We start from the raw sequence: 922746 nt of genomic DNA on the forward strand, positions 1-922746 counted from the left end.
TAAAGAGAATAAAGAATATGACATTACATTTGGTGGTTACATAATGGGACCTGAGCCAGATTCATATAAGAGCTTATTCTTAAGTAATGCTGAATACAATTATGCCCGATATAAAAACGCTGATTTCGATAAGTTATGGGAAGAAGCTGCAGTTGAAACAGATAAAACAAAACGCGCAGAGCTATACCATAAAATTCAAGAGACAGCGAGAGAAGACGTACCTTATCTACCAATCGCGTATCCGAAAGCAGTTATTGCAGTAGATAAAAAGTTTGATGGATTAAAAGAAGCGAAAGCAATTCCTGTCACAATGTTTGAAGATCTATCTAAGATTTATGAAGTGAAATAAGAAACAATAAAGAAGCTGGTGGAAATCAGCTTCTTTAGCTTGAGGGGGGAAGTTTGTGTATAAAGTAATTGCGAAGAGGCTTTTAAATGCAATTCCGCTTTTATTTGTTATTTCTATTATTTCTTTTCTATTAATAAAACTAGCACCGGGGGATCCGGTTCGAAACTTTGTAACGCCAAACATGAGTCCAATTGATGTGGAGCGTATTCGTAAAAGTTTAGGATTAGATCAACCAATTTACGTGCAGTATTTTTTATGGTTAAAAAACATTTTAACAGGAAACTTTGGTTACTCACTTCAAAATCATCGTCCTGTTTTGGAACTTATCACAGAAAGATTACCTGCAACAATTGGATTAATGGGATCATCTTTACTCGTCTCATTCGTAATTGCAATACCACTTGGATTATTTACAGGTGTGAAAAAGAATTCATTCTTTGACCGCATTGTAAACTTTATTTCATACGTTGGTATTTCTATGCCGGTTTTCTGGTTTGCACTACTATTAGTCTACTTATTCTCTTTAAAATTGAACCTACTTCCGAGTATGGGTATGCGCACCGTAGGTAAAGATTCTGTCTGGGATATTGTGCAACACGGCATTTTACCTTGCATGGTGCTAGCGTTCCAAAACGTATCTGTTTATATGAGATATATTCGTTCAAGTACGATTCAGCAATTAGAAGAAGAATATGTACAAATTCAATATGCGTACGGTGCTTCGAAGAAAACGGTTTTATTTAATCACGTACTTCGAAATGTATTAATACCAATCATTACAATTTTCGGATTATCAATTCCAAGTTTAGTAGGCGGAGCGTTTATTACGGAAACAGTATTTTCATGGCCGGGTCTTGGTTCACTTGGGGTAAATGCTATTTTTAGATTTGATTATCCGATTATCATGGCAATTACATTACTATCATCATTCATGTTAATTCTCGGTAACTTAATTGCTGATATTTTATATGGCGTAGTAGATCCGCGCATTCGAATGAGGGGGTGATTTGGAATGAATAATAGGAGATTTCAAACGATAAAACATAGCTTTACGAAAAATAAGTTTGTTGCAATGGGAGTTATTATACTTGCGGTTTTAACGGTCGCATCAATTTTCGCATTCGTATCGCCGTACGATCCTAGCAAAATGTCGATTCCAGATCGCTTACAAGAACCGAGTATGAGTCATCCTTTCGGAACGGATGATTACGGAAGGGATTACTTAACGAGAGCGTTATATGGCGGACGAGTTTCGCTTGCGGTCGGTTTCCTTGCGATGGTTGTTTCTATTACAATCGGTACTGCAGTTGGAACAATTAGCGGGTATTTTGGCGGAAAGTTAGACAACTTTTTAATGCGAGTTGTTGAAGTGCTTATGTCAATTCCATCATTCTTTTTAATGCTACTATTAAATGCGTATTTAAAACCAGGAATTACGACGCTAGTTCTTATTATCGGATTACTAACATGGATGGACACCGCCCGTATCGTAAGGGCAGAAACGTTATCTGTAAAAGAGCGTGAGTACGTTTTATACGCAAAAGTATCAGGACAAAAGTCACTTATGATTATTGTAAGACATATCATTCCTAACATTTTATCAACCATTATTATCGCCGCGACATTAACGATTGCGACATCAATTTTAATGGAATCATCACTTAGTTTCCTAGGTTTAGGTATTAGAGAACCAGATTCTTCTTGGGGCAGCATGCTAAACAATGCGCAAGGATATATTGGTGAAGCTTGGTATTTAACGCTCTTCCCAGGATTTCTTATCCTTTTAACGGTACTTAGTTTTAACGTAATTGGTGAAGCATTGAAGAAAGCTTTCGCACCAAAAGGAGCCGGACATGAAAACTAAAGTGTTAAGTGAAAGGAGTGAGAAGCGTGTCTGAAAAACTACTAGAAGTGAAAAATTTAAAGACTTCTTTTTTCATAGAAAGTGGCGAAGTTGAAGCGGTTCGCGGCGTTACATTTCGCTTAAATAAAGGAGAAGTAGTCGGTATCGTTGGGGAATCTGGAAGCGGAAAGAGTGTAATGGCGAAGTCTGTTATGTCTCTCGTTATGTCACCAGGAAAAGTGAAAGAAGGGGAAATCCTTTTTCATAATGAAAACATACTTTCTAAATCTGAAAAAGAATTACGTTCTATTAGAGGAAATCAAATTTCACTTATCTCTCAAGACCCAATGTCAGCGCTGAATCCGGTCGTGAAAATTGGGAAACAAATGATGGAAGTAATTATACGTCATCAAAAAGTGAAAAAGAAAGAAGCAGAGCAGATCGCAATCAACTTGTTAAAGCAAGTCGGCCTTTCGTCACCAGAAGAAAGGGTAAAACAATATCCGCATGAACTAAGCGGTGGTATGAAGCAGCGGGTTATGATTGCAATGGCGATGTCTTGTAACCCTGACCTTCTTATTGCTGACGAACCGACGACTGCACTTGATGTAACGATACAGGCGCAAATACTAGATTTAATGAAAAACTTAAAGAACGAAACGAATATGGCGTTACTTCTTATTACGCATGACTTAGGAATTGTCGCGCAAAACTGTACGCGCGTCATCGTTATGTACGGCGGGCTTATTATGGAAGAAGGACCTGTACTTGATATTTTCCAATCGCCGAATCATCCATATACGAAAGGGCTATTAAACTCTCTGCCAAAAATATCGAACGGCGTAAAAGAAAGACTCGCTCCTATTCAAGGTGTAACGCCAAACTTATTAAATCCACCACAAGGTTGCCCATTCGCAGAGCGTTGCCCGCATGCGATGGACATTTGTGAAAAAGAACGTCCGCCATATTTTGAAATCGGAGACGGAAGGCGTTCCATGTGCTGGTTAAATGATAGGGCGGTAGGTGATTCCCATGCATGAAGAAAACTTAATTGAAGTTCGGAACTTAAAAAAGTATTTTCCTATTAAAAAAGGACTATTTGGCAGGAAAACAGAGCAATTAAAAGCAGTTGATGACCTTAGCTTCACCATTAAAAAAGGTGAAACATTCGGATTAGTAGGAGAATCAGGTTGCGGAAAATCAACGACAGGAAGAAGCATCATTCGTTTACACGATGTCACTTCAGGTAACGTTTTATTCGACGGAAAAGATATCGCAAGTTTAAAAGAAAGTGAACTAAAAGAATATCGAAAAAGAATGCAAATTATTTTCCAAGATCCATACGCATCATTAAACCCGGCAATGAATGTATTCCAAATTATTAGCGAACCGATGAATATTCACGGATCTTATGAAAAAGAAGAACAAAAAGAAATCATTTTAGACCTTCTGAAAAAAGTAGGCCTAAAAGAAGAACACTTATACCGCTATCCGCACGAATTTAGCGGAGGTCAAAGACAGCGCATCAGCATCGCGCGCGCACTATCTGTAAAACCAGACTTTATCCTATGTGACGAACCAATCTCAGCACTCGATGTCTCAGTCCAAGCACAAGTCGTAAACATGCTGCAAGACATCCAAGAAGAAACAGGCGTCACATACTTATTCATCGCACATGACCTATCGATGGTAAGACACATATCAGATCGAATCGGAGTCATGTACTTAGGAAACATAGTAGAAATTGCCGACAGCGAAGACTTATACACAAAACCGGCACATCCATACACACAAGCACTACTCTCATCTATGCCAGAACTAGATCCAACAAACACAGGCAAAGAACGGATCATCCTAGAGGGGGAAGTTCCAAGCCCGCTCAACTCACCGTCCGGCTGCAAATTTAGAACGCGCTGCAAATTCGCCACTGAAAAATGCGCACAGGAAGTACCGAAGATGGTTGAGATTGCGAAAGGGCATGAAGTGGCTTGTCATTTGTTTTAGAGGGAGAGCACTAGGGGGGACCTGGTGCTTTTTTCTTTTGTGTTGGGGTGTGGGATTGGTTGTAGACTAATGGTCAGTGATTGTTTATAGTTGCATTTCCTGTTATATAATTTTCCTTATTTTTCAACTATAATTGTAATGATATGTTAGATTGTATATTTTATCCTTAATATATTTAATGGAAGGGGGACTCTCTATGAAATTGCTTCGTTCATTTCTCATTTTCACTCTTGTTGTATTGTTAAGCGCATGTAATACAGCAACAAAAGTCACAAAGGTTCAAAAAAATGGCGAAACGACTTTAACAATTGGTTCTTTGCAGGGGTATTACGATGTACAAACGCTTAAAGCTGAAAAAGGAAATGTGGAAATTCCTTATGAGGCAGCAGTTGAAGAAGGTACGATTTTATTGCAAGTCACAAAAGACGATAAGGTCATTTATGAAGAAGAAGTCACTTCTCAAAAAGAAGGTTTGCTTTCTTTTGAAGCGCCAAAATCCGGATCATATGATTTAATTGTACGTGTGAAGGGTGAAGAAGAGAAAGCGAAAGGAATTCAAATACATACGAAGCTATGAAAAAACGGCAAGCGGAGTATACTCGCTTGCCGTTTCCATTTCCAGTTGGTTCTGGCATAACAAATGCTCATCAATTTCAAGAAGTGAACGTAAAGTAATTCCGAAGTATACAATATTTTACTTTCAGCGATGTAATCCCTAATAAAAGATTCAATAAATTTCATAATATAAATATTTAATTCTAATCATTAAAAATCCTACTTTTTCTTACTTTAATTGTTTCTAAAATATAAAGAAGAATACCTAAACCAAATATTTTTTCAGCATTAGAAATATTATTACCTAATTTAATAATCGGTACATTTAAGCCAAATCTTTCACTCCATTCTAAAGGCATATATCCCCTCTTGCAGTTTATTAATATACGATCATCCATTGTACGAAAAGACGTTTCGAAAAAATCAAATTCCACTTCTATCTCAGAAATTTTTATCTCTTTTTCATTCATCAAAGAACCACGTACCATTCCAAATCCTTGTATCATATTTTCTTTAAACATACCTACACAATTATAATTCGAATCATAAATAGCCCAATCATAATTTTCAACTTCACTTTGAAAATATGCAAGGATTTCTCCATCACTTGCTTCCAATCCAAAAACTTCTTTATTTTTTAAAATAGGTAATGTTGAAGAAATCATCTTTGTTCCTGCTACATATCTTCCATCAGGAGTATATAAACCTAAATGTTTATTATTGCCGGGTAATTCTAACAAAACATAAGTATCAATATCCCAAAATGTTAAATCATTTTTAATTATATTTTTTTCTAGTAAATTTCCTTTTCTTAATTGCCAAAATCCAATACTAAAAAATACAAGAGAAGCTATAATAATTAAGATTACTGGTCCCCAATTAATATTACCCCAAGTATTATACATACCAATTAATCCATAAAGAAAAAGCCCAGTTCCAATTAAACACTTCAACTTTCTCTTTTTTTATAATACTCAAATAATTCCACATAAACACCTCTATCAGTTGTTCTTAATATTTCAATTACCTTTCAAATAGGGGGCACATTACCGAAAGTGAAAAATTGTATGCTAAGGGTGTAAAAACCTATTATAGCAGGTTTTATAGACGTTATATTTACCTTTATAATAAAAGAGGACGTGGAGTAACTTGATTATTCTTAATCATTCGACAAGATACAACAATTTAAGATCATATTTTTTGCTATGATAAGTAAGAAATTTACATATCGTGTTATTGGGGGATAAAAAGAGATGTTGAAAAAATTTACTACATGTATTTTAGGTGGCGCTTTAGTATTCAATTTATCTGGTTGCGGCAATACATCCGACAAAACTTCTTCAGAATCTAAAGAAACCAATTCTAAACAAGAAGAAAAGAAAGTGCAAACAACTGATGAGGCGAAAACGAAAGAGAATACAAAGCAGAAAAATACAGAACAAACAAAAGAGAAATCAAAAATAAAAGAAAAAGAGTATGCTGTAAACAAGGATTTTCATACACCTAAATTTGATGTAACTGTAAAAAGAGTTGTAGAAAGAGATAAGGTTGGTAAAGAGAGTATAGGATTCCAAAAACCTGAAGATGGACATGTCTTTATTGTTGTAGAAGCAGAAGGGAAAAATATCACAAACGAACCGATGAAATTAGCCGTTTTACCATCAGTGGATTTAGTGGATGAAAATGATAATGCTTATCAAAGTGATGTGTTAGCAGCTAGTAGTTATGCGGTTGAAAAGGGTGAGACCTCTACTATTACTAAGGAATTAAAACCAGGGGAGGTAAAGAGACAAAATAAAGTTTACGTGATTAATAAAGAAAAATTTGATACAGGAAAGTGGTATGTAGTTGTTAACCATGAGTATAAGGAACAAATTAAATAGTGTTTATTTATGAAGAGGAGATGGCTCCTCTTTTTTTTTACAAGTTAACACAGAATTTCGTTATAATGTAGAAATTTAATGTTTTCGAAAAAAAGAATTGACTTCTATATTAGTTGTAACTAAAATGGTTACATAAAGATGTAATCAATTTAGTTACAATTAATATCTGCTAAAAATATGATTTATATATTTAATTAAGGATGGTGGTCCATACGTTGCCACCCGGTGTAGAAAGTTACTAACACATTCAAATCGATGCATATTCTAAGCCTTAGTATTTTCTGTTACGGGGCAATAAGGTGAAACGTTATCTTTTGTTAAAAACCTTGGTGGATCTTTCTTTGGAAATATTAGTTTTGGGGAAATATAGTAAGGTATCTAAAAAAGAACAAGGTATAAAAAGATGTACTTATATAAACCAAAAATTTAGTTGAGCTGGATAATAAAAAAAAGGTAGGAGATTTAAATGGAGACGAAACAAGATAACCTTATTTACGTATGGGATGCATATTGTGGATGGTGCTATGGTTTTTCAGAAAGTATTAAAGGATTTTACAAAAACTACACTGAAGTACCATTAACGGTTTTATGTGGAGGGTTATTTTTGGATAATTTACCAATGAAACACTTCTCATATATAGAAGAAGGAAATAAAAGAATTAATCAACTTACAGGTGCTGAATTTGGTCCTTCCTATCAAAAATTGGTGGAGGAAGGGACTTTTAAAATGAATTCGAAAGATGCTGCAATTGGTTTTTCAGCTTTACGCTCATTAGCGCCAGACCGTTTATTAGAATTCACTTCGGCTATGCAAAAAGCGTTTTATTATGAGGGCCAAAGTCTGAGTGATCCTGAAACATATCGCAAAATTGCAATCGAACATGGTTTGGACCCTGAACAAGTATTAGAACGTTTAAACGCTCAAGAAACAATAATAGATGTCCAAAATGATTTCAATAAAGTTCGACAGCTTGGTGTTAATAGCTATCCTTCCTTACTTTTACAAAAGGATAATCAAATTATTCCTATTGGTGGTGGCGTAATGACGCCGGATAAAATTGAAGCGCGTTTTAAAAATTTATATTAAGAAAATTTAGGATATAGTAGCAAACATGTTATCTTAGGGAACCTGACATTCATCCCCGGAATATTCGCCGGTACTATTACACTTTCAGATGAATGGGAGTGGGAGATTTTATCCCGCTTTAACGGGCAGTAAGACCCCCACCTCAAAATTCAGTGGAAGCAAAGAAGTTAGGTGGGGGATCAACTGTCCGTAAAAGTCCGATTGGTGTGGGCTAATAATCAGTGGGGGATGAACAAACCCCCCACTGATTAAAGTTTCACTTTATCGGAACAAGATAAAAATATGATAATTAGTTTATAACTTTAACAAAAGGAGAATAACATACTATGTTTAAAACAATCGATACAAATCAAAAAGATGTGAAATTAACGGTGTTTAGTTCGGACGAAAAAAGCTTTATGGTCACAGCAACATTAGTTGAGAAAGCAGGACATGCATTTTTAATAAACTCAAAATTTACTCAATCTGATTCGAAAGAAATTGTTGAGTATCTGAAAAAAAACAACTTATCTCTAGATAAAATCTTTATTATTCATGGGGATCCAGACTACTACTTTGGATTAGAGAGCATTAAAGCCGTTTACCCAGAAGCTATAGCGTATGCTACGGAGTCTACTGTTGAACATATCGTTCATTCTGTCTTAGGGAAATTAAAAGTTTGGAAAGACGCCCTTGGAGAAAATGCGCCAAGTAATGTGGTATTACCTCAAGTGTTTAAAGAAAAAGCGATTGATTTTCAGGGGTTAACATTTGAACTAGTAGGCTTAGATCATTACAGAACTAGCTTATTTAATAAAGAGCTGAAAGTATTAATTGGTGGTATTGATGTATTTAACGAAATACATGTATTCTTAGCGGATACTAGCTCAAAAGCGGCGATGGAGGCGTGGATTGAGAACTTGAAAGTGTTACAAGCATTACATGCTGACATAATTGTACCAAGCCATGGATCAATCGAAAAATCTCTAAATAATCAAGCACTTACTGCGACAATGGATTATCTAAGAACTGCGGTTCAAGCTTCTGAGGAAAGTGGAACTTCAAAAGATTTTGTGGCAAAACTTGAAGCAGCATATCCAGACTATGCAAATAAAGGTGTATTAGAATTAAGTGCAAAAGTTGTAACAAAAGAAATGCCTTGGGGTTAATGATATGAATAAATATCAAAAACTATTACATGAAACGTATGTGTTAACTGGCGAAGGGAAATTGGATGCGTTCAAAACATATTTAAGTGAAAATGTATCTTGGACAGAAGCTGCTGGGTTTCCATATGCAGGTACTTATATAGGTCCAGATGAAGTAGTGAAAAACGTACATGAACGTCTTGGCACAGAATGGGATGACTATAGCGCTAAAGATGAAATTTATGCTTTTAATAACAATACTGTTATCGTGTATGGAAAATATAGTGGGACATATAAAGCTACAGGGAAATCGTTCATAGCAGATTTTTGTCACCTTTATAAGTTTGATGAGAACGATAAGGTTAAGAAGTTTGTTCAAATTGTGGACAGTGCAACTGTTAATGAGGTATTAAGTTAGAATGAATCGTTTTTAATATGCCTTGTATAGGGGGAGGTTAGGATAAATGAAATTTCTAACATTACCCCTGACATTACATTTTGGGGAAGGTTTCTCCTTCTTCAAGCTTTTTATAGAAGAAAACTTATTTAAGTAGAAGAGGTAGGTATATATGAAATTAGAGAAAAGTTTAATCATAACAATTATTTCTGTATTTATTTTAGGAGTAGTTTCGACTTTGGTATATCAAGCTTCCGCTGGTAATAACAAAGGGAACTCAATTAAGAGCGAAAATGTCGCTTCTGCATCAAAAGAAGTAAAAGAAAATGAAAAGAATAAAAAGATGGTAGTTGATTTCTATAATGAAGTTTTTAACAAACATAATATCGATATTATCCCTAAATATGTTAGCGAAGATTATAAGCAACATAATCCTTTTGTTGCTGATGGACGAAAAGCCTTCATGGATTTCTTTAAGGAGGATTTTGTTAAAAATCCTAATTCCTCTGCAGAGATTAAACGTGTAGTAGCTGAAGGGGATACAGTTGCTCTTCATGTACATTCTCGTACTAATTCTCAAGATAAGGGAGTTGCTATAGTGGATATATTTCGTATCAAGGATGGAAAGATTGTCGAACACTGGGATGTAATTCAAGAGATTCCAAGTGAAGCAGCTAATGATAATACGATGTTTTAGATAGAAGATATATTTAATAATTGTTTAATTGATAGTGCTGTATATAATTTGGAAATTTAGATAATAAGTTATCAAATTTAGAAAATATTTTAAAATAGCATATTAAATGATGGCACAAATTAATACGAAATAGCTCTTTAATAAAAAATCCTACTCATTAAAAAATGAGTAGGATTTTTTATTAAAGAATAGTTCTAATTTTTTGATTCGGCACCATCTAAATTTGGAAACCATGAAAGTATAGGTACTCTATATCCACGTAAAGTAAAATCGTAATTTTTTCCTTCTTTTATGTTTGCTTGCAGATCCACTGAATGAAACTTCATCATAAGAAGGCTATCCTCATTAGAAATAACTTTTTCGGTTCCATTTTTTTGCTCAACCTAGTACAATCTCACCGATATAAAAAAGGACCACCATTACTGGCAGTCCTTTTTTGGTAGTTTTAGAAATTAAATTATAACATATTAATATACAAATTTTAAATATACTTTTCCAAAAGATACTATAAGTTTTTTATAATTCTTGATTTCTAAATTTTCATTACATGATGAATTTTCTAATAAGTATTAACAACTAACAATAAAATTATCAATCCAATAGATTATTAGAAAAAACTGGTTATCTACATAATCATTTGGTAAAATATAGATATAATTTAAGAGGGTAAAGTTAATATAGATCAACTAAGTAATGCTAAGAAAATGTTTTATTGCATAAAAAAAGGCTCCATTGCTGGAGCACTCAAAATAAACAAACGAATTAAAACAAGAAACAGACAATTTAACTATATAGATAAAACATAAATAAATCTATATATATGTAAAAATGCATATAAAAACTCTATTTATTGATGCTATAATAGGTTTACTCGATGATTGTTATATTTTTTTTATGGTTTTTAAGCAATAAATACCTTCTTAACACCAAGTGTACAAGTAAAAGAAGGCATCTTAAGCGATGTCTTCTTTTCTTATATAATAACAACACAATAAAATTAAGATGGTTCAAGTCGGAAAAAGGCACCTTTGGGTGTCTTTTCTTTGTCGAATTTGCCTAATAGGGGCAACACCACATTGCCACCAAGTTAAAAATTTTTTTCACCCAAAACAAAAAAAACGAGCTGAATTCACATAAATAACGATGGAAGAAAACAAAAACTTGGGATTAAAGAACTTGTGATGTGTGACTATATTGGCTGTTTTTATCCAGAAGGATATATTAATCCTGAGTATACATTTGTATTTAATCATGAGGATATCGAAGAAATTATATTTGTAGGTTTTATAGATGAGGAAGAAGAGGCATTTGTAGGATTGCTTAATTGAATAGAATCTAGAAACAGGTGATCTTCAAATTCCGATAAAACTAGCAGTCTCCACGCCGAACTTGGACAAATCCTAAGCAGGGAAAAAACGGACGCGAAAATGATGAAGAGATTACTATTTTTAAATCAGTTGGTTTGGCTGTAGTAGATATTATCGTTGCGAATTATTTGTATGAGAAAGTAGTGGAGTGCGGGATAGAATTGAGTTTTGAGGGACTGCCTTTTGGTGGTCTTTTTTGCATAAAATCTTGTAAAGTAAGAAAAAGTTGAATGTTAATATTCTAATATTCAATAGAAAGATAAAATGTTTTAAAGTTCAAAATAATACATTATAATATATTTAGTAAAATTAACCAATTTATATTTTGCTCATTATGTATTAAAGGGGAAATGAAAATGGCTGGACAAATTCGTATGTCACCAGAGGAGCTTAAATCGAAAGCGGCTCGATATGGACAAGGTGCAAATCAAATTGAGGACATTTTAAGTCAACTACAAAATTTACAAAATGAATTAAGAGGAGAATGGGAAGGTCGTGCTTTCGAAGGTTTTGATCAACAGTTCAATCAATTAAAGCCAAAAGTACAAAACTTTGCACAGTTATTACAAGAAATTAATATGCAGCTTAATAAAACTGCAGAGGCTGTTGCTTCTCATGATGAAGAATTATCACGTAATTTCGGTTTGAAATAAAAATTGTCATACTCTATATAACAAGCATTTCAAATGAGCCATACAGCTTATATTGTATGGCTCATTTGATTGCATGCCCAACTTAGCTGGACACACGTTTAAAAAGAGTGATATTGATAGGGAATTTTCATATATTTATTGGGATTTCTTTGGCATCTTCTGAAAATTAGAGAAAGGATTTGAGTGATGGGACAATTTCAAAGTAATTTTCAAACGGCACAACAAATTGCTACGCAGATGAGAACAGCTTCGAATATAATCCAAAGTGCAACAAATCGTTCTATAACAAAGGCGACGCGTACAACACTATCTGTTAATTCCAAAGCACAAGAAGCGAATCAACAAATGTTAGATTTTACGAAACAATTTTCCACTGCCTTTCAACAAGCGGTCGATAATATTCATTCAGTAGCCCAAGAGTTTGAGAGAATGGATAACGAACTTCACAACACTTTTCGCTAATGTGACAACCTACGTAAAGGTAAAATAGTAGGAGGAATATAATGAGTCAAGATATTGAAAAACAAATCAATCAAGTAAATCAAAAGTTAAGAAGTGTATTTGAAGAACAAGACCGAAATCAATCCGCGATTCACATTCAGGAGCAAGCGGAAGCAGATTTTTATGAATGGAGAGGTCGAAACCATCGTTTGTTTGATCGAATTTTAGGAACTTGGCATGGTGATAGAGAAATGTCTCAATTTTTTATGAATACATATCAAGAGGCACAACATATTGAACGAAAAGTCACATTTGAATTAGAAAACCAAAAAGAAACGTTGCTTAAAGAAAGACGAAACCTTAGTGATTTAGAAAACGACCTTTCCTATCAACAACAACAATTAGCGAGGGAGGTCAATGCATGAGCTTAAATATGTATTTAGGAGAAGTACAAGGCCAAACTCAAAGTATGAATGCTGTATGTAACGCTACTATTCAAGGTATGGAACAAGTCATTCAGTCAATTGATGCCTTTGCAATTGATACTGTTCTACAAGGACAAACTTATAGCAGTGCAAAATCATTTTTTGTACAAACCTTTCGTCCTTTAGCGCAAGGAATCATTTATCTGTGTGAAGAGTTAATTCGCCAGAACGATGCTTTTCCAAGTCAATTTCAATCACAAGTCGCTTCCACAGATGTAATTGAACAAGAAATATTAGAACAAATTCGGGAAATTGACCGAATGAAAACAAGTATGGAAGCTGTCAATCAAGCTATGCCAATGCCAGGTATGGACGCTATGGCGAATCTTTTTACTGTGATGAGGAAAAAACTGCAAGAAAAGCTGGATCATTTGTATCAATTCAATCAGACCTCTAGTAATAATTATAGTACAGCACTTCAATTAGCAGCTAGTATTGCTGCAGGTCTTGCGGAAGTTCAGAGTGGGAAAGGGTTTAGTCCTGCAAGTGGTACATTTAGTACGCAAGGGTTGAATATGGAATGGACAACTTCAATTCAGGCGATTACAGAAGAGAGGGCACGACAAGCTACCAATTCAATTGAAGAAGGTGAAATGTGTGGTAAGCTACCTGAAAAATCTACTGGTGAAAAAATTTGGGACGGTATTGTAGATGGTACGGGACAAGCAGTTAGCGATACAATAGACGGAATAAAAGCTTTAGGAGATTGGGAAACGTGGGAAAACATGGGGAACGCTGCTTTGCATCCTATTGATACCCTCAGTACGATGTATAATGTATTGTCAGATTCATTTATTAATGATGTAATAAATGGAGATGCTGAAAGTCGTGCTAAATGGGGAAGTTATGCCTTAACACAAGTTGGATTAGGACTTATTGGTGATAAAGGATTAAGTAAAGCAAGTAAATTAGGTCAAGCAGGTAAAGTGACCAAACTAGCAAAAAATAAGATTCCGCAAGCTGTTTCACATATTACAAGTAATTTACAAATGGGAGATCGCTTTGCTTTTGCAGGTATGGGTACATTCAAAAATGAATTGCCTAAAGTTGAAGATTTGTTTGTATATGCAAGTAGAGAAAAAAGTAAAGGATTAAATGATAATATAAATCAAGCCTTTGAAGTTAAGAAGATTGAGGGGAAAAATTCTCATGAATCTAGGGGAGCTAGTTTAAAAGAAATTAAAAGACAATTAAATATACCTAGATTTCAACACCCGATTAGTCAAAAAATGGTACCATTAACAGATAGTAATGGTAAAAGGATATTAAATGATAATAAACAGCCTATTATGACTCGAGAATTAACATATGAAGTAAAAGGTCAAAAAATTATAATTCAAGATCATTCAGAGGGTCATAAGTTTGGAGAAGGTGGAATTGGAGATCAGCCACCGCATCATAATGTAAGACCTGAATACAATACACGAACAGGACAGGTAGATGGTATGGAGGATCATTATTATTTTGATAAGAGAAATAAAAAATAGGGAGTATAAAAATGATTGATCAATTTAAATTTTTAAATCCACAAGCGTTAATTAGTATTTTTGGGAAAATACCAAAGTTTGAAGAATCAGAGTTATTAGATGTGCGTCTTAAAAGAGATGGTCCTACTTTAGTTATTCAATTGATGACAAAGGAAAATGTTGAAAACAAGCCAAAACGATGGAATAAGTGGGATGTAATTTATGTAGAGATATCTTTCTTTACTATTCATAATTTAACAATAAAAGGTTTAGGGACAGAAAATATAATTGATTATTTTGAAATAAATACGATAGAAGAAGAAGGTTTATTAAAAATTAAGTGTAAGAATCAAATGTTAGTTGAGTGCTCGTTTGAATGGGCAAAGGTAGAAGGAGTAACCCCAGGCTTAATAGGATTACCGTAATTTTGATGGGAAGTAGATAGTTAATTTTTATAGTATTCATATTTTAATATTTTTGGATTAAATAAGGAATGTATCAAGGACATTATCTTTTTCTTCTTTATTGATACCAATGTATTTAAGTGTAATTTGTGGTTTGCTGTGATTGAGTATGTCTTGCAACATGGCTACATCTTTAGTTTGTTTATAGAACCAATAGCCGAAGGTTTTGCACATGGTGTGAGTCCCAATAGATTCGATCCCAGCAAAATCTTTGGCTTTTTGAAATTTTTGATAAGCCTAGATTTTATTAATGGGTTGATCTTCTTTTCGAGAAGGGAATAATATTTCACAGAAGGTGTAAAATGGGATGTTGATTTAGATGGTGATGGTGAAGATAATAGTATTAAGGATAGGGTGAAAACGGGTTCGAAAAAAGCTTGGTCAACAGTAGCGGGGTGGTTTAATTAACATGAAAAAAAATACAGATTTTAATAAAAAAGTTTTTGAATATTATATGGCTCTTTATGCTGTAAATGATATAAGATCGACTATAATTACTCTTGTGATTGGGATAGCAGATATATTTGTGCTTTTACCTGCTTTTGCGAATCCTGTTCAACCGATATATATGTACATAATAGTTCCACCAGTTGCTTTTTTAAATGTATGGGCAATATGGATTGTTATAAATCCTAGGAAGCGGCAATTACAATACACTCTATTTCGTGGGGTATTTGGCATCGTATGTTCAGTAGGATTATTAGTTATAACCCAAAAGTTTGCATATGGAATGTTAGGATTACAAACTCCCATCTATTTTGTTTTTTCAGTGGGTTTGTATATTTTTGCTTTGAATTATTATTATAAAAATCATATTAAAAAACTTCAGGGACCAATCAAAAAATCAAAGTCATCGAAAAAAAAATCCTGGCTTTGGAGTATTGGCTTTTGTAGGATTGGGTCAACTCATTGCTAATATCAGTCTTGGTTTTGCAACACAAAAGATGGTAGCAATTGTATTAATGTGTGTATACTCCATGCTTTCGTTTATTTTGTTTCATTTCATTATGGAATTCCATAGGTACTATTATTTAAGGAAGCATATAGAAGATGGGGGTAGAACACATGAAACCTTTTAAAGAGGTTTATTGAATTTAAGTATTGTGATTTATGGAAGGAAACAAAAACCTATAGTTAAAGAACCTGTGATGTATGAATATATTGGCTGTTTTTATCCAGAAGGAGGAATGCTGATATGCAAGCATTTAAAGTTGGAAAATTAGTCACATTCGTTGCAATTATAATACTTCTTGCAGTTGCTATTTTATCTCCTTACAACTTATTTAAAAAGATTTATTTTATTATTGGTGTTCTTATTATTGGCGCAATTTCACTTGGTACAAATAAATTCTTTGAACTGATACACAGTAAATTTAATAAGAAATGATATTACTTATGTGATAAAGAAATTCCCCTCTAAATCCTTAATGATTTAGAGGGGAATTTCTACAATATGATTTTACTGGATTACGTGGAACTAAATTAGTCCATCACCATATTGGTGGTGGTCAAGCTGTTGGTGTTCCGCTGCCACTACATCCTGGTTTTGGAGGGATTCATAACGCAGAAAAATCGATTGGAGCATGGGGGAAAAGATGCAGGGGTTGAACCACCCCCATATTCTAATGCAGCACATCACCTAACACCTTGGAATGATAAAAGAGCTATTGAAGCACAAGAATTATTAAAAGAATTTGGAATACACCATGATTCTGCTGCTAATGGAGTATTTTTACCGTATAAAGTAAATGAATATGTGACTTCTGAAGTGTTACATATAGGTAACCATGGTACGGATTATATGAAAGAGGTAACTAAGGTACTAAAAGAAGTTAAAGAATATGGTGGTACTCAAGCAGACGCTGTTGCAGTTTTACATGACATAAGAATACGTTTATTAGATGGCAGCTTAAAATTAAATAGCCCGAAATAATTTATGAATAGATTAAATATAAGGGAGAAGGAAAATGAAAATTTGGGAATTGAAGAGCTCATCTAATAACTATGAGTCTTTCCAACTATTAAATTATAAAAAGGATAAGAAATATTTTGAAGGAAAATTCAACTCCACTACAATTTTACTAGATTCATGGGGAGAAATATTTATAAAATGTATAGTTAGTTAAAAGTCTTTGACCAAGAGAAATAGTATGTTTTATTTTTATGATTTTCTCCCAAAAATATATGTTCATAAAACAAGTATAAGAGTATTTTAAAAAGTGTATATCATATAGATGTAAAGTGCAAAATAGTAACTTAAATTAAATACGGCAAGCATAACGCGTTGGTAAGTTTTACTGGCTCCAGCTGAAAATAAAACGCCTATAAGTGGTGCAAATAAACCAATTTTCCAAAAGATATTCGCTGATCCACCTATTTCTAATGTATGTTCATTTACTATAGTTAAAAGAGCATAAGGTACACATATTAAAGATAATATAGCCCATTTGTTCAAAGTGCCACCTCTTTTCGATGTTTTAATAGAAATAATATGAAAAGATTTTTATGATTTTGGAGGTGTATCCTACATATTTGGAATTAGGCTATAGTAAGTTATTATTTGTACTATTAATATATCCACCTATTGTTCCAGTTTCGAAATCATATTCCAATGTTTTCGTTTCATATTCAAATTTCATTACTATTACAACTTTAGTATTATCTTTCCATGAAATTTCATAGAGGTCTGAACTATTAATTATATTAAAATTAGCTACCCTTACTTTTGTTTTCTCTACAAGTTTGTTTTTTTCTTTAAAGTACATTTTTATGTATTTATCATCGGAGAGATGTCCATAAGAAATTCCCGTAATTTCTATTTGATTTGCTTGGTTGGATGACGTATTTTTTACAAGAGGTTTTTCGTTTTCTTGAAAAAACAGCCAATAAATAGGGTATAGAATAAGTATAAAAATGATACTCATACCTAGTAAAAATTTTAATATGCAACCACCAAAATCATGGTCTGCTATTTTATCATTACTTAGTCATTGGCTCATATTAGTTTCACCACTCAACTTTAGTATAATTAGATAGAAAACTTCTAAATGATTTAAATTATCACCTTGTTTAACTTTTTACTAAGAATAGAACGTTAACTACATTTATAAATTATTATCTTCATTTTGGAAATGATTTTTATGTTTCAATTGGTTTAATTTACCACGAAGTGAAACGAACCGCTAGTGTTTTCGAATGATAGCTTTACTTACTATATGTAGAAATATGTGTAAATGGTAGACAGGCTTCAAGTTTTAGTGTAAAAAAATGGCTCAAGTATTATACCGCATTTCAAGGCTTGAAATGAGAGAATACTTGAACTTGGTGTATCTTATAAAGTAGGTATATATTTTTCTTAAGTTGATAGACATGAGATGTTACCCCTATAATCTTCTTTTTTCGTTTCATAATGATTTATTACAAATAATACATGTCATAATCAAAAAAGAAGAGAAGTAGATTTGGATATCTTTTTTGTTATAAAGTTTAAAAACCTCTACATATAAGTAGAGGTTTTTAAATTGCATATTAGTGAATTATGCTTTTTCAAATAAACGAAGATACTAGAATACATAATTTTAACTAGACTTATTATTAACTAATTTATCCCCACCACCAAGCTCCGCCTCAATCTGCGAAGTCTTCGATGACTCATCCATACGCCAATACGTAATAAAGCTGATTGCGATACATCCAGCTACGTAGAAGTAGAATAGTGATTCCATTCCGATGCTCTTTAGCCATAAAGCGATGAACTCTGCAGTTCCGCCGAATATCGCAACTGTTAGAGCATATGGTAAACCTACGCCGAGTGCGCGAATTTCAGTTGGGAAGAGTTCTGCTTTTACAATTGCATTAATTGATGTGTAACCAGTAACGATAATGAGACCGACCATCATGAGTAAAAATGCTACGATTGGTTCTGTCGTTTTTTCCATGAAGAAGAAGATCGGTGCTGTTAGTAATGTTCCGAGAATACCGAATGCCATTAATAGTGGGCGGCGTCCAATTTTATCGGATAGTAGCCCTGCAATTGGTTGAAGTACGACGAATATAAGTAGTGCGACAAAGTTAATCCAGCTTACAACTTCTTTCGGAAGGCCGACTGTGTTTACCATGAACTTTTGTAAATATGTTGTGTACGTATAAAATGCAACAGTGCCTCCTAATGTTAGGCCGACTACTGTTAATACTGCTTTCGGATGTTTCATAAGAGCGCGAATGGTTCCTGCGCTTTCACGTTTTTGTGATTTTATGTTTGAGAACTGCTCCGACTCATCCATCGTGCGGCGAAGCCATAATACAGCTACTGCGCCCATCGCTCCAATAATGAATGGAATACGCCATCCCCAAGCTTTCATATCTGGTTCGCTTAGTAATTGCTGAAGAACAATTTGAACACCTAACGCAACCATCTGTCCAGCAACGAGCGTTACATATTGGAAACTTGAATAAAAACCACGGCGTCCACTACTAGCCATTTCAGATAAATACGTTGCGGAAGTTCCATACTCTCCGCCGAGTGATAATCCTTGCAGTAAACGAGCAAGAACTAAAATAATTGGTGCCATAATCCCAATGCTTTCGTAACTAGGTGTACAGGCGATAATTAAAGAACCACCGGCCATAACTGTAATGGAAAGCGTTAATGCTGCCCGGCGTCCGTGCCGATCTGCATAACGTCCCATTAATAAACTTCCGATAGGGCGCATTAAAAATCCAACTGCGAAAATAGCCGCTGTGTTCAGTAACTGACTCGTTGGATCTCCTTTAGGAAAGAACTCTGCTGAAAAATAAACAGCGAAAGCAGAGTAAACGTACCAGTCGTACCATTCAATTAAATTACCGACTGAACCTTTGAAAATATTGCCGGCGACTCGGTTTGATTTTACTTGAGCCATACTAATTCCTCCTCTTGCTTAGTAATAAAATGATAATTATGAAAGCGTGTTCATTGTAAAAGAATTGTACTGTTCTTTAAATGGAATCTCAATATTATGACAATTTTATTCTTTTTGTACTTTATGAACATGGATATTTTTAATAGTTGCTTCATTTTCAGTTTTGTCATAATAATAGAAAAAGGAGATTGATAGTTTTGAATATTTTATCAAAGGGTATGGGGTATGAAAAAATCACGCAAAGTGTCATTACAAACGAAAATAGTAAGCTTAATTATTGCGTTAATTTTATTTATCGTTCTCCTATTAGCGGGGATCTTTGTTTACATTCAGTCCGTTGATACGAAGCGACAAGTGGAACAGTTAGCACTGCAAACAGCGAAGTCGCTTTCTTTTATGCCCGCTATAAAAGAAGCTTTTCAAAATAACGAGCATAAAAGTACGATTCAATCCATTGCGGAACAAGTTCGCGAGCAATCTGGTGCCGATTATGTCATTATAGAAGATCGCTATGGGGTTATGTATTCACATTCTAATTCGGAGTTGATTGGAACAAAGAGTAACAACCCGTATAACTATGAGGCACTTACTTTTGGTGGTTATTATACACTCGAAGGAAATGGTACAAGTGGTCCAGCTTTAATGGCGAAGGCACCTATTATTGTTCATAACGGAGACTACGATCAAGTAGTAGGCGTTGTGACAGTAGAGTTTTCAATAAAAGGTATTGAATCTAACATACTGAGCAGAACGAAAGAAATTATACTCTTTTCCTTAGCTGTATTACTAGCTGGAATTGTTGGTGGCATTCTTTTAGCGCGTAGCATTCGTAAAGATACACTCGGTTTAGAGCCGAATGAAATCGCAGCGTTATACCGGGAGCGAAGCGCAATACTACTATCTATAAAAGAAGGAATTATCGCCATTGATCAAAACGGTTTTATTACGATGATGAACACCTCGGCCGAAGAAATGCTTCATGTAAATGATGATTATATGCAGCAGCACATTTCAAAAGTTTTACCGAATTTTAATGTGGAAAGAGTGCTAGAAAACGATCAAGAAATTGCGTTTCAAGATAAAGTGTTTATTTTAAACATGACGCCGATACTCGAAAATAACAGTACGGTAGGTGTTGTATGTAGTTTTAGAGATAAAACAGAACTGCAAAATCTAGTGAACACAATATCAGAGGTAAGAAAGTATTCAGAGGACTTACGTGCTCAAACGCATGAATTTACAAATAAACTTTTCGTTTTATCAGGATTACTTCAGTTAGGGCATTACAAAGAAGCAATTGAATTTATCCAACAAGAATCTAATATTCATCAAAGCCAAAATCATATTTTATTCCATCAAATTCACGATGCGAAAGTACAAGCTATTTTATTAGGAAAACTCGCAACAGCGTCTGAAAAGAAAATCGATTTTCATATTGAAGGAGATAGCGCGCTTCATCCGTTACCAGACCATATAAAGGTTTCGCATCTTATTACGATTCTTGGAAACATAATCGACAATGCATTTGATGCGGTGAATGAACGAGAGGAAAAGAGTGTTTCCTTCTTTGTTACGGATATTGGACGCGATATTGTATTTGAAGTGATAGATAGCGGGATAGGGATACCGGCAGAAAAAATAACGACCATTTTTCAAAAAGGATTTTCAACGAAAGGAACTGATCGTGGTTACGGGCTAGCAAACATGAAAGAAATGGTAGATCTACTAGAAGGAACAATTGAAATTCAAAACGAGAAAAATGGGGGAGCTATTTTTACAATTTACCTTCCGAAAACATTGAGAGAAAGTACATGACAAACAGGGGGATGGACATATGTTGAAGGTTGCAATTGCAGAAGATGATTTCCGCGTCGCGCAAATTCAAGAGGAGTTTTTATTAAAAATAAAGGATGTAAAAGTAATCGGAAAAGCATTGAACGCGAAAGAAACGATGGAACTACTACAAAAGGAAGAAATCGATTTACTTCTATTAGATAATTACTTGCCAGATGGAATTGGAACAGACTTATTGCCACAAATTCATGCTGACTTTCCAAGTGTTGACGTCATTATGGTAACGGCGGCGAATGAAAACTATATGCTAGAAAAAGCAATTCGAAACGGCGTAAGCAATTACCTTATAAAACCAGTCACGTTAGAAAAATTTGTTCGCACAATTGAAGACTATAAAAGAAAGAAGCAACTATTACATAGTAACAATGAAGTAAATCAAGCACTCATCGATAATTTCTTCGGGACTTCGCAAACACAAGACATAAAAAACTTACCGACAGGTGTGGATCCGTTAACACTGCAAAAAGTGAAAGGCATTATAAAAGGATTCGAAGAGGGCATTACAATAGAAGAAATGGGAGAACAAATGGGGGCCTCCAGAACAACCGCAAGAAGATACTTAGAATATTTAGTAGCGACAAATGAATGCACAGTAGAGTACACATACGGCATTATCGGGCGACCAGAACGAAAATACCGAATAGGACGAGGACTATGAAGAAACGATTATTACTATATATATGGATCATAACAGGAGTAATAGCTGGTTGTTCCTCGGATAAATCCCATACGAATAAAGTGAACATCGACAAAGTAGAAATCGTTGCGCCAAACGTTCAAGGAGCTGGATGGGACTTAACAGCACGGGCGATGCAAAAAACACTAACAGAAGAAAAAATCTTCACAAAACCAATCACAGTCACAAACAAAGTAGGCGGCAGCGGTGACGTCGGATGGAAATATACGAAACAAAAAGGCGGTCACGTACTGGCGATTAACTCAAGCTTACTCATAACGAACAACCTACTAGGCCACAGTAAACTAACATATAAAGACTTCACACCGCTCGCAACACTCGCATCGGACTGGGAAGTCGTTGTTGTATCAAAAGAATCAAACATAGAAAATGCAAATCAACTAATGGAACAACTAAAACAAGACAAGAAAAACTTCAAAATCGGCGTTGCCCCCGGCCTAGGAAACGACGATCACCTATCCTTCGTACAAGTAAGCAAAGCCTTCGGCATAAACCCAGCCGAACTACAATTCTTCGTCTACGAAAACAAAGAAAAAATCATAAACGCCCTAACGAACAAACAAATAAGCGCCGCAACCATGACCCTATCCGAAGCCGAAAAACAATACAAAGCCGGCAAAATAAAAATACTAGCCGTATCCGCACCAAAACGACTAGACCGACTACCAGAAATCCCAACATGGAAAGAACAAGGAATCAACGTCATCTTCCAGCACTGGAAAGGCATTATGGGCCCGAAAGATATGACGGAAGAAGAGGTTGCTTATTGGGATGGTGTGATTAAGAAGATGGTGGAGAGTGATAGTTGGAAGGGGATTTTGAGGGAAAGAGGGTGGAATTCTTATTATAAGGATAGTGGGGAGAGTAGGGGGTTTTTGGAGGAGAGTTATGAGTGGTATGGTGGAATGGTTGGTGGAGCTAAAGTTGATAAGTAATTTTAGGGACCTCTACTGATGAAATATTGATATCATTTTTAGTATATTTATTTAGAATTTTAAATAGAGAGTATTTAGTTCAATAAGTTTTTATATAGATTTTTCCTCTTATGATAATAATCAATTATCATGGTTTTATAGTTTAAGATAGAAAGGGAAATCTAAAGAGGAGTATAATTGAACTGAATGTTAAAACATTAAAGGTGTAGGACGGGGGAATTATGATGATACATACTTTAGTAAGGGGACAAAAGATAGACGTCACAAAGAATCATCCAGAGATGAAAGGATTACTGGTAGATTTAACTTGGGATGCCCCGATAAATATGGATGTAGATGCATCAGCTTTTTTAGTAGGTTTTAATGGGAAAATTACTAAAGAAGAGGATTTCGTTTTCTATGGACAACCTTATTCTAGTTGTCGATCTGTTCAATTAGATCAAAATATCACAAATGGAAGTAAACAAAGATTTTCAATAGATTTTACTCATATAAAAGATGACGTACAAAAGATTGTATTTTCGATTACAATTCATAATGCCGAAGAGAAGAAACAGGCGCTACGAGATGTTACACATATTCAATTGAAAATAAGCAACGCACAATCAGGATTAGAAATTATTCATTTTCCTATCACACATCCATTTACAGATGAAAGTGCCATTATTGTTGGAGAGCTGTATCGGCATGGGGGAGGATGGAAGTTCAATCCTATTGGAGCTGGCTATTTTGGTGGGTTAGCTGCATTGTGTAAAAATTTTGGGATAGAAATCGCAGATGATGAAAAACAAACTGCTCCCCCTGTAGAGAAGAAAATAGTTCCTACTCCGCCTCCAGTACAAAAAACTATTAATGTAGTGAAGGTTGAATTGAAGAAAAAACAATCTATAAATATACAAAAATCTAAAATGGTAACGGCTACTTTAGAATGGGAAACAAATAAAGATTTAGACTTATACTGTTTTTACGTAACAACTAATGGAGAAATAGGAAAGGTGTATTATAAAAATCTAGGTTCGTCTAAAGTCTCTCCGTATATTGTGTTAGATGGTGATTCGCAAGAGCCAGGAAAAGAAACAATTCGTATTTACCGACCAGAAGCTTTAAAATATGTTTTATTTGCTGCGTATAGTGCTGTCGGAAATGGAATAGGTAGTTTCTATTCTATGAGGGCTAAAGCTGTTGTCGATAATCATATGGGAAGCGTTGTAACAGCACCGTTATTAGAAATAAATGACCATGCTTATTGGGTGTGTATTGCTCATATTGATTTTACCAATTCAAATGAGATGAAAATTTCACATGTAGAAAGCTACTCAAAAGACCATTCAGAGGCTTCACCACTATTGTATGAGAACGGGAAATTCCGAATGGATGTAGGGCCAATTGAATTTAAAAATGAAGAGGATTATCAGAAGTATTTTAAGTGAAAATGAAGAAACAACTGATTTCGCATAGATGGAATTATTGTTAAATATTGTATATAACGTGTATTAATTTTAACGATATATATTAAATGGATTATATCTAGGTAAGTTTTTATATACTATCTAGATATAATCCATTTTTGTTAATAAGAAAGATAATTATTTATTCGTTTTGTTAATGATTTGGGCGATATAAGAGTTATTTAACCAATAACATTGCTTTGTAATATGCTGACCATCAGGTAAAGCTACTTTATCGGCACCGTTGCGGGCTTTTGGTCTAATGTGCGCGACACCGTTGAAGTTTATTTTTGGTAGGTTATTTGCTTCGACGACTTTGTCACCGCGTTTTTTATATTCAATTTGAATACCCTCATGTATTACTTTATTAACTTCTTCCCATAGTTCACGTATTTCTTTTTCTATTGTAGGAGCAGGCATGTTCCAAAGTTTAATACCTTTAAAGTAGAGTTTACGATTTGGATTTTCTTTTTTTGTTTGGTTAAATTCAAAAATTACGAATAAAAACTTGGTTTGATAGAAGCGTTCTCTAATTTCGCTTTCTTCCCATGATTCGTTTGTCCATTGATGAAAATCGATTGTTTCAAATGACATGCTTTGTTCGGGTTTACCGTTAGGCTCTAAACGAACTGTTTTAAATTCTATATTAGCTTTCGCAAATTCTTCAATTTTATCGAGTCGAGTTCCTTTGATACCAAGTAAAGAGCTTACTAATAGTGGAACAAAGCTTTTGGTTGTAGGTTTGTAATCAATAGATAATTTTTGAGCGATTTCTTGATCAGTTAAGCCTATGTAATTTTCAAATTTTGAATAAAGGATTTCTTCTAAAGATTTTCCTTTTAGTTCATTTGTTGTTGTAAAACTTACTAGTTCTTCGTTTAGGTGATACCTGCGAACTAGTGCTGTCATGTAAGAAGGCTTTAACGAAAAAGCTCTTTGCATTGCTGGAATTTCAGAATACGGTTGTGAGCGAAGTGAGTTTTTATTGGAACCCTTAGTGCAAGCTCCTAAATAGTTTGTATCACCTTCAGATAATTCATGTGCTTTGCCGGCACGAATTTTATTTACGATGGTTTCCCAGTCTTGTCTAATTATTTCTAAATCAGCTTCGGGATAGGTGAATAAAAGGCTTTTTGTAATGTGAAAATCTTTACGGTCTACACCAGGTACCCATTCATAGAACATTAATAGTAGTTTTTCGTTTTTCTTCCAAAAGCTTGATGTTTCAAAGTGTGTATGAACTTCTTCCATATAGTTGATAATATTTAAGACTAGCCGCTCTTTGGCAGATAGTGAACCGTTTTTATTTTGTTTAAATGCAGTTACTTTAAGTTCAACACCAAGGTGTTGAAAGTCAGCTTCTGCGTTTGAATTGACTTCATATCCAAAAAAGCTTTCCTCGATTACTTGCCCTAGTCCACCTTTTGATTTAGCATTTGCAAGTCGGTCAGTTGTATCGATTTCACCAAATGTTTTTCCTTCAGCTTCATGTGCTTTTTTCATTAGTTCTTCTATTGTAGTATAGTCCATAATAAACTCCTTTCTGTATCCAGTGCTGCGTTGTATGATTTTAAACAATACATATTAAATCTATGCTATAATAAAAAGCTGTTTCAATTTTATACAAGTAAAATTTATAAGAAGGAAAAGTCAGTTTGTTCTATTAAAGAACAGTTATATTGGATCTATTCAAGGCGATTTGTTTCGTTTATACTATTGATATAGTAACGAATTATTTTCTTAACGGTTACAAGTCAAAAAACGAACTGTAAAAAATATGATTCCTAAAATGTTATAGTTGATCTTTTCCTCACTTTTTATTATAATGAAGCATAGATAAATAAAATACCGAAAGGATGTTCGTGTATTTATGGTGAAAGTAGTAGAACTTTTCGCGGGAGTAGGAGGTTTTAGATTAGGACTAGAAGCAAACGAAAACTTTGAAGTTCTTTGGGGAAACCAGTGGGAGCCCTCAACTAAAGCACAACATGCATTTAATTGTTATGCAACTCGCTTTGAAAATAAAGGAATACATGTAAATAGAGATATAGCAGAAGCTTGGCCGGAAATACCTGAGCATGATTTATTAGTAGGTGGATTCCCTTGTCAAGACTATTCTGTAGCACGTACTTTATCAAATGAAAAAGGAATACAAGGAAAAAAAGGTGTTCTTTTTTGGGAGATAATGAACATAGTTAATTCTCGCAAGCCAAGATTTGTTTTGTTAGAGAATGTAGATAGATTATTGAAATCACCAGCAAAACAAAGAGGTCGTGATTTTTCTATTATGCTGGCGAGCTTTAGAGACGCAGGATATGTAGTGGAATGGAGAGTTATTAACGCTGCGGATTATGGAAATTCTCAAAGAAGACGAAGAGTATTTATTTTTGCGTATTTAAAAGAATCTCATTTCACATCTGTTCAAAGTAAAATGAACCCTTTAGAGATATTGTGTGAAAATGGATTCTTCGCTCCAATTTTTAATGTGCATGAAGCACCTGAAGAAAACAAAAAAAGAGGGCAATTTGAGTTGCCAGTCGATATTATTGAGGTTTCTGATACATTTAAAGCTGAATATTATAATTCTGGCGTAATGATGGATGGACAAGTATATACGGAAGAATTAGTTCCAGTAACTGAAAATCCAGAGACTTTAGGTGAAGTTGTTCAAAAGGTATATGATAAATTTGGCCCTGCAGATGAATCGTATTATTTGAAAACGGATAAGGTTAACAAAAAGGGAAGAACGGAATTTGAGGAACTTAAGTATCTTAAAGGTCCTAAAAAAGAAGAAAGAGTATCAAAGGCGACAGGTCATAAATATTTCTACTCTGAGGGAGGAATGGCTTTCCCTGATGATTTAGATAAGCCTGGGCGTACAATGTTAACAAGTGAAGGAACATGTAATAGAAGTTCACATGTCATTGAGGATCCTTATACAAAAAGACTAAGATATTTAACACCAGTTGAATGTGAATTGTTAAATGGTTTCCCGATGGACTGGACAAATACAGGTATGCCACAAAGAAACAGGTACTTTTGTATGGGAAATGCTTTAGTGGTTGATTTGGTAGAGCGAATGGGTGAGCGAATTTTAGAAATTAACCAGGAAGAAGAAAAAATGAAAGACTTTGTGCAGTTGAGTTGGTTTTAAAAAATAGAGAAGGGACAGAGTGTATAAATTTACTCTGTTCCTTCTCTATTTATTGTTAAGAGTATAAATTAATTTTTAGGTATTTTATGAACCGATACATTTTGTGTAAGAATCACAATGGGTTTCTAAACTATGAATAAATATCTCGCTAGTTACCAATAATCCTAATTGTATTTTGTGGAAACTTGGAAAAGGAGCAGAATTACATGGAATAGTATAAATAAGGCTTATGTAGATTCATTCCTCTTTATGAAAATGGTACTATATAATTATATTTTCATAGGAGGTTTCAAATGAATTTTATAGTATACTCACATCGACATGGTCAAAATATACTTGAAACGAACCCAGAATTTACAAACACCTGGCTAGAAATTCAAAAAGCTCTTTCTAATATTACAGATGAAATGCTCTTACAAGTTCATAGACAAAAATATATTGGTTCAAACAAAAGTTTATCAAAGGCAATTAATCAATTAATTAAGGAACAATTGGCTACATTTGGATGGAAAAGTGAAAGTTATATTTTTAAGGATAAGAGATATAAAAATAAAGCATGGCGTTTAGACTTTGCTAAAGATATTATTTCTGTAGAAGTTGCTTTCAATCATAGTGGGACAATTGCATGGAATTTAATGAAACCAGTTATTGCAAGCGAATTAAATCATGTTGAAAAAGCTGTACAAACTAAAATAGGGATTATCATTTCTGCAACCAATGAATTAAGAGATTCGGGAGGATTTGACTCTGCAATTGGAACGTATGAAAAGTACATTGAGCACTTAATGCCTTTAAATACTCAATTGACGGTACCTTTGGTGATTGTAGGCTTGAAGAAGCCTGAAACATTTTTTATTGAAACATATAAAATCAGTAAAGATAAAACAAGAGGACGAATTAAATATTATGCTGATGCGGAATTACTAATTTAATTATGGTGAATTTGGGGTTAATTATATTTTATACTATGATATCAAGTGTGTAATGGCTAGACTTTTGGCATTTTGGTACATAAGTTCTTTGAAGTAATCTATTTCTTTTTCATCATATGTATGATTGTCATTATCCGAATTCCCAACCCTCTTCACAACCGAAGAAGAAAACTATATAAAAGAAGCAATGCAGCAGTTTAACCTCTAGTTAAACTGCTTTTCCTTTATAATAGAAGAAAAACCAAACGGAGGGAAACCCCCATGCCAACCTACAACAAACTAATCAGAAACAAAATCCCACAAATAATAAAATCCAACGGAAAAACACCCACAACAAGAATCTTACCCGAAGAAGAATACATAAAAGAAATCTGCAACAAAACACAAGAAGAACTAACCGAATACCTAGAAGCAGACACAAAAGAACATAAACTAGAAGAACTATCCGACCTACTAGAACTAATAAACGCCCTAGCCGAACACGAAGGCACAACACTAGAAGAAATCAACAACATCCGAAAAAAGAAAGCAGAAGAAAGAGGCGGTTTCTCAGATCGAGTATTTTTAATCGAAGTAACCGATAACTAGCCCCTCATAAGCCCCTTACAAGCCCCTACCAAGTAATAAATCACTAAGAAAAAACATAACAAAACAAAAACAACAACAAACACCGTAGTAGTAGTCAAAAAAAATTTAAAATAACACGCCAAAAACCCGACTAACCTCCCATATATATTATGAAGAGGTTTTTATTTTGAACGGAGACGGGAGGAATTAGGATGGCGGTGTATCGTAATGTGCAGGTGAATTTTTGGCAGGATGATTTTGTTTTGGATTTGACGCCGGAGGAGCGGTATTTTTATGTGTATTTGCTGACTTGTTCGAAGACGACGCAGTGCGGGATTTTTCCTTTTCCGAAGCGGTTAGCTGAGATGGAGACGGGTTATAACAGGGAGACTGTTGATAAGCTTGTGCAGCGCTTCATTGATTATGGGAAGATTCTTTATGATGCGGATACGCGGGAGTTATTCGTTTTAAATTGGCTTCGTTATAATCCTGTGACGAATACGAATGTGGAGAAGTGTGTGCTTCGTGAGCTGAAGGGTGTGAAGAATAAGGAGTTTGTACATATGTTTCTTCAGAAGTGCGTGGAGGAGGAGCTGAATGTTCCGATGCTTTTAGCACATTTCGGTATGCCTGGTGATTTGGCTGTGGATGATGTAGAGCCAGTTTGCGAGGAGACAGAGGAAGAAGAGGTTGTAGAGGAAGAAACGGGAAGTCGCGTGTTTTCTTTTTATGAGCAACATTTTGGTAGTTTGTCTCCTCATACTGTGGAGGAATTGAGTGCGTGGATGGAAGATTTGTCAGAGGAGCTTGTGCTGAAGGCTCTTCAAATTGCGTTTGAGAATAATAAGCGGACGGTTGCTTATGTGAAGGGGATTTTGAGAGGCTGGCACGGGAAAGGGTTTACGAAATTGTGTGAGGTTGAGGCGGATACGGCTAAGTTTCGGAAGAAGGAGTCGTCTGTTAGTACGGGGGAGACGGAGGAGTTTTTGGCGAGGTGTGAGGAGTGGGAGAAGAATGCGCCATCTGAGGAAGAGTCGCAGCGCTTTTTAGCGGAGCGCGGGTGGCGGCCATGAGTATTCAAAATGTGGAGGCGGAGAAGACGGTGTTAGGTTCTCTATTAATTGATGGAGAGCTTATTAAGGAGTGCCGTTTGACGGAGCAGTATTTTTCTATGCCAGTACATAAGTCTATATTTCAGTTAATGCGAAAGATGGAATCAGAGGGGCAACCGATTGATCTTGTGACGTTCATTTCTCGGGTAGATCCGAAGTTTTTAGAGGGGATCGGGGGAATGGAGTATTTTATAGGGTTAATGGATGGTGTGCCTACTACTGCCAACTTCTCTTATTATGAGGGGCTTGTTCGAGGTGCGTGGAAAATGTATCAGGCTGGTGTTCTCGGGCACAAGATGGGAGAGCGTCTTATTGCGGAGAAGAGTGAGAAAGTTATCGGTGAGACGATTACGGCACTTTGTGAGTTAGAGGAGAAAGACTCTGTATGTGAGTTTGATTTGAAGGATGCGTTAGTTGATTTGTGTGAGGAGCTTCATCAAGATGTAAAAGAGATTACGGGGATTGAGACTGGCTATACATCGTTAAATAAAATGACGTGCGGATTGCAGGAAGGTGATTTTGTCGTTCTTGGTGCGCGGCCTTCTATGGGGAAGACTGCGTTTGCACTAAATGTTGGACTGCATGCGGCGAAGTCTGGAGCGGCGGTTGGATTGTTTTCGTTAGAGATGAGTAGTAAGCAATTGTTAAAAAGGATGGCTTCTTGCATAGGTGAAGTGTCAGGAGGTAGGCTAAAAAATCCGAAGCATCGTTTTGCGATGGAAGATTGGGAGAAGGTAAGTAAGGCGTTTGCGGAGATTGGTGAGTTGCCATTTGAGATTTACGACAATGCAGGTGTTACGGTGCAAGATATTTGGATGCAAACCCGTAAGTTAAAGCGGAAACACGGTGATAAAAAGCTTTTAGTCATTGTAGATTATTTGCAGCTCATTACGGGCGATCCGAAGCATAAGGGTAATAGATTTCAAGAGATTAGTGAGATTTCTCGTAAGCTTAAGTTATTAGCACGTGAATTAAATGTTTGTGTAGTAGCGTTATCACAGTTATCTCGTTCTGTAGAGTCGCGGCAAGATAAGCGTCCGCTTTTATCAGATTTAAGAGAGACCGGACAAATTGAGCAAGATGCGGATGTCATTATGCTTATGTATCGAGAGGATTATTACGATAAGGAAACAGTGCAGAAAGAGATGACGGAGATTCATGTGGCGAAGCACCGGAATGGGCCTGTGGGGAGTTTTAAGCTGAGGTTTTTGAAGGAGTTTGGGCGGTTTGTGGAGATTGGATGATAAAATAGAAGAAAGCATATAAAAAGGTAAAGGAGTGGTTACGGATGACAAAAGTAGGTCGTTTATATGAACAGGAGAAGCAAGAAGAAATTGATAAAGCACTTTCGGCAGCTGGAATGCTCTTTAAAGGAATGAGTGTAGAAGAAATAGCTGAAAAATTAGATGTAACAATTGAAAAGGTGAAAGAGTGGGAGAAGCGTTTATCTCATTAATCGCCGAGGTAATGGCAGCGTCTGTATAAATTTATACAAAAATAGCCGAATATTTACTATATAATAGTCGGCTATTTTTGTACGGAGAAGTTGTTAGGTTTAATACGCAAATCTTTTGGTTTGCTCTTGAATATGTTCCTCATTTCCCCATAAAGAAAGACTTTCTCTCTGCAGTAATCCACTGCTGCAAGTCATCTTGGCTACGTCGGACAAGTCGATTTACTAAAACATCATGCCATACATAATCCTCTAATAAGTATATATGAACGGGGTCATCTGTATAAAAAGCAATATTACGCTCTTCAAGTGATGGTCCATAAATCATCTCTTTAGAATCTATCGATACAATAAACCAATGTTCTGTAGACAAGGTTTCTGTATAAGGTGTTATGCGGTGAGCTTCTAGATTTTTAATGGGATTTTCAACATGTAGGGTAATACCTTGTATTGTAACTTTATCAGCTACTTCAGATAGATCTTCTTTTAACGCTTCATACATCTCATCCCACATTGAAATGACAATACGTCGTTCTGCTTTTTTTATTAATGCCTGACAATAGCTAATGATTGTTTGATTGTCTTTTAAAGTAATGACTCGATTATCCGTTTTTTCCTCGGAAGTTTCTAGTTTCTTTAATGAATCACTAATTCCTTCATAAGTAGACTGCCATTCTGATTGCGCCTTCTGTAAAAAGATTTCAACAGGTAGAGGTGAATAGCGAGTGGTGTCATTTATTTCTTCCTTCATGACAATTCCTTTTTCTACAAGGTTACCTAAAATCTCATAAATTCGCGCTCTTGGGACACCCGAATCTTTACTCACTTGGTAGGCTGTGACAGGCCCTTGTTTAACAAGAGATACATAAGATTTAGCTTCATATTCATTGAAACCAATTTTTTTAAGCTGTTGCACTATGTAGTCCACTTTTTTCGTCCTCCGATGTTTGCATTTATATTTTAACGTTACAATAACTGTTTACATTTAGCAAATTATTAGTTACTATTCGAATAGTGACTAAAGGGGAGGTTAATAGTATGGATTTTTATTTAGACCCATCTGTATTAATGATTTTGATCGCTTTTGGATTTTTAGCTGCATTTATTGATTCAGTTGTAGGTGGTGGTGGACTCATTGCTTTACCAGTTTTATTATTTACAGGACTGAATCCAGCAAGTGCAGTAGCTACGAATAAACTAGCATCGACAATGGGAAGTGCAACTAGTAATATTGTGTTTTATCGTTCTGGTAATCTTAATTTGAAATCGGCGTTTAAATTAGTTCCGCTTACTTTCATAGGTTCCATAATAGGGGCATGGACCGTTCATTTAATGAATCCAGAAGTACTGAAGCCATTGATGTTAATTATGCTTGGTGCGGTCGCTATTTATACGATATTCAAAAAGGATTGGGGTAGTATTTCCACTCATAAGAAGTTGTCTGGTCGACACGTCATTATTTTTACCTTTTTTATTTTTGCTATTGGTTTTTATGATGGATTTCTAGGTCCTGGAACAGGTTCATTTTTAATGTTTTCTCTTTTATTTATTGGGTATGATTTTTTAAAAGCAGCAGGTAATGCGAAGCTTCTTAATTTAGGAAGTAATGTTGGTGCATTGTTGATGTTTATGTATGTAGGGCAAGTCAACTATGCATATGGTTTTATAATGGGGATTGCTCAAATTGCTGGAGGGATTGTTGGCTCCAAATTCGCTATAAAAAAAGGGAGTGGGTATGTTCGTGCTCTTTTCATTACAGTAACTTGTTTATTGTTAGCGAAAAATCTGTATGACTATATTCAGTAAGTAATTAAAGAACGTAGAAAAGGTCAAATATGCAGATTACATAAAATATAAGAAGACACTAGGGAGAAAATTCCTTTTAATATTTTTTAGATGCTACCTTATTTGAAGATAGCATCTAAAAAGAAAATCTAAGTGAAGAGAATGAAAAAAATATAAACTCATATTTTTCTATGTAAAATTTCATTTGTTTTGTTTACATAATATCTTTACAATCATTTGATAAAATAAAGTCAACTGCATATTGTGAGGGTGGGTGGTTATCCCTTCTTTCCATTTGGAAGGAGAGGGGGTGATAATATGGAGTTTTTGTTTGACCTTGTAAAAGAATTTGTAAAAGCGACTGTGCGCGAAGTTTCAGCGTATTTTTTGCGGAAGCAACTTCTGGGTAAGGACAACAAAAAACCCACTCCGCGCCGTCACAAGCAAAAGGGTGGGTTCCGCAAAAAGAAATAGCTTATAATAACCACCACCCTAAGCGGTAGCAGTTAGGGAAGAGATGTTAGCGCATCTCTTCTTTTTATTATATGCCATTTTATTTGATGTCATACTTATATAGTATTCTACGGAAAATATATCATATTCCTATTTTGTGGTCAATTTGATTGCATGATTGAAAAGGTGTAGTCTTATTCCTTTTCAAACTGAAAAATATCCCGATTAATAAGTTGGTGGAGGTACCTATCCATTTCAGCAGCAGAAACGCTTTTTTTATTTTTAAACCACCATGTGCTTAATGAGGTGATTGCCCCTGAATAAAATTCAATGATTAAATCATTTGGTATCGTATGGTTTTTGCAAAGTTGATTTAATGCTTCTATTTCTTGTTTTCTCGTTTCGTGACTTAAATAATGTGTACGGGTAATGAATTGTTCATCAGACATTTGCGTTTCTAATATTTTACCGAGTTCTTCATGATGTAGGAATTGTTCCATTACTTGAAATGGTTTACTTAATCGATCTGAAACCGGTATTTCAGCAATCATCTTGCCGTATCGTTTAAATCCAAATGTTAATAAAGCATCTTTATCTTCAAAGTGTTTATAAAAGGTTGTTCGATGTACCATAGCGCGGTCACATATTTGGTTAATCGTGATCGTACTATATTTCTGTTTTGATTGCGTCATTAATTCAAATAAGGAATCCCACAGTAATTTATGTGTACGTCTAATACGTAAATCAAGTTGTTTTTCGTTATCATTCATCTACAATTCTCCTTTTTTGTAGATTAAATATACAGTGGTTGAAAATTGATTCTCCCTTTTTAATCTACATATGTATATTATATTACATGTGTTTAGGTATATTTAAAGTTTTTTAAGTAAGAAACAGGAGGAGAATCTGTAAATGAATATGACAACTAAGAGCCCTGCAAGTGGCAAAGTTGATACTTCTAATTTGAAACATACCCCCATTTTAATTGCATTACTTTTAGGTGCAATGGTTGCATTATTAAATGAAACATTACTTGGAAATGCGTTAACGGTATTAATGAAAGAATTTGACGTAACGGCTTCAACGATTCAATGGCTTTCTACAGCATACATGTTAGTAGTTGGGGTTTTAGTTCCAATTACAGCATTACTTCAGCAATGGCTCACAACGAGACAAATGTTTTTGATCGCTATGGTAACGTTTTTAGTCGGTACATTAATTGCGGGATTCGCACCGACATTTTCCGTTTTATTAATCGGCCGTATCGTCCAAGCGGTAGCGACAGGGTTAATTTCACCGTTATTAATGAATACGATTTTAATTATTTGTCCGCCTGAAAAACGTGGTGCGACAATGGGATTAATCGCACTTGTGATGATGGCAGCTCCGGCAATTGGTCCTACGTTATCTGGAGTAATTGTGGATTCATTAAATTGGCGCTGGTTATTCTATATTGTTATTCCTATCGTGATCATTTCAATTATGATTGGGATGAAGTACATTCAAAATGTTTCAGAGTTAACAAGGCCAAAAGTAGATTACCCATCAATCCTTTTATCGACATTAGGATTTGGCGGGCTTGTGTATAGCTTTAGTGCATCGGGTGATTTAGGATGGTCCGATGCAAAAGTGTATGGCACTTTAATTGTTGGGCTTATCTCATTATGTATTTTTGCCGTTCGACAATTGAAAATTGAGAATCCAATTTTAGAATTACGAGCATTTAAAGTTCCGATGTTTACATTATCAGTTGGATTAATTGTCATTGTGATGATGTCGTTATTTTCAACGATGACTTTATTACCGATGTTCCTGCAAACCGTTTTACTCGTTACAGCTTTTAAATCAGGAATTATCATGCTTCCGGGAAGTGTTATTAGCGCCATAATGGGACCAATCGCAGGTAAACTATTTGATAAATTTAGTCCGAAAGTTATTATCGTTCCCGGCATTGTGTTAGTAGGAATTGCAATGTTCTTATTTAAAGGCATTACTCCTGATACATCAATGGTACAAATTATTATCATGCATAGCGTATTAATGGTTGGACTCATGTTTGTCATGACAGCACAAACATACGGTTTAAATCAATTAACACCAGATTTATATCCGCACGGAACAGCACTATTTAGTACGTTGCAACAAGTAGCTGGTGCAATTGGTACAGCTATCTTTATTTCGAAAATGTCTTCAGGAACAACTAGCTATATGGAGAGCTCCGCAAATCCACTGGATCCAGTAGAGAAGTTAAACGGTTTAACGTCAGGGTTCCAAGGTGCATTTGCACTTGGGTTAATCTTTATTATTGTTGCATTTATCGTATCGTTATTCTTAAAAGAAGAGAAAGAAGGAGTAAAGGCAGCGAGGGTTTTACAGAACGAACATTAAGGTTTATATAAAAAAGACATCTTTCCCTAGAAAAGATGTCTTTTTTATATTTTTTTCGTAACACTTGTTTTGGGTGTCTTCATACATAAGAATTGGTATGTACAATAATTATCCTTTTTGAGAATAAGGATGCAAAGCCGTACTAATAACTAATAGTTCACCAGATGATTTAGTGACATCGTATATAGATCCTGTTATGAGAATAGGTATAGCAATGATTATAAATTTATTATATTTTAATTAAAAGATTTATACGTTTTTTATAGTAAAAATTAGAGCCTCTTCAATAAAAAGGAATTAAATATTGTATTCTTAGTTAATATATTTAAACGAAGACAGGGGAAATGAAGATGGACAAGAAGCTAACGTATTGGCTAGCATCTATTATAGGGGGAGTAGTACTTGCAACTGGAATGTTACAGTTTGCTGAAGTCCCGCTTGGGAGTGAGGACCATGTTTTTGCAGAGGTTAATAAAGAAGACACACTATCGAATGAAGCAGAAGTGAAAGGCTCAAATGCACAACTTCACATTACAGTAACTTCTACTGAAGAAGTTATTTCAGCTATGCATAGTATGACTCATCAAAAAGTAAAAGCGTGTGAAGGAAAGGGAGCGATTCCTATGTCCAAAAAGAATGCAGAGAAAGTAAGAAACATTCTAAACGGAAACAATTTCAAGAATAAAGAAGAGCTATTAGCAATTACTGAAAGATGGGCAAATAGAGATTTTAGTAAAATTTTAGAAGAACATAACTATTTTATTAAACTTCAAGGTGGCAAGATAGGTGAAGCTACAGTAATGGATAAGATAGACGAGAAAGTATTCTGTTTCAATACTTTCGGTGATGATGTAACGGCCGCATTAGTTAAATCAGGAGATCTTCAGCCACGTTAAAGTGTCTTTCTCAATTATAAGAAAAGCCTCAAGTATTCATATACTTGAGGCTTTTCCAATGGAAAGATAGGAATGATCCGAATTCCTTACATTAAGAACAAAGTGGAATTACTCCTAAACCAATTAATAAAGCTGCAGCAACTGCTGGAATTGGTACAGGAATTTGAATACCTTCTACAAATAAGAAATACTGACCACTTACTATTTTAAAACAAACTACTTGCATGGCTATTCCTCCCTTCTTTTAGAATTAATACATTATATTAATTAATCTATTTATTGATATAGTTAAATTATTCATTTTTAAAAATATAGTTAATATGTGAATAGTTTTCGAAAGGACCTGCTCAATCAATGCGGAAAAACATAAGATGAAACGAATCCATTAAAATACATGAGTGAACCTTAGTTTTCCCCTCTTATCTAAAGGAGGAACTATTATGGGTTATGGTGGTAGTTGTGGCGGTTGTGGCTTCTCGGGAGGCTTTGCTTTATTAGTCGTGTTATTCATTTTATTAATCATCGTTGGAGCTTCTTGCTTCTGCTAAAAACTATTGGAAAAGACACTCATATGGAGTGTCTTTTCTTTCGTGCAAAATGATTCCTGATAATATCCAACTGTATATAGTATACGGTATATTTTTTCCTCATTAGACATATAAAAATGTTGGAGGGATGTTATGAAACTAGTAGGGAAGCACATTTATATTCGGCTTTATAAAACTGCTGATGCTAACGAGTTAGCTAACTTACATATTAGAAATCGCGAATTTTTTCAACGAGTTTGCCCGTTGCTCCCAGAAGTTTTTTATACAGAAGAACATCAAAAAATACGTCTTGAACAAGCTCTAAAAAAGAAAGCTGAAGGGCAAGTATACCCTTTTGGAATCTTTTTAAGAGAAAATGATAAACTGATTGGAGACATTTCATTAACTCAAATTGTTAGGGGAGACCTCCAAAGCTGTTATACGGGTTTTACTTTGGATAAGGAGCATAATGCAAAGGGCTATACAACAGAGGCTCTTCAACTTGTTGTAGATTTTGCTTTTAGGGAATTAAAGTTACATAGAATTGAAGCAGGAGCGATGCTTGATAATTTAGCATCTATTCGTGTATTAGAAAAAGTGGGATTTAAAAAAGAAGGTATAGCGAAAGAAAATATAAGGATTAATGGCAAATGGACAGATCATCAAATAGTAGCTATCATCAACAGCTTGGATGTGTAAGCTTAGTTTGATTCCAATAACGATAATTATGTAAAGGGCTGTCTATATCGACAGCTTATTATATTTTTTGCTTAGCGTGATTTTTTCGGAATGCTGGCGGCGTCATTGATGGGCGTAAGTATACTGAACATGCGCTTGAAAGAATGGCGCCTGATACAATTCAGGTTCGAGCAGAACTTACAAAGCGTGCACGTGAAAGAGCTGAAAGGAATGGTTACACATTCGGATCAAAAGAATACATGGAGGAATTAAAAAAAGTTGATCCACGTGGTGTAACACCAAGTGTAGTAGAAGAAACAATTAAGCATGCTACTAAAAAAACCGGAAATAAACCTGGTCTATGGCAATACGATGGGAAAGATGTTAGAGTCGTATTGAATGATAATGGCGATGTTGTATCCGTTGTACCTAATAAATCGTGAATATTATAAATAAAGTGGATTGAGCCCATTCACGTAAGGAGTTGTTAAATTGAATATACAATATGATGAATATGAATTATTAGAAATATTCGAGAGTGAACCAGAAGATTATTTTATTCCAGGTGCAGGTGCATATAGATATAATAAAATAGATAAATTAGGTTTTGAATTAGTAATGATTATGTGTTATTACGAGGAAACTGTGGAATTAAATTTGTATTATAAAAATAAACGCATCTTTGAAACCAAGATGCATTCGGCGAAACGAATCTATACCCGTAATGACTCATTATATGTCCAAGGTGGCGTAGAAAACAAAACAATCGAAGTAAAATTCAAGCCACATTTTACAGTTACAATAAATGAGTTTTAAAAACTTGAAATCAATGTTCGTAAATATTCTGAACATGCTTTAGAAAAAATGGATCCGGATACAATACAAGTTCGCGCTGAATTAGAGGCACATTCCAAAAGTAGAGGGATATACAGAAATTTAAAGAATTTGTTAATCCTAGAGGTATCACACCTTCTGTAGTAGATTTTCTGTGCCTTTCCATCGGAAAATCAAGGCTGATATAAAAAATGAGTAGAAAAAACAAGGCTCTTACTTCGTGGATACCGCTACAAAGTAAGAGCCTTGTTTCATTATATTTGTTCATACAGTTTTCCTTGTAGTCTTCTGTTTTCATCCTTCAATCGCTTATTCTTTATCAATTTTTCGAACAGGTTGCTCCCAAAAGTTTTTTATACAAAATAACATCAAAAAATACGTCTTGAACAAGCGTTAAAAAAGAAAGCTGAAGGGCAAGTATACCCTTTTGGAATCTTTTTAAGAGAAAATGATAAAATGAAGGTAATATTAGGGAATTGTGAGGATGATTACGTTGCTTACTTTGATAAAATTTGTAGTTAGTTATGCTGCAAGTCTATTTGCTTTTATTTTTGGATGGTTCTTAATTTCATATATTTTTAATCCTAGCTTTATTCACCCAGACGTTTTACAGGGGTTCATAAAAACTATCGTCACTTATGGTAGTATACCAGCTCTTATAGCTTGTCTAATTGGGGAAGTTTTATATAGGAAAATTAAACGATGTCGAGAGTTTCAATTTGGAATTCCTTTATTTATAGGACTAGCAGTTATCTATACACTTATACCATTTCTTTTTCTTTTTAATTTTTCTTTTTCATATTTCTTTGACTTCGTTGCACCTGTTATTATGGGTTCCTTAGCGTTTTATTTAGTACGTAGAAAAATATAATTTTCGTTTTGATGCATTATAATAGCTATCTCTGAATCACTAGTTTCAAAAAGCCTTCACGCAATGATAATTGCATGAAGGCTTTTGATGTTTTCTTATTTTTTTGTCTCGTTAACCCATGTAATAATGTCCTGGATGACGTACTCGGGAACGTTAGCAGGGATTTCATATTCACTAGGGAGGCTTAATTCCCCGTCACCCTCCGTGAAGAAATGATTCAATTTCGGGTATTTTTTGAACTGAACATTCCTGCGGTTTGCAAGCCCTTCTTGCCATTTTGTATATTCATTTTTTACTGTTACTTGATAATCACGTGCTCCTTGCAGAATGAGTAAAGGCTCTTTTCGTGATTTTGCCTCTTCAACTGGACGCCACCTAGAAACATCATACATAAAATGAGGTGACCCAAAATTGTAGCCAGCTGGAGGATGGTCAGGATTGAAAGTAGGGTCCTGAATAAAAGCAGCCTGTCTTTTTAGTTCATCGATTTCTTCCTTTGATGCCCCAAGGTATTCATACTGATCAATGGCAATGTCAGTCAAAGGGCGTGCAGGTGGTGCGAGTAAGATACTTCCTCGAACAAGTGAGGAAGGCGCTTTGCTCAGTATACGCGGCATTGTGCCAGCTCCTTGGCTATGTCCAAGAATGAAAATATTATTTGGATCAATGCCTTCCTGCTGCGCTGCTGACTTTGCTGCATATATGGCATCATCTGTAGTATCACGGTCTAATGTAACAGGTTCTGCACTCATCTTTAATGCATGTTCTAAGGTACGTTTTTCATAGCGCAACACTGCAATTCCGTTGGATGAAAGGCCCACCGCAAGGTCTCGTAAGATTTTTGTTCCCAAATAGGTAGCATCGCGATCATGGATGCCAGCACCATGCACAAGAACAACGACGGGTACCTTTTCACCACGCTGATGCTTCGGAACTGTTAATGTCGCTGGTAACGGATAGGTAGAATTTCCAATGACGATTTCACGTTCTTGATAGGAGTCAGGTTGATCATAGCTAGGATGTGGGATGGTATAAGATTCTTCGGGTGGCCTTTCTCCAATTTCATCTACTTTCCCGCCAGGTGTGAATTTAAGGAGTAGCGGTATGGTAGTTCCTTCGGTAGCTGCTGGAATTTCTACCTTCTGATGGACCAAGTTTCGTTCTTTTATCACGGGGGTTCCCATGCTTTTTATCCCGCTCCAGCCACTTTGTGTCCACCAGTTTTGTAATGTGGTTGCTGTAAACTTGGATTGAAAAGCAGTAGACGTCAACTGTAGTGCCTCTGCATACTTACCTTGCTGGAGATATTCAAAAAATAATGATGTACGCTCCGTTAAAGAGACTAGTTTCTTTTCAGCAGATTGTTCTTCGCGTGTATCTGCGTGAATAGTTGTTGTAAGCGGGAAAGATGAAACGCCTAAAGAAAAGAGTAGGGGAAAGGTAAGTACTGATCTTTGTATTTTCTTTTTTTTATTCATGTTTTAACCTCCAATACGTGATGGTACAAAACAGGTATGGTAATTAGAATTCTGGTGCGAAAACTTCAAAATATTTGCAAGCAATCTCCAAAACTTGGACATACTCATATTATTATTCTAAAAAAACGTAGCTTTCTTCTCTTGTCACATGCATATTAATCCCAGAAATAATCTTTCTTCCTTCACTTTATATTTTGATTATACGAAACAAAGCTCTCGTTTTTCTTACTTGATACTTACAAATTCCTTAAGTAAAGGATATTTTAAAATCTTAGCTTGATGAATATGTAGCGGTACTCCTATGTTAAGAGATAGCCTAAGGACCGAGGATTATATTGTTTTTATAAAGGGTTGATGTTATGTTTGTTTTGTAACATATCGTGTTTTATGCATGTAGGAGGATTTATTGAAGAAATTATTAATATTGTTTTTATTAGCTACATTTTGTCTACAGATTACAGGATGTTCTAATAATATGGGTACACTAAGGGAGAAGTCTAAAACTTCAACAACTGTGAAGTCTAAACGCATCAATAAAGGGTGGTACAAACATATGTAATAGTTTGTATCACCCTTTGTTGATGATAGAAGTCATAAAGAAAAGACACCCTAAGGTGCCTTCCTTCGACTTGAACCATCTTAATTTTAATAATATATTGGACTCCCATCCAACTATTATTTTACCATGTTAAATTGTTTTATTCATTGAGAAATATGCTTTAAATCTATATTTTTAAAAAATATATAGATTTGAACAATATGTATACGAGCCACATATCAAAAAAAGACACTCTCAAGAGTGCCTCTCCTTAGCAGCCGAATCCGCCGCCCCAACAGCTAGCGCCAACAATGATTAATAAGATGAAGAGCACAACAAGTAAGGCAAATCCGCCGCCGAAACCACAGCCACCACCACAACTACCGCCATAGCCCATATTAACTCCTCCTTCCATAAAGACCATTTATTAATGGATTTAATTTAATTTATGTTTTTAAGGGTAAATGGAGCAGGTCCTTAAAAAAATAAAAGGATTTTGGAAGTTAAAAAGAGTTGACGATCTTATTTTTGTCACCGGAATTTTGTCTTCTACATATTGTATTTTATTCTGTGTATTGGGGGAAGGAGGATCTTATGGCTAATTCTGAGATGATTTTACGTTTACTTACGGATTTAAAGATTGAACAACAATTGTTGAAAGAACAGTTAGAGAAAATGCAAACAGCTGTGACTATTCTTGAAGAAAAATCAGTGACGCTTAAAGAAAAACCAGCGACTCTTAAAGAAAAAACAATGACTCCTGAAGAAAAAACATCTGTTACAAAGCAAAGAGCTTTTTCTGGACGCCCAACATCTTTTCGTGATTGGAGAGCATCTAGTCAAAAAAATTAGGGAATGTTATGTGAAATGATAAATAAAAAAGTACAGTCTGCTGTAGAAAAGACTGTACTTTTTTATGTTAGTAGAGAATGTTAAGGGAGACGTATTTATTTTGCCTATTCCAATTCCACTTTTAATTGGAGCTCTTTATCTAACTTATCATTATTAAATTTTAAAGTTAATCCTCGCGTGTTTTTCGGTACATCGAATACAATGTTTCCGTCCGAATGTTCATCAGGGTTAACAATACCAAATTTAAATGTAGAGGTATTTGCAGCTTTAAGTACGGATTGATGTTCATTGGAAATGTGATATTCTCTTCCAAATCCATCAATTAATTTAAAGTTGTTGATATCTAGTGTAATGGGTTCTTCTTTACGATTATAAACTGCGATGTCTAATACTTTAAAGACACCTTGTGCTTTAACTTCTCCAGTCCCTAGAACATCTAATGACTCGGCAGATCCCATTGACATGTATACATCAGAGGAATCTACATTGGTAGGAAGTTCTTTTTGCGGATCCTTGCTGCTAAGTTTGTCATTCTCTGTTTTTTTAGAAGTCGCCTGCTCATTTTTCGCAGGCGCATCATGTGAACTGCAAGCTGATACTCCAAACAAGAATGTGCTACATAATAATGATGCTAATAACTTTTTGTTCATCGTTTGTTTCTTCCTTCCAAAATAGAAGCACTTTTAATGAGTGCTATATATATTTGTCTTTATATGTATTACATTTTATATCTTATTATATTAATTTTGGAAGGAAAAGGGAAAAATGCACATTTCTCTGATTCGAATTATTTATCTGTCTAAAAGTTGAAATTAAAATGAGCCCCATAAATGATAAACCATTCCACTGACAAAAAACACTAATCCTAAAAATAAAACAATTAAAGCAAGAATTCCATTTTTATTATGTTCCATAAAATAAGCTCCTTTTTCATTTACTTACATACAAAAAGCCTTTAGTCGTAATTATGGCTAAAGGCCTTAATCTTCATACTTTGTAGTTTATAAAAAAGTTGTACTTCTGTATTAATTTGGAATATGATTATTTAAAGAGAAGGTGATGAGTACATGCAGGAAACAAAACAATTCCCGCTTATATCGGGAAATCTCTCATTAGATTTAGTAAATACAGAGTTAGTTAGGCGTGGACAACGTTATGATTTATTAATAACAGATGAAGATGTATTAGAATGGCTACATGTAATAAAGGTTAATCTTCCTTTTTGGAATGAAAAAACACTTATAGGAATTCAGAAGCGAATGGATCAAGTTACATCTAGCATATTAGAGGTAAGAGAAGTATTGAGAAAACAGTTTGAGGCAATTGCTGATCAGCAAGAAATTTCTAATGATTTTATTACGTATTTAGAAAAACAAATTGAGAAGGCACCATTTACATATAAAATCATTGAACAGCAGCTAGTATCTATCCCAGTTGGAGAAATCGAGGATGTACTCGCATCGTTAATTGCATTTGACGCTTTAACGTTAATAGCAGAAAATAAGCTTATTTCCCTTAAAAGGTGTTCAAATCCTGACTGTGTTTTATTATTTATAGATAAGAGTGGAAAACGAAAATGGTGTTCTATGAAAATATGTGGGAACCGGAAAAAGGTAGCAAAATTTCAGGATCGAAAATTTGAGGAAGTTTAGAGAATCAACTTATAACAGTTGATTCTTTTTTTACATTTTAAAACTAACCCCTTAAATTAATATTTACAGGTTAGTTATGCTGGGTTATAATTGTTGGTAAATAAAGGAGGAGAACGATGGATAATATAACAGCAACTAAGCAGAAAGATCCTCAACCAATAAGTGTACGATATTTTACAAAAATGAAAGGGAAAGGAAGAAGCCCATTACAAGTAAATGTAAAGGACTCTTTAACGGGACTACTAGGGGGATTTTTAACAATTCTTACCTTAACATATTTAACGAGCATAACCTCTACAGAATTATTAATGGCTCCATTTGGTGCGAGTTGTGTATTAGCGTTTGGAGTTTGGAATGCGCCATTATCTCAGCCGCGTAATATTATTGGAGGACATTTGATTTCAACTTTCATTGGTCTATCAATATATCATTTGTTTGGGAATGAATATTGGACAATTGCTTTAGCGGTGGGGATGGCAATAGCCGTTATGATGTTAACGAGAACGACGCACCCTCCGGCAGGCGCCGATCCGATTATCGTAATTTTAGGGGCAAATAGTTGGAGTTATTTAGTAACACCAGTTTTAATTGGCTCCGTTGTTATTGTAGTTATTGCTTTATTCATTAATAATATGAGTAGTAAAAGAAGTTATCCAACTTTTTGGATGTAGTTTGTGAAGTGAAAAATAATTTAATTGAGTATTCTATTCTTACTATGTTTTATTTTTTATATAGTAAAAGCCTTAGTCGTAATTGTAGCTAATGGCTTGGGTCCTCATACTTTGTAGTTCATAAAGAAAAGACACTTTAAAGTGTCTTCTACAGATTTGAATTATTTAATTCATGTAATTAATATTCGTTAGCATAAAACTCTTTTATTAATTTTATTTCATTTGTATCTGGATTAAACTTAAATATTTTAATTTGATTCGATTCGTCTTTGTATGCAAATGTATTCTCACCAACTTGGGGCATATTGCTGGTGTTTAAGATAGGATCGCTACCGTGATCAGTAATTTCCACAGTTTTCTCACGATCCCAGAATGCAATGACAATAATCAAAATGATAAGACATACCCGTATAAAACGTAATTCTCTTGCAACAGGATGTTCCATCTGTTTGTCTCCTTTACTGTTTGATAGAGTCTGTTTATAAAAGAGATGATTCCTAGGAATATAAATAAAAAAGACACCGTAAAGTGTCTTTTTTATTTTAGTTATGCGCATTACTTAATAAGACGCTAGTTCCTCAGTCTGGCTATGAGTAACTATGTAGGGTAATTCCATTATAACATTTTAACCAGTAATGGGTCTATATGGAATTTAGTTGATTTTCTTTTTGATTATTCAGAACGATTAATCGGGTATTTGGATGAAGGAAGCGGTGAGGAAGAAGGGAATTAACTTGTTTTAGAAGAGTGTCTTCTTTTTTGTATCACTGTGAGTAAAGTGTAGAGTTATATTTCTCTTTACACGAACATAACGGTATAATATAGTTAAGTTAAGTAAACTTAACTATTTAACAAAACGAAATAAAAGCATGGAGGAATAACGCTATGACTAGAACGTATAAAGAAGTAATTAATGAAATGAACCGAGCTTATAATGAATTCTACATTTTACTATTCCAGGAGTTAAAAGATGAGTTCGGTCTTACAGGACAGCAAGAGAGCATGCTATTTCATATTAATTTAAATGAAAACACGACAGCAAATCACATTGCGACTACTTTTAATATATCAAAAAGTGCCGTTAGCCAAGTTTTATCTAAATTGGAGAAACAGAAGATGATTTCAAAACAAGTAAACCCTAATAATAAACGGGAGTATTTTCTTACACTTGGTCCAAACGGTAGTAAGTATATAGAGCGGTTGTCGGAGTTAGATGATGTATTAATTGAGAAATATTTTTCTAAAATCGATATAAACGCCCTAGAGCAAATGACAGATACGTTAACGAAAATAAATAAAGTCATATTGGAAGAAAAACAGAAAGATCTTGATTGTAATGAGTAAGAACGTAGATGAAGCAATTAGTAGAAAGGAGGAGAAGTGTATTATGAGTTTCATACCAAATATGATTACGATAGCAAATTTTGTATGTGGGCTTTTAGCTATTTACGCTGTTTTCGTTCACGATATTTATTTGGGAGCAGTTTTTATTATTACAGGTATGTTGTTTGACTTTTTAGATGGTATGGTCGCTCGGAAACTTGATTCTGTTTCGGAAATTGGTGGAGAGTTGGACTCATTTGCGGATTTAGTTACTTTTGGTGTGGCACCGTCTATTCTGGCATATAGTGCCTCGTTAAAAGATTTGCAGTCTATCGGGATGATATGCGCGCTCACTTACAGTATTTGCGGCATGCTTCGGCTTGCAAGATTTAACACACAGCAAAGCAAACTCCCGACCTTTATCGGCATGCCAATCCCATTCGCGGCAATGTGTCTCCTCATTTTATGTTTTTTAAAGAATCCAGTTTCCGTGGCGTTTGGTACATGCGTACTCGCTTATTTAATGGTAAGCAAAATCAAATTCCCTCATTTTAAAAAAGATATAGCTGAAAGCTTGAAGCCTGGAAGATTGGATTGATGATACGGGATTACAATGAGAAAGATAAAGGAGTATAACATGATTCGTATGGCATTAAGATCATTCAACATACAAATGTATTGTTTGCTAGGCGTAATGTTATTGGGATGGCTTGTGACACCTTTTTCAGCACAGTTCGTAGGGATAAGCATTGGCCTTTTAGTAAGTATGTACTGCGCCTGGATTTTAGGAAGGCGTATTGAAAAGTTCGGAGATAGCATTGTAAAAAAAGAAAAAGCACCGATGCTTGGAATGATAAATCGGTTCGCAGCCGCAATACTCGGCGCGATTATTATGTATGAAATTGAACACCATGAATTCATGTGGACATTCGCTGCTGGAATTATGAGTGGGTATTTCTTGGTTATTATTAATTTGGGGTATTACAGTATGAGGGATGAGAAGGGATAAATGAGTAAACTCTCAAGTATAGAATGATATACTTGAGAGTTTTTATTATATAAAAAGTTTGCTCATTTTAAATTTATCCCGCATTAACGAGCAGTAAGACCCCCACCTCAAAATTCAGCGGAAGCAAAGAAGTTAGGTGGGGGATCAACTGTCCGTAAAAGCCCGATTGGTGTGGGCTAATAATCAGTGGGGGATGAACAAAACTCCCACTGATTAAAGTTTCACTTTATCTATTACTTGTTGCAACATATCCATTAGAAAAAACCCCATTGCTGTACTGTTTATCTTTTTCAGTACGTCTAACAATATAACATATATATTCATTATTTTTGGAAATCTTAATCTATTACATGTCCCTTTTTCGGGGGTCATTTCAATTTCGCTAGAAGGCTTTTCTATTTTTCCCGAGAATGAACAGTAATATATAATCTAATTTTCGTGAATGTAATGGGGAGGCAGTAAAATTTGAACAGAAAAATTTGGTTTGTATTCACTTTTTTTGCTCTTTTAGTATCTGGTTATATTGTTGTCCAATATTCTATTATGGATGGGTTTCAAACAGGGCTTGTAAAAGCGAAGCTTATGTATGGATCTAAATTAAGTGAGTTCTGGTATAGTATGTTATTTATACATATTACGACTAGTATAGTAGCATTAGTAATTGGTCCTTTTACATTATCCACTAAATTTAGAGAGAGGAATATCAACCGTCATCGAATAGTTGGGAGAATCTATATGGTTGGTATATTATTAGGAGGCGTTTCTGGACTATACCTATCCTTTTATGCTACGGGAGGATTGGTAGCGAAGCTAGGTTTCGGTTTGTTATCCATACTTTGGCTAACATCAGCATATCAAGCATTACATAGAGTTAAGAATAAAAAAATTAAAGAACATCGAAATTGGATGATTAGAAATTATTCTTTAACCTTTGGAGCAGTTACATTAAGAATTTGGCTACCGTTGTTTATCGTTCTATTTGGGATAGAGAATTTTGAACTTAGTTACGCTATTATTGCTTGGTTAGCGTGGGTACCTAATTTAATTGTGGCAGAATTATTCATAAGAAAAAGACTTAATAAAGGAAAATACGAAGGAAATGAGGATTTACATTTTTGATGTGAATCTGCTGTCATATTGAGGACAGAATTCTTCAGTAATTCAATACTTTTATAGGTGTAAGCATGGCGTTACCTAACAATGACTAGCGGATTCCTAACAATAGTAATAATAAAATCTAACATAAAATTTAAGAAAAATTTTATATTTCCCCCACTTTTTATTTTAAAAGTTTTTTCTATCCTATAAACAAGTTACATCAAGGGGGAGATTGAAAATGAATAAGTGGGGATTTTTTTATTTTTAATATATTCCCTATATTCGAAGAAAAAGTAGAAGATTAAACATATGAACAAAGTACTGGTTCTTAAACTATATTCTAAAATAATAGATGAAAATGTAAAGTTAGGGGATTCCACATGCATACAGAAGTTTTAATGAGTTATTTGTATACGTATTTTTTTACAATTATGTTTTGTATTTTATTTCAAATTGGATTTTATTTTAAAGCGAAAAGAAACATATCTATTCGGCATTTTCTATGGGTATATGTTTTTCTGTTCTACCTTTCGTTAGTGTATAAGGTGACACAGATTGCAACTGTATGGGATATAAGTAGATATGAAACGTGGATTCGTGTAAGTCAAATCAACTTGACTCTATTTGATACGGCAGGTAGTACTACGTATCTTTTGAACATCGTACTGTTTATGCCGTTCGGTTTTTTATTACCGATGATTTGGCCGTATTTTAGAAAAATAAAAAACACGGTATGTGCAGGATTCTTTTTTTCATTGGCAATTGAGTTAAATCAATTGTTAAATAATAGAATTACAGATATTGATGATTTATTTACGAACACCCTCGGGGCGATTATTGGGTATTTATTATATAGAGCTTTAAAAATGATATTTAAAAGAGAGGGGGAAAAGCTTGATACCAGCTCTTCTCTAGTTATAAAATACGAGGCTATTTTTTGTTTAGTATGTTCATTTGTAGGAGCGATGTTAATTTATCATCCAGCTTTATTTGGAAGACCTGTCATCATTCAGTGAGGCAATTACGAATTTCTTTTGAATGCTCGAGTGATATTTCAATTTGCAAAAAGCCTTTAACTTGTTATAGTTAAAGGCTTTTATCATCATAATTTTTACTTACCAATTACCCACTCTAACATCCGCCTTCAACCACTTCACCCAATCCAAATCCTCTACCTTAAGCAAACTAAGCGAAACACCCTTCATATCTAAAGAAGTTAACAGTGTACCAATCTTTACGAATGTCACTTGCAATCCTTCAAGTTCACACAAACGGCGAATGTCGTTTGCGAAAATGTATTGTTCCATTAATGGAGTTGCGCCGAGTCCATTAATGAGGATAGCGAAGTTGTCTCCTTTTCTCCAGCGATAAATGCTTTTTAGTTTGTTCATTAGTTCGATCGCTAATATTTCAGAAGAGGATAGTGCTTCTTTACGGTAACCTTTTTCTCCGTGAATGCCTACGCCATAAAACACTTCATCGTCATTTAATGTGAATGAAGCTTTTCCTTTTACTGGATCGTTGACAGGGGAAAGAGCAACTCCTAATGTGTGTAAGTTTTTAGTGATAGAGCGGCCAAGTGTTGTTAGTTCTTCTAGAGAATGGCCTTCAAGAGCGGCCGCACCAAGTATTTTTTGAACGAAAACAGTACCAGCGACGCCGCGTCTTCTTTTATTAAAAGAAGCATCATCTTCAATTGAAACGTCGTCATTTACGATGATGTGGTCAATTTTTCTTCCTTCTTCTTTAGCGATCTGCTTTGCCGCAAGAAAGTTCTCAACGTCATCTTTAAAGTTTTTAATAATGAATAGTATACTTTTATCTTTTGGCATAAGGCGAGTTGCCGCCGCAATTTGTTCTACTGTAGGCGGAGTGAAGATGCTTCCGTTTACTGCCGCTGTAAGCATACCTTTTCCTACATAGCCAATATCAGCAGGTTCATGTCCGCTACCACCGCCACTTATAATAGCGACGTCTTGCTTCATTTTTTCGATATCTTTTACATAAATGATGTTATTCGTTTCATCGCAATTTACTTTGTCGTTATGTTCAAAATAAAAGCCGTGCAGCATATCTTGAACGATATTTTGTACATCATTCATAATCTTTTTCATTGCTTTTGCCACCCTTTAATTACTTTGCTGATTGCTCCAGTAATAGTAGTAATTGATTGTTTATCATATTTTTCATAAGAGAAGACATAATGGAAGGATCTACTTCGCACTTACTTTCAATCCAATCTTTTATCGTTCCAACGAAGCCGTGACTATAAAAGGAGGCAATCGTATTTTTTGTCTCATCAGAAAGGCTGAATCCACAGCTCACAGATAGTTCATCGATAATCTTCATATATAAGTTTTTCGTATGCTCAAATAAATAGTGATTAAACGAGTTTTGCTCAATGACTTTAAAAGCATTTCGGTAAAATTTTTGATTTTCATAAAAGTAATCAAATAATAAATCGAAAATGTTTTCCCACGTTTCATAATCGAGAAAGTCGATAATGTTTTCCTTCGTTTCTTCTCTATAAATCCAGCTTAATAGTTCAAATTTATCTTTAAAATGATAATAAAAAGTTTGCCTACGCATTTGACAGTGTAACATAATATCGCTCACTGATATTTTATGAAACGACTCTGTTTCCATTAAATACTTCAATGAGTTCGCGATTATCTTTTTAGAAATTATAGAAGAGGTCATCTGAATCATCCCTAGAATGTTATTAATATGAAAATCCTATCTATAAATGAGAACGGTGTCTTTAGACAGATTGTCCATTTTGTCCGTTTACTATAAAACGCTTTCATTTTAACATGGTTAGTAAGAAGAAGATTTCAAATATATCACAATATATTAAAGGAATTGGGGGAGAACTACAATGAAAAAGATTATAAACAAACCAGAAACATTAGTAATGGAAATGTGCAACGGAATGGTTATGGCTCATCCAGAGCTTGAGCTTTTGAAAAAATATAAAGTGATTAAGAAGAAAGAAATGAACGAAAATAAAGTAACGTTAATTAGTGGAGGCGGTAGTGGTCACGAGCCGGCACATGCAGGATTAGTCGGAAAAGGAATGTTAGATGCGGCAGTGTGCGGAGATGTGTTTGCGTCACCTTCACAAATTCAGGTATACCAAGCGATTAAAGAGACAGCTAGTAAAAAAGGTACGTTATTAATTATTAAAAATTATAGCGGCGATATTATGAATTTCAAAAACGGTGCGCATTTAGCGACGGAAGATGGAATTGAAGTCGACTACGTAAAGGTAGACGATGATATTGCGGTAGAAGATAGCCTGTACACAGTAGGACGCCGCGGCGTTGCGGGCGTTATTTTAGTTCATAAAATTGCCGGCGCAGCAGCGGAAGCAGGTATGGATTTAGGAGCGGTGAAAGCTGTAGCAGAAAAAGCAGCGGCTAACGTGCGCACAATCGGTTTAGCATTAACGTCTTGTACAGTTCCAGCGAGTGGATCACCTACTTTCACACTTGCGGAAGATGAAATGGAATACGGTGTAGGTATTCACGGCGAACCAGGAATTAAGCGTGAAAAAATGCTGTCAGCAGATGAACTAGCGAACCGTATGACAAATGACCTTGTAAAAGATTTAGGAGTAAAAGATGGCGAGGAAATCGCAATTCTAGTTAACGGTTTTGGCGGAACACCACTGCAAGAACTTTACTTATTTAACAACGCAGTTACGAGAGAACTAGCTGCAAGAAACATTAAAATTAATAGGGTATTCGTCGGTAACTATATGACAAGTATTGATATGGCTGGTATGTCTTTAACGGTAATGAAGTTAGATGAAGAGCTAAAAACATTACTATCAAAAGAATGTAATACACCAGCGTTTAAAGTAGACGGTCCAGTTGAAAGTGTAGAGTACGTAAATGTACTTGAAGAAACAGACGAGAAGGAAGTTTCATTTGAACTAGAAACGGCGGAAGAACACGCTGTGATAAAAAATAATGTTATCACATTAAACAACATGATTTATCTCGTTGATAAAATGAGCGATATTATTATTAAAAATGAAGTACCGTTCTGTGAGCTAGATACGCATGCTGGTGACGGCGACTTCGGAATGAGTGTAGCAAAAGGATTTAAGCAATTAAAACGTGAGTGGCATTCGATTGTAGATCAAGAGAACGTAACGATCGGATCATTCCTTGACGGTTGTTCGATGATTATTATGGAACATTGCGGCGGCGCTTCTGGTCCAATTTGGGGCGGAGCATTCCGCGCAGCTAGTAAAGCAGCAGGCGAGAAGCGTGAGTTAACAGTGAAAGAATTCGCTGAAATGCTGCAAGCAGCACTGCAAAGCATCCAATCGATCGGTGAAAGATCATTCGGCAGAGGAGCAGTAGTTGGTGACAAAACACTTGTTGACGCACTTGCTCCATGTGTAGATTCTTGGTTAGATAGCGCCTCAAACGAAGTAGACGTAAAAACTGCCTTTGAAAAAGGGGCAGAAGCAGCGGTCAAAGGAGCAGAGTACACGAAAGAAATCGTAGCTCGCATGGGCCGCGCTGGTACAGTTGGCGAAAGAAGCTTAGGATATCCAGATGCAGGTGCGCATGCGCTTGGAGTTATCTTTACGGAGATTGCGGGTAGTTTGAAATAGGAATTGGAAAGTCCCTCTGCCTTAAGGTGGAGGGGTTTTTATATAGTTGATATGTAGAAGACTTCTTTCGGTTCTTTCTCAGTAAAATATGAGTTTGTTACTATTTTTGATAAAATCTTATTTCAAAAATACAACTAATATTTCTCAACATTAATATATTGAAAATAGTTAGAATATTTAAGATAATCATTTGTGAAGAAGTAAATTATAAAAAAAGGGGGAATTTATTTTGTTACGTCGTTTATCTATTTGTACAGTACTAACAGCTTTTATATTTACTTTATTTACATTTAACGGCTCTGCTTTCGCGGCTACGAATGCTACTGAAAATGAAAATGTAGTAGCAGCTTGTGCAAAGGGAGGTACGGTAGGTGTATATGGTGCAAAGATGCGCAGTGGTTATACTGTCGATTCACCTGTCTTACATACATTTAATGATGGTACGAAAATTACTGGAACATGGGTAACTGGTGAATATGTTCAAGGTCATTACAGTAATTCTAAACAGTGGTTAAAAGTTACATATAAAGGGATGACAGGTTATGTATCCCATACAACATTATATAACGTTTGCTCATAAAACTATGTACCATAATAGCTTTGGATATATTGAGCTAATCTCTTCTCGAGATTAGCTCTTTTTTATCTATTAGTTTTTAATGGGGCATTTTTTGAAAAAGACCAACGATTCATTAAATCGATGGTCTTACGTTTATATAGTATTCATTTGTATCTATATTAAATTTTTCATTGTTTTTTGCTTATTTTAGACTTAGTTTGTTTGTGATTGCAGCTTATCAATTTTCCAGTATGTTTGTAGAGGGTCTAAAGAGCTTTCAATATAAAACATATATTCATCTGCGGTACGTGGTACTTCAAAAGCTATTTTCAATTCTACCGTTTCATTTGGTTTAACTTGTATATCAGAAGGGTTTTGATCAAGCACCTTTCCTTTATAGATCTTTCCGTCTTTTTCATCTTTTAAGTTATATTTTAATTCTGATAGTCCAATCGTTTGACCTCGTACATTTTTTACAGAGACATTAACAACTACGGAATCGTTGCTAGCATTTAAATAGGCACTTTGAACAGCGGTCAAGTAATAGCCTCCCTTAACACTCTCACCAACTAATAAAATACCTTGTTCCAAGCGGCTCATATCTTCTTTTTCTTCAAAATTTATTAATTCTTCATTTTCATTTTTTGCGGTTGGTTCTTCTATTGAACCATTTTCAACGGCACTATCTGTTTTATCTTGTGTGCAAGCAGCCGTAACACTGACTAATACTAGAATGAAAGTAAGTAATATAGATAATTTTCTCATAAAATTTATCTGTCTCCTTAAGTTTCTCAATTTTGCGCAACTATACATATAAGATTAACATAATGTCTCATTATTGGCTCAAAATAGGGGGTCTTTTAGAAAACTTATTCTTTTTACTTTTAATATACATTCGATTGGTTCTCGCGATATTTGTTAATCTTTTAAAACATTGGCTTAGTAATACCGAGGGTTATTATAGATATATTAATCATGTAATTTGTCCATATCAAAATGAACGTTTTTTGCATTTAATATATTGTAAATATATTTTATTTTGGAAGGATGTGATTATATGGCTCATAAATCTACTGGAGTGTTTCGAGTTCCAGTTTCTGAAAATGGGATTATTCCAACTGCTCTCAACATTATGTTAAACAATGATTCACGCTGTCATACTAGTAATGTAACGGTAACTGTTAAGAGAAGTCGAAACACCTTTTTCCCAACTCAAAATGAATTAGTTGAAATCTCTCGTACTTTTGTTTCTTTAGAACCAAACAGAACAACTAAGATTGTGTTGTTTACTCCAGAATTCCAAGTAGAAGATTTCCTTGATGTCATCATTAGTGGAAATAGAGAGGATGTTAAGGATGTTCTTGTATATTCTTTCTTAGCAGATTCAGTAGGTCACAATCTGTCATCTACTGTTTTCAGAAATGCAGAATACACTTTTGCTTGCTGACACCGTGATGATGTATTCTTTACTGTCGTATATCTGAATTGAAATGTTATAAGTAGCACTTCACGGCATACAATCTATCGGTGAAAGATCGTTCGGCAGAGGAACGGTAGTTGGTGAAAGAAGTTTAGGATATCCAGATGCAGGTGCACATGCGCTTGGGGTACCTTTACGGAGATTTGGGGTAGTTTGAAATAGAAATTAGAAGATCCCTTCTACCTTAAGGTGGAGGGGTTTTCTTAATATTGTTTTTTGATATATATTGCTAAATATGTTTCCATAATTCATTCTATTGTATTGAGAATAATGTCATCTACATCAAAAAAACGGCTTATAAAAGGAACTAGTATTTGAAGGAGTTCCACCTCAAACATACTCCTATGCATATAAGTATGTTTGAGGTGGATTTATTAAAGAATTATATATATAGCATGAATGAAAATGGGATAAATAAAACAATGTTTCTTAGTATGTTTTTAAGAATTAATTGAGCAGTTCCTTTTGAAAATAAAAAAAGAAACCCTAAGGTGCCTTCCTCTGAATTGAAACAATAATATGGTTCTAGGTTTAAAAACTATTGGGATTTTTCCTGTGAACTTTATAAGTAGTTTTTAAGAAATTATGAGTGGTTATTTTTGTTTTCAAAATATTCTTCTTTAATTATTTGTAATTTTTTTTCGTTTTTTGTTAATTCAAATATAAATAATGATTTTTTCATGTTATTAGCAACATCTTCTTCATTATATTGTTTAAGCTTTAATAAATTTGAACCTTTTCCATAGTATAGTTCACCCAATAAGTAAAAAGTATTTAGATTAATAGCTAATTGGATACCCTTATCAATGTATTTTATTGCTTCTTCGTATTGATATGTGTAACTTAAATTTTTTGCTAAATTATAAATGATTTTCAATTTAATTTCTTTATCTCTAGGAAAATCTAATTTGTTAAAATTATTTAAACATCTTTTAAGGATAGTAATACTTTTTTTGTATTCTTTATTTTCTGCATGAAGTATAGCCATTGTATGTAGAATATCTATTTCTCTCTCTGATAAAAAATCAATATTGGTTACAGTTAGTTTTAGTGCATTATTTAAAAGAGTTAAAGCCACTTTTGTTGAGTTATTGACACAATATATAGCAATTGCTTCATGCCATAGTAGAAATTGTTTATCTTCTTTTGTTTGAAAATTATTTGTGTATTTTTCTCTTGTGACTATTTCATAAAGATCTTTATATTGATGTTGCCTTATGCAATCCCTCATTACGTATTTTGTATTTTCTGTATATTTTAATTTCTTGTTTTGAGTTAGTGCAAATATATTATTTGGATCAACACCAAGTCTTTCAGATAATTGATATAATAATATGCTAGATGGATAAATCACACCTTTTTCGATCTTACTAATTTGACTTTGTGAACATATTCCATGACATAAGTCGGATTGTGATATACTTTTTTTAATTCTAAGTTCTTTAATGGTAATACCCAAATCGTTAAATTCCATTTTCCCCACCTACTATTTAACACTTTATTAGTATGATATTCTCTAACCTTAATGTAATGTAAAATTAATATAGTTGCAATTATTGTTTTAAAGGGCTTATCGTTTCTATAAAATGGTGAGATTTTTTTATGTACAAAAAAAGACACCTAAAGGTGCCTTCCGCCGACTTGAACCACGTTCATTTAATATAAACCTAGCTGTATTTTCACATGCCTTTCCAATTCCTCTATTTTCCATTTGATAAAATGAAATTCCAATATTACCAATAACTAAATAAATATTTCTACATATTCAAGATATTTACATGAATTATAAAAGTGATACATTTAAGTTGTAATCTATAAAAACTATTAAAGGGGGATTTATTATGTTCAAGAAATTAGTAGTAGGAGCGTTAGCAACAGGTATTGCATTAACAGGAGGAATTGGTGCAGCTTCAGCTGATACACAAAAAGCTGTGAGCTCTCCGAAGCAAGCCACATGCTCAATTCCTTATGAGTATTCTAATGGTAAATTCAAAAGAACTCTTTATTACTCAAATGGAGTATATGCTAATAGTTTTAATGAAAATGTTTGTGGCGGGACGATTACGTGGTATTTAAAACATGTTCAAAATGGAGTTGCTTTTTACGAAGGTAATTTAAAATAGTAGATTTTTTGAACCTCATTTATTGAGGTTCTTTTATTTGTAGTTTTTAAACTGATTCTCTATAAAAAAGACACCCTAAGGTGCCTTCTTGCGATTTGCTCCATTGTAATATGGTATTGGATGCCAGTCCAATTATTATTTTACCACGTTAAATAGTTTCGGTTATTGAGAAAAAAGACAACTCATTATTTGAATGCAAAAAGTCCTAGGGGGACTAGGACTTTTTGCTAGAATGAATATGATTTAAAAAAGGACTTATATAACGTAACATATGAATGTTTCGTAAATGTATCAAAAAATGAACAAAATAGTTATTTTAAATAAAAAAAGCTCCGCGATAAAAGCTGCGGAGCTTCATAAGGTCGAGTTATGTCGTACTCACAAGGGATTTTAACATGGATGTTGTGGTAAAAATACTGGTAAATTTATCCTACACCCCCGTTGATTAGAGTTTCACTTCATTCGAAGGAATTCATGTTTTATAAATTAGATTATGATAGTTGATATTCTCCATATTGACCAGAAAAGAACTAAAAATTCTAGTGAAATTCCAAGTGTTCGTTTCCTAGTTTTTTGAAATTCTTTTATTAAATAGCCAACAGCACTAATTGCTATAAGAATGAAAAGAATAAGTTCGAGTGTAACTGGCATTTTATCTACTCCTAATACATTAATTTGTTATATAAAGATTATAAGATATTTTTGTGGCTAGTAGTGAAAAATTTAATAAAACTATCTCTAAATGGAGGTTTGTTTGAACTTCTAAAAGAATTTGTGAAAACCATTGTACGTAAAGTTTTTGCGCATGTTTTTAGGAAACAAATTTTAGAAAAAGATAACAAAAAACCCACTCTTCGTCGCCGTCGGAAGCAAAAGGGTGGGCTTTGTAAAAAAATGAGCCCTAATGGATATAATGTACAAAAGAAAAGACACCCAAAGGTGTTTTACTCCGACTTGATAACAACATTTTATGTATTAAAGGTCATCAAAAAATGTTGTATTTGAAACACGTGACGTTCCATTAATATATTATAAACTAGATGTAATTATATGTTGAATATAAAATTTAGGAAGTTGGTGGGAATAATAAAATGCATAAAATCCTTATTAAAAAAGAAGCCCTAGGATTAGGGGGCTAGGGCTTCCTGTGTTAGTATATCTCGCACGACATTATAAAAAGAAAAGAACTTAATGAAGATAACAGAGAAATGTTTCGTAAATGTATCAAAAAAGTGAACAAAATAGTTATTTTAAAAAGAAGAGAAACTAGCAAAAATTAGATACTTTTGTATAAGAAAGGAATAGATTAATAATTTAATATAAAAAATATAGGATATGCAATATTGCATATCTTGTATTTCATATTACATTGAACCCAATTATGCCTTGAATAGAGAGGGTTTAAAAGAAATATAATAATCTAAATTGTTTACCAATTAATATGGTAAATTATAGATAAATAAAGAAATTTATGTTAATGTACTTATGGTAATATACTGTTAAAAAAAGGAAGAGGTGAAAAGTTTATATGTTTAAAAAAGGCGTATCATTGCTATTAATTTTCATTTTATCTATTTCTACATTTAGTATAGTAACTCACGCTGCTAGTAGTTCAGAATATGTGAATCAATCATTCTATGGGTATAAGGAGCCATCTTTTAATTCAGCTAAAACAAATGGCGGATCAGAGTATGGTGCTCAAAATGTAGGAGTCGTGGAAAAAAGAGATAATGGTTGGTGGAAGATTGAAACATGGGAAGGTCCAGTTTGGATTAACTTAAATGGGGAAGAACGTGTCATGGGAGATTTCTATGCATATGATGAACCTTCTTTCTCATCAAAGGTTGCGAATGCTGGAGCGAAGTACGGGCGACAAACATTTAGAATAGTAGATGGAACAACAGATGGTTGGCTAAAATTTAAGACGTGGGAAGGCGACAAGTGGATGAATCCTACGGCTGAACAAATTACTGTCAACAAAACAATCTATGCGTATAATGAACCTTCATTTAATGCAAAGAAAGCAAATTATGAAGCACCATTTAACCCGCAAAATTGGGGAGTAGTAGAAAAAAAAGAAAATGGCTGGATGAAAGTAAGTACTTATGAAGGTTATAAGTGGATCAATCCAGATGGAGAAGAAAGGTTCATAAACAAATCATTCTATGCGTATAATGAGGCTTCATTTAATGCAGCTAAAGCAAACGCTGGAGCATTATATAGTCCACAAAATTTTAGAGTTGTGGATGGAACACCTAGTGGATGGTTGAAGGTTAAAACATGGGAAGGCGAGAAATGGCTGAATCTAGATGGAGAAGAAAGATTCATAAACAAATCATTCTATGCGTATAACGAGCCTTCATTTAGCTCAGGCAAAGCAAACGCTGGAGCATTATATAGTCCGCAGAATTTTAGAGTTGTAGATGGGACAACTAGTGGGTGGTTGAAGATTAAAACATGGGAAGGCGACAAGTGGCTGAATTTAAATGCGGAAGATACAGGCGTAGAATTCTACGTGGAAGCTACTGCATATAGTGTAGAAGGTAGTCCACCAAATGAAAGGATTACGGCGTCTGGAATAGACATAGGAAAAAATCCTAACATCAAGTTAATTGCAGTTGATCCTAAAGTTATTAAACTAGGAACGAAAGTTTGGGTTGAAGGATACGGTGATGCAATTGCTGGAGATACAGGTGGGGCTATTAAAGGCAATAAAATTGATGTTCTGTTTCCTACAGAAAAGCAAGCACGTGAATGGGGACGTAAAAAAGTGAGAATTAAAATAATGAAATAGGATATATCTATTCTTTGCTTCGAAAATTATATATTAGACAAAATAAAAGGGAGGATATTTTTATGTTTAAGAAAAGTATAGGAATCTTATTGTTTTTTATTCTATCTATCTCGACATTCAGTATGGTAACTCACGCTGCTAATAGTTCAGAATATGTGAATCAATCATTCTATGGGTATAAAGAACCATCTTTTAATTCAGCTAAAACAAATGGCGGATCAGAGTATGGTGCTCAAAATGTAGGAGTCGTGGAAAAAAGAGATAATGGTTGGTGGAAGATTGAAACATGGGAAGGTCCAGTTTGGATTAACTTAAATGGGGAAGAACGTGTCATGGGAGATTTCTATGCATATGATGAACCTTCTTTCTCATCAAAGGTTGCGAATGCTGGAGCGAAGTACGGGCGACAAACATTTAGAATAGTAGATGGAACAACAGATGGTTGGCTAAAATTTAAGACGTGGGAAGGCGACAAGTGGATGAATCCTACGGCTGAACAAATTACTGTCAACAAAACAATCTATGCGTATAATGAACCTTCATTTAATGCAAAGAAAGCAAATTATGAAGCACCATTTAACCCGCAAAATTGGGGAGTAGTAGAAAAAAAAGAAAATGGCTGGATGAAAGTAAGTACTTATGAAGGTTATAAGTGGATCAATCCAGATGGAGAAGAAAGATTCATAAACAAAGCATTCTATGCGTATAACGAAGCTTCATTTAATGCAGGAAAAGCAAACGCTGGAGCATTATATAATCCGCAGAATTTTAGAGTTGTGGATGGGACACCTAATGGATGGTTAAAGGTTAAAACATGGGAAGGCGAGAAATGGCTGAATCTAGATGGAGAAGAAAGGTTCATAGAAAAATCATTCTATGCGTATAACGAGCCTTCATTTAGTTCAGGAAAAGCAAACGCTGGAGCATTATATAGTCCGCAGAATTTTAGAGTAATAGATGGGACAACTAGTGGGTGGTTGAAGATTAAAACATGGGAAGGCGACAAGTGGATGAACCTAAACCAAACAGATTCTGGTTCTTCTGGAGTAATTGATTTAGCTTTAAAACAACTTGGAAAGCCGTATGTTGAAGCTGGGACAGGACCAAATGGATTTGATTGTAGTGGCTTTATTTATTACGTATTTAAAAATAATGGATATAACATTGTGAGAACAAGTGTTGCAGGATACTGGGGAATGGTTACAAAAATAAGTGATCCTCAACCAGGAGATTTAGTATTCTTACAGAATACATATAAAGCGGGTCCTTCTCATTTAGGAATATATTTAGGGAATGGTGAATATATTCATGCTGCTGACGAAACAACAGGTGTAATTAAAAGTAAGATAAATAGTTCATACACACAAAAGCACTTCTTGGGGTATGCTAGATTTTCAAAATAATTAAATTGGATTCAATAAAAAGACAGTTATCTATGGATAGCTGTCTTTTTATTATTTGTGTTGACTTGACTACTTATATATATTCACAAGCAAAACAACATAATATTAATACGGAAAAATATATTAATATGAATTTTTGCATATTTTAAAATTCAATATATCCCTCAAAAACTTTTAATTGTATAATATATTTTGTCATATTTTTAGATTTTTCGACATAAACCAACAAAAATAGAGAACGTATTGGGAGAAGACATTATGTATACAAAACTATTAAAATCAATTACATCATTATCACTGATTGGTGGTGCGTTGTTATATACAAATGGCAGTGGTGTGAAGGCTGCTGAAGTGGGTGTTTTTTCTGATGTGCCGACATCACATTGGTCATATCCTGCGATTAAAGATTTAGCGAGTAAAAATATTATTTCCGGTTATGGGAATGGGATATTTGGTTTTGGAGATGTTGCGACAAGGGAGCAAGTTGCGGCTTTAATTTATCGAGTGTTAGTACCGAATAAACAAGGCGGTTCGTTTAGTAATGATGGAACTCGTTACGTATTAAAGGATGGGTCTACGTTTAAAAATCCTTACGGTGATATTAATCAAAGTTCTACAATGTTTCCAGAAGAGGTATTAACTTTAACGAATTTAGGAGTTTTTAAAGGTGATGAAAATGGCCAATTTAGACCGAAAGCTTCTGTGAGTCGTGCGGAAATGGCACAAATTCTTACAAATGCTTTCCATCTTGCGGCAAAACAAAAACATACCTTTAAGGATGTTCCAAATCCATTTTGGGCAGAAAACGCAATTAGTGCAGTGCAGTCAAATGGAATCGCAGATGGCACAGGGAACGGGAATTTTGAACCGTATGGCACAGTAACACGTGAACAGTATGCGCAGTTTTTATATAAAACTTTAAAATATAAAAATGCCGATGTGAAAGATACAGGAGATGCTGCATTATTAACAGCGTTTAAAGAGGAAGTACAAAAGCGTATTAATACATACGAGACAAATATTACACTTCCATATAAAACGAAAAACAATAATACAAACGAAGTGATGAATACACTTTTTAACGCATATAAAGAAGTTGCAAGTAAAAATGAGTATACAAATAATAATAGATCGAATGTTTCATATGGACTTTCTGGATCACCTGGAAATTATACGTTTACGCTTAAGATTACATATCGTGAAACGAAAGAACAGACGGAATATGTCATGAAACAAGCGAAAGCAATCGTTTCTTCTATTACTCAAGTTGGAATGGATGATCACGAAAAAGTGAAGGCGATTCATGATTACGTAGTAAAACATGTTTCTTATGATACGTCTTATAAAGCTTACACAGCATATGAAGCACTTGTAAATCGTTCTGCGGTTTGCCAAGGTTACGCACTATTAACGTATCAATTATTAAAAGAAGCAGGAATTGAAAATCATTTCGTGACAGGAACTGGGGACGGACAACCTCATGCTTGGAATTTAGTGAAAATCGAAAACAAATGGTATCATCTTGATACAACATTTGATGATCCGGTTCCAGATGAGCAGGGCCGCGTAACGTATTCGTATTTCAATTTATCAGATGAACAAATCGCAAGAAATCATGAGTGGAACCGCGGAGACTACCCGCAAGCTACAACGAATTATTATAGTACACTGACAAACAAAATTGCGGCAGGTAGTACGAAAACGCCTGCATATCAACAAATATTAAAAGATACAAAGTTAAACTATTTAGGAAATGAATATATCGCAAATAACTATACCGAATTAAAAAATAAAATGCAGCAACGCTATAGTGCAAAACCAGAGAAAATTGAAGTGCTATACAAGCAATCAATGAATGGTGCACTGCAAGATGTGAAAAAGGCAATTGGTGAAATCGATTATCCGCAAGGGGCAAATCGAGTTTCTTATAAAGCGGAGCCTTACAATGCGAAAGAAGGGTATTCTTTAGTGACGATTACGTTTACGTATTAAAAGCAACCTAGATTCTATGGGATCTAGGTTGCTTTTTTATTATTCTTCGACAAAACATGACAATATATAGATACATTCTTTGCTACTATGAGATGAGAAATCTTACATTAAAAAACTGTTTAAAATAACTAATGCAGATAGGCGGAAAAAAATGAACCGAAAGTTACTAATGGCTTTAACATGCGGTACATTGCTTATGGGAATGGCTGCTTGTAGCTCAAATGAGAAGACTACAACTGAATCAAAACCTAAACAAGAAGAAAAGGTTCAGGAAAAACCGAAAGTTCAAACCATTCAAAAGCAGCAAAAAGATAGTTATGTAGTAAGTGAAGATGAGCTCTCTAAAGCGGCACAGTCGATTGGTGAAATCCAAAACGAGCAAACTATAAATGATATGATGATACATATGTCTTTACAAAAACTCACATTCAATGGGAATAATCTTCATGTTTCCGGTACCCGTGATGTAGGGCGATTTCAAATGACGAAAGAAAACATTCAATACTTAAAAAACAACTTAAATGTTATTAATAATGATGAAAGACCAAAATATGAATCTATTCTGAACAAATGGTATGATGGAGAGTTCGAATCTGTAGTTAAAGACTTTGAAGAAATTCATTATTTAAGTTCAGGAAAAAAGCAAAGTATGGAGGGATCTAAACTAGCTAAAAAAATTGATAGTGATGAAAAAGAATTTATTCTCCATTTCTTTGGTCAAGAAGGATTAGATATCCATAATAAAGAGTGGAAACAGGGCGAGTTATAGAAGTAAAACTGAATTTCTCTTCACTAGGAAGTACAATGTTTTACGGAACAAAAAAATAATGAAATTTCCTTAAATATAGTCCCATCGGGAGGTTGTCTATACTGAGATTCAATAGATACACAGTAATGCTTATTTTTCTAGCCATTGGCACAAATGCTGCATTATCTATGTGGGTTAAGCAGGGACTTTTAGGTGTCATCAATGCTATTATTTTCTTGTTAACCGCTGCACGGACTACAAAATGAACTAATACAGAAGATTAGCATAAATAAAACATTGTATTTCTCAATAAACAAAACAACTTAACGTGGTAAAATAATAGTTGGACGGGAGTCCAATACATATTATTAAAATTAAGATGGTTCAAGTCGGAGGAAGGCACCTTAGGGTGTCTATTCTTTTTTATAAAAAGAAATTTGTACGTTTAGACGCATTTTAAATACAAAATAACCGATTCCTTATACGTTAAGAAACCGGTTATTTATTTTCCTACTTTTTTAGAGGGCTTTTTCTTATAATGGTCTTAAATCATAAATAAAAGATAGAGTAAAAACTATATACGAAATAAATGTAACGAAAACAAGAAAACATATAAACTGAGAATTAGATACATATTGTTCTATTCTTTTTTTCATGTTAATTCGTATTATTTTTCAAATGTGAAGTATCAATTGGAATTTGAGCTTTCCAAGATCCATTTACTTTTCCAATTCTAGTTATATTTACGTCTAAAGTAAGAGGCTGTTTAAAAACGTCTTTTTCTTCATTAGTTATAACAAATGTAGCAACACCTTCGGGTCTATCATTATCACGGATGCCTATTTTATCTAACTTTTGACCTGCTGCCACAAGTTCAAAAGGAAGACGATCATCTGCATCATGGATAAATGATAGTCTCCCATCATGTTTAATCTCAGGGTTTTCCTCTTGTTGTCCATTAATTATACCATCACTTTGGAGATCTAATCCTGATGTATCAAATTCAAATGGTACTAAACTTCCGTCAGCTTTTTCCATTCTATAATGAACTGATATACGTGAATCTGCGATAAATAATTCTTTGAGATGTACAGTAATACCTTGATCTGTAATTTTTTCATCAATAGGAATATATTTACCATTCTTCATCATATCTTGTGTGATACCATTTTCATCTTTTATTCCTTCATTTACAACTTTATCATTTGTAATTGCATCAGAAAAATATGAAGCGACATTTGTAGCCGCCACTTGTACTTGTGGAATCATTGCTGTTGTGAAAAGTGCAGCTGCAGCTACTGCTGTATAAATGAAACATTTTGATTTTTTACTCATGTTTGTAAAGATGCCTTTCTTTTGTTGTTTTTTGTAATTTATATTAGAAACGTTGTCTAACTTGGAACGACTTTCAAATGTTTTCCATGCTTGTTCTATATCAATTTTGATTTCTTGTGGTGAATTTGCAGATTCTTCATCTAGCATTACGTTTTCCCATTGATTTAATTTACTAATTTCTACTAATAAATCTTGGCATGCTTCACATGTATCTAGGTGCTTTGTAAATTCCTTTCTTATATCATGAGAAAGTTCTCCATCAATATATGTTTGAATAAACCCGATATCATAACATTTCATTTGTTATGCCTCCTCTATTTGTTTATAAATCTTGCGGAATTTCATTTTGGCTCGGACTAATAATGTTCCTATAGAAGATATTTCAATTTGAAGTACTTCTGCAATTTCTTTATATTGAAAACCAGAGAATTTCATTAGTAAAAGGGTTCGTTCTCGATCATTCATTTTATTTAGTGTCGTTTGGACCTTTGTAATTTCTTCTTTTCTTATCCAATCATCGTCTAATGATGATACATTTTGTACTTCATGGTATTGTATTTCCTTATCAATCTTCGCTTGCTGCCTTTTTTCAAATCGAAAATGGTTATAAGCTACATAAGTAGAAGATTTAATCAACCATCCAGGTATATTTTTAATTCCTTTCCAATCGCTACGATATAATTGTAAAAATACTTCTTGTGCTAACTCTTCAGCGATAGATTGATCTTTAACAATCCATATAATCTGTTTCACAGCATAAGCATAGTACTGCTTAAATAAATCTTCAAAGGTCATATTAGAAGCATGACTTTCTTCATTTTCTATGGTTAACATGTTCGTTTAAACCTCACTTTCAATTTGATACCTGTATTATAGAGAAACCAGAAAAACGGATTTTGTGACAGTTTTTCTGGATGTTTTTTTATATTTTTTATCTCGCATTAACGGGTAGTAAGACCCCCACCTCAAAATTCAGCGGAAGCAAAGAAGTTAGGTGGGGGGCGGGCTGACCGTAAAAGCCCGATTGGTGTGAGCTAATAATCAGTGGTCGATGAACCCCCCACTGATTAAAGTTTCACTTTATTATGTACTAAAAAAGCATTCATCTGATTAAAAAGATAAATGAAAACATAAAAACTATAATTCTTGCAGTAGTTGTCTATTAATGTACAAAAAACAGTTAGTTTGTTGCCAAATTGTATCTAAACGTACGATTTTCTTTTTTCTAAATGAGAGTCTTGCCTTAAAGAAGATAAAAATTCAATGGATAATTACCATGAATATATAGATAAAGTTCATCCATATATTTGTAGAAAGGAGGCATTCAAATGAAGAGACATGATAATAAGGTTGGTCACTTTACATCTGAAAAAGGAAAGGAAGACTTTCAAATTGCCTACGATGAATCAATGGCACTCCTTCCAAAACCTAACGATACGAAAAATATAAAAACGAAATATGGCACAATTCGTGCTTATTATTTTACTAAAGAGGAAAACAAACATAAGGAACCAATACTCTTACTCCCTGGACGTGGTGCATCTACTCCAATGTGGGTACCTAATTTAGAAGGTCTAAGAGAAAAAAGGCCTGTTTATACGATAGATTTACTAGGTGAACCTGGGATGAGTGTGCAAACGAAGGTGATTGAAAATCAAAAACAACAAGCAGAATGGTTAAATGAAGTAATTGAAGGATTAGGTTTAGAAAGAGTGCATATCGTAGGTGTCTCCATTGGAGGGTGGACAACAATGAACTTGGCCAGATATAATCCTGAGCATATTGCTACGGCTAGTTTATTAGATCCAGTCTTTGTATTTGCGCAAATATCCATAAAAATGATTCTGGCATCTATTCCAGCTTCTGTTCCTATTGTCCCTAAGTTTTTAAGAGAAAAGATGTTAAGCTATGTTTCTGGAGGAGTAGAAGCAAGTGACGATGAGCCTATCGCTAAGTTAATCGAGTCGGGTATGCGTAACTATAAACTGAAAACGCCAGCGCCTGATTTATTTAGTAAAGAAGACTTAAAAAATATTGATATTCCAGTGCTTGCACTTATAGCTGAAAAAAGTACAATGCACAATTCGGTAAAAGCAGTTGAAACTGGAAAAAAATACGTTAAAGATATTGATATAGTTAATTGGAAAAATGCATCTCACGCAATCAATGGTGAGTTCTCTAACGAAGTTAATGCTAGGATTCTTGATTTTTTAGAAAAACATTCTAATGATAACTAAGTTGAAAGTGGAAAATATGTTGTCATAACAACTTCATCTCTATATAGCTATTTAGGGGATTTAGCTCATTTTTTATTTTGGCATATTTTAATTCTGCTATTTTCATGAATATGTATAATTACATAAAATTTCAGTGAAAAAGAGAGTATACTTTCATATTGTGTAATAAAGATAAAGCCCGCCTACGGAAATAGGCGGGCTTTTTTTACTTATAAAGAAAAGACAACCTTTAAGGTGTCTTCCTTCGATTTGAAACATTTTACTAGGTTAAGTTTTTGTGATAATAAACTCTTTTAATTGGAATGAACCTACGCAGTACATCACTTTATTCTTAAGCATCATGCTCAACAAAAGTGAAGATTTTCATTATCTTTTTAACTACAAAGGGTAATAATTTAGAAGCTAAAAATGCAAGTATGAAAGCAATTCCCCATGTTTTTATCCATGATTTGAGAAATAAAGCTGTATATCCAACATTCATTGAAACCATGACGAAAGAGATAATGCTAGATATGCCTAAAATCATAAAGATATTAAAAATTATTGGTTCGAATTTTTTATTGATTTTCAACATTAACACCTATTTTCTATATATGCTTTGCTGCCCAATTTCACCAACATCTAATCTTACAGTTTGAAATCTAGGTTGTCCAGTTTGTTTTACTTTGGTGCAATAGCGATATTGTTTGGAATAAAGTTTCACTTTATTATTTAAGAGCGAATAAATGAAAAATAAAATATCCAAAAATATAGATAGAAATCCGCTTTTATACCTTTCAATAAAAGAATAATAGCATTATATATTATAAGGAATACTTGTCCTTAATTGTAAATGAAAGGGGGGAATTGGTATGAGTTATGGCTATGGTCACCCTCCAAAAAAATGCTTTGAACATCATAATGAAATTTTATCAACGGGTGTATTACGTAGACATTCCGCTACGTTATTTCTTACTGTTGAAGCTATGAATGTTGATCCAGATGATACTCGTAGAGTAACAGTTGAAATGTTTGATTGGTCATCGGGTTCTCCGGTATTGTTACCATTAATAGACCCTTCAACACAAACATTGCCACCTAATCGATATGTTACTTTTCGTTCAGCAGCTCTTCCTCCAGCACTCTTTGCTTATGAAGTAAGAATCATTCGTCCGAAAGATAGAGATGTTGTTACAAATGTTTTTGGTCTTAGTGCAATCGTATTTAACCCACAAGAAGGAAATAATGTTTTACAACATGATTTAGCAAAATTAGACCTTAAATAGATTTTATAAAGGTCTATTTATTGAGCATGATTAAACAAAAGAGTAGGGTGTAATCCTACTCTTTTTTTAACGTTAACTAGAATTTTAAAAGAAATCCTTCATCATTTTAGCATCTTTAATATTTACTATCACACCTTCTACCTTATCTTTCTTCTCATCTTTGGCAATTGTAATTTGTTCCTTATTATCAACCCAAACAAGAAACTCTTCTTTGGAGTCATCTTTATATGTAACGGTAATAGTAGAATGTGCAGATTCTCTCTTTTTTTGATCTAAAGTAATTGTTGTAGGTGTTCCATTTTGAACTGCTGAAACGATAGATTGTATCATTTCTTCGTTATCTGTTTGAGATTTGGAAGTAGTATGATTTGTTGTTTTCAGTATTTCAATGTCTGTAATATTTGCGGAGTTTAATTGAAAGGTATTTTGTGTATGTTCTTGCTTAGCTTGTGAAGCTTTATCTGTAGCTGAGGTGCTTGTACAGCCTATTAAAGTGAAAGATAGAGCGGTTAGAGCGTATATAGATATGATTTTTTTCATAGTATCCCTCCTTAAGTTTAATTATAACAATTTTCTGTTAATTTAGGTAGTTATTGTAAGGTGGGTGAGGTGTGTTGAAGTGGTAAATCACGCTATTCTTTCTCTATCAAAAACAAAATTTAGATATTTTTTTAGATTTTATGTTTAACATTTCGAGAATAGGTGTACTACATATAATATAACAAATAATTCATTTTAAAGGAGGAAGTTAAAGATGGAAACGAAGTATAGTAAACCTTTTGTATATGAATTTATTACGGAGAAAGAGGTCATGAATGCGGCGAATGATCTAGTGAAGAAAGGGATAGACCAAAAAGATATTTACGTATTAACACACGAGAAAGAAAGGACAGATAGAATCGCAGACAATGCAGACTTGAATACAATTGGTATACAAGAGGAGGGACTTGGGACAAGTATTATTAACGTCTTTCAAAAAACGGGAGATCAGTTAAGAAATAAGATGCAGGAGTTAGGGCTTAATGAGGAAGAAGCGAACTTCTACGAAGAAAAGCTAGATGAAGGAAAAATCTTGTTATTCGTTAAAGATTTAGAGAGAGTCGGTGAATGGTTACAAGAAAGAAGATGCATGTATTCTATTTAAATTTGTATTCTGTAAATCTATAAATCTATTACGAAAAGGAGATGGGAAATATGAGTGAGAACGGACTAAAAGAACAAATTACGGGTAAAGTGGAAAAGACAAAGGGACAAGTAAAAGAAGGAATTGGTGAGGTTACAGAAGATAGAAAGTTGAAAAATGAAGGGAAGTGGGACAAGACGAAGGGAACGATAAAAGAAAAAGTCGGAAAAGTGAAACAAAAGATAAGTGATGGGTTGGATAATAAAGAATAATACATGTTTATCAAGCTTTGGTTACATACCAAAGCTTGATAAATACAATATAAAACGAATATAGGAGGGTTAATTGTGGGACTTATTATTACGTGTATTGTAGGTGGACTTATTGGTGCGTTAGCTGGAATGATTACGGGAAAAGACTTTCCTTTAGGTATAGTTGGTAATGTAATTGCCGGATTAATCGGATCTTGGGTAGGTAGTGCATTATTTGGTCATTGGGGTCCTGAATGGGGAGGCATCTTTGTTCTTCCAGCGTTATTAGGTGCAATCGTCTTTATTTTAATCGTAACATTTTTCTCTAGAATGCTGCGGAAAGCGTAAGTATGATCATGAATAGTAATCTTAAGTTTTTTATATATAGCTATAAGGTTAATAGAGTGATAAATATACATAAAAAAGCATCCAATTAAACTAATTTGGATGCTTTTTTAATGTAATCTACATAGGAATGAGTGGAGGATGAAGAACCCCCACTCATTGAAATTACAATTTCTATTATGTATTAAACCATCGTTACTTTTTTACAATTATTTATTCTTACGACCTGCCTTGGTTCTATATGAGATAAGTCCTCGTTATTACCTATATCCACTACAATTGTATTCGTTAGTATATTAATAATGGAACCAACTAATTTTGTAGCATGATCGTGTCGATAAGAAAATTGAACAAAATCTCCCTTTTTAAAGCTGTGCTCTTCCATAGATAGATCCCCCTAAAAATAATGTTTATACATTATATATACACAAATTTATAAGGTTTAAACATTTGGTAGTATTTTTTACGTGTTAAGCCGAGAAAGCTGTAGAAAATTTATTTATAATAAAAATAAAAAAATATGTTTAAAACTAATTTTTATGGGTAATTAACATAGTAGTAGTTCGAGATAAGGGGGCGGAAATGATGAATTTGGCAATAAATATTTTGCAAAATGATGTAGGTTATACGGTACAACTTAATGGTGAAATTGATGCATATACGGCATCAGATTTAAAAAATAAGATTATGCCTATTACAAGCGAAAAAGAGGTTCATATTGTAGTAGATTTTCATAACGTAGATTATATGGATAGCACCGGTTTAGGTGTTTTTATAGCGCTATTAAAAGCGGTTAAGAAAAATGATGGAAAACTAGAGTTTATTGGTGTATCTAAAAGGTTAAAAAGATTATTTGATATTACAGGGTTAACAGAAATATTAAATTTGAATTCCGATTTTGAAAAAGTAGAAAGAAGGTGACTAGGGATGATGGAGAGATTTGAAAAGATAGAAATGAAAATTCCTGCAAAGGCAGAATATGTGGCTATTATTCGTTTAACAATGGCTGGTGTTGCGAATCGAATGGGCTTTGCTTATGACGATATAGAAGATATGAAAATTGCTATTAGTGAAGCATGTACAAATATTGTACAACATGCATATAAAGAAGACGTTGGAGAAATTGCAATTGTCTTTGGACTATATGAAAATCGATTAGAAATTATGGTTGCGGATAATGGGGTTAGCTTTGATTTTAATAACTTAAAAAGGAAAGTTGGTCCGTATGATATTAGTAAACCAGTAGAACATTTGCCGGAAAATGGTTTAGGTTTATATTTAATTAATACGTTAATGGATGATATACAAATCATGCATGATGAGGGCATGACAGTTTTAATGACAAAATATATACAAAGAGAGCAGGTGGAGAATGATGGAAATCCAATCTCAACCTACGAATCTTACTAAAGAAGACGTTATTAAACTAATTGCAGACTTCCAACAAAACCAATGTGATGAAGCGCAGGAAAGGTTAGTTGAGCATTATAAAAATCTTGTCTATTCCATTGCATATCGCTATTCAAAAGGCGGACCGATGCATGAGGATATTATACAAGTAGGCATGTTAGGGCTCTTAGGCGCAATAAGAAGGTATGATTATTCGATAGGGAATGCCTTTGAGCCTTTTGCAATACCTACAATAGTAGGCGAAATAAAGAAGTATTTACGTGATAAAACTTGGGGCATTCACGTTCCAAGGCGAATTAAAGATTTAGGCGGAAAAATTAAACTTGCGATAGAGGAGTTAACAGATCATCTGCAACGTTCACCGAAGATAATAGAAATTGCAAATCATTTAGGACTATCGGAAGAGGAAGTTCTAGAGATTATGGATGCGAAAAATAATTATCGAGTATCTTCCTTAGATGATGTAGTTGAAAATTCATCTGATGGAAGTTCGGTAGCGAGAATTGAATCTGTAGGTGAAGTAGAGCAAGGATATGAAGAGACAGAAAGGCGTCTCGTTTTAAAGGATATTTTTAACGTATTAAATGATACGGAAAAGAGTGTTATTCATTATATATTTAGAGAAAATTTAAATCAAAAAGATACAGGGGAACGGTTAGGTATTTCACAAATGCACGTTTCTCGTATTAAAAGACAAGCGATAAGTAAATTGAAGCAAGCCGCATTTTTAGATACATAAAAAATTTAAAATAATGATGTTTAAAACATGAGAAAAGGGGTACTTATTAAGTATAGGAGGAGATATGAAAATGTCACACGATGTGAAAGAACTAATCGAAGGATTGAATGAAGATTTAGCAGGAGAATACTCAGCAATTATTATGTATAACCATAATGCAGCTACAGTTTCTGGTATATATAGACAAGTGTTAAAACCTTTCTTTGAATCTGAAATTAGTGATGAACAAGGACATGCCCTATATTTAGCGGAGAAAATTAAGACGCTAGGTGGTACCCCCACTACGATCCCTTTACCAGTGAAACAAGTAGAAGATGTTAGAGAAATGTTAGAATCCGCTAGACAATCAGAATATGAAACAATTAAGCGTTATGAAACGAGAAAAGAACAGGCAGCGAAATTAAATATGACAGAGTTAGTTGTAAAACTAGAAGATATGATTGCCGATGAAACAAATCATATGGAAGAATTAGATCGTCTTTTAAATGATAAAGCAATGGTGTTAAATTAAAAGTAGAAATTTATAGAGTGAAAGAACAAATTCCTATTTCTAGGGGTTTGTTCTTTTGTTGTATAAATATGTTTGAGTAAGAAATTTTCATTTTGTAACTGAGTATGTAATACTAGAAAAATAGAAAATGATAATAGATTTACATTTTAAATAAGAAAAGGGGAAATAACTTGTGTCCATTTTAATTGTTGATGATAATCCGGTTAACATATTTGTAATTGAGAAGATTTTAAAACAAGCCGGATATCATGATCTTGTATCACTCAATTCTGCACAAGAGCTCTTCGAATACATACATTTTGGAAAAGATTCTTCCAGGCATAATGAAATTGATTTAATATTATTAGATATTATGATGCCTGAAATTGATGGACTTGAAGTTTGTAGACGATTACAAAAAGAGGAGAAGTTTAAAGATATCCCTATTATTTTTGTTACAGCTTTAGAGGATGCAAATAAATTGGCCGAAGCTCTTGATATGGGGGCAATGGATTATATTACGAAACCTATAAATAAAGTTGAACTATTAGCACGTATGCGTGTAGCGTTACGCTTGAAATCAGAATTAAATTGGCATAAAGAACAAGAAGAAAATCTTCGGAATGAACTAGATTTAGCTACGCAAGTACAAAGAAACTTATTAAGTAGCCCATTAAGAGAAGATCATATAAAAATTGAAGCAAGTTACTTACCTTCATTTAAACTAGCTGGAGATATGTATTATTGGTATAAAATCGATGAAAATCGCTACGGTATTATATTATTAGATGTGATGGGACATGGTGTATCTGCTTCATTAGTTTGTATGTTTATTTCGTCTGTATTACGTGAAACAATTAAATGTTTAATTGATCCAGAACTCGTTATTAAAGAATTAAATAAATATATGACCCTTTTACATAATGAAAATGACAATATTCCTTATTATTTTACGGCGATATACTTAGTTGTTAATACAGAAGATAGAACAGTTGAATATGTAAATGCAGGGCATCCTTCTGGATATGTTTTAGTTGATGAAACAAATGTAGTTGAACTAGATCGCGGGAGTTGTGCCGTAGGATTTTTTGATGAAATAAAAGTTAAAAAGACAGTTATACCTTTTGAGAAGAACGCTCAAATATTATTGTTTACAGATGGTGTTCTTGAAGCAATTGCAAATGATGAATTTGAGTCTGAAGAGAAATTACGTACTTTTACAGAAAGAAAATGGGGAGATTTAGAAGGCGAGATAGAAGGGTTTTACAAGGAAGAACAAAAGAAAGCGCAATCAGATGATATGTGTCTCATTATGATACAAACGAATGCGAAATAAAAAGCGTATGAAATCCAAACAGAGGATTTCATACGCTTTTTATTGTATTTTTTGATAAATTTGTTCACTAGGATTAAATTGCGTATAATGCGGCATTATATTTGAAAAACGAAGAGTTTCTTTATTTCCTAAACATAGAAATCCATTGTGACTTAAACTTTCATAAAATAGTTGCTGCACTTGATTTTGAAGTTTACTTGTAAAGTAAATTAAGACGTTACGACAAAGTATAATATGAAACTCGTTAAAAGATTGATCGGTTACTAAATTATGCTGTGCAAAAATAATGTTTTGTAAAAGTGATGGATTAAAATAAGCAAAACGATTATCTGTTGAATAATAGTTAGAAAACGCTTGTGTACCGCCAGCTTGTAAATAGTTTTTCGTATAAGTTTGCATTTTATTTAACGGGAGGATACCTTGTTTTGCTTTTTCTAACACATTTGTATTCATATCTGTTGCGTAAATAACCGACTTTTCACTTAATCCTTCTTCGTGAAGTAAGATGGACATTGATAATACTTCTTCACCAGTTGCGCATCCAGCATGCCAAATTCTAATTTCAGGTTGCTTTTTCAATTCAGGAATAACATGCTCTCTAAGCGCTTTAAAAAAGGCAGGGTTACGGAACATCTCAGTTACATTAATCGAGAAATCATTTAATAACTGTTCTAAAACCCCTTCCTCGTGAATTACTTTTTCAATTAATTTTGAAATGGTTGGGATATTAGAGAGCTGCATTCGATTACAAATCCTTCTATAAATAGATGTGCGAGCATATTGACGAAAATCAAATCCTGATAGTTTAAATACCGCTTCCAATAGTAATTCAATTTCTAAGTTCGTGCGCTCATCCGTATCTACTGATGGATCAAAATTATAATACTTATTTTCCACTCCAACTAAACCTCACTTATTTTATTAACCATACACTCATTACCGAATAGAGTTGATGTAGATTTAATGGTTTACTTATATAATCTGAAGCGCCAGCAGATAAACATTTTTCCTTATCATTTGGCATTGCTTTAGCAGTTAATGCGATAATAGGTATTTCATTTAGCCCTAAGTTCATTCGGATATTTTCCATCGTTTCATAACCGTCCATATTCGGCATCATAATATCCATTAAAATAAGGTCAATATTTGTATTGCTTTTTAGTATTTCTAAACACTCTATGCCGTTTTGGGCAGTAATAATGTTGGCATTTTGTTTTTTTAATGCATTTTGTAACGCAAATATATTTCGATGATCATCATCGACAATTAAAATGTTTTTCTCTTGGAAGACGTTATTTGTTTCTGGAGTAACGATAGTTTCTTCAACAACTTTAGCAGGAATAACATCTTCTATCGTTGCTGCGACTTCTAAATTGGATAACTGTATATCATGTAATCCATTTGGAAGGTTAGGAATATATACGGTGAAAGTACTACCTTCTCCTACATTACTCTCTAACGTAATCCAACCACCTAATAATCTCGCAAACTCTTTACAAATAGATAAACCTAATCCTGTACCACCATACTTTCGAATCGTTGCTCCATCTGCCTGTTGAAAGGCTTCGAAAATAAGTTGATGCTGTTCTTTAGCGATACCAATACCAGTATCTTTTACTGAAATTGTAATCCAATCTTTACTGATAGACTGCATATCATGACTTAAATTGGTTGTTTCTATCGAATCAAAATGTAAAGAAACGGATCCTTTTTCTGTGAATTTAAATGCATTGGATAATAAGTTTTTAATAATTTGCTCAATCCGTTTTGCATCTGTATAAAACAGATCAGGAATCGTATCACTGTCCTCAATAGTAAATTCGACATTTTTTTGTGCAGCTATATGTAAAAAGTTTTGATGCATATTGGCTGCCATGTCACTTATGTTCGTTGCCTCAAAAATGATGTCTAGTTTGCCTGCTTCTACTTTAGATAAATCTAGTATGTCATTAATTAAAGTAAGTAAGTCTTTCCCTGATGAATGAATGACAGTTGCTAATTCAATTTCATCGTCGGATAAATTGTTATCATGATTTTCTCTTAACATTTCAGATAATAGTAAAATACTATTTAACGGTGTGCGTAATTCATGTGACATATTTGCTAGGAACTCAGATTTGTATTTTGAGCTGCGTAACAACTCGCTTGCTTTTTCTTCTAATTCTGATTTGGTAATTTGTAAGTCAGCTGTCTTCTGCTCAGCCTCTTCAGTTCTAGACTCTAATTGTTCATTCGTTGTTCGTAATTCTTCTGCTTGCATTTGTAGTTCTTCCGCTTGCGTTTGTAATTCTTCTGATTGAACTTGCAACTCTTCTGTCATTGCTTGTGATTCATGTAAAAGAGTTTGAATTCGCATACGTCCCATAATGCTATGAATTGTTAAACCTAGATTATCAACGGTTTGTTGAATTAAATCTTGATGTAAATCTGAAATCTCAGTTACACTTACTAACTCCATTACTGCGATCACTTCATCCTCAAATAAGATAGGGATGACTAGTAAATTTTTAGGACGTATTTCTAATACGCCACTAGTGACATAACGAAACTCTTCGGGTATATCCCTGAGAATAAAACTTTTCTTTTCTAAGGCAGACTGTCCAATGAAACCTTCACCCATTTTAATGGATTGTTTTCCAATATCAGCACCTTGATCGGCGAAAGAAGCTTTTTTCACATAGTAGACAGTTTCTTCATATTCTTCACGTACATAAAATGCACCGCAAGAAGTTTGCGTTTTTTGTATAATTCCACTAAGAAGTTTTTTACCTAACATCTCAATAGAAGATACACCTTGATACAGTAAAATTAATTCTGCAAGCTCAGTTTGTAACCACTCTCTTTTTGATATTTCGTCTAGTAGGTGATTTGTTGTATGAGCAAGATCTTTTATTTCATCATGTGTATTTACATGAATTCTTTCCGTAATTTTTTCTTTAGAAGAAATGGATTTAATAGCTTGAATTACATTTTTAATCGTTTTTGTAATGGAATTCGAAATATAGAGTGAAACGATAATAGAAATACAAGAAAGTAAGAACAATAAACTGTATAACCAAATCTCTAATTTATTATTTTCAGTATCTAATTGTGCAGCTCTTTTTTTCGTTAGTTGCTCCTCAGTGCTCCGGAAGTTAGTTAGCTGTGATTGTAATGACTGAATTTGAGTCGTGTCGATTGTTTGTACATTATTACTATTATTATTTGCAATGAGTGGGTGAATCTCTTTATTAATCCAACTAGTAATGTTTTCGTTAATCTGTTTTAATTTTTCTTGCTGAGAGGGGTTATCCTCTAATAAAGTAAAAAGATCTTGATAATGTTTTTCGTAATCCTTTTCCGCAGAGTTAAGGGATTGCACGTAAGTAGGGTTATTAGAAATGATAAACCCTTTCGCTTTATTTTCAATTGTTAGTAACTCTTTCTCCACTTGATTCGTTAAATTGAGAACTTTAAAATCGTGATCAATAATAAAATTACGAGATTTTTGTAAGCTGGAAATCTCATTGTTTAACATAATGAAAGAAACAAGTAAGAACAAAATGATAACTAAATAACCAGCCATAATTTTGTAGCGAATACTAAATTTTGCTTTCGAGTTCATTAAAAATTCCTACCTTCAAGGTTATTAAAACTTTTCTATTTTAAAGAATGAAAAACGTAATATATATTATATCAGTTTTCATAAGGTCAAACTAGAAATCCCCCTATTGTATTAGGGGGTTCTTTTTTAATAGAGGAAATCATTTTGAAATATAAAAACATATATGAAAGGTAGTAGACGAGGGAATAGAGGATAACAAACATTCTAAGAAGGGAAGAGTGTTCTTAAAGCTCTTTTTGCATCTATTCCTTCAAAAATAAATAATACAAGATCTCTCTTTTTTACAGTAAGGAAAAAGGATACTAGAGTGCTTAAGTTTTTAATAGAAGTAAGTGTTCCGTGTTTACTTATAAATACATTCGTTTGAAATGTTGTCATTAAAGCATAAAAATGATGAATCTGCGTTATTGTAGGTGTTTCATTATAAGAAATAGTAGTAGAGTGAATGGCGTTCATCGTAATATTCCTTTCCATATAGTAAGCATAACAATATAAACATACCCGTTTAAAAAAATGTTAAACATATAAATAAGAAAAAATATAATTATAGTTTTTTACGTTTAGAAAAGGTTAGGAAGGGTATACATATACTACAAAGAGATTAACTGAAGATGAATTGTAAGATGTCTATGTTTAGTAGATTAGTCTATCAAAATATACTTTTACTTTAAATAAAAAGGAGCCTGGTATACATGAATGAAATGATGATTAATATTACATTTGATTTAATTTACTTGTTAAGTAGTTCACTTGTAGTGCTTTTACTATTCGCTTTTTTCGTAAATGGTTATGTTAATAAGAAGATTAGTGTATACAGAAATGAAGAAAAATAAAGATACATTATATAAAACTTTAGGAGGTTAATAGTTATGAATGTAGATAGAAAAATAGTAGGTGTTTTTAGAACAATTGATGATGCGGCACTCGTTATTAATGAATTAAATGAAAAAGGATACTCAGCAGATAACATTTCAGCTATTGCAAAAGATCAGAAGGAAATTGAACACCTTGAAGAAAAATCGGGTGAAAAAGTAAATCATGAAACTGCACATAAAGCAGATATCTTTTCAGCAACAGGGCTTGTGGCAGGAGGAGTAGCAGGCGGACTCGGTGGTTTATTAACAGGTCTTGGTATAATTGCCGTTTCTGGAATGGGTCCAATCGTAGCAGCAGGACCGATCGCAGCAGCTATTGGAGGAGCCGGTATTGGCGGGGGAGCTGGAAGTTTAATAGGAGCATTTATAGGGTTAGGAATTCCAGAAGAACATGCTAAAAAGTATGAAGAATATATTTACGATGGAAATATATTAATTTTAGTAGATGCAAAATTAGATGATAAGTTAGAAATCTATAAAATATTTGATAAGCATCATGCTTATAACTCTGATTTCTTTAAATAAAATGTAAACAAAGTAAATATCGTTTTTTGATCTTACAAATTTGGCGCGGCCGAGGAGTCGTATGACTATAAGAGAGGAAGGGCTTATAGTAAAAGATCAAGTTTTATTCTGTTATTTAAAAGGGAAGAGGTGTCTATTCGTGATTGTAAAAATATTAAAGGATAGTAGTAATAGTTTCCTTTGCACAGTTCAAAATAAAAATGGAGACCAGTATGTGAAGAAATGGTTTCGTAAACATGAGAACAATGAAAAATTAGGACGACCAACTTTCAAAGAAGTAGAAAAGGACTGGAAAGAAAATAAAGAGTCGTTTATGTATCCTAATTTTAAAGCGCTTTATTAAAATGAAACATAATGCGCGTTTCATTCTTACAAAACTGTCACATTCCTGTAAGGTAATTCAATAGATTAGTTGTTTGTTCCGTGTCATAATAAAGACATAAGAAAGCTAATTAAAACTACAACTTATTAGGAGAGTGTCAGTCATGATTGTAACAACAACGTCTGGAATTCAAGGTAAAGAAATTATTGAGTATATCGATATTGTAAATGGTGAAGCTATTATGGGTGCAAATATTGTCCGCGATTTATTCGCTTCTGTTCGTGATGTTGTCGGTGGTCGTGCTGGTTCTTATGAAAGTAAGCTAAAAGAAGCTCGTGATATCGCAATGGACGAAATGAAAGAACTTGCAAAACAAAAAGGTGCGAACGCTATCGTTGGTGTTGACGTAGATTACGAAGTAGTTCGTGATGGAATGTTAATGGTTGCTGTAAGTGGTACAGCTGTACGTATATAAGTAAATAAAAAACAGGCTCACCCCTTGAAGTTTATGCTTTGAGGGGGTTTTTTATTTTTCTTTTGTTCATGACTAAAGTTAAAATAGAGAAGGGCCGATGTACTAGCTCGCTTATTTCAAATGTAGTATATTATTTCTTAAGAAAAAGTAAGTAAATAGAAGTTTTTGTATTTAAATAAGGTGTTAATTTTATGACAAATAATAAAATTGCTATTTGAGGTACGAAGAGAATTAGTGGTATGAATAATTTTAGAAAGTGTATAGTTAATAGAAATAAACGATGGAGTATGTAAAGAGTTATATTACATAAAATTTATTATGAATGGAGGCGGTTACACTATGTTTTGGTTAGGATGTTTTTTAGGATACATTGTAGGTTCTATTATTACATGTGCGCTACTTTACTTTGGATATAGATCCAATGAAAATAAAAAAGCGGATATGCAAAAAGGGGAGGAGAGAAAAATCAATAAAAGAGGTGTATAGTAGGCGAAAGGTAAGGTGATAACATTGATGCAAAAATAAAGGACAGTTACATATTTCATATGATTACTATGTACTGTCCCGCTTATTCCTTTTGGATTAGGAAAAATTGTTTCCTGTCTTGCTGTAAAATTCATAGGCGAAATATCCAAATAAATAGCCTATTCCAGCTCCTAAACTAACTGAAAGCAGGGCGAAGTTCGGGAAAAATATACCGAAAATCAAACCGATCATACAGCCAACAAGCATTCCTATAGGTATGAAACTGTCTAATAACAGTTGAGCCTCTTTTGATTTTTTCTTACCTAATGTGCCGTTGTCATATTTATGTTTAAGCCTTCCAATTACATAGACTACAATTCCCCCGACTATTAAAACAGGCGCAATTGCCGTGAGTAACCACATGTTAGAATCTCCTTTCGCTTTTTTAATTAAATTACATAAGCTACTTAAAATTCTATGCTACTAAATGGATTGATAGTTGAATGTACTCAATTTAATAATTCGTTAAAAAAACTTTCCCTTTCGTTTTTTCAGCAGACTGCACAATATCAACCGCAGCTCTTACATCCACTAAGTCATATGTAGAATGTACTTTCATAAAACGTAATTGCTCATTTTCTACTAGACGAATTAAGTGACGAAAAGTCTCCTGCCATTTATATGGTGACACTTCTTTATTCCAATGTCGTAAATGAAATATGTTCGCGCGCACTTTTGCTTTCGTGACAATCTCTGCCCAGTTTACTTGTACACCTGATAGAAGACCGATCGTTAAAAAGTGTCCGTTTGGACGTAAGGAGAAAGCTAATTCATTTCCATCCGGTCCCCCGATAGAATCAATCGCAGCATCCGCGCCGATCCCGTTTGTTAATGTCATAACGGTTTCATAAAGCGGGGCAGTGGAAGTATCAATTACATATGTAGCACCAAGGCGCAGTAACTCTTCTGTATGCTTATTATTTCTTGTAACAGCAATGAGTCGGAAGTTTAAAATTTGTGATAACTGCGCAAAAAGATGACCAATTGCGGATCCACAAGCATTCACTAATAAAACATCATTACGTTGTAAGTTTAGCGTTTCTGTACATGTAACCCACGCCGTAAGAGGATTAATATACATTTGTGCCGCTGTGAAATCATCGATGGAATCAGGAATAGGAACTACAAAGTCAGCTGATGTTTTCACATATTCTTGCCAAGTACCTTCCCCGCGTAACGGTAACACACGTTTACCGATAAGCTCTCTAGAAACAAAAGCTCCTACATCTTCTACAATACCAACACCTTCATAACCAGGTATGTTAGGTAACGGAATTCTATGAGCGTACGCTCCGGTTATTGGAATTAAGTCAGATGGATTAATCGGTCTAACTAGCATACGGACGAAAACTTCATTATCTTTCAGTGGTTCTATATTTTTATATTCAACTTGTAATACGTCTTTTGGATTGCCAAACTTATGAAATTGAATGTGTTTTCCACGCAAGATAGATGTTCCCCCTTAGTTTGATTGAGTTTATTATAGCATTTTTGGTTTGGTTGGTTATTTTGTTAATGATAAATAGGGTTTGTACAATGGTAAGTAAAATAGATTTTAATTTACGTATTTATCAGAATTTTATAAAATGTGTATATAACTATGAAATGGGGGAGATTTCTTCATGTGTACTAGTTTGACGTTACAAACTAAAAATTTCCAGCATCTTTTTGCGAGAACAATGGATTTCACATTAGATATGAATCAGGAAGTAATAATCATTCCTCGGCGTTATCAGTGGAACAATATAACTGGTGAAACAATCCGAACGAAAAAGGCTGTTGTCGGAATGGGAATTAATTTTGGAGGAAGGGTCATGATGGCAGATGGAGTAAATGAAGCTGGTATGACATGTGCAACTCTCTATTTCCCAGGATTCGCTACTTATAGTAGTCATGTAGATAGCAATAAAACGAATGTAGCACCATTTGATTTTGTGACTTGGAGCCTCACGCAGTTCAATTCTGTTGAAGAATTAAGAAAATCTATTGATAGCATTGCCTTTATAGATGTGCCATTACCAATTTTAGGGGGTACTCCACCGCTACATTGGATTTTAGCAGATAAATCGGGAGAATGTATTGTACTTGAGCCGACAGCTGATGGAATAAAAGTGTATGACAATCCAATAGGAGTGATGACTAATAGTCCGGAGTTTAGTTGGCATTTACAAAATTTAAGACAATATATTGGTCTTAAATCGCAGCCATTTGCGCCAACGGAGTGGGGCGATGTACCATTAAGTGCTTTTGGCCAAGGTTCAGGATCGATGGGACTTCCTGGAGATTTCACACCGCCATCAAGATTTGTACGGGCAGCGTATGGCAAACAAAACATTCAAGGTATAGAGAACGAAGAAGAGGGTATATCGGCTATTTTTCATATTTTATCGAATTGTGAGGTTCCTAAGGGGGCAGTAATAACAGAAGACGGTATATTAGATAATACGATCTATACAAGTGCAATGTGTATGGAGTCTGGAACATATTATTACCATACTTACGATTGTAGACAAATTATAGCCATTCATTTATTCAATGAAGATTTAGATACAGCTGAGATTAAAACGTATCCGTTTCAGCGGAAACAAAAAATATTTTATGAAAACTGAAGCGCCCCTGAAAAAGTGAGACTAATAAAAACACCTCCATTTAATTTGCATACTTAGTATGCGAATTTAGGAGGTGTTTTTATCATTTACCAATATTCAGGTTTACTTCTTGCTATTCTATTAAGCCGAAGCTCTCTTCATTCTCTCAAGTAAACTAGACAACACATGCGTACGATAAGATTCTAGTTTTTTACCTTCATAAGTACGGATACCTAATTTTTTAAGTTCTTTTACATACCAACCTTTGCTTCCGAAATACATGTGATCGCTCCCCTTCAACTTTGTTTTTATTTATCCTGATTGCATATGGAGGTACAGGAATTATAATGAAGGAAATGAATTTCGCGCGAAAATGGTTAACTTTGTTGCAAAAGACATATATACTAAAGATAGTATACAACGAGGTGGACAAGACGTGATTATAGAGAAGCACGAAATTCAAATTGACCAAATTACTAGCGGTAAAGTGAATATCTTTACTTTCTATAGAAATAGAAAGCAAATTGATGATCATTTTTTACGATTGCAAGAACCATCGCTTACAGCAAACTACTTCTTCCATTTTCATTTTGATGCAGAGAGCTTGCATCTACTGCAGAAAGAGTTTCCGAGCGTATATCCGTACGACGGTAGTGAAACGATTCACGACTGGACGGAAAAGATGAAAGCTGAATTGCAACATCAGATCCAAACAGGAAAATGGAATAAACGCGTACGTATCGGTAATCGCATTCTAGATGTGGTGTTTACGTGGTGTGACGAAGATATAGTAGAGTGAAAAAGAAGCGGATGACGCTTCTTTTTTTTAGCGCTGGAATAAAACGAGCTTACCTGCAGTAGATGTACAGCGATGTGTTTTTTCATACAATCCTTTTTCTTGTAAGATAGATTCACCTTTTGCTTTTGCTTCTTTTTCAGTTGCCGCCTCGAATGATTCGTCTAATGCTTTTGAACCATCTTTTTCAAAGACTGTTAGAACGTATACTCCCATGAAAATTCCCTCCAATAATTAAAATCAGAATCTTATAATTATTTTGACATAAAACGCTACAATATGCAAAGAAATATATGACATTGCGTGGTAAAATAGAATGAAACTTTACTCATCGAGAATATTTTTATTCTCGATGAGTATTAGTTTTCAGCGATTTTAATTTTAATAAAATGAAACTTTTGAAAGATAGAAAGGATCGTTATTTGTGAAACAAGTAAAGTTTATACATGCGGCTGATTTGCATTTGGATAGTCCGTTTAAAGGGATGGAGATGAATGTTGCGCAGTCTGTTTGGGAGAGAATGAAGCAAAGTACGTTTGAATCATTTGAGCGTATTGTTGATAAAGCGATTCAAGAGCGCGTTGATTTCGTATTACTAGCTGGGGATTTGTATGATGCGGAGACGAGAAGTTTGAGGGCGCAAGTGTTTGTGCGTGAGCAAATGAAGAGACTTTCGCAGTACGATATCCCTGTTTTTATTATTCACGGTAACCATGATCATTTAGGGGGAAGCTGGGCAGCAATTGAGTTTCCGGAAAATGTTCATGTATTTACTGAGCCTTATGTAGAAGAGAAATCATTTTATAAAAATGGTGAGCTATTAGCTTCTATTTATGGGTTTAGTTATTTGCAGCAAGCGGTAACGGATAATATGACAGCGCAGTATACGAAAATGAGTGATGCGCCTTTTCATATTGGCATGCTTCACGGAAGTGTGGAAGGAGATGCAGAGCATAATCGCTATGCACCGTTTCAAATTCGTGAGTTGAAAGAAAAACTGTTTGACTATTGGGCTCTTGGCCATATACATAAACGTGAAATTTTATCAGAAGAGCCGTATATGATTTATCCAGGGAACATACAAGGTCGTCATCGTAAGGAAACAGGCGAGAAGGGTGCGTACCTTATTGAACTTACGAAACAAGGAACGCAATGTTCATTTTTCCATACGGCAGATGTTGTATGGGATGAGATTGAAGTTTGTATTGATGGACTTGAAACTGTTGATGAACTTATGACGAGCCTATCTACTGCGATGAATGAATGCAGAAGAGAAGAGGAAGGGACGCTTTTAACTGTCGTATTCACAGGGCAGGGCCCACTTTCTCCTTATTTGCGTGACGAAAAGCGTGTGGAAGAGATTTTTCACATTTTAGCATCTAGCGAAGAGCGAAAAGATTTTGTATATGCGATGAAGTGGAAAAATGAGACAGTTTCTTTTGCGGAAATCGAACGTTTGAAAGCGGAAAATCATTTCGTCGGTAGTGTGCTAAAAGAGTTAGAAGCTTTCAGCAATATGGACGGTGTATTGCGCACCATTTGGACATCTCCTGTAGCGCGTAATAGTATTGAATCTTTTACAGAAGAAGAGAAGAAAGAGATTCAAAAGGAAGCAGAAAATATTATTTTAGAGCAATTATTCCAGCAAGAGAGGGATAAAAAATGAGAATTGAAAAACTCCATATTTATGGGTACGGAAAATTAGAAAATGTGGAAATGGATCTTTCCTTGCTGACGGTGTTATACGGTGAAAATGAAGCGGGGAAATCGACAATTCGCTCATTTATGAAAAGTATTTTGTTCGGTTTTCCGACGAGAGGACAGCGCCGTTATGAGCCGAAAGAAGGCGGGAAGTATGGCGGCGCGATGACTGTGCAAACAGAGCAGTACGGTCGTTTGAAAATTGAGCGATTGCCAAAGACGGCAGCTGGCGAGGTGACCGTTTATTTTGAAGACGGGAAAACGGGCGGAGAAGAAATTTTAAACGATATATTAAGCGGGATGAATGAAAGTTTATTTGAATCTGTCTTTTCATTTGATATGCATGGTCTTCAAAATATTCATCAGCTAGGCGAAGCGGATATTGGCAATTATTTATTTTCGGCAAGTGCAGTCGGAAGTGATGCGCTATTGCAGTTAGATAAAAAGCTAGAAAAAGAAATGGATCAGCGCTTTAAGCCGAGCGGGCGTAAACCAGAAATTAACGTGTCACTGCAAGAGATGAAGAAACTTGAAGAGAAGATGAAAGAGTGGCAAGGAAAAATTGGCACGTATGAAAAACAAGTAGAGCAGTTAAAAGAAAGTGAAGAGAAGCTTGCTTCTGTTCGCGTGGAGAAAGAGAGTGCAGAAAAGCGAAAGCAAGATTATGAAATATTAGCAGCGCTTGAGCCACTCGTTATTGAAAAACGTGCGCATGAGAAAGTGTTAGAGAACGAGAGCGGGCAGTTTCCTGTAAACGGAATGGCGCGTTATGAAGCAATGAAGGCGAAGATGGAGCCGCTTCAATTACAAGTTGATTCACTCCACAAGAAAATTGAGACAGTGCAATCGGAAATTGCCTCGATTCAAATAGATGAAGAGTTTTTACAAAAAGAAAGTTATGTAGAAGAACTTCGTATGCAGCATATGTCTTACGAAAATGCACGCCAAGAAATGCGTGATATGAGCGGGAATATTACGAATATAAAAGAAGAAATCGCAGAACTAGAACAACAAATTGGTACTACTTTTGAAAAGGAAACAGTTCTTTCATTTGATATGAGTTTGGCAACGAAAGAGTTAATTACGCAAACAGTGCAAAAGGCGCGCGAATTAGAAACGCAAAAAGCACAGCTCGATGATCGTTTTAAAGTAGCGCAAGAGCAATTAGAAGAACAAGAAGAAAATATAAGACAGATTAAGAAACAAATGTTAGTGGATGAAGAGAGAAATGTGTTAGTTGAGAAAGAGAAATCGTTCCAAGATGCGGCGTTTATCGGTATGGGCGCAGAGAGAATGAAGCGCAAGTATGAGGAAAAAGCAGGAGTAGCTAAACAAAAGAAAAAGCAGTGGCAAAGAGTTTGTCTTCTGTTACTTCTTATTAACACAGGCGTTTTATTCACAAGCTTATTTATAGATAACCGAGCGCTCTTATTTATTAGTGTCATTATTTTTGTAGGGATTGTTCTCGCCCTTGTTTTATATAAAGATCCATCAAATGGATTACAAGAAGAGCTCCTTACACTTCAGCAAAGTGCCGGCGGGAGACAAAGTGAAGAAGCGATGTCTGTTCGCTATCAGTTAGAAAAAGATGAAGAGATACGTAAATTATTTGAGCGCGAGTCTTATAAGTTACAGCAGTTGGAACGAGCGTATGATAAAGTCGTTTCATCGTATGAGGAATGGGAGAGAGAAACGTTCCAGGCGGGAGAACAAGTCGATGCATATAAAACGCGCTATATGTTTCCTGAATTTTATACGTATGCACACATATTGCCGGCGTTTGAGCGTATTGAAAAAATGCAGCAATTATATCGTGAATTAGAGAAACAAGGCACGCGAAAATCTTCATTATATGAAATGATTTCGCAATTTGAACATAAACTAGAAACTGTTATCGGTAGTGCGGAGTATAGTAAGCTACACGAGGCACAAAGCCGTATGCAAAATGAGAAAGAGAAGCGCCAAACTTGTAAGCAGTTAAAAGAAAAACTGGCGGAATGGCAAGAAGAATATGAGTTTATGCAAGAACAATTAAAGCAATTACTAATAGAACGAGATGGTTTATGGCATATTGCAGCGTCTACGGATGAAGAGATGTTTTTAGAAGCGGGTAAACTAGCGGAAAAACGTGAAGATGCAGAGAAACAAGTGGGGCGTTTATTACCGCAAATTGATCTGTTAGAACAACGTTTAACGAGTTTATCATTAGCTGAACATTACGAAGCTGACGGTTATGACGGAAAATTAAAGCAAGAACTGACAGTCGTGCAAAACTGTCTGGTGCAAGAGAAAGAACTGACAGAGCGTATTGCGAAACATCGTATGGAAATTGCGAATTTAGAAGAAGGTAGTACGTACGGCGATTTAATGCATGAATGGGAAATGAAAAAAGCGCAAGTGCGTGAACAAGTGAAGAAGTGGGCTGCTTATGCGGCCGCAAAAACGGTGTTAACGAAAACGAAGCAATATTATCATGAAGTACATCTTCCTCGTATTTTACAAAAGTCAGAAGAGTATTTCGTCTATTTAACAGGCGGACGATATAGTAAAATCTTTTCACCGTCAGAGTCAGAGCCGTTTATTGTAGAGCGTAACGATGGTATGCGTTTTTACAGTCATGAACTAAGCCAAGCGACAGCGGAGCAGTTATATTTATCGCTGAGATTTGCACTAGCAAAAACATTTGAGCATGATTATCCATTTATTATTGATGATAGTTTCGTGCACTTTGACGCGGTAAGGACGAATCGAACGATTGAACTTATAAAGGAAATTGCAAAGGATAGACAAGTCATATTCTTTACATGTCATGCGCATTTACTCGCGTATTTTACAGAAAAACAGATTATAAAATTAACACATATGCGTAAAGAAAATGAGTTGTAGTGTGCTATACTAAAAGTAACTGATTTGGTGGAGGAATTCGAATGAAAAAGAAAATTGCAGAGTATGAAGTTGGTGAACAAGTCGATATTTTCTTGTTAATTAAAACAGCGACAAAAGGTATCGCAAGCAATGGAAAGCCATTTTTAACAGTAATCTTACAAGATCCAAGTGGAGATATTGAAGCAAAATTGTGGGACGTATCACCAGAAGTTGAGAAACAATATGTAGCGGAAACAATCGTGAAAGTAGCTGGAGATATTTTAAACTACAAAGGACGTATTCAATTACGTGTGAAACAAATCCGTGTTGCGAATGAAAATGAAGTAACAGACATCTCAGACTTCGTAGAAAAAGCACCAGTGAAAAAAGAAGATATGGTTGAGAAAATTACGCAATACATATTTGAAATGAGAAACCCGAACATTCAACGTCTAACAAGACATTTATTAAATAAGCATCAAAACGAATTTTTAGACTATCCAGCAGCGACAAAGAACCATCACGAGTTCGTATCTGGACTAGCTTATCACGTCGTATCGATGCTTGATTTAGCGAAAGCTATCTCAAATCTATACCCATCGTTAGATAAAGACTTACTATATGCAGGCGTTATTTTACATGACCTTGGTAAAGTAATCGAATTATCTGGCCCAATTTCTACAACGTATACGTTAGAAGGAAATTTACTAGGTCACATTTCTATTATGGTGAACGAAATTGGTAAAGCGGCAGACGAATTGCAAATCGATGCAGAAGAAGTATTAATTCTTCAACACATCGTCCTTTCTCACCACGGAAAAGCAGAATGGGGTAGTCCCAAACCACCATTAGTAAAAGAAGCAGAAATTCTGCATTACATCGATAACTTAGATGCAAAAATGAACATGATGGACCGCGCATTAGGACGCACAAAACCAGGCGAATATACAGAGCGTGTCTTTGCTCTTGATAATCGTTCGTTCTATAAGCCGTCGTTCCATAATTAAAAGTGTGAATAAAGTGGCCTCATTAAGTTTTAATATGCTTAGTGAGGCTATTTTTATAGGAAGTAAATAATATGATACAAAAAATATCTCGAATTTGAGATAAATCACTTGCTTTTTAATCACTTGAGGTGTAAAGTGATAGTAACGAAAGCGATTGAGTCATATGAAAAACATACACTCAGTTGTTTTCGATTAAAAAATAAAGTAACTTATACAGTAAAAACTAAGATGAATTTACAAAAACATAATTAAGAATAAATTGAAAAGCTAAAAACCATATTAGTTGTGGGAAATGTTATTTTTTAGTTATCACTTGACTAGTAAAACGAAACGGAGGAATAACCAATGTATGAAATTAAAGGGCATCATCACATTTCAATGGTTACGAAAAATGCAAATGAAAATAATCACTTTTATAAAAACGTGCTTGGCTTACGTCGTGTGAAAATGACAGTAAACCAAGATGATCCGTCAATGTACCACTTATTTTATGGAGATAAAACAGGAAGTCCAGGCACGGAATTATCATTTTTTGAAATTCCATTAGTAGGAAGAACATATCGCGGCACGAATGCCATTACTCGAATTGGATTACTCGTTCCTTCAGAGGAAAGCTTACATTACTGGAAAGAACGATTTGAGAAATTTGATGTGAAACATAGTGAAATAACAACATATGCAAATCGTCCTGCTTTGCAATTTGAGGATGCTGAAGGTCTTCGCTTAGTACTACTCGTTTCAAACGGGGAAAAAGTGGAGCACTGGGAAACTTGGGAGAAATCAGAAGTTCCTGCAAAGCATCAAATTCAAGGAATGGGTTCTGTAGAACTGACAGTGCGTAGACTTGATAAAATGGCGAGTACACTTACAGAGATATTCGGTTATACAGAAGTTAGCCGAAATGATCAAGAAGCAATTTTCCAGTCCATTAAAGGAGAGGCTTTTGGAGAAATCGTTGTGAAATATTTAGATGGTCCTACTGAAAAGCCGGGCCGAGGCAGCATTCACCATTTAGCAATTCGCGTGAAAAACGATGCAGAGCTTGCTTATTGGGAAGAACAGGTGATACAAAGAGGCTTCCAGTCCTCAGGAATCATCGACCGTTTTTATTTTAAAAGCTTATATTTCCGCGAATCAAACGGAATCCTATTTGAAATTGCAACAGATGGCCCAGGATTTACAGTTGATGGAGATGTGGAACATTTAGGAGAAAAACTTGATTTACCACCATTCCTAGAAGATCAGCGTGCAGAAATTGAAGCGAATTTAGCACCGATTGAAGAGAAGTAATAGAAGAAAATATACAACTTTAACATATAAATGAAACCCCATTGGAGGAATATAAAATGAACCAATTAAAAGGAATTCACCACGTTACAGCGATTACAAGTAGTGCAGAAAAAAACTATGAGTTCTTCACTCACGTTTTGGGAATGCGTTTAGTTAAGAAAACAGTAAACCAAGATGACATTCAAACGTATCATTTATTCTTTGCAGATGATAAAGGTAGTGCAGGAACAGATATGACATTCTTTGACTTCCCAGGTATTCCAAAAGGAGTACACGGTACGAATGAAATTTCAAAAACTTCATTCCGCGTTCCGACTGATGCAGCATTAGAGTATTGGGTGAAACGTTTTGACCGTCTTGAAGTAGAACATACAGGAATTAAAGAGCAATTTGGCAAGAAAACTCTTTCTTTCGTTGACTTTGATGACCAACACTATCAATTAATCTCAGATGAACTTGATAACGGTATAGAATCAGGTAAACCATGGCAAAACGGACCAGTTCCATTAGAATACGCAATTACTGGTTTAGGCCCTGTATTCATCCGTATTGCAAACTTTAGTTTCTTCAAAGAAGTGTTAGAAAAAGTTTTATTATTTAAAGAGGTTGCGCAAGAAGGAGAATTCTATTTATTTGAAGTGAACAAAGGCGGAAACGGTGCTTCTGTCATCGTAGAACATAATACGGTTCTTCCAGAAGCACGACAAGGTTTTGGTACGGTTCACCATGCTGCATTCCGCGTAGAAAATCGCGCTGTATTAGAAGAATGGATCGAGAGAATCAGTAGTGTTGGTCTTCCTTCATCTGGTTACGTAGACCGTCATTTCTTTGAATCATTATATGCAAGAGTTGCACCACAAATTTTATTTGAATTTGCAACAGATGGCCCAGGATTTATGGGAGATGAGCCATACGAAACACTTGGCGAAAAATTATCTTTACCTCCATTCCTAGAGCCAAAACGTGAAGAAATCGAAAAATTAGTTCGTCCAATTGATACAGTAAGAAGCACGAAGGAATTTATTAAAGAGTAAAAATAGAGCAAGTAGTTTTAGCGGAGTGCTGGAACTGCTTGCTTTTTTATTTATTCTAGTAAGTTTTCTGACAATTGTTTCTCAAGTTATTAAAAAGGAAAACTTTGGTATAATTAATTAAAAAATTAAATTTTCTGATAATTATTTTTCAATGCATAGAAAAGGAGTGGTAATATACAATTTTGATAATTGTATAAAAATACTAATTTTGGAGAAAAGGGGATGCGGAGTGTATGGGAGCAGATGTAGTAACGCGGGAGCAAATGAAACATTCTTTAGATGATTGGTATCGTGTAATGTTGCAGCAAAATATAGAGAAAGCTACGGAAATGAAAGAGGAGATTGAAAGTAAGATTAGTGGTTTGGACGTGGATCAGGATGTATTGCTTTATCATGCGTTGTTGAATTTTAGATATGATGCATTAGTGGATTGGATTGGGGTTAGAGAAGATAGTTTTGATAAAGTGGAATCTTTTGAAATCCCGGCAGAAGGTGTTCTAGCTTATTACTATCACTTTTTTAAAGGGTTTCATTGCACATTAATTTCAAATTATAACGAAGCGAAAGAACAGTATGAGCAAGCTGAGAAGTTATTGAAATATATTGCAGATCCGATAGAACATGCGGAGTTTAATTATCGGATGGGGAATTTCTATTATCAAAAATATGACCAAGTTCATGCAATAGATTACTTGAATAGGGCAAAAGCAGCATTTTTACAATATCCAGGTTATGAAATAAAAGTAGGATTATGTGAAAATGCTTTTGGACTATGTTGTGTAGACATAGATCACTATGAATTAGCGGAAGAAAACTTTAATTCTGCTATGGAAGTATTGCAAAAAGCAGATCAAAAAAAATATATGCTAATGGTTCGGCATAATTTAGCTTGGCTTTATGCTAGTCAAAATCTTTCAGAATTAGCGATTCGTCATATATCTGAGGTGACCAAAAATTACCCAGAACACTTTAAAGCCTTGTTTGTAGAAGCACATGAACATTACAAATTAGGACAATATAATTTAGCGAATCCAATTGTTGAAAAAGGTTTAAATATTTGTGTTGATTTAGGAGAAAAAGAATTTCAACATCGGTTTAAAATTTTGAAAGAACTCAATGGAAAATCTTCAGTATCAATTATTGAAGATGTAATTTTAGAAGGACTTTCTTATTTTGAGAGAGAAAGATTATGGGATTGTATTCAAGAATACACTGAAATTTTAGCACTGAAATTTTATGAATTTGATGATCATGTTAAGGCAAGTAAATATTTTTATATGAATAATAAGGCTCAAAAAAATATATTGGAAAAGGGAGCGTTAAAATAATGAAGAAATTTCGTTTGGCTATTGTTGGGACTGCATTAGTAGGGGTATTATCAATTGGGTTCAATAGTTCTTTTACAAATCAAGCTGTAAATATAGGAGACACAGGAGGAGCACCAGCAAGACCAGACTACGTTAACATTGGTGACACAGGCGGAGCACCAGCAGATAATAAAGGCGACGGCGGAGTAAGCCAACTATAATAATAAAGAAAGGGACTTCAACATGAAGTCCCTTTTTCTATTTTCAGGTCATGTAGAGAAAAGAATTGACTTACTTTAAATATGTAACTATAATGGTTACAGAATAACCATTAGTAACAGAAATGAGTTATATTTTTTTAGTATAATTGTAACTGTTTTAGTTACAATTAAAAAGAGGACATAAAATAACCAAAAAATGTAAAAACTTTAAATAACAACAAGAGAAAGGAGACGGGAATGTTGAAACGGTTTAAGTTTTATTTGATTAGCGGTATTGTGCTTATTTTGCTTATCGTATGTAACTTCGTTGATAAGCCGATTGCGAAGGTTGGAGAAGTGAAAGATACTGTTATGATGAAGCTGAATACGAAAGAGAGTATGGCGCAAATTGATGGACAGACGATTTATTTTAAACAAATTGGTGAGGGAAAACCTCCTTTACTTATGTTGCATGGGTTTGGTGGTTCTTCTGATGGGTTTAGTGATATTTATCCGGAACTAGTGCGAGATCATACGATTATTGCGGTTGATATTTTAGGGTTTGGGCGTTCTTCTAAGCCGGTTGATTTTCAGTATTCGTTTCCTGCGCAAGTGAATTTATATTATAAGTTAATGAAGAAGCTAGGATACGATCAGTTTGCGGTGCTCGGCCATTCAATGGGCGGAGAGATGTCCCTTAATTTAGCGTATTTATATCCGGATGCAGTGACGCATCTCATCTTGGCGGATGCTACAGGGATAGAGTCTTTCCAGCAAAAAGAAAGTTATGAAGTACCACCGCTATCGACGGACTTACAAACTGTAACTGAGATTACGAAATATAATAAAAATGGAGTAAAAAATAGTCGTGATGATAAAGAGCATTATGATCAGCTTACGAAAATGAGAGAGCGCCGCATTGCGATGGAAGCTGATAAAATTAAGGTACCGACTTTAATTATATGGGGACGACATGATAAGAGTGTTTCTTGGAAAAATGGTGAACTGTATCATGGGCTATTTGCAAATAGTACGTTTCATATTATTGAAAAAGGATACCACGCACCGTTTCGTCAAGAACCAATTGAGTTTATGGAATATGTACAAGCATTTTTCGCGAAGCATCCACAATAAAATTTTTAAGCATAAATCCAATTCTTTCCTCATAAAGTGAAACTAATAAGGCTTGTCTAAGGAAAGGAATGAAGTGATTTGGAAACTTTACCATGGTGGGTGTATCTTGTAATTGTTGGGATTGTACTAAGTGGCTACATGGTTTTATATACTTCGAAAAAAGAGCAAGATATGGATAATGAGTTTATCGAAAAAGAAGGCGAAGTATATATGAAGCGCTTAGAAGAAGAGCGCGAGAAACGTAATCAGGATAGTGATAAGGATTCTGTATTGCTTTAATAGAAATTTTGAAAGGTTACCACCTGGTAAAATTTTACAACTAGGTGGTAGCTTTTTTTCTTCTGGGGGAGCAGTATATGTTCATCAAGCTAAGGTTATATTAGTTTAATTTTACATGTATAAGAGAGTCATCATAAACTTTTATTGATGGTATTTATATATATTTTTCCTCATAAGAATGGAACTAGCGGGGATTTTACTGGGGGGGATTAACAATGCATAGGGATGAAACTTCATTACATCCTGATACAGGCGTTACGTCTGTAATGTTTGTTGAGCGTTCATTAAATGAAATTCGTTTTTGGTCTAGAATCATGAAAGAGCATTCTTTTTTTCTTCGCTTGGGATTTAGATGCGAGGATACTCAACTAATCGAAGAGGCGAATCAATTTTATCGATTGTTTGAACATATTGAACAAATAGCGCATTCCTATACAAATGAAACAGATCCTGAGCAAATAAAAAGATTTAATGCAGAAGTACAACAAGCTGCAACTAATATTTGGGGATTTAAGCGAAAAATTTTAGGGTTAATTCTCACATGTAAATTGCCAGGACAAAATAACTTTCCACTTTTAGTTGACCATACAAGTAGGGAAGCTGATTATTTTAGAAAACGTTTAATACAATTAAATGAAGGTAAATTAGATGCCCTTCCTGATGCTATTATTAAAGAAAATGTTTTCTTTTTACGGATTATGGCAGACCATGCTAAATTTATTGGCCATCTTCTTGATCCGTCGGAAAGAAAGCTTGTAGATACAGCACGAAATTTTAGCAATGATTTTGATGAATTGATGTATCAAGCAATTGACTTAGAATCTATGAAACCACAATCCCAAACAGCTCCTCTTTTAGATCAATTTTTAGATCAAAATCGCGTGTCAGTTGCATCTCTTCGGGATTTTAAGAAAACAGCACGTGATTTAATTGAGCAATGTAAAATAAAGAGTATCATTCATCCATTATTAGCAGACCATGTTTTCCGTGAAGCTGATAGATTTCTTGAAATCATTGATATGTATGATGTTCATCTTACAAATATTCAATCACAACCTAGATATTAGAAGATAAGGAAAGATACTATTTTTCCTTAAGCTGAGAAGTTAACAATTTATTGTTAGCTTCTTTTCTTTGTGATTAAAATTTTCTTTTAAGGACTACATAAATCCTTTTGACCAAATATGTAATTCTTTGTAAAATATTATATATGGAAAGATTATGAATATACAGGAAATCTATGGGTAGTAGATTTTAATAAATTACTCGGGGGAAATTTATTAATTAAGTATATTAACTTTTTTACATTAAATTTTACAACTAAAGGGGTAGTAGTAATCATGAAGGCAAAGAAATTAGTAAGTTTAGCATTACCAGTTATGTTATTGAGCGGTTGTATTACAATTGAAACGGATGGTAAGAAAGCTAATGAACCAAAGAAAGAAGAAACACAACAGGTAGAGAAAGAAAATAAGGCTTCTGAAAAAGAGAGTAAGTCAACTGATAGCAAGAAAGAGGATAGCTTATCTGTAGCGAAAGGTGAAGGTACAAACAGTAGTTCATCAAGTAGTCAACCAAGTTCTTCTTCAAATAATTCAACTTCTTCACCTGGTAAGGTAACTGGTTCAGATGTTGAAAGGTACAAGGCAGATATCATAAATAGTGCTACTCAAATTGAAGATACAATGAAATTAATTGAAGGAATAGCAGATTCAGACGTAAAATCATACAAACAAAAGAAAAGTGAAGTACAACTAAGTTTAGGTGGAGCAAAGGCAACAACGAAGAAACTGAAGAATTTACAAGCGCCCCCTGAGTTACAGGGAGAACAGGCGAAGATAAAGCAATCGATGGAACTGTATGCGGATTGTTTTCAACTTCTCTTTGATGCATTGGACCAAGAAGACGAAAGTAAAATGCATCAATCAGTAAGTAAAGCACAAGAAGGTTCGAAACTGTTTGAAGAGGCAGCGAAGAGTATCGGTAGTAAAACTAACTAAAAATAAAGTATTTAAAGGGGTATTTGTAAGTGCAGTTGGTGCAAGTGAAGAGTTAGGAATTAGTTATGGAAACACATTACAAATTTATCAAATGGACGATAATGTTCGTATTCGATATGTAAAACAATAAATAATTGGTGAAAAACTCTGTAATAAATTTTACAGGGTTTTTTGTTAGTTCTAGTTTATTTTTTTGTCTTCCTAAGCGCTAAGCATACTAGTATAAGTTGAGAAATGAACAAAACGATAATGATAGGCAGATGATGTAACTCCATAGTAACTGTAACCATCTAAAGCCCAATTCATACACTATGATGGAGGATTTTTACTTCATAACCGGATGAAAAAGGAGTGTAATCATGAAGAAACGTACTGTTAATGAAGCAGGAAGGAATGTGCCACAACCAATCCGCAGCGACGGAGCAGGTGCGATTGATTCTGGACCTCGTAATGTTATGCGGGATATTCAAAATCCGAATATGCTTGTTCCGCCTATAACGGATGCAGGGTTAGTTCCTAACTTGAAGTTTTCATTCTCGGACACTTCTATGATTTTGAAACAAGGCGGGTGGTCTCGGGAGATTACTGCTCGGGAACTACCGGTTTCGACGACGATTGCCGGAGTAAATATGAGTTTAACGGCAGGTGGAGTACGAGAACTACATTGGCATAAAGAAGCAGAATGGGCGTATATGCTTTTAGGACGGGCACGCATAACGGCTGTAGATCAAAATGGACGGAATTTTATTGCTGATGTTGGACCAGGTGATCTTTGGTATTTTCCTCCTGGTATTCCGCATTCCATTCAAGGGTTGGAACATTGTGAGTTTTTGCTCGTTTTCGATGATGGGCATTTTTCTGATTTATCTACTTTAGCTATTTCTGATTGGTTTGCGCATACGCCGAAAGAAGTGCTATCGGCTAACTTCGGAGTGCCGGAAAGTGCTTTTCATTCCATTCCTTCAGAGCAAGTGTATATTTATCAGGGAGAGGTACCAGGTTCGCTTGAGAGTCAGGAAGTTCAGTCGCCGAAAGGAGAAGTTCCTTTAACGTTCAAGTACGAACTTTTAAAACAAAAACCGATTAAGACTCCTGGTGGGAGCGTTCGAATTGTCGACTCTACGAATTTTCCTATTTCAAAAACAATCGCAGCGGCGCTCGTTGAAGTGGAGCCTGGTGGAATGAGAGAGCTTCATTGGCACCCGAATAATGATGAGTGGCAATATTATCTTACAGGGGAAGCGAGAATGACTGTGTTTCTTGGAAATGGTACCGCTCGTACATTTGATTATAGAGCTGGCGATGTCGGATATGTACCGTTTGCGACGGGGCATTATATTCAAAATACAGGTACCGAAACATTATGGTTTTTAGAGATGTTCAGAAGCAATCGTTTTGAAGATGTATCGTTAAATCAATGGATGGCACTGACTCCTAAAGAAATAGTGGAGAGTAATATACATGTTGGCCCGCAAGTAATGGATTCTCTGCGTAAGGAGAAGTGGCCTGTTGTGAAATATCCGGGGTTTTCATATAGTCCGAAAAATGATGAGTAAAAATGAAAATTTGCGTTATTCTTTCTGGAGACTGATAAGAAGGGATGGCGTATTTTTTATGCCTAATCTAGTCTTTATCCCGCTATTTGCCGGGCAGTAAGACCTACCTCAAAATTCAGCGGAATCAAAGAAGTTAGGTGGGGCGCGGGCTGTCCGTAAAAGCCCGATTAGTGAGGGCTGATTAAAGTTTCACTTTATTAGTATCCGTCCCTTGTATTATTGTTCGGGAAATTATTATTGGAGCATAGTATAGGGAAGATACATATAAAAGAGCGCCATTATAAGCTGTAACGTATAAGTTGTGCAGGAAATGCAACAATAACTCGCTTTACTCTTCATCATTTATTTGAACATAATGGGCATAGAGAGGTGATAAACACAGTATGATTTTTAGTGAGCGTTTAAAAGAAGAAAGGGAAAAAAGAAATTGGTCGCAAAATGATTTGGCTGAAAAACTTCATGTGAGCAGGCAATCTGTTTCGAAATGGGAGACGGGAAAGAACTATCCGAGCATTGAAATTATTATTCATTTAAGTGATCTGTTCGGTATTACAATTGATGAACTGCTAAGGAGTGATGAAGAATTGACGCAGAAAATAATTGAAGATAGTAAGCAATTGGCGTATCCAAAATGGAAGGTGTTTTTTGATAGTCTATTTATGATAGGAGTATTTTTGTTTATTGCAAAAATCGTTGTATGGATGCTAAATAAGTTTGCTGGAGCAAGTATTACAATTGTAGCAGATGCGCCATATGTAATGAATCTTTTGCCCCTTGTATTCATGATTATAGGTGGTATAGGTTCCGATAAGTTGAAGAAAATATATAAATAGAGGAAAGATTTGAAAGAAATCCCCAACACTGGCTGTTCTTTTCACTTAAATTGTGTACTATAAAGGATAGGATGACATAAAGAAGGGGACATTTAGAATGGAATTTCATGAACAGAAGATTTTGCCGGCAGTGAGGCAAATTAAAGATTTGGAAAAGCTATTACATAGTTCGTATGAATATATTGTTATTTTAGATATTCATGTCGGCCAATTGAAGAGTGTTATATCGCTTGCGAAGCAATATTGTAAAAAGGTGTTTTTACATGTGGATTTAATTCATGGTTTGCAGAGTGACGGGCATGCGACGGAATATTTATGTCAGGAGTTTAGACCGTACGGGTTACTTTCAACAAAGGCGAGCGTTATTATGAAGGCGAAGCAAAAAGGTGTTGTGGCAATACAACGCATCTTTTTAATCGATTCGAGTGCGATGGAGAAGAGCTGCAATCTTTTAGATAAGACGAAACCGGATTATATTGAGGTACTTCCTGGAGCATTAACGGACGTTATCGCTGAAGTGAAAGAGCGTACTGGTGTACCGATTTTAGCAGGTGGTTTTATTCGTACTGTAGAAGATGTGGAAAGAGCATTAAACGCTGGTGCGACAGCAATTACGACATCAAAACGTGAACTATGGAAACATTACCAAAAAAAGTGACGAAAATGTGAATTTTTTCGTTGACACCGCTTTCATTTACGGTTAACATTATAGACAAGTTAATAAACGTGACGGAGAAAAGTAGAGATCCACATTTCATTGTTTCTATATAAATTTATATAGAAGCGTGCAAGCTGTGGGTCTTTTTCTTTTGACAAAAACGAATGGCCATTCATTTTACCTCTATCACATTTGAAAGCGTTTAAATTGATTGTGGAGGGATACTATGTCAGCATTTTTAGGAGAGTTAATAGGGACTGCGTTGTTAATCGTACTTGGTGGCGGCGTTTGTGCTGGTGTAAGTTTAAAGAAATCGTTTGCGAAAGATTCAGGTTGGATTGTTATTACAATGGGCTGGGGCTTAGCAGTAGCGGTTGCAGCGTATGCGGTTGGATCAATTAGTGGGGCACATTTGAATCCAGCTTTAACGATAGGATTAGCATTTAAGGGAGCGTTCCCATGGAGCGACGTACCAGGTTATATCGTAGCACAAATGATTGGGGCAATTATCGGGGCAGTTATCGTATATTTACATTACTTACCACACTGGAAAGAAACAGAAGATCCAGGAACAAAGTTAGGTGTATTTGCAACAGGTCCAGCAATTCCGAACACATTTGCAAACCTTTTAAGTGAAATGATTGGAACATTCGTTTTAGTATTTGGTATATTAGCAATTGGTGCAAATAAATTTGCAGATGGATTAAATCCATTTATCGTAGGTTTCTTAATTGTAAGTATTGGTTTATCATTAGGTGGGACAACAGGATACGCAATTAACCCAGCGCGTGATTTAGGTCCGCGTATCGCACACTTCTTCCTTCCGATTGCAGGAAAAGGCGGTTCAAACTGGAAGTATGCATGGATTCCAGTAGTTGGTCCAATTTTAGGTGGATCACTTGCAGGTTTATTCCATCAAGTTGTATTTGAAGGAAAACAAAATTCAGCACTTATTTATGTGATTATCGCAACTGTGATTGTACTAGCAATCTCTTATATGACAAGTAAAAAAAGCGGAAGCAATACAAATAGTAGAAAAGTAGCATAAGGGGGAAACCGATATGAAAAAATATATTCTTTCATTAGACCAAGGAACAACAAGCTCACGCGCAATTCTTTTCAATAAAAAAGGTGAAATTGTTCATTCAGCTCAAAAAGAGTTTACACAACATTTTCCAAAGCCAGGCTGGGTAGAGCATAATGCACAAGAAATTTGGGGATCTATTTTAGCAGTTATCGCAACTTGCTTAAGCGAAGCGGATGTAAAACCAGAACAAATCGCTGGTATCGGTATTACGAACCAACGTGAAACAACGGTTGTATGGGATAAAACAACTAGTAAACCAATTTACAACGCAATCGTATGGCAATCTCGCCAAACAGCTGAAATTTGTGATGAGTTAAAAGAAAAAGGTTATAGCGAAATGGTTCGCGAAAAAACAGGTCTTTTAATTGATGCATACTTCTCTGGTACGAAAGTAAAATGGATTTTAGATAACGTTGAAGGTGCAAGAGAAAAAGCAGAAAACGGCGATCTATTATTCGGAACAATTGATTCGTGGCTTGTATGGAAACTATCTGGTGGTAAAGCACACGTAACAGATTACTCAAACGCATCACGTACGTTAATGTTTAACATTCACGACTTACAGTGGGATGATGAGCTTCTAGAAATGTTAACAGTACCAAAGAGCATGCTTCCAGAAGTGCGTCCATCATCTGAAATTTACGGAGAAACAATTGATTATCACTTCTTCGGCCAAAATGTACCGATTGCAGGTGTAGCTGGTGACCAACAAGCAGCATTATTTGGACAAGCTTGTTTCGGTGAAGGTATGGCGAAAAATACTTACGGAACTGGTTGCTTCATGTTAATGAACACAGGTGAAAAAGCAGTAGCTTCTGAGCACGGTCTATTAACAACAATTGCATGGGGAATAGATGGTAAAGTAAACTACGCATTAGAAGGAAGTATTTTCGTAGCGGGTTCTGCAATTCAATGGTTACGTGACGGAATGCGCATGTTTAAAGATGCAAGTGAGAGTGAAGTGTATGCGAGTCGCGTTGAATCAACTGACGGTGTATACGTTGTACCAGCATTCGTTGGACTAGGAACACCTTATTGGGATAGTGAAGTACGCGGCGCTATGTTTGGTGTAACGCGCGGTACGACGAAAGAGCATTTCATTCGTGCAACGCTAGAATCTTTAGCTTACCAAACGAAAGATGTATTATGCGCAATGGAAGCAGATTCAGGTATTGAGCTGAAAACATTACGCGTTGATGGCGGAGCGGTTAAAAATAACTTCTTAATGAAGTTCCAAAGTGATATTTTAGATGTTCCTGTAGAGCGTCCAGTAATCAACGAAACAACGGCTCTAGGTGCAGCATACTTAGCAGGTCTTGCGGTTGGATATTGGAAAAACCAAGATGAAATTAAAGAACAGTGGCATATGGACAAACGCTTTGAACCAACGATGGAAGCGAAAACAAGTGAAGAGCTATATGCTGGATGGAAAAAAGCAATTGAAGCAACAAAAGCTTTCAAATAATCATAAACAGTGTTATAATGGTGACAAGTTAATAATTCGGTAGGAGATTTGGAGAGACCACAACGCGCTATAGAGGCGAAATCTATAGCGGAGTTTGTGGTCTCTTTTTTCGTTATCAAAGGGAGGAATTACCATGAAATTTTCAAGTAAACAACGTAAAGACGTATTAAACGGAGTAAATAAACAAGAGTTAGATGTGATCGTAATTGGTGGAGGTATTACTGGTTCTGGTATTGCATTAGATGGAGCAACACGCGGGTTATCAACAATTGTGTTTGAAATGCAGGACTTTGCAGCAGGTACATCAAGTCGTTCAACGAAGCTTGTACACGGTGGTCTACGTTATTTAAAACAACTTGAAGTGAAAATGGTAGCAGAGGTGGGGAAAGAGCGTGCGATCGTATATGAGAACGGTCCCCATGTAACAACACCAGAGTGGATGTTACTTCCGTTCCATACAGGCGGTACGTTCGGATCATTTAGTACATCAATTGGTCTTCGTGTATACGACTTCTTAGCAGGTGTAAAACGAAGCGAGCGCAGAAAGATGTTTAACCGTGAAGAAACGCTAAACAAAGAGCCTCTTGTAAAAAAAGAAGGATTAAAAGGCGGCGGTTACTACGTAGAATATCGTACAGATGATGCGCGTCTTACAATTGAAGTAATGAAAGAAGCAATTGAGCACGGCGCAAAAGCTGTTAACTACGCAAAAGTAGATAGTTTCTTATATAAAGATGGAAAAGTATGTGGTGTACGTGTAATCGATTTACTAGACGGTGAAGTATATGAAGTTTACGGTAAGAAAATTGTAAACGCAGCTGGTCCTTGGGTAGATACACTTCGTGAAAAAGATAACTCGAAAAAAGGAAAAGTACTTCAGTTATCAAAAGGTGTTCACTTAGTAATTGATCAAAAACGTTTCCCATTAGGTCAAGCGATTTACTTCGATACACCAGATAAACGTATGGTGTTCGCGATTCCTCGCGGAGGAAAAACATACGTAGGTACAACAGATACGTTCTATGATAAAGACGCAGCTGTACCACAAATGACAACAGAAGATCGCACATATATCATTAATGCGATTAACTACATGTTCCCAAGCGTGAAAATTACAGAGAAAGACATCGAATCAAGCTGGGCTGGTGTACGTCCGTTAATTTACGAAGAAGGTAAGAGTGCATCTGAAATTTCTCGTAAAGACGAAATTTGGACTTCTGAATCTGGTTTAATTACAATCGCAGGTGGTAAATTAACTGGATACCGCAAAATGGCTGAAATGGTAGTAGACTACGTAACGAACTTACTACAAAAAGAAGGTCATAGCGCATATCCGAAGAGCGACACGAAACATATGCCAATCTCTGGTGGACATGTAGATGGTTCACACGGATTCCCAGCATTCGTTGCGAAAAAAGCTGGCGAAGGTACGAAATATGGTTTAACAACAGCACAAGCAGAAGAATTCGCGAAATTCTACGGCTCTAACGTTGACGTACTATTTGATTTAGCGAAAAAACATAAAGACGAAGCGAAAGAATACAACATGCCACTAGACGTTCTAATCCCGCTTGTATACGCAATGGATTACGAAATGACAGCAAAACCAGTTGACTTCTTCGTACGCCGTAGAGGCGCTGTATTCTTCAATATCCACTGGGTATACGAGTGGAAAGAAGCAGTAATCAACTACATGGCTGCGAAACTAGGCTGGAGCAAAGAAGAACAAATGAAATATACAGCTGAACTAGAAAAAGCATTAACAGACGCTGTAATTCCTGTAGATCAACAAGAACAGGCAGCTGCGTTAGCATAAAATAGAGAACCACCTGAAGGGGAGCCTTTAGGTGGTTTTTTTTGGGTTATTTTTCTAACTATGTTGTATAACGACATATGTTGTTATACTATGTATATAAGGTGGTGGTATTGTTGGACAAAGAAATCTTGAAGGGAAGTATAGATATTTTATTACTTTCTATCATTGCAAAACATGATACATACGGCTACGAAATAGCTCAAAGTTTAAAGGATGCAAGTGAAGATTTGTATAGTATGGGACAGGGAACTTTGTATCCTGCTTTAAAGCGATTAGAGAAAAAGGAGTTTCTTGAATCTTATTGGAATGAATCTGAGAATGGGATGAAAAGGAAATTCTATACTATTACAGATAAAGGGAAAAAAGAATTGCAGAAGAAAGTGAACTCTTGGGAGAGTGTAACAGCATTAATTCAAGCTTGTCAGAAAGGAGTTATTTATGAGTGAATTTGATGAGTATATTAAGTCTATTTTAGCCTATTCAGAACTTAGTGATATTGAACAGGATGAGTTATTTCTAGAAATGTATGATCACTTGAACAGCTTGAAAGAAGAATATATGGAACAAGGTATGAATGAAAAAGAAGCGATTTATAAAGCGATTCAAAGTTTTGGAGAATCAAAAGTTATTGGCGTAGAGATTAATAAATCGGTATACGAAGTTCCTAGGCCATTAAAGGTATTATCAAAAATTTTATGTATTCCTTATATAATCATTTGTTTTATTGTCTTTTTAGGAACGTTTATTTCAACTTCTACATTTGACTCTGTTCGCAGTTTGACAGGTGGTGGGACTGTCTATCATCCCATTGAATTTTGGCAGCAATTTTTACATATATCTGATTTAGAAACGTTATTACAACTTTTTGGAATAACACTTTGGCAAGTTAAAGATTTTATTGCACATCCAGGTCCTTGGGGAAACTCAACTTATTGGTTAAGCGTTTTACAACATATAATATTAGTAGTTCCATTCGGATTTTTCGTTCCAGTGCTCATTAATAAAGTGACTAACTATAAGAAAGCTCGTAAGTGGTATGTTATGACCTTTCTTGTTTGGGAGATATTACATTTACTAACTTTGTCTGATGTTTTTGATGTGTGGCGGATTGCTATAAATATGCTCGGTGCGTCGGTAGGATATCTTTTATTTATAAGCATAATGCAACTGGATAATAAATTTAGGGTTATGCGAAAGAAGATATTTGAAAATTAGCTCGCTATTCTGTAGTTTAAATTATACAAATTTAATTTGATGGTAATAGAGTATCGCTGAAAACATAGGTACTATGTAGTGAGAGGATTTTTTATATTCGTAATAGGTGTTGTTCCTTGTTTAATCCTACTGTTATGAAGCGGGTCCATAATCCGTCTTTATTGGTGCTATAAATGATGAGAGCGGCACAGCTGAACTAGAAAAAGTCTAGAACAACAAGAACAGGCGGCTGCTTTAGCGTAAAATAGAAAACCAACTGAAGGGGAGCCTTTAGGTGTTTTTTTCTCTTGACTAAAAATAAATAAAATGTGTTACAATGATGATAGAGTATTTAGTATGAATTTTGCATAAAATAAAGAAGACAGAAGCCTGAGAAACTTCTGCCTTTGTAACCTAACTTGCTATTGTGGTGGTAGTAGGTGCGGTTATAAGACAATTACATTAACGTTTTAGCCGAGAACCGCCTTTACCTTTTCCACGAAGCAGGGTGGTTCTCGCTTTTTTGTATACAGAAATTAGCCATGGACCGACGTATCTTCTACCGATGACAACGCCAGCTCCGGTTAGGATACCATACACTAATTTAATTACAAACATCGCGATCATATTATCACCTCCCCCTTTTTTCAAAATGGAAGAGATGATTACCACACCTACTAGTTATAGCTTATTAAGTTACGTATTCATTGTATTATGTTTTAAAATAGGGAACAAGATATATGGATGAAAATTCCTGTTTTTAAGCAGAACATTAGTGTCAGGGGACAAGAAGTAAATAAATATTCATAAAAAAACGGTATGGACATCGCAATCTGTATTTTTTACACTAGCACACTTAGTACGTTTTGTTTCAAAAACATAAATAGATAGTATGTAGAGGGTTATGATAAATAACCCTCTTTTCGTGTTTAAATAAGTGCACTCTCTTTAACAGAAATACATAATTCAGAACGAGAGATTGATTCAGTTAGTTGCTGTAAATAAGAGTATTCTTCCGCATCTTTTTCGGAAGTGTTAGGATCTAGTAAAGGTGAAGAAAGAAGTACATCAATCGTAAGTATGTCTGCATCATGAGAGACGATGTTATAACCTGCAAATACAGGTCGTTTTAAGTCTTTTACTTTTTGAATCATCTGATGGAATTTCGTAACACTTATATTGATTTGTGCGAATGGAAAGCATTTTTGGATAGGATTCTCGATGGTCTTTCTAATTTTATAATCGTATACATAGTAGTACTTTTTTTGCTGCTCAAGTGTTTGCAACTCTTTCGTTAATGAGTGGTATTTGTCTGTAAGTCCAGTTGTGAGTGCACGATGTTCTTCGCCAACTAATAATGTGAAAGGTCTTGGTGAGGAGATTGAAATGGTGCGGACGTTTAGGTCAGTAAAAGTGTGCTTAGATTGTAAAATGGTATGTAATTTTTCGGTAGGAAACTCACCGTCATAAATAGCAATAAAATAGTGGTTCATCTTTTCGCTCCTTAATTTTTTTCTAAACTGATATATTCTACTTTAAAGGTGTAAGTCCTGCATAAAAAAGAAAACACCTTGATTGTTACCAAGGTGTTGTAATAAGTTCAAAACTATCCGAATCAGCCCCAAGCACAAAAGGACTAACCTCGCCAACACAATAAAGGTGCAATTCATGCATTGCGCGCGTACAAGCAGTATAGAACAATCTACGAACGCTCTCATCACTGTACACATCTTTAGATGCATCGTAAATAATAACAGCATCAAATTCGATACCTTTCGCTAAGTAAGCAGGGATCACGACAATACCTTGCTCATACTCGGCTGAGTTACTTTTCACAAGTTTAATATTCTCGATATGATTAAGTGCTTCGTAGGCAGCGGCGCTTTCAGTTGCAGATTTACATATAATTGCGATCGTATTGTGCTGCTCTGTTTGTAGTGCAGCAACTTTAGCAGTAATATGTTCGTGTAGTTCGTTGTGATTAGCTACTTTCGTCACTGTAGGTTTCGCGCCGTCACGTTCAAAGGCGTGAATGTTCTTCCCTTCCGGTACGAGAGCACGTGTAAATTCAATAATCGGTTTTGTTGAGCGATAGCTACGAGTTAAGTTAATGCCGTTTGTTTCGTCTGGTCCGTATAAATTCGTAAGTGTATCGAAATTCACCGTTTCACTCGCATGGGCAAATATCGCTTGGTTAAAGTCTCCGAGTACCGTCATTCTTGCAGCAGGGAAGAGACGTTTTAAAAACTCGAACTGGAACGGAGAGTAATCTTGCGCTTCATCTACGAGTATGTGTTTAATCGATCTGTTCGTTTGGAAGCCTTCAATTAATTCTTTTAAAAGTAAAAATGGAGTCGCATCCTCGTAATATAGCTTTCCTTCATCAAGCATGTTTACTGTTAATGAGCAAATGTCATCCCACTCTTTCGGTTTTTCCCCAAGAACCCATGATGCATCTGTGAAGAGCTGTTTATATATGCCTGTGAAATTGATGAAACGCAATGTTTGAACGCCTTTACGAAGCGGCTTCATTTTTTTACGGACAATCATACGCCCAAGTACTCTTGTTTCTTTCTCAAAGTCTTGAAAGGAGTTGTCGTCAAACTCGCCTTTTTTCTGTAAATATTTATAAGCCTTTTGGTATTCATCTTTACTAAGTAATTCAATTTCCTCTTCTACCCAAGGTTTTTTCAGTTCTGCTTTTTCAAGTGCATCTATTTGCTTATTTAGCCAATCCGTTAACTTCTCAATTCGACTATGGAAGCGGAGGGAGGAGTCAGTATTATAAAATTGCTCTGTAATTTCTTTAGCTGAGGCAATCAGTTTTCCTCTAAATTTCATTCCTCTAAATAGCATGCCTGAAGATTCAAGAGATTGTCTGTACGCTCTAATCATCTCGAAAAATTGAGTGGATGCTTTAAATCGGATGCTCGCATTTCTCGTTTTATAGGTAGGGCTATTCGTTTCAGTTAACATATATTCCAATTGCTCATAAGGGTCTTCAACATCAAATGACTTACTCAGTCTATGATTTAAATATTCTTGGAATGTCACTTGCTGCATATTTTCTTCACCGAGTTCAGGTAGTACGTTAGAAACGTAGCTATTGAACATAGAGTTAGGGGAGAAGAGAATAATTTGATCCGCTTTTAGCCATTCGCGATATTTATATAGTAAGTAGGCGATTCGCTGCAGGGCAGCTGACGTTTTACCACTACCAGCAGCTCCTTGCACGATAAGGAGTCGGCCTTCATCGTGACGAATAATTTCATTTTGTTCACGCTGAATTGTAGCGACGATACTTTGCATATGTTTGTTCGTACCTTTTCCGAGCGCTTGTTGCAAGATTTCATCGCCAATTGTAAGGCTCGTATCGAACATAGAATCAATCTCGCCATTTTGAATAATGTATTGTAATTTTTTCTCCACATTACCGTGGATTACGCCTCCTGGTGTACTGTACTCAGCTGGTCCTGGTGGATAATCGTAGTATACACTCGAAATAGGTGCGCGCCAGTCATATATAAGAAAGTTTTCTCCGCTAGCATCCGTAAGTGTAGCAACACCGATATAAATTTGATCCGCAGCAGATTCTCCTTCTTCTTTGAAATCAATTCGTCCAAAATAAGGTGCTTTATGCATGCGTCTTAATGCGGCAAGTCGATTAAAGGTATGCTTATGGGTAATTTGTGTGACAGCTAGTGACTGAGCTTGTTGTCTTAAGTTGATAACTGTTTCAAGATAATCATCAAAAGTATCCGTGTTCACTTTCACATCATCCCAAAAGTGTTTACGAATATTGATTACTTCTGCCCGGCGTCTGCCAGTTTCGTTTTCCAGTTTATCAATTTGCTCCGTAATTGTCTCGATTACGGTATCCAATCTTTTTTGCTCTAAATCAAGTTTTTTGTTCATACGGTAAGCACTCCTTTAAAAGTGAAAAATAGAGGTTGACTGAAGATGTGTTTTGGTGTACAATTAAAATACGGATAAATACGTTCCTTTAGTTTTAGAAAACGTGTTTCTGTACTAATTTAACATAGTTTTTGAATTTAATCAATGATAATAAGATAAACCTTGGTTCTGCGTGGCGTGGATCAAGGTTTTTTTGTGTTTTTCTTTAAGGAAGAATTGCAATTTTATTGAGGAGAATGTAAGTAAAGCAAAGAAGAAAATCAGGAATAGGGGGATACTGATGCAAAAATATTTTGAGGAAGCGCATCGTTTTTGTTCTCGTAATAGAAAGCACTTAGAAAAGGATGTTATATGTGGTTGTTTCTATTGTTTAGAAATTTTTCATCCAAAAAAAATTACAGAGTGGTGGGATGATGATAACACAGCAGTTGTCCGCATTGCGGGATTGACTCTATTATAGGAGAAAGTTCTGGATTTAAAATTACAGAAATGTTTTTAAGTGAAATGCATAAAAGATGGTTTTAGTTAAACGAATGAAAAAATAAACTTTCGTTAACGAAGAGGATACATAAAAAAGCTCGGGCCTAAGCCCAAGCTTTTTACTTCATTATTTCTTTTCTTCTTTTTTATCGTCAGCTTTTTTCTCTTCGAAAAGATCTTTTAAATCTTTATCGTCAACTTTTACGTCAGCTTTTTTGATTTCTTTCATCATAAGATCATTCATGAATGCAGCATCTTGTGCTTTCTTCTGAACTAGATCTTTTTTGATGTCGCCTTTTACTTCATCAAATGGTTTTTGTTCTTTAATGTCTGTTACTTTAATGATGTGGTAACCGAATTGTGATTTCACAGGTTCGCTTACTTCATCTTTTTTCAGCTTGTAAGCAGCATCTTCGAATTCTTTAACCATTTTACCAGCAGTAAAGTAGCCAAGGTCTCCGCCTTTTTCTTTTGAACCAGTATCTTCAGAGTATTGTTTCGCTAACTCTTCGAAAGATTTACCTTGTCCAAGTTCTTCTTTTACCTTTTTCGCAGTAGCTTCATCTTTTACAAGAATGTGGCTTGCTTTAATTTCAGGCTTGTAGTTTTCTTTTAGTTCTTTATCAGTGATTGTTTTCTCGATAGCTTTTTCTTGAGCTAATTGAGCACGCACACCAGTTTTTATAGTTTCTTCTTTAATACCTTGTTGTTTTAATAGTGTATCGAATTGATCACCGTATTGTTTTTTCATTTCATCGAACTTTTTGTCTACATCTTTGTCTTCAACTTTGTAGTTTTTAATAAGTACTTTTTCCATAACCATGTTGTTTAGTACTTGTTTACCAGCTTGTGTCTTCATTTGATTGTAGAATTCTTCTTTTGTAATGTCACCAGCTTTAGATGTAACAATTTTGTCTGATGATGATGTTCCACATGCTGATAATGCGATTACACTTGTTGCGGCTAAGGCAAGCATAGCTTTCTTCATTCGATAAACACTCCTACTATTATGTATTTTTAATTTATCCTACACCAATGAATTTTGATTCATAAGAGCCCGATTAAGTCTCACTGATACTTTTGCTTTTTTATATTGGTAAAGCGCGCTTAACAGGGCTTACCGAGGCTGAGGATAAAGTTTTGATGAATGTTTTGTTCTATAGTATAAGCAATATGTACAAAATTTAATATATCATATTTCGAACCGTTTTCATATTGATAAAGAAAAATTAACCAGCACGTGTCAGATTTTGAAAGTGTGCCATATTGGGCGTATGCCGCATATACAGAATAGAGGAGGGGATGGGGATGAATTCTCAACTTATTTTATTACTTGTACTGTTTATTTTATTGGTTATTGTAGGTATAATTTGCTTATAGAGGAAAAAAGTGAGGAAGGGGCTTTCCTTCCTCACTTTCCATGAAATATAATTTCTATATAACTAGAAATTAATAAAATTGTTATACATACATTAATAACCCGAAAGACACCGGGCTGGCGGCTCGCAGCTATTTGTTTTCGTTCACACAGTGTATGTGTCATGAAATTCGTGTAAAATATAACAAGAAGTGCAAATGCGACAAAAACAACTGTTATAAGTGTCATGAGGCGAGACCTCCTTTTGGCTAAAATACATATACATATATTGTATCACACGATATTTTGTTCGTGTTACAAAATTCAGAAATAGAAGACTTTGTGTTAGAAAGTGAGGGAGAAAATGGACGTTGTTAGAAGATTAGAACAAGCTGAATACTATGTAGACCTACTATTTAAAATGATTGATGAAGAGAAGTGTCCATTTTATTCTTTGATCATAAAGAAAAAAGCTCGTAAAAAAGATATTGAACGTATACTAAATCTTTGTGAAAAACTGAACGAGCAATATGTAGTGGAGAAAGCAGAAGGGCTTCTTTTGTTCGATGCGCTGTTAGATCAATTTGAAAAAGCGCTTCCACATCAGCTCGAAGTACACGAAACTGCGGAAGCGCTAGCAAAACAAGGTTTATTTAAGCCGCTTATGAATGAATTCTTAAGCATGATTGCGAAAAAATAAAAAGATTACTTCTTAACTAACTTTTGATCGGATTCTGTAAAGTTCTCTTCAATATCTTCTAATGATTTCTCAAAAATATCGATAAAGTCTTGTCCGTAAATATTACGCAGGATTGCAATCAGTTCGATATTTTCTGGGAACTTCCCATAAAAATTACGAAGTGCAAGAGCCCCATTAAACACTGAATTATTTTCAGGATCATACTCTTCCATTAAGCGAAGTAGTAATTCTTCCCCTTTGTCTGTAATTTCAATGTACGTATTTCGTTTATCATCTTCCTTTTTTGAGAATACAAGATAGCCGCGTTCTTCTAGCTTTTTAGAGAAGTTAAATGCCGTTGATACGTGCATAACTCCAAACTTAGCAATCTCAGAAATAGAAGCCCCTTTTAAATGATAAGCGATTGTTAAAATATGATGTTCATTAATATTTAAATCGTAAGGTTTAATCCACTGCTGCCAATCTTTCTCTACACATTTCCATAACGCTTTCGATAATTGAGCAATGCGTTGGCTGAAAATCATCGCTTCTTTTACCGAGTAATCTTTTTCTCCACTTTTCATTTACTCACCCACTTTAACATTCTTTTTCATTACTATCTATTATGCCAGTAAAATAAAAATTAATAAAGTCTTTTTGTAAGAATTGTGAAAATTTTTTAACAAAATGACATTCTATACAAATCATGCATAACTATGGAAGCGTTTTATGAGTCGTGAATACATGCGTTGTCCTTACATGTTAATTGATAACATATATTGTAAATGCATAAAAACACGGCATATCTATACGATATGCCGTGTCAAGGTCAATTTATATAAAAAATATTTGTTATATGCAAAAAACTAAGCAGGAATTTGTTTACGCTTTTTCTGGAACAGCTTCTTGCAGTTTCTCAATTGACTTTTGGATGTCCAAAATTTCTTTCTCAATATGGCGCTTGTTTTGAGAAATATCTTGTTTCCAATTAGAAAGAGTGTCTTGCATGTCATCTTTTAGTTCTTGAAACACTTCTTTACCTTCTGAAGCAGTTTCAACAATTTGACGCTTTAATAATTTCGTATCAGCTGTAATATCAGCTAAAGTCTTTTTAATATCATTTCCTTTTTCTTTTAACTTGCCGCGCATGTCTTTACCAGAAGAAGGAGTTGAGAAAAGAACGGCTAGTCCAGCAACTGCTCCGCCGCAAATAACACCTGTAATAAAGGATTTAGCTTTTGACATAAAAGGAGACCTCCTTATTTTTTGTTCGTATTCATGATGTGAAAAAATATGCATATCTTTCTTATATGTGCTATGCACAAACAATCATCCCTGAGCATTTTAGGTGAAGAAACAAGCCATGCGGAATTTGATGACTTCAGGGAAGTGGCTTGTTATGTATTACGCCTTCTTATAGTGTCATTATTTCACACTATTTGCAATTGTACTTGCGATGTTTTGTAAATTTTCCATAGTGTATTCATTTTGGTGTGATTTCCAAACAGCACCGAAACCATCTTTTTCACCGTAGCGTGGAATTAAATGAAGGTGGAAGTGGAACACAGTTTGTCCAGCTTTTTCACCGTTATTGTTAAGTAGGTTAAAGCCAACTGGATTAAACTCTGTTTTAATCGCATTTGCGATTTTTGGAACGACAGAAAAAATATGTGATGCGATTTCTGGCGTTAACGCAAAAATGTCTTGTTTGTGAACTTTCGGAATAACAAGAGTATGTCCTTTTGTTACTTGACTAATATCTAAAAATGCAAGCACATGTTCATCTTCGTATACTTTTGAGCAAGGGATTTGCCCGTCAATGATTTTACAAAAAATACAATTGTCTGCTGTATGATTCATTGATCTCATCCTTTCAAATATCCTTAGCCGTATTTTACCATAATTACATAAGAGAACAAACACGAAAAACAGGAAGCTGACTCAGCTTCCTGTTTTCTGAAGAGGGATTGAAAAAGCATTATCGTAATTTACGTTTCGCAGACACCTCATTTATTTAAGAAATGCACGGTAAATCGGCTAAAGTTTCTGCCGTAGACACCCCATTTTCAAGTGAAATGAATTGCAATCTTTTTTAAAATGAAATTGTTTATTTTTTAAAACAGTATATGCTCTTTCAGAGACACCCCGTTTCGAAAATGAAACAAATGATCTGGTTATGTGTAAATTTCATTGTCCAACTTGGACACCCCATTTCATGATGACTTCACTATGTTGTTGTACTCATCAATTGGTGGTTGCTTTTTCAATGTGTTCCTTCTTCAATAATTATGATGTCCGCTTTCGGGAAATTATATGCTAATAAATTTAAAAATTTTTTTTGAGTACATGGATACTATGTAGTACAGCATAATTTTTGGTAAGATGAATATAGAATGAATACTAATGAAGAAAGTGGTGTCGTATGAGCGAGTTATTGCGTGTAGAAAATGTTACAGGAGGATATACGAAACGACCTGTATTAAAAGACGTTTCGTTCTCTGTTAATAAAGGCGAACTTGTCGGCTTAATCGGTTTAAATGGAGCTGGTAAAAGTACGACGATTAAACATATTATCGGTTTAATGGAACCGAAAAAAGGAACTGTCACAATTAATGGGAAAACAATTCGTGATGATATGACAGCGTACCGTTCTAGCTTTTCATTTATTCCGGAAACGCCGGTATTATATGATGAATTAACGTTAGAAGAGCATTTGAAATTAACAGCTATGGCGTATGGCGTGGATGAAAAACAATATGAAGAACGTGTAGGACAACTACTACAAGAGTTTCGTATGAAAAATCGTTTAAAATGGTTTCCATCTCATTTCTCAAAAGGGATGAAACAAAAAGTAATGATTATGAGCGCATTTTTAGTGGAGCCATCTCTTTACATAGTAGATGAACCTTTCGTTGGATTAGATCCGTTAGCGATTCAATCCCTTCTTCAAATGATGGACCAAATGAAAAAGAGTGGTGCCGGTATTTTAATGAGCACACATATTTTAGCGACGGCAGAGCGTTATTGTGATTCGTTCATTATTTTGCATCAAGGTGAAGTAAGAGCGAAGGGAACGCTATCTGAACTGCAATCACAGTTTAATATGCCAGGTGCAACGTTAGATGATATTTACATCGCGCTAACAAAGGAAGAAGATTATGAATAGCACAGCGTTATGGAAAGAACGATTTCGTCACTTTCTAAAAGAAGTTCGTACATATAGTAAATACGTATTTAATGATCATTTGAAATTTATTTTCGTGTTCATCATCGGTGCGGGAGCGTATTATTACCAGCAATGGTTACAAACGTTAACAACTTCGTTTCCAACTGCGCTCGTAATGGCAGTATTAATTGGACTCGTGTTAACGGCTGGATCCATTCAAACATTATTAAAAGAAGCGGATCTCGTTTACTTACTGCCAGTTGAAGAAAAGTTAAAACCTTACTTCACAAAGGCATTTCTTTTTACATTTATGATTCAGTTATACATAATCGCAATCGTAGCAGCCGCGCTTGCTCCGTTATACTTCCAACAAATGAAGCAAACAGGAGCTGGCTACATATGGATCGTACTCGCATTTGTCATTGTAAAAGCGTGGAATTTATTTGTAGCGTGGGAAAAGTCATTTTTAACAGATCAAAATATACAAAGGGCTGATTGGTTTATTCGTTTTATCCTAAACGGTTTATTTGTATATTTCCTTGTAGAACGTACTTCAGTTCTTTTCATTGGTGGAATCGTCCTTCTCATGGTGTTATACCTTGCTATCATTCATCAAATGGTCAAAGGAAAGCCACTAAACTGGGAGTATTTAATTTCCGAAGAAGGCAAGAAGATGATGCTACTGTACCGCATTGCGAACATGTTCGTTGATGTACCAGCATTAAAAGAAAGAGTATCTCGCCGAAAATGGCTTGATTTCATTCTTTCGATAATCGGCGAAAAGCGTACATATTTATACTTATATACGAGAACATTTTTAAGATCAGGTAACTATTTTGGATTATATGTGCGCCTGCTCGCTCTAGGCGGAGTTATTCTTTACTTCATTCCGTTTTTATATGGACGATTTATCGTAAGCCTTATCTTCCTATACTTAATCGGTTATCAGCTATTAACTTTATGGAAACATCACCGCATGAAAATTTGGCTTGATTTGTACCCAGTAGGCGGAGAAGAGAAGAAGAAAGATTTTCTTACTTTATTAAATGCAATTCTTATTACAGGTAGCGTTATATTTACAATTATATTTGCACTAGCAACGAAAGATTTCATGATGACAGGAATTTTACTTATCGTAAGCATATTATTTAGTATCGGTTTCGTTTACCAATACGGGGCGAAGCGCATTGAGCGTTTAAATTGAAAGGAATGAACCTATGATTACATACGAAGAGAAGGTTATAAAAGAATTGGAGCAGTGGAAAGCTACATTCATGAAAGATTCTTCTATGATGACACGGTTCTCCAAAAAAGTGCAGACGAAGGTGCAACAGCTCATTCCGGCGAAAGTACAAAAGGTACTAACAGAGACGATTCGTATGATGGTGCAAACGATTAGCGCCGGGTCAAACTTTATAAAGCCGAAGCTAAAAGAGACGACATGGTCACTGCAAAGACGTGACGATGAAGTTCGTAAAAAAATGGATGAGTACAAAAAAATAGCAGCGGCAGAAGGAGCAGGGACTGGAGCTGGTGGTATTCTCCTCGGTCTTGCTGACTTTCCGCTTTTACTTACAATTAAAATTAAATTTTTATTCGATGCAGCGACATTGTACGGATTTGATACGAGTAAACAAGAAGAGCGTCTTTTTATCCTTCACGTTTTCCAACTTGCCTTTTCAAGTGACGATCACAGAAAAGAAATATGGAAAGCAATCGAAACGTGGGATACAGAAAAAGAAAATCATATGGACTGGGAAAAGTTCCAAACAGAGTACCGAGACTATATTGATTTAGCGAAAATGCTTCAGCTCGTCCCAGTAATCGGTGCCCCAGTCGGCGCATATGCGAACTATCAATTACTGCAAAGGCTTGGAGAAGTGACGATGAATTGCTATCGTATGCGATTGCTGAATAGGGATTAAAAACAAGGCGTCCTACATATGTAATGTAGGACGCCTTTTCTTAGAAGCTAAGTCCGATATAGCTAATTCCAACTATAATCAATACGATAAAAAGTACAATGATTAATGAAAATCCGCTCTTACCAGCTTGTCCCGCTTCACCGCCGCCATTACCACCACTACCGCCATTACCACCAAGTCCCATATGATATCCTCCTTATTGTTATATGTTGCTTTTACTTTATAACTTTCTGTATTTTCCAATAAATACCTTCTGTAGTGCTAACTAAATTGAAAATCATTTCGTTTTGTTTTATAATTTACTTACCGACCGGTAAGTAAAAATAAGTGAGGTACAGTATGACGAAGAATTTACAAACATCGCAGAACATTGTAGAGGCATCATTTAAACTTATGGCAGAACACGGCATTGAGAAGATGAGTCTTTCCATGATTGCGAAAGAGGTAGGTATTTCAAAACCGGCTATTTACTATCATTTTTCTTCTAAAGAAGCGTTAGTTGATTTTTTATTTGAAGAGATTTTTTCTGATTATCATTTTACAAAGTACTTTAATGAAGAGCGGTATACGAAAGAAAACTTTGCAGAAAAGCTAATCGCAGATGGTTTACATATGCTCTCTGAGTATGAAGGGCAAGAAGGAATACTACGCGTTATCAATGAATTTATCGTAACTGCATCACGAAATGAAAAGTATCAGAAACGTTTATTTGAAATACAAGAGGATTTTTTGCATGGTTTCCACGATTTATTGAAGAAAGGCGCGAGACTGGGCGTTGTGTCACAACATGAAACGGAAGAAAATGCTCATACGCTAGCGCTCGTGATCGATAATATGAGCAACTATATGCTCATGGGATTCCAGTTAAAGTATAAAGAAATTTGGATTCGAAATGTGAAAAACGTAATGAAGGAGGAGTAAAAATGAAAATGCAAAAAAACTGGTGGCTCGGTTTTCTTGGATTTATTGGGGTTTATAAAATACCAGGTATGATTGAAGCTTTTCAAGCGGATGGAAATTGGATGAAGTTAATCGGTTTCATTTGGCTACTTTGGTTCGGATATTTTATTCCTGAGAAGAAAGAAGATTAAATTCCAATTTTCTGTAAAGTTACGTAAAATATAGATTGAGAGTATTCATATATTAGATTACTAGATTTGGAGTGGTTACATGGATCCATTGAAAAATGAAATTCACCCTGACATGGTCAAGGTGTGGAAAGCGCGTTCTTTAATTGAGCTAGGAATCAGTATTATAGTCATTTTTGCATATCTTTTCTTTATGATTAAGTTTAATTGGTGGGCTTGGATTTTCTATGTGCTCATCGGATTAACAATCGTATATACACCGTTTGATTACTTTACGTTTCCGAAACTACGTCAACGTTATTACAGCTACCAACTAAATGAAGAAGAACTTGAAATTCAGCATGGCCTTTTCGTTGTTAAGCGCGTATTAGTGCCGATGATTCGTGTACAGCACGTAACGATTGAACAAGGGCCAATTATGAGAAAATACGGATTAGCAGAATTACACATTTCAACAGCAGCAACTTCTCATAGCATCCCAGGTTTAACGATGTATGAAGCTGAAATGTTGAAAACGAAAATCGCAGAATTAGCGAAAGTGAGTGATGAGGATGTATAAAAGGCAGCATCCAATCACGATGTTATTAGAGTTAAAAATAACAGACTTTATACCACTCATTATTTTCATGTTTAGCTTAAACGGAAAGTTCCCGTTTTGGTATTTAATTCCCGCTGCATTCGGTTTACTCACCGTCTTTTCAGCGTTTGAAAAATGGTATTACACAACATACTGGGTTGAAAATAACGTATTACATGTGAAACAAGGTCTCTTTGTGAAAAAGGAGAGCTACTTAAATAAAGAACGTGTTCAAACGATTAATACAAGTTCTAACGTACTATATCAAATGCTCGGTTTGAAAAAAATTCAGATTGAAACAGCTGGCGGAGGCGATGAAGCAGAAGTTAGCTTAGCTGGAATTACGGTAGAAGAAGCGACAGAGCTTATCGCAATGTTAAATGAGTCGGCTTCAGAATTGAAAGTAGAAAAAACATTAGAAGAAGTAGAAGTAAAAGAAATTATTACAGAGGAAAAACAAGCGAGAGAATACAAATTAACGTGGAAAGAGATTTTAATAGCCTCTGTTACATCTGGTCAATTTGGATTATTATTCTCATTAATCTTTTTTGTGTATCACCAAGTAGATGAGTACATTCCGAAATGGATAGAGAATAGCGTAAAGTCGTATGTAATGGAACATGATATATATGGCTGGATTTTGATGATAGCTATTTTGCTCGTCCTTTCGTGGATTATATCGACAATTGGTTATGCGCTAAAACATGGAGATTTCACAGTGAATCGAAGAAATGACGAAGTCCGTATTTCGCAAGGATTACTGGAGAAAAAAGAACTCGTACTAAAATTGCACCGTATTCAAGGGATTACGATAAAAGAAGGTATTTTACGCCAACCGTTCGGTTATTGTGCTGTGCAAGTAGAAGTCATTCAAAGTAAGGGAACGGGTGACGAAAAAGAAAAAGTTACACTGCATCCTATCATTCGAAAAGATCGAGTGCAACAGTTACTCGCGCATTTACAATTACCATACGAACTGAATGCAAATATTACTTCGTTACCAAAAGCAGCATTGCGCCGCTATCTCATTGATAGTTTCATCTTTTTCGCTATGCTCGCAATCCCGCTTACTGGAATAGGCATATACTTTGAAAAGTATTACATCATGTGGGCATTACTACCGCTCGCAATCCTTATCTTTACACTTGGATACGCAACATTTAAAACAAATGGTTACAGTGTTAACGGAGAACAAATTACACTTGTCTATCGTAGCGTCGGAAAATATACAGGACTTATTAGAAGAAGACATGTCCAATCAATGGAGAAGACACAATCATATTTCCAGCGCCGTGCGGATTTATGTACGTATAAGTTTTCGAGTGCATCATCTAGTTATAAAATAGAGCATACGAGAGTAGAAGATGCGGAGAGAATGCAGGATTGGTATAAGAATAAAATAAATGAGATGTAACTTGAGAAAGCTTGCCTATTATGAAAGGCAGGCTTTTTTGTTATAGGGAAAAGAGTCGTTTAATCCATATATTAGTACAACTACAGCACACATGTATCAATACGTATGAAAAAAGGTAATATGCTTCTGTTTTAGGAAAATATGTGGGATTTTTGATATAAATGGTATAATAAAATGGAAATAGTATTAGGAGGTTATATATGATAAGTCAGTTGAAAAGAGAAGCACTTGATGCATTAAAAGGAAGATGGGGACTAGCGGTAGGGGCAACCTTATTAATTGGAATCCTTATTGGAGCTGTTGAAATGCTAACAACAGGTATTTTCTCGATATTTTGGGGTTGGGAAGAAGCAAGTGATTCACTTACAGTAAGTATTATAGTAATGCTTGTTATTGGTCCATTAACAATAGGTGCCTATTATCTTGTTTTAAATGCAATTCGTGGGACTGATGCTCGCATTGGTCATATATTTAGATGGTTTAGCGATGGAAGTAAGTTGATGAAGTCGTTTTTAACATATTTACTAATGTATGTATACTTGACTCTATGGACATTACTTCTTATTATTCCAGGTATTATTAAATCATTTTCTTATTCTATGACATATTTTATTTTGAATGATCATCCAGAATATACAGCGAATCAAGCGATTACTGAGAGTCGTCATATGATGAATGGACATAAAATGGATTACTTTTTACTATGCTTAAGTTTCTTAGGTTGGTTCATTTTAAGTATTCTTACTGTAGGAATCGGTTTCTTATGGTTAGCACCTTATTTCTACGCGACATCAGCCGCATTTTATGAAGAGATTTCAAAAGAATATTATAGAAAAGAAGGCACTACTTTCTAATAAAACATATAAACTATCTACCCTAAAGAATGTAGGGAGCAGATAGCAGATGGTTTAGGTGTTTTGATATTTGTCCTATTTTCGGGATTCACTTCAGGATAAGGTATAGATTTTTATATAGAAATGCTACCCTCTATGTTTTATCATAGAGGGTTATTTTTTTATGTAAAAATGATAGGAAATAATGAATAATATATGTAAAGAAAAAAGCGAGGTGAATGAGAGTGAGCAAATTTTTAATACCGTATTCATTTTCTATATTAAGTTTCTTTATTTCAGCAACAGCACTTGATTTATATGATAGGATGGGAAACGATAGTGAGCTGGTTTCGCCGAACATAATTGGAAAGATAATTCAATCTACTGCGCAAATGGGAGTCCTTACATTGTATTTCGGAGTACCTATTATTCTAGGTGGCTGTCTACTTGGTGAGCTATTGTTTAGAGGTATCATTTTACGATTTAAACTAAGCTATATTATATCTTTATTATTATATCTATTTTTAGCTTTTAGTATTGTTTTCGTAACCGTAGGCATTCCAACTACATATGAAGATTCTAATACATTTTTCATGGGGATAACTATGATTTGTGCTGTTACATTCTTTGTGAGTCGGAATATATGGGAAAACAAGTTAATAATGGAGTGACAAAATGAAATACACCTGTCCATGTTGCGGATATAAAGTTTCACTTTATTGGATCAGTTAGAAAACCGACTAGTGAAGATGTGAAGGATGCTAGTTGGCAGCGAATTTGTTAAGTAGAATGTTATTACTCAATTTAATGGGAGTAATAACATTTTTTATTTAGTACTGAAAGAATTACTGCTGTCTTAAAGTAATAAGAAGGAATAAATCGGTAAATTTTATTAATGGATATATTTTCAATAAATACAAAAGTATAGATGTATAGTCAGCTTTGTGTATTTAATGTTATCATATTGAATGATATGGAAATTTTTAATAGAATAAGTAACTAAAAATTCAAAGGTAATGAAGCTTTTGTTGTATAAAGAAAATACTTAGTAGTAATCAACAATATTAAAAATAAGATTCGTATTTATATAAATTTAGTAGAAATGGGGTTTTAAAAAGGAATGAGTATAAGCATAACGCGGCAAAAGATTTTGGCGGCCGCTTCTCAAATTGTGCAATGTAAAGGGGTTGCTAAATTAACCTTAGAAGCAGTGGCAAAAGAGGCGGGTGTAAGTAAAGGTGGATTATTGTATCACTTTTCAAATAAAGAAGCTTTAATAGAAGGTATGATAGTCAGAGGGGTAGAGGATTATGAGGGAGCCATTTACAATAAAGTAGCGGAAGACGCAGAGAAGAAAGGGAGATGGGTTCGCTCTTTTGTAGAGGAAAGATTAAATAATGAGAGAAGAACAGAAGAGTTATCTAGTAGTATGATGGCAGCATTCATGTTAAAACCTGAATTACTTGAGCCATTACAACAATCATTTCAGCAACTGCAAAAGAATATAGAAAACGATGAGATAGATGCAGTTTGTGCAACAATTATTAGATTAGCAGCAGATGGATTATGGTATTCGGAATATTTAGGGGTTGGAAGACTAAGCCCTGAGTTAAGAGAAAAAGTGATTCAAGCTCTTATTAGGAATTCATATAAATAGAATATACGAACTATAGAATGTAAAAATAATTCACCGTTGCTTCTTTAATGTAGTGGTGAATTATTTTTTTTATTAGAAAAATAGAACAATTTTATAGAGTATTGAATTATAACCGTCCAGACGGTATAGTAATATTTGGTTTAAGAGGAAAATGAAACAAAAAAAGAATAAAAGATATTTTTAGCACACTATTCGAAAGGATAGGCCGCAAAGCTTAGAGTCTACGGTAATACATATTGGTTACTAAGATCGTCTGGTTGCACATTTTTGATGCAACCGGACGGTCTTTTTTTGTTATATAAATATAAAAAATAGGAGGGAACTATGCAAATGAAAAGTACTAAAAGACATATTTCAATGGTTTCATTAGTTTTTCTAGTATTATTTTCAGTGCTGAATGTGTGGGCTCCAGTTATTCAAGCTGCTGTGATGAAAAGTCCAGTGGACGAAATTAATATTTCCCGTACTGATGGCACGACATCTGAACCGTATCAAGCCTCAGATGGTATGAAAGTAGAAGTGAAGTGGTCAGCTAAAGAAAAAATAAAAAGTGGAGATCAATTCACAATTGATATGCCAAAAGAGTTTCGAAAAGACCTTATGAATATGAGTTTTCCTTTAAAAGATACTGAAGGAAAAATAGTTGGTACATGTGAGATGAAAAAGGGTCTATTAACGTGTACTATGGGGGATTACGTAGAAGGAAAGAATAACATTAAAGGTTCTTTATTCGTAGAATTCTACTTTGGTCTAGAAGCATATGATGGTGTTAAAGAAATTCCATTAGAATTTAACGTTGATGGTCAAATCGTCAATAAAGAAGTAAATGTAAGTAATACGACAGAGAGACCGAAGCCACAGCCCAATACAGATAATCTATTGAAATGGGGTTCTTATAATCAAGAAGATCCTTCGATTGCTGATTGGCTTGTATATGTAAATGCAACTGGAACAGAAATGCAAGATCTTAAATTAACAGATACATTAGGACCTGGGCATGAGTTAATTACAGACAGCGTAGTATTAGAAGAGGCTGTATTTGAAGATGGTTATGCACCAACAAATATTAAGCCAGCAGATTTATCTAACATTAAAATTAATGCAACAAAGGCTGGATTTACAATTGAGTTTCCAGACAGTTCAAAAGGTTATATTTTAAGATATAAAACAAAGATTACTAATCCTTCTGCAAAGCCTCATAAAAATACTGTGAAATTAGAAGGTAAAAATATTAAAACTGAAGAAAAAGTAGGACAAGTATTCGTAAGTGGTGGAGGGGGAACCGGTTCAGGTGACGATAATCCACCTAGTATTGAAAAAAATATAGTTGATGAGAATGGCAAGCTTGTAGAGAATGAGCAGCTAACACAAATGGATCAAGTGATTCAATACCAAGTTGGTACACATATACCAAACGATCCTCCTAAATACACATCAATGGTAATTCGTGATGATTTAGAAGATGTTTTAGAAGTATTAGAGGCAAAAGTATATGATCAAAATGGCCAAGATATTACTTCTAAAGGGACGTTAAAGATAGATAAGCAAAGAAGTGAAGTAACATTTACGTTTGGTGAGAATTTTGACTATAAGTCATATGAAGACCAGATAATTAATCTTAGTATCAAGGCGAAAATTAAAAATAATGCAGACTTATCTTCTTACGTAGATAAGAAGATTCCTAATAAAGCGGAATTACATTTTGATGATAAAACATTAACATCAAAAGAAGTAACTATTACGCCGCCTGAAGCTCCAAAAGACGGTACAGTATCGATTCATAAAATAGATTCTGAGAATCTGAACAAAGGGTTAAAAGGTGCCGAATTTGAAGTTCGAAATAGTGCAAATGAAGTTGTTGCAAAACTGAAAACGGACGAAAAAGGTTTTTCAGTACCTCAAACTTTAGCTCCTGGGACGTATAAAGTTTATGAAACAGTAGCACCAGAAGGATATCAAAAATTAACAAGTCCAGTAGAGGTTACACTTCAAGCTGGAGAAACAAAAACAATTGAAATTAAAAATACTATGCAAAAGGGTCAAATTGAAGTAAAGAAAATTGATTCGGAAAATGGTGAGAAACCATTAGCAAATGCAGAGTTTGATATAGTAAAAGACGGTGTAGTAGTCGAACATATTGTTACAGATAAAGATGGTAAGGCAATCTCTAAACCGTTAGCACCAGGAAAATATATTTTAAAAGAAACGAAAGCGCCTGAAGGCTACCAATTAAAAGAAACAGAGTTCGAAGTAAATGTAACAGGGGACGGCATATTCCCAATACAAGTGGAAAATGCAATGGTAGACAAAGGTAATATAGAAATTACAAAAGTGGACAAAGAAAACGGGGCAGTATTAGCGGGTGTCGAATTTGAAGTCCAAGATGAGAAAGATGAAGTAGTAAGAAAAGTAGTAACAGATAAAGATGGAAAAGCAAATGTTTCAGATCTATCAGTAGGAAAGTACAAATTAGTAGAGGCGAAAAGCTTACCGGGTTATAAAAAGCTAACAGAACCAGTACCATTTGAAATAAAAAAAGGTATGACAAAAGCTTTAGCAATAAAAGTAGAAAATGAGCAGTTAGACAAAGGCTCAGTAGAAATTACAAAAATAGATAAAGATAGTCAAAAAGTATTAGAAGGCGTAGTCTTCGAAGTGCAAGATGAGCAAGGCAAAGTAGTAACAGAAGTAAAAACAGATAAAGATGGTAAAGCAAAAATCTCTGATTTATCAGTAGGGAATTACAAATTAGTAGAGACGAAAAGTTTACCAGGCTACAAAAAGCTAACAGATTCAGTATCATTCGAAATTACAAAAGGTATGACAACAGTCCTATCGTTGAAAGTAGAAAATGAACAGTTAGATAAAGGTTCAGTAGAAATTACAAAAATAGATAAAGACAGCAAAAAAGCATTAAAAGGCGTAGTCTTTGAAGTGCAAGATGAAGCTGGAACAGTAGTAAAGGAAGTAAAAACAGATAAAGATGGTAAAGCAAAAATCTCAGATCTATCAGTAGGAAAGTACAAATTAGTAGAGAAAGAAAGTTTACCAGGCTATAAGAAATTAACAGAGCCAGTATCGTTTGAAATTACAAAAGGTATGACCGAGATCTTATCATTAAAAATAGAAAATGAAATGGTAGATACGGGAAATATAGAGATAACAAAGATAGATAAAGATAATAAAGCACCGTTAGCGGGAGTAACATTCATCGTACAAGATGAAAAGGGTAAGGAAGTTACGAAAGTAACGACAGATAAAGAAGGAAAAGCAAATGTTTCAGATTTACCTGTAGGAAAGTATGAATTAGTAGAGGTAGAAAGTTTACCTGGTTATAAAAAGTTAGAAAAACCAGTATCATTTGAAATTAAAAAAGGCATGACTGAGGTTCTATCATTAAAAGTAGAAAATGAAATGGTGGATACAGGGAATGTAGAGATAACAAAAATAGATAAAAATAGTAAAGCTCCATTAGAAAATGTTGTATTTGAAGTACGTGATTCAAAAGGAAAAGTAGTTGCGAAAGTAAAAACGGATAAAGAAGGAAAAGCAAACGTTTCAGATTTATCTATTGGAAAGTATGAGTTGGTAGAAGTAGAAACACCGGCAGGATACAAACCACTAGAAAAGCCAATTTCATTCGAAATTGAAAAGGGTAGAGTAACAGCATTACAATTGACTGTAGAAAATGAATTAGTGGATACAGGAAATGTAGAAATTACAAAAGTAGATAAAGAAAATAAAGATGCTTTAGCTGATGCAGTCTTTGAAATTCAAGATGAAGCAGGACAAGTAGTCGCTAAAATAACGACAGATAAAAAAGGACAAGCACAAGTTACTAATTTATCAGTCGGCACATACAAGTTAGTAGAAGTAAAGGCACCAAAAGGGTATAAACAATTAGTAGATCCGATTACTTTCCAAATTGAAAAAGGCATGACAAAATCTCTTGCTTTAACAGTAGAAAACGAAATGTTAGACAAGGGAAATGTGGAAGTAACAAAAGTAGATAAAGATAGTCAAAAAGCATTAGAAGGCGTAGTCTTCGAAGTACAAGATGAGCAAGGAAAAGTAGTAACAGAAGTAAAAACAGATAAAAATGGTAAAGCAAAAATCTCAGACTTATCTGTAGGAAAGTACAAATTAGTAGAGAAAGAAAGCTTACCAGGCTACAAAAAGCTAACAGAGCCAGTATCATTCGAAATTAAAAAGGGTATGACAGAAGTCTTATCATTAAAAGTAGAGAATGAACAGTTAGACAAAGGTTCAGTAGAAATCACAAAAGTAGATAAAGATAGTCAAAAAGTATTAGAAGGCGTAGTCTTCGAAGTACAAGACGACAAAGGCAAAGTAGTAACAGAAGTACAAACAGATAAAAATGGTAAAGCAAAAATCTCAGACTTATCTGTAGGAAAGTACAAATTAGTAGAGAAAGAAAGCTTACCAGGTTACAAACAATTAACAGAACCAGTATCGTTTGAAATTACAAAAGGTATGACAGAAGTTCTATCATTAAAAATAGAAAATGAAATGGTAGATACGGGAAATGTAGAAATTACAAAAATAGATAAAGATAATAAGGCACCGTTAGCAGGTGTAGTCTTTGAAGTACAAGACGACAAAGGCAAGGTAGTAACGAAAGTAACGACAGATAAAGCTGGAAAAGCAACAGTTTCAGATTTATCAGTAGGAAAGTACAAGCTAGTAGAAGTAGAGAGTTTACCAGGCTACAAAAAATTAGAAAAGCCTGTACCATTTGAAATTACAAAAGGTATGACAAAATCTTTAGCGTTCACTGTAGAAAATGAAATGGTAGATACGGGGAATGTAGAAATCACAAAAATAGATAAAGACAGTAAAGCACCATTAGAAAATGTTGTATTTGAAGTACGTGACTCAAAAGGCAAAGTAGTTGCGAAAGTAACGACGGATAAAGAAGGAAAAGCAAACGTTTCAGATCTATCAGTAGGAAAATACAAATTAGTAGAGACGAAGAGCTTACCAGGTTACAAAAAGTTAACGGAACCAGTATCATTCGAAATTACAAAAGGTATGACAAAAGTCTTATCATTGAAAGTAGAGAACGAACAGTTAGACAAAGGTTCAGTGGAGATTACAAAAATGGCCGCTGAAAGCAAGGAAGTCTTATCAGGAGCTGTGTTTGAAGTTCATGATGAAAAGGGAAAAGTAGTAGTGAAAGTAACAACAGATAAAGATGGAAAGGCAAAAATCACAGATTTATCTGTAGGTAACTACACACTAGTAGAAGTAGAAGCACCAAAGGGATATGAAAAATTAACTAATCCAATTCCATTTGAAATTACAAATGGAATGATAAATGCAGTTCAATTAGAAGTATTAAACAAATTGAATCATTTAGCACCACCAGGCCCAGAAACACCAGATCCAGAAAAGCCTGGAACACCAGATCCAGAAAAGCCTGGAACACCGAATCCAGAAAAGCCTGGAACACCGAATCCAGAAAAGCCTGGAACACCAGATCCAGAGAAACCTGGAACACCAAATCCGGAAAAGCCTGAAAAAGAATTACCGAAGACAGGGCAGAAAATGCCTGTGGAACCATATATGGGAGCACTTCTTGTAATGATGAGTTTTGGGTTACTCGTATTAGGTAGAAAACAGCAGAGATAATAAAGGTGAAAAGGTATCCTCAAAGTATTTGAGGATACCTTTTTTAGCATAAAAAAAAGCATCTAGCAAAAGTACTAGATGCAAATAAAAACACAAGGGAAGACAAAATTCTTCCCTTTTCCCGTATGTAATTATATCAAAAAATTTATAAAAAACTAGCTATATTTAAAATATAATTTTTAAAAAAGTTATATACATAAATAATTGCAATACGCGCAGTTTTATCTTTCTGAAAAATCCATTTCTTTAATTTTGAATATTAAGACTAATGTTGATAAATCTTCAGATAATTAGAAAAAATACCCAAAAGGATATATAATATTGCTTAATAAATAATTTTAATGAATTACATATATTTCATTTGGTGTATTAATTGAATATCATAATTTTCAATTTTATTAAGCAAGAATCTCGGTTACTTATTGCATTTCTAACATAGGGTGAGATAGAAAAATACAATAGTGTGGAGGTTTTTATAATGACGTTTGTTCTTAGTAAAATGAATGGGTTTAGCATAGAAGAAAAGGTACATGAATTTGAATCTAAAGGATTCCTTGAAATCTCAAATGAAATCTTTTTACAAGAGGAAGAGAATCATCGTTTATTAACACAAGCACAGTTAGATTATTATAATTTGGAAGATGATGCGTACGGTGAATGCCGTGCTAGATCTTATTCAAGGTATATAAAGTATGTTGATTCACCAGATTATATTTTAGATAATAGTAATGATTACTTCCAATCTAAAGAATACAACTATGACGATGGCGGGAAAGTTAGACAGTTCAATAGCATAAATGATAGCTTTTTATGCAATCCTTTAATTCAGAATATCGTGCGTTTCGATACTGAATTTGCATTTAAAACAAATATAATAGATACAAGTAAAGACTTAATTATAGGTTTACATCAAGTAAGATATAAAGCTACTAAAGAAAGACCATCTTTTAGTTCACCTATTTGGTTACATAAAGATGATGAACCAGTAGTATTTTTACACCTTATGAATTTAAGTAATACAGCTATTGGTGGAGATAATTTAATAGCTAATTCTCCTCGAGAAATTAATCAGTTTATAAGTTTGAAGGAGCCTTTAGAAACTTTAGTATTTGGACAAAAGGTCTTCCATGCCGTAACGCCACTTGGAACAGAATGTAGTACGGAGGCTTTTCGTGATATTTTATTAGTAACATTTTCTTATAAGGAGACAAAATGAGAGAGAATAAAATAATTATGATTTCTGGAGCCAATAGCGGTATAGGTCATGCTTGTATAAAATACTTTTTAGAAAAATCATTTTATGTAATAGCGCTTGATATTAATAATAATAATTTAATAGATTATATGAAAACAGATATGCCTTTGAAAGTAGTGCAAATTGATTTAAGTAATAGCGAAGCGATTCATAATCTTTTTACTCAATTAGATTTAGAAAAGCTTTCTCCTGATATATTAATAAATGCAGCTGGTATTCGAGAGATAACACCTGTTTTACATTTATCCGATGATATGTTTAAAAAAGTAATTGATGTAAATTTAGTAGCCCCATTTATCCTTTCTAGGGAAGTAGCTAAGCGATGGTGTGAATCGAAAATAAAAGGTTGTATTGTGAATATAGCATCGGTTTCTGGATTAATGGCTGAACCAGAGCGAGCTGCTTATGTTGCATCAAAGCATGCTTTAATCGGATTGACTAAACAGATGGCTATGGAATTTGGGAAGCAAAATATAAGGGTAAATAGCATTTCTCCCGGTGTTATTAGAACCGAACTTACAGAAGAATACTTTAGTAATAAAGCCTTGATGTCTATGATAAAAAGTAATCAATCTTTAGATACTTGGGGGTTGCCGCAGGATATTGTTTCATGTATTGAGTACTTGATTTCTGATCAGGCCCGCTTTATTACTGGTTCTAATTTTGTAATTGATGGTGGTTGGACTGCTGGGAAAAATTTATAATTGAGTGTTTTTGAGGAAAAGCACCTGTCCTTTTTTTAGGCTGGTGTTTTTCTCACTATAAACCGAGTTTTTATTGGAGGGGGATTAATTTGCTTCAAAAGAGTTTTAAGCAAGAGAAAACGGTACCGGCCTTAAAGATGATAGCATCAATGGTTATCTTTGGATCAGTTGGATTTTTTTCTGTTCAAACAAACTTACCTTCGTTTGAATTAGTGTTTGTAAGGTGTATTTTTGCGACAATATTTTTAAGTGTATGCTGGTTGCTTACAGGGCAATATAAACAAGATAAATGGGAACGAAAAGAAGTTATTCAAGTTTTAATATGTGGTTTTTTCTTAGTATTTAATTGGGTTTTCTTATTTAAAGCCTTTGAAAATATGTCAGTTACCATTGCTATCTCAGTTTATCATCTTGCACCAGTAATTGTACTGTTAATTGGAAGTATCGTCTTTAAAGAAAAATTAACATTCATATCTATCATTTCAATAATTGTGTGTTTTGCAGGAGCTTTATTAATTGCTGGTATTGATGGAAGCTTCTCTGTCGGCTCATTAATGTCTTCAGGTATGATATGGGGATTTCTTGCGGCTCTCTTTTATGCATTTACAACTTTATTTGGTAAAGGGATTAACAAAATGAGTGCGTATGCAATGACATTTTTACAAACATTCTTGGGGATATTTCTTTTAATACCATTTATAGATTTAGATGCTTTTAGTGGCCTCACTCAAAGTAATTGGACATATATTATAGCTACTGGTTTTATTCACACAGGGATAGTATATTATCTGTTTTTTGATAGTTTACGCTATTTATCTACAAAAACCATCTCAATATTAGTTTTTTTAGATCCGGCAGTGGCAATATTATTAGATACTGTACTTACTGGATTCCGTCCAACTTTAATGCAAATAACAGGAATTCTTTTTATTTTTATTGGCATGACTTTAACATTAAAAAAATCTAAAGATAAAAAACTAAGCCAAAAAGAAAAGCGAATTGAAAGCGATGCTAGTATATCTCAACAATAATGAAATATATTGTGTATAAAACGATAAACCTTGCATGAATCATGTAAGGTTTATTTTAGTTCAATATAATTCATATTTATAATACATAATTTTCAAAACTGAGGTATGTGTTTCTTTAATATGCTTTTGATTCAACTATTTTCATTTGACTATAAATTTACAAAAATGTATATAAAATCTTATTTTTTGATAATATATAAGTAATAAATTCATAGAATTGGAGTGATGAGATGCAGCCGTTAGAAAGGGAGATTCATTCTAATATGCTGAAAGTGTGGAGGATGCACGCTTTAATTGGGGCGGTAGTTATACTAACAGTCGTAATTGCGTATTTCTTTTTTATGATTAACTTTAACTGGTGGGGCTGGTTGTTCGGACTATTAGTAACAGGAGCTATTACATTTATTCCCCTTGATTATTTTGTGTTTCCAAATTTACGTCAACGCTATTATAGTTACAGATTAAATGAAGAAGAGATTGAGATTCAAAAGGGAATGTTTGTTGTAAAACGCGTACTTATTCCGATGATCCGTGTGCAGCACGTAACGATTGAGCAAGGGCCGATCATGAGAAAGTATAATTTAGCAGAATTACATATTTCAACAGCCGCAACTTCTCATAGTATTCCAGGTTTAACGAAAGAAGAAGCAGAACAGCTGAAAAGACAAATTGGAGAACTTGCGAAAGTGAGTGATAAGGATGTATAAGAGGCAACATCCGATTACGATATTGTTAGGTATTAGGATTGCGAGTTTGTTGCCACTTATTATTCTTGTTTTATTTAAACCTGATGAACAAGTGGAACCTTGGTATTTATTTTATCTTTTTCTTCTGGTTGTTTTATTCATCATGGCTATTTTTTCAGCAATTAAATGGTATTTTAAAGTGTACTGGATTGAGAATAATATTTTACATATAAAGCACGGTGTTTTTGTAAAGAAGGAAAGCTATTTAAATAAAGAGCGTGTACAAAATATTAGTACGTCTTCTAACATCATTTATCAAATGCTCGGACTTATGAAGTTAAATATAGAAGTAGCCGGTGGTGGTAATGAACCAGAAGTGATGTTGGCTGGTATTAAAGAAGACGAGGCAAAACATTTAATTTCTTTATTACATAAGAAAGAAACTACTGTAAAAGAAGAAATAGAAGAGGAAGAAAGCAAGACGGTTTATCAGTTAACAGCGAAAGAGGTTTTAGCCGCAGCGATTACATCTGGTCGGTTCGGACTAGTGTTCTCTGGACTGGTACTTCTTTACACAAAGTTTGATTTTGTTCTTCCTGAAGGATTCACAAGTAAAGTAGAAGCGTATGTGATGGGAAACGGTGTTTATAAACTAATTGTAATTGCATTAATTTTAATGGCAATTTCGTGGATTATTTCCACGGCTGGATATGTGTTGAAATATGCAAACTTTAAAATTGAGCGAAAAGGGGAAGAGATTCGTATCGTTCAAGGATTATTTGAAAAGAAAGAGTTTGTCTTAAAATTGCACCGCATTCAAGCGATTACTGTAAAAGAAGGTATGCTTCGCCAGCCGTTTGGCTATTGTGCTGTTGAAGTGGAAGCAATTCAAAGTATTGGAGCAGCAAGTAACGAAGTAATGTTGCATCCATTTATGAAGAAAAAAGATGTACAGCACCTGATCACATATTTAGAGTTACCATATGAAATCGAAGCGGAGATCGTTCACTTACCAAAAACAGCGTTGCGTCGTTATTTCATTATGGGCTGGTTAATAAGTATCATACTCACAGTTCTAATTGCCAGCGTGAGTATATATTTTAAACAATATATTGCGTTGTTTGTTATTTTACCGTTATTTATCGTGTTTTCGTTACTTGCGTATGCTAGATATAAAAGTGGCGGTTATGAATTAAGAGAAAATCAACTAACGGTTGTATATCGTAATTTTTCGAAATATACAGGAATAATGCGAAGAAGACATGTTCAAGCAGTAGGTTATAATCAATCGTATTTTCAAAGAAAAGATGAATTATGTACAACTCTTGTAGCGGTAGCTGGGCGCGGTTATGAAGTAAAGCATATGAGAAAAAAAGATTCACTTCGTATATATAATTGGTACAAAGAAAAAGGAAACACCGGTGTGTAATGGTGTTTCCTTTTTGTTATTAAATGGATATCTTTAGTCGAATCGTTGATATATTTCAAGATATGATAGATATATTCGGAAAATCGTTGATATATTTCAAGATGTGATAGATATATTCGGAAAATCGTTGATATATTCAAAGATATGATAGATATATTCGGAAAATCGTTAATATAATTTCACGTACTGTTAGTGTTGTATTATGTTTTAATTAAACTAACACATCAAAAGTAGTCACGAACGACGGACGAGAGAAAATACTCTTTTGCTGTTCCGCATGTGGATGAGCTGGAGCTTGTCCTTCTGCTTGTACAGGGCGTTTCTTATGAGCGTTTTCGAATGAACGTGATTCTGTCCAGTCTTTAAAGTTTTGCTCTGTTTCCCACATCGTTAAGATGACGTATGTATCGTTACTTAATGGACGTAGAACACGGATCGCTTGGAATCCTGGTTCGTTTTCAATAAGGCCTGCGCGGTTTTTAAAGCGGTTTTCAAATACTGGGCGACCTTCGTCTGTGACAGAAATGTTGTTACAAACGATATAGCCAGGTTGTCCTTTAAATTCACCGACAGCATCTAGTACGTCATACTGAAGTGAGCCTTCTATAGATTCTTCTGTATTTTCTTTATAAAACATATTTTTTTCATCATTTTTTGCAGTGAAATGTGCTTGTTCTAGAGGTGTTTCGTATGAAATAATAGCCTTCATTTTAATGCCCCCTTAATAGTTTGTTTCTATTATATCAACTCTCTTAAAAAACTTCGAAGATTATATACATAAAGATACTTCTTTTTCAAATAATAAATGTACCATCATTTGGAAAGAAGGACGATGTATGAAGAAAGTAAAGTGGACTTTATTAGGCGGCGTCGCAACGTTCGTAGTAGCGATTGTAATCTATAAACTTATCGTGTTAGCTGGTGGCTATATGATGGATGAAAAGCAGCTCGTTTTCCACTCTTCATCACGTATCGTTGACCAGAAAGGGAAAGAAATTACGAAATTATACGTAGAAAATAGAGAGCTCGTACCAATCGAGCAAATTCCGAAGTATGTGCAGCAGGCGTTTGTTGCGGTGGAAGATTCTCGTTTTTATGAGCATCAAGGGATTGATTATCCGTCTATATTCCGTGCTCTTTATAAAGATACGTTAGCTAGAGAGAAGGTAGAGGGCGGTAGTACCATTACGCAGCAACTCGCTAAAAACGTCTTTTTAACTCGTGAAAAAACATTTACGCGCAAATTGAAGGAAGTCGCAATTTCTCTTCAATTAGAGCAAAAATATACGAAGCAACAAATTCTTGAAATGTATATGAATCATATTTATTTTGGTCATGGGGCTTACGGCATTCAAGCGGCAGCAAAGTTGTATTTTAATAAAAATGTTGAGGATTTAACAGTAGAGGAAGGGGCAATGCTTGCAGGCCTTCCGAAGTCACCAAACGGATATTCACCGTACTATTCTGCAGAGAAGAGTAAGGAACGCCGTGATCTAGTGTTGTCACTTATGCATAAACAAGGCTATTTGACTGCAGAAGAAAGCGTTCGTTATCAAGGGAAGACAATTGCTCTATATAAAAATTTAGATGAGAATGAGCTTGCATATATGCCGTATATTGATATGGTCATAGATGAAGCCGCTCGTTTATACGGATTGTCTCATCAAGAAGTACTTCGCGGAGGATATACGTTTGTCGTACCTATGGATGAAAAGATTCAAAAGGTAGCATATAACCAGTTTCAAGATGCAAGGAATTTCCCTGGGAAAGAAGAGGGGGCGCAAGGTGCTTTCTTATTAATGGATAATCGTACGGGAGGGATTAAAGCGGCGATTGGGGGAAGAAAGTACGTCCCGAGAGGATTTAATCGTGTTTTTGCCAAAAGGCAGCCTGGATCTGTTTTAAAACCACTTATCGTTTATGCACCAGCACTAGAAACGAAAAAGTATAATCCGTATTCTTTATTAACGAATGAAAGAAATTCTTTTGAAGGGTATGAACCTCGAAATTATAATCATGAGTATTCAAAAGAAATGACGATGTATGATGCGATTTTAGAGTCGGCAAATGTACCGGCAGTTTCTTTATTAAATGAGTTAGGGGTAGAAGAAGGAAAGCAATATTTAGAAAAAGGAAATGTTCATATTGCAGATGCTGGTTTAAGTACAGCGCTTGGCGGATTGAAAAATGGCGTTTCAACATTTGATCTTGTAAAAATGTATCGTTCATTTTTAGCAAATGGAAATATTATCGAGCCGCACGTTATTGATAAAGTATTAAATAGACACGGTGCAGTCATTGGGGAATCTCCAAAAGTAGAGACAAAAATCTTCTCGAAGCAGACAGCATGGTATATGACGAAAATGTTAGAAGGAGTTGTGAAGGAAGGAACAGCGAGAGTTGGTGTATATAACGGTGCGTTAGCTGGGAAAACAGGTACAACTTCATTGCCAAATGACGATAAGGGAGCAAGAGATATGTGGTTCGTCGGCTATACACCAAACTTAGTAGGCGCTGTTTGGATTGGTTATGACCGCACGGATAAGGAGCATCAGTTGCAAGGAGAAAGTGCATCTGCGACAAAATTGTTTAAGAAAATTTTAACGAAGGCTAATGTAGAACATAAAGAGAAGTTTATGAAGCCTGAAGGTGTGGAAACAATCGGCGCTCCGATTCGGCTGCGCAAAATTGAAGATGTAAAAATGAAATTATCATTTAGCCCTTTCGGTTTATTTAAAGCAAAATTAAGCTGGACACCACTTCCAGATAACAGAATTATGTACCGAATCTATAGAGTGGAGAATGGAATTCATACGCATGTTAGCACTGTAAATGGTGCTGGGGAATATGAGGAAAAGTTCGTTAACATATTTTCAAAACCGAGCTTTTACGTTGTACCATATAATACACAAACGAATCGTGAAGGAGAAAAGTCAAAAGTAGCTAAACCATAGTTTTTCTCTGTGTTATAATAAGAATGTTGTGAAAATGGTAAGCGTTTTTAAGAATGTTTGTGTCAATTTAATGAACAACGTACATAATATTATGCATTTTGTTTTTACAAGCTGTATAGTAAAAAAAGATAAATATCGAACGTATTCGAAGCATTGGTAAGGAAGGGAGCAAGGGTCTTGGTAAGAACTATAAATGAGACATTTTTAAAAGCATGTAGGGGGGAACGTACCGATTATGTACCAGCATGGTATATGCGTCAGGCAGGTCGTTCACAGCCGGAATATAGAAAGATTAAAGAAAAGTATTCTTTATTTGAAATTACACACAATCCAGAGTTATGTGCTTACGTTACAAAATTGCCGGTTGATCAGTATAACGTAGACGCAGCAATTCTTTATAAAGATATTATGTCACCACTACCTGCAATTGGTGTGGATGTAGAAATTAAATCAGGTATTGGCCCAGTTATCGATAACCCAATCCGTTCTTTACAAGATGTAGAAAAACTAGGGGAAATCAATCCAGAAGATGACGTACCGTACATACTAGATACAATTCGTTTATTAACGACAGAAATGTTAGACGTACCGTTAATCGGTTTTTCAGGAGCTCCATTTACATTAGCGAGCTATATGATTGAAGGCGGTCCATCTCGTAACTACCATAATACGAAAGCGTTCATGTATGCAGAGCCAAAAGCTTGGTTCGCTTTAATGGATAAACTAGCAGATATGGTTATTACATATTTAAAAGCGCAAATTAACGCAGGAGCAAAAGCAGTTCAAATTTTCGATTCTTGGGTTGGAACAGTAAATGTAGCAGATTATCGCGTATTTATTAAACCAGCAATGGAGCGTATTTTTGCAGAAGTTCGTAAGATGGGTGTACCGATGATTATGCACGGCGTAGGAGCTGCACACTTAGTGAATGAGTGGCACGACTTACCGCTTGATGTAGTCGGCTTAGACTGGCGCTTACCGATTGAAGAAGCACGTGCACGCGGTATTCATAAGGCGGTACAAGGTAATATGGACCCTTCATTCTTACTTGCACCATGGTCTGTTATTGAAGAACATGTAAAAGGTATTTTAGATCAAGGGATGAAACAGCCGGGTTATATCTTTAACTTAGGTCACGGTGTATTCCCAGAAGTAAATCCAGATACATTAAAACGTTTAACTACATTTATTCATGAATACTCTAAAGGGCAGTTAGCGAAGTAAAGGAGAATTGCTGTATGAAAAAGAAAATTGGTTTGCTTGTAATGGCATACGGAACGCCATATAAAGAAGAAGATATTGAACGTTACTATACACATATTCGCAGAGGAAGAAAGCCAAGTCCTGAAATGCTGGAAGATTTAACAGAGCGTTACCGTGCAATTGGTGGTATTTCTCCTTTAGCTACTATTACATTAGAGCAAGCTAAGAAGTTAGAACAGCGTTTAAATGAAGTACAAGATGAAGTAGAGTATCATATGTATCTTGGCTTAAAACATATTGAACCGTTTATTGAAGATGCAGTGAAAGATATGCATAACGACGGAATACAAGATGCAATCGCACTTGTTCTTGCACCTCACTATTCTACGTTTAGCGTGAAATCATACATTGGACGAGCACAAGAAGAAGCTGAGAAACTTGGAAACTTAATAATTCATGGCATTGATAGCTGGTATAAAGAGCCGAAATTCATCCAGTACTGGGTCGATGCAGTGAAAGGTATATATAACGGTATGTCAGATGCAGAGCGTGAAAAAGCAGTATTAATCGTATCTGCGCATAGCTTACCAGAGAAAATTATTGCAATGGGCGATCCATATCCAGATCAATTAAATGAAACAGCGGACTATATCGCGCGCGGAGCTGAAGTAGCAAACTATGCAGTAGGCTGGCAAAGTGCAGGAAACACACCAGATCCTTGGATTGGTCCAGATGTACAAGATTTAACGAGAGAACTAAATGAAAAGCACGGTTATACTTCATTCGTATATGCACCAGTTGGATTTGTTGCGGAACATTTAGAAGTTTTATATGACAACGACTTTGAGTGTAAAGTTGTAACGGATGAAATTGGTGCAAAATATTATCGTCCAGAAATGCCAAATGCATCGGACGCATTTATTGATTGTTTAACAGATGTTGTATTAAAGAAAAAAGAATCTGTACTGTAAGAAGAAAGGAGGAGCCTGCTTGAGGAAAAAAGTTGTGATCGTCGGCGGAGGCATCACTGGATTAACAGCAATGTATAACTTACAAAAAAATATGCATGAAAAAAACTTGCCGATTGATACATTACTTATAGAAGCATCGGGTAAACTTGGCGGAAAAATTCAAACCGTTCGAAAAGATGGATTTACAATTGAGCGCGGACCAGATTCTTTCTTAGCACGAAAAGAAAGTGCAGCTAGATTAGTGAAAGAATTAGGTCTTGGCGATGAACTTGTAAATAATCAACCCGGTCAATCATTTATCCTTGTAAACAATCGGTTACATAAAATGCCGAATGGATCAATGATGGGAATTCCAACGCAAATTACGCCGTTTCTATTTTCCGGGCTGTTCTCCCCAATTGGTAAACTAAGAGCTGGCTTTGATCTATTAATGCCGAGGTCAAAGCCAGTATCTGACCAATCACTCGGACAATTTTTCAGACATCGTCTTGGAAACGAAGTGGTTGAAAACTTAATAGAGCCGTTACTATCGGGTATTTATGCAGGGGATATTGATGAAATGAGCTTAATGTCAACATTCCCGCAAATGTATCAAATTGAGCAGAAACATCGCAGTATTTCACTCGGTATGCGTACGCTCGCTCCGAAAGAAGAGAAAGCTGAACCGAAAAAGGGAATGTTCCAAACAGTGAAAACAGGTTTAGAATCTATCGTAAAATCTCTCGAAGCAAAGATGCATGAAGGTACGATAATAAAGGGAACTCGCATTGAAAAAGTTGCGAAACAGGGTGATGGTTATACGATTACTCTTAGTAACGGAAAAGAAATAGAAGCGGACGCCATCGTAGTGGCAACTTCGCATAAAGTATTGCCATCCATGTTTGCTCAGTACAAGCAGTTTCGTTTCTTCCGTAATATTCCAGCCACATCCGTTGCGAATGTGGCACTTGCTTTCCAAAAGTCTGCAATCCAGCGCGATATTAATGGTACAGGATTTGTCGTATCACGAAATAGCGATTACACCATTACAGCATGTACGTGGACGCATAAAAAATGGCCACATACAACGCCAGAAGGAAAAACACTCCTTCGCTGTTACGTTGGACGTGCTGGTGATGAAGCGGTTGTAGAACAAACTGAAGAAGAACTCGTTCAGCTCGTACTAGAAGATTTAAGGAAGACGATGGATATTACAGAGGATCCAGAGTTTACAATCGTAAGTCGCTGGAAAGAAGCGATGCCTCAATATACAGTGGGCCATAACGAGCGAATGAAAAAGCTCACAACATTTATGGAGAAAGAGTTGCCAGGTATATACTTGGCAGGTAGCTCCTATGCTGGTGCTGGACTTCCAGACTGTATGAATCAAGGTGAGGAAGCTGCAAAGCGTGTATTATCTCATTTGGAGAAAGTAATAGATGCTGAATTAATCGCACAATAAATTATAAGAAACGCCTTCAATCATATTGAAGGCGTTTCGTTTATTATATAAAATACTTATTCGCCAATAAACATATATAAGTTATTTGGCTTTATAACAGCATCTCCTGCATAAATAACCCACTCTGTTAAGTTATCAAAATCTAAATGATAACTATTTCCTTCACTCATATCTTCTATAAAATATGGTTCATTAATGAGTATTCCTTGAATGAAATCTTCCGTAATGTTTTGCATTTCAAACCACATATGTTCACTTTTTCCTTCTTCGTAGGAGACACCAAACTTAGCAAGGAAACGAAAATCTTCATTTGATTGTTCAATATGAAAAATGTTGCTGAAATACCCGAAAGTATTTTTCGCATTGTAAGCCATACGAGCCGTTTCACTATTTGTTTTATAGAACATGAGCCCTGTAGCTTCCTCGTGTTCTTTGAAAAAACTTTCAATATATTCTTCTGAAGTATTAAATTTGAATAAGAGAACGGATGGAGATTGATGGTATTCATCTCGGGCATCCATTCCGCCTAAGAATGTATTTTGTGCATCTATTGGTTGTAGTTTCACTTCTTCATCCTCGATTGAAGATAATTGGTCCATACTCGTTTTATGCCCTATATAAGATAATCCTTTTTCCCACGGAACAGCGACTGTATGTATAGAACCTTGCTGACTATGCGCGATAACGATAGGCTCATTCATAGGGACTTGTCCATTCTCAACGGCATTATTAGCAAATGTTTGAAAGAGATCGCCAATGCCGTAGTAGGAAGAAATGCGATTTGGAATAATTAACTCTATTTCAGTTACGCCTGCTCTTAAAAGACCATGTGTATGAAACCAATATTGCGTAGGCTCATCATCTTTATCGTCTTCATAAACAGAATGAATAACGTACAAGTCAGGAATGTCAGGTAATAATTCATTTTCAACGTGATATTCAATATAGCTTCTAGATATCACTTTCATTGCTGCACTTGAATCGATTACAAATAACAAATCTGGGGCGAGATTCCATAAAAACTGTAACTGCTGGAAAAAGCAGTCCAGTACATCGCCTACAAATAGCGTACGAGTGAAAATTTCAGTGCCGAAAGCCACATCTTCAAAATTACGATCTACAATTGTAGAATCTTGTCTATTGTACATTTTATATTCTTCTGGGTCGTTCGCCTCATCAATATGCAGTTCATACGGTATGACTGTTTCACCCATATGTAATTCAACAATAAGGCTTGTCTCATCACTATAAACAATTTTTAACTCATCAACTTTAGTAGCGATAATTTCTAGTCGGTGTTTTAACTGCTCAATTGTAATTCTAGTTGGTATAACAGCAATCATATCTGAAAAATGACGTTCTAATGTTCCATTCATAGCTGCGCGGTATGTTTCTGTTTGCACTTCCATCCAATCACTCCTATTCAAATGAATCCATTTTACATGCCAATCAAATGTCGATATTTTCTGTTTTCTCTCCCTAACATTATAGAGTGCATTTGTAGAAGGTGTAAAATTATTATTTTGTATTATAGTTTGAAAGCTTGTAAATTAAATAAATCTTTTGTAAAATTTGTCGAAAAATAGTTCTATATAACGAATCATTTGTTATGATAGAAATGCTGAGAAAATATGAAATAGGGAGAGGAAAATGGCTGTGAAGAAATTGTTAAGCGTCTTTTTATCATTCTTGCTATTGCTTTCATTTACTGGAACTTTAGCGCAAGCAGAAGAAACTGCTTCTATGTCAGTAGAAAAAGCAATTCAAGTATTTAAGCAGCAAGGGAAAACGAAGGGGATTGTGGAAGGCTATATTGTCGGATATACGCAAAGTTCTTCTAAATATACGAAGGATCCAGCTAAGTTTGATGATACAAACGTAGCAATTGCAGATTCGCCAAACGAAACGAATCCAGACAAAATCATGCCCGTTCAGTTGCCAAAAGGTGATGTGAGAACGGCAGTGAATGTAAAAGATCACCCTGAAAATATCGGGAAGAAAGTTAGTTTGACTGGGACTCTTGAATTATATTTTAGTAACCCAGGTCTAAAATCAGTAACAGCTTATAAGTTTCAAGGTGAAGGACAAAACCGTGTTAGCGATGTAGTAGCTTCACCGAACGGCGGAGAAGTTGCTAAAGGAACAGCGGTAACATTAACGACGAATACAGAAGGTGCAACAATTTACTATACGTTAGATGGCTCTAATCCTACTAATAAAAGTGTTCGTTATAATGGACAGATTATAGTGAATGAAAATAGTGTAGTGAAAGCAATCGCAGAAAAAGAAGGACTTACTTCTTCAGCAATTTCGACATTTTCATTTATTATCGTAAATAATGAACAGGTTCGTATTCATGACATTCAAGGAAAATCACATATGTCTCCTTACAACGGGAAGAAAGTAAACAATGTGGAAGGCGTTGTCACAGCGCTTGATAAAAATGGTTTTTATATAGAAGATAATCAGCCAGATAATGATCCAGCTACTTCAGAAGGTATGTACGTATATAAAAAAGATGCGAATGTAGCAGTAGGAGATCTTATTCAAGTTGATGGAGTAGTAGAAGAATATGTTGGACCAGGCTATGCAGAGCGATTTGAAACAGACTTAACGACGACAGAAATTAAGGCGAGTCGCGTTGCTGTAATCGCAAAAGATCAATCTTTGCCGGCACCGATTGTACTTGGGGAAAACGGTGTGAAAATCCCAGACCAGATTATTGATAATGATGCATTTAGTTTATTTGATCCAAATGAAGATGCAATCGACCTCTATGAAAGTATAGAAGGTATGCGTGTTACGATGTCAACACCAAAAATTATTACACCTCAGAAAAACGGAAATTTATATGTAACAGTAAAAAATGGTGGAGATAAAATAGTAACACAATATGGCACACCTCTATTAGATGAAAATCAATTAAACCCAGAGCGCCTTTCTGTAAAAGTACCTCGCGATTATGTAGCAAAAGTAGGAGATACTTTCACTGGAGATATAACAGGGGTAGTAGGATATGATTACGGTTCTTTCCGTATTTCGCCAATAACAGAACTGCCAGCTGTAGTGGATGGCGGATTTAAGCAAGTAGGCGCAAATATTCAGCCTCGTCTTGATAAGTTAACGGTTGCTACATATAACATTGAAAACTTCTCAGCGAATAAAAAAGAAACAACAGATGAAAAGGTAAAAGCGTTAGCGTATTCTATTAAATACAACTTAAAAATGCCAGATATTATCGGTGTAGAGGAAATGCAAGATAATAACGGATCAATTAATGACGGTACAACAGATGCGTCATTAAGCGCAAAACGTATCATTGATGCAGTTCTAGAAATTCGTGGACCGAAGTATGAGTATGTAGAAATCGCTCCAAACAATAATCAAGACGGAGGAGCACCAGGAGCGAATATTCGCGTCGGCTTCTTCTATAATCCATCACGCGTGAAATTAGCGACGGTACCAAAGTTACTTGATAAAAATGTTGTTCGTATTGGAGACGAAAATCCATTATTTGAAAGTACACGTAAACCGTTAGCGGCAGAATTTACGTTCCAAGGACAAAACATTGTTGTCGTTGCAAATCACTTAAACTCAAAACTAGGAGATGCAACGCCATTTGGAAAAGTGCAGCCGCTCGTATTAAGAAGTGAAGACAAACGAATTCAGTTAGCACAAGAGGTAAATCATTTCGTGCAAGGAATTCAGAAAAAGAATACGAATGCACCAGTTGTCGTGTTAGGTGATATGAACGATTTCGAATTCTCTAAACCACTAAAAACACTAGAGGGAACAATCTTAAAAGATATGTTAAACACAGTGCCAAAAGAGAATCGTTACACGTACATTCACGAAGGAAATGCACAAGTGTTAGATCATATTTTAGTAACAAATAATATCGCACCACACACAATTGTAGATCCAGTGCACTTAAACTCAAATATAATGAAAGAGCATGGACGTGTAAGCGACCATGACCCAGTACTTGCTCAAATTGATTTGAAGAAAGCTTCTTAAAGAAAGGAACGCTTAGGTGACTAAGCGTTCTTTTTTTGCATCGTTATAGAATAGTATAAAGAGATGATTCCTTTTTTTGTAATCTAATGATAAAATTGATTGAATATTTAGTTTTTTAATAAGGAGGACAACAATGCAGTTACAAATAAATGGAAAGGTAATGAATCAGTTTGCAATTTTTTTTAGTACGATCGTCATGCTTCAGTTTGTAGCTGATATAACAGGACTTACAAGCAATCTAGATATTACGTATAACTTAATACATACAGCAACTTCTTATATAACATTTAGTTTGGCGGTTATTTTCACTTTAATAGGTGCAAGAAGAGAATTAAGTAAATATGCAATTGTTTCATTATGTTTAGTAGTAGTGATTAAAGCGATTTATTTTGTAGCGGTTGTTATTTTATGGGGATTGGCTGGTACACCGTAAGTGAATAGTAAATAAAACCCTAATTTCCAATATAGTAAGGAAATTAGGGTTTTATTATACTTGAAACGCCTTTCTACACCGCTCTCTTTTTTGCAACCTTCTTCTATATTTTTTTCTATCACGTTTTACTCCTTGTATATACATGATTAAGCTAACGAGGAGGAAGAAGGCACATTGTATTGTCAAAATATATGGTGACATGCCATGCAGCGGCTGCCTTGGATCATATAAATGAATAGGTGCTCCGCCTATTGTAGGGAGTACCGTATTTAGCAGGACGTAAGGAATAGAGGTAGTTGCAAATGGAAATAGAAGCGCCATATAGTCCTTTTGGGACCATGCAGATGCAGCAAGTCCTAAAAGAGCCATCAAACCTGCAAATAAAAAATTAATTCCGATATATACAGCAATGTAAGTGATGGGAGAAGTTTCATATAAGTTTGCGAACATCCCGTTATCATTTATAATGCCTGAACCAGCCGTTGGTACTCCGTCTGGAATGGTTAATTTGCAAAATAATAACGATAAGATGAATGGAAATGTATAAAGAAGTCCGCCGCAAAAAAATGTAACGATATATTTCGTTACTGAATAAGAAAATAAAGAAATTTCTTTACTGACAAACGGTTTAAAACCATCGGACTTATCCGAGTTATAACTTGTACTAAAGGGAAGACTTGCAATAACTGGCATTAATAATAAATAAACATCCATTTCATTGCCACGAAATCCAATCCATTTAATATCCGTCGATATAGGTCCATTCGCAGCGTCTCCTAAATAACGAATTACATAATAATAATGATAAATACAAATAAGAACAAATCCACTAAACATAATAATTAAAGAAACACGATTACAAAAAGCTTGCTTTATATTTAAACGAAGTGCACGCATCATGACTGAAAAAGCCTCCACTGTTTTGATAAACTTGTCTATTTTCTATATTACTATTAATTGTAAAGATTTTCTTGTTTTTTTATTTGATTATTTGAAAAAGAGGAAATTTGTTGTTGGTAAGTAAGGTTTAGCTGAAATTAATTTTTCTAAAATATGGTTGACAATTAAGTATTACATTTGTAATCTTAATTATAGATTACAAATGTAATACTTAGGAGTGAAACATACGATGACAAATCAATTACCTAAAATATCTGAAGCGGAATTAGAAATTATGAAAGTACTTTGGTCGAGTTCTCCGCAAACAGCGAATGAAATTATAGAAGAACTGGAAGATGCAATGGACTGGAAACCGAAAACAATCCGCACATTAATTAATCGATTAGTGCAAAAGGAAGCCGTTTCTTACCATCAAGATAAAGGGCGTATGTACGCTTATTACCCGTTAGTATCACAACATAATTATTTGCAAGTGGAAACGAAATCTTTACTAAAACGTTTTTGCGGTGCAGCGTTTAAGCCATTACTTGTTAATTTCTTAAAAGAGGAGAAATTATCTTCAGAAGATATTAATGAATTAAAACGCATTTTAGATGAGAAGACAGAGGAGAATAAGAGGAAGGATCGATAAAAATGATAAACACGCTTATAAATGTATACCTTCCTCATTTTTTTGATTGGCTTATAGAAACGTCACTTATGGCTAGCATATTAGTCGGATTTATTTTATGTATAAAAGTTCTATTTAGAAATAAATTATCCCCCCGGTGGCAATATATGCTGTGGATCGTATTAATGATAAGACTCCTTTTACCGTGGTCGCCAGATAGCTCTTATAGCATTTACTCATTACTTTCTTATAGTTCTAGCGTATCGGAAGTTATTCCAAAAAATATGCCGGCTACTGAGAATATAGTAAACATAGAAAGCGACCGTAAAGTGGAATTGGAATCAAATTCTAAAATGGTGACAAAAACTAGCGAACCGGAAGTAAAAGTCAGTTCGGAAAAACAGACTACATTTTCTTTATACCAACTTGCTTTGTATGTTTGGCTAGCTGGGGTAATCGTATTAGCAGTCATAACGTTTCTTACAAATAGACGTTTATATTCGTACATAAAGAAACAACCGGATATTACGGATGAACAGGTCGCTACAGTGTTTAATCGCTGTAAGCAATCTATGAAAATGAAGAAGGCAGTTTCATTACGTCTTGCAGGAAAGATTGCAAGTCCAACGGTTTTTAGTTTCTTTCGCCCGAAAGTATTACTATCAAAAAAACATATGAAAGTATTAAATGAACAACAATTACAATATGTCTTTTACCATGAGTTAGCTCATATTAAGAGAAACGATGTAGCTGTAAATTGGATTATGTACAGTTTAATCCTATTAAATTGGTTCAATCCGATTCTTTGGTACGCCTATTTTTGTATGCGAGAAGATCAAGAATTAGCCTGTGATGCATATGCACTTACTTTTATAGATAAAGAGGAACAAATTGCATACGGTCATACAATTATTACCCTTCTACAACACTATTCCTATCAAGTACCAAGCCTAGCAAATTTAAGTAGAAATAAACGAACACTAAAAAGGAGAATCATTATGATTAAAAAATTCCAAAAGAAATCGTATCGTCTTTCTTTACTTGGAGTGATTGCGATAGCAGCTATAGCAGGCGGATTTTTATTAAATGCAAGGATAACCGAGGGAGATGAAAGACAGAAGGAAAAGGTTGTAGAAAATAAGCAATCTAAAGCGGCATTTGAAAAAGCGATAGAAACAGTATATGGTACACCAGAGAATGCAAGTAGAGAATGGGGTATGTCGATAAAGTCATATAAAAGAGATACAGATCTTTTGTATTTGGCAGAAAAGAATTTTACAAAAAAAGAATTTGAACAATATGTCCAATTATTTAAAGAGGCTAGCGAAATTCAGAAACAAGCAATGGTTAAGAAAAATGTGCCTGAGAATTATGATGGAGATACAAAGGAAATTAATCTTGAACGTTTGAATAAAACTAATCAAGAAAAATTAGCTAGTATTCAGAAGAAATTAAACCCTTTTAATGATAAATTGCAGAAGTCTTTAACATATACTATAGAAGAAGCAAAAGAACATGTACCGTATCAAATTAAGGAGCCAACTTATATACCTGAAGGTTATGAATTAAAGAGAGAATGGGCTGATTCATATTTTGGAAGAGATGTAGAATTAGTTATTAAATCAGAATATACAAAAGGGAAATATGGTTTTACAATTTACCAGTCAAGGATGTATATGGATGGTAATGTTAATGGTGGTAAGGATCCACTACACTACATGATGCCTGGAGAAGAGAATCTAGAAAGTTATAGTTTAGACGGGAAAGAAATGGTATATAATAAATATTCTCAAGGAGAGAGTAAGTTAAAAGGACTCAAAATGTTTGTACCAGCACAAGGTAAGAATAGTGATTATCAAATTGTCATAGTAAATGATATTTTTACAAGAGATACAAAGATATACGAAGAGATAATTGATGATGATCTAACTAAGAAAGAGATGGAGAAAATATTACTTTCTATGTCAAAATAATAGACAGTGTTCTTAAAACTTTGGTTTTAAGAACACTGTCTATTTTATTAAGTTTCTAGTGGGATCTAGTCAGCAATTATTTACGAATATATTCTAGCTTTCCATACAAGTATACTTTTTGATAAACTATGGACAGTATGATATAACTTGACTGAAATTTTTTTATACTGGAAATAATAAAAAGAGAACTTGTATAGAATGTAAGCGTGTGGTAATATCAAAGATGTACTGATTGACTATATTATCCAATTGGTCATTTTTGGAGGTGACAATGTGGCGATAGATCGAAAACGTTCTATTATTGAAGCTGCAACAAAGTCTTTTTCAGCGTTCGGTTATAAAGCAACAACGATGGATCAAGTAGCGAAGTTAGCGAATGTAGGAAAAGGAACGATTTATACTTTTTTCAAAAATAAAGAAGAGCTATTTGGTGAAATTATTTCTAATTTAATTACAGAAATGAAGCAAGTTGCAGAAAGTGCAATTCGTTCAGATGTTTCATTTTTTGAAAATGTACATAGAGCATTATATAGCATCTTGGAATTTAGAAAAGAACATCAGCTTATGATTAAATTAATTCAAGAAGAGCGCGATATGGGAACGAAAGAAGTACAAGAAGTTATGCAACAAGTTGATGTGGAAATCGTTTCTGTTATTCAATCGTATTTAAAGATTGCGATTGAAAAAGGTGAAATTAGCAAATGTGATCCAGAAATTACAGCATTTATTATGCTTCGTCTATATGTATCGCTTATTTTTGATTGGGAAAAAAATCATGAACCGCTAGAAAAAGAAAAAATTGCAGAGTTATTTGAACTTTATTTACTAAAAGGATTGTCAAACTAAGATAATCCTTTTAATTTTATAAAAAATGACCAAATGAACAATATGGTCATATATTTAAGTTAAGGGGGGATATAGAAAAATTATAATCATAATGAGAAAAAGTTGCATAGTAATAAATTCGGGAATAAGGCATATGTATGAACAAGTATAGCCTTTTTGTTTGGGTAAAAATGACTATATGAACATTTTGGTCATTTTATAAAAGGGGGAGGAATTATGAAAGGGAATCAGTTACTTCGGAAAGAGTTCACGGAAATTATAAAAAGTAAAAAAATATTAATTCCAATTATTGCGGTCTTATTCGTACCGATTTTATATGCAGGGATGTTTTTGTGGGCCTTTTGGGATCCGTATAAACAGTTAGATGACTTACCAGTTGCAGTAGTCAATTTAGATAAAGGCGCAGTATTTGATGGGAAACCAATTGAGGTTGGAAAAGGGCTCGTTGATAATTTAAAAGATAATAAAAGTTTTAAATGGGAGTTCGTAAGTGAAAAAGAAGCGAAGAAAGGAATGGAAGGTAGAAAGTATTACATGTTAGTGCGCATTCCAGATGACTTCTCCAGTAACGCTACAACGTTACTAAAAGACAATCCAAAGCCATTAAACTTAGAGTACATTCCAAACGAAAGTTTAAACTTCTTATCTTCACAAATTGGAGGAACAGCCATTGAAAAGATTAAAACTGAAGTATCAAGCACGTTAACGAAAACATATGCAGAGAAAATGTTCGATTCTATTAAAGACGTCTCAAAAGGATTAGCAGATGGATCAGAAGGGGCAAGTAAACTACACGACGGATCAAGTGAATTGCATGATGGTTCAAGTAAAGTGACGGATGGCCTTCATACACTTCAAGGGAAGTCTGGGGAGATGAAGGATGGAGTTGGGAAACTATTTGATGGATCTGGGAAAGTGACAGCAGGTTTAAATACGTTAAATAGCAAAACCGGTGAAATGCAAATAGGTATCGGGAAATTAGTAGATGGGTCAGGAAAAGTAACAGATGGTTTACATGTATTAAATAGCAATGTAGGTATCGGAAAATTAGTAGATGGGTCAGGAAAAGTAACAGACGGTTTACATGCACTAAATAGCAATGCAGGTATCGGAAAATTAGTAGATGGGTCAGGAAAAGTAACAGATGGTTTACATGCACTAAATAGCAATACAGGTATCGGGAAATTAGTAGATGGATCAGGAAAAGTAACGAACGGTTTAAATACGTTAAATAGTAAAACAAGTGAGATGCAAACAGGTATCGGAAAATTAGTAGATGGGTCAGGAAAAGTAACAGACGGTTTAAATACGTTAAATAACAAAACGGGTGAAATGCAAAAAGGTATTGGCGAATTGCGTGATGGATCTGAGAAAGTGACCGGTGGTTTGAACAAGTTAGTAAGTAAATCCGGTGAATTAAAAACAGGAACAACTGATCTATCAAATGGTATGGAACAACTGGTTGGGGGACAAAAACAATTAGAGGTAGCTTCTCAAAAAATTGAAAAGGGTTTGCAAGATTTAAATAGTAAAGTGAAAAGTTCTGCTGCAGGTTTAGAGGAAATACAGTCGAAAGGCCCTTCTATATTGAATACAGTAAATGAGAAAATAGATGGAGCTGGGGCGAATGTAAATCAGTTAAATGAACTTACGCAATCAACAGCAGGAGATGCAAAAAATGCAGCGCAAGATGTAGCGAATTTACAAAAGCAAATCGAGAGTTTACCGAAAGAATATCAAGAGCAGTTACAACCATTTATAACAAGTGCTGTAAAAAGTACAGCTACAGTTCAACAAAAAGCTGCCGGAGTAGCAGGTGGAACAAATAAATTAAATGAAGAAGTAAAACAATTAAAAGGCGAAATAAATCAAAAAACAAGTGATGCACAAAACAAACTACCGAATACAGCGAAATTGGACTCTTTAACAGAGGGTATTGAGAAATTAGCCAGTGCACAAAAAGGATTTGTTGAAAATTTCCAAGGGTTTGGTAAAAATTTAAATGTAGCAAAAGAAGGCGCAAATAAATTTAAAAATGAATCCGGTCAATTAATTGATGCGATAAATCAATTAGCAGATGGCTCTGGTCAAGTAACAGGCGGTTTAGGAACATTATCTGCAGGAGCAAATCAAATGGCAGGTGGTGTACATCAATTAGCAGATGGCTCAAGTCAAGTAACAGGCGGTTTAGGAACATTGTCTGCAGAAGCAAACCAAATGGCAGGTGGAGTAAATCAATTAGCAGATGGCTCAAGCCAAGTAACAGGCGGTTTAGGAACATTATTAGCAGGGGTATCCAAATTAGCAGATGGTTCAAGCCAAGTAACAGGCGGTTTAGGAACATTATCTGTAGGGGTGTCCCAATTAGCAGATGGCTCCGGTCAAGTAACAGGCGGTTTAGGAACATTATCAGCAGGGGTATCCAAATTAGCAGATGGTTCAAGCCAAGTAACAGGCGGTTTAGGAACATTATCTGTAGGAGCAAATCAAATGGCAGGTGGAGTAAATCAATTAGCAGATGGCTCCGGTCAAGTAACAACAGGCTTAGGCACATTATCAAATGGCTCAACCCAGCTAATCGACGGAGTAAATAAACTAGCAGACGGATCAGGAAAAGTAACGGATGGTCTCGTAAAAGTAAACGATGGTTCAGGTGAACTTGCAGAGAAACTTGGCGAAGGAGCAGAAAAAACTGGTGAAGTAAAAGGGACGGATAAAACGTATGATATGTTTGCAAGTCCTGTAAAAGTGAAGACGGAGAAAATGGCGGAAGTTCCAAACTACGGAACTGGATTTACGCCGTACTTCTTATCACTCGGTTTATTCGTTGGGGCATTACTATTATCAATCGTATATCCATTACGTGATACAGTCGGCGTTCCGAAATCAGGGTTTAGTTGGTTTATTAGTAAGTTCGGCGTACTACTATCAGTTGGTATTATTCAAGCGATAGTAGCAGATGTTATATTACTGTTCGGATTGGGTGTAGAAGTACAAAGCATTCCATACTTCATACTCTTTAGTATCATTACAAGTTTAGCATTTATCGCATTAATTCAATGTTTAGTAACAGCATTCGGTGATGCAGGCCGTTTCATCGCCATCATCACATTAATTATTCAGCTTACAACGAGTGCCGGAACATTCCCACTAGAATTGATTCCGAAGTTTTTACAACCATTCAATGCTTGGTTACCGATGACATACTCTGTATCTGGATTGAAGGCAGTTGTATCAAGCGGAGACTTTAACTTCATGTGGCAAAACATTGGAATGCTCATGATCTTCATTGTTGTATTATCACTTGGAACAATCGCTTCATTAACTTGGATGCATAAACGACAATTTAGAAATATTGCTGAAAATCAATCGGTTGAAGCGTAAATAAGGAACATAAAAAAGGTACCGAAATGGTGCCTTTTTTATTGGTCTTTTTTTATCACGCTATTTGTGGGCAGTAAGGCTCCCACCTCAAAATTTGGCTAGAGAAAAGAAGTTAGGTGGGAGATAGACTGCCAATAAACGCCTGATTAGTGTGGGCTAATAATCAGTGAGGCTGAACAAAACACCTACTGATTAAAGTTTCACTTTATAGGCTGAGAAATTTCATTTGTTTTTCTATTTTTACGGAAGAAGTATATAGCAATACTTATAAGGATAATTGTAGCTACAATCCAAACAAATGGACCATATTTTTCAGCAAAAGTATATAGTTTCATGTTACTGGAAATGTCCTCTTTTGTTTTTCCTATTAGAATTTCAGAGCCACTATAACCTTCAAGTGTATCTCCTTTTTTTATGCCAAAAATAAGAACGTCTGATTTGTTTTCTATTCCGGTGTATCGGTATCCTTTACCTTTAATTGTTAATTGGGTATCATCCTTTTTTAGTGAATAGTCTTCGGCAGAAATATCTTTGCCTGACAGTGTAATTGGTTCCATTGAGAAGCGGATTTCTTTTAATGCAGGAAGAGTCTCATTGTTTAGTAAGAGTTGCTTTGCAATATGCTGCTCAGTATTAATGTTTATCCAATTTGCTTTTCGTCGTTTATATGTATTAATTTCAAGGAGTGCGAATTCTTTATTTTGAAGTTTTTCCTCTGTAATAGGTTGCGCGGTAGTTAATGTTCCTTTTAATAAAATCACACCGTCTTTTGCAGATTGAAAGGAAGTGGTTTCCTTTGTTTTCTTTAATGTATTGATAGTCCCTTTATAATCCTCTTTTCCTAAAAGAACAGCTCCTGTATGTACGGTTAAAATAAGATATAGGATGCTGAATACGATAATAGCTTTTTTCACTATTTCCCCTCCAAAGTATGTATAATTAAATTATAACATAATTTACCATAATAAATTTATTAATTTGAATAAAAAGTTACAGACGTAAAAGTAATAAATACATTAAGAGAAGTGTAGATGAGAGGAGTAAAAATGAAAAAGAAATACAGTTGTAAGAAAGTTGTACAACTGTACTTAAAGTGGATAAAATATTTTCTTCATAATGTAATGGTTGTTTTGTATCCCTTTTTCTCCTTAATTTCATCATATTTCATGTATAGCTAAATAAAAGGACAGGAATTACAACAATTTACAGAGAAACATAGGGTAGAGGAGTTGATATGATGAAAGGCAATCTTACTTATTATTTTATCGTAAATCCGCTAATAATCTTTCTTGTTTATGCCCTTTCACCTATATTGTTTGATAAAGAAGTATATACAAGTATGAAAGATGCATTTGGAATACTTACGTTCTATGTAGTAAGTCTATGAACGCTTCAACATTCGAACTTGTAATGTATCCAAGCGTTATATATTCATCTTCATAGTAAAATATTATTTTTTTGTCAAAGATTCTTCTCTTCGTTTCTATGGATAGAATTTTTTCATAATCAAATTCGGCAATGAATGTGTTTTTATATTGGCTAAAAAAGAGAAGTCTTTGATTAGTAGCAAGTAACATGCCAGGATACGGGACTTTATGCGTAATCATATAGCCAGTAAGTGAACATTTTAAAGTAGATAAAATTTTTTCTTCTTTATGTAATAGTTGTTTTGCAGCTGTTAAGATTGGATTCATTGTATACATTCCTTTTATTTTGATATATGAATATTGTATCAAGAGTAAAAAGATTCTCAATATGTAATATTGCATATTGGCCGTTTTATAGTTGTAATATTATTTTTAAAAAGAAAAAGTACGAGGTGATTCAATGATACGGTTAGTAAAAGAGACTGATGCAGAAGCAATTATGAATATTAGAAAAGAAATTATATTATCGGAAACTACTACAAAATTTTTCATAGTATCCCCAAAGAAGTTACCGAATGATATGAATGCAGAAAGAGAAAAGATACGGAAAAGTAATGAGAAAGGTAATCTTTATATCGTGTATGAAGTAGATGGGAAGGTAGTTGGCTTTTTAATTTTCAACCGATATGAACTAGAACGGTTACAACACGCAGGCACAATGGGAATGGGGATTAAAGAGGCGTATTGTAATCAAGGCATCGGCACGAAATTAATTGAATTTCTTATTAGTTGGGCGAAAGGGCAGAAAGGTTTAGAGAAAATTTGCTTAGGTGTAGTTTCTGTTAATGATCGGGCAATTAAAGTGTACAAACGTATGGGTTTTGTAGAAGAAGGAAGACAAAGAAAGCAAATAAAGTATGAAGATGGATCATATGGAGATGACGTATTGATGGGGTTTTATATTGAATAAAGGATATATGGTATTAAGAAAAGGAATGTACATAACGTAAATTTCTAAAAGTAGTATATTGCCCCTGCATTAACAGACTTTTTCCTATGTATAATATTAATATAGTAAAATCATAACAACCGATATTGCAGTTTCCAATAATATACTATATAATCAATTTAAGAAAACGTTTTCATGCAAAGGGGGAGAATTTCGTGTCGACTATAGAGGACGTGGCGAAATTAGCGGGGTTATCAAGGACAACGGTTTCTAGGGTGATTAATAATCATCCATATGTTTCAGATGAGAAGAAAAAAAGGGTTCAATTAGCAATGAAGCATTTAGGCTTCGTTCCTAATTCTGCGGCGAGAAGGCTTCGTAAACAAAAAACGGAAACAATTGCGGTGCTAGTTCCAAGGATTACAAATCCTTTCTTCAGTAGATTTATCGAAGCAATCGAGATTGCTGCTTCTGAACATAAATATAAACTGATTATTTGTCAAACAAGATATTTACCGGAAAAAGAGATGGAGTATTTACAATTATTATCTACGAAGCAAGTAGATGGGATTATTTTATGTTCACTAGAAAATCCGTGGGAAGATGTAGAGCCATACTTACAGCACGGTCCAATCGTGTTGTGTAATGAATATATTGAGGAAGCAAATATTCCAACAGTGAAGTTTGATCATGCGCAAGGAGCATACATAGCTGCGAAGCATGTGTTAGATCAAGGATATCGTAATCTTATTTTTTGCCGTGGTAACGAAACCAAAGTCGTTAGCCAGCAGCGAAAAATGGGCTTTTTACGTGCAATAACTGAGAAGAGCCGCCAAGTAGAAGCGATTGACTTTCTTGAAAACGCTTTCTCTTGGGAGGATGGAAAACGAATATTCCATGAAGTATTAAAGGACAAAAAAAATCCTACCGCGATTTTGGCAGGAGGCGATGAGGTAGCAGCTGGAATTATCTCAGAGGCGAAACGCCATAACTGGAGCATTCCAGATGATCTCGCTGTTATCGGTTTTGATAATCAAATATTATCGCAGATTACAGAACCAGGTATTACGACTATTGAACAGCCAATTGATGAAATGGCCCGAAAAGTTGTCGACCTGATGATGGATAAAATCCATACGAAAAATTATCGAAAAAAAGAATTGTATGAGTTTGAACTGGAGCTCTTGGTGAAAGGTTCAACGATGAAGGATAAGATGTTATTAGCCTAGTAGACTATGTCTGCTAGGTTTTTTTATGTTCACAAACTACTATTCTTCGTGAACGCAATCGTCACATTTGTTATGGTATGCTTCGTGTTGCTCATCAATTTCTTTCCCACAGTGCGCACAAGTTTTCGTCGGTAAATTTCTGAAAAACTCCATTGGTTGATCGATCATGTCAATCCCTCCATTTCCATTTCTTACTATCATTGTATTAGTACAAAAAATAAAAGTCAACAACTGTTTTATAACAAAATTGAAAATTAATGAAAAAGTTTAGGAAATGGATTATAGTTAACAATGTAGGATGTAAGTAAACCATGCATTCCTACTCGGTTTTAGAAAGGATGGATACATATGAAAATGACTGTTGTCGGCTTTTGGGGCGGCTTTCCAGAAGCGGGAGAAGCAACGTCGGGGTATTTGTTTGAACACGATGGTTTTCGTTTACTTGTAGACTGTGGTAGTGGTGTACTAGCACAGCTTCAAAAATATATAACACCATCTGATATAGATGCAGTTGTACTATCGCACTATCATCACGATCATGTTGCAGATATTGGGGTATTGCAATATGCGAGATTAATTACGAGCGCGACAACAAGGCAACTACCAGAACTACCAATATACGGTCATACGTTTGATGAGAATGGTTTCCATTCTTTAACACATGAACCGCATACGAAAGGAATCGCGTACAATCCAGAAGAAACACTTCAAATTGGACCGTTCTCGATTTCATTCTTAAAAACTGTTCATCCTGTTACATGCTTTGCGATGCGCATTACAGCAGGTAGTGATATCGTAGTATACAGCGCTGATTCCAGTTATATTCCTGAGTTTATTCCATTCACGAAAGATGCTGATCTTTTCATTTGTGAGTGTAATATGTATGCACATCAAGAGGCTGCAAAAGCAGGGCATATGAATAGTACAGAAGTAGCAAGTATTGTAAAAGATGCGAATGTAAAAGAACTTTTATTAACGCACTTACCGCATACAGGCAACCCATCTGATTTAGTAACAGAAGCAAAACAAATTTTCAGTGGACATATTACGCTAGCGCATAGTGGCTACGTATGGAACTCATGAGGTGATACGATGTTATTTATTGATAATAAAGGAATTACAGACCCTAGAATAAACTTAGCGATTGAAGAATATTGTGTGAAGAATTTAGATATTAACGAAACATATTTACTGTTTTACATTAATGAGCCTTCGATTATCATTGGTAAAAACCAAAACACAGTAGAAGAAATTAATGCAGATTACGTAAAAGAAAAAGGTATTCATGTCGTTCGTCGTCTATCAGGCGGAGGCGCAGTATATCATGATTTAGGAAACTTAAACTTCAGCTTTATTACGAAAGATGATGGAGACAGTTTCAGCAACTTCAAAAAATTCACAGAGCCTGTAACGAAAGCGCTTAGTAAATTAGGCGTAAATGCAGAACTAAGTGGTCGTAACGACATTTTAGCTGAAGGTAGAAAAATTTCAGGTAATGCGCAGTTCTCAACGAAAGGTCGTATGTTCAGTCACGGTACGTTACTATTTGACTCTGAAATCGATCACGTCGTATCAGCGTTAAAAGTAAAAATGGATAAAATCCAATCAAAAGGTATTAAATCAATCCGTAGCCGCGTTGCGAACATTACAGAGTTCCTAAACGAAGAAATGACGACAGAGGAGTTTAGACAACTTCTTCTAGAAACAATTTTCGAAGGAGAAACAGAAATCCCAACGTATGAATTAACAGAAAATGATTGGAAAGAGATCCACAAACTTTCTGAAGAACGTTACCAAAATTGGGATTGGAACTACGGAAAATCACCGAAGTTCAACTTACAACATTCACACCGCTTCCCAGTTGGACAAGTTGATGTTCGTCTTGAAGTGAAAAAAGGAACAGTAACAGAATGTAAAATTTACGGCGACTTCTTCGGTTCACTAGATGTTCATGATATCGAAGAGCGTCTAACAGGCGTTCAGTTCGATAAAGATGCATTCACTGCAGCTTTAGAAGGCGTAGATATCGCACGCTACTTCGGTAACATTACAACAGAAGATTTCTTACATTTATTCTTCTAAAAATGAGGGAGGCTGCCATAAAGGCAGCCTCTTTCTTTTTGTAGTTTTGTCGATATAATTCCATTTACCACAAAATGTATACTTACAGGACATCTGCCTCTTATAAAGGAATATATATATGAAAAGGAGGCGAATCGAAATGAAAAGAGTAATGTACGTTATATTATTGCTCAGCTTCGTCATCGGAATGACAGCGTGTAACAGTGGATTGCCCTCAAGTCGTACAATTTTGTCTATCGGAAAACCGGCTGAGGATAATGTTATATATTTTACGCATACAGATAACAAACGAAAGATACATGATATACAAGACATGTTTCAAAATAAGAAGTGGAAAAGAAATGAAACATTCAGCACTGTTAATAAAACGCCAGATGTCGTCTTATCAATAGATGAAAACAACAAAGGGTTACCGACGTTATATGTTACGGTGTATTTTCATGAAGATGGAGCGGACGCTCTTAACTTGCACGGCGAGCATACGACGTTAAATAAAGAGGAACTTAATAAACTTAGAGAAAAGATGAATGCATATTATCCTAAAATGATTTCTGGTCTAGTTTCATAAATTACTTACAAATAAAATCCCCTTATTCTTCCAAAGTAAACTAAGAGTAGGTGGTCTGTCTATATGCAGTTAATAGAATATCACTTGCCACTTTAATTTTCTTTTAATATAATTAATTTAGAATTTTTAAATATTCTAAATTTTATAAAGGTGGGGTTTTTGTGAATCTCGTTCAATCTTTGGCTGAAACGGCAAAAAAGAAGGGGGATAAACCGGCTTATATATTTATGGATCAGTCGGTCTCATATGACCAATTAAACAAAATGGTCACAAGGTTTTCTGGCAATTTAGCAGAAATGGGTATTGGAAAAGGGGACAATGTCGCATTAGTTGTTGGGAACTCACCACATTTTTTGGTCGGTTTATACGGAACAATGAAAGCCGGAGCAACTGTTATTCCAGTTAATCCAATTTATACAGCAGACGAAATGCATTATATTTTACAAAATGGAGATGTAAAAACAATCATCGTACTCGACGTCCTTCTACCTGTTATACAATCTCTTACAACAAGACTTCCTTCATTAGAAAACATCATCATATGCGAAACCTCATCAGATTTTAACCATACAGAAACCGAAAAAATGAAAACGTTTACTAGTTTTGTGGGGACTGGAGATACAACTTACGAAGGTCCTGAACTAGATGAAGAAGATGTAGCGGTTATTCTATACACTTCGGGTACAACTGGAAAACCGAAAGGCGCTATGCTTACACATAAAAATTTATATAGTAATGCGAACGATGTGGCGTCGTATTTACAATATACGGCTGATGACCGCGTTGTTGCGGCACTGCCTATGTTCCATGTATTCTGTTTAACAGTTGCGGTAAATGCACCGATTGTGAACGGGGCAACGATTTTAATGTTACCGAAATTTAGTCCGAAAGAAGTATTCCGTATTTGTCGCACATACGAACCAACGATCTTTGCTGGCGTACCGACGATGTACAATTATTTATATTTATTTGAAGAAGCAAGTGCAGAAGATGTGAAGACGCTTCGCCTTTGTATTTCCGGTGGTGCATCGATGCCTGTTGCTCTTCTGCAAAACTTTGAAAAACGTTTTAACGTTATTGTTTCAGAAGGATACGGTTTATCAGAAGCATCACCAGTTACTTGTTTCAATCCGCTAGATCGTCCTCGTAAACCAGGGTCGATTGGCACAAATATTTGGCATGTAGAAAATAAAATTGTAAATGAACTTGGGGAAGAAGTACCTGTCGGCGCAGTCGGTGAATTAATCGTTCGCGGACCTAACGTTATGAAAGGATACTATAATGCACCAGAAGATACAGCTGCGACATTGAAAGACGGCTGGCTATATACAGGTGACTTGGCGAAAATGGATGAAGAAGGTTACTTCTATATCGTTGATCGTAAAAAAGATATCGTCTTAGTTGGCGGTTATAACGTATACCCTCGTGAAGTAGAAGAAGTATTATATACGCACGAATCAGTAGCGGAAGTTGTCGTAATCGGTGTTCCTGATGAAAACTTAGGAGAAGCAGTGCGAGCTTACGTCGTTCTGAAACAAACGAACGTAACAGAAGAAGAACTAATGCATTACTGTACGTTACATTTAGCGAAATATAAAGTGCCGAAAAGCATTGAGTTTTTAATAGAATTACCGAAGAATACGACTGGTAAGTTGTTAAGAAGAGCATTGAGAGAGAAAGCGATGCAAGTGTAAAAATGAGGCAACCATCTTTGAAGGTGGTTGCCTCATTTTTTATGTATTGATTAAGCGGTGGTGCCATATATTTAAACCTTCATATGATCAACAAGGAGGAGATATACGTAGAACAGAAGGAATTAACGCTTACGGCGAGTGCAATATCTTATTTGTGATATTATGGATGAAATGAACTCTGAAAGTGATAAGAACGGTAATTTTAATCAAAATGGAGTAATGAACCGTGAATCAATGGCTACGGTGTTAGTAAATGCATATAAATTAGAATGGAATGAAAATAGTAAGTTACCAAAAGAATTTGCTGATTTGAAAAATCATTGGGCTCGAAGTATGCCAATATTTTAGTTTAGTAAGAAAATTTAAAATCCAAGTTGACACATATGAATTACAGAATTAAAATGAAAAGAAATCGAATAGAATACATTAGAAGCTAATCAGATAAACTGAAGGCGCACAATGTTCACATTTGTGAATATATTGTGTGCCTTTTTCTATTGTATAAACTAAGGGGGCTTAACGATGAAAAAGTGGGGTAAGACAGCGTTTATGAAAAGTACAGGTGTTTTATTATCAGCAGTTGTACTTTTATCAGGGTGTGGTTCGGCAACATCCACTAGTAATTCTGAAGGAAGTGGAGATAAAAAAACAGTTGAGCTTTTAAATGTTTCTTATGATCCAACTAGGGAGTTATATCAAGATTTTAATAAAGATTTTGCGAAGTATTGGAAAGAGAAGCATGGGCAAACAGTAAATGTAAAACAATCACACGGGGGATCTGGAAGTCAAGCGCGCTCTGTTATTGATGGCTTAGAAGCAGACGTTGTTACACTAGCACTTGCTTATGATATTGATGCGATTAGTAAGAAAAAACAATTAGCAGAAGATTGGCAGAAGCGACTTGCGAATAATTCCACTCCATACACGTCAACAATTGTATTTCTTGTTCGAAAAGGAAACCCGAAAGGAATTAAAGACTGGGATGACTTAACGAAAAAAGGTGTGTCTGTCATTACACCAAACCCAAAAACATCAGGCGGAGCACGTTGGAACTATTTAGCGGCGTGGGGATACGCATTGAAAAAATATAATAATGGTGAAGATAAGGCGAAAGAGTTTGTTAGCCAAATTTATAAAAACGTAGAAGTATTAGATTCAGGAGCGCGCGGAGCAACGACAACATTTGTTGAAAAAGGAATTGGAGACGTATTAATCGCGTGGGAAAATGAAGCGTTATTATCCCAAAAAGAGCTTGGAAAAGATAAATTTGAAATTGTAACCCCTTCTATTAGTATACTTGCAGAACCACCAGTAGCGGTTGTAGATAAAGTCGTTGATAAAAAAGGAACGAAAAAAGTAGCAGAAGGATACCTGGAATATTTGTACTCAGAAAAAGGGCAGGAAATTGCGGCGAAAAACTTTTATCGCCCGCGCAATGAAAAAGTAGCAGAAAAATATGCATCCCAATTTCCGAAAGTTCAATTATTTACAGTAGATGAACTATTTGGTGGCTGGAAAAAAGCACAAGAAAAACACTTTAATGACGGCGGCGTATTCGATAAAATTTATCAAAAATAATGCGTACTGCTAAAGGGGGATGAGGTGAAAGAGGATGAGGAAGAAGCGTGTTTTACCAGGGTTTGGATTATCGCTTGGATTTACAATGTTGTACATGAGCTTATTCGTACTTATACCACTTTCTATCGTATTTATTCAAACTTCACAGTTAGGTTGGAAGAAGTTCGCTGGGGTTATAACGAACGAGCGTGTGTTGCATTCCTATCAAGTTAGTTTTACAACTTCATTTGCAGCTGCTATTGTAAATGCCATTTTCGGTTTATTAATAGCTTGGGTGCTCGTACGCTACAAATTTCCAGGGAAACGACTATTAGATGGACTCATTGATTTACCGTTTGCACTTCCGACAGCTGTAGCTGGTATTACACTTACAACGCTTTATGCAGAAAATGGATGGATTGGGAAAATATTTAGTCTGTTTCATATAAAAGTAGCTTTTACACCACTCGGAATTATCGTTGCGCTTACTTTTATCGGTTTACCATTTGTCGTTCGAATGGTGCAACCAGTGCTGCAAAATATTGATAAAGAAGTAGAGGAGGCAGCTTCGAGTTTAGGTGCATCCCGCTTACAAATATTTGTGAAAATCATTTTACCAGAAATCTTTCCCGCTCTTCTTGCCGGTTTTTCACTCGCATTTGCAAGAGCATTAGGAGAATACGGATCTGTCGTTTTCATCGCAGGTAATATGCCGATGAAAACAGAAATTGCACCACTGATGATTATGACGAAACTAGAACAATATGATTATGCGGGGGCAACAGCTGTAGCGACCGTGATGCTTATTATTTCTCTCCTTTTCCTTCTTCTTATTAATATGATTCAAAGCTGGAGTAGAAGGCATGAACTAAAAAGTGAATAGGAGGAGAGAAAATGGAACCAACATTATTAGAAAAGAAAATAGTAAAAAGCGTATCAGCTAAAAAAGAATCTAAGCTTGTACCAGGCATATTAATTACGATTACAGTTTTATTTTTATCTCTCTTTCTATTACTGCCACTCATAACTATTTTTCTAAAAGCCTTTGAAAGAGGGATGGATGTATACATTGCCGCTATTACAGCTCAAGAAGCATTTTCAGCAATTAGATTAACGCTTCTCGTTGCGTTAATCGTTGTGCCTCTTAATACGATATTTGGGGTAGCGGCCGCGTGGCTTATTACAAAGTTTCAGTTTAAAGGAAAACAAGTATTACTCTCTCTTATTGAACTGCCGTTTGCTGTGTCACCAGTTATCGCAGGATTAGTATTCGTCTTACTTTTCACACCGAGGGGTGCTCTTGGCGAATGGTTACTTGAACATGGAGTGAAACTCATTTTCTCTGTACCAGGCATTATTATCGCAACAATCTTTGTAACCTTCCCGTTCGTTGCACGTGAATTAATTCCGATTATGCAGGCACAAGGGAAAAGTGAAGAAGAGGCAGCCTTATCACTTGGCGCAAGTGGCTGGAAAATGTTTTGGCGCGTTACGCTTCCAAATATAAAATGGGGTCTTTTGTACGGCATGATTCTATGTAATGCCCGTGCTATCGGTGAGTTTGGAGCCGTTTCTGTCGTATCAGGTCACGTGCGCGGTATTACGAACACGATGCCGCTCCATATTGAAATTTTGTACAATGAATATCAATTTTCAGCAGCATTTGCAGTAGCGACGTTAATGTCATTAATTGCAGTGTTTACACTCGTTATAAAAAACTGGATTGAATGGCGAATGGAAAAACGACAATAAGAGGGGGATTACGGTGAGTATTCAAATTCAAGGTGTATCAAAGCAATATGGTACATTTCAAGCACTAACAGACATTCATTTGGATATTCCAAAAGGCGAACTTGTTGCCTTATTAGGCCCGTCAGGTTCTGGGAAAACGACGTTATTACGCATTATTGCAGGATTAGAAGAAGCGGATGGAGGCTCTATTTCATTTGATGGAGAAGATTTAACAGACATTCACGTGAAAAACAGGCAAGTCGGTTTCGTCTTTCAGCACTATGCGCTCTTTAAGCATATGAATGTATTTGAGAATGTCGCTTTCGGTTTAAAAGTAAGAAAGAAAAGCTTAAGACCGTCAGCAGAAGCGATAGAAGAAAAGGTCACAGAATTATTAAAGCTCGTAAAAATGGATGGCTTTGCTAAACGTTATCCAGCGCAATTATCTGGTGGACAACGTCAACGTATTGCACTAGCCCGGGCACTTGCAGTCGAACCGAAAATTTTATTACTCGATGAACCGTTCGGTGCACTCGATGCGAAGGTGAGAAAAGAATTACGAAGATGGCTCCGAAAATTACATGACGAATTTCAAATTACGAGCGTATTCGTAACACATGATCAAGAAGAGGCGTTAGACGTTGCAGACCGCATCGTTGTAATGAATGAAGGCTGCATTGAACAAATGGGAACACCGGAAGAAGTATATGAAAACCCAGCAAGTCCGTTTGTATATGACTTTTTAGGAAATGTAAATTTATTTCACGGCCGCGTTCATAAAGGAAAGCTAAATGTAGGATCGGTCGAACTAGAAGCACCAGAGCATAAGCACGTTTCCAACGTAGACGGAATAGCCTACGTAAGGCCGCATGACTTATCAATCTCTCGTACGAAACAAAGCGTAGATGCAATCCCGGCAAAAGTATCTTATTCTCACGCAGTCGGAAATATCGTATATGTAGAATTAAAACGAGACGAAACAGATGAATATTTAGAAGCAGAAATTACGAAAGAACAGTTCAAACAGCTGAACATTCAAGCGGGTGATTTCGTATACGTACAGCCGAAAGAAGTGAAAGTGTTTATTCCGGAGGATTTTGTAATTTAAGAGTGTTCACTCTTAAATTACAAAATCTATTAATAAGAAAAGGTCTCCTAAAATATCTTTTAGGAGACCTTTTCTTTGTTTATCGTAATAACTTTTTCTCATATGAAATGTAGTAGGAAGTTTGTATATATAATAGCGGAGCGTGTTCAAACAACTATTTGATACGAGTAGTAATGAAGATATTCTTCCTACGTTCTTACATAAAATTTTTAATTTTGGATATTTGTATCATATGTTTCTGCAACAAACACAAAGTCTACATGCTCTTTATCAATAAAAATACTTGTTTTAGATGGAAGACCTGTTATGGTAGAAACAATATCAACCTCAACAAGGTCAAATCCTACACGATAAGCATCTTCAATTTCAATTCCGCCAGTTAGAAAATGCAATCCATCCCCAAATGACTTAAATACAAATACATTTTCTTTCAAACTTTTATTATCCATTTCAATCCATTCTTCGTTAATATAAATCTTAAATGTCGTGCACTTTGGAACACACTCGATGTGATGTATCCCTTTATAACTATTAAGCGAAAACATATAGGTATGAGTTTCTTTAAAGTTAATATCTATCCCGTATTTAAAAGCAAAAGTTTTATATACCATCTCATAAAACAATGGCATTACAATATCATCCCATGCGTCATAGGCAAAAGCATGAATTGGTATTAGATGAGGATATAAACTTACAATCGCTTTTTGAAAATTAAGTAAGATGGTTGTATCTGTAATTTCTTTTAAAGAATCATCTATTTCATGGTCATAATCTTTCGAAATTCTGTTATCAATCATATGACAAACTCCTTACATAGTCTTCTATATACTACGTTTTTCCGCATCATCAGTTTGTGCCTTCTTCAACTAAATTGCAAGTTTAACCGATGATTCCAAAAAAGCCCTTGTCTTATTTTATCAATCGTTAAATGGGTTGGGATACTACAAGCATTAATGAGATAAGAAATCGTTTTTTCTTTTTTATGATAGATGTATTTATTTTTAAACTGTATTTACTTTACTCTTTTTTTATTTAGATTTGGATATGTAACATTATTGTGTTGAAAAATATTTCAGCGAGGTGAGTTTATGAAAGAAAAGAAATGGTATAGGCAATTAGTCGTGATGGTGTAGGAGTATCATCTAAGGTGATTTTAAATGCTGTTAAAACTGGCGAAAAAGTTATACAAAGTGGCGGTAGAACTAAATCTACTAGTAAACAGGCTGTAGTAGTTTTAAATAAAAAAGGTAAAGTAATTACAACTTTTGCTAAAGGTTCAAAATACATAAGGAAAGGAAAAAATAAGGTTGTTTAAATTAAATAAAGAGATGCACATTTTATTGAAACAGACATTAGAATCACAAAATAAACATTTACTATGGTTAAATGTTTATGAAGACTTAAGTATGATAGAAACTGAAAAAATAAATAAATTGAGAGATATTATAGCAGATGAATTAATGGAGAAAGGTTTTGATGAACGAGACAATATAAACGATTTGGGAAGAGCATTAGAAGAGCTAATTGATATCTTAGGAAATTTAATACCTTAGAAGATGTTAAGCTGTATGGCAACGTTTTTAGCAGATGGAAAGTTCCGTTAATTACAGAATGAAAGATTATATAACTTTTAACAATGCGCTTAATACGAGTGTAGCTATGATTAGAGGGTTTTGTATGTGTAAAATAACTTCAAAAATATCAGGATATATTTTGAGGGCGTATGATTATATAGTATATTTATTGATTCGAATCTTTAAAAGGAGGGGAAACAGGGGGAAAATAATAGGAATTATCCTGATTATAGGTGGTATGATTCCATTAATTTATGCAATGATACAAATCTATCGGCAATGGAAAGAAAAAGGGCCTTCTTTTGCTCTTAAATCAATAATTTTTCTAGCCGTAAGCATTTTGCTAGATACTGCAACAACTATTATATTGTGTATATTAGCAGTATTCATTGGTATTTGTTTAATTATCTACACATAATAAGTTCAAGAAGGCTAACTTATCGATTGTTACTAATTGGAGGGATTGAATGAACTTCATTTTACATGGATCTAAACATACAGTTTTGCCTTCCGTTTTTGACTCATTTCAAGGTAGGGAAAAAGAGTTTAATTGGCTTATAACAGACATGGAGATTGTCGCACATCAGGAAGAGAAACTTATCCGAGATTATCCTAAAATGTCGCATCCAATAGTTTGGATAGCAGGTGAAGATCTTTCAAATCTCGTAAAGAAATATAATCCTCAATTTATTTGGGGCGTACTATCTGCGTTTGATAAGTCTATAAACATTGATATTAATAATTTGCTTGTAGAACCCTATGCAAATGGAAATGAAGGGCTCTGGGTACCAAGTCCGAATATTCAGCACCCTCAAGCAAAACTTGAAATTGTTTGTTGGGATTCGTATGTAACGCTTTTTTTTAGTAAAGATGAGGACATCGATGATAAATTTCAAGACTATTTCAAGTCCGCTAAAAAATTGGATTTTTAAATAGGTCGTCCTTCAGTAATAAAATGAATGTATGAATAATAATCTCTTTGATGATTATTGGAATATTAGCTAGTATTTTTGAAAAAGTAACTTATAAAACTTCGGAGTGAATTGTTAACTTTTGATGCGATAGGAAATCGTAAATAAATTTATGAAGGAGAATTTAGAGTTGATAGAGTTTTTTGGATATTTATTAATTTTGGTTTTAAATATGCTAGTAGCATCTATCGTATTTTTACAAGAGTACTGCATAGGTAGTATAAGACTGTCTCATTATAGGAGAATCTTTGCTACGATCATGGCTATACGTTCATTGGTGAGTATATGGATCATTTACTCTATGACAGCTACTCTGTTAGGGACGCTAAATATTTTAGTGATTCAATCAATTATATTACTTTTCCTTTGGGAGCTTATGCAGTGTGTAAAGAAGTACAGAGGAAAGTGGTATATTACAATGATTGCACTTATTATTTATGCTCTTAGCTGTTATTTTCATATTATGTATGCGAAAACTGTATAGATAATGAGAGGGTATTTGTAGACCTAGTTACATGATAGTAAGAATCTTTAATGAAAATTATAATAAAATGATGTCAAAAGGGAGACTAAAAGTGCTTATAGAATTTTTAGAATTCATTTCTATCTTGGCTTTAGTAGTTGTATTAACATTAACTGTTATGTTGCAAGATATATTTTTTATAAATATAAATAAACAATATACTGAAACACGTATTGGGGCGATTATTTTTTGTATTCGGATGTTGTTCGGGACATGGGTAGTATTTGTTACGGAAACTACTATAATTGCTGTCTCAAAAGTGACTGCAATTCAATTAATTATTTTACTTCTTTTTTGGGCATGTTCGAAGTATGTACAAAAAACTCGTGAAAATTGGCTAATTACTATAGTTGCTTTTGTTATTTATGGTGTTGGTACATACTTGTATATTCAGTTTGCTTTTAGAGGCTATTAATATATCACCAGAAAAGTTAGTGGTTAGAAAGATGCATTTGTTAAATGTGTATATGAAGGAAGAGCGAATATAGGCTCTTTTTTCTTTATATATAGGATAGGACATGTATCTAATCCTCGTGGGACAAATCAAAATAGAGAGCGGAAGGAATTATATGAACAAAAAAGAATTAAAATTAAAGCTACTGCAAGGTCTAGGTGAAGCATTAAAAGAAAACGGTTATAAGACTAGAATTACACAACAAGACCTGGTGAAAAAATTTGATAAAGGAAAAATCGGTATACATTTAGCCTTTATCAATCACCTAGAAGATTTTGATGTGACGGTGGATGTGGGAATTCGTTTTGATGAATTAGAAAATATGAAAAATCAATGGGATGAAGGTTTAACAAGTAAAGAGAAAAAGGAAACCTATACGATTGGGGTTGAGTTAGGGAATTTAGTCCATAGGGAGCAAAAAAGATGGTGTGTTGAAAAGGAAACCGATATTTTGCCTGTTACCATAGATATATTAAAAGAGGTTAAACAGTATTTCATTCCATATATTGATAAGTATGTAGATATGGAAAATGTATTTGATTTATGTGTAAGAGATGACGATGAGGCTGGATTAATAGGGACAATATTTGATGGGACTCGAGCACAAAATGCTATTGGATTAGCTTTGTTATTAAATAAAGAAGAGATGTTAGAACAAATCATTGAGAAAAAGAAAGAGTATTTAAAGACGAGGGATAAATTTGAATTGGAGTTATTTGAAAACTTTCTTTTTAATATGGATCTAGGATAAACAAGGTTAGTTATTCATTTTCTTGATTATAGTAAGTTTAATCAGGGGAATAACTTGTATAAACATATAAATCCAAAACCTAAAAGATTTTAAATTGGGTACTCTGGAGGGATGATATGATTTTAAGAGATATTAAATTTGTATTAGAATTTAATCCGAATAAATACATTTCGGAAATTCGAAAGGTTATGAAAGAAAAAAAATTAAATGAAGAACAAGCTACACAGTTTTATTATAAAGAGGAATTTCAAGATAAGGCTGTACAAATTCGCGATGAATCCAGATGTATATCAGGTTTATATATTAGTTGTTTAGGGAAATATCATACATCTGAAACTAAAGAAATAATAATTCATTTAGTGGATGAATTATCTGAGGCTAGTTTGATAAATGTTGATGGCTTTATAGAAATTCAAATTATTTTCAACTTAGAACAATATATTTCTTTGACCAATCACCAAAAGAATCAAATGCTTCTCAATATAATACAGAGAGCTACTAAAAGTGTCGGAGATATCTTTGAGTGGGAATATCAACCATTCCAAGAAGCTTATAATAAAGTAATTGAAAAAAATTATGAAAATAATTATGTATGGAAAAAGAAAGTAAGTCCTGGAAGGAAATATATAGCGGAGGTATTTTGCATGCATGAGATTAATGAATATCTTATTTATATGATTGTAAAAGATTACCGTGATAAGAATGAGTTAAAGAGGGAACTACTGCACAGAGTTAGTCCACATGAGTTTATGTTCGTGCCATATTTAGGAGATTTAAAATGGCTCTCTAATGATAGTGTTGCATTAATTGGGGAGAATCCTCGTAGACAATGGGCTGTAAATGTATAAATAAAAAGAAGGTGTCTATATGATTAAACTGGTTAAGCAAGAAAAGGATAAAATGTTGTTTTGGGAAATATGGAAAGAGGCGGAGAAAACTTTAATTGTACATTGTGGCTGTGTTGGTGATACAGGTGAAATGTATGAAATAGAACTGTATCCATTTCAACGTGTTGAAAAAGAAATGAAAGAGTTAGCGGATGAACAGTTGGCGGATGGCTATAAGGTACTCGATGAGGAAGAGCTAATAGAATTTGTTTTGCAATATGATTACACAGAAAATCAGTTGGAAGAAGTATTGGAAAAACGAAACCAAGTTCAAGAGATAATGGATGAAGCGTTAGGGTGGTCTGGAAATGGCCATTGTGATGGTGGAGATATTGGTAGCGGGACGATTAACATATTTAACTTTGTAATTGACGTTGATAAAGCGTTGAAAACAATTCTAAATGAATTAGAAAATCAGCAGTTGTTAGATGGTGTGAAGATTGCCTATGTAAACGATGAGGAAGATTATGTACAGATTTATCCTAGTGAAGGTGAATTTGATTTACTATAAATCTAGTGAGTAGAGGTGCCGAATGTATGTATCAGGAGTAGGTATTTTTGAAGATAATCTATCTGAAAATATAAAGTTTGATTTCCAAGATTTGATTAGTGAAGGCTATAGCTCAGAAGAAGCTACTGAGATGATGGTGAATACATATATTTCATCTTTACGAAAACATGAAGAAAATATTTTTTGGCTAGCGTTGGCTGCAATTCAATGGGAACTAGGAAGATTGAATCCTCAAGTTAAGGAAAAAGCCATTTGTATTATTGAAAGTAAATCAGATTTAAAACGATGGTGGAGAGAACCGGAATTAAAGAAGAAAAGAGAGCTTGTTTTGGAGAAATTAAAAAAGAATTTAGTTTCACCTTTCCCAAAACCGAAAAAGGTAAAAAGAAGAGTAATTCTAAAAACTGAGCTGGAAATTGGAGATGTAATTACGTATCGGTTATTAAGCGGGCAGTACATTATACTAAAAGTCGTGGGTGTGAATGAGTATGCTGGAAATGCATATCCAGTATTGATGTTATGTGACTGGATTGGACGAAATATTCCTGATAAAGATGAAATTCTCACGATGGGAATGAAAGAAGGATTAAATCAATATTTTCAAAAAGGATTTCAGTACATAGAAGTGTTTCCATTAAAGAAAAAGAGTTATCCAAAAGAACGTATTTGCCTTGTATATAAAAATATAGAGGTACCGTCAAAGGATGCATATCCAATTATGTCTTTAGCGTGGGATGAGTTTGATGATGATATTGAAGAATATTATGAATTAAAATAAAAAGCGATAAAACATGAAATGAAAAATGCACCGAAATTATTGAGTGCATTTTTTATAATCTTTATATATTTTGCTGCATTAATTCCAAAATGTGCATCACAATATAACATGTGAAATTTTAAAATACCAGTTAATACCCGATTGATTTAACTAATAAAATAATGAGTAGGGGATGAAGCCCCCCCACTCATTAAAGTTTTACTTTATTTTTTCTCTACTAATTTTTTATTCTTCCAATCTAGTGTGAACAATTTATTAAATGTTTTTTGATCAACGTCTTTTACGTTGTTTCCAACCCAGTTTGCAGTTCCGAATGTGTAGCCTGGACGAAGTTGGTAGTCGTCGGCGTGTTTTGTATAAGCGACCTGTAAGTTAGATTGATCTGTATTTTTTTCAGAGATAACAACAGCAATCATACCAGGAGAGAAACCGCTATTTGTTAATGCTGGAAGTTGATCCATCGGTATTAAATTACCTTTTGCATCAGATTCATATAGGTATGTGCGAGAGTACATGAAAAGTTGGTTTCCATATAAAGAATGATAGGAGTCACGTGTGTAAATACCCCAGTTTTGATTGTTATATCCGTTAAAGAATACGTTCCACTTTACGTTTTTGTTTGTTTGGTCAATTAAATTTGTTTTATAACTAGTTTGTTTATAGCTTACAGAGTCAGACCAAGTGACTTGACCAGTTGCACCAGCTTCACCGCTAGGTCCATTAGGCGTTACAGAAGCTTTAACAGAGCCACCAAGTTGATAAGATACGCTAGATGTTACAGTCGTTTCTTCTACAGCATTTGTAGGTGCTACGTTAAAGAAACGAGCGCTGTTATCTTGAAGGTTAAATGCAACATCATATTGTGAAGGATAACGTAATGTTGCACTAGCGCCAGGGATTGGGTAGTTATCAATAGGTGCATCACTTATAGTAGGATTTGCTTTTAGAAAACTACCAGTTGTATTAATAACGGCAATCTGTTTATCAGCGCTTGGGTCATCGATAAAAGTTACCTTTAAAGACATTGTCATATTATCAGCTTGATCATTATTAAATGTATTATAGCTCGTATGTGTTTTTGCATTTTGCCCGATATCTGTTACAACTTGTGACGTCGTTTGAGCGTAAGTAGCAGGTGTTGAAAGAGTTACAGCACTACTAGCAAAAACAGCGGATAATGCTAAACATTTTAAGTAGGTTTTAGAACGTTTCATACAATCACTTCCTTTTATCTTTGTCGATATATGTCGTATTACATTTATATCGTAACATGAAAATAAAACGTAATGGATAGTTATGCATAATTGCATAGATGAGTTTTGAAGGATAAAGATAATAGAATTTCATCCAACACTTAAGACTCGAAAATGTCCATTACAGCCGTTCTTAAAAATTTTAAGACAATATGTTTATCAATGTTCTTATTCTGAAGATTGAAGCGCTTAATATTTACGTTATAAGTGCATAACAAGTTATAATAAAAGAAATCAATAAGGAGGCTGGCTGTGAAGAATCTTCGTTATCTCAATATATTTACCATATTAATTATATACACACTACTTATGTTTTACATCGGCTGGAACGGATGGGTTTGGCTTCATGCGGTATTTGGCTGGGAATCTTGGGGATATTATGCTTTCATAGTCGCATTTATTTCATATGCGTACATTCTCGTGCAAGTGTTTAAGTTTTTGCCATTTCTGCGAACGATAGGTTCGATTTGGTTTGCGGTCATACAATATGCGCTTATGTTGTTGCCATTAGCTGATATTATGGTCTTTCTTTTACAGTTTTCAGTAGAGAAAGAAGCGGCAATTATTTGGACAGGGGCGGCTGTGATAGTTGCATTTATCTTTATCTTTGCGTATGGAGTATTTAATGCGTATAGTCCGGTAGTAAGAAAGTACGAGGTGCACATACCGAAAAAGGTAGAGGGGCGTAAAAGTTTACGCATTGCGATGGCTTCTGATATGCATTTCGGTAAACTGTCTGGCGTTTCGCATTTAAAAAGACTTGTTCGTCATGTAAATGAGATGGAACCTGATATTATTTTACTGCCAGGTGATATTATCGATGATCATCCAGGTGTGTTCATTCAAAAGAATATGGGACCAATCATGAAACAAATGAAAGCTCCATTAGGCGTATATGGCGTTTTAGGAAACCATGAATATTACGGCAGAGCAGTTCCAGAGTTTTTACAAGAGATGGATAAGATTGATATTCGTATTCTTTTAGATGAAGTAATTACAATTGAAGATGACTTTTATCTCATTGGAAGAAGAGATAAAACAGAGCGAGATCGCCAAAGCTTTGAACAATTAATGAGTACGGTAGATAAATCGATGCCTGTTATCGCAATGGATCACCAGCCATTTGAATTGAAACAAGCAGCAGCGGCAGGTGTAGATTTATTATTATCCGGTCATACGCACCGCGGACAAATGGCGCCCAATCATATTGTAACGAGAAGAATGTACGAGCTAGACTGGGGATACGCACAAAAAGGTGCGTTCCACGCAATTGTTTCTTCTGGATTTGGATTTTGGGGACCCCCGCTTAGACTTGGTAGTAGGTCGGAGATTGTGCAGGTAGAAGTTACGTTTGAATAGGGGTTATGAAATAGAGAGTTGATGGCTCTCTATTTTTTTTAATAAAAACAAATAAAAATAAATATTTATGTTGGTGCTAATTTCATAAAAGAGACTCGATTAAAATAAAGGGGGATTGTAAGTGATCATATCAGATGTACTATACGGAGAATTTGAAGTGGATCAAGTAGTAGAAGAATTAATTTCAAGTAAGTCTATGCAAAGACTAAAGGGAATTCATCAAAATGGCGCAAGTTACTTAGTGAACGAGAAATGGAATGTAACGCGCTTTGATCATTCAGTTGGTGTTATGTTATTAGTTAAAAAACTAGGTGGTTCAGTAGAAGAACAGATCGCTAGTTTACTGCATGACGTATCGCATACTGCCTTTTCCCACGTGATTGATTACGTTTTTGATAATGAAGATGAAAGTTATCATGAAGAGATATTTAGTTCTGTTGTGAAAAACTCAGAAATTCCAGCGATCCTTGCGAAGCATGGTTATAACTATGAAGATATTTTATTAGATGATTCGAAGTGGACATTACTGGAAAGGTCAGCGCCCGAATTATGTGCAGATCGAGTGGATTATACGTTACGAGATATGTATACATACGGATATATTTCTTTAGAAGAGGTTCATAGATTTTTAGAGGATATTATCGCAGTAGAGGGGAAAATGGTCCTTCAAAGTATCGAAATGGCAGAGTGGTTTACAGAAACGTATTACAAAGAAGTAATCGATTTCTTTATGAAACCAATGAATATTTACGGAAATGATATGTTAGTGAAAACGTTAAAGTTAGCTCTTCATAAAAAGGTTATTCATGCAGATGATTTCCTTCTTGAAGATGAGGAGCTTATTTCGAAATTGCAGCAATGTAATGATTCAGAAGTCCATGCTTTATTAAGAAAAGTTCATCCCAATGTAAAAGTAAAAGAAGATAGAGACGATTACGATTTGTATCAGAAAAATAAAGTCCGTCTTATTGATCCTCCGTTACTTCGTGAAGGTGAAGTTATTCCAGCATCTGTTGTGTCAGAAAACATAAGACAGATGAGTGATATTGCTTATGAAAAAGCGGTGAGAGGGATGTATGTGAAAGTGATTTCGAATTAAAAAAGAAGTAGCGCATCGTTTTTAGAGCGCTACTTCTTTTTTATTAATGATCAAACCAATTCCAAATCTCAATATCTCCAAGAGTCGCATAACGTACGTGCGGGGAGTTTTGTAATTTTAATAACTCTTTCGACGGGCCAGTAATGACAATGCCGTATACTTTTACGCCATTCTCTTTTACATATTCATAACGTTTATCTAAGTTTAGTTCTTTCTCAGAAAGCGCTGCTATTTTGCTTACCGTTTTTTTATGGATAGAAAGGACGCGCATCATTTCGGTTACTTTGTCTTCTTGCGTTTTCTGCCCGTCAGTTTCATTATCGAGGAATCTTACATGTTCTGGAAACCCTATAGCTTCTCCGCCATGTAGGATATAGTCATCTACATTTTTTCTTTCTTGTCCTGTATCTAAAGCGTACCATAAAGGAGTTGGAGGGAGTTCTTGTGCCTCGAATGTGCTATATAAAAGCGGTTCTAATTCTTTTAAAGTGTAAGCTTTATCAAAAGAAATTGCTACTTCTGCAACGGTTCCATCATGTACTTTTGCAAGTGTATCCCATACTTTTTTTGATGAATCCTTTAAATAATCACCCTGCTCTGTTTTTGGATGAACAAAGAAGAGTTTTGGTTGATAGAACGGATTCATCCAAGTTCGCTTCGTAACATCTACAGATGATAAGAAGCTTTTTGTTTCTATTGTACCGAGGGGCATTTCTTTTTTACCGACGGTTCGTACTAAATCAAATTGGCTATTCGTACGGAAAAAAGCTTCTACACTTGTTCCGCCTCCCATAACACGGCTATTTGGGATCGTTGCTTCAAGTGCAAGCGAAGGAACCTCTCTAATTTCTTCTAGCCTTTTATCATTATTAGCTTGAAAATAAAAGGCTGATAATACCCCGCCGATTATATAGATAACGATGCAAATTGATAATATAAAACCAAACGTTTGTAAACGATGTTTCCACTTAATTCTCCAAAAAGGAATTTTAAGATTTTTTGGAGGTAACTTTTTCTTAATTGGTTCTGTTTTTGTTAACAGCTCATCTAAGTAAGCTTCACACTCTTCACATGACTCAATATGACTTTCTAACAGTTCTTGTTCATCATGCGTGAGCGTTCCATTTTCATACTTCTTCCATAGTTTTTTAAATTCTGTACAACCCATCCGTATCACTCCTTTATGCTTTTCGTGTCTTTCCGTCCCCTGTGTAATTCAATTTTCACTTTCGCTAATGAGAGACCAGTCATTTCTGCTATTTCCTTATAGGAGAATCCATAGTAATCTCGTAGTAGTAGGACGTTTCGTCTTTCGAGCGGAAGAGCGTATAAACTGTCTAACCAACTAGCAATCTCATGTTTTACGAAATATTCATGTTCTGTACTTGGCACGTTTGGTAAATGGAATTCTTCCACTGTAGTTGTTTTATACTTTTTTTCTTTTCGATACCAATCGATAAAGGCATTGTAGGCAATTGTAAATAACCACGGCCTAATTTCTTCTCCTTTATAATAGTCAATATGGACGAGCATTCGGTAAAATGTTTCTTGCATGAGATCTTCCGCATAGTGGGAATCTCCGGTTAGGGAGAGAAGATAGCGAAATAAATCTTGCATATGCTCTGAGTAAATTTCTTCTAATGATTGTTTACGTTTCACTACATTTCCCTCCCTTCATACATAACAACGAAATACATATAAAAAAGTTACAATTTTTTATGGAATTATAGTAAAAAACGTCAAGAATTGGATTGCGTTCTCTTTTATCATAATACATATAAGGCGGGTGAACAGAGATGGAAAGCTATGAAACACAAATTCAAAGGTCAATTGATTATATTGAGGAAGATGTAATGGAAAAACAAACGCTGCGTAATTTAGCGCGGGTTGCAGGTTTTTCTGAGTCTCATTTTCATCGTGTATTTCAGGCGTTAGTAGGTGATACGGTAATGGAGTATGTTCGAAAGAGGAGGTTAGCCCGGGCAGCTTATCAACTTTCTCATACGGATGAAAAAGTTATTGATATCGCGTTTGAACATGGCTTTCAATCTCACGAAACGTTCACGAGAGCCTTTAAAAAATTATTTCAAATGACACCGAGTGAATATCGAAAACAAGAAATCGAAACACCGATGTATTACAGAGTAAATGTAAAGCAAAGAAAATTAAATCCGTATTTAGGAGGTATACAAATGGAATATTGTATTGTAAATAAACCAGAATTTTTAGTGGCGGGTTATGAACTGAAGACGACAAGTAAAGAAGGGAAAAACCATCAAGACATTCCAGCATTTTGGCAAGAATATTTACAAAAAGATCTTGGGACAACAATTCCGAATCGTAAAGATACGAGCCAATGGGTAGAGCTTGGATTATGTACTGATTTTAATTTAGAAACAGGGGACTTCACTTACATTATCGGAATGGAAGTTACAGACTTTGAAAATGTACCAAATGAAATTGCAAAGCGTACTTTCCCGGCAGCAACATATGCAGTATTTACAACGCCGAAAGTTCCTCATGAAGAAATGGTATCGTCTATCCACCAAACTTGGAATGCAGTATTCTCAGAATGGTTTCCGCATTCAGGGTATGAACATTGCGGAGTTACAGAGTTTGAACTGTACGATGAGCGTTGCCACGAAGATAAGAGTGAGTTTGCACAAGTAGAGCTTTGGATACCGGTGAAGAAAAAATAATAGGGTAAGAGCGAATCATTGGGAGATGGTTCGCTTTTTTTATAAGTGGATTGTTAAATTTGTATTGTTTTATCTGTAATACATATGAAAATGGTAAAATAAAATAGCAATTAAATATTGCGGGTGGAAGGTTATGCCCTTTCTTCATTTTGTGAAGAAAGGAGGTGTAATCGTATGGAATTTCTTTTGCAAATTTTGTTGGAAATTACAAAAACTATAGCTAGAGAAGGTATAGTTTTTGGATTTAAGAAATTAACGGCAAAAAAAGCGCAAAAAGAAGACCACCCGTCTGCCTGCGAAGCGTGGGAAGTCTTCTAAGCGCAAATAAGCTTTAGTTGCAACCTTCCACCTTGCGGTAATTAGTTGCAGTGACGGGGTGTTGGAAGCACCTCGTCTACTTCATTTTATGCAAAACTTAGTTAGTTTATACTTCTATTTATAGTATAACAGTTTAGAAATGTATTTGTTAATAGTTTTATTTTTACTTTTACTTTGTATAGTAGGGAAGCAGGTTAGTATTGTCGGTTTTTGTCGGTAAGTCGATATATCTAGAAAATCGCTGATATAATTCGAGTTGCGCTGATATATTCAAAAAATCGCTGATATAATTCGAATTGCGCCGATATAATTTCATATACCGATAAAACACCTCAAAAAAACGATCCACATAATTTCAATCACTGTAAAATCACCCCAGAAAAGAAAAAAGACGCCACATAGCGTCTTTCCTACGAACGAAACGGAAATACAAGAATAATCGTCGTTCCTTTTCCGAGTGCACTATCAATGGAAATTGTTCCGTTATGAGCATGAACGAGCTGTTTTGTAATGGCTAGGCCAAGTCCAGTTCCGATGTTGCTTTCTTCTGTGTTTGTTCCGCGGTAATATCGTTCAAATAGAAGTTCTTTCGTTTTTTCATCCATTCCTTTTCCGTCATCTGAAATGGAGAGTGTAAAGGAATTAGCGTTTTGTGATAATTTTACGATGACAGTAGTTGTTTCGTTATTATGTTTTACAGCATTTACGAGTAAGTTTTCGATAATACGCTGGAACCATTTTTCTTCAATGAAATATTGAATTTTATTTGAGCTCGGTACGAATTCAATATTTTGATTTTGGAGTGTTGGATTGTTAATAAATTGCAATAATACTTTTTGAACGAACTGATTGATTTCAACGTTTACGTGTTGGGCAGGAAGGCTGTTATTTTTTAATTGATACGTTAAGCTTAAATCATCAATTAATGTCGTCATATATTGAGATTTCTCTTTCATAACACTACCAAATTGCTGAATATCACGATCAGTCCAGTTATATTGATTCGATTCGAGTAATAATGCGTAGCCATATATAGAGCTAAGTGGTGTTTTTAAATCATGCGTTAGACCGGTAATCCATTCTTCTCGTGTTTGCTGGAGTACTTGCCTCATCGCATCATTTTTTTTGAGTGTAATAGAAAGGTGTTCTAGTGAACTTGTTACATCTCTAAACAAACGAAATGACCATTTTTCTTTACCAGATCGCCGGAACCTGACAGGTTTTCCTTTTTTACTAATAGGTTCTTCATACTTTCCACCAGCGATATTTTTAAGCCAGCGCATCGCATGTAATAACGGTTTCCCGAATTTATTACCGTACCAAATAGAAAGAATGACTAAATAAACAAATACGATAAGAAGGATTAATCCGCATCCGATGAGAAACTTCTTAGTAAATACATCTTCAATTTCGTCATCTGGATAGTAGTGCTCATTTTTTGCAGTTACAACGAGAAGGTTGCCACTATTTGCATCGTAAAAGCTAGACGTGTTTTCTTTATGATTCCACGGTTCTTTTTCATTAAGGGCAATTTGTATCGCTGAAAATGTTTTTTTCTTTCCAGTTGGATAGGAAAAAACCTCTTCGCCATTTTGATTAAATATTTGAAGTGTTGCTTTTTCTTTAGACAGTAACTGTTTTTCTTGATCTGTTAATGCGAACGAATCCATCATTAAAGAGGAATGCTCCTTTTGAATTGCTGTAAGTAACGCATTGCTTTTTAACATACCACCATAAATAACAAGTGCTTTCTTTTCTTCTAATTCAATTTCCCAATATGTAAATTTATAATTGCTTTCGATATGATGTTGTATATATGCGACTAAAGATGTCTTCGTATAAGCATTCGGAACATCATTTGGTGTATTAAAGTGGTAGAGGATCTTTCCGTTTTCATCTACAACTTGGAGCCAATCATTTTTCTCCTTTATTAAATCTTGCACTTCAGATTGTAACGAAATATGCCCATCTTCTGAAGAGATGTATCTTGAAATTGTAAAACTATCAGAATCTGGAATGTTAGGTTCGTATAAAGTACTAGTAAGAAGAAAAATTAAATAAGTAAAAGCAGCAACTACAGCGATAAGTAATGTAACTAAAACAAAAACGTGTTGCATGATAAATTGAATAATAAGTCGTTTATTAAAATTCATATCGTCACCCTACTTTGTAACGAACTTATAACCAAGCCCGCGAACGGTTTTTATATATTCTGGTTTACTTGGATCATGTTCAATTTTTTCACGTAGTTTTCGAATGTGGACCATAACAGTGTTGTCATCGCCATTATAGGCAGGTGCTCCCCAAACTTTTTCGTATATTTCCTCTTTCGAAAATACGTAGTTCGGATTCTCGCAAAAGAAGAGTAGTAGTTGAAAGAGTTGAGCGGAGCATTCGACAATGTGCCCATCTACTGTTAGTTCTGCAGAGTGCTGATCAATTTCAAATCTTCCAAATGAAATCGAGTGTGATTTTTGTTCGTGTGGTACGGTTTGTTTCATATGTCTCCGAAGCTGTGCTTTCATGCGTGCTACTACTTCTAATGGATTAAATGGTTTCGTAATATAATCATCTGCACCGTATGAAAATCCGGATATTTTATCTAAATCAGATGCTTTTGCTGATAGGAAGAAAATTGGACAATCTGTTTGTTGGCGAATGATTGGACAAATATCAAAACCAGATTGTCCAGGAAGCATTACATCTAAAATAATTAAATCGTAATTGTTTTGCTTAGTTAGAGATAAAGCCATTTCAGCTGATGTTGCAGTTGTAATATGAGAAAAGCCTTCTTTTTCAAGAATGGTAGTTAGTAATTGTAAAATTGCTGTTTCATCATCAACGAGTAAAATATTTGCTTGGTACATAAACATCCCTCCTAATTTCCTCGAATATCATATCATCATTTTGTAACTTATGGAATTTTTAAGGAAATTTTAAGGTTTTCTTTCGCAAAAAATTAAGAATCAAATGATATGATAAAAGTAACATAGGGGAGGAGATGAGTGTGAACCCGTTTCAAGTGATGCGAGCTAGATATTTTTTAATTGTATTTGCACTATTAATTTTAATAGCGAGAAGTAGTGGCGATTTGCTAACAAGTATATTTCATATACAAAATTCTTCTTTTATAAATATTCTTATATTCTATATCCTTCCGATGGTATGGATTTCTTATGAGTATAGAAAGCACCACATTTCATTTTCATTATTTGTTAATAAAAATGAAACATTTAACTTGGTACAAGTTTTATACATTACGGTTATGTTATGCATGTTTAGTTACGGGTATCTTATTTTGTATATGTATAGTTTTGCATGGATTACACCGGACTTTATTATGAACGCCCTGCATGAACCAATTGTAGATAGTACTGGGGGATATGTATCTCAAGTCATTAGGGTCGTATTCATCGCACCAATTATCGGGGAATTTGTTTTTCGCGGATTTTTACTTCAACGTTTTGCAACAAAATGGGGAACGAGCATAGCGACCATCGTTGTAGCAATATTGTTTGCGTTGTTACATGTTGATTTCCTCGGTGCAGCCATATTCAGCATCGTATTGTCAATCGTATATATTCGTACGAAAAGTTTACTCATGCCAATTGCAATACATATGTTAAACAATGCATTTGTAATAGGTGCGTCTTTTCTAATAAGTAGAGAAAAAATTATGAGTTTTGCCGATTTCTCAAATTATACGACATTCTTTCCTGGACTTATTATTTTTATAACAGGATTAAACTTAGTACTTATCTTTTTATTTGTTAATCGCAAATATTGGAGTAAAGAAGTGCCGGTTATATATGCAGAGCAGGAAAAGAGCTTTTCAGATGTAGTCGGGAGTAAATAAGATGAAGAAGACGGTTGAAAAAATATTAAAAGACATTATAGATTCTACGTCTATTACAGATATGTGTGATAAAAGCGTTTGTCATTGGCTTCAACCTGTAGTAGATACGATTGTGTTTCCAGAGTATTACTTATTTTCTAGTACTCATTTAAAAGAAAATATTATTTCTCTTCTTATTGTGTTCGGGGTTTTACTAATATTTGGTCTAATTGTAGAAGAAATGATGAAGCGCATCTTCAGAAAGAATGAAGAGAAGTATATGTGGATTCATAAAGTATTCGAGAAAGTAATGGTGGCTTTCCTTTTGTTTTATGGTATAAAAACAATCATTTACTTTATAGCTTTGAAACATCATTAATTCGAAATTTGAAAGGGATGTATAAAATTATATGAATGAAACGATATCATCAAATAAGTTTTTTTATTTGATTTTACTTAGTCTAGTGTTAATAACGACAGTGAATGTTATTTTGCGCTGGGAGGAAGCTTATTTTTTCATGTATTTAGCGCTCCATTTGCTAGGGATTTTATGTATAAGTGGTGGAGTGGTTACTGAAAAAAAGAATGAAGAAAGCGTTAACTATATGTGTGTGATCGGTCTTGTTTTACTTTTAGCTGTACAAGGTATTATGAAATATAGTTCTTTCTCTTTACAAGATTTTAGTTTATTAATAGATGTACTTCCTTAAAGAGGCTTTTTATTTTATCTAAAAAGCAAGTAGGGTACGTGTTGGTTTGTAAGTGTGATCCTTATTACGGATTGTGAACCGAAGAAAGTGTTTAAAGATAGGTAAAACTCTTCTTATGTAGAAGAGTTTTTTTATGTAAATAAAAAGATCCAGAGCAATTCACATAATAAGCTTGTTCTAATTTAGCGTGTACGAACTTACAATAATAATAGACAGGCAGCATAGAGGAGGGAATAGCGTGAGGAAGGTTATCGGTTGGTCGCTTTTTTTGTACGTTGGATTTGCGTTACTTATATATTGGTATTTATTTGGATGGAATCATGAACTTATTCCGGACATGTATAAGGGAACGAGTGCAGATCCAGAAACGTTTATGAGTACGAGAGAGCTTACGCTAAGCCAAGATTATTCGCGCGTGAAAAATTTACTATACTTTTTAGCGACGCCTCTTGAATGGATTATTTTATTATTTGTACTTGTGCTAGGTATTTCAAGAAAGTTTGAGAAATGGTCGAAGGAAACGACTAAAATAAGTGTTTTGCAAGTTGCGATTTATTTCTTTTATTTATCATTACTGACAACAGTGCTTGCCTTACCGATGCAATGGATTGGCCGGAAAGTGTCCGTTGATTACGGCATTTCAACACAAAGTACACAAAGCTGGATAAAAGATCATGTTATCGGTTTTTGGGAAAGTTATGCGACTATGTTAATCGTAGTTACCGTTCTATTATGGCTTATCCGTAAATTTCCGAAGAGATGGTGGCTCGCAGGATGGGCGCTCTCTGTTCCATTTACAATCTTTTTAACATTCATACAGCCTGTCGTTATTGATCCACTGTATAACGACTTCTCGACGCTGAAAAATAAAGAATTAGAAACGAAAATTTTAGCGATAGCAGACAAAGCGGACATTCCTGCTAAACACGTATATGAAGTAAATATGTCAGAAAAAACGAATGCATTAAATGCTTACGTAACAGGAATTGGCCCTAACGCCCGTATTGTAATGTGGGATACAACACTTAAGCAGTTAAAAGATAAAGAGATTTTATTTATCATGGCCCATGAAATGGGGCATTATGTTATGAAACATATATATTTTGGCGTTGCAAGTTATGTATTGCTATCGTTTATAGGTATGTTTTTAATTAGTCGTATTATAAATATGTGTATTCGCAAATGGGGAGATACATTGCAAATTTCAAAAGTAGCATGTTTCTCCATTTTACCTTTATTTTTCTTAATTTCTTCTGTCCTCTCTTTTGCAGCACAACCAGCAACAAACTATGTTTCACGTATAGAAGAAAGAGCGGCAGATCAATATGCTTTAAATATGACGAAGGACGGAAAATCTGGTGTGAAAACTTTTCAATATTTATCAAAAACAAGTTTAAGCCAAGTAAATCCGCCTGCGTTAGTGAAATTTTTCTTATACACGCACCCACCAATTTTTGAAAGAATTCATACGTTTGAACAATATGAGAAACAAAGCAAAAAGGAGTAGCTATTATGCTACTTTTTTTTATAGAAATATAAGTTTTATATTGGGAATATTTATCATTGCTTTTTATTGCGATTTTGTAAATAATAAGCTATGAAATTCTAAAAATCTATATATAAAGGAATAAAGGTGGAAAAATGTATTTTTTACAAAATTTAAAAGTGAAATATAAATTATTATCGCTTATTTCATTAGCAGTTTTAGGTATGGTAATTATGAGTAGTGTAGCAATTAATTCTATTAATAAGATTAAGCACGATACAGAGGTTGTAGTAGATGATTATCAATATTCTGCAATTTTATTAGAAGGAATGCTTCGTACACAAAATTCACTAGAATATAACTTATTAGAGTTAATTACGGCATCACAAAATGAAGTGGCAAATAAAGAGGGAATAATTAATAATATTGAAAAGGATCTTAAAAAATATGATTCTTTATTAAAAGAATATGATGATGGTTTTAATTTAAGTAAGCAAGAGGATGAACTGTTTCAGAAGATGAAGAAATCTTTACCAAGTTATAAAGATACATATAAGAAATTATTTGAAAAGGCGAAGGCAACAAACGAGCCGCAAATGGTAAATGAATTTCAGAAGGAATTAAAACCGAAGGGAATAGAGTTAGCTGGTTATGCAGTGGATCTAGAATCGTATGTTTCAAATTTAGCTGACCAAGTATTTAAAGATTCGCAAAAAATGATTGATCGTTCCGTTATTACCTTTATCATTCTTGTAGTAGTTACTACAATTGTTATATGTATAGTAAGTTATATTATTAGCAAGCTTATAGTTGCTCCTTTACAAACGGTTAGTCGTATGATGGAAAGAGCGAAAGAAGGAGATTTAACCGTACATGGTGATTATACTGCTAAAGATGAATTAGGTGTATTAGTAAGTAATTTTAACGAGATGATTGCAGGGCTAAGAACAAATATGCAAGAAGTAGAGAATAATATTCAGCTTTTATTTCAACATGCAGACGGAGTAGTATCTGCATCAGAAGTATCTAGTAGTGCAGCGAAGAAAATCACTATGGATATTGAAGAAGTTGCAAATGGTGCAGAAAGTCAAATGCAAGCAATGGAACAAACTGCGGGTGCGATGGAAGAGTTGACACAAGGAATGCAGAGTATAGTCAATACATCATCCTCTGTAAATGAATTATCTGCTCAATCAGCATTAGATGCAGAGAATGGTAACAAATTAATGAAACAAATGATTCAACAGATGGATACAATTCAAAATTCGGTACATAGCGGTGTGAAACAAGTAGAGACTATGAAAGAACAATCAGAAGAAATTGTTAAAATCATTGATGTTATGCAAGGTATTACCTCCCAGATTAACTTATTAGCATTAAACGCCGCAATTGAGGCTGCACGTGCTGGTGAAAGTGGTAGAGGATTTGCAATTGTGGCAGATGAAGTGCGGAAATTAGCAGAACAATCTAGTGATTCTGCAAAACAAATTGAGAATCTTATTACTCAAGTTATGGGAACAACGAACCATACGGTACATATGATGGGGAAAGTAGATAATGAGGTACAGGCAGGTACACAAGTAGTAATGCATACAGAAAAAGTATTTGGAACAATTACAGAAAAAGTACAGCAAGTATCTGAGCAAATTCAAACGGTATCTATGTCTACAGATGAAATTGCAGCGAGTAGTGAGGAAATCTCGGCTTCTGCAGAAGACATGGCTCAAATTTCTCAAAGATCATCTGACCGAACTGATAGGGTAAAAGAGTCTATTCAACAGCAAGAAAAATCTGTTCAAGAGATTTCGATTTCAATTGAACATATGCATAACGCAGCAGGAAAACTAAAACAAATAGTTGCCCAATTTACTCTTCAAAAGTAGTAGCATATTTGAGTGTTAATAAAGATAAAAAAATCATCCTCTTTTAAGAAAAAAGGATGATTTTTTTATCTCGTTATTTGCTGGGCAGTAAGACCCCCACCTCAAAATTCAGCGAAAACGAGTTATCAGTGAAGGGGAATGCTACCTCTGAAATATAAGCCATGAATATAGTAGCCTCCACTAGGTATCTCCTTTAGGTGCCAATAAAGGGAAGTTATAAAGTGAAAAGGAGTTTATAAAGAGATTGTAGAATGTTTTAGTATATAACACCTTAGATGTGACAACTTCCTTTTTGAAAAAGAAAGAAGGGAGTATAAAGCAGAAAGGTAGTGGAAATATTTCTTCTAGAAGATTTACATTTTATCTTACATTCACCAAAAAATAATACTCCTGAAACAATGAAGTTCATTTTATTTGAATGAAATAGGGAGAGAGGACAATGAAGAAAAAAATATTGGGTGTAATGATGATTGCGACAATGGCAGGAGGTATATTTGCAGGGACGAATGTGACGCCTGTAAAAGCGGAAGAGTATCCACAAATGATTGTGTTTGAAGATGTTCCATACGGATTTTGGGCATATGATGCTATTATGGATTTAGCATATCATAAAATTATATTAGGGTATGGAAACGGGAAGTATGGTGTTGGCGATCTTATAACACGTGAACAAGTAGCTGGGACTATTTACAGAACACTTGAGATAAAAGAAGAAGGGTCAGTAGCGAATCCATATAAAGATGTTTCTGATAGTACAACAACTTTTAAAAAGGAAATTTTGGCGTTAACAAAACGTGGTGTTTTTTCAGGGGATGGCCAAGGGAATTTTAGGCCGAAAGCACCAATCTCTAGAGCGGAAATGGCTGTCATTTTAAAACGAGCATTTCATTTTGAAACGAAACAAAAACATACATTTAAAGATATTCCAAAAGGCCACTGGGCAGAAGATGCAATTAGTGCGTTACAATCTAATAATGTTGTGAGAGGAACTGGGAATGACATGTATGAATTAAATCGCCCTGTACCTAGAGAACAATATGCTCAGTTTATTAATAATGCGATTATTAATTATCATTTGAAAGAGGATTGGAAGTAGAGTGAAATATGAAAGCACAAATAGAAATATTTGTGCTTTTTTGTTTGTTTAAAAAGAATTATTATTCGAATTTATGTATTTTTATGGTTATACACAAGCTTTATAATCAACCCGATGAAAAAGACATGATGTGTAATATGATTCACAAAACCGTCACGAAATGTATCGAAAAATATATTGTCACTATACCATTTATTCTGTATATTTTTAAAAAAACATATACATATTGGGGAGATAATTTGATGAGCAAAAAATTATTAAAAACAGCTACAGCATTAACAATTATGGGTGGGGTGTTATTCTCAGCAGAGAGTAACAGTGTAAAAGCGGAAAGTGCACCGTTGCAAAAAACAAATACAATTGTATTTAAAGATGTACCAAAAGGACATTGGGCATATGAGGCAATTCATGAATTAGCGGAACAAGAAATTATTTTGGGATATGGCGATGGAATATTCGGTTTTGGGGATAATGTAACACGTGAGCAAGTTGCAGCTTTAATTTACCGTGTGTTTGATATGGAAGAACAAGATGAATATGAAAACCCATATGGAGATATTGATGAAAATTCAACAAGCTTTATCGAGGAGATATTGGCTTTAACGGAAATGGGAATTTTCCAGGGAGACGAGAATGGAAACTTTAGACCGAAGGCGACGTTAACGCGTGCGGAAATGGCACAAGTTCTTACGAATGCTTTTGACTTACAGGCAAAGGGATCTCATAACTTTAATGATGTTTCAGCAAATTCATGGGCAACGAATGCAATTAGTGCAGTACAAACAAATGGTATTACAATGGGAATCGGAGAAGGTAAATTCGGTCCGTCTATGAAGGTAACGAGAGAACAATACGCACAGTTTTTACATAGAGCAATATTGCATGATATGGAACAAGGGCAGTAATAAAGTTTAACTAGTCAAAGTGAAATTTAAAAATAATACAAAAAGGTCGTTGTTGTATAACAGCGGCCTTTTTTGTATGAAATAAAGCGCGAAAGAATGGCGTTTTGAAAAAAATGAAATGAATTTTCAAAAAAAACTTCCTTTTCTGAAGATTTGTTATATAATATAAAACATAAAATCAAATCTGTTATAAAACAGTTTAAGAAGGGGATGCTAATATGTCGACGCAAACTTCACGGGTTACACTGCCCGGAGAAATGTTACCAGCGTACAACGAAATATTGACACCTGAGGTGCTTAGTTTTTTGAAGGAACTACATGAGAATTTTAATGAGCGCCGCATAGAACTTTTACAAAAACGTGTAGAAAAACAAAAGAGAATTGATGCAGGGGAGTTTCCGAAGTTTCTAGAAGAAACAAAACATATACGTGAAGCGGATTGGACAATTGCCAAGCTGCCAAAAGACTTAGAGGATCGCCGCGTAGAGATTACTGGACCGGTAGATAGAAAGATGGTCATTAACGCTTTAAATTCAGGAGCGCATCTTTTTATGGCGGATTTTGAAGATTCGAATTCACCAACTTGGGAAAACGCAGTTGAAGGGCAAATCAATTTACGAGATGCAGTAAAGGGAACGATTTCACATAAAAATGATAAAGGGAAAGAATATAGATTAAATGAGAAAACAGCTGTACTCATTGTACGTCCAAGAGGATGGCATTTAGAGGAAAAGCATATGCAAGTTGATGGGAAAAATATGTCGGGTAGTTTAGTAGATTTCGGCTTGTATTTTTTCCATAATGCGAAAGCTCTTTTAGCAAAAGGGAGCGGCCCATACTTTTACTTACCGAAAATGGAAAGTTATTTAGAAGCGAGATTATGGAATGATGTATTCGTATTTGCTCAAAAATATATCGGCATTCCAAATGGAACGATTAAAGCAACTGTGTTACTAGAAACGATTCACGCTTCGTTTGAAATGGATGAAATTTTATATGAGCTAAAAGATCATTCTGCTGGCTTAAATTGCGGAAGATGGGATTATATTTTTAGCTTTTTAAAGAGTTTCCGTAATCATAATAAATTCTTACTACCAGATAGAGCACAAGTCACGATGACGGCGCCATTTATGCGTTCGTATTCTTTGAAAGTAATTCAAACATGTCACCGCCGTAATGCACCAGCAATTGGAGGAATGGCGGCACAAATTCCGATTAAAAATAATCCAGAAGCAAATGAAGCAGCTTTTGAAAAAGTGCGTGCTGATAAGGAACGCGAAGCTTTAGACGGTCATGACGGGACTTGGGTCGCCCACCCTGGACTTGTACCGGTTGCAATGGAAGTGTTTAATCACATTATGAAAACACCAAATCAAATTTTTAGAAAACGTGAAGAAATATGTGTAACAGAAAACGATTTACTAGAGGTACCGGTGGGAACGATTACAGAAGAGGGCCTTCGCATGAATATTAGCGTAGGTATTCAATATATTGCATCTTGGTTAAGCGGACGGGGAGCAGCACCCATTTATAACTTAATGGAAGATGCGGCAACAGCTGAAATTTCAAGAGCACAAGTATGGCAATGGATTCGTCATGAAGGTGGAAAACTAAATGATGGTCGTAATATTACGCTTGAATTAATGGAAGAGCTAAAAGAAGAAGAATTAGCAAAAATAGAAAGAGAGATTGGTAAGGAAGCCTTTAAGAAAGGGAGATTCCAAGAGGCGACAACGTTGTTTACAAATCTCGTTCGAAATGATGAATTCGTACCATTTTTAACATTACCGGGTTATGAAATTTTATAAAAAACGAAAAGGGGATGGAACAAATGAAAAACGAAAGAATCGAGAAGTTGCAAGAAAGCTGGGAATTAGATGAGCGTTGGAAAGGGATCACACGTCCATATTCGGCAGAAGATGTAATTCGCCTGCGCGGGTCAATTGACATTGAACATACGTTAGCGCGTCGCGGTGCTGAGAAGCTTTGGACATCGCTTCATACAGAAGACTATATTAACGCACTTGGCGCATTAACAGGAAACCAAGCGATGCAACAAGTAAAAGCTGGGTTAAAAGCGATTTACTTAAGTGGTTGGCAAGTAGCAGCTGATGCAAACCTTTCTGGACATATGTATCCAGACCAAAGTTTATATCCAGCGAACAGCGTACCTGCTGTAGTAAAACGAATTAATCAAACGCTTCAACGTGCGGACCAAATTCAGCATATGGAAGGAAGCGATGATACAGACTATTTCGTACCGATTGTAGCAGATGCAGAAGCTGGATTTGGTGGGCAATTAAATGTATTCGAACTGATGAAAGGTATGATTGAAGCAGGTGCATCAGGTGTGCATTTTGAAGATCAATTATCTTCAGAGAAAAAATGTGGCCATTTAGGTGGAAAAGTACTACTACCAACGCAAACAGCAGTACGCAATTTAATTTCTGCACGCCTTGCAGCAGATGTAATGGGAGTGCCGACAATTATCGTTGCAAGAACAGATGCGGATGCAGCTGATTTAATTACGAGCGATATCGATCCTGTTGATAAAGCATTTATTACAGGAGAAAGAACACCAGAAGGATTTTACCGTACGAATGCAGGTCTTGATCAAGCAATTGCGCGCGGTTTAGCGTATGCACCGTACGCAGACCTCGTTTGGTGTGAAACGTCAGAACCAAATTTAGAAGATGCAAAACGATTTGCGGACGCAATTCATAAGGAGCATCCAGGGAAGCTACTTGCATATAACTGCTCACCTTCATTCAACTGGAAACAAAAACTAGATGAAAAAACAATTGCAAGCTTCCAAAAGGAAATCGCATCTTACGGTTACAAGTTCCAATTCGTAACACTTGCTGGATTCCATTCATTAAATTACGGTATGTTTGAACTAGCACGTGGCTATAAAGAGCGCGGCATGGCAGCATACTCTGAACTACAACAAGCAGAATTCGCAGCTGAAAAACATGGCTACTCTGCAACACGTCATCAACGCGAAGTAGGAACAGGTTACTTTGATGAAGTAGCACAAGTGATTACAGGCGGAACTTCATCAACGACAGCGTTAAAAGGATCTACGGAAGAAGCACAGTTTACGAAATAAAAGGAAGGGGCACCTTTTTTGAAAGGTGCCCCTTGTTATTTTCTAAACGATTCGAAAAGAGAGATGGAGTTGTCGGCAAAAAACGATACTCCCTTTTCTTTATTACTAAATCAACTCCACTCAGCCCTATGATCACGAATAAACTTTATATCTTTCTCATAATGCTCTAGATGTCCTTCATCGATCATTCTTTGGAAATTCAAGTCGCCTTCTTGCGCTTTTCGTTTCATATATGTACATAATCCTTCTAATCGAAGTAACACCATTCCTAAGTAATCTTCATTCATATTTTTATCATAGGACTGAACGAACAAATTCATTCTCTCTTTAATACGATCTGCATGTTGCGATGAGTCATAATGAACGGCTTCACCGGATTCTGTATAATATACTCTACTTAAAGGCACACAAGTATAAAGTGTATAAGCGATATCCCATAGTCTTGGACCAGGAGCAGCAACATCGAAATCAATAATCCCTACTGGCTTCTCATTATTAAAAATAATGTTATATATGGCAAAATCATTGTGACATAAAACCTCAATGTTATTTGGAGTATGATCCATCGGTTTCCAATCATCTAATAACGGAAAATCACTTACAGCATCATGGTAAAGGCGGAGCATCTTTGCTATTTCTTTTAATACATCATTAGATCGCATATATTCTTTTAAAGGATAATTGCCAGCTTCTCCTTCAATAAAGGATAAAATCTCTCTATCCTTTTCATCTACACCTAAAAACTTTGGAGCATAATGAAATCCTTTGTTTTCTAAATGTTGCAATAGCTTATGAATCTTTTCACTGCCTGGCTTTAACTCTCGCCGAACAGTATTTTCAGAACGATATACGCTTGAGACGTTTCCCCCTGTTAGCCTTTCTTCTTTAGCGTAGTTTGACATGTGAAAATTCCCCCTGTAATTAAAAAATCCAATTCCAAATAGTGAATAGACCAACAACGGCAGAAAAGAGAAGGGAAGCAAGCAATGCTAGACAGCCAAAAGGAACTAGCTTATCTTGCCATGTTTCTTTATACTCATAAATTAACTCCTCTGCTACTTTCTTCTGCACTGAAGATAAAGGTTGATCTTTATACAAACCTTTTATATGGTTAGAATCGCCTTTAAACTTTAAAGCACGTGCAATATGATGAGGACTATTTCCCATTGATTTTTCAAATAATAAACATGATTCATGCATAATATCTGTTTTATGCTCTTCTAGATACCAGTAACGTCCAGCCATTTCTGGATATTGTAATGTATAATAAATATCTCCGAGTTGTTTTCGAAGATGTAATTCATTTGGGTATGTAAAGATGAGGCCGTGCAATCTATCTCTTGCTTTTCCAAGATTATTATTTTCAATATCCTCTTCAATTCTTTTTAATGTTTTTCTAGGAATTTTATTGGTCATAAACTCCTCCTTATTTAGAATAGAGATAAGTATATTTTATAAGAAATACTAAAAATTAGAAATTCTATTTTCGAAAAAGATTGTACATTTTATTTTAATGTGCTATGATGATGTCAGTTGAATAGTTAAATTAAGCAATCCATATGTTATCAAGTGCTGAAAACGAACGAGAAAAAGTATGTGAGAACTAGTTTATGTTTCGTATTTGATAATGTGTGGATTCTTTTTTTAGACAGGAAGACTAAAAAATTTAAAATTTGTATTTTCTTAGGAGGAAATAATTATGGCAGTAACAGGACAAGTAAAATGGTTTAACAACGAAAAAGGTTTCGGTTTCATCGAAGTTCCAGGCGAAAACGACGTATTCGTACACTTCTCAGCAATCGAAACTGACGGTTTCAAATCTTTAGAAGAAGGTCAAAAAGTTAGCTTCGAAATCGAAGACGGTAACCGTGGACCTCAAGCTAAAAACGTAATCAAACTATAATTTTATAGTTGATGATGGAAAAAAGGATGGCTAATGCCATCCTTTTTTTGTTGTGGGGAAAGTTTTTTCAGAGCCTGTTTTTATATCTAAATCTCTTTTTCTATGTTACAACGGGTGAAAAATTATCTGGAATGCGTATTAGTTTCTGTAGAAGAATTAGTTCAGCAAGAGCATTTGCTGCGTATGATAGTAAATAACTATAAATTTGTATTCTCTATTGAAATAGGGGAATCTTTTCCAGATAGACCTTGAGTAACATCTTTTTTGTTAGCATTGTTGTTGGAATTTTGTACGTTTTGAGATGATGTTTCTAACAGTTGTTCTTGTTCCTTACTAGGGGTATTCAGAGCATCTGAGGGAATGCTATTAACCTGCTGATTTAATGGATTTTCTTTATCCATAGTATACAACTCCTTTTTAGAATTCGATAAAAAGCAATGTAATTATAAATAGCTACTTATATATATTGTGTTTTTGAATGACATTATATACAAAACTTATATTACAAAGTTAACTAATTAACGAATTGTTAGTGATGGATAAAGATGTACAAATTTGAAGTGTTTAATAAAAATTAAAAGCGGGTAACAAGTAATACTCTTTCTCATGTTTTATATAAGGATCATATTACAAATCAAAAAAGATGTAGAGAACCTTGGAAGAAAATATAGTCGTTTTTTAGGGGGAAGAAGAATAAATAAAATGATACTACGAATGTAAAAAGGCATTCCATAAAGGAAGGCCTTTTATTGTTCTTGTCCTGATTTTTTCTTCTCACGTTTTTTACATTCTGGACATTTTGATTTACGAAACGGTTTGGCAAAGAATAGCAGAATGAAAAATAAACCGAATATAATACTAGCTGAGTTTTTCACGATAATGACGCTACTATTTTTCATTTGAATCGATGGTTGGATCTCTTTTTCTTCCATAGTGGCCCTCCATATATTGGATTTACATTTTAATTATAGCAAAGTTAATTGTTTTCATGATGTGAAAATAGGAAGGGATAATAAATATTTATAGGTAGTATAAATGCTGTTTTTATAACTTTAAAATTAAATCATTACTATATCGTGATTTTTTTATTTAACAAATGTTTGATAAATGATAAAAAATTGTAAAAAAGCGGAACTTGTAAGCTATTTCCTTTTCATAGATGCTAAAATTATATATGCAGCTGCTAATATAAATGGAAAAAAGGAGATAATGGAGTATGGAAAGTAAAGTGGAACGCTATGTCGAAAATTATGTTGTAACGAAAAATACGATGGCCTTACTTCCTGTTATTCTAAGTGAAAAGAAAATTGTTACGCGAGTCGTTGAAATGAATGATTCTTTTTTCGTATTTCAAAAACCTCTAGATATTATAGAAAGAAGTTGCCGCAAGCATGGCTCTAGTTTCTTAGGCAGAAAAGAAGGAACGAAAGAGTTAACTCATATTACACATAAAGCACCGATTGCGATTAGTCCAGCAGATCAACTTTATTTTTTCCCTACCTATTCTTACTCTAGAAAAGAGTGTGCTTGGTTGTCTCATTTTTATATTGAAAGTAATAAAGAATTAAAAGATGGAAATCTTATTATTAGATTTATAAATGGCTTTGCTGTGAAATTAGAGATATCAAAAACTAGTTTTGAAAATCAACAAAATCGTACAGCAAAATTACGTACTGAATATGAAGATCGTAGGAAAAAACAAGGGAATCCTTGTTTTAAAGAGGTTGATAAAAAAGAGGAATCAACATTAAGACCCGCTTATGAGAGTGTGTATTTTGTAAAGGAAGGCGAAGTGTGAAAGGATGGGGGAATCCCCATTCTTTTTTGTTTATCCTGTTATTTGTGGGCAGTAAGACCCCGCCTCAAAATTCAGCGAAAGCAAAGAAGTTAAGCGGGGTATCAACAAAATCCCCACTGATTAAAGTTTCACTTTATCAGTCTTTGTAGGTAAGGCGATATATTAGAAAAACCGAGTTGTAATTGTTATATTTAGAAAATCACCATTGTAATTTCATTTACCGAAAAAATCAAAAAACAATCTAAATAACAAAACGAACGACACGTCCTGTCGAATATTGATAGATTATCATAGCTAAATAATGAAGGAATTCTTATGAAAGATATGGAAACTTTAATAAATACATCTCCATATGTCGTATCTACCATTTCCTCTTTCATATAAGCAATGATACAGTAGGGATAGTATTTAGAGTAAAGGGGTAAAGTGTAGAATGGATTTTCAGACAATCAAAGAGTATTTTTCACCAGAAAATATGGATCATATTGTTGAGAGTTATAAAGCGTTCGGACCACTTCTTGGTATTGGTTTACCGATGATAGAGGCGTTGATTCCAGCATTACCGCTTATCGTATTTGTACTGGCGAATGCTGTTGCATTTGGCTTTTGGCTCGGTTTTCTTTATTCATGGCTTGGATCAGTAATGGGTGCATTACTTGTCTTTTTCATCATCCGCCATTTTGGTCGCAGTCGTTTCTTTTCGTTTGTAAATAAGCATGAGAGAGTACGAAAAGCAATGGGGTGGATTGAAAGGAAAGGATTCGCACCGATTTTTGTTATATTTTGTTTTCCGTTTACACCGTCAGCGCTCATAAATGTTGTCGCTGGTTTATCCCGAATTAGTGTAAAACAGTTTGGTCTAGCGTTAGCATTCGGAAAACTTGTGATGATTTTTATTTTAACGTATATCGGTCATGATTTAATGTCATTTATTCATAATCCGGTGAAATCAGTTATTGTAGCGATTGGTATTTTTATTTTATGGTATGTCGGTAAGAAAATCGAAGTAAAGTTAGAACTACATTAAGAATAGTCTTCTTTGTAAAGGAAAGCTTCAGTATTAAAGGATAAGGGGAGAAGCAGATGAAGAAAACTTTGAAAAAAGAAGGCATGGAGTGGATACGAACAATTTTAATTGGTGTATTATTAGCTGTATTTTTTCGAACGTTTTTCTTTTCAACGTATGTTGTAGAGGGGAAGTCAATGATGCCGACATTGCAAGATGGCAATATGCTAGTTGTAAATAAGGTGAGTTATCAAGTTGGGGACTTGAACAGATTTGACGTTGTGGTATTTCATGCGAATAAAAAAGAGGACTATGTAAAGCGGATTATCGGTTTACCTGGAGATCATATTGAATATAAGCAGGATAAGTTATATATAAACGGTCAATTTATTGATGAGCCGTATTTAGAGAAGTATAAGAAAGAGATAAACGGAAGGCAACTAACAGGCGACTTTACATTAGAAGAGTTAACGAAAGAAAAACTGGTGCCACCTGGGTTTATTTTTGTAGTAGGTGATAACCGGCTCGGGAGCTGGGATAGTAGACACTTTGGCTTTGTAAAAGCTGATACAGTCGTCGGTAAAGTTGATTTGCGATATTGGCCAATTCAAGAGGTGCAAACGAATTTTTCAAAAGGTTGATATAATAGATAGAAGTATAGAAAAAGGCAAACAACTCAGTTTGTCTTTTTTCGTGTCCTATAATACAATTATAGTAGCAAACTAACGTTCGTTATGTAAGTGAAAGGTGGGGTTACATGTCACTTCGATTTGTGATTGGTAGAGCGGGAAGTGGAAAAAGTACACTTTGTTTACGCGAAGTGCAAGAAGAGTTAAAACAATGCCCGAGAGGGAAAACAATATTATATCTTGTGCCAGAACAGATGACATTCCAGACGCAGCAGGCGTTAATTGGAAGTGAGGATGTAAGAGGTTCTATTCGGGCACAAGTTTTTAGTTTTTCACGATTAGCGTGGAAGGTACTGCAAGAAGTTGGCGGAGCGAGTCGTCTTCATATTGATGAAGCTGGTGTACATATGTTACTCCGTAAAATTGTAGAGTCTCGTAAAGATGGATTATCGGTGTTCCAAAAAGCAGCGGAACAAAACGGTTTCTTTGAACATCTTGGCAGTATGATTGCAGAGTTTAAACGTTACAATGTAACGCCATCTAACGTATATGAAATGTGGCAACAATTAGATGCGCATAGTAGCAGTGCCGAACAAAAGTTACTAGCGAATAAAGTGTATGATTTACAGCTATTATACGATGATTTTGAACGTGCTTTAATTGGAAAATACTTAGATTCAGAAGACTACCTGCAATTGCTAGTGGAAAAGCTTCCGCAGTCTGAATATGTAAATGGTGCGGAAATTTATATAGATGGATTTCATTCATTCTCCCCGCAAGAGTTAGAGATTGTAAGACAGCTTATGATTTGCGGAGCGAGAGTTACAATCACGTTAACGATAGATGAAAAAACGTTAGCGCAGCCAGTAAATGAACTCGATTTATTTTATGAAACGACGTTAACGTATGAAAAAATAAAACAAGTAGCGCGTGAAGAGAAAATAGAAATTGAAAAAACAATTCCACTTATGGAACAGCCGCGTTTTCATTCTCCGGCATTAGCGCATTTAGAAGCTCATTATGAAGCGCGTCCGAATGAAAAATTTAACGGTGAAGCGAGTGTAATGATTAGTACAGCTGCGAATTTACGAGCGGAGGTAGAAGGTGTTGCGCGTGAAATTCGTAAACTTGTTGCGAATGAAAAATATCGTTACCGGGATATTGCAGTGCTTCTTCGTAATGGGGAAAGTTATTACGATGTGATGCGAACGTTATTTACAGATTATAATATCCCGCACTTCATCGATGAAAAGCGCCCGATGTCACACCACCCATTAGTAGAATGTATTCGTTCTGCACTCGAGATTATTAGTGGGAATTGGCGTTATGATGCGGTGTTCCGTTGCGTGAAAACAGAGCTTTTATATCCATTAGACGTAAGAAAAGAAACGATGCGTGAAGAAATGGATGAATTTGAAAATTACTGTTTAGCGTACGGTGTACAAGGAAAGAGATGGACTTCAGAGGATCCATGGATGTATCGCCGTTATCGTTCTCTTGATGATACGAACGGGATGATCACAGACAGTGAACGTGAAATGGAAGAGAAAATAAATAGGTTACGTGACGTTGTAAGAACACCTGTTATTCGCATGCAAAAAAGGTTAAAGCGTGCAGGAACAGTTATGCAAATGTGTGAAGCAGTTTACTTATTTTTAGAAGAACTGGATGTTCCGAAAAAACTAGAAGAATTACGTATACGTGCAGAAGAAAGTGGAGATTTCTTATTTGCGACAGATCATGAACAAGTATGGGAAGAAGTAATGAGCCTTCTTGATACGTTTGTAGAGATGCTTGGTGAAGAGAAAATGTCTCTTTCTATGTTTACGGACGTTATGTCGACTGGTCTTGAGGCGCTTCAATTTGCTAACATTCCGCCGTCATTAGACCAAGTGTTAATTGCTAATATTGATCACTCCAGGTTATCTGATGTGAAAGCAACGTTTATTATAGGTGTAAATGAGGGTGTTATTCCAGCAGCACCTATGGACGAAGGTATGCTTTCTGATGAAGAAAGAGAAGTTCTTGGTGCAGCAGGGATTGAATTAGCGCCAACGACGAGACAAACTTTGTTAGAAGAACAGTTCGTTATGTATCAAATGGTAACGAGAGCATCTGAGAAGCTATACATTTCATGCCCGCTTGCAGATGAAGAAGGAAAGACGTTACTTGCGTCTAGCTTTATTAAGAAAATAAAAAGAATGTTCCCTAATGTGAAAGATTCATTTATTACGAATGATGTAAACGATTTATCACGTTCAGAACAAATTTCATACGTAGCAACGCCAGAAGTAACGTTATCTTACGTTATGCAGCAACTACAAACGTGGAAGCGATACGGATTTGAAGGGAATTTAGACTTTTGGTGGGACGTATATAATTTCTACGTAACTTCAGATGAATGGAAACAAAAAAGCAGCCGCGTCTTATCAAGTTTATTCTATCGAAATCGTGCGAAGAAACTAAGTACAGCAGTAAGTAGAGATTTATACGGAGATATAATTAAAGGAAGTGTCTCTCGTATGGAACTATTTAACCGTTGTGCATACGCTCATTTTGCGCAGCACGGTTTATCGCTTAGAGAGCGTGATATTTTCAAGCTTGATGCGCCAGACATCGGCGAATTATTCCATGCGGCATTAAAGAAAATTGCGGACAAGTTATTGCGTGAAAACCGTACTTGGGCGGATTTATCCATAAAAGAGTGTGAGCATCTTTCTGTTTTAGTAATAGAAGAAATCGCACCGTTATTACAACGACAAATTTTATTAAGTTCAAACCGTCATTTCTATTTAAAACAAAAACTACAACAAATCATTTTCCGTACTTCAATCATTCTTCGTGAACATGCGAAGTCAAGCGGATTCGTACCAGTTGATTTAGAAGTGCCGTTCGGTATGGGTGGTACAGGATCACTTCCGCCGATGGAATTCTCATTACCAAATGGTGTGAAGATGGAAGTAGTCGGCCGTATTGACCGTGTTGATAAGGCAGAAGATGAAAACGGGACGTTCTTACGTATTATTGATTATAAATCAAGTTCAAAAGCGTTAGATTTAACGGAAGTGTATTACGGATTAGCACTTCAAATGTTAACGTATTTAGATGTCGTTACTTCGAATGCACAGACGTGGATGAAAAAAGGCCACGCAGCATCACCAGCTGGTGTATTGTATTTCCATATTCATAACCCAATCGTTGAGATGAAAGGTGACGCATCTGAAGCTGAAATTGAAAAAGAAATTTTAAAGAAATTTAAAATGAAAGGACTCGTATTAGGAGATGCTGACGTTGTTCGTTTAATGGATAACAAACTTTCAACAGGAAGCTCAGATATTATTTCTGCTGGCCTGAAAAAAGACGGTAGCTTTAGTGCGCGTTCAAGTATTGCAAGTGAGCAAGAGTTTAACGTACTGCAAAAATATGTACACCATACGTTTGAAAATATCGGAAAAGATATTACAGAAGGTGTTATCGATATTGCTCCTTATAAAATGGGAAATAAAGCAGCATGTACGTTCTGTAACTTCAAGTCTGTTTGTCAATTTGATGAGTCACTTGAAGATAATCAGTTCCGATCGTTAAAAGATATGAAAGATAGCGAAGCGATGGAGAAAATAAGAGAGGAGGTTGGCGGAGAATGATAGAAAATTGGCCTAAAAAACCAGAAGGTAGTCAATGGACAGATGACCAGTGGAAAGCTGTTGTAGCAAACGGACGTGATATTTTAGTTGCTGCTGCAGCTGGATCAGGTAAAACAGCAGTATTAGTTGAACGTATTATTAAAAAGATTATTAATGAAGAGAATCCAGTCGATGTCGACCGCCTGCTCGTTGTAACATTTACGAATGCAGCAGCGCAAGAGATGAAAAACCGAATCGGGGAAGCGTTAGAAAAGGTATTAATTGATGAACCAGGCTCTCAACACGTAAGAAAGCAGCTGAGCCTATTAAATAAAGCTTCCATTTCAACAATTCACTCATTCTGTTTACAAGTAATTAGAGGATATTACTACATGCTTGATGTTGATCCTCGTTTCCGTATTGCGAATCAAACAGAAAATGAATTGTTAAAAGAAGAAGTGCTAGATGACATATTAGAAGAAGAGTACGGAATCGAAGATAATACAATCTTCTTTGAACTTGTTGATCGTTATACGAGTGACCGTAGTGATGATGACTTGCAACGTATGATTTTAGCGCTTCATACAGAGTCAAGAGCGCATCCAAATCCGGAAAAATGGCTTGATAAATTAGTAGAAGCATATGACGTAGAAGGAAAGACAATTGAAGATTTAGTATATGCTTCTTATTTATTAGAAGATGTGAAATTCCAGCTTGAAACAGCGGAACAGCATATTCGTAAGGCAACTGAACTCGCAATGCTTCCTGACGGTCCAGCGCCTCGCATTGAAACCCTGCAAGCAGATGTAGCATTACTTGGAACGCTATCATCAGCTGCTCGTGAGTCGTGGACAAGTGTGTATGAAGCGATGCAAAACGTATCGTGGCAAACGTTAAAGCGTATTAAGAAAAGTGATTACAATGAAGATGTTGTAAAACAAGTAGACTCTCTTCGTAATAAAGCGAAAGATGAAGTGAAGAAATTACAAGAAGAGTTATTTAGCCGCAAACCTGAAAGTTTCTTACGAGATTTTCAAGATATGCACCCAGTATTAGAAAAGCTTGTTCAACTTGTAAAAGTATTTACAGAGCGTTTCCAAGCGATGAAGCGAGATAAAGGAATGGTCGATTTCACCGATTTAGAGCATTTCTGTTTACAAATTTTAAGTGAACAAAGTGAAAATGGTGAAATGAATCCGTCAGCAGTGGCGCTCCAATATCGTAATAAATTTGCTGAAGTATTAGTCGATGAATATCAAGACACGAACTTTGTACAGGAATCCATTATTAAATTCGTAACGAAAGATTCTGAGAGTGAAGGAAACTTGTTCATGGTTGGTGACGTAAAGCAGTCGATTTATCGTTTCCGACTAGCTGAGCCAGGCTTATTCTTAGGAAAGTATAAACGTTTCACACAAGAAGGATTGGGCGGCGGAATGAAGATTGACTTAGCGAAAAACTTCCGTAGTCGTCATGAAGTACTAGCAGGTACGAACTTTATTTTTAAACAAATTATGGGCGAAGAAGTTGGGGAAATTGACTACGATGCTGACGCTGAACTAAAGCTAGGTGCTACCTATCCAGAAGGTGAAGATGTAGCAGCAGAATTATTATGTATTCAGCAAACGGAAGAAGAAGTAATAGACGGTGAAGAAGGTGCAGAAGTCGAAAAAGCACAGCTTGAAGCTCGCCTTATGGCGCAGCGCATTAAAGCGATAGTTGATTCCGGTTATGAAGTGTATGACCGTAAAAATGATAGTATGCGTCCGGTGCAATATCGCGATTTCGTTATTTTACTTCGCTCCATGCCGTGGGCCCCGCAAATTATGGAAGAGTTAAAATTACAAGGAATTCCAGTATACGCTGACCTCGCGACTGGTTATTTTGAAGCGACGGAAGTAAATATTATGATGAACGTATTCCGCGTTATTGATAATCCGATGCAAGATATTCCGCTTGCCGCTGTACTTCGTTCCCCAATCGTTGGATTGAGCGATGAAGAACTTGCAACGCTTCGTGCTCATGGAAAGAAAGGCTCGTTTTATGAAGTAATGAGCTCATTCTTAAAAGGGGCACCGCTTGAAGAGGAGCAAGAACTTCATGATAAATTAGAGTGGTTTTATAACTTACTGCAAGGATGGCGTGAATTTGCCCGTCAACAATCCCTTTCTGATTTAATTTGGAAAGTGTACGGTGAGACAGGTTATTACGACTTCGTTGGCGGTTTACCAGCAGGAAAGCAAAGACAAGCAAACTTACGCGTACTATATGACCGTGCAAGACAATATGAAGCAACATCATTTAGAGGGTTATTCCGCTTCTTGCGTTTTATTGAACGTATTTTAGAACGCGGTGATGATATGGGTACGGCGAGAGCCCTAGGTGAACAAGAAGACGTTGTTCGCATTATGACGATTCATAAAAGTAAAGGGCTAGAGTTCCCGGTCGTATTTGTAGCTGGACTCGGTCGTCGTTTTAATACACAAGACTTAATGAAGCGTTTCTTACTGCATAAAGATTTCGGTTTCGGTTCGCAATTTATCGATCCGCGTAAACGAATTAAATATACAACATTATCACAGCTTGCGATTAAGCGTAAAATGAAAATGGAATTAATTGCGGAAGAAATGCGCGTACTATACGTAGCGTTGACGCGCGCGAAAGAGAAGTTAATTTTAATCGGAACAGTTAAGGATGCAAATAAGGAAATGGAAAAATGGCTTGATGCGAGGGAACATAGTGAATGGTTATTACCAGATCACATACGTGCCGGTGCGTCTTGTTATTTAGACTGGATTGCACCTTCATTATATAGACACCGTGATAGTGAAATGCTTCTTGAATTAGGACAAGGAAGTATTCCAGATGAAATTTACGGATATGACACTAGCTGGAAAGTAGAAGTTGTGGACGGTAACACACTACTTGCACCAGAGCCAGTTCAAGAAGAGAAACAAGAATTGTTAGAAGCGCTTCGTGAGAAAAAGGCTGTTCCCCTGCAAAGTGAACGGAAAGAAGAAGTGTACGACAGATTAATGTGGAAGTACGGATATGAGGATGCGACATCTCATCGTGCGAAGCAATCTGTTACAGAAATAAAGAGAAATTATCAATCTGAAGAAGGTAGCGATAACGCCTTTATTAAAAAACTACGTGCACCAATTAAAACACGCCCGCGCTTTATGGAGAAAAAAGGGTTAACGTACGCAGAGCGCGGAACAGCAGTCCATGCCGTTATGCAGCATGTTGATTTGAAGAAGCCGATTACGGTTGAAGTTCTCCAAGAGCAAATTGCTGGAATGGTAAATAAGGAATTATTAACATTCGAGCAGGCGGAAGAAATAGCGATTGAAAAAGTAATTTCATTCTTTGACAGTGACTTAGGTAAAAGGGTATTAGCGGCGAAAAGTGTTGAGCGTGAAGTACCATTTACGATGATGCTTGCAGCAGAAGAAGCATATCAAGATTGGCAAGGGAAGAGTGAAGAAACGATTCTTGTCCAAGGGGTTATCGACTGCATGATTGAAGAGGAAGATGGCATTACGTTAATCGACTTCAAAACAGATACGATTGAAGGGAAATTCCCAGGCGGATTCGATCAAGCGAAACCAATTTTAGAGGATCGATATAAAGTGCAGCTTTCGTTATATGCAAAAGCGCTGGAGAAAAGCTTACAACATCCTGTAAAAGAGATATGTTTATACTTCTTTGATGGGAATCACGTTGTAAATATTGAAGAATAGAGGGGCTTGAAAATGGTAACGGAAAAAACGTTAAGAACTTGTGAACAGGGACACGAGTACTATAAAAGTAGCGATTGTCCAACTTGCCCAGTCTGTGAGAAAGAGAGAAAACCAAAAGAAGGTTTTCTCTCTCTTCTTTCAGCGCCAGCAAGAAGGGCATTAGAGCACCGTGGAATTCAAACTGTAGAAGAACTCTCAAAATATAGTGAAAAAGAAATTTTAAAACTGCATGGTATGGGACCTGCGTCTTTGCCGAAGCTTAGGAAGGCTTTGGAGGAGAGTGGGTTATCATTTAAATAAAATGAAATAGTGCCTCTTCACTACTTACGTGTTTATACCACTATTTGTGGACAGTGAAGCTCTTGCTTATTAAAATTTCATTTTAATAATTTTGAATTACATAAAAGAAAAAAGTAGGAGAATATCTCCTACTTTTTTTACGCTGTTCCAATCTGATCTTGATCTGCCACATCAGAATCAAATGTATTCGTTGCACTAACACCGTTAAACGTATTCACGACAAACCCAACATTGGAAGCTCCAGATCCGTTATAGGCTTTCGTGTTTTCTTTCGGAGATACGTTATAAAAATCTCCTAAGTTGAAAGAGCCGTTACTGTTTTGCACGACGAGATTTCCTACAACTGAAGGCATACTATCCACCTACTTTACTAAGCTTTTTAATTACTATATGAATTATTGTGCGGAAGGTTCATCCGTAATATATTGGCGGATTTGTATAATACGAGAGTTATTAAAACCATAATCAACATTTCCAATTTGAAAGCAACCAGAATTTAAAAGTGTCCGCAATTCAACGTTATTCACTTCAATAAAAGGGCATTCATTTACAATATTTAATTTTACATCTGTCGTTCGTTTTGGAATTGTAATGTGTTCATCTGTAAAGATTTCAAAAGCATCAAAGCGACCTTCTCCCCGTATATAAAAAGGAATTTCACGGTGGACGGCAATAGCTCTACTTTTTAATTCCATTTGGTTTGCATCTCCAACTTGAAATACGGCAGTAATCCCTAAAGAAATAATAGAAACATTTTGGACAATGGACACATGATGCAACATAATTTTTCAGTCTCCTTAACCTGGAGTAGGAGGGACATCTGTTACTAATGGTACAAATGGACCCTCTGTAACTGTTTCAAATGGTGTATCGAGAATAGAAGATAGAATGAGGAGATTTGCATCTCCAATTAAAAAGAGTGCGGACGACGATACACCGTTCATTTTAATCTGTCCGACTTTTAACTCACGGTTTACAACGTTAAGGTTCATACATACTTACTCCTTTCGAAAATTTCCCGGTATGTGCTGAATAAAGGAGAGAAAGGCTTTGTCAATATCTTGTTTCATTGCCTGAATAATGATATCTCGTAAATAATCTGGATCTGTTGAAATACCTTCATATGATTGCGCTTGTGATAAATAATAAGGGAGTCGATGCTCCATCTGTTTTTTTATGTCATCCACCATCATTTGTCGATACATTTCATCAAGCGGTGTTCTCTCTTCTTGTTCAAAATGGAGAATACGATTATATGCTTCTTCATCTAAGTATCGATGCATTTCTTGGAGGATACCTTGATAAAAGTCTGGGTTTGTTTCGGTTTCAGGGTTTACCTTCAATGTTTCTGTATCCACTTGAAAATCTTCAATTTGTTGTCCTTTTGCTGAAAATGGGTTTAAACCAATATTTAAAGTACCATTTAAATTTTCGACTTTTAATTGATCGAATTTGTATTCCACTTTTCCTACAGAAGAGGAGGGGCGATTTTTTAATTCGTTAAGCTCTTCTTGGAGTTGGCGCACTTGATCTTCTAAATTCAAGATGGCTGCTTGTTGTGTTTGAAGAGCTTGTTGAAGTTGGTGTAAGTAAGTATATATATCTTGATTCATTTGTGAAACCTCCTTTTCAATAGGGAGGGTAAAAATATTCCTGCTATATATTTATGACAAGGATGTCTTAAGAAGAACTAGTTGATGGTTTGATAGAAATAATTTGTCCTTTCGCCTGTAATGGGCGAAGCGGCTCCGTAAATCCGCCCGTATTTGAAAATTTAGATAGGGCTTTAATACTTCCGGCAGTACCAATTTGGAACACAGAAGAGGTTGTAATGCTATCAATTTTAATACTGTTGATGATGATACTTTGGTTTACATAAAAATTCAATGCAATTGCCTCCTTTAAGTTGAGCCAATTATCGCTTGATCGATTACATCTGAATCGTTGACAGTCGTTGCACTTTGATAATTGTAGACAGAAACATTATCTCCAACGTTGAAAGAGCCGGCCCCGGCGAAAGCACGTGAGTAACTAATAGGCCTAATCGCAAATACATCTCCAATATGAAAAATACCACTTGATCCAATATTGACGATACGAATATGTCCGACCATAGCTGGCATACAAAACACCCTTCGTTTTTAAAATTTTCTTTTCTACTATTGTATGGGCGTTTCCAATAAAATGTGTATTTTTTTGAAATAAAAGAAACACACGCATTATTGCGTGTGTGTTTTGAATGTTTGATTAGGGTGTAAATCCGTATGTACATGACAAATTACATTTAAGAGCCTGTCCAGTTCTTGGCTACAATCCACTGTTTTTTGAGAAGTCATTCCATAGCGTTCAGCAAAATAAATCATTTTTTCACGTTTTTTTTCAATCGCTTGCTCAAACATTGAAATCGGCTCCATCTCTAAATGAAATTTTTAGTATATATGTAGTACATATTATACAAAAACTTCATAAAAAAGAAATGCATTCGCTAAAAAAAGTAAAATTTCTACATTTTATGCCAAATGATAAAGGGGTAACGAATAGGGGATGAGAAGAATATTGTAAAAATTAGCGTGCATGAGAAGGTTTTTTTCTTGCGGATGCGAATACAATTAAAGGGTATGAGTTTTAGGATGGAGAGTGGAAATATTGCGTTTTGTAACGGCGAAGAAAGAAGAAAAGGTATTTGTAGGTATTGTAGATGAAGAAGAAGAAAAGGTATTACACTTAAGAGAAGCGCAAAGACAAAAAGGGGAAAAGGTTACAATCCCTATTACAATGTTAGAGTGTATTGAAAGAGGGACTGAATGCTTTGAGAAAGTATGTGAAATTGTAAATTGGGCAAAAGAGAACGGGGAAGCGGCGTATTATCCGTTAACAGAGGTGAAAATATTAGCGCCGATTCCAAGGCCAAGAAAGAATATTTTGTGCGTTGGAAAAAACTATCGTGAGCATGCGGTAGAAATGGGCGGAGTAGAGTCTATTCCAGAAAATATAATGATCTTTACGAAAGCACCAACAACAGTTATTGGCATAAATGAGCAAATTAATGGTCACCCTCATGCAACGGACGAACTAGATTACGAAGGAGAATTAGCTATCATTATTGGTAAGCGAGGGAAGCAAATAAAAAAAGAAAAAGCGCTTGAGCATGTTTTTGGTTATACGATTATAAATGATGTAACAGCTCGAGACATTCAAAGAAAACATAAACAGTTTTTCCTTGGGAAAAGCTTCGATACATTTTGTCCGATGGGACCGTATTTAATTCATAAATCGGTGGTTAATGCGCCGAATGCATTACACATTGAAACGGTAGTAAATGGAGAAGTAAGGCAAACTTCTAACACAAATAAAATGATTTTTTCAATAGAAGAAATTATTTCAACGATAAGTAAAGGAATGACTTTAGAACCAGGCGATATTATCGCAACAGGAACGCCGGCTGGTGTCGGAAAAGGTTTTACACCACCGAAGTTTTTACATGCTGGTGATGAAGTGGTCATTACAGTAGAAGGAATTGGTACTTTACGAAATGTAGTGAAATAAAGAAAAGAGCTATCTTGTTAAAAGATAGCTCTTTTTTTATGGCCTTGGGTTATAGAGGTAATCGATAACGGCAAAAGTGTAAAGACCAATGAATGCAAGTGTACAAATGCCAAATAGTATAACCGTAAGTGCGCTTTTTTCTCGTCCAAAACCAATGATAGTAAGAATAACAGCAGTCCAAAATGATGCTTTCAGTAGTGTGAGTGTAGTAGGAGTTGAGTAATGAAGCCATGTTGTGGAAAGTAGGAAACCAAAGAATGTAACTAAAATAAAAGCTGTAGCTAAATAGTTAATATGTTTACCATATCTTAATAGCATGTCGCACCTCCTTTACGATTTTAAAATACAGAAAATTACAATTTCATCTTAATATAAATGAATATGAAAAGAAAGAGGTTGTCCCAACATGTCGGACAACCTCTCTATCATTACGATAATACAGCTTTAATTTTTTGGAATGCCCACTCTAAATCTTCTTCAGAGATTACTAGAGGTGGTGCGATACGAATTACATTTTCGTGTGTTTCTTTACATAATAGACCAGCTGCTTTTAGTTGTTCACAGTAAGGACGAGCTGGCTCGTTTAATTCGATACCGATGAATAAACCTTTACCACGAACTTCAGTGATCATTGGGTTATCAATCTCTTTTAATTGCCCAACTAATTTTTCACCTAATTGAAGAGAACGCTCTGTTAATTTTTCTTCTTCTAACACTTCAAGAGCCGCGATAGAAACAGCACATGCAAGTGGATTACCACCGAATGTAGAACCGTGAGAACCTGGCTCAAATACACCTAAAATGTCGCGGTTTGCTGCTACGCAAGAGATTGGGAACACACCGCCGCCAAGTGCTTTACCAAGTATGTACATGTCAGGAGTTACATTGTCCCAGTCACAAGCAAATACTTTACCAGTACGGCCTAAGCCAGTTTGGATTTCATCTGCTACAAATAAAACGTTTTCTTTTTTACATACTTCAAAAGCTTCTTTTAAGTAACCAGCTGGTGGGATATTAATTCCTGCTTCACCTTGAATTGGCTCTAAAATGAATGCTGCTGTGTTTGGTGTAATTGCGGCTTTTAATGCTTCTAAATCACCGTAAGGAATTACAACGATGCCAGGAAGCATTGGACCGAATCCACGCTTGTACTCTTCATTTGAAGACATGGAAACAGAACCCATTGTACGTCCGTGGAAGTTATCTTCACAAACGATGATTTCAGCACGGTTTGCTTCCACTTTCTTCACATCATAAGCCCAGCGACGAACTGTTTTAATTGCAGTTTCAACAGCTTCAGCACCTGTATTCATTGGAAGTACCATTTCTTTATTAGTTAGTTTCGCAACTTTTTCGTACCAAGGACCTAATTGATCGCTATGGAAAGCACGAGAAGTTAACGTAACACGATTAGCTTGGTCAATTAAAGCGTTAATAATTTTCGGGTGACGATGACCTTGGTTTACTGCAGAATATGCACTTAATAAGTCCATATAGCGGTTTCCTTCAGGATCTTCTACCCAAACACCTTCTGCTTTAGAAATAACGATTGGAAGTGGGTGATAGTTATTTGCTCCGTATGTGTCTGTAAGTTCGATAATATCCTTAGTTTGAATCATGATTGTTCCCCCTTTTGTTATTACAAGAAGTTTGTAAATACTCTAAATATTATATCATTTAAATGTAAAAAAGCGAAACATTTCCTGAAAATAAATGAACATGTTATCATATAGAGTGAAAAAGTGTGAAAAGAGGAGGTAAGGGATACGATGGTACATATGCATATTACAGCATGGGCGTTAGGTTTAATTTTATTCTTCGTTGCGTATTCACTTTATTCAGCAGGAAGAAAAGGGAAAGGTGTACATATGGGGCTTCGCCTAATGTATATCATTATTATTGTGACAGGCTTCATGTTGTACATGAGTATTGTGAAGACAGCAACAGGTAGCATGCACATGTGGTATGGCTTAAAAATGTTAGCTGGTATTTTAGTTATCGGTGGAATGGAAATGGTTCTTGTGAAAATGAGCAAAAACAAACCAACAGGGGCGGTTTGGGGCTTATTTATTGTTGCGCTAGTAGCAGTATTTTACCTTGGGCTGAAATTACCGATTGGCTGGAAAGTATTCTAATAAAAAATAAAGCCACCTTATGATCTCAAAGACTTGGGAGATTATAAGGTGGTTTTTTACTTTATCCCGTAAACATCAGATTGGTGAAGGCTAATAATCAGTGGGCTACCCCACTGATTAAAGTTTCACTTTATGTCGCATCGATATGCAACTCTTCTCCATTTACTTTCGTAAAACGGAACATATTTTTATTTGACGTAGTGTGACGGACGAAATGGTGCTGCAGTGTACAGATCATTTCTTCGTTATCAAACAAAAGAATATTTACTCCTTCGCGTGACTCTTCTTGCGGTAAGAAAGATAAATAATTATGACAATACATGCAATCATATAAAGAGTAGTGAAGTGATTGCAATGATTCGGTTAATAATGTGAAGACAGAGTCAGGTAATTCCTCCAGCCATTCATTATAGCTAAGAAGTAACTTTTTTCGAATACGTATCATTTCACCATTTTGCAAATGGTGTTGCTCGTTGGCGATTTGTAATACATCTTGTTCATAGAAACGGGCTGGTAGCCAATTGTTATTATACAAAATTTCAAACCCATCTTCGGCAATATCTTCTAATAAAAACGCTTCATCATTTTCATCATCAAAGAATACCCACTCATTGTTTATATATTCTACATTACCGACTGTATGAGCACGGGGCTGATTATATAAAATATGTTTACGTTGTATCATACACGATTTCTCCTTTATGAAAAGTAGTTATTCCTGTTATAGACAGTTCGTGCATTCTTTATAACTAGACACATATAGACATAGGTGGGCATACAATAAAACACGTTTTACTGAGTGAAAATGCTATTCCATATGTGGATAGTAGGTTATCGTCAAGTTTTTCATTTTTTTGATCCGCACTCTTAGGGTGGGGATTACTGCACGTTCAAGAAAAGAAATAAGATGGAAGGATGATTTATATGTGCGGGATTACAGGATGGGTGGATTATAAACGCTCATTAGAAGGAGAAAGAGATGTCGTTACGAAGATGGCTGAGACGTTAGCGAAACGGGGGCCGGATGATAATAAAGTTTGGATTAAAGGAAATGTCGCATTTGGGCATAAGCGGTTAATCGTTGTGGATCCTGAGGGCGGTAAACAGCCGATGACTTGTTTAAAAGGTGAAACGAATTACGCCATTTGCTATAACGGTGAACTTTATAACACAGAAGACATTCGAAAGGAATTATTAAGAAGAGGATATACGTTCAAAGGTCATTCTGATACAGAAGTATTATTAGCTTCTTATATTGAATGGAAAGAAGAATGTGTCGATCATTTAAACGGTATATATGCGTTTGCAGTATGGGACGAACAGAAAGAACAAGTATTTATTGCGAGAGATCGATTAGGTGTAAAGCCACTTTTTTATAAATATGATAGCGGACGCTTACTATTTGGTTCGGAGTTAAAAGCGATATTGTCGCATCCAGATGTGAAGGCGGAAGTAACGTTAGAAGGATTATCAGAAATATTCGGGCTCGGACCGTCAAGAACGCCTGGCCACGGTATTTATGCTGGTATAAAAGAATTGCGTCCAGGTCATGCAATGACATTTTCAAAGAACGGTTTATGTATATGGAGATATTGGAATGTAGAAAGTAAAAAACATGAAGACTCTTTTGAAGAAACAGTAGAGAAAACGCGCTTTTTATTACAAGATGCTATTACAAGACAGCTTGTTTCTGATGTACCACTATGTACTTTTTTATCGGGTGGTGTAGATTCGAGCGCTATTACAGCTATTGCAGCGAAAGAATATGAGAGATCAGGAAAAGGGCAATTACACACGTATTCTATTGATTACGAAGATAATGACAAATACTTTAAAGCGAATGCATTCCAGCCAAATTCAGATGCTCCGTTTATTAATTTAATGACTGAGACATTTCAAACAACCCATCATCGCTGCGTCATTTCGAATGAAAAATTAGCAGAGTATTTAACTGAAGCAGTACTCGTTCGTGATTTGCCTGGTATGGCAGATATCGATTCGTCATTATTATGGTTTTGCCGAGAAATTAAACAAGATTTTGTCGTTGGCTTATCTGGAGAATGTGCAGATGAAATATTTGGTGGATATCCGTGGTTTTATAGAGAAGATGATTTACAATCGAGTGCATTTCCGTGGATGCGTTCTACAGAGGCACGTGAACAACTTCTAAAAAAAGAATGGAGAAATAAATTAAATTTACAACAATATGTACAAAGGCGCTATGAAGAGTCAATTCAAGAAGTTCCTATTTTAGAGGGGGAAAGTCCGCTAGAAGCAAAAAGACGCCAATTATTTTATTTAAATATGGTATGGTTTATGACAACATTATTAGACAGAAAAGACCGCATGAGTATGGGAGCGAGCTTAGAAGTACGTGTTCCATTTGCAGATCATCGTCTTGTCGAATATGCGTGGAATATTCCTTGGGAAATGAAAATGTATAAAAACCGCGAAAAAGGTCTATTACGTAAAGCGTTAGAAGGTGTACTTCCACATGACATCTTATATAGAAAGAAGAGTCCTTATCCGAAAACGCACAATCCGCACTATACAAAAGCAGTAACAGTATGGCTTCAAAATCTATTAACGGATAAAGGTTCAATTTTACACGAACTGTTTGATAAAGAGCAGTTGAACGGATTGATTCAGTCTGGCGGCAGTGCATTTCAAACACCATGGTTTGGTCAATTGATGACTGGGCCACAGCTTTTAGCTCATTTAGCACAAATTCATGTTTGGTTTAAAGAATATGGGGTAAATATTAAGGAATAAGGGAAAAGCGGCTTACAATTATGTAAGTCGCTTTTTATTAAAGAAATTGTCATATAAAATTCAAAATCACCTTATAAATAATACTTAATTAGAATTATTATTTTGACGTACTTATTATTACTTGTTATAATTGGAAACAAATGTTCTGAAAAAGATTCTCATTTATAAAATTGAGGTGTTAGATAGATGACAAAGAAAAGAATAGGTTTACTCGTAATGGCGTATGGAACACCAGAATCATTAGACGATGTAGAGGCATATTATACACATATCCGTCACGGGTGTACGCCATCAGAAGAAGCGCTTGAAGATTTAATTGGGCGCTATAAAGCGATTGGTGGAATTTCACCGCTTGCAAAAATTACGAAAGAACAGGCGCATAAATTAACAGATTCAATGAATAACATATTTACAGAGTATGAATTTACTTGTTACTTAGGTTTAAAACATATTGCACCATTTATAGAAGATGCTGTAGAAGAAATGAAGCGTGATGGGATCGAGCAAGCGATTAGTATCGTATTAGCGCCGCATTACTCTACATTTAGCATTAAAGCGTATAATGACCGTGCTATTCGTCTTTCAAAAGAAATCGGTGGTCCTGTTATTGAACCAATTGAACAATGGTATGATGAACCGAAATTTATTTCGTATTGGGCAGACCAAATAAAAGAGACGTTTACAGAAATTGATAATAAAGAGAAAGCAGTCGTAATTTTTTCAGCGCATAGTTTGCCGGAAAAAATTATTGCAGCAGGAGACCCTTATGTAGAACAACTAAAGCATACGGCAGATTTAATTGCAGAAGCTGCAAATATTCAAAACTATACAATCGGTTGGCAAAGTGCTGGGAATACTCCAGATCCGTGGATTGGTCCAGATGTGCAAGATTTAACGAAAGATTTATATGAAGAGCATGGGTACGAATCTTTCATATATTGCCCAGTTGGTTTTGTAGCGGAGCATTTAGAAGTTTTATATGACAACGATTATGAATGTAAAGTTGTAACTGATGAATTAAATGCCAAATATTTTAGACCAAATATGCCGAATGCACAATCAGCATTTATCGACTGTTTGGCTGAAATTGTTTCCAAAAAAGTGAAGGAAATAGTTGACAAAGATTTAGTTTTGAATAATAATTAATTTATAATAATTTTAAATAAATAATAATTACTACGAAATAAAGAGGAGGATCCCCCTAGATGAATCCAAATAATCGCTTAACAACAAACCAAGGTGTTCCAGTTGGAGACAACCAAAATTCTCGTACAGCCGGTCGTCGTGGACCAGTATTATTAGAAGACTATCATTTAGTAGAAAAACTTGCGCACTTTGATCGTGAACGTATTCCGGAGCGTGTTGTGCATGCACGTGGTGCAGGTGCTCACGGTGTATTCGTAACGAAAAATAGTATGAAGCAATATACGAAAGCTGCATTTTTACAAAATGAAGGAACTGAAACGCCTGTATTTGTTCGTTTTTCAACGGTTATTCATGGTCAAGGTTCTCCTGAAACAGCACGTGACCCACGTGGGTTCGCTGTTAAATTTTATACAGAAGAAGGAAACTACGATATCGTAGGTAATCATTTACCAGTTTTCTTCATTCGTGATGCAATTAAATTCCCTGATATGGTACATTCTTTAAAACCAGCACCTGATACGAATATTCAAACGCCAGATCGTTACTGGGATTTCATGACGTTAACTCCAGAATCTACACATATGATGACATGGGTATTTTCTGATTACGGTACACCAGCAAGTTATCGTGAGATGGAAGGTTTCGGCGTCCATTCATTTAAATGGATTAATGAAGAAGGTAAAATTGTTTATATTAAATACCACTGGAAACCACAGCAAGGTGTACGTAACTTAAATGCGAAAGAAGTGCAAGAAGTACAAGGGAAAGACTTCAATCATGCAACTCGTGACTTGTTCGACGCAATCGAAAAAGGAAATCACCCGAAATGGGATTTACACGTACAAGTTATGCAATTAGATGAAATGGACTCTTTAGACTTTGATCCACTAGATCCAACGAAAGTGTGGCCAGAAGATCGCTTCCCATTAATGGAAGTAGGGACAATGACGTTAAATCGTAATCCGAAAAACTTCTTTGCAGAAGTAGAACAAGTAGCGTTCTCTCCAAGTGCAACTGTAAATGGTATTGAGCCATCGGAAGATAAATTATTACAAGGTCGTTTATTCTCTTACCCAGATACACAGCGTTATCGTCTTGGTGCAAATTACTTACAAATTCCTGTAAACTGCCCATACGCAGCTGTTCATAATCAACAACGTGATGGTGCGATGCAAGTGAATCAAAACCCATCTACAATCAACTACGAACCGAGCCGTCATGCAGAGAATCCAGTTGAAGACCCAGCTTACTGCGATTCCACTATGAAAGTAGAAGGCTATGTATCTCGTGAAAAAATTGACAAACCAAATGACTTCAAACAAGCAGGTGAGCGTTACCGTTCATTCTCTAAAGAAGAGCAAGACAACTTAATTGCAAACTTAACAAATGACTTAAAAGACGTAAATGAACGCACGAAATTACTAGCTGTTTGTAACTTCTTCCGTGCAGATAAAGAATACGGTATGCGTTTAGCGCAGGCATTAAACGTTGATATTACGCAATATGTAGGAAATGCTCCGAAATAAATCGGAAAAGACGACTGGGTTTCGGTCGTCTTTTTTATGTGTAAAGTTACACGCGGGTATTCTTCAGTTTCGTTATGTCGGAATTTGTTGGTAAATCGATATCTTGTGTCGAAACGTTGATATATTGAAAGGAACAATCGATATATTTGAAAAATCGTTGATATATCCAAAAAAACGTTAATATATTTCCGGTTATACTAGGTGGGGTATGTTGCCCGGTGCGCAAAAAAGAGATGCAATCTATTACTAATAGATTGCATCTCTTTTTTAGTTCACTCGCTCAGTATACTCATAAGCTTTCTCCCCATGCATCGAAATATCAAGTCCCATATGTTCCTCGTGCTCATCTACCCGGACAGGGAGGAAGAAGTTGATTGCTTTAATAATGGCATACGTCATTATAATTGTGAACGCATATGTTGCGCCGATCGCTACAAGTTGTTTCAACAGCAGCGAGGCGTTTCCGTAAAATAATCCGTTAGCGCCATCGCCGTTTACGGCAGTAGTTGCAAATAATCCTGTCGCAATACCGCCCCAAGTTCCACCGATGCCGTGACATCCGAATGCATCGAGTGTATCGTCGTATCCGAATTTTGTTTTTAAGAAAAAGACCGCTCCGAAGCATAATACGCCGCCAATTGCTCCGATAAGAAGAGCTGAGAAAGGTGTAACGAACCCGCAAGCTGGTGTAATAGCGACTAGACCGGAAACGGCGCCACAAGCAGCTCCCATCGCAGTCGGTTTTGATTGGAAGAACCACTCTGAAAGCATCCAAGTTAATGCTGAGGCAGCAGCGGCTATATTTGTATTAATAAATGCAGTTAAAGCTACGTCGTTTAAGGATAATGCGCTGCCGACGTTAAAACCGAACCAGCCAAACCATAATAAGCCTGCGCCTAACATTGTAAATGGCAAATGATGAGGAGAAGAGCCATTTATGTTTTTTCGTTTTCCAAGGAAAATAGCTAATACAAGACCAGCAACTCCGGAAGTGATGTGAACGACGTTTCCGCCAGCGAAGTCTAGTGCGCCAAGTTCCCTTAGCCAACCGCCGACGCCCCATACCCAATGAGCGACAGGATTGTAAACAATCGTTGTCCATAAAAGGATAAAAATAAGAAAGGCAGAAAATCGCATTCTTTCAGCAAATGCACCTGAAATTAAAGCTGGAGTTAAAATGGCGAACATGAGTTGAAACATCATGAATAAATTGTGAGGAATAGTAGATGAGTAGTCTGGATTTGGTGCGTAGGTAACTCCGTTTAGACCGAACCAATCAAGTGTACCGATAAGCCCGTGCCAATCTGGTCCGAATGATAAAGAATAGCCGATAACAATCCATTGAATCGAAACGATAGCCATTGCACTATAACTATGCATCGTTGTACTGAGTACATTTTTGCTGCGAACCATACCTCCATAAAAAAGTGCCAATCCTGGTGTCATCAACATGACCATTACTGTCGTCACAAACATAAAAACTGTATCTCCCATATTCATGAGCTCTCCTCCTATAATGTTAGAAAAAATAACATCGTTTTGTTATGTTTCATATCATATTCGAAAAGGAACTAAAAATCAACTAAAAATTCAGAAAAAAATATACATGATGTTAGAAAATGTAACATAGATTATTTTGTGAGGATTGAAATCGACATATGCGTTTCTCTCGGATAATTGGTATAATATTCTTACAATTAAAAACTTGGGGGATGCGTGTGGGAAAAATACGGACTAGGAAACTATTCATTTGTTTTTGCTTAGCTTTTGTTTTGTTTGTACCAATACATACTTTTGCAGACGAAAAAAGAGAGTGGAAAGATGAAGTTATATACTCCATTATGATTGATCGCTTCAATAATGGAGAACCGAAAAATGACAAACAATTAGAAGTTGGTAATTTAGAAGGGTATCAAGGCGGGGATATAAGAGGAATTATAAAAAGGTTGGATTACATAAAAGAAATGGGTTTTACTACCGTTATGCTTTCGCCGCTTTTTGAAAGTGGAAAGTACGATGGATTAGACGTGCGAAATTTTAAAAAGGTAAATGAACATTTCGGGACAGACAATGATGTGAAAGAACTTGTAAAAGAAGCTCATGCAAAAGGAATGAAAGTTGTATTTCAATTTCCGCTTGGAGAAAACGAACGACAGGTAATTGACGCAATGAAATGGTGGATAAAAGAAGTTGATTTAGACGGAAGTTATGTTATACATAGTGAAAAAAAGCCGCGTTCCTTTTGGGATAACGCGCAAAAAGATATGCAAGTGATAAAGAAAGATTTTCGTATTATGACAAAGGAGGATAGCGAATACAACGAAAAAATCGTAGAATCGTTTTCCGAAGCGGATGTATCGGTGAAATCGTTATACGATGTGAGTAAAAAAGAAGGGGAATTTGTTACGTTTTTAGATGATCAAGAAACAAAAAGATATGCGCGTATTGCAAAAGAAAATATGTATTATCCGCCATCACGTTTAAAACTGGCGCTTACTTATTTGTTAACATCACCTGGGATTCCGAATTTTTATTACGGAACGGAAATTGCATTAGATGGAGGAAGTGTACCCGATAATAGACGATTAATGGATTTTAAGTCAGACGAAAAATTTATGCAGCACATAACAAAACTAGGTGAAATTAGGCAGGCGAGACCGTCTTTACGACGCGGTACGTTTGAGCTTCTGTATGATAAGAGCGGGATGAGCATACTAAAACGAAAATATAAAGATGAAGTAACTTTAGTAGCAATTAATAATACGAAAGAAACACAAAAAGTCTCCTTACCTGCAAGTGCAATTGGTGAAAAACAAGAGTTAAGAGGATTGTTACAGGATGAAATTATAAGAGAGGAAAACGGAAAGTTTTATCTCGTTTTAAAACGTGAAGAATCAAATGTGTATAAAGTTAACGGAGAAACAGGTGTGAATTGGTTATTTATCTCCTTAATAATCGGTGTGAATGTATTATTTATTGCGTTTCTAATTGCAGTTAAAAGGAAGCGTAGATGAGATGAGAAATTACTCGCTCTATGTTCATGTCTTCTTATTGTATTTGTAAGTTTGTTCGGCGGGGCAATAGTGTTATTCTGTTGATATGAAATTTCTTAAGAGAAACGATGTGAGAATGAAAACGTCCCTAGTGAGAGGAGGGCCAGGTTAGGAAGAGGATTTTCTTCCTAACCTGTTTTTTGTGTTAGCACCGATAGGGAAGAATCTTTGAAGCAATCAATAATTGCAACTATATTAAATTTACATTACATTAAAAGTTAGAGAATACTCTTATACCAATACAGTGCTAAATAGTAGGTGGGAAAATGGAGTTTTACGATTTGGGTATTACCATTAAAGAGCTTAGAATTAAAAAAAATATATCACAATCCGAATTATGTCATGGAATATGTTCGCAAAGTCAAATTAGCAAAATAGAAAAAGGTGTGATTTATCCATCTAGTATATTGTTATATCAATTATCAGAAAGACTTGGTATTGACCCAAATAATATATTTGCATTAACTCAAAACAAAAAATTAAAATATGTAGAAAATGTAAAATGCGTAATAAAAGATTGCTTAAAGCAAAAACAATACAAAGAACTTTATGAAATAGTGAAAAAAGAGAAAAACGAAAATAACTTCCAATCAACAGAAGATAAACAATTTTTAATATGGCATGAAGCGATTGCTATATTTATGGTGGATAAATCAATAAAAACTGCTTTAGATTTTTTAAATAATGCATTAAAATTAACTGTAACTAATTCTGATTTTTTATCAGAAAGAGAAATAGATATTATGCAGACAATTGCTATATTCCATGGGGAAAATAAAGAATATGAAAAAAGTATTAATATATTAAGAAGGTGTTTAACTAATTTTAATGAGTTAGATTTTCCTAGAGATAAAGAAATTAAATTGAAAATTATTTTTAATTTAGCAAAAATTTTAGGTCATGCAAATCAACATGAAGAGGCAGTAAAATACAATGATATGGGTATCAAACTAGCTATTAATCTAAATACTTTATATTTACTAGGTGAATTATACTATGGAAAAGCTTGGAATTTATTGAAACTTAAACAACCTAATGAAGAAGATGTTGCAAATAACATGAAAAAAGCATTATTTATATTTGAACTAACAGAAAAAGAAAATCTGATAAAAATGGTTAAAGAAAAATATTTTGAAAACCAAACTGAAAAAAGTCACTCATAATTCATTTGGAAATCACTTGAAATATAATAAAACCTACAGGGGAAATCTCTGTAGGTTTTATACTTATAAACTTGCTTCTAAAATATTAGTGCTTAATATAAATTTTTGAATAAGAGTTTACTTAGCGCTTTAGCGTACTTTTTTATTTTGAAGCCTGCATCTTTATTAAAGATGTAGGCTTCTTTTTAAATCCATCCGAATATTATTGGTTCAAGTCGGAGGAAGGTACTTTGGGGTGTCTTTTCTTTAGATCTTTATCATTAACTATTTAATGTTTTTTAAATGATTACATGACATATTTTTTTTGTACCAAGCTTTGTTGATACAGTTAGATTTATCCGTTAGTGTATTCGTATTATTAGAACATCCTACAGTATTTAGGGAGAATGTGGCTAATAAAAACCATAATATTAATTTCTTCAAAAAACCACTTCTAACTCTTTTTTAATTAACATTTTTTAGATCCTTACTAATTTTACATTACATTAAAGGTTGGGAAATATTCTTATACTCATAAATTGTTACGTTTTGGCGGGGAGAGGAATTATGAGTTACAGCGATTTTTAAGATGACTTTGGCCCAGGATGTGGTTATTAAGAAAAGTAATTCAAATTGAAGGGGAAACGTCTTAAGGTATATTTTTCTTATTTTCAATAAGGTCTGCTAAATACATGTATAAAACAAATTCTACAATAAGGCCTAGTTTAATCATGCGCTCACTTGTAAAGTATTCGTATGGTTAGACTCTGTTCACTTAGTGATTTTCACCGCATACACCATTTTTCTATGGTTTGTTCTCGGAATATTGTCTCTACAAAACAAAAAACTCCTCTAATTAAGAGGAGTTTTCTTTTTAGCGGTAGTTAATGAACTGTACGTCGATTGGTAAATCAGCGCTACGAACAGCTGCGATTACTGCTTGTAAGTCATCACGGCTTTTTGCTGTAACACGTACTTGATCATCTTGTACTTGTGTTTTTACTTTTAATTTCATTTCTTTAATGATGTTGTTAATTTTTTTCGCGTTATCTTTATCGATACCTTGTTGAAGTGTTGCGCGTTGGCGAACAGTGTTGCCAGTTGCAGCTTCAACTTTTCCGTAATCTAAGTTCTTAATTGGAACGTTACGTTTTACAAGTTTAGAGATAAGAACGTCTTTTACTTGCTCTAATTTAAACTCGTCATCAGAAGTTAAAACAAGTACTTCTTTTTCTAATTTAATATCACTTTTACTTCCTTTAAAGTCATATCGGTTTTGGATTTCTTTTAATGCGATATTAATTGCGTTTGTTACTTCAGGTAATTCTACTTTCGAAACGATGTCAAAAGAACTATCTTTTGCCATAGTTAGCACCTCCAAATAAATTTCTAATCTTTTTATGTACTGTACATACTAAAGTATAGCTGAAAACGAGTCTAGACTTAAGTGTTTTCGTATTTATATTCATGTAACCTCATTTTATTATAGTGAATTTTGGGCAGTTGGACAAATATAGGAAAAATCATGTTATAATTAACTTTTGTTTGGAATGATAAAAAAGATAATTTTATATATATAGAAGGGAATTAAAAAATATGTATTTGCAAATAGGATCGATTGAACAGGTAACTGTTTTACGCGAAACGGAAATCGGATATATGGTTGGGAATGAAGAAGAAGAAATTTTCCTACATAAAAACGAAGTGGCTGGAGAAATTGAAGAAGGCGATACGATTGATGTATTCTTATACCTTGATCACCAAAATCGTATTTCAGCAACAATGAAGGAACCAATTATTACAACTTATGATTGGAACTGGGTAAAGGTTGTAGAAGTTATTCCTAGTTTAGGTGTGTTTGTTGATATTGGTGTGTCAAAAGATATACTAATTCCAGCTGATGAGTTCCCGATTTATATGCCGGTATGGCCAGAAGTAGGCGACGAATTATATTGTACGTTAAAATTAACGAATCGTGATCGTTTAATCGCTCTTCCAGCGAGAGACAGTGATATGCAAGAAATTATCGTAGATGCAACGCCATCTATGCGTAATAAAAACGTAAACGGACGTGTATATCGTTCACTTCAAGTTGGTTCATTCATACTAACGGATGAGCATTTCCGTGCTTTCCTACACCATACAGAAAGAAAAGAACAAGTCCGCATCGGTCAGCGTGTAACGGGCCGTATTATTGACGTAAAAGATGACGGTACAATTAACATTTCACTTCTTCCTCGTAAAGAAGAAGGAATGGAAGATGATGCTGCAGTAATTTATGCATATATGGAAGAACGAGGCGGAGCAATGCCGTTTTGGGATAAGAGCCATCCAGAAGATATTAAAGAACGCTTTAACATGAGTAAAGCTGCATTTAAGCGCGCACTTGGTAAATTGATGAAAGAAGAAAAGGTTTACCAAGAAGAAGGTTGGACTTACTTTAAGAAATAAGATAGAAGATTAAAAAGCACAACCTTATGTAAAAAGATAAGGTTGTGCTTTTTTTTAATTTCCTTGCGGAGAAACAAGAGTAAACGTATCTTTCAAATCACTATCATTTATTTTAATATTTGCCTTTTTTAATTCCTCTTGTAACAATTTTTTGCTGAATACAGGATCAGCAGTACGTTCTTCCTCTAAGTTTTTGCGAATAGAGTCTTTCACTTCATCATAAGGCTTTAAAGCTTTTTTATCAGTTAATTTAATCACGTGATAACCGTTTGATGATTTTACGGGATTGCTAATTTGTCCAACATTTAGTTTGTAGGCAGCGGTTTCGAATTCAGGAGCCATTGTACCTGAATTGAAGTATCCAAGGTCTCCACCTTTATCTTTTGATAGCAGATCTTGTGATTCTTGTTTTGCTAATTCTTCAAATGAAGCACCAGCATCTAGTTTACTCTTTATTTCTTTCGCTTCATTTTCGTCACTTACTAAAATGTGACTCGCTTTAATTTCTGGCTTATAGTGGTCTTTTATGTCTTTTTCTGTAATGCTTTTCTTAATCGCTTCATTCATAGCAAGTTTGAACTTAATTTGATTTTTGAAATCCTCTTCATCTTTTAAACCATAATTTTCTAATACTTTTTTGAATTGATCTCCATATTGTTTTTTTACTTTTTCTACTTCTTTATTTACCTCTTCATCAGGTACTTTATATTTTTTTGTGATGACGTCTTGTGCCATCATTTCGTATAGCATGTCTTTTCCGTAACGATCTTTCAATTGTTTTTCGAAGTTATCCTTTGTAATGGTGGAGTCTGTTGCTGTAGCGACTGTAGCTGAGCCATTCTTTTGTCCGCAAGCAGATAGCATCAATATACTTATTAGTGCAGTAATAATGAAAATATGTTTCCCTCTCATGCCAACACCTCATCCGAATATGTTATCGCTATTGTAGAATATAGAAGTGAACATGAAGTGAATTTTTAATGTTTTTTCCTTTAAAATGTAAAAAAGTACATCAACATAATTGTTGATGTACGATGGAATCAAAGGTGATCGGTCTTTTTAGAGTATGCACGTTTACCTTGCTGAATATTTTTTTGCTCTTGCTCATTTTTTTGTGTGCGTTTTGCATTATTATCACGTGCTTTTTTGTCGTTATCACTCGTATGTGGCATATGTATCAACTCCATTTCTAAACGTTGTACGTTTATCATTTCCTTTTTCGTAAAGACTATGTATAGCGGTGCATTTATGAAGGGTAAAGGTGGATTCGAAATGGATTTGAAGTTGAATTATACTGAACTTATAAAGAAGTTAATCGTTGTAATCATCGCAGGTTTATTAAACGCGATTGGGATGAATTTATTTTTAACGCCAGCAAAAGTGTATGCGAGCGGCTTTGCTGGATTGTCTCAATTATTATCACAAATATTAGGTGATTTTTTATCGATTCACATATCTACGGGAGTATTGTTTAGCTTATTTAATATTCCTGTCGTTATTTTAGCGTGGAAAAAGGTTGGAAAGGCCTTCACCTTTTTTAGTTTTCTTTGTGTTATATTTATGACTCTGTTTCTAGAAATCATCCCTGTTAGAGCGGTTTCGAATGATATCATATTAAATGCGATTTTTGGCGGGATTATTTCGGCAATTGGAGTAGGGATTGCTTTAAAGTGGGGTGCTTCTACAGGTGGATTAGATATTATCGCCATGATTTTATCAAAAATAAAAGATAAGCCTGTCGGTACATACTTTTTCTTTTTTAATGCAATTATCATTATCGCTGCTGGCTATGTATATGGATGGGAAAAAGCGTTATATACGCTAGTGACTTTATATGTATCAACGAGAATTATTGATGCAATTCATACTCGTCATGTAAAGATTACAGCATTAATTGTTACGAAGAATGGGGCAGATGTAAGAAAGGCGATTCACTCGCGATTAGTAAGAGGGATTACAACGATACCAGCAACAGGTGCTTATACGAATGAAAATAAAGAAATGTTAATGATGGTTATTACTCGTTATGAGTTATACGAATTAGAGAGGATTATTAAACAAGTGGACCCAGGTGCATTTACAAATATACTGCAAACAGTTGGGGTGTTCGGATTGTTTCGGAAAGATTAAAGAGGACCAAAGTTGGTCCTCTTTTTTAATGTAAATTCGTAATGTTTTGCAATTGCTCTTGCATTTCACGGAGCTGAACTTTTTCAGCAGTTGAAGAGTTTGCGTAAGCGGATTGCAAAGCATTTTTTGCTCTATACACGAGATCTTGTTGCTCAGTACCGCTTGAACAAGATACGGCATTTTCAACAGCATCTCTAGCTTGTTGGAATAGTAAGTTCCCCATTTAAACCCCTCCAAAAGAAGAGTTACTTCTTGCTTTTTCTGCCTCAGCTAATGTACCTCTGTACGGGAATCTTGCATCATGCTTCATAACAGCATCGGCTCCTTGTTGGATAAAACGTTTTGATTTGTTCTTTTTACCCATTCGAAAAACCCCCTTTATTTAGCTGAAAACAATCGACGCGATGTCTCATGCGTCTACTTATAGTATGGACATTTGGCAGGAAACTATAAGTAGGGAATTTTTAGATTACAACCCAAGAACCTCTTCTAAATATAAAGCAATACCATCTTCTTCGTTCGTTAACGTCGTATGGTTTGCGAGTGATTTTAATTCAGGGATGGCATTTCCCATTGCGATGCCGTGACCAGCAAATTCAATCATTTCAAAATCATTATCTTCATCACCGAAAGCGATAATGCGCTCTTGTGGAATGTTGTAATGACTAGAAATTTTTTGTAATCCAACTGCTTTATTTAATCCGCTTTTCACAATTTCAATAATCGGCCAAGGTGCGCCCCATTTTCTATGGTCGATTACTTCCGCATGCATATCGGTTAAATGTTGACGAATTGCAGTAGAATGCTCGTCATGTGCGTCAATTAATAAGCAAGTTGGATGATCGTTTAAAATATTTAATAAGTCTCCCGTAAAAATCTTAGGAGAGCCGAATTCGAAAATATGTTTTTTATCTTCATCAATTTCACGAACATACACATCGTCCATTACTTCCGCGTATATATTTTTTACGCCAAAATCAAAGCAAGCTCGGACAATTTCTTGCGCTGTTGCTAGCTCAAGAGGAGAGTGATGTGTTCCCCAGTTTGAATCAAGAGGATGATGTACGTAAGCGCCGTTAAAGTTTACGATAGGTGTGTTAAGATCAAGTTCTTTATAGTAATCATAACTAGCACGGAATGGACGTCCTGTTGAAATAACAACAATATGTCCCTGTTCCTTTGCTTTTGCAATTGTATGTTTCGTTCGAGTGGAAATTATTTTGTTGTCTGTTAATAAAGTGCCGTCTAAGTCTAATGCGATTAAATGTTGTTTGTTCATAATTTCACCTCTTATAATAATTTTTTTGTATCTATCTGTATTTCCGTTTTTAATATGCAGAAATAAGAGGTTAGACTCGGTGAAATCACCATAGATGGAAATTTCACTATATATCCATCTTACGTCTCAAAGTGCTGTGGTGTCTACTATTTATCGTTGGAAATTAAGAAAAGTCAACATCTTTTTAGAAAGTTCAAACAATGTTTCTTTCATTATGTACAAATTGTGAAAAGGGTTACATTGCTCGTGTGATGAGGCATATAATGAACATGTAATCTTCTCGTATATGTTTGACTCTCCTTTGAAACTAGCCTAGAGTAGGTTGGTTTCTTTTTTTCTACAGGTAGGAAAGAAATCCCTGCTTACGCTTGTGTCATTCATATATATGTACAAGAATGAGATGTAGTACTGTTTCCTAAACATGACAGAAAAGCTTTCTTTTAAAATGGATATACTAATGAGGCAAGACGTCATGGAAGGAGAATGAAGATGGGACAAAATCGCAGGTTTCGTTCTGGACAAAAAGCGCCGAATGATGGCATTTACGTAGAAATTGGTGAAACGGGAAGTATGGTGAAAGATCCGCAAATGGTGAAATTAACTGCCGGTGAAAAGTTTCCGGATAACACGAATCATAACCGCCAGTGGACATATAAAAGAAAACCGTAACAGAAGCCGCAATCATTATTGCGGCTTTTTTGTCGTTACACATTGTAATTTCATTTACCGTATTTTTTAGCAGTATAATGAATGCTCTCTTTTTCTTTTTCAAATAATAAGTTTGAAAATACATAGGCAAAATTATTGTATAAAAAAGTCAGTTGGCGTATAATCAAATCAAAGGTCAAAGAAAGTCAAACTTTTGGAGGGCTGTAAAGATGGACTTAAATCAAATGACAACAAAAACACAAGAGGCGATTATGAGTGCCCAATCTTTAGCGGTATCTCATCATCACCAAGAGGTGGATACTGTTCATCTATTACTTGCATTATTAGAAGAGCAAGATGGATTAGCAGTACGTATATTTCAAAAAATGAATGTTGATATAGAAGCATTAAAGCAAGGTGCTGAAAGTTTAATTAAAAAGAAACCTTCTGTAACAGGGAGCGGTGCAGAAGTTGGAAAATTGTATGTAACGAGCGCTCTGCAACAACTTCTTGTAAGAGCAGGGAAAGAAGCAGAAAAACTGCAGGATGATTACATTTCAGTAGAACATGTATTGCTTGCTTTTTCTGAAGAAAAAGGCGATATAAATCAATTATTTACAAGATTGCATATTACGAAAGATAACTTATTACAGTCTTTAATGACAGTTCGGGGGAATCAAAGAGTGACGAGTCAAAATCCAGAAGCAACTTATGAAGCGTTAGAAAAATATGGCCGTGATTTAGTGGCGGAAGTGAGAGCAGGGAAAATCGATCCTGTAATCGGCCGTGATAGTGAAATACGACGTGTAATTCGTATTCTTTCACGTAAAACGAAAAACAATCCTGTTTTAATTGGGGAGCCAGGTGTTGGTAAAACAGCAATCGTTGAAGGGCTAGCACAGCGTATCGTGAAAAAGGATGTACCTGAAGGATTGAAAGATAGAACGATTTTTGCGTTAGATATGAGTGCGCTCGTAGCAGGTGCGAAATTCCGTGGTGAGTTCGAAGAGCGTCTGCAAGCTGTATTAAATGAAATTAAAAAGAGTGAAGGACGCATTTTATTATTCATTGATGAACTTCATACAATAGTTGGAGCTGGTAAAACAGAGGGAGCCATGGATGCAGGAAATATGTTAAAACCGATGCTTGCGCGCGGTGAACTGCATTGTATCGGGGCGACGACGCTCGATGAATATCGCAAATATATTGAGAAAGATCCAGCGCTAGAAAGACGTTTCCAACAAGTATTAGCAGAAGAACCAACTGTTGAAGATACAATTTCCATTTTACGTGGATTAAAAGAACGCTTTGAAATTTATCACGGTGTAAATATTCATGACCGTGCGATTGTAGCAGCGTCAGTTTTATCAGATCGATATATTTCAGATCGCTTCTTACCTGATAAAGCAATTGACCTTGTTGATGAAGCGTGTGCAACAATTCGTACAGAAATTGATTCTATGCCAACAGAATTAGATGAAGTAACGCGCCGCATTATGCAGCTGGAAATTGAAGAAGCAGCTCTTGGGAAAGAAACGGATCGTGGTAGCCAAGAGCGTCTAAAAACATTGCAACGTGAATTATCGGATTTAAAAGAAGTTGCAAGTGGCATGAGAGCGAAATGGGAGAAAGAAAAAGAAGACATTCACAAAGTTCGTGACTTACGTGAACATTTAGAACGTTTGCGTCGTGAATTAGAAGAAGCAGAAGGCAATTACGATTTAAATAAAGCAGCCGAACTTCGTCACGGGAAAATTCCCGCAATTGAAAAAGAGTTAAAAGAAGCGGAAGAAATGGGCGCGCATAATAAACAAGAAAATCGTTTATTACGTGAGGAAGTAAGTGAAGAAGAAATTGCAGATATTGTTTCACGCTGGACTGGTATTCCTGTTGCGAAACTCGTGGAAGGTGAACGCGAGAAATTATTACGCTTAGAGCAAATCTTATCAGAGCGTGTCATCGGACAAGAGGAAGCAGTAAGCTTAGTGTCAGACGCAGTTCTTCGTGCTCGCGCTGGTATTAAAGATCCGAACCGCCCGATTGGTTCTTTCATCTTCTTAGGACCAACAGGTGTTGGTAAAACAGAACTTGCAAAAACGTTAGCCCAGTCTTTATTCGATAGTGAAGAGCAAATGATTCGCATTGACATGTCTGAGTATATGGAAAAACACGCCGTGTCTCGCTTAATTGGTGCACCTCCTGGATATGTAGGATATGAAGAAGGCGGTCAATTAACAGAAGCGGTAAGACGTAAACCATATTCCGTTGTTTTATTAGATGAAATTGAAAAAGCACATCCAGAAGTATTCAACATTTTATTACAAATGTTAGATGATGGACGCATTACAGATTCGCAAGGTCGTACAGTGGACTTTAAAAATACAGTTATTATTATGACTTCAAATATTGGATCTGCTCATTTACTAGATGGATTAGAAGAAGATGGTTCCATTAAAGAGGAATCAAGAGACCTTGTAATGGGGCAATTAAGAGGACATTTCCGCCCTGAATTTTTAAACCGTGTGGATGAAATTATTTTATTCAAACCTCTTACAACGAATGAAATTAAAGGCATTGTTGATAAAATTGTAAAAGAACTACAAGGTCGTCTAGCTGACCGTCACATTACAGTAGAATTAACAGATGCAGCAAAAGAATTTGTTGTGGAAGCCGGTTTCGACCCAATGTACGGAGCTCGTCCATTAAAACGGTACGTACAGCGTCAAGTGGAAACGAAATTAGCACGAGAATTAATTGCAGGAACAATTACTGATAATAGTCACGTAGTTGTTGATGTAGAAAATAACGAGTTAGTCGTTCATGTGAAATAAAAATAAAAAAGAGTTCGGATAAAATCCGGACTCTTTTTTTAGTGTTGTTCTACTGGCTCGTTTGGAATTGCAGCTGAAATTGCTAGTACTAACACAGCAAGAACAACTGAGAAAATAGACGCTTGGTTAAAGTCGTATGTACCGCCAGTCATAGAGCCGATTACATAGCTCATCATATGTACAAGTAAGAACGACCAAATTAATGCCCAAATGAAACGCATATTTTACACCTCTATTCGTTCAATCTGTCCTTATTGTAACACAATTGAAAAAAGAATATAGAAAAATATTTGTAGATTTTTCAACGCAAATTTGCATTCCGTTCATACATTATAAAAGAGTGGTTTTATATGTTTAGAAAATAAGGCGGGGGAAAAATGAGTATTACGGAACGTTTTTTTTACTTAGAAAAAGAACCATGTGTCATTTATTTACCGGAGAAGCCAAATGGATTTTCTGTTATGCTCCTCGGTGATTATAACTACTTTATTGAGAATGGTACAAGTTTATGGACACAGCATGCGGGTAGATCTTATTTTTTACATGGCCTTATTGAGCAAGGCTACACAGTCTTTTCTTCTAATTTATACGGAAGACATTGGGGAAACGACCAATCTGTTCGTCTAGCGAAACGTTTATATGACGTTGTGTTGAGAAAAGAGACATTGAATGCGAAAATGCATATTATGGCAGACGGTATGGGAGCACTTGTAGCACTCGAAATGATGAACAAATACCCTGAGTGTATACGCTCTGTCATTATGTTAAATCCGTGTTTAGATTTACCAGAATATGTGGAGTTTGAGAAAGAGCATAAGTTTTTTTACAAGAGACTCGTGAAGGAATTAAGTTTGGCGTATGATGCCAAAGAAGAAGAATTAGAATCAAAAATAAATAAGAAATCATTTACGCTTCTTCCATCTTGTGTACCTGTTAAAATTTTCGTATCAACACAAGAAAAAAGAGGAAGAAAACAGCAGTTGCGTAGATATGAGAAAATGAGGCAACTAAATCAATGTGATACTTCTGTCTTGTTCCATCTGCAAGATGTGAAATATAAAATGGTTAGGCAAACGACCGATTTCTTTAAAAAATATGAAGAAGAATTATGAAGCTCCCATATACATAAATGAGGAGCTATTTGTTTCAGAGGGAAAGGGTTGGTGGTATGGAACGCGTGCTAATTGTAGGTGCACTTACGTTTGTAGGTTATCACCTTGTAAATAAAATGATTGCAGAAGAAGTGGAAGTATATGGTCTTGATTTTGATGAATTCGATAGTATGACGAAAATTAATGAAGAGAAGTTATTATTAATTGGGCGAAATGCATTATTTACGTATTATTCGATAAGAGATGAAGATGGATGGAGATCGGTTGAGGAAGAGAGATTCGATACTGTTTACTTTTGCTTATATGAGCCAAATCAGCAAAGTGGATTTCGGAATGAAAGAGTCATATTACAATATTTAAAGCGAATTATAAGAATGTGTGAAGAACAAAAAGTGAAGTTAAATTTAATTTCTTCTATTGAAGTAGGCAGTACAGATGAATCCGAAAATAAGCGACTATTTTTGAAAGTAGAAGAAGGATTGAAAAAAGGGAATTTACAATATAGTGTATTTCGAGTTCCAACATTATATGGACCGTGGCAACCGTCCTTTATGATGTTTCATCAGCTTATTTTATCAGAATTAGGTGAAAAAGAGTGCCGTTGTACGATTGAGGAAAAGGGGAATGATTTACTTTACGTTGAAGATGTATGTGAATACTTATGGGAAAATGGAACGAACGGGGCGCATCTTGGTATATACAATTTACTTAGTGGTAAACAGTCATTATGGGAAAAAGGTATGAATCTTTTACGCGCGGATGATAAAGTAAATAAAAATAATAACGAAGTAAGAGATGAGGCTATCAAGGTAATTTCAATAAAAAGAAATACTCCGTTAGAATACGGTTTAAATAAGCAACTGGCACACATGAAAAAATATAAAGAGTTATACGAAGGGTAGTACGCGTGTTACACTATTGTATGTGAAAGTTTTAATGGAGAGGAAGAGCATAATATGAACGAAAAAAGCATGCAGTTTTTACAAATCGCAATGAAGCATTTACCGGAAGCAAAGGCAATTTTAGATGATAATGGAATTGCACTTGATATGGAGAAGGCACAGCCGGTGTTAGAGTTGTTAATGAAAGTTATGAACGAGGCCTATGAGCTCGGGAAAGCAGATAAAGAATAAAAAGAATAAAAAGCATCTTTTTAAGATGGAAGAGAGGCCCGAACCGTGGATAGAAGCGGTCAGGGCCTTTTTTATTCTCGCCTGGGGGAAAACCAGAGATATGAAGAGGATAAAGGAAAAGTAGTGAGGAGAACTCTCTAGTTTAGAAGGAAAGCAGATAAAGAATAAAAAAGCATCTTTTTAGATGAAAGAGAGGATCGAACTGTAAATAGAAGCGGTTTGAGTCTTTTTATATTTGAGAGGTATGTTTCTGTTTCTTTTAATGAAAAATAACGTGAATAATGCGTTAGCTTTCTGTTTTATGCGAAATATATTCTAGACAAAAATACATTTATGTTTTAAAATTAGTACCAAGTCATAATAATTGATATAAAACGGAGGGCTGCGATGTGAACGTGGGCATTTTAGGGATCGGAAGATATGTGCCAGAAAAAGTAGTCACAAATCACGATTTAGAGAAAATAATGGAAACATCCGATGAATGGATTCGTACGAGAACGGGAATTGCAGAAAGACGCATTGCCGATGATACAATAGATACTTCATATATGGCCGTAGAGGCTTCTAAAAAAGCACTTGAAGATGCAGGAATTAGCGGAGAGGATATCGATCTTATTTTAGTAGCAACAGTAACACCAGATCGTGCTTTTCCAGCAGTTGCTTGTGTAATTCAAGAAGCAATAGGAGCGAAACATGCAGCCGCAATGGATTTAAGTGCAGCATGTGCTGGTTTTATGTACGGAATGATTACAGCGCAGCAATTTATTCAAACAGGAACGTATAAAAATGTATTAGTAGTTGGTAGTGATAAACTATCTAAAATTGTAGACTGGAACGATCGAAATACAGCAGTACTATTTGGAGACGGAGCCGGTGCTGTCGTAATGGGAGCTGTTTCAGAAGGTAAAGGCGTTCTATCTTTTGAATTAGGAGCAGACGGAAGTGGCGGCAAGCACCTTTATCAAGACGAGTATGTTATGATGAATGGCAGAGAAGTGTTTAAATTTGCCGTTCGTCAACTTGGTGATTCTTGTCTTCGCGTTTTAGATAAAGCTGGTCTTACGAAAGAAGATGTGGATTTCTTAGTACCGCATCAAGCAAACATTCGTATTATGGAATCTGCAAGAGAGAGGTTAAATTTACCACAAGAAAAAATGAGTATGACGATTGAGAAGTTCGGTAATACATCAGCTTCTTCAATTCCGATTGCAATGGTAGAGGAATTGCAAAACGGACGTATTCAAGACGGTGATTTAATTATACTTGTTGGTTTTGGCGGCGGATTAACATGGGGAGCAGTCGCTCTTCGTTGGGGTAAATAAGGACTGAGAGAAAAAAAGGAGTGTATTTTGTATGGAAAAAAAGAGGGTCGTAATTACAGGACTAGGAGCTGTTACACCGGTCGGAACAGATGTTGAAACAGCGTGGGAAAACATTAAAAAGGGTGTATCTGGAATCGGGCGACTTACAAGAATTGATCCAGAACTATTTCCAGCAAAAGTAGCAGCGGAAATTAACGACTTTGAAGTCGAGAAATATATTGATAAAAAAGAAGCGCGCCGTATGGATCGCTTTACACAATATGCAGTAGCAGCAGCGAAAATGGCAGTTGCAGATGCAAAGCTTGAAATTACAGAAGAAAACGGACCTCGAATTGGTGTATGGATTGGATCTGGTATTGGCGGTATGGAAACATACGAAGAACAATTTAAGATTTTTACTGAGAAAGGCCCACGCCGCGTGAGCCCATTCTTCGTGCCGATGATGATTCCAGATATGGCAGCAGGTCAAGTATCAATCGCAACAGGAGCAAAAGGAATTAACACTTGTTCTGTAACGGCTTGTGCATCTGGTGCAAACTCAATTGGTGATGCATTTAAAGCAATTCAGCGTGGTGATGCTGATGCAATGATTACAGGCGGAGCAGAAGCACCGCTAACAAGTATGGCATTCGCAGGATTTAGCTCAGCGAAAGCATTAACATTTAATGAAGACCCAGCAACGGCTTGCCGTCCATTTGATAAAAACCGTAGCGGTTTCGTAATGGGTGAAGGTTCAGGTATTCTAATTCTTGAAGAATTAGAGCACGCATTAGCACGCGGTGCTCACATTTACGCGGAAATTGCTGGTTATGGTGCAACTGGAGATGCGTTCCATATTACAATGCCTGCTCCTGGTGGGGAAGGCGGAGTGCGTGCAATGCGTCAAGCTTTAGCTGATGCAGGCCTACAGCCAGAAGATATTGATTACATTAATGCGCACGGTACAAGTACTGATGCGAATGAAAAATATGAAACGATGGCAATTAAAGAAACTTTCGGCGAGCACGCGTATAAAGTAGCGATTAGCTCAACGAAATCAATGACAGGTCACTTATTAGGAGCAGCTGGTGCTGTTGAAGCGATTTTCTCTATTAAATCAATTACAGACGGAGTAATTCCTCCAACAATTAACTATGAGACACCAGATCCAGAATGTGACTTAGATTACGTACCAAATCAAGCGAGACACCAAGAAGTAAATGCAGTATTAAGTAACTCATTAGGATTCGGTGGTCATAACGCAGTGTTAGTATTTAAATCGTATAAATAATCGATGAAATAAGGAGTTTTTTCGCAATAGATTGCGAAAAAACTCCTTATTTATTTTTACGCCTTTTTCTCCTGTAGCATATACATAAGAAAAAGGAGGGATAAAGATGGGGATTGTTGAAACAGCTGAATGGCTACATTTATATTATGGACGGCCAGAAAAACTTTGTGAGAAATTTACGAAGTATATTCCGTTGCCAAAAGAAAGGTTGTATCGCTTTTTAATTTCAAAAGGGATGTATCGCCCGATCATGCGCGGAGAAAAGGAAATTAAAGAATTAGAGGAAAAGGAAATTTGGAAAGAATTGAGCCTGGAGTATGATAAACTGAAAAATTGGTTAAAAGGTCCAGATGTCCCTGTCTTTATTTTATTATCAGATTCCTATAATCGAACTGTACAAGAAGAGTATAACGGTAGGGCTGGATTATCTATGCGTCATGTTATTTTCTTATTCGTATGTGGGCGGAATTCGGTAGAAGAATTAAAAGTGTTATTGGCGCATGAATATCATCACATATGCAGGTTACATCAAATTGAGACGAAAGAAACAGAATATACATTACTTGATACGATGATTATGGAAGGGCTAGCGGAACAAGCAGTAACAGAAAGGTATACAGAAAAAAACAATGCACCGTGGACGGCGTATCTTTCAAAAGAAGAGGCTGTTTATTATTGGAAAAATGTTGTACATGAAAGAATAAGTATAAAACGAGGAACAAGGGAACATGACATCTTATTAAATGGCTTTCACTCTTATCCGAAGATGCTTGGCTATGCGCTTGGATTTCATATTGTCAAAGATTGTGTAACTTTGGAAGGAGAAGATACACTTTCTTTATTATCTATAGATGCAAAAGAAATATTGAATAAAGCAAATACATTTCATATATAAAAAAACAGGAATTCTATTTCCTGTTTTTTTAGTATTAATAGAAGAAAAAATAATAATTAGAATATATTTCCTCAAGTGGAATAAAGTTAAGCAAAAATGAACATAATGATTGGTACAAACAGTAGTGAAGTGAGGGGTAGTGAATGTTATATCTACATGATGTATGGGTAAATTGGTTTGAAGGTGAAGAGAATGGGTATAACGTTTGTCATTTTTACGAATGGCGGAAAGATGATACGATTGAGCTATTAGATCAAGTGCCATTATTAAAAGTAGATGCCACATTATATCATTACATCGAGAACGAATTGTTAGAGCTTCCGCAAAAAATGCTGGAAGACGTACATCATAAGGCTTATATTCGTAAAAATCATGAACGTTTGCAGCAAGAGTATTGCTTTGTTGTTACAGATGGAAAAGGAATTATTGCGATTGACACAATTGGTTACAATGTACCAATTCGCAAAAGTAGACTTATACCACGTCAAGAGCAGATGGTATATGAGATGGTAGAAAACGTACAAGCAGAAAAGTATGAGTTCCAAGTAGAAGAAACAGAAAAAGAACATCATATTTTATCACCATCGCCTTTCATTATGAATGGCTTGACTCGTAAAGAAAGACAGCTAAAACAATTATTATTTATGGCGTTAGATCAATTACATACAACGAAAAACACAGCAGAAATTCGCTATTGGTTCACAGAGTGGGATCCATCAGCATATGGAATGGTTCAACATATGGAATTTGAAGATATTTGGGCTAAGCTGTATGATGAAGCGAAAACAGGCTGGTCTGATAAGCACGAACAATTATGCGAGCGTCTCGTAAAAGGACAGCCATTTTTTGAAAAGTTATGGGAAATGGAAAATGAGCAAAAGGTAAATTAAAAAACCGCCAATTGGCGGTTTTTTAATTTTGTAGAAATCTAGTTCCAGCGGCAAGAATGTTCGGTGGCTTCGCGCCTTCACATTCTAAACGAGCCGCCTCCGCTTTTTGTAGAAATCCAGCTCCGGCAGCGAGCTCTTCGTGTCTAAGAACCTTCCGCATAAGAAGACAAAAAGCGTCTTCTATGCGAAAGAACCTTATCCAGTCAGAGCTGAACGAGCTGCCTCCGCTTTATATGTTACCTACGTTTTCTGCTTAGTCCCATTGCGTTTTCTACTTTGCGTAGTTGTTTGAATGCAACGCGGTTTGCTTTTTCTGCACCTTTGTCTAGGATTTCGTCTAGTTCTGGTGAGTTGATTAGTTCGTTATATTTGTCTTGGATTGGACGAATAGCTTCTACGACTACTTGCGCTAGGTCGCCTTTGAAGTCGCCGTATCCTTTTCCTTCGTACATTGCTTCGATTTCTTCAACTGTTTTTCCAGAGAATGAAGAGTAGATTGTTAATAAATTAGAGATACCAGGTTTGTTTTCCTTATCAAATTTCACAATACCTTCAGAGTCAGTTACAGCACTCTTAATTTTCTTTTCAATTGTTTTTGGCTCATCAAGCATACTAATCATTGATTTTGGATTCGGATCAGATTTACTCATTTTTTTCGTAGGCTCTGTTAATGACATAACGCGAGCTCCTACTTTTGGAATGCGAATTTCAGGCATTGTGAAGATTTCGCGGTAACGTTTGTTGAAACGCTCTGCTAAGTCACGTGTTAATTCGATATGTTGCTTTTGGTCATCACCAACCGGCACGATTTCAGTGTTGTAAAGTAAAATATCAGCAGCCATTAATGGTGGATACGTAAGTAATCCAGCTGGAACTGAATCTCTACCAGAAGCTTTATCTTTATATTGCGTCATACGTTCTAATTCTCCAACGTAAGCAACAGATTGCATGATCCATCCTAGTTGAGCGTGTGCTGGTACTTCTGATTGTACAAATAAAGTAGCTTTTTCAGGATCGATGCCGCATGCTACATAAAGTGCAGCAAGACTGCGGATGTTTTTACGAAGCCCGACGGGATCTTGAGGTACTGTAATCGCATGTTGGTTTACAATACAGAAATAACAGTCGTGTTCATTTTGAAGCTCTGTAAACTGCTTCATTGCTCCTAAATAGTTTCCAAGTGTAATCGTTCCACTTGGTTGAATACCAGAAAAGATAACTGACATAAGTAATTCCTCCTAAAATAGAATGCGTGATGTGGGGAAGAGAAGGCAAACAAAAAAGCCCATTCATCCCAAAAACTATAGGGACGAATGGACCGTGGTACCACCCTAATTATTTCACTACTGTGAAATCTCTCTAATCCATAATAACGTTTGGATATAACGCCAAAGCCTACTACTTTCGGTTCGGTTTGGTGCTCAAAAGCCCATTCCATACTGTACAATTACTTGTTCACACCAACCACAAGCTCTCTGAAATTGCCTCAATATGTACTCTTCTTTATCATCGCATACATATAAATTTATTTATTGTTACTTGAGCTCTTTTAATATGAAAGAACTAAAGTTTTATAACAAAATGTTTTGCTGATTATTATATCATATGGGATAGTGTTTGCAAACTACATCAAAATAGTAAAGCTAATGAGGGTCGAGAACAACCCAAGGAAGATACCTGTAATACAAATTGGATATGTCCATTTGAATGAATATGTTTTATAAATACGTTCTTTCTTATCTGTAGGTTCCTCGACTTCTTCAATTAAAGAGTCAATCTTTTTGTTCGTACCAAATACTCTTTGGAATGCGTAAATGGTTACATTGAAAAAACCATTTTGAAATATGTATAAAAAACCGCCGATAAGAATAAAAAACAGTGCAATATAAAACAAAATGTTGACAAAGTTCAACAAAAATTGAGATGAAATGAGGAATGCACCAATACTAGAAGCAATCATCGCTATAAAAATTAGTATACAAGTATGAAAAAAAACTTTATTCAAAATATTCCCCTCCGTCAAAATATTACTAGAATTATTATACTATAAAAGCTATAATAAGTACTAGGATTAATTTTTTGAAAATTATACGCAATTAAAGGTCTGATTTTAAGATGATGGTAGCAATGTTAATGTATCCCTTTACGAAAAATTAAAAATATAAATATTTTATTAAAAATTTTAACAAAAAAACAAAAAACTATATTCACAATTGTTATATTATATGTATAATGAAAATTGTAGAAACTTGGAGATTATTCTTTCAATTCTACTTTTTAACAAGTGAGGGTACAGGAAGTGCAATTAGGGGAGGCAACACAACATGAAGAAAAAGATACCGTTATTACTTGCATCAACTTTAACTGCAAGTATGTTGCTTAGCGCGTGTAGCTACCAAAAAGATGACGCAAAAGCAAAAGGGAAAGAGAACGCTACGAGTAGTAGTAACGGAAAACAGATTCTTAATTTAACAGAGTTATCTGAAATTCCGTCAATGGATGCATCATTGGCATCTGATTCTTCATCTTCTACAGCATTAAATAATACGATGGAAGGTTTATATCGTATTGGCAAAGATCAAAAGAGAATGCCTGGAGTTGCAGAAGATGTCGAAAAGCTAGATGATGGGAAGAAATACATATTTAAATTAAGAAAAGATGCGAAATGGTCGAATGGGGAACCTGTAACAGCTAAAGATTTTGTGTATTCATGGAAAAGAGCAGTAAATCCAGATACAAAAGCAACGTATTCGTACATTATGTTCGATATTAAAAATGCAGAGAAAATTCATAAAAAAGAATTACCTGCTGACCAATTAGGTGTAAAAGCGATTGATGATTATACATTAGAAGTAGAATTAGACAATCCCGTTCCTTACTTTATCGATTTAACAGTTTATCCAGTATTTTACCCACTAAATGAAAACTTTGTAAAAGCACAAGGGGATAAATTTGGTTTAGAGGCAAATACAACATTATATAACGGTCCATTCGTTATGAGTGATTGGAAACATGAACAAAGTTTCCAATTCAAGAAGAATCCTTCATATTGGGATAATAAAACGGTTAAAATCGAAGAAATCAACTTTAATATTGTAAAAAATACAGCAACTGATGTAAATTTATATGAGACAAACGCGATTGATCGAGCGGCTTTAACGTCTGAATTTGTTGATAAGTTTAGAAAAAGCCCAGAGTTCCAAACAAGAAAAGAAGCAGGGGTTGCTTACTTAAGATTTAATCAAAGTAATCAGTACTTAAGTAATAAAAACTTAAGAAAAGCAATTTCAATGTCCTTTGACCGTGATAACATTGCAAAAGTTATTTTAAATAACGGTGCAATTGGAGCTTACGGATTTGTTGGAAAAGATTTCGCTGAAGGTCCGAATAAAAAAGATTTCCGAGCTGAAAATGGAAAGCTAGTTGAAACAAATCCAAAAGAAGCGAAAAAGCTTTGGGAAACAGCGAAGAAAGAGCTTGGAACTGATAAAATCGAACTAGAATTCTTAAACTTTGATAATGAAGATGCTAAAAAAGTTGGGGAATTCTTAAAAGGTGAGATGGAAAAGAACTTACCAGGTTTATCAATTAAAATTAAACAGCAACCATTCGCACAAAAAAATAAATTAGAAGATTCTCAGCAATATGATATTGCGTTTGGTATTTGGGGACCAGATTTCCCAGATCCAATCTCATATTTAGATATGTTTGTTACGAATGGTTCTCAAAATAAAACAGGGTATTCTAATCAGAAATATGATGAGTTAATCCTAAAAGCTAAAACAGATACAAAAGATTTACAAGCTCGCTGGGACAACCTTCTAGAAGTAGAGAAGATGTTAATTAAAGAGGATGCAGTTATCACTCCAATCTTCCAAAAAGGTTCAGCGTATGTAGTAAAAGGTGCCGTAAAAGATATTATCCCAATTAACTATGGTGGTAAATTAACTTACAAATGGGCATCTGTTGAACAAAAATAATCTTTTTTTCCATCGTTTACAAGGGTATATGCCTATGATGGGCATATGCTCTTATTTTAAAAAAATAAAAGTAAGAATATTTTAAACTATCTTATTGCTTTTGAGAAAAACGGGGAGGTGCTTGATATGGGACGTTATGTATTAAAACGTTTCGTGTACATGGCTTTGACATTATTTTTAATTACTACACTGACTTTCTTTTTGATGAAATTACTTCCGGGTTCTCCGCTTAAAAACCAGGAGAAGCTATCACCGGCACAAAAAGAAATCATTCTTGAAAAATACGGATTGAATGATCCGGTACCAGTTCAATACGCACGTTACTTAGGTAACCTAGCAAAAGGTGATTTAGGGGTATCATTCCAATATGATAACCGCCCAGTAACAGACATGATTGTGGATCGTATTGGACCATCAGCCCAATTAGGTTTACAAGCGATTATATTAGGAACATTTATCGGTTTAATTTTAGGTATTGTTGCCGCACTTCGTAATAATACGTGGGTAGATTATAGTGCAACAGTTATTTCGGTACTCGGAATGTCGGTACCATCATTCGTATTCGCCGCATTACTGCAATATTTCGTAGGGGTAAAACTTGGCTGGTTCCCAGTAGCATTCTGGAAAGGACCAGAGTTTACTGTAATGCCTACAATTGCATTATCGATGGGAGTTATCGCAACAATCGCACGTTTCTCTCGTGCAGAATTAATTGAAGTTATGCAAGCCGATTACATTTTAACAGCGAAAGCGAAAGGAATTAGCCAAGGCGTTATTATTGTCAAACATGCACTTCGTAATGCGTTAATTCCAGTTGTAACAATTTTAGGACCAATGGTTGCGGCATTAATTACAGGAACACTTGTTATCGAGCAAATTTATGCTGTACCAGGACTTGGGGAACAATTCGTTAAATCGATTACTTTAAATGACTATACAGTTATTATGGGAACTACGATTTTCTATAGTGCAATCTTCATTTTAGTTATTTTCATTGTCGATATTTTATACGGAATTATTGATCCTCGTATTCGTTTAGCGGGAGGGAAAAAATGATGAAAGATGTACAAAAATTATCTCCAGATTTATTTCAACAAGCCAATCAAAATAATGTTGATAATGAAGTCATTGCCCGTCCAAGCCTAACGTTTTGGCAAGATGTAAGAAGACGTTTATTCCAACATAAAGGTGCGATGCTTGGCCTTGTATTATTAGTTATCATTGCACTATTAGCGATTTTTGGACCGATGGTAAGTAAACACTCGTATAAAGAGCAAGATTTAGGTCGAGCGAAATTACCACCAAAAATTCCAGTTATTGAAAATGTTCATTGGTTACCATTTGACGGTACAGATCAATATGGTGTTGACCAATATGAAAAACGTGATATTAAAGAGTACTTCTGGTTTGGTACAGATGATCTTGGCCGTGACTTATGGACAAGAACATGGGAAGGTACACGCGTATCATTATATATCGCTCTTTTAGCAGCAGCAATTGACTTAGTAATTGGGGTTGCATACGGAGGTATTTCAGCATTCTACGGCGGTAGAGTAGATAACATTATGCAACGTATTATGGAGATTATTAACGGTATTCCATACTTAATCATCGTTATTTTAATGGTAATCATTATGGGATCTGGTATTTGGTCAATTACACTCGCGATGGCGATTACAGGTTGGATAGGGATGTCGCGTATTGTTCGTGGACAAATCTTAAAGTTAAAAAACCAAGAATATGTATTAGCATCTCGTACATTAGGTGCAACAAATACACAATTAATTGTGAAACATTTAATTCCAAACGTAATGGGACCTATTATCGTAATGACAATGTTTACAATTCCATCAGCGGTGTTTGGTGAAGCGTTCTTAAGTTTCATCGGTTTAGGAATTCAGCCGCCATTTGCGTCACTAGGTTCTCTTGTAAATGATGGTTATAAATCTATTCAAACGTATCCGCATATGATGTTCATCCCTGCGGTTGTCATCAGTATATTAATTTTAGCGTTTAACTTAATGGCAGACGGATTACGCGACGCGTTAGATCCAAAAATGCGTAAGTAAAAGAGGGGAGAGGCAAAGATGAAAACATTGTTAGAGGTAAAAGATTTACAAGTCTCCTTTGATACACATGCAGGTGAAGTACAAGCTGTACGCGGCGTTACTTTTGATTTGAAAAAAGGAGAAACATTGGCGATTGTAGGAGAATCTGGTTCAGGGAAATCAGTTACTTCTAAAGCGTTAATGGGATTAATTCCGAATCCTCCTGGACGCATTAAAAATGGTGAAATCGTATTTGAAGGTCGTGACTTAACGAAATTAACAGAAAAAGAAATGCAGCAAGTACGCGGTAAAGATATCGCGATGATTTTCCAAGATCCAATGACATCATTAAACCCAACGATGACAATTGGAAATCAAATTATGGAAGGTCTAATTAAACACCAAGGGATGAGTAAAGCAGATGCACGTAAAGTTGCTTTAGAATTAATTGACCTTGTAGGTATTCCAAATCCAGAAGCTCGTTTAAAACAATATCCTCACCAATTCTCAGGTGGTATGAGACAGCGTGTAGTTATTGCGATGGCGTTAGCTTGTAACCCGAAATTATTAATTGCCGATGAGCCGACAACAGCGCTAGACGTTACGATTCAGGCGCAAATTTTAGAACTTATGAAAGACATTCAGCAAAAAACAGAAGCAGCAATCATTTTCATTACGCATGACTTAGGTGTAGTAGCAAACGTTGCGGACCGAGTGGCAGTTATGTACGCTGGTAAAGTTGTTGAAATTGGAACTGTAGATGAAATTTTCTACAATCCGAAACATCCATATACTTGGGGTTTAATCGCATCTATGCCAAGTTTAGATGGTTCAGAAGAAGAGTTATATGCAATCCCTGGAACGCCTCCAGATTTATTGAAGCCGCCAAAGGGAGATGCTTTTGCACCACGTAACCCACAGGCACTGAAAATTGATTTTGAAATGGACCCACCTTTATTTAAAGTAAGTGATACGCACTATGCGGCAACTTGGTTACTTCACGAGCAAGCTCCAGAAGTAAAACCGCCAGCAGTCGTTGAAAAACGCATTCTTCAAATGAAAGCAGGTGAACAACATGACTAAACAACGTGAGAAATTAATTGAAGTAAAAAATGTAAAGCAGCACTTCGACGTGAGTGGTGGTGTTGTCAAAGCGGTTAATGATATTTCATTTGATATTTACCGCGGAGAAACATTTGGTCTTGTAGGAGAATCAGGTTGTGGTAAATCGACAACTGGAAGAACGATTATTCGTTTATATGATGCAACTGCTGGTGAAGTATTGTTCGATGGTGAAAACGTACATGGTAAGAAATCACGCGCAGAACTGAAGAAATTCAACCGTAAAATGCAAATGATTTTCCAAGATCCATACGCATCATTAAATCCTCGTATGACAGTAGGGGATATTATCGCAGAAGGTATTGATATTCACGGATTAGCGAAAAGTAAAAAAGAGCGCATGGACCGTGTTCATGAACTATTAAACACAGTTGGTTTAAATAAAGAGCACGCAAACCGTTTCCCACACGAATTCTCAGGTGGACAACGTCAGCGTATCGGTATCGCTCGAGCGCTTGCTGTAGACCCAGAATTTATCATTGCCGATGAGCCGATCTCAGCACTTGACGTATCGATTCAGGCGCAAGTTGTAAACTTACTGAAAAAGTTACAAAAAGAAAAAGGTTTAACATACTTATTCATCGCCCATGATTTATCAATGGTAAAATACATTAGTGATCGTATTGGTGTAATGTACCGTGGCCAAATCGTTGAGTTAACAACAAGTGATGAATTATATGCGAATCCAATTCATCCATATACGAAATCACTATTATCAGCGATTCCACTTCCAGATCCAGATTATGAGCGCAATCGTAAACGTATCGTATATGATCCATCACAACATAATTATGGTAGTGAAGCACCAACAATGCGTGAAATTCGCCCGGGACATTTCGTACTATGTTCGGAAGCGGAGTACAAGAAATATAAAGAGATTTATCAATAAGAAAAAGAGTCATTCTTCTGTTATGGAAGGATGGCTCTTTTTCTACTATATAAAAGAATTGTATACATTTGTCGGTCAGTCGATATATTTAAAGAATCGCCGATATAAATCTCATGTATCATTAGTGATATCCATATGCAAAATTACTGAACTTGAACAGAAACATTCTCCTCTTGTTCTTCAGGTTTAACAAGTGCATAACGCTCCCACGCTCTACTTTTCCAGCGGAAGAACATAATAATGGCACGTGTCCATTCGTCGATGGCGATTGCTAGCCAAATACCAACGAGCCCCATATCTAAATGAAAGGCGAAAAAGTAACCTAGTGGTAAACTCATTAACACCATAGAGAATGCACCGATTAAAACAGGATATTTTGCATCACCAGCTGCACGAAGCGAATTAATGATGACGATATTCATCGTACGTCCCGTTTCAAGTAGTACACTTAGTAAAAGAACACTTGCGCCTAACCCGATAATGTACGGATTATCTGTAAACAGTCCCATTAATTGTGTACGGAATGTAATAACGAGAGCGACCATACATAAAGTTACACCAATCGCCCATTTTACACTTTTCCACAAGCGTTCGTATGCTTCATCTTTTTCGCCACCACCAACGAGGCGGCCAATAATAATGGCTGTTCCCATACCAATTGCAATAGCGAATAAATAAGTGAACATAGAAATGTTCGTAGCGTATTGTCTAGCCGCTAACGATTCCGTTCCTAAATATGTTGCATAGTATAAGAAGACAATTTGACAAGCTTGATACATAACTTGCTCAAAAGCAGATGGAATCCCGATTTTTAAAATTTTCCCGATATATTCTTTTGATAAGGTGAAATAATATTGTAATTTTACACGATATTCCATAACGCGGTATAGTAACCAGAAGAAAACAATAAGCGCTATAAGTCGGCTGACAGCAGAAGAAATGGCAGCCCCTTGTACACCGAGCTCAGGGAAACCAAATTTCCCGAAAATGAGTACATAGTTTCCAGCGATATGAATCATATTCATTCCGAGTGAAATAAACATCGCTTGCTTTGTGAAACCGTGTACACGGATAATTGCGGCTAATGAGTTAATAATAGCTTGTAGGAAGATGGCTCCTCCGACGATAGATAAGTAGTTTTGCGCATACGTTAGTACATCGCCTTGTAAGTTCATTGCGAGCATCATATGTTTCGAAAATAAAAGAAAACCAGCGCTTATAACGAGCCCAACTATTAAATTTAATGTGACGGCTAATGCTGATATTTTAGATGCTTCCATAAAGCGTTTGGAACCGAGGTATTGAGATACGACGATAGCTGCGCCGTTCCCGATGACTTCTAGTACCAAAATAGCGATATGGAGGTATTGATTCGCTGCACCAACCCCAGATACAGCATCGTCTGATAATGCACTTAACATGAAAGTATCAGCGATCCCCATTAACATAAAAAGAAAAACTTCTAGAAAAATAGGCCATGTTAATAAGAATAAACTTAATTTCTCAGTAGGCCCGTTTTTTGCCTGAATTGCTGCCATGTCCGTCCCCTCTTTACCGATATCTATTTTTAGCAAAATGTATCGTAACATACTTTCTTAACCTTTGCACTCATTTTAGCCTACATATTTTTATTATGAAGAGAGTGCTATTTTATGATAAAAACAAAAGGATAATTATACATAAAGTATTATGAGATATAAAATTCATTTTTCTCTGATAATTTAGAAAAATATAAAAAATATTGTTTTTAACACTTTAGTAAGAATAATCAGCAATATGAAACGTTTACAAAGATTTATTTTTTAACAGGAAATTTTAATGAAATAGAAATATAAATATACAAAAAATATATTTGTGTGTATAATATGAATTATTAGAACATATATATATTTCTTTCTGTTTGAAAATGAAAGGGCTAACATTTTTATGGAGGGTGGAAGTATGAAAAAAAAGATGCCAGTTTTTGTAGTATCAACAGTAGCAATGAGCATGATGTTAGGGGCATGTAGCTACCAAAAAGATGAACCGCAAGCGAACGCAAAAGGGGATAGCGGGAAAAGCGGTGCGAAGCAAGTTATTAACTTAATTGAAACGCAAGAAATTCCAACGATGGATCCAGCGTTATCAGCTGATGCAGTTTCTTCAAGAGTAATGGGTAATACGATGGAAGGCTTATACAGTTTAGGAAAAGATGATAAGCTAGTTCCTGGTGTAGCGAAGGAATTCCAAAAATCAGAAGATGGTAAAAAATATACATTTAAATTACGTGAAGACGCAAAATGGTCAAATGGTGATCCTGTGACGGCAAAAGATTTCGTATACGCATGGCAAAGAGCGATTAACCCAGATACAGCTGCGAAATCAGCGTACATTATGTATGATATAAAAAATGCAGAGAAAATTAATAAAAAAGAGATGAGTCCGGATCAATTAGGGGTAAAGGCGATTGATGATTATACATTAGAAGTGGAATTAGATAATTCAATTCCATACCTTGTAGATTTAATGGTATATCCAATCTTCTATCCTGTGAATGAAAAGTTTGTGAAAGAGCAAGGTACGAAGTTTGGTTTGGAAGCGAATACAACGCTTTATAACGGACCATTTACATTAAGTGATTGGCAACATGAACGTAGCTTTAAAATGACAAAGAGCGCGTCATATTGGGACAATAAAGAAGTGAAGATTGAAGAAGTAAACTTTAATATTGTAAAAGATACATCTACGCCAATTAACTTATATGAAACAAATGCAATTGATCGAGCGTCGTTATTAGCGGAGTTTATTGATAAATATAAAGGAAAACCAGATTTCCAAACAGTAGAAGATACATCTGTATTCTTCCTTCGTTTAAATCAAAAAGATCCAGCTTTAGCAAATAAAAATATTCGTAAAGCAATTTCACTTGCTTTTGACCGTAAGCCATTCGTGGATACATTATTAAATAACGGTTCTAAGCCAGCAACAGGATTAATTCCTGATAACTTCATTAAAGGACCAGATAAAAAAGATTTCCGTGCTGTAAATGGGGATATTGTAAAACCAAACGTGAAAGAAGCGAAGAAATATTGGGAAGCTGGTAAAAAAGAACTTGGTAAAAATGAAATCGAATTAGAATTATTAAATGAAGATGTAGAGTTATCAAAGAAAACTGGTGAATATTTAAAAGGTGAATTAGAAAAGAATTTACCAGGTTTAACAGTAAAAATTAAACAACAACCATTCGCACAAAAACTAAAATTAGAAGATGCGGGCGATTATGTCATGTCATTCTCTGGATGGAGTGCGGACTTCCCAGATCCAATTACATATCTTGATATGTTTGTAACAGATGGGTCACAAAATAAGATGAAGTACTCTAATCCAAAATACGATGAAATCATTATGAAGGCGAAAAAAGATGGAAGCGATGTAAATGCTCGTTGGAAGAACTTATTAGAAGCAGAAAAAATGTTACTTGATGATGCTGCGATCGTTCCAGTATATCAACGTGGTAGAGCATATTTACAAAGAGATTCAATTAAAAATATGTATAACCATAAATATGGCGGCGATTTAAGCTTTAAATGGGCGTCAGTAGAGAAGTAAGAAAAAAAGCAGGTGATCGCCTGCTTTTTTTTAATACGTTCGTTTCTTATAAATGCCTTTTCCGCCAACTTGGTTCCAGCCAGATTGTACATCCAAACTTTTGTTAACAAACTTCATTTTTTCTTTTCCACCAAAGAGCTTTTCGCCGATGCTATTTGTAATGACACCAATCAATGCTGTTATTCCGATGATGAGGGCAGCAACCGTAATAAAATCAATAAAAAAAGCAATCATTTGAAAACTCCCCCTTTGCCTGTCTGTATGTTTATTGTATGAGATAAAAAATGAAAAAGAAAGAAATGTCAGAAAAATATTTAATTTACTTTAGAAATCGTGTAGACAGGAGGGAGGATATTTGTTAAAATAAGAACAAATGTTCCTTTTTATTCTCATTTGTATAGTCTTACATTTCTTAATTGATTTATCAAGAAAAAGTAAGAAAACGTTCTCTTTTTCATAGGGAAGATTATAGATAAATAACTATATATTATATGAAAAATCTATGAGAAGTGAGTAGTAAAAGGATTGAAAGTTATTGTTAAAGTACAGCTGAAGTGAGCGTAATCATGTTACATAGCAGTGAAATACACGGAAGAGTTTTCTCAACTAGCAGGAAATTTACTGTATATTTCTTGCAAAATCTATTGTATAATGATTATAGAAGTTACTTATTAAAAGTAATTGTTGTTTATTATAAGTTGTTGCTTACATGAAATGCGATTTTTGTACTTTTCAATAAGACAAGTTATCGCGAAAAATTGCTGAAGTTAGAAATTAAAACTGTATTTAGTACAGAATTTGTACTCTTTAAGGAGAGTGAGCTTTGTATGGTAACATTATATAGTTCTCCAAGCTGTACGTCTTGTAGAAAGGCGAAATTATGGCTAGAGGAAAATCATATTCCCTATACAGAACGTAATATCTTCTCAGATCCATTAACGATTGAGGAAATTAAAGAGATTTTACGTATGACAGAAAGCGGAACGGATGAGATTATTTCTACTCGTTCGAAAGTTTTCCAAGAATTGAATGTAAACTTAGAGTCTTTACCACTTCAAGATTTATATAAGATGATTCGTGACTATCCAGGGATTTTACGTCGTCCAATTATGATTGACGAGAAACGCCTTCAAGTTGGTTACAACGAAGACGAAATTCGTCGTTTCTTACCACGTACAGTAAGAACGTTCCAATTACGTGAAGCACAACGTCTTGTAAATTAATTATAATAATATGAAAACCTTCTACCTATTATATAGTAGAAGGTTTTTTTTAATGTTTCACATTGCGTAATCGAACTTGTTGTACGATAAAGCCGATGCATAAAATAGCGAAAATGAACAAATAAGGAATGCTTGTAGTGAAACTTGGATTGTTATGAAAAAAGGTTGCAAGTCTGTCTTCATGTGTAACCATTTTTCCTGCAGTATAGGCAAGAATCGCTGCACCGCAATAAATGAGGAATGGAAATCGTTCCATAAGTATTAAAATAAGTTTGCTGCCCCAAATAATAATCGGGATAGAAATGAGTAAGCCGATTATGACGAGTAAAAATCTCCCGTGAGCTGCACCTGCAATGGCAATAACATTATCAAACCCCATAACGAGATCCGCGAAAACAATTGTCCGCACAGCTTGAAATAAAGTTGTTTTTCCTTGAATAGAAGAAAGATCGTTGCTATTATCGGTTAATAAATTGACTGCAATTAATGTAAGTAAAACCCCGCCAATCAATTGTAGAAATGGAATGTCGAGTAAATAGACAGCTAGTATAGTAAGGATGATTCTTAGTACAATCGCTAAAAGAGTACCGATCAAAATAGCCTTATTTCGTTTCGATTCAGGTAAATTTCGGCTAGCTAGTGCGATGACGATTGCATTGTCACCACCTAATACAACATCGATACCGACAATCATTAGTACGGATGTTAAAAACTCTAAGTCCATTCGTCTGCCTCCATTTATGATGTTTTAATAAGCGAACTATATGTATGTGATGAAGAAAGTTGTTGTTAAATAATCTCTTCTAATAGAAGTTTCACTTTATTACAGTGTACGGGGGAATGTGGAAATGTATGTCCAAATTTTTTGTAAGTAAGAAATCGCTATAATAATATATTTATGTAGTTTATCGAGTAAAGATAGGCATATAACTATTTTTGTAAAATAAATCGATTTTATTTCCATTCTGGAGAATCTTATCATAAAATGAGAGTACAAGAATCTATTGATTTGTCATATGAGTGGGGAATCCCTTCATAACAATTCTAAGCAGGAAGGGAGAGTTGTATTTTGGATATTGAAAGAATTAATGATCATACGATGAAATTTTTTATTACGTACATTGATATAGAGGATAGAGGATTTAATCGTGAAGAAATTTGGTATGATCGCGAACGAAGTGAAGAGCTCTTTTGGGAGATGATGGACGAAGCTCGTGATCATGACGATTTCTTTATTGATGGACCGTTATGGATTCAAGTGCAAGCAGTCGATAAAGGGATTGAAGTACTTGTCACGAAAGCAGAGCTTTCAAAGGACGGACAAAAGCTGGAACTACCGATAGGGGTAGACAAAATTATAGATATTCCTCTAGATGAAGGCATCGAATCATTATTCCAACAAGAATTAGTCGAAGAGGTAGAAGAACAAACAGGAACAAACTTTAATGAAGATGGTACGTTTGGCTTTTTAATTAAATTTAATGATTTTGAAGATGTCATTTCATTAAGTCATCGTCTTATCTTTGAAGATATAAAAGATGAGCTGTATTCATTTGAGGACCGCTATTATGTATATGTGGAATTCGATGAAGTGCTACATGATGAAGAAGAAATCGATCGTATTTTAAGTATTATTTTAGAATATGGAGAAGAATCAACTTTAACAATTCATCGTGTAAGTGAGTATGGAAAACAAATTGTGAAAGAGCATGCGCTTGAAACGATTCGCAATAATTTTCCTGCTAAAACGTAGGCCGATTTCTGTAGTATGAAATCGGCTTTTTATATGAAGAATAGGAAAGCTTTCTTAGTTAGGAGGTAAGAGATGAAAAATACGTTAAAGCTGATTTTCTTTATACTGCTATTGTTCGCATTATTTGTTTCGTTACGTATGTTTATTGATGTAGCATTTTATTCAGATGTGATTGGGATAAAAGATGTTTCGATTTTAGGTATTATTAGTATTTTATTTACAGTATCTGCGTTTTTAATTGGTTGCGTTATTTTCTTAGAAAATCGACATCCATCTAAAACACTTACATGGTTAATTGTTTTAGGAATTTTTCCGGTATTTGGTTTCTTTGCTTATTTATTATTCGGACAAAATTTTCGAAGAAAAAGAATGTTCCAAAAGAAGGCGTTACTTGATGAACAGGCGTTTTTACAATATAAAGGGCATGAAGATTACGAAGAACGAATTTTACGCAATCATAAGCATCAAGAACTGTTATTTCGTTTAGCGGATCGATTAGGAGCTTTAAATATTTCATTTCAAACTGAAACGAGGACATTAACAAATGGAGATGAAACGTTTCGGGCTATTTTAAATGGGTTAAAACGAGCGAAACATCACATTCATATGGAATATTACATTGTGCGTGATGATAAATTAGGAACAGAAATTAAAGATATTTTAATACAAAAATCGAAAGAAGGCGTTGTTGTTCGCTTTTTATATGATGCGGTTGGAAGTTTTAAGTTATCGAAATCGTATATTGAAGAATTAAACGATGCAGGTGTAGAAATGATTCCATTCTTTCCTGTGCGCTTTCCGATTTTAAACGATAAGATTAATTATCGAAATCATAGGAAAATTGTTGTGATTGATGGGAACGAAGGATTTGTAGGCGGATTAAATATCGGTGATGAGTATTTAGGGAAAAATAAATATTTTGGCTTTTGGCGAGATACGCATTTGTATTTACGTGGTGAAGCGGTTCAAAGTTTACAACTTATTTTCCTTCAAGACTGGTTTTATATGACTGGAGAGGCTGTGCTAGCCCCTGAATATTTACAAGCAAAAGCAGTTGAGGGTGATCATTGGGGAGGAGTGCAGCTAGTTGCAGGTGGCCCCGATAATAAGTGGGAAACGATTAAGCATTTATATTTCGCAATGATCGCTTCTGCTCGGAAATCTATTTGGATTGCAACGCCGTATTTTATTCCGGATGATGATATTTTATCCGCATTAAAGGTTGCTGCACTTGCTGGTATTGATGTTCGTTTATTAATGCCGAGTAAACCTGATAAGCGCACTGTCTTTTACGCATCGAGATCGTACTTCCCAGAGCTTTTAGACGCAGGAGTAAAGATATATGAATACGAAAAAGGTTTTCTTCATAGTAAAATTGTCATCGTTGATTCTGATTTAGCTTCAATTGGGACAGCTAATATGGATATGAGAAGTTTTCATTTGAATTTTGAAGTAAATGCCTTTTTATATGATACAGATAGCATTAAAAGACTTGTTCAAGACTTTAAAGACGATTTAGAAGAATCCAGTGAAATTCACGTCGATCGTTTTCATAAAAGGCGTCTGCATAGACGAATTGTTGAATCAACGTACCGGTTATTATCGCCATTATTATAAAAAGAGATGTCCGAAATTGGGACATCTCTTTTTTAAAAGGAATTTGTAATAAATTGTAGAATATAAGGAGCTGAAAGGGTGTGATTCCGATATTTATAGCTAAAAGAGAAAACGGAGAAAAAATTCATTTACTCTATAATTGTAATGAAGAGCTTTTGCGCCGTATGCGCCAACAGGAACGATTCTTTTGTGTAGCTTGCGGAAAGGAAGTGCAAATGAAATTAGGGAAACAAAAAAGTTGGCATTTTGCTCATAAAAAAGTGGATTCATGTCTTGCCTTTTATGAAGCGGAATCAAAGTATCATATGCATGGCAAAGAATTGTTATATAGATGGTTCAAACGTCAAAACTTTCAGGTGGATATAGAGTACTACCTCCCAGAAATTAAGCAGCGACCAGATGTTTTTGTAGAGAGGGCGGGTAGAAAAATTGCAATTGAATACCAGTGTGCAAACCTCGCTATAGAGCAGCTGTACAAAAGAACATATTCGTATTGGCAAGCTGGTATACAGGTCATTTGGATCGTTGGTGGAAATCAATTGAAAAAGCAATCTGCATATTGGATGAAATTTTCCTCACTTATGGCTTTCTCCTTACAATCTTATCCTCAGCCACTTCTTATTTTCTTCTGTCCGAAACAAAAATCATTTATGAAATGTGCATTTGTCACTCCCTTTTCTACAAATGTTTTTTTCTCACATACTATATATTTACCAACTGATGCGACTACTTTTGAAATGCTTTTTTCTCCTGTTCCTTTCGGGAAAGAAAGATTGGGTGAAGAGTGGAAGAAGAGAAAGAAAAACTTTCGCCAAAATGCCTTACCGATTTGGAATTATAATTATAAGTCATTATTACGCCTCTTATATCAATTTAAATGTACCCCAGCGAGCTTTCCTTCTGAAATTGGTGTTCCACTCCCTTCTGGATTTGCTTTTCAAACAAACCCATTTATATGGCAAGCTTTTCTATATATGAAGTGTATAGGAGAGCTTGCAGTGGGAGAGTGTATTTCTCTTCAATACGTGTGTAGTTATGTAAAAAGGTATACGAAAAGGCGGATACTTCCGTACTTTTCGCAGCACATATGGAAAATGGCAGTTACTGAATATATGACATTTTTATGCTATATAGGTGTTTTACGTAAAGTGGGAACTTATACGTACCGAAAAATAAGGGATGCCGTGATGTTAAAAACAGAGGAGGAAATTATGAAACATGATGAGATTTGCTTAATACATGCGCTATCTTTATTTGAGGCAAATTTTAACATGAGAGGAGGAAAAGCGGATATAATAAAGAATGATTGTGAAGGAATTACATAAGAAAAAACGAATTGTACTTAAGTAGAGATATTTAAAGGAGGGCTTAAAGAATGTCTGAACAAAACAAAGCGAAAGCATTACCAGATCGCAACGAGATTGAAGAAGCAAGTACGTGGCGATTAGAAGATATTTTCCAAACGGATGCAGAATGGGAAAAAGAATTCCAAGCTATTAAAGAGCTATTACCGAAGTTAACTGAATTTAAAGGGAAACTTGGTGACTCTGCGGACAATTTACTTGAGGCATTGCAATATGAAGATGAAATATCAATGCGATTAGGTAAGTTATATACATATGCTCATATGCGTTACGATCAAGATACAACAAACTCTGTATATCAAGCATTAAATGATCGTGCAACAAATTTATATTCACAAGTATCTAGTAGCACAGCGTATATTGTGCCTGAAATTTTATCGATTTCAGAAGGTACATTGCAAACATTCTTGAAGGAAAATAGAGATTTAAGTGTATATGAACATGCATTAGAAGAAATTACACGTCAACGCCCGCACGTATTATCAGAAGCTGAGGAAGCTTTATTAGCGGAAGCATCTGAAGTAATGAGTTCATCAAGCAATACATTCGGTATGTTGAATAACGCGGATTTAAAATTCCCATCTATTAAAGGGGAAGACGGAGAAGAAATAGAAATTACACATGGCCGTTACATTCAGTTTTTAGAAAGTGATGATCCTCGTGTTCGCAAAGATGCATTTAAAGCTGTATATGAAACGTATGGAAAATTTAAAAACACATTCGCAAGTACGTTAAGCGGAGCAGTAAAACGTAATAATTTCAATGCGCGTGTTCGTAAATATGATTCTGCTCGCCAAGCTGCACTGAGCAATAATAATATTCCAGAAGCAGTATACGATCAACTCGTTGAAACAGTAAATGACAACTTACATTTATTACACCGTTACATCGATATTCGTAAGCGTGCACTAGGACTTGATGAGCTTCATATGTATGATTTATATACACCACTTGTACCAGAAGTGAAAATGAATGTGAAATACGAAGAAGCGCAAGACCTTTTATTAAAATCTTTAAACGTACTTGGTGATGAATATGTTGATATTTTGAAAGAGGCATATGAAAATCGCTGGGTAGATGTGTATGAGAATAAAGGAAAACGAAGCGGGGCATATTCATCTGGTGCATATGGAACAAATCCGTATATTTTAATGAACTGGCATGATAATGTAAATAATTTATTTACACTTGCTCATGAGTTTGGTCATTCGGTGCATAGTTACTATACAAGAAAAACACAACCGCACGTATATGGTGATTATTCCATCTTCGTAGCAGAAGTGGCATCTACTTGTAATGAAGCACTTCTAAATGATTATTTATTAAAAACGACAGAAGATAAGAAAGAGCGTCTATATTTATTAAATCATTATTTAGAAGGGTTCCGTGGTACTGTATTCCGTCAAACGATGTTTGCAGAGTTTGAACATATTATTCATAAGAAAGTACAAGAAGGACATGCTGTTACGCCAGACATGTTAACGGAAATTTACTATGATTTAAATAAGAAATATTTCGGTGACGCTTTAGTAATCGACGAAGAGATTGGTTTAGAATGGTCTCGTATCCCACACTTCTACTACAACTATTACGTATATCAATACGCAACAGGATTTAGTGCAGCGACAGCTCTATCTAAACAGATTTTAGAAGAAGGACAACCAGCAGTAGAACGTTATATTAACGAGTTCTTAAAAGCAGGAAGCTCTGATTATCCAATTGAAGTGCTGAAAAAAGCAGGAGTAGATATGGCATCTCCTGAACCAGTAAAAGAGGCACTACAAGTATTTGAAGAGAAATTAAATGAATTAGAAGCATTATTATTTGAAGAAAAGTAATGAAAAAAGACGAGGGATTGTATCCTCGTCTTTTTGTTGAATAGATTCAATGTCGATATTTGTCGGAGAGAAAGGTGAATTTCTTTGTTTTTCTAACTGAAAGGATAGTTTTACGACTGATTTTTAAAATTAAAACCCTTTGAATCGTTTTTTATAATTGAAATAAGAGAGAGTGATAACGATGATTCCGAATAAAAGAGGTAAGGCAATAATTTTAGGAAAAGCTTGTAGTAGAGAGAGGATGTACAAGAAAAAAGAAACGATGACAGCTAGAAAGAGAAGAGCAATATAAGATTTTTTCATAAATAAACCCCCTAAATGACCTTTTTTATAGCTTATTCAAAAATGAAAACGTTTAGAATGTGACAAAAGTGTGAAATTCGACAAAAGGGGTTGTCATCTGACGTCGAATCTTGTAATATAATAAGCGTGAACGAATTCACATACAAACATATACCCCTTTGTTTGAACGTGAAAATTTCTCCCATCCCCTTTAATATTTTTATAAGCCGTAAAGAAGAAGACCTGGTGTTTACACCAGGTCTTTTTCTTTTGCTATCCATTTCCAATAACGTTCGCATTTTACTTCTATCATTTGTACTTTTCGTTTCAGTTGTAATTTTTTTAGTTCGCGTTCAATTTCTTGTTGCGGACAATCATAAATAAATGCTACTTCTTTTGAAGATATAAATTGTGTTGCTTCTAGTAACACTTCTAAAGGTGGTAATGGTTCTGGCTCAATTTCACATTTTACAAGTTCTTTCAATAATTGTACGTATACATCGTAGGAATAATTTCCAGCGATTTTAATACCTTCTTCATCTGAGTTCGCATGAAAAAAGACGAGGGAAGGTATTTCTGTAATATGCATTTCATTCGTGAATTTCAAGTCACATTGGAAAGCTTTTTTTGCACTAGCAGAATGTAGATCTTTTTTAAATTCTTCTACATCAATATTGCTATCTTTCGCACATGCAAGTAATAGTTCGCAGTCAGGGTTTGATACATTTTCAAGGAAAATGTATTCTTGGAGTTTTCGCAAAAACTTCGAACCTGCTTTTCGGCCTTGCAACTCCGCTGCCTTAATTGCCATCGAAACTAAATATGGTGTTGACGATGCTTCTTGCATATGTACCTTTCCATCACATGAAAAACCTTGTAAACTGGTTGTCTTTTCCCACACAAATCGAATATTAGCAGGTTTATTCCATTTGTGTGAGGAAGCGTTCGTTCCATCCACTTTTCCTGTTACGATATGACGAATAGAGAAGTATTTCCCGTATTCAAGCCATAGTTTAATAATAAAAGGCTCAATTTCCCAGCAATCTTTACAAAGTGGATCAATAAATAAATATGCTTCTACAGACTTATGCTCGCATGCGGAAGGAGATGGCATATTTATATGCTTTGCTTCCTGCTTATCCATTACACTTCACCTGTTTCGTTTGGAGTATTAACCATATGCTGAGCGGTTAATGCTAAACGTTCAAAAACAAACTCTCTTATATGACCATGAACTCCAGTATCATCCATTGCTTGCTCCATACATGATAGCCAAGCTTCTGCTCGTTTTGGAGTAATCTCAAACGGAAGATGGCGTGCCCTTAACATAGGATGACCATGTTCTTCAGTGTACAAATTAGGACCACCTAAATATTGTGTTAAAAATTGCTTCTGCTTCCTAGCGGTTTCTGTTAAATCTTCCGGGAAGATGGGAGATAAGTCAGGGTGTTTACTGACATAGGAATAAAATGTATCTACTAATATTGCAATGCATTGTTCACCGCCAATTCCTTCAAATGGTGTCATCGGTTGCTTGCTCATCCTTTATAAACTCCTTTTTCCATGAAATGTATATCTATTGTAGCAATGGAATGTTCGAGAGGGCAAATAAACAGCTTTCTCAAAGATTCTTTGCTTATTCTACGGGTGTAAACTTTTTTAGTGAGATGTATCCACTAGTGAAACATATTCACTAGTGGAATTTTCACTTTAGCGTGCTTTTTTTTGTTTGGCAAGGAAAAAGCGTTTTACTTTGTTATTTGTATGGCGAACAGGTATGTTATGTTGCGTTAATAAATGAATAAATGCAGCTTTTCCTGTTTCTTCATCTTGCACTTCAAATTCAATTTCATAATCATCGTGATTGTAATAGAAACTATGATCAAAGACAAGCGTTCCGCCTTTAAATAATGTTTCTGCTCTTTCTGTTGTTAAACTACCCATATATGTTAAAGCAGAAACAGGAATTTGTAATTTGTGTAATTGATCTACTACTGCTCCTTGAATGATTGTGTTTGTTTCCATCATCATTTTTGCTTCGTCTTCTGTTACGACTTGATGCGTTTCTAATAAACCGATTTCTGCAGGTTGTTTCAACGTTAACGTATAAGTTTCTCCTTTATGACGAATACGAAGTGCAGAGCCAGCTTCTTTTAACGAGAAGTCAGGTGTTTCAAAGTAGTGATTCACTTGTTTTGTAAATGCTTCAATAGAAAACGATTTACATAATGTATCGAATTCTTCTTTTGTAACGATATTTTTGAATTCAATTTCAATTTCTTGTGTCATTGTATAATCTCCTTTTGAAAAATAATTCTTTACACATTATCGCTTTTTCATAAATTTGGTTCAATGTTTTATTTGTTTGCGTCCATGTTATGATACAATAATACTGTTAAGTAAGACAGGAAGTTGAGATGGAGGAGTTAGAGCATGCAAAATAAAATCCAAGTTAAGAGCGTAGAAAAGAGAGAGAATGCTCTTATTTTTTGTGCGGAAAATAGTGAAATAGAGGTAAAGGAGTTAAGTGCGCGTAATCACGTACTTGTAGACTCAGACAATTTATCATTTTTATATATCTTAGAAAATGAATCATCTTTCATTTATGTAAGTATTCCGCACACATGCTGGGAAGCAATGCATGAAGCGATGAATAACGATGTGGTTATGTTCGTTCGCGTGAATGACATTGAAATGGAATTAGAAGGATTAAAAGAAGAAGTAGAATATTTAGTTGAAAATATTGAAGGTAATGCAAATTACGGAGAAGAATTAGTAACTGCTGTAGAAAAAGTATTTCTATAAGCAAATGGATTGATTTTGGTGGTGGTTGAAATGAATCGAAATTGGGAAGAATTTTTAGCACCTTACCACCAAGCGGTGGCAGAGCTAAAAGTGAAACTAAAAGGAATGCGTACTCAATTTGCAATGTTAACAGAGCATTCTCCAATTGAGTTTGTAACAGGAAGGGTAAAGTCGGTTGCAAGTATTATTGATAAAGCGGAGAAGAGAAATGTACCGCTAGACCGATTGAGAGAAGATATGCAGGATATTGCTGGGCTTAGAATGATGTGTCAATTTGTTGATGAGATTAAGCCTGTTGTAGAATATCTTCGAAAACGAAATGACTTTGAAATCGTGGAAGAACGTGATTATGTCACGCAAAAGAAAGATAGCGGTTATCGTTCTTATCATGTTGTCATTAGTTATCCTGTTCAAACGATTCAAGGTGAACAAAAAGTATTGGTAGAAATCCAAATACGCACGCTAGCAATGAACTTTTGGGCAACAATTGAGCATTCTTTAAATTATAAATATAGTGGACGTTTTCCTGAAGATATTAAAATACGATTGCAACGTGCAGCTGAAGCGGCGTTTTTATTAGATGAAGAAATGTCTTCTATTCGTCTTGAAATTCAAGAAGCGCAAAAGGCTTTTTCAAGAAAGCAAGAAACGAAAGATTCCGAATCATAAACTAAAGGGTGTTGGGCGATGAAATTTACAATTATGTCAAAGGGAGATCAATCATCAGATACACTGGCAAGCACGATGAAAGAGTACTTGCTAGATTTTGGATTTATAATGGATGAAAAGGAACCCGATATTGTAATTTCTGTTGGGGGAGATGGAACGCTTTTATATGCGTTTCATCGTTATTATAATCGATTGGATGAAACAGCATTTGTTGGTGTACATACAGGACATCTAGGTTTCTATGCAGATTGGTTACCAACAGAAGTAGAGAAATTAGTAATTGCGATTGCGAAAACACCATTCCAAGTGGTGGAATATCCGCTTTTAGAAGTTATTATTCGCTATGTGAATGGAAGTAAAGAGTCACAGTATTTAGCGATGAATGAGGCGACTGTAAAAAGTGCAGAAGGTACATTAGTAACAGAAGTAGAAATACGCGGAGAATATTTTGAAACATTCCGCGGAGATGGCCTTTGTATCTCTACTCCTTCAGGAAGTACCGCGTATAACAAAGCGCTTGGCGGAGCAATTATTCACCCATCTATTGAAGCGATTCAAATTGCAGAAATGGCGTCCATTAACAATCGTGTATTTCGTACTGTAGGATCGCCACTCGTATTGCCGAAGCATCATACATGTGTGTTAAAGCCAGCTGCAGGAATGAACTTACAAATTACAGTGGATCATTTAACGATGGTTCATCAAGATGTGAAATCAATCCAGTATCGCGTCGCAAACGAGAAAGTACGATTTGTTCGTTTCCGCCCATTCCCGTTCTGGAAACGAGTTCGTGACTCGTTTGTTGCAGATAAATAGAAAGGGTTATATATTTGAACAGATTTACATTGAAATGGGATATAGGGCCGGCTGAAGAGGGAACTTTAGTTAGGGAATTTTTGAAAACGAAAGGTATTTCTAAAGCCGCTTTAACGGATATAAAGTTTCATGGCGGAGCAATTGAAGTAAATGGTCAACATGCGAGTGTTCGTCATCAGTTGCGTGCTGGTGAAGAATTACGTGTCTTTTTTCCAGTGGAGGAAAGAAGTGAAGGGATGATGGCAGAAGATATTCCTTTATGCATTATATATGAAGATGACGCGGTTCTTATCATTAATAAAGAGGCGAATATGTCAACGATTCCGTCTAGAGAACATCCGGCAGGAAGTGTTGCCAATGCGCTGTTATCTCATTATGATAAGCAGCATCTTGCAAGTACAGTGCACATCGTAACACGTTTAGATCGTGATACTTCGGGGCTTATGCTTATTGCAAAAAATCGTTTCGTGCATCATCTTTTATCGAAGCAGCATCAACAAAAAGCTGTGAAACGAACGTATGAAGCAATTGTTCACGGAAAGATTGTAGAACGAGAAGGAATGATTGATGCACCAATTGGTCGAAAATCTGATAGCATTATTGAGCGAATGGTTTGTGAGGATGGACAAAGGGCAGTTACTCATTTTAAAGTAATTGATAGTACATATCATAAGACACATGTAGCGCTTGAGCTTGAGACAGGAAGAACGCATCAAATTCGTGTGCATATGGCTCATATAGGACATCCATTACTTGGTGATAGCTTATATGGAGGGAGAAGGGATGAAATGAAACGGCAAGCACTTCATAGTAAATCTTTGACGTTTTATCATCCTATTTTAGAGAAAGAGATGTCTTTCACTATAAAGCTTCCAAGCGATATGCAAGAAGTGTTGCGGCATACTTAAAAAGGGAACAAAATTCTTATATTATAAAGAATTTTGTTCCCTTTTTTCTTAGCGGAATAATATTAAAATTTGGTTTTCACCCGTACGCTTTATAACGAAAAATCCATTTTCGGCTTTTGTAGCAATGCCATTGTCATTTGGAAGACAAAATCCATGTGCTTCGCAAGTGCCGTCATCACGTACTAACATTTGTCCAATTAATCCGACAGGAAGCCACTCGGCGCGATCTTTTCTTGCTACATATTTGCGAGTTGGATCCCATTCTGTATTTAAAAGAGGTTGTATTTCTTCGGTTTCCGTCCATACATATTGGCGTTTTCCAAAGTTATCTGTTTTATAACGTTTTTCCCAACTTAAAGCCCCGCTATTTCCTATAAGGGCAGGGGTTGCACTAGATATTCCTAAAATGAACGAGTCGTGTGAAGTAGCTATCCGAATTTTTTCTTCGCTACTAAATGTAACGAAATAACCGACATCAATAGGTTTATGATCTTCGGTTTCAAACATTTGTGCAAAATCCGTTCCACTTGCATTGTAAGACGCACCCTCAATGTACATTTCTCCATTATGGGCAAGCCATTTAGCCCCGATATTATGGTCGGTGTCGCTTACACCATTTGCAATAAACCAAGAATAAGCTTCTTCTGCAGTGCCGAAGCGCCCCATAATATGGCTACCTGCAAAATGAGCTGTTGATGTATGATGACCTTCCGCATGAGAAGAGGATCCGTTAGCGATAGTTGCGGTTCCTTCTGCGTGTGCTGCTTCGCCTAAAGCAATCGTCTGTTTACCCTCTGCATGAGAATAAGCTCCGCCTGCTGTCGTTTCACTTCCCTCACTATGCGAACTATGTCCAGTTGCTTTTGAGTTTGATCCCTCTGCATGAGAGAAAGAACCTTTTGCGTGTGTTAATAAGCCTTCCGCATGTGCTGCCATGCCCTCCGCATGAGAGTGAAGCCCTTCCGCATATGCATATCGGCCGCCCCTTTTAACTTTTGTATTTTCAGGTGTAGGTGTCTCAATTATGAGTGGTTTTTCAGTTTGTATATCATTCGATGAAGCCAATGCCTCTTTTATTTTTTTTACTTTGTTTATAATAGCAGCTGGAATTTCTGGTTCCACTTTTTTATTTATTGCTACAGAAATATTTTCTTCCGTCTTTTCTTCTGTTTGATTAGAATGTATTACCTGTTCATCTTGATTTGAGAGCTGTTTATTTTTTTGTTGCATCTTTATTTTTCTGCGATCGATTATGCGGCTCATCACAGCATTTTCTAAAGAGACATATGTTGGTTTTACTTTGCTTTTTTTTGATGACTCTTGTTCTTCCAGTTCTTCTATCGCTGCAGCCCGAATACTACACCAGTTGTTAATTCCGTACATGGGCAGATATAAAGGGGGAAATTTTCTTTTTTGTTTAGAAGATTTTTTCTTCATTCTGTCACCTCCTGCGACATTATATGTAGTGTAATTAAAAAAAGATGCACTTTATTGCATCTTTTTTTAATTACTTTACCTAGTTTTATATGAGATCTGCCTAAATAATACGGTAATCTTTCGCTAAGTAAGGTAGTTATGAAATTGGACGGAATTTCTCAGCGACAAAAGGTAAAGAAGAAGGAACAGAGATAGTCTCCATTTCAGGATAACGTAATCCGGTTAATTTGCCACCAAATACAGCACCAGTATCAATATTGACTGTCTGATTGACGAATCGAGGTTCTGCTACTGGTGTATGTCCATATACAATCCAAGCTTGCCCCTTGTACTCTTGCGCCCAATCGCGACGGACAGGTGAGCCATCGGCATGCTTTTCTCCTGTAATATCGCCATATAATACAAAGGTTTGTACTTTTTTATCTCGTCTTCCTATGTAATCTTGCCGAATCCCAGCGTGACATACGATTACTCTTTTTTCATCTAGTATGTGGTAGAGCGGTGATTGTTCATAAAGAGTGATAAACTTTTCTTTTATAATGTTTTGCTTATGAGAAGGGAGTGCCTCATATTCAGCAACAGTTGTTTCAAGTCCGTGAGCGACTGTTACATTACGCCCAAGAAAAAATCGATATAGTTTATTACAGTGATTTCCAGGAGCGTAATAAGCTTCTTTTTTATGTATGACAAGTTCCCATACAATTTCAATCATACGTAATGAATGAGGACCACGGTCTGTAATATCGCCAACGAATGCAAGTTTACGTTGGTCAGGGTGAACCGGTAGACCGCTACTCCAGTTATATCCTAGCTTCTCTGTTAAATTTTGAAACTCTTGGAAGCATCCATGAATATCTCCTATAATGTCATATTTCATATTTAAACCTCCATCGTATTTTTCATTAGTATATCTAAAAAAGGATAGAGATAAAAATATAGCGTTTTTGTGTTGTTCATTTAAACATAAAGATTTTCGTTCTTGAGCGAACATTTAAAATGAATCCAATCGCAATCATGTATGTAAGCAGTGAACTTCCTCCGTAACTCATAAGAGGTAATGTTATCCCTGTAATGGGAAGTAATCCGATTGTCATCCCGATATTTTGGAATACTTGGAAAGTAAACATTCCGATTGTACCAGCGCAAATGTAACTACCGAAAGGGTCATTACTTTCTAAAGCAATATGAATCATTCGAAAAATGAGTAAGAAAAAAAGAGAAATAATGACACTTGCGCCTAGAAAGCCAAATTGTTCAGCGACATTAGTGAAAATAAAATCTGTATGTGGTTCTGGAAAATATACTTGTCCATTTTCCCACCCTTTTCCTTGCATTTCTCCGGATCCAGTCGCTAAGAATGCTTGTCTTAATTGATAGCCTTGTGCATCATATTTGTAAGGTGCTAACCATCCGTAGAAGCGATTTAATTGATACTCTTTTAAAATGTGTGCTTTAAAGAAATCTGTGTGAGTAAAAAAAATATATATTAATGTAGATCCAGCAACGAAAGTACCTGAAACTAATCCAAAAATAAAACGCCATCGTATGCCAGAAACTAGTATCATTGCTGCAAGCATCGCTGAAATGACCATTGTGTTTCCTAAATCTGGTTCTTTTGCAATAAGTAGTAGTGGTGGCAAGCTTGTCGCAAATATTTTTCCAAGTAGTAAAAAATCGTCATGTATCGTTTGGGAAAAATATTTCTCATTATGATTTGCTATAATTCGTCCAATGACGATAATTAAAAACAATTTCATAATTTCAGAAGGCTGAAAATTTCCGATGCCTGGGAGCCTGTACCAAGCGGTAGCGCCTTTAATTGTAACGGCACCTGGTACTTGAAGTTCTAGTCCAATAAGTAGTACCATTGCAAAGCTGTACAAATACCAAGCAATTTTTTGATAACGATCGAAGTCGATAATCATAATAACACCAATGGCTATAAATCCAATGAAATACCATTGGATTTGCTTTAGTACAAAATTGACGTTTTGTAAAAATGGCGGTAAAGAGGCTTGCGCACTTGCAATAGCACAACAACTAACAATCCCAATGGCAAATAAAATAAATAGTAATACGTAGTCTATTTGATATTGAGAATTTGGATCTTTCAATGTAGGTATTCCTTTCTACTGCTCTTTATAGTAATGGATTTTATCCCGCATTAATGGGCAGTAAGACCCCCACCTCAAAATTCAGCGAAAGCGAAGAAGTTAGGTGGGGGATCAACTGCCCGTAAAAGCCCGATTGGTGAGAGCTGATTAAAGTTTCACTTTATAGTATGAGAAAGAATGTATGAACTATACGAATGATTCACATATAGTCCATACACTTTTAATTTTGCAGAGTAGTTTAATTGTTTAGCTCTTTAATAATTATATCCAAACAATGAGAGAGACGTACATGTGCGTCAGGAAAAATATCTAGTTGATGAAGATAGTATTTTAAGGAACTTTTACACCATTGGTAAGCACTAAGTAGAGCTGCTCTATAGTCCGTAGTATTTTGTAAAAAGCCATATTCTTTTGCTGTTATAACAAGGTGTGTGAAATCTTCACAACCTTGAAGGAGCTTATTGTGTATTTGTTGTCCAGCATGGTAGCGAAATTGACTTAAAGGCTCAGAAATGTATATTGCATTTCCTTTAGAAAGTAAAGAAATCCATGAGGCCATATCAACACTACAAGAATATTGTCGCTCTTTAAGGGTGCCAAAAGGTTCAGTGAGCAATTCCTTTCGGAACAAAGTAGTTGTAGGCTCACCGATAATGTTGTGTCCGCCCTTTAACATCCAATTACCTAAAAATATCCCGTTTAATGGGGTGTCTTCACTATATAACCTTTGTGTTGGATGGGAATCACCTATTAGATTTCCATGATCATCAATGCGTACTCGATAAGAAGTAACAAGAGCAAGATTTTTATTGGGATCTTGCTCAAAATAGGTCATCATTTTTTGTATTTTATGCTTATAAAACACGTCATCGTCCATTAAAAAATTTATATACTCACCATTTGATTTTTCTATGAGCATAAGGTCATTGTGAAATTGTCCTAGAGTAGGGGTATTTCGAATGTATGTTATATTTTTATAATTTGGTAAGTATTGTTCGCGTATTAAAGTTGCTGTTTCATCATTTGTACTATCATCTCCGATGATGATTTCAATATTTGAATAAGTTTGTGCCAATGCACTTTCTAGAGCAATTTTGAAATAATGAGGCCGATTATAAGTAGGAATAAGGATGGAAACGAGAGGTGGGTTTTTTTCATTCATCATACATAACTTCCTTTCAGAAGCTTTTTTTTGTTAGAACAATATCTTGGTAACTTGTATATTCATGTCTGCCGCACCATAAACCGTAATGCGGCTTATTGATTATTTCTAGGCCGTACTTATTCAATAGATTGCAAATATCTGTCTCAGGATAAGCAACTGCGAAATTCGGAATATCTTTATTTACAACGTAGCAATTTTCGATTCGATGATAAAAACCTAATGTACTTTGTCCTGCATTTAAATAATAGGATGATTCAGGGTTTATAAGAAAGAATGTAATGAAACATCTCCCGTCTTTTTTTAATACACGTACAATTTCAGATACGTAATGTTCTAATTCTTTTGGGAGAAGATGTGTAAATACAGAAGTTAAAAAGATAAAATCGAATGTTCCGTCTTCATAGGGAAAACGATATTGAGAGGCATCTTCTTTTCCTTCCGGATTATAGAATTGATTGTATATGTCAACATGTTCAAAGTGAAAATTATTACGCATAGTTGAAATGTTATTTTGACACCAAGTAATTCCATCTTTAAACAAATCAAATCCATAATACGCTCCATCATCATTTAAGTAATTCATTAATGGTACAGCCATTCGGCCGACACCGCAGCCTACATCTAATACTTTTTCATTTGATTTTAAAGCACCAATTTGAATAAAATGCTTTAGGAACTCTTTTCCAACCTTTTTGAAGTCGCCACCTACATATTGGACGAGTTCAGGAGGGGGGAGTAAAGTCATTTCTTTGTTAAGTTCACTCATGAGTATACCCCTTTCTTGTATGAGAAGATGCAGTAAATCTATTAATAAAATTTTCAATTTGTAGTGAGAGAATACAGGAAAACAATTGTTATATGTAAGGAGATTCCGAAAAAGAATACTTAATTGGATTAGAAGTGAGAGAAGAATGAGTGAAAATGGAATCTCCTATAGATTAAATCTTTTTTTATTCTTTTCTCCAATAAACGCCAAATACATCAATTTTAGTAATAGGGGCTTTTAAATTTCGTTGGTTTCTAAAGTCTGTCACAGCCTCAGCGCATGGCGGTAGCCCGTAGTCATCGATAATTATATAGCCACCTTTAGAAACTTTATCATATAAGTTCACGAGACCATCCATTGTGGATTCGTACATATCACCATCAAGCCGTGCAATTGCTATTTTTTCAATTGGTGCTGTTGGTAAAGTATCTTTAAACCAACCTTTTAAAAATTTCACTTGATCATTTAGTAAATCATATTTTTTGAAATTCTCTTGTACTTGTTCTAAAGAGACGCGTAAGTAATCGAATGTGTGTAAATAATCACCGTAATCTTTTGGATATTGTTCTAGATTCGGTGCTGGCAAACCTTCAAATGAATCTGCAACCCACACATTACGATCCGTAATGTTGTTTGCTTGTAAAAAACCATTCATAAAAATGCATGATCCTCCGCGCCATACACCTGTTTCAATAAAATCACCTTCTATATTTTCACGAACAACGGTTTCCATCGCCTCTTGTAATTGGTTCATACGTTCTCGACCAATCATGCTATGTGCTGCTCTTGGCCAATCCATTCCATCATGACGTTCACTTTTAGAAACATTTGGTTTTACAATTTTTAAGTTATGGTTTTCAGCATATTGCTTAATGAATAAAGGGAGGGGGACTGTAACTGGTTCGAATTCTAGTTCTTTTGAAATATGTAGAGATGCGGGTAAGTATGCCTCATATTCTAACCATATTTCAAATAAAATGGTCTTCTTTAGCAATTCGAGATAAAGCTGAACAGCAGATTTACTTTCCATATTTGTGCCTCCTGCAAAATGTCATACAACAATATGATTATGTAGATAGCGAATGTTTCATGATTGAATTTGAAATTGAAAAAGCAGTAAAACTGATATCAGTTTTACTGCTAAGTAAAAAATTAAGCGATTTTTTCAATAATAATAGATGCATTTGTACCAAGAGCTAATGATAGCCCAAGTCCTGTAACGATTACTTCAACTAATGATGGAGTTGTCGTAATTTGCGTAATTGCTTGAACAACGATAGGTGCTCCAACTGAGATTAAAGTAGCCCCAGTACCTGGTACAGATACCCCATTTACTTGGATTGTAAGCCCCCCTAATACACTTATTGCCGCAGTATATACGATAACAGTGATTTTATAGAATCCAGTTTCAGCAATAACGAAAGTATCAGCATCTAATTGAGAAATTGCTGTACCAAACTGAGATCCAACAGTATTAAATGGTACTGGAGCATTTAGTCCAAGATCTAAAGAAATTCCAGCGGAGTTAAATGCATACAATCCTGCTGGAAGTCCTAGTCCGGATGGTCCAGTCGGTCCAGTCGGTCCAGTAGCCCCAGTCGGTCCAGTAGCTCCAGTAGCTCCAGTGTCACCAGTCGGCCCTGTAGGTCCAGTAGCCCCAGTGTCACCAGTCGGCCCCGTAGGTCCAGTAGCCCCAGTGTCACCAGTCGGCCCCGTAGGTCCAGTAGCCCCAGTGTCACCAGTCGGCCCCGTAGGTCCAGTAGCCCCAGTGTCACCAGTCGGCCCCGTAGGTCCAGTAGTCCCAGTGCCACTAGTCGGTCCAGTCGGTCCAGTCGGTCCAGTCGGCCCTGTAGGTCCAGTCGGCCCCGTAGGTCCAGTTGGCCCTGTAGGTCCAGTCGGCCCCGTAGGTCCAGTCGGTCCAGTCGGAAGGGTAAACGGTGGTATCGGTGGTAATGTAGGTCCTACAAGATTAGGGTCAAATGCACTAGCTGATAAAGATTCATCGGGATTTAATCCATTTGAATAATTATTATTTGACATAAATTCACCTCCATAAAGCGTTCATTATATAGTAGATGCAAAACCGAAAGAAAATGACACGGACATTTGAATTATTGAAAAGAAATCTTAAACTACTTGAACAATTTAAAAAAATGGAAAGTTTAGTATATGTATAACATATGATTGATTTGGAAGAGGGTGATTATGTTGAACAAGCAAGGAATTACAATTAGTTTATGTATGATTGTTCGAGATGAGGAGGAGACAATAGCCCGTTGTTTAGAAACAGTTGAAAAAATTGTGGATGAAATTATAGTAGTTGATACAGGTTCCGTCGATCGAACGAAAGAAATCGTAGAGAAATACACTTCTAACATATATGATTTCCAGTGGATTGATGATTTTGCAGCAGCAAGAAATTTTTCTTTTTCAAAAGCGACGCAAGAGTATATATTGTGGCTAGATGCAGATGATGTCTTATTAGAAGATGCTCAAGAAGCATTGAAACTTTTAAAAAGAGAATTAGATCCTAAAATTGATGCTGTTTCGATGCCTTATCATCTTGCAATGGATTCTAACGGGAAACCTTTATATTGTACAAAAAGAAATCGACTTGTAAAGCGTGAAAAACAATTTCAATGGTTTGGAAAGGTTCATGAGTATTTAGCTATTTCTGGTGAGGTTTTTAGTAGTAATGTTGCTATTACACATAAAAAAGAAAAAAAAGTAACAAATCGTAATTTGAAAATTTTTCAAAATACTGTAGCGGCAGGTGAAGAATTAAGTCCGAGAGATTTATTTTATTACGCAAATGAATCTACGGATAACCAAAAATATGATGATGCAGTTCTTCTATATGAAACATTTCTTAATCAAGACGAAGGATGGTATGAAGAGAAAATTTATGCATGTGGTAAGTTAGGAGATTGCTATGCAAAGCTCGGAATGTGGGAGAAGGCAATCGAATCTTGTGTGAAGTCGTTTCGGTATGACGTCCCTAGAGGAGAGAATTGTACAAGAATAGGATATATATATATGGAACAAGAAAAATATAATGAAGCGATATTTTGGTTTAAACTTGCTACGGAAGTACCAATGGCAACGGAAAGTCCTTTCCATAGTCCAGCTAGCTACACATGGCTACCCTATTTACAAATGTGTATTTGTTATAGCAGGTTAGGGGAGCAGGATAAAGCGTATTATTACAATGAATTAGCAGCTTCTTATGTTCCGAATAATGCTGCAATTGAATATAACCGTAAATATTTTCGGGGAGTTTTTGATAAACCATATAAAGTGTAATAGGTTTCGTTTTTTAGAAATGATTTATCGCTATTCTAACTCTAATAGATTGGTTATATATTAGAGTATCAGTAACGTAACCAATATAAATAAAAGATTTTATACTGCTATTTGCGGGCTAATAATCATTGGGGGATGAACAAAATCTGCACTTTATAGAATTCATATGAGATTTATATTTCTAATTCAATTTGCATAAGGAGTGTGTGAAATGAATCGCGAAAAAAGTTCTTTATATGAAGAAAAATCCGAGCATTATTATAATGCAGCGAATCCGAATTTATTAAAGCATATAAAAAAGGAATGGAAAGAAGTTCTTGATATTGGTTGTTCGAGCGGTGCATTGGGAGCAGCTATTAAAGAAAACGGTACACGTGTATCAGGAATAGAGGCATTTCCAGAGGCGGCAGAAAAAGCGAAGGAAAGACTAGATCATGTTATTTTAGGGGATATAGAAAAAATAGATCTTCCTTATGAGGAGGGGCAATTTGATTGCGTCCTATTTGGGGATGTATTAGAGCATTTATTTGATCCGTGGGCTGTGATTGAAAAGGTTAAGCCATATATAAAGCAAAATGGTGTGATTTTAGCAAGTATACCAAACGTTGCTCATATTTCAGTATTAGCTCCCTTACTTGCTGGAAATTGGACGTATACAGAATATGGTTTATTAGATAAAACACATATTCGTTTCTTTACATTCAATGAAATGCTAAGAATGTTTTTAAAAGCAGGATATTCAATTAGTAAAGTAGATCGTGTATATGTTGATCATAAAATGTATGAGCCGCTTATTGAGGAGTTATATGGAATTTGTAAAAAATATCGTCTTGGAAGTGGCTTCATGGCTGAGACAGTTGTATTTCAGTATATTATTGAAGCTGAAAAATCACAATTATGAGTGCTGCAGACAAAACAATATTATTTGTTACATGTATAAATGATCGGAAATTGTATGCAAACTGCGTGCGACATATATTGCAATTGTTAGTACCGCCAGGGTATATTGTCCAATTTATGCCGATTCGAAATGCGAAAAGTATGACGAGTGGATACAATCAAGCCATTTCGCATCCAGCGAAGTATAAAGTGTATTTACATCAAGATGTTTTTATTATAAATAGGGCTTTTTTATACGGATTACTTCAATTATTTGAGGAACATGAAAACCTTGGGATGATTGGGATGGTTGGAGCGCAATATGTTCCTCCGACTGGCGTATGGAACGAAGGGCGTGGAATTGTAGGGAAAGTCATTGGTTATATGAATGATTTGTTTTATATGGCAAGTTTAGAACAACCGTATCATGAATCAAAAACATTTATTCCTGTAGAATGTATTGATGGTTTATTAATGGCGACACAATATGATGTTCCGTGGCGAGAAGACTTATTTGACGGATTTGATTTTTATGATGTATCTCAATCATTTGAATTTAGAAAAGCAGGATATACAGTCGGTGTACCTGTACAGCGCGATGCTTGGTGTATCCATTATCATTTTGATGTGAATATGACGAACTATGAAAAGTATCGGAAAATATTTGTGGAACACTATATGTCAGATGTAAATAAGGAAGAATAAAAGGGGGGACAAAAATGAAAGATCATACAATATTAGTCGTTGTTTGTGTAAATAATGAGGAGCTTTTCAAACAATGTGAGAGCCAAATAAGAAACATTTTTGTTCCCCCTGGTTATGTCGTGCAAATTTTTCCGATACGAGATGCGCAAAGTATGGCAAGTGCATACAACCGAGCTCTTTCATATCCAGCGAAATACAAAGTGTATATACATCAAGATACATATCTTATTAATCGAGACATGTTTTCTACACTTATATCTCTTTTTAAAGAAAATGAAAAGCTTGGTTTAATAGGAGTCGCTGGGGCTCAGTTTTTACCGAATAACGGGATATGGTGGGAAGGAAAAAATTTAGTAGGGAAAGTGATTGAGTATAGAAGACAGAATTATCAACTATTAAATTTAGATCAGGTTTTTTATGGTAATCAACCATTTTTGTCAGTTCAGGCAATTGATGGTTTATTCATGGCAACGCAGTATGATATTCCGTGGCGAGAAGATTTGTTTCAAGGGTTTCACTTTTATGATGTGTCACAGTCTTTAGAGTTTCAAAGGGCTGGTTATTTAATTGGTATCCCAAATCAAGCAAATTTATGGTGTATTCATTACAACGGGGATGAGTTTGATGCGGATACATATGAGAAGTACCGGAAAGTGTTTGTAGAACATTACAAAGATATATTATCTCCATCATAAAGGAGAGATGCAAAGTGAAAGGAATTATTTTAGCAGGTGGTACTGGATCGAGATTATATCCAATAACGAAAGTAACGAATAAACATTTACTTCCTGTTGGTCGGTATCCAATGATTTATCATGCGGTATATAAGCTAAAACAATGCGATATTACAGATATTATGATTATTACAGGTAAAGAGCATATGGGGGATGTTGTTAGCTTTTTAGGGAGTGGTCATGAATTTGGGGTTTCCTTTACGTATCGTGTGCAAGATAAAGCGGGCGGGATCGCACAGGCGTTAGGGCTTTGTGAAGATTTCGTCGGGAATGATCGTATGGTAGTTATATTAGGGGATAATATTTTTTCAGATGATATTCTTCCGTATGTTGAAGAGTTTGCAAATCAAAAAGAAGGTGCGAAAGTGCTATTGCAATCTGTAGAAGATCCCGAAAGATTTGGCGTAGCACATATTCAAAACCGAAAAATAGTTGAAATTGAAGAAAAGCCGAAAGAGCCGAAAAGTTCTTATGCGGTTACGGGAATTTATTTGTATGATTCGAAAGTCTTTTCTTATATTAAAGAATTAAAACCTTCTGCACGGGGAGAACTTGAAATTACAGATATAAATAATTGGTATTTAAAACGAGGGGTACTTACTTATAATGAAATGAACGGCTGGTGGACTGATGCGGGAACTCATGCTTCGCTTCAAAAGGCGAATACGTTAGCGCGTGATATTAATTTTGGGAAACAGTTTAACGGAGAATAGGTGAGAATATGAAAGTTGTAGAAACAAATTTTACCGATGCAAAATTGTTAGAACCGAGGTTGTTTGGAGACGAGCGTGGCTTTTTTTCAGAGAGTTATAATAAGCAGGTGCTAGAAACATTAGGGATAACGTATTCATTTGTACAGGATAACGTATCTTATTCGGCTAAGGCAGGAACGATTCGGGGACTACACTTTCAAAAAAAACCGAAAGCACAAACGAAACTCATTCAAGTTATGCAAGGGGCAATTTATGATGTTATCGTTGATTTACGAAAAAAATCACCAACATTTAAACAATGGAAAGGATATATTTTAAGTGCAGATAACCATCGGCAATTACTAGTGCCAAAAGGGTTTGCGCATGGATTTTGCACGCTTGTTCCGCATACTATCGTTATGTATAAAGTAGATGAATATTATAGCGCAGAGCATGACTCAGGATTACTTTGGGAAGATAAAGATTTAGCAATTCCTTGGCCAGTAACCGATCCTATATTGTCCGATAAGGATCAGATATTACCATTATTAGAGGAATATGAAGATAGTTTTTAAGTAGGAGCGTTGTTTATGAATATATTAGTAACAGGTGGGGCTGGATTTATTGGAAGTAATTTCGTTCATTACATGCTACAAAGTTATGAAACGTATAAAATTATTAATTACGATGCATTAACATATAGCGGGAATTTAAATAACGTAAAATCTCTTCAGGATCACCCGAATTACTCTTTTGTAAAGGGAGAAATTCAAAATGGAGAGCTATTAGAACACGTTATAAAAGAGCGGGATGTACAAGTGATTGTAAATTTTGCAGCTGAATCACATGTGGACCGTAGTATTGAAAATCCGATTCCTTTTTATGATACAAATGTAATTGGGACGGTCACTTTATTAGAACTAGTTAAAAAATATTCGCATATAAAACTTGTGCAAGTATCAACGGATGAAGTGTATGGCTCTTTAGGAAAAACAGGGAAGTTCACAGAGAAAACGCCGTTAGCTCCAAATAGTCCATATTCTTCAAGTAAGGCGAGCGCGGACATGATAGCTCTATCTTACTATAAAACATATCAATTACCGGTTATAGTAACGCGTTGTTCTAACAATTATGGGCCGTACCAGTATCCCGAAAAATTAATTCCGTTAATGGTTACGAATGCACTGGAAGGAAAAAAACTACCGTTATATGGTGATGGGTTAAATGTAAGAGATTGGTTACATGTAACGGATCATTGCAGTGCGATTGACGTTGTTTTGCATAAGGGACGTGTAGGAGAAGTATATAATATAGGTGGAAATAATGAAAAAACAAATGTAGAAGTTGTGGAACAAATTATTACTCTTTTAGGAAAAACAAAAAAAGACATTGAATATGTTACAGATCGTTTAGGGCACGATCGTCGTTATGCGATTGATGCAGAGAAAATGAAGAATGAATTTGATTGGGAACCGAAATATACGTTTGAACAAGGATTACAAGAGACGGTGAAATGGTATGAAAAGAATAAGGAATGGTGGAAACCACTAAAAGACCAGTAAGGGGCATGTTAAATGAAAGAGAGGGTTATCATAACAGGAGCAAACGGTCAATTAGGAAAGCAACTATTTGAAGAGTTAGACTCTGAAGAATATGATATATATCCATTTGATAAAAAGTTATTAGATGTGACAAATATATCCCGAATACAACAAGTGGTACAAGAAATAAAACCACATATAATTATTCATTGTGCTGCCTATACGAAAGTAGATCATGCGGAGAAAGAACAGGATCTTGCATATAGAATAAATGCAATCGGAGCTCGAAATGTAGCGGTTGCTTCACAATTAGTAGGGGCGAAGCTAGTTTATCTTAGTACTGATTATGTATTTCAAGGCGCCAGACCAGATGGATACGACGAATTTCATAGTCCAGCGCCGATAAATATATATGGGGCCTCTAAGTATGCGGGGGAGCAGTTCGTCAAAGAGTTACATAATAAATATTTTATCGTTCGCACATCGTGGCTATATGGTAAATATGGGAATAATTTCGTGAAAACGATGATGCGATTAGGAAAAGAAAGAGATGAAATATCTGTTGTAGCGGATCAAGTTGGCTCTCCTACGTATGTGGCGGATTTGAATATGGTTATTAATAAGCTCATTCATACTTCTTTATACGGTACATACCACGTATCAAACAGAGGCTCATGCTCTTGGTTTGAATTTGCACAAAAGATATTTTCGTACGCCAATATGAAAGTGAATGTATTACCTGTTTCAACGGAAGAATTCGGGGCTGCGGCTGCGAGGCCCAAATATTCTATTTTTCAACATAACATGCTAAGATTAAATGGTTTTTCACAAATGCCGTCTTGGGAAGAAGGATTAGAGCGGTTTTTTATAGAAACCAAAAGTCATTAACAAATTTCTGTTAATGACTTTTTTGTTTGCCTTTAAGCGGTTTTATGGTACTATAATTATAGTATCAGGTACTAATAACAAGTATAAGTATTTCTGGGAGGATATATCATGGAACTATTACAAGGGAAAACATTTGTTGTTATGGGCGTTGCGAACCAAAGAAGTATTGCATGGGGAATAGCTCGCTCTTTGCATAATGCAGGTGCAAAATTAATATTCACATATGCAGGAGAACGTTTAGAAAGAAACGTTCGTGAATTAGCGGACACATTAGAAGGACAAGAATCACTTGTATTACCTTGTGATGTAACGAATGATGAGGAACTTACAGCTTGCTTTGAAACAATTAAACAAGAAGTAGGTACTATTCACGGTGTAGCACATTGTATTGCTTTTGCAAATCGCGATGACTTAAAAGGTGAATTTGTAGATACTTCTCGCGATGGATTTTTACTTGCACAAAATATTAGTGCATTCTCTTTAACAGCTGTAGCAAGAGAAGCAAAAAAAGTAATGACAGAAGGCGGAAATATTTTAACGTTAACATACCTTGGCGGCGAGCGCGTTGTGAAAAATTATAACGTTATGGGTGTTGCGAAAGCTTCATTAGAAGCGAGCGTGAAATATTTAGCGAACGATTTAGGTCAACACGGTATTCGTGTTAACGCTATTTCTGCAGGACCAATTCGTACGTTATCTGCAAAAGGTGTAGGCGATTTCAACTCAATCTTAAGAGAAATTGAGGAGCGCGCACCACTTCGTCGTACAACAACGCAAGAAGAAGTTGGCGATACAGCAGTATTCCTATTCAGTGATTTAGCACGCGGTGTAACAGGAGAAAACATTCATGTTGATTCAGGGTATCATATCCTAGGATAAATATAATATTAATTTTTAAAGGACAATCTCTAAATGCTGAGATTGTCCTTTTTATTTGTTCTGAGAAAGAACGATTTTTAACGAAAGTTCTTACCACGTGATGAATATAACTATAATAGTACACGATTTATTTAGCTACGTATGGAAGTGGGAGGGACGAGTGTGAAGAATAAAAATAAAAGTTCAACAGTTGGAAAACCGTTGTTATATATCACGCAAGTAAGTTTAGAACTTGCTGCACCGAAAATAAAAAGGATTATCCTGACAAACTTTGAAAATGAAGATCAAAAAGAGAAAAGTAATAGACAAGAAAATATTGTAAGTAGTGCTGTGGAAGAGGTAATAGAACAAGAACAACAAGAAGAGCAGCAAGTGGAAGAAAAAATAGAAGAACAAGAAGAACAAGAAGAGCAAGAAGAGCAAGAACCAGAACCAGTAAGAACTGTCCCGTATAATAAATCATTTAAGGATATGAATAATGATGAAAAAATTCATTTTTTACTAAACCGCCCTCATTACATTCCGAAAGTAAGGTGCAGAATAAAAACAGCTACAGTCTCATATGTTGGATCGATCATATCGTATCGAAATGGTATTGTATCTATTATGCCGCAAAATAGTATGAGAGATATTAGGCTGTCTATAGATGATATCCAATCGATTAGTATGGCCGGTTTTTAAATATGTAAAGGTGGTAGAAAGCTTCTACCACCCCAATAGTTTTTTAGTTTACTTTACGATAGAAACGTCGCGTAAGCATTGAATCGCACAGAAACAGCTTAAATCAACAGTAATGCAAGTAGTTGTAGATATTAATCTTGCATTTGGTACAGCTAAAAACGTACAAATTGGATCGTCACCAGGTGGTACCGGAGAACTGTCACCTAAAACTACAGTTAATACACGTAGTACAGCACAGCTATCGTCATCTACACTTTCCACACGGAAAATTGGAGAACGGCAGCTAGTAAGGCTTGATGATGGTGCAAATGCTTCAAAAGGTTCTCCAGTTTTTGTGTATAAAATAAAAGGGCGTGTATTAGCTACTGATGCAGTATTGTGTGCACCTAAGAATGGGATTTCACAACCAGATCCACATGTTGTTGTAGAACAATCTTGTAATTCATTGATGAATTTTACAACGTCAACTACACAATGAGAAGAGCCATGGTGTTTATTTTCGTTACAACTCATTAATGTCACTCCTTATCTTCTTGTTTGTATTTACATTAATAAGATATTGGAGTCGAGGAGATTTGGTCACAATCTCAAGACCTTTTTTTTTAAATAGGCGAAAGAGGATAAGGGAAGGTGGAATCATGCTGTTTACAAGCTGGCTTTTATTTTTTATTTTTGCGTTAGCTGCTTTTAGGCTCACTCGTTTAATTGTTTATGATAAAATTACAGCCTTTTTGCGAAGACCATTTATTGATGAATTAGAGATTACGGAGCCGGATGGAAGTGTATCAACGTTTACAAAAGTGAAAGGTAAAGGATTAAGAAAGTGGATTGGCGAATTGTTAAGCTGTTATTGGTGTACAGGTGTATGGGTTAGTGCTTTTTTATTAGTCTTATATAATTGGATTCCTATCGTTGCAGAACCGTTACTTGCATTATTAGCTATTGCAGGAGCAGCAGCAATCATTGAAACGATTACAGGATATTTTATGGGAGAATAATATATTTTCATAATACGAGAAAAAGCGGAGTTTAAAAGAATGAGGGAACGGAAATAAAGAGTTGTTCATATAGTAAATAGACAGAATTGACAGTAGAGGAGATGTTTGCTGTGAGCAATAATCCAAGGCAAAATTCATATGACCTGCAGCAGTGGTATCATATACAGCAACAACACCAAGCACAACAACAGGCATATCAAGAACAATTACAACAACAAGGATTTGTGAAGAAAAAGGGATGCAATTGTGGGAAAAAGAAGAACACAATAAAACAATATGAAGAATGAAACACTCATGCTACTGTGAGTGTTTTTTATTATATATAAAAAGCGGTATTTCTGTATTAGAAATACCGCTTTTTACTAGCTAATTTGTGCAACTGTTAATGCTGCAGCACGAATGTCTACAGTTCCAATTAACTGAACTGGCACAATTTGAATTAAGTCACCAGGATTTAAGTTAATAAGAATAACACCGCTGGATACGTCTACTTCACCAGTACCAATAACGTTAGAACGAACTGCTGTACCTGATCCAGGAATAATGTTAGCTGGTGTATTTAATGATAAGAAGAAACGACCAGCTTCTGGTGCAACAGGTGAGTTATCAAGACTAATTGTTAATGTATAACTGATTTGATAAATACCAGCTCGTAGAATTCGAATGCCATCTCCGACACTTACTGTATCATTTATTACAGGAACAGTAATATTTGGGTTTGGACTTACGCTAGGTAATAATAGTGGTGTAAATAGTGAAGCAAACTGAGGTGCAGACGCGTTGAAAGCAAAACCAAAGGCAGGTAGTGTACTAGCTGGCTTCGCCTCGCAATCGATTTTAGTAAATTCGCAATCAGAAGAGAACATGTTTTTCACTCCTTTATCTGTTTCTACTTTCAGTTAATGAAAAGGACAGGTTCTATGTTCTAGACAAGTTCCCAATTTTAAGAAATTTACATAAGAATACTCTTTAAGCATGGATTGGGTGGCAGAATTATCTGCCACCCAATCCATGCTTAACTCATTATTTAGTTTTAAATAGAAACATCGCGTAAGCATTGAATAGCGCAGAAGCAACTTAAATCAACAGTAATGCAAGTGGAGGTTGATATTAGTCTTGCATTTGGTACAGCTAAAAACGTACAGATTGGGTCGTCACCAGGTGGTACAGCGGTACCATCACCTAAAACTACAGTTAATACACGCAATACAGCACAGTCATCATCATCTATACTTTCTACGCGGAAAATGGGAGATCTGCAGCTAGTAAGGCTTGAAGATGGTGCAAATGCTTCAAAAGGTTCTCCAGTTTTTGTGTATAAAATAAAAGGACGTGTATTCGCTACTGATGCATTGTTATGTGCACCTAAAAATGGAACTTCGCAACCAGATCCACATGTTGTCGTTGCACATTCTTGTAGTTCATGTATAAAACGAACAACATTCGATACACAGTTGAAATCACACTCATGTTGATGATCTTCATTACAATTGCAGCTCATTATGTTCACTCCTTCTCGTGAGTTCTGACATACACTATTACAATATGAGTGGAATATGGCTGATATTACGTTAATTCTCACGATAAAAACAAGGAATTTATATAGGAGGGATGTACATAACGTGATATAAAAAAAAGACATCCTTATTTAGTGGATGTCTTTTCAGGTAAATCTTTTCGCACAGTATATAAAAAACGAGATATATCTAATTTCTTTCCTCTGAAAAATTGCGGAGAAGAAATATAAAGTTCTTCTTTCGCACGTGTAATGGCGACATACAGTAATCGGCGTTCTTCTTCTAACGCTTCAGAAGTTTCCGTAACACGATCATTTGCATCTTTTAAAGAAGAAGTGTGGGGCAGGATTCCATCACTCGCTCCAAGTAAAAAGACACATGGAAATTCAAGGCCTTTTGCGTTATGGATTGACATAAGTGAAACGGCATCTTTTTGCGGCATTGTTTTTAATGCTTCCATTTCTTTTTGACCTTGAATCGCCTCGTCAATAAATTGTAAATAAGCTGGAATATCGGTGAAACGAGTTGCAGACTCCAGTAATTCTTCCAACATTTCTTCTTGTATGTCTTTATGCATCGTAAAGGAAGAACGATCGTTACTTTGTAAGTACTCTAAATATTTTCCTTTACCATGAATGATTTCTTTTAATGCTTTTTTCGGTTCTAATTCTTTAATAAACTTAATAAAATCGATGCGCTCATTTACCTTTTTCACTTGAAAAGGTTTTAAGCTTGGATTTAATAGTAAGAAATGAAGAAGAGAAGGGAAGCGCCCCTCACCATATTTCCATTGTTCACGTTCAATAAATGAAATACAATCATCACGTCCGATATACATCGTCGGCAATATGTTTGAAAGTGATTCTAGTCGAAACGGCTCAATCACGAGTCTTAAATGATCTAATACAGGCTTAATTAAAGAATGTTCATAAAATGATTGGCTCGCCCCGTGTTTAATAAACGGGATTTTATGAATGGTAAGCTGATCAAGTAACGAACGACTTACAGAATGTGTGCGATACAGTAAACAAAAATCTTTATAGTTTCGGTCACCGCTATCTACTTTTTCTTGAATGAGCTGCAAAATTTGATTTGCTTCATCAAGAGTCGTAGCAGGTCTTGCATAAAAAGGTTGTACACCTTCCTCACGAACGGAGTATAGCTCTTTATCAAAACGTTCTTGATTTAATTTTATAACTTCATTTCCAAGCCCGACGATAAAGGGATTGGATCGATAATTCGTATTTAGGGCAATGATTGTTGTGTTATCAAATTCTTTTGGAAAAGATAAAATAATTTGGTGACTTGCCCCTCGCCAGCCATAAATTGCTTGATCATCATCACCTGCGATGAACAAATTATTTCTTGGCGTGGCTAACAATTTTACAATTTCATATTGTGCATAGGATGTATCTTGAAACTCATCTACTTCAATGTAGTGAAACCGTTGTTGTAATTGAGTTAGTAAAGGAGCATTATTTTCTAACATGTAATATGTTTCCAATAAGATGTCATCGAAATCAATATAATTGTATCGTTGTTTTACCTCTTCAAAACGTTCATATACTTCTTTAAATTCTTGTTCCACTGGTGTTTTCGCTTTTACATCTTTCGGACGATTTAATTTGTTTTTCTCAAGTGAAATCATCGCGAGCATCGTTTCCGCATCATAATCGTCTTTTAAACGCAATTCTTTTAAGATTTTCTTTATCATAATTTGTTTATGTTTTTCATTTGCTAAAATTTGCTGATTATAACCTTGACTACGAAGTAATTTTAAGAAAACAGAGTGGAATGTACCAGCAACAACGTAGCTACTTGCTGCATGATTCATACCTGGTAACTTCGCAACACGACTTCGGATTTCTTCAGCTGCTTTTTGTGTAAATGTAAGTAATAAAATATTTCGTGGATGAACTTGTTTTACATTTACTAAATAACCAACGCGAGTTGTTAAAACCGATGTTTTCCCGCTTCCAGCACCAGCTAGTGTAAGAACAGGACCTTCTGTTGTGCGCACGGCTTCTAATTGTTTTTCGTTTAAAAAAACATTTTGTTGTTCAAGAGCGCGGAAATAAGCCGCGTCTACATCTTCTTCCATAATTAAATGGGTAGATGTTTTCGGAATATGATATGTCGCACGCGGAATATCAGCGTGTGTTAACGATTTTTGTGAAAATTTTTCTTGTGTCATATGTTCACCTTCAAAACTATAGCATCAACATTTAACTTTAGCGGAAGAAAAAGAAAATAGCAATGTAAAAAAACAGGAGGGGTCACCTCCTGTTTTCAAATTACAATTTTTTTATCATTACAACGTGCGGGATATTTGCTTCCATAAATACATCAGAACTTGTTACATATCCAAGTTTTTTATAGAAATCTTCAGCATGTGTTTGAGCGTGAAGTTTCAATTTTGGTAGCGAATTTTCTTTTGCATACGCTTCAAGAGAATCCATAACAATTTTTCCAATCCCTTTTTTGCGATGGGAATTTAGCACGCAAATGCGTTCCATTTTTCCTATACCATCAAGGATGCGAAAACGTCCAGCACCAACTGGAACATCATTGTCATATATAACAACGTGTGTTGAAGTTTCTTCAAACTCATCGTACTCTTCTTCAGCAGAGACACGTTGTTCATTTACAAACACTTGTTTACGTACAGAGAATGCATCTCTTAGTTGTTCGTCCGTTTGTACAATCTGTGCGTGCAAATTAGTTGTTCCCCTTTCCAAGACGGAATGTTTCGTGTACAGTCCATGTTCCATTTTCTAATTGATATAGAAGATGGAAACGATCAATTGGTTGTTCGTAATAGAAATCTTTCATACGTAATCGGCCCAACACATCAGCATGCTCTGCATCTGATAAGCCTTGTCCGATTGTTAAATGAGGTACGAAAGCATATTCGCGTTCTTGCGTGAATAACCCGCTATGCATTTCTTCATTTAAGAAAGTAAGTTCAGGTGTTTTTTCTACTTTAAAGTAAAGGACGTTATTAACAGGTGCGAAAGAACCAACTTTCCCAACATGAAGGGTGAAAGGGTTCGTTTTACTTGCGATTGTATGTAACTCGTTTACAATCGACTCTAATTGTTCATCTTGCGCCTCAAAGGGTGTTTTCAATGTAATATGTGGCGGAACTAATGCGTAGTGCGGGTCATAACGTTTACGCAATCCGTTCGCTTTATCTTGAATCATTTTAGATGGAAAAATTACAATGCCTAATTTCATGTTCCAATTCCTCCCTTTGTAAGTCTAGTTAGATTTTGAGATAAATAAATCTCTTTATCTATTATATCAAATTATTCTGAATACTGCTCTCTATTATTTCATTGATAGAATATGAGAGAAGGCTTTCGGTAAATCAGTCTGCCAATATTTCCAAGTATGATTGCCTTCAAATTCCTCGTAATGCGTGATGAAGTTTCTATCTGTAAGAAGCGTATTTAACTCACGGTTCGGCCCTACGAAATCAGATACTTGTCCATCAGTACGCTTTACAGCCGTTTCTTCTGTACCGATGACGTGATACAGTTCTAACGCCTGTGGATCTTTGAATTCTTTTGCTAAGTTCATCACTGTCTCATCCACAAATGGTGATTGCATAACGACTTTACCGAATGTATGCGGATACATAAGTGCAGTCATAAAGGAAACTGTTCCGCCAAGAGAATCACCAATTAAAACACGACCTTTTCCCATTTGATACGTTGGATAATTTTCATCAATATATGGTGCAAGTTCATGAGCAAGGAAACGAATATATGCAGCATTTTTCACTTCATTTGGGAAATATTTTTCTTTACGATCATGTACATTTTTATATGGAATACCGACAATAATTGTACGGTCAATTTCTTCGGTTTCACGAAGGCGCTCAATTACACGGTGCGCTTTACCGAGCTGAAAATAATCTCTACCATCTTGTGCAATTACAACTGTATGTTTGTGCAGTGGTGTGTAATTTACTGGTAAATAAACGAGAAGTGTAACATCTTCTTGAAGTGATGCGCTATAAAATGAAATTTCTTCAATTCTCCCTATTGTTTGACTCATGTAGATCCCCCTAAATAAAAATTTACTGTAACGATTGTAAGAGCGACGCTTGTAGTGAAAAGGAAAGAAATATTCACTAATTGGTGCCTTAATTTCTATTTTACCATAATGGTACGAAGAATCTAAAAAATTAGTATTTAAGTTACGAAAGAAAACGGATATAATGAAGTGGGATTTTTGACAGGTGAGAGGGGAGACAGGATTTGAAACAAGAAAAATCAATCGCACTACCATTGGCTATTTCTATAATTGCCATTTCCTTTGCAGCAGTTTTTGTAAAGATGTCCTCAGCACCATCTTCAATATTAAGTATGTACCGCTTATGGATTATCGTACTTATTATGCTGCCTATCGTATGGAAAAAAAGAGAGGAATTTAATAGGATTCAAATGAAAGATTGGGGCTTTTTAATTGGATCTGGTTTCTTTTTAGCACTTCATTTTCTTTTATGGTTTGAATCTTTAAAGCATACAACAGTTGCTAGTTCAACAATTATTTTGGCGCTTCAACCAATCGTATCTTTAGTTGGAGGTTTTTTTCTATTTAAAGAAAGAACAACATATTCAGCCATTGCAACGATGGGAATCGCTATTTTGGGAGTAATGTGCATTGGTTGGGGAGATTTAGGTTTAAGTAAGCAAGCAATTTATGGTGACATATTATCCTTTCTAAGTGTAATAGCGGTTGTCGGTTATTTATTTATCGGGCAAACGACAGTGAAGAAAGTATCGCACTGGATTTATAGCTTTACAGTCTTTGCGTTCGCAGGTCTTTTTATGGGGATTTATAATGTCATATTACAAGTTCCCTTTACAGGTTATACGAGGTGGGATTGGACTGTTTTTCTTTTACTTGCAATTGTGCCAACAGTGTCACATGTAATTAATAACTGGCTATTAAATTATGTAAATGCAACGACAATTTCAATGAGTATTTTAGGAGAACCTGTTGGAGCATCTATACTTGCGTTCTTCTTACTTGGAGAAAAATTAAATGCAATGCAAATTATCGGTAGCATGCTCGTATTGTTTGGTGTATCTGTTTTCTTACTGCAGCAACAAAAACGTACAGCAAAAAATGTCGTAAACGAGCCGGTGTATACACAGGAATTATAGTGTTAGGGGAGAAAAGAGAAGTTGTGATACTTCTCTTTTTGTTTTTTTATAGAAATACGGGTGTAGAAGGGGGAGGAAAATGGAATTTCCATCAAAAAAAGATGTATGGTTACATCCAATTTTTTTTATTGTTGTAGGCGCCTGTTTTGCTCCTATATTTGCAGGGAGAGAATATTTCCTTTTGCTTTTTACAATTCCATTAGCAATGTTGTTTAGTTGGAGTTGATTTTTGGCAAAATATATTGCCGGGAAAGAAACAATTACGATTAGATCGGGTCTCGTTACAAAACGTATATTTATACGAGATATAAAACAAATTTCAAATACGAAAAATCCAATAGTAGCTCATGCATTATCATTTGAACGACTTGAAATTGTTTACGATACACATAAAAACAGAAATTATTTCTCCAAGAAATAAAGAACAATTTATTAACCTTGTAAAAAGTAAAAACTCAAATATTGAAACAAAGTAAAAGAGTGGCTACGAAGCCACTCTTTTACTTTGGGTTTGTCATATAAGGTTGTACGTGAATGACACATAGGTCACGGAATTTGCCTTCAGCAGTTGTGACAATTACGACTGCTTTACCTGCACTTTTTCCAGTAATCGTCACGGTGTCACCTTTTGGATATATGGTGATGATATCAGAATTCATATTTGACCAAATAAGCTCTTTATTCGTTGCTTGTATTGGCAAAGTAGAAGCTGCTAACACAATGTTTTGTCCCGTTTTTATTTTTAATTTATGTTTTTCCATATGAACACCGATGACTGAAATAACAGAAGGAGCAATTGAAATTTTAGGCGGGTTAGGTTGCATGTTTAAACAAGACGCAGAAGTATTTGTGATGGGTGAAAATTTTCGTGTTTGTTGTTGCTGGAAAGCTGCTAACATGTTGGAGTCCCCTTTCTGTATAAGTGCTGATACTCATACTATAAAGGAGTAGTGTTATGTTAAATTTAACGAAACATAAAGAATTTGTTAAATTTGATAAGAAGATTGTCGAACTGTAAAAAATCTCTGCTGTTACGATAACAGCAGAGATTTTTTTATAAATTATGACGATGTTGTTTTTCGAAATCCTCAAATTGCTCTTCAACTTCTTTTGAAGGTTGTGTTAGTAAACTAACAATTACGATGGCTAGTAAACTAATAGCGAAACCTGGAATCATTTCATATAAGAAATCTTTTAAGAATTTGAATTGAGTCCAGATAATAACAGTAGCGGCACCAGAAATCATACCAGCAAGCGCGCCCCATTTCGTCATACGCTTCCAATATAAGCTTAATAAAATAGCAGGTCCGAATGAAGAACCAAAACCAGCCCAAGCGTATCCAACAAGAGCTAAAATCGTATCATTTTGTTTAAACGCTAAAGCGCACCCAACTAATGCAATAACAAGTACAGCCATACGACCGACAAATACAAGTTCTTTATCAGATGCAGAACGTTTGAAGAATGTACGATATAAGTCTTCCGTTACGGCACTAGAAGTAACGAGTAACTGAGATGAGATTGTGCTCATAATCGCTGCTAAAATAGCGGCTAATAAAAATCCAGTAATAAGTGGGTGGAATAAAATTTTCCCAAGTTCAAGGAAAATTGTTTCTGGGTTAGATAATGTTAACTCTTGTTGTGAATAGTAAGCAATACCAATAAGACCAGTAAACATAGCTCCGACAACAGAGAAAATCATCCAGCTCATACCAATTCTTCGTGCGCTTTTAAGTTCTTTTACAGAAGCGATTGCCATAAAGCGTACGATAATATGAGGTTGTCCGACATAACCAAGGCCCCATGCGAATAGAGAAATCATTCCTAAAGTAGAGGCACCTTTAAAAATATCTAGACGTGTTGGATCTACAGATCGAATTGTATCAAATGCAGGTCCAAGTCCGTTCGAATTCATAATTGTTACGATAGGAACAAGAATAAGAGCAACTACCATAATGATTCCTTGCACGAAGTCTGTCCAACTTACTGCTAAGAAACCACCAAATAATGTGTAAGCTACAACAACGCCTGCTACAATGAATAATCCAACATGATAGTTCATGCCAAATGAATTTTCAAATAATACAGCGCCTGAAACTAATCCTGAAGCTACATAGAAAGTAAAGAAAATCATAATAACAAGTCCAGATACTAAACGTAGCATATGAGATTTGTCGTGGAAACGGTGTTCCAAAAATTCTGGGATAGTAATAGAGTTATTTGCAATTTCTGAGTAGGTACGTAAGCGAGGAGCGACATAAAGCCAGTTTGCGTATGCGCCTAGTGTTAGGCCGATCGCAATCCAACTACTACTTAATCCAACGCTAAACATTGCACCGGGTAATCCCATTAAAAGCCAACCACTCATATCGGATGCTCCAGCACTTAATGCTGTTACTGCGGGGCCTAGTGTACGCCCGCCAAGCATATAATCTGTTAAGTTGGACGTTCGTTTGTAGGCGAAATAGCCAATTACTAACATCCCGAGCATGTAGATAGAGATCGAAGTTAAAGTTAACATCTGCGTACTCATGTAGTTCCCCTTCCTTTTGTCATGTCTTTTGATGCGTTATGCATATTTATAATCTATCATGATTATTCTGAAAAATCCATATAGAAATATGAATTTTCAGAAATGTAAGCGTTTTTTGATGTCATTTTACTTTTTTAATATATAATATTCATACAAAAAACCTTATTTTTAATAGAGTATTTATTATATTTACATAAAAAGAGGTTGTTTTGTCAATATAATATTGAAAGGAAAGAAAAATAAAATTTTTAAAAAAGTATTGACTTGTGAAAAAAGTCAGGTCTATAATGAGTGCAACTTAAAAAAATGCAAGCGTTGATGAAGAAGAGTACACATGATGAACATGTCAGAGAGCTGATGGTTGGTGCGAATCAGTATGGAATTGATGTGGAATGGGCTTCGGAGCTTCCAAACCGAAACGAAAGAAGTAGGCTTTGGCGACATGATCTCATCGATACAAGAGACACGTATTGTTTTTGATACGGTAAAGTGCGTTACATTTGTAACGAATTAAGGTGGCACCACGGGAGTACCCGTCCTTTCTATAGGATGAGTACTCCCTTTTTGTGTATAAAAAATTAAATAAATGAAATCGTTTAAGTAAGAAGAGTACGTATATTGGAGACGTTACAGAGAGCCGGGAATAGGTGGGAGCCCGGTACGGTGCCATATACGGAATGGGCTTACGAGAGGTATGCTGAACAATTATATTCAGTAGGCAACCCGGGTTCCGCCGTTACAAGGATAAGGTATAAATTTTGTACCTGAACAAAGCGGGATGCTTTTGCATCCAACACGAGGTGGTACCGCGGTATATTTATCGTCCTCTACATATTTTCGATATGTAGAGGACTTTTTTATTTTTCAGAGCGAGGTGAAGGACATGATGACGAAAGAAGAATTTATAAAACAAAAAAGAGAGAGAAAGACATTTTTAGTAATCGATGAAGAAGAAGGAGATGGCATTACGCCAATTTCTTTATATAGACGTATGAAAGGGAAGAAGAAATTCTTATTAGAAAGTTCACAGCTTCATCAAGATAAAGGGCGTTATTCTTACTTAGGATGTAATCCTTATGGAGAAGTGAAAAGCGTTGGTACGGAAGTGGAACGAAAGATTTTCGGCCGGGCAGAAAAGTTACAAGGTAACGTACTACAAGTGTTAGAAGAAGTAATTGCACCATCACAAGTAGACAGTCCATTTCCATTTTGCGGAGGAGCAGTTGGTTATATTGGATATGATGTCATTCGGCAGTATGAAAACATTGGAGCGGATTTACACGACCCATTAAATATTCCGGAAGTACACCTCTTACTATATCGTGAGTTTATCGTTTACGATCATTTACGCCAAAAGTTGTCGTTTGTATATGTATGCAGGGAAGATGATTCAGCAGATTATGAGGAAGTATACGAAAGGCTACGAGTATACAAAGAGAAAGTGCTACAAGGAGAAGAAACTGAAGTAAATGCAATACAATCCACATTATCATTCACTTCTTCTATAACGGAAAAAGAGTTTTGTGGGATGGTAGAAATGGCGAAAGAACATATAAGAGCCGGAGACATATTCCAAGTCGTACTGTCACAGCGTTTACAAAGTGAATGTATTGGTGATCCATTCGCGTTATACCGAAAACTTCGAATTGCAAATCCATCACCATATATGTTCTATATCGATTTTCAAGATTATGTTGTACTCGGTTCTTCGCCGGAAAGTTTGCTATCAGTAAGGGAGGATAAAGTAATGACGAATCCAATTGCTGGTACAAGACCGAGAGGGAAAACGAAGAGGGAAGATGAGGAAATCGCAAAAGAACTGTTAGACAATGAGAAAGAGCGAGCAGAGCATATGATGCTTGTAGATCTTGGGCGAAACGATATTGGTAGAGTGAGCGAAATCGGCTCGGTTACGATAGATAAATATATGAAAGTAGAAAAATACTCTCACGTTATGCACATTGTATCTGAAGTTTACGGAACATTGCGAAAACAAATGAGCGGATTTGATGCATTAGCGTATTGCCTACCAGCAGGAACGGTTTCTGGGGCTCCGAAAATTAGAGCGATGGAAATTATAAATGAGCTAGAGAATGAAAAAAGAAATGTATACGCGGGTGCAGTTGGATACGTTAGTTTTTCAGGAAATCTTGATATGGCGCTCGCTATTCGAACGATGGTCGTAAAGGATGAAAAAGCATACGTTCAGGCAGGAGCGGGAATTGTTTATGATTCAGACCCAGTAGCTGAATATGAAGAAACGTTAAATAAAGCGAGAGCACTATTGGAGGTAATGAAATGATTGTACTAATTGATAATTATGATTCATTTACTTATAACTTGTATCAACTGTTAGGTGAATACGAAGAAGATATTGTAGTCGTAAGAAATGATCAAATAACGATAGAACAGCTAGAAGAGATGAATCCAACAGGAATTGTGCTTTCACCAGGACCAGGAAAACCAGAGGATGCTGGTATTTGTATCGAAGTGATTCGTCATTTTTATAAGAACGTTCCCATATTAGGTATTTGCCTTGGTCATCAGGCGATTATATCAGCATTTGGAGGAGACATTGTTAGAGCAGAACGTATTAAACATGGGAAAACATCACGCGTGAAACATAATGGAACGTCAATTTTTTCATACGTTACACAGCCGTTAACAGCGATGCGCTACCATTCCCTTGTTGCAGCGCAAACGAGCTTGCCAGAGTGTTTTGACATACTAGCGACAGCGATGGACGATGGAGAAATTATGGCAGTTCGTCACAATTATTATCCGCTATTCGGATTACAGTTTCATCCGGAATCAATCGCGACAGAAGAAGGCGGAAAGTTAATACGTGCCTTTTTAACAGAAGTGAAGGAGGAGGAAAGAGTATGAATAGCTATCTTCGTAAATTAGTGGAGGGGAAACATTTAACAGAAGAGGAAATGTATAGAGCAGGGCTTCTTTTATTAAATGAAAACATATTGGAAAGTGAAATTGCAGCTTTTTTAGTCTTACTGAAAGCGAAAGGTGAAACTGCAGAAGAAATATACGGCCTTGTTCGAGCTCTTCGCGAAAAGGCACTACCATTTTCGAACCATATACAAGGAGCGATGGACAATTGCGGAACGGGTGGTGACGGTGCTCAAACGTTTAATATTAGTACAACATCGGCATTTGTACTGGCAGGAGCTGGCGTAAAGGTTGCAAAACATGGTAATCGTGCTGTTTCTAGTAAAACAGGAAGTGCGGACTTATTAGAAGAATTAGGTGTAAATATTAGCAGTACGCCAAGCGAAATTGATTATTTACTAGAGCATGTGGGCATTGCATTTTTATTTGCACCAGCGATGCATCCAGCACTAACGCGCATTATGAAAATAAGAAAAGAGTTAAACGTGCCGACGATCTTTAATTTAATTGGTCCTTTAACAAATCCGGTAAATTTAGAAACACAATTTGTCGGCATTTATAAACGAGATATGTTACTACCAGTTGCGCAAGTATTACAGAAGCTGGGAAGAAAACAAGCGCTTGTCGTAAACGGAAGTGGATTTTTAGATGAAGCATCATTACAAGGAGAGAATCATGTTGTCATTTTAAAAGATAATGAAATAGTAGAAATGAGTATTGATCCAGAAAAGTATGGTTTTTCAAGAGTGAAAAATGAAGAGATTAGAGGAGGGAATTCAAAAGAAAATGCAAAGATTACGCTTGAAGTATTGAGCGGAGAAAAGAGTGTTTATCGCGATACCGTTTTATTAAATGCAGGTCTAGCTCTTTTCGCAAATGGAAAAACGGAAACGATTGAAGAAGGAATTAAACTCGCGGCACATAGCATTGACTCTGGAAAAGCATTAGCCAAATTAAACTTATTAATTGTAGCAAGCAACGAAAAATTAGAAAGGGTGAACTAAAGTGGGGACGATTTTAGATAAAATTGTAGAACAGAAGAAAAAGGAAGTTGCGGAGTTATATGAAATATATACACCAGTAAAAACAAAAAGAAAGACACAGTCACTTGTAGAAGCGTTACAGCAGTTTACTGTCATTGCAGAAGTAAAGCGAGCATCACCATCAAAAGGAGATATCAATTTACACGTTGACGTACGAAAACAAGTGGGAACATATGAGAAATGTGGTGCAGGAGCAGTATCTGTTTTAACAGATGGTCAATTTTTTAAAGGATCGTTTCACGATTTACAAACAGCAAGAGAAGAAAGTAACATTCCGCTTTTATGTAAAGATTTCATAATCGATAAGATTCAAATCGATAGAGCGTATGAAGCGGGAGCAGATATTATTTTACTAATTGTAGCAGCGTTAACGAAAGAGAAGTTAAAAGAGCTGTATAGCTACGTGTTAGAAAAAGGATTAGAAGCGATTGTTGAAGTTCATGATGAACAGGAATTAGAAACTGCGATTGTATTAAATCCGCACGTTATTGGCATTAATAATCGTAATTTAAAAACGTTCGAAGTAGATTTAAGCCAAACTGAAAAGCTTGGAAAAAGATTGAATGAGGAGAAACTACTTTGGATTAGTGAAAGTGGCATTCATTCAAAAGAAGATATTATTCGTGTTAAAAGAGCTGGAGCCAAAGGTGTATTAGTTGGAGAGGCGCTTATGACATCATCTTCTATTAGTAGTTTTTTTGAAGATTGTAAGGTGAATATATGAAAGTGAAAATTTGCGGCATCACTGATGTGGAAACAGCGAAAAGTGCGTGCGAATATGGCGCAGATGCACTCGGATTTGTTTTTGCAGAAAGTAAGCGGGAAATCACTCCAAAGAGAGCGGAAGAAATCATTCAGGAGCTTCCAGCCAACGTGTTAAAAATCGGTGTTTTCGTAAATGAATCAGTAGAAGTGATCCAGAAAATTGCAGATGAGTGCGGGTTAACACATGTACAACTACATGGGGATGAAGACAATTATCAAATTAGAAGATTGAATATTCCGTCTATAAAGTCACTAGGAGTAACTTCAGAGAGTGATATGAAAAACGCCCAAGGGTATGAAGCGGATTATATATTATTTGATAGCCCGAAAGAAAAGTTTCATGGAGGAAATGGAAAGACATTTTCATGGGAACTACTTAGAGATATGCCAAAAGAATTGCGAAAGAAAATGATATTAGCTGGTGGATTAAACGCTCTTAATATAGAAGAAGCAATTCGAACTGTTCGGCCATACATGGTCGATGTGAGCAGTGGAGTAGAGACAGAAGGAAAGAAAGATGTAGAGAAAATAAAACAATTTATTATAAAAGCGAAGGAGTGTTCCAAATGAACTACGCATATCCAGATGAAAAAGGACATTACGGTATATACGGAGGACGATATGTTCCAGAAACGTTAATGCAATCTGTACTAGAACTAGAAGAAGCATATAAAGAAGCGATGCAAGATGAAGCATTTCAAAAGGAATTAAATCATTATTTAAAAACGTACGTCGGAAGAGAAACACCGCTATATTATGCTGAAAATATGACGAAGTATTGCGGTGGTGCAAAGATTTATTTAAAACGTGAAGATTTGAATCATACAGGAGCTCATAAAATTAACAATACAATCGGTCAGGCACTACTTGCAGTGCGAATGGGCAAGAAAAAAGTTGTCGCTGAAACAGGAGCTGGACAACACGGAGTTGCAACAGCTACTGTATGTGCTCTTCTCGGATTAGAATGCGTCATTTTTATGGGAGAAGAAGATGTAAGACGTCAAAAATTAAATGTGTTCCGAATGGAATTACTCGGAGCGAAAGTAGAAAGTGTAGCGGCAGGTAGCGGTACATTAAAAGATGCGGTAAACGAGGCGCTTCGTTACTGGGTTTCACATGTGCATGATACGCACTACATTATGGGATCTGTTCTCGGACCACATCCATTCCCGCAAATTGTCCGTGATTTCCAAAGTGTAATTGGAAATGAAACGAAAAAACAATATGAGGCGTTAGAAGGAAAGTTACCAGAAGCAGTCGTTGCTTGTATTGGCGGTGGTAGTAATGCGATGGGGATGTTTTATCCGTTCGTACACGATGAAGAAGTTGCTCTTTACGGCGTAGAAGCAGCTGGAAAAGGCGTTCATACAGAAAAGCATGCAGCAACTTTAACGAAAGGAAGCGTTGGCGTTCTCCACGGATCAATGATGTATCTTCTGCAAAACGAAGAAGGACAAATTCAAGAAGCACACTCTATTTCAGCAGGACTTGATTATCCAGGTGTTGGTCCAGAACATAGCTTGCTAAAAGATATTGGCCGCGTTTCTTATCATTCGATAACAGACGAAGAAGCATTAGAAGCATTTCAATTATTAACGAAAAAAGAAGGCATTATCCCGGCGTTAGAAAGCTCGCATGCTGTCGCATACGCATTAAAATTAGCTCCGAAAATGAAGGAAGATGAAGGACTTGTTATTTGTTTATCTGGCCGTGGTGATAAAGATGTAGAGAGTATAAAACGTTATATGGAAGAGGTGTAAAAAATGGGAGTAGAAAAAATTAAAGCAGCGTTTGAAAATGGCAAGAAAGCATTTATTCCGTACGTAATGGGCGGAGATGGTGGCCTTGAAAAATTAAAAGAAAGAATTCGTTTTCTAGATGAGGCTGGAGCAAGCATCGTTGAAATTGGTATTCCGTTTTCAGATCCAGTTGCAGATGGCCCAACGATTCAAAGAGCAGGGAAACGAGCGCTAGATAGCGGCGTAACATTAAAAGGCATTTTTCAAGCGTTAGCAGAGGTAAGGAAAGAAGTACAAATGCCTTTTGTTCTTATGACATATTTAAATCCGGTACTTGCATTCGGAAAAGAGAGATTCATTGAGAACTGTATAGAAGCAGGTGTAGACGGCATCATCGTTCCAGACTTACCGTATGAAGAACAAAATATTATTGCGCCGTTACTTCGAGAGGTAAACATTGCGCTTATTCCACTCGTTACCGTAACGAGTCCTATTGAAAGAATTGAAAAAATTACGAGTGAATCAGAAGGGTTCGTTTATGCTGTTACAGTAGCGGGCGTAACGGGAGTACGTCAAAACTTTAAAGAGGAGATTCATAGTTACTTAGAAAAAGTAAAATCACACGTCAACTTACCAGTAGTCGCTGGATTCGGCATCTCAACAAAAGAACATGTAGAAGAAATGGTTACAATATGCGACGGAGTTGTCGTTGGAAGTAAGGTCATTGAGCTTTTAGAAAATGAAAAGCGAGAAGAAATATGTGAATTAATATATGCAACAAAACAAAAAGAAGAGGCATAGTCTCTTCTTTTTGTTTTGCGTAATAAATGTTAAAATATACAGAAAATACATATAAATTAGAGGGGGAGAAGGCATGCTAAGACGTAAATTACTATATCTATTTTTAACTGTACCATTATACGCTTGGCTCATTAGCATGACGAAAATAGAGTTAATGGCTCTATTTTTAGGGTATGTATTCATCTTTTCCAACTTAAATCGCATTCAAGAACAGTCTATTTTAGAAATATGTCTATTTTCGATTAGTATAGAATTATTTAGTATCGTTTCGATTGTATTATTAAACGAATTATTTCTACGGATTCATTCATTTACATTAATGAAATTTTGGAATATTATATTGCAAGCAATATGTACTTACATTGTGTTTGTTGTGTTGAAAGAAATAGTCGGAAAGCAGACAGTTTTTCAGGATAATAGAAAATGGGAGTGAATGAAAAGGAGCCGTTTGGTTCCTTTTTTGAATCTGTTTTAAAAACAATTGAAAATTATAGCATCTGTTATATAATAGTTAAAAATTGTATTTTAAACGAAATGAGATGATAACATGGCCATATTGTTGGCACTTATCCCAATTATGATGATTTTCATTTGTTTATTTTTATTTAAACAAACGTCATTAAGGTCTTCGTTAATTTCTTATGCTGTATGTGTTGGAATCGTTTTACTCTCGCCAACGTTTCAATTAGGGATAAGTGAAACTGTGCACGCAACGATTAAAGGGTGGTTAATTTGTTTTATTGTCGGGTACGTTTTATTTTTCGGTATTTTTTTATTTCACCTCATGAACAAAATGGGGTACATCGATCAAGTGGCACGTTTTCTAGAAGCAGTGACGCAAGATCGCTTATTACAAATGCTGCTTATGTGTTTTGGCATTTGCCCGCTTATTGAATCAGTAAGTGGATTCGGTATCGGCTTCATGGTTGCAGCACCTATTTTTCTTTCACTAGGATATAAACCATTTCAAGCTGTACTACTCTCATTCATCGGCTTACTAGCTAGTTCATGGGGCGCAATGGCAACTGGTACGATTATCGGTTCGCAGCTAATAAATATGCCTCTTACAACACTTGGCACAAATACAGCGCTATTAAGTATTCCGATGTTTGCTTACTTTGTTATTCTTTCTTTACACGTTGTTGGCGGCTGGCAAGCGGTTATAGAAAAGTGGAAAGAAGGGGTAGGATTCTTTCTATTATTTTCTCTCGGAATCTATCTTTCTAATGCGTACGTAAGTGTTGAACTAGCAGGGATATTAAGTTCTATCGTTACGATTACATTTGGCTTTCTTATCATTAAATTAAAAGGAAAAAGTGGGCAAAATCTTATAACAGAACATGCCGCTGCAACGGAGAGAGAAGTATCCATTATAAAAATTATTAGCCCTTATATATTTCTAACAGTTTGTATTTTACTTTCTCGCCTCGTTCCAGCATTACATGATTTGTTCAGATCATATGCGGTTCTTGATTTGAAATCATACTCTTACAAACTAGAGTTACTATATTCACCAGGATTTTGGCTCGGTATGACTTGCTTATTTACTATTATTTTCTTCCGCATCCCGTCTAATATTATTAAACAATCACTCTCACAAACGATCAAACAATGGATTCCTTTTGCGATTACGACGACAATGTTTATCGCCATTTCAGAACTAATGGGTGCATCAGGCATGCATTCATTACTCGCAAAGACAGCTGGTGATACATTTGGAACATTTTTCGTTTTCGTTGCGCCGTTTATTGGCGCTATTGGTGGATTTTTAACAGGTAGTAACGCAGGATCAAATGCAATGTTTATAAAACTACAAATGCAAACCGCACAAAACGTAGCACTCCCGTGGCAATATGTCACAACACTTCAAAACACCGCATCATCAGTAGCGACAATCGCTTGTCCATCACGGATTACACTAGGTGCTTACTTATGTAATATCCCTTACCGTGAAAATGAACTATTAAAGAAGACGACGTTAATGATCTTTGGTGCGGTTTTGCTTGTAGTGGTAGAGGTTATTGTTTGGTATATGTTGAGAAATTAAAAATCCTCCTAACATAGGAGGATTTTTTTTATGAATGGATAATGTTTTAAATATGAAAAGCTTCTACTAGATGAATAGGAGATGAAATGTATGCCCTTAAAAAATTACGGCGTGTTAAAAGGTACAGTTATACAATCAAAGATGGGAAAAGGGAAAACTCCTCATTATCAAGTTCATTTACAAGATGAAGCAGAAGTAGATTATCGTATTGCAATTAACGTAAAATCGCAAAGTTATCCGTCAGAAGTTTTATATTTTGCGAGTAACAATATTAAGTCAGAGGCGATTCATATTTTACCGACATTACCATTCGGTTTTACAGAAATAAAAAACAATGAACCGAAAGTAGCTTTAGATTATATAAGAGGAAATCTATTTGACTCAAATCAAATGATTCCTTTACCTCCCGAAAAAGCAGGAGCAGATAATGATTTAAATGAAAAAATAGAACGTTATATAAAACGAGCGATAGAAGAAAAAGCAATTATTTACGCATTTGGTGAAAGATGGGGACCAAAAGAAAATACACCAGATTCCTATTTTCATTTCAAACCAGGAAACGGTATACATGATATTCATATGAATCAAGGGAATGTAGAAAAATGGCAAGGTGATGATGGCATATGGCAAGACGGAGGAATACTCATTCACTTTGAAAAGGAAGAAGAATGGATTGGTATCTTTCTGGCATTCCAATCACAGTCATGGTGTACCGATGAAGAAGGGCATGCTCGTGTGCCTGTTGAGCATTGTGATTATAAGGGGAATATAAAATAAGAAGAGGGAGTTCAAAAAGAACGCCCTCTTCTTATTTTATAAAACGAAAAACTAACAAGTGTAGAAATACAAGAGAAAAGCAGTGCTACACTAGAAAACGCAATGAGATACATATTATATTTCATAACCTGTCCAATTAGCTGGTTACTGTCGTATTGGAACAGTCCCGCTATGATGTTGAATAAAAATAAAACGATAAACATGACGATAACTCCGTCTATTGATCCTTTAATGTCTGGTTTACTTAAAGCGATATGTGCGGAAATGCAAATGGCGATAAATAAAAATAACCAAAAGGAAGGATTCAATAAATTACCGATTGTAAATAAGCTTTTCAATAATACAAACGTCGACAAGAGCATGTTTTGGATCATTTCTATATTAATAGAAGTAGAAGCAATCGTTTTTTCGAGAGTTGTATTAAATAAAAAATATGATTCTGGTACGAAATAGCGCATTAAAAGGATTAGTGCAGTAATACCAGAAATAATAGGCCCAATGCCGATGAAGAAATTCCCAATCCGTTGATACACACTTTTTTGATTGTATTGATGTTGTACGTAACCTAAAGCCCCTTGACTTGTATCTGTCGGGAAGAACTGCGTTGCTACAATCTTATGACGGAACAGCACGCACATAATGGCATGTCCAAGTTCGTGAATCGGAACACCAATCCAAGCCGTTAATAGGAATCCTTTTCTTCCGAAAGCTCTCGACCAATACATGCGTGTGAGAGATTCTAAATAGCCTAATAGAAATCCAATTACAATGATAACGCCAATTAAAGATAATAATTGGATTACGCTTGTAAGGAGTATTTGAAAAATTGAGTTTACCAATTCCATTGCCAGTCATCCAATCTGTTAAAAATATTATTTATTCTGTTTCATAATAGCATTTTTTTTCAAGATTACTAGCACATATATTTTCTTTCGGAAGAAGGATTTCAGAATCTTTTTCTTGTAGTCATGTTTTATGTCCAAAGTCATATATTGAACTTGTAACACCCTATATGGTATATGCTTAAGGAGGGATAAGAGAATGAAATGTCCGTCATGTCATACAGAAAATGCAGCGGAGGCAAAGTTTTGCGGGAATTGTGGACATTCGTTAACGGAAGAAGTAGTGGCAAGTAGTGGCCAAGAAGAAGGGCCGGAACAAGCACGTGCGGCACAAGCAAAGGAAGCTCGGCCAAATGAAACGGTAGAGCAAGCGAAACGGTTTGCGAGCGGCTATTTTCAATTTTTTAAACATGCATTACAAGCACCGACAGCGATTATGAAAAGCGGCGCTATTGAAGTGCGAAATGGAATTGTAAGTCTTGTTCTTATTTGTTTTTTAGGAGCATGTATTTTTTATAGAATGATGAGTGCAGCATCAGCAGTTACGAGAACATTTGCACCAGATATATCTACTCCCACGTTTTTTGGAGAATCTATAACGGTCTTTTTCTTTTTATTAATTTTAACTTTATTTGTCGGATTTATTATTTTTGTAAGTGGCAAGATGATGAAATCATCTTTTTCGTTTCTTGAAGTATTTGGTATATGGGGAACGATAGCGACGCCGGCTATTGTCATATTAGTCCTTTCTTTTCTTTTTAGTTTCTTATTAATCTTTTTCTTACCTATATTATTATCCGTAGCTGCAACTTATATAGGGATTAGTATAACTGTAGCCGTATTAAAGCTAGACAATGGCGGATTAGATCTTGTTTACACACTTATTATTGCAAATGTTTTAATTGGAATTGCAACGTTCATTGTACTTTGGTCTTACATTAGCACGATAATTCAAGCCTTAACACAGGGAATAACTGGCTTCTAATGAAAAGGTGGTTGACTGAATGAATGTATGTACAAAGTGCGGAGTTCAGTTTGAAGATGGTTTGCAATTTTGTCAAAACTGCGGGTCGAAGAGGGGACGTCCTGTAGTAAAGAAGAACATGAGCGGTGGTGCAAAAGTTGGCATTACACTGTTAGCGCTATTTGTTATAGTGATTATTGGATTGTATTTGTACGGATCGTCGTATTATACGCAGCTGGCACAAGTAGACCGGATGATTACGATTTTACAAGAGAGGGACGGAGAGAAATTAGCTGAGATCGTTACGGCAGATGATCCATCGGTTATGATAACGAGAGAGAGTGTAAAGCCCCTATTTTCATATATAAAAGAAAATCCATCTTACGTAAATGAATTAAAAGGATATTTGAGACAAGGTGAAAAACAACGGGACGGAATAGAAAGAGCTGACTTTTCATTAACGAAAGACGGAAAGTATTTCTTTATATTTGATCGATATAAATTGAAAGCGAAGACGTACTATACAACTTTGCTTACAAATGAAAAAGGCGTATCGTTAAAAATGAACGGAAAAGAAATTGATAAGACAGATGACAAAAGGTTTGAGAAGCAATATGGGCCATTTCTTCCGGGAAATCAAGTGTTTCAATCAGATTATAAAAATGACTATGTAAAATTATCTCGTGAGGAAAAGGTTGTACTTATGAAACAGAGCCAAAATAACGTAACGATAGATTTAACGTTGCAAGGTCAATATATTACAGTTCAAACGAACGCGCCGGGTGCAACATTGTACGTAAATCAAAAACCGGTTACAGCGCTGGCAGGAGAAGAAATTACATGGGGGCCAGTAGCGACTGATGGAAGTGCGACGATTTATTTAGAACGAAATGGAGAAAGCGGACGGGAAACGACACAAGTAGAGACGGTAACGGCACTTTCGTCTTATAATCTTCCATTCCAAAAGAAAAGTACAGAAAAAACAGTTGTTTATAATGTTACTCCAACGCCCGCGACTGGGTATGTATATAATGGTTTCATCTTTCCTGATAGTGATATTCGAAAATTAACGAGCGCAGATTTAACATATTTATCGAAAGAGCAGTTGAAAATTGCTAGAAATGAAATATATGCAAGGCATGGACATATTTTTCAAACGAAAGATATGCAAGCGTATTTTGCAAAACAGTCTTGGTATAGAGAAAATCCTTATTTTAAAGGAAAGTTAACAGATATCGAAACTTATAATATTGAACTAATCAAATCAAGAGAATAGAACACAGGAAAAAAGGTACAGTGCATAACTGTACCTTTTTATGGTTTTTTATCTGAACCAGGATCCCTTGAGAAAAAGATATGAAAGAGAAATGTGACTTTACTTGCTCCTCCTGATGTACTTGCTTGCACATCAGATAAACCATTAGATGTTAAAACACCTTCAGAATGAGGGGGTACGACTATTTTGAGATTATCATCTGATTCTGATGATGCAGTAACTGTTATTGTATCATCAGATAAGTTCAAAATTTTTACAGTGCCGATTGGTAAGATGGACTTGCCAGCGTGTGATGCTGAAGCGAAGCGAGAGCCTTTCCAAATCGTTTGTGGGAAAGTCTCATCATTAGATAACCAAGCACGAGCACTATAGATGGTTGCGTTAATAGAGAATTCTTGATCAAGCGACAAGGCGGGTTTTGGTTCTTTCGGTTCCTCTGGAGTTTGAGCGAGAAGGCCGGCGCACATGTATGTTTCACCTACTTTCAATTGTTACTGTTATAGCATATTAAACATATTGTTTATAAGACACGACAGTTACCTATTCAAGCATAGGTTTGTGCACAAAATTTGAAGATGGAATTCTCTTTCTTTACAATGGAAGTAGGTGTTATTTCTATAAAATATGGAAAACGTAAAGAGTATGTAAAAAAAGAAGGAGTGGTAAAGTGAACTATGTCATTATTGGCGGAGATGCAGCTGGTATGAGTGCAGCGATGCAAATTGTTAGAAACGATGAAAATGCAAATGTTGTAACTTTAGAAAAAGGTGAAATTTATTCATACGCTCAGTGTGGATTACCGTATGTCATTAGTGGTGCTATCGCTTCAACTGAAAAGTTAATCGCGCGTAACGTAAAGACGTTTCGTGAGAAATATGGAATTGATGCGAAAGTGCGTCATGAAGTAACGAAAGTAGATACGGAAAAGAAAATGGTGTACGCAGAGCATACGAAGACGAAAGATGTCTTTGAATTTCCGTACGATCGATTATTAATTGCGACTGGAGTGCGTCCTGTTATGCCAGAATGGGAAGGACGGGAATTACAAGGCGTTCATCTTTTAAAAACAATTCCTGATGCTGAGCGCATATTAAAAACGCTAGAAACGAATAAAGTTGAAGATGTAACGATTATTGGCGGTGGTGCCATTGGACTTGAGATGGCAGAAACATTCGTCGAACTTGGTAAGAAAGTAAGAATGATTGAGCGAAATGATCATATCGGTACGATTTATGATGCAGATATGGCAGAGTACATACATAAAGAAGCAGATAAACATCATATTGAAATTTTAACGAATGAAAATGTAAAAGCATTCAAAGGGAATGAACGAGTAGAAGCAGTTGAAACGGATAAAGGTACGTATAAAGCGGATCTTGTTTTAGTATCTGTCGGAGTGAAGCCAAATACTGATTTTCTTGAAGGGACAAATATACGTAAGAATCATAAAGGGGCAATTGAAGTAAATGCATATATGCAAACGAATGTGCAAGACGTATATGCAGCTGGTGATTGCGCAACACATTACCACGTTATAAAGGAAATTCATGATCATATCCCGCTCGGAACGACTGCCAATAAACAAGGGCGACTTGCCGGACTGAACATGCTGGATAAACGAAGAGCCTTTAAAGGTACGTTAGGTACAGGTATTATTAAATTTATGGATTTGACGCTTGCAAGAACAGGATTAAATGAAAAAGAAGCGAAAGGGCTACACATCCCGTATAAAACAGTTAAAGTAGATTCTACAAATATGGCGGGCTATTATCCAAATGCAAAACCACTTTACTTGAAATTATTATATCGATCCGATACGAAACAATTATTGGGCGGGCAAGTAATTGGAGAAGAAGGCGTAGATAAACGGATTGATGTGATTGCAATGGCACTTTTCAATAAAATGAGTATTCACGATTTAGAAGATGTCGACTTAAGTTATGCACCACCATATAACAGCGTTTGGGACCCAATTCAGCAAGCGGCAAGGAGAGCGGAATAGCACTTTTTAAAGTGCTATTTTTTTTACAATGAGGGAGTAAATAAAGTTTCACTTTATTTTGAATATACCCTTTCCCCTTGAAAACATATTACGTATCGCTTATATTTTCATATAGTATTTATTTTTTAAACGAAGCAATGAATGAACCAGGGGGCGCAGTATGGCAATTAACATGAAAACAATCGAAGAATGGATTGCTGAATCAAATGCAAGACATGAAGAAGACTTTGGACACGTTGTGGAAGAAATGAAAGAAGTATGTGTCGGACTTGATAACGCGACATTAATTTATACGAAAAATGTATTTTGTTTCGGTAAAAAAGTAGAAGTATTTTTCTTCTTCCAAGACCATGTCGTGATTGGACAAGAAAAAGACGAATATATTGAGATTGAAAAATTAAAGTATGATGACATTACAAATAGTAACTTAAAAACAAATGACAAAAATACTACGTTAGAATTAAAGTTTGCTAACGGACAATCTATCAATTTAGATAGTTTAAATGATAACTACGGTACGAAAAATTGGTTATTTGCTAGACAAATTAAGAGTATTTTTAAGTTAATCTAGTAAAAAAGCACGCCGATAGACGGCGTGCTTCTAACAATGCAAAGCCCCTTTTAACCAATTCCGCGCTCGATATGCCCCAACTGGAACTTGAATAAGAGATGTTTCATTCCCAGCATCTATTCCGTACAATTGATCACATGAATTTGTATCAAAACTAAGTAAAGGATGCCCGCCCATCCCCATCGCGGTCGCTGCAAAAACGAGTTTATGAACGAGTATACCTGCTTCCATTTGATGGATACGGTACCCTCTATAGCCTAATGCATTTGTATAATAATCTTTCTTTCCGACTACATGTAGGCAAAGTGGTACTTGAAAAAGGTTTACGTTATCCATCGTCATACTAGACTGAAGTGGGTAGCGAAGGTCTCCATATCGAATTGGTTGTATGGAATGTGTTTTACTGTTATAAGCGTAAGCTCCGTTTTCAATATTTTTCACGTTATAAAAACATCCATATAAGGAGACGCGTGTATTTTTATTTGTATACTTACCATCAAGGTCGTTGTAATAGGGGAAGGAGAGGCTCGCTTCTTGTAGTAAAGTAGCGAGCTCAGCTGCATCCCATTTCGTTAAAGTAAAGTCAGCATCAGGGGAATACCGTTTTCTGCAAAGTTGCAAGAAATCATAAGATAAACGCTCTACTTTCGGCAGTTGTACAGCATACTCATGATGTTGATAGTGCTCTTCATGAGCTAGTGTTTGGAAGTGTGCTGTCGATTCGATCATAGAAGCTTCATTTATTTTTGTTATCATCGGATATTCATCTACATGTTTTGAGCGAACGAAATGTTCATGTGCGAGCGGCGGAATTTGTTGCAACAACTCATGAGAAGTAACTGTTTTATTTTCACGGTAATCATTGTGAAACCAATTAGTTTCTGGCTCTGTACTTAAAGGAATAACGGCATACACACTTTCTTCACCTTCTGACAATCCGAGTAAATGGTTCAGTGCACGGTCTAGAAATTGAAAGTATACGCCGTTCGTATAACCGAACTGATTTGCACATTCTAGTAATTGTCCAATGAGAACCCCGCTATCTAATCCTTGAAGTCGATATGAAAAGTTATTGTATTTAAAGAAGTTTTTCCAAAACATAGTGGATACGAATGCAGCACCGAAACAATCCTGTATGTTACAGCGATTACCGAGTGCGTCTGCTAAATAAGAATCGAAATTTCCTTCGCGAAGTAAAATAAGTCGGTGATGCGCGGCGTCATAATGGTAAATGCCGTCTGGATAATCGTCAATCTTTAAATAGATATACAATTCATTCGGGTATAAGGCACCGCCTGAAGGAATGGATCTACGTAATACATTTCTCTCGCTATTTAGCTGACATAATTGTGTTACACCAAATGAATACCAAAGGTAGTGACCAATCTCATTTAGAGTAGGTGTAGTAGAAGAGTTCGATAAAGATAACGGGATTTCTAAGGAGAGCGGGATGGTAGGTACATTTCGATATAATTTATAAGGAAGCGGTGCGTCTTTCCAGTCCACCTCATGATTTGGCATAATTTCATCGATAGAGAAATGGAGATGATGTAAAAAAGTATCTAGCTGCATGAAATCCCTCCTTTACTATGGAAACGGATGTGGATGTGGATTTAATCTTTCATTTGTTAAAGGTTCGTCTGTATATCCAAGTGTCATCGGTACGGTATATACCCGGTCCAGTCCTGTAACCCGAGTAAGATGGTGTCCGAACGTCATCGGTAACATACCTGGAATAATAACTTTTACACAGTGTAGTCCGTTCTTTTCTATAAGGGGAACGGTTTGATCTACAACGATTACTTCAAGGTCAGATTGATGCAAACGATTTAAAAGTTGGTGGAGATCGGATGTTAAATCCATATCAAATGATTGTGATACATTTATTTCTTGGAACGTTTGCACCGGTGCATCTTCTCGTAAAAGGAAGTGAAGACGTTCTTCCGTTTCTTTCAATCCGTACAGCATACTATGGTCTTCCATTTTATTAACGAAATAAGGATCTTGTAAGCACTTTTCGTAGTATTCTCTTTTGTGCTCGAGCTCATCGTCTGTTATTAGTAACATGCCTGCTATTTCTTGAATGGCGCTTTTTAAGGCTCGAATAGGATCTAAATGAGCGCCTCCCGCACAAACAACGTTCATTCCATTTTCACGCGTATTTTTTGCAATTATCCATAAGCTCGGGATGCCGTGTTCCATCGTCGCATTAAAAGCGTGTAATTCATACCCGGTAATCGTACGTAACCGCTGGATCATTAATTGTAATTCTGTATCATTTGCTGAACTCAGATCAAGGCGGGGAAGAGGTAATTCTGCATACCAAGTGAGTAAGAAGGCATCACGCTCTACAATTTCTAAAATACCGTGAAAAATCGCTTCTTCTAAACTACCGCCAATTGCACATCCATTTGATGTTTCATACACGAAAGCATCTCGATGACCGAGGCTATAATAAGCAATTGATTCAGGAACTAAAAGCGGTCTGTTTTGTGATAAAGAATATCCCCATACCCAGTTTTGCTCATAATCAGGATCAAACGGCTTAAATGGAAAATTATCACGATTGTAATGTTCATTTGCATGTACACCGAGTGTGAGGGGATTTAGTGCATGTTCCTCTAAATCATGAAAACTACCATGCACATTTGTCTTTTTTCCGCGAGGCGACATACCGCAATATCGTTCTAAACCTTCTAAAATAGCAGTTGCTTCACTCACTGTAAATGAATGAGTTCGGCCTGCAACACCTTCATTTCCGAACATTAATGGCATGTTTATAATGACGTCAGCGAATGGTAATAATGAATGCTGCATTTTGCCGTTCAACATACCGACCCGATAATCTAAATAGTCTCGCGTTAAAAATGTGTTTAATTCATGAATGGAACGGCAGCGATACGTTTCGGTGCTTACTTTTAAACTCGGTTGTAAAGAAACTTCCGCCGCATCCGCAGTATCATCAGGTAAATTACTACATACAGGACAGAGAGGATCTGGAAGAAAAGAATGCCGCGTACATTGTAATGTTTGTAAGTTTAGTAAAATAAGTTCATTTTCTAAAGAAGAATGGTTATGAGTTAATATTTTTTCTGTTTCTGCGCAAATAAGATGGCACATTTGTAACATTCCATTTTGGGTGGCACGTACATCACGCCTCGTTACATTATCTGCTTTAAAGGCATATTTCCGTTGTAGTTCCCACATTTCTTTTTGATCAAAGCCAGCGATAAAACGGCGTCCATCAGAACAATGGGAACATCCGGGCGTAAGAGGATGAATGTAAGGACCGATAATACCTTCGCCAAATGAAGTAAAACCACGTAACCACGGAATATGATTTGACCGAAAAATTAGCTCAGCGTCATGATGAATAGTAGAAGGAGATCCGTCATGTAATACGAGAGCGAGATGAATATTTTCAGGAAGTTCTTCTGTAAGGGTATGCTGACGAATGATGGAATATTGTTTGCATAATTGATCATGTACATAGTCTGCAAGAAGGCCATCCCCTATAAGTAATATATTTTGAGTCATAGACCGTCCTCCTTTGCAATTAATACCCCATACACACCGTCTAAGTTTTCTTTCAAAAATGGTTCGATTGCTAAATCAAACACGAAGGGATAAAAATTATGTTCTTCTAAATGCTGTAAGGCAAGCTGTAAAGATTGCACACTTGGAATTTCTTCTTCCGCTTGTATTTCCACTCTAAAAGAATCCGTGTCATATAAAATAATAGATGATTCAGGCAAGATATTAGCTCTGTAAGGAGTCTCTTCACTTTGAATGTGTAGCAGTGATAGTTGTAGTGCGCTTCGTAACGCTAACGTCATATTAATATTAGATGCACCGTACCATCTATCATTTATACCAATCCAAATGACTGGAAAACTGAGAATCTCTTCACTCATTGCAATTTTAGGTGTTTCATGAATTGTAGCAAGAGCATCGTAATAAAATCTACAATGTTTATCGTGAATATCAGTTAAATCAATCGTTGTAAGTTCTTCTAGCATATGTGACTGTCGCTCATACAGTTTATTGTTTAAATGTTGTTGTAGTGCCCGGTAAAATCCTTCTGTCATCGTTTCTCCAGCACCGATACCGATATCGTTATGTTCAGGAATAAGGCGGTGAATGATTTCTGCTACATATGTTTCAATTCCTGTTAAACCGGCTTCTCGGCGTGCTTCATTATGAGTCAATCCACTGCAAGTCATAAGAGGCAGAAGGGGAGCTGGGCCATCTGATAGTGGAGTGGCTACTTGAATATAGCACTGTGATAACGGTAATTGATATGAATCTTGTTCATCCCATACATGGAATATACCGGCTTCTTTAGAAGTTAATGAGTCGAAAAAGCGGAATACATCAGTTGAAGTATGTTGGTTCGACCGATGCTCAAGTTTTTCAGAAAGATTTTCTATCGTATCAATTGTAAAACTTTCATCAGTTGCAAGAGGGTGTTTTATAAAAGGATGCCACGTTCCTTCAAGTGTTTCATAGTTTAATAAAAAGAATTGTGATTCTTTTTCACGATATGAATCATCCGCGACATGTTTAAACAATTCAAAAACGATTACATTTGCTAACATGGCAGATGTAATTTGTGAGAAGGAATCCGATGAATTTTCATTTTGCAAAGTCGTTTCATGTAGTCGATGCCATGCGGATTCCCAGCATTCATCACGGTTTTCCATTACGACAGGTCCAGCTATACCGAGTGTTGATAAACAAATAGCTGGTATAAAATTCTTTTTCGTTTCTCTACAAATAGTGTGAACTGTTTTTAAACCGTCAATGTCTCCGTTTTGAGAAACATATAAAATCCAATCAAAAGGTTCGAATACTTCATGCAAGGGACGGTCAATTGTAGTATCGATTTCTTGAAGGAGTACACTGTTATCAACTTCATATGCACGTTCTATTAGCTCATGTATTCTGTCATAGTTTGTTTCATCCCGATCTGTAACGAGGTAATAAAATGTAGGTAAACCAGATTCTAATAAAGAAGAAACTAAGGAAGTGAGCATATCCCCAGAACCAAGTACAAGGACATTTGCTCCGCGGTACGTTTCGAATTTTAAAGCACCTGAATGAGAATCGGCTTCTAAAAATTCAATTTGCGAAGCATATCTGTCGAGTAATGTACTGTTTAATTCATGAGGTGCATCTTGATTTGCATCACGAACGAAACCATTTTCATATAAAATCTCTCCAATTTCAAATACACGGTTTTGATAGGGGAGAGGGAGGCCATCGGTTATTTCGGCTAAAGAATAATTCCCGTTAAACATTGGCATTAATTTTTCAATCCAGTCATAAATTCCATCACCGTCCATACGAAATGAACTGGCGTTATTTCGAAAATAGACACCCCCGTTTGAATCGGGGAGGAAGAAAGTATCCTTATTTACTTTAAGTTTTGCATGAATTGGAAGGTTATTCATTTTAATCCTCCTTACGTTTAGGCATACATTATTACCTTATGTCATGAAATTTGTCCCGTATGAACACAATAAAAAAAGGCTGTAGAATGAATCATTCTACAGCCTTTAATAGATTTTTAATCTATCAACCTTCTAATAATAATGACTTTGGATCTTCAAGCATATCTTTAACAGCAACAAGGAAGCTAACTGCTTCTTTACCATCAACAATGCGGTGATCGTAAGATAAAGCAATGTACATCATTGGGCGGTTTTCCATACGCTCGTTATCAATTGCAACTGGGCGTACTTGGATTTTATGCATTCCTAAAATACCAACTTGAGGGCTATTTAGGATCGGTGTTGACATTAGAGAACCGAATACACCACCGTTTGTAATTGTAAATGTACCACCTTGTAGTTCTTTTAATGAAAGTTTGTTATCGCGTGCTTTTTTACCTAATTCACGAATTTCGCTTTCGATTTCAGCGAAGTTTAATTGGTTAGCATCGCGTACAACTGGAACAACTAATCCATCTGGAGCTGCTACTGCAATACCGATATCATAGAATTTTTTAATGATAAGCTCGTCACCTTGAATTTCAGCATTTAATAATGGGAATTGTTTTAATGCTGCAACAACTGCTTTTGTGAAGAATGACATGAAGCCAAGACGTACATCATGTTTTTTCTCGAAAGCATCTTTGCGTTCTTTACGTAATTCCATGATCGCACTCATATCAACTTCGTTAAATGTTGTTAACATTGCAGATGTTTGTTGAACTTCTACAAGACGTTTTGCAATTGTTTGACGGCGGCGGGACATTTTCACGCGCTCAACTGGTTTTTCGAATTCCGTTTTTGCAACTGGAGCAGGAGCTGGACTCTTTGGAGCAGCTGGTGCTTCTTTTGGTGCTGCAGCATGAGCTTGTACATCATGTGGTCTCACGCGTCCAAGTGGATCTGTACTACGTACGTCGTTTAAGTCGATTCCTAATTCACGAGCCATCTTTCTAGCAGCTGGTGATGCGATAGGACGGTTTGTATTTGGTAACCCTTGTAGTGTTGCAGTTTGCTCAGCACTTGGTGCCGCAGCTTTCGGTGCTTCAGCTGTTTCTTGTTTTGGTTGCTCAGCCACTGGTGCAGGTGTACTTACTGCAACTGGTGCTCCATTAGCATCTAAAATTGCGATAGTTGCGCCAACTTCAACTGTATCCCCAGGTTCGCCTAGTAACTTCGATACAATACCTGAATCTTCTGCAATGATTTCTACATTGACTTTATCAGTTTCAAGCTCAACAACGCTGCCACCTTTCTCAACTTTGTCGCCTACGTTGATAAGCCATTGTGAAATAGTTCCTTCAGTAATAGATTCTGCAAGCTCAGGTACTTTAATTTCGATCATTTTAAATGTCCTCCCCTTATTTGCCTAACGGTGTGTTTTTTCTTCTTTTGTCTTCGGTAATCTCCATTTGTTAGCCTGGCCTTGGGCAGAATATCTGCCCAAGGAACAAGCTAGAAACCTTCATTGTTACTTTTTAGTTGCTGTAAACTTCAATTTCTTGTTTATCTTGACGGAAGTTATACTTCACATCTAAAGCATGTGCAACAATTAGTTCTTGCTCAGCTTTGTGAGCGAATGGATCGCCGCCAGATGGACTAGAGCGATCAGGACGTCCAATGTAGCCTGTTTTCACTTTATCTCCAGCAAGTTCGAACAGAATTGGAGCCATGTAATGCCATGCACCCATATTACGAGGTTCTTCTTGAACCCAAATGATTTCTTCTAAGTTTTTAAAGCGTTTAATAATAGATTGAACTTTCTCAGCAGGGAATGGGTACAATTGCTCAATACGAACGACATGAACTTCGTCTAAGTTGTACTCATGTTTACCAGACTCGATTTCTGCTGCTAAGTCAATCGCCATTTTACCTGTGCTTAAAACAAGACGTTTTACTTTATTTGGTTTCATGCCAAGGTTTTCTTGTTCTAAAGCAGGTTGGAAACGTCCTTCGCTTAACTGACTAGCAGTTGAAAGCGTAAGTGGGTGACGTAATAAACTCTTCGGCGTCATCAATACTAATGGTCGAACAGCTTCTGTTCCTAAGATAGATGCTTGACGACGCAGGATATGGAAGTATTGTGCCGCACTCGTTAAGTTTGCAACTGTCCAGTTATTCTCAGCAGCTAGCTGTAAGAAACGCTCTGGACGTGCACTAGAGTGCTCTGGTCCTTGACCTTCATAACCGTGTGGTAATAGAAGAACTAAGCCAGATTTTTGACCCCATTTTGCTCTTCCAGCTGAAACATATTGATCAAATAATGCTTGCGCAGTATTTGAGAAGTCACCATATTGCGCTTCCCACATAACAAGAGTTTCTGGAGCGAATACGTTATAACCATATTCGTAACCAACAACAGCAGCCTCTGATAACGGACTGTTATGAACAGAGAACGATGCATTAATGTTTGGTAAGCGATGCAATGGTGAATATGTTTCGTTTGTATCAGTATCGTGTAATACGATATGACGGTGTGCGAATGTACCACGCTGTGAATCTTGACCAGTTAAACGAATTGGCGTACCTTCTTGTAAAATAGAAGCGAATGCTAACGATTCAGCAAGTGCCCATTCAATTTTACCATTTTCTTCAAGAGCATCTTTACGGCGCTCAAGAATTTTCTTCACTTTCGGATATACGTTAAATCCTTCCGGCCAAGATAGTAGACCTTCATTAATTGCACGAAGTGAGTCAATCTCAACACCAGTATCAATTGACTGAATACCTTTTGCAACAACATCTGGCACTTTAACGTGAATTGTTGCATCGCTCGTATCAGCTGGTGGTACTTGTGCATAGTCAGATTTTAATTGTTCTTGTGTAAACTGTGTAATTGTTTCAACCTCATCTGCATTTAGAACACCAGCAGCTTGTAATTGATCTGCATAAATTGCTCTTACAGTTGGATGGTTTTTAATTTTTTTGTACACTTGTGGTTGCGTAACTGCTGGATCATCCATTTCGTTATGACCGTAGCGGCGGTAACCAATTAAATCGATTAAGAAATCTTTTTTGAACAACATGCGATATTGAATTGCAAGGTTAGCAGCTGCAAGACAAGCTTCCGGATCATCAGCGTTCACGTGAACAATCGGAATATCGAAACCTTTTGCAAGGTCACTAGAATATTTCGTAGAACGAGAATCATAGCTATCAGTTGTAAAACCAACTGCATTGTTTGCGATAACATGAATCGTTCCGCCTGTTTGATACGCGTTCAATCTGCTTAAGTTGAGTGTCTCAGATACAATACCTTGACCAGGGAATGCAGCATCACCATGAACTAAAATTACGAATGATTTTGAAGTATCTTGATCTGGAAGACCAGATTTTTTACGATTCTCTTGAGCAGCACGTGCGAAACCTTCTACTACAGGATTCACGAACTCAAGATGACTCGGGTTATTTGCTAATGTCACGCGAGTGCTAACTTCTTCGTTACTAACGACTTGTTCTCTACCTAGGTGGTATTTCACATCGCCAGTCCAGCCAGAATTAGCCACTGCGCCTTCTATTTTTGCATGTTTGAACTCAGCAAACATGTGGCTATATGGTTTTTCTAATACGTGAGCAAGTACGCTTAGGCGACCGCGGTGAGCCATACCAATCATGACATCCTCAACGCCGTTTTTAGCACCTTCTAGAACAATTTCATCTAAAACAGGTACAAGCATATCAACGCCCTCGATAGAGAAACGTTTTTGCCCAACGAATGTTTTATGCAAGAATTGCTCGAAACCTTCAACAGCTGTTAAACGTTTTAAAAGAGCAGTTCGTTTTTTATTTGATAGTGGTTGACGCAATGAATTTGATTCCACCATTTGATGCAACCACGCGCGTTCTTCACTATCTTGTATATGAGAAAATTCATAAGCTAAAGATTTTGTATAAACGTCTTTTAATCTATGAATTACATCAAGTGCAGTGTGAATACCTTCTGGTGCATCTTGCCATACTGTTTTCGCTGGAATCGCTTTCAAGTCAGCATCGCTCAGTTCGCTCATTGCTTTCTCAAGAAGAGATTGTCCATTTGCAGCATCTTCCATCGGGTTGATGTGAGCCAACGTGTGCCCGAAAGAACGAATCTGCTCAACTAGTTGAACGACTTTAAGAATTTTTTCAATGTTACCTGTGTTTTGAGGAGAAAAATGTGTTGCTGTGTTGTCCCCTGTTACGACATCATCTTGAAACGAAGGAGCTCCAAAAATTTCAAAAAGCTCTTGTAATTCCGGATCAACAGAACCTGCTCCAGTTACGTAAAGATCATACTGTTCAATAACATAACCAAGGTTCGGACCGTGGAACTTGGCCCAAGGGTTTGTCGTTGTATTCTTCCTCGTCATTTGTTTAAACCTCCCAATGCATATAATCCTTTTCCATACAAAGGTGCATTTTGCTCTTTTTCAATAAGTAATGAATCAATAATCAATGTAAATGTTTTCTTTACTCTTATGTTATTACAATAATTTACATAATACCAAACACTATTACTTATCTGTTTTGTAAAAAAACATTCACAATAACTTATCACCCAAGTTAATCTTTCATGTTATAAAGTAATTTTACAGAAAAATGGGGTGGATATATTTGGTATGTCTATACTAATAGCTATAATTGTTGCATTTAAATATAGGTATAATAGTTAGAATGTTTCGATAAAATCAGTTTGAATTATGTATATTGAAATAATAAGCGCTTTCATAGATATTATACAACAATATAACGGAATATAGTATAAAAAATAAAAAATTATGAATTTATCGTAAACTTTATTTAGATAGTGTTAAATATTGAAAGGAAAGTGAAGGATTTCTACAAAAAAAGTTGCTAAACATAAAAAATGCTCCATAAACAGTTAGTTTCTATAAATATGACGAAAAACACCGTAAAACAAATAACGTATTTCGTGAAATAAAGAAATAAATGAAATATTTTAAAAGGATAAAACAAATATGGAGATATTAAATTTTAAAAAAAGAAGTGAGGAGATATAGTAACAGTTATTTACAGTGTTCCGTGTTTCGCTTCAAAATAGACGTGCTGAAATTGAAAAAAGTTTCTTCTATATAAATAGCGTGAATAATAATCAAAATATATGTAAAGGGAACTTGACGTAAAGTTTCCTTTACATATATACTCGGTATATGGAAGGAGGGAGAAATTTCCTTGGAAAATAAAATGGTCGAATACCGAAAAAAATTTGGACTATCTCAAGAAAAGTTGGCTGAGAAACTTGGAGTTTCCAGACAAACCATTATCTCAATTGAAAAAGGGAAATACGATCCATCACTTCCGCTAGCATTTGAAATAGCGAAAACATTTCAGACAACGATAGAACATGTATTTATTTATGAAGGAAAAGAAGAGGGGGAATAGGGATGGATTATTCACAAAAGTACTTTGTAATTATGGGGATTATTTTTCTATTTATGAGTGGATTTATGATATTAACAGGTATAATGACGCATTCTGCACCGCCAACCATAACGTATCCATTGCTTGGGATTATGATTATGAGTTTCTGTCTAAGCTACTTGCACCCACAATTTAAAGAAAAAGACGAGCGAATGAAACTTATTCGTTATAAGGGAATGTTTGTAACCTTTTTTGCATTAACGGCATATTATCTTCTTTTCTCTATCGGCTTAAACTTAAAAATACTTACACTTTCTGCTACTGAATTATTAAATATACTTATGGCACTTACAATGAGTACAGTTTTTATCTCATTTGTTGTTTTATCAAAAAGATATTAAGATGGAAGAGAGAAAGGAAGATTAACATATGCAAATGATGTATGCTTTTGGCATTGGGCTTGTATTATTTTTAGCTGTATTCTTATTTATTCGTAAAGACGTTCAAGGCGGGACGTTAACGAAACGAGGATTTTATAAATTAATCGCCTGTTTAGTTGTTATGCTTATAGCGATTATTGTAATGATCGTTTTAATAAGTCAGTCACTATAGAATGTAAAAACGGAACCTTACTTCGGTAAGGTTTTTCTTTATTATTAAACCTAAAAAATACCATTAAATCCATTTGTTGTAAATAACTTATGTTATATAATCCAATGAAATGATAGATAAGGAGTGTAGTATATGAATAAAAAAACTATCTTCTATTTATTAACTTGTCTACTACTTGTAGCTAGTACTCCTTATATAATATGTAACAAAAGAGAACAAGTGCCACCTATATTAGTATGGGACGAACAAGAATATTATGTTACGAATGAACCTGCCAAAGTAGAAGAAGTTGGGCGAAAACTTGGCGAAGTAACAAGGGAAATTAAAACAAGTAAAAAACCTACTAAAAATAGAGAATCTAATACATTACAAGAGAAAACAGAAGTATTCACAATGATTGAGGAAGAAAAAAGTGAATATCCGCCTTTAATCATAAAGGAAGCTTATAGTGATGAATATAGGGTAGTGAGGCCGATGTCGAAGCAGGTATTGTGATGAAAAGGAGAATCTTTTGTAGACAGTAATTTAGTATTCGTGGTCGTTAAGAAAAATATTTGTCTTTTCCTCCTATCGGTGCCGTTTACATTTTGATGAATAGAGGAGCAATGCAAAAGAGAGATTTCATTTTATATTTATTATTTACTGCTATTAATATATCGCTTTGGTTATCGTTTATGATTTTTGATTGGAGTATGTGGATGGTAGTAGGGCATTATTTGTTTGGAGCAGTTGTTATTGTTTTTTCGAATATGAATAAGAGCTAAGCCAGCAACCTTAAAGTTGCTGGTTTTTATTTTGCTATTTATAATGAAGAAACAAATTTTTAATAGAGAGTAGTGGGCGTTATGAGATGGAAAGAGGGAACGTTTGAAAAAATAGACACGAATGACTCATCTGTTGAGCAACTTATAAACACGTTTAAGGAACAAAACTTAATTGGTGGAACAATAATAAGCTGTTTTAAAGTGCATAACGAAAATTTTTTTAAAGAAATACCACATTCGAAAGATGGACATGAGCACTTCTTTAGAAGAATCTTCAACTCTTTAGACATAATCAATAACTTAGAAGAGTTAAAAATACATACATCAGACAAATATAAGTTTCGTTTTAAAGAGCAGCTGGCAGTTATGCTTGATGGTAGCATTGCTGCGCAAATTTTGTGGGGCGGAGCATATGAAGGGTTTAAGGAACGACCAGTTATCGCAAAACAATTAGCAGTCAATGTATGTCAATATATGTTCCAAGATCGATACGAAGATATTAAAGTGTTCGAAAGCTATCGCCCTTGGACAGATTGGTTTTACGATGTTGCGTGGGATGTTACTTGGATGGTGTTAGATAGTAGGGAACAGAAAATGTGGTTCATTTGTGCTACGGATACAGATTGATAGAAGAGGGCCTTGTAGGAATGCTGCAAGGCCCTTTATCTTTTGGGAATTAATAGAAAACGAATCATATAAATGCTATACTAAAAAATGTTTGTAATGTCAGTTTCATAATATTGTATGATGCTGACTTACTAGAAAAGATAAGAGGAGAATGAGCGTGCAAAAGATAAAGAAATTATTGCTATTAATGATGGTAGTAGGATTAACAGCAGGTGTTTTAGCAGGGTGTGCAAATCCGAAAGATACTACAGAAGAATTTTTAACAGCGATACAAAAAGGTGATATAGAAAAAGCTCGTACATTTGTTGAGAGTGACAAGGAATTTAATAAACTAAATGAAAAAACAGATGATGCTGAGGCAAAAGCAATGCTAAGTGCAATTACAAAGAACTTTAAATTTGAAAAGCTAGAAGAAGTATCGAAAAAGGATGACAAAGCAGAAGTGAAAGTGAAAATTACATCTGCTGATCTATCCGTTGCTGTAACAAAAGCAGTGGGAGAAGTTATGCCAATGGCCTTCGCTAGCGCATTTAGCGAAGACAAAGAACAATCTGAAAAAGCGATCGAAAAAACAATGACCTCAACTATCATCAAAAACTTAACGGATAAAGATGCAGCAATGGCAACTCGCGAAGTTACATTGAACTTAAAGAAAGACAAAGATGGCGACTATAAAATCGTTGCTGACGATAACTTGAAAGAAGTATTGTTTGCCAATGCAAAGTCTTTGGAGAAGATGTTTGGTGGGAAGTAATTGAATGAGATAAAAAAGAGACACTATATCACGTAGAAGGTTGATATGGTGTCTCTTTTTTATATGACCCCGGAGAGGCTCGAACTCACGACCTCCACCCTGTCAAGGTGGCGCTCTCCCTGCTGAGCTACGGGATCCCAACTATAAATGTTACCATCAGCAATGTATTTTCATTTCATTCGTGTAATCGGAGGATTTGTACAATTTGTTGGGTATTGTAACATTTGATGTATTCCTATAATAGCAACAAACTTTAATGGTGTAAAGATGTAATTTTCTGAATATTTATATTCTAATTTTTGTATAAAAAAATAAGCCCCGAAGAGCTTATTTTAATAATAATATCAACGCAATTATCAATGATATTTTCAAAAATACAATCATAAATAATGGAGCTTGTTCATAAGCTATCGTCCTGTAACTGTCATTCCTGCTGTGTAAATTGTATCAATAGAACCGTCAGCGCCTTTTATTTCGACTTTATAACGATATGTTCCATCCTCATAAATATCATCGCCATATCCTGTGAAAGTTGCAATTTCATCATTGCTTCCAGCTGGGACCCATTGATTTTGCCAACGGAAGTTGGTTTCAAATTCTCCCCATCTATCGCCATATTTCTTTTCAAGGCTGACATTGTAATGAATTTCTTCAGCTCGGTCATTTGTAATTCTTGCAATTACGCTGTTACCAAAAGTAACTTGTGTAGAGTGTACCTGAACTGTAACACCGTTCACCGTTTCACCAGGACCACAAATGTAATGACAACCATCCCATTCGTCAGCATGTGCTTTTGGTGTTTCAATGTTCATAACCGTTAAACCGCCTAAAGCTAAAGCTCCTGTTAATAATACTTTACTAAATGTTTTCACTTGAAATTCCCCCTAAGTATATTCTCAATTCGTTCCATAGATATCACATTAAGTAGTTTTATAACATTAATCTAATCGAACGCTTTTTTTCTCGAGTGTATTCGCTATGAATCTTTCATCTAGTAGTAATCTAACCTCTACATATAATTTCATAGTTTTGATTCCATATATGTATCATGATTTACATAGAGCAAATCTGTTAATACGTTTTGGTTATTTGCTTATCCCACTACTCTTTATTACCTTTTATTGGTAAAACGTTGATTTTATTATATACCATTATTATCTATTTACAAGAGAAAACAATACTGTATGCAAAAATGCATAATAAAAAACACTACTTGTATTCTGAATTACAGAATACAAGTAGTGTTGGGTTTCAATTAATATTTGAGTGGAACTTAATGCTAATTTTTTATGCTTAACAGTATACATATATCATCGTTTATTAAAGTCATAATTGATAAACCTTGTCCAGGGGACGCTCTTCCTGCTGAGCTACAGAATCTTCAAAAGGGAAAGTATAAGCGATTATGCTAGTAATGGAGGGATAATGATAAGAAGAAAATTCAGTAAAAAGTAGTTTTTGAATGTAGCTGTTATATTATTTCCGGTATTTATCTAAAGGATTTTCATCGCTTAAATCAACAATTAAAGGGCATAAAAATAACAGTGGTAAAGCGGCGTTAGCTTGATGAAAAGTATCATTAGACATATATTGCCTCCCAAAACAATACGGACAATCTTTTTCAAATGTCACGAGTATTGACCATACATCTTTTACTTTCCACTTCGTTTTACAATACGTACAACGCGCCATTGAGTTCCTCCTCAGTTTAAGGTGTTTTCTAATATATTCTACTTTATTGTACGAAAGTCATTTGAATTTGATGTGGTAAAATGCAAAACAAGCCTAACCTCGTTCTACATTCAGGGAGGGGTTAAGCTTGTTTTAATTCCGTTCAATGTCTCTTTGTATCAGGCTGTTTATACATTGCCTAGATAGCTTCGTGTTAAATTCGGGAGAATAATTTTTCCATCTTTACTGTATTTTTCGAATAGCTCTGATAGGAGAAAAATAAAGTTTTTATACTGTTCGTCATTTTCTTTCGGAGCATAAGATGCTGATAAATTCCTTCCCCAAAACCCTTCATAATCAAAAAGTAAATCATTTTGATATTCTTTAAAATCATACTTTCCATCTTTAAAAAAGTTGTTAAATACTTCTGGAGTTTCATCTATTCCACCGCTAAAGCCTTTAAAGTTTGGACAGGTTTTCTGGCAAATTTCTGCATTCTCTTTAATAAGTGGACTAGTTAAATCTCTACTATTCCAAACAAGTGCAACATTTGCTTTTTGTTTTAAAATTCGTTGGCATTCGATTTTGAAAGCCTCTTTATCAAACCAATGAAATGCTTGGGCAACAGTTACTAAATCTACACTATTTTCTTTTAAAGTGGTATTTTCAGCAGTTGCTTTTATGGATTGAAAACGAGAATATAGTTTTAATGATTGCTCAGCCATCTTTCTCATATCATCATTTGGCTCAACTCCAATAACATGTAAACCACTTTCAAGCAGCTGGTGGCTAAATATCCCCGTACCTGAACCAATATCAGCCACAATCCGATTCCCTTTCAGTTGGTTAGCTGAAAGCAAGTAATCAATATATTCATTAGGATAACTAGGGCGATATTTTGCATATATATCGGCCCTGTCAGTAAAATTTTCTGTTGTTTTCACAGTACTACCTTCTTTCTTACGATATGATGTACAGAAATAGAAATTAAATATGAATTCAGGCATCAGTCTTTAAGTCTACAACTTAAGAATCCAGCTAAATAGAGGGCCTCAGTTTCTTTATTCAAATATCCTTTATCCGTTTAGTATACTATTTTAGATAATATCTTCCAAAAGACTAGAATGGCTTACTCAATTATGTTTTAAAGTGTATATTTTTATGGATTTATTTAATAATTTATGAGCGATTGTATGTCGTATTACGTTTACGTAGGTAAGAGATTTTCATTTTTGCTATTTAAATTGGCCAATATATCCTTTTTACAATTTACTGAAAATCATGTATAACAGAGATACATGATTATTTTATCTCGCTATTTGCGGGCAGTAAGATCCCTTACCTCGAAATTCAGCAAAAGTAAAGAAGTTAGGTTCGGGTCGGAATGCCCGTAAAAGTCCGATTCGTGAGGGTTGATGAAAGTTTCACTTTATAAATATTCAGAAGTAGAGGGAGAAAAGTTGTAATGGTAAGAAAAACGTTCAAGATGCGCGTGTCTAAAAATAGAACGATTTCGATTAATGGATCGATTCTTGATGTGGATGTTACACATGATGAATTTTTACAAGAGTTTGTTGAGTGGATCGATTCTAAAGGTTGGTCGTTTATGGGAATAACAGATGAGATTACGCCCGAGGAAGCTAGTCAAAAGTTAATAGATTCGTTGATTGATGAGAAGGATAAGAAAGAGTAATTCCTTCTTATTTTTATTGTATATTTATGTTCTTTATCGTAAAAGTATGATATAGTAAAAAATAGTGAAATTTCTTCCAATATAATACAAATTACATATGATTGGTAGATTTATTATTTTGTTAAGGAGTAAATGGAAAAGGGAGAGTCATATGGTAAATTTCAAGAAAATTTTGGTTTTTATTACAGTTATTTGTTCGTTTTTTTTGACGCCCATAACATTGCGTGCTGAGACGAATATTGGAGTAAATCCAGAACAAGTTGCACCACCACCTGCGGAAGGACCGAATGTTTTTAGTCAGTTTGCAACGACAATTGATGCGAAAACAGGAGATGTTTTGTATGATAAAAACGCATATCACCGAGCATATCCTGCTAGTACGACGAAGGTGTTAACAGCGATTTTACTCATGGAGCATACAAAGCCAGAGGATCAATTTACATTTTCACAATTAGCATTAGATCAAGAGAAGAGTAATTATCAAATTGAGTTTCAACCTGGAGAGACAATTAATAGAAATACTGCGCTTATGATTTTAATGGTGCTGAGTGCGAATGATGTGTCGTATGCGATTGCGGAGCGGATTGGCGGGAGTGTTGAGAATTTCGCTAATATGATGAATGAGAAAGCGAAGCAATTAGGAGCGAAAGATAGCCACTTTGTAACACCGAATGGATTGCATGATCCGAACCATTATACGACGCCGTATGATATGGCTATGATTACGAAGGGTGTGCAAAAGTATCCTGAAATTTTACAAGCGATGAATACGAAAAGAACGACAGTTACGACGTCTAGGCAGACGGTGTCTATTTTTAATAAATCTAATTTTTTTGAAAATCCATATAGCATTGGCGGTAAGACAGGGTTTACGAATGAAGCACGTAATACACTTGTTTTATTAAATGAGAAAGATGGAAATCGTATTATAAGCGTAGTAATGGCTTCTCAAAGACCTGAAATTTATGAAGATTTGAAGCAGATGGCGGAATATTCTTTCGGTCAATTTACGAAGCAAATGGTGCTTGATAAACATAATTGGCATCAAAAAACAACATATTTAAATAAAGATGTTAATTCTGAGTTGGAACAAAGTGCGGAGCTTATGCTTAAGAAAGATGAAGGGAAAAATGTGAAAACTATTTTCCGGGCGGCTTCATTAGATAAAGAATCTTTATATCATAAAGGAATACATCGTGGTGAGGTAGTTGGTGCAGTTGATATTACGAAAAATAATCAAACAATTGCGACGGTAAATGTTCTTTCAACAGAAGATGTCACTTTTACGATGCCTAAAAAAGATACAACTATGCCTGAAGTAAAAGACTCAAATGTGAAAGTAATAAGTGTTGGGATAGGTGCGATTATATTATTTGGAGCAATTTTATATGTAGTGTTGCGCCGAAATACAAAAGGAATGAAATCAGAAGGTAAATAAATTACTAATAAAAAGACTGTGTAAAATTTTGGCACAGTCTTTTTTATATATCTTAAATAACTAATAATTGTAAATTTTCTTATTGCAATAACTTAAAGTTCGTTATATCATTTACTTGTGTTCTTGTTAAAGAACAAAGTGGATATTGCATACTTCAAATAATATAAAACAACGGAGAGGGAGAGAGACGATGAAATTAATATGGAAGATAATTAGCAACGCGATCTCATTTGTTTTATTTGCATTGATGGTTTTTTTAGCTTTTGTAGTTATTTCTTCAAAAGCAAGCGGTGGTGATCCGACAGTGATGGGATATCAATTTAAGAGCGTTCTTTCAGGATCAATGGAGCCGACGTTTTTAACAGGATCAATCATTGCAATAGAACCAAACAAAGATGGTTCTAAATATCAAAAAGGTGATGTTATTACCTTTAAAGAGAAAGATCAAAAAATTATCACTCACCGTATTATCGGTGTGAAAGATACAAATGGAAAAGTAATGTATGAAACAAAAGGGGATAACAACAATGGACCAGATTTAGAGCCAGTACTTGCAGAAAATGTAGTTGGAAAGTATGCAGATATTACAGTTCCGTATGTTGGTTATTTACTGAATTATGCGAATTCAAAAGCGGGAGCAGCATTGCTTCTTATTATTCCAGGAGTCTTTTTGCTTGGTTATTCCGCTATTTCTATTTTTGGTGCTATTCGTAGCATTGACGGAGAAAAGAAAGATAAAAAAGTAGAACAATCCGTCTAGTTCGTTTGGTTATACTTTCCGTTTAGGAAGTTAACAAATATATATTAAGGGGATATGGACATGACTTTAAAGAAAAAATTAGGAATGGGTATTACATCAGCAGTATTAGGAGCAGCTTTAGTTGGTGGAGGAACATTTGCATTTTTCAGTGATAAAGAAGTGTCAAACAATACATTTGCGGCTGGAACACTGGATTTAGCATTAAATCCATCAACAGTTGTTAACGTATCGAATTTAAAACCTGGGGATACAATTGAAAAAGAATTTAAACTAGAAAATAAAGGTTCTTTAGATATTAAAAAGGTTCTACTGAAAACAGATTATAATGTAGAAGATGTAAAGAAAGATAATAAAGATGATTTTGGTAAACATATTAAAGTAACATTCTTAAAAAATGTAGATAAGCATGAGACAATTGTGAAACAAACTACTTTAGATAAATTAAAAGGTGACACACTTACAGCTGTAGATAATGATTTATCGGCTTGGTTCTGGGATGAAAAAGGTATTTCAGCAGGTAAATCTGATAAATTCAAAGTGAAATTTGAGTTCGTTGATAATGGAAAAGATCAAAATCAATTCCAAGGCGATAAGTTACAATTAAATTGGACGTTTGATGCACAACAAACAGCAGGTGAAGAAAGATAATAATAAAAAGGGCTATCACATGGATAGCCCTTTTTCTATTTTTCTAGTATTTGTCTATCAATTTTAATAGTTCTTTACTATAATATAGATAATGTTCTGTATAAAGAACGTAATGTTCGATGGGAGAGATTAAGATGCTGAAACGACCGCGTAATTTTAAAAAGATGCTTATATTGCCGTGTATGTGTTCTATTACGTTTTATTTAGGATCTCAAATTATGACGCATACAGAAGCGGCGTTCATTCATGAAACGAAAGTAGAAGCGACGCTTTCTACAGCAATTATATTTCCGAAAACAGTTAATACGTTAAAAGAGCAATCTGAGAAACATAAACAGTTTATTGAGCGTGAGTATGGAACGATGAAGGGGAAATTGAAAGCAACTTCTATTGAAGAAATAAAACAGGCGATTTCTGTATGGCAACAAGGGCGTGAGAAAATTGTTGCTGAGAAGGAAGCTCTGCAAAATGTATATACTGAAATAGAAGCTCCTTACAATCAAATACAAGAAGAATTAAAGGTAAATAAAGATGAGTCGATGCAGCAAGTGTCCATATATGTAAATGAAGGCTTTCGCAGTATCAAAGAGAAGCGTGACTATATTGAGAAAGAAATTAGCTTGAAAGCTATTGATGAGCAAATTCAGGCTCTTCAGCAACAATTAAACGTTGCAATTGAAGCGGAAGGACAAAAGAAAGTAGAAGAACAAAAGAAAGCCGAAGAACAAAAGAAAGTAGAAGAACAAAAGAAAGCCGAAGAACAAAAGAAAGTAGAAGAACAAAAGAAAGCCGAAGAACAAAAGAAAGTAGAAGAACAAAAGAAAGCCGAAGAACAGAAGAAAGTAGAAGAACAGAAGAAAGTAGAAGAACAGAAGAAAGTAGAAGAACAGAAAAAAGTAGAAGAACAGAAAAAAGTAGAAGAGCAAAAGAAAGCGGAGGAACTGCTTTAGTGAAACAGCTAGAAAACAAGAATGTGGTGTAAGAGAGAGTGAACGAATAAGCAAGACTAGTAATATTTATACGAGTGTGAGGGAACGTTAGCCCTCACCTCTTTGTTTTTCTTTTTTCTTATAGTATTAAATGATTTGAGTGTGAAAAAAGTTATAAATTATCATCATTTTTTTCTGAAAAGTCTAAATAATATTGAGAAATAAAAATAACTGAAAATATTAATAAATATGTGTTGTGTTTATATAGGGTTGTTCGTTATAATGAACATAAGGTTTTTAAAAAAGAACACATATTAGCTAAGCTAATATAGTTTTCTTTACATCTCTTATTGAAAAATAAGTGATAAAAATATAAAAAAAAGCTAGGGGGAATTGATTGTGAGTCTGAAAAAGAAATTAGGTATGGGAGTTGCATCAGCAGCATTGGGGTTAGCTTTAATTGGTGGAGGAACATTTGCATTCTTTAGCGATAAAGAAGTATCAAACAATACATTTGCAGCTGGGACGTTAGACCTTACATTAAACCCTAAGACGCTTGTAGATATTAAAGATTTAAAACCAGGGGATTCTGTTAAGAAAGAGTTCTTATTACAAAACAGCGGTTCGTTAACTATTAAAGATGTTAAATTAGCAACAAAGTATACTGTTAAAGATGCAAAAGGTGATAATGCTGGTGAAGACTTTGGTAAGCACGTTAAAGTAAAATTCCTTTGGAACTGGGATAAACAAAGTGAGCCTGTATACGAAACAACTTTAGCAGACTTACAAAAAGTTGATCCAGATCTTTTAGCTAAAGACATCTTTGCTCCTGAGTGGGGAGAAAAGGGTGGATTAGCAGCTGGTACAGAGGATTATCTATGGGTACAATTTGAATTTGTAGATAATGGAAAAGATCAAAATATCTTCCAAGGTGATACATTGAATTTAGAATGGACATTCAATGCTAACCAAGAAGCTGGGGAAGAAAAATAATAAAAAAGCGGGTATCCCCCGCTTTTTTTATAAAGAAAAAGAAGTGCTACTTGTAAGCACTTCTTTCTATTTATTATTTTGCTTCCACTTTGTAAATTCAAGAAATTCACGAAATTGTTCTTTGGAGACACCAGAGTTCATTGCATCTTTAACGAGTTGTGTCCATTCGGAGTCTAGGTTAGTTTCCTTTGTTGTTTCATCATGAAGTAAAGTATCAACTGGAATTTGTAGAACTGCTGCGATCTTTTCAAGAAACTGAATGGAAGGGTTTTTTTGTAAATTTCGTTCTATAGAACTAATGTAAGATTTAGCAACGCCAGCTTTTTCGGCAAGTTCAGTTAATGAAATCCCTTTTTGTAAACGAAGGCGTTTTATACGTTCTCCAATCATATTTGCGCACCTTTCTATCAATATGTAGTTGTCTTATGATGTCATTATTATAACATAAACTTCGTTAAAAAGAACAAACCTATTGAGCCTGACTGGATGGCTTCATACGTTGGAAAAATTGCTCGATGTCTTGCATGGCGATACCGGCATCTAGAGCTTCAAGTATTAAATCAATCCATTCTTGATCCAGTGCGTCTGTCTTATCTTTGTACAAATGTAATTCCTCCCTAATTATCGGTCATAATTGCTGCTACAGAATACATGATAATGCAATTGGATTTTGTGTTTTATATAGTGAATTATCAAATATTGTGTAGATGAAACAAAGATAAAATCCCCATTAAACTCCCTCTATGGAAATTATAAATTGTTCGATAAAAACTTTCAATATTTTCAGAAAACATTGTTGAATTGTGATATATTCGTATGCTAACTATGAAATTTTTACAAATATATTAAAAATATTACATAATATGACTAAATATTGAAAAAATATTGAATTTTTAATAAAATTCAATTTGTAATACATATTATTTATTAGGGGAGGAAATAAGGGATGAACAAGAAACCGTTCAAAGTTTTGTCATCAATCGCTTTGACAGCTGTATTAGGCCTTTCATTCGGAGTTGGCACTCAATCTGCATATGCTGAAACGCCTGCGAATAAAACAGCTACGAGCCCAGTTGATGATCACTTAATTCCGGAAGAACGTTTAGCAGATGCGCTAAAAAAACGTGGGGTAATTGATTCGTCAGCTTCAGAGACAGAAACAAAGAAAGCAGTCGAAAAGTATGTAGAGAACAAAAAGGGTGAAAATCCTGGAAAAGAAGCAGCGAATGGGGACCAACTTACGAAAGATGCATCTGACTTTTTAAAGAAAGTGAAAGATGCGAAAGCAGACACGAAAGAAAAATTAAATCAACCAGCAACAGGCACACCTGCAGCGACAGGTCCAGTTAAAGGCGGTCTAAATGGTAAAGTACCAACTTCTCCAGCGAAACCAAAAGACTATAACGGTGAAGTTCGTAAAGACAAAGTACTCGTTTTACTTGTAGAGTACGCTGACTTTAAACATAATAATATCGACAAAGAGCCTGGATATATGTATTCTAACGATTTTAATAAAGAACATTATGAAAAAATGTTATTCGGCAACGAGCCATTCACATTAGATGATGGAAGTAAAATTGAAACGTTTAAACAATATTACGAAGAGCAATCTGGTGGTAGTTACACAGTGGACGGAACAGTTACAAAATGGTTAACAGTTCCTGGTAAAGCTGCTGATTACGGTGCAGATGCTGCTAGCGGCGGCCATGATAATAAAGGACCAAAAGGGCCACGTGATTTAGTAAAAGATGCATTAAAAGCAGCTGTAGATAGTGGTATTGATTTATCAGAGTTCGACCAATTTGATCAATATGATGTAAATGGTGATGGAAATAAAAATCAACCAGACGGTTTAATCGATCACTTAATGATTATTCATGCGGGTGTTGGACAAGAAGCAGGCGGTGGTAAATTAGGCGATGATGCAATTTGGTCGCACCGTTGGACAGTTGGACCAAAGCCATTCCCAATTGAAGGTACACAAGCGAAAGTACCATATTGGGGTGGAAAGATGGCAGCATTCGACTACACAATTGAACCAGAAGATGGAGCAGTTGGTGTATTCGCACATGAATATGGTCATGATTTAGGTCTTCCAGATGAGTACGATACACAATATAGTGGTCAAGGTGAGCCGATTGAAGCTTGGTCTATTATGAGTGGCGGAAGCTGGGCTGGTAAAATCGCTGGAACGACGCCAACGAGTTTCTCACCACAAAATAAAGAGTTTTTCCAAAAAACAATCGGTGGTAACTGGGCAAATATCGTAGAAGTAGATTACGAGAAATTAAATAAAGGTATCGGTCTAGCGACATATTTGGATCAAAGTGTTACGAAATCAGCAAGACCAGGTATGATCCGTGTTAACTTACCAGATAAAGATGTTAAAACAATTGAGCCAGCATTTGGTAAACAATATTATTACAGCACAAAAGGTGACGATCTTCATACGAAGATGGAAACACCGTTGTTCGATTTAACGAATGCAACGAATGCAAAATTTGATTTCAAGTCATTATATGAGATTGAAGCAGGTTATGATTTTCTTGAAGTACACGCTGTAACAGAAGATGGTCAACAAACGTTAATTGAAAGACTTGGTGAGAAAGCAAATAGTGGAAATGCAGATTCGACAAATGGAAAATGGATTGACAAATCATATGATTTAAGTCAATTCAAAGGCAAGAAAGTAAAATTAACATTTGATTACATTACCGATGGTGGTTTAGCATTAAATGGATTCGCTCTTGATAATGCTTCATTAACAGTAGATGGTAAAGTAGTATTCTCTGATGACGCAGAAGGTACACCACAATTAAAATTAGATGGTTTCGCTGTTTCTAACGGAACAGAGAAGAAAAGCCATAACTACTATGTTGAGTGGAGAAACTATGCTGGGGCAGATAACGCGTTGAAATTTGCTCGCGGTCCAGTATTTAACACTGGTATGGTTGTATGGTATGCAGATTCAGCTTATACAGATAACTGGGTTGGTGTACATCCAGGACACGGTTTCCTTGGTGTAGTTGATTCTCATCCAGAAGCAATTGTTGGTACTTTAAATGGTAAACCGACAGTTAAGAGTAGTACACGATTCCAAATCGCTGATGCAGCGTTCTCATTCGACAAAACGCCAGCTTGGAAAGTCGTATCTCCAACGCGTGGAACATTTACGTATGATGGCTTAGCAGGCGTACCGAAGTTTGATGATTCTAAAACGTATATTAATCAACAGATTCCAGATGCAGGACGTATTTTACCGAAGCTTGGTCTGAAGTTTGAAGTAGTAGGACAAGCTGATGATAATTCTGCAGGTGCTGTTCGTTTATATCGTTAATACTGTAAAACTACCGGGAGATTTTCTTTCGGTAGTTTTTTTGTGAGCAATGAATTTTATATAGCTGAAAAAGTCATATATAATGTAACCTTAAGAATAGAAATTTGTTATATATGAAGTCTATATAAATAATGAAAGAATTGGATAAAAATAGTGGGAGAAGGTGAGTGAATGAGTATTTCCTCTATTGTAAGTAGGCAAAAGGAATATTTTTTAAAAGGGCATACGAGAAGCATCGAAATGAGAAAGAATAATTTGAAGAAGCTTTATGAAGGCATTCAGCGTTTTGAAGAAGAAATATTTCAGGCATTGAAATTAGATTTAAATAAGTCAGTTCACGAGTCGTTTACAACGGAGGTGGGATATGTATTAAAAGAAATTTCCTTTCAATTGAAACATATGTCATCGTGGAGTAAACCGAAACGAGTTCGAACAGCGCTTACTCATGTTGGATCAAAAGGAAAAGTAGTGCCAGAACCGTATGGTGTGACGCTTATTATTGCACCGTGGAACTATCCTTTTCAATTAGCAATTGCACCACTTGTAGGAGCACTGGCAGCTGGAAATACAATCGTTTTAAAGCCATCAGAGTTAACACCAAGCGTTTCAAAAGTGCTTAAGAGAATGTTAGATGAATTATTCCCAGAAGAGCTTGTAGCGGTAGTAGAAGGTGGCGTTGAAGAGAGTACATCTTTGCTGAAGGAACCGTTTGATTATATTTTCTTTACTGGTAGTGTTGGCGTTGGAAAAGTTGTAATGGAAGCAGCAGCGAAGCAGTTGACGCCGCTCACTTTAGAACTTGGCGGGAAAAGTCCTTGTATTGTACATAAAGATGCAAAGATAGAGATGACAGCAAGAAGAATTGTTTGGGGTAAGTTTTTAAATGCAGGGCAGACGTGTGTAGCGCCTGATTATATGTACGTGCATTCTTCCGTGAAAGAAAAGCTAATTGAGGCACTGCGACATGAAATTACAGAGCAGTATAGTAAAGAACCTTTGCAAAATGAAAATTATGTGCGTATTGTAAGTGAGCGTCATTTTGAAAGATTATGTGGATTTTTACAAGATGGTCAAGTCGTAATTGGTGGAAACTATAAGAAAGATACATTACATATTGAACCGACAGTACTAGCGGATATTACATGGAAAGATACTGTTATGGAAGATGAAATTTTTGGTCCGATTTTACCAATCATAGAGTACGACAACATAGAAGATGTAATTGGCACAATCCAGCAACATCCGAAGCCGTTAGCGTTATATGTATTTTCTGAAGATAAAGAAGTACAAAAGAAAGTGACGAGTAATATTTCATATGGTGGAGGCTGTATTAATGATGTTGTCTATCATCTTGCCACGCCATATTTACCTTTTGGGGGTGTTGGAAGTAGTGGATTAGGGGGTTATCATGGGAAAGAAAGTTTTCGGACTTTTTCACATTATAAAAGCATTTTAGCCCAATCTACAGCATTCGACATGAAAATTCGTTACTCTTCTACAAAAAGTGCTTTAAAATTCATACGAAAGTTGTTAAAATGATGATGGTGTTTATCAGTAGGCGTAGCCGTATGATAATAGCCCCTTCGCAATGGAAGGGGTTTTTCTGTTCGACGTTATGTATCATGCGAAAATGAATCAAACATACTACATAAAGAATAGAAACGAACGCTTGTTAAATAACCATTTTTGTTTGGATCGAAACAAAAAATAGTCTATAGAACATAAATATTTATTCATGAATATAAAAATTTAAAATTTAAGGTAGATAGGACGGGAAAATGAAAAAGATTATTAAAGTTGAAGCAGTTGAAAAACATTTTGGAAATCAAGTGATTATCCCACCTCTTTCTTTAGATATTAAAGAGGGAGAGTTTTTAACAATTTTAGGGCCGAGTGGCTGCGGGAAAACGACTTTACTTCGTATGATCGCAGGATTTGAAACTCCAACTAAAGGGAATCTTTTATTAGATGATGAAAGAATTAACGATTTGCCGCCATATAAGCGTCATATGAACCTAGTGTTCCAACATTACGCACTATTCCCACATATGACAGTAGAGAAGAATATTTGTTTTGGTATGAAAATGCAGAAAGTATCAGCAGCAGAGCAGAAAGAGCGTGCTGAAGAGGCAATGCGTTTAACGCAGTTACTTGAGTTCCGTAATCGTAAACCTGCGAAGCTTTCTGGTGGACAACAGCAGCGTGTTGCAATTGCAAGAGCGATTGTAAATAATCCGCGTGTATTACTATTAGATGAGCCACTTGGAGCGCTTGACTTTAAGTTACGAAAAGACTTGCAACGTGAATTGAAAAACTTACAACGTAATTTAGGAATTACGTTCATATACGTAACGCACGATCAAGAAGAAGCAATGAGCATGAGCGATCGTATTGTCGTTATGAATAAAGGACATATCGAACAAATCGGAACGCCGAAAGAAATTTATAATAAGCCGAAAACATTGTTCGTTGCGACATTCATCGGTGAAAATAATATTGTGAAGAACGGGGAAGGCTATGTAGCAATTCGCCCTGAAAATGTAAAAGTACGTTCGGTTGAAGAACCAATTTTAAAAGAATACCATCTTGGACATATTGAAGATATTGAGTTTGTCGGAAATATGGAGAAGCTTTATGTACGTGATGAGAAAACATCAGAATTACTAATGGCATATCAAACTGCTGAAGAGGCAGCGCAGTGGAGCATTGGAGATAATGTATATGTAGGCTGGGAGCAAGAGGACGAGGTGACCTTAAATTGAAAAAAGGGAAATTACTCGCACTACCTACAGTCGCGTGGCTGCTAATTTTCTTCCTAATCCCGCTCGTATTCGTATTAGGATTCGCCTTCATGCAGCGCGGAGCTTACGGGACAGTAGAAATGCAATTTACGCTGGAGAATATATCCCGTGTATTTGATCCATTGTACTTAGGAACGTTATGGGAAACTGTTAAGATCGCAGTTATTACAACAGTAATATGTTTATTAATTGGTTATCCGTTTGCGTATACAATTACAATTGTTGACCGCAAATACCGCTCTATTCTTTTATTATTGGCAACGATCCCGTTTTGGATTAACTTTCTTGTTCGTTCATACGCATGGATTGTTATTTTACGTTCACAAGGTCTTGTGAATACGTTGTTATTAAAGCTTGGCATTATTAGTGAACCGTTAAATTTATTATATAATACTCCTTCTGTAATACTCGGAATGGTCTATTCTTTATTACCATTTATGATTTTACCAGTGTATGCAGCAATTGAGCAGCTGGATAAGCGTAAGCTAGAAGCGGCTTATGATTTAGGAGCAACACCAATAAAGGCATTTTGGAATATAACAGTGCCGATGACGATGTCAGGAATTGCGACTGGTTCTATTTTAGTATTCGTTTCTTCTATCGGAATGTTTGTTGTATCAGACGTGATGGGCGGATCGAAAGTAGCATTAATCGGAAACGTTATTCAAAATCAATTCTTAGGTGCACGTGACTGGCCGTTTGGATCTGCGTTATCGATTATCGTTGTTCTATTCTCTGTTCTGTTAATTTACTTATATTATCGTGCAACGAAAGTATATAAATATAATGAGAACGGAGGGGAATAGGCAAAGATGAAGAAGTTTTTAGTTTCTTATTCTTGGTTAATTTTGTTATTCTTGTATTTTCCAATGATGGTTTTAATGGTCTATTCTTTCAACGACTCTCGCATTAATGCGGAGTGGGAAGGTTTTACATTCCATTGGTATACAGATTTATTTCAAAAACAAGATGTTATTGATGCATTTGTAAATAGTATTACGATTGCAGTTATAACAACGATTGTGACAACGGTACTTGGTGTATTCTTTGCAATTGCTTTACATCGTTATAAATATCGTTTCGAAGGGGCTATTAATGGCCTTGTATATTTACCAATTTTAATTCCTGATATTTTAATGGGATTATCTTTACTAATTCTTTTCAGTCAGTTAGGAATGGAACTTGGACAAACAACGATTATTATTGCACATATTACATTTAGTATTTCGTTTGTTGTTGTTATTTTAGCTGCGCGTCTTTCAAGTATGGGACGTGACTTAGAAGAAGCTGCAAATGATCTAGGAGCAACACCTTGGCAAACGTTTCGTTATGTAACGTTCCCAGCAATTGTACCGGGAGTTATTTCGGCAGCATTATTAACATTCACATTATCAATTGATGATTTTGTAATTAGTTTCTTCGTATCAGGACCAGGATCAACAACATTGCCACTATACATTTACAGTATGGTTAAGCGCGGAGTATCACCAGAAATTAATGCTCTTTCTACAATTTTAATTGTTGCTATCGTAGGATTAATGGTTCTATCTGAAATCTTCCGGAACAAAGGTGCAGATGGTGAAGAAAACTCTGGAGGACACCTTCCTTTATAATACGAACGATATAGAAAGTACAAGGGGGTAATAAACCGATGAAATTAATGAAAAGAATAGCTGGCGCAGCAATTAGCTTTAGCCTTGTTGCTGGTGTGCTTGCTGGTTGTGGTGAAAAGAAAGAAGAATTAAATATTTATAGTTGGGCTGACAATTTTGATGAGCAAGTGCTAAAAGATTTTGAAAAGAAGTATAATGTGAAAATTAACTATGACAAGTACGCAAGTAATGAAGAAATGCTTGCGAAATTACAAGCTGGTGGCGCAAAGTATGACTTAATTCAGCCGTCGGATTACATGGTTAAAACAATGGCGAAAATGGACTTATTAGCGCCGTTAGATAAAAAGAATATCCCGAATATCGAAAATATGGTTTCTAATTTTAAAACACCTGCGTTTGATCCAGAGAATAAATATTCTTTAGTGTACACTTGGGGTGTAACAGGGATTGCATACAATAAAAAGTATGTGAAAGAAGCACCTACAAGCTGGGCGGACTTATGGAATGAGAAATATAAAGGACATGTAACGTTACTGAACGATTCTCGTGAAGTATTAGGAGTGGGTCTTAAGAAGCACGGGTTCTCAAACAGTACGAAAGACGATGCACAATTAAAGACAGCAGCAGATGATTTAAAGAAGCTGCTTCCAAACTTATTAGCATTTGATACAGATAACATTAAACAAAAATTCATTACAGAAGATGCTTGGATCGGAACAGTTTGGTCTGGAGATGCAGCATTTATCGCAAAAGATAATAAAGATGTAGAATATGTTGTACCAAAAGAAGGCGGCACAATTTGGGCTGATACGTTAGCAATTCCAAAAGGTGCAAAACATAAAGAGCTTGCTGAGAAATTTATGAACTACTTACTAGATGAAAAAGTAAGTGTGAAAAACTACGAGTCAATTGGTTACAGTAATCCAAATGAAAAAGCTCATCCTCTTCATAGTAAAGAATACCGTGATAATCACATGATTTTCTTAACGAAAGAAGAGTTAGATCGTACAGAATGGCTTGTTGATGTAGACGATAAGTTAAAAGACTATGATCGTTACTGGACAGAGCTAAAAACAAAAGGTAAATAAGCAAGGAAATGCGGTTTCTAAAGTAGAAATCGCATTTTTTCATAGTAGGAGGAAATCGTTTGAAGAAGAAGTTACATCAGTATGAGGTAATGTGTATCGGTTTGTTATTTGCTGTATTTGGTATTGTTGCTTGGCGCGTACATGCAGGTGGCGTTACAGTGATGGATACATATGTCCGTGGATTAGTAAGAGGGCTACAAACGGAAAGTTCGCTTACATTTTTCTCGTACTTTACAAAATTGGGATCAGCAATTGGGATAGTCGCTACGCTCGTTATAAGTTTGCTTGTTTTTTGGAAGAAGCGTTATTATGCTGCGATGATTGTATATCCAATGGGAATTTTAATAACACATCTTGTGAATAAAGGGATAAAAGAGATTGTAAAGAGAGAACGTCCGTCATTAAATGAAGCGCTAGATGCACTTGGGTATAGTTTTCCTAGTGGACATGCAATGTTATCGATTATGACATTTGGATTTCTTACTTATATCATTGCTGCTAATTTGAAAAGCGTAGCTGGGAAATGTGTCACAACGATTTTGATGGGTATAGTAATTCTATCGATTGGATTAAGTAGAGTCATTTTAAATGTACATTACCCAACTGATATTTTAGCTGGTTACTGCGTAGGTGGTATTTTGTTAATTATCGCGATTTACTACCATCGTTTACTTACTGAGAGATTAGGGCTTAATAAAGAGAGATAGAAAAACGTCTGGAAAAACTATTATTATAGTTTTTCCAGACGTTTTTTGTTTATATCAAGATGTGATACAGTATAAGTGACAATTGAATTATGTAAAGTAGGTGAAAATGTGTGAAGACAAATGTACATAAAGTTGATAAGTGGGGGAAGTTAGGAGCCTTTTTGTATCAGTTTCGTTATACAGTAATTGTAGCGTTACTGTTGCTCGCAATCGCACTTGGGATTTTTGCTCCAAAGCTACCGGGAGTATTAGGTGGTGACGGTTTCCAAACGGAAGGCGACTATCAAAAAACGAAAGAAATTTTAGATAAAGATTTTAAGAAGTCTCAAGATACGCTGCTGCTCGTTTTTGAGAAAAATAAAGATGCTTCGCATGAGGAATTTAAAAAGCGAATAAATGAAATTGTAAAGAATGTTCAAGAGAAAGAGAACTATGAATCTTTCCATCACCCAATCCAAAATAAAGAAATGCTACAAGATGACATCGGCTATGCGACAATTTTATTTTCCGGGAAAACAAATAAGGAACGAATGGAAAAGACATTACAATTTGCTGATGAGATTGAGAAAGAAAGTAATATAGCATTAAAAGTAACACCTACAGGGTTTCCGAAAATTAATAAAGAGATTAATGAAAGAACGCAAAATGATTTAAAAGTAGCAGAGATGATTGGATTACCAATTGCGTTTCTTGTATTACTATTTTCGTTTGGTAGTCTTTTGGCATCAATTTTACCGATTTTGAATGGGGCGCTTAGTGTTATTAGTACGATGGGTATATTGTATTTCATCGGTGTTGATAAAGAACTATCTATTTTCGTGTTAAACGTTGCACCGATGATTGGACTTGCATTATCTATTGATTTTGCGCTATTATTTGTGAACCGTTTTCGAGAGGAAGTTGCTAAACGAACGGTAAAAGAAGCGATAGCAATTACATATCAAACGGCAGGACGTGCGATTGTATTTTCAGGATTATGCGTATTTGTTGGGTTATCCGGTTTGTTTTTCTTTAAGATAGATTATATTCAATCTGTCGCGATTAGCGGAATGATTGTTGTCATTATGAGTATTTTATTCTCACTCACACTTCTTCCAGCACTATTATCGTTAATCGGTAAAAGAATATTAAAAAAGAATCAAGTAGCACATACGCCGGCAAAAGCATGGCGTAAATTTGCACAATTTGTGATGAAACATCCAATTGCAATGATTATTGTTGTTACAACATTTATTGTTATTTGCTTATTACCGTTACGTACAGCTAATTTGCAGTTCCCTGGTGTTGAAGCTTTACCTGAAAAGAGTGATACAAGGATTGCATATGAAAAGTATGAAGAAGCATTTAATGAAACTGTCAAAACACACGCTGATGTTACATTAGTTGTAGAGACGAAAAAAGATATGAAAGAAAAAGAAAGTCTACAAAAGATAGAAGAAGTCGTTCAAAAGTTAAAAGATGATAAGAAAGTACATGAAGTAAGAAGTTTATACGACGGGTTAACTGGAATGAAAGCAGATCAAGTTGTTGGAATGTTGCAGTCGCCAGAATCAGCGAAACTAACTCCTGTATTTGAAGCATACACGCAAGGGAATAAGACGACGATAGAAATCTTTTTGAAAACAAAACCACGTACAGAGACTGCAAAACAGTGGGTACGTGACTTTAAAAAGAACTATAAAGAAACGGATGTTACGTATTATCTAGGCGGAATGACGACGTTTCAACAAGAATTAGAAGATGAAATTAAAGATAAAGTTGTAATTGGTATGTCTGTTATATTTGGATCGACCTTTGTTATATTATTATTTGCATTCCGATCTATACTCATTCCAATTAAGGCAATTGTTATGAATATACTTAGTTTAAGTGCAACCATTGGAATTGTTGTTTGGTTATTTGAAGGTGGTCATTTCGGTTTAGAAGCAAGTCCGGTTCTGTTTGTCTTACCAATCTTCATTTTTGGCCTCGTATTTGGGCTTAGTATGGATTATGAAGTATTTCTTATTTCACGTATTCATGAGCTCTATGAAGAAACAGGAGATAACGATCAAGCAACGTTAGAAGGGCTCGTTTCAACAAGTAGAATTATTACATCAGCTGCTTTAATAATGATTGTTGTAACTGGTGCATTCGCATTTACTGATATTTTACCAGTAAAGCAGATGGGTCTTGGTGTTGCATTAGCAATATTTCTTGATGCAACAATTATTCGTCTTATGCTCGTACCAAGCTTAATGAAGTTATTTGGAGACTGGAACTGGTGGTTACCATTTCGAAAAAAAAGAGAAAAAGCATCATAAAAAATGCTCATCAATATGATGAGCATTTTTTATGAATAGCAAAGCCTACATTTTGCAAATAGTATGTGATAAGAACATTACATAATAAGTAGGTGAAGGCAATGTTTCGTTATTTTAAGTTTAAGTTAAATGATACAGTACAGTTTGCCGAGAACGATGGGCATATGTATCGCATTGTCGGTTATCGGTTAGAAAAAGGGTTTTATCCAAAAGATGAATGGACTCATATCATTTATGAACTACTTAGAGAATTTGACGGGTATACGATGGATGCAGAAGAGGAAGAACTTGTAAAGGTCGTTCAAGTAGAGGATGAGTATTACAAAATACAAGAAGTATCAGGTTATCGCTATCCAGTAAAAATGAAACAAAAACAACAAGTGATGAAAATAGAAAAGATGGACGATTTATTAGATGCTTACAATGATTATAAAAGGTTGGCGGATTTCTTTAAAGATTTATCGTATGAACAAAAAGCTGAAGAAGTATTGTTAGAAATGAAAAGACTTAGAGCTTGAGGGGCAGTCTATTATAAGACTGTCCTCTATTTTTGACGGTGCATCAAAGTGTGTTTTCCGTTACAATGAGAGAATCAATAGAAATAAGGTGATAAACAGTATGGAAACAAAGAAAAAGGGTGAATGGTGTGAAATTACCGTTCCAGCTAAATGGAATGGTATAAGTATTGAATCGGTATTAAAAGTAGAATGGGAAATACCGAAAAAGCTATTACATCAGCTTCGTATGGAAAAAGGTGTTACGGTTAACGGGGAACAAAGAAGATGGAATGAGCTTTTAAAAGAGAACGATAAGTTACAAGTCCATATGTTTGCGGAGGAAGAGTACGGTGTAGATCCAGAATATGGTGAATTACATGTAGTATACGAAGATGATCACGTACTTATCGTAAATAAACCAGAGCAAATGGACACGCACCCTGCTGAAAAAGGTGGAACCGGGACGCTTGCAAATCTTGTTGCTTTTCATTTTCAAATGCAAGGTTTAGAGACGAAGGTGCGTCATATTCATCGTTTAGATAAAGATACGACAGGTGGTGTCGTGTTTGCTAAGCATAGAATTGCTGGTTCAATTATGGATCGCTTATTAATGGAAAGAAAAATTAAAAGAACGTACGCAGCGCTCGTTGAAGGGAAAGTAAAGAAGAAAAAAGGAAAGATTGATGCTGCTATCGGAAGGGATCGCCATCATGCTACAAGGCGTCGTATTTCTCCAAAAGGTGACCAAGCTATCACATATTATAAAGTAGAAAAGTATTTTAAGAAGCAAAACACGACTTTCGTAACGTTACAATTAGAAACGGGTAGAACACATCAAATTCGTGTTCATATGAGTCATAATGGTAATCCATTAGTTGGGGATGTATTATATGGTGGACAAACAAAATATATGTCCAGTCAGGCATTGCATGCGATGAAGATAAATTTCTTGCATCCAATTACGAAAGAAGCGATTGAAGTTGATGTGCCGTTTCCTACAAAGTTAAATAATAAAATAAAAGAATTTCAAAAAGAAAATGCGTAAAGTATAAGTTTTAACTTGAAAAAAGTAGATTTTTGCAGGGATTTCTCTAAAAGAAGCGAAGCCGTTAAGAGAAAAGAGAGGTGAGAATCACTTGATTAAATATAAGTATGTACTGGGAATATTTTTCGCTTGTCTTTTACTTACTCTATTTCTCTATCCCTATTTACCAAATCGTATGGCAGTACATTGGAATGTAAATGGTCAGCCAAACGAGTTTATGAGTAAACAAGTCGTTGTAGCATTTATTCCCTGTTTTATTATTTTTTCATATGGATTTTTGTATATTATTTCACATAATATATTTAAGTTTAATGAAAGAGAGCATGGTATTATAGGCGGATTTATAAAGAAAATTACGTTATTTATGTTGTTTATTCATACGCTTATCCTCTTTATTAATTTTGGGGATTTGATATCCTTTCAAACAGGATTAACGATTGGGATTAGTATGTTTCTTTTTATGCTGAGTAAAGAATTTAAGAAAATAAAAGGCAAAGAAAAAGAAAAAGATCCAATTAAATTACAAAAAATTTGTTTAGTGAGTAGACGGATTTTTCAAGTGATGGCATGTGGCATATTGTTTTCATTGTTTTTGAACTTAGAGTGGGGATTTTATGTATTGCTTAGTGTAATAAGCTGTGGATCTATGTTGTTTATGTTATATATTTTCTATTCATACATAATAGAAAGCTATGAAACTTAAAAAAGAGTCTTCTCATTATGAGAAGACTCTTTTAATCTATTTACTTCGTAATAAATTGTTGTGTCCAGTAGTTGCCGCTTTCTACATAACCAACACCGATGTGAGTGAAGCCGTTATTTAAGATGTTTGCACGGTGTCCAGCGCTGTTCATCCAAGCTTGTACTACTTCTTCAGGTGTACGTTGACCTTGAGCGATGTTTTCACCTGCAGATGTATAAGAAATACCAAATTTCTTCATCATGTCAAACGGAGACCCGTATGTAGGGCTGTTATGATCAAAGTAGTTGTTTTTTTGCATATCTTCAGACTTAATACGTGCTACTTTGCTTAATTCAGTATCGATTTTTAGTGCTGGTAAGCCTTGTTTTGCACGCTCAGCGTTTGTTAATTCAACAACACGTTGTTCAAACTCGCTTAAAGATTTTGCTTCTTCAGCAGGCTTTTGCTCAGCTGGTTTTTGAGTATTGTTGTTTTCAGCAGGCTTTTGAGCTTCTGGTTTTTGAACTTCTTCAGCAGGCTTTTGCTCGGCAGGTTTTTGCTCAACTGGCTTTTGAGTTTCTGGCTTAGCTGTTGGTTGCTCAGTTACAACATTTTCAGTAGGTTGTTGACCAGGAATGAAGCAGTTTGGTTGGAAGTTTCCTTGTTGCCATTGTGCTAATGATTCAACTCCCATAGATTGTAAGAATGCTTGTAATTCTTGTTGGCTCATTTGTTTCATCATTACTTTTGAATACTGAATATTTTGAACCTTTACGTTAGATGGTTGTACTGTTGCAGCTTGTGCATCTAGAGAAGATACTCCTAAAGTAAGAGCTGTTGCAGCAGCTACAGATAATAAAACACGCTTTTTCATGATGTGTGTCCCCCTATATAAAGTTTTAATTTGTTTTCACACGATTTGTTTTTGACAGCCTGTCTGACTGACAAATTCATCGTAGCATACAATTTGCGAGAAAAAAGATGGAAAAAAATTCATAGACTTTAAAATTACCTAATTTATCCTAAGAGAAGAAGGGGGTAAAAATAAGAGAAATATAGAGTATAAAAGGAATTTATAGTGTTTTTATACTTGGTTTTAAGAGGGGATTTTTGGATAAAGTTACCTAAATAGAAAATGAAGAATCCTATTGTATCAATGGTTTGAACGATTTTTCGAGGAATATAATGGATTGATTTTTACAAAACTGTAATGTTTCTGTTGTTCTTTTTTATAATAAAGTAACATATTTTTAATGTTGTAGCAGACAAAAAAGCGGCTATCTCTTTACATAGACGAAGGAGATAGCCGTTTTCCTATTATTACGTATGTTACGAGTTATTACGAGTTAGTTTCAATTGCTTCTAATAATAAATCCACAATGTGAATTCCTCTCATTTTATGAGAAAGCCCTTCTCGCTCAATGCCCAATTTCATTTGTAATAAACAACCTGGATTTGCAGCAACAATGGTTGCTGCTTCTGTTTCATGCACACGGTCCATTTTGTAATCTAGAAATTCCATTGATAACTCTGAATGAACAATATTGTAAATACCAGCAGAGCCACAGCAGCGGTCGGCATCTTTCATTTCTCGATATGTTGCACCTTGGATAGCCTCTAGTAACATACGAGGTTCAGAAGATATGCGCATAACATTGCGTAAATGACAAGAGTCTTGATACGTAATAACCTGCGGCGTGAGTCGTAAGTCAGTTCGCTTATGGAAGTCTAGTTCTACTAGTATAGCAGTAATATCTTTAATTTTAGAAACAAACTGCTTAGCACGTTCAGCCCAATCCGGATCATCCTTTAAAAGATAATCATAGTCTACAAGATAAGCCCCGCAACCACCTGCATTCGTAATAATATAGTCGATGTTTAAATTTTCGAATGCTTTTATATTTCGCTTTGCTAATTCTTTTGCTCCACTCTTTTCACCAGCATGTCCATGCAATGCACCGCAGCAACTTTGTGTTTTCGGAATAACGATATCACAACCAGCTAATTGAAGAAGTTTCATCGTTGCATTATTTGTTTCTAAAAACATCGTATCCATTAAGCAGCCTGTAAAGAATGCAACTTGTTTTTTCTTTGTACTTTCTGCAGGTAAAAATGAAGGACGATCTTTCATCGCTTTCATTTTAGGGACTTTTGGTAAAACGAGATCCATCGTTGCAAGGGTTTCAGGGAATAACTTCATAATCCCTGTTTTATGTGTTAGCGTTTGTAAACCAGAACGTTGATAAAATCCGATTAGTCCAGTTAATGTTCTCATTCGATTTTGATGGGGGAATAATCCTTCAAAAACGACTTTTCGAACAGCTTTCACTGGCACTGAGAATTTTTTATTTTGATTAATAATATCACGAGCTTCTTCTAATAAATGTCCATAATTTACACCAGATGGACAAACAGGCTCACAAGCACGGCAACCAAGACAAACGTTTAATGTATTTTCAACATCTTCATCTGGTTCGATTAAACCATCAACGACTGCTTTCATTAATGCAATACGTCCGCGCGGTGAATGTGACTCTTTATATCCGGATTGAATGTAGGTAGGACAAGTAGGTAAACAAAAACCGCATCGCATACAGTTTAGTAATTCATCTTCACTTAATCGTTCTTTAAATTCTTTTTGAATATTTTCTTTATTTAATGTGGTCATCGCTCAACCACCACTCTTTTTCGAGTGTCTTTCGCGAACATTTTTCCAGGATTCATAATGTTATTTGGATCGAAAGCTTGCTTTATTCCTTGCATAGCTGCAATACCTTCTTTACCTAATTTCATTTCTAAATATGGAGCTTTCATTGCACCAACACCATGTTCACCAGTAATTGTGCCACCAAGTTCAATTGCTTTCGCAAATATTTCAGCAAAAGCTTGCTCAGCTCGGTGCATCTCTTCTGCATTACGAGCGTCTGTCATACAAGTTGGATGTAAATTACCATCACCAGCATGTCCAAACGTACAAATAGGAATATTATATTTTTTTGCAATGGCATTAATAGCTTCAACCATCGGAGCGATTTGTGAACGTGGTACAGTCGCATCTTCTAATATTGTAGTAGGTTTTAATCGTGCGAGCGCTGATAGAGCACTACGGCGAGCGGTACGAAGCGCATCTGCTTCTGTTTCACCTTTTGCAACGCGAACATCAACCGCATTCATAGAGTGACAAACGTTAGCCATTTTTTCAATATCTCGATTGACTACTTCGGGCGGACCGTCTTGTTCGATTAATAAAATTGCTTTTACATCTGTAGGTAAACCGATTTGTGCAAACGCTTCTACTACTTCAATTGTCGGTTGGTCTAAAAACTCCAGTGTTGCTGGAATGATTTTATTTGCAATAATAGAAGAAACAGCACGTGCAGCTTCATTAATATCTTCATATAGTGCAAGCATTGTTTTCTTTGTTTCAGGCATAGGAACAAGTTTTAATATAGCTTCTGTTACCACGCCAAGTGTTCCTTCAGAACCGATAAATAAACGAGTTAAATCGTAACCAGCTACATCTTTTGCTAATTTACCACCAGTGCGAATAATATCGCCATTTGGTAAGACAAGTTCAAGCCCCATTACATAATCACGTGTTACGCCATATTTCAAACCGCGTAATCCACCTGAGTTTTCATTAATATTACCGCCGATTGTAGAAATTTTCATCGAGCTTGGATCTGGTGGATAAAATAAACCTTTTTCTTCTACCGCTTTAATAATATCAAGTGTAATGACACCAGCTTGTACAGTAATTGTTAAGTTTTCTTCATCAATTTCTAAAATATTGTTCATATGGCGGAAAATAAGGACGATACCGCCTTCAAGTGGACATGTTCCTGCGCAAAGGTTTGTTCCAGACCCGCGCACATACACAGGGATTTTGTGAGTGTTACATACTTTTAACACTTCAGCTACTTCATTTGTATTACGAGGAGCAATGACTGCATCAGGCATTGCTTGGAAGTTTGGAGTGGCATCATAACTATAAGTTAAACGCCCCATATTGGATGTATCTACATTATCTTCGCCAACAATAGATACGAATGAATGAATAATTTGTTTTTCTAACATTGGAAATCCCCCTCAAACTGTTAACGTGTTTAGTTATAATAAACAACGTGGTAACAGTGCTTTCATTATAATGATAAAAAAGTCGAGGGATTCTTTCTATGTATAATCATCTAAAGATTAATCTGTTTTATCATTCTTTTTTGTATAATTATCTAATAGGAGAAGTGCGAAGTACAAAACGTTTAAGTCTTTGAATTGTTTTGGATCAAGTCCTGTATGTTCTTCAATCTTTTTTAGCCTGTAATGTAATGTGTTAATGTGTATATGTAATTGTTTAGCCGTCTGTTTATAAGATTGGTTATAATCGATAAATAAGCGTAAAGTTTGCATAAGCTCAGGAAATGATAATAAGTTTTCGATGGTACGCTCTAGAAATTGTTCACGCGTTTCGACAGAAATATCTTGTAAACACATTTCTAAACGTAAATCTTCATTAAATACAATTTTTTTCGTCTCCAATGATACAGAAAGAGCGCGTAATGCTTGTTCGTAACATATGCTCATATTGTTTGGGGTAACTGTTTGTCCAATCCCTATATATAAAGGAATAGAAAATAAAGTTTCGCAGTCTTGTTTTAACCGTTTTAAAAATTGATAAGTTTGTTCTTTGGAGCTCATCGCTGTAAATAAAATAAAACGATCATTTCCCCAGCGAACAAATAGATGCTCTTTTGTTAAAATATTACGTATGTGTTGCCATATTTTACGCTGGAGCATCGTGTCATTTTTGCCAATAGAAAACAAAATAAGTTGTTTTTTCTTATATAAATCAATGCCAAGTGTTTTGGCGCGATCAAGAAAACTTGGAGACCACTCTGTATTTTGAAGCCAATCAAAGACAAAAGCTTCATAAGAACGGTGCTCAAGTTCTAGTTGCTCTAAAAAGTAGTTTTCATGAATTAATAATTCGGTCATCTTACGCAATATTTCTCCGTAGCGTGAAATATTTTCAGGTTCTCCTGTAATTCCAATGACACCAATTACTTCATCATGAAATAATAAAGGAAGATTCATCCCAGCCTTTACACCTTGCAATCGCCTTTCATCTTCTTTTGTAATGATGACGGTTTTCTTTTGTTTGGCACAGCGGAGTGCACCTTCATGAAATTGACCAATTCTTTCTGTATCTGTACTTGCGATAATAACGCCTTCCATATTAATGATAATAATATTTTCTGTAATTAGTCTGCGTACTTCTCGTACAATTTTATTCGCTAAATCAGGAAATAGCATAATTGACACACCTCAAATTCTATTTGTTGTACATTATATATGTAAATTGAGTAAGAAAGGGAAATTTCACACTTTCCACACATTTATTTGTTATTTTACAATTATAACGAAATCATCCGAAGATGGAGGGAATCTTTTGAGAAAGTATGTTTTTCTTCTCTGTTTTTTATTTCTACTAGTAGGGTGTCAAGGAAGTTCATATACACCAATTGCTAAAGATAAAAATGTTATTATAACTACGAATATAAAAGAAGGCAGCATTAGTTTTATTGATAAAAAAGATAAAAAGTTAATTACGACATGGGAACTAAATGAGCCAATGGCCGGAATCACACTGCTTCCAAATGGCGATGAAATACTTGTATACGGTAAGCAATTAGAATATATGTATGTATATTCACTAGCGGAAGGAAGGCAAGTGGGAAAATATAAAACTGGAAAGGGCATTGTAAATGTGGTCGTATCAGCAGATAAAAAACAATTATTTGCTGCTGATCAAAATGTTCAAAAGGTAAGGTTCTTTACGATAAATGGGAAAGAGACAGGAAATGTTTCAACAGGAAAAGGGCCTATAACGATGGTAGAGTATCAGAATCGGTTATCTGTACTAAACTTTTATGATACGAAACTAACGACAATTGATACGAAGAAAAAAGAAGTTATTCAATCCTTTATGATTCCGCCAGCATCAACAGGAGCGACGATTAGTCCTGATGGGAAAGAAATATGGATTGGCGGACATGGTGATGGAAATCAAGTAAATGAGAAAGTGTTAGTGTATTCTTTACAGAGTGGAGAAATGGTGCGTTCTTTACACGCTCCATTTATGCCTGTGAATATAACGAGGGATAGTAAGTACGTATATGCACTCAGTCATGGGTCGAATACACTTAGAAAGTTTGATATTAGAACATATAAAGAAATAGCTTCTGTAGAAGTAGGGTCGAATCCATTTGCATTTTTTGAGAGCGGAGCAGAAGGGTATGTAGCCAGTTATGATAGTGATGAAGTGTGCGTTATAGATATGAAGAATTTGAAAATAAAACAAACAATTAAAGTCGGAAAAGGACCGTTTCAACTCATAGAGAGGGAAGGGAAGGACAATGAATAAATATAGAGTGCTAGTTGTAGATGATGAAAGTGATATGAGACAGCTTGTTGGAATGTATTTGGATAACTTTGGATATGAGTGGGGAGAAGCTGAGAATGGAAAAGAGGCTCTTAAAAAACTAGAAACGGATCATTATGATTTCGTTGTATTAGATATAATGATGCCAGAAATGGATGGACTTTCAGTTTGTAAAGAAATTAGAAAAACGTCAGATGTGCCGATTATATTTTTAACGGCAAAAGGTGAAGAGTGGAATAGGGTGAACGGCTTACGTATGGGAGCAGATGACTATATTGTAAAACCGTTTAGTCCTGGTGAATTGGTTGCCCGTATGGAAGCTGTGCTAAGAAGATATACAAAGCAAGAACAGCAAGAAGAGATTCAATTTGGACCAATTCTTATCAATGAAAAAAGTAGACGAATAGAGGCGGATGGTGAGTCGATTTCTCTTACTGTAAAAGAGTTTGATTTATTATATTTTCTTTGCCAACATACAGGACAAGTATTTAGCCGGGAGCAATTACTTGAAAAGGTATGGGGATATGATTATGCCGGAAGTACAAGAACGGTAGATACGCATGTGAAAACGATGCGCTTGAAGCTTGGAGAAAGTGGAAACTACATTCAAACTGTTTGGGGTGTAGGCTATAAATTTGAGGTGTAACGTATGTTTACGATGGTACAAAAACTTTGGCTTACAGTAGTATGTGCAGTATGTGTAACAGTGTCCTTTCTTTATTTCGTATCTTTATACTCGTATGAAAAATTATACGTTGATAATTTAAAAGCTTCGTTAGTAATGGAAGGAAAAAGTCTTGCTGCTCAATATGATAAGCGTGAAGGAATATCAACTTTTGAAGAGAAAGTAAGATCGTTTGATCAAATATCTAGTTCAGACGTTATTTTCGTGTCTAATCCGCGTGATTTAAGCGCATGTTTGCCTTTTGATGTGCATCATCATTCTCTTATAAGTGAAGGAGATAGGCAAACGCTATTAGACGGGAAAACTGTGACAAAAATAGGATATGAAGAACATTTTGACCGTAATATTATGGGGGTTGTCATCCCTGTATTGGAAAATAAAAAATTAGTCGGAATTGTCTATTCGTATATTCCTTTAAAAAGTATAAAAGATTTAATCTATGATATGGGTCTTATTTTAGCACCGTTAGCAATTGCTATGATTTTAATTACGATATGGGTTGGAAGGAAAATTATAATTGCAATTACGAAGCCACTTTCGCAAATGGAGCGGGTTGCAAATCATTTGGCTACGGGAGATTTTTCGGAGCGGATTACAGTTTCTTCAGAGGATGAAATTGGACGATTAGGAAAAGCATTTAATAAAATGGCAAATTCATTAGAAACAGAAGATGTAAAGCGTAAGGAATTTTTAGCAAATGTTTCGCATGAACTTAGAACACCACTTAGTTATATAAAAGGGTATAGCGAGGCTATTTTAGATGGTGTTGCAAAGGGACCGCAGCAGGAAAAAGTAACGCAGCTAATTCATAAAGAAGCAGGTCGTATGCAGCGTCTCGTTCATGACTTGTTAGACTTAGCACAATTAGAAGGTGAGCACTTTCCGTTAAAGAAGCAACCTATCGTTTTTTCACAGCTGATTGAAGACGTATTAGATACGTATGAGATTAAGTTTATAGAAAAGGAAATTCATATTTCAACTAATTTAAATCCAGAGGTCATTGTCATGATTGATGAAGATCGTATGCAACAAGTGCTTCATAATGTGTTAGATAATGCGATACGGTATACAAATCAAAAAGGAAATATCGTTATAACTTTAGAGCAAATCGATGATTACTGTGAATTAAAAATAAAAGATACAGGAATTGGTATTGATATAGAACATTTGGAGAATCTTGGAGAACGCTTTTACCGAGTTGATAAAGCGAGAAGTCGTCAACATGGTGGAACAGGTTTAGGCCTTGCTATTGTGAAACAAATTGTTCATATACATGGTGGACAGTGGAAAATTGAAAGTGAAAAAGATAAGGGAACAACGGTTATTATTAAACTGAATGTACAGGATGAGGGGAGCATGTTCTAATTTTTAGGACATGTTCTTTATATTGAAGAAAATATTTATCCCGCTATTCGCCGGGCAGTAAGACCCTCACCTCAAAATTCAACGGAAGCAAAGAAGTTAGGTGGAGGCCCTGCTGCCCGTAAAAGTCCGATTCGTGAGGGCTAATAATCAGTGGGCGATGAACAAAACCCCCACTGATTAAAGTTTCACTTTATACGTAAAAATATAAATTAATATGTAATAAATATCGAAAATTTGACTATTTTATGAACAAAACATTTGTACTTCTTATCAATTCGGTCTAAAATAGTTATGATGCAAAGTTCTTATAAATCGTTTCAATTGTTGTTTGGAAGATACTGAGGTGATTTAACTGGAGTACAAATCTATTAAACCGAAAAAAATTTACGAAGAAGTATCTGAAGCTATTTTAACAATGATTAAAAATGGTACGTTAAAACCTGGTGACAAACTACTCCCTGTGCATCAATTAGCTGAGCAGTTTCAAGTTGGCAGATCTGCTGTTCGTGAAGCGCTAAGTGCGCTAAGAGCGATGGGCTTAATTGAGATGAAACAAGGAGAAGGTACATATGTGAAGAACTTCGATTCTTCTTCATTAACGAAATCATTAAACAATAGATTATTAATGAAGAAAGAAGATATTTTGAATTTATTAGAAGTACGAAAGGTGCTTGAAGTGGGGGCAGTTCGAGTAGCGGCGGCAAAACGTACGGAAGATAATTTACAAAATATGAAACATTGGTTAGATGAAATGGCAAAGAGCATTGGAGATGAAAAGGCTGGCGAAAAAGCCGATTTTCAATTTCATATGGGAATTGCAGAGTCTTCGCATAATAACATTTTGCTTGAACTCATGAATCATGTTTCAGAGATGATTGCTGAAACAATTGGTGAATCAAGACGCATTATTTTATATGGTGAACAAACGACATCAGAACGACTTATAGAAGAGCATCAAGTTATATATGATGCGGTGTTAAAACAAGATGTAGAATTAGCGCAGCAAGCAATGCTAGATCATTTAACAAATGTAGAACATATTGTCACAGGTAAAAACGATATAAATTCGTAATTTAATCTTTTAAAAATTTAATTTTCTGATAAAATAGAGAAAGATTAAGTAAGCGTTTTCTTTAGAAGAGGGAGAGGATAGGCCATGGTTGAGCCTATTTCTTCTCTACTAAGTCATCTGATGACCATATGTTTGTTGGTGAAGTTGTAAAAAGGGGGAGTAATAGTTATGAAAGTTACTTTATTTGTTACTTGTTTAGTCGATATGTTTGAAACAAATGTCGGCAAAGCAACAGTTGAAGTGTTGGAGCGTTTAGGTTGTGAAATTGAATTTCCAGAAGCACAAGTTTGTTGTGGTCAGCCTGCTTATAATAGCGGCCATGTAGAAGCAGCAAAAGAAGCGATGAAACATATGATTGAAACTTTCGAAGATGCAGAATATATTGTTACGCCATCTGGTTCTTGTGCGACAATGTTTCATGAGTATCCGCATGTTTTCAAAGATGATCCAAAGTGGGCTAAACGTGCACAAAAAGTTGCTGATAAAACTTATGAATTTACACAGTTTATTGTAGATGTTTTAAAAGTTACAGATGTTGGTGCAAGTTTACCAGGGATAGCTACTATTCATAAATCATGTCATATGACGCGTATGCTTGGAGTAAAAGAAGCACCAGGAATTTTATTATCAAATGTAAAAGGATTAACTGTGAGAGATTTGCCAAACGTGCAAAATTGTTGCGGGTTTGGGGGAACGTTTTCAGTTAAGATGACTCCAATTTCTGAGCAAATGGTAGACGAAAAAGTAGATAGTGTCATGGAAACAGGTGCAGATTATTTAATCGGTGCAGATTGTGGGTGTTTGTTAAACATTGGCGGACGTATTGAGCGTTTAGGAAAAGAAGTAAAAGTAATGCATATTGCTGAGGTACTGAATAGTCGCTCATGAAGGGGGAACATAAGCTATGTCTATGAAAATCAGTGAGAAAAAATTTAATGATCGCGTTGGTGATGGAATTCAAGATTCGTTTATGCGCGGAGCAGTATCTTCTGCACAAACGCGTTTATATACGAATCGCTTAAAAGCTGCAGATGAATTAGGAAACTGGGAAGAGTGGCGTGAACTAGGTGAACAAATTCGTCAACATACGTTAGAAAATCTGGATTATTACTTAATGCAGTTAAGTGAAAATGTATCAAAAAGAGGCGGACACGTGTACTTTGCGAAGACGAAAGAGGAAGCTGCAAAGTATATTCAAGACGTTGCCAAAAAGAAACAAGCGAAAAAAGTAGTAAAATCAAAGTCGATGGTAACAGAAGAAATTAGTATGAATCATGCGCTTGAAGAGATTGGCTGTGAAGTATTAGAGAGTGACTTAGGAGAGTATATCTTGCAAGTAGATAATGATCCACCTTCACATATTATTGCACCTGCACTTCATAAAAATAGAACGCAAATTCGCGATGTATTTAAAGAAAAGCTAGGCTATGAAAATTCTGATGACCCATATGAAATGACAAAGTTTGTTCGTAAACAACTTCGTGAGAAATTTATGGATGCAGAAATTGGTGTAACTGGTTGTAACTTTGCTGTTGCCAATACTGGATCTCTTTGTTTAGTAACGAATGAAGGTAATGCAGATCTTGTTATGTCAATTCCTAAAACACAAATTGCGGTAATGGGTATGGAACGTATGGTTCCGACAATGGAAGAATTAGATGTTTTAGTTGGTTTACTATGTCGTAGTGCAGTAGGTCAAAAATTAACAAGTTATGTAACAGTAGCAGGACCAATTCAAGAAGAGGAAGTTGATGGACCTGAAGAATTCCATTTAGTGGTTGTTGATAATGGTCGCTCTCAAATTCTTGGATCTGAATTCCGTTCCGTATTACAATGTATTCGTTGCGCTGCTTGTGTTAACGTATGTCCTGTATATCGTCACGTTGGTGGACATTCATATGGATCGATTTACTCAGGACCAATCGGTGCGGTATTAACACCGCTTCTAGGTGGATATGATGATTACAAAGAGCTTCCTTATGCATCTAGTTTATGCGGAGCATGTACAGAAGCTTGTCCAGTAAAAATTCCGTTGCATGATTTATTATTAAAACATCGTCAAGTCATCGTTGAGCAAGAAGGTCGTGCACCACTTGCAGAAAAACTAGCGATGAAAATGTTTAGTATGGGTGCTTCTTCAGCTGCTTTATATAAAATGGGTTCAAAAATGGCACCAGCGGCAATGAGTCCATTTACATCTGGTAATCGTGTATCAAAAGGTGTTGGACCACTTAAAAACTGGACGGATATTCGTGAATTCCCAGCTCCAAGTAAAGAACGATTCCGTGATTGGTATAAAGATCATAAGAAAGGCGGGGATAAATAATGACAGGATTAATTCAAAACCGTGATGCCTTTCTAGATAACATTGCAAAAGAACTTGGGCGCGCACGTAAAACAGAAGGTGTAGAGCGTCCAGTATGGAAAAGTAATGTGAATATAGAAACGTTAAAAGATTATTCACAAGAAGAATTACTAGAAGTGTTTAAAAAGCAATGTACAAACATTCATACAACTGTAGTAGAAACGACAAATGACCGTTTAGGTGAAGACCTTCAAAAAGTAATCATGGAAAACGGCGGGGGACCTATTTTATTATCAGCAGATGATCGTTTTGATGCATATGGTTTAACATCTTTATTTAAAGAAGAACTTCCAAAGCGAGACGTTGAAGTAAACGTATGGGATCCAGAGAGAAAAGACGAAAATATGCGTTTAGCTGAAAAAGCGAATATTGGTATTGCATTTAGTGATTATACATTAGCCGAATCTGGTACAATTGTTGTACAAAGTCATAAAGGGCAGGGACGTTCTTTACACTTTTTACCGACTGTATATTTTGCTATTATTCCACGTGAAACACTTGTGCCTCGTATTACACAAGCAGTTCAGGATATGAACTCACGCGTAGAAAATGGGGAGACAGCGGCATCTTGTATTAACTTTATTACAGGGCCAAGTAACTCGGCTGACATTGAGATGAATCTTGTTGTCGGAGTACATGGACCATTAAAAGCAGTATATTTCATCGTATAAAAGAGGGGAAAGCAGGCCAGAAAATGACCTGCTTTTTTAGTAGAATAAAGGATAATATGAAGTAGAAGTTCTCTCCTTTTTTTGCTATGTTTTTTGGGAAAGGAGAGGAAGGGATGTTCACTTATTTATATGCACTGTTAGCAGGGATGGTGTTTGGTTCTTTTTTTATGTTAGTTGCGGTGAGGGTTCCATTAGGTGCGTCTATTATTACCCCGCGTTCACATTGTTATTATTGCAAATATGTGCTAAGGCCAAAAGAACTAATCCCCATCATTTCATTTTATATACAAAGAGGCTGTTGTACGAATTGTAAGAGGAAAATTCCAATTATATATGTAGCATTTGAATGTATAACAGGAAGTATATTTCTTCTTACCGTGTATATGATTGGAATAGAACGAGAACTTATTATCATTTTATCCCTTTTTTCGCTACTTCTTATTATTTCAGTTACAGATTACTTATATATGTTAATTCCTGATTGTATTTTAATTTCGTTTGCGGTTTTACTCATTCTCGAAAGTGTTTTTGTACAATTAGTTACTTGGACAGATAGTATAGTTGGTAGTGGTGTTATATTCCTTTTGTTATATTGCATGCAAAAGATATATCCAGAAGGGCTTGGCGGAGGAGATATAAAACTACTTTCGTTACTTGGTTTTATAGTAGGAGTGAAGGGAGTTTTTATCGTTTTATTTTTAGCATCTTGTTTTAGTCTTTGTTTTTTCGGGATTGGTATCGGATTAAAACGTATAGAAGTACGAAAGCCAATTCCATTTGGTCCTTTTATTAGTCTTGGGGCAATGTGCTATGTATTAGCTGTTTATTCAAATTAGAGAGGGAATCGAAAATGAACGTATATATGGATGATCAAAGAAGTTGCCCGTTCGGGTATGTGTCCGCAACTACAGTAGAATGTGCCTTGCAAATGGTTCGGGATTATGATGTGAATATTCTTTCCCTTGATTATAATATGGGCTGGGGAGCAAAAAATGGACTAGATTTTGTAGAAGCTTTTTGTACAGAGGGATTATATGTAAATGAAATTCACCTTCATACGAATGATGTCATCGGTATGCACAAGATGAAACAGAGAATGGATAAGGGAAAGGAAGAAGGAGAAATTAATCCTCACCTTGTTGTTAAATACGTGGGAAGCTAAAAACTCCAAAGTAAAACTTTGGAGTTTTTAATGTTTCATATGTGCTTGTAAAGGAATAATCTCTTCTTGTTGAGCTACTGCGATTTCAGTTTCTTCCTGTTGAACTTCAGGTGTTTTCTTTGTTAAGTAGTGGTATACCATACCGACAAATACTGATCCGCCAATAATGTTACCGATTGTAACAGGAATTAAGTTATGAATAGCACCTGAAAAAGAAATTGTCTCAGGATGCGGTGAAACTAAAGATAAAGCAAAGAGTGATAAGTTTGCAATACTATGTTCGTAACCAGATAAGAAGAATGTGAAAACAAGTAGCATCATGACTATTATTTTTGCTGTGTCACCTTTAACCTGAGAAGGTAAGAAACAAGCAAGACATACGAGCCAGTTACATAAAATGGCTTTAAAGAATAACTGCATTGTAGGTGTGTTCATCTTTCCTTCAACGACTTTATTCATTAAGTGACCGTGATCAATTGCTTCAAAAATTCCAGTTGCGTAAAATAGTAAGGCAAAGAATAACGCGCCGGCTAAGTTACCTGCATAACAAGCAACCCAGTTACGTAGTGTATCAGAAATCGTTGTTTCTTTTCTTAAAGTTGCTACAGTAAAGTACATTGTGTTCCCAGTAAACAATTCAGCACCGCCATATATAATAAGTACGAGAGCAATCCCGAAAAACATAGAGGCAGCTAAATAAGTTGCTGGTGAATCTGCAATGTGAAAAAAGTTACCTAATTTAAAACATAGTACAATAATAAAACCGATATAAATACCCGCAAGTGCAGCACGAATGAAATATTGCATTGGGTTTGTATCTAGTATTTTCTTTTTGCTTTTAGCCAGTTTGACAACATAATCTAGTCCTTGTTCTAGCATGAGTAATACGCTCCTTTAGTAAATCTTCTATAAATACTCCTTATATGAATAAAGTACATGGAATTGTTCTCACTTTCAATAAGTTTGTGCAATGTTTCACAAAAAGGACATACATACATTAAGAAAACGTTTACAAAAGGTAGTATAATGGAATTTTTTCTGGACATTGAGAGGAAGAAAGAAAAAAGAAAAAGCGCTGTAATTACAGCGCTTTTTCGTCTAAATTCTTTTCTACTTTTACTTCTACTTCTTTTGAGAAGAACCAACCACCAACTGCGATTCCGACTAATACAATCCAGAATGTAAGCTTCCACGGAGTGGATTCTGGGAATGAATGTGGAATTACATTTAATGCAGGGTGTGCTAATGTATAAACTGCTAGCTTCACACCAACCCAACCTACAATTAAGAATGCTGCGGTTTCAAGTCCTGGTTTACGTTTTAAGATTTGTACGAAAGCAGTTGCTGCAAATCGCATAATGATTAATCCGATAAGTCCACCTACAAAGATAACAGCGAATTGCCCAGTATCAAGACTACCAATTGTACCTAATCCTGTTTTTGGTAAAGTCATTGCTAGTGCAACAGCAGCTAAAATTGAATCAACTGCGAAGGCGATATCAGCAACCTCAACTTTAAATACAGTCCACCAAAAGTTCTCTTGTTTTTTCTTTGCTTCTTTTTCTTCTGTTTCTTCATCTGTATTCTTTTTAACATATGTTTTAAATAAGTGATTACCAGCGATAAACATAAGGTAGATGGCACCAATTGCTTGCACTTGCCATACATCGACTAAGAACGAAATCATAAATAACGATCCAAATCGGAAAACAAATGCCCCCGCTAATCCATAAAATAGTGCTTTCTTTCGTTTTTCTTCTGGTAAATGTTTTACCATAATTGCAAGAACAAGAGCGTTATCAGCCGCTAAAATCCCTTCAAGTGCAATTAGGATGAGTAATACCCAACCATACTCCAATAATAATGATACATCCATGTACATTCTCCTCTCATTTCTATAAGTTCTAAATAAGTGAAGAATTTCCCCACTATTTAGTTTCCCCATACTCCTGCCTATTAACTTTGGAAGAATCTGGAAGTGAATGCAAAAAAGACCTCTGCCGTTAATAGGCAAAGGTCTTGCTAGACATATGTAATAAAAAATGCCAACAAAGCCGGAAGAACTAAGTTCTACGTAATGACGACTTTGTTTCCAAGAAATATTCTTGGACGCTACTCCCCTTTGGAGATATGTTATTGTATTCTCATTATATGGATAATTTATACGGTTGTCAACCTGTTAAAATATCTTCATTCGGATATTTTATTTTCAGGTTCTTTTTACGAGCAAATGAAAAAGCCAATGTTAAAGGACCCATTTTCCCGAAAAACATCATAAAGATAATAATAGCTTTTCCGATTATAGTTAAGTGGGGTGTTAAATTCATACTGAGGCCAACAGTCCCAAATGCTGAAAATACTTCGAAAGCACTCATCAATAGAGGAACTCGCTCAGTAATACTCAAAATTAAAATAGCAAAAAAGATAAATGAAATGGAAATAATAGTAATGGTTAATGATTTGACAATGAGAGTATCTTTAATGGATTTTTTAAATACGACAATATCCTCTTGTTCTTGTAAAAATTTAAATACGCCAAAAAATATGATTAAAAATGTTGTTAACTTAATCCCACCACCAGTTGAAGCGCTACCAGCACCAATAAACATAAGGAGCATCATTAATAGGAGAGAAGGTTTTGACAATGTAGAAATATCAACAGTATTAAACCCGGCAGTTCGCGTTGAAATTGCTTGAAAATAAGAGGCCAATCCTTCTTCAAATGGGGTAAAACCTCTCATAGAAAGGGAGTTATGGAACTCGAATATAAAAATAAAAAGGGTAGCAATAATGTTGACGATTAGAGTAGAAGAGAGCATAAGTTTTGAATGTAGTGTAAGGTTTTTAAAGTTTTTCTTTCTTTTTATGTCTACGATTACTGTAAAACCAATTCCACCTAAAATGATGAGAGAGGAAATGACGAGATTGACAAGAATGCTATGAGAATGGGACATTAAATTATCGCTCCACACAGAAAAGCCAGCATTGTTAAAGGCTGAGATTGAATGGAAAAAACTATAATAGATCCCTTTCATAACCCCATATTTTGGTACCCATTCAAAAGAAAGAATTATAGTAGCGATACATTCGACTGTAAAAGAGAATAAAAATAATGCTTTGGCAAGACGGATGATGCCGCCGATATTTGTTTGATTTAATGCTTGTTGCAGTAAAATCCGATTTTGAAGACCGATTTTTCTTCCGAGCATAATCGCAATTAAGACAGCAAAGCTCATAATGCCAAGCCCGCCAACTTGTATAAGCGTTAAAATGACACATTGTCCAAACAAAGTAAATACTTTTCCAGTATCTACAACACCAAGTCCAGTAACAGTACAAGCGGAAACGGTTGTAAATAAGGCATCGAGCCATGAAATGGAAGTTGTCGTAGCAATGGGTAGTTTTAATAAACATGTGCCGACAACTGATAATACAAGAAAAGACAAAGTAAGAACGCGGGGAGGGCTCATGCTAATATTAATCCGTTTCATTTTACAGATCGCTCCTTTCGTTTTGATTAGTATGTGAAAAAGCACCATTATGTATGTTGAAATTAGAAAGAGGCAGAGAATATCTGCCTCTAAGCCATATGTTATATTATTATCCACGTAATTGTTGTTGAGCTAAAGCAACAAGACGTTTTGTTACTTCACCGCCAACTGAACCGTTAGAACGAGATGCTGTATTAGATCCTAAACTTACACCAAATTCTTGTGCAATTTCATATTTAAATTGTTCAAGTGCTTGTTCTGCACCTGGAACTAATAATTTGTTTGTTTTTACCATGTTGATACACATCCTTATGAGTAGTCCAGTTCAGCTAAGTTCTTATCTAAACTGGTAACGTTATTTTATGTGGAAACGACGTACTCATACGCGGAAGTAATCGGTGCGATTAGAAGTTCTTGGATAGAAAAAAGAGTAGCAAATTTGCTACTCTTTTTTTAGTATTGTCGCTGTTCCTTCCACGACAATATCATCTGATTGATTATATATGTTTGTTTGCAGCGTAATGATTTTTTTATCATCACGCTTCTTAATAACCTCTGCCACAACGCGAAGTGTATCACCGATTTTGACAGGGGCACGGAATGAAACATTTTGGGATAAATAAATCGTATTTTTGCCTGGGAGTTTCGTTCCAAGGATGGTAGAAATAAAACTCGAAACGAGCATACCGTGAGCAATACGTTCTTTAAACATTGTCGTTTTTGCAAAAGAATCTAAAATGTGAATAGGATTCACATCCCCAGTCAATTTTGCAAAATTGATAACATCTTCATCTGTAATTGTTTTTGTAAGGGATGCTTGATCACCGACTTGAATCTCATCATAACGAAGCTCCGGAACAGTTTGTGCTTCTTGAAATGGATTCATTTTGTCCTCCTTCTTTTCCATATCGAAAAATGTTAGCCATCTTGATGTAGTAGGAGGAAGAAAGAGTTTTGTTTGTGCTGCGGTTAGCTCCCACATTTTTCTTACTTGATGGAAGTAAATAGATTTTTTGAGTTTTCCTCGAACTTTTTTGCGAGTTCCAACTGTTTTGACTTGAACTCTTCCAAAAAACCCTCTAACTGTTTCTGAGCCTCTTCACGTTGTAATTGTTGTTGCTCAATAAATTGTTTTGTTGTTTCTTCAAATTGGCCGCTTGTTTGGGTAAGAATTGACAATGATGTTTTTGTAGGAGAAACAGTAAGCTGATGCATATGAGCAGAAAGTTCCTTCCATTTGTCCTGCCACTCGTTAATTTGATCATTTAAGGAGTTTCCAGTTAATTGTTTCACGTAATCTGTATATTGGTTATTGAACTGAGCAGTGAGTTGTTGTAGTTCTTTTTCTAGTTCATCTACTCCTGATGTTAATTTATGCAAAGCGTCTTGTTGTTGTTTTAATGTTTCTAAAGTAAGTTGCTCTAATTGCTTCCCAGCTGAAGAGAAAAGGGAAAGTGATTGAGACCAGTTTTTCCAAAATGCATCGACTAATTCGTATGGTTTAGTTTCCATTGTTTGACCCCCAAATGTTTTTTTGCATATTGTGAACGCAGATTACTCTGCTGTACCACCAGGTGAAGATGAAGAATCCTTTTCATCCTTTTCTGGAGAAGTAGAAAATGGAAAGAATGCATTGGTGTATAACGTGAAAAACGTTCGCAACATATTTTGATAATGTTCAAAAGAAGTCGCACATGTTGTTAAATATTGCTCTCCATATTCAGTTAAAGAATAAATTCTTTTTGCCGGCCCTCCATCGCTTGTATCCCAAGTAGAAGAAATAAGGTTTTCTTTTTCTAATTTGCGTAGTGTTCTATAAACATTACCTTGGTCAACAGAAGAAAAGCCGATATCCATTAGCATTTGAATAAGTTTGTAACCATGAAGACTCCAGTCTTTTAGACAGAGAAGTAAGAAGGGAACTAAGAAGTTTTTTGGCATGGAGTTTGGTTGTTTCGCTTGGTTGCTCTCCAAACTTTCGCGTTGTTCTGGTTCATTTTGTAGCATGATTGTGCATCACCTCATGAATCAGTTAGATGGAATTTTTTGCTTATAAGTGCAATTTACACCTATCTGTTTTTAAAGTCAACACATTTGTTAGAAAATAGAAAAAAATAAAATATAGACTTGAAGTTTTATTCAGAATATTAGAAAATAGTGAATAGGTTGAATTGTTTCAAAAACGAAAAAGGGAGTGTAGGTAAAGTGATTGATCAAAAATTCGATCCACTACAAGCATGGAAAAATGCTTATGAACAAACCGAAACATTTTGGGGAAAAGCGCTCAATGAAACAATTAAAACAGAAGAATATTCTGCTTGGATGGGCAGCGTTCTAGATTTGAATTTGTTTTATCAAAAAGCATTAAATGATACGACAAAAAACTATTTAGAACAAGTAAATGTGCCGACGAAAGAGGATATCGCAAGAGTGGCTACGCTTGTTATTAACTTAGAAAATAAAGTAGATAACATTGAGGAGTTTCTAGAGGAGAAAGTAGATTCTTTAGGGCAAGCTCCTACATTAAAGCGTGATGTAACGAAAGTAAAACAAGATATTCGTACGCTTGAAACAAAAGTAGATCAAATTTTAGAATTGCTAGAAAAGCAAAATGCAGTACTAGCTAAACTACAAGTACCTGTAAAAGAAGAGGTAAAGCCTGCGAATAAACCAGAAAATAAAAAATGATAAAAGCGCTTGTTTATAACAGATAAAAGAGAGAGGGAGAATCTCTTTTCACGTATAAACAGCGAAACATAATTATATATGGACTCTATAGTATGAGTACCAAAATGATTCATAACAATCGTTCACAAATTCATTTAAGGGGGAAAAGAAATGGTTCAATTAAATGGAAAAGTAGCAATCGTAACAGGTGGAGCAAAAGGAATTGGAAAAGCAATTACAGTAGCATTAGCACAAGAGGGAGCGAAAGTAGTTATTAACTATAATAGCAGTAAAGAAGCAGCTGAAAATTTAGTAAATGAATTAGGAAAAGACGGACATGACGTTTATGCAGTGCAAGCGGATGTTTCTAAAGTAGAAGATGCAAACCGACTTGTAGAAGAAACTGTGAATCATTTTGGTAAAGTTGATATTCTTGTTAATAATGCTGGTATTACAAGAGACCGTACATTCAAAAAGTTAAATCGTGAAGATTGGGAGCGCGTAATTGACGTGAATTTAAGCAGCGTATTTAATACGACAAGTGCGGTTCTTCCATACATAACGGAAGCAGAAGAAGGAAGAATTATTAGCATTTCTTCTATTATTGGTCAAGCAGGTGGATTTGGCCAAACAAACTACTCAGCAGCAAAAGCGGGTATGTTAGGATTTACAAAATCATTAGCGTTAGAACTTGCAAAAACAAATGTCACTGTAAATGCTATTTGCCCAGGATTTATTGATACTGAAATGGTAGCAGAAGTACCAGAAGAAGTACGTCAAAAAATCGTTGCAAAAATCCCGAAAAAACGTTTTGGTCAAGCTGATGAAATTGCAAAAGGTGTAGTATACCTATGCCGTGACGGTGCGTATATCACAGGTCAACAATTAAACATTAACGGCGGATTATATATGTAATGAAGTAAGAAAAAAGTGCATATCCATAGCAGGAATGCACTTCTTTTTTTTTAAGAAGGAAATCGACCAAAAAGGAGATAGAAAAATGACTACATTCGCAACAGAATGGGAAAAGCAATTAGAGCTATACCCAGAAGAGTACCGAAAAGCATACCGCCGAGTGAAAAGGGCGAGTGAAATTTTATTACGTGAACCAGAGCCGCAAGTCGGATTAACGCCGAAAGAGGTTATTTGGACGAAGAATAAGACGAAGCTTTATCGCTACATTCCAAAACAAGAAAAAACACAAAGAGTTCCAATTCTGTTAATATATGCTCTTATTAATAAACCATATATTATGGATTTAACTCCTGGAAATAGTTTAGTGGAATATCTAGTGGATCGTGGTTTTGATGTATATATGCTTGATTGGGGCACATTTGGTTTAGAAGATAGTCATTTGAAATTTGATGATTTCGTGTTTGATTATATTGCAAAAGCAGTAAAAAAAGTAATGCGAACTGCAAAATCGGACGAGATTTCTTTACTTGGTTATTGCATGGGTGGAACGCTAACTTCTATTTATGCAGCGCTTCATCCGCACATGCCAATTCGTAATTTAATTTTCATGACAAGTCCTTTTGATTTCTCTGAAACAGGATTGTATGGTCCTTTATTAGATGAGAAATACTTCAATTTAGATAAAGCGGTTGATACATTTGGAAATATTCCGCCAGAAATGATTGATTTCGGAAACAAAATGTTAAAGCCAATTACGAACTTTGTTGGTCCATATGTTGCTCTAGTAGATCGTTCAGAGAATGAACGCTTCGTCGAAAGCTGGAGATTGGTTCAAAAGTGGGTTGGTGATGGTATTCCGTTCCCAGGTGAATCATACAGACAGTGGATTCGTGATTTTTATCAAAATAATAAATTGGTTAAGGGTGAACTCGTTATTCGCGGACAAAAGGTAGATCTTGCAAATATTAAGGCGAATGTCTTAAATATTTCCGGGAAACGTGATCATATCGCTTTGCCATGTCAAGTAGAAGCATTACTAGACCATATTTCTAGCACAGATAAACAATATGTATGTTTACCGACAGGGCATATGTCTATTGTTTACGGTGGAACAGCTGTAAAACAAACATATCCGACGATTGGAAATTGGCTTGAAGAGCGTTCTAATTAAAAATAAAAAATCCAACTAGCCTATGTTAGTTGGATTTTTTTGTGAAAAATAACAAAACATAGAAAGGAGAAATTTATATTTTAGGAGTATAATTATGAAACTTATGATGGGTAAGTTGTTTTGGAATACAGGAGTTTCTGTACCTTGTTATCCACTGTTAGAAAATGATATGATATGTGATGTGCTCGTAGTCGGAAGTGGCGAAGCCGGTGCTCATATAGCGCATTCGTTAGCGAAAATTGGCATGAGTGTTACACTTATTGAAAAAAGAGTAATTGCATGTGGTAGCACAGCTGCTAATACAGGTTTACTACAATTTCTTCATGATAAATCGTTAACCTCTCTTATCCATACATTGGGTAAAGAAAAAGGGGTACGAGCATATAAGCTTTGTTATGAAGCGCTAAGAACAATGGAAGAGGTTATACCGACTCTTGATATTAATCCCCATTTTATTCCGCGAAATAGTTTATATTATGCAAGTAAAAGTGAGGATGTCTCATTTTTACAAGAGGAATATAATACGTTACAGAATTATGGATTTCCAGTTGAATATTTTACAGAAGCTGATATTAAGAAACGTTATCCTTTCATAAAACAAGCGGCATTATATACACACGGTGATGCCGAGGTGAATCCGTATTTATTAGCGCACAGTCTTTTGCATAAAGCAAATCAAATGGGAGCTAATATATATGAACATACAGAGGAAATACATATAAAAAAACGCAAAAATGATTTAATTTGTTACACGAAAACAGGAAATCAAATTGTAGCAAAGAATATTATTATGGCGACAGGTTATGAAGCGCTTTTTGGAAAGAAAGAAAGAAAAAATACAACAGTAGACACCTCTTATGCAATTGTAACAAATGAAATAGATCAGTTTGAAGGCTGGCATGAGCGATCGTTAATTTGGGAAACGGCACGGCCCTACTTATATTTTCGAACGTATCGAAGCCGCATTATAGTAGGCGGATTAGATGAAGCGCTGCAAATTCAAACAATTGGTGATACGAAATTATTGCATAAGCGTGATATCCTTATTAATATTGTAAAAGAGATGTTCCCGCAGTATAAAAATATACAGGCAGACTACTATTGGGCAGCCGCATTTGGTGGTACTCATGATGGTCTCCCCATTTTAAACGAAGACGAAAAGATACATAATTTGTTTTACGCATTGCCGTATGGAGGTAATGGAACTGTATATGGAATGGTCTTTGCCAAATTATTTGAGCAGTTATTTACAAATAAAGAAAGTAAAGATTTTTCTTTATTTAATCGATAGAAAAAAGGTAGCGAAGTGATGGAATGAGAGATATAAAAAAGTTTTTACAAAAATTACGTCCTGTACAACTCATCGTTTTGTTTTATTTGTTAGCAGTAGTTGTATCGGTGATATTGCTTAGTTTACCGTTTGTTACGAAGCCTGGTGTGAAATGGACATTTATAGATGCGCTTTTTACATCGGTTAGTGCGGTAAGCGTTACGGGACTGTCTGTTATTACGATTTCAGATACGTTTACTACAGCAGGAATTATTGTTTTAGCCCTTATTCTACAATTAGGCGGCTTAGGAATTATGGCGCTTGGTACATTTGTTTGGATCATTACGGGGAAAAAGATTGGTTTGCAAAGAAGAAGATTAATTATGGCAGACCATAATCAAGGGAATTTATCGGGTCTTGTAGAATTGATGCGTTCTATTTTGATTGTAATTATTTCAATAGAACTTATTGGAGCAATCCTATTAGGTACAAGATTTTTACTTTACTTTCCGACTTGGAAAGAAGCTTATTTTCACGGTTTCTTTGCAGCTGTTAGTGCGACTACGAACGGCGGATTTGATTTAACAGGACAATCATTAATTCCTTATAAAAAAGATTATATTGTTCAAATGATTCATATGTTACTAATTATTTTAGGAGCGATTGGTTTCCCTGTGCTAATGGAAGTGAAACAATTCCTTAGTAAAAGGAGACAACAATTATTCCGTTTTTCATTATTTACAAAACTGACGACAACAACATTTTTTGCACTCGTTGTTGTTGGTACAATTATGATTTTTTTACTGGAGAGAAATCATTTTTTAGTAGGAAAGTCATGGCATGAAACTGTATTTTATACATTATTCCAATCTGTGACGACGAGAAGTGGTGGACTTGCTACGATGGATATACGTGAATTGTCACAACCGACGCTTTTATTTATGAGTATATTAATGTTTATAGGGGCATCTCCAAGTTCGGTTGGGGGCGGAATACGTACAACAACATTTGCTGTTAGTATATTGTCACTATATACCTTTGCAAGGGGTGGTAGAACAGTTAGAGTCTTCAAACGTCAGCTACATGAAGAGGATGTACTGAAAGCATCTGTCGTTATGACGATGGGGATTTTGTTATGTGCTACTGCGCTATTCATTTTATCTATTACGGAAAATGTACCGCTTATGAGCTTAATTGTTGAAGTTTGTTCTGCTTTCGGAACGACGGGACTATCAACAGGTGTTACGCCTGATTTAACAACTGTTGGGAAACTTGTACTTATTGTGCTTATGTTTATCGGACGCGTTGGTATTTTAACATTTATTTTAGCTAGTGGTGGAAGGGAACAACCACCTCGCTATAAATACCCGAAAGAGCGGATTATTATTGGATAGTATGAAACCATTCTACCTACGTTAGGTAGAATGGTTTTTTAGTCGTTAATTCCAAATTGTGGATGCATAAAAGCTTCATTTTTATTATCCGCTTCGTTTTTTAGCAACTCTTGATTTTCTTCTGAAATCCACCCAATATCATTTGTAGGATGGATCCACTCATCGCCAGCCATAATGGCAGGATCTATTTTATCACTCCAATTGTTAAGTGGACTGTTCTCGGAATTATATTTACTGTCTCCAATTACAACATCATATTGATTCACAAAAGGTTGTTGCATCGTTTTTCCTGTTCCTTTAAAAGATGGAAAATTCATTTGATGCGGGAGCGTTTCGTCTAAAATTGGTGATTGAATCTTTTCTTTTTTCTTCAAAATTATCGCTCCTTTTTATAATGATTTCTTCATACGTAGTATTTCCATCTAACGCCTCTTATGTACTTGTTAACACTTGCCAGTAATAATTATTTTAAGTTGTTTCAAACTAGAGTAGAAAGTGATTTCTTGAGAGCAGGTGAATGTATTGGTAAAAAGAAAAGTGAAACAAAATGCGGCAATCAATAATAATAAAACTCCGAAAGAAAGCTTACCAGATGCAGAATTTGCATTAGAGTATGAAGGAGAAAATAGCGCAAAGTATGCGAATCGTAATTCAAAAAAAGGGAAACAAAAATGAGGCGTTTTTTACAAACGCCTCATTTTTTTGTGGGATTATAAAGGTTTTTTTAATTATTTGTAAATTTAGTGTTTTCTATTAGCAGAAAAATGCGAAAAAACATAGAAGTAGCAACGTATTACACAAAAACAAACAACAAACAAAAGATTAATGTTGGTTTAATACTGCTTTTACACTAGTTGTTTATATTTGAGTTGTACATAAGATTTGTAAAAGGAGAGAGAAACAGTGAAAAAAACAATCTTTAAAGCTGTAGCGACTGGAATGGTATTTTCGTTATTAATGGGGTGTGGTGCAAAGAAGGAAGAAAGTGCTGGAGCGAAAGTGAAAGATGACAAATTATCTGGATCATTAACTGTTTACACAGCAATTGAAGAAGAGCTTGTACCAATTTATCTTGATTCCTTTAAAAAGAAATATCCTGATGTGAAATTGAACATTGTACGTGATTCAACAGGAGTTATTACTGCGAAATTGCTAGCTGAAGGGAAAAATACACAAGCAGATGTTGTATGGGGAACTGCGGCATCAAGTCTATTAGCTTTAGATAAAAAAGATATGTTAAAAGGATACTCTCCAAAAGGAGCAGATCGTGTTCTTCCACAATTTAAAGATGATAAGCAACCTGAAAAATGGGTAGGAAATACTGCATTTATGACGGGGATTGCTGTAAATAAAGAAGAGTTAAAGAAGAAAAATTTACCGATGCCAGAATCATATGAAGATTTAACGAAACCAGAGTATAAAGGAACACTTGTTATGCCACATCCAGCATCATCTGGAACAGGATTTTTAACAGTTTCTGCATGGCTACAAATCATGGGTGAAGATAAAGGCTGGGATTACATGAAGAAACTTCATGATAATATGGCAAGTTATACGCATTCAGGATCAAAACCAGCGAAATTAGCAGGAGCAGGTGAATATCCAGTCGGTGTATCAATGGTTTATAGTGCTTTAAAAGAGAAACAAAAAGGTGCACCAGTTGAAGTTGTACTGCCGAAAGAAGGATTAGGGTGGGAAGTAGAAGCGAACGCACTTATTAAGAAAGATAATGCGAAAAATGATAAATTAGCACAAGCATTTTTAGATTGGGCAATTACTGATGATGTAATGAAGTTATACTTTGAGAAAAATGGATTTGCGACAATTAAAAATGATTATAAACTTCCAGAGGGATTCCCGAAAGATGTTACTGAAAAATTATATAAAAAGAATGACTTTAAATGGGCAGCAGAAAATCGTGACAAAATTTTAGAAAAATGGGAAAAAGAGTTTGGCCAAAAAGCAGAACCGAAAAAGTAAGTGAGTGGGAGAGAGAAAAATGAGCGAATATTTATCAATTCAACACATTCAAAAACAGTTTGATGCATTTACAGCATTAAAAGATATTTCTTTTACTGTGAACAAAAATGAGTTTGTTTGTTTATTAGGCCCGAGTGGCTGTGGGAAAACGACGTTGCTTCGCATTTTAGCGGGACTAGAGGAACCAAAGACTGGCAGTATAGCTGTGAATGGAAAAGATATTACAGCATTGCCTCCTGGAAAGAGAAACTTCGGAATGGTTTTCCAATCGTATGCTTTATTTCCGAATTTAACAGCACTTGAAAATATTGAATACGGCTTAAAGACAAAAAAATATGGGAAAGCAGAAGTGAAAGAGAAAGCGCTAGATGCGTTAAAACTTGTAGATTTGCTGAATGTAAAAGATAAATATCCTGCTCAAATGTCTGGTGGACAACAGCAGCGAGTAGCACTTGCACGTGCGCTCGCTCTGTCTCCAGATATTTTGTTACTCGATGAGCCGTTATCAGCTTTAGATGCAAAAGTGCGTGAAAAATTACGTAGGGAAATGCGTGATTTGCAAGAGAAAATAGGAGTAACGACGATTATGGTAACGCATGATCAAGAAGAGGCATTAACGATGGCTGATAAAATTGTTGTAATGAATCATGCGGAAATTATGCAGATTGGAACACCAGAGGAGATTTATCAAAGACCAGCCAATCCGTTTGTGGCAGATTTTATTGGTTCTATTAATTTCTTTTCGAAAAATAACGAAGAACATGCAATTCGTCCTGAACATGTAACAATTGTACAAAAGGACGGTATTAAAACAGTTGTGGAAAGTATGGAATTTCGCGGATCTGTATATCGGACGGAAGTGCGAGTCTTAGAAGAAAACACACACCTTTATAATGAGAAAATTGTAGTGGATATATTAGCATCAGAAGTAGAAGCAACGGCTATTAGAAAAGGAAAGCCGATTCAAATCTCTTTCTCAGAAAATCATATGTTGTCATATGGAAAGAAGGTCATTGTATAGATGGAGATGTTAGAAAACTATAAGGTAGAAAGTACGAAAAAAAAGATTAAGAGAAGTATAGGGAAAGAGGAATGGATCCAAAGGCTCGTAATTATCGTTATGATTTTTTCTTTCCTTATCATACTTGTATTACCGCTATTACAACTATTTACACAAGCTTTTTATAATAAAGATGGAGTTTTCGTTGGTTTAGCGAATTTCAGTAAATATTTCACAACACCAACTTTAGTTCAGTCTTTACAAAATACAGTATGGATTTCTGGCGCAACAACAATTATTTCAGTTGCAATCGCATTCGTTTACGCATATGCAATTGCCCGTACGAATGTTTTTGGAAAGCGTGTATTTCAGTATGTAGCGTTATTACCATTGTTCGCACCAACGATGATGCACGGTATAGCACTTACATATTTATTTGGTAATCAAGGGCTAGTAACGAAAGGAATGTTTGGTTTATTTGAAGGTATACAAATCCCTTTATATGGACCAGTAGGAATTGTAATAGCTGAAGTTATGTATACATTTCCACAAGCCTTTCTTATATTGCTAATTGCCTTCCAAGGATCTGATTATCGTTTATATGAAGCTTCTAATATGTTAGGGGCGAGTAAAACAAAGCAATTTTTCACGGTTACTTTACCTAGTGTAAAGTACGGATTAATTAGTGCAATGTTTGTTGTGTTTACACTTAGTTTTACTGATTTTGGGGCACCAAAAATTGTTGGTGGTCAATATAATGTGCTTGCTACTGACGTATACAAACAAGTAATTGGACAGCAAAATATGCCGATGGGTGCAACTGTCGGAATGATTTTATTAATCCCAGCTATATTCGCATTTGTAGTCGATCGTATTACGCAAAGAAAGCAGGCGAATTTCTTATCTTCAAAAGCAGTACCATACAGAATAATAGCTAATAAGAAAAGAGATGTAATCTCATTCATATATTGTAGTGTGATTACACTTATGATCATTCTATTATTTGTTGCAGTTGGTATTGCTGCAAGTGTGAAAGTATGGCCATATAATATGAGTTTTACATTTGAGCATTTTAATTTTTCAAGTTTAACAGGAGATGGACTTGAAGCATTTAAAAATAGCGTAATTGTTTCAGCAGTTACAGCAGTTATTGGGGCGATTTTAACATTTGTATTCGCATATGCAATTGAGAAAATAGACCAGCTACAATTTTTCAGAAAAACAGGTTACTTTTTCTCTATAGTGCCGTTAGCGATACCAGGTTTAGTACTCGGATTAGGATATGTCTTTTTCTTTAGTCAACCAACGATTCAAATTCTTGGACTATCAGTAACGAATCCGTTTCATTCTTTATACGGAACAATCGCTGTATTAGTACTAGTAAATATCATTCATTTTTATTCTGTAACATTTGTCACGGCAACGACTGCCTTAAAGAAATTAGACCGAGAGTTTGAGCTTGTTTCGCAGTCGATGGGTATTCCGTTTTATAAAACATTCTTCCGAGTAACAGTACCAATGTGTTTACCAGCAATTTTAGAAATGGTAATGTACTACTTCGTAAATTCAATGGTAACTGTATCGGCAGTTGTATTCCTATATGCAGCTGATTTTAAACTAGCTGCCGTATCAATCGTAAATATGGATGATGCAGGAAATGTAGCACCAGCAGCTGCAATGAGTGTACTTATTGTTGTTACAAATATTGTAGTGAGAGTTGTATATGAATGGGGAACGAAAGCACTTCGTAACCGAACTTCACAATGGCAAAAAAGATAAGTAAGAAGGGTGATGGACAGAATGAAAATTGAAGCAGTTATTTTTGATTGGGCAGGTACGACGGTTGATTACGGATGTTTTGCACCGCTAGAAGTATTCATGAAGATTTTTCAAAAACGTGGCGTTGAAATTACAGCAGAAGAAGCACGTAAGCCAATGGGATTATTAAAAATAGATCATGTAAGGGCACTAACAGAAATGCCTCGTATTGCGGATGAGTGGAAGCGTGTCTTCGGTCAATTACCAACAGAAGCAGACATTCATGAGATGTATGAAGAGTTTGAAGAAATTCTCTTTTCTATTTTACCAAGTTATGCTACGCCGATTGATGAGGTAAAAGAAGTAATCGCTTCTTTACGTGAGAGAGGCATTAAAATCGGTTCAACAACGGGCTATACGAGAGAAATGATGGAAATTGTAGCAAAGGAAGCAGCGTTACAAGGATATAAACCTGATTTTCTTGTTACGCCAGATGATGTTCCAGCAGGCCGCCCATACCCATGGATGTGCTATAAAAATGCAATGGAACTTGGTGTGTATCCGATGAACCATATGATAAAAGTAGGGGACACAGTATCAGATATGAAAGAAGGTAGAAATGCTGGAATGTGGACAGTTGGTGTAATTCTTGGAAGTAGTGAGCTCGGTTTAACGGAAGAGGAAGTGGAGAGTATGGATTCGGTAGAGCTTCGTGAAAAAATAGAAATAGTTCGTAATCGGTTTGTTGAAAATGGGGCTCATTTTACGATTGAAACGATGCAGGAGCTTGAAAACGTAATGGAACATATCGAGAAACAAGAACTTATTATTTCATAAAAGGGGTACGGGATCATGAATGAAAATCACTACTTATTATTAACACCAGGACCATTAACGACAACAAAATCAGTAAAAGAAGTTATGCTATACGATTGGTGTACGTGGGATGTTGAATATAATACGATGGTGCAAGAAGTAAGAGCTAAACTTGTATCGTTAGCGACGAAGGAAGAAGAGAAATATACAACAGTGTTAATGCAAGGAAGCGGTACGTTTTCAGTTGAAGCAGTAATTGGCTCTGTTATTCCGGGAAATGGGAAGCTTCTCGTTTGTACAAATGGTGCGTACGGTAAGCGCATTGTACAAATGGCAGAGATGTTACAGATTGATGTAGTGGTCAGTCAAACAGAAGAGTGGGAACCTACTAATATTGTAGAAGTAGAAAAGTTATTGGAAGAAGATAAAGAGATTACGCATATTGCAGTTGTTCATTGTGAAACAACGACAGGCATTATAAATCCAATTCTAGATGTATGTAAATTAGGAAAGCAGTATGGAAAGGTTACAATTGTTGATGCGATGAGTAGTTTCGGCGGGATTGAAATAGACATTGCTGATTTACAAATTGATTTTTTAATTAGTAGTGCAAATAAGTGTATTCAAGGGGTTCCTGGATTCGGATTTGTAATCGCAAAACGTGATGAATTATTGAAGTGTAAAGGGCAAGGACGCTCTTTATCTCTTGATTTATATGATCAGTGGGAAACGATGGAAAAACAAAATGGGAAATGGCGTTTTACTTCACCTACACATGTTGTACATGCTTTTTATCAAGCGCTACTTGAGCTAGAAAAAGAAGGTGGAGTAAGAGCACGTTACAATCGATATTACAACAATCAAAAACTACTAGTGAATAGAATGGGAGAAATCGGATTTAAGCCACTAGTAGATAAGAAATATCAATCTCCTATTATTACATCTTTCATTTATCCAAAAGAGGGGTTTGAGTTTCAACAGTTATATAACGAATTAAAGCGTTATGGATTTGTTATTTACCCTGGGAAAATTTCGAAAGTAGATACGTTCCGGATTGGAAATATAGGTGATGTACATGAAGAAGATATTAATCGCTTAGTTGATAGTATTGCTAAAGGAGTTGTTATTGGGTGAAAGTATTTTGCTTAGGTGGAGCAGGTAAAATTTGTCGTGAAGCTATTTTGGATTTAGTTCAATTTTCATCTTTTGAGACGATTACTGTAGCCGATTTTAACGAGGAAGAGGGCCGTAAAGTAGTAGAATGGCTCAACGATCCTCGTGTTGATTTTGTAAAAGTAGATGTAACAAATCACGAGGATACGGTTGCAAAAATGAAAGGTTATGACATTGTAATGGACGGTACGACGATAAAGCTAAATGGATTGTCGACTCGCTGTATTGCAGAAGCAGGCTGTCACGGTGTGAACTTAAATGGATTTGGTGAAGAAAATGAATCGCATGCTATATTTGTTCAAAATGAAAAAACATGTTTGCCTGGGTTTGGTATGACGCCAGGTGTAACGCAAATGATGGCAATGCATGCAGCAAATCAACTGGATACTGTAGAGTCTGTCCGCGTAAGTCACGGTTCGTATCGTCCGATTGCTTTTTCTGCTTCAATTACAGAGACAACGACATATGAATATGATCCACATTTACCATCGCGTACAGTGTATGAAGATGGTGAATTTAAACAAGTACTTCCGTTTGCGCGTCCGAGAGAAATAGAATTGCCAGCGCCTTATGGTAAGGAAACGCAGTATATCATTCCGCATTCTGAAACGATTACGTTAGCAAAGGCACTAGAAAATAAAGGTGTCAAACTGATAGAGACGAGAGGAACTTGGCCGAAGCAAAATATGCAACTTGTACGTGCTTTATATGATTACGGCATATTGCGTAATGATCAGATTGAAATAAACGGGAAAGAAATAGGCATTATGGATTGTATTTCGCAGTATTTATTGCAATCGAAAGAAGGACAAGAAACAGAGCTTTATGGTTATGCACTTCATGTAGAAGTAATAGGTATGAAAAATAATGAGAAGCAAAGACATGTGTTATATCATACACATCCGTTATCTGATGGTTCTGTTGTAGGATGGGAAAAATTAAGGGCGTATACGAGAAACGTCGGTATTCCATTTGGGATTGCTGCAGAGTTAATTGCAACTGGAAATGTAAGTAGGGTGGGTGTTGTTACGCCTGAAGAAGCTTTTGAAAATCCACAATTAATTTTTGATGAACTAGCAAAGCGCGGTATTCATATTCATGAAGAAGTTTCTACTTACAAAGAAAATTATAACTTTGTATAAGTAAGGAAGCTTATGAGGGAGATATAAATGAGGTGAATCTATGTCTGTAGTAGGAGAAGAAAGAAAGCGAACCATTCTTGAAAAGGTAGAATTTAAAGGAAAAGTAAAGGTTTCAGAATTAGCGAGAGAATTTGCTGTATCAACAGAAACGATTCGTCGATATTTAGAAGAATTAGATCGTGAAAAGAAGCTGAAAAAAGTGTATGGTGGAGCTGTTCAACTTCCAGGCGCTGGGGTAGAGGCGCCAATGTTAGAAAGAGAAATGCTACATATAGAAGAGAAGAAAAGAATTGGTTATAAAGCAGCGACATTTGTAGAAGATGGTGATGTCATTGCAATTGATGATGGAAGTACACCGCTTCAAATGGTTCCATACCTTGTTCATCGTAAAAACTTAACGATTGTAACAAGTTCATTTCCAGTCGCAACACAATTAATTTCTTCTATTAATAAAAAGATGTTTCACGGTGAAGTTTTATTTATAGGTGGAAAAGTATCTCCAAAGCATTCGCGTGTATCAGGGTCTATTTCTCAGCAAGTAATACAGCAATTCCATTTTCATAAAGCGTTCGTTTCGATTGATGGGTTATTACCTAGTTTTGGAGTTTCCAGCTTTGAATTAGAGAAAGCGAAATTGTCAGAGGCGATGATGAAATTAGCTGAGAAGACATATATTTTATGTGATCATACGAAGGTAGGCGTGAAAGGGAATTATCGTATAGCAGCATTTTCACGTATTCAACATGTAATTTGTGATAAAAAAATGCCATATAGTTTTGAAGAAGAACTTATGAAGCATAATATTCAGTGGACAGTTTGTTAAATAAAGTGAAAGTACCTAAACTCCCGCCTAATTTTTAGGAGGGAGTTTTATTGTCTGCAAATCGTAAAATAAAAGATTTGCATTTATGCAAAAAGTGGACACATTTTCTCATCTCTTTCATATAATTTACCAATACAAAAAAAGTTGGTCGAAGGAAAGAAGGGAGAACATGTCAGAACGAATATATAATAAACTTGTATTGTACGCGAATATTTTGCAAAAAATTGGTGTCATCAATGAGAAGGAAAAAAGTGAAATTCTTCATACGATAGGTAAAAAAGCCCTTTGAATAAAGGGCTTTTTATTTTTTATCTTTAAAAATATAAATTTAATGTAATATTCTCATTGACAATGATAATGATATTCATTATCATTTATTTGTGGGTAATTGATAAGGGTTATCAATTATAAAAATTGTATATGATAGGGGATATTATTTTGAAAAAAAATTATATGAAGGCGCTAGTAGTAGCGACAACATTAGCAATTCCATTTGCTACGTATTCTACTCCAGCATTAGCGGCATTAAAAGTTGAAGCAAATCAATCGGTAGCAGCAGCGAGTGATCGCACGTATGATACTGAAATTAAAATATATAAGGACCAAAAAGACGAGCCATCTATGGTTTCTCAATATATAAAAGATCCTAAAGTAACGATTGCAGCTGGCAAAAAAATTGTCACTGTAACAATGCAAGATAGCGATTATTTTCAATATCTTAGAATAGAAGATAGAAACCAGCCTGGTGTATTTCATGATGTGAAGGTTTTGTCAGAAGATAAGAGGAAGAACGGAACGAAAGTAGTCCAATTTGAAATTGGCGAGTTTGAGAAGAAGCACAATATGCAAATGCATATACTTATTCCAGCTATTGGATATGATCACAAATATCAAGTTCAATTTGAAATTAAAGATCCAACTGTAGGTAACAAAGAAACAGAGAAACCAGATGATAACTCTAATTCAGGCAATAGGGAAACGGATAATCCAGTTGATAATCAAAATATGATAACAGATAACAAATTAAGAGAACTTGTGAATAAAAAAGTATTTAATAGAAAAGATTTAAATACACCAATTACGAAAGAAGAGTTATTACAAGTAAAGGATTTATTTTTAAATACAAATGAGATACTTGATTATAGTGCATTAAAATATATGCCAAATTTAAAATCTTTAACAGTTGCGAATGCGAAGATAAAAGACCCGTCGTTCTTTGCGAACTTAAAGCAATTAAATCATTTAGCTTTGCGTGGTAATGAATTTGCAGATGTAACGCCACTTGTTAAGATGGATAATTTAGAATCTCTTGATTTAAGTAATAATAAAATTACAAACGTTGCACCACTAACTGAAATGAAAAATGTAAAAAGTTTATATCTATCAGGCAACCAAATAGAAGATGTAACAGCATTAGCGAAAATGGAACAACTAGATTACTTGAATTTAGCAAATAATAAAATTAAGAACGTTGCTCCATTAAGCGCTTTGAAAAATGTAACATACTTAACTTTAGCAGGTAATCAAATTGAAGATATTAAAGCGTTATATTCATTACCTTTAACAGACTTAGTATTAACACGTAATAAAGTTAAAGATTTATCCGGCATTGAGCAAATGAAGCAATTAGAAGAATTGTGGATCGGGAAAAATGAAATAAAAGATGTTACTCCTCTAAGTAAGATGACACAGTTAAAACAATTACACTTACCTAACAATGAGTTAAAGGATATTACTCCATTATCAAGTTTAGTAAACTTACAAAAGCTTGATTTAGAAGCGAATTATATTTCAGACTTATCACCAGTTAGTAATTTAAAAAAATTAGTATTTCTAAGTTTTGTTGCAAATGAAATCCGTGATGTCCGACCAGTTATAGAACTAAGTAAGACGGCTTATATTAATGTCCAAAATCAAAAAGTATTTTTAGAGGAAACAGAAGTAAATAAAGAAGTAAAAGTACCTATATATGAAAAAGATGGTGAGATTTCTACGAAAATCCGTCTGAAGAGCGATAATGGTACGTATAGTAATGGTGTAGTGAAATGGAGTACACCAGGTGAGAAAGTATATGAATTTGGTGTGAAAGATCCATTCGCGGATACAGGAATCTTCTTTACAGGATCTGTTATTCAAAATGTAGTAGAAAGTAAAGACGGTAATACATCTAAAGAAGATGAGAAAACAGAAGTGGTAGAATTTAAAGATGTACCAAAGGGACATTGGTCAGAAGAAGCAATTAATTACTTAGCAAAAGAAAAATTATTTATAGGCTATGGAAATGGTGAATTTGGATTTGGTGATAACATTACTCGTGGACAAGTAGCACTTCTAATACAAAGGTATTTAAAATTAGAAAATAATCTAGAACAAAAAACGGCATTTACAGATACGAAAGGAAATATGTATGAAACGGCTATTGATGCAGTGGTTCAAGCTGGAATTATGACAGGCTATGGAAATGGTATGTTCCGTCCGGATGGAGTATTAACTCGATATGAAATGTCAGTAGTACTACAAAGAGTATTTCAGTTAAAAGAAAATGAAAATAGTGCAGAGAATTTTAAAGATGTACCAAATGGCCATTGGGCGAAAGGATATGTGAAAGCTTTAGTGGATAATAAAATATCAAAAGGCGACGGGGAAGGGAATTTTTTAGGAGATAATTTCGTAACACGTGAACAATACGCGCAGTTTTTGTATAATGCAATAAAGAAATAAAGTGAAACTTTATTCAGTGGGGGTTTTGTTCATTCCCCACTGATTAGTAGCCCTCACCAATCGGGCTGCCCGTTAATGCGGAATAAAAAATGAGGAAAATACGCTATTCTTTAATTAAAGAATAGCGTATTTTTTATGTGCAAAATGAAATAGATAGGAGTATAGACATATGAATAGCCTATTTTAAAGAAGAACCACGAAACTATATTGACAAAAAAGCGTTCTCATGTGATAATTCAATTAAATTTTTAGAATAATCAAAAAATATTCCTTTTACATAGAAAGGATTCGAACCTTATATGAATATTATGCCGGGGGTGACGAAATGTTATTTTTTCTGAAGAAATGGAATGAATTAAAAGATGTGAAATCTGAATTGGCACTTCGTGATTGGTTTTATGGTACCAAAATTAGCTTATCGCTATGTACGTCAAAAGAGCCGTTAACATTTTTAGTAAATGTTGAGGGAAGAGATAAAGGGCTATTTTCGGAAGAAGATTTTATTGTCGTAAATTGCATGTGCGAGTCAGTATTTGAAAATGAAGAAAAACCAGCTGCAGAGTCATTTATGCATGCGGATATTTATAAAAAAAGTAGTGCAGGATGTATTTTACAAGTGCAGACTGTAGATAGTCATTTAATATCAGAGTTATATGGGGAAGAAGGAGAAGTAACGTTCGATAAACGCAGTGTGGAGCGTGTTTTCGGAAAAGAAGGTATAACAGAAATGACAATTCCAATTGTAGAAGATGAAAAAAAATTCGCTGATTTATTAGAAAGCAATGTTCCGAATTTCATTGAAGGTGGAGGAGTAGTTCTTGTTCATAATTACGGCATGATTGTGTGGGGAAAAACGCCAGAAGAAGCGAAAAAATGGCTAGAGGGTATAGAATATTTAATGAACTATCATGTAAAGTTATTAATGATTAAGGGTGCAAGGAGCTCTGTTATATAAAAATGGATGTGATATGGATACAAGTTAATAAACAAATGAAAGCGTTTTAAAAATAATTTCACTCATAAAATATAGGTCTCCTTATTATATATAGATTACATGTTGACATGTAAGGAGGAACATATTTTGCGAGTTAAATATCATTTTCTGCCAAAGCAGCAAGTAACATTTTGCAAGATAAATGATTCTGGTGAAGAGGCACTGCAAATGATGAACGAAACGGGATTTCGAGCCATCCCGGTATTAGCAGAAGATGAGAAGAAATTCACGGGGATTATTTATAAAGTAGATTTATTAGAAAAAAAATGCAATAGCGGATTAGAGCATGTAAGTGCAGGGGATATGCTTGATGATTCCAATGCATTTATTTTTGAAAAGGATTCATTCTTCAGAGCTTTTTATGTAATTCGTCGGCTTCCGTTTTTAGCCGTGCTAAATGATTATAATGAATTTGTCGGTATGTTAACGCATTCGAATATATTTGATGTTATTGAAGATTCATTTGGTATGCGAACAGGTGGTTATATATTAACAATTGCAACACAAGATTGTAAGGGAACGATTAAAGAGCTTGGGACATTGTTAAAAGCATATAATATCGGTGGCCTATTTACGTTAGATAACGGTGATCAATATATCCGCCGCGTTATTGTAAATATATCAGATGAGTTAGATGAAACAAGATTAAAGCAATTAATCGGAAAAATAGAGAAAAAAGGGTTCAGAGTGAGTCATGTAGATTATATTTAAGTTAAAAAAAGTACCTATCTGTTATATATAGATAGGTACTTTTTTGTCCCGCCATTTGTGGGCAGTAAAATCCGAGCCTCAAAATTCAGCGCAAGTAAAGAAGTTAAGTGGGGGGACGGATTGCCCATAAAAGCCCAATTGGTGAGGGCTGATTAAAGTTTCACTTTATGTGAGTAATGAACTTTATTTTGAAACAGGAGGCGGGGATAATGCTAGATCAGATAAGAAAATAAAGTCTGCATGCTCACGAATTTTAGGGATAGAAGTTTCAATAACGCGTGATGTAATTTCACCTGGAGGGCCCACATGCCCGATAGCTACCATAATAGGTTTTTCTTGAATTTTTTTGATGAGTAATTGGGCTTGTTTTGAAATATGTCCTGCTGTATACACATCATCAAAAAATAGTTGGTTTTCAATAATAGGAACTCCTAATTCTTTTCCGATTTTTGGGACGACACTATTAGGATTCGTTTTACTATCTAAGTAAAATAAACCGTGTTTTTTACAAGCAGCAAGTATAAGGCGAACAATTCTTTCATCCGCTGTTATTTTTGACCCCATATGATTGTTCATTCCAATTGCATGCGGTACTTCTTGAATCGCTTGTTCAAGTCGGTTGTTTATTTCTTCATCGCTTAAATCAGTTGTAATTGCTTTCGGCCCAAGCCATTCTTTTTTACCTTTTATAGGTTCCATTGGCATATGTATAATAACTTCATGGCCTTTCTTATGGGCAGCTATTGCATCTTCTTTTGTGGAAGGAAGAAAAGGCATAACAGCAACAGTGAGTGGAATGGGAAGTGATAACATTTGATTAGTCCCCTTCATATTATTTCCGAAATCATCAATGACAATAGCAACTTTATTCGTATGAGCATTTGCTTGAATAGGAAATAAGAAGGACGGTAAAAACAAAACAATGATGAATAATGCAATCGTATATTTTCGCATATAAATATTTCCTTTCTATTGTTATCCCGCTATTTGTGGGGAGTAAGACTCCCACCTCAACATTGGGCTGGATAGGTGGGAGATTCACTGCCTACCCGATTGGTGAATGCTAATAATCAGTGGGGGCTGAACAAAAAACACTGATTAAAGTTTCACTTTATCAATCATCATTATGTTTTGCTTTTTTATATAAATTAAACAAAAAATGTCGAAGAAAAGTAGGTGGAAAATTAAGAATCCCCGGTTTACGTAGCATTTATAAAAAAACAAGATGAAAAAAATGTCTATTATTGCGAATGTATTTACAAAGATAGAATAATTTGTAATAATTCTCAAAGTGAGGGTAAAGATTTGTAAATTACAGGGAGAAAATGTTAAAATTTCTGATTCTTCAAATTTGCATATGATTAAGTAGTTAAAAAAGTCAATGGAGAAGTGAAGTTAAGAGCATGGAAGTATAATAAGGGGGATATGGATGTTTACTGTAAAAAGGAAGTACACATTAGAAAAGCTTTCACGTGATATTCATATGAAACGTGAAGAAATGATTCAACTAGGATTAACAAGTGGGCTAAATAGTAGGGAGACAATTCAAGTTAGTCAAGAATTGGACAAGCTTATTTTACAATATCAATGTTATAAAGAAAAACAAACACCGAAATGGTTTTCAATTATAAAAATACCTATTTTCCAAATCGGGTATGAAGGAAAATCAAATAATTTTTGGCGAATGCTTGTGGCTGGTTTTATGAAATAAGTATAATTACCCTTATAGGATAAGGATAATTATACTATGTGTAACGGAATTTCGATATGAACTGTTGTTCCTTCGTTTTCTGTACTGTCAATAAAAATATGCCCATTATACATCTCTACAATTCGTTTACATATGACAAGTCCAAGACCTGTTCCAGTATCTTTATTAGTAAAGAACGGATGAAAGAGGTGTTTTTGAATATGTTGCGGAATCCCTTTTCCAGTATCTATAATCTGCAATTGTGCGTGTGTTTCATTGTTTTTTACTACAATGGTTAGTGTATCACTAGAAGTCATGGCCTCAATTGCATTTTTTGTAATGTTTAAAACCACTTGTTTCATATGGTCTTTCGAACAACGGATATGAACAGGATGGTCTGGCAGATGTAAATGGAATACAATGTTATGTAAATTCGCCTCAGATTGAATAATTAATGCTACCTCATTTAGAATTTTTCTTACATCATACGTTTGTTCGATGATGGCGGTTGGCTTTCCGAGAATAAGAAATTCACTTACAATTTCATTGATTCGCTCTATTTCTTGTTCAATTACGGAAAAGTAGAACTGATCTTGCTCATCTTTATATTTCTCTTTTAATAGAGCGACGAGTCCTTTAATTCCAGTAAGAGGATTACGGATTTCGTGTGCTGTACTCGCTGCAAAAGTTCCAACTAATTCAATTTTTTGTAGTTCATTTTGTTGCCTTTCAATTTTTGTTTGACGTTTTAACAACATATATTGAGCAAGTAAAAATAAAATAGACATTAAAAATAAAGTAGCTATACACTCTATTGCAACCCACTGGTATAAGGTTTTTTGATGAATAGGTAATGGAGAAACAGAGACCTTCCAATTTAATCTTTGGAGTGGGGTAGTAAGCATATTAGAATGCGTATCACTTGTGTCGTTATTATCATCGGTTAGAAAAACTACATCATGTTTATCAGTTACCTCAAAATGGTATTGTGGTTTAATGGCATTTAAAGAAGATGAAATGTAATCAAAGCGTAAACTAGCTAATAATAATCCTGAGAGCTCCTTCTGTTTATTAAATATGGGGGCAGCAATCATAATAGCTTTATGTCCAAGAACGCGATCAGTAATGACTGATGATACAGTGGTTTTTTTAGTTTGGAGCGCGTCTTGAATATATTTACGGTCTGAAACATCTATAGGCTTTGATTCATCTTCAGATGCGATTGTAATGACTCCTTCTGGTGTAGCGTAATATAGACCAGAAAAGCGTGCATCGTTTCCATCTGTATCATGTACAATTTGTTTAATACCATTTATATTACCAGTCTCGGTGCCTACAACTTTTGCAAGCATGTCTAAAGCAGAAATTGCTTCACCAAGATGATGATCCAAATAATCTCTATATAAAAAGAGAACTGTATGAGCAGATAATTTGTTTTCCTGTTTCATTTTATATGTATGATACGAATAAAATGTAGCACCAATCCCTATTGTCGGTAGGATAACAAGCAATATATATACAATTATGCTTTGGAATTTGACTTTCAAATGTGGTACTCCTTCTTTTTTTATTATCATTATATATAAACTATGTTAAAATTGTCATGTTTTTATTCAAGAATGATCCTTAATATATTAGGGGAGAGGAAATGGATGAGTGAATGCTCATTCGGAATTCACAGGAAGTATGAACTGGCATTTTCTTTTTATTGCTGAGAATTTAAGTGAAGGGTTGAAAGTTGTATGACATCAAATAATGAACGAGAAGATATTTCTCAATCTTTAAAAGTATTTATTGCATTATCTCGTGTACATCGTTCTGTTATGGATACTACAAATAAATCTATACAAAGTAACGGGTTAAATCCAACTGAATTTGCTGTATTAGAACTGCTATATCATAAAGGCGGTCAACCACTTCAGCAAATTGGTGAGCGTATTTTAATAGCTAGTGGCAGCATTACATATGTTGTAGATAAGCTGGAGAAAAAGGGATTAGTAAAGAGAATTCCATGTCCGAATGACAGACGTGTTATTTACGCGCAATTAACTGAGTCTGGCGAGAACTTTATTGCTTCTATTTTTCCGGGGCATGAGAAAGTTATACATCAGTCTTTTGAAATGTTAACGAAAGATGAAAAAGATGAATTACTTGATTTATTAAAAAAAATTGGGAAGTATGAAAAATAATATGTTCCAAAGGAGCTTTGGATAAATAAATCCAAGGCTTTTTTATTTGTAATGAGCTCAGGGCAATCACTGCCGAAATTTGTTGAAAATTAAGAGGGAATTCAAGAATACGTATTGAATTATAATAAAGGTATGTAATGGAGAGGAGGCCCGTTCATGTCATTTAAAGACTATGAATATAAACGCCCAAATATTGAAGAGTTAAAAGAGAAATTTACTGTTGCTTTAGAGAAGTTTGATAACGCAAAAACTGTAGAAGAACAAAAACAAGTCATTCATTCAATTAATGAGATTCGCAACGATTTTGGTACAATGGGAAACCTTTGTTACATTCGCCATTCTGTTGATACGACGGATACTTTTTATAAGGAGGAGCAGGATTTCTTTGATGAATTCTCTCCAGTTGTACAAGGATATGGTACAAAATATTATAAGGCACTCATTAATTCTCCATTTCGTGAAGAATTAGAGGCGTATTATGGAAAACAATTATTTGCTCTAGCAGAATGTGATTTAAAAACATATTCAGATGAAGTCGTGAAAGATTTACAATTAGAAAATAAATTATCATCGCAATATACACAGTTATTAGCATCTGCAAAAATTGACTTTGCTGGAGAAGAAAGAACGTTATCGCAACTGATTCCGTTTATGCAAGGAAAAGAAAGAAGCGAACGTAAAGCAGCAAGTGAAGCATACTACGGATTTTTAGCTGGAAATGAGGAAGAACTAGATCGTATTTATGATGAGCTTGTTAAAGTGAGAACGAAAATCGCAAAATCTTTAGGTTTCAAAAACTTTGTTGAACTTGGATATGCAAGAATGTACCGTACAGATTATAATGCGGAGATGGTGGCTAATTACCGTCAGCAAGTGCTAGATTATATCGTTCCCGTTACAACGGAATTAAGAAAGCGACAACAAGCACGTATCGGTGTAGAGAAGTTAGCTTATTACGACGAAAACTTTGAGTTTGCTACAGGTAACCCAACTCCAAAAGGAGATGCGGATTGGATTGTTGATCATGGAAAGACAATGTATAAAGAGTTATCGGCTGAAACAGATGAATTTTTCAATTTCATGCTAGATAATGATTTATTAGATTTAGTTGCGAAAAAAGGAAAAGCTGGTGGCGGATATTGTACATATATTGAGAATTATAAAGCGCCATTTATTTTCTCAAACTTCAATGGAACATCTGGTGACATTGATGTATTAACACATGAAGCAGGTCATGCCTTCCAAGTATATGAAAGTCGTAAATTTGAAATTCCGGAATATAATTGGCCAACATATGAGGCGTGTGAAATCCACTCTATGAGTATGGAATTCTTTACATGGCCATGGATGAAGCTATTCTTTGAAGAAGATGCAGATAAATATTACTTCTCTCACTTAAGTTCAGCACTTCTGTTTTTACCTTATGGTGTATCTGTTGATGAATATCAACATTATGTATATGAAAATCCTGAAGCATCACCTGAAGAGCGTAAGACAGCATGGCGTAACATAGAGAAGAAATATTTACCACATCGTGATTATGAGGAGAATGATTATTTAGAGCGCGGTGGTTTTTGGCAACGTCAAGGGCATATTTATAGCTCACCGTTCTATTATATTGATTACACGCTTGCTCAAATTTGTGCGCTACAATTTTGGAAACGTGCAAGAGATAATAGACAAGAGGCGTGGGAAGATTATGTGAATCTGTGCCAACAAGGTGGAAGTAAATCGTTCTTAGAATTAGTAGAGGTTGCAAATTTAACATCACCATTTGCTGAAGGCTGTGTGAAAAGTGTTATTACAGAAATTGAAGCATGGTTACATGCGATTGACGACACAAAATTGTAAAAAACATGCGCTTTTTTCACATGTTTAACATCGACATAATGGGAAAATGATGAGATAATAAAAGAAAATTCAGAATACTGAAGGGGTGTTTCTAATAAGGAGCACCTCTTTTCACCAACAAAAGGGGGGAACAAGTATGCTTCAATCTAATATGGATGTAAGTTTAGAAAGTTTAGTAAACTCATTACAGGCTACTCGAAGCACGCTATTATCAGAAATTGAAATGTTAAATGACACAGAAGTGAATGTAAAGCCACGCCGTGATAAATGGAGTATTATTCAAATTTTACACCACTTGCATTTAGTTGAACAATCTGTCACGTCTGCCCTTGTATATGCTTTACAAAAAAATGAAAGAAACATGACTCCATTTAAAGACCTCCAACTTACGCTTGATCGCACACATAAACGAGAAGCTCCTCAGCAAATGCAACCAACAGAAACTTTAATGAAAAAACAGCAAGGAATTCAATTACTAGAACATTCACGCCAAGAACTATTACACGCGCTTCATAGTGTTATAGATGAAAAAGATTTATTTGAAAATGGATTAAAGCATCCTGTTTTTAATGATCTGAATTTGTATCAATGGGTTCAATTTCTTGATTTGCATGAACAAAGACATCTTACGCAGTTAAAAGAGGCGAAACATGCAATTTTGCAACGCTAAAGTGGAAGAAGTGGGAAACCACTTCTTTTTTGATACGTGCATAGTTTTCTTTCTTATTTTGGAATACTACATGGAGAAAGAAAAGAAGGAGTTGAAAAAACATGTCTAAGAAGAAGCGAGAAGAAGAGCGCGCCTGGAAAGCACGTAAAGAAAATCAACAACCGCACGGAAAAGTGAAAGCTTTTGCTGAATTAGTTGAAGGAACAGAAAAAACGTGATGAGTATTTCATCACGTTTTTTGTATGAGTGGAAAAGTTAATAAAAAGGTTGTACCGATTCCTTTTTCACTTATAATATCAATTTTTCCATTCATAGCTTGAACAACACTGAATACGACCATCATTCCAAGTCCAGTACCTTTTTCTTTCGTTGAATAAAAGGGCGAACCAAGACGTTTTACTTGTTCTGAATCCATACCGACTCCTGTATCTTTTATATATAACTGAATATGCTTATGATCAGGAACTAATGTGAAATAAAGATCACCGCCTTTTGGCATAGCCTCAATGCAATTTTTTAAAATATTTAATAAACATTGATTTAGTTTTTGCTTTTCTCCAGCGATAAAAAAAGAAGTGCTTTGCTTTATATAATGAGTACGTACATTTGTTAAATTAGCGAGCGGTGTAATTAACGACAATGCATGTAGTAACTCTTCTTCTAGCTGTAATGTTTGTTCTTTTTCAATGCTTGGTTTAGCAAAGGTTAAATAATCTGTAAGAACATGATTTGCTTGTTCGATGCCGTTAATGGCAATGTCGATATATAATTTTCGTTCCTGCTCAGTGCATGTATCTGATTGTAACAGTTGTAAAAAACCTTTCGTTGAAGTTAATGGATTGCGAATTTCATGAGAGATAGACGCTGCCATTTCACCAATTAAATGAAACTTTTCAGCATTTATAAGTTCGTTTTGGAGACGAACTTGAGTTTGTAATATGTGTAGTAAATATAAAATTAGAATCGTACCAAGCATTGAACATAATTCATACACAATAATATGCGGTATATAATCAGTCTTATTTGTAACCTTTGAAAGAAAGAAGGGTATCCAACTAAATCCGTATGTGAGACTGTAGATAATAGCAAGTGTTATTTTTATACGATTAGAAGTTCGATTGAAAAATTTATATGTTAATAGTAGAACAATAAATAGAAGAACAGAACCGATAAGAGATGGGAAAACACCTATCCCACCTAATAATAAGCGATATATGTTTAATACAACTAAGATAGAACCACCAGCAATAGGCCCTCCCGTTAATGTACCGACAATTAATACAATATGGCGCATATCAAATTGAAAACCATTATTTGTTTTTGCTGCAAATGTAATACAGAGTACGGTAGCGAGGCAACAGAGTACAATGAATATAGCTGAATTTAATTTAGGAGAGCGTTTCCCTTTTTGATTCCAAAATAAATGATATACGAGCATTGTAATCAGGATGAATAATATATTTAAAAAGAGATAAATAATAAAGGATTTCAGTGGGATGCCTCCTCTCTTCTTATATTAAATTAATCATACTATAAAATGAAAGAAATGAAATAATAAATAGCGGAAAAATCAGAAATTTTTACGCTAGTATACAATATGTTACAATAAGCTATGTCAATGAAAGAAGAAATTCCGTGCACTGCGCGGGAGAGGTTCGCGAACTCCCTCTATAAAAAACTATGGAAACAACAATATCCTTAGGTATTGTTTTGTTTTTTTATTGTGACAGTTCAAGAACGTTCTTTCTTCTTATTTATAGTAGAGAAGGAGAATGAGTGAAATGAAAAAAGAAAAAGCAGTTGTTGTTTTTAGTGGAGGACAAGATAGTACGACATGTTTATTTTGGGCAATAGAGCAGTTTGCAGAGGTAGAAGCTGTAACGTTTAATTACAATCAACGTCATAAGCTAGAAATTGATTGTGCAGCGGAAATTGCAAAAGAACTAGGAATAAAGCATACAGTACTAGATATGAGTCTATTAAATCAACTTGCTCCAAATGCGTTAACGAGAACGGATATGGAGATTACACATGAAGAAGGTGAATTGCCATCGACATTTGTAGATGGACGAAATTTACTCTTCTTATCATTTGCTGCTGTATTAGCAAAACAAGTTGGAGCACGTCATATTGTAACGGGTGTATGTGAAACTGATTTCAGTGGTTATCCAGACTGCCGTGACGTGTTTGTGAAATCGTTAAATGTTACTTTAAATTTATCTATGGATTACCCGTTTGTCATTCACACGCCACTTATGTGGATTGATAAGGCTGAAACATGGAAATTATCAGATGAACTTGGAGCATTTGAGTTTGTTCGAGAAAAAACATTAACATGTTATAACGGAATCATTGGTGATGGTTGCGGTGAATGTCCAGCATGTCAACTTCGTAAAGCAGGATTAGATACGTACCTACAAGAACGCGAAGGAGCGAACAACTAATGGATAACTTTTTTGGATTTCGCATCGTAGAGAATTTGCAAAAAATGGACAAGGATATTCAGCGTAAACAACTCAAATACCATAATAAAAGAGTAATGGTCAGCAAGGAATTTACATTTGATGCAGCACACCATTTACACTGTTATGAAGGGAAATGTAAAAACTTACATGGTCACACATATAAAGTTGTATTTGGAATTAGTGGATATGTAAATCAAATAGGTCTTGCAATTGACTTTGGAGATATAAAAGAAATTTGGAAGAATGAAATAGAAATTTATCTAGATCATCGTTATTTAAACGAAACGTTACCTGCAATGAATACGACTGCTGAAAATATGGTCGTTTGGATTTATGAAAAGATGGCAGAAGCACTAACAAAAGAGAATCGAGTGAACGAATATAAAGGAGCTCGCGTTGAATTTGTTCGTCTATTTGAGACGCCGACTAGTTATGCGGAAGTAAGACGGGAGTGGATGCTTGATGAGTAAAATCCCTGTCTTAGAAATATTCGGTCCGACTATTCAAGGTGAAGGAATGGTTGTAGGGCAAAAGACAATGTTTATCCGTACAGCTGGTTGTGATTATAGCTGTGCTTGGTGTGATTCTGCTTTTACGTGGGATGGATCAGCTAAAGATCAAATTAGACAGATGACACCAGAAGATATTTGGGATGAGCTTGTTGCAATTGGAGGAGAAAATTTTTCTCATGTTACGATTTCAGGTGGAAATCCGGCATTACTGAAAAATATTGAGTTTCTTCTTTTTATATTAAAAGAAAATGGAATGCGAACGGCAATTGAAACGCAAGGGAGTAAATGGCAAGATTGGTTACTTCAAATTGATGAGATAACAATTTCTCCAAAACCACCAAGTTCAACGATGAAAACAGATTTTCAGAGGTTAGATGCTATTATTCAGAAACTAGCAGGAAAAGATATTAGTTTAAAAGTAGTAGTATTCGATGATCATGATTTTGAATATGCAGTTAAGATGCACGAACGTTATCCAAAGGTACCATTTTTCTTACAAGTAGGAAACGATGATACAAAAACAGTGGATGATGCGATGCTTATAAAAAAATTATTAGATAAGTATGAATGGCTGATTGATAAAGCTGTAAATTGTAAAGAGATGAATGATGCAAAAGTATTGCCTCAGCTTCATGCGTTAGTATGGGGAAATAAGCGCGGCGTATAACGAGAAGGGATGTTTAAAATGACAGGAAGATTAGATGAAGATTTAAAAGATGTAACATTACTAGGGAATCAAAATACAAAATATTTATTTGAATATAGCCCAGAAATATTAGAGGTATTTGATAATAATCATCCAAACCGTGATTATTTTGTAAAATTCAATTGTCCTGAATTTACAAGTTTATGCCCGAAAACAGGACAACCAGATTTTGCAACAATTTATATTAGCTATATTCCAGAGCAAAAAATGGTAGAGAGTAAATCTTTAAAGTTGTATTTATTTAGTTTCCGCAATCATGGTGATTTCCATGAAGATTGCATGAACGTTATTATGAACGATTTAATTAAATTAATGGATCCACGTTATATTGAGGTATGGGGGAAATTCACACCACGTGGTGGTATTTCAATTGATCCATACTGCAACTACGGGCGCCCAGGGACGAAGTATGAACAAATGGCTGATTACCGCATGATGAACCACGATCTATATCCGGAAACAATTGATAATCGTTAATAGAAAGAAAGGGCCTGTATAGTATACAGGCCCTTTCTTTCTATTATATTATGCATTTTGATTAATGACAGTATAGTTTTTATGACTTACAACTGTAAGAGGTTCCATATCTAGTTCTCTAAAATTCTTCATAATTGTTATATCAACAATAACAGAGTTTTGATTTACTTTTTGAACACGGCCTTGCATTCCACCTTTAAATTCGATGATATCTCCAGTTTCTGCGATCTGCATAAGCAACTCTCCTTGTTACAGTTTTCCCAAAAAAAGAATAAATTTGGGTTTTTTTATTTCCTCCTATTTTGAACCATATTTCCTACTTTGTAAATGTTTCCAAAGTAAAAATTCGAAAAATATTCACTTTTTGTAAGAAAATATGTAGAAAATCCATGTTTTTTGAAAAAAATAGCAAAAATGCGAGAATCTTTATATCGAGGTATAATGAAAAAGTAGAATAACCTGCTGAAGTGGGAGAAATTAGAGGCGGTAAAATGATGTTTGAATTTGTGGGGAGTGTTATAGCTTTAATTTTATTTTTATTTTCTTATATGCATTTAAAAAAGATTCGTCAATATGATACGAGTACATATTTTGATGGGATGGATGGTATCCATGCTTCGATAACACATGATAATGGTGGGGAGATGTAAAGGTATATAACTTTATTTTCTTGCGTGGTATGATGTTTAGAACTAGTGCATAATAGAGTTCATAAGTGATGAATGGAGAGTGAAAAGAATGAAGATTTCTTTTATTCGTCATGGTCGCTTAGATTGTACTATAGAACCAATGACGGTTACATCCTTTCATGAATGGATAAAAGGATATGACTTACATACTATAACAGAAAAACAACCTATACCATTGGAAACAAGAGAAGCGGTTGAAGTAGCGAAATTGATTGTAACGAGTGATCAAAAGTGTGCTGTACAGTCAGCAGCTGAATTAATGGATTCTTTATGTTTTATACAAAATTCTCTTTTTAGGGAAGTGGCAGTTCCGGCGAGCTTTTATGCGCCAAAATGGTTGAAGTGTAAACTTAACGTATGGATGTGTATTGGACGAGCATTATGGATACTTGGTTACCATAAAAATGTTGAATCTTATAAGGAAGTAAGAGAGAGGGCAAGGCAAGCAGCTTACGTATTACATCGTTATGCTCTCGTACATGGAAGTATTGCTCTTGTAGGTCATAATTATTTTAATTCGATGATTGGAACGGAGCTGAGGGCAATGGGATGGTCTGGTTCGCCTATTTTGCATAGAAAGCCATGGGGATGTACAACATATACGTTTCACGAGGCGATGGATGGAAATATATTAAATACGAATTTAACATAAAAGCACACGATTTATATAAATCGTGTGCTTTCTTTTTAAGATACAGAAATTTTGACGTTTAATGGTTTTACGAGATGAGCATAAGGTTCGCCTACTAGCATAACAATTTCATCTTTTTTATAACCTAACTTTTCGTATAGTGAATAGGCGCGTGTGTTTTCTAAATTAACAAGTAAAGCGATTTTTTCATGCCCTTTTTCAGTTGCATAGATTTCGGCAGCTTCAATTAATTTAGAACCGATACCTTTTCCGCCGTGTGCACTTGAAACTGATAGTGTATCAATGTAATACTCATCAAGCTCAGCTTCTTTTTCTAACGTAATTGATTCATCTTTATGTAATTCTCTTAAGTGATGTACAATTGGTGCGTCAAGCTGTGTTGCTTCACTACCGTGATAAGCGACAATAACTCCAACTGCACTCTCGTCTTGTTCATAGACAAAACAGTTTTCGTAGCTCAGGCGGTTATTTTCTTTTGAGAACCATGTCTCAAGTCCTAGTAATACTTCTGCTTCATCTGTGCTACCTGTGATTTTTTCAGCAATTTCATGCAGAGCATTATACAATAAAGGAGCTATTGCCATTGCATCTGTCTTTTTTGCTTTCCGAATCATAGTATCCCTCCTAGTTCTATTTGTATATTGTAGCATAGTGGTATGGAACTTTGCATAATTGAATGCCGAAATGTTTGATATAGAGAAGTAGCTATGTTAGTATATGATATTTAGTGGACATATAGTAAAACGATATTGTTTGCGAAATAACGAAAATAAAATCATGGCATAACAACGAGATAAAGTGAAACGTTAATCAGTAAGATTTTTTGTTCATTCCACGACTGATTAGTAGTCAACACCAATCGCACTACCTGCAAATAGCGGGATAAATTTACAGTTGTTGACCTATAGAATATACGATAAAATAAAATATTGCAGAGAGGTGAAATACATGGATAAAGAATTAGCAAATACAATTTTAGATCAGCTAAAAAATGGTGAAATAAAGGAGTATGTTGTTACGAAAGATGTATTTTATACGTTCAGAGAAGTTGTTGTAAATAGAGAAGACTTTAAGCATTTCATTGGTAACGCACAGCGAGGCGGGCAAGTGATTTATACATATTCAGAAACGCCACGTTCATAAAGGGGAATTTTGATCAGCAGGGCATCTCTCACTGATTAGTAGCCTTTCACCAATCGGACGTTTAATGCGGGATAAATAAAAGATAAAGGAGAGGGGAATTATGGGCGATTTTAAACAAGGCATTTTACCACATTGGGATTATATGTGGAAAGATAGAGCCGGCAATCGATTTATGGGAATGGTTATGTATCCAGAGAAACGAAAATGTTCAGCAAAAATGCTTCAGAAAATAAAAAGAGCATATGAAGAAGCAGTAGAAATTAAAGTAACTGTACAAGTTCGACATAAATATCAGTACGTAGAAGGAATGATTGTATACTTTGATGAAGAGGCTCCGGTATGTACAATGATTGATAAAGATGAAAATCCGCATCATATATTTGTAAAAGATATTTTGCGCATTGAGCACTCTGAATAAACTTTTCATAAATAAATTGAAGTTCCATAATAATAATCTTTTTCTATAATAGTTATCTTTTAGTATGTAACGAGAAACGAAAGTATATGTATAATATATTTAATAAGGTAAATTTGATAAATGTAATCGTTTTTTAGAGCAGATTATAGTTTCATATCTGTTCTTTTTTGCGTGATGCTGGAGAAATATATTTCTTCAGCATCTACTGTTTTATGACAAAATATATTGTTAACTTTTTTAAAAATAAGGTTAAATTCGTTGACAACTTTTTTGAAAAGCACTTTATTGACATGAGTTTTAGAATGTTGTTTCATAGTCATTGTATTGAAAAAAAACGGCTATCATGTCGAAAAGTAAAAGTTAAAAAAAGAAAGAATTTATACATATATCTTGTGTCTTATTTTGAAACGTAATACAATATATAGAGAAATCAAGAACAACATATAGAGAATATAGATTTGAGAGGGAGGGTCGGAAATGTTAGTTGCATATGATTCTATGACAGGAAACGTGAAGCGTTTCATTCACAAATTAAATATGCCGGCCGTTCAAATTGATGAAGATCTAGTAATAGATGAAGACTTTATTCTTATTACGTATACAACAGGTTTTGGCAATGTACCAGAACGTGTTTTAGACTTTTTAGAGCGCAATAATGAAAAATTAAAAGGCGTATCTGCAAGCGGCAATCGTAACTGGGGAGACATGTTCGGTGCAAGTGCTGACAAGATTTCTACTAAATATGAAGTGCCTATTGTATCAAAATTTGAGTTATCTGGAACAAATAACGATGTAGAATATTTTAAGGAAAGGGTGCGGGAGATTGCGACACATTGAACTGAATAATGAAATCACGCAAATGCAGGACGGTTTTTATCAGCTTCATAAAGATAAAGAGGCATTAGAAGTCTTTATGGAAGAAGCTAGAGAGAATACCGTTCCTTTTAATAGCGTGGAAGAGCGAATGGAGTATATGAAAGAACATGATTACTATTACAACGTTCTGGACGAGTATAGCTTGGAGGAAGTAGAGGAAGTATATAACATCGCTTATGGTGAAAACTTCGAGTTCCAATCTTATATGGCAGCATCTAAGTTCTACAAAGATTATGCGTTAAAAACGAATGATCAAAAACAATACTTAGAAAGCTATGAAGATCGTGTAGCAATTGTTTCATTATACTTAGGACGCGGTGATGTTTCGAAGGCAAGACAATTCGCAAGCATGATTGTAAAACAAAACTACCAACCAGCGACACCAACCTTTTTAAATGCGGGAAGAAGCAGAAGAGGAGAAATGGTGTCTTGTTTCTTGTTAGAGATGGACGATAGCTTAAATTCGATCGGCTTTAACATTAATACTGCGATGCAATTATCGAAAATCGGCGGGGGAGTAGCTTTAAACTTATCTAAGCTACGCGCACGCGGTGAGCAAATTAAAGGTATCGACAACGCTGCAAGTGGCGTAGTACCTGTTATGAAATTGCTTGAAGATTCGTTTTCATATGCGAATCAGCTTGGCCAACGAAAAGGTGCCGGTGCAGTATATTTAAACATTTTCCATTGGGATATTATTGAATTCCTGGATTAATTGGTAGTCCCTCTACACAGTAATGTGTATGAGAAAACCTTGTGAACCTAACCAATAGGGTGTCGCATTAGCGGCTAACGGTATCAGTTGAATAAGGGGTAAAAGAAAAAGAACCCGCGAAGAAGCTGACTAAGAGAGCCTACGGTCCATGCAAGTGGATAGCAGGTAATACCGTGCCAAGCTTGAAAGAAATATTACTTGGGTGAAGTGGAATCTTATATTCACCGGAGGCGAGATTCCATGAACTGTGGAATTTATTTGATAATTAATAAGGAAAACAGGAAGTTTTATATTGGTAGTTCTAATAACTTTCCTAATTATCAATACTTTCAAGAAGGTGTAGAGACTATCGAACGCGCGTCATTAGACGAAAGCTAGTAGAGTAGGCTGGAAATAGGTACCAGTCGAAGTGCAAGGCAACCAGTTACAGGTTGATGATATAGTCCAACCTTCATAGAAATATGAAGACGAGTTGACCAAAAAAATAAATGCCGATGAGAAGAGCCGTATTCAGTCTCTATCAATCGGAATTATCGTTCCAAGTAAGTTCTTTGAGCTTGCTGAGAAAAACGAACCTTTCCATGTTTTCGCGCCTTACACGGTGTATAAAGAATACGGAAAGCATTTAGATGACATTGATATCGATGAAATGTACGATGAATTAATGAGCAATCCGAAAGTGAAGAAGAAGCCACTAGATATTAGTGCACGTGATATGCTTATTAAAATCGCTATGATTCAGCTTGAGTCTGGTTACCCATACTTAATGTTTAAATCAAATGCAAATAATCAACATCCATTGAAGGATATTGGAACTGTGAAGATGTCGAACTTATGTACAGAAATCTTCCAGCTTCAAGAAACTTCAGAAATAAATGATTACGGTACAGATGACATTATCCGTCGTGATATTAACTGTAACTTAGGATCGTTAAATATCGTAAACGTAATGGAAAATAAAGAAATTCGTGAAGCAGTTCATGCGGGAATGGAAGCTTTAACAGCTGTTTCTGATATGACGATTATTCCGAATGCACCAACTGTGAAAAAAGCAAATGACGAGCTTCATTCAGTTGGACTTGGAGCAATGAACTTACACGGATATTTAGCAAAAAATAAAATCGCTTATGAAAGTGCAGAAGCGAAAGAGTTCGCTCGTACATTCTTTATGATGTTAAATTACTACTCTATTGAGAAAAGTATGGAAATCGCTACAGAAAAAGGCGAGACATTTAAGGACTTCGATAAATCTGATTATGCGAATGGCACATACTTCGAAAAGTATGAAACGACAGATTACAGCCCAGTAACTGAAAAAGTTCAGCAACTATTTGAAGGAATTCATATTCCAACAAAAGAAGATTGGACAAGTTTAAAAGAGCAAGTGCAGAAGAATGGTTTATACAACTCATATCGTCTTGCCATTGCTCCAACACAATCAATCAGTTACGTTCAAAATGCAACTTCAAGCGTAATGCCGATCGTAAGTCAAATCGAATCAAGAACATATGCGAATGCGACAACATATTATCCAATGCCGTATTTATCAAAAGATACGTTCTGGTACTATAAATCTTCTTACGATATGAATCAGTTTAAATTAATTGATTTAATCGCAGAAATTCAAGAACATATTGACCAAGGAATTAGTACAATTCTTTACGTTAATAGTGATATTTCAACACGTGAATTAGCACGTTACTACATCTATGCACATAAAAAAGGCTTAAAGAGTCTGTATTATACGAGAACACGTAAATTAAGCGTGGAAGAGTGTGTGGCTTGTACCGTTTAATATAAAAAGTGAGACATGATGAGCAGGGTTTTCTGAACCCTGCTCATGCTTAGTTATCATATTTAGAGAAGGGGCGATTTAATGCGTGCGGTAAACTGGAACAAAAAAGAAGATGATTTTAGTTTAATGTTTTGGAAGCAAAACATCGCTCAGTTTTGGACAGAAGAAGAAATTGCGGTTTCGTCTGACAAAAATACTTGGGTGCAATTATCGAAAGAAGAGCAAATTGCTTATAAGCGTGTATTAGGTGGTTTAACACTTTTAGATACGAAACAAGGTGGCGAAGGAATGCCACTTGTACTGGTTCATCTTGAAAATTTACAAGCGAAAAGTGTATTAGCTTTCATGGGAGCTATGGAAGAAGTACATGCGAAAAGTTATAGTCACATTTTCACAACATTAGCTACAGAAGAAGAGATTGATGATATTTTTGACTGGGTAGACAATCATCCGTTACTTGAGAAAAAAGCTGGTATTATTACTAGTTACTATCGTCGTTTATTAAAGCCTGAAGTAACAAAAAAAGAGTTATACATGGCAATGGTAGCAAGTGTGTTCTTAGAAAGTTACTTATTCTATAGCGGATTCTTCTATCCACTTTACTTAGCTGGTCAAGGAAAACTAACAGCAAGTGGTGAGATTATCAACTTGATAATTCGTGATGAGTCAATTCACGGCGTATTCGTCGGTATTTTAGCACAACAAATCTTCGCAGAACTTTCTGCAGAAGAGCAACAAGAAGTGCAAAAAGAAACACAAGAGTTATTAATGGAACTATATGAAATTGAAATGGCCTATACAGAAGAAATTTACACTTCTATCGGTCTTGTAGAAGATGTAAATCGTTTCGTTCGTTACAATGCGAATAAAGGGCTTATGAACTTAGGACTTGAGCCGAAGTTTGAAGAAGAAGAAATTAACCCAATCGTTTTAAATGGTTTACGTACAGATACGAAAAACCATGATTTCTTCTCTGTAAAAGGAAATGGTTACGTAAAAGCAACGAACGTTGAAAAGTTAGCTGACGATGACTTCGTGTTTAACTTTTAATATAGGATTATAAAGAAAAACTGTCTTATTCATTGATAAGACAGTTTTTCTTTATAATTTTGTTTACATAACACTATTATTTTTGTATAGCGATTTATATTTGGGAAGTTCTATTCGTTTAACGGATAGAACTTTTTTGTAATTAAATGGGTATTTACAAACTTTTTGTATCGGTGTATTATTTAACTAGTACACTGATACAAAAGGAGGGAAGAAATGAAAATAGAGTTTTCTCCAAATACACCAATTTACATTCAGGTAATGGAATACATAAAAAAAGAGATCGTAACAGGACATTTATTACCTGGTGATAAAATTCCCTCTGTCCGTGAATTAGCGAGTGAATTACAAGTGAATCCAAATACGATTCAGCGTACATTTCAAGAGCTAGAACGGGATGGAGTTGTTGTCACACGTAGAGGAATGGGACGGTATGTAACGAATGAAGGGGAGAAAATTATGGAGCTGCGAAAAGAGATGGCGAAAGAATTACTTCATTCTTTTATAGATGGAATGGACAATTTAGGTTTTTCAGAAGAAGAAATTCTTACAATTCTTCGTTCTTCATTACATGATAAGAGGGAGGAGAGCCAATGACAGAGCTATTGAAAATAGAAAACTTATGGAAGAGATACGGATTAAAAGCAGTGATCCGTGAATTAAACATAGAGATTACGGAAGGGAAAATCGTTGGGCTTGTTGGAGATAACGGGAGCGGGAAAACGACGTTATTGAAAATGATTGCAGGCTTGCAACACCCTTCTGAAGGTAGTATTACAATAGACGGTAAAAAGGTAGGGTTACAGACGAAAGAAATTGTTTCATTTATGTCCGATAAGCCAATCTTTGATGATTGGATGACTGTAAAAGACGCTTTATTTTTCTACCGAGATTTTTATAAAGACTTCGATATTCAAAAAGCGGTAGATACGATTGCAGAATTTAAAATACCGTTAGAAGAAAAAATTACAGCATTGTCAAAAGGTATGGTTGAGAAGCTGCAGATTATTTTAACGTTTTCTCGAAAAGCGAAGCTATATGTACTGGATGAGCCATTGGGCGGGATTGATCTTGTTTCTAGAGAACATGTACTTGAGTTAATACTTAAATTTTATCGTGAAGATTGTACGCTACTTATATCGACTCATTTAATAAGAGAAATCGAAAATATATTCGATGAAGTAATCTTTTTGAAAGATGGAGAAATAATATTGCATGAAAATGTGGAAGAACTACGATTTCAAAAGGGTAAAGCAGTACGTGAGCTGTTTAAGGAGGCCTATGAGAAATGAGTCAGCTTTTTCTTTATCTATATAATTGTAATAAGAGAAAGATAGCCATTATTTACTTTGGTTTTATTACAGTTTCATTAATTCTTTTATTTAATATGAAAGGAGTTTCAGGAGTTAGAATTTCAGGTAGGCAAGATATAATTATTATTATATTCTTTATCGTACTAGGTATAAATGGATTTGCAATTCTTTTAACAGGTATATCGTCTTTTCGGAAAATGTTAAAAAACTCTATGCTACGTTATACTTCTATTTCAGCAAAAAAGTATATATGTGCAAATAGTTTATTCTGTGTACTACTCTTTATGATTTTGCTAGGAATAGGAATCATTTTTCTATACTATTTTTCTTTAAATATTTACAATGGAAAAACTAATTTAGGTACTCAGCAAGCAATACACAGTTTATATAATTATGGAATATTACATCATATGTTATCTATTTTCTTATGGGGACTAGATTTTCTTAATATGCTAGTTTCTATTTATTTCATTATAGTAATTGTAAAACTATTAAATGTGAAATCATCTATGAATAAAGTTGCTTGTTTAGTTTTATTCGTCATTTTTACCGCATTTAATGGAGGAATAACGTATATTTTTCAGCAAATAGAAAAGTATGTGTTTGCTATAAATAATATTGGATTTATAGATCAAAATGGTTTTTTAAATACATCATTTTATTCTGGTACAGAGGTTACAATTTTAAATCTATTTTTTAATTGTTTATTAACAATTATATTACTAGTAGTTACAGGTCACATAGTCGATAAAAAACTAGAAGTCTAAAGGAGGAATCAGCATTGGGAAACGTAGTAGTAAAGTTAGAGAATGTTCGAAAAAAGATTGGTGGAACGGAAATTATTCGTGGTTTATCATTTGAGGTTCGTGAAGGAGAAGTATACGGATTCCTTGGACCGAACGGTAGCGGTAAGACGACGACAATCCGTATGATGACAGGTCTTATTTCAATGACAGAGGGCGATATTACAATTTGTGGACATAGTATTCGCTCGGAGCGTGAAAAGGCACTAGAGCAAATTGGAGCGATTGTAGAAAATCCTGAACTATATGATTATATGACAGGAATGCAAAACTTAAAGCATTTTGCGAACATGGCCATTACACCAATTAGTAAAGAGCGCATTGCTGAGATTGTAAAGCTTGTTGAGTTAGAGCATGCGATTCATAAAAAGGTGAAAACATATTCACTTGGTATGAAACAACGTTTAGGAATTGCACAGGCATTACTGCATCAGCCAAAAATCTTAATTTTAGATGAACCGACAAATGGATTAGATCCAGCTGGTATTCGCCAAATTCGTGATTATTTACAACGTTTAGCGAAAGAAGAGAATATTGCTGTAATCGTATCAAGTCACTTATTGAGTGAAATTGAATTAATGTGTGATCGCGTCGTTATTATTAAACAAGGTGAGTTTGTACAAGAGTACAACTTACATGAAAAAGTGAAACATGATGAGGCAGTCGTTGTAGCGTTTGAAGTAGATGAAGTTCAGAAAGCAAATGAAATCATTAAAGGTAAAGCAAAAGGGAATGTAATTGTAGCATCTGTAACAAAAGACAACATTCCGCAACTTGTAAAAAAACTTGTTCATGCTGATGTGCTTGTATACGGAGTTACTGTTCAAAATAAAACGTTAGAGGATGAGTTCTTAGCGATTACTGGGGGAGTGAAAGCGTAATGTTTAAATTAATTCAAAATGAATTTTTAAAGTTGCATGCGAAAAAAGGTATGTATATTTTAATGGGTGTCATTGCGGCACTCGAAATTTTAGGTACTTTAGCAATGTTGAAGTGGGGAAAAGGTGATGAGTTTAAGGGATCATATTTAGATTATGCAAACTCAGAGATTGGCTTAATTGTTTTATTTACAACGATTTTTGGGATTACACTTGCTGCCCGTACTCTTACTGATGAGTTCCAAAAAGGTACAATTAAACAATTGTTAATCCGTCCAAGAAAAAGACTTGCAGTTTTATTTTCTAAATATATTACAGTGTTATTAGCAATGTTATTTATCGTATTAGCTGGTATGCTAATTGCAATGATTATTGGCGGTATTGTAATGGATGGTAGTAAAACAGAATTAACATTAGGAATCGTTATGAAGTCCACTTTATATCAACTACTTTCACCGTTCTTTTTTGCAACACTTGCATTTTTCCTAGCAAATGTCTTTAGAAAATCTGTATTACCATTAATTATTACGATGTTCCTATTCTTCTTACAAGGTGCAATTAATATGGTATTAATAATGTTTGCAAAAGGTGTAGCGAAGTTTGTAGTATTCAACCATTTGGATTTAAGAGCTTACGATAGTAATAAATTAATCAATGGTGGAATGGAACCAACATTTACAGAATTTACGTTTACAACTTCATTATTACTTGTAGCTGCATACTTTGTTGTGTTACTTGTAGCATCAAGTGCATTATTCCAAAAACGTGACGTATTATAATAAAAGAAATCCCCGCTTGTAAAAACGGGGATTTTTATTACATAAATTTCACTTGGATTGCAACTTGAAGAACAGCGATATGGTATTTTAAGAGCTATGTTGTTTGAAAGTAATTGAGAAAAATAGGAAGAGTTTCAACTATATTCATATTATAATGTAGTTATCCGACCATTTACTTTTACTATCTTTGGAGGTGTTCTATATGCACTATGCATTTTCACGTATAAGGCTACGTAGCTTTTTTGGATGGATGATTATAGGGGTGTTCCTTATAATGATACCATTAGGTCTAGCAAATGTTTCTGAGAATACGATGGAGGTTATTTCACAAATAACTGTATTTTTTGTATTTCCGTTACTTTGGCTATACGTAAAAACAAATAAAAATAATATTGTATTTAACAGTTTTTTTGATAAGCCAGGACGTTTATCTTGGGGATTAATTGTATTAGCAACGATAATGGGGATGATTTTTTCAGTTGGCATATCTCAGATTCAATTTTACATATTAGCACATACGTTACCGAATTTCTTAGTTACTATGCTAGAAGACGGAAATGTTATTAATACGAGTAACGTATATATGATGATATTTACTTTCATTTCAGCATGTGTGTTAGCACCTATTATGGAAGAGGTTATTTTTAGGGGATTTTTCTTACAGCGAATGGCTCATAAATGGGGAATTAAAAAAGCTGTAATTATATCTTCAATTATTTTTGGCCTAGGACATTTTGATGTTATTGGTGCGTTCATGTTTGGTGTCGTTATGTGTCTTTTATACATAAAGACAAAAAATATATGGACGAATATAGCTGTGCACGCTCTAAATAATTTGATTGCAACAAGTATGCAATTTTTCGGTGGAGAAGAAAGTGGTACAATCTCAATTACTGAATTACAAGCGCAAAGTAATTTATGGATTGGTATCGGTCTTACAGTTGTTGGATTACTATGGTTAATTCCGTATGTTTGGAAACAATGGCGTACAGTAAAAGAAGTTGGCGTGCCACCAGTACGTTTTATAAATGAGCAAAAAGTAGTGAATTCATCACAAGAAAATGAAGTGTATAGTCAAGTGATCGTAACCGATAGATTGATGGCCATAGAGTTACCAGATGAGGCTGTAAATAAGCTTCGGTTAGAAGAAAATGATTATGTAACAGTAGCTGTAGAAGAAGATAAAATCGTTATAAAGAAAGCACATAATAGATAATTAAAAAGTAGCTCTTAGGAGCTACTTTTTAATTTGTAATAATTTCTACACGAAAATTATTACCGTTCTTTACATATTTAATATCTGTAACAGTGCGGACTGTCTTTAAAATCTCCACTTTTTCACCAATTCGCGGGATGGTCGGAACATTGTCCCAAATACCAAGCAAGTCATCTAATTGTGCCGTTTTTTCATAAAACCAGATTTTCAATGTAAAGCCCCTTTCTCGAATATTATGTATTTTAATACATAATATATTATTTTTATTCTTATTGTAAGGGGTTTTTTTATAATTTATGAATAAAAATAAATTAATCTTCTGGGAAGATATGTTCAATATCAGGAGTAAGAGATACTTCTGATAATACGATATGAGAAACTGTCGTTGCATATGAAGAAACATCATTGATAAATTCTTCAAGTTCAACGAGTGAAGGAACAGAAATTTTTACAATGTAGCATAAGCTTCCTGTTACTCGGTAACAAAAACTTGCAGATGGATAAGACTGAATAAACTGTTGCATACGTGTTGTATCACCATTTTTTAAAGTGATTTCTAAAATACAATCTAAAACTAGTCCTGCTTTTTTATAGTCGATATCGATTGTATATTTTTGAATAACGCCTTCACTTTCAAGTTTACGAACACGTTCTGCAGTAGACGGAGCAGATAAGTTTACTCGTTTCGCCAATTCACGCATAGAAAGGCGACTATCATTATATAATTCATTTAAAATTTTTCGATCAACACGGTCTAGTTGCATTTGTAAATATACCTCCAGTAAAATAATGATTTTTGTAAAGGAAAAATATAAATTAAGATTCATATGAAATGTAAAGTGAACGTTATTTATTTTACAATAAAACAGAAGGAAATAGGAGGGGAAATGATGGAGAGAATTTCATTATCAAATGTAGGAGATACAAAGTTTCAAAAGTTATTAGGGCATAATTCGGATATATTACACTCGTGGAGTACGTTAGAAGATACACTGTACAATAAAGGAACTCTTTCAGCAGAGTTGAAGGAGCAAGTGAGAAGAACATTAGCGTATGGGAATGAATGTCCGTACTGTATGGCAAAGGGAAGACCTGATGATGTGCAAAAGGCAGAGGAGATTGGTGTAGCTGTTACTTTTGCGCATACATTTGTTCATGACCGAAAAGCAATAGATGATAATATGTTTCACGTATTAAAACAATATTGGACAGAAAAAGAAATTGTAGAGCTTTGCGCCTATGTTTGCTTTATTACTGCGTCACAACAACTTGGTTTTCTATTTCAATTACAGCCAAATTAAGGGGGAAATGATGACAAATCAAATAGCACTTATCATAATCGATGTACAAAAGGCATTTCAATTACCAGATTGGGGCGAGAGAAATAATATTTTTGCTGAAGAAAACATGAGAATTTTGTTAGAAGAATGGAGAAAAAGGGAACGACCAGTTTTTCATATTCAACATGTAAATAAAGAAAATGCTCAGTCAATGTTTTATGAGAGAGCGGAAACGGTAAACTTTAAAGAAGAAGTGCAACCACTACTTGATGAAGTGGTTATTCAGAAATTCGTTAACAGCGCGTTCATTGGGACAAATTTAGAAGAGCAATTAAGAAAGAACAAATGTAATGCAGCAGTGGTTGTAGGATTAACGACAAATCATTGCGTGGAAACTACGACACGAATGGCAGGGAATTTAGGATTTACAACATATTTAGTGAGTGATGCAACGGCTACGTTTAACCGTAAAGGTTTAGATGGTAAGGAGTATAGTGCAGAGGATATTCACAATATGACACTTGTAAATTTACATGAAGAGTTTGCTACGATTGTGACGACAAAAGAAGTGTTAAAATTATTTCAAGAAAATAATTGCGAATTATGTAGAAAAAAATAAGAATATTTCGTATAATCTAAGTACAATCATTTTGAAAATAGGGGTGGCATCATATGGAGCAAATTTCAGTAAAGAAATTAGAAGAGGTACTTGTTGTAGCAGGGGATGATAAACAGAAGCAAAAGGAATTTTATGAATTGCTCTTATCTACTGAGTTTTATGTTGCTGGTTCACTAGAAGCAGAGGACGGGGCAACAGAAGGAATACTTCGTTTGCGTCATTTCCAAGGAGAAGGTAGATGGATCGTTCCGTTCTTTACACAAATGGAATTTGTAAAAGATGTGTTGCCAGAAGGAACGCCCCTTATTACGATACGTGGGAAAGAGTTATTTGGTAGCATTGAGAAAGATGCTACAGCTGTATTAAATGTTGGCACTGATATAAGTAAAACATTTATTCCAGAAGAAATTGCAGATATCGCATCTGGACGAATTTTTAATTATTATAAGTAAAAGGAAAAGCGTAATCGCTTTTCCTTTTACTTTTTAATTTGAATATGAAGTGGCTATACCAGAAGAAATAGAGACTGTTTTATTATTCGTGTTTATTGTCGCTGTAGCTCCAAGTGGAATACCGATGTTTGGACTTATATGTCCAATTGGTAAATCGAATAGGACAGGTATATGATATGGCGCGAAATATTCATATAATATTGTTTGCAATGATTGAGAGGGCTTTGAAGGAGTGCAGTCGTGACAACTTGTGAAAATAACGCCCCTGCATTCATTAAACTTTCCAGATAAAAGTAGCTGATTTAACATACGGTCAATGCGGTACGGTTCTTCACCAATGTCTTCAAGTAATAAAAGTGTATTGTTCGTAATTATCTCGTAGGGCGAGCCAATTATACTTGTTAACACAGCTAAATTTCCTCCAACTAACGTACTTGTAACTGTACTGTGAGAGCTAGGTACGATACATTCTGATGCAGATAAAATGGTTGAATACGGATGGAATAGCTGATTAAAAGAGGATAAAGATAGGGAATCAATACCTTTTCCTAGTTCTTCAATCATCGGACCATGAAATGTTATAAGCTTTGCATAACGTGAAACAGCAGTATGTAAAGCTGTAATATCGCTATATCCCCAAAAGATTTTTGGATTTTGCCTAATAACTTCATATTGAATGTGAGGAAGAAGACGAGCACTTCCATAACCACCTCGTGCACAAAAAATTGCCTTCACTTCATTATTTGTAAATGCTTCATGTATATCGTCAAGCCGAACTTGATCACTTCCGGCTAAAAATCCATATTTCTCGTAAACACTCTTCCCGATTATTACGGATAACCCCATCTCTTGTAATACATTCACACCTTTTAATACACTTTCGATTGTAGGTGGACCAGATGGTGCAATAATCATTACTGTATCACCTTGTTTTAATGCATTTGGATAAATCATTAAGCTCAGCCTCCTTCTCTTTCAATATATTCGCTTCATATGAAGTTCAACCCTTGCAAAAGCAGGGGAAAGCTTATCAAATAAAGAAGATATAAAGGAAATAGGAGGGGAAATGATGTTTACAAGTCGAGTAACAGACATATTAAAAATTGAGTATCCCGTTGTTCAAGCTGGTATGGCAGGCGCGATTACGACGCCAGAACTTGTTGCAGCAGTAAGTAATAGTGGAGGATTAGGGACGCTTGGAGCCGGCTATATGAGCCCAGAACAAATTCGTGAAGCGATTTATAGAATAAGAGAACTAACAGATAAGCCTTTCGGTGTTAATTTACTTGTAACGAAAGAGATAGAAATAGAAGAAGAGAAGGTAAATGAGGCGAAAGTATTACTAAGCGGAGTGAATAGAGAATTAGGTATAGAAGTAGAAGGAACGTTAAAGCTTCCAAAAAGCTATAAGGAACAATTACAAGTGCTATTAGATGAAAAAGTACAAGTGCTATTAGATGAAAAAGTACCGGTCGTTAGCTTTGCATTTCAAACGTTAGAAAAAGAAGAAATAAATGATTTAAAAAGAAGTGGAATAAAAGTTATCGGAACAGCTACCCATGTGAAGGAAGCGAAAGTACTTGCTGAACTAGGAGTAGATATTATTATTGGGCAAGGTAGCGAAGCAGGAGGGCATAGAGGAACGTTTATTGGGAAAGAACGAGATGCTATGATTGGTACTTTTGCGTTAATACCTCAGTTAGTAGGGGTTATTCCGCATATCCCAATTGTCGCAGCAGGTGGTGTAATGAACGGACAAGGGCTTGTTGCGGCATTGGCACTAGGAGCAGAAGGTGTTCAAATGGGATCAGCCTTTTTAACAAGTGAAGAGAGTATTACGCACGATGTGTATAAAGAAGCGGTTTTACATAGTACAGATACGAGCACAACTGTAACTCGTGCGTTTTCCGGGAAATATGCACGCGGTATTCGGAATGAATTTATAGAAAGACATGAAGGAAAAGAAGAAGGGCTTCCGGTATATCCAGTGCAAAACGTATTAACTTCTAAAATACGCCAAGAGGCAGCGAAGCAAAATAAGGAAGAATATATGTCACTTTGGGCAGGACAGGCAGCATCATTGGCACGAATCGAATCAGCTCAGCATGTAGTGGAGCGAGTTATGAAAGAAGCGGCGAATGCAATCGAGCAATTACAAAATATATACAAAAAGACCACTTGAGTAATTCAAGCGGTCTTTTCGTTAGTTTGCTTTATAAAATTGTTGGATGGCTTCGTCGATGTAAACCCAGCCTTTCCAACCTAAGTGCATATGATCTTTTAAGAAGTATTTATCGTATTCATGATTTGAGAAGTCGGCAATTGGATAACCAGCTTTTTCAATTTGCTCATGAACTTTCTTATAGTATGCTTCGCGGCGTTCTTTCGGGAAGCCAGCGTAGTCGTACCAAGGACCTTTGACAGGAACAGAAATGAAGAGTGGTTTTGCACCAGATTGTTTTAATAAATCAAGTACAATTTGTAAATCTTCATATTCTGGCGATTGGTCATAAGCATCATTTTTTAAGTAACCTTCACGTTGCTTTAATTTTTTCTTAATTTTGCTATTGAAGTAACCATCTTCGATACCATATTCATTAGATCCAGATTCTGCTGCACCTATTTGATCCGCATGTTTACGAGCCTCTTCCCAGTTCATTTGTTTTAATGAAGGATCGAGCTTCTCTTTGTGCGGTTTAATATTAAACATAGCTGTAAATAAATCTTTACGATCTAAAATGTTACGGTAAATATAAGCGAAAGGTTTAGCAGCAAGTGCTTTTACTTTATACTTCGTATCATCATAAGCGATACCTTCAAGCGAAATTTTTAATAAAGTTTCTTTTTTTACAATCTCAAAGTTTAATAAACGCTTTGCAATTTGTTTTTTCATTTCAGGTTTTAAATCATTGTTGAAAATGAAGTGGTAACCTTGTTGTTTTGAAAAGTTAGGTGCAAAGTGCGTTTCGTCAATACCTTGTGGTACAAACCATTGCGGAGAAAGAACGAATACCATTTTCTTATCTTTCAATTGATCCATTGTAGATGCGAAGTTTAATACATGTACAAGGTCTTGTGTTCCGCCGCGTCCAAGAAGGAATGGCGTAAATCCTTCAGGCTTTACTTTAAAATAATTAGATGGATGGAAAGCATCCATACGTGCGAATTCCGATGAACCGTACATCGGAAGATATTTTGGATCTGCTAACATCTTTTGCTGTAAAATCATACTTTGAATTTTTTCTTCTTTTAAAGAAGTAGCAGCTTGTTCTACTTTTTCATCACTTAAAAGTGGAAGTAGGAAGCGCGTTGGAATAAGTAAGAATACAGCAAAAAGGGCCAATGCTAAAAGCATCGGACCAAATTTTGCTTTGTTCATCGGATTTCTTCCAACTTTTTAATAACCATGTTTGGTGTAGCCCACTCGTCACGGTCAAAATCAGAAATAGAAACTTCAATATCTAAACGCTCTTGGAATTCAACTAATAAAGATACTACAGCGAAAGAATCAAGGATACCTTCTTCAAATAATTGAACATCTAAGTTTTCTTTCACAATATCGTTTTCACATACTTCTTCTAAAATATCTAATACTTGCTCTTTGAATTCTGCCATTTTTAAAATCTCCTTTATATCCGAAATATATTATATGTGCAACTTCTTAATGGAATAAGAAGGGTGCATTAAAAGTATCTGTTAAGGTGTCCAGAGAAGATTAGGAAACCGAAACATACAACGTGGAACGTAATTACAATCGCAAGGATGTGTGTAAATTTATTGTTTGGCCAAAACTTATGCTTCTTGTTTTTTCGTTCAAAAATATCGAATAAAATAAACAGTGCGGCATGGTATAGACCATAAATAACATACTGCGCAACAGCGCTTCCTTGGATGTGCCAAATTCCCATAATGAAGAAGTTTAAAAATGCACCGATATACGAAATAGTGTAACGGTTCTTAATTAACTTTTTCTTCGTTGCAAAAAAGACGAAACGCATGTAAATAAAATCACGGAACCAGAATGATAAACTCATGTGCCAGCGGTTCCAGAAGTCTTTAATATTACGACTAAGGAATGGCTTATTGAAGTTTTCTGGCGTTTTAATTCCCATCATATAACTTACACCAATTACAAAAGAGCTATAACCAGCAAAATCAAAGAATAGATATAAGCTATAGCTATACATGTAAATCATATTTGAAAATATTGTATCGTGTTGAGCGAATGCTGGATCCATACAATATTGCTTTATTAAGTAAGCAATAATAAATTTATACAAGAAACCTTGGAAAATACGATTTAGTCCTGTATATAGTAAATTTTGATATTCTTCAGCGCTAGGTGGCTTTTGAATATCTTTTTGGAATCTTCGGTAACGATCGATAGGTCCTGTTGAAATCGCAGGGAAGAATAAAACGAATTCCCAGAAGTTAAAGAAAGAAAGCTCTTTAATTAAACCATCACGAACTTCAAATACCATTTGAACTGCTCTGAATGTTACGTAAGATATACCTAGGAAAACAACAAGTTTTAACTCAGGTAAAAACGATGCAAACGGCGCGATTTTTGCCAAAATAAGAGGCAAAATCGATAAAATAACAGCTATGCAAAATGTGAATGTACTATTATTTTGTTTTCTTAAAATTAAATAGCCTTTAATAAGGACATATTGCCAAATAATAAATGCAGCTAGCATCATTGCTTGCTTTGGTTTATCTGAGAAGATAATAGCAATCATGACTAATGTTAAAACGGCATTATATTTGCGCAACATTTTACCTTTTAATCCAGCTATGATAGTAGGTATTAATAAAATGCCCACTATAGCGAAAAAATAAAATGATCCATATGCGGTCATGCTGTAACCTCACTCAATAATTTTTTGCGATCTACCTTTCCATTTGGTGTCATTGGAATAGAAGATTGATACATGAATTTACGTGGAATCATGTAGTTTGGTAATCGCTCATTGAGTTCTTTTTTGATTGCAGATGTTAATTTGAATTCTTTTTCAAATGAATGTTCTCCAGGAACAACAACCGCTAATAAATAATCGTATTTCTCACCTTTTTTAATTGGAACGATAACTGCTCCTTCTACGTAAGAACACGCACGAAGGTGATGCTCAATTTCTTCTAATTCCATTCGATAACCATGCAGCTTAATTTGGAAATCAAGACGACCATTATAGAATAGAAGACCATTTTTAACATAGCCAGCATCGCCTGTTTTATAGGCGCGCTCACCGTCAATCATAGTAAATGCTTTTTCTGTTAATTCAGGGCTTCCTAAATATCCAACGCTTACGCTTGGACCGACAATTACGATTTCACCTTTTTCACCATCAGGTGCGATCGTGCCATCTTCTTTCATAATAAGAAGGCGACAGTCTGATTTACAATAGCCAACTGGAAGTGATTTGTATTGATCAAGCACTTCTTCTGTAACGTGAATACCTGTTACAGCGACAGTAGCTTCTGTTGGACCATACGTATTCATAATTGTTGCTTTAGGGAAACGTTCAATTAATTTTCTAGCCACTTCATTTGGTAACACTTCGCCGCAGAATAAGAATGTTTTCATGTTCGGTAGCATACTCTCAGAGAAAGATGCTTCCATTAAACACATTTCAGCGAAAGAAGGTGTGGAAGTCCATACTTGAATATCCGATTGCTCTAAAGAAGCAAACAAGTCTTTTGGACGCGCAATCATATCTTTATCGATTGCCCAAAGTGTACCACCTGTTACTAATGATGGGTAAATATCCATTACAGATAAATCGAATGAGAAAGGTGCTTGGTTTAAGAATACTTGCCCTGTTTGTAAGTTGAAATCTTCTACAGCCCATTTTGTAAAGCTAACAAGGCAGTTATAAGTAATCTGAACCCCTTTCGGATTACCTGTGCTTCCTGATGTGTAAATAATGTAGAAATTCTCATCACCTTTTACCGCATGTTCAGGATTTGGAGTGTTCCCTTTATGAGTAAAGAAAATATCTTTTAAGTTGTCTTCACTTACGATGCGAACTGGTAAATCAGTTACAGTTACTGCTGTTGCCGATAAAAGTAATTTCGCACCAGAATTTTCAGCAATACGTTGTACACGATCAGCTGGGATAGATAAATCTACAGGAATGTAAGCATGTCCAGCTTTTACACATCCTAAAAAGTTAATAATCATTTCAGGTTGCATATGGCCATACACCATAATTGGTGAACGATCGTCTGGATACTCAGAAGAAATCCAATGTGCTAACGCATCAGAATCTTCCTTTAATTGTTTGTACGTAATTTTCGCATCTCGCCAAACAAAAGCGGTTTGATCAGGCGTTTCTGCAGCCCACTTTTCAATTTGTTCTAATAACTTCATAACGTTCCCACCCTAGAATTCATTGTAAATAAATGTACTTGTGTTTGTATCATGGAATCCATACAACCAAAGTAATGCAAATAAAATTGCAAGATAATAAACCGTCTTTGCAACCCATTGTGTGAGTGGTCGAGACCATATCTCTTTTAATCTTTCCATGTCTTTCCCTCTCTTAATGAAATAATAGCTCTTTGTAGGTATCATGTCCTACATTATTGTGAAAAAAACAAAATCCCACATTTTAGGTAAAAATAAGTCAAAAGGCTCTTTTCTGATATTAGCACTAAATACTAAAAAAGAAAATCCCTAACTTAGCAATTATATTACATTCAGCATGAATTTGTAATGGGTTTGACATGTAAATAGAAAGTGGATTGTGTGAATACATAAAAGTGGACTATAAGAATACGTAAAAATACAGTGTTTGTTTTTATTAATCATTTAAGACGGAGTAAACTTTTAAATTTCTAGTTCTTTTGAAAAGGAGGAAATTATCATGAATAGAGTGTGGAAGAATCTAATTTCGGAAGAAAATATCGTGAAATGGAGAAGGCATTTCCATAAGTATCCGGAATTATCATTTCATGAAAAAGAAACTTCGCAATTTATATATGATACATTATGCTCATTTTCTTCTTTTGAAGTAACGAGACCGACGAAATATAGTGTACTAGCAATTAAAAGAGGTGTGAAGCAAGGGAAAGTAATTGCGATTCGAGCTGATATAGACGCTTTGCCAATTCAAGAGGAGACAAGTAAATCTTATACATCTGTGAATAAAGGAATGATGCATGCATGTGGGCACGATGCTCACGCAGCTATTTTATTAAGCACAGCAGAGGTGTTATCAAATATAAAGGAAGATTTTGCAGGTGAGATTCGTCTATTCTTTCAGCACGCAGAAGAGGTGTATCCAGGCGGGGGACAAGAAATGGTTGAGGCAGGTGTAATGGACGGTGTTGATTATGTAATAGGTTTACATGTTATGTCAGGACTTGAGAGTGGAAAGATAGGAATTGCATATGGACCGATGATGGCAGCTCCAGACGTATTTACAGTTGAGATTCAAGGCAAAGGAGGACATGCGGCGCGACCAGAAGAAACGATAGATCCTATTGCTATCGGAGCACAGATTATTACAAATCTACAACATATCGTATCAAGAAATACAAGTGCTTTTATGCAAAGGGTTGTTTCAGTTACACAATTTCATGGGGGAACGGCTGACAATATTATTCCTAGTACAGCAACTTTAATGGGAACTGTTCGTTCATTTAATCAAGCATTGAGGGTGGAAGCAGAAGGGAAAATCGAGAAAATTGTGAAAGGAATTACAGAAGCACATGGAGGATCGTATACATATACGTATCGATATGGATATGATCCGGTTATTAATGATGAATATATTACGAAAATAGTAGAAGAAAGTGCACTACATTTGTTTGGGAATGAGCGTGTTGTGAAGCTTGAACCTTCTATGGGTGGAGAAGATTTTTCAGCATATTTAAGAAAAGCACCTGGTTGTTTCATTAAATTAGGAACAGGTAATGAAAATATATATACTTGTTATCCACATCATCATCCGAAATTTGACTTGGATGAATCAGCATTAATTTGTGGAGTGGAGCTATTTTTAGAGACGACTATAAGATTACTAAAATCATAGAAAAACAAAAAAAGGCAACTGCACTCTATTGCAGTTGCTTTTATTTCTTTCCGTCAGAGAGGGCTGAGAAAGAACTATGCTCATTCATAGTATATGAATAGCTAACGGACAAGCTTGTACATTTTAATCATTTTTTTAAAAATAGTTATTGACATTGATAATCAATGTCAATTAATCTAAATATAGTTGGAATTGATAATTATTATCAATAGGATGGATGCGACATGTTAATGAGAAAGAATTTTCACCTTCTGCGGAGGGGATTAAAAGATAAAAATAAAGATGTTGATCAGCATATGGAATGGCAAAGAAATGTAATTCGGTCTGAATATGTAGATGAGAAGAAGAGCATTCAAACAGAAAAAGAGATACAAAGTAAAGGGAGAGGTTCAGTTGAGTAAGTTAGTAATGATTTTTGCAAGTATGAGTGGAAATACAGAGGAAATGGCTGACCATATTGCCGGCGTAATTCGTGAAACAGAAAATGAAATTGAAGTTATTGATATTATGGATTCACCAGAAGCTTCTATATTAGAACAGTATGATGGAATTATTTTAGGTGCATACACTTGGGGAGATGGCGATCTTCCTGATGATTTCTTAGATTTTTATGATGCAATGGATTCTATTGATTTAACTGGGAAAAAAGCGGCAGTATTCGGATCATGTGATTCGGCTTATCCGAAATACGGAGTGGCAGTTGACATTTTAATAGAAAAGCTACAAGAGCGCGGGGCAGCAGTTGTGTTAGAAGGACTAAAAGTAGAATTAACGCCAGAAGATGAAGATGTAGAAAAATGTTTACAGTTTGGAGCTGAATTTGTAAAACACCTTTCTTAATGGCAGAAGGGAGATGAAGAGCAAGTGCATGAGAAAATCTCAATCAAAACGATGACAGATTATCATTTGTATGATTTTATGCGTTGTCCGCATAAATTTTATTTTCGTCACATAAAAAGAAGAGAACCTTCTTCATTTGAATGGCAACAAATAGCACAAATGATTGTCAATCAAATTATTAACGAGTATTACACGCTACCTGCGGGTCAACAAACGAAAATTGTACTTTTAATATTAATAGAAAAGTATTGGAAAAAAGTAAGGATTAATATGTTTGCTTCGAAGACGGAGTACTATATTGTATTAGCGAAGCTAACGGATCACTTATTACAGTTCGTTGAAAAGGATGATAGTCAGACACCACCATTGTTTTTATACGAGAAGTTTCAAACATATATGGAAGAGTTAGGTGTCCACATGTCATTGACATTTGAAGTTGGTGAGTGGAGTGCTGAGTCGTTTGTAATTAAAAAGTATGTTGTCGATGCAGATGAGGAAATGCTTGCTCTTTGTCAGAAGCTAATGACAGTATTCAGTTATAAAGCTTTCGGAGTTCTTCCAGGAAAAATTGAAGTTATTAATTTAATAGAAGGAACTAAGTATGAGTACATTCCGAAACAGGAAGATATTATAACTGGAATGGCTGATTTATCTAGAATGAAAGAAATGTTAGAGCAACCTGAGCATTATACAGAGCGTCATTTTCGTTCTGAGTGTATAAGTTGTGCGTTTCGTAGTGAATGCCAAGGGGAAGAAGTAAAGACAGAAGCGAAACAGAAGAAAAATATAGTTCATTAAAGGATGCAACTTTGCATCCTTTTTTGTTATTGACATGAAAAGCTTTTCATCATTTACGGTATATTTGTAGCAGATTTTAATAAAGTGAAACTTTAATCAGTGGGGGTTTTGTCAATCACCCACTGATTATCAGCCCTCATTAATCGGGCTACCCACAAATAGCAGAATAAAGGGAGGAATAATCAATGAAAGATGAAACAAAAGTATTTCAATGGTTAAAAGAACAAAATGCTCCTTTTGAAATTCAACTGCAAATTTTACAGGCGTTTCAATTGTATAAAGTTATTGTTGAAATGGATAAAAAGTTAATGATGTATGAGGAGAGAGTATATAGGGAGAGAATGTAATCTCATCCCTGTAATATCGTTTTTAGCTGTTCTGTGCCTGTAATGAATTCGAGTTCATTCTCTGACTCAAAGTTATAAATAATATTATGTAGTAAAGGACTGTATTGATAAAAGGTAGTAATACGATGAATGAGTAATGGATCATGATGAGAAATAAGTGTACTGTACTGTTCATATACAGATGTAGTAAACTCATTTCCGAAATCATAATATAGTCCTGCAAAATCAAAAGCAGGATCGCCAATTTGCGCATCACCAAAATCGATAACACCTGAAATGCGTTTGTTCTGCTTGTTAAATAAAATGTGATGATGTGTAAAATCAGCGTGAATGATTGTATTTTGAAATTTAGATGTAGTTAGACAGGCAAAGAAATTCTCGAATAAACGATTTAAGGCTGATTTCTGGAACGAAGTAAGATTGTTAGTAACATACTGATTTAATTTAGTTTGTAGCTCTTTCCAGTAGGTAAGTGTTTTTTCAATAGGGAATCCTAACGCTGTAACACTTTTTAGAGGAATACTATGTAGAGCAGCAAGGAAAGTTGCTAATTGTGTAATAAGTGCTTTTCGTTCTTGTTTTTCTAGTGTAGTAACTATTTCTGTTTTTAAAGGTTCACCATGAATGAGAGTATAGTAACTACAAAGCGGAATAGCATCAGTCTCCTTTTTATAGAATAGGTGATACTTTGGAACTTTAATTTCATGTAGTGAACAAGAGAGAATTGCGCATAGTTCTTTTTCTAACGGAATTCGCATCGCATATTCCTGTTTTCGCGGGAAACGAAACAGTAGCTCATCATTTACTATAACTGCTACATTATCCCATCCTTCTTCATTTTGTTTATATGAATGTATAGAAAGATTAGGCAAAGCTTCTTTTATATAATGTTTGTAAGAGTCCATAATTGTTCCTCGTTTCTGAGTTAAGTTATTCTATTTTATGATATCAGAATTTTCTTTCTATATGTTAAAATATATCTATTATTATGAAGAAGGGCGGGAGTATTACGAAAAAAAGACTGTTAATCATTTCTCTATGTATCGCTTTTGTATTGTTTTGGTCATATAAAGAGGAGGTTTTTGCTACCTTTAAACCGATTGATCAGTACGAGTTAAATAAGGAATTAAAGAACAAAAGTATAGAAAATTTAACTCATAATGAAATGAAAAAGGTAGGAGAGCATTTTGTGACTGAACAACTATCAGTGTTTGAGTTTAATAATAAAGAAGATGTGAAACGAAAAGGTGAAGAAATATTTTTAAATAGAGGGTATGAACAATTAATGGAAAATTATTATCCAAATCGTTTTCGAGATTTAGAGTATAAATTTACAAGCGAGGAGATACGTGAAGAGACCGATGAGAGTTTTCTTTATCAAGCTGTAGCGTACGTTGCGGGTACTGAAAATGGTAAGAGAAGCGAAATGAAATTGAATTATGAAGTGAAAATTGTAAAGGTTAATAATATTTTTATGGTGCTAGAACAAAAGCAGCGCGTACAATAAAGGAAATTCATTGCCCAATAGAACATTTGAGGGTGTATTACTTAATGCGGAATAAAAAGGCCCTCAAGGAATAAAGGGCCTTTAAAGATTTTCATTTTGTTGACCAAGTTCTTTTTGAGCAATATATAAATTCCCTTGCTCGACTTGTTTAAGAGTATGAACAGAATCTCCTGCATATCCTTTTTGTGTTTTAACAGTTCTTTTTGAACGATTGGAATCTTGTTTCTTCATATAATAGGCCACCTTTCATCAAAAATAAACGAAAATGATAAGTATGAGTAATACAGCAGCGAAAATGGTAATGCCCATTAAAAACGAAGTGTTTTTATATTTAGGTGGCTTATGTACATCTTGCCGATATCCAGGTGAAATTTCAGGGGCAAATTCTTCATCGAATGATTGCTTTTTTTCTTTGTCGTCCATATGTACCCACCTTTCTTTTTCATTATATTATACGTTACAAGAAAAAATATGCATAAAGAAAACAGCCGCTTTATTATTAGCGGCTGTTTTGTGTTGTATATTTTCGTTGTACTTGAAAGAGACGGATAAGTAGGAAGACAGCGCCAAATGCTAGACCGATAATAAGACCGATCCAATAGCCTTTCGCGGCCCATTCTGTATACGTCGCTAATATGTAACCTAGTGGTAGACCTATTATCCAATAAGCAATTAAAGTCATAATTAGAGCAACATTTACATCTTTATAACCACGCAAAGCTCCTTGTACAGGGGTTGCAATTGCATCTGAAATTTGAAATAAAATTGCAAAGATAAGAAATTCTTTTGCTAAATGATGAACTTTTGCATCTGTCGTATAAATAGAAGCAATTTGATCATCAAAGAAGTAGAGAAGAATCGAATATAATAAAGCAAAGGCAAGGGCTAATCCAATTCCAATCAATCCGTATTGTTTTGCATTATCGTAACGTTTTGCTCCAACTTCGAATCCGACCGCAATAGTCATTGCCATTGCTAAACTTAGCGGAGTCATATATAACAAGGAAGCAAAGTTCATAGCTGCTTGGTGAGCTGCAATAGTTGTCGTACTAAAATTACTCATCATGAGCGTTACCGCAGCGAAAATACTCGTTTCAAAAAAGATAGCAAATCCGATAGGGACGCCAAGTTTTAAGAATGCTTTCCAACTCGAAAGAGAAGGTCGGTATAATTGTTTGAAAATGTTGAAAGAGGCAAAAGGCTCTTTCGTCTGAATAATAATGACTGTAATAATTAAAATGCACCAATATGTTGCAGTGGAAGCAATTGCTGCTCCGACACCACCAAGCTTTGGGAAACCGAAGTTACCAAAAATTAATAGGTAATTTAATATTACGTTAATTGGTAATGATAATAATGTAATAATCATCGTTGTTCGAGTTTTTCCTAATGCATCAATAAATCCACGTAAAACAGTGTAAGTGAATAAAGGTATAATTCCTATTGCGATAATACTTAAAAATTGCGCTGCAATACGTTCCACAGGTTCTTCTAAGCGCATGCCATTTAAAATAGGTGAAACGACGAAAAAACCGATGAGGATAACAACGAAGCTAGCACAAATTGCTAAATAAACAGCTTGTATGACAACGTGGGGAACGTCCTCTTTTTTCTTGGATCCAACGAGCTGTGCAACAATGGGAGTAGTAGCCATTAAAATTCCTGTTAACCCCGTACTAACTGGAATCCATATACTTGTTCCAATTGCAACACCTGCTAAATCAGTTGGACTTGCATGTCCTGACATCGTTGTATCAAAAAAACTCATCGCAAATAATGACATTTGTGTTACGAAAATCGGAAAAAATAGTAATACAAATTGCTTTAAATTTTGTGAGAATGAAGTAGTTTCTTTCATAAAATCCCCTTTCCGTATAAAAAAACAAACTCTTACTATCATACAATTTAATCAAAGATTAGAAAAGAAATACGCGCCTATAACATATGAAGCCAATAAAAAAAGGATGCACTTTGAAAAGGGATAAGGTATTATGATAAGGTGTGAAAAAATTACATATTATTTGTTATTAAGGAGGCACTACTTGTGGCTGATTGGTTAATTGGTTTAATCATGGGTGCTGTTGAAGGGTTAACAGAGTTTCTACCAGTATCATCAACAGGACATATGATTTTAACAGGACATTTAATTGGATTTGACGATGAGAGAGCGAAAGTTTTTGAAGTTGTTATCCAATTGGGATCGATTTTAGCAGTTGTTGTTATATTTTGGAAGCGTCTATGGTCGTTAGTTGGAATAGGTAAAGTAACAGACGGACCATCGTTAAATTTATTACATATTATTATCGGGATGATTCCTGCTGGGATACTTGGCGTGTTATTCCATAGCACTATTAAAGAGGTTTTATTTGGTCCAGGACCAGTTGTTATTAGCTTAGTAGCCGGTGGTATTTTAATGATTGTTGCTGAGAAGTTTTCGAAACCAAGTACAGCAAGAACGTTAGATGAAATCACATATAAACAGGCATTTACAATTGGAATGTTTCAATGTTTAGCTCTTTGGCCAGGATTTTCTCGTTCTGGTTCTACAATCAGTGGTGGTTTATTAGCTCGCGTGTCGCATACAGCGGCAGCTGAATATACGTTCATTTTAGCGGTACCGATGATGGTAGCTGCAAGTGGATTAGATTTAATTAAAAGCTGGGATGTATTAAGCTCAGCAGATATAACGCTATTTGTAACAGGATTTGTAACTGCATTCGTTGTTGCGATGCTTGCAATTGTTTCATTCTTGAAATTATTATCTCGTGTGAAACTAACACCGTTCGCTTATTATCGTTTCATTTTAGCTGCGGTATTCTATTTCTTCATTATGTAATAAAAAAACCTGCCGAGCTCGGCAGGTTTTTTTATTTTACTATTTTTTCCACCATATTTTCCATTACATGCTCCCAAAGAGAAGTATCATCAGCTAATGTAGCACGGAAATTAGCATACATTTCTTTTTGTTTTTCTTCGAATGTTGGATCTTCTTTTTCGGGTAATGTAGCGCGCATTGAAGTTACTAATTCTTGTACTTTTGGAGCGCGTGGTCCAAAGACGGCTTGTTCATTTCCATCTTTATCAATGAAAATAAAGATTGGAATCGCACGTGCTGTTCCATTTGTTAAATATTGATCCATTAATTCTAAGTTTTCGTCGCGAATTAATAAACTCATTTCAATATTTGCAACTTCAGAAATTCGTTTCATAACAGGTACGCATAAAAGAGCATCGCCACACCAATCAGCAGTTAATACGATAACACGCCAGCCGTCATTTTGACGTTCTTCTAATACAGGAAGTAATTCATTTGGAATTAAAAAGTTATTGTAAATGTGTAGTAGCTCGTATTGGTTTACTTGCATTTCATTCACATATGTATCAAAGGACATACCTTTATCAGCCCATTGTTGTAAGTTCATAATTAACACCTCTTTAGTAAGATTTGCTTTCATTGTACCAATTTTTATATAGAAAAGCTTGTATTCTTACTCTTTCTCGTCACTTAATAATTTATTTAATAGAAAAAAGAATAGTACGACACATCATTCAGTTAAGTTGGACATTTGTACGCTTTCTATCCAATCATCAGCAGTATGAATGACGAACCAATCTAGTGTAATTTCAATGAATGAGAAAAGAGTAATAGAAATCCAATTTGGCATGTTTTGTGTCAGTGGATATAGCAGCGCTTTGAAGAAACTGAAGATGAAAAATGTAATACTGTCTAAGAAAGTGATTAATAAAAAAAAGAGAAGTAACGCAATACGTGAACTATACTCTATACCTGTAATTTGAAAGATTCCTACATATACAAAAAAATATAAATGCAAAAATTATAATGAGAAAAAGAGCAATAATACTAATGATAATCGTTTTATCTTTTAGGCTGAGATTTGAGAATTTCTCCTCCTCTTGCATTAAGATACTCCCTTTTTCTGGAATTTAACTTCATTTTATCATGAAATACATATTAAAAAACTACGAATTATGGGAAAATAAGGTGACAAAAAGTAAGATTTCATGTAAAATTATTAATAAGGTTTTTATTTAACTAAATGAAATAAAAGGAGCTGTCAAAGTTGTCTCAAAATCGAGAGCAATTAATGGAAGAACTATCGACAAATGTGTTTGCTATGTTTCGCACATTGCGTAATGATATCGGAAAAATATTCGGTGGTTACATACCGTGGAATGAATTCATCGTCCTGAGAATATTAAATCGTACGAATAAAGAAATGGTATCGCGTGTAGCAAATGAATTAAATGTGTCGAATAGTCATATTACAGCTGTTACAGAAAAATTAATTAATAAAGGTTTTGTAACTCGTTCACGTTCTACATCAGATCGCCGAGTTGTGTATTTAGAGATTACAGAACAAGGGAAAGATTTAGTTGCGAAAATGGAAGATGCGAAAAAACAATATTTACAAGAAAGATTCTCTACACTTTCAGAAGATGAAATGAATGTAATGATTTCGATTTCCAAAAAACTTATTTAAGTGATTATAAACAAGAAAACGCTTACGTGATGAAAGAGAAGATCTTCCTTATATATGGAAGGTCTTCTTTCATGTGTAATAGATGTTAAAAAATAAAATGTGTATGAAAAAAGATAGAGCGCCATACTACTAATACAAGGAAGGGAGGGAGAAATATGACGAATCGTAACGGTAGTAAAGGGAGCGGTAATCAAGGATCACCAAAGTCCGGCCAGTTTAATCAGGAATTTAGCACTGAATTTGAAACTGGTAATGATAATAAAGGAAAAGAATATCGTTCTAAAAAAGGGAGTAAATCAAAAAAGGAGTGAAATTCATCACTCCTTTTTTGATTTAAGATGCTGCCGATTGATCCGTATTATATTTTTCTTCTGATTTTGCGACAATCATTGCGCAAATTGCATCACCAGAAATGTTTACAGCTGTTCTAGACATATCTAAAATACGGTCAATACCGATAATTAAAGCGATACCTTCTACTGGTAGATTTACTTGATTTAAAACCATTGTAAGCATTACAAGTCCAACACCAGGTACACCAGCAGTACCGATACTAGCTAGTACAGCAGTTAATACGACCATAGCTAATTGCGGTAATGTAAGTTCAACTCCGTATACTTGAGCGATAAATACAGTGGCTACCCCTTGCATAATGGCAGTACCATCCATATTAATAGTTGCCCCTAGTGGTTGTACAAATGAGCTTATCGCTTTTGGAACGCCAAGCTTATCTTGTGCTGTTTTCATTGCAAATGGAAGCGATGCATTAGAGCTAGATGTACTAAATCCAATTGCCATTACTGGTCCGAAATGTTTAAAGAAACGAACAATACTTTCTTTTGCTAATACCTTTAATAAGCCGCCATATACAAAGACCCCGTGAATAATGAGTACTAACATAACGACAATCATATACTTGAACATCGCAGCGACGCCTGCAAGCCCCATTTTACCAACGGATGAAGCGAGCAAACCGAATGTTCCAATTGGGGCTAATTTCATAACGAGATTAACAAGATACATCATTAATTCGTTGCCCTGTTCAAGTAATGAATGGATACCTTGAACTCGTTTTCCTAAAATAGCTATACCGAGTCCAATCAATACGGCAAAGGCAATGATTTGTAACATGTTTCCGTCAGCCATCGCTTTTGCTGGGTTATCTGGTACGATATTTAGCAATGTGTCGACGAAAGATGTTTCAGTTTTTGCACCTTCATACTTAAGACCTTCTGTTTTAAAATTACCGCCAGCTCCTGGTTTTATAATAAGTGCAAATGTAACCGCTATAGAGATGGCAACCGCAGTTGTTATGAGAAAGAATGAAATTGATTTTAAACCGATTCTTCCAAGTTGTTTCGGATCTCCAAGGCCGGCAGCACCAAGTACGATAGAAATGAACACAACAGGAACAACTAGCATTTTAATAAGTCGAATAAACAATTGACCAATTGGGTTGAACACATATTGATTTAGTGGCTCAAAGATAGATGGAGCAGCTAAATTTAGAGTGAGTCCAACAACTAGACCTAGAAATAATGCGATTAAGATTGCTTTTGTTTGTTTCAATAAAATCCCCCCTTTTGTTTTTGTGAAATTTCTTTCTAAAGTAATTATACCGAAAAAATACCTAATTTGACAATATTTTCTGAATTTTTCGTTTTTTTTTGTTTAAGTGTAGATAGACTGATTTTGTGTTTGGAAAATAAAATAGACCACCACATAGGATGGTCAAGGGAAGGGGACAATTTATGTCAATTTAATTAGGGATGGAAGTTGCTTTAAGACACTGGGGAATGTCTTATAAATTAGGGAGGAACAACTTCGATACATATACTATAAAAGGTAGGTGTGACTCTCATGTGAACATAGGGTGAAAGAGAGGGGGAGTTTTAAATAAAAGATAGAAAGACAAAAAAATAAGACCATCATATATAAGATGGTCAAGGAAGGGGACAATTTATGTCAATTTAATTAGGGATGGAAGCTGTTCAAAGACACTGGGGAATGTCTTATAAATTAGGGAGGAACAACTTCGATACATATACTATAAAAGGTAGATGTGACCTCTGTGTGAACATAGAGTGAAAGAGAGAGGGAGTTTTAAATAAAAGATAGAAAGACAAAAAAATAAGACCATCATATATAAGATGGTCAAGGAAGGGGACAATTTATGTCAATTTAATTAGGGATGGAAGCTGTTCAAAGACACTGGGGAATGTCTTATAAATTAGGGAGGAACAACTTCGATACATATACTATAAAAGGTGGATGTGACCTCTGTGTGAATATAGAGTGAAAGAGAGAGGGAGTTTTAAATAAAATGAAAATTTAATGAGTGTTTTTTGTTCATCCCCTGTTGATTATTAGCCTTAACCAATCGGGCGTTTATTGCCCACAAATAGTGGAATAAAAGATAGAGAAAACAAAAAAATAAGACCATCATATATAAGATGGTCAAGGAAGGGGACAATTTATGTCAATTTAATTAGGGATGGAAGCTATTCAAAGACACTGGGGAATGTCTTATAAATTAGGGAGGAACAGCTTCGATACATATACTATAAAAGGTGGATGTGACCTCTATGTGAACATAGAGTGAAAGATATGGGGATTTGAAAAATAGTACATATGAAATTGTTATTGCTAGCAATATTGAGTTAGGATATAGAGTTTTCCAGCATAAAACGAAAAGGAATCTGAATATAAATAAAAGTTGTAATCTATGAAAAAAAGGATTATGCTCAACTATATTATGAGAATATAAGGTTTGTCCCAATTATTTAAGGGCTTTTAAAAAGCTTTTTATTGTATGAGGGGAAAGCTTCACTTTAATAAGGGAGTTAGTGATATGGACGTAACAAAAAAACAAGGGCTGTATAATCGTCTTATACGATTAAACCCACCACAAATATTAGCATTAGGCTTTTTCTGCTTAATTGTGGTTGGCGGTTTGTTATTAAAATTACCATTCGCAACGAAAGTACATATTAGTTGGGTAGATGCTTTCTTTACAGCAACATCAGCAGCGACCGTAACTGGTTTGGGAGTAGTGGATACAGCAAGTACATTTACGATGTTTGGCGAAATTGTTATTATGTTTTTAATTCAAACAGGCGGTCTAGGCCTTATGACAATTGCCATTTTAATTGTTTGGGTACTAGGTAAAAAAATCGGATTACGCCATCGTTTATTAATTGGAGAAGCATTTAATCAAACAAATATAGGTGGTCTTGTAAAATTAGTAAAGCGTGTCTTTATATTTTCGATTTGTATTGAACTTATTGGGGTCATCTTTTTATCGTTTCGCTTTATTCCAGAGTTTGGTTTTGGAAAAGGTTTATACTATAGTATTTTTCATGTAATTGCATCTTATAATAATGCAGGATTTGCTTTATGGCCAGATAATTTAACAAGATATGTAGGGGATCCTATTATTAATATTGGGATTTGCTCTTTAATTGTAATTGGGGGACTCGGTTTTACCGTATTAATTGATATATGGTATAGCCGCAGTTTTCGAAAATTATCACTTCACTCAAAAATAATGATTATTGGAACAGTAGTGCTAAATGTTATAGCAATGATTGTAATTTTTGTATTGGAATATAATAATGTGAAGACGTTAGGTAATTTATCTTTAAATGAAAAACTATGGGCTTCCTTCTTTCAAGGTATTACTCCGCGGACAGCTGGATTTAATACGGTTGACTATGGAGGTATGGAAGAATCATCTATATTATTTACGATGATTTTAATGTTTATTGGTGCAGGAAGTGTATCGACAGGTGGAGGAATTAAATTAACGACGTTTGTTATCTTAATTACATCTGTCCTTTCTTTCTTTAGAAAAAAGGAGGAAATTGTTTTATTTCAGCGTACAATTAAAATGTCGACAGTAACGAGGGCCTTAGCGATTGCTGTTGCCAGTCAAATACTTATTTTAGCAGCGGTATTCATATTAATGCTTACAGAAAACTTCAGCTTTATTCAATTATTATTTGAGACAATATCAGCGTTTGGCACAGTCGGATTAACGATGGGAATTACTGCAAAGCTATCGGCATTCGGAAAATGTATTATTATGTTTGTTATGTTCTGCGGATTAATTGGACCATTAACACTTGTGTTCTCTTTAGCGCGACCAGCAAAACAAAAAATAAAATATCCATCGGAAGATGTGTTTACAGGATAAGGTATCCCGCGTTAAGCGAGATACCTTTTTCTTTTTTAGAACAGGGAGAACAATAGACCAATAAGTGCTACTCGGAATAAAATTGCGATAAGTGCAGCAATTCCACCGACAACTGCAGCGATACCGCCAGTTACAGTAGCTCCGCGATTATAAGCGTAAATACCGAGTAAAACAGAAACAAGACCAAATAGTGTTGGAAATGTAAATAGCGATAAGATAGATAGCGCAAGAGCGATAAAACCAGCAGTTGATCCAGCAGCGGACGATTTTACAACATCTTTATCGTCTTTATCATCGTAATCATAATCAATGCGTTGTGGTGCAACCTCAGCGGCGTACTCTTCTTTATAGTCACTATAATCACTATCTATTCTATCTCTTCTTTTATAATCATCAAATTTCTCAGTCAAAGTCATGACTCCTTTCATAACAAGGTTCAATAGTAGTATGTATCTCTTTTTCTTTTTTATCCCGCTATTTGTGGGAGTCGAGCAATGTACACATCCCACTGATTAAAGTTTCACTATACCGGAGCATGTACAGGGAGTAGTATCTTTTAAAAGGAGGAAAATGTTTTCTTGAAATAGGAAAAGTTAGTATGACTTCCTCTATTTTGGAAAATATAAAAAGGAATAATGAGGAAAGGGTGCAATACATAATGGAACATCCAATTGAAAATTTAATGAAAACGGCAATGACAAATTTAAAAGAGATGGTAGATGTAAATACAATTGTTGGGAGCCCGGTTTCAACAGCTGACGGAAATGTAGTATTAACAGTATCTCAAGTGGCTTTTGGTTTTGGAGCTGGTGGAAGTGATTTTAAAGGGGATTTCATTACTGAAAAACATAACGGTGGGCAAAATCAGCATAAAGAGAACAAACAAGGGCATCCATTTGGAGGAGGAAGCGGGGCTGGGGTTTCCATTAGTCCAGTAGCTTTTTTAGTAGTTGGTTCTAATGGGGTGCAAGTATTACATCTCAACAGCAGTACACATTTAATTGAAAAGGCTTTAAATACTGTACCAAGCACTGTAGATAAATTTGTGAATGGTCGTCAAAAGTGAACTTGCATTTTTTAGGAATTATGATATATTAGAAAAAGTGCGCTTTAGGATGATCGGAATAATTGAAATGTAAATATATATGATGTGTGGAATAAGGGAGAGGAATTTATGATTAATATCAAAAACTTAGTAGTTGGCTTATTTATGTTAGTAAGCGGCTTTGTTGTATATGTAATAAAAGAAAAAGCTCCATTCTAAAACAGACAAACCGTTAATGTCTGTTTTTAATTTGCGGAAAAAAGTTGACAAGTTATTGTATTGGTGTTAAAATTTTAATTCGTGTCTCGGTTACAGCTAGTGTAAAGTAAATATCTCTTATGAATGCAATACGAAAAGTTTGCGAAAGATCGGGTAATTTTATCAACAACTTTTGTGAACAAACCCTATAAATTGTATTTGTAAGCTATATATGTATACTAGTGAATCAAGGAGCGGTCAGTGGAACCGTAATGATGAGAGAGAGGTAGGGCTTTCATCCAGTATATGTTACTTTCCCGTTAGGTGAATATAAAAAAGAGGACTCCTTTTAAAAGGAGTCCTCTTTCATTTTTCAAGTGCGACTTTCAACTTGTTGACAAATTTCATCCGTTGTTAAACCGTGAGCTGTAATGACTGATCCTTTAATTGATGTATCTGCAATGCCCATCACATTAGAATCTTGCCCAGTTACAACGCAACAATCACACCCTTGTGCATCCTGTTCTGAGTTAAGTGTAACAACTTCATGACCTTGTTGCTGAAGAGCTTGTTGAACGTCTGTTAATGAGTTTTCAACGCCAATTCTAGCCATAATTCTCACCTCCTACCATCTAATTGCTAGTATGCTCAAGTTCACTGCATTTATGAAAAGACGGTAGGAAGTAAATCTTTGTTTAGTCGTTATATACGCCAGTAAGCATTTGACTAACGAATTGATCGTTTAATGTATCTTGGGCAGAAGAAGTATTTGAATGGATGTCGATTGAAGCAATAAAATGATTATGTTCTTGCGTATTTGGTTCTACCTCTACGTAATTATCGAATTTACAAAAACCTTTCGTATCCATTAGATCAAATAATTGCAGCATTTCTACTACCTCTTGTCTCGTTCCTTTAATTTGTACACACGCCATATTTATTTCCTCCTTCATTTTGACAAATTGTTTTTTAAAAATAGGATTATGATTACGAAATGAAAAATATGAATGTTATTTTTAGACAGCGCTATTTTTGTTATTTTCCCCCTTTTTCAGCAAAAGTCGTTATATATTCCCGGATTTATAAAATCGGACGTCCGTTTATTGAATACAATAGATTCGCATCAATTGATGAAAATCCTTCTTTTAAACAAATATTTTTTTAGTGGAAATTGGCAAAAAAATTTTTTGACTTTTTGTAAACGTTAACAATGTTGTTAAATCAATATAAGTAAAGAAGTACGTACGATTAAAAATTATAAATTTTCTAAAAATTCACTTGATTTATTTAGAAAGGAGAGTAAACTAGGAAACAATAAAAAATTCATAGAACATAGGAGGCGCTTCTAGTGAATGAGCAATGGATTTTCTTAAATGGAGAATTTGTTCCAAAAGATGAGGCAAAAGTTTCAGTATATGATCATGGCTATTTATATGGCGATGGAGTGTTTGAAGGAATTAGAGTTTATAGCGGTAATGTTTTCCGTTTGAGAGAGCACCTTGTCCGGTTGTATGAATCAGCAAAATCAATCCTTTTAGAAATTCCATATTCATTAGATGAAGTAACAAATATTGTTGTTGAGACGATTCGACAAAATAAATTATCTAATGGATACATTCGCCTTGTTGTATCAAGAGGAGCAGGAAATCTTGGATTGGATCCCGATTCATGTAAGAAGCCGAATGTAGTAGTAATTGCAGAACAATTATCTTTATTCCCACAAGAATATTATGAGAAAGGGATTCCAGTTGTAACAGTTGCAACGCGCCGAAATCGTCCCGATGTTTTATCCCCTCAAGTAAAATCTTTAAATTACTTAAACAATATTTTAGTTCGTATTGAAGCGAAATTAGCTGGAGTACAAGAAGCACTTATGTTAAATGATCAAGGATATGTAGCTGAAGGCTCAGGAGATAACGTGTTTATTGTTAAAGGAAATAAATTAATTACACCACCAAGTTCTGCTGGAGCGTTAGAAGGTATTACACGAAACGCCATTTTAGAAATCGGCGAAAAACTTGGATATGACGTAAGAGAAGAGTTATTTACAAGACATGATGTATATGTAGCTGATGAAGTGTTTTTAACAGGAACAGCTGCTGAAGTTATTGCTGTTACGACAGTAGATGGTAGAACGATTGGCTTAGGGCAAACAGGTCCACATACGAACCGTTTATTAGAAGAGTTTCGTAAGTTAGTTGTAGAAGATGGAGAGAAAATTTACGAAGAAAATAAAGTTGGATAACAACTTTTTTAACATAAGAAAGCGTTGATAGGGAGGAGTAGTTGATTGTGAAGCCTCACAGAGAGTCGGTGGTTGCTGAAAACCGATGGTTCACGTCGACGAACATCGCCCTTGAGTGCTAAGCTAAAGCATTTGTCTAGGCTTAGACGGTAGCTCCGTTATTAGCTAGATCCATTTATGGATCACTGAGGCAAGAGTATTCTTGCAAAGAAGGGTGGTACCGCGAAATCTTTCGTCCCTTCAGCACATAGCTGGAGTGTGGACGTAGGATTTTTTTATTGTATAAAAGTTTGAAAAAGGGGGCTTATAAGAACAATGTCTTCAAAAACGGAAGAGAAACTGGCAACTGGTGCACAGCTATTGTTAGAAGCGCTAGAAAAGGAAGGCGTAAAAGTGATTTTCGGTTATCCGGGTGGTGCCGTTTTACCTCTCTATGATGCACTGTATGATTGTGAAATTCCGCATATTTTAACAAGGCATGAGCAAGGGGCAATTCACGCTGCTGAAGGGTATGCCAGAATTACAGGGAACCCAGGGGTTGTAATTGCAACGAGTGGACCAGGTGCTACAAATGTAATTACGGGTCTAGCGGATGCGATGATTGATTCATTGCCACTTGTTGTATTTACAGGCCAAGTAGCAACAACGTTAATTGGGAGCGATGCTTTTCAAGAGGCGGATATTATGGGACTTACGATGCCAGTGACAAAACATAACTATCAAGTGCGAAAGGCCTCAGATTTACCTCGAATTATTAAAGAAGCATTTCATATTGCTAAAACAGGAAGACCAGGACCAGTCGTTATTGACCTTCCGAAAGATATGGTAGTCGAGAAAGGTGAGCGATGTAGCAATGTACAAATGGATTTACCAGGATATAACCCTAATTATGAACCGAATCTACTTCAAATAAACAAATTACTACAAGCAATTGAAACCGCAAAAAAACCGTTAATTTTAGCTGGAGCAGGTATACTGCATGCGAAAGCTTCGAAAGAATTGACAAGTTTTGCCCGTAAATATGAAATCCCTGTTGTGCATACGTTACTCGGACTTGGTGGTTTTCCGCCAGATGATGGGCTATTTCTAGGGATGGGGGGAATGCACGGTTCTTACACAGCCAATATGGCGTTATATGAATGCGACTTACTCATTAATATAGGTGCGAGATTTGACGATCGTCTTACTGGGAATTTAGCTTTTTTTGCTAAAGGGGCGACTGTTGCACATATCGATATTGATCCAGCAGAAATCGGGAAAAATGTGCCAACAGAGATTCCTATTGTTGCAAGTGCTAAGCGGGCGTTAGAAGTATTGCTTCAATCAGAAGGAAAGAAAGAAAATCATCATGAATGGCTCTCTTTATTAAAGAGTAGAAAAGAAAAGTATCCATTCTCTTATAAACGAAATTCTGAAAGTATTAAACCTCAATACGCGATTGATATGCTATATGAAATCACGAAAGGAGAAGCGATTGTAACAACAGACGTTGGGCAACATCAAATGTGGGCAGCACAATACTATCCGTTGAAAAATCCAGATAAATGGGTAACTTCTGGCGGATTAGGAACGATGGGGTTCGGATTTCCAGCAGCAATCGGTGCGCAAATTGCAAAGAGAGATGAACTAGTTATTGCAATTGTTGGTGATGCTGGGTTTCAAATGACTCTGCAAGAATTAAGTGTATTAAAAGAACACGCTTTACCCGTTAAAGTATTTATTTTAAATAATGAAGCTTTAGGAATGGTAAGACAATGGCAAGATGAATTTTACAATCAAAGATATTCACATTCTTTATTGCCATGCCAACCAGATTTCGTCGCTCTTGCGAATGCGTATGGTATAAAAGGTGTTCGTATTGACGATCCACTTCTTGCAAAGAAGCAAATCCAGCATGCGATCGAATTACAAGAGCCAGTCGTAATCGATTGTCGTGTACTTCAATCAGAGAAGGTTATGCCGATGGTTGCACCAGGAAAAGGTGTTCACCAAATGGAGGGAGTGAAAAAAGGGTGAAGAGAATTGTTACAGCGACAGTTCGAAATCAAAGTGGTGTGTTAAACCGAATTACAGGGGTTATGACACGAAGACATTTTAATATTGAAAGTATTTCAGTAGGTCATACAGAATCATCAGATATATCGCGAATGACGATTGTTGTACACGTTGAAAGTGAACAGCAAGTTGAGCAGTTAATTAAACAACTTCATAAGCAAATCGATGTTCTGAAAGTATCAGATATTACAGAAGAAGCAATGATTGCTAGAGAGCTTGCTCTTATTAAAGTAGCAACTTCTGTAGCGAGGGCAGAATTATATAGTTTAATTGAACCATTTCGAGCCGCTGTAATAGATGTTGGGAAGGATTCCATAGTTGTGCAAGTAACAGGTACGCAAGATAAAGTAGAAGCGTTAATTGAATTACTTCGTCCATACGGTTTAAAAGAAATTGCTAGAACAGGTGTAACAGCATTTACACGTAGTATGAAAAAACAAGATAAGCAAGTTATGTTAATTCAATAATCATTTAAATATAGGGGGAAATGAAAATGGCAAAAGTTTATTATGAGAAAGATGTAACAGTAAATGTATTAAAGGAAAAGAAAGTAGCAATCATCGGATATGGCTCGCAAGGTCATGCGCATGCGCAAAATTTACGTGATAACGGATTTGATGTAGTAGTAGGTTTAAGAAAAGGTAAGTCTTGGGATAAAGCGAATGAAGATGGGTTTTCTGTATATACAGTAGCAGAAGCAGCGGAAAAAGCTGATGTAGTAATGATTCTATTACCTGATGAATTACAACCAGAAGTATATGAAGCTGAAATTGCACCAAATTTACAGGCTGGAAACTCTCTCGTGTTCGCACATGGATTTAATGTTCACTTTGATCAAGTAAAACCACCAGCGAATGTAGATGTATTTCTAGTAGCGCCAAAAGGACCGGGGCATCTCGTACGCCGTACGTTCGCCGAGGGAGGGGCTGTTCCTGCATTATTTGCAGTATATCAAGATGCAACAGGAGTTGCGACTGAAAAAGCACTTTCTTATGCTGACGGAATTGGAGCAACGAGAGCTGGTGTATTAGAAACGACGTTTAAAGAAGAAACAGAAACAGATTTATTTGGAGAGCAAGCTGTACTCTGCGGCGGAGTGACTGCACTTGTAAAAGCAGGATTTGAAACGTTAGTTGATGCGGGATACCAGCCTGAACTTGCATATTTTGAATGTTTACATGAACTGAAGCTAATCGTTGACCTTATGTATGAAGGTGGACTTGAAAATATGAGATATTCAGTTTCAGATACAGCGCAGTGGGGAGACTTCGTATCAGGACCACGCGTTGTTACTGAAGATACGAAGAAAGCGATGGGGGCAGTATTAGCAGAAATTCAAGATGGTACATTTGCAAGAGGCTGGATTGCAGAGCATAAAGCAGGAAGACCAAATTTCCACGCGACAAATGAGAAAGAGAATGAACATGAAATCGAAGTAGTAGGACGTAAATTACGTGAAATGATGCCTTTCGTACAGCCGCGAGTAAAGGTAGGGATTAAATAATATGAAGCAGATTTTGTTCATGGATACAACGCTTCGTGATGGCGAACAATCACCAGGAGTAAATTTAAATGAACAAGAGAAGTTACAAATTGCTAGGCAATTAGAGAGGCTTGGTATTCATGTAATGGAAGCTGGATTCGCAGCAGCTTCCGAAGGTGACTTCCAATCGGTAAAACGCATCGCGAATACAATTCAAAACGCTACGGTTATGAGTTTAGCTAGAGCGAAAGAAAGTGACATTCGAAGAGCGTATGAAGCTGTGAGAGGCGCTGTATCTCCTCGTCTACACGTATTTCTAGCTACGAGTGATATTCATATGAAATATAAACTTTGTATGTCAAAAGAAGATGTGTTAAATAGTATTCATCGCTCGGTTACGCTCGGAAAATCATTATTTCCGACAGTACAATTTTCTGCAGAAGATGCGACAAGAACATCGAGAGCATTTTTAGCTGAAGCAGTAGAAATTGCGATTCGAGCAGGAGCGAATGTAATTAATATTCCGGATACAGTTGGATATACAAATCCGGAAGAGTATTATTCTCTTTTTAAATACTTACAAGAATCCGTTCCATCATATGAAAAAGCGATTTTTTCTTGTCATTGTCACGATGATCTTGGTATGGCAGTAGCAAATTCGTTAGCTGCGGTTGAAGGGGGAGCATTGCAAGTAGAAGGAACGATTAATGGCATTGGAGAAAGAGCAGGGAATGCAGCGTTAGAAGAAGTTGCAGTAGCTCTTCATATTAGAAAAGATTTTTATAAAGCAGAGCCTTCGATGACTTTAAAAGAAATTAAGGCGACGAGTACATTAGTAAGCAGGTTAACGGGTATGGTTGTACCGAAAAATAAAGCAATCGTTGGAGCGAATGCATTTGCTCATGAATCGGGCATCCACCAAGACGGGGTTTTAAAAGAAGTAACAACTTATGAAATTATCGAACCAGCGCTTATAGGAGAATCTCAAAATCTCTTTGTACTTGGGAAACACTCTGGCCGTCATGCGTTTACGGAAAAAATGAAAGAGCTTGGTTATGAATTTACAAATGAAGAGCGAGATGCGGCATTCGAAGCATTTAAAAAATTGGCTGATCGTAAAAAGGAAATTACTGAAGAAGATTTACGCGCACTTATGCTTGGTGAAGCAGCATTTGCAGCTCAGCAATATAACATTACGCAATTACAAGTGCATTTCGTATCAAATAGTACACAATGCGCAACAGTTGTGCTGGAGGATGAGGAAGGAAATATATATGAAGATGCAGCCACTGGTTCTGGTAGTATTGAAGCGATATACAATGCGATTCAAAGAATTTTAGGATTAGAATGTGAATTGGCAGATTATCGCATACAATCTATTACACAAGGTCAAGATGCACTTGCTCACGTTCATGTTGAATTAAAAGAAGGTAGTCACCAAATATCAGGTTTCGGAGTTGCGCAAGACGTATTGGAAGCGTCGGCGAGGGCTTATGTCCATGCAGCAGGGAAATTAAAATCTCTTATAGCGCTTGTGAAATAAATAATTGATAGGTGAGAGAAGCTTTCCTCACCTATCAAATTAAAGTTCTGAAAATTCAGTTAAAAGGAGTGTTAAAAATGGAAAAACGTATCGTTTGTTTAGCTGGTGATGGTGTCGGTCCAGAAGTAATGGAGAGTGCGAAGGAAGTATTGCATATGGTAGAAAGGCTATATGGACATCATTTTCATTTGCAAGATGAGTACTTTGGTGGTATTGCTATCGATTTAACTGGGCAACCATTACCACAGCGAACACTTGCCGCCTGTTTAGCGAGTGATGCGGTTTTACTTGGAGCAGTAGGTGGACCAAGGTGGGATAGTGCGAAAGAAAGGCCTGAGAAAGGATTATTAGCATTAAGAAAAGGACTCGGTGTATTTGCGAATGTTCGCCCTGTAACGGTAGAAAGTGCAACTGCACATTTATCACCATTAAAAAACGCTGATGAAATTGATTTCGTTGTCGTTCGTGAATTAACAGGCGGAATTTATTTTTCTTATCCGAAAGAGCGAACGGAAGAAGTGGCGACAGATACACTTACGTATCATCGCCATGAAATTGAACGTATCGTTTCGTATGCTTTTCAATTAGCAAATAAGCGGAAGAAAAAAGTAACATCTATTGATAAAGCGAATGTTTTAGAGTCTAGTAAATTATGGAGAACTGTGACAGAAGAAGTAGCACTTCGCTACCCAAATGTGGAAGTAGAACACATTTTAGTAGATGCAGCAGCTATGGAATTAATTCGGAATCCAGGAAGATTTGACGTTATTGTAACGGAAAATTTATTTGGTGATATTTTAAGTGATGAGGCTTCAGTATTAGCTGGATCATTAGGAATGCTTCCATCAGCAAGTCACGCTGAAAAGGGACCTTCATTATATGAGCCTATTCACGGATCAGCACCGGATATTGCGGGGAAAAATAAGGCGAATCCAATTGCGATGATGCGTTCTGTTGCAATGATGCTTGGGCAATCGTTCGGATTAACGAGAGAAGGATATGCAATTGAAGAAGCAGTTTCTGCAGTCCTTAAATCAGGGAAATGTACAGCAGATATCGGGGGGACTGAAACGACAACTTCATTTACAAAGGCAGTTATTCAAGAAATGGAAGAGCAAGCGTTAGTAGGGAGAGGAAGATAATGGGAAAAAGGTTACTAGATAAGCTTTGGGAAAGACATGTAGTTGCGACTAATGAAAATGGATTGGATTTATTATATATCGATCTACATCTTGTTCATGAAGTAACGTCACCGCAAGCCTTTGAAGGCTTGCGGCTTACAAATCGAACAGTCCGCAGACCAGATTTAACATTTGCAACGATGGATCATAATATTCCAACGAAAGATGTTTGGAATATTACCGACCGCATTGCGAAGCAGCAACTAGATACACTTCGGCAAAACTGTAAACAATTTCAGGTGCCATTAGCGGATATCGGAGATGAAGAGCAAGGGATCGTTCATGTAATAGGACCAGAACTTGGACTCACACAGCCAGGAAAAACGATTGTTTGTGGTGATAGTCATACAGCAACACATGGTGCTTTTGGCGCACTAGCGTTTGGTATTGGTACGAGTGAAGTGGAACATGTATTGGCAACGCAAACGTTATGGCAACGAAAGCCGAAAGCGATGGGCATTGAGTTAAAAGGAAAGTTACCGCAAGGTGTCTATGCCAAAGATATTATTTTACACCTTCTTTCAAAGTACGGAGTAGCAGTTGGAACAGGTTACGTAATGGAATTTTACGGAGAGGCCATTCATGCTATGGATATGGAAGAGAGGATGACGCTTTGCAATATGGCAATTGAAGGGGGAGCAAAGGCTGGCATTATTGCACCAGATGAAAAAACGTTTGCTTACGTAAAAGGGCGTAAATATGCACCGAAAGACTATGAATCTATTAAGAAAAAATGGTCAGAACTTTATACAGATTTAGATGCAGTTTATGATTTACATATTCTAGTAGATGTTACGGATTTAGCGCCGTACGTTACGTGGGGAACAAATCCTAGTATGGGTGTTCGGATCGATGAGAAATTGCCAGAAAAGCATGATGCAAATGACGAAAGAGCGTTTTCTTATATGGGATTGAGTCCCGGACAAAGTACGTATGACATTCCAGTTCAACATGTTTTCATTGGATCTTGTACAAATTCTAGGCTTTCTGACTTAGAAATTGCTGCATCTGTCGTGAAAGGTAAAAAAGTAAAAGAAGGTGTGCGAGCACTTGTTGTACCTGGATCTCAAAGGGTAAGAGAAGCAGCGATGCATAAAGGATTACATCGCATATTTGAAGAAGCTGGATTTGAATGGAGAGAGCCCGGATGCTCAATGTGTCTAGGTATGAATCCAGATCAAGTGCCTGAAGGAGATCATTGTGCCTCTACGTCCAATCGCAATTTTGAAGGAAGACAAGGAAAGGGAGCACGAACGCATTTAGTTAGCCCGGCAATGGCGGCAGCGGCTGCGTTATATGGTCATTTTGTTGATATTAGAAAGGAGAGTTATGATGGAGCCATTTCGTATTCATAAAGGTACTGCCGCAGTACTGATGAATGATAACATTGATACAGATCAAATTATTCCGAAGCAATATTTAAAGAGAATTGAAAGAACTGGGTTTGGGAAGTTTTTATTTGATGAGTGGCGATATGATAATAATCGCCAAGAAAACCCTAATTTCCCGCTTAATGCACAAGAAAGAAAAGGAGCCAGCATATTAATCACAGGTGATAATTTTGGATGTGGCTCGTCAAGAGAACATGCTCCATGGGCACTTGCTGATTATGGTTTCCGTGTTATTATCGCTGGAGGATTTGCCGATATCTTTTATATGAATTGTATGAAGAATGGCATGTTACCGATTGTAATGGATAAAGATATGCGTGAACAACTTGCTAAAACAGATGCGAGGGAACAAATTACAGTTGATTTAGAAAATGAAATAATGACAACGAATACGCATAGATTCCATTTTACGATCGAGAAAATGTGGAAAGAGAAGTTATTAAATGGTTTAGATGAAATTAGTATTACAATGCAATATGAACAAGAAATAAAAGAGTATGAAAGAAAAGTGGCTTTACATTAAAAAAAATGACGGAATATTAAAAATGTATTTACATTCAAAATTAACTGTTATATACTATGTGAAAATCAGAGGAGAAAGGGAGTAAGTATTATGAATATCGTGCAATCTATTACAATGCTTACACAACTACATCATCATACATGAAACCCTTGAACCTAGCGTGAAAACGTGTAGGTACAAGGGTTATTCCCGTTGTACCTACACTCTACTGAAGAGCCTTGTAGGTATTTTGTCTACAAGGCTCTTTTTATTTTCGGCTTAGGGGAATGAAATAGGCATACATTAGAAGGGGAAAGGTGTGAAAATTTAGATGACAAAATGGAAACGAGCAAACCCGAATGGAACGAGAGATTATTTATTCGAAGAATGTACGTTAATTGAAGAAGTAGAACAAAAATTAAGGCTTACTTTTTTAGAGAGAGGTTATGAGGAAATAAGAACACCTACAATTGAATTTTATGATGTTTTTGCATTTCAAAATAGACCGATAGATGAAGAGAAGATGTATAAATTTTTTGATGAAAAGGGAAGGATTATCGTTTTACGTCCAGATATGACAATTCCTTTAGCGAGAGTTATTGGAACACAGAGATGGGATACGCCACTTAAAGTGACGTATAGCGGGAATGTATTTCGAGCGAATGAATCCCATTCTGGAAAATATAATGAAATCGTACAAAGTGGTATTGAAGTTATCGGGATTGATAATGTAAGAGCTGAAATTGAATGTGTAATAAGTGTCATTCAAGCACTTCAAAAGTTGAAGGTGCAATCTTTTACAATTGAGATTGGGCAAGTACAGTTATATAAATGTATTGTAAAAAAACTCTCCATCCAGGATGAAGAAGAAAGGGTACTTAGAACGTATATAGAAAGTAAAAATTATGCAGCCCTCTCAAATTTTATCGGAGAAAAGAAATTAGATCGATGCGATGAGACAGTAAGATTACTTGAGAAATTGCCAAGGCTATTTGGAAATTTAGAAGTTATTGAGGAAGCAGAAAAGCTTGCTTCAAGTAATGAAATGAAAATGGCAATTGCAAGAGTAAAAGAAATGTATGAAACAATTGAAACGTTAGGATATGGTTCTTACATATCAATTGATTTGGGCATGATTCAACACTTAGATTACTATACGGGTGTTATTTTCAAAGGATATATATATGAAATTGGAGAAGAAATCGTTAGTGGCGGAAGATACGATGAGCTAATTGGGAATTTTGGAGAAATGCAGCCAGCTGTTGGACTCGCGGTACAAGTAAATCAAATTGTGAAGGCGCTGCAAGAGCAGCAAGAACCATATGAACGAAATCAAATTGATATTGTGATTCATTATGAGTTAAATAGATTAGCGGAAGCAGAAAGGTTACGAAATTTACTTCGAAAGGATGGGAAAAATGCTTGGTTATCTCTATTCTCTAATTTAAGCGATACCTTTCAATTTGCAAGAAAAAATAAAATAGGAACGGTCGTTGAGGCAAAGAATGAATACTTAGTGGAATATGTATGGAATGAGAAATGGGTAGTCCAGAAAGAAGGAGAGGCTTCATGCGTAACATTCAAATTGCGTTAACGAAAGGAAGATTGGAAAAACATGTCATTCCACTTTTTGAGCAGATTGGAATTGATTGTTCCGAGCTCAAAAATAAAGGTCGGAAGCTTGTATTTCAAAGTAAAAATACAAATGTTTCATTTATTTTAGTAAAAGCGGTTGATGTTGCTACTTATGTAGAACATGGGGTAGCTGATATTGGCATCGTTGGAAAAGATATTTTAATGGAAAACGAGAAAGATATTTATGAAATGCTGGATTTAGGAGTGGGGATTTGTAAGTTTTGTGTTGCTTCTATTCCTACGTATAATCCGAAGAGTTACCGGAAGAAAAGAATCGCTACGAAATACCCCCATATTACTTCTACTTATTTTCATGATAAGGGAGAGGATGTAGAAATTATTAAGATAGAAGGTTCTGTAGAAATCGCTCCTCTTCTTGGATTGGCAGATGCGATTGTAGATATTGTTGAAACAGGAAAAACATTACAAGAGAATGGACTCATTGTATTTGAGGAAATGTACTTTATATCGGCTCGGATGATTGTAAATAAGGCAGCCTTAAAAACTAAAAAAGATGAAATATTCAGCATTATAAATATGATGGAGCAAGAAATCTTATCAGGGAAATAGGAGGATTTAAAATGGAAATCATTTATGAAGAATTTAAGGAGGCATTATCTAAAATAAAAGTGCTAAGAGAAAACGCTAATATAATAGAAGAAACTGTTCAAAGAAGTGTAAGAGAAATCATTAGACATGTAAGGGAAGGGAAAGATGAGGCTTTATCTTTCTATACAAAAAAGTTTGATGGTGTAGAGATGAAAAATTTTCGTGTAAGTGAAGAAGAAATACAGCAAGCGAGTATGTTTGTAGAGAATTCATTTTTAGAAGCTTTAAAAGAGGCGAAGAAAAACGTTGTTTCGTATCACGAAAAGCAAAAGAAGCACTCAATATTCGATTGTGAAAGTAAAGGGATAATTAGAGGGCAACTCATTCGGCCGTTAGAAAATGTAGGTGTATATGTACCGGGTGGGACAGCCTCATATCCTTCTTCAGTATTAATGAATGTATTGCCGGCGAAACTCGCAGGTGTGAAAAAGATTGTAATGGTAACACCGCCGAGGAAAGGAGGAATTGATCCGCATATATTAGCTGCTGCAGATCTTGCGGGAGTAGATGAAATTTATACGATAGGTGGCGCACAAGCAATTGCTGCTTTAGCATACGGGACGGAATCGATTCCGAAAGTGGATAAAATAGTTGGACCGGGAAATTTGTACGTCGCTCTAGCGAAACGAGAAGTATACGGAATAGTAAATATTGATATGATTGCTGGTCCATCAGAAATTGTAGTTGTCGCGGATGAAACAGGTAATGCAAAATATATCGCAGCGGATTTATTATCGCAAGCAGAGCATGATGAGAGAGCAACGGCGATTTGTATTACAACGAATATGGAACTAGCTAAAGAAGTAGAAAAAGAGGTAGAAAGACAGTTAGAAACGTTACCAAGAAGTGAAATTGCACGTGAATCAATAAATAGAAATGGAGCCATCTTTATCGTTCCTTCTTTAGAGGAGGCGCTAAAGTTATCAAATGAAATTGCTCCAGAACATTTAGAGTTACATATAAAAGAACCAATGAATGCTCTAGATTATGTGAAACATGCAGGCTCTATTTTCCTTGGGCCATATTCACCTGAACCGCTCGGGGATTATTTAGCGGGACCGAATCATGTATTACCAACGAGCGGAACGGCAAGATTTTTTTCTCCGTTATCAGTCGATGATTTCGTGAAAAAATCAAGTTTTATTTCTTATACGGAGGAAGCATTAAAAAATGTACAGCATCATATTGTAGAGCTTGCAAATAAAGAAGGGTTACATGCACATGCGAGAGCAATCCAAATAAGGTTTGAGGAGGAAAAATAATGCGTCAGTCCAGTCAAGCACGTGAGACGACAGAAACAAAAATTAAATTAAATTTGCAGCTTGATGAAAGTACAAATGTATCTATTCAAACAGGGGTTGGTTTTTTCGATCATATGCTTACTTTATTTGCTAGACATGGAAGATTTGGATTGCAGGTTGAAGCAGAAGGTGATGTATTTGTCGATGCACATCACACCGTTGAAGATGTTGGAATTGTACTCGGAAATTGCTTGAAAGAAGCATTGCAAAACAAAGAGGGAATTAATCGTTACGGTTCTGCGTATGTACCGATGGATGAATCTTTAGGATTTGTCGCAATTGATATAAGTGGACGCTCATATTGTGTATTTCAAGGGGAATTAACAAATCCGAAGCTCGGGGATTTTGATACAGAATTGACGGAAGAATTTTTTAGAGCAGTTGCACATGCTGCCAATATTACATTACATGCGCGCGTTCTATACGGAAGTAATACACATCACAAAATTGAAGCATTATTTAAAGCTTTTGGTAGAGCGCTTAGAGAAGCGGTCGAAAAAAATGCCAACATTACTGGTGTAAATTCAACGAAAGGAATGTTGTAATTGATTGCCATTATAGATTATGGAATGGGGAATATTCGCAGTGTAGAGCAAGCATTAAAATATATTGGCGCAGAGTACATTGTAACGAGTGATAAAAAAGAGATATTGAGAAGCGATGGCGTGATTTTACCGGGAGTAGGTGCATTTCCGAAAGCGATGGACGTATTAGAAGAAAGAGATTTAGTGTGTGTACTAAAAGAGGTTTGTGATATAGGAAAACCACTCCTCGGTATATGTTTGGGCATGCAGCTTTTATTTGAACGAAGTGAGGAACTAAAAGATTGTAGCGGGTTAGGTTTACTACCAGGGGAAATTCGTAAGTTAAAAGTTTCGTATAAAATTCCTCATATGGGATGGAATGAATTAAGGAAGGAAAGAGAATTTCCGCTTTGGAATGGATTAGTGGATGGTTCTTTCGTGTATTATGTTCACTCATATTACGCGGATTGTCCAGATGAAATTGTATGCGGAGTAAGTGATTATGGAATGCAAGTACCAGGGTTTGTCGCGAAAGGAAATGTATTTGGTGCACAGTTTCATCCAGAAAAAAGTGGCGAAATTGGCATGCAAATATTAAAAAATTTTCAAGGGGTGGTAGAAGCATGGAAATCTTCCCAGCTATCGATTTAAAAGAAGGACGATGCGTTAGACTTTATCAAGGAGAGTTTAGTAAAGAAACGGTGATGAATGAAGATCCAGTAGCGCAGGCGATCATATTTGAAAAGCTTGGAGCGGAAATACTACACATTGTTGATTTAGACGGTGCAATTGCTGGCGAGTCTTTAAATTTGCCCGTCATTGAAAAAATCTGCAAGGCGGTACGTATTCCTGTGCAAGTGGGAGGAGGAATTCGTTCACTTGTAACGGTGGAGAAGTTATTGTCAGCAGGTGTAGAAAAAGTGATTTTAGGAACAGCAGCTCTTTATGATAAGTCATTTTTAGAGGAAGCAGTTCGTCTATATAAAGAGAAAATCATTGTTGGAATTGATGCGAAAAATGGTTTCGTAGCAACGAGAGGTTGGCTTGATCTATCTGAAATTTCTTACGTTAGTTTAGCGAAACAAATGGAAAGTTTAGGTGTTCAAACGATTGTGTTTACAGACATTTCGAAAGACGGGACGCTTGCAGGTCCAAATTTTGAACAATTAGCGATACTTCAAAAAAGTGTGGGCATTCGTCTCATCGCTTCTGGAGGAGTGGCATCTATTCAAGATGTGAAAAAGTTAAATGATATGAATATATATGGTGTCATAATTGGAAAGGCGCTTTACGAGAAAACGATTGATTTAGAAGAAGTATTACAGGTAACGAAGTTATGTTAGCGAAACGAATTATTCCATGTCTAGATGTGAAAGAAGGGCGAGTCGTAAAGGGTGTAAATTTTATAGGATTACAAGATGTCGGTGATCCGGTTGAAATAGCTGAAGCATATAACGAGGCAGGGGCAGATGAAATCGTATTTTTAGATATTACGGCGACTCATGAAGGAAGAAAAACGATTATAGATGTTGTAGAAAAAACAGCAGCAAAAGTATTTATTCCTCTTACGGTTGGCGGGGGGATATCAAGTGTGAAAGATATGTACAATTTACTAAGAGCTGGGGCAGACAAAGTTTCAATAAACTCAGCGGCAGTGCGAAACCCGAAGTTAATAGAAGAAGGGGCAGAACACTTTGGATCACAATGTATTGTCGTGGCAATTGATGCTAGAAAAGTAGCAGAAGGTAAATGGAACGTATATGTCAACGGCGGAAGAGTTGACACAGGAATGGATGCCATAGAATGGGCGAAGCGTGTTGTTAAACTTGGGGCAGGTGAAATTTTGTTAACGAGTATGGATGCAGATGGAACGAAAAGCGGATATGACCTTCGTTTAACAGAAGAAATTTCAAAAAGTGTTTCTATTCCAGTCATCGCATCAGGAGGCTGTGGTCATACGGATCATATTATAGAAGTTTTTCAAAAGACAACGGTTGATGCAGCGTTAGCGGCATCCATCTTTCATTATGGTGAGGCGACAGTGCAGAGTGTAAAGCGAAAATTAAGAGATGCAAATATTGAGGTGCGGTTATGAAACCTAATTTTTCAAAAGGATTAATACCGGCAATTGTCATCGAAGAAGGTACGAAAGACGTTTTAATGCTAGCTTATATGAATGAAGAAGCATATAAAAAAACGTTAGAGACGAAAAGAACATGGTTTTATTCTCGTTCGAGGCAGTCGTTATGGAATAAGGGGGAAACATCAGGGAATGTTCAATATGTGCAATCTTTATATTTAGATTGTGATCAAGATTCAATTGTTGTGAATGTGAAACAAGTAGGACCTGCTTGTCATACGGGAGAGAAGACATGTTTTCACTATCAAATTATATAGGGGGATACATATGGAAAATGCCTTTAAGTTGCTGTATAAAACAATTGAAGAACGAAAGGGAAGCCCACTTCCTGAATCGTATACAAATTATTTATTTTCAAAAGGAGAAGATAAAATTTTAAAGAAGATTGGTGAAGAGTGTGCTGAAGTAATTATCGCATGTAAAAATAATGATAAAGAAGAAGTAGTGAAAGAAATGGTTGATGTATTTTATCACTGTTTTGTTTTATTAGCTGAAAAAAATATTGCATTGGAAGATGTGATGCGAGAGGTGAAAGAACGAAATGGAAAGCTTTCGAGAGTTGGGGATAGAAGGGAAATAGATACATTATAAGGGGGAATGTATATGAAAGTAGATTATCATCTTCACTTAGAAGAAGGACCGTATTCAATAGGATGGCTTGCTAAAATAAATGAAGCGTTGGAATGTTATGAACCGCTTCAAGAAAGACATTCTATTGATTGGCTTATGAAAACACAAGAGCGTTTGCAAAAGCGTGTGAAGGAAGGGCCATTTACAACAGAATGGATAGATCTATATTTAGAAGAAGCTGTGCGAAAAGGAATAAAAGAAGTGGGAATTGTTGATCATCTATATCGTTTTCATGAAGCAAAAGGATATTATGAAAAATATGTAGATATTAGTGATTCTAAGCTCGGTCGTATACAGAAAGAATGGTTAGATCAAGTAAGGGTAGTTTCACTGTATGATTTTACAAAGGCAATTGAAGAGGCGAAAGAACGATGGGGGAAAAGAGGTGTCACACTTAAACTTGGAATTGAAGCGGATTATTTTATTGGTTGTGAAGGAGAGTTAAAAGAATTATTAGCGCTAGGAGACTTTGATTATGTAATTGGTTCCGTTCATTTTCTAAATGGCTGGGGATTTGATAATCCAGATACGAAAGAATATTTTGAGGTGCATGACCTACGCGCATTATATGATATGTTTTTTAAAACAGTTGAGAGTGCGATTCGTACCGAGTTATTTGATATTATCGCTCATCTTGATAATATAAAGGTATTTAATTATCGATTGGATGAGAATGAACAGCTTTCTTATTATGAAGAAATTGCCTGTGCATTAGTAGAAACGAATACGGCAACAGAAATAAATGCAGGATTATACTATCGTTATCCTGTTCGTGAAATGTGCCCAAGTCCACTATATTTACAAGTATTAGCTAAGTATGGTGTTCCAATTACGATTTCTTCGGATGCCCATTACCCAAATGATTTAGGGAATTATGTACAAGAAAATATACAAACATTACGAGCTCACGGTGTTACTCAGGTTGCAACATTTACGAAGCGAGCAAGAGTAATGAGGTCGCTTGAAGAAGAAGTAACAAATTCAAAATGAAACGCAATTTTTTGATGAAAACTGTCCTTTTTGTTCAAAATAAGAAAGAATGAAAAGGAGGGTAAGAAATGGCGAAACAACAAAACAAACAAAATGTACAAGGTGCACAGCAACAAGCTTATACTTCTGAAACGAATGCTGCATCTCAATCGGTTATTGAGGAGCAAATTAGCGATACGGTTGCAGAAGGAACTATTGATGTGAAGCTTGGAAAAGAATCGCAGGAAAAAGCGTAAGAAGAGGGGAGAGTTGCATCTCCTCTTTTTTCATGGAAAAGTGTCGATTTTCAAAACTATAATCAAATTCCTTGGTTTTTATATGTGGATTTCTTACAATGAAATATAAGAGATGTCTTATTTTCTATAGAAGAGGTGTTAGTAGTGGCAAAAATATTAGTAGCGGGAAAAATTCCGGAAATTGGATTAGAACTATTAAAAGATCATAATGTAGAAATGTACAATAAAGAGGAGTTAATTTCTATAGATGAATTAACAGAGCGTGTAAAAGATAAAGATGCATTGTTAAGTTTACTTTCGACAAAGGTGCCAAAAGAAGTTATTGATGCAGCGCCTCATTTAAAGATTATTGCAAACTATGGTGCTGGTTACGACAATATTGATTACACGTATGCGGGCGAAAAAGGAATTGCAGTTACGAATACACCGAAAGTATCAACGGAAGCGACTGCAGAATTAACATTTGCACTTCTTTTAGCAGCGGCGCGTAGAATTCCTGAAGGGGATACGTTATGTCGTACGACTGGATTTAACGGATGGGCACCGTTATTTTTCTTAGGACGAGAAGTCCATGGTAAGACAATCGGAATTATAGGTCTTGGAGAAATCGGGAAGGCTGTTGCAAAACGTGCGAAAGCATTTGGAATGGATGTTTTATATACAGGGCCAAATCGTAAGCTTGAAGCTGAAAGTGAACTGGGAGCAACGTATGTGACGTTGGAAGAATTATTACAAACAGCAGACTTTATTACAATTAACTGTGCTTATAATCCGAAATTACATCATATGATTGATGAAGAGCAGTTTAAAATGATGAGGAAAACAGCGTATATTGTAAATGCTTCACGTGGACCAATTATGAATGAAACAGCACTTGCTCATGCATTAAAAACGAATGAAATTGAAGGAGCAGCTCTTGACGTGTTTGAATTTGAACCGAAAATTACAGAAGAGCTAAAAGAATTAAAGAATGTAGTACTTGCTCCACACGTAGGGAATGCAACATTTGAAACTCGTGATGCGATGGCTGAAATGGCTGTCAGAAATATTTTAGCTGTATTAAACGGCGAAGAGCCAGTAACACCTGTAAATCAAAAGGTATTAGTTACAAAATAAAAAGAAACCTTCCGGACTCGGAAGGTTTTCTTATTTTTCTTTATTGGCTTTTTTAGACGGTCTTTGTCTAATGAATTGAGATAACATGTACAAAATATATAGTGGAATGGCAATGAATAAGAAAACAGAAAAATTTCCAAATCCTGTTTGATACATTGTAATAATGATTCCAACTAAAAATAGTGTAATAATGATGCTATATCGTGGAATTGGTACATCTTTTAAACTCGGGATACGAATGCGGCTCACCATTAAAAATGCGAACGTTACAAATACGGTAATAAGAACGATTTTTGGAATGGTATGTGAAAATAATGTTAAGAAAGCAACAAGCCCTCCCGCTGCTGTAATCGGTACTCCAGTGAAATATTTCATTGAAGTAGAAGATGGTGTTACATTAAATCGTGCTAAACGATATGCTCCGAAAAGAGGGAATAATCCCGCTATGTATAATCCGATGATTCCGTAGTTTGAGAAAGATGTGTAATACATTAAAACAGCTGGTGCTGCACCAAATGTTACGACATCTGCAAGCGAGTCGAGCTCTTTTCCCATTTGTGAATCAACACGTAATAAACGAGCAACACGACCATCAAGACTATCTAACATCATCCCGATAAGTACTAAAATAGCAGCTGATTTATAATATCCTAAAGATGCATAGCCGATTGATAAAAATCCGCTATATAAATTTCCGAGCGTAAATAAGTTTGGAATAGCTGCTCTATACAAAATCTGATCCCTTGCTTTCTGTAATAAATTCTTAATTAGTGTATGAAAGTTTACTTATTTTATCATACCATAAATTTATTCCTCATACGAAAGAAATTACCAATTTGTGAAAGATTTCATAGAAGGATGGTTCGAAAATTAAGTGGAAATAAAAAGAGGAAGCAACTTGTATAAAGTTGCTTCCTTTACTATTCAAATTTCGTTGTCATCGTTCCGGTTTTATATCGATTATTAGGATCGAAGCGTAATAAATCTCCATAAATTAATTTATCGGAGAGTTTTAATTCTGTTTTTGCTTTTTCAATATACGGCTGACATAACGTCATGTCAGCTTCTTCACCCGTACTTCTTTTGTAGCACATATTTTTTGTATAAACATACTCTTCAGAAACAAAGCTACCATCACGCATTACCATAAGCGGGTCTTTCTCTTTAATAAATAAGTCAGTTCCAAATTCAACGGATTTATTTGTTTTAATACCAAGTAAATGAAGGAGCGTTGGCTTAATATCAATTTGACCGGATACTTTAGAAACAACTTTTCCTTCTTGGCCAGGCACATGAATAATAAGAGGGACTCGTTGTAATTGCATAGAATCGAATGGTGTAATAGTATCTTTTCCTAGGAACTGTGCCATAGCTGCGTTATGGTTTTCGGAAATACCGTAATGATCACCATAAATGACAATAACGGAATTATCATATAATCCTTCTTCTTTTAATTGTTGAATAAATAATTTAAGAGCTTCATCTGTGTAACGAACAGTTGGGAAGTAGCGGTTTACAACACCACTTTCCGAGTTGAATTCATCAACATATTGATCTTCCGGATTTAGAAGAAACGGAAAATGATTTGTTAATGTAATAAATTTTGTATAGAACGGTTGCGGTAAAGATTTTAACTTTGGAATAGATTGTTCAAAGAACTCTTTATCTTTTAATCCCCAACCGACAGACATTTGCTCCGTTCCTGCGTAATCATTTAAATTAAAATAACGATCATATCCAAGCGCAGGATACATTACATCCCGATTCCAAAACGTTTTATCGTTTGAATGGAAGACGGCAGAAGAATATCCGTATTTCTTTAATTGTTCTGGTGTCGCTGTGTATTCATTTGTTGCATGAGTAAAGAATACAGAACCACGATCTAGCGGATAAAGTGAGTTTTCAACGATAAATTCAGCATCAGAAGTTTTGCCTTGTCCAGTTTGATGATAGAAGTTATCGAAATAGAAACTATCCTTAATAAATTCATTTAAAAATGGTGTAATTTCTTTTCCATTTATTTTTTTATTAATAACAAAGTTTTGTGTAGATTCCATTGAAATTAAAATTACATTTTTACCTTTTGCAGCTCCAAATAAGTTTTTATCAACTTGTTTGTCTTTTGAGTCTGTATAGTTTTTAATTTCAGAAAACCCATCTCCACTTGCAAATACACGCTCAGCTGAAGACTTGGATTGAAGCGTAATGTCAAATAGATGGTATGTGTATAAACCTAAATTCTTCACGACAGTTTGACGGTCAAATGAGCGCGAGAACATTTGTGGTTTATAAATAACTGATACAACAATTTGTAGTGCTAATAAAGCTGTTACACCGCTAAAGAAAGTTCGCTTCTCTGAGCGGGAAAGTGGTGTTTTGTCGCCAAATGATGGGAATTTACGTGAAATAAACATTAAAATAATTGCATCTGCAAATAAAAGTAATGTTTTGTACGTAAAGAGTTCTTTTATACTTGTCCCTAAATCAGCCATATTGTTTGTTTGGAATAAAACAGGGAAAGTAACGAAATCGTTATAGAACCCATAAAACATTGCGTTTCCAAATAAAATAAATGACAGTATAAAACTGATTCCAATTATAATTCGGTTTCGGTGCTTAGATGCAAGTAAAGCTAAGCCGAAAAATAAAAGTAACGCAGCTAGTGGATTGATAAAAAGCATGAATTCTTCAAAGAAATTATCAATTTTAATATCAAATGCTAGCTTGTACACAATATATGTTTTAATCCATAGTAAAACGACTGCAACGAGTGCAAATCGCAGTTTTGGAAACAGATGTTGTAGCATAATATACTCCTCTCCTAAAAAGCATGACAGTTCTTGTGAGTCAGTTTGCTTAACGACTCATTTTATATATACGAACAGTCCTTTGTTATTATGATTATTATACTATGAGTATCATTATACGAAAATAAAAGAAGGTTGTGGGCTTTTTTATAATAATCGAGTAGAAAAAGAGTGGTGGGAGACAATAAAACAGAATTTCTATGTATGATAATTATTGTACGCAGAAAGAATCGCGTGATAATACGGAGGTTATAATGCGAAAATTATTATATTTTATAGCATGCAGTAGTGTTATACTTTTTACTTCACCGAGTGTGTCGGTAGCCCAATATGATGCACCTCTTATGGAAGATGCACTTTATTCTGTTTTATTTCCAAAAATAAATAAAGCAATTGAAAAACAATATGGAAGTTTGAAACCTTATCAATGTCCTAAAATTATTAGTTTAAAAAAAGTGTATAGCGGTACATATTTATTTCAAGCAAGTATTGAAGTGACAAAGTATGAACGTGTTGCTGGGAAAATTGCTCCACCATTTGAGAAGGTAACGATTACATTTAATAACGAAGAAGGCGAATGGGAAGTGACAAAGATTTCAGTAAAGCGCTTACCAAATGATACGAAACTAAACTGTAAAAAAACAATATAAAAAATTGTTTGACAAATAAAATGGTCCTTTGGTATTGTTAATAGCAACAATTAGATGTTTGAAAATTAAATAGACTTACCTCATCTACTCTCAAAGGTAGAGGCCGCGATAGGAAAGAGTAAGCTATGGGAGATTTAATGGAATCTGTGATCATAGGTTGAAAGGGACTATTGCCGAAATATAAGAATAACCATCTTATTCATATATTGGGACTGCATTGAATAAATGTAGTACTGTCATAAGATTTATTTTATGGAGAGCTATTTGGAGATGTTGATGCGGTTTCTTATTTTGAGGAGATAACAACTCGTTTATTTTTTCAATATATATTTTTCCTAATAAGAAACGCGTGTGAACATTGTTCCGCGCGTTTTTTGTCTATCTAAAAGCGTGCTGCAATGAATAGAAGATTGGGGTTATGAGTTTTAGAGGAAATAAGGGAGGAATTTAAATGTATTTACACGGCACAAGCCGAATTAATGGGCAAGGACACTTAGAAATTGGAGGGTGCGATACGACGCAGCTAGCAAAGCAATACGGAACACCACTTTATGTATACGATGAAGAGTCTATTCGAGGAAAATGCCGAGCATTTCATCGTGCTTTTAAAGAAAGTGGTTTCTCTTATCAAGTAGCATATGCAAGCAAGGCGTTCTTGTGCATGGAGATGTGCCGAGTAGCTCGTGAAGAGAATATGTCATTAGACGTTGTTTCTGGGGGAGAATTATATACTGCGCTCCAAGCAGGATTTCCGGCATCACGTATTCATTTTCATGGAAATAATAAAACAGAAGAAGAAATAGTGATGGCTCTTCAGGCGAATATCGGTTGTTTTGTCGTAGATAATTTCTTTGAATTAGAAGTTTTACACGATTTAGCGATGCAACATGGGAAATTTGTGAACATATTAATTCGTGTAACGCCTGGAGTAGAGGCGCACACACATGAATATATTACAACAGGTCAAGATGATTCGAAATTTGGATTTGGTGTTTCAAACGGTCAAGCAATGCAGGCAATTGGATTTGCTTTACAAAAATCCAATTATAATGTGCTAGGAATCCATTCACATATTGGGTCGCAAATATTTGAAACAGCTGGTTTTGTTCGAGCAATTGAAGTTCTTCGCCAATTTTTAGAAGAAGTGAGAGAGCAAACAAACTATGTAGTAAAAGTGTTAAATGTAGGCGGGGGATTTGGAATACGTTACACAGAGTCAGATACACCATTAACTCTTGAGACATATGTGCGAGCTGTAACAAGTGCAGTGAGAGAACAATTTACTGTATGTGAATATCCATTGCCAGAAATATGGATTGAGCCAGGCCGTAGCATTGTAGGTGATGCTGGGACAACAATTTATACAGTTGGATCTGTGAAAGATATTCCTGGTATTCGGAAATATGTATCAGTCGATGGTGGAATGACAGATAATTTAAGACCTGCTTTATATAATGCGCGTTATGAAGCGATGTTAGCGAATCGAGCGAATGATGAGAATGAGGAACTCGTTTCGATTGCCGGGAAATGCTGTGAGAGTGGAGACATGTTGATTTGGGATATTCATTTACCGAAAGTCGCTGCTTCTGATTTACTAGCAGTTTCCTGTACAGGAGCATACGGGTACTCGATGGCGAATAATTACAATCGGATTCGAAGACCAGCCGTTGTCTTTGCAAAAGGCGGAACATCGCAAGTAGTTGTGGAACGCGAAACATATGAAAATATTATTGGGAACGATCGCATACGTATTAAAGAGCTTGTCTAAATAGGAAAAGGAGTTGTTCGAATGGGCAATTCCTTTTTTATAAAATAAAATAATTAAAATATATCGGAAAACTAGGATTGAAAAAAATCAGAATTGTGATAAAATACAAATACAAAGCTTATCAAGAGAAGCGGAGGGAACTGGCCCGAAGAAGCTCGGCAACCTGCTTATAGAAAGCAAGGTGCTAAATCCAGCAAAATGGGATCCATTTTGAAAGATAAGGTAAAATATATTACCGAACAGTCTTTTCGAAATGGGAAAGATTTTTTTTATGAATAAAAAGGGGGGCTGTTCGCGTGAGTGTACGGGAACATTTTGATGAAGTATCCGAGAAGATTGAAGCGATGCTTGCTGATATGAAATATGGTTCAATTACAATTGTTGTGCAAGATGGGAAAGTAATTCAGTTAGAGAAAAGTGAAAAAGTACGTTTAAAGTGAAAAGCGCTGACTAGAAAAACTAGAGGCGGTTTTAACCTATTTTCATTAGGTTAAAACCGTCTTTTTGCTTTTACAGGGGGAAAAAACATGTTGACGTATGAAACGTGGGAAGAAAATGTTGTTTCGTTTTCGGAAGAAGATGAAACAAAAGGTGCGTTATCAGTATTAAATTGGGCTTATAAAGAATATAAAGATGAGGTTGTCTACGCATGTAGCTTTGGGGTGGAAGGTATGGTATTGCTGCACATTATAAACCAAGTAAATCCATCTGCTAAAGTTGTATTTTTGGATACAAATGTTCATTTTCAAGAAACGTATGAATTAATTCGAAAAGTGCGGGAACGATTTCCTTCATTGAATATTATAGAAAAACAGCCAGAACTTACACTTGATGAACAGGCGAAGTTGCATGGTGAAAAACTGTGGGAGAGCAATCCGAATCTTTGTTGTAAGATTAGAAAAATTTTACCTTTAGAAAAATCATTAGTCGTGGAAAAAGCATGGATATCGGGCTTAAGAAGGGAACAATCAGAAACACGTAAGCATACAAAGTTTATAAATCAAGATCATCGTTTTCAATCTATTAAAGTTTGTCCACTCATTCATTGGACGTGGAAAGAAGTTTGGCGATATGTATACAAACATAGCTTGCCGTATAACCCGTTGCATGATGTTGGCTATCCAAGTATTGGGTGTGAGAAATGTACGTTACCTGTAGGGGATGGTGGCGATTCAAGAGATGGTAGATGGGCTGGAAAAGTGAAAACTGAATGTGGTCTTCATTACCAATAAGATGAATCTTGAAATAAAGCTAAGAGAGGATATAGAAAAATGAGCATAGTAAACGAATTAGTAAACCGTATAGATGAGACATATGACGTATCACAAATTGAAAAAGAAATTAAATTAGACAATATTGCGTTAAGTGATTTAGAACTATTGGCGACAGGTGGATATAGCCCCCTTACTGGTTTTTTAGGGAAGGAAGATTATGATTCTGTTGTAGAAACGCTTCGTTTAGCAAATGGTAGTGTGTGGAGTATACCGATTACATTACCGGTAACAGAAAAAGTCGCAGAAAGCCTGAAGGCTGGAGAGGAAGTAAAGCTTGTCAACAATGGAAATATATACGGTGTCATTCAAATAGAAGATATTTTTGTACCAGATAAAGAAAAAGAAGCGTTACTTGTATATAAAACAACGGATGAGGCTCATCCAGGAGTGAAAAAATTATATGAACGACCAAACGTTTACGTTGGAGGAACTATTATTCTAACAAAACGCTTTGAAAATAATCAATTTCCTTCTTATCATTTAGACCCAATTGAAACGAGGGAAGCATTTAAAAAACGTGGGTGGAAAACAGTGGTCGGATTTCAAACGAGAAACCCGGTACATCGTGCCCATGAGTATATTCAAAAATCTGCTCTTGAAATTGTAGATGGTCTCTTTTTAAATCCGCTCGTTGGAGAAACGAAATCGGATGATATTCCTGCTGATGTAAGAATGGAAAGCTATGAAGTACTTCTTCAAAACTATTATCCGAAAAATCGTGTCTTTTTAAGTGTATTTCCTGCTGCCATGCGTTACGCAGGACCAAGGGAAGCGATATTTCATGCGTTAGTAAGAAAGAATTTTGGATGTACCCACTTTATAGTAGGGCGTGATCATGCTGGAGTAGGAGATTATTACGGAACGTATGAAGCGCAAGAAATCTTCACAAATTTTACGATAGAAGAGTTAGGAATTACACCACTATTCTTTGAGCATAGTTTTTACTGCACGAAATGTGAAGCGATGGCTTCAACGAAAACATGTCCGCACGGAAAAGAAGATCATGTTATTTTATCGGGTACAAAAGTAAGGGAATTATTAAGAAACGGTGAGATTCCGCCAAGTACATTTAGTCGTAAAGAAGTAGTGGAAGTGCTAATTAAAGGCTTGAAAACAGAAGTAGTAACAGAATAGGGAGAGAACGAGATGGATACGAATATTACTTGGCATACAGCTTCGGTTTCAAAAGATGAGAGAAGAGTGAAGAATGGACATCATAGTTTTGTAATTTGGTTTACTGGTTTATCAGCTTCGGGTAAATCTACAGTAGCGAATGCGGTCGCTCGTAAACTGTTTGAAAAGAATATTGGAAATTATGTGCTGGATGGGGATAACATTCGCCACGGTTTAAATAAAGACTTAGGATTTTCTGAAAGTGATCGCATGGAAAATATAAGACGTATTGGCGAAGTGGCAAAGTTATTTGTAGACCAAGGAGCAGTTGTCCTTACAGCATTTATTTCACCATTTCGAGTAGACCGCAAACAAGTAAGAGATTTATTAGCGGCAGATGAATTTATTGAAATTTTTGTGAAGTGTCCGATTGAAGAGTGTGAGAAACGTGATCCGAAAGGACTTTATAAAAAGGCAAGAAAAGGTGATATTAAGGATTTCACAGGTATTGATTCGCCTTATGAAGAGCCAGAGCAAGCGGAATTAATTGTAGAAACGCACAAATATTCTATTGAAGAATGTGCAGAACAAATCGTGAAGTACTTACAAGAGCGTAGTTTTATATAGGGGGATAAACAATGAGTTATGAAAAAGTATGGGCTAACAATGAAAAATTAAATCAGACCGAGAAAAATAAATTAGAAAAAGATGGCTTAGAAATTTTTAATGATATTCCTTACTATGCGGAAAATGGTTTCGAATCTATTCCGAAAGAAGAGTGGGATGCCTTTAAATGGGCAGGCTTGTATTTACAAAGACCGAAAGAAGCTGGTTATTTTATGATGCGGGTAAATATTCCGTCAGGGATTATTACAAATGCACAGGCAGAAGTACTTGCTTCTATCGCTGAAGATTATGGACGTAATGTAATAGATATTACGACGAGACAGGCGATTCAGTTTCACTGGTTAGAAATTCAGCAAATTCCAGATATTTTTAAAAGATTAGCAAGAGTGGGGTTATCTTCAGCGGGGGCTTGTGGTGATATAACGCGGAATATTACAGGTAATCCGCTTGCTGGCATTGATGCAAATGAACTATTCGATACAACGCATATTGTAAAAGAAGTATATGATTACTTCCAACATAATGAAGAGTTTTCTAACTTGCCACGTAAATTTAAAATGTCTATTAGTTCTAATATTTATAATTCAGCAAACGCAGAAATTAACTGTGTTGCATTTACGCCTGCAACGAAAGAAATAGATGGTGAGAAAAAAGTTGGTTTTCATATAAAAGTAGGTGGAGGATTATCAGCTCGACCGTATTTAGCTGATGAATTAGATGTATTCGTTTTACCAGAAGAAGTGAAGGCGGTGGCGATTGCGATTGCTACTATATTCCGTGATTTTGGATATCGTGAAAAACGTCATTTAGCTCGGTTGAAATTTCTTGTTGCGGACTGGGGAGCAGAGAAATTTAAAGAGAAACTAATAGAGTATACAGGGCCTTTACAAAGTAAAGGGGAAAGTGCACTCAAAGGATGGAATGCAGGCTATTTTTATGGTGTTCAAGACCAAAAACAAAAGGGATTAAAATATGTAGGTTTTAATGTACCGGTAGGTCGTTTACATGCAGAAGAAATGTTTGAGATTGCAAGAATCGCAAAGCAATATGGAAATGGACAAATTCGTACATGTAACTCGCAAAACTTCATTATTCCGAACGTTCCTCCGGAAAATGTAAAAGGATTACTTAGTGAACCGCTGTTTGAAGCGATATCTGCTAGCCCGAAATCATTTATTGGTCATGCGGTTTCATGTACCGGTATTGAATATTGTAATCTTGCACTAGTAGAAACGAAAGAAAGATTACGAAAAATTGCAGAATACTTAGATACACAAATTGCACTCGATGTTCCAGTTCGAATTCATATGGTAGGCTGCCCAAATTCATGTGGTCAACGTCAAATTGCTGACATTGGGCTACAAGGGGTGAAAATGAAAACGAAGGAAAAAGGTATTGTTGAAGCGTTTGAAATATACGTAGGTGGAACATTGTTAGATGGCGGTGCCTACAATCAAAAGTTAAAAGGAAAAATAGATGGCGAGGATCTACCTGATGTACTCGCATCATTTATAAGTTATTTCAAAGAGAATAAATTACCAGCCGAAACATTTTATGATTTTGTAGGTCGTGTTGGTGTAGATACATTACAAATAGCGTTAAATAACGTGCTAGAAGAAGTAATAGCGTCTTAGGAGGGACGATATGGATTTATATCGATTTGAAGCTGTGTTAGTAAATAGTATTGTTCCGATTGTTGTTGTTGCTCAAAGTGAAGAACAGGCATTTAAGCTTGCGGAGATTGAGCTTGAAAAGCATTTTTTACCGTTGCCAGAGGTAAAAGAGATTTCTTTGTTTGAAAAAAAGAAGATTCGAAAAGGTGGGGCATTTGTTATCCATGAGTAGAGATCAGTAATACGAAAAAATAAAAACTTCCATTCTTATATACGAATGGAAGTTTCATTTTAATAGTAGAAATGAGGAGAGATGATGGGGAAGGTTTATATTGTTGGAGCGGGTCCTGGCGATCCAGATTTAATTACTGTTAAAGGGTTGAAATGTATTGAGAAGGCAGATGTTATTTTATACGACCGACTTGTGAATAAAGAGCTGCTTTCATACGCAAAGCCTGACGCGGATTTAATTTATTGTGGAAAACTCCCGAATTATCACACGATGAAGCAAGAGACAATTAACACGTTTCTTATTAAGTATGCGAAAAAAGGAAAAGTTGTAACGAGGCTCAAGGGCGGCGATCCATTTGTGTTTGGTAGAGGGGGAGAAGAAGCTGAAGCATTAGCAAAGCAAGGTGTACCATTTGAAATCATTCCTGGTATTTCAGCTGGAATAGCTGCTCCTGCTTATGCGGGCATTCCAGTGACGCACCGTGATGCAAGTGCAAGTTTTGCTATTGTGACTGGGCATAGGAAAGAAGGTGCTGAAGAAGAAGTGAAATGGGAAAGTTTAGCGAAAGGTGTAGAGACTTTAGCGGTATATATGGGGGTTAGTAATTTGCCCTACATATGTGAGCAACTTATGAAGCATGGAAAAGATAAAAGTACGCCAGCTGCTATTATTGAGCAGGGGACGACGTCTATGCAACGCACAGTTGTTGGAACGTTAGGGACAATTGTAGATGTTGCGAAAAAAGAGCAAATTCAAAATCCGAGTATGATTGTAATTGGAGAGGTTGTCCGTTTTAGAGAAAAAATTCATTGGTTTGAGAAGCAGACAGAAAATGCTTATCAAGTAAGTGGAGTGTTGTAAAATGAAAGCCGTCTTATATATATGTCATGGAAGTCGTTTGAAGACAGCGAAAGAAGAGGCGATTCAATTTATTACATCGTGCATGAGCCGTATAGAAGCGACTATTCAAGAAGTTTGTTTTTTAGAGTTAGCGAATCCTTCTATTGAAGATGGTTTTCGTACATGTGTGAAGCGTGGGGCCACTGAGATTATTGCTATCCCTGTTTTTTTATTAGCGGCAGGTCATGTAAAAAAAGATATCCCTTTTGAATTGGAAAAGTTAACCAATCAATTTTCGGATGTTAAAGTTACCTATGGTAATCCGTTTGGTGTATCAGAAACACTTGTTAAATCGGTGTATAGCGGAAGTGGCATCGAACAGGAAGATAAAAATGAAGTGACGTTACTTCTTGTTGCAAGAGGGAGCAGTGATCCTGAAGTATTAAGAGATATAAACTGGATTGCTTCTTTATTTCAAACAAAAGAGAAGGTTAAAAAAGTAGAAGTTTGTTATTTAGCGGCTGCAGAGCCAAAATTTGAGGAGAAGTTAAAGGAAGTTGTAGAACGAAAAGAAAAGAACATCGTTGTACTGCCTTACTTGTTATTTACAGGTTTACTTATGAAACATATTGAGAAAGAAGTGCGCCAATATGAAGTGGAAGAGATAAAAATTAGTCCATATTTAGGGAAGAATGAAGCGTTTCAAGATATGTTAATTCAGAAAACGACGGAGTTATTGAAAGGAGATCAGTATGTATCCACTTACAGTGCGAGTTAATGAGAAACGCGTTGTTGTTATTGGCGGGGGAAAAGTTGCAGGATTTAAAATTATTCCTTTACTCAAACAGGGTGCGGATATAGTTGTGATAAGTCCAGAATTAGATGCGAATTTAGTAAAACTTGTGGAAGAAAAGAAAATTCGTTGGTATCAAAGAGAATATGAAAAAAGTGATATTAAAAGTGCTTTTTTAGTTGTTGCAGCGAGTAGTGATTCAATATTAAATGAACAAGTTGCTGAAGATGCCGCTGAGAATCAATTAGTAAATGTTATTACAAATCCGGAAAGTGGTAATGTTCATTTTCCGGCAGCGATTCATCGTGGTTTACTTAATATAGCAGTTTCTACTGGGGGAGCGAGCCCGAAGCTCGCAAAAAAAATTCGAGATGATATTGCAAATAGATATGATGAGACATATGAATCGTATTTAGATTTTTTATATGAAGTAAGGTTGAAGTTAAAAGATTTACAGTTAGAAAAGAGGGAACGAAATATATTGCTCCAAGAAGTGTTGAAATCAGTATATGTGCAAAATGAGGGGAAAAGAGAAAGTTTTTTACGTGAGTTAGAGGAAAAGTTTTTAAAATAATAAAAGATAAAGTGCGCTTTACAAATATAAAAATATAATTTATAATCACAAGTAACTTCAATAGATGAAATCGATGAGCAAGAAGAGTACGTATATTTGATGCGTTCAGAGAGCTGGGGTTAGGTGGGAGCCCGGTACGATAAAATATACAGAATGGGCTTGCGAGAGGTATGTTGAACATTGTAGTAGGCAACCCGGGTTCCGCCGTTAAAAGGATAGAGTATCGGAATTATTCCTGTACTTGAACAAGTGGGATTTATCAATCCAATTGAGGTGGTACCACGGTATTTATATTACATATATCGTCCTCTACATGCATATTTGCGTGTAGGGGACTTTTTTATTTTCTAAAGGAGGTGTGCGAGTATGAAATGAAAGTGTATAATTAACAAAAGTTTAAATATTCAGAAAAGGAGAAGTTATGATGAAAGAAACACAGCAATGGACGTCGAAAATAGGCTTTGTACTCGCAGCAGCCGGAGCCGCAGTAGGTCTTGGTGCGATATGGAAATTTCCATATGTTGCAGGTAATGGCGGGGGAGGCGCATTCTTCCTTGTATTTTTACTATTAACTTTATTTATAGGTATGCCTCTTCTAATAGCGGAGTTTGTTATTGGACGTAGCACGCAAAAAGAGGCGGTTACAGCTTATAAAGTACTAGTGCCAAATAGCAAATTATATCCTTGGATTGGTCGTATGGGAGTTGTTACTTGTTTTAGTGTACTATCTTTTTATAGTGTTGTAGGTGGATGGATTTTACTTTATTTATATTATAGTGTGACAGGAAGTTTCTGGAATGGTGCAGCTGATTATGGACAATTGTTCGGTGAAACGATTTCAAATCCATTAAGTGCGATTGGAGCACAATTTATCTTTATGCTTTGTACGATTTTTGTTGTAAGTAAAGGTGTAGAGAAAGGTATAGAAAAGGCAAGTAAGTACATGATGCCGCTATTATTTATTTTATTTATTGCGATTATTGTTCGTGCGTTAACACTCGATGGTGCTTTTGCTGGAGTAGAGTTCTTCTTAAAACCAGATTTTTCAAAGCTTACAGCAGATACAATTTTATATGCGATGGGACAATCTTTCTTCTCGCTAACTGTAGGTGCCTCGGTAATGGTAACGTATAGTTCGTATTTAAAGAAAGAGGAACATTTAGCGAAATCGGCAACATCTATTGTAAGTTTAACTGTTTTTGTTACAGTACTTGCAGGATTAGCAATTTTCCCAGCGATTTTCGCATTAGGAGTTAAACCGACTGAAGGACCGGGATTACTGTTTATCGTCCTTCCAGCAGTATTTGCAAAAATACCATTTGGTCAATTTTTCTTTATTATGTTTTTAATTTTATTCTTCTTTGCGACTTTAACATCAGCAATTTCAATGCTTGAAATTGTAGTAGCATCTGTTGCGAAAGGTAATGAGAAGAAGCGTCCGTCAGCATCATTATTAATTGGTATTCTTATTTTTGCAGTCGGTATTCCATCAGCGTTATCATTTGGGATTATGAGTGACGTGAAAATATTTGGGAAAACATTCTTTGATTTAGTCGACTTTTCGGTAAGTAACGTATTGCTGCCGTTAGGAGTACTAGCTATTTCATTATTTGTACCAAATAAAATGAGTAAAGAGTTGTTGATGAAAGAATTAGAAGTGACGGAAACGAAAGGGAAAACGTTATTTAACATTTGGTTCTTCTTACTTCGTTATGTTATTCCGGTAACTGTAATAATTGTATTTTTAAATGCGATAGGTGTATTTAAAATGTTTGCATAAAAAAAGGCGGGGATCTCCCGTCTTTTTTTATGTTGATGAATGTAATAGACGATTATACGCTTTATAGGCTGTGGTGACTGCGAGGAATGAACCGATTAAAAATAAAACTGAGCCGCCAAATGTAAATATCCGGCCAATATACGTTTCTCTAGCTTCTTCTATTTTTTGTTGTAATTGCGTATTCATATGGATCACCTCGTAAACTATAGGCATTTAGTTATAGTCTATGTAGAATGCCTATAGTGTGTGAAGTGTAAATGAAAAACCTCGGTAGGCACCGAGGTTTTTTATAATCCGATATAAGGAGATGGGTCAACTGCGTTTGTCTTGCCGACATTCCATTCTCCAAGATGAAGTTCGAAGTGTAAATGTTGTCCGTATGATTGGCCCGTATTCCCCATAAATCCAAGCTGATCGCCTTGTTTTACAGTTTGTCCATTCGATACAGAACGACTATTCATATGAGCATATACTGTCGTATATGTTTTTCCGTTTATACGGTGAGATAAATACACTACGTTTCCGTAACTAGATGATAATTCTGAGCGAATAACAACGCCATCTGCAGCAGCGATAATTGGAACCGTTCCCGAAGCAGCGATGTCAATTCCTTTATGGTTATCTAAAGAACGTACACCAAATCCGGAAGTTTTTGATCCAGCTGCTGGTTTGATAAAACCACCGATATTTGTATCATGTGGTGTTGGGGCCGCTTGAGCAGATTTAGTAGCTTGTTGTTTGCGAGCCTCTTCTGCCTGGCGGGCTTCTTCCGCTTTACGAGCTTCTTCCGCCCGTTTTTCTTCTTCAATTGCTTTTTGAACAGCTTGACGTTGATTTTCTAAAATGCCCTTGGATTCTTCTAATCCTTCAATCTCTGAATCTACTTTTGCTACTTTCGTATGTAGATCGTTAATAAGAGTTTGTTGCTGCTGTTGGTTATTTTGTAATTCTTGTTGTTTTTGTTCTAGTTTTTGTTCAGAGTCTTTCAGTTGTTGTTCTTTTTTCTCAACAGCCTCTTTTTCTGTCGTTACAGCATTTTGATCAGATGTTTGTTTTTTTACAATATCTGTATCGTTGTTTAATATTAAACTTACGGAGTACATATTATCAACAAGATCAGCAATGTTTGTAGAGTTTGTTAATACTTCTGTAATGATATTTGTACGCGGTTTTTCTTGCATAGATTGTAATCGTTGTTTAATAACTTCCTGACGTGTATCTATGTTTGTTTGTAATTGTTCTATATGTTTCTTTTTGTCAGTAATTACTTGTTGTGTTTTGCTAATTTCTTTTTTTGTATCGTTTAATTCAGTCTCATTTTTATTAATGGAAGTAGTTAATTCATCGATTTTCTTCTGTAATTCTTGAATTTCTTTTTCTATTTGTTCTTTCTCGACTGATTTATTTTGTAAGTCACTTTGTTTGCCTTCTAATTCAGATTGAATGTTAGATAATTTATCTTGATTCGTTTCAGCGTATACGGGTGAAAGTAACGGGGAAGCAAAAATCGTTCCTGCTGCTAAAACACTAAACGCTGCAAATTTCTTTTTCATTGTTGTCTGACTCCTTTCCCTATGAATGTTATATATCATAAGAAGAAGGGTGTCTATCGTTGTAATCATAATGTAAAGAAAATTTTATAAAATTGCTAAGTTTTGTCGGAATTTATCATTTTTCAACTGTAATTGTCATAGTGCTTACATTTTATTCATATGTGTAAAAAAAAGGTATATTTTGGAATTTTCCTGTAAAATGAAGGAGGAAAGTACTCGTTTTTATGAGGTGAAATATTACTTGGAAAGCTAATAAAACACTAGTGAGGAATCGTTCTCATGTGAGGTTTTCTGACATGGGTCTACTTTTTGTCAAGAAAATTATTTGCGTTCGGGCAAAGTTATTTTGTTGTCAGATTTAAATTTTTGATTTATGATTTTTAACAGGGACAAAATGTAGTGAATTGTCGAATAATATGTAATACTCTTAATTTCTTAGTTTTATAGAGATAGAATGAGAGATAGAGTGACACATCGAAGAGGGGGTTACAACAAATATGAAAAGAATAGGACTAGCATGGCAAATATTAATAGGACTTGCGCTTGGTATTGCGGTTGGGGCGATTTTCTTTGGCAATCCAGCAGTGGTGAGTTATTTACAACCAATTGGTGATATTTTCATCCGATTAATTAAAATGATCGTTGTGCCAATTGTTGTAGCAAGTATTGTTGTTGGGGTTGCTGGTGTTGGCGATGTTAAAAAATTAGGTCGACTAGGCGGAAAAACAATTATTTACTTTGAAATCATTACAACAATTGCAATTATTGTCGGTCTATTAATAGCGAATATTTTCCAACCAGGAAAAGGCGTAAATATGGAGCAGTTAACAAAGACAGATATTTCGAAATATACACATACGACAGAGCAAGTACAAAGTCATTCATTTGCAGATACATTTGTAAATATTGTTCCAACGAACATTATGAAGTCGTTAGCTGACGGAGATATGCTAGCTATTATCTTCTTCTCTGTACTATTTGGTTTAGGTGTAGCAGCAATTGGTGAAAGAGGAAGACCAGTTCTTCAATTTTTCCAAGGTGTGGCTGACGCAATGTTTTACGTAACAAACCAAGTTATGAAATTTGCACCATTTGGTGTATTTGCACTAATTGGTGTTACAGTTTCTACATTTGGTCTTGCTTCATTAATTCCATTAGGGAAATTACTAATTGTCGTATATGGAGCAATGATTTTCTTCGTCGTAGTTGTCTTAGGACTTACAGCGAAAATATTTGGAATTAACATTTTCCAATTCTTTAAGATTTTAAAAGACGAGCTGATCTTAGCGTATTCTACAGCAAGCTCAGAAACAGTTTTACCAAAAATCATGGAGAAAATGGAGAAATTCGGTTGTCCGAAAGCAATTACATCTTTCGTTATTCCGACAGGTTACTCATTTAACTTAGATGGATCAACTTTATATCAAGCAATTGCGGCTATTTTCTTAGCGCAAATGTACGGTATTGATTTATCTATTACACAACAAATTACATTGTTGCTTGTATTAATGGTTACATCAAAAGGGATCGCAGGTGTACCGGGCGTATCATTCGTTGTATTATTAGCGACACTTGGTACAGTAGGTATTCCACCTGAAGGCTTAGCGTTCATTGCTGGTATTGACCGTATTTTAGATATGGCTCGTACAGCAGTTAACGTTGTAGGAAACTCTTTAGCAGCTGTAGTTATGTCTAAGTGGGAAGGTCAATATGACGCTGAAAAAGGACAAGCTTATTTAAAAGAGATTTCTGAAAAGGGTCAAGCGGCTTAATTATAATATGAACAAGCTCTCACATAATATGTGGGAGCTTTTCTGTATATAGAAGAGGAGCAGACATAATGAAACGAAAATATGGTGACGGTTCTTCGTGGAAGAGACTAATAGAAAAGAGTTATACGGTTAAGCAAGTGGAAGAGGGAATGCTCGGAATACTGGATATAAAAAAGGTGAGAGAGCCTAGTTGTAAAGAATATGATGGTGAAGAACTTTGTATTGCAGCAGATCAGTATACGTGGATTCAATATTTCATAGACGGGAAAAACTTTGCGATTACCGCTATGTTAGATGATCAGAAAAAATTAGTGCAATATTATATCGATGTGGCGAAAGAATATAAAATAGACGATCGTGGTTTACCGTATTTTGATGATTTATATTTAGATGTAGTATTATTATCTAGCGGTAAGGTGTATGTATTAGATGAAGAGGAGCTAGAGGATGCTTATAAAAGTGGTGATGTCACGAAGGAAGAGTATGAGCTAGCTTGGCACACTACGAAATGGATATTAGCAACAATAAAAAATAGTGAATTTTATTGGATTTCAATATTGGAAGAAGAAATCGAAAAGTTAAAATGATTGTTGTATTCAAATTTTTGTATAATTACCAAAAAAATCTATACAAAAAATAATTGACTTTTGTTTTGTAAGCGAGTAAAGTTAGGGAAGAAATTATTATTAAAAAATAAATATGAAACCTTCTTATAAAGAGAGGCGGAGGGACTGGCCCTACGATGCCTCGGCAGCGGACTCGATTTCAGAGTGCTGTGCCAAATCCAGCAAGCGTGTGCTTGAAAGATGAGAAGAGTGTTTCTTATAGATGTATAAGACCTCTTCTCATCGGAAGAGGTCTTTTGTTATTTATTAGAAAAAGGTTGAAACTAGGGAGAGATGGTACTTTGAAAGAAACGAGAGGAAATGGTTTAGCTTTATTACCACTTGGGATATTTTTGGCGCTATTTATTGGTTCTGGAATTATTACAGGTGATTTCTATAAATTGCCGATACTTGTAGCGATTTCAATTGCTGTAGGGGTCGCTTTAGTGATGAATCGTAAAGAAAGTTTTAATGTGAAAGTAGAGCGGTTCGCTAAAGGTGCAGGAAATCCGGATATTATGATTATGGTATTAATTTTTGTGCTTGCAGGTGCGTTTTCTGAAACTGCTAAAGGAATGGGCGGAGTAGACTCAACTGTTAATTTAGCGTTAACTATTTTACCGCCAGGATTTATCGTAGCTGGAATCTTTGTTATTGGTGCATTTATTTCATTAGCGATGGGAACTTCAATGGGAACAATTGCAGCATTAGCGCCGATTGCTGTAGGTATTAGTGGTCAAACTGATATCTCAATTGCGCTTGCAATGGCTACTGTTGTTGGCGGAGCGATGTTTGGTGATAATTTATCATTTATTTCAGATACAACAATCGCAGCTGTTCGTTCACAAGGAACAGAAATGAAAGATAAGTTTAAAACGAACTTTTTAATTGTGTTACCAGCGGCTATTATTACAATTGTACTATTAGTAATAGTTACTTCAGGAAGTGACACGCAGATTAAAGCACATAGCTTTGATTGGATAAAGATTTTACCGTACGCAGGAGTACTTATTACAGCGCTACTTGGCTGGAATGTACTTATTGTATTAACTGGTGGAACTGTACTATCTGGTGTTATCGGCCTTATAGATGGAAGTTACACGTTAGAAAGTTTCTTTAAAAGTGTAACGACTGGAATGGGCGGTATGATGGAGTTAGTATTACTTGCTATATTAATTGGCGGTATGGTTGAATTAATCCAATATAATGGTGGTATTCAATATTTAATGAATGTATTAACACGTAATATTCGTTCGAAAAAAGGAGCGGAATTTGGTATTGCTGGTTTAGTGAGTATGACGAATATGTGTACAGCGAATAATACGATTTCAATTATCTTTACAGGCCCGCTTGCAAAAAATATTGCAGATCAATATGAAATAGACCCTCGTAAATCAGCGAGTGTATTAGATCTTTTCTCATGTTGTGTGCAAGGATTAATTCCGTACGGTGCCCAAATGTTAACGGCAGCAGGATTTGCAGCGTTATCTCCGGTTGAATTGTTGCCATATGCATTTTATCCAATCTTAGTTGGAGTATGTGGTATTGTTTCTATTTTAATTGGGTTTCCAAGGTTTTCGAAAGTAGCTGAGAAAAAAGAGTATCATAAAACAGCTTAATTTAATATGAATGTTAGTAATTAAAAAACGTGCAGAGAATAGACTCTGCACGTTTTTTTGCGTAAAGGGCTGAATATGACTCGGTCTTAAGTCTGAGTTAAAAACGGTTCTTAAGCTCGTTATGGAAAGATGAAAAAATAGTTAAGATAAGAGTATCAAATCGAAGGGAGGCAAGCACAAGATGAAACAATTTCTAGCGTTTATCGCAGCCGGTATTTTGGCTTTAATTGCTCTTGGTAGTCTTGCTGGTATTGTAGGATTCGCAATCGGAGCAGGAGTTGTATATTGGAGCTATAAATCATTTGTGCGAGCTAAATCATTTTTTGGAAAGTTAGCTTGGGGTATTGTGGGTTTAATCGGTTTATCCATTGCACTTTCTCATTCGCCAGCATTAATCGGTATCGCTGCTTTAGTGGTTTTATACTACGGATACCGTGAGTGGAAAAAAGAAAAAGATGTAGTTGTTGAATCTGCTCCAGAAAGTTCTAAACCATATAGTAACTTTGAAGATGAGTGGAACAAATTAATGAAAAATTAAAACAATAAATCAAATTATAAATAAAGTAGAAGAGAGGAAGATTTATAATGAAACAATCTTTATTCGGACGTGTACGCGATGCAATTTTAGCTGATTTTCATAACGTGTTAGATGAGAAGGAAAGAAAAAATCCAATTGCGATGTTAAACCAATATTTACGTGATAGTGAGCGTGAAATAACAAAAATTGAGAAGTTAATTGAGCGTCATAAAACATTAAAATCTAATTTTGCTCGTGAGCTTGAGCAAGCACGTTATTTCGTTAATAAAAGATCAAAGCAAGCTATCATTGCTCAAGAAGCAGACGAATTACAATTGCACGAACGTGCGTTAGAAGAGGTAGCTTATTATGAAGGGCAAGTAACTCGATTAGAAGAAATGTATGCAGGTGTTGTAGAGCAAATTGATGAGTTAGAGCGTCGTCTTTCTGAAATGAAAAATAAATTAAAAGAAATGCACGCAAAGCGCATGGAACTAATGGCACGTGAAAATATGGCACATGCAAATCGTCGTATGAATACTGCGATGCATAAAATGGATGAAAATAATCCGTTCTTACGATTTGAAGAGATTGAAGATCATATTCGTGACTTAGAAACTCGTATGAATGAAGAGCATGAGCGTGACACGTTTGATATGAAAATTGCAAAACTTGAGCGTGAAATGAAAGAAAAGAATGATGTATCGTTAACGAAAGAGTTAACAAAATAATAGTAGTATATTATAAAACAGGCTTATGATATAGTGATAGGAGAAAAGGTGTTGGAAAGCAATGCCTTTTCTTCTATGTATATGTGACAAGAAGGGGGGAGCTGAAATGAAGAAACATTTTTCAAAGACACAATTAATGGGGATGCTCCTCATCATATTTGGATTCGGTCTTTTTCTTGATATGATACTTGGACATTTTGAACCAGGTGGTCTCATTTTTGCATTTATTATGCTTATGTTTGGAAGGCATTATCGTAAAAAGAATCGTTATGTACGGGGAAATGTATTTTTATTTGTTGGTGGTATCGTATTTTTATTTTTCTTATTTTCATCAGCAGCATTTGTTCTTGTCGTATTTGCTTGTTTAGCTTTAATTGGTTATCAATTGATTCAACAAGGGCATCAGCAAAAAGCAATGAAGGTTGAAATTAAAGAAAAAGGGATTATAGACGAAGAGAAGCAAATATATCGTACAGAAACATATTTGAAAAATATGTTTGTAGGCAATGTACGAATGATGGATCATATTTATGAACTTGAGGATATTAATGTTCAATATGGTGCTTGTGATGTGGAAATAGATTTAACAACTGCTATGATTCCAGAAGGGGAAACGGTAATTGTTATTCGGGGTGTCGTTGGTAATATTCGTTTATATGTGCCATATGATATTGAACTTTCTTTAAATCATTCTGTTATTGTCGGACGTGTGCTCTTGCCAGGTCATGAAGAGACAGGGTTTAACCGCAATGTTACATTTAGAACAGAGCAGTATAAAGAGGCTCCTCGTCGTATTAAAATTATTTCTTCGCTTGTCGTAGGCGACACGGAAGTGAGGAAAGTATAATGAAGAAACAAAAAAATATTTCGTGGATGTATATTCGTTATTCTATGTTGTCCTCTGTTAGTATCGCACTCATTTGTACAATTGTATATGTATGGAAAAGCGAGCAACAAGTGTATGATTTATTATGGAAGGAATCCATCGCTTCTGTTCCAATTGGCTTGTTTATTATGACTACAAGTTTACTTATCGGGGGAATTGTAGGATATGCAATCGGTTATTATATAGAGCAGCGTATACAAGGATTAAATACTTTTCTATTTGAAGTAGAGCGAGGGAATTTTCCGAGCGATGTTTCGTTTACTGCAGATGATGAATTTCATGAAGTGGAACGAAAAGTAATCGTTCTGGCTCGTCGATTAGAGGAGCAAGCTGGACTCTTTCAAAAAGTAACGAATGAACGAGCTCATTGGAATGAAGAGATGAGACAAGAAGCGATTTCTCAAGAAAGGCATCGTTTAGCAAGGGAGTTGCATGATTCAGTAAGTCAGCAGCTTTTCGCAATGTCGATGATGATGTCAGCGATTAATGAACAAATAACTGAATTTCCAGAGGTGACAAAAAAACAATTGCAACTTGTTGAAAATATGGTTGTAAATGCTCAATCAGAAATGAGAGCATTGCTCCTTCATTTACGTCCTGTACAATTGGAAGGTAAGAAACTGACAGAAGGTATAGAGGAATTATTAACGGAATTATCGCGAAAACAACATATGAAAATTGAATGGCTTATTGAGCCAATAGAATTAAAAAAAGGTGTAGAAGATCATTTATTCCGTATTGTGCAAGAAGCGCTATCAAACACGTTGCGACACGCGAAGGCAAAGAAAACAGAAGTGCGCCTTCGAAAAATTGATCAATATGCGATTTTAAAAATCATTGATGACGGCGTTGGGTTTGAAGTAGGGGTTAATAAGGCTGGTTCATATGGCCTAAGATCGATGCAAGAGCGTGTTCATGAAATTGGTGGGACACTTAAGGTACTTAGTTTCCCGGCCAAAGGTACACAAATAGAAGTAAAAGTACCGATTATGATTGAGAGAGGGGGAGAAGCATGATAAAAGTATTGCTTGTCGATGATCATGAAATGGTTCGTATGGGTGTATCGGCATATTTATCTACACAGCCAGATATTGAAGTAGTAGGGGAAGCTGAGAATGGAAGAAAAGGATCAGAATTAGCATTGCAATTAAGGCCGGATATTATTTTAATGGACCTTGTTATGGATGAGATGGATGGTGTCGAAGCAACACGTGCTATTATTCAAGAATGGCCAGAAGCAAAAATTGTAGTTGTAACAAGCTTTTTAGATGACGAAAAATTGTATCCTGTTATTGAGGCTGGGGCGACCAGTTACTTATTAAAAACATCAAGAGCAAGTGATATTGCTGATGCTGTACGAGCTACTTATGATGGAGAAACAGTATTAGAGCCGAAAGTTACCGGGAAAATGATGTCCCGTATGCGTCAAAAGAAAGAGCAACCTTTGCATGATGATTTAACGGAAAGAGAGTTTGAGATTTTGTTATTAATTGCAGAGGGAAAAAGTAATCAAGAGATTGCGGACGAGTTATTTATTGCACTGAAAACGGTAAAGACACATGTGAGTAATATATTAAATAAATTGAATGTAAGTGACCGTACTCAGGCGGTTATTTATGCATTTAGGCATCAATTAACGAAGTGATAAAGTGAAACTTTAATCAGTGGGGAGGTTGTTCCTCTCCCACTGATTATCAGCCCTCACCAATCGGGCTTTTACGGGCAGTTAATGCGAAGCTTTAATTGGAGGGGAATTCCTCGCTGATTATTGGCTCGATACAATATAGATTTGGCATTAAAACAATTGAATGTTTTTATTGACGATAAATAATGTAAGCGTTATCATTGAGGTGTTAACAGTACATATAAAGGGGAGAATGTATATGTTAGTTCAAACTATATTCGGAATGGATAAGTCTAAAAAATTAGGGGATTATGTGAACGCATTACAAGCGCTTTGTGAACAATATAATGTTGAAACAGATAAAATTGCGATTATTGAGGCAACAGAGGAATACTATTTATTTTTAGTAAAGCAAGAAGAGCGCTATGATGTTGTCAAGGTAGAAACAGTTGATACAAATATTGAATATTATACGAAGGCTTATAAAATAAGCAGTTTTAATCATGCTGCGTATCAAATGTAAAAAAACTCCCTTTTGGGAGTTTTTTTAGGAGGCTTTTACTTCGTGAGATTCGGTTACTAATGGAACTTTTTTCGTACCGCTTAACCTAGCCGTTGCAAGACCAATAAGACCTCCTACTAATGCTGGTATTAGCCAGCCGATTCCTTCATTATATAAAGGGATAAATTCAAAATATGGTGTGATAAATGAAACTGAAATACCACCTTGTTTTAATCCATCAAATACGCTCACTACAGCTGCTCCAATTAAAGCACCTACATAAACAGAGCGATATCCACCGAAGTATTTATGAAGTAATGATAGTAGTACGAGTACAATCGCAATTGGATACACAACAAGTAGAATTGGAACAGAGATTGCGATAATTTTCGTTAAACCTAAGTTGGCAACTAGTAATCCTAATGCGCAAATGATACTCGCGAACGTTTTGTATGAAAATGTAGTCAATAATGTTGAAAAATATTGGCTGCACGCAGATACGAGTCCAACGCATGTCGTTAAACAAGCGAGTGTAACGATAAGAGATAATAGGAGCAAACCGTATGGACCGAATAATTGTTGTACGATAACAGTAAGTAGCTGTCCGCCATTTTTTGCATATCCGAGCGAGACGCTAGTTGCCCCAAGCCAGCCGAGTGCACCGTATACAAGTACGAGCCCTGTAGCGGCAATAAGCCCTGCTTTTGCTGTGGCGATGGCAATGGACTTACGATCATTCACACCTTTAGAGCGAATTGCATTTACAACGATAATTCCGAATGCAAGTGCTGAAATAGTGTCCATTGTTAAGTAGCCTTCCATAAAGCCTTTGAAGATTGGAGAAGTTTGATACTCTTGCATCGCTGGTCCTGATTGCCCAAGTGGTGTAAATACACTTTTAACAAATAATAAGAAAATAGAGAGTAATAAAATAGGTGTTAATACATTCCCAATACGATCAACAAGTTTAGATGGATTCAAACTCAGCCAAAATACGATAGTAAAGAAGATGATTGTATATACAAATAGCACTAGGCTGCTAGAGCGGATTGTTTCTGGCAAGAAAGAACTAACCCCCATTTCATAAGCGACATTTGCAACACGTGGGATGCCCATGGATGGACCGATGGCAATGTATACAACTACTGTAAAGAAAATTCCGAATAATGGATGGGCATGACTTGCAAGTTGCTGCATTCCATTTCCTGATAGAGAAATTGCGATAACAGTAAGTAGTGGTAAGCCAACTCCTGTTAGTAAAAATCCAATCATTGCTGGCCAAAAGTTTTCACCTGCGTTTTGCCCAAGCATGGGAGGGAAAATTAAATTACCTGCCCCAAAAAATAAAGAAAATAGCATAAGACCCGTGAAAAAAATATGTTTTTTTGATACAGTGTTCATTGTTTTTCCTCCTTTTTCATTCATTTGTAAGAACACAAAAAACTCGTCCCTAAAGAAAGGGACGAGTTATATTTACCCGCGATACCACCCTAATTTACACATGTAGAAATAAATCTATATGTATACGGCTTTGCAACGTACAACATGATACGTGTTCCTTGTAACGGGGGACGGCCGGTAAGAACTTACTGTAACATTCGGTTCTACTTCTCGGAGATGATTTTCGGTTACGCACTGAACGTTGGCTTTCAGCAAATCGCCAACTCTCTGGGGAACAGTTCTATAACGTACTCGTTCTCGTCAATGAATTTTTATTCAAGTATTCTGACAGTATTGTTGCATGTTTTTTTTAGAAAGTCAATATGTTTTTTGGAAGATATATTTATATATGGAAATATCGAAAGTGATATTCGTTGTTGCAAAAGGAATAATGAATTGTAAAATAGGAGTAAAAATTTGCGGAGAATTGTAAAATTTATAGAGAAAGTTGATATTTATAGGAGTAAAGAAGGGATTGTTTGAATTTACAGAGAATAATACAACAATCCACTTGCTGGAAAGAACAAACCAAAAGAGGTGACTGAAATGCTTGCGATGGGAGTATTATTTGGCATTATTGCTATAATTGGTTTTATGTGGTTATATTATTCGCGTTCGTTTAAACAAGCAGAAGTTTTACTCTTTCAAAAAGGTAGTTTATTGACAAATCAGTCTAGATATTTAGTATGTCCGAAGTGTGGAAGTGCACAGGCCAGAAGTGGAGGATATCAAGAGTGTTGCAAAATTAGATTATGAAAGAAAGGAAGCCTCACATTATTTTGTGAGGCTTCCTTCCTTACAACTTCATGGCGCTCCAAATTGTCCATCGATCTCTTTCAATAATAGGAGAGACGTTTTGTAATGCGGTCTGTATATGTTGTAGAAGTTGAGAAAGTTCATCATCTGTTAACTCATATAGAATGGATCGACCTGTTCGAGGAGATAAATCTTGCAATAATGCTTCTACAGAATCATGTATTTTTCGTATTTCCCATTGTGTTTGTGCGGGAAGTACATGAAGAGAATGTTTTTGTAATTCTGTCTGTATAGTGTTGGTTTTTGGACGTCTTTTTGACTCTATTTCAATAAGTTTTGGAAATAGAGAGAAAAAATATCCGCGAATGTGTTCGGGACTTCCTGGAATTGTACAATCTTCAATTGTTCGATCTTGTAAAATAAGTACACCGTTTTTATTTAATATACGAGAAGCTTCACGTAAAAATGTAGGAATGTCTTGTAAATGATGAATAACTGCACGCGAAATAACTATGTCGAATGTTTCATTAGGGTATGGGATATTATGTGCATCACCGTGGATGAATGAAATGTTTGAAAAGTTGTTACAATTTTCTTTTGCAGCTTGTAATATTTCTTTTGAAAAATCAAGTCCCACAACATTTTTGGCTCCCATAAGAGCGAGTTCTTTCGTATAAATCCCACCACCACAGCCGATATCAATTATTTGCTTGTTTTGTATTTCTGTAATGTTTTTTACCATTTCAGCCCAAGAAATATGAGCGTTTCTTGTTGCATATGTGTACTTATTATTTTCATCATGAAAATTAATGGACATGATAAAGACCTCCTTTCAATGATTAGTATAGCGTATTTAATAGGATGTCACGTTTTTGTTTTATGTATGAAGATTATAAGGATTTCTTATCGTAAGAGGAGGATTAATTTGAAAGGGAAATATGTATTGGTGTTGTTGTTTGTTATGTTACTAGCAGCTTGTGGTCAAGTTGAGCCGAAAAAAGAAACAAAAAAAGTAGAAGAGACGGTGAATGAAGTGAAAGAAACAATAGGGGTAACCGTTATACAAAAAAAACATAAAGAGAAAAAGTTGCAGGAATCAGAAGCGAAGTTAGTAATAGACATTTTGAATAAAGCTGAGAAACAAGAAATAACAGGAAGCTTCGGTGAACCTGAATATGAAATACAAATTAGTAGAGATGGGAAAAAAGAAACTTATTATGCATGGTTAAGAGGAGAAGATAGACGAGGATGGGTGCAATATAAGAAAGCTATGTATATGTTGCATGAAAAAGATACGGAAAAGCTTTTGGATATATTTCCAAATGTCTCAGAACAAAAAGAAGATGAGATGCAGGTAAGCCCTTTAACAGAAGTAACAAAAAAAGATTTACAGATTACCGCATTTCATATTAAAACAGGCGATCAAAACGTGAATTATACGGTACGGTATACGATTTCACAATCACTATACAATAAGTTAGTGAAGGAGCAAGAATATTATTTGCAACTCAATTTTCCAGAAAAAGTTCAAAAATTAATTGGAGCAAAAGAGAGTGAAATAATTTTAGGTGAAAAAGTAAAGGAAGGGTATAAGCAATATGAATTGCATGCTACTGTTCTGATAAAAAGCGCTTCACAATCACAATTAAAATCATTAGAAACATATTACGAAAATTATGATTTGAAAATATTAAACAGTGAAAAAGAAAAAATAGGTGTGTTTCAAAATATAATTCAGATTGTTAAAGATTATGGTGAAAAAATGAATTTTCAAAGATAAAGTGAGCCTTTAATTAGCCCTTACGGATTGGAATGAATGTAAACTCGTCAAATCTATATGGCCTTTCCTAGGAAATGATAATAGAGAGGGGAAAGCACCCCTCTCTATTACTTTGCTTTTGCAGATGGCTCATTCATTGATTTTCGTGTAATAAGAAAAGAAATCATAAGAGCGGAAAGGATGACAAGGGCAATAAATACGTGATTGGGCAACAAATCTAATAATAATACGTAACTAACGGTATAAAAAATAAGAGTTGAAGCTAAAAACGATAGAGCACCTATTATAAGAGATTGTAAATTCATTTGTGTACACCTCCTTTTATTTATATTTTTGGCTGAAAATGGATTATATAAACATTATTTCTAACAATAGAAAAAAATATGTCATAATAGAGAAAAGAACAAGCTTTGATGAATGAATATGATTCATTAATGAGAGATAAAGGAGAGGAATATGAAAAATAATAAAAAAGGATTATGGGGAATTATTGTTGCGGTAGGTCTATTTTTACTGTCTAAGTTAAAGTGGGTATTTGCAATTTTTAAATTAGCAAAGTTTTCAACGGTATTTAGTATGTTTCTATCGCTTGGCGCATACGCAGTTCTATATGGTTGGAAATTTGGAGTAGCGCTCATTTATTTGTTGTTTGTTCATGAAATGGGCCATTTATGGGCTGCGAAAAGAAAGGGGATCCCGACATCGCCAGCAATCTTTATTCCATTTATGGGGGCCCTTATTGGAATGAAAGAGATGCCGAAAAATGCGAAAGATGAAGCTTACATTGCCTATATGGGGCCGCTTTTCGGACTTCTGTCATTTTTACCGGCGATACCGCTTTATATAATGACGAAAGAGCCATTTTGGGCGCTTGTTATTTTGCTTGGAAGTATGATTAATTTCTTTAATTTAATTCCCGTTTCGCCGCTAGATGGTGGGAGAATTATTTCAGTTGTCAGTACTAAAATTTGGGGAGCAGGCCTTATTTTATTACTTGGCTATTCAATTTACTTTAAAAGTATTTTGGGAGGATTTATTGTTATTATCGGTTGTATGGAGTTATATAGAGTAATAAAGAGAGATGAGCCGATTAAGGAATTAGGGCATAAAATTGATGGGATGAAGGAATATATTACTAGGCTTGAAGAGGAATTAAAAGAAACGGGTGCTGTACATCGGACTATATACGTGATGCATCATGAGATGAATGCATTAAGACAAAGAGAACGGGAAAAAGAGTTACAAATAGGTGAACTTCAAAAAATGGAAGTGTTAGAGTATCTTTTACCGAAGTTCGAACCGTTAGATTATGTTCCATATGAAGATGAAAAAGATGAGTATACAATTCACATAAGGGAAGCATTTGAAGCGTCAGAAAGAAAATTAAATGAATGGAAAACAGAAAAGGAACAACAAGAAAACTATTATAAAGTGGATGCGAAAACGAAATGGACAGTATTTGCTTGTTATATCGGATTAATGATTATACTCGGTTACACAGCTTATGAAGGATATATTGTTTTACAAGAACATTTGCCAACGAGAAATGTATAGAAAAATATTGTCGAAATGATAGGAAGAATTAATACAGGAATTATATTTCTACGAGAGAATGTTACAAGTATAGTCATACGTTGTAATATTTTTAGTAGAGAAGGAGTTCTGTGTATGAAGAAATTGTTAAATGTATTAGGTATTATTATCGTGATGATCATTGCGAGTTATAGTCTTATGAAAGTGCTGTTACATTATGCGAATAAGCCTGCTGAGGTAAATACAATAGCTCAAATAGAAGATGTGCAAGAAGAGACAAAAGTGCTAGATTTTATTCGAATGACACATGAAAGCTATAATAATTTCTTAAATTATGGTAAAGCAGAGAATTATACAGACGGGGATTGGAATCAATTTAAGCAATGGTTTCAACAACAAGAACAATCTTTAAAAAATATACATACGGAAATAAAGAATGAAAAAATAAAACGCGATGTAAATAGAAGCTATGAAATTGTAAAAAAAGGTGTGGAACTTCAAAATATTGAGTATGTAGTGTATGCCCACCGTGTATATCATGACTTGGATATTATCGTAAATAAATATAGAGGTGAAACGAATATCTGGGGGTATACGGAGTTTGGCGATGGGAAAGATATAAAAGTAATCGAACAAGCTATACAAACAAAATAATAAGCTAGCTAGAATTCTAGTTAGCTTATTTTCTTTTGTAAATGCAATGTTCATATATTATTCACAAAAACACCGTGTTAATAGTGATTAAAATCACAATCTGCATTATAAGATTCAGTTAAACTAAAAACAGTTAAGGAAATAGAGGAGTGGGATACAATGTTAAGTGCAAAAACAATTGAAATCGTAAAGTCAACAGTACCATTATTACAAGAAAAAGGTGTTGAAATTACAACGAGATTCTATCAAATTTTATTTTCGGAACATCCGGAATTGTTGAATATTTTCAACCATACGAATCAGAAAAAGGGAAGACAACAACAAGCGTTAGCGAATGCTGTTTATGCAGCTGCAACGTACATTGATAATTTAGAAGCAATTATTCCAGTTGTAAAACAAATTGGTCATAAGCATAGAAGTTTAGGGATTAAAGCTGAGCATTATCCGATTGTAGGTACATGTTTACTACGTGCCATTAAAGAGGTCGCAGGTGCACCTGATGAAGTTTTAAATGCATGGGGAGAAGCATATGGTGTAATTGCTGATGCATTCATTAGCATTGAAGCAGAGATGTATGAAGAAGCTGCACATAAAGAAGGTGGATGGAAAGACTTCCGCAACTTTGTGATTGTAAAAAAAGTGAAGGAAAGCGATGTTATTACGTCATTTTATTTGAAACCTGAAGATGGAGGGAAAGTTTCTTCATTCATCCCAGGTCAATATGTAACGATTCAAATCAATATTGAAGGTGAGACATATACACATAATCGTCAATACAGTTTATCCGATGCTCCTGGGAAAGAATATTATCGTATTAGTGTAAAAAAAGAAAAAGGTGTAGATACACCAGACGGTAAAGTGTCTAATTACTTACATGGACATGTAAAAGAAGGAGATGTTTTACCAGTAAGTGCACCAGCGGGAGATTTCGTGTTAAATATGGATTCAACATTACCAGTTGTACTAATTAGTGGTGGAGTAGGGATTACACCGATGATGAGTATGTTAAATACGTTAATTGAACAAGATTCAAAACGTAATGTATATTTTGTTCATGCAGCAATAAATAGTAATACACATGCAATGAAAGAACACGTTAAGGCAGTAGAAAATGAATATGAACAAGTTAAAGCATATACTTGTTATTCTGCACCGACTGAAAAAGATTTAGAAATGAAGAACTTTGATAAAGAAGGTTTCATTGAAAGTGAATGGTTAAAAACTATTATTCCGACAACTGAAGCAGAGTTCTATTTCTGTGGTCCAGTAGCATTTATGAAGCATATAAATGCTGCACTAACTGATTTAAGTGTGAAACAAGAGCATATTCATTATGAATTTTTCGGCCCAGCAACAAGCTTACAATAAGCAAAAAAACGAGGTATTTATTTTACCTCGTTTTTTATTTGTTCTCGTAATAAACGGTTTACTGTTTCACGGCGTATACCTATCAGTTGGCCAATTTCGGTTTGTGTTAATATTTCATATATAGGAATGTCACCTAAATATAGGGTGAACCATTCTTGTAAACGATGAAGACGTTCTTTCGGGGAGACGGTTGTCAATTGATCAATTCGTTGTTGCATCATTCTTAATTTAGATTGCAATTGCATAGCAATGTTAGCATACGATTCGGGATTTGCTTGAAGTCTCTCATACCATTCACTACTAGTGATCGGTTCCACTTCTGTTTTTATTAAAGCGATAGCTGTACCGTGATATTCTTTCGGTGAAATTAAAGAATGATGAGGTATCGTTTCACCTGGAACGATAATGTTGAATAAAAATGGTGTTCCGTTTTCTTCTAGCCGAACTACTTTTAATAAGCCTGTTTTTATAAAGTATAAAGGACCGTCCTCGCCTTGACGGAATAGTACATCTCCTTTGTGTAGAATCAATGTTAGCCCCCCATTAATATGTTTCTATTTCTTCTATTTTAGCGTATATGTATATAGACAATATGCTATTTCAACAGCAATTTCATTGACGAAATGTATGCTATTACAGTAGTATACTATTTAGTGTGTAATAGTACTAGCAATGAATACGCTGTAGGGGGTTTAGTATATTGTTAGATGCGATGAGAATGACGGATATGAGAATTCCGGCGAATGCTATCATTCATGTAGAAGAGATGAAAGGTGGAGTCGTTTTATCCGTTGAAGTAGACGGCCAAATTATTTATACGATGGCTTATGATGAAGAAACAGATAGTTATGCTGAATTATATGATCGAAAGGATAAGAGGGCGTGCCAAGTACATGAAGACTTCATGGGATGGTCACTTCTTCACTAAAAAAGATGTCAATATGACATCTTTTTTTATTAAATCGATAGAATATACAAAGAAATGAAATATAAGGATAAAATTTGTAATAATTGATTTTGCATTGTTAGCACTCTGTAACTGCAAGTGAACTATTTTTTCGCTATCATAAAGATAACAGTCGCAGTTATAGGAGTGGTCAACTTGAAGAAAGTACATATTTCAAATTATATGTTATTATGTGTTTGTTTAATTTTATTTGTTCTCCTCGGAGGATTTTTATATTCATGTGTATAAGAAAAACGCATTCTAAAAAGAATACGTTATAAAAGGGAAATAATGATTAATCTAGTTCCAAGAATAATTAACGTAATACGCAATAAATTAATTACGGCGTTACCACTTAGTTTTGTATTAATGTAAGCCCCGATTTTTCCGCCAATCCATGCACCCGGAATCAGGATTAATGCATAAATCCAGCTGACATTTCCAAGTGAGATGTGAGTTGCAGAACTTACAATTGCTGATAGAAATACGATGAACATTGAAGTTGCTACTGCAATATGTGCTGGGAATGCAAAAAGAAGCATCATTGCTGGAACAAGTAAGGCACCGCCACCAATTCCAAATAATCCAGATATAAACCCAACTATAAAAGCGATAAAGATAGCAAGAAACGGTGGGAATTGGTAGTGTACAGTATTTCCATCATTATCTGTAAAAGAACGCTTAATTACAGACGTATTTGAGAGGGAAAGAGGTTTTAATTTGTCTCGAAGCATAAGTAGAATTGAGACGAATATAAGGAAAATCCCAAAGTATAAAGAAAATGTGTCTTGGTTTAAAAATTTATTTGCCCATGATCCGATAATACCACCAGGGCCGCTTCCGATAAATAAAATAAGTCCACTTTTATAATCTACTCGCTTATGCTTCATGTAAGTAAGGGTGGAAGATAGTCCTGTGAAAACGACTGTTACCATAGAAGTCCCTACTGCAAGTTGTGGTGATAAACTGTGTAATCCAATTAATAACGGAACAATAATAATTCCGCCTCCAAGCCCAACTAGGCTGCCGACTGTTCCGGCGATTAGTCCGATGAAAAGTAACATGATGTATTCCAAAATTGCCAACTCCTCTAAATAACTTATCCATCAATTATTATACACGCTTTTTAATGAGAAATAGGCTTGTTCACAAAAAAGTCGTCTTCCTAGAAAAATAAGGAAGACGACTTTTGATTAGAAAACAAAATGTAATAGGTAGTAAAACAGAGCAGCTAAAGAAGCTGAAATAGGAAGTGTAATAACCCATGTAATTAACATACGTTTTGCAGTTCCCCATTTTACCCCTTTCACACGGTGAGAAGCACCAACCCCTAAAATAGAAGAAGAGATAACGTGCGTCGTACTAACCGGTAAGTGAATGAATGTTGCACCGAAAATAACAAGTGATGATGATAAATCGGCAGCTACACCATTTACAGGACGAATTTTCATAATTTGTCCACCGACAGTTTTAATAATTTTCCATCCACCGACAGAAGTACCAAGCCCCATTGCGATAGCACAAGATAATTGTACCCAGAACGGGATATCGCTAGAAGTATGATAGTTATTAGCCATAAGAGCCATCGTAATGATTCCCATTGCTTTTTGTGCATCATTCGTACCGTGTGTGTAGGCTTGTAATGCTGCAGTGAAAATCTGGAATATACGGAAGTTCTTATTCGTTTTTGTTAAGTTAAAGTTTTTAAATACTACTTTAAAAATACTGTATACGATATAACCAATAACGAAAGCGATAATCGGTGAAATGATTAAAGCTTCAATAATTTTAATAAATCCTTTAAGATTTAGCGAGCTAATCCCAGCGGCCGCAATTGCTGCACCTGCGATTGAGCCGATAATTGCATGCGAAGAACTACTTGGAATACCGTAGTACCAAGTAATTAAGTTCCAAGCTATCGCCGCAAGCAAAGCAGCTAAAATTACAAGAGAACCATTTTGTAAGGCGAATGGATCAACGATATCTTTTGTAATCGTTTTTGCTACACCTGTAAATGTCATTGCGCCTAAAAAGTTCATAATAGCCGCCATAATAATGGCATGTCTAGGCTTTAGAGCTTTCGTTGAAACAGCCGTTGCAATAGCGTTTGCTGTATCGTGAAATCCATTGATAAAGTCAAAAGCTAAAGCGCAAATGACTACTAAAACGGTCAGTATCAAGAGTGTATCCATGATCAAACTCCTTACGCGTTCTTCATAATAATTGTTTCTAATACGTTTGCAACGCTTTGACAGCTATCAGCTACTTCTTCAAGCTCTTCGTAAATCTCTTTAAATTGAATAATCTTAATCGGATCTTTTTCACGAGAGAATAAGTTCTTAATCGCATGACGGCGAATATCATCACACTGTGATTCATAATCCTTAATTTTAATCGCATTTGTACGAATGTCGACTAATTTTTTGTTAGACATTAATTCAACAGAGTTTGCAATCTCAATCGCACATTGATTAATTGCTTCTACGAATTTAATCATGTATTCATCAGCTTCTGTAATAGAATACATTTCGAACAGACCAGCACTGTGATCTAATCCGTCTAATACATCATCCATACTCATTGCAAGTTGTAGGATGTCCTCACGCTCAATCGGAGTGATAAACGCTTTGTTTAACTCCATAATGATTTCGTGAATAAATGAGTCACCTTTTGACTCATACTCTTTCATGCGCATAGAAAACTCTTTTAAATCGCTAGCATTTTTAATTTTATACTCCACGAAAAACTGCGCGCCTTCTTTTAAATTTTCGGAAACATTCATTAACATTTCAGAAAATTTATCTTTTTTTGATTTAAAGACCATTATTGTTACCCCCACAAAAGTAATATATGTAAAATATATTGGCTAATCAATTCTAACAAAAAACTGTCGTTTTTTAAAACATTTTATCGAAAAGTTTACAAAAACTTAACATAACTCTCGTTGTTCTATTAATAATATTAATATCCAATAGTGAATATCTTACTTGTAGAATGTCCTTTTCTTGCAAAAAGTATGAATGCAAAAGAAAAGCTTTACACTATAGGAATGACTACGTTATTATAATAAATTTAAAAGGCGGTATATTCTTCCTTTTAAAAAGAAGAGTGTAAATAAATGAAGGAAGTGAACGAATGAAATTGAAGAACACTCATTTTAAAAAAATGCTTGAGTGGTTCAATAAGAGGAAGAAACTTCGTAATTCATTAATTGTATTGGGAAGTGTATTCGTTACTCTATTTATTGCTGTAAATATAATAATTTCCATTCAAGACATATCTGAATTAAAACAAGCTGTTCCACAACCGACTTTAATTTATGATGCAAATAATGAGGTCGCAACTAAATTAGCTTCTTCGAAAACAGAAGGCGTTAAAAGAAAAGATATTCCTGATATTATGGTTCAGGCAATTGTTGCAGTAGAAGATAAGGAATTTTTTAACCATCATGGTATTTATTATAGTGGAATTATAAGTGCGGTTTTTAAAAATATTACAGCAGGAGAAGTTGTAGCAGGGGGAAGTACAATAACACAACAACTTGCGAAAAATGTATTTCTGACACAAGACCGCACATACTCCCGAAAAATAAAGGAATATTTTTTAACGAAAAAAATAGAGCGCACGTATACGAAAGATGAAATCATTGAAATGTATATGAACCAAATTTATTTTGGTGAAGGTGCTTGGGGTATAAAAAGGGCAGCTAAATCTTATTTTGATAAAGATGTAAAAGATTTAACAATTTCAGAAGCTGCAACGATTGCGGGCTTGATTAAAGCACCATCTGCGTATTCACCTTATAAAAACTTTAACAAGTCAATTGAAAGACGTAATGTTGTATTAAGTTTAATGAAAGAGCAAGGGTATATTTCTGACGAACAGTATAATAAAGAAAAAGAGAGCGGACTTGTGTTAAAACGTGGCGTTGATGATAAATACAAGGGAAAATACTCTCAATATGTAGACTATATTGTTAGAGAGGCGATGGAAAAGTACGAATTAACACAAAATGAAATTTTAGCGGGTGGTTATCGAATTTATACAGAGCTTGACCCGAAAAAACAACAGGCTGTAGAAGACGTTGTGAATAATGATAGTTATTTCAAAGATAGTGGCTCAGACCAACTTATGCAAACGGGTGTAGTTCTTATGAACCCAAAAACAGGTGGTGTACCAGCTCTAGTTGGAGGCAGAGGGCCGTATCAGTTTTTACAGTTTAACCATGCAACCCAATTAAAAAGACAACCTGGCTCAACGTTAAAGCCTTTGGCTGTATATGTACCAGCGTTAGAACAAGGATATGAAGTATACGATATATTAAAAGATGAACCATTTAACATTAAAGAATATAAACCACAAAATAGCGATCATACTTTTCACGGTGATGTGACAATGTATGAAGCTGTGGCAAAGTCGTACAATGTTTCAGCTGTGTGGCTATTAGAACAAATTGGATTAGATAAAGGATTGAAATCTTTAGAGCGATTTGGTATCCCATTAGTGCCAGAAGATCGTACGTATCCGATTGCTTTAGGCGGTATGCATGTGGGGACATCTCCATTTGTAATGGCTCAAGCATACAGTACATTTGCAAATGATGGAGTCCAAGTGGAAGCTCATGCAATTAGGGAGGTACAAAATGCTGAAGGTGAAACGCTTGGAAAGTGGTATAAGAAAGAGACACGAGTGACGAGCGAGAAAATTTCTCAAAAGATGACATATTTATTAAAAGGTGTTGTCGAAAAGGGAACGGGCGAAAAGGCGAAAGTTAATAATGTTGATACGGCAGGTAAGACAGGAACTACTCAAATTGTAAATGGCCCGAGCACCGGTGCAAAGGATTCATGGTTTGTTGGATACACGCCAGATTTGGTAGGTGCGATTTGGGTAGGATATGATAAAACAGATAGCGATCATTATGTTCCGGGTGGTAGTCAAATTACGACGACAATGTTCCGGGATATTATGAAAAAAGCAAACGCAAATCCAGCTCAAAAAGCATTCCAGTTATCGCTCATATCTGAGGCTGATTATAAAAAACAATTGACTACAATAGAAGAGGAAAAACGAAGAAAAGAAGAAGAGAAGAGAAGGAAAGAAGAGGAACAACAACGAAAACAAGAGCAACAAGAGTGGCTTGATAAAGTGAAAGAATGGATTCCTTCATTTTGGTAAAAGAAAGAGGCGAATAAAAAAATTCGCCTCTTTTTTGTATGAAAACAAAATAAAATTTTAATCGGTAGAGATTTTTGTCTATCTTAATTAGCTATTAATCCATATCCGTTGAGATACATGATATTACTCATTAAGTACAATATTCGTACTGCCAAAGGATTCGGAATCGTATGTGACGATTATTTTGCCTTTACTAATAGGTTCGTAAGGCAATTCTTCTTCGTAATTACCATTATTTTCATTGTGGATAGAAAGTGTAATTTCATCGATTTTTTTATTTGTATACTGATCTTTAATCGTTTCAGCAATTTGGAGTAACGCCTCGGAACTAGAAGCTTTCGTAATAAGCATTCCTTTTATAACTTTTTTTTCATTATTTGTTGCATTGGAATAAGGGATGTTGCTTTGTTTTGTATACAAAAGTTTGTATGGAACAGTTTTTCTCTCTGCTTTTGATATAGTGGAATATTTTAGAGTTAAAAAAAATCCTACACATAAAATAATGCATACCATAAGAGCAAACCAAATGCGTATTAGTGACATAACTCTCATTTTCATCCCTCTTTCATATCTTTGACTTCATTATTTATCATACAAAAAGAGGATTAAGATAGAGTAAATTTGAGGTAAAGAAACGTAAAGAAGGAGCACTTATCCTCCCAAATAAGTGCTCCTTTCTATATAAAGAGAGATTTAATGCACGGTTAAACGATACATATTATTATAAATATATTTTTCAAGTGAAAATTAGTAAATTCGGAATACAGATAGTGTTGCAGTTGTATCGCCCGTGTTTGGAATAGAAATAGTGTTTGCTGTAGGTTGTACAGAAATTGTTGTACCAGCTTGTAAAGTAACGATTGTAGAGAACGATACAGCACTACCGATAACGTTAGTTGAGAAATTACGAGTAGGTGGTTGGCCGTTGAATGAAATACCGAATCCAAACGGTGAAGATCCTGGGAAAGTTGTAGATGCTGAGAAACTAATATCATATACGCCTGTTTCTAAAACTGTTAGAGTATCTGTAGTGTCATTGAAATCGATATTATTTATTTCGAAAACTTGGTTAAATTGGATATCCATTCCAGGCGATATTGTTTGAGCATTGGAGTTTCCGATTGCTGCGATCGTTACAGGAATTGGCGTACCCGCTGGTCCAGTAGCGCCAGTAGCACCTGCTGGTCCTTGGATACCTTGAGGTCCAGTAGCGCCAGTAGCACCTGCTGGTCCTTGGATACCTTGCGCACCAGTAGCGCCAGTAGCACCCGCTGGTCCTTGGATACCTTGAGGTCCAGTAGCGCCAGTAGCACCAGTAGCGCCTGTTGCTCCTCCACCTCCAAGACAACCTGATCCGTATTGAACTAGGATAGTTTGGATCTCTGTTATGAGTCTAACTAGTTTGTCGATCGTACAACAATCTACTTTGAATAACTTAGCGATATACAATAAATAATTAAGCAAGCTTTGTAGCTCAACGTACAATGCTCCGCACGAGAAAGGTGTTGTTCTTAAAATAGTTAATAGATTAGCAATAATAGAATTTCCAATTTGTTTTTGTGCTGGAGATAAATCTAAGCAATTGAGGAATTTTTGTAAGTTATTTAGGGCAGCGATCAAGTTATTGATATTATTTTGAGAAGGGTTTTGAAAGACAGCTTGAATAGCTTGGCCAAGAGCTTGAAGAAGTCTAACGAATTCTGTAAGTTCGGACTTAGAGATGTTAATGTGACTGCAAGTTCTGACTTCACAACAATCATTACCATAAAATACTTTTCCTTTATTTTTATTGTTCATCTTTTCATTCTTTTCTTTCATAGAATCATTAGTCATTACTATATATTAAAATGAAATTTATACTAAATTCGTGATGGACAAACTACCATTTCTAAAAAAATAAGAAATTGGCCCACCTAGAAAGAAATAAGTAAGATATAGAGAAAGGTTTATATAATGTAAAGAAGAAAAGTGCAACATAAAAAACTACATGCTAATTGTTGGGAGTGTTTAACAATTGGCATGTAGTTCGTGCATTAGTCCTTTATTTACATTGATTTAATTTTTCAAGGGTTGTTTTAGGTAAGATTGGAATAGAAATAGTGAAAGTTGTACCGTTTGAAGCACTAGTCATTTTGAGCGTGCCGTTATGATTTTGGATGATTTTTTTTGTTACTGACAAGCCTAGTCCTGTTCCCGAATCCTTCGTTGAGAAGAATGGATCAAAGATATATTCTTGAATAGCTGGAGGAATACCAATTCCATTATCTGTGAAAGTAATCCGAACGAAGTTATCAAGGCGATAACTAGTAATTTGAATAGAAAGAGGTTTGTCGCCTTGAGCATCGACGGCATTTTGAAATAGATTTAAAAACACTTGAACAAGTTCATATCGATCAATATTGACTAAAATATCATCTAATTCATTAGAGAAGTTATAATCAATTGAAATATTATGCAAGGAAACTTTACTAACTAGTAACTGTTGAATATACTCACGTAAAAATGTATTAATGGGAAAGGGTTCTCTTTTAAATTCACGTGTTTTTGAAAGAGATAAAAATTTTGTAATGATACTATTTGCTCGATCTAATTCAGGAATAAGTAAATTTTTAAATAGTTCTTTATTAGATGGAGAAACACTTTCTTGTAAAAATTGTAAGTATCCTCGTACTGTTGTAAGAGGATTTCGTACTTCGTGTGCAATTCCAGCTGCGATTCGCCCTGCTAACGAAAACTTCTCTGCATCACGTTCTGTATTTAAATAATGAAAGACACTAATAACTCTAAAAATCTCCCCGTTATAATCACGAATAATTCGGTTATTTATAATGCCATAGTTTTTGTCTAAAACTTCTTCATTATATATTTCTGTTCCCGTTTTTAATGTTTCAATCGCTTTAATTTTTTCTTCCGGCAAGTTTAGTAATTGTTGAATCGGTTTTCCGATAATATCATTTCGTATTACACCGAAATCATCTGCAGCAACTTGATTACATAAAGTAATATTCCCTTTATTATCGACAAAAGTTACATGATGTGAAAAGGCATCAAAAATATGTACAAAGTGTTTTTCGAGTTGTTCAAATAAAAATAATGAATCACAAGTAAGTTGAAAATGAGCCTCTTTATTCTCTTTTGGTATTTCTTGAATGGAATGGGTTGTTCTAGTTTTCTTTATTCGTAAACCAATATGTGGATTTTTGTATGTGAAATGATGTGGTAATTGATTCACAAGTTCTTCATAAAAACGTACTTTATTTTCTAGTTCTTCAATTCGTTTTTCATGAGATACAGTAGCATCGTTTGGAAGCATAAATAAATAACCCCTCATTTTAAAAATTCTTCCATATAGTATATCATATTTTTATAAGGATACTCTTAAAGAAAAGGCTACATGATGCAAAGTGTTTGGAAAGTGAATAGAAGATGAAGTTAAAAAGGGAGGGGTATATGTGCTGTTTATTGGAGTGACAGGATGGGGAGATCATGATTCTTTATACATAAATCCCTATGAAAATAGAAATAAATTACGAACATACAGCGAGTATTTTCCTATAGTAGAAGTGGATAGCTCATTTTATGCGATGCAACCTGCACGAAACTATACAAAATGGGCAATGGAAACACCGAAAGATTTTTCTTTTATCGTAAAAGCATATCAAGGAATGACAGGACATATGAAAGGTGAAATTCCTTTTTCTACGTTCGATGAGATGTTTGATGTATATAAACAATCTATTCTTCCTTTAATTGAAGCTGGTAAATTAAAAACGATTTTATTTCAATATCCACCATGGTTTGATTGTAAAAAGAAAAATGTAGATTTTCTTCGATATACGAAAGAAAAAATGGAAGGTTTACCATGTGCAATAGAATTTCGAAATCAAACATGGTTTTATCCAGAAATGAGAGATAGGACGTTACAGTTTCTAGAACAAGAGAAATGGATTCATACAATTTGTGATGAACCACAGGCTGGGATAGGTTCTGTGCCACTCGTGTTAGAGGTTACGAATTCAGACATGGCATTAATACGTTTTCACGGTCGAAATGTTCATGGTTGGCTTGATAAAGGGGAAAACTGGAGAGCAGTTCGCTGTTTATATCGCTACAACAATAAAGAACTGGAAGAATGGGTTGAACGATTAGAGCAATTAAAAAAGAAAACAAAGGATATATACGTACTGTTTAACAACAATTCAGGTGGGGATGCAGCAGATAATGCGAAACAGCTTATGAAAATGATGAACATTACATATGGTGAGCCGAAGCCGGAGCAATTAAATTTTTTTGAATGATAATAAACAAGAAAGGCACTGTACAAACAGGGGGAATGTACAGTGCCTTTCTATATGAAAAAGAGGGGTAACAATGTTACTGAGCGTTTGGTTGATTCATCAATTGTTGGCTTCATAATAAATGATAATGGTTATCATTATCATTGTCAATGGTTTTTCTAAAAATATATAAAAAACTTTGTATATTTTAAATAGAGATAAAAAAAGAACAGCATTAATGCTGTTCTTTTCCGTTGACGAATTGTTGCAAATCAAAAGGAGTTATCGCCTGGATAAATTCTTTTGAGATAAGTGTTTGAACGAGAGTGCTCTCAGAGATAGAAGCACCTGTTTTCTTTTCATAAGCTTGTTTTAATAAATCAAGTTTTTCAGCCGTTTCTTTTGGTAATTCAATTGTAAGTGTGTTCATAATTTCTCCCCCTTATTATTAGAGTACCACTACAGTATAGGAGAGACAAGAAAAGAGAATATGAAATATAAAAAAGGTTACCAAATTTTCAAATGGTAACCTTTTTTATGTATAAGAGTTATTAAGCAATACCGATATACTTTAAAGTTTTTGATGGAGTACTGTGATCAAAGAAGTGTTGTAAAAATGCAATATCAACACCTGATTTGTATGCACAATAACCCCAAGTTTTTCGAAGTGTATGTGAGCTAATCCCTTCTAATCCAACTTCTTTTGCAGCTTTGTTTAAAATGTACCATGCATGTTGTCTCGTAATAGATTTTGTTCCTTTTTGAGATTTTAACAATGGTTCATTACGTTTCCAAGTTTTACGTTCTTTCATGTAGTCTTCGATTGCGTGCTGTAAGTCTTCATTTACAGCAAACCATTTATGTTTCTTCACTTTTTCATTGTAAAATAAAATGGAATGGCGAACATTTTCATTTTCATCGATTACATCACTAACTTTTAATTGTAAGATTTCACTTACTTTTAAGCCAGAATTTACAGCTAATACGAATAATAAGCCATCACGTTTCGAAGATTGTAAAAGTATATTTTTGATAGTTTCTAATTGTTTTTCATTTTGAATAGGTTGTCCTGCTTGTTTCATTTCACGCACTCTCCTCTTTTATATGTGTAAAGGAAAGGATTAACTTGTTTCTTACTATAAAGGGAGAGTGTGAATTTCATGTGAACTCCTAGTGAAATTAAGACAAATTATTTGACTTCTTTTACTTTTTGTAAATTGAAATAGAATACAACACTGTTAGTCGTATTATACACACCGTATTCGGCATGATGGAGGTCTAAAATGTTTTTTACAATAGATAATCCGAGACCGGTACCTCCAGTGTGACGGCTACGTGATGCATCTAGACGATAGAAGCGATCCCAAATTTTTTCAAGACTTTCTTCAGGGATAGGGTTTCCTGTATTCTCGATTTCGACTTTTACGGTATCTTCTGCTTCTATAATGGAGACTTGTATTTTTTCTCCCTCTGGCGTATAACGGATTGCATTACTTAGTAAGTTCACAACTACTTGCTCAATGCGACTGCGATTTGCTTTAACAAGTATAGAAGGGTCTGCATCGATGTTCACTTGTAAATGTTTTTCTTCCATGCTAAATAATAATTTTGTGTAGACTTGTTGCGTTAATTCACCGATTGAGAACGTCGTCATATCTAGTTTGTAAGTACCAGATTCCAACTTTGCTAATTCTAACATTTCAACAATCAGCCTGTTCATATTTTCTGTTTCTTCTAAAATAACATCAGTATAATACGAAGTATCCTTACTAACACCATCTTTAATTCCTTCTGCAAAACTTCTAATTACACTTAGCGGTGTTTTTAATTCGTGTGATACGCCAGAAATGAATTCTTTTCTTGTTTTTTCTAATTGACGTTCACGTTCAATATCTTGTTGTAACTTTGTATTAGCAACATTTAATCGATCGATTCGATCTTTTAAATTTACAGATAATGTATTGATACTGCCAGAAAGCCCGCCAATTTCATCGTCAGCTGTAACAGGTAATTTCTCGCTGAAATCAAAATTAGCCATTTTTTTTGTAACACGATTTATTTTAATTAATGGCTTAACAATGATTTTTGAGTAGTAGAAGGATAACAAAATAATTACGAGAAACACGATGATTAAGGCATAGACATAATAATCTTTTAAAACGAGCATCGCTTCATTAACAGGCTGCAAAGATGCTATCGCAAAAGCGTATTCTGTAATCCTTCCATTTTCTATAATCGGTTTTACAAAGATACTATTTTTTATATTTTCTCCGCCATCTAATATGAAAGTACTTAATTGGTTCGAGTTAGAAGTTCCCTCTCTGATCATATCTGCAAAATATTGAACGGCTTGTAATGTTTCAATATCATTTGCAAGACGAACCTCCGCTTTGGATGGGAGCTGTAACTTAGTTATAACACCTGTAAAGACGATTCGAGTTGTAGATTTGTATCGGCTTGCAAGTCTGTTCTTAGAAGGGTTACCATTAATTGACTGAAAATCCGAATAGAAATGTTCGTTCTGCCATTGATTATAATTCGTTCCTAATTTTTGTGGTGTGATTATATTATTCTCTTGTACGACTCCATCAACATTGATTATTACATCTTTTTTTAAGCCTAAATTTTCGAATTTATTATATTCTTCTGGTGTTAAAAGATTATTGAGTGGTATGGAATACTGTTTTTCATTTTTGGGATTAATGACATCGATATAGTAATTATTATCACTTTTAATAATGCCGTTGGAATCCAAAAACTGCATATCTGCATTTGTTTTATCATGAAATTCTTGTTTTAGTTTTCTAACCTTCTCATAACTTTTATCACTTTTATCATAATTATCTACGAATTTTTCAAAAGCAGTTTGGACTGTTTTTACTTTCTTGTTAATATAAAATTTTTCTAAAAATAGAGATTGTCCTAGGAAAAAAAGTAGGAATATGATTGTAAATAAAGTGGATGTTAATAAAAATAGTTTAAAGACGATACTTCTGTTTTTCACTGCGTCACCTCTTATGAGAAATACTGTAAATGATTTCTTTATCCCGTTAAATCCGATTGGTTCAACTAATAATCAGTGGAGGATGGAAAAAACCCCCACTGATTAAAGTTTCACTTTATTATAACAAACGTTACAAGAAAGTAGAGGGGAGAAATCTGTCTCTTTATAAAGTAGTTATTTATAAAAAGTCACATAAAAAGAACTCGCCAGACGTATGACAAGTTCTTTAGTGTATTATTGTTGAATTGCTGCATCTAAAGCGATTTCAATCATTTCGTTAAATGTAGTTTGACGCTCTTCAGATGTTGTTTCTTCGCCAGTGAAGATGTGATCGCTAACTGTTAATACAGATAATGCATTTACACCGTATTTCGCTGCTAATGTGTAAAGAGCAGTTGTTTCCATTTCTACTGCTAATACACCGTAATCTCCAAGTTTTTTAACTATGTCCATGCTTTCACGATAAAACACATCTGCTGTTAAAACGTTACCGACACGAACGTGTAATCCTTTTTCAGTTCCAGCATCGTAAGCTTTCTTTAAAAGATCAAAGTTTGCAGCTGGTGCAAAATCAAATCCTGGGAATGTTAAACGGTTCATATTAGAATCAGTACAAGCCGTCATTGCGATAATAACATCACGAACTTTTACATCTTTTTGAATTGCACCGCAAGTTCCAACGCGAATTAAATTTTTAACGCCGTAGCTTTGGATTAATTCGTTTACATAAATAGAAATAGAAGGAACACCCATACCTGTACCTTGAACAGATACACGTTTTCCTTTATAAGTTCCAGTGAAACCTAACATACCACGCACATTATTATAGCAAGTAACGTCCTCTAGAAATGTTTCAGCGATATATTTTGCACGTAATGGATCACCAGGTAATAGAATAGATTCAGCGATTTCGCCTTGTTTTGCTTCGATATGTACACTCATAAAAAAGTCCTCCTTATAATGTATTGATAGAAATCAATATCATTTGCATTATACACTACGAATCCTTTCAATTAAAATCTTTTTATTATTTGTAATATGTGCAAAATAGGAGGATTTCATAAATCATAATCTAGAATATATATCTTAAGAAGTTTTGTATGAATAGAGACAATAAAAATGGTAGGTGATGTTTTGAAAAATCTTGTCATTGGGCTTATTGCGTTAGTACTTATTGTGGCAGGAGGATTTTACATAAAAAAATATCAAGAAAACGAAGAGACTGTAGGAGATGTTCAGGAAGTAAAGTGGGATGTTTCAAATGGAAAGGGAAATGAGAAAGTAGATATTGTATTTCAATTGTTAAACAACAAGAATAATGAAATTCGTGGTGTAAATGATCAAATGCGGGCAGTGATTGTAGATGGACAGTTAAAAAACATACAACAAATTAAACCCACATTTGCAGGGAACGGGTCATATAAGTTATCTTCCAAAATAGCGAAAGACGAAGAATATACAATATTTTTATACGAAGACAAAAATAAGTCCGTAGAGTCATTCGCTAGGAAGAATTTTGGTAGAACGAAAGAGGAGAACAATAAGAAAAAAGTGAAATTTCCAATCGACAGTGTACTTACAAAAAAAATAGGAGAGTATGAAGTTTCTCTTTTATTTGGCGCATTACATCCGAATGAACCAGTTACGTTAACATTTCAGTTTCAAGCGAAAAAGGGTGAAAAATTGAAATTGCATTCAGAGAGAGGAGAAGTAGAGTCACTCTATATAGTGGATGAAACGAAGGAGAATTTTTTATACGCTATGCCTGTAGATACGGATGAGCAATTACAATACCGAATTACATTTCCTGCCGAGGGCACGTATAAAATGTGGGGGAATTTCTATATAAATGGTAAGAAGTATGAAAAAGAATTTATTGTACAAGTTCAAAAAAGAAAAAACAGCTAAGAATTTAGCTGTTTTTTCTTTTTCCTATTAATTTTGTTACAGAGAGCATTGTAATTGGTAAAGAATGATTCTTCCTAAATGCTAAATATTTACCGCTCCATGCTGGTTTATATTTTTCTTTAAAATGTCGTAATCCGCTGAAACTATACGTATAACGAACGTTATTAAAGATTGCAGCAGCCACTCGTTCAGACCAGAAAGACTGTGTGGATAAACCAACATTTGAAAGTGGTGCCATACCGATATTAAAGGAGTGGTATTCATTTTCTTTTGCCCACTGGAATAAGTGGATGAAAATTGCGTCCATAATGCCGCTAGGCGCATCTGGATAATATCGCATTAAATCGACAGATAATGATCCGTTTTGATATACAGGCATGAATGTTGTGAATGCAATAATTTTTCCATCCGCATCAGATAATGTTGCGATAGGAGCGCGACTAATATATTCACGATCGAAGTATCCGAGTGAAAAACCTTTCTCTTTTTTTCCACCAAGCCATGCATCTGAAACTTTTCTTAACTCTTCATATAATTCGTCGGAGAAAGGTGGCTCATGAATAGAGAATGTATAGCCTTCTCTTTCAAAACGGTTGAAAGTAGCTCGCATGCCAGCGCGTTTCTTTCCTGTTATTGTAAAGGTATTTAAATCAACAACAGCTTCTTCACCAAGCTTAAAGAAGTTATAACCAAAATCGTGGTATAAACTCATCCATTTACTTTCAATTTGATAGAATACACAAATGTATCCAAATCGATCAGCCTCAGCTAAAAACTCTTGCAATACAGTACGATAGGAGGAAGGGGCCCCAATTGGATCACCCAGTACAATAAGTCGTTTTCCAGTTATTGAGAAGAGAATGAGTGCTTTTCCATCACTACTGAAAAAGAACTGTTTATCTCCTAAAAAACCTAAATGACTAAGTACATTTCCACCATGTTCATCTAAGAAGTTTTGTAATCGTTTATCATTAGCTGGTTGCCCGGGAAATTCATTTCGATAACGATTTGCAATGAGTGAACCAATTAGTAAAAAAGTAGGAACAAAAAAGGCAGCTGCTAATGCACTTCGTTTTACTTGTGTAATATTACGAACGACAAAATCAGGTTTGAAAGCTTCTTTTGCACCTGCAAATAAAATACCTAAGTTTTTATATAAATATAACGTTACAAGTAGGAATATAAAAACTTTTACGATATCGGAAAGTGAGACTTCCATTTTCTCACGTACAAACCTTTTACGAAGCATATACAATACAGCGAGTACGATTAATAAAATAAAAGTTTCTTCAACATCAATTCCTTTTAGTGTGTTAAAAATAGCCGCTCCAATTAAAGAAACAATCGTCATATAATAAGAACGTTTTGTTCCGTAATATATCCCCCGCGAAAGAATGAGGAGGAGAATACCGAATGTTAGCGATAAGCTAAAAGAAAATTGAATAAGATGTTTTGGAGCTAGAATATGTAAGGCGTGTGCCCGATTTATACTTGTTGGTAGAATGGTTGATAAAATAACCATTAAGCCAGCAAATACTGTTAAAGCAGCAGATGCCCAAGAACCTAACTTTCCTAGAAAGTCACGCTGCAAAGTCCATATAACACCAGTTGTCTCTAATGCAGGTGCAATAAAAGGTTTATCTTCAAACTTTTTAATGGCTACTCCTGTCATTTCAAAAGCTGCAAAAATGAGACCAAGGCAGAAGGGCAAGATGTAATAGACGAGACGATATAATAACATAGCAGGGAGTAAAACACCTGTATCGATGCCGTATTGCCCAAGCCCAGTTAAGAAGACAAGATCAAATGATCCAAGGCCACCAGGAACAAGACTAACGACACCAGCTAAAGCAGCAATAACATATACGCCTAAAAACTTTTGGAATTCGATTTCAATGCCAAATAATAGTAATATAACGTACATAACAATACCAGCAGATACCCATTCGACTAATGAAACTAATGAGTATAAAACAGTTGGGTTTTTCTCCTCTTCTTCTTGTTCCTCTGTTTGCGTCGCTTTTCTATTTTTTAATTTAGAAAATCCGATATATATAGGGACGAAAAGAGCGAAGAAGATAAGAACAGGCCATAGCCATGGTTTTTCATGCAAAATAAATCTGGTGTCTAATATTCCGATAAGACCAAGAAATGAAAGAATGGCTAATCCATTAATAAAGGCAGTTGTCATCCAAGCGATACTTTTAATAAGTTTTCCATTTTCTTTTATATATGGACGATAAAGCATTGTGCGTACGCCGGCTCCAACAAGACCACCAAACCCGATAAATCCATTTAAAGTATTAGCAATCCACGAGATACGGAAAATCTTTTGGACAGGAATGTCAGCTTTTAAGTAACGAAGCATAACATAGTCATAAAAGAACATTGTTGATACAGCGAATGCACCAAGTGTAATTGCTAAAAAGACTCCTCCAGTTGGAATGTTTTTAATTGTATCAATCGCTTCTAAAAAAGAAATGCCCGCTAATTCTTTTTTTGCTTGAAAGAATACAATTGTTAATACAACAAATGGGAAGATAATTTTCCCGATTTGTAAGAAACGTTTCCATGAAAACGACATAAATACAACTCTCCTTGTATAAGAAAACTGAGACAATAATATTATTATGACAAACTTCAAGAAAAATAAAAAGGTAATTTCCTGTATAGGGGAGCTATTTTTTATATAGGTATATTTAAAAGAATATTTTGTTTATCAGAAAATTAAGTTAGAATAAGGTGAAAGAAGGGTGAGGGGGGAGTATATGATTATAAAAGGTTACGTAGGATATGAGTTAGAAAAAGAGAAACCTAATACATCAGAAGATTTTTTTAACAGATCTGAAGTGACATATATATTAAATGGTAAAGAGAAAACTTTTTCGGTTTTATACGTTCGATATTTTGAAGAAGTTTTACAAGAAATTACTCCTTTTGAAGGAAATCCAGTGTATAAAGTAGAAGAACAAAACATATATTTGCGCGATATTGTAGCGATATGTTGTTTAATGAAAGATAAGGAGCTTCGTGCGCAAAAACGTTTGTATTTAAATAATATGGAAGAATTTCAACAATATTTTGATGAGGGAACGGTGTCGAAAGTACAAGAAATATTGGCTGAATTACATAAAAATAAAAGAGTAGAAATAGCGTGAAATGGCAAAGGAGAGAGAAAAAATGTCTAATTTTATGGTTGAAAATCAAACAGAACAAGTTTCTATATTTTTAGAAGATGCTATTAATTTGATAACCGATTATGTAAATTATCATACGTTACCTTCTTTATTAGAGGAAACACCAGCAGGGAATGAGCGATATTATAAAGGGTTATTAGCATCAATGAGACGACTTCTCGTTTTTTGCGAAGAAGGACAGGATGCATGTTTTGTTTTGTTGAATAGCCAGCCATTTCGAAAAACAGCAGCTGAAAAAATTTTATATAAGATTTACCATCAAGTAATTGCAGAGTTTTTTTCACCGAAGAGTGATCATTGGTATGAAAATAGTCGGTCTGCATATACAGGGAAAAATTCTATCGTTTTTCAACAAACACCACCTGCATCTTTAGAGCAAGTGATGAAGAGTTTAGAAGGTAAATTTCAATTGATGCGTGAAGAACTAGAATATTATGAGACGGATTATCAGACAAAGATGTTACACAAATATTGATTGAGGAAAAGAAGCTAAGGTGACTTAGCTTCTTTTCCTTTTGTACAGTTATATAAGGGATTTTCATTGAATATAGTTAAGTGGATAGCATTAGGGAGGTGCAACATGAATCAGCAAGGTGTATTTACAGATTACTTTCATGAAGTAGAAAATTGGTGTGAAAGTGTTCTTCACGTATTAGATAGTCGCGCAATGGAAGTGTATGATGTCCATATGCTTGCTTATAAAATTCAGACGTTATTAGAGCGTATGAAAGAGCATGAGTATGAAACAGATGCAGAGTTTATGTATGAAATAAGCGATGATGTAGAACATATTCAGCATCACTTGCAGGAAGTATTTATGCAAGAAGAAGAGGAATATGAATTATATGAAAGAGGGGATAGTGAACGAGCTGTCCCAATTGGAGGACATACACTCCCGCCATTACCTTATCCATATAATGCGTTAGAACCGTATATTTCTAAAGAAATTATGATGTTACATCATGATAAACATCATCGGAGTTACGTGGAAGGATTAAATAAAGCAGAGAAGATGATGGAAGAAGCGAGAAAAACAAATAAATTTGATTTAATTAAGCATTGGGAAAGGGAAGCGGCTTTTCATGGGTCAGGTCATTACTTACACACGATATTTTGGAATAACATGAAAAAAGACGGTGGTGGAAGTCCAAGAGGAACTTTTTCACAACAAATTGAACAAGATTTTGGGAGCTTTTTACGTTTCCAAAAACATTTTACAGAAGCAGCCTCTAAAGTAGAAGGTTCAGGCTGGGCAATTCTCGTTTGGGTACCCCGGTCTGGAAGGTTAGAAATTTTGCAAAGTACACTTCATCAATTATTTACACAATGGGATACGATACCGCTCCTTGTACTAGATGTCTGGGAACATGCGTATTATTTACAATACCAAAATCGAAAAGATGAATATATTAAAAACTGGTGGAATGTTGTAAATTGGCCTGATGTAGAAAAAAGGTTTGAAACTGCGAAACAAATTGAATGGACACCATATTAGACGCAAATTCTCTGCGTCTTTTTTAATGGAAGTAGAAGGAAGATTTCGTTCATATTTTAAAAGGCCAAGCATACACTTGTACAAAAAGTGCCAAAAGGACGTGGGGGGAAATATGAGACGAATTTGTGTAATCATTACGCTTCTTATGATGTATGCAAGCGTTATGCCGATTCCTACATATGCAAAGATGAACAGCAATGTTAGTGCTCGAAATGCTGTATTAATGGAGCAACAGTCTGGTCGTGTATTATACGGAAAGGCAGAACATGAGCCTCAAAAAATTGCTAGTATAACAAAAATTATGACCGCCTTATTAGCTGCTGAATCAGGGAAGATGAAAGAAATGGTATCAGTTAGTAATGAAGCGGTGAGGGTGGAAGGATCGGCAATCTATTTAAAGCCTGGACAAAAAGTGAAGTTAGAAGATTTAGTATACGGACTCATGCTTAGATCTGGTAATGACGCAGCGCAAGTAATTGCTGAAAGTGTGGGTGGGAGTATAGATGGATTCGTATATTTAATGAATCAAAAAGCGAAAGAAATTGGAATGAAAGATACGCACTTCTCAAACCCTCATGGCTTAGATGGAGATGGATCACATTATTCGTCGGCTTACGATATGGCATTATTAACGAAATATGCAATGGGAAACGAGACATTTAAGAAAATCTTTGGAACCAAAACATATAAATCAGATTCTTGGGATTACCCGTGGAAAAATAAACATAAGCTGGTAACGTCTTATTATGAATTTGCAACAGGGGGAAAAACAGGCTTTACGAAGAAAGCTGGGCGAACGCTTGTTACAACGGCATCAAAAGGTGGACTAGATTTAATTGTCGTAACTTTGAGTGCCTCTAGTGATTGGGATGATCATATGAATTTGTTTGATAAAGGTTTTGACCGTTTCAAACAAACGAAAGTTTTAGGACAAGGAGCAATTGCTGAAATAAATGAAAAGAAGTATGCCAACCATGTTTATACGAAAAATAGTTTTTCGGTACCGTTAACTGAAGAAGAAAAAAAGAACGTAGTATTAAAAGTTGAACTCGATAAAAGTACAAAACTTACGGATGGAGTAAAGGTTGGGAAGACAGACATTTATGTTGGTAATGAAAAAGTTGGAGAACGGAATTTATTTTATAGTAAACGGAAGTTAGTAGCTACAACGGGACTTTACTGGAATAATGTGAAAGAAATTTTTTCTTACATGATAGGTGTTGGGAACGATGGTTAATCTCGTATGGGTAGCGATGGCTGTCATTGGGATTGTATACGCCATGATAAATGGAACGATGGAAGAAGTGAATAAAGCTGTATTTGACGGAGCGAAAGATGCGGTAACGATTTGTATAGGACTTATTAGTGTTTTAGTATTTTGGCTCGGTTTAATGAAAATTGCAGAGGAGGCCGGATTGTTAAAAAAATTAGTTACACTTTTTATGCCGATAGTAAAAAGGTTGTTTCCAGAAATACCAAAGGATCATCCGTCCATGGGATTTATTCTATCAAATATGATGGCAAACTTTTTTGGTCTAGGTAATGCAGCAACCCCTCTTGGCATTAAAGCGATGGAACAACTGAAAGAGTTAAATGGAGGAAAGGATTCGGCGAGCCGTTCTATGGTGACGTTTCTAGCATTAAATACATCAGCTATTACATTAATTCCTACGACAGTCATTTCGATTCGAATGACGTATGAATCAGCGAATCCTACTGAAATTGTTGGGGTAACATTTATTGCACAAGTACTTTCTATGATTGGAGCAATTTGGATTGACCGCTATTTTTACCGAAGAAGGAGTAGAAAGGGGCGGAAAAAATGAGTATTGTAAATACAATTTCCTTATGGGTAATCCCTTGTGTAATTGGTTTTATCCTTTTATATGGCACGATAAAGAAAGTGCCGACGTATGAATCGTTCGTTGAGGGAGGAAAAGAAGGGATTCAAATTGCAATTTCTATCTTACCGTTTATGGTTGGAATGCTTGTGTCTATTTCTATATTCCGGTCTTCAGGTGCGTTAGACGCAATGATATCGGTAATGAAGCCAATGTTAGATTTAATCCATGTTCCAGCAGAAATTGTACCATTAGCACTTATACGCCCTATTTCAGGCTCTGCTGGTTTAAGTATTACGACCGATTTAATTGCAACATATGGGCCAGATTCGTTTATTGGGAGATTGGCTTCTACGATGCAAGGGAGCACAGATACGACTTTCTATATTTTAACTGTATATTTTGGAGCGGTTGGGATTAGAAAAATGGGGGATGCACTAAAAGTAGGACTTTTTGCAGATTTAATCGGGATTATATGCTCAATTGTGTTCGTTTCTTTATTGTTTCAGTAATACTATTCATTTTTTACGCTATTTCGCTTATAATACGTATACGACCACTATTAAGGTGTAGCTTAATAGTGGTTTTTTTATGTGGTATTTTTGACAAAATGATGAACTTTTATTGTGAGAAATATGAAAAATATGGACAATAATAAAGGGTAAAAACATGATTTGACCTTTATATGTTTATTATCATCGCTATGTTGTTTAAGTAAGATGAAGCGAATAGCCGTAAAGCGTATGCGGTTGCCAAGTCTTTCTAATGTAAGGTAAGATAAATTCGAGGTGAAAAAAAGAAATGGAACGATTACAAAAAGTGATTGCGCAAGCAGGTATTGCATCGAGAAGAAAGGCTGAGGAATTAATTCAGCAAGGAAAAGTGAAAGTTAATGGAAAAATAGTGAAAGAGTTAGGGACAAAAGTAACTCCTCAAGATAAAGTAGAAGTAAATAATATCCCTCTTGAAAAAGAAGAACCTGTTTATTTTTTACTATATAAACCAACTGGCGTAATTTCAAGTGTATCAGACGATAAAGGAAGAAGTGTTGTAACGGACTTTTTCCCGGAAATTACACAACGTTTATTCCCAATCGGACGCTTAGATTATGATACGTCTGGCGTATTATTAATGACAAACGATGGGGACTTCGCAAACGTATTAATGCATCCTAGATATAAAGTTGAAAAAACATATGTTGCAAAAATAAAAGGGCCATTAACAGGTGAGAAAATTCGCATGTTAGAACGCGGTGTTACGTTAGAAGACGGTAAAACAGCACCAGCACGTGTGAAAATTATTTCTTGGGACAAGCGTAAAGAGATGGCTATTGTACAATTAACAATTCATGAAGGACGTAATCGTCAAGTACGTCGTATGTTTGAAGCGTTAGACTGTAAAGTAGTGAAATTAAAACGTGAACGTTATGCTTTCTTAGAAGTAGGAAGCCTGCGACCTGGTGATGCGAGAGAATTGACACCACATGAGGTGAAACAATTACGCGCGCTTGCTTCTACAAAGCCAAGATAAGCTATAGAGTTAAAAATTCACCAGTGGAGTGCTCTGCTGGTGATTTATTCAATACAACATTTACAGAAGATAATACATAACATTTACCGAGGAGAGGAGAGGTAATATGAAGAAAAATCGCTTATTATTTCGCGTTATTATTCTACTCATTTTATGTGGTGCTGTAGGATTTACCCTTTATCAAGGATTCTTTGCTAATAAAGAGAAAATGCAAATCGGAAAAGAAGCACCTAACTTTATTGTGACGGATTTAGAAGGAAAGAAAATTGAACTAAAAGATTTAAAGGGAAAAGGTGTATTTTTAAACTTTTGGGGCACGTGGTGTAAACCTTGTGAAAAAGAAATGCCTTATATGAATGAATTATATCCAAAGTATAAAGAAAAAGGCGTTGAAATCATAGCGTTAGATGCAGATGAAACGGATATTGCAGTAAAGAACTTTGTGAACCAATATGGTTTGAAATTCCCAGTTGCCATTGATAAAGGACAAAAGATTATAGGAACATATGGAGTAGGTCCTTTACCGACAAGCTTTTTGATTGATAAAGATGGAAAAGTAGTGGAGCAAATTATAGGGGAACAAACGAAAGAACAGTTAGAAGGATATTTAAAGAAAATTACTCCGTAATAAAGAAAGCCTTTACATAAGGGGTGCGTGTTTATAGTGCCTCTGGTTTAAAAATTCTGAGTATTGCGGTAACTTGAGGTTAGAATATACAATAGTACATATAGATACAGGGGCGGTGAGAGTGTTGAAAGAAATTAAATGTGAATGTGGACATGTTAATCCGATAGGAACCGTTTTTTGTGAAGCTTGCGGGAAACCATTTGAAAGCAATGAAAATGCAAAACTATTGGATATGCGCTATGAGGGGAGTGCACGGAGATCTCTCACGCAGACAAAAACGATAGTCGATAAAATTTGGAGCTTTTTCTCTTCTGTAAAAGTAGGTGTATGGCTAATCGTAATAACTTTAGCTGCATCAGCGATAGGAACTATATTTCCGCAAGAAATGTACATAACTCCAGGTATTGCACCAGCTGAATATTATAAACAAGAATACGGATTTTTAGGACAATTATACTATCAATTAGGGTTTAATAATTTATACGGTTCATGGTGGTATATGATTTTGATTGCTTCTATCGGTATTTCACTTGTGATATGTAGTTTAGACCGCGTTATTCCACTTTATAAAGCTTTAAAAAAGCAAGGCGTAAAAAGACATTCTAGTTTTTTAAAGAGACAGAGATTATATGGGACTGGTACACCGCAAGAAGGTGACCTGGAAAGAGTGCAAGAGAATTTAAAGAAAAGAAACTATAACGTGAAAGTGGAAGACGGAAACGTTTTAGCAGAAAAGGGACGCTTCTCGCGTTGGGGTCCATATGTAAATCATATCGGTCTTATTATCTTTTTATTCGGTGCGATGCTTCGTTTTTTACCGAGTATGTACGTAGACGAAGCACTTTGGTTACGTGACGGTGAAACGAAAGAAATACCAGGGACGGATGGACAATACTACTTAAAAAACGAGAAATTTATAAAAGAAGTTTATGATAAAAGTAAGGACAAGGAAGTTTTTGATGAAGCGATTGATCGTGTAGGCGATAAAATGATTGCGAAAAACTTCCAAACGAATGCCGTATTATATAAAGCAGTAGGAGAAAATATAGCAGGACAAAAACCGAAATTAGAAAAAGTAAAAGAAGCGGAAATTCGAGTGAATGAACCACTGAAATTTGATCAATTTGCAGTGTATCAAGTGGATTATAAAGAAAGTGAATTTAAAAGTATGTCCTTTAACTTGCAAAATAAAGAAAATAATCAAAAGTGGGGACCAATTAAAGTAGATTTAACGAATCCTAAGGAAAAATATGATTTAGGAAATGGTTATTCTCTAGAACTATTAAGTTATTTTCCTGATTTTTATTTTGATGAGAATGGAAAACCAAATACAAAAACGAAATTACCAAACAATCCTGCATTTGTATTTAAAATGTTTACACCTGAAACACCAGATGGTGAAGTGAGTTTTGTTGGTATTCAGCAAAATATAGAACCAGATGGAAACAACAAATATAAAATGTCGTTTGCAGGTGTTGAAATGCAAAATGCAACAGCACTTACTGTAAGAAAAGATTTAACGCTTTGGATTCTCGGCATTGGAGGATTTATATTTATGGTTGGTGTCATTCAAGGTATGTATTGGAATCATCGCCGTATTTGGATACAACGTGTTAATGATGAATGGTGGATTGCAGGGCATACAAATAAAAATTGGTTCGGTTTAAAGAAAGATATTGAAAGAGTACTAGAAGGTACAGCAATTCCACAGCCAAATGATAAAGTAATTGATAAAAAAATTAGTTAAGGTGGGGAAACGATATGGTGCAAATAAGTAGTAACTTTCTCTTTACCGCATTTATTTTATATTTAATTGCCACTCTATTTTTCGGGGGAGCAATTAAAGAAAAGGGTCATAAATGGGCAAATGTAGGAATAACGATTACAATGTTAGGGTTTATTGCACAAACAGTATATTTTGTTACAAGGTGGATTGCATCAGGACATGCGCCAGTTAGTAACTTTTTTGAATTCGGTACATTTTTCGGCATGATGCTTGTAGGAGCATTTATTGTCATGTATTTTATGTACCGTGTAAGCATAATCGGACTATTTGCATTACCAGTTGCGCTTTTATTAATTGCCTATGCAAGTATGTTTCCGAGGGAAATATCTCCGCTTATTCCATCTTTAAAAAGTAATTGGTTACATATTCACGTGACGACGGCAGCAGCAGGACAAGCCATTTTAGCGATTAGTTTTATTACAGGTGTTATGTATTTATTGAAAAATGTAGATCAATCGACGAGAAGTAAACGTACATTTTGGCTAGAGACGGTAGTATTTACACTTGTTTGTACAGTTGGATTTATTGGAGTAACAACGGTATTTTCTAGTATGAAATATGAAGCGAAGTTTCAATGGATTGATAAAAATGAACAACAAGTGGAAATGAAATACAATCTTCCGGCTTTAGTTGGACCGCACGAAGGGAAGTTACTGACAGAAAATAAATTAGAACCGGCAGTTGAAGTTCCAGCGATTGTAAATGCGAAAAAATTAAATACTGTTATTTGGTCAGTGTTAGTTGGAACATTACTGTATATTGTATTAAGACTTGTTTTACGGAAGCGAGTATCGGCGGCACTTCAGCCGTTAGTAAAGAATACGAATAGTGATTTACTAGATGAAATCGGATATCGATCTATTGCAATTGGATTCCCAGTGTTCACATTAGGTGCATTAATTTTTGCGATGATTTGGGCACAAATAGCGTGGACACGTTTTTGGGGCTGGGATCCAAAAGAGGTTTGGGCACTTATCACTTGGCTCTTTTATGCGGCAGTATTACATTTACGCCTATCAAAAGGATGGCATGGAGAGAAGTCAGCTTGGCTTGCAGTAATTGGTTTTGCAATCATTATGTTTAACTTTATTGTAGTAAACTTAATTATTGCCGGTTTACATTCATATGCATAGAGAAATAAAATAGGGGAGTGCATGTCACTTTCCTATTTTATTTTTGTCAACTTTTCTTCTTTTTTGAGAAAAACATGACAAAGTAGCGGTTGATTTTGTAAAATGATGTCGAGGACATTATATGCTGTTCAAAAAAAATACATAGTTTTGGAAAAAAATTGAACAAAATTTATTATTCTTGTGAAGCATAATATGGGAAGTGAAACATTTAGAAGATTGCTTAAATAAACGAGAATAGCGCAACATAATAGTTAAAGAAGGGTAGGTGTGAACCGCTGAGGTGAGAGTGCGCAGCGGGTAGAGATGGAAAATGAATCAAGAATTTTAATTGTAGATGATGAGGATCGTATTCGTCGTTTATTGAAAATGTACTTAGAAAGAGAACAATATACGATTGAAGAAGCAGATAATGGTGATACAGCTTTAGAAATGGCGTTGCAAAATGATTACGATTTAATCTTATTAGATCTTATGATGCCTGGTAAAGATGGCATTGAAGTATGTAAAGGGGTTCGTGAGAAGAAAGCGACACCAATTATTATGCTGACAGCAAAAGGTGAAGAAGTAAATAGAGTACAAGGATTTGAAGTTGGAACAGATGATTATATTGTAAAGCCATTTAGTCCACGTGAGGTCGTACTACGTGTGAAAGCGGTATTACGTCGTGCTGTACCAACAACATTCTTTACACAAGATACAACGACAAAAGATGTTACTGTATTCCCGCACTTAACAATTGATAACGATGCACACCGTGTTACTGCAGATGGTAATGAAGTAAACTTAACGCCGAAAGAATATGAGTTACTATTATTTTTAGCGAAAGCTCCTGATAAAGTATTCGATCGTGAGCAACTGTTAAAAGAAGTATGGCAATATGAATTCTTCGGAGATTTACGTACAGTTGATACACATGTAAAGCGTTTACGTGAGAAGTTAAGCAAAAAATCACCAGATGCAGCGAAAATGATCGTTACTGTTTGGGGTGTAGGTTACAAATTTGAGGTTGTGAACGACTGATGCTTTGGAGAAGTGTAGTAGGGAAGTTATGGATGACCATATTACTTCTCGTTTCGTTTGTTCTTGGATTTGTTGCGATTTTACTTTCACAGTTTTTTAGAACGTATTATGTTGATATGAGTGAAGCTAGGCTTCAAAAAGTTGCAACAAGTGTTTCAGAGTTAATTGAAGAAGGTGCCGATGTAAAAACGATTGAGAATATCGCTTACAAATTCTCTGACCCACTTTCAAGGATTATTATTGTAGAAGATGGTAAAGAAATCTCTTCTTCACCGAAACAAGAAGGGTTAGTCACTCTTACAATGGATGACTTAAAAGAAGATAAAGAATTAGCGGCTGTGTTTACAGACAAAAAAGAAATTAAGAATAATATTAGAAAAGCGTCTAATAGTAGGAAGAATAAAAACACCGAAAATGATATTATGATCGTCGGAAAACCAGTGCAATCAAAAAATCAAAGTGCAGTGTTCGTATATGAATCTTTACAAGTACCGATACAAGGTATGGAAAGAACAACTGATTTTATTTTCTTATCGGCTGGAATTGCGATTATATTAACAACTTTCTTTGCGTTCTTCTTATCTACTCGGATTACAGCACCGCTTCGTAAAATGCGTGAGGTTGCTTTTGAAGTGTCACGTGGGAAGTTTGATGCAAAGGCTCCTATGGTATCTCAGGATGAGATTGGTGAGCTTGCAACGGCCTTAAATCAAATGGGAAAACAGTTGAAGTTTAATATGAACGCTTTGCAACAAGAAAAAGAGCAGTTAGCAAGTATTTTGAGTAGTATGGCAGATGGGGTTATTACGTTAAATCAAGAAGGTGAAGTCGTTGTAATCAATCCGCCGGCCGAACATTTCTTACAAGTTTGGCAAGAAGAAAAAGAGATAGAGCTCAGTAAAAAACTACCTTCTGAACTTGTGGAATTATTCCATCTCGTTGTAGAAAGCGAACAACAACAAGTTGTTGAAATTAATTTACAAAAAGGAAACTATGTAGTTCTTATGACGCCGCTTTACAATCAAACGAAAATTCGTGGAGCTGTAGCAGTGCTGCGAGATATGACGGAAGAACGTCGTCTTGAAAAGATGCGTCAAGATTTTATTGCGAATGTATCACATGAACTTCGTACACCAATGGTCATGCTGCAAGGGTATAGTGAAGCGATTTTAGATGATATTGTGCAAACGAAAGAGGAAATAGATGAGTTTGTTCAAATTATTTATGATGAATCTGTTCGTTTAGGTAAACTTGTAAATGAATTGTTAGATTTAGCTCGTATGGAAAGCGGTCATGTAGAGTTACATATTGGTGAAGTGGATATACATCCGTTTGTTGAAAAAATTGGTCGTAAATTCCAAGGGATTGCAAAGGATAAAGAGGTCGCGTTAACGGTTGATTTCAAAGGTCCAATTGAACAATACCCGTTTGATGCAGATCGTATGGAACAAGTATTGACGAATTTAATTGATAACGCAATACGTCATACGAATGCAGGCGGACATGTAACGCTTGTAATTGATACGAAAAATAACGGTCTTATTTTTGAAGTACAAGATTCGGGTGCAGGCATTCCAGAAGAAGATATTCCATTTTTATTTGATCGTTTCTATAAAGCTGATAAAGCAAGAACACGTGGGAAAAAGGGTGGAACAGGACTCGGGCTTGCGATTGCGAAAAATATTGTTCAAGGCCATGATGGTAAAATTTCTGTATCAAGTGTTGTTGGAGAAGGAACTACATTCTCTGTATATTTACCGCATCGTATAATTTAGATATGCGTTTTTAAAGTTGATAATGAATAAAGTTCTGCTGTTTTTTATTTTTTTGTAAACTCAATTAAATAAAGAATGGTAGAACTTTTTTCTATGTTGCTCGAATAAAGAATAACAAGAGAGGTGCTGTGAAGAAATGAAATTATATACAAAAACAGGAGATAAAGGAACGACAAGTGTAATAGGTGGCAGGGTTGATAAAGATGATATCCGTGTGGAAGCGTATGGAACAATAGACGAGGCAAATTCTCATATTGGATATGCAATGACTAAGCTTCAAGGCGGGGCTTTTATAGATATTTACAATGAGCTCGAAAATATTCAACATGAACTATTTGATTGCGGAGGAGACTTGGCAATAGTGGAACAAAAAATTCCTTATAAAGTGACAATTGTGATGGTTGAAAGTTTAGAAAGAAAGATTGATTTATATATAGAAGAAGCCCCGCCACTAGAACGCTTTATTTTGCCAGGTGGTAGCGAGGCAGCGGCTACTATTCATATTGCACGTACTGTTGTAAGGAGAGCAGAACGCTCTATAGTATCATTGCAAAAAGAAGTGAAAATAAATGAAGTTGTATTAAAGTATGTAAATAGATTATCTGATTATTTGTTTGCGATAGCTCGAGTAATAAATGCCCGATTACAAGTGAAAGATGTGGAGTATAACCGTAGTACATTAGTTTTTCGTGATAAGAAAGAGAAGGAAGTGGAGTAATTCACTTTCTTTTTTTGTATACTTTTTTCTGTAATATACCAAAATAGAGAAGGTATGGTGGTAATTAGAAAACGGAGGATGTATATGAAAGTTTTAAAATGCGGTGTCATGTTATTGAGTATACTGTTTGTATCTCAATTACATGTTTATGCAGAAGAAAATCGATGGACATGGCCTGTTGAAGGTCAGATAAGTGATTATTTTGGGACAAGGCATGGAAAACACTATGGTATTGATGTAGCTGCGCCGATTGGAACGCCTGTGGCAGCTATCCAAGATGGTAAGGTAACGAGGTCTTATTATTCAAGTAGTTATGGAAATGTTGTATTTATTAAACACGGAGAATATGAGGCTGTATATGCACATTTAAATAAGAGATATGTGGATCAAGGAGATTATATTTCCAAAGGAGAAAAAATTGGAGAAGTAGGGAACACGGGAGAATCGCGAGGTGCGCACTTACATCTAGAACTTCATCAAGGAAGATGGACGATGGCGAAAAAGAATGCGATGAACCCATTGCTTGTTTTAAGTGAACAAAGAAATGAAGTTGTTTCTTCGTCATTATATGTCGTACAAAAAGGGGATACTTTAGTTAGTATTGCACGGAAATTTAGTATGACACTTAAGGAAATTAAAGAAAAAAATGGATTGCAGCAAGAGCTAATTTATCCTAATCAACAATTATATGTTAAGTAAAGGAAACGCTTCAAAAATTAAACTTTGAACAAATTTATGTTCTTCTTAAATAAGATTCAATGTAAATGAAATTATATGGGCGCTTTTGCTAGAACTATTGAGTGAATCAGAGCATCTATATCTAAAAGAAAACCGTCCCAAAATTTATTTTGGGACGGCTTCTTTTACCAAAAAATAAAGACACATATAAATCCAGAAATAGCTAAATAGCTATATAAGTAAAAAACTTTTGTTCTTGTTTTCTCTTTTGTTCGAAACAGTACGATAGTCGGTTCAATTAAACCGATTGTCAAACAAAGTAGGCCAAGAAGCATACAACCAATCGAGATAGAATACAGGGCGATTTGTGGTGCTTGAAATGGAATCATCCATTTTAATAAAAATGCAATAAGTGCAGTGTAACAAATACTACCGATGTATTTATTCAGTGGTGTATTAGAACGAAAACCAGGAAGTTTTTTTAAGAAAGAGCGGGAAACAACTTCTGTTTGTAAAGATGTATGCTCTTCAATAATTTTTTGAGCTTCTTTTCCTTTTTGAAAAAGAGATAAGATCCAATTTCGCTCACCCTGAAAAATAAATTGAGAAGTTGTCAAATAGTGATCAATCTTCACTTTATTCCAACTCTTCCACGGATGACGCTCACACAATTTTAATTTACTTTCTGTTTTTTTATCATACTGATAAATACTGATGCCATCTTCATCGAAAGTAGCATAGTATGTCTCGTTTGAGAATGTGCCTAAATCAATTGGGCAGTAGAAAAGTAATTCTTTTTTTAAGTAAAAGTATTCTTTTCTTAAGTTTTTTTTCATTGCTTCTCGAATAGAATGTCTCTTGTCTTTTTTCATGACATTTCCTCCATAACTCAGAAAATGTTCTTATCTTAACAATTCAATATCTTATCACTTTTAATTATATATGACTAGGTAATTCAAAAGAGAAATGCCGAATAATAAAAAATATGGATTGTATTGTAAAATATCTCGCAATTTATTTGTTGTTACGAAAAATAAATAACTAATTTTAAATAAGTTACAATTTTTTAGTTCACAATGTTATGAGGTTGTTGTATAATGAAGGGGAAAATAGAATATCGGTCTATCTTCGGGGCAGGGTGAAAATCCCGACCGGCGGTGATGAACTATTTATGATTTTGTTCTAAGCCCGCGAGCCGTTAAGGCAGGATTTGGTGTGATTCCAAAGCCGACAGTATAGTCTGGATGGGAGAAGATGGAGGTTCAAGCGTTCAAAAAAGATATGGATTTGAACGTCTGTTTGATGTGCCTTAAATTCTCCCTTTGTGTAAAACACAAAGGGTTTTTTCGTTCTATGAAAAAATAGGCATAGCAGAACCTTTCCACTTTCCATGAGATGATCGATGGAAAAGGAGAGAGAAAGATGAAACAAAAAAACAGTGTAGTGCAGATGGTGAGTGTAGCGATGCTAAGTAGTATTGCATATTTACTAATGATGTTGGATTTCCCGTTCCCAGGGCTTCCGCCATTTTTGAAAATTGATTTTAGTGATGTACCAGCTCTAATTGCGGCAATTATCTTTGGACCAGTAGCAGGAGTGATTGTAGAGGCGATAAAGAACATTTTACATTACGGGATTCAAGGAAGTTTAACGGGAGTACCAGTTGGAGAAATTGCAAACTTTATTGCAGGATGTTTATTTATTGGGCCAGCAGCTTTCTTATTTAGAAAGTATCGTACTGTGAAGAGTTTAACTACAGGATTAATGCTAGGGACAATTACAATGGCACTTATTATGAGTGTATTAAACTACATCATCATATTCCCGGCGTACACTTGGTTTTTAAATTCACCAGCTATGTCTAGCGAAGCTATAAAAACAACGGTTGTAACGGCAATCTTACCATTTAATTTAATTAAAGGGATTGTTGTAACAATTGTATTTGTAGCATTATTTTCACGCCTGAAAGTATGGGTGTTTGCAAAAATGAAAAATGCATAATATATACTAAAACCATTAGTAGTGTGAAACTACTAATGGTTTTTTATTAAGGAAAATAAAATTTAGATACAAAAAACGCCCCTCATCAATAGGAGGGGCGTTTTTTGAAGTTAATAAAAGACTATTCGAATTTTAAAGCGTCTCCGTCGAATGATTCGTCAGCAACTTTAATTGAGTCAGTTGGACAGCCTTCGAATGCATCCATCATATCTTCAATTAATACATCTGGAATTTCAACGATACCTTGGTTATCATCTAATGTTACAAATGCAATACCTTCATCATCATAGTCATAAATGTCTGGTGCAGCAGCGCCACAAGCACCACATGCAATACAAGTATCTTTATCAACGATTGTATATTTTGCCATCTTTTTTCCCTCCTGATAATATGTATGTGAAAAGCTCGCCATAAAAATTATAACCTTATTGTAAAACGGTTTGTAAAACTTTTCAACATAAAATTATAATGATAATGCTTATCAATTAGAGTGTCAACTTATTTTTGAATTATGTCATAAGATTTTCAAAATACGTAAATATGATTTCGTTTGATACAATAGAATATATACAAGTATATAGTTCTTATATGATAAGTTTAATGAGCGACAGTAGATAGTGTAATTGTACTGAAAAGAATGAAGTTAAGATTGGAAGGTGGAAGCGGTCATGCAAATACAATATACTTTGTTGCATTGTTTAAAACAATTGAATGGTGAAAGAACCGTTTCTTCTATTTATTATTTACTAAAGGGCAAACGTTCTTCGCAAACTTTACAAGATGGAAATATGTTCCGAATTTCTTTTTTGTTCGGAATATATAAATCATTAAATAGAAATGACTATGATGGTGAAGTTGCAAAGTTGTTGCAAGCGGATTTTATTCAAGAAATACATGAAAATACATATGTGTTAACACCTACGGGTAAAATGCAGTTACATAAATGGGAGGAAGTTTATGCTTTTCCGGCGCATTTGCATGGTTTACATTATGGTGAATTAGGTGAAACATTTTGGAAAAGATTATCATTAATTATTCAAACCATATCAAATTTACAACAGAATAATACGAGATTTATTCCAATTCAGCAAGATACAGAAATAATGATGTGGGTGAAACGTTTTCTAACAGGAAGGCCATATAAGAGAAGTGAGTTGGCGAGAAAACTATGGACGGAAGTACATAATCTTTTAGAAAAGAGTAATGCGATAGAAGCGACGATTGTAACATATCGATTAACGGGTTATGAACGCATTGGTTGTACATTGCAACAATTAGCAGAAATTACGAAACAAGATATATTCAGGGTGTATTTTTTATTTTGGGGTACAATACATTTCTTTATACAAGAAGTTCGTGATAAAGAAAATGAATTTCCACTATTAGCTGAAATTATATCTTATCCAAATGAGAGAGCTGAATTATTTAGTTTATCCACGAAAAAAACATATAATTTTTGGAGACAAGGACGTTCTTTAGAAGAAATAGCGACGATTCGGAATTTAAAGGTTGCAACGATAGAAGATCATTTTGTTGAAATTGCTTTGCGAGAAAAAGATTTTTCTATTGAAATGTTTATGGAAAAAGAAAAGATAGACAAAGTAATAAAAGTAATTGAAGCATTGCAAACGCGGAAGTTACGTGTTTTGAAACAAGCGGTTGGAGAAGATATCTCTTATTTTGAAGTTCGTCTTGTATTAGCGCGGATGGAGGGTGTAAATGAAACTTGAAGAATATTTATATAAGTGGTTTGGATATTCTGAATTTCGTCCAGGTCAAAAAGGAGTAATTACAGATTTATTAGAAGGAAAAGATGTGATAGCAATGCTTCCGACTGGAAGAGGGAAATCTATGTGCTATCAGTTTCCGGGGCTTATGCGAGAAGGAACAGTGCTTGTTGTATCACCGTTATTATCTTTAATGGAAGATCAAGTGACACAATTAAAGTATGTTGTGAAAAACCGAGTGATAGCATTTAATAGTTTTCGGACATTAAATGAAAAAAGAGAAGCGATGAAAAAATTATCTTCATATAAATTTATTTTTGTTTCACCAGAGATGTTGCAGTCGGAGTTATTAATTAGGGAATTGAAGAAAATTCATATTTCATTATTTGTTGTTGATGAGGCTCATTGTATTTCTCAATGGGGTTATGATTTTAGACCGGACTATAAAAAACTAAATGTAGTTATTGAAAATATTGGTTCTCCTACAGTATTAGCATTGACAGCCACAGCGACAAAAGGGGTACTGCAGGATATCGCAGATAGTTTAAATTTAAAGGGTGCCGCGGAACATGTATACTCTATTGATCGTCCTAATATTGCAATGGATGTGCAATTTGTAGAGACGATAGAAGAAAAGAAAGAGGCGCTTTTAGAGCAGGTGATGTATTTACAAGGGCCGGGGATTGTATATTGCTCAAGTAGAGCGTGGACAGAAAGGTTAACGGAATACTTGAGAGTGAAAGGTGTTACTGGTGTAGCTTTTTATCATGGTGGTATGGAACATGAAGAGCGTATGTTAATTCAACAGCAGTTTATGAACGATCAATTGCAACTTGTAATATGCACAAGTGCATTTGGTATGGGGGTAAATAAGGCGAATACGCGATATATTATTCATTTTCATTATCCAACTAATATAGCCTCTTACTTACAAGAAATCGGAAGAGCTGGAAGAGATGGCGAACCGAGTATAGCTATTTTATTATGTAGTCCGTTGGATCATGATTTACCAATTTCAATCATTGAGGATGAATTGCCAAGTAAGTCACAAATAAAATTTTTATTTTCTTTACTACAAGAAAGAATATTTCAAACGAAGGAATTACCAATAGAAGATGTAGAAGAAATTTGTTATAATGCAGCAAGATTTAATGAGCAATATTGGCGTTTCGTTCGTTATCATCTCGAACAGGTTGGAATTATACAACAACGAAGATTATTATTAGAAGGTTTGTCAGATGAAATCATGAACCGATTAATAGCTGAAGTAGAAATAAGGTTGCGTAATAAATATAGTGAGCTAGAAAATATGAAGTCATGGATACAAGTTAAAGGGTGTAGACGTGAATATGTGCTGCAACAGTTCGGTTATAGGAAAGAGCAAGAGTTAATTAATTGCTGCGATTATTGCGGTATTACCAAAGAAGATTATAAAAAAAGACGAGCGCAACAATCGGATTTCGACTATAATTGGGAAACAGAGTTACAAAAGCTTTTCGGCCTAGAAAAGATGGAGGAATGATGAACATTCAAAGGCATAATGTTGAAGATATGAGTCCGCAGGAAATAAGGCTGAATCTATATATAACACAGTTAATTATTATCGGTATTGGCTGTTTACTGGCATATATATTATTTCAAGATGTAAAAGAAGTCTTTAATTTATGGAAATGGGAACCAGTATCTATACTTATTATAGGTGGTTTGTTAGCGATTGGTATTGTGTTATTAGATTATGTTGCAATGCGAGTGTTTCCGGAGTCATGGTTTGATGATGGTGGTATTAACGATAAGATGTTTCGAGGAATGTCCGTTCTACACTTACTCGTTATTACGTTCTTGATTGGTTTTGCAGAAGAATTTTTATTTAGAGGTGTAGTACAGACTCATTTTGGAATTGTAATTGCGAGCTTCGTATTTGCAGTGTTACATATTCGTTATATAACAAAGCCATTTTTATTTTGTTTCGTCTGTTTTATTAGTTTTGTCTTTGGTTATGTATTTGAATGGACAGGAAATTTGTTTATAACAATCTTTGCACACTTTCTTGTTGATTTTATAATGGGACTCCAATTAAGAAAATAAATGGAAGGTGGTGGTGAACAACATGAGGAAACGAATTCCTGATTTTGAAGAGGAATTAGAAGTTGAGCGAGTGGAAGAAAAAGAAAGTTTACCGCCGCGTAGTGAAATTCATAGAAATAAAGAGAAAAAACAAAAGTTTAAAATAAATCACATTTTCGTCCGGGTTTTAACATTTCTATTCATTCTTCTGCCGATTAGTATTTTGTGGTACACGGATAAATATATTCAGGTGAAGGGTGATAGTAATAATGCTGGAAAAAGTGCGTTTGAAGTAATCTTCTTTGATTCAGCTAAATCTGAGTCGCAGAAACATTCTGAAAAAGTAATAACGCATACTGTGAAAGAGGGAGAAACTTTAGAAAGTATAGCGAAGCAATATTTTTCAGATGGAAATGGAATTGAAGTAATTAAAAAGTATAATAACTTGCAGGAAGATGAAGTGAGTGCAGGTCAAGAATTAAAAATTCCGATAAAAGATAAGTCCACAAAGCAAGAAAGCTAGCGAGTTAAGCGATCACAGTTTGTTATAAAAGCCTAGGATTATCTTTATGAGGAGGGAGTCAAAAATATGATATGGATTATATTATTCAGTACTCTCATAGGCATGGGGATTTTATTACTTTTTGTGATGTATAAAGAAGCGATGCGTAATACGGTGTTGGAACATACTTTAGTATTTAAAGAATTTCCGAAAAGTTTTCAAAAAGTAAATGTGTTTTTTATTTCTGATATTCATAGAAGGGTCATTTCGAATTTGTTAATTGAACAAGTAAAAGGAAAAGTAGATCTCGTAATTATCGGAGGAGATTTAGCAGAGAAAGGTGTCTCTTTATCAAAAATCTCTGCGAATATTCAAAAGTTAAGAGAGATAGGTCCTGTATATTTTGTGTGGGGAAACAATGATTATGAGATAGAATATCATGAATTAGATGCGTTATTATTAGAAAATAACGTAAAAGTTTTAGATAATACAAGAGTGGTATTTGAGTCTGAATTAGGAGAGAAAATTTGTTTGCTCGGTATAGATGATGTTGGATTGCACCGTGATCGTCTAGATTTGGCATTGGCGGATTGTAAAGAAGATGGTTTTCGTATCCTAGTTAGTCACAACCCTGATATAATAAAAAAAATGTCTGGAAATGAACAGATTTCACTTGTGTTAAGTGGACATACGCATGGAGGACAAATCCGATTATTCCCATCTAAAAAATATTTAAAAGGTGGCGTATATAACCATTTGAATACGATTCTCTTTGTTAGTAATGGGTATGGAACAACATTGATACCACTTCGTTTCCGAGCACCTGCTCAAACACATATCATTACATTGTGCGGAGGGAAATGATGCCAACTCTTAGTGGGAAATATAATATAAAAGCCGTTTCGAATATAATTGGAGTTCAGCCGAGTACGCTTCGTGCATGGGAAAGACGATATCAAATTATTGCCCCAAAGCGGAATCAAGCTGGGCATCGCTTATATACAGAAGAGCATATTCAAATTTTAAAATGGTTAATGGAAAAAGTTTCTTCCGGTATGATGATTGGACAAGCAGTTCAGTTATTAGAAGAGAATCGTTTGCAGAGTACAGTTCAAAAAGAGATACATTTCGATAAAGAAGTTGTTTTAGTGGACGATTTGCTACAAGCTTTGTTAAAATTTGATGAAATTACAATTGCTGCATTATTAAACGAAGCTTTTAGTATATATTCAACAGAAAAGGTTGTTGCCAGTATCGTTCTTCGAGTGACAGACAAATTATTAACGTCAAAAAATAATAATGAGATTTCAATGGTGCAATTTCAATATGCACTATCATTTTTACAAACGCGTCTAGGGATGGTGTATCACAATGCCTCAATGTTTTCCTCTTTACACAAAGTTATTGTGTTAGAAAAGGATGCATTGAAAGGATTTATTTTTTCAACTTACTTACGCTTAAAAGGATATGAGGCGATATATATTAGGACAAGCTTAGCTGAAGATGGTATGTTATCAGCGGTAGAGGAAATACAGCCGAAATATGTATTTATATCTTTTGCTGACGAACAAGAAATGAAAAAGACGATGAACTTTATAAATTTATTACAAGAAAAAAGGGAATCTCTTTCTGTTGGATTTATCGGAAAGCTAGGCGTTCTAAACCAGTTGGACATTGAAACAATCTTAATTGGTGATACGAAAGAAGAATGGGATGGATGGTTAAAAATGTCGGAATAGTTGTTCGAAAAGAACCATCTATTTTCTATTTCATATAATAAAAATTAGATGCATTGGTTACGTAGGGAGGGTATGAGATGAGGCTGGAACGATTAAATTACAATAAGATAAAAATTTTTCTAACATTTGATGATTTATCTGAACGAGGATTAACGAAAGAAGATTTATGGAGAAATGCACCGAAAGTACAGCAATTATTTCGTGATATGATGCAAGAAGCAAATAAGGAATTAGGGTTTGAAGCAGATGGTCCGATTGCAGTTGAAGTGTTTTCTCTACAAGCACAAGGGATGGTTGTAATTGTAACGAAAGAAAATCAAGAAATGGATACAGATGATGAGTTCCGTGACGAGTTTATTGAAATGCAAGTGACTCTAGATGAAAGTGAGCATATATTATATGAGTTTGCTACGCTAGATGACGTAATTAACCTGTCGAATCGCTTATATAACCTTGGTGTAACTGGCGGAAAGCTATATACGTGGGATGAGCGCTTCTATCTTTGGGTGGAAGAAGAGGAACAAATTCAATTGTTAAAGGCGGATTTTATAGCTATTTTAGCGGAATACGGTAATCCGTCTACAGCAACCATTTATCGCATCATGGAGTACGGTAAAGAATTAATGGATGTTAACGCGATAGAACAAATACACAATTACTTTGTGAAAAAACAAAACCTCAGCTAATACAACATAGCTGAGGTTTTGTTTTTATTTGGAGAAGGGAAGGGATGATTGTAAATACTCGAACATACTTTTTGAAAATAAAATATGCAGTTTTATGGGAGTGTGGTTGATGAAAATAAAAAATATTTAAATATTTAAGTATTTTACTTTTCTAAAAGTAATAAAAGGACTATAATAATAGTGAAAACGCTTGCAACAGAAAATAGTTTGTATATATTTGTTAGCGTTTTCTATTGCATTCCAAATTTAAGGGTGTATACTAGGCAATGAAGGTTTACTAAACAAGTGAAATTACAGGGGGTTTACTTACTATGGTAGCCGAAAAGGGAACTCAAACAAAAACACAACAACAAAGGGAACAACATTTTGAACTATTGAATTCAACACAAATTGTTATTAGTGAAGCGTTAGAAAAATTGGGTTATCCAAACGAAGTATATGAATTATTAAAAGAACCAATTCGTATGATGACAGTGAAAATACCAGTTCGTATGGATGACGGGACTGTTAAAATATTTACAGGATATCGTGCGCAACATAATGATGCTGTTGGTCCAACGAAAGGTGGAATTCGCTTCCATCCGAATGTAACAGAAAATGAAGTGAAAGCACTTTCAATCTGGATGAGTTTAAAATGTGGTATTGTTGATTTACCATATGGTGGAGGTAAGGGTGGAATTATCTGTGATCCACGTGAAATGTCATTCCGTGAGTTAGAAAGATTAAGCCGCGGTTATGTACGAGCAATTAGCCAAATCGTAGGTCCGACGAAAGATATTCCAGCTCCAGATGTATTCACAAACTCTCAAATTATGGCGTGGATGATGGATGAGTATAGCCGTATTGATGAATTTAATTCACCAGGATTTATTACAGGTAAACCGCTTGTATTAGGTGGATCACATGGACGTGAAACAGCAACAGCGAAAGGTGTAACAATTTGTATTCGCGAAGCTGCTAAAAAACGTGGCATTGATATTAAGGGTGCACGCGTTGTTGTTCAAGGATTCGGTAATGCTGGTAGCTTCTTAGCTAAATTTATGCATGATGCAGGTGCGAAAGTTATTGCAATCTCAGATGCTTACGGCGCGTTACATGATCCAAACGGATTAGATATTGATTATTTATTAGACCGTCGTGATAGCTTCGGTACAGTAACAAAGCTATTTAACAATACAATTTCAAACAAAGAATTGTTAGAACTTGATTGCGATATTTTAGTACCAGCTGCAATTGAGAACCAAATTACAGAAGAAAATGCTAATGATATTAAAGCGAAAATCGTTGTTGAAGCTGCAAATGGTCCAACAACATTAGAAGCGACTAAAATTTTAACAGATCGCGGAATTTTGCTTGTTCCAGACGTGTTAGCAAGTGCTGGTGGTGTAACAGTATCTTACTTTGAGTGGGTACAAAACAACCAAGGTTACTACTGGACTGAAGAAGAAGTAGAACAACGTTTAGAAAAAGTAATGGTAAGATCATTTGATTCTATTTATGAAACAGCACAAGTTCGTAAAGTGAACATGCGCTTAGCGGCGTACATGGTTGGTGTTCGTAAAATGGCTGAAGCAAGCCGCTTCAGAGGTTGGGTATAAAATATTATATCTTGAGAAAACGTGATTTCCTTTCGAGGGAATCACGTTTTTTTGTTGAAGTATTAAATGAGGTGTTGTATATGGAGAATGAAATGCTGGAACGAGTAGAACAATTAGAAGAGAAGGTTAAGAGGTTAGAGGGAGAACTTGCAAGAACGATGAAAGCTCGAAAAATAAGTACCGTTCGGATGTTCGGGGAAGGGTTACTGTTTTTGGTATTTGGTGTGGTTGTAGTAGGGCCGATTATTGCCGTTGTAATCTCGATTTTTACTTGGCTTGCTGAAAAATAAAATAAAATAAAATAAAATAAAATAAAATAAAAAGAACGCTTGTTCTATACGAACAAACGTGCTATACTCTCCTTAGATAAACAAAACGGAAATGATTTTAAGGAGAGATAAATGATGAAAATGACAGTAGACCAAAGATTTATGATGCCAGCAGATGTTGTAGAGCGAGTGGAAGTATTACGAAACAAACAAAGCAAGCGTGGCACATTATTACAATCGGTAAATAAATTTTTCGGTTTAGATACGAAAGAAGATTGTGTTTGGTTTTACGGTTTTTATGGAGTGGCTGTAAGTATCTTGTTGTTTATGGTGTTCACTTCAAATATTTTCGATTTTCTCTTCGCGTAAGAAATATGCGATAAGGACATTGCTACCGAATACATATATAAGGAAGTAAGGTAATCTTCTAGAGCGGGAGTTGGTAGCAATGGCGATGTTTCCTATAGAGCGCAACTATATTGGATATGGAAGTTCACGACCGGGGATTCCTCTGACTAAAGTGAGATTTATTGTAAGCCATGATACGGGGAATCCTGGAAGCAATGCGATAGGGAATCGAGATTACTTTAATGAATTACAACCGAAAGCTTCGGCGCATACATTTATAGATGATAAAACAATATTGGAGATTATTCCTATAAATGAAGTTGCGTATCATGTTCGATATGGTGTGCCGACGGATAATGACTTATATGGCTATGACGCGAATAAGGCGGCCATTGGAGTGGAACTTTGTTATGGTGGTGATGTTAACTTTTGGGAAGCATATAATCGTTTTACATGGTATCATGCGTATTTATGCCAAAACTTTGGCTTAAATCCGAAAAAAGATATCGTGTCACATAAAACGCTTGATCCAGCTAGAAAGATTGATCCTGAGAATGTATTAGGGAAACAAGGTATTAAATTTCAGCAGTTTTTAGCAGATGTCTATCGGATGTACGTTTCGTTTAGATGACAAATATATGAAAAATGAATACAATAAAGATAGGTGCCTACTGCTGTAAGTAGGTTTTTTCTTGTTTTTATAAATAGTGTATTGGTAGAAGACTAGGAGTGGACGAGTATGCAGAAAGAAACAGTTATTATAATCGGAGGCGGTCCGTGCGGATTAGCGGCTGCAATTTCGTTGCAAAAGGTAGGGATAAATCCGTTAGTAATTGAAAAAGGAAACATTGTAAATGCCATTTATAATTATCCAACTCATCAAACATTTTTCTCTTCTAGTGAAAAATTAGAAATTGGTGATGTAGCTTTTATTACAGAAAATCGTAAGCCAGTTCGAAATCAAGCGCTTGCGTATTATCGTGAAGTAGTAAGACGTAAATCTGTACGTGTAAATGCTTTTGAGCGAGTGGAGAAAGTTCAAAAAGATGGAGAAGCTTTTCAGGTTGAGACGACAAAGCGTGACGGAAGTAAGGAAATATATATAGCGAAATATATTGTTGTAGCAACTGGATATTATGATAATCCAAATTATATGAATGTTCCAGGTGAGGAATTGAAGAAAGTAGCTCACTATTTTAAAGAGGGGCATCCTTATTTTGATCGAGATGTAGTAGTTATAGGTGGGAAAAACTCGAGTGTAGATGCCGCGTTAGAACTTGTTAAATCTGGTGCACGTGTAACGGTACTGTATCGTGGAAGTGAGTATTCACCAAGCATAAAGCCTTGGATTTTGCCGGAATTTGAGGCGTTAGTACGAAATGGTACAATTCAAATGCATTTTGGGGCTCATGTGAAAGAAATTACTGAGCATACATTAACGTTTACAGTTGATGGTGAAGCTCTTACAATCAAAAACGATTTTGTATTTGCGATGACTGGTTATCATCCTGATCATAGCTTCTTAACGAAGATGGGTGTTCAGATTGATGAAGAAACAGGACGTCCAATTTATACAGAGGATAGAATGGAAACGAATGCTGAAAATATTTTCATTGCAGGTGTCATTGCTGCTGGAAATAATGCAAATGAAATATTTATCGAGAACGGAAGATTTCATGGAGATGCGATTGCGCAAACCATTGCATCAAGAGAAAAATAAAAAGGAGCTGTCGGGAAAACCTCGACAGCTCCTTTTTATTCGTGCATAAACATATTTTGAATGGATTCATGAGAATTTGTATTCTCTAATGCAACAAGTAATTTAATGCGTGCTTTTTGTGCATTTAAGCCGTATGTGAATACAATGCCCATATCTTTTAAGTGTTTACCGCCACCTTCATACGAATATACGTCTTGAACGATACCGTTGAAACAGCGAGAAACTAATACGACAGGAATACCTCTATTTAATAATCTTTCTAGACTAGGTAGTGTTCTTGGAGGGAGATTACCTTGTCCAAGAGCTTCGATAACAATGCCGTCTACAGGAAGATTTTCGATTGCTGCTAATAATGTATCATCCATGCCAGCATATGCTTTTAGAACAACTACATTTTTAGACACTTTGTTTATCGTATATGTTTCGTGATGTACTAAAGCGTGATGGAAGACAACGCCGCGTTTTGTTACCATTCCAATTGGTCCGTATTGTGGGCTTTGGAATGTTGCAACATTACTTGTATGTGTTTTCGTTACATTTGTAGCGCAATGAATTTCGTCGTTTAATACGACTAAAACACCTTTTTCTGCAGCTTCATCACAACTAGCAACTTTTACAGCTGATAAGAAGTTATATAGACCATCAGCACCTAACTCATTGCTAGAGCGCATTGCACCTGTCACTACGATCGGAATAGTTGCTTGTACTGTTAAATCTAAGAAATAAGCTGTTTCTTCTAATGTATCCGTGCCATGCGTAATGACTACGCCATGAATGTTGTCTTGTTTTACTCTTTCATCAATGATGACTTGTAATTGTAACATTTCGCTCGGTGTCATATGAGGAGATGGTAGGTGGAACACATCTTCAACCATTAAATCAACATCGCCTTCTAAATCAGGAATGAATTTTAAAAGAGGATTTTTTTCACCTGGTTGTACGACCCCAGTTTCTTTATCTTCCTCCATTGCAATTGTTCCACCTGTGTGTAAAACTAGGATTCTTTTCAATGCTTATACCCCTTTCAAGTAAAAAAATACATTTAGAACATAACATGTTTTGAGTAAATTCGACAATGGAAATGTATAAAAGTATGCCTCGAAAATGACAATAAAATTAACTGCTATATGTACGATGTATAAAATCATGAAACGAAATGTGCAAATATAGTATAGGAGGGAAGAATTCCGGTGAAAAAGATGGAGAGAATTTTTATTCGTATATTAATAATACAATTCATTTGTCTTTCTGTTGTGCAATTGTTATTTATACATAAGTCATCAGTGAAATATTTATCTAAAATTGTTTATTATGAGGGTGTCATGGTAAAAAACAAAGTGGAAATCTTGCAGGTGAATAGGTAGTTTTCATTTTCTTCTATGAAGGATTATGCTACAATAATTGAGGATTTAATGACGTGAAGCAAATGAGAAGAAGCAGGGTGAACACCTGCTTTTCGTTTTGTTTTATAAGTGAAAAAATGAGGTGTTACAATGGATAAACGAATTTCAATTGCTATAGATGGTCCAGCAGCTGCTGGGAAAAGTACAGTGGCAAAAGTTGTTGCGAAGGAACTTTCTTACGTTTATATTGATACAGGCGCAATGTACCGTACGCTTACATATGCAGCCCTTGAACAAAAAGTAGACATTGAAAATGAAGAGCAGTTAATGGAAGTTGTAAAGAATGTAAATATTGAGTTTCAGCAAGGAGAAAATACACAGCTTGTATTTTTAAATGGACAAGATGTTTCTGAAGTAATTCGTACACCTGATGTGACGAATCGAGTATCTATTGTAGCGAAACATCGCCTTGTTCGTGAAGAAATGGTACGTCGTCAGCAAGAGTTAGCGAAAAAAGGCGGCGTTGTAATGGACGGCCGTGATATTGGTACACATGTATTACCGGATGCTGAAGTGAAAATCTTTATGCTTGCTTCTGTTGAAGAAAGAGCGGAAAGAAGACATTTAGAAAATTTAAATAAAGGTTTCGATTCTAATTTAGAGCAGCTAAAAGAAGAAATTGCTCAGCGTGATAAATTAGATTCAGAACGCGAAGTTTCTCCACTAAAAAAGGCTGATGATGCATTGGAATTAGATACGACTTCTTTATCAATTGAAGAAGTTGTCCAAAAAATTATGAGCATTGTTTCTGGAGTGTTTGCGAAATAAAGAAAGGGGATAGTCCTCTTTCTTTTTTTGTTTAAATAGAAATGTAAAGGATACGTGAATTGTGAGTCTCTTTCCTTGACAAATGAGCTGATTTGTAAGAAGTTAGTTAAAGAGGAATAAAACTGTCAGAATATATTCGCTATTATATTTCAAAACATACTTTTTTCAAGCTGGTTTTGCTGTATACTATTTATATAGGTTTAATATATTTTCTTGTGAATGTTATTGAAAAAGAGTATGTGATGAGAAATTCTTAAACATGCAAATGAAAACTTTGTTTTCATTTCGTATATACATAAAAAATGCTTTGTCAATTCTGTAGGGAGGTATTTCCATGGTAGAGAAAATGAATGAAGAAGTTATGGATTCAAAAGAATTACAAGTTGGTGACGTTGTTACAGGTTCTGTAACGAAGGTTGAAGAGAAACAAGTGCTTGTAAATGTTGGATACAAAACAGATGGCGTAATTCCAATTAGTGAATTAGCTAACGTTCATATTGAAAAAGCAAGCGATGTTGTAGAATTAGATCAAACACTAGAGTTGAAAATTATTAAATTAGAAGAAGATGATCTTGTCTTATCTAAACGTGCTGTTGATGCAGAAAAAGCATGGGTAGAACTACAAGAGAAATTTACTTCTGGTCATGTATTTGATGTTACTGTAAAAGATATTGTGAATGGCGGATTAGTTGTGGACCTTGGTGTTCGCGGTTTTATTCCAGCTTCACTTGTAGAAGTACATTATGTAGAAGACTTTACTGACTATAAAGGTAAAACATTAGCGGTGAAAATTGTTGAATTAGACCGTGAAAAAAATCGTGTAATCCTTTCGCATAAAGCGGTAGTAGAATTAGAACTAGATTCTAAGAAAAAAGAAGCAATTTCTTCATTAAAAGAAGGGGACGTTGTTGAAGGAACAGTACAACGATTAACTGACTTTGGCGCATTCGTTAACGTTGGTGGAGTGGACGGTTTAGTTCACATTTCACAAATTTCACACGAACGTGTAGAGCAACCTTCTGAAGTGTTAGAGCAAGGTCAAAAGGTTAAGGTAAAGGTGTTATCTGTTGATGCTGATACACAACGTATTTCTTTATCAATTAAAGCAGCTCAACCAGGACCTTGGGAAAACGTTGCTGGCGAAATAAAAGCTGGAGATATTCGTGAGGGAGTAGTAAAACGCCTTGTTACATTTGGTGCATTCGTTGAGATTTTACCGGGCGTTGAAGGGCTTGTACACGTATCTCAAATTGCAAATCGTCACGTGAAAAATCCGAATGAAGTATTGGAAATGGGACAAGAAGTAAAAGTGAAAGTACTTGAAGTTCACGTAGCAGAGAAACGTATTTCTTTAAGTATAAAAGAAGCGCTTGAGGAAAATAATGTAACTGAAGATTATAGTCAGTATGAGCCAAATGCTGATTCTGCTACTTTCCAATTAAGTGATATTATTGGTGAACAACTGAAAAAATTAAAGAAATAATGAGGGGTACAAGTGGTAAGGGCAAAACGTAAATTAGATCATATTGAATACGCTCTTTCTACTGGTCAGTCTCGTACGCATGGCTTTCATGATATTGATTTTGTGCATCAAAGCTTGCCAAATTCAAATTATGACACAATAACATGTGAAACAAAAATCGGCGAACTTTCACTAAGTTCGCCGATTTTTATCAATGCGATGACTGGTGGTGGAGGAGAGAAAACGTTACATATTAATGAGCAATTAGCATATGTAGCGAAACATCATAACCTTGCTATGGCTGTAGGTTCGCAAATGGCGGCGTTAAAAGATGAAAGTGAAGCTGCTTCTTATAAGGTGATTAGAAAGGTAAACCCAAATGGTATTTTCTTTGCTAATTTAGGTAGTGAGGCAACTATCGAGCAGGCAGAGCGCGCCGTTGATATGATTGAAGCGAATGCATTACAAATTCATTTAAATGTCATACAAGAGTTAACGATGCCAGAAGGAGACCGTGATTTTACTGGAGTACTTCAGCGCATTGAGAAAATTGTTTTAAATAGTAAAGTTCCTATCATTGTAAAAGAAGTTGGATTTGGGATGAGTAAGGAAACAATGCAACAGTTAGTGAACGTAGGTGTAACAGCAATTGATATTGGTGGGCAAGGTGGTACGAATTTTGCTGCTGTTGAAAACGAAAGAAGACAGCGAATGCTTTCTTATTTTAATAACTGGGGCATACAAACAGCAACCTCGATTATTGAAGCAACCTCTACAAATAATAACCTCTCTTTTATTGCATCTGGGGGTATACAAACAGCGCTTGACGTAGCGAAAGCAATCGCATTAGGGGCGAATACAACTGCGTTTGCTGGTTATTTTTTACGTATTTTAATGCAAGATGGTATCGAGAAGTTAGTAGATGAAATTGAGCTTCTACATACAGATTTGAAATTTATAATGACAGCTCTTGGTGCGAAGACGATAGAAGAGTTGCAATCTGTACCTCTTGTTGTAAAGGGTGAAACATATCATTGGTTAATGCAGCGTGGTATTGATACTGCGCATTATAGTAGGAGATAAAAAATCAACCATTCGGTTGATTTTTTTTTGTTCTATTCTTTTTCGTAATATAAAGTGGAGAATGGAATTAGTATTATATAAAAATATCATTTCGTAAAAATTGTAATTGAAAAAGGGTTGAAAAATGTAGATGGTGTGTTGTCGAATTACTGGAGAGAACTTAATTTTTAATGGGAATAGGTGAAGGTAAAAAGAAGTAATGGGAGGATATAGTATGCGAAATATTATTTCGATATAAATAGAAATCATTAAACTGATTATGTAAAAGACGGTTTCGTACAATATAGAAACCGTCTTTTTGTATTAATTAGTGCTGGTTTTGTTTTCGAGCCTGTTCTGGTGTATCAAGTCCAGTTGCACCTGGATATTGTAGTGATTGATCACGATCGGATTCAACGCGGCGTGATTCTCGTAGTTTTCGTTCTTGGCGATCTTTACCCATAATGAATAACACCTCCTTGTTAAAAGTGTTGCTGTTATAAGAAAAAACTATGCGTAAATAAAGTGGATTAACTTTCATAAAAAGTTCCCATAATGGAAAACATAGGAGGTGAAGTTGATGGATGGAAGTACTTTTTATTTTGTAGCTTGGATAGGGTGGATCATTGTAACCTTTTTTATGAAAAAGGACCCTATCCGGTGGAAGTTAGGCGCTTGTATACTGATTTTTATAATTTGCTCTCCGTTACATGTAACGATTGCCTCATTCGTGGTATCAGTAAATGCTCTTTTACTTTGTATTATTTCTTTTATAGGGATCACGCTATATTCCGTCTGGAAAAAATTGTATAGCTTACTTTCGGCACTTATTATTGCAATGTTATATACAAGTTTTCATCTGTTAGAAATATATGATCCGATTTGGATTGTGGTGGATAGAGTGTTTCTGCTAAGTAGTGCTCTTGTGTATGCATCGGTGTTATTGCATGGGGATCGCATATTACGATTATGTTCTCTATATGTAGGGATGTTACAAGGAGAGCTGCTAGTGACATTTATTTTTAGGAAATTGAATTTTCCATATGATTACGGTAGTTTAGCATTTTTTGATATCGTCGCCATTTCTACATTATTCATGGCAATATTGTTTTGGATTGCAAAAGCATCAGTATACATGGAACGGTTTAAGAGAAAAACACGTAAAAGAAAGGCGAGGGTAATACATGACTGAATATACACCAGCCATTTTATGCGGCGTAATAGCGGGGACAGTTACAAGGGTGCTAATGCTTCGGACGGATACGCGGCAATATCCGACGAGGCTACATGGGAAAATTATTCATATTGCAATGGGGTTAATTGCAGCTGCTTTAGGAGCGATTGCAATCCCGTCTATTTTGAAAAAAGATTTTTCTGCCATTACATTTCTTACATTAGCAGCGACACAATTTCGTGATGTACGTAATATGGAAAGAAATACGCTTCAACAATTAGATGGGTATGAGCTCGTACCGCGTGGAAATACATACATTGAAGGAATTGCATTGGTTTTTGAAAGTCGCAACTATTTGGCAATGTTAACGTCGTTTGCAACGACGTTTGCGTATATAGGATTCCGTTCATGGATTGCAGGAGTAATTATGGCTATAATCGCATTTTTTATCGCGAAAAAATTAATGTCTGGTAAAAGGCTACATGATCTTGTTGAAATTGAGCACGTTCCGCTTCGTTTTGAAGGAGCAGGGCTTTATATTGACAATATTTACATTATGAATATTGGATTGCCAGCAAGACAAGAAGAAATTATGAAATATGGTATGGGTTTTATTTTAAAGCCGAAATCAATTGATGCGATGGTTACAATCTCAAATTTAGGGCAACGACAAGCTATTTTACACGATGTTTCAGTAGCGTTAGGGATTTATAGAGATTCTGGTACACCAGCGCTTGTACCGTTAGCAAAGCGTGATTTAGAGGATGGCAGGGTTGGGATTTTTGTCCTGCCGCAAGATCAAGATGCAGAGAAAGCGATAGGTGTCATAGGAAATGTACCAACGTTAGAAAGTGCTGTCCATATGTCATCGGAAGCCCCAAAAGGAAGGGGAGATAAGAGATGATGTTAGAAAGTGTTATTCTGGCAGTTATAACAACGACTCCAGAAAAATTTGCAGGTGGTGCTCCTTTATTCGTTTGCGAATCGACGGAGGAACTAGAATTTGTTGCAAATAATTTAGAAGCAATTTTAGATGGTATAGCACATCGCTTACAAGAGAATGTATATATTATTGTGAAACATTAGCAACGTGTGTTATAATGTGAGGTGTTTTGATACGTTGAGAAATATTCTGGAATGCAAATCCCTTCTTGCACAAAGAAGGGTTTTTTACATAATAAACAGAAGCAAGTTGAAAGGATGAAAGTATATGCCGAAACCAGTAATAGCGATAGTAGGTCGCCCGAACGTAGGGAAATCTACTATTTTCAATAGAATTGTTGGAGAAAGAGTTTCAATCGTAGAAGATATTCCAGGTGTAACGCGCGATCGTATTTATAGCGCTGGAGAATGGTTAAATCATGAATTTAACATTATTGATACGGGCGGAATTGATATTGGAGACGAGCCGTTTTTGACACAAATTCGTCAACAAGCTGAAGTAGCAATTGATGAAGCGGATGTTATCATTTTTATGACAAACGGTCGTGACGGTGTAACAGCAGCTGATGAAGAAGTTGCAAAAATTTTATATCGTTCAAATAAACCGGTTGTACTTGCAGTAAATAAAGTAGACAATCCGGAAATGCGCAGTGACATTTATGACTTTTATGCATTAGGATTTGGCGAACCATTCCCAATTTCAGGTACACACGGATTAGGGTTAGGTGACTTACTAGACGAAGCTGCACAACATTTTCCAAAGATTGAAGAAGACGGATATGATGAAGACACAATTCGTTTCTCTTTAATTGGACGTCCAAACGTAGGGAAATCATCACTTGTAAATGCTCTTCTTGGTCAAGAGCGTGTAATTGTTAGTAATGTAGCAGGAACAACTCGTGATGCTGTCGATACACCATATAGTAAAGATGGAAAAGATTATGTAATTATTGATACAGCTGGTATGCGTAAAAAAGGAAAAGTGTATGAAAGTACAGAAAAATATAGTGTACTTCGTGCGCTAAGAGCGATTGAACGTTCTGACGTTGTTTTAGTCGTTTTAGATGGTGAAGAAGGAATTATTGAGCAAGATAAAAAAATCGCTGGATATGCTCATGATTCAGGGCGAGCTGTTGTTATCGTTGTAAATAAATGGGATGCAGTGAAAAAAGACGAAAAAACAATGAAAGCATTTGAAGAAAATATCCGTGCTCATTTCCAATTCTTAGAATACGCACCAATTGTTTTCTTATCTGCAAAAACGAGAAAACGTACACAAACATTAATACCGGTTATCGATGAGGTAAATGAAAGTCATAGTATCCGTATTCAAACGAACGTATTAAACGATGTAATTATGGATGCGGTAGCGATGAATCCGACGCCAACTCATAATGGTAGCCGTCTGAAAATTTTCTATGCAACACAAGTTGCGGTAAAACCACCGACATTTGTTGTGTTTGTAAACGATCCAGAATTATTGCACTTCTCATATGAGCGTTTCTTAAAGAATCGCTTACGTGAATCATTTGGCTTCGTAGGAACGCCGATTCACATTATCGCTAGAGCAAGAGACTAATGGAGAGGATGTGATTTTATGACAAAAATCACAGTAGTAGGAGCAGGTAGCTGGGGAACAGCGTTAGCGATGGTATTAGCTGACAATGGACATGATGTACGTATTTGGGGAAATCGCCCAGAACTTATGGATGAAATTAATACGAAACATGAGAATAGTCGATATCTCCCAGGCATTACATTGCCAAGCACAATCGTAGCCTACTCTTCTTTAGAAGAAGCATTAGTAGATGTAAATACAGTACTGCTAGTAGTACCAACGAAAGCGTACAGAGATGTATTACAAGAGATGAAAGAAATTGTTACTGAACCAATTACTTGGATTCATGCGAGCAAAGGAATTGAACCTGGTACGTCAAAACGTATTTCGGAAGTGATTGAGGAAGAAATTCCAGAGCACTTAATTAAAGATGTTGTTGTACTGTCTGGACCGAGTCATGCTGAAGAAGTCGGTTTACGACAAGCGACAACAGTTACGTCTGCAGCAAAGCGTATGGAAGCGGCTGAGGAAGTACAAGATTTATTTATGAATAGTTATTTTCGTGTATACACAAATCCAGATATCGTTGGAGTTGAACTTGGTGGTGCGTTAAAAAATATTATCGCATTAGCTGCTGGTATAACTGATGGTCTTGGATTAGGTGATAATGCAAAGGCGGCATTGATGACACGTGGTTTAACAGAGATTGCTCGTTTAGGAAGAAAAATGGGCGGGAATCCGTTAACGTTTGCTGGTCTAACTGGTATGGGAGACTTAATTGTAACTTGTACAAGTGTTCATAGCCGAAATTGGCGCGCTGGAAATATGCTTGGAAAAGGACACTCTTTAGAAGAAGTGTTAGAAAGCATGGGTATGGTTGTGGAAGGTGTAAGAACAACGAAAGCTGCTCATGAATTGGCAGAGAAAATGGAAGTTGAAATGCCGATTACAGCTGCTTTATATGACGTGCTGTTCAATGGGAATAACGTAAAAGATGCAGTAGGCTCATTGATGGGACGTGTTCGAAAACATGAAGTGGAAGCTATACCTGATTTACTGTAAAGAAAAGCGACAGAAGTACATTTGTACTTCTGTCGCTTTTTTATTTTTTGGGTCTTTTCACCATTTTTTCATTTTTGCATAGGATGAAGAGTAACTTGAGGAGAGGGTGAAAAGAATGGATAATAATATTTTTAATAATATTGAGAAGGAAGCGAAAGTAAATAAAGAGGATATTTTTAAATTAGCATCATCCGTGCAAAATGCGAATTTACGTGATGAAACTGTACTTCGTCAATTAATTCATCAAGTGGCTCTTATGGCGGGACGTGAAGTGCCGAAAGAGCAAGAGGATCAAATTGTAAAAGCGATTATTAATAATAATATGCCAACAGATTTTGGTTCGTTAAGCAAAATGTTTAAAAAATAAATTATGAGAAACAAAGAGTTTGGAGATTGCATATGATAGCCATGAAAGAATGGGAATAGAGCTGTTTTTGGGCATATTTGGTCAACCGAAGCGAGAGATACAATCGCTTCGGTTTTATTTTTGCCTAGATTGGTGAGAAATGCTGGAAAACCTATTGATTAAAGTTACATACTCGCGATTTGTAGTAAAATGTTCTTTTTGTATTTGTTTAAAGATTTTAATTTGTTAAAATAGTATAAAAATAGATTAATAAAAAGGGGTGTGTATATGTCAGAAGGGCTTATGAAAATGTGGCTGGCTTTAGGGGCAATTGGATTTATGTTTTTTGCAGTAAGTTTTATTTTATTAAGTAGACATAGAATAAAGAATAAATTTTTGAAAGGGATTACAGCGTTAGTAGCGTACACCCTTATGATTGTGTCAGGAATTGTTATTTTTCTTGTTGTATTTAGTGGACCTGTACAGCAGTAAATGGAATGGTCTCGAAAATACTATATACGGAGCAAATTAGATTAGTATGAAAAGGTGATGCTAGTGAAAAAATTCCATATTATTTTAATATTTTGTTGTATGAGCCTTTTAACGGGGTGTCTGTATCCGAAAGAAAATATGAAGCAAAATGCGGTTCCTTATGAAGATCAGCTACAGGTTGTTCAAAAAGCTGTTGTGACATTTAAGGAGCAAAATGATGGGATATTGCCAATTAAGACGAGGGATATGAGTACACCTATTTATCAAAAGTATCCAATCGATTTTCAACAGATTGCCCCGCGTTACATACAAGAAGCGCCAGGGAATGCGTATGAAAGTGGAGGAGTATATCAATACGTATTAATAGACGTTGAAACAAATCCGACAGTAAAGTTAATTGATGTTAGGATGGCTGAACAAATTCAGGAACTATCTTTAAAGCTTAGGATGTATCGTGATGAACATCAATATCCACCTTTTAAAAAAGTAATTTCAGATGGTGTATATGAATTGGATTTCAAAAAACTAGGATATAAAGATGTGCCACAAGTGACAAGTCCATATTCTGGTAAAGGACTTCCTTTTGTAATTAATGAAAAAGGAGAAGTTTTTGTTGATTATAGAATCGACCTATATGACGCTTTGAAAAAAAATGAAGGGCAGTTTACAGAGGGAGAAGATATTCGAAATATACTTTCGAAAGGTTCCCCGTTTGTACCAGCTTATTCTTTACCGTACACAGTAAAGGACGGAGAACCAATTTTTTTAAAATGATAAGTCATGAACCTTTCTTTTAGTGAATAAGTTCTAGAAGAAAGGTTTTTTATGTTATACAACTTACGATGCAAACAAAAGATATTTTTTAATAGTCATATGAAATTGGACAAAATTATATGATATATTGTCCGAACTTCTAGAATACCATTATATTATATCAGATATTATAGGCAACGTTAGAGAAGGTATTAGTTGACTATAAACGCGGAATTATTCCCAAAAATTTTGAGGGAGGGAATCACTTGGAAAAGGTAGATATTTTTAAAGATATTGCAGAACGAACAGGCGGTGATATTTATTTTGGAGTTGTAGGAGCTGTTCGAACAGGGAAATCAACATTCATTAAAAAATTTATGGAACTTGTAGTTATTCCAAATATTGAGAATGAGTCTGACCGTCAAAGAGCGCAGGATGAATTGCCTCAAAGTGCTGCTGGTCGTACAATTATGACGACGGAACCGAAGTTTGTTCCAAACCAAGCGGTTTCTATCGAAGTAGATGAAGGACTTGAAGTGAATATTCGATTAGTAGATTGTGTTGGATATACGGTTCCTGGAGCGAAGGGCTATGAAGATGAGAATGGCCCGCGTATGATTAATACCCCTTGGTATGAAGAACCTATTCCATTCCATGAAGCTGCAGAAATCGGCACGCGTAAAGTAATTCAAGAACATTCAACAATTGGTGTTGTAATTACAACAGATGGAACAATTGGTGAAATTCCAAGAAGAGATTATATAGAGGCAGAAGAACGCGTTGTAAATGAGTTGAAAGAAGTAGGAAAACCTTTCATTATGATAATTAATACGGTACAGCCGTATCATCCAGATACAGAGCAATTACGCCAAAGTTTATCAGAAGAATATGATATCCCGGTTATTGCAATGAGTGTGGAGAGTTTAAGAGAAACAGATGTATATAATGTACTTCGTGAAGCGCTATTTGAATTCCCTGTATTAGAAGTGAATGTGAACCTTCCGAGTTGGGTAATGGTGCTAAATGAAGGGCATTGGTTGCGTCAAAGTTATCAAGAAGCAGTTCAAGAAACTGTGAAGGATATAAAACGTCTTCGTGATGTGGATCGCGTTGTTTGGCAGTTTAGTCAATATGAATTTATTGATCGAGCGAGCCTAGCTGGCATTGATATGGGGCAAGGTGTGGCGGAGATTGATTTATATGCGCCAGATGAATTATATGATCAGATTTTAAAAGAAGTAGTAGGAGTAGAAATTCGAGGGAAAGATCATTTGTTAAAGCTTATGCTCGATTTATCTCATGCGAAAATAGAGTACGATCAAGTGGCGGATGCACTGCGTATGGTTAAGCAAACAGGATATGGTGTAGCAGCACCTGCATTAGCGGATATGAGCTTAGATGAGCCAGAAATTATTCGTCACGGTTCAAGGTTTGGTGTGAAGTTAAAAGCGGTAGCGCCATCTATTCATATGATTAAAGTAGATGTAGAGTCAACGTTTGAGCCGATTATTGGTACTGAAAAGCAAAGTGAAGAATTAGTTCGTTATTTAATGCAAGATTTTGAAGATGACCCGTTATCAATTTGGAATTCTGATATATTTGGACGTTCACTTAGCTCGATTGTTCGAGAAGGAATTCAGGCGAAATTATCTTTAATGCCAGAAAATGCTAGATATAAATTAAAAGAAACGCTAGAAAGAATTATTAATGAAGGATCTGGCGGATTAATTGCGATTATACTATAAGAAAAAATCCCTCTCATTGTAGAGGGATTTTTTGTTTTTTTTTATTATAAAATAGAAAAATAAACAGTCATTATCTAATACATTGTTGTAAATTGTCAAGTTTCATCAGATTTTCACATTTTAAGAGTAACAATTTCCTTAAAAATATTGAATTATAAAGGAGAATCGTATAATATAGGCGTTGATAATGATTTATCTACATCTTTGTAGTATAGAATTTGCAAAAATTGCCTACAAATGAAAGTAAGACTCATTTTATGATCATTATACAGTCTTATCTTTGGGAGGAGGTGAATGGCATGAACAAGACAGATTTAATCAATGCTGTTGCAGAAGCAAGTTCCCTTTCTAAAAAGGACGCAACAAAAGCAGTAGACGCTGTTTTTGATTCTATCTTAGAAGCTTTAAAACAAGGTGATAAAGTACAACTGATCGGATTCGGTAACTTCGAAGTTCGTGAGCGTGCGGCTCGTAAAGGTCGTAACCCACAAACAGGTGAGGAGATTGAAATCGCTGCAAGTAAAGTACCTGCATTCAAACCTGGTAAAGCGTTAAAAGATGCGGTTAAATAATCCTTACATATTAACAGGGAAGAAGAGTTTCCTTTTTGGGAACTCTTCTTTTTGCTTTTAAAAACATAAATATGCTAGAATGTGTTCGTATCACTTTTAGGTTTTCGGGAGGGCTAGCGGATGGCAAAAGTTAATTTAGAACAAATTGAACATGCAGTACGCCTTATTTTAGAGGCGATTGGGGATGACCCAAATCGTGAGGGAGTACTTGATACACCAAAGCGTGTTGCAAAAATGTACGCAGAAGTGTTCTCAGGTATGCATGAAGATCCGAAAGAGCATTTGCATAAAGTATTCGGAGAAGATCACGAAGAGCTTGTACTAGTAAAAGATATACCATTTTATTCGATGTGTGAGCATCATTTAGTACCATTCTATGGAGTTGCTCACGTTGCATATATTCCGCAAGGTGGAAAGGTAACAGGGTTAAGTAAATTAGCTCGTACCGTAGATACAATTGCACGTCGCCCACAACTGCAAGAACGTATTACATCAACAGTAGCGAACTCTATTATGGAAGTACTAGAGCCTCATGGTGTAATGGTAGTAGTAGAAGCAGAACATATGTGTATGACGATGCGTGGTGTGAAAAAACCAGGTGCGAAAACAGTAACGACAGCAGTGCGTGGTGTGCTTGAAAATGATGCTGCAGCGCGCAGTGAAATTTTATCGTTTATTAAAACGAAGTAAAGAAAAGCGGGAAACTGCTTTTCTTTTTTTTTTTTAGTAAATAAATGATATAGTTTTAACTAGACAGAGTGAGATTAGAAAGATTGCTTACATGAATGGTAGGTGTAGCCAAGTTTTGGTTATAGAAAATAGAGTGTATGTGTTATAATAAGTTTTATGAATTAGAAAACAAGGGTGATTTTTTGTGTGTGACATCTACGGAGGGTATGCGGGTATAAAAGAAAAATTGATGGAGAAATTACGCCATCCTTATTTTATAAACTATATTGAAGAACCATTTATTGATGAAGAAAAGATAGCATTGTTATATGGTGCTTTAAAGAGTGCAAACTTACATATAGAACAAATTGAGCATTACGTAGTAACAATTATGCTTGTACAAATTGCGCTTGATACGCATGAAAGGGTATCAAATAAAGCAGGCGAGGAAGAGATTGAATTCCATAAATGTCGTCAATTAACAGTACTTGCAGGCGATTACTATAGTGGACTATATTATTATTTATTGTCTATGAATCGTGATATTGTTTTAATTCGTGCACTTGCTGAAGGAATTAAAGAGATAAATGAACACAAAATTATGTTATACCAAAAAGCGCATGAAACGACGGATGACATAATGAAAAGCATAGTAACGATTGAGTCTGCGCTCCTTCAAAAAACATGTGATCATTTTCAGTTATCACATTGGAAGCCATTTATCACATACGTATTAGGTGGAAATCGCCTTCAAAAAGAAATTCAATTGTATGCTGATAAGCAACATTCACCTGTTTTTCAAGCTATGCAAGATGCTTTAGGGGATAAAGCAGAAGTAGTGATTAATGGTTGGATGAAGGAATTGAGAAAGAAAGAAAAACAATTTTTAGAAAATCACACAGACATAAATGAAATAAATTCTGTGTTAAGGAATAAATAGAAGACATAAGCAATTTTACATTGGAAGAAGGTACGAGCATGCAACAATCAAAAGAAGAAAGAGTACATGACGTATTTGAAAAGATTTCTGATAAATACGATGTGATGAATTCTGTAATTAGTTTTCAAAGACATAAAGCGTGGCGGAAAGAAACGATGCGAATTATGGATGTACAACCAGGCAGTCAAGCGCTTGATGTATGCTGTGGAACCGCAGATTGGACAATTGCGCTAGCTGGAGCCGTAGGTGAGCAAGGAAAGGTTGTTGGCTTAGACTTCAGTGAAAATATGTTATCTGTTGGTAAGCAAAAGGTAGAGGCGTTACAATTAAAACAAGTAGAACTTCTACATGGGAATGCAATGGAACTTCCGTTTGAAGATAATACGTTTGATTATGTGACGATTGGGTTTGGTTTACGTAACGTACCGGATTATATGCACGTATTAAAAGAAATGACGCGTGTAGTAAAACCAGGTGGAAAAGTAATCTGTTTAGAAACATCTCAACCAACAATGATTGGTTTTCGACAAGGGTATATTTTATACTTTAAATATATCATGCCGTTATTTGGAAAGATGTTTGCGAAAAGTTATAAAGAATATTCATGGCTTCAAGAATCTGCTAGTACGTTCCCAGGGATGAAAGAATTGGCTCAAATGTTTGAGCAAGCTGGACTTGAATGTGTGCAAGTGAAACCATTTACTTTTGGGGTAGCAGCAATGCATTTAGGAATTAAACCAGAATCAAAATAGAAAAAAGAAGTTTTAGGTTAAGGTGAACAATATGAAGTTACAACTTATGTACTCTTTTTTACGATCGGATATTAATGTGATAGAAAAAGAATTAAAAAAGACAGTCGCTTCTGAACAGCCATTAGTAGAAGAGGCAGCATTACAGCTTATTGAAGCTGGTGGGAAACGAATTCGTCCTGTATTTGTGTTGCTTGCAGGGAAATTTGGAGATTATAAGTTAGATGCGATTAAGCATGTTGCTGTTGCGTTAGAACTTATTCATATGGCTTCTCTTGTTCACGATGATGTTATTGATGCTGCATTTTTACGACGCGGCAGTGCGACTGTGAATGCGAAATGGGGAGATCGTATTGCGATGTATACAGGGGACTATCTGTTCGCTAAGTCTCTTGAATGTATAACCAATATCGAAATTCCAGAGGCACATCAAGCGTTATCACATACTATTTTAGAAGTCTGTAAAGGTGAAATTGAACAAATTAAAGATAAATACAATTATGACCAAAATTTAAGAACGTATTTAAGAAGAATAAAGCGAAAAACAGCATTATTAATTGCCGCGAGTTGTCAATTGGGAGCGATTGCTGCTGGTGCTAATCGTGATACGGTAAATCGTCTATTTTGGTATGGGTATTTTGTAGGAATGTCTTATCAAATTATTGATGACATTTTAGACTTCGTTTCTACAGAAGAGAAACTTGGAAAACCTGCTGGTGGGGATTTACTACAAGGGAATATTACACTTCCTGCTTTATATGCGATGGAAGATCCCGTACTTCGTCAGAAAATCACATCTGTACATGAAAATTCAACAGCAAGTGAAATGCAAGAAATTATTGATGCTGTAAAAAATAGTACAGCAATTGATCAAGCATTTGCGTTTAGTGAACGTTATTTACATAAAGCTTTAGAAATAATAAAACCACTCCCACGTGGAAAAGCAAAGTACGCATTACAAAATGTTGCAAAGTATATTGGAAAACGAAAATTTTAAGGTTTATTCTAAAAAATAAAATAATCTCTCTATTTCAAAACTATTGCACAATTGTGATAAGGGTGATAATATGTGTGTGGGGATATACAATTACATACATAATTCAGAAGTGGAGAGATTTTTTATGGAAAAAACATTTCTAATGGTAAAACCAGACGGTGTACAACGTGCCTTCATTGGGGAAATTGTAGCTCGTTTTGAGAAAAAAGGCTTTCAATTAGTTGGTGCAAAATTAATGCAAGTCACTCCAGAAATTGCTGGACAACACTACGCTGAGCATAAGGAAAAACCTTTCTTTGGTGAGTTAGTAGACTTTATTACATCTGGACCTGTATTCGCAATGGTATGGCAAGGTGAAGGTGTAGTAGATACAGCTCGTAACATGATGGGGAAAACAAGACCACATGAAGCAGCTCCTGGAACAATTCGTGGAGATTTCGGTGTAACTGTTGCGAAAAACATTATCCATGGTTCTGATTCTTTAGAAAGCGCAGAGCGCGAGATTGCTATTTTCTTTAAAGAAGAAGAATTAGTTGACTACTCAAAATTAATGAATGAATGGATTTACTAATTATTTTGAAATAATTTGTAAACGCTTTAATCACTGTGATAATAGTAAAAAGTGCAAGGAGAATAGGGGTATTCTTCTTGCACTTTTTTTATTTTCAGTTAGTTACGAAGTTTGAACTGTTATGATATGTTGATATTTAAATTAGGACTATCGGAAATATAGAATAAGAAAATGGTCGATTTATGATATAATTTCTTTAATATTTTTAGAATGATAAAAGTTAATATAGTGAGATAAATACATATACGAAAAGAGGAATAACGTATGCGATATATTACAGCTGGTGAATCTCATGGTCCACAACTTACAACGATTATAGAAGGTGTTCCGGCAGGATTGTCTTTAGTAGCAGATGATATAAACGAAGAGTTAGCTAGAAGGCAAAAGGGATATGGGCGCGGTAGACGCATGCAAATTGAAACGGATCAAGTGCAAATTTTAAGTGGTGTTAGACATGGAGAAACATTAGGTTCCCCTATTGCACTTGTTGTTGAAAATCGTGATTTTGCACACTGGACAAAAATTATGGGGGCGGAGCCTTTAACTGAGCAAGAAGAAAAAGAGATGAAAAGGAAAGTGACAAAACCAAGGCCTGGGCATGCTGATTTAAATGGTGCGATTAAATATGGTCATAGAGATATGAGGAATGTACTGGAACGTTCGTCAGCGCGCGAAACGACGGTGCGTGTTGCTGCTGGTGCGGTTGCTAAAAAGGTGTTAGCAGAACTTGGTATTAAAGTAGCGGGCCATGTAATTGAAATTGGCGGTGTACAAGCTAAGGAGATTACGTATAGTTCAATTGAAGAATTAAAGAGTATTACCGAAGCATCTCCTGTACGTTGCTTAGATGACGAAGCTGGTAACCAAATGATGAAAGCGATTGATGATGCGAAAGCAAATGGTGATTCAATTGGTGGAATCGTTGAAGTAATTGTGGAAGGGATGCCAATTGGAGTAGGTAGCTACGTGCATTATGATCGAAAACTGGATGCGAAATTAGCAGCTGCAATTATGAGTATTAATGCTTTTAAAGGTGTCGAGATTGGAATTGGTTTTGAAGCAGCGCATAGACCAGGAAGTGAAGTTCATGATGAAATTCTGTGGAATGAGGAGCATGGATATACACGAAGAACAAATAATGCAGGTGGATTAGAAGGCGGTATGACGACTGGAATGCCAATTGTTGTGCGCGGTGTGATGAAACCGATACCTACACTTTATAAACCTCTTCAAAGTGTAGATATTGATACGAAAGAGCCTTTTACAGCGAGCATTGAACGTTCAGATAGTTGTGCAGTGCCAGCAGCTAGTGTCGTTGCAGAAGCGGTTGTGGCTTGGGAATTAGCGACAGCTTTAATAGAACAATTCGGATTAGATCGTATGGAACTAATTCGTGAAAATATTGAGAAACATAATGAATATGCGAGGGGATTTTAATGGGAAACATACATATTCAAACGAAATCAAAAGAATATGATGTACATGTTGGTAAAGAAGTGTTGTCAAACTTAACAACGATCGTTCAGAATATGCAGCCAGCGGTATCTAACGTAATGATTATTTCAGATGAAGCTGTTGCATCACTACATTTACAGACAGTTATCGATGCATTACAAGTAGAGCAGCACGTGTTTTCGTTTGTTGTACCAAGTGGCGAAAAAGAGAAGTCTTTCGAAAATTTCTATGCGGCTCATACGTCAGCTCTTGAAAATAAATTAGATAGAAATTCTTTAATTCTTGCACTTGGAGGCGGAATGATTGGAGATTTAGCTGGTTTTGTTGCTGCATCGTTTATGCGTGGTATTCGCTTTGTGCAGGTTCCGACAACTTTATTAGCGCACGATAGCGCAGTGGGTGGGAAAGTAGCGATTAACCATCCGTTAGGTAAAAATATGATTGGTGCATTCCATCAGCCAGAAGCAGTTGTATATCATACACCGTTTTTACAGTCTCTTCCTGAAAAAGAGTGGCGTTCAGGTTATGCAGAGGTGATAAAGCATGCTCTTATCGGTGATGTGGAGCTATACCATTGGTTAAAAGAAGAAGTGCAAACATTAGCGGATCTTCATGATGAGAAGTTAATCCATATATTAACGAAGGCGATTCCTGTAAAGGCAAATGTTGTGTCACAAGATGAAACAGAGAAGGGTGTACGTGCTCATTTGAATTTTGGACATACGTTAGGACATGCTCTTGAAAAAGAGCTAGGGTATGGAAATATTACTCACGGTGACGGTGTAGCGGTTGGAATGTTATTCGCCATATTTTTAAGTGAGCAAGTGTACAAGGTTGATCTTGCTTATGAAGATATGAAGCAGTGGTTCTTGAAATACGGCTATCCAAAAATGCCAGGAGATTTGAATGTAGAGCGCCTCGTTCAATTGATGAAACAAGATAAGAAAGCAAATGCAGGAGCAATTCATATGGTGCTTATGCAGGAATATGGGGTAGTGAATGTCGTATCTATTTCAGATGAGACTGTTCATATTGCGTTAGAGGCATTTCAAAAAGATATGGTTTAAAATGATAGCGAAGTGCTGTGAAGTGCTCATTTAGAGGTATTCTCGTAATAGTGACGGTTATGACAAAAGATTACAGTAAGGGGCTATAACCGTATTGTAATCAAATTGAATGAAATGACTGGGGGAAGAAAAATGAGAGTGAAAGAGCAATTGTTAACTTTGAGAGCGTATGTGCCTGGGAAAAACATTGAAGAAGTAAAACGAGAATATGGTTTATCAAAAATTGTGAAATTAGCATCCAACGAAAATCCATTCGGTTGCTCAGCACGTGTGACAGAAGCATTAACTTCTTTAGCGAGCCAATATGCCCTTTATCCAGATGGATATGCCTTTGAACTTCGGACAAAAATAGCGGAACATTTAGGTGTAAAAGCAGAACAACTACTATTTGGTAGTGGATTAGATGAAGTCATTCAAATGATTAGCCGAGCGTTACTACATGAAGGAACAAACGTTGTAATGGCGAATCCTACGTTTTCACAATATCATCACCATGCTGTTATTGAAGGAGCAGAAGTTCGTGAAGTATCACTTAAAGATGGTATTCACGATTTAGATGCAATGCTAGAGCAAGTAGATGAGAAAACGAAAATTGTATGGATTTGTAATCCGAATAATCCAACAGGTACATATGTTGAGAAACAAAAATTACTTTCATTTTTAGAATCAGTTCCTAAGTCGGCTCTCGTTATTATGGACGAAGCATATTATGAATACGTGGAAGCAGAAGACTATCCGCAAACATTACCACTTCTTGAAAAGTATGAAAATCTTATGGTTTTACGCACGTTTTCAAAAGCATATGGTTTAGCTGCTTTTCGTATCGGATATGCGATTGGGGATGCGAAGTTAATTGGACAGCTAGAAGTAGCTAGGTTACCATTCAATACATCAACTGTAGCCCAATCTGTAGCACTCGCTGCATTAGAAGATCAAGCTTTTTTACAAGATTGTGTGCAAAAGAATGCTGAAGGTTTAAATCAGTATTATGCATTTTGTAAAGAATATAACGTATTCTATTATCCATCTCAAACAAATTTCATTTTCTTAAAACTCGGTATACCAGGTAATGAAGCTTTCGAACGATTAATGAAAAAAGGATATATCGTTCGTTCTGGTGCTGCATTTGGTATCGATGATGGTATTCGTATTACTGTCGGTTTGAAGGAAGAAAATGATGAAATTATAGAGTTACTGAAAGAGCTTGTAAATGAGCAAGTACAGAAAGAAGAAACATATTCTTAAGAGATTGTGGAGGCTCCTATTATAGGAGCCTTTTTTATCGCATTCAAAATAAAGGTTGAAGACTGCTAATTAAGTTATTCTGTAAACCACGGTTTGTATGGCTTGATAATTAGTGAGAGAAGTTATTTGCACGGTCATAAAAGAAAGCGGTACAATAGAAGATGATGATAAGGTATCGGTGTCATATCCGAACCTTTTGAACAATTAACTACTCTGTAGGAAGAAGTATAAGAAGAAGCATGCTCATTCTAAAGGTTGCGTTCTAACAGTGAGTTGCTTATGATAAATGAACAGAAGAGAATATTTTTTAGAATTAAAGGAGACGTTTATGCAAAAGTTTGAACAAGCTGTTTCATATATTGAAAATGGTGAAGCAGAAAAAGGATTACAATTATTAAAAGAACAATTAAAAATTGCGAATGATGAAGAGAAGTATGATATCGCTCGTTACTATCATACACTTGGATTTACAGATGAGGCATTAGCAATTACTGAAGACTTACGTTTACTGTATCCAGAAGAAAGTGAATTCACTGTATTTTTAGCAGAATTATATATTGATCTAGATAAAGAAGATGAAGCGATTGAAGTGCTTCATGATATTCCAGAAAATGACGATTTATATGTTCAATCGTTATTACTTGTTGCAGATTTATTCCAAATGCAAGGTTTTGATGATGTAGCAGAGCAAAAACTATTAAAGGCGAAAGAAATGATGCCTGATGAACCTGTTATTACGTTTGGGTTAGCAGAATTATATAGTAGTAAAGGTGAAGAACAAAAGGCAATTACTTATTATGAATCGCTATTAGCGGAACATAAAGTAATGGGTGGTGTTGTGATCGCACTTCGCCTCGCAGAAACGTTAAGCGCGATCGGAAACTGGGAAGAAGCGATTTCTTATTATGAAGCAGGCCTAGAGGAACAAAAAGATATTCACTCATTATTTGGATATGCCTTCACATTATACCAAGGTGAAGAATATCAGAGAGCAATTGGTGCTTGGCAAGAACTAAAAGAATTAGACCCTGAGTACGCATCACTGTACATGTATTTAGCGAAAAGCTATGAAAAAGAAGGAATGCTTCAAGAAAGCTATGAAACGCTTCATGAAGGAATTAAAGTAGATGAGCTTTCAGTTCCATTTTATGTAGAGTTAGCGAACATTGCGGCGAAATTAGGAAAAATAGTAGAAGCAGAGGAAGTTCTTCAAAAAGCGCTTGAGTTAGATCCAGGGCATTTAGGTGCAACATTAAAATATGCATATATCTTAAAAGAACAAGAAAAGTACGAAGAGTTAATTGCAATTGTAGAGCGTGCTATTGATAGTGGAGAACCAGATACACAACTACTTTGGGATCTTGCGTATGCAAAAAAACAATTAGAAATGTATTCGGATGCATTAAAACACTATGAAAGTGCATATACTTCTTTTAAGAATCATCCAGACTTCTTAGAAGAGTACGGTTATTTCTTATTGGAAGAAGGAAAACGAAAAGAGGCGAAAGAAGTATTTACCCAGTTATTACAACTAGACCCGACACAAATTCATATTGAAGAGTTGTTATATAATTTAGAGGATTTTTCATAAGTTGGAAGGAAACTGAATGCCGCTTCTTGAATCTAAAAAGAAAAGAGAAAGACAGAGGAGGGACTTAATTGCTATGAATACCCCTGTTTCTGTAAACGAGAAGAAGGATTTTGTAAAATGGTTTTTGAATAATTACCAACTGAAACAGCGTGAATGTGTATGGATTCTGAATTATTTAATGAGTCACGACCAATTGATGCATAAAGTCCACTTCGTAGAGCATGCAAAATATTGTCCGCGTGGCTTAGTGATGTCAGCAAATTGTGTGAAAGACACACCGTTTCACTTTTTTAAACAAAATGTTATGACAACAGATGCTGAAAAATCGTTTCATGATATTCGTTTAAATCGAGATGAGGATATTTATATTCAACTCAACTTTAAATCATCGTTTCAAAATGCGAATTATGTAGCTGTATTAGAAGAAAACCCATATCTACCAAAGCATATTGAAGTAAATGAAAAAGATCGTTTACTTGCAGAAAGGTTTTTGGAAGAAAGTGTATTTTCGTTTAGGAGAGAACGCCTTTTGAAACAAATTGATGAAGCGTTAGATAAGCAAGATAAGGAAGCGTTTCATAGATTAACGGCAGAGTTAAAAACTTTATAGAATTTATTTGGATTAATAAATTTTTACAAATTTCAGACTTTCATCAAGAAAAACTACCTATATTGGGTAGTTTTTCTTTTTTTACCTCTTTTAGTATGGTTTAATATATATAAAGTGAAAGTTCTGTCATTTGTAAGTGAAGGAGGGAAGGAATTTGAAGTGGATTGTAAAAGATGTGGAACAGTTTGAGCAAGCAAGAGAGTATGTTGATACAGGAGTAATACCGCTGTTATCAATTTCGGCAGCAAAAGAAATGAAAATGGTTGTAGAACAAGGTGAATTTATCGAATTGTTGAGCACGGAATTGGAAAGAGAGTATAAGGGAAGAGTGCTTTTACTGCCTGCGTTTACGTATTTGGTAGAAAGTCAAAAGAATGAAAAAGGTCGTTTGCAAGAATGGACAAATCATTTACGAAGTGAAGGTTTTAAGCATATTGCTTATGTTACAAGTGATTTTTCATGGAAAGAGGATATGCAAGAGTTACAGGGAGATTTGTTTTGGTTTCCTTCATTAGCATTAGAACAATTTAGTGATCAAGCAAAAAGAGAAGTTATTCATGCACATATAAAAAATATAATGGTGATGTTGGAAGAGAAATGGGGAAACTCATAATAAACAGAAAGTTCTTATTATTATGAGTAGTATGATATTGACCTGTGCATGAGCGTATTATATCATGATAGTGTCCTAGTTTTTATTTTTTATATAATTTATCACGAGGGGACAATTTCTGATAGAGGGGGGAAATTTTCGTGAGCGAGAAAGAACATCGCGTGTCAAGAAGACAATTTTTAAATTACACACTCACAGGGGTAGGAGGCTTTATGGCTGCCGGTATTTTAATGCCGATGACGCGATTTGCGCTTGATCCGGTGTTAAGAAAAGAAGCGGGAACGGATATGGTTGCTGTTGCGCAAGTAAAGGATATTACAACAGAGCCGAAGCGTTTCGATTTTAAAGTGAAGCAGGTTGATGGTTGGTACAAGTCTGAAGAACCAAAATCAGCTTGGGTTCATAAAGATGAAAGCGGAGACATTGTTGCGTTCTCTCCAGTATGTAAACATTTAGGATGTACAGTTAACTGGAATTCGGACAAAGCACATCCGAATCAATTCTTTTGCCCATGTCACGGGGGTCGTTATACAAAAGATGGGATTAACATTAAAGGTACGCCACCCCTTGCTCCGCTTGATGTGTACGAGTCTAAAGTGAAAGATGGAACGCTGTATCTAGGAAAAGCGAAGCCAAGAGGGGGTGCAAAGTAGATGTTAAATAAAATTTATGATTGGGTGGATGAAAGATTAGATATTACACCAATATGGCGTGATATCGCTGATCATGAAGTACCTGAACATGTAAACCCGGCACATCACTTTTCTGCATTCGTCTATTGCTTTGGAGGACTTACCTTTTTCGTTACTGTAATTCAAATTTTATCTGGAATGTTTTTGACGATGTATTATGTGCCTGATATTAAAAATGCTTGGGAATCAGTTTACTATTTACAAAATGAAGTTGCTTATGGGCAAATTGTTCGTGGTATGCACCACTGGGGTGCTAGTCTCGTAATTGTAATGATGTTTTTACATACACTCAGAGTTTTCTTCCAAGGTGCGTATAAAAAGCCCCGTGAGTTAAACTGGATTGTTGGTGTTCTTATTTTCTTTGTTATGTTAGGTCTTGGTTTTACCGGATATTTATTACCGTGGGATATGAAAGCTTTATTTGCTACAAAAGTAGGGATTCAAATTGCAGAGCAAACACCGCTCATTGGTCCTTATATTAAAACATTACTCGCTGGTCATTCCGAAATTGTTGGCGCTCAAACATTAACTCGCTTCTTTGCTATTCACGTCTTCTTCTTACCAGCAGCACTTCTAGGTTTAATGGCCTTCCACTTCATCATGATTCGCAAACAAGGTATTTCCGGTCCACTATAAGAGATTGCTAAATTAAAGGGGAAAGAACTAAAGGAGGGAGATTATGCATCGCGGCAAAGGGATGAAGTTTGTAGGAGATTCTCGGGTACCAGTAGCTCGGAAACCAAATATTCCAAAAGACTATTCTGAATACCCAGGGAAAACAGAAGCATTTTGGCCGAACTTCTTGTTAAAAGAATGGATGGTTGGTGCAGTTTTTTTAATCGGTTATTTATGTTTAACAGTGGCGCATCCGTCGCCGCTTGAGAGAATGGCGGACCCAACAGATGCTGGATATATACCACTTCCAGATTGGTATTTCTTATTCTTGTATCAGTTATTAAAGTATTCGTATGCTTCCGGTTCATTTACTGTAATTGGAGCATTTATTATGCCAGGGATTGCGTTTGGAGCATTACTGTTAGCTCCATTTCTTGATCGAGGTCCAGAAAGACGTCCATTGAAGCGTCCTGTGGCAACTGGATTTATGCTTTTAGCAATTGCATCGATTATCTTTTTAACTTGGGAATCTGTAGCACACCACGACTGGGAAGCTGCAAAAAAACAAGGAGCAATTGTAAAAACAGCGCCAGTTGATAAAAATGATGATGGCTATAAATTAATGCAAAAAAATACTTGTTTAACATGTCATGGTGACAATTTACAAGGCGGGGCAGCAGCACCGGCACTGCAAAACTTAACTTTAAAGCCAGAAGAAATTGCTAAAATTGCGAAAGAGGGAAAAGGTTCAATGCCTAAAGGTGTATTTAAAGGTACGGATGAGGAACTGAAGAAGCTTTCGGAATTCGTTGCAAAGTATAATAAAAAATAATAAAAAAGCTGACTACAAAATTTGTAGTCAGCTTTTCTATTTAGTTGGATGAAGTTTGTTATAATAGAGTAGGATTTAGTGAATGAATTACTTTGCTTGAAAGGTGTTGGACATACGGATTGGTGTACTTGTATGCAATGTTAAGACAACGCTCGGTATTATTATTTTTATTAATTGTTAACTTATTAGGTACAATTTATGGATTTATATGGTACGGAAATCAATTGAAAGAAACGTCACCTATATTTTGGCCGTTTGTACCAGATAGTCCTATGGCGACTCTCTTTTTTGTCTTTGTTTTAATTGCTTTTTTGGCAAAGAGAAACTGGGGATTAATAGAAGCGTTAGCGATTGTAACTTTAATAAAATATGGTATTTGGGCTGTTGTTGTAAACGCGATTATGATTTACGTAAAAGGCCCTATAGGCCTTATGGGCTACATGTTAATGCTTTCGCACTTCGCGATGGCAATACAAGGATTTTTATATGCTCCATTCTATCGTATAAAAAAATGGCATTTTATAGTAGTAGCTGTGTGGACGTTGCATAACGATGCAATTGATTATTTATTTTGGCAAATGCCGCGATATGGAATTATGCATTTGTTTGTAGAGGAAATTGGTTATTTTACGTTTTGGTTAAGTATTGCTGTACTATGTATTACATATTATTGTTGCTTACGTGAGCAAAGAAAACAATTTTCTTTATGATGGTTAGAACATTTAGGGGGAGAACATGGAGAAAAATAAGAGTGGTACAAAAATATTGGATCGATTGATTACTTTAGTTGTTTCATATAGCATAGCATTTTCTATTTTTGCACTCGCAACAACGGCAGTTGTATATGGAAAATGGTTGTATTATTTTGAAATTGATTTTTTAAATATTCCTGATTTAGCGGATATGACGAAGGATGAAATTAAAAGAAATTACGATGTGCTTATTACATATTTATCCCCGTTTTATGACGGAGCATTACATTTGCCTACATTAGATATGTCCGCAAATGGCCGTATTCATTTTGTAGATGTTAAAAATATTTTAGTAAAGATTCAATATGTGATGTATGCGACAATTATGATTGCAGTGATAGGCGGAATTTATTTATTAAAAAAGAAAAATGAAAAGTTTTTACTGCACGGATCGATTTTAACAATCATTTTTCCGATAGCGCTTATGTTACCAATTGCTATTAATTTTGAAAAGAGTTTTGTATTATTCCATAAACTTTTATTTAGTAATGATTATTGGGTTTTTGATCCTGAAAAGGATCCAATTATATTAATGTTACCAGAAGAGTTCTTTATGCATGCTGCGTGTGCTATTTTATTATTCATTTTAGGTGGGAGTATACTTTGTTACAGCTTATATAGATATCTCGTAAAAAAGAAAAGGATGTCACAGAAAAAATTCTCTGTTTAAAGAGAATTTTTTTCTTTGTAAAACGATAATATATTTTTCGGTCTAGTTCTGTTCTATTCTTGTCCAAATTAACATATTTTGTACTAGTAGTTAAGGGGGGACCGGGATGAAGAGAACATTAATTGGATTGATAGCATTTCTAATTATAATGTTTCCGTTACGTATATATGCTGAAGAGTGGAATGAGCTAACAGGGTTGTTAGACGACTCGTTACAGTTAGTGAAGCGTAATGAAGATGAAAAAGCGGTACAAGTATTACAACATTTCTCGGAGCAGTTTTTAATAAAGGGGAATGAAAAGAAGCAGGAAGTAACACCAGATCAAGTTAGAGTTATTTCTTTAGCTTACGATAAGGCGCAACAATCGCTCTCTGAAGAAGGTTTAGGTAAGCAAGCTAAAATTGATAATGTGCTGGCATTACAACTTGCTGTTGATGCACAAGTATCGAAATATCAACCACTTTGGATGGAAAGAGAAAGGAAAGTAATGGATGCCTTTTCTCAAATGGAAAAAGCGATGGAAAAAGAAGATGCTGGGCAGTTTCAACAAACGTTAAATACGTTTTTAAATGAATTCAATATTATTTATCCAAGCTTAATGATTGCTTTGCCAGAAAACGAGGTCCAGCGTGTAAATGTTCATTTATCTTATTTAGATGAATTTCGTAACGTTATGTTAAAAACGAAAGGCGGCCAAATGCAATTAGGGATTATTAAAGGGGATTTGCAAAAGATATTTCACACAGTAAAAAAAGATGAAATTGCACCCTCTCTCATTTGGTTTATGACAATTACTGGGGGACTTATTTTATTCACATTAACTTATGTTGGATGGAGAAAGTATAAAGGAGAGAGAGAAAAAAGAAAAAGTAATGTACATTCTAAAAATAGATAATGCAATAAATAAAGATATGGATTGTAAGGTTTATTCATTGACAATAGTGGCAGAAGAAAATAGAATGAGAAGTACTATAATTAAAACTTCAATGGAGGTTCATGATGTTTTATTTAATTTACTTCGCGATCATAATGATCATACCGTTGTATGCACAGTCAAGAGTACGTAGTGCCTATAGCAAGTATTCACAAGTTTATTCAACATCAGGTATGACAGGAGCGGAAGTGGCTCGAAAAATTTTAGATGAAAATGGATTATACAACGTAGCTGTCGAAGAAACACCAGGTCATTTATCAGACCATTATGATCCAACCGCTAAGACGGTTCGATTATCAACAGATAACTATTATGGACATTCAGTTGCTGGTACAGCAGTTGCAGCACACGAAGTAGGACACGCAATTCAAGATGCACAAGATTATAACTTTATGCGTATTCGTCATTCGTTAGTTCCTGTGGCTAATTTTGGATCGAATATATCATGGGTATTTATTATGATTGGTATATTTGCGACAATGTCAAAACTATTGTTATTAGGTATCATTTTAATGGCAGCAGGTGTTGTGTTCCAGCTCGTTACATTGCCAGTTGAGTTTGATGCGTCAAAGCGCGCAATGCAACAAATTGAAGCGTTAGGTATTGTATCAACAGATGAATATGGGCAAGCTCGTAAAGTATTAAATGCGGCAGCATTAACATATGTAGCAGCTGCAGCTGTAGCGGTATTTGAATTATTACGTCTCGTATTAATGTATACTGGTATGCAGCGTAGCGACGACTAAAGACTATCAATTTTGATAGTCTTTTTTTGTTGTGTGGATTGAATTATATAATGTATTGCAAATAGAAATAATAGAAGTAATGCGGAAAGGTGGTGGGGGAAATGAAATATCCAGACCATTTAGTAAAACAAGTACAAGAGCGTAGTGCTCCTTATCAACTAGAAGGTTTTTTAAGTGGACAAGGTCCTGAAAATCCCAAATTTATGTTGTTAGGAGAAGCACCTGGTGAAACAGAAATTCATAATGGGATTCCGTTTAGCGGGAGGGCGGGAAAACAATTAATGGTTTTTTTAGAGCGTATCCACGTTACAAGGGAAGAAGTATATATTACGAGCGCTGTTCGGAGTAGACCTTATAAATGGCGAGAGAAAAAAGAACGAAATGGTGAAATCATACAAAAAAAGTATAATAGAACGCCAAATCAGGGAGAAATAGTTGCCCATGCGCCTTTGTTAGATTATGAATTAGAGAAAATACATCCGAAGCTTATCGTCACGCTTGGAAATATCGGTCTTCAACGTTTAACAGGAAAAAATAAAAAAATCACAGATGTACACGGGCAATTATTAAAACAGCCCATTCAAAAATTAAAGGATATGCAAAGTGCAGAGTTTACATGGTCAGAGAAAGAATATCATGTTTTTCCGACTTTTCATCCAGCTTCCATTTTTTATAATCGGAGTTTATTGGAGCTTATTCATGAGGATTTTGAGAAGCTTAAAAGACTTGTAATAAAAAACTAGAAAAGCTAAGGCGCTTTTCTAGTTATATTTAATTATGTAAAGGGTTTTTATTTTCATCTAACGTAAACCCTTCACCAACTACATCATGTACATCACTTACAGCGACAAAAGCATGAGGATCTACAGAAGTAATGATATTCTTTAATTTCACGATTTCATTTTTAGCAACAACGCAATACAATACATTACGTTCCACTTTTGTATACGATCCAACAGCTTTTAAAAAGGTTGCTCCGCGCTCCATTTCAGATAAAATTTTGGCAGCAATTTCATCGTTTTTCTCTGAGATAATAGTCGCTCCTTTGGCAGCATAAGCTCCTTCTTGCATAAAATCAATGACTTTAGCACCGATAAAAACAGCAACTAGCGTATACATGCCCTCACGGTATGATAAATAGGTAAGAATAGAGACGACGATAACGACAGCATCAAACATAAACATTGTTTTCCCCATACTCCAGCCAACATATTTGTGCGCTAGTCGTGCGATAATATCTACACCGCCAGTAGTCCCGCCATATTTAAATATTATTCCAAGGCCGATACCGATAAATGCCCCGGCGAATAAAGCTGCGAGTGTCATATCATTTTGCAAGTTTAAATGTAAGTTGAGTACTTCGTAACGCTGGAAAATCCATAGAAATAAAGATACGCTAAAGGTTCCAATTAATGTATATAAAAATGTCGTTCTGCCAAGTAACCTCCAGCCAATAAAAAATATAGGGATATTTAAAATTAAGTTTGAGTAGGAAGGATCAAACTTAAATAAAAAATACAATAATAGTGTAATACCAGTAAACCCACCCTCTGCAAGGTGGTTTTCAATATTGATATTGACAATACCGAAAGAAAATATAGCGGAACCAATTAAAATAAAAATAATATTTCGCATCTTCAATTTTGATGTCATATAGAAATCCCCCTAATTATGTAATGATTGCATTGCTCCGCTGAAACGGTAAAACATAATAATAAGTAATTTCTAGTTGCTAGTGAAAATAGTAAGAACCTGATTGATGTGGGCTGATTTTTTGTGAAAAGTGCAAAAGAAAGTTTCACTTTATCCCGCTCTAAAGGCTGATAGGAGATGAAGCAAAGAAGAGGGGCAAACCAGCCGTAGGAACCCGATTGGTGTGGGCTGATCTTTTGCAAAAATCGCAAAAGAAGTTTCACTTTACCCCGTACCAACGGCTGGTAGGAGATAAACCTCTGAAGAAAGGCAAACCAGCCGTAGGAACCCGATTAGTTCAACTAATCTTTTGCAAAAAAATTACAAAAGAAGTTTCACTTTATTATAGTCTATCCAAAAATGGGTCGCAAATAGGTGTTTGGCGGGGAATAATATTTGTCAAATCGCGATGAATTGGCTAACATGAAAGAGGAAGGATTAGAGGTGAATAGTATGGAAGCAAAAACGATGAAAGATATGCAGAAAGAAGTAGATGCATATATTGGTCAGTTTAAAGAAGGTTATTTCAGTCCGCTTGCAATGATGGCTCGTTTAACGGAAGAAATGGGAGAGCTTGCAAGAGAGGTAAATCATTATTATGGTGAGAAACCGAAGAAAACAACTGAAAAAGAAAGAAGTATTGAAGAAGAGCTTGGAGATGTATTATTTGTTATGATTTGTATGGCAAATAGTTTAAATATTGATTTAGAGACAGCACATAACATTGTAATGAATAAATTTAATACACGTGATAAAGATCGCTGGACACGTATTGATGAGGGAGAGAAAGAATAATGAAAGAAATTAAAGTAATTATCGCCGGACCAAGAGGACGTATGGGACATGAAGCAGTCCTTCTTATGGAAAGAACGGAACATTTTAATTTAGTAGCAGCAGTGGATTATAAGCATGGTGGTGAGAAGATTTCTGATTTACCTGGCATGCCAGCATTACATGCGCCGATTTACGCTGATTTACATACTTGTTTAGATGAAGTAGAAGCAGATGTGTTGTTAGATTTAACAACACCAGAAGTGGGGAAACAACACGTTACACTTGCAGTTGAGCGTGGACTTCGTTCGGTTATTGGTACAACTGGATTTACAGAAGAAGAATTGACACGTTTAACAGAGAATGCAAAAGAAAAAGCAGTAGGAACAATTATTGCTCCAAACTTTGCAATTGGTGCAGTTCTTATGATGAAATTCTCACAAATGGCAGCGAAATATTTCCAAGATGTTGAGGTAATTGAATTACATCATGATCAAAAATTAGACGCACCATCTGGTACAGCTGTAAAAACGGTAGAGTTAATTCGCCAAAATCGTGAATCAAAGCAGCAAGGTCATCCAAATGAAGTAGAGCAACTAGCAGGTGCACGAGGTGCAAATGTAGACGGTATTCACATTCATAGTGTACGTTTGCCAGGGCTTATTGCACACCAAGAAGTAATGTTTGGTGGAGATGGACAAATGTTAACAGTTCGTCATGATTCATTCAATCGTGCATCATTTATGTCAGGTGTAAAACTATCAATTGAGACAGTAATGAACCTTGATCATCTTGTGTACGGTTTAGAAAATATTATCGACTAAAGGGGAGACAACGGATGAAAATTGCCTTAATCGCACATGACAAAAAGAAAAATGATATGGTTTCGTTTGCATACGCATATAAACCAATTTTTGAACAACATGAATTATTTGCAACAGGAACGACAGGGCTTCGCATTATGGAAGCGACTGGATTAGTTGTAACAAGATATCAATCTGGCCCTCTTGGTGGAGATCAAGAAATTGGTGCAATGATTGCAAAGAACGATTTAGATATGGTGATTTTCTTCCGCGATCCATTAACAGCACAGCCGCATGAACCGGATGTGAATGCATTACTTCGTTTATGTGATGTATATGCGATTCCACTTGCAACGAATATGGCAAGTGCTGAAATGTTAATGCACGCATTAGAGCGAGGAGATTTAGATTATCGTAAGTTAAGAAAATGAGGGGAACAATTATGAGTGGATTACATATATTAGCGTTTGGTGCTCATGCCGATGATGTTGAAATCGGCATGGCTGGTACCATCGCTAAATATACAAAGCAAGGGTATGAAGTAGGTATTTGTGATTTAACAGAAGCTGATCTTTCTTCAAATGGAACGATAGAGTTGAGAAAAGAAGAAGCGAAGGTCGCAGCTCGTATAATGGGAGTAAAAACGAGGCTGAATTTAGCGATGCCAGACCGTGGTTTGTATATGAAAGAAGAGTATATACGTGAAATTGTCAAGGTGATCCGTACATATAAACCAAAACTAGTTTTTGCGCCGTACTATGAAGATCGCCATCCAGATCATGCAAATTGTGCAAAGCTTGTGGAAGAGGCTATTTTTTCAGCAGGAATCCGTAAATATATGCCGGAACTTTCACCACATCGTGTGGAGTCTTTTTATAATTATATGATTAATGGTTTTCATAAACCGAATTTTTGTATAGATATAAGTGAGTACCTCTCTATAAAGGTGGAAGCATTAGAAGCGTATGAAAGTCAGTTTTCAACAGGGAGTGATGGTGTTAAGACACCGTTAACAGAAGGTTACGTTGAAACTGTGATTGCTCGTGAGAAGATGTTTGGAAAAGAAGTTGGAGTCTTGTATGCCGAGGGATTTATGAGTAAGAAACCGGTTTTATTACATGCTGATTTATTAGGGGGATGTAAATGAAATTAAAAATAGGTATTACATGTTATCCTTCTGTAGGTGGTTCTGGAGTTGTTGGAACAGAATTAGGAAAGCAATTGGCGGAACGTGGGCATGAAATTCACTTTATTACATCGGGTTTACCATTCCGGTTAAATAAAGTATATCCAAACATTTATTTTCATGAAGTGACGGTAAATCAATACTCTGTATTTCAATATCCACCATACGATTTAGCGTTAGCAAGTAAAATGGCCGAGGTTGCACAAAGAGAAAACTTAGACATTTTACATGTGCATTACGCAATACCACATGCAATTTGTGCATATTTAGCAAAACAAATGATCGGAGAGCGTATTAAAATTGTTACAACCTTACATGGAACAGATATTACTGTGTTAGGTTCCGACCCTTCGTTAAATAATTTAATTCGTTTTGGTATTGAGCAATCGGATGTTGTTACTGCTGTCTCGCATTCATTAATTAACGAAACACATGAGCTTGTAAAACCAAGTAAAGAAATTCAAACGGTATATAACTTTATAGACGAACGTGTATATTTCAAGCGTAATATGTCTCAATTAAAGAAAGAATATGGTATAAGTGAGAGTGAAAAAGTACTTATTCATATTTCGAATTTCCGTAAAGTGAAACGTGTGCAGGATGTTGTTCAGGCATTTGCTAAAATTGTTAAAGAAGTAGATGCGAAGTTGCTTCTTGTTGGAGACGGACCAGAATTCTGTACGATTTTACAGATAGTGAAGAATTTACATATTGAAGATCGCGTTTTATTCCTAGGGAAGCAAGATAATGTTGCAGAACTACTTGCGATGAGTGATTTAATGTTGCTTCTATCAGAGAAGGAAAGTTTTGGTCTTGTTTTATTAGAAGCAATGGCGTGTGGTGTACCTTGTATCGGAACACGGGTTGGAGGTATTCCAGAGGTTATTCAACACGGGGAAACAGGATATTTATGTGAAGTTGGCGATACAACAGGAGTGGCAAATCAAGCTATTCAGCTATTAAAGGACGAGGAACTTCACCGTAATATGGGAGAACGAGCAAGAGAAAGTGTTTATGAGCAATTTCGCTCAGAAAAAATTGTTTCACAATATGAAACGATTTACTATGACGTACTAAGGGATGACAAAAATGGAAAGATTTAAAAAAGCTAGTTCTATTATTGAGACATTAAAGCAACAAGGACATGAGGCTTACTTTGTTGGTGGGAGCGTACGAGATCTTATTATCGATAGGCCGATTGGAGATATTGATATTGCGACATCTGCTCTACCAGAAGAAGTGATGGCTATATTCCCAAGAAATGTTCCTGTTGGTCTTGAGCATGGAACTGTAATTGTTGTAGAAAATGGTGAGCCCTATGAGGTAACTACTTTTCGAACAGAAAGCGAATATGAAGATTTTCGAAGACCTAGTAGTGTTCAATTTGTTCGTTCATTAGAAGAGGATTTAAAACGTCGTGATTTCACGATGAATGCAATTGCTATGACAGAAGAAGGCAAAATGGTCGATTTATTTGCTGGACAGGAAGCCATTCAACAGAGAGAAATTGTGACAGTTGGAAATGCTGCGGATCGTTTTCAAGAAGATGCCCTGCGAATGATGCGTGGTATTCGGTTTGTAAGCACGTTAGGTTTTTCATTAGAAATGAAAACGAAGCAAGCGATTGAAACGTATGGGCATTTGCTAGAACATATAGCAATTGAGCGTATTACAGTAGAGTTTGAGAAACTGTTAACTGGTACATATTGTGTGAAAGGTCTCAAAGAATTAGTAGAGACGAAGCTATTTTCTCATTTGCCATATTTACAAATGTCAGAAGAGAGACTGTTAAAAGCTACGCAGTATAAATGGGATTCTTTCGAAACGGATATTGAGGCGTGGGCATTTTTCTTATATTGTATCGGAGAAGAACATCCATCTGTCTTTTTACGTCAATGGAAGTTTTCGAATAAAAAAATAAAAGATATTGTTGCAGTTTTATTGACAATCCGTACTAGAAAGGAGAAGGATTGGGATACAGTCCTTCTTTATAAAACGGGAATTCATATCGCTGAAATGGCAGAGAGAGTATATGAAGCGATGATTGAACGCTATGACCCTACATCTGTTGAACGAGTACAATCAATGTTTCATGCATTGCCAATCCAGGAGCGTCAAGAAATGAATGTGACTGGTAATGATTTATTAAACTGGGCAAACAAAAAGCCTGGTCCGTGGGTTGCTGAGATGCTTCAGAAAATCGAAGAAGCAATCGTACAAGGAAACGTAGTTAATGAGAAAGAGCGTATAAGGGAGTGGCTACAAGGATGCAATCTACTATAAGAAAGCAGTTATTGCAAGTTTTTTCTGAAGCGGATGGCGAGTTTGTATCCGGCCAAACAATTAGTGATAAACTTGGTTGTTCAAGAACTGCTGTGTGGAAACATATGGAGGATCTGCGGAGTGAGGGATATGAACTTGAAGCTGTGCGTCGATTAGGTTACCGAATTGCAAGTAAGCCAGACAAAGTGACCGCTAATGAAATTCAGTTAGGGCTACAAACGAAGCGGATTGGTAGAACAGTGTATTTTGAAGAAACCGTTGAATCAACGCAGCACATTGCAGCAAAACTTGCTTATGAAGGTGCAGAAGAAGGAACAGTCGTTGTAGCAGAAGAACAAACAGCGGGAAGAGGTCGTTTAAGCAGAAAATGGCATTCACCAAAAGGAACAGGGATTTGGATGAGTATTATTTTACGCCCATCAATCCCAGTTCATCATGCACCGCAACTTACTTTGTTAGCGGCCGTTAGTGTTGCACAGGCAATTGAAAAATGCACGGGTGTAAACGTAGGAATAAAATGGCCAAATGATATTTTAATTCAAGGTAAAAAGGCTGTAGGTATATTAACAGAAATGCAAGCGGATCCTGATAAAATTAATGCTGTCATTATGGGCATCGGTATTAATGCGAATCAAAAGCAAGAACATTTTGATGAAGAAATTCAGCACATTGCTACTTCATTAGCGATTGAATCAGGTAAGCCGATTGTTCGTGCAGAACTTATGCAACAAATCTATTTACAACTAGAAAAATTATATGAAGAGTATTTACAAAATGGTTTCTCTGTCATTAAAATTCTTTGGGAAAGTTACGCTGTGAGCATCGGGAAAGAAATTACCGCTCGAACGATGAGAGAGACAATTACGGGGTTAGCAAAAGGAATCACAGAGGATGGTGTATTACTTCTGGAGGATCATGAGGGGAAAGTACATCATATTCATTCTGCAGATATTGAAATTAAGTAAAAGAAGTTCCTCTTTTGGAACTTCTTTTTATTTCAATAGTTTTGAGTTGAATTTGTAACATGATAATAAATTTTTTTCATATTTAAAGTTCATTTCAAAATATCTTCCGCCTAATTGGCAGGGCATGTTATTTGACGATTACTTTGCCTGCCATTCCTTTAAGAAGATGGTATCGACATATTAATTCATATGTACCAGTATTTTTAGGTTTCACGGTAATATTCTTTTCTTTTCCTGACTCGATTACGACGTCAATGCCGAGTTTTTTCACTGTAAAGGTGTGCTCGTTTTTACCTTTATTTTTCAATAGTAATGTTGTTGATCCTGCAAGCGGAATCGTGATAACATTTGGATTAAAGTAATCATCATTTAGTTCAACCTCAATCACTTTCGTTAAATCGGTGGGGGGTGTTACGACAGTAACTGAGGCAAATACATGGGAGGATCCTAAAGACATCCACCATACAATCATTACAAGCAAACTGCTGAATCGAAATAACCACCTGTTCATAGACATCTGCAATTCTCCTTTGTTAAGTACTTTCCTCAATTAACCTGCATCATTAGTTTAAGAGTTATACTATACAGTTAAATGGATTACAGAAAAAATTAACTTGGACTTTTTTAGCATGCGTTGAAAAAACATGTATCTTTTCAGGATAGAATTCTCCATAAAAACTGTATAGCATATATACTCTCGCGTTAAATTTCATATACCGTAATAAGAATAAAAAATTATTTTTTCAAAAAAATGTAGTAATTCCTTTTTGTAGTTTGCTATAATTAGTTCGAATGTGGGCAGTATCAGAGCGAACTGCACCATGATTCGAAGTCATACGAAAAATAATAACTTGGATTCTGCCTTGATCCAATAACGGACTGGGACAGAGGGATGAATAATGCCGACTAACACACAACCCTTCTGCCCTTTTATGGTCAGAGGGGTTTTTTATATGATTTCGGCCATCTCCTCTCTCCTGCATAAAGGAGGAGTAGTTTTTGAAAACAAAAACAGATTTTTTGAAGATGAAAGAGCAAGGTGAGCCGATTACAATGCTAACGGCGTATGATTATCCATCTGCTAAATTAGCAGAAGAAGCTGAAGTTGATATGATTCTAGTTGGAGATTCTCTTGGAATGGTTGTACTCGGATACGATTCAACAGTACCTGTAACAGTAGAGGATATGATTCATCATACGAAAGCTGTACGCCGTGGAGCGAAAGAGACGTTTATTGTAACTGATATGCCATTTATGTCGTATCACGTATCATTACAAGAAACGATGGTGAATGCACGTCGCATCGTTCAAGAGAGCGGGGCACACGCACTGAAGGTAGAAGGTGCTGGAGAAGTTATATCGACGATTCAATATTTGACGAACGCAGGAATTCCTGTTGTAGCGCATTTAGGTTTAACCCCTCAATCGGTAGGAGTGTTGGGTGGATATAAAGTGCAAGGAAAAGATGCGGAGAGTGCAAAAAAATTAATAGAAGATGCAAAGAAATGTGAAGAAGCTGGTGCAATAGCGCTTGTGTTAGAATGTGTACCAATGCAGTTAGCAGAACTTATTTCAGAGCAACTAACAATACCAACAATTGGGATTGGTGCAGGACAAAAAGTAGATGGACAAGTGCTTGTTTATCATGATCTTATCTCATACGGCGTAAATCGTGTTCCGAAATTTGTGAAGCAATATACGTCTGTTCAAGAGGAGATTGTGCGTGGGATTTCACAATATGTTACTGAAGTAAAGACAAGGCAATTTCCTGAAGAAAAACATTCGTTCACAATGAAAGAGGAAGAATGCTTAGCGTTATACGGAGGAAAACAATAATGAAAATCGTAACTACAGTGCAAGAGATGCAGCAAATTACAAGCGAACTTCGTGCAAGTGGAAAGAGTATTGGTTTTGTTCCAACAATGGGTTATTTACATGAAGGCCACGCTACTTTATTACGTAAGGCAAGAGAAGAAAATAAAATTGTAGTTTTAAGTGTATTTGTAAACCCGCTACAATTCGGCCCAAATGAAGATTTAGATCGATATCCTCGTGATATTGATAGAGATGAAAATGTAGCAAAAGAAAACGGTGTAGATTATTTATTTTATCCGAGTGTAGAAGAAATGTATCCAGCAGAACAAACAACAACAGTAGAAGTTGTGAAGCGCACGGACGTATTATGCGGTCAACAAAGACCTGGTCATTTCGCTGGTGTTGCAACTGTACTGATGAAACTATTTAATATTACGGTGCCAACGCGTGCTTATTTCGGTATGAAAGATGCTCAACAAGTTGCAGTAATTGAAGGATTTGTAACTGATTTCAATATTCCAGTTACAATCGTACCAGTTGATATTGTAAGGGAAGAAGATGGTTTAGCGAAAAGTTCTCGTAACGTGTACCTATCACAAGATGAACGTGAAGAAGCTCTTCATTTATACCGCAGCCTATGTATAGCGAAAGAAAGAATTGAGGCAGGTGAACGTAATCCGGAAATCATTACAAATCTTGTGAAAGATTATATTGAGACGCATACGAAAGGCACTGTAGATTATGCGGATTTATATGCATATCCGTCATTAACAATGGTAGAGAAAGTCGAAGGAAGAATCATTTTAGCTATTGCAGTTAAGTTTGAAAATGTAAGATTAATTGACAATATAACATTAACGGTTAAATAAGGGGGAGCATCTATGTTTCGCACAATGATGAGAGCAAAGTTACATCGTGCAACTGTAACGGAGGCAAATTTAAATTATGTAGGTAGTATTACAATTGATGAAGACTTAATGGATGCAGTAAATATTGTAGAAAACGAAAAAGTCCAAATTGTAAATAATAATAATGGTGCTCGCTTAGAGACATACGTTATTAAAGGGGAACGCGGTAGTGGTGTTGTTTGTTTAAACGGTGCTGCGGCAAGACTTGTACAACCAGGGGACAAAGTAATTATTATTTGTTATGGGCTAGTTACGGAAGAAGAGATTCATACACAAGAACCAAAAATTGCAGTACTAGACGATAATAATCAAATTATTGAAATGTTAGGTGCTGAAAAAGCGGGTACGATATTATAAGTAGAAAAGCTATCTCCATTGCGGAGATAGCTTTTTTGTGCATCTTTTCATTAAGATGAGATAAAACGTGGTATAGTAACATTATATAAATTATTGTTGTTTGAAAGGTAAGAAATTGAGGTGTTACATATATGAGTAAGCGTTATGTCGTTGTTGATTTAGAGACGACAGGGAACTCCTGGAAAGATGGGAAGGATAAAATTACCCAAATTGCAGCTGTTGTAGTAGAAGATGGAGAGATATTGGAGATTTTTTCGTCTTTTGTTAATCCAAAGAGAGAGATCCCACCATTTATTACAGAATTAACAGGGATTGATGAAAGTCTTGTAAAACAAGCCCCGTTATTTCAAGATGTAGCCCCGATGATTGTTGAGCTATTACAAGGTGCGGCTTTCGTTGCGCATAATGTTCACTTTGATTGGAATTTTTTAAATGAAGAATTAAGGCAAGTTGGATATACAGAAATACATTGTCCGAAAATCGACACGGTTGAATTGGCTCAAATTCTTTTGCCGACAGCCGATAGTTATAAATTACGTGATTTAGCTAAGAAGCATGAACTAGAGCACGATCAACCACATCGTGCGGATAGTGATGCTCTTGCAACAGCGGAATTATTTTTACAATTTTTAAATGAAATTGAAAAGTTACCACTTGTCACGTTGCAATCGCTTTATGAATTAAGTGATGTGTTCCAAAGCGATATAGCTGATGTGCTTTCTGAAAATATTTTAAAGAAAGTAATGCACGGTAAAGAAGATATAGCGGAGTATGAAATACATCGAAATATTGCGCTGAAAAAGCGGAACTATTCCTTAAACCTTGGAGAAACGTGTTCATCAAAGTTTGATGCTTTCTTGAATAAAACGATGGATAAATTGGAATCACATATGCCAAAGTTTGAAAGAAGAGAAAGTCAACAACTGATGATGAAAGAGATATATACGGCGTTAAGAGATTCTCGTTTTTCACTAATTGAAGCCGGTACAGGAACAGGAAAGACTCTCGCTTATTTGCTTCCTAGTCTTTATTTTGCAAAGAGAAAAGAAGAACCTGTCATTATAAGTACACAAACGGTACAACTCCAACAACAAATATTAGAAAAAGAAATTCCGTTATTACAAAAAATAATGCCATTTTCATTTGAGGCAGCTCTTCTAAAAGGAAGAAAGCATTATTTATGCTTACATAAATTTGAGTATGCTTTGCAAGAGGAAGAAAAAAATTATGATATGGCACTTACAAAGGCGAAGATTTTAGTTTGGCTATTGCAAACTGAAACAGGTGATCGAGACGAATTAAATATTCCTGAGGGCGGAAAGTTACTTTGGAATCGTATTTGTAGCGATGCGTATAGTCCAGGCGGTATGCAAAGTAATTGGTTTAGTCGTTGTTTTTACCAGCGAGCGAAGAATAAAGCTTTATTTGCAGATATCGTTATTACAAATCATGCGTTATTATTTCAAGATTTTTCAAGTGAAGAACCGTTGTTTGCTTCATGCGAACATATTATTTTTGATGAAGCTCACCATATTGAAGAAGCCGCGAGTAGAACATTGGGTGAACAGTTCTCTTGTATGTATTTTCAATTGGTTATATCTCGTCTTGGGACACTAGAAACAGAAGATGTACTCTCCAAAGTATATAAAATGATGAAAAAATCAGAGCAAGCATCTCGTTCAACTTTCCGTATGATAAGTTATAGTTTGAAGGAACTTAAGTTTGATGCGGATGAACTCTTCCAAATGTTACGTACTTTTATATTTAAACAAACAAAGCAAGAGCAAGGAACGAATAATATGCCGCTCATCTATAGGTATAACGCAGAACTAGAAAAAGGTAAGTTGTGGGATAGTATCGTCGAATTAACAAATCGTTTTATATATGAATTAAGAAGGGTAGTAACTGCTCTTGAGAAGCAAGTGGATATATTGCAAAGTAAGTTAGAATGGGAGATGCATGTTGTAACAGGTGAATTTATGCATTTAATTGAGTTGCTGAGAAAGATGGCAGAATCATTACAGTTACTCGTATTAGAAAAGAATTCGTATGTAACTTGGATGGAGACTGAAACGAAAGGGACGATTCATTCAACAGTTCTATATGCACAGCCTGTTCATATTGGTGAAAGATTTGCTGATGAATTTTTAACAGAAAAAAAGAGTGTTATTTTTACATCCGCAACACTAACAGTTAACGATACGTTTGATTATATAAAAGAGGAACTTGGTTTACATGATTTCGCTCCAAATACTTTAAAGGTTCCGTCGCCATTTCGTTATGATGAACAGATGAAATTAATGGTGTCAACGGATGTACCTTTTATTAAGCAAGTAAGTAATGAGCGATATATTGAATCTATATCGGAACATATTGCAAAGATAGCGAAAGCCACAAAAGGCAGAATGCTCGTTTTATTCACTTCGTATGAAATGTTAAAAGAAGCGTATGCGAATTTAAAAAATAATGATGAATTAGAGGGTTATTTATTACTCACCCAAAGTGTGAATAATAGAAGTCGAAGCCGCTTAATTCGAAAGTTTCAAGAGTTCGACAAATCAATTTTATTAGGGACGAGCAGTTTCTGGGAAGGAATAGATATTCCTGGAGATGCCTTAAGTTGTCTTGTTATAGTCCGTCTACCATTTACACCTCCTCATCAGCCGATGATGGAAGCGAAAGGTGAGTGGCTAAAAAATCAAGGTGAAGATGTATTCGCTAAATTAGCGCTCCCACAAGCAATATTACGTTTCAAACAAGGATTCGGCCGCTTAATTCGAACGAATACAGATACAGGAACGGTAGTAGTGTTAGATCGTCGTTTGACGAGTTCTTCCTATGGAAAACGATTTCTACAATCGATTCCTAACGTACCTCTTTATGAAGGACCATTAGAAGAATTGTTAGTACAATTAGAAGAACCATCAAATGAATAAAAATGGAAGAAAAATACGCCTGAAGTACTTATAAACTTCAGGCGTAAAAAATGTGGGTAGGAGGAATTTTATTTTTCTTACTTCTTGTATACAAAATGTGTTGGTTTTCGACTTGAAACCTTTTTTTGCTGTACATGTCCTGCTATAATAGATGGGTGATGAAGCAGGGGTTGTAAAGAATGTACTCTTATTGTAACCGCATTGCGTTCTTCTATAATTAGAAATTTTTGTGTAACGGAGGAGTTTTTTCATGGATAAGAAAATCGAAGTACTATCAACGACGCGTATTAAATATTCGTCGGATTTGTATAAAATTGTTGATAGTTTAAATCGTACGTTAAAAGAGCAGGACCTCATGTTCGGACTAGCATTAGACGAAAAAGATAAAGAAACAGCTGTATTTACGATTTACAGAACGTAGTGATACAATGAAAAAGTGGATCTTTGCAATCATTATTGTTATCGTTGCTAGCGGAATATATGGGGCGTATGTTTATAATAAAGCGATGGGAAAGAAAATTCCAAAAGAGTCGAAATTTGTAGAAATTGCTAAAGAAAAAGCAAAGCTTACAAAGGTGAAATCTGTTGATTATTACAACGGAAAATCTGCATATATAGTCGTGCAAGGTACAGATGAAAAGGGAGAACAACTTATCGTTTGGGTGCCTGAGAAAAAAGGGGATACTGTAGTAAGGAAAAAGAGCGAAGGTATTTCTGAAAAAGAGGCTATACAAAGAACAATAGAGCAAGTCGGCAATGAAAGTAAGGAATCAAAAAGTAAGCCGAAAGAGATTATGAAAGTGAAATTAGGCTTTGAAAATGATGTACCACTATGGGAAGTTACATATATTGATGATGACAATCGTTATAGTTATTACTATCTTGAATTTAAAGATGGAAAATTTTTAAGACGATATAGCATTGAAAAATAGATGTAGGGGGAACTACAAATGAAATTAGCAAAGCGAGTAGCTGCTTTAACACCGTCTTCAACTTTAGAAATTACAGCAAAGGCACAAGCATTAAAAGCAGAGGGTCATGATGTAATTGGATTAGGGGCAGGGGAACCTGACTTTAATACACCAGAGCATATTATGGATGCTGCACATAAAGCGATGTTAGAAGGGCATACGAAGTATACACCAACAGGTGGATTACAATCGTTAAAACAAGAAATTGTGAAGAAATTTACTCGCGATCAAGGTATTGCGTATGATCCATCTGAAATTATTGTATGTAATGGTGCAAAGCATGCATTATATACATTATTCCAAGTATTACTTGATGAGGGAGATGAAGTTATCATCCCAACTCCTTACTGGGTAAGCTATCCAGAGCAAGTAAAGCTTGCTGGCGGTAAGCCGGTTTATGTAGAAGGTTTAGAAGACAATGAGTACAAAATTACAGCAAAGCAGCTGCGTGAGGCAATTACAGAGAAAACGAAAGCAGTTATTATTAATTCACCGAGCAATCCAACAGGAATGATTTATAGCAAAGAAGAATTACAACAGCTTGGAGAAGTATGTTTAGAACATGATATTTTAATCGTTTCTGATGAAATTTATGAAAAATTAATTTATGGTGGCGTAGAATATACTTCAATTGCCCAGCTTTCTAATGCATTAAAAGAACAAACACTTATTATTAATGGTGTATCTAAATCTCATTCTATGACAGGATGGCGTATTGGATATGCTGCAGGAAATAAGCAGCTTATTAAAGCAATGACGAATTTAGCGAGTCATAGTACGTCAAACCCTACTTCAATCGCTCAATACGGCGCAATTGCGGCATATGCAGGCTCACAAGAACCTGTGGAAACAATGCGTCAAGCCTTTGAAGAGAGATTAAACATCATTTATGATAAATTAATTCAAATCCCTGGCTTTACTTGTATTAAACCGCAAGGTGCATTTTACTTATTCCCTAACGTAAAAGAAGCTGTAGCTTTATCAGGATATGCAACAGTTGATGATTGGGCAAAAGCTCTATTAGAAGAGGAAAAAGTGGCTCTTGTACCAGGTACAGGATTTGGTGCTCCAAATAATGTTCGTTTATCATATGCGACATCTCTTGAACAAGTAGAGAAAGCATTAGAGCGCATCCATACATTTATGAAAAGTAAAGTGCAAGCTTAATTTTATATTTCATTCATGTAATATAAAAAACCTCCCTATTAATGGGGAGGTTTTTTTGACGGATTGTGGCAAAAAGAAATAGCTAAAGGTGTGTTATACTAGAGAGCGAGGTGTTTGGTGATGAAAAAGAAAATGATGTTACAGTGGTTTGAGCAGGGAAGCATTGCAATTCCAAAATTGCTTATGATGCATTATAAAAAATTAGGTTTAAATGAGACGGAATTTATGGTCGTACTTCATGTACACACATTTTTAGAATCAGGTAATTCGTTTCCGACTCCATCAGAGATTTCTGAACGGATGACGATAACGGAAATGAAATGTATGGAAGTAATTCAAGCATTGATTCAAAAAGGGTTTTTATCACTAGAAGGTGGACAAAGATCAGAAGCGATGATGTGCGAAAGTTATTCTTTACAACCGTTATGGGAAAAAATATTACATTTCTTAATGGATGAATCAATAGAGGAAGAGCAAAAAGAAAAAAAACAGCTGCAAGTAAATTTATATACAGTATTTGAAAAAGAATTTGGAAGACCACTTTCGCCGTTCGAATGTGAAACGTTAGGAATGTGGGAGGACCAAGATCAACATCATCCAAATTTAATTCAAGCGGCTCTTAGAGAAGCTGTAATGAGTGGAAAACTAAATTTCCGATATATTGATCGTATTTTATTTGAGTGGAAAAAGAATGGAATTAAAACGGTAGATCAGGCTCAAAATCAAGGTCAAAAATTTAGAGCGAATCAACAAAGAGCACAACAAATGACAAAACAAGAGACGAAATTTACTGGAAAAGTGCCTTTTTATAATTGGTTGGAGCAGTAATATAGGAGGAAGTATATGTTAAATAAAACGCAAATTCGCTATTGTTTAGACACAATGGCGGATATGTATCCAGAAGCACATTGTGAATTAATTCATGAGAATCCTTTTGAATTAGTAATCGCGGTGGCACTATCTGCACAATGTACAGATGCACTTGTAAATAAAGTGACGAAAAATTTATTTCAAAAATATAAAACACCAGAAGATTATTTAAGTGTATCTTTGGAAGAGTTACAACAAGATATACGTTCTATTGGGTTGTATAGAAATAAAGCAAAAAACATTCAAAAATTGTGTCAGATGTTGCTGGATGATTACAATGGAAAAGTTCCAGAAGACCGTGACGAGTTGACGAAATTACCAGGAGTAGGGAGAAAAACAGCAAATGTAGTTGTTTCGGTAGCGTATGGCATCCCGGCAATTGCTGTTGATACGCATGTAGAAAGAGTGAGTAAACGGTTAGCGATTTGTAGATGGAAAGATTCGGTGTTAGAAGTAGAAAAAACATTAATGAAGAAAGTACCGATGGATGAGTGGGGAGTTACACATCATCGTATGATTTTCTTTGGACGTTATCACTGTAAAGCACAACGACCGCAATGTGAGGAGTGCAGACTGTTAGAAGTATGTCGTGAAGGAAAGAAGCGAATGAAGGTGAAATAAAGGATGGAGCGAGTTATAGAAATACCGAAAGAATTTCACTGTTTACCATTTTTTGAAGAAAGTGTAAATTTAATTAAGTATCATACAGACAATTCTTTTGAAGAGATAATACAAAATACTTACTTTATATTTGATATTGAAAGACAGTATGAGCCGTGGAAGGAAATTGAAAACAGCATTCCAGCGATGTTGAATGTATGGAAAAATAAGCATGAAGCCATTGCTATACTGTTTCGAAATAGAAATAAGCAAGAGGCTGAGGGACCAATGATTCTTTTTGCAGCTCACTTGTTATCGGTTGTCTATTGGCTAAATGAACAACCTGTTCATAGTTTGAATGAAATGCAAATAAATACGAATAAATTAAAAGTGCAACCTGTTAATTTTATGGAAAGATATTCATTCATTATAAAGAAACCGAGTAATTATCATTCTTATATTCAATTAGCGCAGTTGTATATCGAAATAGAAAAGCTGTATGTAAAGAAAATGATAACAAAAAAGAAGTCCGCTTCTCGTTAAGAGAAACGGACTTCTTTTTTTGTATATTAGGACTCTGTTGTAACAACAGCACCGTCTGCGTGAGGTGTATCTCCTCCGGTATTTTGGTGTTGCTGTTCTTGTTGTTTCTTAGCCTCTTCTTCAGCTTTTTTCTTGGCCTCTTCTTCAGCTTTCTTCTTAGCTTCTTCTTCAGCTTTTTTCTTAGCTTCTTCTTCAGCTTTCCTTCTAGCTTCCTCATCAGCTTTCTTTTGAGCTTCTTCTTGCTGTTTACGTTGTTGTTCTTGCTGTTGTTCTTGTTGTTTCTTAGCCTCTTCTTCAGCCTTTTTCTTAGCTTCGTCTTGTTTTACTTTATCTTCATTAGCCTTTTTCTGGGCTTCTTCATCAGCTTTTTTCTTAGCTTCTTCATCGGCCTTTTTCTTAGCCTCTTCTTCAGCTTTTTTCGCATCTGGAGTTCCGCCAGGCGCAGTGAAGGATGCACCAACTGCTGGGCTTGTTCCAGTGCCTTTTTTCGCTACTACAGAGAAGCTGTAAGTAACACCTGGTTTAATACCACCAAGAGTAGCTGTCGTACCACTTATTGATAGGCTACCACTTGAACCATCAGTTGCTTTATAGCTGGCTGCATATGCATCGACTTCTGCTGGTCCAGACCAGTTTAGTGTAACTGTGCTAGCGCCATCAAAAGTGACATTCAGACCACTAGGGGCATCTACTTTAATTTGTTTAATTGCATCTTTTTTCGCACCTTTTACGTATAATTCTCCGTTTATTTCTTGTACAGAAGAAGGACGTTCAAAGCGAGATTTATCTGTAGCGAATTTGCTCATCATTACTTGGAACATTTGCTGTGCAATTTTAGTATAACGATCACTAATGTAGTTTTCTGGACCATTCTTTACGTAACCAGTCCATACAGCCATCGTATATTGTGGTGTATATCCAGCGAACCAGCTATCCCTGTTTGCATCAGCTGGAATGCCGTATTTCTTTAAATCTTTTGCATCAAAGTTTTGCGTTCCAGTTTTACCCGCTACGTCAACACCTGAAACATATGCTGTTGGTCCTGTACCACCAGAACCAGGTTTTACTACGTCACGAAGAACGTCAGTTACCATGTAAGCTGTATAGTCTTGCATAGCGCGTTGTTCTTTCGGTTTAAAGCTTTTCTTTTTCCCGTCCGGGAAGGTTACTTCTTTTACGAAGTGTGGTTTATTATAGTTACCACTATTACCGAAGGTTGCATATGCACCTGCTACTGCTAATGGAGAACTATCGTTACTACCAATTGCAGTAGATTCATGTACTCCATTTTCAAATGTCATGCCTAAACCTTCAGCAAACTCTTTTGATTTATTAAGTCCAACTGTTTGAGCTGTCTTTAAAGCCGGGATGTTTAATGACTTCTTCAATGCTTCACGAAGTGAAACGTCACCTTTAAAACTCCCTGTAGCATTTTTAATCTTTGTGCCATCCGAATAAGTATATTCAGAGTCATTTAATTGATGGTAAGTAGACCATTGAAGATTCTCAATCGCTGGACCGTAGTCGAAAATTGGTTTCATTGTTGAACCAACTTGGCGTTTTAAATCAGTTGCCATATTATGACCTTTGAAAGTGGACTTATTTTCTTTACGTCCAGCACCAATTGCTCGAACTTCTCCAGATTGTGTATCCATAAATACGAATGATCCTTGGAATTGATCGTTTGGATACTTAATAAGATTACCATCCATAATTTTTTCAGCGTAATCTTGAGCATCTTGATCAAGTGTTGTATGAATCGTTAAACCATCTGAACCGATATTTACATCAGGATATTCTTTTTCAACTTCTTTTACAACCGCATCTAAAAATGCTTGATACTTCATCTCAGTTACTTCTGAAGACGGTTGAAGGCCCTCAGTTACTGGGATCTTAACGGCGTTATTCATTTCTTCTTTTGTTATATAACCATGTCGATTCATTAATGATAATACGACATTACGACGATTTGTTGCTCGTTCAACATTTTCCTTTTTTGTTGGATCATAAATGTTTGGACCTTGGGGTAAACCAGCGAGCATAGCAGCTTCATGTAATTGCAAGTCTTTTAAATCTTTACCATAATATTTTTGCGCTGCTGTCGCAATACCGTATGAACGGTTACCTAAATTAATCTTATTTAAGTACATTTCTAAAATCTCATGTTTAGAGTATTGTTGCTCTAATTTGTAAGATAAGTACCATTCTTGTACTTTTCTTTTAGCAGTTTTGTCCATCGTTAGAAAGTAGTTTTTAACGACTTGCTGTGTAATCGTACTACCACCTTGGGAACCGAAACCACCAGTGACATTTTCCATAACTGCTTTTGTAGTTCGTTTAAAATCAATTCCATTATGATCATAGAAACGCGAATCCTCAGTTGCAAGGAATGCATTTTCAACTACTTTTGGAATTTGATCATAAGTAACGTGTGTTCGTTTTTCAGCACCGTATTCATAGAAGAAATTCCCGTTTTTATCAAGAAACTTTGTTGATAAAGGATTAACAAGTTTGGCTTTGTCTAATTTTGGAGCATCCTTTACCATAACAAAGAAAGCGGAAACGCCGGCTACAAGACCAACGATACCAAGAAGTAGACAACCTATAAGAAATTTCTTGAAAAAGGAGCCTTTTTTCTTTGGTTTTTCTTCTTTATGTGTTTTTTTCTCTTGATTTTTCACATGATTTCGTTCTGTACGAGAACGATAATTATCTGACATTATACTTTCTCCTACCTTTCATTCTCTCCCCCAAAAGTCGAAAAAAGAGCCTTAGTGATGACTCTATCACGAAAAATAAACCATGTCTAGTACACGGATATAGTCAATCCGAGGGTGATAACCGCATGATAATAAGGATCCATGCTCTTCTATTTCTTCTTTCGTAATCGACTTGCGTCCACCAGTATTTTGACGATTCCAAAATGCAATAATATGTTTTGCATCTAGTAAATAAAATTCATCAAAAAGTGTAAATTTAATAATAACAAATGCAATTCCATTATGAGCAACCACTTGCTTCATATGTTCAATTTGATGAAGGTGGAAGTTTTGAAGTGGGAAACTAGTTTTATTTTTTGTTTCCTTTGCTTCAAAATCGATGTATTTCCCTTTGTATACACCGTTGTAATCTGTTGTAGAAGGTTGTTTAAAATACGCTTCTTTTACCACTGCAGCACTTCGAGCGGGGTAATCTACTTTTACAATTTGAAGAGGTGTAGGCTTTTTATGTACACATGCAATATTATGGGTTAAGTAATATTGATTTGTTTCATTCAATTCCTCTTCAAGGGACATACCTCTATTACTATAAGTATGTGTTTTTATAGGTGTTTTTTGAGGTTGTGAAGCTTGATTATACCTTTTTCCATTTGGGTAACGAATGGTCATAGTGTGTCCACCCCCAACTTGCTAAGAATTACTTACAAAGGTGATTATATCAAAAAATGAAAAAAGATGTGACCTTTTTGATGAAAGGTATGATGACTTATTTATGTTTACATGGAATGATTATATGAAAATGAAACAAAATCGAGAAAAAAATTTTTGTACAGAGGAAGAAAAAGCAATCATTCACAATATTAAAAAGAAAACAGAAATAGCTAATGTGGACAATATTTCTCGGACACAATCTTATCAAGAATATTATTTAAGAAATAGTGAAATCAGGTGGGCCTTTTTAGCGAGTATGGTTTCGAGAAATGCGGGCTGGAATATGACTGATTTAGAAGGGAGATATTATGCTACTGTTTTACCTAGAACGGTAAAAAAACATTTATTTATTCTGTACGAACAGGCTAATTGGATTATTTTTTTAGATGCATTTCCTCAGCTATTATTGTATGAGGAAAGTAAGAAGAGACGTGCACCTCTCTTTCATTTGTTGCAATATTTCAACGTATCAATTTTTATGGAAAAAGAATGGTTACTTTTCTGGGAAAGAAGAGATATGAATAGGCTTATGACAGCGCTTATTATAAATGAACAAAATAAAATTCAAAAACCAGTCATTGAGAACACATATTTTAAAAAACATGTATTCCATACTGCACTTTTTAAAGTACAAGAAAGACTTCATATTAGTGCAGTTATCTTCCCAACAATTGAAGGGAGAATGTATGGATTTTCGGTTTATCAATTTGAAACGTTACAACAGCGTATAGAACTAGGAAAAAAATTAGCATGGTTATTGTTTCATCCAATTTATAATGGTTCGTTTTATAAGTTTGCATTGCAAACTACACATACTGGGTCTAGAGAAGATTATGAAGTTTACGCAAAGGAAACTCGAAAGTCTTATACGCCAACACTTAGAGATATTTATCCTGTTATTTTACATGAAGAAATAAAAATGAGAGATTGGTTTTGTGCAAATATGAAAATGAATGTGCTATTTGTACCTGAAGAACCTAAAGGGGAAGTTAATATAACAGAATGGTATAGAAGAAAGAGAGAACAAATCTATAGGCTATCTATGGCAAATCGTTTTGCTAAAAGGATGGATGAGTTCATGATATAATAAAAAAGAAGTCCCGTCTTCCATTTTGAAGACGGGACTTCTTAATTTGAAACAATCCTGCTATGTGTGCTACAACTTTAATCTCAAAACGTAATGCTAGTAGGAGATTAAGGGTGACTTGAAATTTAACTGTTCGTAATAAAGTCTCGCTTTATGTAGCAGGGAAGTTTGGACCATCTAGCTTTGGATTGCCAGTCTCGGGTTTATTTTGTTGTTTGTTTTGGTTTTTCTTTTTTTCATTTTTGTTCTTTGCCATTGTAATACACCTCCTTTTTGTATTGTTACCATTTCTATAAATGACATACGAAATGATTTCTTTGACGAATAACAACTAGTTTTGTCATGTGGGCAGGAGTGGTGAATCATTCGGCGAAATTACATGACAAAGGAAAAGCAAAGAAGGAGGCGTTTTGTATATGGCGATGGTTCAGAAGGAAGATGTAATGAAAAAAATGGATCAAATGTTAAGTTCTCTCGATTTGCTGGAAATGAATATAGGGATTAGAATGAATCATGCATTAAAGGATGCGAGTGAAAAAATATGCAATAAGATAGAAATAACAGAAATGCATATTGAACATATGGAAAATAAATTAGTGCATCACGAAGAGAAAGGGAATTGGGTAAAGACATTTCAAAACGTCGTAGTGAGTGCATAATAAGGTGGGAAAGAAATGAAGAATGAAGCATTAATACAGTCTTCAGAAAAACTCATGCAGTATAATAATGAAGCGAATGTAAAAAAGAGAGAACTAACCGAATACGACTTTTATAAGGATATGAAACCGTTTGTAGATATGGTAGATGAGGAATTAAAGAAGTGGAAAGAATTAGCTTATAAGTGGATTAAAGAAGAAAAGCCAAAATATATACATGTACAGCAAATTGATCAAGTATATGATAATTTACAAACGAATGTGTTGCAATGCTTTGTAAATAAAGGTAAAGGTAAACGATTCTTTGAAACACACCAAGCCATTTCGTATACTTTGCAAAATATAGTTGAGCAATGTAAATAACAAGAGGGAGAGCCCTCTTGTTATTTTTATGCTTCTGTCATTGTTGTAGGTTTTGTTGCGCCGTTTATTTCTAATTCTTTTATTAATGTTCGATAATCTGATATGCATATTTTTCCTTCGAGATACCAATGTCTCGCAAAGTCTAATAATTCATTTGCATTCTCTGTGCAATACCCCTTTTTTTGAGAAAACGCTTGTTTTAAATCCCCTAATACCATGTTGATTCCTCCCCCATGAGAATCTTCTTCTTCATTATCATAGCATGGAAGGGTTTTCTTTTTTAATTTTTTAAAAATTTAAACTTCCGACAAAAATAGACAGATACTCCATCACACATATTATTTTATAGGTACATATTATATATGTAGAAACTTATGTGAAGGAGGAGAGAATGCATGTTTCAACAACCTAACTTATATCAGCAAACGAATCCATATGCACAGCAAAATATGTACCAATATAATACGGATACATATTTACGGTATAATATGTATCCTTTCGAGCCTTATTATGGAAATCAAAATTATTATCAACCGTTTGAAGTGTCCTTTATGAATCAAGCTCAACAACCACAACAGCAGCAACCTTATGTGAATCAAGCTCAACAACCACAACAGCAGCAGCAACCTTATGTGAATCAAGCTCAACAATCACAAGCTCAGCAACCATACATGAATCAACCACAGCAGCAGCCTTATATGAATTCGCAATATTATATGCCACCACCATCTCCGTATGCTAATCAACAAGCGATGTTTTATCCACCAAAACAACCGTACCCGACGCAGGGTAAGCAAAAGCAACAACAGCCAAGTCAGTTTTCTAGTTTTGTTTCTCAATTTAAAACATCAGATGGTAACTATGATGTAAATAAAATGATGAATACAGCTGGACAAATGATGAATGCGATGAATCAAGTGACAGGTATTGTAAAGCAAGTTGGAGGCTTTTTTGGTAAGTGATGTTGAAGAATTGTCTATAAAAACAATGTAAATGAAATAAAGGACTAGACAAATTTCCTTGTAATAAATGGGTATATATAACAAACGGCTTTCTCTCTTTTCTCATACTGTAAAGTGTAATCAGATTTTTTTAACGAGAGAGGAGAGAAAAAACTATGCATCATTGTCATCCTTGCTTTGGAGGGCATAAGCCTACAGGACCTATTTGTACGACTGCTCCTGTCATTCATCCGACGAAACAATGCGTAACACACTCTTTTTCAACAACGGTGGTGCCACACATTTTCCCAACACATACAACACATGTACATCATCAACAAATTAAAAACCAAAACTTCTTCCCGCAAACAAATTCAAATGTAAATGTTGTGGACCCAATCGACCCAGGATTCGGTGGCGGATGTGGACCGTGTGGCCATGGTCATCATCATCATCATCACCACGGTCATCAAATATCTCCATTTGGGCCAGGACCGAATGTATCACCGTTTGGACCAGGACCAAATGTATCACCGTTTTTACCAAACAATGTATCACCAGTAGGTCCAAATATCGGACCAAACGTTGGTGGAATATTTAAAAAGTAAATGATATGTTAGAACTAGCGAAATGCTAGTTCTTTTTTTGTAATTGGAGTGTTGATATGAAAGTTATTGCAGTAACAGGATATAAGCCATTTGAACTTGGAATATTTAAAAATGATCATCCAGGAGTGGAGTGTATAAAGAAAGCATTACACCGTAAATTAATCACTTTTGTAGAAGATGGTTTAGAATGGGTTATAATAAGCGGCCAATTAGGTGTAGAATTATGGGCTGCTGAAGTTGTTTTTGAAATGCAAGTAGAATATCCTGATTTAAAATTAGCGGTATTCACTCCGTTTTTAGAACAAGAAGAAAATTGGAAAGAAGATAATCGTGAATATTACGAATTTATTCTTTCTCAAGCAGACCATGTTGATAGTATCACGAAACGGAAGTATGAAAGCCCAGAGCAATTTAAATTAAAAAATCAATTTTTTATTGAAAAAAGTGATGCGCTTTTAGCGGTATACGATGAAGAAAAACCAGGAAGTCCCAAATATATTGTAGAATCAGCAAAGAAAAAAGGAGAAATAGAAAATTATCACAGTTATTTCATTCTTTTTTCTGATTTACAAGATATAATAGAAGAGGAACAGTGGAATAATGCAGAGTAATATGTAATATAGTACTCGTATATATGATTGACAAAAAGCATTGTTTCTGAAAAAATTTAGTTAATGAAAGTTTTGGTAAAAATTTGAGGTGAAGAAAATGATTTCGGATAAAATTAAATTAACAGCGAAAGATATTTTAGAAAAAGAATTTAAAACAGGTATGAGAGGTTATCAGCAAGAAGAAGTAGACAAGTTTCTTGATATGATCATTAAAGACTATGAAGCTTTCCACAAAGAGTTTGAGCAATTAAAGCAACAAAATGCTCGTTTAAAGCGTGAATTAGAGGAACAAAAACTAGCAGTAACGCAAGTTCCACAACAACCTGTACAAACACCAGTTGCACAACCGGTTTATAACAACACGAATACGGATATTTTAAAACGCTTATCTAACTTAGAAAAAGCTGTATTTGGAAGTAAGTTATACGAATGATGTAAGGTGGGAAAAGGTTTAAGCATTTTACATAGAAAAAAACGTTGCAAAATCTTTTTGTTTCCACTATACTAATGGATGTCATAACGTTTGGGTAATCGCTGCAACGCCAACGTTGTAGAGGAAAGTCCATGCTCGCACGGCCTGAGATGGCTGTAGTGTTCGTGCCTAGCCAATTCATAAGCTAGGGTATTCTGGCTGTAAGGCTGGTTTAACGGCAGGGAAAAAACCTAAGTCCTTTCGGATATGGTTTGACTACCTTTAAAGTGCCACAGTGACGAAGTCCTTGAAGAAATGATAGGAGTGGAACGAGGTAAACCCCACGAGCGAGAAACCCAAATAATGGTAGGGGAATCTTTTCCAAGGAAATGAACGACGGGAAAGGACAGGTTTTATAACCTGTAGATAGATGATTGCCACCGGAGTACGAGGCGTGGGCCGTTTGTAGTACAAAGGAACAGAACATGGCTTACAGAACGTTATGAACCAACTATGAAATAACTCAGCTCTCCTTTGTTAGAGGAGGGCTTTTTATTTGTATGAAGTTATAAAGTATGAGTTAAAATGGTTAATGAGAAAATTTTTCGTAAAATGTAATAATTAATAGGACCAATTGCTATTAATTATTGTTTGAATATACATAAGAGGTGAATGCAAATGGGAAAAGTTACTTTAATTGCAACAGCGGCAATGGGTATTGAAGCGTTAGTTGCCCGAGAAGTTCGCGATCTTGGTTATGAATGTCAAGTAGAAAACAGCAAAGTAACATTTGAAGCAGATGAAAAGGCGATTTGTCGTACGAACTTATGGTTACGTACTGCGGACCGTGTAAAAATTAAAGTTGGCGAATTTAAAGCAACGACATTTGATGAGCTATTTGAAAAAACAAAAGCATTAAACTGGGGAGATTATATTCCAGAGAATGGTGAATTCCCTGTTATCGGTAAATCTTTAAAATCTGAATTATTCAGTGTTTCGGATTGCCAACGTATCGTTAAAAAAGCTGTCGTTGAAAAATTAAAAACAACATATAAACGTACAACTTGGTTTGAAGAAGATGGTCCGTTATTCCGTATCGAGATTGCAATGCTCAAGGATATTGCAACATTAACAATTGATGCGAGCGGTGTTGGGCTTCATAAACGTGGATACCGTATGGATCAAGGGGAAGCTCCGTTAAAAGAAACATTAGCTGCGTCTTTAATTAAATTAACAAACTGGAAGCCAGATCGTCCATTTGTTGATCCATTCTGTGGATCAGGTACAATTCCGATTGAAGCAGCATTAATTGGACAAAACATTGCACCAGGATTTAACCGTGGTTTCGCATCTGACGAGTGGGGCTGGGTAGGGAAACAAAACTGGCGTGAAGCTCGTCAAGAAGCTGAAGATTTAGCGAACTATGATCAACGATTACAAATCATTGGATCAGATATTGATCATCGTATGATTCGAGTTGCTCAAGATAACGCAGAAGAAGTAGGCTTAGGCGATTTAATTACATTTAAACAAATGCAAGTAAAAGATTTCACAACAAAAGAGGATTATGGCTACGTTGTAACGAATCCTCCATACGGAGAACGTTTAAGTGAAAAAGCACTTGTTGAACAACTGTATAAAGAAATGGGACAAGTATTCCGCCCATTAGATACATGGTCAGCGTATGTATTAACAAGCTACGAAGCATTTGAGAAGTGTTACGGAAAAGATGCGTCGAAGAAGCGTAAGCTGTTTAACGGATTTATCCGTACAGATTACTACCAATACTTCGGAAAACGTCCACCGCGTAATTCATAGTATAAAACTCCTCTAGCGCGCATATACTGGCTATTATGTAATGCGTAAAGGAGGAAGTCATATGGATAATTTTCAATTATCAATGATTCAAAAAGCTATTCACCGTACGTATGATGAGCTCGGAAAAGAAGTGGATAGTCAAGGTGCGATTGTAGATGAAATACAAAAAGCACAAGAAGAATATTTGTCAGCTCTTTCACATGAAACAGCGATTGATAAACGGTATTTAAAGTCATTAATATAGAAGAAAATTTTCCTTTTTCGAAAGGAAAATTTTTTTTCGTGAATTTCTATGTATTGCAACAGGGGAAAGTGGCTGCACACATATGCGTAGCAGTTGCTATTATCTTTTTATAGAAAAACTTTTTGGTTGGAGGCTAAGGATGTTTACTGAGAAGAGATTACCATTTGAAGTAGGAAAACAAGATAATTTTTATGATAAGTTGAATGAGTGGATTGGAGATGTGTTTTACGACATCCTTCCGGAAAAAGGCTTTGAAGAGCGTGATGAACAAATTTTTATGGCGTTTCAGTTAGAACGCGCTTTCCAAGAAAAGAAAGTTATGTTCGCAGAAGCTGGTGTAGGAACAGGGAAAACAATTGTATATCTTCTATATGCAATTTGTTACGCGCGTTATACTGGGAAACCAGCTATTATTGCTTGTGCAGATGAAACGTTAATTGAGCAGCTTGTGAAAGAAGAAGGGGACATCGCTAAGTTATCTGAAGCATTAGGGCTATCTGTTGATGTAAGGCTTGCAAAATCAATGGATAATTATTTATGCTTACGTAAACTTGAAGATGTTATGAGTGGACGAGCTCCAGAAGTAATTGAAGACGTATATTACGAGTTACCACAGTTTGTATTCGATCATGGTACGATGCAAAACTTTACTCACTATGGTGACAGAAAAGAATTTCCACTTTTAAATGACGAAGAATGGTCAAAAGTAAATTGGGATTACTTCCAAGATTGCTTTACTTGTGATTCTCGTCATCGTTGTGGACAAACTCTTTCTCGTGAACATTATCGTAAAGCAGCAGATTTAATTATTTGTTCTCAAGATTTCTATATGGATCATATTTGGACGTACGATGCTCGTAAGCGTGAAGGGCAAATTCCATTATTACCAGAAAGTAGCTGTGTTGTATTCGATGAAGGACATCTTGTAGAATATGCAGCTCAAAAAGCTTTAACATACCGTTTAAAGCAAACGATGATGGAGCAACTATTAACGAGATTGCTACAAAACGATATTCGTGAGGAGTTTGCACATTTAGTAGAAGAAACAATTTGGCAAACTGAACGATTCTTTGATGTGTTACAAGAGAATAAAAAGGAAATTGCCGGTTCTGATCGTCTAGAAATTACTGTGACAGAAAAAGTAACAGCTGAAGCGAAACGACTTTATGCAAAAATCGGTGAAGTTGGAGATGCATTAGTATTCGAAAGTGAAATGCATACAGTAAACACGTATGATTTAAATATTGTTGATGAGCATTTAGATGTATTAGAACATTCACTTCGTCTGTTCATGCACGAGAAAAATGTAATTACTTGGGGTGAAGAAGGTGATGGTGCCTTCACGTTAGTTATTATGCCGCGTGCAGTTGAAGAAGTGTTACAAGAGAAAGTATTCTCGAAGAAAATACCGTATATTTTCTCTTCTGCGACATTATCGAACAACGATTCATTCGCTTTCACAGCTAATAGCCTAGGGGTAAAAGATTACTTGTCATTCTCAGTTGCTTCACCGTTTGATTACGAAGAGCAAATGACAGTAAACTTACTATCACATACGAAAGAAAATGAATGGGAAAGAAAGTGTCAATATACACTTGAAAATATACAAAAAACAAATGGACGTACGCTTGTATTATTCCGTACAACGCAAGAGCTTGCAGCGTTCAAAGAGTATGTAAGTAAAGAGCAAATGTCGGTTCCGTTCTTATATGAAGGAGATCAGGAAATTAGCCAGCTCGTTTCTCGTTTCCAAAATGAAGAAGAGACTGTACTTTGTGCGGTTCATTTATGGGAAGGTTTAGATATTCCTGGTTCATCATTATCGCACGTTATTATTTGGTCTTTACCATTCCCTCCAAACGATCCTGTGTTTGAAGCGAAACGTAAGCACGTAAATGATCCATTCTGGGATGTAGATGTACCATATATGATTTTACGACTTCGTCAAGGAATTGGGCGTTTAATTCGTACAAGTGAAGATAAAGGTGCTATATCAATTTTCTTATCTGATTCAGAAGATGAGAAAGTAGTTGCAGCTGTGAAAAATGTACTGCCAGTAGAAGGTAAAGAATTATAAGGAGAAAGCTTGGCGCTTGCCAAGCTTTTTTTCTATTATAAAAGGAATTTATGTTTCTGTGTCGAATTAAATTTGAGGTAGAAAAAGGAGGCTTTTATACGATGACAGTTGCTACATATGAAGTAGAAAAACAATTTTTAACATACGTGAAGAAGATACAAAATTACGGAGAAGCATTAAGTTTAATGTTTTGGGATTTAAGAACAGGTGCACCAAAAAAAGGTGTAGATCAGCGTTCAGAAGTAATTGGTATGCTTTCGTCAGAAGTGTTTGCTATGTCGACTTCAGATGAGATGGGAAACTATTTAACAGAGCTTGAAGCTTTAATACGTGAAGATAAACTTTCTGAAACAACGAAGAAAATGGTTGAAGAGTGTCGGAAAGAATATGATAGAAATAAAAAAATTCCACAAGCTGAATATGAGGCTTATGTGAAATTAGAAGCGAAAGCAGAGAGTGTGTGGGAAGAAGCTCGTGAAAAATCTGATTTCGAAATGTTCCGCCCATACTTAGAAAAAATTGTTGAATTTAAAAAGAAATTTATTACATATTGGGGTTATGAAACATATAAATATAATACATTATTAGACATGTATGAGCCAGGTATTACAGTAGAAGTTTTAGATCACGTATTTGGTCAACTTCGTGAGCGCATCGTGCCGCTTGTAAAAGAAATCTCTGAGTCTAAAAAAGGATTAAAAACAAGTGCTTTATCGGAACAATTTTCAAAAGAAAAACAAAAGAACTTTACATTAGAACTATTAAAGCAATTGAATTATGACTTTGAAGCAGGTCGTCTTGATGAAACAGTGCATCCTTTCGAAATTACATTAAATAGAGGGGATGTTCGTATTACGACACGCTATGATGAAAAAGATTTTCGTATGGCTGTTTTTGGAACGATTCATGAATGTGGTCATGCAGTATATGAACAAAATATTGCAGAACAATTTGAAGGTACACCACTTTGCAGTGGTACATCTATGGGTATTCACGAATCACAATCATTATTCTTTGAGAACTTTATCGGCCGTAATAAATCATTCTGGAAGAAAAATTATGATTTATTAAAAGAGTATAGCAATGGTCAATTTGATGATATGTCAGTCGATGAATTTTATGATGCAATTAACGAATCGAAGCCGTCATTCATTCGTATAGAAGCAGATGAGCTTACATACCCGCTTCATGTTATGGTGCGTTATGAATTAGAGAAAGAATTATTTGATGGTACATTACAAGTGAAGGACTTACCAGCAGCTTGGAATGATAAGATGGAAGCATATTTAGGAATTCGTCCGGAAAATGATGCACAAGGTGTATTGCAAGATGTTCACTGGGCTGGTGGCTCATTTGGATACTTCCCATCTTATGCGCTTGGTTACATGTATGCAGCGCAATTTAAGCAAAGAATGTTAAAAGACATTCCGAACTTTGATGCATTATTAGAAGAAGGAAACGTAACACCGATTCGTGAATGGTTAACAGAACATATTCACCAATATGGTAAAACGAAAAAGCCGCTTGAAATTTTAGAAGATGTAACAGGTGAAGGCTTAAATGCAAACTACTTAGCCGATTATTTAGAAGCGAAATATAAAGAGATTTATGAGTTGTAAAAAAAGAGCTGCTTAATTGCAGCTCTTTTTTAAAGGGGGATGGGAGAATGGACTATACATATACAGTAATGACGCAAGAAGAAGCAGAAGAAATTGCATACAACTGGCATTATGAAGGGAAATATTCCTTTTACGATATAGAGGCAGATGAAGAAGATTTAGCTGAATTTTTACATGATGAAAGTAGAGGGAATCATACATTTTCTGTGAAGGAAAATGGCACTCTCATTGGTTATTTTACTGTTTGTAAAATAAATGACGGAACGGTTGATATTGGTCTTGGAATGAGACCTAATATAACTGGGAACGGATTTGGTTTACAGTTCTTAAACGCTATACTAGCTTTTAGTAAAGAAAAATATGGATGCAAGTATATAACACTATCAGTAGCTATATTTAATGAGAGAGCGATTAAAGTGTATAAAAGGGCAGGATTTGAAGTAGTTGGAACGTTTATACAGAAAACAAATGGTAGTTGTTTTGAGTTTTTGAAAATGAATTATATATGTAAAAATGATTAAAAAACAGAAGAATCTCCTTCTGTTTTTTTATGCAGAAATAAATCATACTTTTTGTAATTGGAAGTTTTGAAATTTTGGAAGAGGATGTGTATGATTGAAGTTTAATAGTAAATAGCAAGTTTAGTAAGGAGAGACAGCATGAGTATAATTAAAACGAAAAATGAAATAGAGTTAATGCATGAAGCTGGAAAATTACTTGCTTCATGTCATAGAGAAATTGCGAAGATGATGAAACCAGGTATTACTACAAAAGAAATTAATACGTTTGTTGAAGCATATTTAGAACAGCATGGTGCAACGTCTGAGCAGAAAGGGTACAACGGATATCCATATGCGATATGTGCATCTGTAAACGATGAAATGTGTCATGCGTTTCCGGCCGATGTTCCTTTAACTGAGGGTGATATTGTAACAATTGACACGGTAGTAAACTTAAATGGGGGTCTTTCAGATTCTGCTTGGACGTATAGAGTTGGAAAAGTTTCTGATGAAGCAGAAAAGTTGTTGTTAGTAGCTGAGAATGCTTTGTATAAAGGAATTGACCAGGCGATAATCGATAACCATGTAGGAGATATTGGCTATGCAATTGAAAGTTATGTAACAAATGAAGGTTTTTCTGTTGCAAGAGACTTTACGGGACATGGAATCGGTAAAGAGATTCATGAAGAACCAGCAATTTTTCATTTTGGGAAACAAGGACAAGGACCTCAGTTACAAGAAGGAATGGTAATTACAATTGAACCGATTGTAAATATAGGTATGCGATATTCTAAAGTAGATTTAAATGGGTGGACTGCACGAACGATGGACGGGAAATTATCAGCTCAATATGAGCATACAATTGCGATTACAAAAGATGGGCCAATCATTTTAACGAAGTTGTAATTGGAAATGAAAGAGTTTGCAAAACTCGAACAAAAATAGTAGTTTTTAAAAATTTGTACGTGTTTTTTCGATAAATGCTTTTCAAAGCATAAAAAGTACGTTATAATCCTTCTATAAAATAAATAGTTAGCTACACTCATATAATCGCGGGGATATGGCCTGCAAGTTTCTACCGAAGTACCGTAAATACTTTGACTATGAGTGAGGACGAATATAATTGCTTGTTTAGCATTCTTTTTTTGCGAAACTCCAAAAGCGCGTCTCTCACTTGTAACGAGTGGTGGTGGCTTTTGGAGTTTTTTTATTGCATAAGAGGGGGAACAAACATGAAAGTATTACAAGAAAAGATTTTGAACGAAGGAAAGGTTTTATCTGGTGACGTATTAAAGGTAGATGCTTTTTTAAATCATCAAATTGATCCAGTACTTATGCAAGAAATCGGAAAAGAATTTGCTAAACGTTTTAAAGAAGAGAACATTACAAAAATCGTGACGATTGAATCTTCAGGCATTGCACCAGCAGTTATGGCTGCATTAGAGCTTGGTGTAAAAGTAATTTTTGCACGAAAACGTAAATCGTTAACGTTACAAGATAATATGTACGTTGCAAACGTATATTCATTTACAAAACAAGAAACAAATGAAATTTCATTATCTCGAAATCATATCGATGAAAATGATCGTGTATTAATCATCGATGACTTTTTAGCAAACGGTCAGGCTGCTTTAGGTTTAATGAGTTTAGTAGAGCAAGCTGGAGCGAGTATTGCAGGAATTGGAATTGTTATTGAAAAAGCATTTCAAGATGGAGGAAAGAAGCTTCGTGAACAAGGCGTTCGTGTTGAATCACTAGCAGAAATTGCATCACTTGATAACGGCACAGTTACATTTGTACAGCAAGAAACTGCGGAGGTGAAATAAACGATGAAGCAGCATCCATTTAAAATTGCATCGCTTGGTATGCAGCATATGCTTGCAATGTATGCTGGAGCAATTATCGTTCCGCTTATTGTGGGCGGTGGACTTGGTTTAAATCAAAAAGAGTTAACATATTTAGTCTCAATTGATTTATTAATGTGCGGCGTTGCGACAATTTTACAAGCATTATCAAATCGCTTTTTCGGTATAGGACTTCCCGTTGTACTTGGTTGTACATTTACAGCCGTTGGACCGATGATTGCGATTGGAAAACAATACGGTGTGTCTTCAATTTATGGAGCAATTATTGCTGCTGGGTTATTCGTTGTTATTTTTGCGAAATTATTTGGAAAACTTGTAAAACTGTTTCCACCTGTTGTAACAGGATCTGTTGTTACTGTAATTGGAGTTACACTTGTTCCAGCAGCAATTAATGATATGGCTGGAGGAGTAGGAAGTAAGGATTTCGGTAGTCTTGAAAATTTAGCATTAGCATTTGGTGTGTTATTATTTATCATCATTATGTATCGTTTCTTTGATGGATTTATTCGTTCAATCTCTATTTTACTAGGTCTATTGTTCGGTACTATCGTTGCAGCGTTTATGGGGAAAGTAAGTTTGCAAGCGGTTGGAGAGGCGGATTGGTTCCACGGTATTCAACCATTTTACTTTGGTACACCAACATTTGAATTAACACCAATTATTACGATGATTCTCGTTGCTTGTGTAGGGATTGTAGAAGCAACGGGTGTATACTTTGCATTATCTGATATTTGCAATAAAAAAATCGGTGAAAAAGAATTAACAAAAGGCTATCGCGCAGAAGGATTAGCGATGGTGTTAGGTGGCATTTTCAACGCGTTCCCATATACAACATACTCTCAAAACGTAGGACTTGTTCAATTAACTGGAGTAAGAAATCGCGTTATTATTTATACTTGCGGTGGTATGTTAATCGTACTTGGTTTCATTCCTAAAATCGCAGCTATTACAACAATTATTCCGAAATCAGTACTGGGCGGTGCGATGTTAGCGATGTTCGGTATGGTTATGGCATATGGTATTAAAATGTTAAGTAGCGTTGACTTCGGAAGACAAGAAAACTTATTAATCGTTGCATGTTCTGTCGGAATTGGGCTTGGCGTAACAGTCGTTCCTACATTATTTTCACAACTTCCAGAAAGCATTCGTATTTTAACAGATAACGGAATTGTACTTGGAAGTGCGTCAGCAGTACTTTTAAATATCGTATTTAATATGGTGCCGCAGCGCAAAGTGAAAGTAGAAGAAGAGCCAGTATCTATGCAAAATGCAGTAAGAGAAGCGTAAAAAAGCAAGGTCTCGTTATGAGACCTTGCTTTTCTTTTTAAGTGGCATCATTTTCCCGTAAGTACCAAGACGCCAAATGTACTCAAGTGGCCCGTATTGGTAATGTGAAAGCCACCAGCGGCTAATAAAGATTTGTAACGTGTAGAAACTAATGCAGAATATTGGTCCAACCCATAATGGAGCAGGATAATAATTTTTAAGAAATAGACCAAATACAAGTAATGTAACAATTGTATGCGAGATGTAATTTGTTAATGCCATTCGTCCAACGTATTGGAATAGACGTAATAACGTTTGCCATTTTTCTTTTTGTAATAAACGCATTAGTGTGAAAATGTAGAATATGAATAACGTTTTTCCGCTAAACATTGTAAAGACCTGCATATAAATTGGTTCATAAAATGGTTTTGATAAGAAGTAACGAACCATGAAGAACCACATTGGTAATGTAAAAAGGAACATAATAATTTGCCATTTTTTAAGCTTTGGATCTAACTCTTTCGCGCGGCGGAAAATATCCTTTTTGCCGGCGTATAAACCAAGTAAAAACAGCCCAACTGTTTCTGGGAGCATAAGTAAATTTAATCCAATTCCATCAGCGTAAAATGCATGGAAACGATTTTGTATTTGTGACAGCCAGTCTTCTAATGGCATGATAGGTAAGGAAAAACCTAGCTCTTCCTTTGGTACCAATGCAACCGTAATACCAGCCATTAGCATAATGAATTGAAAAATACTCAATAAAACGATAGCCCATATTAAAATAGTACGAGGTTCTCTCTTATAAAATAAAAATAAGAAAAATCCAGCAATTGCATAAGTATGTAAAATGTCTCCGTCCCATAAAAGAACGTAATGTAAGAAACCGAATAATAATAAAATAAGTAAGCGGCGAACAAATAAAATTTTTGGATGATCTGTTTTCGCTTCAGCACGACTCATAAAAATATAAAAACCTAATCCGAATAAAAACGAAAAAATTGTATAAAATTTCGTTTGAATAAACATATCGTAAAATAGGCGAATGTAGCTGTCTATCCCTTCGTAAATTCCTGAAAGATCACGTGAGTCAACCCCGGCGATAACAGGCCAATTCACAAGAAAAATACCTAGTACAGCTATTCCTCTAATAATATCAATGGAGTGTATCCTCTCGCCTTGTGTGAGATTTTGTGTCATTTTTTTCCTCCTTGTTAAGTAATTCCCTTTTATTATACGAAATGTAAGGTGGAGGGGATAGGGGATATTTCCATTTTTTTAAACTGTTAAGTTATGTAGGATGAGATATAATAAGAGTGCACAACAAGTTTTAACCTTTTTCAAAACAGGCAGTAAAGCTCCTTCTTATAAGGAGCTTTCTTTATGAAAAGTGTTGATAATGATTCTCTTTAATGATAAACTGTATTCAAAAGTGATAATCATTATCAAAAAAGGTTGGTGCGTAAGTATGGTATATGCATTAGTAGCAGGTACAGTCGCTGTATATGCAGTTATTGCGAAGTATGTTTTAAATGGAGTAGGAACAGCAAAATGAGTGATATGACATAAAATCCCTTTCATTTGTAAAAAGAATGAAAGGGATTTTTTATTTTTAATGAGAATATGCTGAAAATTTAGTATGATAGTAAAGTGAAACTGTAATCAATGGGTAGGTGTAACTCTCACTGGTTATGAGCTCGCAAATAGCGGGGAAAAGTATATACATCTTGGATAAAGGGGAACAAGGGGATGACAAACATAGTACAGACAAACGGTATGAAAAAACTTGTTTGTTTTTATGAAGAGTGGCAAAAACACGGCGATGCAGAGAATAGTTTAAAGTTGTTTGAGGTAATTCAAAAATATAAACAAGAACAGCTTATGATAGCGTTCTGCGGTCACTTCTCTGCAGGGAAATCAACGATGATGAATCATCTATATAAAGCGCAGTTGTTACCGACAAGTCCAATTCCGACAAGCGCTAACGTTGTCAAAATTGAAAAAGGAATGGATCGTGTTGTTGTAACGGTTAAATCTGGAGAGCAGTACGAATATGACGGTGCATATTCAGCAGAAGAATTAAAACAAATTTGTAAAGACGGCGATGAAGTAATTGGTGTTCATATTTATCGAAACGACGCGCCGATTCCTGAAGGGGTTATGTTAGTTGATACACCAGGGATTGATTCAACAGATGATGCCCATCAATTAGCGACAGAGTCGACACTTCATCTGGCAGATGTCATTTTTTATATGATGGATTATAATCACGTCCAATCGGAAGTGAATTTACAATTTGTTAAAGAATTGAAACAACGTAATAAAACGGTTTATCTCGTTGTAAATCAAATAGATAAACATAAAGAAAATGAATTATCGTTTGAGAATTATAAAGATAGTGTAAAACAATCATTCTCTAACTGGGATATTGAAGTAGATGGTGTTTATTATACGTCATTACGAATGATGAACCATCCACATAATGAAATTAGAAGCTTAGAAGCGTTAATTACTTCTATTATGAAAGAAAAAGAGCAGTATGTAAGGACTGGAATGGAGCGAGAAACAGAATATTTAATGGGAGAACATTTCTCGTTTATTGTTTCTGAAAATGAAAAAGCTCTCTTGAAATATGAGGAAGAGTTAGCATCACCACTTTCTATTTCAGAGGTAGTTGAAAAGAAGGAAGAGTTAACGGAAGCGAAAAATCGTGAGGCAAGTAAAGAATCTCATGTGAGAAACGAATTTATAAAAGGTTTACAAGCTATATTAGATAACGCTTATTTAATGCCATTTGAAATGAGAGAATTGGCAAATGCATATTTAGAAACGAAATTAACAAAATTTAAGGTCGGTTTGCTATTTTCGAAAGGAAAGACGGAGCAAGAAAAACAAAGACGTGTAGAGGCGTTTTATTCTGCCCTTCAAAAGACTGTTGAAACGCAGCTTGATTTTCATGTGAAGGAATTTATTGTAGCCTTCTTAAAAGAAGAAGGATTGTTCACGGAGGAAATTGGGAAAGACATATATGGGTTAGAAATTGCTTTCGGACCAGAAATGTTGGCCGAAGTAATTAAACAAGGTGCAGGTTTCACAGGTGATTACTTACTTCTTTATACAGCGGATGTAGCGAATGAACTGAAGAAACGTTATTTTATAAAAGCACAGCAAATTTTTGATAAAAGTGCGGTCGTTTTAAAGCAAAAGGTGAGGGAAGCAGTTGCTCGTATTGAAGAAGAGATTGAAACATATACGATGTTGCAAACGGCGAAAGAAACACAATTACAATACAGTAACAATTTGGAGGCATATGAAGACTATTTACGAAATGTTTGGCACGATCATGTTGCTACGCCTGAAGGGCTGCAAATAGATGAGATATTGCAAAGGGAAAAGCAAATTGTTAGTGAGAAATTTACACTACAAGAGCAGGAAATCGTAAGCGATAACGTAGCGGTTCATGAAGAAGAGCTGAAAGGAACGGCGGCTTTAAATATTCAGCGGATATTAGAGAAAGTGAAAAAAGCTGAAACGATATTAGAGCCATTGCCAGCGCTGAAACATGTACAGCAAGAGGTAATAGAGAAAAGAAGACGTGTGGAAACAAAACAATTTACAGTAGCGTTATTCGGGGCATTTAGTGCTGGAAAATCATCATTTGCCAATGCCTTACTCGGTGAGAAAGTACTTCCTGTATCACCAAACCCGACGACGGCAACGATTAATCAAATTTTGCCGGTTACAGAGGAAAAACCACACGGAACAGTAATTGTTCAGTTTAAATCAAAGCAAGCGTTATTAGAAGATATGAAAGCTGTTTATAAGCTGTTTCATTATGAGATTGCTACGTTAGATGAAGCGTTAGCACAAATTGATAAAGTTATGAAATATCCTTCACCAACTGGGAAACAAAAAACAACATTTAGCTTTTTACGAGCGGTACAAAAAGGATATGATGCAGTTTCTACTTATTTAGGAGAACAAGTACAAGTTACATTAGAAGAGTTCTCTGATTATGTAGCGAATGAAGAGAAATCATGCTTCGTTGAGTATATGGAACTTTATTATGATTGTGCTTTAACAAGGCAGGGAGTAGCGCTTGTAGACACACCTGGAGCGGATTCTATTAATGCTCGCCATACGGATGTTGCATTCCAGTATATTAAAAACGCAGATGCTATTTTATTTGTAACATATTATAATCATGTATTCTCTCGTGCTGACCGTGAATTTTTAATTCAGCTTGGTCGTGTAAAGGATACTTTTGCCCTTGATAAAATGTTCTTCTTAATTAATGCGGCGGATTTAGCAGAGTCTGAAGAAGAACTTGAAATGGTAAAAGGTTATATCGCAGATCAGCTGCTGCAATACGGTATTAGAAATCCGCGTTTATTTGCAATTTCAAGTTTATGTGCGCTTGAAGAGAAACAAGGAAAGAATGTTGAAAAAGAGAAGTATGGTATTTTACAAAACTCTGGGATTACGAAGTTTGAGGAATCATTTACGTCCTTTATGATGAGAGATTTAATGCTTGTTTCTGTGCATGCTCTATATGGTGCTTTGCAAGGGGCAGATCAGCTTTTAGTAAACATGATAAAGGGTGCAAAACAGGGGAATGAAGAGAAAGAGAAGCAAACGAAAAAATATGAAGCAGAGCGTGATCAACTACTTCATATCATTTCATCATATAGTGTACTTGCTGAAGAACAGGCGATGCAAAATGAAGTGAAAGAGTTGCTTTATTACGTGCAACAGCGTCTATTCCTGCGCTATAACGATGTGTTTACTGAATTTATTAATCCGGCGTCACTTCGAACGGATGGAAATGTGAAAACACAATTGCAACAGTGTGTTATGGAATTAGTAGCATTTATTCAGCATGATTTATTGCAAGAAATGCGTGCGACATCATTACGCCTTGAAAAATGGATAGACGAAGCGATGAAGCGTGCAAAGGACGAAATTGTAGTGAACTGTAAAGTAGAAAATGAATCAATTTCTATGAATGGAATAGTGGAGTATGAATATAAAGATATTACACATAAAGAACCGTTCCCTTCAGTTGAAATAAAAGATTTCAAAAAAGCACTGGCACATTTTAAAAATGAGAAAAGCTTTTTTGAAAAGAATGACAAAGCTTTTATGCAAGAAGACGCTAAATCTGTATTAGAACCGTTCGTATCAAACTATGTAGCTGATGAAAAAGATTTATTTGTTCATCATTATAAGCAAGAGTGGGATATGAAGTGGAACTTATTCCAAAAAGTGATGCAGCAAGATGTGATGAACTATTATGAAAGTATATTGTTTGCATTGGCTGAAACGATCGATGTATCTCTATATGAACAAAGTAAAGAACAATTGCAAAAGCAGTTAGTAGAGATTGAAAAAGAAATTTATGTTATATAGTCGTTATGAGAAAAAGATTCGTTCAATTTTCTTTTGCAGTACAGTATCTAAAGATTTTACAAATCCAGCAAATTCATCGGTAGAAATCATATGAGTAAGAACGAGTCGTCTGCCATCTGGTGTTTCACCGCATAAGACGAATGAAGAAAATTCATATGTTTTGTTTTCAACTACTAATTTTGGATAGGAATACGTGTCGCTTTTCTTCTTCTTTCCATCAATAGAGATGACGTTGCATTTTTTCTCATTGTTGTCCATGGTGAATCCCTCCTTTCTATTACTTATGGTAGACAAGGAGGGTTTAGAACAATAGAGAAGGGGGAATTTTTTATGTCTGTTGTAATAGAACGTATTCCAAAAGAGGCTATACCGAAGTCTTTATTGCTACTTGCTGATCCAAGTGAACGGCAAATAGCTACATATGTACAAAGAGGATTAACATACGTAGCTAAGCAGGGGAGGAGCGTTATCGGTGTATATGTTCTTTTGGAAACAAGGCCAAAGACGATGGAAATCATGAATATTGCGGTTGCAGAGCATTTACAAGGAAAAGGGATTGGGAAGAAGCTATTAAGGCATGCTGTAGAAACTGCTAAAGGATATGGTATGTCAAAACTTGAAGTTGGTACAGGCAATTCTAGTGTTTCACAACTTGCTTTATATCAAAAATGTGGATTTCGTATTTTTTCTATTGATTTTGATTACTTTTCGAAGCATTATGAAGAAGAGATTATTGAAAATGGGATTGTATGTCGTGATATGATCCGGCTTGCAATGGAATTGAATAAAAACGTATAACTATTTAGGGGGAAGAGAAGATGGAAGTACATAAAGCAATTACAGCACATTCTCGTAAACAAAATGAAAGTGTAAAAGCATGTTTACAATTAGATGCACAGCGTGAAGCAGCTATTGAAGCTGCCGTATCTCTTGCGTCAAATGGGAAAGAATTTTCGGTTGATGTCATTAATGTTGTAACGAAGCAAATTAATGATCTTGCAAAAAATGGTGTTACCTTGCAGCGTAAATATGTTACAGAAGAAATGGTTATGGAGTATGTAAGTCGTTTGAAAGAGAAAGAAGGTCGTTAAAGATGATAGTTACAGTCGAATGGTTACGTGAGCATATAGAAGATGAGAATGTCCGTATAATCGATTGTCGTTTTGATTTAGCGAATCCTAATTGGGGTAGAGAAAAGTATGAAGAAGGACATATTCCTCATGCGTTATATTTTGATTTGAATTTAGATTTATCAAGTCCTATAGCAGAACATGGTGGCCGCCATCCTTTACCAAATATTGAGGAGTTTGCAGACAAGCTTTCGGAGGCTGGTATTGATGAACATACGAAAGTAATTGCGTATGACAGTCAAGCCGGTGCAAATGCTGCTCGTTTATGGTGGTTATGTAACTATGTAGGACATGAGAAAGTATATATATTAGATGGTGGTTTCCCGGCTTGGAAAGAGAATGGACTACCGACAACAACGGAAATTCCTGTTGTTATACGAAAAGCATTCAAAACAAACATACAAGATCATATGCTTGTAACGATGGAAACGGTCAGAGAGAATATCCGTGCAGGTGCGGATGTTACATTAATTGATTCTAGAGAGCCAAAGCGTTATGCTGGTGTCGAGGAACTTGTCGATCATAAAGCAGGTCATATTCCGACAGCGGTAAACCATTTTTGGAAGGATGGAATGTTGCAATCAGGACAATTTAAGAATGGAGCTGGGCAACAAGAACGCTTCCAAAATCTTTCGAAAGATAAGGAAACCATTGTATATTGTGGTTCTGGTGTTACGGCATGTCCAAATATCGTTGCATTAAAATTGGCTGGATTCCAAAATGTAAAATTGTATGCAGGTAGCTGGAGTGATTGGATTTCTTATCCAGAAAATCAAATTGCAAAAGAAGAAGATTAATCACTTGCATGCAAAAATAATTTGTATTAAAATAAGGTCACAAGCAAGAGATTGCTCGAAAAACTTTGTATTTTACACATTAGAAACAATGTGATAATATAACGACAAGTAAATAATACATCCTGCGGTGTGCGTAACTTATTTATGTCTAAAACCGATGTTAGTTATACGGAAGCTCAATATTTAGCGACCATCATCAAGCCTTCCTTGTGGAGGAAGATGTACGGTAACTGTGAGGGCATCCACCTGCGAGTAGCGGGTTTTTGGACATTTACGAGGAGCGGCACGTGCGGGGGTCTTATTTCAACTAACCTTATATAAAATTCCTACGGTGTACGTAGCTTATGCATGTCTTAAACCAATAAGTTTAATATGGAAGTTCAATATTTAAATGTAGCTAACATGCCATCTTTTTAAGAAGGAAGTTACAAACATTTGTGAGAGCATCCACCTGTGAGAGCAGGTTTATGGACATCTAGAGAGAACGGCATATGTGGGGCTATATAAAAACCTTACGTTTTATACGTAAGGTTTTTTTGTTGCATAGATATATCAATATTATCTTGATTCACCTGTGAAGTTTCCGTAATAAATGTAGCACTTTCTGTCTTCATCAATCTCTCTTGAATCTAAGGAGAACTCCATAGACATGCCGTCTCGCTGAATATATATAATATCTGAATGAAGAGATGGTAAAATTTCTTCATAGTTCCATACATCTTGACTATCTACTATGTTTGAACTCGTTTCACTTAGTTCTCTAATTTCAAAACCGATGTAGGAGTATGTAGGGTCTGAAGGGTCATTTGCGAAAACTTCTTTTTGAATATAAATAACTGCTGTTCCGTCTGGATCAACCGAAGTTGCAGTAACAACATAAGTATTTTTCTCTTTAATAAAATATTCACAAGTCATGCGTGCGATAATTTCAGAATTAGAAATATTGGCGTAGTTCCATAAAGCAGGATACCCTTTCGTTTCATCATTAAGTCGATATTCTAAGCGCATTTAATCCCTCTTCTTCCTTTTTCTTCTACTTTATCATGCCATCCTATATAATAGGAATAGAATTTAAAAAGGGGAGTGCGAAGGTGACAAAAACGAAATGGCTAGTAGGTGGTGTCGTAACGTCTTTAATGACTGGCACTTTATTTGGTTGCGCACAAGATCTTCCCCCAAAACCAAATGATAATAGTTGTTCTGATTGGGATTGGGATGATGAACTTGGGGTATGGCAGTGTGATGATAGTAGTTCAGGTTATCGTGGGCATTATTTCTATGGTGGGCGATACTATCAAAATAAATCCACTTTTAAAAATTCATCGGCGTTTAAATCGTATCAATCGTCTGCTGAATTTAAAGGTGGAATTGGAAGCGGTTCAAAGGGAGGATTTGGGGGCTAAAATATGTCGCAATACATAAGGGATCGAAAAGAATTTTATTTAAAATATCCGGATTTTTGGTCGGATTTATATGAATGTGAGTATAGTTTGTTTCATGTTTTTTCTATAACAAATCAGACTTTGGACCAATTACACTTAGCGACTGAACGAATGGGGAAAATATTTTTTAAGACTGCTAGACTGCTGCGTAATTTAAGTGACGAACAGCTTCTAGATCTTGGCTTTCCATCCGCGAGTTTATCTTTCATTAGAATGAAAGGGCTCTATCCTGAATCTGTAATTTCGCGATTTGATTTTGCTGTAACAGAGGATAACAAAATCAAAATGCTTGAGTTTAATAGTGATACACCAACTTTTATTGTGGAATGTTTTCAAATGAATGGGAAAGTATGTGGAAATCTAGGCTATGATGATCCAAACTCGGATCAAGAACGATTGCTATCTTCTGGTGTAACGAAAGCAGTAATGGAAGCGACAAAGGGATTAGATAATCCAAATGTTGTTTTTTCAGCACATCATGAACATATCGAGGATTGGAATACCACTATGTATTTAAGTCAGCTATGCCATGTTGAAAATAAAGTAGTGCCAATGTCAGAACTTAGAATTACAAAGGATGCTCTAGTCGATAAAGATGGGGCGAAGATTGATGTTTTATATCGCCAAACATATCCGATAGAAGATTTAATTGAGGATCAAGATCCTGAAACAGGAGATTTGGTAGGTGTGGAATTGTTACAACTTGTAAAAGCCGGAAAGCTTTTTATAATAAATCCTTTGTCAGCATTTTTACTTCAGCCAAAATCAATTCAGTGTCTTATTTGGGGGTTAGCAGAAGAAGAGGCCTTTTATACAAATGAGGAACAACAGTGGATTAAAGAATATATGTTACCTACATATTTAGAACCAGATTTATTTTTAGGAAAAGGTTCTTTCGTTCAAAAACCTTCATTTGGGAGAGAAGGAGATACAATTACGATTCGCGATAAAGACGAAAATATTATGCTTCAAAATGCACACCAAACATATAAAGCGTCACTGCCGATATTTCAAAAGTATATCGAACTGCCAGTCGTATCCTTGGAAACAGAAAAAGGGATCGAGAAACTGTCATATGTGTTTGGTTCGTTTTTAATTGCTGGAAAAGCGAGTAGTATCGGTATTCGTGCGGGAGAAAAGATTACAGGAAATGAATCGTACTATTTACCGGTAGGTATAAAAAGGAGGGGAAAAAATGATTAATTTTTTATTATATTTAGTAGTAACACTCGGCCTTTTATGTATAGGTCTGTTCTTGATGGAAGTGACAACGAAAGTAAAGGAATTTAAGTTAATGGCTCAAGGAAATAAGGCGGTAAGCTATGTGCTTGGAGGACGATTACTTGGGTTAGCTGTTGTTTTATATTCGACAGCAGCTAATTCAATTTCACTTCTTGATATGATTTCGTGGGGAGCAGTTGGGATTTTGGCTCAAATTATCGTCTTTTATTTAGCTGAGTGGCTTACACCACGCTTTAATATAAACAAAAGTCTCGAAGAAGATAATCAAGCAGTCGGTCTTTTTCTTATGTTTTTATCAATTTCAATTGGGATTGTAATTGCTGGTTGTATAACTTATTAAAAACTTTACGTTTAAACGTAAAGTTTTTTATTTTATCCCGTAAAAGCCCGATTGGTGAGGGCTAATAATCAGTGGGGGATGAACAAAACCTCCACTGATTAAAGTTACACTTTATATATGTTAGTTTGCCATACCTTTTGAAAAAATTGTAGGCTACGGTTGACATCTATTTTAAATAAGAGTAACATTTTCAATGTAATGAAAATAAGTCTCTGTTAGGTGAGGCTCCTGTATAGAGAAATGCTACTGCCCAAAAATGTCGAGAGACGCCAATGGGTCAACAGGAATGATCGAATTAAGGTTTTTCTTAACGTAGCTGGTAATGTACCTATGCTATACAGTGCTAAAACTCGGTGAGGGAGAGGTCCGTAGATTTCTAATTATATTAGAAATCGTTTATTTGTGTATGTAATGGCCGCTACTCTCTTAAGGGTAGGGGCCTTTTTTGTTACCAAGCTATGAGTAATTTCATAGTATAAACTATAAAATTAAACGAGGAGGTGAGGAGCATGTCAAATTCTGACTCGGTTCCGTTACCCATATACTTCAAATCAAAAATATATGATGTAGGCAGGAAACGATTTGTTCCTCCCTCTATATTTATCATAATGTAGCGTTTATAAAACGCGAGACACTTTCACAGTAAAGTGGATAAATTGAGAAACAAAGCGTTTCTTCCTATGTTGTAAAGGAGGAGACGATAATATGTTATATGCAAACAAAACTGTGGGTAACACGTCATATAAACTAAGTAAAAAATCAATAAAAGAACAAACAATGCTCCAAAAAAATAAAGATTTATTAATTGAAATTGCAACAAGAGATGTAAAATCTGTATTTGCATATTTTAAAACAACAAGAGACGGACTATCAATGAAAGAGGCGCAAAAACGTATTCAAGTATATGGCCGAAATGAACTAACTTCAAAAAGAGCACTTCTCGCAGAAGTAATGATGAAGCTTGGTGGCATGATTCCAGGTTTTTCAAAACAACGTGTGTGTGATGAATTACAACGTGAAACGATTACTGTATCTAGAGTAGAATGTTCTAGTAGTACAGGGTTAAATAGTGAACTGAAAATGATGGAGATACCAGTGCAAGAACTTGTACCTGGAGATATGATTTTTCTTTCGGCTGGAGATGCTGTGCCAGCTGATGTACGTATTATTTATGCAGATGATTTATTAGTGAATGAGTCTGTGTTAACGGGAAACGAAGCGAATATAGAGAAGTTTGAGAGCTGCTATCATCTTGAACGTAAACGATTTATTCCATTAAAACGGATGAAAGATTATAATCCACTTGAGCTTGAAAATGTATGTTTTAAAGGTTCGCATATCGTTAGTGGAAATGCAAAAGCTATCGTTGTTTCTACTGGAAAAAATACGTATTCAGGCATATTGCATACTTGTTGTAGTAGAACGTCTTAATGTGTTAATGGTGCTAAATATACAAAAACAATGTATAATAGACAAAGTTGAGCAAAAACGTAGAATGGTAATCTATTTATATAACCTTACGTGATAACGTGAGGTTATTATTTTTTTAATAGGAGAGGAATTATGAAAAAAGTATTATTAGTTGATGGTATGGCACTATTATTTCGTGCTTTTTACGCAACAAGTGTCTACGGACAATTTATGAAACGACAAGATGGAACCCCTACGAACGGGATTCATGGTTATATGAAACACTTGTTAACAGCTACGCAAGCGATCGAACCAACACATATCGTTACATGCTGGGATATGGGAAGTACGACATTTAGAACAGAATCGTTCTCGAATTATAAAGCAAATCGTGCAGCGCCACCAGAAGAATTAATTCCTCAATTTGATTTAGTGCAAGAAATGACTGCGAAATTATCCATTCCAGTTATCGGTATGAAAGGCTACGAAGCGGACGATTGTATCGGTACGCTTGCAAAACAATATTGCAATGAAGCTGAAGTTTATATTTTAACTGGTGATACAGATTTACTTCAACTTGTTGATAAGAACGTTACAGTTATGCTTCTGCGTAAAGGAATTGGAAATTACGAATATTACACACCGGAGAAAATCATGGAAGAAAAAGGTGTAGAGCCGTGGCAAATCGTCCATGCAAAAGCTTTCATGGGAGATACAAGTGATAATTATCCAGGGGTAAAAGGTATCGGTGAAAAAACAGCGTATAAGCTTATTCAAGAGCACGGAACAGTATCCGCTGTACTAGAAAATGTAGAGTCATTAACAAAAGCGCAGCGTACGAAGATTGAAAGTGATTTAGAGAACTTAAATATTTCGTTACAATTAGCCCAAATTCACTGTGAAGTTCCAATTTCATGTTCACTAGAAGAAGGATTACACACAATGGATGAAGAAAAACTTAGATTTGTTTGTGAAGAAATGAATTGGGGAAGACCTGAAATATTAATAAATATGCTATAAATAGTTTGGGAAGAGGGATGTTGCATAAGTCGAACTTTGACTTGGTGACACCTTCTTTTTGTTTTTGTAAACAGTATTATAATAAATAAAATTATGTCGAACTCAATTTTAAATATATAAATATTTCGACAAGATATAATGATAAAAGTTGATGAAAATAATAACTTTTATCATGAAGTGAATTAATTTCAACATAGTTTTAGATAATCATTTTTTCGTGTTCACAAAGTTGTCAGAAAATAAACGGAATTTTCATATGAAGTTCAAATAGAATTCACAACAATCAATTATTATAAGAACACACAGATAATTCTTTATCTTTTATATAAACCATCCCCCAAGGAGGACAATGAAAATGAGAAAAAAAGTGAGAAAATCTTTTAAACAATTATTAATTGAAAATAAACAATCACTATTAAATAATAAAGAAAATATGAAAGAAATTGAAGAGAGAATTGAGAAACGACATGTAGCATATAGTGGTGCCAGTAATTAAATAAAATAAAAAAGATAGCCTATGTAGGCTATCTTTTTTATTTTATATTGAAAAAACGCTATTCAGCTCTTTAATTTTGTAAATATGCAAGATATTTTTATAGCGTTTTTCTATCAATATTACTCATTTTTCGAGGTTGAAATTGGTATATACCAATTTTTGAGATTTTCTATTCAAAATATTACAAAAAATGTTACAATACACTCAAATTTATACTATAAAATCATTTTAATATGAAAAATTGGAATGAAAAGAAAGGAGAGGAATATGAATAAAGATGTCGCTTTGAAATGATTATTATCATTTCATTAGGAGTTGATGTAAAAAGATGAAAAGATACGAAGAATTGGACTCTATAAGAGGGATTTCTTCATTAGTAGTAATGATTGGTCATCATTTAATGATTTTTTCAGCATTTCAAAATTACAGTTATGAAGATAATAAACCATTTGTTGTGTATCTATTAAAAGAAACGCCTGCTCGTCTAATTTTTAGTAGTGGTAACGAATCAGTTATTATCTTTTTTGTTTTGAGCGGATTTGTTTTGTATGAATCTATTCAAAAAAACTATAGTAGCTATGGGTCATACCTTTTAAAACGTATATGCAGAATATATATTCCTTATATTGTGGCAATAATTATAGCTATTGTATGCCAGATTACAATTAGTGAATATGGTATTTCTTATTTAAGTGAATGGTTTAATCGCTCATGGACGATTGAAAGTTCTTCAAGCTTAATCGCACAACATATTTTATTGGTTGGGAAATATAATACAGATGCATATAACGGTGTGATTTGGTCACTTGTCCATGAAATGCGAATATCAATAATTTTTCCGTTAATTTTGATGATTTGCTTACGAAAAACGTTAAGGTGTTCATTACTATTATTGTTTAGTTTTAGTATATGTTCTGTCGTAATATTATTTTTGTTTCGCTCGGGCTTAACATTAACAAGCTATGCATTAACATTGCATTACACAGTACTGTTTTTACTAGGAGCACTAGTTGCGAAGTATAAAAATAATTTAATAGTTTTTTATAGTAATTGTACTAAAAACACAAAAATTGCATGGTTTTTATTTGCGATTTTACTTTTTATGTATGAAGGGCTTATAGGAGAAATTAAAGTGCTCAATAATTTTATATTTCGAGACTACGTAGTGGCGATAAGTGCAAGTCTATTTGTCATATTAAGTTTGTCAATATCAACTTTGTCGTCCTTGCTACATAATAAATATTTGTTATATTTGGGGAAGATTTCTTACAGTCTTTATTTATACCATATTATATCGTTGTTTTCCCTTATATACATGCTCCATGAAATATTACCGTTGCCTATTATTTTAATTTTTTCACTTGTTTTTTCGTTTATACTTGCAATGCTTTCGTATGTATATGTAGAAAAATTTGCATTCGGAGTCGGAAAGTATGTAACAAAACAAGTGGATAGAAGAGAGAAAGGGTTATCTGTAAAGAGTGAATTGCAGGATGTTATTCAGAAAAGGGCGGTGAAATAATTGAAGCAAGAAATGAGTATAAAAGATTTTCAACAATTACTGAAAAGAAGATTCGTAACGATTATTTTAACGATGTGTTGTTTAACCGCTTCTTTAGTTCTTATCTCTATGTATGTTTTAAAGCCGTCATATCAATATTCAACGCAAATTCTTGTTGGGAATTTAGATGAGTTTAATAAGGAAAATTCAACAAATAAAACACAAGAAAATAAGCAACTAGTAACATCGTATGTTGATATTTTAAAAAGCCCATTAATTATTTCAACAGTCAAAAAAACTTTGAAATTAGAGCAATCAAGTTATGAATTAGCACAAAAAATCTCGGTTGTGAATACGGACAACTCACAAATTGTAACTGTTACAGTAAAAGATTCCAATCCGAAAATCGTGAAAGACATTGTAAAGACATTGGCAGAGCAATCACAACAAAGTTTTCAACAGTACACAAATGTACAAGGTGTGAAAGTGTTGACGGATCCTGAGTTACAGGAACAGGCTGAAAAATTGTTTCCGAAATTTCAACTGATCATTCCTATTTCTTTAATTGTTAGTTTTTTTGTTGGGATAGGTTTAGCTGTATTTCGAGATTATTTTGATGAACGTATATACACGGAACAAGATTTAGAGAAAATAACAACAGTCTCTGTTATTGGTCACATAAATGTGAAACCGAATAGAAAACAGAAATCTACAGAGATTGATAAACAATCATCTATATATCGAGGTGAACATGTCGATGTTTAGGACAAAGAAACAGCTGCCATTCGATTTGCATGATGATCTGATGAAAGAGCAGTTTTATACGGTGTATCACGAGCTGAAAAAATCTGGAAAACAACTATTCACAGTTAGTTCAACGAAGGACAGAGGGGTTGTTGCCTCACTTATAGTAAATATGAGTCTAGTGTTTGCAGAAATGAAGAAAAAGGTGTTACTTATTGATGTGAATTTTTCTGACCCTAAATTACATGTATTATTACAAAGTGATCACATGATAACAGTAAACGATATAATAAGCTCCTCCTCCTGCAATTATGAATCTTTTTCTAGTAATTTGTCTAAATACTTATATTGTATTCCTGCAAAAAAAACAGTACACACAGGGACGCCTTTAGTTGCTATGGATGAATTTGATAATGCGATTGCTAAGTGGAAAGAAGATTTTGATTACATTTTCGTTTATTCTTCTGAAGTATTTGAACTTCCTGCTACGCACATTATTGCAGGGAAATGCGATGGAGTGGTTTTAGCAGTTAAAAAGCAAAAAGATTCATTACGTACAGTGCAAAAAGTAATAGCGGATATAAATAGGAAAGAATGTGAATTAATAGGTATAATTTTATATTCTTGAATGTGGGGGTAACGATCCATGATTCGTGAAACAAATCAAGCCAAGTTGTATACGATTCCGGCTCAAGAAAAGCCTAGCATATTGAATCGAAGTGTAAAACGCTTGTTTGATATTATATTTTCAATCATATTGTTACTATTAACAATACCAATTATGTTGTTCTTTTGTATTATGATTACCTTAGAAACATCAGGGGCTCCAATATACTTTCAAGAACGTTTAGGTATAAACGGGAAGAAGTTTAATGTATTTAAATTAAGGTCGATGGTAAAGGATGCTGAAATGAACGGACCACAATGGGCAAAAGAACATGATCAAAGAATTACAAAAGTTGGATTGTTTATAAGAAAAACGAGAATTGATGAATTACCACAGCTCTTAAACATTTTAAGAGGAGATATGTCTTTTGTAGGCCCTAGACCAGAGAGAGAGTTTTTTTATAATGAGTTTGATGCGTATATTCCAGAATTTAAGGAACGTTTAATAGTAAAACCAGGACTAACAGGATGGGCACAAATAAATGGAGGGTATAATCTTGATCCAAAGGAAAAGTTGAGGCTGGACATGGAGTATATTGAAATGAAAACATTTCGGATGGACATCCGTATTTTATGTAAAACCGTTTTAATTGTATTGAACGGTAATGGTGCAAGATAAATATATATGTAAACAAACAACATATGTAAGTAGGTTACTTGCAAAGGAGAACTTGTATGGGTAGATCTATTCTAAGCAATATTATCCATCTATTTTATAGTACGATTTTAGCTAACCTTCTTCAGGCCGTCAGTTTAATTGTTTTAGCAAACTTTTTTAACGCACAACATTATGGGATGTTTAGTGTTGCCATAGCAGTGACGTTTGTTATGTTATTTTTTACAGACTTAGGACTTAGTAATACGTTTCTTCGAGAAGGGGCAAAGGATGGAGCAGATTTAGAGAAGATTTTATCATCGTATATAAAAATAAGGATGATTCTACTTATTTTTATTTCTATCATCGGTTATATTGCTATTCATTATATGTATGCGGATAAAAATTTAATTTATATGATGATAAACGTAATGTTTTTCATGTTAATAGGATTAACTTGGCAAAACATAGGGATTGCCTATTTTCAACTGACGGAACGTATGAAGTATATAGCGCTCATAAAAGTTGTATCAGCATCAGTTGTCATTATAATTACATGTTTTTGTATTTTCGGAGAGTTACCGGTGTATGTAACAGCTCGTTTATATGCTTTTGGGTATATGATTGGTGGTTTATTCAGTATATATATCATGAGAAGAAAGACGAAAATGAATATGAAAGTCGTAATTCATAAAGCGTTATTTTGGCAATTAACTCCCTTTATTATTAGCGGTTTTTTAATAATGAGTACGCCACAATTAGCGCCTATCTTGCTTAACTATACATTGCCATTAAGTATGGTAGGTGTTTTTGCAGTGGCGTACCGGATGCCGGCAGCTTTATATCAAGTACCAGGGGTAATTGCAGGTGCATTTTTTCCGGTGCTCTTTAAGCATTATAACCAGAATAATATAGAAGAGCATACGAAATTAAATTTACTTCAAATTAAATCAATGGCGATTGTAGGAATATGTATGACGATCGGTTTATATCATTTAGCACCATACTTTATTTCTATATTTTTTCATGAAGAATGGAGGAATGCAGTAGAACCACTCCAAATATTATCATTTCTTATTGTGCTACAAAGTTTAAATATTGCCATTGCTGACGGTTTAACGACGAGTGGTTGTCAAAATAAGAGGACTGTTGTGCAGTGTGTAGCATTGGTGATAGGTGGGGTTATGCTTTATAGCTTTAGTAGTCTTGGTGGAGTGATAGGAGCGGCATACGCTATGGTTTTATTTGAAATAGTCGCTTTAGTGGGATATATAGCGGTAAGTGTAGTGAAGAAAAAAATTGTATTCCAAATTGTAATACCGTATACAATTTATTTTGGTGTAACCTTTATTGGAGTGCAATATATATTGCATACATATCATTTAATTGCGCTTGTTCTTAATATACTAATTGTAGTAGCTGCCATATTCCTATATGATTATGAGCTAAAAAAACTTCTTCTTTCTTTTATAAGAAAAATACGCAAAAAGGATTATATTACGAAACAGGGGATATAGCCTATGGAAAATAATATGAAAGTATCAATGGGATGGATTATTCTTCTAATATTATTTGTCATGTTAAGTAAATACAATTTATATATTGGATTTTCATTGAAGATATATATGATTTTTTTAGTCATATATTTTTGTTTAACAATTAAAGACTTTCATATTCAAAAGTTATATTTTCATGAAGTTATATTTTTACTGTTTTATTTCATTTATTGTTTAAGCGGAATTCTTTCTATGTATTTAAATGCTAGTATTCGTATGATTTTTGGCGTGCTACTCGTTTTAGGATGCTATTTTATAATGAGAAATTTATTGGGGAATACTGAAATAGTGGTACTTGAATCATCTATTGCTTATGTAGGAATAGTATTTAATGTTGTAAGTCTACTACTCTATATAATCGGTTTACAATACTTTAGTTTATACGGTGGAGAAGAGAGAGAAATTTTTGCTGGATTATTAGTTGATAGAGGATATCCACGGTTAATTGGATTGCTAGATGATCCTAACATTTTTATTTTCTATAATACAATATTTTTTATGTACTATATGACGAATTTGCAAAATATCACTAACATCTTAGGGTTAATTTTATGTGTTACGACGAGTCTATTAACCTTTTCAAGAGGGGGAATATTAGCGCTTGTGCTTGTCATTTTTGTATATATATGTATGTCTAGTTTCGCTAAAAAAATAAAAATAATTATAAGTTTAGTATTGTTTAGTGTAGTTATTTTTAGTTTATCGAATAGTGTAATGGGGGGCCAATTAGATGACATATTAAATAAACGAATTTCTGATTTTTCCCATGATAATGGAAGTGGTAGATTTACATTATGGGAAGCTGCTTTTAAATATTATTTATCCAATCCATATATCGGAATCGGTGCTTTTAACTTTTCGAATTATTATGAGTATCAATTTAATGAAAAATTATATGTACACAATACATTTTTAGAAATCTTGTCTGAATCGGGTACAATTGGTTTTCTTCTATATAGCGCGTTTTTATTCATATTAATGTTCAAGCTAGCGCAGCATACTTTGTTTCGTGAAAAACCATATCTTCTATTGACTATGATTGCATTTATATTTCAGATGATGTCATTGTCACTCATTATTAACGAAGCATTCTTTTTATTTTTAGCAGTTGTTGTGAAGTATATTTCAATATATGAAGGAAGGGGAAAGATAGATGGTAAAATGTCTATCAGCACATAACGAGCCGCCTTATGTTTCTGTAATAACACCTTCTTATAATAGTATGCGATTTATAGGTGAGACAATTTTATCTGTACAGAATCAATCGTATGAAAACTGGGAAATGCTTATCGTTGATGACGGTTCAACCGACCAATCTGCCACAAAAATTAAAGATATAATAGAAGGAGACTCACGTATTAGGTTATTATCATTAAAACAAAATGTTGGTGCTGCTAAAGCTCGGAATTTAGCGATCCAAGAGGCGAGAGGAAGGTACATTGCCTTTTTAGATAGCGATGATATATGGTTGCCGCATAAATTGAAGACACAATTGTTATTTATGGAAGAAATGAATATTGCTTTTTCATATGCGTCGTATAGTTTAATTGATGAAAACGGTAATGAATTAAATCGTGAAGTGAGTGCACCAAAATCTGTTGACTATCATTATTTAGTAGGAAATACAATTATCGGTTGTTTAACAGTGATGATTGATCGTGAAAAAATTCCATATGTCGAAATGCCTAGTATACAGCCGGAAGATACAGCGTTATGGCTGAACTTATTACATGAAGGGTATGAAGCAAAAGGGATACAGCAAGTGTTAGCAAAATATAGAATTGTTACAAATTCTGTTTCTAGAAATAAAATTAGAGCAGCTTTCCGGTATTGGAAATTGTTAAGGGAACAAGAACGACTGAATTCGGTGCAAATTTTTTACTATTTTAGTAAGTATGCTTATCATGCTTATAAAAAAAATAAAATCAATGTAGTTGGGAAGACGCAATTATGAATATACTGTTGATGACAGATAAATTGATAACTGGCGGAGCCGAGAGCTATTTTTGTAAATTGGAAAGTAATTTGCGTTATGATGATTTTAAGATTTATACAGCTGCAGGTGATGGAGAACTATATGAATCTCTTACTAGAAAAGAAAATTTTATATTACTTAGTCGATGGAATCATTTGAGAAATATTTATTATTTACGAAACGAAATTTGTAATCGAAAGATAGAACTTATTCATGCAAATAGTTTGCGAATGGTATTATATGCTTTTCTAATTCAAAAGTTTATTAAAAAAAAGATGAAAATTGTTTATACGAAACATAATGTAACGATATTAGAAAAGAAAATGCCAACGCTTTTTCGTTATTTCATGAATAAATATGTGAACAATATTATTACAGTAAGTGAGTTTGAGAAGAATAATTTAATTTCAATTCATGTAGCAGAAGAAAAAATAAATACAATTTATAACGGTGTCGATATTGAAAAGTTTTTATTCCAGCAGAAAAAGAAAGAATCTACATATAAAATAGGGATATTAGCTAGATTATCCAAAGAGAAAAACCATCAACTATTTGTCAAAATTGCAAATGTGTTGAAAAAGAGAAATGATTTTATGTTTTATATTGCTGGTGATGGACCAGAGAAAGAATCGATTATGAAAGAAATAGAAAAATATGGATTACAGCAAAGGGTGAAGATGCTAGGGAATATTTCAGAGCCGCATGAGTTTATAGGGAATATGGATGCTTTACTTTTATTATCTTTTCGTGAAGTGTTTCCAATGGTAGTAATTGAAGCGATGGCTACAGGGACACCAATTGTTTCAATAGATGTTGGTGGAATACATGAAGCGGTAATAGATGGAGAATCAGGTGTTTTAATATCTGAATATTGCGAATCTGAATTCGCAAGTGCACTTGAAGAACTACAAGGGGATGAACAAAGGGTAAATGATATTAGATTGAAAGCACGAGAGAAAGCAGTGAGGTATTTCTCGTTAGCTAAAATGATAGAAGAAACGAAAAATATATATGAGTTAAACAAATGACCGGGTAGGTCGTTTGTTTTTTTTATTATAGAAACTTTTAAGAGAGAACTCACATATTATATGAAAAAAGGTAATATGAGGAGTGAATTTATTTTGTCAGAATATATTTCTTCCCAAGAAGATTGTGCGCCAGAAAGTAGCGTTCACATTGATTGTTTTGGCGCAGTTCCAAACTCGGGAAATGATAGCTCATTAGCAATTCAGCAAGCTATTGATTATTGTGTAGCGAATCGAATTTCGACGGTTAGAATTACAGGGGTAAATACGTACAAAATTGTAAAGCCGATTGTTATTAAATCAAACGTAAGATTAGAGTTAGATCCTACCGTAACGCTGCAAATTGATGGGGATTTTAATGCATTTGAGCTACAAAGTAACGCTTCGATAGTTGGTGGTACTATTCAAGTTATAAATCCATTGTTTCAATCGGCTGTCATTTATGTTTCTGGTTCACAACAAATCGAAGTACCTAATCAATCTGTTATATCAAATATAAATATAATAAATACAACTCCATCGTATAAAGGAAAAGCTATACATTTTTATTGTCAAAAGGCATGGGATTATATTAGTTTCTTTCAAGTCAAATTTATTCAAATTAAAAACTTTCAAACTGCAATATATTTGAAAACAGAGTATATAGATGATATCAATACACCTTGCTGGATTAATGCCAATGTATTTCAATCAATATTTATTGATGGATGTGTGTATGGGATTGAAGTAGATGGAAATAGTGATTTGCCAAATGAAAGTTCAGGAAATACGTTTCATGATATTCAAGTGCAATGTAGACAACAAACGAAAAAAGCAATTCGTTGCTCAGGTGCGTATAATACATTTGATTGTATGATTTGGGATACGTACCGGATGAGTAGTGAACAAATTGTCATTGAATTTTCTTCTAATTCGCATCGTAACTACCTTTTTTCAAATTTACTTTCTACAACTATTGTAGATAAAGGACAATACAATGTTTGTAAGTCTACCTATGAAGAATCTCTTCGAATTCAGTTACCGATTACGTTAAATAAACCACATTTAATAGGGAATCAAGATGATATTTTAGTAAATGCTCAGCAGAAGTATACGATTAAGCAAGTAAGTGGGAAAGTGCCTTACGGGGGGAATCTCGCAAATTGCTTTAATTTAATAGATGAACAAAGTGTAAACTATATTGACGTTCCAGATAGTAATCCAGTTGTAATTGAACTGGATTTTACGAAAAAACCAATACAAATGTTAAATTGTTTTGGAATGTATTTTGGGTGGGGAGAGAGCCCAAAGAAAATTAAAATTGAATATGCATTAAGCGCAACTGGAAGTTGGGTTATCGCGTTGGATGTTCCATTAAATGTTGGCGATACAATTATATCGAATATGAAGGCGAGTCAGTTATATAAAGTTAGAATTACATTAAGTGGTTATTCTCAAGATCATAAGCGTTTTCGAATTAATCGTATTTTTGCAAGGTCTTCTATGGAAAACGGGAACGCTTGGTTAGCGACAACTGGCGGAAGAATGTTTGGAGATATTGAAATAGAGGCAAGTAAAGGTATAATCATGAAGACTGCTAGTGGAGTGAAATGGAAAGTTACTATTAATGAAGCTGGCCAACTTATTACGACTAAGATAACTTGAGATGTTGTTTAATTGTATATCCTTGGACGAGTTACAACGTAGTGGGATATAGGTAATGAAAAAGAGATTGTAATTTGGTTTCAACCAAACTACAATCTCTTTTTTGTTTCAATTACTTCCACCAAATCCAAGTCCAAAGGTAATTTCGTACATTTCGAGGAGTAATGCGAATGAAGCGTTCACCGTCAAAGAAGCAATTTAAATTTGGAAGTGTTTCATCTGGATTTTCTGGAACAAAAGTGACGATGTTTTCGTTACTTGTAACGGTTACTGTAATTGGTGGGTCGGTAGGGGAGACTTGAAGTTGTAACGAAATATTGGCCGTATTTTTAAATTCATTATTAACAGGTGGACTTATTACTTGTACTGTGAATAATACGATAATTGTTTCGTTTGGTTCCAAATTAGTGGCAACTAGGAAACCGATATTCGGATTCGCTAGTGGAGAGCGTTCACCGTTAATAAAGACAGTGCCGTTTATAAATTGTAAACCTGCTGGAATGGTATCTTGTAAAGAAATATTTGAGAGTGAAATTTTGGAAGTATTTGTAATACGTACCGTGTAATCAAAATATTGATTTAAATAAGCTGAGCTGACGGAAGCATTTTTCGTGACTGTTGCAGTTATAAATTGAATTGGTATACGAACAATATTTGAATTAACAATGAAAGTAATAATTGGATCCTGTGGTGTCAATTGAAAGGCAGCGGTAACTGTTGCAGAATTTATAATTGTACTGTTTGAAGGAATAGAAGTTACGAGAACTTGAAATGTTATAGTTGCTACTGAATCTGCAGGTAAAGAGCCGATATTAATACCAGTGTCTGGACGAACATTTGTAACGGGAGTACCGTTAATTGTTACGCTGTTTTCTATAAATGTTGTACCAGCTGGAATGCTGTCTATAACAGAAGTACTGATTGTCGGAATTGGGGAGTGATTAAATACCGCTAATGTGAATGTAATGATATCTCCTATAACGACAATAGATTTGTCAGCTGTTTTTTCAATGTCAACCATCGGATCAACGACTGTCGTTGTAACGGTATTTGTTTGCTTTGTAACTGTATTTATTTGCTTTGTAATCGTAATAGGTGGTTGGATTGGACCGACAATAGGCGTATAGGAAATAGTAGCATCGTTATTGATTGTAGATTGAAGAGTAGAAGAAGAAATTGTCACTTGGAATGTAATAATAACAGATTCATTTGGAGCAAGATTTCCTAACGTAATACCATTTTCCGGATTCGCATTAGGTTGATTGATTCCGTTAATCGTAACACTACCAATAACAAATGTCGTATCTGCTGGTGCTGTGTCTACTAAAAGAAGGTCTTCGATAATGATATTACCATTATTAGTAATCGTGATGGTATACGTTAAAGTTTGACCGGGTAAGGCACTTGTGAAATCAACAGCTTTTATCGCAATGACATTATCATTTTGGACAGTAGTTGTGACGGTGTTTGTTGTAGTCGTATTTGTAACAGGTACGTTATTTGGGTTGACTATATAGTTAAAAGTAGTAATTGCGTTGTTGTTTAGTTCATTTGGTGTTGGAATAGAAGTCACAGTTACTTGGAATGAAACGATAGCATCTTCACCAATAGTTATAGTACCAATTGGTATGCCGCTTACTGGATTCACTCCTGGAAGAGTTTCTCCGTTTACAATGACGCTATTTTCTATAAACGTAGTACCTTGAGGAATAATATCTTGAATGATTACATCATTTACTGCAACATTACCGGTTTGATTTAGTGTAATCGTATACGTTAACGTATCACCAACCGTTGCAAATGCAAGGTCAACAGCTTTATTACTATTCAAATTTGCGTGATTAATTTCTGTTGCGGCAGCTGATGAAGTAATAGTTTCGGTAATAGGTGGTCGATCTGGTAACGTGTATTCATATTCAATTGTACTCGTGTTAGAGATTGGATTTGTTTGTGGAATCGAAGTAACCCTTACTTGGAATAGAATAGTTGCTGTCGTATTAGGTGGAATGGTATCAATTTGTATACCGTTAAGAGGATTGTCATTTGGCCGAGCGTTGCCGTTCACGATAACACTATTCTCTATAAAGCTCGTATTTGCTGGGATAATATCTGTAACAATAATGTTTTCGACTTGTATATTTCCGTTATTTATGATGGAAATTGTATAAGGGATGATAGTTTGTAAGTCAGCATATTGGATAGGTGTTGTTTTTGTCGCAATTACATTAGCGGAAATAACTTCAGTGAAGGTAATATTGCTAGTCGATATTTGTTCTTCCACGTTTATTGTATAACGAGAAGTTGATTGATTTTGAACATGACCGCTAGCAGGAAGAGCTACGACGGTAACAGAAAATGTGACTGGGATAGAAATGTTAGGAGCAATCGTTCCCACAAGTATACCTACACTTGGGTTGGCGTTAAGCTGAGGAATGTTATTTACTAAAACGCTACCGTCAATAAAGGTTGTTCCATCAGGTATATTGTCTGTAAATACAACAGCAGTGGCATCCGTATTCCCTGTATTCGTTAAAGTTGTTGTATAAGTTAAAATGTCACCAATCGTTACAGAGGTTAAATCAACAGTTTTAAGTGAAACGATATCAGCATCATTAATTTGAACGAAAGTAGTATTGGAAGTAGTAGATTTTTGAATTGGTGCAAAGTCAGGATTGAAAATAAAGTCGTAGGCGATGTTTGCAGTATTAGGTGTTGGATTTACAGTAGGTAAATTCGTAACGGAAACTTGGAATGTTATTGTAGCCATTTGACCTGCTGCGACATTAGGAATGGAAAAGCCGATATTCGGATCTGCTGCAGGAAGTACAGTATTATTAACTATTACACTTCCTGGAATAAATACTGTTCCATCTGCTATAGTATCTGTAAAAAAGATGGAGTTAGTTGTAGCCGATCCATTATTTTGAATGAATACTGTATATTCAATGGTTTCATCAATAGTAGCTAATACAGTATTAGCAGATTTTGTAGCAATAAGAATAGCATCAATAAATTGTATGTTTGTAGCATTGGAAGAGGTCGTTTCTGAAATTGGTGGTGTGCTTGGGTCTGGTCGATACTCATAGTGAATGACGGCGATATTATTAATGTTATTTTGTGGCGGTATAGAAACTACGCTTACTTGGAACGTAACAATAATCGTATTATTTGGAAGAATTATATCAAGATTGATACCGGTAATTGGATTTTCGTTAGGTCTTGGTACGCCATCTACAAGAATGCTATTTGGAACGAATGTGGTGCCAGAAGCAATTGCGTCAAGTAGGAGAGTATTTGTAATAGGTATTGTACCGGCGTTTGTAACTGCGACTGTATATGTGATGATTTGACCGATACGTGTAATGGATCTGTTAGCGGATTTAATTGCACTAACATTTGCCGTTCGCACTTCAGTATTTACTGCATTTGATAACGATCTACGCTGAATAATTGGAGAACTAGGGTCAATTTGGTATTCGTACGAAGTGTCTGAAATATTAATGACTGTATTGCCCTCTGGTATATTTGTAAGTTGTACTTGGAATGAAATAGTGACTGTTTCATTTGGTTGTATCGTGCCGAGAGTTACTCCGTTTTCAGGATTCACGCCAGGCTGAATTACATTATTTATTGCTAAGCTATCTTCAATGAATATAGTATCTTCTGGAATGTTATCAATGAACACGATATTGTTAGCCGGAACGGTTCCTATATTTTGAAGTGTATTTGTGTAGGTAATCATTTGCCCGATTGATACGAAATTTACATCCGCACTTTTAACAGAAATAATATTTGCATTTTGAAGTGATGTTGTAACAATGTTAGAATTTGCAGAGCGATTTACTGGTGGGGCTGTAGGAATACTTACATATTGGTAAGTTGCTGAAGATTGATTTACAATTTCAGTTTCATTCGGTGGATTATTTGTTTGCACTTGAAATAGTATCGTTTTGGAACTGTTTGCTGGAATTGTTCCAATCGGTATTCCGTTTTCAGGATTTACACCTGGCTGAAGGACACCATTAATTGTGACACTATCGGGAACGAATGTAGTCCCAGCAGGGATAGAATCTGTGAAATTAATATTTATTGCGTCAACATTACCGATATTTTTCACTTCAGAAATATAAAGTATAGTTCCACCGATATCTACAGTTGTTGGATTGGATGTTTTTGTAATTGCCAATTGTGCTTGCACGAAATTTGTAATAACGATATTACTAGTAGATGTTTCAGTAATAGGCGGTTGCCCTGGGTCTGGTTGGATTGTATATGTTGTATTGGATTGATTTGTAATCGATTCTTGGGAGAATGAATCGTTAATAAGAATTTGGAACGAAATAAGGTGAGTAGCGTTTGCTGCTAAAGTAGGTAAAGTAACACCTACATTTGGATTGGCATCAAGTATAGTTGTTCCGTTAAGTGTAAAACTATTTTCTACGAATGTAGTATCTTGGGGGATCGTATCTGAAAATATGAGATTAGTAGCTGGAATATTTCCTGTATTTTCTAGTGTTATTGTGTAAGTCAAAATATCACCTGTTGTTGCTTGCTGTGCATTGACTGCTTTTAAAGAAAGGATAGTCGCATCCGAAATTTGTGTGAAAGCAGGATTAGACGTAATTGTTCGAGAGATGATAGGAGCAGTTGGATCGGCGATAAAAGTATAGTCAATACGGGCTGTATTAGAAATTGGGTTTACGCTTGGAATAGATTGAACGATAACCTGGAATGTTACAGTGACGATTTCTGACGGTGTGATGGAGTTTAATGGTATTCCTACGTTAGGATCAGCATCTGGAACGGAAACGCTATTAATAGTTACGCTATTCGGAATAAAGGCAGTTCCTTCGGGGACCAAATCTGTTAAAGTAACTGTATTTGCAGTAGTATTTCCGTTATTTTGAACGACTACTGTGTAAGTGATTGTACCGTCAGTAGATTGTACGAGAGAATCTGTACTTTTAATTACGGATAATGATGCATCAACAACAGCTGTATTAACCGTATTAGACGAGGATGTTGCTGTAACAGGAGGTTGACTTGGATCGACAATATACGTGTAACTTGTAAGTGCTTGATTTATAATTGCTCCTTGTGGTGGAATAGAACTTGCAAGAAATTGGAACGTAATAGTAGCGGAATCACCTGGTGCGATAATACCAACGGGAATACCGAGAGTTGGACTTGCATCTGGAAGTGAAATCCCGTTGAGCGTAACACTATTTGGAACAAATAATGCTCCTTCAGGAACGCCGTTAATGAGTAATACAGAGTTTGCAGGGAAGTTTCCAGTATTCGTTAATGTTGCTGTATACGTAATTACATCCCCGATAGACACAATTGAACGATTTGCTTGTAAAACAGTTGTAACAGTCGCGTTATTAATTTGTGTTGAAGCGCTATTAGAATTTATCGTGCCTGTAACAGGAGGAGAGGCCGGATCAACGATGAATGTGTATTGAATAGATGCTACGTTTGTAATCGGATTTGAAGGTGGAGTTGATGTAACTATGACTTGGAAAGTAACGGTTAAGGAACTATCCGAGCTAATTGTTCCGATATTCACTCCGTTATTTGGATTTGCACCTGGAATGGTACTTCCATTTACAGCAAAACTATTTTCAACAAAGGTTGTTCCTGCTGGAACTGGGTCTGAGAAATTTACATTCGTAGCGTTTGTATTGCCGCTATTTTGAATCAAAACTGTATAAGTGATCGTATCTCCAATATTTGCAAAGGCTGTATTAGCAGTTTTTACAGCTGAAAGTATTGCTGTATTAATAGAAGTAACGAAGACATTCGTTTCCACATTTCCAGGTTGATCCAGTAATGCATTGCCTACGTTATATTGGAAGTTAACAAATCCTAAGTTTTGGAGTTCAGGTGTGAACGTTGTTGGATTACTTACGATTTGTACTTGGAATATGATTGTAACAGTTTGATTTGGATTGATTGTATTTATGCCAACACCGTTAATAATCGAAGCGGATGGTAATGGAGTGCCATCAACAATAACTGATCCTGCAACAAATTGTGTCCACGATGGTAAAGGGTCTGAGAATATAGCGTTGTTAGCAGGAATATTGCCTGTGTTCGTAATAGTCGTTGTATACGTAATCGTATCACCAATCGTTGCAAAAGTTTTATCTCCTATTTTAATAGTATTTAAAATAGCACTTTCAATTTTTGTTGTAACGTTGTTAGAAATAATGTTTTTTGAAACTGGGGGATTAGCTGGATTAACGATATGTTGAAAGCTAACGCTAGCTTGATTAGTAATTGGATTTATAGGCGGAATTTCATTGGCGATAATGTTAAATGCTACGATGACAGATTCGTTTGGCGCGATATCACCGATTGGAACGCCTGTAATGATATCTGCATTTGGGATGCTAGTTCCGTTCAGTGTAAAGCTATTCGGTTCAAAGGAAGTTCCGTCTGGAATAAGGTCGGTAAAAATAACATTCGTTGCACTTACATTTCCGCTATTTGTAATTGTAACGGTGTAGGTAATATCCTGCCCGATATCTACCGTAGATACATTTGAATTTTTTTGTGCAGTAAGGATAGCGCTATTAATTTGTGTTGTCGTTGTATTAGATTGATTGGAAGTTGTAATAAGTGGCTGGCTAGGATCAACGACATAATGATATGTGGTAGAAGCAGAGTTAGAAATGGGATTAAGTGTTGGAAGTGTAATAACAGTTGCTTGGAATGTAACGATTGCCGTATTACCAGCATTAATGGAACCAATATTTACACCAGTTGATAAATCGGCGTTTGGAATGATTTGCCCATTAGCTGTGAAACTATTTGGAACGAAACTTAAATTGCTATCAAGAATATCGATAATAGTTACATCAGTTGCGGTCACATTTCCGGTATTAGGAAGGTTAAGTGTAAATGTTATTGTATTACCAACATCCGCAAAAGTAAGATCTGCTGTTTTGGTGCTAATAATAGTTGCGTTGTTTATTTGAAGGAGTGTAGTGTTGGAAGTAGCTGCACTTGAAACGGGAGGATTAACAGGATCAACAGTAAATTCATACGTCGTTGATGCTGTATTTGGTGCTGGGTTACTAGGGGGAATATTGTTTACTGTAACTTGAAAGACGATACTATATATTTCATTTGGTGGAAGTGTTGCAAGTAATACACCTGTATTTGGATCCGCGTTAGGTTGTAAAACGCCATCGATAGTTAATGTGTTAGGAACAAATGTGAGTCCACTTGGTAATGCATCTGTGAATACAATATTAGTTGCATCGGTATTGCCTACATTGGTAATAGAAGTAGTATAAAAAGCAGTTTGCCCGATATCTGCAAAGGATACACTTTCATTTTTCGTCATAGACAATATTGCTTCGTTAATTTGGGTTGAAACAGGATTACTAATTGAAGTTTCTGCATCAGGCGGTGAGACTAATTGATACGATGTTGATGAGAAATTTACAATTGGGTTTTGGGTTGGTAATGATGTTACAGTAACTTGGAACGAAACTGTTACTGTAGTCCCGGCTGTTATTGTCCCAATATTCACACCGTTCGATGGATCCGCCCCACTTTGAGGAACTCCATTAATAGAAAATGTGTTTGCAATAAATGTAGTGACGTTTGGCACTGTATCTGTAAATATAACATTTTGTGCAGATGAGTTTCCATTGTTTGTTAAAACGACAGTATAAGTGAGTGTGTCTCCAATACGACTAAAGGATTTATCGACTTGTTTTAATGAAAGAATGTTAGCTGTATTAATCGTAGTAAACACTGTGTTTGAAGTAACGTTTCTTGAAACGATCGGTGCATTTGGATCAGCGATAAATGTGTAAGAAGCAGTAGCGGAATTGGCTACAGGATTTTGGTTTGGTGTAGAAGTAGCAGTAACTTGAAATGCGATAGATATTGAGTTGTTAGGAGCAATTGATCCGATTGTTATACCTGTATTAGGATCGAGTTCGATGTGTGTACTGCCATTGATTGTGACACTATTCGGAATGAACGTTGTGCCGTCTGGAATAAGATCAGTGAAAGTAATATTCGTTGCATTTGTATTGCCATTATTCGTTAGAATGGTTGTATAGGTAATGGTATCACCTAGTGTTACAATTGTTTGATCGACCGATTTTACCATCGTTATCATAGCATCTAGTACCGGGTTTGTAACAATATTCGTTGAAGTAGAAGTTGTAATAGGAGTTCCGTTTGGATCGACAGTATAAGAATATAAAATTGTGTCATTACCCATAATCGAACTTGAAGGGGGAACAGAAAGAACATTTGCTTGGAAAGTAACGGTTACTGTTTCACCAGGAGCGATATTTGGTATAGTTACTCCAAGTGCTGGTTGCGCACCAGATTGCTGAACCCCATTTATTTTGACTGAGTTTGGTATAAAGGTAGTGTTAGCTGGAATTGCGCTCGTGAAAGTAATATTCGTTGCAGTCGTATTTCCTGTATTTGTAATAGTTGTTGTATACGTAATCGTATCTCCAACAGAAATGATAGATTTATCAACGCTTTTTTGGGTCGTTAATATTGCACTATTAATTGTTGTCGAAACAGCATTAGATACGTTCGTTTGTGTTACGGCAGGTTGGCTAGGATCAACTACATGTGCAAATTGTACAGAACTAAAATTAGAAATTGGATTTATACTTGGAATGTTTGTAACAAGTACGTTGAGAGTAATCACGGCCGTTCCATTTGGGTTTATATTTCCAATCTGAATCCCGTTAGATGGATTTCCGATTTGCTGTGTACCAGAATCGTTTGTAAGAGTGCCAGATATGAATGTCGTCCCATCAGGTAAAGTATCCGTGAAAATTATATTTTGTGAAGTGACATTTCCAGGGTTACTTAATGTAATTGTATAAGAAATTGTATCACCAATCGTTGCGAAAGTTTTATCTACAGATTTGATTGCCACAATTTCCCCAGAATTTATTTGTGTCGAAACAGAATTAGATGTCGTATTTCGTGAAACAAGTGGTAAATTAGGTCCTGTCATAAATTTATAATCAATAGAAGCGCCGTTTACAACCGGTGAGTTTGGTCCGCCTGGTCCAATTGTGAAAATTGGATTTGGAATGCTAACTACTTGCACACGGAAGGTAACATTTATAAAATCTCCTGCAATAATATCTCCAATTGGTATCCCGTTAGCTGGATTTACTCCAGGTAATAAAACTCCGCCTACTCGAACGCTATCTTCTATAAATACTGTGTTATTTGGAATCGGATCTGTAAAAATGATATTCGTAGCAGTTGTGTTTCCTACATTTTCTAATAAAACTGTATACGTTAAAAATGAATTTCCAGGTGCTATGTCAGAAAATAGCCGATCCACACTTTTCGTTGCCTGAATAATCGCTTCGTTAATTTGAACTAAAGTTGGATTACTTGTAGCTGTTTCTGTCACCGGCGGCTGGGTAGGATCAACAATGATCGAGTATGTCGTGCTAGACTGGTTCAAAGTTGGATTTGTAACTGGTATTGAGCCAACGATAGCTTGAAAGCTAATTGTTGTCGTTCCTCCAACTGGAATTGAGTCTAAAGAAATCCCGCTATCTGGTCTAAATCCAAGTTGTGGGATGGTATTAATTTGTACGCTATCAGGAACGAATGAAAGTTCAGGTGGTAATATATCGATAAAAACAGGTGTGTTTGCGGCAGTATTTCCGCTATTGGTGAGGGTAGTTGTATACGTAATTGTATCTCCAACAGCAGCAAAAGCACTGCTTGCAGTTTTTGTTGCGATAACAGAAGCAGTATTTACTTGTGTAAAGGTTTTATTAGATTGAACTGTTCGTGAAACTGGCGGTTCATTTATATCTACAATAAAGCTATATTGAAGCGATGATTTATTCGGGATTGGATTAGGGTTTGGAAGTGTTGTAATGTTTACTTGAAAACTGAGTGTAGCAGATGCATTTGAATTTAAGTTACCAATATTGATACCGTTTTGTGGATTTGCATTCGGAACGGTTACACCATTTATCTTAAAGCTATTTGGGATAAAGGTAGTACCGTTTGGAATTGTATCAGTAAAAATAATGTTGTTCGCAGTAGTATTTCCGTTGTTTGTAACAGCTGAAGTGAATGTAATTGTATCACCAATTGTAGCGAAAGTTGTACTAGCGCTTTTATTTATTACTAAAGTAGCGTCAATAATTGGTGTAACTGTTGTATTTGTTACAGTGCTACCAACAGCAGGAGATTGGTTTGGATTTACGGTATATTCATAATTTACAAGAGCATTATTTGTTAATGTGCCACTAGGTGGTATCGCTAAAATTTGTGCTTGAAAAGTAATGAATACAGTATCTCCTGGCGAAATATCTGCCAAGTGAACACCAAGTGATGGATCTAATCCTGGTTGTGGAACATTATTGATCGTTACGGAGTTTTGGATAAATGAAGCTCCTGCGCCAAGCCCATCTGTTAAAACAGTTGCACTAGCAGGGATATTACCTGTATTTGTTACTGCAATCGTATAAGTAACAATATCACCAATTGCAGCTGTCGGTGTATTCACAGACTTAGTAGCGACAATAGTAGCGTTATTAATTTGAGTTGTTATTACGTTACTTAACGTATTGGCGGATGCTGGAGGTAAGTTAGGATCTACGACATACTGGTACGTTGTATTATTTTGGTTCGGGATTGGATTTGGATTCGGGATAGAATTTACTTGTACTTGGAATGAGATGATTGTATTTGCATTCGGATTTATTGGGTCGATTGCAATTCCGCTTGCTGGATTGACATTAGGCAGTGTATTCCCATTTACAGTAACACTATTAGGAATAAACGATGTTCCGTTTGGAATTACATCTGTAAATATTACATTTGATGCAAGTGTGTTCCCGTTATTCGTTAAAGTAGTCGTGTACGTAATAATATCATTTACGTTAGCAAACTGTTTATCTGCAGATTTAGTAGCGGCAATTGAGGCGTTATTAATAGTTGTCTGTACAGTGTTAGAAGCAACCATCTGCATCACAGCAGGTTTGGATGGATCATACGTATATTGGAATGTTGTGCTTGATTGATTTGTAATTGGGTTTACAGCAGGGATAGTTGGTACAAAAACTTGAAATGCAACAGTGCGTGATGAATTCGCTCCTATCGTACCAATCGAAATGCCGTTAGCAGGATTTGCATTAGCTATAGGGACATTATTAATCGTTACAGTATTAGGAATGAAGAGGGTACCCGCTGGAATGATATCTGTAAATGTTACATTAGCAGCAGGGATATTCCCGTTATTCGTTAAAATAGTCGCATATAGTATGACATCACCGACATCAGCGAAGTTCGTACTCGTTAGTTTTGTAGCAATGATATTAGCAGTATTAATTTGTGTAGTTACTATATTGCTAGCAGTGTTTCTAACGAGAGCAGGTAAGTTTGGATCAGCGATAAAGCTATATTGAAGTGCAGCGCTGTTTTGAATTGGGTTTGGTGAAGGTAGCCCATTTGCACTTATTTGAAACACAATCGTTGTAAAACCACCCGAAGGAATGGAGCCCACTTGAAGACCGGCACTAGGGTCTGCACCTAGTTGTAAAGCACCACCTATAAAAATACTATTTGGAACGATAGTGGTGCCATTAGGGATTATATCGGTAACAATAACATTATTTGCTGTAGTATTGCCAAGATTAGCTAAAGAAATTGTATATGTGATTGGTTGCCCGACGTCGGCGATAGTTAAATCTACTTCTTTGACAATAACGACATTTGCTAAATTAATTTGTGTACTTACAGTGTTACTTACAGATGTTTCTATAGTTGGTGGATCGCCCGGATTTAAAATAAAGCTATACTGTGTACTAGATGAATTTAATGTTGGATTTTGTGTTGGTAAAGAGGTGACGGTTACTTGATAAGAGACGGTAAGTGAACCGTTAGCAGCAATGGAAGGTAGCGGAACACCTATATTTGGATCTGCGTTATTTTGAAGTACACCATTAATAAGAAAAGTGTTTGGAATAAAGGTAGTACCGTCTGGATTCGTATCTACGAAAGTAGGGCTATCAGCAGAAACACTTCCTGCATTCGTCAAAGTAACAGTATAAGTTAATATATCCCCTACGGTAGCGAACGCTCGATCCACTGTTTTGGCTGAAATGACATTTGCATCGTTTACTTGAGTAAATGTAGTGGTTGAAGTAGTGTTCTTACTTACAGGTGAAGTGTTTGGATCAACGATAAAGTTATAGGAGATGGAAGCGCTATTTGAAATAGGGTTTGGATTTGGAATGCTAGTTATTACTACTTGGAATGAAGCTGTAATTGTAGTATTAGCATTGATGCTACCAATATTGATGCTAGCTGGTGTAACGCCTGGCTGAGTAACACTGTTAACTATAACGCTGTTTGGGACAAAGGCGGTTCCATTCGCAATTGAATCAGATAGTAATACATTGTTCGCTGCAACATTTCCATCGTTAGTAAGAGCAAAGGTGTAAGTTAATACATCGCCAACTTCCGCAAACGTTTTATCTACAGATTTATTAACGTGGAGATTTGCTAGTCTAATTGTTGATGTAACAGAATTAGAATTTGCTGTTTTTGAAGTCGGTGGCAAACTTGGATTTACAGTGTAAATATAAGAGGCGAAAGCATTATTAATAATAGGGTTTTGGGCAGTAATGTTAATGACTGTTACTTGAAAGGATAAGGTAAAAGTAGCTCCACCAGGAATTGTGCCGATAGGTAAAGCAACGAGAGAATCTACATTCTGCAAAACTCCGTTTAGTGTTACAGTACCAAGAGTCAATATCGTTCCGTTTGGAAGTGGATCTGTTAGTTGAACGTTATTAGCGGCTGCATTTCCACTGTTTGTAATAAGGATTGTATAACTTATCGTTTCGCCAATTGTGGCAAATTGTTTGTTAGTTGATTTTGTTAATGTTACATTCGCATTGTTAATTTGAGTGGAAACGAGATTAGAAGAAATGTTTTTTGTAACGGGAGATTGGCTAGGGTTGACGGTATATTGATAAGAAGCGCTTGATCCGTTAGATACGACATTTGACGCGGGTATTGTGTTTACTACTACTTGAAATGCAACAGTTTTTATTGTGCCGCTTGGGATGGATCCAATGTTCACGCCGGTAGCGGGATTTGCACCCACTTGTGTCGTGCCATCTATTGTTAAACTGTTTAGAACGAAAGTTGTTCCAGTAGGGATGACATCTGTAAAAATAACATTGTTCGCATTTGTATTACCTGTACCTGTAAAGGAAACGGTGTACGTTAGTGTATCACCAATATCTGCAAAATTTTTATCTACTGCTTTCGTCATTGTTACAGTAGCATTATTCACTTGAGTGGAGACAATATTTGTCGTATCAGTCCCACTTACTGCTGGTTGATTAGATACAGGAATGTATTGATATGTTGTTGTTCCACTATTTAATATTGGGTTTGTTTGAGGGATAGAAGGAACGAGCACTTGGAATGAAATAGTAGTAGTAGAATTTGCAGCAATTGATCCAATTGATATACCATTAGCGGGATTTGCGCCAGCTTGAGTAACTCCGTTCACAGTTACACTCCCTGGAATGAAAGTAGTCCCGCTAGGAATCGGATCCGTATATATCACATTCGTTGCAGCGATATTTCCTATATTAGCTAAGGCAATACTGTAAGTTAATGTTTCACCAATATCGGTAAAAAGTTTGTTAACTGATTTTGTTCCATTAATATCTGCAAGGTTAATTTGTGTTCCAGCAGAGTTACTTGTTGCAAGACCATTAAAAGTTGTTCCTCCGGCGATTGGTGTATATTGAAATGTAATATTAGCAGTGTTAGAGATAGGATTTTGACTTGGAAGAGAAACGACAGTAGCTTGGAAAGTTACTATACGAGAAGCACCATTATTAATTGTTCCAAGAGATATACCAGCCGCAGGATTTGCATTTGTTTGTGGTACGTTATCTACTGTTACAGTGCCGGGTATAAAAGAAGTACCATTAGGGAGACTATCTATAAAAATAGCGTTATTGGCAGGAAGAAGCCCGGTGTTAGGGATAGTAACTGTATAAGTGAGAATATCTCCAATTGCAGCAATACTTTTATTTACGCTTTTCGTTGCTTGTATATTTGGGGAGTTTATATTAATTTGTAAGCCGACTGTATTTAACATATATGCATCTCCGTTAGTAGTTAAACGGATTGCGGCGGATACTTGTGAGTTTGTTAAATAAGGAGAAATATCAATAGAAGTAATATCCCAGCCCTGTCTTCCAGCGGAGATGTTTGTACCTGTAGAAGCACTTTGATTTCGCGTTCCAAATGTCCCAGTTGTATCTAAGTTTCCTGCAGCATTATTAACTTGAGAACCGAAGAAATTATTTACAGCATTATTTGGCCCAGATAAAGCATTTAATGAACTGAAATTTGGTCCAAATAATGCTTGATCCCCTATTAAATCTGCATCTCCTTCAATAGAACTTAAAAATAATCTCCCGCTTACAGGTCCTCCTGAAGGTGTTAAAAATCCAGAAACGGCTACATCTGCACTACCGGTATCAGCAGAAACACGGTTACCCGCTACATAAATGGTTAAGTTTCTTGCTGGCAATGTCCCGTTTTGATAAGCGACGATAAGCGTCCATCCAGCCGAATTAATTGTTCCATTAGAAGCATCTATAGGATCTACAAGTCCAGGAACCGCTCCTGTAGTATAGGAACCAGCACCTCCCGCTTGAATAAGAGTTGTTACGTCTGCTGAACGAGTGTAAAAGCCAAATGTAATAGAGTTTGAAACGAAAGTTTGATTTGAAGCCGTAACAGCTGAAGGAGTAATCGAGTATGTTGAAACAGGTGTTGTAAAAGAAACTGGGTTTCCTAATACACTCGTAATGTTTTGATCACGAGATAAATAGTTTCCACCCCAAACGAGTTCTGCGTAAAGAATAGTACTACCAGCAGGGATATTTAAAATAGCGGTAGAACTATTTTGTGTATAGTTTAATGTTGTACCAGCAGGAAAAGTAGGTACTTGTAAAGCAGTATTCGTAGTTGCGAATGCACCAATTGCCCCGATTGTACCAGCACGGTTTTGATTGCTGATTTTACTTAAGCCTAAAGTATTACCTGTAATAGCGAGTGCGCCGTTAGTGGTGGTAGAAAATCGATTCGTAATGGGCATGTTGTCACCTCATTTACAATATAGTCTTGGTCAAAATAACATATGTGTGTGACAAATAAAGGGAAACATGTACAAGTTGATTTCGTAATAATGATTTAAATGTCTAGATAAGGGGATGGAGTATGAGTGAATTAGAAATTAGGTTGGAGCGTCTTAGGGAAGAACAAATAGGCGATATTGTATCATTATCTTCTTATATTGGTTGGGATTATAACAGAGAAGAAATTGAGACTATTTTTAACGCAGGGATTGTATACGGTGTTTGGAATGAGAAAGAGGAACTAATTGCTAGCGCAGCAATAATATTATATGGGGAGAAATTAGCATCTATCGGAATGGTGATTGTACATCCAGATTATAAGGGGAGAGGGATTGGAAAGATAATAACGGAAGCGTGTGTTAAAAGCGTATCAGCTCATACTCCAATTATGCTTATTGCTACGGATGAAGGGAAACCTTTATATGAAAAGTTAGGATTTAGGGCAGTAAGTTATGTTTCTAAATACATATGTAACTCATACAATGCGAAACATTATTGTGTAAGAAATGAAGATTATGTGGTGAATTATGAAGAGGGTGATTTAGAAAAAATAATAAAAATAGATGAATATGCGTTTGGAACAAATAGAAAAGAGTTTTTAAAGAAAAGAATTATGCAAAGTGAACAGTGTATCGTTGTAAAGGACAAGGAACAAAATGTATTAGGTTACGGTTTAAGCATACAAACACCAGAAAATAAGATAATAGGGCCGGTTGTTGCTAAAAATGATGAGATGGCAATGAGAATTGTACATGATTTAGCAAAAGGGCATAATGGTAAATTAAGAATTGATGTACTAGAAGGAAAGAAAGATTTCATGAAAGTATTAGAGATTGCTGGTTTTAAAAAGGTGAATACACCACCAATTATGATGAAAAATAGCGGTCAATTATTAAAAAGGAATAATGAGTTATATAGCATTGCAGCACAAATTTTTGGGTGAAAAAGAATCCTTCTGAATGAAGGATTCTTTTTCGCTAATCACGATATTGATCATGAGTCGGCTGAAAGAGGTCTTCCTCGATATCTCTCACCATAGAAAAATGATCAACGTTATAATGACCGTGTAAAGTTTTATTGTGATGACCAATAATTTGCTCTGCAGACAATACGTTAGAATCAGTTGTTGAATGCCCGTTTTTAATTAATGTAACGTCAAATCCTTGTACAGTTGCTGTCCTAACGGCAGTGTCAATGCAATGTTCTGTTTTACATCCGCCTATAACAATATGATTAATGTTTTCTTCTTTTAAAAGTTCAAGTAAAGAAGTGCCGTAGAATGAATTGGTTGCTGCTTTATTAATAAAGATTGCAGACTGGGGTACTTGAATTTGATTATGTACTTCAAATCCTTCGCCACTACCAGAAGCAACATCGATGTCTCTTACGAAAACAATAAGAGCATTTGAATCTATTGCTTTCTGCAGGGCTATATTTAGTGTAGATAATAGCTCGGTTTTACGAAAAACTTCATTTTCTTGCTCATTTCCATCAATTAATTCTTGCTGAGCGTCAATAATTAATAGTGCTTGTTTCATCGTGTCTCCCCTTTAATATGAAATAAGTTCCACTGTACATATTCCTTCAGATTGTTAGAAAATCCTCCATTGTAAGAGAAGTAGAAGATTGATTTACAAAGTTGTCAAAGAAATTTCATTCTCATAGCGTGTAAAAACATGTATGATAGGAGATGGAGAATTTTTGAGTAGGTGGGAATAACATGCAAACAGTAGAAGATTATCTTTCATTCTTACATACGAAAGGATTTAAATTATCAGAGGAAGCACAAGGGTTTATTATGTTTGGACAAGGATATACTGGTGCGTCTGATGGGATTGTGAACGCAGCAATAGAAGCGACAATTAAACATCAATTGCAGTTTGATGGTAGTTATTTCGTTGCGTTATTAGAACGATTGAAAGAGGAAGAAATTACAGATAAAAAAAGCGCTAAGGCTTTTATGCGGAAGTTACAAGCGTAACTTCACGCAGCCTGCGCTTCTTTTTTTGTTTTGGAAGGTAATTCAACAAAAATCATGCCTAGAAAAATACATAGACATCCGATAATAGCAGAAATAGAAAGTTGTTCATTTGCAACGAGAACGCCTGTTAATGCAGCAAAAACGGGCTCCATTGCGAAAATAATTGCTACTCTCGTTGGAGAAGTGTGTTTTTGTGCCGATGTTTGAATGAAAAAAGCAATAGATGTTGCAAACAGGGCAGTTAGAAAGAGTGCGAATAAAAAGGATTGATTCGTCCATAGTGATACTGAAAATAACTTTTCCCAATCTTCAAACAAGAAAGCGCAAATAGAAGAAAATATACCAACAGCTAATACTTGAGATGTGCTTAATAATAAAGGTGATATTTTTTTAGAAAAGAAGCCGTTAATAAGAATATGGGCAGCGAAAGCGACTGCACAACCAAGAACAAGTATATCTCCTATATTTAATTGGAAAGAATCAGCAGCTGTTAATAAGTACAAACCTGTTGTAGCTACAGCAATACCAAGTATGATGAACATGGTGGCTTTTTGTTTTAAAAAGATAAATGATAAGATTGGGACCATAACAATGCTTAGCCCAGTTAAGAAACCTGCTTTTGAAGAAGTTGTATAGAGTAAGCCAAATGTTTGTAATAAATAGCCGACAAATAAGAAGAACCCAACCATTAATCCAGCTAAACTACTATGTTTTAATTCTTGTTTTGAAGTTTTCTGTGAGAAAATAATTTGAACGAATAATAAAATAATTCCAGCGAATAAAAAGCGAATACCATTAAACGTAAATGGACCAACGAAAGACATAGCGTTTTGAACGACAACAAACGTAGCTCCCCAAATAAAAGAGACAAATAATAAAGCAAGAGGAGCAATCCACTCTTTTTTCACACTCATACCCCCGTTAATTTTGTAAGATAGCTTTTCTAGCTAATTCATCAGCTACTTTATTTTGACTACTTGGAATCCACTTAATAAAAAAGAGATCGAAGTTTTTTATGTACTGCAGCGCTTCATCTAAAAGAGGTGCAAATATTTTATTTTTTGCGTATTCCTTTTCAACAGCCCGTTCGACAAGCTGGGAATCTGTACGAAAAGAGACAGTGCTATAATTATGCTCGATGCAATATTTTAATGCTAGAAGTAAAGCGCGGTATTCTGCTTCATGATTGGACATTGTTCCAAGTGGTACTGATAATTGTACAGGTGGCTGAACGCCTTTAATAAACACTCCTGCACCAGAAGGACCAGGATTTCCTTTTGATGCACCATCAATATATACTTCAATCAAAATGAGAAACCTCCAAATTATAAGATGATCCCCTACTTAAATATTTTTTTGAAGTAGGGGATAGAGTAGTTATCCGATTGTGATGCTGTAACGACATGTAAATGTTTCATTCGCTTGTAAAGATTGAATTCCCTTTTTGTCCTTGAAATCTTTTGCTGGATTTACTTCATCAGCGATGCCATACCAAGGTTCAATACATAAGAAAGGTGCGTTATCCCCTGATGTCCATACGCCAACAAATGGGAATCCATCAAATTCTACTTTTACAAATTTATTATGTTTATGAGAACGAATCGAAATTTCATTCGTATTCATATGTTCAAAAATAAGTGCATCATTTTTGAATAAATCATATGTAAGTGGCAATTCAGTCGTATTTTCAGCGATTAATTGCTTTTTGTTTGAAAGATAAGGTCCTTCTAATACGCTTGTTTCTAAGCGTTCCGAACCATTAAACGATAAGTGATAATCTGTAAATGATTCACCGTCCAATAAAGGGAAGTTGAATCCAGGGTGTGCTCCAATTGAGAAGAACATCTCTTTTGAAGTAGGATTGTTTACTTCATATGTTACATGAACACTTTGTCCATCTAGCTCATAAGAAACGAGTAATTCAAATTCGTATGGGTATTTTTTTAATGTTTCTTCATTACTAGTAACGGTATAAGTGATCTTTGTTTCGTTTTGTTCTTTCACAGAGAAAGTAAGATCACGGGCGAAACCGTGTTGTGTTAATGAATATGGTTTACCGTCTACGTAGTATGTATTATCTACTAATCGACCGACAATTGGGAACAAAATTGGTGCACGGCGTCCCCAATAAGTAGAATCACCTTGCCATAAATATTCTATGTTGTCTTCTTTTAAGCGAACGCTCTGTAATTCTGCACCTTTGTCAGAAATGGAAACGATCACTTTTTCATTTTGAATTGTTGCTGTCATGAAGTGAAACCTCCTAAATCTTTCATATGTTTTATTATACGTTGTCTAAAAGAAAAAAGGTAGTTCACGATAGGAATCTATTGACGAAAGAGGGGCTACCACGTAAAATATAATCTTGTTGCTTAAAAAACGAATAACGTGGTTCGAAACCATCCCACGTAAAAAAACTAAGGAGATTTTGTCATGAATATTAGAACATTAGTCGGTAATGGTATTTTAGCGGCATTATATATTGCTGTTTCTATGCTTATTCAGCCATTTGGCTTTACGAATGTACAATTTCGTATTTCAGAGATGTTTAATCATCTCGTTGTATTTAACAAGAAAGCAATTTACGGAATTGTATTAGGTGTATTTTTAACGAATCTCTTTTTCTCACCTATGATCGCTTACGATTTAGTATTTGGAGTAGGGCAATCTATTCTTGCGTTAGTTGCAACGATTATTTCTATGCGATTTATTAAAGGTGTTTGGGCTCGTATGATTTTTAATACAGTTATCTTTACAATTACAATGTTTATGATTGCAATTGAACTTCATCTTGCATTGGGTTTACCATTTATGTTGTCTTGGTTAACTTGTGCAATTGGTGAATTTGTTGTCATGGCGATCGGTATGCCTGTAATGTACTGGATTAATAAGCGAGTACAATTTGAAAGATTTATGTAATAGATGAAAGAGCTATTCCTATAGGGATAGCTCTTTTTGTATGTAATCATATTGAATATAATGCTGTGACTCTAGATAAAATATAATAAAATAAAGTGAGGCTTCAATTAGCCGGATATATATAAGAAGTCTTACATAAGGGGAATGTAGTATGAAATATAAAATTCATTGGTTGTATAAAACGAAGCGTGGATTGCAGACGGAATTAACAACAGAGTATATGAACATAGAAGAAGTACTTCAATTTGCAGAGGATTTTGAGAAAACAGGAAGAGCTAAGGAACTTTTATTTTACGATGAAATGGACGCAGAATGGTCATTAAAAGAGATGAAAAAGTTAAGTAAGCAAGTAGAGGAAGAGCCCCAAGAAATACTCGTTTATTTTGATGGGGGGTATGATGTGCAAACGAAAGAAGCTGGCGTTGGTATATGTGTGTATTATAAAAAAGGAAATACAAACTACCGCATTCGCCGCAATGCATATATAGAAGGTATATATGATAATAATGAAGCGGAATATGCATCATTATTATACGGTATGAATATACTCGAGGAACTAGGGATTAAGTATGAAGCAGTTACACTTCGCGGAGACTCACAAGTGGTACTGCAGCAATTAGCCGGAGAATGGCCTTGTTATGATGAACATTTAAATCATTATTTAGACCAAATTGAGCAAAAGGCGAAGCAAATGAAATTAAAACTTATATGTGAGCCGATATCTAGAAAACAAAATAAAGAAGCACATCAATTAGCTACGCAAGCATTAGAAGGAACAAGTATTGATAGTCATAAAGAAATAACCGAATAGAGAGGTGCAAAGGTGGATAAAAAGCAACTCATTACAGAGGTAAATGACTTATTAGAAACGTATTGTGAAGGATGTTTTTTGCGAGAACATAATCGAAAGACAAATAGTAAGTATTACGCTCATTCATTTTGTATAAGGCAATGTACAGTGGGAGAAACATTGAAAAAGTATGGGGAACAGTTGTCATGAAAAAACATCCAGAGAAAATTCTCTGGATGTTTTTTAGTGTCTTGCTTCGTTTAGTTGATGCTCACATTTATTTAATTTTTTTTCCTCATTCATTAAAAATGGCTCATCTAAATCAGTTGCAACAGATTTCATAATTTCAAGCTGAGAGCGAGCTGCTTCTACAGCAGTAGTAGCATGTTCTAATGTATCTGGATCCATTGAAATTGTTGCTGATCCTACCATTTTTTGTGCTGTTTCTACACGGAATTTCACTTCTTCAAAATCATTTACTTCTGATCCCATTAATAATTCCTCCTTTGTATAGTGCGCATTTCACATAGTTTTTGCTCTGTAAAACGGAAATATACAAAGGAATAACAAAGGAGGTTACCAAGTAAGGTAACCTCCTGTTATATGTTGGATTAAAGTTTTACTACGTTAGCAGCTTGAGGTCCGCGGTTACCTTCAGTAATGTCGAAAGATACTTCTTGACCTTCTTCTAAAGCTTTGTAGCCGTCGCCTTGAATAGCAGAGAAATGTACGAATACATCGTCAGCGCCTTCCATTTCGATAAATCCAAAACCTTTTTCGTTGTTAAACCATTTTACTTTTCCTTGCATGTTACAATTCCTCCTAAAAGCGTTTACTATTTTCATTTAGTGAAATTCATTTTAAAAAAATAATATAAACTAAAAATGCTATATTCTTGAATATTCTGCTAAATGATTAATTTAAATATACACGAATTGGGAGAATTTAGTCAAGTAAGCGATTTTATTTTTTTGTATTTTTAAATAATTTTTCAGTCAAATTTTTAAATAGGTATAGGACAGGCTGAGTATATAATATTCTTAATTGAATGCTATACATAATGAGGTGAAAGAATGAATAAGTCTTACTTATTAGATAATGAAGGAATGAGAACGAGAACCGACATACCGGATTGGGTTGCAAAAGAATTTGAGATTTTTTCAAATGTTGTGTTAGAACCAACTTTTCCATGTTATTTCGGTTTAACAGCTTTGAAAAAGAATGAACTTCGTTATTCATTTCTTTCTCATAATGATTGGAGTCATTTACCACATACAATGTTATCTTTTTTAGAGTTAATGAAAGAGAGGCCGATTGTAAGAAGGGGCTTTTTCCTTTTTGTAGAACCGGAATGTGAAGAACAGCCACTCGAATATTACCGTGATTCCTTTTGGAAAGTGTTACAGTATTTACATGAAAACGATAATCAAGCATGGCCAAAGCAAATTCCAGAAGATCCAGACCATTATTTATGGGAATTTTCATTTGGTGGTGAGCCAATATTCGCATTTGGAAATGCGCCAGCTTATAAACAACGAAAAACTAGACATTTAGGGAATTCTCTCGTTATTGGGTTTCAGCCACGCACTATTTTTGATGGATTAGAGGGAGATCGTCCTAAAGGAGCATATTCAAGACAAATGGTTCGTGAGCGAGTTGAAAAGTGGGATCAATTGCCGAAACATCCTAACATTAGTCATTATGGTGACCCAGAGCATCGTGAATGGAAACAATATTTCATAGGAGACGATGTAGAGCCAATAAAAGGGAAATGTCCTTTTCTTCATAGGATAGAAAAGTAAGAGCCATCACCTAGATGGCTCTTTTGTATATTTTGGATAAAAAAGGGTATTTTATTATGAAAGCTAGTCTATTTTTTTAAATTACATCATTAACTAGTAGTAAAGAGAGTAGAAAGGATAGAGCGATGTTTGGAGCAATTATACAGCAAATCGTATTAGGTATATCATTAGCTGCGCCAGTAGGGCCGATTAATATTGAAATGTTAAAACGAGGAATTGAACGTGGGTTTTGGCACGCTTGGGTTGTTGGAATTGGTGGAATGACTGCAGATGTTTTATTTATGCTTCTCATTTATTTCGGTTTATCTTCTGTGTTTATGTATACATATGTACAAGCCTTCATGTATTGCACGGGTTTTTTCTTGTTATTTTATTTAGGATTTCAAAGTGTAAAACAAGGAATTTTCGACTCGAATATGGAATATAAAAAAGAAGAGGTAGGTGGCCTTAAGCAATCGTTTATGGCAGGATTTTTAATTGCGATATCCAATCCATTAAATCTTGTTTTTTGGTTTGGTATATACGGAAGTACACTTAGCTCATTACTTACGAAGGTAACGAAACAAGAAGCTTTTTTGTACAGTCTTTGCATTATTGTTGGTATTATTTTATGGAATTTAAATATTGCTTTTTCTGTACATTTTGGAAGAACTTTATTAAAACCAAAAGCGCTTGGCTACATAACAGCCGGAGCAGGTATTATTTTAGTAGGTTACTCTATACATTTTGCATACAAAGCTTTACAGTTGTTCACATAAGATTGAAGGGGAGATTTTTATGTATCGAACCACTATTGACGGAAAAGAAATTATAATTACGTTAGCGCCAAAAATCCGAAAAGAAATTACTGATAGAAATCCACTATATGAAGCGGTATTTCATAATGCTGCAAGATTGTTACAAACAAAGCAACCGACGTTTGCAGTAAATCATGAAATATTTGGGCTCATTATTGGAGAAGTGCAAAGAGGAGAAGTAACAGTGTTTGCAGTGGAACATATTATTCCGAAGCAAAATATATTTGGACCAAACAATTTTTTCTCGACAATAGAACAGCAGGCAAATTTGTAAAGTGAATAGAATAAGAATAGAAAAGAAATAGTCGTAACGATATGTTGCGGCTGTTTTTTGGGAAAAGGGGAAACAAGATGAAGAAAGTGGGGAAAGAGTTCTTTTTACAACATGATATCGTTATTATGTATAGCATTCTATTTGTTTTCATTATTATTTTAAAAATGCAATTTTTTACGTGGTTTGGCATGTTAGCATGTATGTTTGGGATTGTTTTCTATACACTTAATGAATATATGACACATCGTTTTTTATTCCATATAAAGCCACCTAAAAACACATTTCTATTAAAAATGTTAAGAAGATTGCATTATGATCACCACGTATATCCAGATGATTTAAAACTTTTGTTTTTACCTGTATGGTTTAGTATACCTAGTTTTACTATATATTTACTTATAGCATATGGTATTACAAAAAGTGTTACTATTACACTTTCATTTGGAATCGGAATGATTATTATGCTGCTCGTTTACGAATGGAAACATTATATTGCTCATAGACCGATTCGTCCCGTCACTAAGTTTGGAAGATGGCTAAAAAAACAACATATATTACACCATTATAAAAATGAAAAGTTTTGGTTTGGTGTTTCAAATCCAGTATTCGATTTTATATTTGGAACACTGAAAGACGGAAAAGATGTTGAGCTAAGCGAAACGGCTCGTAATTTAGAAAAGGAAAAAAAGACAAAAGTAGTGCGTTAAGCACTGCTTTTGTCTTAATGAGGATAAATAAGTAAAGTGTCACTTTATTTTGAAAAAGTATATTAAAAATTTAGGGGAAATTGCCGAAAAATGTCTATCAAAAAATCTTTGCATGAATGCATGGATTGTCTAAAATGAATGTAAGTTTCTGAATATTTATAAAATTTAGTCTTTAGGTATGCAAGGGGGAAGTGTATTTCAAGTAAGAGAGGGGATCGGTTAATGAAACGAGACGATACGTCAGCACGTAAGTTGCAAAATGAGGTGAATTATACAGAGGTCGTTCAGTCGGAAGAATTTCAATTGTTATTAAATACGAAAAAGAAGTTTATCATTCCAATGAGTATTTTCTTTTTTAGTTTTTTTATCGCATTACCTATTCTAACATCGTATTCAAAGGTGCTTAATACACCTGCATTTGGAGACGTTACATGGGCGTGGGTATTTGCTTTTTCCCAATTTATCATGACATGGGCACTATGTATGATTTATAGCAAAAAAGCAGAATCATTTGATGAAATCTCCCGAAAAATTCTGCAAGATATGCAAAAAGGGAGGGGCTGAACTTGAATACTACTGCATTTGCACTATTTTTAATTATTGTTCTTGGTACGCTCGTCATAACCTATTTTGCATCGAAAAAAACGAAAAATGCGAGTGAATTTTATACGGCTGGAGGGGGATTAACTGGTTGGCAAAATGGTCTGGCCATTGCTGGAGATTACATGTCTGCTGCTTCATTTCTCGGTATAGCTGGAGCAATCGCATTAACTGGGTTTGATGGATTCTTTTATAGTATCGGTTTTTTAGTTGCTTATCTAGTTGTACTATATCTTGTTGCAGAACCGCTTAGAAATTTAGGAAAGTACACTTTGGCGGATATGATTGCAGCACGCTTTGATGCGAAAAAAGTTCGCGGAGTTGCAGCTCTTAATACGATGACGATTTCTATCTTTTATATGATTGCACAATTAGTTGGCGCGGGTGCACTTATTAAATTATTATTAGGGATTGAATATACGACATCTGTATTAATCGTTGGAACACTTATGACGGTGTATGTTATTTTTGGAGGTATGACAGCAACGAGCTGGGTACAAATCGTAAAGGCTGTATTACTTATGGCTGGTACGTTTATTATTTCTGTTATCGTTTTCGCAAAATTCAACTTCAGCGTGACTGAAATGTTCGCTCAAATGAAAACAGCTACACCTTTAAAAGATTCATTTTTAAATCCAGGTGTAAAGTATAAGGATGGTCTTGATACACTTTCTTTAAATTTAGGACTAGTACTTGGTACAGCTGGATTACCACATATACTTGTCCGCTTTTTTACAGTACGTGATGCAAAAACTGCACGTCAATCTGTCGTATATGCGACGTGGTTAATTGGTGCATTTTATATTATGACGATTTTCTTAGGATTTGGTGCGGCAGCGTTTGTAGGAAATGAAGCGATTATTAAAGCAAACCCAGCTGGTAATATGGCGGCACCTTTATTAGCCAAAGCGTTAGGTGGAGACTTCTTATTTGCTTTCGTATCAGCAATTGCTTTTGCAACGATTTTGGCTGTAGTGGCAGGTCTTGTATTAACAGCAGCATCAGCATTCGCTCATGATTTTTATAATGAAATCATTCGTAAAGGAAAATCAACGGAAAAAGAGCAAGTATCCATGGCTCGTTATGCATCTATTGGAGTAGCGATACTATCTATCATACTTGCATTATTTGCCCAAACATTAAACGTAGCATTTTTAGTATCATTAGCATTTGCAGTTGCAGCGAGTGCAAATCTACCAGTAATTTTATTTACAATATATTGGAAGCGTTTTAATACAACGGGTGCTATTTCGGGTATGATTGTAGGTCTCGTATCAGCAATTGTTCTCGTAGCGTTGAGTCCGAATGTTTGGAACCCTGTAGCTGGAAAAGCTATTTTTGTTGGGGAAGCGTTATTCCCATATACGACACCAGGAATTATTTCAATTCCACTCGGATTTCTTGCAGCATATTTAGGAACGGTTTTATCTAGTAAGAAAGAAGATGAAGCGAAATTTGATGAAATTCTAGTGAAATCTAATACTGGTCATGGCATTAGCGATGCGTCTTCACATTAAATAAAAGAGGAGCTTTTCGATAGATAAGAAAAGCTCTTTTTTCTTTTGTCATTTTCTTGTAAATATTACTGATTTGTAAGTAGGATTTGTCTTAATTTTGTGGAATGAAAATAGCAGGGAGAAATTTAAGTCATCATGGCACCAGCGCAGCTTTTGTGAAAAATAAGTTGTTATGGAAGGTGGAAGTAATGATGAAAACGAAGCAAACTGATGAATTATTAGCAAAAGATGAGCAATATGTTTGGCACGGAATGCGTCCCTTTAGTCCAAATAGTACAATGGTAGGGGCAAAAGCTGAAGGGTGCTGGGTTGAAGATATACAAGGAAAAAGATATTTAGATGGTATGAGTGGCCTTTGGTGTGTCAATAGTGGATATGGAAGAAAAGAGCTCGCAGAAGCGGCTTATAAGCAATTACAAACATTATCATACTTTCCAATGTCACAATCCCATGAGCCAGCTATAAAGCTTGCTGAAAAGTTAAATGAGTGGCTTGGGGGAGAGTATGTTATTTTCTTCTCAAATAGTGGTTCAGAAGCGAACGAAACAGCTTTTAAAATAGCAAGGCAATACTATGCTCAAAAAGGTGAACCACATCGTTATAAATTTATGTCACGTTACCGTGGGTATCACGGGAATACAATGGCGACAATGGCAGCGACGGGACAAGCGCAGCGTAGATATCAGTATGAGCCGTTTGCTTCAGGTTTTTTACACGTAACACCACCGGATTGTTACCGTATGCCTGAAATTGAAGGGCAGCATATTTATGATGTAGAATGTGTGAAAGAAGTCGATCGTGTTATGACGTGGGAATTAAGTGAAACAATTGCCGCTTTTATTATGGAACCAATTATTACAGGCGGGGGCATATTAATGCCACCACAAGACTATATGAAAGCTGTTCATGAGACGTGTCAAAAACACGGTGCCTTGCTTATTAGTGATGAAGTAATTTGCGGTTTCGGTCGTACAGGAAAAGCATTTGGGTTTATGAATTATGATGTGAAGCCAGATATTATTACAATGGCAAAGGGCATTACGAGCGCATATTTACCATTATCTGCAACAGCTGTGAAAAAAGAAATATATGAGGCTTTTAAAGGTAAAGGAGAATATGAATTCTTCCGCCATATTAATACATTTGGTGGAAATCCAGCAGCTTGTGCATTAGCACTTAAAAACTTAGAGATTATGGAAAATGAAAATTTAATCGAGCGATCTGCGCAAATGGGTTCCCTTTTATTAGAGCAACTAAAAGATGAAATTGGGGAACATCCGCTTGTTGGGAATATTAGAGGAAAAGGTCTATTAGTTGGAATTGAATTAGTAAATGATAAAGAGACGAAAGAGCCAATTGATAACGACAAAATTGCAAGTGTTGTAAATGCTTGTAAAGAAAAGGGCTTAATTATAGGACGAAACGGTATGACAACAGCAGGATATAATAACGTTTTAACATTAGCGCCGCCTCTTGTTATTTCAAGTGAAGAGATTGCTTTCGTTGTTGGAACGTTGAAGACAGCGATGGAGCGTATTTAATAAATAGAGAGAGGAGCGAGCTGTAATATAAGGCTCGCTCTTGTTTAGTAGGAGGGGACTTTTAATGGAGAAATATGATCCTAACAAACATTATCACATCGGATATTATGAAGACGGATATGATTTAGAAGTGACGGCGTACAAAAGAATAAATGAACCAGTTTGGGATGCTTATATTCCGCACTATGAGGCAGACGATTTTTATAAGAAAGTGGAGGGAATGAAGCTAGGTAAATATATAGATGATTATGGCATTATGGTGTATTCATTTGGGAATGATATTGATGATGATGAAGCACGAATTATTTTTGAAAAATGGTTAAAAAAGAACGGGATTGTTTAAAGATAAAACAAAAAGGAGATTGCTATCTTATAAAATAGCAATCTCCTTTTATTATAGTAAATTTATTTACTTGCTTTCATTGCTTTATCTTTTGCACCAAAAGTGTATTTTAACATTGGTGGTGTAATCATTGTAGTTAAAATAACGACAATAACGATTGCTGTAAAGTAATCTTGTGCCAATAGACCTGAAGAAAGTCCTGTTCCTGCGATGATAAGTGCAACTTCACCACGAGAAACCATTCCAGCACCGATAATTGCAGAAGACTTAGCGTCAAATCCAGTCATTCGAGCACCGAATCCACAGCCGATTAATTTCGTTAATACAGCGATAACGGTTAATGCTAAGATGAACCAAATTTGATTGCCGATACCGTCAAATGTAATATTCATACCGATACTAACGAAGAATACTGGAACGAACATAGCGTAAGCAATTGGTTCTACTTTCTTTTCTACTTCATGTTTATAGTTTGTTTGAGAAATTGCAATACCAGCAGCGAAAGCACCGATAATACCAGCAATTCCTAATAATTCGCCGAAATATGCGAATGAGAAACAGATGATAAGAGCCGCGCTCACGATAGACTCAGATACGCGCAGTGGTGATAACCAGCGCATAATCGCAGGAACACCTTTCCATCCGATTAAAATAATAGAAGCGAAGAATACTACTTTCTTCAAGATAACCATTGTTAAGTTAACATCATCAGTACCTAAGAAGCTCATTGCAAATGCTAATAAAATAACAACAAGAATGTCATCAAATACAGCTGCGCCTAGCATAGTTGTACTTTCACGTGTTTTCATCTTTCCTAAATCGCGAAGTGTTTGAACGGAAATACTAACACTTGTCGCACATAGAAGTAATCCTAAGAATACAGCGTTTCCTTGTTCCATTCCCATAACAAGGCCGGAAACGTAACCACCTACGAATGGAAGAATGATACCTCCGAGTGCAACTGCTAAAGAAGAATTACGATTTGCGTTTAATTCTTCTAAGTCTGTTTCAAGTCCAGCCATAAACATTAAAAGAATAACCCCGACATTACTTAATTGAGTTAGAAGCTCTGAATTTTCAATCCAACCTAATACAGCTGGACCGATAACGATACCGACAATTAATTTACCTAGTACAGAAGGTTGACCTAATCTAACACTAAGATCACCAGCAAGCTTTGTACTTAATAAAATAAGTGCAATTTGAAAGAAAAATTCGAATTCCATCTGATCCTCTCCTCGTCATTTTTAATTTTATCATACGATTTCTCGGAATTTTCCTAATGAAAATATGTAAAACCCATTAAACAAAAGGGTCTGATTACAAGTTCTTTTGAACTCGTAATTTGAACCTGTAATTAATATATAATAGATTTTATAAAAAATCAATGAAAAAATGGGAGCTTTTTGAGGAAGAAGCTGCCTTATTGGGATATAGGTGTAAGAGTAGTGTGTGAATTTTATATGTATAAAATAGTATGAAGTCCTTTTCCATTACAAATAATAAATTCTACATACTATTTCACGAACTATAACTGTGAAAGGGAGGATTTATAATTTGAAGGCATTAAAAAATAACTTGTCTATTGTTGCTTTAGGTGGAGTAAATGAAATAGGAAAAAATATGTATGCTATCCAATATGAAAATGATATTGTCGTCATTGATTGTGGATCTAAATTTCCAGATGAAAGTTTATTAGGGATTGATTTAATAATTCCAGACGTCACATATTTGCAAGAAAATAAAGAAAAAATTCGCGGTTTAATAGTAACGCACGGGCATGAGGACCATATTGGCGGAATACCATATTTTTTAAAACAACTAAATGTACCAATCTATGCAACAAAGTTAACGTTAGGTTTAATTGAAATTAAATTAAAGGAACACAATCTTCAAAATGATACGGAATTAATCGTTATTCATTCAGAATCAGAAATTGATTGTGGTTCTATTAAGGCAACTTTTTTTAAAACGAACCACAGTATTCCGGATTGTCTCGGTATTGTTTTTCATACACCAGAAGGTACTGTAGTACATACAGGTGATTTTAAATTTGATTTAACACCAGTAAATAATCAACATCCTGATATTCATAAAATGGCTAAAATAGGAAGTGAAGGTGTACTAGCTTTATTATCTGAAAGCACAAATGCAGAACGCCCAGGTTTTACTCCATCAGAAAGGTCAGTAGGAGAACGGATAGAGGAAATATTTATGAAAGCAAATAGAAAAGTAATTATTTCTACGTTTGCTTCTAATGTGAATCGTGTTCAGCAAATAGTTGAAGCATGTATAAAAACAAATCGAAAACTAGCTTTGCTAGGGAGAAGTATGGTAAATGTAGTAGAGGTTGCTCTAGAGAAAGGTTATTTACATATTCCAGAAGGTATGTTAATTGAAGCAAATGAGGTAAATCGTTTAGATCCAAAGCAGGTTGCAATACTTTGTACAGGAAGTCAAGGAGAACCAATGGCAGCTTTAGCGCGTTTAGCTAGTGGAAACTATAGACAAGTGGATATTTTACCAGAAGATACGGTTATTATAGCCGCGACCCCTATCCCAGGAAATGAACGTAACGTTTCTCGAATTATCGATAATTTATTTGCATTAGGAGCAAAGGTGATTTACGGATCAGGTAGTTCTACTGGAGTGCATGTATCCGGTCATGCATATCAAGAAGAGTTGAAGTTAATGCTTACATTAATGAAGCCAAAATATTTTATTCCAATTCATGGAGAGTTTAGAATGCTACACCACCATAGTTTGTTAGCAGAATCAATTGGTATTGAAAAGGAAAATATCTTTATTGTACGTAATGGAGATGTTGTAGATATAAGTAATGAAGTGGCAATTCAATCTAGAAGAATACAGGCAGGAAATATATATGTAGATGGATTAGGAATTGGAGATGTTGGAAATGCATTATTACGTGATCGTAAACAACTTTCAGAAGATGGAATGCTCGTTATAGTTATTACTTTTAATAAAGTGGATGGAGAAATAATTTCAGGTCCAGATATTATTTCTCGTGGATTTGTCTATGTCCGTGATTCAGAAGAATTTCTAAGAGAATTAAATAAATTAGCTGTTATTACGATTAATAATTTAAAGAAAGAGAATGTGAATAGCTGGGGTATTTTGAAAAGGGAGGTAAGAGAAGCATTAGGGAAGTATATATATACAAATACAAAACGAAAGCCGATGATTCTTCCTATAATAATAGAGGTTTAATAGTAAAAAAGAATTCTCGTATGGGAATTCTTTTTTGTTTTGAAGAGAAAATGAACATATAATGAAATAAATAGAAATGGAAGGAAATAAAAGATGTTATTAAATAAACGTTTTACAATTGGAGAAATGGCGAAAATGCATAATATCGCAGAATCTACATTAAGGTATTATGATGAAAAAGGAATTTTTCATCCGTCCATTGTGGATCCTCAAACGAATTATCGTTATTATACAATCGATCAATTTTCACTGTTAGATACGATTAAATTTTTACGCCAGTTAAATATTCCGTTAAAGGAAATTAAGAAATATATTGATGAAAGAAATCCAGCATACGCACTCAATTTACTGGAAAAACAACAAGAGATGATGCTGAAGAAACAAAGAGAAATTGAGTATGCTTTGGCGAAAATGGAGCATAGAATTCATTTAATTAAGAAAGCAACAAAAGCAAAAGCTGAACAAATGGTAATTAAAGAGATTCCGCAGCGAAAAATTACAGCAATTGCGGTTGCTCCAAATACGACGGATGATATGTTTGAGTACTACATTCATTCGTTACAAAAAAATATGAGGCAAATGGATGATAGTTTATTTTCTGGAGATATTGGTGTAACTGTTGCGAAAAAAGGATTAATGCAAAATGAGTTTCAAGCATATAGCAGTGTATTTATTCTTTTGGATTATATGCCGTATGAAGTGCATACTTCAGATGAAATTAAAGAAGGTTTATATGCTTGCTCTTATCATCATGGACCGTATGAAGAAACAGATGCAACGTACAAGGAGTTACTTACATACATTGATAAAGAAGGTTACGAAGTACATGGAGATTCGATTGAGATTGGATTGATTGATTGGTCTGTAACAGAAAATCCAGAGGAGCAAGTAACAGAAATTCAAATTCCTGTAGTAAAAAAATAAGATGAACACCTTTGAATGGATTACAAATTTACATTCATTAGTATAAGTCAGTTACCTGTTTTTTTAATTCTCTCTTGACCTTCAAGTTACTTGAAGGTTTAAACTAAGAAAAGAGAGTTGAAAAAAAGGAGCATATTAGAGTATGGAAGCAACAGAAAAATTAAGAGAAAAACCGATAAAAAGCTTATTTATTTCTTATTTAATACCAGCCGTTCTTGGAATGGTATTAATGTCAGTGAATATTGTAATTGACGCGGTCATGATTAGTAGAGGAGTTGGGGCGAACGGTTTAGCAGGAGTGAACGTGGCTATTCCAGCATTTTCGATTTTCTTCTCTATTTCATTATGGATCGGAATGGGCGGGGCAACGTTATACTCCATTGCATTAGGCGAAAATAAACGAGAAAGAGCAAGGTCTATTTTTACTCAATCCATGACGGTAGCAGTTGTTATCGTAGGGATTTTAGCAGCGATTTGCTTATGGAGAATAGAAGATTTAGCATACTTATTTGGTGCAAATGAAGTGATTCTACCATATGCGTTAGACTATTTACACGTATTATTAACATTTGGAATGATATACGTTTTAGAAAATATTTTAAGTACATTCATACGAAATGATGGAAATCCTAATTTAGCAATGGCTGGTCTTGTTGTAACAGCTGTATTAAATATAGTGTTTGACTATATCTTTATTTTTATCTTTGGATGGGGCGTAACAGGTGCTGCTTCAGCGACTATTCTTTCGGCAGCGATTGGTTTCCTTGTATTATTAACTCATTTCTTTAGAAAAAGTAGTATTTTAAAGTGGACGAAATTCCATTTTGAATGGGATACTGTCAAACAAATTATGGTGATTGGTTTCCCAAGTTTTACAGCAGAAAGTACGGTTGCAATCGTAACGATTGGTTTTAATATCGCATTCGTCCAATATGCAGGAGAAGTAGGAGTAGCTTCCTATGCGATGGTGAATAGTATTCATGCAATGACATTACTATTATTCTTTGGTGTTGGAGCAGCATTACAGCCAATTGCTAGTTTCCATTATGGGGCAAATTTATCAGAGAGACTTCGTGAAGGATTGAAGTTTGCTGTGAAAATTGCAGTTGTCCTCGGAGGCATTGCGATAATTGTCGGATTATTCTTCGGGAAATATATCATTGGTTTATTTGATGTTCAATCTCCAGAATTATTGGAGTTAACCTTAACAGGTATTAGCTTATTCTTTATCCAATACGTATTTTTAGGTTATAACATTGTGTATGGAGAGTATTTCCAATCAGTGCGACAAACGAAGAAATCAGTACTTATTATAATGAGCCGAGGATTACTATTTATTATTCCATTGTTATGGATTATGCCGAAATTATTTGGGATAAACGGAATTTGGCTCGTTATGCCAGTTGCAGAAGTAATGACAGCGATTATCGTATTTACGATGAATCGTATGAAACATCCTGTTCCATTAAATATGGCAGGAGAGAAAGAAGCGATATGATGAAGAAAATCCCCTTAAGCAATTAAGGGGATTTTTTATTCCTTTAAACTAATCGCAAAAGATCCATCCGTTTCTTGAACAGAAGCAAAGGCAACGTTTTTAATATTTGTAATTCCTTTTTCCTTTAATTCTTTATATAACCATTTTTCATCTTTATGTATTAACTTTAAGTTATCATATTGAATTTGTGAATCGACGATAAGTGCAATTGGTAATCCAGCATACTTAACTTCTATGTTTAAATCTTTTGGAGTTAATGGTACAAGTTCTCTTTTTGGTAAAATACTAATAGCGCCGTTCGCTTCTAAAATAGCGTATTCAATTTCATGAACACTTGGATATCCTGCAACGCGAAGGTTAGAAAGTAATTCAGCAATTGGATATCTACTTTTTTGTAAATTCTCAAAAATAATGTCACCATGTTTAATTAAAATAATAGGGTGCCCGAGAATAAAACGATTTAGTTTGTTGAATAGGCTTAATTTTGTAAGGATTAAATGTAAACATGTAATTACAAGCATACCGAGAAAAGCTTGCAAAGCACCAGAGACGGGTATGGCTTGGAAAGCTAAATAAGATAAAAAGATAATAGCACCAAAATCATGAGGAGTTAGTTGTGCTAAAGCTGATTTACCGAGCATCTTAAGTGATAGTAAAAATAAAATAAAAAAGAACGATACGTTACATAAAAAGAGAAGCAATAGAGACACTCCTTCGTGCAAAGTTGTACTTACTGTTCCCGAAAGAAATATAAATATTACTTTCTAGAGGATAAATTAGGTTGAATTGGAATTTGTCTGTATACAAACAAATAAATGGATATTATCATGAAAGAAGCAAAGAACATAGGAGTATATGGATATGAAAAAGAAAAAGAAAAAAATAATTAAGTATATGATAGGAATTATAATGGTTTGCGCCGTTTATGTGGGATTTTTACAATATAACATTTATAAGCATGGGCAAATGAATGCGACCTATGAAGCTGATTATATAATTGTATTGGGCTCGAAAGTAAACGGAACGAAACCATCGTACTCATTGCAATATCGTATTGATAAAGCAGCTGAGTATTTGAAATCACATGATAAAGCAATCGCTATTGTATCTGGAGGGAAAGGAAAAGGGGAAGATATTTCAGAAGCATTAGCAATGAAAAATGAATTAATGAAATTAAAAATTGCAGAAGACCGCATTATAATGGAAGATAAGTCAACGAGTACTGATGAAAATATTAAATTCTCAAAACCTTTAATTCCGGACAATATGAAAAAAGGAATGATCGTAACAAACGATTTCCACATGTTTAGAGCGAAAAAAATAGCAGCTAAGCAAGGGTTACAATTAGAAGGTCTTCCGGCCGAAACACCAAAGCGAATTGTCATTCCATCGAATATACGTGAGTATTTAGCCATTACGCAATATTGGTTTATGAATCGAATATAGAGAAAAAAATCCCGTCTGAAAGTCCAGGTGGGATTTTTTGAGGGAAATCTTACAAACATGTCATCTTAATGAAAGGTAAAGCGATAGTTTCTAGAATGGATTCCTGACATAATGAAGATAACAAAAACTATTTAGAGGTGAGTCGGATGAAAGGAAATAATATACTATCTTCACTATGTTACTTTAGTATCTTTTTTGCACCATTTTTACTACCAATTATCGTGTACTTCGTTGCGGAAGATGAAGTGAAATACCACGCGAAAAAAGCATTTTGGTCACATATTTTCCCGTACGCAATTTTATTCGGAGGATTAGCGATATCAGGAATATTCGGTTTAGGATTCAATCAATCTGACGGTGCTGGAATTGGAATGATGATCACATATGCAGTGTTCATTCTTGTAGGAATTTACTACTTCATTTGGAATATCGTAAAAGGTATTAAAGTTTTGAAAACGGCGTAATAAGATAAGAAATAATATGATGTAAATCTGTCGGTATAATTTCATTTACCGTATTAATAAACGTTTTAAAAAGAGCAATTCAAAAAGAATTGCTCTTTTTGTGCTTATAAGTTGTGAATATTGAAAAAGATATGTTAATTTTTCATTAGGAAGAGAAAAAGGAGTGATTTTCATGAATGAGATGATACATAAAATGGAGCAACACGTTTCAGTTCGTAAATATAAAGAAGAACCTATTCCGAAAGATGTAGTAGAAAGAATGGTGCAAGCTGCGCAGCATGCTGCGTCCTCGCATTTTGTACAGGCTTATTCTGTTATATATGTAACAGATCAAGACCTAAAGATTAAACTAGCAGAGCTATCCGGAAATCGTCACGTGAAAGACTGTGCAGCATTCTTTGTTTGTTGTGCAGATTTAAAACGACTTGAAATGGCATGTGAAAAACATGGTACCGAGATAAAGCATGAAGGAGTAGAAGATTTTATCGTTGCGACAGTAGATGCTTCACTTTTTGCGCAAAACTTAGCGCTAGCAGCAGAATCGTTAGGATACGGTATTTGTTACATTGGTGGTATTCGTAATAACCCAAGAGAAGTGAGTGAATTGCTTCATTTACCAGATAAAGTATATCCTGTATTCGGAATGACAGTCGGTGTACCAGATGAAGATCATGGAGTGAAACCACGTTTACCAGTAACAGCTATCCTTCATGAAAATGGATATGATGAAAAGAAATATGATGAATTATTAAACGAATACGACGAAACGATGAGCGCGTATTATAAAGAAAGATCATCAAATCAAAAAAACGTAACATGGACGGAATCAATGAGTTCATTTATGTCTAAAGAAAAAAGAATGCATATGAAAGAGTTTTTAAGTGAAAAAGGATTTAATAAGAAGTGAGCAAAGAGAGCAAAGAGAGCAAAGAGAGCAAAGAGGCAAACCTGTGATGCAGGTTTGCTTTTTTTTTGGAGGAGAAAGGTGATTGTCTTCGAATAAGTATAGGGGGAGGAGATAATATGAAAAAAGCTTTAATTTTTTTGTTTGATGGGTTTGCAGAATTTGAAGTGAATATAGCGAGTTTATTTTTGATAAGTAAGCAATTTGAAATAATAACAGCAACTGTAGACGGAAAAACAGTTACAGGAGAAGGCGGTTTTTTGTGTCAACCACATGTCTCTATTGAGCAAATTAAAATAGAGGACTATGAAGTGTTTATCGTACCAGGCGGACATATTTTTGATCATTTAGAAAATGAACAATTGTTATCTATTGTGAACAAATTACATAAGCAAAATAAATGGATAGCGGGTATTTGTGCCGGAACATCTTTATTACATGCAGCAGGGGTGCTGAATAAGAAGAAATTCTCAACATCATTAACATCAGATGAAAAACAATTAGCTCATTTACATGAATGGGAATATAAACAAAACAAAGATGTAACGGTTGATGGAAAAATAATAACAGCGGTAGGGTCTGCGTACGTTGAATTTGCTACTGAAATAATGAAGCAACTCAATTTATTTAATGAAGCTGAAGCGAAGGAGAACTTGCAATATTTTAAAAATGTAACAGAGCTTTGTGATGAAACTTTAGTATAAGTGAATAGTTTGATTGTTAATACCTAAGGCCAGAAAGTTGTTTATTCTTTCTGAACTTAGGTATTTTGTTTGTTATCATATACATAGAAATAAAAATTAATAATTTTTTACAAAAGTGATAGAAAATGAGAATGAAATGCCAATAGTAAGTAAAAGCGGCATAATAGCCGCTTTTTATCGTTTTATTTAGTATTTGATTTGAAATGTTTATCTTATGAAAGAAAGATTATTGCTAATTGTAAACTGTCAATAAAGTTATTTAAGTTTTGATATGGAATACCCTGCCGGAAAATACAGCAATAATTTTGTTTGAACATATCTGTTATGGCACAATCTAAAGCATCTTCTATAACAAGTTCAAACTTTCAATAAGAAGATAACCCCCTGTACAACTTAAAAGAATGTACGTAAATATTTTAAAAATCCGTTGATTAAGCCATTTAAAAATAATTTGACCTATAAACAAACCTAAAAATACAATTGGAATGGCATAAAAACTTGATTCCCAAATGGTTTTGTTTGTGCCAGTAAAGAGTATTTGAGTTACTAGGCTAATGAAATATATAAACAAATAAAAAGCTAATGTAGTTGCTCTTAACTTCTCTTTTTCAGTATCAGTTCCTGTAAAATAAAGTAACAGGGGTGGACCGGGCATACCGATACTTGTCGTTAAAAGACCAGATAATCCACCAACTATGAAATCTCTAGATTGTGTTGATCTAACCTTAACGTTGCATATTAGCAATAATGTTAATAGTAAGAGTAGGATGCTAACTGCTAATTTAAAAGTGTTTATGTTAACGGAAATGAAAATGAAAATGCCAAAAGGAACACCAACTATACTTCCAAAAATAAACCTTTTCAGTAGAACAAAATCAACGTCCATTCTTATTTTCCAAATGAGTGAAATGGAAATAATTAAAGATAAAATAATGTTTATTTGTATAGCTTCTTGTGGTAGAAATAACATAAGTAAGAAAGGGGTTGCCATTATGGAAAAGCCAAAACCTGTACTTGCTTGCAGAATAGAAGCCACTAATATAATACATACGAAAATGAATGTTATACCCAAAACAGCCCTCCTATTTAATCAAGTTTAACTAGTTAAAGTCTATTATTTAAGTGCAATATTTCACAAACTCATTTGTATTTTAACATAAATATCTAGTTTTTTCTCAAATAGTATTGCCATATAAGGCTCTTTAACTAAAAAATCCGACTTACATTTTGAAACAATTTTATTATGGGGAAACAAATAATAAAATTGTTTCAAAATGTATTGATTATCATTAATTTATTCACTGAGATCCCCGCGATAAAACAAGAACAGCCATATAAAACTTACAAAAATACAGCATGTAGCTAATAAACTGCCAATCATTTGAGGAGAAAGAATTTCTAACAGCCCTCCTGTAAAAAACATCGATAACTGAATAAGAGATCCGTAAATAGAATAATGGAATGAAAAAACTTTACCTATCATATTTTCGTGTGTGTAAGTTTGAAGTAATGTCGTATCAAGTGGAACGATGATTCCTCCTGCTATACGCATACAGAATAAAGTAATGATACCGATAATAAGTTGATCGGATAGAATGAATCCGAGAAAGAAAATTCCTTGTAATAAGTAGGCCCAACCGAATACTTTTTTCATTTTTTCTTTATTATGGGATATATAAAGATTAACGAGAAGGCTTCCTATCATAAGCCCAGCCCCTTGAACCGTATATAAAATCCCAATGTTCGTATGGAAAATTTTTTCGGCATAGATCGTTAGAAGTAGTTGATAAGCGCCTCCAATAATGCCCCATGAAATGCCGACAAGAATTAATGTTAAAATGATTTTTGTTTGTAATATGTATGTATAACCACCTTTTATATCAGTGAAAAATGCTTTGTTCTTGTTACAAGTATCATGAGCAGGAATACTCATGTTATAAATAAAATAGGCTGAAATAAAGTATGATAGGCTATTTACTAAAAAAGCGAACTCAATATGTAAAGATTGTGTAAGTATCCCGCCCAAAGAAGCACCTATAATAGACATAAAACCAGTAATTGTACTAGAAAGAGAGTTAGCAGTTACGAAATGGTTTTGGTGTACGATATTTTTTAAGGCTGCTTGTTTAGCCGGCTCAAATACACAAGAAAGTACGGATAAACATATATTGGCAATGAAAATAATCTCAATTTTATAGCCTGCGAGTAAGTATGTAAGAACTAGAATTCCCCGTGTAATATCGGTGAAAATCATAATATTCTTTTTAGAGAAACGATCTACAATTAAGCATATGAATGGACTAAGAAGAAGCTGTGGTAAACCTTTACTTATAAAAGTAAGTGCGATCATAAACGGCGATTCCGTTATGCTGTAGACAAATGTTAATAAAGCTACCGTATGGAACCAATCCCCAAGTACACTTAATGTTTGCCCATAAAATAGTTTATTGAAGTTTTTATTTGTTTTAAGAAGTGTGGAATAAGAAACTGACATAAATAGATTACTCCTTATGTAATGACGATGTTTGAATTTGTTCTTTCCACTCACTTAAATACACTTTTTCCGCTGTAGGAAGTCCAACAGGTAATTGTGCAATCAATTCTAAACTATTTCCATCAGGGTCGTTAAAGTATACGGCTGCAGGTGCTAATTCCGGAAAAACAATCGGTTCAATTGGTTCCATTCCAAAGTTTTTTCGTGCTGAAATTCCTTTTTGATTTAGCCAATGAATCGCATTTTCTAAATTATGTAAACTTACTTGAAAGGCGATATGTCGTAAAGAGGGGTGATAATTCACTTTGTATTCTGTGCCTTCCCAAAGGCCGAGCCAACTCTCATTTTCTTTAATCCAAAAGAAAGCAATATTATCGCCTCTTTTATATAATTTTAGCCCTAGTGATTCATAAAAAGGTATTGATACTTTTAAGTTGCGGACAGGTAAATGTGCTTCGTAAAGACCTCTAATCATTGTAATCCCCCTTAGTAAAAATGTTTCTTATTCCATAGTAAACAATATGTTGTTAGTTGAAATCGCAAATAAGAGGGATATAAATTCATACGAAAGTATGAAAAAAACAGCTCAAATATGAGCTGTTTTTTTATAGTTTTTCGTTCATTTGTCAAGGGTAGGATATATTAATATCCGTATCCGCCGCCACCCCAACAGCTACATCCGATGATGATTAGAAGGATGAATAGTACGATAAGCAAAGCAAATCCACCGCCGAAACCAGCGCAACTTCCACCATAACTCATATGTTTTCCTCCTTTTTAGTAAGTTAATCTATATGGTTCATGGACTACTATATACAGTATGTTTTTTGTATAGAAAACGAGCCAGTCTCATTTATAATTAGACAAATGCCTGTAGATTCATTAGGATTGCATGTTAGTGATTTGTAAATAAACCTTTACGTAATTCATAATTTAGGCATAAAAAATAAAAAATTGTAAAAAAAACCATTTTCTTATTTTTTTATGAGAGAATATGTACTATAATTTTACAAGTAATATTATGGGAAAAGGGAGTTTTAGTATAGAGATGGAGATGGGACAATTAAAAAATAAAATAGAAAACAAAAAGAAAGAGTTAATTCAACTTGTTGCGAGACACGGATTGGATCATGATAAAGTTTTGTTATTTAGTCGTGATTTAGATATACTTATTAATAAGTTTATGAACATAAAAGACAAAGTGCATAAATAAAAAATTTATAGTTTTTTATATTAAGATGTTTCACAGAAAGGAGAGGACAGTAATTGGAACATTTACAGGAAGAATTGTATAAACAAATAAAAGAAGAAAAAGGTACAGTTACAATTTTCTTAAAGAGTGGCGTTAGAATAATAGGAGAAGTTGTTGGAGTGGATAAATTTACAGTTTTAATCTTAGTGGATGGAAAACAACAGCTTATTTATAAGCAGGCTATATCAACAATAATGAAATAAGACACTCTTGTTGAGTGTCTTATTTCATTATTGCTTGCATGCTTCAACATCAATGCCGGCAGCAATTAACTTCTTTTCTCCATCTTGTTCAATGATTTTTTGTAATTTAGATAGGAAAGAATCAAAGTTTGTATGCTTTGCTACTTGGAATGTCATTTTATGTTCAATTGGTAGCCACGTATCAATATCAGCTTCGTTATGCTGGATTTTCACCTCAAGTTTATCGAGTGCATTAGCAACTTTTGCTTCGTACGTTTCTTTCGCTTCAAACTCCATCCATAAGTCATATAATTCCTCACCGAGAGAACCTGTTAATGTTTGTTTAATATTTAAAATAGCTTCTAGTTCATTTTTTTGTTTTTGTAGCTGTAAGTCATGACTATTCATTGTATCAAATGCAGGGATATCACCAGCTTCGGCTTCGACTAGATCGTGAATAATAACCATTTTAAGTAATTTCTCAATATTTACTTTTTGATCCAAATAAGGTTCAACTAAAATGGCCATTAGAGACATGCGCCATGTATGTTCGGCAACACTTTCTTGACGTCCGTTGGAAAGCCAGCTATGTCGCATTTCATATTTTAGTTTTTCTGCTAATGCAATGACTTGTAAAATGTTGTGTTCCATCGTGATCCTCCTCACTTATTCATACCATAATTCTAATATAGAAATGAAATGTGTCAATTTCATGAGTATATTGCGATAAACAGATGATAAGCGTATAATACATGTTATATGTGAAAACGTATTATTAAAATAAAAAAATGTTATATAAAAATGGAAAGGAAAGGGCAGAAATATGGGAGAGAAAAATCAAGTATTAGCTAGACCACAAAGAAGAAAAAGGAAGTTTGATATTTCTAGCCCAGTGGGCATTATAGTAGGTTTCATTATAGTGATAGCGGCAATTATGCTTGGCGGCGGTGGAATAAAAGCTTTCAAAAACTTTTTAGATGTTTCATCTATTTTAATTGTCATAGGGGGAACAACAGCGACAATTGTTGTGGCATATCGATTTGGAGAAATAAAAAAATATACGAAAAGCATTTTTACTGTTTTACATAGAAGAGAAGAAGATTTAGAACAGTTAACGGATTTGTTTGTTGATTTTTCGAAAAAGTCTAAAAAGCACGGCTTGCTTTCTTTAGAGGTAGATGGAGAGCAAGTGGATAATCCTTTTATTCAAAAAGGAATTCGATTAATGTTAAGCGGTTACGATGAAGATGAATTAAAAGAAGTGTTATTGAAAGATATTGAAACGGAAGTGTATGAGTTAAGAAAAGGAGCAGCATTATTAGATAAAATTGGTGATTTTGCTCCAGCTTGGGGCATGATAGGGACTTTAATTGGTCTTATCATTATGCTCCAAAACTTACAAGATACATCGCAAATTGGTACAGGGATGGCAGTTGCGATGTTAACGACATTATATGGGTCTGTACTTGCGAATATGATTGCAATCCCTCTTGCGGAAAAAGTATATCGTGGTATTGAAGATTTATATACAGAGAAGAAGTTTGTAATAGAAGCAATTTCAGAATTGTATCGTGGACAAATCCCTTCTAAATTAAAGTTGAAACTGGATACATACGTATACGAAACAAAGGTAAAAAAGGTAAAAGGAGCAGCCTAATATTTCAAGGAGTGGTATGATGAGTAAAGGACCGCAAAAGGGATCGCCTCGTTGGATGACGACTTTTACAGATTTAACGATGTTATTATTAACTTTCTTTGTATTACTAGTTGCTACATCAAAGCAAGATGCAGTAAAATTGTCAAAGATGCTTGAAAAGTTTAGTGATACGGGGCAAGTAGATGCAAAAGTAATGGAAAATACAATACCAGATATTTCACATGAAAAAAATGATGAAAAAATGATCTCAAAAAAGAGAATGGATGAATTATATAAGAAGTTAAAAGCGTATGTAGATAATAACGGTATTAGTCAAGTGAATGTATATCGGGAGGATACAGGGGTAAGCGTCGTTATAGTAGATAATTTAATATTTGATACAGGCGATGCAAACGTTAAGCCCGAAGCGAAAGGGATAATAAGTCAATTAGTTGGATTTTTTCAATCCGTACCTAACCCAATTGTTGTAGAGGGACATACAGATAGTAGACCTATTCATAACGAGAAATTCCCTTCTAATTGGGAGTTATCTTCAGCACGAGCGGCAAATATGATTCACCATTTAATTGAAGTGTATAATGTGGATGATAAAAGGCTAGCTGCGGTAGGATATGCAGACACAAAGCCAATTGTACCAAATGATTCACCGCAAAACTGGGAAAAAAACCGTCGCGTTGTTATTTATATAAAAGAGTAGTATATTATTATTTTAATAATAAAATAATAAAAATACGAAAATTCTTTTAAAAAAATATTAAATTTTATCATTTTATTTTGTATAATGAGTGAGAATGATAAGGTGAAATATTAAGATATATTTATACATAGAAGGAGAGAATTAAAAAGAATGGCACATAAAATTTTAGTAGTAGACGATGCGATGTTTATGCGAACGATGATTAAAAACTTATTAAAAAGTAATGCTGACTTTGAAGTTATCGGCGAAGCAGAGAATGGGGTAGAAGCGATTCAAAAGTATAAAGAACTTCAACCTGATATTGTAACATTAGATATTACTATGCCAGAAATGGACGGGCTTGAAGCATTAAAAGAAATTATTAAAATTGATTCAAGTGCAAAGGTTGTTATTTGTTCTGCAATGGGACAACAAGGTATGGTATTAGATGCAATTAAGGGCGGGGCAAAAGACTTTATTGTAAAGCCATTCCAAGCCGATCGTGTAATTGAAGCTTTAACAAAAGTAGCAAATAGTTAATATAGAAGGGGTGCCACAAGGAATCAAAACAGTGATAGCAGATCGACGTGTGGCCCCCTTTTTTCTCATTGTAAAACACTAAATTGTTATACATAAATGAAATGTTTGTTAGACAGGTAGGGGATAAAAATGCAAACAGATCTATTAAATATATTTTTCGAAGAGTCAGAAGAACATTTACAGTCGCTAAATGAAAATGTGCTAGTGTTAGAGCAAAATCCTGCTGATATGGATGTTGTGGGAGAAATATTCCGCTCCGCTCATACATTCAAAGGTATGTCTGCGAGTATGGAATTTACGGAGATGGCTGATTTAACGCATAAGATGGAAAATGTGTTAGATGAAATTCGTCATGGAAATATAGTTGTAAATGCGGATATTATTGATGTGATTTTTGAGTGCATTGATAATTTGGAGAAGATGGTTGCAGATGTGCAACAAGGTGGAATGGGCAATATTGATGTAGCCTCAACTAAACAGAAATTAGAAGCGTTATTGAACGGCAATGTAGAAACTCCTACGGAACATATAGAGCAAAATCATATAGACAACGATGATGCAGTTTCGCATGAAGTGCATATAACAGTTGAACAGCAAGCGATTTTAAAAGCAGTACGTGCCATTATGTGTATTGAAGCATTGCAAAATGTAGGGAATATACAAAAAACAGCTCCGAGTATTGAAGAAATTGAAGCAGATGCTTTCGGATTTGAATTTACAGTATTTATGGATACGGATTGTAGTATAGAAGAATTGAAACAAGTAGTACTTCATGTTTCTGAAATTGAGAAAGTGGAAGTAAAGCAAGGAGAACCTATATCGAAGGAAGTAGCTTCTAAAAAAGTCGTTACACAAGAAGTTGTGCAAGTAGAAGAAAAGCTACAACCAGCTGTGGCTACGCAGGTAGAATCACCAATAGAGGCAACGAATCAACCTTCAAGTGCTATGCCAGCTAAAAGTACTACAAAAACGAAAAATGCTAAAGTGGAGAATCGTTCAATTCGTGTTCAATTAGAGAAAATCGAAAGATTAATGAATATGTTTGAAGAAAGTGTAATTGAACGTGGGCGCATTGATGAATTGGCTCAAACGATTCAAAACAAGGAGCTAATTGAACATTTAAATCGATTAGGCGATATTTCAAAAGATATTCAAAATGTACTATTAAATATGCGTATGGTGCCGATTGAAACTGTGTTCAATCGTTTCCCGCGTATGGTACGTATGTTAGCGAAAGATTTAGGGAAAAAAATCGATTTACAAATTACAGGTGAAGATACTGAAGTAGATAAAATTGTTATTGATGAAATCGGTGATCCGCTCGTTCATTTAATTCGAAATGCAATCGATCACGGTGTTGAAACTGTTGAAAAACGACGTGATGCAGGTAAAAATGAGACAGGTACGATTAAATTAGAAGCCTTTCATAGTGGAAATCATGTCGTTATTCAAATTACGGATGATGGAAACGGTATTAATAAAGGGAAAGTATTAGAAAAAGCGATTAAAAATGGCGTTGTAACTGAAGCAGATGCGAATAGATTAACAGATCGTGAAGTGTTTGATCTTATTTTCCAACCAGGATTTAGTACAGCTGAAGTTGTATCAGATCTTTCTGGACGCGGTGTCGGATTAGATGTTGTAAAACATACGATTCATAGTTTAGGTGGACATTTAATTATTGATTCTGAGGAAGGAAAGGGAAGTACATTTAGAATTGAACTTCCATTAACGTTGTCTATTATTCAATCTATGCTTGTTCAAACGAATGATAAGCGTTATGCTTTACCTCTTGGAAATATCGTTGAAGCAATTCGAATTAAGAGAGAAGACATCCAATCCTTACAAGGGAAAGATGTGTTAAATTATCGTAATCAAATTATTGAAGTGAAACATTTAAGTACTGTATTTGGTGAAAAAACAGTAGATGAGGCGTTTGCGTCATATGATGGTCAAATGGTTCCTGTGTTAATTGTTCGTAATACACATCGCAGCTATGGACTTATTGTAAACACAATTATCGGTCAAAGAGAAATAGTCTTAAAGTCATTAGGTGACTTCTTTGCAGAGAGTTCTAACTATTTCTCTGGTGCGACGATTCTCGGTGATGGACGAGTGGTCCTCATTTTAAACCCAGAAGGTTTATAATAGGAATGAAGGAAAGCTCCCCACTTGTATACAATTGGGGAGCTTTTTGGCTAATTGCTACGAATCTAATAATGGGATACATAGTAACGTTTTATACTAATGAGTTTGCTAAAATAAAATAAGAGTTTATATTATTTGATAGAAAAACAGAAATGAGGAGGCAGGGAAAATGCCTGAGCAACACACAAAAGGGGATACGAGCACGATTGTGCTAGAAAAAGAAAATGAGCATTTAACGCCTCAAGAATGCGATATTCTTGGCGAAATTGCAAATATATCATTTGGTTCAGCTTCGACTGTATTATCAACAATTTTAAATAGGCAAGTAAGCATTACTGCTCCTCGCATAGAGTTGGTAGATTTATATGATTCAAGAGATGTCGAAGTTCCACATGTTGTATTAAACATTCATTTTACAAAAGGATTAGATATGGAAAACCTTCTTGTCCTTAAGCAAGATGTTGCATTGTCCATTGCTGATTTAATGATGATGGGAACAGGTGAAATCGAGGACGGAAAAGAACTTGGTGAATTAGAGCTAAGTGCTGTACAAGAAGCGATGAATCAAATGATGGGATTCGCAGCTACATCTATGTCGGAATTCTTTCAAGATACAGTAGATATGTCTCCGCCGACGATTAAAGTTGTAAAGTTATCAGAAGAAATGGAGAAAATCTCTGAAATTGATGGGAATCATACGATTGTTAAAGTGTCGTTTGATTTAAAGATAGATAATCTTGTAAATTCTAAACTTGTACAAATTGTTTCAGTTGATCATGCGAAACAAATGGTAAATAAATTAATGCAATTATCTGGTGAAGTAGAAGAAACAGTCGAACCAGCAGAAGTAGTGGAAACTGAGATTGTAGAAGAACAAGTTGAAAAAGAGCATTTAACACAAGAAGAGAAAGATGTACTTGGTGAAATTGCAAATATTTCAATTGGTTCCGCTTCAACAGTATTGTCAACGCTTTTAAATCAGCCAGTTACAATTAGTACACCAAATGTGGAAGCAATCAATGTTCGTCATTATGATGGAGTACCAGTGCCATTTGTTATTTTAAATGTTGACTTTGTTGAAGGGCTAAAGAATGAGAATGTATTCGTATTTACGAAAGATGTCGCCTTAACAATGGTAGATTTAATGATGATGGGAACAGGGGAAGTTGATCCGGAAAAAGAGCTTACTGAATTAGAACTGAGCGGTATTAAAGAAATTATGAACCAAATGATGGGTCATGCTGCTACGGCGATGTCAGAAATGTTCCAAGAAAAAATGGACATGACGCCGCCAAATGTTAAATTTGTAACGTTAAAAGAAGAAATGGAGTATTTGGGGGAGTCAATGGAAGTGGACGAACTCGTTCAAATTACGTTCAATCTTGAAATTGGCGATCTGCTTCAATCGAAAATGTATCAAATTTTGCCAATTTCTGAAGCGAAAGAAATGGTAAGGCGACTTCTGTATCCAATGGTGGAAGAAGAAGAGATTGCCACAGAAGAAATTGAAGAAGAAAAAATTGTAGAACCAGTTGTGCAACCTATTGAATTTAAAGAAGTAAAACAAATGGAACCAGTATATATGGACACGTCCATTCTACAAAATGTAGAAATGAATGTGAAATTTGTATTTGGAAGTACAGTGAAAACGATTCAAGATATATTAAGTTTACAAGAAAATGAAGCAGTTGTGCTAGATGAGGATATTGATGAACCAATTCGTATTTATGTAAATGATGTATTAGTGGCGTATGGTGAACTTGTAAATGTAGATGGATTTTTCGGAGTAAAAGTGACGAAATCACTATAAGGCATTGAAATAGGAGTTTGAACTAGTAGATGAAAAACGTAAAGTTTTTTCTAATGAGTTGGCTATGCATACATGTATGCTTGTTCGTCCCCTTGCAAAGTCAGGCTGAGGAACAAATTGAGTCAGATCAAAAAATAAATGAAGTGAATGTACAAGAAGAAAATAAGGAATCTCAAGAATCGTCAGAGCAAGTGGAAACGAAGCAAGATGAAGAGAAACAAAAAGAAGCAGAACAACAAGAAGTAGTAAATAAACAATTGAGTGAAAGAAAGATAGAAACAGAACAGGGAATTATTACAGTAAATAAGCCGGAGCTTAAAGTTGGCGAAGAGGTGCGAATTGCTGTAGAACCAAATGGGAAAAACATTCAAAGTATGAAAGGTATATTGCAGTTACAAAAAAATGGGGAGCAATATGCGCAAGAAAGAATGTTATCTTTTGAGTATGATGAAGAAACGAAGAGCTGGGTTGCTAACTATAAAGCAGGGGATTTTGATTTGCAAGGTGATTGGAATCTTCAGCTCGTTCAAAGTTACAAAGAGAATGAGAAAGAAGAGCTCATAAAAAATGAAGTGAAAGTCCCGCTCATTCGTATTAAAAATGAAACGCCAACTATAGATAAAGAATTGCCAAAGTTACAGAAAGTTACTATTGATGAAGTAAAAGAGAACTTAGTTGAACGAAAACAGGGAGATTCTATACATATACGAGTAAAAGCATCAGATATAGAATCGGTTGTAAAAGAAGTGCGCGTTACATTAAAAGGGAAAGAAAATAAAGAGCTTTCGTTTTTATTAGACTACAACAAGCATGATATGGATTGGCAAAAAGTATTTGAAATAACAGAAGCATTGCCGGCTGGGCCATACGAATTACTTGTAGAGATAATAGATGCAGCAGGTAATAAACTTGTTGAGGAAAGTGAATATACCATTTCTGTTTTGGTGCCAAAAAATGAAGATGATAAAAAGATAGAAGAGAAAGAAGATAAATTAGATAATAAACTAGAAAATGAATTAGAAGATAAGAAAGAAAATGAGAAGCAAGAAGATTCCAAAGTCAAAAACCCGGTTCCAGAAGAAAATTTGCCAGTTGTTCAAATTCCGAAGCGAGATGAGAAAGTAAATAAGTTTATAAAAGAACCGTTGGAAGAGAAAGAGGAATTTACTTACGTTATAAAAGAGCCGTTCGAAGACAACAAGGAAGTACATAAGGGGAAGGACCAAAAAGAGAAAAATAACAAACAAGTTGCCTCTAAAAAGAAAGAACAAAAAGAAGAACCGAAAGACAAGAAAGAAGAAAAAGGTGAACAGGGAGTGCAAGCTTCTGATGTGTTTACTATCATGTCAGGTTTATTCGTACTGTTTTTAGTTTTAAAGAGTAATAAAGAATGGGGCTAATTATTTCATAGTAGTGGAGGCGCTTAAATGGAGATTAAACGTACGACAATTGAAGATAAGGCGTTACAACCATTAAAACAGCCTGCAGCTATTTCAGAGCATGAAATCCAGAAAGAACGAAAGCGTAGCAATTTAGTGTTTACTGGACAGTCTAAAATTATTTCGAAAAATAATGAAATAGGTATTTTACTTGCAAGTTTAAGTGATGGAAAGATTATGAAGGAAATGCTTTCTAAAGAGATGGATACAGTGTTACAACTTTTTAAAAAGTTACATACGTTATCTGGAGAAGGTAAGCAAACAGAAAAAATATTTGAACAAGTAATTAGAAGCCTACAAGGGCTTGTTAAGCAGGCGCATATAAAAGAACTTCCTTTGTTAGATGGAACATATGATTTCGCTGAAGTACAACTATCATTTGGTAGAAAAGTACATATTCCGTTACTAGATGTGAGTGCACTTATCTCTAGAGTGGAAAGTGATTCTTCAGAAGGAAATATAAATTTGATGGTAACGGTTATTACTGCTTATATAACGAAATTGTCTAACGAAACAATTTTAATTAGTGTTACAGACCGCATTGCTAAAGATCGGGATGTAAGTGTATGGAGAGCGCTTGCGGAAATGAACATGACACAATTATCACAGGCATTGAAACAAACGATGCAAGAATATAAATGGTCTATGACGCTTCTTTTTCTCTTTATATGGATTGTCGGTATTATTTTAATTCGAGTTATGTAAAAAGGTCGTCACTCCATTGTGACGACCTCTTTTATATTTTTTCGTAGAAGAATGTATCAAATCGCTGAAGATTGTAACGCTCGGGTGTTAAAATTTGTTCCGTACTACCAACAAATAGTACACCGCCTTTTCGTAAAGAACGACTAAATTTTTCGTAAAGTTTTACTCTTGCTTCTTCTGTGAAATATATCATTACATTGCGACAAATAATCAAATCATAATTTGTATCGAATGACTGCATTAAAAGGTCATGTTGTTTAAACGAGACGTTTTGTTTAATGTTTTGATGCAATGAATATAGATCATTCTCTTTTGTGAAATGACGTTCTTTCAAATCAGTAGGTAATTCCTTTAAAGAACGTTCTGTATATTGACCGCGTTTTGCGGTTTCTAAAATATGAAAATCAAGATCTGTTGCTTGAATTTCAAAACGAAATGGAGCAAGATGCTTCGATAAAATTAAAGAGAGTGTATACGGTTCTTCACCAGCAGCGCAGGCGGCACTCCATACCTTTAATTTTCCGCTATTTTGTTCGAGTAATTTTGGTAGTGCTTTCGACTCTAAAGTTTGCCATCGTTCTTTATTTCTAAAAAACTCTGAAACGTTAATTGTAATATAGTCAATAAAATTTAAAAATAAATTTTGATCAGCGCGTAATTTGTTTAAGAAATTAGTGTAGTTTTCGAAGCCTTTTCTCGAAATGAAAGCATCGATTCTACGGCGCATTCTATCTTGTTTATATGAAGCGATGTCCATATTGAATTGTTGTTTAAAACTCGCGATAAAATGATCATAATCTTGTTCAATTATCATATTTACAATGGGCACAATAATGATATTGTGCCTCCCCCTTTACATCATACGAATTTTTTGTTCAAAGCTTTTTTTCATTTGCTTTTCATGTAATCCTGGTAAATCATAAATGACAGCATCAATACCTGCTTCTTTTGCAACATCGACAGGGATGACAGATGTATGTTTGTCCCCATTATAAAAACAGAGAACTAAATCAGTGTCTTCAATAATTTGTTTAACAAAAAACATATAATCTGATCGGTAAATGGAGTCAGAAGGATGATCAAAAGCAACATATTCGGCTCCGTGTTTTTTTAAGTAATCAACGACTTCTTGGAATTCATCTGTAATTGCTTGCAATGGTTGCAGCGTGTAAAGGCATAAATTTTGAGCGAGTCTTTCATTCTCAACGAAAAAACGAAGAACCTCATTTTCAATAGATTTATAACATAATATGTAAATTTTATGTTTGTGAGCATAGTCAGTTAAAAATTTTTTAATTTCTTCTTGATCTAATGCTGTTAATTGATTTGAACCACAAAGGAAAATATTCATAGAATTGTGCCACCTCATGCTAAATTGTAACATATCTTTTATAAAAAATAACTGCAAAATATTACTGTTCAGAGTATAATTATAAATAACTGGATTTTACGATTAAGTTTAGGAAGAAATAAAAAAATAAATAGGTGATATATATGCTACGTTCTATCTCGCATAATCCAATTTTATCGCATATACCGCCTGCTACTCAAATGCCGAAAGAAGCAAATGTCAGGACAGGACTTGCATTTTCGGATAATTTGCATGCAGATCCGAAAAAAGATAAATTACTAGAACAAATGGAAGCGTTTGTCGATAATATTGGAGAAATTAAAGAGAAAATTGAAATGGAATTAACGCTTGATAATGTAATGGAATACAAAAATACAGTAAAATCATTTTTGAATTTTTACGTTGATAATGTATTGCAGTATAAAGATGTCATGTCTCGTCACCCGCGTTACGGATATTCACAGAAAATGACGATTGTGAAACAGGCAGAAATGGGATTGAATGAATTAGAAGATGTTATGAATTTAATTAATACGAAAACAGGACATTTAGAAATGTTAAATCAAATTGGAGAAATCCATGGCTTAATTGTAAATTTAGTCTTGTAAAAGGAAGGAAGCTATATGTACATACAATTATATGAAAAGCTTGTTATTATACAAAAAGCGTATGAAAATATTCAAGCGCTTGGAGAGCAAATATATGAGAATTTAAAAAATAAAAATGTAAATGCAGTTCAAAAGTTACAAGTAGAGCAATTGCAGTACATTGATGGTTTAAAAGGGTTATCAAGCTCATTTGAAGAAATGGTTGTTCAGTTCTGTAAAGAACAAGGAGTTGAATCGTTTCGTGTAAGTGCGTTATTTTCGTATTTTTCTCAAGAAGAAATTGAAAAAATGAAAGAATTACAAAAAAACGTAACTGAATTAGAAGAGAATGTAAAAATGATTCTTTTGAAAAATCAATATTACTTAAACGTACTATTAAAAACTACAGAAAGTATTGTGGATTCTGTTTCTGAATATAATTTAGAGCGAAACAATAATTCGCAAATCTTTATGAACGAACTATTGTAAAGGAGAAGTGAAGCTTTATGAGATTATCTGATTATAATACACCGCTATCGGGCATGTTAGCGGCTCAAATGGGGTTACAAACAACGAAACAAAACTTGTCTAATATTCATACACCGGGTTATGTGCGTCAAATGGTGAATTACGGATCTGTTGGAGCAAGCAATGGTCATACGCCAGAACAGAGGATTGGTTACGGTGTACAAACGCTAGGTGTTGACCGTATTACTGATGAGGTAAAAACGAAGCAGTTTAATGATCAATTATCTCAGCTCTCTTACTATAACTACATGAATTCGACTTTATCCCGTGTAGAGTCTATGGTTGGAACGACAGGGAAGAATTCATTATCTAGTTTAATGGACGGTTTCTTTAATGCCTTTCGTGAAGTAGCAAAAAATCCAGAACAACCAAACTACTACGATACATTAATTTCTGAAACTGGGAAGTTCACAAGTCAAGTGAATCGTCTTGCGAAAAACTTAGATACAGTGGAAGCACAGACAGCAGAAGATATTGAAGCGCATGTTAATGAATTTAATCGTCTTGCTGCTAGTTTAGCAGAAGCGAATCATAAAATTGGACAAGCGGGTACACAAGTGCCGAATCAACTTTTAGACGAACGAGATCGCATCGTTACAGAGATGTCTAAGTATGCAAACATCGAAGTATCTTATGAATCTATGAATCCTAATATCGCGAGTGTTAGAATGAATGGTATTTTAACAGTAAATGGACAAGATACATATCCACTTCAATTAAATAAAGAAAAAGACCCAATGTCAGTTGAGATTTACGGTTCAGAGATCTCTGTAACTAGCGGGGCGATAAAATCAGCGATTGATACTAAAGCGAAGATTGTTGAATATAAAAAAAATCTCGAAGACTTAATGAGTTCGATGAAAAATCAAGTGAATACAGTGATGGGAAAAGATTTCTTCGTTGGAGATTATGCGAAGGATATGAAGTTAAATCCAGAATTCCAAAAAGATGTTTCGAAAATGAAAATGTCTGCTGAAACAGCAAATAAACTAGCAGCAGTTACAGATGACGATTATAAAGAAGGTCTTTCTTATAAACAAGCATTAGACCAATTTATAGTTCGTGTTGCATCTGATAAAAGTGCAGTAAATGGTTATCAAAAAATTCATGGCGACTTACTAGAAGGTATTCAACAAGAAAAAATGAGCGTTGAAGGTGTAAATATGGAAGAGGAAATGGTAAATTTAATGGCCTTCCAAAAATATTTCGTCGCAAACTCTAAAGCTATTACTACGATGAATGAAGTGTTTGATAGTCTATTTTCGATTATTCGATAAGTGATAATAATTGATTGGAAATATATAAGGAGGAGATAGAAATGAGAGTATCTACATTTCAAAATGCAAACTGGGCAAAGAATCAGTTAATGGATTTGAATGTGCAACAACAATACCATAGAAACCAAGTAACTTCAGGGAAGAAAAATCTTCTTATGAGTGAAGATCCACTTGCAGCGAGTAAATCATTTGCGATTCAACATTCATTGGCGAATATTGAACAAATGCAAAAAGATTTAGCTGACTCAAAAAATGTATTAACACAAACTGAGAATACTTTACAAGGTATTTTTAAATCTTTAACGAGAGCAGATCAATTAACGGTACAGGCATTAAATGAGCCAAATGGTGAAAAAGAATTGAAAGCCATCGGTGCAGAGATTGATCAAATTTTAAAACAAGTTGTATATTTAGCGAATACGAAAGAGCAAGGTCGTTATATTTTCGGTGGTGATAGTGCAGAAAAGTCACCATTTACAGAAGATGGTACGTACCAGGGCGGAAAAAATGATGTGAACTGGCAATTAAATGATGGTTATGAATTAAAGGCATTTCGTAACGGAGAAGCATTATTATCCCCGGTTATAAAAACGTTAAAACAGATGAGCGAAGCGATGCAAAAAGGTGACCAAAAAGCGTTACAACCGTTATTAGGAGAAAATAAGAAAAACTTAGATGGCATCATTAACCGTACAACTGAAGTTGGTTCAACAATGAACACAATGGAGACGTTTAAAACAATTTTAAGTGAGCAAAATTTAGCGCTTCAAGAAAACCGTAAAGAAATTGAGGATGTTGATTTAGCGGTCGCAATTTCTGACTTGGCATATATAAATGCAACGTATGAAGCGACGCTTAAAGCGGTTAGTACGATGAGTAAAACGAGTATTTTAGACTACATGTAATCTATAAGGAGTGAGAAAAATGGCAGGAACAACGATGACAGGTATTGGTGGTAGACAACAGATTTGGAACCTCGGAAATAACATGATTGATACTTCTAACTTCGTTGAATTAGAAATGAATGCGTTAGATATGAGAAAGACACCGTATACGAAAGAAAAGAACGACCTTACAAATGATAAATTATTATATACAAGTTTGAAGTCAGAATTTAGTTCTTTTACACAAACTTTTAAAAACTTAGCGGCTTTTAAAGGAAATGAGAAAAAAGTAACGACAACACAAGACGGTTATATTAATGTAAAAGCTGATGGTGGTGCGATTGCTGGTACTTTTAATATGACAATTACACAGCTCGCGCAACGTCATCAAATAGCTTCAAATGAAATTAAAGATATAAATGCAAAGCTTCCTAAAGATGAAACATTAAAACTAGGTGGTAAAGAACTAAAAGTAACAACTGATATGACATATAAAGATTTAATTAATAAGATTAATGATGGAGATTATGGAGTATCAGCTTATACACTTGGAAATAAAATTTTCATGACCTCGAAAAAAGAGGGAACAGATGGACAGATTAAGTTTGAGGCGAACACATCTACACTATTTCAAGATATGGGTTTAGCTAAGGCGGATGGCACAGCGCTCAATACAATCAATGAAGCACAAAATGCTAAATATAGTATTAATGGTATTACAGATGAAAGTTCTACCAATACAATTGAAGCTCTTCCTGGTGTGAAAATTGAGTTGTTAAAGGTAACTGAGCCGAAGGTAGAGGGAGCACCAGATGCTGGTGCAACAACAGATCCAAAAGCAAAAGGTATAGATTTAAAATTTACAGTAAATGACTCAAACGTAACAGACGCATCGAATGTTATTAAAAAAATGGTAGCTGATTATAATAAAGCTGTTTCTACAGTAGATATCTTTGCTGGAAAAGGTGGAGCTTTCCAAGGTCAAGCTATTATGCAAAGTGTACGTCAGGCAATGAACAATGTCGTAACATTTTCTCAAGATGGTAATTATTTATTTACATTTGGTATTCAATTAAAGCAAGATGGAACGATGGAAGTTAATGATGAAAAATTAACACAAGCATTAAAAGAAAAACCCGATGCAGCGAAGCAATTTTTCTTTAGTTCTAACGGTTTAGGAAAAATGATGGAAGAACCGCTTGATAAACTATTCGGTGATAAAGGTGTGGTCGGCGAGAGAGTTAAAAACATTGACTCACGTGTAAGTGATTTAGATAAAAAGATTAAAGATATTGAGACGCAAAACTTGCAAAAGCAAGATGAAATTGTGAAGAAGTATCAAAAGCTAGAGAGTACATTGGCGGCGCTTGATAGCCAACTAAAAACAATTAAAGCAATGACAAAACAAAAAAGTGATGATTAATGAAATTTGAGGAAGTGATCGTATGCAAGCATGGCAACGTTATATGCAAAATGATATTATGACGAGTAATCCGATTAAAAATACAATTTTTATTTATGAAAGATGTATTGTAGAGTTTCGTAATTTAGAAGAACTTTTACATACTTTTAAACTACCAGAAGGGGACGCACTTCTTGAAAAATTAGAACGTATTTTTGAAGAACTAAAGCTTCAATTAAATCCTGAAATTACGAAAGATTTATATGATAGTCTCTATGGTTTATATGATTGGATTAGCATTCAAATTCAAACGATGAAAGTAACGCGTGAAGCGAAAGATATTGATGCAATTGTGAAAGTGTTACAAGATTTAATAGACGGTTACCGCGGAGCACTTGAAAATGAACAATGATATTTATCGGACGTTTGTCAGCTGTTTTAATGAAATCGGTGAATTGCAAGTGTCAGACAGAGAGTTTGCTGAGAAGAGTGAGATGTTAAATCGCTGGATGATGACATTGGATGAAGAAACGCGTGCGCAAGTTGCAGCAGAAGTAAGCCCGTTCATTATTAAGGCAGCTCAGCATATTCGGGATAAGCAAAAGATTTTGGAAGAAATGATTATGACAAATGATGGGCGAATGAAGGCTAATTCATTTTACGGTAAATATTAATAATAACGTTTGGAAACAGATTCCCCTTTTAAAAGGGGGTCTATTCCTTCGTTTACATAAAGAACTCCGCTGATTGAGGTTTCATTTTATGACTGTGATGAAAAAATAATAGTAATCTAAATAATAGAAAAATGGACTTTAGTTGTAGTTTATATATTGAAATGTTCTATAGATTACTATGTGCATACAGTTTTTTGCATTCTTTTTTATATTTTTGTATTTTTCTAAAGACAACAATGAAAAAATGGAATAAAATATGTAAGGGTACATAATAGTAAATATTTTAATAAACGCATATAAGAAAATAAATAATGAAGTGAAACTTCTATCAGTGGATCATTACGTTAGAAAAGGAAGGGTGTGGAATATGCCAGATTTAGTGAGTGATGTAAGCCATTATATGAATTATTTAGTGACGAAACGAAATACTGTTTCTAGTAATATTGCAAATGCGAATACACCTGGCTATAAAGCACAAGATGTAACATTTGCTGAGCAGATGAATAAAAGTAGTGCGTTATATAAAAACAATGCGGCTGATTTAAAGAGTAATCCAGATTTATATCAAACGAATGAAATGCACTTGCCGACAGTAAATACGAAAAATACATATGCAAAGATTCAAACAAAATCAATGCAAACGAATAAAGACGGAAATAGTGTGGATGTAACGACAGAAATGCTAGATTTAATGAAAGCAAATCAGTTATACGGTATTTCAATTAACGCAATTAATACACAATATGCAATTAACCAAGCGGCACGCGGACGTTAAAAGTAGAAGGAGAGAAAACGGATGTTTCAGGCAATTAATGCAAGTGGCTCAGGGCTAACGACAGCAAGAAAGTGGATGGAAGTTACTTCTAACAATATTGTAAATGCAAATACGACGGCGGCTCCGGGGGCAGATTTATATGAGCGTCGTAGTGTGGTGTTAGAATCAAACAATAGTTTTGCAAGTATGTTAGATGGGGCTCCTACTAATGGAGTGAAAATAAAAAGTATTGAAGCAGACAAAACGGAAAATTTAGTGTATGATCCGACGCATCCACACGCAAATGAAGAAGGATATGTACGTTATCCAAATATTGATGTAACTGCTGAAATGACGAATGTAATGGTTGCTCAAAAAATGTATGAAGCGAATACAAGTGTATTAAATGCGAATAAAAAAATGCTTGATAAAGATTTAGAAATCGGCCGAGGATAAGGGGGAAGATCGTAATATGAAAATTCAACCAATGTTACATACACAACCATTTGGAGCAATTCAGTCAATTGGTGCACCGAAAACTTCTCAAACATCGGTAGCTCCGGAGAAAAAGTTTATTGATTTATTGGAAGATATGAATCAAACGCAAAACAATGCACAAACAGCAGTATATGATTTACTAACTAAAGGAGTAGGAGAAACACATGACGTTTTAATTCAGCAAAAGAAAGCTGAGTCTCAAATGAAAACGGCTGCTCTCGTACGTGATAATCTTATTGAAAATTATAAGTCACTAATTAATATGCAAATTTAGGAAAGTGGACGGGTGTGTTTAAATGGAAAAGATGAAAAATGTTATCCAATCGTTAAAAATGTGGCATAAGTTAGTAATCGGTGCTGCGCTTTTAGCGATTGTAACAGGAGCACTTTTATACTTCACCTTGCCAGATAAATATGTTGTTGTATATCAAAATTTAAATGATGCAGATAAACAAGAGATTACAGCAGAATTATCGAAGTTAGGTGTCGATTACCAATTAGCGGCCGATGGTTCAATTCGTGTGCAAAAGAATGATGCTCCATGGGTTCGAAAAGAAATGAATGGGATGGGCTTACCGTTTAATTCGAAAAGCGGTGAAGAAATTTTATTAGAAAGCTCTCTCGGTTCAAGTGAACAAGATAAAAAAATGAAGCAAATTGTCGGTACGAAGAAGCAATTGGAACAAGATATTGTAAGAAACTTTGCGACAGTTGAAACGGCAAATGTTCAAATTACCTTGCCTGAAAAAGAGACAATTTTTGATGAAGAAAAAGCGAAAGGAACAGCGGCGATTACGGTTGGAGTGAAACGTGGACAATTGCTAACAGCTGATCAAGTTGCAGGTATACAGCAAATGATTAGTGCAGCGGTTCCTGGTGTGAAAGCAGAAGAAGTAAGTGTTATTGATAGTAAAAAAGGTGTTATTTCAAAAGGAGCAGATGAAGCACATTCTAGTAGTTCCTCTTCTTATGAGAAAGAAGTAGAGATGCAGCACCAACTTGAAGGTAAATTAAAGCAAGACATTGATGCAACGTTAATGACGATGTTTAAACCTAATGAATATAAAGTGAATACGAAAGTATCTGTAAACTACGATGAAGTTACACGTCAGTCAGAGAAGTATGGTGATAAAGGTGTACTTCGTAGTAAACAAGAGCAAGAGGAAAGCTCTACTGCGCAAGAAGGGGCAGATACGAAGCAAGGTGCTGGTATTACAGCGAACGGTGAAGTGCCAAACTACGGTACGAACAATAATCAAAATGGTAAAGTTGTCTATGATAATAAAAATGGTAACAAAATCGAAAACTATGAAATAGATAAAACAGTTGAAACAATTAAGAAACACCCAGAATTAACGAAAACAAATGTTGTTGTATGGGTAGATAATGATACGTTAGTAAAACGTAGAATTGATATGACAACTTTTAAAGAAGCAATTGGAACAGCGGCAGGACTTCAAGCTGATCCGAACGGTAACTTTATAAATGGTCAAGTTAACGTTGTAACTGTTCAGTTCGATCAGCCGAAAGCTGAAAAAGAGAAAGAGCCAGAAAAAAGTGGTATGAACTGGTGGTTATTCGGTGGAATTACAGCTGGCTTATTAGCAATCGGTGGTCTAGTATGGTTCTTATTAGCAAGTCGTAAGAGAAAGAAAGAAGAAGAGGAATATGGAGAATACTTAGCAGAAGATGAAATTGCTGCAAGTAATGAAAGTATCTTGGAAATTCCTGAAGAAAAAATAGTGCCAGAGCCAAAACCTGAACCAGAAGAACCGAAAGAACCAACGTTAGATGAACAAGTGCAGGATGCTACGAAAGAACATGTAGAAGGTACTGCAAAAGTAATTAAAAAATGGTTAAACGGACAGTAAGGGAGGAACAACGATGTTAGATGAAATCTCCTCCAAAGAAAAAGCTGCCATCCTTATTCGTACATTAGAAGAAGGGGTGGCAGCAAAAGTCATTGAATATATGACAGCTGAGGAAAAAGAAGTATTACTTCGTGAAATCGCGAAGTTTCGTGTATATAAACCAGAAACGTTAGAAAATGTACTAGGAGAGTTCTTGTATGAATTAAATGTAAAAGAATTGAACTTAGTCACTCCAGATAAAGAATACATTCGTCGCATATTTAAAAATATGCCAGAAGACGAACTGGAAAAATTATTGGAAGATCTTTGGTATAACAAAGATAATCCGTTTGAGTTCTTAAATTCACTTACAGATTTAGAGCCACTTCTTACAGTGCTTAATGATGAGTCACCACAAACAATTGCAATTATCGCTTCTTATATTAAACCGCAACTTGCGTCTCAATTAATTGAGAGATTGCCAGATCATAAGCGAGTAGAAACGGTAATGGGTATTGCGAAACTAGAACAAGTTGATGGTGAATTAATTAATCAAATTGGTGAGTTGTTAAAATCGAAATTAAATAATATGGCATTTAGTGCAATTAATAAAACTGATGGCTTGAAAACAATCGTAAACATTTTAAATAATGTTTCACGAGGTGTTGAAAAAACAGTCTTTCAAAAGCTGGATGAAGTCGATTATGAGTTATCTGAGAAAATTAAAGAAAATATGTTTGTCTTTGAAGACTTACTTGGTCTTGAAGATCTTGCGCTTCGCCGTGTATTAGAAGAAATTACAGATAACGGTGTTCTTGCGAAAGCACTTAAAATTGCAAAAGAAGAAATTAAAGAGAAATTATTTACATGTATGTCTTCAAACCGTAAAGAGATGATTCTAGAAGAATTAGATGGCTTAGGACCGCTTAAGATGACGGATGCTGAAAAAGCGCAGCAAACGATCACTGGTACAGTGAAAAAGCTAGAGAAAGAAGGAAGAATTATCGTTCAAAGAGGTGAAGAGGATGTCCTTATTTAAAAACAGAATTCCGAAGAATTCTGTTTCTTTTTCTGAAGAAACGTATGAATTACAATTTCCAAAACCAGCTTCAGTCCAAATAGAAGAGGAAGAATTACAAGCAGATCATGCAGAGCTTCGTGCCCAGCAAGAATCATTACATATGGAAATGAATCAGCTAAGGCAAGAGCAGCAAATGCTAGAACGAGAGCGTCAGCAGTTATTACAAGATAAAGAACAATTTCAAATGCATATTCATGAACAAATGGAACAGATGGAAGCAGCGCGTGTGCAGTTTCAAAAAGAACAACAAGAAATAGCATATGAATGGACAGAGTTATTATGGGATCAATCATTTCATTTAGCAGAAAAAATCGTGAATCAAGCGGTAGATTCACGATTGCTTGATGTGTTACCTATTTTAACTGGCATCGTGCAAACATTGCCAACTTCGTTTGAAAAATTAATCATTACAGTACATCCTGAAACGTTTGAACGTATTCAAGAAGAGAAGGAGAATACGAAAGAATATTGGTTGCTACAATTAGTAGAATGGAAATATGATTTCTCCCTGCAGTTTGGTGAATTTGTTCTGGAAGAAGAGAAAGAGTTCTTTGAATTTAAATTTGCACCTATATTTGCGAAACTTCGTCAGAAATGGGAAGAAGAGAAGTTATTTGAGGAGCAAAATGTATGAGCCGCCTGTTAATGAATGAGAACGAAAAATGGAATAAGTTCATTGAAACACCGCTGTATACGAAAGTAGGCAAAGTTCATAGTGTACAAGAACAGTTTTTCGTAGCAAAAGGGCCGAAAGCGAAGATCGGTGATGTTTGCTTCGTGGGAGAACATAACGTCTTATGTGAAGTGATTGCCATTGAAAAAGAAAATAATATGCTACTTCCATTTGAACAGACAGAAAAAGTATGTTATGGAGATTCAGTGACATTAGTTTCAGAAGATGTTGTTGTACCACGTGGTAATCACTTGCTCGGAAAAGTGTTAAGTGCAAATGGTGAAGTGTTAAATGAGAAAGCTGAAAACATTCCATTACAGAAAATCAAACTAGATGCACCGCCTATACATGCATTTGAACGTGAAGAGATTACCGATGTATTTGAAACAGGAATAAAATCAATTGATTCTATGCTAACAATTGGTATCGGTCAAAAGATTGGTATTTTTGCTGGGTCAGGTGTTGGTAAATCAACTTTACTTGGAATGATAGCAAAAAATGCAAAAGCTGATATAAACGTTATTAGTTTAGTAGGAGAACGTGGCCGGGAAGTAAAAGACTTTATTCGAAAAGAGTTAGGCGAGGAAGGGATGCGAAAAAGCGTCGTTGTTGTAGCGACGTCAGATGAAAGTCATCTTATGCAACTTCGTGCAGCGAAACTTGCAACGTCTATTTCTGAATACTTCCGTGATCAAGGTAATAACGTATTACTTATGATGGACTCTGTTACTCGTTTTGCCGATGCACGAAGAAGTGTTGATATTGCTGTTAAAGAGTTACCGATTGGTGGTAAAACACTGTTAATGGAAAGTTATATGAAGAAGTTGTTAGAGCGGTCTGGGAAAACACAGAAGGGATCTATAACAGGTATTTATACGGTGCTTGTTGATGGGGATGATTTAAATGGCCCTGTACCAGATTTAGCACGTGGTATTTTAGATGGACATATCGTATTAAAGCGTGAGCTTGCAACGCTTAGTCATTATCCTGCAATTTCAGTATTAGATTCAGTAAGTAGGATTATGGAAGAAATTGTTTCGCCACATCATTGGCAACTTGCAAATGAAATGAGAAAGATTTTATCAATTTATAAAGAAAATGAATTGTATTTTAAGCTAGGAACGATTCAAGAAAATGAAGAAAATGCTTATATTTTTGAATGTAAAAATAAAGTAGAAGACATAAATACATTTTTAAAGCAAGGCCGATCGGATAGTTTTCCATTTGATGATATCGTTGAAGCGATACACCATATAGTATAAGGCCTCTGCCCAAGAGGTCTTATTTTTTTGTTTTTTAATATTTCACAGATTTTTTTGGGAAAAAACTATATAATAGAAAAAGAGAACGTTATAATAGGAAGGGGCTATGAAAACAGGTGGATAAACAGCAGTACGACACAATAAAATTGCAAATAAATCAAGAAAAAGAGCATATTTTAAAAGAAGTGTATGAATTAACAGCTGAAAAAAGAAAAATAGAACAAAAAAAAGAATATGATTTATATGTTGTGAAATCGCGTAGTAAAGTCGTACAAACTGGGCAACGTATTATGGCTGGCATGCTTTCTTCACATACGTTTTCACCTGAAAGAATAGAAGAATGGAATCGAAAAATTAAAAAAACAGAAGGTTTTATTCAAAAAAATGAAAGCCTTTTAGAGCAAGTAAAAGAAAAAGAACGTGTCATTGATGAGATGTATCAAGAAAATTGTAAAAAGCTTGCGAAAGCACAAGAAAAGCTGGAAGAAAAAATGCTTCTGGATTTGAAAATGTGTATGAATGGATGAGGTGAATGTAGTGATACAGTCTGTATTACCGGTGCAACAAAGTTTACCTCCGCAAAAAGAAAAAGGGCTAGAAGTACAATCAAAAAATGAAGATTCTTCATTCGATCGTACGATGAGAATGGAAAATAAAAAACAGCCGCAAACGGAGAAAACGAAACGAGAAGAAGCACCAACAGAAGAGAAAAAAGATTATATTCTTTCTAAAAAATCGGTAACGAAAGAAGAACCAAATGTAAAGAAAGAAGAAAAAAAAGAGACAGAACAGTTGTTATTAGCTGTATCTGAGCAAATGGTTGCAATTGAGCAATTACATGTGCAGCCGGAATTGTTATATCAATACATACAAAAAATACAAGAGCTATATAAAGAATATGGCAATATTAAACTTAATGAATTACCTGCAGCTGAATTACAACAATTACAAGAACTTCTTTCAAATATGAATATCAAAAATGCTATATGTTTAGAAGATACAATGCAAATGGTATTAGACAAAATGAAGATGCCAGAGCAAACGATGCAAGCATTGAAAGTTGTAGAAACAGAAACTTGTAATATTGCAAAGGAACAAGAAGAGTCTAAAGAGGTAGATCTTCCGAAACTTGAGAGCGATGATGCAAAGGTAGAGTTGCCAGAGGTTGATGCATTAAATGATTCGAGCTCTGCAGGTGCAGAGTTATTAAATAAAACGACAAGTACCGAACAAGTAGGGAAATCAAATAGTGGTGCTGAGAAAGTTTCATTACCTGATTTAGGAAAGAAAATGGAAGCGCAAGTAGAAGCCTTGCAAAAATTTGTAGTGAAACAAGAACGTGTTTTATTTCAGTTAAATCCAGAAAAACTTGGTACATTAACAGTGTTTATGAAAAAACACGGAGATCAAATTGACGTTCACGTAGAAATGGAAAAACACGATGCGAAAAAACGTGTTGAAATCATTTTTGATGAATTGAAATTAAAGTTAAAAGAAAAAGAAATCAATATTCAAATTAGCTATTCAGATAAAGATGAAAATCGTAAAGAACAACGAGAACAAGAGCAAAGGCAAAAACAGAAATTAGCAAATACAAATCATGAAAAACAACAATCAACAGAATTTGCGGGATTATTGGAGGAATAAAGCGTGCCAACAGTTGGATTAAATACAACGAGTACAAATCATATTCCGTTACAAGCAGGAGCGCAAAAAAGTAATGTACCTGTTAATGGTGTACAATCGCCAGTGCAACAAAGTAATGGAGTTTCGGCAGGAGCGCAAAAGACTCCTGGGGTAATGGGGAAAGATGATTTCCTAAAATTGTTTTTATCAAGTTTCCAACATCAAGATCCATTTAATGCGATGGATATGAATCAAATGATGAATCAGACAGCGCAGTTATCTCTTATGGAACAAGTACAGAATATGACGAAAGCAGTAGATAAGCTGCAATCAACGATGTATTCGACAGCACTTGATGGTGGAATGAAGTTTTTAGGTAAATACGTAAGAGGTGTTGACGGCGAAGGAAACAAAGTAACTGGTCAAGTAGAAACGGTTCGTCTTGCAGAAAATAACGATGTACAGCTCGTTATTAATAATAAAGTTGTATCTCTTCGTTTCGTTGAGAGAGTGTCTGATAAACCGATTGGAGAAACAAATCCAGAAGACGCAAAGAAAGACGATCAAAAAGTAACTGAAGAAGTAAAAACTACAAATTCATAAGGAGTGTACATACGTTATGATTAAAGCGTTATATACAAGTATTACAGGGATGAATGCAACACAAAATGCATTAAGTGTAACTTCAAATAATATTGCCAATGCACAAACAGTAGGTTATAAAAAACAAAAAGCAATGTTTGATGATTTACTATATAACAATTCGATTGGTGCAAAAGCCGATGATAAATATGCTGGAACAAATCCAAAAAGTATCGGTAACGGTGTAAAATTGAGCGGAACGGTTACCGATTATAGTGATGGTACCATCACTTTAACGGGTGGTAAAACACAAGCAGCAATGGAAGGTAACGGTTTTTTCGTTGTAGGTGATTCAAAAGGCGGAAATATGGAATTTACGCGTAAAGGTACGTTTGGGATATCTTCAGATTACTATATTACGAATACTGAAGGTCAATACGTATTTGCATACCCTGCAAATGAGGCAACTGGTGAAGTTGATTTATCTGGAATTCCAGGACCGTTGCAAATTCCAATGGGAACGGCAATTGGTGGTATTCGAACATCAAAAGGTGTAGTTGGAGGGAATATTCCAGCTGATGCAAAAGCAATCTCACAAGAGATACCTATATATGATAATGCTGGTAACACTTGGACGATGCGTGTGGAGTTTACACAAACGAGCGAACATAATTATTCATATAAAGTACAGATGCGCAATGATTCGAAAAAAGAAGGGTTTAAGGATGTTGAAGGTGCAGGCGGAAATATGACATTTGATGCTGTTGGAAATCCAAGTCCGAAAGAGCAAGCAGCTAATATTCCATTTAATGGCGGCAATATAAAACTAGACTTAAGTAATTTAACGAATCATCCGACAGATAAAACATTATCAGTAACAGGCGTAGATGGTAGAGCAGCGGCGACTGTTAAAGATTGCTTCATTGCTGATGGTGGATATGTGATGGTAAAATATTCTGATGGAAGTATGAAAGCTGCTGGCCAATTAGCTGTTGCGATGTTCCCGAACGAAGGCGGACTAATGAAAACTGGTAATGGTAACTATACAGCGACGAATACGACGGGTATTTTAGCACTTGGTGCATCTGGACAAAATGGAGCAGGAAAAGTACGTGGTAGTGCACAAGAAGGTGCAAACGTAGATTTATCTGTAGAATTCGTTGACTTAATGTTATACCAACGCGGATTCCAAGGAAATGCGAAAGTAATTAAAGTTTCAGATGAAGTATTAAATGAAGTTGTAAACTTAATTCGATAATATATCGCAAGGAAAAAATGTAATGGAGTAGAAAGGGTTTTTTATTCGTATGACAAGACAAGAGCGAATTTTACAATTGCCTTTTTTCGAAAATAAACGTGAACTTGCCGAGCAAGTATTAAAAATAGAACGAGAAGAGCATGTATATTTACCAGATCAATTTGAAATTAAGCAAGTGCCACCGTATTCATTTGGCGAAAAACAAGCAATCATTGGCCGTATCCATGAGTTTTATTTCATAAGTGTTGGTAGCGATAGCGTTTGGAAGTATCAACTGTTTAAGGATGAGATGAAGTGTCGTGAGTTTTTTGTTATGTTGCCAAATATTACGGATCAGCAGATAGCGTTTTGGTTTAATAACATAGAGTTATTGAAAAGTTCTTAAAAAGCTCTTTTTAGGGTTGACGAGAGGACCCAGCGTTGCTTTTGAGCGGGTTAGTGCCTAATTGAGCCTCGACCGGTGTGTAAGGACAGAGGTATGGAAGAGTTACTAGGTTAGTATAAGAAGAGGTAAGCAAAGTTTAGTGTGGATAAACAGTTATGATCCAGAAGAGCTCCTAGTTGTAAGAATAGAGCTATGGAGGCGTACTGAGATAGTTGGAGATGAGATAATCATTTCATAGTAGGCAAGTGCCTGCTGGATAGTATGTGACGATAGATTTTTATAAAAGGAGAGGTGAGGAGGATGGTGCAAAATAAGTATCGCGTTACATTCATTTCGCCGAGTGAGGTTGAGCAGCGGACTGTAATGGCGGCGAATAGTTTGCCAGATTTAATTCGTAAAGTAGAGAGTATTATTGCAGATCCAAACGGTTATTTTGTGAATGATAAAAAAAATAATTGTTATTTTAAAGTGATTAAAGAAAATGTTACGTTTATTCAATATGAGTTACTATTTTCGGATAAGGAAATTCATATTGAAAAATTAAAACATATAGCACCGGTGGTATTAAAACGATTATTCGAAGAAATAAATGACCCGGAATTATATGCACTTGCGCTACTTGATGTTGATATGGCAACGAAAGAATATGTGCTAGCAGAAATGGATTCTGAGCTGAGAATAAGAGTAGAGACCGAGCTTTCGAAAAAATGGGAAGCAATGCCGACGGAAATTGTAGGAGCACAAGAAGTGTTATTAGAGGCACTTGCTTCGTTTATACAAGATTAATTGTTTTTTAATAAAATGAATCGTTCGACTATCTATATTTTTTATATAGGTAGTTGACTTTTTCGATTTTATAAAGCTTAATAATTAGATATACGGAATTAATGGAAGGGGAGCGACACCTTTATGTCACAAGCACAAAGTATTTTATTAGAAAGCGGAACAAATGAATTAGAGATTGTTACGTACACTGTTGGTGAAAACCTATTTAGTATTAATGTAATGAAAGTACGTGAAATCATTAATCCATTTCCTGTTACAACTGTGCCAGAATCTCATCATGCAGTTGAAGGTGTTGTTCAAGTACGTGGTGAAATTTTACCTGTTATTAACTTGGCAATGGCTCTTAATTTAAAGTCAACAAAGCCACTTGATCAAACGAAATTTATCATCTCAGAATTAAACCAAATGAAAGTTATTTTCCGTGTTGATGAAGTGCATCGTATTCAACGTATTTCATGGGAACAAATTGATGAACCAGCTTCATTATCTATGGGACTAGAAGAAACGACATCTGGTATTGTAAAACTAGATGGCAAAATCATCTTACTATTAGATTATGAAAAAATTGTATGTGAAATTAGCGGCACTGGTTATGACAATAAATCAATTGCAGGGTTAGAACAAAAAACAGATCGAGCTGAAAAAGTAATTTATATTGCAGAAGATTCAGCGATGCTTCGCCAAATATTAGAAGAAACATTATCATCAGCTGGATATACGAAAATGAATTTCTTCAGCAATGGTGCAGAAGCGTTAGCGCAAATTGAAAAATTAGCGAAAGAGCAAGGCGAAAAAATGTTTGAGCATATTCATTTGCTAATTACGGATATTGAAATGCCGAAAATGGATGGACATCATTTAACGAAAGTGGTTAAGGATAGTGAAGTAATGAATCGTTTACCAGTCATTATTTTCTCTTCATTAATTACAAATGAATTATTCCATAAAGGTGAAGCTGTAGGAGCAAATGCCCAAGTAAGTAAGCCAGATATTCAAGAGCTAATTGGTTTAGTTGATAAGTTAGTGCTTTAAAAGCTTCTATTTAGCCGGAATAGAAGCTCTAGCCAAGTGTTGAGCGGGTCAGTGATTAATAGAGCCCTAGGCGATGTTGAGACCAGACATATGGAGTGGTTATAAGTAAGCAGAAGAGCTGGTGTATAACATTTTTCTATTTAGTAGGAATAGAGGAACTACTTATGTAAGGAAGTTTTCAGTGATTAATAGAGTCCCATGCGATGTGAGTTCAGAGGTATGAAGTAGTTTTATGTAAGAAGAAGCGAGACTTCGATTGAGGATTTGAAGACTGGGTTTATAACTCTATTCTGTTAGAGAGAGGAAGGAATTAGCCATGTTTAGCATTGGCTAGTTCCTTTTTAGTATTCTATACTTTAAGCTGGCAGAAAAATGAAAGGTTTCTTGGGTGTTTGTCGCTGTATGTGTGAATAATCTTTATTTAGAGATTTTTAATTTGAAAATATAAGTGAACGTATTTTTTTGATTACTTTAGTAACATTTCGTGGTAACGCAAATTTTTTCGGTGAAAAAACATCCGAAATACCATATAATATAATTAAATGTAATTAATATGCAATTTTACATATTAATAAAAAATATTTTCCAAATTTTTATACTTTCTATACATTTTTGTATGTTTATTATTTGACAGATAATTTTGAACTGTTATAATATGGATATGTAAAAATTGCTATTTTCTTAAAAGACATGGGAGTCAGATGAGAATTGTGAAAGGATGAGGGGGAGTGGCACAGATTATGTATCACCACACAGCAATTAATGTATTAGGTCTTTTACAAAACATGTCAAATAATAAAATGAACGATATGCAACTAGAAGCGGAATTAAAAAAAATAGAAAAAGAATTCCAAATAAAGTATGAAGAGTTAGTTGATTTACATAATAGAATGGTATTATTTCAAATAGATATAGAAAAAAATGGCGGGATGCGAGCATATGAAAAATCAGCAATTACATGGCTGAAGTCTGAACTAGAGCTACTGTATGAAGTGTATCAATTTTGTCAACGCCACGGTTTAAACATTTTAAATATTTCAAAATACGTAAGTAAAAATGAACTAAATCTTTTTCCAAAAACAGAAAGTCAATTGCAAAATACGTATTATAAATTGAAAAAACGTGAAATACCGTTTGAAAATATTGAAAAACAAAAACCAGGAAGAAAGCGAAAATATATACCGGTAAAAGAGACAATCGTTGCAAGAAAACAAGAAAATGAGTACGAATTAAAAGAAGAAATCCAGCATAAAAAAGAGGATGAAAAAAATCTTGTAACAGTTATATCTGGTATCGTTGATAACTTTGAAACAATTAATCAATGTAGTGAAAGGAAAGAAGACGAACTACATCAGTTTATGGAAGGTATTTATAAGCTTTCTAGCATGGCAGCAGGGCGTTCTAGAGAAGCAAAGAATACACGTAGTCTAGAAGGTGAAGTGCATTCGTTACAACTAGAAAATGAAAGGCTAAAACGAGAGAAAGAAGAGCTTGTACAAGATATTAAAGGCATGACGCAGCTTTTAATTCATTTCATTACAAGTTCTGATATCGATCAAATTCGTAAATTACCAACTTTCGTACAAGATTGTAAAATGGAATTACATAAACTTGGGCTATATAATGCACAAGACGGAAAAATGAAAATAATGGTTGACCGTAGTGGACAAGTTATGACGGTAACACAGTAATAAAATTTGGGTACAAAACAAAAGGGAGATACATAGTTTATATGTATTTCCCTTTTGTTTTGTATGGAATCGTTCCAAAGAAGGAAGATTCATTTTTATGATTGTAGTAGTTTAGAAACCATTTGCGGAATTTGGTTCGCTTGTGAAACCATACTAAGGGCAACTTCAGTTAATAATTTGAACTTTAAAAAATCACTCATCTCCTGCGCCATGTCTGCATCTTCGATTCGAGATGCAGCATCTGTTAACGCCATACCTTGGCTATTTAAATTTTCAATATTAAACTGTAAATGATTTATCATTGCACCAAGGTCGGCACGATGAAGTGACACACTTTGCAAAGCCTCTTCAATTTTACGGATTGCCGCTCTTGCTTCTTGTTCTGTTGAAATCTTGATGTCATGTTGTGTAGGGGAAGGGGGAATAGATTTTGATATATGTACCGTATGACCGATATCGTCTAATGTAACAGGGCGGTTTTGACCGTCAAATACGGATAAATCATTAAACTCAGTCGTCTCGCCAATATAGCCAATTTGTTCTGCTAAAAACTGAAACTCTTTATTCAGCGAATGACGGTTTTTATTTGAATTTGTACTGTTCGCAGATTGAACGGCTAAATCACGCATACGCTGTAAAATATTTGTCACAGTTTGAAGGGTAGCTTCCGCCGTGCGAAGCATCGATATCGCATCCTCATTATTACGAATTGCCACACGCATACCATTTGCTCGTGCATGCATACGAGTCACAATTACAATATTAGCGGGATTATCAGAAGCGTTGTTCAACTTCTTACCAGTCGCCAAATGCTCCATTGCAACATTCATATGCTTCTCATTCTCATACAACCACTGCCTAGCATTCATACTTAAAACATTCGTACCAATACGCATAATAGAAACTCCTTATAGATTGATATAATCAATATTCAAAAGCTAATAAACGGCGATGAAGAGAAAAAGAGACTTATGCTCACTTTATCTTTTTGTTTTCATACACGGAACGAGAATAAAATAGGCCCTGACCGCTACTAAATATGGCTAGAGCTTCTCTTTAAGCTAAAAAAATCTTTCAATCTATCTATATAGAAGAAATAAACCTCTCCGCAAGCAGAGAGGTTTATTCAGGAAACTAACTCAAATGGCTTATTGTAATAATTTAGAAACCATTTGTGGAGTTTGGTTTGCTTGAGAAAGCATGCTGATACCAGCTTCGTTCAAGATTTTGAACTTAGTCATTTCAGACATTTCTTTCGCCATGTCAGCGTCTTCGATTTGAGAAGCAGCTGAAGCCATAGAAGAAGATTGGCTCTTCAGGTTGTTTACGTTAAAGTCTAGGCGGTTTAATGTAGCACCTAGAGTTGCGCGGTTAGAAGCAATGTTTTTTAATGCTGTATCGATAGATGCAATTGCACCAGAAGCATTAGCTTTAAGATCTGTAGTCTCAAGTTTTGTTAATGTAGCAAATTCTTTACCAAGTGCTTGTGCAGCAGTTTGTGCACCAGCATCATTTGCTTTATTGTAGTCTTCAAGTTTCGTTTCAATTTTCTTTACATCGTCTGCAGACATGAATGGTTTAACCTTATCGAATTCTTTCATAGCAGCAGTTACATCTGCATCAAATGCGGCCTTATCAGCACCTGTTTTTGCTCCAAGATCAGCAAATGCTTTTGTAGTTGCATCATATACTGTTTTTTCTACTTTATCAGTTCCAATAGATAAAGTATCAAGTCCTAATTCTTTAGTAGAAACATTAGATAAGTTGATGTTGATTTGCTTACTTGTATCAGCATTATCTAATGTTTGAACTGCGATAGTTTTATTTGAACCATCTAATAATTTTTTATCATTGAACTCAGTGTTTGTAGAAATATAATCGATTTGTTCTTTTAATGCATCAAACTCTTTGTTTAATGCAGCTTGGTTTTCGTTAGTATTTGTACCATTTGCAGATTGGTTTGCAAGGTCACGCATACGAAGTAAGATGTTAGATACTGAGTTCATTGCTGAATCAGCAGTACGGATTAATGAAATACCGTCTTGCGTGTTGTTAGCTGCTACTCCTAATCCACTTTCACGAGCACGCATACGAGTTGCGATTGCAAGACCTGCTGCATCGTCAGAAGCGTTGTTGATACGTTTACCGCTTGATAAACGGTCCATAGCGTTGCTCATTTTAGCTTGGTTTTGGCGCATGTACTCTTGAGTACGCATGCTGTTAATGTTTGTATTAATTCTCATGTTAAGAAACCCCCATTTTTTTATATTGACTTTTCTGCAAATTGAAAAACGGTAATATGCGAAAAAATCAATTTCGAGATTTATTGTAATCCCTGTCATAGCGGGTGTCAACTAAAAATTCGAATTAATAAATATAAAAAAATAACAGTTTAACAATATATTCATTTTTTTATTACATAATTATTAAAAGGATTATTGCAAACTTTAAAAAAAAACTCTAATATTAGATTATCTTTGTTTACCGAAAAGGTGATATTATGATAGTTGGAAATATAGTAAAAGAAGTGCTTGCATATAAGAAAGGGCAAATTCAGCAAAAGCTAAGTAGTCCACAAGCATTTGTTAGTAGTCGTTTTCAAGAGAAGTTGCAGAGTGAACCTGCGAAGGAGACGAAGGCTACTACGCAGCCGGCAAAAGTAGAAGATATGAGTCAGCCGGTACAATCTACGAAAATAGAAGCGGTTGTTAATAAGCCGGTAGAAACTATTAATAAAGTAGAGGAAGCGAGTAAGCTTGAAGAAAAGGCTGAAACGAAGAAAGCAGATGAAGTGCAAGTTGCGCAAAAAGAGTTTGAACGACGTTTCCCAGAAACGAAAAATGAGGCTGCTGATACGTGGGAATTAACGAAGAAGTATAATATTCAAAAAATACGTTCTTCCAATGAAGGGAAGTATGAGGATATTATTGATCGTGTAAGTCGTACATATGGAATTCCAAAAACGTTAATTCAAAAAATGATTGAAGTAGAGTCTAATTTTAATCCGAAAACGGTGTCACATGCAGGTGCGATGGGTCTTATGCAGCTTATGCCAGCGAATGTGAAGGAGATGGGTGTGAAGAATCCCTTTTCACCAGCTGAAAGTATTGAAGGTGGCGTGAAAGAGTTAAGTGGTTATTTAAAGAAAAATAACGGTGACTTAGTATTGGCACTTGCTTCTTACAATGCTGGTCCTGGCAATGTGAAAAAGTACGGAGGCGTGCCGCCATTTAAAGAAACGCAAGGATATATTAAAAAAATATTAAATATCGACGTTTCAAAATAAGAAGTTTCATATATAGAGAGAACATGAAATTTTCGTGAACATGATATGGGAGTTGGCTAGATTTGAAATTACAAGATGATATTCCGTTAACAATTTATTTTGAAATCGGAAATACGAAAAAGAAAATTGAAGATCTGCTTCATATTACGAAAGGTACATTGTATCGTCTTGAAAATTCAACGAAAAATACGGTGCGTCTTATGCTTGAGAATGAAGAGATTGGAACCGGAAAGATTTTAACGAAGAATGGAAAAATGTACGTTGAAATCGTTGAATTGAAAAGGTAGGGAAGGGGATTGTCATGAGTGGCGAAAAATTAAGCCAAGAGCAAATTGATGCCCTGCTGAAGGCGGTAAATGAAGGCGAGGAAATGCCAGCTTTCGCACAAGAAGCAGGAAAGCAAGAGAAATTTCAAGAGTATGATTTTAATAGACCAGAGAAGTTCGGTGTTGAGCATTTACGTAGTTTGCAAGCGATTGCTTCTACGTTTGGAAAGCAGACGTCACAGACGTTATCAGCGCGTATGCGTATTCCGATTGAACTAGAGCCTTCAACAGTTGAGCAAGTTCCATTTACGAGTGAGTATGTGGAGAAGATGCCGAAAGATTATTATTTATATTGCGTAATTGATCTCGGTTTACCAGAGCTTGGAGAAATTGTTATTGAGATTGATTTAGCATTCGTTATTTATATTCATGAATGTTGGCTTGGCGGAGATAGTAAACGTAACTTTACGATGCGCAGACCGTTAACAGCGTTTGAGTTTTTAACGCTTGATAATATATTCTTGCTTCTTTGTAAAAATTTAGAGCAATCATTTGAAAGTGTTGTTGCGATTGAACCGAAATTTGTAACGACGGAAACAGATCCGAATGCACTAAAGATTACGACAGCGAGCGATATCATTTCATTACTTAACGTAAATATGAAAACAGATTTTTGGAATACGACGGTGCGTATCGGAATTCCATTCTTATCTGTTGAAGAAATTATGGATAAGTTAACGTCTGAAAATATTGTCGAACATTCTTCAGATAAACGTAAAAAGTATACGTCTGAAGTGGAAATGAAAGTAAATCAAGTGTACAAACCTGTTCACGTTGCAATTGGTGAGCAGAAAATGACAATGAGTGAGATTGAACAAATTGAAGAAGGCGATATTATTCCGCTTCATACGAAAGTTTCGGATGAATTACTTGGTTATGTAGATGGAAAGCATAAATTTAATTGTTTTATTGGAAAAGATGGAACGCGTAAGGCGCTCCTATTTAAAAGTTTTGTAGAGTAGGAGGATCCATATGAAGCATGAAGTATCTCCCGTGTCATTAATGGGATTAGAAGATTTTGCAGGAAAGCGAAATGAAGCAGGTAAGGCACATATTGATACTGTTTCAGATATTTCGATTGAACTCGGTGTAAAGCTTGGAAAGTCATCTATTACACTTGGTGATGTAAAGCAGTTAAAAGTTGGCGATGTTCTGGAAGTAGAGAAAAACTTAGGACATAAAGTAGATGTGTATTTAAGTAATATGAAAGTCGGCATCGGTGAAGCAATCGTAATGGACGAGAAATTCGGTATTATCATTTCTGAAATTGAAGCTGATAAGAAACAAGCGGCGCTTATGAAAGCCCAAAGTCAAATGCAAGATAAAGAGTAGAGGAGGAGTCATATGTCGTATATGACGACCTTATTTCAAGTCGTTTTACTGTTTGGTGCGCTCGGTTACGGTGCATATTATATGACGAAAAAGACGCGCAAACAGCAGTTTTTTAAGCAGGGTGAAAATGGCCATATTCAAGTAAAAGACGGCGTGTATTTAAATCATCAAACGAGTGCCTTTTTATTTGAAGTGGACGGAAAGCAAGTGTTCACTGTTATTAGTAATAACGGTGTGCAGTCTGTGCAATTAACCGGAACAGGAAATCAGTTTCAACAAGCACTAGAAGACGCGGTGAAGACTGAAACGAAAAAAGTAGAGGATCCATCATGAGAATAAAGAAACAGTTATCATTATTAGCCGTTATTTTCGTATTTTCTATCGTTTTTTCAATTATTTTTGTAAATCCAGCGTATGCGGCCCCGAACGGTTTTATTAATTTCGAAAATGGAAAAGAGTTTACGAGTAATTCAAGTGTACAACTATTTGCGCTCGTTACCCTTTTATCATTATCTTCTTCTATCGTTCTATTATTTACACATTTTACTTATTTTATGATCGTTCTTGGGATTACACGTCAAGGACTTGGGGTAATGAATTTACCACCAAACCAAGTGCTTGTTGGACTTGCATTATTTTTATCACTCTTTACGATGCAGCCTGTACTCGGGCAACTGAAGAGCGATGTGTGGGATCCGATGACGAAAGAGAAAATAACAGTAAGCCAAGCTGCGGAAACGACAGCTCCTATTATGAAAGAATATATGTCAAAGCATACGTATAAGCATGATTTGAAAATGATGCTGAAAGTACGCGGAGAAGAGTTGCCGAAAGATTTGAAAGATCTTTCCTTATTTACACTTGTACCATCCTTTACGTTAACGCAAATTCAAAAAGGTTTACTAACAGGGATGTTCATTTATTTAGCGTTTGTATTTATAGATTTGATTATTAGTACACTTTTAATGTACCTCGGGATGATGATGGTACCGCCGATGATTTTAAGTTTACCGTTTAAAATACTCGTTTTCGTATATTTAGGTGGATATACAAAAATTGTCGATATTATGTTTAAGACGGTCGCCTGAAGCGTTTGATGCTATGTGATAGGAGTCATATAAATGAATACGTCACCAATTATAGATATTTTCCAAACCTTTTTTTATAAAGGGGTTATGATTTTAATGCCGATTGCCGTTGTAAGTCTGATTGTCGTTATTATTATCGCGGTTATTATGGCAATGATGCAAATTCAAGAGCAAACGCTGACGTTTTTACCGAAAATGGCGAGTATTGTGCTCGTTATTATCATTTTAGGTCCGTGGATGTTCCAAGAGTTAACGATGCTTATTTTAGATTTATTTGATAAAATCCCATCGCTATTGCGTTCGTACTAAGATAGGTGAACTGAAATGAATATGGAATTATGGGCGGCAACGTTTTTTGCGTTTTGTCGCATTACTTCATTTTTATATTTTTTACCGTTTTTCTCAGGCCGATCCATTCCAGCAATGGCGAAGGTTACTGTTGGACTTGCTCTTTCAATTACAGTGGCTGATCAAGTGGATGTCTCTCACATCAAGACAGTTTGGGACGTTGCAGCTTATGCAGGAACGCAAATTGTAATTGGATTATCACTTTCAAAAATTGTAGAAATGCTGTGGAACATTCCGAAAATGGCCGGGCATATTTTAGACTTTGATATCGGTTTATCACAAGCAAGTTTGTTTGATGTAAATGCGGGCTCACAGTCTACTTTACTATCAACCATTTTTGATATATTTTTTCTCATTATTTTTATTTCACTTGGCGGCATTAATTATTTCGTTGCCACGATTTTAAAGTCGTTTCAATATACAGAGGCGATTTCAAAATTGCTGACGACTAGTTTCTTAGATAGTCTACTCGCAACGCTATTATTTGCGATCACATCAGCGGTTGAAATTGCTCTTCCGCTTATGGGAAGTTTATTCATCATTAACTTTGTTCTAATTTTAATTGCAAAAAACGCTCCGCAATTAAACGTTTTTATGAATGCATACGTAATTAAAATTACATGTGGTATTTTGTTTATTGCGATGAGTGTACCGATGCTCGGTTATGTGTTTAAAAATATGACGGATGTATTACTTGAAGAATATACGAAACTATTTAACTTTTTCTTAACGAAGTAGGGGGACGCGCATGGCAAAGGATAATAAAACAGAAAAGGCCACCCCGCAGAAGCGTAAAAAATCGCGTGAAGAAGGGAATATTGCCCGGAGTAAAGATTTAAATAATTTATTTTCCATTCTCGTATTAGCAGTTGTCGTTTATTTCTTCGGAGATTGGCTAGGGTATGAGATTGCAAATTCCGTAGCGGTGCTGTTTGATCAAATTGGAAAAAATACAGATTCAACCGAGTATTTTTATTTAATGGGGATTTTATTACTGAAAGTATCGGCTCCGATATTAATACTCGTATACGCTTTTCATTTATTCAATTATATGATTCAAGTCGGCTTCCTATTTTCTTCTAAAGTCATTAAACCGAAAGCGTCACGTATTAATCCGAAAAACTATTTTACGAGACTGTTTAGTCGTAAAAGTTTAGTAGATATTTTAAAATCACTATTTTATATGGGATTAATCGGTTACGTCGCTTACGTTCTCTTTAAAAAGAATTTAGAGAAAATTGTCAGTATGATTGGATTTAACTGGACTGCATCACTTACTGAAATTATTAGGGAAATTAAATTTATTTTCTTAGCAATTTTAATTATTTTAATCGTTCTTTCTATTATTGATTTTATTTATCAAAAATGGGAGTACGAACAAGATATTAAGATGAAAAAAGAAGAAGTGAAACAAGAGCATAAAGATAATGAAGGGGACCCGCAAGTAAAAGGGAAACGAAAAAACTTTATGCATGCAATCTTGCAAGGAACAATTGCGAAGAAGATGGATGGCGCAACGTTTATTGTAAACAACCCGACTCATATTTCGGTCGTACTTCGTTACAATAAACACGTTGATGCAGCACCAATTGTCGTTGCAAAAGGGGAAGATGAGCTCGCGTTATATATACGAACGCTTGCCCGTGAACAAGAAATACCAATGGTGGAAAATCGTCCGCTTGCTCGTTCTTTATATTATCAAGTCGAGGAAGATGAGACGATTCCAGAAGATTTATATGTAGCTGTAATTGAAGTTATGCGCTATTTAATTCAGACGAATGAACTTGAAGTATAATAGCGCGTTTGGAGGAGATCTCTTTGTTTAAGATAGATTCTGCAAGAACCTATTTTTCTATCTTTTTAGCAGCGTCATTCGTAGTGGCGCTCTTAATTCCACTTCCACCATTTATACTTGATATCATTATCGTTTTTCTACTAAGTATGTCAGTACTTATTTATATGCGAGCGACAAGTATTAACGAGTGGGATGAATTAAAGTCATTTCCGACGATGTTGTTATTAATCGGGATTTTCCGCGTATCGATTAACGTTTCGACGACGCGAGCGATTTTGACAGACGGAAATGCCGGTCATGTTATTGAAGAGTTCGGCCAGTTCGTAATTGGCGGAAACTTATTAATTGGTATCGTTATTTTTACAGTATTAATCATATTCCAGTTTATCGTTGCAAACGGTGCATCGCGTACAGCTGAAGTAGCAGCTCGTTTTACACTTGATTCTTTACCAGGGAAACAAATGTCTATCGATGCTGATTTAAACCAGCGTATTATTTCAGAAAAAGATGCACAAGCAAAACGAAAAAAATTAAATATGGAAACAGAGTTTTACGGAGCGATGGATGGTGCCGGGAAGTTCATTAAAGGGGACGTTATTTTCGGGATTGTCATTTTATTCGTAAACATTATTTTCGGTTTAATTGTCGGAATGATGCAGCAAGGAATGAGCTTTGCAGATGCGGCTCTTCATTATACACAGTTAACTGTCGGTGACGGAATCGTAAACCAAATTGGATCGCTTATGCTTGCGATTTCAACTGGTATTATCGTAACGCGTGTATTTGATGGTTCACCGGATACGGTAACGGAAGGAATCTTTAAAGAGTTATTAGCACATGAAGTTGTTGTATATGCGCTCGGTGGTTTGTTTATCGCAATGGGTATTTTTACTCCGCTACCGTTTCTACCATTCGCACTCGTTGGCGGAACGATTATCTTCTTGGGCATTCGTAATAAAAATCGAATAAAGAAAGAAAAAGAAGACGAGCTTCAAAAAGAAATAGAAATGATTCAAGGCGAAGATGAGCAACTGCAACAAGTGGAAGATTCATTTGGAGTATTTACGGATAAATATCCAATTATAGTAGAACTCGGTTTAGATTTAGCAGCACTTGTAAAGCAGAAAATTAACGGGGAAACAGCTCGTGATAAAGTTGTTCTTATGAGGAAGTCGATTATTACTGACCTCGGTATTAATGTTCCTGGAATTAACTTTAAAGATAATACGAGTTTTAGACCACGCGGACGTTACATTATTCGAATTAAAGGTGCGAAGGCGGCTGAAGGTGTTTTAAAATCAGGTTATTTATTAGCACTGAAAACACCAAACGTAATGGCTGATTTAGATGCAGAGCCAGCGAAAGATCCAATTTTCGGTGAAGATGGGTATTGGATTTTAGAGCATATGGTGCAAGATGCACAAATGAAAGGCTATCAAGTGTTAGAGCCACTTAGCATATTAATTACACATTTAGATGTTGTCGTTAGACGTAATCTTCACGAATTAATTCAGCGCCAACATGTAAAAGACTTAATTAACTCACTTGAAAATGATAATGGCGTTCTATTAGAAGAGATTAAGAAGAAAGAAATTGATTTATCACTCGTTCAAAATGTTATTAAACAACTTCTAAAAGAAGGTATTTCTATTCGTGATTTACCAACCATTATTGAAGGTATTATTGACGGCAAAGAAATTTATCAAAACCACGTTGATGGTGTGACATCATTTGTTCGTGAATGTATTTCAAAAGTTATTTGTGAAAATGCGAAAAATCCGGACGGAAAAATATATGCAGCGCTCTTCTCTGATTCAATTGAGTTAGATGCAGATGTTGTGAATAATTCATATCAAGGTTACTTATTAAACTGGGATTTAGATTTAGAAACACGTGTCGTTGAGCAAGTGCAGCGTGTCTTTAAACAAGCACGTTTAATGGGAAGAGAACCAGTGTTATTAACACGTAGAAAAGATTTTAGATTTGCGATTGTAAGACTGCTAGAACGTTATCAAGTGGAAGCACAAGTACTTTGTATTAGCGAATTAGCACCAGAAATTGTTGTGGATCAAATTGCCTATATTGAATAGTAGGGGGTGAAGTAATGGAAAGTACAGAAAAGAAAGAAGCGTTAATGCGAATAAAAGCAGCTTCGAAAAATGAATTGTATCGAAAGTTATTTGACCAATATGGTACAGATTATTATTACGTTGTCGATGAAAGTGTAAAACGAAATATACCGTTTTTTTGGAAAAAGGATTATGAAATGTTAGTTGCATTTCCAGAAGAAAAACAGGAAGAAGTGAATGAAGGTACAGCTCAATTTCATGAACAATTAATGGATGTTGTGAATGATCCTTCAGAACAAATTGTGAAGGCGAATGGAATTCAATCAGTACTGCACAATTTAGAAAACGTAACGACTTCTATGTCATACGCGGCGATGCAAACAGGAAATAGTGAAGAATGGGCAAGAAAAAAAGAGAAACTATTAAAGCTGTTTGAAAAAGGAATCGTCGTTGTGAAACCGATGAAAGAAACGGAAGTAACGAAAGTAACGAAAAAGAAAAAAGTTGTGAAACAAGTCGTTCCAGTAAAGAAAGAAGAAGTAGCTCCAAAGAAAGAAAATCAAGAATCTGTACCGTTTATTATTCAAAAAGTAATTCGGATGCTAGAACAAAACGATGTGGAACAATATTTCATTCATGCATATGCTGAAAAGTTAAAAATAAAGTTTGAAAATGCAACGATGATTACGGAAGAAGAAGTTATCAGGTACATATTGGAAGATATGAAATCTCATTTTAATACGGAAAACGTCTTTGAAAAAGAAGTACAAACAATTGCATTAATCGGTCCAACTGGCGTTGGTAAAACGACGACACTGGCGAAAATGGCATGGCAATTTCACGGTAAGAAAAAAACAGTTGGTTTTATAACGACCGATCATTCGCGCATAGGGACAGTGCAGCAATTGCAAGATAACGTAAAGACAATTGGATCTGAAGTAATTGCTGTGCGTGATGAAGCTGCAATGACAAGAGCACTTACGTATTTTAAAGAAGAAGCACGCGTCGATTATATTTTAATTGATACAGCAGGGAAAAATTATCGTACGTCAGAAACAGTGGAAGAAATGATTGAAACGATGGGACAAGTAGAACCAGATTATATTTGTTTAACGTTATCAGCTTCTATGAAAAGTAAAGATATGATTGAAATCATTACAAACTTTAAAGATATTCATATAGATGGTATTGTGTTTACGAAATTTGATGAAACAGCAAGTAGTGGCGAATTGTTGAAAATTCCAGCAGTATCATCAGCTCCTATTGTATTAATGACAGATGGCCAAGACATAAAGAAAAATATACATATCGCTACAGCTGAACATTTAGCAAAACAAATGTTACAAACATCGTAGAAAAGAGGTGAAGAATAAGGCGCTTGCCTTATTCAAACGAATATGAACGGTCTTTATATAGGTTCTATGGGCATGATGAATTACATGCAGCGCATTAATGTTCATTCGAATAACGTTGCAAATGCTCAAACGACAGGATTTAAAGCAGAAAATATGACGTCTAAAGTATTTGATGTACAAGACACATATCGCCGCGGAGATGGGGCGGTAACAAATATCGGTTCGGTCGATTACGCTGTAGTACCAGCTGCAACGCATGTGAATTTAGTACAAGGAAATATACAAATGACAAATAGCGCTACAGATTTCTTTTTAGATGACGGCGCGGCCGGCACAACATCATTTTTCGTTACTTCTAAAAATGATGAAACGTTTTTAACGAGAGATGGTAGTTTCACATTAAATAGTGATCGTTATTTACAAACGTCATCTGGTGCTTTCGTAATGGGAGAGAATAATGAGCGTATTCGTATTCCAGAAGGAGCAAAGGTTGCTGTACAAGCAGATGGTACATTATATGATGAAGTAACACAAAATAATATTGCTCGTTTACAAACAAAAACAGTAGATGCAGAAACGAATGCACGTCTCGTGCAACGTGAAAACAAAAGCTTTACACTAGCAGAAGGAAACATTGCTAATTTACCGAACGGAACAGGAATAGTAAAAAATCATATGCTAGAAAATTCAAATGTAGATATGACGAAAGAGATGGCAGATCTTATGACAGATCAAAAGATGATTCAAGCATCACAGCGTGTTATGACGTCATTTGATAAAATTTATGAAAAAGAAGCGAATGAAATATTGAGATAGTGGACTCCTAATAAAGGAGTCTTTTATTAATTTCAAATTTCAGAATTATCAATTGACTTTATGAAGCTTCTTTTTTATATTAGTAGGTATAACTATAACTACTAAAGAGGTGGGAGTATGACAACGGCATTATATTTAGAAGATGCATACAAAACGAGTTGCGAAACAGAAGTGATAAGAGTAGAAGGGAATAAAGTATTTGTAAAAGAAACAGTTTTTTATCCAACTGGTGGAGGGCAAGAATGTGATACGGGTGTCATTGTACAAGATGGGTCTGTATTTGAAGTTGAAAAAGTAAAGAAGGAGCAAGGAGAAATAGTTCACTATATAAAAGATGAAGCTCAAGTAAAATTAGGTCCAGTTAAATTAGAGATAAATTGGGAAAGACGTCATAATTTAATGCGTCATCACTCTTTACTGCATCTTATCGGAGCTGTTGTTTATGAAAAGTATGGAGCTCTATGCACCGGAAATCAAATTTATCCTGATAAAGCACGTATCGATTTTAATGAGTTACAAGAGTTATCGAGCGTGGAAGTAGAAGAAATTGTTGAGGAAGTGAATAAACTTATTAAGCAAAATAAAGAAATTTCTACTCGTTATATGAGCCGCGAAGAAGCAGAAAATGCTGTAGGAATGATTAAAACAGCAATAAATCTCCTGCCAACTACTATCCAAGAAATCCGCATTGTTACAATTGAAAATTTAGACGAACAAGCTTGTGGAGGCACACATGTGAAAAATACGAGTGAAATAGGAACACTTGTTATTGATAAAGTAAAAAGTAAAGGGAAGCAAAATCGTCGTTTTGAAGTAAGGGCGATTTAGATTGTGAGGGGTTACCGATGGATGAAATTATAAAGGAGTTACAAAAGTTAGGATTTTCCCAGTATGAATGTAAAGCGTATATTGGATTGTTAAAACATTCCCCAGTAACAGGCTATGAAGTGAGTAAACAAACAGGAGTACCTCGTTCTATGATTTACGAGGTACTCGGTAAGTTAATGGATAAAGGAGCGGTGCATATTGTACCTTCTGAACCAGTTAAATATGTACCAGTACCAGCTACCGAATTAATGAATCGAATGCGAAAAGACTTTGAAAAGTCCTTTGAGTTTTTAGACCAGAAATTAAATGGTTTAGAACAAGAGCGACAAATAGATGTAATTTCGCATATTCGTTCAAATGATCGTGTTTTGAAAGAAATATGCAATATAATTAGTAGAGCTAAGGAAGAGTTATGGGTTTCTGTATGGGAAGAACAAGTGCATGAAATTGAACCATACATTCATCAAAAGGAAGAGGAAGGCGTACATATATTTTCAATCTTATTTGGAGCTCCAGAAACAAAAATAGGAGCGACATTTCACCATAATTATATGACGCCCCACGTTGTTGAAAAGAGAATGGGGGGTCATTTAACTGTTATTGCTCGTGATGGAGAGGAAGTATTAATTGCGAACTTCTCAAATGATAGCACTTCATGGGCCGTTACAACGTATGACCCAGCGCTAGTTCTCGTTGCTACAGAGTATGTGCGGCACGATATTATGGTTGAAGAAATCACAAAGGAATTTGGAGCTGATAAGTTAGATACGTTATGGCGTGAAAATATAGATTTAGTTCATGTCGTAACAGGAAAACGAACTTTAGAAGGAATGGAGGATGATAGAGATGAGTAAAGCTCAGGCACATGTAGCTTTGCAGAGCGATGATACATTTCAGCAAGGAGTAAAAGATTGTTTACCAACTGTATTTGGTTATTTGAGCATCGGTATAGCAGCTGGTGTAATTGCAAAAACAGCAGGTTTTTCTATCATTGAAATTGCATTTATGTCGACTTTAATTTATGCAGGTTCTGCCCAATTTATATTAGCTGGTATGTATGCAGCCGGTGCTCCTGCTTCCGCAATTATTTTTACTGTGTTTTTTGTTAATTTACGCCATTTATTAATGAGTGCTGCCCTCGCGCCGTACTTTACGAAACTACCTCTATTAAAAAACGTCATTATTGGTTCGCAAATTACAGATGAAACGTTCGGCGTCGCAGTGCAGCATGCAGCGCAAAAAGGATATTTAGGCGAAAGATGGATGATTGGGCTAAATGTAACGGCTTATTTAAACTGGATTCTTGCTACTATCATTGGCGGGCTATTTGGTGAGTGGATACCAGATCCACATACATACGGGATGGATTATGCATTACCAGCGATGTTTATCGGATTATTTGTACTTCAGCTCATAAGTAGTAAACCAAAGCTAGCAATTCATTTAAGTGTTGCAATTGTAGCGATTATACTTGCATACGTTTCACACTTAATTATGCCAGATAGTATAGCGGTTATTATCGCAACATTACTAGCTGCGACGATTGGAGTGGTGATTGAAAAATGGAAATGAGATTAGATGTATTATTACTTTTACTAGCAGCAGGAGCTGTTACACTCGTGCCACGTATTTTACCTCTACTCGTATTTAGCAAACTACAAATTCCAGACTGGGGTTTAAAATGGTTAAATTACATACCAATTGCAATATTAGCAGCACTTTTAGCACAAGTTTTATTTATGCACGAGACGATGCAGTGGGATTATCTTATTGCAGCAATTCCAACATTTCTTGTAGCGATATATACTCGTAGTTTATTAGGTACAGTATTAACGGGAGTGGTTGTGATTATTTTGTTACGTTTCTTTTTCTAAAAAGGATTACGCTCATATAATAGCGAAAAGTGTAATAACATGAAAAATATAGGGGTGGTGTTATGATACTTTTAACGATAGGAGCAATTTTGTTAACGTTGTTTATTTTCTTTACTATCGGTTTCGTTACGTTTATGATGTTTGTTGATAAGGCGACACCTCAAATATATTATACACCTTGTGAATCAGTGACAGTGAAAACTAAAGGTAAACATAGAAGGAAGAAAAGTTGAAAGTTGGCTTTTCTTCCTTCTTCTATTACATCCCCGAAAGAACTAACAAAAACAGCCCAAATAAAAAACTAATAAAGGAAAGAAAACCGATACATATGGAGAACACACGATTGTTTCTCCATTCGCGCCAGAAAGTTATAAAACCTAAAATACAAAGGAAAAACCAAATGGGTAGGAATAGGAACTCACTAATTTTTTCGGGAAGTAACGAATAAAAAGTTGTTACATATAAGATCCAATTAGTAAAAAATAAAAGGCAAACGATAATAGATTGTAAGTAGGGGCGGTTGAAAAATAGCCCTTTTTTTACGGTTTTAAAAATGATAGTTAGCGCTGAGATAAAGGCAATGAGTATGAAAACAAGTAAGAGTAATGTCAGCGTCATTTTGAGTCTCCTGTATAAGATTGTTTTTATCACGCATGGGCAGTAAGACCCACACCTTAAAACTCAACGTAAGAAAAGAGATTCGGTGGGGGATGCCCCCCACTGATTGAAGTTTCACTTTACAAGAAATGAATCTATTAAATTGTATGCTTCTTTTGTAGAGTGCCCGTTATATTTTTCAGTGTACGGATTTAGAAATCCATGTTCACCGTGTAGTTGTTTTATTTCTAATAAAGGATTCTTTTGTTGCTGCAATGTTTGAATGAAAGAGGATACTGAAAAACTAGCTTCTTTTTCAGGGAATATAAGTAATGTAGCGCATGTAGGCTTTATGTGAACATAGTCGCGTATACGAGAACCGTAACATCCGATAATAAAATCTATTTTCGGATTGTTACTACATAGCCATGAGATGGTAGCTCCAACACTAAAGCCGATAAGTCCAATATGTGTATAACTACTAGAAAGATGAGAAATGAATTCTTCAATTTGCTTTTTTCCATCATCAAATCCAATATGATTTACAAAATGTTCATATGCTTTTTCTTCATCACTGTAATGAAATGCATGTTGTAAGTGTAGAAGATTAGGACAGAATACATCTATATGAGATGAAGTAAAGTGCTGGGTAACGTGATGCATATGGTCGTTCACACCATATATTTCATGAACAATAACGAGAGCTAATTTTTCCTTCATAGTTATAAAGTACCTCTATGAAACTTAATTTCTTTCTCAACAAGACAAATACGCAGGTGGAAGTTTTCATACCATTGCTCACGACCTCTTTTTTTCGCTTCTTTATGTAAGGTGTTCTTTTTCCAATTTTCAATCGCATCAAGTGATTCCCAATAAGAAATTGTTATTCCGAGTCCAGAATTACCTCTTGCACTTTCTACACCTAAAAATCCAGGTTGTTGCTTTGCAAGTTTCTCCATTTCTTCGGCAACGGTATTATAGTCTGTTGTATCATTTGATAAATTAGAAGTGAATATAACTGCATAATAAGGCTTGTTTTTTTCTAAAGTAGATGCCATTATTTTTCCTCCTTAATGTATAGTACGAATAATTAATCCATAGTTTGTATTTTAGCAGGTCACAAAAAGAAAAGAAGTAGAAAATTCTTATTTTTTCAGCTCATGTAAAATAAAGGGTTGAAGAAATTTATAATAAGTAATCTGAAAGAAGAAAAATGCCACTTCAAAAGAGAAGTGGCATTTCTTATATTTCCTCTAAGCTATTAACTGGAACAGTTAATTCGCGTCCTGGGTTTTTTACTTCATATATGCGGGCGGTTTCATTGCTTTCATCGACGTGTTGAATCATAACAGGCATGCCTTGAAAATTGACATTGGCTTGTTCTGCTGACATAGAAAGCTCTTTTGCACGTTGTATATTCATTTATATTCCTCCCATCATTATTATCTTTGCTAAAAAAGAGGAATAATATACCATTTAGAGACATTCTTAAAGTTTTTGTATTATTTGTAATGTTTCTTTAATAAATGAAGAAAAGATGGAATCAGGATAACCATCTATCGTTTGAACTGCTTCTTTTGCTTCTTTCAGAGCAGCTGGTTTATCTTGAAGTTTTATATGACACAGGGCACGATAAGACCCAGCTGTTAATACCCACGATTGATCAAGTGGATGACTCATATAATCTGGTATGGTAGCGTGTTTTAATATTGCCAAAGCTTCCTTATAACGTTTTAAGCCATACAAAGATTTTCCTTTTTCAAGATAATATAATCCATCGTCTTGAAAGATTGGTTCATCTTTTAGTTTTTCTCGGAATTGTTCTAGATGTTCTAATGCGATTGTATATTCATTAGTAATTGTGTTGTAGTAGTAAGCTTTTAAAATATCAATAATCGCAATGGATAGAATATCTTCTGTAAAAATGGCAAATTGCTCCGATTTTTTTATGTAATATAAATACTGTTCTTTATCAGCTGTAATGACTTTTTGGTAAGATAAAATGCGATAAAATTCATCTGTTTTATAATACACTTGATGTTTTTTTGAAAATGCAAGTGCATCTAAAATGACTTTTTCACATTTTTCATAATTACCGTATGCGAGTAAAATAATTGCTTCTTTTAAATATAATTGTATATGTGTAATAAGATCCATTTCTAAATTCTTCGCTTTATATTCATCACGAATTGTAGCAATCATCTGTAAACATTCTTTATATTTTTTACGTTTGAAGAGCATATAGTAAAACAGTAGTTTCGTTTCAGTGCTTTCTCGATATACAGTATATTTTTCAAATATAGAAACAGCAGTTTCAACGTAATATTCAATATGATAATCGTTCATAATAGTTGCTCCTGTTAGGAACTGTTTATATAAGCGAGCTGTATTTAAAGTAGAAGGTAGCTCTGTTTGAACGATAGGTAGTAAAGTCTTGTATACTTCATCGCATTTATTTGCCTTTATTAGTTGCTCCATTTTTTGAATGAGTTCTACAATTTCTCCTTCATCTTCTTCTAATAAAAAGCTCGTTTCACATTCAAGTTTTTCCGCAATATATTGTAATGTTTTCATAGAAGGTGTAGCTTTTCCATTTTCAATTTGACTAAGCATACTTTTTGTCAGTTCCGAACCTGCCAGTGCTGTTTGCGTAAGCTTTTTTTCTTTTCGTAATGCTTTAATTTTTTCGCCGAGAGTTGCCATATTGTTGCTCCTTTATATTTAAAAAGTTTAATTGTATTTAACTTTTTGTTGTGGAAATTGGAAAGTTGATTATATAATAAGTTTAACACAATTTAACTTTTAAGGGGAAAGAGTCAAAAATGGAAGATATAAGTATAGGACAACATGATTCAAGAATGAAGATTGCAACGAGAAATATCATTTTAATGATGATTGGAAAAATGACGTCTTTATTAGGCGCAGGTATTTATACGTTCGCAATGGGGTTATATGTATTAAAGACTACTGGTTCAGGGATGGGGTTTGCAACTACGCTCGTTTGCGGATTACTTCCAAGGATGATCTGTGGCCCAATTGCTGGTGCTGTAGCAGACCGTGTGAATCGAAAATGGCTTGTCATTGGTACTGATTTATTAAGTAGCTTAACGATGCTTAGTATGTTTATTCTTGCTACTATATTTGGACCATCACTTCTTTTTATTTATATTTCAGCAGCATTATTATCAATTTGTGCAAGTTTTTATTCTGTTGCATTAACTTCGTCTATTCCGAGTTTAGTAGATGAAGGACGTATTCAAAAAGCGAGTGCTTTAAATCAAACGGCGGCTTCTTTATCAAATATTTTAGGACCGATTATTGGCGGAGTTGTATATGGTTTCTTCTCAATTAAATCGTTTTTCCTATTAAATAGTATTACGTTCTTTTTAGCGGTTATTTTGCAATTATTTATCGTATTTGATTTATATAAAAAAGAAGTGGCTGAGAGTACAGAGCATTTCTTGACGAGTATAAAAGAAGGTTTTTTATATGTAAAAAGACAACATGAAATATATGGTTTAATGAAAATAGCATTGTGGGTAAACTTTTTTGCGTGTGGTCTAACAGTTGCACTTCCTTACATTATCGTCCATACATTGCATTTATCTTCAAAGCAACTCGGTACTGTAGAAGGAATGTTAGCAGTCGGGATGCTAATGGGAGCGATTGCTTTATCAGTGCGTAAAGAAGTGAATACTCCGTTTCGTTCTATTTATACTGGACTGTTTTTGTTTGCAGGTTTAAGTTTATGTACAGTCTTTCCGTTGTTAGTTATCATTCCAAAAGTAGCAAGTTTTATTTACTATATTGCTTTTATGATGTTAACTGGTATAGCAATTATGATTGTAAACATTCCAATGCAAGTACATATGCAAAAAACGACAGATCCGAGCTACCTAGGGCGTGTGTTTGGCCTACTTGAAACAATTGCGACTGCAATCGCACCACTTGGTATGATTGTATATGGACTACTATTAGATATGTTGCCAACTAGCATTGTTATGATGACAATAGGCGGAGGGTTATTGTTAGTTGTATTAGTTGGAGTAAAGCAACATATGGCGAAAAAACAAGTAGATGTGTCCGCTTAAAAATAAGAAAATAATGAAAATTCGACTTATCATTATAAAAGTGACCGAATTAGTATTTTAGTTTTTGAAACTCTTTTTCATGTATGTTAAAGTAAAGTGAGCTTGCAAAGAAAAGGAGACAACAGCATGAAAAAATTAAGTTTTGTTATGCTTTTTCTATTAGTCGTAATGGCTGGATGTAGCAATTATGACACATATATTGAAACAGGTATGCAATCATTGAAAGATGAAAAGTATAGTGATGCAACAATGTGGTTCGAAAAAGCAGAAAAAGAGAAATCAGGAAACGAAGCGAAATCATATAAAGAAGTTGCTGAGAAAATGGATCACGGAGCAACAGCATTAAAAGACGGTAAGTATTTAGAAGCGAAAGACATTGCAAATGAAGTGTTACAAAAGAAAAAAGATGATGAACTTGAAAAAGCTGTAACATCAAATGCAGAGAATATGCTTCAAAAAGCAAAAGATGTGGAAGAGAAAGTAAATGAAAGAGTGGCAAAGCGTAGAAAGGTAGAAGAAGAAGGAATCGATAAACTTATTAAAGCTGTCGATAGTATAGATGAAGTGAAAGAAAAAGAGAAGAAAGTATCAGAAGCATTAGATAAGGCTGAAGAGGCGCAAGCAAAAATTGAGGCAAAGAAAAATAAATAGATTTATAGTTTAAAAGGCTGTCGTGCATAACGACAGCCTTTTAATTTTTTGTTGTAAATGAAGTGATGCTTTGTAGTAAAAAAGAAATGATTTTAGAATTCCATCTGTCCTCATGATGAATCGTATAAATATTACGCTGAAATTCAAATTCAGGGATTGGTATATAGCATAGCTCATTTCGTTGTATTTCTTGCTCGATAGCAAGTTTAGAAATAAAGGCAATTCCATTACCATATTTTAAAATTTGTTTCATCGTTTCTAATGAGTCTAATTCAATTTCAGATTGGAATGTAATGTTGTGCGCCAACGTCCATTGTGTAAGTAAATCTCTCGTTGTAGATGGATTACGATGCAATAGTATGCGTTCCTTTTCGATATTTTGTAACGATACATTGTCTTTCTTTGAAAAATGATGTTCTTTGGAAAAGGCAAGAACAAGTGTATCGGGCATTATATTCGTTTGTTTTAAAAGTGGTTCATCAAATGGAGCAGCGGAAATTATCCCAAGATCGATTTCGTGATTTTGTAGCATCATTCGAATTTCAGGGGCTGTTTTCACTAGTAGCGTTATTTTTATATTGGGAAATTCGCATTGAAATTGATGAACGACTTCTGGCAAAAGATAAGTCGCTGGTACATAACTAGCGCCGATTGTTATAGCACCTTTATGAAAATCTTTAAACTCTTGCGTGACACGTCTAGCTTCTTTCATAAGCGCATCTATTTTACAAGCATAATGGTGCAAAGCCTCACCAGCCTCTGTTAAGAAATACCTTCCAGAACGTAATTCAAATAAAGACACACCGAGTTCTTCTTCTAAGCTTTTTATATGAAATGTAATAGTTGGTTGTTTAACGCTAAGTTTTTCTGCAACGATTGTAAGCTTTTTGTATTTCTTAATAAGTACTACAATTTCTAATTTTAAGAGATTCATTATGAATTGCCGCCTTTTTTATTTTAACTATAGAAAAAATCTATAGAAATAAATAGTTTATTAGAAGTTTTTTAATTTAATCTTTACAGTACATTAACATTGAGTATAAATCTTCCATATAGAATGAAAGCAGGTTAAGAATGAGGGGAGAGAGGTGAAGCAATGGATATTACAATTAGTGGATTAGAAAAGACATTTGGAAAAATACAGGCGTTAAAGCCGTTGCAGATTGTAATGAAACAAGGGGAATTCACTACACTTTTAGGACCTTCGGGGTGTGGGAAAACGACTTTACTTAGAATGATAGCAGGACTTGAAGAACCGGATAAAGGAGAAATATATTTTGGAGACCAGTGCATGTATTCTGCTACAAAAAAGATAAAGACATCTCCTCATGAACGGAATATCGGTATGGTATTTCAAGATTTTGCTTTATGGCCGCACATGACTGTTTTTGAAAATGTTGCATTTGGTTTAAGGGCTACAAAGCAAACGAATCATTTACGAGAAAAAGTAGAAGATGCGATAAAGCGAGTTCGCCTGCAAGGTATGGAGAAACGGTATCCACACGAACTTTCTGGTGGACAGCAACAACGTGTCGCATTCGCTAGAGCAATTGTAACAAAACCTCACTTTATTTTGTTTGATGAACCGCTAAGTGCACTCGATGCAATTTTGCGAGAAGAAATGAGAATAGAGCTTATGGATATCGTTCATTCCATTGGTTTAACTGCACTGTATGTCACTCACGATCAAATAGAAGCAATGTCAATGTCAGACCAAATTATTGTCATGAAACAAGGAGAAGTATTACAAAAAGGAACACCGGAAGATATTTATGTGAAACCGTCTCATGAATTTGTTGCCAAATTTGTTGGTAAGGCGAATTGGCTTGTAGAGGGTGAAAAAATGATTCGTCCAGAGCATGTGAGTTGGACAAAAAATGATGTGTGCGAAATGTATACAGGTGAAATTCAGCACGTTACATATATAGGAGAACGTTATGAAGTGAAAGTACATATGGGGACTTTAGGCATCTGGACAGCCTATCACAATAGTAAGCTAAGCATCGGTAAACCAGTATCGTTATATGTGCCAAAAAAATGTATTCATCATATAGGGGGAGAATAGTATGAAGAAATTCAGTTCGCTTAAGTCTTTATTTGTATGTACTTTATTATTTTCGGCTGTAGTAACAGGGTGTAGTTCAAAGACAGGTAATGCAGATGCAAAAAGTAAAAATACGAATGAAAAGAAAATTGTTGTATATAGTGCAGGACCAAAAGGGTTAGCAGAAAAAATTCAAAAAGACTTTGAAAAGAAAACTGGTATAAAGGTGGAAATGTTTCAAGGGACAACTGGTAAAATTTTAGCGAGAATGGAAGCTGAAAAGAAAAATCCAGTCGTTGATGTAGTCGTACTTGCATCATTACCAGCGATGGAAGGATTAAAGAAAGAGGGTCAAACGTTAGCTTATAAAGAAGCGAAACAAGCTGATAAGCTGCGTTCTGAATGGTCAGATGATAAAGGACATTATTTCGGGTATAGTGCTTCAGCATTAGGGATTGTGTACAATACAAAAAATGTGAAGACAGCGCCTGAAGATTGGAGCGATATAACGAAAGGAGAATGGAAAGGGAAAGTGAATCTTCCAGATCCAGCACTTTCAGGTTCAGCTTTAGACTTTGTAACAGGATACGTGAAAAAGAATGGACAAGATGGATGGAATTTATTTGAGCAGCTTAAGAAAAATGAAGTTACAGTAGCAGGAGCAAATCAGGAAGCGTTAGACCCAGTTGTAACAGGTGCGAAAGATATGGTCATTGCGGGTGTTGATTATATGACGTATAGCGCAAAAGCAAAGGGTGAACCTGTTGATATTGTATATCCAAAAAGCGGAACAGTTATTAGCCCACGTGCAGCTGGGATTATGAAGGATAGTAAAAATGTTGAAGGTGCAAAAGAGTTTATTGATTATTTATTATCCGATGATGTACAAAAACAAGTTTCTAAAGCGTATTTATTGCCTGGTAGAACAGATATAAAAGCTGAAAATAGACCAAATGTAGAAGAGATTCCAGTATTAAATATTGATTGGAAAACAGTTGAGAAAGAGCAAGATGAAATAGGAAAACAATTTAAGAAAGTATTTCAATAAGATGGTGATTCCATGGTAAATCGATTCGTATCAGTAAGACAAGTTGGAATGACGGTAGCGTTATTACTTGTGGCGATGTTAATCGTCATTCCACTTTTTCTTATTTTATTTTCTAGTGTATATGAAAATAGCAGTTGGAATTTTTTAAAGCCTTTTGAAGTGATGCAGAGTGGTGGATTAGCGGGAATTTTTCTAAATTCGATGCTTCTAGGTGTACTCGTTGTAATAGGAGCTACAATATTTGCATTTCCATTGGCGTTTATTATGAGCAAAACAGATGTAGGAAAGTATAGTAAGTTAGATATTGTTTTTATGATTCCATTTATGACACCGCCGTATATTGGATCGATGGGCTGGATTTTGTTCATGCAACCTAACGGCTATTTTGAACAATTTTTTCCTATGCTAAAGACAGTTTCATCATCGTTTTTTAGTTTAGGAGGTATGGTCTTAATTATGAGTCTGCATTTATTCCCATTTCTTTATTTCATGCTGAAAAATACGTTACTTCAGATTGGGAGTAGTAAAGAAGAAGCTGCAGCAGTTCATGGCGGAAGTTTTTTCTATCGTTTAAGAAAAATAATATTGCCGTTATTAGTATCAAGCTATGTAATGGGGGCTTTACTCATTTTCGTAAAGACGATTGCTGAATTTGGAACACCGGCTACATTCGGACGTAGAATAGGATTCCACGTGTTAACATCAGAAATTCATAAATTTATTTCGAGTTGGCCTATTGATTTTAGTAGTGCAACAGCATTATCTTCTTTATTACTTAGTGCTTGTATGCTCATTTGGTATATGCAAAATGTATTGAATCGAAAGTATTCATATGCAATGGTTAGTGGAAAAGGTGTGAAATCTAAAAGATATACTTTGTCTATATTTACGCGCGTTGTAGCATGGATGTATGTAATTGGTTTATTAATCGTATCAATTGGAATTCCATACTTTTCTATACTTATTGCTTCTTTGTCAAAATTAAGAGGCGGCGGTTTACATGTAAATAACTTTACAACAAGCCATTATGAGGCATTGTTTACAATGGGATCTCCAGGATTAGAGGCTTTATGGAATAGTTTTCTTTTTTCACTCGTAACAGCGATTATTGCGGTAATGATTGGAGTCTTTTTGGCACTTATGATTCGAAAGGGGAAAAAAACCTCTGAAAAATGGCTTGATATGTGCGGTATGTTACCGAATATGGTACCAGGAATTGTTATGGTTGTAGGTCTTATTCTATTTTGGAATTCACCATATATGCCTATGTCAATTTATAATACACCAATCATGGTTATCGTAACGTATGTTGTTCTGTTTTTACCTTACACGGTGCAATATGTAAAATCATCACTCGGACAAATTGATGATTCTCTCATGCAGGCAGGAAGTGTTTTTTCTGGAAATTATATTTATATTTTTAGAAAAATAATATTGCCTCTTATTATCCCAGGTATTCTTGCTGGATGGGCGATGACATTTACAATTTCGATAAGAGAGTTAGTAGCATCGCTTCTCGTATTACCTCCATCAGTAGAAACGTCAGCAACGTTTATTTTTGCCCAATTTGAACAGGGTGAAGTATCTATAGGCATGGCGATGGCTGTTGTTTCTGTTGGACTTACAACAATATGCTTATTACTGCTACAACATATGGAGCAAAAACGAAAAGGGGTAGTATGATGAGAGTGGAAGTATGGGGAGGAGCAGGAGAATACGGTCGCTCCTGCTATTTTGTAAAAAATAAAGAGACGAAAATATTATTTGATTGTGGTATTAATCGATCTTATGAGGATAGTTATCCAAAAATAGAGAGAGAAGCTGTTCCATTTTTAGATGCGGTATTTTTATCACATATTCATGAAGATCATACGATGGGTTTACCTTTATTAGCGAAGTATGGCTATAAGAAAAAAATTTGGACGACTCGTTATACAAAGGAGCAACTGCCGTTATATTATGAAAAATGGAGAAACTATAATGCGATGCAAGGGTGGAATTTACCTTATAGCGACCAACATATAAAAGATTTAAATTATGTATGTATTGATGAGATTAGTAATCCAAATGAATGGATACAAATTACTCCTACATTGCGGTTTCAATGGGGATATAGTGGGCATGTATTAGGAGCTGTTTGGTTTTTAGTTGATATGTGTAATACATACGTATTTTATTCAGGCGACTATTCAGCAGATTCTAATATACTACGAGCTAATTTACCTGAGAAATTGGGCTACAATATAAAAATCGCAATTGTGGATGCCGCTTATCACACAGATGATGTTTCGCAAAATGAACGTGTAAACGAACTATGTGCAGAAATTGAACGAGTTATGCAAAATAAAGGAATAGCATTATTACCGCTTCCACAACTTGGTAGGGCGCAAGATATAGTATTGTATTTATATGAACGATATAAAGAATTTCCGCTTATAGTGGATAAAGAAATTTTGGCTGGATTTGAAGAGATGTTCGTATATAAAGATTGGATAAAAAATAATGAAGAATTTAAATGGATTATGGAGAGTTTAAAAAGAAACATAATAGTGATGGATAATGACATTAGTATGCAAAATAGTTACGGAATAGTTGTAATGAGTGATGCGAATATGCAAACGAAACGAGCGCAGTTATATTATGAACAACTTCGGAATGAAAAGCGAAATGCCGTTATTTTTACTGGGCATATTGCGAAAGGGAGTTTTGCAGAAAAAGTTATGAAAGAGCATGTAGGTAAAGAATGTAGGGTGAAGCGAGTTCCATATAAAGTTCACCAAAGTATAAGAGACGTTAAAGAGATGTTAAATACATTATTACCAGAACATACGGTGCTAGTGCACGCTTTGAAAGAGGATACGGATCGATTACAACAAAAGCTAAGTTCAGCAGGATATGAAAATGTATATTCACTTGCAATGGAACGTATAGAAGTCATTTAAAATGCAAAGGGGATAGGTATATGAAAAAAGTATTTGTATTCGTAAGCATTTTCTTTTGTTGTTTCCTTTATAACGTTAAGGAAGGGTTTGCTGCTAGTCCAATGAAACCTAGCTTTGAAGTAAAGTTATTATTGAAGTCAGAACAAGTATTAGGTGATAACAAAGAGATGAAGCAAGAGGTGTTAGAACATTTCCAGGCTGGTACAAAATATGAAAGAATACAAGTGCAATTTTTAGATACTGCGAATAAAAGTTTAAGCGAGGAAGGTTGGTTTGCTAGAATTCGAAAGAAAGAATTTAGTAAAGATTTTGAACTAACATATAAAAAAAGATATCCTATTTCAAATGGTGTAATTCAAGATGCACTAGAAGTAGCTAAAAAAGAAGGATTCGATAGTAATACGGATAGTTATGAGGCGGAAATAGATTGGGGATTTGAGAAGAAAACATTAAGCATTTCAAATAAGAAAAGTTACAGTGCTAAAGGATATGGAATACTTGATTTACCAAATAAACAAGCTGCTCAAAACATGTTAATAGAAAAATTACCAGGGAAAATGAACAAATGGTTGTATACAAATTGGGGAGAAGAGATGTTAAAGAATTCCCGTATTTACGGTCCTGTATTAATGAAACGATATACAGGAGAGTTTGAAAACATAAAAGCAAATATTGAAATTTGGCCATTAAGTAATACAGGGAAATTAGAAGATGACTTCGTAATAGAAGTGTCATTTAAAACAAATGAAGAAAGTATTGCGACAAAACAAAGGGAATTATTAATGGCGAGTTTAGAGAAAAAAGGCTGGTTGTTACCGAAAGATAGTTTGAAGACAGAGCTTATTTTTCAGTAAATAGTAAAAAGGAATCCATATGCCATGGATTCCTTTTTATATATGAGTATTAAGCTAAATCAGCTGACACAAACATATCACTATTTTGAAGGTTTTTAGAGCGTAAACTATAAGCAACTACCTTCTTTTTATATTGTTTTACAACATCAACATGCTCTTCATGACTATAAATATAAAATGTAAAATCTTTTTTACCACGTTTTGCATTGATAATTAAAGGAGTGCCTTCATTATAGGGTGGTGCATAATAGCGATCTAAAAATAAACCTTCGTTAAAATCATGAATAATTTTTGATTTCTGTTCGCCTACTAAGTTATTTCCGTTCATTGTAACAGTCACATTCTCTTCTTCGAGTTGTGGATGTGTTTCAAAGCGACTAATAATGGATTCAATAACAGAATTAGGAAGGCTAGAAACGATAATTTTAAATGCTCCAAATACAACTAACATTACAATAAACCAAGTCGTCATAGTATATCATCCCCTTTATTCTATTTAATAATATAACTCATATGGTAATAGTACATATGGTGAAGTTTTGTATAATTTGTGAAAAATATGCCATTTTCACGAACGAAATGTTAGAAAAATCAATTTTGTTACAAAAAGTTGAAATCGAAGTATTTTAAAAGAAAAAGGTTTATAATAAAAATATAACTAATAACCACATTACTAATTATAAGGAAGTGTAACTATGAGTACTGTAGCAATCGTATATGGTATTATTCTTTCCACAATTATTGTTTTGTTTTTTGTTGGGGTTTCACGTTATATTCATAAATGGAAAGAAGGCGTTGCGAAATTAAATCACATTGAAGAAGAACTTAGTGATTTAATGTTACATCATGGTAAGTAAACATTTATTTTTTAACTAAAAAATGTGAAGGATATCACAAAGCATGCTTTCCTAATGAAGGCGTGTTTTTTTGTTGTTTAAGAAAAGAAGTGTTTTTGTATAAATAATCTAATTATTACTTAAAAAGGCAAATTTATTTAGTATAATATATAATATGTTTATTTTAGGGGGAGTATCATGAGGGGATTAAAAGTTGTTGGAATTATAGCTGGAATTACTATAGTAGGCTGTATAGCTTTCTTTTCAGTGAAGGAATATGTCAATTCCAAAGAAGACTCTAATTATGTGCTAAATTACATAAAAGAACATAAGGATGATAAAACAACTTCTTTAATTGTTAAAAGAAATGGTGAAACATTGACATCAATAAATGAAAAAGAAAAACTACCGCTAGCAAGTATGTCGAAAATCATTATAGCAATTGAATATGCTAAGCAAGTAGATGAAGGGAAAATAAGAAAAGACGAGCAAATTTCATTGAAAGAATTAGAAAAATACTATGTGAAAAATACTGATGGTGGTGCACACCCTGCATGGCTAGATGATGTAAAAGTTAAAGAGTTAGTGAAGGGTGGTCAAACTTCTTTAGAAGAAGTAGTGAAAGGAATGATCCATTATAGTTCGAATGCGAATGCATCATATTTATTAGACAAGCTTGGAGCAGCGCGGATAAATGAAAGTTTGAAAGAGTTAGGCTTAAATAGTCACGATGAATTTTATCCAACGTATACAGGGGCATTATATATGAGGGGCTATGTTGAAAAAGAACTGCATATTCCTCAAAATAAAGCATTGGACAAGCTACGTAATATGTCTAATGATGAATATGTTAAGCATGTATGGCAAATACATGAATGGATGAAAGACGAGAAAGAATGGACAAAACGCGAGATATCTTTAAAAGCCGATATGGACTTTCAGCGTATTTGGTCAGATCGGTTTATAGGTGCAAATGCGAAGGATTACATGAGTTTACTGGAAAAGATAAATAGCAGAAATTATTTTACACCACAAATGCAAGGTGAGATTGAGAATATATTTAAAGGAACCGTAGGAGAGGGTATGTTCGAATTTGCTGGACAGAAAGGTGGTTCTACTGCATTTGTATTAACAAATAGTTTCTATGGTACTGATAAAAAAGGGAATAAGATTGAGATTGTCTTTATGATGAACAATTTGAGTGAAAAAGCATTTGAAAAGCTTCTAAGTAATATGGATTACTTTATTCGAGATATTGTCATAAGTGAGGAATTCAGAAATAAATTATAATGAAATAATTTTATTATGTAAACAAAGGGGCACTTATGAAAAGTGCTTTTTTGTAATACAGGATTTTCCAATCTTATTATTGAATATAAATTGAAAATAAGAAAGGAGGTTGAAAAATGACAACAATATATTTCGTTCGCCATGCCCATTCTACATATACAAAAGAAGAACGGGAACGACCTTTATCTGAAAAAGGGCACTGTGATGCAGAGAATGTAACACATTTATTAAAAGATAAACATATTGATGTTGTTATTTCTAGTCCGTACAAAAGAGCAATCCAAACTGTACAAGGAATTGCGAATACATATAAATTATCAATACAAACAGAAGAAGATTTGCGTGAAAGATTATTGAGCACAGAGCCAGTACCAAATTTTAATGATGCTATGCAGAATGTGTGGGAAGATTGGAGTTTTGCATACGAAGGCGGAGAATCGAATGATATCGCACAAAGGCGCGCTGTAATATGTATGCAAAATATATTAAAACAATATGAAGGTAAGAATATTGTAATAGGTACGCATGGAAATATTATGGTATTACTCATGAATTATTTTAATTCGAAATATGATTTTGAGTTTTGGAAAACACTTCATATGCCTGATGTGTATAAATTAAATTTTGATAAAAATCGTTTCATTTCTGCTGAAAGAATAGAGAAAACAGGTCATCGGTTAAATATTTTGTAAAAGTTTATCAAAAAAAGAGGAAAGAGAGAAGTTATTGTAGAAGTATGACTTTGTAACATAAAAAATATATGTTAAAGGAGGCTGTTTACATGTTTGAGAAAGAGAAAGAAGGGCTTATTGAAGTTCAAAACGTATATGAAATTGCACCAGAAGATGGAACAATCATTGGTATGGCAACGGAAGAAGAAATGGAAATTGCTGCTGAACTAGAGTTACAGTACTATGCCCATTCTCGTTTGTTAGAAGCAAATATTCAGTTAGACGGTTCCTCCTACAAAGAGTTACTTCAGGAGTTCCAGGAGTACGAAAGAAAATCAATGAGCTTTTGGCGAGCGATACATAAACGTTTAGCTGTGCCATGGGCGTGGGTACTACGTATTGATGTTGCGAATGGCCCTATATATGTAAGTAATGGAAGTTCATATTACGAAGAAATCGATGATGAAGAAGATTATGAATAGATAAGTAAGGAAGCAGCTTTAGTTGCTTCCTTTTTTTATTTGTAAGAAATGAATCGCCTCAATAATAATATCTGGTCGATCATTTTCTATACCGTGACTAGCATGTTCGGCAAGAATATATTGGCTGTTAGTTGAGAGGTGTAATTGTTCGTGAATTAGTTCTTGCCACATTGCTTCAAGTTGTGTTGCTTCCTCTTTTGGCATGCCACCATTAGTCAATTGAGTAATAGAATATTGAGGATCTCTACCGATAACGATTAATGGTATTTCTAATGTTTTACATAGCTCTTTTAGTGAGAGAGCACAGTTTTTCCACTCCGATAGTTCAGAAGCTGTCGCTTTATATAATGAAGGCGAGGTAGAGAATTCAATTTGCTGTTTTGATTGATCGGTGAGAATAGGTTTTAGTTCGTTATAAAGTGTGTCTACATCCATTTTTGAATACATATTATATTTTTGAAACCAAACATCATCAGAATCAGTTTGATCAGAAATTGGTAAATGAAGTTCATCTAAACGGTGTAAGTTCATCGAAGTAGAATCAACTAAAATAAGTGCTTGCAGCTTATCTTCATGTAACATCGCAAAATGTTGTGCACATAATCCTCCATAGGAATGACCGATTAGAATAAATGGTTCTTGAATAGCTAGTTTGTTTAGTAACATATGTAGCTCTTTTGTAACTTGCCTTATTGTACGCGGCTGATTGCCTAAATCACTTTTTCCGTAACCTGGGCGATGGTATGAAACAACTGTAAAGTGCTCTGAAAGCTTTTCTATAATAGGAAACCAATCATAAAATGAGCAAGTCATTCCGGTTTGAATGACTACAGTTTGTTTACCATCTCCTTTTATATGTACTTCTATATTTTGCCCCATTATTTCTACAAATTTATGAATGTTAATTCCTCCTAAGCTTGAAATAATTTTTGACAAGCAAAAACGATACACCAAACACCTATACCAAGTAGGACAGATGTACTAAGTGTAAATGAATTTTTTAAACCAATATAGACAATAAATAATAGTAGTGCTGATGCGGGGAATCCATATAATACCCCTAAAGCAAATTGACTCAATTCTTGTTTATTTCCGCCTTCGAATGAAATCCAAAATAAACTAAGTAAACTCACGAGAGGAAGGGCAGCAATAAAGCCACCTATCGTACTGTAATGTTTAGCGACTTCAGTGATAACGCCGATAATAAGTGCCGAAACGATTATTTTAACGAGGAAATGCATATTTTGCCTCCTTCGCTAATAAGGAAAATGCTTTTTCAATTAATTGTTGTTCTTCTGTTGATAACTGTGATTCTAATATTTTTATCTTTTCTTTATCTAGTAAAATATGTTTTTCTAATACTTCAATTCCTTCAATTGTTAATGTAAGGTTTACCACTCTTTCATCTTTTTTATTTCTCTCTTTAACGATGAAACCCTTTTGAATAAGGCGTTTTATATGTTCAGATGCTGTGTTATGAGAAAGACTAAGCTCAGTAGCGACTTTTCCAATTGTTATATCTTTCTCACGAGAAACGATTTGTAAAATACGAATTGCTTGGTGGGAAAGGTTGTCCTCGTATTCGTATCGTAAGTGATAATAAATGCTCTCCCAATGTTGATTAATGTTGTACATAATAATAAATCTCCTTTTTATATCGTATAGTAAGATATATTCGTGATTTCAGAAATAAAACCCTTTTATTTGGATAAAAAATGTTGAAAAAGTTTATTTTTATTGAAATATAAGGTAATCTATGTGTAAAGGTATACATTTAGCAAGAGAGAGGATGATAGCTGTGAATACATTCAAATGGATTAGTCATGAACAGATGTATGTAGATGAAATACATGTTGAAAAATGTGGTCCTCTTTCAGTCGGCGTATATGGGGGAAATCAAGAGAGTGATGCATATGAACGAGGAGATGCGGTGCTGGCTTGGTGGGATCCTGAATTACAATTTGAATTTGTTATGATTTTTGATACACATCACAAAACAAAAAATATAGATTATATAATAGAAGCGATTTCGGAAAGAAAAGAAAAACTAAAAGAGTTATTCTCATATCCAATACATTTAGCTTTCCATCATACACATATGTACTTATTAGCGTTATTTACAGATGAGTTATTTATTAAAAAGTGTGATCAAGATGATGAGGAACTCGCTTGCTTAATTTGTTTACGAAAAGGCGAATTTTTATATTGGTTATCAGTTGGTGATTGTTTCGCGTATTTATTCCATTCTGAGAAAACGAAAAATGGAAAAGGACGATTAAATAAACGGAAGAATTACGAATATATTGGCAGGAAAAATATTTTTGCAGCAAATACACCTTGCTTTACGTCAGGTGTAAGAGGATTAGAAAAAGGAATGAATCACATTGTAATGGCAACGGACGGTATTTTAGAGTGTGACAAACGAAGGTTTGATGATGATCAATCTTTAGTAGAAATATTACACGACGGAAATAGCTTGCAGATTGAGCCCGTATTAACAAATGTACTGCAGTGGAAAGGTAGAGACTGTGCCACGATTATTGGATGGTCTATTGATACTGATAATAAACAATGTGCTAATTAATATAAAAGGAGTTCAAGGTTTTTATCCTTGAACTCCTTTTTGTTAAGCAATATGGATGTGATATGTTTTTAACCATTCATTTACTTGTAGCATATACTCCATGGCACTTCTTGCTTCAAAATTGTTAATCTCTTTATTACTTTGATCAGCAATTGAAAGTAAGATGGAATGGTTAATAAGTGAGAAAATAGGATTGTTTTTATTGCTACACATATCAAGTGTTAAATTACGGATTGTTTGTAAGTAGTGTGGATCTTGTGAAGTTGGATAAGCGCTTTTTCTTCTATTACGTACATCGTCAGGTAAAGCTGGTTGTAGTGCTCTACGTAAAATGCCTTTTTCAATATTATCAATACTTTTTATGTTGAAAGGAACATTCCATAAATATTCAACTAATCTATAATCGCAAAACGGTACACGAACTTCAAATCCAACAGCCATACTCATACGATCTTTACGGTCAAGTAAGAAAGGAAGGAATCGTGTTAAAAATAAATAAAACATTTGGCGTTGTTTCGCGGATTTTTTACTTTCCCCTTCAAGAGTAGGTACTTCAAGTATCGCTTCTTGGAATCGTGTATCAATATAGTTTTCGAGATTACATTGGTTACTTACTTCATTTAGTAGAAGAGGAGATGTATTTTTCCAATTTGTTAGCCAAGGAAACTTATCTACATATAGTAATTCTTCTTGATGAAACCAAGGGTATCCACCGAATACTTCATCAGCCGATTCACCGGATAAAGCTACGGTCGCATCTTTTTTCATTTCGCAAAATAGTAAATATAGTGAAGTTTCCATTTCACCAGCACTCGGTAAATCTTTCGCATGAAGGGGAACGAATAAGTGATTTGCTAATTCTTCAGCATTCACAATAATATCATGATGCGCTGTCCCTACATGTTCAGAAACGCGTTTTACCCAAGGAGCGTCTAAACCAGTGCGAGCAAATGTCAGCTCGAAATCTTTTGCACTATTTACAAAGTCAACGGAATACGTATGAAGTGTTTTATTTTCCGCAGCAAATTCTTTACCCGCAAGTGCAGTAATACCGCTAGAGTCTAATCCGCCTGATAACATACAAACGAGAGGAACATCGGCAATTAATTGTCTTTTTACTGTATCTTGTAAAATAGATAAAATATGCGAAGATGTATCTTCTATAGAGTCTGTATGGAACTTACTTTCTAAATTCCAATACTTCGTAACTACTTTTTTATGACGTGTAAATGTTATAGAATGTCCAGCACGTACTTCTTGAATATGTTTAAAGACGCCACATCCTGGAGTGCGAAATAAGCCTAATCCAAATATTTCATTTATTCCACCCGCATCAAGTTCAGCAGGGACAGATGGATGCGCTAATAATGCTTTAATTTCAGAGCCGAAAATAATACTGTCATTTCTTTCTGTGTAAAAGAGTGGTTTTACACCTAAATGATCTCGTGCTAAAAACAATTGTTGCTTCTGATCATCCCATAAGGCAAAAGCGAAAATTCCGTTTAAATATCGCACGCAGTCTTCTTTCCATTCTAAATAAGCATGTAGTAATACTTCTGTATCTGAATGGGTTTCAAATGCATGCCCACATTTTTGAAGCTGCTCTTTAAGTTCACGGAAATTATAAATTTCTCCATTATAGGTAAGAGCATACGTATAATCACCAGCACGGAATGTCTTCGGCTGTGTCCCGCCTTCTGGATCAATTACAATTAAACGCCGGTGTGCAAAGGCCGCATGAGGTGAAAACCAAAATCCTTCAGCATCTGGACCACGATGCTCAATACTATTTGCCATCTTTTTTAAAATAACATGTTGATTTGAAAGGTCTTCCTTCCAATCTACCCAACCTGTAATTCCACACATACACATCTCATCTCCTAAATTAAAATAGTAGATTAACGAAATAAAATGTACACTAAGTTAAAAAGTGACTATATAAATAGTGTACTACATGAATTAAATTACAGACTTGAGAAAATTTTCTTTGAACGCATAGTTATGTGAGACAATGGCTAAGGGAAAGTATTCCATTACATACAAAAAATAAAAAGATGAGAGAAAAAATTTTCTCAGACGTTATATAGGGTGTAAAAGCTTTTACAAAACAATAAGGGGAATCGCTACATGAAATCAAATGAGAAAAATTTTATAAAAAGATTACAGCGGCAAAAAGAAGACGCGTTAGAATTTGTTGTCGATACATACTTACCACTCATAAAGGGGATCACGCATAAAGTTCTACTTCCCATTCAAAATGATGGACTCATAGAGGAATGTATAAACGATATATTTCTTTCCATTTGGAATAACGCAAATAAATTTCATGGAGAGCCGAGTGATTTTAAAAAGTGGATTGCAGCGATTGCAAAGTTTAAAGCAATTGATTATTACCGGAAATCGACTAAAACGGTAGAAATCATTTCAGATGAGTTTCATATCAGTACAGAAAAATCAGCAGAAGACGAATTAATCGTTATGGAAGATAGGGAAGAATTATTGAAGCTCATTAATCAATTAGAACCGCTAGATCAAAAGGTGTTCATTATGAAATATTTACTTGGTATGAAGACAGAGGAAATAGGTGACAAGTTAGGATTAACTCGGGCAGCAATTGATAATCGAGTGTACCGTGGGAAAAAGAAACTACAACAAAATGCTACGAATATTAGTTTTGGAGGTAGTGCAATATGAAAGACATTTATGAACTATTAAATGATATTGATATAGACGAAAAAGAACTAGAAGAAATTGAGGCTTCTGAAATTGAAAAGGAAAAAGTAAAACGAAATGTAAAACAATCGATACGTACGAAGAAAAAGATGAAAAGTTGGAAAAAAGGTGTGGCTGCTGCATCTATTTTAGTAGGATTATCAGTTGCAACACTCGGTATCGGATTTCCTACATATGCGGGGGGATTGCCAATTGTAGGGGACATATTCCGATTTTTAGATAATGGTAGAACAGGGTTATATGAAAATTATAAAGAATTTTCGACTGAGTTGAATATGACGAGAGAGAGTAGTGGAGTTAAGGTTACAATTAATGATGTAATTTCTGATGGCAGAACATTATCTATAACGTATTCACTGGAAAGTGAGCAGGACTTAGGGGAGGATCCTATCATATTAGGGGGATTGGATATAATGGACGCTCATGGTAGTTCAGGCAGTGGTAAAATGACTAAAGTTAATGAAAAAAAGTATGTAGGTATGGTAACAACGACGCATCATGATAGCAATAAAAAGGACAAAGTAAACTTTAGATGGAATATAGAGAGAATAGAGATGCCAGATAGGAAAAAATCAATACAAGGTAATTGGAATTTCGCCTTAACTGTAAAATCAGTGGATAGTAAAGAGAGAACAATTGGTGGGAGTTCGGAAAAAGAAGGTATAAAAGCAAATATGGAAAAGGTCGCAATATCGCCAGTTTCATTTATTCTTTATTACAATCAAGAGGTTTCTAAGGGCGCAAAGAAAGAATGGGATAGTGTAGATGTTGAATTGACGGTTAAGGATGATTTAGGGAATATTTATTCGGGTGAAGGAAATGGGGGAAGTGGCAACGATCCTTACAATATCCATTGGAGTGCCACCTTCCAAAAACTAAACGAAAATGCAACAAAGCTTATCGTTACACCTCGTGTGCACTTGCGAGTACATACAACTGAAAATCATGGTGGAGTAGAGTATGTGAATGGGAAAGAGAAGAAAATAGAAGTGCCGAAAAAAGAAGCGAAGAGTAAAGATATTGTGTTAGATGATATCGTCATTGATTTAAAGAAATAAAAGAGAGACTGCCTAAAACCATTTAGGCAGTCTCTTTTTCGTTAAGAACTAGTAACGAGTAGTGCATGCGGATGCTGCGTTTTATATTCATCTTTCCACGGAATGTTTAGTTGTTCCCATGATTCGCCGCTATCATTGGATTGAAAGACGCCATTGTTATTTAACGTGTAGAACGTATGTGGTTCGGCTTCGTTTGTAGCAAACATCGAAATGACTGTACCGATTGCAGATGGTAGTCCTTGTTGTACTTGCTGGAACGGAGTATCTTTCGTTTTTCGATAAATATAAGATTCATAAGGGATACGGTGATGAGCCAGATCAGCACTCGGTGCAGCTGAAACGAGAATCGTATTGCAATCAGCTGGATCAATTGCCATGCTGTATAAATAATGATGTTCAAGTCCTTCACTACATGAGATCCAGCTGTTTCCATTGTTATAACTTTCAAGATAAGCACGATCAGGTCCGCCCATAAATCCGTCACCACATGATGCATAAAGACGATTTGGTGCTTCAGGGTGCATAAGTAATTGATGAGCATCGATAGGAGCACCGAATTTTTTATCAATCCATGTATGCCCTTTATCATTACTTTGAATAACAGCACCAGCTTCGATTGAAACGTGTATTGTATTAGGGTTGTTTGGATCAACTGTAATCCAGCGTACGTGATGGGTAAAAGGTCTAGGCGGGAAAGCCCACGTATAAGAAGATAATAATGATTTCATATTTTTAAGTTCAGTCCACGTTTCACCACCATTTTCAGAGCGAAATAAAGCGCTCGGTTCTGTGCCGACATAAACGACCCCATATCCGTTCACTTGTTCATTTGAGCTTATTGTTATGGAAGTGATAGAGGAGTGTAAAATACCATCTTCTTTAGGGAAATCAAAGTAACGATAAGAATCTCCAATTGGTCTCCATGAATCCCCGCTATCGTCGCTTAACCATAGACCTCGTCCGAATGTTCCGCAATATACACGGTTTGGGCGGAACGGATCAACAGCGATACAGGTAGGTTGCATATTTTGTAAGTGGTAAGTCGTTTCATAGTTATCATATTGTTCTTTCACTACAACAAGTTCACGTTCCATACAGAGAAATAAACGTTTCATTTTAGTAACCTCCTTAAAAAGTCTTTCATTAGTAAACAATATGAAAATAAAAAAGAAGTAGTCTTGTTTTTATTTGAGAAAAAGGGATTGTCTAAAAAGTAGCGAAGTGTGTATACAGAGGAAGCGGGCGTTTACAATCAGTTGATTCGGGATAAAGATGGGGAGTTTGTTTCATACTAACATACAGATATTGTACTTAAAGGAGTATAAGTATGGGACATTCGCATGATCATGGTCATTCAAAAAATAAAAAGGCATTACTAATTGCCTTCCTACTAACAACAAGTTTTATGATTGCAGAAGTTGTTGGTGGATTTGTAACAAATAGCTTAGCACTACTATCTGACGCGGGGCATATGCTAAGTGATGCAGTATCTTTAGCTTTAAGTTTACTTGCGTTTAAGCTCGGAGAAAAAACAGCAACAACTGTGAAAACATATGGATATAAGCGAGTCGAAATGTTAGCAGCATTATGTAACGGTGTCGTTCTTATTGTCATTTCGGTATACATTTTTATTGAAGCAATCCGTCGTTTTAAAGAACCAGTTGAGATTGCTAGTAATGGGATGCTCATTATTGCAGTCCTTGGTCTGCTTATTAATATTTTATCAGCTTGGATATTAATGAGAGGCGGAGATGTGAAAGGTAATTTGAATTTAAGAAGTGCTTTCCTGCACGTACTAGGCGATTTATTGGGTTCCGTCGGAGCGATTATTGCTGCGTTACTTATTAAATTTTTCGGATGGACTGCTGCAGATGCGATTGCTAGTATTCTTGTGTCTATTTTAGTCATTATTAGTGGATGGCGTGTAACACGTGATACGGTTCATATATTAATGGAAGGTGCACCACAGCACATAAATGTTGAAGAGGTAAAAAGTACATTATTAAATATTCCGATTGTCAAAGAAGTTCATGATTTGCACATATGGTCTGTCACATCGGATTTTCAAGTATTAACTTGCCACTTGATTATTAAAGGGAATGAAACGCAAAGTGTATTAAAAGAGGCTACGTATGTATTAAAGGAGAAGTTTCATGTAGAACATGTCACCATTCAAGTAGAAATAGATGGTGAATTTCATCACGATGAGACAACTTGCAAAGTATGAAAGAAAAAGGATAAGAAAAAGTGTCATAACATTTTTCGCACGGCATACATATATATAATGTGGCCACAAATACTTTGCAAGGTAAATATTTCATGAAATTACTTTACTTATAAAGAGTCATCTTTTATAATCAAAAGTGGTAATTGATAAAGATTATCATTTTCAATGATCGTAGAAAGGAGTTTTTTAAAAGATGAGTAGTCAACTCCGTTTTGCTGTTGAAAATCGTAAGAGGCATTTAATTGATGAGTTAATTGGAGCAGGTGTGTTTAAGATTCGCGACCGACAATTATACGAGCTGTCTTTAGAGGAATTGGAAAAAGAGTACGAAGATATGGAAGATTATGCAAATATTCAGGCGTAGCTATATAGATTAGTAAAAGGAGAGCTGGTTACGATTTTGTGTAACCAGCTCTCTTTTTATTTCGTAGAAATTATTTTTTGTATTTCTTTCATGGGACGGAGCCAGTTTTGGGTCATTATTTGTTCCATTTGTTTTTCGTCCTGCTTCTGTAATGCTTGAATGATAGAGTGATGTTCTTCAATAGATTGACTTGCTGGAACAAAGTTTTGGAAAAACAAATATTCAAGACGTAAAACGTGAAGTTGCATATTTTCTAGAAAGGGTTCAATATATTGGTTTTTAGCAATAGAAGAAATTGTATTGTGGAATTGTATATCTAATTTTAAAGCTTGTTTTGCGTTTTTTTTCTCTATAGAGTGCTGAAAATGATCATTTATTTCAGAAAGTATTTGAATATCAGCGTCTGTAATGTTTTGAAGAGCTTGCTTTCCTATAATAGAGTGAAGACCAGCCATCGTTTCATAAATGATAGATACGTCGTCTAACTTAATAGGAGCAATTTTCGTTTTTTGCCCTGGTACCATTTCCACTAATCCAGAAAGCTCTAATATTTGAAGTGCTTCCCTTACAGGTGTTCTGCTTACTCCTAGTGCCTCAGCCAATTCCCCATCATTAATTTTTTCATTGGGCTTCAGTACACCTTCAATAATCCAATTTTGTAGTTGATTTAAAACGAGTGATTTTGCTGAAATTCTTCCTGGTTTTTTATAATTTTGAGGGACAGGCATAGTGAATTCAATCCTTTCATTGTATATTTTCCTTTTTTGCATGAACAAGCTTTAATTTTTGTTTCCCTTCATCCGGTTTTTGGCTTAAGATGAGCACCATTACAATGACACAAAAAGCGCCTAATAACTGAAAAGATTGAAATGGCACGTGCAATATAAGTACAGAAGAAATAATAGCTGCGAGTGGTTCTGTGCAACCAAATAATGTTGTTTCTTTCGGAGTCAGGTATCGTATGCTGTCTAAGTATAAATAAAAGGCAATAAGTGTCCCGAAAATGACGACAAATATGATGAGCGGTAGGGTACTTAGTTTTACATATTTCATAGTTGATAATAAAATGAATTCGTTTGTAGAAATAAAGTGTACAATCGTTACACCAATACCCCCAATAATCATGCCCCATCCAACGATAACGGAGGAAGACCATTTTTCTAACAATTCCTTTGAATATAAACTATAAAAAGCGAGAGATAATCCAGATAAAATACCCCAAATAATAGCTGGTGTAGAAACAGCCAAGTTATGAACAGACCCGTTTGTTAGTAAGAGAAAAGTGCCTACTAATGAAAGGGTAATTGAAATGAAATCAATTTTTGATGGACGAACGTTCCATTTGAAAAGTAAGTATACAGTGATGAATATAGGAGCTAAATATTGTAATAATGTTGCCACGGCAGCATTTCCCTCTTTAATTGAAGCGAAATACGTATACTGTACAGCAAGCATACCGAATAGACCAAACAAAATCATTTTAATAGCATCAGATTTTTGTTTCCAAATGCCAAATATCTCTTTTTTTCTCGTTCCGAATGAGGAAATAATGAGCAAAATAATTCCAGATATAAGTAAGCGGATCGTAACTAACCATTCGGTTGAAACATTGTCATATTGAAAAAGCTGTTGTGCAGCTGTACCAGACAAGCCCCATAAACAAGCACCGATTATGACCATTATAATTCCTTTTAATCGATTTGAATCCATATGATTTAAAATTCTCCTTTCTAAAAATATAAATTGAATACAATATGCAATATATCACAGAATAACTCATTAATAAACTGAAATTTCTAATTTTATTTTTTTTATGTATAGTAAAATATTGTAGAGGAGGGGGAGTATATGTTAGCTGGATTTTTAGTTTGTTTATTTGTTGGGTTACTTATCATTTTTTTAGGGTATCAAATACATGTGAAAAAGAGGTTGTTTTTGTTAGCAGGATATCAAGAAGAAACGTTTGTTGGAGATAAAAATAAATTAGCGAAGCTTTCAGGAGCATTTTCTTATATAGTTGGAGTTGCTACTATAATATTACCGCTTGGCTTGGAAAAAATAGGGGATGTAGTTGGTATCGTATATGCTATATTAATTGTTTTAGGTACAATTGTATTTATAATTAAAGCAAACCTATTAAATAAGAGTGCTATAAAGTAAAAAGGCTTCATTCTACTGAAGCCTTTTATTAATTATTATGAAGTATAAGTAAAAGCCGGAATAGGATCAATAAATGTATTCCACTTTTGTCCCATTTCCTTTTCTGTTAATAGACAATCATCTAATGATTGTTCAATCACAGAACGATTCATATCAATACCGATAAATACGAGCTCAGTTATTCGATCTCCATATCGCTCGTCCCAGTTTTTTAATACTTCTGGTTCTTCTGCAATCATTTGATTTCTTTCAGTTTCAGGTAATGCGGCTATCCATTCACCGGCTCCTTGAATTGTAATAGAGGAACCTGCTTGAGATAGAAGCCCTATCATATTATTACGAGATGCCAGCCAGAAGAATCCTTTCGCTCTTACAACATCTAAAGGCCATTTTTCTAGCCAATTCATAAGGCGCTCGGGATGGAAAGGATATTTGCGGCGGTAAACAAAGGAATTGATACTGTATTCTTCCGTTTCCGGTGTATGATGTTCACTGTTTAATTCTTGTATCCAGCCGGCCGATTGACTAGCTTCTTCATAATTAAATAGATTTGTGTTTAAAATTTCTTGTAATGGTACTTTGCTAAACGAAGCTTCAAGAATTTTTGCATTAGGATTTAATTTTTTTAGTAAATGATGAAGCTCTATCACATCTTCTTTTTCTAGCAAATCTATTTTATTAAGAATAATTACGTTTGCAAACTCAATTTGATCTATTAATAAATCAATAACTTCCCGGGTATCATTCTCATCGATTGCTTGTTTTCGGTCTAATAAACTTTCTCCGTCTGCAAAATCATCCCAAAACCTATTTGCATCTACAACTGTAACCATCGTATCGAGGCGACAATTTTTTGTTAAATCAATGTTAAGAACTTCGTCTGTATAAGTAAATGTTTGAGCAACTGGAATAGGCTCACTTATACCAGAAGATTCAATAATAATATAGTCAATATCACCATTTTCAACAAGACGATTCACTTCTATCATTAAATCTTCTCGTAGTGTACAACAAATACAGCCATTTTGAATTTCTACTAGTTTTTCCTCCGTACGTGAAAAACCACCCTTTTTTATAAGAGATGCATCAATGTTTACTTCGCTCATGTCATTAACGATGACAGCTACTTTTAAGTTATTCTTATTAGTCAAAATGTGATGTAGTAAGGTAGTTTTTCCAGATCCTAAAAAACCACTTAATACAGTGATAGGTACTTTTTTCATGAAATGATCTCTCCTTTAAATCGTAATGATTACGTTTTATGTTAAACGATGGGAAAAGAAAAAGCAAGAATAAATCATAATGATTACGATTTAAGAATAGAAATAGACTATAAAATTTGTGCTGTAGTATGGAGCATTTGGACAAGCACATGTTTACATATAAATAAAATGGAGGCGAGAAGCTTGGTCTTTAATAGAGTTTCAAAAGAATTAGTAGGCATAGCTCTTATCGCTATGTTTCTCTTTTTATTATTTTTTGTAGATTTTACAAGTCTAGCAAATTTGCACAAAAATATGCCACAGGAATGGTTGAATGTGAATACAGTATTTTTAAGTATCATTTTTGAAGCAATACCCTTTATTTTATTAGGGGTAATTGTTTCTTCATGTATTCAAGTGTTTGTGACAGAAGATATGATTCAAAAAGTAATGCCGAAATCTCCGATTGTTGCAATGATTCCGGCAGTATTTGTGGGAGTTCTTTTTCCAATGTGTGAATGTGTCATTATACCAATTGTAAGAAGGCTCATTCAAAAGGGGTTACCACTTCATGTAGGCATTGTTATTTTACTGAGTGCACCCATTATGAATCCAGTTGTTCTTTTATCTACTGTATATGCGTTTCCAAAAAATGATTACGTTGTATATGCACGCTTTGGGATAACAATTTTAGTTGCTCTATTCATAGGTCTAATTGTGTATTATTGCTATCGCGAAAGAAATGTTTTAAAAGATATAGAGGTTTCAGTTCAAACAAGCAATAAAAAGAGTTGGAAAGATGTTATGAATCATATTGTAGATGAGTTTTTTGATACTGGTAAGTATTTATTGATTGGTGCTTTTTTAGCAAGTGTATTTCAAACGTTTTTTGATCGGAATGTACTGGATGCAGTAGCACATAACGAAGTAATTGCCCCCTTTATTATGATGGGATTTGGTTATGTTTTATCAATTTGCTCTGCAGCCGATGCTTTTATAGCGGCATCTTTTGGACATGTTTTCTCGGTAAAGGCACTTCTCGCATTTCTTGTATTTGGGCCTATGCTTGATATGAAAAATACGTTAATGCTATTTGCATATTTTCAAAAGAGATTTGTATTCTTTTTGATCGGAATTGTCATTGCATCTGTGTATACCATCCTGCAAATCATAATGTTATAGGAGGTGAGAAAGAATGGAGAAAGAGGAGCAGAAGGCATATCATTGCTATATTCGTGGCATTATTTTAATTGGTTTAGCAATGCTCTTATTTAAACTACTTGTAACAGGGAATATTTATAATTTTATAGCTCCAAAAATGATCAAATTTACGTATATAGCTTTTGTAGTAATTTTAATTTTTGGTATTGTACAAGTTTGGAGGGATGGAAGAGAAAAACAGCATGATTGTAATTGTTGTAAACATCATACAACATCAAAATCAGGGATAAAAAGTTTCTTTGTATATGTTTTATTTGTCGTTCCGATAGTTAGTGCTTTTCTCTTTGGAAGTGTAACAATTGATGGAAGTTTAGCAGGAAAAAGGGGTATGAATCAAAGTGTACAGTCGAGAAGTCTGGAAAGGAATGAAAAAGAGGGGGAACAGGTTAAGTTTGATGGGCGAGAAGTATCCGTGGATCCAGAAGAAACATCAAATTTAGCAACGACTTATAAAACGGAAGAGCAAGTAGTAAAAAGTATGTTAGGACAGCGTAAACTACAAGTAAAGGATAAGGACTATGTTCAAACAATGAATGTAATTGGTCAAAATGTTAATTGGTTTAAAGGAAAAGAAATTACATTTTTAGGGTTTATATATAAGGATAAAGATGTGACGGGTAATAAAGCAGTAGTGGCTCGATATGGTATAACTTGTTGTATTGCGGATGCATCAGTCTGGGGGATGATTGTTACTGGGAAAAATATTGAAAAAATTCCAGAAGAAACATGGGTGAAAATAACAGGATTATTAGATGAAACGACATATAAAGGAACAGTCTTTCCACTTGTAAAAGTAAACAAAATCGAGAAAATTAATAAGCCAACTGACCCATATGTATATGAATCTTTACCTCAATAGAAAAGAATAAATTCTTCATATTTTCATGAAATAGAATCATAATCAAGGCGATAAAAAAATAAAGATAAGAGTAATTTGGTTTGTTAAAAATATGTGCAGAAGGAGTTATGCGATGAACTGGGTTACTCATAAACCATCATTTGAATTTGAAACATTTAGTCCTATTATTCGGTCACAATCTGCGTGGAGTGGACATTTAGATTTTGCATATGACTTAGTACGATTTGAAAAACCAGAAACTTTAGTTGAGTTAGGTACACATCTAGGTGCTTCTTTCTTCAGTTTTTGTCAAGGAGTAAAAGATGGAGGGTTATCGACTAAATGCTTTGCAGTAGATACTTGGGCTGGAGATGGGCATACAGGTCCATATGGAGAAGGGGTTTTTCAAATAGTAGAAAAAGTAGTGAGCGATAACTACCTTAATATAGGAAATTTAATTCGATCTACTTTTGATGATGCTGTAGACCGGTTTCAAGATGAAACGATAAATCTTTTGCATATTGATGGCTATCATACGTATGAAGCTGTTTCTCACGATTATAATACATGGCTACCGAAAGTCGCGAAAAACGGTATTGTATTATTTCATGATATTGAAGTTAGAAGTGGTGATTTCGGCGTGTATAAGTTTTGGGATGAGGTAAAAGCGAAGTACCCTCATTTTCAATTTGCACATTCATATGGACTGGGAGTGTTATTTCCGAAGGGTTGTAGTGATAAGTTTGAGGAAATACTTAAAAATAAAGAAAAAATACAAAATATGTATAAATAAAGATAGGGCATGCATCATTTTAAGGATGTGTGCCCTATTTTTTATGTAGAAAATAATGGTGTGAATTAAAAAGTGAAGATAGTTGTAAAAAGTTTTGTTGCAGCAAATATTAAAAAAGTTAGTATGGGATTGTTCCTTGTAAATAAAGTGAAGCTTTAATATGTTCATATCGATTCGGAATTTTACAGTAGTTAATTTCTTACCTAAGTGCTTTGCACTTACTGAATTTTAAGGCGGAGGTCTTATTGGCCAAAAATATCGGGATAAATAAAAATACAACATTTTTTATATTTTTCATTGCGAAAAACGTAATCTACTTTTACAATAGAAAGGGTTGTGAATATATTATACTGGAAAAATAAATCGAAATAATATGAAAATTTTGTTTTGTCTTCGCTAATTGTATATTACATACATGTAAGACGACATACGTCATGTTATCGACTTGTAAGGAGAGAAAAAAATGAAAAGTGTAAGATTACCATCGATGCTAGAAATCATAGTTCTTTTATTACTATTTCTTGCTGTTGTCTTTTCCTTCCAAACGATTTTTGATCTCCCAATTCAATTAGCGCTATTTATTTCATGGTTTTTAGTAATTGCGCTTGGATTAAGATTAGGATTTCGTTATCAAGAATTGCAAGATGCAATTACGAAAGGGATTTCTAACGGATTAGAAGCGATACTGATTTTAGTTGCAGTAGGTGCTTTAATTGGAACATGGATTGCTGGTGGGGTAGTACCAACATTAATCTATTATGGATTAGAATTTATTCACCCTAGCATATTCCTATTAGCAACATTAATTATTTGTTCTATAACTTCTATCGCAACAGGAACGTCTTGGGGAACAGTGGGAACAGCAGGTATTGCTATGATGGCGATTGGTGAAGGACTTGGTTTACCACTTCCGCTTGTTGCTGGTGCAGTTCTTTCAGGAGCTTATTTCGGCGACAAATTATCACCACTTTCTGATAGCACAGTTCTTGCAGCTTCTATGGCGAAAGTAGATGTTATTGCTCACGTTCGAGCTATGCTCGTATTAGATGTTCCGGCTTATATTATTACTAGTATTATGTTTACTGTAGCTGGTTGGATGTATGGCGGCGATAATGTAGATTTGAATCGAGTAGAATTTTTAAAAGAAGCTTTATTAAAGCAATTTGATATTAAAATATGGATGCTTGTTCCGGCGGTCATTGTTATCGTTCTATTAGCGATGAAGAAACCGTCTATGCCAACAATTGCAATGGGAGCTTTAATTGGTGCAATTTGGGCAACTCTTTTCCAAGGGATGAACTTTGGAGAGGCGATTGGAACAGCTTATAACGGATTCTCAATTCAATCTGGTGTTGAGTTTGTTGACAAGTTATTAAACCGTGGTGGAATTAACGGCATGCTTGGCTCAGTAGCCGTTATTATTTTCGGTTTAGGATTTGGTGGATTACTTGAAAAACTAGGTGTTTTAAAAGTAATCGTATCAAAATTTGAGAAGAAATTAAATTCTGCAGGTAATGTAACATTGTCTACATTAATCGTGGCATTCTTAGCTAATATATTTGGTTGTGCGATGTATGTATCACTAATTTTAACACCAAAAATTATGGAAGATAGCTATGATAAATTAAAAATAGACCGTCGTGTATTAGCGCGTAACTCAGAAGTAGGTGGAACGTTAACTTCAGGTATGGTTCCATGGTCTGATAATGGTATTTTTATGGCTGGTATTTTAGGTGTAGCAACGTTCTCATACGTTCCGTTTATGTGGTTAAGCTTCGTATCGTTAATTTTAGCAGTTATTTACGGATATACAGGCAAATTCATCTGGTATGTAGATGATGCAGATAAAGGAAAGCAAGCATTATAAAATAAAAATCACCTTCTACAATATGTAGAAGGTGATTTTTATTTTATAATAGCATTTGCTGAAGTTATTTCATTCTCATATTTAGCAATTTTTTGTTGTATCTTTTTTAAGTTTTTTTCAGTGTCTTGCATGAGCTGTAAGACATTGGTCTCCTGTTGTTTCATTAATTCTAACCTTTGAAGGATGGTAGATTCTCCTTCCATAGACCAGTCGATAAATTGTTTTATTTTTTGAATTGGCATACTGGTGTTTTTTAAACACAAAATCATTTCTAAATATTTCAGTGCTTCTTCATCAAAAACTCGATCTCCTTTTTCGTTTCTTTGCAGAAAAGGAAACAGTCCTTGTTTATCGTAATAACGTATTTGAGAAATAGTTAAATGTTGCATTTTGGCGACTTGCCCAATTGTATAATACATATCATTCATCCTTTTATTACCAAGGTATAATGCCATCTTTGTTAAGTATTTTACCATTATAGTTTGTTTCACTTAATGCATATTTAATAATAATTTTAGCACTTTCAGTGGTTGTATGGCCACCGGGGGAATTTCCATTAAGATCCGTAGTTGTAAAACCAGGAGTTACCCCAAATACTTCGGGACCGTTAGTGGAAAATTCTTTACTAAAAGCTAATGTTAAAGCATTAATAGCTGTTTTGGAAGAATTATATCCTAGTGTATTAATTGGATGTGTTTCACCATTAGCAAACATTGTTAGTGAGGCCATGTCAGTTGTTACATTTATGATTTTACTGTTGCTTGAATTCTTTAATAATGGTAAAAAGGCTTGCATCATTTGGAAAGTTCCAAAAAAATTAACTTCAAATCCTTGGCGTAAAGTTTCAATATTTAATTCACTAGGTAGTGTATTGAAGTCTAGCGCTATGCCTGCGTTATTAATTAATAAATGTAAGTGGTCAGTCATTTCGTAAATTTTCTTTATTGCTTCTTGAATGGATTGTGAATTTGAAATATCTACTTGAATATAGGAAACGTTTGAAACATTTAAAGATTCTACGGCTTGTTGTCCAAGTTGTTCATTACGAGCACCTAAAAATACGTGATAATCTTTTTCTGCTAATTGACGAACAAGTTCATATCCAATTCCTTTATTTGCACCTGTTATAAAAGCATATTTTTTCATATTGAATTCCTCCAGTAGTGTTATAGTAGGTTACAATGGAAAGGATACAGCCTAAACTTAAGTTTAGGTCAAGAGGAATTTTTTAAAATAAATATAGAATATCTATATATAAGAGTGAGAATTCTTATCATTTAAGAGAAAGTCTGTTATTATAAGAGATGTAGGTATTATATTTTCAAGGGGATGAAAACATGGAGTACAGAATTGAAAGAGATACATTAGGAGAAATAAAAGTTCCAGCTGATAAATTATGGGCAGCACAAACACAACGTAGTAAAGAAAACTTTCCAATTGGAACAGAGCAAATGCCACTTGAAATTGTAAAAGCATTTGCAATTTTAAAGAAGAGTGCAGCGCTTAGCAATCAAAAATTAGGAAAGCTATCAGAAGAAAAAGCAGAAGCAATTGTAGAAGCTGCGGATGAAGTGATTGCAGGGAAATGGAATGAACATTTTCCGCTTGTCGTATGGCAAACAGGTAGTGGTACACAGTCAAACATGAATGTGAATGAAGTAATTGCAAATCGTGGGAATCAAATTTTGAAAGAGAAGGGATCTGACGTACATATTCATCCGAATGATGATGTGAACATGTCACAAAGTTCAAATGATACATTTCCAACGGCGCTTCATGTAGCTTGTGTAATCGCAGTAGAAAATCACGTATTACCAGCAATTACGAAATTAAAAGAAACTTTAGCAGAAAAAGTAACTGCATTTGAACATATTATAAAAATTGGTCGTACACATTTACAAGATGCAACGCCGTTAACTTTAGGGCAAGAAATTAGCGGATGGCACCGTATGCTTGAAAAAACAGAGCGTATGATTGCAGAGAGCAATACATATATGAAAGAGTTAGCAATTGGTGGAACTGCGGTTGGAACAGGTATCAATGCTCATCCTAAATTTGGTGAGATGGTATCAGAGGAAATTAGTCAATTTACAGGTAAACAATTTGTTTCTGCACCAAATAAGTTCCATGCATTAACGAGCCATGATGAAGTTGTATATACTCACGGTGCATTAAAAGCATTAGCTGCGGATTTAATGAAAATCGCTAACGATGTACGTTGGCTTGCAAGTGGTCCACGTAGTGGTCTTGGAGAAATTATTATTCCAGCAAATGAACCGGGAAGCTCTATTATGCCAGGGAAAGTAAATCCAACGCAAAGTGAAGCATTAACGATGGTTGTAGCGCAAGTGATGGGGAATGATGCAACAATCGGATTTGCTGCGAGCCAAGGTAACTTTGAGTTAAATGTATTTAAACCTGTTATTGCTTATAACTTCTTACAATCAGCTCACTTATTAGCGGATGCAATTGTTTCGTTTAATGACAATTGTGCAGTTGGTATTGAAGCAGATGAAGAAGTAATTAATGAAAATGTGAATCGTTCACTAATGCTTGTAACAGCGCTAAACCCACATATCGGATATGAAAATGCAGCGAAAATTGCGAAGCATGCTCATAAAGAAGGGTTAACTTTAAAAGAAGCAGCATTGCAATCTGGGCTACTAACAGAAGAGAAATTTGATGAAATTGTAGATCCAAAGAAAATGATTGCTCCAAAAGAGTAATAGAGAAAGCCAAGGTTCTTAGTATAGAATCTTGGCTTTTTTGATGTTCATTTTTATGTTTCATCTACTTGCAATACTACAAGCTTCAAAATATATTATTTGTTAGCAGGCGTATTCATTACTTTCATCTGTGGGCAGTTCTCTTTTAAGAGTGAAATGAATTTTTCTTCTTCTAGTGGTACGAAAGTGGTCACTGAGTCAAATAAATTGTAATGGATTTCTAATTGTTGTCTAGTCCATTTTTTTGAATGAAGTTTTTTACCAGAGTATTTAACGTGACGAATATCTTCAAATGGAATTTCAGTATGAAAAATGAAACCGTGTTTTACAACAAGAGATGATTCCGTTATGTTGTAGTGAGAGAAATAGAATGAAGAAAGATTCACGATATTTAATAGCATCATGAGAGTGAAAAAAATAGAATTTTCATTTTGGAAGAATAACGAAACGAAAAAAAAAATTATAAATAATGTAATGAAAATGACGTGGAATGGATTTTTTTTCGCTTTAAATTTCAAGTTAGTCACCTCGGTATACTTGTTCTTTAACTAAATTAAATCATAACATTGTGATAAAACGTGTGAATATGCAGAATTGCATATTCGCGCGTTTTATTATTCATGTAAAATTTCTTGATGGGATAAATTCAAAAGAAGTTTTGTAATAGTGGAGTGGCATAAAGTGACTTACAAGAATAGAAAGATAGCGTTAGTCATAATTAGTTGTATGATCATTATGAGTAGTTGTGCTAATAAATTTGTTGAAGATAGAAATCGAAAGCATACATTTGTACAAGCAAGTAAGGTTTTAGTAGAGACTGTAAATAGAATATATAAAAAGTAAAGGATGTTTTCTTATACGAAAACATCTTTTTTGTAGTTAAAATTGAATACTGAAGTTTTGGAATGAGTGAATACCAGTTCCATATTCACTAATCGCATATGTATTCTGTGCAATTTGTTTAACGGTAAACTAAGGGTCTTGAAGAATATTTATGTTCTATTTCACATCCTATAAAATGAATTTATATAAACATATTCGCTTTTCGTTGTATTAAACCCTTTTGTTAGATGTTTTTATAAAAGTTTATAAAATGGGCAAACGAAACGTTGAAATGTTTGTTTGTGTTGTGATAAGATGATGAAGTAATAATAAACGATATATTGATTTGTTTGGTTTTAAATAAACATTTTGAAGGAGTGTTTAGTATGAGCGATATTTCAGAGAAGTTTTGGGATGCGTCAATAGAGGAATTAAAGAAAGGGTATGTGTTTGATGAAGAAAAAGAGGAGTACATTTGCTTAGCTTGTGGTGAAACATTTATTAAAGGTGTTATTTATCAAGATAACCAAATTTTGTATGAAGCAGAGAAGTTCGTCCAATTGCATATTCAAAATGAGCATACGTCTATGTTTGATTATTTGTTAAATATGGATAAGAAATTTACTGGTTTAACGGATTTACAAAAGAAAATGGTTCAGTTTTTCCATATGGGACTGAATGATAAAGAAATTGTAAAAGAGATGGATGGCGGAAGTACATCAACAATTCGTAATCATCGATTTACACTGCGAGAGAAAATGAAGCAAGCAAAAGTATTTTTAGCGCTAATGGAATTATCAGAAGAAAAATCAAAAGTACAAACGAAATTTGTGCCAATTCATAGAACAGCAACGATGGTGGATGATCGATACAATATTACGGAAGAAGAAAATGATGAAGTATTAAAATCTCATTTTACAGAAGGATTAGATGGACCTCTCTCTAAATTTCCGAAGAAACAAAAGCGTAAATTAATTATATTGCGCCATTTAGTGAAGAAGTTTGATAGTAATAAAAAGTATACTGAAAAAGAAGTAAATACAGTGATAGAAAATGTATACCCTGATTTTGTAACATTAAGAAGATATTTAATCGAATATGGATTTTTAGATCGAACAGCCGATGGAAGTCAATATTGGGTGAAGTTATAATCATACGAAAAGAAAATGAATAGAAGCACAGTATTATAACAACTATACAAAGAGATAGAGATTGAAAATAGATGTTTAATAAAAGGAGAAATGAAATTTGAAACCACCTGCAGATAACAATAAAGAAGGTGCGGAGTCACATAAGTTGGAAAGTGAGAGTAAACCGATTTGGAAATCGATGTCGATGTTTTTAGTACCGTTATTATTAAGTAATGTACTACAATCAGTTGGACAATTATTTGGTATGGTAGTAGTAGGAAGATGGCTTGGAGTTAATGATTTAGCGGCTATATCAGCATTCTTCCCATTATTTTTCTTGCTCGTTTCATTTGTAATTGGTATCGGTTCAGGAAGCTCTATTTTAATTGGTCAGGCGTTTGGTGCTAAAAATGAAGATCGTTTAAAAGCTATCGTTGGTACGACGTTGACGTTTACCTTTATTATTGGAGTTGTGTTGGCGATAATAGGCAGTATTTTTGCAATGGATATTATGCGTCTAATGGGAACGCCAGAAAATATTATTGAAATAAGTGTACATTATGCACGGATTTTATTTATATCGATGCCAGTATTATTTTTATATTTCGCATATACAACATTTATGAGAGGTACAGGAGATTCTAAAACGCCATTTTACTTTTTAATTGTAAGTACAGCGCTAAATATGATCTTATTACCGATTCTTATTTTTGGATGGTTAGGAGCTCCGAAATTAGATGTGTATGGAGCGGCCTATGCATCTGTTATATCTACAGTTATTACGTTTATTGTCATGCTTGTGTATTTAAAGAAGAAAAATCACCCATTACAACTAGATGGAACGGTTAGAAAATACCTTCGAATGGATGGGGAGTTATTAAAGCTATTACTAAGGCTCGGTATTCCAGCGAGTATTAATATGATATTAGTTTCATTATCTGAAATTGCCGTAATCGCATTTGTAAATCGTTACGGTTCGGATGCAACAGCTGCTTACGGCGTTGTGAATCAAGTTGCAAGTTATGTACAAATGCCAGCAGTTAGCCTTGGTATTACAGTTTCCATTTTTGCGGCACAATCGATTGGTGCGAATCAATTTGATCGATTACAGAAAGTTGTGAAGGCCGGAATTATTATGAACTACGTCATCGGTGGTGTGTTAATATCTCTTATTTACGTATTCTCAAGAGACATTTTATCACTATTTTTAACGAGTCAAACTACAATTGAAATTGCTCATAGCTTAGTTATGATTACATTATGGAGTTATTTAATTTTCGGTCATGCACAAATTATTAGTGCGACAATGCGAGCGAGCGGTACAGTACTTTGGCCAACTGTTATTGGAGTTGTTTCAATTTGGCTTGTAGAAGTACCCGTAGCATATTATCTTTCTTACCATACAAGTCTTGGAATAGAAGGCATTTGGATCGGGTATCCAGCAGCATTTATTGTCAGCTTAATATTACAGTATGCATATTATAAGCTTTCATGGCAAAAGAAACGAATTACACGATTAGTTAGTTAAATAGAAAAATGTCCCTAAGTTATTAGACTTAGGGACATTTTTTCGTAAGTTCAGGTTTATAAATAGCTTTTTAAAGTTATATCAAAATGTTGTCTAATGAGTGTTTTATCACTCATATAAAACTCCCACGCTCTTTCCGGTTCACCGATAATCTCAAAGGATTCCTCTGTAATATATAAAGCGCAATTATCCTCCAGTGCAATTCCTTCTATATTCCCTTGATGATTTTGTAAAAAGGAATGGAAGGCGTTCATTCTGTTTAATTGATTATAATGTGGACAAAATCTTTTATTAACAATACCCCATCCGTTACTCTCTATATAACCAGAACCTTCATAATCTGATCGGATACTAGACGTGAACCAACACATAGCACCAGCGCTATAACCAGCAATAAGTGTTCCTTGCTGCAGAGCCAATAATAATTTTTCATCGAGTCTATGTTCTTTCCATTGCGTAAGCATGTGAATATAGTTCCCGCCACCTAAATAAATTAAATCGGCTGAATGAATCATCTCGTCTATTTCATACTTTGAAGGTGAATCTGTTGTAGTACGTAAAATTTGTACTTCACAATGTAATTGTTTTTCAAAAGTGTCTAAAAATAATTTTATATAGCTTTCATCATCATGACTAGCCGTTGGAATAAACAATATTTTTGGGTACTGTTTATTTGTTAATTCTATAAGGCGTTCATTAATAGGCAAGTGATTTGAATCTTGTAAATCACCGCCACCAATGACAGCTAATTTCATAGTAAAGCACCACCTAATTATTTTTGTTATATAAAAATTCGATAGAAGAGAGTTACATTCCTTCCGTAATGTAATCAATAATTAGAAAATGTAGCTTAAGTATATCGGAATAGTAAAGAAACTACTGACTATATATACCAATGCATTAGAAACCATACATTGATATATAATATTTCATACTAATGTTTCAAAATATGGAAAAAATATGTTTAAATAGATATAATGACGCATTGATTCATATTGAATTTATACTTATATTTTAAAAGGGTATCGGAAATAATAGCGATTTTTTAAAACAGTTTTTACTTTTAATAGGAAGTTGTATTACAATATGTTAAAATTATTTCAATATATTTATTTAATATGAAATACAAAGAAGGAGAGTGAAAAAAGTGGATTTTCGATTTGAATTTACAACGAAGCTGAAAGAATACTTAGACGATGAGAAGGATGAAAAAATAATAAAAGATGGACACAGAGATGTAATTTTTCACTATTTATATGCGTTAGAGACTGAAATTGGCGTTGTTAAAAATCCTAATTTTACTTTTTTTGCATCAGGAAGACGTTCACATATAGTGTTAGAAAACGTTGAATTTAAAACAGAAGTAAATGTAAAAAGTAATATAATTGAAATTACAAAAATAGTGGATAATGTAGCTATTCCGTTAGATACTATCGTAGCGAAAGATCGGGAATTATTTGCACTTGGACGTAATGAGAAGTTTAGTGTACAAATATTAGAGCAGTATCTTTTTGATACATTTGGAGAAAAATTAGGTTTAAAATGAATGGAATAGCCTATGTATTTATGGGTAGTTAATTTTCATATATATCATTTACGTTTGACCTTTCATTTAATTTATACTACAATTCGTAGTGTGAAAGGAGTTGTACAATGTTTACTCAAAACTATAAGTTAAATGAGCACGGGTTAAATCATTTCTTTGGACCGCTTGAAGCGAAAATTATGGAGATTGTTTGGTCTAGCGATGGTATTACTATTAAAGAAGTGCAGCAGAAATTAAGTGAAGAATCACCTGTGAATTTTAACACTGTTATGACAGTTATGAACAGGTTAGTAGAGAAATTACACTTAGAAAAACAGACTGTGAAAAGAAGTGGTATATATCGTGCTGTACAAACAAAAGAAGAATTCTTATCCAATCAAACGAAGAAAATGACACAGGAATTGATGGGGGAATTTGGAGATTTAGTTGTAAATCATATGTTAGATGAGTTAGAGCAGGCTGATCCGACTTTAATAAAAAAGTTAGAAGACAAATTGAGTCAGTTAAAAAGAGAGGATTAATGAAATGAAATGGCAAATGCGTAAAATCGTATTGTTAGCAGTAATTGTTAGTATCCTCTTTTTCAGTATGTTAGTGTATTACGTTACATATCCATTTCTGTTTCAAAATAAGATGTTCCTTCTTTCAAATTTTTGTTTGTTCCAGTTAGAAAAACATATGAAAGAATTATCGCTGATTCGTATTATAATCGCTGGATTATTACTACTTACTGTATTAATCGTGTGCAAAAGAATTTGGCGACAATTTTTCTATAGTAAAAAATTACAAAAAGTACTTATCCCTTTCGTCCGAAAAAGAAAACAAATATATATATTGCCGACTACGGAAGTTGCGGCATTTACAATTGGGCTATTTCGTCCGAAAGTTGTCATGTCGGAAGGGTTGCTTCAAACATTTTCAGATGAAGAAATTGATGCGATTATTTTCCATGAAGAATATCATCAAAAGAATTGGGATCCGCTAAAATTATTTTGTTTTACGCTATTAGCAGAAGGAATGATGTACATACCGATATTAAAAGGGTTGTTACAGCGATATCATACGTATCAGGAGCTAGCTGCTGATAAATATGCGATGCGAAAAATGGAATCTTCATTTGAGTTAGGTAGCGCGTTATTAAAATTAATTAAAATAAAGACAATGGAAAATCGATGTGTTACAGCTTCATTTGCAAAAACAGCAATAAATTTACGAATCGAGCAAGTGTTAAATGAAAAGGTTGTTAAGCTTACTATTCCGTTACATACGAATTCGGTATATGTAACAGTAGGTTTATTCTGTATGTCGGTTGTACTTATTGTCGGAGAGTGCATATAGCCTCTTTTTTTAAGAACAAACACTACTCGTTGTAGTGTTTTAGGGGGAATAAAATGAATGCAGCAGATTTAACAATTTGGCTTGTGGCTGGGGCGGGAGTATTGTCATTTATATCACCGTGCTCTTTACCGCTATATCCATCTTATTTATCTTATATTACAGGTGTGTCTATCCAAGATTTAAAAGAAAATCGTGGGATTATGCAAAAATCAGCGATTATACATACAGTATTTTTTATGATCGGATTTTCGGTTATATTTTACGCGTTAGGTTTATCGGTAAGCTGGATTGGAATAACATTTTCATCTAACCAAAAATTGATTCAACAAATTGGTGGGATTTTTATTGTTTTAATGGGGCTATTTATGACGGGCTTATTTCAGCCTAAGTGGCTTATGGCAGAGAAAAAGGTGCAATATAGAAGTAAATCGACTGGATATATTCGCTCGATTTTAGTCGGTATGACATATGCAGCGGGTTGGACGCCATGTGTTGGACCGATATTTTCAGCTGTACTCATGCTTGGCGCGACGAATCCTGAAGGGGCGCTTCTTTATATTACAGCGTATACTCTTGGGTTTGCGGTTCCATTTTTCGTGATGGCATTCTTTATTGGGAAGGTAAAATGGATTGTTACATATGCCAATGTCATGATGAAAATTGGCGGTGGAATGATGATTGTAACAGGTATTTTATTGTATACAAATCAAATGACGAAAATTACAGCATTCTTTATTCGTCTATTCGGTGGATTTACAGGTTTTTAAAAATGAGGAGGAAGAAAAGTGAAGAAACTAATTGCTATTATACTAGTAGGTGCTCTCGCTTGGGCAGGGGTTAACTTTTATAATTCAAAGAAAGAAGAAAAGGAAAGAAAAGCAAAGCAAGCAGAGTTACAAGAGAAAGAAGTATTACCACAAGTAGGTTTTAAAGCACCTGGCATCACATTAAAAGGATTAGACGGAAAGTTGCAGTCGTTAAATGATGCCAAGGGAAAACCATATATTATTAATTTTTGGGCATCATGGTGTGGGCCGTGTGAAATGGAGGCACCTGACTTAGTTCATATGTATGATAAATATAAAAAGGATGTTGAAATTTTTGCGGTGAATGCAACTGTTAGTGACCCAGTACAAGAAGCAAGCGCATTTGCTAATCGCTATGGATTTGAGTTTCCGGTTCTACTAGATATGGACGGAGTAGCTGGACTAGATTATAAAGTATTCTCTTTACCGACGACATTTTTTGTTAATAAAGATGGAATTATAGTAGATCATGTACGAGGTGTATTACCACCAGATCAATTAGAAAAGAAATTTAAGAAATTGATTGAGAATTAAAAGGAGATTTGGTGACGATGGAGTGGATTGTGAGGTTACAACCCATATCTCTTATAATTGGAAGTCTATTTGGTTTTATGTTGATGAAACGAAAGATGAAGTATCAAAATGTATCATATAAAAAAATGATGGATGCCGTAACAAATGCTTTTCTTATCATCGTATTTGTATGGAAGTTTGCACCAGCAATTTTAAATCCTGTATGGGCTTTTGGGGCGCCGGTGCAAGCAATATTAGCTATTGGAAGTATGCAACATATTGTAGTAGGATGCGTAATTGCGAGTGTATACATTGTTTGGAAAAGTAAAAAGGAGCAATTTTCGCTTCGTATTTTACTTGATGCATTGCCTTTTGGTCTGTGTGTGAGTATTATCTTTTATTTTCTATTCCATCATGAAGTAGGTGCACAAACGACACTACCATGGGGAATGAAAATATATGAATCTAAACTTTTATATCACCCTATTTTCGTATATGAGATCAGCCTTGCTCTTTGTATAATGGGCTTGTTATGGATGAAAAATGAAAGGCTCGGAAATGGAAAGAATATAAGTATTTTTCTAATTATTGAGGGGTTTGCTCATATTATTATTTCGCTTGTTAGTGAACAAAATTCGGTTCTGTTTGGTCTATCAGCAGAGCAAATAATGAGCTTTTGTATTATTAGTTTAGGGATTTTGTTGGTGCCGAAAAAATAAAAGATAGCCATGTACAGAGAGTATCTGTATGGCTATCTTTTATAAGCATATTTCTTCATCATATGCTAAATCATTATATTGTAGAAACCTAAAAACCCCTTTATTAGGGGTTTTTAGGTTTCTATAGGTCTGCATGTGTTTCTTGTTTATCTGTATCCCATTTTGGAAGTTGTTTTGCTTGTTGACTTTCAGTAAAATTATTAAATCCAAAAGCAAGTATGCATGTAAAGGTTAAAATAGCTAAACTAATCTTTTTCATTATCTTAGTGCCTCCTTAGTTAATAATTTTTGTTTTGCTTCGTAAGTTTTGAAAAAATATTTTTGAGATTTCTCTATTTTATTCACTTTATGAAATTCTACTGCTAATAATTCGTAATATTCTTGTACATAATCGTATAATTCTTTACTGTTAAAATATGTAGTGCCTGCAATGATTGCGTTTTCTAAGTCGTCTAGAATACCAGTGTGTTGTGTTTTTAAGATAGTGAAATGGTGTTTATATTCTTGATTATTTAATTCATTACAAATTTCTAAGCCCTTTTGAACCCAATCGTTTGCAAGTTCTTTTTCATTTAAACTAAAATGTTCTTTGGCTTGTAGAAAATTGGCTTTTAGGTGTTTAGGTAATTTGTTTGTAACTATTGTAAGATGTCTAATAGCAAGGGTTGATAGATTTTGAGAAGAGTAGAGCCAACCTAAGTTATTTCGAACTTTTAAGATTAGTGTATCGTCTTTCAGCTTTTGTAAAATATTGATTGCTGAATTATAGTTCTCTTCGGCTTGTTCGAATTGTTTTAAATAAACAGAACATGAGCCTAAAATGTTTTCGCATAGAGCTATTTTAATTTCATAACGTGGATATTTTGAGAAAATCTCTTTAGCTTGATTTGCATAATTGATTGCTGTAAGTGGTTTGTTTGTATGGTGATTAAATATAGCAAATTTATATTTATATTCAGCTTCTTCTAGTTCGCCTGGTACATGTTTTAAAAGGGATTCAGCTTTTTCGTATTCTTTTTTTGCTTCATCATAATTTCCAATAATGGTAGCATGTTCAGCTTTAAAAAAGTGATAATAATAAGTAATAAAGTCTTCAGTTATGGGATTGTCTAAACGAACAATTTGACTAAAAGTATCATACTTAATGTTTGTCCAATCGGTTAGGACCTTATATTTAAAGTTTAGTAGGGAGTAGTAAAGCGATAGAGTTTGATCAGCTTCAATTTTATTAATCTGTTTCTCTATTTTTTCTTTTAATTGTTTCGCTTCAATTAATTGCTCCGCTACCATTACTTGATATAAAATGTTTAATTCGTTGACAATCTGTTCATGCCCTTTTAATAACACACTCATTATATATTCCCCCATTCGATAAAAGTATCCTAATTTAATTATTTCTATAATAGCAAAATAGAAGAAGTATAAGAGTGATTTTACCATATTTTTCAACAAAATTCTGAAAAATTAATTGATTTTTACATATTTCTTATTTTTATGTGAATATTACAAGTGCCTCTGGTAGTGGTGGGATGAATCTGACTCATGATACGTTAGCATCAATGGGAGGGATAGTTTTACTTGTAAATATGTTTTTAGGAGGATTGTTCGGATTGGGTTCAACTGTTAAGTTTTTAACAAAAATTTCACTTTCTTATTTAATAAAAACAGGATAATCCTCACTTTATAAGAATCATCCTGTTTTTATTGATATATTAAAAAATCGGCGGAGTAACAGAAAATAAGACTATCGCGTTTTTTTCAAAATGATTCACCCATTTATGCTTTAAATAAGCAGGTATTTTTACACTGTCGCCAGTTTCTAATACGTATTCTTCCTCATTTAAATATAATGTGATTTTCCCATCTAAGACAAATGCTAATTCTTCTCCTTTATGTTCTAGCACATTTTCTGATGAAGCTGTATTAGGCGGGACGGTCATAATTGCTGTTGCTAAATTTCCAGTGAAATCAGGTGAAAGCATTTCATATGATAAATTATCAATAATCATTTTCTTTCGTTTATGGGAACGTACAATTAAATCGTCTGTATTTGTATCTTCAAGTAAAAAGCTAAATGTTGGCACATCAAGAGCTTTAGCAAGCACTTTTAATGTTTGGATAGAAGGGTTAGCGGACCCGCGCTCAATTTGACTTAACATTGATGGTGTAATATCGGCCATCTTTGCTAGTTCTTTACTAGTTAAACCTTTTTCTTTTCTTTGTTTTTCAATTTTTTTACCAATATCTATATTTTCCATAATGAAAATCTCCTTAATAATTATTAAATTATATTTAAATAAATTAAATTAAAATTAACTTAATGGGATTATTTGTGTTAAACTATATTAAAATTAATTTAATTATAATTTATTGTATGGTGAGCTACAAGGATATAAGGAGGAAACAAAATGAAAGAAATAGGGGCATTACAAGCAGAATATCCATTAGTGAATAAGCTTATTGCAACAGAAGAAGTATTTTGGATAAATCCAAACATAGAAAAGTATGAAACAGCAATAAAAGATTCACCACTTAATGAAGAGAATGTAAAAGATGCGGAAGAGAGATTAAAGCGTTTTGCACCATATATTGCGAAAGTTTTTCCTGAAACGAAAGGGGCGAACGGCATAATCGAATCACCTTTAGTGAAAATACCTTCTATGAAAGAAGCTTTAGAGAGAAAATATGAGCAACCTATTTTAGGAGAATTATTATTAAAATGTGATAGTCATCTTCCAATATCAGGATCAATTAAAGCTAGGGGCGGTATTTATGAAGTGTTGAAACATGCTGAGCAACTAGCATTGCAGCACGGAATGGTAACAGAAGAAGATAATTATTCCGTTTTAGATAGTGATACATGTAGAGAGTTTTTCTCGAAATATTCAATTGCAGTAGGTTCTACAGGGAATTTAGGACTTAGCATAGGGATTATGAGTGCGAATCTAGGTTTTAATGTAACTGTTCATATGTCAGCAGACGCAAAAGAATGGAAGAAAGATTTATTAAGAAGTAAAGGTGTAAACGTTATTGAATATGAAGATGATTATAGCAAAGCAGTAGAAGAAGGAAGAAGACAAGCGGATGCGGATCCTAGCTGTTATTTTGTAGACGATGAAAACTCGCATGATTTATTTTTAGGATACGCAGTAGCAGCATCACGATTACAAAAGCAATTAGAAGAGTTAGAGGTTGTAGTAGATGAAAATCATCCTTTATTTGTTTATCTTCCGTGCGGAGTAGGAGGAGGACCTGGCGGAGTAGCATTCGGTTTAAAGTTATTGTATAAAGATAATGTTCATTGTTACTTTGCAGAGCCAACACATTCTCCTTGTATGTTACTCGGCTTAATGACAGGCCTTCATGACAAAATTTCCGTTCAAGATATCGGAATTGATAATGTAACAGATGCGGATGGACTTGCGGTAGGAAGGCCATCTGGATTTGTCGGTAAAACGATGGAACCATTTTTGAGTGGGAATTACACAGTAAGCGATGAAGAGTTATATAGATTGTTAAAAGAGCTAGCTGATACGGAGAATATTTATTTAGAGCCTTCTGCACTAGCAGGTATGATAGGGCCAGTGAAAGTATGTAAAGAAGATGAGTATTTACAAAAGCTACAGTTAACAGAGAAGGTGAAAAAAGGTACTCATATTGTGTGGGGAACGGGTGGAAGTATGGTTCCAAACGATATAATGGATGAATATTATAGGAAAGGTTTGGAATTAACGATATAAGAAAAATGAGGCTAGTTGTAGCCTCATTTTTTCATGTACATAAAAATCTTTGTTATTTTCACAATAGTTCTTTATAGTATATATAAAGGATAACTAATATTGAATAAATACAACAAAAAGCTTTATTTTACATAATAAGAGGATGTGTATACGATGTCATTACAGACTAAATATATAGCGGGTATTTCGCTTGGGGTTATGGGTGTCGGCTTTGCGGCTTCTATCCCTTTTCAAGGAACGATAGCTGGAGAGATTATACAAGGGGGATTTGAAGCTGGGTTAGTTGGCGGGCTTGCAGATTGGTTCGCAGTTACAGCATTATTCCGTCACCCGATGGGAATACCAATTCCGCATACAGCTTTGTTACCTAAAAATCGTAAACGAGTAACGAAAGGGCTCATCAATACGTTAGAAAATGAATGGCTGACGAAAGAAAGTATTACGAATAAAGTAAAAGAGATGCAGTTAGCACAAATGGTACTGCAAATTGCTGAGAGAGAAATGCAGTCTGATGCTGTGAAAAAGGGGATTGTAACGATTGCAGAGAAAGCAATTGTTACAATAGATACAGAAAAGTTAGCTGTTATTATTGAAAAAGAATTAAAAACATATTTGCATACAATTAATACAAGTAACATTTTACAAGTGCTTGTTGATCAATTAGTTGTGCAAGAATATGATGAAAAGACACTTGATTACATTTTAGTAAAAGTGAAAGATTGGACAGCGCAAGATGAAGCACGCTACCAGCTCGGTAGTTTAGGTATGAAGGCGATGGAAAATATAAAAGTAGATGGATTCTTACAGTTTACATTGAAATCGTTTATGAATATTGTAGATGAAGATAAAATTGGCGGCATTTTGCAGAAGTTTATTATTAGCAATATTAACAGCTTACAAGATGCAGATAATAGCACGAGACAACTTATATTAGCGAAAATTCGTCAAGAAATTACAAATGTAAAAGAAAATGAAGCGTTACTACAAGAATTAGAAAATTGGAAAGAAAAATGGATTGCCAATTGGAATGCTACTGACAAAATAAAAGAGATGCTAGAGCAAGTACAGCAAAGAGCAGTTGCTTTTGTAAATAATGAAGAATTTGCTGATAAATATGTTATTCCATTTTTACAAAAACAAATGAATAAAATAAAAGAAGATGAACAGACAGTTCAAAAAATAGAAGATTGGTTACAAAAACAAGTTGTAAGTCTTGTTGAGAAGAACCATTCGAAAATTGGTAAGCTTGTACAAGAAAATCTTGATAAGTTAGATGATAAGACGTTAATCGAAATGATTGAAAATAACGTCGGTAAAGATTTACAGTGGATCCGAGTAAACGGGGCGGTTTGCGGATTTATGATTGGATTAGTGTTAGAAGGAATTAAAGCGATTATATGAGAAAAACCTTCCGCAATTGCGGAAGGTTTTTTATTTTTCGAGAACACTCATATTCAAATTATAAGCTTTCTCAATATTTAACTTGTACGTCCCATTTCCAGTTTTAATCGAATTTTTATACCAATGTTCTTGGGTGTTTAATTCTGGATGTTCTTCTGAAGAAGTATTTTCGTTTTTCGTTAAATCTTCTACTTGTTCCCAAGGTGTACTTCCATGTGTTTCTTTTTGATTCGTTACTGCTGTTAAAGATACATCACTTTCTTTTGCAAGATGGACAGACACTCTTGAGCTTTCCTGTACAAACCAATTATTTTGTAATTGACCTGGATAAAGAGATAGTTCGTTATTTGAAGCACGGATTTCCACATTTTTATTTTGCGGAAGAACAAGCGTTGGTTTCACCTGTGGTGCTGAATTAAATAACGTATGCTGAACAGGTAATGATTTTAAAGTGATATACATCGTTTCTCCAGCCGTTTGAACTGAAAGGAAATCATCTCGTTTTAAATTGAGTTTTTCATTTGCTTTCGTTGTCATTTCATAAGTTCCCAAAAGATGAATTTGATTTGTATTATTTCCCTCTATCGTTAGAGGTTGATGGCCTGCATCTACTACGATTTTTTTGATAGATTCAGGTATATCAAATTGTCCGTCTGGAATATTACTCGTTTGCCTCGTTGTGTTAATAGAGTGACGAACTTCTTCTAGTAATCCAGTTGATAATAAACAGTAAAAAGCAATTCCGACGCTTCCTAAAACACCGATAAAGAAAATACTAAAAATATCATATTTAATAAATGATTGTTCCTTCTTAGAAAATAGAAGGTATAGTAAAACTTCAGCTCCAAGTATGATAAGTAAAACTGGCCACCATGCAGTTAGTGTATCTAATACTTGAATTCCTTTTACGACTGAAAATAGTAAAAAGCACCCTAACGATATAATAGAAAGCCCCATTGAGAATGTTCCAACACGCCAAGTCCTCATTCGCTTGTCCCACCTTTGTTTTCTTTATTTCCAAGTAACAATTTAAAGCCGCCGCCAATTAAAAGGAGCGCAACGATAGATGTCTGGAAATAGCGATAATATAGTTCACTAAGATGAATATTAAATATAGTTACAAAATAATCATTCAAAATAGGAAGGACTGTTTGATTTAATAAATAATAACCACCGAGTGTAATTAATCCGATACCGATCCATCTTTGATGATTTATAAAATAATCGATAATGGGTTCGTCTTGTACTCGTTCTTTTCCGTATTTTGCTGTTTGCTGTAACGCATCAAAAAAGCTATAGAACCAAATGATTGGTACTAAAAATAAAAACGCAGAAAGTCTTAATAAGTCGAGTAAATAAATAGATAGTAAAAAGGCTGCCATAAGCTGAAGACCACGGCGTTGTAAACCTAAATACATATGACCTGCTCCAGGGAACATCGCTAAAATAGAAGCAAATGTTTTACTTTTCTTTCCTTGCTCTCGATGTTCTTCAAAATCTTCGAAAATAGTACGGTCAATTAATTGCTCGTCGCGTTCTTTTTTCTGTAGTTGCTGAACAACGTCAAAGAAATTATAAATCCATAAAACAGGTAACGTAATAAGAAAGATAAGGAAACTTCCTTGAGATGTTAATAATGTTACAAATATAATCATGCTGCCTAAGCCAGCGCAAGCGACTAAAAACGTAAGACCGCGTTGCATAAGTCCTAATTGGAAATGGCCAAGTCCAGGGATGATGGATAGGAGAATGATATAAAATCGTTCGCTCTCTTTAGAGGAATTTATCAATTCTCCAGCTTCTTGTTTTTTCGTTTGTTTTATAATGGTGATAACTAAATCTAGTAAGTTAATTACCCATAGAACAGCTAGTAAAAATAGAGAAAGAAAAGCAATATCACGTTCTCTTACTACTATGGTACAAAATACTGCAAAGGAGAATAGAAATAAAGATCCTCCGCTATATAAAATAAACCGTCCTAGCTTTTTTAAGTATAAATGTCCAAGCCCAGGAATTAGCCCTAATACAAGTGCTAAAAAGGGGTTTTTATTCATGCTTTAAACCTCCGTCCTTTTTTGATGTATCTACCGATTTGTTTACAATTTGTTGTGAGATAGAAGACTCGTTATGTTTTGAAGATTTCTCGAAATTTGATGTCGCTGTAAAAATATATTGGAATAAACCACTTACCATAAAAATAATTGTAGCTGCAGTCGCAATTATGTAGTGAATAATTGTGCGTTTTAGTGAGTTTGTTTTTATATTTTCATTAGGTTGTAGCGTTTCAAAATTAATTTGCGTCATAACTTCGTTCGTAAATGAATCATCATTTATCATTGGAAGGTTTTCATGTTGTTCATCAATACTTTCCATATAAAGTGTTAAACAATGATCACATTCGTAAAGATGTTCTTCCATAGATTCACGTTTATTGTTTTCTATAAAATCTAATGTATAATTGCGCCAATCTTCTTTTGAATAATGCATCATAGAAACTCTTCCTCCTTCCAATGTTTTTTAATCCATTTTCGTGCCCGATACAGTTTCATTTCGACTGTTTTTACTTCGATGTTTTCCTGTAAAGCAATTTCTTGATAACTTTTTTCTTCTAAGTAATGTGCGAGAACGACGTCACGGTAATTTTCGGGAAGTTCTCTCAGTTTTTGAGCAATGAGTAATTTCTGCTCTTTCGTCAATAATAAAGCCTCAATATTATGAGAGGACTTTATATTTTCCTCAGCTTCTTTACATAAGGAGAGTTCTTCACTTTCTCTAGCTTTCTTCCTCTTATAATCAATAGCGTGATTGGTGGCAATACGCGCCATCCACGTTTTTAATCCGCGAAATTGATAATTTGGGAGAGAGGTGTGAATTTTTACGAATACTTCTTGTGTAACATCTTTCGCATCTTCTTCATGTCTTAAAATAGAAAAGATAACTTGAAAAATATAATGACGATATGTTTGTACAAGGATACGAAAAGCATGCTCGCTTCCTTGCTGTGCTTTTTCAATTAATTGTTTTTCCTCAATGGGTCTCTCCCTCCTTTTTGACGCATTCTATTATATAGACGTAAAGAATGATAAGTCACCCTACACATATTGTAAAAAAAAGAATAATATATTTTTTGCAGGAGAGCTAGATGAAAAAAGGTGTGAAAAAATGGTAAAGAGAAGTATATAATGAGCAAGTAGGAAATGTTACACGGAGAAAGGATGTGAATGTTAGTAGGGGAAGGGCCATACTAACAAACATGAAAATTAAAATATTAATAGCGGATGATAACTCTTTTATTAGAGAGGGCATGAAAATTATTTTAAATACATACGAAGAGTTCGAAGTAGTAGATACTGTAAATGATGGGGAAGAAGCTGTAGCATATTGTAAAAAGCATGAAGTTGATATTGCTCTTTTAGATGTTCGCATGCCAAATATGAACGGGGTAGAGGCGACGAAGTTCATTTGTGAAGAGACGAAAACAAAACCGCTTATTTTAACGACGTTTGATGATGATGAATATATTTTGGATGCAGTAAAAAACGGAGCGAAAGGTTATTTGTTAAAAAATAACGATCCGGAGCGTATTCGTGATGCGATAAAAGGAGTATATAACGGTCAAACTGTTATGCAAGATGTTGTCCTCGATAAAATTAAGTCTAATTTAATGGAAAGTAAAGAGGAAGAATGTAAAATTGATAAGAGCCTTTTCACAGAAAGGGAGCTTAGTATTATCGCATTAATTGCAAAAGGTTTCTCGAATAAAGAAATTTCGAAACAGCTTTTTATATCTGAAGGAACAATTGCAAATTATATTACGTCAGTTTTAGGGAAAACTGGACTTGAACATCGCACACAAATTGCGATTTATTACTTAACAGGGAAAGTAGATTAGTGATATGGAATTTTGGCTAACTGTAAGTAAATTAATTGTCTTTTTATATATTGTGTTTAGTTATATTTACGCAAATGTAGTAAATTTACCTTGGGTTATATTTACTTTACTTATTTACCTCTCTGTAAACGTAATGATTTCTATATTTAAAAAAGATACGTATAAAAAATTATTAATCTGTATGTCAATTGGCATAATTATGTTATTTACATGGAGGGTTCATCCATTTTTTATTTTGTTTTTACCTTTGAACTTATACGAAATTACATTCCATTACATAGAAAAGAATTGGCCACGCTTTGTTGTTATGATGCTCCCAATTACGATTGCAGATGAAAGTATTCGAATGACTTATGGATTAATTGTTGCATTTTCTTTTCTCGTTTTAACTATAGCAGATCGATATATATCGCGTGTAGTAAAGCTTGAATCGCAAAATGATAAGATGCGAAAAGATATGCAACGACTTACGAAAAGCTTACATGAAAATAAAGAGTACATAAGACAATCTGAATACACATTTAAGCTAGAAGAGAGAAATCGGTTATCGCAAGAAATTCATGATAAAATTGGTCACTCGATGACGGGTGCACTTATTCAAATGGAAGCAGCAAAAAGGTTAATGGAAATAGATAAAGAAAAATCTGCGGAGTTATTACAAAATGCAATTCACATTTCAAAAGATGGAATTGAAAGTATTCGCATTACATTAAAAAATATGAAGCCTCCAACTGAGCAAATTGGCATTCATCGTATGAAATTATTCATAGAGGAATTTGCCGGTAAGAATGATGTTAATATTCCTTTTGTATACAAAGGGAACTTAGATATGATTTCTCCTATTCAGTGGAAAATTATCGGTGAGAATGTTACAGAAGCACTAACAAATGCAATGAAATATGCTGATGCGACAGTTATTTCTATAGATATTCATGTACTTAACAAGATGGTTAAGGTGCAAGTGAAGGATAACGGAAAAGGGGTAGCTCTTGTTAAAAAAGGTCTCGGTATTATGGGGATGGAGGAGCGAACGGCGTCTGTAAACGGAAAAATTATTGTAGATGGGACAAGTGGTTTTTCAGTAACGATGTTGTTGCCAATATAAAGAGAATGGTACGAGGATGAACCATCTCATATGAAAAAAGTGAATATTCTCATGTGAAAAGAATGAACTTCTGCACTGAGCAGGTTCATTCTTTTTGTTTATACTAAAAGCAGAGAAACCGAAATAGGGGTGAAAATGATGAATACATTAGAAATTAAAAATTTAACGAAAAAATTTGGTGATTTCATCGCAGTTGATAATATGTCTTTATCTATTAAAGAAGGAGAAATATTTGGCTTTTTAGGATCAAATGGTGCTGGTAAGAGTACAACGATAAATATGATTGCTGGTTTGTTAAGAAGTAATGAAGGTGAGATTAGCATACTAGGAAAAAATATAAAGAAACATAATCGATTTGCGAAAATGAATATCGGTATTGTTCCGCAAGATATTGCGATTTATGAAGAGTTAACTGCCTATGAAAATGTGAAATTCTTTGCTGGATTGTACGGGTTACGAGGAGCCGAATTAAAAGCTAGGGTAGAGGAAGCTCTTAAATTTGTAGGACTTAGTGATAAACAGAAAAGCTATCCGAAGAACTTTTCTGGTGGGATGAAGCGAAGACTGAATATCGCTTGTGCAATTGCTCATAGACCGAAGTTAATTATTATGGATGAGCCGACAGTTGGAATTGATCCACAGTCAAGAAACTACATTTTGCAGTCAGTACGTAAATTAAATGAAATGGGAAGTACAATTATTTATACGAGTCACTACATGGAAGAGGTAGAAGAGATTTGTACGAAAATAGCGATAGTAGATCACGGTAAAGTAATTGCAGAAGGTACGAAAGAACAGTTAAAAGCAATTATTACTGACACGAAAGATATTTGGATTGAAGTGAAATCGGTAGAGAATTTAGATGTAGAAAAATTAAAAGAGATAAACGGTGTGAAAGCAGTTCAAATTGAAGAAAACGTAATTAAAGTGAATTCTGATGCGGGATTAAATAATTTAAATAAAATCATTCAACACTGTATCAATCATGATATTGAAATTCGTTCATTAGAGGAGCAGGCTCCCAACTTAGAAACAGTATTTCTTACCTTAACCGGAAGAAACTTACGAGATAAATAAAAGGTAAATGAAGAAAAGGTAAAGGGAGGTTCATCAATTGAACATCTTCAATATTGCAATTATGCACATTAAAAGAGAATTTAGAGACGTAAGAACTTTAGTTTTTATGTTAGCATTTCCGATTGTACTTATGCTTGTGTTAGGAACAGCGTTAAGTAATGCATTTAATAGCGATAGTCATACTATTAAAGATATACAAGTGATATACAAAGATGAAGCAAATGGTACGTTTTCTCAATCATTTGAAGCATTTGCAAAAGAAGTAAGTAAATCTGGTATTTACTTTAAGAAAGTTTCTGAAGAGGTAGATGGAAAAGAAAAAGTAAAACAAAACAAATACGCTGCGTATGTAGAATTGAATAAGGACGGGGTAAAGTTTTACGGAAGTGATAGAAGTAGTATTGAAAGTAGCATAGTTGAAGGAATGATGACAACATTTGTTGATAAGTACAATGTAGTAGTTGAGATTGAGAAAGTAGACCCTAGTAAAATTAGCACAATAATTCCGAATGGAGAACGTAATGAGTATATTAAAGAAACGGCATTACAAGCGACTAAAAAACCAGGTTCTATGGATTACTATGCAATTGTAATGACAACGATGGTTGCTTTGTATGGTGCGATGGGAGCAAGTAATTTAATTAGAGGCGAACGAATACGTAAAACAGGAGATCGTCTCATTGCTGCACCTATAACGAAAGCGGAAATTTTTATCGGGAAAATATTGGGTAATATGGTGGCGAATGCACTGTGCATACTACTTGTCGTTTTATTTAGTAAATTTGTTTTTCAAGCTAACTGGGGCGATCATCTTGGAGTTGTCTTACTTATTTTACTAACAGAAGTCCTTTTAGCAACTAGCTTCGGCCTCGGCATCGGATATATTACAAAAACAGGTGAAGCATCTAGAGCAATTATTTTAGTTATCGTACAACTAGCTTCTATTTTTGGCGGGGCATACTTCGTAGTAGAAGAAAATTTCATTACGAATTTATCACCATTAACGTGGGCAAACACTGCCGTTATGAAAATTATTTATGCAAATGATGTAGGGGCGGCACTACCAGTCATCTCTTTAAATATCGGAATCTCAGCACTCTTTTTATTCATATCGATTATCGCATTACGCAGACGGGAGGGGCTATAGTATGAAAGATATTTTATGGCTTATGCAAAAAACATTATCAGTCCTTTTGAAAAATAAAAAAGGGTTACTCATTATTATTAGCTTGCCGATAATAGGAACGTTAATCTCCTTTTCAATATATGGAAATGCGGGGCAAGGGACGTTAAATATCGGAGTTATAAATAAAGAAAATGAGTCGATAGCAAATGATACGGTGAAATTTTTAGAAGAAATCAATCATGTAAAAGTAAGTAAAGTGAAAGAATCTGAAGTAGAAGATAAACTCACTTCAAAAAAACTTGATGGAGTGATTACGTTACAGTCTGGTTTTTCAGAAAGTGTCCGAGAAGGAAAACCAAGCAATATTGAAATTTCATCGATTAAAGGTGATCAAGTAACAGCGTTTATTAAGTCATATTTGTACAATTATATTGATAATGTAGCAGCGATAAGTAAAGTAGCAGGAACAGATCAAAGTGCATTTGATACGATGTACGCAGGATATCAAAAAAGTTCATTTAAAGTGAAGACTGAGACGTTAGAAGATACTTCGAAAAATAAAGATATGACGAACCAAACCATGGGTTATCTTATTATGTTTATGTTATTTTCAGCAGTGAACTTATCAGGCTATATTTTAAAAGAAAAAGAGAATAGAACGTACTTTAGATTATTATCCACGCCGATAGATGGAAAGAAATTTATATTATCTAACGTCGGGGTAAATATGATTATATTAACAGTACAAATTATGATTACAATCCTATTCTTAACGAATGTTTTTCATACGAATATCAATATGCCCTTCATCGTTATGGTTGGTGTACTGATGATATTTGCTTTAATAGCGATTGGAATGTCGTTAGTAATTGTTGCTTTTTCAAAAAACTCATCATCGGCAAATGCGATGCAAAACATGGTCATTGTACCAACATGCTTACTAGCGGGTTGTTATTTCCCATATGACATTATGCCAAGTGCAGTACAAAAAGTAGCTAATTTTCTTCCACAGCGCTGGTTGTTAGACACAGTATCGAAACTACAACAAGGAATACCATTCTCGGAGTTGTATTTAAACATTTTAATTTTATTCGCTTTCGCAATTGCATTCTTCTTAATTGCGATTTATAAGTTTGGAAGAAATAATGATGCGAGAAATTTTGTTTAATGTGAAAAGGATGTGACGTTAAGTCACATCCTTTTTTGTATGAAGCATGAAATCTAAATTTGAATGACAAAATAGAAAGGTGGAAAGAAAATGATCGGAAGGAAATCAAAATGATTAAAAAAATATTGCGAGTTACTTCTATTGCTATTGCTATTTTCGTTTTTATTTTAATTTGGGTTCATATTGACGTTACACTCGGAAGAAAAATGGAAGCCGGGAAAAACATGCCGACAGAGTATGCGCCTCATTATAGTGACTTTCAATTATATGTAGAAGGGAAGTCTTTTTATAAACAATTATTTACTGATATAAGAGAAGCGAAAAGCTCCATTTACACGTATTTCTTCATTTTGTCGAATGATAAAAGTAGCCATACTTTTTTAAACTTATTAAAAGAGAAGGCAAAAGAAGGGGTAAACGTCTATTTATCCGTTGATCGCATTAATGATTTATCATTTGAAAGAAAGATGAAAAATGAATTGCGGGAAAATGGTGTGCATTTTACATATAGTAGAAAACCTGAATTACCATTCGGCTTTTATTCTCTTCATCATCGTAATCATCGCCGTATTACGACGATTGATGGGGAGATTGGCTATACAGGCGGATTTAATATAGGAGATGAGTACTTAGGGAAAGATAAGCGATTTGGATATTGGCGTGATTATCATGTACGACTTAAAGGAGAAGGAGCAAAAGATTTAGAACAGCAATTCGCTTTAGACTGGAAACGAGATACGAAAGAAGAGATAAAGAGAAGTACGAATAAAGCTAGTAAAGGGAATACATTACATACTATGACTAGTTACAATGGGCATTACGTTGCTGAAAAATATATAGAGCTCATAAAACAAGCTCAGCACTCCATTGTAATTGCAACACCGTATTTTATAGCGAAAAATAAAGAATCTATGAATGCTTTAATCGCGGCACAAAAGCGTGGTGTTACAGTAAAAATACTTTGGTCATATAAACCGGATCTACCTCTTATAAAAGAAGCGGCGTATCCATACATACGTCAAGCTGTTAATAATGGGATTACTGTATATGGTTATAAAAAAGGAATGTTCCATGGTAAATTAATGCTTATTGATAATGAATTAACCGTTATTGGTACAACAAACTTTACTTCGCGTAGCTTCAATATAAATGATGAAATGAATTTTTATATTTATGGTGGTCCTATTGTAGGACAAGTTAATAAGGCGTTAACAGAGGATTTTCATGATTCGAAAGAAATGACGAAAGAGTTTTTTGAAAAGTTATCTTTTTGGGAGCGTTGTAAGGAGAAAGTGGCGGGATTGGTTGACTTCTATTTGTGATGATGAATTAGGAAAGGGTGCCTACAAAAGGCACCCTTTTTTGGTGGGAAATCATTATTTTTCATGCACCAGCATCGTAACATCATCATTAATCAACGTCCCCACATGTTCGCCTAAACATATTTTCTTCATGACACCAGGCTCATCAAAGTTAAAGACGTGTGCTGGTAAATTGTAGTCCCGGGCAAGCAGTAATGCCGCTTGATCCATGACTTGTATATTTTGTCTAACGACATCATTATAGTTTAGTTTGCTGTACATTTTTGCTGATTTATTATGCTTTGGATCACTTGTAAAGACGCCATCGACCCCTTGTTTTGCGACTAATATGGCATCACTATTCATCTCGATGGCTCTTTGTACACTTGGATAATCTGTCGTCACGAACGGTTGGCCGTTTCCGCCTCCAAAGATAACGATATAACCGTTATCTAAATGGTGGACTGCACGCAAGCGAATGTATGGTTCAGCTACTGCATTAAATGGAATGGAAGTCATAACGCGTACTTCTCTATTTGTTTTACTTGTTAAAACACCGCGAAGCATTAAGCTGTTAATGATTGTACCTAACGTACCGATATTATCAGCTTCTACTCGATCGATTCCCCATTCTTCAGCTAGATGCCCCCTAAAAATGTTACCGCCACCGATGACGATGGATACTTCTATACCTAAATCAACAATGGATAAAATTTCGTTTGCGATATGTTCTAATCGTTTGGAGTTAAAGCTATTTCCGGTTCGATCGGCAAGTGCACCGCCGCTTAATTTAATTAAAACACGTTTATATGGTCTCATAACAATTCCCCCTATATAGATCGCAATAAAAAAGGAACAAAGGCGAATGCCTTTGTTCCTTTTTAAGAAAATGAAAAAGAAAAGAAGAAGATAGAACGAATTGCTTTGTATAGTTTTTCATAACATCCACTCCTTTTCATTTTGATTTGTTGTAAGTATATATCTTTTTGATTATACGCAATAATCTGATTGCTTATCAAGTTTATTTTATCGTTTTTTAACAAAATGGTGTCAATGAAAAAAAGAAGAAAAATATTTGAATTTTTTGTGACGAACTTGTAGGTTTTTGTATGATTTTGTAGGTTCGCTTATAAGATGTGTGAGTAGCTTTTATAAATTCAAATTGAAAGCGTTCGCATGAAGGGGATGAACATAAATGAAAAAATTCGGATTGGCAACACAAATTTTTGTCGCGCTTGTTTTAGGGATTGTAGTAGGGGCAGTCTTTTATGGCAATAAAACGGCGATTTCTTATATCACACCAATTGGGGATATATTTATTCACTTAATTAAGATGATTGTAGTACCAATTGTTATTTCAGCATTAATTGTTGCAGTAGCTGGTGTAGGAGATATGAAAAAGCTTGGGAAACTAGGCGGTAAGACAATTCTTTATTTCGAAATTATTACGACGATTGCTATTTTAATGGGATTACTTGCAGCGAATATATTCCAACCAGGTACTGGCGTTGATATGAGTAATTTACAGCAAAGTGATATTTCTTCTTATAAACAAACTGCAGATGCAACAGAGAAGAAAGGTTTTGCTGAGACAATTGTTCACATTGTACCGAAAAACGTATTTGAATCGATTGCACAAGGTGACCTATTACCGATTATATTCTTCTCAGTATTGTTCGGCTTAGGAGTTGCGGCAATTGGGGAAAAAGGAAAGCCTGTTTTTAACTTTTTTGAAGGCGTACTCGAAGCCATGTTTTGGGTTACAAATCAAGTTATGAAATTTGCACCATTTGGTGTATTCGCATTAATTGCCGTTACGGTTGCAAAATTTGGTGTAGCGACATTACTTCCGCTAGGAAAACTAGTGCTAGCTGTATACGTAACTGTTATACTATTCGTTGTGATTGTATTAGGTATTAATGCACGAATGGTTGGAGTAAACATTTTTACATTAATGAAAATTTTAAAAGAAGAATTGATTCTTTCGTTTACGACAGCAAGTTCAGAAGCTGTTTTACCTAATATAATGAGAAAAATGGAAGAGTTCGGTTGTCCAAAGGCAGTTGCCTCTTTCGTAATTCCGACAGGTTATACATTTAACTTGACTGGATCGGCTATTTATCAAGCGTTAGCGGCATTGTTTGTTGCACAAATGTACGGTGTGCACATGTCACTAACGGAGCAAATAACGTTATTATTCGTTCTCATGTTAACATCCAAAGGTATGGCGGGAGTTCCAGGTGCATCGTTCGTTGTTGTATTAGCAACGTTAGGTTCGATGGGGTTACCACTAGAAGGTATCGCGTTAATTGCGGGAATTGACCGCATTTTAGATATGATTCGCTCATCTGTCAATGTATTAGGAAATGCATTAGCGGCCATTGTTATGTCGAAGTGGGAAGGCGAATTCGATAATGAGAAAGCAAAACAATATGTAGAAACAGTCAAAGAAACAAAAGCAGCATAAGAAATCGTTAAGGAGTGAATAATCATGGCAACATTAACTGAAGTTAAAAATGGTGTTCGAATTGAAAAAGATTTTTTAGGTGAAAAAGAAGTACCAAACTATGCATACTACGGCGTACAAACAATGCGTGCAGTTGAAAACTTCCCGATTACAGGATACAAAATCCATGAAGGTTTAATTAAAGCGTTCGCAGTTGTAAAAAAAGCAGCAGCGCTTGCGAATACAGATGTAGGAAGATTGGAATTGAACAAGGGTGGTGCGATCGCAGAGGCTGCTCAAGAAATTCTTGATGGAAAATGGCATGATCATTTCATCGTAGATCCAATTCAGGGCGGAGCAGGTACTTCAATGAACATGAATGCAAATGAAGTCATTGCCAATCGTGCTCTTGAATTATTAGGAATGGAAAAGGGAGACTATCACTATATTAGTCCAAATAGTCATGTAAACATGGCGCAATCCACAAATGATGCATTCCCAACGGCGATTCATATCGCAACGTTAAATGCATTAGAAGGCTTATTACAAACGATGGGTTATATGCATGATGTATTTGAATTAAAAGCAGAACAGTTCGATCATGTGATTAAAATGGGACGTACACATTTACAAGACGCTGTGCCAATTCGCCTTGGACAAGAATTTAAAGCGTACTCTCGTGTACTTGAACGTGATATGAAACGCATTCAGCAATCGCGTCAACACTTATATGAAGTGAACATGGGAGCAACTGCAGTTGGTACAGGCTTAAATGCAGACCCAGAATATATTGAAGCAGTTGTAAAACATTTAGCTGCAATTAGTGAACTACCACTAGTTGGTGCAGAAGACTTAGTAGATGCAACGCAAAATACAGATGCATACACAGAAGTATCTGCAGCACTTAAAGTATGTATGATGAATATGTCTAAAATTGCGAATGACCTTCGCTTAATGGCATCAGGTCCACGTGTTGGTTTAGCAGAAATTATGTTACCAGCTCGTCAGCCAGGTTCATCTATTATGCCAGGGAAAGTAAACCCTGTTATGCCAGAAGTTATTAACCAAATTGCGTTCCAAGTAATTGGTAATGACCATACAATTTGCCTTGCTTCAGAAGCAGGACAATTAGAATTAAACGTGATGGAACCAGTACTTGTTTTCAACTTACTGCAATCAATTAGCATTATGAATAACGGTTTCCGTGCCTTTACAGATAATTGCTTAAAAGGAATTGAAGCGAATGAAGATCGCTTAAAAGAGTATGTTGAGAAGAGTGTAGGAATTATTACAGCCGTGAACCCTCATATCGGTTATGAAGCTGCAGCTCGCGTTGCGAAAGAAGCAATCGCGACAGGGCAATCCGTTCGAGAACTTTGTGTGAAAAATGGTGTACTGTCACAAGAAGACTTAGAGTTAATTCTAGATCCATTCGAAATGACGCACCCAGGGATTGCAGGAGCAACTCTTTTAAAGAAAAATTAAAAGAAGAGGGGGGACAAGCCCCTCTTTTTTGTTTACAATATAGAAATGCTATATATGAATAGAGGTAGGGATGTTATGAGCAAGTTTACAGTAGCTTCTAATGGTGCATTAGAAACAACATTAAGAGGAGCAGAAGTATTATCAACACCACTTTTAAATAAAGGGGTAGCTTTCACACAAAATGAAAGAGAAGAGTTAGGTTTAAAAGGGTTATTACCGCCAGCGGTTTTAACGTTAGAAGAACAGGCACGCCGAGCATACGAACAATTTAGTTCTCAGCCGGATGATTTATTAAAGAATGTATACTTAACTGCGTTACATGATCGAAATGAAGTATTATTTTATCGTATATTAACAGATCATTTACGTGAAATGTTACCGATTGTATATACACCAACTGTCGGTGTAGCAATTCAAAGATATAGTCATGAATATCGTAAACCACGTGGCGTTTATTTATCAATTAACGATTCATCAGGTATCGAAGAAGCATTTACCAATATCGGTGCAACAGCTGAGAACATTGATTTAGTCGTTGTAACAGATGGAGAAGGCATATTAGGAATTGGTGACTGGGGCGTTGGTGGTATTAACATCGCAATCGGAAAATTAGCTGTTTACACTGCTGCAGTTGGAATCGATCCTAGTCGTGTATTACCAGTAATTTTAGATGTAGGTACAAACCGTGAGGAGCTATTAAACAATCCATTTTATATTGGAAATCGTCACCCTCGTATAACAGGTGAAGCTTACGATGAATTTATTGATACGTTTGTACAAGCGGTAAACAAACAATTCCCGAAAGCACTTTTACATTGGGAAGACTTTAGCTCTCGTAACGCACGAAAAATTTTAGATAAATATCGTCATGATGTTTGTACATTTAATGATGATATTCAAGGTACAGGTGCAGTTTCACTTGCGGCAGTATTATCGGCAGTGAAAGCTTCTGGTGTACCGCTAAGTGAACACCGCGTTGTTGTATTTGGTGCTGGTACGGCTGGAATCGGTATCGCAGATCAAGTTAGAGATGCGATGGTTCGCGTAGGCGTATCTGAAGAAGAATCATATAAGCGTTTCTGGTGTATTGATCGTAACGGGTTAGTTACAGATAATATGGAAGATCTTCTTGATTTCCAAATTCCGTACGCAAGAAAAGAAGCAGAAGTAAGTGAGTGGAAAGAAAATGATGTGATCGGACTTGCTGAAGTTGTGAAACATGTAAAACCGACAATTTTAATTGGTACATCTACTGTTGCAGGTGCATTTAAAGAAGAGATTATTAAAGAAATGGCTTCTCACGTAGAAAGACCAATCATTTTACCAATGTCGAATCCAACGCCACTTGCTGAAGCAAAACCAGCAGATTTAATCGAGTGGACAGAAGGAAGAGCGTTAGTTGCAACAGGAAGTCCATTTGAACCAGTTACATATAACGGTGTAACGTATGTGATTGGACAATCAAATAATGCACTTATTTTCCCAGGGCTTGGTCTTGGAACAATTGTAGTACGAGCAAGCGTCATGACGGATGGAATGTTCGCAGCGGCTGCTGAAGCAGTTGCAAGTATGGTAGATACAAGTCAGCCAGGAGCACCTATTTTACCAGAGGTCGAAGAATTACGTAATATCTCAGAAATGGTTGCAATTGAAGTAGCGAAAGTTGCAGTTGCAGAAGGTGTTGCAAGAGTGAACTTAAGTGATAACGATATCAAGATGGCAGTGCAAGAAGCAATGTGGAAGCCAGAGTATCGCCAAATAAAAGCGGTAGAAAAGGTTAGAATATAGAAAAAAAGCCCGTTTATAACAATAAGCGGGCTTTCACTTTTACTACTGAAAAAAAGTATAGGAAGTGTCACCTTTGAATTGGAATCAATTATGGAAGAAAGATATGTCCCTTTTAATTATATTAATGGTCGTTGTTCCGATTGCTGGGGAGCTGAACTTTCATCCCTTTAATGATACGTTTCGAGTTAGCTTCGGTACACCGCTATTCTTCTTTTTATTATTATTTTTAAGAAGAGTACCAGCAGGAGTTGCAGGTATTCTTGTTGGTATATCTGTAGTCTTATTCCGAGTATGTCTTGACTGGATCATGCAAGGTTCATTTCATATGACAGAATCATTTTATTTGCGTTATCCTGTGTTCTTCTATTATTTTATTTATGGCAGTTTTTTTTCGCTTTGTAGGGTAAATAAATTCCATCAGAAACCAATCATTATTGGATGCCTTGGAATTTCAATTGAAATTGTTGCAAGTATGTCAGAACTTGCGTTTTATCACATGTTAGTACTAGGTACAACAATAACGATTTCTGAAGTGAATAAACTTATTATTATTGCTATTTTTCGTAGTTTCTTTGCACTTGGTTTTTTAAATATGATGAATTTATATGAAACGAAATTAAAAGAATCGCAAGTTCGAAAAGAAAATGAAAATATGTTAATGCATCTTTCTAATTTATATGTGGAATCTGTTCATTTGAAAAAGACGTTACAAAATGCGGAGTTAATTACACAAGAAGCATATCAACTATATCGAAATTTACAAGTAAGCGCTGATTCAAGTAGTAAAACAGCATTGAAAATAGCGGGGGAAGTGCATGAAATAAAAAAGGATAATCAAAGGATATTTGCAGGATTATCTAAACTGTTATTAGATAAAAATGTGGCTGAATATGTAGAAGGACATGAGTTAGCAGAGATGATTGTTAGAATAAACGAGAAGTATGCTGAAATGCTAGAAAAGGATATACGTTTTTCTAAACATATAGAAGGTGAGCATGCTGCATACCACGTGTATACAGTGCTATCAATTTTTAATAACTTAGTTGCAAATGCAGTTGAAGCAATTGAAGATAAAGGTTTCGTTATTATTAAGCTATATAAAAGAAATCAGCATATATTTTTTGAAGTAATTGACGATGGGCCTGGTATTACACAAAAGTATAAGAAATTAGTATTTAAGCCAGGATTTACTTCCAAGTATGATCAAACGGGAACACCGTCAACTGGTATTGGGCTTTCTTACATAAATGAAATGGTAACAGAGCTAGGCGGAGAAGTGAAATTAGAAGACCGAGAAAATAAAAGAGGATGTAAGTTTATCGTTTGTTTACCAGAGGATAGTTTAAAGCAGGAAGGGGAATAGATTTGTTTTATTATATCGTAGACGATGATGAAGTTTTCCGTTCGATGCTTTCGCAAATTATTGAAGATGGAGATCTTGGAGAAGTAATTGGTGAGGCGGATGACGGAGCTTTTATTGAAGCGGATCAACTAAATTTTAAAAAAGTAGATATTTTATTTATTGATTTGTTGATGCCGATGAGGGACGGAATTGAAACAGTTCGTCACATTGCGTCAACTTTCACGGGGAAAATCATTATGATTTCTCAAGTGGAATCGAAGCAGCTTATAGGTGAGGCATATACACTTGGTGTAGAATATTATATTACAAAACCATTAAATAAAATCGAAGTTGTATCTGTTGTACGTAAAGTGATGGAGCGTATTAGATTGGAGCGTTCTATACACGATATTCAAAAATCATTGAATAACGTGTTTCAGTGGGAAAAACCGCAATTGCGTACTGAACCAGTGCAAGAAGGAAAAAAGATAGGGGATTTAGGGCGCTTTTTACTATCAGAACTCGGTATTGCGGGAGAGAATGGAAGTAAAGATTTACTTAGTATGCTGGAATATTTATATGGTCAAGAAAAGGCACAGACATTTGAGTTTGGCTTTCCTGCGTTAAAAGAAATTTTCCATCATATTACGATAAGAAAATTAGGGGATTTAGCTTTAGAGGCGGATATTGATAAAGAGAAAAAAGCGTCTGAACAAAGAGTACGTCGAGCTATTTATCAGTCGTTAAATCATTTGGCTTCTTTAGGATTAACAGACTTTTCAAATCCAAAATTTGAAAGCTATGCTCCAAAATTTTTCGATTTTACCGTAGTTAGAAAACGGATGACAGAAATGACGAAAGATGAACTCGCATCTTCTGGTCATACGCGAATTAATACGAAGAAGTTTATTCAAGTGTTGTATTTTGAGGCGAAGAGGTTGATGGAGATAGAGTGAAGAAGATGCTTATAAATAAGCATCTTCTTTTGTTAAATCAACATTTTATATTTTCTCGTGGAGCATGTAAAATGTTAAGTAAGAGAAAATGGTTTTATATTAAGGAAGTGTCAAAGCGATGAGTTTCACATTGAATAAATCGATTATTAAAGAAGTGTGCGGAGAGACCTCATATAAAAGAGGTGAAGCCTATTATAAATCAAATAAAGTGATAATAGATCATTACGATGAAAATAAAGAAATTTGTGAGGCGACAGTAAAAGGGAACGAGGATTTCCATGTTACAGTAGCAAAAGCCAAAAAGGGTGATGTTGTTGCAAAATGTAGTTGTCCTTCATTAGCGTCTTTTCAAACGTACTGTCAACATGTTGCAGCAGTATTAATACAAATAAACTATAATCAACAAACAGGTGGAATGAGCTCCACTAGTAGCAGAAATGATCAATTGACAAGTGGTATGTTTCAGCTGTTTGCAGACAAACCACTGAGGCCAAAAAGTAAACAACACCGTTTTGATACACGTGAAATATTAGATATTGAGTTTATATGTACACCAGTAGCTACGAGAAGTGGTGGGGCTCTTCTTGGAATTCAATTGAAACTTGCCAAAGTGTATTTCATAAATCATATTAGAGAATTTCTTTCTAAGGTGGAGAAAAGGGAATCTTTTCATTGTTCAAATGAATTTACATATACACCAGATGTACATAGTTTTAAACAAGAAACGGATGCGATTATTCAGCAGCTCATTAAAATGTATCATAACGAAAAAATGTATGAAGATACGCTAGAAGTACACGCGAAACAAGATGAAAGTATGATATTTATACCACCAGCTTCATGGAAAGATATGCTCTTTTCACTTTCTAAAGCTGAATATGTACAGCTGAAACAAAATGAACAACTGTTTCAGGGATTACAAGTTTCAAAAGGGTTGTTGCCGTTACACTTTGAATTTACGAAGGGAAATAATGGCGGATTTACACTTCATATAGAGGGTTTAAATCGTGTACAAGTTATGGATATGTATAACAATGCACTTTACGATGGGAAATTATATCACTTACACATTGAAGATTGTATGCGACTTATTGAATTACAAAAGATGATGAGTCGCTCAAATAGTAATCAGTTTTATATTCCAGAAAGTAAGATGGAACATTTCGTCGCGAAAGTTGTACCAGGATTAATGAAGCTCGGAACTGTACACATTGATGAAGTAATATCGGATCGTGTTGAAACACCTTCGCTAAAAGCGAAATTGTATTTAGACCGCGTGAAAAATCGCTTATTAGCAGGTCTTGAATTTCACTATGGGAACGTCATGATTAATCCGCTAGAAGAGGATGGACAGCCGTCTGTTTTTAATCGTGATGAGAAAAAGGAAAAAGAGATTTTAGACATTATGAGTGAAAGTGCTTTTGCAAAAACAGAAGGCGGTTACTTTATGCATAATGAAGAAGCTGAGTATAACTTTTTATATCACGTTGTGCCAACATTAAAAGGTTTAGTTGATATTTATGCGACAACAGCAATCAAATTGCGAATTAGTAAAGGGGATGCAGTTCCTCTTATTAGAGTGAGAAGAAAAGAAAGAATTGATTGGTTGTCATTTCGTTTTGATATAAAAGGAATACCAGAAGCAGAAATTAAAGGTGTATTAGCGGCCCTTGAAGAGAAACGTAAATATTATCGATTGGCGAATGGTTCGTTTTTATCGCTAGAGAGTAAAGAGTTTAATGAAATTAATCAGTTTATAAAAGAATCAGGTATTCGGAAAGAATTTTTACATGGAGAAGAGGTAAATGTTCCGCTTATTCGAAGTGTAAAATGGATGAACGGACTTCATGAAGGCAATGTTTTAAGTTTGGATGATTCTGTTCAAGAGTTAGTAGAAAACATTCAAAACCCGAAAAAATTAAAGTTTGCTGTGCCAAATACTTTAAATGCAGAAATGAGAAAGTATCAAGTATATGGGTTCGAATGGATGAAAACACTTGCTCATTACCGTTTTGGCGGTATTTTAGCAGATGATATGGGACTTGGAAAAACGTTGCAAAGCATTGCTTTTATAGATTCTGTTTTGACTGAGATTCGAGAAAAGAAACTGCCAATATTAGTCGTTTCACCATCATCTCTTGTTTATAATTGGTTTAGTGAATTGAAAAAATTCGCCCCGCATATTAGAGCAGTTATTGCAGATGGAATTCAAGCAGAGCGCCGGAAAATTTTGAAAGATATAACGGAATTTGATGTTGTAATTACGTCATATCCATTACTGAGAAGAGATATAAGATTGTATGCAAGACCATTTCATACACTATTCCTTGATGAAGCGCAGGCGTTTAAAAACCCTACAACGCAAACGGCAAGAGCTGTGAAAACAATTCAAGCTGAATACCGTTTTGGGCTAACGGGTACACCTGTAGAAAATTCATTAGAAGAGCTATGGTCTATCTTCCATGTCGTCTTCCCAGAATTATTACCAGGAAGAAAAGAGTTCGGTGATTTAAGGCGTGAAGATATAGCGAAGCGAGTGAAACCATTCGTATTAAGACGATTAAAAGGGGACGTATTAAATGAGTTGCCAGAGAAAATAGAGCACTTACAATCATCGGAGTTATTACCCGATCAAAAGAGTCTTTATGCTGCTTATTTAGCGAAGCTAAGGGAAGAAACGTTAAAGCATTTAGACAAAGATACGTTACGTAAAAATAAAATTAGAATTTTAGCTGGTTTAACGAGATTGCGACAAATTTGTTGCCATCCTGCTTTATTTGTTGATGATTACAAAGGAAGTTCAGCTAAATTTGAACAACTGTTAGAGATTTTAGAGGAATGTAGAAGTACAGGGAAGAGAATATTAATTTTTTCTCAATTTACGAAGATGCTTTCCATTATTGGTCGTGAGTTAAATCGACAAGCAATTCCATACTTTTATTTAGACGGGAGTACACCAGCGCAGGATCGTGTAGAGCTGTGCGATCGGTTTAACGAAGGAGAAGGAGATCTATTTCTCATTTCTTTAAAAGCTGGTGGTACCGGACTTAATTTAACTGGTGCAGATACAGTAATATTATATGATTTATGGTGGAATCCAGCTGTTGAACAACAAGCGGCCGATAGGGCGTATCGAATGGGACAAAAAAATACAGTGCAAGTTATAAAGCTAGTAGCTCAGGGAACAATTGAGGAGAAAATGCATGAACTGCAAGAAAGTAAGAAAAATTTAATCGCTGAAGTGATTGAGCCGGGAGAAGAGAAATTGTCCTCAATCACAGAGGAAGAAATTCGAGATATTTTAATGATTTAATATAAAAAAGCTATGCCTTCAAATTTATGAGGGCATAGCTTTTTTGTTGTAATAATTATATTTTGTTTTGTACAAAGTAAAGAAATCAAATGTTATTTAAATTACTTCTTTGTACCTTTACTTTTGTAGGGTTTGGCAGCTGCCTTTTTCTTTGCACTTGATTGCCAACGGTTCCATCCTTTACTTCCTGTACCTTGTCCTACACCTTTTTTCGGTTTTGCTTTCGTTTTACTCATATGATCACTCCGTTATATAAAAAATCTTATTTAATAATAGCCAATGTTTTAGAAAAATATTCTGGATAAATGACTATGTTTGTTTTAAGTAAAAACAAACTGCTTGAATGCTATAGTATATCATGAAATTGCAAGTAAACTGAAAGGAATTATAAAGAAAATGAAAATAATAAGAAATACTGCGGATTCTATATTCCGAACGATCACATTAATTATTGTGTATACGTTAGTTTCGGTCAGTGAAACATTTTTTGGATTGACGAGGCAGAAAAAGTAAAGATGTTAAATTAACAACAATCAATAAAGCCGTAAAATAAAGAATTGAAAAATATTTTAAAACTTTTTGTTGACTTTCTTTATTTTTTGTATAGAATAATCATTAATAAAATGTTTCAGAGATGTGACAACAAAACGACTATGAAAGGACGAGTAGTAGTAGGACGTAGTTTAAGCGAGTCAGGGGTGGTGTGAGCCTGATACGAAGCCTATTATGAAGAACCTCCTGGAGTTGCTAACCGAAATCCTTTATAGGAAAGTAGACTTAGCCGGGAACTTCGCCGTTACAAGAAGAACAGTATCGAGATATTTCATCTCCGTATTGTATAAGTGAGCAACCTCTGTTGCTAATTTGGGTGGTACCGCGGAACCAAAGCCTTTCGTCCCAGTTTTTTGGGAAAGAAGGGCTTTTTTTGTTGGCTTCTTTTCACAACATCCAAACATTTTAGGAGGAAACCACCATGTATCAATCATTAATGACAGTAAGAGAGACTCAAATTGCAATTAAGGAAGTTAAAACATTTTTCGAGGACCAATTAGCAAAACGCCTTGAACTATTCCGCGTATCTGCACCATTATTCGTAACGAAAAAATCAGGATTAAACGATCACCTAAACGGTGTAGAACGTCCAATTGAATTTGATATGTTACATTCAGGAGAAGAATTAGAAATTGTTCATTCACTAGCGAAATGGAAACGATTTGCATTACATGAATACGGATATGAAGCTGGTGAAGGTTTATATACAAACATGAACGCGATTCGTCGTGATGAAGAACTTGATGCAACGCATTCCATTTATGTTGACCAATGGGATTGGGAAAAAATCGTTCAAAAAGAATGGCGTACTGTTGAATACTTACAAAAAACAGTACAAACAATTTATGGAATATTCAAAGATTTAGAAGATCACTTATTTGAAAAATATCCGTTCCTTGGAAAGTATTTACCGGAAGAAATTGTTTTCGTTACTTCTCAAGAATTAGAAGATAAATATCCAGAATTAACACCGAAAGATCGTGAACATGCAATTGCAAAAGAACACGGTGCAGTCTTCATTATCGGAATTGGTGATGCACTTCGTTCAGGTGAAAAGCATGACGGACGCGCAGCTGATTATGACGATTGGAAATTAAACGGTGACATTTTATTCTGGCACCCAGTACTACAATCTTCATTTGAGTTATCATCAATGGGAATTCGTGTTGATAGTAAATCACTTGATGAGCAGTTAACGAAAACTGGTGAAGACTTCAAACGTGAGTATGATTTCCATAAAGGTATACTAGAAGACGTACTACCATTAACAATCGGCGGTGGCATTGGACAATCAAGAATGTGCATGTACTTCTTACGTAAAGCACATATCGGTGAAGTTCAATCTTCTGTATGGCCTGACGATTTACGTGAAGCTTGCAAGAAAGAAAACATTCATCTGTTTTAATAGAAGTAAGGGAATAGCTTAAATATATAGCTATTCCCTCTTTTTTATAAAACATTACTTATTTATTACCGAGTTCTTCTGCTAAACCGATTAAAATTCCTTCGACTCCACGAATGTAGCAGAGACGATACGAGTTCTCGTACTGAACTACTTCGCCAACGAGCTCTGCACCATGCTTAGTGAGTCTCGATACCATTTCGTCAATATCCTCGACAGTGAACATGACGCGTAGATAACCGAGGGCGTTTACAGGAGCTGTTCGGTGATCTGCTATAGTAGGAGGGGTGAGAAATCGCGAAAGTTCAATTCGGCTGTGGCCATCTGGAGTGACCATCATAGCAATCTCTACGCACTGAGAACCGAGTCCAGTTACGCGACCAGCCCATTCACCTTCGACATTTGCTCGACCTTCGAGATTCAAGCCAATCTCCTCAAAGAAAGAGATTGCGTTATCAAGGGATTCTACAACGATGCTGACATTGTCCATTCGTAGTAATTTGTTTTTTGCCATAGTCTTATCTCCTTATGTATAAAAGTTTATTATTTAATTATCCTCATAATTATACTACTAAGTAGTTACAAATTCCTTTCAGTCAAAAACACCTTGTCACAGTATAGGAAAATGTGACAAGGTGTTTTTTTATATATCATATAGCATCTTGTTAACGAATAGCTTTTTATTTAATAGGAAGGAAGTAGATTAATATGTTTTTTTTATAAGCGTTACTAAACATATCAAATTAGCTCATTTGCACGAAAGGCTCAATTTTCGCCATAAATGATTGATGCAGCGCCTCAACGCCTGTTACTAAATGAAGGCGGTCAATAACGACAGACACTTTAATTTCTGATGTACTTACCATTTTAATATGAATATCTTCTTCTTTTAAAGTAGTGAACATATTTGCAGCGACACCTGGGTTAGATACCATGCCAGATCCTACGATTGATACTTTTGCTAAGTGATTTTCATGTTCTACAGATTCGTAGTGAAGAGTTTCTTGATTTTGTTCCAATACTTCTAATGTTTCTCTTAAATCATTCGAGTGAATGGAGAAGGAGAGATGAACAGTTCCTTCATTTGTAATACTTTGAATGATGATATCTACATTAATATGTGCCGCTGCTAATGTAGAGAAAACAGTTGAAAGTGAACCTTGTTCTAATCCTTTCACTGTGATGCGTGTAATATTATCTTCAAATGCAATACCTTTAACGATTGATTGTTGTTCCATGTTACATTCTCCTTTTACAATTGTTCCGTTTTCTTGTTCCATACTTGAGCGAACTTCTAAAACTACGTTATGATTTTTAGCAAACTCAACAGCACGCGGGTGTAATACGCCAGCACCGAGGTTTGCAAGTTCTAACATTTCGTCATAAGAAATTTCATCTAATTTATAAGCATCTTTTACAACTCGTGGATCCGTCGTATATACGCCGGTCACATCTGTGTAAATATCACATTTTTTTGCGTTTAGTGCAGCAGCTAATGCGACAGCAGTTGTATCAGAACCGCCTCGTCCAAGCGTTGTAATTTCAAAATCTTCACTGACTCCTTGGAAACCAGCTACAATAACAATCGTACCTTCAGCAAGATAAGATTGAATACGATCTGTATGAATGTCAGTAATCCGTGCACTACTATGTACAGATTCTGTCGTAATACCAGCTTGCCACCCTGTTAATGAAATTGCATGATAGCCTTTTGCTTGCAGTGCCATTGTTAATAATGAAATAGTTACTTGTTCTCCTGTAGATAGAAGCATATCCATTTCACGTTTACTTGGATTTTCTGTGATAGCGTTAGCGAGTGCGACAAGTTCATCTGTGCTTTTTCCCATTGCTGAAACGACAGAGACAATGCTATGACCTCGTTCATATTCTTCAATAATTAAATTTGCTACATGTTGAATGCGTTCGACGCTTCCGACAGAAGTGCCACCGAATTTTTGAACAATTGTTTCCATTACAGATTCCTTCTTTCGTCTATTTTTAAGAATAGATTAGGAAATATATAAATCCCAATACTCCTGTAGTTACCAGAAAGACAAACAAAAAACACCATCTCAAATAAGTGAGGATGGTGCTGTTACAGGAAAAGGGAAACAGAAAACGGAGCTAATAAAAAAACCGCCAAAAAAGGAATATCATAAAAAATGATATCTCTTTTTTGTAGATAGCTCTTCATACGTACACGTCTGTACATATGACAGTTCTGTTTCTATTCGAAAACAGCCCCAATTGATAAATGCAGAGAAACTTATCAATTTCGGCAATACTTCCTTTCATCTAAGTTCATAGACATCTCTGTGTCTCCATTAGAATACTTATAAGTATCGCAACCTCTATCTCACGTTTTAGGCGAGAGTGTTTGATTTATGAAGTTGTTGGTAACATTTGTTTTATAATAATTTAAATTTTTCGGGGAATCAAGTGTTTTATATATATTTTAAAAATTCTTTCTTTTTTTCGAGGAAGTTTGTGAAAAATGTAGCAAAATAAATTCATTGCATGTACATTAAACTTATAGTGCATAGGAGGTGGGAGAATGAAAAGGAAACAGCCTATTTATGTTGCGACAAAAATGAACACGACGATGGGAAAATTATGGGAATATACGCAAGGACCAGATATACATACAGAGTGGGATGCTCGCTTTACTGAAATTTCGTATTTAGAGAAAAAAGAAGGAGAACCACAGAAGTTTTTGTATAAAACAAAGATTGGATTTGGGTTTGAAATAGCTGGAGAAGGGGAATCAATAGGTGAAATAAGAAAAGATATTTTAACGCAGTTATGCAATTGGATGGAAACGAAAATGAAATTGTAGATTATTTTGGCGAACCACATTTACTCGTTTCTACACTGCATTTTCATATCGATGAGTTAGGGGCAATGCATATTTCTTCAAAGAAACAATGGTTTTATATGTTTGGAAGAAAAATGCCGTTACCAAAATTTTTGTATGGTGAAGCAAAAATTGTTGAAAGTTATGATGCAACACTACAGTGTTTTCGAATTCATGTACAAGTACGAAACCCGTTAATTGGCTCGCTTTTTTCATATAAGGGAACATTTGTGGAAAGGAAATAAACGATATGAAAAATATAATATTTGGGCTTGCTTGTTATGTTGTTTTTCTAATATATGAGTGGTCGAATATAAATCCTGTTGAAGCAATTATATTATTGTCTGTTTTATTATTTATACCAATGTCACTTTGTATTATTGATAAAAGAAAAAGAGATGGATCGTATTTATTATTTTATAAATTCGTATCGTTTTTATATCCAATCGCAGCAATTTGTGCAATGCTAGCTTTCGTCACAAATTACAATGTATTTGCGCTAGTTTGGTTTGTATATACAGGAATTGTTGCGTTATTTGGTGTAAGTAGATTGCTAGAAAGAGGATGGAAGCCGTTAGAAGAGATCGCCATAGATAGTGCGTTTATTTATTTGTTTTTAGGTGGTTTTTGGTTTTTTGCTTCAGTAGCAAAACTTTCAATTATGCATTTTAGCTCTGACATTGTTTTACTCACAGCAGCGCATTTTCATTATTCGGCGTTTCTATTGCCATTATCAGCTGGTTTAATAGGGAGAAAAAGAGAAAAGAGAAGTAAAGTATATGATGCTATTATGTTTATCATCATGATTTCACCTATGACAGTTGCAATAGGAATTACATACTCGAGAATATTTGAATTTTTTGCAGTGCTCCTATATTTATGTGCGATTTATGGATATGGATTTTACGTTTGGAGAGCAAAATTTAATGCTATCAGTGCAAAGATTCTTTTAATCGTTTCGTCTAGTACACTCATGGTTACAATTATGTTCTCACTTATATACTCATACGGGAATTTGAAGCATGTAATGACGATTACAATTGCTCAAATGGTTTGGATTCACGGTGTTGTCAACGGAATTGGAGTAGCGTTACCGGCATTTGTCGGCTGGATGATCGAAAAGAGTGTTCCGAATTATAAATACTATGGGAAACCAATGAGTAAATTAAGAGGAAGTGTGGCAATTGGTGAGGCTTTTTTATATAGCGGCAATTTAGTAGGTAGTAAGGAATACAACGGTTTAGTTGATCAAATAACTGATTTTCATAGTGAGTCATTTGACGTGACGAAGGTACCTTTAAGTATTATTCGTTTTTATGAAAATACAACAGAGTATGAGTTGCAATCAAATATTAAATGGGCTCGTTGGTTCCGCCTATTTGCATTTTGTTATGAGAAAATGAGCAAGCATGTAGGACAAATACATTTAGGAATGGGCGACAAGTGGGAAACGATGCATGGCTCTATCATTGGTGTAATGGATGAGGAAGATGGAAGAGAGAATGTAAGGGCTTGGCTAAGGAAAAATGAAGCAGGTGAATCTATTTTTGTAGCTCTTTATTCAAAGCATACAGATAAGGATGAGACATATATGAATATCGCCTTGCCTTTACCTTATTCGAATATGACTGGTATTTTGAGGCTATGTAATGATAATCATGATTTAATTATTACTAGTAAGTTAAGAGAAAATGGCCAGGGAGATGAGGGGATTTATTTACATACTCGGTTCTTAACAATCCGTTTACCGTTAGCAGAGACTTTCATCATTACAGAGGGGAAGGATAAAATGTTAACAGCTCATCATAGCATGTGGCTATTTGGACTTGAATTTTTACATATTCATTATAAGATTGAAAAAATTGCACAGAAGTAAGAAAGGCTTGGATGGGTTTCCAAGCTTTTTTATGTATGGGTAATTGTCATAGAAATTTGTTTATTTAGCTCATTATCCCCAACACGTTGAATTTCAAAAGTGCCTGTTTCAAAAAATAATGGGAATCTTTCTTTAAACCAAGTTTGCATAGGTAGCTTTAGTGCTGTATCGATTGGTATCCATAAGAAAGAATAAGCCCTAAAGAAATTAGGACTTATTCTTCATTAAATACAAATGTTTGTTTCATTTTTTTACCTTCATTTACCGGATGGCCGTTATAAGAGAAATTCTTTTCTTCCCAAGTGATCACAACTTTAAAATTATGACTATTAAAGTCTAATGGGAATACCATGTAGTCAAAGCTTGTATGACTTTTAGAAATATTTTCATTAGGTGTAGTAGGTTTAAAGGTAGCCTTAGAGGTAGGATTGTTATCAAGTATTTCCACGGATACGTTTGATACATCATGACCGATGTTTTTTACGAGTAAACTATACGTATCAAATACACCTTGTTTCGGCTGGATTGCTTGCTTGTTTGAGTTATGAGATTTATCAATTTCGACATACCATTGTTTAGACTTTGATGCAATCGGTAGTGACTGAAATGTGTAAGCACTAGCTTGCATTGGTAGTGCTAAACATATAAGCGTAAAGAGAGTTAATATTTTTCGTTTCATTTTTTGAGAGCTCCCATTCTTTAATGGATTTACTTGTTATTATCTTCTTTTTACGAGTGAATATACCATATAATGTAAAGTGGTTATTGTGAGTAGTGAATTAATATCTTATTCACTACTCTTATAGCTGGCATAATTACGTATGTAGTAAGAAAGAATAAATTTATTTTTTCTATACTTAGATTGCCGCCCTTTTTAAAAGGGCTATTTTTACGTTTTAATAAAAAGAATATCCTAAGAGTTCCGTATAAATTATTTATTTTAATGTAGTTAAATGTGCTTATATATGTGAAATTAGAGAAGGAAGCTGTGTAGAGATGTTTCTACACAGCTTTTTAGGATATGAAAAAATTTCCAAAAATATGTTAAAATAACATTGTCATACAACAAGGGGGATTTGTTTTATGGAAAATGGACATCTTGCTAAAGTAGACTTAACGAAAAAAATTGAATCAAAATCTAAGTACAACAAGAAACTCGAAAAATATCAAAGGCGCTTATTAGCATTACAACAAATTTTGAAAGAAGAAAAAATCGCGGTTATGCTTGTTATGGAAGGATGGGATGCGGCTGGTAAAGGTGGGGCAATTAAGCGGGTGACGGAACATCTTGACCCACGTGGGTTCCAAGTAAATCCAATTGGAGCACCTGCACCTCATGAAAAACGTTACCATTATTTGCAACGTTTCTGGCGCAAAATTCCACAGTACGGGCAAATCACCATTTTTGATCGCTCATGGTACGGTCGTGTGTTAGTTGAGCGTGTTGAAGGATTTGCTACAAAGGAAGAGTGGATGAGAGCATATGATGAGATTAATGATTTTGAAAAACTACTAACAGATGACCATTACATAATAGGGAAGTTCTTCTACCATATAAGTAAAGAGGAACAGTTAAAGAGATTTAAAGATAGAGAGAAAAATCCTTTGAAAAGATGGAAAATTACAGACGAAGATTGGCGTAATCGTGAAAAATGGGATGAATATGTTGAAGCGATGGAAGACATGTTTGAAAAAACAAGTAAGCCAAATGCGAAGTGGCATATTATTGAAAGTAACGATAAATTGTATGCCCGTGTGAAAACGTTAAAAATCATTATTTCATTCATTGAGGATTATTTCTTAGAACATGGTATAGAATTGCCTTCTTATTATTATGAAATGAAAGAGGATATTGAAGTTTTGCAAGATGTAGGTGTTAAAGAGTAAAAAAGAAAATGGTCCTGTGAATTGGTGAAACCAAATTATGGGGCTTTTTTATTTAGAAACATTTTACAAGTAACAGAATAAGGTATATAATCAATAATCATATTAACATTGTTAATATGATTATTGATTATATACTATGTGGGGGTTTTACTTTGAAGGGAAGAGATGTTGTTTTAGGTTTATTAATGGAAAAGGAATTGTCTGGTTACGATATTAAAATTGTGTTTGAAGACGTATTTACTCATTTTTTTGATGGAAGTTTTGGAATGATTTATCCAACGTTACGACAATTGGAGAATGAAGGGAAAATAAAAAAAGAGGTTGTCATGCAAGAGGGAAAACCGAATAAGAAAATGTACTTTATTACAGATGAGGGGCGTGAAGAATTTTATCAATACATGCAGACACCTGTAGAGAAGGATGTTTTACGTTCGGATTTTTTAATGAGAATGTATTTTGGTAACTATAGTGATGATGTAACAATAAAAAAATGGATTAAAGATGAAATTGAAAGAAAAGAAGCGTACATTGCAGATCTTCGATTGAAATATGAAAAGTGGAGAGTAGGTATTACTTTCGTCGAAGAAATTTCACTAGATGTAGGTATTGCATCGTATAGTGCACAAGTGGAGACTTTGAAGAAAAAATTAGAAGAGTTAGAGGCGAAAGAAAACAATAAAACAGAAGAATGAAAAACGCGTTCACAATAAATAAAGGGGTATATAAAGATGGAGCAATCAAAGGGTATTAAGATTGTCTTTTTAATGTGTCTAGGTATCTTTCTTTGTATGATTGATACGACAATCATGAATATAGCTTTACCGGCAATACAATCGAGTGTAAATACTTCGTTAGAAAAGATGTCTTGGGTATTAAATGTTTATACAATGACGATTGCAGTACTTGCCATTCCGTTAGGGCGGATAGCTGATATCTTTGGAAAAGCAAAGATGTATATTCTTGGTCTGGTGATTTTTGGTGGTGGATCGGTACTTTGCGCTTTTGCTAATACAGGTGATTTTCTTATTTTTTCTCGTTTTATACAAAGTATTGGGGCAGCGATTTTATTTCCAACAAGTATGGTAATTGGTGTATCAGCTATGCCATTAGCTAAAAGGCATGTTGCGCTTGCGATTTTAGGAGTAACACAAGGATTGTCAGCTGCTATGGGACCAGTAATAGGTGGAATTATTACGCAAAATTTAGGATGGAGATGGGTGTTCTTCGTTAATGTTCCGGTTTGTATAATAGGAATCGTGTTATGTTGCATCATGCTACAAATAAAAAATGAAGAACGTATTATCTCAAAAATAGATTGGATAGGACTACTATTAAGTAGCACAGCAATTTTTTCATTTACTCTCATATTAGTAAAAGGTAATACATGGGGATGGCAAAGTGATATTGCTTTGTCTTGTTATGCAATTAGCACTATTTCTCTTATTCTATTTGTTTTAGTAGAACGAAAGATTCATAATCCAATGGTGAATTTAAAGTTATTTCAAGATCGAATGTTTGTCGGAGCGTCTATCGTTGTTATATTAAGTAATTTATTTTTAATTGGAGTTACTGTATTGCTTCCAACGTTCTTGACGAAACTACAAGGTCGAACGGAAATTGAAGCGGCTTTTTTAGTGACACCTATTTCAGCAATGATATTTTTTGTCTCACCAGTTGCAGCAACTTTAATTAAAAAACTCGGAAAAGTAACTATTATTTTGTCAGGATTTCTTATTATGGGGCTTTCCTACTATTGGTTGCAAATGATTGATGTTCATTCAACAAATATAGAAATTATTATTCCATGTATGATATTAGGTGTTGGATATGGTTTAGTAGTGGGGCCAATTACAGTTTTAAGTGCGTCTTCGTTTGAAGGAGAATTGTTAACTGCTTCTCAAAGTGTTGTATCAATGTTACGACAAGTCGGAATTGTATTGGCAGTCGCAATATTTGTCTCTAACTTAACTCACAATTTAACTGTAAATAAAGAAAAAGTATATCGTTATGCAGAAGAAAAGGTGAGTACTATTCATGTGAATAGTACTGAGCAAACTGAAATTTTACAAATGACTAAAGAAAAAATAGAGAATCAAAGTTTAGAGTCGAATATAAATAAGAAACAAAATGCAATGACAATGGGATTAAGTAAAGAGAAAAAGGAAGAATTGATTCGCGACAAGACGGATGAAATATTAAGAAAAGTTCCAGTAGAATATAGAGATGTAAAAAGAGAAGAAGTTATGAGGCAAGTGACAAAAGAAGTTGAAAAACAAGAGGAAAGTATAAAGAAAGAAGTACTCACATTTTCAAATGATGTGAATCATTATGCCAAGAATCAGATGGCTATGAGTTTTACAGATTTATATAAAGCAAGTGTGCCAATTATTTTAATTTGTGCTTTCGTAAGTTTGTTGTTTTGGGAAGGGAAAGCTTTGAGTAAAAAGAGAAAGGGAAGGATAGTAGAAGAAGCGTAAAGGAAAACAGGCTATAGCAGCCTGTTTTTTTCATTGTTTTCTCCTTACATATTGTGAATAGTAGTATTTTTAATATAGCATGGGATAAGTCGAGTATGATCAGAAAGTTTTTTAGAATGAAAGGGATGAATGGAAAATGCCATTGAATATGTAACGTTATACATAGTACATTAACAAGAGGGATTAATTTTAAAAGGAGGATGGGGAATTGCTAGATAAGGCAGGGGCTTTAATAGATAATCATGTGTACACAGAAGAAGAGCAACAAAAACTATACAAACGAACGTTAATAATCGTCAGCATTTCACAAATGTTTGGCGGTGCAGGACTAGCTGCTGGTATTACAGTGGGCGCACTTCTTGCGCAGCAAATGCTTGGAACAGATGCGTTTGCAGGATTACCAACTGCTATGTTTACATTAGGATCGGCATTAGCAGCTTTCATAGTAGGGAAGCTTTCGCAACGATATGGACGCCGGATAGGTCTTGCAACAGGGTTTATAGTAGGTGGATTTGGAGCAATTGGTGTTGTAATGGCAGCTTTAACAAATAGTATTATTCTTTTACTTATTTCTTTACTTATATATGGTGCTGGTACAGCCACGAATCTACAAGCTCGTTATGCAGGTACAGATTTAGCAGATAAGAAGCAGAGAGCAACGGCTGTTAGTATTACGATGGTAATGACGACTTTCGGTGCAGTTGCAGGACCAAATTTAGTAGGGGTAATGGGAAGTTTTGCTCATTCAATTGGAGTTCCTAAATTTGCAGGTCCGTTCATACTATCGGCAGCAGCATTTATACTGGCGGGTCTAGTTCTTTTTGTTATGCTTCGTCCAGATCCTTTGATTATTGCTAACATAATAGAAAGATATAAACAGGAACATACATATAAAGGACAACCAATAATAGAAGAAGCGAAAGAAAATAAACGAGGTATTACAGTTGGAGCAATCGTAATGATACTTACGCAAATCGTGATGGTTGCGATTATGACGATGACGCCAGTTCATATGGGACACCACGGTCACGGTTTAAGTGCAGTAGGACTTGTGATAGGTTTTCATGTAGGTGCAATGTATCTTCCATCTCTCGTTACAGGAATGTTAATTGATAAAATTGGCCGAACTACAATGAGCATAGCTGGTGGAGTGATTTTACTTGCAGCGGGTGTCATAGCTGCGATAGCGCCAAGTGATTCTTTATTATTATTAATCGTTGCTCTGTCTTTACTTGGGCTAGGATGGAACCTCGGATTGATAAGTGGTACAGCACAAATCGTTGATTCCACAACACCGTCTACACGTGCTAAAACACAAGGAAAAATAGATGTTTTTATTGCGCTAGCTGGAGCTTCTGGTGGAGCAATGTCAGGTATGGTAGTAGCGAATTCAAGTTATGCGGCATTGTCATTGGCTGGAGGCGTGTTAGCGTTATTACTTATTCCTGTTGTGATATGGTCTCGAAAAGGGGCAAGAAATTAAATGAAAAAGAGGTTCTAGTTACTGACTAGAACCTCTTTTTATACACTTAAATTAAATTCCACTCTACAATAAGCCCTAAATGCGTAAGTCCGCCACCAAATCCGTATAGTAAAAGTGTGTCTCCGTTATTTAATTTCCCTTCTTTTATAGCTAAATTTAAAGCGAGTGGAATGGTGACTGAAGAGGTATTCCCCATATATTCCACGCTCGTTAATGTTTTTTGTATTGGAATTTGAGATTTTTCGCAAATAGATTCGATCATTCGTAAGTTAGCGCTGTGGGGTATGAACCAGTCTATATCATCTACTTGCATATTTACGGTATGTAATAAATTTTTTATGCCTTTTGGTACTGTGCGTGTTGCCCATTTATATACTTCTCTTCCATTTTGAACGATTTTTTCATTTGTTTGCAGTGGTGTGCCATTCATAGTAGTAGATAAGTTTGTTCTATATAGATGAATGCCGCCATCACCGTTTGTTCCCATGTGAGCAGCGATAAAGCTTGGGGTGTTTTCATCTCTTTCTAATAAAATAGCTCCAGCACCATCACCGAATAAAATACAGGTCGTTCTATCGGTATAATCAGTAACTTTAGATAATGTCTCTGTCGCTACGACAAGTACTTTTTCATGTGATCCAGAAGTGATTAAGCTATTACCGACGTGTAGTCCATATGTAAAACCAGCACAAGTTGCATTTAAATCAAAAGCTAGTGTATGAGGTATGTTGAAGTATTGTTGTATTTGGCAAGCAACACTAGGGAAAACGTAATCAGCAGTAGTAGTAGCGACAATGATACAGTCGACATCTTCTAAGTTTTTCTTATATGTTGTACATAAATTTTCAATTGCTTTAATGGCTAAGTTTGAGGAGTATTCTTCGTCGCTAGCGATTCTTCTTTCCTTCATTCCTGTTCTTTGTACAATCCATTCATCATTCGTATGGACCATCTTTTCTAAATCGTTATTAGACAATATTTGATCTGGAACATAAGTACCAATTGCAGTAATACGAGATTTAGAATGCATAGGAACATCTCCTAACTTTTATTTTTATAACCTGATACTAATATTAGGTTATAAAAATGTCAATAAAGATTTTTGTTGTATTAAAACGATAATACTTAACTTACTATGAAGGAATTTGGCGAGTGCTGTAAAAATAATATACGAGAAGTTTCTAAATTTGATAATTGCTTTTGTTATTTTTATTGTGAGAAAAACTCGCAAAAAATGACGATTAAAGTAAAAATATAAAGATTTTCTTTCGTGTGATATAGGTTGTTAAACCTTGTGAAAGCGAATTACTTATGCTACACTTTATGTAACTTAAAATGAACGGAGGGGCTTCCTTTGATCTTAATCAGATTACGTCTCAATACTTTGTGCCAATAATTGAATAGCGCTCAAAGGCTCTGTCTGTGTACAGAGTGAACGGGATTGGTCTGCCTATTTTAAAGGAACCCTTTATTAAGCTTATATGTGAAAAAGAGGGAGGGACGAATACGCCCTCTTTTTGTTTTGCCTTTATAAATAGAATGGGGTTGTATAAGTGAACACTTACTGTGGATACGTATACAATCTTGGGACTTTTTGACTATAAAATAGGATGAAAGCATAGCTTTCTTCTATTTCTTTGGTGAACCCTTATCCGTTTACGAAAACACAGGCAGCGACCTGTGTTTTTTATTTTACGTAATCGAAATGGAGGAATAAATATATGGAAGAAGTATTACAAAGAGCAGTTTTAGTTGGAGTAAATGTAGGTAATGAAGATGATTTTGCATATTCGATGGAAGAGTTAACAAATCTTGCGGAAGCTTGTGATGTAGAGGTAATTGGGCAAGTAACGCAAAATTTACAACGAGTAAATCCATCGCATTATATCGGAAAAGGAAAGATTGAAGAAGTTGCAGCGTATGTACAAGAAATAGATGCCAATATGGTTATCTTTAATGATGAATTATCTCCTTCACAAATTCGAAATTTAGAAGAGGATTTAGATTGTAAGGTAATTGATCGTACCATTTTAATTTTAGATATTTTTGCGCAACGTGCGAAAACGAAAGAAGCACAGCTACAAGTAGAAGTAGCACACCTTCAGTATATGATGCCTCGTTTAATCGGTCTTCGTGAATCGTTAGGGAGACAGAGCGGCGGCGTTGGTACGAAAAATAAAGGTGTCGGTGAAAAGAAGTTAGAGTTAGACCGTCGTAAAATTGAAGAACAAATTTCAGTTTTGAATAAAGATTTAGAAGCGCTCGTTGCCCAGCGTCAAACGCAGCGAAAGCAGCGTAAGAAAAATGAAATACCTGTTGTAGCATTAGTAGGTTATACGAATGCAGGAAAGTCAACGACGATGAATGCAATGCTTGAAATTTATAATGGTACAGAAGAAAAACAAGTATTTGAAAAAGATATGTTATTCGCGACGTTAGAAACATCTGTACGAAATATTGATTTGCCAGATAATAAATCATTTTTATTAACAGATACAGTTGGATTTGTAAGTAAATTACCACATCATCTTGTGAAGGCGTTCCGTTCAACGTTAGAAGAAGTAGCGGAAGCAGACCTACTTATTCACGTTGTAGATTACGCAAATCCAAATTATGAACAATTAATTGATATTACAAATGAAACGTTAAAGAAAATTGGAGTAGAAAATATTCCAACGATCTATGCTTATAATAAATCAGATATGGTAGATGTTGAAATTCCGAAAGTGCAAGAAAATCGCGTTTATTTATCAGCGAAGAAACATGTTGGAATTGAAGAACTTGTAGAAATGATTCGCTCACACATCTATAAAGAATATACGAAGTGTGAAATGTTAATTCCATATGATCAAGGACAGGTAGTTTCGTATTTCAATAATCATGCACACGTTTTATCTACGAGTTACGAAAACGAAGGTACCAAATTACAAATAGAATGTAAAACGAGTGATTACGAGAAGTATAAGCATTTTGCAATTTAATGTAAGAGGCAACCCAGTATGTGATTGGGTTGTCTTTTTTTTTGTACTGTTTTACCGCTGAAAGTTACAAGGATGCAAGCCAATGACGGGAGTTAAGTTATATTTCTGGAAAAAGAAATGAAAGCAGTATAGAATAGAAATGTTTCAAAAGTCAGAATTTATTACACCTACTGTAATAAATATATATTTTGTACAGAAAGGGGAGATTCACATATGCAGGCAGTTTCACACAAAAAAACTGTAGAAACACCGACAATATATCGAATTTTATTTGCGATTAGCTTTGGGCATTTTTTAAATGATTCGATGCAAGCAGTTGTGCCGGCGTTGTTTCCTATTTTGGAAAAAACGATGAATTTATCCTATATGCAAGTAGGGTGGATTGCGTTTGCGTTAAATATGACGTCATCGATTATGCAACCGGTGTTTGGTATGTATTCAGATAAGAAGCCGTCACCATTTTTATTACCACTCGGCATGTTTTCAAGTATGCTTGGAATGATTGGACTCGCGTTTGCACCAAACTTTATTATTGTTATTATTTCTGTTTTATTTATTGGTTTAGGTTCCGCAGTCTTTCATCCAGAAGGCGCTCGTGTTGCGTATATGGCGGCAGGTGCAAAACGAGGGTTAGCGCAAGCGATTTATCAAGTTGGGGGAAACACGGGGAATTCTTTAGCTCCTATTTTTACAGCGCTAATTTTCGTTCCACTCGGTCAAATTGGTTCATTAGGTTTTACAGCATTTGCAGCAGTAGGAATTGCATTATTAATTTTCGTATCGAATTGGTACAAAAATGAATTAGCAACCGGTGCTGTAAGAAGGAAGAAGAGGGCTGCACTTGAGGCGGAAAATGCAATTGTAAGTACACACATTAAATTCGTTATTATACTTCTTGTTTTTCTTACTTTTGTACGCTCTTGGTACGGTGCTGGTATCGGGAATTTCTATCAATTTTACTTAATAGAGCATTACGGTTTATCTATAAAAAATGCCCAGTATTTCGTATTCGCATTTATGATTGCTGGTGTGTTAGGCACTTTCTTCGGAGGACCGTTAGCAGATCGATTTGGTAAGAAAAATATCATCGTATTTTCAATGTTAGGTTCAGCGCCACTTGCACTGTTATTACCACATGTCTCACTTGTGTGGGTCGTACCGTTATTTTTATGTATCGGTTTTATTAGTTCAAGTAGTTTTAGTGTAATTGTTGTATATGCACAAGAGCTTGTGCCTGGAAAAGTGGGAATGGTGTCAGGATTAATCGTAGGTCTTGCATTTGGACTTGGAGCATTAGGTGCTGTAGTTCTTGGGAAATTAGCAGATATATATAGCCTGCAATTTATTATGCTATTATGTAGTTGTCTACCATTAATTGGACTCACTTCATGGTTACTGCCAAGTGATAAGAAAACGATAGAATAGGGGATGCGCTATGAAATTGTGTGAAAACGTTACGGAATTAATAGGAGATACACCTGTCGTCCGATTATCTAAATTTATTCCGGAAGACGCAGCAGATGTGTATGTGAAACTAGAAATGTTTAATCCATCGCGCAGTGTGAAAGACCGTGCTGCTTATAATTTACTTCACGTTGCAGAAGAAAATGGTCTCATCAAACCAGGAGATACAATTATTGAACCGACAAGCGGGAATACAGGGATTGGTTTAGCGATGAATGCAGCAGCTAAAGGGTATAAAGCGATTTTAATTATGCCAGATAATATGTCAAAAGAGCGTATTAATTTATTGAAAGCATACGGAGCAGAAGTAGTTTTAACACCAGCAGAACAAAGAATGCCAGGAGCAATTGCGAAGGCGTTAGAACTGCAAAAACAAATACCGAATAGTTTTATCCCGCAACAATTTGAAAATCCAGCTAATCCGAATATTCACCGTTATACGACTGCACTTGAAATTTACGAACAAATGGATGGAGAGCTTGATGCTTTTGTTGCAACAGCAGGAACAGGCGGAACGATTACAGGGACTGGTGAAACGTTAAAAGAGAAATTGCCAAACTTATATATTGCAGTAGTGGAACCGAAAGGATCTCCCGTTTTATCCGGTGGTGTACCAGGTCCTCATAAACTAGTAGGAACAAGCCCAGGATTTATTCCGAAAAACTTAAATACAGAAGTGTATAACGAAATTATTCAAATTGCAGATGAAGAGGCTTTAACGACAATGAGAAACTTAGCTAGACAAGAAGGATTATTAGTTGGGCCATCTTCTGGAGCATCTGTTTACGCTGCAATCATGATAGCGAAACGCCTAGGCGTTGGTAAAAAAGTTTTATGTATTGCGCCTGATACAGGTGAACGTTATTTAAGCATGGGGTTATTTGAATAAAAAGGATAGAAACACCTTAATAGTGAGTAGCTGCTATTAAGGTGTTTGTTTTATGGAATGAAGAGGGGGAGAAGAACAATGAAACTATTAAAACCAATCCATGAATATAGTGAGCATATTACGGCGTATAGACAAGCGTTTTTACACTCAGGGGAACAACCACATGGAAGTAGTTCTTTACAAAACTTTGATTCTCTTGATGAATGGTTTGAAAAAGTGAGTAAACAAGAACTAGGAGAAAATTTACTAGCTAATCGAGTGCCATCTAGTCAGTTTTTAAGTTTTGAAAAAGGGGAACTTATAGGTTTTGTGAATATTAGACATAGATTAAATCCAGAATTATTACGGGAAAGCGGTCATATTGGATATAGTGTCCATCCGAATAAACGTCGCCACGGTTACGCTACGAAACAACTACAACTTGCATTAGCTGAAGCGCAAAAATTAGGATTGCAGAAAGTATTAATAACTTGCGATAAATCCAATATCGGTTCTGCTAAAACGATTCAAAAGGTTGGAGGTGTGTTAGAAAATGAAGTAGTTTCTTCTCGTACTGGTGAAGTTATTCAGCGCTATTGGATACAAATATGATTAAGTAGGAATTTGAAAAGGTAATGCAAGCTGTAATATCGAAATAGATAAATGAAATATAGGGGATTACTGCAATTTTAGGGGGAAATGAAATGGGATTAAAAGAGAAAGCGATAGAGATGTCAGAGATTTATAGGAAAAATCCGAAAGTAGAAGCTATTATTTTAGCGGGTTCAGTAGCTAGAAAGCTTGAAGATGAACATTCAGATATAGAATTACATATTTTATGGTCAACACCGCCAGAAGATGAGGATCGTAGGGCCCCTATTCATCATATTGATGGGACAATATTATCGTATCATCCGTATGAGGAAGAAGAATGGTCGGAAACGTATTTAACGAAAGAGGGAATTAAATTAGAGGTTAGTAACTTTTTAACAGAGACAGTAGAGAAAGTGATTTCGGATGTGGTGGATCAATATGATATAAGTTATGAAAAACAATGTATTGTATCATCCATTCATGATGGTGTTAGTTTGTATGGAGAAGGGAAAGTGAATGAATTAAAAGAAAAAGTAGCGGCATATTCAGATGAACTAGCAAAACGGATGATTTCAGAAAATCTATGGTTAAGTAATCGTTGGCACAATCGAAAGGCGCTTTTAAAACGGAAAGATTGGCTTATGCTTTATGACGTTATTTGCGAAGTACAAAGGAACATATTCGGTGTTTTATTTGGTTTGAATAAAATGTACGTACATCATCCAGCGTTTAAATGGATGCCTAATAATGTGGAACGAATGACTATTAAACCTGAAAAATTATATGAACGTATGGCGGACACATTAATAGGGAATCCAGAAAAAAGTGTGCAGGAGTTAGAGTTGCTAATAGAAGAAGTGTTGCAACAAGTTCATACATACGCGCCAGGAGTAAATGTGGATGAGCAAGAAAAATCTATTTTTTATTTTGTGAAATAGAAAATAGTAATAAGGGGGAAGTTATGGGGTTTTTTAATAGGTTTTTTAAAAAAGTTGAAAAAGTAAATGAGCAAGAAGCTACTCTTCATGAATTAAGTGAAGAATTGTATGTTGAATCACCGGTAGAGGAAGCGACTAGTTACTGGGTATCAATGGCACAAAATATAATTGTTAATGCTGTAAAAGCGGCTGACAATGATGTGGAACGTGCCTTCGTGTTATTGAATTTGAAGAAAGGTGAGGCTTCATTTGATATTTTTTATCAAATAAATGGGCAATTGTATTTCTGGGATCAGCTAGAAAATGAGACGATAAGAAATAGAATTCAGAACGAGTTGTTACCGCAAGCTCCAGAAGTTTCAAATGCAGTAAATGAGCAATTTCGTGGAGCTGATCACCCTATAATTTCGTTCGCACAATTGCAGTTTGAATGGGAAACGAAAGCCTGGTTCTCACATATAATTTGGGAAGATAGCCTTGCTGCTCAATTGCCCAAAAATCAAATTCTAAATGAATGGTTTCGTGTAATTAAAGAAGAAACGAAAAATAGACCACTGGATAGTGATGCGAAATTTTCTTGGTATCCATCAAACTCTTAAAAAATGAATACAGAGAGACAGGTTATGTTTCTAGATGATTTGTATTATTGAATAAGTATCAATAATACGTAATTCTTTTTCTATTGCCTGTTAGAATTCGTTATGTACTAAGCTACTTGTTTTCTAAACTAAAACTTATATTTCGAATTTTTAAATAGATTGTAATACATAAAAATTCGAAATATAAGTTGACACTATTTTTAATGTGTGATAAAAATGATAGTAATCAATTCGGAAAATAATATTTGGGCAATGAAAGGGTATAGTAGTGAATATCTCCCTATTTCAGAGAGCTGATGGTTGGTGTGAATCAGTATATAGATTATTCATGAAGTTCGTCCTGGAGCATCTTTCATAAATCTCATATTTTGAGGAAATGAAAGACGGTAGTTTATACCGTTATCAAATAAAGTGGTGAAGATTTTTTCACAACTAGGGTGGTACCGCGATATTTATCGTCCCTACGTATTTACGTAGGGACGTTTTTTATTTAGGTCCTAACTTTGGTGTGGCTTCATAACTAGGGTGGTACCGCGATATTTTATCGTCCCTACGTTTTTGCGTAGGGGCGTTTTTATTTAGGTGGTTTCTTAGTGTTCTTCACAACTAGGGTGGTACCGCGATAATTTTGTCGTCCCTACGTATTTACGTAGGGGCGTTTTTTTATTATTAGGGAGGAAGTGAACGTATTAGAAAAGAGTATTGATAGAACAATATAAATACCGAATTGTAACAAAGAAAAAGAGATAGAGAGGAGATTAACAAATGAATTCACAGCAATGGACATCGAAATTAGGTTTCGTATTAGCTGCAGCAGGTTCGGCAATTGGTCTTGGGGCGATTTGGAAATTCCCATATATGGCCGGCATTGGAGGAGGCGGAGCGTTCTTCCTAATTTTCATCGGTTTCACATTATTAATTGGTTTACCGCTATTATTAGCTGAATTTGTTATTGGAAGAAGTACACAAAAAGAGGCTGTCGATGCATATAGAGAGATTGCTCCTAAAACGTTATGGCCTTGGTTAGGTAAATTAGGAATTGTAACATGTTTCATATTACTTTCTTTCTACAGTGTTGTAGGAGGCTGGATTTTATTATATTTATGGAATGCAATTACAGGTAGACTATGGGAAGGAAATGGAGCATACGAAGCTACGTTTGGTGAAATCATTTCTAATCCATATTTAGCAGTTGGATCACAGCTATTATTCATCCTTATTACTATTTTCATCGTAAGTAAAGGTGTACAAAATGGTGTTGAAAAAGTAAATAAATATTTCATGCCAGCACTATTCGTTTTATTCTTTGTATTAATCGTTCGTGCACTTACGTTAGATGGTGCTGGAGAAGGCGTTCGTTTCTTCTTACAACCTGATTTCTCACATGTAACATCAGAAGTTATTTTATACGCAATGGGGCAATCGTTCTTCTCATTATCTGTTGGGGTAGCCGTTATGGTAACGTATAGCTCATACTTACCGAAAGAAGAAAGCTTACCACGTTCAGCATTTTCTATCGTAGCCTTAACTCTTGTTATTACATTACTTGCAGGACTTGCAATTTTCCCAGTTGTGTTCGCATTTGGGATGGAACCATCTCAAGGACCAGGACTATTATTTATCGTATTGCCAGCTATTTTCAGTAAAATGGCATTCGGAAAATTATTCTTCATCGTTTTCTTATTACTATTCTTCTTCGCTACGATTACATCAGCAATTTCGATGTTAGAAATTAGTGTTGCATCGTTAACATCAAAAGGTAAAGGGAAACGTGAAAAAATGGCCTTAATCGTAGGGTTATTAATCTTCGTTGTTGGGGTACCATCAGCATTATCATTCGGTATATTAAGTGATCTGAAGATTTTCGGGAAGACAGTCTTTGATTTAGCGGACTATGCAGTAAGTAACGTATTAATGCCACTTGGTGTATTATTAGTTTCTATCTTTGTTCCTTTAAAAATGAAGAAAGATGTATTAATGAAAGAGCTAGGTGTAAGTAAAAATAAAGGTTATAAACTATTCGTATTATGGTTATTCTTACTTCGTTATATCGCACCAATTGCGATTATTATCGTATTCTTAAATGTACTTGGCATTATATAAAAAGAAAGGTAGCGTATCATACAAAGATACGCTACCTTTTTATTTTGCTCTTTTTTGCAATTCATTTACTGTTACGAACTGATAGCCCTTCTTAGATAAAGAATCTAAAATACCTTCAATCGTTTGTAAATTTTCATTAGACTCATCATACATAGAGTGCAGTAAAATGATAGAACCTGGTTTTACATTTTTATTAACGTATTTAATTTTATCAGCCGCAGATTTATAAAAAGTATCGGGCTCAAGATCCCATGTGATTGTTTCGATATTGTTTTTATTTAAATAATATGGCAGCCCTATTAACTTCTTACCGTTAGGGGGCCTAAAATCAATTTCGTCTGTAAATCCTGTTTGGCGGATTAATGAATTCGTTTTTTCTATTTCATCTTTAATAAAAGAAGGTGTTTTGAAAACCATTCTATTATGAGAATATGTATGGTTTCCAAGTTGGTGCCCAGATTGCGCGATAGCTTCTCCTAACGATAAATTTTGCTCTAATTCATTTCCAATTAAAAAGAAAGTAGCTTTAGCGTTGTATTTATCTAGTAGCGGTAATATTTGTTTTACATTGTTAGTAGGGCCATCATCAAAAGTTAAAGCAATCACTTTTTCATTTGTTTCTACGCGTTGTGTTAAATCTCCAAATAATTGAAAGCTTCTTGCGTTCATCAATTTGTATGTTCCGAATAATGCCGTGATAATAAAGAATAGTGTAACGATTGTAATGATAATTTTTTTCTTCATAATGTAACCTCACAATGATTTTTAATTCAGTTAAAAAGTATTATATCAAACTAAGTAATTTCGTGCTTTAAGAAGGGTGTGGATGCAAGGAGAAGGAATTTATCATATAATAAAATGCAAAAGGTATATTAGGAGGTGTTTATATGGCGATTATAATTCAATTGCCAGACACTGCAACGTCTCATGCAAAGCCAAGTATGGAAATGGCGATACTTTGCGTGAGGTAGACAAGTAATATACAATCGCCTATATGAGCTCGTATCATTTTTTATATTTGGCTTTGCACCTTATTGAAATGGACCATAAAAAATAAGGGGCGAGCAGAAATGAAATACGTAAAAGCTAATGCTGTTTTACCAGAGAGTTTAATTACTGAAATTCAAAAGTATATACAAGGTGAAACAATTTACATTCCGAAACAAGAAACGAAACATTATAAATGGGGTACACGATCTGGCGGAAGAAAACAACTAGATGAAAGAAATAAAGCAATTAAAGAAGCGTTTAAAAGTGGGATTGCTATTCATCAACTTGCAAAAGAATATTTTCTTTCTGGGGAAACGATTAAAAAGATTGTGTATTCTAAATAAGAGGAAAAGAGTCTGATTCATATATTACTTTGAATCAGACTCTTTTTATTTTATGTGTATTGGATATATGAGGTGTGAACGGGCATGATAATAGAAAAAATGTGCCGTTTTTTTATTAAATGGTATACAGAGCACTTGAAAAGTAGAAAGGTGAACATATATGAATCATATTGGACAAATAACGATAGAGCTTTTAGTTGGTTTTTTTGTTCTATTAATTGCTACAAAAATATTAGGGAAAACACAAATATCTCAGCTAACGCCATTTGATTTTATTTCTGCAATCGTCCTAGGTGAGCTCGTTGGAAATTCAATATATGATCCTAAAATTAAAGTATGGTCTATTTTATATTCAGTATTTGTTTGGGTAATTTTAATTTATACTATAGAAGTGATAACACAAAAAGTAAGAGGAACAAGAAGGTTTTTTGAAGGGTATCCTTCAATTATTATTCGTAACGGAAAGATTGATCGTGAACAATTAAGCGTAAATCATTTGGATATAAACCAATTACAACAAATGCTTAGGCAACAAAAAGATATATTTTCAATCCGAGAAGTTGAATATATGATATTGGAACCGAACGGAAACATAAGCGTTCTGAAAAAAAGTAAATACGAATCTCCTACTATAAATGATTTAAGTTTAAAACATAAGCCTGTATACTTACCAATTTCATTAATTAGTGATGGAAAAGTAGTTAAGGATAATTTGAGGGAAGCGGGATTTGATGAAGGATGGCTTTATAAACAAATAAAGCAAAAAGGAATTACTAAATTTGAAGACGTATTATATGCGGAATGGAAAACAGATGATGGCTTCTTTTGTCAGGAAATGCAGCGGTAGAGAATAAGTGATATATGTAATGTTTGTTTCTAAGTTATCTTTTACATATCAAAAAATGTAATCATTGTATACAATAAAACTAGATCAACAATTTGTATGGAGTGATAAAGATGGAAGCGTTTATTAGAAGTGATCAATATAATTTTATAAAATCACAAGCTTATATTTTAGCAAACGGGCATGCAACGGCAAATGATAGAGGTGTAATTCAAGCGTTAAAATCGCTTGCGATTGAAAAGATAATACATGTATTTGAGAATTTAACGGATGAACAGAAAGAGTTAATTGATACGGTATTAACAGTTCAAAATAGAGAAGATGCAGAATCATTTTTAATGAAAATAAATCCGTATGTAATTCCGTTTCAAGAAGTTACAGCACAAACATTAAAAAAATTATTTCCTAAAGCGAAAAAGTTAAAACTTCCTGATATGGAAGAAATGGATATGAAAGAAATATCTTATTTAAGCTGGATTGATAAGGGGTCAAGCAGGAAATTTATTATAGCGAAAAATGATAAAAATAAATTTGTTGGTCTGCAAGGAACGTTCCAAAGTTTAAATAAAAAAAGCATTTGTTCGTTATGTCATGGACATGAAGAAGTAGGAATGTTTTTAGTTGAAATTAAAGGCGATGTACCAGGAACTTTCGTTAAAAAGGGAAACTACATTTGCAAAGATGGTGTAGCTTGCAATCAGAATATGAAGTCACTTGATAAATTACATGATTTTATTGAGCGATTGAAGAAATAACGAGAAAACCTCTAGTATTTAAACTGGAGGTTTTTATTTTTTGAAGAAGTAAAATAAGCTTTCTTTGTAAATGTAGATTTATAATGAAATTTGATAAAAATATCTATTATGATACAGTTGCTTATATGCAAGGAGGTAAAACATGGATTACCTTTTATCGAAAGAAAAAGTGAAGCGATGGCCCAAAGATATGATAGCGGCGGGGCGTTGTCATACAGTTGGCCTGAAATCGGATGGCACGGTAGTAGCGGTGGGCCGGAATAAAGAAGGGGAATGTAATGTAAGTGGCTGGCGAGATATTGAAGCAGTCGCAGTGGGCAATGTTCATATGGCAACGAACACGGGTAATGCTCATACAATCGGTCTTACATGTGACAGTACTGCGGTAGCACTGGGTTGGAATAAGCATGAACAATGTGATGTAAACGATTGGCATAATATTGTAGCGGTTGCGGCAGGGTGGCGTCGTACTATTGGCCTGAAATCGGATGGCACGGTAGTAGCGGTGGGCCGAAATAAAGAAGGAGAATGCAATGTAAGCAGTTGGCAAGGTATTGTGGCAGTCACAGCGGGTGACTGGCATACAGTCGGTCTTAAATTGGACGGCACATTGACGACTGTGGGGAATAATCGATATGGTCAATGCAATGTAAGTAGCTGGCGAGGTATTGTAGCGGTCAAGGCTGGGTATCTTCATACTGTTGGTCTTAAACGAGACGGTACGGTGACAGCAGTGGGGAATGATAAACATAACCAGTGTGATGTAAGTGGCTGGCGAGATATTGTAGCAATAGCGGCTGGTACGAATCATACAATCGGACTTAAATCAAACGGTACCGTGGTCGCAGTGGGTTGGAATGAGTATGGTCAATGTAACGTAAGTGATTGGAGAGATATTGTAGCGATAGCGGCTGGTTGTGCACATACAGTCGGACTAAAATCAGACGGCACGGTGATCGCGGTAGGTAATAATGAATTTGGCCAATGCGATGTAGGTAGCTGGCGCGACATTCGGTTACCTGGCAAATAGTCAATTTACAATAAATCATTAGTAATATTATTCTATTTTAGGAGTAATTATGGAATAGGATATGTAGAAAATAATTAAACTTAAATCTGCTGAATAAGAATCTCTTTTGAAAAGGGATTCTTATTATTTTTCATAAAATGAGGGTGTAAATGGAATTTTTGAACAAATTTTATTTCAAAATTACAGTAGAAGATATAAATTAAAAAGTATAGAGGAGATAAAGGAATGCTTAAAAGGTTTTTACTTTCTTTACCGGATGTTTTACTTATATGTATCGTTCTCTACATAATGTACACAAATTCTTTTAGTTTTGGACAGATGCTAGTAATTTCCATTGCAATCGGAATTATTGGTGGTCTTGCTATTAGAATTTGTAAGGATGTATTCACGTATATAAGATGGACAATTAAACAAAGAAAAAATTGAATATGTTTAATAGTTATTAGGAGGGAATGAAATGACTAAGAAAAAGAATAGAGTGAAAAACGAGATAGTACTTTGGTCACTAACAGCAATTGTTCTGTTAATTGTATGGTACTTTTATCAAAAATAAAAACGCAACGTACTAAAAAAGCACGATGCGTTTTTATTATTTTTTTTGCCAATTTTCTTTTATAAAGTCTTCACGCCCAGATTCTTTTTGCTCAGTAGCATATTTCTCTGGATTCTTTTTATAGAAATGTTGGTGGTATTCCTCTGCTTCGTAAAAAGGTGCAGCAGGACGAATTTCAGTCACGATTGGATCTTTAAACATACCGCTTTCTGCAAGAGCTTGTTTTGATTTTTCAGCAAGCCCTTTTTGTGTTTCGTTATGATAAAAAATAGCGGTACGATAAGATGGACCACGGTCAAAAAATTGTCCGCCATCATCAGTTGGATCGATTTGTGGCCAATATAAGTCTAGTAATTTCTGATAAGGAAAAATAGAAGGATCGAATGTAATTTGAACAACTTCTAAATGTCCAGATGTTCCAGCTTTTACTTGTTCATATGTTGGGTTTTCTACATGACCTCCTGCATAGCCAGAAAGTATTTTATGAATACCAGGAAGTTCATCAAATGGTTTTACCATGCACCAAAAGCAACCGCCTGCGAAGGTTGCGAGTTCGTATGTTTTTTCGGACATTGCTGTAATCCTCCTAAATGTATATGTTTTATATAGTATTATATAAATTGTTTTATTGCGCAATAAAAAAGATTTGAAAATATATGTTTTTTACAAACAAGATCCTCCGCTCACATCAATTAATTGTCCAGTAACCCAGCGGCTGTCTGGAGAAGCAAGGAATGCAGCAGTATCGGCAATGTCTTCTACTTCACCTAAGCGATTGAAAGCGGAAATAGTAGTAGCGTACTGCTTCATCATCGGGTCGCTCAAGAGTTCTGCATTCATATCTGTTTTAATAAATCCTGGAAGTATTGCATTCATCGTTATTCCTCGTGCTCCAAGCTGTTTTGCTAGCGTAAAAGTCATTGTATTAATAGCGCCTTTCGTCATACTATATGCAACAAAATCAGGTAAAGAAATGCGGGTGGCAGCGGATGAAATATTAATAATTCGGCTATTGTCACGTAAACGTGGTAGTGCTAGTTGAATGATAAAGAATGGAGCTTTTGCATTTACTGAAACCATTCTATCAAAAAACTGTTCAGTCGTTTCTTCAATAAAAGCACCAGGACCAATGCCAGCATTGTTTATTAAAATATCAAATTGTGTTTCACCAGTGCGCTTTTGTAATTCAGTATCTAAAGCGTTATAAAGGTTTTCTACACCGTGTAAGGATTCTAGATTTGCGCCGATAGAAAAAGCTTGGCCACCATCTGATCGAATTTCATGAACAGTTTCTTCAGCGTCATTTTTTCGACTACCGTAATGAACAGCAACCAATGCACCGTCATTTGCTAAACGTTTAGCGATCGCTCGTCCAATTCCTCGGCTTGCTCCTGTAACTAACGCTACTTTCCCTTTTAACATAGTTTCCTCATCTCCTCATAAACTTTATAAGTTTTTCTTTATGTAGTAATGCAAACATACTTAAGTAATATATGAGTGTATGTAAGTAATGCATTCCAATTTTGATTTGAGAAAAAATAAATAGAATGAATTTTGATTTTTTTGAAAAAAACATATTGACAACGAAAAGAACAACGTCCTATAATACGTGTAACAAATAAAAGTTAATTAAGAATTTTCTAACTTTATATGTTGTATATGCAAAGAAGAGGAAAGTAGATGATTATGATCGTTTCAGAGAGCTACTCCAAGGCTGTGAGGGTAGTAACAATCGAATCATTGAAGATCACCTCGGAGCATCGCTTGCGAAAGGGAAACTGAGTAGAGGGCGGCGGCATCGTCTCCGGTAAAAGGACGGAGGTCTGATTGGACCTACAAAGCTTATATTTCGTGAGAAGTATAAGGAAGCTGAGTGGTAACGCGAAACTCTCGCCTCAGCAATCAAAGCTACTAAATTGTAGTAGTTGATTGCTGAGGCGAGAGTTTTTATTTTTAAAAATAGAAGAAGAGAATGCGTAGAAGAGGAGAGTAAATGATAAAGATTGTTTCAGAGAGCTGCCCCGAGGCTGTGAGGGTGGTAACAATTCACTCATTGAAAATCACCTTGGAGCACTACTTTTGAAAACTAGTAAAAAGTAGCGGGGTTGTTCCCGATAGAAAAACAAAAGTCTAATTGGACTTGCAGAGCTTATATTTCGTGAGAAGTATAAGGAAGCTGAGTGGTACCACGATTCCCTCGTCTCAGCAATGGATTGCTACAAGTATGTAAGTAATCGATTGTTGAGACGAGTATATTTTTAAGGTTTATATACTGAATATTCTGTTAAAAATACTCATCTCAGCAATCGATGTAGAAATAGATTGCAAAAAATAGAGAAAAAAAGAGGAGCGATGTGAGATGGGAAACCAGTACATTTACATGAATGGGGAATTTGTAGAAAAAGAAAAGGCAGTTGTTTCAGTATATGATCACGGTTTTTTATACGGAGACGGTGTATTTGAAGGGATTCGTAGTTACGGAGGAAATGTATTTTGTTTAAAAGAACATGTGAAACGATTGTATGAATCAGCGAAATCTATTTTACTAACAATTCCAATGAAGGTAGAAGAAATGGAAGAAGCAGTTTTACATACACTCCAAAAAAACGAATATACTGATGCTTACATTCGCTTAATTGTCTCAAGAGGAAAAGGTGACTTAGGGCTCGATCCGAGAAGTTGTGTGAAGCCGAGCGTAATTATCATTGCAGAACAATTAAAGTTATTCCCACAAGAATTTTATGATAATGGGCTAAGCGTTGTATCTGTTGCATCAAGACGTAATACGCCAGATGCGTTAGATCCACGTATTAAGTCAATGAATTATTTAAATAACGTACTTGTAAAAATTGAAGCAGCACAAGCAGGAGTGTTAGAGGCTCTTATGTTAAATCAACAAGGATATGTTTGTGAAGGTTCTGGTGATAATGTTTTCGTTGTGAAAGATGGAAAAGTATTAACCCCGCCATCCTATTTAGGAGCATTAGAAGGTATTACGAGAAATAGTGTTATCGAGCTATGTGAGCGACTGAGTATTCCGTGTGAGGAAAGACCGTTCACTCGCCATGATGTATATGTAGCGGATGAAGTATTTTTAACAGGAACAGCAGCGGAGTTAATTCCAGTTGTAAAAGTTGATTCCAGAGAAATTGGAGATGGGAAACCAGGAAGTGTAACGAAACAATTGACCGAAGAATTTAAAAAATTAACGAGAGAAAGAGGAGTACGTGTTCCCGGGCTGACGGAAAGCTTAGCATAAATAAGGAGAGGAGTTAATGGAAATGAAGCAGCAGTATACAGCGTATGAGAAGTTACAGTATGAAGAAATGACAGGCGCTGGGCACGTGATTCAATGTTTGAAGAAATTGGGTGTAACGACCGTTTTCGGCTATCCAGGCGGAGCGATTTTACCAGTATACGATGCGTTATACGAAAGTGGTTTGAAACATGTTTTAACTCGTCATGAGCAAGCTGCCATTCATGCGGCTGAAGGATATGCGAGAGCTTCTGGAAAGGTCGGGGTAGTCTTTGCTACCTCTGGCCCAGGGGCGACAAATTTAGTTACGGGCTTAGCAGACGCTTATATGGATTCGATTCCTTTAGTTGTCATTACCGGGCAAGTTGCAACGCCTTTAATTGGTAAAGATGGATTTCAAGAAGCGGATGTTGTCGGAATTACAGTACCTGTTACGAAGCATAATTACCAGGTTCGTGATGTGAATCATGTATCACGAATTGTGCAAGAAGCTTTTTACATCGCCAAAAGCGGGCGCCCGGGACCAGTATTAATTGATATTCCAAAAGATGTTCAAAATGCAAAAGTCACCAGTTTCTTTAATGAAGAAGTTGATATTCCGGGGTACAAACCAGAATTTGTACCAGACAGCATGAAACTTAGAGAGGTGGCTAAAGCAATTTCAAAATCTAAGCGTCCACTTCTTTATATTGGAGGAGGTGTCATTCATTCAGGTGGATCCGATGAACTCTTCGAATTCGCAAGGGAGAACCGTATTCCAGTCGTTTCAACTTTAATGGGACTTGGTGCATATCCACCGGATGATTCATTGTTTCTAGGGATGCTTGGTATGCATGGGACATACGCTGCTAATATGGCGGTAACAGAATGTGATTTACTACTTGCATTAGGTGTTCGCTTCGATGATCGTGTAACAGGAAAATTAGAACTTTTTTCTCCAAACTCGAAAAAAGTACATATTGATATTGATTCTTCTGAGTTTCATAAAAATGTAACTGTAGAACATCCGATTGTTGGTGATGTAAAAAAAGCGTTACACATGCTGTTACATATGTCTATTTATACACAAACAGACGAATGGCTTCAGAAAGTAAAGACATGGAAAGAAGAATATCCACTTTCTTATAAGCAAAAAGAATCTGAGTTAAAACCACAGCATGTGATCAACTTAGTAAGTGAATTAACGAATGGTGAAGCGATTGTCACAACAGAAGTAGGTCAGCATCAAATGTGGGCTGCTCACTTCTATAAAGCAAGAAAACCTCGGACGTTCCTTACCTCTGGAGGATTAGGAACGATGGGGTTTGGTTTTCCAGCAGCAATTGGTGCTCAGCTAGCTAAAAAAGAAGAACTTGTCATTTGTATTGCAGGTGACGCTTCTTTTCAAATGAACATTCAAGAACTACAAACAATTGCTGAAAATAACATCCCTGTAAAAGTATTTATCATAAATAACAAATTTTTAGGGATGGTAAGGCAATGGCAAGAAATGTTTTATGAAAATCGTTTATCAGAATCAAAAATTGGATCACCAGATTTTGTGAAAGTAGCAGAAGCTTATGGAGTAAAGGGATTAAGAGCAACAAATTCAACCGAGGCAAAACAAGTGATGTTAGAAGCATTTGCTTATGAAGGTCCTGTCGTAGTTGATTTTTGTGTAGAAGAAGGTGAAAACGTATTTCCGATGGTTCCGCCAAACAAAGGGAATAACGAAATGATTATGAAGAGGTGGGAAGAATGAGTCATACTTTTTCACTCGTTATTCATAACGAGCCAAGCGTCTTATTACGTATAAGTGGGATTTTTGCTCGGCGTGGTTATTATATTTCTTCTTTACATTTAAAAGAAAGAGATACTAGTGGTGTTTCTGAAATGAAACTCACAGCAGTTTGTACTGAAAATGAAGCGACATTACTTGTTAGTCAGTTGAAAAAATTAATTGATGTTCTGCAAGTAAATAAATTATAAGGAGTGTATGGAATATGAAAACATATTATGAAAAAGATGCAAATGTAGAGTTATTACAAGGAAAAACTGTTGCAGTAGTTGGTTATGGATCACAAGGTCATGCGCAAGCACAAAATTTACGTGATTCTGGTGTAGAGGTTGTAGTTGGTGTTCGTCCTGGTAAGTCGTATGAAGTAGCGAAAGCGGATGGATTTGAAGTAATGTCTGTTTCAGAAGCGGTTCGAACCGCACAAGTTGTACAAATGTTATTGCCAGATGAACAGCAAGCTCATGTGTATAAAGCAGAGGTAGAAGAGAATCTTCGTGAAGGACAAATGTTACTTTTCTCACATGGATTTAACATTCACTTCGGACAAATTAATCCGCCAAGTTACGTAGATGTAGCGATGGTCGCGCCAAAAAGTCCAGGTCATCTCGTTCGCCGTGTATTTCAAGAAGGAAATGGTGTTCCAGCATTAGTCGCAGTGCATCAAGATGCGACGGGAACAGCGCTACATGTAGCACTGGCGTATGCAAAAGGTGTAGGGTGTACACGTGCGGGGGTAATTGAAACGACATTCCAAGAAGAAACCGAAACGGATTTATTCGGTGAGCAAGCTGTACTTTGCGGCGGGGTAACTGCACTTGTGAAGGCCGGGTTCGAAACGTTAACGGAAGGTGGATATCGTCCTGAAATTGCATACTTTGAATGTTTGCATGAATTAAAGCTAATTGTCGACTTAATGTACGAAGGTGGATTAACGACTATGCGCCATTCTATTTCAGATACGGCAGAGTTTGGAGATTATGTAACAGGATCGAGAATTGTTACAGATGAAACGAAGAAGGAAATGAAGCGTGTTCTGACAGAAATTCAGCAAGGTGAATTTGCGAAGAAATGGATTTTAGAAAATCAAGCAGGGCGTCCGACGTATAACGCAATGAAAAAAGCAGAACAAAATCATCAATTAGAAAAAGTGGGAGCAGAGCTTCGTGAAATGATGAGCTGGATTCATGCACCGAAAGAATTAGTAAAGAAATAGAGTAAGAGAGTATAAATGAAAAATATGTAAGAGGGGATTTGACAAGATGAGAAGTGACATGATTAAAAAAGGTTTTGATAAAGCACCGCACCGTAGTTTATTAAAAGCAACTGGTTTGAAAGATGAAGATTTTGATAAACCTTTCATAGCGATTTGTAATTCTTTTATTGAAATTATTCCAGGGCATAAACACTTGAACGAGTTTGGGAAACTTGTAAAAGAGGCAGTTCGCGCGGCAGGTATGGTACCATTCGAATTCAATACAATTGGAGTTGACGATGGTATTGCGATGGGACATATCGGTATGCGTTATTCTCTTCCGAGTCGTGAAATTATTGCAGATTCAGTAGAAACGGTTGTAAATGCACACTGGTTTGACGGCATGATTTGTATCCCAAACTGTGACAAAATTACACCAGGTATGATGATGGCTGCACTACGTATTAATATTCCGACTGTGTTTGTTTCAGGCGGCCCGATGGCGGCTGGAAAAACGTCAAAAGGAGAAGTTGTTGATTTAAGCTCTGTTTTTGAAGGGGTAGGAGCTTATCAATCTGGGAAAATTTCAGAAGAAGAATTAAAAGATATTGAAGATCATGGCTGTCCATCTTGTGGCTCTTGTTCGGGTATGTTTACCGCGAACTCTATGAATTGTTTATGTGAAGTGTTAGGTTTAGCTCTTCCTGGTAACGGGAGTATTTTAGCAATTGATCCAAGACGTGAAGAGTTAATTAAACAAGCAGCAGAGAAATTGAAAATTTTAATTGAAAGAGATATTAAGCCGCGTGATATTGTAACAGAAGAAGCAATTGACGATGCTTTTGCACTTGATATGGCGATGGGTGGATCAACGAATACAGTATTACATACGCTAGCACTCGCACAAGAGGCAGGACTAGATTATGATATGAACCGTATTGATGCAGTTTCAAGACGTGTACCTCATTTATGTAAAGTAAGTCCAGCCTCAAATTGGCATATGGAAGATATTGATCGTGCGGGCGGGATTAGTGCAATTTTGAAAGAGATGAGCCGGAAAGAAGGAGTACTTCATCTTGATCGAATAACTGCTACTGGGCAAACATTAAGAGAAAATATCGCTGAGGCAGAGATTAAAGATAAGGAGGTTATTCACTCTCTCGAAAACCCTCATAGTGAAGAGGGGGGCTTACGTATATTAAAAGGAAATCTTGCTAAAGATGGAGCGGTTATTAAAAGCGGTGCAACAGAGGTAAAGCGTTTTGAAGGGCCTTGCGTTATTTTTAATTCACAAGATGAGGCACTTGCGGGCATTATGCTTGGGAAAGTGAAAAAAGGAGATGTAGTTGTCATTCGTTATGAAGGACCAAGAGGTGGGCCTGGTATGCCAGAAATGTTAGCCCCAACATCAGCAATTGCTGGAATGGGATTAGGTGCTGAGGTTGCATTATTAACAGATGGACGTTTTTCTGGAGCTTCACGTGGAATTTCAGTAGGACATATTTCACCAGAAGCAGCAGCGGGCGGGATGATTGCACTTCTTGAACAAGGGGATATTGTATGTATTGATGTTGAAGAACGCTTACTAGAAGTAAGAGTGAGTGATGAAGAATTAGATAAGCGTAAAAAAGAATGGAAACGACCAGAACCGAAAGTAAAAACTGGCTGGCTCGGACGTTATGCACAAATGGTAACATCGGCGAATACAGGGGCTGTCCTGAAAATCCCACATTTTGATTGAGCCAATTTAAAAGAGATAAGGATGATATATAATGGTGCAAAAGGTAAAGGAGAGAGTGAAAATTGAAGATATCTTAATGGCTCATAATTGCCTGAAAGATATCGTTATTAAAACACCGTTACAACGTGATACAGTTTTATCTGAGAAATATGATTGTGACGTTTATGTAAAACGAGAAGACTTACAATTAATTCGCTCTTTCAAAATTCGTGGTGCATACAATTTGATTCAAAGTTTACCGAAAGAAAAGTTACAAAACGGTGTTGTTTGTGCAAGTGCTGGTAATCATGCGCAAGGAGTTGCTTATACGTGTAATTTATTGAAGATTCCGTCAAAAATATTTATGCCCACAACAACACCGAAACAAAAAGTATCACAAGTACAATTTTTCGGTGGTGATTTCGCAGAGATTGTATTAGTTGGTGATACATTCGATAGCTCTTTCCAAGAAGCACAGTGTTATTGTGAAGAAAATAGAATGACATTTGTTCATCCGTTTGATGATCCGTATGTAGTTGCTGGTCAAGGGACAGTGGCAGTTGAAATTATGCATGATATGGAGAAACCGGTTGATTATATCTTTACAGCAATCGGTGGTGGTGGATTAGCATCAGGAGTTGGTACATATGTAAAAGGTGTTAGTCCTACTACAAAGGTTATTGGTGTAGAGCCAATGGGAGCTGCATCTATGAAAGAGGCTTTTCTTCAAAATGAAAATGTAGCATTGGAGAAAATAGATAGCTTTGTTGATGGGGCAGCTGTTAAAAAAGTAGGAAAGTTAACATTTGAAACTTGTAAAGATGTAATTGACGATATTATTTTAGTACCAGAGGGGAAAGTTTGTACGACGATTTTAGAACTGTATAAGAAAAATGCGATTGTAGCTGAACCGGCTGGTGCACTCTCTATTGCAGCGCTTGATTTATATAGAGATGAAATAAAAGGTAAAACAGTTGTATGTACGCTAAGTGGTGGAAATAATGATATTGATAGAATGCAAGAAATGAAAGAGCGTTCGCTCATTTATGAAGGACTGAAACATTACTTTATCATTGAATTTCCGCAGCGTTCAGGTGCGCTAAGAGAATTTCTTGATAAAGGATTAGGACCAGAAGATGACATTACGCGCTTTGAGTATATTAAGAAACATAATAAAGAAAATGGTCCAGCATTAGTCGGCGTAGAATTAAAACATAAAGAAGATTATGAGCAATTAATTACTCGCTTTAAAGAAAATAATATTCAATTTATGGAACTTAATAAAAACCCTGTTTTGTTTGATTTGCTTATTTAATAGAAGGAAAGAGTTAGAATGTAAATAAAAAAGATAGATACAAGCGAGGGAATATAGTGCTTCTTCTATCTTTTTTATAGTTAAACTAGGTACTCATTAAATTCAAGAAGAATAAAGCTAGCTAACCAAAAGAGTATCGCAATACGAATGATTACATACATTGTAAATTCAAAAGGAGTAAGATTTCTCTCTCGCTTTATTTTTTTAAATAGTCTCACAGAATAAAAGGAACATAAAAGCAGGATTGCTATAGACATTTTATAGATGTTTTCTAAGAGGTTTATATTTTCTAATAACTCTTTCAGCATGTTTATCACCTATTCTGTAAAGTATATTACAGAGAAATAGATCTTGAGCTGTCTAGTTTCGTTTGTTTTTTATTTTCCCTGTATCATCAATTTCTACATCAGTTGAAATTGTTTGTAAATATTGAAGAGCTTTTTTCTTTTCTCCTTCATTTACAGGGGAAACTTGGTTGTTGCGAATGATATAAGGATTGAATGACATTTGGACATCCTTTCCTTTAAAAGTTAAAGTTAATACGCCAGTTTCAGCGCTTTTCCCATTCACATAACTCGGGAATAAAAAGTTACCTAATGAGTAAGCGATAGGAACTTTATTATAATACTCAAACCCTTGTAACCAATGTGGATGGCTCCCGACAATTGCGTTAGCTCCTGCTTCAACCATTTTAGGTACATATTGCTTTTGGTATTCTACCGGACGATTTGATTTTTCAACGCCCCAATGCATATAGACGATTAAATAGTCTGCATCTTTCTTTTGTTCTTTAATTGTTTTTGTTACAAGATTTAAATCATAGCCATTCGCAACGCCAGGTTTATTCTCACCAGCTACCCAATTAGAATCAGGCATAAATCGAACGAAGGAAAGAAATTTAAACTTTTTCCCTTTTACGGTCATTTCTCGTGCTGTATATGCATCTTTCGCATTTTTTCCGGCTCCAATGTAAGGGAACTTTAATTTTTCTACGTGAGAAATCGTATCTAATAATCCATCTTGCCCATAATCAAGTGTGTGGTTATTCCCAATATTTACGATGTCATATCCAGTGTTTTTAATAGCTTGTAGTGTAGATGGATCACTTTTAATCCAAAACAGTTGCCCAGGTGCTTTCTTTTCTTTCGTTGTAAATGCCGACTCTAAATTCACAAAAGAAATATCAGCTTTTTTTATTTCTTCTTTTACATGTTGGAATGGGTAATCAGCCCCATTCTTTTCGATTATAGGACGTAATTGCCAATCAAACATTGTATCACCAGAGAAGGTGAGTGTGATTTCTTGGTCTTCTATTTTCTTTTCGCTTTTTGAAGCGGTTTTACTAGATTTGTTTTGCAAATCGGGTTTGTCTTTTGCTTTTGAAATAAAAGAGTAATTGATTAATAAAACAATCGGTGTAATGAAAAAGGCTATTAACAAAAATCGTTTTAGTAAAGTTTTCATATATACCTTCCCTTTTAATATTATCCCGCAATTAAATTAACACTAAATCTATTAAAGGTAATTAAAGTTACAAAAAATAGCGGGTTATGTAGTGGAAAACATTTGTTAATATTCTCAATATTAAGTTAACATATAGATAACCTGTAAATCAATGTATAAACCAAAATATAGAAATAAAGAATTCGAAGGGTGAAGAATGAGAAATGGTTATATTAGGAGCAGTTGTAAATGGAATTTGTATTATATTTGGTACTTTACTTGGTAAATTATTTAGTAGGATTCCAGAAAGTATGAAAGGGACGATAATGCACGCAATCGGTTTAGCGGTTACTGTGCTTGGGCTTCAAATGGCATTAAAAAGTGAAAACTTTCTTGTTGTCATACTGAGTTTAGTGATTGGTACGGTAATTGGAGAATGGTTACAATTAGAAGAAAAGTTAAAACATTTAGGGGATTGGCTAGAAAATAAAGTTGGATCGAAAGGGAAAGGTAGCATATCAGAAGGTTTTGTAACAGCTACTTTAATTTTTGCAATTGGCGCGATGGGGATACTTGGTGCACTTGACAGTGGGATTCGCGGAAATCATGATATTTTATTTACAAAGGCGATTATCGATGGATTTATTTCTATTATATTAACGACAACTCTAGGAATTGGCGTAGTATTTTCGGCAATTCCAGTTGTTTTATATGAAGGTGGTATTGCAGTTTTTGCAACACAAATTAATAGTTTTGTCCCGAAAGAATTAATGAACCAATTTATAGTGGAGATGACGGCTACGGGCGGCATTATGATATCTGCTATTGGATTGAACTTGCTTAGTATTATTAAAATCAAGGTGGCAAATTTACTTCCAGGTATATTGGTAGTGGGTGTAATTGTTTCAATTATTTATGGTTACGGTTTGTTAGTAAATTAGTAGAGGATGGAAACACATATGGAGGAATTTCAATTTACAAAACGTGTGCATAAAATATTGGAGATTGCAGCAAAAGAGAGTGAGTATAACATAATTCACCCAGTCCATCTGTTTATAGGTATGTGTAAAGAAGGTACAGGAGTTTGCGCTGAGTTATTTATGTATTTGTTTCACAAAGTCGGTCCAGATTTTTTAGAAAAACTTTCGTTACGAAAACAATTCGATTTACATAATCAAGAGTATAAAAAAATAGGGCAATATAAACTATCTTATAAGGCGATAGAAATTTTACAAATAGCGAAGAAACGTATGGAACGCTTTCAGCAAGTAGTAGTAAATGAAGGACATGTTATGTATGCATTATTTCATGTAGATACAAATATTGGTGGATTTATACATACACAAATGCAAGAAGATATATTACGTATTACAGCTGCACCGAGAGACTTAGCGGTTGATTTAAATAGTTTTAAATCTATTTATAATACATTATTTTGTCATGTAAGAAGAGTTAGTCCTTCTGATTTTGATAAGTTATCACGATTTGTAGTGGATGAATTTGGTGAACGGTGGTTACAGTCGGTTGATTATGGATTTCGGACATATAACGAAAAGTTACCTATCTATATTGCACAGCAGGAGGAAGTAATAGTTGGTTTCGCCTGTTACGATGTAGTGAGAGGAAAGAAAGGCTTGTTTGGTCCAATGGGCATAGCGAAACAAAATCGTGTGAAAGGTGTAGGAAAAGAATTATTGCATCATTGTTTATATAATATGAAGCAAGATGGATATGAATATGCGATTATTGGACAAGCAGGTCCCATTGAGTTTTACGAGAGAAATTGTAATGCTCGTTTAATACCGATAGATAATAAGTAACCAACTTCATATAGAGGAGTTGGTTTTATTATGAAAATGATGTAGAGATGTAGTGTTTTTTACTAGAAAATAGCGGGTTTTGTAGTAAATCTTGCATATAAAGCAAATTACTAAACTTTTTACAAGAAAGGGTGTAGAATGGGTATCTAAAGAAAGAAGGTGTGAAAATGGCCAGCTGGAAACGGAATTTAATGATTTGTTGGCTAGGTTGTTTTACCACTGCAGCCGGTATGAGTTTAGTAATTCCTTTCTTATCTTTTTATATTGAGGAATTAGGAGTAACTGGCACTTCAAGTATTGCACAGTGGTCGGGACTTGCATTTGGTGTAACATTTTTAATGGGTGCGATCGTATCGCCAATATGGGGAAAGCTTGGTGATATACATGGACGGAAATTGATGCTTATTCGTGCTAGCCTCGGTATGGCGATTATTATGACGCTTATGGGGTTTGTAACGGATGTGTATCAACTAGTCGCACTACGATTTTTAATGGGAGCAGTATCTGGTTTCCTTTCAACAGCGATGACATTTATTGCAGCAGAAACTCCGAAAGAACATTCAGGTTGGGCGATTTCCACAATTTCAACTGGTGGTGTGAGCGGTTCGTTACTTGGTCCATTACTTGGAGGGTATTTGTCTGAATTAATTGGAATGCGTCATGTCTTTCTTGTTACAGGAGCTTTTTTATTCCTTTCCTTTCTCATCGTTTTTTTCTTCCTGCATGAAGAAAATCACTCTGCTCAAGCAAAAAAAATACAGCCGAAAAAAGTATGGACGATGGTCCCAGCGAAGCATTTAATTATTAGTTTATTTGTAACAACATTTATTATTCAACTTGCTAATATGTCAGTTCAACCAATTGTTACATTGTACGTGAAAAATTTAGTAGGTCCTCATACTGCACATATTGAAACAATTGCGGGTGCAGTTATGTCAGCGACAGGATTAGCAGTTATTTTGGCAGCACCAAGACTAGGAAGATTATCAGATCATATCGGTCCTCAAAAAACGTTAGTTGTAGCGTTATTTGCTGCAGGAATTATTTTTATCCCGCAAGCATTTGTAACGTCAGCTTGGCAACTATTAATTCTTCGATTTTTATTAGGTATCGCACAAGCAGGATTATTACCTTCCGTACAAACTCTACTAAAACAACATACACCAACCCATGTTACGGGACAAATATTTGGATATAATCAATCATTTCAGTTTTTAGGAAATATGATTGGTCCAGTGCTCGGGGGACAAATTGCAGCGCATGCAGGTTTCCAATATGTTTTCCTCTCTACATCTTCACTATTATTTATTGCGTGTATTTGGGTTTATTTTCATAATAAGAACGAAGAGGTATCAGAGAAACGACATTTGGAAGTTAGTTAACTAAGTGAATGAAAAAGAAAAAGGATGAAGCAGCATGTGCTTCATCCTTTTCTTTAAAATCGAAGACAAAGATAACTTAATGTACCAAGCTCGTAACTACGGTGAATGACTTCACCGCTATTTTCACCACTTCCCATAGCGATAAATAAAGGAACAAAATGTTCTGCTCTTGGTACTGCTAATTGTGCATGAGGAGAATTTTTCTCCCAATTAAACAATGCATCTTTATCGTTATTCTGCATATGTTTAATAATCCAATCATCAAATTCAATTGCCCATTTTTCAGGTGTAGTTTGATTCCATTTCAGTGCTCGTAAATTATGAACGGTAACGCCACTCCCGATTACTAAAATATCTTCTTGTCCGAGTCCTTTAAGTGCTTCTCCAATTTCAAATTGTTCTGTTGCAGAAAGGAATGGATTGACTGATATTTGCACGACAGGAATATTTGCTTCTGGATACATGCGGTGCAGGAGTGTCCATGAACCATGATCTAAACCTCTCGTCATATTATGATGGACTGAAATACCTTTGTTCTTAAATTTTGTTTCTAAAATAGATGCAATATGAGAAGAGCCTTTCGCACGATATTTGATTTCGTATAACTCAGGGGGAAAACCTCCAAAATCATAAATTGTTTCATACTCGTTATCTGATGAGGAAATCGTTAATACTTCACTTTCCCAATGAGCAGTGAAAATAACAATTGCTTTCGGTTTATATGTTTCTCCAAGTGTTTTTAAAAATCGTGTATAGTCTGTATCTTGAATAGCGAGCATAGGCGAACCATGTGCTAAAAATAATGATGGCATCATAATAGTAGGAACCTCCTAAAAATTATATAGTTACTTTATGTAAGTGACTATATAATTTTATTTTGAATTCGTCAAGAAATTAGTTTAAAAGCAAGTCTGAAAAATACATCATTTGTCATAATGAAAGCAATTACATATAATATAAAATAAGAAAAGTGAATGGATATTCATTTTCTTAAAGCTATACATAATAGAGTTGGGGGCTGACGAAATGAATGTACAGGAAAGTTTCGTTACGGCATTGGATGGATCGGAAATTTATTTGCGTAAGTGGTTACCAGAAGGAGATCCGAGAGGAATTATTCAAATTGCACATGGCATGACAGAGCATGCAGGGGTGTATACAGAATTTGTAGATGCTTTATTGGAAGCAGGGTATGGTGTTTATGCGCATGATCATAAAGGACATGGGAAAACAGTAAAAAAAGAAGAAGATTATGGTCATTTTGAACCAAATATAGGGTGGAATCAAGTTGTATCGGATGTTATCTTTGTTTCAGAAAGGATAAAAGAAGAGCAGTCAAGTCCTTTGTTTTTACTTGGACATAGTATGGGTTCTTTTTTATCAAGACGTGCTGTACAACTTAGGGGTGAACTATACGATGGATTTCTGATTTCAGGAACAGGTGGAAATCCAGGGCTTTTAGGAGCTATTGGTCATAAAGTAGCAACAATCGAAATGAAATTGCGCGGGGCAAAAACGAAAAGTCCAATGTTAAACTTTTTATCTTTCGGAAACTTCAATTCGAACTTTAAGCCAAATCGTACAAAATTTGATTGGTTATCTTCAGATAATAATCAAGTTGATAAATATATTGCGGATCCGTTATGTGGTTTCATTTGTACGACGAGTTTTTACCGAGAATTATTTTCTGGAGTATTAGAAGTAAATAAACTAGAAGAATACAAGAAGACGCCAAAGAATCTTCCAATACATATATTTTCTGGTGATCGTGATCCTGTTGGCGATATGGGGAAAGGTGTAAAAGAAGTATATGAAAACTATAAAAAATGTGGTGTGAAAGACGTGACACTACGTTTATATGAAAATGGTAGACATGAAATGTTTCATGAAGTAAATAAGGATGAAGTATTTAAAGATTTAATTTCGTGGTTAGATGCGCATAATAAATGAGAAAGATAATCCCAAACTGTTTGTAGTTTGGGATTATTTATTATACAGAAATAGGGGCAATAAATTCTTAAATTCACTTTACTTAATAAAAAATAAAAAAATATTGTATGAGAGGAAACCTCACTTTTCTGAAGTGAGGTTTTTTGTAGTAACGAAGTAATAGTGAATAAAACTAATTTTAAAAGTAATTTAAAATTAAACTTTTTATAAAGCAACAGATGCTCGTTCATAATAGTAGTATAATAGTGAATGAGGTGTTAATAGAATGGAAGATAGAACGTTAGGTTTATTACTAGATGTTGTTGGGGAACTATTTTCAGATGAAATTTCAATTGCTGTTTCGAATACGAAAGAATATATTTACTATCGGCCAAGTAAACGAATTGATTTAAAGATTAGTGTCGGGGATCCTATAAAGGAAGGAACGATTGCTCATAAAGCGATGGTGATGAATCAAAAAACCTCTGAGTTTATGAATCGGGATGTTTTTGGTATTCCTTATCATGGAATGGCTGTACCATTTTCAAACAATGGAAAGCTTGAAGGTTGCGTGACGGCAATTTATCCAGCTTTAACGGATGGAAAGTCAGTTGTTACTTTAAAAACAACAGACGGCTGGATTCCGGTTCCTTTTTCAAAGGTTATGTATTTAGAGGCTAAAGATAAAAAGACGTATGTGAATTCAGAAGAGTTATCAGGAACACATAAATACTCTCTGCAAGAATTCGAATACTTGCTTCCGAAAGATTCATTTATTAGATGTCACCGTTCGTTTATTGTAAATGTTAATCATATTAAAGCGATTTATCCTGATACCCATTCTACTTTTGTACTTTCGATGGATAATGGTGAGAGAGTACCAGTTAGTCAATCATACGCTAGTTATTTCCGTAAACTTCTAGGATTCTAAATTTTTCTGCTTTAGAACCTAGATTTGCTGTTCTGTCTGAATTTTCGGCATTGTATACTAAAATCCCTATTTTGATAGTGTTAATGTGTAAAATAATTATGAATATTCAATGAGAGAGGGATTACATATGGAGAACAATTTAGATAGAATCAGAGATCAACGTCTAAAAGATCGGGTAGTTACACCTGAAGAAGCAGCTTCCTGGATTCAAAGTGGAATGACTTTAGGCTTAAGTGGGTTTACACGTGCAGGTGATGTAAAAGCAGTCCCATTTGCGCTTGTAAACCGAGTTAAGAATGATGAATCTTTTAAAGTAAATGTTTATACTGGGGCTTCTTTAGGATCGGATGTAGACAAATTATTTGCTGAGGCAGGAATTTTAGGGAAAAGATTACCTTTCCAAGCTGACGCTACTATGCGAAAAGGAATTAATAACGGAGACTTTTTATTTGTGGATCAACACTTGTCTCATACAGCAGAGTTACTCCGTGCTGACGTTCTGGATATAGATTTCGCTATTTTGGAAGCGGTTGCGATTACAGAGGACGGAATGATTATTCCAACCACTTCAATTGGAAATTCCTTAGCGTTTTCCTTAAATGCTAAGTCTATTATTATTGAAATGAATATGGCTCAATCCGCGCAATTAGAGGGGCTACATGATCTATATGAACCAGGTAAACAAGGGGAGAGGCTTCCAATTCCGCTTGTGAAAACAGATGACCGAATTGGAACAATCGGTATTCCAATTGATCCTGAAAAAGTAAAGGGAATTGTGTTTACGAATCAATTGGATTCGCCATCGACAATTGTTCCTCCGGATGAAGAAACTGTTATTATGGCACAGCATTTAATAGAATTCCTTCGAGAAGAAGTCAAAGTAGGCCGATTAACAAATCGTTTAGCGCCGTTACAATCAGGAATTGGTTCAGTGGCTAACGCCGTATTGCATGGAATGTTAGATTCAGAATTTGAAGATTTAGAAGTATATTCCGAGGTTTTACAAGATGCAGTTTTTGATCTTATGGATGCTGGAAAAGTCAATTTTGCTTCTTGTTGTTCTATCACGCTTTCTGAAGAGAAAATGCAACAAGTATTTTCTAACTTTGAAAAATATCGTGACAAATTAATGATGCGTCCACAAGAGATTTCCAATCATCCTGAAATTATTCGTCGCCTTGGATTAATCTCAATTAATACTGCATTAGAATTAGATATATACGGAAATGTTAACTCTACTCACGTTTTAGGTACAAAAATGATGAATGGTATTGGTGGGTCTGGCGATTTTGCAAGAAATGCTCGCCTAGCTATCTTTGTTACTAAATCGATTGCGAAAGGTGGTAACATTTCAAGTATCGTTCCTTTCGTTTCTCATGTAGACCATACTGAACATGATGTAGATGTTATCGTCACTGAACAGGGATATGCCGACTTAAGGGGACTTGCGCCAAGAGAAAGAGTGGAACTTATTATTGAGAATTGCGCACATCCAATGTATCGTGAACAGCTACGAGCTTATTACGAAGAAGCAAAAATAAGAGGTGGACAAACTCCTCATATTTTAGAAAAAGCTTTTTCTTGGCATACGAACTATGCTAAAAATGGAACAATGCTTGAAGCGGTAGTAGAAACTGTATAGGTTTGTATTGTACGAAATAGTAAAACGAATGAGTGAGCTTGAAGATTAAATTTTAGAAAAAGAGAACGCCAACTTTTAGGGATGGCGTTCTTTTTCTTTAAAAAAATTGTTGAAAATCGTACTGATTATAATAAAGATTTATAAAATCAATTTCTATTTTATGGGAATTAAAGGTTTTTTTGAAGTGCTTTCCGAATCAATTTAGTAGTGTACATATTGAAAGTGAGGAAAAAGAATCATGAAGATAAGAGAAGCATTATTAAGTGAAGCAAATGAATTAAGTGAACTCGCACTACATTCAAAAGCAACGTGGAATTATAGTGAAGAATTCATACTTGCTTGTAAGGAAGATTTAACAATTACGGAAGAGTACATAAAAAATAATTTTGTATATGTTTTAGTAAACGATAATGCGAAGATTGGTTTTTTCTCATTTTTACGTAATGATAAAGCTCTCGATTTCTTGTACATTCATCCTCATTACAAAGGAAAAGGTTACGGGAAAATACTTTGGGAGTATGTAATAGAAAAAGCCAATGAACTAGGATTAAAAAGTTTTACAATTGATAGTGATCCGAATGCAAAAGGATATTACTTGAAAATGGGAGCACAGTTAATAGGAGAGACACCATCAACTATCTTTAAGGGGCGTGTACTGCCTCTTTTGAAATATGATGTGTAAAACTATTAATAGTAGGGGAAGATTAGAATGGATGATGTAAAGGAAAAAAGAATATATGAAGCACTAATAAAATCGTGGTCGATTGAAACGAGTTCAAAGTGGACAATTGAAAACCCAGCAAAGGGACAATGTGGTGTTACAGCTCTTGTCGTTCAAGACATATACGGAGGAGAAATTAAAAAGACAAAAGTAAGAGAGGTATGGCACTTTTATAACTTTATAGATGGGCAGAGATTTGATTTTACAGAGACTCAATTCAATGGGAAATTGAATTATATGGATGAAAAGTCAAATCGGGAAGAAGCATTTGCAGATACAAATGAAAAGCAATATAACATTTTGAAGGGAAAAATAACGAAAGAATTAAAATTATCTTTTGACTCTTAATCTTTAATAAGTTACTATAATGGTGGTAACTTATTAAAGGGAACTTCATAGAGTTGAAAGGGGAAATACTTTTGAAAACAACTTATGTAAACGCTACAATTGTAACGATGAATGAACAAAACGAAGTGATAGAAAATGGATATATCATTGTAGAGAATGATCAAATTATAGATGTAAAGAGCGGAGAATTCGCTAATGAATTTGAAGTAGATGAAGTAATTGACATGAAAGGAAAGTGGGTTTTACCAGGGCTTGTAAATACACATACACACGTTGTAATGAGTCTCCTAAGAGGTATTGGAGATGATATGTTATTACAGCCATGGCTTGAGACGAGAATTTGGCCACTGGAAAGTCAATTTACTCCCCAAATTGCGGTCGCTAGTACGGAATTAGGATTACTTGAGATGGTGAAAAGTGGTACAACATCATTCTCTGACATGTTTAATCCAATTGGAGTAGATCAAGACGCAATTATGGAAACGGTATCAAGGAGCGGGATGCGAGCTGCTGTTTCAAGGACTTTATTTAGCTTCGGAACGAAAGACGATGAAAAGAAAGCGATTGAAGAAGCTGAGAAATATGTGAAGCGTTACTATAACGAAAGTGACATGTTAACTACGATGGTTGCACCACATAGTCCATATACATGTAGTACAGAATTGTTAGAAGAGTGCGCACGGATTGCAGTAGAGAATCAAACGATGGTTCATATCCATCTTTCTGAAACAGAGCGTGAAGTACGTGATATTGAAGCACAGTATGGAAAACGTCCAGTAGAATATGCAGCGAGCTGCGGATTGTTTAAACGCCCAACAGTTATTGCACACGGTGTAGTATTAAATGATGATGAGCGTGCATTTTTAGCAGAACATGATGTTCGAGTAGCACATAACCCAAATAGTAATTTAAAACTAGGTTCTGGTATAGCGAATGTAAAAGCGATGCTAGAAGCAGGAATAAAAGTAGGAATTGCAACAGATAGTGTTGCATCTAACAATAATTTAGACATGTTTGAAGAAATGCGCATAGCGACTTTATTACAAAAAGGTATTCACCAAGATGCAACAGCATTACCAGTTGAAACAGCTCTTTCTCTTGCGACAAAAGGAGCTGCGGAAGTAATCGGGATGAAACAAACAGGGTCACTAGAAGCTGGTAAGTGTGCTGATTTTATTACGATTGACCCGTCTAATAAGCCGCATTTACAACCAGCGGATGAAGTGTTATCACACCTTGTATATGCTGCTAGTGGAAAAGATATAAGCGATGTAATTATTAACGGAAAACATGTCGTTTGGAATGGCGAATGTAAAACGTTAGATGAAGAGCGTATTATATTTGAAGCAAGTCGTTATAAACGAGGTTTGCAAAGATAGATAATTATGTGGCAGTTGAAAAAGCTATCCTTTTAAAAGGATAGCTTTTTTCTTGAACGAATAAATATTCAAAAGAATGTCGCATCTTTCTGTTAGTATTTCTGCTATAATATATTACGCTTTATAATATTTTATATTTAAGGAGAACAACTCATGAAGCGAAAAAAGAGCCATTTAATGGTAATGGCACTTGTTACATCTTTATTATTAACAGCTTGTAATAATAAAGCGAATAAAAGTGATACAGAGGTTAAAAAACAAGTGTTAAATGTAACAGTATCAGAAGAAATTCCTTCTCTGGACACTGCGAAAACAATGGATGGTACATCAGCCCACGTTATGCAGAATATATTTGAGGGGTTATATGTATTAAATGATCAAGATCAGCCTATTCCAGCAGTAGCAAGATCGTTTAAAAGAAGTGAAGATGGTAAGAAATATACATTTGATTTGCGTAAAGATGCAAAATGGTCAAATGGAGACAGTGTGACAGCAAATGATTTTATATTTGCATGGAAACGTGCAATTAATCCTGAAACGGCATCTCAATATGCATACATGCTCTTTTATGTGAAAAATGCGAAAGAGATTAATAAGGGAACAATGCCTCTTGATGCACTTGGGGTTAAAGCAATAAATAATTATACGTTAGAAGTTGAACTCGAACAGCCAGTTCCGTATTTTTTACAGTTGTTAGCACTACCTATATACTTACCACAGCATGAATCATTTTTGAACGAACAAGGAAACAATTATGCATTGGAACCTAGTAATCTCATATATAACGGTCCATTTGTATTAGAAAAATGGAAGCATGAACAAGAGTTTCAATTAAAGAAGAATGCTACATATTGGGATCGAAAGAAAGTGAAATTAGACGAAATAAACTTTCATATCGTAAAGGATACAATGACAGCTGTAAATTTATATGAAGCCGGAGATTTAGATCGAGTACCTATTAATTCGCAAGTTGTAGACAAGTATAAAGGGAATAAGGAATTACATATGTCGAGTGATCCTGGAATTGCTATGCTTCGTTTTAATGAAAAAAATAACGCGTTAGCAAATAAAAAGGTGCGTCAATCTATTTCATTAGCGTTAAATAAAGATGATTTCGTTGCTCACTTTATTAATAACGGAGCAAAACCTGCAAGTGGACTTGTACCAGTTGGTCATGTAAATGAAGTGACTGGTAAAGATTTTAGAAAAGAAAATGGAGATATTTCCTCATATGATTTGCAAAATGCGAAAAAACTTTGGGAAGAAGCGAAAAAAGAGCTTGGGGTAGAACAAGTAAACCTAGAGTTCTTAACGTTCGAACAAGATAACGCAATACGTATGGCAGAATATATAAAAGGTGATTTAGAGAAGAATTTGCAAGGGTTAACGATACAAATTAAACAACAGCCATTTAAGCAAAAATTACAGTTAGAACAAATAGGTGATTACGATATAACTATGGCAAATTGGGGACCTGACTATAAAGACCCAATTAGTTATTTAGAGTTATTTACGACAGGGAATCCGAATAATAAAATGAATTATTCTAATGTTCGTTACGATGAATTAATAAAGAAAGCGAAAACGGATTTTGTACTAGATACGGAAAATCGATGGAAAGCGTTGCGAGAAGCCGAGCAGGTATTATTAGAAGATGCTGCGGTGGCGCCGCTTTATCATATTGGCTCAGCATATGTACAAAAGGATTATGTAAAAGGAATTGAAAAGCATCAATTTGGTGGTATTTATACTTATAAGAATGCTTATATTGCTAATGAATAAATACAAAAAACCTTACTTTTTAAAAGTAAGGTTTTTTACACATGAATTCTATTAAACCGATTTTAATAAAGCGTAAAAATTCGTATCATATGGGATATCATCTTGATACATATAATTTTTTAGAACTCCTTCTTTTTCAAAACCTAGTTTTAATAGCACTTTATTGGAAGCTTCATTTTCAAGAAATACAATTGCCCCAATCCGCTTTAAATGAATCGTATGGAAACCGTATGATATAACCTCAGAAACAGCTTCAGTCGCATATCCTTTTCCCCAGTGTTCAGGCAAAAAGGCATAACTTATATTGGCTCGTTTATGCTCAGAAGACCAATCGTGAAAACCAATGGTACCGATGAGTTCTTTCTTGTCTTTTAATTCGATTCCCCATTTTATACCGTTTCTTGCATTGTAACTCAACTTAAAGTTATGAATGATTTGTTTCACTTGATCAACATCTTGTAACGGTTTTTGGCCATAATAGCGCAGTACATTAGTATTAGAAAAGCATTGTAGTATACGCGGTGCATCTTCTTCGGTAAGTTCTCTTAAAATAAGTCTTTCAGTTTTTAATAAAGGAAACATATTTTCGCTCCTTTTCACATGAAAATAGAATGTATTTGTTATTATATAATTTAATCTGAAAATAAAGATTATTCAAGGTGTAAGGAAGTTATTGGCTGGAAATAGATTATAAAATTTATTTTAAAAAGACTTTATAGGATTAATACAAATAATGAAAAAAAGGGTACTCCAAATTAAAATTGGAATACCCTTTTTTCATTACCCTATAAATGTTTGATACAGTAAGAAGATATTTAAAACGATAACGAGTGCTGCAATTATCCAAGCGATAAATGTTGTTATACGGTGGTTAACGAGTGCACCCATAATCTTTTTGTTACTTGTAAACATAATAAGTGGCACTAGTGCAAATGCAATACCGAATGATAAGACGACTTGGCTCATGACTAGAGCGTAAGTTGGATTTACACCTAAAGCGATAATAACTAATGGTGGAATCATTGTAATAAATCGGCGTAAGTATAACGGAATATGCATGCGAATGAAACCTTGCATAATAATATCACCCGACATTGTACCGACAGAAGAGCTAGATAGTCCTGCTGATAAGAGCCCAATTCCAAACAAAGCAGCTGATACAGGACCTACTAAGTTGGTAAATTGAGTGTAAGCAACATCTAAATCTTCAACGTGCAAGCCGTTTTTAAAGAATAGTGCAGCAGCAACAATTAACATACTTGCATTAATTGCTCCAGCAATAACCATTGCAATAATAATATCGATAAATTCGAAACGAAAAATCTTTTTCTTTTGTTCGTCAGTTGTTCCAACCACACGGCGTTGTGTTAATGCAGAATGCAAGTATATTGCATGCGGCATAACTGTCGCACCTAAAATCCCTGCTGCAAGTAATATACTGTCTACACCTTGGAATTTTGGAATAAATAGTCCTGAAAGAAGGGGACTTAATTCTGGTTTTGCATAAAAAACTTGAATCCCAAAAGCAATTACTACAATGAAAATCATTCCTGTAATAATAGCTTCTAGTGGACGAAATCCTCTACGTTGAAATTCAAGGATAATAAATGATCCGGCTGCTGTAATTAAAGCGGCAGGTAGCATCGGGATTCCAAATAGTAAGTAAAGCCCCAATGCAGCTCCAATAAATTCCGCTAAATCTGTAGCCATAATAACTAGTTCACCTTGTATCCATAAACCGATAGACACAGGCTTTGGAAAGTTTTCACGAGCTATTTCGGGTAAATTGTTTCCTGTAGCAATTCCTAATTTAGCTGATAAAGTTTGGATTAATACAGCCATTAAGTTAGAGGCGAGTATAACCCATAATAGTAAATATCCATATTGTGAACCAGCTGCGATATTTGTAGCAAAGTTGCCAGGATCAATATAAGCAACGGACGCTATAAAAGCGGGTCCTAAAAATGGTAACAGTCTTTTCCAGCCTTTTGTTTCTCCACTTAAAGCTAAGTGAGCTGATTGTACGGTTGTACTTTCAGAAGGGAGATGTTCATCTTTTGTTATATCTTTATTCATAGTAGTTTTCCCCTTTAAAATGTTAACTTGATGAAATTATTGTATTTATTCTTACTCATTATTTCAATACATTTAGATATGTTATATGATAATTTCATTTGAACACGAAAGTTTCCTTAATGCAAATTATATGCCTTTATGCAATGGATGGTGTGATAACGTAAAATAAATTGGGAGTTTATGGTGTGATGACGTGGGGAAACATAATAAATTAAAGGGTCAATTTTGAAATTTATGTGAACATAAAGCCGATAATCCAGCATATTAATTGATGGAATTGCATTTGTATGATATATAATATATTGGGATTACAACATAACCATAGTGTTTTGATGTGTAATCTTGTTTTTTATTTTTGTTAACTGATAGAAAATAGTATAAAGAAAAGAAAATGGGATTCATTTTCTTATTATATATGTTTTGATATGAACGTTAACTTATACATGATTTTAAAAATTAGATAGGTGGTAGAAATACATTGGCAACTACAAAACCATACAGAGTATTACTATATTACATGTACACAACAATTGAAAACCCAGAAGAATTCGCGGCAGAGCATTTAGCATTTTGTAATTCACTTGAATTAAAAGGAAGAATTCTTGTAGCGAAAGAAGGTATTAACGGAACTTGTTCTGGAACTGTAGAACAAACAGAGAAATACATGGAAGCAATGAACAATGATCCACGTTTTGACGGTATCGTATTTAAAATAGATGAAGCTGATGGTCATGCATTCAAGAAAATGCACGTGCGTCCTCGTCCAGAGTTAGTTACACTTCGTCTAGAAGATGACATTAACCCACACGAAATAACTGGGAAGTATTTAGAGCCAAAAGATTTTTATGAAGCAATGAAACAAGAAGATACAGTTATCATTGATGCACGAAATGATTATGAGTTTGATTTAGGTCACTTCAAAGGTGCGATTAAACCTGATATCGAATCATTCCGTGAATTACCAGATTGGATTCGTGAAAATAAAGAAGTACTTGAAGGTAAAAAGATTTTAACTTATTGTACAGGCGGAATTCGTTGTGAGAAGTTTTCTGGTTGGTTAGTTCGTGAAGGCTATGAAGATGTAAGTCAGCTTCACGGCGGAATTGTAACGTACGGAAAAGACCCAGAGGTACAAGGTGAGCTTTGGGATGGACAATGTTACGTGTTCGATGAGCGTATTGCTGTACCAGTAAACCAAAAAGAACATGTTATCGTTGGTAAAGACCACTTTACAGGTGAACCTTGTGAGCGCTATGTAAACTGTTCAAATCCAGAATGTAATAAGAAAATTTTATGTTCTGAAGAAAACGAAGCGAAATATTTACGTGCATGTTCTCATGAATGTCGTGTAAGTCCACGTAACCGCTACGTAATACAACATGAATTAACGGAAGAGCAAGTAGCTGCTGCATTAGAGCAAATCGAAGCAGGGAAGTAAACTGAATTCGTATAATAAAAGGGGTACTCCAAGTTTTATTTTGGAGCACCCTTTTTTTATTATCCGGTCCTGTCATTTGTCGGTAAGTCGATATATTAAAAAAATCGCTGATATATTTCGAGTTGCGCCGATATAATCGGAAAATCGCTCATAAAAATTTCACTTAATGCAGCGCGCCAAGAATTTGAAAATAACCTTTTTTAATTTTTATCTTCTTTCTCTTTAACGGCAGAAAGTACAGTTTGTTTTACCCAAGCTTTTCTTCGTTTATGCTGTAGACCCCATTGGTATAAACTTTGGGCTCCTAAAATAAGTGAAATGACAATGCCGCTAATCGCAATTAATAGAGCGAAAAATTCAAGAGGTGACGATATTTTGTTTGAATCGGTGTTTCTTAAAAGGTCAATCATAGTAAACCCTAACATTTGGCCCACTACAGAGTAGAGCGTTAAAATTAATAATAAGAGGCTATCTTTTTTAGAGGCGACATTTTCTTGATATTTAAACAAACTATCAAGATTTTGTTTCGCGTTCGAGTATAGAACCTCAATATTAAAAAGTTTTCTTAAACGAAAGAAAATATCTTCACTTTGTGATTGGGATACTAATTCTAAAGAAAAATAATTAGCAGTGAACGAATTGATCGAATAAATTAATTTCTCTATTTCATTAGTATCTTGTTCAATGTTTAGCTCAGCATAGGCGTTAGCCATTTTTAATAAAACAATTTTATGGAATAGGTTTAATAATAAAGCGTAATAAAATTCTCCGTACATTTGACTAGCAAGTTTAGCGATTTTACGTTCTCCTTCATTTGTTACACATGTAAAAATATGTTCTTCCATTATGAAATAACGATTTGGAGCCCATCTCTGGTAAGCGTGTTTTTTTAAATAGTCATGAATGTAAGGAAGGTTATTTGCGCTCACATATGGCTTACCATCACTTGTTAATCCGGAAAGACTAGAAGTACGATAAACATCCACTTCATTAAGCTCCATACCTTCTTTTAGTGACAATAAAGTTTGGACGTACATTCTTTGGTCTTCGAAGAAAGGGAAGGTTTGAAAGTATGAACTTCTTAATCTCTTCTTTTCAAAGAAATCAGTTACACCATGAAATAAATAACCGAAAATGAATTTTTCAACTTGGGAATACTTTTTTCCGTTACATTCAATACAAATAGTCTCATTTGTATCATTTTTAGTTTCAAGTACACGGAAGCGAGCAGCGAATTCGATTGCTTCAGATAAAGTCATGTTTGGAGCAGTGTTTACTTCTGTTCGAATTGTTAAGAAGCCAAGTTCATAAGGACAAAGTGTGACATCAATAGAGTGTATCTTGAATGGAATTGAAATAAGGTTTGTTGTTAAATGTCCAGTTAAGTTAAGGTCCTTTGAATAACGTTGCAAGCCCTTTTGATGCTCTGAGTGAGGAAAGAGAATTTTATTTGTAAATGAAAGATAGTATGCTTCCATATTTTGATGTGAAACTTTAAACTCCCCATAATATGTATTTTCATCATCGAGATGATCGAGCCGAAAAGGACGAAAATCGTTTTTTTGTAAGAAAGGGAACATCTCTTGTTCATATCCAGCTTTAAACGAAAACGGGAATATAAATTGAAATATAGCTGTTGCTACACCTTTTTCCTCAATTGATTGTATTGCCTCCATCTACATTGTGTCCTTTCCATATATGCTATAGAAACAACATGCCCAAATTTATTTGAAAATAACCACTCTTTTATACTCAATTAAGAGTGAAAATTCAGCTTATTTAGCAGGGAACATGTATAATGTTATGTATACTAAAAGTTATAAAATTGTATTTTGAAAAGGGGGATGCTGTATGCGGATTTTAGTATTAGGCGCTGGTGGAGTCGGAGGATTTTTTGGTGGCAGATTAGTCGAGAAGGGAGAAGATGTCACGTTTCTTGTTCGTAGTAAACGGAAAAAACAATTAGAGGAAAGAGGACTTGTAATCCGAAGTGTTAACGGGGATTTTTCCTTCCAACCGAAATTAATAACGAAAGAAGAGAGAACTTCTCCATTTGATGTTATTTTATTTTCAACAAAAGCGTATCACTTAAACGAGGCTATTCAAGATTTGAAGCCGTTTGTTGGCGATAATACTGTAATCATTCCATTGTTAAATGGTATCGCTCATTTATCACTACTACAAAAAGAATTCGGCGAAGAAAAAGTAATTGGCGGTTTATGCTTTATCGAGACGACGTTAAACGATCAAGGAGAAATTGTACAAACTAGCGCTGCCAACAGACTTGTGTTTGGAGAAATTAAGTCTCAAAATTCAGAGAGAGTAAAGCATATTTCTAAAGCATTTTCAGGTACGAAGTCTAGTTTTGTTTTAAGTGAAAATATTACGCAAGATATGTGGCATAAATATTTATTTATTACTGTAATGTCAGGTGTGACAACGTTAATGCGTGCACCAATTGGACCAATCCGTGAAAGTGAAGGCGGCCGTGATTTTATCCGTAATGTGTTTGAGGAATCTGTACAAATCATGAGAGTATTAGGAGCTCCAGTAAAGGCTAATATTGCCCAGGAACATATGAAAACGATTGATAAAATTTCGTATGATATGAAGTCATCAATGCAACGTGATATGGAAAAGGGTTCGTTTATTGAAGGGAAGCACTTGCAAGGATATTTACTGGATGTAGCAGAGAAATTTTCTATAGCGGCACCATTATTAGAATCTATATATCAAAATTTAAAGGTGTATGAAGAGATGACCTTTAACAAATCTGTAATAGAATTAGATGTATGAAAAAATAAAAAAGATAGCAATATATAAGTGTATTGCTATCTTTTTTATTTTTTGTATGACAAATTATTTATTTCTTTTCGTTCTATCTGTCAAATTTATTTCCTGTTCACGTTTACCATATAACTGATTAATTTCATTTGCTACTGCATCTAAATATGAATCGGAAAAAATAGGCTTCTTTTCTTTAGACATATGGGTCTCCTTTGCGGATTTTTAATATTCATTATGTATATTTCTCAGCGGATTATGCGCAATCATTTTAATTTTTTTCTTATTAAAAATTTTTGTTTACTTTTTGAAAATAAAGGAGTATTATAATCCACAGTTTCAATTTTCTAAATCGCTGAAACCGCATGGTACGGGGGACCCGTTTTTACGGATTAGTACATAATCCGATGGGGTGAATCCTTGAAAAAGGTAGGGCTACTCATAGGCCCGAATCCGACAGCTAACCTCGTAAGCGTTATATTGAGAAGGAAGGTGGAGCTTGTGCGACAAAAAAAATAATGTCTACAAGTCTATTTCGCTATGGCTTGTAGACATTTTTTGTTTTCTGAGGAAATCGTTTACTGGCTGTAACAAGCAGAAAAGTTCGTACAAAATTATTGGAGAGTGGACAGCATTGGTTTCATCTATTAAAAGATTTTTAATTGGAAGACCGTTAAAATCAACAGAGCTTGGAGAACAAAAGCTTAATAAAACGAAAGCTTTAGCTATTTTATCTTCTGACGCATTGTCATCAGTTGCTTACGGTCCAGAACAAATTTTAATTGCTTTAGCAGGTGTGGGAGCGATCGCTTATTGGTATTCCATTCCGATCGCTGTTGGGGTATTAGTATTATTGACAGCCCTTATTTTATCTTATCGTCAAATTATTTTTGCTTATCCGCATGGCGGGGGAGCGTATGTTGTATCAAAAGAAAATTTAGGGATGAATCCAGGCTTAATTGCTGGAGGATCTTTATTAGTCGACTATATTTTAACTGTTGCAGTAAGTGTATCTGCAGGTACAGATGCGCTAACATCTGCTTTTCCTAGTTTACATGCACATAATGTAATCATTGCGATTATATTTGTTATATTTATTACGATCTTAAATTTAAGAGGAGTAACGGAATCGGCTTCTGTTTTAGCATATCCTGTTTATTTATTTGTTTTAGCCCTATTTATATTAATTGGTGTAGGCATATATAATATTTTGACTGGTCACGTTTCACCAACTTTACACACGCCGATCGGAACGCCGGTTGCGGGTATTAGTTTGTTTTTACTGTTAAGAGCATTTGCATCAGGTAGTTCTGCTTTAACAGGTGTTGAAGCAATTTCAAACGCAATTCCGAACTTTAAAGATCCTGCGCCAAACAATGCTGCAAAAACATTGCTTGCAATGGGTGCATTACTTGCTGTGTTATTTTCAGGAATTGTATTTTTAGCTTATTATTACGGAGTGACGCCGAGTAAAGAAGTAACAGTTGTTTCTCAAATTGCTGAACAAACATTTGGACGTAATTTCATGTACTATTTCATACAAGGTACAACAGCTTTAATATTAATTCTCGCAGCTAATACAGGCTATTCTGCATTTCCTTTATTAGCGGTTAACCTCGCAAAAGATAAATTCATACCGAGAATGTTTACGATTAGAGGAGACCGTCTAGGTTACTCAAACGGTATTATAATACTTGGAGTTGCTTCGATTATTTTAATTGTAGCTTTCCAAGGACAAACAGAACATTTAATTCCGTTATATGCAGTAGGGGTATTTATTCCATTTACACTTTCTCAAACAGGGATGGTATTAAAGTGGCTTCGCGAAAAACCTGAAGGATGGGTTTTAAAATTAACGGTTAATTTAATTGGTGCAGTTATTAGTTTTATCGTAATGAGCATGTTCTTTTTAACTAAATTTGCACAAGTTTGGTCGATTCTTATTTTCTTACCTGCTATTATCTTCTTGTTTCATCGAATTAAGAAGCATTATGATGCAGTGGGTGATCAATTAAGTTTAAAAACTTGTGAACCTCTTATTCCAATTGAGGGGAATGTAATTGTCGTTCCTGTAGCAGGTATGACGCATGTAGTAGAAAATTCATTGAACTATGCGAAATCTCTTTCTGCAGATCAAGTTATCGCTGTATATGTTGCTTTTGACAGAGAAGAGGAAAAGAAATTTGAAGAGAAATGGAAGGTGTGGCAACCTGAAGTAAGGCTTGTTACATTACATTCTCATTATAGAAGTATTATTCAGCCGTTAACGAAGTTCATTGATACAGTGCAATATAAGGCAAGTGAATCGAATTACCGCGTTACGGTCGTTATACCACAGTTCATTCCGAAAAAAGGTTGGCATAACATTCTTCATAATCAATCCAGTTTACTCATACGTGCGTATTTACTTTATAAAAGAAATGTTGTTATTACGACAGTTCCATATCATTTGAAAAAATAAGAAGATTTTTTAAGGATAGTTTCGTGAAAATGAAGCTATCCTTTTTGTGTATATGCTATGCATAATTGCATACGGGGTTAAAAATTATATCAATATAATTTTACCGGTTGTTTGCAAGTAGTGTTTTCTGTTGTGATATGTAGATATTTCAATCGATAAAGTGAATCGGATTATATTTTGAAATAAGGACATGAAAGCTTGAAAATAAAGGGAATGAAAATACTTCTTTACGTTATATAAACAGCTGTGTTTAAATGACCTTACAGTACAAAACTTATATGAAAACAAAACGAAATTTCATATTTACGTATGTTGTTTAGTTTAAAATGAATAATATTTTTATGTAATATATTCACTGTGTGAATGTGGGAATTTCGATGAAATAGAAAATTTATACAATATTATTCATACTAAACACATATGAAAAGTTTTATAAAAATAAGTAAGTACTGTAGCAATAACAGTTGGGAGAGATGGTTCATACATAGATCACGGTGAGAACGTTCTCTATTTTAACCATCTCAAATTATGGGCAAGAAAATAGAATAATAAAATGCGATAGTAATAGTTGCTAATACATAGGAGGAGTTAAAGTGAAAAAGACTTTAATTACAGGGTTATTGGTTACAGCAGTATCTACGAGTTGCTTCATTCCTGTAAGCGCTTACGCTAAGGAGGGGCAAACGGAAGTGAAAACAGTATATGCGCAAAATGTAATTGCTCCAAATACATTATCCAATTCAATTAGAATGTTAGGATCACAATCACCGCTTATTCAAGCATACGGATTAATTATTTTGCAACAGCCAGACATTAAGGTAAATGCGATGAGTAGCTTAACGAATCATCAAAAGTTTGCAAAGGCGAATGTACGAGAGTGGATTGATGAATATAATCCGAAGCTAATTGACTTAAATCAAGAGATGATGAGATACAGCACTAGATTTAATAGCTATTATAGTAAGCTCTATGAACTAGCAGGAAACGTAAATGAAGATCAGCAAGCAAAAGCAGATTTTATGAGTGCATATGGAAAATTACAATTGCAAGTACAAAGCATCCAAGAGAGTATGGAGCAAGATTTATTAGAGTTAAATCGATTTAAAACAGTATTAGACAAAGATAGTAACAACTTATCAATTAAAGCCGATGAAGCAATAAAAACACTACAAGGATCAAGTGGAGATATTGTGAAATTAAGAGAAGATATTAAAAGAATTCAAGGAGAAATTCAAGCTGAACTAACTACTATTTTGAATAGACCTCAAGAAATCATTAAAGGTTCTATTAATATCGGTAAACAAGTATTTACAATCACAAATCAAACTGCACAAACGAAAACAATTGATTTTGTTTCTATCGGTACTTTAAGTAATGAAATTGTAAATGCTGCAGATAGTCAAACGAGAGAAGCAGCTCTTCGCATTCAACAAAAGCAAAAAGAGTTATTACCACTTATTCAAAAGTTATCACAAACTGAAGCAGAGGCGACTCAAATTACATTCGTTGAAGATCAAGTAAATAGCTTTACAGAATTAATTGATCGTCAAATTACAACTTTAGAAACGTTATTAACGGATTGGAAAGTTTTAAATAATAATATGATCCAAATTCAAACGAATGTTGAAGAAGGCACGTATACAGACAGTAGTTTACTTCAAAAACATTTCAATCAAATTAAAAAAGTAAGTGATGAAATGAATAAGCAAACAAATCAATTTGAAGATTACGTTACAAACGTTGAAGTACATTAAACAGAAAAATAATTAGCGATATAGGGAGAGAAGAAAAATGACAAAAAAACCTTATAAAGTAATGGCTCTATCAGCACTGATGGCAGTATTTGCAGCAGGAAATATTATGCCGGCTCATACGTATGCAGCTGAAAGTACAGTGAAACAAGCTCCAGTTCATGCGGTAGCAAAAGCTTATAATGACTATGAAGAATATTCATTAGGACCAGAAGGCTTGAAAGATGCAATGGAAAGAACAGGTTCAAATGCTTTAGTAATGGATCTGTATGCTTTAACAATTATTAAACAAGGTAATGTTAACTTTGGAAATGTATCGACTGTTGATGCAGCTTTAAAAGGAAAGGTGATTCAGCATCAAGATACAGCTAGAGGAAATGCGAAGCAATGGTTAGATGTATTAAAGCCACAGCTTATTTCAACGAATCAAAACATCATTAACTACAATACGAAATTCCAAAACTATTATGATACTTTAGTTGCTGCAGTTGATGCAAAGGATAAAGCGACTCTTACGAAAGGCTTAACTAGATTATCAAGTAGTATTAATGAAAATAAAGCGCAAGTGGATCAGTTAGTAGAAGACTTGAAGAAATTCCGAAATAAAATGACTTCGGATACGCAAAACTTCAAGGGTGATGCAAATCAAATTACATCTATATTAGCTAGTCAAGATGCAGGAATTCCGCTTCTGCAAAATCAAATTACAACGTACAATGAAGCGATTAGTAAATATAATGCAATTATTATCGGTTCATCTGTTGCGACAGCTCTAGGACCAATTGCAATTATCGGTGGTGCAGTAGTTATTGCTACGGGTGCAGGAACACCGCTAGGAGTAGCATTAATTGCAGGTGGTGCAGCAGCTGTAGGCGGTGGTACAGCTGGAATCGTATTAGCGAAGAAAGAGCTTGATAATGCACAAGCAGAAATTCAAAAGATAACAGGACAAGTTACAACTGCGCAATTAGAAGTAGCAGGATTAACGAACATTAAAACACAAACAGAGTATTTAACAAATACAATTGATACTGCAATTACAGCGTTACAAAATATTTCAAACCAATGGTACACAATGGGATCAAAATACAATTCTTTACTTCAAAATGTGGATTCAATTAGTCCAAACGATCTTGTTTTCATTAAAGAAGATTTAAACATTGCGAAAGATAGCTGGAAAAACATTAAAGACTATGCAGAAAAGATTTATGCTGAAGATATTAAAGTAGTAGATACGAAAAAAGCATAATCGAATACGAATCGTTAGGGCGTTAAGTGTTGATGAATGATTTGAAGCTCCTGTTCAGTTGTGAGCAGGAGCTTTTGATATCCTTATAAAGAGAATAGGTGAAAAATATGCAGAAACGATTTTATAAAAAATGTCTTTTAGCGGTAATGATTGCTGGGGTGGCAACGAGTAACGCATTTCCTTTACATCCTTTTGCAGCAGAACAAAATGTAACGGTGCTACAAGAAAATGTGAAAAACTATTCTCTTGGACCAGCAGGATTCCAAGATGTAATGGCACAAACGACATCAAGCATATTTGCAATGGATTCATATGCAAAATTAATTCAAAATCAACAAGAGACGGATTTAAGTAAAATAAGTTCGATTAATAGTGAATTTAAAGGAAATATGATTCAGCATCAAAGAGATGCAAAAATTAATGCAGCATATTGGTTAAATAATATGAAGCCTCAAATTATGAAAACAGATCAAAATATTATAAATTACAATAATACTTTTCAATCGTATTATAATGACATGTTAATAGCGATTGATCAAAAGGATAGCGGAAAATTAAAAGCGGATTTAGAAAAGTTGTATGCAGATATTGTAAAGAATCAAAATGAGGTAGATGGATTATTAGGAAATTTGAAAGCTTTTCGCAATAGAATGGCGAAAGATACAAATAGTTTCAAAGAAGATACAAATCAGTTAACAGCGATATTGGCAAGTACGAATGCTGGTATTCCAGCTCTAGAGCAACAAATAAATACATATAACGATTCGATTAAAAAGAGTAATGATATGGTCATTGCTGGTGGCGTACTTTGTGTAGCATTAATAACATGTCTTGCTGGCGGGCCAATGATCGCGGTTGCGAAAAAAGATATCGCAAATGCAGAAAGAGAAATCGCTAATTTAAAAGATAGAATTTCAGGAGCGCAAGCAGAAGTCTTAATTTTGACTGATGTAAAAAATAAAACAACAAACATGACAGAAACAATTGATGCAGCAATTACAGCACTACAAAACATATCAAATCAATGGTATACAGTAGGTGCAAAATATAATAATTTACTACAAAACGTAAAAGGAATTAGTCCGGAAGAGTTTACGTTTATAAAAGAAGATTTACATACAGCGAAAGATAGCTGGAAAGATGTAAAAGATTATACAGAAAAATTACATGAAGGCGTGGCGAAGTAAACAGTGGACTAGTTCTGCTGTTTATTTTTTTATCTTGTTTTTTTGTAAGGGTTGAACTTGCAATTATATATAAGTTTGTCATGTATTTTTATATTTTTTATAAATTCTAAAAGGACATTCCCTATTGTTGGTATGATAGACAGAAACTGTTTTTTTAGAACAGGAGACAATAAATAGGGAAAATAACATTAGGATTATTAGTTATATTTCTACTTATATTTCTACTTATATTTATGTGCATGTCTTTAGTAGGAGATGAGAATATGGGTTCCTTAACTCCTAATCTGATTTCAAAGGAAAAATATTTAGAAATTGATTCTGTTGCTGGAGGTACATTTAGAGATTATGGTCAAGAAGCAGAAGCAGTGTTTGAAAAACTAAGTAGTCAGAAAAATGTTGAAACAAAAAAGATTTTTTGAGGAAGAAATTTTTGAAGAATCATTATAGACTTTTACTTTATTAGTATTAACTGAAACTTATTCACTTAATTTCCTATCAGAAATTATAAAGTGAAAACAGAACATGAAATACGCAAAAAATATCACAGGGCAGATCCTCAAAATATTTCAAAATCCACCCTGTGATCATATACTCATTTACAAGTGAAAATAATTAATACCCTAAAATATCTATTTCAGCTGCTGAAGCAAATCCATTCTGTCCTTTCGTTACTTCCACTTTTACATACTTTGCAGTAACTGGGGTAAATGTTGCCGTTTTCTTATCACTATTATTTTCCCATGTTCCTGATGATATTTTGTCATACGTAATGCCATCTACACTCGTATAAATATTGTAAGTTAAAATACGGCCATTTTCTGACCAATCTTGCCTTGGAAGATATGCCAATTGTGAAATGGTACGTGTATCACCAAGTTCTAGTGTCAAATTGTAAGGATATTGATTTGGTGTCCAAGTACTATGCCAAAATGTATCTGTTTTTCCATCTATCGCCTTACTAGCTGAGCCCGTTGATTCCTCACTATTTGCACTTGCCTTCATTATTTTTTTTGACAATACAGCAAGTGGTTTAACAGGTTTAGCATCCGTCGCTTCCCATATAGGTGCAATTAATGTTGGATTGTTTAAAGCTTCTACTTTTTGTCTCGTTTCTTGTGTTGCTTTCAATCCCCATTTATCAAAGAATGGCAGTACATTTTGTTTTGCTATTTTCGATGTATTGTAAATAAATGCCTGTATTTTATCCTCGTCTGTTTTGGGAAGTTGATCCTCTGGTATCTCACGATATAATTTGTGGAGATTTGGATAAAAATCATCCCCATATGCCAAATGAAGTTGCCAAAGCATAACAAGTTTTACAAACAGGTCGTCAATATTTTTATATTCCTTATTTGTTTGTTTTAAATACGCAAAAGCTCTATTATAATCTCCCTCTGTATCTAAACGTGTTGGTATATTTGGGTATATTTTCTTGAATGCAGCTAAAGAATATAGATTATTAGTTACTTCACCCATACCTCTTAAATCATTCCACGTCCATGGATATTGTTGTCGTGCATGTCCCGCTTCATGCATTTGTCCCCACCCAAACTCATTGACATTTAAAGTACTTTTGATAGCTTCACCAGCAGTCGTAAAGACGGCTCCATCCCAACTTGCATACATGCCCCAACTTTGTGCGTTAGGATTTTCTACAAAGGCCCAAATACGACGAGTTGAACGATGTAAAGGATTAGGATCTGTTTCAGATAGCCCTGCTAACTTGTCTTGCGCTCGAATCATTTCATCATATTTATTTAATAGGGGCACAGGATCTTGATTTACAATATATTTATTGGCACTATCACGAGTTACAGTTAGCACCGCTCGTTCTGATTTCAATTGTACTGCATGTGCATTTGGATAGTTGTTCATCATGGCAATCCAGTCTGCTTTTGTGTGTTTCCCTAATACAAAGAAAGGAATAGGGCTACCGCCTTGCGTTACTTGCACCTTAACTGTTCCTGTGCTTTGAAAATTATCTAACCCTAATACGCCGCCGTTTGGTGAAGAGATGGTATTAGAGCCAGGTGAAAGATCAATTTCTTTTCCCCATTCTTTATCATATTGATGTGTCCCAATAATGGCTCTAATCTTTTGCGTTCCTGATACTGTAATTGTAACCTGTTCATTAGGTTTCACATATATGCCTGTTGGCATATAATTTTTTTGCTCACTTCTTTTTTCTCTTTTTGCTTCATCCCAAAAACTTCCTGTACCTGGAAGGTCAAACTCTCTTTGTTCAAATTGAGTTGCAGTTTGTGCAGTTTCAGCATGTACATCTAAATTGTTTGACATAATAGGTGTAAATAACGTGGTTGCTAAAATAGCAGATGTTGCAAACACCTTTATAGTTTTTTGTAATCTACAATTCTTTCTTCTGTTCATATAGATCAGTCCCTTCGTTAAAATTCATTATTACTTACATACGAAATATCAGTTTTTTCACTAATGCCGAAAGTGGATTTTTTAAATTCACACTTATAAAAAAATGTTGATGATATTTTTAGATGAGTAAAAAAAAAGCATAGTAACACTTCAAGTTCCCTTCCTGATTAATTTAGAAACACATTACCTTCATTGATTTCTTAAATCACTCCTCTAAGTAAACAATTAAGATAAATGTCCTATCTCAAAGCTCCTTTCCTAATTTTGGGATTACGAATTAAGTATAGTTCAAAAATAAAGTTATACAATTGAGAAAAATTAAAATGTTAAAAAATTACATTCTCGTAAAATTTTTAACATTTACTAAAAAATATTTGTTATAGAGAGGAGATTCACATACCCATCAAGCTAAACTTTTGAAATATCTCCAAAACGAAAATTCTATCTCTTCATAATTATTCATACAATCCGATTCAGTTTTCCTTTCTATGGGGGCAATTTAACTCTTAACTTGATGGGCATGTGGCGTTACCTCTAGGAGATAGCTTCATCTAGATAGGATAATGTAAACATGAAAAAATAGGTAAAGTGGAAACACGTTTGTTTATTTGCAAAATGAATAAAAAGAAAACCCCCTTGCAGATAAATGTAAGAGGGTATTTTTGAGCAGTAATTTCGTATCCATGTGTGCGTAAAAATTTTTCCGTTATCGCTCCCTTTGATAGAATCTATTTTCATATGGTTTTTTACCGAATTTTTTAAAAATTAAATTTTATGGCTTGATAATTCATTTAAAATGATTTAATCTTATGTCAAATGATATGTTTATCTATCAAAAATGCTTTTGTAAAGATAAAGGAGTGATTGAGAATGTTAAACGCCCCATTGATGGTAAGTCTTTAGGTACAGCAGCATTGAAAAGATTGGGAAGAACTGAGTGAGCTTTCACAATAAAGAACTCTATAACTTTATGTAGTGTTTGATACCCTTCGATTAGATTTTTTGAAAAACAAATCAATATTAATTGAATCAAAGTTTAGAAATTAAATATATGAGTAGTAGAAAAAATCCATTAGTTGTTATCATGTTCTAATAAAAAATGGGAAATGGAAATTCTGAGAAAACCTGTTCAGAAAGTAAGTTAGTGAGGGGAATTCAAAACCAATTTAATAAAAGCGAGGTAAATAATATGACTTTTGAAGAAAAATTACAAGCATATGCAGAACTTACGGTGAAAATCGGTGTCAATATTCAACCAGGGCAATACTTATTAGTCAATACATCAGTGGATGCATTGGATTTCGCCCGTATAGTTGTGAAAGAGGCTTATAAGGCTGGGGCAGGGCTTGTTCATGTTAATTTTTCGGATGAAGAAATGGAACGTGCTTACTTTGATTATGCCTCAGATGAAGAATTTAATCGCTTCCCAGAGTGGATAGTCAAAATGAATGATGAGCTGATCGAACGTAAAGGAGCACTATTAATGATAGATGCTACAGATCCTGATAAATTTACAGGTATTTCATCTGATCGTCTAGCTACCTATCAAAAGGTAGCAGGAGCTGCTCTGAGAAACAATCGCAACGCCGTAATGAAGGATTCAATAGCTTGGTCGATGGTAGCAGTTCCTTCACCAAAGTGGGCATCGAAGGTGTTCCCAGGTTTAGCAACTGAGGATCAAGTACCAGCATTATGGGAGGCTATTTTTAAAGCTGTTCGTATTGGTGACGGCAGTGCTATTGAAAAATGGCGTGAACATGTAACAAATTTAGAATCTCGTGCGGTCCTACTGAACGATAAAAAATATATGAAGCTTCACTATACAGCGCCAGGTACTGATTTAACAATTGCATTAGCACCACAGCATAAATGGGTTACTGGAGGTGGTAAAACTCCTGATGATACTATCTTTATGGCTAATATGCCGACAGAAGAGGTTTATACGTTACCGATGAAACAAGGTGTAAATGGCTATGTAAGCAATACAAAACCATTAGTTTATCAAGGGAATATTATCGATGGCTTTAAACTGACATTTGAAGAAGGAAAAATTGTTAAAGCTGAAGCACAGGTAGGACATGATTTATTACAAGAGCTTATTAATGTGGATGAAGGCTCTTGCTATTTAGGTGAAGTAGCACTTGTACCACATGAATCACCAATTTCAGCATCGGGAATTTTATATTTTAATACATTGTTTGATGAAAATGCATCGAACCATTTAGCGATTGGTAAAGCTTATCCAACTTGCTTAGAGGGTGGAAGAGATTTAGAAAACGATCAGCTTGAAACGTTAGGGGCAAATATTTCAGTAACACATGAGGACTTTATGATTGGCAGCAGTGAGATGGACATTGACGGTATTCTACCAGATGGAACTGTAGAACCAATTTTTCGTAAAGGTAGCTGGGCATTTTAAGTTTTTAATTTGAATAAAGGAGTAGAGTGGATGAAACGGTTACTAAGCATAATTGGTGCAACTATATAGGTGTTTCATCTGCTTTTGCTTAGGCTGAAAACTACCTCTTTAATTAGAAGTAAAATGCATGCAAAGGAGATAGGCCAATGAATTTCTGGGAAGTTGTTTTGATAGTAGTGAATTTTAGTCTATTGAGTTGGATACTGTTAATAGGCAGAGAAACGAAAAAGTGGTCTAAATTAGCTACTTTGATTGCCGTTGTAATGGTTACAGTTCAGTTATTGGCAGAAGGTTTTAGGTGGCAGATGATTCCGGCATATGTATCCCCAGTTATCTTAATTTTATGCTATTTATTAGCTGGGCGGAAAAAGGGCTTTAGAAGTTCGGGTATATTCATAGTTAAGACTTCGTTACTATGTATCTATTTGTCTGTAGCAGTTGCGCTACCCTTACTTATGCCAGTATTTTCATTTGAAGAACCAACTGGTCCACATAGGGTCGGTACGAAGCTATATCATTGGGTTGATCATCAGAGAAATGAACCATATTCAAAAAATCCAAACGATCGGCGCGAACTGATGGTGCAAATTTGGTATCCTGCAGCTGAAAAAAGCAAGGGGGATCCAGAACCTTATATTCGTAACATAAATGAGCTCTCCAAGGGATTGGAAAAAACATTGTCTATTCCTGCATTTGCATTCAGCCACATGGAATTGGTAAAGTCTCATTCGTTTATGGATTTACAACTCTCAGACTCAGAGAATCACTATCCCATATTACTCTTCTCTCATGGTTTTAATGGTTTTCGTAATCAAAACACGTTTCAAGTTGAGGAGTTGGCTAGTCAAGGATATATTGTTCTAAGTATCGATCATACCTTTGATGCTGCAGCTACCGTCTTTCCAGGTGGTCGAACTGCTTACGTACAGCCCATCAATTTAACTGATGAAGGAGATAGTCACATAAAATTATGGGAGGAAGATGTCAGCTTTGTCCTTAATCAGATAGAGAAACTTAACGAAAACGATGAGACCGGTTTCTTTACAGGAAGACTGGATACCTCGCGAATTGGAATGTTTGGCCACTCTTACGGTGGAGCTACCGCAGCACAAATACTTGCAAAAGATTCTCGTGTCAAAGCAGCTATCAATATGGATGGTACATTGTATGGTGAAATCTTGCCTGAAAGTGGCATTGGAAAACCATTTCTGCTCATGAATGCAGAAGAGCCTGATGAAGCAGATCCCTTTGAAGTGAGGGAGCGATACGGACGCGGGTTAGCTGGCGGTGGTATGTCAATGGTCATTCCTCATACGGATCATACAAGCTTTACCGATTTACATTTGTTCTCACCTCTGTTGCAAAGCCCAGGTGAAAATCCAAAGGAAGTTCATCGTATTATTAACGAATTCAGCCTGGCATTTTTTGACCAGTATGTAAAACAGAAGGATGACGGCTCAACCCTTAAAAGGCTGATAACCCAATACCCGGAAGTGAATTTTAAAATAAACCGATAACTTTATGCAGAAAGTAACTCGTACCATTTCCTTTGGCTCTTGTATTTATTACATTAAAGAATTTAATTTCTTCATCGTTATCTAAATAATGAAATACTAAAAATGAAACATTCAAAGTACTATCAGTTTCAGGAATATAATTCTTTTTGAAAAGCTACATTAAGCAGCTGGACACTTTATTTGAGATTGTTTATTATAATATCAAATGATATATTTATCTATCAAAAATGACGACTTTATATAGAAAAAGGGAGAGATTGACGATGAAGAAAGACTTGTCAGCGTTGAAGGAAGCGAGATTTAATGCAATTCTTGATTCAGCTACTATATTGCTTGTTGAAAATCCTACTGCTTCGATGAATGAAATTGCGGAATATGCGGGAATTGGAATTGCTACACTCCATCGCTACGTCGAAAGCAGGGAGAAATTGATGCTGTTCTTGGGCCATCGGGCTATAAAACTGGTAAGTGATACTGTAAACCAGATTCCACTGGATGAGGAAAGAAGCGAAAACTATATCCCGGAACTCATTGAAGCGTTAATCCCTTTAGGTGACAAAATCTATTTTCTAGGTCATGATGCATCTGTATTTAACAACAAAGAATTAGGTGAAGCAGAAGAGAAGCTGAGGGAACCCTTAAGACGCGTTATTGAATTGCTACAACAAAGAGGTTACTTTCAGCAAACAGTTAGCAGTGAATGGATTTTGAATACGCTTTATGCTCTGCTTTTCCATACCTGGGAACAGGTACATGAAGGAAATGTGGCTAAAAAATCTGCTGCAGAGCTTGTTTTAAATACATTTTATTATGGTTTCAAAGCTAAGGATGAATTGAGAGGGAAGTGAACTGATTCAAATCCATGATAATTAATATTAATAATATAGAAAGTGAAAAGGAGCAATAGGATAATGAATAAAATCTCTATTGTAAAGGCTGTTCATCAATCCATGGTCGGCGCCCAGCTAAATGTAATGGCATTGGAATACATGGCGTTTCCACTTGCAGGATCTGAGGAGAAGAACACAGTCGATTGGACATTTTATAAGCTATGGCGGCAGGAGAACAACCGTTTTAGTCATCAATACGCCTATGAAGCTCAAATGGACGGGAAAACTTTAGGGATGATTACTTGCTATCCCATACCCGTTTTAAATCGTCTTGCCTGGCCCACTTTTAAACAGCTGCTTTCGTTCCGAAAGCTGGGTTTTGTTGTTTATAACATTCTGAATATCAAAATGCTTTATTCCATGTTTACCTTGAAGGAGGGAGAAGATGACGAGTTTCACATCGGAACAATTGCCTTACTGCCCGAAAGTCGAGGACTAGGGATAGGTACCAGATTAATTGAGTTTGCTGAGGAACAAGCTTCGCTGCAAGGCTTTGCCAAATGCTCTCTGACGGTAAAGAAAGAGAACCAACTTGCCATTAAATTGTATCAGAGGATAGGCTACCAGATTACAGGTGAAATCAATAAACCAAAGTTATCGTTGTACAGAATGGTCAAAAACGTAGAACCTTACAACCATTTATAAAAAATTTGTACAGTATTAGAGGGTACCAGCACATGCCCATAAGCTTAAGGATTCAAAATTACCCCAAAGTAAAAAATGTACATTTTTTACAAGTTAACACAAAATTTTAGCTTGATAGTGATGGGATGAGGCTTCTATATAAAAAAACACAGTTTACACTCAAACTGTGTTTTTTCGACGTATAATGCTTTATCAACATCTCTTTTTATTCTTTAAAATCTGCAACAGAACCAGGCCCCTCCTCAAAGTATAAATTCCAAGGGAGGAACCGTTTTTTTATTTACTTATATACGTACAGCTGTACCACTGACAGCAACCATTAACATTCCATCACGTACAACTTCGTAATCTACGTCAATACCAACGATAGCGTTCGCACCTTTTTGTTTTGCAAGTTCTTTCATTTCGTCCATTGCAATATCACGAGCGTCTTTTAGCTTACTTTCATAAGCACCAGCACGGCCACCGACAACATCACGAACTGAAGCGAATAAATCGCGGACAATGTTTGCACCCATAATAGCTTCACCATTTACAATATCAATATACTCAATAATTTCTTTACCTTGAATTCCAGAAGTTGTTGTTACAATCATGACCGACACTCTCCTAATAAGTTGTAGTTTTGATAAGATTTCTTATGCCTTAGAAAAAGTGGTTCTGGTACCAAAAATACTCGATAGAAACATAGAGTATTTTTGCATCAAAACCTTCAATTACATATGTCTTGTTATGACATATGCAATTAAATAAAAGGAATAAAATTGTTTAACATATGTATCGCTATAACATATGCAAGGGATCTATTAGAAATAAGATAAGCCGCAGTAAGCATCACCGTGCCAGGTAAATATATAGTAAGATCCGAAAGTTGATTTGAATGAAGACCTGCAAAAATTATAATCGAAACGATGGATGCAATAGCAGTACCAACATATTCCGAAAAACGATTCACTAATATATGACGAAATATGATTTCTTCAATTATTGGCCCTATAATCCCAAATAGAAGTAATGTGAATATAATAGGCACCTCTGCGCCCCTTGTAAGGACCTGTTCTTGGTTCTCTGGCTGACCTATGTTTAGAAAATGCATAATAGAATTTTCCACAATTACCATAAGTAAAACCACCATAGGAATGCTTACTATTTTCAAAATTGTTTTCTCTTTAAAATAAGTAAAACTTTCAATAATTTCTTTCCTAAAGAAAATTATTCCTACAATAGCAGGTACAGTCAAACCGATGGCACTAAGAGCAAATTCTGATTCAACTAAATTACTGTTAGTTAAAAGTGATAGGCCAAATAATATGAACAAGCCAATTTGGAGTAGTGCAAACATTGTATAAACTATTAACATAATAATTTCTTTTTTATTCATTTTTATAAAGTTCACTTTATTGCCCCCGTAATTAAATTACCTATAATCTTTGATTTTTCTTTCTGCATAACGTTCTCCTTCTAAATATATTTATATTAAAAACCGGACGGTTCGGTCTGAATCGAAATCTAATGATACTACAAGTTTCTAGTTTTTTAAACCCTTTTAACGAAATCAAAATGGTAAAAAGCAAATATATTTATATCTCAGTTGCTTTGTTACAATTTAATTCCAATAATCATTAATGATTAATTTTTTATAGAATGAAGTGAGAGTGGGGTGGTTCAAACACTTTAGCTAAACATATTAATAAAAATTATATATAATAATCATAGTCTATACGTTAAAATTAACTATATATTTTTACACCTTCTACAATTGTAGGTGAAATTAGTTGTATAACAGGACTGAATTAAATAATTGGACATGTTAATTTTGACAGAAAATTTATTTGAATGATATAGATAATACAATTTGATTACCTCTTTTCAAACTGTATTGTTTGAGGTTCACATAATATAGGGATGGATAATATATTTTTGTTCCAAACTTATTTATACTTACAAAAAAATTCAAGAAAATGGATGGTAAATATCACCTGGAATATTAAGCTCGTTTTTATTAGGAGGATTACAAAGTATGACTAAAGTTGATAAGATTAAAGAAAAAATTATTGAAACATCTTTATATTTATTTAATACTAATGGGATAACTCGCACATCCATACAGGATATAATGACAGCTACTGAACTACCTAAAGGATCTATTTATCGTAGATTCAAAAGTAAAGAAGAAATTGTCCTTGCTGCCTATGACAAAAGTGGTGAGATTATGTGGAGTCATTTTCATAAAGCAATGGAAAATAAAAAGACAGCAATCGATAAAATCCTTGCAATTTTCCTTGTATATCAAGATGCAGCTAATAATCCTCCTATTGCTGGAGGCTGTCCATTACTTAATAGCGCAATTGAAAGTACTGGAGTATTTCCAGAATTACAAAAAGCAGCAGCAAAAGGTTATGATGATACAGTAATGTTAATGGCTTCTCTCATAAAAGAAGGAATAGAGAAACAAGAACTTAAAGAAGATATAGATATTATATCGCTCGCTTCTTTTCTTGCATCTTCAATGGAGGGAGCTATTATGGCAAGTCGCGTATCTAACGATAATATACACCATCATTATTTTATTGAACAAATAAAACATCATCTTTTCTCTTATTCTAAATAAGTGAGAACTTGCAGTGTTTCCATCCGATTTTTATAAACTTAAATTGAATACATACCCCTTATGAACAGTATCTTTTGTTTATGAGGGGTATTTGAATAGCTTTTAGACGATGTTTCATGTTTCTTATTGAACGGCTTTGTTATCGTTACTACAGGAAAAGCAATAAAGAATTACATATAAACCGATTTATATGTTTTAAGTGTTTCTATATTGGGTTTGTAAATCTACACAATAAGGTTTCATTGTATATAATAAGTGGAATAGAAGTTCAGTTAGATAAAATTCGGTAGTCGAATTTTTTTGCATAAAGCTGTATAATGCTTGTAACGAAAGGGAAATACAGGAAGGGATTTGTAATGAGTTACTATGGAAAAAGATAAACAACAATTAAGCGTTGAAGTTGCAAGATTATATTATCAATCAGATTATAGTCAGCAAGAAATTGCTAATAAATTAAATATTTCAAGACCGACGATTTCTAGATTGTTAAAGTACGCGAAAGAAAAAGGGTTTGTTCAAATTAGCATCGCTGATCCATTTGCTGATTTAGATAACGTCGGGAATTTACTGAAAGAAAAGTACAACTTGTTAGAGGCACATGTGGTATTTTCTCCAGTGCCGGAATATGCAACGATTACAGAGTATATAAGTAAATATGCTGCTGAGTATATGGAAAAGACGGTTAAAAACGGTGATATTGTTGGTGTAAGCTGGGGCATGACTATGTATGAAATCGCTAGAAAAATCGTACCGCAACATGTAAAAGGGGTAGAGGTTGTCCAGCTAAAAGGTGGTATTAGTCATTCAAGTGTAAATACATATGCGAATGAGACGATAGCTTTATTTGCAGATGCTTTTCAAACGACGCCAAGAAATCTACCTCTTCCGGTTATATTTGATAATGCAGTGACAAAAGAATTAGTGGAGCAGGATCGACATATTCATCACATTATCGAAATGGGAAAACAAGCGAATATTGCAATTTTCACTGTAGGAACAGTGCGAGACGAAGCGCTATTATTCCGATTAGGTTATTTCGATAAGGATGAAACAAATTTACTCAAAAAACAATCGGTCGGTGACATTTGTTCACGTTTCTTTGATGGAGACGGAAATATTAGTAGTGAAGAAATCAATAAGCGTACCATTGGAATTGAGTTAGAGGAACTGAAATTAAAGAAACGCTCTATTTTAGTTGCAGGTGGTAATAGAAAAATAAAAGCAATTGATGGTGCGTTACGTGGCGGGTATGCAAATGTATTAATTATCGATCAGCATACAGCAAAAGAACTGTTACATTATCAAAAAGGTTAGAAATAAAAGGAGTTCTCAAAATTAACATATTGAGAACTCCTTTTATTTTGTTATGTATGAATGATAGGAGTCTTTTTTGAACACAATTTGCCTTTTTAAAAATAATTATGGATATGGAGATACATACTACCATTGTTAACATAGAAAATTTGATTATATATGAACTGTTCTTTGTTAGAATGCGCTTTATTTACTACAAGAAAATGCTTTTTAAAAAAGAATGAACAAAATTTCAAAAGTGTATTTACATTTGTTCAACTAAGAGTTAGAATGAAGTTGTTAAAAGATATGAGGAGTGAAGATAATGAACATTGCAAAGTTAATTGACCATACAATTTTAAAAGCTAATACTACTAAAGAAGATGTTATGAAAGTAATCGAAGAAGCAAAGGAATATAAATTCGCTTCTGTTTGTATTAACCCAGCATGGGTAAAATTAGCGGCTGATGAACTAGCTGGACATGATGTAGACGTTTGTACTGTAATCGGTTTCCCATTAGGAGCAAGCACTACTGAAACAAAAGCATTTGAAACAAAAGATGCTATCGCAAAAGGTGCAACTGAAGTTGATATGGTAATCAACGTAGGCGCTTTAAAAGATGGCGATAACGAATTTGTTGAAAAAGACATTTATGAAGTAGTACAAGCAGCAAAAGGAAAAGCTCTTGTAAAAGTAATCATTGAAACTTGCCTATTAACAGATGAAGAGAAAGTACGTGCTTGTGAATTATCAGTAAAAGCTGGTGCTGATTTCGTAAAAACTTCAACTGGATTCTCAACTGGCGGAGCAACTGCTGAAGATATCGCATTAATGCGTAAAACAGTAGGACCAAACGTTGGTGTAAAAGCATCTGGCGGTGTTCGTACACGTGAAGATGCAGACAAAATGGTAGCTGCTGGAGCTTCTCGCGTTGGAGCAAGTGCTAGTGTTGCAATCGTATTAAATGATGCAAAAGGTGCTACAGATAACTACTAATCGATAAAAGCTTAAAGCAATAGATATACGTTTAAAGTATATCTATTGCTTTAATAATTGAAAAAAATGTAAGCGGATACGAATGGGAGGAAACGGCTTATGAAATACTTAATCGGTGTTTTTGGCCTCGTATTGATTTTAGGTATCGCTTGGCTTGCTAGTAATGATAGAAAGAAAGTCAAATATCGTCCAATCATAACGATGGTTATATTACAATTCATTTTGGGGTTTCTATTATTAAATACAAGTGTAGGGAATATATTAATTAGCGGAATAGCAGATGGTTTTGGAGAGCTATTAAAATATGCCGCTGACGGTGTGAATTTCGTATTTGGTGGATTAGTAAATCAAAAAGAGTTTTCGTTCTTTTTAAGTGTATTAATGCCAATCGTATTTATATCAGCCTTAATAGGTATTTTGCAACATATTAAAGTATTACCTATTATTGTGAAATCTATCGGTCTAGCATTAAGTAAAGTAAATGGAATGGGGAAACTAGAATCATATAACGCTGTTGCATCTGCGATTTTAGGACAATCTGAAGTATTTATTTCAGTTAAGAAACAACTAGGGTTATTGCCAGAGAAAAGAATGTATACATTATGTGCATCAGCAATGTCTACAGTTTCTATGTCTATCGTTGGATCATATATGGTGTTATTAAAACCACAATATGTTGTAACCGCTTTAGTGCTTAACTTATTCGGTGGTTTCATCATTGCTTCTATCATTAACCCATATGAAGTTACTGAGGAAGAAGATATGTTAGAAGTACAAGAAGAAGAGAAGAAGACCTTCTTTGAAGTATTAGGGGAATACATTATTGATGGATTTAAAGTTGCGATTACAGTAGCAGCTATGTTAGTCGGTTTCGTTGCTCTTATCGCATTCATTAATGCAGTATTTAAAGGTGTAATCGGTATTTCATTCCAAGAAATTCTTGGTTATGCATTTGCACCATTTGCATTTATTATGGGTGTACCTTGGCATGAAGCAGTTAATGCCGGAAATATTATGGCAACAAAATTAGTATCAAATGAATTTGTCGCTATGACAGATTTAGCACAAGGAAACTTTAATTTCTCAGATAGAACGACAGCGATTATCTCTGTATTCTTAGTTTCATTTGCAAACTTCTCTTCAATTGGGATTATTGCAGGGGCAGTTAAGAGCTTAAATGAAAAGCAAGGGAATGTAGTCGCAAGATTTGGTTTGAAATTACTATTCGGTGCAACATTAGTAAGTTTCTTATCAGCAACAATCGTTGGCTTATTATTTTAATAGATTTATATAATATAAAAAGGAATGGTGATTGTAATGAGAATGGTAGATATTATTGCAAAAAAACGTGACGGCAAAGAATTAACGACTGAAGAAATCAAATTCTTTATTAATGGATATACAGACGGAAGTATTCCTGATTATCAAGTGAGTGCGCTTGCAATGGCAATCTTCTTTAAAGATATGACAGATCGCGAACGTGCAGATTTAACGATGGCGATGGTTGAGTCTGGAGAAACGATCGACTTATCAGCAATTGAAGGAATTAAAGTAGACAAACATTCAACTGGCGGTGTTGGTGATACAACAACATTAGTATTAGGACCGTTAGTAGCTGCTTTAGATGTACCAGTAGCAAAAATGTCTGGTCGTGGTTTAGGACATACAGGCGGAACAATTGATAAATTAGAAGCGGTAGAAGGATTCCACGTTGAAATTACGAAAGAACAATTCATTGATATTGTAAACCGTGACAAAGTAGCTGTTATTGGACAAACAGGAAACTTAACACCTGCAGATAAAAAGATTTATGCATTACGCGACGTAACAGGAACTGTTAACTCAATTCCTTTAATCGCAAGTTCAATTATGAGTAAAAAAATTGCAGCTGGTGCTGACGCAATCGTACTTGATGTAAAAACAGGTGCTGGTGCATTTATGAAAACAGAAGAAGATGCAAAAGAATTAGCACATGCAATGGTACGTATCGGAAATAACGTAGGACGTCAAACAATGGCAGTTATTTCAGATATGTCACAACCTCTTGGATTTGCGATTGGTAATGCTCTAGAAGTGAAAGAAGCGATTGATACGTTAAAAGGTGAAGGTCCAGAAGATTTAACAGAATTAGTACTTGTATTAGGAAGTCAAATGGTCGTACTTGCGAAAAAAGCAAATACGTTAGAAGAAGCTCGTGAAATGCTAATTGAAGTGATGAAAAACGGAAAAGCAACTGCGAAATTTAAAGAGTTCTTAAGCAATCAAGGCGGAGATAGCTCAATTGTAGACAATCCAGAAAAAATGCCACAAGCAAAGTATGTAATTGATGTACCTGCAAAAACTTCAGGTGTTATTTCTAACATTGTTGCAGATGAGATTGGTATTGCAGCTATGTTACTTGGTGCAGGTCGTGCAACGAAGGAAGATGAAATCGATTTAGCAGTAGGATTAATGTTACGTAAAAAAGTTGGCGATGCAGTAAAAGAAGGCGAGCCTTTCGTAACAATCTACGCAAACCGTGAAAATGTAGAAGATGTAAAAGCAAAAATTTATGAGAATATTTCTATAGCTGAAACAGCAGTGGCTCCTAAATTAGTTCATACAGTTATTACTGACTAATCATCATTTCATTTACTTTGAGGGGGAAATAATATGGATAAGAAAAAATATATTGAAGAAGCAAACAAGATGTTATCGAAAGCGTATATTCCGTATTCTAAATTTCCTGTTGGCGCAGCGTTAGTTACGAAAGAAGGGAAAATCTATACTGGTTGTAATATAGAAAATGCTTCTTATGGTTTATGTAACTGTGCAGAAAGAACAGCAATATTTAAAGCGGTATCAGAAGGGGAGCGCGATTTTAGTTACTTAGTTATTACAGGAGAAACTGATGGACCGATTTCACCATGTGGTGCGTGTAGACAAGTAATTGCTGAATTCTGTGATCCGAAAATGCCTGTATTACTAACGAATGTAAAAGGTGATGAAAAAGAAGTGACTGTTGAGCAATTACTTCCAGGTGCTTTCACAATTGACGATTTAAAATAAGTTAAAAAGCCATTTTGCAATTATTAATTGCAGAATGGTTTTTTTGTTCATATTCCGTTCATAAACTTTGCGTAAAATGATTGCAGCGAATATGGAAAGTTTACAGCAGGAGGAATATAATGAAGAAATTCTATAATGCGGCATGTAGTTACTTATTGGTTTATGATTTTGCTAAAAAAGTCATTTAAATAGATAGGAGTGGAAAGTATGATAGCACTTTTATCAAGTGTCATAGCGGTTTGTATGGCTGTTGGGGTAATGTTTCTACGTTTTAAAGCAGCGAAAAAGCCGATAACGAAAAAGAAAATTATATTACCACCAATTTTTATGAGTACAGGCGCGATGATGTACTTTTTATCAGATTTTCGATTAACATCGTTAGAAATAGTCGAGGCAATTAGTATAGGGATTATTTTCTCTATTTTTCTTATTAAAACAACTAAGTTCGAAATAAAAGGCGAACATATATTTATGAAACCGTCAAAAGCATTCATATTCATTTTAGTAGGCTTATTAGCTGTACGCGTGGCATTAAAGTCATATTTAAGCCAATCAATTGATTTGGCAGAGTTAAGCGGAATGTTTTTCTTACTTGCATTTGCGATGATTGTGTCGTGGAGAATTGCGATGTATCGCTCGTTTACTAAATTAAAAAAGACAATAAAAAGAGCTGGAATTTCTATATAGGAAATCCAGCTCTTTTTATGTTTTATTAGAATTCTTTAGCTCGGAACTCATTTGCTTAATTTTAAACGTATTTGAGCATCTTGTAATGCAGCAGGTGTAACGTTAAGACCATTTTGATCAACAATTTTTGTGTTTAATAAAATGGAATCTAAGCTTCCACGAAATGTTTGTGTATAGTTTTGGCGCAACATTTGTTGTTCTTGTTTTTCATCAACTGTTAATCCATTCGCTTTTTCTTTTTTTGACAATTCGTTAATACGGAATAAAATGTTTTTCATTTGTTTCACCTCTAGTTAAATTTAATTACATTAGCTACTTACTAATGTATAGTTATTGTAACCTATCTTTTAATAAGTGTCAATGTCTATAAAATGCTTTGTTTTGTATGTGTATGGATGAGAGAGGATGTAAATGAATACTAATACTTGAAATAGAAAAGATGCCAATATACAATACTACGGTAGGGTATAAAGAGTTGTTGTTTTACATTATGAAAGTAATAAGTAAAAAGGAGTATGCAATAATGAATGCAGTAATTTCAAAGAAAGAAACAATCATCTCATATACGATTGCTATTTTATTTATTTTAGCTATGGTAACAGCTGGTGTGTTATTAAATGATCCGGAAGTCATTTTGCCGGAAATAGCAGCGATGGCAATTGCTTTATGGGCGTATCGTGAACCAGGATGGTTAAGACAACCAGAAAAAATCTTTATTGCACCGTCAATAACAGCTGTTATTGGTTTTGCAGTGAATCAAATGGATATTTTCTATATAGGAAAAGTTAGCTTAACACTTATATTAATGATGTTGTTTTTATGTGTTATTCAATCCAATTTAGCACCATCCATTGCGACAGGTTTATTACCGTTAGTAACAAATGCGACGGAATGGTCATTTGTTATCGCGGTATTTGCTTTAACATTTATTTTAATGATAGGTGTTCTTATATTTAAATTGAACAACGGTATTGAGCGAAAAGTGCAAATACAGTATAAATATATGACTGTATTTCTAATACTAAATTTCGTATGGATTAGTTTATGCTGGATAACTGGTTATGAACAATTAGTAGTTATTCCACCAATATTAGTTGTCGTGTATGAATCACTTCAAAAGCCGATGTACAATGAAAAAATGGCTTTTAAACAAATAGTCGTATTAACTGCATCTGCAACTGTTGGAACAATATTGTACTTTGCGATTGATTCATGGATTGTAGTCACTTTATTAAATATGATATTAATGCTTATTTTATTAAAAATTGTTGGTGTACGTATTCCAGCAGTGTATGCATTTCCATTATTGCCGCTCGTATTTCCAGATGGAATGATAAAGATGTTACCAGTAGCTTCATTTGTTGCGGGAGTATTTTTATTTGGTGCAGTACTACTGTATAAAAAGTGGGAGATGAAGCAAAAGGGCATGGCAATGTAGATAGAGTAAAGATAGCTTTTAATTAGTAAAATAAATAGACACCTGTGAGTGTCTATTTATTTTATGAAAAATTTAGTTTAATTCATTTAAGTAATGAACAAGTTCCGATGCTTTAGAGAAAAATGGAGAATGATCAGCTTCTAAAGTAATAATTTTCTTGCAAGGTGTTTCTGTATTCATTAGGCGTTGAAAATCAATTGGAATCGCTCTATCTAGAGTCGTTTCAATATAAATGCGATCTATGGCTCCAAAGTTTTCTTCAGATATTTTCAGCTCTTGTTGGAAGGGTCCTAGTGGTTGAGGACGCATTTGATTAAAAGATGCTTCTTTAATAGAACCGTCTTCTGTAGCATTTAAAAATGTTTGTTCAATTAGATTAGGTATAAGTTCAGCAGTCAAGTCATTTTCATTTATAGTGAATTGCGGGCCATCTTCTCCGTCTAATTTACTACCAAGACTTTCTCCATTTCGTGGTAAGAAAGCACAAAGATATACTAATTTATCGATTTTATTTGGTATAAGTTCAGCAGTTTGAGTAATAACGACTCCACCCATACTATGTCCAACAAGAATAACCTTTTCATTTTGTTGATTTATATTAGCTGTTACTGCATCAACATAGGAATCTAACGTTATATTTTGTGAAGGAGTTGTATCTTTCCCACTTCCAGGTAAGTCTAGTGTAATAACAGTGTGACCTAAAGCCTCTAGTTGAGGTTTTACTAATTCCCATGCCCATTCACCTTGCCATGCTCCATGTACTAAAATGTAAGTACTCATTTAATCAACACTCCTCTAGGGTATATAAGTTTCATCTATTTGTAATATTGATGATGTATACTCAGTGTAAATGAAGTGGTTTCATAAATATAATGAAGGTTATTTATAGATGATATAAATATATTTTATATAAGGAGAACAGAATGAATGTTTTTGATTTTAAAGTCTTTACATATGTGGCTCGTTTAAATAGTATTAGTCTGGCAGCAAAGGAATTACATATGACACAGCCAGCAATAACCCATATTATTAACAAATTAGAGAAACGATATGCTATAACGTTATTTGATCGCTCTAGACAAGGAACGATTCTAACTGAAAATGGCAAAGAATTTTTAGTTGGTGTGAATCGACTTCTAATGGAGTATGAAAAACTTGAGGAAACAGCTTTCCAGTTGAAGAATAAAAGCTTGTATAAAATTGTACTAGCTACGTATCCTTCCGTTACTGTATATTGTTTGGCGGAGTGTATTCAACTAGGGAATATTGATCATAGTCAATATGTACTTGCAGTTCGAGAAGGAAGCTATCAAGAAGTGTTAGATTGGCTATCATCAGGTAGTGCAGATTTTTCTATTTCTATAAAAGAAAATTTAATACAAGGATTTCATTATGATGTCATTGGTGAAGATCCGTATGTTATGGTTTCTTCAAAAAAAGTTCCGCCTAACCTTACTATTAATGATATAAAAAATTATCCTTTTATTATGCCGCTTTCTGGTTGCAAAGAAGTGCTCGAACCGTATTTGATGAAAAATGAAATAACAGTTAATAAAGTGATGGAGTCAGAATCAATTAGTTCAGCATTAGCACTTACTATACAAGTTAATGGCATAACAATCGTTCCGTTATCAGGACTACATAAGCAAATTATTCATGACTTCATTGTACAGCCGATAGAAATTACAATTCCACGACAACTTATTATGCAATGGTCACCTAAAAAAGAGAATGACCCGCTGTTTCTCGCGTTTGTTAAGAATTTATTAGCTCAACTACAGCAAAAGAAAAAATGAATATAATATTACAAAAGATAAGCTCATTTCACTAGAGCTTATCTTTTGTATGTATTACCAATAAAGAGCAGTATCATAAAATCCGATTAAAATAAGGAGAAAACCAGCTATACGCTGAATGCTATTTCCTATTTTCCTGCTCTTCTTTAGTAATGCCCCGTTTAATCCCAGATAGGAGATGAAGGACATTAATACGACGATAGGAAGAGCAGTTCCTATCGAAAAGAACGTTGGAAACAAGTACCCGTAATTAAATGATAAAGATAAAGGGATTAACGTTCCAAAAAATAGAACGAACATAGTCGGACAAAAAGCTAAGGAAAAGAAGAATCCGAGTAAAAATGAACCAACTTCATTTTGATTTCGTATAAATTTAATCGAGAAGAAATATCTTCTTTTTATAATACCTGACAACAGTAGCCCCATTAAAATTAATAAGGGTCCCATCATTTTTCGTAACCATGGAAAATACAAAGTCAATATTTGCTGAATCTCTTTTCCTAAAAACCATACTAATAGTCCAAGCGTCGTAAAAGCCATTATTTTTCCTAAAATGAATAAAAGTATATGTTTCCATACATGTTCCTTTTGTAAAGATTGGTTGCTATAAAGTGTAATAGCACTAATGTTTCCTGTTAATTGGCAAGGAGCAAGGGTACCTACTATGCCTAATAAAAACGAAAATAAAAGAGGTACAGATTTCGTAGCATTCGCGGCATCCATTAAAGGAGACATGAGTTGATAGCTCCATTCACTAATTGTTGAAAACACGTTATATTCACCCTTCTACTTAAATTGGAATGTTCCTTCATTAGCAATCTGCTTCCACGTATTACCCTCATCTGTAGAGAGGAATACATTTGATTTCATTGTAGCAAATACGATTTCGGCTGAATTTTGAGGGTTTTGTGAAATATACATAATTGCATCTTTAGAATCTAAAGGTGGAATTTGTATGTTTGTTTCTTCATTTGTAGCAATTGATTTCTTCGTTACGATTTGCTTATTAATAGGGGCGTAAATAACATCTTCATTACTTAATGTAATTGCGGTCGATTCAAGTGATTTAGAGAATAGTTCAAATGTATTTCCGTAATCTGTAGATAAGTAAACACCATCTTTAGTACTTACCGCGACTACACTAGATTGATCTGGATGTACTGAAAAGGAGTGGATTGCACTTGAAAGCCCCTTCAATTTACTAGTTTTCCATTCTTGTCCATTGTTCGTACTAAAGTAAAAACCTTGTTGCAATTTAGAATTTGGACGTTCATTGTATAAATAAATTGTTTCCGTATTATATCCGACAGCAAGGTTATGAAAATCAGATTCTCCATAAAAAGCTAGCTTTTCGAGAGTATTACCACCATCAGAACTTTTCATTAATCCTAAAGGATTTTTTAAATTTGCTCCTGGTTCAGGATGACCGCTGGCAAAGAACCCGTTCTTCGTTGCCTGAAAGCCCATATAATCATGTAGTCCAGTTTTAGCTTCAAGCCATTTGCCATTTTGATAAACTTTTATCCCGCTATGAGTGGCGATAGAAACCCCAGACATATTTCCTGCATAGCCAATTCCGTGAATGTGCTCGATTTTTCCAGATGTAATTTCTTTATAGAAGTCTTGCGGACTCGTATTTGCTGTTTCTATATTTTTTGGTTGAGATTGCGCCGTTTCTTTTTTCACTGGTGCTGTTTCGACGTTGCTAGAACATCCTGAAATTATTAATAAAGAAGTAATTGCTAACCCTGTTGCTACATAATGTTTCAAAGTTATGGCTCCTTTCCTATATATGAGATTTTAAGTATATGGAATAAATATCAAGAAATTGTGGAGTGGTATGCATAATTTAGCGTGGAAGAGGCCCGAGTAATGAAAATTCTCCTTTCGCTATGAGTATAATTAATTGACGAAAAATTATAACAATAATAGAATAAATTGTATTGATGATTAGTTTCATAAGCATACATAGAACACTAGGGGGATTATTATGAAATCAACATTTTTTGCTCAAAATAGAGAAAGACTAACGAAAACATTACCTGATGAATCCGTTACGATTTTATTTGCGGGACGAGCACCGCATATGTCAGCTGATGCCCATTATAAATTTGTACCGAATCGTAATTTTTACTACTTAACGGGAATCGATGAACCAAATGTTATTTTTATGCTGAAAAAGTTTGGGAATAGTGTAGAAGAGACACTTTTCATTGAAAAATCAGATCCAGTAATGGAAAAATGGATTGGGAAGACAGTTTCTAGCGAAGAAGCAGAGGGAATTTCAGGTATAAAGAAAGTTGTATATTTAGATAGCTTTGAAAAGACAATGTCAAATATACTTTTTACAGAAAATGCGAAGCATCTATATTTAGATATAGAACGTCGTGATTGGAATGGTACGGAGACAAAAACATTAGCATTTGCTAAACATGTAAGAGAAAAATACCCACACGTAACAATTGGTAATGTATATCCGAACATTTGTGAATTACGAGTATTTAAAACAGAGGAAGAAATTGAAATTATTAAAGAAGCGATTGCTGTAACGAAAGATGGTATTTACAATGTGTTAAAAAATGCAAAAGCAGGCATGATGGAGTATGAATTAGAAGCTCAATTTGATTTTACACTGAAATCATCTGGCATTAAGCACCATGCGTTCAATACAATTTTGGCGAGTGGGAAAAATGCTACAGTTCTTCATTATGAAGATAATGATGCACAAATTCAAAATGGTGACTTAGTATTACTAGATTTAGGTGCTCAAAAAGACTACTATAACGCTGATATTAGTTATACATTCCCGGCAAATGGAACATTCTCTAGTCGTCAAAAACAAATTTATAATATTGTATTAAAAGCATTAAAAGAAACAACAGCGCTTATTAAGCCAGGATTAAAGTTCGCTGCATTAAATGAGCATACAAAAAAGGTACTGGCAGAAGAGTGTAAAGCAATTGGTTTAATTCAAGAAGATGAAGAGTTATCAAAATACTATTATCATGGTGTCAGCCATTTCCTTGGTTTAGATACACATGATGTAGGAACATATAAAGATAGAGTGTTAGAAGAAGGTATGGTTATAACAATTGAACCTGGTCTTTATATTGAAGGAGAATCAATTGGAATTCGTATTGAAGATGACATTCTTGTAACGAAAGACGGGTATGAAAACTTGTCAAAAGATATCATTAGGGAAGTTGAAGAAATTGAAGAATTTATGAGTGTAAATAATGAACATGTAAAAGGAAACCAAGCTGTAGTTAAATAATAAAAGAGTCATCACTAATTTATTTGAACTTTATCTCGAACCGTGGACAATTAAAAAATCCATGATTCGGGATAGGGTTCTTTTCTTCGAAATACTAATCTTTAATTATTAATCCTAATAAAGTAGCAAACTGAACAGCTTGATATGTTGATACTTTACATCCTCTTAAATCGTTCACTGAAACTGTAAGTGTATCAAAGGTAGAAGAACTAATATCTATCCCCTTCAGTGATGTCTGATCAAAATTAGCTTCATCAAGACTACATAATTGGAATTCAACTTTTTTAAGTTTACAGTCAAAAAAATCTGCATTATTTAATGAAGTTTCATTGAAGATGATTTTTTCTAGTTTGGAATTTCCAAATGCCGCTAAATTCAAAATTGAATTCTCAAATTTAACATTTCCTAAGCTAGATTCTGTGAAATTTACTCCGATTAATTTACTGTTTTTAAATTCGACTCTGTGAACAGAAGAATTGCTTAAATTAACATTTGATAAATCACAGTTTTCAAAACAAACATCTGTAATATCAATATTGCTAAAGTCTGTATTAGTAAACTTACAGTTTTTTATCACCGCATCATATAATCGCACTCTATCTACAGATTCATTTTCGAAAGTGGAGTCTATAATTTCACACACTTCCAATGTTGGATCTTCTTCATAAAAAATATCTTGAAAATTCTTTGAAGATAACTCTGGTGAAATTTTTGGTCTATCAATTTTCATCGTATATCAATCCTCTTCTATTTGATATATTTGTGTAATTTGAGTCTATTGTCTTCTTGTAAGGAACATTAGTTCTTATTATACAAAAATGTAAGTTCTTTTGTGAAGAGCATTTTAGCTACATTTTTCTTATTTAATAATAGCAGTGTTATTGTTTCTTAAGAAATAACGTCAAAACAAATACGAGAACGGCTAGTATAGTCGCTACAAGGAAAATATTTTGTATTTCTAAAATATTCGCCTCTTGTAATGTCTCCGCTTTTAGTAATCTTCCAATTAGCTTACGTAAGATCTAATTACATCTCCTTATTTTCTTGAAAATCAACTTCTATAATGATTTTGAAAAAGAAAAAGGAGGGATTTTCCATGAAGCGATTTGTATTAACAGCCGTTACAGTCTCTGTAATATTTTTAATTGCTGCCTGTTCTGTGACGACAAATATAACAAATGATCATAAAAATATGAATGATAAAAAAACACTACAGACTGAAACAGCTACAACACCATTGAAAGTTGAAAAAGGACCAGAAGTTACTTTAATAGCGAAAGAAGAAAAGCAAAAATTAAGTAACGGTGTTATTGTTCCAGTCTGGACATTTAATGGCTCATCTCCTGGTTCAGAAATTCGGGTGAAAAAAGGTGAAAAGGTGAAAGTGACATTAAAAAATGAATTATCTGCACCAGTATCTATTCATTGGCATGGATATCCTGTCCCAAATAACATGGATGGAATTCCAGGCGTGACACAAGATGCAGTTGAACCAGGAAAAAGTTTCACTTACGAATTTGAAGCGAACGTACCAGGAACGTACTGGTATCACTCGCATCAAGATTCTGTAAATCAATTAGATAGAGGTTTGTATGGAGCGCTCATTGTAGAAGATACAAAGGAAAAATATGATAAAGATTACACATTAATGTTGGATGAATGGGTTACAGATAAAGAAGAAATGAATAAGCAGTTAAAAGAAATGACAAAAGGGCAAATAGGTAATAAATCTAAAGGTAATGAAAATGGGGAAAAGAATGATGATAAGAACGGCATGGCTCATTCTGATATGAACATGGGCAGTGATAAAAAAGACTCTAGTAATATGGGAGGAATGGACCATGGAAATATGAAGATGGAAGGTCATGATATGAGTATGTACGATTTATTCACAATCAATGGAAAAAGCGGTGATTTAGTAGCGCCATTAAAAGTGAATAAGGGAGATAACGTTCGTCTTAGACTCGTCAATGCTGGTTATCTATCACATGATATACATGTTCATGGCCATGATATAAAAGTAATTGCGACAGATGGTCAACCAATAAACGATCCAAAAGTTATAAAGGATAAAGTAATTTCAATCGCACCGGGTGAACGTTATGATATTGAATTTACTGCTAATAATCCTGGGAAATGGTATGTTGAAGACCATTCGAAAAATAAAGGTGCAAAAGGAATGAAAGCTGTTATTGAGTATGATGGCAGCAAAGAGATGAAAGATAAAACAGACGAAAAAGAAAAATTACCGAAATTAGATATGACGAAATATGGTGCTAAAAAATTAGGTAGTTTCACGTTAAATCAAGAGTATACTGCCACATATAATATGGACTTAAATACGCAAATGAATGGAAATGAAATGGTATATACAATTAACGGAAAGGTATTTCCAGATATTGACCCAATTCAAGTAAAAAAGGGTGATTTAGTAAAAGTAAAATTAGTAAATGGTTCTAAAATGGACGATCATCCAATGCATTTACATGGTCACTTCTTCCAGTTATTGAGTAAAGGTGGAAAACCGATAGAAGGTTCTCCAATTGTGAAAGATACATTGAACTTAAAACCGGGAGAAGAATATGAAGTAGCCTTTGTAGCAGATAATCCGGGCGATTGGATGTTCCACTGTCATGATTTACACCATGCTTCAGCTGGGATGGTAACAGAAGTAAAATATACAGATTACAAATCGGATTATGTTCCAAACCGAAACATTCCTAATAAGCCAGAGTAATATTAAGCAGTTATCCTATGGATAGCTGCTTATTCATTTTTGTTGCAAGTACTAATGTATGTGTTGATCATGCCCGGATGTAGGTGAGGGAGTATGATCTGGGAATGTCGCGAATACGGCAACGATAATTACTACACTAATTGAAAGTAATGACAAAAAACGCTGTTGGATAAAAGTAGAAAAGTTCTCCGATAATAATTGAATCACACAGGACATAGTAATCGTTATAGTAAGTAAAAGGCTAATGAACAATATACTATGAGCTTGTTGAGCGTTTAACATTTCTGTAATCATTGCTCCCATCATACTTGCCATTAATCCAGAGAACATTCCTTCTAAAGCGGTATATAGGTGAAAACGTAGACCGATTAAAAAGCCGATAAAACCACTAATTGAAATAGCAAGCAAAGTAGAATATAGTAATTCCTCCTTAAAGAGAATGCCTAAGTAAAAACCAATACTTAAACCGATACTCATACTAAAAGACATAATAAATACCATATACTCCATTAGGGTACCCTTACGTTTGGAAATATAGGATGTAATAAGAATCGAAGTACAGCAAAGTGTTAAGGTAGTTAACGTATAAGCAAACATTATGATACCTCCTTGTCCTATCGTTCATTTCATCATATGTTTATATGGAGGGTACTTATGCTTATTAATATCTGCATATTATCTGCACAATTTCATAGATGTAGGCAAAGAGACGTTTGATTTTTTAGGGCGTCTTTTTTAATTATAAGCATGTGAAAGAAATTGTTATATTATGAGTTTCTATTGTGAAGCCATAAAGAATAAGCGTATAATATTATAGGTCTCACATTTGCGAGACAAACCGCGAATGATAAATAAGATTGTTGTTTTATCATCGCTTCTAAACATATAGACAATGAAAGTAACACTGGAATACAGATAGGGAGTTATAAAATGAAATTAATTATTGCCGAGAAACCAGATCAAGGGTTGGCTCTTGTTTCACAGTTTAAATATCGCCGGAAAGATGGATATTTAGAGGTAGAAGCGAATGAGTTATTTCCAAATGGAGCGTACTGTACATGGGCAATTGGTCATTTGACGCAGTTATGTAATCCAGAGCATTATCACGCAGAGTGGAAAAAATGGTCACTTAATACGTTACCGATGATTCCAGAGCGTTTTCAATTTGAAGTAACAAAGTCAAAGTATAAACAGTTTAACGTTGTGAAACAGCTGTTACATAATCCACAGGTAACAGAAATTATTCACGCAGGCGATGCTGGGCGTGAAGGGGAACTGATCGTACGAAATATTATTAATCTTTGTAACGTGCAAAAGCCGATGAAGCGTCTATGGATTTCGTCTTTAACGAAGCAAGCTATTTACCAAGGGTTTAAAAATCTACTTGATGAATCAGATACAATTAATACGTATTACGAAGCATACACAAGATCTTGTGCTGACTGGGTTGTTGGTATGAATGCATCACGTGTCTTTAGTATTTTGCTAAAGAAAAAAGGAATGAATGATGTATTTTCTGCTGGTCGTGTCCAGACACCAACGTTAGCATTGATTGTAAAGCGAGAGAAAGAAATTGAAAACTTTAAGTCAGAGCCTTTCTGGGAAGTGTTTGCAACCTTTAATATAGAAGGAAAGAAATATGACGGAAAATGGGAAAAGGATAATGAATCCCGCTTAAAAGACCCTGATATGGCGAATAAAATTGCGGCATTTTGCCAAGGGAAACCGGCTGTTGTGAAGGAAATGAAAACGGAGCGTAAAGAGTTTCAGCCGCCACTTTTATTTAACTTATCATCACTGCAAGCAACGGCAAATAAAGCCTTTAAGTTTTCACCGAAAAAGACGCTTGATATAACGCAAGCACTATATCAAAAAGGGATTGTTTCTTATCCACGTTCAGATTCTAACTATGTTACACAAGGAGAAGCAGCGACGTTCCCTGATATTTTACAGAAGTTAAGTCAGTTTGATGAATATAAAGGCTTATTACCGGCTCCGGTTGAATCCATTATGAATAACAAGCGTTATGTAAATGAAAAGAAAGTAACAGATCACTACGCAATTATTCCGACAGAGCAAGTTACAAACCCAAGCAGATTATCAGGTGATGAAAAGAAAATATACGATATGATCGTAAGAAGGCTTATTGCAGCTCATTATGAAGTTGCAATCTTTGACTATACAACGATTGTAACGCTTGTAGATGAACGTGCTGAATTCATTTCAAAAGGAAAACAGCAAATTCAAGAAGGTTGGCGTAAAGTTATTTTCCAAGACGATAAAGATGACGAAACCATTCTTCCAATTGTAGCTGAAGGCGAAGAAGGAAAAGTTGTAAAGGTGAAAGTGAAAGAAGGAAAAACACAGCCACCGAAGCGCTATACAGAAGGACAACTTATTACGTTAATGAAAACAGCTGGTAAGTATTTAGAGAATGAAGAGCTGGAGAAAGTATTAAAGAAAACAGAAGGTTTAGGTACGGAAGCGACTCGCGCAGGTATTATTACGATGCTGAAAGACCGTAAGTATATAGATGTAAAGAAAAACCAAGTGTATGCGACTGATAAAGGAAAAGTATTAATTACCGCAATTGGTGATAAAATACTAGCTTCACCAGAAATGACTGCGAAATGGGAACAACGTCTTGCGGAAATTGGTGAAGGTACAGCTTCACCAGCTACATTTATGGAACAGACGAAAAAGCTATCAGCTAAAATTATTGAAGATGCAGTGGAAATGTCTGAGAAGTGGGATTTCACTGGACTACATGTTGAATCGATTGAACGAAAAGGATCGAAATTTACAACGGGTAAAAAGGTTGGTAGCTGTAAAAAATGTGATGGCGATGTAATTGATAAGTCAACGTTTTACGGTTGTTCTAACTATAATACAACGCAATGTGATTTCACCATTTCAAAGAAGATATTAAGTAAAACAATTTCGCAAAAGAATATGACAAAGCTCTTAAAAGGTGAAAAGACTGATTTAATTAAAGGCTTTAAAAAGGGCGAGAAAACGTTTGATGCGAAATTAGAGTGGAAAGATAATAAGATTAATTTTGTATTTGAGAATTAATTTGTTAAAAGAGCATGACATAAAACTGTCATGCTCTTTTGTTTTTCTTTTATATAAAATTTAACGATAAAAAAAATCCTTTAAATAATAATTTTTTATTGTAAAACGATAAAACTTGTATTAAAATCAAAATCATAATAAATGAGTGAGGTGCTTTTGTTAAAAGGTAACAACCTTATTTTTAAAATTAGAGGAGGTATAACTATGAACATTAACAATTTGATTGTTAAAAATATGGATAACCCCCATGAGTTGGAGAAGATGTATAGAAAAGATCCGAAAGCTTTTAAAAAAGCATTCTCACAAGCATGGGACCAAAACCCTGATTCTCAAGTTCTAGGTGCTTGGTATGAAAGGTTGCATTTCAAGGAGAAAGTAAATAAAGAAAAAACATCTTTGTTTCAAAAAGGTTTCTTATTCATGGGCCTTTTAGCTATTCTGGCCGGCATAAGCACCAGGATCATTTTCCACTTTGTTGAGCAGGAAGCAATTGCTCCAATTAACTTGGCTTTTGGTGTAATTCCCTTTATTGCTGCTTATTTTGTTTACAATAATACTCCGAAAAAAAGTATTATTTATTCCCTTGCAGCGTTGTTCCTAATTTCCGGGTATTATCTTAATACGCTGCCAGTAAATTATAAAGACAGTACCATACTTGCGTATTTACATCTTCCTATATTTTTATGGGTCTTAGTAGGGCTTGCATTTACAGGAAATGAATATTCAAAAGGCAGTACAAGATTAGCCTATATTAAATTTAATTTAGAATATTGCCTTCTCTACGGGAGCATGGCAGTGAGCGGAATGATACTTGCGGTATTCACCATGCGTTTATTTAGCTTTGTTGACTTAGATATAGGAGAATTCTATTTTAGTAATGTTGTTTTATTTGGAGCAGCGGCTCTCGCTATTGTGACTGCATACTTAGTATCAATGAATCTTAAGCTTGCTAAAAATATTACACCATACATATCTAAAATTTTTAGTCCTCTCGTCCTGATTACCTTGCTTATCTATCTTATAACGGTAATTTGGGTCGGGAAAAATCCATTCTTGGATCGCAATTTCCTAATGGCCTTCAACGGAATACTGCTTGGCGTATTGGCTGTTACTATATTTTCTATCGTTGAGAGTGACTCGGACGAGAAAAAGAACATTTCAGATTATATAAATTTTTCCTTAATTGTTCTGGCGCTTATTATTGACACTGTCGCATTGTCAGCCATAGTATTCAGACTTTCTTCTTACGGGATTACACCTAATAGACTTGCTGTTTTAGGAGTAAACATACTGATTTGGGCAAATCTCATTTGGATTATGTTTGCCTATATGCGTTTCTTGCAAAATAAATCAGGACTAAAAGCTATCCAAGATGCCGTTACGAAGTATTTGCCAATATACGGACTTTGGGCAGCTTTCGTTATATTTACGTTTCCTATCATTTTTAATTAGAAAGGATCTGTTAATGCGGGAGTGGTGAGGGCTAATAATCATTGGGGGATGAACAAAACCCCCAATGATTAAAGTTTCACTTTATTACAATTGGTATTATTACGTTTGTAGTTTCGGTAATTTCATTTGTATTGATAAATAAGAAGCAAGTGTTGTATGTAATCTTTCCATAATAAAAACCGTCCCAAAATGGGACGGCTTTTATTATGCGTATTGCCGTTTTTTCTTAATAAGCAACAAAACTTGTGAAACAAAAGCTAGTACCGGTAACTCAATCAACGGTCCAATAACGAGTGCAAGTGCGATAAGAGGCTCGTCTGGAAAAGCTGTTACAGCGATAGCGAGTGCAACAGGTGAGTTTCTTGCTAACGTTGTTAAGCTTAGACTTACTGTATCTTTGTAAGATAAATGCATCATGCGCCCGATAAATTGTCCTAGTAAGAAATTAATGATGAAGAACAATAGAACAGGAACGAGTAATAATAAAACGACATTCATATTTTGCAGTAAATATTTACCTTGTGATGCAAACATCGCTACTATTGCTAAACTTAAAAATACAATTTGAGCAGAGCTGAAAAACGGAATGAGTTTATTCTCGAGAGTTTCAGCTTTTTTCATTTTATTCATAATGAACTTTGTAGCGTGTGCAAGTATAAATGGTAAGACGATTACGATAACAATACTTTCTACTAAAACAGAAATCGCTACAGTTTTCATGACACCAGCAAATAAAAATAAATAAATGGGAAGGAGCAGTACTTGCAAAATTAAATTTACAGGTAAAATTGCAGTAGAAAGTGCTACATTACCTTTCGCTATTTCAGTAAAGATTAAGTACCAATCTGTACATGGAGTAACCATTAACATTATAAATCCAACCCAAAGTGCTGGATGATCGGAAAGAAATAGTGCTCCTAACCCCCAAGCGAGTAAAGGTGTCCATAAGAAGTTAATAGTAAGACTTGTTCCAGCAAATTTTAAATTGCGAAATCCGTTTTTTATTTCTTTTAATGGAATGCTGAGGAATAATCCATATAGCATGAAAAATAAGAAGGGGACAATAAATTTGTCTGAATACGTATGTATCATATTAAATTGTCCGAGTACGATGCCGCATGTAACAGCAAAAAGAATAATAAAAGTTTGAATCTTTTCTATAGTGCTCATGAATAAATCCTTTCTATATATGAATTTTCCTCTCAAAGTTTATTATACAAGTAATAAAGATGTATTTGGTGTTCAATTGTATTTTAGTTAATATTTTTAAATTGAGATTTTATTTTTTTATTAAAAGTTACTTGACTAAAGTAAGTGACTATATTACAATCACTTACATAAGGTAATTAAATAACAAAAAGTTGTGATAGCGTAACTTAAGGTATCTATTGGAACTTTTTCTTAGAATAAGAATTTTTATGATGATGAATAATGAATATGAAAAGAAAGATTAGGTGAAGAAAATGGGACTATTTAGCTCATTATTTGGTAAAAAAGAAGAAAATACGAATGTAGAGGGGAATAAAAAAATGTCAAAAGTATTATTTGTAAAAGCAAACGATCGTCCAGCGGAGCAAGCAGTTAGTTCAAAAATGTATGAAACATTTGTAAGTACTTATAAAGAAGCAAATCCAAATACAGAAATTACGGAATTAGATTTATTTGCATTAGATCTTCCTTATTACGGAAATATCGCGATTTCAGGTGGATATAAACGTAGCCAAGGCATGGAGTTAACTGCTGAAGAAGAGAAGGCAGTTGCTACAGTAGATCAATATTTAAATCAGTTTTTAGAAGCTGATAAGGTTGTATTTGCATTCCCATTATGGAACTTTACAGTACCAGCGCCATTAATCACATATATTTCATACTTATCTCAAGCTGGAAAAACGTTTAAATATACAGCAAATGGCCCAGAAGGTTTAGTTGGTGGTAAAAAAGTAGTTGTGTTAGGTGCTCGTGGTTCAGATTACTCTTCAGAGCAAATGGCTCCTATGGAAATGGCAGTTAATTACGTAACAACGGTACTTGGATTCTGGGGAATTACAAATCCAGAGACAGTTGTAATTGAAGGACACAATCAATATCCAGATCGTTCACAACAAATTGTTGAAGAAGGTCTAGAAAACGTTAAAAAAGTAGCAGCAAAATTTTAATTCATGATAGTAAATGGAAAAACCAACATGGATGACCATGTTGGTTTTTTAGTCTATTTTTCATGTTAAAAAATGTATATTTATAAAATAAAAGAAAAGTTCGAAAATAGTATTGCAAAATATTATATAGCAAACTATAATGAGTTCAAGAATAGTTGATACTTAAATTAAATATTCAGAAAATTCAATTAGTTAAAATTGGAAAATGAGATAAGGAAACTTGAATGGGGGTTATATTATGGCGAATAAAGTACCGTTTTCGTTCATAGTAGTTATTGGATTAATGTTATTTGCACTATTTTTTGGAGCGGGAAATTTAATTTTCCCAGCGATGCTTGGTCAATCAGCAGGAGAGAATGTATGGATTGCTAACGCTGGATTTTTAGTAACTGGTGTTGGATTACCATTACTAGGTGTGCTAGCATTTGGTTTTTCAGGTAAAGATGATTTGCAGTCGTTAGCTAGTCGTGCTCACCCAGTGTTTGGGATTGTGTTTACAACAGTTTTATACTTAGCGATTGGTCCGTTATTTGCAATACCGAGAACAGGAAATGTTTCTTATGAAATTGGTCTTAAACCGTTTATGCCAGAAGGAGTAGGTTCTACACCTTTAATTCTTTTCACAATTATATTCTTTAGTATCACTTGTTTTTTTTCGCTAAATCCCGCGAAAATTGTCGATATTGTTGGAAAAATCTTAACACCAATTAAGTTGACTTTCATCGGTATTTTAGTAATCGTTGCTTTTATACATCCGATTGGAGATATGCAAGCACCAGTGGAAGCTTATACATCACATGCATTCTTTAAAGGATTCCAAGAAGGATACTTAACGATGGATACGCTTGCATCATTCGTATTCGGGATTATCATTATCAATGCTATTAAAGAAAAAGGTGCGAAAACGAAAACACAAATTATGGTCGTTTGTGCAAAAGCGACAATTATTGCAGCATCTATTTTAGCAATTATCTATACAGCACTTTCTTATATGGGTGCTTCAAGTGTTGCAAAGCTTGGACATTTAGAGAACGGCGGAGAAGTATTAGCGAAAGTTTCTAACTACTATTTCGGATCATATGGCGGAGTATTATTAGGATTAATGATTACAGTAGCTTGTTTAACAACTAGTGTGGGACTTGTATCAGCATGTTCTTCATTCTTCCATAAGTTATTCCCAAATGTTCCTTACAAAGCAATTGCAATCACGCTATGTGTATTTAGTGCAATTGTTGCAAATGTAGGATTAACACAGTTAATCGCAGTTTCTGTTCCAGTATTAACAGCAATTTATCCACTAGCAATCGTATTGATTTTCTTAACATTCTTCCATTCATTATTCAAAGGAAGAGCTGAAGTTTATCAAGTGAGCTTAATCGTAACATTTATCATCAGCTTATTCGATGGATTAAGTGCAGCTGGAGTTAACATTGAAGTAGTAAGCCAAGTGTTCACTAAATTCCTTCCGATGCAGGAAGTAGGATTAGGCTGGATCTTCCCAGCGATTATCGGTGGATTTATCGGATATGGACTTAGCATTTTAAAAGTGAAAAACCAAGTTCAACCAGCAACTAGAGCGGATAAGAAAATAGGTTAAATAAAAAAAGTTATAGAACTTGTTTCTATAGCTTTTTTTGTTACTATTAATAATGAGAAAAAATAAAGTAGTAGGGGAAATAAAATGAAAAAAACAATTGATCATATCGGAATCGCAGTTCGTGATATAGATAGTACGATACGTTTTTATGAAAATGTGTTACTAGGAACTTTAATAGATCGTTACGTAAGTGAAGCTCCTGGTGTGGAAAGCGAAGTAGCCATTCTTGAAGTGGATGGAGATAGAATTGAATTACTTGCACCGACGAATAATACGACATCTCCAATTGCCCGTTTTATTAAACAAAAAGGTAAAGGTGTTCATCACGTTGCGTATCGTGTCGATGATTTAGATGTGGCTCTAGAAGAGTTAAAAGAACAAGGTATTCGGACATTAGAGCATACACTACGCATTAATAAGCACGGTAGAAGGTTAATTTATCTTAACCCAGCGGATACTGAAGGAACGATTATCGAGTATTGTGATTATCCGGAAGAGAAATAGAAGAGGGATATTTTTTTAAAGGTGTTACGTAATAACGTAATACCTTTTTATTTATGTATTTCACATTTTCTTCACAAATGATTCACGATAACTTTTCTTCTTTGATAACTTACATAAATATATTTTATGATATAATAACAATCGGCTTTAAAAATGTAAGTTGTATCTATCATAATAGTTACTATTATATTGGAAGTTTAGAGGTGGAAGAGAAATAAAGAGTTATACTTTCTAGAAGTTTATATTTAATCAGGTTAATATTTTGCCCAGAATCAAACATTGGAAGTTAAAGTAATGAAAATAGAGCAATGAGGAAGAAAGAAGTGAAATGAGTGTGAAAGTAATGAAAAGGTTAGGGACATTGTTATTACTTGTGTGTGTGCTTATCATATTGATCCCGCAAAGTGCATCTGCTCATGCGTACGTTGTGAAATCAAACCCTACTGAAAATGAAACATTGAAGAAAGCACCATCTGTTGTAAAAATCGAATTCGATGAGGACATACAAGTTTCACGTTTTAATACATTGTACGTGAGAGATACATCAGGTAAAAGGGTCGATTTAAAAGATGCTCATATTGATAAAAAAAATAAAAAACTATTAGAAGCCGGATTAAAAGAAAACCTCAAAAATGGTCTCTACTCTATTCAGTGGAAAGCTATTTCAGCTGATGGACATCCAATTCAAGGGGTTATTCCATTCCGTATTGGATTAGCGGAAGCGGAAACAGACGATGTACAAGTGGAAGAGATGGGGTATGTTCCGCAAATTGATATGATCATGGAACGTGGAATTTTATATACAAGTTTCTCACTATTTATAGGAGTGCTATTCTTTAATCTTATTATGTATAAAGGGAATGCAACCTCGGTTCGATCAAGGAGTAAGAACATAATATGGATTTCCTTATTAGGGATATTTACTAGCTTGTTATTCAATCTACCACTGCAAGCGAAAATAAATGCTGATGTTTCATGGCTAGAAGCATTCAATCCTTTACTATTAAAAGAAACGTTACAGCTTTCTGTTTTTAGTTATGTTTGGATTACTCAAATGGTTCTCATTAGTTCGCTTATAATCGTTACGTATTTTGCGATGAGGCGTGAGAAGCTATCGTCTTTTAAAGTATGGAGTATTCCAATAGTGCTGTTTATTGGAATACTTGTTATGAAAGCATTTAATAGTCACGCATATGGTTTAAAGTTTAAAGATATTGCTGTTGTTATGGATTTTTTACATTTATTCGCAGCTTCATTATGGATTGGTGGTTTATCGTCTATTATTCTTCTGTTACGTAAAGAGGATAACAAATGGAATATGTATTGGGATATGATTAAGCGTTTTTCACCGTGGGCAACATGCGCTGTCATTGTGATTTTAATAACAGGTCTTTTTAACAGTACATTTTTTATTCCAACAATCCACTCGTTATTTGATACGAAGTATGGATTAGCTTTACTAGCAAAGATACTTTTATTCGTTTTCATGGGGATATTGGGAATTATTCATTATGTGAAAGGGAAAATGAGAGCGGAGCAAGGATTAGGTGCTACGGTGAAAGTAGAGTTTATCATTGGAATTATCATTTTCGTCATCGTAGCTTTTATGACAAACGTACAAACACCACCGATGCCTCCTACTGGACCTTTTACAGAGAGTAAACAATTAGATAATGGATATGAAATGAGGCTAAATGTAAGTCCTAATAGAGTAGGACAAAATATATTCCATATTACTTTAAAGGATGAGAACGGACAACCCGTTACTGATATGGAACAAATTATATTAACGACTCAATCGTTAGATATGAATATGGGAAAAGGATCATTTAAAGTTTCGGCAGTTTCACCGGGAGAATATGAAGCAGAAGGTATGTATATTAATATGACAGGAAACTGGAATATACAAGTACACGGATTAACGAAATCGCTTGATAGCTTCGATACGGATTATAAATTTATTGTAGGTGGCAGATAAAGTGAAACTTTAAGCAGCCCTCATCAATTGGGCTACCCGGCGAATAGCGGGATAAAGAGTAGGTATAGATAAAAAGGAGCTAATTGAAAATGGAACGTATAAAAAAATTAGGAACAACAATGATCGCAACAGCAATTACAATGGGAATGTTTTCGTTACCTGTTAGTGCGCACGTTACTGTGAAGCCAGCAACTTCTGACATCGGTTCTTGGGAGACTTACACGATAAAAGTACCAGTTGAAAAGAATATAGCAACAACAAAAGTTACACTGAAAATACCGTCTGGTGTGGAATTCCAACAGTATGAACCAGTGCCAGGGTGGAAAATGGAAGAGCAGAAAGATAATGCCGGAAAAGTGAAAACTGTAGTATGGGAAGCAATAGGAGAAGGGATTTTACCCGGTCAGTTCCAGCGATTTACTTTCGTCGCTAAAAATCCGGATAAAGAACAAAAAATAGCTTGGGATGCATATCAACAATATAAAGACGGAGAAATTGTTGAATGGACAGGCGATGAGAAAGCTGAAAAACCGCATTCACTTACTACAATTGCAAAAGGTACGTCATTAACAGGAGAACATGGTGAAGTATCTAATGTAGAAAAGAATGAAGGTACTAGTAATATGCAGTTGATAGCAATTGTTTTATCTATTTTGGCAATTGTATCTTCGGTAGGTGCGTGTGTTTTTGTAGTGCGTCGTAAAAAATAAGATATAAAAAAGAGCCTACAAATAGTAGGCTCTTTCTCATATTTATTTCACTTCAACCTGCTGCCCTACAGCAAGTGTTTTCGGCTTTATATTTACAAAACAAATGCTCACAACAATAAATAATAGGCCAATAAATAAGCTCATTGTAATGGCTTCATGTAAGAAGATTGAACTTACAATAATAGCGATAAGGGGAATAAGGAATGTATAAGCCCCTACTTTACTCGCTTCACCAGCTCCAACGAGTGTGAAGTATGCAAGCCACCCCATTGCAATAACAAAGAATGAAATAAAGAGTAGTACACTAACAAATGGCATACTCCAAGCAATACTAGACCAACTTTCAAATTCTGAGCCAAATCCGATTAAACAAAGACCACCGATAAGAAGCTGAATTGTTACCATCCAAATGGCATTAACGCGGTGACCAGTCTTCTTAATGAATACTGTGCCAAGTGCCCAGCCAATAGCGCATCCTAACGCGAGAAGGATTCCAATAACAGAAATATGTCCTGTTAAACTGCTTGAGCTAATAACACCTACACCAATAAATCCGAGAACAAGCCCGAAAATTTTCAAGCCGTACATTGATTCTTCAAGCCATATCCACGAGAAAATACCGAGTAAAACTGGTTGTAGAAATACAATGGCGGAAAATAACCCAGCAGGCATATATTGAAGACCAACAGTTTGTAACCCGTAAAATATAATGATGTTAAGTAAAGAAGAAATAACGTATAAATGCCACGTTTCTTTTAAATGTAATTCTTTATATTTGGGTAGAGCGAAAAGGAGTAAAATGAATCCTCCAATTAAAGTTCGAACGCCTGCAAATAAAACGGGTGGTGTATAATGCAGGGCAAACTTAGATAAAGGCCAATTGATTCCCCACATGAAAACGAGAAAGGTAAGGATTATGGCCGTCTTAGTTCGAGAAAGCTGTGTCACGGTAAGACCTCCTTGTTGTTATTCATTTCACTATGATATGATATCGAATGTAATAAATAAAATGAATCTTTTTTATAAGGAGTATAAGTGATTAGTTATGACTATTACACAACTGCAACTATTAATAAAAACTATTGAGTTAGGCAGTTTTACGAAGGCTGCCAGGGTGTTAAATATGACGCAGCCAGCTGTAAGTCATGCCATTTCAAGTATTGAGTCAGAGTTAGGAGTTACGATTCTTATACGTGATAAACGACAAGGATTACTCGTTACGGATGTAGGAAACAGAATTCTTGTACATATTAGAGAGATTTTGAACGGTGTAGAGAAGATTGAACAAGAAGTTGCGATGGAGAAAGGACACGAAGTGGGGACGATTCGAATTGGGAGTTTTCCGAGTGCTTCTGCACATTTCTTACCGAAAATGATAAACCATTTTAAGGAGAAGTATCCGAGCTTAGAGGTCGTTCTTTGTGAAGGAACAATTAAAGAAGTTGAAGATTGGTTAATATCGAGGGTTGTTGATATAGGAATTGTTATTTTGCCTAATAAAGAGATGGAGATTGTCCCGTTAACGAAGGGAAAAATGGTTGCTATCTTAAGAGAGGATCATCCTCTTTGTAAGAAGGACTCTATTACAATTCGTGATTTGGAGAATGAACCGATCATATTATGTAAGGGCGGATACGAACCACCCATCATTGATATGTTTAAACAAGCCAACGTACCACTTCGGGCTGAGTATGTAATTTCTACCGTTACTACAGCTTTAAATATGATTCAAGAAGGATTAGGCATTGCAATATTAGCTGAATTATCTTTAACGAATTTACCACAGAATGTGCAAACGAGAGAATTGGAGCCGCAAGTATGGAGAGAAATTGCTTTAGCTGTTCCTTCATTAAAGGATTCTTCAATCGCTGTACAGCTATTTATTGAAGAATTTCAAGCGCTATTTGCAGAATAAAAAGGGGTGTCTCATATATCATAATGGGGCACTTTTTAATTTGCTTATAAAAAATCTATGAAAAGGATTGACTTATTTTTTAGTTGTAACTATAATGATTACATCGAGGTGGTGATTACGATGAAAATTAGTAGCCGCTTTTCCATAGCTGTTCATATTTTATCTATTTTGAAAAACAATCCATCTTCACTTTGTACTTCAGACTATATGGCTGAGAGTGTCAATACAAATCCAGTAGTCATTCGTAAAATCATGTCGTACTTGAAACAAGCTGGCTTTGTTTACGTAAATCGTGGACCGGGTGGCGCGGGATTACTAAAGGATTTACATGAAATCACATTGTTAGATGTGTATCATGCAGTGAACGTAGTCGAAGAAGACAAGCTATTTCATATTCACGAGCAACCGAATCCAGATTGTCCAATTGGGGCGAATATTCAAGCGGTGTTAGAAATTATTTTAATTCAAGCACAATCCGCGATGGAAGAAGTTTTGAGAAATATTACGATGGGGCAGTTGTTTGAAACTTTGCAAGAAAAAATGAATGCTTAAATAATATTTATATTTTTTTATCATCAATGTAACTGATTTGATTACAACGATAAGGTAAGGTGTAAAAGTTATGACTGTAAAAATGAAAGTATACTCAGATTTTATATGTCCGTTTTGTTTTTTAGCAAAAGGTCCATTAGATGAGGTAGCGAAAGAGAAAGATGTAGAGATTGAATGGATGCCATTTGAATTACGTCCAAGTCCATATTCAAAAATAGATCCATGGAATGAACCAGAAAAATTAGGTTCATGGGATGCTTTCATTCTTCCGACAGCGAAGAAGTTAGGAATTGATATGCGCTTGCCACGTGTTTCACCACATCCATATACACATTTAGCTTTCGAAGGATGTCAATTTGCGAAAGAACGTGGACTAGGTAATGAGTATCATCACCGCGTATTCACAGCATTTTTCCAAGAAGAGCAAAACATTGAAGATATTGATGTGTTAACAAAATTAGCGGTAGAAGTAGGACTTCCTGAGGCGGAATTTAAAGATGCTTTAGTAACTCGTAAATATAAAGAAAAGCATCAAGAAGCAATTCAACACGCATATGATGAAGCGAATATTATGGCTGTTCCAACTGTCATGATTGGAGATGAAGTCATTCAAGGACTTGCTAGTAAAGAAACACTAGAAAGGGTCATTGATAAAGAAATTGAAAAGGATAAAACAAATTCATTTGAAGGTATGCAATGTAATACCGATGGATATTGCTAATTCGCTTGTTATGAAATAACAAAATAAATGATAAAACAAACATTTGGAGGAATTAAAATGTCAGCAACTACAACAAACTTAAAAGAAGCAATCGTGAACCGCCGTTCAATTCGTAAAGTAACAAAAAACGATGCAATTACGAAAGAAAGAATTGAAGAAGTGTTAAAAACAGCTTTACACGCACCAACATCTTTCAATATGCAAAGTGGTCGTATGGTTGTATTAATGGATGGAGAGCATGAAAAGTTTTGGGATATCGTTAAAGAAACACTAAGAGCACGCGTACCAGCAGAAAACTTTGAAGCGACTGTAGAAAGACTAAAAGGCTTCCATGCAGGTGTAGGAACAGTTCTATTCTTTGAAGATCAAGCAACTGTAGAAAAAATGCAAGAAAATGCCCCATTATACAAAGATCAGTTTCCATTCTGGTCTCATCAAGGAAATGCGATGTTACAACATACTGTGTGGATGCTATTATCTGCTGAAGGAATTGGGGCGTCATTACAACATTACAACCCAATCGTAGATGCTGAAGTGAAAGAAACTTGGAACATTCCGGCAGAGTGGAGCTTAGTAGGTCAAATGCCATTTGGTGAACCAAACGAACAACCAGCAGAAAGAACGTTCTTGCCTACTGAAGATGTAGTGAAATTTTATTAAGAAATACAATATGTAACGAGAAGGAAGCTGTGCTTAAAAACAGCTTCCTTTTTTGTAGTGGTGTTAATTTATGCGCATTTAGGGAAGAAATATAAGAAATAATACGGTGAGAAGGGAATTAGAAAAATGAATGATGAGAAAAAATATACAGTGGTAGGTACTGATGTTGAGGAAGTAAAGCGTTTAAATAAAAATTCAGGGTTAACGTATAATCAAGTGAAAGAAATGTTAGCAAAGCAAATGCAAAAAAAGAAGTAATTAGATTGAAATCTTTCATTTTTTCATTTAGCATTTTGATTGGAGAGAGTTAAGTAAAAGGTAACTCTCTTTTTTGTATAGCTAAGCATCTTATAGAGTGGAGGAAGCAACATGAAGAAATGGGTAAAGGTAACGCTGTCTATCACTGGAGGCATTGTCTTATTAGCGTGTGCCGGCGGATATTACGTGTATAAAAATTATTTTCCAAAGGAACCTGAGCGTATTGTATATGATAAAGAAAGAGTGCTACAACCGATACATAATCAGCTTAAAGGAATCAATATAGAAAATGTAAAGATAAAAGAAAGAGAAGTCGTAAATGCGACTGTAGATGAGCTTCAAAAAATGATTGATGATGGAAAGTTGTCATATGAAGAATTAACGAGTATTTATCTCTTTAGAATACAAGAACATGATCAAAATGGAATAACATTAAATTCTGTTACAGAGATAAATCCTAATGCGATGGAAGAAGCAAGAAAGTTAGATCAAGAGCGGGGTAGAAACAAAAATTCGAATTTATATGGTATTCCTGTCGTTGTAAAAGATAATGTACAGACGGAAAAAGTGATGCCGACTAGTGCAGGAACTTATGTATTAAAAGATTGGATTGCAGATCAAGACGCAACAATTGTGAAGCAGTTGAAAGAAGAAGGAGCATTTGTTTTAGGAAAAGCGAATATGTCTGAGTGGGCGAACTATTTATCTTTTACAATGCCAAGCGGGTATAGCGGGAAGAAAGGACAAAATTTAAACCCGTACGGTCCGATTACATTCGATACTTCAGGATCAAGTTCAGGATCTGCTACAGTAGTTGCAGCAGATTTTGCGCCGCTTGCAATTGGAACAGAAACGACGGGATCGATTGTTGCACCAGCGGCGCAGCAATCAGTAGTTGGGTTACGTCCATCTTTAGGTATGGTAAGTAGAACAGGAATTATTCCATTAGCTGAAACTCTTGATACAGCAGGACCTATGGCAAGAACAGTAAAAGATGTAGCAACGTTATTTAATGCAATGATAGGTTATGACGAAAAAGATGTTATGACAGAAAAAATGAAAGATAAAGAAAGAATTGATTATACAAAGGATTTATCAATAGATGGATTAAAAGGGAAAAAGATAGGGCTTCTTTTTTCTGTAGACCAACAAGATGAAAATAGAAAAGTAGTAGTAGAAAAAATTAGAAAAGACCTTCAAGATGCAGGTGCGATATTAACTGATAATATCCAGTTAAGTGCTGAGGGTGTAGATAATTTGCAAACATTAGAATATGAGTTCAAGCATAATGTAAACGACTATCTTTCACAGCAAAAGAATGTACCGGTAAAATCGTTAGAAGAGATTATAGCGTTTAATAAAAAGGATAGTAAAAGACGAATAAAATACGGACAAACATTAATTGAAGGGTCTGAAAAATCTGCTATAACGAAAGAAGAGTTTGAAAACGTAGTGCAAACGAGTCAAGAAAATGCAAGAAAAGAGCTAGATAGGTATTTAGTAGAAAAAGGTTTGGATGCTCTAGTTATGATTAATAACGATGAAGTCCTTCTATCAGCTGTAGCTGGTTATCCGGAATTAGCGGTTCCTGCTGGATATGATAAAAATGGAGAACCAATCGGTGTAGTGTTTGTAGGGAAACAGTTTGGTGAAAAAGAGCTTTTCAATATTGGATATGCGTATGAACAGCAGTCCAAAAATAGAAAATCACCTAGTTTATAAAAGATTATATGAAAAATAACTGCCACCGAAATTATGTTGGTGGATTCCAGTTAAACGAATCTAACAATATGAAAAGAAAAAAAGGATTCTTCTCAATTAGTAAGAAAGATTGTCTATAGGAGTTCATAAAATGTAATATATTCAATTTCCATCCATTGAAGGGGGAGGTTAATTCTTAATGAATGAAGTAAAGAGTTTTTTTCGAAGTAGAGGGTTTCAACGGTTTCTCGTTTTAATAATAGTAGCGCTTGTATTATACGCATTAAAAAGTATGATTAATTTAATATTAATTACGTTTATACTGACGTTTTTAATGGATCGATTTCAACGTTTTATTTCAAGAAAATTGAAAGTAAACCGGAAAATTGTTATTGCATGTTTATATATAATACTAGTTTCCTTTATAGGCACAACATTATATAAATATTTACCTGTGCTGACGATACAAATTTCACAATTAATTTATCAATTTAAACTGTTTTTTCAAAATCCACCTGATAATGAAATCGTTAAATATGCACTTTCGACAATTAATGGGATGGAAGTATCAAAATATATAGAACAAGGTGTAGACGTCATATATCAATCAATAGCAAATATAGGGAAGGTAAGTTTACAAATATTATTATCTCTAATTTTAAGCTTATTTTTCTTATTAGAAAAAGAGCGTATTATTACATTTACATCAAAGTTTAAAGATAGTAAGTTAAAAATCTTTTATGAAGAAATTGCATATTTTGGTGAAAGATTTGCAAGATCGTTCGGCAAAGTAATTGAGGCTCAGTTTTTAATTGCCGTTGTAAATTGTATTCTTACTGTCATTGCATTAATCGTTTTAGGATTTCCACAGCTACTTGTATTAGCTGTTATGATTTTCTTACTAGGGTTGATTCCTGTTGCAGGTGTAATTATTTCTTTGTTTCCACTTTGTATCATTGCTTACAACGTAGGCGGAGTTATATACGTAGTATACATACTCGTATTCATAACAGTAATCCATGCTCTTGAAAGTTATTTTTTAAATCCGAAGTTTATGTCTGCAAAAACAAATTTACCAATATTCTACACATTTATGATTCTCATCTTCTCAGAGCATTTCCTTGGAATATGGGGGCTTATTATCGGGATACCAATCTTTATCTTTTTATTAGATGTACTTGATATAAATAATGAGAATGCGACTAAAAAATAAGAAATGATAGAAAATCACTAAAAAGTCATAGGAGATAATGAAAATAAAAAGCAATCCAAAATAAATTGGATTGCTTTTTATCTTAATTAAAGAACTGGAGCCATTGTTTCTTTCAATACTTGAACAGAGTGGTCGAATTTTAATTCTTCATCTTCACTTAATTCAACCTCTAAAATTTCACGAACACCGCCGCGATTTAAAACAGCAGGTACCCCGATATAAACATCTTTTTGACCGTATTGACCTTCTAAGTAAGCTGATACAGTTAATACACTATTTTCGTCGTTTAAAATTGCTTTTGTAACACGTAGAAGTGACATACCGATACCATAATAAGTTGCGCCTTTACGCTCAATAATATGGTAAGCTGCATCACGGACGTTTATGAAAATTTTGTCTAAATCTTCTTGATTATACGTGTTGTCTTTTTCAAGCAGTGTTTGTAGTTTTTGGATACCAACGGAAACATGGCTCCAAACTGGAAGTTCAGTATCGCCGTGTTCTCCGATAATATAAGCGTGAATGTTGTGTGGACCAATATCGAAGTACTCACCTAACATATAGCGGAAACGAGCAGAATCAAGCGTTGTACCAGAACCGATTACACGTTCTTTCGGTAAACCAGATTCTTTCCAAGTTACGTAAGTTAAAATATCTACAGGGTTTGTTGCGATTAAGAAGATGCCATCAAATCCGCTATCCATAATACTGCGAACGATTTGTTTGAAGATTTTAGCGTTTTTCTCAACTAAATCTAAACGTGTTTCGCCTGGTTTTTGTGGTAATCCAGCTGTAATAACTACAAGGTCAGCATCTTTACAATCTTCGTAGCTGCCTTTCCATACTCTAGTTGGAGCTGGTGCGAATGGAACAGCATGACTTAAGTCCATTGCTTCCCCTTCAGCTTTTGCCTCATTTACATCGACTAAAACAAATTCTTCAGCTACAGCCTGGTTAATCATGCAGTAAGCATAACTACATCCAACTGCTCCTGTTCCTACTAATACAACACGGTTAATACCTTTTTTCATTTCAAAATTCCTCGCAATTTCATTGATTTTATTATGTAAGATAATACGTCTTACTTCTATAGAGTCATATCTAGTTTATTACATTTTATAAAAGATATTCAAGTATTTGAAAATGTATCCGTGCAAACCCGCGAACAAAACATAGGAATTCAGTGAACCGAATATAATTCAGTAAAATCCTTTGTAAAAGGGGAAATGGCATGGGGAATCCATTAGCAATGGAAGAAATGCTTCATATTATTCATGCAGGGCTTGTTAAAAAGAATAACCCAAAACGGATTACGATTGCAGGTGCAGGGATTTCTGGATTAGTTGCAGGTTCTTTATTAAAAGAGGCTGGGCACGAAGTAACGATTATAGAAGCAAATAACAGAATAGGTGGCAGAGTGTATACGATTCGGGAACCATTTAGTGTGGGTTTATATTTTAATGCGGGACCGATGAGAATCCCTGACACCCATAAGTTAACCTTAGCGTATATTCATAAATTTAAACTACCTTTAAACCTTTTTATAAATAAAACTTTTGCAGATATCATTTATACGAATAACATTCAAACGAGATTGAATGTGTTTGAAAATGATCCAAGTGTACTTGAATATCCGGTTTTGGATAAAGAAAGAGGAAAAACGGCAGAAGAGCTAATGATTGAAGTATTAGAACCAATACTAAATTACATTAAGAAGGATCCTGATAAAAACTGGCTTATCGTTGAAAAAAAGTATAAAACGTATTCGCTTGGTTCATTTTTAATGGAGTATTATTCAGATGGTGCGATAGATATGATTGGGGTACTTCTTGATATGGAAGCTTATATGGGAATGTCCTTAATTGAAGTATTACGTGAAATGATTTTCTTTACTTCAACAACGAAATATTATGAAATAACTGGTGGAATGGATAAGTTATCGAATGCATTCTTACCACAATTAAGGGAACATATTTTAATGCCGTATAAGGTTGATAAAATTATACAAGAAGATAATAAAGTAATGTTACAAGGAAATCATGAACAAACGTTAGAGCAATTTACAATAACAAGTGATTTTGCTATTATTACAATTCCATTTTCAGCGTTAAGATTTGTAGAAGTTCAGCCATACTATTTATTCTCTTATTTTAAAAAAAGAGCAATTCGTGAATTAAATTATATTGCTGCAACTAAAATTGCAATAGAGTTTAAAAGTAGATTTTGGGAGAAAGCGGGACAGTGTGGCGGTAAATCTATTACTGATTTACCGATACGGTTTACATACTATCCGAGTTATGGCATTCATACTCCAGGACCAGCTATCGTTATAGCAAGTTATACGTGGGCAGATGAGGCGTTAACATGGGATAGTCTCCCGCAAAGAGATCGTATTCGTTACGCATTAAAAAATTTAGCGGAAATATACGGTGACATCGTCTATAGTGAGTTTGTCACTGGAACATCTTTTAGCTGGAGTAAAAATCCGTATTCTTGCGGTGCATTTACAGCTTTCGAACCAGGCCAAGAGCTCGAGTTATTTCCGTATATTACACCACCATCTGGAAAAGTACATTTTGCAGGAGAGCATACGACATTAACACATGGATGGATGCAAGGGGCAATTGAGTCTGGAGTTAGAGTTGCATATGAAGTAAATGAACAGTGAATCTCTTATATTTACAAATGGTCATTCTTTTAATAAAATGATAAATATAAATCGTAATTATTACGCTTTGAATACATTTGAAGTAAAGAAATGGATGGTCGGTTGAATGAATAAAGTGGAGATTCATATATTAGGTGGTTTTTTAGGTAGTGGAAAATCAACATTATTACAAAATTTATTGTTAGCAGAGAAAAAGAAGAATAGAAAAGTTGCAGTATTAATGAATGAAATTGGTGAATACTCAGTAGATACAGATATTATTGGAAAAGAGAATGTTTTAAGAGAACTTCTTAAAGGATGTATTTGTTGTACGTTAAAAGAAGAGCTTGAAATACAATTACATTCGTTATACCAACAAGAAAGACCAGATGTAATTTATATAGAAACGACAGGTGTTGCGCATCCAATTGAAGTGTTAGACGCGTGTGTCTCGCCAATTTTAGCTCCTTTTCTGGAAGTGAAATCAATTGTAGTCGTTTTAGATGCAGTAAGGTGGTTAAATCGAAGTATATTAAGTGCAAATGTACAACAGCTATTGCATGAGCAACTGAAATTTGGTAGTCACATTCTTGTTAATAAAGCAGATTTACTAACAGATGAAGATAAGAATACAGTATTTGAAGAAGTAAAGGCAATAAATGATCATGCGAAAATGTATGAGACAAAGTATTGTAATATATCTTTAAAAGATATAGAAGAAGCAGAATTTCCAAATGATGAGGAACACGAGACACTACATGTCAAACAGCATTTACATATACAAACAATGACATATCAATTTACGAAACCGATTGATCAAGACACATTATATGAATGGCTTTCGAATTTACCAGATAGTATTTATCGAGTGAAAGGTTTTGTGAAATTCCATGGAGATAAATACCCTCACCTATTCCAATATTCGTTCGGAGTACCAACTTTATTAGAACAAGACTTCGGTTTCCCGACAAACTTAGTAGTAATAGGAGAAGGACTAGATAAGAAACAATTGGCTGAAGGGTTAGAGAAAGTAGAACTTAACTCTAATTAAGGGGAAAAGACTAACTTAAAAATAAGTTAGTCTTTTTGTATGGTCATTACTGAAATGAAACAGTATTTTCAATTGGATTGCAGAATATATATTGATTGTATGTCCGTTTCCATTACATAGGAAGGTGATTATATATTTGTGCCGAATGTAGAGGGTACTACAAGAGTTTTCCATTATCTATCGAATTAGTTAGTCATGATTACGGACAGGGGATTTTGGCGTGTTTGATTCTATCAGAAAGTAAAGTATGGGGAGGATCACAATGTCGATGAAAAAACGTAAGTGGCTAAAAACAATGTTTACTGGTTGTGTTTTAGGTTCGTTATTAATAACGGCAGCTTGTTCAGGAAAGAAAACAAGTACAGAGGATGAAAAAACGATTAAGGTAGGAGTCCTTGCTTCTTTAACAGGACCGCTAGAATCGTATGGAAAACAAACAGTGAACGGATTTGAATTAGGGTTAAATTATGCAACTGGTGGAACTGGGAAAGTAGATGGGAAAAAGATTAAGTTTGTTGTAGAAGATACAGAAACGAAAGCGGATGTAGCAGTTAAAAAAGCTACGAAGTTATTAGAAGAAGAGAAAGTTGATTTTTTAGTTGGATCGTCTAGTTCAAGTGATACGTTAGCGGTTTTACCACTGGCTGAAGAATATGAAAAGATTATGGTTGTAGAACCGGCAGTTGCGGATAGTATTACCGGGAAGAACTGGAATAAATATATTTTTAGAACTGGAAGAAGTTCCTCACAAGATGCGATTGCAGGAGCAGCAGCAATTGCGAAAAAAGATGTAAAGATTGCAACATTTGCCCCAGATAACGCTTTTGGTCGTGAAGGGATTGCTGCATTTAAAGCGGGTGCGAAAAAATTAGGTGCGAACATTGTGAATGAGCAATACGCGGATACAAATTCAACAGATTTTACAGCGAATATTCAAAATATCATTAGTTCAAAACCAGATTATTTATTTATCGTTTGGGCAGGGGCAAATTCACCTTGGAAACAGTTGAAAGATATGAATGTGGAAGCGCAAGGTATTAAAATTTCTACAGGTGCGCCAGATATACCAGCATTAAAAACAATGGATGCATTAGTAGGTATGCAAGGTTTTTCTGTATATTATCACACACTTCCAAAAAATAAAGTGAATGATTGGCTAGTTGAAGAGCATAAAAAACGTTTTAATGGTGCAGTGCCAGATTTGTTTACAGCAGGAGGAATGTCAGCAGCAATTTCTATTGTAGAAGCCTTAAAGAAAACAAAAGGTGATACAGATGTAGATACCTTGATTAAGAAAATGGAAGGAATGGAATTTGATACACCGAAAGGAAAGATGAAGTTTAGAGAGAAGGACCACCAAGCGATGCAGACACTGTATTCTATCACATTGAAAAAGCAAGACGGTGTTGATTATCCGGTGCCAGTGTTAGAGCGAGAATTAACGATGAAAGAAACAGAACCACCAGTTCAAAATAAATAGACTGAATTTTCTGTTGTTTTTGTATAAAGAGGGGGGACCCTCTTTATACAAATTTCTTTCATACTCACGGCTTTAAAGGGAGGGATTTCGTGACACATTTGCTAGAGACGAAAAATCTTAGTGTATCTTTTGGTGAACATCAAGTTATTAAAGATGTAAATTTAACTGTCCAAAAAGGAAAGCTCATTTCTATTATTGGGCCAAATGGTGCGGGGAAGACAACGTTATTTAATTTACTAAGTGGACAGATTTCACCCACAACAGGTGAAGTGTATTTTAAAGGGCAAGATATTACAAAACTATCGATTTCAGATCGAACACGCTTAGGAATCGGTCGCTCTTTTCAGCTTACAAACATATTCCCAGAATTAACGGTACTTGAAAATGTCCGTTTAAGTGTTCAATCATTCGTACAAGATTACTATAGTTTTTTCCCGAGTTCAGCAAAATTAAAGCAACAAGTTGGAGAGGCGAGACGTTTCTTAAAAACAGTATTACTTCATGAAAAAGAGAACGTATTAGCGAAAGATTTGGCACATGGAGAGAAAAGGAAGCTAGAACTTGCGATGTTATTAGCTTTAAAAACGGATGTGTTATTACTTGATGAGCCGACGGCAGGTATTTCGGTTGAGGAAGTCCCTGCTATATTACAAGTGATTGAAAATATTAAGAAACATCCAGAGAGCACAATTGTACTTATCGAACACAAAATGGATATGATACTAGGTTTGTCAGATCATCTTATCGTTTTATTTCATGGAGAGTTATTGGCTGAAGGATTGCCAGAAGAAATTATGAAAGATGAGCGTGTACAAAGTGCTTATTTAGGGGGATTATATAGTGGCACTATTACAAGTGAATAATATAGAAACGTATTTAGATCAGTTTCATATTTTGCAAGGAGTATCTCTTGCTGTTGAGAAAGGGACGATTACTGTACTGTTTGGTAGAAATGGGGCAGGGAAAACAACGACATTACGTTCAGTGATGGGGTTTCACCGCATTGCAGATGGTGAAATTTATTATGATAGTGCAAAAGTGAGTGGATTACCTACACATTTAATTTCAAGGAAAGGAATAGGGTATGTACCAGAAAATCAAGGTATTTTTCATGATTTGACAGTAGAAGAAACTTTCGCTCTTGCTAGGGGAAAAGGTGAGGAAGTAGAAGGGAAAATAGAGTGGATGCTGGAACTATTTCCGGATTTAAAGCAGTTTTGGAATAAGAAAAGTGGGCTCTTGAGCGGAGGGCAAAAGCAAATGTTGGCTATTTCAAGAGCGTTTATTAATAGTGATGGATTATTACTTATTGATGAACCGAGCAAAGGGCTATCCCCGATAATGGTGGAGAAATTAATGGTAGCTATTTTGAAGATGAAAGAGAAAACAACAGTTTTACTTGTTGAGCAAAATTTTATGATGGCCAGTCAAATTGGCGATTATTTTTACATTATGGATAACGGACGAATTGTTCATAACGGTTTTATGAATGAATTAAAAAAGGATAAGGAAATGTGTCATAAATATTTAGGAATCTCTTAACATGAATCCGAGGTGAAAAGGATGGATGTGTTAATCAATTTATTTGTAAATGGGATTTCAACAGGGATGCTCATTTTTTTGTTAGCATCAGGTCTTTCACTTATTTTCGGTTTAATGAGCGTTTTAAACTTTGCACACGGTGGTTTATTTGCATGGGGAGCATTTACAGGTGTTTGGTTATTTAATGTGACAGGAAGTTATATATTAGCTTTAGTTGGAGCAGTAGCCATGGGAATGTTCCTAGGATTTATTTTAGAAAGGTTTCTTATTAGGCCGGTATATGGAAATCATGTTCGACAGCTGCTCGTTACGCTTGGAGGAATGCTCGTTCTTAGTGAGTGTATTAAAATATTTTGGGGGCCAAACCCTATTAGTGCAAAATTACCGTTATGGTTACAAGGAAGTTTTACATTCGGAGGTATTATATTAATTAAATATCGTCTATTTGTTATTTTGATTGGGATAATTATTTACATTGCACTACTACTATTACTCAAAAAGACGAAGATAGGTCTTATGATCCGTGCAGGTGTAATGGATAAAGAAATGGTTCAAGCGCTTGGTATTAATGTAAAAGCGATATTTTCTTTCGTCTTTTTATTAGGGGCAGGGATGGCAGCTTTGGGAGGATTCTTATTAGCACCGTATTCGGGCGTTATTTTCGCCGAGATGGGCATGCAGTATGCAATTTTAGCTTTTATAGTAGTAATTATCGGTGGATTAGGAAGCGTTCAAGGTTCAGCTATTGCTTCTTTAATTGTCGGATTAGCTGGTGCTTTTACAGCGTATTTTATACCAGATTTATCACTTGCAATTAATATGTTAATGTTACTATTTTTCTTAATAGTGAAGCCAACTGGACTTGTTGGTGAAAAGGGGTGAAATGGTGAACAACACATCGGACCGAATTAAAGTATACTTCGGAGTATGTATGCTCATTTGTTTAAGTGTATTTCCGTTCGTAAATGATTCACGGAGCCTGTTAATTTTGTTCACTCAAATCTTCATCTTTGCTATTTTTGCAATGAGTTTTGATGTATTGCTTGGGTATACAGGAATTGTATCGTTCGGTCATTGTATGTTCTTTGGGATAGGAGCATATGGGGTAGCACTTTTATTTGATCGACAAGGCGTATCAATAACGAACTTTTTAATTGGAATAGTAGCTGCAATTATCGTTTCAGCAATCGTTAGTTATATAATTGGTTTGCTTTCTTTACGATTGAAAAGTCATTTTTATGCAATGTTAACACTTGCTATTTCACAGTTATTTTTTGTACTTGCTGAAAAATGGCGTGGGCTTACTCACGGAGGAGATGGTTTTACATTTGGTGTACCAGACGTATTCCGTGATCGTTTTACGTTTTATTATGTAACACTTATATGTTTACTTATCATTTTTGTTCTGTTACGTCTTTTCACCAAATCTTCTATTGGAAAAGTATTAAAGGCAATTTCCCAAAATGAGCAACGTGTTGAAGCACTAGGATATAAAGTGCTTCATTATAAAATTATTGCTAGCATTGTTGCAGGAGTAGTAGCTGCGATTAGCGGTGGTTTATTTGTTATCACATTGCGTTTTGTTAATACGACTGTATTTTCAATTGAAATGACATTAAATGCATTATTGATGACGATGATTGGTGGGGTTGGAACGTTAATTGGAGCAATTGCAGGAGCTGGAATTATTGAATCTCTAAAATATTATTTATCAGAACTAGCTACAGAGTATCCGATCTTTGAACGATGGACGATTATTCTTGGTTTATTGTACATTATCGTATTGCTAGTTTTCCCGAAAGGATTAGTTGGCACGGTTAAGGGACTGAAGAATATGAAACGGAATAAGAAGGAGAAAAGTGCAGAAGTGGAGCAAAATGTGTGAAAAATCAATTGTATAGAATATGAAAATCCCTCTTTTAGATTCATAAAGGAGGGATTTTTTATTAACCGAATAGTTCATCAGGGATTTGTTTGAAAGAGTTTTGATTTGTAAAAAAATGAACAGCTAATTTTTCAACTGGAACATCTTCAATTGGTACCAATTTATCATTTTTAATCGGCAAAAAGGCTATCCCTTTTCCGTCCTGAATAAACTCTTCCATAAGCGAATAAGAATCTAATTGTTGAAGTTGACGCTGAGATAAATTATTTTCTTTTAGAAATTGTATCGTCTTATTTCTAAAAGGGCACTTTTTGTCATTGCTAACGAAGAAGAGTTCCTTTGAATAGTCAATGATACATTTTTCTTGATCTTTTAGTAAGCCTATAGAAATTGAAGTAGTAAATACTTTTTTAAAACCTGCACCAGAATCATCCTCATAAGTGATGACCATATCAACTTTTTGTTGCTGCAGTAATTTTGGCAAATGACTACTATTTTCTACATATATTTGATAATTCATGAAATTTTCTTTAATACGCTTACTTAAATAATTAGTCAAAATCGATTGTGACGTCGCGATTATATAAGAAGACCCACTTGTTTTAATTTTATCTTTCGCTTCTTCTAATAGAGTTAATATTTGATTCGTGTAATCTAATAAAATGTCACCAGAAGGTAATAAGGAAACGCCTTTGTTATCTCTATGTAGTAAGGGTGTTTCTAATTCTTGTTCTAATTTTTTGATTCTTTCAGTTACGTTCGGTTGAACATAACCTAACTCTTTAGCAGCTTTACTAATAGAACCCTCACTGGCTACAGTTTTGAATATAATAAGATCATTTATTTCCATATATCTCAGCCCCTTATGCACTATCATTATAAATGATACCAAACATAATTTATACCTATTTTACGTTAGCTACTTATCGATTTATCATAATGTATATAAGATTGAAAGCGAGTGATAAACATGATTGGAATGCAATATAAGGTCATTTTGCCAAAGGATTATGACATGGAAATTATTAAGAAAAGGGTAAAGGATAATGGTTATAAAACTGATGGTTTCCAAGCACTAAATTTTAAAGCTTATTTAATTACGGAAACGGAGAAAGACGGGAATTTTTATAACTCCTATGCACCTTTATATATTTGGAATGGGCATGAAGGGATGAATAAATTTATCTTTGAAGGGTATTACGATAATATTTTACAATCGTTTGGTTGGCAACAAATACATATAGGTGTTCCATTAGTTGTTAATCTAAGTGATGGATTTAAGAAAAGTAGATATGTTGTTGAATATGCAGGAAGTATTGCTCAAAGTAAAACGCTGATTGGGACTCAATTAAACATGATGAATGAAAATGTACAAAACAATGAAAAGTGTTTAGGGAATGTAATCGTTTATAATCCGGATAAATGGGGATATAGTAGGTTTGAGTTTTATGAAGAGAAGCCTGATATTATAGTAAATAAAGGTGCTACAGTATATGAGATTTTACACATTTCACGATGAAATTTTGTTGTATATTAAAAATAAGAAAAGGAATGAAAGTCTATGCCTTTTGTGAAGATTTATTATCCTGAAAACATATTAAATGAAGAAGAGTTGGAAAAAATGGGTGAATGTATCCATCTTTCGTTAATTGAACATTTTAACATCCCTGAAAATGATTATTTTCAAATGTTCTTACCTTACCAACAAAATAAATTTTTATATAATCCATATTATTTGTTGGAAAGAGGAGAAAAGAGAACAGAGAATATGATATATGTTTCTATTACATGTGGACCGGGAAGAACGGTGCAACAGAAAAAAGATTTGTATCAATCGATATCTTTAAAAATTACGGAATATTCCGACGTTAAAACTTCGAATATTTTTATTACACTAAATGAGACAGCTGCTGAAAACTGGTCATTTGGTCAAGGAATAGCACAAATGATGAAAATAAAGGGAGAAAAAAATGAAAAATGAACTTATTGAAGTACATATTAAAAAGAAAATGAGAGAAATGGCACCTGCATTTGCTCATTATAGTGAAAAGATATTATTTGAGGAAGTGTGGCGGGATGCCACTTTAACATTAAGGGAAAGAAGTTTGTGTACTGTGTCAGCACTAATCAGTCTCGGTAATACAGAACAATTACAATTTCATCTGAAGCTAGCTAAACAAAATGGGATTAAGGAGAATGAATTGGTTGCATTAATAACACATATGGCTTTTTACGTTGGTTGGCCAAAAGCTATGGCAGCTTTAAATATAGTAATGAATGAAAGGAAAAGTTAAGAATAATGATAAGTAAGAATTCATGTTTATATGAATTCTTACTTATCATTATTTATGCAATACTCTATCGATATATTTATTACATTTTTTCTTGCTTTTTTATCACTTGCGTAGTAAAGTGATAGTAAGATGAACGCTAGGAAGTGACAAAACATGCGTGATAATACGATAGGATCATTAATATGGTTACGTTTAATACGATTTACGAACCAAAGTAATCAAATGTCAAATGAGTTTTTAAAACGTTTTGATTTAACGACAGCTCAATTTGATGTGCTTTTGCAAATACGTACGTATCAACCACTAACACAAATGGAGTTAGCTGAAAAGGTAACTGTTACACAAGGTGGCATTTCTCGAATGTTAACTCGTCTTGAAAAAGAAGGATATATTGTACGAAAACAAGATTGGAAAACGAAAACAATTAGTCTTACAGAGCAAGGAGAAGCAGCTTTAGAGAGAGCATTGCCAGAGCAACTTGCATTTCAATCTTCGTTTTTTGATGATGTATTAAATGAAGAAGAGCAGAAAATATTATATGAGCTGATGACGAAAGTTCATAAGCATAGTGAAAAAAAAGAATTACCGCAAGAGTAATTTTTTTTACACCATCAATTGACTAATCAAGTGATGGTGTAGGTAATACGGAGATAAACTTGACTTACCAACGTTTTTAGAAAAAAACTAATACTACTTTATTAAAGGGGAGAGTAACTATGGAAAAATACCGTATAGATACAAGAAAAGGAATTGAGTTTGGATTATATTCAATTGGTGATCATGTTTTAAATCCACATAATGGGGACAAAATTACGCCAGAGAAAAGAATTCACGAACTAATTGAAACAGCTAAGTTAGCAGATGAGGCAGGACTTGATGTGTTTGCTGTCGGCGAAAGTCATCAAACACATTTTACAACGCAAGCTCATACAGTTATTTTAGGTGCGGTCGCGCAAGCTACGAAAAATATAAAAATTGCAAGTTCCGCAACGATATTAAGTACATCTGATCCAGTTCGAGTATATGAGGATTTCGCTACCATTGACTTGATTTCTAATGGACGTGCAGAAATTGTGGCTGGTCGTGGATCTCGTATTGGAGGATATAGTTTACTTGGTTATGACGTGAATGATTATGAAGAATTATTTGAAGAGAAGATGGATCTTTTATTAAAAATTAATAACGAGGAACATGTAACATGGAATGGACAGTTCAGAGCACCGCTCGCACATGCATCGGTGATTCCAAGAGCGAAAAATAATAACTTACCAATTTGGCGTGCAGTTGGAGGTCCACCAGCTAGTGCAATTAAAGCAGGACGTGCAGGTGTGCCAATGATGATAACAACACTTGGTGGTCCAGCAATTAACTTTAAAGTGTCAGTAGATGCTTACCGCGAGGCTGCTCAGCAAAGCGGATTTGATCCAGCTAGTTTACCAGTTGCGACAACGAGTTTATTTTATACGGCAAAAAATTCACAAGATGCACTTAGTGAATATTACCCTCACATTAATGCTGGTATGCTTACACTGCGCGGTGATGGGTATCCGAAACAGCAATTTACAAATGCAATAGATTACCGTGATGCTTTAATGGTTGGTAGCCCACAACAAATCATTGAGAAAATGCTTTACCAATATGAATTGTTTGGCCAACAACGCTTTATGGCACAAATTGATTTTGGCGGTGTACCATTTGATAAAATTGAGAAAAATATTGAATTAATTGCTACTGAAATTTTACCAGCCGTTAGAAAACATACAGCAAAATAAATAAAAAAACTGAGAGTTTAATCGACTCTCAGTTTTTTTATTTGTTCTGGAAAAATGACAAAAAAATGAACTTTTAGTCGAGGAAGAGGGAAGCTGTTTTCTATTTTTGAATAACATTATTTCGAGTTTGAATTTTGAAAATACATTTTTCTCTTGACAAAAAATAAGCATTTATCGCGGGTGCTTTCGAGGACATTTTTCCGAGTAAAAGTCAAGCGTATGAAGAAAAAACGATTGTTTTATAGATATAAAAGTAAGAAGTATATTGAAAAAACACATTTTGCTAATGAGAAAAATCTGATTCAAAAAAATGACAAAAGACATATTTCAGACAAAATGATGTCAATAATACGTCAAAAATAACCTGAATTTACTATGCAGGTATATTATACAATTCGATTAACGAATAAAACACTACAGAAATAGTGAAAAGGTAAAAAATAGCATTACAATAGTTTGAAAAACTGAAACTTCATATTTTTCGACAATACATACAAAATGTTTTTGTCTTTTCGTATTTCTTAATAATTGAGTTTGATAAGATTGCTCAATTAACTTTTATTATAAAAACTATGAAGGAAGTGATTTTAGTATGGAAACGCTCGAATTGGCACGAATACAGTTCGCATCAACAACGATTTTCCATTACTTTTTTGTTCCGCTGTCAATTGGTTTAGCTTTTATTATTGCGATCATGCAAACGTTGTATGTGGTAAAAGGGCAAGAGGTATATAAGAAGATGGCAAAGTTTTGGACGCAATTATTCCTTATTAACTTTGCAGTAGGTGTAGTAACAGGTATTTTACAAGAATTTCAGTTTGGTATGAACTGGTCAACGTATTCACGTTTTGTAGGTGATGTATTTGGTCCCTCGCTTGCAATTGAAGGATTACTGGCATTTTTCATTGAGTCTACATTCCTAGGTTTATGGGTATTCGGTGAGGACAAATTACCGAAGCGAATTCACTTAATGTGTATTTGGCTCCTTTCAATTGGAACGATGTTATCAGCATTCTGGATTTTAACTGCAAGTGCATTTATGCAGTCACCTGTCGGGTATGAAATGGCAGCTGATGGTCGTGCGCAAATGAATGATTTCTTAGCCATTATTCAAAACCCACAACTATGGGTACAATTCCCGCATACAATTACAGCGGCAATTGCAACAGGTGCATTCTTTATTGCTGGTGTAAGTGCATGGAAAATTACAAAAGGACAAGAAACTGTAGTATTTAAAAAATCTTTCCGAATTTCTATCATTGTTGGAACAATTACAACGGCGCTTGTATTGTTCTTTGGTCATGCACAAGCGCAACAATTAATTAAGACACATCCAATGAAGATGGCGGCAGCTGAAGCGCTATGGAATACAAGTGAGGATCCAGCACCATTTACAGTATTTTCGAAAATTGATACAGAGAAGAAAGAAAATTCGTTTGAAATTCAAATCCCTTATATGCTAAGTCTATTATCGTATGATAAGTTTAGCGGTCAAGTTGAAGGGATGAATCAAATTCAAAAACAATATGAGGAAAAATATGGACCTGGAGATTATATTCCTCCAGTGCATACAATGTTTTGGAGTTTTAGAGCGATGGTAATGAGTGGAACATTCATGCTTCTTCTAGGAGCTTACGGATGGTTCTTATCAAGAAAAGATCGTTTAGCTGAAAAAACGTGGTATTTAAAATTAATGGTGTATGCAATTTCTCTTCCATTCATCGGTAATACAGTAGGGTGGATTATGACTGAAATGGGTCGTCAACCTTGGGTAGTATTTGGTGTAATGAAAACAGAAGATGCTATATCACCAAATGTAACATTCGGTGAAGTATTATTCTCACTTATTTCATTCACATCAATGTATTTAATTATGGGTGGAATTTGTGTGTACTTATTTGTTCGTACCATTAAGGGCCACACGAATAAGAAAACGAAAAAGGATTATCAAAGCCATGATCCATTTGATAAGGAGGAAGAGTATGTTATCTCTTAATGAGTTGTGGTTTTTAGTTATTGCAATCTTGTTTGTTGGATTCTTCGTACTGGAAGGTTTCGATTTTGGTGTAGGAATGGTTTCGAGGTTTTTAGGAAAGAATGATTTTGAAAAACGAGTTTACTTAAATACAATAGGACCGTTCTGGCACGCGAATGAAGTATGGCTTGTTTGTGCTGGTGGAGCCATGTTTGCGGCATTTCCGCACTGGTATGCAACTTTATTTAGTGGTTTTTATATTCCATTTGTATTTATGCTTCTTGCTTTAATTTTAAGAGGTGTTTCCTTTAAATTTCGTGCGAAAATAGATAATCATAAATGGAAGAGTGCATGGGATTGGGGGATGTTTATTGGAAGTATGTTACCTCCTATCCTTTGGGGAGTTGCGATTGCAAACTTTATGGTAGGTGTACCTATTGATGAGAGTAAAAATGTTGTAGGTGGATTCTTGCAATTACTTCATCCATTTGCGTTACTTGGAGGAGTAATGTTTCTCCTACTATGTATTGTTCACGGATTACAATTTCTTACGATACGTACAACTGGTAAATTGAGAGAACGTGCACGAATTGCTGCAATAAAAATTGCACCATTTTCATTACTTACACTTCTTGTTTTTGCTGGTGTGGGGTTATGGAAAACCGACATTTTCACTGCTCATGGAACAGAATGGATTATGGTACCAATCGGAGCTTTTGTAGCACTATTAGTGTCCACTTTATTAAATAAAAGAAGAAGAGATGGTTGGGCTTTCTTTATGACGAGTTTAACGATCATTTTACTAAGTGCGAGTGTATTTATCGGTATGTTCCCACGTGTTATGATTAGCTCTTTAGGAGCAATGAATGATTTGACAATTTACAACGCAGCATCAGGAGCTTATGCATTAAAACTTATGACTTACTTTGCGATTGCTATTTTGCCTTTCGTTATCGGAAGTCAAATATGGAGTTATTATGTATTTAGACAACCTGTTAAGTCAGACAACGATTTGGAGTACTAATGAAAAGAAAAAGAGGACTTCCGTCTTATCCCGGTAGCCGTATTTTATATGTAGCGTTAACGATTATTAGTATTTTAGAAGCTTTTAGTATTATTGCGCAAACAATCTTTTTAGCACGAGCTATTACGTTTTTATTTCATGGAGAGACAGTACAAACAATATTAAGTGAAGTTGTTTATTTTGGTATCGCGTTTGCAGCGCGTAACATAGTAGTTCGAACATCACAAATATTAGTGGAACGTTTTGCTGAAAAAACAGGGTCGTTACTAAGAAAACAATTGATAGAGGCATATTTCACATTAGGTCCAAGGTATGTTCAAACTGTTGGAACTGGTCATCTGGTTACCTTATCAATTGAGGGGATTGAGAAATTTAAAACATATATTGAATTAACGATTCCTAAAATGATTAGAAGTAGTATCGTTCCAGGTCTAATTGTACTATATGTTTTTACGCTAGATATTGAGTCTGGAATCATTTTAGTTGTAACGATTCCTATCGTGATCATATTTATGATTCTTCTCGGATTAGCAGCGCAAAAAATGGCAGATAGTCAGTATGAGATATATCGTGTACTTTCGAATCATTTTGTAGATACGTTAAAAGGTTTAGAAACATTAAAGTATTTAGGGAAAAGTGAACAGCACGAAGGAAAGATTGAAAAAGTAAGTAAAAGATATAGAAAAGCAACGATGCGTACTTTGCGAGTTGCTTTTCTTTCTTCTTTTGCATTAGATTTCTTTACGAGTTTATCAATTGCGTTTGTGGCAGTTGGATTAGGGATACGTTTAATAGATGGAACGATTATACTATTACCAGCCCTTACAATTTTGATTTTAGCTCCGGAATATTTTCTGCCGATTAAACAAGTGGGAGCAAATTATCATGCGACATTAGATGGACAAATTGCGATGGAGCAAATAGAAGAGATTTTGCAACAACAAAAAGGAATACAAAAGAAAGATTTAAATGAAGATATAGTATGGAATGCCTCTAGTAGCTTGAAATTACAAGATATCAAAGTTAATAATACTGAATCTGAAAAGGCTATATTAGAAGGAATTAATTTTACTTGGGAAGGTAACGGTGCTATTGGTGTTATTGGTGAAAGTGGTGCAGGGAAATCGACGTTAATCGACGTATTAGCAGGTTTTTTATCTCCTTCGAGTGGAAAGATGTTAGTAAATGGTGTAGAAGTTGATGGATCTACTCGTGAAGATTGGCAAAAAAATATTGCTTATATTCCGCAGCAACCTTATATTTTTCCGCTTTCATTAAAGGATAATATTCGTTTTTATGAAACAAATGCAACAGATGAAGAAGTTGAAAGAGTTATTAATGAAGTCGGCCTTCGTTCACTCGTTACATCACTTCCAAATGGGATACACGAAAGAATTGGAGAAGGTGGACGTATGCTAAGTGGCGGACAAGAACAGCGTGTTGCTATGGCGCGTGCGCTTTTAAGTAAAAAACCAATCATTTTATTAGATGAGCCTACGGCACATCTTGATATTGAAACCGAATTTGAAATAAAGCAAGCGATGTTACGTCTATTTAATGGAAAGTTAGTATTTTTAGCAACTCACCGTCTACATTGGATGAAACAAATGGACCATATCCTTATTCTAAATAAAGGGGAAATGAAAGAAAGTGGGACGTATGAAGAACTTTTAGAGAATGAGACATTACATTTTCATAGGGAAGAGAGGGGAGAGAAATGAGTAACTGGGTTAAACCTTATATAAAACAAAATAAAGGTAGAATGACTTTAACTATTTTCCTTGGTCTTCTTGGAGTTAGTTCAGGAGCGATGTTACTTTTTATTTCAGGTTATTTGATCTCAAAATCTGCCCTTAGACCAGAAAATGTAATGGCTGTATATGTTCCTATTGTTGCAACAAGAGCGTTTAGTATAGGGCAAGCTGTATTTCATTATATAGAGCGCCTAGTCGGACATGATGTCGTACTACGTATATTAGAAAAAATGAGAACGAGGCTATATAGAATAGTAGAACCACAGGCGTTATTTTTCCGTTCTCGATTTCAAACGGGTGATATGTTAGGAGTGTTATCCGAAGATATAGAGCATTTGCAAAACCTATATTTACGTACAATATTTCCTAGCATATTAGCGCTAGTTGTTTATAGTATCTTCGTACTTGTTATCGGTGCATTTGATTTTGTTTTTGCACTTATTGTAGGTTGTATGTTAGCTATTATCGTTTTTCTTCTTCCGTTTGTATCATTACTTTTGATGAAGAAACATCATGTTACTTTAAAGCAAGGAAGAAACCGTTTGTATCAACAACTGACAGATGCTGTTTTTGGATTATCTGATTGGCAAGCAAGTGGTCGTAAAGATGAATTTATTAATGAGTATGTAAAACAAAATGATCAGTTGTTAAAAATCGAAAAGAGAGTGAAACGCTGGTATCATATTCAGGACAGTATCATTCAATTAGTAGTAGGTATTGTAGTTATTTCGATGATCATATGGACTGGGAATGAAGCGGCAAGTGAACAAATTGCTCCTACAGTTATCGCAGCTTTCGTATTAATGACTTTATCTGTAACAAACGCGCTTATTCCTATTGCAGATGCCATCGATCGAATACCGTCGTACGTAGAATCTACCCATCGTCTTAATGGCGTAGAAAGTGATAGTGTTTTACATGATGAAACGGATTTGCATGGAGAGAAAGATTATATTGAACCAAAACATGTAGATATTGAACTGAATCACGTATCGTATAGTTATCCAGATAGTAATGAGATTGTATTAAAAGATGTATCATTACAAATAAAAGCAGGGAAGAAAATTGCTATTTTAGGGAGAAGTGGGACAGGGAAATCTACTTTACTAAAATTGTTAACAGGGGCGTTAAGCCCAGTAAATGGACAAGTTGTATTGAATGGTGAACGAGCTCATACGAATCTTTTAGCTAAATATATTTCTGTATTAAATCAAAAGCCGCATTTGTTTGATACGACAATTGGAAATAATGTACGAATTGGCAAACCGGAGGCGACGGATGAAGAGATATGGAAAGCTTTAGAGAAAGCACAATTAGCTTCACATGTTACTTCTCTTCCAGACGGATTACAAACAAAAATGCATGAAATGGGAAAGCGGTTTTCTGGTGGGGAAAGACAAAGGGTTGCTTTTGCTAGAACTCTTATGCAAGAAACACCAATTATTGTACTTGATGAACCGACTATCGGTTTAGATCCAAAAACAGAATTGTCTTTAATCGAAACAATGTTTTCTGCAACGGAAGAAAAGACGGTTATTTGGATTACGCACCATCTTGTAGGAATAGAACATGTAGACGAAGTTATATTCCTTGATCGTGGCCAAATTGTCATGCAAGGTAGTCATAAACAACTTCTGAAAGAAAATGAAAAGTATCGTAAACTTTATGAGTTAGATAAAGGAATATGATTTGAATAAGCAATAATTGTAAAAATAGCTACGCCTAATGGTGGAGCTATTTTTTTGTTAGATTGCAGGTGTATATGATTGTTACGAATTAAAAATGAATTTCATATTATACATATAGTGGAGGGGATGTACATGAAGGAGCAATATAAAATCATTGTTTTAAGTGATGAGTTATCAGGGGAGAGGATTCGAAATACGTTAGACAAAAATAAATGTAAAACAATAGTTCATGTTGTAGACGTTTCAGATGTTGTTCGTATAGAAAGTTCTTTTCAATATATAGTCATTTGGAGAGGGGACGCAGAAAAACTTACAAATGACTTGATAAATAGGGGCGTGCAAAGTTCAAAAATTATTAATTTAACAAAATACATGTATGAATGGAAGGATAAATTAATTTCTATCTATCAAATAAATCCGGATCTTATGTCTTTATACATTTCTATGAAAAAAGCAAAGAGTGATCCGACGTATGAATTGTTTGCTACCGGTTTGTCTTATCCACATTGTGGCATAAGTACGGAGCTTCTCTCAAAAAAGTCAATAAAATTAACACTTCCATCGCAAGATCTATACTATGATTATTTAATAGCGTCACAACTTTTATCAAACAATCATTCATTTCAATATTGTTTAATAGGAATAGCCTATTTCTCGTTTTACTTTGATATGTCGTTATCATCTGAATCATATAGAATTCACAAAGTATATTATCCATTGTTTCAAGATGGTCATCATACTGTAGTTCATTCTCCTCTACCCACTGATGGATTCTCACATCTAAATACTCCGAAACCACTTCTTTCTATTTTTAATTTGCATTTTGAATATATTTTATTAGACGAACTAAAAGATGAATCATTGACGCTGCCTTGGATAAATGCTGAATGGAATACTACTTCTCTTCATATTCCTTTTGAAGAACACGGGAAAATAAGAGCAGCTTCACATGCTAAATTGGCGTATCCTCATACTTTAGATGAAAATAAAATGATTTTTAAGAAATATTTAGAATTACTGTTAAAAAACGATATAAAGCCATTAATTGTTGTGTTCCCTGTTACTTCACATTATTTCAATTGTAGTAGTAAGAAATTAAAAGAAGATTTTTATAAAGTTATAAATGATTTTCAAACTCAATATTCTTTTCAAATTATAGATCTATTTGATTCGCCATTATTTTGTGACGCTGATTTTTATGATAGTGATCATATGAATAAAAAAGGTGCAAATAAAATGTCCGCATTATTAAATATGTTTATTCAGGAACGAAAAGTATGATATTTTGTTTCATGTTTGCATAAAAGTATATAGGCTCCATACAGTTAAAGTAATGTGATTTTTGTGTCGCGTATATAAATAATATGCGAAGAGGTGAGAGAGTTAAAATGAGAACTCGTATTGAAAGAACTGAAGAAATGGTAGAGCAACTTCCGTTGGTAAGTGTATTAATTCCTACGTATAATCGTCCTAGTTACTTTGAAAAGGCGTTATGTAGTGTGTTAGAACAAACGTACCCTAATATAGAAATTATAGTTGGAGATGACAGCACGAATGATGAAACAGAAAAATTGTTACAAAAATACTTATGTGATCATTCAAATATTATTTATATAAAAAATAGGTCAACTCTCGGACAATTTGAAAATGCGTTAATGTTATTTAATGAAGCGAACGGTGAGTATATAAATTTTTTAATGGATGATGATGTATTTCATGTGAATAAAATTGAAAAAATGATGAAGTATTTTTTCAATGATTTAGATAATGAAATTAAGCTTGTAACATCTCATCGTCAAGTCATTGATGATAAAGGGAAAGAACTGCGACATATTTATTCGACTGTCCGTTTATTTGAAGAGGATACCATTATAGAGGGAACAGAATTAGGAAATAAGGTAATTGTGGATCAAAAAAATTATATTGGAGAACCGACAACAGTTTTATTTCGTAAAAATGATTTACAAGAACCATATGGGATTTTTGATAAGAGGCGGTATTTATGTAACGTAGATATAGCTTCATGGTTATCTTTATTAAGTAAAGGAAAAGCAGTATATATAGCAGAGACACTGAGTTACTTTCGATTACATCCAGATCAACAGTTAAATGAATCTAATAAAATGATGGATGGGTTAGAAGATTTTTCACACAGTATTATAGCAGGAGAACAATATGGTTTCTTATCCACCGAAAAAGAGTTAGACAAAGCGATAACTAATTTTCTAGATTATGCAAGAAGGATAGTTCCATCATCAATATTATATACATTAGACTATTACCAAAAAATTAGAGCGAAGAAAATAAACATAGAAAAGAAAAAACAACATATAAATAATAATTCTTCATTACCGAAAGTAAGTATACTTATTCCTGCATACAATAGACCTTATTACTTGGAATTAGCACTCAACAGCGCTTTGAATCAAACATATGAAAATATTGAAATTATTATTTCTGACGATAGTACAAATAATGAAGTCAATGCTATGATTCAACCGTACTTACGTGAATATGAGTGTATTACATATGTTAAAAATGAAACGCCGTTAGTTGCCGAAAACTTTAATAAGTGTGTAGAACTTGCGAATGGGGACTATATAAACTTTTTATTAGATGATGATTTATTTCATCATGAAAAGATCGAGAGAATGATGAAATACTTTTTGACGTTAGAAAATATTTCATTTGTGACGTCATATCGTGAACTGATTGATGAGAATGGAGAGATATTACCACCTTCAACATTAAATATGAAAATCGCGAAAGAAACTACACTTTTTGAAGGAAAAGAATTAGGAAATTATATGTTAAAAAACTTAAAAAATGTAGTTGGTGAGCCGACAACTGTTTTGTTTAATCGGGATTTGTTTGACGGGAAGTTTGGATATTTTAAAGGAAAGGCTTATTCTGCTATTAATGACATTGCAACTTGGCTAGATATGATGAGGAAAGGAAAAGTAGTTTATATGCAAGAACCTCTTAGTTATTTTAGACAACATAGTGGACAAAATCAAAAACAAATGCATTTTATTTTAATGACAATTGAAGAGTGGATTGAATTAATTATAGATGCATATAATAGTGGATTTTTAAGCTCCGAAAGTGAGTATAAAGAGAGTTTATCTTATTGTTTAGAAAATGCGGGATTTATAGTTAAGGATGCAGTAAAAAATGGCGAACTAGATCAAATTTATAATGAAAAGATAAAAAAAGGGTTAAACAAGTTAGTTGCTCATATGTTTGAGAAAGAATCTTGTTATTGTCAATATTGCAATCAACAATTTGAAAAATTTTCACCTTGGCCAGCGCATTATGATTTTCCGAAATATAAATTTGAGATGTGGAATAAAGATACAGGGATATGTCCAGTTTGCAATTCGATGGATCGTGAAAGATTGTATCGTGCGTACATTGAAACGGAAACGGACTTGTTAAATAGAAACTATACAATGCTTCATATTGCACCTGAAGCGAAGTTAAGAGATTGGTTTAACGAGTATAAAAATATTATGTATGTATGTGGTGACTTAGAACCAAAGGATCCATTAATGAAGGAAATTGATGTTACAAGGATTACATATGATAGTAATACTTTTGATGTAATATTATGTAGCCATGTGTTAGAACACGTTCCTGATGATGACAAAGCAATGCGAGAGTTATATAGAGTGTTAAAGCCAAATGGATGGGGAATTATTCAAGTACCGATCGTAATGAATGTAGATTTTATTATAGAGAATGAATTAATTGTAACACCACAATTGAGGAAATTAGCTTTTGGTCAAGAAGATCATGTGAGAATTTACAATCAATCGGGATTTATTCAACGATTAATGAATGCAGGATTTAAGGTAGAATTATATAACATAGCGGAAAAACAAGGAATGAAAAGTGCTAGGAAGTTTGGATTATCTGAAACAGATATGCTCTATATTGTCCGAAAATCATAGGAAGGAATAGATAGATATGGAGAATATTCCTTTTTTACGTGCTTCAACTGTACCTGTAAGTGAGTATTTGGACGAATTGAAGGAAATTGATACATCTCACATATATACGAATTATGGACCTATAAATCAACGTTTTGAGGAAACAATTATGTCGTCATTTTTTCAAAACAGGGGAGCTGTTACAACAGTAGCAAACGCAACGTTAGGGTTAATGGCGGCTATTCAACTAAAGAAAAGAAGAAAGGGAAAGTATGCTCTCATGCCTAGCTTTACATTCCCTGCGACTGCCTTAGCCGCTATTTGGTGTGGATTGGAACCGTACTTTATTGATATTTCAATAGATGATTGGTATATGGATAAAACCGTACTTTTGGATAAAATAGAAGAATTAAAAGAAGAGGTTGCGATTGTTATCCCGTACGCCACTTTTGGATCATGGATGAACTTAGAAGAATATGAAGAACTAGAGAAGAAGGGGATTCCGGTTGTCGTAGATGCGGCGCCGGGATTTGGATTAATGAATGGAGGGATGCATTACGGTCAAGATTTTAGTGGAATGATTGTATATAGCTTTCATGCAACAAAGCCGTTCGGAATTGGTGAAGGAGGGCTCATATATAGTAAAAACGAAGAAGATATACAACGTATTAAAAGAATGGGGAATTTCGGATTTGATAAAAATCGTGAATGTACGATGATGGGGTTTAATTGTAAAATGTCTGAATACGCAGCAGCTATTGGGATAGCGACTATAAAAAAGTGGGATCAAAAATTAAAAGAACGCAGCCGTATTTCTGAATGGTATAAACAGTTGTTACAAAATACTGGGTTAATGAAAAAAGGGTGGAAAGTCCAAAAGACAGAAGCGGTTATTCACCAATTTATGCCTATCATTTGTCCAGAAGAAGTTCGCAATATACAAGTAATAGAAGAACTGAAAAAACAGAAAATAGAAGCTAGATTATACTTTTCACCATCTTGCCACCAACAAGTTCTTTTTAAAAACTATAAGTCTACAGATTTAACAAAGACGAATAAAATAGCAAAACGAATCGTAAGTTTACCTTTATGGGAAGGAATGACGAAAGAACTAGTAGAGCAAATTGTAATCTGTTTAGAGCAGAAGGTGGTGTCGGTAGATGAATAGTTTTTATAGTCAAGAAGAACTAAAGCAAATTGGATTTTTATCTGTTGGGAAAAATGTATTGGTTAGTAAAAAAGCAAGTATATATAATCCGAGTGCTATATCAGTTGGCAATCATGTAAGAATTGATGATTTTTGCATTTTAAGTGGTAAAATCACAATTGGAAGTTATTCGCACATATCAGCGTATACAGCGTTATATGGAGGGGAAGTTGGGATTGAAATGCATGATTTTGCAAACATCTCAGCTAAAACAATCGTATATGCAGTACTTGATGATTTCAGTGGAAATACATTAATGGGGCCAACCGTCCCGAATCAATATAGGAATGTGAAAGCAGAAAAAGTTATTTTAAAAAAACATGTGATTATTGGTGCCAATTCTATTATTTTTCCAAATGTAATTGTAGGAGAAGGTACGGCAGTCGGCGCGATGAGTATGGTAAAAGAGAGTTTAGATGATTGGTATATTTACGCTGGAATTCCCGTAAGGAAAGTAAAACCTCGTCAAAAAAAGATGCTAGAGTTAGAAATTGATTTTTTAAAAAGCATTCATTCTTAACAAAAAAGAATGAATGCTTTTTATTTTTATCCCGCTATTTGCCGATAAAGATTCGACTGGTGAGGGCTAATTAAAGTTTCACTTTATGATAGAGCAGAGTGTATCTTAACTTATTATGTTTTAAATTTTGCTGACCAAGGCAATACTGAGCCATAGTGAATGTAAAGTTGGAGGGCGAGCGTATATGTTTGATGAGGATGGGATTGTTTTAATTATGGAACCAGCTGATGAAAGAAACTTGAGGAGATTTATTTTTTCAGTGCCAAAGTCAGTGTATGAAAAGAAGGGGCTTACATTACACTATGGAACAGCTATAGGACAAGGATATATGGATATAATTGAAGATATTATAAGCGTACATATAGAAATAGATGTTGTAACGATAATAGGGCATGTAAGAGGATAAATAGCTATTTGAAAAAGGTTATAAACAATTTAGCTAGAAGTTATGTATAGAGAAAATTACAGACAATGATAAAGACGAAGGGGGTCTAAAATGAAAATAAAATCAATTTTATTAGTATTTATAGTTTCAATTGGTTTAATGGGATGTTCAATAGTGGAAGAAGGAAAGAACTCCATAGATTATGCTCAAAAGGCGACAGACTATGTAAATGAAATAAGTGCATTTGCAAATGATGCACCAGCATTAGCAGAAAAGGCCGTTAATGATAGCGAGGCTCGAAAAGAATTAGAAACGAAGCTTAGTGAAATTAAACAAGATATACCCGCATTCAATGAATTAACGCCACCTGATGTAGCAAAGGATATTCATCAACAAATCGTCGGATATAACGAAAAGTTAAATGCGTTAATTGATACGGCGATGACAAAGATAGAAGAAGGAAAAGTGGATGTAGAGCAATTTAAAAACTCCGAGCTTATGCAGACGGTAGATCAAGTTCGAGATTTGAAAGATAAAGTGCAAAATTTAGGTCAATAGTAAAAAGCTCCGTTTGTGATAAACGGAGCTTTTTACTATTGGATACAATAAACGATTACACCAACGATAATAATCATGTTGCCGATGAGTTTACGTTTCGTTATTTTTTCTCCTAGGAAATACCAACCGAAAATTAATATGATGATATAACTTAAGGATTCTAATGCTGATGCTTGTTTTAATGCCATGCCCTTCATGGCGATAACATTTAATCCGGCGTTAATTACAAATAAAGAGTAGCCGATAATAACATAAGGATTCACATATTCTTTTATTCTAGAATCGTATTGTTGCAAAGTAGCTTTTTTTAATAATATTTGTGAGTAATTAGCTAAAATTATCCCGAAAATAAATAATAACATATAACTATTCATCTTTTGTCACCACCACAATTCCGACGATAATAATAGCTGCACCAAGTAAATGATTCCACTGAATCGTATCTCCAAATAGAAATACTGACCAAAGCATTGACCACAGTATAATAATCCCGCGATGTGAATATGCTTTTGAAATTTCGAAATGTTTAATTACTTGTTGCCATAAAATTGCATATCCGAATAAAAGTATAACTAATCCGAAATAAGCAACAAAAAATGAGATGGAAGCAATGGGGAATTTAGCTGCCCATTTCATGTAAACCATAATGATAGAATATATCAAAAAAGCTACATGTAAAAATACGTAATTTTTAATAGTTGGTTTCATTTATTCACTCTCTTTTGCATATAAATATATATTTATACCTAATTTTTCTAGTGTTAGATATTGGAACATATTTTGTTTAATCTTTCACATTCCAAATTATATAGTATCATGGCTTTTATTGTAAAACAATAGAAGCTATGCATTCATTTTTTCCAAGGTTCTACAATGTGTATCGTTTTATTTGTTGCATCCAACTCTACTTGAACACCGATAGGCATGGTAATCATTGGATGTGTATGACAACAATCGAAGTCAGCTAGAAAAGGAATTCTTTGATTTTGAAGTACTTCTAGTAGTATTTCAAAAGGTTTTCGATTTGTACCACAATCATCAAATTGCTCATGTTTTCCAAGAATGATACCTGAAATTTTATCGAATACACCGTTAATTTTAAGTAATGAAAAGCTTCTTTCAATAGTAGCTGCATCTTTTGAACTGTCCTCAATGAAGAGAATGTCGCCTTCTTGAATATGTGGCATATAGGGGCTACCCCAAATTCCTTGTATCGTGTTTAAATTCCCGCCAATAATACGCCCAGTAGCTTTTCCATCAATTACTGAAATCCAATCGTTTGGTCGAAGTTCTTTCTCCTTCGTCTTTTCTTCCCAATTAATAAATTCATCTGACCAAAATAATGGTTGTTTTATATGATAAGGAAGAGAATGATCATGTAGTAAAGTTTCAGCAAAATATTTGTATGTGCAATCAACAAAAGGTTCAAATTCGCCAAAGGAAGGGACGAGAGCTGGTCCATAAAATGTAGGGATTCCTGTTTTGGCGTAAATTGCTAGTAATAAAGCAGTTGCATCTGAATACCCAATCATTATTTTAGGGTTATTTAGAAAAGCATCATAATCAATATAAGGTAATATTGAATTTGAATTCATCCCACCAATTGTTGACATAATACAAGAAATATTAGGATTTCTTATTAAGACATTTAGCTCCTCAGCACGCTCTTGTATACTACCAGAACGATAAAAATCATATCGACCTGTTAATGAACCTTCTAATATATGAAACCCTTTCTGTTGTAAGTAAGATTTTGCTCGTTCAAATCTTTTTGGAGAAGTGTAGGTTACTGGTGAAGAAGGGGAGTAAATCCCAATTGTGTCTCCGTATTTTAATGATTTTGGAAGTAGCATTTGTATGAATCCCTTCTATTAAATAGTTTATCTCGCTATTTGACGGGTAGCCCGATTGGGGGACTGATTAAAGTTTCGCTTTATTTACGAGATTTTATTATTAAATATTCTTACGTTTCAACATTGTAAGTTTAACATAAATAAATTAAAATAATCATTGCTGTATATGAATAAATATACCTTTTACCTTGACTATATAAAGGAATTGTTGATAAGGTTAAATGTGAGTGTATAAAAGGTTTGCTAAAGGAGTTTTGAAATGAATCGGTTAAAATGGGGAAGGATGACAGTCCTATTAGTCATTATTTTAGGGATATGTTGGTTCTTATTCCAAGGAAATCAAAAGAGCGTAGCGAATGTAGAGGGACAACCTTTGCAAGTGGCAGAACTACCTAAAGCAGGATTTACTGAAAAAGTAGTCCCGCCAAAGTACATCCCACCAGAAATTAACGCAAAAGCAGCTATGATTATCGATGCGAGTGATGGAGATATTATTTATCAATATAATGAAAATGAAGCTTTTGCACCGGCTAGTATGTCTAAGATGATGACAGCGTATCTTCTACTAGAGAGTATACATAACGGGAAAGTTCGCTGGGAAGATCCAGTGAAAATGAGTGCGAAGGCGGCACAAACAGAGGGAGCGAGAATCCCAGTACAAGTTAATGACACATTAACTGTTAAAGATTTATATCATGCATTAATGATTGAGTCAGCTAATAATTCAGCTGTGGCTTTAGCAGAACATATGGCAAAATCGGAGAAAGATTTCGTTCAGCTTATGGATGCAAAAGCGAAACAGTTAAAAATGTCGGAACATGCTAAATTTGCAAATGCTTCTGGATTACAAGAGCCAGATGGAAGTGAAACAAAAATGACGGCTGCTGATGTAGCGCAATTGGCATATCATCTTATAAAAGATTATCCGGAAATATTAGAAGTGACTCACTTACGTCAAAGTCAGCTAGCATTTAATAATATTAATGTTATAAGCACAAACGACATGTTAAATAAAAATAATAAAAGTTTATATATAGAAGGAATGGACGGACTAAAGACTGGATTTACAGATAGTGCAGGATACTGTTTTACTGGGACTGCAAAGCAAGGCGATAATCGAATTATTACAGTGGTCATGGGGACATCAAGTAAAACAAAACGTTTTACAGAGACAAATAAGTTAATGTCGTATGCATTTGGATTAGTTAATTAAGTAAGTAAAATACGAATCTAGATCGCTACATAAGTAAGACTGTTTGTTGTTACTAATTTTAGATAACAACAAACAGTCTTTTTATTTTCATTTTAAAAAGGAAAAAGGGTCTAAATATAAGTGTTATTATTTGAGTTTGTTTGTTGCTGTGATATTATAAAGTTATAAGCTTATTAATAATAAGTTTGAGGGGCGTAATATGATATATACATATGAAATAGCCTCAATTGAAAATTGGAGGGAATTATGATGGCAAAAGATTTTTACTCAGCAATTGAAGACAGAAGATCTATTTATGCGATTAGTAAAGAGCAAGTAGTTTCTGATGAGAAAATTCAAGAAGTGATTTATCATGCTGTAAAACATACACCTTCAGCTTTTAATTCTCAAAGTGCTCGCGTTGTTGTTTTATTAGGAGAACAACATGATAAATTATGGGATATTACGAAAGAAACGTTACGAAAAATTGTACCTGAAAATAACTTTGCACCTACTGAAGAAAAAATGAATGCATTTAAAAGTGGTTATGGAACGGTTTTATATTTTGAAGACAGTGAAGTAGTGGAAAGCCTTCAAGCTAACTTTGCATTATATAAAGATAATTTCCCAACTTGGTCTCAGCAATCATCAGGAATGTTACAATTTGCAATTTGGACAGCTTTAGAAATTGAAGGGTTTGGTGCTACGTTACAGCATTACAATCCGCTAATTGATGAAGAAGTGAGAAAAGAGTGGGATGTTCCAGCAAATTGGAAACTTATTGCGCAAATGCCATTTGGTAAACCGGTAGTACATGCTGGTGAAAAAGAATTCCAACCGCTAGAGGACCGTGTGAAAATTTATAAATAATTTAAAAAGGTGAACAGGAATATAACCTGTTCACCTTTTTTTATACGTAATAAGGGTTTTTTTGTCCTGCATTTTTCATCTGATTTTTTAATTCGTTTTTACGTGTTTCAATAGCTGATACTTTTTGTAATGTTATCATTGAAACGAATTGAATAAAAGCATAGTATAGCTCTATGTTTTTTTGTATTGGATCATCTATTATATTTCTCACAAATATGCCTCCTCTTTTTATTCCAATAAAACTCCGCATTAATGGGCAGCCCGAGTGGTGAGGGTTAATAATTAGCGGAGGATGTATAAAACCCTTCCTGATTAAAGTTTCATTTTATAAGGGAATGAAACTTTAATCAATTCGCTAAAATTATTGTTTATTAAGATATGTATATAACACTATAAATATCCTATAAATTCCATTATGGGAAAAAGAGAACAGTTGATATAGTGTGTGTTTTCTTTAAAGGAGAAATGGCTTTTGTGAAATAAATCTTACAATTCGTCAAATTATTTCAAAATTGTAGATAGTATAGAAATTTAGTTTTCTAAAAATATTATACTATTGATAAATAGAGTGATTTTTGTCATGATGAAAGTATACGTCATGTAAGGAGCTTTATAAGGAAATACATACTTGAGTTTGTATTAGGTTAATAGAGTTTTTTATAATAGATAGAAAAGGGATATTTTATATTAAAATATTAAATAGAATGTCGAATTTTTATGCGATATATAAGAAATTTGAAAAAACCATTGCAAAAACACTATGTTTAATGATAAAGTTCACATGAAGTTCACACGGATTTCACTTTGTTCATTTAAAATGAACTCTGTGTGAAAAATAAAACTCTTGCTAAAAAATGGAACTGGATGAATATTTTACTTTGATAATATTGTAAAGTATTAAAGTTTTAAGTTTTTTTTAAGAGGATAGTAGGGAAAGGAAGTAAAGACAACTTATGAAAAAAGTAATTGCAGGTTTAGCAGCAGCTTCTGTAGCTGGCGTTGCAGTTCCAGGAATGGATTCTGCTCATGCACAAGTTTCAAATGAAGCGCTAAAAGAAATTAATGGACAAACTCAAACTCAAACGACTGTAACTGAAACAAAAACTGTAGAAACAACTTCTGAATTAAAATACACAGTAACTGCTGATGTATTAAATGTTCGTTCAGGTGCTGGTACAGGACATAACGTTATTTCTAAAGTAAAATCAGGCCAAGTGCTACAAGTAGTTGGACAAGAAAATGGTTGGTTCAAAGTAAACGTAAATGGTCAAACAGGTTATGTAAGTGGTGACTTCGTAACGACTGGTGGCAAAACAGGAACGACTGTTCAACAAGGAACAGGTACTTACACAGTAAACGTTTCTTCACTTAACGTACGTACAGGCCCAAGTACATCTCATACAGTATTAGGTTCTGTAAACAAAGGTAAAACAGTACAAGTTGTAGGTGAAGTACAAGATTGGTTTAAAATCAACTTCAATGGTGGAACTGGATACGTAAGCAAAGACTTCGTAACAAAAGGTGGTTCTGCTGTATCTAACGAAACAAAACAACCAACTACAAACAACAATACTACAACAGTTCAAACTGGTGGTTCTTATGTTGTTAACACTGGTGCTTTAAAAGTACGTACAGGCCCAGCTACATACAACGCTGTAATCGGTGGAGTAACAAATGGTAAAGTATTAAACGTTACTGGTGCTGAAAATGGTTGGTACAAAATTAACCATAACGGCCGCACAGGTTACGTAAGTGCAGACTTCGTTAAGTTTGTAAAAGGCGGAGTAAACAACGTTACAAATAACAATAATGTTACAAATAACGTTCAACAACCAGGTAAAGACGTACAAAAACCAACAACAGGTGGAGATACATCTTCAATCGCTGGATTCGCTAGATCTTTAAATGGTTCACCATACAGAACTGCTGGTACAACACCTGCTGGTTTTGACTGCAGTGGATTCATTCACTACGTATTAAATCAAACTGGTCATAAAGGCGCTCGTCAAACAGTTGCTGGATACTGGAGCTCTAAAACAAAAACTAGCAATCCACAACCAGGTGATTTAGTATACTTCCAAAATACTTATAAATCAGGTCCTTCTCACATGGGTGTTTACTTAGGAAACGGTCAGTTCATTAGTGCAGAAACAGATGCAACTGGTGTACGTATTAGTTCTGTAAGTAACTCTTACTGGAGCAAGCACCTATTAGGTTACACAAAAGCATACTAAGAAAAAGTAGTTTTATGTACTTTTCGTATAGAGAAAAGGCTTTCCAAGGAAACTTGGGAAGCCTTTTTATAGTTGAATAAATTGGAAGTTTAATAGTTTTTATTTTAACTTTCCATTTAAAAATCGATCATATAAGTCATGGAAATAGTTAGGACGAAATAAGTTCGCTGCATGTCCCGCTAACGGTATTTCCTTATATAGAACGTTAGGCAAAATAGATTTCAAATCAAATAGACAAGATTTATAGAGATGATCATGCTCTCCCATTACCCATAGTATAGGGTGAGGAAGTGATTTTAATTTAGATTTTAAATCGAATTCTAACCGATGTCGTAATGACTGGGCAATTATGGATGAATGTAATTGTAATCCGAAACGGTAGTAAATATTTCTTGAAATGACTGCGAACGGATTTGCTTTTAGTATACCGCTTGGAAAAATAGTATTTGCGTATTGAGAGAGCCATTTAGAGTATTCATCTCCTCGCTTCTCCCAAAAATTTTGAAATACATTATATAAACGAGAAGGGTTATTGTAATGTCCCCCAATATGACAAATACTTAATACTTTTTCTGGATGCATTTGTGCAAAAATTGTAGAGATGTAACAGCCGTAACTTAGCGCACAAATATGTGCTTTTTTAATGCCTTCTTGTTCATATAAGTTTAATAATTGATCTACGAGGCGCTGTAATGAAAAGTCGATTGCTTCTCCTTTATCATCACCGTGACCTAATAAGTCATAAGTTATAATGTTGTAGGAGGCAGAAAATCGTTTTTGCTCTTTTTTGAAGGCGCGACGATTGCCAACTAATCCATGAATAAAAATAATTGTTTCCTTTTCAGAATGTATATTTGTTTGCAAAAAGGATACTCCTTTCACTAACTGGAGATTTATATCGTGTTTTAAATTATTTATCTATAATTTACATAGAATAATATTAAGTACCAGGTAATAATATCAGATGTTTATATCTGTTGTAAAGATGAGTTTTTATGTATATTTTGTAAAAATAGAAAAAGTGTGTTTACATTCAGTTTACATTTGTATCGTATTCTAATTTTAGAAAGAACAGTTTTGTTTAACATGAGGAGATGAACAGGAATGGAAGTTAGAAATGAAATAAAGAAAAAAGGGAGTTGGAGGCAGTTTTTACGCCTTATTCAAGATACAAATCCTCCGAAAGGAATTTTAGTTTTTGCGTTATTAATGAGTTTGCTTTCTACGGGAGCGAGTTTATTTATTCCTATGCTTACAAAAGGATTAGTAGATAATTTTTCGCTTTCTTCAATTAGTGCAGGACAAATTGTTGGATTAGTTGCTTTCTTTGTAATGCAAACTATTGCGGCAGGGTTGTCTATATATTTACTAAATTATATTGGGCAGAAGATTGTAGCGGGACTAAGAGAACGTTTGTGGAAAAAGGTACTTATCTTGCCGGTATCTTATTACGATCAAAATAGAACAGGTGATACGATTAGCCGTATGACGAATGATACAGGTGTTGTGAAAACGTTAATTTCTGAGCATTTGTCAAACTTATTAACAGGTGGTATTTCAATTGTTGGATCGTTAATTGTATTATTTGTTTTAGATTGGAAAATGACTGCGTTACTTTTAACGGTTATTCCGTTGTCTGTGTTAATTTTAGTTCCACTTGGACGAAAAATGTATAAGATTTCAAAAGCGCTTCAAGATGAAACTGCATCTTTTACAAGTGTGTTAACGCAAGTGTTATCAGAAATTCGTTTAGTGAAATCTTCAAATACAGAAAAGAAAGAATATGAAACGGGTAATACAGGTATACAAAAGTTATTACAATTTGGTTTGAAAGAAGGAAAAGTGCAAGCATTAATTTCGCCAGTTATGTCGTTTGTTTTAATGGCACTACTTGTTATTATCGTAGGGTATGGCGGGATGCGAGTTTCTAGCGGTGCATTAACAACCGGTGAACTTGTAGCGTTTATTTTGTATTTAGTTCAAATTGTAATGCCAATGAGTCAATTATCTATGTTCTTTACACAATTCCAAAAGGCAATTGGTGCAACGGAAAGAATTAGTACGATTTTAGAATATGAAGTAGAAGATCATGAAACTGGTGTGAAAGTGACAAATGCTAAGCAACCGATCGTTCTTGAAAATGTACATTTTGAGTATAACGAAGAAGAGCAAGTTTTGAAAAATATTGATTTCACAATTGAATCTGGAAAAGTGACAGCAATTGTAGGACCAAGTGGTAGTGGGAAAACAACGTTATTCTCATTACTGGAACGTTTTTATGAGCCAACTAGTGGTGCCATTAAATTAGGAAAAGAATTAATTACGAGTTATTCATTAGAGTCATGGCGACGTCAAATCGGTTACGTATCACAAGATAGTCCGTTAATTGATGGAACGATTCGTGATAATATTTGTTACGGCGTTGAGGGCGAAGTAACAGATGAAGAAATTGAAAAAGTAGCAGCAATGGCATATGTTGATGCATTTATTCATGACTTACCAAACGGTTATGCAACAGAAGTTGGAGAACGCGGTGTGAAGCTTTCTGGGGGACAAAGACAGCGAATTGCCATTGCCCGAGCGTTGCTTCGAAATCCGCAAATTCTTATGCTAGATGAGGCGACTTCAAGCTTAGATAGTAAATCTGAGTCTGTCGTTCAAAAAGCGTTAAATAACTTAATGAAAGGCAGAACAACGTTAGTGATTGCGCATAGACTTTCTACTGTTGTAGATGCAGATAAAATTGTCTTTATTGAAAAAGGGAATCTTACAGGTAGTGGTACGCATGATGAATTATTACAGACGCATGATATGTATCGTGAGTTTGCAACGCAACAATTGAAAATTAAAGAGGGTGCATTATAAAATGAATCATCAGCGGGAAGTTTACTCCACTGATGATTCATTTTTAAAAAATATATTAGATGCTAAGTAGAAAGGAAATGGTTCCTTTGATACCTAAAATTTTAATAGTAGATGACGATCCACACATTAGAGAACTCGTTTCGGTATTTTTAGAACGAGAAGGTTTTCAAACATATGAGGCAATTGATGGAGTAGATGCACTTCAGAAAATGGATGACGTAAAAGTCGATATGGTTATTCTTGATATCATGATGCCAAATATGGATGGATTTGATGTATGTTTTGAATTAAGAAAATACTATGATATCCCGGTTCTGATGCTAACTGCCAAAGGGGAAACATCACAAAAAGTAAAAGGATTTCACCTTGGGACAGATGATTATCTTGTAAAACCATTTGACCCTATAGAATTAGTAGTGAGAGTAAAGGCATTATTGAAACGTTACCAAATTACAGTTTCCCAATCGATTCAAGTTGGAAATGTATTATTAAATCGTAAAACATTCGAAGTTACATCTGGAGAACAAACGGTTACATTACCGTTAAAAGAATTTGAGCTGCTCTTTACTTTAGGGTCTAAATCGGGAAGAACTTGTTCGAGAGAGCAATTAATTGAAGAAATATGGGGATATGATTTTGAAGGGAATGAACGTACACTAGACGTTCATATTAATCGGTTACGTGAGAAGTTTCAAGAAGAGCAGTCGAAATTTAGTATTAAAACAATAAGAGGATTAGGGTATCGCTTAGAGGTAAGTAAATGAGAAAAAGAAAACGAATGAGTAAGTTGAAGATGCTGAAAGTATTTGGAGCGGTATTAGCGCTCTTTTCTTTTCTTACTATAATTTGGTCTATCGCATTTTATGTAGCAACTAGTATATTGAATGCTTTTGACGTAAACGTATCGCCGTTTGTTGCTTTTCTAATTAGTGATATGGTCGGTTTTGTCTTTATTATTCTTATTTGGACATTGATTGGAATATTAATGAGACCAAAACGAGAGGCGATGATTTGGACTATTATTGAACCGATACAAAAAATTGCAAAAGGAGACTTCTCCGTAAAAATAAGAAATGAAGAAAAGTATGATGGTGAAATTGGCGTGCTCGTAAAAAGTATAAATGATATGACAGATGAACTGAATACGATGGAGAAAATGAGACAAGAGTTTGTATCGAATGTTTCTCATGAAATACAGTCACCGTTAACTTCTATAAAAGGATTTGCTAGAGCACTACAAGACGATAATCTTTCTGAGGAAAAAAGAAAGCATTATCTTACCATTATTGAAACTGAAACAACGAGATTATCTAAACTAAGTCAAAATTTACTAAAGCTAACTCTTTTAGAATCAGAAGAGTATACACCAGAAAGAGTGAGCTATCGATTAGATCAACAATTAAAGCAAATTGTGTTAAATAGTGAACCACTCTGGGCTGAAAAAGAAATTGAGTTAGAACTAGATTTAGAAAAAGTATATGTTATTGCTGACCAAGAAAGTATGAGTCAAGTGTGGATTAATTTAATTCATAATAGTATTAAATTTACTCCAAGCGGTGGTACGATTACTATTCAGTTAAAGGAACATGAGACAGTAGTGGAAGTGCGTATCCGTGATTCAGGAATTGGTATATCAGAAGAACAGAAACAACATATTTTTGAGCGTTTTTATAAAGCGGATTCTTCACGAAATCGTGCCTATGGAGGAAGTGGCTTAGGTTTAGCTATTGTAAAGAAAGTACTCGACCTTCATCAAGGAGAGATAAAAGTGGAGAGTGAGGAAGGAAAAGGTACTGAATTTATTGTGCGTATGCCGAATCATGAAGAGAAATAGTGTTAGAAGGAGAACCTTCTAACACTATTTCTCTTTAAAAATGCATTTACCGTTACTGCAATTATATTGAAAAGCTTTTCCTTCGCTTTTCATACTCATACACTCCCCTATGCTGGATTTGTTTTTATTTTACATGAATAATGGTAAAAAAATGAAACTTATAAATAAAAACTTTCTATAGTTACCTACAAGTAACCTACGCACATGAAAGTGCATCATTGCCTTTTTACATAAACATAGATACAATTTTAATATAATACATAACTGAGATGATTAAGGAGTGTTATACTTGGCAGAATTATTACAAGGTAAAAATGCTTTAATTACAGGAGCAGGTAGAGGGATTGGTCGCGCTGTAGCAATCGCATTAGCGAAAGAAGGCGTAAATGTAGGCTTATTAGCTCGTTCAGAAGAAAACTTAAAAGCTGTAGCAAAAGAAGTAGAAGCAGAAGGTGTAAAAGCTGTTATTGCAACTGCTGATGTTTCTTCATATGAAGAAGTAACAACTGCGATTGAAACGTTAAAAAATGGTTTAGGATCTATCGATATTTTAATTAATAACGCTGGTATTTCTAAATTCGGTAAGTTTTTAGAACTAGACGTTGCTGATTGGGAAAAAATCATTCAAGTAAACTTAATGGGTGTATACTATGCAACTCGTGCAGCTTTACCGAGCATGATTGAACAACAATCTGGTGATATCATTAACATTTCATCTACAGCAGGACAAAAAGGTGCACCTGTAACAAGTGCATATAGTGCTTCTAAATTTGGTGTCCTTGGCTTAACAGAATCGTTAGCGATGGAAGTTCGCAAACATAACATTCGTGTAACAGCTTTAACTCCAAGTACAGTAGCAACTGATATGGCTGTAGATTTAGGATTAACTGATGGAAACCCTGATAAAGTAATGCAAGCAGAAGATATTGCAGAATTTATCGTAGCGCAGCTGAAATTAAATAAACGTACATTTATTAAATCTGCTGGGCTTTGGTCTACTAATCCATAGGAATTAAATTTAACTTTAAAAGAAGGGATATCTATTCTGTAAGGGGTAGATGTCCTTTCTTTATTTTTTGTATTCGAGACAGAATTTTCGGTATAATTAAAAGTGAATGGTAGAAAGCATTGGGAAATTGAAAGGGATGGCAGTTGTAAAAGAGTGATGTAAGGAGGAACAAGGGATGAAAAAGAAGTTTCAAAAATTATAACATGTATCGTGTATAACGAGATTAGCTCGTGGACCTCCAATATACATAACACTATATTATATATTAAAAAATTGGAGGATATAAATAGATGAGAACTGAAAAAGAAATGTTAGACGTAATTATAAATATAGCAAAAGAGGATGAAAGAATTCGAGCAGTTATCATGAATGGATCGCGTGTAAATCCAAATGTGAAAAGAGATTGTTTTCAAGACTATGATATTATGTATGTTGTAAATGATATACAATCTTTTACGTCTAATCATAATTGGGTTCATAGATTTGGAGAAATAATGATAGTACAAATGCCAGAAGAAATGTCGTTAGTTCAACCAGATGAAGATGGGAAGTTTCCATATTTAATGCAGTTCATGGATGGGAATCGGATTGATTTAACGCTAGTTCCAGTTGAGTTAATAAAAAAGTTCGTTGGACAAGATAGTTTAAGTAAACTGCTTCTTGATAAAGATAATTGTATGGAAGGATTCCCGCCAGCAAGCGATAAGGATTACTTAATAAAAAAGCCTACAGAAAAAGAGTTTTTGGATTGCTGTAATGAATTTTGGTGGTGTAGTACAAATGTGGCAAAAGGGTTATGGAGAGATGAACTTTCTTATGCAAAAGGAATGCTTGAAGGACCAGTGCGAGATATGTTCATCGTAATGCTAGAATGGCATATTGGTATGAAAACAGACTTTACAGTTAATACAGGGAAGTTTGGAAAGCATTTCGAGCAATATATTGAAGAAGATATGTGGGAGCAATTTAAAAGGACATTTTCTAATGCTGAATATGAAAACATATGGGAGTCATTCTTTGTCATGAGTGATTTATTTAGGGAAGTGGCGAACGAAATCGCTAACACGTATGAATATCAATATCCGCAAGAAGATGATGATAAAGTGACGAACTATTTAAAACATGTGAAAGCTTTGCCAAAAGATAGTACATCAATTTATTAATAATATAAAGTAGTAAGGCTGTCCTAATTAAGGACAGTCTTATTTTTGTTTATGAATAACAATTTCTCTAACAAAGTGCAGATGAATCACATATGAAAATTTAGGGAGGTTTTTTATCATGTATTATTTTTATTCGCCAGAAATGTTTGCTCCATATCAATGGGGACTAGAACGAGATGTTTCGTATGCTTATATGCCATATAACTCATTTTATTATGGAGATTATATAAGCGCATTGCCATACGCATATATCCCTCAAAGCTATGAAGTACAAATGAAAGCAGATGATCGTGGATCGTGGACACCATTTACATGGGTTGAAAAATATGCGTACGCATTTTCAGGACCGTATAATAAAGCGGAAGTAGCTCTTACATTTGATGATGGACCAGATTCAGAATTCACGCCAAAAATATTAGATAAGTTAAAACAACATAATGTAAAAGCTACTTTTTTCTTACTTGGTGAAAACGCAGAAAAATTTCCGAATGTAGTAAAGCGTATTGCAAATGAAGGGCATGTAATTGGTAATCATACGTACAGTCATCCGAATTTAGCGAAAGTAAATGACGCTGAGTACCGTAATCAAATTATAAAAACGGAAGAAATATTAAAACGTTTAGCCGGCTATGCCCCTAAATTTATACGTCCACCGTATGGTGAAATACTTGAAAATCAATTGAATTGGGCAACTGAGCAAAATTTTATGATTGTACAGTGGAGTGTTGATACAGTTGATTGGAAAGGTGTAAGTGCCGATACGATTACAAATAATGTGTTAGGGAATTCATTTCCAGGTAGTGTCATACTGCAGCATTCTACTCCAGGTGGGCATTTACAAGGATCTGTTGATGCACTAGACAAAATCATTCCGCAGTTAAAAACGAAAGGGGCACGTTTTGTAACACTTCCAAGTATGTTCCAGACATCAAAAGAAAGAAAGTGAATGTGTTATAAATTGGAAAAATAAGGGTTGTGTCGTATAATGAAAGTGTAAGTTAGGGGGGGATATAATTGATTGATGCACTAGTAAACATAGGAATAAGCATATTGATTGGTATTATTTTTATACTTGCGGCAATTATTCTTCAAAAAAATCCACCGACCGATATTAATGCGGCATATGGTTATCGTACGAAACGATCTATGAAAAATAAGGAATTATGGGATGTGGGTAACAGGTATAGTGCAGAAGTGATGAAGCAAAACGGATTTATCATGATGTTAATTGGAAGTGTTATTAGTATACTGTTTAGATATCCACATACAATAATAGTGATTATAGTGGTTATGCTGTTATTAATGATTCGTTTATTTATACAAGTAGAGAGTAGATTAAAAATCCTTGAACAATAATAAAAAATAGGACTCTACGCAATATTATGCTAGGAGTCCTATTTTATTTATAAACTATTATTTTTTAATAATTCTTTTCCTTGCTCTATAACAAATTCATAGTATGCAAGATCATACGGATAAATATCTTCAAATGTTATCGTAATCGGTGTATTGTTTAAGACTGAAATAGTCGTTAAAGATGAAATCTCTCCTTTTAATAGTTGTAGAAAAGAAGTTGCATGTACTTTCATCACATCGTCTACTTCTTCACCTGGTGCGAATGGAAGTGGATTGATGACGTTGTGAAAATACATATGACAAAACTCGCGATCAGTAAGATTTGAAATTTCATAATCTATTTTAAAGATTCCCTTGTATGTTAAATCATTAGTTTGAAAGGAAAGCCCTAATTCTTCCTCAATTTCACGAAGACCACCAATTTGTACATCTTCATCATGCATAATATGTCCAGCTGAAGTAATATCCCATATACATGGAGCTTCTTTTTTATTTTTAGAGCGTAACTGGAAATATAAGAATATATCTTTAGCATCTTTTTCTACAAACCAACAGTGAAATGTTTCGTGCCAATCACCGTCACGATGCACTTCATCGCGTAATTTCTTCCCAAGTGTATTTCTTTCAGAATCAAATATTGTTAACCACTCTGTCATTTTAATTCCCCTTTCTGCAAATTTTATTATACAATATTTGTATTGAATTTTGGGAAAATAAAGAAAAAGGGGCGATTATAAGTGAAGATAGAGCGTATGGAAATAAAATCGATTATTTCAACAGAGGAAGAGTTACGAAAAATATTGGGGCAGCCAAGTGAGCGAGCATTGAAAAAAGTTATTTCATCATTAGACCACCATTGTGTAGATTTCCTTTCTAAATCTCCTTTTCTAGTATTATCTACTGCAAATAAGTTGGGGGAGTGTGACGCCTCGCCGAGAGGAGACGCACCTGGATTTGTATACGTACTCAATAATAATAAAATTATCATTCCAGAAAGACCAGGAAATCGTCGTATAGACTCCATTTTGAATATTATTTCAAATCCACGTGTAGGACTAATCTTTTTTATTCCAGGTCTTGGGGAGACACTCAGAATAAATGGCCGAGCGTATATTACAAACGACGAAGAAATTTTGAAAGAAATGCAGGCGAATGGACGCAATCCGTTACTTGGAATTGTTGTTGAAATAGAAGAGTGTTACATTCATTGTGCAAAAGCGTTTATTCGTTCTAAGATGTGGGAATCAGAATCTTGGTTAAATAAAAAAGAGTTACCTTCAGCAGCAAAAATGTTGCTGGAGCATGCGAAAGTGAATACTTCAGAAGAAGATGTTGCACGTTCTTTAGAAGAAAGTTATACAAAAAGATTGTATTAAAAATTTTATTAATATAGCTTTGTAGAGCGGATGTGTACGGGTTTTAGAATGGGGGATTTATCCCGCATTAACGGGCGGTAAGACCCCTACCTCAAAATTCAGCGAAAACAAAGAAGTCAGGTGGGGATCAACTGCCCGTAAAAGCCCGATTGGTGAAGGCTAATAATCAGTGGGGATAAACAAAATCCCCACTGATTAAAGTTTCACTTTATATATGAACCGTTGATTTATAAACTGGAGAAATGACAAAATAGGTAAATTGAGTGACAGTTGCATAATGCTATTGTGAAATATAATAAAAAATTATTTTGAAAATAGTTAGTAAAAATAGGCTTGCTTTTTAAAAAGTTGATAACTATAATAAGTTAACAAATAGACATGAACGAAAAAGTAATGATAAGGACACGAAATCATTTTTACGGTTTACAGAGAGGGAAGTCAAGGGTGTGAGCTTCCTAACACGAGAAATGGTTTTACCACCTTTGAACTTCAATAGTGAACGAGTAATCTAGTAATTATTGACGGTATCAGCCGTTATCTGAACTTGAGCAATCTAGGGAGAAATACGTCTAGATTGGAACAAGGGTGGAACCACGAAAACACATTCGTCCCTTTCCTAGGGATGAGTGTGTTTTTTTACGGATTTAGAGATTGAAAATTTAAAATAATTAAAAAATAGTATTGATTTTGTTTTTTATGCGAGTATAATGAGTTAACAAATAAACATGAACGAAAAAGTAACGATAAGGACAAGAAATCATTTTTACGGTTTACAGAGAGGGAAGCCAAGGGTGTGAGCTTCCTAACACGAGAAATGATTTTACCACCTTTGAACTTCAATAGTGAACGAGTAATCTAGTAATTATTGACGGTATCAGCCGTTATCTGAACTTGAGCAATCTAGGGAGAAATACGTCTAGATTGGAACAAGGGTGGAACCACGAAAACACATTCGTCCCTTTCCTAGGGATGGGTGTGTTTTTTTTATTACTTGGAAGGGAGGTGCGGTAACATGAAACGATTTATAAGTACGGAAATAACCACCACCTGCATGACAAAAAAGCAGAATAAGGTGATTTATAGGTGTAACAATTAAACTTTTAGGAGGAGATTAGAAGATGAATAACGTTATAAATGTTGGAGTATTAGGTTTAGGTACGGTCGGAAGTGGTGTTGTTCATATTTTGAAAGAACATTATAAAAAAATCGCTCTTGATACAGGATACGAAGTGAAAGTGAAAACAGTCGTTGTACGTGATTTGGAAAAAGAACGCGATGTTTGTATTGACGGGATTGCAGTAACAAGTCATGCAGATGAAGTTCTAAATGATTCGAATATTGATATTGTAGTAGAGGTAATGGGCGGAATTGAAGAAGCGAAGCAGCATATTGTTAAGGCTTTACGAAATAAGAAACATGTCGTGACAGCAAATAAAGATTTAATGGCTGTATACGGTGCAGAGCTTCTTCAACTGGCGAACGATAATGATTGTGATTTATGTTATGAAGCGAGCGTAGCAGGCGGTATTCCAGTGTTAAGAGGACTAACTGACGGGCTAGCATCAGATCAAATTGAAAAAATAATGGGAATTGTAAATGGTACAACAAATTATATGTTAACAAAAATGAGTCAAAATGGATGGTCTTATGAAGAGGCTTTACAGGAAGCGCAAAAATTAGGTTTTGCAGAATCGGATCCGACAGCAGATGTAGATGGACTAGATGCGGCGAGAAAGGTAGCAATTCTTGCAAACTTAGGTTTTTCGATGAATGTTTCATTAGATGATGTGCAAGTAAGAGGGATTCGAAAGGTCGAAAAAGAAGATTTACAAATGGCTGAAAAGTTAGGATTTACTATGAAGTTAATTGGGAAAGCAGAAAAACAAGGATCAGCCATTCATTTAAGTGTAGAACCGACGCTTTTACCGAGCCAGCATCCATTATCAAATGTGAATAATGAATTTAATGCAGTATATGTTCACGGTCAAGCGGTAGGAGAAGTAATGTTTTACGGACCTGGAGCTGGAAAGTTGCCAACTGGTTCTGCTGTAGTAAGTGATATTATTTCCATCGTTAAAAATATGAATCAAGTGCCGAAAAATAAAAGTGCGTTAAAAGAACCAGTTCCTTATGAATTACAAGGTGATGAAGAAGTAGTTTCGAAATATTTCTTGCGTATTTCATTACGAGATGAGCCTGGGATGTTACAAAAAATAACAGAATGTTTCGTTAATTACTCTGTAAGTTTAAAAGAAGTTATTCAATTACCTTTAAACCGTGAACTGGCAGAAGTTGTTGTTGTGACACATCGAACTTCCAAGTATCAATTCGAACGAGTTTTAGGAGCGATAGAAGCTGTCGCAAGTGAAATAAACAGTTACTACATTATTGAGGAGGAAAAACAATATGTATAAAGGACTATTGAAACAATATGCTTCTTATTTACCGGTGAATGAAAACACACCTGATGTCAGTTTAATGGAAGGAAATACACCTCTTATTCCGTTATTAAATATATCAAAGCAATTAGGGATTCAGCTATATGGTAAGTACGAAGGAGCGAATCCGACAGGTTCTTTTAAAGATCGTGGTATGGTGATGGCAGTTGCTAAGGCGAAAGAAGAAGGTTCAGAAGCAATCATTTGTGCATCAACAGGTAATACATCAGCATCAGCTGCAGCATATGCGGCACGTCTTGGGATGAAATGTATAATCGTAATCCCTGAAGGAAAGATTGCGCATGGAAAATTAGCGCAAGCGGTCGCTTATGGAGCTGAAATTATCTCAATAGAAGGGAATTTCGATGATGCACTTAAGGCTGTAAGAAATATTGCTGCAGAAGAGCCGATTACATTAGTAAATTCAGTGAATCCTTATCGAATTGAAGGACAAAAAACGGCAGCATTTGAAATTTGTGACCAATTGCAAAATGCACCAGATGTTCTAGCTATCCCTGTTGGGAACGCAGGGAATATTACAGCATATTGGAAAGGCTTCTGTGAATATGAGAAAGAAAAAGGTTATAAGAAGCCAAGAATTCATGGCTTTGAAGCAGAAGGAGCAGCGGCAATTGTAAAAGGGCATGTAATTGAAGAGCCTGAAACAATTGCAACAGCAATTCGCATTGGTAACCCAGCAAGTTGGTCGTATGCAGTAGAGGCTGCCGAGCAGTCTTGTGGTGAAATAGATATGGTATCAGATGAAGAAATTTTACATGCGTATAGGTTATTGGCAAAAACTGAAGGAGTTTTCGCTGAACCAGGATCAAATGCTTCATTAGCTGGCGTAATTAAACATGTTAAATCTGGAAAAATCAAAAAGGGAGAAACAGTTGTTGCAGTATTAACTGGAAATGGTTTGAAGGATCCTGATATCGCTATTTCTTCAAATCAACTAGACATCGCAAGTTTGTCAAATGATATAGAACAGATTAAAGATCATATTAAAGGGGTGATTATGTCGTGATACCATTAAGTGTTCGTGTCCCTGCTAGTACGGCAAATGTTGGTCCTGGATTTGATTCAGTTGGAATAGCTTTGTCATTGTATTTAGATGTGGTGGTTAAAGAAAAAGCTGATAAATGGCAAGTAATCCATTCCTTTGAAGAATCAATTCCGACAGACGATAAAAATTTAATCGTTAGCACGGCATGTAAAGTCTGTCCTTCTATATCACCCCATATAATAGAAGTTACTAGTAATATCCCATTAACAAGAGGGCTAGGAAGTAGTGCATCAGCGATTGTAGCTGGGATAGAACTTGCGAATCAACTAGGCAATTTGAACTTAACTGCTGATCAAAAAGTTCAAATTGCTACAAATTTTGAAGGACATCCTGATAATGTTGCTGCTTCTATATTAGGTGGAACTGTAATCGGAGCACTTGATGGAAAGGATATTTCCGTCGTAAGAATTGAGAGCAAGGAGTTAGGGGTAATTTCTCTTATTCCGAATGAAGAATTAAATACAGATGAAAGTCGATCTGTATTACCAAAGATGTTTCCGTTTCATGAGGCAGTTAAAGCTAGTGCGATAAGTAACGTATTAGTAGCTGCATTATGTCAAAAGCGGTGGGAAGTTGTAGGTGAAATGATGGAGAGAGACCATTTTCACGAGCCATATCGTTTAGAACTCGTACCGTTATTACCATCTATTCGTAAATGCGCAAAAGAATTTGGTGCGTACGGTACAGCACTTAGCGGTGCGGGACCATCTATTTTTATATTAACGCCATATGAGAAACGTCAAGAAATCGCTGAGCAATTAGCGAGAGTATTTACAGATATGAAAGTATGTGAGCTTGAAATCGACCATAAAGGGATTATTGTAAATAAGGAAGAGCATATTGGATCGTAAAGAAAGCTGGCATGGCTAGCTTTCTTTACGTTGCAAACCTATTTTAAATTAGGTTTTTTCGGAAAAAAATATAAAACAAATGTTGATTTTGAATAATGTAAGTAAAGAGTGCATTCATTTTGGAGGTGATTAAATGAATAAAGAGTCACCAGAAGAAAAAAGAGAGCGTATGAGACAAAGTGAATTAAAAAGTAATCCTACGGGTTCTTTACATGACGGACTCAATAGAGCGGAAACAGGTAGTCCAGTTGATATAGCAGGCGGTATGAATTGAAAAGGTACAGGGATAATCATTTTAGTACTACTTTTAGGATACATTGTATACACTTATTTTTTCAGTTAAAGAATGCTTGTTAAAATTTTGATTTGTTTAGTTTCATGATTGTTGAGAAAAAATGCAGTTACTGTATTACATATCTTCTAAGCAAGTTATAGTTGTTCATATCAACTTTTAATAATCCAAATAGAGCTAGCAAAATGCTAGCTCTATTATTTTTTGCCACATTCCTGTAACAAACCACCTGTATATTCATTGGTGGAGGTGCAGAGGATGAAAAAAATGATAGCGATATGTCTTCTAACAACTATGCCATTTTCGACTTTAGTCGGTTGTGACGTAAAAGGTAGTAATGCTGTACAAGAGTCTAAAATAAAGAAATCGACGTATAAAGATTTTACTTATGATGTAAATCCAGAAACATTCACATTAACTGTAGAACATGAGGGGGTAAAGGAACAGGCATCACGACCCCTACCGAAAATGAAGGTATCGAATGTAAAAAAAGAAAAGGATCGTACATCGTGGGAATATCCAGATCAAAAAGTAAAAATAAAATTAGAAAAGAAAAAAGACCACTTAAACATTGAAGTGGAATCGACTGGTGCAGAAAGCTTTACATGGCCGAAAGTAGAAGCTGAAAATTATACACTTCCGTTATGGGAGGGTAAGCAAATTCCGAGCAATGATGAGAATTGGAAGAAGTTTTTAAAGGATGATGCATATTCATTTGCTGAATCATTTTCTATGAAGTTTTTCGCATTAAATGGTTCGAAATATTCAATTGTATATATTGCAAACAATATGTTTAATAATGAATTGAAGTTTCATTCGGATCCGAAAATAGGATTTGATTTTACACATGAATTTCCGAGCATAAATAAAAATAAAACATATGGATTTCAATTATATGTGACAAATAATGATGCGGTAAGCATTGCTAAACTGTATAAGGATGATATTGTTCGAAAAGGTGAATTTAAAACATTACAAGAAAAGGCTAGAAAAAATAAAGAAATCGAAAAGTTATATGGAGCGGCGCATTTTTATTTTTGGAATCAAAATGGTCTATCAGAAAATAATATAAATTGGCCAAAACTAAGGGAGCAAATAAATAGCCCGCTGTTTAGTCATATAAAAGAACTTATTCAAAAGAATAGTTCAGAGCCTGGGGAACTGAATGTATTAGATCAAGTAAGTAAACAAGATTTCATTGATAAGTATCAAAAAAATGTTATTTTACGTTATATAAACGAAGTATTATCCATGAAGGAATTTTATAAAGAGGATATTTTTCAAAACGTTGATCAGGAAGCTAGTGTGCTATTAAAGAAAGGTGTAGGTCACTTAACGAACACAGAATTGTATAGCTTAAATAAGCATTTATTAAAGTCGCTACTTGGTGATGCGGTTGAAGAGGTAAGTAAATGGGGTAATGCAGATGGAACGGACATACTAAAGGAAATGAAAGAGGTAGGAATAGAAAAAGCGTGGATTGGTCTGCCGAACTGGGAACAAGGATTTATGCAACCTAATTTCGTGACAAAAGCGAAGGAAATGGGGTATTTAGTTGGTCCGTATGATTCATATCATTCCATTCACGAAAAAAGTGATAAAAATTGGAACACAGCATCCTTTAATGACCCATCATTATATGAAGAGGCTACTGTAACGAAGAAAAACGGAGAAAAGGTGCAAGGCTTTTTAGGCAGAGGTCGCAAGTTAAACCCGACTTTATCGCTGCCTAGTGTAAAGGAACGCATGAATGATATATTACAAAATGGTCCTAAATATAATTCATGGTTTATTGATTGTGATGCGACAGGTGAAATTTACGATGACTATTCAGCGAAACATATAACGACACAAGAGCAAGATTTAAAAGCACGTTTAAAACGAATGGACTACATTGCGCAAGAAAAGGGTATGGTTGTTGGTTCTGAAGGTGGAAATGATTTTGCTAGTAGTACGATTGCATTTGCACACGGAATTGAAACACCTGTTATTAAATGGGACGATGAAGATATGCGGAAAAATAAAACAAGTCCGTATTATGTCGGTGGATATTGGTCACCAAATCAAAATGTTCCCGAAAAATATGCAAAACAAGTACCATTGAAAGAAGAATATAAACAAGTGTATTTAAACCCAGTATATTCGGTACCATTATATAAATTAGTATACAATGATTCCGTTATTACAACGCACCATTGGGAATGGGGAAGTTTAAAGGTAAAAGATGAAGTTGGAAATCGAATGCTGTCTGAATTATTGTATAATGTTCCTCCGTTGTACCATTTAGATGAAGTAGAGTGGAATAAGCATAAAAAAGAAATTACAGAACATCTAAAAGTTTGGAATGAAGTTCATGAAAAAGCAGTAAAAGAAGAGATGACGAATTTTGCGTATTTGTCAGAAGATAAGCTAGTACAATCTGTTTCTTATGGAAAAAATATTAAAATCATTGTGAACTTCTCAAATGAAGACATGGAAGTAGAAAAAACGAAAATAAAAGCAAAGTCGGCTTTTATTGATAATCAGGGGAAGAAAAGCATGTATACGCCGTTTGAGAAATAATAACGTGAAATATACTGTATTCATAGAGGTTTTATCATTAGCTGGACTCTTTATTCATATCGTTTATCTGGAAAAAGATATCCTAATTTAAAATGAAAGAGTTAATGAATTTATAAATTTGCATGTTGCGAAGTGCTAAATTTTTGAAATTGGTAAATAGTGACTTGCCAAAAATAAGTACGAGAGTATAATGTGAAATGGAATACATATTGGGTTTTAGTAGTAACCTTACAAAATTGTAAGGTTAATGAAAGGAAATTCAATATGAAGATAAATAGACTTACATTATACTTGGTAAAGAGAAAGAGAGGCGAATGGGTATGAGCTCTGAATTAGAACAAAATACGAGAAGTAATAAAAAGCGTTCTAAAAGAAAGTCAATAAAATGGTTCATATTAATTCCATTTTTCCTACTTATTTTTGGAGGAGTAGGATATGGTTCGTTTATATATAATAAAGCAAAAGCTGTTGTAAATGATGCGTATGCGAAAATTGAAAAGTCATCAAAGCGTGATAAAGAAGTTGAACCTTTAAAGGATAATATTTCAATATTAATCATGGGTGTAGATGGAAGTGAAATGAGAAAAAGCCAATATGGCGAAGCAGTTCGAACAGATGCACTTTTATTAGCAACAATTAATAAAGATGATAAGTCTGTTAAGCTAGTAAGTATTCCACGTGATTCACGTGTTTATATTCCAACTAGAAAAAAATTAGATAAAATTACTCATGCTCACGTATTTGGTGGCGTAGAAAGCACACGCGATACGGTGGAAAGATTCTTAAATGTCCCTGTTGATTATTATGTGAAGTTTAACTTTGAATCATTCGTACAAATTGTCGATTCAATTGGTGGTATTGATATTGATGTACCAGTTACTTTCACTGAACAAGATAGTAAAGACCAAGCTGGTATGATCCATTTAGAAAAAGGTTACCAACATTTAAATGGAGAACAAGCACTTGCACTTGCAAGAACGCGTAAAATTGATAGTGACGCAATGCGTGGACAGAGACAGCAACTTGTAATAGAAGCAATTGCTAAAAAAGCGATGTCTGTTCAATCAATTAGCAAAATGGGCTCTTTACTAGATGCGGTTGATAAAAATATGAAAACGAACTTAACATTTGACGATATGCTTGCCATTACAAAAAATATGGCAGGATCTAATTTGGAAATGGAAAAATTGCAAATAGAAGGCACAGATAAACGTATCGGTGGTATTTATTATTACATTCCAAATGAAAAAAATGTAAAAGATATTTCAAAAAAATTAAATGATCATTTAGGTGTAACGCCAAAATCAGTCCGAAATGAATAATAAAAAAAGATTGGCTTTTGCCAATCTTTTTTTTTGGAATGTATTTGTAACTTTTCTGTAACGATTTTTTAGTTTAGAAAAATTATACTCATATGTATGAGTATAATGGATAGGTAAAAAAGTAAAAGGACATATTCAAAATTTGTGGTAAGGAAAGATATCATATGCAGAAATGGTTAAGCATGATGGGAATTATCTTTATATTGACTGGATGTAAAATGTCTGAAGCTCCAACAAGTCTAATGGAAGCTCCTACAAATGAAAAATGGATTAATGAATTAAAGGAACAAATTGATAAAGATTTACCTGTTAATTATCGCTTACTTACTCCAATGTCTAATAGAGATAAACAGACGACATGGTCAATGAATTTCGAGCGAGATAATAAAAAAGAAGCTGTCATCGTATATAAAATACCTAATGAAGATTATCATATATATTTAGCCGTATATGAGAAGAAAAATAATGGATGGAATATGAAGTCAACCTATACATTTGATGGGGAAGAAGTAGATATTGTTGAGGTAGGAGATTTCACAGGGAGTGGGAAAAGGGAACTATTGATAGGAATAACTACCAATCGTGATTTATTAGAAAACACAATGTATGTTTTTTCCGATGAGAGTGACGATATAAAGGAATTTTATAGACAGAAGTATACAAAGTTATTTATAGATGATTTAAACAAAAATGGTTTTAAAGACATAAGCCTTGTTTCGCATATGAAAGATGAACAGTTGAAGGTTCAGTTCATTGAAAAGTTTAAGGTATTGTCAGAGGTTACATTTGATCCGTATATAAATAGTATTCAAAGAATACAAATGGGTCGTATTTCTAAATCATTAAAGGCAGTTGTAATCGATGCGGGAACAGGGGCTCATTCAGGTATAACTTATGTAGCAAAATTTGATCAGGATCATTATGAAGTATTACCTATAGATGGGAAAGAAGATTTATTTAATGAATATGTTGTAGAAAGTAAAGATGTTAATGAAGACGGCATTATTGAATTTGTTCGTACTGTACGCCCAAAAGGTTGGGAAGATAAATCACATGGTGATAGTCCGCTTTTCGAACGTTACATACAGTGGAGTGAATCTGGAATTAAACCAATTGAAGAACGATATATAGATATAGAAAAAGGGTATTATGTGAAAATTCCTAAAGAGTTAATAGGGAAAATTACAATACCAGATCAGCAAAAAGAATCAAATTCTCAAAAGTTTTTGGATACAAGAACAAATGAAATATGGCTTGAAGTTCATATTTTTAAGCGGAAAGAATGGTTCAATATAAAAGGCTACAGCGCAGCAATTAAAACGGCTTCTCACGTATATGCAGTACCGAAGCAATCAAAATTTGAAAAAGTGAAAGCATATATAAAACCGCTAGCGGATTATCAACAAGAGTAGGAGGTGAGAATTATGTCAAAAATTTTAGTTTTAGAAGATGAATTAACGATCCGTAGCTTTATTGTTTTAAATTTAAAACGTGCTGGATTTTATGTAATAGAAGCTACTACTGGAGAAGAAGCGTTACAAATTTTGAGTGAACAAACTGTTGATATAGCACTGCTGGATGTAATGTTACCGGGGATTGATGGTTTAGAAGTTTGTAAGGCTATCAGGAAAGAAAATAAAAAAATGGGTATTATTATGTTAACCGCACGTGTACAAGATGAAGATAAGGTGCAAGGACTAGGAATAGGTGCAGATGATTATATTGCAAAACCGTTTAGTCCAGTAGTATTAACTGCACGTATACAGTCTTTATTAAGAAGAATAGAAGTACATGAAGAAAAAACGAATATTGTTACGTCAGGTCCATTTTCGTTAAATATTATAGAAGAAAGATTGTATAAAGATGGACAATTAGTCGATTTAACACCTACAGAGTATATGATATTACAGTATTTAATGAATCAGGCTTCAAAGCCAGTTTCGCGTGATGAAATTTTAAATATGATTTGGGGAACCAATTACGTAGGTGAGACGAAAGTAGTAGATGTAAATATGAGACGGTTACGTCAAAAGATAGAATGTAATCCATCAGAACCTGAATTTATTCTTACGGTGTGGGGAAAAGGATATGTGTGGAAGGAAAGTATGAGATGAAACGGAAAGTGACTTTATATTTTATGACGGTCATTACACTTATGCTTGTATTATTTGAAGTTGTATTTTCAGTCTCAATTTATCGATACTATTATAATGGTATTGTGCAATATATAGAGTCTCATGCGAAAACGAGTACACGTTTTTTTTCAGAATACAATTCACTATACTTTATTCGATTACAAGAATATAGTGGTGACATAATTAGTAGCTTTCAATTAGAAGGAACAGAATTACAGTTAATTGATCGTCACGGCTCGGTTATACAATCTTCAAGTGGTGAAAAGGTAAAAGGTAAAGTGAATATTCCACAATCATTATTAGAAGGTGAAATGTATAATCAAGTTACTACGAAAGGTAATAAAAAACAACTAGAGGTGCTAAGCCCACTTATACATCAAGGACAAACTATTGGTGTTTTAAAATATACGACTGTTTTAACAAATGTAAATAAAAAGATTATTGAAATTATTACGTTTACTATTTCTGTAGGTATTGTTATTTCGGGAGTCGCCTTCTTAATTAGTAGACGTTTGGCAAATTCATTTGTTGAGCCAATTGAATCCATTATTCAAGCCTCTTCACAAATTGCAGAAGGCACATTAAAGCAAAAAATTAAAGAAGATTATCCTGGAGAATTAGGTGAATTGGCACATAGTTTAAATTATATGGCCTATAAAATAGATAAGGCTGAGCAGATGAAAAATGAATTCATTGCTTCTATTTCGCACGAAATACGAACGCCTTTAACAGGAATTAAAGGTTGGAGTGAGACGTTAAAAACAGTAGATCATTTAACAGAAGAAGAAATAAAGCAAGGTATGGGCATTATTTCAGGTGAGACAGATAGATTGATTCATTTAGTAGAAGAATTGCTAGATTTTTCAAGATTACAATCAAATCATTTTAATTTATATAAACAAAAGGTGCAGTTGTACGATATACTAGAGGAGACGATTTGGCAATTAACTCCTAAATCGGAAGAGAAGGAAATTCAATTTATTACTACTATAGACCGAATTGAATTGATGGGAGATCGAAATAGGTTAAAGCAAGTTTTCTTGAATATTGTTCAAAATGCAATTAAGTATTCACATAAAAAAAGTACAATACACATTGAAGCGACTAAAATAGAAGGACAAGCAGTGATTAAGGTAAGAGACGAAGGGATTGGAATTGCTAAAGAACATTTACCATATATTGAGCAATCATTTTACCAAATTAATAATCATGCTGCAGGTGCAGGTATTGGTTTAGCTATCGTTAAAAAAATGGTAGAGCTTCATGGCGGTGTGCTTAGTGTTACAAGCAAAGAAGGAATAGGAACAACAATTTTGATAAAACTCCCATTATAATACAAATAAAATCTATTTATATGGTGAAATAAAAATAAATAGATGTATAATTATATTGGGCGATTTATATATAAGATTAATAGGGAGAGGAATTCGATAGAATGGAAAAAGCTTTAAAAATTAAACAAATAGTAGTCGTTTTAATAGCGATTGCCGCAGTAGCTATTGGGTATTACATGTTTCAATCAATTACTTCACCAGCAAAAGCTGTTGCGAAACAAGAAAATGTAGTGCAGCTTGCAAGTGAACAGCCGAAAGTTGAAATGAATAAAACGGCACCAAGTCGTTTTAATGGAAAAGAAAGAAAAGTTGCTTATCTTACATTTGACGATGGGCCAGGGAAATATACGGCTGAATTATTAAATACGCTAAAACAACATGATGCGAAGGCGACGTTCTTTTTAATTGGAGCGAATGTAAAAGAATTTCCTGATTTAGTGAAACGTGAAAATGCTGAGGGTCATTATGTAGGCATGCATAGTATGACACATAATTTCGCAAAGTTATATAAAAATGGCGAGTATGTAAATGAGATGAAAGAAGATCAAGGTTTAATCGCTAATATTATTGGGAAATCACCTAAATTAACACGTCCTCCATATGGTTCGATGCCTGGATTGAATGAAGGTCTTCGAAATAAAGTGGTAGAAGGCGGATTTAAAGTATGGGATTGGACAATTGATTCATTAGATTGGAGATACAATAAAATGCCAGTTGATGCAGCTGCAGCACAAATTGCTCAAAACGTATTAACAAACGCAACAAAACCACAAGAAGTAATTTTAATGCATGATATTCACCCGCAATCAGTTGCTGCTGTGCCAGCAATTTTAAAGGGGCTAAAAGAAAAAGGTTATGAGTTTGAAGCTTATCATGAAGAGAGTCACTTCCCAGTGAACTTCTGGCATGATAACCGTATGTAATGGAGGAATGAACGTTGAAGTATGGAAAAGTAGCAGTAGTTGGAGCATTATCAGTAGGACTTTTAACAGGTTGTTTCGGTGAAAAGCCAGAAGAAAATCTATATACAGCTTTTGAAACAGCAGCAACACAAGAAAAATCTTTAGTGGATGAAGCAAAAAAATTAGAGCAGTTAGAGAAACAAGGGCAAGAATTATATGCTCAAATTTTGCAAGAAGGTAAAGATCATAATGAAGCAGTTGTGAAGAAAATAGAGCAAGCTACTGCAAATGTAGACGATCGTGAAAAAGTATTGAAAAGTGAGAAAGAAATGCTAGAAAAAGCACAGAAGGAAACGAAGTCTGTTCAAAGTAATATAGAGAAGATTGAAGATAAGAAGTTACAAAAACAAGCAAAAGCAGTAGAAGAGTCGTATAAGAATCGTTATGATGCATTCCAAAAGATGAATGAAAATTACACGAAAGTGTTAGCGACTGAAAAAGAACTGTATGAAAAATTAAAAGTAAAAGAAACGAAATTAAAAGAAATCGGTGAAAAAGTTAAAACTGTTAATGAATTAAATGTGGAAGCACAAAAGTCGAAAGAGCAGTTTAACAAATTTACAAAAGAGTATAATGACAGTAAATTAGCATTCTACAAAGATGCAGAAATTAAGATTAAAGATCAGAAATAAAGAAGAATCTAAAGTGTAATAAAAAGCCGGAGAAACATCGTTATAAATGTTTTTTCGGTTTTTTACGTTAAATGAATAGAAAAGACTGGAATTGATATCATAAAAGAGTTATAGTGAGTTATTCTAAGGGAAACATTGTAAAGTAAGGAGAATGGGAATATGTCATATGAATTTTTACTCAAATTAGGTTTAGCACTCTTTTTAGGATTATTCATCGGGATAGATAGGCAGCTAAAGAATAAACCACTTGGTGTGAAAACAAGTATGGTTATTTCTGTAGCAAGTTGTTTAATTACGATGGTTTCAATTGAATCTGTACATGTATATTCTGTTCCAGGACATACAAATATGGATCCGATGCGACTGGCCGCTCAAATTGTTAGTGGAATTGGTTTTCTTGGCGCGGGTGTCATTTTACGAAGAAGTAATGACGTTATTTCTGGATTAACAACAGCTTCTATGGTGTGGGCTGCTTCAGCTTTAGGGATCGCAATTGGTGCGGGATTTTATTTACAAGCGACAGTTGCGATGGTTTTAATTATTTTAGCGATTAATGTACTTCCGCAACTTGTGAAAATTGCAGGACCGTATTCATTAAGACAAAAGGATTTATCTATAAAAATTACTGTTAAAGAGCATCATGAGTTAGATGGTATATTTAAGCAAATTAAAAATTTAGGCATGCATGTGAAACGCGTGAAAATTAAAGATATAGATAGTGGAGCATTTCAGCAACTAGAGATGGTTATTTTAGCTCCAGAAGATTTATATACAACAGAGTTATATAGT

At 35.0% G+C, this 922746-nt stretch carries 945 protein-coding genes, 1 tRNA gene, 3 other RNA genes, 24 pseudogenes, 12 riboswitches and 11 other annotated features (2 of these 996 cut by a window edge); of the genes and pseudogenes, 715 read left to right on the forward strand and 258 right to left on the reverse strand.

What is annotated here, in order from left to right; all coding sequences use genetic code 11:
- The 6 genes from GD442_RS04600 to GD442_RS04625 all read left to right on the forward strand — a co-directional run.
- On the forward strand, window positions 1-349 hold the end of the coding sequence (locus tag GD442_RS04600; RefSeq protein WP_000727702.1) for an ABC transporter substrate-binding protein. The gene continues 1238 nt to the left of window position 1, outside the view; the window shows 349 of its 1587 coding nt (coding positions 1239-1587); its start codon lies off the left edge, out of view; the stop codon is at window positions 347-349.
- A gap of 55 nt (window positions 350-404) precedes the next feature.
- Window positions 405-1355, forward strand: coding sequence for an ABC transporter permease (locus GD442_RS04605; protein WP_000278778.1), 951 nt, complete (start codon window positions 405-407; stop codon window positions 1353-1355).
- 6 nt (window positions 1356-1361) lie between these two features.
- The gene (locus GD442_RS04610) at window positions 1362-2213 is read left to right on the forward strand and encodes an ABC transporter permease (RefSeq protein ID WP_001065285.1); all 852 of its coding nucleotides are present in this window, start codon (window positions 1362-1364) and stop codon (window positions 2211-2213) included.
- Window positions 2214-2239: 26 nt separating this feature from the next.
- Window positions 2240-3232 carry an ABC transporter ATP-binding protein gene (locus GD442_RS04615; protein ID WP_001291147.1) on the forward strand — a complete coding sequence of 331 codons (993 nt, stop codon included), beginning with the start codon at window positions 2240-2242 and terminating at the stop codon, window positions 3230-3232.
- Complete coding sequence (locus GD442_RS04620; RefSeq protein WP_000544123.1) at window positions 3225-4196, forward strand: ABC transporter ATP-binding protein; 972 nt, start codon at window positions 3225-3227, stop codon at window positions 4194-4196. The genes GD442_RS04615 and GD442_RS04620 overlap by 8 nt, the downstream gene beginning before the upstream one ends.
- Before the next feature lie 196 nt (window positions 4197-4392).
- The gene (locus GD442_RS04625) at window positions 4393-4773 is read left to right on the forward strand and encodes a BA_1872 family lipoprotein (RefSeq protein ID WP_000771854.1); all 381 of its coding nucleotides are present in this window, start codon (window positions 4393-4395) and stop codon (window positions 4771-4773) included.
- Window positions 4774-4954: 181 nt separating this feature from the next.
- Here GD442_RS04625 and GD442_RS04630 read toward each other — a convergent pair.
- Window positions 4955-5739 (reverse strand): annotated as a pseudogene (locus tag GD442_RS04630) (ABC transporter ATP-binding protein).
- 265 nt (window positions 5740-6004) lie between these two features.
- Between GD442_RS04630 and GD442_RS04635 the strand changes: the two are divergent.
- From GD442_RS04635 to GD442_RS04690, 12 genes and pseudogenes are all read left to right on the forward strand, one after another.
- Window positions 6005-6634 (forward strand): hypothetical protein, encoded by a 630-nt coding sequence (locus GD442_RS04635; protein ID WP_000913402.1) that lies wholly within the window; start codon window positions 6005-6007, stop codon window positions 6632-6634.
- A 466-nt stretch (window positions 6635-7100) separates the two neighbouring features.
- A complete protein-coding gene (locus GD442_RS04640; protein WP_000448631.1) occupies window positions 7101-7721 on the forward strand; it encodes a DsbA family protein in 621 nt (206 codons plus the stop codon).
- A 326-nt stretch (window positions 7722-8047) separates the two neighbouring features.
- Entirely contained in the window at window positions 8048-8869 is an 822-nt protein-coding gene (locus tag GD442_RS04645) for an MBL fold metallo-hydrolase (RefSeq protein WP_000477272.1), read from the forward strand.
- A gap of 4 nt (window positions 8870-8873) precedes the next feature.
- Complete coding sequence (locus GD442_RS04650; RefSeq protein ID WP_001046360.1) at window positions 8874-9266, forward strand: nuclear transport factor 2 family protein; 393 nt, start codon at window positions 8874-8876, stop codon at window positions 9264-9266.
- Between the two features lie 151 nt (window positions 9267-9417).
- Window positions 9418-9942: a nuclear transport factor 2 family protein gene (locus GD442_RS04655; protein ID WP_000764206.1), complete on the forward strand. Its 525-nt coding sequence runs from the start codon at window positions 9418-9420 to the stop codon at window positions 9940-9942.
- A gap of 1145 nt (window positions 9943-11087) precedes the next feature.
- A pseudogene (locus GD442_RS04660) lies at window positions 11088-11270 on the forward strand (DUF4176 domain-containing protein); the annotation flags it as partial.
- A 116-nt stretch (window positions 11271-11386) separates the two neighbouring features.
- Window positions 11387-11539, forward strand: a complete 153-nt coding sequence (locus GD442_RS28340; protein WP_318346591.1) for an ornithine cyclodeaminase — start codon at window positions 11387-11389, stop codon at window positions 11537-11539.
- Between the two features lie 126 nt (window positions 11540-11665).
- A complete protein-coding gene (locus GD442_RS04670) occupies window positions 11666-11962 on the forward strand; it encodes a WXG100 family type VII secretion target (protein WP_000918591.1) in 297 nt (98 codons plus the stop codon).
- 186 nt (window positions 11963-12148) lie between these two features.
- Window positions 12149-12424 carry a TIGR04197 family type VII secretion effector gene (locus tag GD442_RS04675; protein WP_000529655.1) on the forward strand — a complete coding sequence of 92 codons (276 nt, stop codon included), beginning with the start codon at window positions 12149-12151 and terminating at the stop codon, window positions 12422-12424.
- A 41-nt stretch (window positions 12425-12465) separates the two neighbouring features.
- Window positions 12466-12828 carry a DUF3958 family protein gene (locus GD442_RS04680; protein WP_000076120.1) on the forward strand — a complete coding sequence of 121 codons (363 nt, stop codon included), beginning with the start codon at window positions 12466-12468 and terminating at the stop codon, window positions 12826-12828.
- Complete coding sequence (locus GD442_RS04685; protein ID WP_000056057.1) at window positions 12825-14375, forward strand: HNH/endonuclease VII fold putative polymorphic toxin; 1551 nt, start codon at window positions 12825-12827, stop codon at window positions 14373-14375. The genes GD442_RS04680 and GD442_RS04685 overlap by 4 nt, the downstream gene beginning before the upstream one ends.
- Before the next feature lie 11 nt (window positions 14376-14386).
- Complete coding sequence (locus GD442_RS04690; protein WP_000566919.1) at window positions 14387-14779, forward strand: immunity 50 family protein; 393 nt, start codon at window positions 14387-14389, stop codon at window positions 14777-14779.
- A gap of 57 nt (window positions 14780-14836) precedes the next feature.
- Here the strand turns inward: GD442_RS04690 and GD442_RS28015 are convergent.
- A pseudogene (locus GD442_RS28015) lies at window positions 14837-15100 on the reverse strand (tyrosine-type recombinase/integrase); the annotation flags it as partial.
- A 127-nt stretch (window positions 15101-15227) separates the two neighbouring features.
- Between GD442_RS28015 and GD442_RS04695 the strand changes: the two are divergent.
- The 6 genes and pseudogenes from GD442_RS04695 to GD442_RS28470 form a co-directional block, all read left to right on the forward strand.
- Window positions 15228-15897 (forward strand): annotated as a pseudogene (locus tag GD442_RS04695) (hypothetical protein).
- A 21-nt stretch (window positions 15898-15918) separates the two neighbouring features.
- A pseudogene (locus GD442_RS28020) lies at window positions 15919-16002 on the forward strand (DUF4176 domain-containing protein); the annotation flags it as partial.
- A gap of 11 nt (window positions 16003-16013) precedes the next feature.
- Complete coding sequence (locus tag GD442_RS04705; RefSeq protein WP_001147549.1) at window positions 16014-16205, forward strand: hypothetical protein; 192 nt, start codon at window positions 16014-16016, stop codon at window positions 16203-16205.
- 107 nt (window positions 16206-16312) lie between these two features.
- Window positions 16313-16426: pseudogene (locus tag GD442_RS28025) on the forward strand (hypothetical protein); the annotation flags it as partial.
- Complete coding sequence (locus GD442_RS04715; RefSeq protein ID WP_000399812.1) at window positions 16395-16751, forward strand: AHH domain-containing protein; 357 nt, start codon at window positions 16395-16397, stop codon at window positions 16749-16751. The pseudogene GD442_RS28025 and the gene GD442_RS04715, both read left to right, overlap by 32 nt.
- 34 nt (window positions 16752-16785) lie before the next feature.
- Window positions 16786-16935: pseudogene (locus GD442_RS28470) on the forward strand (imm11 family protein); the annotation flags it as partial.
- A 95-nt stretch (window positions 16936-17030) separates the two neighbouring features.
- Here GD442_RS28470 and GD442_RS04720 read toward each other — a convergent pair.
- Window positions 17031-17273, reverse strand: a complete 243-nt coding sequence (locus GD442_RS04720) for a hypothetical protein (protein WP_001045662.1) — start codon at window positions 17271-17273, stop codon at window positions 17031-17033.
- Between the two features lie 1123 nt (window positions 17274-18396).
- Entirely contained in the window at window positions 18397-19719 is a 1323-nt protein-coding gene (locus GD442_RS04725; RefSeq protein WP_000079860.1) for an MFS transporter, read from the reverse strand.
- A gap of 225 nt (window positions 19720-19944) precedes the next feature.
- Between GD442_RS04725 and GD442_RS04730 the strand changes: the two genes are divergently transcribed.
- The 4 genes from GD442_RS04730 to GD442_RS04745 all read left to right on the forward strand — a co-directional run bounded on the left by GD442_RS04730 (window position 19945) and on the right by GD442_RS04745 (window position 24635).
- Window positions 19945-21534, forward strand: a complete 1590-nt coding sequence (locus tag GD442_RS04730; RefSeq protein WP_000749610.1) for an ATP-binding protein — start codon at window positions 19945-19947, stop codon at window positions 21532-21534.
- Between the two features lie 19 nt (window positions 21535-21553).
- Complete coding sequence (locus GD442_RS04735; protein ID WP_000921518.1) at window positions 21554-22231, forward strand: response regulator; 678 nt, start codon at window positions 21554-21556, stop codon at window positions 22229-22231.
- Entirely contained in the window at window positions 22228-23205 is a 978-nt protein-coding gene (locus GD442_RS04740) for a tripartite tricarboxylate transporter substrate binding protein (protein ID WP_086408009.1), read from the forward strand. The genes GD442_RS04735 and GD442_RS04740 overlap by 4 nt, the downstream gene beginning before the upstream one ends.
- 224 nt (window positions 23206-23429) lie before the next feature.
- Entirely contained in the window at window positions 23430-24635 is a 1206-nt protein-coding gene (locus tag GD442_RS04745; protein ID WP_000582005.1) for a TerD family protein, read from the forward strand.
- A gap of 156 nt (window positions 24636-24791) precedes the next feature.
- On the opposite strand, the gene GD442_RS04750 is transcribed toward GD442_RS04745, so the two are convergent.
- Window positions 24792-26183, reverse strand: coding sequence for a Sau3AI family type II restriction endonuclease (locus tag GD442_RS04750; RefSeq protein ID WP_000386746.1), 1392 nt, complete (start codon window positions 26181-26183; stop codon window positions 24792-24794).
- Between the two features lie 340 nt (window positions 26184-26523).
- Between GD442_RS04750 and dcm the strand changes: the two genes are divergently transcribed.
- The 7 genes and pseudogenes from dcm (at window position 26524) to GD442_RS27600 (ending at window position 31874) form a co-directional block, all read left to right on the forward strand.
- Window positions 26524-27807 carry a DNA (cytosine-5-)-methyltransferase gene (dcm, locus tag GD442_RS04755; protein WP_000241633.1) on the forward strand — a complete coding sequence of 428 codons (1284 nt, stop codon included), beginning with the start codon at window positions 26524-26526 and terminating at the stop codon, window positions 27805-27807.
- Window positions 27808-28100: 293 nt separating this feature from the next.
- Window positions 28101-28739, forward strand: coding sequence for a BglII/BstYI family type II restriction endonuclease (locus GD442_RS04760; RefSeq protein ID WP_001009462.1), 639 nt, complete (start codon window positions 28101-28103; stop codon window positions 28737-28739).
- A gap of 124 nt (window positions 28740-28863) precedes the next feature.
- A pseudogene (locus GD442_RS04765) lies at window positions 28864-28947 on the forward strand (MerR family transcriptional regulator); the annotation flags it as partial.
- Window positions 28948-29000: 53 nt separating this feature from the next.
- Window positions 29001-29327 (forward strand): nucleoside triphosphate pyrophosphohydrolase, encoded by a 327-nt coding sequence (locus tag GD442_RS04770; RefSeq protein ID WP_001143680.1) that lies wholly within the window; start codon window positions 29001-29003, stop codon window positions 29325-29327.
- A gap of 191 nt (window positions 29328-29518) precedes the next feature.
- On the forward strand, window positions 29519-30379 hold the full coding sequence (locus GD442_RS04775; protein ID WP_000312057.1) for a DnaD domain-containing protein: 861 nt from the start codon (window positions 29519-29521) through the stop codon (window positions 30377-30379).
- On the forward strand, window positions 30376-31662 hold the full coding sequence (dnaB, locus tag GD442_RS04780) for a replicative DNA helicase (RefSeq protein WP_000027310.1): 1287 nt from the start codon (window positions 30376-30378) through the stop codon (window positions 31660-31662). The genes GD442_RS04775 and dnaB overlap by 4 nt, the downstream gene beginning before the upstream one ends.
- A gap of 44 nt (window positions 31663-31706) precedes the next feature.
- The gene (locus GD442_RS27600) at window positions 31707-31874 is read left to right on the forward strand and encodes a hypothetical protein (RefSeq protein WP_078439215.1); all 168 of its coding nucleotides are present in this window, start codon (window positions 31707-31709) and stop codon (window positions 31872-31874) included.
- A 139-nt stretch (window positions 31875-32013) separates the two neighbouring features.
- Here the strand turns inward: GD442_RS27600 and GD442_RS04785 are convergent, their stop codons facing one another.
- Window positions 32014-32799: a TrmB family transcriptional regulator gene (locus tag GD442_RS04785; protein WP_048565174.1), complete on the reverse strand. Its 786-nt coding sequence runs from the start codon at window positions 32797-32799 to the stop codon at window positions 32014-32016.
- 110 nt (window positions 32800-32909) lie between these two features.
- On the opposite strand from GD442_RS04785, the gene GD442_RS04790 reads away from it, so the two are divergent.
- Both GD442_RS04790 and GD442_RS27605 read left to right on the forward strand, forming a co-directional pair.
- Window positions 32910-33677, forward strand: coding sequence for a TSUP family transporter (locus GD442_RS04790; RefSeq protein ID WP_000348428.1), 768 nt, complete (start codon window positions 32910-32912; stop codon window positions 33675-33677).
- A gap of 297 nt (window positions 33678-33974) precedes the next feature.
- Window positions 33975-34130, forward strand: coding sequence for a hypothetical protein (locus GD442_RS27605; protein WP_000394755.1), 156 nt, complete (start codon window positions 33975-33977; stop codon window positions 34128-34130).
- Window positions 34131-34303: 173 nt separating this feature from the next.
- Here GD442_RS27605 and GD442_RS04795 read toward each other — a convergent pair whose 3' ends face one another.
- A complete protein-coding gene (locus GD442_RS04795; protein WP_000999319.1) occupies window positions 34304-34879 on the reverse strand; it encodes a TetR/AcrR family transcriptional regulator in 576 nt (191 codons plus the stop codon).
- A gap of 142 nt (window positions 34880-35021) precedes the next feature.
- Between GD442_RS04795 and GD442_RS04800 the strand changes: the two genes are divergently transcribed.
- Both GD442_RS04800 and GD442_RS04805 read left to right on the forward strand, forming a co-directional pair.
- Window positions 35022-36497: an MDR family MFS transporter gene (locus GD442_RS04800; protein WP_001057521.1), complete on the forward strand. Its 1476-nt coding sequence runs from the start codon at window positions 35022-35024 to the stop codon at window positions 36495-36497.
- Between the two features lie 350 nt (window positions 36498-36847).
- Window positions 36848-37393 carry a PRK06770 family protein gene (locus GD442_RS04805; RefSeq protein ID WP_000358706.1) on the forward strand — a complete coding sequence of 182 codons (546 nt, stop codon included), beginning with the start codon at window positions 36848-36850 and terminating at the stop codon, window positions 37391-37393.
- Between the two features lie 91 nt (window positions 37394-37484).
- On the opposite strand, the gene GD442_RS28250 is transcribed toward GD442_RS04805, so the two are convergent.
- Window positions 37485-37619: a hypothetical protein gene (locus tag GD442_RS28250; protein ID WP_001198456.1), complete on the reverse strand. Its 135-nt coding sequence runs from the start codon at window positions 37617-37619 to the stop codon at window positions 37485-37487.
- 214 nt (window positions 37620-37833) lie between these two features.
- Here GD442_RS28250 and GD442_RS04810 point away from each other — a divergent pair, with 214 nt between their 5' ends.
- From GD442_RS04810 to GD442_RS04830, 6 genes and pseudogenes are all read left to right on the forward strand, one after another.
- Window positions 37834-37941, forward strand: coding sequence for a YjcZ family sporulation protein (locus GD442_RS04810; protein WP_000540375.1), 108 nt, complete (start codon window positions 37834-37836; stop codon window positions 37939-37941).
- A 132-nt stretch (window positions 37942-38073) separates the two neighbouring features.
- Window positions 38074-38619 (forward strand): GNAT family N-acetyltransferase, encoded by a 546-nt coding sequence (locus GD442_RS04815; RefSeq protein WP_000779760.1) that lies wholly within the window; start codon window positions 38074-38076, stop codon window positions 38617-38619.
- A gap of 95 nt (window positions 38620-38714) precedes the next feature.
- Window positions 38715-39041 (forward strand): annotated as a pseudogene (locus GD442_RS04820) (hypothetical protein); the annotation flags it as partial.
- 49 nt (window positions 39042-39090) lie between these two features.
- Entirely contained in the window at window positions 39091-39414 is a 324-nt protein-coding gene (locus GD442_RS04825) for a hypothetical protein (RefSeq protein ID WP_001025898.1), read from the forward strand.
- 321 nt (window positions 39415-39735) lie between these two features.
- A pseudogene (locus tag GD442_RS28475) lies at window positions 39736-39933 on the forward strand (GNAT family N-acetyltransferase); the annotation flags it as partial.
- On the forward strand, window positions 39917-40303 hold the full coding sequence (locus tag GD442_RS04830; RefSeq protein WP_000631589.1) for a hypothetical protein: 387 nt from the start codon (window positions 39917-39919) through the stop codon (window positions 40301-40303). The pseudogene GD442_RS28475 and the gene GD442_RS04830, both read left to right, overlap by 17 nt.
- 95 nt (window positions 40304-40398) lie before the next feature.
- Here the strand turns inward: GD442_RS04830 and GD442_RS04835 are convergent, their stop codons facing one another.
- Together GD442_RS04835 and GD442_RS04840 are read right to left on the reverse strand one after the other, a co-directional pair.
- Window positions 40399-41781 (reverse strand): alpha/beta hydrolase, encoded by a 1383-nt coding sequence (locus GD442_RS04835; RefSeq protein WP_086408008.1) that lies wholly within the window; start codon window positions 41779-41781, stop codon window positions 40399-40401.
- A gap of 809 nt (window positions 41782-42590) precedes the next feature.
- Window positions 42591-42716: a YjcZ family sporulation protein gene (locus GD442_RS04840; RefSeq protein ID WP_000540377.1), complete on the reverse strand. Its 126-nt coding sequence runs from the start codon at window positions 42714-42716 to the stop codon at window positions 42591-42593.
- Between the two features lie 197 nt (window positions 42717-42913).
- Here GD442_RS04840 and GD442_RS04845 point away from each other — a divergent pair, with 197 nt between their 5' ends.
- Window positions 42914-43171: a hypothetical protein gene (locus GD442_RS04845; RefSeq protein WP_000013696.1), complete on the forward strand. Its 258-nt coding sequence runs from the start codon at window positions 42914-42916 to the stop codon at window positions 43169-43171.
- A gap of 104 nt (window positions 43172-43275) precedes the next feature.
- Here the strand turns inward: GD442_RS04845 and GD442_RS04850 are convergent, their stop codons facing one another.
- Window positions 43276-43821, reverse strand: a complete 546-nt coding sequence (locus tag GD442_RS04850) for a DUF4352 domain-containing protein (protein WP_001035577.1) — start codon at window positions 43819-43821, stop codon at window positions 43276-43278.
- 417 nt (window positions 43822-44238) lie between these two features.
- Here GD442_RS04850 and GD442_RS04855 point away from each other — a divergent pair, with 417 nt between their 5' ends.
- Window positions 44239-44823, forward strand: a complete 585-nt coding sequence (locus GD442_RS04855; RefSeq protein WP_001158435.1) for a CGNR zinc finger domain-containing protein — start codon at window positions 44239-44241, stop codon at window positions 44821-44823.
- A 116-nt stretch (window positions 44824-44939) separates the two neighbouring features.
- Complete coding sequence (locus GD442_RS04860; protein ID WP_000368844.1) at window positions 44940-45494, forward strand: HPP family protein; 555 nt, start codon at window positions 44940-44942, stop codon at window positions 45492-45494.
- Between the two features lie 178 nt (window positions 45495-45672).
- On the opposite strand, the gene GD442_RS04865 is transcribed toward GD442_RS04860, so the two are convergent.
- Window positions 45673-45939 (reverse strand): YmzC family protein, encoded by a 267-nt coding sequence (locus GD442_RS04865; protein ID WP_000400963.1) that lies wholly within the window; start codon window positions 45937-45939, stop codon window positions 45673-45675.
- Between the two features lie 440 nt (window positions 45940-46379).
- Between GD442_RS04865 and GD442_RS04870 the strand changes: the two genes are divergently transcribed.
- The 5 genes from GD442_RS04870 to GD442_RS04890 all read left to right on the forward strand — a co-directional run bounded on the left by GD442_RS04870 (window position 46380) and on the right by GD442_RS04890 (window position 49940).
- A complete protein-coding gene (locus GD442_RS04870; protein ID WP_000198939.1) occupies window positions 46380-46838 on the forward strand; it encodes a MarR family winged helix-turn-helix transcriptional regulator in 459 nt (152 codons plus the stop codon).
- Between the two features lie 43 nt (window positions 46839-46881).
- Complete coding sequence (pssA, locus tag GD442_RS04875) at window positions 46882-47415, forward strand: CDP-diacylglycerol--serine O-phosphatidyltransferase (protein ID WP_000008338.1); 534 nt, start codon at window positions 46882-46884, stop codon at window positions 47413-47415.
- A 39-nt stretch (window positions 47416-47454) separates the two neighbouring features.
- A complete protein-coding gene (locus GD442_RS04880) occupies window positions 47455-47826 on the forward strand; it encodes an ATP synthase subunit I (RefSeq protein WP_000620610.1) in 372 nt (123 codons plus the stop codon).
- 465 nt (window positions 47827-48291) lie between these two features.
- Window positions 48292-48945, forward strand: a complete 654-nt coding sequence (locus GD442_RS04885) for a DUF2306 domain-containing protein (protein WP_001080297.1) — start codon at window positions 48292-48294, stop codon at window positions 48943-48945.
- A 359-nt stretch (window positions 48946-49304) separates the two neighbouring features.
- Window positions 49305-49940 (forward strand): VanZ family protein, encoded by a 636-nt coding sequence (locus GD442_RS04890; protein WP_000556719.1) that lies wholly within the window; start codon window positions 49305-49307, stop codon window positions 49938-49940.
- Window positions 49941-50039: 99 nt separating this feature from the next.
- On the opposite strand, the gene dhaQ is transcribed toward GD442_RS04890, so the two are convergent.
- Window positions 50040-51038, reverse strand: a complete 999-nt coding sequence (gene dhaQ / locus GD442_RS04895) for a DhaKLM operon coactivator DhaQ (RefSeq protein ID WP_000723348.1) — start codon at window positions 51036-51038, stop codon at window positions 50040-50042.
- A gap of 19 nt (window positions 51039-51057) precedes the next feature.
- Window positions 51058-51624, reverse strand: a complete 567-nt coding sequence (gene dhaS / locus GD442_RS04900; RefSeq protein WP_000204220.1) for a dihydroxyacetone kinase transcriptional activator DhaS — start codon at window positions 51622-51624, stop codon at window positions 51058-51060.
- A gap of 178 nt (window positions 51625-51802) precedes the next feature.
- Here dhaS and dhaK point away from each other — a divergent pair, with 178 nt between their 5' ends.
- Together dhaK and GD442_RS04910 are read left to right on the forward strand one after the other, a co-directional pair.
- Entirely contained in the window at window positions 51803-53554 is a 1752-nt protein-coding gene (dhaK, locus tag GD442_RS04905; RefSeq protein WP_159365053.1) for a dihydroxyacetone kinase subunit DhaK, read from the forward strand.
- A gap of 229 nt (window positions 53555-53783) precedes the next feature.
- On the forward strand, window positions 53784-54134 hold the full coding sequence (locus GD442_RS04910) for an SH3 domain-containing protein (RefSeq protein WP_000946191.1): 351 nt from the start codon (window positions 53784-53786) through the stop codon (window positions 54132-54134).
- Between the two features lie 192 nt (window positions 54135-54326).
- On the opposite strand, the gene GD442_RS04915 is transcribed toward GD442_RS04910, so the two are convergent.
- Complete coding sequence (locus tag GD442_RS04915; protein WP_001228904.1) at window positions 54327-54878, reverse strand: DUF4352 domain-containing protein; 552 nt, start codon at window positions 54876-54878, stop codon at window positions 54327-54329.
- Between the two features lie 292 nt (window positions 54879-55170).
- Between GD442_RS04915 and GD442_RS04920 the strand changes: the two genes are divergently transcribed.
- Together GD442_RS04920 and GD442_RS28480 are read left to right on the forward strand one after the other, a co-directional pair.
- Window positions 55171-55560 (forward strand): hypothetical protein, encoded by a 390-nt coding sequence (locus GD442_RS04920; protein ID WP_000940666.1) that lies wholly within the window; start codon window positions 55171-55173, stop codon window positions 55558-55560.
- Window positions 55561-55615: 55 nt separating this feature from the next.
- Window positions 55616-55755, forward strand: a pseudogene (locus tag GD442_RS28480) (dihydroxyacetone kinase, ATP-dependent); the annotation flags it as partial.
- A gap of 421 nt (window positions 55756-56176) precedes the next feature.
- On the opposite strand, the gene GD442_RS04925 reads toward GD442_RS28480, so the two are convergent.
- Window positions 56177-57067, reverse strand: a complete 891-nt coding sequence (locus GD442_RS04925) for a helix-turn-helix domain-containing protein (protein ID WP_086408007.1) — start codon at window positions 57065-57067, stop codon at window positions 56177-56179.
- A gap of 367 nt (window positions 57068-57434) precedes the next feature.
- On the opposite strand from GD442_RS04925, the gene GD442_RS04930 reads away from it, so the two are divergent.
- The 5 genes from GD442_RS04930 (at window position 57435) to GD442_RS04950 (ending at window position 64674) form a co-directional block, all read left to right on the forward strand.
- The gene (locus tag GD442_RS04930) at window positions 57435-57716 is read left to right on the forward strand and encodes an LCI fold-containing protein (RefSeq protein ID WP_000473814.1); all 282 of its coding nucleotides are present in this window, start codon (window positions 57435-57437) and stop codon (window positions 57714-57716) included.
- 1528 nt (window positions 57717-59244) lie between these two features.
- Entirely contained in the window at window positions 59245-60510 is a 1266-nt protein-coding gene (locus GD442_RS04935) for a 3D domain-containing protein (protein WP_159365054.1), read from the forward strand.
- A 62-nt stretch (window positions 60511-60572) separates the two neighbouring features.
- Entirely contained in the window at window positions 60573-61913 is a 1341-nt protein-coding gene (locus GD442_RS04940; protein ID WP_159365055.1) for a C40 family peptidase, read from the forward strand.
- Between the two features lie 258 nt (window positions 61914-62171).
- Complete coding sequence (locus GD442_RS04945; RefSeq protein WP_000288216.1) at window positions 62172-63905, forward strand: S-layer homology domain-containing protein; 1734 nt, start codon at window positions 62172-62174, stop codon at window positions 63903-63905.
- Window positions 63906-64056: 151 nt separating this feature from the next.
- Window positions 64057-64674, forward strand: coding sequence for a DUF6241 domain-containing protein (locus tag GD442_RS04950; protein WP_001080424.1), 618 nt, complete (start codon window positions 64057-64059; stop codon window positions 64672-64674).
- Between the two features lie 636 nt (window positions 64675-65310).
- Here GD442_RS04950 and GD442_RS04955 read toward each other — a convergent pair.
- Both GD442_RS04955 and GD442_RS04960 read right to left on the reverse strand, forming a co-directional pair.
- On the reverse strand, window positions 65311-66288 hold the full coding sequence (locus tag GD442_RS04955; RefSeq protein WP_000650420.1) for a DUF4179 domain-containing protein: 978 nt from the start codon (window positions 66286-66288) through the stop codon (window positions 65311-65313).
- A gap of 3 nt (window positions 66289-66291) precedes the next feature.
- Window positions 66292-66822: an RNA polymerase sigma factor SigX gene (locus GD442_RS04960; protein ID WP_000955512.1), complete on the reverse strand. Its 531-nt coding sequence runs from the start codon at window positions 66820-66822 to the stop codon at window positions 66292-66294.
- A gap of 494 nt (window positions 66823-67316) precedes the next feature.
- On the opposite strand from GD442_RS04960, the gene GD442_RS04965 reads away from it, so the two are divergent.
- Window positions 67317-68225 (forward strand): alpha/beta fold hydrolase, encoded by a 909-nt coding sequence (locus tag GD442_RS04965; protein WP_000820346.1) that lies wholly within the window; start codon window positions 67317-67319, stop codon window positions 68223-68225.
- A 331-nt stretch (window positions 68226-68556) separates the two neighbouring features.
- Here the strand turns inward: GD442_RS04965 and GD442_RS04970 are convergent, their stop codons facing one another.
- Entirely contained in the window at window positions 68557-68796 is a 240-nt protein-coding gene (locus tag GD442_RS04970) for a DUF2798 domain-containing protein (RefSeq protein WP_000700207.1), read from the reverse strand.
- A 280-nt stretch (window positions 68797-69076) separates the two neighbouring features.
- Here GD442_RS04970 and GD442_RS04975 point away from each other — a divergent pair, with 280 nt between their 5' ends.
- Window positions 69077-69490, forward strand: coding sequence for a hypothetical protein (locus GD442_RS04975; protein WP_000120214.1), 414 nt, complete (start codon window positions 69077-69079; stop codon window positions 69488-69490).
- A gap of 84 nt (window positions 69491-69574) precedes the next feature.
- Here the strand turns inward: GD442_RS04975 and GD442_RS04980 are convergent, their stop codons facing one another.
- Window positions 69575-70030, reverse strand: a complete 456-nt coding sequence (locus GD442_RS04980; RefSeq protein WP_000720879.1) for a hypothetical protein — start codon at window positions 70028-70030, stop codon at window positions 69575-69577.
- 214 nt (window positions 70031-70244) lie between these two features.
- Here GD442_RS04980 and GD442_RS04985 point away from each other — a divergent pair, with 214 nt between their 5' ends.
- From GD442_RS04985 to GD442_RS04995, 3 genes are all read left to right on the forward strand, one after another.
- Window positions 70245-70634 carry a YflT domain-containing protein gene (locus GD442_RS04985; protein WP_000448804.1) on the forward strand — a complete coding sequence of 130 codons (390 nt, stop codon included), beginning with the start codon at window positions 70245-70247 and terminating at the stop codon, window positions 70632-70634.
- Window positions 70635-70684: 50 nt separating this feature from the next.
- Window positions 70685-70885 (forward strand): CsbD family protein, encoded by a 201-nt coding sequence (locus tag GD442_RS04990; protein WP_001293465.1) that lies wholly within the window; start codon window positions 70685-70687, stop codon window positions 70883-70885.
- Window positions 70886-70960: 75 nt separating this feature from the next.
- A complete protein-coding gene (locus tag GD442_RS04995; protein ID WP_000522903.1) occupies window positions 70961-71212 on the forward strand; it encodes a GlsB/YeaQ/YmgE family stress response membrane protein in 252 nt (83 codons plus the stop codon).
- A 181-nt stretch (window positions 71213-71393) separates the two neighbouring features.
- Here the strand turns inward: GD442_RS04995 and GD442_RS05000 are convergent, their stop codons facing one another.
- Window positions 71394-71594: a hypothetical protein gene (locus tag GD442_RS05000; protein ID WP_000391018.1), complete on the reverse strand. Its 201-nt coding sequence runs from the start codon at window positions 71592-71594 to the stop codon at window positions 71394-71396.
- A 197-nt stretch (window positions 71595-71791) separates the two neighbouring features.
- Here GD442_RS05000 and rsbV point away from each other — a divergent pair, with 197 nt between their 5' ends.
- The 5 genes from rsbV (at window position 71792) to GD442_RS05025 (ending at window position 75184) form a co-directional block, all read left to right on the forward strand.
- Window positions 71792-72130 carry an anti sigma b factor antagonist RsbV gene (gene rsbV, locus GD442_RS05005; protein ID WP_002040740.1) on the forward strand — a complete coding sequence of 113 codons (339 nt, stop codon included), beginning with the start codon at window positions 71792-71794 and terminating at the stop codon, window positions 72128-72130.
- 6 nt (window positions 72131-72136) lie between these two features.
- Complete coding sequence (rsbW, locus tag GD442_RS05010) at window positions 72137-72619, forward strand: anti-sigma B factor RsbW (protein ID WP_000970576.1); 483 nt, start codon at window positions 72137-72139, stop codon at window positions 72617-72619.
- Window positions 72582-73358 carry an RNA polymerase sigma factor SigB gene (sigB, locus tag GD442_RS05015; RefSeq protein WP_033665951.1) on the forward strand — a complete coding sequence of 259 codons (777 nt, stop codon included), beginning with the start codon at window positions 72582-72584 and terminating at the stop codon, window positions 73356-73358. The genes rsbW and sigB overlap by 38 nt, the downstream gene beginning before the upstream one ends.
- A 70-nt stretch (window positions 73359-73428) precedes the next feature.
- The gene (locus GD442_RS05020; RefSeq protein ID WP_000017755.1) at window positions 73429-73869 is read left to right on the forward strand and encodes a ferritin-like domain-containing protein; all 441 of its coding nucleotides are present in this window, start codon (window positions 73429-73431) and stop codon (window positions 73867-73869) included.
- 172 nt (window positions 73870-74041) lie between these two features.
- Entirely contained in the window at window positions 74042-75184 is a 1143-nt protein-coding gene (locus tag GD442_RS05025) for a fused response regulator/phosphatase (RefSeq protein ID WP_000025504.1), read from the forward strand.
- 39 nt (window positions 75185-75223) lie between these two features.
- Here the strand turns inward: GD442_RS05025 and GD442_RS05030 are convergent, their stop codons facing one another.
- The 3 genes from GD442_RS05030 to GD442_RS05040 all read right to left on the reverse strand — a co-directional run bounded on the left by GD442_RS05030 (window position 75224) and on the right by GD442_RS05040 (window position 79244).
- The gene (locus tag GD442_RS05030) at window positions 75224-76081 is read right to left on the reverse strand and encodes a CheR family methyltransferase (RefSeq protein WP_000429046.1); all 858 of its coding nucleotides are present in this window, start codon (window positions 76079-76081) and stop codon (window positions 75224-75226) included.
- A gap of 16 nt (window positions 76082-76097) precedes the next feature.
- Window positions 76098-78788 carry an ATP-binding protein gene (locus GD442_RS05035; protein WP_001084973.1) on the reverse strand — a complete coding sequence of 897 codons (2691 nt, stop codon included), beginning with the start codon at window positions 78786-78788 and terminating at the stop codon, window positions 76098-76100.
- A 204-nt stretch (window positions 78789-78992) separates the two neighbouring features.
- A complete protein-coding gene (locus tag GD442_RS05040; RefSeq protein WP_000991357.1) occupies window positions 78993-79244 on the reverse strand; it encodes a hypothetical protein in 252 nt (83 codons plus the stop codon).
- Between the two features lie 236 nt (window positions 79245-79480).
- On the opposite strand from GD442_RS05040, the gene GD442_RS27615 reads away from it, so the two are divergent.
- From GD442_RS27615 to GD442_RS27620, 5 genes are all read left to right on the forward strand, one after another.
- Complete coding sequence (locus tag GD442_RS27615) at window positions 79481-79621, forward strand: hypothetical protein (protein ID WP_001004571.1); 141 nt, start codon at window positions 79481-79483, stop codon at window positions 79619-79621.
- A 36-nt stretch (window positions 79622-79657) separates the two neighbouring features.
- Entirely contained in the window at window positions 79658-80188 is a 531-nt protein-coding gene (locus GD442_RS05045; protein WP_001100097.1) for a general stress protein, read from the forward strand.
- Window positions 80189-80327: 139 nt separating this feature from the next.
- Window positions 80328-80531, forward strand: a complete 204-nt coding sequence (locus tag GD442_RS05050; RefSeq protein WP_004403363.1) for a DUF4028 family protein — start codon at window positions 80328-80330, stop codon at window positions 80529-80531.
- 142 nt (window positions 80532-80673) lie between these two features.
- Entirely contained in the window at window positions 80674-80985 is a 312-nt protein-coding gene (locus tag GD442_RS05055) for a YbjQ family protein (RefSeq protein ID WP_000637511.1), read from the forward strand.
- Window positions 80986-81324: 339 nt separating this feature from the next.
- Complete coding sequence (locus GD442_RS27620) at window positions 81325-81471, forward strand: hypothetical protein (RefSeq protein ID WP_000498628.1); 147 nt, start codon at window positions 81325-81327, stop codon at window positions 81469-81471.
- Between the two features lie 96 nt (window positions 81472-81567).
- Here GD442_RS27620 and GD442_RS05060 read toward each other — a convergent pair whose 3' ends face one another.
- Together GD442_RS05060 and GD442_RS05065 are read right to left on the reverse strand one after the other, a co-directional pair.
- Window positions 81568-81873 carry a hypothetical protein gene (locus GD442_RS05060; protein WP_000266565.1) on the reverse strand — a complete coding sequence of 102 codons (306 nt, stop codon included), beginning with the start codon at window positions 81871-81873 and terminating at the stop codon, window positions 81568-81570.
- Window positions 81874-81964: 91 nt separating this feature from the next.
- Window positions 81965-82957 carry a zinc-dependent alcohol dehydrogenase family protein gene (locus tag GD442_RS05065; protein WP_001214238.1) on the reverse strand — a complete coding sequence of 331 codons (993 nt, stop codon included), beginning with the start codon at window positions 82955-82957 and terminating at the stop codon, window positions 81965-81967.
- Window positions 82958-83132: 175 nt separating this feature from the next.
- On the opposite strand from GD442_RS05065, the gene bsh reads away from it, so the two are divergent.
- A complete protein-coding gene (gene bsh, locus GD442_RS05070; protein WP_000337597.1) occupies window positions 83133-84119 on the forward strand; it encodes a choloylglycine hydrolase in 987 nt (328 codons plus the stop codon).
- A gap of 120 nt (window positions 84120-84239) precedes the next feature.
- On the opposite strand, the gene GD442_RS05075 is transcribed toward bsh, so the two are convergent.
- Window positions 84240-84380: a YflJ family protein gene (locus GD442_RS05075; RefSeq protein WP_000273537.1), complete on the reverse strand. Its 141-nt coding sequence runs from the start codon at window positions 84378-84380 to the stop codon at window positions 84240-84242.
- 154 nt (window positions 84381-84534) lie between these two features.
- Between GD442_RS05075 and GD442_RS05080 the strand changes: the two genes are divergently transcribed.
- Window positions 84535-84897 (forward strand): hypothetical protein, encoded by a 363-nt coding sequence (locus GD442_RS05080; protein ID WP_000582785.1) that lies wholly within the window; start codon window positions 84535-84537, stop codon window positions 84895-84897.
- 27 nt (window positions 84898-84924) lie between these two features.
- Here the strand turns inward: GD442_RS05080 and GD442_RS05085 are convergent, their stop codons facing one another.
- Complete coding sequence (locus GD442_RS05085; protein WP_000539552.1) at window positions 84925-85110, reverse strand: YhzD family protein; 186 nt, start codon at window positions 85108-85110, stop codon at window positions 84925-84927.
- 208 nt (window positions 85111-85318) lie between these two features.
- On the opposite strand from GD442_RS05085, the gene GD442_RS05090 reads away from it, so the two are divergent.
- From GD442_RS05090 to GD442_RS05180, 20 genes are all read left to right on the forward strand, one after another.
- Complete coding sequence (locus GD442_RS05090) at window positions 85319-86560, forward strand: metallophosphoesterase family protein (protein ID WP_000815693.1); 1242 nt, start codon at window positions 85319-85321, stop codon at window positions 86558-86560.
- A complete protein-coding gene (locus tag GD442_RS05095; RefSeq protein ID WP_001217619.1) occupies window positions 86557-89481 on the forward strand; it encodes an ATP-binding protein in 2925 nt (974 codons plus the stop codon). The genes GD442_RS05090 and GD442_RS05095 overlap by 4 nt, the downstream gene beginning before the upstream one ends.
- 41 nt (window positions 89482-89522) lie before the next feature.
- Window positions 89523-90467: a 3'-5' exoribonuclease YhaM gene (yhaM, locus tag GD442_RS05100; protein ID WP_000726638.1), complete on the forward strand. Its 945-nt coding sequence runs from the start codon at window positions 89523-89525 to the stop codon at window positions 90465-90467.
- Between the two features lie 345 nt (window positions 90468-90812).
- Window positions 90813-91757, forward strand: coding sequence for a ring-cleaving dioxygenase (locus GD442_RS05105; RefSeq protein WP_000272978.1), 945 nt, complete (start codon window positions 90813-90815; stop codon window positions 91755-91757).
- A 56-nt stretch (window positions 91758-91813) separates the two neighbouring features.
- Complete coding sequence (locus GD442_RS05110; RefSeq protein WP_001072557.1) at window positions 91814-92791, forward strand: ring-cleaving dioxygenase; 978 nt, start codon at window positions 91814-91816, stop codon at window positions 92789-92791.
- A gap of 233 nt (window positions 92792-93024) precedes the next feature.
- On the forward strand, window positions 93025-94119 hold the full coding sequence (locus GD442_RS05115; RefSeq protein WP_000500588.1) for a response regulator aspartate phosphatase: 1095 nt from the start codon (window positions 93025-93027) through the stop codon (window positions 94117-94119).
- On the forward strand, window positions 94119-94319 hold the full coding sequence (locus GD442_RS05120) for a Phr family secreted Rap phosphatase inhibitor (RefSeq protein ID WP_000714513.1): 201 nt from the start codon (window positions 94119-94121) through the stop codon (window positions 94317-94319). Before GD442_RS05115 ends, GD442_RS05120 begins: the two co-directional genes overlap by 1 nt.
- Before the next feature lie 240 nt (window positions 94320-94559).
- Window positions 94560-95432, forward strand: a complete 873-nt coding sequence (locus GD442_RS05125; protein ID WP_140348618.1) for an alpha/beta fold hydrolase — start codon at window positions 94560-94562, stop codon at window positions 95430-95432.
- Window positions 95433-95510: 78 nt separating this feature from the next.
- Entirely contained in the window at window positions 95511-95711 is a 201-nt protein-coding gene (locus GD442_RS05130; RefSeq protein WP_000449223.1) for a sporulation YhaL family protein, read from the forward strand.
- A 215-nt stretch (window positions 95712-95926) separates the two neighbouring features.
- Window positions 95927-96778 carry a DUF2935 domain-containing protein gene (locus GD442_RS05135; protein WP_000554479.1) on the forward strand — a complete coding sequence of 284 codons (852 nt, stop codon included), beginning with the start codon at window positions 95927-95929 and terminating at the stop codon, window positions 96776-96778.
- Window positions 96779-97051: 273 nt separating this feature from the next.
- A complete protein-coding gene (locus GD442_RS05140) occupies window positions 97052-97711 on the forward strand; it encodes a DUF7018 domain-containing (lipo)protein (protein ID WP_000644846.1) in 660 nt (219 codons plus the stop codon).
- Window positions 97671-97841: a hypothetical protein gene (locus tag GD442_RS27625; RefSeq protein WP_002182520.1), complete on the forward strand. Its 171-nt coding sequence runs from the start codon at window positions 97671-97673 to the stop codon at window positions 97839-97841. Before GD442_RS05140 ends, GD442_RS27625 begins: the two co-directional genes overlap by 41 nt.
- A gap of 229 nt (window positions 97842-98070) precedes the next feature.
- Complete coding sequence (locus GD442_RS05145; RefSeq protein WP_000747525.1) at window positions 98071-99267, forward strand: oxalate decarboxylase family bicupin; 1197 nt, start codon at window positions 98071-98073, stop codon at window positions 99265-99267.
- Between the two features lie 383 nt (window positions 99268-99650).
- A complete protein-coding gene (locus tag GD442_RS05150) occupies window positions 99651-100100 on the forward strand; it encodes a helix-turn-helix domain-containing protein (RefSeq protein ID WP_000577652.1) in 450 nt (149 codons plus the stop codon).
- Window positions 100101-100197: 97 nt separating this feature from the next.
- A complete protein-coding gene (glpP, locus tag GD442_RS05155) occupies window positions 100198-100758 on the forward strand; it encodes a glycerol uptake operon antiterminator GlpP (RefSeq protein WP_000394285.1) in 561 nt (186 codons plus the stop codon).
- A 226-nt stretch (window positions 100759-100984) separates the two neighbouring features.
- On the forward strand, window positions 100985-101806 hold the full coding sequence (gene glpF / locus GD442_RS05160) for a glycerol uptake facilitator protein GlpF (RefSeq protein ID WP_001272200.1): 822 nt from the start codon (window positions 100985-100987) through the stop codon (window positions 101804-101806).
- Between the two features lie 13 nt (window positions 101807-101819).
- Window positions 101820-103310, forward strand: coding sequence for a glycerol kinase GlpK (gene glpK, locus GD442_RS05165; RefSeq protein ID WP_000760011.1), 1491 nt, complete (start codon window positions 101820-101822; stop codon window positions 103308-103310).
- A gap of 133 nt (window positions 103311-103443) precedes the next feature.
- Window positions 103444-105126, forward strand: coding sequence for an aerobic glycerol-3-phosphate dehydrogenase (glpD, locus tag GD442_RS05170; protein WP_000672831.1), 1683 nt, complete (start codon window positions 103444-103446; stop codon window positions 105124-105126).
- A gap of 113 nt (window positions 105127-105239) precedes the next feature.
- Window positions 105240-105572 (forward strand): PadR family transcriptional regulator, encoded by a 333-nt coding sequence (locus tag GD442_RS05175; protein ID WP_000356628.1) that lies wholly within the window; start codon window positions 105240-105242, stop codon window positions 105570-105572.
- Window positions 105565-106341, forward strand: coding sequence for a VanZ family protein (locus GD442_RS05180; protein WP_001288377.1), 777 nt, complete (start codon window positions 105565-105567; stop codon window positions 106339-106341). The genes GD442_RS05175 and GD442_RS05180 overlap by 8 nt, the downstream gene beginning before the upstream one ends.
- 441 nt (window positions 106342-106782) lie before the next feature.
- Here GD442_RS05180 and GD442_RS27630 read toward each other — a convergent pair whose 3' ends face one another.
- The 3 genes from GD442_RS27630 to helD form a co-directional block, all read right to left on the reverse strand.
- Window positions 106783-106947 (reverse strand): hypothetical protein, encoded by a 165-nt coding sequence (locus GD442_RS27630; RefSeq protein WP_000561154.1) that lies wholly within the window; start codon window positions 106945-106947, stop codon window positions 106783-106785.
- A 302-nt stretch (window positions 106948-107249) separates the two neighbouring features.
- Complete coding sequence (locus GD442_RS05185; RefSeq protein WP_001017098.1) at window positions 107250-107813, reverse strand: hypothetical protein; 564 nt, start codon at window positions 107811-107813, stop codon at window positions 107250-107252.
- A gap of 85 nt (window positions 107814-107898) precedes the next feature.
- Entirely contained in the window at window positions 107899-110235 is a 2337-nt protein-coding gene (gene helD, locus GD442_RS05190) for an RNA polymerase recycling motor HelD (protein WP_086408003.1), read from the reverse strand.
- A gap of 280 nt (window positions 110236-110515) precedes the next feature.
- Here helD and GD442_RS05195 point away from each other — a divergent pair.
- Window positions 110516-110760, forward strand: a pseudogene (locus tag GD442_RS05195) (cytoplasmic protein).
- 82 nt (window positions 110761-110842) lie between these two features.
- Here the strand turns inward: GD442_RS05195 and prsA (GD442_RS05200) are convergent.
- Window positions 110843-111703, reverse strand: coding sequence for a peptidylprolyl isomerase PrsA (prsA, locus tag GD442_RS05200; RefSeq protein ID WP_000710076.1), 861 nt, complete (start codon window positions 111701-111703; stop codon window positions 110843-110845).
- Between the two features lie 423 nt (window positions 111704-112126).
- Window positions 112127-112321: a hypothetical protein gene (locus tag GD442_RS05205; protein WP_000172690.1), complete on the reverse strand. Its 195-nt coding sequence runs from the start codon at window positions 112319-112321 to the stop codon at window positions 112127-112129.
- Between the two features lie 115 nt (window positions 112322-112436).
- On the opposite strand from GD442_RS05205, the gene GD442_RS05210 reads away from it, so the two are divergent.
- A complete protein-coding gene (locus GD442_RS05210) occupies window positions 112437-112772 on the forward strand; it encodes a DUF1878 family protein (RefSeq protein WP_000383655.1) in 336 nt (111 codons plus the stop codon).
- A gap of 5 nt (window positions 112773-112777) precedes the next feature.
- Here the strand turns inward: GD442_RS05210 and GD442_RS05215 are convergent, their stop codons facing one another.
- The 3 genes from GD442_RS05215 to GD442_RS05225 all read right to left on the reverse strand — a co-directional run bounded on the left by GD442_RS05215 (window position 112778) and on the right by GD442_RS05225 (window position 114611).
- Window positions 112778-113335: an HTH-type transcriptional regulator Hpr gene (locus GD442_RS05215; RefSeq protein ID WP_000834924.1), complete on the reverse strand. Its 558-nt coding sequence runs from the start codon at window positions 113333-113335 to the stop codon at window positions 112778-112780.
- 298 nt (window positions 113336-113633) lie between these two features.
- Window positions 113634-113996: a YtxH domain-containing protein gene (locus GD442_RS05220; RefSeq protein ID WP_000030302.1), complete on the reverse strand. Its 363-nt coding sequence runs from the start codon at window positions 113994-113996 to the stop codon at window positions 113634-113636.
- 180 nt (window positions 113997-114176) lie between these two features.
- On the reverse strand, window positions 114177-114611 hold the full coding sequence (locus GD442_RS05225; RefSeq protein ID WP_001016841.1) for an HIT family protein: 435 nt from the start codon (window positions 114609-114611) through the stop codon (window positions 114177-114179).
- A 562-nt stretch (window positions 114612-115173) separates the two neighbouring features.
- Here GD442_RS05225 and ecsA point away from each other — a divergent pair.
- The 3 genes from ecsA to ecsC are packed head-to-tail and all read left to right on the forward strand — an operon-like array spanning window position 115174 to window position 117842.
- Window positions 115174-115917 (forward strand): ABC transporter ATP-binding protein EcsA, encoded by a 744-nt coding sequence (ecsA, locus tag GD442_RS05230; protein ID WP_001292603.1) that lies wholly within the window; start codon window positions 115174-115176, stop codon window positions 115915-115917.
- Window positions 115910-117121 carry an ABC transporter permease EcsB gene (gene ecsB, locus GD442_RS05235; RefSeq protein ID WP_001089130.1) on the forward strand — a complete coding sequence of 404 codons (1212 nt, stop codon included), beginning with the start codon at window positions 115910-115912 and terminating at the stop codon, window positions 117119-117121. The genes ecsA and ecsB overlap by 8 nt, the downstream gene beginning before the upstream one ends.
- Before the next feature lie 13 nt (window positions 117122-117134).
- Complete coding sequence (gene ecsC / locus GD442_RS05240) at window positions 117135-117842, forward strand: ecs operon protein EcsC (RefSeq protein WP_000634142.1); 708 nt, start codon at window positions 117135-117137, stop codon at window positions 117840-117842.
- 40 nt (window positions 117843-117882) lie between these two features.
- Here the strand turns inward: ecsC and GD442_RS05245 are convergent, their stop codons facing one another.
- Window positions 117883-118026 carry a YjcZ family sporulation protein gene (locus GD442_RS05245; RefSeq protein WP_000522759.1) on the reverse strand — a complete coding sequence of 48 codons (144 nt, stop codon included), beginning with the start codon at window positions 118024-118026 and terminating at the stop codon, window positions 117883-117885.
- Between the two features lie 155 nt (window positions 118027-118181).
- Between GD442_RS05245 and GD442_RS05250 the strand changes: the two genes are divergently transcribed.
- From GD442_RS05250 to GD442_RS05305, 13 genes are all read left to right on the forward strand, one after another.
- Window positions 118182-118763 carry a TetR/AcrR family transcriptional regulator gene (locus GD442_RS05250; protein ID WP_000164838.1) on the forward strand — a complete coding sequence of 194 codons (582 nt, stop codon included), beginning with the start codon at window positions 118182-118184 and terminating at the stop codon, window positions 118761-118763.
- Between the two features lie 2 nt (window positions 118764-118765).
- Window positions 118766-118933, forward strand: coding sequence for a hypothetical protein (locus GD442_RS27635; protein WP_000783813.1), 168 nt, complete (start codon window positions 118766-118768; stop codon window positions 118931-118933).
- A 79-nt stretch (window positions 118934-119012) separates the two neighbouring features.
- Complete coding sequence (locus tag GD442_RS05255; RefSeq protein ID WP_000371345.1) at window positions 119013-119489, forward strand: PH domain-containing protein; 477 nt, start codon at window positions 119013-119015, stop codon at window positions 119487-119489.
- Entirely contained in the window at window positions 119482-120921 is a 1440-nt protein-coding gene (locus GD442_RS05260) for a PH domain-containing protein (protein ID WP_000278224.1), read from the forward strand. The genes GD442_RS05255 and GD442_RS05260 overlap by 8 nt, the downstream gene beginning before the upstream one ends.
- A gap of 200 nt (window positions 120922-121121) precedes the next feature.
- Window positions 121122-121775 carry a DUF975 family protein gene (locus GD442_RS05265; protein WP_000625401.1) on the forward strand — a complete coding sequence of 218 codons (654 nt, stop codon included), beginning with the start codon at window positions 121122-121124 and terminating at the stop codon, window positions 121773-121775.
- Between the two features lie 224 nt (window positions 121776-121999).
- On the forward strand, window positions 122000-122425 hold the full coding sequence (locus tag GD442_RS05270; RefSeq protein ID WP_002098741.1) for a hypothetical protein: 426 nt from the start codon (window positions 122000-122002) through the stop codon (window positions 122423-122425).
- Window positions 122426-122874: 449 nt separating this feature from the next.
- On the forward strand, window positions 122875-123411 hold the full coding sequence (locus GD442_RS05275; protein ID WP_000028016.1) for a TetR/AcrR family transcriptional regulator: 537 nt from the start codon (window positions 122875-122877) through the stop codon (window positions 123409-123411).
- Window positions 123412-123583: 172 nt separating this feature from the next.
- Window positions 123584-123676, forward strand: a riboswitch (cyclic di-GMP riboswitch).
- A 59-nt stretch (window positions 123677-123735) separates the two neighbouring features.
- Window positions 123736-129063 carry a SpaA isopeptide-forming pilin-related protein gene (locus GD442_RS05280; protein ID WP_159365056.1) on the forward strand — a complete coding sequence of 1776 codons (5328 nt, stop codon included), beginning with the start codon at window positions 123736-123738 and terminating at the stop codon, window positions 129061-129063.
- Between the two features lie 478 nt (window positions 129064-129541).
- A complete protein-coding gene (locus GD442_RS05285; protein ID WP_000144813.1) occupies window positions 129542-130279 on the forward strand; it encodes a 2OG-Fe dioxygenase family protein in 738 nt (245 codons plus the stop codon).
- A complete protein-coding gene (locus tag GD442_RS05290) occupies window positions 130276-131022 on the forward strand; it encodes an SDR family NAD(P)-dependent oxidoreductase (RefSeq protein WP_001208949.1) in 747 nt (248 codons plus the stop codon). The genes GD442_RS05285 and GD442_RS05290 overlap by 4 nt, the downstream gene beginning before the upstream one ends.
- Before the next feature lie 89 nt (window positions 131023-131111).
- Window positions 131112-132053 (forward strand): DMT family transporter, encoded by a 942-nt coding sequence (locus GD442_RS05295; protein ID WP_000939625.1) that lies wholly within the window; start codon window positions 131112-131114, stop codon window positions 132051-132053.
- 230 nt (window positions 132054-132283) lie between these two features.
- Window positions 132284-132760: a PH domain-containing protein gene (locus GD442_RS05300; RefSeq protein WP_001182728.1), complete on the forward strand. Its 477-nt coding sequence runs from the start codon at window positions 132284-132286 to the stop codon at window positions 132758-132760.
- Window positions 132753-134168 carry a PH domain-containing protein gene (locus GD442_RS05305; RefSeq protein WP_000278131.1) on the forward strand — a complete coding sequence of 472 codons (1416 nt, stop codon included), beginning with the start codon at window positions 132753-132755 and terminating at the stop codon, window positions 134166-134168. The genes GD442_RS05300 and GD442_RS05305 overlap by 8 nt, the downstream gene beginning before the upstream one ends.
- A 211-nt stretch (window positions 134169-134379) precedes the next feature.
- Here GD442_RS05305 and hmoB read toward each other — a convergent pair whose 3' ends face one another.
- Window positions 134380-134877: a heme-degrading monooxygenase HmoB gene (gene hmoB, locus GD442_RS05310; protein ID WP_086401906.1), complete on the reverse strand. Its 498-nt coding sequence runs from the start codon at window positions 134875-134877 to the stop codon at window positions 134380-134382.
- A gap of 127 nt (window positions 134878-135004) precedes the next feature.
- Here hmoB and GD442_RS05315 point away from each other — a divergent pair, with 127 nt between their 5' ends.
- The 4 genes from GD442_RS05315 to hemY all read left to right on the forward strand — a co-directional run bounded on the left by GD442_RS05315 (window position 135005) and on the right by hemY (window position 140737).
- Window positions 135005-137122 (forward strand): transglycosylase domain-containing protein, encoded by a 2118-nt coding sequence (locus GD442_RS05315; RefSeq protein WP_000756288.1) that lies wholly within the window; start codon window positions 135005-135007, stop codon window positions 137120-137122.
- A 177-nt stretch (window positions 137123-137299) separates the two neighbouring features.
- Window positions 137300-138346, forward strand: coding sequence for a uroporphyrinogen decarboxylase (gene hemE, locus GD442_RS05320; protein WP_017656766.1), 1047 nt, complete (start codon window positions 137300-137302; stop codon window positions 138344-138346).
- A gap of 14 nt (window positions 138347-138360) precedes the next feature.
- Window positions 138361-139296: a ferrochelatase gene (gene hemH, locus GD442_RS05325; protein ID WP_159365057.1), complete on the forward strand. Its 936-nt coding sequence runs from the start codon at window positions 138361-138363 to the stop codon at window positions 139294-139296.
- Between the two features lie 19 nt (window positions 139297-139315).
- A complete protein-coding gene (gene hemY, locus GD442_RS05330) occupies window positions 139316-140737 on the forward strand; it encodes a protoporphyrinogen oxidase (RefSeq protein WP_086401904.1) in 1422 nt (473 codons plus the stop codon).
- Window positions 140738-140793: 56 nt separating this feature from the next.
- Here hemY and GD442_RS05335 read toward each other — a convergent pair whose 3' ends face one another.
- The gene (locus tag GD442_RS05335; protein WP_098214473.1) at window positions 140794-142146 is read right to left on the reverse strand and encodes a DUF4026 domain-containing protein; all 1353 of its coding nucleotides are present in this window, start codon (window positions 142144-142146) and stop codon (window positions 140794-140796) included.
- A gap of 241 nt (window positions 142147-142387) precedes the next feature.
- On the opposite strand from GD442_RS05335, the gene GD442_RS05340 reads away from it, so the two are divergent.
- Together GD442_RS05340 and GD442_RS05345 are read left to right on the forward strand one after the other, a co-directional pair.
- On the forward strand, window positions 142388-144754 hold the full coding sequence (locus GD442_RS05340) for a DUF6359 domain-containing protein (RefSeq protein ID WP_159365058.1): 2367 nt from the start codon (window positions 142388-142390) through the stop codon (window positions 144752-144754).
- Between the two features lie 133 nt (window positions 144755-144887).
- Complete coding sequence (locus GD442_RS05345; protein WP_001176852.1) at window positions 144888-145187, forward strand: hypothetical protein; 300 nt, start codon at window positions 144888-144890, stop codon at window positions 145185-145187.
- A 54-nt stretch (window positions 145188-145241) separates the two neighbouring features.
- On the opposite strand, the gene GD442_RS05350 is transcribed toward GD442_RS05345, so the two are convergent.
- Window positions 145242-146087 (reverse strand): membrane protein, encoded by an 846-nt coding sequence (locus GD442_RS05350; protein WP_000984146.1) that lies wholly within the window; start codon window positions 146085-146087, stop codon window positions 145242-145244.
- Between the two features lie 229 nt (window positions 146088-146316).
- On the opposite strand from GD442_RS05350, the gene GD442_RS05355 reads away from it, so the two are divergent.
- From GD442_RS05355 to GD442_RS05370, 4 genes are all read left to right on the forward strand, one after another.
- Entirely contained in the window at window positions 146317-146718 is a 402-nt protein-coding gene (locus GD442_RS05355) for a BlaI/MecI/CopY family transcriptional regulator (RefSeq protein WP_000184510.1), read from the forward strand.
- A gap of 2 nt (window positions 146719-146720) precedes the next feature.
- Entirely contained in the window at window positions 146721-148670 is a 1950-nt protein-coding gene (locus GD442_RS05360; protein ID WP_159365059.1) for a M56 family metallopeptidase, read from the forward strand.
- A 273-nt stretch (window positions 148671-148943) separates the two neighbouring features.
- Window positions 148944-149516 carry a TetR/AcrR family transcriptional regulator gene (locus GD442_RS05365; RefSeq protein ID WP_000963381.1) on the forward strand — a complete coding sequence of 191 codons (573 nt, stop codon included), beginning with the start codon at window positions 148944-148946 and terminating at the stop codon, window positions 149514-149516.
- 216 nt (window positions 149517-149732) lie between these two features.
- Entirely contained in the window at window positions 149733-152900 is a 3168-nt protein-coding gene (locus GD442_RS05370) for a YhgE/Pip domain-containing protein (RefSeq protein ID WP_086401900.1), read from the forward strand.
- 200 nt (window positions 152901-153100) lie between these two features.
- Here GD442_RS05370 and GD442_RS05375 read toward each other — a convergent pair whose 3' ends face one another.
- The gene (locus GD442_RS05375) at window positions 153101-153814 is read right to left on the reverse strand and encodes a hypothetical protein (protein ID WP_000709140.1); all 714 of its coding nucleotides are present in this window, start codon (window positions 153812-153814) and stop codon (window positions 153101-153103) included.
- A 447-nt stretch (window positions 153815-154261) separates the two neighbouring features.
- The gene (locus GD442_RS05380) at window positions 154262-154594 is read right to left on the reverse strand and encodes a PH domain-containing protein (RefSeq protein ID WP_001068219.1); all 333 of its coding nucleotides are present in this window, start codon (window positions 154592-154594) and stop codon (window positions 154262-154264) included.
- A 133-nt stretch (window positions 154595-154727) separates the two neighbouring features.
- Between GD442_RS05380 and GD442_RS05385 the strand changes: the two genes are divergently transcribed.
- Together GD442_RS05385 and GD442_RS05390 are read left to right on the forward strand one after the other, a co-directional pair.
- The gene (locus GD442_RS05385) at window positions 154728-155237 is read left to right on the forward strand and encodes a GNAT family N-acetyltransferase (RefSeq protein ID WP_000620467.1); all 510 of its coding nucleotides are present in this window, start codon (window positions 154728-154730) and stop codon (window positions 155235-155237) included.
- Window positions 155238-155431: 194 nt separating this feature from the next.
- Window positions 155432-156445 carry a LacI family DNA-binding transcriptional regulator gene (locus tag GD442_RS05390; RefSeq protein ID WP_000103715.1) on the forward strand — a complete coding sequence of 338 codons (1014 nt, stop codon included), beginning with the start codon at window positions 155432-155434 and terminating at the stop codon, window positions 156443-156445.
- Between the two features lie 39 nt (window positions 156446-156484).
- Here the strand turns inward: GD442_RS05390 and yhfH are convergent, their stop codons facing one another.
- A complete protein-coding gene (gene yhfH / locus GD442_RS05395) occupies window positions 156485-156613 on the reverse strand; it encodes a protein YhfH (protein ID WP_000567010.1) in 129 nt (42 codons plus the stop codon).
- A gap of 180 nt (window positions 156614-156793) precedes the next feature.
- On the opposite strand from yhfH, the gene GD442_RS05400 reads away from it, so the two are divergent.
- From GD442_RS05400 to GD442_RS05440, 9 genes are all read left to right on the forward strand, one after another.
- On the forward strand, window positions 156794-157528 hold the full coding sequence (locus GD442_RS05400; protein WP_000784669.1) for an MBL fold metallo-hydrolase: 735 nt from the start codon (window positions 156794-156796) through the stop codon (window positions 157526-157528).
- A 9-nt stretch (window positions 157529-157537) separates the two neighbouring features.
- Window positions 157538-158527 carry a lipoate--protein ligase gene (lplA, locus tag GD442_RS05405; RefSeq protein ID WP_000897285.1) on the forward strand — a complete coding sequence of 330 codons (990 nt, stop codon included), beginning with the start codon at window positions 157538-157540 and terminating at the stop codon, window positions 158525-158527.
- A 139-nt stretch (window positions 158528-158666) separates the two neighbouring features.
- Complete coding sequence (locus GD442_RS05410; protein WP_000832612.1) at window positions 158667-159095, forward strand: hypothetical protein; 429 nt, start codon at window positions 158667-158669, stop codon at window positions 159093-159095.
- A gap of 161 nt (window positions 159096-159256) precedes the next feature.
- Window positions 159257-160789 (forward strand): fatty acid--CoA ligase family protein, encoded by a 1533-nt coding sequence (locus GD442_RS05415; RefSeq protein ID WP_001055147.1) that lies wholly within the window; start codon window positions 159257-159259, stop codon window positions 160787-160789.
- A 171-nt stretch (window positions 160790-160960) separates the two neighbouring features.
- Window positions 160961-161137, forward strand: coding sequence for a hypothetical protein (locus GD442_RS05420; protein ID WP_025687454.1), 177 nt, complete (start codon window positions 160961-160963; stop codon window positions 161135-161137).
- Window positions 161138-161311: 174 nt separating this feature from the next.
- Complete coding sequence (locus tag GD442_RS05425; RefSeq protein ID WP_000758698.1) at window positions 161312-162367, forward strand: sulfate ABC transporter substrate-binding protein; 1056 nt, start codon at window positions 161312-161314, stop codon at window positions 162365-162367.
- Window positions 162368-162401: 34 nt separating this feature from the next.
- Complete coding sequence (gene cysT, locus GD442_RS05430; protein ID WP_001227879.1) at window positions 162402-163229, forward strand: sulfate ABC transporter permease subunit CysT; 828 nt, start codon at window positions 162402-162404, stop codon at window positions 163227-163229.
- 11 nt (window positions 163230-163240) lie between these two features.
- Entirely contained in the window at window positions 163241-164098 is an 858-nt protein-coding gene (cysW, locus tag GD442_RS05435; RefSeq protein WP_000433822.1) for a sulfate ABC transporter permease subunit CysW, read from the forward strand.
- Between the two features lie 13 nt (window positions 164099-164111).
- Window positions 164112-165185 (forward strand): sulfate/molybdate ABC transporter ATP-binding protein, encoded by a 1074-nt coding sequence (locus GD442_RS05440; RefSeq protein ID WP_000027096.1) that lies wholly within the window; start codon window positions 164112-164114, stop codon window positions 165183-165185.
- Window positions 165186-165394: 209 nt separating this feature from the next.
- Here the strand turns inward: GD442_RS05440 and GD442_RS05445 are convergent, their stop codons facing one another.
- On the reverse strand, window positions 165395-165982 hold the full coding sequence (locus GD442_RS05445) for a hypothetical protein (protein WP_000566764.1): 588 nt from the start codon (window positions 165980-165982) through the stop codon (window positions 165395-165397).
- A 350-nt stretch (window positions 165983-166332) separates the two neighbouring features.
- Here GD442_RS05445 and GD442_RS27640 point away from each other — a divergent pair, with 350 nt between their 5' ends.
- From GD442_RS27640 to GD442_RS05485, 10 genes are all read left to right on the forward strand, one after another.
- Window positions 166333-166500 carry a hypothetical protein gene (locus tag GD442_RS27640; protein ID WP_000602521.1) on the forward strand — a complete coding sequence of 56 codons (168 nt, stop codon included), beginning with the start codon at window positions 166333-166335 and terminating at the stop codon, window positions 166498-166500.
- A complete protein-coding gene (locus GD442_RS05450; protein WP_000475559.1) occupies window positions 166493-166738 on the forward strand; it encodes a hypothetical protein in 246 nt (81 codons plus the stop codon). Before GD442_RS27640 ends, GD442_RS05450 begins: the two co-directional genes overlap by 8 nt.
- Window positions 166739-166997: 259 nt before the next feature.
- Window positions 166998-167177 (forward strand): hypothetical protein, encoded by a 180-nt coding sequence (locus GD442_RS28350; protein WP_050428243.1) that lies wholly within the window; start codon window positions 166998-167000, stop codon window positions 167175-167177.
- 49 nt (window positions 167178-167226) lie between these two features.
- Entirely contained in the window at window positions 167227-167691 is a 465-nt protein-coding gene (locus GD442_RS05455) for a hypothetical protein (RefSeq protein ID WP_001009371.1), read from the forward strand.
- Window positions 167692-167860: 169 nt separating this feature from the next.
- The gene (locus tag GD442_RS27645) at window positions 167861-168214 is read left to right on the forward strand and encodes a hypothetical protein (RefSeq protein WP_000569000.1); all 354 of its coding nucleotides are present in this window, start codon (window positions 167861-167863) and stop codon (window positions 168212-168214) included.
- 91 nt (window positions 168215-168305) lie between these two features.
- Entirely contained in the window at window positions 168306-168668 is a 363-nt protein-coding gene (locus GD442_RS05465; RefSeq protein WP_000904358.1) for a hypothetical protein, read from the forward strand.
- 154 nt (window positions 168669-168822) lie between these two features.
- Window positions 168823-169458: a hypothetical protein gene (locus tag GD442_RS05470; protein ID WP_001034372.1), complete on the forward strand. Its 636-nt coding sequence runs from the start codon at window positions 168823-168825 to the stop codon at window positions 169456-169458.
- A gap of 116 nt (window positions 169459-169574) precedes the next feature.
- Entirely contained in the window at window positions 169575-170306 is a 732-nt protein-coding gene (locus GD442_RS05475) for a hypothetical protein (RefSeq protein ID WP_086407898.1), read from the forward strand.
- Between the two features lie 19 nt (window positions 170307-170325).
- Window positions 170326-170856: a hypothetical protein gene (locus GD442_RS05480; protein WP_000594116.1), complete on the forward strand. Its 531-nt coding sequence runs from the start codon at window positions 170326-170328 to the stop codon at window positions 170854-170856.
- Window positions 170857-170878: 22 nt separating this feature from the next.
- Complete coding sequence (locus GD442_RS05485; protein WP_000289515.1) at window positions 170879-171634, forward strand: hypothetical protein; 756 nt, start codon at window positions 170879-170881, stop codon at window positions 171632-171634.
- A 203-nt stretch (window positions 171635-171837) separates the two neighbouring features.
- Here the strand turns inward: GD442_RS05485 and cytK2 are convergent, their stop codons facing one another.
- The gene (gene cytK2, locus GD442_RS05490) at window positions 171838-172848 is read right to left on the reverse strand and encodes a beta-channel forming cytolysin CytK2 (RefSeq protein WP_000830633.1); all 1011 of its coding nucleotides are present in this window, start codon (window positions 172846-172848) and stop codon (window positions 171838-171840) included.
- 143 nt (window positions 172849-172991) lie between these two features.
- A pseudogene (locus tag GD442_RS28355) lies at window positions 172992-173105 on the reverse strand (TetR family transcriptional regulator); the annotation flags it as partial.
- A 34-nt stretch (window positions 173106-173139) separates the two neighbouring features.
- Here GD442_RS28355 and GD442_RS05500 point away from each other — a divergent pair.
- Together GD442_RS05500 and GD442_RS05505 are read left to right on the forward strand one after the other, a co-directional pair.
- A complete protein-coding gene (locus GD442_RS05500; protein ID WP_000793729.1) occupies window positions 173140-174246 on the forward strand; it encodes a metallophosphoesterase in 1107 nt (368 codons plus the stop codon).
- A gap of 121 nt (window positions 174247-174367) precedes the next feature.
- Window positions 174368-175345, forward strand: a complete 978-nt coding sequence (locus GD442_RS05505; RefSeq protein WP_000587076.1) for an HD domain-containing protein — start codon at window positions 174368-174370, stop codon at window positions 175343-175345.
- A gap of 43 nt (window positions 175346-175388) precedes the next feature.
- Here the strand turns inward: GD442_RS05505 and GD442_RS05510 are convergent, their stop codons facing one another.
- The gene (locus GD442_RS05510; RefSeq protein WP_000501943.1) at window positions 175389-176513 is read right to left on the reverse strand and encodes an anti-sigma factor; all 1125 of its coding nucleotides are present in this window, start codon (window positions 176511-176513) and stop codon (window positions 175389-175391) included.
- Window positions 176514-176518: 5 nt separating this feature from the next.
- Window positions 176519-177004, reverse strand: a complete 486-nt coding sequence (locus GD442_RS05515) for an RNA polymerase sigma factor (protein ID WP_000824008.1) — start codon at window positions 177002-177004, stop codon at window positions 176519-176521.
- 137 nt (window positions 177005-177141) lie between these two features.
- Between GD442_RS05515 and GD442_RS05520 the strand changes: the two genes are divergently transcribed.
- Window positions 177142-178044 carry an AraC family transcriptional regulator gene (locus GD442_RS05520; protein ID WP_000446852.1) on the forward strand — a complete coding sequence of 301 codons (903 nt, stop codon included), beginning with the start codon at window positions 177142-177144 and terminating at the stop codon, window positions 178042-178044.
- 174 nt (window positions 178045-178218) lie between these two features.
- The gene (locus GD442_RS27650; RefSeq protein ID WP_006916098.1) at window positions 178219-178362 is read left to right on the forward strand and encodes a hypothetical protein; all 144 of its coding nucleotides are present in this window, start codon (window positions 178219-178221) and stop codon (window positions 178360-178362) included.
- 410 nt (window positions 178363-178772) lie between these two features.
- Here GD442_RS27650 and GD442_RS05525 read toward each other — a convergent pair whose 3' ends face one another.
- Entirely contained in the window at window positions 178773-180515 is a 1743-nt protein-coding gene (locus GD442_RS05525; protein ID WP_001010443.1) for a sensor histidine kinase, read from the reverse strand.
- A 9-nt stretch (window positions 180516-180524) separates the two neighbouring features.
- Window positions 180525-181229, reverse strand: a complete 705-nt coding sequence (locus GD442_RS05530) for a response regulator transcription factor (RefSeq protein ID WP_000283871.1) — start codon at window positions 181227-181229, stop codon at window positions 180525-180527.
- Window positions 181230-181369: 140 nt separating this feature from the next.
- Here GD442_RS05530 and GD442_RS05535 point away from each other — a divergent pair, with 140 nt between their 5' ends.
- From GD442_RS05535 to aceA, 10 genes and pseudogenes are all read left to right on the forward strand, one after another.
- Window positions 181370-182218, forward strand: a complete 849-nt coding sequence (locus GD442_RS05535) for a CPBP family intramembrane glutamic endopeptidase (protein WP_001067985.1) — start codon at window positions 181370-181372, stop codon at window positions 182216-182218.
- A 1-nt stretch (window position 182219) separates the two neighbouring features.
- The gene (locus GD442_RS05540; protein WP_000754334.1) at window positions 182220-182576 is read left to right on the forward strand and encodes a hypothetical protein; all 357 of its coding nucleotides are present in this window, start codon (window positions 182220-182222) and stop codon (window positions 182574-182576) included.
- A gap of 31 nt (window positions 182577-182607) precedes the next feature.
- A complete protein-coding gene (locus tag GD442_RS05545; RefSeq protein WP_001006050.1) occupies window positions 182608-182907 on the forward strand; it encodes a DUF2101 family protein in 300 nt (99 codons plus the stop codon).
- Window positions 182908-183145: 238 nt separating this feature from the next.
- A complete protein-coding gene (locus GD442_RS05550) occupies window positions 183146-184414 on the forward strand; it encodes a M48 family metallopeptidase (protein ID WP_001233329.1) in 1269 nt (422 codons plus the stop codon).
- 134 nt (window positions 184415-184548) lie between these two features.
- Window positions 184549-185328: pseudogene (locus GD442_RS28485) on the forward strand (MCP four helix bundle domain-containing protein); the annotation flags it as partial.
- A gap of 156 nt (window positions 185329-185484) precedes the next feature.
- The gene (locus tag GD442_RS28490) at window positions 185485-186276 is read left to right on the forward strand and encodes a methyl-accepting chemotaxis protein (RefSeq protein WP_406566137.1); all 792 of its coding nucleotides are present in this window, start codon (window positions 185485-185487) and stop codon (window positions 186274-186276) included.
- A gap of 439 nt (window positions 186277-186715) precedes the next feature.
- Window positions 186716-187372, forward strand: a complete 657-nt coding sequence (locus GD442_RS05560; protein ID WP_000727103.1) for an S-layer homology domain-containing protein — start codon at window positions 186716-186718, stop codon at window positions 187370-187372.
- A 137-nt stretch (window positions 187373-187509) separates the two neighbouring features.
- Window positions 187510-188277: an S-layer homology domain-containing protein gene (locus GD442_RS05565; RefSeq protein ID WP_002040782.1), complete on the forward strand. Its 768-nt coding sequence runs from the start codon at window positions 187510-187512 to the stop codon at window positions 188275-188277.
- A 218-nt stretch (window positions 188278-188495) separates the two neighbouring features.
- Window positions 188496-190085: a malate synthase A gene (aceB, locus tag GD442_RS05570; RefSeq protein ID WP_000107314.1), complete on the forward strand. Its 1590-nt coding sequence runs from the start codon at window positions 188496-188498 to the stop codon at window positions 190083-190085.
- Between the two features lie 23 nt (window positions 190086-190108).
- A complete protein-coding gene (gene aceA / locus GD442_RS05575; RefSeq protein WP_000787346.1) occupies window positions 190109-191386 on the forward strand; it encodes an isocitrate lyase in 1278 nt (425 codons plus the stop codon).
- Between the two features lie 110 nt (window positions 191387-191496).
- On the opposite strand, the gene GD442_RS05580 is transcribed toward aceA, so the two are convergent.
- Together GD442_RS05580 and GD442_RS05585 are read right to left on the reverse strand one after the other, a co-directional pair.
- Window positions 191497-192288, reverse strand: a complete 792-nt coding sequence (locus GD442_RS05580) for a phosphotransferase (protein WP_000073793.1) — start codon at window positions 192286-192288, stop codon at window positions 191497-191499.
- A 19-nt stretch (window positions 192289-192307) separates the two neighbouring features.
- A complete protein-coding gene (locus GD442_RS05585) occupies window positions 192308-192802 on the reverse strand; it encodes a DUF6584 family protein (RefSeq protein WP_000182396.1) in 495 nt (164 codons plus the stop codon).
- A 283-nt stretch (window positions 192803-193085) separates the two neighbouring features.
- Here GD442_RS05585 and cspA point away from each other — a divergent pair, with 283 nt between their 5' ends.
- Window positions 193086-193289: an RNA chaperone/antiterminator CspA gene (gene cspA, locus GD442_RS05590; RefSeq protein WP_000301518.1), complete on the forward strand. Its 204-nt coding sequence runs from the start codon at window positions 193086-193088 to the stop codon at window positions 193287-193289.
- Window positions 193290-193486: 197 nt separating this feature from the next.
- Here cspA and GD442_RS05595 read toward each other — a convergent pair whose 3' ends face one another.
- Together GD442_RS05595 and GD442_RS05600 are read right to left on the reverse strand one after the other, a co-directional pair.
- Window positions 193487-193690, reverse strand: a complete 204-nt coding sequence (locus GD442_RS05595) for a hypothetical protein (RefSeq protein ID WP_000356924.1) — start codon at window positions 193688-193690, stop codon at window positions 193487-193489.
- Window positions 193691-194035: 345 nt separating this feature from the next.
- Window positions 194036-194221: a hypothetical protein gene (locus GD442_RS05600; RefSeq protein ID WP_000391373.1), complete on the reverse strand. Its 186-nt coding sequence runs from the start codon at window positions 194219-194221 to the stop codon at window positions 194036-194038.
- 284 nt (window positions 194222-194505) lie between these two features.
- Between GD442_RS05600 and GD442_RS05605 the strand changes: the two genes are divergently transcribed.
- The 6 genes from GD442_RS05605 to GD442_RS05630 all read left to right on the forward strand — a co-directional run bounded on the left by GD442_RS05605 (window position 194506) and on the right by GD442_RS05630 (window position 204388).
- A complete protein-coding gene (locus tag GD442_RS05605) occupies window positions 194506-195087 on the forward strand; it encodes a competence protein ComK (protein ID WP_000444443.1) in 582 nt (193 codons plus the stop codon).
- A 433-nt stretch (window positions 195088-195520) separates the two neighbouring features.
- Window positions 195521-196114: a TVP38/TMEM64 family protein gene (locus GD442_RS05610; RefSeq protein WP_000347517.1), complete on the forward strand. Its 594-nt coding sequence runs from the start codon at window positions 195521-195523 to the stop codon at window positions 196112-196114.
- A gap of 56 nt (window positions 196115-196170) precedes the next feature.
- A complete protein-coding gene (gene lepB, locus GD442_RS05615) occupies window positions 196171-196734 on the forward strand; it encodes a signal peptidase I (protein ID WP_000751919.1) in 564 nt (187 codons plus the stop codon).
- Window positions 196735-196850: 116 nt separating this feature from the next.
- Window positions 196851-200366, forward strand: a complete 3516-nt coding sequence (gene addB, locus GD442_RS05620; RefSeq protein WP_000058582.1) for a helicase-exonuclease AddAB subunit AddB — start codon at window positions 196851-196853, stop codon at window positions 200364-200366.
- Complete coding sequence (gene addA / locus GD442_RS05625) at window positions 200363-204088, forward strand: helicase-exonuclease AddAB subunit AddA (protein ID WP_000572297.1); 3726 nt, start codon at window positions 200363-200365, stop codon at window positions 204086-204088. The genes addB and addA overlap by 4 nt, the downstream gene beginning before the upstream one ends.
- A gap of 12 nt (window positions 204089-204100) precedes the next feature.
- Window positions 204101-204388 (forward strand): RNA polymerase alpha subunit C-terminal domain-containing protein, encoded by a 288-nt coding sequence (locus GD442_RS05630; RefSeq protein WP_000255728.1) that lies wholly within the window; start codon window positions 204101-204103, stop codon window positions 204386-204388.
- Between the two features lie 137 nt (window positions 204389-204525).
- On the opposite strand, the gene gerPF is transcribed toward GD442_RS05630, so the two are convergent.
- The 7 genes from gerPF to GD442_RS05665 form a co-directional block, all read right to left on the reverse strand.
- Complete coding sequence (gene gerPF / locus GD442_RS05635) at window positions 204526-204741, reverse strand: spore germination protein GerPF (protein ID WP_001141566.1); 216 nt, start codon at window positions 204739-204741, stop codon at window positions 204526-204528.
- 42 nt (window positions 204742-204783) lie between these two features.
- Window positions 204784-205170, reverse strand: a complete 387-nt coding sequence (locus tag GD442_RS05640; protein ID WP_000902324.1) for a spore germination protein GerPE — start codon at window positions 205168-205170, stop codon at window positions 204784-204786.
- 15 nt (window positions 205171-205185) lie between these two features.
- Window positions 205186-205380, reverse strand: a complete 195-nt coding sequence (gene gerPD, locus GD442_RS05645; RefSeq protein ID WP_001052807.1) for a spore germination protein GerPD — start codon at window positions 205378-205380, stop codon at window positions 205186-205188.
- A gap of 6 nt (window positions 205381-205386) precedes the next feature.
- The gene (gerPC, locus tag GD442_RS05650) at window positions 205387-206001 is read right to left on the reverse strand and encodes a spore germination protein GerPC (protein ID WP_001070760.1); all 615 of its coding nucleotides are present in this window, start codon (window positions 205999-206001) and stop codon (window positions 205387-205389) included.
- Between the two features lie 67 nt (window positions 206002-206068).
- Entirely contained in the window at window positions 206069-206275 is a 207-nt protein-coding gene (gene gerPB / locus GD442_RS05655) for a spore germination protein GerPB (RefSeq protein WP_001012508.1), read from the reverse strand.
- A 14-nt stretch (window positions 206276-206289) separates the two neighbouring features.
- Window positions 206290-206511, reverse strand: coding sequence for a spore germination protein GerPA (gene gerPA, locus GD442_RS05660; RefSeq protein WP_001111187.1), 222 nt, complete (start codon window positions 206509-206511; stop codon window positions 206290-206292).
- A gap of 96 nt (window positions 206512-206607) precedes the next feature.
- Window positions 206608-206787: an aspartyl-phosphate phosphatase Spo0E family protein gene (locus GD442_RS05665; protein WP_000462841.1), complete on the reverse strand. Its 180-nt coding sequence runs from the start codon at window positions 206785-206787 to the stop codon at window positions 206608-206610.
- Window positions 206788-207034: 247 nt separating this feature from the next.
- On the opposite strand from GD442_RS05665, the gene GD442_RS05670 reads away from it, so the two are divergent.
- Window positions 207035-207934 (forward strand): fumarylacetoacetate hydrolase family protein, encoded by a 900-nt coding sequence (locus GD442_RS05670; protein ID WP_001213071.1) that lies wholly within the window; start codon window positions 207035-207037, stop codon window positions 207932-207934.
- Between the two features lie 36 nt (window positions 207935-207970).
- Here GD442_RS05670 and GD442_RS05675 read toward each other — a convergent pair whose 3' ends face one another.
- On the reverse strand, window positions 207971-208252 hold the full coding sequence (locus tag GD442_RS05675; protein ID WP_000926857.1) for a hypothetical protein: 282 nt from the start codon (window positions 208250-208252) through the stop codon (window positions 207971-207973).
- A gap of 110 nt (window positions 208253-208362) precedes the next feature.
- A complete protein-coding gene (gene rocD, locus GD442_RS05680) occupies window positions 208363-209553 on the reverse strand; it encodes an ornithine aminotransferase (RefSeq protein WP_000616658.1) in 1191 nt (396 codons plus the stop codon).
- Between the two features lie 150 nt (window positions 209554-209703).
- Here rocD and GD442_RS05685 point away from each other — a divergent pair, with 150 nt between their 5' ends.
- Complete coding sequence (locus GD442_RS05685) at window positions 209704-210069, forward strand: YisL family protein (RefSeq protein WP_000233494.1); 366 nt, start codon at window positions 209704-209706, stop codon at window positions 210067-210069.
- Between the two features lie 130 nt (window positions 210070-210199).
- Here GD442_RS05685 and GD442_RS05690 read toward each other — a convergent pair whose 3' ends face one another.
- Entirely contained in the window at window positions 210200-210754 is a 555-nt protein-coding gene (locus tag GD442_RS05690) for a DUF2777 domain-containing protein (RefSeq protein WP_000616046.1), read from the reverse strand.
- Between the two features lie 239 nt (window positions 210755-210993).
- On the opposite strand from GD442_RS05690, the gene asnB (GD442_RS05695) reads away from it, so the two are divergent.
- The 3 genes from asnB (GD442_RS05695) (at window position 210994) to katB (ending at window position 215513) form a co-directional block, all read left to right on the forward strand.
- The gene (gene asnB, locus GD442_RS05695) at window positions 210994-212841 is read left to right on the forward strand and encodes an asparagine synthase (glutamine-hydrolyzing) (protein ID WP_000334011.1); all 1848 of its coding nucleotides are present in this window, start codon (window positions 210994-210996) and stop codon (window positions 212839-212841) included.
- 186 nt (window positions 212842-213027) lie between these two features.
- A complete protein-coding gene (gene hemH, locus GD442_RS05700; RefSeq protein WP_000163130.1) occupies window positions 213028-213987 on the forward strand; it encodes a ferrochelatase in 960 nt (319 codons plus the stop codon).
- 59 nt (window positions 213988-214046) lie between these two features.
- Window positions 214047-215513 (forward strand): catalase KatB, encoded by a 1467-nt coding sequence (gene katB / locus GD442_RS05705; RefSeq protein ID WP_159365060.1) that lies wholly within the window; start codon window positions 214047-214049, stop codon window positions 215511-215513.
- Window positions 215514-215780: 267 nt separating this feature from the next.
- On the opposite strand, the gene GD442_RS05710 is transcribed toward katB, so the two are convergent.
- Entirely contained in the window at window positions 215781-217013 is a 1233-nt protein-coding gene (locus GD442_RS05710) for an ammonium transporter (RefSeq protein WP_001055855.1), read from the reverse strand.
- A 158-nt stretch (window positions 217014-217171) separates the two neighbouring features.
- Here GD442_RS05710 and GD442_RS05715 point away from each other — a divergent pair, with 158 nt between their 5' ends.
- Entirely contained in the window at window positions 217172-218527 is a 1356-nt protein-coding gene (locus GD442_RS05715) for an alpha-amylase family glycosyl hydrolase (protein ID WP_002182543.1), read from the forward strand.
- 305 nt (window positions 218528-218832) lie between these two features.
- Window positions 218833-219729: a helix-turn-helix domain-containing protein gene (locus GD442_RS05720; protein ID WP_086407899.1), complete on the forward strand. Its 897-nt coding sequence runs from the start codon at window positions 218833-218835 to the stop codon at window positions 219727-219729.
- An 853-nt stretch (window positions 219730-220582) separates the two neighbouring features.
- Here GD442_RS05720 and GD442_RS05725 read toward each other — a convergent pair.
- A complete protein-coding gene (locus tag GD442_RS05725; RefSeq protein ID WP_001040149.1) occupies window positions 220583-221074 on the reverse strand; it encodes a YajQ family cyclic di-GMP-binding protein in 492 nt (163 codons plus the stop codon).
- A 230-nt stretch (window positions 221075-221304) separates the two neighbouring features.
- On the opposite strand from GD442_RS05725, the gene GD442_RS05730 reads away from it, so the two are divergent.
- Entirely contained in the window at window positions 221305-222159 is an 855-nt protein-coding gene (locus GD442_RS05730) for a CvfB family protein (protein WP_000281260.1), read from the forward strand.
- Between the two features lie 54 nt (window positions 222160-222213).
- On the opposite strand, the gene prsA (GD442_RS05735) is transcribed toward GD442_RS05730, so the two are convergent.
- Both prsA (GD442_RS05735) and GD442_RS05740 read right to left on the reverse strand, forming a co-directional pair.
- On the reverse strand, window positions 222214-223071 hold the full coding sequence (gene prsA, locus GD442_RS05735) for a peptidylprolyl isomerase PrsA (protein WP_001214211.1): 858 nt from the start codon (window positions 223069-223071) through the stop codon (window positions 222214-222216).
- Between the two features lie 128 nt (window positions 223072-223199).
- Complete coding sequence (locus GD442_RS05740; RefSeq protein WP_001120851.1) at window positions 223200-223331, reverse strand: DUF3941 domain-containing protein; 132 nt, start codon at window positions 223329-223331, stop codon at window positions 223200-223202.
- Window positions 223332-223431: 100 nt separating this feature from the next.
- Here GD442_RS05740 and GD442_RS05745 point away from each other — a divergent pair, with 100 nt between their 5' ends.
- On the forward strand, window positions 223432-224289 hold the full coding sequence (locus tag GD442_RS05745; RefSeq protein WP_000364431.1) for a YitT family protein: 858 nt from the start codon (window positions 223432-223434) through the stop codon (window positions 224287-224289).
- A gap of 25 nt (window positions 224290-224314) precedes the next feature.
- Here the strand turns inward: GD442_RS05745 and GD442_RS05750 are convergent, their stop codons facing one another.
- The 3 genes from GD442_RS05750 to GD442_RS05760 form a co-directional block, all read right to left on the reverse strand.
- Entirely contained in the window at window positions 224315-224512 is a 198-nt protein-coding gene (locus tag GD442_RS05750; RefSeq protein ID WP_000527407.1) for a DUF3813 domain-containing protein, read from the reverse strand.
- A complete protein-coding gene (locus GD442_RS05755; protein WP_000516816.1) occupies window positions 224513-224653 on the reverse strand; it encodes a hypothetical protein in 141 nt (46 codons plus the stop codon).
- A gap of 105 nt (window positions 224654-224758) precedes the next feature.
- Window positions 224759-225568, reverse strand: coding sequence for a Cof-type HAD-IIB family hydrolase (locus GD442_RS05760; RefSeq protein ID WP_001041232.1), 810 nt, complete (start codon window positions 225566-225568; stop codon window positions 224759-224761).
- A gap of 489 nt (window positions 225569-226057) precedes the next feature.
- Here GD442_RS05760 and GD442_RS05765 point away from each other — a divergent pair, with 489 nt between their 5' ends.
- Entirely contained in the window at window positions 226058-226237 is a 180-nt protein-coding gene (locus tag GD442_RS05765; RefSeq protein ID WP_000531421.1) for a YjzC family protein, read from the forward strand.
- A gap of 209 nt (window positions 226238-226446) precedes the next feature.
- Entirely contained in the window at window positions 226447-229047 is a 2601-nt protein-coding gene (clpB, locus tag GD442_RS05770) for an ATP-dependent chaperone ClpB (RefSeq protein ID WP_000365401.1), read from the forward strand.
- A gap of 38 nt (window positions 229048-229085) precedes the next feature.
- Here the strand turns inward: clpB and GD442_RS05775 are convergent, their stop codons facing one another.
- Window positions 229086-229268, reverse strand: a complete 183-nt coding sequence (locus GD442_RS05775; protein WP_001211116.1) for a YjzD family protein — start codon at window positions 229266-229268, stop codon at window positions 229086-229088.
- Between the two features lie 156 nt (window positions 229269-229424).
- On the opposite strand from GD442_RS05775, the gene GD442_RS05780 reads away from it, so the two are divergent.
- From GD442_RS05780 to GD442_RS05810, 7 genes are all read left to right on the forward strand, one after another.
- The gene (locus GD442_RS05780) at window positions 229425-230159 is read left to right on the forward strand and encodes a lipase family protein (RefSeq protein WP_000028712.1); all 735 of its coding nucleotides are present in this window, start codon (window positions 229425-229427) and stop codon (window positions 230157-230159) included.
- Between the two features lie 29 nt (window positions 230160-230188).
- On the forward strand, window positions 230189-231061 hold the full coding sequence (locus GD442_RS05785) for an NAD-dependent epimerase/dehydratase family protein (RefSeq protein WP_002204825.1): 873 nt from the start codon (window positions 230189-230191) through the stop codon (window positions 231059-231061).
- A gap of 54 nt (window positions 231062-231115) precedes the next feature.
- A complete protein-coding gene (locus tag GD442_RS05790; protein WP_001986215.1) occupies window positions 231116-231292 on the forward strand; it encodes a ComZ family protein in 177 nt (58 codons plus the stop codon).
- 389 nt (window positions 231293-231681) lie between these two features.
- A complete protein-coding gene (gene fabH / locus GD442_RS05795; protein WP_001100547.1) occupies window positions 231682-232614 on the forward strand; it encodes a beta-ketoacyl-ACP synthase III in 933 nt (310 codons plus the stop codon).
- Between the two features lie 31 nt (window positions 232615-232645).
- Window positions 232646-233884 (forward strand): beta-ketoacyl-ACP synthase II, encoded by a 1239-nt coding sequence (fabF, locus tag GD442_RS05800; protein WP_000412656.1) that lies wholly within the window; start codon window positions 232646-232648, stop codon window positions 233882-233884.
- Between the two features lie 106 nt (window positions 233885-233990).
- On the forward strand, window positions 233991-234779 hold the full coding sequence (locus GD442_RS05805) for a DUF2268 domain-containing putative Zn-dependent protease (protein ID WP_000513277.1): 789 nt from the start codon (window positions 233991-233993) through the stop codon (window positions 234777-234779).
- Between the two features lie 143 nt (window positions 234780-234922).
- Window positions 234923-235669: a YjbA family protein gene (locus GD442_RS05810; RefSeq protein ID WP_000966127.1), complete on the forward strand. Its 747-nt coding sequence runs from the start codon at window positions 234923-234925 to the stop codon at window positions 235667-235669.
- A gap of 236 nt (window positions 235670-235905) precedes the next feature.
- Here the strand turns inward: GD442_RS05810 and trpS are convergent, their stop codons facing one another.
- Window positions 235906-236895 carry a tryptophan--tRNA ligase gene (gene trpS, locus GD442_RS05815; RefSeq protein ID WP_000110982.1) on the reverse strand — a complete coding sequence of 330 codons (990 nt, stop codon included), beginning with the start codon at window positions 236893-236895 and terminating at the stop codon, window positions 235906-235908.
- Window positions 236896-236971: 76 nt separating this feature from the next.
- Window positions 236972-237188 (reverse strand) — a binding site (T-box leader).
- Window positions 237189-237293: 105 nt separating this feature from the next.
- Window positions 237294-237674, reverse strand: a complete 381-nt coding sequence (locus GD442_RS05820; protein ID WP_001044997.1) for a DUF3899 domain-containing protein — start codon at window positions 237672-237674, stop codon at window positions 237294-237296.
- A gap of 319 nt (window positions 237675-237993) precedes the next feature.
- Here GD442_RS05820 and GD442_RS05825 point away from each other — a divergent pair, with 319 nt between their 5' ends.
- The 5 genes from GD442_RS05825 to GD442_RS05845 all read left to right on the forward strand — a co-directional run bounded on the left by GD442_RS05825 (window position 237994) and on the right by GD442_RS05845 (window position 243708).
- Complete coding sequence (locus GD442_RS05825; protein WP_000727217.1) at window positions 237994-239649, forward strand: peptide ABC transporter substrate-binding protein; 1656 nt, start codon at window positions 237994-237996, stop codon at window positions 239647-239649.
- A 126-nt stretch (window positions 239650-239775) separates the two neighbouring features.
- Complete coding sequence (gene opp3b / locus GD442_RS05830) at window positions 239776-240705, forward strand: oligopeptide ABC transporter permease (RefSeq protein WP_000534167.1); 930 nt, start codon at window positions 239776-239778, stop codon at window positions 240703-240705.
- A complete protein-coding gene (gene opp3C / locus GD442_RS05835) occupies window positions 240702-241718 on the forward strand; it encodes an oligopeptide ABC transporter permease (protein ID WP_000974106.1) in 1017 nt (338 codons plus the stop codon). Before opp3b ends, opp3C begins: the two co-directional genes overlap by 4 nt.
- Window positions 241719-241736: 18 nt before the next feature.
- Entirely contained in the window at window positions 241737-242780 is a 1044-nt protein-coding gene (locus GD442_RS05840) for an ABC transporter ATP-binding protein (protein WP_000854346.1), read from the forward strand.
- Window positions 242773-243708 carry an ABC transporter ATP-binding protein gene (locus tag GD442_RS05845; protein WP_000166348.1) on the forward strand — a complete coding sequence of 312 codons (936 nt, stop codon included), beginning with the start codon at window positions 242773-242775 and terminating at the stop codon, window positions 243706-243708. Before GD442_RS05840 ends, GD442_RS05845 begins: the two co-directional genes overlap by 8 nt.
- Before the next feature lie 143 nt (window positions 243709-243851).
- Here GD442_RS05845 and GD442_RS05850 read toward each other — a convergent pair whose 3' ends face one another.
- The gene (locus tag GD442_RS05850; RefSeq protein ID WP_002164600.1) at window positions 243852-245297 is read right to left on the reverse strand and encodes an MATE family efflux transporter; all 1446 of its coding nucleotides are present in this window, start codon (window positions 245295-245297) and stop codon (window positions 243852-243854) included.
- A 352-nt stretch (window positions 245298-245649) separates the two neighbouring features.
- On the opposite strand from GD442_RS05850, the gene GD442_RS05855 reads away from it, so the two are divergent.
- Entirely contained in the window at window positions 245650-247296 is a 1647-nt protein-coding gene (locus GD442_RS05855) for a peptide ABC transporter substrate-binding protein (RefSeq protein ID WP_000728609.1), read from the forward strand.
- A gap of 30 nt (window positions 247297-247326) precedes the next feature.
- Here the strand turns inward: GD442_RS05855 and GD442_RS05860 are convergent, their stop codons facing one another.
- Window positions 247327-247530 (reverse strand): hypothetical protein, encoded by a 204-nt coding sequence (locus GD442_RS05860; protein ID WP_000559971.1) that lies wholly within the window; start codon window positions 247528-247530, stop codon window positions 247327-247329.
- Between the two features lie 593 nt (window positions 247531-248123).
- On the opposite strand from GD442_RS05860, the gene spx reads away from it, so the two are divergent.
- Window positions 248124-248519, forward strand: a complete 396-nt coding sequence (gene spx / locus GD442_RS05865) for a transcriptional regulator Spx (RefSeq protein ID WP_000258267.1) — start codon at window positions 248124-248126, stop codon at window positions 248517-248519.
- A gap of 49 nt (window positions 248520-248568) precedes the next feature.
- On the opposite strand, the gene GD442_RS05870 is transcribed toward spx, so the two are convergent.
- Entirely contained in the window at window positions 248569-249243 is a 675-nt protein-coding gene (locus tag GD442_RS05870) for a TerC family protein (RefSeq protein WP_159365061.1), read from the reverse strand.
- 345 nt (window positions 249244-249588) lie between these two features.
- Here GD442_RS05870 and mecA point away from each other — a divergent pair, with 345 nt between their 5' ends.
- From mecA to pepF, 4 genes are all read left to right on the forward strand, one after another.
- Window positions 249589-250272 (forward strand): adaptor protein MecA, encoded by a 684-nt coding sequence (mecA, locus tag GD442_RS05875; RefSeq protein ID WP_000350713.1) that lies wholly within the window; start codon window positions 249589-249591, stop codon window positions 250270-250272.
- A 72-nt stretch (window positions 250273-250344) separates the two neighbouring features.
- Complete coding sequence (locus GD442_RS05880) at window positions 250345-251889, forward strand: cardiolipin synthase (RefSeq protein ID WP_086401879.1); 1545 nt, start codon at window positions 250345-250347, stop codon at window positions 251887-251889.
- Window positions 251890-251969: 80 nt separating this feature from the next.
- Window positions 251970-253214: a competence protein CoiA gene (locus tag GD442_RS05885; RefSeq protein WP_086401878.1), complete on the forward strand. Its 1245-nt coding sequence runs from the start codon at window positions 251970-251972 to the stop codon at window positions 253212-253214.
- Window positions 253215-253264: 50 nt separating this feature from the next.
- A complete protein-coding gene (gene pepF, locus GD442_RS05890) occupies window positions 253265-255091 on the forward strand; it encodes an oligoendopeptidase F (RefSeq protein ID WP_017656431.1) in 1827 nt (608 codons plus the stop codon).
- Window positions 255092-255220: 129 nt separating this feature from the next.
- On the opposite strand, the gene GD442_RS27655 is transcribed toward pepF, so the two are convergent.
- The 4 genes from GD442_RS27655 to GD442_RS05905 all read right to left on the reverse strand — a co-directional run bounded on the left by GD442_RS27655 (window position 255221) and on the right by GD442_RS05905 (window position 257662).
- The gene (locus GD442_RS27655; RefSeq protein WP_000750355.1) at window positions 255221-255394 is read right to left on the reverse strand and encodes a hypothetical protein; all 174 of its coding nucleotides are present in this window, start codon (window positions 255392-255394) and stop codon (window positions 255221-255223) included.
- 229 nt (window positions 255395-255623) lie between these two features.
- On the reverse strand, window positions 255624-256517 hold the full coding sequence (locus GD442_RS05895; RefSeq protein ID WP_000360645.1) for a ClpXP adapter SpxH family protein: 894 nt from the start codon (window positions 256515-256517) through the stop codon (window positions 255624-255626).
- Window positions 256517-256915: a globin domain-containing protein gene (locus GD442_RS05900; protein ID WP_000043390.1), complete on the reverse strand. Its 399-nt coding sequence runs from the start codon at window positions 256913-256915 to the stop codon at window positions 256517-256519. Before GD442_RS05900 ends, GD442_RS05895 begins: the two co-directional genes overlap by 1 nt.
- Before the next feature lie 168 nt (window positions 256916-257083).
- On the reverse strand, window positions 257084-257662 hold the full coding sequence (locus GD442_RS05905) for a CYTH domain-containing protein (RefSeq protein ID WP_000191121.1): 579 nt from the start codon (window positions 257660-257662) through the stop codon (window positions 257084-257086).
- Between the two features lie 144 nt (window positions 257663-257806).
- Here GD442_RS05905 and GD442_RS05910 point away from each other — a divergent pair, with 144 nt between their 5' ends.
- From GD442_RS05910 to GD442_RS05925, 4 genes are read left to right on the forward strand one after another with little or no spacing between them, the layout of a single operon-like run.
- Window positions 257807-258178, forward strand: coding sequence for a UPF0738 family protein (locus GD442_RS05910; RefSeq protein WP_001180003.1), 372 nt, complete (start codon window positions 257807-257809; stop codon window positions 258176-258178).
- Window positions 258179-258208: 30 nt separating this feature from the next.
- A complete protein-coding gene (gene yjbM, locus GD442_RS05915; RefSeq protein WP_001081482.1) occupies window positions 258209-258847 on the forward strand; it encodes a GTP diphosphokinase in 639 nt (212 codons plus the stop codon).
- Between the two features lie 18 nt (window positions 258848-258865).
- A complete protein-coding gene (locus tag GD442_RS05920; protein WP_000673190.1) occupies window positions 258866-259663 on the forward strand; it encodes an NAD kinase in 798 nt (265 codons plus the stop codon).
- A gap of 14 nt (window positions 259664-259677) precedes the next feature.
- Window positions 259678-260571 carry an RluA family pseudouridine synthase gene (locus tag GD442_RS05925; protein WP_001079134.1) on the forward strand — a complete coding sequence of 298 codons (894 nt, stop codon included), beginning with the start codon at window positions 259678-259680 and terminating at the stop codon, window positions 260569-260571.
- A gap of 48 nt (window positions 260572-260619) precedes the next feature.
- Here the strand turns inward: GD442_RS05925 and GD442_RS05930 are convergent, their stop codons facing one another.
- From GD442_RS05930 to GD442_RS05960, 7 genes are all read right to left on the reverse strand, one after another.
- Window positions 260620-262008: a peptidase G2 autoproteolytic cleavage domain-containing protein gene (locus GD442_RS05930; RefSeq protein ID WP_000730517.1), complete on the reverse strand. Its 1389-nt coding sequence runs from the start codon at window positions 262006-262008 to the stop codon at window positions 260620-260622.
- Between the two features lie 136 nt (window positions 262009-262144).
- Window positions 262145-262885, reverse strand: coding sequence for a bis(5'-nucleosyl)-tetraphosphatase PrpE (gene prpE, locus GD442_RS05935; protein WP_000872698.1), 741 nt, complete (start codon window positions 262883-262885; stop codon window positions 262145-262147).
- Window positions 262886-262961: 76 nt separating this feature from the next.
- A complete protein-coding gene (locus GD442_RS05940) occupies window positions 262962-264122 on the reverse strand; it encodes an FtsW/RodA/SpoVE family cell cycle protein (protein WP_000654702.1) in 1161 nt (386 codons plus the stop codon).
- A gap of 238 nt (window positions 264123-264360) precedes the next feature.
- The gene (locus GD442_RS05945; RefSeq protein ID WP_000980807.1) at window positions 264361-265287 is read right to left on the reverse strand and encodes a glycosyltransferase family 2 protein; all 927 of its coding nucleotides are present in this window, start codon (window positions 265285-265287) and stop codon (window positions 264361-264363) included.
- A 13-nt stretch (window positions 265288-265300) separates the two neighbouring features.
- A complete protein-coding gene (locus GD442_RS05950; protein ID WP_001292843.1) occupies window positions 265301-266053 on the reverse strand; it encodes a class I SAM-dependent methyltransferase in 753 nt (250 codons plus the stop codon).
- A 184-nt stretch (window positions 266054-266237) separates the two neighbouring features.
- Entirely contained in the window at window positions 266238-267083 is an 846-nt protein-coding gene (locus GD442_RS05955) for a TylF/MycF family methyltransferase (RefSeq protein WP_000444381.1), read from the reverse strand.
- A gap of 122 nt (window positions 267084-267205) precedes the next feature.
- Window positions 267206-268093 carry a BclA C-terminal domain-containing protein gene (locus GD442_RS05960; protein WP_159365062.1) on the reverse strand — a complete coding sequence of 296 codons (888 nt, stop codon included), beginning with the start codon at window positions 268091-268093 and terminating at the stop codon, window positions 267206-267208.
- A 165-nt stretch (window positions 268094-268258) separates the two neighbouring features.
- On the opposite strand from GD442_RS05960, the gene GD442_RS05965 reads away from it, so the two are divergent.
- The 10 genes from GD442_RS05965 (at window position 268259) to GD442_RS06010 (ending at window position 276355) form a co-directional block, all read left to right on the forward strand.
- Window positions 268259-269356 carry a glycosyltransferase gene (locus GD442_RS05965; protein ID WP_000932913.1) on the forward strand — a complete coding sequence of 366 codons (1098 nt, stop codon included), beginning with the start codon at window positions 268259-268261 and terminating at the stop codon, window positions 269354-269356.
- Window positions 269357-269567: 211 nt separating this feature from the next.
- Window positions 269568-270257: a class I SAM-dependent methyltransferase gene (locus GD442_RS05970; RefSeq protein WP_001078432.1), complete on the forward strand. Its 690-nt coding sequence runs from the start codon at window positions 269568-269570 to the stop codon at window positions 270255-270257.
- The gene (locus tag GD442_RS05975; RefSeq protein WP_001271188.1) at window positions 270254-270940 is read left to right on the forward strand and encodes a glycosyltransferase family protein; all 687 of its coding nucleotides are present in this window, start codon (window positions 270254-270256) and stop codon (window positions 270938-270940) included. The genes GD442_RS05970 and GD442_RS05975 overlap by 4 nt, the downstream gene beginning before the upstream one ends.
- Window positions 270941-270954: 14 nt before the next feature.
- Window positions 270955-271635 carry a glycosyltransferase family protein gene (locus GD442_RS05980; RefSeq protein ID WP_000651524.1) on the forward strand — a complete coding sequence of 227 codons (681 nt, stop codon included), beginning with the start codon at window positions 270955-270957 and terminating at the stop codon, window positions 271633-271635.
- Window positions 271636-271649: 14 nt separating this feature from the next.
- Entirely contained in the window at window positions 271650-272387 is a 738-nt protein-coding gene (locus GD442_RS05985) for a sugar phosphate nucleotidyltransferase (RefSeq protein ID WP_000676157.1), read from the forward strand.
- A gap of 8 nt (window positions 272388-272395) precedes the next feature.
- On the forward strand, window positions 272396-272941 hold the full coding sequence (gene rfbC, locus GD442_RS05990) for a dTDP-4-dehydrorhamnose 3,5-epimerase (RefSeq protein WP_000869415.1): 546 nt from the start codon (window positions 272396-272398) through the stop codon (window positions 272939-272941).
- 15 nt (window positions 272942-272956) lie between these two features.
- Window positions 272957-273928 carry a dTDP-glucose 4,6-dehydratase gene (gene rfbB, locus GD442_RS05995; RefSeq protein WP_001024171.1) on the forward strand — a complete coding sequence of 324 codons (972 nt, stop codon included), beginning with the start codon at window positions 272957-272959 and terminating at the stop codon, window positions 273926-273928.
- A gap of 12 nt (window positions 273929-273940) precedes the next feature.
- Window positions 273941-274795, forward strand: a complete 855-nt coding sequence (gene rfbD, locus GD442_RS06000; protein WP_048538157.1) for a dTDP-4-dehydrorhamnose reductase — start codon at window positions 273941-273943, stop codon at window positions 274793-274795.
- Window positions 274796-274903: 108 nt separating this feature from the next.
- Entirely contained in the window at window positions 274904-275674 is a 771-nt protein-coding gene (gene fabI, locus GD442_RS06005; RefSeq protein ID WP_000421886.1) for an enoyl-ACP reductase FabI, read from the forward strand.
- A 141-nt stretch (window positions 275675-275815) separates the two neighbouring features.
- On the forward strand, window positions 275816-276355 hold the full coding sequence (locus GD442_RS06010) for a spore coat CotO family protein (protein WP_086402118.1): 540 nt from the start codon (window positions 275816-275818) through the stop codon (window positions 276353-276355).
- 48 nt (window positions 276356-276403) lie between these two features.
- On the opposite strand, the gene exsY is transcribed toward GD442_RS06010, so the two are convergent.
- Window positions 276404-276868: an exosporium assembly protein ExsY gene (gene exsY / locus GD442_RS06015; protein WP_001277744.1), complete on the reverse strand. Its 465-nt coding sequence runs from the start codon at window positions 276866-276868 to the stop codon at window positions 276404-276406.
- 125 nt (window positions 276869-276993) lie between these two features.
- On the opposite strand from exsY, the gene GD442_RS06020 reads away from it, so the two are divergent.
- The gene (locus tag GD442_RS06020; RefSeq protein ID WP_000899662.1) at window positions 276994-277353 is read left to right on the forward strand and encodes a DUF1360 domain-containing protein; all 360 of its coding nucleotides are present in this window, start codon (window positions 276994-276996) and stop codon (window positions 277351-277353) included.
- A gap of 101 nt (window positions 277354-277454) precedes the next feature.
- Window positions 277455-277640, forward strand: a complete 186-nt coding sequence (locus tag GD442_RS06025) for a hypothetical protein (RefSeq protein ID WP_029948404.1) — start codon at window positions 277455-277457, stop codon at window positions 277638-277640.
- A gap of 75 nt (window positions 277641-277715) precedes the next feature.
- Here GD442_RS06025 and exsF read toward each other — a convergent pair whose 3' ends face one another.
- The 6 genes from exsF to GD442_RS06055 form a co-directional block, all read right to left on the reverse strand.
- Window positions 277716-278219, reverse strand: a complete 504-nt coding sequence (gene exsF, locus GD442_RS06030; protein ID WP_000492939.1) for an exosporium protein ExsF — start codon at window positions 278217-278219, stop codon at window positions 277716-277718.
- Between the two features lie 167 nt (window positions 278220-278386).
- Complete coding sequence (gene cotY, locus GD442_RS06035; protein WP_001277719.1) at window positions 278387-278854, reverse strand: spore coat protein CotY; 468 nt, start codon at window positions 278852-278854, stop codon at window positions 278387-278389.
- A 143-nt stretch (window positions 278855-278997) separates the two neighbouring features.
- A complete protein-coding gene (locus GD442_RS06040; protein WP_000191197.1) occupies window positions 278998-281064 on the reverse strand; it encodes an ATP-dependent helicase in 2067 nt (688 codons plus the stop codon).
- Between the two features lie 100 nt (window positions 281065-281164).
- Complete coding sequence (locus tag GD442_RS06045) at window positions 281165-281587, reverse strand: GNAT family N-acetyltransferase (RefSeq protein WP_000543296.1); 423 nt, start codon at window positions 281585-281587, stop codon at window positions 281165-281167.
- A 1-nt stretch (window position 281588) separates the two neighbouring features.
- Window positions 281589-282107, reverse strand: coding sequence for a YjcG family protein (locus tag GD442_RS06050; RefSeq protein ID WP_000765863.1), 519 nt, complete (start codon window positions 282105-282107; stop codon window positions 281589-281591).
- A 93-nt stretch (window positions 282108-282200) separates the two neighbouring features.
- Window positions 282201-282932: an alpha/beta hydrolase gene (locus tag GD442_RS06055; RefSeq protein ID WP_000084013.1), complete on the reverse strand. Its 732-nt coding sequence runs from the start codon at window positions 282930-282932 to the stop codon at window positions 282201-282203.
- 203 nt (window positions 282933-283135) lie between these two features.
- On the opposite strand from GD442_RS06055, the gene GD442_RS06060 reads away from it, so the two are divergent.
- Both GD442_RS06060 and GD442_RS06065 read left to right on the forward strand, forming a co-directional pair.
- Window positions 283136-284047: a DMT family transporter gene (locus GD442_RS06060; protein WP_000806943.1), complete on the forward strand. Its 912-nt coding sequence runs from the start codon at window positions 283136-283138 to the stop codon at window positions 284045-284047.
- A 79-nt stretch (window positions 284048-284126) separates the two neighbouring features.
- Window positions 284127-284523, forward strand: a pseudogene (locus GD442_RS06065) (PH domain-containing protein).
- Between the two features lie 24 nt (window positions 284524-284547).
- On the opposite strand, the gene GD442_RS06070 reads toward GD442_RS06065, so the two are convergent.
- On the reverse strand, window positions 284548-284946 hold the full coding sequence (locus tag GD442_RS06070; RefSeq protein WP_000878731.1) for an Ig-like domain-containing protein: 399 nt from the start codon (window positions 284944-284946) through the stop codon (window positions 284548-284550).
- 155 nt (window positions 284947-285101) lie between these two features.
- Entirely contained in the window at window positions 285102-286580 is a 1479-nt protein-coding gene (putP, locus tag GD442_RS06075) for a sodium/proline symporter PutP (RefSeq protein ID WP_000107208.1), read from the reverse strand.
- Window positions 286581-286886: 306 nt separating this feature from the next.
- Window positions 286887-287124 (forward strand) — a binding site (T-box leader).
- A gap of 42 nt (window positions 287125-287166) precedes the next feature.
- Window positions 287167-287411: a binding site (T-box leader), on the forward strand.
- A 52-nt stretch (window positions 287412-287463) separates the two neighbouring features.
- Between putP and trpE the strand changes: the two genes are divergently transcribed.
- From trpE to GD442_RS06125, 10 genes are all read left to right on the forward strand, one after another.
- Entirely contained in the window at window positions 287464-288882 is a 1419-nt protein-coding gene (trpE, locus tag GD442_RS06080; protein ID WP_031312976.1) for an anthranilate synthase component I, read from the forward strand.
- Window positions 288879-289466, forward strand: a complete 588-nt coding sequence (locus tag GD442_RS06085; protein ID WP_000636337.1) for an aminodeoxychorismate/anthranilate synthase component II — start codon at window positions 288879-288881, stop codon at window positions 289464-289466. The genes trpE and GD442_RS06085 overlap by 4 nt, the downstream gene beginning before the upstream one ends.
- On the forward strand, window positions 289463-290488 hold the full coding sequence (gene trpD / locus GD442_RS06090; RefSeq protein WP_001089853.1) for an anthranilate phosphoribosyltransferase: 1026 nt from the start codon (window positions 289463-289465) through the stop codon (window positions 290486-290488). Before GD442_RS06085 ends, trpD begins: the two co-directional genes overlap by 4 nt.
- Window position 290489: 1 nt before the next feature.
- Window positions 290490-291251, forward strand: coding sequence for an indole-3-glycerol phosphate synthase TrpC (trpC, locus tag GD442_RS06095; RefSeq protein ID WP_000536703.1), 762 nt, complete (start codon window positions 290490-290492; stop codon window positions 291249-291251).
- Entirely contained in the window at window positions 291248-291862 is a 615-nt protein-coding gene (locus GD442_RS06100; protein WP_000865141.1) for a phosphoribosylanthranilate isomerase, read from the forward strand. The genes trpC and GD442_RS06100 overlap by 4 nt, the downstream gene beginning before the upstream one ends.
- Window positions 291859-293052 carry a tryptophan synthase subunit beta gene (gene trpB / locus GD442_RS06105; protein WP_001105035.1) on the forward strand — a complete coding sequence of 398 codons (1194 nt, stop codon included), beginning with the start codon at window positions 291859-291861 and terminating at the stop codon, window positions 293050-293052. Before GD442_RS06100 ends, trpB begins: the two co-directional genes overlap by 4 nt.
- Before the next feature lie 3 nt (window positions 293053-293055).
- Complete coding sequence (trpA, locus tag GD442_RS06110; RefSeq protein ID WP_000537825.1) at window positions 293056-293832, forward strand: tryptophan synthase subunit alpha; 777 nt, start codon at window positions 293056-293058, stop codon at window positions 293830-293832.
- Window positions 293833-293905: 73 nt separating this feature from the next.
- The gene (locus tag GD442_RS06115; RefSeq protein WP_000946131.1) at window positions 293906-294265 is read left to right on the forward strand and encodes a DUF4029 domain-containing protein; all 360 of its coding nucleotides are present in this window, start codon (window positions 293906-293908) and stop codon (window positions 294263-294265) included.
- Between the two features lie 114 nt (window positions 294266-294379).
- Window positions 294380-295879, forward strand: coding sequence for an L-lactate permease (locus GD442_RS06120; protein WP_078186217.1), 1500 nt, complete (start codon window positions 294380-294382; stop codon window positions 295877-295879).
- A 90-nt stretch (window positions 295880-295969) separates the two neighbouring features.
- A complete protein-coding gene (locus GD442_RS06125) occupies window positions 295970-296656 on the forward strand; it encodes a DUF2278 family protein (RefSeq protein ID WP_086402119.1) in 687 nt (228 codons plus the stop codon).
- 11 nt (window positions 296657-296667) lie between these two features.
- Here GD442_RS06125 and GD442_RS06130 read toward each other — a convergent pair whose 3' ends face one another.
- Window positions 296668-297501, reverse strand: coding sequence for a hypothetical protein (locus GD442_RS06130; RefSeq protein ID WP_033695718.1), 834 nt, complete (start codon window positions 297499-297501; stop codon window positions 296668-296670).
- A 196-nt stretch (window positions 297502-297697) separates the two neighbouring features.
- Between GD442_RS06130 and GD442_RS06135 the strand changes: the two genes are divergently transcribed.
- Both GD442_RS06135 and GD442_RS06140 read left to right on the forward strand, forming a co-directional pair.
- The gene (locus GD442_RS06135) at window positions 297698-298483 is read left to right on the forward strand and encodes a zinc ribbon domain-containing protein (RefSeq protein WP_000650087.1); all 786 of its coding nucleotides are present in this window, start codon (window positions 297698-297700) and stop codon (window positions 298481-298483) included.
- A 19-nt stretch (window positions 298484-298502) separates the two neighbouring features.
- On the forward strand, window positions 298503-299738 hold the full coding sequence (locus GD442_RS06140; RefSeq protein ID WP_001099934.1) for a TcaA 3rd/4th domain-containing protein: 1236 nt from the start codon (window positions 298503-298505) through the stop codon (window positions 299736-299738).
- A 38-nt stretch (window positions 299739-299776) separates the two neighbouring features.
- On the opposite strand, the gene GD442_RS06145 is transcribed toward GD442_RS06140, so the two are convergent.
- Window positions 299777-300205 carry a hypothetical protein gene (locus tag GD442_RS06145; protein WP_000332414.1) on the reverse strand — a complete coding sequence of 143 codons (429 nt, stop codon included), beginning with the start codon at window positions 300203-300205 and terminating at the stop codon, window positions 299777-299779.
- Window positions 300206-300405: 200 nt separating this feature from the next.
- Here GD442_RS06145 and GD442_RS06150 point away from each other — a divergent pair, with 200 nt between their 5' ends.
- Entirely contained in the window at window positions 300406-301740 is a 1335-nt protein-coding gene (locus tag GD442_RS06150; RefSeq protein WP_001110231.1) for a CoA-disulfide reductase, read from the forward strand.
- Window positions 301741-301900: 160 nt separating this feature from the next.
- Window positions 301901-302311, forward strand: a complete 411-nt coding sequence (locus GD442_RS06155) for a DUF3908 family protein (RefSeq protein ID WP_000996781.1) — start codon at window positions 301901-301903, stop codon at window positions 302309-302311.
- A 30-nt stretch (window positions 302312-302341) separates the two neighbouring features.
- Here GD442_RS06155 and GD442_RS06160 read toward each other — a convergent pair whose 3' ends face one another.
- The 5 genes from GD442_RS06160 to odhA all read right to left on the reverse strand — a co-directional run bounded on the left by GD442_RS06160 (window position 302342) and on the right by odhA (window position 312149).
- Entirely contained in the window at window positions 302342-303883 is a 1542-nt protein-coding gene (locus tag GD442_RS06160; RefSeq protein ID WP_001175550.1) for a SagB family peptide dehydrogenase, read from the reverse strand.
- A gap of 15 nt (window positions 303884-303898) precedes the next feature.
- Entirely contained in the window at window positions 303899-305848 is a 1950-nt protein-coding gene (locus tag GD442_RS06165; protein ID WP_000192990.1) for a TOMM precursor leader peptide-binding protein, read from the reverse strand.
- Window positions 305845-307764, reverse strand: coding sequence for a putative thiazole-containing bacteriocin maturation protein (locus tag GD442_RS06170; RefSeq protein WP_001061566.1), 1920 nt, complete (start codon window positions 307762-307764; stop codon window positions 305845-305847). The genes GD442_RS06165 and GD442_RS06170 overlap by 4 nt, the downstream gene beginning before the upstream one ends.
- A gap of 124 nt (window positions 307765-307888) precedes the next feature.
- Window positions 307889-309148, reverse strand: coding sequence for a 2-oxoglutarate dehydrogenase complex dihydrolipoyllysine-residue succinyltransferase (gene odhB / locus GD442_RS06175; RefSeq protein ID WP_000569922.1), 1260 nt, complete (start codon window positions 309146-309148; stop codon window positions 307889-307891).
- Between the two features lie 133 nt (window positions 309149-309281).
- Complete coding sequence (gene odhA / locus GD442_RS06180) at window positions 309282-312149, reverse strand: 2-oxoglutarate dehydrogenase E1 component (RefSeq protein ID WP_000197161.1); 2868 nt, start codon at window positions 312147-312149, stop codon at window positions 309282-309284.
- Between the two features lie 823 nt (window positions 312150-312972).
- On the opposite strand from odhA, the gene GD442_RS06185 reads away from it, so the two are divergent.
- The 7 genes and pseudogenes from GD442_RS06185 to GD442_RS06215 all read left to right on the forward strand — a co-directional run bounded on the left by GD442_RS06185 (window position 312973) and on the right by GD442_RS06215 (window position 315918).
- Window positions 312973-313182, forward strand: a complete 210-nt coding sequence (locus GD442_RS06185; protein ID WP_000428506.1) for a helix-turn-helix transcriptional regulator — start codon at window positions 312973-312975, stop codon at window positions 313180-313182.
- Window positions 313183-313184: 2 nt separating this feature from the next.
- On the forward strand, window positions 313185-313562 hold the full coding sequence (locus tag GD442_RS06190) for a hypothetical protein (RefSeq protein ID WP_000386635.1): 378 nt from the start codon (window positions 313185-313187) through the stop codon (window positions 313560-313562).
- A 28-nt stretch (window positions 313563-313590) separates the two neighbouring features.
- Window positions 313591-313773 carry a DUF3976 domain-containing protein gene (locus GD442_RS06195; RefSeq protein WP_001178291.1) on the forward strand — a complete coding sequence of 61 codons (183 nt, stop codon included), beginning with the start codon at window positions 313591-313593 and terminating at the stop codon, window positions 313771-313773.
- 132 nt (window positions 313774-313905) lie between these two features.
- Window positions 313906-314268: a hypothetical protein gene (locus GD442_RS06200; RefSeq protein WP_001036579.1), complete on the forward strand. Its 363-nt coding sequence runs from the start codon at window positions 313906-313908 to the stop codon at window positions 314266-314268.
- 55 nt (window positions 314269-314323) lie between these two features.
- Window positions 314324-314537 (forward strand): annotated as a pseudogene (locus tag GD442_RS06205) (hypothetical protein).
- Between the two features lie 81 nt (window positions 314538-314618).
- Window positions 314619-315164: a hypothetical protein gene (locus GD442_RS06210; RefSeq protein ID WP_001267333.1), complete on the forward strand. Its 546-nt coding sequence runs from the start codon at window positions 314619-314621 to the stop codon at window positions 315162-315164.
- A 157-nt stretch (window positions 315165-315321) separates the two neighbouring features.
- The gene (locus GD442_RS06215) at window positions 315322-315918 is read left to right on the forward strand and encodes a hypothetical protein (protein ID WP_001169480.1); all 597 of its coding nucleotides are present in this window, start codon (window positions 315322-315324) and stop codon (window positions 315916-315918) included.
- Between the two features lie 64 nt (window positions 315919-315982).
- Here GD442_RS06215 and GD442_RS06220 read toward each other — a convergent pair.
- From GD442_RS06220 to GD442_RS06235, 4 genes are all read right to left on the reverse strand, one after another.
- Window positions 315983-316055 (reverse strand) — tRNA-Val (locus tag GD442_RS06220).
- A 270-nt stretch (window positions 316056-316325) separates the two neighbouring features.
- Window positions 316326-316790: a hypothetical protein gene (locus GD442_RS06225; protein WP_000847516.1), complete on the reverse strand. Its 465-nt coding sequence runs from the start codon at window positions 316788-316790 to the stop codon at window positions 316326-316328.
- Window positions 316791-317394: 604 nt separating this feature from the next.
- Window positions 317395-317610, reverse strand: coding sequence for a hypothetical protein (locus GD442_RS06230; protein WP_000090222.1), 216 nt, complete (start codon window positions 317608-317610; stop codon window positions 317395-317397).
- Window positions 317611-317777: 167 nt separating this feature from the next.
- Entirely contained in the window at window positions 317778-318533 is a 756-nt protein-coding gene (locus tag GD442_RS06235; RefSeq protein ID WP_000858662.1) for a class I SAM-dependent methyltransferase, read from the reverse strand.
- Window positions 318534-319054: 521 nt separating this feature from the next.
- Here GD442_RS06235 and GD442_RS06240 point away from each other — a divergent pair.
- The 6 genes from GD442_RS06240 (at window position 319055) to calY (ending at window position 324050) form a co-directional block, all read left to right on the forward strand.
- Complete coding sequence (locus tag GD442_RS06240) at window positions 319055-319282, forward strand: hypothetical protein (RefSeq protein ID WP_000251854.1); 228 nt, start codon at window positions 319055-319057, stop codon at window positions 319280-319282.
- Between the two features lie 151 nt (window positions 319283-319433).
- A complete protein-coding gene (locus GD442_RS06245) occupies window positions 319434-320720 on the forward strand; it encodes a D-alanyl-D-alanine carboxypeptidase family protein (protein WP_000247031.1) in 1287 nt (428 codons plus the stop codon).
- Window positions 320721-320910: 190 nt separating this feature from the next.
- Entirely contained in the window at window positions 320911-321480 is a 570-nt protein-coding gene (gene sipW / locus GD442_RS06250; protein ID WP_000767792.1) for a signal peptidase I SipW, read from the forward strand.
- Between the two features lie 60 nt (window positions 321481-321540).
- The gene (locus GD442_RS06255) at window positions 321541-322128 is read left to right on the forward strand and encodes a CalY family protein (protein WP_000172852.1); all 588 of its coding nucleotides are present in this window, start codon (window positions 321541-321543) and stop codon (window positions 322126-322128) included.
- 134 nt (window positions 322129-322262) lie between these two features.
- On the forward strand, window positions 322263-323078 hold the full coding sequence (locus tag GD442_RS06260) for a DUF4047 domain-containing protein (RefSeq protein ID WP_159365063.1): 816 nt from the start codon (window positions 322263-322265) through the stop codon (window positions 323076-323078).
- A gap of 378 nt (window positions 323079-323456) precedes the next feature.
- Window positions 323457-324050, forward strand: a complete 594-nt coding sequence (gene calY, locus GD442_RS06265) for a biofilm matrix protein CalY (protein WP_000053714.1) — start codon at window positions 323457-323459, stop codon at window positions 324048-324050.
- Window positions 324051-324116: 66 nt separating this feature from the next.
- Here the strand turns inward: calY and GD442_RS06270 are convergent, their stop codons facing one another.
- Both GD442_RS06270 and GD442_RS06275 read right to left on the reverse strand, forming a co-directional pair.
- Window positions 324117-324440 (reverse strand): helix-turn-helix domain-containing protein, encoded by a 324-nt coding sequence (locus GD442_RS06270; RefSeq protein WP_000578884.1) that lies wholly within the window; start codon window positions 324438-324440, stop codon window positions 324117-324119.
- Window positions 324441-324519: 79 nt separating this feature from the next.
- A complete protein-coding gene (locus GD442_RS06275; RefSeq protein WP_000276219.1) occupies window positions 324520-324654 on the reverse strand; it encodes an anti-repressor SinI family protein in 135 nt (44 codons plus the stop codon).
- A 342-nt stretch (window positions 324655-324996) separates the two neighbouring features.
- Here GD442_RS06275 and inhA1 point away from each other — a divergent pair, with 342 nt between their 5' ends.
- The 11 genes from inhA1 to GD442_RS06330 all read left to right on the forward strand — a co-directional run bounded on the left by inhA1 (window position 324997) and on the right by GD442_RS06330 (window position 338144).
- On the forward strand, window positions 324997-327387 hold the full coding sequence (gene inhA1 / locus GD442_RS06280; protein WP_086407902.1) for a M6 family metalloprotease immune inhibitor InhA1: 2391 nt from the start codon (window positions 324997-324999) through the stop codon (window positions 327385-327387).
- 171 nt (window positions 327388-327558) lie between these two features.
- On the forward strand, window positions 327559-328926 hold the full coding sequence (locus GD442_RS06285; RefSeq protein WP_086407903.1) for an aldehyde dehydrogenase: 1368 nt from the start codon (window positions 327559-327561) through the stop codon (window positions 328924-328926).
- A 239-nt stretch (window positions 328927-329165) separates the two neighbouring features.
- Complete coding sequence (gene potA / locus GD442_RS06290) at window positions 329166-330149, forward strand: spermidine/putrescine ABC transporter ATP-binding protein PotA (protein WP_000720333.1); 984 nt, start codon at window positions 329166-329168, stop codon at window positions 330147-330149.
- Window positions 330146-330994: a spermidine/putrescine ABC transporter permease PotB gene (gene potB, locus GD442_RS06295; RefSeq protein WP_000715500.1), complete on the forward strand. Its 849-nt coding sequence runs from the start codon at window positions 330146-330148 to the stop codon at window positions 330992-330994. Before potA ends, potB begins: the two co-directional genes overlap by 4 nt.
- Before the next feature lie 6 nt (window positions 330995-331000).
- Window positions 331001-331801 carry a spermidine/putrescine ABC transporter permease PotC gene (gene potC / locus GD442_RS06300; protein ID WP_000714193.1) on the forward strand — a complete coding sequence of 267 codons (801 nt, stop codon included), beginning with the start codon at window positions 331001-331003 and terminating at the stop codon, window positions 331799-331801.
- A gap of 38 nt (window positions 331802-331839) precedes the next feature.
- On the forward strand, window positions 331840-332889 hold the full coding sequence (gene potD, locus GD442_RS06305) for a spermidine/putrescine ABC transporter substrate-binding protein PotD (RefSeq protein ID WP_000772485.1): 1050 nt from the start codon (window positions 331840-331842) through the stop codon (window positions 332887-332889).
- A gap of 59 nt (window positions 332890-332948) precedes the next feature.
- A complete protein-coding gene (locus GD442_RS06310; RefSeq protein WP_000727792.1) occupies window positions 332949-333596 on the forward strand; it encodes a phosphatase PAP2 family protein in 648 nt (215 codons plus the stop codon).
- A 110-nt stretch (window positions 333597-333706) separates the two neighbouring features.
- Window positions 333707-335899 (forward strand): MMPL family transporter, encoded by a 2193-nt coding sequence (locus GD442_RS06315; protein ID WP_000856409.1) that lies wholly within the window; start codon window positions 333707-333709, stop codon window positions 335897-335899.
- A 101-nt stretch (window positions 335900-336000) separates the two neighbouring features.
- Entirely contained in the window at window positions 336001-336417 is a 417-nt protein-coding gene (locus GD442_RS06320; RefSeq protein WP_000490301.1) for a hypothetical protein, read from the forward strand.
- A 100-nt stretch (window positions 336418-336517) separates the two neighbouring features.
- Window positions 336518-337441 carry an RluA family pseudouridine synthase gene (locus GD442_RS06325; protein ID WP_000448349.1) on the forward strand — a complete coding sequence of 308 codons (924 nt, stop codon included), beginning with the start codon at window positions 336518-336520 and terminating at the stop codon, window positions 337439-337441.
- Window positions 337442-337532: 91 nt separating this feature from the next.
- On the forward strand, window positions 337533-338144 hold the full coding sequence (locus GD442_RS06330) for a DUF1648 domain-containing protein (protein WP_006917704.1): 612 nt from the start codon (window positions 337533-337535) through the stop codon (window positions 338142-338144).
- A gap of 40 nt (window positions 338145-338184) precedes the next feature.
- Here the strand turns inward: GD442_RS06330 and GD442_RS06335 are convergent, their stop codons facing one another.
- The 4 genes from GD442_RS06335 to GD442_RS06350 all read right to left on the reverse strand — a co-directional run bounded on the left by GD442_RS06335 (window position 338185) and on the right by GD442_RS06350 (window position 343442).
- Window positions 338185-338997: a CAP domain-containing protein gene (locus GD442_RS06335; RefSeq protein WP_159365064.1), complete on the reverse strand. Its 813-nt coding sequence runs from the start codon at window positions 338995-338997 to the stop codon at window positions 338185-338187.
- A 465-nt stretch (window positions 338998-339462) separates the two neighbouring features.
- Window positions 339463-340791, reverse strand: coding sequence for a (Fe-S)-binding protein (locus GD442_RS06340; protein ID WP_000209650.1), 1329 nt, complete (start codon window positions 340789-340791; stop codon window positions 339463-339465).
- The gene (gene glcD / locus GD442_RS06345; RefSeq protein WP_000890752.1) at window positions 340788-342200 is read right to left on the reverse strand and encodes a glycolate oxidase subunit GlcD; all 1413 of its coding nucleotides are present in this window, start codon (window positions 342198-342200) and stop codon (window positions 340788-340790) included. The genes GD442_RS06340 and glcD overlap by 4 nt, the downstream gene beginning before the upstream one ends.
- Before the next feature lie 117 nt (window positions 342201-342317).
- Window positions 342318-343442 (reverse strand): CdaR family transcriptional regulator, encoded by a 1125-nt coding sequence (locus GD442_RS06350; protein ID WP_139849163.1) that lies wholly within the window; start codon window positions 343440-343442, stop codon window positions 342318-342320.
- A gap of 127 nt (window positions 343443-343569) precedes the next feature.
- On the opposite strand from GD442_RS06350, the gene GD442_RS06355 reads away from it, so the two are divergent.
- From GD442_RS06355 to GD442_RS06395, 9 genes are all read left to right on the forward strand, one after another.
- A complete protein-coding gene (locus GD442_RS06355; RefSeq protein WP_001234152.1) occupies window positions 343570-344544 on the forward strand; it encodes a YncE family protein in 975 nt (324 codons plus the stop codon).
- Window positions 344537-345208, forward strand: coding sequence for a response regulator transcription factor (locus GD442_RS06360; RefSeq protein ID WP_001046397.1), 672 nt, complete (start codon window positions 344537-344539; stop codon window positions 345206-345208). The genes GD442_RS06355 and GD442_RS06360 overlap by 8 nt, the downstream gene beginning before the upstream one ends.
- A gap of 3 nt (window positions 345209-345211) precedes the next feature.
- Complete coding sequence (locus GD442_RS06365) at window positions 345212-346612, forward strand: sensor histidine kinase (RefSeq protein WP_000494796.1); 1401 nt, start codon at window positions 345212-345214, stop codon at window positions 346610-346612.
- 382 nt (window positions 346613-346994) lie between these two features.
- Complete coding sequence (locus GD442_RS06370) at window positions 346995-347684, forward strand: FadR/GntR family transcriptional regulator (RefSeq protein ID WP_254904515.1); 690 nt, start codon at window positions 346995-346997, stop codon at window positions 347682-347684.
- A gap of 168 nt (window positions 347685-347852) precedes the next feature.
- The gene (locus GD442_RS06375; protein ID WP_000869148.1) at window positions 347853-348572 is read left to right on the forward strand and encodes a (Fe-S)-binding protein; all 720 of its coding nucleotides are present in this window, start codon (window positions 347853-347855) and stop codon (window positions 348570-348572) included.
- 16 nt (window positions 348573-348588) lie between these two features.
- Complete coding sequence (locus GD442_RS06380; protein ID WP_000061930.1) at window positions 348589-350010, forward strand: LutB/LldF family L-lactate oxidation iron-sulfur protein; 1422 nt, start codon at window positions 348589-348591, stop codon at window positions 350008-350010.
- The gene (locus GD442_RS06385) at window positions 350010-350720 is read left to right on the forward strand and encodes a LutC/YkgG family protein (protein WP_000147187.1); all 711 of its coding nucleotides are present in this window, start codon (window positions 350010-350012) and stop codon (window positions 350718-350720) included. Before GD442_RS06380 ends, GD442_RS06385 begins: the two co-directional genes overlap by 1 nt.
- Window positions 350721-350833: 113 nt before the next feature.
- Window positions 350834-351556, forward strand: a complete 723-nt coding sequence (locus tag GD442_RS06390; RefSeq protein WP_000495726.1) for a prepilin peptidase — start codon at window positions 350834-350836, stop codon at window positions 351554-351556.
- Window positions 351557-351570: 14 nt separating this feature from the next.
- Complete coding sequence (locus GD442_RS06395) at window positions 351571-351882, forward strand: cyclic-phosphate processing receiver domain-containing protein (RefSeq protein ID WP_001103770.1); 312 nt, start codon at window positions 351571-351573, stop codon at window positions 351880-351882.
- Window positions 351883-351909: 27 nt separating this feature from the next.
- Here GD442_RS06395 and GD442_RS06400 read toward each other — a convergent pair whose 3' ends face one another.
- The 7 genes from GD442_RS06400 to phaQ all read right to left on the reverse strand — a co-directional run bounded on the left by GD442_RS06400 (window position 351910) and on the right by phaQ (window position 357380).
- Complete coding sequence (locus GD442_RS06400; protein ID WP_000893025.1) at window positions 351910-352761, reverse strand: formate/nitrite transporter family protein; 852 nt, start codon at window positions 352759-352761, stop codon at window positions 351910-351912.
- A gap of 202 nt (window positions 352762-352963) precedes the next feature.
- Entirely contained in the window at window positions 352964-353758 is a 795-nt protein-coding gene (locus GD442_RS06405) for a TerC family protein (RefSeq protein WP_000383314.1), read from the reverse strand.
- A gap of 90 nt (window positions 353759-353848) precedes the next feature.
- A riboswitch (yybP-ykoY riboswitch) is annotated at window positions 353849-354015 on the reverse strand.
- A gap of 38 nt (window positions 354016-354053) precedes the next feature.
- A complete protein-coding gene (locus GD442_RS06410; RefSeq protein ID WP_000822360.1) occupies window positions 354054-355373 on the reverse strand; it encodes a TrkH family potassium uptake protein in 1320 nt (439 codons plus the stop codon).
- Between the two features lie 109 nt (window positions 355374-355482).
- Complete coding sequence (locus GD442_RS06415) at window positions 355483-355668, reverse strand: alpha/beta-type small acid-soluble spore protein (RefSeq protein WP_000241212.1); 186 nt, start codon at window positions 355666-355668, stop codon at window positions 355483-355485.
- Window positions 355669-355815: 147 nt separating this feature from the next.
- Window positions 355816-356259 (reverse strand): MaoC family dehydratase, encoded by a 444-nt coding sequence (locus GD442_RS06420; protein WP_001067916.1) that lies wholly within the window; start codon window positions 356257-356259, stop codon window positions 355816-355818.
- A gap of 101 nt (window positions 356260-356360) precedes the next feature.
- Window positions 356361-356885, reverse strand: coding sequence for a polyhydroxyalkanoic acid inclusion protein PhaP (phaP, locus tag GD442_RS06425; RefSeq protein WP_000448594.1), 525 nt, complete (start codon window positions 356883-356885; stop codon window positions 356361-356363).
- A gap of 42 nt (window positions 356886-356927) precedes the next feature.
- Window positions 356928-357380, reverse strand: a complete 453-nt coding sequence (phaQ, locus tag GD442_RS06430) for a poly-beta-hydroxybutyrate-responsive repressor (protein WP_000939955.1) — start codon at window positions 357378-357380, stop codon at window positions 356928-356930.
- Window positions 357381-357578: 198 nt separating this feature from the next.
- Between phaQ and phaR the strand changes: the two genes are divergently transcribed.
- The 5 genes from phaR (at window position 357579) to GD442_RS06455 (ending at window position 362790) form a co-directional block, all read left to right on the forward strand.
- Complete coding sequence (gene phaR / locus GD442_RS06435; RefSeq protein WP_000566942.1) at window positions 357579-358061, forward strand: polyhydroxyalkanoic acid synthase subunit PhaR; 483 nt, start codon at window positions 357579-357581, stop codon at window positions 358059-358061.
- 150 nt (window positions 358062-358211) lie between these two features.
- Window positions 358212-358955: an acetoacetyl-CoA reductase gene (locus GD442_RS06440; protein ID WP_000250409.1), complete on the forward strand. Its 744-nt coding sequence runs from the start codon at window positions 358212-358214 to the stop codon at window positions 358953-358955.
- 85 nt (window positions 358956-359040) lie between these two features.
- The gene (phaC, locus tag GD442_RS06445; RefSeq protein WP_000206336.1) at window positions 359041-360126 is read left to right on the forward strand and encodes a class III poly(R)-hydroxyalkanoic acid synthase subunit PhaC; all 1086 of its coding nucleotides are present in this window, start codon (window positions 359041-359043) and stop codon (window positions 360124-360126) included.
- Between the two features lie 94 nt (window positions 360127-360220).
- The gene (locus GD442_RS06450; RefSeq protein ID WP_000772523.1) at window positions 360221-361417 is read left to right on the forward strand and encodes an NAD(P)/FAD-dependent oxidoreductase; all 1197 of its coding nucleotides are present in this window, start codon (window positions 360221-360223) and stop codon (window positions 361415-361417) included.
- Between the two features lie 23 nt (window positions 361418-361440).
- Window positions 361441-362790 (forward strand): TrkH family potassium uptake protein, encoded by a 1350-nt coding sequence (locus GD442_RS06455; protein ID WP_001204705.1) that lies wholly within the window; start codon window positions 361441-361443, stop codon window positions 362788-362790.
- 38 nt (window positions 362791-362828) lie between these two features.
- On the opposite strand, the gene GD442_RS06460 is transcribed toward GD442_RS06455, so the two are convergent.
- The gene (locus GD442_RS06460) at window positions 362829-363164 is read right to left on the reverse strand and encodes a DUF3905 domain-containing protein (RefSeq protein WP_000726025.1); all 336 of its coding nucleotides are present in this window, start codon (window positions 363162-363164) and stop codon (window positions 362829-362831) included.
- Between the two features lie 148 nt (window positions 363165-363312).
- Here GD442_RS06460 and GD442_RS27660 point away from each other — a divergent pair, with 148 nt between their 5' ends.
- The 11 genes from GD442_RS27660 to cbpA all read left to right on the forward strand — a co-directional run bounded on the left by GD442_RS27660 (window position 363313) and on the right by cbpA (window position 375908).
- Complete coding sequence (locus tag GD442_RS27660; protein WP_000240799.1) at window positions 363313-363465, forward strand: hypothetical protein; 153 nt, start codon at window positions 363313-363315, stop codon at window positions 363463-363465.
- Between the two features lie 228 nt (window positions 363466-363693).
- Window positions 363694-364770: a putative 2-aminoethylphosphonate ABC transporter substrate-binding protein gene (locus GD442_RS06465; RefSeq protein ID WP_000750893.1), complete on the forward strand. Its 1077-nt coding sequence runs from the start codon at window positions 363694-363696 to the stop codon at window positions 364768-364770.
- Window positions 364771-364789: 19 nt separating this feature from the next.
- Window positions 364790-365791 carry a putative 2-aminoethylphosphonate ABC transporter ATP-binding protein gene (locus GD442_RS06470; protein ID WP_159365065.1) on the forward strand — a complete coding sequence of 334 codons (1002 nt, stop codon included), beginning with the start codon at window positions 364790-364792 and terminating at the stop codon, window positions 365789-365791.
- On the forward strand, window positions 365792-367549 hold the full coding sequence (locus GD442_RS06475; RefSeq protein ID WP_000425532.1) for a putative 2-aminoethylphosphonate ABC transporter permease subunit: 1758 nt from the start codon (window positions 365792-365794) through the stop codon (window positions 367547-367549).
- A gap of 21 nt (window positions 367550-367570) precedes the next feature.
- Entirely contained in the window at window positions 367571-368365 is a 795-nt protein-coding gene (gene phnX, locus GD442_RS06480) for a phosphonoacetaldehyde hydrolase (RefSeq protein WP_000687399.1), read from the forward strand.
- A gap of 15 nt (window positions 368366-368380) precedes the next feature.
- Window positions 368381-369478 carry a 2-aminoethylphosphonate--pyruvate transaminase gene (phnW, locus tag GD442_RS06485; protein ID WP_001004782.1) on the forward strand — a complete coding sequence of 366 codons (1098 nt, stop codon included), beginning with the start codon at window positions 368381-368383 and terminating at the stop codon, window positions 369476-369478.
- Window positions 369475-370659, forward strand: coding sequence for a saccharopine dehydrogenase family protein (locus GD442_RS06490; RefSeq protein ID WP_000862163.1), 1185 nt, complete (start codon window positions 369475-369477; stop codon window positions 370657-370659). Before phnW ends, GD442_RS06490 begins: the two co-directional genes overlap by 4 nt.
- Before the next feature lie 40 nt (window positions 370660-370699).
- Entirely contained in the window at window positions 370700-371482 is a 783-nt protein-coding gene (locus GD442_RS06495) for a DeoR/GlpR family DNA-binding transcription regulator (protein ID WP_000117666.1), read from the forward strand.
- Between the two features lie 420 nt (window positions 371483-371902).
- Window positions 371903-374203: an NEAT domain-containing leucine-rich repeat protein gene (locus tag GD442_RS06500; RefSeq protein WP_002040823.1), complete on the forward strand. Its 2301-nt coding sequence runs from the start codon at window positions 371903-371905 to the stop codon at window positions 374201-374203.
- Window positions 374204-374528: 325 nt separating this feature from the next.
- The gene (locus GD442_RS06505) at window positions 374529-375158 is read left to right on the forward strand and encodes a class II aldolase/adducin family protein (RefSeq protein ID WP_000896006.1); all 630 of its coding nucleotides are present in this window, start codon (window positions 374529-374531) and stop codon (window positions 375156-375158) included.
- Between the two features lie 126 nt (window positions 375159-375284).
- Window positions 375285-375908: a cyclic di-AMP binding protein CbpA gene (gene cbpA / locus GD442_RS06510; protein ID WP_001264208.1), complete on the forward strand. Its 624-nt coding sequence runs from the start codon at window positions 375285-375287 to the stop codon at window positions 375906-375908.
- 183 nt (window positions 375909-376091) lie between these two features.
- Here cbpA and GD442_RS06515 read toward each other — a convergent pair whose 3' ends face one another.
- A complete protein-coding gene (locus GD442_RS06515) occupies window positions 376092-376862 on the reverse strand; it encodes a divergent polysaccharide deacetylase family protein (protein ID WP_001234106.1) in 771 nt (256 codons plus the stop codon).
- Window positions 376863-377337: 475 nt separating this feature from the next.
- Here GD442_RS06515 and GD442_RS06520 point away from each other — a divergent pair, with 475 nt between their 5' ends.
- Window positions 377338-377619: an aspartyl-phosphate phosphatase Spo0E family protein gene (locus tag GD442_RS06520; RefSeq protein ID WP_000495536.1), complete on the forward strand. Its 282-nt coding sequence runs from the start codon at window positions 377338-377340 to the stop codon at window positions 377617-377619.
- Window positions 377620-377648: 29 nt separating this feature from the next.
- On the opposite strand, the gene GD442_RS06525 is transcribed toward GD442_RS06520, so the two are convergent.
- A complete protein-coding gene (locus GD442_RS06525; RefSeq protein ID WP_000865068.1) occupies window positions 377649-379145 on the reverse strand; it encodes a DUF3149 domain-containing protein in 1497 nt (498 codons plus the stop codon).
- A 195-nt stretch (window positions 379146-379340) separates the two neighbouring features.
- Between GD442_RS06525 and GD442_RS06530 the strand changes: the two genes are divergently transcribed.
- From GD442_RS06530 to GD442_RS28035, 4 genes are all read left to right on the forward strand, one after another.
- Window positions 379341-379787: a MarR family winged helix-turn-helix transcriptional regulator gene (locus tag GD442_RS06530; protein WP_000203336.1), complete on the forward strand. Its 447-nt coding sequence runs from the start codon at window positions 379341-379343 to the stop codon at window positions 379785-379787.
- 156 nt (window positions 379788-379943) lie between these two features.
- Complete coding sequence (locus GD442_RS06535; RefSeq protein ID WP_000008577.1) at window positions 379944-381638, forward strand: M3 family oligoendopeptidase; 1695 nt, start codon at window positions 379944-379946, stop codon at window positions 381636-381638.
- Window positions 381639-381774: 136 nt separating this feature from the next.
- Window positions 381775-382308: a DinB family protein gene (locus tag GD442_RS06540; protein WP_000941961.1), complete on the forward strand. Its 534-nt coding sequence runs from the start codon at window positions 381775-381777 to the stop codon at window positions 382306-382308.
- A 101-nt stretch (window positions 382309-382409) separates the two neighbouring features.
- Window positions 382410-382526 carry a DUF6254 family protein gene (locus GD442_RS28035; protein WP_000038355.1) on the forward strand — a complete coding sequence of 39 codons (117 nt, stop codon included), beginning with the start codon at window positions 382410-382412 and terminating at the stop codon, window positions 382524-382526.
- 11 nt (window positions 382527-382537) lie between these two features.
- Here GD442_RS28035 and kinB read toward each other — a convergent pair whose 3' ends face one another.
- A complete protein-coding gene (gene kinB, locus GD442_RS06545) occupies window positions 382538-383746 on the reverse strand; it encodes a sporulation sensor histidine kinase KinB (RefSeq protein ID WP_000964151.1) in 1209 nt (402 codons plus the stop codon).
- Between the two features lie 206 nt (window positions 383747-383952).
- Window positions 383953-383996, forward strand: a riboswitch (PreQ1 riboswitch).
- Between the two features lie 93 nt (window positions 383997-384089).
- On the opposite strand from kinB, the gene queC reads away from it, so the two are divergent.
- Genes queC through queF form a run of 4 tightly spaced genes read left to right on the forward strand, consistent with a single transcriptional unit; the run spans window position 384090 to window position 386468 of the window.
- Entirely contained in the window at window positions 384090-384752 is a 663-nt protein-coding gene (gene queC / locus GD442_RS06550) for a 7-cyano-7-deazaguanine synthase QueC (protein WP_000711595.1), read from the forward strand.
- Window positions 384752-385243: a 6-carboxytetrahydropterin synthase QueD gene (gene queD / locus GD442_RS06555; protein ID WP_000368417.1), complete on the forward strand. Its 492-nt coding sequence runs from the start codon at window positions 384752-384754 to the stop codon at window positions 385241-385243. Before queC ends, queD begins: the two co-directional genes overlap by 1 nt.
- A complete protein-coding gene (gene queE, locus GD442_RS06560; protein ID WP_000036293.1) occupies window positions 385236-385952 on the forward strand; it encodes a 7-carboxy-7-deazaguanine synthase QueE in 717 nt (238 codons plus the stop codon). Before queD ends, queE begins: the two co-directional genes overlap by 8 nt.
- Window positions 385953-385970: 18 nt before the next feature.
- Complete coding sequence (gene queF / locus GD442_RS06565) at window positions 385971-386468, forward strand: preQ(1) synthase (protein ID WP_001986050.1); 498 nt, start codon at window positions 385971-385973, stop codon at window positions 386466-386468.
- Window positions 386469-386516: 48 nt separating this feature from the next.
- On the opposite strand, the gene GD442_RS06570 is transcribed toward queF, so the two are convergent.
- The gene (locus tag GD442_RS06570; protein ID WP_001165082.1) at window positions 386517-386702 is read right to left on the reverse strand and encodes a YkvS family protein; all 186 of its coding nucleotides are present in this window, start codon (window positions 386700-386702) and stop codon (window positions 386517-386519) included.
- 260 nt (window positions 386703-386962) lie between these two features.
- Here GD442_RS06570 and GD442_RS27665 point away from each other — a divergent pair, with 260 nt between their 5' ends.
- Together GD442_RS27665 and GD442_RS06575 are read left to right on the forward strand one after the other, a co-directional pair.
- Window positions 386963-387118: a hypothetical protein gene (locus GD442_RS27665; RefSeq protein ID WP_000461431.1), complete on the forward strand. Its 156-nt coding sequence runs from the start codon at window positions 386963-386965 to the stop codon at window positions 387116-387118.
- Between the two features lie 88 nt (window positions 387119-387206).
- On the forward strand, window positions 387207-387809 hold the full coding sequence (locus tag GD442_RS06575; protein WP_000703102.1) for a hypothetical protein: 603 nt from the start codon (window positions 387207-387209) through the stop codon (window positions 387807-387809).
- 35 nt (window positions 387810-387844) lie between these two features.
- Here GD442_RS06575 and GD442_RS06580 read toward each other — a convergent pair whose 3' ends face one another.
- On the reverse strand, window positions 387845-388423 hold the full coding sequence (locus GD442_RS06580; RefSeq protein WP_000619542.1) for a GNAT family N-acetyltransferase: 579 nt from the start codon (window positions 388421-388423) through the stop codon (window positions 387845-387847).
- Window positions 388424-388757: 334 nt separating this feature from the next.
- On the opposite strand from GD442_RS06580, the gene GD442_RS06585 reads away from it, so the two are divergent.
- The 13 genes and pseudogenes from GD442_RS06585 (at window position 388758) to GD442_RS06645 (ending at window position 398795) form a co-directional block, all read left to right on the forward strand.
- Entirely contained in the window at window positions 388758-388952 is a 195-nt protein-coding gene (locus GD442_RS06585) for a hypothetical protein (RefSeq protein WP_000356684.1), read from the forward strand.
- Window positions 388953-389052: 100 nt separating this feature from the next.
- On the forward strand, window positions 389053-389370 hold the full coding sequence (locus GD442_RS06590) for a hypothetical protein (RefSeq protein ID WP_000502204.1): 318 nt from the start codon (window positions 389053-389055) through the stop codon (window positions 389368-389370).
- Window positions 389371-389847: 477 nt separating this feature from the next.
- A complete protein-coding gene (gene nrdI / locus GD442_RS06595) occupies window positions 389848-390207 on the forward strand; it encodes a class Ib ribonucleoside-diphosphate reductase assembly flavoprotein NrdI (RefSeq protein ID WP_000959447.1) in 360 nt (119 codons plus the stop codon).
- Window positions 390194-390958 (forward strand): annotated as a pseudogene (locus GD442_RS06600) (ribonucleotide reductase N-terminal alpha domain-containing protein); the annotation flags it as partial. The gene nrdI and the pseudogene GD442_RS06600, both read left to right, overlap by 14 nt.
- Window positions 390959-391168: 210 nt before the next feature.
- Window positions 391169-391339 (forward strand): GIY-YIG nuclease family protein, encoded by a 171-nt coding sequence (locus tag GD442_RS28255; RefSeq protein ID WP_134207886.1) that lies wholly within the window; start codon window positions 391169-391171, stop codon window positions 391337-391339.
- 97 nt (window positions 391340-391436) lie between these two features.
- Window positions 391437-392756: pseudogene (locus tag GD442_RS06610) on the forward strand (ribonucleoside-diphosphate reductase subunit alpha); the annotation flags it as partial.
- 81 nt (window positions 392757-392837) lie between these two features.
- On the forward strand, window positions 392838-393806 hold the full coding sequence (gene nrdF, locus GD442_RS06615; RefSeq protein WP_001203029.1) for a class 1b ribonucleoside-diphosphate reductase subunit beta: 969 nt from the start codon (window positions 392838-392840) through the stop codon (window positions 393804-393806).
- Between the two features lie 216 nt (window positions 393807-394022).
- Complete coding sequence (locus tag GD442_RS06620; protein WP_000687512.1) at window positions 394023-394403, forward strand: GntR family transcriptional regulator; 381 nt, start codon at window positions 394023-394025, stop codon at window positions 394401-394403.
- The gene (locus GD442_RS06625) at window positions 394400-395098 is read left to right on the forward strand and encodes an ABC transporter ATP-binding protein (RefSeq protein WP_000137739.1); all 699 of its coding nucleotides are present in this window, start codon (window positions 394400-394402) and stop codon (window positions 395096-395098) included. Before GD442_RS06620 ends, GD442_RS06625 begins: the two co-directional genes overlap by 4 nt.
- Window positions 395095-395886, forward strand: a complete 792-nt coding sequence (locus tag GD442_RS06630) for a hypothetical protein (protein ID WP_000080434.1) — start codon at window positions 395095-395097, stop codon at window positions 395884-395886. Before GD442_RS06625 ends, GD442_RS06630 begins: the two co-directional genes overlap by 4 nt.
- 14 nt (window positions 395887-395900) lie before the next feature.
- On the forward strand, window positions 395901-396803 hold the full coding sequence (locus tag GD442_RS06635) for an ABC transporter ATP-binding protein (RefSeq protein ID WP_000528788.1): 903 nt from the start codon (window positions 395901-395903) through the stop codon (window positions 396801-396803).
- Window positions 396803-397579 (forward strand): ABC transporter permease, encoded by a 777-nt coding sequence (locus GD442_RS06640; protein WP_000475456.1) that lies wholly within the window; start codon window positions 396803-396805, stop codon window positions 397577-397579. The genes GD442_RS06635 and GD442_RS06640 overlap by 1 nt, the downstream gene beginning before the upstream one ends.
- Window positions 397580-397781: 202 nt before the next feature.
- Window positions 397782-398795: a CPBP family intramembrane glutamic endopeptidase gene (locus GD442_RS06645; protein WP_159365066.1), complete on the forward strand. Its 1014-nt coding sequence runs from the start codon at window positions 397782-397784 to the stop codon at window positions 398793-398795.
- A gap of 28 nt (window positions 398796-398823) precedes the next feature.
- Here the strand turns inward: GD442_RS06645 and GD442_RS06650 are convergent, their stop codons facing one another.
- Both GD442_RS06650 and GD442_RS06655 read right to left on the reverse strand, forming a co-directional pair.
- The gene (locus GD442_RS06650; RefSeq protein ID WP_000707107.1) at window positions 398824-399006 is read right to left on the reverse strand and encodes a DUF3913 family protein; all 183 of its coding nucleotides are present in this window, start codon (window positions 399004-399006) and stop codon (window positions 398824-398826) included.
- A 100-nt stretch (window positions 399007-399106) separates the two neighbouring features.
- Entirely contained in the window at window positions 399107-399559 is a 453-nt protein-coding gene (locus GD442_RS06655) for an Lrp/AsnC family transcriptional regulator (RefSeq protein ID WP_001175498.1), read from the reverse strand.
- Window positions 399560-399685: 126 nt separating this feature from the next.
- On the opposite strand from GD442_RS06655, the gene GD442_RS06660 reads away from it, so the two are divergent.
- Genes GD442_RS06660 through GD442_RS06670 form a run of 3 tightly spaced genes read left to right on the forward strand, consistent with a single transcriptional unit; the run spans window position 399686 to window position 401146 of the window.
- The gene (locus tag GD442_RS06660; protein ID WP_000439755.1) at window positions 399686-400096 is read left to right on the forward strand and encodes a carboxymuconolactone decarboxylase family protein; all 411 of its coding nucleotides are present in this window, start codon (window positions 399686-399688) and stop codon (window positions 400094-400096) included.
- Between the two features lie 10 nt (window positions 400097-400106).
- Window positions 400107-400694 (forward strand): cysteine hydrolase family protein, encoded by a 588-nt coding sequence (locus GD442_RS06665; protein WP_000184426.1) that lies wholly within the window; start codon window positions 400107-400109, stop codon window positions 400692-400694.
- A gap of 53 nt (window positions 400695-400747) precedes the next feature.
- Complete coding sequence (locus GD442_RS06670) at window positions 400748-401146, forward strand: SseB family protein (protein WP_000435265.1); 399 nt, start codon at window positions 400748-400750, stop codon at window positions 401144-401146.
- A 33-nt stretch (window positions 401147-401179) separates the two neighbouring features.
- Here the strand turns inward: GD442_RS06670 and GD442_RS06675 are convergent, their stop codons facing one another.
- Window positions 401180-402100, reverse strand: coding sequence for a S66 peptidase family protein (locus GD442_RS06675; RefSeq protein ID WP_000640079.1), 921 nt, complete (start codon window positions 402098-402100; stop codon window positions 401180-401182).
- A 115-nt stretch (window positions 402101-402215) separates the two neighbouring features.
- On the opposite strand from GD442_RS06675, the gene GD442_RS06680 reads away from it, so the two are divergent.
- Window positions 402216-403328 carry an NAD(P)H-dependent flavin oxidoreductase gene (locus GD442_RS06680; protein WP_159365067.1) on the forward strand — a complete coding sequence of 371 codons (1113 nt, stop codon included), beginning with the start codon at window positions 402216-402218 and terminating at the stop codon, window positions 403326-403328.
- A 21-nt stretch (window positions 403329-403349) separates the two neighbouring features.
- Here the strand turns inward: GD442_RS06680 and dltD are convergent, their stop codons facing one another.
- The 5 genes from dltD to GD442_RS06705 all read right to left on the reverse strand — a co-directional run bounded on the left by dltD (window position 403350) and on the right by GD442_RS06705 (window position 407675).
- Window positions 403350-404525 carry a D-alanyl-lipoteichoic acid biosynthesis protein DltD gene (gene dltD / locus GD442_RS06685; RefSeq protein WP_001030267.1) on the reverse strand — a complete coding sequence of 392 codons (1176 nt, stop codon included), beginning with the start codon at window positions 404523-404525 and terminating at the stop codon, window positions 403350-403352.
- Window positions 404522-404761 carry a D-alanine--poly(phosphoribitol) ligase subunit DltC gene (dltC, locus tag GD442_RS06690; protein ID WP_000807310.1) on the reverse strand — a complete coding sequence of 80 codons (240 nt, stop codon included), beginning with the start codon at window positions 404759-404761 and terminating at the stop codon, window positions 404522-404524. The genes dltD and dltC overlap by 4 nt, the downstream gene beginning before the upstream one ends.
- A gap of 68 nt (window positions 404762-404829) precedes the next feature.
- Window positions 404830-406005 (reverse strand): D-alanyl-lipoteichoic acid biosynthesis protein DltB, encoded by a 1176-nt coding sequence (dltB, locus tag GD442_RS06695; RefSeq protein ID WP_000127933.1) that lies wholly within the window; start codon window positions 406003-406005, stop codon window positions 404830-404832.
- The gene (gene dltA / locus GD442_RS06700; protein WP_000770506.1) at window positions 406002-407516 is read right to left on the reverse strand and encodes a D-alanine--poly(phosphoribitol) ligase subunit DltA; all 1515 of its coding nucleotides are present in this window, start codon (window positions 407514-407516) and stop codon (window positions 406002-406004) included. Before dltA ends, dltB begins: the two co-directional genes overlap by 4 nt.
- 12 nt (window positions 407517-407528) lie before the next feature.
- Entirely contained in the window at window positions 407529-407675 is a 147-nt protein-coding gene (locus GD442_RS06705) for a teichoic acid D-Ala incorporation-associated protein DltX (protein ID WP_000440293.1), read from the reverse strand.
- Window positions 407676-408012: 337 nt separating this feature from the next.
- Here GD442_RS06705 and amaA point away from each other — a divergent pair, with 337 nt between their 5' ends.
- The 5 genes from amaA (at window position 408013) to GD442_RS27675 (ending at window position 411167) form a co-directional block, all read left to right on the forward strand.
- The gene (gene amaA, locus GD442_RS06710) at window positions 408013-409182 is read left to right on the forward strand and encodes an N-acyl-aliphatic-L-amino acid amidohydrolase (protein WP_001082783.1); all 1170 of its coding nucleotides are present in this window, start codon (window positions 408013-408015) and stop codon (window positions 409180-409182) included.
- A 224-nt stretch (window positions 409183-409406) separates the two neighbouring features.
- Window positions 409407-409583, forward strand: coding sequence for a hypothetical protein (locus GD442_RS27670; RefSeq protein ID WP_000929023.1), 177 nt, complete (start codon window positions 409407-409409; stop codon window positions 409581-409583).
- Complete coding sequence (locus GD442_RS06715; RefSeq protein ID WP_000041153.1) at window positions 409576-410022, forward strand: flavodoxin; 447 nt, start codon at window positions 409576-409578, stop codon at window positions 410020-410022. Before GD442_RS27670 ends, GD442_RS06715 begins: the two co-directional genes overlap by 8 nt.
- 24 nt (window positions 410023-410046) lie before the next feature.
- On the forward strand, window positions 410047-410820 hold the full coding sequence (locus GD442_RS06720) for a hypothetical protein (RefSeq protein ID WP_000544574.1): 774 nt from the start codon (window positions 410047-410049) through the stop codon (window positions 410818-410820).
- Window positions 410821-411005: 185 nt separating this feature from the next.
- Complete coding sequence (locus tag GD442_RS27675) at window positions 411006-411167, forward strand: hypothetical protein (RefSeq protein ID WP_000651086.1); 162 nt, start codon at window positions 411006-411008, stop codon at window positions 411165-411167.
- A gap of 2 nt (window positions 411168-411169) precedes the next feature.
- On the opposite strand, the gene GD442_RS06725 is transcribed toward GD442_RS27675, so the two are convergent.
- On the reverse strand, window positions 411170-412072 hold the full coding sequence (locus GD442_RS06725; protein ID WP_000378978.1) for an aminoglycoside phosphotransferase family protein: 903 nt from the start codon (window positions 412070-412072) through the stop codon (window positions 411170-411172).
- A gap of 83 nt (window positions 412073-412155) precedes the next feature.
- Here GD442_RS06725 and GD442_RS06730 point away from each other — a divergent pair, with 83 nt between their 5' ends.
- Window positions 412156-412674: a hypothetical protein gene (locus GD442_RS06730; protein WP_000715252.1), complete on the forward strand. Its 519-nt coding sequence runs from the start codon at window positions 412156-412158 to the stop codon at window positions 412672-412674.
- 81 nt (window positions 412675-412755) lie between these two features.
- On the opposite strand, the gene GD442_RS27680 is transcribed toward GD442_RS06730, so the two are convergent.
- The 3 genes from GD442_RS27680 to GD442_RS06740 all read right to left on the reverse strand — a co-directional run bounded on the left by GD442_RS27680 (window position 412756) and on the right by GD442_RS06740 (window position 414532).
- Window positions 412756-412905, reverse strand: coding sequence for a hypothetical protein (locus GD442_RS27680; protein ID WP_000743742.1), 150 nt, complete (start codon window positions 412903-412905; stop codon window positions 412756-412758).
- Window positions 412906-412923: 18 nt separating this feature from the next.
- Window positions 412924-413097, reverse strand: coding sequence for a hypothetical protein (locus GD442_RS06735; protein ID WP_000341062.1), 174 nt, complete (start codon window positions 413095-413097; stop codon window positions 412924-412926).
- Window positions 413098-413173: 76 nt separating this feature from the next.
- Window positions 413174-414532, reverse strand: coding sequence for an MATE family efflux transporter (locus GD442_RS06740; RefSeq protein ID WP_000665561.1), 1359 nt, complete (start codon window positions 414530-414532; stop codon window positions 413174-413176).
- A gap of 186 nt (window positions 414533-414718) precedes the next feature.
- Here GD442_RS06740 and uppP point away from each other — a divergent pair, with 186 nt between their 5' ends.
- Window positions 414719-415510: a bacitracin resistance undecaprenyl-diphosphatase gene (uppP, locus tag GD442_RS06745; protein ID WP_000796253.1), complete on the forward strand. Its 792-nt coding sequence runs from the start codon at window positions 414719-414721 to the stop codon at window positions 415508-415510.
- A gap of 31 nt (window positions 415511-415541) precedes the next feature.
- Here uppP and GD442_RS06750 read toward each other — a convergent pair whose 3' ends face one another.
- Window positions 415542-416129: a thioredoxin family protein gene (locus GD442_RS06750; RefSeq protein ID WP_002040836.1), complete on the reverse strand. Its 588-nt coding sequence runs from the start codon at window positions 416127-416129 to the stop codon at window positions 415542-415544.
- A 90-nt stretch (window positions 416130-416219) separates the two neighbouring features.
- Window positions 416220-416595, reverse strand: a pseudogene (locus tag GD442_RS06755) (YrvL family regulatory protein).
- A gap of 161 nt (window positions 416596-416756) precedes the next feature.
- Here GD442_RS06755 and GD442_RS06760 point away from each other — a divergent pair.
- Together GD442_RS06760 and GD442_RS06765 are read left to right on the forward strand one after the other, a co-directional pair.
- Complete coding sequence (locus tag GD442_RS06760) at window positions 416757-417176, forward strand: MarR family winged helix-turn-helix transcriptional regulator (protein ID WP_000081434.1); 420 nt, start codon at window positions 416757-416759, stop codon at window positions 417174-417176.
- Window positions 417177-417331: 155 nt separating this feature from the next.
- Window positions 417332-417487, forward strand: coding sequence for a hypothetical protein (locus tag GD442_RS06765; protein WP_000184928.1), 156 nt, complete (start codon window positions 417332-417334; stop codon window positions 417485-417487).
- A 22-nt stretch (window positions 417488-417509) separates the two neighbouring features.
- Here the strand turns inward: GD442_RS06765 and GD442_RS06770 are convergent, their stop codons facing one another.
- Window positions 417510-418745, reverse strand: coding sequence for a dicarboxylate/amino acid:cation symporter (locus GD442_RS06770; protein ID WP_000814804.1), 1236 nt, complete (start codon window positions 418743-418745; stop codon window positions 417510-417512).
- 1282 nt (window positions 418746-420027) lie between these two features.
- Between GD442_RS06770 and GD442_RS06775 the strand changes: the two genes are divergently transcribed.
- On the forward strand, window positions 420028-421371 hold the full coding sequence (locus GD442_RS06775; protein WP_000383526.1) for a TrkH family potassium uptake protein: 1344 nt from the start codon (window positions 420028-420030) through the stop codon (window positions 421369-421371).
- Between the two features lie 35 nt (window positions 421372-421406).
- Here the strand turns inward: GD442_RS06775 and GD442_RS06780 are convergent, their stop codons facing one another.
- Window positions 421407-421781, reverse strand: coding sequence for a hypothetical protein (locus GD442_RS06780; RefSeq protein ID WP_000136546.1), 375 nt, complete (start codon window positions 421779-421781; stop codon window positions 421407-421409).
- Window positions 421782-421969: 188 nt separating this feature from the next.
- Between GD442_RS06780 and ytfJ the strand changes: the two genes are divergently transcribed.
- Together ytfJ and GD442_RS06790 are read left to right on the forward strand one after the other, a co-directional pair.
- Window positions 421970-422437 carry a GerW family sporulation protein gene (gene ytfJ, locus GD442_RS06785; RefSeq protein WP_000204234.1) on the forward strand — a complete coding sequence of 156 codons (468 nt, stop codon included), beginning with the start codon at window positions 421970-421972 and terminating at the stop codon, window positions 422435-422437.
- Window positions 422438-422545: 108 nt separating this feature from the next.
- Complete coding sequence (locus GD442_RS06790) at window positions 422546-422635, forward strand: hypothetical protein (RefSeq protein ID WP_000608227.1); 90 nt, start codon at window positions 422546-422548, stop codon at window positions 422633-422635.
- 352 nt (window positions 422636-422987) lie between these two features.
- On the opposite strand, the gene GD442_RS06795 is transcribed toward GD442_RS06790, so the two are convergent.
- Complete coding sequence (locus GD442_RS06795; RefSeq protein ID WP_000101022.1) at window positions 422988-423227, reverse strand: YkuS family protein; 240 nt, start codon at window positions 423225-423227, stop codon at window positions 422988-422990.
- An 82-nt stretch (window positions 423228-423309) separates the two neighbouring features.
- Window positions 423310-423549, reverse strand: coding sequence for a DUF3911 family protein (locus GD442_RS06800; protein ID WP_000752514.1), 240 nt, complete (start codon window positions 423547-423549; stop codon window positions 423310-423312).
- A gap of 413 nt (window positions 423550-423962) precedes the next feature.
- Here GD442_RS06800 and ilvE (GD442_RS06805) point away from each other — a divergent pair, with 413 nt between their 5' ends.
- The 20 genes from ilvE (GD442_RS06805) to GD442_RS06900 all read left to right on the forward strand — a co-directional run bounded on the left by ilvE (GD442_RS06805) (window position 423963) and on the right by GD442_RS06900 (window position 442195).
- On the forward strand, window positions 423963-424859 hold the full coding sequence (gene ilvE, locus GD442_RS06805) for a branched-chain-amino-acid transaminase (protein WP_001005486.1): 897 nt from the start codon (window positions 423963-423965) through the stop codon (window positions 424857-424859).
- 15 nt (window positions 424860-424874) lie between these two features.
- Window positions 424875-425102 (forward strand) — a binding site (T-box leader).
- Window positions 425103-425174: 72 nt separating this feature from the next.
- Complete coding sequence (gene ilvB, locus GD442_RS06810) at window positions 425175-426875, forward strand: acetolactate synthase large subunit (RefSeq protein ID WP_000095869.1); 1701 nt, start codon at window positions 425175-425177, stop codon at window positions 426873-426875.
- Entirely contained in the window at window positions 426872-427381 is a 510-nt protein-coding gene (ilvN, locus tag GD442_RS06815; protein ID WP_000822952.1) for an acetolactate synthase small subunit, read from the forward strand. The genes ilvB (GD442_RS06810) and ilvN overlap by 4 nt, the downstream gene beginning before the upstream one ends.
- A gap of 26 nt (window positions 427382-427407) precedes the next feature.
- Entirely contained in the window at window positions 427408-428418 is a 1011-nt protein-coding gene (gene ilvC / locus GD442_RS06820) for a ketol-acid reductoisomerase (protein WP_001151740.1), read from the forward strand.
- 1 nt (window position 428419) lies between these two features.
- On the forward strand, window positions 428420-429940 hold the full coding sequence (gene leuA, locus GD442_RS06825; RefSeq protein ID WP_000809598.1) for a 2-isopropylmalate synthase: 1521 nt from the start codon (window positions 428420-428422) through the stop codon (window positions 429938-429940).
- A 77-nt stretch (window positions 429941-430017) separates the two neighbouring features.
- Window positions 430018-431082 carry a 3-isopropylmalate dehydrogenase gene (gene leuB / locus GD442_RS06830; RefSeq protein ID WP_000415365.1) on the forward strand — a complete coding sequence of 355 codons (1065 nt, stop codon included), beginning with the start codon at window positions 430018-430020 and terminating at the stop codon, window positions 431080-431082.
- On the forward strand, window positions 431082-432476 hold the full coding sequence (gene leuC / locus GD442_RS06835; RefSeq protein WP_000518110.1) for a 3-isopropylmalate dehydratase large subunit: 1395 nt from the start codon (window positions 431082-431084) through the stop codon (window positions 432474-432476). Before leuB ends, leuC begins: the two co-directional genes overlap by 1 nt.
- A complete protein-coding gene (leuD, locus tag GD442_RS06840) occupies window positions 432454-433035 on the forward strand; it encodes a 3-isopropylmalate dehydratase small subunit (protein WP_000433189.1) in 582 nt (193 codons plus the stop codon). The genes leuC and leuD overlap by 23 nt, the downstream gene beginning before the upstream one ends.
- Before the next feature lie 310 nt (window positions 433036-433345).
- Window positions 433346-434608: an ATP phosphoribosyltransferase regulatory subunit gene (locus GD442_RS06845; RefSeq protein WP_159365068.1), complete on the forward strand. Its 1263-nt coding sequence runs from the start codon at window positions 433346-433348 to the stop codon at window positions 434606-434608.
- Window positions 434584-435219 (forward strand): ATP phosphoribosyltransferase, encoded by a 636-nt coding sequence (gene hisG, locus GD442_RS06850; protein WP_001244493.1) that lies wholly within the window; start codon window positions 434584-434586, stop codon window positions 435217-435219. The genes GD442_RS06845 and hisG overlap by 25 nt, the downstream gene beginning before the upstream one ends.
- Before the next feature lie 11 nt (window positions 435220-435230).
- Window positions 435231-436520 (forward strand): histidinol dehydrogenase, encoded by a 1290-nt coding sequence (gene hisD / locus GD442_RS06855; protein ID WP_000402933.1) that lies wholly within the window; start codon window positions 435231-435233, stop codon window positions 436518-436520.
- Window positions 436520-437104 (forward strand): imidazoleglycerol-phosphate dehydratase HisB, encoded by a 585-nt coding sequence (hisB, locus tag GD442_RS06860; RefSeq protein WP_001249949.1) that lies wholly within the window; start codon window positions 436520-436522, stop codon window positions 437102-437104. Before hisD ends, hisB begins: the two co-directional genes overlap by 1 nt.
- A complete protein-coding gene (hisH, locus tag GD442_RS06865; RefSeq protein ID WP_000560360.1) occupies window positions 437105-437734 on the forward strand; it encodes an imidazole glycerol phosphate synthase subunit HisH in 630 nt (209 codons plus the stop codon). It begins immediately after the preceding gene.
- Window positions 437707-438426 carry a 1-(5-phosphoribosyl)-5-[(5-phosphoribosylamino)methylideneamino]imidazole-4-carboxamide isomerase gene (gene hisA, locus GD442_RS06870; protein WP_000402298.1) on the forward strand — a complete coding sequence of 240 codons (720 nt, stop codon included), beginning with the start codon at window positions 437707-437709 and terminating at the stop codon, window positions 438424-438426. Before hisH ends, hisA begins: the two co-directional genes overlap by 28 nt.
- Complete coding sequence (gene hisF / locus GD442_RS06875) at window positions 438420-439178, forward strand: imidazoleglycerol phosphate synthase cyclase subunit (RefSeq protein WP_000880108.1); 759 nt, start codon at window positions 438420-438422, stop codon at window positions 439176-439178. The genes hisA and hisF overlap by 7 nt, the downstream gene beginning before the upstream one ends.
- On the forward strand, window positions 439175-439480 hold the full coding sequence (hisI, locus tag GD442_RS06880) for a phosphoribosyl-AMP cyclohydrolase (protein WP_000803956.1): 306 nt from the start codon (window positions 439175-439177) through the stop codon (window positions 439478-439480). The genes hisF and hisI overlap by 4 nt, the downstream gene beginning before the upstream one ends.
- 10 nt (window positions 439481-439490) lie before the next feature.
- Window positions 439491-439814, forward strand: coding sequence for a phosphoribosyl-ATP diphosphatase (hisE, locus tag GD442_RS06885; RefSeq protein ID WP_000426358.1), 324 nt, complete (start codon window positions 439491-439493; stop codon window positions 439812-439814).
- Window positions 439815-439826: 12 nt separating this feature from the next.
- The gene (locus GD442_RS06890) at window positions 439827-440843 is read left to right on the forward strand and encodes a histidinol phosphate phosphatase domain-containing protein (RefSeq protein ID WP_000861836.1); all 1017 of its coding nucleotides are present in this window, start codon (window positions 439827-439829) and stop codon (window positions 440841-440843) included.
- A gap of 68 nt (window positions 440844-440911) precedes the next feature.
- Window positions 440912-441079: a YozQ family protein gene (locus GD442_RS06895; RefSeq protein WP_001118878.1), complete on the forward strand. Its 168-nt coding sequence runs from the start codon at window positions 440912-440914 to the stop codon at window positions 441077-441079.
- A 144-nt stretch (window positions 441080-441223) separates the two neighbouring features.
- Window positions 441224-442195, forward strand: a complete 972-nt coding sequence (locus GD442_RS06900; RefSeq protein WP_001062857.1) for an NAD(P)-dependent oxidoreductase — start codon at window positions 441224-441226, stop codon at window positions 442193-442195.
- A gap of 30 nt (window positions 442196-442225) precedes the next feature.
- Here the strand turns inward: GD442_RS06900 and pssA (GD442_RS06905) are convergent, their stop codons facing one another.
- Together pssA (GD442_RS06905) and GD442_RS06910 are read right to left on the reverse strand one after the other, a co-directional pair.
- Window positions 442226-442927, reverse strand: coding sequence for a CDP-diacylglycerol--serine O-phosphatidyltransferase (gene pssA / locus GD442_RS06905; RefSeq protein WP_000285417.1), 702 nt, complete (start codon window positions 442925-442927; stop codon window positions 442226-442228).
- 188 nt (window positions 442928-443115) lie between these two features.
- Window positions 443116-445002 carry an LTA synthase family protein gene (locus GD442_RS06910; protein WP_000939078.1) on the reverse strand — a complete coding sequence of 629 codons (1887 nt, stop codon included), beginning with the start codon at window positions 445000-445002 and terminating at the stop codon, window positions 443116-443118.
- A 254-nt stretch (window positions 445003-445256) separates the two neighbouring features.
- Between GD442_RS06910 and GD442_RS06915 the strand changes: the two genes are divergently transcribed.
- The 12 genes from GD442_RS06915 (at window position 445257) to GD442_RS06970 (ending at window position 456266) form a co-directional block, all read left to right on the forward strand.
- The gene (locus GD442_RS06915; protein WP_001228823.1) at window positions 445257-445652 is read left to right on the forward strand and encodes a DUF3888 domain-containing protein; all 396 of its coding nucleotides are present in this window, start codon (window positions 445257-445259) and stop codon (window positions 445650-445652) included.
- Between the two features lie 89 nt (window positions 445653-445741).
- Window positions 445742-445923: riboswitch (Lysine riboswitch) on the forward strand.
- 180 nt (window positions 445924-446103) lie between these two features.
- A complete protein-coding gene (gene lysA / locus GD442_RS06920) occupies window positions 446104-447420 on the forward strand; it encodes a diaminopimelate decarboxylase (protein WP_000280642.1) in 1317 nt (438 codons plus the stop codon).
- A gap of 115 nt (window positions 447421-447535) precedes the next feature.
- A riboswitch (SAM riboswitch) is annotated at window positions 447536-447644 on the forward strand.
- Between the two features lie 72 nt (window positions 447645-447716).
- Window positions 447717-447860, forward strand: coding sequence for a YezD family protein (locus GD442_RS06925; protein ID WP_000116158.1), 144 nt, complete (start codon window positions 447717-447719; stop codon window positions 447858-447860).
- Window positions 447861-447947: 87 nt separating this feature from the next.
- A complete protein-coding gene (locus tag GD442_RS06930; RefSeq protein ID WP_000959022.1) occupies window positions 447948-448652 on the forward strand; it encodes a phosphoadenylyl-sulfate reductase in 705 nt (234 codons plus the stop codon).
- Between the two features lie 39 nt (window positions 448653-448691).
- Entirely contained in the window at window positions 448692-449828 is a 1137-nt protein-coding gene (gene sat / locus GD442_RS06935; RefSeq protein ID WP_000029492.1) for a sulfate adenylyltransferase, read from the forward strand.
- A gap of 12 nt (window positions 449829-449840) precedes the next feature.
- Complete coding sequence (gene cysC / locus GD442_RS06940; protein WP_000380499.1) at window positions 449841-450434, forward strand: adenylyl-sulfate kinase; 594 nt, start codon at window positions 449841-449843, stop codon at window positions 450432-450434.
- A gap of 11 nt (window positions 450435-450445) precedes the next feature.
- Window positions 450446-452068 carry a nitrite/sulfite reductase gene (locus tag GD442_RS06945; RefSeq protein WP_000119621.1) on the forward strand — a complete coding sequence of 541 codons (1623 nt, stop codon included), beginning with the start codon at window positions 450446-450448 and terminating at the stop codon, window positions 452066-452068.
- A 10-nt stretch (window positions 452069-452078) separates the two neighbouring features.
- Complete coding sequence (locus GD442_RS06950; RefSeq protein ID WP_000366914.1) at window positions 452079-452279, forward strand: DUF3906 family protein; 201 nt, start codon at window positions 452079-452081, stop codon at window positions 452277-452279.
- 84 nt (window positions 452280-452363) lie between these two features.
- Entirely contained in the window at window positions 452364-453140 is a 777-nt protein-coding gene (cobA, locus tag GD442_RS06955) for a uroporphyrinogen-III C-methyltransferase (protein WP_000521262.1), read from the forward strand.
- A gap of 1 nt (window position 453141) precedes the next feature.
- Window positions 453142-453897 (forward strand): sirohydrochlorin chelatase, encoded by a 756-nt coding sequence (locus GD442_RS06960; protein WP_000648887.1) that lies wholly within the window; start codon window positions 453142-453144, stop codon window positions 453895-453897.
- Window positions 453872-454486 (forward strand): NAD(P)-binding protein, encoded by a 615-nt coding sequence (locus tag GD442_RS06965; protein ID WP_000283357.1) that lies wholly within the window; start codon window positions 453872-453874, stop codon window positions 454484-454486. Before GD442_RS06960 ends, GD442_RS06965 begins: the two co-directional genes overlap by 26 nt.
- A gap of 64 nt (window positions 454487-454550) precedes the next feature.
- Window positions 454551-454799, forward strand: a binding site (T-box leader).
- 111 nt (window positions 454800-454910) lie between these two features.
- The gene (locus tag GD442_RS06970) at window positions 454911-456266 is read left to right on the forward strand and encodes a sodium-dependent transporter (protein ID WP_000665430.1); all 1356 of its coding nucleotides are present in this window, start codon (window positions 454911-454913) and stop codon (window positions 456264-456266) included.
- A gap of 27 nt (window positions 456267-456293) precedes the next feature.
- On the opposite strand, the gene GD442_RS27685 is transcribed toward GD442_RS06970, so the two are convergent.
- Window positions 456294-456452, reverse strand: a complete 159-nt coding sequence (locus GD442_RS27685) for a hypothetical protein (protein ID WP_001096001.1) — start codon at window positions 456450-456452, stop codon at window positions 456294-456296.
- A 101-nt stretch (window positions 456453-456553) separates the two neighbouring features.
- Complete coding sequence (locus tag GD442_RS06975) at window positions 456554-457819, reverse strand: murein hydrolase activator EnvC family protein (RefSeq protein ID WP_000726086.1); 1266 nt, start codon at window positions 457817-457819, stop codon at window positions 456554-456556.
- A gap of 497 nt (window positions 457820-458316) precedes the next feature.
- Here GD442_RS06975 and gltP point away from each other — a divergent pair, with 497 nt between their 5' ends.
- The 9 genes from gltP (at window position 458317) to GD442_RS07020 (ending at window position 466096) form a co-directional block, all read left to right on the forward strand.
- Window positions 458317-459591, forward strand: coding sequence for a glutamate/aspartate:proton symporter GltP (gene gltP / locus GD442_RS06980; RefSeq protein WP_000821134.1), 1275 nt, complete (start codon window positions 458317-458319; stop codon window positions 459589-459591).
- Between the two features lie 68 nt (window positions 459592-459659).
- On the forward strand, window positions 459660-460178 hold the full coding sequence (locus tag GD442_RS06985) for a ribonuclease FAU-1 family protein (RefSeq protein ID WP_000824664.1): 519 nt from the start codon (window positions 459660-459662) through the stop codon (window positions 460176-460178).
- A 120-nt stretch (window positions 460179-460298) separates the two neighbouring features.
- Window positions 460299-460404: riboswitch (SAM riboswitch) on the forward strand.
- Between the two features lie 94 nt (window positions 460405-460498).
- Window positions 460499-461815 carry a Na+/H+ antiporter NhaC family protein gene (locus GD442_RS06990; RefSeq protein ID WP_000665496.1) on the forward strand — a complete coding sequence of 439 codons (1317 nt, stop codon included), beginning with the start codon at window positions 460499-460501 and terminating at the stop codon, window positions 461813-461815.
- 181 nt (window positions 461816-461996) lie between these two features.
- Complete coding sequence (locus GD442_RS06995) at window positions 461997-462353, forward strand: lmo0954 family membrane protein (RefSeq protein WP_000808640.1); 357 nt, start codon at window positions 461997-461999, stop codon at window positions 462351-462353.
- A 47-nt stretch (window positions 462354-462400) separates the two neighbouring features.
- Entirely contained in the window at window positions 462401-463063 is a 663-nt protein-coding gene (locus tag GD442_RS07000; protein ID WP_000814124.1) for a PspA/IM30 family protein, read from the forward strand.
- Between the two features lie 106 nt (window positions 463064-463169).
- Window positions 463170-463910, forward strand: a complete 741-nt coding sequence (gene liaF, locus GD442_RS07005) for a cell wall-active antibiotics response protein LiaF (RefSeq protein ID WP_000716095.1) — start codon at window positions 463170-463172, stop codon at window positions 463908-463910.
- The gene (locus GD442_RS07010; protein WP_000744328.1) at window positions 463910-464965 is read left to right on the forward strand and encodes a sensor histidine kinase; all 1056 of its coding nucleotides are present in this window, start codon (window positions 463910-463912) and stop codon (window positions 464963-464965) included. The genes liaF and GD442_RS07010 overlap by 1 nt, the downstream gene beginning before the upstream one ends.
- Window positions 464962-465594, forward strand: coding sequence for a response regulator (locus tag GD442_RS07015; protein WP_000598707.1), 633 nt, complete (start codon window positions 464962-464964; stop codon window positions 465592-465594). Before GD442_RS07010 ends, GD442_RS07015 begins: the two co-directional genes overlap by 4 nt.
- Window positions 465595-465757: 163 nt before the next feature.
- On the forward strand, window positions 465758-466096 hold the full coding sequence (locus GD442_RS07020) for a DUF3922 domain-containing protein (protein ID WP_119683145.1): 339 nt from the start codon (window positions 465758-465760) through the stop codon (window positions 466094-466096).
- Between the two features lie 24 nt (window positions 466097-466120).
- Here GD442_RS07020 and brnQ3 read toward each other — a convergent pair whose 3' ends face one another.
- A complete protein-coding gene (gene brnQ3 / locus GD442_RS07025; protein ID WP_001099135.1) occupies window positions 466121-467476 on the reverse strand; it encodes a branched-chain amino acid transport system II carrier protein BrnQ3 in 1356 nt (451 codons plus the stop codon).
- A gap of 54 nt (window positions 467477-467530) precedes the next feature.
- Window positions 467531-467789, reverse strand: a binding site (T-box leader).
- A 272-nt stretch (window positions 467790-468061) separates the two neighbouring features.
- On the opposite strand from brnQ3, the gene GD442_RS07030 reads away from it, so the two are divergent.
- Window positions 468062-468271 (forward strand): hypothetical protein, encoded by a 210-nt coding sequence (locus GD442_RS07030; RefSeq protein WP_000880630.1) that lies wholly within the window; start codon window positions 468062-468064, stop codon window positions 468269-468271.
- A gap of 40 nt (window positions 468272-468311) precedes the next feature.
- Here GD442_RS07030 and GD442_RS07035 read toward each other — a convergent pair whose 3' ends face one another.
- The gene (locus GD442_RS07035; RefSeq protein ID WP_000026281.1) at window positions 468312-469088 is read right to left on the reverse strand and encodes a class I SAM-dependent methyltransferase; all 777 of its coding nucleotides are present in this window, start codon (window positions 469086-469088) and stop codon (window positions 468312-468314) included.
- A gap of 108 nt (window positions 469089-469196) precedes the next feature.
- Between GD442_RS07035 and GD442_RS07040 the strand changes: the two genes are divergently transcribed.
- Window positions 469197-470051, forward strand: a complete 855-nt coding sequence (locus tag GD442_RS07040; RefSeq protein ID WP_000677060.1) for a YhfM domain-containing protein — start codon at window positions 469197-469199, stop codon at window positions 470049-470051.
- Between the two features lie 107 nt (window positions 470052-470158).
- Here the strand turns inward: GD442_RS07040 and GD442_RS07045 are convergent, their stop codons facing one another.
- Window positions 470159-470356 (reverse strand): hypothetical protein, encoded by a 198-nt coding sequence (locus GD442_RS07045; RefSeq protein WP_001053356.1) that lies wholly within the window; start codon window positions 470354-470356, stop codon window positions 470159-470161.
- Between the two features lie 151 nt (window positions 470357-470507).
- Here GD442_RS07045 and GD442_RS07050 point away from each other — a divergent pair, with 151 nt between their 5' ends.
- The 3 genes from GD442_RS07050 to hmpA all read left to right on the forward strand — a co-directional run bounded on the left by GD442_RS07050 (window position 470508) and on the right by hmpA (window position 473606).
- A complete protein-coding gene (locus GD442_RS07050; RefSeq protein WP_000794501.1) occupies window positions 470508-471605 on the forward strand; it encodes a site-2 protease family protein in 1098 nt (365 codons plus the stop codon).
- Window positions 471606-471719: 114 nt separating this feature from the next.
- Entirely contained in the window at window positions 471720-472238 is a 519-nt protein-coding gene (locus GD442_RS07055; RefSeq protein ID WP_000735227.1) for a hypothetical protein, read from the forward strand.
- A gap of 159 nt (window positions 472239-472397) precedes the next feature.
- Window positions 472398-473606 (forward strand): NO-inducible flavohemoprotein, encoded by a 1209-nt coding sequence (hmpA, locus tag GD442_RS07060; protein WP_000947336.1) that lies wholly within the window; start codon window positions 472398-472400, stop codon window positions 473604-473606.
- A 17-nt stretch (window positions 473607-473623) separates the two neighbouring features.
- Here the strand turns inward: hmpA and GD442_RS07065 are convergent, their stop codons facing one another.
- Entirely contained in the window at window positions 473624-474136 is a 513-nt protein-coding gene (locus tag GD442_RS07065; RefSeq protein WP_000600589.1) for a Crp/Fnr family transcriptional regulator, read from the reverse strand.
- A gap of 170 nt (window positions 474137-474306) precedes the next feature.
- Between GD442_RS07065 and GD442_RS07070 the strand changes: the two genes are divergently transcribed.
- Window positions 474307-474534, forward strand: a complete 228-nt coding sequence (locus GD442_RS07070) for a hypothetical protein (RefSeq protein WP_000883008.1) — start codon at window positions 474307-474309, stop codon at window positions 474532-474534.
- 293 nt (window positions 474535-474827) lie between these two features.
- On the opposite strand, the gene GD442_RS07075 is transcribed toward GD442_RS07070, so the two are convergent.
- The 3 genes from GD442_RS07075 to GD442_RS07085 all read right to left on the reverse strand — a co-directional run bounded on the left by GD442_RS07075 (window position 474828) and on the right by GD442_RS07085 (window position 477376).
- Entirely contained in the window at window positions 474828-475628 is an 801-nt protein-coding gene (locus GD442_RS07075) for a sulfite exporter TauE/SafE family protein (RefSeq protein WP_000455762.1), read from the reverse strand.
- Between the two features lie 117 nt (window positions 475629-475745).
- The gene (locus GD442_RS07080) at window positions 475746-476744 is read right to left on the reverse strand and encodes an inorganic phosphate transporter (RefSeq protein WP_000380272.1); all 999 of its coding nucleotides are present in this window, start codon (window positions 476742-476744) and stop codon (window positions 475746-475748) included.
- An 11-nt stretch (window positions 476745-476755) separates the two neighbouring features.
- A complete protein-coding gene (locus tag GD442_RS07085; protein ID WP_000231449.1) occupies window positions 476756-477376 on the reverse strand; it encodes a DUF47 domain-containing protein in 621 nt (206 codons plus the stop codon).
- A gap of 311 nt (window positions 477377-477687) precedes the next feature.
- Between GD442_RS07085 and GD442_RS07090 the strand changes: the two genes are divergently transcribed.
- Window positions 477688-479730, forward strand: a complete 2043-nt coding sequence (locus GD442_RS07090; protein WP_000769242.1) for a transglycosylase domain-containing protein — start codon at window positions 477688-477690, stop codon at window positions 479728-479730.
- Between the two features lie 123 nt (window positions 479731-479853).
- Here GD442_RS07090 and GD442_RS07095 read toward each other — a convergent pair whose 3' ends face one another.
- The 3 genes from GD442_RS07095 to GD442_RS07105 form a co-directional block, all read right to left on the reverse strand.
- Complete coding sequence (locus tag GD442_RS07095; RefSeq protein ID WP_001265569.1) at window positions 479854-480282, reverse strand: hypothetical protein; 429 nt, start codon at window positions 480280-480282, stop codon at window positions 479854-479856.
- Window positions 480283-480477: 195 nt separating this feature from the next.
- Window positions 480478-481527, reverse strand: coding sequence for a Gly-Xaa-Xaa repeat protein (locus GD442_RS07100; protein ID WP_001060640.1), 1050 nt, complete (start codon window positions 481525-481527; stop codon window positions 480478-480480).
- Between the two features lie 244 nt (window positions 481528-481771).
- Complete coding sequence (locus GD442_RS07105; RefSeq protein ID WP_159365069.1) at window positions 481772-483043, reverse strand: ATP-binding protein; 1272 nt, start codon at window positions 483041-483043, stop codon at window positions 481772-481774.
- Window positions 483044-483182: 139 nt separating this feature from the next.
- Between GD442_RS07105 and GD442_RS07110 the strand changes: the two genes are divergently transcribed.
- Window positions 483183-484028 carry a DUF72 domain-containing protein gene (locus GD442_RS07110; RefSeq protein WP_000897361.1) on the forward strand — a complete coding sequence of 282 codons (846 nt, stop codon included), beginning with the start codon at window positions 483183-483185 and terminating at the stop codon, window positions 484026-484028.
- Window positions 484029-484242: 214 nt separating this feature from the next.
- Here the strand turns inward: GD442_RS07110 and GD442_RS07115 are convergent, their stop codons facing one another.
- The 4 genes from GD442_RS07115 to deoD form a co-directional block, all read right to left on the reverse strand.
- Complete coding sequence (locus GD442_RS07115; protein WP_001094860.1) at window positions 484243-484437, reverse strand: DUF3924 domain-containing protein; 195 nt, start codon at window positions 484435-484437, stop codon at window positions 484243-484245.
- A gap of 121 nt (window positions 484438-484558) precedes the next feature.
- Window positions 484559-485089 (reverse strand): tyrosine-type recombinase/integrase, encoded by a 531-nt coding sequence (locus GD442_RS07120; RefSeq protein WP_000806236.1) that lies wholly within the window; start codon window positions 485087-485089, stop codon window positions 484559-484561.
- A 107-nt stretch (window positions 485090-485196) separates the two neighbouring features.
- A complete protein-coding gene (locus GD442_RS07125; protein WP_000797510.1) occupies window positions 485197-487011 on the reverse strand; it encodes a sensor histidine kinase in 1815 nt (604 codons plus the stop codon).
- A 234-nt stretch (window positions 487012-487245) separates the two neighbouring features.
- Window positions 487246-487953, reverse strand: a complete 708-nt coding sequence (gene deoD, locus GD442_RS07130) for a purine-nucleoside phosphorylase (protein ID WP_000110703.1) — start codon at window positions 487951-487953, stop codon at window positions 487246-487248.
- A 177-nt stretch (window positions 487954-488130) separates the two neighbouring features.
- On the opposite strand from deoD, the gene GD442_RS07135 reads away from it, so the two are divergent.
- Entirely contained in the window at window positions 488131-488919 is a 789-nt protein-coding gene (locus tag GD442_RS07135) for a hypothetical protein (protein ID WP_000232610.1), read from the forward strand.
- A 4-nt stretch (window positions 488920-488923) separates the two neighbouring features.
- On the opposite strand, the gene mprF is transcribed toward GD442_RS07135, so the two are convergent.
- Window positions 488924-491503 carry a bifunctional lysylphosphatidylglycerol flippase/synthetase MprF gene (mprF, locus tag GD442_RS07140; RefSeq protein ID WP_000010845.1) on the reverse strand — a complete coding sequence of 860 codons (2580 nt, stop codon included), beginning with the start codon at window positions 491501-491503 and terminating at the stop codon, window positions 488924-488926.
- Between the two features lie 184 nt (window positions 491504-491687).
- On the opposite strand from mprF, the gene GD442_RS07145 reads away from it, so the two are divergent.
- The 14 genes from GD442_RS07145 (at window position 491688) to GD442_RS07210 (ending at window position 504741) form a co-directional block, all read left to right on the forward strand.
- A complete protein-coding gene (locus GD442_RS07145) occupies window positions 491688-492077 on the forward strand; it encodes a hypothetical protein (protein WP_000584367.1) in 390 nt (129 codons plus the stop codon).
- Window positions 492078-492099: 22 nt separating this feature from the next.
- Complete coding sequence (locus tag GD442_RS07150) at window positions 492100-492591, forward strand: YpuI family protein (RefSeq protein WP_000064518.1); 492 nt, start codon at window positions 492100-492102, stop codon at window positions 492589-492591.
- Window positions 492592-492696: 105 nt separating this feature from the next.
- Window positions 492697-493611 (forward strand): superoxide dismutase, encoded by a 915-nt coding sequence (locus GD442_RS07155; protein WP_001075741.1) that lies wholly within the window; start codon window positions 492697-492699, stop codon window positions 493609-493611.
- A 112-nt stretch (window positions 493612-493723) separates the two neighbouring features.
- Window positions 493724-494848: a D-alanyl-D-alanine carboxypeptidase DacB gene (gene dacB / locus GD442_RS07160; protein WP_001252638.1), complete on the forward strand. Its 1125-nt coding sequence runs from the start codon at window positions 493724-493726 to the stop codon at window positions 494846-494848.
- Entirely contained in the window at window positions 494841-495437 is a 597-nt protein-coding gene (spmA, locus tag GD442_RS07165) for a spore maturation protein SpmA (RefSeq protein ID WP_000247811.1), read from the forward strand. The genes dacB and spmA overlap by 8 nt, the downstream gene beginning before the upstream one ends.
- The gene (spmB, locus tag GD442_RS07170; RefSeq protein WP_000029514.1) at window positions 495434-495964 is read left to right on the forward strand and encodes a spore maturation protein SpmB; all 531 of its coding nucleotides are present in this window, start codon (window positions 495434-495436) and stop codon (window positions 495962-495964) included. Before spmA ends, spmB begins: the two co-directional genes overlap by 4 nt.
- 289 nt (window positions 495965-496253) lie before the next feature.
- Entirely contained in the window at window positions 496254-496982 is a 729-nt protein-coding gene (gene rluB, locus GD442_RS07175) for a 23S rRNA pseudouridine(2605) synthase RluB (protein WP_000440556.1), read from the forward strand.
- Between the two features lie 106 nt (window positions 496983-497088).
- Complete coding sequence (gene resA / locus GD442_RS07180) at window positions 497089-497610, forward strand: thiol-disulfide oxidoreductase ResA (protein WP_000742192.1); 522 nt, start codon at window positions 497089-497091, stop codon at window positions 497608-497610.
- Between the two features lie 121 nt (window positions 497611-497731).
- Complete coding sequence (resB, locus tag GD442_RS07185) at window positions 497732-499357, forward strand: cytochrome c biogenesis protein ResB (RefSeq protein WP_000910525.1); 1626 nt, start codon at window positions 497732-497734, stop codon at window positions 499355-499357.
- A 14-nt stretch (window positions 499358-499371) separates the two neighbouring features.
- A complete protein-coding gene (gene resC / locus GD442_RS07190; RefSeq protein ID WP_000250100.1) occupies window positions 499372-500529 on the forward strand; it encodes a cytochrome c biogenesis protein ResC in 1158 nt (385 codons plus the stop codon).
- A gap of 303 nt (window positions 500530-500832) precedes the next feature.
- Window positions 500833-501549, forward strand: coding sequence for a DNA-binding response regulator ResD (gene resD / locus GD442_RS07195; protein ID WP_000426861.1), 717 nt, complete (start codon window positions 500833-500835; stop codon window positions 501547-501549).
- Window positions 501549-503324, forward strand: a complete 1776-nt coding sequence (gene resE, locus GD442_RS07200) for a sensor histidine kinase ResE (protein WP_000964676.1) — start codon at window positions 501549-501551, stop codon at window positions 503322-503324. Before resD ends, resE begins: the two co-directional genes overlap by 1 nt.
- Before the next feature lie 136 nt (window positions 503325-503460).
- Window positions 503461-504042 (forward strand): cob(I)yrinic acid a,c-diamide adenosyltransferase, encoded by a 582-nt coding sequence (locus tag GD442_RS07205; protein WP_000781270.1) that lies wholly within the window; start codon window positions 503461-503463, stop codon window positions 504040-504042.
- An 84-nt stretch (window positions 504043-504126) separates the two neighbouring features.
- Window positions 504127-504741: a peptidoglycan DD-metalloendopeptidase family protein gene (locus GD442_RS07210; RefSeq protein ID WP_000866117.1), complete on the forward strand. Its 615-nt coding sequence runs from the start codon at window positions 504127-504129 to the stop codon at window positions 504739-504741.
- Between the two features lie 164 nt (window positions 504742-504905).
- Here GD442_RS07210 and GD442_RS07215 read toward each other — a convergent pair whose 3' ends face one another.
- Window positions 504906-505592 (reverse strand): hypothetical protein, encoded by a 687-nt coding sequence (locus tag GD442_RS07215; RefSeq protein WP_000710837.1) that lies wholly within the window; start codon window positions 505590-505592, stop codon window positions 504906-504908.
- 248 nt (window positions 505593-505840) lie between these two features.
- Window positions 505841-505980, forward strand: a riboswitch (FMN riboswitch).
- A gap of 162 nt (window positions 505981-506142) precedes the next feature.
- Here GD442_RS07215 and GD442_RS07220 point away from each other — a divergent pair.
- Window positions 506143-506721, forward strand: a complete 579-nt coding sequence (locus GD442_RS07220) for an ECF transporter S component (protein WP_000810855.1) — start codon at window positions 506143-506145, stop codon at window positions 506719-506721.
- Between the two features lie 121 nt (window positions 506722-506842).
- Here GD442_RS07220 and GD442_RS07225 read toward each other — a convergent pair whose 3' ends face one another.
- Window positions 506843-507091, reverse strand: coding sequence for a ferredoxin (locus GD442_RS07225; protein ID WP_001151993.1), 249 nt, complete (start codon window positions 507089-507091; stop codon window positions 506843-506845).
- 298 nt (window positions 507092-507389) lie between these two features.
- Between GD442_RS07225 and GD442_RS07230 the strand changes: the two genes are divergently transcribed.
- The 12 genes from GD442_RS07230 to GD442_RS07285 all read left to right on the forward strand — a co-directional run bounded on the left by GD442_RS07230 (window position 507390) and on the right by GD442_RS07285 (window position 517374).
- Window positions 507390-508451: a YpbB family protein gene (locus tag GD442_RS07230; protein WP_001167004.1), complete on the forward strand. Its 1062-nt coding sequence runs from the start codon at window positions 507390-507392 to the stop codon at window positions 508449-508451.
- Window positions 508441-509970, forward strand: coding sequence for an ATP-dependent DNA helicase RecQ (gene recQ, locus GD442_RS07235; protein WP_000762975.1), 1530 nt, complete (start codon window positions 508441-508443; stop codon window positions 509968-509970). The genes GD442_RS07230 and recQ overlap by 11 nt, the downstream gene beginning before the upstream one ends.
- The gene (locus GD442_RS07240) at window positions 509970-510533 is read left to right on the forward strand and encodes a CPBP family intramembrane glutamic endopeptidase (RefSeq protein WP_001025780.1); all 564 of its coding nucleotides are present in this window, start codon (window positions 509970-509972) and stop codon (window positions 510531-510533) included. Before recQ ends, GD442_RS07240 begins: the two co-directional genes overlap by 1 nt.
- A 22-nt stretch (window positions 510534-510555) precedes the next feature.
- On the forward strand, window positions 510556-511035 hold the full coding sequence (locus tag GD442_RS07245) for a LysM peptidoglycan-binding domain-containing protein (protein WP_001231553.1): 480 nt from the start codon (window positions 510556-510558) through the stop codon (window positions 511033-511035).
- A 66-nt stretch (window positions 511036-511101) separates the two neighbouring features.
- Complete coding sequence (locus GD442_RS07250) at window positions 511102-511878, forward strand: metallophosphoesterase (RefSeq protein ID WP_000637791.1); 777 nt, start codon at window positions 511102-511104, stop codon at window positions 511876-511878.
- Complete coding sequence (locus GD442_RS07255; protein ID WP_001142718.1) at window positions 511878-512753, forward strand: MerR family transcriptional regulator; 876 nt, start codon at window positions 511878-511880, stop codon at window positions 512751-512753. The genes GD442_RS07250 and GD442_RS07255 overlap by 1 nt, the downstream gene beginning before the upstream one ends.
- Before the next feature lie 77 nt (window positions 512754-512830).
- Window positions 512831-513439 carry a genetic competence negative regulator gene (locus GD442_RS07260; protein WP_001235402.1) on the forward strand — a complete coding sequence of 203 codons (609 nt, stop codon included), beginning with the start codon at window positions 512831-512833 and terminating at the stop codon, window positions 513437-513439.
- A gap of 311 nt (window positions 513440-513750) precedes the next feature.
- Window positions 513751-515037 (forward strand): NAD-specific glutamate dehydrogenase, encoded by a 1287-nt coding sequence (gene gudB / locus GD442_RS07265; RefSeq protein ID WP_000225173.1) that lies wholly within the window; start codon window positions 513751-513753, stop codon window positions 515035-515037.
- Window positions 515038-515117: 80 nt separating this feature from the next.
- Window positions 515118-515327 (forward strand): hypothetical protein, encoded by a 210-nt coding sequence (locus tag GD442_RS07270; protein ID WP_000426763.1) that lies wholly within the window; start codon window positions 515118-515120, stop codon window positions 515325-515327.
- Between the two features lie 111 nt (window positions 515328-515438).
- A complete protein-coding gene (locus tag GD442_RS07275; RefSeq protein ID WP_001983018.1) occupies window positions 515439-515675 on the forward strand; it encodes a DUF3961 domain-containing protein in 237 nt (78 codons plus the stop codon).
- 79 nt (window positions 515676-515754) lie between these two features.
- Window positions 515755-516285: a peptidoglycan recognition protein family protein gene (locus GD442_RS07280; RefSeq protein ID WP_001240655.1), complete on the forward strand. Its 531-nt coding sequence runs from the start codon at window positions 515755-515757 to the stop codon at window positions 516283-516285.
- Window positions 516286-516393: 108 nt separating this feature from the next.
- Window positions 516394-517374 (forward strand): YpdA family putative bacillithiol disulfide reductase, encoded by a 981-nt coding sequence (locus tag GD442_RS07285; protein ID WP_001168522.1) that lies wholly within the window; start codon window positions 516394-516396, stop codon window positions 517372-517374.
- 35 nt (window positions 517375-517409) lie between these two features.
- On the opposite strand, the gene ansA is transcribed toward GD442_RS07285, so the two are convergent.
- Window positions 517410-518384, reverse strand: a complete 975-nt coding sequence (ansA, locus tag GD442_RS07290; protein WP_000822025.1) for an asparaginase — start codon at window positions 518382-518384, stop codon at window positions 517410-517412.
- A gap of 180 nt (window positions 518385-518564) precedes the next feature.
- Between ansA and GD442_RS07295 the strand changes: the two genes are divergently transcribed.
- The 4 genes from GD442_RS07295 to GD442_RS07310 all read left to right on the forward strand — a co-directional run bounded on the left by GD442_RS07295 (window position 518565) and on the right by GD442_RS07310 (window position 522090).
- The gene (locus tag GD442_RS07295; RefSeq protein WP_000738057.1) at window positions 518565-518738 is read left to right on the forward strand and encodes a YpfB family protein; all 174 of its coding nucleotides are present in this window, start codon (window positions 518565-518567) and stop codon (window positions 518736-518738) included.
- Between the two features lie 129 nt (window positions 518739-518867).
- Window positions 518868-519545 carry a (d)CMP kinase gene (gene cmk, locus GD442_RS07300; protein WP_000361252.1) on the forward strand — a complete coding sequence of 226 codons (678 nt, stop codon included), beginning with the start codon at window positions 518868-518870 and terminating at the stop codon, window positions 519543-519545.
- Window positions 519546-519879: 334 nt separating this feature from the next.
- A complete protein-coding gene (rpsA, locus tag GD442_RS07305; RefSeq protein WP_000229559.1) occupies window positions 519880-521028 on the forward strand; it encodes a 30S ribosomal protein S1 in 1149 nt (382 codons plus the stop codon).
- Window positions 521029-521040: 12 nt separating this feature from the next.
- Window positions 521041-522090, forward strand: a complete 1050-nt coding sequence (locus GD442_RS07310) for a type 2 isopentenyl-diphosphate Delta-isomerase (protein WP_000251036.1) — start codon at window positions 521041-521043, stop codon at window positions 522088-522090.
- 307 nt (window positions 522091-522397) lie between these two features.
- On the opposite strand, the gene GD442_RS07315 is transcribed toward GD442_RS07310, so the two are convergent.
- Complete coding sequence (locus tag GD442_RS07315) at window positions 522398-522532, reverse strand: YpzI family protein (protein ID WP_000513900.1); 135 nt, start codon at window positions 522530-522532, stop codon at window positions 522398-522400.
- 117 nt (window positions 522533-522649) lie between these two features.
- On the opposite strand from GD442_RS07315, the gene GD442_RS07320 reads away from it, so the two are divergent.
- The 29 genes from GD442_RS07320 to GD442_RS07460 all read left to right on the forward strand — a co-directional run bounded on the left by GD442_RS07320 (window position 522650) and on the right by GD442_RS07460 (window position 547204).
- On the forward strand, window positions 522650-523261 hold the full coding sequence (locus GD442_RS07320) for a YphA family membrane protein (protein ID WP_000349103.1): 612 nt from the start codon (window positions 522650-522652) through the stop codon (window positions 523259-523261).
- Window positions 523254-524147: a YIEGIA family protein gene (locus GD442_RS07325; RefSeq protein WP_000141596.1), complete on the forward strand. Its 894-nt coding sequence runs from the start codon at window positions 523254-523256 to the stop codon at window positions 524145-524147. The genes GD442_RS07320 and GD442_RS07325 overlap by 8 nt, the downstream gene beginning before the upstream one ends.
- Entirely contained in the window at window positions 524144-524329 is a 186-nt protein-coding gene (locus GD442_RS07330; RefSeq protein ID WP_000979059.1) for a capping complex subunit for YIEGIA, read from the forward strand. The genes GD442_RS07325 and GD442_RS07330 overlap by 4 nt, the downstream gene beginning before the upstream one ends.
- 124 nt (window positions 524330-524453) lie before the next feature.
- The gene (der, locus tag GD442_RS07335; protein WP_001125893.1) at window positions 524454-525764 is read left to right on the forward strand and encodes a ribosome biogenesis GTPase Der; all 1311 of its coding nucleotides are present in this window, start codon (window positions 524454-524456) and stop codon (window positions 525762-525764) included.
- Window positions 525765-525782: 18 nt separating this feature from the next.
- Window positions 525783-526805: an NAD(P)H-dependent glycerol-3-phosphate dehydrogenase gene (locus GD442_RS07340; RefSeq protein ID WP_000161763.1), complete on the forward strand. Its 1023-nt coding sequence runs from the start codon at window positions 525783-525785 to the stop codon at window positions 526803-526805.
- 115 nt (window positions 526806-526920) lie between these two features.
- A complete protein-coding gene (locus GD442_RS07345; protein ID WP_000369754.1) occupies window positions 526921-527172 on the forward strand; it encodes a stage VI sporulation protein F in 252 nt (83 codons plus the stop codon).
- A 267-nt stretch (window positions 527173-527439) separates the two neighbouring features.
- Complete coding sequence (locus tag GD442_RS07350; RefSeq protein ID WP_001289008.1) at window positions 527440-527643, forward strand: DUF2768 domain-containing protein; 204 nt, start codon at window positions 527440-527442, stop codon at window positions 527641-527643.
- Between the two features lie 63 nt (window positions 527644-527706).
- Window positions 527707-528417 (forward strand): hypothetical protein, encoded by a 711-nt coding sequence (locus tag GD442_RS07355; protein ID WP_000713407.1) that lies wholly within the window; start codon window positions 527707-527709, stop codon window positions 528415-528417.
- Window positions 528418-528662: 245 nt separating this feature from the next.
- The gene (gene spoIVA / locus GD442_RS07360) at window positions 528663-530141 is read left to right on the forward strand and encodes a stage IV sporulation protein A (RefSeq protein ID WP_000416519.1); all 1479 of its coding nucleotides are present in this window, start codon (window positions 528663-528665) and stop codon (window positions 530139-530141) included.
- A 299-nt stretch (window positions 530142-530440) separates the two neighbouring features.
- Window positions 530441-530713: an HU family DNA-binding protein gene (locus GD442_RS07365; protein ID WP_001043860.1), complete on the forward strand. Its 273-nt coding sequence runs from the start codon at window positions 530441-530443 to the stop codon at window positions 530711-530713.
- A 120-nt stretch (window positions 530714-530833) separates the two neighbouring features.
- On the forward strand, window positions 530834-531403 hold the full coding sequence (gene folE, locus GD442_RS07370) for a GTP cyclohydrolase I FolE (RefSeq protein ID WP_001151482.1): 570 nt from the start codon (window positions 530834-530836) through the stop codon (window positions 531401-531403).
- 184 nt (window positions 531404-531587) lie between these two features.
- Window positions 531588-532322 carry a heptaprenyl diphosphate synthase component 1 gene (locus GD442_RS07375; protein WP_000332847.1) on the forward strand — a complete coding sequence of 245 codons (735 nt, stop codon included), beginning with the start codon at window positions 531588-531590 and terminating at the stop codon, window positions 532320-532322.
- A gap of 38 nt (window positions 532323-532360) precedes the next feature.
- Window positions 532361-533074, forward strand: a complete 714-nt coding sequence (gene menG, locus GD442_RS07380) for a 2-heptaprenyl-1,4-naphthoquinone methyltransferase (protein WP_001187673.1) — start codon at window positions 532361-532363, stop codon at window positions 533072-533074.
- Between the two features lie 31 nt (window positions 533075-533105).
- Complete coding sequence (gene hepT, locus GD442_RS07385; RefSeq protein WP_000776077.1) at window positions 533106-534068, forward strand: heptaprenyl diphosphate synthase component II; 963 nt, start codon at window positions 533106-533108, stop codon at window positions 534066-534068.
- Window positions 534069-534192: 124 nt separating this feature from the next.
- Window positions 534193-534639 (forward strand): nucleoside-diphosphate kinase, encoded by a 447-nt coding sequence (gene ndk, locus GD442_RS07390; protein ID WP_000415883.1) that lies wholly within the window; start codon window positions 534193-534195, stop codon window positions 534637-534639.
- A gap of 264 nt (window positions 534640-534903) precedes the next feature.
- Entirely contained in the window at window positions 534904-536076 is a 1173-nt protein-coding gene (gene aroC / locus GD442_RS07395; RefSeq protein ID WP_001269384.1) for a chorismate synthase, read from the forward strand.
- Window positions 536076-537161, forward strand: a complete 1086-nt coding sequence (gene aroB, locus GD442_RS07400; RefSeq protein WP_000526819.1) for a 3-dehydroquinate synthase — start codon at window positions 536076-536078, stop codon at window positions 537159-537161. The genes aroC and aroB overlap by 1 nt, the downstream gene beginning before the upstream one ends.
- A gap of 132 nt (window positions 537162-537293) precedes the next feature.
- A complete protein-coding gene (gene hisC, locus GD442_RS07405; protein WP_001264020.1) occupies window positions 537294-538406 on the forward strand; it encodes a histidinol-phosphate transaminase in 1113 nt (370 codons plus the stop codon).
- A 328-nt stretch (window positions 538407-538734) separates the two neighbouring features.
- Window positions 538735-539997, forward strand: a complete 1263-nt coding sequence (locus GD442_RS07410; RefSeq protein WP_001168671.1) for a tetratricopeptide repeat protein — start codon at window positions 538735-538737, stop codon at window positions 539995-539997.
- A gap of 73 nt (window positions 539998-540070) precedes the next feature.
- A complete protein-coding gene (locus GD442_RS07415) occupies window positions 540071-540607 on the forward strand; it encodes a ReoY family proteolytic degradation factor (RefSeq protein WP_001095925.1) in 537 nt (178 codons plus the stop codon).
- A 154-nt stretch (window positions 540608-540761) separates the two neighbouring features.
- The gene (locus GD442_RS07420) at window positions 540762-541220 is read left to right on the forward strand and encodes a YpiF family protein (protein WP_000871313.1); all 459 of its coding nucleotides are present in this window, start codon (window positions 540762-540764) and stop codon (window positions 541218-541220) included.
- Window positions 541221-541360: 140 nt separating this feature from the next.
- Window positions 541361-541873 carry a menaquinol-cytochrome c reductase iron-sulfur subunit gene (qcrA, locus tag GD442_RS07425; protein WP_001290418.1) on the forward strand — a complete coding sequence of 171 codons (513 nt, stop codon included), beginning with the start codon at window positions 541361-541363 and terminating at the stop codon, window positions 541871-541873.
- A complete protein-coding gene (qcrB, locus tag GD442_RS07430) occupies window positions 541874-542548 on the forward strand; it encodes a menaquinol-cytochrome c reductase cytochrome b subunit (RefSeq protein ID WP_000932700.1) in 675 nt (224 codons plus the stop codon).
- Between the two features lie 43 nt (window positions 542549-542591).
- Complete coding sequence (qcrC, locus tag GD442_RS07435; RefSeq protein WP_000554603.1) at window positions 542592-543359, forward strand: menaquinol-cytochrome c reductase cytochrome b/c subunit; 768 nt, start codon at window positions 542592-542594, stop codon at window positions 543357-543359.
- 119 nt (window positions 543360-543478) lie between these two features.
- Window positions 543479-544069 carry a lipoprotein heptaprenylglyceryl N-acetyltransferase LhaT gene (gene lhaT, locus GD442_RS07440; RefSeq protein ID WP_140158314.1) on the forward strand — a complete coding sequence of 197 codons (591 nt, stop codon included), beginning with the start codon at window positions 543479-543481 and terminating at the stop codon, window positions 544067-544069.
- Between the two features lie 25 nt (window positions 544070-544094).
- Window positions 544095-544781: a lipoprotein intramolecular transacylase Lit gene (gene lit / locus GD442_RS07445; protein WP_000414371.1), complete on the forward strand. Its 687-nt coding sequence runs from the start codon at window positions 544095-544097 to the stop codon at window positions 544779-544781.
- A gap of 106 nt (window positions 544782-544887) precedes the next feature.
- Complete coding sequence (gene ypjB, locus GD442_RS07450; protein ID WP_000831584.1) at window positions 544888-545676, forward strand: sporulation protein YpjB; 789 nt, start codon at window positions 544888-544890, stop codon at window positions 545674-545676.
- A 101-nt stretch (window positions 545677-545777) separates the two neighbouring features.
- Window positions 545778-546461 carry a zinc metallopeptidase gene (locus tag GD442_RS07455; protein ID WP_011109966.1) on the forward strand — a complete coding sequence of 228 codons (684 nt, stop codon included), beginning with the start codon at window positions 545778-545780 and terminating at the stop codon, window positions 546459-546461.
- A gap of 101 nt (window positions 546462-546562) precedes the next feature.
- Complete coding sequence (locus GD442_RS07460) at window positions 546563-547204, forward strand: uracil-DNA glycosylase (RefSeq protein ID WP_000876873.1); 642 nt, start codon at window positions 546563-546565, stop codon at window positions 547202-547204.
- Window positions 547205-547232: 28 nt separating this feature from the next.
- Here the strand turns inward: GD442_RS07460 and GD442_RS07465 are convergent, their stop codons facing one another.
- On the reverse strand, window positions 547233-548114 hold the full coding sequence (locus tag GD442_RS07465; RefSeq protein WP_000202121.1) for a YitT family protein: 882 nt from the start codon (window positions 548112-548114) through the stop codon (window positions 547233-547235).
- Window positions 548115-548606: 492 nt separating this feature from the next.
- Between GD442_RS07465 and GD442_RS07470 the strand changes: the two genes are divergently transcribed.
- From GD442_RS07470 to GD442_RS07500, 7 genes are read left to right on the forward strand one after another with little or no spacing between them, the layout of a single operon-like run.
- Complete coding sequence (locus GD442_RS07470) at window positions 548607-548948, forward strand: nucleotide pyrophosphohydrolase (protein WP_002108639.1); 342 nt, start codon at window positions 548607-548609, stop codon at window positions 548946-548948.
- The gene (dapB, locus tag GD442_RS07475) at window positions 548948-549748 is read left to right on the forward strand and encodes a dihydrodipicolinate reductase (protein WP_000658813.1); all 801 of its coding nucleotides are present in this window, start codon (window positions 548948-548950) and stop codon (window positions 549746-549748) included. Before GD442_RS07470 ends, dapB begins: the two co-directional genes overlap by 1 nt.
- Before the next feature lie 14 nt (window positions 549749-549762).
- The gene (gene mgsA, locus GD442_RS07480; protein ID WP_000684765.1) at window positions 549763-550158 is read left to right on the forward strand and encodes a methylglyoxal synthase; all 396 of its coding nucleotides are present in this window, start codon (window positions 549763-549765) and stop codon (window positions 550156-550158) included.
- A gap of 11 nt (window positions 550159-550169) precedes the next feature.
- Window positions 550170-550874, forward strand: coding sequence for a bacillithiol biosynthesis deacetylase BshB1 (gene bshB1 / locus GD442_RS07485; RefSeq protein WP_000015673.1), 705 nt, complete (start codon window positions 550170-550172; stop codon window positions 550872-550874).
- Complete coding sequence (bshA, locus tag GD442_RS07490; protein WP_000768305.1) at window positions 550871-552016, forward strand: N-acetyl-alpha-D-glucosaminyl L-malate synthase BshA; 1146 nt, start codon at window positions 550871-550873, stop codon at window positions 552014-552016. Before bshB1 ends, bshA begins: the two co-directional genes overlap by 4 nt.
- Window positions 552003-553196 carry a CCA tRNA nucleotidyltransferase gene (locus GD442_RS07495; protein ID WP_000439321.1) on the forward strand — a complete coding sequence of 398 codons (1194 nt, stop codon included), beginning with the start codon at window positions 552003-552005 and terminating at the stop codon, window positions 553194-553196. Before bshA ends, GD442_RS07495 begins: the two co-directional genes overlap by 14 nt.
- Window positions 553181-554161: a biotin--[acetyl-CoA-carboxylase] ligase gene (locus GD442_RS07500; RefSeq protein ID WP_001192063.1), complete on the forward strand. Its 981-nt coding sequence runs from the start codon at window positions 553181-553183 to the stop codon at window positions 554159-554161. The genes GD442_RS07495 and GD442_RS07500 overlap by 16 nt, the downstream gene beginning before the upstream one ends.
- Before the next feature lie 127 nt (window positions 554162-554288).
- On the opposite strand, the gene GD442_RS07505 is transcribed toward GD442_RS07500, so the two are convergent.
- Window positions 554289-554678 carry a cupredoxin domain-containing protein gene (locus tag GD442_RS07505; RefSeq protein WP_000062387.1) on the reverse strand — a complete coding sequence of 130 codons (390 nt, stop codon included), beginning with the start codon at window positions 554676-554678 and terminating at the stop codon, window positions 554289-554291.
- Between the two features lie 482 nt (window positions 554679-555160).
- Between GD442_RS07505 and panB the strand changes: the two genes are divergently transcribed.
- From panB to GD442_RS07555, 10 genes are all read left to right on the forward strand, one after another.
- Window positions 555161-555997: a 3-methyl-2-oxobutanoate hydroxymethyltransferase gene (panB, locus tag GD442_RS07510; RefSeq protein ID WP_000851108.1), complete on the forward strand. Its 837-nt coding sequence runs from the start codon at window positions 555161-555163 to the stop codon at window positions 555995-555997.
- Window positions 555997-556845: a pantoate--beta-alanine ligase gene (gene panC, locus GD442_RS07515; RefSeq protein ID WP_000707029.1), complete on the forward strand. Its 849-nt coding sequence runs from the start codon at window positions 555997-555999 to the stop codon at window positions 556843-556845. The genes panB and panC overlap by 1 nt, the downstream gene beginning before the upstream one ends.
- A 12-nt stretch (window positions 556846-556857) precedes the next feature.
- A complete protein-coding gene (panD, locus tag GD442_RS07520) occupies window positions 556858-557241 on the forward strand; it encodes an aspartate 1-decarboxylase (protein ID WP_000490184.1) in 384 nt (127 codons plus the stop codon).
- Window positions 557242-557372: 131 nt separating this feature from the next.
- A complete protein-coding gene (gene dinG, locus GD442_RS07525) occupies window positions 557373-560177 on the forward strand; it encodes an ATP-dependent DNA helicase DinG (RefSeq protein WP_000044970.1) in 2805 nt (934 codons plus the stop codon).
- Window positions 560178-560427: 250 nt separating this feature from the next.
- Window positions 560428-560598, forward strand: a complete 171-nt coding sequence (locus GD442_RS07530) for a YpmA family protein (RefSeq protein WP_000358352.1) — start codon at window positions 560428-560430, stop codon at window positions 560596-560598.
- Between the two features lie 7 nt (window positions 560599-560605).
- The gene (locus tag GD442_RS07535) at window positions 560606-561109 is read left to right on the forward strand and encodes a cell wall elongation regulator TseB-like domain-containing protein (RefSeq protein ID WP_000758739.1); all 504 of its coding nucleotides are present in this window, start codon (window positions 560606-560608) and stop codon (window positions 561107-561109) included.
- A gap of 18 nt (window positions 561110-561127) precedes the next feature.
- Window positions 561128-562315 carry an aspartate transaminase AspB gene (aspB, locus tag GD442_RS07540; RefSeq protein ID WP_000761571.1) on the forward strand — a complete coding sequence of 396 codons (1188 nt, stop codon included), beginning with the start codon at window positions 561128-561130 and terminating at the stop codon, window positions 562313-562315.
- A 120-nt stretch (window positions 562316-562435) separates the two neighbouring features.
- Window positions 562436-563143 (forward strand): DNA replication protein DnaD, encoded by a 708-nt coding sequence (gene dnaD, locus GD442_RS07545; protein ID WP_000728542.1) that lies wholly within the window; start codon window positions 562436-562438, stop codon window positions 563141-563143.
- A 15-nt stretch (window positions 563144-563158) separates the two neighbouring features.
- Window positions 563159-563806 (forward strand): endonuclease III, encoded by a 648-nt coding sequence (gene nth, locus GD442_RS07550; RefSeq protein WP_000933030.1) that lies wholly within the window; start codon window positions 563159-563161, stop codon window positions 563804-563806.
- Between the two features lie 3 nt (window positions 563807-563809).
- Window positions 563810-564328, forward strand: coding sequence for a YpoC family protein (locus tag GD442_RS07555; protein ID WP_000442646.1), 519 nt, complete (start codon window positions 563810-563812; stop codon window positions 564326-564328).
- Between the two features lie 26 nt (window positions 564329-564354).
- Here GD442_RS07555 and GD442_RS07560 read toward each other — a convergent pair whose 3' ends face one another.
- Both GD442_RS07560 and recU read right to left on the reverse strand, forming a co-directional pair.
- Entirely contained in the window at window positions 564355-567048 is a 2694-nt protein-coding gene (locus tag GD442_RS07560) for a PBP1A family penicillin-binding protein (protein WP_001283092.1), read from the reverse strand.
- A 66-nt stretch (window positions 567049-567114) separates the two neighbouring features.
- Window positions 567115-567717 (reverse strand): Holliday junction resolvase RecU, encoded by a 603-nt coding sequence (gene recU, locus GD442_RS07565; protein WP_000155598.1) that lies wholly within the window; start codon window positions 567715-567717, stop codon window positions 567115-567117.
- Between the two features lie 103 nt (window positions 567718-567820).
- Here recU and GD442_RS07570 point away from each other — a divergent pair, with 103 nt between their 5' ends.
- Window positions 567821-568846: a DUF2515 domain-containing protein gene (locus GD442_RS07570; RefSeq protein ID WP_000495659.1), complete on the forward strand. Its 1026-nt coding sequence runs from the start codon at window positions 567821-567823 to the stop codon at window positions 568844-568846.
- Between the two features lie 151 nt (window positions 568847-568997).
- Here the strand turns inward: GD442_RS07570 and GD442_RS28360 are convergent, their stop codons facing one another.
- On the reverse strand, window positions 568998-569177 hold the full coding sequence (locus GD442_RS28360) for a hypothetical protein (protein ID WP_001987054.1): 180 nt from the start codon (window positions 569175-569177) through the stop codon (window positions 568998-569000).
- Between the two features lie 85 nt (window positions 569178-569262).
- Here GD442_RS28360 and GD442_RS07575 point away from each other — a divergent pair, with 85 nt between their 5' ends.
- Window positions 569263-569505 (forward strand): hypothetical protein, encoded by a 243-nt coding sequence (locus GD442_RS07575; RefSeq protein WP_001252036.1) that lies wholly within the window; start codon window positions 569263-569265, stop codon window positions 569503-569505.
- Window positions 569506-569520: 15 nt separating this feature from the next.
- Window positions 569521-569865, forward strand: a complete 345-nt coding sequence (locus GD442_RS07580) for a YppE family protein (RefSeq protein WP_000786939.1) — start codon at window positions 569521-569523, stop codon at window positions 569863-569865.
- A gap of 26 nt (window positions 569866-569891) precedes the next feature.
- Here GD442_RS07580 and GD442_RS07585 read toward each other — a convergent pair whose 3' ends face one another.
- Window positions 569892-570083 carry a YppF family protein gene (locus GD442_RS07585; RefSeq protein ID WP_000242652.1) on the reverse strand — a complete coding sequence of 64 codons (192 nt, stop codon included), beginning with the start codon at window positions 570081-570083 and terminating at the stop codon, window positions 569892-569894.
- Between the two features lie 177 nt (window positions 570084-570260).
- On the opposite strand from GD442_RS07585, the gene GD442_RS07590 reads away from it, so the two are divergent.
- The 13 genes from GD442_RS07590 (at window position 570261) to pbuX (ending at window position 581847) form a co-directional block, all read left to right on the forward strand.
- Window positions 570261-570827 (forward strand): YppG family protein, encoded by a 567-nt coding sequence (locus GD442_RS07590; RefSeq protein ID WP_000487608.1) that lies wholly within the window; start codon window positions 570261-570263, stop codon window positions 570825-570827.
- A 155-nt stretch (window positions 570828-570982) separates the two neighbouring features.
- Complete coding sequence (locus GD442_RS07595) at window positions 570983-571414, forward strand: CotD family spore coat protein (protein WP_000546272.1); 432 nt, start codon at window positions 570983-570985, stop codon at window positions 571412-571414.
- Window positions 571415-571470: 56 nt separating this feature from the next.
- Window positions 571471-572025: an SLOG family protein gene (locus GD442_RS07600; protein ID WP_000862908.1), complete on the forward strand. Its 555-nt coding sequence runs from the start codon at window positions 571471-571473 to the stop codon at window positions 572023-572025.
- A gap of 97 nt (window positions 572026-572122) precedes the next feature.
- The gene (gene gpsB / locus GD442_RS07605) at window positions 572123-572458 is read left to right on the forward strand and encodes a cell division regulator GpsB (protein ID WP_000622431.1); all 336 of its coding nucleotides are present in this window, start codon (window positions 572123-572125) and stop codon (window positions 572456-572458) included.
- Between the two features lie 86 nt (window positions 572459-572544).
- Window positions 572545-572935: RNase P RNA component class B (gene rnpB, locus GD442_RS07610), an RNA gene on the forward strand.
- Between the two features lie 180 nt (window positions 572936-573115).
- Complete coding sequence (locus tag GD442_RS07615; protein ID WP_000521224.1) at window positions 573116-574255, forward strand: THUMP domain-containing class I SAM-dependent RNA methyltransferase; 1140 nt, start codon at window positions 573116-573118, stop codon at window positions 574253-574255.
- 61 nt (window positions 574256-574316) lie between these two features.
- A complete protein-coding gene (locus tag GD442_RS07620; RefSeq protein ID WP_000368570.1) occupies window positions 574317-574499 on the forward strand; it encodes a DUF3921 domain-containing protein in 183 nt (60 codons plus the stop codon).
- Between the two features lie 139 nt (window positions 574500-574638).
- Window positions 574639-576576, forward strand: a complete 1938-nt coding sequence (locus tag GD442_RS07625; RefSeq protein ID WP_000493709.1) for an ATP-dependent DNA helicase — start codon at window positions 574639-574641, stop codon at window positions 576574-576576.
- Between the two features lie 101 nt (window positions 576577-576677).
- Window positions 576678-578195 carry a carboxypeptidase gene (gene ypwA / locus GD442_RS07630; protein ID WP_000215077.1) on the forward strand — a complete coding sequence of 506 codons (1518 nt, stop codon included), beginning with the start codon at window positions 576678-576680 and terminating at the stop codon, window positions 578193-578195.
- Window positions 578196-578242: 47 nt separating this feature from the next.
- Window positions 578243-578716, forward strand: coding sequence for a GNAT family N-acetyltransferase (locus GD442_RS07635; RefSeq protein WP_000386779.1), 474 nt, complete (start codon window positions 578243-578245; stop codon window positions 578714-578716).
- A gap of 138 nt (window positions 578717-578854) precedes the next feature.
- A complete protein-coding gene (locus GD442_RS07640; protein WP_000022483.1) occupies window positions 578855-579601 on the forward strand; it encodes a type I methionyl aminopeptidase in 747 nt (248 codons plus the stop codon).
- A gap of 116 nt (window positions 579602-579717) precedes the next feature.
- Window positions 579718-579819: riboswitch (purine riboswitch) on the forward strand.
- 108 nt (window positions 579820-579927) lie between these two features.
- A complete protein-coding gene (locus GD442_RS07645; RefSeq protein ID WP_000866483.1) occupies window positions 579928-580521 on the forward strand; it encodes a xanthine phosphoribosyltransferase in 594 nt (197 codons plus the stop codon).
- A gap of 3 nt (window positions 580522-580524) precedes the next feature.
- Complete coding sequence (gene pbuX, locus GD442_RS07650; RefSeq protein WP_000809224.1) at window positions 580525-581847, forward strand: xanthine permease PbuX; 1323 nt, start codon at window positions 580525-580527, stop codon at window positions 581845-581847.
- Between the two features lie 15 nt (window positions 581848-581862).
- Here the strand turns inward: pbuX and GD442_RS07655 are convergent, their stop codons facing one another.
- The gene (locus GD442_RS07655; protein WP_000193189.1) at window positions 581863-583026 is read right to left on the reverse strand and encodes a DUF418 domain-containing protein; all 1164 of its coding nucleotides are present in this window, start codon (window positions 583024-583026) and stop codon (window positions 581863-581865) included.
- A 190-nt stretch (window positions 583027-583216) separates the two neighbouring features.
- Here GD442_RS07655 and GD442_RS07660 point away from each other — a divergent pair, with 190 nt between their 5' ends.
- Window positions 583217-583381 (forward strand): hypothetical protein, encoded by a 165-nt coding sequence (locus tag GD442_RS07660; RefSeq protein WP_002182615.1) that lies wholly within the window; start codon window positions 583217-583219, stop codon window positions 583379-583381.
- 194 nt (window positions 583382-583575) lie between these two features.
- Window positions 583576-587235, forward strand: coding sequence for a dynamin family protein (locus tag GD442_RS07665; protein WP_000182135.1), 3660 nt, complete (start codon window positions 583576-583578; stop codon window positions 587233-587235).
- A gap of 3 nt (window positions 587236-587238) precedes the next feature.
- On the opposite strand, the gene GD442_RS07670 is transcribed toward GD442_RS07665, so the two are convergent.
- On the reverse strand, window positions 587239-587493 hold the full coding sequence (locus GD442_RS07670) for a DUF3931 domain-containing protein (protein WP_000369740.1): 255 nt from the start codon (window positions 587491-587493) through the stop codon (window positions 587239-587241).
- Between the two features lie 72 nt (window positions 587494-587565).
- Here GD442_RS07670 and GD442_RS07675 point away from each other — a divergent pair, with 72 nt between their 5' ends.
- The 5 genes from GD442_RS07675 (at window position 587566) to ssrS (GD442_RS07695) (ending at window position 589666) form a co-directional block, all read left to right on the forward strand.
- On the forward strand, window positions 587566-588033 hold the full coding sequence (locus tag GD442_RS07675; protein ID WP_000117692.1) for a GNAT family N-acetyltransferase: 468 nt from the start codon (window positions 587566-587568) through the stop codon (window positions 588031-588033).
- 20 nt (window positions 588034-588053) lie between these two features.
- Window positions 588054-588326, forward strand: a complete 273-nt coding sequence (locus tag GD442_RS07680) for a YpbS family protein (protein WP_000451818.1) — start codon at window positions 588054-588056, stop codon at window positions 588324-588326.
- 2 nt (window positions 588327-588328) lie between these two features.
- On the forward strand, window positions 588329-589162 hold the full coding sequence (locus GD442_RS07685; protein ID WP_000637554.1) for a sulfurtransferase: 834 nt from the start codon (window positions 588329-588331) through the stop codon (window positions 589160-589162).
- Window positions 589163-589278: 116 nt separating this feature from the next.
- Window positions 589279-589461, forward strand: a non-coding RNA gene (gene ssrS, locus GD442_RS07690) — 6S RNA.
- A 21-nt stretch (window positions 589462-589482) separates the two neighbouring features.
- A non-coding RNA gene (gene ssrS / locus GD442_RS07695) (6S RNA) lies at window positions 589483-589666 on the forward strand.
- 54 nt (window positions 589667-589720) lie between these two features.
- Here ssrS (GD442_RS07695) and GD442_RS07700 read toward each other — a convergent pair.
- Entirely contained in the window at window positions 589721-590170 is a 450-nt protein-coding gene (locus GD442_RS07700) for a hypothetical protein (protein WP_001235523.1), read from the reverse strand.
- Window positions 590171-590253: 83 nt separating this feature from the next.
- Between GD442_RS07700 and GD442_RS07705 the strand changes: the two genes are divergently transcribed.
- The 15 genes from GD442_RS07705 (at window position 590254) to GD442_RS07775 (ending at window position 604818) form a co-directional block, all read left to right on the forward strand.
- Window positions 590254-590565: a hypothetical protein gene (locus tag GD442_RS07705; RefSeq protein WP_000169030.1), complete on the forward strand. Its 312-nt coding sequence runs from the start codon at window positions 590254-590256 to the stop codon at window positions 590563-590565.
- A 3-nt stretch (window positions 590566-590568) separates the two neighbouring features.
- Window positions 590569-591807, forward strand: a complete 1239-nt coding sequence (locus GD442_RS07710) for a glutathionylspermidine synthase family protein (RefSeq protein ID WP_000084932.1) — start codon at window positions 590569-590571, stop codon at window positions 591805-591807.
- On the forward strand, window positions 591800-592186 hold the full coding sequence (locus GD442_RS07715; protein ID WP_000606868.1) for a DUF350 domain-containing protein: 387 nt from the start codon (window positions 591800-591802) through the stop codon (window positions 592184-592186). The genes GD442_RS07710 and GD442_RS07715 overlap by 8 nt, the downstream gene beginning before the upstream one ends.
- A 204-nt stretch (window positions 592187-592390) precedes the next feature.
- A riboswitch (M-box (ykoK) riboswitch) is annotated at window positions 592391-592556 on the forward strand.
- Between the two features lie 335 nt (window positions 592557-592891).
- Window positions 592892-593617, forward strand: a complete 726-nt coding sequence (locus tag GD442_RS07720) for a P-type ATPase actuator domain-containing protein (RefSeq protein WP_000964949.1) — start codon at window positions 592892-592894, stop codon at window positions 593615-593617.
- A 132-nt stretch (window positions 593618-593749) separates the two neighbouring features.
- Complete coding sequence (locus GD442_RS07725) at window positions 593750-594616, forward strand: 5'-3' exonuclease (RefSeq protein ID WP_000757072.1); 867 nt, start codon at window positions 593750-593752, stop codon at window positions 594614-594616.
- Between the two features lie 355 nt (window positions 594617-594971).
- Complete coding sequence (locus tag GD442_RS07730) at window positions 594972-595112, forward strand: FbpB family small basic protein (RefSeq protein ID WP_001228048.1); 141 nt, start codon at window positions 594972-594974, stop codon at window positions 595110-595112.
- 328 nt (window positions 595113-595440) lie between these two features.
- Window positions 595441-596634 carry an acyltransferase family protein gene (locus GD442_RS07735; RefSeq protein ID WP_000833055.1) on the forward strand — a complete coding sequence of 398 codons (1194 nt, stop codon included), beginning with the start codon at window positions 595441-595443 and terminating at the stop codon, window positions 596632-596634.
- Window positions 596635-597378, forward strand: coding sequence for a YveK family protein (locus GD442_RS07740; RefSeq protein WP_000807058.1), 744 nt, complete (start codon window positions 596635-596637; stop codon window positions 597376-597378).
- Complete coding sequence (locus GD442_RS07745) at window positions 597365-597985, forward strand: CpsD/CapB family tyrosine-protein kinase (RefSeq protein ID WP_002182617.1); 621 nt, start codon at window positions 597365-597367, stop codon at window positions 597983-597985. The genes GD442_RS07740 and GD442_RS07745 overlap by 14 nt, the downstream gene beginning before the upstream one ends.
- 18 nt (window positions 597986-598003) lie before the next feature.
- Window positions 598004-598642: a sugar transferase gene (locus GD442_RS07750; RefSeq protein ID WP_000617648.1), complete on the forward strand. Its 639-nt coding sequence runs from the start codon at window positions 598004-598006 to the stop codon at window positions 598640-598642.
- A 56-nt stretch (window positions 598643-598698) separates the two neighbouring features.
- Complete coding sequence (locus GD442_RS07755) at window positions 598699-600135, forward strand: oligosaccharide flippase family protein (protein ID WP_000533741.1); 1437 nt, start codon at window positions 598699-598701, stop codon at window positions 600133-600135.
- Window positions 600136-600138: 3 nt separating this feature from the next.
- Complete coding sequence (locus tag GD442_RS07760) at window positions 600139-601353, forward strand: O-antigen ligase family protein (RefSeq protein ID WP_000429868.1); 1215 nt, start codon at window positions 600139-600141, stop codon at window positions 601351-601353.
- Complete coding sequence (locus tag GD442_RS07765) at window positions 601328-602128, forward strand: glycosyltransferase family 2 protein (RefSeq protein WP_000237687.1); 801 nt, start codon at window positions 601328-601330, stop codon at window positions 602126-602128. Before GD442_RS07760 ends, GD442_RS07765 begins: the two co-directional genes overlap by 26 nt.
- Window positions 602125-603177 carry a glycosyltransferase family 4 protein gene (locus GD442_RS07770; RefSeq protein WP_001023708.1) on the forward strand — a complete coding sequence of 351 codons (1053 nt, stop codon included), beginning with the start codon at window positions 602125-602127 and terminating at the stop codon, window positions 603175-603177. Before GD442_RS07765 ends, GD442_RS07770 begins: the two co-directional genes overlap by 4 nt.
- Before the next feature lie 93 nt (window positions 603178-603270).
- Entirely contained in the window at window positions 603271-604818 is a 1548-nt protein-coding gene (locus GD442_RS07775) for a glycoside hydrolase family protein (RefSeq protein WP_000006056.1), read from the forward strand.
- 112 nt (window positions 604819-604930) lie between these two features.
- On the opposite strand, the gene GD442_RS07780 is transcribed toward GD442_RS07775, so the two are convergent.
- The gene (locus tag GD442_RS07780) at window positions 604931-619984 is read right to left on the reverse strand and encodes a DUF7507 domain-containing protein (protein WP_086407909.1); all 15054 of its coding nucleotides are present in this window, start codon (window positions 619982-619984) and stop codon (window positions 604931-604933) included.
- Window positions 619985-620106: 122 nt separating this feature from the next.
- Here GD442_RS07780 and GD442_RS07785 point away from each other — a divergent pair, with 122 nt between their 5' ends.
- A complete protein-coding gene (locus GD442_RS07785) occupies window positions 620107-620967 on the forward strand; it encodes a GNAT family N-acetyltransferase (protein WP_001292078.1) in 861 nt (286 codons plus the stop codon).
- A gap of 34 nt (window positions 620968-621001) precedes the next feature.
- On the opposite strand, the gene GD442_RS07790 is transcribed toward GD442_RS07785, so the two are convergent.
- Window positions 621002-621562, reverse strand: a complete 561-nt coding sequence (locus tag GD442_RS07790) for a cysteine hydrolase family protein (RefSeq protein WP_000806320.1) — start codon at window positions 621560-621562, stop codon at window positions 621002-621004.
- A 182-nt stretch (window positions 621563-621744) separates the two neighbouring features.
- Here GD442_RS07790 and GD442_RS07795 point away from each other — a divergent pair, with 182 nt between their 5' ends.
- Window positions 621745-622005, forward strand: a complete 261-nt coding sequence (locus GD442_RS07795) for a DUF6123 family protein (RefSeq protein ID WP_001195212.1) — start codon at window positions 621745-621747, stop codon at window positions 622003-622005.
- Window positions 622006-622007: 2 nt separating this feature from the next.
- Here the strand turns inward: GD442_RS07795 and GD442_RS07800 are convergent, their stop codons facing one another.
- The 3 genes from GD442_RS07800 to GD442_RS07810 form a co-directional block, all read right to left on the reverse strand.
- Window positions 622008-622913: a DMT family transporter gene (locus tag GD442_RS07800; protein WP_000712612.1), complete on the reverse strand. Its 906-nt coding sequence runs from the start codon at window positions 622911-622913 to the stop codon at window positions 622008-622010.
- A gap of 13 nt (window positions 622914-622926) precedes the next feature.
- Window positions 622927-623313, reverse strand: a complete 387-nt coding sequence (locus GD442_RS07805) for a reverse transcriptase-like protein (RefSeq protein WP_000573880.1) — start codon at window positions 623311-623313, stop codon at window positions 622927-622929.
- 69 nt (window positions 623314-623382) lie between these two features.
- Window positions 623383-624255: an aldose 1-epimerase family protein gene (locus tag GD442_RS07810; protein ID WP_000127391.1), complete on the reverse strand. Its 873-nt coding sequence runs from the start codon at window positions 624253-624255 to the stop codon at window positions 623383-623385.
- A gap of 132 nt (window positions 624256-624387) precedes the next feature.
- Window positions 624388-624432, forward strand: a riboswitch (PreQ1 riboswitch).
- A 6-nt stretch (window positions 624433-624438) separates the two neighbouring features.
- Here GD442_RS07810 and GD442_RS07815 point away from each other — a divergent pair.
- The 3 genes from GD442_RS07815 to GD442_RS07825 all read left to right on the forward strand — a co-directional run bounded on the left by GD442_RS07815 (window position 624439) and on the right by GD442_RS07825 (window position 625924).
- Window positions 624439-624924 carry a QueT transporter family protein gene (locus tag GD442_RS07815; RefSeq protein WP_001026474.1) on the forward strand — a complete coding sequence of 162 codons (486 nt, stop codon included), beginning with the start codon at window positions 624439-624441 and terminating at the stop codon, window positions 624922-624924.
- 151 nt (window positions 624925-625075) lie between these two features.
- Window positions 625076-625735 (forward strand): ribonuclease H family protein, encoded by a 660-nt coding sequence (locus GD442_RS07820; RefSeq protein WP_000875547.1) that lies wholly within the window; start codon window positions 625076-625078, stop codon window positions 625733-625735.
- A 12-nt stretch (window positions 625736-625747) separates the two neighbouring features.
- Entirely contained in the window at window positions 625748-625924 is a 177-nt protein-coding gene (locus GD442_RS07825; RefSeq protein WP_000358801.1) for a zinc-finger domain-containing protein, read from the forward strand.
- 33 nt (window positions 625925-625957) lie between these two features.
- Here the strand turns inward: GD442_RS07825 and GD442_RS07830 are convergent, their stop codons facing one another.
- Window positions 625958-626206 (reverse strand): DUF2564 family protein, encoded by a 249-nt coding sequence (locus GD442_RS07830; RefSeq protein ID WP_000534392.1) that lies wholly within the window; start codon window positions 626204-626206, stop codon window positions 625958-625960.
- 119 nt (window positions 626207-626325) lie between these two features.
- Entirely contained in the window at window positions 626326-626523 is a 198-nt protein-coding gene (cspB, locus tag GD442_RS07835) for a cold shock-like protein CspB (RefSeq protein WP_001161731.1), read from the reverse strand.
- A 264-nt stretch (window positions 626524-626787) separates the two neighbouring features.
- On the opposite strand from cspB, the gene GD442_RS07840 reads away from it, so the two are divergent.
- The 8 genes from GD442_RS07840 (at window position 626788) to GD442_RS07875 (ending at window position 633295) form a co-directional block, all read left to right on the forward strand.
- Window positions 626788-627516 (forward strand): YqcI/YcgG family protein, encoded by a 729-nt coding sequence (locus GD442_RS07840; protein WP_001043767.1) that lies wholly within the window; start codon window positions 626788-626790, stop codon window positions 627514-627516.
- A 125-nt stretch (window positions 627517-627641) separates the two neighbouring features.
- A complete protein-coding gene (locus GD442_RS07845) occupies window positions 627642-628274 on the forward strand; it encodes a LysE family transporter (RefSeq protein WP_000466562.1) in 633 nt (210 codons plus the stop codon).
- Window positions 628275-628293: 19 nt separating this feature from the next.
- A complete protein-coding gene (locus GD442_RS07850; RefSeq protein WP_000286361.1) occupies window positions 628294-628587 on the forward strand; it encodes a hypothetical protein in 294 nt (97 codons plus the stop codon).
- Between the two features lie 77 nt (window positions 628588-628664).
- Window positions 628665-629294 carry a sterol desaturase family protein gene (locus tag GD442_RS07855; RefSeq protein WP_000755401.1) on the forward strand — a complete coding sequence of 210 codons (630 nt, stop codon included), beginning with the start codon at window positions 628665-628667 and terminating at the stop codon, window positions 629292-629294.
- Window positions 629295-629516: 222 nt separating this feature from the next.
- Window positions 629517-629858, forward strand: a complete 342-nt coding sequence (locus GD442_RS07860) for a DUF485 domain-containing protein (RefSeq protein WP_000817366.1) — start codon at window positions 629517-629519, stop codon at window positions 629856-629858.
- A 2-nt stretch (window positions 629859-629860) separates the two neighbouring features.
- On the forward strand, window positions 629861-631411 hold the full coding sequence (locus tag GD442_RS07865; RefSeq protein ID WP_001098240.1) for a solute symporter family protein: 1551 nt from the start codon (window positions 629861-629863) through the stop codon (window positions 631409-631411).
- A gap of 191 nt (window positions 631412-631602) precedes the next feature.
- Complete coding sequence (locus GD442_RS07870) at window positions 631603-632952, forward strand: aspartate aminotransferase family protein (protein WP_000850962.1); 1350 nt, start codon at window positions 631603-631605, stop codon at window positions 632950-632952.
- 64 nt (window positions 632953-633016) lie between these two features.
- Window positions 633017-633295 carry a DUF3986 family protein gene (locus GD442_RS07875; RefSeq protein WP_000417068.1) on the forward strand — a complete coding sequence of 93 codons (279 nt, stop codon included), beginning with the start codon at window positions 633017-633019 and terminating at the stop codon, window positions 633293-633295.
- A gap of 62 nt (window positions 633296-633357) precedes the next feature.
- Here the strand turns inward: GD442_RS07875 and GD442_RS07880 are convergent, their stop codons facing one another.
- Window positions 633358-634521, reverse strand: coding sequence for a cation:proton antiporter (locus GD442_RS07880; protein ID WP_000393901.1), 1164 nt, complete (start codon window positions 634519-634521; stop codon window positions 633358-633360).
- 331 nt (window positions 634522-634852) lie between these two features.
- Here GD442_RS07880 and GD442_RS07885 point away from each other — a divergent pair, with 331 nt between their 5' ends.
- The 3 genes from GD442_RS07885 to GD442_RS07895 all read left to right on the forward strand — a co-directional run bounded on the left by GD442_RS07885 (window position 634853) and on the right by GD442_RS07895 (window position 638948).
- Window positions 634853-636526, forward strand: a complete 1674-nt coding sequence (locus GD442_RS07885) for a ribonuclease J (protein WP_000645618.1) — start codon at window positions 634853-634855, stop codon at window positions 636524-636526.
- A gap of 93 nt (window positions 636527-636619) precedes the next feature.
- Complete coding sequence (locus GD442_RS07890; protein WP_000925935.1) at window positions 636620-637450, forward strand: MerR family transcriptional regulator; 831 nt, start codon at window positions 636620-636622, stop codon at window positions 637448-637450.
- Window positions 637451-637592: 142 nt separating this feature from the next.
- On the forward strand, window positions 637593-638948 hold the full coding sequence (locus GD442_RS07895) for an MATE family efflux transporter (RefSeq protein WP_000388389.1): 1356 nt from the start codon (window positions 637593-637595) through the stop codon (window positions 638946-638948).
- Between the two features lie 35 nt (window positions 638949-638983).
- Here the strand turns inward: GD442_RS07895 and GD442_RS07900 are convergent, their stop codons facing one another.
- A complete protein-coding gene (locus GD442_RS07900) occupies window positions 638984-639649 on the reverse strand; it encodes a DUF421 domain-containing protein (RefSeq protein ID WP_000923927.1) in 666 nt (221 codons plus the stop codon).
- Window positions 639650-639809: 160 nt separating this feature from the next.
- On the opposite strand from GD442_RS07900, the gene GD442_RS07905 reads away from it, so the two are divergent.
- From GD442_RS07905 to GD442_RS07920, 4 genes are all read left to right on the forward strand, one after another.
- Window positions 639810-640394 (forward strand): YdcF family protein, encoded by a 585-nt coding sequence (locus tag GD442_RS07905; RefSeq protein WP_000727433.1) that lies wholly within the window; start codon window positions 639810-639812, stop codon window positions 640392-640394.
- Window positions 640395-640540: 146 nt separating this feature from the next.
- A complete protein-coding gene (locus GD442_RS07910; protein ID WP_000678038.1) occupies window positions 640541-640858 on the forward strand; it encodes a magnetosome magnetite crystal formation protein family in 318 nt (105 codons plus the stop codon).
- A 172-nt stretch (window positions 640859-641030) separates the two neighbouring features.
- Window positions 641031-641765, forward strand: coding sequence for an oxygen-insensitive NADPH nitroreductase (gene nfsA / locus GD442_RS07915; RefSeq protein WP_001004526.1), 735 nt, complete (start codon window positions 641031-641033; stop codon window positions 641763-641765).
- A gap of 116 nt (window positions 641766-641881) precedes the next feature.
- Window positions 641882-642466: a type 1 glutamine amidotransferase family protein gene (locus GD442_RS07920; protein WP_000709446.1), complete on the forward strand. Its 585-nt coding sequence runs from the start codon at window positions 641882-641884 to the stop codon at window positions 642464-642466.
- Between the two features lie 346 nt (window positions 642467-642812).
- Here GD442_RS07920 and GD442_RS07925 read toward each other — a convergent pair whose 3' ends face one another.
- The 4 genes from GD442_RS07925 to GD442_RS07940 all read right to left on the reverse strand — a co-directional run bounded on the left by GD442_RS07925 (window position 642813) and on the right by GD442_RS07940 (window position 645722).
- Window positions 642813-643538, reverse strand: a complete 726-nt coding sequence (locus GD442_RS07925; protein WP_000513092.1) for a sulfite exporter TauE/SafE family protein — start codon at window positions 643536-643538, stop codon at window positions 642813-642815.
- 222 nt (window positions 643539-643760) lie between these two features.
- Entirely contained in the window at window positions 643761-644960 is a 1200-nt protein-coding gene (locus GD442_RS07930; protein WP_159365070.1) for an MFS transporter, read from the reverse strand.
- 7 nt (window positions 644961-644967) lie between these two features.
- The gene (locus GD442_RS07935) at window positions 644968-645435 is read right to left on the reverse strand and encodes a VOC family protein (protein WP_000617955.1); all 468 of its coding nucleotides are present in this window, start codon (window positions 645433-645435) and stop codon (window positions 644968-644970) included.
- A gap of 167 nt (window positions 645436-645602) precedes the next feature.
- Entirely contained in the window at window positions 645603-645722 is a 120-nt protein-coding gene (locus GD442_RS07940) for a YjcZ family sporulation protein (RefSeq protein WP_000120179.1), read from the reverse strand.
- Between the two features lie 232 nt (window positions 645723-645954).
- Here GD442_RS07940 and GD442_RS07945 point away from each other — a divergent pair, with 232 nt between their 5' ends.
- The gene (locus GD442_RS07945) at window positions 645955-646173 is read left to right on the forward strand and encodes an aspartyl-phosphate phosphatase Spo0E family protein (RefSeq protein WP_000291688.1); all 219 of its coding nucleotides are present in this window, start codon (window positions 645955-645957) and stop codon (window positions 646171-646173) included.
- Window positions 646174-646226: 53 nt separating this feature from the next.
- Window positions 646227-646415 (forward strand): RNA chaperone Hfq, encoded by a 189-nt coding sequence (hfq, locus tag GD442_RS07950; RefSeq protein ID WP_000400664.1) that lies wholly within the window; start codon window positions 646227-646229, stop codon window positions 646413-646415.
- Window positions 646416-646442: 27 nt separating this feature from the next.
- Here the strand turns inward: hfq and GD442_RS07955 are convergent, their stop codons facing one another.
- Window positions 646443-647045 carry an HD domain-containing protein gene (locus tag GD442_RS07955; protein WP_000400752.1) on the reverse strand — a complete coding sequence of 201 codons (603 nt, stop codon included), beginning with the start codon at window positions 647043-647045 and terminating at the stop codon, window positions 646443-646445.
- Window positions 647046-647217: 172 nt separating this feature from the next.
- Here GD442_RS07955 and GD442_RS07960 point away from each other — a divergent pair, with 172 nt between their 5' ends.
- The 7 genes from GD442_RS07960 to GD442_RS07990 all read left to right on the forward strand — a co-directional run bounded on the left by GD442_RS07960 (window position 647218) and on the right by GD442_RS07990 (window position 655369).
- Window positions 647218-648051, forward strand: a complete 834-nt coding sequence (locus GD442_RS07960) for a flagellar motor protein MotP (RefSeq protein ID WP_000504191.1) — start codon at window positions 647218-647220, stop codon at window positions 648049-648051.
- 19 nt (window positions 648052-648070) lie between these two features.
- The gene (locus GD442_RS07965) at window positions 648071-648748 is read left to right on the forward strand and encodes an OmpA family protein (protein WP_000033627.1); all 678 of its coding nucleotides are present in this window, start codon (window positions 648071-648073) and stop codon (window positions 648746-648748) included.
- Window positions 648749-648898: 150 nt separating this feature from the next.
- Entirely contained in the window at window positions 648899-649267 is a 369-nt protein-coding gene (locus tag GD442_RS07970; protein ID WP_000940565.1) for a response regulator, read from the forward strand.
- A gap of 129 nt (window positions 649268-649396) precedes the next feature.
- Complete coding sequence (locus GD442_RS07975) at window positions 649397-651415, forward strand: chemotaxis protein CheA (protein WP_001192608.1); 2019 nt, start codon at window positions 649397-649399, stop codon at window positions 651413-651415.
- Window positions 651416-651584: 169 nt separating this feature from the next.
- A complete protein-coding gene (locus GD442_RS07980; protein WP_001115001.1) occupies window positions 651585-653225 on the forward strand; it encodes a flagellar motor switch protein in 1641 nt (546 codons plus the stop codon).
- Window positions 653226-653254: 29 nt separating this feature from the next.
- Window positions 653255-654625, forward strand: coding sequence for a hypothetical protein (locus GD442_RS07985; RefSeq protein ID WP_000800089.1), 1371 nt, complete (start codon window positions 653255-653257; stop codon window positions 654623-654625).
- 27 nt (window positions 654626-654652) lie between these two features.
- Entirely contained in the window at window positions 654653-655369 is a 717-nt protein-coding gene (locus tag GD442_RS07990; RefSeq protein WP_159365071.1) for a hypothetical protein, read from the forward strand.
- A gap of 31 nt (window positions 655370-655400) precedes the next feature.
- Here GD442_RS07990 and cheR read toward each other — a convergent pair whose 3' ends face one another.
- Both cheR and GD442_RS08000 read right to left on the reverse strand, forming a co-directional pair.
- Window positions 655401-656183: a protein-glutamate O-methyltransferase CheR gene (cheR, locus tag GD442_RS07995; protein WP_000582879.1), complete on the reverse strand. Its 783-nt coding sequence runs from the start codon at window positions 656181-656183 to the stop codon at window positions 655401-655403.
- 39 nt (window positions 656184-656222) lie between these two features.
- On the reverse strand, window positions 656223-656720 hold the full coding sequence (locus tag GD442_RS08000) for a flagellar motor switch protein FliG (RefSeq protein ID WP_001020110.1): 498 nt from the start codon (window positions 656718-656720) through the stop codon (window positions 656223-656225).
- Window positions 656721-656863: 143 nt separating this feature from the next.
- On the opposite strand from GD442_RS08000, the gene GD442_RS08005 reads away from it, so the two are divergent.
- The 22 genes from GD442_RS08005 to GD442_RS08110 all read left to right on the forward strand — a co-directional run bounded on the left by GD442_RS08005 (window position 656864) and on the right by GD442_RS08110 (window position 675550).
- Entirely contained in the window at window positions 656864-657328 is a 465-nt protein-coding gene (locus tag GD442_RS08005) for a YaaR family protein (protein ID WP_000946323.1), read from the forward strand.
- A gap of 15 nt (window positions 657329-657343) precedes the next feature.
- On the forward strand, window positions 657344-657796 hold the full coding sequence (locus tag GD442_RS08010; protein ID WP_000275879.1) for a hypothetical protein: 453 nt from the start codon (window positions 657344-657346) through the stop codon (window positions 657794-657796).
- Between the two features lie 17 nt (window positions 657797-657813).
- A complete protein-coding gene (gene flgK / locus GD442_RS08015; RefSeq protein WP_001239715.1) occupies window positions 657814-659112 on the forward strand; it encodes a flagellar hook-associated protein FlgK in 1299 nt (432 codons plus the stop codon).
- Window positions 659113-659153: 41 nt separating this feature from the next.
- The gene (locus GD442_RS08020) at window positions 659154-660017 is read left to right on the forward strand and encodes a flagellar hook-associated protein 3 (protein WP_001266403.1); all 864 of its coding nucleotides are present in this window, start codon (window positions 659154-659156) and stop codon (window positions 660015-660017) included.
- Between the two features lie 19 nt (window positions 660018-660036).
- Window positions 660037-661419 (forward strand): flagellar hook-associated protein 2, encoded by a 1383-nt coding sequence (locus GD442_RS08025; RefSeq protein ID WP_000929295.1) that lies wholly within the window; start codon window positions 660037-660039, stop codon window positions 661417-661419.
- Window positions 661420-661441: 22 nt separating this feature from the next.
- A complete protein-coding gene (locus tag GD442_RS08030; protein WP_001149512.1) occupies window positions 661442-661810 on the forward strand; it encodes a flagellar export chaperone FliS in 369 nt (122 codons plus the stop codon).
- Complete coding sequence (locus GD442_RS08035; protein WP_001058088.1) at window positions 661800-662072, forward strand: hypothetical protein; 273 nt, start codon at window positions 661800-661802, stop codon at window positions 662070-662072. Before GD442_RS08030 ends, GD442_RS08035 begins: the two co-directional genes overlap by 11 nt.
- Before the next feature lie 316 nt (window positions 662073-662388).
- Window positions 662389-662847, forward strand: coding sequence for a flagellar basal body rod protein FlgB (gene flgB / locus GD442_RS08040; RefSeq protein WP_370445031.1), 459 nt, complete (start codon window positions 662389-662391; stop codon window positions 662845-662847).
- A 21-nt stretch (window positions 662848-662868) separates the two neighbouring features.
- The gene (flgC, locus tag GD442_RS08045; RefSeq protein ID WP_000484680.1) at window positions 662869-663282 is read left to right on the forward strand and encodes a flagellar basal body rod protein FlgC; all 414 of its coding nucleotides are present in this window, start codon (window positions 662869-662871) and stop codon (window positions 663280-663282) included.
- Window positions 663283-663298: 16 nt separating this feature from the next.
- Window positions 663299-663598 (forward strand): flagellar hook-basal body complex protein FliE, encoded by a 300-nt coding sequence (gene fliE / locus GD442_RS08050; protein WP_000701670.1) that lies wholly within the window; start codon window positions 663299-663301, stop codon window positions 663596-663598.
- A gap of 22 nt (window positions 663599-663620) precedes the next feature.
- On the forward strand, window positions 663621-665195 hold the full coding sequence (locus GD442_RS08055; protein WP_000413923.1) for a flagellar M-ring protein FliF C-terminal domain-containing protein: 1575 nt from the start codon (window positions 663621-663623) through the stop codon (window positions 665193-665195).
- 13 nt (window positions 665196-665208) lie between these two features.
- Window positions 665209-666213 carry a flagellar motor switch protein FliG gene (gene fliG, locus GD442_RS08060; RefSeq protein WP_000883364.1) on the forward strand — a complete coding sequence of 335 codons (1005 nt, stop codon included), beginning with the start codon at window positions 665209-665211 and terminating at the stop codon, window positions 666211-666213.
- Window positions 666200-666889 carry a FliH/SctL family protein gene (locus GD442_RS08065; protein ID WP_000051695.1) on the forward strand — a complete coding sequence of 230 codons (690 nt, stop codon included), beginning with the start codon at window positions 666200-666202 and terminating at the stop codon, window positions 666887-666889. The genes fliG and GD442_RS08065 overlap by 14 nt, the downstream gene beginning before the upstream one ends.
- Window positions 666886-668190, forward strand: coding sequence for a flagellar protein export ATPase FliI (locus GD442_RS08070; RefSeq protein WP_000088697.1), 1305 nt, complete (start codon window positions 666886-666888; stop codon window positions 668188-668190). The genes GD442_RS08065 and GD442_RS08070 overlap by 4 nt, the downstream gene beginning before the upstream one ends.
- A 116-nt stretch (window positions 668191-668306) precedes the next feature.
- Window positions 668307-668717 (forward strand): hypothetical protein, encoded by a 411-nt coding sequence (locus GD442_RS08075; protein ID WP_000360860.1) that lies wholly within the window; start codon window positions 668307-668309, stop codon window positions 668715-668717.
- A 10-nt stretch (window positions 668718-668727) separates the two neighbouring features.
- Window positions 668728-669837: a flagellar hook-length control protein FliK gene (locus GD442_RS08080; protein WP_033666553.1), complete on the forward strand. Its 1110-nt coding sequence runs from the start codon at window positions 668728-668730 to the stop codon at window positions 669835-669837.
- Between the two features lie 3 nt (window positions 669838-669840).
- Entirely contained in the window at window positions 669841-670419 is a 579-nt protein-coding gene (locus GD442_RS08085) for a flagellar hook assembly protein FlgD (protein WP_001143463.1), read from the forward strand.
- A 16-nt stretch (window positions 670420-670435) separates the two neighbouring features.
- On the forward strand, window positions 670436-671656 hold the full coding sequence (locus GD442_RS08090) for a flagellar hook protein FlgE (protein WP_000588314.1): 1221 nt from the start codon (window positions 670436-670438) through the stop codon (window positions 671654-671656).
- Window positions 671657-671705: 49 nt separating this feature from the next.
- Window positions 671706-672041 (forward strand): DUF3964 family protein, encoded by a 336-nt coding sequence (locus GD442_RS08095; RefSeq protein ID WP_000198167.1) that lies wholly within the window; start codon window positions 671706-671708, stop codon window positions 672039-672041.
- A 300-nt stretch (window positions 672042-672341) separates the two neighbouring features.
- A complete protein-coding gene (locus tag GD442_RS08100; RefSeq protein ID WP_000250493.1) occupies window positions 672342-672827 on the forward strand; it encodes a hypothetical protein in 486 nt (161 codons plus the stop codon).
- A 123-nt stretch (window positions 672828-672950) separates the two neighbouring features.
- Complete coding sequence (locus GD442_RS08105; protein ID WP_000075943.1) at window positions 672951-673859, forward strand: chemotaxis protein; 909 nt, start codon at window positions 672951-672953, stop codon at window positions 673857-673859.
- Between the two features lie 740 nt (window positions 673860-674599).
- Window positions 674600-675550 carry a DNA-binding domain-containing protein gene (locus GD442_RS08110; protein WP_000274674.1) on the forward strand — a complete coding sequence of 317 codons (951 nt, stop codon included), beginning with the start codon at window positions 674600-674602 and terminating at the stop codon, window positions 675548-675550.
- A 95-nt stretch (window positions 675551-675645) separates the two neighbouring features.
- Here GD442_RS08110 and GD442_RS08115 read toward each other — a convergent pair whose 3' ends face one another.
- Together GD442_RS08115 and GD442_RS08120 are read right to left on the reverse strand one after the other, a co-directional pair.
- Window positions 675646-676446 carry a flagellin N-terminal helical domain-containing protein gene (locus tag GD442_RS08115; RefSeq protein ID WP_001219722.1) on the reverse strand — a complete coding sequence of 267 codons (801 nt, stop codon included), beginning with the start codon at window positions 676444-676446 and terminating at the stop codon, window positions 675646-675648.
- 252 nt (window positions 676447-676698) lie between these two features.
- Window positions 676699-677793: a flagellin N-terminal helical domain-containing protein gene (locus GD442_RS08120; protein WP_001222339.1), complete on the reverse strand. Its 1095-nt coding sequence runs from the start codon at window positions 677791-677793 to the stop codon at window positions 676699-676701.
- Window positions 677794-678050: 257 nt separating this feature from the next.
- On the opposite strand from GD442_RS08120, the gene GD442_RS08125 reads away from it, so the two are divergent.
- The 17 genes from GD442_RS08125 (at window position 678051) to GD442_RS08205 (ending at window position 690900) form a co-directional block, all read left to right on the forward strand.
- Window positions 678051-678836 (forward strand): lytic transglycosylase domain-containing protein, encoded by a 786-nt coding sequence (locus GD442_RS08125; protein WP_000635226.1) that lies wholly within the window; start codon window positions 678051-678053, stop codon window positions 678834-678836.
- A gap of 62 nt (window positions 678837-678898) precedes the next feature.
- A complete protein-coding gene (locus GD442_RS08130; RefSeq protein ID WP_000775712.1) occupies window positions 678899-679123 on the forward strand; it encodes a flagellar motor switch protein FliN in 225 nt (74 codons plus the stop codon).
- Window positions 679124-679137: 14 nt separating this feature from the next.
- Window positions 679138-680124: a flagellar motor switch protein FliM gene (gene fliM / locus GD442_RS08135; protein WP_000012356.1), complete on the forward strand. Its 987-nt coding sequence runs from the start codon at window positions 679138-679140 to the stop codon at window positions 680122-680124.
- A gap of 10 nt (window positions 680125-680134) precedes the next feature.
- A complete protein-coding gene (gene fliN, locus GD442_RS08140) occupies window positions 680135-680494 on the forward strand; it encodes a flagellar motor switch protein FliN (protein WP_000680010.1) in 360 nt (119 codons plus the stop codon).
- 12 nt (window positions 680495-680506) lie between these two features.
- On the forward strand, window positions 680507-680827 hold the full coding sequence (locus GD442_RS08145) for a hypothetical protein (RefSeq protein WP_000121178.1): 321 nt from the start codon (window positions 680507-680509) through the stop codon (window positions 680825-680827).
- Window positions 680824-681582, forward strand: a complete 759-nt coding sequence (locus tag GD442_RS08150) for a flagellar type III secretion system pore protein FliP (RefSeq protein ID WP_001220582.1) — start codon at window positions 680824-680826, stop codon at window positions 681580-681582. Before GD442_RS08145 ends, GD442_RS08150 begins: the two co-directional genes overlap by 4 nt.
- Before the next feature lie 33 nt (window positions 681583-681615).
- Window positions 681616-681891: a flagellar biosynthetic protein FliQ gene (locus tag GD442_RS08155; protein WP_001098080.1), complete on the forward strand. Its 276-nt coding sequence runs from the start codon at window positions 681616-681618 to the stop codon at window positions 681889-681891.
- A gap of 15 nt (window positions 681892-681906) precedes the next feature.
- Window positions 681907-682668 (forward strand): flagellar biosynthetic protein FliR, encoded by a 762-nt coding sequence (locus tag GD442_RS08160; RefSeq protein ID WP_001055718.1) that lies wholly within the window; start codon window positions 681907-681909, stop codon window positions 682666-682668.
- Window positions 682669-682678: 10 nt separating this feature from the next.
- Complete coding sequence (gene flhB, locus GD442_RS08165) at window positions 682679-683725, forward strand: flagellar type III secretion system protein FlhB (RefSeq protein WP_001030111.1); 1047 nt, start codon at window positions 682679-682681, stop codon at window positions 683723-683725.
- 23 nt (window positions 683726-683748) lie between these two features.
- Window positions 683749-685815, forward strand: a complete 2067-nt coding sequence (flhA, locus tag GD442_RS08170; RefSeq protein ID WP_000472534.1) for a flagellar biosynthesis protein FlhA — start codon at window positions 683749-683751, stop codon at window positions 685813-685815.
- Window positions 685816-685829: 14 nt separating this feature from the next.
- On the forward strand, window positions 685830-687149 hold the full coding sequence (gene flhF / locus GD442_RS08175) for a flagellar biosynthesis GTPase FlhF (protein ID WP_000446171.1): 1320 nt from the start codon (window positions 685830-685832) through the stop codon (window positions 687147-687149).
- A gap of 42 nt (window positions 687150-687191) precedes the next feature.
- Window positions 687192-687965 carry a flagellar basal-body rod protein FlgG gene (locus tag GD442_RS08180; protein ID WP_001013934.1) on the forward strand — a complete coding sequence of 258 codons (774 nt, stop codon included), beginning with the start codon at window positions 687192-687194 and terminating at the stop codon, window positions 687963-687965.
- A gap of 117 nt (window positions 687966-688082) precedes the next feature.
- Window positions 688083-688793, forward strand: a complete 711-nt coding sequence (locus GD442_RS08185; protein WP_000205398.1) for an alanyl-tRNA editing protein — start codon at window positions 688083-688085, stop codon at window positions 688791-688793.
- A gap of 17 nt (window positions 688794-688810) precedes the next feature.
- Window positions 688811-689647 carry a TrmB family transcriptional regulator gene (locus tag GD442_RS08190; protein WP_000343383.1) on the forward strand — a complete coding sequence of 279 codons (837 nt, stop codon included), beginning with the start codon at window positions 688811-688813 and terminating at the stop codon, window positions 689645-689647.
- Window positions 689640-690365: an AzlC family ABC transporter permease gene (locus GD442_RS08195; RefSeq protein WP_000030490.1), complete on the forward strand. Its 726-nt coding sequence runs from the start codon at window positions 689640-689642 to the stop codon at window positions 690363-690365. The genes GD442_RS08190 and GD442_RS08195 overlap by 8 nt, the downstream gene beginning before the upstream one ends.
- On the forward strand, window positions 690356-690667 hold the full coding sequence (locus GD442_RS08200) for an AzlD domain-containing protein (RefSeq protein WP_000425944.1): 312 nt from the start codon (window positions 690356-690358) through the stop codon (window positions 690665-690667). The genes GD442_RS08195 and GD442_RS08200 overlap by 10 nt, the downstream gene beginning before the upstream one ends.
- A gap of 62 nt (window positions 690668-690729) precedes the next feature.
- Window positions 690730-690900, forward strand: a complete 171-nt coding sequence (locus tag GD442_RS08205) for a DUF3951 domain-containing protein (protein ID WP_000602246.1) — start codon at window positions 690730-690732, stop codon at window positions 690898-690900.
- A gap of 25 nt (window positions 690901-690925) precedes the next feature.
- Here GD442_RS08205 and GD442_RS08210 read toward each other — a convergent pair whose 3' ends face one another.
- The 5 genes from GD442_RS08210 to GD442_RS08230 form a co-directional block, all read right to left on the reverse strand.
- The gene (locus tag GD442_RS08210; RefSeq protein WP_002040899.1) at window positions 690926-691285 is read right to left on the reverse strand and encodes a hypothetical protein; all 360 of its coding nucleotides are present in this window, start codon (window positions 691283-691285) and stop codon (window positions 690926-690928) included.
- Window positions 691286-691399: 114 nt separating this feature from the next.
- Window positions 691400-691984, reverse strand: a complete 585-nt coding sequence (locus GD442_RS08215; RefSeq protein ID WP_000660119.1) for a dienelactone hydrolase family protein — start codon at window positions 691982-691984, stop codon at window positions 691400-691402.
- Between the two features lie 2 nt (window positions 691985-691986).
- Window positions 691987-692322 (reverse strand): antibiotic biosynthesis monooxygenase family protein, encoded by a 336-nt coding sequence (locus GD442_RS08220; RefSeq protein ID WP_000168853.1) that lies wholly within the window; start codon window positions 692320-692322, stop codon window positions 691987-691989.
- A gap of 184 nt (window positions 692323-692506) precedes the next feature.
- Window positions 692507-692686 (reverse strand): H-type small acid-soluble spore protein, encoded by a 180-nt coding sequence (locus GD442_RS08225; RefSeq protein WP_001025737.1) that lies wholly within the window; start codon window positions 692684-692686, stop codon window positions 692507-692509.
- A 66-nt stretch (window positions 692687-692752) separates the two neighbouring features.
- A complete protein-coding gene (locus tag GD442_RS08230) occupies window positions 692753-693967 on the reverse strand; it encodes a helix-turn-helix domain-containing protein (RefSeq protein ID WP_048538197.1) in 1215 nt (404 codons plus the stop codon).
- A gap of 119 nt (window positions 693968-694086) precedes the next feature.
- Here GD442_RS08230 and GD442_RS08235 point away from each other — a divergent pair, with 119 nt between their 5' ends.
- Window positions 694087-695355 carry an MFS transporter gene (locus GD442_RS08235; protein ID WP_159365072.1) on the forward strand — a complete coding sequence of 423 codons (1269 nt, stop codon included), beginning with the start codon at window positions 694087-694089 and terminating at the stop codon, window positions 695353-695355.
- 126 nt (window positions 695356-695481) lie between these two features.
- Window positions 695482-696006 (forward strand): COG3014 family protein, encoded by a 525-nt coding sequence (locus GD442_RS08240; protein WP_000736438.1) that lies wholly within the window; start codon window positions 695482-695484, stop codon window positions 696004-696006.
- 40 nt (window positions 696007-696046) lie between these two features.
- Here the strand turns inward: GD442_RS08240 and GD442_RS08245 are convergent, their stop codons facing one another.
- Complete coding sequence (locus GD442_RS08245; protein ID WP_001050626.1) at window positions 696047-696940, reverse strand: LysR family transcriptional regulator; 894 nt, start codon at window positions 696938-696940, stop codon at window positions 696047-696049.
- A gap of 162 nt (window positions 696941-697102) precedes the next feature.
- On the opposite strand from GD442_RS08245, the gene GD442_RS08250 reads away from it, so the two are divergent.
- The 5 genes from GD442_RS08250 to GD442_RS08270 are packed head-to-tail and all read left to right on the forward strand — an operon-like array spanning window position 697103 to window position 702894.
- Window positions 697103-698071, forward strand: coding sequence for an ABC transporter ATP-binding protein (locus tag GD442_RS08250; protein ID WP_000355539.1), 969 nt, complete (start codon window positions 697103-697105; stop codon window positions 698069-698071).
- A 1-nt stretch (window position 698072) separates the two neighbouring features.
- On the forward strand, window positions 698073-699098 hold the full coding sequence (locus GD442_RS08255) for an ABC transporter substrate-binding protein (protein ID WP_000714684.1): 1026 nt from the start codon (window positions 698073-698075) through the stop codon (window positions 699096-699098).
- 12 nt (window positions 699099-699110) lie between these two features.
- Window positions 699111-700781 carry an ABC transporter permease gene (locus tag GD442_RS08260; RefSeq protein WP_000248170.1) on the forward strand — a complete coding sequence of 557 codons (1671 nt, stop codon included), beginning with the start codon at window positions 699111-699113 and terminating at the stop codon, window positions 700779-700781.
- A complete protein-coding gene (locus tag GD442_RS08265) occupies window positions 700778-702040 on the forward strand; it encodes an MBL fold metallo-hydrolase (protein ID WP_033666100.1) in 1263 nt (420 codons plus the stop codon). The genes GD442_RS08260 and GD442_RS08265 overlap by 4 nt, the downstream gene beginning before the upstream one ends.
- Before the next feature lie 20 nt (window positions 702041-702060).
- Entirely contained in the window at window positions 702061-702894 is an 834-nt protein-coding gene (locus GD442_RS08270) for a hypothetical protein (protein ID WP_000755321.1), read from the forward strand.
- A 49-nt stretch (window positions 702895-702943) separates the two neighbouring features.
- On the opposite strand, the gene GD442_RS08275 is transcribed toward GD442_RS08270, so the two are convergent.
- A complete protein-coding gene (locus GD442_RS08275) occupies window positions 702944-703366 on the reverse strand; it encodes a YfmQ family protein (protein WP_000214582.1) in 423 nt (140 codons plus the stop codon).
- Window positions 703367-703407: 41 nt separating this feature from the next.
- Here GD442_RS08275 and GD442_RS08280 point away from each other — a divergent pair, with 41 nt between their 5' ends.
- The 5 genes from GD442_RS08280 to GD442_RS08300 all read left to right on the forward strand — a co-directional run bounded on the left by GD442_RS08280 (window position 703408) and on the right by GD442_RS08300 (window position 706173).
- Window positions 703408-703524 (forward strand): hypothetical protein, encoded by a 117-nt coding sequence (locus GD442_RS08280; protein ID WP_001987133.1) that lies wholly within the window; start codon window positions 703408-703410, stop codon window positions 703522-703524.
- Between the two features lie 65 nt (window positions 703525-703589).
- Window positions 703590-703751, forward strand: coding sequence for a hypothetical protein (locus tag GD442_RS08285; RefSeq protein ID WP_000108701.1), 162 nt, complete (start codon window positions 703590-703592; stop codon window positions 703749-703751).
- 177 nt (window positions 703752-703928) lie between these two features.
- Window positions 703929-705020 (forward strand): serine hydrolase, encoded by a 1092-nt coding sequence (locus tag GD442_RS08290; RefSeq protein ID WP_001214667.1) that lies wholly within the window; start codon window positions 703929-703931, stop codon window positions 705018-705020.
- A gap of 116 nt (window positions 705021-705136) precedes the next feature.
- Window positions 705137-705712, forward strand: a complete 576-nt coding sequence (locus GD442_RS08295) for a histidine phosphatase family protein (RefSeq protein WP_000208261.1) — start codon at window positions 705137-705139, stop codon at window positions 705710-705712.
- An 89-nt stretch (window positions 705713-705801) separates the two neighbouring features.
- On the forward strand, window positions 705802-706173 hold the full coding sequence (locus tag GD442_RS08300; RefSeq protein WP_000461779.1) for a hypothetical protein: 372 nt from the start codon (window positions 705802-705804) through the stop codon (window positions 706171-706173).
- 18 nt (window positions 706174-706191) lie between these two features.
- Here GD442_RS08300 and GD442_RS08305 read toward each other — a convergent pair whose 3' ends face one another.
- From GD442_RS08305 to GD442_RS08315, 3 genes are read right to left on the reverse strand one after another with little or no spacing between them, the layout of a single operon-like run.
- Complete coding sequence (locus GD442_RS08305) at window positions 706192-707124, reverse strand: alpha/beta fold hydrolase (protein WP_002179077.1); 933 nt, start codon at window positions 707122-707124, stop codon at window positions 706192-706194.
- Complete coding sequence (locus tag GD442_RS08310) at window positions 707085-707414, reverse strand: DUF3147 family protein (protein WP_000545608.1); 330 nt, start codon at window positions 707412-707414, stop codon at window positions 707085-707087. Before GD442_RS08310 ends, GD442_RS08305 begins: the two co-directional genes overlap by 40 nt.
- A complete protein-coding gene (locus tag GD442_RS08315; protein ID WP_000282375.1) occupies window positions 707398-707808 on the reverse strand; it encodes a MarR family winged helix-turn-helix transcriptional regulator in 411 nt (136 codons plus the stop codon). The genes GD442_RS08310 and GD442_RS08315 overlap by 17 nt, the downstream gene beginning before the upstream one ends.
- A gap of 121 nt (window positions 707809-707929) precedes the next feature.
- On the opposite strand from GD442_RS08315, the gene GD442_RS08320 reads away from it, so the two are divergent.
- Window positions 707930-708757: a PP2C family serine/threonine-protein phosphatase gene (locus GD442_RS08320; RefSeq protein WP_002040904.1), complete on the forward strand. Its 828-nt coding sequence runs from the start codon at window positions 707930-707932 to the stop codon at window positions 708755-708757.
- Window positions 708758-708799: 42 nt separating this feature from the next.
- Here GD442_RS08320 and asnB (GD442_RS08325) read toward each other — a convergent pair whose 3' ends face one another.
- Window positions 708800-710623, reverse strand: coding sequence for an asparagine synthase (glutamine-hydrolyzing) (gene asnB / locus GD442_RS08325; RefSeq protein ID WP_000333931.1), 1824 nt, complete (start codon window positions 710621-710623; stop codon window positions 708800-708802).
- Between the two features lie 261 nt (window positions 710624-710884).
- Between asnB (GD442_RS08325) and GD442_RS08330 the strand changes: the two genes are divergently transcribed.
- The gene (locus tag GD442_RS08330; protein ID WP_000840007.1) at window positions 710885-711451 is read left to right on the forward strand and encodes a sigma-70 family RNA polymerase sigma factor; all 567 of its coding nucleotides are present in this window, start codon (window positions 710885-710887) and stop codon (window positions 711449-711451) included.
- Entirely contained in the window at window positions 711448-712548 is a 1101-nt protein-coding gene (locus GD442_RS08335) for a DUF4179 domain-containing protein (protein WP_159365073.1), read from the forward strand. The genes GD442_RS08330 and GD442_RS08335 overlap by 4 nt, the downstream gene beginning before the upstream one ends.
- 41 nt (window positions 712549-712589) lie before the next feature.
- Here GD442_RS08335 and GD442_RS08340 read toward each other — a convergent pair whose 3' ends face one another.
- On the reverse strand, window positions 712590-713663 hold the full coding sequence (locus tag GD442_RS08340) for a WD40/YVTN/BNR-like repeat-containing protein (RefSeq protein ID WP_000825323.1): 1074 nt from the start codon (window positions 713661-713663) through the stop codon (window positions 712590-712592).
- 212 nt (window positions 713664-713875) lie between these two features.
- Here GD442_RS08340 and GD442_RS08345 point away from each other — a divergent pair, with 212 nt between their 5' ends.
- Together GD442_RS08345 and fbpA are read left to right on the forward strand one after the other, a co-directional pair.
- A complete protein-coding gene (locus tag GD442_RS08345; RefSeq protein WP_000510038.1) occupies window positions 713876-714775 on the forward strand; it encodes a cation diffusion facilitator family transporter in 900 nt (299 codons plus the stop codon).
- A gap of 193 nt (window positions 714776-714968) precedes the next feature.
- The gene (gene fbpA / locus GD442_RS08350) at window positions 714969-715139 is read left to right on the forward strand and encodes a Fur-regulated basic protein FbpA (RefSeq protein WP_000098302.1); all 171 of its coding nucleotides are present in this window, start codon (window positions 714969-714971) and stop codon (window positions 715137-715139) included.
- A gap of 56 nt (window positions 715140-715195) precedes the next feature.
- Here fbpA and GD442_RS08355 read toward each other — a convergent pair whose 3' ends face one another.
- Both GD442_RS08355 and GD442_RS08360 read right to left on the reverse strand, forming a co-directional pair.
- Window positions 715196-715867, reverse strand: a complete 672-nt coding sequence (locus tag GD442_RS08355) for a GntR family transcriptional regulator (protein ID WP_002040907.1) — start codon at window positions 715865-715867, stop codon at window positions 715196-715198.
- Between the two features lie 16 nt (window positions 715868-715883).
- On the reverse strand, window positions 715884-716849 hold the full coding sequence (locus tag GD442_RS08360; RefSeq protein ID WP_000378077.1) for a DMT family transporter: 966 nt from the start codon (window positions 716847-716849) through the stop codon (window positions 715884-715886).
- Window positions 716850-716987: 138 nt separating this feature from the next.
- Between GD442_RS08360 and GD442_RS08365 the strand changes: the two genes are divergently transcribed.
- Window positions 716988-717299 (forward strand): DUF3784 domain-containing protein, encoded by a 312-nt coding sequence (locus GD442_RS08365; RefSeq protein ID WP_000879373.1) that lies wholly within the window; start codon window positions 716988-716990, stop codon window positions 717297-717299.
- A gap of 35 nt (window positions 717300-717334) precedes the next feature.
- Here the strand turns inward: GD442_RS08365 and GD442_RS08370 are convergent, their stop codons facing one another.
- Window positions 717335-718522 (reverse strand): GTP-binding protein, encoded by a 1188-nt coding sequence (locus GD442_RS08370; RefSeq protein WP_000757668.1) that lies wholly within the window; start codon window positions 718520-718522, stop codon window positions 717335-717337.
- Window positions 718523-718690: 168 nt separating this feature from the next.
- Between GD442_RS08370 and GD442_RS08375 the strand changes: the two genes are divergently transcribed.
- The 4 genes from GD442_RS08375 (at window position 718691) to nhaC (ending at window position 723220) form a co-directional block, all read left to right on the forward strand.
- On the forward strand, window positions 718691-719683 hold the full coding sequence (locus GD442_RS08375; RefSeq protein WP_170871713.1) for a permease: 993 nt from the start codon (window positions 718691-718693) through the stop codon (window positions 719681-719683).
- A gap of 13 nt (window positions 719684-719696) precedes the next feature.
- Window positions 719697-720581, forward strand: coding sequence for a TIGR03943 family putative permease subunit (locus GD442_RS08380; RefSeq protein WP_134207726.1), 885 nt, complete (start codon window positions 719697-719699; stop codon window positions 720579-720581).
- A gap of 112 nt (window positions 720582-720693) precedes the next feature.
- A complete protein-coding gene (locus tag GD442_RS08385) occupies window positions 720694-721353 on the forward strand; it encodes a class I SAM-dependent methyltransferase (RefSeq protein ID WP_088349704.1) in 660 nt (219 codons plus the stop codon).
- Between the two features lie 463 nt (window positions 721354-721816).
- The gene (nhaC, locus tag GD442_RS08390) at window positions 721817-723220 is read left to right on the forward strand and encodes a Na+/H+ antiporter NhaC (protein ID WP_134207725.1); all 1404 of its coding nucleotides are present in this window, start codon (window positions 721817-721819) and stop codon (window positions 723218-723220) included.
- 38 nt (window positions 723221-723258) lie between these two features.
- Here nhaC and GD442_RS08395 read toward each other — a convergent pair whose 3' ends face one another.
- Window positions 723259-723639, reverse strand: coding sequence for a MerR family transcriptional regulator (locus GD442_RS08395; protein WP_159365074.1), 381 nt, complete (start codon window positions 723637-723639; stop codon window positions 723259-723261).
- Window positions 723640-723655: 16 nt separating this feature from the next.
- Window positions 723656-724366 (reverse strand): SDR family NAD(P)-dependent oxidoreductase, encoded by a 711-nt coding sequence (locus GD442_RS08400; protein WP_000759545.1) that lies wholly within the window; start codon window positions 724364-724366, stop codon window positions 723656-723658.
- A 191-nt stretch (window positions 724367-724557) separates the two neighbouring features.
- Between GD442_RS08400 and fumC the strand changes: the two genes are divergently transcribed.
- Window positions 724558-725946, forward strand: coding sequence for a class II fumarate hydratase (gene fumC / locus GD442_RS08405; RefSeq protein WP_016513042.1), 1389 nt, complete (start codon window positions 724558-724560; stop codon window positions 725944-725946).
- A 95-nt stretch (window positions 725947-726041) separates the two neighbouring features.
- Here fumC and GD442_RS08410 read toward each other — a convergent pair whose 3' ends face one another.
- Window positions 726042-726464 (reverse strand): PH domain-containing protein, encoded by a 423-nt coding sequence (locus tag GD442_RS08410; protein WP_000669063.1) that lies wholly within the window; start codon window positions 726462-726464, stop codon window positions 726042-726044.
- A 690-nt stretch (window positions 726465-727154) separates the two neighbouring features.
- Between GD442_RS08410 and GD442_RS08415 the strand changes: the two genes are divergently transcribed.
- Entirely contained in the window at window positions 727155-727919 is a 765-nt protein-coding gene (locus tag GD442_RS08415; RefSeq protein ID WP_098213810.1) for a DUF2087 domain-containing protein, read from the forward strand.
- A 97-nt stretch (window positions 727920-728016) separates the two neighbouring features.
- Window positions 728017-729426, forward strand: coding sequence for an MATE family efflux transporter (locus GD442_RS08420; RefSeq protein WP_000804124.1), 1410 nt, complete (start codon window positions 728017-728019; stop codon window positions 729424-729426).
- Window positions 729427-729482: 56 nt separating this feature from the next.
- Here GD442_RS08420 and GD442_RS08425 read toward each other — a convergent pair whose 3' ends face one another.
- Entirely contained in the window at window positions 729483-730181 is a 699-nt protein-coding gene (locus GD442_RS08425) for a peptidase E (RefSeq protein WP_000762118.1), read from the reverse strand.
- Between the two features lie 392 nt (window positions 730182-730573).
- Between GD442_RS08425 and GD442_RS08430 the strand changes: the two genes are divergently transcribed.
- From GD442_RS08430 to GD442_RS08455, 6 genes are all read left to right on the forward strand, one after another.
- Window positions 730574-730972 (forward strand): DUF3942 family protein, encoded by a 399-nt coding sequence (locus tag GD442_RS08430; RefSeq protein WP_000347525.1) that lies wholly within the window; start codon window positions 730574-730576, stop codon window positions 730970-730972.
- A gap of 107 nt (window positions 730973-731079) precedes the next feature.
- Entirely contained in the window at window positions 731080-731493 is a 414-nt protein-coding gene (locus tag GD442_RS08435; protein WP_000495053.1) for a BlaI/MecI/CopY family transcriptional regulator, read from the forward strand.
- A 4-nt stretch (window positions 731494-731497) separates the two neighbouring features.
- On the forward strand, window positions 731498-732310 hold the full coding sequence (locus tag GD442_RS08440; protein ID WP_000871940.1) for a M56 family metallopeptidase: 813 nt from the start codon (window positions 731498-731500) through the stop codon (window positions 732308-732310).
- A 53-nt stretch (window positions 732311-732363) separates the two neighbouring features.
- Window positions 732364-733077, forward strand: coding sequence for a cytochrome c-type biogenesis protein CcdA (gene ccdA, locus GD442_RS08445; RefSeq protein ID WP_000990443.1), 714 nt, complete (start codon window positions 732364-732366; stop codon window positions 733075-733077).
- An 18-nt stretch (window positions 733078-733095) separates the two neighbouring features.
- Window positions 733096-733650, forward strand: coding sequence for a TlpA family protein disulfide reductase (locus tag GD442_RS08450; protein ID WP_000733173.1), 555 nt, complete (start codon window positions 733096-733098; stop codon window positions 733648-733650).
- A 17-nt stretch (window positions 733651-733667) separates the two neighbouring features.
- Window positions 733668-734348: a prolipoprotein diacylglyceryl transferase family protein gene (locus tag GD442_RS08455; protein WP_000454850.1), complete on the forward strand. Its 681-nt coding sequence runs from the start codon at window positions 733668-733670 to the stop codon at window positions 734346-734348.
- A gap of 121 nt (window positions 734349-734469) precedes the next feature.
- Here GD442_RS08455 and GD442_RS27690 read toward each other — a convergent pair whose 3' ends face one another.
- The gene (locus GD442_RS27690) at window positions 734470-734607 is read right to left on the reverse strand and encodes a hypothetical protein (RefSeq protein ID WP_000724012.1); all 138 of its coding nucleotides are present in this window, start codon (window positions 734605-734607) and stop codon (window positions 734470-734472) included.
- Window positions 734607-735701, reverse strand: coding sequence for a response regulator aspartate phosphatase (locus tag GD442_RS08460; RefSeq protein WP_000114849.1), 1095 nt, complete (start codon window positions 735699-735701; stop codon window positions 734607-734609). Before GD442_RS08460 ends, GD442_RS27690 begins: the two co-directional genes overlap by 1 nt.
- A gap of 143 nt (window positions 735702-735844) precedes the next feature.
- Here GD442_RS08460 and GD442_RS08465 point away from each other — a divergent pair, with 143 nt between their 5' ends.
- A complete protein-coding gene (locus GD442_RS08465) occupies window positions 735845-736021 on the forward strand; it encodes a hypothetical protein (protein ID WP_002040916.1) in 177 nt (58 codons plus the stop codon).
- 39 nt (window positions 736022-736060) lie between these two features.
- On the opposite strand, the gene GD442_RS08470 is transcribed toward GD442_RS08465, so the two are convergent.
- Window positions 736061-736606, reverse strand: coding sequence for a helix-turn-helix domain-containing protein (locus GD442_RS08470; protein ID WP_000427637.1), 546 nt, complete (start codon window positions 736604-736606; stop codon window positions 736061-736063).
- Between the two features lie 150 nt (window positions 736607-736756).
- Between GD442_RS08470 and GD442_RS08475 the strand changes: the two genes are divergently transcribed.
- Both GD442_RS08475 and GD442_RS08480 read left to right on the forward strand, forming a co-directional pair.
- Window positions 736757-738088, forward strand: a complete 1332-nt coding sequence (locus tag GD442_RS08475; protein ID WP_000658538.1) for a D-serine ammonia-lyase — start codon at window positions 736757-736759, stop codon at window positions 738086-738088.
- Window positions 738089-738241: 153 nt separating this feature from the next.
- Window positions 738242-739489 carry a DUF445 domain-containing protein gene (locus tag GD442_RS08480; protein ID WP_000058302.1) on the forward strand — a complete coding sequence of 416 codons (1248 nt, stop codon included), beginning with the start codon at window positions 738242-738244 and terminating at the stop codon, window positions 739487-739489.
- A 30-nt stretch (window positions 739490-739519) separates the two neighbouring features.
- Here GD442_RS08480 and exsE read toward each other — a convergent pair whose 3' ends face one another.
- From exsE to GD442_RS08500, 4 genes are read right to left on the reverse strand one after another with little or no spacing between them, the layout of a single operon-like run.
- Complete coding sequence (gene exsE, locus GD442_RS08485) at window positions 739520-740476, reverse strand: exosporium protein ExsE (RefSeq protein WP_001261429.1); 957 nt, start codon at window positions 740474-740476, stop codon at window positions 739520-739522.
- Window positions 740473-741543, reverse strand: coding sequence for a hypothetical protein (locus GD442_RS08490; RefSeq protein WP_001039115.1), 1071 nt, complete (start codon window positions 741541-741543; stop codon window positions 740473-740475). The genes exsE and GD442_RS08490 overlap by 4 nt, the downstream gene beginning before the upstream one ends.
- Window positions 741536-741979 (reverse strand): hypothetical protein, encoded by a 444-nt coding sequence (locus GD442_RS08495; RefSeq protein ID WP_000972341.1) that lies wholly within the window; start codon window positions 741977-741979, stop codon window positions 741536-741538. Before GD442_RS08495 ends, GD442_RS08490 begins: the two co-directional genes overlap by 8 nt.
- Window positions 741976-742521, reverse strand: a complete 546-nt coding sequence (locus GD442_RS08500) for an RNA polymerase sigma factor (RefSeq protein ID WP_256737415.1) — start codon at window positions 742519-742521, stop codon at window positions 741976-741978. The genes GD442_RS08495 and GD442_RS08500 overlap by 4 nt, the downstream gene beginning before the upstream one ends.
- A 221-nt stretch (window positions 742522-742742) precedes the next feature.
- Here GD442_RS08500 and GD442_RS08505 point away from each other — a divergent pair, with 221 nt between their 5' ends.
- The 6 genes from GD442_RS08505 to cls all read left to right on the forward strand — a co-directional run bounded on the left by GD442_RS08505 (window position 742743) and on the right by cls (window position 749179).
- Entirely contained in the window at window positions 742743-743381 is a 639-nt protein-coding gene (locus GD442_RS08505) for a response regulator transcription factor (RefSeq protein WP_000694093.1), read from the forward strand.
- Between the two features lie 4 nt (window positions 743382-743385).
- Window positions 743386-744486, forward strand: a complete 1101-nt coding sequence (locus tag GD442_RS08510) for a sensor histidine kinase (protein ID WP_000397690.1) — start codon at window positions 743386-743388, stop codon at window positions 744484-744486.
- Between the two features lie 138 nt (window positions 744487-744624).
- Window positions 744625-745563, forward strand: a complete 939-nt coding sequence (locus tag GD442_RS08515; protein ID WP_001093804.1) for an ABC transporter ATP-binding protein — start codon at window positions 744625-744627, stop codon at window positions 745561-745563.
- A 37-nt stretch (window positions 745564-745600) separates the two neighbouring features.
- Window positions 745601-746710 carry an ABC transporter permease gene (locus GD442_RS08520; protein WP_001020163.1) on the forward strand — a complete coding sequence of 370 codons (1110 nt, stop codon included), beginning with the start codon at window positions 745601-745603 and terminating at the stop codon, window positions 746708-746710.
- A gap of 1 nt (window position 746711) precedes the next feature.
- Window positions 746712-747857, forward strand: a complete 1146-nt coding sequence (locus GD442_RS08525; protein WP_000651904.1) for an ABC transporter permease — start codon at window positions 746712-746714, stop codon at window positions 747855-747857.
- Between the two features lie 110 nt (window positions 747858-747967).
- Window positions 747968-749179, forward strand: coding sequence for a cardiolipin synthase (gene cls / locus GD442_RS08530; RefSeq protein WP_000591899.1), 1212 nt, complete (start codon window positions 747968-747970; stop codon window positions 749177-749179).
- A gap of 54 nt (window positions 749180-749233) precedes the next feature.
- Here the strand turns inward: cls and pyrH are convergent, their stop codons facing one another.
- Complete coding sequence (pyrH, locus tag GD442_RS08535) at window positions 749234-749977, reverse strand: UMP kinase (RefSeq protein WP_001248064.1); 744 nt, start codon at window positions 749975-749977, stop codon at window positions 749234-749236.
- Between the two features lie 376 nt (window positions 749978-750353).
- Between pyrH and GD442_RS08540 the strand changes: the two genes are divergently transcribed.
- The 6 genes from GD442_RS08540 to GD442_RS08565 all read left to right on the forward strand — a co-directional run bounded on the left by GD442_RS08540 (window position 750354) and on the right by GD442_RS08565 (window position 760488).
- Window positions 750354-751625 (forward strand): cation:dicarboxylate symporter family transporter, encoded by a 1272-nt coding sequence (locus tag GD442_RS08540; protein WP_000713293.1) that lies wholly within the window; start codon window positions 750354-750356, stop codon window positions 751623-751625.
- Between the two features lie 24 nt (window positions 751626-751649).
- On the forward strand, window positions 751650-753089 hold the full coding sequence (gene aspA, locus GD442_RS08545) for an aspartate ammonia-lyase (RefSeq protein WP_000224190.1): 1440 nt from the start codon (window positions 751650-751652) through the stop codon (window positions 753087-753089).
- 75 nt (window positions 753090-753164) lie between these two features.
- Window positions 753165-754877, forward strand: a complete 1713-nt coding sequence (gene malS / locus GD442_RS08550) for an oxaloacetate-decarboxylating malate dehydrogenase (RefSeq protein ID WP_002195357.1) — start codon at window positions 753165-753167, stop codon at window positions 754875-754877.
- A 64-nt stretch (window positions 754878-754941) separates the two neighbouring features.
- Complete coding sequence (locus GD442_RS08555; RefSeq protein WP_002023846.1) at window positions 754942-756240, forward strand: sensor histidine kinase; 1299 nt, start codon at window positions 754942-754944, stop codon at window positions 756238-756240.
- A 2-nt stretch (window positions 756241-756242) separates the two neighbouring features.
- Entirely contained in the window at window positions 756243-757175 is a 933-nt protein-coding gene (locus GD442_RS08560; protein ID WP_000500302.1) for a response regulator, read from the forward strand.
- A gap of 118 nt (window positions 757176-757293) precedes the next feature.
- On the forward strand, window positions 757294-760488 hold the full coding sequence (locus GD442_RS08565; RefSeq protein WP_000011041.1) for a DEAD/DEAH box helicase: 3195 nt from the start codon (window positions 757294-757296) through the stop codon (window positions 760486-760488).
- A gap of 101 nt (window positions 760489-760589) precedes the next feature.
- On the opposite strand, the gene GD442_RS08570 is transcribed toward GD442_RS08565, so the two are convergent.
- Window positions 760590-760724 carry a DUF3934 domain-containing protein gene (locus tag GD442_RS08570; RefSeq protein WP_000047588.1) on the reverse strand — a complete coding sequence of 45 codons (135 nt, stop codon included), beginning with the start codon at window positions 760722-760724 and terminating at the stop codon, window positions 760590-760592.
- A 408-nt stretch (window positions 760725-761132) separates the two neighbouring features.
- Window positions 761133-761391, forward strand: a binding site (T-box leader).
- A gap of 70 nt (window positions 761392-761461) precedes the next feature.
- On the opposite strand from GD442_RS08570, the gene asnA reads away from it, so the two are divergent.
- Window positions 761462-762445, forward strand: a complete 984-nt coding sequence (gene asnA / locus GD442_RS08575; RefSeq protein WP_000284917.1) for an aspartate--ammonia ligase — start codon at window positions 761462-761464, stop codon at window positions 762443-762445.
- Between the two features lie 58 nt (window positions 762446-762503).
- On the opposite strand, the gene GD442_RS08580 is transcribed toward asnA, so the two are convergent.
- The gene (locus GD442_RS08580; protein ID WP_001107259.1) at window positions 762504-762956 is read right to left on the reverse strand and encodes a VOC family protein; all 453 of its coding nucleotides are present in this window, start codon (window positions 762954-762956) and stop codon (window positions 762504-762506) included.
- Between the two features lie 229 nt (window positions 762957-763185).
- Window positions 763186-764415 (reverse strand): aspartate kinase, encoded by a 1230-nt coding sequence (locus GD442_RS08585; protein WP_000448039.1) that lies wholly within the window; start codon window positions 764413-764415, stop codon window positions 763186-763188.
- A 202-nt stretch (window positions 764416-764617) separates the two neighbouring features.
- A riboswitch (Lysine riboswitch) is annotated at window positions 764618-764804 on the reverse strand.
- A gap of 192 nt (window positions 764805-764996) precedes the next feature.
- Between GD442_RS08585 and GD442_RS08590 the strand changes: the two are divergent.
- From GD442_RS08590 to GD442_RS08600, 3 genes and pseudogenes are all read left to right on the forward strand, one after another.
- Window positions 764997-765275 (forward strand): annotated as a pseudogene (locus tag GD442_RS08590) (hypothetical protein); the annotation flags it as partial.
- Window positions 765218-765541 (forward strand): annotated as a pseudogene (locus GD442_RS08595) (DUF4166 domain-containing protein); the annotation flags it as partial. The pseudogenes GD442_RS08590 and GD442_RS08595, both read left to right, overlap by 58 nt.
- 5 nt (window positions 765542-765546) lie before the next feature.
- On the forward strand, window positions 765547-767172 hold the full coding sequence (locus tag GD442_RS08600; RefSeq protein WP_159365076.1) for a YndJ family protein: 1626 nt from the start codon (window positions 765547-765549) through the stop codon (window positions 767170-767172).
- Window positions 767173-767201: 29 nt separating this feature from the next.
- Here GD442_RS08600 and GD442_RS08605 read toward each other — a convergent pair.
- Both GD442_RS08605 and GD442_RS08610 read right to left on the reverse strand, forming a co-directional pair.
- Window positions 767202-767357, reverse strand: a pseudogene (locus tag GD442_RS08605) (DNA mismatch repair protein MutT); the annotation flags it as partial.
- A gap of 29 nt (window positions 767358-767386) precedes the next feature.
- Complete coding sequence (locus GD442_RS08610) at window positions 767387-767851, reverse strand: hypothetical protein (protein WP_000823337.1); 465 nt, start codon at window positions 767849-767851, stop codon at window positions 767387-767389.
- Between the two features lie 404 nt (window positions 767852-768255).
- On the opposite strand from GD442_RS08610, the gene GD442_RS08615 reads away from it, so the two are divergent.
- The 4 genes from GD442_RS08615 to GD442_RS08630 all read left to right on the forward strand — a co-directional run bounded on the left by GD442_RS08615 (window position 768256) and on the right by GD442_RS08630 (window position 773019).
- Entirely contained in the window at window positions 768256-769059 is an 804-nt protein-coding gene (locus GD442_RS08615; RefSeq protein ID WP_000427319.1) for a polyphosphate kinase 2 family protein, read from the forward strand.
- Window positions 769060-769211: 152 nt separating this feature from the next.
- Window positions 769212-769751, forward strand: coding sequence for a PadR family transcriptional regulator (locus tag GD442_RS08620; protein WP_000678333.1), 540 nt, complete (start codon window positions 769212-769214; stop codon window positions 769749-769751).
- 36 nt (window positions 769752-769787) lie between these two features.
- Window positions 769788-771536, forward strand: coding sequence for an MDR family MFS transporter (locus GD442_RS08625; RefSeq protein WP_159365077.1), 1749 nt, complete (start codon window positions 769788-769790; stop codon window positions 771534-771536).
- Between the two features lie 208 nt (window positions 771537-771744).
- The gene (locus tag GD442_RS08630) at window positions 771745-773019 is read left to right on the forward strand and encodes an MFS transporter (protein ID WP_086692818.1); all 1275 of its coding nucleotides are present in this window, start codon (window positions 771745-771747) and stop codon (window positions 773017-773019) included.
- A gap of 46 nt (window positions 773020-773065) precedes the next feature.
- On the opposite strand, the gene GD442_RS08635 is transcribed toward GD442_RS08630, so the two are convergent.
- On the reverse strand, window positions 773066-774049 hold the full coding sequence (locus GD442_RS08635) for a ketoacyl-ACP synthase III (RefSeq protein WP_000555752.1): 984 nt from the start codon (window positions 774047-774049) through the stop codon (window positions 773066-773068).
- A 691-nt stretch (window positions 774050-774740) separates the two neighbouring features.
- On the opposite strand from GD442_RS08635, the gene hflX reads away from it, so the two are divergent.
- From hflX to GD442_RS08670, 7 genes are all read left to right on the forward strand, one after another.
- Entirely contained in the window at window positions 774741-776000 is a 1260-nt protein-coding gene (gene hflX, locus GD442_RS08640; protein WP_000393287.1) for a GTPase HflX, read from the forward strand.
- 213 nt (window positions 776001-776213) lie between these two features.
- The gene (locus GD442_RS08645) at window positions 776214-777425 is read left to right on the forward strand and encodes an MFS transporter (RefSeq protein WP_001149398.1); all 1212 of its coding nucleotides are present in this window, start codon (window positions 776214-776216) and stop codon (window positions 777423-777425) included.
- Window positions 777426-777435: 10 nt separating this feature from the next.
- Entirely contained in the window at window positions 777436-778353 is a 918-nt protein-coding gene (gene cysK / locus GD442_RS08650) for a cysteine synthase A (RefSeq protein WP_000762273.1), read from the forward strand.
- 78 nt (window positions 778354-778431) lie between these two features.
- A complete protein-coding gene (locus GD442_RS08655; RefSeq protein ID WP_000771271.1) occupies window positions 778432-778944 on the forward strand; it encodes a GNAT family N-acetyltransferase in 513 nt (170 codons plus the stop codon).
- A gap of 92 nt (window positions 778945-779036) precedes the next feature.
- Window positions 779037-779864, forward strand: a complete 828-nt coding sequence (locus GD442_RS08660; protein WP_098213824.1) for a DUF4037 domain-containing protein — start codon at window positions 779037-779039, stop codon at window positions 779862-779864.
- 23 nt (window positions 779865-779887) lie between these two features.
- Complete coding sequence (locus GD442_RS08665) at window positions 779888-780463, forward strand: hypothetical protein (RefSeq protein ID WP_000505543.1); 576 nt, start codon at window positions 779888-779890, stop codon at window positions 780461-780463.
- A gap of 243 nt (window positions 780464-780706) precedes the next feature.
- Window positions 780707-780929, forward strand: a binding site (T-box leader).
- Between the two features lie 299 nt (window positions 780930-781228).
- Entirely contained in the window at window positions 781229-782566 is a 1338-nt protein-coding gene (locus tag GD442_RS08670) for a sodium-dependent transporter (RefSeq protein ID WP_001088187.1), read from the forward strand.
- A 39-nt stretch (window positions 782567-782605) separates the two neighbouring features.
- Here the strand turns inward: GD442_RS08670 and GD442_RS08675 are convergent, their stop codons facing one another.
- Window positions 782606-783310: a polysaccharide deacetylase family protein gene (locus tag GD442_RS08675; protein ID WP_000726858.1), complete on the reverse strand. Its 705-nt coding sequence runs from the start codon at window positions 783308-783310 to the stop codon at window positions 782606-782608.
- A 326-nt stretch (window positions 783311-783636) separates the two neighbouring features.
- Between GD442_RS08675 and GD442_RS08680 the strand changes: the two genes are divergently transcribed.
- The 5 genes from GD442_RS08680 to GD442_RS08700 all read left to right on the forward strand — a co-directional run bounded on the left by GD442_RS08680 (window position 783637) and on the right by GD442_RS08700 (window position 786955).
- Window positions 783637-783900 carry a CD3324 family protein gene (locus tag GD442_RS08680; RefSeq protein ID WP_078386366.1) on the forward strand — a complete coding sequence of 88 codons (264 nt, stop codon included), beginning with the start codon at window positions 783637-783639 and terminating at the stop codon, window positions 783898-783900.
- Between the two features lie 160 nt (window positions 783901-784060).
- Entirely contained in the window at window positions 784061-784747 is a 687-nt protein-coding gene (locus GD442_RS08685; protein WP_001015543.1) for a DUF421 domain-containing protein, read from the forward strand.
- A gap of 110 nt (window positions 784748-784857) precedes the next feature.
- Window positions 784858-785499: a FusB/FusC family EF-G-binding protein gene (locus tag GD442_RS08690; protein ID WP_000387072.1), complete on the forward strand. Its 642-nt coding sequence runs from the start codon at window positions 784858-784860 to the stop codon at window positions 785497-785499.
- A gap of 142 nt (window positions 785500-785641) precedes the next feature.
- Complete coding sequence (locus GD442_RS08695) at window positions 785642-786529, forward strand: RCC1 domain-containing protein (protein ID WP_000385090.1); 888 nt, start codon at window positions 785642-785644, stop codon at window positions 786527-786529.
- A 225-nt stretch (window positions 786530-786754) separates the two neighbouring features.
- Window positions 786755-786955, forward strand: a complete 201-nt coding sequence (locus GD442_RS08700) for a hypothetical protein (protein ID WP_000919314.1) — start codon at window positions 786755-786757, stop codon at window positions 786953-786955.
- A 163-nt stretch (window positions 786956-787118) separates the two neighbouring features.
- Here GD442_RS08700 and msrA read toward each other — a convergent pair whose 3' ends face one another.
- Together msrA and GD442_RS08710 are read right to left on the reverse strand one after the other, a co-directional pair.
- On the reverse strand, window positions 787119-787655 hold the full coding sequence (msrA, locus tag GD442_RS08705) for a peptide-methionine (S)-S-oxide reductase MsrA (RefSeq protein ID WP_078386367.1): 537 nt from the start codon (window positions 787653-787655) through the stop codon (window positions 787119-787121).
- Between the two features lie 90 nt (window positions 787656-787745).
- Window positions 787746-788504: an SDR family oxidoreductase gene (locus GD442_RS08710; RefSeq protein ID WP_078386368.1), complete on the reverse strand. Its 759-nt coding sequence runs from the start codon at window positions 788502-788504 to the stop codon at window positions 787746-787748.
- Window positions 788505-789050: 546 nt separating this feature from the next.
- Window positions 789051-789290 (forward strand) — a binding site (T-box leader).
- Window positions 789291-789441: 151 nt separating this feature from the next.
- On the opposite strand from GD442_RS08710, the gene ilvE (GD442_RS08715) reads away from it, so the two are divergent.
- From ilvE (GD442_RS08715) to ilvA, 6 genes are read left to right on the forward strand one after another with little or no spacing between them, the layout of a single operon-like run.
- On the forward strand, window positions 789442-790341 hold the full coding sequence (gene ilvE / locus GD442_RS08715) for a branched-chain-amino-acid transaminase (protein WP_078386369.1): 900 nt from the start codon (window positions 789442-789444) through the stop codon (window positions 790339-790341).
- A gap of 22 nt (window positions 790342-790363) precedes the next feature.
- Entirely contained in the window at window positions 790364-792079 is a 1716-nt protein-coding gene (gene ilvB / locus GD442_RS08720; protein ID WP_002164572.1) for an acetolactate synthase large subunit, read from the forward strand.
- Window positions 792076-792306 (forward strand): ACT domain-containing protein, encoded by a 231-nt coding sequence (locus GD442_RS08725; protein ID WP_000019909.1) that lies wholly within the window; start codon window positions 792076-792078, stop codon window positions 792304-792306. Before ilvB (GD442_RS08720) ends, GD442_RS08725 begins: the two co-directional genes overlap by 4 nt.
- Before the next feature lie 14 nt (window positions 792307-792320).
- A complete protein-coding gene (gene ilvC, locus GD442_RS08730) occupies window positions 792321-793328 on the forward strand; it encodes a ketol-acid reductoisomerase (protein ID WP_000861143.1) in 1008 nt (335 codons plus the stop codon).
- Window positions 793329-793374: 46 nt separating this feature from the next.
- Entirely contained in the window at window positions 793375-795048 is a 1674-nt protein-coding gene (gene ilvD, locus GD442_RS08735; protein ID WP_001255813.1) for a dihydroxy-acid dehydratase, read from the forward strand.
- A gap of 31 nt (window positions 795049-795079) precedes the next feature.
- Window positions 795080-796342, forward strand: a complete 1263-nt coding sequence (gene ilvA, locus GD442_RS08740) for a threonine ammonia-lyase IlvA (protein ID WP_000250317.1) — start codon at window positions 795080-795082, stop codon at window positions 796340-796342.
- Window positions 796343-796422: 80 nt separating this feature from the next.
- Here the strand turns inward: ilvA and GD442_RS08745 are convergent, their stop codons facing one another.
- Window positions 796423-796650 (reverse strand): hypothetical protein, encoded by a 228-nt coding sequence (locus GD442_RS08745; protein WP_000910604.1) that lies wholly within the window; start codon window positions 796648-796650, stop codon window positions 796423-796425.
- A 52-nt stretch (window positions 796651-796702) separates the two neighbouring features.
- Window positions 796703-797806 (reverse strand): CapA family protein, encoded by a 1104-nt coding sequence (locus GD442_RS08750; RefSeq protein ID WP_000854536.1) that lies wholly within the window; start codon window positions 797804-797806, stop codon window positions 796703-796705.
- A gap of 203 nt (window positions 797807-798009) precedes the next feature.
- On the opposite strand from GD442_RS08750, the gene GD442_RS08755 reads away from it, so the two are divergent.
- The 3 genes from GD442_RS08755 (at window position 798010) to GD442_RS08765 (ending at window position 800987) form a co-directional block, all read left to right on the forward strand.
- A complete protein-coding gene (locus tag GD442_RS08755; protein WP_000236030.1) occupies window positions 798010-798726 on the forward strand; it encodes a DUF554 domain-containing protein in 717 nt (238 codons plus the stop codon).
- Window positions 798727-798744: 18 nt separating this feature from the next.
- The gene (locus GD442_RS08760; protein WP_000390853.1) at window positions 798745-799605 is read left to right on the forward strand and encodes a GNAT family N-acetyltransferase; all 861 of its coding nucleotides are present in this window, start codon (window positions 798745-798747) and stop codon (window positions 799603-799605) included.
- Window positions 799606-799772: 167 nt separating this feature from the next.
- A complete protein-coding gene (locus tag GD442_RS08765) occupies window positions 799773-800987 on the forward strand; it encodes a multidrug efflux MFS transporter (protein ID WP_078386371.1) in 1215 nt (404 codons plus the stop codon).
- A 53-nt stretch (window positions 800988-801040) separates the two neighbouring features.
- On the opposite strand, the gene GD442_RS08770 is transcribed toward GD442_RS08765, so the two are convergent.
- A complete protein-coding gene (locus GD442_RS08770) occupies window positions 801041-801802 on the reverse strand; it encodes a DODA-type extradiol aromatic ring-opening family dioxygenase (protein ID WP_078386372.1) in 762 nt (253 codons plus the stop codon).
- A gap of 211 nt (window positions 801803-802013) precedes the next feature.
- Between GD442_RS08770 and GD442_RS08775 the strand changes: the two genes are divergently transcribed.
- The 7 genes from GD442_RS08775 (at window position 802014) to GD442_RS08805 (ending at window position 809719) form a co-directional block, all read left to right on the forward strand.
- A complete protein-coding gene (locus tag GD442_RS08775) occupies window positions 802014-802937 on the forward strand; it encodes an alpha/beta hydrolase (protein WP_001102583.1) in 924 nt (307 codons plus the stop codon).
- 265 nt (window positions 802938-803202) lie between these two features.
- Entirely contained in the window at window positions 803203-803847 is a 645-nt protein-coding gene (locus tag GD442_RS08780) for a LytTR family DNA-binding domain-containing protein (protein WP_000390211.1), read from the forward strand.
- A gap of 127 nt (window positions 803848-803974) precedes the next feature.
- Complete coding sequence (locus tag GD442_RS08785) at window positions 803975-805489, forward strand: succinyl-CoA:acetate CoA-transferase ScpC (protein ID WP_000429812.1); 1515 nt, start codon at window positions 803975-803977, stop codon at window positions 805487-805489.
- A gap of 238 nt (window positions 805490-805727) precedes the next feature.
- Window positions 805728-806171: a GNAT family N-acetyltransferase gene (locus GD442_RS08790; protein ID WP_063219840.1), complete on the forward strand. Its 444-nt coding sequence runs from the start codon at window positions 805728-805730 to the stop codon at window positions 806169-806171.
- Window positions 806172-806198: 27 nt separating this feature from the next.
- On the forward strand, window positions 806199-806558 hold the full coding sequence (locus tag GD442_RS08795) for a YunG family protein (RefSeq protein ID WP_000342907.1): 360 nt from the start codon (window positions 806199-806201) through the stop codon (window positions 806556-806558).
- A 53-nt stretch (window positions 806559-806611) separates the two neighbouring features.
- On the forward strand, window positions 806612-807937 hold the full coding sequence (locus GD442_RS08800) for a bifunctional S-methyl-5'-thioadenosine deaminase/S-adenosylhomocysteine deaminase (protein ID WP_002025625.1): 1326 nt from the start codon (window positions 806612-806614) through the stop codon (window positions 807935-807937).
- Window positions 807938-808090: 153 nt separating this feature from the next.
- Entirely contained in the window at window positions 808091-809719 is a 1629-nt protein-coding gene (locus tag GD442_RS08805; protein WP_000823515.1) for a peptide ABC transporter substrate-binding protein, read from the forward strand.
- Between the two features lie 51 nt (window positions 809720-809770).
- Here GD442_RS08805 and GD442_RS08810 read toward each other — a convergent pair whose 3' ends face one another.
- The gene (locus GD442_RS08810; RefSeq protein WP_000484220.1) at window positions 809771-810301 is read right to left on the reverse strand and encodes a GNAT family N-acetyltransferase; all 531 of its coding nucleotides are present in this window, start codon (window positions 810299-810301) and stop codon (window positions 809771-809773) included.
- 198 nt (window positions 810302-810499) lie between these two features.
- Entirely contained in the window at window positions 810500-811795 is a 1296-nt protein-coding gene (locus GD442_RS08815) for an Nramp family divalent metal transporter (RefSeq protein ID WP_001030678.1), read from the reverse strand.
- Between the two features lie 478 nt (window positions 811796-812273).
- On the opposite strand from GD442_RS08815, the gene trhO reads away from it, so the two are divergent.
- Complete coding sequence (gene trhO, locus GD442_RS08820; protein WP_000246214.1) at window positions 812274-813233, forward strand: oxygen-dependent tRNA uridine(34) hydroxylase TrhO; 960 nt, start codon at window positions 812274-812276, stop codon at window positions 813231-813233.
- Between the two features lie 200 nt (window positions 813234-813433).
- Here trhO and GD442_RS08825 read toward each other — a convergent pair whose 3' ends face one another.
- Window positions 813434-814909 carry a hypothetical protein gene (locus tag GD442_RS08825; protein WP_025710134.1) on the reverse strand — a complete coding sequence of 492 codons (1476 nt, stop codon included), beginning with the start codon at window positions 814907-814909 and terminating at the stop codon, window positions 813434-813436.
- A 175-nt stretch (window positions 814910-815084) separates the two neighbouring features.
- Between GD442_RS08825 and panE the strand changes: the two genes are divergently transcribed.
- Window positions 815085-816029 carry a 2-dehydropantoate 2-reductase gene (gene panE / locus GD442_RS08830; protein ID WP_001221892.1) on the forward strand — a complete coding sequence of 315 codons (945 nt, stop codon included), beginning with the start codon at window positions 815085-815087 and terminating at the stop codon, window positions 816027-816029.
- A gap of 63 nt (window positions 816030-816092) precedes the next feature.
- On the opposite strand, the gene GD442_RS28260 is transcribed toward panE, so the two are convergent.
- Entirely contained in the window at window positions 816093-816221 is a 129-nt protein-coding gene (locus tag GD442_RS28260; protein ID WP_000031873.1) for a hypothetical protein, read from the reverse strand.
- Between the two features lie 139 nt (window positions 816222-816360).
- Window positions 816361-816507: riboswitch (cyclic di-AMP (ydaO/yuaA leader) on the forward strand.
- Between the two features lie 144 nt (window positions 816508-816651).
- Here GD442_RS28260 and GD442_RS08835 point away from each other — a divergent pair.
- The 5 genes from GD442_RS08835 (at window position 816652) to GD442_RS08855 (ending at window position 823084) form a co-directional block, all read left to right on the forward strand.
- A complete protein-coding gene (locus GD442_RS08835) occupies window positions 816652-818478 on the forward strand; it encodes an APC family permease (protein WP_000254901.1) in 1827 nt (608 codons plus the stop codon).
- Between the two features lie 593 nt (window positions 818479-819071).
- Window positions 819072-820232 carry a non-hemolytic enterotoxin NHE subunit A gene (gene nheA / locus GD442_RS08840; RefSeq protein WP_000751828.1) on the forward strand — a complete coding sequence of 387 codons (1161 nt, stop codon included), beginning with the start codon at window positions 819072-819074 and terminating at the stop codon, window positions 820230-820232.
- Between the two features lie 37 nt (window positions 820233-820269).
- A complete protein-coding gene (gene nheB, locus GD442_RS08845; RefSeq protein WP_000162976.1) occupies window positions 820270-821478 on the forward strand; it encodes a non-hemolytic enterotoxin NHE subunit B in 1209 nt (402 codons plus the stop codon).
- 107 nt (window positions 821479-821585) lie between these two features.
- Window positions 821586-822665, forward strand: coding sequence for a non-hemolytic enterotoxin NHE subunit C (gene nheC / locus GD442_RS08850; RefSeq protein WP_001171994.1), 1080 nt, complete (start codon window positions 821586-821588; stop codon window positions 822663-822665).
- A gap of 239 nt (window positions 822666-822904) precedes the next feature.
- Entirely contained in the window at window positions 822905-823084 is a 180-nt protein-coding gene (locus tag GD442_RS08855; RefSeq protein ID WP_025687226.1) for a hypothetical protein, read from the forward strand.
- Between the two features lie 193 nt (window positions 823085-823277).
- Here the strand turns inward: GD442_RS08855 and GD442_RS08860 are convergent, their stop codons facing one another.
- Window positions 823278-825053, reverse strand: coding sequence for a M60 family metallopeptidase (locus GD442_RS08860; RefSeq protein ID WP_071740401.1), 1776 nt, complete (start codon window positions 825051-825053; stop codon window positions 823278-823280).
- Window positions 825054-826242: 1189 nt separating this feature from the next.
- Between GD442_RS08860 and GD442_RS08865 the strand changes: the two genes are divergently transcribed.
- The 4 genes from GD442_RS08865 (at window position 826243) to GD442_RS08880 (ending at window position 830524) form a co-directional block, all read left to right on the forward strand.
- Complete coding sequence (locus GD442_RS08865) at window positions 826243-827472, forward strand: aminopeptidase (protein WP_000141967.1); 1230 nt, start codon at window positions 826243-826245, stop codon at window positions 827470-827472.
- Between the two features lie 146 nt (window positions 827473-827618).
- Window positions 827619-828989 carry an alpha/beta hydrolase family protein gene (locus GD442_RS08870; RefSeq protein WP_001012297.1) on the forward strand — a complete coding sequence of 457 codons (1371 nt, stop codon included), beginning with the start codon at window positions 827619-827621 and terminating at the stop codon, window positions 828987-828989.
- Window positions 828990-829252: 263 nt separating this feature from the next.
- Window positions 829253-829837, forward strand: a complete 585-nt coding sequence (locus GD442_RS08875) for a TetR/AcrR family transcriptional regulator (protein ID WP_071740403.1) — start codon at window positions 829253-829255, stop codon at window positions 829835-829837.
- 63 nt (window positions 829838-829900) lie between these two features.
- On the forward strand, window positions 829901-830524 hold the full coding sequence (locus tag GD442_RS08880; RefSeq protein ID WP_071740404.1) for a GNAT family N-acetyltransferase: 624 nt from the start codon (window positions 829901-829903) through the stop codon (window positions 830522-830524).
- A 284-nt stretch (window positions 830525-830808) separates the two neighbouring features.
- Here the strand turns inward: GD442_RS08880 and GD442_RS08885 are convergent, their stop codons facing one another.
- A complete protein-coding gene (locus GD442_RS08885) occupies window positions 830809-831120 on the reverse strand; it encodes a heavy metal-binding domain-containing protein (RefSeq protein ID WP_000637505.1) in 312 nt (103 codons plus the stop codon).
- Between the two features lie 149 nt (window positions 831121-831269).
- Window positions 831270-831920, reverse strand: coding sequence for a CPBP family glutamic-type intramembrane protease (locus GD442_RS08890; protein WP_061457041.1), 651 nt, complete (start codon window positions 831918-831920; stop codon window positions 831270-831272).
- A 624-nt stretch (window positions 831921-832544) separates the two neighbouring features.
- Between GD442_RS08890 and GD442_RS08895 the strand changes: the two genes are divergently transcribed.
- The 7 genes from GD442_RS08895 (at window position 832545) to GD442_RS08925 (ending at window position 839160) form a co-directional block, all read left to right on the forward strand.
- Window positions 832545-833135: a TetR/AcrR family transcriptional regulator gene (locus GD442_RS08895; RefSeq protein WP_000169640.1), complete on the forward strand. Its 591-nt coding sequence runs from the start codon at window positions 832545-832547 to the stop codon at window positions 833133-833135.
- 366 nt (window positions 833136-833501) lie between these two features.
- Window positions 833502-834449 (forward strand): DNA-binding transcriptional repressor DeoR, encoded by a 948-nt coding sequence (locus GD442_RS08900; RefSeq protein WP_000409781.1) that lies wholly within the window; start codon window positions 833502-833504, stop codon window positions 834447-834449.
- Window positions 834450-834753: 304 nt separating this feature from the next.
- Window positions 834754-835425, forward strand: a complete 672-nt coding sequence (deoC, locus tag GD442_RS08905) for a deoxyribose-phosphate aldolase (RefSeq protein WP_001017436.1) — start codon at window positions 834754-834756, stop codon at window positions 835423-835425.
- Between the two features lie 99 nt (window positions 835426-835524).
- A complete protein-coding gene (locus tag GD442_RS08910; protein WP_000876188.1) occupies window positions 835525-836706 on the forward strand; it encodes a NupC/NupG family nucleoside CNT transporter in 1182 nt (393 codons plus the stop codon).
- A 36-nt stretch (window positions 836707-836742) separates the two neighbouring features.
- On the forward strand, window positions 836743-838044 hold the full coding sequence (locus GD442_RS08915) for a pyrimidine-nucleoside phosphorylase (RefSeq protein ID WP_002093946.1): 1302 nt from the start codon (window positions 836743-836745) through the stop codon (window positions 838042-838044).
- A gap of 33 nt (window positions 838045-838077) precedes the next feature.
- Window positions 838078-838473: a cytidine deaminase gene (locus tag GD442_RS08920; protein ID WP_000358533.1), complete on the forward strand. Its 396-nt coding sequence runs from the start codon at window positions 838078-838080 to the stop codon at window positions 838471-838473.
- A gap of 207 nt (window positions 838474-838680) precedes the next feature.
- Window positions 838681-839160, forward strand: a complete 480-nt coding sequence (locus GD442_RS08925; RefSeq protein ID WP_078386346.1) for a CcdC family protein — start codon at window positions 838681-838683, stop codon at window positions 839158-839160.
- Between the two features lie 47 nt (window positions 839161-839207).
- On the opposite strand, the gene GD442_RS08930 is transcribed toward GD442_RS08925, so the two are convergent.
- Window positions 839208-839438: a DUF896 domain-containing protein gene (locus GD442_RS08930; RefSeq protein ID WP_000789773.1), complete on the reverse strand. Its 231-nt coding sequence runs from the start codon at window positions 839436-839438 to the stop codon at window positions 839208-839210.
- A 245-nt stretch (window positions 839439-839683) separates the two neighbouring features.
- Between GD442_RS08930 and GD442_RS08935 the strand changes: the two genes are divergently transcribed.
- A complete protein-coding gene (locus GD442_RS08935) occupies window positions 839684-840598 on the forward strand; it encodes a hypothetical protein (RefSeq protein WP_078386347.1) in 915 nt (304 codons plus the stop codon).
- Between the two features lie 72 nt (window positions 840599-840670).
- Here GD442_RS08935 and GD442_RS08940 read toward each other — a convergent pair whose 3' ends face one another.
- A complete protein-coding gene (locus GD442_RS08940) occupies window positions 840671-841378 on the reverse strand; it encodes an alpha/beta fold hydrolase (RefSeq protein ID WP_071740405.1) in 708 nt (235 codons plus the stop codon).
- Between the two features lie 143 nt (window positions 841379-841521).
- Here GD442_RS08940 and GD442_RS08945 point away from each other — a divergent pair, with 143 nt between their 5' ends.
- On the forward strand, window positions 841522-842394 hold the full coding sequence (locus GD442_RS08945) for a LysR family transcriptional regulator (protein WP_001100328.1): 873 nt from the start codon (window positions 841522-841524) through the stop codon (window positions 842392-842394).
- Between the two features lie 54 nt (window positions 842395-842448).
- Here the strand turns inward: GD442_RS08945 and GD442_RS08950 are convergent, their stop codons facing one another.
- Complete coding sequence (locus tag GD442_RS08950; protein ID WP_000493100.1) at window positions 842449-843165, reverse strand: urease accessory protein UreH domain-containing protein; 717 nt, start codon at window positions 843163-843165, stop codon at window positions 842449-842451.
- 15 nt (window positions 843166-843180) lie between these two features.
- Entirely contained in the window at window positions 843181-844164 is a 984-nt protein-coding gene (locus GD442_RS08955) for a F510_1955 family glycosylhydrolase (protein ID WP_000683843.1), read from the reverse strand.
- A 220-nt stretch (window positions 844165-844384) separates the two neighbouring features.
- On the opposite strand from GD442_RS08955, the gene GD442_RS08960 reads away from it, so the two are divergent.
- Window positions 844385-845668, forward strand: a complete 1284-nt coding sequence (locus tag GD442_RS08960; protein ID WP_000842983.1) for an aminopeptidase P family protein — start codon at window positions 844385-844387, stop codon at window positions 845666-845668.
- 94 nt (window positions 845669-845762) lie between these two features.
- Here GD442_RS08960 and GD442_RS08965 read toward each other — a convergent pair whose 3' ends face one another.
- On the reverse strand, window positions 845763-846398 hold the full coding sequence (locus tag GD442_RS08965; RefSeq protein ID WP_000687270.1) for a pentapeptide repeat-containing protein: 636 nt from the start codon (window positions 846396-846398) through the stop codon (window positions 845763-845765).
- A 366-nt stretch (window positions 846399-846764) separates the two neighbouring features.
- On the opposite strand from GD442_RS08965, the gene GD442_RS08970 reads away from it, so the two are divergent.
- Window positions 846765-848405, forward strand: coding sequence for a multicopper oxidase family protein (locus GD442_RS08970; protein ID WP_159365078.1), 1641 nt, complete (start codon window positions 846765-846767; stop codon window positions 848403-848405).
- A 51-nt stretch (window positions 848406-848456) separates the two neighbouring features.
- Here GD442_RS08970 and GD442_RS08975 read toward each other — a convergent pair whose 3' ends face one another.
- Window positions 848457-849002 (reverse strand): hypothetical protein, encoded by a 546-nt coding sequence (locus tag GD442_RS08975; RefSeq protein ID WP_000458537.1) that lies wholly within the window; start codon window positions 849000-849002, stop codon window positions 848457-848459.
- 333 nt (window positions 849003-849335) lie between these two features.
- Between GD442_RS08975 and topB the strand changes: the two genes are divergently transcribed.
- Complete coding sequence (gene topB / locus GD442_RS08980) at window positions 849336-851480, forward strand: DNA topoisomerase III (RefSeq protein ID WP_000766771.1); 2145 nt, start codon at window positions 849336-849338, stop codon at window positions 851478-851480.
- A 204-nt stretch (window positions 851481-851684) separates the two neighbouring features.
- On the forward strand, window positions 851685-852932 hold the full coding sequence (locus tag GD442_RS08985) for a DUF4153 domain-containing protein (RefSeq protein WP_001024721.1): 1248 nt from the start codon (window positions 851685-851687) through the stop codon (window positions 852930-852932).
- A gap of 204 nt (window positions 852933-853136) precedes the next feature.
- On the opposite strand, the gene GD442_RS08990 is transcribed toward GD442_RS08985, so the two are convergent.
- A complete protein-coding gene (locus GD442_RS08990) occupies window positions 853137-854102 on the reverse strand; it encodes an arsenic resistance protein (RefSeq protein ID WP_071740406.1) in 966 nt (321 codons plus the stop codon).
- A gap of 293 nt (window positions 854103-854395) precedes the next feature.
- On the opposite strand from GD442_RS08990, the gene GD442_RS08995 reads away from it, so the two are divergent.
- From GD442_RS08995 to GD442_RS09015, 5 genes are all read left to right on the forward strand, one after another.
- Window positions 854396-855088, forward strand: a complete 693-nt coding sequence (locus GD442_RS08995; RefSeq protein WP_000522528.1) for an FMN-dependent NADH-azoreductase — start codon at window positions 854396-854398, stop codon at window positions 855086-855088.
- A 238-nt stretch (window positions 855089-855326) separates the two neighbouring features.
- Window positions 855327-856685, forward strand: a complete 1359-nt coding sequence (brnQ, locus tag GD442_RS09000) for a branched-chain amino acid transport system II carrier protein (protein ID WP_001284786.1) — start codon at window positions 855327-855329, stop codon at window positions 856683-856685.
- 84 nt (window positions 856686-856769) lie between these two features.
- On the forward strand, window positions 856770-857189 hold the full coding sequence (locus GD442_RS09005; protein ID WP_000750850.1) for a VOC family protein: 420 nt from the start codon (window positions 856770-856772) through the stop codon (window positions 857187-857189).
- Window positions 857190-857517: 328 nt separating this feature from the next.
- Complete coding sequence (locus tag GD442_RS09010; protein ID WP_141551312.1) at window positions 857518-859167, forward strand: copper resistance CopC/CopD family protein; 1650 nt, start codon at window positions 857518-857520, stop codon at window positions 859165-859167.
- 89 nt (window positions 859168-859256) lie between these two features.
- Window positions 859257-859877 (forward strand): YcnI family copper-binding membrane protein, encoded by a 621-nt coding sequence (locus GD442_RS09015; protein ID WP_000439685.1) that lies wholly within the window; start codon window positions 859257-859259, stop codon window positions 859875-859877.
- A gap of 42 nt (window positions 859878-859919) precedes the next feature.
- Here GD442_RS09015 and GD442_RS09020 read toward each other — a convergent pair whose 3' ends face one another.
- Window positions 859920-860825, reverse strand: coding sequence for a DMT family transporter (locus GD442_RS09020; protein ID WP_000192811.1), 906 nt, complete (start codon window positions 860823-860825; stop codon window positions 859920-859922).
- A 97-nt stretch (window positions 860826-860922) separates the two neighbouring features.
- Here GD442_RS09020 and GD442_RS09025 point away from each other — a divergent pair, with 97 nt between their 5' ends.
- The 7 genes from GD442_RS09025 to GD442_RS09050 all read left to right on the forward strand — a co-directional run bounded on the left by GD442_RS09025 (window position 860923) and on the right by GD442_RS09050 (window position 866897).
- Complete coding sequence (locus tag GD442_RS09025; RefSeq protein ID WP_078386319.1) at window positions 860923-861792, forward strand: LysR family transcriptional regulator; 870 nt, start codon at window positions 860923-860925, stop codon at window positions 861790-861792.
- Window positions 861793-861912: 120 nt separating this feature from the next.
- Window positions 861913-862344 carry an Rrf2 family transcriptional regulator gene (locus GD442_RS09030; RefSeq protein ID WP_000704073.1) on the forward strand — a complete coding sequence of 144 codons (432 nt, stop codon included), beginning with the start codon at window positions 861913-861915 and terminating at the stop codon, window positions 862342-862344.
- Window positions 862345-862414: 70 nt separating this feature from the next.
- Window positions 862415-863065, forward strand: coding sequence for a DsbA family oxidoreductase (locus tag GD442_RS09035; RefSeq protein WP_000216673.1), 651 nt, complete (start codon window positions 862415-862417; stop codon window positions 863063-863065).
- A 57-nt stretch (window positions 863066-863122) separates the two neighbouring features.
- Window positions 863123-863725 (forward strand): nitroreductase family protein, encoded by a 603-nt coding sequence (locus tag GD442_RS09040; protein ID WP_001277021.1) that lies wholly within the window; start codon window positions 863123-863125, stop codon window positions 863723-863725.
- A 126-nt stretch (window positions 863726-863851) separates the two neighbouring features.
- Window positions 863852-863983 carry a hypothetical protein gene (locus GD442_RS28265; RefSeq protein ID WP_000997344.1) on the forward strand — a complete coding sequence of 44 codons (132 nt, stop codon included), beginning with the start codon at window positions 863852-863854 and terminating at the stop codon, window positions 863981-863983.
- A 111-nt stretch (window positions 863984-864094) separates the two neighbouring features.
- Complete coding sequence (locus GD442_RS09045) at window positions 864095-865705, forward strand: amidase family protein (protein WP_000759479.1); 1611 nt, start codon at window positions 864095-864097, stop codon at window positions 865703-865705.
- Window positions 865706-865883: 178 nt separating this feature from the next.
- A complete protein-coding gene (locus GD442_RS09050; RefSeq protein WP_001006596.1) occupies window positions 865884-866897 on the forward strand; it encodes an AI-2E family transporter in 1014 nt (337 codons plus the stop codon).
- Window positions 866898-866983: 86 nt separating this feature from the next.
- Here the strand turns inward: GD442_RS09050 and GD442_RS09055 are convergent, their stop codons facing one another.
- Window positions 866984-867928: an L-lactate dehydrogenase gene (locus GD442_RS09055; RefSeq protein ID WP_000715321.1), complete on the reverse strand. Its 945-nt coding sequence runs from the start codon at window positions 867926-867928 to the stop codon at window positions 866984-866986.
- A gap of 200 nt (window positions 867929-868128) precedes the next feature.
- Between GD442_RS09055 and GD442_RS09060 the strand changes: the two genes are divergently transcribed.
- The 7 genes from GD442_RS09060 (at window position 868129) to GD442_RS09090 (ending at window position 875502) form a co-directional block, all read left to right on the forward strand.
- Window positions 868129-869565 (forward strand): flavin monoamine oxidase family protein, encoded by a 1437-nt coding sequence (locus tag GD442_RS09060; protein ID WP_000528002.1) that lies wholly within the window; start codon window positions 868129-868131, stop codon window positions 869563-869565.
- Between the two features lie 106 nt (window positions 869566-869671).
- The gene (locus tag GD442_RS09065) at window positions 869672-870595 is read left to right on the forward strand and encodes a CobW family GTP-binding protein (protein WP_001044942.1); all 924 of its coding nucleotides are present in this window, start codon (window positions 869672-869674) and stop codon (window positions 870593-870595) included.
- A 262-nt stretch (window positions 870596-870857) separates the two neighbouring features.
- Window positions 870858-872075, forward strand: a complete 1218-nt coding sequence (locus GD442_RS09070; RefSeq protein WP_000062009.1) for a substrate-binding domain-containing protein — start codon at window positions 870858-870860, stop codon at window positions 872073-872075.
- An 89-nt stretch (window positions 872076-872164) separates the two neighbouring features.
- Window positions 872165-872938, forward strand: coding sequence for an ABC transporter ATP-binding protein (locus GD442_RS09075; protein ID WP_000149338.1), 774 nt, complete (start codon window positions 872165-872167; stop codon window positions 872936-872938).
- Window positions 872916-873617 (forward strand): ABC transporter ATP-binding protein, encoded by a 702-nt coding sequence (locus tag GD442_RS09080; RefSeq protein ID WP_001196696.1) that lies wholly within the window; start codon window positions 872916-872918, stop codon window positions 873615-873617. Before GD442_RS09075 ends, GD442_RS09080 begins: the two co-directional genes overlap by 23 nt.
- A 21-nt stretch (window positions 873618-873638) precedes the next feature.
- Window positions 873639-874499: a branched-chain amino acid ABC transporter permease gene (locus tag GD442_RS09085; RefSeq protein ID WP_000382805.1), complete on the forward strand. Its 861-nt coding sequence runs from the start codon at window positions 873639-873641 to the stop codon at window positions 874497-874499.
- Between the two features lie 49 nt (window positions 874500-874548).
- On the forward strand, window positions 874549-875502 hold the full coding sequence (locus GD442_RS09090) for a branched-chain amino acid ABC transporter permease (RefSeq protein WP_002040965.1): 954 nt from the start codon (window positions 874549-874551) through the stop codon (window positions 875500-875502).
- 61 nt (window positions 875503-875563) lie between these two features.
- Here GD442_RS09090 and GD442_RS09095 read toward each other — a convergent pair whose 3' ends face one another.
- The gene (locus GD442_RS09095; RefSeq protein ID WP_000405005.1) at window positions 875564-876352 is read right to left on the reverse strand and encodes a LysR family transcriptional regulator; all 789 of its coding nucleotides are present in this window, start codon (window positions 876350-876352) and stop codon (window positions 875564-875566) included.
- Window positions 876353-876472: 120 nt separating this feature from the next.
- Here GD442_RS09095 and GD442_RS09100 point away from each other — a divergent pair, with 120 nt between their 5' ends.
- The 15 genes from GD442_RS09100 (at window position 876473) to GD442_RS09170 (ending at window position 892611) form a co-directional block, all read left to right on the forward strand.
- Window positions 876473-877021 (forward strand): DUF4865 family protein, encoded by a 549-nt coding sequence (locus GD442_RS09100; RefSeq protein ID WP_000579897.1) that lies wholly within the window; start codon window positions 876473-876475, stop codon window positions 877019-877021.
- Window positions 877022-877063: 42 nt separating this feature from the next.
- Window positions 877064-877483, forward strand: coding sequence for a tautomerase family protein (locus GD442_RS09105; protein ID WP_001117232.1), 420 nt, complete (start codon window positions 877064-877066; stop codon window positions 877481-877483).
- Entirely contained in the window at window positions 877473-877796 is a 324-nt protein-coding gene (locus GD442_RS09110; protein WP_000787195.1) for a carboxymuconolactone decarboxylase family protein, read from the forward strand. Before GD442_RS09105 ends, GD442_RS09110 begins: the two co-directional genes overlap by 11 nt.
- Before the next feature lie 153 nt (window positions 877797-877949).
- Window positions 877950-878393, forward strand: a complete 444-nt coding sequence (locus GD442_RS09115; RefSeq protein ID WP_001205523.1) for a MarR family winged helix-turn-helix transcriptional regulator — start codon at window positions 877950-877952, stop codon at window positions 878391-878393.
- Window positions 878394-878512: 119 nt separating this feature from the next.
- Window positions 878513-879568 carry an LLM class flavin-dependent oxidoreductase gene (locus GD442_RS09120; protein WP_000417543.1) on the forward strand — a complete coding sequence of 352 codons (1056 nt, stop codon included), beginning with the start codon at window positions 878513-878515 and terminating at the stop codon, window positions 879566-879568.
- A 592-nt stretch (window positions 879569-880160) separates the two neighbouring features.
- Complete coding sequence (gene cydA / locus GD442_RS09125; RefSeq protein ID WP_098214180.1) at window positions 880161-881564, forward strand: cytochrome ubiquinol oxidase subunit I; 1404 nt, start codon at window positions 880161-880163, stop codon at window positions 881562-881564.
- The gene (cydB, locus tag GD442_RS09130) at window positions 881551-882567 is read left to right on the forward strand and encodes a cytochrome d ubiquinol oxidase subunit II (RefSeq protein WP_000950085.1); all 1017 of its coding nucleotides are present in this window, start codon (window positions 881551-881553) and stop codon (window positions 882565-882567) included. Before cydA ends, cydB begins: the two co-directional genes overlap by 14 nt.
- Complete coding sequence (gene cydD / locus GD442_RS09135; RefSeq protein ID WP_000824039.1) at window positions 882567-884288, forward strand: thiol reductant ABC exporter subunit CydD; 1722 nt, start codon at window positions 882567-882569, stop codon at window positions 884286-884288. The genes cydB and cydD overlap by 1 nt, the downstream gene beginning before the upstream one ends.
- Complete coding sequence (cydC, locus tag GD442_RS09140) at window positions 884285-886009, forward strand: thiol reductant ABC exporter subunit CydC (protein WP_098214179.1); 1725 nt, start codon at window positions 884285-884287, stop codon at window positions 886007-886009. The genes cydD and cydC overlap by 4 nt, the downstream gene beginning before the upstream one ends.
- A gap of 132 nt (window positions 886010-886141) precedes the next feature.
- Window positions 886142-887290 (forward strand): hypothetical protein, encoded by a 1149-nt coding sequence (locus GD442_RS09145; RefSeq protein WP_141551313.1) that lies wholly within the window; start codon window positions 886142-886144, stop codon window positions 887288-887290.
- A 107-nt stretch (window positions 887291-887397) separates the two neighbouring features.
- Entirely contained in the window at window positions 887398-889962 is a 2565-nt protein-coding gene (locus GD442_RS09150; protein WP_159365079.1) for a glycosyltransferase, read from the forward strand.
- Window positions 889963-889978: 16 nt separating this feature from the next.
- Window positions 889979-891109: a DegT/DnrJ/EryC1/StrS aminotransferase family protein gene (locus tag GD442_RS09155; protein WP_000427964.1), complete on the forward strand. Its 1131-nt coding sequence runs from the start codon at window positions 889979-889981 to the stop codon at window positions 891107-891109.
- Window positions 891102-891668: an acyltransferase gene (locus GD442_RS09160; RefSeq protein ID WP_001084193.1), complete on the forward strand. Its 567-nt coding sequence runs from the start codon at window positions 891102-891104 to the stop codon at window positions 891666-891668. The genes GD442_RS09155 and GD442_RS09160 overlap by 8 nt, the downstream gene beginning before the upstream one ends.
- A 184-nt stretch (window positions 891669-891852) precedes the next feature.
- Window positions 891853-892074 (forward strand): hypothetical protein, encoded by a 222-nt coding sequence (locus GD442_RS09165; RefSeq protein WP_000459099.1) that lies wholly within the window; start codon window positions 891853-891855, stop codon window positions 892072-892074.
- Between the two features lie 90 nt (window positions 892075-892164).
- Window positions 892165-892611 carry a DUF6376 family protein gene (locus GD442_RS09170; RefSeq protein ID WP_000695199.1) on the forward strand — a complete coding sequence of 149 codons (447 nt, stop codon included), beginning with the start codon at window positions 892165-892167 and terminating at the stop codon, window positions 892609-892611.
- Between the two features lie 35 nt (window positions 892612-892646).
- Here the strand turns inward: GD442_RS09170 and GD442_RS09175 are convergent, their stop codons facing one another.
- From GD442_RS09175 to GD442_RS09185, 3 genes are all read right to left on the reverse strand, one after another.
- Entirely contained in the window at window positions 892647-892985 is a 339-nt protein-coding gene (locus GD442_RS09175; protein WP_001089868.1) for an EamA family transporter, read from the reverse strand.
- A complete protein-coding gene (locus GD442_RS09180; RefSeq protein ID WP_000805125.1) occupies window positions 892978-893319 on the reverse strand; it encodes an EamA family transporter in 342 nt (113 codons plus the stop codon). The genes GD442_RS09175 and GD442_RS09180 overlap by 8 nt, the downstream gene beginning before the upstream one ends.
- A gap of 143 nt (window positions 893320-893462) precedes the next feature.
- Window positions 893463-894464, reverse strand: coding sequence for a S66 family peptidase (locus GD442_RS09185; RefSeq protein WP_017656796.1), 1002 nt, complete (start codon window positions 894462-894464; stop codon window positions 893463-893465).
- 259 nt (window positions 894465-894723) lie between these two features.
- On the opposite strand from GD442_RS09185, the gene GD442_RS09190 reads away from it, so the two are divergent.
- Window positions 894724-895677 carry a D-alanyl-D-alanine carboxypeptidase family protein gene (locus tag GD442_RS09190; protein WP_001080878.1) on the forward strand — a complete coding sequence of 318 codons (954 nt, stop codon included), beginning with the start codon at window positions 894724-894726 and terminating at the stop codon, window positions 895675-895677.
- 246 nt (window positions 895678-895923) lie between these two features.
- On the forward strand, window positions 895924-896526 hold the full coding sequence (locus GD442_RS09195) for a nitroreductase family protein (RefSeq protein ID WP_002164567.1): 603 nt from the start codon (window positions 895924-895926) through the stop codon (window positions 896524-896526).
- 40 nt (window positions 896527-896566) lie between these two features.
- Here the strand turns inward: GD442_RS09195 and GD442_RS09200 are convergent, their stop codons facing one another.
- Window positions 896567-896737, reverse strand: a complete 171-nt coding sequence (locus GD442_RS09200) for a hypothetical protein (protein ID WP_001244279.1) — start codon at window positions 896735-896737, stop codon at window positions 896567-896569.
- A 742-nt stretch (window positions 896738-897479) separates the two neighbouring features.
- Between GD442_RS09200 and entFM the strand changes: the two genes are divergently transcribed.
- Window positions 897480-898760, forward strand: coding sequence for an enterotoxin EntFM (entFM, locus tag GD442_RS09205; RefSeq protein WP_000755521.1), 1281 nt, complete (start codon window positions 897480-897482; stop codon window positions 898758-898760).
- A 99-nt stretch (window positions 898761-898859) separates the two neighbouring features.
- On the opposite strand, the gene GD442_RS09210 is transcribed toward entFM, so the two are convergent.
- The gene (locus GD442_RS09210; RefSeq protein WP_001194306.1) at window positions 898860-899624 is read right to left on the reverse strand and encodes an alpha/beta fold hydrolase; all 765 of its coding nucleotides are present in this window, start codon (window positions 899622-899624) and stop codon (window positions 898860-898862) included.
- Window positions 899625-899864: 240 nt separating this feature from the next.
- Here GD442_RS09210 and GD442_RS09215 point away from each other — a divergent pair, with 240 nt between their 5' ends.
- From GD442_RS09215 to hitS, 3 genes are all read left to right on the forward strand, one after another.
- A complete protein-coding gene (locus GD442_RS09215) occupies window positions 899865-901625 on the forward strand; it encodes an ABC transporter ATP-binding protein (protein WP_098214176.1) in 1761 nt (586 codons plus the stop codon).
- Window positions 901626-901711: 86 nt separating this feature from the next.
- Window positions 901712-902389 carry an envelope stress response regulator transcription factor HitR gene (gene hitR, locus GD442_RS09220; protein WP_000612414.1) on the forward strand — a complete coding sequence of 226 codons (678 nt, stop codon included), beginning with the start codon at window positions 901712-901714 and terminating at the stop codon, window positions 902387-902389.
- On the forward strand, window positions 902386-903459 hold the full coding sequence (gene hitS / locus GD442_RS09225) for an envelope stress sensor histidine kinase HitS (protein ID WP_001231621.1): 1074 nt from the start codon (window positions 902386-902388) through the stop codon (window positions 903457-903459). The genes hitR and hitS overlap by 4 nt, the downstream gene beginning before the upstream one ends.
- A gap of 24 nt (window positions 903460-903483) precedes the next feature.
- On the opposite strand, the pseudogene GD442_RS28495 reads toward hitS, so the two are convergent.
- Window positions 903484-903552: pseudogene (locus GD442_RS28495) on the reverse strand (DUF3139 domain-containing protein); the annotation flags it as partial.
- A 196-nt stretch (window positions 903553-903748) separates the two neighbouring features.
- Here GD442_RS28495 and GD442_RS09230 point away from each other — a divergent pair.
- The 4 genes from GD442_RS09230 to GD442_RS09245 all read left to right on the forward strand — a co-directional run bounded on the left by GD442_RS09230 (window position 903749) and on the right by GD442_RS09245 (window position 906987).
- Entirely contained in the window at window positions 903749-904468 is a 720-nt protein-coding gene (locus GD442_RS09230; RefSeq protein ID WP_000818985.1) for a 3-ketoacyl-ACP reductase, read from the forward strand.
- 290 nt (window positions 904469-904758) lie between these two features.
- Window positions 904759-905631 (forward strand): aminoglycoside 6-adenylyltransferase, encoded by an 873-nt coding sequence (locus tag GD442_RS09235; RefSeq protein WP_098214175.1) that lies wholly within the window; start codon window positions 904759-904761, stop codon window positions 905629-905631.
- Window positions 905632-905749: 118 nt separating this feature from the next.
- Complete coding sequence (locus GD442_RS09240; RefSeq protein ID WP_000291203.1) at window positions 905750-906577, forward strand: peptidoglycan-N-acetylglucosamine deacetylase; 828 nt, start codon at window positions 905750-905752, stop codon at window positions 906575-906577.
- A 71-nt stretch (window positions 906578-906648) separates the two neighbouring features.
- Window positions 906649-906987: an SdpI family protein gene (locus tag GD442_RS09245; protein WP_159365240.1), complete on the forward strand. Its 339-nt coding sequence runs from the start codon at window positions 906649-906651 to the stop codon at window positions 906985-906987.
- A gap of 47 nt (window positions 906988-907034) precedes the next feature.
- On the opposite strand, the gene GD442_RS09250 is transcribed toward GD442_RS09245, so the two are convergent.
- The gene (locus GD442_RS09250; protein ID WP_000141376.1) at window positions 907035-907643 is read right to left on the reverse strand and encodes an NUDIX hydrolase; all 609 of its coding nucleotides are present in this window, start codon (window positions 907641-907643) and stop codon (window positions 907035-907037) included.
- Between the two features lie 81 nt (window positions 907644-907724).
- Here GD442_RS09250 and GD442_RS09255 point away from each other — a divergent pair, with 81 nt between their 5' ends.
- From GD442_RS09255 to GD442_RS09315, 13 genes and pseudogenes are all read left to right on the forward strand, one after another.
- Window positions 907725-908363, forward strand: a complete 639-nt coding sequence (locus tag GD442_RS09255) for a pyridoxamine 5'-phosphate oxidase family protein (protein ID WP_065223528.1) — start codon at window positions 907725-907727, stop codon at window positions 908361-908363.
- A 384-nt stretch (window positions 908364-908747) separates the two neighbouring features.
- Window positions 908748-908979 (forward strand) — a binding site (T-box leader).
- A gap of 115 nt (window positions 908980-909094) precedes the next feature.
- Window positions 909095-909326: a binding site (T-box leader), on the forward strand.
- A 155-nt stretch (window positions 909327-909481) separates the two neighbouring features.
- The gene (locus tag GD442_RS09260) at window positions 909482-910777 is read left to right on the forward strand and encodes a homoserine dehydrogenase (RefSeq protein ID WP_016124457.1); all 1296 of its coding nucleotides are present in this window, start codon (window positions 909482-909484) and stop codon (window positions 910775-910777) included.
- Entirely contained in the window at window positions 910770-911828 is a 1059-nt protein-coding gene (gene thrC / locus GD442_RS09265) for a threonine synthase (RefSeq protein WP_000276434.1), read from the forward strand. The genes GD442_RS09260 and thrC overlap by 8 nt, the downstream gene beginning before the upstream one ends.
- A complete protein-coding gene (gene thrB / locus GD442_RS09270) occupies window positions 911825-912718 on the forward strand; it encodes a homoserine kinase (protein ID WP_000612682.1) in 894 nt (297 codons plus the stop codon). Before thrC ends, thrB begins: the two co-directional genes overlap by 4 nt.
- Window positions 912719-912851: 133 nt before the next feature.
- A pseudogene (locus GD442_RS09275) lies at window positions 912852-913061 on the forward strand (DUF6366 family protein).
- A 207-nt stretch (window positions 913062-913268) separates the two neighbouring features.
- The gene (locus GD442_RS09280; RefSeq protein ID WP_000738105.1) at window positions 913269-915572 is read left to right on the forward strand and encodes a glycoside hydrolase; all 2304 of its coding nucleotides are present in this window, start codon (window positions 913269-913271) and stop codon (window positions 915570-915572) included.
- Window positions 915573-915892: 320 nt separating this feature from the next.
- Window positions 915893-916894 carry an LCP family protein gene (locus GD442_RS09285; protein WP_002182662.1) on the forward strand — a complete coding sequence of 334 codons (1002 nt, stop codon included), beginning with the start codon at window positions 915893-915895 and terminating at the stop codon, window positions 916892-916894.
- Between the two features lie 164 nt (window positions 916895-917058).
- Window positions 917059-918306 (forward strand): hypothetical protein, encoded by a 1248-nt coding sequence (locus GD442_RS09290; protein ID WP_078386238.1) that lies wholly within the window; start codon window positions 917059-917061, stop codon window positions 918304-918306.
- A gap of 12 nt (window positions 918307-918318) precedes the next feature.
- Complete coding sequence (locus GD442_RS09295; protein WP_000036071.1) at window positions 918319-919008, forward strand: response regulator transcription factor; 690 nt, start codon at window positions 918319-918321, stop codon at window positions 919006-919008.
- The gene (locus tag GD442_RS09300) at window positions 919005-920363 is read left to right on the forward strand and encodes a sensor histidine kinase (RefSeq protein WP_000824536.1); all 1359 of its coding nucleotides are present in this window, start codon (window positions 919005-919007) and stop codon (window positions 920361-920363) included. Before GD442_RS09295 ends, GD442_RS09300 begins: the two co-directional genes overlap by 4 nt.
- A 101-nt stretch (window positions 920364-920464) precedes the next feature.
- The gene (locus tag GD442_RS09305) at window positions 920465-921286 is read left to right on the forward strand and encodes a peptidoglycan-N-acetylglucosamine deacetylase (RefSeq protein ID WP_000409484.1); all 822 of its coding nucleotides are present in this window, start codon (window positions 920465-920467) and stop codon (window positions 921284-921286) included.
- Between the two features lie 14 nt (window positions 921287-921300).
- Window positions 921301-921957: a YkyA family protein gene (locus tag GD442_RS09310; protein ID WP_000873565.1), complete on the forward strand. Its 657-nt coding sequence runs from the start codon at window positions 921301-921303 to the stop codon at window positions 921955-921957.
- 159 nt (window positions 921958-922116) lie between these two features.
- Window positions 922117-922746: the 5' portion of an MgtC/SapB family protein gene (locus GD442_RS09315; protein ID WP_000119510.1), read on the forward strand. Its footprint extends 51 nt past the window's final position; 630 of the gene's 681 nt are visible here — the first part of the coding sequence; the start codon lies at window positions 922117-922119; the stop codon falls past the right edge of the window.

Origin of the sequence: Bacillus sp. A260 (genome assembly GCF_009861435.1) — a bacterium.
GTDB classification, from domain to species: domain Bacteria; phylum Bacillota; class Bacilli; order Bacillales; family Bacillaceae_G; genus Bacillus_A; species Bacillus_A cereus.

Bases quoted from the DNA above. Each gene is read 5' to 3' on its own strand.
- GD442_RS07840 (WP_001043767.1), top strand. From the start codon at position 626,788: ATGAATAAGTCTTACTTATTAGATAATGAAGGAATGAGAACGAGAACC.
- GD442_RS04815 (WP_000779760.1), top strand. From the start codon at position 38,074: ATGAAACTAGTAGGGAAGCACATTTATATTCGGCTTTATAAAACTGCT.
- GD442_RS08815 (WP_001030678.1), bottom strand. From the start codon at position 811,795: ATGAATAAAGATATAACAAAAGATGAACATCTCCCTTCTGAAAGTACA.
- GD442_RS05850 (WP_002164600.1), bottom strand. From the start codon at position 245,297: ATGTTACGATACATTTTGCTAAAAATAGATATCGGTAAAGAGGGGACG.
- entFM (WP_000755521.1), top strand. From the start codon at position 897,480: ATGAAAAAAGTAATTGCAGGTTTAGCAGCAGCTTCTGTAGCTGGCGTT.
- msrA (WP_078386367.1), bottom strand. From the start codon at position 787,655: ATGTCCGAAAAAACATACGAACTCGCAACCTTCGCAGGCGGTTGCTTT.
- GD442_RS06470 (WP_159365065.1), top strand. From the start codon at position 364,790: ATGAGCGAATATTTATCAATTCAACACATTCAAAAACAGTTTGATGCA.
- GD442_RS05810 (WP_000966127.1), top strand. From the start codon at position 234,923: ATGTTATATCTACATGATGTATGGGTAAATTGGTTTGAAGGTGAAGAG.
- GD442_RS05215 (WP_000834924.1), bottom strand. From the start codon at position 113,335: ATGAAAAGTGGAGAAAAAGATTACTCGGTAAAAGAAGCGATGATTTTC.
- hepT (WP_000776077.1), top strand. From the start codon at position 533,106: ATGAAGTTACAACTTATGTACTCTTTTTTACGATCGGATATTAATGTG.
- GD442_RS07685 (WP_000637554.1), top strand. From the start codon at position 588,329: ATGATAGTTACAGTCGAATGGTTACGTGAGCATATAGAAGATGAGAAT.
- GD442_RS06390 (WP_000495726.1), top strand. From the start codon at position 350,834: ATGTTCACTTATTTATATGCACTGTTAGCAGGGATGGTGTTTGGTTCT.
- addA (WP_000572297.1), top strand. From the start codon at position 200,363: ATGATAGAAAATTGGCCTAAAAAACCAGAAGGTAGTCAATGGACAGAT.
- GD442_RS05355 (WP_000184510.1), top strand. From the start codon at position 146,317: ATGACAAATCAATTACCTAAAATATCTGAAGCGGAATTAGAAATTATG.
- aspA (WP_000224190.1), top strand. From the start codon at position 751,650: ATGGCAACATTAACTGAAGTTAAAAATGGTGTTCGAATTGAAAAAGAT.
- GD442_RS06120 (WP_078186217.1), top strand. From the start codon at position 294,380: ATGGCCATATTGTTGGCACTTATCCCAATTATGATGATTTTCATTTGT.
- GD442_RS05400 (WP_000784669.1), top strand. From the start codon at position 156,794: ATGAAAATGACTGTTGTCGGCTTTTGGGGCGGCTTTCCAGAAGCGGGA.
- GD442_RS08925 (WP_078386346.1), top strand. From the start codon at position 838,681: ATGATAGCACTTTTATCAAGTGTCATAGCGGTTTGTATGGCTGTTGGG.
- GD442_RS09280 (WP_000738105.1), top strand. From the start codon at position 913,269: ATGAAAAAAATGATAGCGATATGTCTTCTAACAACTATGCCATTTTCG.
- GD442_RS06385 (WP_000147187.1), top strand. From the start codon at position 350,010: ATGACAGGATTAATTCAAAACCGTGATGCCTTTCTAGATAACATTGCA.
- GD442_RS07970 (WP_000940565.1), top strand. From the start codon at position 648,899: ATGGCACATAAAATTTTAGTAGTAGACGATGCGATGTTTATGCGAACG.
- ilvA (WP_000250317.1), top strand. From the start codon at position 795,080: ATGGTGCAAAAGGTAAAGGAGAGAGTGAAAATTGAAGATATCTTAATG.
- GD442_RS05020 (WP_000017755.1), top strand. From the start codon at position 73,429: ATGTCACACGATGTGAAAGAACTAATCGAAGGATTGAATGAAGATTTA.
- GD442_RS07870 (WP_000850962.1), top strand. From the start codon at position 631,603: ATGAAAACGAAGCAAACTGATGAATTATTAGCAAAAGATGAGCAATAT.
- GD442_RS05950 (WP_001292843.1), bottom strand. From the start codon at position 266,053: ATGAGTGAACTTAACAAAGAAATGACTTTACTCCCCCCTCCTGAACTC.
- GD442_RS27655 (WP_000750355.1), bottom strand. From the start codon at position 255,394: ATGAAAAAATCTTATATTGCTCTTCTCTTTCTAGCTGTCATCGTTTCT.
- GD442_RS06040 (WP_000191197.1), bottom strand. From the start codon at position 281,064: ATGACACAAGAAAAATTTTCACAAAAATCGTTAACACACGCTGATATT.
- GD442_RS07735 (WP_000833055.1), top strand. From the start codon at position 595,441: ATGAAAAGATACGAAGAATTGGACTCTATAAGAGGGATTTCTTCATTA.
- GD442_RS07985 (WP_000800089.1), top strand. From the start codon at position 653,255: ATGAAAAACGTAAAGTTTTTTCTAATGAGTTGGCTATGCATACATGTA.
- GD442_RS05510 (WP_000501943.1), bottom strand. From the start codon at position 176,513: ATGGGTTGTACAGAATTTAAAAAACTATGGAAGAAGTATGAAAATGGA.
- GD442_RS05360 (WP_159365059.1), top strand. From the start codon at position 146,721: ATGATAAACACGCTTATAAATGTATACCTTCCTCATTTTTTTGATTGG.
- spmB (WP_000029514.1), top strand. From the start codon at position 495,434: ATGAGTATTGTAAATACAATTTCCTTATGGGTAATCCCTTGTGTAATT.
- GD442_RS06845 (WP_159365068.1), top strand. From the start codon at position 433,346: ATGACAAAATGGAAACGAGCAAACCCGAATGGAACGAGAGATTATTTA.
- GD442_RS09035 (WP_000216673.1), top strand. From the start codon at position 862,415: ATGACTGTAAAAATGAAAGTATACTCAGATTTTATATGTCCGTTTTGT.
- GD442_RS07665 (WP_000182135.1), top strand. From the start codon at position 583,576: ATGACAAACATAGTACAGACAAACGGTATGAAAAAACTTGTTTGTTTT.
- GD442_RS08870 (WP_001012297.1), top strand. From the start codon at position 827,619: ATGAATTTCTGGGAAGTTGTTTTGATAGTAGTGAATTTTAGTCTATTG.
- GD442_RS07340 (WP_000161763.1), top strand. From the start codon at position 525,783: ATGACAAAAATCACAGTAGTAGGAGCAGGTAGCTGGGGAACAGCGTTA.
- GD442_RS05980 (WP_000651524.1), top strand. From the start codon at position 270,955: ATGAAAGATCATACAATATTAGTCGTTGTTTGTGTAAATAATGAGGAG.
- nheC (WP_001171994.1), top strand. From the start codon at position 821,586: ATGCAGAAACGATTTTATAAAAAATGTCTTTTAGCGGTAATGATTGCT.
- GD442_RS05380 (WP_001068219.1), bottom strand. From the start codon at position 154,594: ATGAATCCAATCTTAACAGCTGCAAAACAACTATTACATAAAGAAGAA.
- GD442_RS04890 (WP_000556719.1), top strand. From the start codon at position 49,305: ATGCATACAGAAGTTTTAATGAGTTATTTGTATACGTATTTTTTTACA.
- GD442_RS04790 (WP_000348428.1), top strand. From the start codon at position 32,910: ATGGATTTTTATTTAGACCCATCTGTATTAATGATTTTGATCGCTTTT.
- GD442_RS08310 (WP_000545608.1), bottom strand. From the start codon at position 707,414: ATGCATTTCCTCGTTAAAATAATCGTTTCGGCACTTATTATCGGCGTT.
- GD442_RS06240 (WP_000251854.1), top strand. From the start codon at position 319,055: ATGGTAAGAAAAACGTTCAAGATGCGCGTGTCTAAAAATAGAACGATT.
- GD442_RS08200 (WP_000425944.1), top strand. From the start codon at position 690,356: ATGGAAATGAGATTAGATGTATTATTACTTTTACTAGCAGCAGGAGCT.
- lepB (WP_000751919.1), top strand. From the start codon at position 196,171: ATGAAGAAAACTTTGAAAAAAGAAGGCATGGAGTGGATACGAACAATT.
- GD442_RS07780 (WP_086407909.1), bottom strand. From the start codon at position 619,984: ATGCCCATTACGAATCGATTTTCTACCACCACTAACGGCGCACTCGCT.
- gerPC (WP_001070760.1), bottom strand. From the start codon at position 206,001: ATGAATCAAGATATATATACTTACTTACACCAACTTCAACAAGCTCTT.
- GD442_RS08150 (WP_001220582.1), top strand. From the start codon at position 680,824: ATGAGAATAAAGAAACAGTTATCATTATTAGCCGTTATTTTCGTATTT.
- glpF (WP_001272200.1), top strand. From the start codon at position 100,985: ATGTCAGCATTTTTAGGAGAGTTAATAGGGACTGCGTTGTTAATCGTA.
- GD442_RS05560 (WP_000727103.1), top strand. From the start codon at position 186,716: ATGAAGAAAAAAATATTGGGTGTAATGATGATTGCGACAATGGCAGGA.
- GD442_RS05750 (WP_000527407.1), bottom strand. From the start codon at position 224,512: ATGGGGAACTTACTATTCCAACAAGCTAGAGATGCTGTTGAAAATGCC.
- pssA (WP_000008338.1), top strand. From the start codon at position 46,882: ATGAGTTTCATACCAAATATGATTACGATAGCAAATTTTGTATGTGGG.
- GD442_RS08475 (WP_000658538.1), top strand. From the start codon at position 736,757: ATGAAAGAAATAGGGGCATTACAAGCAGAATATCCATTAGTGAATAAG.
- GD442_RS06625 (WP_000137739.1), top strand. From the start codon at position 394,400: ATGACAGAGCTATTGAAAATAGAAAACTTATGGAAGAGATACGGATTA.
- GD442_RS05280 (WP_159365056.1), top strand. From the start codon at position 123,736: ATGCAAATGAAAAGTACTAAAAGACATATTTCAATGGTTTCATTAGTT.
- GD442_RS05775 (WP_001211116.1), bottom strand. From the start codon at position 229,268: ATGCGTTTCATTTGGGCATTAATTTGGTCGTTCTTACTTGTACATATG.
- GD442_RS06455 (WP_001204705.1), top strand. From the start codon at position 361,441: ATGAGAGATATAAAAAAGTTTTTACAAAAATTACGTCCTGTACAACTC.
- gpsB (WP_000622431.1), top strand. From the start codon at position 572,123: ATGATTTCGGATAAAATTAAATTAACAGCGAAAGATATTTTAGAAAAA.
- kinB (WP_000964151.1), bottom strand. From the start codon at position 383,746: ATGCTCGTATATCATTTATTTTGGAATCAAAAAGGGAAACGCTCTCCT.
- queC (WP_000711595.1), top strand. From the start codon at position 384,090: ATGAAAAAAGAAAAAGCAGTTGTTGTTTTTAGTGGAGGACAAGATAGT.
- GD442_RS05260 (WP_000278224.1), top strand. From the start codon at position 119,482: ATGTATAAAAGGCAGCATCCAATCACGATGTTATTAGAGTTAAAAATA.
- GD442_RS08565 (WP_000011041.1), top strand. From the start codon at position 757,294: ATGAGTTTCACATTGAATAAATCGATTATTAAAGAAGTGTGCGGAGAG.
- GD442_RS06965 (WP_000283357.1), top strand. From the start codon at position 453,872: ATGTATCCACTTACAGTGCGAGTTAATGAGAAACGCGTTGTTGTTATT.
- fabF (WP_000412656.1), top strand. From the start codon at position 232,646: ATGGAAAAAAAGAGGGTCGTAATTACAGGACTAGGAGCTGTTACACCG.
- hisB (WP_001249949.1), top strand. From the start codon at position 436,520: ATGCGTCAGTCCAGTCAAGCACGTGAGACGACAGAAACAAAAATTAAA.
- GD442_RS08855 (WP_025687226.1), top strand. From the start codon at position 822,905: ATGTCTTTAGTAGGAGATGAGAATATGGGTTCCTTAACTCCTAATCTG.
- gerPD (WP_001052807.1), bottom strand. From the start codon at position 205,380: ATGAACCTTAACGTTGTAAACCGTGAGTTAAAAGTCGGACAGATTAAA.
- GD442_RS06155 (WP_000996781.1), top strand. From the start codon at position 301,901: ATGGCAATTAACATGAAAACAATCGAAGAATGGATTGCTGAATCAAAT.
- GD442_RS08260 (WP_000248170.1), top strand. From the start codon at position 699,111: ATGGTAAATCGATTCGTATCAGTAAGACAAGTTGGAATGACGGTAGCG.
- GD442_RS05920 (WP_000673190.1), top strand. From the start codon at position 258,866: ATGAAATTTACAATTATGTCAAAGGGAGATCAATCATCAGATACACTG.
- GD442_RS09070 (WP_000062009.1), top strand. From the start codon at position 870,858: ATGTCGATGAAAAAACGTAAGTGGCTAAAAACAATGTTTACTGGTTGT.
- GD442_RS07315 (WP_000513900.1), bottom strand. From the start codon at position 522,532: ATGGGTAAAGATCGCCAAGAACGAAAACTACGAGAATCACGCCGCGTT.
- GD442_RS06115 (WP_000946131.1), top strand. From the start codon at position 293,906: ATGCTAAGACGTAAATTACTATATCTATTTTTAACTGTACCATTATAC.
- panC (WP_000707029.1), top strand. From the start codon at position 555,997: ATGAAAATCGTAACTACAGTGCAAGAGATGCAGCAAATTACAAGCGAA.
- GD442_RS27635 (WP_000783813.1), top strand. From the start codon at position 118,766: ATGAAAATGCAAAAAAACTGGTGGCTCGGTTTTCTTGGATTTATTGGG.
- GD442_RS05220 (WP_000030302.1), bottom strand. From the start codon at position 113,996: ATGTCAAAAGCTAAATCCTTTATTACAGGTGTTATTTGCGGCGGAGCA.
- GD442_RS05565 (WP_002040782.1), top strand. From the start codon at position 187,510: ATGATTCACAAAACCGTCACGAAATGTATCGAAAAATATATTGTCACT.
- GD442_RS06135 (WP_000650087.1), top strand. From the start codon at position 297,698: ATGAAATGTCCGTCATGTCATACAGAAAATGCAGCGGAGGCAAAGTTT.
- GD442_RS08455 (WP_000454850.1), top strand. From the start codon at position 733,668: ATGGAGTGGATTGTGAGGTTACAACCCATATCTCTTATAATTGGAAGT.
- GD442_RS08940 (WP_071740405.1), bottom strand. From the start codon at position 841,378: ATGAGTACTTACATTTTAGTACATGGAGCATGGCAAGGTGAATGGGCA.
- GD442_RS08265 (WP_033666100.1), top strand. From the start codon at position 700,778: ATGATGAGAGTGGAAGTATGGGGAGGAGCAGGAGAATACGGTCGCTCC.
- GD442_RS05470 (WP_001034372.1), top strand. From the start codon at position 168,823: ATGAACAAAAAAGAATTAAAATTAAAGCTACTGCAAGGTCTAGGTGAA.
- GD442_RS04930 (WP_000473814.1), top strand. From the start codon at position 57,435: ATGTTCAAGAAATTAGTAGTAGGAGCGTTAGCAACAGGTATTGCATTA.
- GD442_RS07495 (WP_000439321.1), top strand. From the start codon at position 552,003: ATGGAAAGATTTAAAAAAGCTAGTTCTATTATTGAGACATTAAAGCAA.
- GD442_RS27600 (WP_078439215.1), top strand. From the start codon at position 31,707: ATGACAAAAGTAGGTCGTTTATATGAACAGGAGAAGCAAGAAGAAATT.
- GD442_RS08785 (WP_000429812.1), top strand. From the start codon at position 803,975: ATGGAGAACAATTTAGATAGAATCAGAGATCAACGTCTAAAAGATCGG.
- GD442_RS06320 (WP_000490301.1), top strand. From the start codon at position 336,001: ATGTTTCGTTATTTTAAGTTTAAGTTAAATGATACAGTACAGTTTGCC.
- GD442_RS04955 (WP_000650420.1), bottom strand. From the start codon at position 66,288: ATGAAATGTTATGATATCGGGTTTATTCAAACATATATTGATGGAGAA.
- GD442_RS07115 (WP_001094860.1), bottom strand. From the start codon at position 484,437: ATGAACACACTTACAATTGAATTACCAAAAGAAACGGCTGAAAAACTT.
- GD442_RS05945 (WP_000980807.1), bottom strand. From the start codon at position 265,287: ATGATGAATGAAAAAAACCCACCTCTCGTTTCCATCCTTATTCCTACT.
- GD442_RS07460 (WP_000876873.1), top strand. From the start codon at position 546,563: ATGAAATATCCAGACCATTTAGTAAAACAAGTACAAGAGCGTAGTGCT.
- GD442_RS04865 (WP_000400963.1), bottom strand. From the start codon at position 45,939: ATGGAACATCCTGTTGCAAGAGAATTACGTTTTATACGGGTATGTCTT.
- GD442_RS07535 (WP_000758739.1), top strand. From the start codon at position 560,606: ATGAAAAAGTGGATCTTTGCAATCATTATTGTTATCGTTGCTAGCGGA.
- GD442_RS07955 (WP_000400752.1), bottom strand. From the start codon at position 647,045: ATGGAACACAACATTTTACAAGTCATTGCATTAGCAGAAAAACTAAAA.
- fumC (WP_016513042.1), top strand. From the start codon at position 724,558: ATGGAGTACAGAATTGAAAGAGATACATTAGGAGAAATAAAAGTTCCA.
- GD442_RS05345 (WP_001176852.1), top strand. From the start codon at position 144,888: ATGCAGTTACAAATAAATGGAAAGGTAATGAATCAGTTTGCAATTTTT.
- GD442_RS07830 (WP_000534392.1), bottom strand. From the start codon at position 626,206: ATGGGATCAGAAGTAAATGATTTTGAAGAAGTGAAATTCCGTGTAGAA.
- GD442_RS06765 (WP_000184928.1), top strand. From the start codon at position 417,332: ATGACGAATCGTAACGGTAGTAAAGGGAGCGGTAATCAAGGATCACCA.
- GD442_RS04845 (WP_000013696.1), top strand. From the start codon at position 42,914: ATGGCTAATTCTGAGATGATTTTACGTTTACTTACGGATTTAAAGATT.
- resC (WP_000250100.1), top strand. From the start codon at position 499,372: ATGGTGCAAATAAGTAGTAACTTTCTCTTTACCGCATTTATTTTATAT.
- aspB (WP_000761571.1), top strand. From the start codon at position 561,128: ATGAAATTAGCAAAGCGAGTAGCTGCTTTAACACCGTCTTCAACTTTA.
- GD442_RS07230 (WP_001167004.1), top strand. From the start codon at position 507,390: ATGCAAATACAATATACTTTGTTGCATTGTTTAAAACAATTGAATGGT.
- ecsA (WP_001292603.1), top strand. From the start codon at position 115,174: ATGAGCGAGTTATTGCGTGTAGAAAATGTTACAGGAGGATATACGAAA.
- cysC (WP_000380499.1), top strand. From the start codon at position 449,841: ATGGATACGAATATTACTTGGCATACAGCTTCGGTTTCAAAAGATGAG.
- GD442_RS08340 (WP_000825323.1), bottom strand. From the start codon at position 713,663: ATGAAACGTTTATTTCTCTGTATGGAACGTGAACTTGTTGTAGTGAAA.
- GD442_RS08120 (WP_001222339.1), bottom strand. From the start codon at position 677,793: ATGAGAATTAATACAAACATTAACAGCATGCGTACTCAAGAGTACATG.
- GD442_RS09175 (WP_001089868.1), bottom strand. From the start codon at position 892,985: ATGAATAGTTATATGTTATTATTTATTTTCGGGATAATTTTAGCTAAT.
- GD442_RS07055 (WP_000735227.1), top strand. From the start codon at position 471,720: ATGAAGAAATTGTTAAATGTATTAGGTATTATTATCGTGATGATCATT.
- hisD (WP_000402933.1), top strand. From the start codon at position 435,231: ATGGAAATCATTTATGAAGAATTTAAGGAGGCATTATCTAAAATAAAA.
- GD442_RS06750 (WP_002040836.1), bottom strand. From the start codon at position 416,129: ATGAAAGCAAATCTTACTAAAGAGGTGTTAATTATGAACTTACAACAA.
- GD442_RS07890 (WP_000925935.1), top strand. From the start codon at position 636,620: ATGTTATTAAATAAACGTTTTACAATTGGAGAAATGGCGAAAATGCAT.
- GD442_RS04760 (WP_001009462.1), top strand. From the start codon at position 28,101: ATGAATTTTATAGTATACTCACATCGACATGGTCAAAATATACTTGAA.
- glcD (WP_000890752.1), bottom strand. From the start codon at position 342,200: ATGTTAGAAAAACAAATTATTCATTCATTCGTATCTATTGTTGGCGAA.
- GD442_RS06395 (WP_001103770.1), top strand. From the start codon at position 351,571: ATGAACGTATATATGGATGATCAAAGAAGTTGCCCGTTCGGGTATGTG.
- spmA (WP_000247811.1), top strand. From the start codon at position 494,841: ATGGTTAATCTCGTATGGGTAGCGATGGCTGTCATTGGGATTGTATAC.
- GD442_RS09190 (WP_001080878.1), top strand. From the start codon at position 894,724: ATGAATCGGTTAAAATGGGGAAGGATGACAGTCCTATTAGTCATTATT.
- GD442_RS09235 (WP_098214175.1), top strand. From the start codon at position 904,759: ATGAGAACTGAAAAAGAAATGTTAGACGTAATTATAAATATAGCAAAA.
- hemH (WP_000163130.1), top strand. From the start codon at position 213,028: ATGACAAAGAAAAGAATAGGTTTACTCGTAATGGCGTATGGAACACCA.
- gudB (WP_000225173.1), top strand. From the start codon at position 513,751: ATGGTAGCCGAAAAGGGAACTCAAACAAAAACACAACAACAAAGGGAA.
- deoD (WP_000110703.1), bottom strand. From the start codon at position 487,953: ATGAGTGTACATATCGAAGCAAAACAAGGCGAAATCGCTGAATCTATT.
- GD442_RS08440 (WP_000871940.1), top strand. From the start codon at position 731,498: ATGAAATGGCAAATGCGTAAAATCGTATTGTTAGCAGTAATTGTTAGT.
- GD442_RS27680 (WP_000743742.1), bottom strand. From the start codon at position 412,905: ATGAAGAAACAAGATTCCAATCGTTCAAAAAGAACTGTTAAAACACAA.
- GD442_RS09110 (WP_000787195.1), top strand. From the start codon at position 877,473: ATGAAAAATGAACTTATTGAAGTACATATTAAAAAGAAAATGAGAGAA.
- hemH (WP_159365057.1), top strand. From the start codon at position 138,361: ATGAAAAAGAAAATTGGTTTGCTTGTAATGGCATACGGAACGCCATAT.
- GD442_RS06260 (WP_159365063.1), top strand. From the start codon at position 322,263: ATGCTGAAACGACCGCGTAATTTTAAAAAGATGCTTATATTGCCGTGT.
- recU (WP_000155598.1), bottom strand. From the start codon at position 567,717: ATGACCATTCGTTACCCAAATGGAAAAAGGTATAATCAAGCTTCACAA.
- GD442_RS05740 (WP_001120851.1), bottom strand. From the start codon at position 223,331: ATGCCACATACGAGTGATAACGACAAAAAAGCACGTGATAATAATGCA.
- exsY (WP_001277744.1), bottom strand. From the start codon at position 276,868: ATGAGTTGTAACGAAAATAAACACCATGGCTCTTCTCATTGTGTAGTT.
- GD442_RS08005 (WP_000946323.1), top strand. From the start codon at position 656,864: ATGCTACGTTCTATCTCGCATAATCCAATTTTATCGCATATACCGCCT.
- GD442_RS08285 (WP_000108701.1), top strand. From the start codon at position 703,590: ATGAGTACTGTAGCAATCGTATATGGTATTATTCTTTCCACAATTATT.
- GD442_RS08790 (WP_063219840.1), top strand. From the start codon at position 805,728: ATGAAGATAAGAGAAGCATTATTAAGTGAAGCAAATGAATTAAGTGAA.
- GD442_RS09095 (WP_000405005.1), bottom strand. From the start codon at position 876,352: ATGGAAATAAATGATCTTATTATATTCAAAACTGTAGCCAGTGAGGGT.
- GD442_RS27690 (WP_000724012.1), bottom strand. From the start codon at position 734,607: ATGAAAAAGATTAGTTTAGCTATTTTAACCTTTACATGCATACTTGCT.
- flhF (WP_000446171.1), top strand. From the start codon at position 685,830: ATGGAAAGTACAGAAAAGAAAGAAGCGTTAATGCGAATAAAAGCAGCT.
- GD442_RS09185 (WP_017656796.1), bottom strand. From the start codon at position 894,464: ATGCTACTTCCAAAATCATTAAAATACGGAGACACAATTGGGATTTAC.
- GD442_RS04675 (WP_000529655.1), top strand. From the start codon at position 12,149: ATGGGACAATTTCAAAGTAATTTTCAAACGGCACAACAAATTGCTACG.
- GD442_RS07500 (WP_001192063.1), top strand. From the start codon at position 553,181: ATGCAATCTACTATAAGAAAGCAGTTATTGCAAGTTTTTTCTGAAGCG.
- GD442_RS06725 (WP_000378978.1), bottom strand. From the start codon at position 412,072: ATGGACTCTTACAAACATTATATAAAAGAAGCTTTGCCTAATCTTTCT.
- GD442_RS08335 (WP_159365073.1), top strand. From the start codon at position 711,448: ATGAAAGACATTTATGAACTATTAAATGATATTGATATAGACGAAAAA.
- GD442_RS07255 (WP_001142718.1), top strand. From the start codon at position 511,878: ATGCCAACTCTTAGTGGGAAATATAATATAAAAGCCGTTTCGAATATA.
- GD442_RS04920 (WP_000940666.1), top strand. From the start codon at position 55,171: ATGGCTCATAAATCTACTGGAGTGTTTCGAGTTCCAGTTTCTGAAAAT.
- GD442_RS06100 (WP_000865141.1), top strand. From the start codon at position 291,248: ATGAAAGTGAAAATTTGCGGCATCACTGATGTGGAAACAGCGAAAAGT.
- cotY (WP_001277719.1), bottom strand. From the start codon at position 278,854: ATGAGCTGCAATTGTAATGAAGATCATCAACATGAGTGTGATTTCAAC.
- asnB (WP_000333931.1), bottom strand. From the start codon at position 710,623: ATGTGTGGAATTACAGGTTGGGTAGATTGGAAGGAAGACCTTTCAAAT.
- GD442_RS09025 (WP_078386319.1), top strand. From the start codon at position 860,923: ATGACTATTACACAACTGCAACTATTAATAAAAACTATTGAGTTAGGC.
- GD442_RS07345 (WP_000369754.1), top strand. From the start codon at position 526,921: ATGGATAATAATATTTTTAATAATATTGAGAAGGAAGCGAAAGTAAAT.
- GD442_RS05780 (WP_000028712.1), top strand. From the start codon at position 229,425: ATGAGTATTACGGAACGTTTTTTTTACTTAGAAAAAGAACCATGTGTC.
- resA (WP_000742192.1), top strand. From the start codon at position 497,089: ATGAAGAAAAATCGCTTATTATTTCGCGTTATTATTCTACTCATTTTA.
- cytK2 (WP_000830633.1), bottom strand. From the start codon at position 172,848: ATGAAACGTTCTAAAACCTACTTAAAATGTTTAGCATTATCCGCTGTT.
- GD442_RS07120 (WP_000806236.1), bottom strand. From the start codon at position 485,089: ATGAAACAAGCAGGACAACCTATTCAAAATGAAAAACAATTAGAAACT.
- GD442_RS27620 (WP_000498628.1), top strand. From the start codon at position 81,325: ATGTTTTGGTTAGGATGTTTTTTAGGATACATTGTAGGTTCTATTATT.
- GD442_RS08610 (WP_000823337.1), bottom strand. From the start codon at position 767,851: ATGAAACGAAAAATATTAACTCTCTTTACGCTTATATGTTTAGCACTA.
- qcrB (WP_000932700.1), top strand. From the start codon at position 541,874: ATGTTAAATAAAATTTATGATTGGGTGGATGAAAGATTAGATATTACA.
- GD442_RS09005 (WP_000750850.1), top strand. From the start codon at position 856,770: ATGAAAAAAACAATTGATCATATCGGAATCGCAGTTCGTGATATAGAT.
- GD442_RS09145 (WP_141551313.1), top strand. From the start codon at position 886,142: ATGAAGGAGCAATATAAAATCATTGTTTTAAGTGATGAGTTATCAGGG.
- GD442_RS05745 (WP_000364431.1), top strand. From the start codon at position 223,432: ATGGATTTGAAGTTGAATTATACTGAACTTATAAAGAAGTTAATCGTT.
- GD442_RS06665 (WP_000184426.1), top strand. From the start codon at position 400,107: ATGACAAATCAAATAGCACTTATCATAATCGATGTACAAAAGGCATTT.
- GD442_RS06890 (WP_000861836.1), top strand. From the start codon at position 439,827: ATGAAAGTAGATTATCATCTTCACTTAGAAGAAGGACCGTATTCAATA.
- yhaM (WP_000726638.1), top strand. From the start codon at position 89,523: ATGAAAAAGAAAATTGCAGAGTATGAAGTTGGTGAACAAGTCGATATT.
- lysA (WP_000280642.1), top strand. From the start codon at position 446,104: ATGTATTTACACGGCACAAGCCGAATTAATGGGCAAGGACACTTAGAA.
- GD442_RS06440 (WP_000250409.1), top strand. From the start codon at position 358,212: ATGGTTCAATTAAATGGAAAAGTAGCAATCGTAACAGGTGGAGCAAAA.
- GD442_RS05420 (WP_025687454.1), top strand. From the start codon at position 160,961: ATGAACTCTGAAAGTGATAAGAACGGTAATTTTAATCAAAATGGAGTA.
- GD442_RS05685 (WP_000233494.1), top strand. From the start codon at position 209,704: ATGGTACATATGCATATTACAGCATGGGCGTTAGGTTTAATTTTATTC.
- fbpA (WP_000098302.1), top strand. From the start codon at position 714,969: ATGAGTAGTCAACTCCGTTTTGCTGTTGAAAATCGTAAGAGGCATTTA.
- ilvB (WP_000095869.1), top strand. From the start codon at position 425,175: ATGTCTTCAAAAACGGAAGAGAAACTGGCAACTGGTGCACAGCTATTG.
- GD442_RS04690 (WP_000566919.1), top strand. From the start codon at position 14,387: ATGATTGATCAATTTAAATTTTTAAATCCACAAGCGTTAATTAGTATT.
- GD442_RS07895 (WP_000388389.1), top strand. From the start codon at position 637,593: ATGGAAGCAACAGAAAAATTAAGAGAAAAACCGATAAAAAGCTTATTT.
- GD442_RS08010 (WP_000275879.1), top strand. From the start codon at position 657,344: ATGTACATACAATTATATGAAAAGCTTGTTATTATACAAAAAGCGTAT.
- GD442_RS27615 (WP_001004571.1), top strand. From the start codon at position 79,481: ATGAATGAAATGATGATTAATATTACATTTGATTTAATTTACTTGTTA.
- GD442_RS05290 (WP_001208949.1), top strand. From the start codon at position 130,276: ATGAGAGAGAATAAAATAATTATGATTTCTGGAGCCAATAGCGGTATA.
- GD442_RS08145 (WP_000121178.1), top strand. From the start codon at position 680,507: ATGTCGTATATGACGACCTTATTTCAAGTCGTTTTACTGTTTGGTGCG.
- GD442_RS06910 (WP_000939078.1), bottom strand. From the start codon at position 445,002: ATGCTACAACATCTGTTTCCAAAACTGCGATTTGCACTCGTTGCAGTC.
- GD442_RS06795 (WP_000101022.1), bottom strand. From the start codon at position 423,227: ATGGCTAGAATTGGCGTTGAAAACTCATTAACAGACGTTCAACAAGCT.
- GD442_RS08225 (WP_001025737.1), bottom strand. From the start codon at position 692,686: ATGAATATACAACGTGCAAAAGAGCTTTCTATGTCAGCAGAACAAGCC.
- GD442_RS06645 (WP_159365066.1), top strand. From the start codon at position 397,782: ATGCACTATGCATTTTCACGTATAAGGCTACGTAGCTTTTTTGGATGG.
- GD442_RS05300 (WP_001182728.1), top strand. From the start codon at position 132,284: ATGCAGCCGTTAGAAAGGGAGATTCATTCTAATATGCTGAAAGTGTGG.
- GD442_RS05965 (WP_000932913.1), top strand. From the start codon at position 268,259: ATGTTGAACAAGCAAGGAATTACAATTAGTTTATGTATGATTGTTCGA.
- GD442_RS08190 (WP_000343383.1), top strand. From the start codon at position 688,811: ATGGATGAAATTATAAAGGAGTTACAAAAGTTAGGATTTTCCCAGTAT.
- brnQ (WP_001284786.1), top strand. From the start codon at position 855,327: ATGGCGAATAAAGTACCGTTTTCGTTCATAGTAGTTATTGGATTAATG.
- GD442_RS04980 (WP_000720879.1), bottom strand. From the start codon at position 70,030: ATGAAAAAAATCATATCTATATACGCTCTAACCGCTCTATCTTTCACT.
- helD (WP_086408003.1), bottom strand. From the start codon at position 110,235: ATGAACAAAAAACTTGATTTAGAGCAAAAAAGATTGGATACCGTAATC.
- GD442_RS06165 (WP_000192990.1), bottom strand. From the start codon at position 305,848: ATGACTCAAAATATATTACTTATAGGGGATGGCCTTCTTGCAGACTAT.
- GD442_RS04990 (WP_001293465.1), top strand. From the start codon at position 70,685: ATGAGTGAGAACGGACTAAAAGAACAAATTACGGGTAAAGTGGAAAAG.
- GD442_RS09090 (WP_002040965.1), top strand. From the start codon at position 874,549: ATGCTCATTTGTTTAAGTGTATTTCCGTTCGTAAATGATTCACGGAGC.
- GD442_RS05150 (WP_000577652.1), top strand. From the start codon at position 99,651: ATGATTTTTAGTGAGCGTTTAAAAGAAGAAAGGGAAAAAAGAAATTGG.
- GD442_RS07555 (WP_000442646.1), top strand. From the start codon at position 563,810: ATGGAGCGAGTTATAGAAATACCGAAAGAATTTCACTGTTTACCATTT.
- amaA (WP_001082783.1), top strand. From the start codon at position 408,013: ATGAATAGAGTGTGGAAGAATCTAATTTCGGAAGAAAATATCGTGAAA.
- hisF (WP_000880108.1), top strand. From the start codon at position 438,420: ATGTTAGCGAAACGAATTATTCCATGTCTAGATGTGAAAGAAGGGCGA.
- GD442_RS05275 (WP_000028016.1), top strand. From the start codon at position 122,875: ATGAGTATAAGCATAACGCGGCAAAAGATTTTGGCGGCCGCTTCTCAA.
- GD442_RS07570 (WP_000495659.1), top strand. From the start codon at position 567,821: ATGTTTACATGGAATGATTATATGAAAATGAAACAAAATCGAGAAAAA.
- GD442_RS06125 (WP_086402119.1), top strand. From the start codon at position 295,970: ATGCCCTTAAAAAATTACGGCGTGTTAAAAGGTACAGTTATACAATCA.
- GD442_RS08515 (WP_001093804.1), top strand. From the start codon at position 744,625: ATGAATACATTAGAAATTAAAAATTTAACGAAAAAATTTGGTGATTTC.
- GD442_RS07990 (WP_159365071.1), top strand. From the start codon at position 654,653: ATGGAGATTAAACGTACGACAATTGAAGATAAGGCGTTACAACCATTA.
- ccdA (WP_000990443.1), top strand. From the start codon at position 732,364: ATGAATGCAGCAGATTTAACAATTTGGCTTGTGGCTGGGGCGGGAGTA.
- dnaB (WP_000027310.1), top strand. From the start codon at position 30,376: ATGAGTATTCAAAATGTGGAGGCGGAGAAGACGGTGTTAGGTTCTCTA.
- GD442_RS09285 (WP_002182662.1), top strand. From the start codon at position 915,893: ATGAGCTCTGAATTAGAACAAAATACGAGAAGTAATAAAAAGCGTTCT.
- pyrH (WP_001248064.1), bottom strand. From the start codon at position 749,977: ATGAGACCATATAAACGTGTTTTAATTAAATTAAGCGGCGGTGCACTT.
- GD442_RS07675 (WP_000117692.1), top strand. From the start codon at position 587,566: ATGTCTGTTGTAATAGAACGTATTCCAAAAGAGGCTATACCGAAGTCT.
- yjbM (WP_001081482.1), top strand. From the start codon at position 258,209: ATGAATCGAAATTGGGAAGAATTTTTAGCACCTTACCACCAAGCGGTG.
- GD442_RS07635 (WP_000386779.1), top strand. From the start codon at position 578,243: ATGGACTATACATATACAGTAATGACGCAAGAAGAAGCAGAAGAAATT.
- GD442_RS09015 (WP_000439685.1), top strand. From the start codon at position 859,257: ATGGAACGTATAAAAAAATTAGGAACAACAATGATCGCAACAGCAATT.
- GD442_RS05580 (WP_000073793.1), bottom strand. From the start codon at position 192,288: ATGTCAAACTACGCTAAAGAAGAAAGGCTAACAGGGGGAAACGTCTCA.
- GD442_RS08635 (WP_000555752.1), bottom strand. From the start codon at position 774,049: ATGCATTCTAAATCTCGTATTACTGCAATTGGTACTTATGTTCCAGAT.
- aceA (WP_000787346.1), top strand. From the start codon at position 190,109: ATGAAAAACGAAAGAATCGAGAAGTTGCAAGAAAGCTGGGAATTAGAT.
- GD442_RS09250 (WP_000141376.1), bottom strand. From the start codon at position 907,643: ATGACAGAGTGGTTAACAATATTTGATTCTGAAAGAAATACACTTGGG.
- GD442_RS08480 (WP_000058302.1), top strand. From the start codon at position 738,242: ATGTCATTACAGACTAAATATATAGCGGGTATTTCGCTTGGGGTTATG.
- GD442_RS06050 (WP_000765863.1), bottom strand. From the start codon at position 282,107: ATGAAATTAGGCATTGTAATTTTTCCATCTAAAATGATTCAAGATAAA.
- GD442_RS08300 (WP_000461779.1), top strand. From the start codon at position 705,802: ATGTTTGAGAAAGAGAAAGAAGGGCTTATTGAAGTTCAAAACGTATAT.
- GD442_RS05350 (WP_000984146.1), bottom strand. From the start codon at position 146,087: ATGATGCGTGCACTTCGTTTAAATATAAAGCAAGCTTTTTGTAATCGT.
- GD442_RS08920 (WP_000358533.1), top strand. From the start codon at position 838,078: ATGGATAAGAAAAAATATATTGAAGAAGCAAACAAGATGTTATCGAAA.
- GD442_RS07670 (WP_000369740.1), bottom strand. From the start codon at position 587,493: ATGGACAACAATGAGAAAAAATGCAACGTCATCTCTATTGATGGAAAG.
- dnaD (WP_000728542.1), top strand. From the start codon at position 562,436: ATGAAAAAGAAAATGATGTTACAGTGGTTTGAGCAGGGAAGCATTGCA.
- GD442_RS07035 (WP_000026281.1), bottom strand. From the start codon at position 469,088: ATGTCCATTAATTTTCATGATGAAAATAATAAGTACACATATGCAACA.
- GD442_RS09050 (WP_001006596.1), top strand. From the start codon at position 865,884: ATGAATGAAGTAAAGAGTTTTTTTCGAAGTAGAGGGTTTCAACGGTTT.
- GD442_RS07720 (WP_000964949.1), top strand. From the start codon at position 592,892: ATGTTATATGCAAACAAAACTGTGGGTAACACGTCATATAAACTAAGT.
- topB (WP_000766771.1), top strand. From the start codon at position 849,336: ATGAAATTAATTATTGCCGAGAAACCAGATCAAGGGTTGGCTCTTGTT.
- rpsA (WP_000229559.1), top strand. From the start codon at position 519,880: ATGGTAGAGAAAATGAATGAAGAAGTTATGGATTCAAAAGAATTACAA.
- GD442_RS05930 (WP_000730517.1), bottom strand. From the start codon at position 262,008: ATGAAGAAAAAATCTTCTAAACAAAAAAGAAAATTTCCCCCTTTATAT.
- GD442_RS27685 (WP_001096001.1), bottom strand. From the start codon at position 456,452: ATGAATACGCAATTACAACAAAAAATAGAAGAAGCTAGAGAAACGTAT.
- GD442_RS05425 (WP_000758698.1), top strand. From the start codon at position 161,312: ATGAAAAAGTGGGGTAAGACAGCGTTTATGAAAAGTACAGGTGTTTTA.
- GD442_RS08700 (WP_000919314.1), top strand. From the start codon at position 786,755: ATGCTTAAAAGGTTTTTACTTTCTTTACCGGATGTTTTACTTATATGT.
- GD442_RS04610 (WP_001065285.1), top strand. From the start codon at position 1,362: ATGAATAATAGGAGATTTCAAACGATAAAACATAGCTTTACGAAAAAT.
- GD442_RS06735 (WP_000341062.1), bottom strand. From the start codon at position 413,097: ATGGACGACAAAGAAAAAAAGCAATCATTCGATGAAGAATTTGCCCCT.
- GD442_RS07595 (WP_000546272.1), top strand. From the start codon at position 570,983: ATGCATCATTGTCATCCTTGCTTTGGAGGGCATAAGCCTACAGGACCT.
- hmoB (WP_086401906.1), bottom strand. From the start codon at position 134,877: ATGAAGGCTATTATTTCATACGAAACACCTCTAGAACAAGCACATTTC.
- dltA (WP_000770506.1), bottom strand. From the start codon at position 407,516: ATGAAGTTATTAGAACAAATTGAAAAGTGGGCTGCAGAAACGCCTGAT.
- GD442_RS08860 (WP_071740401.1), bottom strand. From the start codon at position 825,053: ATGAACAGAAGAAAGAATTGTAGATTACAAAAAACTATAAAGGTGTTT.
- GD442_RS06160 (WP_001175550.1), bottom strand. From the start codon at position 303,883: ATGCAGCTAGATACTTTTTTACATCATCTCCATTTCTCTATCGATGAA.
- GD442_RS06680 (WP_159365067.1), top strand. From the start codon at position 402,216: ATGTTTACAAGTCGAGTAACAGACATATTAAAAATTGAGTATCCCGTT.
- gerPA (WP_001111187.1), bottom strand. From the start codon at position 206,511: ATGCCAGCTATGGTCGGACATATTCGTATCGTCAATATTGGATCAAGT.
- odhB (WP_000569922.1), bottom strand. From the start codon at position 309,148: ATGATCGAAATTAAAGTACCTGAGCTTGCAGAATCTATTACTGAAGGA.
- GD442_RS07795 (WP_001195212.1), top strand. From the start codon at position 621,745: ATGCAAACAGTAGAAGATTATCTTTCATTCTTACATACGAAAGGATTT.
- flhB (WP_001030111.1), top strand. From the start codon at position 682,679: ATGGCAAAGGATAATAAAACAGAAAAGGCCACCCCGCAGAAGCGTAAA.
- GD442_RS08370 (WP_000757668.1), bottom strand. From the start codon at position 718,522: ATGAAAAAAGTACCTATCACTGTATTAAGTGGTTTTTTAGGATCTGGA.
- GD442_RS05480 (WP_000594116.1), top strand. From the start codon at position 170,326: ATGATTAAACTGGTTAAGCAAGAAAAGGATAAAATGTTGTTTTGGGAA.
- malS (WP_002195357.1), top strand. From the start codon at position 753,165: ATGAGCAAGTTTACAGTAGCTTCTAATGGTGCATTAGAAACAACATTA.
- GD442_RS07145 (WP_000584367.1), top strand. From the start codon at position 491,688: ATGATTATAAAAGGTTACGTAGGATATGAGTTAGAAAAAGAGAAACCT.
- GD442_RS08435 (WP_000495053.1), top strand. From the start codon at position 731,080: ATGTTTACTCAAAACTATAAGTTAAATGAGCACGGGTTAAATCATTTC.
- GD442_RS08745 (WP_000910604.1), bottom strand. From the start codon at position 796,650: ATGCTGAAAGAGTTATTAGAAAATATAAACCTCTTAGAAAACATCTAT.
- GD442_RS07215 (WP_000710837.1), bottom strand. From the start codon at position 505,592: ATGAAAAAAGACAAGAGACATTCTATTCGAGAAGCAATGAAAAAAAAC.
- GD442_RS04945 (WP_000288216.1), top strand. From the start codon at position 62,172: ATGTATACAAAACTATTAAAATCAATTACATCATTATCACTGATTGGT.
- opp3b (WP_000534167.1), top strand. From the start codon at position 239,776: ATGGGACGTTATGTATTAAAACGTTTCGTGTACATGGCTTTGACATTA.
- hisG (WP_001244493.1), top strand. From the start codon at position 434,584: ATGCGTAACATTCAAATTGCGTTAACGAAAGGAAGATTGGAAAAACAT.
- GD442_RS08320 (WP_002040904.1), top strand. From the start codon at position 707,930: ATGTGTAAAGGTATACATTTAGCAAGAGAGAGGATGATAGCTGTGAAT.
- GD442_RS05085 (WP_000539552.1), bottom strand. From the start codon at position 85,110: ATGGGAGTATACGTTCTAACAGTCTTTGAAAAAGATGGTTCAAAAGCA.
- mgsA (WP_000684765.1), top strand. From the start codon at position 549,763: ATGAAAATTGCCTTAATCGCACATGACAAAAAGAAAAATGATATGGTT.
- GD442_RS07455 (WP_011109966.1), top strand. From the start codon at position 545,778: ATGATGTTTTATTTAATTTACTTCGCGATCATAATGATCATACCGTTG.
- GD442_RS05540 (WP_000754334.1), top strand. From the start codon at position 182,220: ATGAAGAAGACGGTTGAAAAAATATTAAAAGACATTATAGATTCTACG.
- GD442_RS05055 (WP_000637511.1), top strand. From the start codon at position 80,674: ATGATTGTAACAACAACGTCTGGAATTCAAGGTAAAGAAATTATTGAG.
- GD442_RS08685 (WP_001015543.1), top strand. From the start codon at position 784,061: ATGAATCATATTGGACAAATAACGATAGAGCTTTTAGTTGGTTTTTTT.
- GD442_RS08035 (WP_001058088.1), top strand. From the start codon at position 661,800: ATGAACAATGATATTTATCGGACGTTTGTCAGCTGTTTTAATGAAATC.
- GD442_RS04880 (WP_000620610.1), top strand. From the start codon at position 47,455: ATGATTCGTATGGCATTAAGATCATTCAACATACAAATGTATTGTTTG.
- GD442_RS04635 (WP_000913402.1), top strand. From the start codon at position 6,005: ATGTTGAAAAAATTTACTACATGTATTTTAGGTGGCGCTTTAGTATTC.
- GD442_RS06085 (WP_000636337.1), top strand. From the start codon at position 288,879: ATGATTGTACTAATTGATAATTATGATTCATTTACTTATAACTTGTAT.
- GD442_RS08660 (WP_098213824.1), top strand. From the start codon at position 779,037: ATGGGATTAAAAGAGAAAGCGATAGAGATGTCAGAGATTTATAGGAAA.
- GD442_RS09105 (WP_001117232.1), top strand. From the start codon at position 877,064: ATGCCTTTTGTGAAGATTTATTATCCTGAAAACATATTAAATGAAGAA.
- ecsC (WP_000634142.1), top strand. From the start codon at position 117,135: ATGATTACATACGAAGAGAAGGTTATAAAAGAATTGGAGCAGTGGAAA.
- recQ (WP_000762975.1), top strand. From the start codon at position 508,441: ATGAAACTTGAAGAATATTTATATAAGTGGTTTGGATATTCTGAATTT.
- GD442_RS07000 (WP_000814124.1), top strand. From the start codon at position 462,401: ATGAAACAATCTTTATTCGGACGTGTACGCGATGCAATTTTAGCTGAT.
- leuB (WP_000415365.1), top strand. From the start codon at position 430,018: ATGGAAAAACGTATCGTTTGTTTAGCTGGTGATGGTGTCGGTCCAGAA.
- GD442_RS28265 (WP_000997344.1), top strand. From the start codon at position 863,852: ATGAATGATGAGAAAAAATATACAGTGGTAGGTACTGATGTTGAGGAA.
- GD442_RS28250 (WP_001198456.1), bottom strand. From the start codon at position 37,619: ATGCAAGTAGTTTGTTTTAAAATAGTAAGTGGTCAGTATTTCTTATTT.
- ytfJ (WP_000204234.1), top strand. From the start codon at position 421,970: ATGACTTCCTCTATTTTGGAAAATATAAAAAGGAATAATGAGGAAAGG.
- GD442_RS06945 (WP_000119621.1), top strand. From the start codon at position 450,446: ATGAGTTATGAAAAAGTATGGGCTAACAATGAAAAATTAAATCAGACC.
- flgC (WP_000484680.1), top strand. From the start codon at position 662,869: ATGTTTCAGGCAATTAATGCAAGTGGCTCAGGGCTAACGACAGCAAGA.
- GD442_RS06025 (WP_029948404.1), top strand. From the start codon at position 277,455: ATGTTTGCTGTGAGCAATAATCCAAGGCAAAATTCATATGACCTGCAG.
- GD442_RS05250 (WP_000164838.1), top strand. From the start codon at position 118,182: ATGACGAAGAATTTACAAACATCGCAGAACATTGTAGAGGCATCATTT.
- GD442_RS07975 (WP_001192608.1), top strand. From the start codon at position 649,397: ATGCAAACAGATCTATTAAATATATTTTTCGAAGAGTCAGAAGAACAT.
- GD442_RS06230 (WP_000090222.1), bottom strand. From the start codon at position 317,610: ATGGCGCGTTGTACGTATTGTAAAACGAAGTGGAAAGTAAAAGATGTA.
- GD442_RS09305 (WP_000409484.1), top strand. From the start codon at position 920,465: ATGGAAAAAGCTTTAAAAATTAAACAAATAGTAGTCGTTTTAATAGCG.
- GD442_RS05585 (WP_000182396.1), bottom strand. From the start codon at position 192,802: ATGACCAATAAAATTCCTAGAAAAACATTAAAAAGAATTGAAGAGGAT.
- GD442_RS05370 (WP_086401900.1), top strand. From the start codon at position 149,733: ATGAAAGGGAATCAGTTACTTCGGAAAGAGTTCACGGAAATTATAAAA.
- deoC (WP_001017436.1), top strand. From the start codon at position 834,754: ATGAACATTGCAAAGTTAATTGACCATACAATTTTAAAAGCTAATACT.
- GD442_RS06285 (WP_086407903.1), top strand. From the start codon at position 327,559: ATGAGTATTTCCTCTATTGTAAGTAGGCAAAAGGAATATTTTTTAAAA.
- GD442_RS08765 (WP_078386371.1), top strand. From the start codon at position 799,773: ATGGCCAGCTGGAAACGGAATTTAATGATTTGTTGGCTAGGTTGTTTT.
- GD442_RS05640 (WP_000902324.1), bottom strand. From the start codon at position 205,170: ATGTTGCATCATGTGTCCATTGTCCAAAATGTTTCTATTATTTCTTTA.
- GD442_RS06270 (WP_000578884.1), bottom strand. From the start codon at position 324,440: ATGATTGGAGAACGTATAAAACGCCTTCGTTTACAAAAAGGGATTTCA.
- GD442_RS04670 (WP_000918591.1), top strand. From the start codon at position 11,666: ATGGCTGGACAAATTCGTATGTCACCAGAGGAGCTTAAATCGAAAGCG.
- GD442_RS08910 (WP_000876188.1), top strand. From the start codon at position 835,525: ATGAAATACTTAATCGGTGTTTTTGGCCTCGTATTGATTTTAGGTATC.
- GD442_RS07465 (WP_000202121.1), bottom strand. From the start codon at position 548,114: ATGACATCAAAATTGAAGATGCGAAATATTATTTTTATTTTAATTGGT.
- GD442_RS08645 (WP_001149398.1), top strand. From the start codon at position 776,214: ATGCAGGCAGTTTCACACAAAAAAACTGTAGAAACACCGACAATATAT.
- GD442_RS08750 (WP_000854536.1), bottom strand. From the start codon at position 797,806: ATGAAAACTTTACTAAAACGATTTTTGTTAATAGCCTTTTTCATTACA.
- GD442_RS06660 (WP_000439755.1), top strand. From the start codon at position 399,686: ATGGAGAGAATTTCATTATCAAATGTAGGAGATACAAAGTTTCAAAAG.
- putP (WP_000107208.1), bottom strand. From the start codon at position 286,580: ATGAGTACGCAGATGTTAACTTTAACTTCGATCTCTATCTACATGCTC.
- GD442_RS07940 (WP_000120179.1), bottom strand. From the start codon at position 645,722: ATGAGTTATGGTGGAAGTTGCGCTGGTTTCGGCGGTGGATTTGCTTTG.
- GD442_RS06930 (WP_000959022.1), top strand. From the start codon at position 447,948: ATGTTGACGTATGAAACGTGGGAAGAAAATGTTGTTTCGTTTTCGGAA.
- GD442_RS07365 (WP_001043860.1), top strand. From the start codon at position 530,441: ATGAACAAGACAGATTTAATCAATGCTGTTGCAGAAGCAAGTTCCCTT.
- rocD (WP_000616658.1), bottom strand. From the start codon at position 209,553: ATGATTCAAACTAAGGATATTATCGAACTTACAGACACATACGGAGCA.
- dapB (WP_000658813.1), top strand. From the start codon at position 548,948: ATGAAAGAAATTAAAGTAATTATCGCCGGACCAAGAGGACGTATGGGA.
- GD442_RS09195 (WP_002164567.1), top strand. From the start codon at position 895,924: ATGATGGCAAAAGATTTTTACTCAGCAATTGAAGACAGAAGATCTATT.
- GD442_RS08770 (WP_078386372.1), bottom strand. From the start codon at position 801,802: ATGATGCCATCATTATTTTTAGCACATGGTTCGCCTATGCTCGCTATT.
- GD442_RS07090 (WP_000769242.1), top strand. From the start codon at position 477,688: ATGAAATTGAAGAACACTCATTTTAAAAAAATGCTTGAGTGGTTCAAT.
- bsh (WP_000337597.1), top strand. From the start codon at position 83,133: ATGTGTACTAGTTTGACGTTACAAACTAAAAATTTCCAGCATCTTTTT.
- ecsB (WP_001089130.1), top strand. From the start codon at position 115,910: ATGAATAGCACAGCGTTATGGAAAGAACGATTTCGTCACTTTCTAAAA.
- leuD (WP_000433189.1), top strand. From the start codon at position 432,454: ATGGAGCCATTTCGTATTCATAAAGGTACTGCCGCAGTACTGATGAAT.
- GD442_RS06985 (WP_000824664.1), top strand. From the start codon at position 459,660: ATGAAACGAAAATATGGTGACGGTTCTTCGTGGAAGAGACTAATAGAA.
- GD442_RS06340 (WP_000209650.1), bottom strand. From the start codon at position 340,791: ATGACCACATTAAATAAAGAAAATATTCAAAAAGAATTTAAAGAACGA.
- GD442_RS09060 (WP_000528002.1), top strand. From the start codon at position 868,129: ATGGGGAATCCATTAGCAATGGAAGAAATGCTTCATATTATTCATGCA.
- GD442_RS05755 (WP_000516816.1), bottom strand. From the start codon at position 224,653: ATGGGTAAAAAGAACAAATCAAAACGTTTTATCCAACAAGGAGCCGAT.
- GD442_RS09065 (WP_001044942.1), top strand. From the start codon at position 869,672: ATGAATAAAGTGGAGATTCATATATTAGGTGGTTTTTTAGGTAGTGGA.
- GD442_RS09260 (WP_016124457.1), top strand. From the start codon at position 909,482: ATGAATAACGTTATAAATGTTGGAGTATTAGGTTTAGGTACGGTCGGA.
- GD442_RS28260 (WP_000031873.1), bottom strand. From the start codon at position 816,221: ATGTCTAAAGAAAAGAAGCCTATTTTTTCCGATTCATATTTAGATGCA.
- GD442_RS08235 (WP_159365072.1), top strand. From the start codon at position 694,087: ATGGAAGATATAAGTATAGGACAACATGATTCAAGAATGAAGATTGCA.
- GD442_RS09115 (WP_001205523.1), top strand. From the start codon at position 877,950: ATGCGTGATAATACGATAGGATCATTAATATGGTTACGTTTAATACGA.
- cysW (WP_000433822.1), top strand. From the start codon at position 163,241: ATGGAACCAACATTATTAGAAAAGAAAATAGTAAAAAGCGTATCAGCT.
- GD442_RS04745 (WP_000582005.1), top strand. From the start codon at position 23,430: ATGATACATACTTTAGTAAGGGGACAAAAGATAGACGTCACAAAGAAT.
- GD442_RS08930 (WP_000789773.1), bottom strand. From the start codon at position 839,438: ATGAAAAACATTTTATTCCGTATTAACGAATTGTCAAAAAAAGAAAAA.
- GD442_RS04835 (WP_086408008.1), bottom strand. From the start codon at position 41,781: ATGAATAAAAAAAAGAAAATACAAAGATCAGTACTTACCTTTCCCCTA.
- GD442_RS05765 (WP_000531421.1), top strand. From the start codon at position 226,058: ATGGGACAAAATCGCAGGTTTCGTTCTGGACAAAAAGCGCCGAATGAT.
- GD442_RS09165 (WP_000459099.1), top strand. From the start codon at position 891,853: ATGTTTGATGAGGATGGGATTGTTTTAATTATGGAACCAGCTGATGAA.
- GD442_RS06070 (WP_000878731.1), bottom strand. From the start codon at position 284,946: ATGTTAGCAGCTTTCCAGCAACAACAAACACGAAAATTTTCACCCATC.
- GD442_RS07085 (WP_000231449.1), bottom strand. From the start codon at position 477,376: ATGGTCTTTAAATCAAAAAAAGATAAATTTTCTGAAATGTTAATGAAT.
- GD442_RS08540 (WP_000713293.1), top strand. From the start codon at position 750,354: ATGAAAAAATTCGGATTGGCAACACAAATTTTTGTCGCGCTTGTTTTA.
- odhA (WP_000197161.1), bottom strand. From the start codon at position 312,149: ATGACGAGGAAGAATACAACGACAAACCCTTGGGCCAAGTTCCACGGT.
- GD442_RS08760 (WP_000390853.1), top strand. From the start codon at position 798,745: ATGGAGGAATTTCAATTTACAAAACGTGTGCATAAAATATTGGAGATT.
- GD442_RS05845 (WP_000166348.1), top strand. From the start codon at position 242,773: ATGACTAAACAACGTGAGAAATTAATTGAAGTAAAAAATGTAAAGCAG.
- GD442_RS04925 (WP_086408007.1), bottom strand. From the start codon at position 57,067: ATGGAATTTAACGATTTGGGTATTACCATTAAAGAACTTAGAATTAAA.
- GD442_RS07935 (WP_000617955.1), bottom strand. From the start codon at position 645,435: ATGATTAGAGGTCTTTACGAAGCACATTTACCTGTCCGCAACTTAAAA.
- GD442_RS08290 (WP_001214667.1), top strand. From the start codon at position 703,929: ATGAGGGGATTAAAAGTTGTTGGAATTATAGCTGGAATTACTATAGTA.
- GD442_RS07850 (WP_000286361.1), top strand. From the start codon at position 628,294: ATGTATCGAACCACTATTGACGGAAAAGAAATTATAATTACGTTAGCG.
- GD442_RS05895 (WP_000360645.1), bottom strand. From the start codon at position 256,517: ATGGATAAGCAGGAAGCAAAGCATATAAATATGCCATCTCCTTCCGCA.
- GD442_RS05000 (WP_000391018.1), bottom strand. From the start codon at position 71,594: ATGGAAGAGCACAGCTTTAAAAAGGGAGATTTTGTTCAATTTTCTTAT.
- GD442_RS05675 (WP_000926857.1), bottom strand. From the start codon at position 208,252: ATGCTATTAAGATATGGTAAACATATTAACTATTTAGCTACAGCTTTT.
- GD442_RS07645 (WP_000866483.1), top strand. From the start codon at position 579,928: ATGAAAGTATTACAAGAAAAGATTTTGAACGAAGGAAAGGTTTTATCT.
- brnQ3 (WP_001099135.1), bottom strand. From the start codon at position 467,476: ATGAACACTGTATCAAAAAAACATATTTTTTTCACGGGTCTTATGCTA.
- GD442_RS07845 (WP_000466562.1), top strand. From the start codon at position 627,642: ATGTTTGGAGCAATTATACAGCAAATCGTATTAGGTATATCATTAGCT.
- GD442_RS04770 (WP_001143680.1), top strand. From the start codon at position 29,001: ATGCCAACCTACAACAAACTAATCAGAAACAAAATCCCACAAATAATA.
- GD442_RS07910 (WP_000678038.1), top strand. From the start codon at position 640,541: ATGAAAGGAAATAATATACTATCTTCACTATGTTACTTTAGTATCTTT.
- GD442_RS08460 (WP_000114849.1), bottom strand. From the start codon at position 735,701: ATGAGTGTGTTATTAAAAGGGCATGAACAGATTGTCAACGAATTAAAC.
- GD442_RS05975 (WP_001271188.1), top strand. From the start codon at position 270,254: ATGAGTGCTGCAGACAAAACAATATTATTTGTTACATGTATAAATGAT.
- ilvC (WP_000861143.1), top strand. From the start codon at position 792,321: ATGAAAACATATTATGAAAAAGATGCAAATGTAGAGTTATTACAAGGA.
- GD442_RS07700 (WP_001235523.1), bottom strand. From the start codon at position 590,170: ATGCGCTTAGAATATCGACTTAATGATGAAACGAAAGGGTATCCTGCT.
- mprF (WP_000010845.1), bottom strand. From the start codon at position 491,503: ATGTCGTTTTCATGGAAACGTTTCTTACAAATCGGGAAAATTATCTTC.
- GD442_RS06580 (WP_000619542.1), bottom strand. From the start codon at position 388,423: ATGATTCGGAAAGCAAAAAAGACAGATGCAATGGCAATAGCTCCTTTA.
- panE (WP_001221892.1), top strand. From the start codon at position 815,085: ATGCGGATTTTAGTATTAGGCGCTGGTGGAGTCGGAGGATTTTTTGGT.
- GD442_RS07930 (WP_159365070.1), bottom strand. From the start codon at position 644,960: ATGTCAGTTTCTTATTCCACACTTCTTAAAACAAATAAAAACTTCAAT.
- hflX (WP_000393287.1), top strand. From the start codon at position 774,741: ATGGAAGAAGTATTACAAAGAGCAGTTTTAGTTGGAGTAAATGTAGGT.
- resD (WP_000426861.1), top strand. From the start codon at position 500,833: ATGGAAAATGAATCAAGAATTTTAATTGTAGATGATGAGGATCGTATT.
- sipW (WP_000767792.1), top strand. From the start codon at position 320,911: ATGAAATTAATATGGAAGATAATTAGCAACGCGATCTCATTTGTTTTA.
- GD442_RS04775 (WP_000312057.1), top strand. From the start codon at position 29,519: ATGGCGGTGTATCGTAATGTGCAGGTGAATTTTTGGCAGGATGATTTT.
- GD442_RS09030 (WP_000704073.1), top strand. From the start codon at position 861,913: ATGAAAATTAGTAGCCGCTTTTCCATAGCTGTTCATATTTTATCTATT.
- GD442_RS05455 (WP_001009371.1), top strand. From the start codon at position 167,227: ATGAACTTCATTTTACATGGATCTAAACATACAGTTTTGCCTTCCGTT.
- glpK (WP_000760011.1), top strand. From the start codon at position 101,820: ATGAAAAAATATATTCTTTCATTAGACCAAGGAACAACAAGCTCACGC.
- GD442_RS07470 (WP_002108639.1), top strand. From the start codon at position 548,607: ATGGAAGCAAAAACGATGAAAGATATGCAGAAAGAAGTAGATGCATAT.
- GD442_RS05035 (WP_001084973.1), bottom strand. From the start codon at position 78,788: ATGAACTCGAAAGCAAAATTTAGTATTCGCTACAAAATTATGGCTGGT.
- GD442_RS07015 (WP_000598707.1), top strand. From the start codon at position 464,962: ATGATAAAAGTATTGCTTGTCGATGATCATGAAATGGTTCGTATGGGT.
- GD442_RS07745 (WP_002182617.1), top strand. From the start codon at position 597,365: ATGTCGATGTTTAGGACAAAGAAACAGCTGCCATTCGATTTGCATGAT.
- GD442_RS05485 (WP_000289515.1), top strand. From the start codon at position 170,879: ATGTATGTATCAGGAGTAGGTATTTTTGAAGATAATCTATCTGAAAAT.
- cheR (WP_000582879.1), bottom strand. From the start codon at position 656,183: ATGATAATTGAACAAGATTATGATCATTTTATCGCGAGTTTTAAACAA.
- GD442_RS07785 (WP_001292078.1), top strand. From the start codon at position 620,107: ATGAGTGAATTAGAAATTAGGTTGGAGCGTCTTAGGGAAGAACAAATA.
- GD442_RS07275 (WP_001983018.1), top strand. From the start codon at position 515,439: ATGATGAAAATGACAGTAGACCAAAGATTTATGATGCCAGCAGATGTT.
- GD442_RS04625 (WP_000771854.1), top strand. From the start codon at position 4,393: ATGAAATTGCTTCGTTCATTTCTCATTTTCACTCTTGTTGTATTGTTA.
- GD442_RS09055 (WP_000715321.1), bottom strand. From the start codon at position 867,928: ATGAAAAAAGGTATTAACCGTGTTGTATTAGTAGGAACAGGAGCAGTT.
- GD442_RS05880 (WP_086401879.1), top strand. From the start codon at position 250,345: ATGAAAAATACGTTAAAGCTGATTTTCTTTATACTGCTATTGTTCGCA.
- panD (WP_000490184.1), top strand. From the start codon at position 556,858: ATGTTTCGCACAATGATGAGAGCAAAGTTACATCGTGCAACTGTAACG.
- GD442_RS05475 (WP_086407898.1), top strand. From the start codon at position 169,575: ATGATTTTAAGAGATATTAAATTTGTATTAGAATTTAATCCGAATAAA.
- GD442_RS08155 (WP_001098080.1), top strand. From the start codon at position 681,616: ATGAATACGTCACCAATTATAGATATTTTCCAAACCTTTTTTTATAAA.
- GD442_RS04740 (WP_086408009.1), top strand. From the start codon at position 22,228: ATGAAGAAACGATTATTACTATATATATGGATCATAACAGGAGTAATA.
- GD442_RS04935 (WP_159365054.1), top strand. From the start codon at position 59,245: ATGTTTAAAAAAGGCGTATCATTGCTATTAATTTTCATTTTATCTATT.
- fliN (WP_000680010.1), top strand. From the start codon at position 680,135: ATGAAGCATGAAGTATCTCCCGTGTCATTAATGGGATTAGAAGATTTT.
- GD442_RS07965 (WP_000033627.1), top strand. From the start codon at position 648,071: ATGAGTAAAGGACCGCAAAAGGGATCGCCTCGTTGGATGACGACTTTT.
- GD442_RS08220 (WP_000168853.1), bottom strand. From the start codon at position 692,322: ATGGCATCTACTTTAGAAAAAAACAAGCCTTATTATGCAGTTATATTC.
- pbuX (WP_000809224.1), top strand. From the start codon at position 580,525: ATGAAGCAGCATCCATTTAAAATTGCATCGCTTGGTATGCAGCATATG.
- hmpA (WP_000947336.1), top strand. From the start codon at position 472,398: ATGTTAAGTGCAAAAACAATTGAAATCGTAAAGTCAACAGTACCATTA.
- GD442_RS08915 (WP_002093946.1), top strand. From the start codon at position 836,743: ATGAGAATGGTAGATATTATTGCAAAAAAACGTGACGGCAAAGAATTA.
- GD442_RS06450 (WP_000772523.1), top strand. From the start codon at position 360,221: ATGAAACTTATGATGGGTAAGTTGTTTTGGAATACAGGAGTTTCTGTA.
- GD442_RS06915 (WP_001228823.1), top strand. From the start codon at position 445,257: ATGCGAAAATTATTATATTTTATAGCATGCAGTAGTGTTATACTTTTT.
- GD442_RS08780 (WP_000390211.1), top strand. From the start codon at position 803,203: ATGGAAGATAGAACGTTAGGTTTATTACTAGATGTTGTTGGGGAACTA.
- GD442_RS08115 (WP_001219722.1), bottom strand. From the start codon at position 676,446: ATGCGTATTGGTACGAATGTTTTAAGTATGAATGCTAGGCAGTGGTTG.
- GD442_RS08470 (WP_000427637.1), bottom strand. From the start codon at position 736,606: ATGGAAAATATAGATATTGGTAAAAAAATTGAAAAACAAAGAAAAGAA.
- GD442_RS05285 (WP_000144813.1), top strand. From the start codon at position 129,542: ATGACGTTTGTTCTTAGTAAAATGAATGGGTTTAGCATAGAAGAAAAG.
- trpA (WP_000537825.1), top strand. From the start codon at position 293,056: ATGGGAGTAGAAAAAATTAAAGCAGCGTTTGAAAATGGCAAGAAAGCA.
- GD442_RS07730 (WP_001228048.1), top strand. From the start codon at position 594,972: ATGAGAAAAAAAGTGAGAAAATCTTTTAAACAATTATTAATTGAAAAT.
- GD442_RS05690 (WP_000616046.1), bottom strand. From the start codon at position 210,754: ATGATACAACGTAAACATATTTTATATAATCAGCCCCGTGCTCATACA.
- GD442_RS05605 (WP_000444443.1), top strand. From the start codon at position 194,506: ATGGAAAGTAAAGTGGAACGCTATGTCGAAAATTATGTTGTAACGAAA.
- trpB (WP_001105035.1), top strand. From the start codon at position 291,859: ATGAACTACGCATATCCAGATGAAAAAGGACATTACGGTATATACGGA.
- hisA (WP_000402298.1), top strand. From the start codon at position 437,707: ATGGAAATCTTCCCAGCTATCGATTTAAAAGAAGGACGATGCGTTAGA.
- GD442_RS05315 (WP_000756288.1), top strand. From the start codon at position 135,005: ATGAAGAAAGTAAAGTGGACTTTATTAGGCGGCGTCGCAACGTTCGTA.
- GD442_RS06960 (WP_000648887.1), top strand. From the start codon at position 453,142: ATGAAAGCCGTCTTATATATATGTCATGGAAGTCGTTTGAAGACAGCG.
- GD442_RS05185 (WP_001017098.1), bottom strand. From the start codon at position 107,813: ATGAACCACTATTTTATTGCTATTTATGACGGTGAGTTTCCTACCGAA.
- GD442_RS08960 (WP_000842983.1), top strand. From the start codon at position 844,385: ATGAAATCAACATTTTTTGCTCAAAATAGAGAAAGACTAACGAAAACA.
- trpS (WP_000110982.1), bottom strand. From the start codon at position 236,895: ATGTCAGTTATCTTTTCTGGTATTCAACCAAGTGGAACGATTACACTT.
- GD442_RS09040 (WP_001277021.1), top strand. From the start codon at position 863,123: ATGTCAGCAACTACAACAAACTTAAAAGAAGCAATCGTGAACCGCCGT.
- GD442_RS04840 (WP_000540377.1), bottom strand. From the start codon at position 42,716: ATGGGCTATGGCGGTAGTTGTGGTGGTGGCTGTGGTTTCGGCGGCGGA.
- GD442_RS05075 (WP_000273537.1), bottom strand. From the start codon at position 84,380: ATGTATTTCGGAAGCAAAGGTTGGTATGTAAAAGAACTTAAAAAATTA.
- aroB (WP_000526819.1), top strand. From the start codon at position 536,076: ATGGGAAACATACATATTCAAACGAAATCAAAAGAATATGATGTACAT.
- GD442_RS04965 (WP_000820346.1), top strand. From the start codon at position 67,317: ATGAAGAGACATGATAATAAGGTTGGTCACTTTACATCTGAAAAAGGA.
- GD442_RS08810 (WP_000484220.1), bottom strand. From the start codon at position 810,301: ATGTTTCCTTTATTAAAAACTGAAAGACTTATTTTAAGAGAACTTACC.
- GD442_RS09295 (WP_000036071.1), top strand. From the start codon at position 918,319: ATGTCAAAAATTTTAGTTTTAGAAGATGAATTAACGATCCGTAGCTTT.
- der (WP_001125893.1), top strand. From the start codon at position 524,454: ATGCCGAAACCAGTAATAGCGATAGTAGGTCGCCCGAACGTAGGGAAA.
- GD442_RS06410 (WP_000822360.1), bottom strand. From the start codon at position 355,373: ATGAAACGGATTAATATTAGCATGAGCCCTCCCCGCGTTCTTACTTTG.
- GD442_RS07260 (WP_001235402.1), top strand. From the start codon at position 512,831: ATGAGGCTGGAACGATTAAATTACAATAAGATAAAAATTTTTCTAACA.
- GD442_RS04960 (WP_000955512.1), bottom strand. From the start codon at position 66,822: ATGTTAACCATAGAAAATGAAGAAAGTCATGCTTCTAATATGACCTTT.
- GD442_RS06360 (WP_001046397.1), top strand. From the start codon at position 344,537: ATGAATAAATATAGAGTGCTAGTTGTAGATGATGAAAGTGATATGAGA.
- GD442_RS05530 (WP_000283871.1), bottom strand. From the start codon at position 181,229: ATGTACCAAGCAAATATTTTACTCGTTGATGATGAAACAGCAATTTTA.
- GD442_RS07920 (WP_000709446.1), top strand. From the start codon at position 641,882: ATGAAAAAAGCTTTAATTTTTTTGTTTGATGGGTTTGCAGAATTTGAA.
- GD442_RS05860 (WP_000559971.1), bottom strand. From the start codon at position 247,530: ATGATTGCTTTTTTTATTGATTTTATTACGGTTGCTGCCCTCATCATC.
- GD442_RS07155 (WP_001075741.1), top strand. From the start codon at position 492,697: ATGAATCAGCAAGGTGTATTTACAGATTACTTTCATGAAGTAGAAAAT.
- GD442_RS06505 (WP_000896006.1), top strand. From the start codon at position 374,529: ATGTTATTTTTTCTGAAGAAATGGAATGAATTAAAAGATGTGAAATCT.
- GD442_RS08105 (WP_000075943.1), top strand. From the start codon at position 672,951: ATGTCACAAGCACAAAGTATTTTATTAGAAAGCGGAACAAATGAATTA.
- GD442_RS07625 (WP_000493709.1), top strand. From the start codon at position 574,639: ATGTTTACTGAGAAGAGATTACCATTTGAAGTAGGAAAACAAGATAAT.
- GD442_RS08025 (WP_000929295.1), top strand. From the start codon at position 660,037: ATGGCAGGAACAACGATGACAGGTATTGGTGGTAGACAACAGATTTGG.
- potA (WP_000720333.1), top strand. From the start codon at position 329,166: ATGAAAAAGATTATTAAAGTTGAAGCAGTTGAAAAACATTTTGGAAAT.
- GD442_RS08755 (WP_000236030.1), top strand. From the start codon at position 798,010: ATGGTTATATTAGGAGCAGTTGTAAATGGAATTTGTATTATATTTGGT.
- GD442_RS05410 (WP_000832612.1), top strand. From the start codon at position 158,667: ATGAAAAGAGTAATGTACGTTATATTATTGCTCAGCTTCGTCATCGGA.
- phaP (WP_000448594.1), bottom strand. From the start codon at position 356,885: ATGGAAACTAAACCATACGAATTAGTCGATGCATTTTGGAAAAACTGG.
- GD442_RS08380 (WP_134207726.1), top strand. From the start codon at position 719,697: ATGGAGAAAGAGGAGCAGAAGGCATATCATTGCTATATTCGTGGCATT.
- prsA (WP_000710076.1), bottom strand. From the start codon at position 111,703: ATGAAGAAAGCTATGCTTGCCTTAGCCGCAACAAGTGTAATCGCATTA.
- GD442_RS05105 (WP_000272978.1), top strand. From the start codon at position 90,813: ATGTATGAAATTAAAGGGCATCATCACATTTCAATGGTTACGAAAAAT.
- GD442_RS04655 (WP_000764206.1), top strand. From the start codon at position 9,418: ATGAAATTAGAGAAAAGTTTAATCATAACAATTATTTCTGTATTTATT.
- GD442_RS05135 (WP_000554479.1), top strand. From the start codon at position 95,927: ATGCATAGGGATGAAACTTCATTACATCCTGATACAGGCGTTACGTCT.
- GD442_RS05255 (WP_000371345.1), top strand. From the start codon at position 119,013: ATGGATCCATTGAAAAATGAAATTCACCCTGACATGGTCAAGGTGTGG.
- liaF (WP_000716095.1), top strand. From the start codon at position 463,170: ATGAAGAAACATTTTTCAAAGACACAATTAATGGGGATGCTCCTCATC.
- GD442_RS05665 (WP_000462841.1), bottom strand. From the start codon at position 206,787: ATGTTTGAGCAAGCGATTGAAAAAAAACGTGAAAAAATGATTTATTTT.
- GD442_RS04645 (WP_000477272.1), top strand. From the start codon at position 8,048: ATGTTTAAAACAATCGATACAAATCAAAAAGATGTGAAATTAACGGTG.
- GD442_RS05205 (WP_000172690.1), bottom strand. From the start codon at position 112,321: ATGACACTTATAACAGTTGTTTTTGTCGCATTTGCACTTCTTGTTATA.
- GD442_RS07810 (WP_000127391.1), bottom strand. From the start codon at position 624,255: ATGACAGCAACAATTCAAAATGAAAAAGTGATCGTTTCCATTTCTGAC.
- GD442_RS06675 (WP_000640079.1), bottom strand. From the start codon at position 402,100: ATGATTTATCCAAATGCATTAAAACAAGGTGATACAGTAATGATTATT.
- lplA (WP_000897285.1), top strand. From the start codon at position 157,538: ATGTTATTTATTGATAATAAAGGAATTACAGACCCTAGAATAAACTTA.
- glpD (WP_000672831.1), top strand. From the start codon at position 103,444: ATGAAATTTTCAAGTAAACAACGTAAAGACGTATTAAACGGAGTAAAT.
- GD442_RS08510 (WP_000397690.1), top strand. From the start codon at position 743,386: ATGGAATTTTGGCTAACTGTAAGTAAATTAATTGTCTTTTTATATATT.
- menG (WP_001187673.1), top strand. From the start codon at position 532,361: ATGCAACAATCAAAAGAAGAAAGAGTACATGACGTATTTGAAAAGATT.
- GD442_RS06145 (WP_000332414.1), bottom strand. From the start codon at position 300,205: ATGTGCGCCGGCCTTCTCGCTCAAACTCCAGAGGAACCGAAAGAACCA.
- cysT (WP_001227879.1), top strand. From the start codon at position 162,402: ATGAGGAAGAAGCGTGTTTTACCAGGGTTTGGATTATCGCTTGGATTT.
- GD442_RS07505 (WP_000062387.1), bottom strand. From the start codon at position 554,678: ATGTCTATGAACAGGTGGTTATTTCGATTCAGCAGTTTGCTTGTAATG.
- GD442_RS06055 (WP_000084013.1), bottom strand. From the start codon at position 282,932: ATGAGTCAAACAATAGGGAGAATTGAAGAAATTTCATTTTATAGCGCA.
- GD442_RS08490 (WP_001039115.1), bottom strand. From the start codon at position 741,543: ATGAATAAAAACCCCTTTTTAGCACTTGTATTAGGGCTAATTCCTGGG.
- ndk (WP_000415883.1), top strand. From the start codon at position 534,193: ATGGAAAAAACATTTCTAATGGTAAAACCAGACGGTGTACAACGTGCC.
- GD442_RS09215 (WP_098214176.1), top strand. From the start codon at position 899,865: ATGGAAGTTAGAAATGAAATAAAGAAAAAAGGGAGTTGGAGGCAGTTT.
- GD442_RS04650 (WP_001046360.1), top strand. From the start codon at position 8,874: ATGAATAAATATCAAAAACTATTACATGAAACGTATGTGTTAACTGGC.
- GD442_RS05305 (WP_000278131.1), top strand. From the start codon at position 132,753: ATGTATAAGAGGCAACATCCGATTACGATATTGTTAGGTATTAGGATT.
- sat (WP_000029492.1), top strand. From the start codon at position 448,692: ATGAGCATAGTAAACGAATTAGTAAACCGTATAGATGAGACATATGAC.
- nhaC (WP_134207725.1), top strand. From the start codon at position 721,817: ATGAAAAGTGTAAGATTACCATCGATGCTAGAAATCATAGTTCTTTTA.
- GD442_RS05805 (WP_000513277.1), top strand. From the start codon at position 233,991: ATGGGGATTGTTGAAACAGCTGAATGGCTACATTTATATTATGGACGG.
- GD442_RS08250 (WP_000355539.1), top strand. From the start codon at position 697,103: ATGGATATTACAATTAGTGGATTAGAAAAGACATTTGGAAAAATACAG.
- GD442_RS07680 (WP_000451818.1), top strand. From the start codon at position 588,054: ATGGAAGTACATAAAGCAATTACAGCACATTCTCGTAAACAAAATGAA.
- GD442_RS27675 (WP_000651086.1), top strand. From the start codon at position 411,006: ATGAAAGATGAAACAAAAGTATTTCAATGGTTAAAAGAACAAAATGCT.
- GD442_RS08805 (WP_000823515.1), top strand. From the start codon at position 808,091: ATGAAGCGAAAAAAGAGCCATTTAATGGTAATGGCACTTGTTACATCT.
- GD442_RS05120 (WP_000714513.1), top strand. From the start codon at position 94,119: ATGAAGAAATTTCGTTTGGCTATTGTTGGGACTGCATTAGTAGGGGTA.
- fliG (WP_000883364.1), top strand. From the start codon at position 665,209: ATGTTAGATGAAATCTCCTCCAAAGAAAAAGCTGCCATCCTTATTCGT.
- GD442_RS08205 (WP_000602246.1), top strand. From the start codon at position 690,730: ATGATACTTTTAACGATAGGAGCAATTTTGTTAACGTTGTTTATTTTC.
- phnX (WP_000687399.1), top strand. From the start codon at position 367,571: ATGAAAATTGAAGCAGTTATTTTTGATTGGGCAGGTACGACGGTTGAT.
- nrdF (WP_001203029.1), top strand. From the start codon at position 392,838: ATGCGTGCGGTAAACTGGAACAAAAAAGAAGATGATTTTAGTTTAATG.
- GD442_RS05870 (WP_159365061.1), bottom strand. From the start codon at position 249,243: ATGGACTTAGAGTTTTTAACATCCGTACTAATGATTGTCGGTATCGAT.
- GD442_RS05855 (WP_000728609.1), top strand. From the start codon at position 245,650: ATGAAAAAAAAGATGCCAGTTTTTGTAGTATCAACAGTAGCAATGAGC.
- GD442_RS05595 (WP_000356924.1), bottom strand. From the start codon at position 193,690: ATGGATAAAGAAAATCCATTAAATCAGCAGGTTAATAGCATTCCCTCA.
- GD442_RS08585 (WP_000448039.1), bottom strand. From the start codon at position 764,415: ATGGAAACAATTGTTCAAAAATTCGGTGGCACTTCTGTCGGAAGCGTC.
- nheB (WP_000162976.1), top strand. From the start codon at position 820,270: ATGACAAAAAAACCTTATAAAGTAATGGCTCTATCAGCACTGATGGCA.
- GD442_RS07270 (WP_000426763.1), top strand. From the start codon at position 515,118: ATGGAGAATGAAATGCTGGAACGAGTAGAACAATTAGAAGAGAAGGTT.
- GD442_RS07715 (WP_000606868.1), top strand. From the start codon at position 591,800: ATGATTAATTTTTTATTATATTTAGTAGTAACACTCGGCCTTTTATGT.
- rfbB (WP_001024171.1), top strand. From the start codon at position 272,957: ATGAATATATTAGTAACAGGTGGGGCTGGATTTATTGGAAGTAATTTC.
- dhaS (WP_000204220.1), bottom strand. From the start codon at position 51,624: ATGACCTCTTCTATAATTTCTAAAAAGATAATCGCGAACTCATTGAAG.
- GD442_RS07765 (WP_000237687.1), top strand. From the start codon at position 601,328: ATGGTAAAATGTCTATCAGCACATAACGAGCCGCCTTATGTTTCTGTA.
- GD442_RS08195 (WP_000030490.1), top strand. From the start codon at position 689,640: ATGAGTAAAGCTCAGGCACATGTAGCTTTGCAGAGCGATGATACATTT.
- asnB (WP_000334011.1), top strand. From the start codon at position 210,994: ATGTGCGGGATTACAGGATGGGTGGATTATAAACGCTCATTAGAAGGA.
- GD442_RS06670 (WP_000435265.1), top strand. From the start codon at position 400,748: ATGGAGCAAATTTCAGTAAAGAAATTAGAAGAGGTACTTGTTGTAGCA.
- GD442_RS04870 (WP_000198939.1), top strand. From the start codon at position 46,380: ATGACTAGAACGTATAAAGAAGTAATTAATGAAATGAACCGAGCTTAT.
- GD442_RS05630 (WP_000255728.1), top strand. From the start codon at position 204,101: ATGGTAACGGAAAAAACGTTAAGAACTTGTGAACAGGGACACGAGTAC.
- GD442_RS06130 (WP_033695718.1), bottom strand. From the start codon at position 297,501: ATGGAATTGGTAAACTCAATTTTTCAAATACTCCTTACAAGCGTAATC.
- GD442_RS08675 (WP_000726858.1), bottom strand. From the start codon at position 783,310: ATGAAGAAAAAAATTATCATTACAATCGTTACACTATTCTTTATTATC.
- GD442_RS08695 (WP_000385090.1), top strand. From the start codon at position 785,642: ATGGATTACCTTTTATCGAAAGAAAAAGTGAAGCGATGGCCCAAAGAT.
- cydA (WP_098214180.1), top strand. From the start codon at position 880,161: ATGGAAACGCTCGAATTGGCACGAATACAGTTCGCATCAACAACGATT.
- GD442_RS04830 (WP_000631589.1), top strand. From the start codon at position 39,917: ATGATTACGTTGCTTACTTTGATAAAATTTGTAGTTAGTTATGCTGCA.
- GD442_RS05725 (WP_001040149.1), bottom strand. From the start codon at position 221,074: ATGGCAAAAGATAGTTCTTTTGACATCGTTTCGAAAGTAGAATTACCT.
- GD442_RS06570 (WP_001165082.1), bottom strand. From the start codon at position 386,702: ATGCAGATCGCAGAAACTGGAGATATCATCGAATTTAAAGGTGGAATG.
- GD442_RS04750 (WP_000386746.1), bottom strand. From the start codon at position 26,183: ATGGACTATACTACAATAGAAGAACTAATGAAAAAAGCACATGAAGCT.
- GD442_RS08125 (WP_000635226.1), top strand. From the start codon at position 678,051: ATGATAGTTGGAAATATAGTAAAAGAAGTGCTTGCATATAAGAAAGGG.
- GD442_RS06210 (WP_001267333.1), top strand. From the start codon at position 314,619: ATGAGATGGAAAGAGGGAACGTTTGAAAAAATAGACACGAATGACTCA.
- GD442_RS08995 (WP_000522528.1), top strand. From the start codon at position 854,396: ATGGGACTATTTAGCTCATTATTTGGTAAAAAAGAAGAAAATACGAAT.
- GD442_RS07725 (WP_000757072.1), top strand. From the start codon at position 593,750: ATGAAAAAAGTATTATTAGTTGATGGTATGGCACTATTATTTCGTGCT.
- GD442_RS27630 (WP_000561154.1), bottom strand. From the start codon at position 106,947: ATGATCGCGATGTTTGTAATTAAATTAGTGTATGGTATCCTAACCGGA.
- GD442_RS04680 (WP_000076120.1), top strand. From the start codon at position 12,466: ATGAGTCAAGATATTGAAAAACAAATCAATCAAGTAAATCAAAAGTTA.
- GD442_RS07050 (WP_000794501.1), top strand. From the start codon at position 470,508: ATGAAAAATAATAAAAAAGGATTATGGGGAATTATTGTTGCGGTAGGT.
- exsE (WP_001261429.1), bottom strand. From the start codon at position 740,476: ATGAGGACTTGGCGTGTTGGAACATTCTCAATGGGGCTTTCTATTATA.
- GD442_RS07655 (WP_000193189.1), bottom strand. From the start codon at position 583,026: ATGACACAAAATCTCACACAAGGCGAGAGGATACACTCCATTGATATT.
- GD442_RS08615 (WP_000427319.1), top strand. From the start codon at position 768,256: ATGGAAAATGGACATCTTGCTAAAGTAGACTTAACGAAAAAAATTGAA.
- GD442_RS07875 (WP_000417068.1), top strand. From the start codon at position 633,017: ATGGAGAAATATGATCCTAACAAACATTATCACATCGGATATTATGAA.
- GD442_RS07410 (WP_001168671.1), top strand. From the start codon at position 538,735: ATGCAAAAGTTTGAACAAGCTGTTTCATATATTGAAAATGGTGAAGCA.
- GD442_RS08210 (WP_002040899.1), bottom strand. From the start codon at position 691,285: ATGACGCTGACATTACTCTTACTTGTTTTCATACTCATTGCCTTTATC.
- GD442_RS05720 (WP_086407899.1), top strand. From the start codon at position 218,833: ATGGAGTTTTACGATTTGGGTATTACCATTAAAGAGCTTAGAATTAAA.
- GD442_RS07045 (WP_001053356.1), bottom strand. From the start codon at position 470,356: ATGAATTTACAATCTCTTATAATAGGTGCTCTATCGTTTTTAGCTTCA.
- GD442_RS08185 (WP_000205398.1), top strand. From the start codon at position 688,083: ATGACAACGGCATTATATTTAGAAGATGCATACAAAACGAGTTGCGAA.
- GD442_RS28490 (WP_406566137.1), top strand. From the start codon at position 185,485: ATGCAAGCAATGGAACAAACTGCGGGTGCGATGGAAGAGTTGACACAA.
- GD442_RS08975 (WP_000458537.1), bottom strand. From the start codon at position 849,002: ATGTTTGCTTATACGTTAACTACCTTAACACTTTGCTGTACTTCGATT.
- GD442_RS07350 (WP_001289008.1), top strand. From the start codon at position 527,440: ATGTCAGAAGGGCTTATGAAAATGTGGCTGGCTTTAGGGGCAATTGGA.
- GD442_RS06970 (WP_000665430.1), top strand. From the start codon at position 454,911: ATGAAAGAAACACAGCAATGGACGTCGAAAATAGGCTTTGTACTCGCA.
- GD442_RS05600 (WP_000391373.1), bottom strand. From the start codon at position 194,221: ATGGAAGAAAAAGAGATCCAACCATCGATTCAAATGAAAAATAGTAGC.
- GD442_RS27605 (WP_000394755.1), top strand. From the start codon at position 33,975: ATGGAGTTTTTGTTTGACCTTGTAAAAGAATTTGTAAAAGCGACTGTG.
- GD442_RS06255 (WP_000172852.1), top strand. From the start codon at position 321,541: ATGACTTTAAAGAAAAAATTAGGAATGGGTATTACATCAGCAGTATTA.
- GD442_RS08345 (WP_000510038.1), top strand. From the start codon at position 713,876: ATGGGACATTCGCATGATCATGGTCATTCAAAAAATAAAAAGGCATTA.
- GD442_RS08415 (WP_098213810.1), top strand. From the start codon at position 727,155: ATGAGCGATATTTCAGAGAAGTTTTGGGATGCGTCAATAGAGGAATTA.
- GD442_RS05115 (WP_000500588.1), top strand. From the start codon at position 93,025: ATGGGAGCAGATGTAGTAACGCGGGAGCAAATGAAACATTCTTTAGAT.
- rsbW (WP_000970576.1), top strand. From the start codon at position 72,137: ATGATGGAGAGATTTGAAAAGATAGAAATGAAAATTCCTGCAAAGGCA.
- ilvE (WP_078386369.1), top strand. From the start codon at position 789,442: ATGGGAAACCAGTACATTTACATGAATGGGGAATTTGTAGAAAAAGAA.
- GD442_RS08885 (WP_000637505.1), bottom strand. From the start codon at position 831,120: ATGATTGTAACAACAACTTCTGGAATTCAAGGTAAAGAAATTATTGAG.
- GD442_RS06540 (WP_000941961.1), top strand. From the start codon at position 381,775: ATGCTTCAATCTAATATGGATGTAAGTTTAGAAAGTTTAGTAAACTCA.
- GD442_RS07815 (WP_001026474.1), top strand. From the start codon at position 624,439: ATGAATATTAGAACATTAGTCGGTAATGGTATTTTAGCGGCATTATAT.
- GD442_RS08375 (WP_170871713.1), top strand. From the start codon at position 718,691: ATGGAGGCGAGAAGCTTGGTCTTTAATAGAGTTTCAAAAGAATTAGTA.
- GD442_RS08895 (WP_000169640.1), top strand. From the start codon at position 832,545: ATGACTAAAGTTGATAAGATTAAAGAAAAAATTATTGAAACATCTTTA.
- GD442_RS28035 (WP_000038355.1), top strand. From the start codon at position 382,410: ATGTCTAAGAAGAAGCGAGAAGAAGAGCGCGCCTGGAAAGCACGTAAA.
- GD442_RS04735 (WP_000921518.1), top strand. From the start codon at position 21,554: ATGTTGAAGGTTGCAATTGCAGAAGATGATTTCCGCGTCGCGCAAATT.
- GD442_RS07600 (WP_000862908.1), top strand. From the start codon at position 571,471: ATGAAAGTTATTGCAGTAACAGGATATAAGCCATTTGAACTTGGAATA.
- GD442_RS08875 (WP_071740403.1), top strand. From the start codon at position 829,253: ATGAAGAAAGACTTGTCAGCGTTGAAGGAAGCGAGATTTAATGCAATT.
- GD442_RS06740 (WP_000665561.1), bottom strand. From the start codon at position 414,532: ATGAAAGAAACTACTTCATTCTCACAAAATTTAAAGCAATTTGTATTA.
- GD442_RS04640 (WP_000448631.1), top strand. From the start codon at position 7,101: ATGGAGACGAAACAAGATAACCTTATTTACGTATGGGATGCATATTGT.
- GD442_RS07615 (WP_000521224.1), top strand. From the start codon at position 573,116: ATGGGAAAAGTTACTTTAATTGCAACAGCGGCAATGGGTATTGAAGCG.
- GD442_RS06400 (WP_000893025.1), bottom strand. From the start codon at position 352,761: ATGCTAGAACAAGGACTAGATTATGTTGTCAAACTGGCTAAAAGCAAA.
- GD442_RS08000 (WP_001020110.1), bottom strand. From the start codon at position 656,720: ATGAATATTTTCCTTTGTGGTTCAAATCAATTAACAGCATTAGATCAA.
- opp3C (WP_000974106.1), top strand. From the start codon at position 240,702: ATGATGAAAGATGTACAAAAATTATCTCCAGATTTATTTCAACAAGCC.
- GD442_RS27665 (WP_000461431.1), top strand. From the start codon at position 386,963: ATGTTTGAATTTGTGGGGAGTGTTATAGCTTTAATTTTATTTTTATTT.
- GD442_RS08865 (WP_000141967.1), top strand. From the start codon at position 826,243: ATGACTTTTGAAGAAAAATTACAAGCATATGCAGAACTTACGGTGAAA.
- GD442_RS05715 (WP_002182543.1), top strand. From the start codon at position 217,172: ATGCGTTTCTCTCGGATAATTGGTATAATATTCTTACAATTAAAAACT.
- GD442_RS08775 (WP_001102583.1), top strand. From the start codon at position 802,014: ATGAATGTACAGGAAAGTTTCGTTACGGCATTGGATGGATCGGAAATT.
- phaC (WP_000206336.1), top strand. From the start codon at position 359,041: ATGACTACATTCGCAACAGAATGGGAAAAGCAATTAGAGCTATACCCA.
- GD442_RS06195 (WP_001178291.1), top strand. From the start codon at position 313,591: ATGCAAATGATGTATGCTTTTGGCATTGGGCTTGTATTATTTTTAGCT.
- GD442_RS05045 (WP_001100097.1), top strand. From the start codon at position 79,658: ATGAATGTAGATAGAAAAATAGTAGGTGTTTTTAGAACAATTGATGAT.
- GD442_RS07960 (WP_000504191.1), top strand. From the start codon at position 647,218: ATGGGAGAGAAAAATCAAGTATTAGCTAGACCACAAAGAAGAAAAAGG.
- dltC (WP_000807310.1), bottom strand. From the start codon at position 404,761: ATGGCAGAATTCAAAGAGCAAGTATTAGATATTTTAGAAGAAGTATGT.
- GD442_RS04940 (WP_159365055.1), top strand. From the start codon at position 60,573: ATGTTTAAGAAAAGTATAGGAATCTTATTGTTTTTTATTCTATCTATC.
- GD442_RS07820 (WP_000875547.1), top strand. From the start codon at position 625,076: ATGAAATATAAAATTCATTGGTTGTATAAAACGAAGCGTGGATTGCAG.
- GD442_RS27650 (WP_006916098.1), top strand. From the start codon at position 178,219: ATGGAATTTCTTTTGCAAATTTTGTTGGAAATTACAAAAACTATAGCT.
- dhaK (WP_159365053.1), top strand. From the start codon at position 51,803: ATGAAAAAGATTATAAACAAACCAGAAACATTAGTAATGGAAATGTGC.
- ilvB (WP_002164572.1), top strand. From the start codon at position 790,364: ATGAAGCAGCAGTATACAGCGTATGAGAAGTTACAGTATGAAGAAATG.
- GD442_RS06495 (WP_000117666.1), top strand. From the start codon at position 370,700: ATGTCTGTAGTAGGAGAAGAAAGAAAGCGAACCATTCTTGAAAAGGTA.
- GD442_RS06380 (WP_000061930.1), top strand. From the start codon at position 348,589: ATGTCTATGAAAATCAGTGAGAAAAAATTTAATGATCGCGTTGGTGAT.
- GD442_RS05610 (WP_000347517.1), top strand. From the start codon at position 195,521: ATGGATTTTCAGACAATCAAAGAGTATTTTTCACCAGAAAATATGGAT.
- sigB (WP_033665951.1), top strand. From the start codon at position 72,582: ATGATGGAAATCCAATCTCAACCTACGAATCTTACTAAAGAAGACGTT.
- GD442_RS05140 (WP_000644846.1), top strand. From the start codon at position 97,052: ATGAAGGCAAAGAAATTAGTAAGTTTAGCATTACCAGTTATGTTATTG.
- ypjB (WP_000831584.1), top strand. From the start codon at position 544,888: ATGAAGAGAACATTAATTGGATTGATAGCATTTCTAATTATAATGTTT.
- GD442_RS04800 (WP_001057521.1), top strand. From the start codon at position 35,022: ATGAATATGACAACTAAGAGCCCTGCAAGTGGCAAAGTTGATACTTCT.
- queE (WP_000036293.1), top strand. From the start codon at position 385,236: ATGAGTAAAATCCCTGTCTTAGAAATATTCGGTCCGACTATTCAAGGT.
- GD442_RS08935 (WP_078386347.1), top strand. From the start codon at position 839,684: ATGAATGCAGTAATTTCAAAGAAAGAAACAATCATCTCATATACGATT.
- GD442_RS07945 (WP_000291688.1), top strand. From the start codon at position 645,955: ATGTACTATAATTTTACAAGTAATATTATGGGAAAAGGGAGTTTTAGT.
- GD442_RS05905 (WP_000191121.1), bottom strand. From the start codon at position 257,662: ATGACACAAGAAATTGAAATTGAATTCAAAAATATCGTTACAAAAGAA.
- GD442_RS06950 (WP_000366914.1), top strand. From the start codon at position 452,079: ATGGATTTATATCGATTTGAAGCTGTGTTAGTAAATAGTATTGTTCCG.
- GD442_RS08900 (WP_000409781.1), top strand. From the start codon at position 833,502: ATGGAAAAAGATAAACAACAATTAAGCGTTGAAGTTGCAAGATTATAT.
- GD442_RS09085 (WP_000382805.1), top strand. From the start codon at position 873,639: ATGGATGTGTTAATCAATTTATTTGTAAATGGGATTTCAACAGGGATG.
- dinG (WP_000044970.1), top strand. From the start codon at position 557,373: ATGAGTAAGCGTTATGTCGTTGTTGATTTAGAGACGACAGGGAACTCC.
- GD442_RS08230 (WP_048538197.1), bottom strand. From the start codon at position 693,967: ATGGCAACTCTCGGCGAAAAAATTAAAGCATTACGAAAAGAAAAAAAG.
- GD442_RS06640 (WP_000475456.1), top strand. From the start codon at position 396,803: ATGTTTAAATTAATTCAAAATGAATTTTTAAAGTTGCATGCGAAAAAA.
- nth (WP_000933030.1), top strand. From the start codon at position 563,159: ATGTTAAATAAAACGCAAATTCGCTATTGTTTAGACACAATGGCGGAT.
- GD442_RS06405 (WP_000383314.1), bottom strand. From the start codon at position 353,758: ATGGATGTATCATTATTATTGGAGTATGGTTGGGTATTACTCATCCTA.
- GD442_RS05340 (WP_159365058.1), top strand. From the start codon at position 142,388: ATGGCTGTGAAGAAATTGTTAAGCGTCTTTTTATCATTCTTGCTATTG.
- GD442_RS08985 (WP_001024721.1), top strand. From the start codon at position 851,685: ATGAACATTAACAATTTGATTGTTAAAAATATGGATAACCCCCATGAG.
- GD442_RS08355 (WP_002040907.1), bottom strand. From the start codon at position 715,867: ATGCCTGTCCCTCAAAATTATAAAAAACCAGGAAGAATTTCAGCAAAA.
- GD442_RS05825 (WP_000727217.1), top strand. From the start codon at position 237,994: ATGAAGAAAAAGATACCGTTATTACTTGCATCAACTTTAACTGCAAGT.
- GD442_RS06170 (WP_001061566.1), bottom strand. From the start codon at position 307,764: ATGAATAACCTTCCAATTCATGCAAAACTTAAAGTAAATAAGGATACT.
- cspA (WP_000301518.1), top strand. From the start codon at position 193,086: ATGGCAGTAACAGGACAAGTAAAATGGTTTAACAACGAAAAAGGTTTC.
- GD442_RS08160 (WP_001055718.1), top strand. From the start codon at position 681,907: ATGAATATGGAATTATGGGCGGCAACGTTTTTTGCGTTTTGTCGCATT.
- bshA (WP_000768305.1), top strand. From the start codon at position 550,871: ATGAAATTAAAAATAGGTATTACATGTTATCCTTCTGTAGGTGGTTCT.
- GD442_RS08215 (WP_000660119.1), bottom strand. From the start codon at position 691,984: ATGAAGGAAAAATTAGCTCTCGTTATTGTTCATGAAATATATGGTGTG.
- folE (WP_001151482.1), top strand. From the start codon at position 530,834: ATGGCAAAAGTTAATTTAGAACAAATTGAACATGCAGTACGCCTTATT.
- GD442_RS07530 (WP_000358352.1), top strand. From the start codon at position 560,428: ATGGATAAGAAAATCGAAGTACTATCAACGACGCGTATTAAATATTCG.
- fliM (WP_000012356.1), top strand. From the start codon at position 679,138: ATGAGTGGCGAAAAATTAAGCCAAGAGCAAATTGATGCCCTGCTGAAG.
- GD442_RS08395 (WP_159365074.1), bottom strand. From the start codon at position 723,639: ATGTATTATACAATTGGGCAAGTCGCCAAAATGCAACATTTAACTATT.
- rsbV (WP_002040740.1), top strand. From the start codon at position 71,792: ATGATGAATTTGGCAATAAATATTTTGCAAAATGATGTAGGTTATACG.
- GD442_RS04915 (WP_001228904.1), bottom strand. From the start codon at position 54,878: ATGAGAAAATTATCTATATTACTTACTTTCATTCTAGTATTAGTCAGT.
- GD442_RS05790 (WP_001986215.1), top strand. From the start codon at position 231,116: ATGAACGAAAAAAGCATGCAGTTTTTACAAATCGCAATGAAGCATTTA.
- GD442_RS06020 (WP_000899662.1), top strand. From the start codon at position 276,994: ATGCTGTTTACAAGCTGGCTTTTATTTTTTATTTTTGCGTTAGCTGCT.
- GD442_RS07095 (WP_001265569.1), bottom strand. From the start codon at position 480,282: ATGAGAGTTATGTCACTAATACGCATTTGGTTTGCTCTTATGGTATGC.
- GD442_RS07860 (WP_000817366.1), top strand. From the start codon at position 629,517: ATGAAACGAGACGATACGTCAGCACGTAAGTTGCAAAATGAGGTGAAT.
- GD442_RS07220 (WP_000810855.1), top strand. From the start codon at position 506,143: ATGAAACAAAAAAACAGTGTAGTGCAGATGGTGAGTGTAGCGATGCTA.
- GD442_RS06515 (WP_001234106.1), bottom strand. From the start codon at position 376,862: ATGCGAAAATATACGATTGCATTATTCATCATTGTTTTGTTTTTACCG.
- GD442_RS06530 (WP_000203336.1), top strand. From the start codon at position 379,341: ATGACATCAAATAATGAACGAGAAGATATTTCTCAATCTTTAAAAGTA.
- GD442_RS09160 (WP_001084193.1), top strand. From the start codon at position 891,102: ATGAATAGTTTTTATAGTCAAGAAGAACTAAAGCAAATTGGATTTTTA.
- GD442_RS07285 (WP_001168522.1), top strand. From the start codon at position 516,394: ATGCAGAAAGAAACAGTTATTATAATCGGAGGCGGTCCGTGCGGATTA.
- GD442_RS04985 (WP_000448804.1), top strand. From the start codon at position 70,245: ATGGAAACGAAGTATAGTAAACCTTTTGTATATGAATTTATTACGGAG.
- GD442_RS07020 (WP_119683145.1), top strand. From the start codon at position 465,758: ATGTTTTTATTGACGATAAATAATGTAAGCGTTATCATTGAGGTGTTA.
- GD442_RS05710 (WP_001055855.1), bottom strand. From the start codon at position 217,013: ATGAATATGGGAGATACAGTTTTTATGTTTGTGACGACAGTAATGGTC.
- leuC (WP_000518110.1), top strand. From the start codon at position 431,082: ATGGGAAAAAGGTTACTAGATAAGCTTTGGGAAAGACATGTAGTTGCG.
- GD442_RS08945 (WP_001100328.1), top strand. From the start codon at position 841,522: ATGAATGTTTTTGATTTTAAAGTCTTTACATATGTGGCTCGTTTAAAT.
- leuA (WP_000809598.1), top strand. From the start codon at position 428,420: ATGAAGCAGATTTTGTTCATGGATACAACGCTTCGTGATGGCGAACAA.
- rfbC (WP_000869415.1), top strand. From the start codon at position 272,396: ATGAAAGTTGTAGAAACAAATTTTACCGATGCAAAATTGTTAGAACCG.
- GD442_RS04805 (WP_000358706.1), top strand. From the start codon at position 36,848: ATGGACAAGAAGCTAACGTATTGGCTAGCATCTATTATAGGGGGAGTA.
- GD442_RS08090 (WP_000588314.1), top strand. From the start codon at position 670,436: ATGATTAAAGCGTTATATACAAGTATTACAGGGATGAATGCAACACAA.
- GD442_RS04855 (WP_001158435.1), top strand. From the start codon at position 44,239: ATGCAGGAAACAAAACAATTCCCGCTTATATCGGGAAATCTCTCATTA.
- GD442_RS05970 (WP_001078432.1), top strand. From the start codon at position 269,568: ATGAATCGCGAAAAAAGTTCTTTATATGAAGAAAAATCCGAGCATTAT.
- GD442_RS05040 (WP_000991357.1), bottom strand. From the start codon at position 79,244: ATGAACGCCATTCACTCTACTACTATTTCTTATAATGAAACACCTACA.
- GD442_RS05910 (WP_001180003.1), top strand. From the start codon at position 257,807: ATGCAAAATAAAATCCAAGTTAAGAGCGTAGAAAAGAGAGAGAATGCT.
- ypwA (WP_000215077.1), top strand. From the start codon at position 576,678: ATGACAGTTGCTACATATGAAGTAGAAAAACAATTTTTAACATACGTG.
- GD442_RS09155 (WP_000427964.1), top strand. From the start codon at position 889,979: ATGGAGAATATTCCTTTTTTACGTGCTTCAACTGTACCTGTAAGTGAG.
- GD442_RS08315 (WP_000282375.1), bottom strand. From the start codon at position 707,808: ATGTACAACATTAATCAACATTGGGAGAGCATTTATTATCACTTACGA.
- GD442_RS08670 (WP_001088187.1), top strand. From the start codon at position 781,229: ATGAATTCACAGCAATGGACATCGAAATTAGGTTTCGTATTAGCTGCA.
- rfbD (WP_048538157.1), top strand. From the start codon at position 273,941: ATGAAAGAGAGGGTTATCATAACAGGAGCAAACGGTCAATTAGGAAAG.
- GD442_RS09045 (WP_000759479.1), top strand. From the start codon at position 864,095: ATGAAGAAATGGGTAAAGGTAACGCTGTCTATCACTGGAGGCATTGTC.
- GD442_RS08020 (WP_001266403.1), top strand. From the start codon at position 659,154: ATGAGAGTATCTACATTTCAAAATGCAAACTGGGCAAAGAATCAGTTA.
- addB (WP_000058582.1), top strand. From the start codon at position 196,851: ATGTCACTTCGATTTGTGATTGGTAGAGCGGGAAGTGGAAAAAGTACA.
- GD442_RS09100 (WP_000579897.1), top strand. From the start codon at position 876,473: ATGATTGGAATGCAATATAAGGTCATTTTGCCAAAGGATTATGACATG.
- cydD (WP_000824039.1), top strand. From the start codon at position 882,567: ATGAAAAGAAAAAGAGGACTTCCGTCTTATCCCGGTAGCCGTATTTTA.
- GD442_RS05110 (WP_001072557.1), top strand. From the start codon at position 91,814: ATGAACCAATTAAAAGGAATTCACCACGTTACAGCGATTACAAGTAGT.
- GD442_RS07320 (WP_000349103.1), top strand. From the start codon at position 522,650: ATGGATGGAAGTACTTTTTATTTTGTAGCTTGGATAGGGTGGATCATT.
- GD442_RS07135 (WP_000232610.1), top strand. From the start codon at position 488,131: ATGGTAGGTGATGTTTTGAAAAATCTTGTCATTGGGCTTATTGCGTTA.
- fabI (WP_000421886.1), top strand. From the start codon at position 274,904: ATGGAACTATTACAAGGGAAAACATTTGTTGTTATGGGCGTTGCGAAC.
- prsA (WP_001214211.1), bottom strand. From the start codon at position 223,071: ATGAGAGGGAAACATATTTTCATTATTACTGCACTAATAAGTATATTG.
- GD442_RS08505 (WP_000694093.1), top strand. From the start codon at position 742,743: ATGAAAATTAAAATATTAATAGCGGATGATAACTCTTTTATTAGAGAG.
- GD442_RS08055 (WP_000413923.1), top strand. From the start codon at position 663,621: ATGGAAAAGATGAAAAATGTTATCCAATCGTTAAAAATGTGGCATAAG.
- GD442_RS08245 (WP_001050626.1), bottom strand. From the start codon at position 696,940: ATGAATCTCTTAAAATTAGAAATTGTAGTACTTATTAAGAAATACAAA.
- GD442_RS07415 (WP_001095925.1), top strand. From the start codon at position 540,071: ATGAATACCCCTGTTTCTGTAAACGAGAAGAAGGATTTTGTAAAATGG.
- GD442_RS08270 (WP_000755321.1), top strand. From the start codon at position 702,061: ATGAAAAAAGTATTTGTATTCGTAAGCATTTTCTTTTGTTGTTTCCTT.
- GD442_RS07580 (WP_000786939.1), top strand. From the start codon at position 569,521: ATGAAGAATGAAGCATTAATACAGTCTTCAGAAAAACTCATGCAGTAT.
- GD442_RS07585 (WP_000242652.1), bottom strand. From the start codon at position 570,083: ATGGTATTAGGGGATTTAAAACAAGCGTTTTCTCAAAAAAAGGGGTAT.
- GD442_RS07100 (WP_001060640.1), bottom strand. From the start codon at position 481,527: ATGAACAATAAAAATAAAGGAAAAGTATTTTATGGTAATGATTGTTGT.
- phaQ (WP_000939955.1), bottom strand. From the start codon at position 357,380: ATGCTACAAAATGAACCAGAACAACGCGAAAGTTTGGAGAGCAACCAA.
- GD442_RS07770 (WP_001023708.1), top strand. From the start codon at position 602,125: ATGAATATACTGTTGATGACAGATAAATTGATAACTGGCGGAGCCGAG.
- GD442_RS05225 (WP_001016841.1), bottom strand. From the start codon at position 114,611: ATGAATCATACAGCAGACAATTGTATTTTTTGTAAAATCATTGACGGG.
- GD442_RS06375 (WP_000869148.1), top strand. From the start codon at position 347,853: ATGAAAGTTACTTTATTTGTTACTTGTTTAGTCGATATGTTTGAAACA.
- GD442_RS04705 (WP_001147549.1), top strand. From the start codon at position 16,014: ATGCAAGCATTTAAAGTTGGAAAATTAGTCACATTCGTTGCAATTATA.
- GD442_RS05955 (WP_000444381.1), bottom strand. From the start codon at position 267,083: ATGGAAAGTAAATCTGCTGTTCAGCTTTATCTCGAATTGCTAAAGAAG.
- GD442_RS09290 (WP_078386238.1), top strand. From the start codon at position 917,059: ATGCAGAAATGGTTAAGCATGATGGGAATTATCTTTATATTGACTGGA.
- lit (WP_000414371.1), top strand. From the start codon at position 544,095: ATGGAGAAAAATAAGAGTGGTACAAAAATATTGGATCGATTGATTACT.
- GD442_RS08710 (WP_078386368.1), bottom strand. From the start codon at position 788,504: ATGTTAAAAGGGAAAGTAGCGTTAGTTACAGGAGCAAGCCGAGGAATT.
- GD442_RS05960 (WP_159365062.1), bottom strand. From the start codon at position 268,093: ATGTCAAATAATAATTATTCAAATGGATTAAATCCCGATGAATCTTTA.
- resE (WP_000964676.1), top strand. From the start codon at position 501,549: ATGCTTTGGAGAAGTGTAGTAGGGAAGTTATGGATGACCATATTACTT.
- cydC (WP_098214179.1), top strand. From the start codon at position 884,285: ATGAGTAACTGGGTTAAACCTTATATAAAACAAAATAAAGGTAGAATG.
- pepF (WP_017656431.1), top strand. From the start codon at position 253,265: ATGTCTGAACAAAACAAAGCGAAAGCATTACCAGATCGCAACGAGATT.
- GD442_RS08655 (WP_000771271.1), top strand. From the start codon at position 778,432: ATGAAACTATTAAAACCAATCCATGAATATAGTGAGCATATTACGGCG.
- GD442_RS08525 (WP_000651904.1), top strand. From the start codon at position 746,712: ATGAAAGATATTTTATGGCTTATGCAAAAAACATTATCAGTCCTTTTG.
- GD442_RS06705 (WP_000440293.1), bottom strand. From the start codon at position 407,675: ATGGAAAGATTAAAAGAGATATGGTCTCGACCACTCACACAATGGGTT.
- GD442_RS07150 (WP_000064518.1), top strand. From the start codon at position 492,100: ATGTCTAATTTTATGGTTGAAAATCAAACAGAACAAGTTTCTATATTT.
- queF (WP_001986050.1), top strand. From the start codon at position 385,971: ATGACAGGAAGATTAGATGAAGATTTAAAAGATGTAACATTACTAGGG.
- GD442_RS05145 (WP_000747525.1), top strand. From the start codon at position 98,071: ATGAAGAAACGTACTGTTAATGAAGCAGGAAGGAATGTGCCACAACCA.
- GD442_RS07010 (WP_000744328.1), top strand. From the start codon at position 463,910: ATGAAGAAACAAAAAAATATTTCGTGGATGTATATTCGTTATTCTATG.
- dcm (WP_000241633.1), top strand. From the start codon at position 26,524: ATGGTGAAAGTAGTAGAACTTTTCGCGGGAGTAGGAGGTTTTAGATTA.
- GD442_RS08365 (WP_000879373.1), top strand. From the start codon at position 716,988: ATGTTAGCTGGATTTTTAGTTTGTTTATTTGTTGGGTTACTTATCATT.
- GD442_RS06535 (WP_000008577.1), top strand. From the start codon at position 379,944: ATGTCATTTAAAGACTATGAATATAAACGCCCAAATATTGAAGAGTTA.
- GD442_RS09010 (WP_141551312.1), top strand. From the start codon at position 857,518: ATGAGTGTGAAAGTAATGAAAAGGTTAGGGACATTGTTATTACTTGTG.
- inhA1 (WP_086407902.1), top strand. From the start codon at position 324,997: ATGAACAAGAAACCGTTCAAAGTTTTGTCATCAATCGCTTTGACAGCT.
- GD442_RS04950 (WP_001080424.1), top strand. From the start codon at position 64,057: ATGAACCGAAAGTTACTAATGGCTTTAACATGCGGTACATTGCTTATG.
- GD442_RS08990 (WP_071740406.1), bottom strand. From the start codon at position 854,102: ATGAGCACTATAGAAAAGATTCAAACTTTTATTATTCTTTTTGCTGTT.
- GD442_RS06995 (WP_000808640.1), top strand. From the start codon at position 461,997: ATGAAACAATTTCTAGCGTTTATCGCAGCCGGTATTTTGGCTTTAATT.
- GD442_RS06775 (WP_000383526.1), top strand. From the start codon at position 420,028: ATGGACGTAACAAAAAAACAAGGGCTGTATAATCGTCTTATACGATTA.
- GD442_RS05545 (WP_001006050.1), top strand. From the start codon at position 182,608: ATGAATGAAACGATATCATCAAATAAGTTTTTTTATTTGATTTTACTT.
- GD442_RS08795 (WP_000342907.1), top strand. From the start codon at position 806,199: ATGGATGATGTAAAGGAAAAAAGAATATATGAAGCACTAATAAAATCG.
- GD442_RS09150 (WP_159365079.1), top strand. From the start codon at position 887,398: ATGAGAACTCGTATTGAAAGAACTGAAGAAATGGTAGAGCAACTTCCG.
- GD442_RS08825 (WP_025710134.1), bottom strand. From the start codon at position 814,909: ATGGAGGCAATACAATCAATTGAGGAAAAAGGTGTAGCAACAGCTATA.
- GD442_RS07330 (WP_000979059.1), top strand. From the start codon at position 524,144: ATGATGTTAGAAAGTGTTATTCTGGCAGTTATAACAACGACTCCAGAA.
- GD442_RS05060 (WP_000266565.1), bottom strand. From the start codon at position 81,873: ATGTGGTTACTCACGGCAATTGCGCCTGTTTTAATAGTCGGGGGAATT.
- GD442_RS06575 (WP_000703102.1), top strand. From the start codon at position 387,207: ATGAAGATTTCTTTTATTCGTCATGGTCGCTTAGATTGTACTATAGAA.
- glpP (WP_000394285.1), top strand. From the start codon at position 100,198: ATGGAATTTCATGAACAGAAGATTTTGCCGGCAGTGAGGCAAATTAAA.
- cobA (WP_000521262.1), top strand. From the start codon at position 452,364: ATGGGGAAGGTTTATATTGTTGGAGCGGGTCCTGGCGATCCAGATTTA.
- GD442_RS08495 (WP_000972341.1), bottom strand. From the start codon at position 741,979: ATGATGCATTATTCAAAAGAAGATTGGCGCAATTATACATTAGATTTT.
- GD442_RS06655 (WP_001175498.1), bottom strand. From the start codon at position 399,559: ATGCAACTAGACCGTGTTGATCGAAAAATTTTAAATGAATTATATAAT.
- GD442_RS08425 (WP_000762118.1), bottom strand. From the start codon at position 730,181: ATGAAATTAGCTGTCATTGGTGGCGGTGATTTACAAGATTCAAATCAC.
- GD442_RS07575 (WP_001252036.1), top strand. From the start codon at position 569,263: ATGGCGATGGTTCAGAAGGAAGATGTAATGAAAAAAATGGATCAAATG.
- GD442_RS07325 (WP_000141596.1), top strand. From the start codon at position 523,254: ATGACTGAATATACACCAGCCATTTTATGCGGCGTAATAGCGGGGACA.
- GD442_RS05445 (WP_000566764.1), bottom strand. From the start codon at position 165,982: ATGATTGATAACAGAATTTCGAAAGATTATGACCATGAAATAGATGAT.
- GD442_RS04725 (WP_000079860.1), bottom strand. From the start codon at position 19,719: ATGGCTCAAGTAAAATCAAACCGAGTCGCCGGCAATATTTTCAAAGGT.
- cydB (WP_000950085.1), top strand. From the start codon at position 881,551: ATGTTATCTCTTAATGAGTTGTGGTTTTTAGTTATTGCAATCTTGTTT.
- GD442_RS07620 (WP_000368570.1), top strand. From the start codon at position 574,317: ATGGATAATTTTCAATTATCAATGATTCAAAAAGCTATTCACCGTACG.
- queD (WP_000368417.1), top strand. From the start codon at position 384,752: ATGGATAACTTTTTTGGATTTCGCATCGTAGAGAATTTGCAAAAAATG.
- GD442_RS07280 (WP_001240655.1), top strand. From the start codon at position 515,755: ATGGCGATGTTTCCTATAGAGCGCAACTATATTGGATATGGAAGTTCA.
- GD442_RS06500 (WP_002040823.1), top strand. From the start codon at position 371,903: ATGATAGGGGATATTATTTTGAAAAAAAATTATATGAAGGCGCTAGTA.
- GD442_RS07790 (WP_000806320.1), bottom strand. From the start codon at position 621,562: ATGAAACAAGCACTATTAATTATTGACGCTCAGCAAGAATTAATTGAT.
- GD442_RS04795 (WP_000999319.1), bottom strand. From the start codon at position 34,879: ATGAATGATAACGAAAAACAACTTGATTTACGTATTAGACGTACACAT.
- GD442_RS08725 (WP_000019909.1), top strand. From the start codon at position 792,076: ATGAGTCATACTTTTTCACTCGTTATTCATAACGAGCCAAGCGTCTTA.
- GD442_RS04810 (WP_000540375.1), top strand. From the start codon at position 37,834: ATGGGTTATGGTGGTAGTTGTGGCGGTTGTGGCTTCTCGGGAGGCTTT.
- GD442_RS06475 (WP_000425532.1), top strand. From the start codon at position 365,792: ATGGAGATGTTAGAAAACTATAAGGTAGAAAGTACGAAAAAAAAGATT.
- GD442_RS06730 (WP_000715252.1), top strand. From the start codon at position 412,156: ATGAAGAAGGGCGGGAGTATTACGAAAAAAAGACTGTTAATCATTTCT.
- GD442_RS05335 (WP_098214473.1), bottom strand. From the start codon at position 142,146: ATGGAAGTGCAAACAGAAACATACCGCGCAGCTATGAATGGAACATTA.
- GD442_RS06620 (WP_000687512.1), top strand. From the start codon at position 394,023: ATGAAAATAGAGTTTTCTCCAAATACACCAATTTACATTCAGGTAATG.
- GD442_RS09170 (WP_000695199.1), top strand. From the start codon at position 892,165: ATGAAAATAAAATCAATTTTATTAGTATTTATAGTTTCAATTGGTTTA.
- GD442_RS08240 (WP_000736438.1), top strand. From the start codon at position 695,482: ATGAAAAAATTAAGTTTTGTTATGCTTTTTCTATTAGTCGTAATGGCT.
- GD442_RS08385 (WP_088349704.1), top strand. From the start codon at position 720,694: ATGAACTGGGTTACTCATAAACCATCATTTGAATTTGAAACATTTAGT.
- hitS (WP_001231621.1), top strand. From the start codon at position 902,386: ATGAGAAAAAGAAAACGAATGAGTAAGTTGAAGATGCTGAAAGTATTT.
- GD442_RS04685 (WP_000056057.1), top strand. From the start codon at position 12,825: ATGAGCTTAAATATGTATTTAGGAGAAGTACAAGGCCAAACTCAAAGT.
- GD442_RS06800 (WP_000752514.1), bottom strand. From the start codon at position 423,549: ATGGCGTGTGTACAAATTAAAGGAACGAGACAAGAGGTAGTAGAAATG.
- GD442_RS09300 (WP_000824536.1), top strand. From the start codon at position 919,005: ATGAAACGGAAAGTGACTTTATATTTTATGACGGTCATTACACTTATG.
- GD442_RS08110 (WP_000274674.1), top strand. From the start codon at position 674,600: ATGTATCACCACACAGCAATTAATGTATTAGGTCTTTTACAAAACATG.
- thrC (WP_000276434.1), top strand. From the start codon at position 910,770: ATGTATAAAGGACTATTGAAACAATATGCTTCTTATTTACCGGTGAAT.
- GD442_RS05900 (WP_000043390.1), bottom strand. From the start codon at position 256,915: ATGAGCAAGCAACCGATGACACCATTTGAAGGAATTGGCGGTGAACAA.
- bshB1 (WP_000015673.1), top strand. From the start codon at position 550,170: ATGAGTGGATTACATATATTAGCGTTTGGTGCTCATGCCGATGATGTT.
- asnA (WP_000284917.1), top strand. From the start codon at position 761,462: ATGTATCAATCATTAATGACAGTAAGAGAGACTCAAATTGCAATTAAG.
- GD442_RS06140 (WP_001099934.1), top strand. From the start codon at position 298,503: ATGAATGTATGTACAAAGTGCGGAGTTCAGTTTGAAGATGGTTTGCAA.
- GD442_RS07225 (WP_001151993.1), bottom strand. From the start codon at position 507,091: ATGGCAAAATATACAATCGTTGATAAAGATACTTGTATTGCATGTGGT.
- GD442_RS06325 (WP_000448349.1), top strand. From the start codon at position 336,518: ATGGAAACAAAGAAAAAGGGTGAATGGTGTGAAATTACCGTTCCAGCT.
- katB (WP_159365060.1), top strand. From the start codon at position 214,047: ATGAATCCAAATAATCGCTTAACAACAAACCAAGGTGTTCCAGTTGGA.
- GD442_RS05095 (WP_001217619.1), top strand. From the start codon at position 86,557: ATGAGAATTGAAAAACTCCATATTTATGGGTACGGAAAATTAGAAAAT.
- GD442_RS08690 (WP_000387072.1), top strand. From the start codon at position 784,858: ATGGAAGCGTTTATTAGAAGTGATCAATATAATTTTATAAAATCACAA.
- GD442_RS06415 (WP_000241212.1), bottom strand. From the start codon at position 355,668: ATGGTAAAAACAAACAAATTATTAGTTCCAGGTGCAGAACAAGCACTT.
- GD442_RS06895 (WP_001118878.1), top strand. From the start codon at position 440,912: ATGGCGAAACAACAAAACAAACAAAATGTACAAGGTGCACAGCAACAA.
- GD442_RS08070 (WP_000088697.1), top strand. From the start codon at position 666,886: ATGAGCCGCCTGTTAATGAATGAGAACGAAAAATGGAATAAGTTCATT.
- GD442_RS04730 (WP_000749610.1), top strand. From the start codon at position 19,945: ATGAAAAAATCACGCAAAGTGTCATTACAAACGAAAATAGTAAGCTTA.
- nrdI (WP_000959447.1), top strand. From the start codon at position 389,848: ATGTTAGTTGCATATGATTCTATGACAGGAAACGTGAAGCGTTTCATT.
- gltP (WP_000821134.1), top strand. From the start codon at position 458,317: ATGAAAAGAATAGGACTAGCATGGCAAATATTAATAGGACTTGCGCTT.
- GD442_RS07880 (WP_000393901.1), bottom strand. From the start codon at position 634,521: ATGGAATTCGAATTTTTCTTTCAAATTGCACTTATTTTATTAAGTACA.
- yhfH (WP_000567010.1), bottom strand. From the start codon at position 156,613: ATGATCGATCAACCAATGGAGTTTTTCAGAAATTTACCGACGAAAACT.
- gerPF (WP_001141566.1), bottom strand. From the start codon at position 204,741: ATGCCTTCAGTTGTAGGAAATCTCGTCGTGCAAAACAGTAACGGCTCT.
- GD442_RS05180 (WP_001288377.1), top strand. From the start codon at position 105,565: ATGAGTGAATTTGATGAGTATATTAAGTCTATTTTAGCCTATTCAGAA.
- ilvD (WP_001255813.1), top strand. From the start codon at position 793,375: ATGAGAAGTGACATGATTAAAAAAGGTTTTGATAAAGCACCGCACCGT.
- GD442_RS07640 (WP_000022483.1), top strand. From the start codon at position 578,855: ATGAGTATAATTAAAACGAAAAATGAAATAGAGTTAATGCATGAAGCT.
- qcrC (WP_000554603.1), top strand. From the start codon at position 542,592: ATGCATCGCGGCAAAGGGATGAAGTTTGTAGGAGATTCTCGGGTACCA.
- dltD (WP_001030267.1), bottom strand. From the start codon at position 404,525: ATGAACAAAGCAAAATTTGGTCCGATGCTTTTAGCATTGGCCCTTTTT.
- GD442_RS06520 (WP_000495536.1), top strand. From the start codon at position 377,338: ATGTTTACTGTAAAAAGGAAGTACACATTAGAAAAGCTTTCACGTGAT.
- GD442_RS07210 (WP_000866117.1), top strand. From the start codon at position 504,127: ATGAAAGTTTTAAAATGCGGTGTCATGTTATTGAGTATACTGTTTGTA.
- GD442_RS06365 (WP_000494796.1), top strand. From the start codon at position 345,212: ATGTTTACGATGGTACAAAAACTTTGGCTTACAGTAGTATGTGCAGTA.
- GD442_RS07590 (WP_000487608.1), top strand. From the start codon at position 570,261: ATGTTTCAACAACCTAACTTATATCAGCAAACGAATCCATATGCACAG.
- cmk (WP_000361252.1), top strand. From the start codon at position 518,868: ATGGATAAACGAATTTCAATTGCTATAGATGGTCCAGCAGCTGCTGGG.
- cspB (WP_001161731.1), bottom strand. From the start codon at position 626,523: ATGCAAGGAAAAGTAAAATGGTTTAACAACGAAAAAGGTTTTGGATTT.
- GD442_RS08360 (WP_000378077.1), bottom strand. From the start codon at position 716,849: ATGGATTCAAATCGATTAAAAGGAATTATAATGGTCATAATCGGTGCT.
- GD442_RS07205 (WP_000781270.1), top strand. From the start codon at position 503,461: ATGAAATTATATACAAAAACAGGAGATAAAGGAACGACAAGTGTAATA.
- GD442_RS28350 (WP_050428243.1), top strand. From the start codon at position 166,998: ATGATTCCATTAATTTATGCAATGATACAAATCTATCGGCAATGGAAA.
- fliE (WP_000701670.1), top strand. From the start codon at position 663,299: ATGAAAATTCAACCAATGTTACATACACAACCATTTGGAGCAATTCAG.
- phnW (WP_001004782.1), top strand. From the start codon at position 368,381: ATGAATGAAAATCACTACTTATTATTAACACCAGGACCATTAACGACA.
- GD442_RS07760 (WP_000429868.1), top strand. From the start codon at position 600,139: ATGGAAAATAATATGAAAGTATCAATGGGATGGATTATTCTTCTAATA.
- GD442_RS08275 (WP_000214582.1), bottom strand. From the start codon at position 703,366: ATGACGACTTGGTTTATTGTAATGTTAGTTGTATTTGGAGCATTTAAA.
- GD442_RS06200 (WP_001036579.1), top strand. From the start codon at position 313,906: ATGAATAAAAAAACTATCTTCTATTTATTAACTTGTCTACTACTTGTA.
- ilvC (WP_001151740.1), top strand. From the start codon at position 427,408: ATGGCAAAAGTTTATTATGAGAAAGATGTAACAGTAAATGTATTAAAG.
- GD442_RS05760 (WP_001041232.1), bottom strand. From the start codon at position 225,568: ATGAACAAACAACATTTAATCGCATTAGACTTAGACGGCACTTTATTA.
- GD442_RS08330 (WP_000840007.1), top strand. From the start codon at position 710,885: ATGAAATCAAATGAGAAAAATTTTATAAAAAGATTACAGCGGCAAAAA.
- GD442_RS27670 (WP_000929023.1), top strand. From the start codon at position 409,407: ATGTTAATGAGAAAGAATTTTCACCTTCTGCGGAGGGGATTAAAAGAT.
- GD442_RS04975 (WP_000120214.1), top strand. From the start codon at position 69,077: ATGAGTTATGGCTATGGTCACCCTCCAAAAAAATGCTTTGAACATCAT.
- flgK (WP_001239715.1), top strand. From the start codon at position 657,814: ATGAGATTATCTGATTATAATACACCGCTATCGGGCATGTTAGCGGCT.
- GD442_RS05525 (WP_001010443.1), bottom strand. From the start codon at position 180,515: ATGAATTTTAATAAACGACTTATTATTCAATTTATCATGCAACACGTT.
- potD (WP_000772485.1), top strand. From the start codon at position 331,840: ATGAAATTAATGAAAAGAATAGCTGGCGCAGCAATTAGCTTTAGCCTT.
- GD442_RS06335 (WP_159365064.1), bottom strand. From the start codon at position 338,997: ATGAAAAAGCGTGTTTTATTATCTGTAGCTGCTGCAACAGCTCTTACT.
- GD442_RS07750 (WP_000617648.1), top strand. From the start codon at position 598,004: ATGATTCGTGAAACAAATCAAGCCAAGTTGTATACGATTCCGGCTCAA.
- dltB (WP_000127933.1), bottom strand. From the start codon at position 406,005: ATGACCGCATATGGATCATTTTATTTTTTCGCTATAGTGGGCATTTTA.
- GD442_RS09120 (WP_000417543.1), top strand. From the start codon at position 878,513: ATGGAAAAATACCGTATAGATACAAGAAAAGGAATTGAGTTTGGATTA.
- GD442_RS05385 (WP_000620467.1), top strand. From the start codon at position 154,728: ATGATACGGTTAGTAAAAGAGACTGATGCAGAAGCAATTATGAATATT.
- prpE (WP_000872698.1), bottom strand. From the start codon at position 262,885: ATGAAATATGACATTATAGGAGATATTCATGGATGCTTCCAAGAGTTT.
- cysK (WP_000762273.1), top strand. From the start codon at position 777,436: ATGAAATTGTGTGAAAACGTTACGGAATTAATAGGAGATACACCTGTC.
- GD442_RS06790 (WP_000608227.1), top strand. From the start codon at position 422,546: ATGATTAATATCAAAAACTTAGTAGTTGGCTTATTTATGTTAGTAAGC.
- aroC (WP_001269384.1), top strand. From the start codon at position 534,904: ATGCGATATATTACAGCTGGTGAATCTCATGGTCCACAACTTACAACG.
- GD442_RS08580 (WP_001107259.1), bottom strand. From the start codon at position 762,956: ATGGCAAAAAACAAATTACTACGAATGGACAATGTCAGCATCGTTGTA.
- hisE (WP_000426358.1), top strand. From the start codon at position 439,491: ATGGAAAATGCCTTTAAGTTGCTGTATAAAACAATTGAAGAACGAAAG.
- GD442_RS05245 (WP_000522759.1), bottom strand. From the start codon at position 118,026: ATGGGACTTGGTGGTAATGGCGGTAGTGGTGGTAATGGCGGCGGTGAA.
- GD442_RS09180 (WP_000805125.1), bottom strand. From the start codon at position 893,319: ATGAAACCAACTATTAAAAATTACGTATTTTTACATGTAGCTTTTTTG.
- GD442_RS08295 (WP_000208261.1), top strand. From the start codon at position 705,137: ATGACAACAATATATTTCGTTCGCCATGCCCATTCTACATATACAAAA.
- GD442_RS04850 (WP_001035577.1), bottom strand. From the start codon at position 43,821: ATGAACAAAAAGTTATTAGCATCATTATTATGTAGCACATTCTTGTTT.
- GD442_RS06975 (WP_000726086.1), bottom strand. From the start codon at position 457,819: ATGAAAAAGAAATTTGCAGCGTTTAGTGTTTTAGCAGCAGGAACGATT.
- GD442_RS08180 (WP_001013934.1), top strand. From the start codon at position 687,192: ATGAACGGTCTTTATATAGGTTCTATGGGCATGATGAATTACATGCAG.
- GD442_RS07560 (WP_001283092.1), bottom strand. From the start codon at position 567,048: ATGTCAGATAATTATCGTTCTCGTACAGAACGAAATCATGTGAAAAAT.
- dacB (WP_001252638.1), top strand. From the start codon at position 493,724: ATGAGACGAATTTGTGTAATCATTACGCTTCTTATGATGTATGCAAGC.
- spx (WP_000258267.1), top strand. From the start codon at position 248,124: ATGGTAACATTATATAGTTCTCCAAGCTGTACGTCTTGTAGAAAGGCG.
- GD442_RS08255 (WP_000714684.1), top strand. From the start codon at position 698,073: ATGAAGAAATTCAGTTCGCTTAAGTCTTTATTTGTATGTACTTTATTA.
- GD442_RS09240 (WP_000291203.1), top strand. From the start codon at position 905,750: ATGTATTATTTTTATTCGCCAGAAATGTTTGCTCCATATCAATGGGGA.
- GD442_RS06630 (WP_000080434.1), top strand. From the start codon at position 395,095: ATGAGTCAGCTTTTTCTTTATCTATATAATTGTAATAAGAGAAAGATA.
- GD442_RS06010 (WP_086402118.1), top strand. From the start codon at position 275,816: ATGGAAGTGGGAGGGACGAGTGTGAAGAATAAAAATAAAAGTTCAACA.
- GD442_RS07030 (WP_000880630.1), top strand. From the start codon at position 468,062: ATGCTTGCGATGGGAGTATTATTTGGCATTATTGCTATAATTGGTTTT.
- GD442_RS07105 (WP_159365069.1), bottom strand. From the start codon at position 483,043: ATGCTTCCAAACGATGCTACTGTATCTCATGAAAAACGAATTGAAGAA.
- nfsA (WP_001004526.1), top strand. From the start codon at position 641,031: ATGAATGAGATGATACATAAAATGGAGCAACACGTTTCAGTTCGTAAA.
- GD442_RS05520 (WP_000446852.1), top strand. From the start codon at position 177,142: ATGGAAAGCTATGAAACACAAATTCAAAGGTCAATTGATTATATTGAG.
- GD442_RS08280 (WP_001987133.1), top strand. From the start codon at position 703,408: ATGGTAATAGTACATATGGTGAAGTTTTGTATAATTTGTGAAAAATAT.
- GD442_RS07240 (WP_001025780.1), top strand. From the start codon at position 509,970: ATGAACATTCAAAGGCATAATGTTGAAGATATGAGTCCGCAGGAAATA.
- GD442_RS08965 (WP_000687270.1), bottom strand. From the start codon at position 846,398: ATGAAAATTGATAGACCAAAAATTTCACCAGAGTTATCTTCAAAGAAT.
- clpB (WP_000365401.1), top strand. From the start codon at position 226,447: ATGGACTTAAATCAAATGACAACAAAAACACAAGAGGCGATTATGAGT.
- GD442_RS07980 (WP_001115001.1), top strand. From the start codon at position 651,585: ATGCCTGAGCAACACACAAAAGGGGATACGAGCACGATTGTGCTAGAA.
- GD442_RS08065 (WP_000051695.1), top strand. From the start codon at position 666,200: ATGTCCTTATTTAAAAACAGAATTCCGAAGAATTCTGTTTCTTTTTCT.
- GD442_RS07245 (WP_001231553.1), top strand. From the start codon at position 510,556: ATGAGGAAACGAATTCCTGATTTTGAAGAGGAATTAGAAGTTGAGCGA.
- trpE (WP_031312976.1), top strand. From the start codon at position 287,464: ATGATGACGAAAGAAGAATTTATAAAACAAAAAAGAGAGAGAAAGACA.
- GD442_RS08970 (WP_159365078.1), top strand. From the start codon at position 846,765: ATGAAGCGATTTGTATTAACAGCCGTTACAGTCTCTGTAATATTTTTA.
- GD442_RS08095 (WP_000198167.1), top strand. From the start codon at position 671,706: ATGACAAGACAAGAGCGAATTTTACAATTGCCTTTTTTCGAAAATAAA.
- trpD (WP_001089853.1), top strand. From the start codon at position 289,463: ATGAATAGCTATCTTCGTAAATTAGTGGAGGGGAAACATTTAACAGAA.
- aceB (WP_000107314.1), top strand. From the start codon at position 188,496: ATGTCGACGCAAACTTCACGGGTTACACTGCCCGGAGAAATGTTACCA.
- GD442_RS04620 (WP_000544123.1), top strand. From the start codon at position 3,225: ATGCATGAAGAAAACTTAATTGAAGTTCGGAACTTAAAAAAGTATTTT.
- GD442_RS08100 (WP_000250493.1), top strand. From the start codon at position 672,342: ATGGTGCAAAATAAGTATCGCGTTACATTCATTTCGCCGAGTGAGGTT.
- dhaQ (WP_000723348.1), bottom strand. From the start codon at position 51,038: ATGAAAAAGATTATGAATGATGTACAAAATATCGTTCAAGATATGCTG.
- GD442_RS06585 (WP_000356684.1), top strand. From the start codon at position 388,758: ATGGATAAAGAATTAGCAAATACAATTTTAGATCAGCTAAAAAATGGT.
- GD442_RS05210 (WP_000383655.1), top strand. From the start codon at position 112,437: ATGGACGTTGTTAGAAGATTAGAACAAGCTGAATACTATGTAGACCTA.
- GD442_RS06245 (WP_000247031.1), top strand. From the start codon at position 319,434: ATGGTAAATTTCAAGAAAATTTTGGTTTTTATTACAGTTATTTGTTCG.
- hisC (WP_001264020.1), top strand. From the start codon at position 537,294: ATGAGAGTGAAAGAGCAATTGTTAACTTTGAGAGCGTATGTGCCTGGG.
- GD442_RS07755 (WP_000533741.1), top strand. From the start codon at position 598,699: ATGGGTAGATCTATTCTAAGCAATATTATCCATCTATTTTATAGTACG.
- GD442_RS07250 (WP_000637791.1), top strand. From the start codon at position 511,102: ATGATATGGATTATATTATTCAGTACTCTCATAGGCATGGGGATTTTA.
- GD442_RS08570 (WP_000047588.1), bottom strand. From the start codon at position 760,724: ATGAGTAAAACGAAAGCAAAACCGAAAAAAGGTGTAGGACAAGGTACA.
- rluB (WP_000440556.1), top strand. From the start codon at position 496,254: ATGGAACGATTACAAAAAGTGATTGCGCAAGCAGGTATTGCATCGAGA.
- GD442_RS06420 (WP_001067916.1), bottom strand. From the start codon at position 356,259: ATGAATCCATTTCAAGAAGCACAAACTGTTCCGGAGCTTCGTTATGAT.
- GD442_RS07710 (WP_000084932.1), top strand. From the start codon at position 590,569: ATGTCGCAATACATAAGGGATCGAAAAGAATTTTATTTAAAATATCCG.
- GD442_RS06190 (WP_000386635.1), top strand. From the start codon at position 313,185: ATGGATTATTCACAAAAGTACTTTGTAATTATGGGGATTATTTTTCTA.
- potC (WP_000714193.1), top strand. From the start codon at position 331,001: ATGAAGAAGTTTTTAGTTTCTTATTCTTGGTTAATTTTGTTATTCTTG.
- GD442_RS08400 (WP_000759545.1), bottom strand. From the start codon at position 724,366: ATGAAAAAATATGCTTTTATAACAGGTGCAAATAAAGGAATTGGATAT.
- GD442_RS06590 (WP_000502204.1), top strand. From the start codon at position 389,053: ATGGGCGATTTTAAACAAGGCATTTTACCACATTGGGATTATATGTGG.
- hisI (WP_000803956.1), top strand. From the start codon at position 439,175: ATGAAACCTAATTTTTCAAAAGGATTAATACCGGCAATTGTCATCGAA.
- GD442_RS05730 (WP_000281260.1), top strand. From the start codon at position 221,305: ATGTATTTGCAAATAGGATCGATTGAACAGGTAACTGTTTTACGCGAA.
- GD442_RS08680 (WP_078386366.1), top strand. From the start codon at position 783,637: ATGAAATACGTAAAAGCTAATGCTGTTTTACCAGAGAGTTTAATTACT.
- GD442_RS08665 (WP_000505543.1), top strand. From the start codon at position 779,888: ATGGGGTTTTTTAATAGGTTTTTTAAAAAAGTTGAAAAAGTAAATGAG.
- GD442_RS07080 (WP_000380272.1), bottom strand. From the start codon at position 476,744: ATGGATACACTCTTGATACTGACCGTTTTAGTAGTCATTTGCGCTTTA.
- GD442_RS08030 (WP_001149512.1), top strand. From the start codon at position 661,442: ATGCAAGCATGGCAACGTTATATGCAAAATGATATTATGACGAGTAAT.
- GD442_RS08625 (WP_159365077.1), top strand. From the start codon at position 769,788: ATGGAGCAATCAAAGGGTATTAAGATTGTCTTTTTAATGTGTCTAGGT.
- GD442_RS08880 (WP_071740404.1), top strand. From the start codon at position 829,901: ATGAATAAAATCTCTATTGTAAAGGCTGTTCATCAATCCATGGTCGGC.
- GD442_RS08600 (WP_159365076.1), top strand. From the start codon at position 765,547: ATGAAAAATATAATATTTGGGCTTGCTTGTTATGTTGTTTTTCTAATA.
- GD442_RS04860 (WP_000368844.1), top strand. From the start codon at position 44,940: ATGGATAATATAACAGCAACTAAGCAGAAAGATCCTCAACCAATAAGT.
- GD442_RS07855 (WP_000755401.1), top strand. From the start codon at position 628,665: ATGAAGAAAGTGGGGAAAGAGTTCTTTTTACAACATGATATCGTTATT.
- exsF (WP_000492939.1), bottom strand. From the start codon at position 278,219: ATGTTCTCTTCTGATTGCGAATTTACTAAAATCGATTGCGAGGCGAAG.
- GD442_RS07905 (WP_000727433.1), top strand. From the start codon at position 639,810: ATGAAAAAGAAAAAGAAAAAAATAATTAAGTATATGATAGGAATTATA.
- cls (WP_000591899.1), top strand. From the start codon at position 747,968: ATGATTAAAAAAATATTGCGAGTTACTTCTATTGCTATTGCTATTTTC.
- GD442_RS05265 (WP_000625401.1), top strand. From the start codon at position 121,122: ATGATAAGTCAGTTGAAAAGAGAAGCACTTGATGCATTAAAAGGAAGA.
- GD442_RS05840 (WP_000854346.1), top strand. From the start codon at position 241,737: ATGAAAACATTGTTAGAGGTAAAAGATTTACAAGTCTCCTTTGATACA.